The organism is Kribbella flavida DSM 17836, from assembly GCF_000024345.1.
Taxonomy (GTDB): Bacteria; Actinomycetota; Actinomycetes; order Propionibacteriales; family Kribbellaceae; genus Kribbella; species Kribbella flavida.
This window is the reverse complement of the sequence record NC_013729.1, coordinates 5,594,106-6,499,860: the sequence shown is the minus strand read 5'-3', so window position 1 is coordinate 6,499,860 and position 905,755 is coordinate 5,594,106. Positions and strand designations below refer to the sequence as shown.

Genomic DNA, 905,755 nt, shown 5'->3' with positions numbered 1-905,755 from the left:
CGCCTCCGGCGTGCTCGTGGGACGGCCGCTGCTCTGGGCTCTTTCCCTCGGTGCTTGCGACCAGGCCCTGGACCTGCTCCGCACCGAGGTGTCCGACGCCATGATGCTGGCCGGCTGTGCCGACGTCGCCGCGGCCGCCCGACTCGACACCAGGAGAGCCTGTGGCTGATCTGGACGTGACCGACCTGCACGGCGCCCTGACCCACCGCGCGCTGAACTCGATGAACTTCCTCAACGAGGTCGCCCAGCACTACCCGGACGCGATCTCGCTGGCCGCGGGCCGTCCGGCCGAGCAGTTCTACGCCATCGAGGACCTGCACGCGTACCTCGACACGTTCTGCCGCTACCTGTGCGACGAGCTCGGCTACGACGAGGCCGAGGTGCGGCGCACGCTGTTCCAGTACGGCCGGACGAAGGGCATCGTGCACCGCCTGGTCGCCCGGAACCTGCTCGCCGACGAGGGCGTCACGGTCGACCCGGACGCGCTGGTGATCACCGTCGGCTGCCAGGAGGCGATGGTGCTCGCGCTGCGGGCGTTGCGCGCGGACGACCGCGACGTGCTGCTAGCGGTCGCCCCGGCGTACGTCGGCATCACGGGCGCGGCGCGACTGCTCGACCTCCCGGTGCTGTCGGTTGCCGGCGGCAACGACGGTGTGGACCTGGACGATCTGGCCGCGGTGGTCAAGGCGGCTCGCGCTGACGGCCTGCGACCGCGGGCCTGCTACGTCATGCCCGACTTCGCGAACCCGTCCGGGCTGAGCCTCGACCTCGAGACGCGCGAACGGCTGCTCCAGGTGGCGGCCGAGCAGGATCTGCTGCTGCTCGAGGACAACCCGTACGGGCTGTTCCCGGCGGGCGGCGCCGAGCGGCTCCCGACGCTGAAAGCGCTCGACACCGAGCGGCGGGTGATCTACCTCGGCTCATTCGCCAAGACGGCGCTGCCGGGCGCCCGGGTCGGCTACGTCGTCGCGGACCAGGTGGTCGGGCACCCGGACGGCACCACCAGCCTGCTCGCGGACGAGCTGTCCAAGATCAAGAGCATGGTGACGGTGAACACCTCGGCCGTGGCGCAGGCGATGATCGGCGGCAAGCTGCTGCAGAACGACTGCAGCCTGGTCACCGCCAACCGGCGGGAACGCGCCACCTATGCGGCCAACCTGCGCGCGCTAACCGACGGGCTGGCCGCGCGCTTCCCCGCCGGCGAGATCACCTGGAACGTGCCGTCCGGCGGCTTCTTCCTGGTGGTCACGGTCCCGTTCCCGGTCGACGACACGCTGCTCGCCCGGTCCGCCCAGGAGTACGGCGTGCTGTGGACCCCGATGAGCCACTTCTACGACGGCGACGAGCCGATCCACGCGCTCCGGCTGTCCTGCAGCTCGGTCACCCCGGAGGAGATCGAGCCCGCCCTCGACCGGCTGACCGCGCTGATCCGCGACCAGCTCTGAGAACTGGTCCTGCTCACGGTCCGCGAACTGGACCTGTCCGCCGGACCGGTGCGTTTCTAGCGTGAAGGCATGACCAGCCTCGCTTGCGATCCCGCCGCCTCTCCGACCGGCCGACTCGTCACCCCGCGGTTCGCGCGGTTGCTGGTGATGACGTTCGGCTCCGGCCTGAGCATGTACCTGCTGACCTCGGTCGTGCCCGTCTACCTCGCGGCCAACGGCTCCGGCGGCATCGGGGCCGGCCTGTCGACCGGCGCGATGATGTTCGCGGCGGTCGCCGTGGAACTGCTGGTGCCGGCGATGCTGAAGCGCTTCGGGTACCGCGGCACGCTGGCGCTGGGCCTCGTCCTGCTCGGAGCGCCCAGCATCGCGCTGATCTTCACCGCCTCGCTCCCGCTGGTGCTCGCGGTCTGCGTCGTTCGCGGCGCCGGGCTGGCCATCATGGTGGTCGGTGCGGTCGCCCTGGTTGCCGAGCTGACCCCGGCCGGCCGGCGCGGCGAAGGCCTCGGCGTGTACGGCGTGGTGGTCGGTCTGCCGGCCGCCGTCGGCCTGCCGCTGGGCGTCTACCTGACCGGCGTGGTCGGCTTCGAGGTGCTGTTCGTGCTGGCGGCAGCGTGCTCGCTGGCCGGGCTCGCGGCCCTGCCGACGATGCCCGGCCGGGTCGTTGTGCCCTCGGGGGACGAGGAGCAGCACGTCCGGGTCCTCGGTGGGCTGCGGGGGAGCGGGCTGCTGATGCCGACCTGGGTGTTCGCCGCGGTGACCGTTGCCGCCGGCATCAGCGTCACCTTTCTGCCGCTGGCGTCGGGCAACCACCTGATGGTGGCGGCCGCGCTGCTGATCCAGTCGGTGACCGCCCCGGGCGCACGGTGGCTGGCCGGGCGGCTGGGAGATCGCGTCGGCCCGGACCGGCTCCTGGTGCCGGCGTTGCTGCTGGCTGCGCTCGGTGCAGGCTCACTGGTCTTCGTCGGCACTCCCGCCGCGGTGGTCATCGGCGCCGCGTTCTTCGGGACCGGCTTCGGTGCGGCCCAGAACCTCACGCTGGCGATCATGTACGACCGGGTGCCGCGCTCGCGCTACGGCCAGGTCAGCGCGCTGTGGAACCTCGCGTACGACGCCGGCTGGGGCGCGGGAGCGATCCTGTTCGGCTTCGTCGTCGCCGGGGTCGGCTACCCGACGGCCTTCGCGCTCACCGCTGCCGTCGTCGCGCTCGCCGTGGTCCCGGCGGCCAGGGCGCGCCGCTTCGCCTGAGCCGGAGTCAGATCCCCGGCCGATCGCCAGTTGCCACTCTCGTGGGTCAACCACCGAGGTCAATGGTTGGCCCACCGAATTGTGGTGGGCCAACCATGAACCTGGCGGGTCAACCCATCAGAGTTCGCGCGAAGGGCGAAGGGCGAAGGGCGAAGGGCGAAGGGCGAAGGGCGAAGGGCGAAGGGCGAAGGGCGGCGGGCGGCGGGCGAAGGGCGAAGGGCGGCGGGGTGCCCGGGTTGGCCGGGGTCAGAGCTTGCGCAGCCGGACCCAGCGGACGGCGTGGTCGGCGCCCTTGCGCAGCACCAGGGTCGCGCGGGAGCGGGTGGGCAGGATGTTCTCCCGCAGGTTCGGGCCGTTGATGCCGTCCCACAGCGACTCCGCCTTCGCGATCGCCTCGCCGCGGCTCAGCTCGCCGTACCGGACGAAGTACGACTCCGGGTTGCGGAAGGCGGTCTCCCAGAGCTTGAGGAAGCGGTGCACGTACCAGGACCGGATGTCGTCGGCGGCCGCGTCGACGTACACCGAGAAGTCGAAGAAGTCGCTGACCGCCAGCCCGCTCTTGCCGTCGGCGTGCCGGGGCGCGGGCTGCAGCACGTTCAGCCCTTCGAGCAGCAGGATGTCGGGCTGCTCGACCGTGGTCCGGACGCCTTCGAGCCGGTCGTAGTGCAGGTGCGAGTAGACCGGCGCCTCGACGTTGTCCATCCCGGACTTCACCTCGACCACGAAGCGCAGCAGCGCCTTGCGGTCGTAGGACTCGGGGAACCCCTTGCGCAGCATCAGCCCGCGCCGCTCCAGCTCGGCGTTCGGCCACAAGAAGCCGTCGGTGGTGACGAGGGCGACCCGCGGGTGCTCGGGCCAGCGGGCGAGCAGCTCGCGCAGCAGCCGCGCGGTGGTGGACTTGCCGACGGCAACCGAACCGCCGATGCCGATCACGAACGGCGTCCTGGTCGCGGTGTGGCCGAGGAACCCCTCGGTGTCCGCGTGCAGCGCGCGAGCGTGCCTCACGTAGAGTGACAGGATCCGCGACAGCGGCAGGTAGACCTCGCGGACCTCGTCGATGTCGATCTCGTCGCCGAGGCCGCGCAGCCGCTCGATCTCCTCGGCGGTCAGCGGTGACTCGGTCGTCTCGGCCAGTTGCGCCCAGGCGGCCCGGTCCAGCTCGGTGTAGGGAGTCACCTCCCGCGGCGGCTGCAGCATGGGGCCCATTGTTCCCCCATCACCGCGGGCTACGCTGACCGGCATGTGCGGCAACGACTCTGCGGGTGTGGCAGTTGTCACATCAGGGACCCCATGATCGTCGGCGTGGGCATCGACGTGGTCGACGTGGAACGGTTCATGAAGACGCTGGAGCGCACCCCCGGTCTGCGCGACCGGGTCTTCACCGCGTCCGAGGCGGCCCGGCCGCCTGCTTCGCTGGCCGCCCGGTTCGCCGCCAAGGAGGCACTGGCCAAGGCGCTCGGCGCCCCGGCCGGGATGCACTGGCACGACGCGGAGGTCCGCACCGACGACTCCGGCCGGCCCTGGCTGGAGATCACCGGCACGGTCAAGGCCAAGGCGTCCGAGCTGGGCGTGCAGAGTCTGCACCTGTCGCTGAGCCACGACGCCGGCATCGCGTCGGCGGTCGTCGTCCTGGAAGGCTGACCGTGGCGGCGCTGTCCGCCGCCCCTGTCCGGAGGTCTGAGATGCGTCGTGCGCACACCGTCGAGCAGGTCCGGGCGGCCGAGGCCGAGCTGATGGCGCGGTTGCCGGAGGGCACGCTGATGCAGCGCGCGGCTACCGGCCTTGCTGTTGCGCTGGGCAACTTCCTGGGCCGGGTGTACGGCGCCCGGGTGGTGCTGCTGGTCGGCTCGGGCGACAACGGCGGCGACGCCCTGTACGCCGGCGAGAAGCTGGCCCGGCGCGGCGCCCAGGTGGTCGCGGTCCTGCTGTCGGACAAGGTGCACACGGCCGGGCTGGCGGCGTTGCGGCAGGCGGGCGGCCGGATCGGCGGGACCGAGGAGATCGCGACCGCCGACGTCGTGGTCGACGGCATCGTGGGCATCGGTGGCCGGCCCGGCCTGAAACCGCAGGCGCTGACCGCGGTCCGGCTCGCCGAGCAGTACGCCGTACCGGTGGTTGCCGTGGACATCCCGTCGGGCGTCGACGTGGACACCGGCGAGACGCCGGACGAGCACGTCCGGGCGGCGCTGACGGTCACCTTCGGCACCCACAAGATCTGCCACTTCGTCGACCCGGCGGCGACCGCCTGCGGCCCGGTCCACCTGGTCGACATCGGACTGGAGCTGCCGGCCGCGCCGGTCGAGGCGCTGCAGGCGGCCGATGTCCGCGCCCGGTATCCCGTGCCGCGCGGCGAGTCGGACAAGTACTCCCGCGGCGTGCTCGGGCTGATGGCCGGCTCCGCGCAGTACCCGGGCGCCGCGGTGATCGCGACCGGCGGCGCGCTCGGCGGACCGCTCGGCATGATGCGGTACGTCGGGCCCGAGGCGGTCGGCGAGGCGGTGCGTACCGCGCACGCCGAGATCGTCGTCGGCGAGGGCCGGGTGCAGGCCTGGGCGATCGGCTCCGGTCTCGGCGACGAACTGGATGTCGCCAGGGTGCGCGACCTGTTGGACGACGAGGAGCCGGTCCTGCTCGACGCCGACGGCCTGAAAGCACTCGACGACTCCGGTGACCACGTCAACGTGCTGATCACCCCGCACGCGGGGGAGCTCGCCCGCCTCCTGCAGGTGGATCGCGCCACCGTCGAAGCCGAACGCCTGACGCACGCTCGGCTGGCCGCCGACCGGTACGACGTCACGGTCCTCCTGAAAGGCTCGACCACAGTGATCGCGGCTCCCGACGGTCGCGTCCGCGTCAATACCAACGCCACCCCCTGGCTGGCCACCGCCGGCTCCGGCGACGTCCTGGCCGGGCTGTGCGGCTCCCTGCTCGCCGCCGGCCTCGACCCCTTCGACGCCGCAGCCGTCGGCGCCCACCTGCACGCCGCCGCCGCGCGCCTGTCCGCCACCGGTGGTCCCACCACAGCCATCGCGATCGCCCGCGCGCTCCCCGCGGCCACCCGTCAGCTTCTCGACGAGGAGAACTGACGCGCGCTTCGCGGTTTCCCGCGGTTCGGCGCGCCCTTGGTGTTGCGGCCCGGCGGCCGGGCGGATAGGACGGAGGGGCTGGTCCTCCACCGCCCTAGGAGTCCGCATGAAGCGTCTTGGTGTTCTGGTGATCGCGGTTCTGCTGCTTGTCGCGGGATTGCCGGTGACAGCGCAGGCCAGGTCGGCGCCGCCGCCGTACGTGGCGGACCCGGAGACCAAGATCCACGTGATGGGGGAGTGGGCGCACCCGGACGACGACACCAGCATCATCGGGCCGTGCGGGGTGTGGCACCAGCGGTACGGCGTGAAGTGCGGCGTCATCATGGTGACCCGCGGTGAGGGCGGCGGCAACGCGGTCGGCACCGAGCTCGGCCCGGAGCTGGGCCTGCGGCGGGAGAACGAGGACCGGGTCGCCCACTACCGGTCCGGCACCGTCGACATCTTCAACCTGGACCGGATCGACTTCTTCTACAACCAGAGCGCGCCGCTGACGCAGTACTTCTGGGACGAGCAGGAGACCCTGCGCCGCGTCACCCGGGTGATCCGCACGACGCAGCCGGAGATCTACCTCGGGTTCACCCCGACCCTGAACGCCGGGCACGGCAACCACCAGCAGGCGGGCCGGCTGATCTGGGAGGGCGTGCTCGCCGCGGCGGACCCGACCAAGTTCCCCGAGCAGCTCCGCGGTCCGGACGCGCTGAGCACCTGGCAGGTGAAGAAGGTCTTCTCCGGCGGCAGCACGGCAGGCACCGGCGGTACGACGACCGCCGCGCACTGCACCACCGGTTTCGTGCCGAGCGGCCCGGACACCGTCGCCGGGGTCTGGACCGGCTACGACTCCCCGTACACGTGGCCGGCCGGCAACCTGCAGGGCCGTCCGGCCGGATCGGCGAAGATCTGGCAGCAGGTGGCCGAGGAAGGTCGCGCGGCCTACCCGACGCAGAGCCGGGTGATGTTCAAGGGCACGTCCGCCCCGGCCTGCTCCCGGTTCGCGATGACCCAGTCGTTCGTGCCGTTCCAGCCCAACGTCCTCGAGGACGGCACGCCCAATCCGCAGGCCGGCCGGGACGACGCGATCCTGTTCGGCGCGACCGAGCCGGACCCCGGCGGCTTGCCGGCCGGCACGCTGCAGTACCTGACCTTCTCCCGTTTCGCCAACGTCGCGGGCGAACCGTTCCAGGCCACCGTGCACCTCCGGGCCCCGCGCGGAAACCTTGCCGAGGGCAACGTGAAGCTGACGGTCCCGGCAGGCTGGTCGGTCGACGGTCCGCGCCAGGTGCCGCGCCGTTCGGAGGCCGCGCTCACCTTCACGGTCACGCCGTCCGCGACCGCGCCGGTCAACCAGCTCGCCAAGATCTCCGCCCGCTACACCACCGCGAAGGCCTCCGGCTACACCGACAACGTCGTCCGGATCGTCTCTCCCGCCGAGGGCCGGTTCCAGCGCTGGGGCAACTGGCAGGAGTACGACCAGTGGCTGGAAACCGTGGCCCCGCAGGCTTCCCGGCTCGGCCGGTCCGCCGCGATCCAGTCGATCGGGGTCGGCCGCACGCTCGACATACCGGTGGTCGTGCACAACTGGTCGGCCACTCCGCAGAACGGGTCCGTCACGCTCGACCTGCCGCCGAACTTCACCGCCGACGCCACCACCAAGCCCTACCCGACCGTGGCGCCGGGCGCGGACACCACGGTCACCTTCAAGGTCACCAACACCGACACCGCGTTGCCCGCGACGCAGAACGTGTCCGTCCCGATCACCACGAGCTTCACCGGCGGCTCGGGCAGTGAGACCCTGACGCTGTCGATCGTGCCGACCACGGCCATCGCCAAGTCCACCGCCGCGCCGGTCGTCGACGGCAAGGCCGACGCCGGCGAGTACCCGGGGCCGACCCTCGACCTCGGCCGGATCTGGCAGGGCGCGTCCACTTGCACCGGCGTCGATGACTGCGGCGTCTCCGCCACCGGCGAGGGCAGCACCGCCAAGGTCAGCTGGTCCGGCGACGCGCTCTACTTCTTCGTGCACGTCCGCGACGACTACCAGTCGTACGCCGTGAAACCGGCCGAGTGCGTCGGGCACTGGCAGGCCGACTCGGTGGAGATCCTGCTCGACCCGCGCGGCACCGCGTCGCAGGCACTGATGGACACCGCGAACACCTTCAAGCTCGGCATCTTCCCGTTCAGCGACGACCCGGCCCGCGGCAACGGGCCGTGCTGGTCCCGGGACGCCGACAACCACCAGGGCTACTCCAGCGGCTCGCTCGACACCGGCAACGCGCCCGGCGTCCAGGTCGCGTCGACCGCGCGCTGGGTCGGCAGCAACGAGACGACCGTGCCGCACGGCTACACCGGCTACGACCTGGAGGTGAAGATCCCGCTCGCCACCCTGCCGGCGGCCGTCGACCCGGCGAACCTCGGGCTGAACCTCACGCCGTACGACAACGACGACACCTCGGCGCCGGGCACCACCACGCTGCGGCACATCGACCAGAGCACCCGGCTCGGCTGGTCCGCGCTCGGGTCCGTCCAGTCCGACCCGTACCGCTGGGGCAAGGCCACGCTGCCCGGCTACACGCCACCCGCCGGCCGCCCGACCACCCCGGCACCGCCCGACGTGTCGAGCCCCAACCTCAACGGCGCCCTGTCGCCCCAGACCATCGCTCAGTCCGCCCGCAACGGCGTCCCCATCTCCGGCCGTGTCCCCACCGACGACCTGAAGATCCTGTACGCCGGACTGCGCCGCGGCGCGCTCGACGTCTACACCCTGGCAAGTGGTCCGGGCACCGCGCGACTCTTCCTCACCACCGGTGACCTGGCTGCGATCCCCGTCTACACGACGAGCTGCACCACCGACCCGCCGCCGAACTACGGCTTGACGCCGTGCGCGGTGACCGATGGCGGCATCCCGCCCTGGTCCCCGGACATGAGTGGTCACCTGGTGAAGCAGTCGTCGCGAGAGCTGACCAGAGGGGTTCAGCGCTGGTCGGTGCCGTTGACCGCGGCCCAGCTCGCGCGCCTCCGGACCGACGGCCGGCTGCTCGTGTCGTACGAGACTGCCCGGGACGAGGTGCAGGCCTTCGACGTACGGCTCAGCGGGCGGCGGTGAAGTCGAGGCCGCTGCCATCGGCCTTGCGGAGCCTCAGCCGGTTGGCCTCGATACTGTAGCTGACCTCGCTGTTCAGCGTGCTCAGCATCGTCTTCTCCAGCGCGGCGGCGTCACCGTCGCAGGCGCGACGGGTGGTGCCGAGCTCGCCGAAGGTCAGCTTGTCGCCGGAGCGGGCGACGATGCCCTGCAGCTCGTTGCAGCCGGTGGCCCCGGTCACTCGCTCACCGCTGATGGTCAGGTGGGCGTTGGCCGCGCCGGGCGTCGAGGCGAGCTCGCCGGTGATCACGGTGTCCAGCGTCCACCTGGTCCCGTCGAGAGCGACGTCCGGCGTGGCGGTCTCGCGGTCCTGCAACTGCAGCACGGTGCTGCCCGAGGTGATCGTGAGCTTGTCCGCTTCCGTCGTCCAGGACGGATCGCTCTGCAGCAGCTGCACCAGCCAGGTGTCCTGAGCGTGCCGCGGCGCGTCGCACCCCATCTCGGTGACCGCCAGCTCGTCGACCGACAGCTTCCCGCCGCCGGTGCGGGCCTTGCCGCCGATCGAGTTGCAGCCCGCGGTGGCCGCCAGGCGGCCGTCGTCCAGGAACTCCAGCCGGATCCTGGTGTTCGGCGCCAGCTTCTTCGGCTTGCCGTCCTCGGTCACCGCGAGCGACAGGTACGTCTTGCCGCTGAGGGTGGCTGACCCGCCGGCGCCCGACTCGTCCCCGCATGCGCTCAGCAGCAGGGCAAGCAATCCGGCGGTGGCTACGGCGCTCATCGATGTCCTCACACCCTACGGACGCCGCTGCGCACCTCCGCGTTGCAGGTGACCGCGCAACACCGACGAGGCGCGCTCGACGTCCGCCGTACTGGTGGAGAGGTGGAAGGAGAGCCGCAGCCGGCCGGCCCGGACCGAGCCGACGATGCCGGCCTCGGCCATCAACCGGGGGACCTCGTCGTCGGCGACCGCGGAGACGATTGCGGACGAGTTGCTCGGCCCGTCCAGGCCGACGGTGTCGCGGAAGGTGTCGGCCAAGCTGGTGCTGTGCGCGTGCAGGGCGTCGGTGCCGATGTCGCGGAGCAGCTCGAGCGAGGGAGCGGCGGCGATCCACGCGTGCCAGGCAGGGGAGAGGTCGAAGCGCCGGGCGTCGGCGGCCAGCCGCAGGGGCGAGCCGTAGATGCTGTTCCACGGATCGGTTCCGGCGTACCAGTTCGCGTTGATCGGGGTGAGCTCGTCGACGAGTTCCGGCTGGAGGGTGAAGAACGCGGTGCCGCGCGGCGTGAGCATCCACTTGTAGCCGCCGGCGACGGTGAACGCGTACTGCGACGCGTCGATCGGCAACCAGCCGACCGCCTGGGTGGTGTCCAGCAGCACCCGTACGCCGGTCGCCCGCAACGCCTCCAGGTCGGCGACGCGGCCATCCGCGGACTGCACCGCGGACACGGCGACCAGCGCTGTCGACGGCCGGACCTCGTCGGCCAGCCGTTCCAGCGGCACCTCGCGCACCCGGTGCCCGAGCGCGAGGAACGGGAAGGTGAGACTGGTGAACTCCCCTTCCGCGACCAGCACCTCGCCACCGAGCGGCAGCCACTGGGCGACCAGTCCGACGAACCCCGACACCTGGCTCCCGCACGCGATCAGGCTCGGGTCCACCCGCACCAGCTCCCCGTACGCCGCCCTGGCGCGGCGTACGGGTTCGTCGTACTGCTGGGGGTTGGCAGTGCCGTTCTGCCAGTCGGTCAACGCCTGCTGGAGGGCTTCGCGGCTGCGCTGCGGGGGCAGGCCGAGGGTGGCGGTGTTCAGGTAGATGACGGTGGGGGCGAACTCGCTCCGGGCTTCGGCGATGGTGAGCATATGTCCAGGGTCGGCCTCGTCACAGCTCAAACGGAAGAGCGTCTTGCTCGGAGGTGACCAAAGCTAGGCTTGGGTCCGTGGATCCCCGTCGGGTGCTGATCTTCCGTGAGGTGGCGCGGCTCGGGTCGCTGTCCCGGGCGGCGACCGCTCTCGGCTGGACGCAGCCGGCTGTCAGCCAGCACATGCAGCGGCTCGAGCGCGAGGTAGGACTTCCGCTCATCCTGCGTTCGGCGCGCGGCATCACCCTCACCGAAGCGGGGTCGGTGCTGCTCGGGCACGCGGACGCGCTGGCGGCCCGGCTGGGCGCGGCCGAGGCGGAGCTGCAGGAGCTGGCGAGTCTGCGGAAGGGCTCGCTGAGGCTGGTCGCCTTCCCGTCCGCGGCGGCCGTGCTCGTCCCGCCGCTGCTGGCCGAGCTCGCGACCAGCGCGCCCGATCTCGACGTACGCCTCACCGAAGCCGAACCCCCGGAGGCGCGTGATCAGGTGCTTTCGGGCGAGGTCGACCTGGCGCTGACCTTCACGCACCACCGCACCGCGGCCACTGGAGGTGATCTGCTGGAGGTCGTGCTCTTCGAGGACGACCTCAGGGCTGTGGTGCCCGCGGATCATCGGCTGGCGGGCCGGAAGCGGGCGATCGACCTGGCCGAGCTCGCCGACGAGCGGTGGATCGCGGGATGCCCGCGGTGCGAAGAGCATCTGGTGAGTGCGACCGCCGAGGCCGGTTTCGTCCCGGACGTGCGGCACCGCACCGACGACTATGTGGTCGTCCAGCGCCTGGTGGCCGAAGGGCTGGCCGTCACGCTGCTGCCGCAGCTCGCTCTCACCGCCGCCCCCAACCCACACGTCCGTGCCCTGGCCGTTCGCAGCTCGCCCCGCCGTCGGGTGAGCGCGATCCTGCGGGCGGAGCTCACCGGCAACCCCGCGGTGGCGGCCGCCGTCGAGGCACTGCGAACCGGCCCGCGCGAGGTTTTGTAAGGTGCCGGGCGTGACCGGCCTGGTGATCTTCGACAACGACGGCGTGCTGGTGGACTCCGAGCGGCTGGCCAACACCATCCTGGCCGAGCTGCTGACCGAGGCGGGCCTGCCGTACACGCTCGACGAGGCCGTTCGCGACTTCATGGGCGGCAGCATGGTGTCGATGCGCCGGCAGGCGGAGGCACGACTCGGCCGCCCGCTGCCGGCCGACCTGGAGGACCGGTACCACCAGCGCCTCTTCGACGGCTTCGCGAACCTGCGGGCGATCGAGGGTGTCGCCGACGTGCTCGACCACCTGGACGCCACCGGTACGCCGTACTGCCTGGCCTCGTCGGGCACGCACCGGCGGATCCACATCGCGCTGACCACGGTCGGGTTCCGGGACCGGTTCGAGGGGCGGATCTTCAGCTCCGAGGACGTCGCGCACGGCAAGCCCGCGCCCGACCTGTTCCTGCACGCCGCGGGCACGCTCGGCTTCGCCCCGGACGACTGCGTGGTGGTCGAGGACAGCCCGCTCGGCGTCGCCGCGGCCAACGCCGCCGGGATGACGGTGTTCGGCTACGCCGCGATGACGGACCCGGCCAAACTGGCCGGCGCCGACGCGGTGTTCCACCAGATGACTGCCCTGCCCGCGCTCATCGAGGCTGCCTGAGACACTGGGAGGGTTATGTCTGACCCCGTGGAGCCTTCGATGGTGCGCGCCGAAGCGGTGGTGGATCTCGCCGCGATCCGTCACAACGTCGCCGCGCTGCGTGCGCGGCTGAGCTCGGCCGAGCTGATGACCGTGGTCAAGGCCGACGGCTACGGGCACGGCATGGCGCCGGTCGCCCGCGCCGCCCGCCAGGCCGGTGCCGACTGGATCGGCGTCGCCGTGCTGGAGGAGGCGCTGGAGCTGCGCGCCGCCGGCGACAACGGCCCGATCTTCTGCTGGCTGACCACTCCCGGTGAGCCGCTCGCCCGGGCGATCGCCAACGACATCGACCTGTCCGCCGGCGCGCCCTGGGAGATCGACGAGCTCGCCGCCGGGGTGACCGACCGGCCGGCCCGCGTGCACCTGAAGATTGACACCGGGCTGGGTCGCGGCGGCGCGGTGCCCGAGGAGTGGCCCACGCTGATCAGGGCCGCGCTCAAGGAGCAGAAGACCGGCCGGATCGTGATCACCGGGATCTGGTCGCACCTGGCCTCGTCGGACGAGCCGAAGAGCCCGGTCAACGAGGCGCAGGTCGCGACCTTCGAGTCGGCCGTCGCGGTCGCCGAGTCGCTCGGCGTCGACCCCGGCTTCAAGCACCTGGCGAACTCCGGCGGCACGCTCGCGCTGCCGGAGACGCACTTCGACCTGGTCCGGCCCGGCATCGCGACGTACGGGTTGTCCCCGTTCGGGCATGCGCTGCCGTCGGCGGAGCTGGGGCTGCGGCCGGCGATGACGCTGCGCGCGCGGCTGGCGATGGCGAAGCGCGTGCCGGCCGGTGCGGGCGTCTCGTACGGGCTGACCTGGACCGCGCCGAAGCCGTCGACGCTCGGACTGGTCCCGCTCGGGTACGGCGACGGCCTGCCGCGGCACGCCTCGAACGGCGCCCCGGTCCAGGTGCACGGCATACGGCGCAGCGTCGTCGGCCGGATCTGCATGGACCAGTGCGTGGTCAACCTGGACGATGGCGACGCCGCGGCCGGCGACGAGGTCGTCCTGTTCGGGCCCGGTGACCACGGCGAACCGACGGCCGACGACTGGGCCGACGCGGCCGGCACGATCAACTACGAGATCGTCACCCGGCTCGGGCCACGGATCCCGCGCCGGTACGTGAACGAGGTGACCGGCTGATGGCCTCCAAGGCAGGGCGCACCGCCGGCCTGATCGGCGCGGCGGTCGGGGTGCTGGCCGCCGGTGCCGCGGCCGGCGTCGCGGTCGAGCGGCAGGTGATCGGTCGCCGGTCCAGCCAGCGTGCGCAGCTGGAGGCCGAGCCGTTCGGGTCGCTGCGCGGGACGCCACACGTCTTCACCGCCGACGACGGCGTCGAGCTGTACGTCGAGGTGGACGCGCTGAAGCGGTCCCGCCGGCAAGAGCCGCAGCGGCGCAAGCTGCGCAACCAGGACGCGATGCCCGAGGACCTGACGCTGATCTTCGCCCACGGCTACGGGCTGAACATGGACTGCTGGCACTTCGAGCGCCGCGACCTGGCCGGGATCGGCACGATGGTCTTCTACGACCAGCGCTCGCACGGCCGGTCCGGGCGGTCGCCGAAGGAGAACGTCAGCATCGACCAGCTCGGCCGCGACCTGTACGGGATCCTGCAGAAGTTCGCGCCGAGCGGGCCGGTGGTCCTGATCGGGCACTCGATGGGCGGCATGTCGATCATGGCGCTGGCCGAGCAGCACCCGGAGCTGTTCGGCGACCGGGTGATCGGGGTCGGGCTGTGCTCGACCAGCGCCGGCGGCCTGGACCGGGTGCCGATCGCGCTGCCCGGCCGGATCGGCATGATGGTCCGCACGCTGGCGACCCCGACCGTCGCGGCGCTGGCCCGGATCCCGGACGTGGTCGAGCGCAGCCGCAAGGCCGGGACCGACATCAGCTACCTGCTGACCCGCAAGTACTCGTTCGGCTCCGAGGTGCCGCCGGCGTTCACCGAGTTCGTCAACGAGATGATCGCCGCGACGCCGATCTCGGTGATCGCGGAGTTCTACCCGATCTTCTCGCTGCACGACAAGACCGGGGCGCTGGAGCCGTTGCAGAAGGTGGAGTGCGTGGTGATCGGCGGCGACAACGACCACCTGACACCGTTCGCGCACTCCGAGCAGATCGTCCGGCACGTGCCGGGAGCGGAACTGGTCGAGGTGAAGAACTGCGGGCACCTCGGCCTGATCGAGCACCACCGCGAGTTCACCGCCGCCCTGCTCGGCATGATCGAGCGGGCCGAACAATCCTTGGGACACAGATGACCGACCTGCACGTGGTGGACGCCACGGCCGAGCACGTGGACGAGATCGTCGGCGTCATCCACCACGCCTTCGCCAACCGGCGCACGCTGGACCCGCCGTCCACCGCGCTGACCGAGAACGCGGCCACCGTCGCCGCCGCCGTCACGGCGTACGGCGGGCTGCTGGCGCGGATCGGCGGCGAGCCGGCCGGCGCGATGCTGTTCCAGCACAACGGCGACGTGCTGGAGCTGCGCCGGGTGTCGGTCAACCCGCGGTTCCAGGGCCGCGGGGTGGCGTCGGCGATGGTCGGCTGCGCGGAGGAGGCGGCCCGGCAGCGCGGCATGACGCGGGTGCGCCTGGTCGCGCGGGTCGAGCTGCCGGAGACGGCGGAGTTCTGGCAGCGCCGGGGCTACTCGGTCGTCGCGCGCGAAGGGCAGAACCTCATGCACGCCAAGGCGTTGCCGGTCGAGCTGACCGTGCCGACGGCCGAGCAGATGCGGGCGATCGCGGAGGAACTGGCCGGTCAGCTGCGGGCGGGCGACGTCCTGGTCCTGTCGGGGGACCTCGGGGCGGGCAAGACCACCTTCACCCAGGGCCTCGGGGCCGGGCTCAAGGTGCGGGGCGACATCACCTCGCCCACCTTCGTGATCTCCCGGGTTCACCCGTCGCTCGTCGGCGGACCGGCGTTGGTGCACGTCGACGCGTACCGCCTCGGCGGCATCGCGGAGCTGGACGACCTCGACCTCGACGCGTCCCTCGACGACGCCGTCACGGTCGTCGAGTGGGGCCACGGCCTGGCCGAGTCGCTGGCCCCCGACCGCCTCGACCTCACCATCACCCGCGGCGACGACGACACCGACGAGACCCGAGCGCTGCGGATCGCCCCCGCCGGCCCCCGCTGGGCCACCACCGGCGTACGGCTGACCGCGAACGCGACCTCCGAGGGGAACTGACGTGCTGCTTGCTTTTGACACTTCGAGTGCTGCGGTGACGGTGGCGCTGGCGGACCCGGTGTCCGGGGTGGTGGCCGGCTCGTCGACGAGCGTGGACGCCTTGCGGCACGGGGAACTGCTCGCACCGGCGATCGCCGAGGTGCTGGCCACCGCGGGCGCCGGCGTGCAGGATCTGACGAAGATTGCCGTCGGCACCGGCCCCGGACCGTTCACCGGCTTGCGGGTCGGGCTGGTGACGGCCCGGACGATGGCGGACGTGCTCGGCATCGAGGTGGTCGGCGTCTGCAGCCTCGACGTCCTGGCCAAGCAGTCGGACCTCGCGCTGCCCGTTGCCGTCGCCACCGATGCCCGGCGCAAGGAGATCTACTGGGCCCTGTACGACGGACCGGCCGCCGATGGGAGCCGCCGGCGCCTGGAGGGACCGGCCGTCGACAAGCCCGCCGACGTCGCCCACGTGCTCGCCGGCCTGCCGGTGATCGGCCGCGGCGCCGTCCTGTACGGCGAAGCTCTCGGCGTCGACGCCACCGGCGTCCTCGAGTACCCGTCGGCCGAGGTCCTCGCCCAGGGCGTCGCAACCGGCACGCTGCAGGTCACCGCCCCGGACCCGCTGTACCTGCGTCGCCCGGATGTCACCCTGTCCGGCGGCCCGAAGAGCGTGCTGCCCCGATGAGACCCGCCATCCGTCTCGCTGGACCGGCCGACCGCCCCGCGGTGGTCGCGCTCGACGCCGCCTGCTTCCCGAAGGACGCGTGGAGCGAGACCTCCTGGGCCGACGAGTTCACCCGGCCGGACCGGCGCGTGCTGGTCGCCGACGAAGGCGCGCTCGCCGGGTACGCCGTACTGCTGGTGCCGCCCGCGACCGACGACCCGGTGGACCTGCTCCGGATCGCCGTCGACCCGGCGCACCGGCGTACGGGCATCGGCCGGCAACTGCTGACCGCGGCGCTGGCCGCGCACCCCGACCGGACCGTCCTGCTGGAAGTTGCTGCAGGCAATGAAGCTGCGATCGCCCTGTACCGGGCGTTCGGCTTCGAGGAGATCAGCCGGCGGAGCAACTACTACGCCGGCGGCGAGGACGCCGTCATCATGCGACGGCAGGAGAAGGACCATGACTGAGAACGAGCCCCTGATCCTCGGCATCGAGACGTCCTGCGACGAGACCGGTGTCGGGCTGGTGCGCGGGCACACGCTGCTCGCCGACGCGATCGCGTCCAGCGTGGACGAGCACGCCCGGTTCGGCGGCGTCGTGCCGGAGGTGGCCAGCCGCGCGCACCTGGAGGCGATGGTGCCGACGATCCGGCGCGCCTGCGAGACCGCCGGGGTGAAACCGTCCGACGTCGACGCGATCGCCGTCACCAGCGGTCCGGGCCTGGCCGGCGCCCTGCTGGTCGGCGTCGCCGCCGCCAAGGGCCTCGCGCTCTCGCTCGACAAGCCCTTGTACGGCGTGAACCACCTCGCCGCGCACGTCGCGGTCGACACGTTGGAGCACGGTGACCTGCCCAAGGGCGCGATCGCGATGCTGGTCTCCGGCGGGCACTCGTCGTTGCTGGCGGTCGAGGACATCACCGAGGGCGTCGAGCCGATGGGCAGCACGATCGACGACGCCGCGGGGGAGGCCTTCGACAAGGTGGCCCGGGTGCTCGGCCTGCCGTTCCCCGGCGGTCCCTATGTCGACAAAGCGGCACGGGACGGCGGCGACCGGCTGTACGTGACGTTCCCGCGCGGGCTGACCAGCCAGCGCGATCTGGAGCGGCACCGGTTCGACTTCTCCTTCTCCGGCCTGAAGACCGCGGTCGCGCGCTGGGTCGAGGCGAAGCGCCGCGACGGCGAGGACGTGCCGGTGAACCACGTCGCCGCCGCGTTCCAGGAAGCGGTCTGCGACGTGCTGACCCGCAAGGCGATCGACGCCTGCCAGGACCGCGGCTACGAGCACCTGCTGATCGGCGGCGGCGTCGCGGCGAACTCCCGGTTGCGCCAGCTGGCCGAGGAGCGCTGCGCCGCCGCGGGGATCGCCGTTCGGGTGCCCCGGCCGGGACTGTGCACGGACAACGGCGCGATGGTGGCCGCCCTCGGCTCGGAGCTCGTGCGGGCCGGCAAGACGCCGTCGCCGCTGGGCCTGCCGGCCGACTCGTCGATGCCGATCACCACGGTGCTGAACTGATGCAGTGGACCTCGGGGGAGTTCGTCGCCGACGACGACCCGGCGCGGATCGACCTCGACGTCGTGCACGGGTTCCTGCGGACGGCGTACTGGTCGCCGGGGGTTCCGCGGGAGGTCGTGCGGAAGGCGGTCGCGGGCAGTCTGTGTCTCGGCGTCTATGCGTCCGACGGCACGCAGGTCGGCTTCGCCCGGGCGGTGACGGACCGGGCGACGTTCGCGTGGATCGCGGACGTGTTCGTGCAGGAGCAGTACCGCGGGCACGGGCTCGGCCGCTTCGTGGTGTCGACCCTGCTGGAGCACCCGGACCTGCGCGGCGTGCGGCGCACGATGCTGGCGACGGCGGACGCCCACGAGCTGTACCGGTCGTACGGGTTCAAGGACCTGGAGCAACCGGAGCGCTTCCTGGCCGTGAGTCACGACCCCGCTGTCCTGTACGGCCGAGCCTGACCGGTCCTTCCGTGCGGCGGCGGTGGTGAGCGAAGCTGTCGGGGCGGCCTTGTACTGTGGGCGCGGATGACAGCTCCGGGGATCGATCTGGTCGCGGCGCCGGCGGGCGCGACGGATCTTGTCCTGCTCGCGCACGGCGGCATGGAGAACTCGACCGCGGCCCCGCACGTCTGGCGCCCGCCGATCCTGCGGATGTGGCCGTTCGCGGTGGCTGCGCGCTCGGCGGCACCGCGGGCGGCGATCGGCCTGGTGCGCTACCGCTACCAAGGCTGGAACGGGTCCGCCGCGCATCCCGCCGCCGATCTGCGCGCGGTGCTGGACCGGCTGGCTCTGCGCTACGACCGGGTGATCCTGATCGGCCACTCGATGGGCGGCCGCGCGGTAGTTGCTGCTGGCAATCACCCGTTGGTCGGCGGTGTGCTCGCCCTGGCGCCCTGGCTGCCGGTCGGTGAGCCGTTGGTCGCTCTGCGTGGACCTGTGGTGTTCGCCCACGGCACCGCGGACCGGATCACCTCGCTGGCGGCGACGACGGCGTACGCGCGGCGGCTGCGGACGGCCGGCGTGCCGGTCGCGATGCTGCCGGTGGAGGGCGAGAAGCACGCCATGCTCTACCGAGCCAAGGACTGGGACGAGCTGGTCCGCCGCTTTGTCACCTACGCCCTCGACGCCGACGGCACCTGCCCCGCGCTGACCACCGACGCCGACCGGGTCGACCCGCTGCCGACCTGGCACTCGGCCGGAGCGCTGCCGCTCGGCGTCGCCCAGATCGCCGCCAGCCGCCTGCGCCTGCCGGTCATCGATACCCTTTAAGGCCTATGGCTACGGCCGGAGCTCGCTGAAGAGCTGCACCTGCCGAGCGTGATAGTCGTCGTCCGGATCCGCCGCGTCGGCGAACTGCACGACCTCCGCCCGCAGCCGATGCCTGATCAGCTGCACCATCGTCTCGTCGTCCATGGCGGCGGTGCCGCCCTCGTCGTGGTACCAGGCAACGAACTGCTGCGCCCGGCGGAGATCCGTCGACCAGTGCTCGCCGAACTCCCGCGCCGCCCCCGCCAGCTCCATCTCCGGCGCGCCGACCCACGACTCGTCCCAGTCGATCAACCCGGCGATCCGGCCGTCGTGCACCAGGACATTGCCGCGGTAGTAGTCCCCGTGCAACGGCTGCTTCGCCGCACGCCGCCAGAACTCGCCCAGCCATCGATCCAGCTGCTCGTCCCGCAGTACGTCACGCCACCGATCGAACTCGGCGCTTCCGGCCAAGCCCGCCGGATCGTGTACCTCCGCGGCCGGCTCCAGATAGGACACCTCCGGCCGAGGCGGCAGCTGCACGCCCCGCAGTTCCCGGTGCACCCGCGCCAGCAACCGAGCCGCCTGCTCGACCTCCGCCGGATTCCCGAGCTCCAACCACCGCCCCGCCACCAACGGCCACACACTCACCGGCCGCCCCGCTACCCGCACGACGCTCGCCCCCGAGTCCGTCCGCAACGGCACCACTACCTCACCCAGACAAGCCGCAGCCTCGGCAACCCCGTGACACCACTCCATCACCGCCGACCCGCGCTGGAGAGGCCCCACCCGCACCACGACCTCCCCGACCCGGTACGCCGCCGAGTCCTCCCCACCCGTCAGCCGTACGCCCCCGTCGCCGCAGTCCACGCCCCACTCCCGCGCAATCACCACACCAACCTCCGGCGGAAGCTGCAACCCGGCGTCCATGTCCCTCCCCGGCTCGACCCGAAAGACAGTAGTTTCCGCTCATCAGCCGGCAGGCAGTTCTGCCCACTCGTCGGTCGAGCCGCGCGCCGTACGGGAAGGCGGCCGCGACCGACCGTGCCGCCGCGGGCCGGCGTCGGGCTGCGGGCGCGCGTCACCTGCAGCGCGGGGAAGTGCGCTGCAGGCATTCGGGCGGCTGCGTTGGTGTTGCTTCGCCCCGGGACAACGCGCTGGTCCGCACCTCGGCGAGCCGGGGCTGACCACGCTCGACGACAACCGAGAGCAGGACGTGCCTGGCCTCTTACTTGCCGAGCCCCGTGCGCAGGTCGCCCCCGCGGCTGTCACTGGCGAACTCGGCGAGCGGCGTGCACGCTGCCGTCCTGGCACGCCGTGCGGGTCGAGCTTTGCGGCTTTCGCCTCGCGAGCAGCCAGTGCCTGGCGGTCGATACCTACCGCCCACCGCCGTCCCGTTGGCGTCGTTCAACATCGTCGCGACGCGTGAGACCCCTACGGACGCCTGTCTCATCGGGTGTATGGCCCGGGGCCGACCTTCGCCGCTCGGGCCCCAGGGAACGGCCAGCGGCTGGGCCGGGTAGGGCGTCAGCCTCTCCGACCGACATGAACAGCATGCTTCTCCGCGATGACTAGGGCCCGTCTCCCTAGTGGCGGGCCTCCGGGAGTCGTCGGCACGAGCGCAGCACCTCGCCCGTCGGCAGGCTCCCGGAGGCCCGCTCGCGGTTCGATTGTATGTTCGAATACGACGTCAGCGCAAGTCGCCTCAAGACCTGGTGATCCGCCGGCAGGAGTAGGCGACGGCGTCCCGGCCGACCCGGGTGACGATGAGCGTGGCGGCGGCCGAGCCCTTCGGCGCGAGCTTCTTGCGCAGGACCGCCGGATCCACGTCCACGCCGCGCTTCTTGATCTCCAGCGTGCCGATGTCGTTGGTCCGGACCCATGATTTCAGCGCCTTCTCCCGGTACGGCAGCGTCTCGATCACCTCGTACGCCGATGCCAGCGGCGTCTGCACCAGGAACGGCGAGGTGACGTAGGCGATGCGCGGATCGAGTAGCCAGCCGTCGACCTCCGCGGCGACCGCAGTGACCAGCCCGGCGCGGATGATCGCGCCGTCCGGCTCGTAGATGTACTGCCCGACCGGACCTACCTCGGCTTCCGGCGCAGAGTCCACGGCGGCTCCGCCGGGCAGGAGCGTCGCGCGTCGCGCAGTACCGGCGTACAGCTTGCCGGACCACAGAGCTGCCTCTTTGACCTCACCGGAGTCGCTGACCCACTCCGCCTCGACCCCAGCCGGTACGGCGTCGTGCGGGATGCCCGGCGCGACCTTCACGCACGCCGTGCCGGCCAGCAGTTCGGTGATGAAGGACCAGGGCGGGGAGTACGCGTTGTGGTCGAACACGCGCCGCCCGTCCGCCCGCCGCGCCGGATCCGCGAACACCACCTCGTACTGCGTGACGTCCTGCTGCTCCGCATCACCCATGATCACCTCGCCGGGCAGGCCCAGCGCAGCCAGGTTCGCGCGAGCCGCGGCGGCCGTTGCCGGGTCCCGCTCGACCCCGGTGACGCGGAGTCCGGCGCGGGCGGCACTCACGAGGTCGCCGCCGATGCCGCACCCCAGGTCCACCACCGACGCGCCAGGTAGGGCCGCAGCGATCCGAGCAGCCCGGTGGGACGCGACAGTGGAACGCGTGGACTGCTCCAGCCCGTCCGGCGTGAAGTACATGCGCGCTGCGTCGGCCGCACCGAACTTGGCGACCGCCCGGTGCCGCAGAGACGCCTGAGTGACCGCTGCGGTCACCACAGCCGCGTCGTACCGGCGGCGGAGCTTCTCGACCAGCTGCAGCTCGTTGCCCGGTGTGAACGCGGCGCAGGCTTCCGCCAACGCGTCAGCACCCGGCGGTGCGAGCAGCGCCGTGATCGAGTCGGGTGTCACGCGCCCATTCTGCGCTGGTGGTTCAGACCGGGCTGTAGCAGCCGCTGCTCCAGATCCGTTTGGCCGAGTGGTAGAGACGCCAGTTCATCGTCGAGCGGGTCTGCGGTCCGTAGATACCGTCAGCGGCGAGCTTGTGGCGCTTCTGCACCTGCATGACGATCGCGCGGGTGTTGCTGCCGTAGACGCCGTCGATGGTGAGCTTGCTGCCGTAGCAGTAGTTCAGGTTGCGCTGCAGGGTCCGGATGGCGGTATCGGGATCGCCGAACCGCTCACCGCCGCGGTGCGGGTTGTCGCCGTACCGCAGGTTGCACCGGGTGTTGCTGCTCTCCCAGACCGATGGCAGCGGCACGCCCCAGCCGTTCGAGGCCGCTACCAGTCGAGCACTGCGGCACTGCTCCAGCCCGGCCGCAGCAGCAGTCCGTACGCCGGCGTCTCCGGCGTCGCCGGCGGCGTCTCCGGCTGTGTTCGGCGCAGCTGCGGGTGCGCCGGCTGCTGGGGGCTGCTTCTCGGAGGCGGGGTCCGGGCGGTCACCTGCCGCGGCGAGGCCGGCGACGGCGATCGGGCTGATCACGAGCGCGGCGACCGCGACCAGGGCCCGGGTGGACGGCTTGGACGGTTTCGGGAACGCGAAGCGAAGTTTCATCTGGGCTCCTCGTGCTGTGATCCCGGCCGGGCGGGACCCTCACCGAGAACGGTCCCATGTCCGAACGGGAAGTCCCAGCCCTCGATCGCGGAATGTACCGGCTCGCTCACCCTCCCGGACGGCCGCCGGACGGCCCGGCCTTGTTCGCCGCGGGCGGACTTTCTGGCACTCGAGTTGACCGAGTGCTAATCGCGGCCTAGATTCGTTGTTGGCACTCTCCACCCGAGGGTGCCAGCGGCCCCGGCCCCTGACCCCCGCGACGGCACGGGCGGGACGGCCGCCTGACGCAGGGTGAACACAGACAAGAACTCGACCGTGGAGGTCAGCAAGTGTCGGTCACGATCAAGCCGCTCGAGGACCGTATCCTCGTTGCGCCGCTCGAAGCCGAGCAGACCACGAAGTCCGGCCTGGTGATCCCGGACACCGCCAAGGAGAAGCCGCAGGAGGGCGAGGTCCTCGCCGTCGGCCCCGGCCGCATCGACGACAACGGCAACCGCGTCCCGCTGGACGTCGCCGTCGGCGACAAGGTCATCTACTCCAAGTACGGCGGCACCGAGGTCAAGTACGACGGCCAGGACTACCTGATCCTGGGCGCGCGCGACATCCTCGCCATCGTCAGCAAGTGACGTACCGGCGCGACGCCTCGCGTCGCGCCACTGGCTCGCTGTTCCTGACTGACACCGCCCCGGTGCCGATCACCGGCGCCGGGGCGGAGTCAGTCAGGGGCCGCTGAGCCGCATCGGACAAGCATTCAGAGAGGGACTGGTTTTTCCATGCCGAAGATCCTCGAGTTCGACGAGAACGCGCGGCGCGCCCTGGAGCGTGGCGTCGACAAGCTCGCGAACACGGTGAAGGTGACGCTGGGGCCCAAGGGCCGCTACGTCGTGCTGGACAAGAAGTGGGGTGCACCGACCATCACCAACGACGGCGTCACCGTCGCCCGTGAGGTCGAGCTGGACGACCCGTTCGAGAACCTCGGCGCGCAGCTGGCCAAGGAGGTGGCGACCAAGACCAACGACGTCGCCGGTGACGGGACCACCACCGCCACGGTGCTCGCCCAGGCGCTGGTGCACGAGGGCCTGCGGGCCGTCGCCGCCGGGGTCAACCCGATGGGCCTGAAGAAGGGCATCGAGGCCGCCGTCGAGGCCGTCTCGGCCCGGCTGGTCGAGACCGCGCGGCCGGTCGACGACAAGGGCGACATGGCCCACGTCGCCACCATCTCCGCCCGCGACGCCGAGATCGGCGGCCTGATCGCCGACGCCTTCGACAAGGTCGGCAAGGACGGCGTGATCACCGTCGAGGAGTCGAACACCTTCGGCACCGAGCTCGAGTTCACCGAAGGCATGCAGTTCGACAAGGGCTTCATCTCGCCCTACTTCATCACCGACGCCGAGGCCGGCGAAGCGGTGCTGGACGACCCGTACATCCTGATCAACCAGGGCAAGATCTCCGCCGTCGCGGACCTGCTGCCGCTGCTGGAGAAGGTCGTCCAGTCCGGCAAGACCCTGCTGATCATCGCCGAGGACGTCGAGGCCGAGGCCCTGTCGACCCTGGTCGTGAACAAGATCCGCGGCAACTTCACCTCCGTCGCCGTCAAGGCGCCGGGCTTCGGTGACCGCCGCAAGGCGATGCTGGAGGACCTCGCCGCCCTCACCGGCGCGCAGGTGATCGCTCCCGAGGTCGGCCTCAAGCTGGACCAGGTCGGTCTCGAGGTGCTCGGCACCGCCCGCCGCATCGTGGTCAGCAAGGACAACACGACCGTCGTCGAGGGTGCCGGCAAGTCCGACGACATCGAGGCCCGGGTCAACCAGATCAAGGCCGAGATCGAGCGCACCGACTCCGACTGGGACCGCGAGAAGCTGCAGGAGCGGCTGGCCAAGCTGGCCGGTGGCGTCTGCGTGATCAAGGTCGGCGCGGCCACCGAGGTCGAGCTCAAGGAGAAGAAGCACCGCATCGAGGACGCCGTGTCGGCGACCCGCGCGGCGATCGAGGAGGGCATCGTCGCCGGTGGCGGCTCGGCTCTCGTGCACGCCGCCGCGGTGCTGGAGGACAACCTGGGCCTGGAGGGCGACGAGCTCGCCGGTGTCCGGATCGTCCGCAAGGCGATCGTCGAGCCGCTGCGCTGGATCGCCGAGAACGGCGGCTACGAGGGCTACGTCGTCACCGCCAAGGTGGCCGAGCTCGAGGTCGGCAGCGGCTTCAACGCCGCCACCGGTGAGTACGGCGACCTGCTCGGCCAGGGTGTCCTGGACCCGGTCAAGGTCACCCGTTCCGCGCTCGCCAACGCCGGCTCCATCGCGGCGCTGCTGCTCACCACGGAAACGCTGATCGTCGACAAGCCCGAGGAAGAAGAGCCCGCTGCCGCCGGTCACGGCCACGGCCACGGTCACTGATCCTCAGTACGACGTACCACCGCTGCCCGGCAGGTCCTCGGACCTGCCGGGCAGTTTCCGTTGCCGGGGATCGCGATGACACTGGTTGCCGGAGCGCCGCAGCAGCACGCCACGCCGGGTACCGGGCAGTAGTGCCAGGTTGTGATGAAAAATCCTCAGTGATCACCGATTGCCACTAGGCAACGGCCGGTACGGGTCGTAGCATCTTGCAGGCTGACCGGGTCCGACACGAGGGGGCGAGGGGTGACCGAGGTTCAAGTACCGCACACCCAGGACCGGGTCGAACTTCGGGACCTGGCCGCGCTGGCCGGGAGCGGGGATCCGAGGGCTCTCAACGACCTGCTGACCCGGGTGCGCGCCGTCGCCCACCGCTACGTGCGGTCGCGGCTGTGGACCTACCCGGGTGGGGCCGACATGGTCGACGACGTCGCGCAGGAGGTCTGCGTGGCGGTGTTCGGCGCGCTGGGCCGGTACCGCGACGAGGGCCGGCCGTTCGAGGCGTTCGTGTACGGGATCGCGGCCCGCAAGGTCGCCGACGCGCAGCGGGCGTTCGCGGTCGCGGACGTGTCGACGCCGGACCTGCCGGACGGGGCGGACGAGTCGCCGACGCCGGAGGAGCACGCGGTCCGGCACTCGGAGGTCCAGCACATCGTGGGGCTGCTGGAGAGGTTGCCGGAGAAACTGCGGGAGATCCTGCGGCTCCGGGTGGTTGCGGGGATGTCAGCCGAGGAGACCGGCCGGGCACTGGGGATGACACCGGGGGCGGTGAGGGTCGCACAACATCGAGCGTTGAACACGCTCAGGGGGTTTGTGGGGCATGAGGCAAAGGTGGAGCGAGGAGCAGGGGAGGAGCGGCATGGCTGAGCGCTTTGACTTAGACGCGATCGAAGCCGATGACGCGCTGCTCGACCTGCTCGCGGCCGGTGGGGAGTCCGCGGGGGAGGCGGGCGAGCACGACCCGACCCTGAGGCTGCTGGCCGAGCTACGGCTGGCGGTCGAGGTCGAGGACGAGCTCCCGGTGGAGACGATCGACGACGCCGAGATCTTCCTGGCGCGCTGTGCGGCGCTGAACCCGGTGACCGACCCGCTCGCCCGCAAGCTGGCGGCGCGCGGTCTGGCCGTCGGGGTCGCGGCCGTGGCGGCGCTGTCGGTGTCGGGCGTCGCGGCCGCCGTCAGCGGCGACCCGCTGGCGCCGTACGAGAAGGTGATCGAGAAGTTCGTCGAGCAGCTCCGGCCGGAGACCAGCTTCCCGAAGGAACAGCTCGACGGCATGCCGATCGTCGACAAGACGAAGATCGTCAAGGTCGCCAAGGACTACCAGGACAAGCAGGAGCAGCAGCACGAAGCCGAGGCCCGCAAGGCCGAGCAGCAGTTGACCGACCCGTTCCCGATCGGTCTGCCCGAGCTCGACACCCTGATGCCGAAGCCGCCGCTGGCCCGGGTCGAGCCGCCGCAGGTCGAGAAGCCGACCACCACACGGGACCCGCTGGTCCCGCCGGTCGAGTCCACCGACAAGCCGATCGATGACAAGCCGGTCGACGACAAGCCGGCCGACCCGCCGGTGGACAAGCCGGTGGACAAGCCGGAGGTGCCCGGCGACGACCCGACCGGGGAGCCCGTCGAGCCGACGCCGCCGCCGAGCGAGCCGAGTGACCCGCCGGTCACTCCGCCGGCCGAGCCGACGCCCACCCCGACGCCGACACCGACGGACGCGCCGACCAATCCCGGCGGTGGCAACGGTCAGCAGAACGAGACCCCGACCGAGCCGAGCACGCCGCCCCCCGCCCCGGACACCGGTGAGCAGGACGACTCCGGCGAGACTCCCGGTGGCGACACCGGGAGCGGTGAGACGCAGCCGAGCGGCACCGAGGAGACCAAGCCGGCCGAGCAGCCGTCCGACGGCCCGAGCCAGCCCGGCGGCGACCAGTCGACCGACGACCAGACCGGTACGCCGGCCGGCGGCCAGGGCCAGGACGACAAGGCGAAGGACGAAAAGGCCAAGGACCAGGCGAAGGACGAGGCCAGGCCGGCGCCGCCGACTCCGGCCGAGCCCACCCGGCTGGAGCGGTACGTCGACAAGCAGCTCCGGGCGGCCGCGAAGCACTCCAACGGCAAGTACTCGCTGGGCTACGCCAAGCAGCAGTATCCCAAGGGCAAGCACTCCAACGGCCAGTACGTCGAGGGCCGGCACGCGGCCTTCGAGCGGGCCCACGGGTCGATGTCTCCGGTGACCCTGCGGCAGATCCTGTGGGTCCTGAACCACCCGACCGGCCGCTGATCCACCGCCCCGGCCCGCCTCCGGGCAGGCGAGCCGGGGGCACCCGCGGGAAACCGTGTGCCGCGGCGGCCGGGTTCCTCGCCGGAACCCGGTCTGTCCACAGCCGCGGGGACCGATGCGTCCGGGGCGCGACGGGCGGCATACCATGGTGTCCCGTTCTCGCCGTGCAAAGGTGCCTTCCTTCCTCATGGACATCACACCCGCAGGAGTTCCCGACAAGTTCGCCGTTCTCGGCCTGACGTTCGACGACGTGCTGCTGCAGCCGAACGAGTCCGACGTCATCCCGTCCGAGGCGGACACCAGGTCCCGGGTCAGCCGCAACATCGAGGTCAACATCCCGCTGCTGTCCAGCGCGATGGACACCGTCACCGAGGCCCGGATGGCGATCGCGATGGCGCGCCAGGGTGGCCTCGGCGTGCTGCACCGCAACCTGTCGATCGAGGACCAGGCCCAGCAGGTCGACCTGGTCAAGCGCTCGGAGTCCGGCATGATCGCGCAGCCGATCACGATCGGCCCGGACGCCACCATCGGCGAGGCGGACGCGCTCTGCGGCCAGTACCGGATCTCCGGCGTGCCGGTGGTCGACGCCGCCGGCGTCCTGGTCGGCATCGTGACCAACCGCGACATGCGCTTCGAGAACGACCTGTCCCGCCCGGTCCGCGAGGTGATGACCAAGCAGCCGCTGATCACCGGCAAGCAGGGCATCTCCGCCGACGACGCGATGGCGCTGCTGAGCAAGCACAAGGTCGAGAAGCTGCCGCTGGTCGACGAGGCCGGCAAGCTGACCGGGCTGATCACGCTGAAGGACTTCGTCAAGCGCGACCAGTTCCCGCTGTCCACCAAGGACAGCAGCGGCCGGCTGCGGGTCGGCGGCGCGATCGGCTTCTACGGCGAGGCGTACAAGCGGGCGATGTCGTTGGTCGAGGCCGGTGTCGACCTGCTGGTGGTGGACACCGCGCACGGCCATTCCCAGGCGCAGCTGGAGATCATCCGCAAGCTCAAGGCCGACCCGGCCACCCGGGGCGTGGACGTCGTCGGCGGCAACGTCGGCACCCGGGTCGGCGCCCAGGCGCTGGTCGAGGCCGGCGCGGACGGCGTGAAGGTCGGCGTCGGCCCCGGCTCGATCTGTACGACGCGGGTGGTGTCGGGCGTCGGCGTGCCGCAGGTCACCGCGATTTACGAGGCGTCGCTGGCCTGCAAGCCGGCCGGCGTCCCGGTGATCGGCGACGGCGGCCTGCAGTACTCCGGTGACATCGCCAAGGCGCTCGTCGCCGGCGCGGACACCGTGATGCTCGGCTCGCTGCTGGCCGGCTGCGAGGAGTCGCCCGGCGACCTGGTCTTCGTCAACGGCAAGCAGTTCAAGGCCTACCGCGGAATGGGCTCGCTCGGCGCGATGTCGTCGGCCGGCGGCCTGCGCAAGTCGTACTCCAAGGACCGTTACTTCCAGAGCGACGTCGGCAGCGACGAGAAGCTGATCGCCGAGGGCGTCGAGGGCCAGGTGCCGTACCGCGGCCCGCTGGCGGCGGTCGCGCACCAGCTGATCGGCGGCCTGCGCCAGTCGATGTTCTACTGTGGCTCGCGCACCGTGCCGGAGCTGCAGGAGAAGGGCCGGTTCGTGCGGATCACCTCGGCCGGCCTGCAGGAGTCGCACCCGCACGACATCCAGATGACGGTCGAAGCGCCGAACTACTCCGGCCGCTGACCCCGCCTGCAACGTGAGGAAGACCACCAGATGACCGAGATCGAGATCGGCCGCGCCAAGCGGGGCCGGCAGGCGTACGCGTTCGACGACATCGCGATCGTGCCGTCGCGGCGGACCCGGGACCCCGAGGAGGTCTCGGTGGCCTGGCAGATCGACGCGTACCGGTTCGAGCTGCCGATCCTGGCCGCGCCGATGGACTCGGTGATGTCGCCGGCCACCGCGATCGCGATCGGCAAGGCCGGCGGTCTCGGTGTGCTGAACCTCGAAGGCCTGTGGACCCGGTACGAGAACCCGGCCTCGCTGCTGGAGGAGATCGTCACGCTCGACCGGGAGCAGGCGACCACCCGGCTGCAGGAGATCTACTCGGCGCCGATCAAACCCGAGCTGATCTCCCAGCGGGTGCAGGAAATCCGCGACTCCGGTGTCACCGTGGCCGGCGCGCTGTCACCGCAGCGGACCAAGCAGTTCGCCAAGCACGTGGTGGACGCCGGCGTCGACCTGTTCGTCATCCGCGGTACGACGGTGTCGGCCGAGCACGTGTCCGGCCAGGCCGAGCCGCTGAACCTCAAGCAGTTCATCTACGACCTGGACGTGCCGGTGATCGTCGGCGGCTGCGCGACCCACCAGGCCGCGCTGCACCTGATGCGGACCGGCGCGGCCGGCGTACTGGTCGGGTTCGGCGGCGGCGCGGCGCACACGACCCGCAAGGTGCTCGGTGTCGCGGTGCCGATGGCCTCCGCGGTCGCCGACGTGGCCGCGGCCCGGCGGGACTACATGGACGAGTCCGGCGGCCGGTACGTGCACGTCATCGCCGACGGCTCGGTCGGCCGGTCCGGCGACGTCGCGAAGGCGATCGCCTGCGGCGCCGACGCGGTGATGGTCGGTTCCCCGCTGGCGCGGGCGAGCGACGCCCCGGGTGGCGGCTTCCACTGGGGCGCCGAGGCCTGGCACGCGGACCTGCCGCGCGGTGAGCGGGTCGAGGTCGGCGTCACCGGCACGATGGAGCAGATCCTGTTCGGCCCGTCCTGGGTGCCGGACGGCACGATGAACCTGGTCGGCGCGCTCAAACGGGCGATGGCCACCACCGGCTACACGGAGCTCAAGGAGTTCCAGCGGGTCGAGGTCGTCGTCGGATGACCACCGGGGTCCTGCTCCTGCACGGCTCCAGCGGCCGTCCGGACCAGGACCGCGTTCGCGTGCTCGAAGCCGCCGGGTACGAGGTGGTCGCGCCGCGCTGGTTCGACGAGCGGATCAGCGAGATCCCGCTGGAGTCGTTCCCGCTGGACGACCTGGCGGCCCGGCACGACCGGCTCGCGGTGATCGGCATCTCGCGGGGTGCCGAGGCCGCGCTGCTGCTCGGCACTGTCGACGAACGGGTGGACGTCGTCGTCGGGTTGTCGCCGAGCGCGTACTCCTGGGCCTGGATCGAGAACGGCGTCCAGACCTCGCCCTGGACGTGGCAGGGCGAGCCGCTGCCGTTCGTACCGTTCGACCTCAGCTGGCAGCCGGACGACGACCCACCGAGCTACGTCGAGTTCTACCGGCAGAGCCTGCGCACGTACGCCGACCAGGTGGAGGCGGCGCGGATCCCGGCGGAGCGGTTCCGGGGCGAGCTGTTGCTGGTGGCCGGCGGTGACGACAGGCTCTGGCCCTCGGTGGAGTTCGCCGAGCAGATCGCGTTGCGGCGAGGGCAGGCGGTGACCCAGTTGCTGATCTCGGGCGAGGCCGGGCACCGGCCGTTGTTCCCGGGCGAGGAGCCGAAGACGGGTGGTTTGCGAATGGCTCGGGGCGGTTCCGACGAGGCCGACCGGGCCTTCGGCGCGCAGACCTGGCCGCACATTCTGCGGGTGCTGGCGGGCTGATCGCCACCCGACCCGGGCGTGAGCTGGGACACCCGTGGTGTGGGCCCGGCGTTCGGACGGCTCTGGAAGGATTGCGCCATGGGACTGTTCAGCCGACGTACCGAAGCCGACAACGTCGCCCTCGCCGCAGCACGGGCCCGGCTGTCCTCCGAGGACGTCGACCAGGTCAGGTTCCTGCTGACCACCCGGAAGACGGTGTTCGCGGTCAAGTACGTGATGGACCGTACCGGGGCGGAGATCAAGCCGGCCAAGGAACTGGTCGAGGACATCCGGCTCGGTCGCTACGTGCCGCCGGTCACCGAAACCCCGGTGGTCCGGCGACCCGGTACCAACCTCGCCGAACGGACGCGGGCGTTGAAGGCGGCCGGTGAGCTGCACCAGGCGACCGCGCTGGTGGTCAGCGAGACCGGCATGACCGAAGCCGAAGCCGGCCTCTTCGTCGGCGCCCTCAAACCAGACCCCCAGGACTGAGCCTCCCGCGCCGCCCCGCCCCGCCCCGCCTCGCCCCCGACGCTCGGCCCGCGTCCCCGCGTCCCCGCGTCCCCGCGCATTTTGGGGGGATAACCCGCCAAGTGCTGGGTTCAGCCGCGGCATACCACCAGGTAGACCCACAACTTGGCGGGTTATCCCCTGAAATGGGCTGGGGCGGCGCGGCGCGGCGCGGACGGGGCGGCGGCGCGGCGGGCATACGGGGCGTACGGGGCGCCGGCGCGGCGGGCATACGGGGCGTACGGGGTCGCGCGGGTGGGTCTTGGTGGGGTGGGGGTCAGGTTTGTAGTTGGGCGGCGGCTTCGTGGGCGTGCTGGGAGGCGAGGAAGTCGCCCTTGGCGGCGAGCAGGTCGCCGTGGTGGCGGTAGCAGGCGCCGGCCAGGTCGGCGACCTCCCCGCCGCGGGAGGTGAACGGGATCAGCGCCGTCGCCACCTCGGCGCTCCAGCCGGCCAGGTCCAGCGCCATCTCGGTCTGCCCGGCGGCGTGGTACGCCTCGGAGATGTCCAGCAGCACCCGCGCCCAGATCGGCGCGTAGGTGCTGGTCTCGTACCGCATCCGGTGCGACTCCCGCTCCGACGAGATCGCGAACAGGTAGTGCGCTTCCAGCCCCAGCGTCAGCGCGCTCTCCGCGTCCTGCGCGAGCAGCGGCCGGACCAGCTCGGCCAGCTCAGCCGCGCGCACCGCCGCGGACTCCGGATCCGTCCGCCCGGACACGGTCGCCAGCGTCATGCCCGGCGCGGGCTCGCTGAGCGCCAGCAGCCGGTGGTACTGCTCGAACGGCCCGAGCTTGATCTCCGCCGTCTCCAGCGCGGTCGTCAGTGATGGGGGGATGCCGCGGTCCAGCTCGTCGACGACCCGCTGAGCCGCCTCCGGGTCGGTGGCGAAGGCTGTCCGCAGGCAGTTCTCACCCTCCAGCACTCGGCCGACCACGCTGAGGTGCCGGCCCTTGCGTGCCAGCGCCGCGACCAGCGTGCGCAGGTCTGTGGCCGACTCGGAGTCGGCCAGGGTGTCCGCGGTGTTCAGCCCGATCTCGTCGGCTTCCAGCGCCAGATCGAGCCGGCCCTCCGCCGCGTGGATGTCGGCCGAGACCGCCGTCGCCGAGCACAGGTACCGCGCGTACGACAGCGACTGGGCGCTCTCGTTGATCTGGGTGGCCAGTTGCAGGAACAGCTGCACGGCCGCGTCCGCCGAGGCGACCGCCAGGTCGGGATCGCCGTACCGGCGCAGGATCAGGGCGTTCATCGCGAGCACCCGAGCGAAGTCCGGCTGGTGGTGCACGCTGTCCGGCCCGGCGACCAGCTGGCCGTAGGCGATCACCGCGCCGTCCATCTCCAGCACCGCGGTCGCGCCCCAGCCACGGTGCGCCTGGGTCATCGCGCGCCGGGCCCGGACGTCGGCCAGGAAGGAGGTGGCGTCCAGCACGCCGGCATCGCTGAGCTCGGTGTAGCCGAGCTGGGCCTCGTGCAGGGCGGCGAGGGCCTCCTCGTGCCGGCCCGAGGCGTTCAGCGAACCGGCCAGCTCGTACTGCGTCGCCGCCATCAGATGCTTGGCCTCGTAGTGGTCCGGCCGGTCGCTCGCGCGCTCGCGGGCCAGCTCGATGACCCGCTGCTGGTACGGCCCGGCCTCGTCGGCGCGGCCTTCCTCGATCAGGACCTGAGCGGTCTGCAGTGCCTCGCCGAGCTCGTCCTCAGGAGGCGTCCAAAGCCCCCCGCTGTCCACCATCTTGACGGTTCACCCCTTCGCTGACTCAACGGATCACCTTAGTGCTTCGCGCCGTGATCCACCTCACCTCGTGCCGGTGCGTTCGATGTCAAGGTCAACTACTGACACACCTATTACCCATAGGTAGCCTGGACAGATGAGCGAGCAGACCTCGATCCCTGCCGACCCCGAGCTCGACCCGACCGCGTCGTACGCCACCGACCAGTCGGTGATCCGGCGGCTGTCCGGTTTGCTCCGGGCCACGGCCGGCACCCGGACGTCGTACGCGCCGGCCACCGGGCAGCCGGTCGCCGAGCTGCCGGTGTCGGGGCCGGACGACGTGGTCGCCGCGGTCCGCTCGGCCCGGCGGACGCAGCGCGGCTGGAGGACCACCGCGCTCGCCGACCGCGCCGCGATCCTGCTCCGCTACCACGACCTCGTGCTCGACCACCGGCACGAGCTCGTCGACCTGGTGATCCTGGAGTCCGGCAAGGCGCGCAAGCAGGCCTTCGAGGAGGTCGCGCACGTCGCGCTCACCGCCCGGTACTACGGCCGCAAGGCCGCCGAGCTGCTCGGGCCGCAGCGCAAGCTCGGCGTGTTCCCGGTGCTCACCCGGGCCGAGCAGCGCTTCGTGCCGAAGGGTGTCGTCGGCATCATCTCGCCGTGGAACTACCCGCTCAGCATGGCGGTGGCCGACGGTCTGCCCGCTGTCCTGGCCGGCAACACGGTGGTGCACAAGCCCGACAGCCAGACCCCGCTGACGGCGCTGCGGGCGATCGAGCTGCTGTACGAGGCAGGCCTGCCCCGGGACGCCTGGCAGCCGGTCAACGGCGACGGCCCGACGGTCGGCGGCGCGATCATCCAGAACGCCGACTACGTCTGCTTCACCGGCTCGACCAAGACCGGCCGCCTGATCGCCCAGCAGGCCGGCGAGCGGCTGATCGGTTGCAGCCTCGAGCTCGGCGGCAAGAACCCGATGCTCGTGCTGCGCGACGCCGACGTGCAGCGCGCCGCCGAAGGCGCCGTCCGGGCCTGCTTCAACAGCGCGGGTCAGCTGTGCGTGTCGATCGAGCGCCTGTACGTCGCCGACCAGGTGTACGACGCCTTCGTGACCGCGTTCCTGGACCGGGTGAAGAAGCTGAAGCTGTCGGCGGGCACCGGCTGGGACGTCGACCTGGGCTCGCTGGTCTCGAAGGCCCAGCTGGAGACGGTCAGCCGGCACGTCGAGGACGCCCGCGCGAAGGGCGCCGTCGTGCTGGCCGGCGGCAGGGCCCGGCCGGACCTCGGCGCGCTGTTCTACGAGCCGACCGTGCTGTCCGGGGTGACGCCGGAGATGGAGTGCTTCGACCAGGAGACCTTCGGGCCGGTGGTCTCGCTCTACCGGTTCTCCGACGAGTCCGAGGCGATCGAGCGCGCCAACGAGGGCGACTACGGGCTGAACGCCAGCGTCTGGACCCGGGACGGCCGGCGCGGCCGGGCGATCGCGGCCCAGCTGGTCGCCGGTACCGTGAACGTGAACGAGGGCTACGGCGCGACCTTCGGGTCGATCGACACCCCGATGGGCGGCATGCGGTCCTCGGGTCTGGGCCGCCGGCAGGGCGTCGAGGGGATCCGCCGGTACGTCGACCCGCAGGCGATCGCCACCCAGCGGTTGCTGCCGGTCGCGGCGTCGCACGGCATCGACGACGAGACCTACGCGGAGCTGATGACGGGCGTGCTGCGGCTGCTGAAGAAGCTCGGCCGGTCCTGACCCCGTGGTCCGGCCCAGACAGGGAGACAGCATGCGCTTCGACCACGACGTGGTGATCATCGGGTCCGGCTTCGGCGGCAGCGTCAGCGCCCTGCGGCTGGTCGAGAAGGGCTACCGGGTCGCGGTCCTGGAAGCGGGTGCCCGGTTCGAGGACGCCGGGTTCGCGAAGAACTCGTGGGACAAGAACCGGTTCCTGTTCGCGCCGAAGCTCGGCTGGTACGGCATCCAGCGGATCAGCGCCCTGCGCGACGTGATCATCCTGTCCGGCGCGGGCGTCGGCGGCGGCAGCCTGGTCTACGCCAACACCCTGTACGAGCCGCTGCCGGCCTTCTACGCCGACCGGCAGTGGGCCCACATCACCGACTGGAAGAGCGAGCTGGCGCCGTACTACGACCAGGCGAAGCGCATGCTCGGCGTGACGACGTACCCGCACTTCAGCCCGGCCGACAAGGTGATGAAGCAGGTCGCCGACGACATGGGCGTGGGCGACACGTTCCACCCCACCCCGGTCGGCATCTTCTTCGGCGAGCCGGGGGTCGAGGTCGACGACCCGTACTTCGGCGGCGTCGGGCCGCGGCGCAGCGGGTGCATCGACTGCGGCGAGTGCATGACCGGCTGCCGGCACAACGCGAAGAACACCCTGACCAAGAACTACCTCTACCTGGCCGAGCAGGCCGGCGCGGAGGTGTACCCGATGACGACGGTGACCTCGGTCGAGCCGCTGTCCGGCGGCGGCTACCTGATCGAGACCCGGGGGACGTCGAACCGGAAGAAGGTCCGCCGGTTCACCGCGGAACAGGTCGTTTTCGCCGCCTCCGCGCTCGGTACGGCCAAGTTGCTGCACCGGCTCCGCGACGAGGGCAAGCTGCCGAGGCTGTCGGACCGGCTGGGCGTGCTGACCCGGACCAACTCCGAGTCGTTGCTGGGCGCGATCGCGCTGAACCGCGACGTCGACTACAGCCGCGGGGTGGCGATCACGTCGTCGTTCCACCCCGACGAGATCACTCACATCGAGCCGGTCCGGTACGGCAAGGGCAGCAACGCGATGTCGCTGCTGCAGACCGTGCTGACCGACGGCGACGGCGACATCCCGCGCTGGCGGACCTGGCTGCGGGAACTGGGGGTGCAGCGCAAGAACATCCGCCGGCTGTACGACCTGAAGCACTGGTCGGAGCGCACGGTGATCGCGCTGGTGATGCAGACCGAGGACAACTCGATCACCACCTTCGGCCGGCGGGACCGGGTCGGCCGCTGGCGGCTCACCTCGAAGCAGGGCCACGGTGCCCCCAACCCGTCCTGGATCCCGGTCGCGAACGAGGTGGTCCGGCGGATGGCCAAGGTGATGGGTGGCACGCCCGGCGGCACCATCGGGGAGCCGTTCAACGTGCCGATGACCGCGCACTTCATCGGGGGCTGCGCGATCGGCGACTCCGCCGAGACCGGCGTCGTCGACGCGTACCACCGGGTCTACGGGTACGCGGGCCTGCACATCATGGACGGCTCGACGATCTCGGCGAACCTGGGCGTCAACCCGTCGCTGACGATCACCGCACAGGCCGAGCGGGCGCTGGCGTTCTGGCCGAACAAGGGCGAGGCCGATCCGCGGCCGGCCCCCGGTACGCCGTACCGGCGGGTGGCGCCGGTGCAGCCCGCGCGGCCGGTCGTCCCGGTGAATGCGCCCGGGGCGCTGCGGCTGCCCATTGTGCAGATCACCAGCGCGCAGCATCCTGTGACGAAATCGTGACGCGATGACAACAATGCGGTGGGATTCCCGCTGAGCGCCAGAAGGTGAAAAGCCCTCATTTCGGAAGAATGTCCGAAGTGAGGGCTCACCGTGTGCCGGTCGGCACGTTCTGTGTCAGAAAAGGGAGCAGGTCCCTCGGGAACGTTTCCGCCCAAATCGTTTCCCGAGGGACCCACTCAAGCCGGGGTGAGGCGCCCGGCGCTTTGGGATCGGGTCACCAACCACAGCTGGCGACCCGAGCTCATGTACCCCACTCTACCTCCGATTCCCGGAGTTTCGAGCTGCTAGGAGTGGTTGTGACCACTCTGCGCGCTGATCGTAATGATCGGCATTTCTCTCACTCTTCGAACCGGGTGGCGGTCTCCTTGCGGTGACCGCCTCTGCACACTTCAACGAGGCCATTCACCGAAGGTCACGAGGTTCCGCAGAAATTTCTCTCGGGTGCGGATCGGTAGAGTTGGCGCCATGCCCGCCACCCCGCCCCGCCTGCTGGTCGCCCTGTACGGACCGACCTCGGCCGGCAAGACCAAGGTCTCGGTCGAGCTGTGCCTGCGGCTGCGTGACGAGCTCGGGCTGGACCCGCTGGTGATCTCGGCCGACTCCCGGCAGGTCTACCGGTACATGGACATCGGCACCTCCAAGACGACGCCCGCCGAGATGCGCGGCATCCCGCACGCGATGCTCGACGTCACCGAGCCGGTGCGGAAGCTCGAGCTGGAGACGTACGTGGCGCAGGCCCGGCGCCGGATGGACGCCTGCTGGGCGGCCGGCGGCGTACCGGTGGTTGTCGGAGGCACCGGCGTCTACGTCCGCTCGCTGCTGGAGGGCTGGGAGGTGGACGCGGTCGCCGAGGCGCGGGCGTCGCTGCGCCGGGACTTCCCGCGCAGCATGGCCGCCGACGCGCACGAGGTGCTGGCCCGGCTGGACAAGCAGGCCGCGGCGAAGGTGCACGCGAACAACTACGACGGCGTGATCAACGCCCTGGCGCATGCCGTCGGCAACGACCCGGAACGGGCGGTGGCCACCGTGCCGACCCGGACGGTGATGCTCGGCGTGGACCGGCCGGCCGCGGACATCGACCGCCGGGTCGCCGAGACCTACGACGACCAGGTCCGGCGCGGTCTGCGCGACGAGGTGCTCGGGCTCGAGCAGCGGTACGACCTGCTGACGCAGTACCGGCGGCTCGGCAAGAAGACGGCGAACCAGGTGGTCCACACGCATGGGTACACCGAGTGGTTCGACGTCGCGCTGGAGCGAGGGCTGGCGGTGGAGAAGCTGGGCGCGGCCGACCAGAGCGAGGTCCGGCAGCGGGTGGTGGAGCGGATCCAGGCGCACACCAAGCGGCAGCGCGCGGTGTTCCCGAAGCTGGCCGGCCTGAAGATGGTCCGCGGCCCCGGCGACGCCTTCGACGCCGTGGTCGCCGCCCAGCGCGCCGAGCCACCGAAACCCGCGGCGACCGGCAAGCCCGGATCGGGCGGCAGATCGGGCGCCGGCCAGCCGGGAGCGGGAAAGGCCGGCAGCAAGCCGTCCGGCCGCCGCCCCGCCCGCCCCACCGGCAAACGCCGCTGAGGCGTCACCACGCGCTCCGCCTGACGACCACGCCGGCCGAGCGCTCCCGCCCGCTTGGCGGTCACGCGGCTGACCCCCCGTGCCGGTGGGCCGGTCAGCTGCGTGATGCTGGCGGAGACACCCCGGTGGTGGGGGTCAGCGGCCGCGGCCCTTCTTCTTCTGCGCCTCCTGGGCGGCCTTGTTGGCGGCAGCGGCCTCCCGGCCGGACCGGGTGTTCTTGTTGAACATGCCGCTCTTCTGCTTCGCCTTCGTGCCCTGCTGGTCCTGGATGCGCCGCTGGTCGCCGCGCTGGTGCTTCTCCTGGCTCGAACCGGACGCACCGGTCGAGTGACCGCCCTGGACCTCCTGGCCGGTGGACTTCTTCCTGAACTTGGCCATCCTTCTCCTTCTTCCGGGAGCCGTCCGTGCGGCTCGGACTGTCCGCCGCCGGGACGAACGCCGAGAACGTAGCAACGCCAAGGGTTCACTTCCGGTTCACCGCCGGGTGAGCAAGCCGACGAAACCAGCCGCCGGACCGGTGCGTCGCAGGCCCTCGTTTACAGTGAGCCGACCCGACCCCGCTGAGCCAGGAGAACGATGACCGGCATCCTCGACACCGCCCGTACTCAGGTCCTCGAGCAGGGGGACGGCCTGTCGCAGGAGCAGCTGGCCGAGGTCCTGCGTACGCCCGACGACCAGCTGCCCGAGCTGCTCGCGCTGGCCCACGAGGTTCGGGTGAAGTGGTGTGGTGAGGAGGTCGAGGTGGAGGGCATCATCTCGCTGAAGACCGGCGGCTGCCCCGAGGACTGCCACTTCTGCTCGCAGTCCGGTCAGTTCACCTCGCCGGTCCGCTCGGTCTGGCTGAACATCCCGGAGCTGGTCGAGGCCGCCAAGGAGACCGCGAAGACCGGCGCGACGGAGTTCTGCATCGTCGCCGCCGTGCGCGGGCCCGACGCCCGGCTGATGGAGCAGGTGAAGGCGGGCATCGAGGCGATCACCGCCGAGGTCGACATCAACATCGCCTGCTCGCTCGGCATGCTGACCCAGGACCAGGTGGACGAGCTCAAGGCGATGGGCGTGCACCGCTACAACCACAACCTGGAGTCCGCGCGCTCGTACTTCGGTGACGTGGTGACCACCCACTCCTTCGAGGAGCGCTGGGAGACCTGTGTGATGGTCAAGCAGTCCGGCATGGAGCTGTGCTGCGGCGGACTGGTCGGGATGGGCGAGACGCTGGAGCAGCGGGCCGAGCTGGCCGCCCAACTGGCCGAGCTGGAGCCGCACGAGGTGCCGCTGAACTTCCTCAACCCGCGCCCCGGCACGCCGTTCGGCGACCTGCCGGTGATGGACGGCAAGGACGCCCTGCGCACGATCGCGGCGTTCCGGCTGGCGATGCCGAAGACGATCCTGCGGTACGCCGGTGGGCGCGAGCTGACGCTGGGCGACCTGGGCACCCGGGACGGGCTGCTCGGCGGCATCAACGCGGTCATCGTCGGCAACTACCTGACCACCCTGGGCCGGCCGGCGACCGCGGACCTGGACCTGCTCGCCGACCTCAAGATGCCGGTCAAGGAACTGCAGAAGACGCTGTGAACGAGACGGTCCTGTACTGCGGGCACTGCGGTCGTGACGCGGCCGCGGCCGATCACGAAGCCTGTGCGCGGGCACTGCGGCTGGAGCCTCCGCGGTACTGCGAGCAGTGCCGGCGGCGGATGGTCGTGCAGGTCAGCCCGACCGGGTGGCGCGCGCGGTGCTCGGTGCACGGCGAGCGGTCCGGGTGACCCGAACGGTCGAGTATCTTTCCGGCGTGGTCGACGGCGCCGGGATCAACGTTCTCGCGGGGATCGGGACGGCGTCCTGGCCGGCCCGGCAGTCGGTCGCGTACGAGGTCGCGCTGGAGGGCTGCCGGCAGGTCGTCGGGTGGTACACCGCCACGATCGAGGCCGCCGAGGCGGAGGCCGAACCGGACGTCGAGCAGCTCGAGCGGTTGCGTACGGAGCAACGGATCTGGGTGGCGGAGGCACTGGCGCTGAGCCCGGCCGACGCCGCGGGGATCCGCCGGGTCAGCGACGCCGGCGAGGCCCTCATCGGCGTACCGGACGATGACGGCGTCCCGCTCGCAGCGCAGCCCGGCGAGGCGGACGAGGATGATCTCGCCGGGGACAGTGACGCGAGCTACGCCGGCGATGCCCGGCCGGAGCACGACGACAAGCACGACGACGAGGGCGACGGCTTCGGTGCGGGCGGCGGGCTCGACGGGGGTGCCGAGGGCTGGGGCGACGGGCGTGGCTGACGTGCCGGACGGGTATGCGCTCAACGACCTGGAGAGCTTCCGGCTCTTCCGGGACCGGATCGTGCCCGCCGAGCTGACCGGCACTCCGCAGCAGCATCCGATCGCGGTTGTCGTCGCCGGTCAGCCCGGCGCGGGCAAGGCGGTGGTCTCTGCTGCCGCCCGGGACGTGCTCAGCGAGCGGGGTCGCCCCGTCGTGCTCAGCACCGCCGCCTACGAGCCGTACCACCCGCGCTTCCACGAGGTGATGCAGCGCGAGGCACCCGCCGACGGCCGCTACCTCCGACCCGACGGACGGCGCTGGCTGGCCCAGGCCGTGGGGCACGCCGTGAACCGCCGGTACGACGTGGTGCTGGAGTCGGAGCTGCTCGACCCGTCGGAGTTCGAGGAGCCGGCCCGCAAGTTCCAGGAGGCCGGCTACCAGGTGGAGATCGCGTTCATCGCGGTGCACGAGGCGGTCAGCCGGTTCACGGTGCTGGACCGGTATCTGCGAGCACTGGAGATCTTCGGCCACAGCCGGATGGCCGGACAGGCCGAGCACGACGCCGGCTACCGCGGTGTACTCCGAGCTGCCGCGGCCGCGGACGGCGAGACGTTCGCCGACCGGGTCGGGGTGTTCCGCCCGGACGGGACACTCATCTACGGCAACCAGCGCACTCCGGACGGTGGCTGGCAGCAACCACCGCGCGCGGTCGACGCCATCACCTGGGAGCGTGGCCGCCCGTGGTCCGTCGTGGAGTCCAGGCTCTTCCTGGGCAGCGTCAACGCGATCGAGCGGCTCGGTCTCAGCGCCCCCGACCAGTGGATCCGCGACCTCACTGTCGAAGGTGCCCGAGCTGTCTCCGCCCTGGCCCACCCGCGCCTGGACTCCGCTGCCATCACGCTCCACATCGCCACCGCCGGTCTGAGCCGTCCCGACGCCTCCCAGTAGCCCTCCGTTCCCAGGTCGTGGGCCCCTGGCGTCGTAGTAGCGGGCCGGTGAGTACCGTGGTGCACCGGTCCGTGCCCTCCTCGTCAGCCGCCGTCGAGCTGTTGCGAGAGCGTGGGCCTGGACGGAGGCGGAACAGGTGTCACGGTCAGTCGGTGAAGTGCTGCGGCAGGATGCGGCGTTGCTCTGGCACCCGTACGCGTCGCTGAGCGAGCCGGGACGTGTTCGCCTGGTCCGTGGCGCGTCCGGCGTCCGGCTGCGGCTGGACGACGGCCAGGGTGGAACGGTCGAGGCAATCGACGCGATGGCGTCCTGGTGGTGCGCGATCCACGGCTATCGGCACCCGGTGCTGGACCGTGCCGTCCGTGACCAGGTGGCCGAGTTCAGTCACGTCATGTTCGGCGGGCTCACGCATGAGCCGGCGGTCGCTCTGGGGGAGCGACTGGTCGAGATCACCCCCGCGCCCCTGCAGCACGTGTTCTTCTGCGACTCCGGCTCGGTGTCGGTCGAGGTGGCGATCAAGCTGGCCCTGCAGTACCAGGTGGCGCGCGGGCGGCACGGCCGGACCAGGATGCTGACCGTCCGCGGCGGGTACCACGGCGACACCTTCACGCCGATGAGCGTGTGCGACCCGGTCAACGGCATGCACTCGTTGTTCACCGGCGCGCTGACCGAGCAGGTGTTCGGTCCGCAGCCTCCGGCCGGATTCGACCGGCCCGCTGACGATCCGGAGTACCTGGCCTGGGCGGACGCGCTGCGGGCGGTCGCAGCCGAGCACCGTGACCAGGTGGCCGCGATTGTCGTGGAGCCGATCCTGCAGGGCGCCGGCGGGATGTACCCGTACAGCCCGGCCTGCCTGCGACTCCTGCGTGAGTTGGCCGACGAGTACGGGTTCCTGCTCATCCTGGACGAGATCGCCACGGGGTTCGGCCGCACCGGCACGCTGTTCGCCTCGGAGCACGCGGGCGTCGACCCGGACATCTTGTGCGTCGGCAAGGCGCTGACCGGCGGCTACCTGTCGCTGGCAGCCACCCTGTGTACGACGGACGTCGCGCGCACGGTGTCGGACGGTCCCGGGGGCGCCCTGATGCACGGGCCGACCTTCATGGCCAACCCGCTCGCCTGCGCGGTCGCTCTGGCCAGTGTCGAGCTTCTGCTCGGCCAGGACTGGTCCGCCGAGGTCTCGCGCATCTCTGCCGGCCTGACCGCCGGGCTGGCTCCCGCTGCGGACCTGTCAGGGGTGAAGGACGTTCGAGTACTCGGTGCTGTCGGTGTCGTGCAGCTCGGTGGTCCGGTGGACCTGCCGCGGCTGACGGAGGCCGCCCTGCGTCGCGGGGTGTGGATCCGGCCGTTCCGCGACCTGGTCTACACGATGCCGCCGTACGTCTGCACCGACGAGGAGATCGCGCTGATCGGCTCAGCGATCACCGAAGCGATTGCTGAGGGGAACTGATGCTGAGCGAGTGGCTGGCCCCGAGGGCGGCGGCGCTGGAGTCGAGCGGCCTGACTCGGCGGCTGCGCCCGCGCCCGGCCGGTGAGGACCTGATCGACCTGGCCGGCAACGACTACCTCGGCCTGGCGTCGGATCCGCGGGTTGTCGAGGCCGCCGTCGCCGCCGTCCGCGCCTGGGGCTCCGGCGCGACCGCCTCCCGGCTGGTCACCGGTACGACGGAACTGCACGCCGAGCTGGAGACCGCCCTGGCGGCGTACGCCGGGCACGAGGCGGGACTGGTCTTCTCGTCGGGCTATCTGGCCAACCTGGGTGTCGTCACCGCGCTGGGCGGTCCGGGGACGCTGCTGGTGTCCGATGAGCATGTGCACGCCTCACTGGTTGACGCATGCCGCCTGGCCCGGTCCCGCGTCGAGATCGTTCCGCACAACGACGTCGAGGCGGTTGGCAAGGCGCTGGCCGACCGCGGTGAGCCGCACGCGCTCGTGCTGGTCGAGTCGGTGTACAGCGTCCTCGGCGACGCCGCCCCACTCACCGCGCTGGCCGACATCGCGCAGCAGAACCGCGCTGTGCTGGTGGTGGATGAGGCGCATGGTCTGGGGGTGACCGGCGATGGGCGCGGTTCAGTCGCTGCTGCCGAACTTGCCGGAGTCGAGCACGTCGTAGTGACGATGACGCTGTCCAAGGCACTGGCCAGCCAGGGCGGAGTCGTGCTGGGCCCAGGAGTGCTGCGGGAGCATCTGGTCAACCGAGCTCGTTCGTTCATCTTCGACACCGGCCTCAACCCGGCCGCATGCGCTGCCGCCCTCGCGGCGCTGCAGGTTCTCGAGGCAGAACCACACCGCCCAGCGGCGATCCACACTGCGGCAGCCAAGCTGGCAGCCGCGTGTGGAGTTCCGCCATCAGCCGGTGCGGTCGTCTCGGTGCCGATGCCCGGACCACGAGAGACGGTCCAGGCCGCAGAACTGTGTCTGACCAACGGAGTCCGCGTCGGCAGCTTCCGGCCGCCGTCGGTGCCGGATGGTGTCAGCAGGCTCCGGCTCACTGCGCATGCGGGTCTCAGCGATGCTGAGCTGGAGCGAGCCTGTGCAGTGATCGTGTCGGCCGTCAAGGAGGTCTCGTGAGCCGGGTGCTGTTCGTGACTGGGACCGACACCGGTGTCGGGAAGACTGTGGTCACCGCTGCGCTGGCAGCAGCTGCAGCAGGCGCCGTCGCGGTCGTGAAGCCCGCTCAGACGGGCGTCACCGCGGACGAGGCGGGCGATCTGCAGGATGTCGAGCGGCTGACCGGGCTGACTGATCTGCATGAAGGAATCCGGCTGCTCGACCCGCTGGCTCCCACCACAGCCGGTCGCCGCCAAGGCGTCCCGCTGCCGTCTGTCGACACCCATGCGAAGGCGCTCGACGACCTGGCGGCCGAGCGTGACCTGGTGATCGTCGAGGGCGCCGGTGGCCTGCTGGTCGGCCTGGACGAGGACGGGCACGACTTGGCGGATCTCGCCGCCCGGCTGAGCACGCCGTGCTCGTTCGTCGTGGTCACCCGGTCCGGGCTCGGCACGCTGAACCACACTGGCCTGACCGTCGAGGCGTTGCGCGTACGCGGCCTGCCGATCACCGGCCTGGTAATCGGCTCCTGGCCTGTCGAACCGGATCTGGCCGAGCGGTGCAACGCTGAAGACCTCCCGGCCACCACTGGCGTACCGCTGGTCGGCCGGGTGCCGGCCGGTGCCGGTCAGCTGGACCGCGAGTCGTTCCGCGCGGCTGCTCCAACCTGGTTCACCGTGCCCAACCTGGCCCAGTGAATGTCGGCCCATGCCCGGCTCGCTACGACCAGGAGCTGGACATGTGGGTCGTCGCCGAGTCGGACGACCTGCACTGATTACAGCCTCGCTGACCTGCACCGATACGCTTTGCGGGTGACCGCAGCAGAGCATGACCTCGTTCTCGTCGTCGACTTCGGCGCGCAGTACGCGCAGCTGATCGCGCGCCGGGTGCGCGAGGCGAAGGTGTACTCCGAGATCGTGCCGCACTCGATGCCGGTCGAGGAGATGCTCGCCCGTCACCCGAAGGCGATCATCCTGTCCGGCGGACCGCAGTCGGTGTACGCCGAGGGCGCGCCGCGGGTGGACTCGTCGCTGTTCGACGCGGGCGTGCCGGCGTTCGGGATCTGCTACGGGTTCCAGGCGATGGCGCAGACGCTCGGCGGCGACGTCCGGCGCACCGGGCTGCGCGAGTTCGGCCGTACCCCGGTCTCGGTGAACGCGGCCGGCACGCTGCTGGCCGGGATCCCCGCCGACTTGAACGTGTGGATGTCGCACGGTGACGCCGTGCACGCGCCGCCGGCCGGGTTCGAGGTGCTGGCCGCCTCGTCCGGGGCACCGGTCGCCGCGTTCGAGGACCTGAGCCGCAAGCTGGCGGGCGTCCAGTGGCACCCGGAGGTGCTGCACTCGCAGGCCGGGCAGGCCGTGCTCGAGCACTTCCTCTACGACATCGCCGGATGCTCCGGCGACTGGACCACGTCGAACGTGGTCGACGAGCAGGTCGAGCTGATCCGTCAGCAGGTCGGCGACAAGCAGGTCCTGTGCGCGCTGTCCGGCGGGGTCGACTCGGCGGTGGCTGCGGCGCTGGTGAGCAAGGCGATCGGCGACCAGCTGACCTGTGTGTACGTCGACCACGGGCTGCAGCGCGCCGGTGAGTCCGACCAGATCGAGAAGGACTTCGTCGCCGTCACCGGAACCCGGCTCGAGGTCGTCGAGGTGGAGCAGCAGTTCCTGAGCGCGCTGGCCGGCGTCACCGACCCGGAGCAGAAGCGCAAGATCGTCGGCCGGGAGTTCATCCGGACCTTCGAGGCGACCGCGCGCAAGCTGGACGCCGAGCGGCACATCGAGTTCCTGGTTCAGGGCACGCTGTACCCGGACGTGGTCGAGTCCGGCGGCGGCACCGGCGCGGCGAACATCAAGTCCCACCACAACGTCGGCGGGCTGCCGGACGACCTGCAGTTCAGCCTGATCGAGCCGCTGCGCACGCTGTTCAAGGACGAGGTTCGCGAGCTCGGCCTGGCGCTCGGGCTGCCCGAGGCGATGGTCTACCGGCACCCGTTCCCGGGGCCCGGTCTGAGCATCCGGATCGTCGGCGAGGTGACCAAGGACCGGCTGGAGATCCTCCGCGCGGCCGACCTGATCGCCCGCACCGAGCTGACCGCGGCCGGGCTGGACCGCGACATCTGGCAGTTCCCGGTGGTGCTGCTCGCCGACGTCCGCTCGGTCGGCGTCCAGGGCGACGGCCGCACCTACGGTCACCCGATCGTGCTCCGCCCGGTCACCAGCGAGGACGCCATGACCGCCGACTGGGCCCGGCTGCCGTACGAGGTGCTCGAGAAGATCTCCACCCGGATCACCAATGAGGTCGACGAGGTCAACCGCGTCACGCTGGACATCACCAGCAAGCCGCCGGGCACCATCGAGTGGGAGTGAGCCCGGGAGGGGCCTGGTCGCTGCTTGACCGGCTCTGCCCGCGCTGAGGTTCGTCGTACCGGGCTGGCCTTGCCGGCTAGGTGACGACGTGCGCGGCGATGGCGTGGGCGCAGTCGAGGGACTCGGTGGTGCCGGTGTCGACCTCGACGTCGTACACCACGCCTTCGTGAACGATCGTCGCCTGCGAGGCGGCCATGCCGCGGGTACGGTCGCCGCGGGCGATCTCGCGGCCGGCAGCGATGTCGGGGGCACAGCGCACGCCCACCCAGAGGACCTCGAGTCCCTCCAGTTGGATGCGGACGCGTTCCTGGGAGGCCGCGCCGCCGAGGAAGACGTCGTCGAGGATGACGCGTGCGCCGGCGCGAACCATCGCGGCGATCCCGGTCAGCCAGGCGGCCTCCAGCGCGCGCCACTGCTCGCCGACCACCACCTCGCCCTGCTCCCCGAACCCGATGCCCGAGCCGCCGTCCACCAGCGCGGGCGGCATCGCGTCGACCAGGTCGTCCACCCCGAACCCGAGCCACGGCTGCGGCAGCACCGCCTTCAAGCACCGGACGATCCCGGTCTTGCCCGAGCTCGACCCACCGTTGAGCACGATCACCTGGGTCCCCACCGACCCGCCATCCGTCATCACCGGCACACGCTAACCGCGGCCGGCCCCGCTCCGCCGCTGGTTATTCGACGGCGCCGCGTTCCCGACGGCGACACAGCTCGCCCAATCGCGGACACCGCCCGCGAACCCACAGGCCCAGGTACGCGAAGCCGGCCGCTGCGTAGGTCCACGCGATCGCGGTGCCCAGGACGTCGCTGAACAGCGCCATCACCCCCATCCCGCCGATGAGGATCGCACTGGCCCACCACTTCGGCGCAGGCTTCTGCGCTCCAGCTCAAGCTGGTCCGTCGGCCGGCGTCATCGGTGGTCCTGCCGGCTCGCGAGCCGCTTGGCCGCGACCGTGAAGGTCGTGCCGACGGCCAGACAGAAGGTGATCAGGCCGACGGCTATCCACCGGCCGGGGCCGTTAGAGCTTCGGAGCGCGGCGGTGGTGAACATGCCGCAGATGATCAGGAGGACGACCCAGAGGTAGACCATCCGCCAGCGCGGGATCGACTGCGGCGGAGTCCAGCCGGGACTTCGGAAGTGACGGACGAGCAGTACGCCCATGCCTGCGTTGAGCAGGGCGCTGGCGCCGGAGAGTCGGTTGCCGTCGATCAGCAGCAGTACTCCGCCGGACAGGCAGAGGGCGATGCAGACGACGGCAAGCACGGTCCAGCGTTGGCGGTTCACTCGGCTCCTCCAGGTCTTTGGTGCTCGTATACCCGGAGTGTCGCGTGCGCAGTCAGCCAGTTGCAGTTTGTTGCAGCTCAGGAGGCAGCCAGGCGGGCTTCCAGCGCTTCGGCTTCCTGTGGGCGGTTGAGGATGCGCAGGCGATCGGCGAGCAGGTAGCCGGTGCGGTGGTACTGCGGATGGCCGGTGGGCAGGGAGGCGAAGATCGCGGCGAGGGCGGTCTCGTCGGTGGTGCTGTGCTCGGCGAGCAGGAGCCGCGCGTTGAGCAGTTGGTCCTCGAAGCCGCCGCGTTCGTAGTACTCGGCGGCCTGGGTGGTCTCGGCGACGGCGCTCTCGATCTCACCCTGCTGCAACGCCAGCATGGCCCGGTCCCAGTGCAGGCCGGCGCTCTGGAAGATCACCGCCTCGTCGGCCGACGGCAGTGCGTCGAGCACCGCGCGGGCTCGGTCGAGCAGACCGGGGATGAGCCCGAACTCCCCGGCGTACCGGGCGGACTGACCGGCCAGGCGGAGCGCTGACACGTACTCCAGCGGCTGCTCGGCGGTCTCGAAGTACTCAGCGGCAGCCAGGAAGACGTCGATCGCCTCCTTGTCCCGGTCGAGGCGTTCGAGCAGGGTGCCCTCGTCGCGCTTGGTCAGGCCGAGCCAGTGCGGGTTCTCGTCGTCGGGTGCTTCGGTCAGCAGCGCGCGAACCTGGGCCAGCGCCGACTCCAGCTCACCCAGCGCCCGGTAGGCATCGGTGAGCACGCCGCGCGTCTCGACCAGCAGGTTCGCCAGCTCGGGGTCCCGCAGTACAGGCAAGGCCTCTTCAGCCGTCTCGGCCGCCTCCAGCGCGCGGCCGGTGAACAGGTACGCCTTGGCCAGCTCCAGCCGGCACATGGCGATGTGCACCTCGGCATCCGGCGTCCCGACGGCGAGCGCGATGGCCTCCTCCAGGTCACCCACGGCCTCGGCGGGACGCTGCAGCGCCAGCCGGATCCAGCCCCGCTGGCGATACGCGAACGAGCGTGGCAACAGCTCGGCCGTCGCCGTACCAGCCGTCGCCGCCTCCTCCGCTTCCTCCAGCCGCTCCAAGCTCAGCAGCAGGTTGCACTGGAGGATGCCGGCGCCGGACTGAAGATCCCGATCCGTGTCCGGCCGGCTCCGCAGCTCCGTCAGCTCCTTCAGCGACTCCTCAGCCCGGCCGGCCTGGGCCAGTATGGTCGCCAGCGAGTACTGCCACCCGCCGCGACGCCGAGGCTCGTCCTCCTGGATCAGGCGGCGCAGCGGTTCCTCACCGGTCGCGAGGCCTTCCTCCAGATGCCCCTGCTCGCACAGGACCCGCCCGATCCGCCCGCGGTCGCGCAGTACGCGGATCTCTTCGCCCAGCTCGGCGTAGAGCGTCAGAGCCTCGCGCCAGGACTCCAGCGCGACCTCAGGGTCTTCCATGGCAGCCAGTCCGCGCCCGTCGAGCAGCCTGGCCCGGTCGAACGGCGTACGGTCGCTCTCCGGCACCTCCTGCTCGAATGCCTGCCACGCGGCGATGGCCTCCGTACGCCGGTCCGTCTGCCAGGCCTCTTCCGCACGGTCCAGCCAAGCCCGTCCGGAGCCTTCCGGCAGCGGCATCACCGGCGCCGGCTGCGGCTGCACCTGCGCCCGCGCGTGCGCCCGGCGCGCGGTCTCCGACAGCGGCAGATACTCGACCCACGGCTCGGCAGCGAGGGCTTTCCGGACCTCGTCGCTCTGGTGCGTCGTCCCGTTGCGCCGGTCGAACTGCTCAGCCAGCTCCAGTGCCTGCTGCGCCAACTCCTCCGCGAGCTGGCCGGACCGGACGTCCTCGGACGACTGGGGCCGGCGGACGAGCAGATCCACCCGGCTCAGCGCGTACGACGCGGCGACAGTGAACTCCATCGTGGCCAGGGGGCTGGGGGACTCGTCCAGCTCCGGCAGGTGGCGCTCGACCAGCTCGACAGCGCGGGGGAGGTTGCCGGTCCGGGCGCAGAAGCGGATGTGGTCGGCGTACGCGCTCAGCTCGCCCGGCTGGTTGCGCAGAATCCGGTAGGCCCGCCGATGCGCGTCCACCGCCTCGGCGTACATGCCCTCGGCAACGTACGCCGGAAGCAGCGCGGTCAGCATCTGCTGCGGCTGCTCGTTGCAGGTCAGCTGCCCGTCCAGTACGCCGACCGCCTGCGCCACCGCCTCGGCCGTCCGGCCGGTCGCTGTCAGGTGCTGCACCTTCTGGGTCGGGTCGCAGCCGATGCAGTCCGACAGCTCGTCGCGCGGTGAGGTCGACCAGAGCCGGAAGTGCTCGGCCGCCGCGTCGGTGTCGCCGACGTGCGCGGCCACCAGCCAGCGGTGCTGGTGCACGGCGTGCAGGCTGTACCCGCCGACGCGCCACCGCCGCTCCATGTCGTCCAGCACGCCGTACGTCTGGTCCAGCGGCACCTCGGGGAACTTGGTCAACGTGCTCGGCGCGTACTTGAAGCACCAGAAGAACGTGTGCGAGTGCTGCTGGTACTTCGCCGGGTCGGCGTCCCAGTCCGCCACGCACCGGGCGAACGGCACCAGCGACTTGCGCGGCTCCCCACCCATCACGTACGCCGTGACGAGCGCGAGCCGGGCGAAGAACGCGAGCTCCTGGTCCCCGGCGGCGTCGGCCCGCCGCACCACGTCCTCCAGCAGCGCCGACCGCGCCTTGCCGTACGGCGTGCTCTGGGCTCGGCTCAGTCGCTCGACCAGGTCGTCTGTCATCGCGTCGGGTCCTCCGGAGTAGGAACGGCCTGGTCCAGCAGACCGAGGAACGACCTGTTCACCAGTGCGGAATCCGCCGGGCCGATCGGGTGGTAGCCGAGCATCAGCGCGTGCCCGTACAGGCCTTCGACCGCCAGCCGGGCGAGGTCCGGATCGCTCAGCGCGGCCATCCGGCGTACGAGCGGGCTGCGGTGGTTGAGCACCAGCTGCGGACGGGTGTCGTCGTGGGTGTCCAGTGCGCCGAGCACTTCGGACCACAGCGCGTCCGCACGGCTCCTGGTGGCGCGCAGCTCGGTGGCGAACTGCGCGGACCGGTCGACCAGGTAGATGGCCGACAGGCTCGCCGGGTCGAACGCGCGAACGACCACCTCGCAGCCGACCGGGTCCAGCGCCTCCTGGGCCAGCCGGACGAACGGGCGCAGCTCCAGCTCGGTCTGCGGGTCCAGGCTGTCGAAGCTGGTGCTCAGCTCGGTCGGATCGAACCTCTGCGTGGTCAGGCCGGGTACGACGTCGGGCAGTCGCGCGAGCAGCTCCGCGTCGTAGGTGTAGCCGCCGTTGACGATGGTCAGGTTCTGCGCCGACGCGACCGCGGCCAGTTGGCGGAACTCCTCGATCGTCCCGACGTACCGGATCGTGCCGCGCAGCTCGTGCAGCTCGGCGGCGGTCATCCGGCCGTGGTTGGTGTCGAACTTCAGCCAGCGGTGCACCAGCCGCAGCATCTCGTCGTCGTGCAGCGCCAGCGCCTTCACGCCGAGTTGGTGGATGCCGAGGAACCGGTCCAGCTTCTGCGGGTCGGTGCTGCCCAGCCGGACCATCCAGCCGCGCAGCTGTTCGCCGAGCGCCTCGCGGGTCGCCTCGAGGAAGACGTCGTCGAACAGCGCTTCGCGACTGGCCGTCGGGCGCAGCTCGGAGGTGTCGATCACCGCACGGACGAAAAACGCCCAGTCGGGCAGCAGCCCCTCGACCCCTTCGGCGAGCAGCATCCGCTTCAGGTAGACGCGGTGGGTGGCGCGCTCGGCCGGGTTGGCCGCGAACGGCAGCACGAACGCGACACCGGTCAGCCCGGCGGCCGGGTTGTTCAGCGGGATCACGTCGAACGGCGTGAAACCGAGCTGGTCCTGCGCGTAGCCGACCAGGTCGGCGCGGCCGTCGCCCTCCCACGGCGCGACGCCGTCGGTGACCCGCTCGCCGTTGACCGTGATCTCCAGCGGCAGCAACGCGCCGAACAGCTTGACCAGCTCGACCACGGTGGCGGTCTTGAACCACTGCTCGGCGCCGCGCCGGGCCCGCAGCGTGACCGTCGTACCGGTCTCGGCGCGGTCGGGCGCCTCCGCGATCGTGTAGCGGCCGTCGGCGGTCCCGTTCCAGCGGGTGGTCGGGCCGTCGGCCGGCCGGGTCACCACCTCGATCTCGTCGGCCACCATGAACGCCGACAGCAGCCCGATCCCGAACTGGCCGAGGAACTCCGTCCGGGCGAACCCGATCTCGTCCCGCTTCGAGCTGCGCCCGATCGTGGCCAGCAGCTCGCGCACCTCGTCCGGCCACAGCCCGATCCCGGTGTCGCTGATGCTCAGCCGCTGGTCGTCGACGGCGAGCGCGACCAGCCCCGGCGCCTCCGGACTACCCGCCCGCCGCGCCGTGATCGCGTCCACCGCGTTCTGCAGCAACTCCCGCAGGTACACCCGCGGACTGCTGTACAGGTGATGACTCAACAGGTCGACCACACCCTGCAGATCCACCCGGAAGTTCTCGCTACCCATCCCCAGCCCTCTCCTGCCCCGCTCGCGCCAAACGCTACGCCATCGGTGGTTCCGCGCAGCCCGGCTCGGACTGGTGACCCGGAGTGGGCGACGGCGTACGGTGAAAGCCTGTGCTGGAGCCTGGGGAGGACTCGATGGCGCTCACGGTGGGGACCTTCAATCTGAACAACCTCTTCGACCGGTGGAACTTCGCCGGCGCGGTGGAGGTGCTGGCGCAGGGGTCGAGCACGGTGCCGGCGACCTACACCTTCGACGACGAGCACCGGCGGCGGCTGCAGCTGGACGGGCGCGGCAAGCTGCTGGTGTCCAAGCCGGCCGCGGACACCGACCGGATCGCGCAGCGGCTGCTCGAGGCCGACGTGGACGTGTGGGTGGTGCAGGAGATCGAGAACGTCGACGTGCTGCGGGAGTTCAACCGCGAGCACCTGAACGGCGCGTACCGGCACGTGATGGTGATCGACGGCAACGACGCGACCCGGTTCATCGACATCGGCATCCTGTCCCGGCGGCCGATCGGCGGGGTGACCAGCTACCAGCGGGTCTTCCACCCCGACCTGCCGTCGCGGCCGGTGTTCTCCCGCGACCTGGTCGAGGTGGAGATCCTGGACGACCGCGGCCGCAAGCTGCTGACCGTGTTCGGCACGCACCTGAAGTCCAAGTTCGTCGACTTCACCGTGCCCGACCCGGCCGCCGCGGCCGCCGAGTCCGACCTGCTGCGGACCCGGCAGGCCGAGACGATCACCCGGATCATCGCGAGCCGGATGAGCACCCGCCAGCGGTACCTGCTCTGCGGCGACATGAACGACGTTCCCGGCTCGCCCACGCTCGCGGCGTTCGAGCAGGCCGGGCTGGTCGACGCGCTGCGCACGCCCAAGGAGGTCGGCGCGGTGAAGACGAAGGTCGAGCTGCCGACGGACCCGGCCTGGACGTCGACGTTCAAGGCGTCCGGCCAGCCGCGCAGCTTCGACCTGATCGACCAGATCTGGCTCAGTCCGGCACTTGCCCCGAAACTGACCGCGGCCTGGATCGGCCGCCGCCGCAAACTGGCCCGCGACGGCACCGACCACGACCCAGCATGGATCTCGCTCGACATCTAGAACAGCGCGGTACTACGCGCCGGCGGCGATCCCGTCGAGCAGCCGGGTGAGACCGAAGCGGTACGCCTCGGCGGTGACCTCACGCGTGCCGCCGCCGTAGGCCCGGCCGTCCGCCTCGGCGTTCCAGACCGCCGTCATCGTCGGGTAGCGCTCGACGTCGAAGTAGATCTCCCAGAGGTCGTACCGCTCCTGCCACCAGGCGTCGTGGGTCTGGCCGGTGCTGCGCTCCAGCGCCTCGCTCGCGGCCTCGCCGCCCGCCGCCGAGTCGACGTACGTCGTGATCGCGAGCGCGGCGACGTTGGCTCGGTCCGGGGGCAGGCCGAGCGCGAACATCGTCGACAGCAGGTACTCGCGGCCCGCCAGCATGCCCGGACCGACCGGCGGCCGGACCATCGAGATCCCGGCCAGCCACGGGTGCCGATGGAACATCGCGCGCGTCTCGTCGGAGTACAGCTCGACCTGAGCCCGCCAGCCAGCCGGCCGCTCGTCGCCGGGACCGGGCAACCGGCGCTCCAGCAGCACCTGGTCGACCATCAGGTCGAGCAGCTCTTCCTTGGACGGTACGTAGGTGTACAGGGTCATCGTGCCGACGCCGAGCGCCTTCGCGACGTTGCCCATCGATGCGGCGGTCAGGCCGCGTTCGTCGGCCAAGGCGATCGCGGTGTCGACGACGGCGTCCAGCTGCAACGTCGGTTTGCGGCCCCGGGCCGGCTGGTTGCTCTGCTCGGCTGCTTGGCCGGGGCGGTGCTGGTTGCGCCAGAGCAGCGCGAGCGTGCGGTCGGGGTGACCGCCACCGCTGTGCTGCACCGTCATCCGCCCGTCCTCTCCGTCGCCGCATCCTACGAGCCGGCACGCTTCCGACAGCTCGCACGGGCAGGGTCGGAACATTTTCGTATACCCTACGAGAATTGGTGTCGGACGTGGAGGAGCTGACGGAATGGCGATTCTGGTGACAGGTGCGACGGGCAGTGTGGGCCGCCTGGTCGTGGACGAACTGGTGGCGGCCGGGGTGCGGGACGTCCGTGCGCTGACGAACAACCCGGCGAAGGCGGCGCTGCCGGACGGGGTCGAGGTGGCCCGGGGCTATCTCGGCAAGCCCGCCACGCTGCCGGCGGCGCTCGACGGGATCGACACGGTGTACCTGGCGCCGCTTCCGGCGTCCGTGGACGAGTTCGTCACCGCCGCGCAAAAGGCCGGGGTCCGGCGGGTCGTGGTGCTGTCGGGAGAGCCCGCGGAGTACGAGGCGCAAGGGGATCCGGCCGGCTGGCACTACTACAAGGTCGAGCGCGCGATCGAGCAGGGCGGCTTCGACTTCGTCCACCTCCGGCCGGGGCAGTTCATGAACAACACGCTCGACTGGGCGCCGTCGATCAAGGCCGAAGGCGTGGTCCGCGGCCCGTACGCCGGGGCGGTGCAGACGCCGATCGACCTCGGCGACATCGCGTCGGTGGCGAGCGTCGTGCTGCAGGACGAGAGCTACACCGGGCGGAAGCTGACGATGAGCGGTCCGGAGGCGCTGACCCAGCCGGAAGAGGTGGAGCTGATCGCGGCGGCGATCGGGCGGGACTTGCGGTTCGAGGAGCTCACGCCGGAGCAGGCCGTGGCGCGGTGGGCGCCGTCCATGGGGGAGGAGACGGCCGAGTGGCTGGTCGACGGGTTCCGGATGATGGCGGAGTACCGGATGACGCCGGAGCCGACGGTGCACGAGGTGACGGGGCGGCCGGCCAAGACCTACCGGGAGTGGGCGATCGAGAACGCCGACGCCTTTCGCGGCTAGCTGGGCCGGTTTGCGCGCACAGCGAACATGTGTTCGACTGTGATGCATGAGATGGGCGGGCCAGCAACTCGACGCGGAGGCCCCGGGCGCGTTGCCGGGGCTGGGGTCCATCGCGGGCCTGGTGCGGACCGTGACGACGCCGGAGTTCCAGGGCATCACCTTCCACGAGGTGCTCGCCCGGTCGGCGCTGAACTCGGTGCCCGGCTCCGGGATGCCGTTCAACTGGACGGTCAACCCGTACCGCGGCTGCACCCACGCCTGCCGGTACTGCTTCGCCCGGCCGACCCATCGCTACCTCGAGCTGGACCAGGGGCTCGACTTCGACCAGCAGATCGTGGTGAAGACCAACGTCGCCGAGGTGCTGCGACGGGAGCTGGCCCGGCCCTCCTGGCGCGGGGAGCAGGTTGCCCTGGGCACCAATACCGATCCGTACCAGCGGGCCGAGGGCCGGTACCGGTTGATGCCGGGCATCATCGAGGCGCTGGCGTCGTCCGGCACGCCGCTGTCGATCCTGACCAAGGGCACCTTGCTCCGCCGCGACCTGGAGCTGCTGCAGGCCGCGGCCGAGCAGGTGCCGGTGGGAATCGGGGTGTCGCTCGCGCTGGCCGACGAGGAGCTGCGTCGCATCGTCGAGCCCGGCGTACCGTCGGCGCGTGGGCGGCTGGATCTCGTGCGTGCGGTCCGGGAGGCGGGTCTGCCCTGTGGCGTGATGGTTGCGCCGGTGCTGCCGTGGCTGACCGACTCGGCCGAGCAGCTGGACCATCTCTTCGGCGAGCTGGCAGCCGCCGGCGCGACCGGGGTGACGACGCTGGTGCTGCATCTGCGGCCCGGGGTGAAGGACTGGTTCATGAGCTGGCTGGCTCAGGAGCGTCCCGACCTGGTGAAGCGCTACGAGGCGCTCTACGCGCACGGCCCGAACGCCGCGCCGAGCTTTCGCAACGCCTTCGAAGCCAAGGTGCGCCCGTTGCTCACCAAGCACGGCTTCGGCGGTTCCCGTCACCGCGGCAGCCCGTCGCGCCGTTCGGTCGGCAACTCGGGCATCCGCAGCAGCCAAGGCATCGTCGAAGCGGCCGGCGAATCGTCGTCCGGCTGGGGCGAACCGATCACCCGGGACACCGAGCCGGCCGAGGCCTCGATCACCCGCTTCCAGGGCCCGGCCCGTCGCAGCGACCCGCATCCCTTGCGGTCCGGCGGAAGCCGCCGCCCCCGAGCCGCTCCGGTCCCACCGGTCGCGCCTGACTTCGACCAGCAACCGCTGTTCTGAGCTGCCTGCGGACGCTCCGCCCGCGGGGCAGCGGTCAGCGAAGGGTGAGGATCTGCGGGCCGTCCTCGGTGACGGCGACGGTGTGCTCGGCATGGGCGCCGCGCGTGTGGTCGGCCGAACGCAGGGTCCAGCCGTCGTCGTCGATCACGTAGACGCTGCCGGTGCCGTGCCAGAACCAGGGCTCGATGGCGAACACATGGCCCGGGCGCAGCTTGAGGCCGCGACCAGGGCGGCCGCCGTTCGGGATGTGAGGTTCCTCGTGCATGCGGCGGCCGATGCCGTGGCCACCGAAGTCCAGGTTGGTGCCGACGGCGGCCTGGTCACCGATCTCGCCGATCGCGGCGCCGATGTCGCCCAGCCGGGCGCCGGCAACGGCCGCGGCGATGCCGGCCGCCAGGGCGCGTTCGGTGGTGGCGATCAGGTCGAGGTCCTCCGGGCGCGGCGTACCCACGACGAAGCTGGTCGCGGAGTCGGCGCACCAGCCGTCGAGCGAAGCGCCGCAGTCGACGTTCAGCAGATCGCCGTCGGCGAGCCGGGTCCCGGTGGGCAAGCCGTGCAGCACGGCGTCGTTGACCGACGTGCAGATGACACCGCTGAACGGCGCCGGCGCGAACCCGGGCTGGTAGCCCTCGAACAGCGAGACCGCGCCCGCCGACCGCAGGACGTCCCGTGCGACCTCGTCGAGCTCGCACAGCGAGACGCCGACGGCGGCCGCCGTCCGGACCGCCGTGAGGGCCGCGGCGACCACCTTGCCGGCGGCGCGCATCGCCTCGATCTCCGTCGGTGTCTTCAAGTCGACCATCGGTTGCTTCCTCAGCCTCACGGGACAGATGTCGGCACTATGGCACGCGCACGGTCCGACCACGGCGGTCCAACTGATCCCGTCGGCACGGGGGTTCAACCTTTTGCCGGGTGGCAGCGTCTTGCAAGTGTCGGCCCGGTGCGGGTGGAGACCTGGGGGCGTGGAGATGCGTGGTTGGTACAGACGTCGGTTACTGGGGGCGGGGATGGCGTTCGCCGTCGCCGGGCTGGGCATGAGCGGGTGCGCGGACGTTCCGGGGCCTGGCGGACAAGCCGGAAAGGCTCCAGCCGGTCACAACTCCGGGGCTGGTTCGCAGCCGCCCGCGGATGCACCGCAGGAGATCAGCTTGGTGGCGACCGGTGACGTCCTGCTGCACGAACGTCTGTGGACGACCGCGCGCCACGACGGCAGCAACGGTGCCTGGGACTTCGCTCCTTTGCTGCGCGGCGTGAAACCCCTCGTTCAGTCAGCGGATCTCGCCGTCTGCCATCTCGAGACCCCGCTCGGCAGCCCGTACTCCGGCTACCCGCTGTTCCAGGGACCGCCGCAGATCGCGCCCGCGCTCAAGCAGACCGGGTACGACGCGTGCACGACCGCCAGCAACCACAGCTTCGACAAAGGGGCCGCCGGCATCGATCGCACCCTGCGCACGCTCGAGCAGGCCGGTCTGCGCCACTCCGGCACCGCCCGCACGCCGCGCGAGGCCGAGACGCCGACCGTCGTCGACGTGAAGGGCGTCAAGGTCGCTCTACTCAGCTACACCTACGGTTTCAACGGCATGCCCTATCCCGGCGGTGAGACCTGGCGGGCCGGCACGCTCGACCCGCACCGCATCAAGGCGATGGCGCGCAAGGCCCGGGATGGTGGCGCCGGCATCGTCGTGGTCAGTGCGCACTGGGGTGACGAGTACTCCGCCACGCCCAACCAGCAGCAGCGCACCCTCGCGGCGGAACTGCTTGCCGACAGCAACATCGACCTGATCCTCGGCCACCACGCGCACGTGGTCCAGCCGATCCAGCAGCTCAACGGCAAGTGGGTCGTCTACGGCCTGGGCAACCTCGTCGCCGCGCACCGCACTCCGGCCGCGCGGAAGGCCGAGGGCCTGCTGGTCCGGTTCACCTTCCACCGGGACGGTGATCGCTGGCGCGCGGCGGCACCGCAGTACGCGCCCTTGCTGGTCACCGACACCTTGCCGGTCCGCGTGCTCGACGTACGGCGTGAGCTGGCGAAGCCCGGGGTGCCGGCGGCGACCCGCAGCCGGCTGCAGCTGGCCGAGCGGCGGACCACCGCAACCGTGCAGCAGTTCACCAGCGCGCCGAAAACCCTTTGAGCGCAGGACCGGTCGCCGTCTAGGGTCGCACCATGAGTACGTACTTCGTGATGGTTCGCCGTGTCCGGGTCCGGTCCGGCGAGGGGTGCCTGGGGATGGCATCCGCTCGATAGTCGTTGGGCCCAACGGGTCGTCGACGCCGCCGGGGTTCGTCCCGGTGACCTGGTGCTCGATGTCGGAGCCGGACTCGGCGCGCTGACCGCGCCGCTGGTCCGGGCCGGCGCCGACGTGGTCGCCGTGGAACTGCATCCGCACCGCGCCGACAGGTTGCGTCGCCGGTTCGCGGACGCGCCGGTCCGGGTGGTGCGCGCCGACGCCGCCGATCTGCGGTTGCCGACGCGACCGTTCCGGGTGGTGTCGAGCCCGCCGTACGGGATCTCCACCGAGCTGCTGAAGAGACTGCTGTCACCGCGTTCGCGGCTGGTGTCGGCGGATCTCGTGCTGCAGCGGCAGGTGGTGAACCGGTGGGTCGACGGCCGCGCTCCGGGTCGTGCCCGCTGGAGCCGGTACTACGACACGTCGATCGGGATCCGCCTTCCTCGCAAGGCCTTCACCCCACCTCCGCATGTCGATTCAGCGGTCCTGCGCATTCAGCGGACCACGAGATAGAAAGCCGACCGGGCCCGCTTCTCAGAGGTGAGAAGCGGGCCCTTCGTGCTGTGCGCGCTCAGCCGTGCCAGGACTTCCACAACGCGGCGTACGAGCCGTCGCGGGCGACCAGTTCGTCGTGGCTGCCGAGCTCGCTGATCCGGCCGTCCTCGACGACGGCGACCCGGTCGGCGTCGTGCGCGGTGTAGAGCCGGTGCGCGATCGCGATCACCGTCCGGCCCTCCAGCACCGCCGCCAGCGACCGCTCCATGTGCCGAGCGGCCCGCGGGTCGATCAGCGAGGTCGCCTCGTCCAGGACCAGCGTGTGCGGGTCGGCCAGCACCAGCCGAGCCAGCGCGAGCTGTTGGGCCTGCGCCGGAGTCAGCGCGAGCTGGCCGGAGCCGACCCGGGTGTCGAGCCCGTCCGGCAACGCCTCCGTCCACTCGCGCGCGTCCACGGCGTCCAGCGCGGCCAGCAGTCTCTCGTCGTCGGCGTCCGGTGCGGCCATCGACAGGTTGTCCCGCAGCGTGCCGACGAACACGTGGTGCTCCTGGGTGACCAGCGCGACCTGCCGGCGCAGCTCGTCCAGCGGCAGGTCGGTCATCCCGACACCGCCGACGCTGACCGAACCGGTCCGCGGCGGGTGAATGCCGGCGACCAGCCGGCCGAGCGTCGACTTGCCCGCGCCGGACGGACCGACCATCGCGATCCGCTCGCCGGGCTGCACGGTGAGGTTCACGCCGTGCAGCACGTCGCGGCCGTCGACGTACGAGAAGCGCACGTCGCGGGCCTCGACCAGCTCGCCCGCGGGCTGCTTGCCCGACGGGCTCCGGTCGTCCGGGACGTCGGTGATGCCGAGCAGCCGGGCCAGCGCGGCGCCGCCGGACTGCAGCTCGTCCATCCAGGAGATCAGCCGGTCCACCGGGTCGATCAGCTGGTTGACGTAGAGCACGCCGGCCGTGACCGCGCCCAAGGTGACGTGCCCGTTGATGTGCAGCCAGCCGCCGAACAGCAGCGTGCCGACCACCGGCACCAGGTAGCCGACCTCGACGACGGGGAACCACACCGTGCGCAGGTGCAGCGTGTAGCGCTCGGCGTCGTACGAACCGCGGATGTCGCGATCGGTCCGCCGGACGCGCTCCTCGGAGCGGCGCAGGGCCTCCACCGTGCGGGCGCCTTCGACGGTCTCGGCGAGCGAGCTCGTCATCTGCGCGTACGCCGCGTTCTCCCGCAGGTAGCCGTCCTTGGCGCGGCGCAGGTACCAGCGTGTGCTGATGGCCAGCACCGGCACCATCGCCAGCAGCGGCAGCAGGATCCAGACCCCGACCAGCAGCGCGGCCGCGACGGTGAACAGCACCGTGACGAACGCGATGATCGTCTCCGGCACCGCGAACCGCACGGTCCGCGACAGCGTGTCCACGTCCCGCGAGGTGCGGGACAGCAGGTCGCCGGTGCCGGCCCGCTCGACCGTGCCGATCGGCAGCGCGAGCGCGTCGTCGACGAAGTCCTCGCGCAGCTCGGCCAGCACCTGCTCGCCGAGCGAGAAGGACCGGAAGCGCGCCCAGCGGGTCAGCAGCGACTGCGCGACCACGAACACGGCGACCAGCAGGATCACCTGGTTCACCGCGGCGGCTGTCGTGCCGCGCTGGACGTCCTCCACCAGGCCACCGATCAGCCGCGGCGCGGCCAGCCCGGTCGCCGCGGCCAGGGCGTGCAGGCCGAGCGCGATCAGCAGGGGACGCGGGTGCCGGCGGGCCAGCCGGCGGGCGTGCCGACGGACCTGGGCGCTGTCGGCGACGGGCAGGGTCTGCCTCATGCGAGCACCTCCTCGTCCTCGGTCTGCCGGGTCACGGTCCTGCGGTACTGCGGTTCGGTGTCGAGCAGGTGCCGGTGTGCTCCGGCGGCGACCACTCGGCCCTCGGCGACGAAGACGACCTCGTCCACCCGGTCGAGCAGCAGCGGACTGGAGGTCAGTACGACGGTGCTGCGGCCGGCCCGGTACTCCCGGAGTCGGTCGGCGATCCTGGCCTCGGTGTGCGCGTCCACCGCGGAGGTGGGCTCCACCAGCACCAGCACCGACGGGTCGGCCAGTAGGGCGCGGACCAGGATGAGCCGCTGCCGCTGGCCACCGGAGAACGACCGGCCCTTCTCCTCGACCTCGGAGTCGAGCCCGTCGGTCAGCGCGACCAGCACGTCCTCGGCCGAGGCCGTGCGCAGCGCTGCCATCAGCTCCTCGTCCGTCCGGCGTCCGTCCGGGTCGAGCTCTTCGCGCAGGGTGCCGGTGAACATCTGGGCGGCGGTGTCGCTGACCAGGATCCGCGCCCGCACGTCGGCCCGGGTCGCGCTGGCCAGCGTGACTCCGCCGTACCGGACCTCGCTGGTCTCGTCGTACCGGCCGAGGCGGTCGGCGAGCAGGGCGGCGCGGTCGGGCTCGGCGGAGACGATCGCGGTGAGCAGGCCGTCGCGGGCGCGGATGCCGGAGACCGGGTCGACCAGGTCACCGCGCTCCGGCAGCCGGACGGGCTCGGCCGGATCCACCACGTCGGGCGTCAGCTCGAGCACGCGGACCACCCGGCGGCCGGCGACCAGCGCGCGCATCAGCTGGTTCGCCATCTCGGTCGCTGTCCGCAGCGGCAGCACCAGGAAGGTGGCGTAGCCGTAGAACGCGACCAAGCTGCCGGCGCTGAGCTCACCGCGGATCGCGAAGTGCGCGCCCAGCCCGACCACGGCGACCACGAAGATGCCGGGCAGCAGCACCTGCGCGGCATCCAGCACCGACTGGATCCCGGCCACCTTGACCCCGGCGCCGCGGACCCGCTGCGACTCGGCCCGGTACCGCCGGGAGAACGAGTCCTCGCCGCCGATGCCGCGCAGGACGCGCAGACCGGCCACGATGTCGGAGCCGAGCGAGTTCAGCTCGCCGACCGCCTCGCGCTGCGCGAACTGGCGCTTGTGCAGCGGGCGCAGCATCGGGCCGAGCGCGAACAGCATCAGCGGGACACCGATCAGCACCACCAGGCCGAGCGTGGTCGACGAGGACAGCAGGATGGCCGCGACCACGCCGAAGGCGACGATGGCGCCGGCGAACCGGGCGGAGGTCTCCAGCACGTTGCCGATGTAGGCCAGGTCGCCGGCACCGACGCTGACCACCTCGCCGGTGGCCAGGTGCTTGGGCAGCGTGGCGCCCAGGTCGGCGGACTTGCGGGTGACCACCTGGACCGTGCGGTAGGCGCCGCTCAGCCAGTTCACCACCGCGAACCGGTGCCGCATGATGCCGGCCAGCGCCTGCAGCACGCCGACCGCGAACAGCACCGCCGTCCAGCGCAGCAGCCGCTCGGTGTCACCGGCCGCGATGCCCTCGTCGATCGCCTTGCCCAGGATCGCCGGGATGAACGCCTGCGCGCCCATCCAGAGAATGCCGAAGGCCATGCCGCCGAACAGCGTCGCCTTCTGGCCGCGCGCCACCCAGAGCAGGTAACGCGCCGCCGAGCGGTGGTCAGGTGTGCCGGGATCGGCGAGGGGAAGTTGTTTCATAGCCGTTTCAGGCTAGGCGCCCGCACCGACAGAAAGCATGTGGTTTAACGGCCGCCGGCGCGGTACGTCAGCCGGCGGAGCAGAACCTCCAACGGGCCACGGTGGCCGGCCCGACGCATCCAGTCGGCCATCAGCACGGTGAGCGCCCAGGTGCCGACGGCCAGCGGCACCGTCTGCCACAGCGCCATCCGCGGACCCAGGTCGAGCAGGTAGGGAAAGAAGGCGATCGCCCAGACCACCGACTGGCTGACGTAGCAGGTGAGTGACCGCTGTCCGGTGGCCTGCAGGGCCGTGACGACCCGTCCTCGCTTCGCTCGCAAGGCCCACAACGAGATCAGTGCCGCGTACGCCGGTCCGCCCGCGACCCCGGTCAGCGAGTGCAGCACCGCGGCCGGTACGACGTCCGTCGCGCCGCCGTGCAGGATGCCCGAGGTGTAGAGCGCGAGCGGGACGCCGCCGAGCACTGACACCGGGATGCCGATCAGGACCATCCGGCGTAGCAGGACGAGGTGCTGCTCGGGCTGCTCGAACAACCGGATCCGCGCGGCCCAGATGCCGATCAGGAAGGCGCCCGCGGCGGTCAGGGCCAGTGCCGGAGCACTGACCAGGATCGCCACCGCCCGGGTGAGCATCGCCACCAGCGGGTTGTGCTCGCTGGCCCAGGGGTAGAGCGTGGCCATGCCCTCCGGACTGACCGGAGCGGACAAGGCGCCGTACAGCGCCGCGCCGACAACGGCCCAGACTCCGGCCCACACCAGAAGCCGCTTGCTGCTGCTGCGAACGGCTGGGACCAGCAGCACAGCCAGGATGCCGTAGGCGGCGAGGATGTCCCCGTAGTACAGGAGAACGGCGTGCAGCACGCCCAGCACGATCAGCCAGCGGCCGCGTCGGCGCAGGAGCGCGCGGGCGTGTTTCCACGACCGGCCGTTGATCTCCTGACGGCGGTAGACCTGGACCATGCCGTAGCCGAAGAGCGCGGCGAACAGGGTGTACGAGCGGCCGTCCACCAGGGTGGTCTCCGCGAACGAGACGACCTGGTCCGGCAGCGTCGAGGCGATCGGTGTGTTGCGGATGGTGCTGACGCCGTCGGGGTGCAGGAAGCCGTGCGTGTTGGCCAGGGCGATGAACAGCAGCAGGAGCCCGCGGGCCAGGTCCGGCCCGAGAGCCCGCGCGCCGACGGAGGTGGGCCCGCCGGCGGCCGGGGCGGTCGTCTGGGTCATGCCGCCGACGCTAGGACGTGCCGGCGGGCGATGCGTCCGTCTTCGGTCTCGCCGCCCGCGTCTTCGGTATCCACCTTCGGTGATCCGCCGTGCGCCGATCGTGTCCGCCGGGGCATCAGGAGAGCTTCACTTTGCGTTGGGCAACGAGTTCCCCGGCCGCCACCTGGTCCGCCTGTCCTGGAACCATGCAGGTCATCGCGCACAGGGGAGCGAGCGGGTACCGCCCGGAGCACACGCCGGCGGCGTACCGCCTGGCCGCGGCGCTGGGCGCCGACCACCTCGAACCGGACCTGGTCGCCACGCTGGACGGCGTCCTGGTGGCCCGGCACGAGAACGAGATCTCCGGCACCACCGACGTGGCCGACCACCCGGTCTTCGCCGACCGCCGGATCACCAAGATCATCGACGGCGAGGCCGTCACCGGCTGGTTCGTCGAGGACTTCACCTACGCCGAGCTGTGCACGCTGACCGCGCGGGAACGGATGCCCGCCCTGCGCGCCGCGAACACCGCGTACGACGGGCGGGAGCGGATCCCGACCTTCGACGACGTGGTGGCGCTGGCCCGGCAGGAGTCGGCCCGGCTGGGTCGTCCGATCGGGGTGGTGCCCGAGATCAAGCACCCGGCGTACTTCCGCCGGCTGGGGCTGCCGCTGGAGGAGTTGCTGGCCGAGCGGCTGACGGCGCTCGGGCTCGGCCCGGACGAGGCGATGGTGCAGTCGTTCGAGCCGACCAGCCTGCGCCGGCTCGCGGTGATGACGAACGTGCCGCTGGCCCAGCTGGTCGACGCCGGGGGCGCGCCGAACGACTTCCGGCGTACCGGGGACGGCCGGACGTTCGCCGACCTGCTCGGACCGGCCGGGCTGCGCGAGATCTCGACGTACGCGCAGGTGCTGGCGCCGCACAAGGACCTGGTCGTCCCGCGGACGCCGACCGGCGCACTGGGCGAGCCGACCCGGCTGGTGGAGCAGGCGCACCGGGCGGGGCTGGGGGTGTACGTCTGGACCTTCCGGGCCGAGCGGCGCTTCCTGCCCACCGGTCTGGACCTGGCCGGCGAGCTGGCCGCCTTCGCCGCGACGGGCATCGACGGAGTCTTCGCCGACCATCCGGACATCGCCGCCGCCACTGTGAGCCGCAGGACCGCCCTCAAGGTCTGACTACTGGGCCAGTTCGGCCCGCAGCTCCTTCAGTACGTGCTCGGCCGCGGGCACCAGCTCGCGGTCGACGGCGCGGTTCTCGTTCAGCCCGAGCACGACGCGGGCAGTCGTGGCAGGACGCGTACGGATCAGCCGCGCCCGCAGGTACGTCGGTGGGTGGCTGGAGTCGGTCCGGATCTCGCGCAGGCGGCTCAGCCGCAGCCGCCGCTCGATCTCCCGCTGTGGCACCTCGGTCACGGCCCGCCGGACCACTTCCAGCGGTTCCAGCTCCTTCTCGAACCGCAGCGCGCGCTCCAGCGCCCGGTACGCCGTGTCCGCGAGCAGGCTGCGCTCCAGCGCCCAGGCCGCGGCGTCCGACCCGGCGATCTCACCCGACCTGCGGTCCGCCAGGTACTCCGCACGCTGGTTGCTGCGCAAGCTCACCCGCTCCAGCAGCCAGGTGTAGCCACGGACGACCGGGCCGACGATGCTGTTGATCACTCTGGAGAGGTGCCCGTTCGAGTGGGTGGCCCCGATCGCGGCTGCCATGTCCAGGCGGTACTCGTCCATCGGCTGGTTGCTGAAGACCTCGTTCAGCTGCCGGAGGACGGACTCGGCCGCTCCAATCACCCAGCCGTGCCGCGCGTCGCCGTTCTTGCCGTGCCCCAGCTCGTGCGCCAGGACCGCGACACGCTCCTGCGGGCTCAGGGTCGCCCACAGCGACAGGCCGAGCCCGATCACCGGCTGGAAGCGCCAGCCGACCCGGCCGAAGGAGATGTTCGGCTCGGCGTCCACTGCGACCGCCACCACGGGCGGAGTTCCGACGACGGTGGCGATCTCGTCGAGCAGGGTGAACAGCACCGGCGCCTCGTCCCGCTGGACGACGTACGCGTCGGGCGGCAGGTGGGTCGCTCGCGGCCTGAGGAGGAGGGCGACGCAGAAGGCGATCGCGGCGAGCGGGATGCACAGCCACAGCGGGCGGTAGAACACCAGGAGGGCGATGCCGGCGAGAAAGCTCAGCAGCGGTATCAGCAGCAACAGTCCGGCCAGTCCGTACGCCGCGAGCCGCGCAGCGTCCCATCCGGGGCGGTGCAGCTTGCCGCGCTCCAGCTCGCGGTACAGGGTGTCGGCGAGCGCGTGCTCCAGACGCTGTCGCCAGGCCGGGTCCTGCCGGTCCGGCGGGTTCGGGTCGACGTTCCAGTCGCACCGGTCGCACCAGGTCACGTGCCCGCGGTCGACGCGGAGCTGCTGGGCGCATTGGGGGCAGCGAATCACCCCTGCATCGGTCTGCACCGCAGCAGTGTGCCAGGGCAGCGGTGTTCTGGTCGCGAACCTAGTGTTGCGGGTTGGCCAGCACGGCAGCAGTGTGGTGGTGCGGGGGCCGGCGCTGGGCGCCGGCCGGTGACCGCTACTCCTTCACTGCTGCCGTGGCGAGCGGGTCACGCGGCCGGCGGCTTCTCGTCGTAGATCCGGGCGGCGATGTCCGCCTCCGGGGTCGGCTGCGGCTGGGGCTGCTGCGGCTGCTGGGTGCTCTGCCAGACCGCCTTGCCGTCAGCCTCCGGCATCACGATCCAGGCGGCCACGTAGCCGAGCAGGGCGCCACCGCCGGTGATCAGGGTGAGCCCGACGATGCCCAGCCGGACCAGGGTGGCGTCGATGTTCAGGTACTCCGCGATGCCGCCGGAGACTCCGGACAGCATCCGCTGGTCGCGCGAGCGGCGGAGGGTCTTGCCGGACAGGTTCGAGAAGGGTGCGCTGTTGTTCGTCATGTCTCTACTGTGCTGCCCGGAGGCCGCCCGGCACATCGGGATCGGTACCGACTGACCCCTGACCCGACCCCTGGCCGTGGGGGATCGCCGCCCCTGACGACTTATGGACCGGAACTGTCGGTCCGGGGAGTTAGCTTCGCGGTATGGACGCGAGGGCGGTGCAGGACCTGGTGCTGCGGTTGCCAGGGGCGGAGGAGCACGAGGGCTGGGCCGGTCAGCCGGCGTACAAAGTCCGGAAGAAGGGCTTCGCCTACCTGTCGGAGGACGAGTCGACGCTCTTCCTCAAGGCGTTGCGCGAGGAGCAGCAGGCGATGATCGCCGAGAATCCAGAGGTGTACGCGTCCTGGTGGGAGTCCGGCCGGTTCGGCTGGCTGTCGATCGACCTGGCCGGTGCCGACGACGAGGAGGTCGCCGAGCTGATCACCGAGGCGTGGCGACTGAACGCCCCGAAGTACCTGATCGCCCAGCTGGAGCCGGAGTGAGCCCTACACCTCGCGGCGCACCAGGACCCAGCGCGCCTACGTCGTTCCAGCGGTTCGGAGTGGCCGCAGAGACGTCGAGCGTCACGCTCGCAGCGCAACGCCCGGCGGGCCTGGCCCGGCTTGCACTCGCTGGGGTCGAGTGCTAATACTTGGTTAGCACTCACTGGGCGAGAGTGATAACCAGCTTGCCCGTTGAGTACGTACGAAGACGGCCTCGATGAGGCGCCGGAGACGGGGCGGGACGTGACCGCCGCGACGCCGGTGCCGTCCGTCGCGGGCATCCGGCCGGCTGAACCACCAGAACTCGACGCGGGAGGACTCGCGGAGAATGCCCAAGCTGATTTCTTTCAACGAAGAGGCGCGCCGCGGCCTCGAGCGGGGAATGAACACCCTCGCCGACGCCGTCAAGGTGACGCTTGGCCCCAAGGGCCGCAACGTCGTCCTGGAGAAGAAGTGGGGCGCCCCCACGATCACCAACGACGGTGTCTCCATCGCCAAGGAGATCGAGCTCGAGGACCCGTACGAGAAGATCGGGGCCGAGCTCGTCAAGGAAGTTGCCAAGAAGACCGACGACGTCGCGGGTGACGGCACCACCACCGCCACCGTGCTGGCCCAGGCTCTCGTCCGCGAGGGTCTGCGCAACGTCGCCGCCGGCGCCAACCCGATGGGCCTGAAGAAGGGCATCGAGAAGGCGACCGAGGCCGTCAGCGAGCAGCTGCTGGCGCTGGCCAAGCCGGTCGAGACCCGGGAGCAGATCGCTGCGACCGCCTCGATCTCGGCCGCCGACACCCAGGTCGGCCAGATCATCGCCGAGGCGATGGACAAGGTCGGCAAGGAAGGTGTCATCACCGTCGAGGAGAGCAACACCTTCGGTCTGGAGCTCGAGCTCACCGAGGGCATGCGCTTCGACAAGGGCTACATCTCGCCGTACTTCGTGACCGACACCGAGCGGATGGAAGCGGTTCTCGACGACCCGTACATCCTCGTGGTGAACAGCAAGATCTCGAGCATCAAGGACCTGGTCCCGGTGCTGGAGAAGGTCATGCAGACCGGCAAGCCGCTGGCGATCATCGCCGAGGACCTCGAGGGCGAGGCGCTGGCGACCCTGGTCGTGAACAAGATCAAGGGCACCTTCAAGACCGTCGCCGTCAAGGCGCCGGGCTTCGGTGACCGCCGCAAGGCCATGCTGACCGACATCGCCATCCTCACCGGCGGCCAGGTCATCTCCGAAGAGGTCGGCCTCAAGCTCGACACCGTGGACCTGGAGCTGCTCGGCCAGGCCCGCAAGGTGGTCGTCACCAAGGACGAGACCACCATCGTCGAGGGCACCGGCGACGCCGACTCGATCCAGGGCCGGGTCAACCAGATCCGCGCCGAGATCGAGAAGTCGGACTCCGACTACGACCGCGAGAAGCTGCAGGAGCGGCTGGCCAAGCTGGCCGGCGGCGTCGCGGTGATCAAGGTCGGCGCGGCCACCGAGGTCGAGCTGAAGGAGCGCAAGCACCGCATCGAGGACGCCGTGCGCAACGCGAAGGCGGCCGTCGAGGAGGGCATCGTCGCCGGTGGTGGCGTCGCGCTGCTGCAGGCGTCGGTGAAGGCGTTCGAGAAGCTGGAGCTCGAGGGCGACGAGGCGACCGGTGCGCAGATCGTTCGGCACGCCGTCGAGGCGCCGCTGAAGCAGATCGCCGTCAACGCCGGCCTCGAGGGTGGCGTCGTGGTGGAGAAGGTCCGCAACCTCGAGCCGGGTCACGGTCTGAACGCCGCGACCGGCGAGTACGTCGACCTGATCGCCACCGGCATCATCGACCCCGCCAAGGTGACCCGCTCGGCGCTGCAGAACGCGGCCTCGATCGCGGCCCTGTTCCTCACCACCGAGGCGGTCATCGCCGACAAGCCGGAGAAGGCCTCGGCCGCTCCGGGTGGCGCCCCCGACATGGGCGGCATGGACTTCTGATCCACCGAAGTCGGTAGTACCACGCACGACAGCGAAGGCGGTCCCGGGTCCCAGCCCGGGGCCGCCTTCTGTCGTGCTCAGGTGCCGGTGCTCAGGTGCCGGTGCTCAGGTGCCGGTGAGATCAGCCGGTCAGATGCCGTCCGGAAACTCTTTGTCCGGGTGGAGGACCGAGGGGGCGGGCGGCCGGTGGGCGGCGCGCAGCAGCCGGAGCTGGCCGATCTCGGCGGCGTTCTTCATCAGCTCGGCGTTCACCCAGGCGTAGAGATCGGCGTGACTGCGGCCTGACTCCGGCGACCACGGGAACGCCGCGGGCAGCGTCAGTCGGGAGGAGTCCTCGAGCACGACCGACCACTCGTCGCGCAGGTGGTGCATCCAGTCGCGGGTGCCGAGCAGGGTGCCGGGCCAGTGCACGTCGGTCCGGTGCGGCGGCACCGTCTGCCGGGCGTGGGCCAGCGCGACCGTCCACCACCACCCGATGTGCCAGCTGAGCCAGCCGATCGTCGGCACCGGGACCGGATCCAGCTCGTGGTCGGCCCAGTCGGGACGCCACAGCCCGTCCGGGTCCTGGTGGACCGTCCAGCAGAGCTCGGCCGGCTCCCACAGCAGGTCCTCCGGCACGAGCCGGTCCAGGTGGTACTCGAACAGCGACCAGGTCAGCTCGAACTGTCCTCGCAGGGTGCCAAGGTCCACTCCGGTCATCGTCACCCCGGGATCATCTCAGGCGCCGCCGTCAGTCCGGCCGGCGCGCAGTTCGGTACGGCGTACCGGGTGGCGGCGAATTCCCGGTGGACGCCGGGACCGGGTGCGGTCTAGTGTTCTGGCTGCGAGAACGACTCGAGCGAAAGGAGCGACCGATGAGCATCTTGTTCTGTGCAACGGCGCGCCCGGTCCGCTCGTCCAGCTCGCACTGAGCGGAGCGCGCGCCTCTTTTCCGGAGGAACCGTGATCATCCGCACCACTGTCGAGTCCGATCTCGACACCATTCACACCCTGATCGCCGACCAGTCGGTCAACACCGTCACGCGCGAGCGCTACGACGAGTTCATGGCCAACGGCCAGTACCGTCACGCCTGGAGCTGGGTCGCCGAGCAGGACGGCCGGATCGTCGCGCTGGCGATCTGGTGGGGCATGCCGCAGTACGACCACCCGTTCAGCGTCGACGGCCTGTACTTCGTCGGTGACGGGGATCCCGTGCCAGTCTGGGCCGAGCTGATCCGCCACACTCTCGACGCGCACGCGGCCGAGGGCGAGCAGCCGGAGTACCACATCTTCGTGCCGAACGGCTGGCGCGAGCAGCCCGAGGTCGTCGCCGCGCTGGAGCTGCGGCTCGCGGCCGCCGCGCGGGCCGGGCTGTCCGAGGTGACCGAGCGGCTGCGCTACGAGTGGCTGCCGGAGTACGGGCTGCCGGCCCGGTCGACCCGGCTGCGGTTCGAGCCGGCCGACGACGAGGCGTTCCTGGCGGTGTTCGTCCGGGTGATCGAGGGCAGCCTCGACGCCGCGACCGTGCGCGCCGTCGCCCAGATGAGCGCCGAGGCCTCGGCCAAGGAGGACCTCGAGGTCTACCGGTCCATGCCCGGCGAACGCGACTGGTGGCGGCTCGGGTACGACGAGGCGGGCGAGCTGGTCGGCTTCGTCGTGCCGACGGCCAACAACGGCGGACCGGTGATCGGGTACCTCGGCGTCCTGGCCGAGCACCGGGGTCACCGCTACAGCGACGACCTGCTGGCCGAGGGCACCCATGTCCTCGTCGGCGCCGGGGCCGAACGGATCAGAGCCGACACCGACCTGACCAACCGGCCGATGGCGGCGTGCTTCGAACGGCTCGGGTACCGCAACCACGCGGTCCGGATGGTCGCCAGCTTCCCGGTCGGCTAGGGCGTCCCGGTCGCTGTCCCTCGGAAAGCTGCCGCCGAGGGGCAGACGACCGGGCCACCGGCCCCTATGCTCCGTGACATGTCGGGGACGGTCGGCGCCGGGACGTGGGACGGGCGATGCGTGACATCGCACTGATCCTGCACGTCGCGGCCGGCGTCGTCGGCGTGCTGCTGGGCCCGTTGGCGATCTGGCTGACGCTGCGCCGGCGACGGCTGACCTGGGCCGGCGAGATCTACCACTGGGCGATCGCGCTGGTCTGCCTCACCGCGGTCGTGATGGTGCCCTACGACTGGGCCGGTCTGTGGGTGTTCTGGCCGATCGCGCTCGCGTCGTACCTGTTCGTCTACTTCGGCCAGCGGGCCGCCGAGTCGCCCGGCGGACTCTGGTACCGCGGCGTGCTGCGCGGGTACGGCGGCGGCTGGATCGCCTTGTGGACGGCGATCCTGGTGGTCAGCGCCGACGACCACCCGTGGACCTGGGCGGTGCCGGCCGTGCTCGGCACCGCCCTGATCGAACTGCTCTGCTACCGCCCGGCCGGCGCGTGGACCCGCGCCTGACCGATCAGCAGGGACGGGCCACCCAGTTGTTGTTCCAGGCCGGCGCGGGCAGCTGGGTCCAGGAGATCCACTGCCCGCCCGCGACCGAGCGGCAGTCGCCCCACTGGCCGTAGCTCTCGTCGTGCGCCACGACGCGCACGGTGCTCGAGCCGCAGTTGCGGTAGGTGAGGTTGTAGTAGTTGCCGGCCGAGATGTAGGTCGATCGCGACCCGCACGGGACGTTGGGGTCGGCTGCGGCCGGCGCACCGGTGGCGACGGTCAGACCGACTCCGGCGGCGGCAACCGCGAGCGCGGCGGCGAGGTGACGGTGCATGGATTCTCCTCAGGGTTCGGACGGTGGTCGGAAAGGCACCATTCGGCCGCGTGGCGCCCCGGGCGGCCATCTGTTGAACCGTGCTCGAAGGGCTTGCCGGCCACTGTGGCGATCCGGACGCAATCCTTTCGACGGGAGCGCGCAGACCAGGCCGGCGACCGGTGGGTCGGCGTACGGTCGGGAATCTTTCCGACCTACCGAAGGAGAACCCCGATGCGCCGCTTCATCAACGACCTCGGCGACCGGCTGCTGGCCGCGGTGGTACCGACGACCAAGGCCGAGGCCTGGAACTGTCCCGGCTGGAACCGGGTCTGCGAGTGCTACCTGAACCGCAACCGCTGCGCGGACTGGTGGCTGCGCGAGGACTGCGCGGTCACCTACAAGAACCCGTGGGAGTACGGCGGCAACTGCATCGGCTGAGCGCCCACCCACGACGGAAGGAGCACAGGTGACCGCGGGAGTGGTGGCTGTGGTGCTGGTGGTGACCGCGGTCAACCTGCTGATCACGTTCGCCGTCCTGCGACGGCTGCGCGAGCACGACCAGCGGCTGACCCAGCTGGAAGGGCGTGGTGGCTCGCATCTGGACGTGCTGATCGGTCGTGAGCCCGCCCCGTTCGCGGTGCACGGGATCGACGGGGCCCGCGTCGGTCACGACGGCGCCGCGGCGTCGCTGATCGGGTTCTTCTCGGTCGGCTGCTCCGCGTGCCACGACCAGGCCGGACCGTTCCGGCAGGCCGTGGAAGAGGGCCGGTTCGCCGGGCACGACGTCCTGGTGGTCGTCGACGGCCCGCCCGGCGGGGACCCGGACCTGGTCGGCCAGCTGAGCGGACTGGGCGTCGTGGTCGAGGGCGAACAGGCGCAGACCGTCGCCGCGGCGTACGGCGTGATCGCGTTTCCGGCGTTCCTGACCACGGTCGGCGGCAAGGTCGCCAGTGCGGCGCCGGTGATCGCCATGCTGCGGCGTCAGTTGGTATGAGCCGGGTGCGCCGAACCGCGGCGGCACCTGTCGGTCCACGCTGGCGGGACGTCGGACCTGTCCTGGCGCTGGGATGGCGAGCTGCGCCGGTCGTGTGCTCCGGGCTGCTGATCTGTGCGGTTCTCGGCGGTCTGGTCCCGGTCTCGATCGCCTGGCTGACCAAAATGGTGGTGGATGTCCTCGCTTCCGGCGCTCCCGGAGATCGCTGGCTGCTGCCGGCGATCGGTCTGGCCGCGGTGAGCGCCTTGTCGGCCGGGCTGACTCACCTGGTCAACCTGTGGGACACCGAGCTCGACCGGCGGGTGCTCTACCTGACGACGGACCGGCTGTACAGCACGATCAACGGGTTCGGCGGGTTGGCCCGGTTCGAGCAGCCCGCGATGCTGGACCGGCTACGACTCGCGGAGGAGGGTGCGGTCGGGTCCGTCGCGGCCGCCGTCCAGGTGTCCTTCTCGGTCGGCCGCAGTGTGTTGACGGTCGGCAGCCTGATGCTGGCACTGGCGTCGATCAGCCCTCCGATGGCGATCCTGGTGACGGCGGCCGCCGTACCGGCACTGATGGCCGAGCTCTCGCTCAGCCGGCGACGTGACGCGCTCACCGTTCGGTTCACCCCGAGCGCGCGGCTGCGGGCGCTGTACGGCGCGTTGCTGAAGAGCGGGGGCGCCGCCGGGGAGATCCGGCTGCTGGGACTCGGCAGCTTCCTCAAGGACAGGATGCTGACCGAAGTCGCCCGGCTGCAGGACTCCGAGCGACGTCACGACCGGCGCGTCGCGGCCGTGCAGTCGTCGCTCACGCTTGCCGGCGCTCTGATCGCCGGTGCGGGACTGATCTGGTCCGCCGGGCAGGCGGCCGCGGGCCGGCTCTCGGTCGGCGACGTCACCGCGTTCGCCGCGTCGGTGGCCGGCGCGCAGGCCGCGTCGATCGCTTTGGTGCAAGGGATTGCCGGGCTGCACCGCTGCCTGTTGATGTTCTCCCACTACCGTTCGGTCGTGGCGCTGCCGCCCGATCTCGTGAACGCTCCCGGCCCCGCGCCCCGGCCGGCCGGCCGGGCCGGGATCGAGTTCCGTCAGGTGTGGTTCCGCTACGCCGACGACCAGCCGTGGGTCCTGCGGGGTCTCGACCTGTTCGTGCCGGCCGGCCGAGCGGTCGGTCTGGTCGGGCTGAACGGCGCGGGCAAGAGCACGCTGGTCAAGCTTCTGTGCCGCTTCTACGACCCCGACCGGGGCGCGATCCTCTGGGACGGCGTGGATCTGCGCGACATCCCGCTGGACGAGCTGCGGTCACGGCTGGGGGTCCTGTTCCAGGAGTTCGTCCGGTACGAACTGACCGCCGCGGAGAACATCGGTGCCGGCGATCTGGAGGCACTGCAGGACACCCGGCGCATCCGTCGGGCGGCGGAGCGGGCGGGCGTCGATCGGGTGATCGAGAAGCTGCCGAACGGCTACCAGACGCTACTGACCAGATCGTTCCTCGGTGAGCAGGGTGAGACCGGTGCGCTGCTGTCCGGCGGCCAGTGGCAGCGCGTCGGTCTGGCCCGGGCCCTGATGCGGTCCGACCGCCAACTGCTGATTCTCGACGAGCCCAGCTCGGGTCTGGACGCCGAGGCGGAGGCCGAGATCCACCAGCAGTTGCGGTCCCACCGCCGCGGGCGGACCAGTGTGCTGATCTCGCACCGGCTGAGCGGGATCCGGGACGCCGACCTGATCGTCGTGCTGGAGAACGGCCGAATCCGGCAGCAGGGCACCCATCAGGAACTCGTCCGCGCCGGCGGGCCGTACGCTCGCCTGTTCGCCTTACAGGCCAGGGGATACCAGGTCGCGCCGCGGCCGGACGACCACGCCGAGCACCCGGTCGGCGGGGAAGAACCCGATCCGGCGGGAGTCGAAGCTGCGCGGGTTGTCGCCGATGACCACCACTGACCCGGCCGGTACGACGCCGTGGCCGGGCACGGTGGCACGGACCGCGTCGGGCACCGGATCGCCCGCGATCGCCGCGACCCGCTTGAGAAACCAACGACGGTCGTCGACGGACCTGGTCAGCGGTTGCTCGTCCCAGGTGTACCCGCGGCCGGGACGCTCGACCACGACGACGTCACCGGCCAGCAGCCGGTCGCGGCCGGACCGGCGGACCAGAACGCGCTCACCGGAGCGGTACGTGGGCGCCATGCTGTCGCCGTCGACGGCGACCAGGACCAGTTCACGGCGGACCCGTCGCAGCAGCACGGCGGCGGCGAGTGTCGTCGCGACACCGACTGTCACGCACGCAGCAGTAGACACCCGACGATCCTAGGAGAAGTTCGATGCAGCTGGTCACCACTGTCGCGGCCGTCCTGCTGGCCGCTGTCTTCGCAGTCTCGGTGGCTGGCAAGGTGCGCTCACGTAGCGCCTTCGCCGCCTTTGTCCGTTCGGTCCCTGGCTTCGGAGTGCCGGCCCGGCTCGCCGGTGCGGTCGCGGTCGCCGTGACCGTCACCGAGGCGGGGGTGGTCGCTCTGCTGGCCTGGTCGTTGCTCGCCGGTGGTCGCGGCATCGGCCTGTGGGCCGCCGCTGGCCTGATGGCCGTGCTGACCGTCGGTGTTCTCCGAGCTGTCCTGCGAGGTGAGGGAGCGCGCTGCCGCTGTTTCGGCCAGCAGGACTCGCCGCTGTCCTGGGTTCACGTCGGCCGCAATGCCGGCCTGCTGCTGGTGGCCGGCGGATCGGCAGTTGCTGAGACGGCGGCCGCCGAGCCGCACACTCTGGCGGTCGCGGTACCGCTGGCAGGTCTGCTGGCTCTGGTGGTGGTCCGGCTGGAAGACCTCGCGGTGCTGTTCAGGTCTTCCAGCCCGACGCGGTGAGGCGCAGCACCAGGTGATCAGCGGCGTACGTCAGCGGAGGGGGCGGAAGAAGGTGCGCAGGTCGTCGGTGAGCAGGTCGGGGACCTCCATCGCGGCGAAGTGGCCGCCGCGCTCGTACTCGGTCCAGTGCTCGATCTTGCCGGCCGGATCGATCAGGCTGCGGATCGCGGTCTCCGCGCCGAAGACCGCGACTCCGGTCGGCGGTGCTGCCAGCTCGCCACCCCAGCCGGAGCCGGCGTCGGCGTCGGCGTCGCCCCAGCCGCCGTCGCCGGAGCCGGTGCCGTCCTGAGAAGTGGTTGCCTGCTGCGCGGCGAAGGCGCGCCAGGCGGCCATGCCGTCGTACACGGCGTGGGCGGACGAGGCGCCCGAGCCGGTGAACCAGTACAGGCTGACGTTGGTCAGCAGTTGGTTCTTGTCGACCGCGTCCTCGGGCAGGGTGGCCGCCGGGTCGGTCCACTCGGCGAACTTCTCGACGATCCAGGCCAGCTGGCCGACGGGTGAGTCGTTCAGCGAGTAGGCCAGGGTCTGCGGCCGGGTCGACTGCAGCGTCAAGTAGCCCAGCCCGTCCTCGAGGATCTGGTTGAACTTCTCGGCCCGGATCCGGTCCGTCCCGGTCAGCGGCTCGGTGTCGATCGGCCCGGCGAACGGCTCCGACGCGCTCACCGCGGCCAGGTGCATCCCGATCACCCGGCCCGGCGCCACGAACGGCAGCATGCCGGTCACGCCCGCGCCGGCGTCGCCGCCGTGCGCCGCGAACCGCTCGTAGCCGAGCCGGCTCATCAGCTCCGCCCACATTCCCGCGACCGCGAACAGGTTGAATCCCGCCGGGCCGATCGGGTTCGAGAACCCGTAGCCGGGCAGCGACGGCACGACGACGTGGAAGGCGTCGGCCGGGTCGCCGCCGTACGCGCGGGGGTTGCTCAGCCGGCTGACCACCTGCGCGAACTCGACCGGCGAGCCGGGCCAGCCGTGGGTGAGCACCAACGGCACCGCGTCCGGCTCGGGCGACTCCTGGTGCAGGAAGTGGATCCGCTGGCCGTCGATCTCGGTCACGTACTGCGGGATCTCGTTCAGCCGCGCCTCCTCGGCGCGCCAGTCGTACTCGTCCGCCCAGTACGCCGCGAGGTCGCGCAGGTAACCGGTCGGCACGCCCCGGCTCCAGTCGTCGACCCGCGGCGCCGCCGGCCAGCGGGTGTTGCGCAGCCGGGCCCGGAGATCGTCGAGCTCGGGCTGCGGGATGTCGATGCGGAAGGCCTGGATCTCGCTGCTGTTCGTCATGCCCTCAGGTTAGGAGCCATCGCGGAAGACTTCCTTCCGCGATGGCACCGATGTTCAGCAGTACCAGGTGACCCAGGTGATCCGCCCGTTGGCGTAGAACGCGGCGTCGAAGGCGGTCTGGTGCGGGTCGTCGCGGATGTCGCTGATGGCCCACGTGCCGTACGTGCCGTTGTTGCTGGTGCCTGTCATCTGGAACCCCTCGAACCACCAGGAGTAGGTCCTGCAGAACGTGCTGCGCTCGGGATTCAGCCGGGGTGCGTTCCAGCTGTCGTTGGCGGCCGAGGCCGGCTGGACGGAAACAACGGTGCCGGCGGCCAGGACGGCGGTCGCGGCGGCGGCGCGGTAGAGATTTCGCTTCACAGGTTCGCCTTTCGGTGGTGGACGGATCCACCACCGATCTCAGCCGCCGAGTGCGGCGCGCGGCAAACACTTAGAAGGTCCTCGAAGGCACGGTCCCGCTCAGGCCTGGCCGGCTTGTTCCTCCGGGGTGGCCTTGCGGACGACCAGGCGGGTCCAGGCGCCGACGTAGATGCGGTCGTCGGCGTTCAGCTCGCGACGCTGGCCCGGGGGCAGCGGGTCCTCGGGCAGCGGACCGGAGGAAGGGCCGACGAAGGTGCCGTTGGACGACTGCAGGTCCTCGACCCACCAGCGCTGCCCGTCCGTGGTCAGCTGGGCCTGGCGGCGGCTGACTCCGGTGTCGTCACCGCAGTCGATCTCGGGGGTGATGCCGCGACTGCGGGACGGCCGGCCGACCAGCACACTCTTCGCGCTCAGCGGTACGACGACCGGCAGGCCGGGAGACGGGCACGGGTCGTCGCTCTGCTGCACGGCGTACCAGTCGGGGTCGACCCAGCGCTCCACCACCCAGTCGGCGACCTCCTGGGGCGCGGGTGGCACCGGCGGCGGCGACACCGGGTCGAGGTCGAGCGACGAGGCCGGCCGGGGCATCGTGCCGGTGGTGAAGTCGTAGCCGCAGCTCTCGCAGAACAGCGCGTCCGGGGCGGCCGGCTCCGAGCAGTTCGGGCAGGCCTGGGTGGCCGGCGCCGGTGCCGGGGCAGCGGCCGCCGGAGCCGGGATCGCCGCGGCGGCCGGCGTCGCGGCCGCGCCGATCGGCAGGCCGCAGACGTCGCAGTAGTCGGTGGAGACGGACGGGTGCCCGCTTGGGCACGTCGCCGAGGTCACTTCTTCACCCGGGTCGTCTTGGTCGAAGCGGTGTCGAGCGCCATCTCGTCGACCTTCTCGACACTGCGCTTCAGCCGCACGGTGCCGGTGTCCTGGTCCTCGATGTCGACCACCTTGCGCAGCCGCGAGGTGGCCTCCTCGTTGCCGGTCTGGGCGGCGAGCTGGACGGCACGGCCGAGCTTCGTGGTCGCGGTCGCGGTGTCGCCGACGGCCTTCGCGGCCAGGCCCTCCTGGATCGCGTTGGCCAGCTCGGTCTGCCCGGTGTAGTGCGCGACCTCCGGGCTGATCCGCGTGGTCAGCGCCTCGTCGGCCGACCACAACGCCTTCACCAGCCCCTGCGCGAGCACCTGCTCACCGACGGCCAGCTGGACCCGGGCGGCGAGCTGCTCCTGCCCGATGCCCTTCGCGGCCAGCCGTACGGCGACGTGGTAGTCGCGGGACTCGTCGCCCCACGAGCCGGTCGGGTACGACCCGGTCAGCGCGTTCAGCTCCGTCCGGCGACCGGTGAGGTCCTCCACGGTCGGTGCGACCTGGCGGACGAACAGCACCTGCGCGCCCTGCGGCGCCCAGACCCGCAGGTCCGCCGCGGCGACGCCCTTGCTCATCGCCTGCTGGATCAGCCGCTGGAACTCGGCGGCCAGCTGGTCCGGCGCCGGGATGATGTCGACGGTGCCGAGCAGCGCGGTCGCGATCCGGCGGACCTCCTCGACCTGCCAGGCCACGCCGACGCCGCGGCAGTCGCACTGGAACTGGCCGGTGACGGCCTCGATAGTCTCGGTCAGCACCTCGGGCGACTCGTGCTGGTTCTCGCCGTCGGTGAGCAGGATGGCGTGCTTCTGGGTCAGCGTCGGCACGGTGGCGAACACCCGCGAGGCGAGCCGCAGCCAGGTGCCCATCGCCGTACCGCCGTCGGCGTAGAACCGGGCGACCGCGTCCTTGGCGGCCTGCCGGGTGTACGGGTCCATCCGGACCATCACCGGCTCGGCCGACGGCGGAAACGCGAGCTCGGCCCGGTCGTTGCCGGAGATCACCGCGAACCAGACCCCGTCGAGGATCTGGTCGAGCGCGGTCTGCGCGGCGTACGCGGCGGCCCGGACACCGTCGGCGCCCATCGAGCCGGAGGTGTCGACGATGATGATCTCACCGGCGTCACCGGCGCCGGACTGCCCGGCCGCGCCGGCGCCGGAGCAGGCCACGGTCACGATCGCGTGCACGTCGGTGCCGCCGTCGGGCAGGAACTCGTTCTGGTAGACGGTGGCGGAGAACTCGGCCATCTCGTGGCGTTCCTTTCGGTCCGGCGGTGTCGTTACAGCCGCGCGAGTGCGACGGTGATGTTGTCCTGGCCGCCCTGGGCGTTGGCCCAGTCGACCAGTGCGGACGAGGTGGCCAGCGGGTCGTTGCCGTTGGCCGCAGCGGTCTGACGGACCAGGTCGCCCAGCGGAGCCGCTTCGGAGCAGTAGTTCCACAGGCCGTCCGAGCAGACCAGAAGCCAGCCCGGCTGCTGCACCCGCAGTGTGGTGGTCCGTGGGGTGTGGTCCGGCGCGTCCTTGCCCAGCCAGCGGGTGATGGCATGTCCCTGCGGACCGTTCTCGGCCTCGTGCCGCGGTACGCCGGTGGCGATCAGCTCGGCGGCCCAGGAGTCGTCCACGGTGAGCGCGACGGCCTCGGCGCCGTCCGGGAACCAGTACGCGCGGCTGTCACCCACGACGCCGGTCACCAGCAACCCGTCCTCCAGCACCGCGGCGACGAACGTGCAGGACGCCGGGTTCGGGCTGTCCGGGCTGGTGTTGGCCAGCACGGCTTCGCTGGCGGCGTCGGCGGCCGCGTTGAGCCGCGCGACGATCGCGGCGGCCCGGGACGCCTCGGTCCCCATGCCCTGCGCGTTGCCGGCCACCAGGACGTCGCGGGCGGCGCGGGCGGCGGCCAGGCTGGCCACGTCGGAGTCGAGCGACGAGCTCACCCCGTCGCAGACCACCAGCAGGGCGCGACTGCCGGGCTCCTGCTCGGCGGCGATCGCCACGGCGTCCTCGTTGCGGCTGTGCCGGATGCCCCGGTCACAGACGGCGGCGACCCAGGGCGCGGGCTGCTCGGTGAAGTGGTCGCGGGGCTTGGCGGCCTTGGTGCCGCAGGTCTCGCAGTAGCCCTCGGCACCGACTTTGCCTCCGCAGGAGCGGCAGGGGCCGGGAGCAGCGGCGGTCGCGGCGGTCCCGGCTTTGGGGTTCAGCTCGATGGTGGGCTCCGTGTCGGTGTCGAGTGCGGGCGTGCTGGGCGTGGCCGGCTTCAGCTCGGCACCACAGGTTTCGCAGTACCTGTCGGCGTCGGAGACCGGTCCGCCGCAGGTGGGGCAGACCGTCCGGGTCGTACTCGTCATCGCAACGTCCATCCTCGAACCTCGTTGGCCAGGTCGACCAGGGCGATCCGTTCCTCCCGGCTGCGGGCGTGGCCGGCGAGCTCACGGTAGGCGGCCTCCAGGCCGTCCCGCAGCTCCGGCTCCGTCGCGGCGCGTCCCGAGATGCGCAGTTGCGGGTCCGATCCCGCTCTCCGGACCACCTCCAGCGCGCTCAGGAACACGTTCGCCGACAGGTTCGCCCGGTCCACCGGGTCGATCGTCAGGGCTTCGATACTGTTCATGGCTTCGGCCAGCGCGGCCAGGCCACGGCCTGATCCTGCCAGCAGACCGGCTCGCAGCCGGCGGGACCGGATGTACGCGCCGCTGGTCTGCGGCACCAGGTCCAGCGCGGCCACCGCGCCGTCGAGGTCACCGCGCTGCGCGCGGATGGCGGCCAGCCCGAAGGCCGACGGCGCGATGTAGTTCGCGTCGGTGCGCGCACAGGTCAGGTAGAGCCCTTCCGCGACGTCGTACTCACCGCTGAGCTCGCAAGACACCGCGAGGGCGAGCTTCGGCGCGAGCTCGCCCGGCACCTGGCCGTAGACGGCGTTGAACGCGGACTGCGCGGTGCGGGAGTCGTTCCGCGCGAGTGCGACGAGCCCGGATATCCAGACCGCCCGCCACTCCCACGGGTCCGCAGCCAGTAGGTCCGCCACCGCTGTGTCGACCACGTCGTACTGCCCCGCCTCCAGCGCGGACTGGGCGATCTCCAGCAGGACCTGCGCGGACGATTCCGGCGCACCGACGAGCAGCTCGAGCCGCACGCCCGGATCCGGCACGCTGACGGTCTTCAGCCAGCCCGCCATCTTGTCGGTGTCGTCGGGCAGCATCGAAGGCAACCGTTGCCACGGCAGCGCCGCCTCGCCCAGCCCGGCCGCACGGTCGCCCGGGCTGCCGAACAGCAGCGACGAGGTGGAGTGCTGGGCCGCGCCCTGACCCTGCTTGGCCGCCACCACCTCACGCAGTACGCCGAGCAGCTGCACGCGCAGCTCGTCGGCGGACACGAACCGGTCGGCCGGGTCCTTCGCGCAGGCCTTGAGCAGCAGCCGGTAGAACGAGTCGTACTCCTGGAACAGCGGTACCTCCGCGACCGGCGGCAGCGACGCCAGGTACTTCGACTGGTAGCCGCGGAACTCCATCGCCAGCACGGCCAGCGTCCGGCCGAGGGTGTAGATGTCGGAGGCGACCGACGTACCGACCTCCGGTACCTCGGGGGCCTGGTAGCCGACCGTGCCGTAGATGGCGGAGTCCATGTCGTCGATCCGGCGGACACCTCCGAGGTCGATCAGCTTCACCGCGTCGCCGACCTGGATGATGTTGTCCGGCTTGAAGTCGCAGTAGACCAGGCCGAGGTCGTGCAGGTAAGAGAACGCCGGCATGATCTCCAGCAGGTAGGCGATCGCCTGGTCCACCGGCAGCGGGTCGTACCGGCCGCCGTTGGCCTGCATGCGCTGCTTGAGCAACGTCTTCAGCGAGGTGCCGCCGACGTACTCCATCACGATGTAGCCGGCGCCTTCGTGGGTGACGAAGTTGTAGATCTCCACGATCAGCGGGTGCTCGACCTGGGCCAGGAACTGCTGCTCGGCGATCGCCGCCGCGACCGCGTCGGGGTCCTCGGAGTTCAGCAGGCCCTTGAGCACCACCCAGCGGTCGGACACGTTCTTGTCCTGGGCCAGGTAGATCCAGCCGAAGCCACCGTGCGCCAGGCAGCCGGCCACCTGGTACTGGCCGCCGACCAGGTCGCCCTGGTGCAGCTTCGGCGAGAACGAGAACGGGCTGCGGCACTTCGGGCAGAAGCCCTCGGTCCGGCCCGGCTGGTCGCCCCGCGACCGGCCGACCGGGTTGCCGCAGTTCGGGCAGTTGCGGCGGTCCTCCGGCACCATCGGGTTGGTCAGGATCGCCCGACTGGCGTCGATCGGGGGAATCGGCGGCACGCTGGTCAACCCGGCGCCGAGCCTGGCACCGCGCAATCTGGTCGACGAGGTGCCCAGCCGCCGAGTCAACTTCGACCCGGCCGCCTGCGCCCGGGCCGACCCCAGCGGCGTGGACGCCAGCCGGTTCGACGCCCGAGACACGGTAGAAGGTGAGCTGATCGCCTCCCCGCCACCACCGCCGCCGGCCGTGCCGCTGCCAACCGTGCTGCCGCCCCAACCGCCCGCGCTGCTGGCGGCGGTACCGCCAGGTGTGCCGCAGACGTCGCAGTACCCGTCGACCACGGCGCCGCCGCACCCGGGCTGCGCGCACACCCCGTTCACGGTCGGCGCCCCGATCCCTGGAGCTCCGTCGCCGGCCAGGCCTGCGTCGCCTCCAGGTGCTGCGCTGGTGCCGGCGCCAGTGGAGGCGGGGGAGCCGCAGATGTCGCAGTAGCCGTCCATGATGGTGCCGGAGCAGCCGGGCTGGGTGCAGGCGATGGTGGTCATGTCGTCCCTCCTGTGGCGCGCCCGGCCGGGCCGACCGTGCCACTGGTGTCCAGATAGGTCTGGTACGCCGCTACGAGCGCCTGCAGCCGAACCAGGTCAACCGGCTCGGCCTTCAGCACCTCACGGCCACGCCGGTACAGCTCGGCCAGGTCTTCGGTGGTCCCACTCGTCCGCGCGACGCTGCCGGCCTTCACCCGGTACGCGTCCAGCCGGGCGGCCAGCTCGTCCCGCCGCTCCAACGCCGCCCCGTACGCCGACTGCGCCTGCCCCAGCGCACGCCGTACGGCGTCCAGCCGGGTCAGGTACTTCTCCAGCTCGGCCGGCGTGTTCGGCACCGGCCCGAGCGCGGTCACATCCGGTACGCCGAGTCGCGGCGCCTGCTGCACCTGGGCAACGCACCGATCCGCCAGCGCCCGTACCGCGGCCCCCTCGGCCTCCAGTTCGGTCCGCAGCGTCCGGGCCCGCGCCACGTCGGCGGCACGCTCGCGCCGGGTCGCAGAGCCGACGATCAGGTCCCGCTCGACCCGAGCGGCGTCGATCTCCAGCGGCCCGATCAGCCCACCGACATCGGCCCCACGCTTGGATCGCTCGGCCAGGTCGGTGACCCGGCGGTCCAGGTCGTGGTGCCTCGCGATCGCCTCGTTGCGGCTGATCGCGGGCTCGCGCGCCACCAGGTCGTTGATGCGCTCCACCTGCGCCCGGAGCTGTCGCAACCGGGCGGCCAGGTCGGCGTCGCCGGGATCCAGCGCCAGCTTGGCCCGCAACGTCGCCGCCAGCGCGTCCGACAAGGTACATGCCTCAGGCAACGAAACCGCCAGTGACCCGGTGCCCGCGCCCAGGCCGTGCCCGAGCCCGCTGCCGGCGTCCGCACCGCTCGCACCCGACCGGGCACCGACGCCGGTGTCCAGACCGCCCCAGATCAGCGTCGAGATCCGCTCGGTCTCCGTCGGTCCGACCCGGCCGCTGTCCCAGGTGAGCAGGATCAGTTCGTACCGGTCCGAGACCGCCTTCCAGACGGCCATGCTGAGCACGACGTCGGCGCTCAGCGCATCCGCGTCGGGCGCGTGCAGGGCAGCGTGGTCGAGCTCGTCCAGCTCCGCGCGCCGCCGGTCGCGCCAGGTCCCCAGCGCGTCGAGGAACGCCAGCAGTTCCGCGGCGGGAATGCTGCTGCCGATCCGTCCGGGAGGCGCCGGCGCGACGGCGGTCGGGGTCCTAAGCGTCACGTGGCCCTGCCGTAGAGCGCTTTCGGCGGCGCCGGGGCCGGCCCGAGGGTGGGCGCGAGCCACTTGTCGTAGGACGCCTTCCAGCGCCCGTCGGCCTTCATCTGCTCCAGCACACCGTTGACGAACTGGACGAAGTCGACCTCGTCCTTGTTCATGCCCAGCCCGTACGGCTCCTGGCTGAACGGCGGCTCCGGCAGGATCTTCGCGTACGGGTCCTGCGCGGCCTCACCGGCGAGCACGGTGTCGTCACCGGTGATGCCGTACGCCTTGCCCTGCTGGAAGAGCACCAGGCAGCCGGTGTCGGTGTCCGCGGTGATCGGCTTGACCTCGGGGTAGAACTTCTTCAGGTTGTCCAGGCTGGTCGACCCGGCCGGCGCGCAGATCGTCCGGCCGGGCAGGTCGGCCAGCGTGCGCGCGGTGGAGTCGCGCTGCACCAGCACCTTCTGGCCGGACCGGTAGTACTCGGCCGAGAACGCGATCTGCTGCCAGCGGGCACAGTTGATGGTCATGTTCCGGGCGACGATGTCGACCGTGTTCTGCTGCAGCACCGGGATCCGCTGCGGGCTGGAGATCACCACCAGCTCGACCTTGTTCGGGTCGCCGAAGATCGCCCGGGCGACCTCGCGGACCATGTCGATGTCGAAGCCCTCGATCGCGCCGGTGATCGGATTGCGCGAGCCGAGGTTCAGGCTGTCGGCGGAGATCCCGGCGCGCAACCGGCCCTGCTGCTTGATCTTCGCCATGGTCGATCCGGGCTCCAGCACGCCGCCGGTTGGCGGCACCGGGCCCTTGGGCGCGTAGGAGCGCAGCTCGGCGGTGCCGTTGTTGGTGCAGGTCGGCCCGGCCGGCGGCGGCGCCGTACTGGTCGGTGCGGCGGGCTTCGGCGGCAGCTCGGTGGCCGAGTAGTCGCCGGAGCCGCAAGCGGTCAGCGCGAGCAGCGTCAGCGCGCTGCCGGCGGCGATCAGGTGCTTCCTCATCGGTATTCCCCCAGTCGCTGCGACAGGCCCCAGGCCGCGAGCAGTGCGGCCGCGATCCCGATCGGCAGTCCGAGCCAGCCGATCGGCGGCAGCGACCCCCGCGCATCGGCGAGCCGTGCCTGCGTACTGTCACTGGTCTGCGCGAGCAGCGTGGTCGACGTCCGGTCGAACGCGGCGAACGAGCTGTTCGCCGAGGTCTGGCCGGAGCCGATCGCCTGCTGCACGGCGGCGTCCCAGTTGCCGGCGTCGTCGGCCTGACGGATCGCGGTGTGGGCGCGCTGGTACTGCCGCCACTGGGTGGTCGCGGCACCGGCCCTCCGCCCGACGGCGGCGAGCTGCTCGTCCACCCGCGCGGCCGAGTCCTTCCAGGCCTGCTCGAACTCCGCACCGGAACCGCGGGCGATCAGGGTCAGGCTCTCGTTCGACTTCGCGTCGTACGCCGCGATCCGGGCCCGGGCCAGCGCGAGCGCGTCGGCGTACGCGTCACTGCGGGTGTCCTTGGCGGCGCTGCTCGCGCTGGCCAGGGCGGCGCCGCCGACCACCATCGTCAGCAGCACCAGGGCGGCGCCGGCCGCGAGCGGGACGTTCAGGTAGCGATGGGTTCGCCTGGCCAGCCAGATCATGGTCACCACCAGGGCAGCGAGGCAGAGGAGTCCGCCGACGGTCAGCCACGCCGAGCCCCGGCCCACGCCGTTGAACTCGGTGCTGACGCGGTCCTCGTTGGCCGAGACCAGTGCGTCGAGCAGCGGGAGCGACTCGTTCTGCAGGGTCGCGTTGGCGTCCTTCAGGTACTGCGAGCCGATCGGCAGGCCCTGGCGGTTGTTGGCGCGGGCCTGCTCGATCTGCCCGCTGTAGGTGAGCAGAGTGGTGTTCAGCCGGCCGAGCACGGTCTGGTCGGCGGGCTGCGCGGTGGCGGCTTCGGCGATCAGCCGGGAGGCGGTCGCCAGCGAGTCGACGAAGTGCTGCCGCTGGGCAGGCGGTTCGAGGCCGCCGACCAGGAAGGCGTTGGTCGCGTCGGCGTTGGCGGCCACCAGACTGGTGTGGATCGCCTGCACCCGGACCAGCTGGGCCGTGTTCGCCTCGGCGCGCTGCAGGGCGCCGTCGGACTGGCGAAAGCCCTGCGCGGCCGCGAGACCGAACAGCACGGACAGCGTCGCGGTCAGGATGAGCAGGGCGCGCATCCGGCCCGGTGTGCCGTAGAACCAGTTCGCGATGGCGCCCTTCGGCGCGGACCGCGGCGCCTGGTTCGGGGACGGCTGCTGGGTGACCGGCGCGGCCGGCGGCGACCACGTCGCCGGGGGCGCACTGATTGTCTGGGTCACGCCTGTTCTCCTTGCTCGGGCGGCACACTTTGCTCGGGCGGCACAGCGCCGTCGTCCGTGACGTCTGCTGGACCGTCTGCTGGTGCCGCAGGGGCGTCGGCGGCGCCGAGCTCTGCTGCGACCTCGGGACGGTCGGTGGTGCCGGGTGGGTGCAGCTCCTCGTCGGTCAGGTCCTCGGCCAGGATCCGACGCAGCTGGTCGGTGCTGGGTGCCGTGACGTCGCGCAGCCGCCAGGCGTGCCGGCCGATCGCGGCTTCCAGCACGTTCCGGGCGAACCGGCCGTTGCCGAACGAGCGGTCCCGCGGCGTCGACGACAGGATCACCCGGAAGTGCTCCAGCGCCTCCGGCGTCAGCTCGTAGTCCGCGGCCTCGGCCAGTCCGGTGAGGATCTCGGTGAGCTCCTCATCGGTGTAGTCGTCGAAGCCGATGGTGGTCCGGAACCGGCTGGCCAGCCCCGGGTTCGCGGCGATGAACTTCTCCATCGGCTCCGGGTAGCCGGCCACGATGACGACCAGGTCGTCCCGCCGGTCCTCCATCTCCTTGACCAGCGTGTCGACCGCCTCCCGGCCGTACTGGTCGGCCCCCTGGTCACCGGAGGTCAGGCTGTACGCCTCGTCGATGAACAGCACCCCGCCGGCCGCTGACGCGACCACCTCGGCCGTCTTCGTCGCGGTCTGGCCGAGGTAACCGGCGACCAGTTCGGAGCGGTCCACCTCGACCAGCTGGCCCTTGGAAAGTAGGCCGAGCGCCTTGTAGATGCCGCTGACCAGCCGGGCGACGGTGGTCTTACCGGTGCCGGGATTGCCCACGAACACCAGGTGCCGGGTGATGGTCGGACTCTTCAGCCCAGCTTCGCTCCGCAGCTTCTCCACCCGCAGGACCGCGACCTGCCGGTGCACCTCCCGCTTGACCTTCTCCAGCCCGGTCAGCTCGTCAAGCTCGGCCAGCAACTCCTCGACAGTGCGCTCGGGCACAGCCTCCGCAGCAGCTGGCTGCGCGACGGTCTGCGCGACGGCCTGGGCGGCTCCGGCGGCCTGGTCTGACGCAACACCGCCTGCCGAAGCGTTCGCGCCGCCGGTTCTGCTTGCGCCCGGCGCGTGGATCGAGCTCTGCGGGGAGACTGCTCCTACGGTGAGCGAGCGGGCTCCGGCGGCTTGCAGCTGAGCGGCGGCCGCGACCGAGGCGTTGCCGATGACCCGCATGGTGGGCTCACCCAACGCGCAGGCGGCCGACGCGACCTCAGCCAGCGCCTCGGCGTACGGGATCTTCTCGGGCGAGGCCTGCGCGACCAGCTCGTTCAGTACGGCGGTCGGTGCGCCGCGCCATCTGCGGCCGCGCACAGCGGCGTCGAAGAAGTCCTGCGTCGTCGCACCTGGCGTCGCCGCGGACCAGTCGACCGGCGCGCCCGGCGCGGACTCGGCGAGTGCTGCCGCGAGCGAAAGCCCTTCGGACCGGGCGGTCTCCGCGGAGACTCCAGCACGTACGGCCACGGCTTGCAGGGCCGCCAGCGCGTCCTGCAGCGACGTACCCCCCACGCTGCTCATGCCCCTCCTCGTCCTGGCGGTGGTTGCAGTGGGCCCGGTCCTGCCGGTGGTGCCCCTGGCGGCAGGTCCGGCGCCGGTGTCGATGCCGTCGGTCCCAGAGCGAGACCACCGCCGGTGGACCCCGAGCCGAACTTCTCCTGCAGGAATCTGCCGTGCGCGACCAGGGCGGCCGCGTCGGCCCGGTTCACCGCGTCGAAGACCTTGTCCATCGTGGACCCCAGCAGGTCCAGCTGGTCGATCAGAATCATCAGCGACGTCTTGCCGCGATCCACCGGACGGCTGTCGGCCCACTGCCGCGGCAGCCGCAGGTAGCCGCCGATCGCCTCGGGCAGGTAGTCGGTCGCGGTCGCCATCACGGAGTACGCCTGGGCGCTGCCACCGAGGTTGCCGAGCCGCGGGATGGTCTCCCGCACGATCCGCACCACCCGGTTGACCCGGGACGCGACCACGGCCGGCACCGCCCCGTCCGCGACCAGCTGCTCGACCCGGACCAGAGCGGCGAGCAGGTCGTCGGTGGTCGGCGCGCGCGGCGTCGGCGCAGGCTCGGGCTCCGCCTTGCGGCCCGTGAGCCGCGCGAAGAAGTCACCCAGCGCCATGCAGTTGTCCCGTCCCCCCGCTCGCGTTCCCGGCTGTCCTGTACTCCGGCTCAGCGGCCGAGGTCGAGGCTGCCCTGCACCACCCGCTGGTCCTGCTGGGCAACCCGCTCCAGGTAGCTGCGGGACTTGGTCACCTCGGTCTCCAAGGTGCCGATGGTGGCGGCCATGCTGTCCAGCGCCTCCACCTTGAAGGTGTCGATCGCGTCCATGGTGGCGTAGATGTTCGCGAACGCCGCCTGCAGCTGCGGCAGCCCGATCGTGGCCGAGGCGGCCTGCTGCTGGATCGCGACCGAGTTGTCCCGCAGCATCTGCGAAGTGCGCTCGATCATGCCGCTGGTGGTCGTGTTCAAGGCGGTGATCTGGTCCAGCACGAGCTTCTGGTTGCCCAGGGCCTGCGCCACGATCACCGCCGTACGCAGTGCCGAGACGGTGGTCGTCGAGGCCCGGTCGACGCCCTTGATCAGCTCGATGTTGTTCTTGATCACGATGTCGATGGCCAGGTAGTTCTGGATCGACACGGCCAGCTGGGTGAGCAGGTCCTGGTGCTTCTGCCGGACGTAGAACAGCACGTCGTCGCGCAGCGCCTTGGCCCGGTCCGGGTCGGTCGCCTCCAGCTCGGCGATCTTCGCCGACAGCCGCGCGTCCAGCCGCTCGGCGACGTACACGTACTGGTTCAGCCGGGTCATCGCGTCCCAGAGCTGCTGCTTCTCCAGGTTCAGCGCGGCGTTGTCCTTGGCGAGCTCGTCCTGGCCGTCGCGCAGCGCGTGCAGGATGCCTTCGAGGTGGCTCTGCGCGCTCTGGTACTTGCGGAAGTAGTCCTCGATCTTGTCGCCGAACGGGATCATCCCGAGCAGCTTCTTCGCGCCGGTGGCCTCCTTCGGGTCGAGGTCCTCCACCGTGCGGCGAAGGTCGAGCAGGGTCTTGCCGACCGTCGAGCCCTCGGACAGGCCACCGCTCTTCAGCGCCTTGACCGGCGACTGCAGCAGCCGGTTCGAGCTCTCGGCGGCGTGCCGGATGTCGACGTCGCCCATGCTGCGGACGTCACCGGCCTTCGCGGCGAACTCGGGGGAGCGCGGCGCCGCGGTCATCAGCGAGCCGAGAAAGGTGTCGACCTTGGCGTCCAGGCCGGGCAGCGCCGCCGGGTCGACCGCCGGGGCCAGGCTCGGCGCGGCCGTCGCGGCGACCGGTGGGGCCGGCGCGGGGGCGGTCAGGATCAGACCCGGCGCGGTGGCGGTCGGCGGCTGCAACGGCGCGACCGCCGGCTGGGCCTGCGCCGCCGCCCCTCCGGCAGCCGGTGTGCCCGCGGTGTTGTCGGCTTCGGTCATCGTCGTTCCCCTCCGGTGGCCTGCCACGGGTCTGCGCCCGCGTCCCCTGTCACACACTCCGTGACGCGGAGACAATCTACGCGGTTCCCGGCCGATCCGCGCCGGGCGTGACGCACTCGTTGTCGGCGCCCGGCCGGTACGAGCACGGCCGCGCGGGACTCAGGACCGGACGTAGGTGACGAAGGCGAAGCCGTCGTGCGGTTCGCGGGCGGTCTCGGTCCAGGCGGAGCGGTCGACGGCGGGGAAGGTGACGTCGCCCGCGGGGGACTGGTCGACCTCGGTCAGCTCCAGCCGGTCGGCGGACGGCAGCGCCTGACGGTAGATCTCGCCGCCGCCGGCCACGTAGACGTCCTTGCCGTCGGCAAGCTCGAGCGCGGCGGCCAGGCTGTGCGCGACCTCGACGCCGGGCGCGGACCAGTCCGGCTGCCGGGTGACCACGACCGTCCGGCGTCCGGGCAGCGGGCGGCCGATCGAGTCGTAGGTCTTGCGGCCCATCACCAGGGTGTGGCCCAGGGTGAGGGCCTTGAAGTGCTGGAGGTCCTCGCGGATGCGCCAGGGCAGCTCGTTGTCCCGGCCGATCACGCCGTTGCGACCGACCGCCGCGATCAGTACGACGCTCATACCGCGATGGGCGCCTTGATGCCGGGGTGCGGGTCGTAACCGATCAGCTCGACGTCCGCGATCTCGTAGGAGTCGATCGAGTCGCGCTCGCGCAGCCGCAGCGTCGGCAGCGGACGTGGCTCGCGGGTGAGCTGGAGCTTCGCCTGGTCGACGTGGTTCAGGTAGAGGTGGGCGTCGCCGAGCGTGTGCACGAAGTCGCCGACCGCGAGGCCGGTCTGCTGCGCGACCATGTGGGTGAGCAGCGCGTACGACGCGATGTTGAACGGGACGCCGAGAAAGATGTCGGCCGAGCGCTGGTACAGCTGGCAGGACAGCTTGCCGTCGGCTACGTAGAACTGGAACAACGTGTGGCACGGCGGCAGCGCCATGTCGTCCAGCTCGGCGACGTTCCAGGCGCTGACCAGGTGCCGGCGGGAGTCGGGGTTCTTCCGGATCGCCTCGATGACGCCGGCGATCTGGTCGACGTGCCGGCCGTCCGGGGTCGGCCAGGAGCGCCACTGGTAGCCGTAGACAGGGCCGAGCTCGCCGTCGTCGCCGGCCCACTCGTCCCAGATCGAGATGCCGTTCTCCTGCAGCCACTTCACGCTGGTGGAGCCGCTGAGGAACCAGATCAGCTCGCCGACGACCGACTTCAGGTGCAGCTTCTTGGTGGTCACGACGGGGAAGCCGGCGCTCAGGTCGTACCGGGCCTGGTGGCCGAAGACGCTCAGCGTGCCGGTGCCGGTGCGGTCGCCCTTCTCGACGCCGTGGGTGAGGACGTGGTCGAGAAGCTCCAGATACTGCCGCATGCCGCCGACCTTACAACCGTCGCGCGGGCCGGGACCGGACGGCACTCCTGGTCGGGGCGGGTGTCCGCTGAGCGTTCGCTGGATGCCTGGCAGACTCGCTCGGGTGAGTGCTGAGGGTGACGACGAGTACGTGCTGACGCTGGTACTGCAGGTCGGCAAGACCGAGCGGCCGGGGCAGACGGACGCGCTGGAGACCGCGGCGCGGGCCGTGCTGGCGATCCTGGCCGACGAGCGGTCGGCCGGTACCGGTGAGTGGGCCGAGGCGATGCGGGCTTGGCAGGACGCCCGCATCCGCAAGGTCGTCCGCCGGGCCCGCGGCGCCGAGTGGCGCCGAGCCGCCGCGCTCCCTGGTATCACCGTCACCAGCCAACTGCCCACGGCTGCCGCAGCTGGTGACGCGCCTGCGGTCGACGTCGCGGGGGCGGGCCAAGCTGCAGAAGAAGGGCGGCAAGGACTTCACCCTGGCGAAGCGCCGGTGGGGACGGGAGCTGGGGCGGCAGTGCCTGCGGAGGTTCGGGTGTTTCCGCCGGTGCCTCTGGATGAGGTGCCCAAGGAGCTGGCGAAGTTGCAGGTGACGGGGACCGATCTGGAGGACGCCGAGGCGCCGGGGGAGCCGGCCGGCGGGGTGCCGGTGTTGTGGGTCAACCCGGGGCTGGAGATGTCGACCGGCAAGACGATGGCGCAGGTCGGCCATGCGGCGCACCTGGCCTGGATGGTGCTGCCGGAGGTCGCGCGCAAGACGTGGGTGGAGGACGGGTTCCGGCTGGCGGTGCGGACGGCGTCGGCCGCGCAGTGGAAGCAGTTGGTGCGCAGCGGGCTGCCCGTCGTCCAGGATGCGGGCTTCACCGAGGTCGAGCCCGGCAGCCGCACGGTCGTCGCGGACCATCCGGCCCTCCGCCGGTAGCCGTCCTCGCCGAGAACCGGCGGCTACCGGACCGGTCTTCCGCCGAGGACTGCCGCCGACCGGATACTCCCTGAGGCCGGCGGCGTTGCAGGAACCTGCAAGGCATTTCCTGCCGTCGTAGGGCGGTGGCGACACTCGCCGCACTGGCGCGCCGCCCGGGAGCGCCTCGACCGCCGGAGGTAGTCGTGAAGGTTCGAAGGATCGCGGCCGTGCTGGCGACCTGTCTGTTCGCCGCCCTGCTCACCCCGGAGGTGGCGGTCGCGGCGCCCGACGTACGGGTCGCCAGCTACAACGTGAAGGGCTGGCACCTGACCGAGGGAGCGGGGCAGATCGACGGCCGGGTCCGGATGCGGGAGTCGCTGACCCGGATCGAGGCGAAGCAGCTCGGCATCGTCGGCCTGCAGGAGCTGGAGAGCCCGCAGGCCGAGGTGATCCGCAACGACGGCGGCTGGGAGCTGTTCCGCGCCGACCCGAACACCCAGCTTGCCGGCAGCAACTACACCGGCAACGCGATCATGTGGAAGGACCAGGCCTGGAACAAGGTGGCCGCCTGGCAGCTGCACGCGACCGTCGGCAACCGCCGCACCCTGCACCTGCCGATCGTGCTGCTGCAGCACACCCTGAACGGCGAACGGGTGGTCGTGATGAGCGTGCACAACCCGGCCGGTCCGGAGAACGCGGAGTGGCGCGAGGCGATGCGCCGGATCGAGCGGGAGAAGATCCGTGACCTGAAGCAGCACTACCAGCACGTGCTGCTGGTCGGTGACATGAACGAGAACGAGGCGGCCGCCTGCTTCTTCACCACGAACGGCCTGATGAAGGCCGCCACCGGCTACCACCCGAACCCGAACGGTTCCTGCCCGACCGCCGGCTACCCCGGCGTCGACTGGATCTTCGGCGCCGGTGACATCGGCTTCGCCGGCTGGGAGGTCGACCGGACCTTCGAGGAACGCCGCTGGTCGGACCACCCGCTCGTCTCGGCGTACTACACCTACCGCTGAGGCCGCACCCGGTGACCGGCGACCTCGCGGGCCCGGGCGATCGCCTGCTCGACCCCGGAGACGAACGTGAACGGCGCGTCCGGGAACGTCCAGCCGGCCGGTGGCGTGTGGGTGACGACGAAGCCGTCCAGCGAGGCGACCGCCGACGCGATGACGCTGCCCGTCAGGAGTTCTTGCGGACGGCGTAGGTGAGGTGCTGTGCGTGCGGCGTCGAGATCGCGGACGTCAGCTCGAGGTCCACCCGCGGACCTGGGCCCGCGGGGTACAGCCGCGTGCCGTCGCCCAGGACCACGGGCGCGACGTGCAGCAGCAGCACGTCGGCCAGGCCGGCGGCGAGCACCGCGTGACAGATCTCGCCGCCGCCCATCACCACGACGTCCTTGTCCCCGGCGGCCTTGCGGGCCTGAGCGATCGCGTCGGTCAGTTCGGTGACGAACGTGAACCGGTCACCGAGCCGGGTGGTCGCCGGCGGCTCGTGGGTGACGACGAAGATCGGCGGCCGGCGCTCGCTGTCGCGGGTGGCGCCGTACCCCATCTCCTCGTTCCAGCCGTCGGGGGCGTCGATCACGTCGAACAACCGCCGGCCCTGGATCACCGCGCCGGACCGTTCGAAGCTCTGGTCGAGCACGGTCCGGTCCTGGTCGGTGCCCTCGAAGACCCAGCTGTGCAGGGCCTCGCCGTTGTCGCCGAGGCCGTTGCCCGGGCCGGCGTTCGGCCCGGTGACGTAGCCGTCCAGGGAGACGGAGATGTCGACGACGACCTGGCTCATCGGCCCGTCTCCTTCGCCACCAGGGCGGTCAGCTTCTCCATCGCGTCGTTGAGACCGCTCTCCATGCCGCTGGCAACCATGGTGTCGCGGGCCTGCACCGACCCGAACACCGACCAGGTCCGCAGCCGTACTCCGTTGTCGGTCGCGGTGTAGGTCGCCTTCTCCAGGCTGACCTCGCCGGGCAGCCCCTCGTACTCGAAGGTCTGGATCACCAGCGCGCCGGGCTCGACGGCGTGGAAGACGCCGCGGAAGGCGTACTCCGCGCCGGAGGGCTCGCGGTGGATGTAGCGGTAGCGGCCACCGGGCCGCGCGTCGTACTCGACGACCTCCATCTCCAGGCCGTTGGGGCCGAGCCACTGGGCGATCAGGTCCGGGTCGGTGGAGACCCGGAACAGCTGCTCCGGGGTGGCGTCGAAGTCGCGGATCACCTCGATGAACGGGGTGTTCGCGGGGGCGTTGATGATCGTGTCGCTCATTGGTCCTGCTCCTTCACGGTCTCGAGGACGGCGTCGATCCGGCGGAACCGGCGCTCGGTCTCCAGGCGGTACTGGTCGATCCAGCTGGTCAGCTGCTCCAGGGCGCTGGGGGCGAGGTGGCACGGCCGGCGCTGGCCGTCCCGGGTGCGGGTGATCAGCCCGGCGGCCTCCAGCACGGAGATGTGCCGTGACACCGCCTGCAGCGTGATCGGGAACGGCTCGGCGAGCTCGTTCACCGTGGCCGGACCGCGGGACAGCCGGGCGATCAGTGCCCGCCGGACCGGGTCGGCCAGGGCGAGAAATGCCCGGTCGAGTGCCTCGTCGTCGTACGCCATGTTTATCAACCAATTCCTTGATCAACTGATGTGTTGAATATAGGAGGGCGTGCACCGCGAAGTCAACCCCTGTGGTGGAGCCGGTCCGGCGTGGCCGATCGCCCGGCGAGCGGTGAGTCAGTCGACCGGCGTGCGGTCCACCGGGTGCCCGTTCTTCCAGATCGAGTGCAGGGCTCGGAGGGCGGTGATGTCCTGCGCCGGGTTGCCGTCGACGAGCAGCAGGTCGGCCCGGCGGCCGGGGGCGATGCGGCCGCGGTCGCCGAGGCGGAAGTGGTCGGCGGGTCCCGCGGTGGCCGCGGTCAGGGCGGCGGTGGGGGACAGGCCGGCCCGGACCAGATGTTCGAGCTCGGTGAACAGGCTGGGGCCGCTGACGTTGGCCCGCACCGGCGCGTCGGTCCCGGCCAGGATCGGTACGCCGGCGGCGTGGAGCCGGCCGACGGTGGCCGACGCGTTGCCCAGGTAGTCGGGGCGGCCGGGGCGTTCCGGCGGTTCCTGCTCGAGCAGATAGCGCTGTGTCCCGCTCAACCACTTGGTCACCCGCTGATCGGCGAGCAGCGACTTCGCTCCGGCGCCCCAGTCGACCACCGACAGCGTCGGTACGACGAAGGCCCCGCTGCTGCGGACCGCGCGGACGTCGCCGGCGGTCGCGACCGCGTCGTACGGGGCGTGCACGATGCCGTCGGCGCCGAACCGGACGGTGTCCACGAAGAGCCGGAGTTTCTCCACGTGCGCGACGGCGATCCGGCCGCGCCGGTGAGTCGCCGCGATGATCGCCCGGACCTGCGCCGCGGTGAGCGTCGGCAGCGGCCGCTCGGGTGGATTGCCCGGTTCGTAGACCAGCTTGACGAAGTCCGACCCCTCGGCCAGCCGATCGCGCACGTAGGCGTCCAGGTCGGTGCCGGGCTCGACCCGAGGGAACTCCCAGTCGGTGCCGAGCGGGTGCCCGCCCGGCACGGTCACTCCGTTGCCGGCCGACCACAGGTCGCTGCACGTCGTCGGTCGCAAGGACCGCCGCCGTCGCCGGGACTCGATCAGCCCGGCGGGGCTGCCGAACATCTCCAGTTCGGTCGTCACGCCGAAGCGCAGCGCGTCGGTCCGGCTGCCGTCGAAGGTGTGCACATGGCTGTCGATCAGCCCGGGCAGCAGGGTGCGGCCGCGGCCGTCGTGCACGGCGACGCCGGACGGCACCGAAAACTTGCCAGTAGCAACGATTCGGCCGGCCAGCACCAGGATCGAGTGCCGCCCGGGCAGGACCCGTCGCCCGTCGAAGATCCGCACGTCGCGGATCGCCAGCGATCCGCCGGCACCGCGCCTGCCGGTTGCCGGTGGACCGGTCGGGCCGGTGGCCGCAGCAGCTGTCGACGGAAGTGCTGCCGCGACGGCGGCGGCCGGCAGCAGGCCGAGAACGTGACGCCGGGAAGGGCTCATGTCCACCGACGCTAGGTGACTGTCCCGTCGTTCGGATCCGACTTCGGTCGCGGGCGCCTCGACCGAAGTCGGTCAAACAGTTTCGAAGCCGGCCATCATCGCCATGTCCTCGTGCTCGAGGTTGTGGCAGTGGATCAGGTACTTGCCCCGGTGGGCGGTGAACCTGATGAGGACCTCGACCACCTCGGCGGGCCGGACGTCCACGGTGTCCTTCCAGCCCTGGTCGTACCGGCCCGGCCCGCCACCGCCGCGGCGGAGGACCTGGAACGGCGCCAGGTGGACGTGCACCGGGTGGTGCACGTCGGTGACGAACGACCAGATCTCGTCCTGGTCGAGCGGCACGGTCGCCTGCATCTCCTGCGGGTCGAACGGTTTGCCGTTGATCGTCCAGCCCTCGTGCCCGCCGGCCGACCCGCGCCGGAACCGCCACTGCCGCCGGACCGCCCCGGCCGGTTCGGTGCGCTCGGCGTACGTCGAGAGCTTCGCGGGGATCGCGCTGTCGTCGGCGGCCTTGCGGGCGACGACAAAACGCATCACCTCGCCGGCGCGGCCGGAGTCGAGCTTGTTGAGCAGGGTGATCTCGGTGCCGACCTCGTACTGCGAGAAGTCCACCACCAGGTCGAACCGCTCGGCCGGCGCGATCACCACGGTCTCGTGCTCGACGGGGGCGGCGAGCAGTCCGCCGTCGCTGCCGATCTGCACGAACTTGGCGGGACCGCGGTCCAGCGCGAGCTCGTAGCGGCGGGCGTTCGCCGCGTTCAGCACCCGGAAGCGGTAGCGCGCCGCATCCACTTCCAGCACCGGCCAGGGCGCGCCGTTGACCAGCAGGACGTCGCCGATGACGCCTTCCATGTACTTCGACTCGACACCCGGGCCGTCCTTGCGCGCCGGGTAGCGGAACGACCCGTCGGCCGCGAACGCGCGGTCCGCGAGCACCAGTGGGATCTCCCGCTCGCCCGCGGGCAGCGGCAGCGCGTCCTCCTCGTGGTCACGCACCAGGTGCAGCCCGAAGAGACCGCGGTACACCTGGGGAGCGGTGTAGTCCATCCGGTGGTCGTGGTACCACAGCGTTGCGGCGCGCTGGGTGTTCGGGAACGTGTAGCTCCGGCTGCCGGTCTTGACGTCGCCGCCGGTCATGCCGTGGTGCCCGGTGTGCTCCTGGTGGCCGCCGGGAGGCATCAGCAGGTCCAGTGGCCAGCCGTCGCTGCTGGCCGGAGTGTGGCCGCCATGCAGGTGGACGACGGTCGGTACGTCGAGTTGGTTGACGTGCTCGACCACGGTGGTCCGGCCGCTGCGCACATCGAAGGTGGGACCGGGCAGCAGGCCGTCGTACCCGAGGACCTCGGTCTTGAGGCCGGGCAGGATCTCCAGCGACGCCTTCCGCTGCACGACGCGGTAGTAGTCGGCCTTGGCGTCGCTGCGGACCGGGCGCTTCACCGGAGGGATCGGCAAGGGCACCTTGAAGGCGTCCGGCAACGGCACGTCGCTGGTGAGCAGCTCGGCGGTCTGGCCGGGGGACGGGTCGAGGCCGCAGCCGGCCAGCGTCGCGGCGCCGGCGACGCCCAGGAAGCCACGGCGGGACAACTTCATCGAACAACCTCCGGGTGACGGCCCCGGCGTGCGCCGGCGCGGAAGGACCAGACGGTCATCAGGACGACGGTGGTGACGATGGCCGTACCGAGCGGGACGTGGACGGTGAAGTTCTGCTGGTGGCCGAAGACCAGTTGGACGAAGTCGGCGAAGAACAGTGCGAGGGTGACCAGTGCGGGCCAGAGCCGGCCGCCGCCCGGTCGCCAGTAGAGGACCGCTGCGACGAACTGGAGCGCGGCGACCATCCACAGCGTCGACCCGATCGGGCTGTGCAGCGCGATCGCGTCCGACTCCCCGGACAGGAAGTAGCCGGCCAGGATCGGCTGGGCGATGACCAGCGCGGCGTGCCAGAGCAGGACGAGCCGCAGCAGCCACAGCGTGGCCCTCGGCCGCTTCGCCTCGGCCGGTCGCAGCGCCGGCTGCTCGATCGCCGTCACGCCGCCACCGCCGTACGCCGAGCACGGGCGGCCCAAGCGGCGAAGCTGACGCTGCCCGCCACGACGGCCATGCCGATCGGGAGGTGCAGGGCGAGCTCGCGGCCGAAGCCGGCGTGGATCATCAGCGCCTCGCCGGCCAGCACTGCCGCGCTGAGCACGACCGGCCAGCCCGGACCGGACGCGCGCCACCACAGAATCGCCAGGGTGAGCTGCGTGGCGCAGAGCCCGGCGGCGGTGAGGCCGACCGGTCCGTGCAGCCGGGCGGCAGCGGTGGAGCCGTTCAGGTAAATGCCGGCCAGTAGCGGCTGCAGGCAGACCGTGACGGCATGCAGCACGGCCACGGCACGGAGAACTCCCAGGACCCTCATGGGTCCCACATTAGTAGACTGACTACATGTAGCGCGACCAGGTAGGTCCCCGAGTCGGTCCCCAGCGAACTCTCAGGGGAGAGTTACGGGCTGAAGGCGCGCCGGACCGTCGCTGCGAGGGCCTGCCTGCGACGTTCGTGCACGGCGTCGTCGTCGGAACGGTCGGCGGCGTGGGTGATGCTCGCGGCCGCCCAGGTCGCCGACAGGGCGATGGCCATCGAGTGCACGTCGAGCGGCGACAGGTCGGCCACGATGTGCCCGCTGCGCTGGGCCGCCTCGATCGCGGCCAGCTTCTCCTTGTCGTGCCCCTGCCAGTCGGCGAACAGGTCGCCGGTCGGTGTGCGCTCCAGTCGGGCCCAGGTCGCCAGCCGGACGAGCTCCGGCTGCGCGACGTAGGCGTCGTACAGGCGGACGGCGTACCCGGGAAGGTCCTCGGGGGTGAGCGGTACCAGGTCGAGGTTCGCCGTCACGTGCTCGGCGAGCACGGCGTCGAACAACGCGTCCTTGTTGCCGTAGTACGCGTAGAGCTGGGCCTTGTTGGCCTTGGCGTTCGCGGCGATCCGGTCGACCCGGGCGCCGGCGATGCCGTAGCTGGCGAACTCGGTCGTCGCGGCGTCGAGAATGCGCCGCCTGGTTGCCTGACCGTCTCCCATGCGCTGATCTTACTCAAACAAACCAGTTGGTTGCATTTTCCGGCGGTGCTGGCTACGGTGTAGAAACTAACTGGTTTGTTCAAGGAGACTCACATGCAGCAGCGCACACTCGGCCGGCAGGGCCTGCACGTCTCGGCGCTCGGCCTCGGCACGATGGGCATGACGATGGCGTACGGCGCGGCCGACGCGGAGGGCGGGATCGCCACGATTCGGCGGGCGTACGAGCTCGGCATCACCTTCTTCGACACCGCCGAGCTCTACGGCAGCGGGACCGGCAGCAACGAGCAGCTGCTCGGCCGCGCGGTCGCCGGTTTCCGCGACGAGGTGGTGCTGGCGACCAAGTTCGGCTTCGACATGACGAAGAACCCGCTCGAGGGGGAGGCGCTGAACAGCCGGCCGGAGAACATCCGGCAGGTCGCCGAGAACAGCCTGCGCTACCTGGGCACCGACCACCTCGACGTGTTCTACCAGCACCGGGTCGACCCGGCGGTGCCGATCGAGGAGGTCGCGGGCGTGGTCGGCGAGCTGATCCAGGCCGGCAAGGTGCGGTACTTCGGATTGAGCGAGGCCGGGCCGGAGGCGATCCGCCGGGCGCACGCGGTGCAGCCGGTGTCGGTGCTGCAGACGGAGTACTCGCTGTTCGAGCGGGAGGTCGAGGACACCGTGCTGCCGGTCGTCCGGGAGCTCGGCATCGGGTTCGTGCCGTACTCGCCGCTGGGGCGGGGGTTCCTGACCGGCGACGTGCGGCCGGCGCACGAGTACCCGGAGGACGACATGCGCAGCTTCGACGACCGGTGGCAGGGCAAGAACTACGAGGCGAACCTGGCCGCGGTGCGGGAGCTGACGGCCTTCGCCGAGGGCAAGGGCATCACCGTGACGCAGCTGGCGCTCGCCTGGCTACTTGCTCAAGGCAACGACATCGTGCCGATCCCGGGAACGCGCAAGGTGCACCGGGTGGAGGAGAACGCGGGGGCGGTCGAGGTGCAGCTCGGGGCCGCCGACCTGGAGCGGATCCGGGAGATCCTGCCGCACGGTTCGTACGGCAGCCGGTACCTGGCCCAGCACATGCCGGAGTGGGCACGCTGAGCCCGACGGCTGCCCACCACTCGGGCGCCGATCCGGTGGCGCCGGACGTCGGAGCCGGCTCTGGAGGTCAGGTCAGCTGGCCGAGCCGGGAGACGGAGATGCCGGCGCGCTCGCAGACCCAGTGCGGGTCGGGACCCAGCTCGGGCTCGATGCGCAGCTCGTGGGTGCTGAGGTCGTCGCACGCGGTGCAGCGGGGCCAGCGGACGCCGGAGTCGGAGAGCCGGTCCTGCACGTCCTGAGCGACCAGGCCGGCGATGTGCTCGCCGCCGTCCGGCCACTGGTCGAGCCACCACTGACGCTCGGCGACCGCGTCCTCCAGCGCGGACACCATCGCGGCGTCGTCGAATCCCCGCGCGGCCAGGTCGTGAAGCACCAGCGCGCGGGCGGTCAGCAAGATCCCCGGCTCACTCATCGCCCTTCAGACTGCCAGACCCCACCGACAAACCCCACCCCGCGCCCACCCCACCCCACCTCCGCCGCCGCACGGGGCGGGGGATATCCCGCCAAGTTGTGGGTGCACCCGTCCGAATACGGGGGGAGAACCGACAACTTGCGGGGATATCCCCCGCGCCGCCGCCGTACGGGGGGATATCCCGCCAAGTTGTGGGTGCACCCGTCCGAATACGGGGGGAGAACCCACAACCTGCGGGGATATCCCCCGCGCCGCCGCCGTACGGGGGGATATCCCGCCAAGTTGTGGGTGCACCCGTCCGAATGCGGGGGGAGAACCGACAACTTGCGGGGATATCCCTGGAGGAGGTGGGGATGGGGTGGGGGTGGGGGTCACCGGGTGGCGGGTTCGCAGCGGGGGTCGAGGCGGTTGGCGAGGCGGAGCTCGTACGCGGCGGCGGCGCGGAGTACGCCGCTGAGGCCGGCGCGCAGGGGGCGCGGCCGGCGCGGCGGGCGCTCGTCGTACGGCTGCTGGGGCGCGTCCGGGAGGGCCGACTGGGCCAGGGCGCGCGCGTTCTCCACGGCGGTGTTGCCGGCGATGAAGTACGTCATGGTTCTGCTCCCTTCGGAGAGCGTGGAGTAGCGTCCGGCGACCGGTCGGCCGTCGGCAGTTCGGGGGTGGTGCGGTTCAGTTACGTGGTGCGGGACCGCTGCTGGCGCGGACGACCAGCTCGGTCGGCAGCAGAATCTGCCGGTCCTGCACAGCCGGGTCGAGCAGCACCCGCCCGACCGTCCGGCCCTTGTCCTTGATCGGCTGCCGGATCGTCGTCAGCCCGGCGGTCTCGGCCTGCGGGATGTCGTCGAAGCCGGCCACGGTCAGGTCGCGCCCGGGCACCAGTCCGCGGGTCCGCATCGCCTCCATCGCGCCCAGCGCCTGGACGTCGCTGAGGCCGACGATCGCGGTCGGCCGGTCCTGGGAGTCGAGCACCCACTCGGCCCCGATCAGGCCGGAGCTGAACGCGTTGTGCCCGCCGGAGACCAGCCGGATCCGGGCGTCCGGCATCTCCTTCTGCAGGCCACGGATCCGCAGCTCGCAGTCGGTGTAGCCGACCTCGTCCAGCGTCATCTCGACCGCCCGGCGGCCGGCCGCCTCGGCGTTGTCGACCAGGACCACGATGTCGCGGTGACCGAGCCGTGCCAGGTGCTTGCCCAGCTTGGCGGCCGCCTCGACCTCGTCGATCGCGACCCAGGACAGGTCCGGGTGGTCGCCGCGGTCGGTCGACACCATCGGGACGCCGCGGGCCCGCAGCGTGTCCAGCGCGGGGTGCCCGCCGGCCACGCAGAAGATCGCGGCCGCGTCGATCGCCGCCTGCTGGACCGCGTTGGCGCCGCCCTGGATGTCGGACGAGCTGAGCGGCATCAGCAGCAGGCTGGTGGTGAACTCCTCGGCGACCTCGGCGAGGCCGGCGAGAAAGCCCACGGCGTACGGGTCGGAGAAGGCGTAGGCCAGCTTGTCGGTGAACAGCACGCCGACGGCGCCGGCCTTGCCGCTGCGCAGGGCCCGCGCCGACGCGTCGGGCCCGGCGTACCCGAGCTCCTGGGCAGTCGCCAGGATGCGCTCACGCAGGGCGGCCGACAGTTGGTCGGGCTTGTTGTAGGCGTTCGAGACGGTCGACGGCGATACTCCGACGGCCTGGGCGACGGTCTTCAGCGTGACTCCCGGCGACATCTCTGGCACCCTTCCGGACAGGTTTCTGTATCGTTCTTCTAAATCGATCTAGAAAAACGATACAGAAGATCGCCGGGCAGTGCAACCGGCTTTCCGGACGGGCTGTGCTGGATGATGGTGCCCATGGGGTCGTTGCTCGAGGTGATCGCGCTGCATCCGGCGGATGCGGAAGCGGCTCAGGAGGGTGGGGCGGACCGGCTGGAGCTGTGCGCGTCGATGGAAGCGGACGGGCTGAGCCCGTCGGTGTCCACGGTCAGCGCCGTCCGCCGCGTCACGGACCTGCCGCTGCGGGTGATGCTGCGGCTGACCGGCACGTTCGCGGTCGACGGCGCTGAGCTGAACCGGCTGACCGCCGCCGCGCAGTCCTACCTGAGTGCTGGGGCGGACGGGTTCGTGCTGGGGTTCCTGACGCCGGACAACGAGGTCGACACCGAGTCCGTGGCCGCGCTGGTCAGCACCTTCGCCGGGACGCCGTGGACGTTCCACCGCGCGATCGACGCGGTGCTGGAGCAACGGCCGGCCTGGCGGGCACTGCGGACGCTGCCCGGGCTGGACACCGTGCTGACCGCGGGCTCGGCGCTCGGCGTCCAGCACGGGCTGGACGACCTGACTCGGATGGCGAAGGAGGACCCGGCGGTGGCCAAGGTGATGATGGCCGGCGGCTCGCTGCGGCCCGAGCACGTGCCGTGGCTGTACGGCAGCGGCGTGCGCAAGTTCCACGTCGGCTCGTCGGTGCGGCAGGACGGCTCGTGGACCAAGGCCTACGTGAACTCGCGCTTCGTCCGCGCCTGGCGCAACCTGCTCGACGCCCAGGACAGCAAGGCCCAGGAGAGCAGGAGTCAGGCCGGCACGACGCAGGACGGCGAGCCCGCGACGACCAAGGAGCCCACGGCGTGATCCTGATCGACCCCCCGGTCTGGCCGGGCTGGGACCGGGTCTGGTCGCACCTGGTCAGCGACGAGTCGTACGACGAGCTGCACGCCTTCGCCCGCAAGGTCGGCATTCCCGCCCGCGGCTTCGACCGCGACCACTACGACGTACCGTCCGACCTGTACGACGAGATGGTCGCCGCCGGCGCGGTCCCGGTGCCGAGCCGGGTGCTGGTCCGCCGGCTGATCGACTCCGGCCTGCGGCACCGCAAGGGAACGTGAAAGGTGCCCCGGGCAACAGCCCGGGGCACCCCTGGCACCTCTTCAGTCGAGCAGCTCGGTCACCGTGCCGGCGGCGACGGTGTGACCGCCCTCGCGGACGGCGAAGCCGAGGCCGACGTTCAGCGCGACCGGCTTCTCCAGCTCCACGCCGAGCTCGATCGTGTCACCGGGCATCACCAGGCTGATCTCGCCCAGGTCGATACCGCCCGACACGTCCGTGGTCCGGATGTAGAACTGCGGCCGGTAGTCCGCGGCGAACGGCGTGTGCCGGCCGCCCTCCGCGGTGGACAGCGCGTGCAGCGTCGCCCGGAACTTCCGGTGCGGCGTCACACTGCCCGGCAGCGCGACGACCTGGCCGCGCCGGACCTCCTCGCGCTTGATGCCGCGCAGCAGGATCGCCGCGTTGTCACCGGCCTCGGCGGACGCCAGCGACTTGCCGAACGTCTCCATCCCGATCGCCGTACTGGTGACGGTCGGGCCGAGACCGACGACCTCGACCGGCTCGCCGAGCCGCAGCGAGCCGCGCTCGACCGCACCGGTGACGACGGTGCCGCGGCCGCTGATGGTGAGCACGTTCTCGATCGGCATCAGGAACGGCTCGCCCAGCTCACGGTCCGGCGTCGGCACGTAGCTGTCGACGGCGTCCAGCAGCTCGCCCACCGAGGCGGTCCACCGCGGGTCGCCCTCCAGCGCCCGCAGCCCGGAGACGCGCACCACCGGGACCTCGTCGCCCGGGAACCCGTACTCCGACAGCAGTTCCCGGACCTCCAGCTCGACCAGGTCGAGCAGTTCGGGGTCGTCGACGGCGTCCGCCTTGTTCAGCGCGACCACCAGGTACGGCACGCCGACGCGTCGCGCGAGCAGGACGTGCTCGCGGGTCTGCGGCATGGCGCCGTCCTGCGCCGACACGACCAGGATCGCGGCGTCCACCTGGGCGGCACCGGTGATCATGTTCTTGACGTAGTCGGCGTGACCCGGCATGTCCACGTGGGCGTAGTGCCGGGTGGCGGTCTCGTACTCGACGTGCGCGATGTTGATGGTGATGCCGCGCTGGACCTCCTCCGGCGCGCGGTCGATGCCGTCGAACGCGACGAACGCGTTGACGTCCGGGTCGCGCTCGGCGAGCACCTTGGTGATCGCGGCCGTCAGCGTGGTCTTGCCGTGGTCCACGTGTCCCATCGTGCCGATGTTGAGGTGCGGCTTGGTCCGTACGAACTGGCTCTTGGCCATGAGGTGTTTTCCTTTGCTGGTCAATGGATTCGACGAAGCCAGGACCCACGGCCCTGTCCGTCCACGCACAGCGAGCACTGCGGTGGAGGGGGCCGGTTGCCGTGCCACCCTCCTCCGCGGGTCCTGCTTCAGCAGGAGGAGGGTCGGCTTCGCGCGCCGGTGAACAGCGTTGAATCCGCTGACATCCACGCGGCAGCGCCCGTCAGGCCCAGGGCCGACAGGTACGCAGCAGAATCCGCGCGGAACATGATCATCACGGTAGGCAGCAACGCTGCCGGGGGCAACGGAATTCCCGGCCGGCGGCCGGCGCCGGGGTGGGTGGTCAGTTGAGGGCGAACAGGCGGGTGCCGTCGCTGAACACCGGGCGGCCGCCCGCGACGGTGACGGCCGGCTTGTTGCAGGTGACCTGGTCCCGGCCCGAGGACTTGGCGTCGGCGCCGGTGACGATCGGCCGGGGCTGGACGCCGGTGGTGCCGATCATCACCGGCGAGCAGACCCCGGTGGCCTGCGGCATCAGCGTGACCACGCGGCCGTCCGGCAGCAGGCCGAAGCCGTCCCGTGGGAACTCGGGCTGCTGCAGCTTCGGCGGGATCTGGACGAGGTGGTGCCACTGCGGAGTGCCGTCGGCGGGGCTCACGGCAGACACGTCGTACGTCTGGGGCTCGCCGGGCTCGGTGCTCGTCCGGCAGGTGACCAGCACGATCGACGTGTGGGTCGCGGCGAGCTGGGCGTCGCAGGAGGACGTGCCGAGCCGGGGGCGCGGCGTACCGGGGACGGGGGCGGTCCAGAGCATGCGGCCCTCGCCGACGTCGACCGACCACTGGTGCAGGGTGCCGCCGGCGTCGCCGGTCCACACCAGGCCGGAGACCTCACGCGTCTCCGGGACCGCGACCAGGTCACCGATCCAGGTGGCCGGCTCCAGCTCGGCGCTGAGCTCGAACCGGATACCCAGGTCGACCTCCCAGCGCTGCTCGCCGCTCTTCAGGTCCAGTCCGCGGACTTCGGCGCCGTTGCCGCCGCAGGCGTCCACCACCACGGCCTGGTCGCCGAGCAGTACGCCCTGGGTCACCGCGCAGCGCTGGCTGCTGCGCCAGTGAGTCGGGCTGCTCACGCCGTGCGCGACGACGTGCTTGCCCTCGGCGACGAGCAGCTGGTTGGCGTCGACCGCCAGGGCCGTGCCGTCGGTGTGGACCTCGGTGAGCACCTTGCCGCTCTCGGCGTCGAGTACGGCGTACGTGGGCAGTTCGATGCCGCTCGGGGCGCGGTTGCCGCCGTACGGGAGGTGTGCGGCGAGCGTCCGCCCGTCGCTGGAGACCAGGAGGCCCCGGGAACCGCTGGCGGCGGCGTCGTCGACGTCGGCGCGGGAGTAGCGCCAGCGGATCTGGCCGGTTGTCGCGTCGGACGTCACCACGCCGTCCGGGCGCAGCTCCGCGACGCCACCGACGGTCCCGGCGATCGCACCGGTGGCCGGCACCTCACGACTCCACGCCAGCTCGCCGTCCAGCTGCACGGGCATCACACCGGGCGGCATGGTCGCGGTGGTGCTCACGGTGTTGGCGGTCTCCAGCCGGGCCTGCACGAACGGCTCACCGGCCGACACCACGATCCAGGCGAGCAGGGCAGCGCAGACCACGGTCAAGCCGACGCCCAGGGCGCGCGGTGGGGATACAGCGTACGGCGGGGCTCTGCGAAGGCGTCGGGCCAGTCCCAGCAGGGCTCCGGCGAGCAGTAGCGCCACCGAGGCGAGCATCAGGTACGGCCAGCGTTCGCTCAGCGCGGCACCGGGCTGAGCCGCGGGCCAGCGCCACCAGCACAGCCCGACGGAGATCGCCCCGATTCCGGCGAACGCGATCGCCGGGATCGTGATGAGCCGCGGCTGAGCGCGCCGAAACCAGGCATAGACCAGGCCGGCCCCCACCGCCGTACCGGCGATCGGGGTCCAGACCGGAAAGCCGTTGACCTCGTCCGGCCGCGCGGGCCACTGCGCGGCGGCACCGAGCCCACGCCCGAGCAGGACCGACGCAGCGATCACCGCTCCGAGCGCGGCGCCCAGGTAGATCATCGGGATCAGTCCGGAGACCGGCCGGGCCGCCTTCGGGGCCCAGCGGGACAGCTCGCGCTCCAGGTTCGCGTGGGCGGCTTTCTCCCACCGCTCGCGGGCCCGGCTGGTCGTGTAGAGCGGGGTCTCGGCCAGCCGCTGCAGGAAAGCCATCCGGCCGCGGGCGAAGTCGCGGTCGGCGATGTGCGCGTACTCCTCGCGGATGCCGACGGTGTACTCGTCGTACCGGTCGGCGTCCAGGCTGAGGATGCGCAGGTCGGCGTCGCACAGCACGGCGCCGTTCGGGTCGTCCGGTGCGCAGTCGTGCCGGGCGGTCAGCCGGATCAGCCGGCCGATCTCGGCGACCCGCTCCGCCTCCACGCCGTACGCCGCTAGCTCCAGCTCGGCCAGTTGCGCCGAGACCTCCTCGTTCTCGCCCGGGTCGGCCTGCGGGTCGTAGATCGCGTCGTGGAACCAGGCGGCCAGCCGGACCGTGTCGGCGTCGTCGGCCAGGTCGGCCAGCTCGTCGATGGTGGTCAGCATCTCGGTCAGGTGCCGCTGGTCGTGATAGTGACGGTGTTGCTCTGCGTAACGGGCCAGCAGGTCGTCGCCCAGCGGCTGCGCGTGCGGCAGCAGGCGATTCCACTGGTCGCGCAGGTCCATGGTCACCGAGTCTGACACCCCGTCGCGGTCCGAACCGACCGATCCGGGGTTCCCGGCTAGGGTCGTGGCCAAAGCGATATCGGCTCGTCACCTGACCGGTGCGGGAGGGCGGGAGCCGTGCGAGCCCTGTCAGCGCGGTGGGGCGGGACGGAGGAGAGCATGCGGTTCGGTCTGGTCGGCACTGGTCCGTGGGCGCGGGCGACGCACGGACCGGGGCTTCGGGCGGCGCCCGGAATCGACCTGGTCGGCGTCTGGGGACGTGACCGGGACAAGGCGACGGCGTTGGCCGGCGAGCTCGGGACCACCGGGTACGACGACTACGCGCAGTTACTCGAGGCGGTCGACGCCGTGGCTTTTGCGGTTCCGCCGCGGGTTCAGGCGACGATGGCCCTCGAAGCGGCCGCTGTAGGCAAACATCTCCTGCTGGACAAGCCGGTCGCCGACGCGGTCGAGGACGCTCGGGCGCTGGCCGCCGAGGCCGCGGCGGAGGGCATCGCGTCGGTGGTGTTCTTCACCGGGCGGTTCCAGCCGGAGCTGCGGACGTTCTTCGCCGAGGTGCGCGACCGGGGCGGGTGGAAGGGCGGCTGGAGCCGGATGCTCGCGTCGCTCGATGCCCCGGGCAACCCGTTCAACGAGTCGCCGTGGCGCCGGGAGCAGCGTGGGGCGCTCTGGGACGTCGGTCCGCACGCCCTGTCGAACCTGAGCGCCATGCTGGGGCCGATCGAGCAGCTGCGGGCGGTCGGTGGTGAGGGTGACCTGGTGCATCTGGTGGTGACGCACGAGTCGGGCGCGACGAGTACGGCGAGTGTGTCGCTGTTCGCGCCGCCGGAGGGCAGCAACTTCGAGACCGGCGTCTGGGGTGAGACCGGTACGGCGCTGCTGCCGGCAGGGGAGACGTCGGCGGTCGACGCCTTCCAGCTCGCTGCCACCGAGCTGGTTGCCGCGGCCGCGTCCGGGGAGTCCCACCCGGTTGACGTCGCCTTCGGCACCCGCATCGTGGAGCTCCTCGCCTCGGCGGAGGAGCAGCTCGAACGCTGACAGAGCCCTCACTTGCAGGTGAGGGGAAGGCGCAGGGCCGGGGCGGGCGGCTGGGTCAGCGGAGGGCGATGATGTTGGCGTTGCCGGAGGTGAGGACCAGGTTGCCGACGGCTCGCACGTCGCGGCTGCAGGAGATGCCTTCGGGGAGCCGGGCGCGGCGGAAGCCGGTGCGGCTGATGACGTTGGCCCAGCAGCCGTCGGCGGCTCGGGACAGGGAGACGACCCGGGCGTCCTCGGTGACGGCGACCCGGGCGCGCGGGCTCACCGGCGCCGTGGTCTGCCAAGCGGTACGGCCGGTGGTGGAGTCGATAGCGGTGACGACGGTCCTGCTGTTCTCCCGCGTGCCCGGACCTGGGCAGTCCACCACGACGACCAGGCGCCCGGCCGGGGTGAGCAGTGTGCGGCACGACCAGTCCGGTGGCACCGGCCAGCGCCACTTGATGTCCCCGGTCCGCGGCTCCACCGCGACCAGCGCGGCCGGCGCATCCCCCTCGTCGCTGGGCTCGGCCACCACCACGAGTCCGCCGACCACCACCGAGCGCCGGAACAGGTTGCTCGGCGACTTCGTCCACAGCTCCTTGCCGGTCTTCAGGTCCAGCCCGACCATGCCGTCCGGCTCGTCCCCGCAGCTGTGACCCAGGAAGCTGACCACGGCGTCCGCGGTGGCCACCGCGCTGATGTCGGTGCAGCGACCCGGCTCGTAGGACCACCGTTCGTGCCCGTCGGGGTCCACGCCGCGCAGCTTGTCCGAGCCCCGGCCGACCTCCTCGACCGTGAGCAACGGGTCGGCCTGCTGAATGCTGTGGTCCCGCGTCCGGCCGGGCCAGGCGGCTTCGCGCTGCCCGGTGTCGGCGTCGAGCAGCAGATAGCCGATGTCGGCGAACTCCGCCACCACGTAGCGCCCGTCGGCGGTCGCGGCGATGTTCGGCTTCTCGTCGGAGTCGGAGCGGCTGTAGCGCCAGCGCAGCTCGCCGGTTCCCGCGTCCAGCATCTCCACCACCCCGGTCTGCCGCGGCACTGCGATCCCGTACTGCGTGCTGACGGCTTCCTCGGCCCCGGCGACGGACAGGGCGCGGCTGATCCACGCGACCCGCCCGTCCAGCTCGGACCGTGGTGCCGGTCCGGCCGGTCGCGCCGTGCCTTCGACCCGCTCGTTGGAGTCGAGCACGTAGTTCCGGGCCAGCGGCTGCACGACCAGCAGCAGGGTCAGCGCGATCACACCGGGCACTGCGAGCCAGGCGAGCTGCTGACCGATGTTCCGGGGTGGGGTGAAGCGGGCGGCCCTTGTCCGGAGGGCGGAGGCGACCAGAGCTGCCGTGCCGGCCACCAGGAGGAGGAGCAGAGCGGAGATGAGCAGCGGGACTCTGAGGCCGACACCGACAGCAGGGTTCGTCGCCGGGACCTGTGCCCAGGCGATGAGCAGTCCGGTCGCGGCGACGGCGATCACCGTGCCCGACACGAGTTTGGCGCGCTGGCTCCCACTACGAGCGCTGCGGAACAGTATCGGCGCCGCCACGAACGACAGGATGGCCAGCCCGAGCGGTGTCCACCCCGACTCGTGCCCGACGACCGGCACCTGCCAGGACGCACCTGCTGCCGCGATGGCGACCACCACGGCCCCGATCGCGCCGAAGGTCGCACCAGCCGCCAGAGCCGCCTGCTGCCATCCCCGCCAAGGAGCCGGCAGCTCACTGTCGAGCCCGGACAGCTCCGCCTCGAGGTTGGACCGGGCGGCCGGGCCCATCCGCTGGCGGGCGAGCTGGGTCCGGAAGAGATGACCGTCGAGCAGGTTCCGGACCTCGTCGTACCGGCGGGTGGCCGCGGTGGTCCGCTCGCCCGCGTCCCGGCGTACTTCGGCGGTGTGGGCGGCGTAGCGGGCCGGTGCGGTGGCCAGGGTCGAGTTCACAGCGTCCAGCAGGACGTCACCGTTCGCGTCGCGGCGTGCGGGCGCGTAGGCGTCGGGTGGTGGCGCGGCCAGGTCACCGGTGAGGCGGATGAGTCGGGCGACCTCCGCGATCCGGATGGGGTCGACGCCGTAGCCGGGCAGGAGCTGCTCGGCCAGCCGGGCAGAGGCCTCGGCGTCCTCGGCCGGGTCACCACCGGGCTCGTGCACCGCGCGGTGGAACCAGGCTGCCAGCCGGACGGAGGTCGGGTCGGTGCTCAGCTGGAGCAGTGAGTCCAGCGCGGTGAGCACGGTGTCGAGGTACTGGTCGCGGTAGGCGCGGCGGTTGCGTCCGACGTACCGGGCGATCAGCTCGTCGGCCAGTGCCTCGGAGCCGGGGATCAGCTCGTTCCATCGCTCGCGCAGCGCCACCACCGCCACAGTCTGCCAGCTAGAGCATGTCTGCCTACTGCTCGGCTGCCAGCACTCCGTTGAGCAGGCCCGGGTACAGCGTGTCGAGGTCTTCGCGGCGGAGTCTGCTGATCCGGCGGGTGCCTTCGGTGTGCGTGGTCAGCACGCCGGCCTCGCGCAGGGTGCGCAGGTGGTGAGCACGGGTCGAGGCGGTCACCGGCAGGTCGATCTCGCCGCAGGCGATGCCCTCGGGCGTGTCCGCCAGGGCGCGCACGATCAACAGCCGGACCGGCTCGCCGAGGGCCTGCAGCACGGCGTCCACGCGGATCTCCGCGCGGTCCGGCTGCGGCAGCTGCTTGGGGGTGCTCACAGCGCAATGGTACGACGTCGATCGAACTTCGACAGCGATCGTAGTACGATCACTGTCGAACTAATCGCCCTGCCTTCTGGAGAGTCTTGATGTGCGCACGCATCTACCTGCTGGCCGGCGGCGCCTTCGCGGTCGGGACCAGCGCGTACGTGGTGTCCGGTGTGCTGCCCGCGGTCAGCTCCGAGCTGCACGTCTCGCTGACCGCCGCCGGGCAGCTCGCCACCGCCTTCGCCCTCTCGTACGCCGTGGGTGCGCCGCTGCTGTCGACGCTGACCGGCCGCTGGGAGCGCCGCACGCTGCTGATCGCGGCGCTGCTACTGGCTGCCGCCGGCAACCTGATCGCCGCGGTCGCGACGACCTACCCGCTGCTGATCGCGGGCCGGGTGGTGGCGGCGCTCGGCGCGGCGGCGTACACCCCGGCGGCGACGTTGTTCGCGACGGGCTTCCTGCCGCCGCACGAGCGCGGCCGAGCCGTCGCCGTGGTCTTCGGTGGCCTCACCTTCGCGCTGGTGCTCGGCGTACCGGCGGGCAGTCTGCTCGGCGGCAGCCTCGGGTACCGCGGTGTCTTCGCGCTGATCGCCGCGGTCGCCGTGGCCTTCGCCGTCGCCCTGCGGGCGGCGCTGCCGCGGGTGGACGCCCCGCCGGCGGTCAGTCTGCGGGAGCGCTTCGCCGGTGCGGCCGACCGCCGGGTCCAGACCGTCCTGCTGATGACTGTGCTGGGTGTGCTGGGCACGATGAGCGTCTACATCTACATCGTCCCGCTGCTGGACGAGACCGCCCACCTGACCGGCGGAGTGGTCGGCGTCCTGCTGCTGGTCTACGGCCTGGGTGCGGTGCTGGGCAACTGGCTGGGTGGCCGGGCGACGGACCGCTTCGGCAGCCTGCGGACGCTGACGGTGGCGATGGTGGGCTTCGCCGTGGTGGTCGGGACCCTCTCGCTGACCGCGGTGACGGTGGCCGGGGCGGCGATCGCGCTGTTCGTCTGGAGCCTGTTCACCTGGGCGTTCAACCCGCCGATTCAGAACCTCTTGCTGGAGCTGGGCTCCGGCGGCGGACTGCTGCTCGCACTGAACGCGTCGGCGATCTACCTCGGCGCCGGGCTGTCGGCCATCGTCGGAGGACTGGTCATCCAGCTGCTCGGCGTCCAGGTGCTGCCGCCGATCGCAGCGGTGCTCGGCCTGATCGTGCTGGGCCTGGTGCTCACACTGCGCCGCAATCCCGAGCTGCAGCTGGCAGAGCACCTGAAGCAGCCGGAGGCCGTAGCCGCCACCGCGGACTGATCCGTTGCCGCGGCCTTCTACCTCGAGCGGGTTGGCGACGGCCTGACACCGCTGATGCGGCAGGCTAGCGCGCATGCGTCTTCTGGCCGGGCTCCTGCTGCTCACGTCGTCTCTGACCGGGGCCGGCGATCCCAGTTCCGTCGTCCAGGGGTGGCAGAGCAGCCCGGTGTACGTCGACCCGTCGCAGCGCGCGCTGGTCCCGGACAGCGAGGCGCAGCGGCTTGCCGACCGGGTCGAGGGGCACGACCCGGCGATCCGGATCGCGGTGGTCCCGGCCGCCTCCCTGGCCAGCTCCGGCTCCCGCGAGCAGGCGGCCCGGGCCTACGTCGACAAGGTGGTGGACCTCCAGCGCGAGGACGGCATCTATCTGGTCGTGTTCGGCGGAGTGATCACCTGGGGCAGCGCTGTCGGCGTGGACACCCCGATCGCCCGGATCCTGACCGACGAGCTGGCCAAGCACAGCCGGTCCGACCCGGTGGGCGTGATGGACGGCGTACTGGACCAGCTCGACGTGCCGGGTTCGCCGGGCGGGGACTTCCCGACCTGGTTGCTGGTGCTGATCGTGCTGGTGGCGCTGGCCGCGCTCGGGCTGGGACTGCGGTACGGCCTGCGCTGGTGGAAGCGCCGGCCGGATGAGGACGAAGGCCCCGCGCTGTACCGCCCGTCGTACCAGGTGCTGCCGGACGAGGCGGACACGCTGGCCGAGCGGCAGGCTTTGGCCAGGGAGGACGTCACCCGGTTCGGCGAGGAACTGGATGCGGCCGACGTGCGTCTGGACGGCGTGGACACGGCAGCGGATGTACAGGCGGCGATGGACGCGTACGCCGATGCCGGCCGGGTGGTCGACGGCGAGCCCACTGACGAGCAGCTGCGCGAGGTCCGGTCCACCGTCGAGTACGGCCGCTGGCGGCTCGCCTGTGCCCAGGCGTTGGTCGCCGGTACGCCGAAGCCGGCCCGCCGCGCACTCTGCTTCTTCGACCCCGCCCACGGGACCTCCGTGACGGACTGGATGTTCACGCCCCCGGGTGGCAAGGCCCGCGAGATCCCGGTCTGCGCCGCCTGCCGAGCCCGCCTCTCGGGAGGAGCCCGATGACCCGCCCGATCCCGCACCTGCTCGCCGTACTTGTCCTGTCCGCGCTTCCGGTCTCGGTGGCGCAGGCTGCGACGCCGACACCGGCGCCGTCCGAGCCCAGCGTCACCCGGCCGACCCCGACGAAGCCCAGACCGACCTTCCGCTACACCCCGCCGGACTCCGAGGGCGACCGCAAGCGTGCAGCTGCCCGCGCCGGCGCGTACCTGGACACCGTGGCCGCGGGACTCGGCGAGCCCGGGGTCTGGATCGACCCGGCGGTGGACAGGCTGACCGCGTCCGACCGGGCCCGGCTCGACGCAGCGGCCAAGTCGGCGGCCGCGCCGCTGCGGATCGCGGTGATCCCGGCGTCGGCGATCAACACGGCGTCGGCGGTCAGCTCCCGCACCCGGCTGGCCTGGGAGGGCGAGGAGATCGCGGACCAGCTGTACGACCGGGTCGGGGTGGAGGGGGTGTACGCCGTGCTCGTCGACGCCAGGTCGGAGTCGGCCGGGCGAGGCTTCCACGCCGTGCAGCGCGCCGACAAGGGCCCGACCTACCACGTGGGGGACGCCGTCGACCAAGCGGTGGACTGCTGCGCGCCGAACTACACCAGGATGCTCACCAGGTTCATCGAGCGGGCCCAGGAGGTCGACAAACCGTTCCTGGTCGACGCCGCCCCGTACGCCGGAGGTGCGGCCGGGCTGGCGGGGCTGTGGTGGGGTGCCATCACGCTGAGCGCACGCCGAGCTCGCAGGGCCGAGGAGAAGCAGCACCTGGAGGTGTCGCGGCCGCTGCTGAACGAGGAGATCATCGCGCTCTCCCAGCAAATCTCGGCGTTGCCGACGACGTCCGACCCGCAGCAGGCGAAGCTGTCGAAGGACGTGCTCGACACCGTAGAGAAAGCGCGCCACCGGCTCGACAAGGCCGAGCGCGACGCCGACACCGAGGCCGTCGCGACCCTGCTCGGTTCGGCCCGCTACGGACTGCGCTGCCTGGACGCGCTCCGGGCGGGCAAGCCGATGCCGGAGCCGACCGCGCCGTGCTTCTTCGACCCGCGGCACGGACCGAGCACGGGCTCTGCCGCTTGGACACCCGAAGGTGGCCAGCAGCGGGCCGTCGACCTGTGTGACGCGTGTGCGGCGCGCCTGGCGGCCGACGAGCAGCCGGACATCCGGATGGTGACCGTGGGGGACCGGGCCAGGCCGTACTGGACGCTGGGGGAAGAGCTGGCCTCGTACATCGACGGCTACTGGTCCCGTGGCGACGGGCAGCGCTGGTGGTTCCCGGACGAGGACGCCCGCCGGGCCGGGGACGCGATGCGCGCTCGCTGGGCGTCGCGGCGGGCCGGTGCCCGGCTCAGCCGTGCCGCTGACAACCTGGGCACGTCGATGAACAACTGGTCCTCGTCGCACGAGTCGAACGGCTCTTCGGACGGCAGTGGCGGCTGGGGCTCCGGTTCGTCGGGCCGACGCCGTTCCTACTCCTCCCGGACCCGCTCCAGCGGCGGCGGCTCCAGCCGCAGGTCGTCGCGGCGTTCCGGCGGGTCCCGGGGCTTCTGACCGGCGCGGTCACCGTCAGTCGGTGAGCACCGCGGGCAGGTCCTCGCTGTGCAGCACGGCGAGGGAGGTGACCGCACGCGTCAGGCAGACGTAGAGCCGGCGCAGGCCGGTGCGTTCGTCCGCCTCGCCCGCGACGATGCCGGCCGGTTCGACCAGGACCACGTGGTCGAACTCCAGACCCTTCGCCAGCCCCGCCGGTACGACGTCCAGCTGGGTCTCCACGTCGTCCTCGTCGCCGAGCACGGCGAAGGGAATTGCCTTGTCCTGCAACGCTTTTCGGGTCGCGGGGACCAGAGCGTCCGGGACGATGAGCCCGATCGAGCCGGGGCGGGCGGACACCTGGCCTACCACGTCGACGGCGGCTGCCAGACTGTCCGGGACCCGGGTGATCGCCAGCTCACCGCGAGCGCGCCGGACCGCGGTCGGCGGGGTCAGGTGCGGTGCGATCAGCGGCAGCAGGCGGGCGGCGTACTCGATCACCTGGCCGGGCACGCGGAAGCCCGCGGTCAGCTCCTCGGTGTGCGCGCCGGACTTGCCCAGGTGGGTGAGCGCTTCCTCCCACGACGGGGTCGCCCACGGGGTGGTGCCCTGGGCGATGTCACCGAGCACCGTCATCGAGCCGGTCGAGCACCGCCGCCCGACGGCGCGCAGCTGCATCGCCGACAGGTCCTGCGCCTCGTCCAGCACGACGTGGCCGAGGCTCGGCGTTCGGTCCACCAGGTCGGCCACCTCGTCGATCAGGGTGGCATCGGCAACGGACCACTTCGCCGACCCGGCCGAGCGCGGGACCTTCCACCACACCAGCAGCCGCTGCTCCTCCTCGGTGAGGATCCCGTCCGCGTGCTCCGCGAGCAGGTCGGGGTCGGTGAACAGCCGGAACACCAGCTTCACCGGATCGACGGCCGGCCACAGCGATTCGGCGTACTGCTTGACGGGGCGGCTCCGGGCGACGGAGTCCTGGACCCGGTCGTCGGGGGAGTCACCGGCCGCCTCCATCCGCAGCAGTACGGCATGCGCGAGACGCTGCGGCAGCATGCTGCGCCCGGCGCCGTACCGGATGCCGCGGGTACGCAGCTCGTTGACCAGTTCCTCCGCCTCGTACGCCGGGACCCGCCAGCGGTGTGAGCCGCGCGGGACGACCAGCGCCTCCTTCGGCAGCTGCACCTGGGACCAGACCGCCCGGTGCAGCACCTGCGCCATCCGCGCGTCACCCTTGAGGACGTCGACCGCGGCCGGACCGGGGCCGGCGACCTTCACCCGGGCCACCAGCTCCTCGACGGTGGTCTGCTTCGCCTCGATCTCGCCCAGCGCCGGCAGCACGTCGCCGATGTAGCGCAGGAAGCTCGCGTTCGGCCCGACGACCAGGACACCGGCCCGGCTGAGCTGGTCGCGGTACGCGTACAGCAGGTACGCCGCGCGGTGCAGGCCGACCGCCGTCTTGCCGGTCCCCGGCGCACCCTGGACGCAGATGGTGTCCTCGACCCCGGCCCGGACGATGACGTCCTGCTCGGGCTGGATCGTCGCCACGATGTCGCGCATCGGGCCGGAACGCGGTCGCTCGATCTCGGCGTCCAGGATGTCGCTGTGCTCGTCGGCGGCCGGGGCCGCGGTCAGGTCCTCGTCCTCGAAGGCGGTCAGCTCGCCGTGGGTGAAACCGAACCGGCGGCGCACCCCGACGCCCATCGGCTCGGTCCGGCTGGCCCGGTAGAACGGCACCGAGATGTCGGCCCGCCAGTCCACCACCAGTGGTTCGCCGTGCTGGTCGTTCACGTGCCGGCGGCCGATGTGGAACGTCTCGGTGGTCGGCGTGCGGTAGTCCAGCCGGCCGAAGAATAGCGGGACCTCGGGGTCGTCCTCGAGCTCCTTCATCCGGCGCCAGATCGCCGCCTTGAGGAACTCGGCGTTCACCCGGTCGGCACTGTGGATCTCGAGCGCGCCGGTCTTGTCCCGCATCACCGCCAGCGCGGCCCGGGAGGTGCGCAGGTACTCCTGCTCGCGGTGCAGGGTGTCGTCGGGAACGTCCGAGGGCATGACGGGACCTCCGCTGAGCGGTCGATGGCCGGGGAAGCCCCGTCACGTTACTTGAGCACGGGCTCCGGCGAAACCGAATTAGCCCGGGCCGGCCGGTCCGAGCGCAGCCCGGGCCGGAGCAGCAGCGGCAGGCTGGCCGCCAGCAGGACCAGGACGACGATGCCGTCCAGCCAGTAGTGGTTCGCTGTCACGACCACCACCGCGATGGTGGCGATCGGGTGCAGCAGCCACAGCCAGCGCCACCTCGTCCGGGCGATCAGGATCATCGCCAGCGCGATCAGCGCCGCCCAGCCGACGTGCAGGCTCGGCATCGCGGCGAACTGGTTCGCCACGCCGTCGGAGTGGTCCGGTCCGTAGACCGACTGGCCGAAACGCAGCCCGGTGTCGACGAAGCCCGGCATCATCCGCGGCGGAGCCAACGGGTAGACGATGTGGCCGATCAGGGCGAGCCCGGTCAGCGAGACCATCGTCCAGCGCACCTTCGGGTAGGCCTTCGGGCGCCAGATGCTGAGCCAGAGCAGCACGGCGATGGTGAGCGGCGCGTGCACGGATGCGTAGTACAGGTTGGCGCCCTCGACCAGGTGCGGGAGCTGGAGAGCCTGCTGCTGGAGCGCGGCCTCGTCCGGCAGGCGCAACCAGCGCTGCCACGACAGCACCTCGTCGGCATGGTCGAAGGCCGAGCCGGTGTGCTTCGCGGCGATCTGACGGCCCGCGCTGTAGACAAGAAAGAGGGTGGCCAGGAGGACTGCTTCCCGGACCACCCGCCAGATCACCGGTGCCGCCGCCGCGCGGCCACCGTCGAGCTGTCCGTCCCCCCGGCTCAGCTCCGCCGGCTCCAGTGCCTGTGTCCCCATACCGTTCGACGGTACCGGTCGACGCCTCCGGTTTGCCCCAGGCGGAACCCTGATGTTGCCCCGGGCAACCCCCGAGCCACGGTGCGCTACCGGTCCGTCACCCCTCCCTCTTTCTGCTCTGAACGGTGCAACCGCCGGGGCCGGGCCGGGAATTCCGGAGTGACTCGCAGATCACATCCGGCACCGATCGCTGGTGCGGGGCCACACTGAGGTGCATGGGACCACTCGTAGGTGTACTGCTCGCCGCCGGCGCGGGGACCCGGCTCGGGAAGCCAGGTGGTCTGGTGCGCGCCGCCGACGGCACACCCTGGGTGGTCAGCGCGGTCGGCGTACTGCGTGCCGCCGGCTGCGGCCCGATCGGCGTCGTCGTCGGCGCTGCCGCACCCGAGGTGGTCGCCTTGCTCGCGGACGAGGACGTGACGATCGTGCCGTCCCCGTCGTGGTCGGACGGGCTGTCCCACTCGGTCCGAGCCGCCTTCGCGTGGGCCGAGGAAACGAACGCCCCTGCAGCCGTCTTCCACCTGGTCGACCACCCGGAAGTCGGCATCGCCGTACTCCAGCGAGTGATCGCCACCGCCTACCAGAACGGCTTTCCCGACGACCCGGCGTCACTGCTCGCCCGCGCCGGCTTCGACGGCCGTCCCGGCTACCCGGTCCTGATCGGCCGCCGCCACTGGACCCCCGCCGCAGCCGCCACCACCGGCGACCGCTCGATGGGCCCGTACCTCAAACGCGTCCCCTGCCCGATCATCCCCTGCGACGACCTGCTCGATCAGCCGTCACGCCGCTGACCAGCAGCTGCTCGACCCGACCTGCCACCTTCGGCCGGCGGGATCAGGCGAAGAGGTTTTCGGCGTCGACGATGGTGTAGGCGTAGCCCTGTTCGGCGAGGAAGCGCTGGCGGTGGGCGGCGAACTCGGCGTCGACGGTGTCGCGGGCAACGATCGAGTAGAAGCGGGCCGTGCGGCCGTCGTTCTTCGGGCGCAGCACGCGGCCGAGGCGCTGGGCCTCTTCCTGGCGGGAGCCGAAGGTGCCGGAGACCTGCACCGCGACCGACGCCTCGGGCAGGTCGATGCTGAAGTTCGCCACCTTGCTGACCACCAGCCGGTCGATCTCCCCGGTCCGGAACGCGTTGAACAGCCGCTGCCGCTCCTTCACCGTGGTCTCGCCCTTGATCACCGGGCACTCCAGCCGCTCGCCGAGCTCGTCCAGCTGGTCGATGTACTGGCCGATCACCAGCATCGGCTCACCCTTGTGGTGCTCGGCGATCCGGCGCACCAGCCGGGACTTGGCCGGCGTCGAGGCGGCCAGCCGGTACCGGTCCTCAGGCTCGGCGGTCGCGTAGACGAACCGCTCGGTCTGCTCCAGGTCGACCCGGACCTCGACGCAGTCGGCCGGCGCGATCCAGCCCTGCGCCTCGATGTCCTTCCACGGCGCGTCGTACCGCTTCGGGCCGATCAGCGAGAACACATCGCCCTCCCGGCCGTCCTCGCGGACCAGCGTCGCGGTCAGGCCGATCCGCCGCCGGGTCTGCAGGTCCGCGGTCATCCGGAAGATCGGCGCCGGCAGCAGGTGCACCTCGTCGTACACGATCAGGCCCCAGTCGCGGGCGTCGAACAGCTCCAGGTGCGCGTAGACACCCTTCCGCCGGGTCGTCATCACCTGGTACGTCGCGATGGTGACCGGGCGGATCTCCTTGCGCGCACCGGAGTACTCGCCGATCTCGTCCTCGGTCAGTGTGGTCCGCTTGAGCAGCTCGTCCTTCCACTGCCGGGCCGAGACGGTGTTGGTGACCAGGATCAGCGTCGTCGCCGAGGCCTGCGCCATCGCGGCCGCGCCGACGATCGTCTTGCCCGCGCCGCACGGCAGGACGACAACGCCCGAGCCGCCGTGCCAGAACGAGTCCGCCGCCTGCTGCTGGTACGGCCGCAGATCCCAACCGTCCCTGACCAGCTCGATCTTGTGCGCCTCGCCGTCGACGTACCCGGCGAGGTCCTCGGCGGGCCAGCCCAGCTTCAGCAGGGTCTGCTTGAGGTGGCCGCGCTCCGACGGGTGCACCAGCACGGTGTCGTCGTCGATCCGGTCACCCAGCATCGGCTTCACCTTCGCCGAGCGCAGCACCTCCTCCAGCACCGGCCGGTCGGTGGTGACCAGGACCAGTCCGTGCTGCGGGTGCTTCTCCAGCCGCAGCCGCCCGTACCGGTCCAGCGTCTCGGCGATGTCGACCAGCAGTGAGTGCGGGACGGGGTAGCGGCTGTAGCGGAGCAGTACGTCGATCACCTGCTCGGCGTCGTGCCCGGCGGCCCGCGCGTTCCACAGGCCGAGCGGGGTCAGCCGGTAGGTGTGCACGTGCTCCGGCGCCCGCTCCAGCTCGGAGAACGGAGCAATCGCCTTGCGGCAGTCGTTCGAGTCCGGGTGTGCCGTTTCCAGCAGCAGGGTCTTGTCGGACTGGACGATCAACGGCCCGTCGGTCACGCTGTGTCTCCCCGGATCTCGTCGAAGCAGGATCGGGCAGGACACCCCACCCGACCCTCCATTGTGCCTCGCCCGGCAAATCACCGGCCCGGACTGGCACCATGGACCGCTCCGGCGGGACGGGCGGAGGGGGTGGCGGTGACGGCAGCGGGTCAGAGCGCGCGGCCTCCGGTCGTACGGAAGGCAGCGGCGTTCGTGACGCGGGGCGATCAGTTGCTGGTGTTCCGCAAGCCGTTCCACCCCGGCACCGGCACTCAGGTCCCCGCCGGCTCGGTGGAACCGGGCGAGGATCCCGCGGCGGCCGCTGTGCGGGAAGCCGAGGAGGAAACGGGGCAGACCGGCTTCACCCTGCTGGCGCTGCTCGACCACCGTTTGAACGACATGCGCCGCTACCACCGCCACGAACTCCACGACCGCTGGTGCTATCACCTGACCGCTCCCGACCTCCCGGACACCTGGCGCCACGGCGAATCCGACCCGTCGTCCGGCCCGCCCCGCTTCATCCCGTACGACTTCTTCTGGCTCCCCTTGACCGAGGCCACCAACCACCTCCGCGCCGAGGACCACCCACCCATCACCACCCTCCGCCAGCACCTCGGCCTGTTGTAGCTTCCCGGCATGAGCGACGCGACGGCTGTCTGGCGGCCTACTGGGGTTGGGTGGAGCCAGGGGGTAACGCGGTTGGAGTGGTTGGGGCCGGGGGAGGTGGTTCGGTCGAGCTCGTTGGAGTTGGGGGGTGAGTTGGCGTTCGTGTTCGGCGCGGATCGGCGGTGTGTCGGGTTCTGGCGGTCGGGGCGGCGGTTGCGCTGCTCGACGGCTACTGTGCTCGCGGCGACCGGCCGGAGCCCGCAGTGCCCGGACTGCCAGGGGCTGGAACGCTCGAACTCCATCGCCGCCGACACCAGGCTGGACGATCCGCGGTCGTTCTCGGTCTACCTGGCGCACCACGGCAGCGTCGTCAAAGTCGGCATCACGGCGACGGAGCGCGGGGACGCCCGTCTGCTGGAGCAAGGGGCGCTTGCCTCCACGATCATCTCCACCGGCAGCCTGCTCGGCGCCCGCCGCATCGAGAACCTGCTGATGACCGCGCTGTCGCTGCCCGACCGCGTCGGCACCACCCGCAAGCGAGCCGCCCGAACCCGCCCCGGCACGATCGCCGACCGGGCCGCCACCCTCCGGGCCGTCGCGGACGACGCCGCCCAACTCCCTTGGCCGGAAGGCCAGAACCGCTGCGAGACCGAAGTTCAGGACCACACCGCGACGTACGGCCTGCCGGCCCAGGGAGTGCAGCCCGACGCCGCCGTCCGGGCTCCCGTGCCCGGCGGCGTGCTGGTCGGCCGCATCGCCTGCACGATCGGCACCGACGTCTACCTGCAAACCGCCGCCGGCCTCGTACTCCTGGACACCCGTCTCCTGGCCGGCTGGGCCCTCGACCGCGCACCGCAGGACGCGACGTTCAGCGTCCCGCTGGAGAGGATCGACCCCGAGCCGCATCAAGAGGAACAGGACGCCCTGTTCTGAGCCGCCGCCCTACTGCACGGGCCGGGCAGTCGCGATCCGGTGCAGCGCGTACGTCCGAGGCTGGTCGGCGCCGTCGTCGTACGCCGTGAGCCAGCCGTCGGCGACCCGGACGGGCTCGACGACGCGTTCGGAGGCGACGCCGTTGTGGTCGACGTACGAGATCCAGGTGCGGGTGTTCGTTTCGGCCGCCTCGGTGAGCACGCTGATGGTCTCGGCGGGCGCGGCCGGCTCGTGGCCGGCGTCGGCGGGGCGTTCGGCGGCCAGGCGGTCGCCCGTGCGGACCTTCTCGATGACCGACTTGACCTGGTCCTCGGTGAGCTCGATCGCGGTGTCGACGAAGTCGCGGCTGGTCCGCCGGCGGGGCGGGTCGCCACGGCGGGCGGTGGCGGTGCTGAGCTGGACGACGCCGTCGAACGTCTCGGCCAGCGGGGCGAGGCCGGCGTCGCGCAGCCGGGCGAGCACCATGTCGGGCGGCGACGGTGAGACGACCACCGTCGGGGCCAGGCGGCGGAAGCGGATGCCGGGCAGGTTCGAGCTGAGCAGGTGGGTGAGCACGTCCTCGTCGTCGCACCGCAGGTACGTCGACGCGGTACCGATCCGCAGTACGCCGTGCCGCCGCGCGACGTCGTCGATCAAGTAGGTGAGCGGCTGCGGCACCGGGGTGCGGGAGTGCTCGGCCAGCCACTTGTGCAGCTGGTCCTTGGTCCGCCCGAGGTCGAAGGCCCGGCGTACGGAGCTCTCGCTGAAGCGGTAGACCCCACCGCCACCGTGCGACTCCACGTCGGCCATCGCAGCCAGGTCGTCCTGCACCGAACGGACCAGCTGCCCGGGCGCGACCGCGGTCAGGTCGGCCTGCAGCAGGAACTCGGTGACCGGCTGCGGCACCAGCGGCTCGATGGCCGCGGCCAGGTCGTCCGAGTTCGGCTCCTCGGCCAGCAGCGGGCGAGCGTGCGTCGCGAGCGAGCCGAGGCCGGTCAAGCCGAGCAGAGCGGCTTCGGTGATCGTCCACTCGACCAGGTCGTCCCGGAACTGCCCACCGCGTCGGGGCCGGTGCCAGGCCACCCAGGTCACGACAGACTCGGTGGCAGGCGCTGAGCCCGGCCCAGCTTCGGCCAGCGCTTCCAGCGTGAGCTGACGGACCTCCGGGGCCAGCAGACGTTCCAGGTCGGGCGCCAGCGCGTTCACCAGCCGGTCCCGGGCAGCAGCGGTCGCGCCGCCACTGTCACGCCGGCCGATCAGTCCGATCGCCCGAAGCCCTGTGTACCAAGCGATGACCAGCTGGGCCCACCGGTGCGCGGTGTCCAGCTCCAGCCAGTCGTCGTACGCACCGGTCGGCAGCCAGAGCTCACTCGTGCCTACCTCGACGGCGGCGACCAGCCCGGCGGCGTACGCGAACTCCACCACGGCACCGGCCGTCGGCTCGTCCACACCGATGCGCCCGGCGAGGGCACGCAGCTCACGGACTCCGATGCCGCCAGTACGCAGTACGGTCGGCGGCTCTGTGCCCAGCTGCTCCAGAGCACGGTCGACCAGGCGCACGAGATCCAGCGCGGCGCCGGCAGCGGCACGGTCGGCGATGGACGCCGAGACCTCCTTGCCGTCCAGCGGAGGCGGCGTCGGCCGGGTGGACGCCAGCACCCGCCCACCGCGCAGGTGCAGACCGATCTGACGCGGCAGCACAACGGTCGTCGGGTCCTTCGGTACGACGAGCCCGCGGGCGAGCAGGCGTTCCACCGGGGTCTTGGCGGACGCGATCGTCACCGGACGCTCGGCCTTCTCCACCGTGCCGGTCGGGGGACCCCAGGTCAGCTTGGCGAGCACCTCGCGCGCCTCCGGGCCGGCCTCCTCGATCAGCCTGTCCAGGTCGCCGAAGTGCCGGGTGGTCACCGGACCCAGCCCCGCCGGAGTGGGACCGAGCAACTCGTGCACGGCCCGGATCGGGCGCAGGTCGTCCTCGGTGCCCCAGACCAGCGCCAGGGCCAGCAGCTCGGTCACCCGGGGCTGGACGACGTCGACCGGCTGACCGACGCCTGCCGCCAGTGCGGCGAGGTCCACCGGCTCGGGCAGCGCGGACAGCGCCTCCAGCAGGTCGACGCCGAACTCGTCCAGCCGGTTGATCGCGCGGGCCGCGGAGGCGTTGGTGGTCGCCCGCGCCGCCAGCTGGCCGGTGTCGGCCGGAATCGGCGTCGCCAGGTCGGGCCGGTGCCGCAGCAGATGCCCGAGAGCAGCGTCGTCCCAGCTCCTCAGTGCCTCGGCGAGGGTACGTGGGCGGGTCCGCTCGGAATTGCTCATCCCTCCAACGGTACGGCCCGCAGTCCAGTCCGGACGACTCGCAGGCGCAATCTTGACGCAGGCCGCGCGCTACCGGCCGTGCGACAACCCGTCGGGATCGGGCGCCAGGTCCGCCGGCAGCCCCAGATCGGTGAGGATTCGGGCGAGTACGTGGGGGAGGTCGTCGTGCTCGTCGAAGACGTGCTGGTCGACGCCGTCCAGCAGGTCGCGCGGCTCGTACCACTCGCGCAGCGACTCGATCGGCACGTTGGCCGCCCACGACCGGTTCGCGTGCCGCACGACCGTGTGCTCGAACGGGATGTCGTAGTAGTAGTGCCGGGTCGCGCCCCGGTGGTCGGCGGTGAGGGCACGCAGCATGTCGCCGTACCGGTCGGCGGAGAAGATGCCTTCGAGCACCACGTCGTACCCGTGCTCCAGGCAGTACCGCGCAGTGGTGTCGATCAGGCCGATGTTGACGGCGCCGGGGTGGTCCTTCTCCCAGAGCAGGACGCGGCGGATCGGGTCCTGGCCGATCAAGGCCGTGCCCTGGCCGAGCCGGGCGCGCAGCTCGCGGGCGGTTGTCGACTTGCCGGAGCCGGAGTTGCCGCGCAGTACGACCAGGTTCGAGTCAGGTCGGCCGACCTTCGCACCGGGACCGTCGGCCTCTGGGGCGCGACTGCCTGTCGGAGAGCGCGACGTCACTCGGCTGCGCCGGCGTGGCCGATGCGGTGGAAGCCGACTCGTTCGTAGACGGCGGCGACCGCGTCGTTCTGGGCGGACAGCAGGATCAGCTCGACGCCGTTCGCCAGGGCGTGCTCGACCAGGCAGCTGGTGACGGCCGCCCCGAGGCCCTGCCGGCGGGCCGACGGGAGCGTGGCGACGCCGACGACCTCGGTCACCGAGCCGACCGGCTGGTGCACCCCGGAGGCGAGCATGCCGTCGTCGCCGAAGGCCGCTGCGGTGACGGAGACGCCAGCGTTGGCCCGGTCAAGCAGGGCCTGCGCCATCTCCGCCGACACGTCCCCGAGCTGGGCGTCCCGCTCCGCGGGTCCGCCGGACCCGATCTCGGTCCCCGGGTCGCCGAAGCCGACGGCGGCCACCGCCCGGGCCTGCCGCAGCAGGTCTTCGTCCGCCGGCAGGATCTCGCAGCGGGCGGCGGTGATCACCCGCTTGAAGTCTTCGCGCTCCAGCACCAGCAGCGGGTACTCCGTGACCTGCAGACCCGCGGCCGCCGCAGCCGGGCCAAGCGACGGACAGGTCTCGACGACCCATTCGAAGTTCAGCGGGAGATCCAGCTCCTGGCAGCGCTCGCGAACGCGCTCCACGTCGGCCGGCTCGATCGTGGCACCCGAACCAGGCACCGGCCGGGCGTAGTACGGCCAGACCGTGGTGGACCGGAACAGGGTGAACGGCCCGATCTGCTGCCCGGTGGCGCCGGAGAGTGGAACGGTGTGCAGGTACTCGTCGACGCGCGTGAGCTGAGACATCGACGGCAGTGAACCAGTCCGCTCGGTACGCCCACAACCCAATAGGTCGCCAGTGTCGAGTCCCGTCCGGCGGCTCCGACGTCCCCTCCGATGCCCCCGTCCGAGGGGCCGGCAAGGGAGGACGACGATGGACAAGGTCAGGTCGGCCGACGGCACGCAGATCGCCTACGAACAGTCCGGCAGTGGGCAGCCGCTGATCCTGATCGGCGGGGCCCTCTGCGACCGCGGTGCCACCCGTCCGCTCGCGACGGCGCTGGAAGCCGACTTCACGGTCGTCTCGTACGACCGGCGCGGCCGCGGCGACAGCGGCGACACCAGCCCGTACGCCGTCGCCCGCGAGGTCGAGGACCTCGGCGCGCTGATCACGGCCCTCGGCGGGACGGCAGCGGCGTACGGGCACTCGTCCGGCGCAGCGCTGCTGGTGGAGGCGGCCGCGACGGGCCTGCCGTTCACGAAGGTGGTGCTGCACGAGCCGCCGTACGGGCCGGACGATCCGGCGGCGCAGAAGGAGTCGGACGCCGGTGCCGAGGTCGTCCTGCGGCACCTCGCCGACGGCCGTTTGGTGGACGCCGTCGCCACGTTCCTGCAGCTGGCGGGCATGCCCGACGACGCGGCGCGGCAGTGGGCGGCCGAGCCGGGTGTCGCCGAGCTGGCGCCGACGCTGCGCTACGACTTCGCCGTGATGGACAGCGCGCCGGGCGGCACCGTCCCGTTCGGCACGCTCGGCAAGGTGACGCAACCCGCGCTGGCGGTCTGCGGCTCGGCGAGCCCGGCCTTCATGGTCGACGCGGCCCGCCTGGTCGCGAAGGCGCTGCCGGCCGGCCAGTACGTCGAGCTCGACGGCCAGGACCACGTCGTACCGCCGGAGGTGCTCGCGCCCGTGCTGCGCGACTTCCTCCGGTCCTGACCGCCTCGGGCGGCGCACCGGGGTGCGCCGCCCGGCGAGGTCAGTCGGCGATGATCTCCAGCTCGACCCGGTCCGGGTAGAACGCCACGTGGTCCTTGATGTCCGCGACCGAGTCGTACGGCGCCTCGTAGGTCCAGACCGCGTTCACGCCCGCCTCACCGGCCGGCCGGAGGCTGAAGTACGACGCGTCGCCCTTGTACGGGCAGTACGTCGTGTGGTCGGTGCGCTCCAGCAGCGACAGGTCGACGTCCTTGCGCGGGACGTACTGCGCCGCCGGGTAGTTCGCCTCCTGCAGCGACAGCGCGTCGCGGGTGTCGGCGACCACCTGGCCACCGACCTTCACCACCACCCGGTCGGGGTTCTTCCGCACCGAGATCGGGTGGTCGGGACCGGGGATCTTGACCGGCTTGTCTGGCATGTTCAGTCTCCACTCCGCAGACGATCGTCCTTCAACGCCCAACCGCGCGGAGGGTCCGTTTCATTCCCCGTCAGCGGGGTTCGAGCTCGACCAGCAGCGACGGGCCGCCGTCGAAGGTGCCGGCGTCGATGCCGAGCACCAGGTCGTCGCAGTACAGCAGTGGGCCGGTCACCCAGGCCGGGTCGATGCCGAGCTGGTCGGCGACGATGCTGTGGCCGTGCACGATGCGGCGGCCGCCGAGGTGCTCGAGCAGGGCGTTCGCGATGGCCGGGCCGTCCGGGCCGCGGAAGGCGTAGCGCGACGTCATCCGGCGCCAGATCTCCCACCAGACGGTGATGTCGTCGCTGTGCAGGTCGGCGCGGGCGGCCGCGTTGATCTCGTCGATCGTGCTGCCCCACTCGGCGTACTCGGCGGTGTCGGAGTGCATCAGCAGGTGGCCGGCGTCCAGGCCGAGCATCGGCTGGTCGATCAACCAGGCGATGTCGTCGTCGGTGAGCAGCTCCTGGTCGCGCTCGATGCCGCCGTTCAGCGCCCAGCTGCGCTCGAAGCTGCGCAGGGTGACGCCGTCGTGCGGGACCGGGGTGTCGCCGAACTTGCGCATGCCGAGCGCGAGGATCTCGTGGTTGCCGAGCAGGGTCCTGACCTCACCGGTGCCCTCCGCCGCCTGCTCGGTCAACCGCCGGACCAGCCGCAGCGCGCCGATGCCGTCCGGTCCGCGGTCGAAGAAGTCGCCGAGCACCCAGAGCCGGGCGTCCCGCCCGGACCAGTTGCCCTCGGCGTCGATCAGGCCGGCCTGCTGCAGCGACGCGGTCAGCTTCTCCGGGTGGCCGTGCACGTCACTGACCACGAACGACGCGGTCATGTCATCCTCGCAGCGTCAGCACGATGAGCACGACGTTGAGGACCGAGACGGCGGTGGCTACCAGGCATGCGGCGAGAGTAGTCGGCAACCGGTTGACAAGGCTGCCCATGATGCGCCGTGTTGCGGTCAACTTGACCAGCGGCCACAACGCGCACGGGATGCCGAAGCTGAGCACCACCTGCGACACCACCAGCGCGCGGCTCGGGTCGATGCCGATGGCCAGGATCAGCAGGGCCGGCAGCAGCGTGATCAGCCGCCGGACGGCGAGCGGCACGTGCCGCTGCCAGAACCCCTCCAGGATGACCGAGCCCGCGTAGGTCCCGACCGACGACGAGGCGAAGCCGCTGGCCAGCAGCGCCAGGGCGAACAGCAGCGCAGGCAGCTGCCCGAGCCGGTCACCGATCGCCGCGTGCGCCGAGTCCAGCGACTCCGCCCCGGCGCCGGTCAGCGCGGCCGCGGCCACGACCACCATGGCCAGGTTCACCGCGCCGGCCAGGGCCATGGCCACCGCGACATCGATCCGGGTGGCCCGCAGTACGCGCTGCTTGCCGGCGGTCGAGCGGATGGTTTTCCAGTGCCGGTCGGTGACCAGGGCGCCGTGCAGCCAGATCGCGTGCGGCATCACCGTCGCCCCCAGCATGCCGGCGGCCAGCACCAGCGAGTCCGTCCCGTCCAGCCGCGGCACCAGCCCGCCGACGACGCCGGACGCCGACGGCTGCGCCTGGATCGTCGACACCACGAACCCGACCAGGACGACGGCCAGCAGCCCGATGATCGCCGCCTCGAACGGTCGCTGCCCGCGCTTGGACTGGTAGATCAGCAGCGCGAACGACACGGCGCCGGTGATCACGCCACCGAGCAGCAGCGGGATCCCGAACAGCAGGTTCAGCGCGATCGCCCCACCGACCACCTCGGCCAGGTCGGTCGCGATCGCGACCAGCTCCGCCTGCGCCCACAGCCCGCGGGAGGTGTTCTTGCGGAAGTGGTCCCGGCACAGCTGCGGCAGCGTCCGGCCGGTCGCGATGCTCGCCTTGGCGGCCAGGTACTGCACCAGCACGGCCATCAGGTTGGCGCCGACGACGACCCAGCACAGCAGGTACCCGTACGTCGCGCCGGCCGCGATGTTGGTCGCGAAGTTGCCCGGATCGACGTACGCCACCGCCGCCACGAAGGCAGGACCGAGCAGCAGCAAGCCCGAACGGTTCAGCTGACGACGAAGCGGCGCCGGTGCGTACATGGCAGCAGTCTGGCCGACGCGGGCGACAAATGCCTCGCCGGAGTGTTGCCGAAGCTGGTCGGGTCAGGGCGTGTCTCCCCCTGGTGCCGGTCAGGACCAGTTCCAGCGGACCTCGACCGACACGTCGACGGTCTGCTCGCCCGGCGTGACCGCCAGATCGGCCGCGAAACCGCCGCGCGCGCTCTCCGCCTTCATCGCCCGCAGCGGCACGGCGCCCTGCGTCTCGGCGACCGCCGCGATCGAGCCGATCGACTGGCCGGTCAGCGCGGCCAGCTGGTCGGCCTTCTGCCGCGCCTGCTGGAACGCCAGCTCGCGGGCCTGGTCCACCAGTACCGCCTTGTCCGACACGTCGAACTGCAGGAAGTCCAGCCCGAGGCTGTTGCCGGCCGCGGCCACGGCGGCGTTCAGCAGCCGCCCGAAGCCGGTCAGGTCCCGGGTGGTCACCGTCATCGAGTGCGACGCGCGATAGCCCGCCACCGCCATCGAGTCGCCGTACTGCGGGTGCACGGACACCGCGCTGGTGTAGATGTCCGCCGCGGCGACCCCCTCACCGTGCAGCGCCGCGGTGACCGCCTCAGTGCGCTCAGCGACCTGCGCGACCGCGATGGCGACGTCGGACGCGTCCTGCCCGACACTCAGCGTCAGACGCAGCAGATCGGCCGGCGCGGTGGCCTGCCCGGTCCCGGTAACGGTGATCCCAGATTCCATGACGGCCAGTCTGACACTCCACCGGGCGCACATCAGGTCGCCAGAGTGTTCGAGACACCTTTCGCACCGGCAGCTGCCGGTCAGCCGGCGCGGGGGACGATGCGGGCCGGGATGTCGTGCTGATGGCACAGCGCGAGCAGGCCGGTGCCATCGATCAGTTGCAGCGGCTTGCCGTTCGCGAACTGGTAGCTGGACGGGCCGAAGCCGCTCGTGGTGATCAGGATGCCCTTCGTGGCCCCGGCGTCGACCACCGTGCCGAACAGGTCCCGTACGGCGCTCGGCGGCACGGTGCGGGTGTACAGCTTGGCCTGGACGACGAACTTGCCGCCGGTGATCGGTCGCCGGTCGTACGCCACACAGTCGATGCCGCCGTCGTTCCCGCTGCGGAACAGCCGAGTCTCCAGGCCCATCCGGGTGAGCAGGTTGTGCACGAGCTGCTCGAACTCGTCCGGGGTCAGCTCCAGCAGGTTCGGCCGGGTGTCGAGCTCGCTGACGACGTCGACCGGCTCGATGGTGCGCGGATCGGCCAGGTCGAACTCCAGCACGGGCTCGACCGGCTGCAGCTCCTCCGGGTGGCGGGACACCTCCGCTCCGAAGTAGTGCCGCACGCAGGCGACCGGGTCGAGCTGATCCAGCACCAGCGCGGTGAACTGCTCCCGCGTCGCACGCAGCGTGATGAGGCACGGCCGGACCGTCCGCCCGGTGGCCAGATCGACGGACTCGACCATCCCGTTGAAGACGACGGTGTCGACCACGCCGTACCGGTCGTTGCCGAAGACCAGGTGCAACGCGCGCAGGGCGCACTGCGCGACCAGTTGCTGGTAGAGCAGCCGGATCTCCTTCTCCGGCCGCGGTACGCCGACCACCAGGTCTCGCTGCTCGTACCGGTACGACGACTCGGCGGGCACCACCGTGACGTCCGGAAGGTCCCACTCCACCGCCAGCAGCGTCGACTCGGGCACGTACCCGACTCTGCGGCGGCGGGGGAAGTCGGCCGGCTCCGAGACGCGGTCCAGCGCCTTCTGGAAGTACCGGCTCACCGCGCGCCGGTCCCCGGACCGCACGCTCCGCTCGTAGTCGTCGATCCGGGCGTGCAGCTCCGCCGTGGCCTCGTCGAGCCGGCGCTGCTGGTCCGCCTGCTCCTTGGCCGCCCGGGCGACCCGGAGCTGCCGGGCCTCCTCGGCCAGCCGGTGCCGCTCGATCGCCTCGGCGAACCTGTCCTCGGCGTCGCGCAACCGCCGGGCGTACCGCCGATGCCCACCGACCCAGGTCGCGAACGGCCCTGGCGGAGCAGGCCGGAACGCCGCCCACAGCGGCCCTGGATGTGGCCGCAGGTCGGTCTCCGCCATGAGCGGCGGTGCTCGGCGGGGCGCCCGCTTCAACGACTGCAGGTCCGTTCCGCCCACGTCGGCGGCCAGTGTCTCGGCCAGCACGCCCTGCAGTTCCCGGACACGCTCGCGCACCGCAGCGGTCCGCTGTGCCGCCTCGGCCGTACGCCCGGGCGGACGCTCGCTGCGGGCATGCCGTTCGACGGACCAGCCCATGGCCTCACACCTCTCGGTCCAAGCCTAGGTGTCTCACCACGCTGCGCGACGGCCGATGACGCAGAGTTAGTCATGACCTTGCTTGCCGTCCACATCCCGTTTCCCGGCATCCGAACAACCGTTCGCATTCGGTGTGGCGTGGTCGCTGAAGGTTGTGAGAGGCAAGCGATATGTCGACAAAGCGAACGGTCAGCTGATCAAGGCGGCGGCGAAGGCCTTCAGCCACGGGGTGTGCTCGCCGCGGCGCCAGACCAGGCCGAGCGCGGAGTCGGGCAGTCCGGTGACCGGGACGTGCACGATGTCGGCGCGCTGGTTCAGCTCGGCGGTCGGCCGGCACAGCAGCATGCCGCCGCGGCCGGCTGCGATCAACGAGAGACCTTCCTGCAGCGTGCGGACCTCCGGCCCTCGGTGGATGAGCGCGCCGGACGGCGTCTGGGTGGGTGCTTGCGCCTGCCGCCAGTAGCCGGGCGCGGGTGGCGCGACCGAGATCAGCACGGTGCCGGCGAGATCCTCGGCGTCCAGCACAGTGCGCTGAGCGAGCGGATGCTTGGTGGAGACGGTCAGCGCCGGCGGCTGCACGGAGAACGTCGGCCCGAGCAGGAGATCGTGCTCGGCCACCGGCAGCAGCACGACGGCCGCGTCCACCTCCCCGCGCCGCAACGCCCCGAACGGATCGTTCAGCGGCAGCTCGGTCACCTCGATCAGACACTCCGGGTGCTGCCCCTGGAACACCGCCACCGCCGCCAGGATGTAGTCGTTCGCCGTTCCCTGGAAGCCGATCCGCAACGTTCCGCCGATGCCGAGGGCCACTTGCCGGGTGTGCGCGACCACCCGCTCCAGCGCGGCGTACGCCGGGCGCAGTGAGTCCAGGAACTCCTTGCCCAGCGGGGTCAGCGCGACGCGGCGACTCGTCCGCTCGACCAGTCGCCCGCCGATCCGGTGCTCCAGCGAACGCAGCAGCTGGCTCACCCTGCTCTGCGACAGGTAGAGCCGTTCCGCGGTGCGCCCGAAGTGCAGTTCCTCGGCGAGGACCAGGAAGCACTCCAGCTCCCGGATCTCCAGACTGATGGTGACCTCCCCGATCGATGAGCTCAGCTCATCCAAGGATGAGCACATCGTCGTTGTTCGCGTCGAGCGGGTCCCGTTGGCTGGAACCATGACAAGCACCTGCGTCGCTGCGGCCCCCGGCAGAACCGCCATCCAGGGCTGGGTCGCCGCGATCACGATGGCCGTCACCGTGTTCACGGTGGTCACCGCCGAGATGCTGCCGGTCGGTCTGCTGACACCGATGGGTACGGCGCTCGCCGTCAGCGAAGGAACGGCCGGGCTCAGTCTCACCGTCACCGGCTTGGTCGCGGCGGTGTCGGCGCCCGTCCTGCCGCTGGTCCTCGGCAAGCTGGACCGTCGAACCGTTCTGGTCGGCCTGATGCTGCTGCTCGCCGTCGCCAGCGCGCTCGCCGCGTGGTCACCGAGCTTCGGCGTACTGGTTGTCGCCCGGATTCTCACCGGCATCGCGATGGGCGGCGTCTGGCTGCTGACCGTCGGACTGGCTCCGCGCCTGGTCCCGCGGGACTCCGTCGGCCCGGCGACCGCGCTGATCTTCAGCGGCATCGCGATCGCCTCGGTCCTCGGCATCCCGGCCGGCACGTCCGTCGGTGAGCTGGCCGGCTGGCGCTGGGCCTTCGGCTCGATCGGCGTGCTCTCGGTCGTGCTGGCGGTCGCTCTCGCGCTGCTGCTCCCGGCACTTCCGGCCGCAGCCCCCGTCCGCCTCGCCGACGTCGGGTCGGTCCTCAAGATCAAGCAGGTCCGGGTGGGCCTGCTCCTGGTCGCGCTGCTCGTCACCGCGCACTTCTCGGCGTACACCTATGTCCGCCCGATGCTGGAGCACCTCGCGAGCATCGGTCCGTCGCTGATCAGCACGCTCCTGCTCGCGTACGGCGTCGCCGGCGTCGCCGGGAACTTCGTGGCGGGCTCGGCCAGGTCGTTCCGCGTCATGCTGGTCGTGATCGCCGCACTGCTCGCAGCAGCCGTGCCGGCCCTTCCTTTGGTCGGCACAACGGTCGCCGGAGCCGTTGTGCTGCTGCTGATCTGGGGCTTCGGGTACGGCGGCGTCTCGGTCACCACGCAGGCCTGGAACCACGCGGCGGCCCCGCAGGCCCCCGAGGCGTCGTCGGCCCTCCTGGTCGGAGTCTTCAACGCCGCCATCGCCCTCGGCGCCTTCACCGGCGGCCGCGTCGTCGACCACCTGGGCACCGACGCGGTCCCGTACCTCACCGGCCTGCTCGCCCTCACCGCCCTCGCCGTCCTGCTCACCCAGCGCCCGAAAAAGCTGGAGGCATAGCGCACGGTTCTGCTGGGATCAGCGGACGGCGGCCAGGGCGGCGGAGTCCTCGGCGCCGAAGTCGTCCTCGAGCTTCTCGGGGGAGTAGTCCAGGTCGATGCCGGCCACGTCGGCGCCGAGGGCGGACTCGATCGCGCCGAGCCGGCGGGTGGCGCGGTCACCGGCGTACGTCATCAGGGCGGTGGGGTCGATCTCGGGCGGTAGTTCGGGGGAGTTCTCCATCGCCCACTGGATCTGCACCAGGGCGTGCGGCAGCAGATCCTCCATCGTGTCGGTGACGACCTTCCAGTTGGCCGCGTCGGCGGCGACGTGCCGGCGGCAGGTGAACGTGCCCCAGGCCATGTGCCGGCGCTCGTCGTCGCCGATGTGGCGGATCAGTTCCTGCATGCCGGGCAGGATCCTGCGTCCGGTGCAGAGCAGGTTCCAGGCGTGGTAGCCGGTCAACGCCAAGGTGCCCTCGACCACGTGGTTGTAGGTGACCGAGGCCCGGACCTGGTTGGCCGGCGACGGGTCGTCGGCGAGCGACTTCAGCGCGACCGGCAGAGCCTCGTAGAAGATCGCGCGGTAGCCCGGGTTGTTCTCGACGTACCGGTGCAGGTCCTCGGTGACGCCGACCGCGTCCAGCCAGAGCCGGAAGACCGCGGTGTGCTTGGCCTCCTCGAAGCAGAACTGGGTCAGGTACATCTCGTCGCCGAACCGGCCCTCGGCAGCCATCGCCTGCAGGAACGGCTGCAGGTCCTCGGTGACCGCCTCTTCGCCGGCGATGAACTGCGCGCACAGCATCATCGCGTTGTCCTTCTCGTTCGGCGTCAGCCGCTGCCAGTCCTCGGCGTCCTGGCTGAAGTCGAGGTCGCGCGGGTTCCAGAACTTGCGGTTGCCCTTGTCGAACAGCCGCAACGGCAGAGCGTCCCAGTGGAACCCGCCGGCCCGCAGCGAGCTGAAACCTTGGCGGTGCAAGGGATTCGCGACCGTGGTCATGGCTGCCTCCTGCTGTCTCGCGCTGAACTGAGGAACGGGCCCAGCACCTGGGCGACCTGGGCTCCGACGACCGCGGGCGCGGCGCCGGGGTTGACGATGTGGCTCAGAACGACGCGCAGCGCGATGTCGACGCAGGTGGTGGCGTCCTCGGCCGGCACCTCCGGCCACTGCTCGCGGACGTACGCGTCCAGCCGCTGATGGCTCAGCTCCAGCACCTGCTGGCCCCGGGTGGTGAGTAGCTGACTGGCCTGGTCCGAACCAGGCTGGCCGAGCGCGGCCTTCACCAGCGGGTTGTCCGCGGCCAGCGTCAGCGCGCGCTCCACCGCGGCCTGCAGACCGGCGATCGGCTCGGCGTGCTCGGCGAGCGCGGCGTTGACGTCCACCAGGAACCGCTCGGTCTCCCGCACCGCGACGGCCTGCAGCAGACCCCACTTGTCCCCGAACTCGTTGTAGACCGTCTGCCGGGAGACGCCGGTCCGGCGTGCCACCTCGGCCATCCGGAGCGCGTCGTACCCGCCGCCCACCAGGGCGTCGTACGCCGCGTCGAGCAGCTCCTCGCGCAGTCTGCGCTTCGTCCGCTCGCTGAAGCTCTCCATGACCAGCATGGTTTACATATCGGCGAACGATGTCAAGGAGTCGGATCAGATACCCGCAAGTGTCAACCCGGAGCCAGACGGGCGAGCCTCACCGGCAGCCGAGGACGTAGGGTTGGGGACGTGTCAACCGCCGAGATCCAGCCCAGTCCCGCTGCCACCGACGTGCCGGAGCTCGTGGTCGGGTTCGACCTGGACATGACGCTGATCGACTCCCGGCCGGGCATCCAGGCGGTCTGGGACCTGCTCGTCGCCGAGACCGGGGTGCCGATCGACACCGACCTGGTGGTGAGCCGGCTCGGGCCGCCGCTGACCTGGGAGATGGCGAACTGGTTCCCCGCCGACCAGGTCGACGCGATGGTCGCGCGGTACCGCGAGCACTACCCCGCGCACGCGATCACCGGCAGCCTGCCGCTGCCCGGCGTGGCCGAGTCGCTGGCCGCCGTCCGGGCGCTGCGCGGGCGGACCGTGGTGGTGTCGGCCAAGTACACGCCGAGCGTGAAGCTGCATCTGGACCACCTCGGCCTCGACGTCGACGAGCCGGTCGGTGACCTGCACGGCGTCGAGAAGGGCACCGCGCTGCGCGAGCACCACGCGACCATCTACGTCGGCGACCACACCGCCGACATCGACGGCGCCCGGGCCGCCGGAGCCGTCGCGGTCAGCGTCGCCACCGGGCCGTTCACGGCCGACGAGCTGCGGGCGTACGGCGCCGACGTGGTGCTGAACGACCTCACCGAGTTCCCGGCCTGGCTGGACGCGTACGTGCTGGAGCAGCGGCTGGAAGCCCTGATGGCGCGACTGGCGTCGTACCCGAGTCTGGTGGTCGCCTTCAGCGGCGGCGCCGACTCGGCCTTCCTGCTGGCGGCGGCCGCCCGGGCGATCGGCCCGGCGAACGTGGTCGCCGCGACCGCGGTCAGCCCGAGCCTGCCGGTCGCGGAGCTGGAGCCGGCCGCGCGGTTCGCCGACGGCCTCGGCGTCCGGCACGTCACCCCGCACACGCACGAGATGGACCGCGAGGGCTACCAGGCCAACGCCGGCGACCGGTGCTACTTCTGCAAGGCCGAGCTGGTCGAGACGCTGCAGCCGATCGCGGACGAGTTCGGCATCGCCGCGATCGCCACCGGCACGAACGCCGACGACGCGATCGCCGGCTTCCGGCCGGGCATCCGGGCCGCCTTCGAGCGCGGCGCGATCACCCCGCTGCGGGACGCCCGGCTGACCAAGGCGCAGATCCGGGAGGCGTCGCGCAGCTGGGGCCTGGAGACGTCCGACAAGCCGGCCGCCGCGTGCCTGTCCAGCCGGATCGCGTACGGCATCCGGATCACGCCGCACCTGCTGGCCCGGGTGGACCGGGCCGAGCAGGCGGTCCGCGCGCACCTCACGCCGTACGGGGTGCAGAACGTGCGGGTCCGCGACCTCGGCGAGTCCGCAAGCATCGAGATCGACGCCGAGCTGCTCGGCACGGTGGACACCGCGGCCCTGGTCCAGCTGGTCCGCGCGCAGGGCTTCACCGCCGCCGCCGTCGACCCGCGCGGCTTCCGCTCCGGCTCGATGAACGAGCGGCTGAAGGAGCCCGAAAAGTACCGCTGAGCCGGGCCGGGATTACGAGACCCGGCGGTGCCAAATCGTTGTCCGGTCAGCCGCTTTCCCGGAGGCGCGGCGGAGCCCGGTCACGTACGCTGGGTAGCCGGCGCCCGGCAGCCTGTCCGGTCGCCTTTCCGTCCTGTTCCGACGATCGACACCGAAGAGGTTCCCGTGCCTGTTGGCAAGGTCAAGTGGTATGACTCCGAGAAGGGGTTCGGCTTCCTCAGCAAGGAGGAGGGCGGGGACGTCTACGTCCGGGCCGAGGCCCTGCCGGCCGGAGTGACCAACCTCAAGCCGGGCCAGAAGGTGGAGTTCGGGGTCGTCGAGGGACGCAAGGGCGAGCAGGCGCTGCAGGTCCGGCTGATCGACCCGCCGCCGTCGGTGGCCAAGGCGATGCGGCCGAAGCCGGAGGAGATGGCGCTGGTCGTCGAGGACCTGATCAAGCTGCTCGACAATCTCGGCGAGGGCTACCGCCGCGGCCGGCACCCCGACGGCAAGGCCGCCCGCCAGGTCGCCACCGTCCTGCGCGGCGTCGCCGACCGCCTCGACGTCTGACCCCGCCCGCCGTCCCTTCCCGCCGCAACCCCTTCACCCCCGGCCTGCGCCCCGGCCCCACCTGAGGGGATAACCCGCCAACTTGTGGGTTCTGCCTGCGCATGCGCCCCGGTAGACCCAGCAGGTGCAGGGTTATCCCCGGGAATGGGGTGGGTGGGGGGAACCAGCTGGCATCACGCAGTAGAACGTCAGCGGGGGCGGCGGCGGAAGAGGCCGGGGCGGCGTTCGACGCGCGTCTCGTCGTCGGGCTCGGCGGTACGCCGGGAGGTGCCGCGGTCGGCGGCTGGTTGTTCGGCGGTGCGTTCGACGGTGGGTTCTTCGGACCAGGTCGTGGGGGCGATCTCGGTCTCGTCGTCGTCCGGGTGGCCGCTCCACCAGCGGCCGGCGGCGGCGTCGGGAATCGCCGACGGCTTCGGGTTGCCGTCCGGGTCGACGCGCAGCTCGACGGTCGGCTCGTTGGAGCGCTCGGGGGCGTCGGTGCGCGGCCCCCGGGCCCGGCGTTCGCTGATCCGCTCGGTCGGGTCGTCGGGGCTGGTCATCACCGTCCGCGCGGTGGCGACCCGCTCCGCGCGGGTCTCACTTGTCGCGGTTGAGCCCGATCCCGGGCCGGGCTCGGGCGCTTGCGGCCGAGTACGCGACCCGCTCGGACCCGGCGACGGCGGTTGCGGCTGTGGAGCCGGTTGGTGCCGGATCACCAGGATGATCACGGCGATCAGCACCGCCGCGAGGAAGCCGAACCCCAGCCGCGGGATCAGCGGCAGCACGATGCCGCATCCGCCGCCGATCACCCAGGACAGCTGCAGCACCGTCTCCGACCGGGCGAACACCGACGTCCGCACGGTCTCCGGGACGTCGCGCTGGATCATCGCGTCCAGCGACAGCTTGCCCAGTGAGCTGCACAAGCCGGCCACCAGTCCGAGCAGGATCAGCGTCGGGAACCCGTAGAACACCGCCACGCAGATCGCGATCGTCGCGTCCGCCAGCAGCACCACCAGCACCACGATCTCGGGTTTTCTTGCCTTGAGCAACGATCCGGTCAGGGTTCCCAGGCTGTTGCCGAGGCCGGCCGCGGCGATCACCGCGCCGGCCGCGAGCGCGCCGTCCAGGCCGCTGATCGGTTTGTCCCGGAGCAGGAACGCGAGGTACATGGTCAGGAAGCCGGAGACGAACCGCAGCCCGAGGTTGCACCGGATGCCGCGCGACACCGCCGCGGTGATCGCCCGCCGCCGCGCCTCCCGCCCGGCCGAGCCGAGCATCTCCTGACCGGCCGGGGAGTCCACCTTGCTCGGCAGCCGGATCGCCAGCACGAGTCCGACGGTGTAGACCAGCGCGGCCCACCGCAGCGACCACTCCGGCCCGATCGCCGCGAACGCGCCCGCGATGCCGGCGCCCACGGTCGCGCCGGCCACTCCGGCCAGGGAGATCCGTGAGTTCGCAGTGACCAGGCTGATCTCGTTCGGCAGCAGGCGGGGCACGGCCGACGCCCGGGTCACGCCGTACGCCTTGGAGGCGACCAGGCAGCCGAGGGCCGCCGGGTACAACCAGGTCGAGCTGTCGTGGATCGAGGCGGCCAGGCTCCAGACCAGGAAGCCGCGCAACCCCAGCGTCGCGCCGATCGCCCAGCGGCGGCCGTGCCGGAAGCGGTCCAGGATCGGGCCGATCAGCGGCGCCATCAACGCGAACGGGGCCATCGTCAGCAGCAGGAACAGCGCCACCCGGTCCCGCGCCTGCTCACTCGGTACGGCGAAGAACACGGTGCCCGCGAGCGAGACGGCGAAGGCGGTGTCGCCCGCGGCGTTGACCGCGCCGAGCTCGATCAGCCGCGACAGCCCGGACTCGCCCGCCCCCTGCGCGCTGGTCAGGCCACGGATCCGTCGGCCGGTCGCCTTGCCCGCCCGCCCGGTGAACCCGGCGGTCTTCTTCGAGATCGTGGCGAACCCGCCGGCACCGACCTTCGAGGCGTGCCCGACCTTGCGGCCCGCGCTGCCGAGTCGCTGCCCGGCCGAGCTCAGCCGCTCGCCGGCGCGCTTCTGCCCGTCCTTCGGTCCGCCGCCGCGCCCGCCGGCGCCGCCGCCCGAGGAGCCGCCGGCGCCCGCACCCGGCGAGCGTCCTGAGCCTCCGCTCGGGGAGCCCGCACCGGGCGCCGAGCCCGTGGCCGCGCGTCGCGGCTGCTCGGTGCGCGGCCGGTCCGCCGGGTCAGGACTCTGCATGTCTCCATCCTGCCTTGTGCGGGGGACAGACCGCAGTCGCGGCACGGTTCGGATCCGTCGGCCGACCGTGCGAGAATGATCGATTGTGACTCCCGTCAAAGCTCCGGAACCGGTCCGCGCCAAGCCCGACGCCGTCTGCGTCGCGGCGGTCGAACCTGCCCGGGCGGCGGCGGTGGAGGAAGCCGGCGCCCCGCAGGTCGGCGACCACCTCGGCCACCTGGTCGAGGGTGAGCGCCTCGTCACGCACTACTTCGCCTCCACCCACCCGGGGTACCGCGGCTGGCGCTGGGCGGTGACGGTCACCCGCGCCTCGCGGGCCAAGACCGTCACGGTCAACGAGGTCGTGATGCTGCCGGGCGAGGACGCCGTCGTCGCCCCCGAGTGGGTCCCGTGGTCCGACCGGGTCCAGCCGGGTGACCTGCGGCCGGGCGACCTGTTCCCGACGCTGCCGGACGACCCGCGGCTGGAGCCCGGCTACACCGACACCGCCGGCGCGCCCGACGAGGTGCTCGCGGTGGTCGAGGAGCTCGGCCTCGGCCGCGAGCGGGTGCTCTCGCAGGTCGGCCGGGAGGAGTCGGCCGAGCGCTGGTACGCCGGGGACTTCGGCCCGTCCTCGCCGATCGCGCAGGCGGTACCGTACAAGTGCCACTCCTGCGGCTACTGGATCCGGCTGGCCGACAGCCTCGGCCAGGCCTTCGGCGCCTGCGCCAACGAGATGGCCCCGGGCGACGGTCGGATCGTCGCCTACGACTTCGGCTGCGGCGCGCACTCCGACGTCGTGATCGACTCCGTGGACCAGCCGTCCACCGAGCACGCCTTCGACACCACCGGGTACGACGAACTGGCGATCGACGTCACCCCGACCCCGGCCGCCGCGGACGACGAGATCGCGGAAGCCGACGCCGTGCAGGCCGAGATCGAGGCGGCCGTCGAGCCGCCGTCGGACGACGACGTGGTGGTCGACCCGGTCGCGGACGAGACCCACCCGGCCGTCGAGGACCTGCTCGACGCGAGCGAGGCCGACGACGAGGAAACGGCCGACGAGTCGGGCGAGCACGAGTCCGGTGAGGACGGCGCGGCTGAGGACGAGACGGCCGATGACGAGACGGGCGAGAACGAGACGGACGAGACCGGGGTCTAGTCCTCGGTCGCCGAGCGGTGGCCGGCCTGGATCGATGACCAGCGCCGCTTGCAGTAGGCGAGCCCGATCCAGCCCAGCCCGAACCCGGCGACGGTGACCCACAGCCACCAGTCGTTGCCGGACCGCTCCAGGTCGTCGCGGAAGACCAGCACGGCCACGAAGGCCAGCGCCCAGGCGACGATCCCGGCGATCACGGTCGGGATGCCGGACAGGTCGAGCGGCTTGACCTCCGCGTGCACCAGCTCACCGCGCGCCAATTGACTGGTCGGATCGGTGCGTTTCTTCGACGCCGGGTTCTGCTCTGCCACGCTCTCACCCTAGCGGCCCACGCCCGCTTTCCGGGATCGCTCGCCCCGGCCCGGGCGGACCTGGCACGATTCCGCCATGAGCTCGCCCCAGGCTGTCACCAGCCGCTCCCGCTTCGCCTCCTCCTCGATCGGACGCGGCGTCGACTCGTTCTTCCACATCAGCGATCGTGGCTCGACCCTCGGCCGTGAGGTTCGCGGCGGTCTGGTCACCTTCTTCACGATGGCCTACATCGTGGTGCTGAACCCGCTGATCATCGGCACCGTCAAGGACGGCACCGGCCAGTACGTCGGCGGCGGCACCGACCCGACCGCCTCGATCGCCAAGGTCGCGGTGGCCACCGCGCTGGTGGCCGGCGTGATCACGATCCTGATGGGCCTGGTCGCGAACTTCCCGCTCGCGCTGGCCACCGGCCTCGGCCTGAACGCGTTCCTGGCCTTCTCGGTGGCGACCAAGATGACCTGGGCGGACGCGATGGGCCTGGTGGTGCTGGAGGGCATCATCATCCTGCTGCTGGTGCTCACCGGGTTCCGCCGAGCGGTGTTCGAGGCGGTGCCCCGGCAGCTGAAGATCGCGATCAGCGTCGGCATCGGCCTGTTCATCGCGTTCATCGGCGTGATCGACGCCGGCTTCGTCCGCCGCCCGGAGGCGCCGACGGGCCCGCCGGTCGAGCTGGGGGTCGGCGGCAACCTGCGGGGCTGGCCGGTGCTGGTCTTCGTGGTCGGTCTGATCCTGATCGTGTCGCTGTACGCCCGCAAGGTGAAAGGCGCGATCCTGATCGGCATCCTGACCGCGACGGTGCTCGCGATCGTGGTCGAGGCGATCGTCGGGGTCGGCGGCCGAACCGCCGAGAACCCGGGCGGCTGGGGTCTGAGCGTGCCGTCGCTGCCGGACAACTGGTTCAGCCGGCCCGACCTGGACCTGCTCGGTGAGTTCACCCTGTTCGGCTCGTTCTCGCAGGTCGGCGCGGTGTCCGCGATCCTGCTGATCTTCACGCTGATGCTGGCCGACTTCTTCGACACGATGGGCACGATGACCGCGATCGGCGCCGAGGCGAACCTGCTCGACGAGCAGGGCAACCCGCCGAACGCGCAGCGCATCCTGATCGTCGACAGCGTCGCCGCGGCCGCCGGTGGCGCCGCCTCGGTGTCCAGCAACACGTCGTACATCGAGTCGGCGTCGGGCGTCGGCGAGGGGGCCCGGACCGGCCTGGCCAGCGTGATCACCGGGATCTGCTTCCTGCTCTCGATGGTGTTCGCGCCGCTGGTCACGCTGGTCCCGTACGAGGCGGCCACGCCGGCGCTGGTGCTGGTCGGGTTCCTGATGATGGCCCAGGTGAAGGGCATCGACTTCGACGACCTCGAGGTGGCGATCCCGGCGTTCCTGACCATCATCCTGATGCCGTTCACGTACTCGATCTCGGCCGGCATCGGCGCCGGCTTCGTCTCGTACGTGCTGCTCAAGGTGGTCCGGGGCAAGGCCCGCCAGGTGCACCCGCTGATGTGGGTGGTCGCCGCGCTGTTCGTCGTGTACTTCGCGATCGGCCCGCTGGGTGACTGGCTGACCTGACCGGGACCTGCCGTCCGGGAGTGCACCGAGGGGTGATAGGTTCTCGGTGCACTCGGGTTCTCCGACTGCCTGCTGATGCTCCGCCGCCGCGTTCGAGCGTCACGCTTCTTCCCCCGCAGTCCCTTCGGATACGACGCCCAAGGTCTCGGTTATGGACACACACCACACACCAGCCCTGTCACCCGCCGAGGCCTACCCCGCCCAGTCGGCCCGGACCCAACGCTTCTCCCTCGGCCTGCCGCGCGCCTTCACCGTCGCCCCGGACGGCGAGCGGGTGCTCTTCCTCCGCACCCGCGGCCCCGAGGATCGGGCGAGCTGCCTGTGGCTGCTCGACGGCACGGGGGAGCGCCTGCTGGTCGCCCCTGAACACCTCGGCGACGACGGCCCGGTCCCCGAGGCCGAGCGCATCCGCCGGGAACGCGCCCGGGAGCGGTCCGGCGGCGTGGTCGCGTACAGCGCGGACACCGCGCTGCAGACCGTGGTCTTCGCGGTCAACGGTCGGCTGTGGCACCTCGACCTGGCCACCGAGGCGCTGCGCCGGCTGGACCCGGCCGGCCCGGTCGTCGATCCACGGCTGGACCCGACCGGTCGCCGCGTCGCGTACGTGACCGACGGCTCGCTGCACGTCCTGGAGATTGCCCTTGGCAACGACCAGCGGGTGGCCGGCGACGACGATCCGCTGGTCGGCTGGGGACTGGCGGAGCACGTCGCCGCCGAGTCGATGAACCGCACGCGCGGCCACTGGTGGTCACCCGGCGGCGACCGCCTGCTCGCCGCACGGGTCGACCTGACGCCCGTCCAGCGCTGGTGGATCGCCGACCCGGCCAACCCCCGGACCCGCCCGCGGGAGATCCGCTACCCGGCGGCCGGCACCGCCAACGCGCTGGTCTCCCTGCACGTGCTCGACCTGTCCGGGACGACGATCGACATCGACTGGGACCGGGAAACCTTCGAGTACCTGGTGTCCGCCGCCTGGGACCGGCACGGCCCGTTGATCAGCGTGCAGTCGCGGGACCAACGGACCCTGCACGTGCTCAGCGCCGACCCGTCGACCGGCCTGACCGAGGTGCTGCACGAGCAGCGGGACACCGCGTGGGTCCAGCTCCTCCCCGGTACGCCGGCCCGCACCGCGTTCGGCAAGCTCGTGGTCCCCGACGACACCCCTCACACCCGCAGGCTGCTGGTCGACGGACAACCGGCGACCCCGGACGGACTCCAGCTGCACGCTGTCCTGGACGTCACCGCCGAGTCGGTGCTCTTCGAGGCGAGCAGCGAACCGACGGAGCGCCACGTCTGGTCACACGACCCCGCCGGTCTCCGCCGGCTCACCGACACCCCCGGCGTGCACACCGCCACCCGGACCGGCGACACCCTCGTGCTCACCGCGAACACCGAGACCGGCCGGAGCTTCGCCGTACGCCGGGACGGCCGGCCCGACCAGGAGATCCGGTCCTTGGCGGCCGCGCCTGTGCTGACTCCCCGGATCACCTGGATGTCTGCGGGGGAGCAGGAGCTGCGCACCGCCCTCGTCCTGCCGTCCTGGTACGAGCCGGGGACCACCTTGCCGGTCCTGATGGCGCCGTACGCCGGTCCGGCGATGCAGATCGTCGTCCGCGCCACCACCCCGGCGTACGCGACCGCCCAGTGGTACGCCGAGGCCGGGTTCGCCGTGGTCATCGCCGACGGCCGCGGTACGCCGGGACGCGGACCGGCCTGGGAGAAGACCGTGCGCGGCGATACCCTGTCGGCGCCGCTGGAGGATCAGGTGATCGCTCTGCACGCAGCGGCGGAGTACTGCCCGGACCTTGATCTCACCCGGGTCGGCATCATCGGCTGGAGCTACGGCGGCACGCTGGCGGTGGCCGCCGTACTCCGCCGGCCGGACGTGTTCCACGCGGCAGTGTCCGGTGCGGGGCCGAGCGATCAGCGCCTGTACGACACCCACTGGCGCGAGCGCTTCCTCGGGCACCCGGATGACAACCCGGAGGCGTACGACAGGTCGTCACCGATCGCGGACGCGGCCAACCTGTCCCGCCCGTTGTTGCTCGTCCACGGGCTGGCGGACGACAACGTCGTCGCTGCGCACACGCTCCGGCTGTCCGCCGCGCTGCTGGCCGCCGGGCGCCCGCACCAGGTGCTGCCGCTGTCGGGAGCGGGACACGCACCGACCGACGAGGCTGCGGTCGAAGGGCTGATGCGCCACCAGTTGCACTTCCTCAAGACTGCCCTTCAGGCCTGACCTGATCGCCCCGGTCGCGGCAGCAGCCGAGGCCGGGGTTTCAGGCCGCGATGCGGGAACGGAGCTCGAGGTACTCGGAGCGGGCGGTGAACAGCTCACGCAGCTCGTCGGACACGTTGTCCAGGAACTCCGTCCGGTAGGTGGCGTCGGTCATCAGCGAGATCGAGTAGTACAGGCCGGTGAAGTTGGCGATGCCGATGGCAACCTTCACCATGGCCTCGCTGATCAGCAGCGGGTGACCGAGCAGCCAGAACTCGTACGACCAGGCGCCCGGGTCGATGCCCCAGTCGGCGTAGATGCGGGCGCTGATCGCCAGCATGCCGAAACCGACGAAGAAGACGCCGACGCCGGCGCTGACCACCAGGACCTGCATCCACTGGCGGATCACCAGACTCACGCTCAGGTTCAGCCGCTGCATCCGGCGCAGCGGCGGGCCGGAGCCGGCGTCGCGCTCGACCCGGTCCAGCTCCTGCGGCAGCCGCAGGACCAGGAACAGGTTGCTGAGCACGGCGAACGCGATCGCCGAGAAGACGATGAAGGCGACCGGCATGCCGGCGAACACCTGCCACATCTCGGTGTTCACGAACAGCACGAGCGAGAACACCAGCAGCAGCGGCAGTGCGCGGATCAGGCTGGCGACCGAGCTCGCCAGCTCACCCGCGAGCCGGCGCAGCCCCCACAGCGTCGTACCGATCAGGCCGTAGCCGACCACGACGTACACCAGGCCGAGCAGGACCAGGTTGCCGGCGGCCACGCCGAAGAACTGCCGCAGCTGGAACTGCGACAGCAGCGGCAGCAGAGCCGGCAGCAGCACGAAGGTGGCCAGCTCCGGGATGCCGAAGCGGGTCGGCAGCGACCAGAACGGCCGGCCGCGCAGCAGGTTCAGCAGGCCGAAGCCGCCGACCAGCACGGCCAGACCACCGAGCACGGCCAGCGCGTTCACCCAGACCGGCCAGGTCAGCGAGGTCGCGCCGAGCATCTCGGCGACGAACACCAGCGCGAGCAGCGGCGTCGCCCGGGTGAAGATGTCGTGCACCGGCGAGAAGTCCTCGATGAACAACGGCAACCCGGCCCGGCGGAAGCGGTGCTCGTACTCGAGCAGATCCGCAGCAGTCCCCATGGCCGCACACCCTAATCGTTGACAGTGCCTACCTACCTTCCTAACCTGAGCGCACGGCTGATGCGGCCGGCCGCCTGCGCCCCGGAGGGGTTCGGTGAACGCATCGTTCGGCTTCCTGACGCTCTGCTCCCCGGCGGACCCATCAGCAACGCAGGCAACTGGTCTCGTTGTCCGCCAGGAGGATCAGATGCGTACTTTCCGCGACGCCAAGACGATGGCGAAGACGCTGCGGGCCGAGCTGCTCGCCCGCCGGCAGGTCGAGCTCGGGCACAGCGAGGCGCTGGAGATCGTCGCCCGCCAGTTCGGCCACGCCGACTGGAACGTGATGGCGGCCAAGGCCCGGCAGCTGGCCGGTGTCGACGGCGACGGCAGCACCGGTGTAGGCGGCAACCCGACGATCCCGGTGCTGCGGATCTTCGACGTCGCGCAGGCCCGCCGCTTCTTCGTCGACTTCCTCGGCTGCCGGCTCGACTTCGGCGGCCCGTCCGACGGTGCGGACGGGCCGTTCTACGGTCAGGTCACCCGGGCCGGCAGCACCTTCCACCTGACCGAGACGCCGTACGTCGCCTCGCCCGGCGCCACGATCGGGATCTGGCTGCCGAACCTGGACGACCTGCACGCGGAGCTCGACGCGCAGCGGACCCAGGTCGAGGTGTTCGGGCCGGCGGTCTGGGTGCCCCGGCCCGAGGACGCCGGCTGGGCCCGGGTGATGGCGGTCAACGACCCGTTCGGCAACATGTTGCGCTTCTGCCAGCCGCCGGACGCAGGTCACCTGCCGCGCTGGTGACACCGGAGCCGGACCACGGTGCGGAATACGCCGTCGGTCTTTATCGTTAGCAAAGGTAATGAGTTATGCTAACGACATGCCCGAAGTCGTAGCCCAGCAGGTGAAGTCCGACGTCGGGCTGGCGAGCGCCCTGCGGTCGTCCACGTTGCGGCTGTCCCGGCAGATCCGGCGGCAGCGCGAGGACGGCCACGACCTGACCGCGAACCAGCTCGGCGTTCTGGGAGCTCTCGGCAAGCACGCGGCGATGACGATCGGCGAGCTGGCCGCGCACGAGCAGGTCAAACCGCCGTCGATGACGCGGATCGTGTCGAACATGGAGGAGGCGGGCCTGGTGGTCCGCCGCCCGCACGCGACCGACAAGCGCCAGATCGTGGTCGAGCTGACCCCGGCCGCGCACGTGCTGCTGCTGGCCAACCGCCGGCGCCGCGACGAGTGGCTGCAGACCAAACTGAAGAAACTGACTCCCGAGGAGCGCGACATCCTGCGCAAGGCAGCGCCTGTTCTCGAACGCCTGGCGGCTACATGAGTCCGACCTTTCGCGCGTTCAAGGTCCGCAACTTCCGTCTCTACGCCTCCGGCGCGATCGTCTCGAACGTCGGCACCTGGATGCAGCGGGTCGCCCAGGACTGGCTGGTCCTGGAGCTGACCCACTCCGGGACGGCGCTCGGCATCGTCACCGGCCTGCAGTTCCTGCCGTCGCTGCTGCTCAGCCCGTACGCCGGCCTGGTGGCCGACCGCTTCCCGAAGCGCAAGGTGCTGACCATCACCCAGCTCGCCATGGGCGCGGTCGCGCTGGTGCTCGGCACGCTGACCGTGACCGGCCTGGTCGAGGCCTGGCACGTCTACGCGCTGGCGCTGCTGTTCGGCGTCGGCACGGCCTTCGACGCCCCGACCCGGCAGGCGTTCGTGGTCGAGATGGTCGGCCGCGACGAGTTGTCCAACGCGGTCGGGCTGAACTCGGCCTCGTTCAACGCCGCCCGGCTGATCGGCCCGGGCCTGGCCGGCCTGCTGATCCACTGGATCGGCACCGGTCCGGTGATCATGATCAACGGCTTCACCTACGCCGCGGTGATCATCTCGCTGCGGCTGATGCGGGTGGAGGAGCTGCACACGCCGAAGGTGGCCGCCCGCGACAAGGGCATGATCCGCGACGGCATGCGTTACCTGTGGCGCCGGCCGGACCTGATGATGGTGCTGGTCGCGGTGTTCTTCGCCGGCACCTTCGGGCTGAACTTCCAGATGACCTCGGCGCTGATGGCCACCAGCGCGTTCCACCAGGGCGCGGGGGAGTACGGCATTCTCGGCTCGATCCTGGCGATCGGCTCGCTGGCCGGCGCGCTGCTCGCCGCCCGCCGGGTCCGGACCCGCGCCCGCCTGGTGATCGGCGCGGCCCTGGCCTTCGGCGTGATGGTGGTGGTCAGCGGCCTGATGCCGACGTACCTGAGCTTCGCGGCGGTGCTGCCGCTGGTCGGGTTCACCGCGCTGACCATGCTGACCGCGGCCAACGCGACCATGCAGCTCGGCATCGAGCCGACCATGCGGGGCCGGGTGATGGCGCTCTACATGACCGTGCTGATGGGCGGCACGCCGATCGGCTCACCGTTCATCGGCTGGGTCGGTCAGGAGTTCGGTGCCCGCTGGTCGCTGATCGTCGGCGGCTCGCTCACCGTGCTCGGCACAGTCGCCTCGGTGATCTACTTCTCCCGCCGTCGCGGACTGGCGATCCGGCCCCGGCTCTTGCCCCGCCCGCGGCTCGACGTGCTGACCCAGCGTGAGGTGCAGGACGAGAAGGCCGCCGTCGACGCCGCCCACCGGGTGGCCTGAGCGGCGACCGCCCGCCGGCCGGTCGGGGCGGCTTGCCGTCACGGTCACAATGGGGTGTGACTCACTACGACTTGGTGATCGTCGGCACCGGCTCCGGGAACTCGATTCTCGACCACCGGTTCGCGGACCTGAAGACGGCGATCGTCGAACGCGGCACCTTCGGCGGGACCTGCCTGAACGTCGGCTGCATCCCGACCAAGATGTTCGTGCACACCGCCGACGTGGCCGCGACCCCGGCGCACAGCGCGCGGTTCGGCGTCGACGAGCAACTGACCGGGGTGCGCTGGGCGGACATCCGGGACCGCGTGTTCGGCCGGATCGACCCGATCGCGGCCGGCGGCGCGCAGTACCGGCGGCAGCATGCGGACAACGCGAACGTCACCGTGTACGACGGCACCGGCCGGTTCACCGCGACCAAGGAGCTGACCGTCACCGGTGCCGACGGGCAGACCCGGGTGATCACCGCCGACCGGTTCGTGCTGGCCGCGGGCAGCCGGCCGATCGTGCCGTTCGTGCCGGGGCTGACCGAGGCCGGGTTCCACACCTCCGACACGGTGATGCGGCTGGAGCGGCTGCCGGCCCGGCTCGGCATCATCGGCAGCGGGTTCGTCGCGGCCGAGTTCGCGCACGTGTTCTCCTCGCTCGGGGTCGAGGTGACGCTGATCGCCCGGTCCGCGCTGCTGCTGCGCCGCGAGGACACCGAGGTCGCCACCCGCTACACCGACCTGGCCACCGCCGCGTACGACGTCCGGCTGCTGCACGAGACGATCGGCGCCGTCCGCCGCGACGACGGGTCGGTCGCGCTGACCACGCTCAGCCCGGCGGGGGCCGACGAGGTCGTGGTCGACGAGGTGCTGGTCGCCGTCGGGCGGCAGCCGAACTCCGACCTGCTCGACCCGGCCGCGACCGGGGTCGAGGTGGACCAGGACGGCCGGGTGGTCGTCGACGCGCACCAGCAGACCGCCGTCGAGGGCATCTACGCGCTCGGCGACCTGTCGTCGAAGTACCAGCTCAAGCACGTCGCGAACCACGAGGCCCGGGTCGTGCAGCACAACCTGCTGCACCCCGACGACCCGATCGAGTCCGACCACCGGTTCGTGCCCGCGGCCGTCTTCGGCTCGCCGCAGATCGCGTCGGTCGGCCTGACCGAGGAGCAGGCGCGCGAGCAGCAGGTCCCGTACGTCGTGGGCCGCGCGGAGTACGCCGGCATCGCGTACGGCTGGGCGATGGAGAACACGACCGGATTCGCCAAGCTGCTCGCGGACCCGGCGACCGGGCTGCTGATCGGCGCGCACCTGATCGGCCCGCACGCCTCGACGATCCTGCAGCCGGTCATCCAGGCGATGAGCTTCGGCCTGGACGCGCACACGATGGCGCGCGGCCAGTACTGGATCCACCCGGCGCTGCCCGAGCTGATCGAGAACGCGCTGCTGAACCTCCCGCTCGACCGCAGCTGACGATCAGCGGAAGGCTTGGACCACCTCGCCGGCGGTGTCGAGCGGGGTCAGGTCGTCGTCGAGGTCCGGCAGGCTGATCATCACCTCGGCCACGCCCGCCTCGGCGAGTTCGCGGAAGCGGCCGACCTGGTCGCCGATCGTGCCGGCGTTCACCGCCGCGGCGTACCGAGCCGGGTCCTGGTGGCGGGGCCGGAGCCGGTTGACCAAGGCGTCGACCTGCTGCCGGTCCGTGCCGATCAGGGTCGTCGACAGGTGGGTGAGCGTGATTGGCGCACGGTCCCGGCGGACGGCCTGGTCGTGCAGGTATTCGGCTCGCTGCTTGACCTGGGCGACGTCGCCGAAGACGTTGGCGGCGTCGGCGTAGCGGGCCGCCAGCCGCAGCGTGCGCCGACCGCTGCCGCCGACCAGGATCGGCAGGTGTTCTTGCAGCGGGCGGGGGTAGCAGGTGGTGTCGGGCACGTCGACAGCCTTGCCGTGAAAGGGTTTGCTGCCCGGGCCCCACAGCGCGGGGAGAAGGTGCAGCGCGTCCTCGAGTACGGCGTACCGGTCGCTGACCGACGGGAAGTCCCACCCGTACGCCTTGTGCTCGGCCTCGAACCACGCCAGCCCGACGCCGCAGACGGCGCGGCCGCCGCTGAGCACGTCCAAGGTCGCGGCGATCTTCCCCAGGTGAGCGACGTTGCGGTAGGTGATGCCGCTGACCAGCGTGCCCAGTTTCACCTTCTCCGTGCAGGCGGCGAGGTAGGCCAGCGTCGTCCAGCTCTCCAGGAAGTCCTCCCAGGCTCGCCCCAACTGCGGGATCTGCCGGAAGTGGTCCATCACGTAGACCGCGTCGAAGCCCACCGCCTCGGCCCGGGTCGCGACCTGCTTGATCCACTCGGCGGTGGTCGTGCGCCCTGCTTTGTGCGTGTAGCTGCTCAACTGCAACCCGAACCGCAGCCCCTGCGGCGACTCCACCTGCCGCCGCGCCGCCGCATCCGCCTGCACAAAGGCCTCCGGTACGACGCGGACCTCCGTCGCCGCCCGCAGCACCTCGTCGAACCCCTCGTCCGGCAGCAGCTTCTTCACCGCGTTCCACGTCTTCAGCTGTGCGCTGAGCACGTCCGCCGGAATGCGCTTCTCCCGCGCGCGGTTGCGCCGGCGGCACTCGGCCGCCGGGGTGTCGAAGGCGACCGCCACGCACGGCAGCCCGTCCTCCCGCGCCAGCGCCAGCCATCCGAGTCGGCGCTCGCGGTCCAGTCCCAACGTGTCGATCACCGTCGTCAGCCGCCGCCCGATCCGCTGCCGGACAACCTCCTCCAGCACTGCGAACGCCCCGGCGCTCGCCGCCAGGTCGTCCTCCCCGGCCCCGACCAGCGCCCGCAGCCGATCGCTCGACACGACCAGTTCCGCGGGGAACCGCTCAGCCGCCCACGTCGACTTGCCCGCCGCCCCCGGACCCACCAGCACCACCACACACGGCGACGGCAGGTTCCGCCCCGCTGCGTCGGTCAGCTCCATACCTCAGTGTGGACTCCTTACTCTGGTCCCATGCGTTTATTTGTGGCCGTGGTGCCGCCGGTGGAGGTTGTCGAGCATCTGAGTGAGTTCGTGGAGCCGCGGAGGTCCCACCCGGACGAGGACGTCCGGTGGGCGAGTGACGAGACCTGGCACATCACCTTGGCGTTTCTCGGTGACGTGCCGGAGTGGAAGACCGACGACCTGGGCGAAGGACTGGAGCGCGCGGCCGGGCGGCAGAAGCCGTTCGACCTGCGGCTGCGCGGGGCCGGGGCGTTCCCCGGGGTGCCGGACGCCCGGGTGATCTGGACCGGTGTCGAGGACGAGTCCGGGGCGCTGCCGCACCTGGCGAGAACCACCCGGTCGGCGGCCAACAAGGCCGGTGTCACCGTCGACGGGCGCAAGTTCACCCCGCACCTGACGCTGGCCCGGTTGCGCCGGCCGATGGACGTGGTCCGCTACGTGCGGGTGCTCGACGAGTACCAGGGACCGGCCTGGACGGCCGAGAGCCTGCGGCTGATCTCGTCCCGGCTGGGCGAGGGCCCGGCGCACGGTGCGGCGTACGACACCGTGGGGGAGTGGGACTTCACGGGGTGAGCTCGCGAAGGCCGGAGCTGAACCGTGGGTTCACTACATTGTGGCGGTGAGCAACCAGCAGAACGGCTACCCGGGACAGCCGCCGTACGGTCAGCAGCCGCAGCAGCCGCCGTACGGGCAGCCTCCCGGCCAGCCGCAGTACGGAGCACCTCAGCACGGGCCGCAGTACGGCGGTTTCCCGCCGCCGCCTCCGCCGCCGCGCGGGCCGAGCAAGCTCGGCATCGTCGTGGTCAGCGTGCTCAGCGTCCTGGTGCTCACCGGGACCGGCATCTTCGTGGTCAGCCGTTTCACCGGCGGCTCCGGCGATTCCGCCGGCAGGACGACCGCGCCGGCCGCGTCCCAGCCGGCGAACGACGCCCCGACCCAACCGGCGGGCTCGCCCACGACAGACCCCAGTTCATCGCCTGGCGCACCGCCCAGCACGTCCCCCGCCCCGCCGGTCAGACCGTCCGCGCCCGCCTTGTGCAGCGGCTGCTTTCCCGGTGTGACCGTCAACGGACTGCTCAAGACGCTCAAGTCGAAGGGCTTCGTCTGCAAGGAGGGCAAGATCGGGATCCAGTGCGACAAGGGTAAGTTCGAGGTCGGCATCGAGCGCCACCACACGCAGAAGAACCACGTCGACAACATCGATGTCGGTGGGCGTGCCAGCGGTAAGGGCGATTACCCGCAGGGCCCGGCCCAGGCGTACGCCACGCTGAAGGCCGGCCTGCCGGGCGTGCTGCCGCTGGTCATCCGGGACGCCTCGGTCCGGCAGCGCGTCGTCGGCTTCACCGTGCAGCACGCGGACCAGGCCGACCGAGGGCCGAGCACGGCCAGGGACGCCAAGTTCAGCGGCTACCGGATCTCGATCCACGGAATGAGCGGTTTCACGATCCGCGGGAACGGGCGGTCGGCCACCAGTTGGTCCACCGCCGTGCACATCTACGGTCCGTCGGCCTACTGAGCCCGAGCCGCAGAACCCCTGAACGACGACAGCGCCCGGCCCCGGAAGATCCGGGACCGGGCGCTGTCGTCGTTCGCGGACTGCTACTTCACCGCACCCGCGGTCACCCCGGCGACGAAGTGCCGCTGGGCCAGCAGGAAGCCGATCACGACCGGGATGCTGACCACCAGCGCGGCGGCCATGATCTGGTTCCAGTAGACGTTGGTCTGGGTCGAGTACTGCCGCAGCCCCACCGACAACGTCCGGTTCGCCTCGGTCGTCATCACCGACGCGAACAGCACTTCTCCCCAGGCGGTCATGAACGAGTAGATCGCGACCGCGATCACGCCCGGCCGCGCGGCCGGCAGCACGACCCGCCAGAGCGCGCCCATCGGGCCGCAGCCGTCCACCAGCGCCGCCTCGTCCAGCTCCCGCGGAATGCTGTCGAAGTAGCCGGCCAGCATCCAGATCGAGAACGGCAGGCTGAACGTCAGGTAGGTGATGATCAGCCCGAGCCGGGTGCCGACCAGCTGCAGCCCGGTGGAGTTGTTGATGTTCACGAAGATCAGGAACAGCGGCAGCAGGAACAGCACGCCGGGGAACATCTGCGTCGACAGCACGGTGGTGCTGAACACCGTCCGGCCGCGGAACCGGAACCGAGACACCGCGAAGGCGGCCAGGATCGCGATCATCACCGAGAACACCGTCGCGGCGACCGAGACGATCGTGCTGTTCACGAAGTACCGGGCCAGCGGCACCGTGCGCCACATGTCCACGAACGGGTCGAGGGTGAGGTTCGACGGCCACCAGGTGAAGGCGCCCTGGACGTCGCTCAGCGGCTTCATCGACGACGTCACCATCACGTACAGCGGGACCAGCACGAACAGTCCGAGTACGACGAGCACGACGGCCCGGTAGATCTTGAAGCCCTTGGTGTCACGCACGACGCGACCTCCTGCCGGTGACGATGAGGTAGGCGCCGGTGACGATCATCAGGAAGATCAGCAGCAGCACCGACATCGCGGCGCCGGAGCCGAAGTTCCAGGTCAGGAACGACGCGTTGTAGATGTGGAAGGTGATCAGGTCACCGGCTGGTGGCTGCCCGGTGCCGAACAGCACGTACGGCGTGTTGAAGTCGCTGAACGTCCACAGGAACAGCACCAGCACGAGCACCAGGTTGACCGGCCGCAGCGACGGCAGGGTGATGTGGCGCCACTGGCGGACCAGGCCCGCGCCGTCCACCGAGGCTGCCTCGTAGACGTCGTTCGGGATGCTCTGCAGCCCGGCCATCAGGGTCAGGAAGGCGAACGTCCACAGCTTCCAGACCGCGACCGTGATCAGCGAGATCAGCGCGTTGCCGCCGATCAGCCAGAACGGCCGGTCCGAGGTCAGGCCGAGGTTGTCGACCAGCACGTGGTTCACCGCGCCGGTGTCCCGCTGGAGCATGAAGTTCCAGGTCAGGATGCCGGCGTACGCGGGCAGGGCGTAGGGGACCAGGAACAGGGTCCGGACGATGCTGCGGCCCTTGAACGCCGGCTGCAGCGCGACCGCCGCGGCCATGCCCAGCGCCCAGGACAGCGCCAGGGTGATCACCGAGAAGGCGATGGTGACGCCGAAGGACTTCAGCAGGCCCTCGCCGACGGCGTTGTCGAAGTCGACGGCGACCTGGTAGTTGCCGAGGCCGGCCCAGGGGGCGGCCGACCAGTTGGCGATGAAGAACTTGGTCAGCTTGACGAAGCTCATCCAGATGCCGACCAGCATCGGGATGATGTGGATCAGCAGTTCGAGCAGGATCGCGGGGGCGAGCAGCAGGTACGGCAGCTTCCGGCTCAGCCCGGGCCGGCGGTCCGGTCCACGCTTCTTCTGCGCGCGTGGGGTCGCGCCCGCGCTGACGGGCGCTTCTGGTGTGGCGACGGACATCCGGCGCCTCCTGTCTGTGGATCGCGGGGTCGACGGCGACGAAGGGCGGCCCGGGCGCCGGGCCCGGGCCGCCGTTCGCGGGTCAGCTACTCGCCGCGACCTGGTCCTCGGCGGTCTTCAGCGCCGCCTTGACCTCGTCGGCGGTGACCGTGCCACCGGTCGCGATCTTGGCGAACATCGCGTTCATCGCCTTGCCGACGGTGCTCTCGTACTGGTCCTCGGCCGGCACCAGCGGCAGCGGCTTGGACTTGGTGTTGTAGATGTCGGAGAAGATCGCCGCCTCGGCCGCGTCGGAGGTGAAGGCCGGCTTGGCGTCCTTCAGCACCGGCAGCGACGCGAACGGCTTGCCCAGCGTGGTCTGGGTCGGCGCGTCGGTCATGTACTTGACGAACTTGAGCGCCGCGTCCTTGTTCTTGGTGTTCTTGAAGATCGACAGGTTGATGCCGGCCACGTGGCTGGCCACCTGCTCGCCGCCGGCCGGCGCCGGGAACGGCACGACGCCGTACTCGCCGGGCTTCATGCCGTTGGCAACGATCGAGGAGTTGGCGTTGTTCTGGTTGATCACCATCGCCACCTTCTTGGTCGCGAAGTCGTTCACCGCCTTGGTGCCGTTGTCGTACTGTGCGTTCGACGGGTTGGCGACCTTGTCCTTCTGCATCAGGTCGAGGTACCGCAGCACGCCCTGCACGTTGCCGTCACTGGTGAAGGTCGGCTTGCCGTCGGCGTCGAACCACTCGGACTTGTTCTGCGCGGCGTTGATGAACGCGAAGTGCACGTTCTCGGTGTAGCTGCCGGCCGCCAGCGCCATCCCCCACTGGTTCTTCGCCGGGTTGGTCAGCTTCTTGGCCGCGGCGACCATCTCTTCCCAGGTCTTCGGCGGCTGCAGGCCGGCCTGCTGGAACATCGCCTTGTTGTAGTACAGGCCGTAGGCCAGACCGTAGAGCGGGACCGACGTCGGGTCGGTGCCTTCCTTGCCGCCGGTCGCCAGAGCCGTCGGCACGAACTTGTCCTTCCCGCCGATCGCGTCCATCGCCTCGCCGTCGAACGGCAGGAACGCCTCGGTCGCCTGCAGCGACGCGGCCCAGGTGTTGCCGATGTTCACCACGTCCGGCGCCTGGCCGGAGGTGATCGCGGTCTGGATCCGGGTCTGCAGGTCGTTCCACCCGATCACTTCCAGGTTGACCTTGACGCCGGTCTCCTGGGTGAACTTCTCCAGCACCGGGGTCAGCACCTGCTTGTCGTTGTCCAGGCTGGTGCCCTGGTTGCTGGCCCAGTAGGTCAGCGTGGCGTCTCCGCCACCGTTCCCGCCGGAGGAATCGCCCGAGTCGCTGCCACCACAGGCGGCCAGGCTGATTCCCAAGGCGGACACCGCTGCTGCGGCTACAAGCGAACGCAGTCTCACGTCGGACTCCCTCGTCCCATCGAGCCCCCGGCAGGGAAGCAGGGGCTGGTCGGCCCATAGTGGCCTAACCGGTTAAGTTCGTAAACCCGAACCGGTTCAGTCCGGGCGGCTTCGTTACTGCTATGTGACCTCGCGCCCGCCGTACTGCGGGTTGGTGGCGGGTGAGACCAGCTTCACGCAGGTCTGTGCACTTCGGTACGCGACGCTCCGGGGTCGATCGAACGCGGAGCGCTTCTTAACGCGCTTCTGTCATCGCCCGGGAGCTGGAGCCCCGGGGCCGCAGGATCCCGGTCGGTGCCTCGACGTGCAGTTCCGGATCACCGGCGGCGATCCGGAACAACAGGTTCGCGGCCGCGCGGCCGCGTTCCATCGTCTGCTGGTCCACGGCGGTGAGGCCAGGCCGGGCCAGCTCGCACAGCGGCGAGTCGTCCCAGGCGACGATCGACAGCTCGTCCGGGACGACGGTGCCGAGCTCGGTGGCGACGCGCAGGGCGGCCACCGCCATCAGGTCGTTGCCGAGCACCAGTGCCGTCGGCCGGTCGTCGCCGGCCAGGATCTGCCGGGTGAGCTCCGCGCCGTCCTCGTAGCGGTAGCTGCCCTCGATGTGCCGGACCCGGATGCCACGGCGTACGGCGTGCTCCTGGAAGAGCTCGACCCGGAGCTGCTCGTGCACGAAGTGGAACGGCCCGCTCACGTGCGCGATGTCGTGGTGGCCGAGCTCGACCAGGTGGTCCAGCAGCAGGGTCACGGTCTGCTCGGGGGAGCTGATCAAGCGGCCGACGCCGTCGTCGGGGGCGTTCGAGCTGACCACGACGCACGGCACTCCGAGCTCCTTGAGCAGCGGAATCCGCGGGTCGTCCAGGTGCTCGTCGAACAGGATGAACCCGTCGACCCGGCCCTGCCGGCTCCAGCGCCGCAGGACGTCGAGGTCCTCGCCGTGCTCGCCGGTCAGCCGCAGCAGCAGCGACGAGTCGACCTCGTTGAGGTACTGCTCGATGCCGACCAGCGTGCGCATGTAGAACGCTTCGGTGGAGATCAGCGCCGGGTCCCGGGCGATCACGATGCCGATCGTCCGGGTCCGGCTGGCCGACAGGGCGACGGCCGCCGAGTTCGGGTGGAAGCCGAGCTCCTCGGCCAGCTGCAGCACCCGCTGCCGGGTCTCCTCGCTGACCCCGGACCGGCCGTTCAGCGCGTACGAGACGCTCGCCTTGGAGATGTCCAGGCGGCGGGCCAGGTCGCTGATCGTGACCCGGTGGCTCCGGCGGCCACTACCGCCCGCCGGACCGTCGGCAGCGGTCTGCTCGCTGTCCAGGGATCCGGTTCCGGTCATCGCTCGCTCCCGCCCCGCATGCCCGGAGAGTAGCAGCGCCGTTGCCGCACACGCCGGGGACGGCGGTCCGCAGCCTGGTTGGATAGCGTTATCCCATGGTTGAGCGCCTCGATTTCCTGCCCTGGGAGTACGCCGCCGCAGCGACGCCGGCCGACCGCGCGGCGCAGGCCGAGCGGCATCGGCAGCTCGCCGCGGAGGGGGTCGCCGAGCTGGCCGGCGACGCGTTCGTGGCGTCGACGGCCGCGGTGTTCTGTGACCGGCTGCGGATGGGGCAGCGCTCGTACATCGCCGCTCACGCGTACGTCACCGGCGAGATCGAGCTCGGCGACGACACCACCGTCAACCCGTACGCCGTGGTGCGCGGCCGGATCACCCTCGGCGACGGTGTCCGGATCGGCGCGCACAGCTCGCTGCTCGCCTTCAACCACGGCACCGAGCCCGACCGCCCGATCTTCACCCAGCCGCACACCGCCCGCGGCATCACCGTCGGCGACGACGTCTGGATCGGCTCCAACGCCATCGTCCTGGACGGCGTCACGATCGGTGCCCACAGCATCATCGGCGCCGGCGCCGTCGTCACCAGGGACGTGCCGGAGTGGACCGTAGCCGCCGGCAACCCCGCCAAACCGCTGCGCTCCCGCCGGCCGGTCGCCCCGTCAACCGCCGCACCGGGTGCCGCTTCGTCCGTTCAGGTTCCGGCCACCCCGGAAAGCCTGGCAGCGTTCGCCGCCCGGGCCCGGGAGCAGGCCGACGACGTACTGGCCAGGTGCTACGACGGCGAGCGGTTCGTCGACCGGCCGGGGCTGGGCCTGGAGCCCGCGATCCGGCCGTGGTGCGACGCGATCGAGATCGCCGACCTGCTGCTGCAGCGCACTCCCGACGGTCACACCTCCGAGGACCTGATCCGCCGCCTCCAGTCGCGTCAGGACCCCGGAACCGGCCTCGTCGCCGCGGGTGACCTCGCCTCCGAAGACCGCCCGGATCCCACCGAGCTCTCCGTTCTGGAAGGCCCGGCCAGCTATCACGTTCTCTGCGCCGGCTACGCCCTCCAACTGCTCGGCGCCGGCTTCGCCCACCCGGTGCGGACCACCACCTTCACCTCGGCCGACCTCGGCCGTTTGCCCTGGGCAAGGAACGCGTGGAGCGCCGGCGCCGCGATCGATGCCCTGGGCACCGCTTTCGCACGGAACCTCCTTGACCACAAGGAAAATCCGGGTGATTCGTTCCTCACGCTGACCGGCTGGCTCACCGCCCGAGCCGATCCCGGGACGGGGCTGTGGGGTCAGCGTCATCCTGATGACGGCTGGCTCCAAGTAGTGAACGGCTTCTACCGCCTGACCCGCGGCACGTACGCGCAGTTCGGCCTTCCGCTGCCGTACCCCGAGCAGACCGTGAAGAGCGTCTTGCTGCACGCCCAGGACCGTCGGGCCTTCACAGGATCGGGCTACAACGCCTGCAACGTGCTGGACGTCATCCACCCGCTCTGGCTGGCCGGCAAGCAGACGGAGTACGGCCGGGCGGAAGGCCGACGCTGGGCTCAGGACCAGCTGGCTGAGATCCTCACCCGCTGGACCGACGGCGCCGGCTTCGCGTTCGCGCCGGACGCTGCTGACGACCAGTCCGTGCCGGGACTGCAGGGCACGGAGATGTGGCTGGCCGTCATCTGGCTGCTCGCCGACTACCTGGGCACTGCCGCACCGCTCGGCTACCGCCCACGTGGAGTGCACCGCCCTGACCCGCTCGTCCCGCTGCCCGGAGACCATCTACTAGCCTGAACCGGTGGACCCCCGGACCCGACGGCTCGTCACCTCTGTCGTACTGCTGGCACTGCTCGCCATCGTGGTGATCGCCGCCATCGTCCGCTGACGCCGTGCCACCGCCGCGATCCAGCCAGCTAACGTAATCCTGCATGAGCACTCCCACGCGTTCGGCGTACCTGCTGCGGGCGGGGCTGGTCCGCAACGTCCGCAGTGGAGAGCACCTGACCACGTTCGTGGTGTCGGGTGTCGCGACCGTGCTGATCACCCGGCTGATCCTGCAGCTCAGCGGCTACCCGCAGATCGGCGGCGACGGCCTGCACATCGCTCACGTGCTGCCCGGCGGCTTGCTGATGCTGGTGGCGATCGTCCTGCTGCTCGCGTACGTCGGTCCGGTGGTGCGGCCGGCCGCGGCGCTGGTCGGCGGCGTCGGGTTCGGCCTGTTCATCGACGAGGTCGGCAAGTTCGTCACCTCGGACAACAACTACTTCTACCAGCCCACCGCCGCGATCGTGTACGTCGTGTTCGTGCTGATCGTGCTCGGCAGCCGGTTCGTCACCACCCGGCGGCCCTTCGACCCGCGTGAGCAGCTGGCGAACGTGGTCGACCACACGGTCGAGGGAGTCGCCGGGGGACTGTCCCGGCGCCGTCTCGCGCAGGCCTACGAGCAGCTACGGCTGGTCGGTCCCGAGGTGCCCGGCCGCCGCGAGACCCGGGCGCTGCTGGCCGTCGTACGGCCCGACGAGGTGGAGCTGGCCGCGCCCGTCGACGCCGCTTGGCGGGCGCTGAGGCGCGGCTTCGACCGGCTGTCGACGCATCCGCTGGCGCCGCGGGTCGCGGTCGCCGTACTGGTGGTGCAGGCGCTCGGTGCGCCGGCGATCGCGGCGGTGATCCGGTTCGACCGGGGAGAGCTGCTCACCGACTTCCCGGTGCTCGGCGTGGTGGCGGGCAGTGTGCTGTCGGCGACCTTCACCGCGCGGGGATGGTTGAGGCTGCGGGTGGGCGACCGGGCGCGGGCGGTGCGGCTGTTCGAGCTGGCGGTGCTGGTGTCGCTGCTGCTGACGCAGGTGTTCCAGTTCGCGGGGACGCAGTTCGCCGCGGTCGGCGGGATGCTGCTCGACCTGGTGCTGCTCGGGGTGCTCGGGGCGGAGCGCGACCGCCTCCGCCGCGCGGCGGAGGCGGCGCCCCCTACGAACGCTCTGACGCAGCCGCCGTCTGGTCCGGCCGCTCCGAGCCTTCCGCAGGCGCCGAGCGATCCCGTCTAGCCGGCCGGCCGCCCCAGTGCGTTCCGCGGCCGAACAGCAGCGGTGACATCGTGGCGACGAAGTAGACGCCGGCGGCCGCCAGCAGCGCGGGACTTGCTCCGACCCCTGCGATGGCCGCACCCGCCACCACTCCACCCAGCGGTACGCCGATCCACGCGACCGCGTCGGCCAGCGAGTTGACCCGGCCCAGCAGCGGCCGGGGGATCCGCTCGATGAACAGCGCGCCGAGCACCGGGTTGATGAAGCCCGCGCCGACTCCGGCGACCGCGGCCACCGCCATCAGTCCCCACAGCGGTGCGTCGAACGCCATCACCAGGAAGCGTGGCGCCCCGCAGATCAGGAACGAGACCGTGAACACCACCTTGCGGGGCAGCTTGTCCCCGACAGCCGACGCCAGCAGGGCGAAGGCCGTCGCGGTCACGCTGAACGCGGTCAGCACCATGCCGATCTGCGCGGGTCCGTAGCCGTGGTCCCTGATCCAGACCGGCAGCATCACCACTGCGAACGCGGCGTCGAGCAGGTTGGTGACCGCGATCATCAGCACGAGTGCCAGCAGCAACTTGTCGCCGCGCAGGAACAGCCATCCCTGCAGCAGGCGCTGACCGTAGCTGCCCTCGTCCGCTGCGTCTTCGGCCGGTTTGTGGGCGGCGGGAATCCAGCGGCGGATCAGGATCGCGCAGACAGCGAACGACGCGGCATCGATCCACAGGGCGTTCACCTCGCCGACCAGGGCGATGAGTCCACCGGCGAGCGCGAACGCGATCAGGCCCGCGAGCCGCTCGGTCGTGCTCTCCAGGCCGGTCACCCGCTCCAGCGGGGTCTTGGCGGCTTCCGCGATGTCGGGAACCAGCGTCCCCTTCGCCGCATCGCCTGGGCCTCGCAGCGCGCCCGCCACGGCGACGATCACGAGCAGCAACGGAAAGCTCAGCAGGTGCAAGGTGTGCAGGAGCGGGATCAGCCCGACCACCACGGCGCTGGCCGTGTCGGCGCCGACGCTGACCCGCTTCGGCCCGATCCGGTCGATCAACGGACCGCCGACTGCCTTGGACAGCACCAGCGGCAGCATCTCCGCCAGCGCGACCACACCGGTCTTGAACGGAGAGCCGGTACTCATCAGCACGAACCAGGGGATCGCGATCGCGCTGACCCGGGTGCCGCAGATCGAAATCACGTTCGCCGCCAGGAACGCGATCAGCGGCGCCCGGTTCGGCGTACTGGTGGTGGTGGGTTGGTCGTTGCTCACTCGTGCTCCCGGGGGAAGGCCTGGAGCTGCACGGTGACCATGGCGGTGCCCTCCGGGGCCGGCTTGGACAGGTCGGTGCGGTACTTCTCGAACACCGCGAGTACCTCGTCGGTCAGCGCGCGCAGCTGGTCGGGCCTGAGGTGGAAGCCGTAGTCGGACAGCATCGTCGCCTCGCGCCACTCCGGGTCGAGGGTCTGCCAGCTGTCGATTGCGCGGAACATGTTCTCGGCGTAGGTCTGCCCGATGCCGTGCAGGAACCCGAGAGTGAGCTCGGGCTCGGTCTGCAGCAGCGTGGCGGGGTCGAAGTCGGTGCCCTGGTGGCAGGCCTTCCACCAGCGGTCGCGAGCGTTGCCGCGGCTCTCGTCCTCCTCGACCAGCCCGGCCTCGGCCAGCTGGCGCAGGTGGTAACTGGTGGCGCCGCTGTTCACGCCGAGCCTGCCGGCCAGCGTCGTGGCGGTTTGCGGGCCGTGGATGCGCAGCAGGCCGACGATCCGGTTGCGCATGGGGTGCGCGAGGGCCCGCAGGACGCGGCCGTCCAGCTGGACGATCTGGCTGGGGTCGATCGGTGGGTTGTCACTCATGGCGACCAGACTAGAACCGCAAAGACAATTTGCAAAGACGTTTTGCAAACTGCTTTTGCGGTTGGTTGTCCACAGGGGTCGGAAGTGGCGTCGGGTGGTGGCGGTGGACGCGGCACCTTGTCAGTGAGAGGGAGGACCGGACGCCGGCCGAGGGGCCGGGGCGGTCGCCCGGGAACCGGAGGTTCGACCCATGCTGCGGGTGATGCTCGAGGACGCCGACTACTGCGACGTGCCGGCCGATCTGATGACGTTCGACGACGGGGTGGTCGTGTTCTGGCGCGACGGCGAGGAGGTGGGCCGGCATCGCCAGCTGCGGATCCGGTCGCTGGAACTGATCGGTTCCCGGCCGATGGGCCGGCGGATCGAGGAGGCGCGCAAGACCCATCCCAACGCGTTCCGGGTGTGGACCCAGGAGCAGGAGGACCTGCTCACCCGGATGTTTCACGAGAACGCGACCAAGGACGAGCTGGTGGCCGCGCTGGGCCGTCAGCCCGGCGGCATCGCCACCCGGTTACGGGCACTGGGCTTGCTCGGCGAAGACGAGAAACTCGTGTGAGCCCGCAGCCGGTGGCGTCCGCGGATGGCGCTGAGCGAGACCCTTTTGTGATGCGGAGGCGCGGTCGGCGACAATGGCGCGATGCAAGCGGAGCAGGAGCCGGCGGCAGGCCCGGCCATGGACCCGATGGAGGCCGACGACGAGTCCGGCCCACCCGGGGTGGTTCGTGCAACGCTGCTCGCGTCGCAGAGCTTGGTCCGAGCGATCGGGTCCGGCCGGCGCCGCGGTGCGGAAGCCCCGCAGTACCAGCGGGTCGAGCTGCGGTACGTCGACCTCAAGAGTGGCCGGCAGTTGCAGATCACCGAGTTCGACGAGCGGCAGTCACACACCCGCAACGTCCCGGTCGGCAGTGCTGCCGAGGCAGTCGACGCGCTGCTCGCCACGCCGTACGGGAACTGGCACGTGGAGACCACCGACGAGACCCTGCGGCTGCGGTACACCAAGAAGGGCAAGGCGCTGCTGCACCGGCAGAGCGACACCCGCGAGCAGTGGACCGACCACGACCGGGTGAAGCAGCGGGTGCTCGACCCCGCGGCGCCGTTCCTGGTCGAGCTGGGGATCAGCGATCACCACGGCCGGGTGAAACCGTCGCGGCAGTCGAAGTACAAGCAGATCGAGGAGTTCTGCAAGCTGCTCGCCCCGGCGCTGGAGGAGGCCCTCGCCGCCGGCCGGATCGCGTCCGGGCGGCCGTTGCACGTGGTCGATCTCGGCTGTGGCAACGCCTATCTCACGCTCGCGGCGTACCACCTGCTCAGTGCGGCCGGGCACGACGTACGGATGACCGGGATCGACCACAACCCGGCGGCCCGCAAGCGGAACACCCAGCGGGTCACGGCTCTGGGCTGGCAGGGCCACCTGCGGTTCGTCGACGCGACGATCGCGGACGCCGAGCTGGACGTGCGGCCGGACGTGGTGCTGGCGCTGCACGCCTGCGACACCGCGACCGACGACGCGTTGGCCCGGGCGGTCGGCTGGCAGGCGCCGTTGGTGCTCGCGGCACCTTGCTGCCACCACGACATCCAGAAGCAGCTGAAGAACGTCGAACCACCGGCGCCTTATGCCCTGATGACGAGGTATGGCATCGTTCGGGAGCGGCTCGCGGACATGCTGACGGACTCGTTGCGTGCGGCGGTGCTGCGACAGGTCGGCTACCGGGTGGAGGTGGTGCAGTTCGTGGACAGTGAGCACACGCCACGGAACCTGCTGCTCCGCGCCGCCCGGACCGGGGCGACCGCGGGCCCCGAGGTCCAGGCGGAGTACGAGGCGCTCACCGGCGCGTGGCAGGTCACGCCCCGGCTGGCGACGCTGGTCAACGAACTCGACCGCGAGGCGGTGTCGTGAGGTTGCTGCGCACAGTCCTGGCCGCGACGGCGGCCACCCTGTTCAGCGTGGCCGGAGCCGCGGTGCCCGCCGCTCCCGCCGCCGCAGCCGACCCGCAGCCCGGCCCGAAGAAGCTCTTCACGATCCGGGACCCGCGGGTGGACGAGTCCTCCGGCCTGGCCCGCAGCCAGCAGTACGAGGGCATCTGGTGGACGGTGAACGACTCCGGTGACACTGCCCGGGTGTTCGGCATCGACGACACCGGCAAGGTCAGGGCGGTGCTGAACTTCAAGGCGCCGGTCAAGGACGTCGAGGCGATCGCGGTCGACCGCGACGGCATCATCTACATCGCCGACATCGGCGACAACAAGGCCAACCGGGACATGGTCGAGGTCTACACGATCCCCGAGCCGGACCGGCTGGCCGACAAGAGCAACGTGAAGTTCCACCGGTACGACTTCGTCTACCCCGACGGCGCGCACGACGCGGAAACCCTGCTGATCGCGCCGCGCAGCAAGCGGCTCTTCTTCGTCACCAAGGCCGCGAAGGACCAGGCCGGCATCTACGCCGCCCCCGAGGTCGCCTCCCGCGAAGGCACCAACGAGCTGACCAAGGTCGCCGACGCGCCGGGCGGTGTCACCGACGGCACCTTCCTGCCCGACGGCGACCAGGTCGTGCTGCGCAGCTACGTCGACGTCGCCACCATGGAGTGGGGCGAGGAACCCAACGTCATCGCCCGGACGCCGACGCCCATCGCCCAAGGCGAGTCGGTCGCCCTCGGCCTGTCCGGCAAAACCGTGCTCGTCGGCAGCGAGGGCCGCAACTCGTCCGTCTTCGAGCTCGCCATCCCCGCCCGCAAGCCCGCCGCCGCCCCCGCCACCCCCAAGGCCACCCCGGCCCCGGCCGCCGCCGACAGCGGCGAGGTCAAGAAGAACCACAACCTCCGCTGGATCATCGTCGGCGCCGCCGTCTTCGCCGTCATCGTCACCTTCCTCACCATCCCGCCCGGCCGCCGCGAACGCCTCGACCGCATGGCCGAAAACGCCCGCCTCACCGGCCAGCAACCCCCAGACCCCCACGGCCGCCGCCGCAGCACCGCCTGACCAGCTCCTTCCCCGCCGGCGACCTCGTGCGCCTGCTCGTCACGCCCACGCCGCCACCTCCCGCGCCGCTCACCCGCCGCCTGCTCCCACCCACCCCGATGCGCGCGCTCCTGCGCCGCCCGCTTGGTGAAAGCGGGTGGTCGCGGGCCAAGCTGCCCTTCCCTCGGAGAGCGGGTGGTGGACCGGGACTTCGTTCGAGTCCGCGTCACAGAACAGAACCCCTACCCCTCCGCCCCACCCCTCCAACTGCCACCTCCCACGATGACTGGCGCGATAGGTGACCGCTGACGTCGTACACGGCGCCAGCGATCATCAACCGCGCCAGCCGTCACCGGCCGCGCCAGCGGCCCTGTCCCCAGGCGGCACGTGGCAGGCCGACGGGGGCATATCAAGGGCGCAGGAGCACCCGAACGCCACGGTCCCCGAGTGCATCCAATCCCCGCGCCGACCGTGCCGACCGTGCCGACCGTGCCGACCGTGCCGACCGTGCCGACCGCGGAGCTTGTGCGGCTGATCGGTCGGGCCGACGCAGGCACCCCAACCCTCGACTTTGAGCACCACCCGACCCCCTCGCCCCTCGCGGCCTCCGCTTTGAGCACCGCCCAGCCACACGCCGACGCAGAAGACAGCCGACCGGTGCTCAAAGTCGGCGTCAGTAGAGTCCGCCAGGCCGGCCGTCACCCGGCCGCGATGCGGGCGTTCCGCCTGCCACGCCCGCCCCGGCCACCGCCCCTCAAGCCACCGCCCCCAAGCCACCTTGAGCACCGCTCAGCCACGGCTCGGCGCCGGAAACAGCTGACCGGTGCTCAAGGTCGACGGTGCAGAGATCCGCTCCGCCCGGTCCGGGCATCGGCCGGCCCTGACGCGGGCCCCGAGCGCATCGAACTACCGCACCGATCGCGGATCTTCGTGCGGCTGGGACGCATCCTGCCGCGGTGCGACTGCTCAACCCAACCGCCCGCCGCAGCCGATTGGCCCCGGAACCCCCGACTGCCCGCCGCAGCAGATCAACCCCCAATTGGCCGCCGCAGCGCTCACTTCACTGCCTCCGGCCAATCACTCCACCACCGCCCGCCGCAGCCGATCAGTTCGCGACCGCCCGCCGCAGCCGATCACTCAGCGACCGCCCGCCGCAGCCATTCGCTCCTCCACCGCCGGCCACTCGCCGTCCACCGCCCGGGCCCACTCAGCCCTTCCACCTGCCTCACCCCACACACCAAGAAGCCCTCGGGCCGGTTCGCACCGGCCCGAGGGCTTCTCGACTCGTCGTCAGCGCAGGGCGTCGACGGTGAAGTCGATGGCCTGGGTCAGCTTCTCGATGTCGTCGGGGTCGACCGCCGGGAACATCGCGACGCGGAGCTGGTTGCGGCCCAGCTTGCGGTAGGGCTCGGTGTCGACGATGCCGTTGGCGCGCAGGGTCTTGGCGACGGCGGCGGCGTCGATCGAGTCGTCGAGGTCGATGGTGCCGATGACCAGGGAGCGGGCGTCGGAGTCCTCGACGTACGGGGTGGCGTAGTCGGACTTCTCGGCCCAGGTGTACAGCCGGTTGCTGGAGTCGGTGGTGCGGGCGACGCTCCACTCCAGGCCGCCCTGGCTGTTGATCCAGTCGGTCTGCTCGGCCATCAGGAAGAGGGTGGCCAGCGACGGGGTGTTGTAGGTCTGGTTCTTGCTGGAGTTGTCGATCGCGGTGGCGAGGTCCAGGAACGCCGGGATCCAGCGGCCGCTCGCGGTGATCTGCTCGACCCGGGCCAGCGCGGCCGGAGAGAGGATCGCGATCCACAGGCCGCCGTCGGAGGCGAAGCACTTCTGCGGGGCGAAGTAGTAGGCGTCGACCTCGTTCAGGTCGACCGGCAGGCCGCCGGCGCCGGAGGTGGCGTCGATGGCGACCAGCGCGCCCTCGTCGGCGCCCTCGACCCGCTTGACCGGAGCCATCACGCCGGTGGAGGTCTCGTTGTGCGGCCAGGCGTACAGGTCCACGCCGGCTTCCGCGACGGCGACCGGGCGGGTGCCGGGGTCGGCCTTGATCACGCTGGGCTCACCGAGGTGCGGCGCCTGCTGCGAGGCCTTGGCGAACTTCGAGGAGAACTCGCCGAAGCTCAGGTGCTGGCTCTTCTCCCGGATCAGCGCGAACGTCGCGATGTCCCAGAACGCGGTGGAGCCGCCGTTGCCGAGCACCACCTGGTACCCGTCGGGCAGCTGGAACAGGTCGGCGACACCGTCCTGGACGCGCTTGACCAGGTTCTTCACCGGGGCCTGGCGGTGCGAGGTGCCGAGCAGCTTGGCGCCTTCGGTCGCGAGCGCGGCGACGGCCTCGGGGCGGACCTTGGACGGTCCGGCGCCGAACCGGCCGTCGGCGGGCTTGAGCTCTGCGGGGATGGTCACTGTGTCGTTCGGAGTGGCGCTGGTCACCAGCGGTTCCCTTCGTCGTCTGGCTGGTTCCTCGCCGACGACGCTGTCAGCAGCTCCTAGTGTTCCACACCTCCGGCACGCCACCCCCAAAGACCCCCGAGCGCCGGACACCCGGTCGGCCGCCAGCACCAGCTGGCACGGTGGTACTGCGAGTCCTACCGCCGGCGGAGGTGCTGGCTGTCGGTGCTGGCACAACTGACGATCGAGGCATGACATTGATCCGGGACACCGACCGCACCGTACCGATCACCGTGCAGCGGCGGAGTCGGCTGACGCCCACCGAAGCCTTCGACCGCATCGTGCCCATCGATCTGCCGAGTGTGTTCCAGGCTGTCCGGCCGTTTCCGGGTGTTGCCCGCGTCGACAACCAGACCGAGGCCTGGGACCACGTCGGCCCCAGCCGGAACCCAGTGTTCGACGACGGGTCGCGCGCCACGGAGACGCTCACGGAGTACGCCGAGGGCCGCAGTTTCGCGTACGAGTTGACCGACTTCACGAACGTGCTCGGCCGGCTGGCGTACGGCGTCCGTGGCGAGTGGACCTTCAGCACGGACGGTTCAGGCACTCTCGTCCGCTGGTGCTACGAGTTCAAACCGCGGCCCGGCCGCCGCTGGATCCTCGCCGGACCCTTCAAACCGTTCTGGACCCGCTACATGCGCGCCGCTCTCCACAGGATCGTCACTGTCGCGGAAGGGGCCTGACAGAGACCAGCCACGTCGGGGAGGTCCCTGCCGCGGAGAACTCCGGGCCCGACCCCGGAACTCCCCGGCCGCCCCGCGAGCGGCCGCCCTGCGAGCGGCCGCCCTGCGGACGGCCGCCCAGCGAACGGCCGGGCTACCGAGCGGCCGGGCCGCTGAACGCGCGCCCGCCAAACGCCCGCCCCCGAACGCCCGCCCGCTGAACGCCCGCCCGCCGAACGGCCGACCGGCTTCGGCCCGCTCGGCGGGCGGGTGGGACTCGACGGCACTAGAGTTGCCGGATGGTGATCTTCGGTGGGCTGCTGTGCTTGCTGGGGGTGGTAGCCCTGGCGAACCGCGACGCCAACTCGATCGGCGCTCCGGTGACCGGCATGGGCGTGACCCTGCTGGTGCTCGGTGCGGCGGCGGTGGGTTTCGGCTTTCTGCGGCGGGCGCGAGTACGCCGGCGCCGGATCGCCAACGGGGAGCCGGAGCCGGTCGGCGACGTCGTCGAGCGAGCCCGTGCGCTGCCCCGGCTGCTGAAGGCTGCGCGCAGCGGGGAGTACCCCGGTCTGCCGACGAGCCGGATGGCCTTGTGGGGCTTCGCTTTGCTCTACCTGGTCTCACCAATCGACGTGCTGCCCGAGCTTCTGCCGATCATCGGCGTGGCCGACGACGCCGGAGTGGCCGTCTGGCTGTTCACCAGCGTCTCGACCGCAGCGGGCCTGTACCTGCGTCACGAACGCGAGCGCGGACTCCCCGGCAAACCGCAGCCCCGCCCGTAGCGACCGGGACAGGCACGGCAGGCAGCAGAGCAGCACCCGCGCTACTCGTGCTTACGGATCACCGTCTCCCGCCCGGTGAGCACGACAACCGGTCCGTCCTCGCCCTCGACCCACTTGCCGCACGCCCCGCCGCCCTCGGCGACCGCCAGCTCCAGCGGCGTACCGTCCATCCGTAGCGCGGGGTGGTAGTACTTCGCGACCTGCTGGGCTTCACCCTGGATGTAGTGGCCGATCAGCGCGCGCCGGAAGCGGTCAGTGGTCACGTTGGGCGCGCTGCCGTGCACCAGAGCCCCGTGGAAGAACAGCACGTCACCCGGCTCCATCTCCACCGGTACGGCGGTGTTCTGCTCCGGCACCGGCACGGTGACGTCGGTGAAGCTGACCTTGGTGTCGGCCTTCTCCGTGCACAGGATGGGCCAGCGGTGACTGCCCGGCACCACCTCGAGGCAGCCGTTCTCCTGGTCCACCCGGTCCAGCGCCATCCAGGCCGCCACGCAGGTGCCCGGCTCGGCCCTGAGGTAGAAGTTGTCCTGGTGCAGTGCCTGCCCGCGGGACCCCGGCGGCTTGAAGTAGAGCATCGTCTGCACCGCGTACGGCGAACGCCCGAGCAGGGCCGTCATCACCTCGTCCAGCCGGTCGTCGATCAGCCACTGCAGCGACACCTCGTCCCACCGGTGCATCTGCGCCATCCGCGGGTACCTGCGCAGCGGGTCCCGGCTCGTCGGCGCGACGCCGACCAGATCACCTTCGTACGAGCCGCGGCGGCGCAGCTCCATGTAGTGGTCGCGCAGCCGCTCGACCTCGTCGGCACCGAACAGGCCGCGCACCACCAGATACCCGTAGGTGGCGAACTGCTCCTTGAACGAAACGCTCATCCCAACCTCCCGCAGCTCAGCACCGCCGTTCCGGCAGCACAACTAGTGTGGGATTGCAGACGTCCGACCACGACGGACGAACAGCGCAGGGAGTTGAGCTTTTGACGCACCACCGATCCCTCGACACCGGTACGCCGGTGCGCTTGCGCCTGCTGACGCCGCCGACGTTCTGGCGCTGCGAGCCCGGGTGGTCGTGGGTGTCTCGGCCGTTGCCGGACCACCTGCTCTGGTGCGTACTCGACGGCATCGGCCGGATCGAGCTCGACGGCCGGACCCGCGACCTGGCGCCCGGGACCTGCGCGGTCTTCGCGCCGGGGGACGCGCCGAGGGCCCAGCACGATCCGCGCCGGCGCCTGCTCGTGTTCGGCATGCACTTCGAGCCCGACGGCGACGGTCCGGCGTCGGTGGTGCCCGAGGTGCGGTGGGGCGACGTGCCGGACCGGGTGCTGCTCGGCGCCCTGGCGAAGGCCTGCGACGCGGCGTACCGGAGGCAGGACGCGGCCGGTGGCCAGGACCGGCTCGGGCTACGGCAGGCGGAGCTGTGCCTGGAGCAGATCCTGTGCAGCATCTGGGAGGCCGCGCACCGCTCTGGGCAGTCGGCGTCGGACGCGGCGATCGACGAGGTCGCTCAGCTCATCCGCCAGGACCCCGGTCGGGACTGGTCCGTCGCGGAGATGGCCGCCGCGGCCGCCCTGTCGCGGGCGCAGTTCACCCGGCGGTTCGTTGCCCAGCACGGCCGCTCGCCGGCGCAGTACTTGATTCAGGCAAGGATCGACCGCGCCCACCAGCTGCTGACCGAGAGCGGCATGACCGTCACCCGGACGGCCGCCGCCCTCGGCTACACCGACGTCCCCTACTTCAGCCGCCAGTACAAGCAGCGCACCGGCCGCCTGCCGAGCGAGGACAGAGCCGGCTGAGCGTGCCTCGCCGCTGCGGAGCGACGAGCCTCGCTCAGCTCAGGCCCAGCAAGCGGTGAGGTTTGGTCAGGCCCAGGAGTCGTCCCAGCCTTCGATCGAGGTGGCGGGGCGGGTGGCGGGGCCGGAGTACACGGCGGACGGGCGGATCAGCCGGCCGGTGCGCTTCTGCTCCAGCACGTGGGCGCTCCAGCCGGCGGTCCGCGCGCAGGTGAACATCGAGGTGAACATGTGCGGCGGGACCTCGGCGAAGTCGAGCACGATCGCGGCCCAGAACTCCACGTTCGTCTCCAGCACCCGGTCCGGGCGCCGCTCGCGCAGCTCGGACAGAGCCGCCTGCTCCAGCGCCTCGGCGACCTCGTAGCGCGGCGCGTCCAGCTCGCGCGCCGTCCGGCGGAGCACCCGGGCCCGCGGGTCCTCGGCGCGGTAGACGCGGTGGCCGAAGCCCATCAGCCGTTCGCCGGCGTCCAGCAGACCCTTCACGTACGCGCGGGCGTCGCCGCTCTTCTCGACGCCCTCGATCATCGTCAGCACCCGGGCCGGGGCGCCGCCGTGCAGCGGGCCCGACATCGCGCCGACCGCACCCGACAGGGCGGCGGCCACGTCGGCGCCGGTGGATGCGATCACCCGGGCGGTGAACGTGGAGGCGTTCATGCCGTGCTCGGCGGCGGAGGTCCAGTACGCGTCGACCGCCTTGACGTGCTTGGGGTCGGGCTCGCCGCGCCAGCGGATCATGAACCGCTCGGTGATTGTCGTGGCCTTGTCCACCTCGCGCTGCGGCACCATCGGCTGGCCGATGCCGCGGGCTGCCTGGGCGACGTACGACAGCGCCATCACGGCCGCGCGGGACAGGTCGTCGCGGGCTTGGGTGTCGTCGATGTCGTACAGCGGGCGCAGGCCCCAGGCCGGCGCGAGCATGGCCAGCGCGGACTGCACGTCGACCCGGACGTCACCGGTGTGCACCGGCAGCGGGAACGGCTCGGCCGGCGGCAGGCCCGGCGTGAACGCGCCGTCGACGAGCAGGCCCCAGACGTTCTCGAACGGCACCCGGCCGACCAGATCCTCGATGTCGACGCCGCGGTAGCGCAGTGCCGACCCCTCCTTGTCCGGCTCGGCGATCTGAGTGTCGAACGCGACGACGCCCTCGAGGCCGTGCTGAACTTCGGTCTTCGGATCTGACATCAGCCTGTGACTCCTTTGTCCTCGGTAGGCGCTCCGGCAGCATAGTTGCCCGCCTCGCCCACCGGACAGAGCTGTGACCGGTTCGACCCCTACCCTCGAAGAATGCGCACCCCGAACGCACTGATCGGTGTTGTCCTCGGCATCCTGCTGGGCTGGGCCGCCGTAGCGCTCGTCGCGTACGCCGGAACCGAGCTCTACACCCGGCGGGCGGCGCGGATGGCCGACGTCGGGGCGGAGGCGCTGCCTTGGCTGCTGGCGCTGCTCGCCGCGTCGGTCGTGCTCGGCGTCTTGATGTCGCTCCGGTCGATCGGGGCCGGCGTGATGACCGGCGCCGGGCTGCTGATGGCCGTCACCGGTGTCGCCGTCCAACTGCTGCCCATTCGCACGGTCATCGACCTGATCAAGCTCTTCGAGCTGCCCGGGACCCGGCCGCGGGCCGGCGTCATGCTGCTGGACGGCTCGATGCTGTTCGTCGGCGTGGTCCTGCTGTGGTCGGTGCGCGCCGGCTGGTCACCGACGTGAAGTCGGCGAACCGGATGCCGCCGTACTACCTCGACGGCCCTCAGCAGTTCGGCGACCCGCAGCAGTTCCGGCAGGCGCAGCCCGGTCTGTGGCCGGGCCCGCAGCACCAGCCGCCGGGCCCGCAGCACCAGCCGCCAGGCCCGCAGGACCGCCGTTAGTCTTCTCAGCGTGGACCTAGCACAGATGCGGCAGACCTACGGCCTCGGTGAACTGCTCGAGAGCCAGGTGGACGCCGATCCGGTCAAGCAGTTCGGTGTCTGGCTCGCGCAGGCGACCGAGGCCGGACTGGCCGAGCCCAACGCGATGGTGCTGGCCACGGTCAGCGGCGACGGCCGCCCGTCGGCCCGGACCGTGCTGCTGAAGGGCCTGGACGAGCGCGGCTTCGTCTTCTACACCAACCAGCAGTCCCGCAAGGCCGACGACCTCGCCGCGAACCCTGCCTGCGCGCTGGTCTTCCCCTGGCACGCGATGGAACGCCAGGTCCGCGTCGAGGGCACCGCGAGCAAGCTGCCCGCCGAAGAGGTCGACCCGTACTTCGCCGGCCGTCCCCGCGGCTCCCAGCTCGGCGCCTGGGCGTCCCAGCAGTCCCAGCCGGTGGCGTCCCGCGAAGAGCTGGACCTCCAGTACGCGTCGTACGAACGCCAGTGGCCGGAAGGCACCGAGATCGCCACGCCGTACTTCTGGGGCGGCTACCGCATCCAGCCCACCGCCTTCGAGTTCTGGCAAGGCCGCACCGGCCGCCTCCACGACCGCCTGGCCTACCGCCGCGACAACTCGTCCTCCACCTGGACCCTGGTCCGGCTCCAACCCTGACCCGCGTCGACTGGCTCGTCCGACTCCCGGAAGCCGTGCTGTGACCACCAGCGGGCCAGGGGAGCGGGTGCCCACCAGTTGGCGCGGCCGAGCAGGCGCATGGTGGCGGGCACGAGCAGCGCCCGGACGACCGTCGCGTCGAGCAGGATGGCGATCACCAGGCCGATGCCGATCATCTTGACGAACACGATGCCCGAGGTGGCGAAGGCGCCGACCACGATGATCAGCAGCAGGGCGGCGCTGGTGATGATGCCGCCGGTGCGCTGCAGGCCGAGGGCGACGGCGCGGGTGTTGTCGCCGGTGCGGTCGTACTCCTCGCGGATCCGGCTGAGCAGGAACACCTCGTAGTCCATCGACAACCCGAACAGGACCGCGAACAGCAGCACCGGGTTGGTGGCGTCCAGGAAGCCGGCCGGGGTGAAGTCCAGCAGGCCGGCCAGGTTGCCGTCCTGGAAGATCCACACCATCGCGCCGAACGACGCGGACAGCGAGAGCACGTTCATCAGCAGCGCCTTGGCCGGCAGCACGATGGAGCCGAAGGCAACGAACAGCAGCGCGAACGTGATCAGCACGACGAACCCGGCCATCCACGGCACCCGTTCCGCCAGCACCTGCAGCAGGTCCAGCAAAGCCGCCGTCTCGCCGCCGACCTCGACCGACGTACCCGGCGGGGCCGCGACGGCGCGGACATCCTTCACCACGTCACGCGCGGGCAACTCCTGCGCGGTGTACGGCGTGTGCACCAGCACGGACGCGACGCCGTCCTTGAAACCGCCGACCCGGACGGCATCGACGTCACGGACCTGCTGCAGCGCTGCCACGTACGGCGCGAGCGCGGCCTGCGGATCGGCCGGGGGCGCGTCGAACCGCACCGCGACCAGCACGTCGGAACCACTCGCCCCGGCGAAGTCGCGCTGCAGGGTCTCCGTCACGGTGCGACTGGTCGCGCCGGCCGGCAGGGCGCGATGGTCCACGCCGCCCAGTTGCGCGTCCAGGAAGGGGATTCCGAGCAATAGCAGCAGCGGCACCAGCACGACGACGTAGCGGATCGGGCGGCGCATCACGTTCTGCGCAAGCCGGAACCAGGCGCCGTGCTCGGCGCCGGCGCGGTGCCGCTGGAGGAAGGGCAGCCGCAGCTTGTTCACCCGGTGCCCGAGCACTGCCAGCAGGGCGGGTAGTGCGGTGAGGGCGGCAACCATCGCGACCGCCACGGCCGCGACGCCGCCGTACGCCATCGAGCGCAGGAACATCACCGGGAACAGCGCCAGGCTGGAGATCGCGACACCGACGGTGACGCCGGAGAACGCGACGGTCCGGCCGGCCGTGCGCATCGTGGTGGCCAGCGCGGCCTGCACGTCGTCGCCGGCCGCCAACTGCTCCCGGAACCGGGTGACGATGAACAACGCGTAGTCGATCGCCAGCCCGAGCCCGATCATCGTGACGATGTTGACCGAGAAGATCGACACGTCGGTCACCAGGCTCAGCCCGCGCAGCACCACGAACGCGCCGAGGATCGCCAGCCCGCCGACGAACAGCGGCAGGCCGGCCGCCACCAGGCCGCCGAAGACCACCACCAGCAGCACGAGCACGATCGGCAGCGAGATCGTCTCGGCCTGCACGATGTCGTGCTCGGTCTGGGTGTTCACCTCGTCGAAGACCGCGATCTCGCCGCCCACCCGGACGTCCAGGCCGGGCGGCGACTGCCGCACCTGGTCCGCGATCCGGTGGTAGGCGCTCAGCCGCTGCTCGGGATCGGCGCCGGCCAGCGTCAGCACGGCGTACGTGGCGTGCCGGTCCTTGGCGACGAAGGCGGGGGAGCGGGTCGTCCAGTATGTCGCGACGCCGACCACCTGCTCGCGGGGCAAGCCGGCCAGGTGGTTCTCGACGCTGTGCCGGAACGCCGGGTCGGCGACGGTCCGCGTGTCGCTGCGGTAGAGCACGATCACGTCGGTGCCGGTCCGGCCGACGGTTTGCTCGACGGTCCGCACCGCCCGGGCCGCCTCGGTGTCCGGCGCCTCGAACCCACCGTTGGACAGCGACCCGAACACGCCGGTGCCCCACACCACGGCGGCGAGCACGAACACCCCGGTGAGGGCGAGGACCAGGCGGCGGCGCCGGTAGCTGAACCGGCCGAGCGTCTCGAACACGTTCCCCTCCCGAGGGCGTAACCTGAACAGTGGTCGCCGGAGTGAACACCGTTAACTGTTAACGGTGTTCACTCTAGACGGCGAGCCCAGTTCGTTGTCAAGGAAGGTGAGTGTGGAGACCAGCACCCGGCGCGACCGGCAGCGGGCGGCGACGGTCGCGGAGATCAAGGCGGCCGCCCGCGGACTGCTGGTCGAAGGCGGCGCCGCCGCGGTCGGTCTGCGCGCCGTCGCTCGCGAGCTCGGCCTCACCGCGCCCGCCCTGTACCGGTACTTCGCGAGCCACGACGACCTGATCGCCGCCGTCGTCGCCGACCTGTACGACGAGCTGACGGCGTACCTGGTCGCGGTGCGCGACACCGGCGCGGATCTGGGGGAGCAGCTGTTCCTGGTCGCGGGTGGACTGCGGACGTGGGCGCTGGACCACCCGGCCGAGTTCGGCCTGCTGTTCGGTGCGCCGGTCCCGAACCCGCACGCCGACGACCACGACCTGACGCCGAGCCACCAGGCGGCGATGCGGTTCGGGGCCGTGTTCAAGGACCTGGTCGCGCAGGTGTACCGGCAGCAGCCGTTCGCCAGCCCGCCGGAGGAGGAGCTCGGTGCCGAGCTGGTGCAGCAGCTCCGGCGGAAGTCGGACGTCTTCGACGAGATGCCGCCGGGGGCGGTGTACCTGGCGCTGACCTACTGGACCCGGCTCTACGGCCTGATCTGCATGGAGGTGTTCGGTCAGCTGCACTGGGCGCTGGAGGACGCCGGCGCCTACTTCGACGCCCAGCTGCGCGAGATCGGCACGGCCCTCGGCCTGGACTGCCCACCCGACTGCCCGCCGGCCTGAGCCGGAATCCGGGCAAAAAAGAGACCCGCAGACACTTCCGAAGACACGACCGGGTGGCCGAACTCCGGGCCAGGCGGACTTTCCTGGCTGCCTGCGGGCCCGGTGGCGGCGTTGGATTGGCCGACCACATGCCCACTAACTAGTGGTTGGCGGTCAGCCCGCCGCCACCTCACGAGTCCGATAGCAATTCATGCGTTGGACCACCTCCCTTCGCGTGTACTCCGAACCTACGTCGCGATCCGGGGCCGTTCAACCGGTTTTCGCCCACAGATGAACGCCGGTCGTGGTCCCATGGTGGGCATGGTGTTGAGGCTCGGACTGCCCGTACTGATCCTGCTCGTCGGAACCGCCTGGTTCGCCTGGTCGTCGTACCGCCGGGCCACCCTCGCGGAGCGGTCCGTGATCGAGCTGACCGGCGAGACCAAGGCGCTGGTGCAGGAGGTCCGGGCGCTCGAGAAGGCGGTCGCGGCTGCCGAGCAGGGCCTGCGTACGCTCAGCTCGCATCCGTCGGTGCCGCGCGACGTCGCGGTCACCGCCGACCTGACGCTCGCCGACATCCGGCGGCTGACCGAACGCAAGGAGCTCGACACCTGATGGCAAAGCTGGGGACCGTGACGGGGAACACGTCGAAGGGCGGCGTCAAGGGCAAACTGATCGGCGGGGCGATCCTGGTCGTGCTGCTGATCATCGTGCTGGCCAACCTGTTCAACTTCGCCGACACCGCCGCGAACAAGATCGGTCTGCACTACGGCGGTGGCGTGGTCGAGGACAAGAAGTTCAAGTCGGTCATCCCGCCGGGGGCGACGAACAAGCTGATCGGCCCCGGCGACACCGTGTACAGCTACCCGATCGACCAGCGCTCGTACATCATCGGCGGCGCCGGCGCGGACACCGACGACGCCGACGAGGTGACCGTCGTCAGCAAGGACAACGTGCGGCTCGGTGTCCGGGTCCAGGTCTACTTCACGCTGAACCGCGAGCAGGCCGTGCTGCAGTCGTTCCACGAGCGGATCGGGCTGAAGACCGAGGCGTTCGAGGACCGCGGCTGGAACGCGATGCTGCAGTCGTACTTCCGGCCGCAGATCGACCGGGCGCTGGTCGCGGTCGGCACGAACTACAACTGGGCCGAGCTCTACAACAACGAGGCGAAGAAGTCCGCCTTCCAGACCGCCGCGGCCAAGGAGTTCACCCGGCTGCTGCCGGCCGCCGTCGGCGGCGACTACTTCTGCGGGCCGTCGTACACCGGCAACAACGCCTGCGGCGAGCTGTCGTTCACGATCCAGAAGCCGACGCCGCTGGACAAGGGCATCATCGACGGGCTGGAGGCCAAGCAGCGCGCCGAGCTGGCCAAGCAGGCCCAGGAGCAGAAGAACCAGCAGGTCAACGTCGAGCTGCAGTCGGTCCGGCAGCAGGTCGCGATGCTCGGCGCGAACGGCTACCTGCTGAAAACCGCGATCGAGTCGGGCAAGATCCAGTTCATGGTGATCCCGCAGAACGGCAACGTCAGCCTCCCGGTGCCGACCCCGCAGCAGACACCCCGCTGACCCGATGTCCGCGCTGCCGTCCCACCTCGAGCTCGTCCAGGGCGTCGTGCTGCCCAAGCCGGTCGGCGCGGACCCCGTCCTGGACTTTCTCAACACCCGCTCCGAGTGGACCGGCCGCGGGCCGGCCCGCTCCGAGTGGCTGACCAGCTTCGAGACGCTGGTGATCTGGTCGGGCTACGTCGGCCTGCTCTCCGACGCCGGGGTCTTCCGGCTGATCGAGCAGGCCGCGGGCCGGCCCACCGACGCGGCCCGGCGGTTCGAGGCCGCGCTGGAGTTCCGCGCCGACCTGTACGACGTACTCACCGACACCTCGGCGACGTCGTCGTTCGACGCCGTGCAGCGGGTGATCGCGCGGGCTGCCGGGCACCGGCGGCTGCTGCCGCTGCCCACCCTGCACGGCCTGGCCGCCACCTGGGACCTGCCGGAGGACCTGAACCTGCCGCTGGACCAGCTGGCCCTGCTGTCCGCCGACCTGCTCACCGGGCCGTCCCGCACCCACGTCCGGGAGTGCCCGGGCGACGGGTGCGGCTGGCTCTTCCTCGACCCGCGCGGCCGCCGCCGCTGGTGCTCGATGGCCACCTGCGGCAACCGTGCGAAGGTCCGCGCCCACGCAGCCCGGACCAAGGCCGACCCCGCGCAGTAGGCCGGCTCGTCCCAGCCCGGCTCAGGGAGTCGGGCGGCCGTAGGTCTCCAGCAGGCGCAGCCAGATCTCGTTCACCGTCGGGTACGCCGGGACGGCGTGCCAGAGGCGGTCGAGCGGGATCTGCCCGACGACGGCGAAGGTGGCCGCCTGCAGCAGGTCGCTGACCTCCGGGCCGACGAAGGTGGCGCCGAGCACCACCTTGCGCTGCTCGTCGACGACCATCCGGGCTTTACCGGTGTACCCGTCGGCCCGGACGCTCGCCCCGGCCACGTTGCCGATCTCGTAGTCGACCGTGCGGACGTCGTACCCGGCGGCGCGGGCGGCCTCGTCGGTCAGCCCGACGGAGGCGACTTCGGGGTCGGTGAACGTCACCTGCGGCACGGCCTCGTGGTCGGCGGTGGCCACGTGCACGCCCCACGGCTGGTCCGACACCGTGCTGCCTGTTGCCCGGGCTGCGATGACGTCGCCGGCCGCGCGGGCCTGGTACTTGCCCTGGTGGGTGAGCAGCGCCCGCTTGGTCACGTCACCGATGGCGTAGAGCCAGTCGAACCCCTCGACCCGCATCGTGTCGTCGGTCGGCAGCCAATCGCCCGGGGTGAGGCCGATGGTCTCCAGGCCGAGGTCCTCCGTGCGCGGCTTGCGCCCGGTCGCGACCAGCACCTCGTCGGCGGTGACGGTCTGCCCGTCGGAGGTCTCGACGACCACCTCGTCCCCGGTACGGCGTACGCGGGTGGTGTTGGTGTCGACCAGGACGGTCGCGCCCAGGTCGCGCAGCGCGTCGGCGACCATCTCGCCCGCGAACGGCTCCTGCTGGCTCAGCAGCTTGCCGCGCGAGATCAGCGTCACCTCGGTGCCGAAGCCGGCGTACGCGGTCGCCATCTCGGCGGCGACGACCCCGCCGCCGATGATCGCCAGCCGGCCGGGCGCAGACTTGGCGCTGGTGGCCTCCCGGCTGGTCCAGGGGTTCGCCTCACGCAGCCCGTCGATGTCCGGCACGACCGGGTCGGAGCCGGTGGCGACGACCACCGCGTGCCGGGCCCTGAGCAGCGTGGTGGTGCCGTCGGAGTCGGTGACGGTCACCTCTTTGGGGCCGCTGAACCGGGCGTGCCCGCGAACCAGGGAGATGCCGGCTCCCTCGACCCACTCGACCTGGCCGTCGTCCTTCCAGTTGCTGGTGAACGAGTTGCGCCGTTCCAGCACCGCCTGGACGTCGAGCGTCCCGGTGACCGCCTGCGCGGCGCCGGCGACCGCCTGGGCCGCCCGCAGCGCCTGGGCCGGCCGGAGCAGCGCCTTCGACGGCATGCAGGCCCAGTACGAGCACTCGCCGCCGACCAGCTCGTGCTCGACCAGGACGGCGCTCAGTCCACCCCGCACGGCCCGGTCGGCCGCGTTCTCACCCACGGCCCCGGCACCCAGCACGATCAGGTCGTATTCGGTCGTTTCCATCGCAGCGTGTCTCCCTCGTCCCACCGGCCGTTCGCCGGTCGCCCAGACCTGCATATCACCCGCCCCCAGATCCGCCGGGTAACTTCCCGCCTCCCGCGAGCATCAAGCAGAACGGATGACTCGCCAAGTTGTGGGTTCTCCCTCGGTATACCAGGGGGTGGACCCACAATTTGGCGGGTTCTCCCCCGGATTGGTGAGTGAGAGTGGGGGTGGTCCTGTGCGAACAGGTGTGGTGACGGCGGCCTCGGGGCTGTTGATGACGGTCGGGCTGGTGAGTCCGGCCCAGGCGGCCGACCCGGCGCCGGCGAACGTGAAGGTGGCGTGGGCGAGCCCCGCGCACACCCAGGTCCGCGTGACCTGGACCGAAACCGGCGCGGTACCGAACCGCGTGCTCGCCCAGTACGCCGACGGATCGGGCCCGGTGAGCCTGACCGCAGCGGATGCGCCGAACCAGGTGGACCTGCCGGCCGGGCCTTTCCGGACCGCGTCCTCGGTCCGCATCGCCGTGTCCGCCGGGACCGCCGCCGGCGCGACCGGCCCGGCCGGGTTGTCCGTGGCCTTCGACACGCTGAACCCGGAGCCGCCGGCGATCACCGCGGGCACCCGCGCGGCGGACGGCCGCTACACCCTGAGTTGGCGCCCGGGAGCAGGCCGGCCGGATCCCAATCCCGGTGACCCGCTCGACCTCGCGGCCGGTCCGCACCGGTTCGAGGTGCACGCGAGCCTCGCCAGGGTGACGATCTGGGACCTGGTGGCCGACGTGGGTCCGGCGACCACCGCCACCTTCGCGACGGTCGACGAGCCGCCGGTCCAGGTGGGCATCAAGGACCGCAACGAGTGGCCGAGCACGGCCGCCTGGTCCTCGATCTCCGTCGACACCGAACGCTTCCGGAGTCTCGCAGTCCCGGCCGCCACGACGTACGGGCAGTCGACGGTGATCACCGGGCAGCTCCAGCGGTTCACCCGCCGGTGCGATCCCGGGCCGTGCTGGGCGGAGAGCACCGCCGACACGCCTCGGCCGGTCGTGCTGCACGCGCGGGCCGACGCGGCGTCGCCCTGGTACGTCGTGGGCGTCGTCCGGAGCACGGCCGCCGGGACCTTCCGGTTGGCGCCGGTCGCGCGCGGGACGCGGCAGTACCGGGTCGCCGTGCCGGACCACCTCGCCAAGGAGAGTCTGGGGCTCGGGGTGATCAGCGGCGCCTCGACCACGGTGACCCGGCCGGGCGTGAGCGGCGGCTTCACCGACTCCACGGCGACGTACGGGCAACGCGTCACGACCCGGGTGACGATCGCGCCGCCCGCGAACGTCCGGACCACGCTGCAACGCTGGGACGGCCAGGCCTGGCGTGACCTGAAATGGGTCACCACCAGCAACGGCGCCGGCACGTACAGCTTCACCGCGACGCAGCGCGGCAGGTTCGCCTACCGCTACTTGGTGCCCGCCTTCACGTACGGCGGCCGCCCGCTCAGCTGGCAGGTGTCCGCGAACTTCGTGCTGACCACCAGCTGATCAGTTGAACAACGACGGGTCGACCGTGATCCAGGTGTGCCGGGCGCGCGCCAGGATCCGGCCGTCCGCGTCGTACAGGGTGCTGGCGGTGAAGGTCTTGCGGCCGGACTCGCCGAGGTGGCGGCCCATGATCACGCAGGGTTCGCCGGGGTGCGGGCGGGCGTCGACGCAGGCGGTCATCTGGCCGAGCACCGACGGACGGCCCTCGAGATCGATGCTCCAGCCGCCGGGGCAGTCGAGCGCGGCCCAGAGGTGGACGGCGCCGACCAGCTCGTCGGCCTCGGCGAGCCCGGCGCCCGGCGTCCAGGTGCAGGCGGTGCGCCCGTCACCGACAAAGCCTGGGCGAAGCCGCAGACCGGCCGGGTTGTCGGGGCCGCAGGCGTAGCAGCCGGGAAAGGGATGGTCCCGCATCCCTCGGTACCGCGCTTCGGCGGCGCGGGCCTCGTCGTACGGCAGCGGGTCGATCGCGGCGTTGGCGAGGATGTCCGCGTCGACCGCCACGGCCTCGGCGACCACGGTCTCGTCGGCGGTCAGCAACCGGGCGCGATCGGCGGACGCGGTGAGTGCCAGGTCGGTGTCCAGCGGCGGAGGCAGCCGCAACGTCACTTGCGGCACTCCCGGCGCCGAGTCGGTGGCCTCCGCACTTCCGCTGCCGGCGTCGGCCGCGGCCCGAGCGGCCGTCGCGAGAGCCGTCCCGACGAGTCCGGCCGTGTATCCGCCGTTGCCGGACCGCTCCGGACCCCGGTACCGCCGGTCGATCCGCACGTCGCGCGTCGTCATGCTGTCCGACCCTAACGTCCCCCGCGTTGCGGCCTGGTGAGGCCCGAAATCCTGCGGCGTGCAGGGTTTTCCCGCGTGTCCGGAGATTTACTGCCCTGACCACTCTCATTCAAACGTCCGTTTGAACTATGCTGACTGCAGGCTACGGCGCGTGAGCAGGTGGGGTGCCTGTGCGAGCGGTGGCCGGGGGGAAGGAGAACTCTGTGGAAACACCACCCGTGGAATCGACCCGGGAGCGGTTGCTCAACATCGCCGAGCAGCGGTTCGGCGAGGGCGGCTACGAGGGAACGTCGCTGCGCGCCATCACGGTCGCGGCGGCGGCCAACATCGCGGCGGTCAACTACCATTTCGGCTCCAAGGAAGCGCTGCTGCGGGCCGCGGTCGCCCGCGCGATGGCGCCGGTGAACACCGAGCGCCGGCGCCGGCTCGACCAGATGGAGGCCACCGGGCAGCCAACCGCCGAGCAACTGATCCGGGCGTTCATCGAACCCGGGCTGGACCTGGTACTGCGGCGCGGTGAGCGCGGCGCGATCGTGGCCCGGTTCATCGGCCGGGTCGCGTTCGACCCGAGCCGGCGGATCCGCGAGCTGTACGCCGCCGAGGCGGACCCGATCGAGGCCCGGTACCTCGCGGCGCTGCAGACGGCGCTGCCGCGGGCGGCGCCGGAGTCGGTGGCTTTCGGCTACGTCAACATGCTCGGTCTGCTCGCGCTGCACCAGTCTCAGGCGCTGTCGCGGGCTCCGGGCACCGAGGACGTCGACGACCCCAGCAAGCTGGCCGAGAACCTGATCGCCTTCCTGGTGGCCGCGTTCGACCGGGGTCTGCGGTCCTGACCGGGCCGGCCGAGCGACGGCGTGTCGCCGTACCGGACCGCGGCGGGCCACCTGGGGCACTGGTCTGGTCGAAGCTGTCCGTCCGTTGCTCACGGATGTTCGAACCCCCGGGTAACGCTGCATAATGGCGCTCCGTGGAGCCCTGTGAAGTCGTGGTCGCCGTCGATCTCGGTGGAACCCGGATGAAGTGCGGCCTGGTCGCCGCCGACGGTGCCGTGCTGCACCGTGAGACCAGGCCGACGCCCCGGGCGCTGACCGACGCGGGTGGCGGGGGCCGCGCTGTGCTTGACGCGCTGCTGGAAGCCGTGCTCGAGCTGGGCCAGAAGGCGGCCGCCGACGGGCATGCCGTGCGCGCGGTCGGCGTCGTGGTCCCGGGCATCATCAACGCCCAGCACGGCACCGTCAGCGCCGAGAACCTGGCCTGGGTCGGTACGCCGGTGCTCGCCGAGCTGCAGGCCGCGGTCGGGCCCGACCGGCAGGTGACGCTGGCCCACGACGTGCGGGCGGGCGGCTACGCCGAACTGCGCGAAGGCGCGCTCACCGGTACGACGAACTCGCTCTTCCTCCCGCTCGGCACCGGGATCGCCGCCGCGATGGTGGTCGACGGCTCCCTGGTCAGCGGCGACGGGTACGCCGGTGAGCTCGGCCACACCCGGTTCGTGCACGGCGAGGCCGCCGAGCTGTGCGCCTGCGGCCAGTACGGCTGCCTGGAGACCGTCGCGTCCGCCGCCGCCCTCGCCCGCCGGTACGGCGTACGGACCGGGCGGGTGGTCGACGGGGCGCGCGAGGTGCTGGAGCTGCTGGGCGAAGGGGATCCGGACGCTGCAGCTGTGTGGGAGGAGGCGCTGTCGGCGTTGATCGACGCGCTCGTGCTCTACACGACGCTGGTGGCGCCGACCCGGATCGCGATCGGTGGCGGCCTGGTCGGCGCCGGCGAGACGTTGCTGGCGCCGTTGCGGGCCGGGCTGCACGAGCGGCTGACGTTCCAGCGCGAGCCCGAGATCGTGGCCGCTGTGCTCGGCGAGGAGGCGGGCTGCCTCGGTGCCGCGCTGATGGCCTGGGACCGGGTCGCCCTCGAAGCAGCCCCGCCGGCCCGGATCTCCCCGGGCCGCACGGCGGTCCCTGAAGCCAGTACGCAAGCGCGCCCCGAAGCAGACCCTGATGCGAGCCCCGCGGTGGGCGTCGAAGAGAGCGGAGAGCAGGCGGTATGACGACCTATCGGGTGGGCCGGCTGGTCACGCCGGACGACGTGCTGGAGAGTGCCTGGATTCAGGTCGAGGACGGCGACATCGTCTCCTTCGGCCGCCGGTCCGAGGGCATGCCCGCCGACGGCAAGCGCCCGGAGGACCTCGGCGAGGCGACCGTCGTACCGGGCTTCGTCGACATCCACACCCACGGCGGCGGTGGCGCGACGTACTCGACCACCGATCCGGACGAGGCCCGCAAGGTCGCCGCCTTCCACGCCCGGCACGGCACCACCACGACGATGGCCAGCCTGGTCACCGGGCCGCTCGACGAGATCGTCTCGCAGACCGCGTGCCTGGCCGACCTGGTCACCGACGGCGTCATCGCGGGCGTGCACCTGGAAGGGCCGTTCCTGTCGACGGCGCGCTGCGGTGCGCACGAGCCGACGCTGCTGCGGGACCCGGTCGCGGACGACGTGGCCAAGGTGCTCGGCGACGCGGTGAAGATGGTCACCATCGCCCCGGAGCTGGAGCACGGGCTGGACGCGATCCACCAGGTCGTCGACGCCGGGGTGGTGGCCGCGCTCGGGCACACCGACGCGACGTACGAGCAGATGATCGCCGGCGCGGACGCGGGCGCGACGGTCGCGACCCACCTGTTCAACGGGATGCGGCCGTTCCACCACCGCGACCCTGGGCCGGTCGGCGCCGCGCTGAACGATCCGCGGCTGCTGCTCGAGGTGATCAACGACGGCATGCACCTGGACCCGCAGGTGGTCCGGGTCGCGCTGGCCGCGGCCGGGGTGTCCCGGATCGCGCTGATCACCGACGCGATGGTCGCCGCCGGCATGCCGAACGGGCGGTACCTGCTCGGCGGTCTCGAGGTGGACGTCACCGACGGCCTGGCCACGCTCGCCGAGGGGTCGCGCTCGATCGCCGGCAGCACGCTGACGATGGATGTTGCCTTCCGCAACGCGGTGAACGCGGGCGTCTCGCTGGTGGACGCGTCCCGGATGGCCTCGACCACCCCGGCCGAGGCGTTCGGCTGGTACCACGTCGGCGGCATCGAGACCGGCAAGCGGGCCGACCTGGTGGTGCTCGACGACGACTGCGTCGTCCAGAAGGTGATGCGGGCCGGGGCGTGGCTCGACACCGCGACGGACTCCGAGGCCGACGGTGCCGGCGGTTCGACGGCCGGCCGATGATCGGTACCGTCACGCTCAACCTCGCCCTCGACGTCACCTACGCCGTGGACGAACTGGTGGTCGGCGGCAGCCACCGGGTCACCGAGGTCCGGCAGCGGGCCGGCGGCAAGGGCGTGAACGTCGCCCGGGTCGCCGCCACCCTCGGCCATCCGGTGCTCGCCCTGGGCTTCGTCGGTGGACTGACCGGCGAGCTGGTCGCCGGTGAGCTGTTCGACGCCGGTCTGACCGCCCTGCTCACGCCGATCGCGGGTGAGACCCGGCGAACTGTTGCCGTGGTCAACGGCTCCGACGGGGACGCGACGATCTTCAACGAGCCTGGCCCGACGGTCTCCGACGACGAGTGGCGCGCCTTCCACGACCGGATGCCCTGGGGCCGGCTGGAGGTGCTCGCCTGCTCGGGCAGCCTGCCGCCCGGCCTGCCCGCGGACGCGTACGCCGAGATCGCGGTCCGCGCCCGGCACCACGACGTGCTGTCGGTGGTCGACGCCGGGGGAGAAGCCCTGCTGGCGGCCGCGCGAGCCGGTGCGGTCGTGCGGGCCAACGCCGCCGAGCTGCGCGAGGCGCTGGGCGAGGTGGACGTGCCGGACGGCGCGCGGCACCTGGTCGGGCTCGGCGCCACCGCGGCCGTGATCACCGACGGCGCCCGCGGCATGGTTGCTGCTAGCAACAAGGGAGTCTGGCGCGCGGACCCGGTCGAGCAGGTCGCCGGCAATCCGACCGGCGCCGGCGACGCCTGTACGGCGGTGGTCGCCGCGGCGGTCGCCCGGTCGGCCGAGCCCGACTGGTCCGAGGTCCTGGCCCGCGCGGTGGCGGCGTCCGCCGCGGCGGTGCTGACCCCGGTCGCCGGTGACCTCGACCTGGCGGCGTACCGGCGGTGGCAGCCGCAGGTCGCCGTCCGGGAACTGTAGATCCGGGCGATCCGGGGAGAAGGAGTTCGTCATGCCGTTGGTGTCCGGAGCCGAGGTCGTGCTCGCCGCCGCGCAGGCCGGTCGTGGGGTCGGCGCGTTCAACGTGATCCAGCTGGAGCACGCGACCGCGCTGATCGCCGGTGCCGAGCAGGTCGGCGCACCGGTGATCCTGCAGATCAGTGAGAACGCGGTGAAGTACCACGGCGCGCTGAAGCCGATCGGGGTCGCGACGCTGGCCGCCGCGGCCGCCTCCTCGGTGCCGGTCGTGGTGCACCTCGACCACGCGATGGACCGTGACCTGGTGACCGAGGCGGTGTCGCTCGGTTTCACCTCGGTGATGTTCGACGCGTCGAAGCTGGACTACGCCGACAACGTCGCGGCGACCAGCGAGGTGACCGCGTTCTGCCACGAGCACGGCGTGTTCGTCGAGGCCGAGATCGGTGAGGTCGGCGGGAAGGACGGCGTGCACGCGCCCGGCGCGCGGACCCGGCCGGACGAGGCGCTCGCCTTCGCCGAGGCGACCGGAGTGGACGCGCTCGCGGTGGCGGTCGGCTCGTCGCATGCGATGACCGAGCGGACCGCGGAGCTCGACTTCGCGCTGATCGGCGACCTGCGCGCCGCCGTACCGGTGCCACTGGTTCTGCACGGCTCGTCCGGCGTCGCCGACGCCGACCTCACCCGCGCGGTCGAGGCGGGCATGACGAAGGTGAACATCGCGACCCACCTCAACAACGTCTTCACCGGCGTCGTCCGCGAGGTGCTGGCCGACCAGCCGGCACTGGTCGACACCCGCAAGTACCTCGGCCCCGCCCGTACTGCGGTCGCGGCCGAGGTAGCTCGCCTGCTGACGGTGCTGAAAGCCGTCTAGGGCGGATCCGCCGGGATCAGGTCAGGTCCCGGCGGATCCGCCAGAAGCAGAAGCCGGTGAGCAGCAGGCCGAGCGTCAGGAAGAGCCCGGCCTCCCGCCACTGCAGAGCCCAGAACCGGTCGGCCGGGTGGTAGCTGATCTGCTGCCGGTAGCCGTCGTCCGCGAGGCGCTGGAAGCACTCGCTCAGCGGCTTCCTGGTCCTGGTCTGCTCCGGCGTGGCGTCCGGCGGGGGCGGACCGCACTCCGCGACGTAGCTCGGCAGGGTCTTCTGGGCCTGTCCGGCGGCGTTGACGGTCTGCTCGGACAGCTTCCAGTTGCCTTCGCCTGGCAGCTTCGCCTCCACCCGCACCACCGTCGCGTTGTCCTCGGGGCCTGACAGTTGCAGCCCGCGCATGTTCTCCGCGGTGACGACCACGGTCGTCTCGGCCGGCGTCATCAGGTGCGGGCGGATCAGGATCGGCGACAGGATCTGGAGCGCGATCACCCCGGCGAGGGTGAGCGCGATCGCGACCACGCTGCGCCGGACCAGCAGGCCGACGGCGACGCCGAGCGCGAAGGCGAAGGCCGCGTAGCCGATCGGCACGACGCCTCGCGCGCCGAACACCGGCGGCAGCAGCCGGGGCACGTTGAAGGGCCCGGCCGCCTGGCCGGAGTTGACCGCGTCGTCGATGGGGTCGGCCCACCAGCTCACGGCGAGACTGAGCAACCCGGTGACGGCGATCGCGCCGAGACCGGTGACCGCCAGTTTGGTGACCAGCCAGCGGGTGCGGGTGATGCTCTGGTTCCAGACCAGCCGGTGGGTGCCCGCTTCCAGCTCCCGGGCGATCAGCGGTGCTCCCCAGAAGGCGCCGATCACCGGCGGAGCGGCGTACATGAGCGCTTGGCCGGCGATGTACAGGTACTGGTTGATTCGGTCGAACTGGATCTGCTTCAGGAAGCCGGTCGGGTAGCGCTGGTAGTCGTCGGCCAGCCCGGGGCCGGTCACCAGCAGGACGACGGCGAGCACGGCGACCGCGCCGACGACGATCAGCGCCTGCAGGCGGACCTGCCGCCAGGTCAACCAGATCATCGCTGCACCTCCAGGACAGGCCGGTCCTTGGGCTGGGTCAGCGCCGAGCGGCCCATGTAGGCCAGCACCACGTCCTCGAGGCTGAGCTGCGAGACCGTCCAGGCCGAGTCGAGGATCGGCTCGTCGGTGCGGATCAGGAAGGTGGACTGCCGATCGGTGTGGCTGGCCGAGATCACGTGCTGGTGCTGCGGCATCGACTTCTCGTCCCGGCGAGGGCCGGTGAGCCGGTGGTGCGTGGCCAGCAGCGTCTCGATGTCACCGCTGACCTGGACGCGGGAGTCGACCAGCACGACCAGGTAGTCGCAGGACCGCTCGACGTCGGAGACCAGGTGCGAGGACAGCACGACGCTCAGCTCCTGCTCGGCGACGGCCTCCATCAGGTCCTGCAGGAACTCGCGCCGGGCGAGCGGGTCGAGCGCGGCGACGGGCTCGTCCAGGATCAGCAGTTCGGGCCGTTTGGCGATGCCCAGGGTGAGGGCGAGCTGGGCGCGCTGGCCGCCGGACAGCTTGCCGGCGCGCTGCTTCGGGTCCAGGCCGAGTCGCTGGATCCGCGCCTGGGCGAGGGAGTCGTCCCAGGCCGGGTTGAGGCGGGCGCCGAGCCGGAGGTGGTCGGCGACCGACAACCTGGCGTACGTCGGGGTGTCCTGGGCGACGAACCCGATCTTGGGGAGCTGCCCGCCGCCGGCCGGGGCGCCCAGCACGTCGATGCTGCCGGTGGTCGGGGTGAGCATGCCGACGGCGAGGTTCAGCAGCGTGCTCTTGCCGGCGCCGTTCGGGCCGACCAGGCCGACGACGCGGCCGGCCGGGACGTCCAGGGTGCACTCGGTCAGCGCCCAGCGGCGGCCGTACCTCTTGCCCAGACCTCGGGCGCTCAGTGCCGTGGGCGGGGCTGTGGGCACTGCCGTGGGCGGGACTGCGGGCGGGGCGGTCATGCTATGTCCTCCTGAGCGGCGGCCCGAAAGGTCGTCAGGAACAACGCCTCGATGCTGTCGTCGTCCAGACCCGCTCTGCGGGCCTTGGCCAGCCACCGCCGCAGGTCCTGCCGCAGCGGACCGTGCGCCGCGAGACTGTGGTCGGTCAGCGTCCGGGTCACGAAGGTGCCGCGCCCGGGCCGGGCCGCGACCAGCCCTTCGTGCTCCAGCTCGCGGTAGGCCTTGAGCACCGTGTTCGGGTTGATCGCGAGCTGCCCGACCACGTCCTTCACCGTCGGCAGTTGATCGCCCTCCCGCAGCAACCCCAGCCGCAACGCGTTCTTCACCTGCTGCACGACCTGCTGGTACGGCGAGACCCCCGACCGCCCGTCCAGGTGGAACTCAATCATCTGTCACCCATTTACCTAGTTACCTAGCACAATACAGGCAGGGGGAAGCGCCTGGTCAAGAGGTGACGGCGGCTACGTGATCGCGTCGTAGCGGCGCAGGGACTCCAGCCGGGCTTCGGCGTGGTCGACGATGGGTGCGGGATAGCCGGCCGGCGGGGCGGCGAGCTTCCAGGGTTCGTGCACGGACTTGCCGGGCAGGTCGGCGAGCTCCGGGACCCAGCGGCGGACGTAGCTGCCGTCGGGGTCGAACTTCAAGCCCTGGGTGATCGGGTTGAAGACGCGGTAGTACGGCGACGGGTCGGCGCCGCAGCCGGCGACCCACTGCCAGTTCAGGCTGTTCGAGGCGAGGTCGCCGTCGCGCAGCCGGGCCATGAACCAGCGGGCGCCGTACTTCCAGTGCACGTGCAGGTCCTTGACCAGGAACGACGCGACGACCATCCGGATCCGGTTGTGCACGAAGCCGCTGGCGGCCAGTTGCCGCATGCCCGCGTCGACGATCGGGTAGCCGGTCCGTCCCTCGCACCAGGCGGTGAAGGCGTCGCCCGGTTCGTCGTAGACCATCCGCTCGAACTCCGGCCGCAACGGCTTCCAGGCCGCCTGCGGGTACCGCGCCAGCAGGTCGGCGCAGAAGTCGCGCCAGGCCAGCTCGCGCCGGTACGCGTCGGCGCCCGCACCGGGGTGCCTGGCCAGGTCGGTGAGCATCGTGCGCGGGTGAATCTCGCCGTACTTCAAGGGCACCGACATCCGCGAAGTGCTGTCCAGGTCGGGCCGGTTCCGCTCGTCGTCGTACTGACCGACGCTCGCCAGCCACTGCGTCCAGTGCTCCCGGGCGGCGACTTCGCCGGCTCCTTCGATCGTGCCGGCCGCGGGCAGCGCGTCCCCGCGGGCAGCGATCCACTCGATCGTCGCCGGGGCCTCGGCCGGTTGGCGCCAGCCGTGCTCGAGCCAGGCGCGGAAGTACGGCGTGAACACCTGGTACGACCGGCCCTGGCCGTTGAGGATCCGCCCGGGCGCCACGGCGTACGGCGAACCGGTGGCGACGAGCGGGCAGCTCAGCGCGTTCTCGACCGCCTGGTCCCGGCGCACGCCGTACGGGCCATAGTCGGTGGTGACGTGCACGCTCGCCGCCCCGAGCTCGGCCGCCAGCTCGGGGATCACGGTGGCCGGATCGCCGCGGCGGACGACGAGCTTGCCGTCCATCGCCGCGGACAGACTGCGCAGCGAGCTGAGCAGCTGGGCGCGGCGCGGATCGCCCGCCGCGTCCCACAACGCGGGGTCGAGCACGAACACCCCGGCCACCCGGCCGTCGCCGGCGGCCACCGCGTCCAGCAGCGCCGGATTGTCCGCCAGCCGAAGGTCTCGCCGGAACCACATCACCGCAGCCATCGCCCCATCCTGGCCGATGCACAACTTTCAAGTCCCCTTCAACACCCGGGACCCGGTCGGCCGCGATTGGGTCAGGGTTGCCTGTATAGGCGAGAATGGTTGTCGTGAGCGAGCTGATCGATACCACCGAGATGTACCTGCGGACCATCTACGAACTGGAAGAAGAGGGCATTCTGCCCCTGCGCGCGCGGATCGCCGAGCGGCTGCACCAGTCCGGGCCGACGGTCAGTCAGACGGTGGCGCGGATGGAGCGCGACGGGCTCGTCACGGTCGAGGGCGACCGGCACCTCGAGCTCACCGAGGTCGGCCGGATGCAGGCGATCCGGGTGATGCGCAAGCACCGGCTGGCCGAGCGGCTGCTGGTCGACGTGATCGGCCTGGAGTGGGAGGACGTGCACGCGGAGGCCTGCCGCTGGGAGCACGTGATGAGCGACGCGGTCGAGCTGCGGCTGCTGAAGATCCTGGACAACCCGACCGAGTCGCCGTACGGCAACCCGATCCCGGGTCTGGAGGAGCTGCAGCAGGACAGCCGGGCGACCGCGATCGGCGACTTCCGCAGCGGCGTCGAGCCGCTGGACAAGGTGGTCGACCAGGCCACCGGCAACGCCGTGCGGGTGCTGGTCCGCCGGATCGCCGAGCCGGTGCAGACCGACGACAGCGCGATGGCGGTGCTGCGCCGCGCCGGCGCGCTGCCCGGCCGCGAGGTCGACTCGATGCTGGACGCCGAGGGCGTGCTGGTCGGCAGCTTGGACGCCGGCGGTGTGATCAGCGACGAGACCGCCGGGCACATCTTCGTCAGCCTGGTCTGAGGCGGCCGTTCCGAAGCGGGGACTCCTGGTCAGACCTGTGTCAAGAAAAGCAGTACCCAGAGCGCTCGATGCGGTACTGACTGTGGTCACCGGGTAACCTCTGTCCGCGATGTCTCAGAACCCGATCGACTGGCCCGGTTACCTGCGGGCGTTCCACACCGCCACCCCGGGCAGCACCGAAGCCCTGCTGTCCCGTGCCGTCGCGGGCGACCACACGCCGTACCGCTGGCTCGTTCGGGCCGTCTCCGGCGAGGCCCGCCGGGTCCTGGACCTGGCCTGCGGCAACGGTCCGGTCTCCCGTGAGCTGTACGGGCGGTGGGTCGTTGGCGTCGACAACAATCCGATCCAGCTCGCCGGGGCGCCCGGCCCGAAGGTGCAGGCCGACGCGCTGCGCCTGCCGTTCGCCAACGAGGCGTTCGACGTCGTCACCTGCTCGATGGGGCTGATGGTGCTGCAGCCGCTGCCGGAGGTGCTCGCGGAGGCGGCCCGGGTGCTGCGGCGCGGCGGGGTGCTGGCTGCGACGATTCCCGCCGTCCGGCCGTTGCGCCGCGGCGACCTGCGCACACTGACCGGACTGACCACCCGGCTGCGGTCCCGGCCGCAGTTTCCCGCCGGGGGCGAGATGTCCGGGCTGAAGGAGCAGTTGCGCGGGGCCGGCTTCATCGTGATGGAGAGTCAGCGCGAGCGGTACGCGTACACCGTGCGCAGCATCGACGACGCCCGCCGGCTGATCGGCGCGCTCTACCTGCCGGGCACGTCCGAGAACCGGCGCGAGCACGCCGCCGCCTGGCTGGCCCAGCGCGCCGGCGACCGCGGCGGCCTGGAGATCGCGATCCCGATCCGCCGGATCACCGCCCTGCGCACCAAACTCGCCCTCACCTGACCCCCACCCCGGCGCACCCGCGCCCCGAGCACCCCCACCCGGCCCCGCCTCGCCCCCGCCCCGACCCACCCACGCCCCGCCCTGCTCTGCCGCGCACTCCGGTGGGTCAACCCACCGGGTGCATGGTTGGCCACCGAAAATGTGGTGGGCCAACCCGGTCTCCGACGGGTTGACCCATCAGAGTCGGCGCGGTGTTCCGGCAGGGGTGGCGGCGGTGGGCCGTGGGACCGGCGGGCGGGCGGGGTGGATCGGCGGGCCGGGATGAGATCGGCGGCGGGGTGAGCGGGCCAGTGGGTACCGTTCTGCTGTGCCCGCACTGACCTGGTCCGTTCGCTCGGTCGACCACGCGGCCGACGGCGAGGCGGTCTACCGCGAGCTGTTCGCGGCCGAGCCGGTCGCCTTCTGGCTCGACGGTGGCCTGACCGACCGCAGCGCCCGCCGGATCTCGGTGCTCGGCACCAGCGCCGGCCCGGACGCCGAGGTCCTGGTCCGCGACGTCACCGACGGGGACGTGTTCACCGAGCTCCAGGAGCTGCTCGCCGCCCGCCGCACCGACGTACCGGCGGAGCTGGCCGACGTCTTCAGCGGCGGCTACGTCGGCTACTTCGGCTACGAGCTGAAGGCGCTCACCGGGGGAGCAGCGGCGTACGAGGCCCCGACGCCGGACGCGCTGTGGATCTGGGCCAACCGCTTCGTCGTGATCGATCACGACCGCGGCCGCAGCCACCTCGTCGCCGTGCACGCCCCGGACGACCAGGAGGCGCTGGACTGGCTCGACCGCGCCGCAGCGGCAGCGACCTCCCGATGGATGGGCTGGGTCGATCCGCCCGCGATCTCGCTGCTGGACGTCGAGCAGCACCTGGAGCAGGACCGCGCGACGTACCTGGCCGGCATCGACGCCTGCCGGGTGGCGCTCGAGGCCGGCGACACCTACGAGGTCTGCCTGACGAACCGCGTCCGGCTGCCACCCGTGCCCGACCCGCTCGACTTCTACCTCTGGCAGCGCGCGACCAACCCCGCACCGTACGCCGCCTTCCTCCGGTACGGCGAGATCGCGGTGGCCAGCTCGTCGCCGGAGCGGTTCCTCGCCGTGGACGCCGACGGCTGGGCCGAGTGCCGCCCGATCAAAGGCACCGCGCCCCGCTCGGCCGACCCCGCCCAGGACCAGCTTGTCGCGAAGGCGCTGGCCGAGGACGAGAAGACGCGCGCCGAGAACCTGATGATCGTCGACCTGATCCGCAACGACCTCGGCCGGGTGAGCGAGCCGGGCAGCGTCCAGGTCCCGCAGCTGATGGTGGTGGAGAGCTACCAGACCATGCACCAGCTGGTCACGACGGTCCGCGGCAAGCTGCGGGCCGGCGTGGGCGCGGTCGCTGCGGTGCGGGCCTGCTTCCCGCCCGGCTCGATGACCGGGGCGCCGAAGATCCGCACGATGGAGCTGCTCGACGAGTTGGAGCCGAGCGCCCGCGGCGTGTACTCCGGTGTGCTCGGCTACCTGACCGTGGACGGCCGGGCCGACTTGAGCGTGGTGATCAGGACCGCCGTACTGACCCCGCGGGAGACCGTCGTCGGGGCCGGCGGCGCGATCGTGCTCGACTCCGAACCGGTCGCGGAGTACGACGAAATGGTGCTGAAGGCAACCGCAACGCTGGGAAGGTCCGGGTGAGATCCGTGCTCGTCGCCGATTCGTTCCTCGTCGTGAACGGCCGGGTGCGCGGCCTGGACCGGCACCGTGAGCGGTTCGTCTCGTCCTGCGCTGCCGCCGGTGAGCCGGACGCCGGGGCGTTCTGGGACGACCAGGTCGGCCGGCTGCCCGGCTTCGGTCGCTGGTTCCCCCGCTTCGAGCTCCACGAGACCGGGTCGGCTGCTGCCGTCGCCGCACCCCGGGACGAGGTCGGCCCTGCCCCGGGCGCAGCCGGCCGGCTGCGGCTGGCGGTGCAGTTGCGGCCGGCGCCGACGCCGGGCGGCCGAGTGCGGATCGCGGTGCACAGTGGCGCCGATCCGCGCACGCAGCCACGGATCAAGGGCCCGGACCTCGATGCGCTCGGCGCGTTGAAGGCCGAGGCGGCCGCCGAGTGCGGCGCCGACGAGGTGCTGCTGATGGATGCCGACGGCATCGCGGTCGAAGCGGCGTACTCGGCGCTGGCCTGGTGGGAGGACGGCGTGCTCTGCTTCCCGCCGGCCGACCGCGACTTCCTGCCGTCGGTGACCGCCGCGCTGGTCCGCGACCTGGCCGCGACCCGGGGCGTGCAGACCACCGAACGCGCCCGCCGCCCGGAGGAACTGGCCGAGGCCGACGAGGTCTGGCTGCTCAACGCCCTGCACGGCATCCGCCCGGTGCACGCCTGGCACGACGGCCCGATCGACCCACTGCCCGGCTCGCAGTCCACCGAGTGGCAGCAGGCCCTGACCGCCCTGGCCTGCCCGGTCTGACCGCCGTGCTCGGCCGGTCCAGCTGAGCTCGCGAGGCACCGACGGCGGCCGGAGGATTGCCGCTTCCAAAAACTGATATCACTATGCTACCTTCGGGATATAGACCTGCGAAGGAGTGGACGATGACGACCGATGTCGACGTGATGGTGGAGATGCCCAAGCCGAAGGTGACCGAGCGGCCTGCCCGGGATCTGAACGGGTGGCCCGTGCTGGGGCTGTCGGTGCTGCTGCTGGTGGCCGCCGTGGTGCTGTTCGGTCTCGCGATCTCCCGCGAGCAGGCGACGCTCGGAGTGGCCGCGGCCGCGCTGCTGGTGGCCGCCCTGGTCCTGGCGGCCGGCCTCACGGCGGTGTCGCCGGGCCGGGCCCGGGTGCTGCAGATCCTCGGCCGGTACGCCGGGACGATCCGCACCGACGGCCTGCGCTGGGTGAACCCGATCTCGGTCCGGCAGCCGATCTCGACCCGGATCCGCAACCACGAGACCGCGGTCGCCAAGGTGAACGATGCCGACGGCAACCCGATCGAGATCGCCGCGGTGGTGGTCTGGCAGGTCGAGGACACCGCGCAGGCGACCTTCGAGGTGGACGACTTCGTCGAGTTCGTCGCGATCCAGACCGAGACCGCGGTCCGGCACATCGCGAACTCCTACCCCTACGACGTGCACACCGAGGACGGCGGCCTGTCGCTGCGGGACAGCACCGACGAGATCACCGAGACGTTGTCGGCCGAGATCGGGGTCCGGGTCCAGGCCGCCGGGGTGCACGTGATCGAGTCCCGGATCACCCACCTGGCCTACGCGCCGGAGATCGCCCAGGCGATGCTGCGCCGCCAGCAGGCGGGTGCGGTGGTGGCCGCCCGGCAGCGCATCGTCGAAGGTGCCGTCGGCATGGTCGAGCTGGCGCTGGACCGGCTGTCCGAGCACGACGTGGTCGAGCTGGACGAGGAGCGCAAGGCGGCGATGGTGAGCAACCTGCTGGTGGTGCTGTGCGGCGACCGAGACGCGCAGCCGGTCGTGAACACCGGCTCGCTGTACCAGTAAGGCCGGCCGGTGGCCACCGAGCGCAAGAAGATCCTGCTCCGGCTGGATCCCGCGGTGCACGACGCGCTGGCTCGTTGGGCGGCCGACGACCTGCGCAGCACCAACGCCCAGATCGAGTTCCTGCTCCGCCGAGCCCTCGCCGACGCCGGCCGGTTGCCCGGTGACGTCGGCACCATGCGCCGCCCCGGCCGTCCCCGCAAGGAGGACTCATGAACGCCCGTCTCGAACGCCGCGCCGACCCCACGAAGTCCGGCGGTTCCCACTCCGAGCAGTCCCCGGCCGGGAGTGCCGGCCGCACCCGGCCGGCGCGGCCCCGCTCCGGCGAGCGCGCACCAGGCCCGGCCGAACGGCCGCGAGCAGTTGGTCACGGCAGAAGTGCGCTGCCCGACGGGCTCGCGGCCCGGCTCTACCTGCTGGCTCTGGATCCCGCGACCGGCAAGCTCGCGAGCCGCAGCAAGCTCGGGCTGATGCTCCGGGCGGCGACGCTCGTCGATCTCCAGCTCGCCGGTCGCCTGGCCGACGAGGAGGGCCGGGTCGTGCTCGCGACGCCGAGGCCGGGCGGCGCTTCCTCCGCTCAGGCGCACCTCCACCTCAGCCCGGTGAGTGAACGCATGCTGGCCGAGATCGAAGCCGCCGGGCGGAAGCGGTGGCGGTACTGGGTGGAGCGTCACCAGCGGGCCGCTGTCGGCGCGGTGCGGGACGAGTTGGTGAAGGCCCGGCTGATCGACGTCGAGCGGTACCGGCGGTTCGGGGTGCTGCCGGCTGAGCGCCTCACGCTTCGGCAGCCGCTCGTCCGCCGGCACCTGCTGCACGCCGCCCTCGACACGCTGCGCCCTGCCCGGCTTGTCACCCGGGTCGATCTGCGCGACGCGACGCTCGCCGTACTGGCCGCGGCGGGCGATCTGCGGCTGGTGCTGCCCAAGGAGCAGCGCAAGCGGCACAAGGAGAGGCTCGCTCAGCTGGCTGTCCGGGTGGGGCCGGTCGCGCCGGCTCTGCGCAAGGCGCTCCAGAAGCAGGCAGGAGCCGCAGCGGGCGGCTAGGGCCGGCACTTGACGGTGGTGACCCCGGAGCTGCTACGGTTCGTTGGTCAAGTAATGAACCTACGAACCCCCGCAACGCACCAGCGAGCCGGCCCGAGACCAGGAGGGAACCACGGTGTTCGACGATCGCAGCCCGATCTACCTCCAGATCGCGGACCAGATCAAGAACGACATCGTCTCGGGTGCCCTCGCCGAGGACGAACAGGTCATGTCGACGAACCAGTACGCGGCGTTCTACCGGATCAACCCCGCCACCGCGGCCAAGGGTTTCGCCCAGCTGGTCGACGAGGGCGTGCTCTACAAGAAGCGCGGGATCGGCATGTTCGTCAGCCCGAACGCCCGCGAACTGCTGCGCAGCGGCCGGCGTGCGTCGTTCTTCGCCGAGGTGGTCGACCCGATGATCGCCGAGGCGCGGGCGGTCGGTGTCCCGCTGCGGGAGATCGTCGAGCACATCCAGAAGGAGGAGCAGTGAGCGGCGGCCTGGCGGTACGGACCGAGAACGTCACCGTCCGGTTCGGCGGAGTCCCCGCCGTGGACGGGCTGGACCTGCGACTGGCCCCGGGCAAGATCCACGGCCTGCTCGGCCGGAACGGGTCCGGCAAGAGCACCCTGGCCGCCCTGCTGGCCGGGTTCCGCCGGCCGGACGAGGGCCGGGTGCTGATCGAGGGCGGCGACCTGGGCGCGGCGCGTTCGCCGTACGAGGACGCGGTGGTGACCAGCCGGATCTGCCTGATCCGGGAGTCGGGCGACCTGTACGACCAGGCGCCGGTCAAGCGCATCCTGGACTACGCCGCGAGTCTGCGGCCGTACTGGGACCACGACCTGGCCGGTGAGCTGCTGGACAAGTTCGAGGTGCCCGTCGGCAAGCGGGTGCAGAAGTTGTCCCGGGGCAAGCGGTCCGCGCTCGGCGTCGTGCTCGGCATGGCCAGCCGGGCGCCGCTGACCATCTTCGACGAGAGCTACCTGGGCATGGACGTGCCGTCCCGGGAGCTGTTCTACGACGCCCTGCTGGCCGACTACGCCGAGGTGCCGCGGACGATCCTGCTGTCGACCCACCTGGTCAGCGAGGTCAGCGCGCTGCTGGAGGAGGTCGTCATTCTCGACCGTGGGCGGCTTGTCACCCAGGCGCCGGTCGACACCTTGCGCGGCCGCGGCGCGTCGCTGGCCGGCCCGGCGGCTGCCGTGGACGAGCTCACCAGCGGCCTCGCCGTCCTGGCCGCGCAGCGGCTCGGTGGCACCAAGTCGGTCACCGTGCTGGGCGACCTGGACGACGCTCTGCTGGCCAAGGCCCGGTCCGCCGGGCTGGAGGTCGGACCGGTCGGCCTGCAGGACCTGTTCGTGCACCTGACCGCACCGGCCTTGTCGAAGGAGGGAAACCGATGACCGCGACCACCAGCCCGGCCGCCACCCTGCCGAACGGCGTCACCTCCGGACAGCGCCTGCGCCGGGTGCTGCAGGCCATGGTGATCGGGATGCGCCCGATGCTGGGCGGCTACTGGCTGATCATGGTGCTGTCGTTCCTGGGCATCGGCCTGATCATCCAGCTGGCCAGCGACGGCAACGACCACTCGATCTGGGACTACGGCACCCAGTCACCGAAGTACTTCTCGGTGGCGATCGGCGTCACGCTCGCCCCGGCGTTCTTCACGCTGATGGTCTCGCTCGGCATCACCCGCCGGATGTTCTCGCTGGGAGCGAGCATCTTCCTGGTCGGCGCCGCGGCCGGTACGGCGCTGCTCTGGGTGCTGGTCTACCAGGTCGAGCACCTGATCTACGCCTGGCAGGGCTGGACGCAGACCCTGGCCAATCCGCACCTGTTCACCGAGACCTCGCAGGTCGGGCTGATCTTCACCGAGTTCTTCCTGCTGGTCCTGTCGCACGAGGTCGCCGGCTGGCTGGTCGGCATCACCTTTCTCCGCTTCGGCGCCTGGAAAGGGCTCGCGCTGCTGCCGCTGACGGTGCTGCCGGCCGCCGCCGCGGAGCTTCTGCTGGTCGCGCAGTGGCTCGCCGAGGCGATCGCCAGCACCGGCTACCACCGGCCGTCGCTGGCGGTGGCCGTCCCGGGAGTGCTCGCCGTCAGCGCACTCGGGCTGTACTTCGGCTACCTGATGATCCGCCCGTTCGGAGTTCGGCCGACCAAGGGCTGATCCCCCCCACCCCGTCGTTCTTCACCTTCACCTGCACCGAGGAAGGCTGCGCCATGCCCGAAATCAGGCCCGAAAACAGGCCCGGAAACAGTCCCGGCACCCCACGCGACATAGGTCCGGCGCAGGACCTGGTCGTCGTTCGCAACCTCCGCAAGACCTACGGCGCCACCGTGGCGGTCGACGACGTGTCGCTGACGGTCCGGTCCGGCGAGATCTTCGGCATCCTCGGCCCGAACGGCGCCGGCAAGACCACCACGGTCGAGTCGATCGCCGGGCTGCGCGCCCCCGACAGCGGCACGGTCCGGGTCACCGGACTGGACCCGCGCAAGCGGCGGGCGGAGATCACCTCGCTGGTCGGTGTCCAGTTGCAGGCCAGCGAGCTGCCGGACAAGATCAAGGCCCGGGAGGCGCTGGAGCTGTACGCCTCCTTCTACCCGGCGCCGCGGGATCCCGGTGAGCTGCTGGAGCAGCTCGGTCTGGCCCAGGTGCAGAACACCGCGTTCGCGAAGCTCTCCGGCGGGCAGAAGCAGCGACTGTCGATCGCGCTCGCGCTGATCGGCAACCCGCGGATCGCGATTCTCGACGAGCTGACCACCGGCCTGGATCCGCAGGCCCGGCGGGACACCTGGGAGCTGGTCCGCGGTGTCCGCGACGCCGGCGTGACGATCCTGCTGGTCACCCACTTCATGGAGGAGGCTGAATACCTCTGCGACCGGATCGCCATCATCGACGGCGGCCGGGTGGTCGCCCTCGACACCCCTGCGGGGCTGATCGCGGCGGCCCGGTCGGAGCAGCGGATCAGCTTCCGGCTGCCCGGCCCGCTGACCGACCACAGCGTGCTCACCGCGCTGCCGGCGGTGCACGAGGTGACCGTCGAGAACGGCCGGTTCGTTGTCACCGGCAACGATGACCTGCTGGTCGCGGTGGTCACCGAGCTGGCCGCGCGCGGCCTGGCACCGCTCGACCTGCACACCGAACAGACGACGTTGGACGAGGCGTTCCTGACCCTGTCCGGACGGACCTCCGAAGGAGCGGACCGATGAGCCAGACCCTCACCCTGACCCGGATCGAGACCAAGCTGTTCGTCCGGGACTGGCCCGGGCTCTTCTTCGTCTTCGTGCTGCCGCTCGGCCTGCTGACGATCTTCTCGCTGATCGGCGGCGCCGACGACGGCTCGGACGGCATCCCGCCCAGCTTCCTGCCGACGATGGCGATCGGGATCGGCATCGGTCTGCTCGGGATGGCGACGCTGCCGATGATCCTGGCCGGCTACCGGGAGAAGGGAGTGCTGCGGCGGATGTCGACCACGCCGGTCCGGCCGGTCAAGCTGCTGATCGCGCAGCTGCTGCTGCACCTGGTCGCCGCGGCGCTCGTGATCGCGCTGATCCTCGCAGCCGGGGCGCTGTTGTTCGACGCCGACCTGCCCGGCTCGGTGCTGCCCTTCGGGCTCGCCGCGCTACTGTTCTCGATCGCGCAGCTGTCCATCGGCCTGCTGATCGCCGGACTGGTCTCGACCGCCAAGGCGGCCAGCATCGTCGGCAACATCCTGTTCTTCACGAGCATGTTCTTCGCCGGCGTCTGGACGCCCGGTGATCTCATGCCCGAGTCGATCCGCTGGCTGCGGGACGTCACCCCGCTCGGCGCGGGCATGACCAGCCTCCAGGACGCGTGGGCCGGCCACTGGCCAGGTTTCGAGCACGTGGTCGCCCTGGTGGCCGTCACCGTCGTCTGCGTGGCGGTGGCAGCGCGCTACTTCCGCTGGGAATGAGGGCCGGCCCGCCCAGGTGAGCGGGGTTATGCACAGGGCATGTGTATAACTGGAACGGTTTCTGTGGACGGGCACGCCTTCGCTGTGGACGACACGCGGTGGGTGGCGAATTGCCGGAAACAGCTGCCGGGAAAGGGTTGTGCGGGCCGCCGCCGCGGCGGTAGAAAGGGCGACACGTTGTTCCGTTCGGAGCAGCGGGTCGAGCGGAAACCGAGGCCCCTGTCGGTGGGGATCCCCACCGAGGTAGACCGGTGACGGGGTCTGCCGGACCCTACGGACCCGTCTCGGGAAGCTGGAGACGTCACTTTCCTTCAGCTCTGCGGGGCCCCTCCGGCTCATACTCGGAGGGGCCCCGCTTCACATTTCCCGATCTTTCCCTTTCCGGAATTTTCCACCGGGCGCGACAGCCGGTGCCGGCGGGACCCTTCCCACCGGCACCGGCTGCTGTCCACGTGGTCAGCGCAAGGTGATCCGCAAGCTGCTCGACGATCCGCGCGCGGCGACCCGGACCTCGGTCCCCCGACTGGTCGGCACCACCTGGTACGCCGTCCGCCGGCCGTTCAGGGAGACCGCGGCGACCTCTGCACCGGCGGGCAGTACGGCCCCAGCGGTGACGGTTGCCTGCAGGCCGTGGACTCGAACGTCGGTCCGCAACTCCTTGCCTGCCAGGCGTGCAGCCACGTCGACGGCGCCGCGTCCCAGCCGGATGTTGCTTCCAGCAATCTTCTGCTGGCCCTCCGGCAGCTGCGGGACGACGGCCAGCCTGCGGTGCCCCAGCTCAGGGTCGACACCGAGCTGCTGGTGCACGACCGGCCAGAGCACGCCGTACGCGCCCCAGGCCTGGAGTGACATCGAGCGATCGGTGAACGGCCGGTCGATGTTCGCCGGTGCGTCCGGCGACGGCGCGATCTCGGGCATCGCGCCGGGCGTCTCCCAGACCCGCGGGTCGAGCTGGATCCGGGCGTTGCCGGTGGTGTAGACCTGCTGCTGGTCCCGGCCGAGCCGACCGAAGTTGCCCTCGGCCACTGCCATGATCGAGGTGTTCAGCGAGAAGATCGCCCGCTCGCTCTTCACCGCCGACACGACGGTGTCGCAGGCCGGACCGGGGTTACCGGCCGGGTCGGCGGTCGGGCCCGTGCCGGTGTGGAAGAGGCCGAACTGCCCTGTGTAACAAGGCTTCTCGCGCTGGTCGAGCGCGATCGCGGCGTGCTCGGCGGAGGCCAGCGGTGCGTCCGGCCGGCCGGGCCGTACGAGCACCGCCTCCATCGGGGTGACGCCGGTCCAGTGCCGCTGGAAGATCGGCCGGTTGTCGTTCGCGGGATCGGCCGGGTCGTCGATCGAGTCGGCGTAGCCGAACGCCTTGGCGACCCACCACTGGGTCTCGAACCGCTTCTCCAGATCCGCGGCCTTGGTGGTCGCCCACTGCTGGGTCGCCCGGTCGCGCTTCGACGCGGCCAGGTCGGCGAGGTCGCGCAGACCGCGCGCCAGGTACACCGTGCTGTCCAGCTTCTCGGCGCCCATGCCGCTGCGCTCGACGTTCGCCAGGCCCTCGAGCCAGCCGTCGTTGTCCTTGTCCAGCGCGCGGTAGACATAGCGCAGGTTGCGCACACTGAAGTCGTACAGCTCGTCGCGGAACCGGTCGTCGCCGGTCCACCGCCACAGCAGCGCCACGGTGCTCGGGAACTTGACCGTCTCGTCGGTGTTGCCCGCGCTCCGGTTCGAGCCGAAGTAGACGTCACCGGTCGGCATGACTTCGTGCGCGACCTTGCCGCTGCGGTCGTTCAAGAGGTCGCTGATCTGCTGCAGTGAGCGCAGGTGCTGCTTCGCCGTGGCGAACTGGCCGGCCGCGACCGCGGCGTACGCGGTGTACTCGCCGTCGGTGGCGAACAGCCACGGATAGTCGGGGAAGCCGGCGCCGAACCAGCGGGCGCTGCCGACCGTGCCCACCGGCGCGGGATAGTCCTTGCCCTCGTTGACGTCGCGGATCCGCAGGTCGCGGGCCTCTTGCACGGAGTCGGCGAGATTCTGCTTGCTCCACTCGACGCTCTGCTGCAGCAATCGGTCGCCCGGCAGGTCGACTGCGGACCGGGCGGCGAGGCCGGCGCGATCCCGCAACTTTGCCTTGAGCAACTTCTCCGGGGCGCTGATCGCCCTGCGGTACTCCCGGGTGGCGTCCGCAGCGCCCCGGTCGGAGCCGGCCACGGCGAACCAGAGGGTCAGCGTCCGGTGGGCCTTCAGCGCGACGGTGTAGGTGAGACGGCCGCCGGTGCCCTTGCCGAACGCCGAGTCGTCGCACCGCGGGGGCGGCGTACCGTCGGCCGGGCAGACGACGGCCGGGTCCTGCGGGCCGCGGTGGTTCGGGCCGAGAGCGTGCGCCGTCGGCCGCAGGGACGATCCGACGAAGGCGGTGTAGTCGTGCGGCGCGGCGTTCGGGATCGGGGAGGTGCCGCGGTCGCGGAAGCGCAGCGCGCCAGCGGCGTACGAGCCGGTGTCGGGCAGGTTGGTCTGGCCGGCGTTGGGCGTGGTGCCACCCCACGGGTACGCCGGCATCAGCTCGGAGTGTGCGTCGACGTCGAGCTTGACGGTGGTCGACTTCGGCGACGTCAGAGTCAGACCGACGACCGTGGCGCGCACGCCGTCGGGGACGAAGTCGGTGCGCTGCACGTCGAGGGATCCGGCGTAGTCGATGCGCTGGTAGCCGTAGCCGCTGGTGTACTTCGCGGCGTGCACGTCCTTGCCGAGCCAGGCGCCGTTCACGCCGAACCACAGACCGTCGAGCAGCTTGATCGGCTGGGACCAGAACCCGCCCATCTCGCCGCGGGTGTGCCAGCCGGTCGCCGGGTAGCGGCCGGTCGCGTCGCCCATCGCGTAGGCCCGGTCGCCGACCACGAGCGAGCGGCGGTCCTCGAGCCGGGTCGTCTCGGAGAGCTCGGCCAGTACGCCGGAGGTGCGGGCGGCCTGGTGTGTGGGGGAGCGGGGCGCTGTCGTGGCGGCAGATTCCGAGCCGCGGGTGGCGGCGTCGGGGTGAGCGGTGCTTGTGCCGATGGTGCCGGGCGGGGCGGTACCAGGGCGTGGGCTCGGGGTGGCCGGGCCGGCGGTGGCGGTCGTCGACACGGCCGCCAGGAGGGTGGCGACGACCAGGGCGGTGGCGGCGGAGCGTCGGTGGCGGTGGCCGGGCGGTCGTGGGGTGGGGCGTCCGACAGGGCGGAGTGTCATGACGGGGATACCTCCTTCTCGCGGCGCTCGCACGCGTCGCATCAGCCAGGGGCTGAGCTGCCCCTGATCACCAGTTCCGGTTGCAGCAGTCGGTCGGCCGGCGCGGCTGGCTCGGCGCCGTCGCCGGGGGTGGCGGTGAGGATGGCGATCAGCGCGGTGGCGATCCGGTCCATCGGTTGCCGCAGTGAGGTGAGTGCGGGGGAGACCACCGAGGCGAGCGGTGAGTCGTCGAAGCCGGTCAGCCCGACGTCGGTGCCGGCGGTCAGGCCGCGCCGGGCGAGCTCGCGCAGCGCGCCGAGCGCGAGAACGTCGCTCAGGGCAACGATCCCGTCCACCGGCTCGGTCGCGTCGAGCAGTTCGGCGGTCGCGTCGGCGCCGGCGTCGAGGGTGTCCTCCGGGCAGTGCACCGCCAGGCCGTCGGTGGGCAGGCCGAGCTGCTGGCAGGCCCGGCGCCAGCCGCTCAGCCGGTCCTCGGCCAGGCCGGAGGTGCGCGGCCAGCCGAGAAAACCGATCCGCCGCCGTCCGGTCTCGGCGAGGTGCCGCGTCGCCGTCGCGCAACCACTCGCGCCGTCGACGTCGACGTACGGGCCGGGCTGGGTGGTCTGCTGCCAGACCCGGCCGAAGGAGACGAACGGAATCCGCTGCTCCTTCAGCCAGCCGTGCCGCGGGTCGTGCGTCTCGGTCTGCGACAGCACGAACCCGTCCACCAGTCGGCGCGCGTGCAGGTCGTCGTACACCGGCATGCCGTCCAGGCCAGTCGGCGCGGTGAACAGCAGGATGTGCCGACCGGTGTTCTCGGCGGCGGTGCAGAGAGCGTGCAGAAACTGGTCCATCACCAAATGCGCCTGGCCGTCGGGCCAGCTGGGGACGCAGTAGCCGATCAGCTCGACCGCGCTGGTACGCAGGCTGCGGGCGTTACGATTCGGGCGGTAGTTGAGCAACTCGATCGACCGGGTGACCCGCTCCAGGGTGTCCGGCCGTAGCCGGTGCGGGGCGTTCAACGCGTTGGACACGGTCTGCACCGACACCTCGGCGTGCGCCGCGACCTGCTTGAGCGTGGCCATCACGACCCCCTCGGCGGACAGGGTGTTTGAACGATAAAACTCCCCGCAGTCTGACCCGGGGGATTTGTTGTGTCAACGGGTCGGTCCGGTTGTACTCCGCCCCCAGCGGGCTCCTCGCTCGCACGGTGCCTGCTCCACCACTCGAATGCGCGCCGCCGTGCTTGGTGGAGGCGTACTCAGTTGCGCGGTGGCCCACCGCGCACGACCGCCAGCGCGTCCTCGAACGGGCCCGGCGGGACCCACCGTCCCCACCACGTGGCGCCGGCGGCGGCGAACGCTGCCGGGTCGCCGCCGCTGACCTTGAGGGCGAAGGCTGCGTCGCCGCGTTCCGCACGCAGCGCCGCGACGTCCTCCGGGGTGATCGGTAGGGATGCGGTGGTGGGGCCTTTGTAGGCGCACGAGCCGTCCCACCGCAGGATCCGCCGGCGGACGGCTGGTACCAGCATGTTGCCGCCGACCCACACCGGGATGCGCGGCCGCTGCACCGGTCGTGCCGCCAACCGCACGCCGTCCAACTGGTAGTGCCGTCCGCTGTGGTGGACCGGTTCGCCTGTCCACAAAGCGTCGATGACCTCCAGGGCCTCGTCCAGCATCTCGGCCAGGACCCGCGGATCCGTTGCTTCGCCGACGTCGGCGAGGAACGGGTCGGTGGGATCGCCGATCCCCACCCCGAGAATCATCCGGCCGCCCGACAGGTGGTCCAGCGCGACCGCTTCGGCTGCCACCTTCCACGGGCGGCGCCTCGGGAGCGGGGTCACCGTGGTGCCCAGGTGGATGCGGCTGGTCGCGCAGGCCATCGCTGCCAAGCAGACCCAAGGGTCGTACGCCGCCGCGGACGCGTCGCCCTGGTAGATCAGGTAGTCCTCCAGGAACATCCCGTCCCAGCCGCACTGCTCAGCCACCCGGGCCAACTCCGCCAGGCCCCGCGGATCCCGCCCAGCCCCCACAGCCCCGAACGTCACCGAAAACTTCATCCCCTCAAGCTAGGGGCCGCCACCGACAACCTTGCACGCTCCTGCGCCAGCCGCCACCCCAAGGGTCGGCAGCCGTCGCGGGTCGACCCAGGGGGCGGGTCGACCCGCGACGGGGCGGCTCGTCAGGCGCTGTGGCCGCCGTCGATGGTCAGTTCCGTGCCGGTGACGTACGACGCGGTCGGGCCGGCGAGGTACACGACCGCGGCGGCGACCTCCTGCGGGGTGCCGAAGCGGTCGAGGGCCAGGTGGCTGAGCTGCGGCGCGGCGTACGGGCCGTCGGCCGGGTTCATCGCGGTGTCGGTCGGGCCGGGCTGTACGACGTTCGACGTGATGCCGCGCGGGCCGAGGTCGCGGGCGAGGCCCTTGCTCATCCCGACCAGGGCCGACTTGCTCAGCGCGTACAGGGTCATGCCGGGTCCGGCGTTGCGGTTCGCGATGCAGCTGCCGACGTGGATCATCCGCCCGCCGTCGGCCAGCCGCGACGCCGCTGCCCGCGCCGCGACGTACGCGCCGCGCACGTTCACCGTGATCACCCGGTCGACCTCGGCCAGCTCCACGTCGGTGATCATCCCGCTGGTGCCGACCCCGGCGTTGTTGACGAAGATGTCGAGGCCGCCGAGCTCGCCGGCCGCCCTCGCCACCGCGTCGTCCACCGCCGCGGAGTCCGCGGCATCCGCCCGGAGGGCGAACCCGCGCTGCCCGAGCGCCTCGATCTGCTTCACCACGGCGGCCGCGGCATCGTCCGCGCTCTGGTAGGTCAGCGCCACGTCCGCGCCGGCCTCGGCCAGCGCCACCGCGGTCGCCGCCCCGATGCCGCGGCTTCCACCGGTCACCAGCGCCAGCTTGCCTTCGAGAACCTTCATCGTCCTGCCTTTCGATCGGTAGGCTTCCAGTCCAGCGCCCCGCGCCGTCGGAAGCTGGCGGGAATCCGCCGCGGGATCCTGGCGTCGTTTTTCCGCCGACCGGCGTGTTCAGGTTGATGGCGCAAATCCGCTAGCGCCGGTCTGCGCGGGCGGCGATGCTGGAGCACATGTACGAATGTGTCGAGCGGTGCGTGCGCGCGGTCCAGTCGAAGGACGCCCGGTTCGACGGCTGGTTCTTCACCGCGGTGCTGACCACCCGGATCTACTGCCGGCCGAGCTGCCCGGTGGTTCCGCCGAAGGTCAAGAACATGCGGTTCTACCCGAGTGCCGCCGCGGCCCAGCAGGCCGGCTTCCGCGCCTGCAAGCGGTGCCGGCCGGATGCGAGCCCGGGATCGCCGGAGTGGAACGACCGGGCCGACCTGGTCGCCCGCGCGATGCGCCTGATCGCCGACGGCGTCGTCGATCGCGACGGCGTGCCTGGCCTGGCGACCCAGCTCGGCTACAGCGTGCGTCAGGTGCAGCGGCAGTTGCAGGCGGAGCTGGGCGCCGGCCCGCTGGCGCTGGCTCGGGCGCAGCGGGCGCAGACCGCCCGGGTGCTCATCGAAACCAGCGACCTGCAGATGGCCGACGTCGCCTTCGCCTCGGGCTTCTCCAGCGTCCGCACGTTCAACGAGACGGTCCAAGAGGTGTTCGCGCTCTCGCCGACCGAGCTGCGGGGCCGGGCGCACCGCGGCTCGCACCCGACAGCGCCGGGGACGATCTCGCTGCGGCTGCCGTTCCGCGCGCCGCTCACGCCGGACAACCTGTTCGGCCATCTGATCGCCACCGGTGTTCCCGGCGTCGAGGAGTGGCATGGCGGCGCGTACCGCCGGACGCTGCGACTGCCGCACGGCCACGGCGTCGTCTCGCTCCGCCCGACGCCCGACCACATCGCGTGTCAGCTGTCGCTGACCGACCAGCGCGACCTCGCGATCGCGATCAGCCGCTGCCGCCGGATGCTCGACCTGGACGCCGACCCGGTCGCCGTCGACGAGTTGCTGTCGGAGGACCCGGTGCTCGCTCCGCTGGTCGCGAAGGCGCCGGGCCGGCGCGTCCCACGGACCGTCGACGGCGCCGAGTTCGCCGTACGGGCGGTGCTCGGGCAGCAGGTGTCGACAGCCGCGGCGCGGACGCACGCGAGCCGGCTCGTCCAGGCGTACGGCGAACCGGTGGACGACCCGGCCGGTGGACTGACCCACCTCTTCCCGCGGATGGACGCGCTCGCCGGGCTGGACCCGGAGACGCTGGCCTTCCCGCAGTCCCGGCGGACGACGCTCACCACGCTGGTCGCGGCGCTCGCGGCGGGCGAGATCGACCTCGGTGCCGGCAGCGACTGGGACCGGGCCCGCGAGCAGCTCGCCGCGCTGCCCGGGGTCGGGCCGTGGACGGTCGAGTCGATCGCGATGCGAGCGCTCGGTGACCCGGACGCCTTCGTGGCCAGCGATCTCGGCATCCGCTACGCCGCCCGCGACCTCGGGTTGCCGACGGCACCGAAAGCGCTGATCGCGCACGCCCGGGCCTGGCGGCCGTGGCGGGCGTACGCCGTGCAGTACCTCTGGGCGACCGGAGAACACCCCATCAACCGGATTCCCGCGGAGTGAGATGACCGAGCTGACCACCGACCGGCTGCGCCTGCGCCGCTGGACCGACGCCGACCGGGAGCCGTTCGCGGCGCTGAACGCGGACCCGGCGGTGATGCAGCACTTCCCGGCGCCGCAGACCCGGGAGCAGAGCGATGCGCTGATCGACCGGACCACCGAGAGCTTCGACCGGCTCGGCTTCGGGCTGTGGGCGCTGGAGGTGCTGGAGACCGGGCGTTTCATCGGTTTCACCGGGCTGTCGGTGCCCCGCTTCGAGGCGCACTTCACCCCGGCGGTGGAGGTCGGCTGGCGGCTGGCGAAAGAGGCCTGGGGCAACGGGTACGCCACCGAGGCGGCGCACGCCGCGCTGGCGTACGGCTTCGGCCCGGCCGGGCTGGCCGAGATCGTCTCGTTCACCGCGACCACCAACGTCGCGTCCCAGCGAGTGATGTCACGGATCGGCATGACGCACGACGAGGCCGGCGACTTCGACCACCCCAGGATTCAGCCTGGCCACCGGTTGCAGCGGCACGTGCTCTACCGGATCACCCGCGCGCAGTGGGCCTCGACGAGGAAGGACTGACATGCCGTACGCCGTGATCGGCAGCCCGATCGGCGACCTCACCCTGGTCGGTTCCGACGAGGGTGAGCTGATGGGCATCTACATGGAGCAGCACCGTCACCGCCCGCCGATGGAGACCTTCGGGCCGCGCGACGACACGATCCTGCCCGAGGTGGTCCGGCAGCTGACCGAGTACTTCGACGGCACCCGGACCACCTTCGACGTGCCGCTCAAACTGGTCGGCACACCGTTCCAGCGCGAGGTGTGGACCGCGCTGACCGAGATCCCGTACGGCACCACCACGACGTATGGCGAACTGGCGGACGTGCTCGGCAAGACTGCCGCCGCCTCCCGCGCCGTCGGCCTGGCCAACGGCAAGAACCCGATCAGCATCATCGTGCCCTGCCACCGAGTGGTCGCCTCCACCGGCCACCTGACCGGCTACGCGGGTGGGTTGTCGCGCAAGCAGGCTCTGCTCAGCCTGGAGCGCGCGGACGCGCTGTTCTGAGATCGCTCGGATAAGTGCTCAGTGGGTGAGCACTTATCTGCGGCAGAGTGGTGGTCGACGGCGAGGAGAGGAACCGCGATGACCAGCACGGCGGCGGTGGCGAAGGCGGACATGACCGACGACCTGGCGGTGCAGGTCAGCAGCGTGCCCGAGTGGCGGGACTGGCTGGTCACCCACGGGCGGTCGGAGCGGTCGGTGTGGCTGGTGGTGCACCGCGGCCGCGAAGGCGTTGCCGCGGTCAACTACGTGGCGGCGGTCGAGCACGCGTTGTGCTTCGGCTGGGTGGACAGCAAGACGATCAAGCGCGACGACCGGACGACGTACCAGTGCTTCACGCCGCGGAACCCGCGCAGCACCTGGAGTCAGGTGAACCGCGACCGGGTCGGGCGGCTCACGGCCGCCGGGCTGATGGCGCCGGCGGGGCAAGAGGTCGTCGAGCACGCCAAGCGAACCGGGACCTGGGACTGCCTCGCGGAAGCGCAGAATCTGGTCGTTCCGGCCGACCTGCAGGCGCAGTTCGACCGGAACGACTCGGCGGCCGAGCACTTCCAGGCGTTCCCGCCGTCGTCCCGGCGGCGGATCCTGGAGTGGATCGCGCTGGCCAAGCGGCCGGAGACCCGGGCCCGCCGGATCCGGCAGACCGTCGAGCTCGCCGCCGTCAACCAGCGCGCCAACCACCCGCGCTGAACGCCCACCACTCACCAACCTGATCGCTCCACGGCGTGTTGCCCCCGCCACGCCGTGGAGGCCGCGGTTGGTGAGTGCTGCAGGTCCGCGACATCAGCTCGCCGTGTTCGCCGGGTCGTCCAGCCGCTCTTCGAGCGGACCGTCGGCCGGGGGAGGAACGGCGGCCGGCTTCTTGGCGGTGAGCTTGCGGGCGATCGGCTCGGTGTAGCGCGCCGCCAGCGGGCCCAGGATGACCAGGATCAGCACGTACGCCGTGGCCAGCGGGCCGAGGCGAGGTTCGACCCCGACGGCGAGCCCGGCGATCACGATCGAGAACTCGCCGCGAGCCACCAGCGTGCCGCCCGCCCGCCACCGGCCGGCCGGCTTGATGCCCGCCCGGCGAGCGGCGTACCAGCCGGTGAACACCTTCGTCAGCGCGGTCAGCACGGCCAGCGCGAGCGCGATGCCGAGCACCGGCGGGATCTCCCGCGGGTCGGTGCTCAGCCCGAAGAAGACGAAGAAGACCGCCGCGAACAGGTCCCGCAACGGGGTGAGCAGGCGGCGTGCGCCGTGTGCGACCTCGCCGGACAGCGCGATGCCGACCAGAAACGCCCCGACCGCGGCCGACACCTGCAACTGCTGGGCGACACCCGCGACCAGCAGCGTCAGGCCCAGGACGACGAGTAGCAGCATCTCGGGGTTGTCGGAGGAGACAGCCCGGCTGATCAGCCGGCCGTAGCGCAGCGCCACGAACAGCACGAGGCTGACCGTGCCGAGCGAGATCAGCAGCGTGACGCTGCCGCCGGCCAGCCCGACGCCGGCCAGCAGCGCGGTGAGGATCGGCAGGTAGACGGCCATCGAGAGGTCCTCGAGCACCAGGATGCCGAGCACCACGGGGGTCTCCCGGTTACCGAGCCGACCGAGGTCGCCGACCACCTTCGCGATCACGCCGGACGACGAGATCCAGGTGACGCCGCCGAGCGCCACCGCGGCGACCGGGCCCCAGCCGAGCAGCAGCGCGACCGCCGCGCCGGGCAGCGCGTTCAGCAGGAAGTCGACCACCCCGGACAGGTACTGCGTCTTCAGCGTGCCGACCAGGTCGGACGCGGTGTACTCCAGGCCGAGCAGCAACAGCAGCAGGATCACACCGATCTCGGCGCCGGTGGCAACGAACTCCTCGCTGGCGTCCAGCGGCAGCAGGCCGCCGTGCCCGAACGCGAGTCCGGCGAGCAGGTAGAGCGGGATCGGCGAGAAGCCGACCCGGCCGGCGATCCGGCCCAGGATGCCCAGCGCGAGCAGGACCGCGCCCAGCTCGATCAGCAACGAGGCCATGTGGTGCACGTCAGCCTCCCGAGATCAGGTCGGCGACGGCGTCCACGCCTTCGCGGGTGCCCACCACGACCAGGGTGTCCCCGGTCGCGAACCGGAAGTCCGGCTTCGGCGACGGGGTCGCGCCGGTCCGCCGCAGCACCGCCACGACGGACGCGCCGGTCCGGGTCCGGGCCTGGGTGTCGGCGAGCGTCCGGCCGGAGTACGGCGAGCCGCTGGTGACCGGGATCTGCTCGGTGACCAGGTCGATCTCCAGGTCGGTGCTCAACGGGTCGCCCGGTGTCGGCACCAGCAGCAGCGCGAGCGCGGCCGCCTCGGCGGGATCCAGCGGCACCGAGTTCTGGCAGTTGTCGTCGTCCTCGGGATCGTGGAAGCCCAGGAACCGCCGCCCGTCCTCGTGCACGACGACCGAGACGTGCCTGCCGCCCTCGGTAACCAGGTCGTACCGGGTGCCGATCCCGGGCAGTGCGGTCCGGGTCGGGTGAGCGTGGTCCATCGCAGGCCTCCGGCGTGAAGAGATAGTCGGCTCTTGCAACCATTCTCTCGTACTGCCGGCACCGGCCGCTGTGATCTACCCTGCAATCAGCTGCACTGCAACTGGTTGCATAAATACGGTGAGGGCCGGAGGTGGTCACGGATGGCGCTCGAGCATGCGCTGCTGGTCTCGCTCAGCGAGCGGGAGGGATCGGGCTACGAGCTGGCGCGCCGGTTCGACCGGTCGATCGGGTTCTTCTGGGCCGCCACGCACCAGCAGATCTACCGGGTGCTGCGGCGGATGGAGGAGGCCGGCTGGGTCACCCACACCGACGTCGCCCAGGAGGGCCGGCCGGACAAGAAGGTCTACCGGGTGGCGAAGGCCGGCGCGGCCGAGCTGACCCGCTGGCTCGCGGAGCCGATCGAGCCGACCATGCTGCGGGACGAGCTGGGCGTGAAGCTGCGCGGCGCGTCCCTCGGCGATCAGGCCGCGGTGTTGCGCGAGGTCGAGCGGCACCGGGCCGAGCATGCGGCCCGGCTGGAGGCGTACCGCGCGATCGAGTGCCGTGACTTCCCCAGGCCGGCCAAGCTGTCCGGCCGCGAACTGCACCAGTACCTCGTACTGCGCGGTGGTGTCCGGGCCGAGCAGTCCTTCACCGAGTGGTGCGACGAGGTCGTCCGGGCCCTGCGATCGGACGGTGCGCGATGAACGACTACCCGACCCTGCTGGCGCCGCTGGACCTGGGCCACCTCACCCTGCCGAACCGCGTGATCATGGGCTCGATGCACACCGGTCTCGAGGACCGGGCCAAGGATCTGCCCAAGCTCGCGGCGTACTTCGCCGAGCGGGCGCGCGGCGGCGTGGGCCTGATCGTCACCGGCGGCTACGCGCCGAACCGGACCGGCTGGCTGACGCCGTTCGGCTCGCGGCTGACCAGTCGGCGGCAGGCCAGGCGACACCGCGTCGTCACCGACGCCGTGCACGCCGAGGGCGGCCGGATCGCGCTGCAGATCCTGCACGCCGGCCGTTACGCGTACCACCCGCTCAGCGTCTCCGCGTCGGCGCTGAAGGCACCGATCAACCCGTTCCGGCCGCGGGCGCTGTCGGACCGTGGCGTGCGCCGCCAGCTCGACGCGTACGTCGAGTGCGCCGCGCTGGCTCGCGAGGCCGGCTACGACGGCGTCGAGATCATGGGCTCCGAGGGCTACTTCATCAACCAGTTCCTGGCCGAACGCACGAACCGGCGGACCGACCGCTGGGGCGGGACGCCGCAGAACCGCCGCCGGCTGGCCGTCGAGATCGTCCGGCGGACCCGGGAGCGGGTCGGGCCGGACTTCCTGATCCTCTACCGGCTGTCGATGGCGGATCTGGTCGACGGCGGCCAGACCTGGGCCGAGGTCGTTGCCCTGGGCCAGGAGATCGAGGCGGCCGGGGCGTCGATCATCACCACCGGGATCGGCTGGCACGAGGCGCGGGTGCCGACCATCGTCACCTCGGTCCCGCGGGCGGCGTTCACCTCGGTGACGGCCGCGTTCCGCCCGCACGTGGGCATTCCGGTGGTCACCTCGAACCGGATCAACCTGCCTCAGGTCGCCGAGGAGGTGCTGGCTCGCGGCGATGCCGACCTGGTCAGCCTGGCCCGGCCGTTCCTGGCCGATCCGGAGTGGGTGCTCAAGGCAACCACCGGCCGGGCCGACGAGATCAACGTGTGCATCGCGTGCAACCAGGCGTGCCTGGACCACGTGTTCGCGAAGCGCCTGGCCAGCTGCCTGGTCAATCCCCGCGCGGCCCGGGAGACGGAGCTGCGGTTGCTGCCGACCCGGCGTACGCAGCGGGTCGCGGTGGTCGGCGCCGGTCCGGCCGGGTTGTCCGCGGCGGTGACGGCGGCGCAGCGCGGGCACCGGGTCGAGCTGTTCGAGGCCGACGACGAGATCGGTGGGCAGTTCGGGATCGCGCGGCGGATCCCCGGCAAGGAGGAGTTCGCCGAAACGATCCGGTACTACCGTCGCCGGCTGGAGCTGACCGGGGTCGAGGTGCGTCTCGGCCATCGTGCGACCGCGGCCGACCTGACCGGCTTCGACGAGGTGGTGGTCGCGACCGGTGTCGTACCGCGGATCCCGGCCATCCCCGGCATCGACCACCCCAAGGTCCTCTCGTACGCCGAACTGGTCCGCGGCGGTCGCCCGGCCGGCCGGCGCGTGGCGGTGATCGGCGCGGGCGGGATCGGCGTCGACGTGACGGAGTACCTCACCACCGGGGCGTCGCCGACGCTGGACCTCGCGGCGTGGCAGACGGAGTGGGGCGTCGGCGACCCGGTCGTGCATCGCGGCGGGCTGGTCGAACCGAAGCCCGAACCGCCGCAGCGCGAGGTGTTCCTGCTGCAGCGCAAGCCGGGCAAGATCGGCGCGGGCCTGGGCAAGACCACCGGCTGGGTGCACCGGGCCGCGCTGAAGAACAAGCAGGTGACGATGCTGCGCGGGGTGAACTACGAACGCATCGACGACGAGGGCCTGCACATCACCTTCGGGCCGAAGCGGGAGAAGGCGCGGCTGCTCGCAGTGGACCACGTGGTCGTCTGCGCGGGCCAGGAGTCGGTCAGCCACCTGGCCGAGGAACTGCGCGCACTCGGTCGGCCGGTCCACGTGATCGGCGGCGCCGAGGTTGCCGCCGAACTGGACGCCGAACGAGCAATAGAGCAAGGCACCCGCCTCGCCGCCGAGCTGTAGTCCGAAGGTCACTGACCGCGAAAGCTGACAGAGCAAGTTAGGTAAGGCTATCCTCTCGCCCATGCGAGAGTCGGTGGGGCTGGCGGGTGCCGGGTTGCGGCTGGGGTACCACGGGCGTCAGGTGGTGACCGACGCCGCGGTGCGGATCGAGCCGGCTGCGGTGACCGCGCTGGTCGGGCCGAACGGCAGTGGCAAGTCGACGCTGCTGCGGGCGATGGCTCGGCTGCACCAGCCCGACGCCGGCAGCGTGACGCTCGCGGACGGGTCGGACGCGCTGGCGTTGTCGGCGAAGGAGTTCGCCCGCAAGGTCACCTTGCTGTCGCAGTCCCGCCCCACTCCGAACGGCGTCAGCGTGCGCGACGTCGTCGGCTACGGCCGGCACCCGTACCGCGGTCGCTGGCGCGCCGACGACCCGGACGGCGCGGCCGCGATCACGCACGCGATGGACGTCACCGGGGTCAGCGCGATGGCCGAGCGGGCCGTCGACGAACTGTCCGGCGGTGAGCTGCAGCGCGTCTGGCTGGCGACCTGTCTGGCCCAGGACACCGGCGTCCTGCTGCTCGACGAGCCGACCACCTTTCTCGACCTGCGCTACCAGATCGAGATCCTCGACCTGATGCGCGACCTGGCCGACGAGCACGGCGTGGCGGTCGGCGTCGTGCTGCACGACCTGAACCAGGCGGCCGACGTGGCCGACCGGGTCGTGCTGCTGCACCAGGGCCGGGTCCGCGCGACCGGCACGCCCGCGGAGGTCCTGCGGGCGGAGGCGTTGACCGAGGCCTACGGGATCCGGATCGACGTCGGCACCGATCCGGCCACCGGCCGGATCAGCACCCAGCCGGTCGGCAGGCACCTGCACCGGCACATCCTTCAAGACAGCTGAGGTCCCTGATGAGAAGAATCACCGCCCTGGCCGCCACGCTCCTGCTGGCCCTGACCGCCTGCGGCAGCAGCGAGACGCCGGAGCCGGCCGCGGCTGAGGCCTCCGCCGAGCCGGTCTCGCTGACCGACGCGCGTAACAAGAAGATCGACCTGCCGGCTCCCGCCACCAAGGTGGTCGGTCTGGAGTGGGGTGTGGTCGAGGGTCTGATCACGCTCGGCGTGATGCCGGTCGGTGTGGCCGACGTGAAGGGCTACAGCACCTGGGTGACCGCGGCGAAGCTCGACCCGTCGGTCAAGGACGTCGGCACCCGCGGCGAGGCCAGTGTCGACGCCATCGTCGGGCTCGACCCCGACCTGGTCGTCGTCACCACGGACGAGTCCGCGAGCACCATCGCGCAGATCGAGAAGGCCGCCACGGTCCTGGTCGTGCGCGGCGCGGACGCGGCGAACCCGATCCCACAGCTGAAGAAGAACCTCGAACTGCTCGGCGCCGCGGTCGGCAAGTCCGCCCAGGCCGCCGAGGCGAACGCCGCGTTCGACCGGGCGCTGGCCGACGGCAGGAAGAAGATCGCCGACGCGGGCAAGGCCGGCGAGAACTTCACCATGGCCGACGGCTGGAAGCAGGGCAGCTCGATCTCGATCCGGATGTTCACCACCGGCTCGATGCTCGGCGCGATCGCCGGTGAGCTGGGCCTGAAGAACAGCTGGACCGGCGCCGGCGACAAGGACTACGGCCTGGCCCAGACCGACATCGAGGGCCTGACCAAGCTGCCCGACGGCAACTTCCTCTACATCGCCTCCACCACCGACGGCGGCGACGTGTTCGGCGGCGACCTGGCCAAGAACGCGATCTGGAAGAACCTGCCGTTCGTGAAGTCGGGCAACGTGCACCGGCTGCCGGACGGCATCTGGATGTTCGGCGGGCCGAAGTCGATGCAGCAGTTCATCGACGCCACCGTGCAGGCAGTCACGTCTTGACCCAGCTGACCACCGAGCGGCCGCAGACCGCCGGGACCCTGCTGCCGGTACGCCGGATCCGCGTCGCCGGGGTGTTCGTGATCGCCCTGGCGGCGGTGGTCCTGCTCGCCGGGGTGCACCTCACCCAGGGCACTTCCTCGGTGGGCACCGGCGACCTGCTCCGGCTGGTGATCGGCCAGGGCACCGACAACTCGGCCAACGTGCTGGTCGCGTCCCGGCTGCCACGGTTGCTGGCCGGCGTACTGGTCGGGCTGGCGCTCGGTGTCGCGGGCGCGGGACTCCAGTCGCTGGCGCGCAACGCGCTCGCCTCGCCGGACACGCTCGGCGTCAACGCCGGCGCCTACCTGGCCGTCGTCGCGGTCGCGGCGTTCGGGGTGCCGTTGCCGGTGCTGCCGGCCGGTGGCGTCGCGTTCCTCGGGGGACTGGCGGCCGCGGTCCTGGTGCTCGCGTTGTCGGCCGGGGGAACGTCGGGCCCGACCCGGTTGATCCTCGCCGGGTCCGCGGTGGCGATGGCCCTGTCCGGGATCACCACGTTGTTGCTGCTGCTGTTCCGCGAGGAGACGGTCGGCACGTTCGCGTGGGGGAGCGGCTCGCTGGTGCAGACCGACCTGGACGCGGTCGGGCAGATGGCGCCGGTCGTCGTCCTGGGGCTGGCGGCATCGCTCTGGCTCGCGTCGCGGCTGGACATCCTGTCGCTCGGTGACGACACGGCGGCGGTGCTCGGTGTGCGCGTCCGGCGGACCCGGGTGCTGATCACCCTGGTCACCGTGATGCTGTCCGCGGCGGCGGTGACCGTCGCCGGGCCGGTGGGCTTCGTCGGGCTGGTCGCGCCGGTGCTCGTCCGGTTGGTCGCACCGCTCGTTCCGGGGCTGATGCGGCATCGCGTGCTGCTGCCGATGTCCGGGCTCGCCGGGATCCTGGTGGTGCTGCTCGCGGACGTCGTACTGCGGGCGCTGCTCGGTGGTCAGGCGGGCGTCGAGATCCCGACCGGCATCATGACCATGCTGGTCGGCGCCGGCGTCCTGGTCTGGCTGGCTCGCCGGTACCGCGATTCCGGGCCGAGCCGGACGCCGGCCGGGGCGTCCTCCGGGCTGCGCAGTACGCGGAGCTTCTGGATCGCGGTCGGGGTGCTGTCCGCGCTGCTGGTCGGTGCGCTGGTGCTGGCGATGCTCGCGGGCGATGCGTTCCTGCGCACCGGCGACATCACGAACTGGCTCAGCGGCCGGTCGGGGCGGGCGATCACGTACGTGCTCGACCAGCGGTTCCCGCGGGTGCTGTCGGCCGTGCTGTGCGGCGCGGCGCTGGCGATCGCCGGTGCGACCGTCCAGGCCGTCTGCCGCAACCCGCTCGCCGAACCGGGCATCCTCGGCATCACCGGCGGAGCCGGCGTGGGAGCGGTGGTGACGCTCATGGTGGTGCCCTCGGCAAGCATCTGGCTGCTGTCCGGGGTGGCGTCGGCGGCCGCGCTGGCCACCTTCGCGCTGGTCTACCTGGTGTCCTGGTCCGGTGGGCTCAGTTCGGACCGGCTGGTGCTGATCGGGGTCGGCGTCTCGTCGGCGACGACCGCGATCATCACCTTCGTCATCGTCTACACCGACCCGTGGAACGTCAGCATGGCGATGACGTGGCTGTCCGGCAGCACCTACGGCCGGACCCTGCCGCAGGTCGTACCGGTGACGGTCGCCCTGCTCGTGCTCACTCCGGTGATCGTTCTGGCCCGCCGGGAGCTCGACCTGCTGTCGCTCGACGACGACGTACCGCGCATCCTCGGCGTACGGCTGGAACGGACGCGCCTGCTGGCCTTGGCGGCCGCCGCCCTGCTCACCTCGGCCGCCGTCTCCGCCATCGGGGTGGTCGGCTTCGTCGGACTGGTCGCCCCGCACGCCGCCCGGGCGCTGGTCGGCGGCCATCACAGCCGCCTGCTGCCGGTCGCCGCACTGCTGGGCGCGGTCCTGGTCTCGGTCGCCGACACACTCGGCCGGACCCTCCTGGCGCCCGCTCAGATCCCCGCCGGTCTGCTCACCGCCATGATCGGCGCTCCGTACTTCGTCTACCTGCTCTGGCGCACCCGAACCACCAAGGCTTGAGCCCCCGAGGGCCTCCAGAGGGCTGGACTCGCGACTGGCAGACTGGCTGCGTGAGTTCAGCCCTCGAGGTGGTGCTGAGTCTGCTGGTCCGGGACCTGCAGAGCACTGGTGGGATCAGCTTGCAGGTGCGGGACGAGCCGGTGAACGGCGATTCGGAGTACGAGTCGGTGTGGCTGCTGTCGCGCGATGGGTCGCGGACGGGGCTGTTGGCTCCGCTCGCGATGGCCGAACCTGACCGGGTGGTGCACGTCGCCGATCAGGTGCAGGAGTTCGTGCACGAGGAGCTGTGGGGGCTCGGCCGGCCGGCCACCTGGCCGGAGTGCCTGGAGCACCCCGGGACACATCCGCTCCAGCCGGAGCGCACGCCGAAGGGGCCGGGCTGGGTGTGCCCGAAGTCCGGGCACACCGCGGGCTGCATCGGCGAGCTGTAGCGCCGGCTGCAGCCGGGAAGGGCGCAGCGTCAGCCGGCGGACTTGGCGGCGGCCTTCTTCTGCTGCTTGTACTCGCGGACCTTGCGCAGCGAGTCGGCGTCCACGACGTCCGCGACCGAGCGGTAGCCGTCCAGGGCGTAGTCACCGGCGGCCTGCTCCCAGCCATCGGGGCGGACGCCGAGCTGCTTGGCGAGCAGGGCGACGAAGATCTGCGCCTTCTGCTTGCCGAAGCCCGGCAGCTCCTGGATCCGCTTGAGCAGCTCCTTGCCGGTGTCCGGCTCGGTCCACAGGCGGGTCACGTCACCGTCGTACCGGCTCTCGATCAGTGCGGCGAGCTCCTGCAGCCGGGTCGCCATCGAGCCGGGGAAGCGGTGGATGGCCGGCGGCTGACTGCACAGTTCCTTGAACGCCTCAGGGTCCGCTGCGGCGATGGCGGCCGGGTCGAGGGTGCCGAACCGGTTGAGCACCTTCCAGCCGCCTCGGAACGCGTGCTCCATGCCGTACTGCTGGTCGAGCATCATGCCGACGAGCACCGCGAACGGGTACTGGTCGAGGACCTGGTCGGCGGCCGGCTCGTTCGCGATCTGGAAGCCCATGCCTGCATCGTGCCACGACACCCGGGCCGATCCCGACGCCGACCGCACCGTCGACCAGGACCGTGCCGTCGGGCACCGCGAACAGAGCTGGACCTCCCGACCGCCGGGTGCGGGTTATCCCCTGATCCGCGCCGATCGCGGCGCCGCGCGGCGGGCCCGGGCCTATGCTCGGCTGGGCAGGCCGACGGGAGGGGACACGGATGGACATCCGGGATCTGGATCGACGGGCCGGAGCGGTGCTCGGCGAGGTGGTCATGCAGGTACGGGCCGAGCACCTGTGGTTCCCGACACCCTGCCCCGACTGGACCGTGCGCGGCCTGCTCCGGCACATCGTCAGCGAGAACGAGGGGTTCGCCGCCGCCGCGATCAACGGGTCGGCGCCGGTGCAGACGTGGACCGGTGGCCGGCTCGGTGACAACCCGGCGGGCGCGTACCGGCGGTCCAACGTGAAGGTCGCGGACGCGTTCGCCGACGGCGGGGCGCTGGACCGGGCGATGGAGGTGCGCGAGTTCGGCACCTTCCCGCGCCGGGTCGCGCTGACCTTCCACCAGCTCGACTGCATCGTGCACGCCTGGGACCTGGCCCGGGCGATCGACGCCCCGTACGACCCGCCGGCGGAGATGGTCGAGATGGCGCTCGGCCTGGCCCGGCGCATCCCCGACACCGACGCGAGCCGCGGCCCCGGCGCCGCCTTCGAACGCGCCGTCAAGGTCCCCGGCGACGCCTCCGACCTCGACACCCTGCTCGCCCTGCTCGGCCGCAACCCGGACTGGGTCTCGCCGCTCGACTGAGCGCCGGGCCGGCCGCCTCGCACCCCCGCCCGGACCGCATCTGAGGCGCACGTCGCTTCGTTGGCGTCATTCTCGGCTCGGAGTGGCCGGAGTGAGGCTCGGGTAGTCGGCCGGCGTGATCGCGTCCGGCCGCGCCGCGGCCGCCTTCGCCAGGATGCCGCGCAGCGGCCGGGACGTCATCAGCCGGATCATCGCGTCCCGCCCGCGGATCCCGGCCGCGGTCATCGGCATCGCCCCCTCGATCCCGCCGGGCGGCAGCTCGGACCGCTGCGCCACGTAGTCCCGCATCAGCCGCTGGTACGCCGGGAACGCGCGCGTGTGGTCGCCGTCGGAGGTCAGCTCCCCGGCCAGCACGTACGCGCCGACCAGCGACAACGCCGTACCGTGGCCGGCCAGCGGCGAACCGCAGTACCCGGCGTCCCCGAGCAGCACGACGCGGCCGCGCGACCACTCCGGTACGACGACGCTGCTGGTGCTGTCGAAGTAGAAGTCCTCGGTCGCGGTCATTGCCTCGAGCACGTGCGGGGTGTGCCAGCCGACGCCCTGGAACGTCTGCCGCAGCAGCTGTTTCTGCTCGGCCACGTCGTGCCGGTCGTAGCTGAGGACCGGCGAGCGGAAGGTGAGCAGGGCCCGGACGAACCGGGGGTCGTGGTCCGGCCGGAGCCCGACCCACCGGCCGCCCGGCACGGTGTGGATCTTCATCCACCCGTCGAGCGGCTCCGGTGCGGGAACGGTGAAGGACGATCCGTAGCCGCCCAAGTGGTGCACGAACCGCTCCTCCGGGCCGAAGGCGAGCGCGCGCACCCGCGAGTGCACCCCGTCCGCGCCGACGACCAGGTCGAACCGGCGCTCGGCACCTCGGTGGAAGGTCACCCGGACGCCGTCGTTTTCCTGGACCAGCCCGGTGATCGTGTCGCCGTAGACGTACTCGACGTCCGGCGTCGCTGCCAGCAGGATCGCCGACAGGTCGCCGCGCAGGATCTCGATCTCGGCGACCGGTCCGGCCCCGTCGAGCAGCTCGGTCGGCAGCGCCGCCGCCCGCCGCCCGTTCGCGCGCACGTACGCCAGCCCCTTCTCGTGCAGTTGGCGCGCCTGGATCGCCGGCATCACGCCCATCCGGGTCACCACCTCGCGGGCGACGCCGCGCAGGTCGACGGTCTGGCCGCCCGGCCGTGGCGCCGGCGCGACCTCGACCACGGTCGGGGTGCACCCGGCGCGCTGCAGCCAGTAGGCCAGGGCCGGTCCGGCGATCCCGGCGCCGGAGATCAGTACTCGCTTCGTCATGGTCGGTCCCCTTGCTGGGCTAGTGCGCTGTACGGTGTACGCAGCAACCGTGCCAAGCGGCCCGAGACACCGTCCAGCCGACGAGCAGGTGCTCTAGTGCACCGGTCACCTGAAGGAGCGAACCGTGCCAGCGCCCTACCAGCGGATCGCGGCAACGATCCGGCACCGGATCAGTACCGGCGACCTCCGGCAGGGGGACCGGGTGCCCTCGACCCGCGAGCTGATGCGTGCGTACGGCGTCGCGATGGCGACCGCGACCAAGGCGCTCACCACGCTGCAGCAGGAGGGCTTGGTGCACTCGCGCCCAGGGGTCGGCACGGTGGTCGGACCGCCGCGGCGCACGCCGGCCCGGACCAGCGAGGTGGTCTCCGTGCTGAGCCGCGAGGACGTGGTCCGGACGGCGATCACCCTCGCCGACACGGAAGGGCTGGCGGCGCTGTCGATGCGCCGGATCGCCGGCGAGCTGGGGGTCTCGACGATGGGCCTGTACCGCCACGTCGGCGGCAAGGACGCGCTGGTGCTGCAGATGGTCGACACGGCGATCGGTGACTTCCCGCTGCCGCCGGGTCCGCCGGCCGGTTGGCGCGAGGGCATCGAGACGGCCGCGCGGCTGCAGTGGGCGGCGTACCGGCGGCATCTCTGGCTGCCGGGCGCGATCACGGTCGGCCGACCGCAGCTCGTGCCGAACCTGCTGTCGCACGGAGACGCGGTGCTGCGCTCGCTCACCGACCTCGAACCGAGCAAGGCGCTGTACGTCTCGATCTCGGTGTTCGGCTACGTGCGCGGCGTCGCGCTGAACCTGGAGTCCGAGGCGCTCGCCGAGCAGGACACCGGGCTGACCGCCGACGAGTGGGCCGACGAGCAGGTCGACCGGCTGGCGGCGCTGACCGGCGAACTGCCCGGGTTCAAGGCGCTGGGCGTGCCGGAAGGGTTCGCGTTCGATTTCGATCTCGACACACTGTTCGAGTCGGGGCTGGAACTCCTGCTCGACGGCCTGGCCGTGCAGCTCGAACGGGCACGCACGCCGCTACGCTGAGTGTCGGGACCGGCTGCCGGCCGGAGCCGAGGAACCGGTGGACTGGGAGGTGCCGATGGGGCCGGATCCGGTGTTCGCGCCCGACGTACCGGTCGAGGTACGCCGGTTGTACGAGCGCAGCCCCGAGCTGTTCGTGCCCGCCGGACAGCCGCGGCCGAAACGGCGTACGGCGTGGTCGGAGGCGCCCGGCAACACTCTCGGATCGCTGTTGGTGTGGCTGGCGGTCTGTGTCGGCGGCTGGATCGTGGCGTTGATCGTGATGGCCCTCACGCTGCCGCCCGAGGTCGCGGCGTGGGCTTCGGTCGCGCTCGCCGGGGTAGCGGTGGTGGCGACCGGGGCAGTCGCGGTGCGGCCGGCGATCGAGGACCGGTCGCGCAAGGCAGTGCGGCGGCAGCACGGCAAGTACCTGCTGGCGGAGGACTTCGACGAGCCGGCCGGGCGGTTGCTGGCCCGGGCCCAGCGCGCGGTGAAAACGGTGCTGGAGGCAACGGTCACCCGGCAGGGACTGCTCGACGAGATGCAGAACGAGCTGGTCCTGCCCGAGCAGCTGTGGGACATCGGTCAGGTGCTGCACGAGCAGTCGGTGCTGCGCGCCCGCCAGCACGAGGTCGCCCGGGGGATGGCGACGGCGGAGCTGGAGGCCGTGCTCGGCCCGCAACGACGCGCGCTGGACCGGTCGGTCGACGCGATCAAGCGCAAGGTGCAGCTCCTGGAGCAGTACGCCGAGCGCGTTCGCTCCGCCGACGCCGCACTGCGCGCGGAGGCCGCTCTCGAGGACGGCGACCGCTACATCGAGCTGCTCGCCCGCACCGAACCCGCCGGCGACACCTCCGTGGTCCAGAGCTTCGCCGACGAGGCCACCGCCCTCAAGGACACCCTCACCCGCACGATCGACGCCGCCCGCGCCGCCGGCCGTACGCTCGCCCTTCCCGACTAGTCACCCGTCCAGCGCCCGCCAGGCCAAGGATCCGTCAAGGGCTGGGTACCCGGTCGCCCGGCGCGAGGGCCTGGAAGAGCGCCATCGCGCCGTGCAACTCGATTCGGTACGTCGCGAAGCGCTGGGCCAAGGCCTGGTCCAGGTCGGACAGGGTGTCGCTCGTGTTGTGGAAGACGCCTTGGCGGTTGAGCAGGTGCAGGGCGACGCGGGCGGCCGGGCTGTGGGGGACTCCGACGTCGAGGATTGTGCTGCCGAAGATCCTGGCGCCCGGTTCCAGGTACGGGATGATGCGGTCGAACACGCCGGCCTTGGCGCTGATCGGGCCGGGGATGCAGTGAAGCACCATGTTCAGACCGGCGGAGTCGAAACGGTTGTCGCCCAGTGCCAAGGGCTCCAGGACGTTGCGCAGGTGCGTCGTCGGGTTGTACCGGCGAAGGCGGTGGGCGGCTGTTGTCAGGACATCAGGATTCAGGTCCAGCAAGGTGAGCTGCGGCCGCCGGACCCCGAAGGTGCACCGGTCGAGGAAGTAGCCCGTGCCGGGGCCCAGGTCCAGATGGCGGGCGCCGATGTTGCGCTGGTAGAGCTCGAGCATCGTGCGCGGCGGACATCGCCAGAGCAGGCGGCAGTTGACCTCCAGAACTGCGAGGTCGTACCACCGGAGCATGGCGGTGGAGTACTGCGCGGCACCGGCCCGTACGTCGGCCTCGTCGGGCGGCGTCATGCCAGCGACAGGGCGAAAGCGGTGGCCAGGCAGGTGAGACCCAGTGCCGCGACCACGGTGGGCGGGCGGAAGAAGAACCGGCCCGCGACGGCCAGGTAGACGACGGCGACGACCAGGCCGGCCAGCACGAAGACGCCGCTGTCGGAGAATTCGTCGCCGGCCCGGAGGGCGAGCACGACCAGCGCGCCGGCGAACTGCAGCAGGCCCAGGCTGTGGCTCAGGTTGAAGCCGAGCCACGCGCGCCAGAAGGTGGCCCCGGGCATGGCGCTCACTCCGGTGTTCTTCAGCGTCTGCAGGACCGACGGGTCCGTCGGCACGAACGATCGTTCGTGCCGCACGTCGCGCAGCGCGAGCACCGCGTGGCCGGTGCCGAGCAGGGCGTACAGGAACGCGGCCAGCAGCAGGGCGATTCTCATGGCGACCTCCGTTCTCGCTTCGGCGCCTCGAGCGGACGCCCTGCCACGAATATACGGTTCCGTATATTCGTGCCGGAGAGAGGGTCCCCGGCGGCCGTACTACGCTGCCCGGTATGACGCGGAGCGTGATTGTTGCCGGGGGCACCGGTGGGCTGGGGTCGGCGGTGACGGCGGAGTTGCTGACCGCCGGGTGGCGGGTCGTCGTACCGGGGCGGAGTGAGCAGTCGCTGGCAGCGCTGGGGACGCACGAGGCGCTGGCGCCGATCGTGGCGGATCTGTCGGACCCGGCGGGAGCGGCCGACGTGGTCGCGCTGGCGACGGCCGAGCCGGAGGCGCCGCTGGCGGCGTTGGTGAACCTCGTCGGAGGGTTCGCGGCCGGGCCGCGGGTGCACGAGACGCCGGTCGAGGACTTCGAGCGCCAGCTGGCGCTCAACCTGCGGCCGCTCTACCTGATCACCCAGGCCGCCGTGCCGCACCTGATCGCGAACGGCGGCGGGGCGATCGTCTGTACCTCGAGCCAGACCGCGCTCAAGCCGTTCTCCGGTGCGGCGGGTTACGTCACCGCCAAGGCCGGAGTCCTGGCGTTCGCCGACACCCTCGCGGTCGAGTACGCCAAGGACCACCTCCGGGTCAACACCCTGCTGCCCGGCGTCATCGACACCCCCGCCAACCGCCGAACGATGCCGAACGCCGACCCCGCCGGGTGGACTCCGCCGTCCCGGATCGCCGGCGTCGTGCGCTACCTGATCGAAAACGAAGGCATCACCGGCGCCCGCCTCCCGGTCTGAGGCCGGGCTACTTCTTCCGCTGCTCGATGAGCAGGGCGATGCCGTCCAGGATGCGGTCGAGGCCGAACCGGAAGGCGTGGCCGGCGTCCAGCGTCGCCTGGTGTTCCTGGCCGGCTGAGTTGCCGACGCGACCGGCCACCGGAAAGCGGTCGGCGAGGCCGGCCATGTAGCGGTCGAGCAGCGGAGCTGTCGTCACCCACCACTCCTCGTCGGTCAGTCCGCTCTCCTGCTGCGTCCGCTCGTGCTCGGCCGCCGCCCGTGCCGTGCCCTGGATGTGCGTCAGCAGCAGGGTCAGTGCCGAGTCCATCTCCACGTCGCTCAGCCCGAGCCCGTCCAGCGGACGCAGTTCCGCCTCGTACTTGGCGGTGATGTTCGGCCCGAGCGCGGTCCGGAGCGTCGGCACCTCGTGGATCCACGGGTGCGCCATCAGCACCTCCCAGTTCCGCCGGGCGACGAACTCCAGCCCGCCCCGCCACCCGCCCGGCTGCCGGACCGGCTCGTCCGCGTCCGCGTACAGGTCGGCGTACACGGTGTCGAACATCAGCGCGGTCAGCTCGCCCTTGCCGGGTACGTGCGTGTAGAGCGACATCGTGCCGGCCTTCAACTGCTCGGCGACCTGGCGCATCGACACCGACTCCAGCCCGTTGGCGTCGGCCAGCGCGATCGCCGTCTCGACGATCGCCCGCACCGTCAGGCCGGACCGGCCGGGCTTGCTGTGACTGCCCCAGAGCAGGGCCAGGCTGCGCGCCGGGTCGGGCGCCGCGGACTTCTGTGCACTCACCGGGAACTCGCTCCTGCCGTTCGACGTTGACTCGATCGTACCCTGAGTCGTACGGTGTACGGTACGAAGTACGAAAGCTCCGGCGGATGAGGTGGACGTGCCAGCAGAACGCGTGATCGTGGCGAACGACGTGCGCAAGAACTACCCCGGCGGCACCGAGGGGGCGGGCCTGAACGGGTTCGACCTCGAGGTGTCGGCCGGGTCGGTGGTGGGACTGCTCGGGCCGAACGGGGCCGGCAAGACCACCGCGATCCGAATCCTGTCCACCCTGCTCGCGATGGACTCCGGCGAGGCGACCGTCGCCGGGTACGACGTCCGCCGTCAGGGGCAGGAGGTCCGGCGGCGGGTCGGCCTGGTCAGCCAGTTCGCAGCCGTCGACGAGGTGCTCACCGGCCGGCAGAACCTGGTGCTGTTCGGCCGGCTCAACCACCTGTCCCGCCCGGCGGCGGTTCGCCGGGCGGACGAGCTGCTCGAACAGTTCTCCCTGCAGGACGCGGCAAACCAGGCCGCCGCCAAGTACTCCGGCGGGATGCGCCGCCGCCTCGACCTGGCCGCCAGCCTGATCGTCGCGCCGGCGCTGCTGTTCGTCGACGAGCCGACCACCGGGCTGGACCCGGCCGGCCGGCGGGAGGTCTGGTCCGCGATCCGCGGCCTGGTCCAGGGCGGGACGACGGTGCTGCTGACCACGCAGTACCTGGAGGAGGCCGACCAGCTCGCCGACCGGATCTCGATGCTGCGGGCCGGCAAGGTGGTTGCCGAAGGCACCCCCGACCAGTTGAAGGCCGAGCTCGGCGCGGACTGGCTGGACCTGGTCCTGAGCGATCCGGCCGACGTACCCAGGGTGCTGGCCATCGTCGAGTCGGCGGCCGACGGGGAGGTGCGGGTCGACGAGCTCACCGTCAGCGTGCCGGTCCGCGACCGGACGAGGGCGCTGGTGGAGGTCGCCAAAGCGCTGCACGACGCACAGATCGAACCGGAGGACATCACGTTGCGACGACCGACCCTGGACGAGGTCTTCCTGCACCTGACCGGAGCGGGGGTGCCGGCATGACGAACCGCTTCGGCTGGGCACTGACCGACAGTTGGACGATCGCGCAGCGCACGTTGATGCACTGGCGCATGCAGCCGGGGCTGATGATCTTCGGCTGGCTGTTCCCGGTCATGATGCTGCTGGTGTTCGGCTCCCTGCTCGGCGGTGCGATGCAGCGCCCCGAGGGCCAGTCGTACTACGACCTGCTGGTGCCGGGCATGTTCGCGCTGGCCATGCTCTTCGGGCTGGAAGGCACGATGACCGCGGTCACCACGGACGCGGCCAAAGGGGTGACGGACCGGTTCCGCTCGCTGCCGATGAGCTCGGCCGCGGTGGTGCTCGGCCGGTGCATCGCGGACATGCTCGACTCGATCGTGGCGCTGACCGTGCTCGCCGCGGCCGGGCTCGCGGTCGGCTGGCGCTGGCACGGGTCGCTGCTGGAGGCGCTGGCGGCGTTCGGGCTGCTTCTGCTGCTGCGGTTCGCGCTGCTGTGGATCGGCATCTTCATCGGGCTGTCGGTGCGCAACGCGCAAAGTGTCACCGCGGTCCAGGTGCTGATCTGGCCGGTCGGGTTCTTGTCCAGCGCGTTCGTCGACACCGTGACGATGCCGTCCTGGCTGGGCGCGATCGCGCAGTGGAACCCGATGTCGTCGACCGCGACCGCGGCCCGGTCGCTGTTCGGCAACCCCGGCGGCGAGGCCGGGTCCTGGATCGGTGAGCACGCGACCGTCGCGGCGGTGATCTGGCCGCTACTCCTGGTCGCGGTCTTCCTGCCGCTGTCGGCGCGCAGGTTCCGGCGACTGTCCCGCTGATCCCCGGCCGGGTGGCGCGTGAGCCAGTACACTTTCCATCGAGGTAAACCGTTCGATCCCGTCCGACGTCCGACAGGTGTGTGGCCTGGGTACCAGTACGCCAGGCCAGGGGTATCGACAGGGGAGCCATGGGGCGTCGTCCACGCGTCACCCGCGCCAAGGGCAGCGGCACCGCCTCCGCGGAGGGGCGGTCCGGTCGCGCCCGGACCGTTCCGCGGTCACTGGCGCTGACGCTGCTCGGCGCGCTGCTGCCGGGCCTCGGCCTGATCATCGGCGGCCGCCGACGGATCGGCGCGGCGGTGCTCACCGTCTTTCTCGGCCTGGTCGGCGCCGGCCTGTACGCCGGGTTCTGGCGGCGCGGCGACGTCGTGCAGTCGACGGTCGTCCCGAGCCGGCTGCTGCTCGCCGGGATCGCGATCGCCGTGCTCGCGCTCGGCTGGATCGTGGTCGTCGTCACCTCCCACCGGTTGTTGCGTCCGGCAACGGGTGGGACGGCGGGCCGGGTGGTCGGGGCGGTCTTCGTCGGCCTGCTCTGCTTCGCCATCACGGCGCCGGCCACGGTCGGCGTCCAGAACGTGCTGGCCCAGCGCGACCTGGTGCAGAACGTGTTCGTCTCGCAGGGGGAGAGCAAGAGCGCGACCCGGCCGTCCACGGTCAACGTGAAGGACCCGTGGGAGGACAGACCACGACTGAACCTGCTGCTGCTCGGCGGCGACGACGGCAGGGGCCGGACCGGTGTCCGGACCGACACGGTGATCGTCGCCAGCATCGACACCCGGACCGGTGACACCGCGCTGATCTCGCTGCCGCGGCAGCTCACCTTCATGCCGTTCCCGAAGGACTCGCCGCTGCACAAGGCCTACCCGAACGGCTTCGGCCGGGAGGGACTCAGCCTGACCGGCCGGCTGGAGTGGATGCTGGCCGCGATGTACCAGAACGTCCCGGCGATGCACCCCGGCATTCTCGGCCCGTCCGACAACGAGGGCGCCGACGTGGTCAAGCAGGCCGCCGGCGAGGCGACCGGGCTGCCGATCGACTACTACCTGCAGGTCAACCTGCAGGGTTTCGACCAGATCGTCGACGCGCTCGGCGGGATCACCGTGAACGTCAACGAACGGGTCGCGATGGGCGGCATCAGCAGTGCCAACATCCCGCCCAGCCAGTGGATCGAGCCCGGCCCGAACCAGCACCTGGACGGCTTCCGCGCGCTGTGGTTCGCCCGCGGCCGGTACGGCGCCGACGACGACCAGCGGCAGGTCCGCCAGCGCTGCGCGATCAAGGGCATCGTGGACGCGGCCGACCCGGCCACGCTGGCGACGAAGTACCAGGCGATCGCCCGGGCCGGCAAGAACCTGCTGCGCACCGACATCCCGCAGGAACTGCTGCCGGCGCTGGTCCAGCTCGGTCTGCGGGTGAAGTCGGGCACCGTGTCCAACGTGCCGCTGGACGTGTCGAAGCTGCGCCTCAAGTACCTGCACCCCGACTACGAGGGCCTGCGCGAGACCGTGCGGAAGGCGCTGGAGCAGAAGCCGCCCACCCCGCCGCCGCCCAGCACTCCCGCGCCGACCAAGCCCGGCGTGCTCAACAAGCCGGGCCCGGTCGCGACCACGCCGGCCGGCCCCACCGAGGACCTGCGTGACGCCTGCGCCTACCACCCGACCGGCAACTGACGCACCGCGTCAGTCGCCGGTGGAGCCACGGGTGCCCGCTGAAGACGAAGAAGGCGGTCGAGGACTTCGGCTCGACGTGGCGCTCGACGTGCTGGAATCGCACGGCCTGGCCGTCCGGATCGGCGTCCTGCGGGGCGAGAACACCGGCAAGATGCTCGTCCGGCGGTGACGCCACATCCGAGGAACCCTGCGCTCCGGGGCAGGGTTCCTCGGACGCGACGCGCTCAGGTGAACAGGTCGGAATCGGGGCCGAAGTCGGCCTCGTCGACGACCCGGCGGACCTCGACCTCGTCGTTCAGCGCCTCGGCCAGCCGGGCGGCCCACTCGATCGCCTCGTCCTTGCTGCGTACGTCGATGATGATGATGCCGCCGACCAGCTCCTTGGTCTCCGCGAACGGGCCGTCGGTCACCGTGCGCTTGCCGCCGGACACCTTCACCCGGGCCCCCAGCGCGCTGCGGTGCACGCCCTCGGCCACCAGCAGCACGCCGGCCTTGGACAGCTCGTCGACCAGCTGGCCGACGTTCTGAGCGATCTCGTCGCTCACCATCTGCCCGGCTTCGCTCTGCTCGTCGCTCTTGTTGATGATCATGAAACGCATCTGCGCCACTCCCTTGCTCGTCGGTTCGGTCCTTACTCTCACGTCGACCGGGTCACCGCCGGATCGACACCCGGGCGACGGCCCTTTTCGGCGGCCGGGAGGTGGCCGGCTTGCCCTGACCCCGGGCGTGCTGTTCTATCGGTCGGGTGACGGACACGCACGGGGCGATCGACGCGGTCTGGCGGATCGAGTCGGCCAGGATCGTCGCCGGGGTCGCCCGGATCGTGCGCGACGTCGGCCTGGCCGAGGAGCTGGCCCAGGACGCCCTGGTCACCGCGCTCGAGCAGTGGCCCGACTCCGGCGTACCGCGGAACCCCGGCGCCTGGCTGATGGCGATCGCCAAGCGGCGCGCGATCGACCTGATCCGGCGCAAGGAGACCTACCAGCGCAAGCTCGCCGAGCTGGGCCACGAGCTGGAGATCGACGGCGACTCCGTCGAGGACGACGTGGAGGCGATTCTCGAGGACACCATCGAGGACGACCTGCTCCGGCTGGTCTTCACCGCCTGCCACCCGGTGCTCACCACCGACGCCCGGGTCAGCCTGACGCTGCGGCTGCTCGGCGGCCTGAAGACCGACGAGATCGCCCGCGCGTTCCTGGCTCCCGAGGCGACGATCGCGCAGCGGATCGTCCGGGCCAAGCGCAACCTGGCCAAGGCCGGGGTGGAGTTCGAGGTGCCGGCCGGCGACGAACTGCTCGACCGGCTGTCGTCGGTGCTCGAGGTCGTCTACCTGATCTACAACGAGGGCTACTCGGCCACCGCCGGCGACGACTGGATGCGCCCGGCGCTGTGCAACGAGGCGATGCGACTGGGCCGGTTGCTCGCCGAGCTGATGCCGCAAGAGCCCGAGGTGCACGGCCTGCTCGCGCTGATGGAGCTGCAGTCGTCCCGCGCCAAGGCTCGGATCGGGCCGTCCGGCGAGCCGGTGCTGCTGCTCGACCAGGACCGTCGCCGGTGGGACCGGCTGCTGATCCGTCGCGGGCTGGAGAGCATCGACCGGGCCTGGGCGCTCGACGGACAACCCGGTCCGTACCTGCTGCAGGCCGCGATCGCCGCCTGCCACGCCCGCTCCGCCGAGGCCGACGACACCGACTGGGCCCGCATCGCCGGCCTGTACGCCGTGCTGGCGCAGGTGGCGCCGTCGCCGGTGGTCGAGCTGAACCGGGCGGTCGCGATCTCGATGGCGTTCGGGCCGGAGAACGGCCTGATCGCGGTGGACGCGCTGGCCGGCGAACCGGCGCTGAAGGACTACCACCTGCTGCCGAGCGTGCGCGGCGACCTGCTGTTCAAGCTCGGGCGGCGCGACGAGGCCCGGGCCGAGTTCGAGCGGGCCGCCGCTCTGACGCGGAACGAGCGCGAGCGGGCGCTGCTGCTGGACCGGGCCGCGGCCTGCTGAAAGCAGGTCGCGGGCGGTGTCGATCTGCCGCCGGGGTGTTCGACGCAGTGGTGTGAGGCCGGGGACGCGGCCCACCACCACGCGCAGACACCAGGAGAATCACGATGGACAAGGTCACCTCGGCGGACGGCACCGCGATCGCGTACGACCGGCTCGGCAACGGACCCGCGGCGGTCCTGGTCTGCGGCGGATCCGTGGACCGGATGTCGAACGCGCCGCTGGCCGCGCTGCTGGCGGAGCACTACACCGTCTACAACTACGACCGCCGCGGCCGGGGCGACTCCGGCGACGCCGAGGTCTACGCCGTCGAGCGGGAGTTCGAGGACCTGGAAGCGGTCTTCGCCGCGGCCGGGGGATCGGCCCACCTGTACGGGACGTCGTCCGGCGCCGCGCTGGCGTTGCTGGCGGCAGCGTCGGGACTCCCGGTGAACCGGCTGGCCCTGTGGGAGCCGCCGTACATCCTGGAGGGCGGCCGGCCGCGACCGCCGGCGAACACCGCGCAGATCTTCCGGGACTTCGTCGCGGCGGGCCGCCGGGACGCGGCCGCGGAGTACTTCATGGCCGAGGTGGTCGGGCTGCCGGCCGAGTTCGTGGCGATGGCGAAGGCGTCGCCGTGGTGGCCCGCGCAGGAGGCACTCGCGCACACGCTCGCGTACGACGCGACGGTGATGGGCGACTACTCGGTGCCGGTCGACGCGCTCGGCCGGGTCACCGTGCCGACGCAGGTGCTCACCGGCGGCGCTTCCTGGAGCTGGATGGTCGAGAGCAACCAGGCGGTGGTGGCAGGCTTGCCGGACGGCAGCCACCGGACGCTGCCCGGGCAGGAGCACACCGTGGACGCGGCCGTGATGGCGCAGGCGCTGAAGGAGTTCTGGCGATGAAGTTCCGTACCTTGCTGGAAGGGACCACGAAGGTCGGCTTCGAGGTGCCGGCGGAGATCGTCGAGGCGCTCGGCCAGGGAAAGCGGCCGGCCGTGCGGGTCACGATCGGCGGGTACACCTACCGCAACACCGTCGCGGTGATGGGCGGAAGGTACCTGGTCGGCGTGAGCGCGGAGCACCGCGCGGCGGCCGGAGTGGCCGGCGGCGACGAGGTGGAGGTCGAGCTCGAGCTGGACACCGCGCCGCGGCAGGTCGCCGTCCCGGCGGACTTCGCCGCCGCGCTGGACGCCCGCCCCGAGGCCCGGCAGTTCTTCGACGGCCTGTCCTACAGCCAGCGGCGCTGGTTCGTGCTCGGCATCGAAGAAGCCAAGAAACCCGAGACCCGCCGGGCCCGGATCGAGAAAGCCGTCGACCGCCTCGCTTCCGGCCGCGGCCAGCGCTGAGGTCGGGAGGCTTCGAGCGGTTTACTCTGCGGAGCGTCGCGCTTACTGTCGGTAGAGGAATTCCTGTTGCCGGGTGATCCGGGAGTGAGAAGCAAAGCCCCTCGAAGGAAGGCACCGCCATGCCCTGTCCCATGATCTCGCGCCGCGGTCTGACGGCGCTGTCGATCGGCCTTGCGATGGTCTGCGGTCTGCTCGCAGGCGCCTCGCCGGCTGCCCATGCCGAGGAGGAGCTCCCGCTGGCGGTATGCCCGGGGTACGTCGAGCAGACGATCAGTCCAGGGCTGGCCCTGCTGCCCCAGCTGCAAACGGTGACCGTGGACGGCGACTTCGCGCTGTGCACGGGACAACTCATCGATCCTGAGCATGTCTCCGCCGAGTACACCGCCAGGGCGTCCGGAGTGCTCAGCTGCACCCTCAACGTCCCGATCACGAACGCGAGCGGCACCGTGCGCTGGAAGGACGAGGACGGCCGGCACTCCGGCACGTCCCACTTCACCGGCGGCATCACGCTGAGCCAGCGGCCGCTGGGGGAGAACGTCGGGATCGTGGTGGCCACCATCGACTCGGGGGAGTTCGCCGGCCGCACCCTGGTGCTCGTCAGTGCCCGCCTGACCATCAACGTCGACCAGTGCCTGACCACCGGGGTCAAGCAGGTCGCCGGCCCGGGCTCACTGGAGATCCTGCCCCTCTGAGCAGACCCCGTTACGTCCGAAGAACCTCGGGGTGGTGCCCCAGGTTCTCCGGACGTCAGAGGTCGTCCGCCGGGTGACGCGTCAGGCGACGGTGATCAGGCCGCCGGCGTTGGCGCGGGCCGCGTCGAAGCGGGCCTGGGCGTCGGCCCAGTTCACCACGTTCCACCACGCCTTGACGTAGTCCGGCTTGACGTTCTTGTACTGCAGGTAGAAAGCGTGCTCCCACATGTCCAGCATCACCAGCGGGATCTGTCCGGCCGGCAGGTTGCCCTGCTGGTCGTACAGCTGGTGGATCAGCAGCTGACCCTGCAGCGCGTCCCAGCCGAGAATGGCCCAGCCGGACCCCTGGATGGTGGTCGCCGCCGCGGTGAAGTGCGCCTGGAAGGCGTCGAACGAGCCGAACGCCTCGTCGATCGCGGCCGCCAGCTCGCCGGTCGGCTTGTCGCCGCCCTCCGGCGACAGGTTCTTCCAGAAGATCGAGTGGTTGACGTGCCCGCCGAGGTTGAACGCGAGGGTCTTCTCCAGCCCGACGATCGCGCCGAAGTCGCCGCTCTCGCGGGCCCCGGCCAGCTTCTCGAGCGTGTCGTTGAGCGCCTTCACGTAGGTGGCGTGGTGCTTGGAGTGGTGCAGCTCCATGATCTCGCCGGCGATGTGCGGGGCCAGTGCGCCGTAGTCGTAGGTGAGGTCGGGAAGCGTGTACGTGGTCAACTCTGCTCCTTCGTCAGGGCCCGCGCGGGGCCGGTATCTCCGATGTCCTGTCTCAGCGGCACCAGCTTGAAACTTCAACCACGGTTGAGGTCAAGTCGCCACGCGGGGCGGCGTGGTGTCAGACCAGTGCCCGGTCCGTCGCCGCTCACGCGGTACGCGCCGGTCGTCTCCCAGCTTCACATACTCCGGCCGCGCACCCACGCCGGAGGTCGCCCCGTCTCATCCCCACCGCCCGCCTCAGAGCCTCCACCTCTCGAAGCGGCCCTCGCACCCCGGTCACCACCTACCAGGTACCGGTTCAGTACGACGGGGTGCCGCACCCGCGAGCTGCCGAGCGCGCTCACTACGACGGCCCACGCCGCGCCCGCAAACCAGCCCGTACCCCGCCCAAGCTGCCGCGAGAGTCCTCACCGGCACCCCCGCCTCCGACCTTGCGCACGGCTCGGCCATCGGCGAGGTCGCGGAACGGCTGAACCGTGCACGGAGTCGGCGTGTGCGGGAAGGTACGCCGACATCGTGCACGGCTCAGTGGTTCGTACGGCGGCGCAGGCGGCTGGGCCGTGCTCAACGTTGCGGCGGCAAGGAGCACCGACGTGATCGTGTTCGTCGGCCGTTCCTGCGGGGAAGGAAGTGCTGCGCGTGGTCGGGTGGTGACGGGTGGCGCGGGGACGGGGTGGGGGCGAATAGACTTCGGGGGCCGATCCCGGTGGCGTGCCCGGCCGCTGGGGTCCCGAGATCCCCGGACACCGAACGAGGTTGTTGTCGTGCTCACCATGCAGGACGCGCTGCTCGCGCTGACGAAGTACTGGACCGACCGGGGCTGCATGGTGGTGCAGCCGTTCAACACCGAGGTGGGGGCCGGCACGCTGAACCCGGCGACCATCCTGCGGGTGCTGGGTCCCGAGCCGTGGCGGGTCGCGTACGTCGAGCCGAGCGTTCGCCCCGACGACAGCCGCTACGGCGAGAACCCGAACCGGCTGCAGACGCACACCCAGTTCCAGGTGGTGCTCAAGCCGGACCCGGGCAACCCGCAGGAGCTGTTCCTGGCCAGCCTGGAAGCGCTCGGCATCGACATCCACGCGCACGACGTGCGGTTCGTCGAGGACAACTGGGCCAACCCGGCGACCGGGTCCTGGGGCCTGGGCTGGGAGGTCTGGCTGGACGGGCTGGAGATCACCCAGTTCACCTACTTCCAGCAGGCCGGCGGCATGACGCTGGACCCGGTGTCGGTGGAGATCACCTACGGCATCGAACGGATCATGATGGCGCTGCAGGGCGTCTCGCACTTCAAGGACATCGCCTACGCCCCGGGCATCTCGTACGGCGAGGCGTTCGGCCAGGCGGAGTACGAGATGAGCCGCTACTACCTGGACGACGCCGACGTGGAGAGCCAGAAGCGGCTCTTCGAGGAGTACGCGGCCGAGGCCCGGCGGATGCTCGACGCCCGCCTGCCGGTTCCGGCGCACGTGTACGTGCTGCGCTGCTCGCACACCTTCAACGTGCTCGATGCCCGCGGCGCGGTCAGCACGACCGAGCGCGCAAAGGCATTCGGCCGGATGCGCACGCTGGCCCGCGAGGTCGCCCAGCTCTGGGCCGAGCGGCGGACCGAGCTGGAGCACCCGCTCGGAGTCGCGGAGGTGCCGGCCGCGGCGCCGGTGCCGACCGAGTTCCCGAAGGTGAGCGGCACCCGGCAGCTGCTGTTCGAGATCGGCACCGAGGAGATGCCGCCGTCGGAGGTCACCAAGACCGCAGACGCGGTGCGTACGGCGCTGACCGAGAAGCTCGCCGCGACCCGGCTCGGCCACGGCACGGTCACGACGTACGCGACGCCGCGCCGGGTGGTCGCGTTCGTCACCGAGGTGCAGGCGGTCGAGCCGGACGCCGAGCGAGTCGTCCGCGGGCCGCGCAAGTCGGCCGCGTTCGATGCCGAGGGCAACGTCACGAAGGCGGCCGCCGGGTTCGCCCGTGGTCAGGGCGTCGGCACCGACCAGCTGCACGACCTGGACGTGGACGGCGTCGAGTACGTCGCGGTGACCAAGCCGGACCCGGGTCGCGGCGCCGCCGAGGTGCTCAGCGGGGTGCTGAGCGAGATCGTCAGCGGCCTGCGCTCGGACAAGAACATGCGCTGGAACGACGCGAAGCTGTCCTTCACCCGGCCGGTCCGCTGGCTGGTCGCGCTGCTCGGTGACCAGGTCGTGCCGGTCGCCGCGTCGACGCTGGCCGCCGGCCGGACCACCCGGGTGCACCGGACCGCGGCCCAGCCGACGGTGGAGATCGCCGCCGCCGAGGGCTATCTCGACCTGCTCCGGATCCACGGCATCGAGGCCGACCCGGCCCGCCGCCGCGAGCAGATCGTCACCGCCGCGCAGGAGCTGGCGAAGGCCGCCGGCGGCAGCGTCGACGTCGAGGGCGAGTCGGCGCTGATCGACCAGATCGTCAACCTGGTCGAGGAGCCGACCGCGATCCTCGGCAGCTTCTCCGCCGACTACCTGGACCTGCCGGCCGAGATCCTCACCACGGTGATGCGCAAGCACCAGCGGTACCTGCCGGTCCGCGACGCCGACGGCACGCTGCTGCCGCACTTCGTTGCCGTGGCCAACGGTTCGGTCGACGAGGACACCGTCCGGACCGGCAACGAGGGTGTGCTGCGGGCCCGGTACGAGGACGCCGCGTTCTTCTGGCGTGCAGACCTGCAGACCACGCCGGAGACGATGAAGGGCGAGCTGGACAAGCTGGCCTTCGAGCAGCGGCTCGGTTCGATGGCGCAGCGGGCCGGCCGGATCGGGCGGATCGCGGAGTCGCTGGCCGGCACCGTCGGGCTGGCCGGCGACGACCTGACGACGCTGCGGCGGGCCGCCGAGCTGGCGAAGTTCGACCTCGGGTCGCAGATGGTGGTGGAGCTGACCAGCCTGGCCGGCACGATGGCTCGGGAGTACGCGCGCCGTGCCGGTGAGACGGAGGCGGTCGCGCAGGCGCTGTACGACATGGAGCTGCCGCGGTCGGCCGGTGACCCGGTGCCGTCGACGACGCCGGGCGCCCTGCTGGCGCTGGCGGACCGCTTCGACCTGCTGGCCGGGCTGTTCGCGATCGGTGCCAAGCCGACCGGCAGCTCGGACCCGTTCGCGCTGCGCCGGGCCGCGGCCGGCGTCGTCGCGATCCTGCGCGAGCACCCGGAGCTGCGGGCGATCACCCTGCCCGTCGGGCTCGCCGCGGCCGCCGACCAGATCGGTGCCCAGGGCATCGAGGTGCCGGCCGAGTCGCTGGCCGAGGTGTCGGAGTTCTCCGTCCGCCGGTACGAGCAGCAGCTGATCGACCGGGGCGACGACCACCACCAGGTCGCCGCCGTCCTGCCGCTGGCCGAGGCGCCGGCGACGGCCGACGAGACGCTCGCCGAGCTCCGGCGTCAGGTCGAGACCGAGGGATTCGCCGAGCTGGTCGCCGTGCTGCAGCGGGTCCGCCGGATCGTGCCGGCCGACACCGACCCGCAGTACGACCCGAGCAAGCTGACCGAGCCGGCCGAGGTCGTGCTGCACGAGGCCGTGCAGAAGGTCAGCCCGGCGCCGACGACGCTCGCCGAGTTCGTGCCGGCGGCGGCGGTGCTGGTCGAGCCGGTCACCACGTTCTTCGAGGAGATCCTGGTGATGGCCGAGGACTCCGACGTGCGCGCCGCCCGCCTCGGCCTGCTCGCCACCATCCGCGACCTCGCCGCCCCGATCCTCGACTGGCAAGCCCTCGGTACCAGCCTGACCTCCTGACGCACACCGCTCTCAGCAGGACTGTGAACACCACCGCGGGACCGCGGACAGGGAACGCCTTGTCCGAGGTCCCGCGTTGCTGTTCACGCAGCCGACGGGTGGGCGGCCGTCAGAGGGGGAGAGTGAGCAGCGGGGCGAGGCGGTCGGCGAGCAGGCGGTAGCCGTCGGGGCCGGGGTGGAGGTCGTCGGCGTACAGGGCGTGGGCTTCCTCGGGGGTGAGGATCGTACGGCCGTCGACCAGCTGGAGGTCGGGGTCGGCGAGTGCGCGGGCGCCGAGCTCGACGCAGGCGCGGACGTCGTCGAGGGTGAGGCCGACCGCGTTCGGCCGGCCCTCCACCGCGGGAGCGACGAGCGGGGTGATCACCACCATCGGCGTGTGCGGATGCCCGTCGCGGACCGTGCGCAGGAACGACTCCACCTGCCCGGGCAGCGTCCGCCCGCTGAACGTCGCGCCGCCGTACACGTTGATGCCCAGGCAGAGCGAGATCAGCCGCGCCGGGGTGTCCCGGATCGTGCGGGCCGCCACCGGATCGAGCTGGCACTCCCCGGCGAACCCGAGCGACACCAGGTCCCATCCGTGCCGCCGCGCCACCAAGGCGGGCCAGGTCTCGGAGGGCCCGTACGCCCCGGTGCACTGGGTGATCGAGCTGCCGTACGTGATCCACCGCGGCCCCGTCGGCGGCAGCGGCACCGCCGGCTCCCCGGCAACTGCGCCGGTGGTCCCGTCCCCGGCGAACCCGTCTTCCGCGTCGAAGGCGACGGCGCGTACGCCGATCGCGCCGGCTTGCGGCAACCAGATCTGCAGCTCGACCGGACGGCCCGGAAGCGGGGCCGTGACCACCTGTTCGCCGGGCTCGATCTCCACCCGCCGATGCAGTTCTCCGTCGACCAGGAAGTCGACCGGCGCGATCTTCCCGGACAGGTCCAGCGCAGCGCGCAGCTCCAGACTCACCCGCGTCGCCGTCGTCCGCCAGGACGCCCGGACCCCCGCCGGTGTCGCCGCCCGCGACCACAACCGGTGTCCCGGCCGCTCGGCATCCCCGTACCAGTCCTGCAGCCCCACCGCCTCGCCGCGCGGATCCAGCCGCCAGAACGTCGCCCACCCGTCGGCGTCCACCTCCCGCAACCGGTAGCCGGTCCACAGCGCATCGACCATCACTGGTCCTCGCCGCGCGGAGCCGTCGTCCGGCTCGCCACCTGCAGGGTGAGCGCCTTGGCTCCGGCCACGTCGGCTCCTTCACCTCGTCGAGGGTCCCGGCAGTACGCATCGATCATGTCATCGCCGCCGAGTACGCTGCGAAGCCAGCGTGGCGTCGGGTGTGAGGGAGCTGGAATGTCCGAGCAGACCACTGAAGCACCGAGCCCGGCCGAGGTCGCGGCGCGGTCGGAGCGGGTCACGCCGCGGCTGCGGCAGCACCTGCCGGTCACGCCGCTGGTGCGGTTCGGCGCGTTCAGCGAGGAGCTCCGGGCCGAGGTGCTGGTGAAGTGCGAGCACCAGCAGCGCACCGGCTCGTTCAAGGCGCGCGGCGCACTGGCGAAGCTGCTCCCGCTGACCGATGAGCAGCGGGCGCGGGGAGTGGTCACCGCCTCGACCGGCAACCACGCGCTTGGTGTCGGCAACGCGCTGGCGGCACTCGGCGGTCGCGGCATCGTGTACCTGCCGGAGAACGCGTCGCCCAGCAAGGTCGCGGCGCTGCGCCGGTTCGGGCTGGAGATCCGCGCCGAGGGTACCGACTCCGGCGTACTGGAACCGAAGGCCCGCGCGTACGCCGCCGAGCACGGCCTGACCTACGTCTCGCCGTACAACGACCTGGACATCGTCGCCGGGCAGGGCACGGTCGGGGTGGAGATCCTCGAGCAGCTGAGCGGCCGGGCGCTGGACGCGGTGGTCGTCGCGGTCGGCGGCGGTGGGCTGGTCAGCGGCGTCGCGTCCGTGCTCAAGAAGCACCGGCCGGGCATCAGGGTGTACGGCGCCTCGCCGGCCGGGGACGCGGCGATGGCCGCCTCCGTCGAGGCCGGTGAGATCGTGCAGGTCGACGGCCGGCACACCCTGTCCGACGGGACCGCCGGCAGTGTCGAGCCGGGCAGCATCACCTTCGGCCTGTGCCGGGACCTGGTCGACGACTGGGTGCTGGTCAGCGAGGACGCGATCAGCGCCGCGTTGCGGACGGTGATCGACACCGAGCACCAGTTGGTCGAGGGGTCGGCGGCGATGGCGTTCGCGGCGGCCCGGGCCCGGCGTACGGAGCTCGAGGGACAGCGGGTCGCGATCGTCTCCTGTGGCGGCAACATCTCCTCGAGCACGCTGGTGGCGGCGCTGGCCTGACACCGCCGGGGGACATCGGCCGGGTGGCGTTGCGGCCGGCACTACTGTGAAGCGCGTGCGTGAACTCGTTGTGCTCGGCACCGGAAGCCAGGTGGCCTCCCGGGAACGCAACCAGAACGGCTACTTCCTGCGCTGGGACTCCGACGGGTTCCTGTTCGATCCCGGCGAGGGGACCCAGCGGCAGATGCTGTACGCCGGTGTCCCGGCCACGGCGGTCACCCGGCTCTGCGTGACCCACTTCCACGGCGACCACTGCCTCGGCGTACCGGGGGTGGTCCAGCGGCTGTCGCTCGACGGCGTGCCGCATCCCGTGCACGCGCACTACCCGGCGTCCGGGCAGCAGTACTTCACCCGGCTCCGGTACGCCGCGTCGTTCTTCGAGCGGGCCGAACTGCGCGAGGAGCCGATCGACGAGGAGGGCCTGTTGTCGGTCGGGCCGTTCGGCCAGTTGTGGGTCCGCCGGCTGGAACACCCCGTCGAAGCCTTCGGGTACCAGCTGATCGAGCCCGACGGGCGGCGGATGCTGCCCGACCGGCTCGCGGCGTACGGGGTGAGCGGTCCGGCGGTCGGCCGGTTGCAGGCGGCCGGCTCCCTGGTCGTCGACGGGCGGACGGTGACCGTCGAGCAGGTGAGCGAGCCGCGGCGCGGGCAGCGGTTCGCGTTCGTGATGGACACCCGGTTGTGCGAGGGCGTCTTCCGGCTGGCCGACGGCGCCGACCTGCTGGTGATCGAGTCGACCTACCTGTCCACGGAGGCGACGCTGGCCCGGCGCTTCGGCCATCTCACCGCGCGGCAGGCGGCCCGGGTCGCCCAGCAGTGCGGCGTCCGGACGTTGGTGCTGACCCACTTCTCCCAGCGGTACACCGACATGCGGCTGTTCGAGGAGGAGGCGCGGGCCGAGTTCGACGGTGACGTGGTGATCGCCGCCGACCTCGCCCGGGTGCCGGTTCCGGCGCGCCGGTGAGGGCGGGAATCCCGGCGGCGACGATATCGTTGCATTTTGAATAACCGCAGAGTCAAGGAGACAGCCAGTGTTGTACGGCGCCGAGCACGTGAAGGCCTACGAGGACAGCGACGGCGAGACCGGGTACGACTGGGGCGATCAGGGCGCGAAGATCCTGATCCTCACCACGGTCGGCCGCAAGTCCGGCGAGCAGCGCAAGAACCCGCTGATCTTCCGCGAGGTCGAGGGCGGCTACGCGATCGTGTCCTCCAACGGAGGTGCGCCGTCGCACCCGGCCTGGCACCACAACCTGCTGGCCGACCCGAACGTCAAGGTGCAGATCAAGGGCGACCGGTTCGCCGCGCGGGCCCGCGTCGCCACCGCCGAGGAGCGGGCGAAGATCTGGCCGCAGATGGTCGAGGTGTGGCCGGACTACGACACCTACACCACCCGGACCGACCGCGAGATCCCGATCGTCATTCTGGAACGCGCCTGATCCGGTGAACGGGCGGGCCCGGCCGGGCCCGCCTCATCGCAGCCCGGCGAAGAACTCCCGGACGTCGGTAAGCAGCAGTTCTGGCTCCTCCAGGGCCGCGAAGTGGCCGCCCCGGTCGACGTCAGTCCAGCGGGTGACGGTGTTCTCCCGCTCGGTGTAGCGGCGGATGCCGACGTCGTGCGCGAAAACGATGGCCCCGGTCGGCACGCCCGAGTTCGCCGGCGTCCGGCCCCAGCCGCCCTGCTGCGCGTAGCCGACGTACGCCGCGGAGCCGGCCGAGCCGGTCAGCCAGTAGATCATCACGTTCGTCAGCAGGGTGTCCCGGTCGAGCAGCGCGTCCGGCAGGGTGGTCCGCGGATGCGTCCACTCGCGGAACTTGTCCATGATCCAGGCCAGCTGCCCGACCGGGGAGTCGACCAGCCCGTAGGCCAGGGTCTGCGGCCGGGTCGACTGGATCGCGATGTAGCCGAACTCCTCCGCCATGAAGGCGTTGATCCGCGCCACCCGGTCCTGCTCCAGCGGCGTGAGCGTCGCGAGCTCGTCGTCCGGCAGCGGCATCGGCGGCAGCGGGCCCGGCCCGTTCAGGTGCACCCCGACGACGTGCTCGGGGTCCACCCGTCCGACCTCCGGCGAGACGGCCGCGCCGATGTCGCCGCCCTGGACGCCGTACTTGGCGTAGCCGAGCCGGTTCATCAACTCGGCCCAGGTCCGGGCGATCCGCTCGGTACCCCAGTCCGTGCCGACGATCGGGGTCGAGAAGCCGAAGCCGGGCAGCGACGGGACGACCACGTGGAACGCGTCGGCCGCCGACCCGCCGTACGCGACGGGGTCGGTCAGCAGGCCGATCAGGTTCAGGAACTCGACGAACGAGCCGGGCCAGCCGTGCGTCAGCAGCAACGGCAACGCGTCCGGCTCCGCCGACCGCACGTGCAGGAAGTGAATGGTCTGGCCGTCGATCTCGGTCGTGTACTGCGGGATGTCGTTGAGGCGCTGCTCGATCGCGCGCCAGTCGTACTGCGTGCGCCAGTAGTCGACCAGGTCGCTCAGCCAGCTCACCGGGACGCCGGTGTCCCAGCCGTCGCCGGGAAGCGGTGCGGGCAGCCGGGCGTCGTCGAGCCGGCGCCGGAGGTCGTCGAGAGTGGCCTGCGGGACGTCGATGCGGAACGGAGTGATCATGCTTCGACAATGTCAGCCAGTTAGGACAGCTTCGGTCCTAGCTTGCTGACAGACTTCGGCCATGTTGGAAACCTCGGCACGGCTGCTCAAACTGCTCTCCCTGCTGCAGGCTCCCCGCGACTGGTCGGGAGCGGGGCTGGCGCGTGAGCTCGGCGTCGGTGTCCGGACCGTACGGCGGGACGTCGACAAGCTGCGCAACCTCGGCTATCCGGTCGAGGCTGTCGCCGGAGTGGCGGGTTATCGGCTCGGCGCCGGAGCGGCGCTGCCGCCGCTGCTGCTGGACGACGAGGAGGCCGTCGCGGTCGCGATCGGTCTGCGGGCGTCGGCTGCCGGGGGAGTGGCCGGGCTGGAGGAGTCGTCGGTCCGCGCGCTGGCCAAGCTCGAACAGGTCTTGCCGTCCAGGCTTCGGCATCGGGTCCGCCTGCTGCAGTCGGTCGCCGTACCGGCTACTCAGGGGGCTGCGGTGGATCCGGACGTGCTGCTGGCCGTGGCTGCTGTCTGCCGGGATCACCAGCGGCTGCGCTTCGACTACCGCAGCCACGACGGTACGGCGAGCGTCCGAACCACCGAGCCGCATCGGCTGATCCACACCGGCCGCCGCTGGTACCTCGTGGCGTGGGACCTCGACCGGCAGGACTGGCGCACCTACCGCCTCGACCGGATCACCCCGCGCATCCCGACCGGTCCGCGGTTCACCCCGCGCGAGGTCCCCGACTTGGCCGCCAGCGGCGCCGGCATCGCGTCCGGCGCCTACCGGTACCAGGGCGTCTTCCGGATGAGCGCGCCCGCTCAGGAGGTCGCGGACCGGCTGGCCTCGTCGACCGGCACCGTGGAACCCGTCGACGAAACCACCTGCCTGGTCAGCACAGGCTCCAACTCTCTCGACGAGCTGCTCCTGTACGTCGCCCTGCTGGGCTTCGACTTCGAGGTCGTCTCCCCACCAGAGCTGGCCGGCCACGCCCGCCAGCTCGCCGCCCGGCTCGGCGGGTGCTGATCGAGTCCGGTTCGGCCGAGAGCTGCACTGGGCGGACTTGGACACCTGTCTCACCCATCGGGCAGCGATTTCCGTCCGTGCCCCGGTCGGCCGGTAGCATTGCGGATCCAGGTCGAGAGGCGCTGCAACGGGCCGGAGGCCCGCCACGCTCGACCCGATGTTCAGACCGCAAGGGCGCCTCCGGAGATCTTCTGGAGGCCAAGGGTGACCACAAGCTCGTTGCGAGACCTGCTCGACCGGCGAATCGCGGTGCTGGACGGTGCGTGGGGCACGATGCTGCAGGCCGCCAACCTCACGTCCGAGGACTACCAGGGCGACCGGTTCCTCGACCACAGCCACGACGTCAGCGGGGACCCCGACCTGCTGAACCTGATGCGCCCCGACCTCATTCTGGACGTGCACCGGCAGTACCTGGACGCCGGCGCGGACATCACCACCACGAACACCTTCACCGCGACCAGCATCGGCCAGGCCGACTACGGCCTGCAGTCCCTGGTGCGGGAGATGAACCTGGAGGGCGCCCGGCTGGCGCGACAGGCCGCCGACGAGGCCGGTGGCCGGTTCGTGGCCGGGTCGGTCGGGCCGCTGAACGTCACGCTGTCGTTGTCGCCGCGGGTCGAGGACCCGGCGTACCGGGCGGTGTCGTTCGAGCAGGTGCGCGACTCGTACGCCGAGCAGATCACCGCGCTGCGCGACGGCGGTGTCGACCTGCTGCTGATCGAGACGATCTTCGACACCCTGAACTGCAAGGCCGCGATCGCCGCCGCCCGCGAGGCCGCCCCCGAGCTGCCGCTGTGGATCTCGCTGTTCGTCGACCTGTCCGGCCGCACCCTGTCCGGCCAGACCGTCGAGGCGTGGTGGAACTCGATCGAGCACGCCGAGCCGCTGGTGGTCGGGGTGAACTGCTCGCTCGGCGCGCGGGAGCTGCGGCCGCACGTCGCCGACCTGGCCCGGTTCGCCGACACCTACGTCGCCAGCCACCCGAACGCCGGCCTGCCGAACGCCTTCGGCGGCTACGACGAGACGCCCGAGCAGACCGCCGGGATGATCGGGGAGTTCGCCGAGTCCGGCCTGGTGAACATCGTCGGCGGCTGCTGCGGCACCACGCCGGCGCACATCGCCAAGATCGCCCAGGCGGTCGCCGGGGCCGCCCCGCGCACCGTCGTACCGCCGGCCGGGACGACCCGGTTCAGCGGGCTGGAGCCGTTCAAGATCGGCGCCGACACCGGCTTCGTGATGATCGGCGAGCGGACCAACGTGACCGGCTCGGCCAGGTTCCGCCGGCTGATCGAGTCCGACGACTTCCAGGCGGCGGTCGACGTGGCGCTGGACCAGGTCCGCGGCGGCGCGAACCTGCTGGACGTCAACATGGACGCCGACCTGCTGGACAGCGAGCAGGCGATGACCACGTTCCTGAACCTGATCGCGACCGAGCCCGAGGTGGCCCGCATCCCGATCATGATCGACAGCTCGAAGTGGACCGTGCTGGAAGCCGGCCTGAAGTGCGTGCAGGGCAAGGGCGTGGTCAACTCGATCAGCCTGAAGGAGGGCGAGCAGGAGTTCCTCGAGCGGGCCCGGCGGATCCGCGACTACGGCGCCGGCGCGGTGGTGATGGCCTTCGACGAGCAGGGCCAGGCCGACACCGTCGAGCGCAAGGTGGACATCTGCGGCCGCGCGTACGACCTGCTGACCGGGATCGGTTTCCCGGCCGAGGACATCATCTTCGACCCGAACGTGCTCGCCGTCGCCACCGGCATGTCCGAGCACAACGGCTACGCCAAGAACTTCATCGACGCGCTACCGCTGATCAAGCAGCGCTGTCCCGGCGTGCACATCAGCGGCGGCATCTCGAACCTGTCGTTCTCGTTCCGCGGCAACGACATCGTGCGCGAGGCGATGCACTCGGCCTTCCTGTACCACGCGGGCAAGGCCGGCCTGGACATGGGCATCGTGAACGCCGGCCAGCTGGCGGTCTACGAGGACATTCCCAAGGACCTGCTGGAGCTGGTCGAGGACGTCATCTTCAACCGGCGCGACGACGCCACCGACCGGCTGGTGAGCTTCGCCGAGAACGTGAAGGGCAAGGGCACCCAGCGCGTCGTCGACCTGAGCTGGCGTGAGGGCACGGTCGAGCAGCGGCTGTCGCACGCGCTGGTGCACGGCATCGTCGACTACGTCGAGGCCGACACCGAGGAGGCGCGGCAGCAGTTCGCCCGGCCGCTGGAGGTGATCGAGGGCCCGCTGATGGACGGCATGAAGATCGTCGGCGACCTGTTCGGTGCCGGCAAGATGTTCCTGCCGCAGGTGGTGAAGAGCGCCCGGGTGATGAAGCGCTCGGTCGCCTACCTGGAGCCGTTCATGGAGGCCGAGAAGGAGCTGGCCCGGCAGGAGGGCCGCACCGAGGACGTGCGCGACCAGGGCAAGGTGGTGCTGGCCACGGTCAAGGGCGACGTGCACGACATCGGCAAGAACATCGTCGGCGTGGTGCTCGGCTGCAACAACTACGAGGTGATCGACCTCGGCGTGATGGTGCCGGCCGCGAAGATCCTCGACACCGCGATCGCCGAGGGCGCCGACGTGGTCGGTCTGTCCGGGCTGATCACCCCCTCGCTGGACGAGATGGTCACGGTCGCCGCCGAGATGCAGCGCCGCGGGCTGGAACTGCCGCTGCTGATCGGTGGCGCGACCACGTCCAAGCAGCACACGGCGGTCCGGATCGCCCCGGCGTACGACCAGACCACGGTGCACGTGCTGGACGCGTCCCGGGTGGTCGGCGTGGTCTCCGACCTGCTGGACAAGGACCGCTCGCAGACCCTTGCCCTCAGCAACCGTGAGGACCAGGACCGGCTCCGCGAGCAGCACGCGAGCAAGCAGCGTGCCCCGCTGCTGTCGATCGACGACGCCCGGGCCAACCGCGAGCCGGTCGAGTACGGCGAACTGCCGGTGCCGGCGTTCACCGGGCTGCGCCGCGAGGCGCCGAGCCTGGAGACGCTGCGGGCGATGATCGACTGGCAGTTCCTGTTCCTGGCCTGGGAGCTGAAGGGCAAGTACCCGGCGATCCTGGAGCAGCCGGTCGCCCGCGAGCTGTTCGACGACGCGAACACGCTGCTCGACCAGATCGTGGCCGACAAGTCGTTCACCGCCGAGGGCGCGTACGGGTTCTGGCCGGCGCACAGCGAGGGCGACGACATCGTGCTGGACGGGCTCGGGGTGTCGTTCCCGATGCTGCGCCAGCAGACCCAGAAGCCGGCCGGCCGGTACAACCGCTGCCTGGCCGACTACGTGGCGCCGGCCGGTGACCACCTCGGTGGGTTCGGCGTCGCGATCCACGGCGCCGAGGAGCTGGCCGCGCGGTACGAGGCGCAGAACGACGACTACCGCGCGATCATGGTCAAGGCGCTCGCGGACCGGCTGGCCGAGGCGTTCGCCGAGTGGATCCACCTGGAGGCCCGCAAGGCCTGGTTCGAGCCGGACGCCGAGCCGGTGCTGGAAGATCTGCACGCCGAGCGGTTCCGCGGCATCCGGCCCGCGCTGGGGTACCCGGCCAGCCCGGACCACAGCGAGAAGAAGGAGCTGTTCGACCTGATCGAGGCCGAGAAGCTGGGCCTGGGGCTGACCACGTCGTACGCGATGACGCCGGCCGCGGCGGTGTCCGGCCTGATCTTCGCCAGCCCGTCGGCGCGCTACTTCAGCGTCGGCCGGCTCGGCCGCGACCAGATCGAGGACTACGCCAAGCGCCGCGGTCTGCCGGTCGCTGAGATCGAGCGCTGGCTCCGGCCGAACCTCGCCTACGACCCGCAGTAGGTGGCACGGTGGGGCGTATGACCGTGATCGTGCGCCCCGCCGCACCGGCCGACGCGGACGCCGTCGCCTGCATCTGGTACGCCGGCTGGGGCGACGGTCACCTGGGCCACGTCCCGGACGAGCTCGTCGCCGTCCGCACCGAGCAGTCGTTCCACACCCGGGCCGCCGAGCGCGTCGCCGCCACCACCGTGGCCGCCGTCGACGGCCGGGTCGCCGGGTTCGTGATCGTGGCCGGGGACGAGGTCGAGCAGGTCTACGTCTCCCGCGACCACCGCGGCTCCGGCGTCGCCGGCAGGTTGCTCGCCGAGGCGGAGCGACAGGTCAAGGCCGCCGGCCACTCCCGCGCCTGGCTGGCAGTTGCCACCGGCAACGCCCGGGCCCGGCGCTGCTACGAACGCTCCGGCTGGCAGGACGACGGCGCGTTCGCCTACCCTGCCTCCACCGAGTCCGGCCCGGTCGCGGTCGACTGCCATCGGTACGTGAAGCAGGTCTGATCTCCATGTTCCTGGAGCGTGAGCCGCTGCTCGCCGAGCTGCGGGACTGCAGGCCGGGCACGCTGGTCCTGATCGGCGGCGAGGCAGGGATCGGCAAGACCACGCTGGTGCGCGTTCACTGCGGGTCGCTGCCGGCGGACCTTCCGGTGCGCTCCGGGTTCTGCGACGCGCTGGGAACGCCGCGGGCGCTCGGGCCGTTGCACGACATCGCCAAGTCGGTTCCGGCCCTGGCCGGTCTGCTGGCTGCCGGAGCGGATCGGCACCGCGCGTTCACCACCTTGCTCGACCTGCTCGCCGAAGGTCCGTCGGTGACGGTGATCGAGGACGTGCACTGGGCCGACGAGGCGACTCTCGACCTGTTGATCTACCTCGGTCGCCGCATCGCCGACCTGCCGGCGGTCGTCCTGGTCACCTACCGCCCGGAGGAGGTTGGACGCGACCACCCGCTGCGTCGGGTCCTGGGCGACCTGGCCACTGCCCGCGCCGTGCGCCGGATCCAGGTGCCGGCGCTGTCGCCGGACGCAGTGGCGGCGTTGTCGGAGCCACTCGGTCGGGACGGTGTCCGGTTGCACGCGGTCACCGGCGGCAACCCGTTTTTTGTCACCGAGGCGCTCAGCGCACCGGCCGACGACGTGCCCGCGACCGTGCGCGACGCGGTCCTGGCCCGAGCGCATCGCCTCGGCCCGGCAGCGCGAGCCGTGCTCGACGTGGTTTCGCTGGTTCCGGACCGCGCCGAGGCCGGACTCGTCGACCCGGACGCGCTGGAGCCCTGCTTGCTGTCCGGCATGCTGGTGCTCGAGGACGGCGCGGTGCGGTTCCGGCACGAGCTGGCCCGGCGGGCGGTGGAATCCGACGTCTCCGCAGTACGGCGGTCGCTGCTGCACGGCAAGGTGCTCGACCACCTCGCCGGCCTCGACGGGGTCGACCCCGCACGGCTGGCCCATCACGCCGAAGCGGCCGGGGATCGAGCGGCGGTTCTGCGGTACGCACCGCAGGCGGCGGAGCGAGCCGCTCAGGCTGGGGCCCACCGGGAAGCGGCGGCGCAGTACGGCCGCGCAGTACGGCACTGCGTGGGGTTGCCGGTGGAGCAGCAGGCGCAGTTGTGGGAGCAGCTGGCTGAGCAGTGTGATCACAGCGACGCCCTGACCGACGGGATCGCGGCTGCCCGGCGCGCGATCGAGTTGTGGCAGTCGGCCGGGGATCCCGACCGGCAGGGGCGGGTGATGGCCCAGTGCTCGCTGATGTTGTGGAAGACCGCCGAGAACGCGGCGGCGCACGAGATGGCCACAGCCGCCGCCGCTCTGCTCCGGAGCCGTCCTCCGGGACGAGCTCTTGCCCAGGCCCTCGCCGCCCACGCCCGGCTGCTGATGCTGGCACGGGAGATGCCGGCGGCGATCTCGGTCGGCGCCCGGGCCGTCGAGCTGGCCGAGCGGCTCGGGGACACGCAGACGCTGGGGCGGGCCCTGAACGCCGTCGGAACCGCTCACTTCCTCGCCGATCCCGACCGGGCGGTCGAGCTCCTGGAGGCCGGTCTGGCGGCGTCCTCGACGGCCGGGGACGACGCAGGCATCGCCGCCGCGATGGTCAATCTCGGGTCCGGCGCCGGCGAGATCCGGCGGTACGACGTGGCCGACCGCTGGTTGGCGGAGGCGGTCGCCTGGTGCTCCGAGCGGGACCTGGACTCGTCGCGGGTCTACGCGCTGGCCTGGCAGGCTCGCTCCGATTTCGAGCAGGGCCGCTGGGCCGCGGCCGAGCAACGGGCACATGAGGTGATCGAGGGGACCGGGCAGCACGTGCCGGCACGGATCATCGCGTGCACCGTGCTCGGCTGGTTGCGCGCCCGGCGGGGCGATCCGGACTTCTCCGCTCCGCTGGACACGGCGTGGCGGCTCGCTCGGCAGACCGGTGACCTCCAACGCCTCTGGCCCGCTGTGGCGGCGCGGGCCGAGGCCGCTTGGTTGAGTGGATCAGACGGGACGACGCGACTCGACGGGGCGGCCGAGGGGGTCGGCGCGGACCTGCGGGCGACGTACGAGCTGGCACTGCGGTTGCGGCATCCGTGGGCGGTCGGCGAGCTCGGGTCCTGGCTCGGGGTCGAGCTCCCTGACTTCGCGGCCGCGCCGTACCGCGATGGCGACCGCTGGCGCGCACTGGGCTGCCCGTACGAAGCCGCGCTGTTCCTGGCGCAGGACGAGGATCCGCAGCGGCAGGTGGCCGGGCTGGAGGAGCTGCAGCTGCTCGGAGCGTGGGGCGCGGCGCATCGGGTTGCCCGGCAGCTTCGGCGCGAAGGCGTGGCGAGGGTGCCGCGCGGACCGCGTCCGGCCACCCGGAGCAATCCGGCAGGCCTCACCGACCGCGAGACCGAGGTACTGGCCCTGGTGGCCCAGCACCTGCGCAATGCCGAGATCGCTGCGCGGCTGCACATCTCGGCCAAGACGGTGGATCATCACGTGTCCGCCGTGCTCGGCAAGCTGGGGGTGTCCACCCGGCAGGAAGCCGGCCGCTGGTTCCGCGCGTTCACCGGATGACGCGAAGCCGGCGGGTCGCCGGGACGACCAGCAGGGCGGCGGCACAGAGCAAGCCGACGCCGGTCGCGAAGACCATCAGCGGGACCTCACCGGTGAGGCCCGCCAGTGGACCGGCGACGGTACGGCCGAGCGCCATCGTGACCAGTGAGCCGGCCACGTCGTAGGCGTAGACCCGGTTCAGCAACTCTGGCGGGACCTGCGTCTGCACGGTGGTCGACCACAGCACCGACCAGAACGCGATGCCGGCCCCTGCGACGGCCCAGCCGGCCATCAGCACGGACAGCTCCGGCCGCACGGCCGGGACCACCGGGTAGATCGCGAACAGCGCCCAGCCGATCGCGCCGACCGCGAGGGGACGGCGCGGGCGGAACCTGATCGCGAGCGTTCCGCCGATCGCGCCGCCGGCGCCGAAGGCGGCCAGGCCGAGACCGAGCGCGGTGGAGCCGAGGTGGCCGATCACCAGTTCCGCGCCGATCGGCAGGGACACCCCCACGACGAAGCAGCCGTAGAACCCGAAGATCGCGATGACCGCCCACAGCCAGGTCCGCGCCCGGAACGCCTGCCAGCCCTCGGCCAGCTCGGTGAAGAACGAGGCGCTCCGGGCGACCGGCGCGGTGCCGAGCCGCAGGGCCAGCAGGCAGACGCCGCTGACGGCGTACGTCGCGGCGTAGAGCGCGAAGACGACGGCCGGGCCGGCCAGGCCGACCAGCACTCCGGCCAGCGCCGGACCGAGCACGCTGGCCATCGACTCTGCGATCCGCAGGGTCCCGTTGGCGCGCTGGACGTCGTCCGCGACCTGCGGAACCATGCTGGCGACCCCCGGCTGGAACATCGCCGTGGCGGCGCCGCTGAGGAACTGCAGCAGCACGATCAGGACCAGCGACGGCGTGCCGAACGCGAACAAGGCCGCGGTGATCGCCTGCAGCACGAACCGGGCGAAGTCGGCCAGCACCATCATCCGGCGAGGGGTGAACCGGTCGGCGAGGACCCCGCCGAACAGCATGCACAGGGCCACCGCCGCCAGCCAGGCGCCGAGCGCGTAGCCGACCCCGGTGGCGCCGTAGCCGGCGTCGAGCACGCCGACCGACAGGGCCACCGGGATCATCGCGTCGCCGAGCAGCGACGTCGTGCGGGCGGCGAAGTACAGCCGGAAGTTGGCCGACCACAACGAGCGCACTCCGGGCGGTTCGAGGGCGGTGGGAGTCATTAGTGATCCTCACGAAAGCACCTGTCTGGGTGCAACGGAACCTATCCTGCCCACCCCTGCTGCTCCGGGCGTTTTCACCCAGCGAGACGGCTGGTCTGGGGAACTGGTCCGGCCAAGATGGGGAGGAACTCCCGATGAGTGGTCCGGTGGCGGCAAGGCAGGCTTTCCGGCAGGACAAGCCATCCCACGAGAGGAACGACATGACCCGCTACCTGGTCGAACGCACCTTCCCCGACGGTCTCGCCATCCCGGCCGACGACCGCGGCGCCAAGGCTTGCCTCGACGTCGTCGACGGCAACGCCCAGCACGCAGTGACCTGGGTGCACTCCTACGTCTCCCCGGACCACCGCACGACGTACTGCGTCTACGACGGTCCCTCCCCGGAGGCGATCCGCCAGGCCGCCGCCACCAACGGCCTGCCCGTCGGCAAGATCACCGAGGTGCGGGTCCTGGACCCGTACTTCTACCACTGAGCCGCCGCCGGCGGTCCTGGCCCGGTCCAGGGCCGGGATCGCCTGGGCCGCGGGTCAGCGGGGCAGCAGGCCGAAGAGCAGGCTGTCCGCGGCGGTCCGCAGTGCGGGGGCGAACTCGACCCGCAGCGCGGCGAGCTCGGGCGCGGCCTCGTACGCCGCGAGCATCGTCGGTGCCGGCCGTGAGTGCGTCCACAGTGCCCCGGCCAGCAGCGCCACGGACGCGACGAAGTCGGCCGCGCCCTGCTCGCCCAGTTCCGGTACGGCGGCCAGGATCGCCGCCACCAACCGATGTGAGTGCCCGATGGCGGCCCGCTTGAAGTTCAGTGCGACGTCGGTCGAGATGTTGTGCTCCAGGACGGCGGCCTGCGCACTGATCAGCTCGCACAGCATCGGCCGCGCGGCCAGGGTCTCCGCCACCGCGCGCGCCAACGACTCCGCCCGCTCGGCGGCCGGACGCGACGGGTCGACGTGGCTCAGCGCGGCCTCGAATTCGGCGAGCCAGGCGGCCGTCTCGCCGTTCATCAACTCCAGCAGCACGGCCTCGCGGGACTCGAAGTAGTTCAGCACGTTCGACTTCGCCAGGCCGACGCGGCGGCTCAGCTCGTTGAGCGTGAGCTGGGCGACCGGCTGCTCGGCCAGCATCTCGGCCGCGGTCGCCAGGATCGCACGCCGGCGTTCGGCCCGCTGCTCCGGACTGCGCGCTCGCTGGAATGTCATGCCCGACAGTTTACAAACCACCGGTCTCTTGTGATCAGACCAGTGGTCTGTTAGCGTCGTCCACAACAGACCGGCAGTCTTTTAAGGAGCGCGCGATGTACGAAGTCCCCGACCAGACCGGCCAGTACGCCGTCGTCACCGGAGCCAACAGCGGCACCGGGAAGGAGGCCGCGCGCAGGTTGGCCGCGGCGGGCGCCCACGTGGTGTTGGCGGTGCGCACGGTGGCCAAGGGCGAGGCTGCCCGCGCCGAGATCCTCGCTCGGCATCCCGGCGCGCTGCTCGACGTCCGCCGGATCGACCTGGCCGATCTCGGCTCGGTGGCCGAGTTCGCCGACGCCCTGATCGCGGACGGCGTACCGCTCGATCTGCTGGTCAACAACGCCGGGGTGATGATCCCGCCGGAGCGGATGCTCACCGCCGACGGGTTCGAGTTGCAGTTCGGCACGAACTTCCTCGGCCCGTTCGCGCTGACGCTGCGGCTGCTGCCGCTGTTGCTCGCGGCACCGGCGCCGCGCGTCGCGACGATGAGCAGCGGGATGGCGAACTTCGGCCGGATCGAGTTCGACGATCTGCAGTGGCAGCGGCAGTATCGCCGGGTGCGGGCCTACGCGCAGTCCAAGCTGGCTGATCTGATGATGGGCCGGCGGCTCGCCGCGATCGCCGCCGAACGCGGCTGGCCGCTGCTGAGCACGATCGCCCACCCGGGGATCACCCGGACGAATCTGCAGACCGCCGGCCCGAGCCTCGGCCGGGACAGGCCGTCCGCGGTGGACCGGATGCTCCTGCGCCTCGACCTGACGCCGTCCCAGGACGTCGAGCAGGGAACCGAGCCGCTGCTGGTCGCCGCGGTCAGCCCGGACGCGGTGCAGGGCGCGTACTACGGGCCTTCGCGCTGGTTCGAGATGGTCGGGCCGACCAAGCGCGCCAGGATCCCGCGGCGGGCGCTCGACGACAACAGCGGCGCCCGGCTGTGGGCGACCGCTGAGCAGTTGACCGGCGTAAGCCTTTCCACCGTCGCTGCCTGAGCCCTAGCCTGCCCCGATGGAGCGATGGTCGAGTGGGGAGCAGTACGAGCCGTACGTCGGACGCTGGAGCCGGCTGGTCGCGACCGAGTTCGTCGCGTGGCTGGAGCAGCCGGCGGGGTTGCGCTGGCTCGACGTGGGCTGCGGCACGGGGGCGTTGAGCAGCACGATCGTCCGGGATGCGAAGCCGGCGCGGTTGCTGGGCGTGGACCGGTCGGAGGCGTACCTGGAGTACGCCCGGCGGACCGTGCCGGGTGAGGTCGCGGCGTTCGAGGTTCGGGACGCGACCGAACTGACAGCCGGGCCGGACGGCGAGCGGCCGTTCGACGTGGTGGTGTCCGGCCTGGTGCTGAACTTCGTGCCCGATCGCGACGAGCTGCTGCGGCGGCTGGGCGGCCTCGGCGACGTGGTCGCGGCGTACGTGTGGGACTACGCCGACGGCATGCAGCTGATGAAGTACTTCTGGGACGTCGCGGGCGAGGTCGACCCCGAGCACCGCGACCTGCACGAGGGCGACCGGTTCCCGTTCTGCCGGCCGGATGCGCTGGAGGCGATGTGGCGCGACGCCGGGTACGCCGACGTGGCGAGCCGGGAGATCGTCGTACCGACGGTGTTCACGTCGTTCGAGGACTACTGGTCCCCGTTTCTCGGTGGGCAGGGGGCGGCGCCGGCGTACCTGAGCACGCTCGACGCCGCGACCCGCGACCGGATCCGGGACGGCGTCCGCGCCAGACTGCCGGTGGCTGCTGACGAGTCGATCAGCCTGACCGCCCGGGCCTGGGCGGTCCGCGGGGCGAGTCAGGCGTAGGCCAGTGGGGGTGCCTCGGCGGCGTGCCCGCGTCCCTGGTCCTCCGGAGCGATGTCAAAGTCCCGGGGTCGGCACCGTCTTGTCTGTGACGGCGGACCGACGGGAGTGGACCATGAAGTACGTGCTGATCCTGCAAGGTATCGAGCAGTTCCGGAGCGAGAGCCACGAGCGCTTCCGCCGAGCCGCCCAGGAAGCGGGCGAGTTGATCGACGGTCAGACGCTCGCCGATCCGGTGCTCGGCACCGTCGTCGGGACGCCGGGCACGAGCAGCACGATCCGCGGCTACTACCTCGTCGACGTCGAGTCCCACGAGCGCGCGCTGCAACTGGCCGAGCTGCTGCCGGAGGCCCGCGGGAACGGTCTCGCCGTCGAGGTCCGGCCGGTGATGTTCTCCACCGGCAGCGAGGACGTCAGCCTGCTGAGCTGAGCACCTTGAACCACAGCGCGGTCGCGTGCGGTACGGCGCTGTGGTGGACGCGTTCGAGCTGCACGGTCCGGCCGCCCGGGTGGTGGAACAGGCGGGTGCCGTCGCCGAGCAGGACCGGCGCGACGAAGGTGAGGACCTCGTCGAGCCGGCCCGCTTCCAGGCACTGGCGAGCCAGGTCCGCGCCGAGCACGTTGACGTACCGATCACCCGCCGCCGCCTCGGCGTCAGCCAGTGCGGTGGCGACGTCGGTGCGGAAGAAGACGCCGGGCGCCGACTCGGCCGGTGGGTGGTGGGTGACCACGTACTGCGGGCCCTCCCAGCCGCCGCCGAAGGCCTTGCCGGCGCCCTCGTCGTTCTTGTGCGGGTCGTCGCCGCGGTAGGTGTTCGCGCCGACCAGCAGGGCGCCGACCTCACCGATCAGGTCGTCGACGACCGGGTTCGGGCCGAGGTGGTCGGTCAGCCAGGACATGTCTGCGCCGGGACCGGCGATGAAGCCGTCGAGCGACATGGTCACGGAGTACAGCATTTTCGCCATCGAGAATTTCCTTCCGGAGCTGCGGCCGAGTCGCTCATTGAGACGAGCGATCCCCGCAGAACTCATCGCCGGGCCGGGCTCGGTCGTCGTACAACGGAACGGTGACAGCTCCGGATTTCGCGCGGAAAGAGGGTGGAGGCTCCGGGCGGGCTGCGCTACGGTCGCGACAATCCGGCTTTTCGGTTCTTGGGGCGGCGAGGTGAGTGCGGGTGGCGGACGGCGGTGGGCGCGCGTTCCTGCCCGACGTGGACACCAGCCGGCCGAACGCCGCGCGGGTCTACGACCTGCTGCTCGGCGGCAAGAACTGCTTCGAGGTCGATCGCCGACTGCACCACAAGCTGCTCGAGGTCGCGCCGGACGTGCCGGCCGTCGCCCAGCAGAACCGGCTCTGGCTGGGCCGGGCGGTCGAGCTGATGGTGGGCGAGGGGGGCGTCGACCAGTTCCTCGACCTCGGCTGCGGGTTGCCGACGGCCGAGAACACGCACCAGGTCGTCCGGCGGCTGAGTCCCGACGCCACCGTGGTGTACGTCGACAACGACCCGACCGTGATCACGCACGGGCAGGCCTTGCTGGACGACGAGCGGACGACGCACTTCGTTGCCGCCGACCTGACCGAGCCGGGCGCCGTGCTGGCTGACCCGGATGTCGCCGTGGTGCTCGACCTGACCCGGCCGGTCGGCGTGCTGCTGGGGCTGGTTCTGCATCACGTCCCGGGGCACGCCGACGCCCGGCAGGCGCTCCACGGCTACTGGTCGTCGGTGCCGTCCGGCTCCTACCTGGCGATCACGCACCCGGCCAACCCTCGCGACGGCAGTCCGCTCGCGGACTTCTCCGCCACGGTCGAGCAGGTCCTGCGCCCCGCGGTCCCATCGATCGCCTTCCGTACGCCGGCCGAGATCGCGGCCCTGCTCGAAGGCATCGACCTCCACCCGCCCGGCCTGGCGTCCCTCGCCGACTGGGCCGCCGCCCACGCCGCGGCGTCGGACGATGCACGGTCCGACGACTCCCCAGTTGACGATTCCCCGTCCGGCGCGCTGCACCTCGTCCTGGCAGCCCTCGCCCGCAAGCCCTGATTGCCGCCCCGGCCGTCCGGCTGGTTCCGGTGCGCGACGAACCGTTGACGAACTGCGTCCACGCCTGCAAGCTTTGGCTACTTGCCCGCAAGAAATTGGCATTGCGCTGCAAGTTCAGCTCGTCCAGCCGCAGGTCCCCGCTTGCGGCGGTTCCCCGCCCGTCAGAACTGAGGACGCCATGAAACGGAGCCAGCCCAGCAGACGACTGATCGGCGGCCTGCTCACCGCAGCCCTGATCCTCGCCGGGGTCACCCCGGCCGTCGCTTCCACAACCACCCAGGACGCCGTCCGCTCCACCACGACCGACGCCGCGGTCGCCCCCGCCGCGGCGCTGCCCCGCACGTTGTCGGCCAGCACCCAGCTGGGGGAGTATCCCGCGACCAACGCCGGTGACGGCAACCCGAACACCTACTGGGAGAGCAACAACAACCAGTTCCCGCAGTGGCTGCGGGCCGACCTCGGCGCCGCGAAGAGCGTCGACCGGGTGGTGCTCAAGCTCCCGTCCACCTGGGGCGCCCGGACCCAGACCCTCGCCGTCCAGAGCAGCGCCGACGGTACGTCGTACGCCGACGTGGTGACCAGCACCGGCTACACCTTCACCCCGGCGAGTGCCAACACCGTGACCATCACCTTCCCGGCCCGGACCACCCGGTACGTCCGGGTGAACGTCACCGCCAACACCGGCTGGCCGGCCGGGCAGCTGTCGGAGTTCGAGGTGCACGGCCCGGACACCGGCGACACCCAGGCCCCGACCGCGCCGGGCAACCTCACCCTCACCGAGCCGGCGTCCGGCCAGCTGCGACTCGCCTGGTCCGCCGCGACCGACAACGTCGGCGTCACCGGGTACGTCGTCTACCGCAACAACACCGTCGTCACCACGGTCGCCGGCACCGTGCTCAGCTACACCGACAACCAGCCGGCCTCCGCGACGGTCGAGTACTACGTCCGCGCGCGTGACGCCGCCGGCAACGAGTCCGGCGACAGCAACCGGGTCCGCCGGGCCGGCCAGAGCGGCGGCAGCAACCTGGCCACCGGCAAACCGATCGAGGCCAGCTCGTCGGTGCACTCGTTCGTCGCCGCGCACGCGAACGACAACAACCTCGCCACCTACTGGGAGTCCAACGGCTTCCCGGCCACGCTGACGGTCAAACTCGGCTCGAACGCCGACGTCAGCTCGGTCGTCGTCAAGCTGAACCCGGACCAGGCCTGGGGTCAACGGACGCAGAACTTCGAGGTGCTCGGTCGCGACCAGAACGCGACCGCCTTCACCTCGCTGTCCGGCCGGGCCAACCACGTCTTCACCTCGTCCACGCAGAACACCGTGGAGATCCCGGTCAGCGGCCGGGTCGCCGACCTGCGGCTGCAGTTCTTCAGCAACACCGGCGCTCCCGGCGCCCAGGTCGCCGAGGTCCAGGTGATCGGCACCCCCGCTCCCAACCCCGACCTGGTGGTCAGCGCGCTCACGTGGACCCCGGCGTCACCGAGCGAGGCGAGCCCGGTCACCCTGTCCGCGACCGTGCGGAACAGCGGCTCGGCCGCGGCCGGCGCCACCACCGTCAACTTCACCCTCGGCGGCACCGTCGTGGGCAGCGCTCCGGTCGGCGCCCTTGCCGCCGGTGCCTCGACCACGGTCACCCTCAACGCCGGCACCCGTCCGCAGGGCAGCTACGCCGTCGCCGCGGTGGTCGACCCGACGAACACGATCGTCGAGCAGAACAACGACAACAACGCGTTCACGGCGCCCACGCAACTGGTGATTGCGCAGGCGCCCGGCCCTGACCTGCAGGTCACCGGCATCACCACCACTCCGGCGAACCCGGCGGTCGGCCAGCCGGTCAGCTTCACCGTCGCGGTGCACAACCGCGGTACGTCGGCCTCCGGCGCGACCTCGGTGACCCGGGTCGTGGTCGGCAGCACGACGCTCACCGCCAGCACCGCGTCGATCGCGGCCGGCGCGACCGCCAACGTCGTCATCACTGGTACCTGGACGGCGACCACCGGCGGCGCGACGATCACCGCGACCGCCGACGCGACGAATGTGGTTGCCGAGGTCAACGAAACGAACAACACCTTCGCGCGGGCGATCGTGGTCGGCCGCGGCGCCGCCGTACCGTACGTGTCCTACGAGGCCGAGGCGGCGAACTACCAGGGCCAGCTACTGGTCGCCGACCCGCTGCGGACCTTCGGCCACACGAACTTCGCCACCGAGTCGTCCGGACGCAGCTCGGTCCGGCTGAACAGCCAGGGCCAGTTCGTCGAGTTCACCTCGACCAACCAGACCAACTCGATCGTGGTCCGCAACTCGATCCCCGACTCCGCCAACGGACAGGGGCAGGAGGCGACGATCAGCCTCTACGTCAACGGCACCTTCAGCCGGAAGCTGACGTTCTCGTCGCGGCACAGCTGGCTCTACGGCACCACCGACCAGCCCGAAGGCCTGACGAACACGCCCGGCGGCGACGCGCGCCGGCTGTTCGACGAGTCGCACGCGCTGCTCGGGACGTCGTACCCGCCGGGCACCCGGTTCAAGTTGCAGCGCGACAGCGGGGACACCGCGGCGTTCTACATCATCGACCTGATCGACCTCGAGCAGGTCGCGGCCCCGTTGAGCCAGCCCGCGGGCTGCACCAGCATCACGCAGTACGGCGCGGTGGCCGGTGACGGCATCGACGACGCGGACGCGATCCAGCGGGCCGTCACCGACGACCAGAACGGCGTGATCAGCTGCGTCTGGATCCCGGCCGGCCAGTGGCGGCAGGAGAAGAAGATCCTGACCGACGACCCGCTGAACCGGGGGCAGTACAACCAGGTCGGCATCAGCAACGTCACCATCCGCGGCGCGGGGATGTGGTACTCGCAGCTCTACTCGATCACCGAGCCGCAGAACGCCGGCGGCATCAACCACCCGCACGAGGGCAACTTCGGCTTCGACATCGACAAGTCCACGCAGATCTCGGACATCGCGATCTTCGGCTCCGGCCGGATCCGGGGCGGGGACGGCAACGCCGAGGGCGGCGTCGGCCTGAACGGCCGGTTCGGCACCGGGACCAAGATCAGCAACGTCTGGATCGAGCACGCGAACGTCGGGGTCTGGGTCGGCCGCGACTACGACAACATCCAGGAACTGTGGGGCCCGGCCGACGGCCTGGAGCTCAGCGGGATGCGGATCCGCGACACCTACGCCGACGGCATCAACTTCAGCAACGGCACCCGCAACAGCAAGGTGTTCAACTCGTCGTTCCGCACCACCGGCGACGACGCGCTGGCCGTCTGGGCGAACAAGTACGTCAAGGACCAGGCGGTGGACATCGCGCACACCAACGCCTTCACCAACAACACCGTCCAGCTGCCCTGGCGGGCGAACGGCATCGCGATCTACGGCGGCTACGACAACAAGATCGAGAACAACCTGATCTACGACACGATGAACTACCCCGGCATCATGCTCGCCACCGACCACGACCCGCTGCCGTTCTCCGGCCAGACACTGATCGCCAACAACGGCCTCTACCGGTGCGGCGGCGTGTTCTGGAACGAGGATCAGGAGTTCGGCGCGATCACGCTGTTCCCGCAGAACCTGCCGATCCCCGGTGTCACCATCCGCGACACCGAGATCGTCGACTCCACCTATGACGGTATCCAGTTCAAGACCGGCGGCGGACTGATGCCGAACGTCGCGATCACGAACGTGCGCATCGACAAGTCGAACAACGGCGCCGGCATTCTCGCCATGGGCGGCGCCCGCGGCAACGCCGTCCTGACCAACACCACCATCACCAACTCCCGCGACGGCAACGTCGAGATCGAGCCCGGCTCCCAGTTCACCATCACCGGCCAGTAGCCGGCCGAGCGCCAAGCCACGGCCCCCGCGTACGGCGTACGTGAGGGCCGTGGTGTTGCTGGGGGAGGACTCAGCTGGGCTGCGAGATGTCCTCGACCGTGGAGCCGGCCGCCTTGTCCGGCATCTCCCGGGCGATGTCGGCCTGGGCGAGCATGCCGACCAGGTCGTGCCCGTCGATCACCGGCAGCCGGCGCACCTGGTGCTCGGCCATCGTGCGGAGCGCTTCCTCGATGCTGTCGTCGGCGCCGATCGTCACCGGCTTGCCCTCACCCAGCGAGCCGGCCGTGACCTGGGTTGGGTCGCCGCCGTCGGCCAGGCACTTCACCACGATGTCGCGGTCGGTCAGCATGCCCTTCAACCGGTTGTCCTCGCCGCAGATCGGCAGCGAGCCGACGTCGAGGTCACGCATCTTGCGGGCGGCGTCGACCAGTGTCTCGTTCTCACCGACGCATTCCGCGCCGGGTGTCATCAGTTCGCGGGCCGTGGTCATGCCATCTCACCAACCTTCGGGTCGAGTGGAACTACGAACAGCCCCAGGTTCCCGATCGGCACCCCCGGAAAACGCCCGCGGTCAGTCGCGCGCGTCGCGGCCGTCCTGCTCGAGGGCGTTGACCAGTTCCTGGGCGACCCGGCGCAGCTTCACGTTGTGGTCCTGCGACAGCCGGGTCAGGAACGCGAACGCCCGCTGATCGGTCAGCTTGTAGCGCTCCATCACGATGCCGACGGCCTGACCGATCGTGCGCCGGGTGTGCATCGCCTCGTTCAGGTTCTGGATCTCCTGGGCGTAGGCGATCGCCGTCGCGGACTGGTGGGCGAACAACCTGCTGAGCGACTCGAAGTCCTTGAAGGCACCGGCGGCCGAGGAGTACAGGTTCAGCGCGCCCTGCGAGCGGGCGGCGTCGAACAGCCGGATCCCGGCCTGCGCGTGAATACCGTGATCGAGGGCGATGCCGCCGTACCGGGGGAAGCGCTGATCGGTCGCGAGGTCCGGCGCCGTGACGTGGGCACTGTCGACCGCGGCCTGGTAGCAAGGCCCTTCGCGCAGCTTGTACTGCGCGGCATCGACCTCCAGCAGCATGTCGTCGGTCGGTGCCACGGTCTCCAGCCGCCCGTCGGAGTGCAGTACGGTGATGCTGGCCCAACGGACCTCGGGCAGTACCTCGACCGCGGCCGTGGTGATCTGACGCAGCGTATGGTCGAGATCGCCAGGAGTCAGCGCTTTCGCCAACCGCTGCGCGGTCTCGATCAGGTGCGAGTCAGTCATGGTGTCGCCGTACCCATTCCGGTTCCGCCCGAACCAGTCTCGAAGGAGGCCCAACCGCTCCGATGGGCGGAGGTCGGCTCGGGAAACTGCCGCGTCTGGACCAAGTCCGCGGCGATGTCGCGCAACTTGCGGCCGCTGTCCTGAGAGTAGCGCCGCAGCACGCTGAACGCCTGCTCGTCGTCCATGCCGTACCGCTCCATCAAGATGCCGAGGGCGTGGCCGATCCTCGCCTGCGCGTCGCCTGCGACCTGCAGGTTGTCGCGGATCCGGGCCGCGTCCAGGGCGACCGCCGCGTGGGTGGCGACCAGACCGGCCAGCCAGGTGGCGTCGCGGTCGAAGGCTTCGGGGCGAGGGCTGGCCACCGAGAGCACACCGAGGGTGTTGCCGTTGCGGCTGAGCAGTTGCAGGCTGAGCCAGCTTCGCCAGCCCTCCGCCGCGGCATCCCGGCCCCACCTCGGCCAGGGCGAATCCCGCGCCAGGTCGGGTGCGAGCACCGCGCTGTCGCCTCTCAGGATGCTGACAGCCGGGCCTTCGTTCAGCTCCACCTGCCGCCGGTCCGCCCGCTCGAGTGCGGCGCAGCCGGCGCTGAGCGGAACGGGCCGGTGGCGGTGACTGAGCACGATGCTGCCGACCGCTCCCGCCATCAAGGACGGAAGGGCGGCGATGGTGGCGGTGGCTGTCCGCTCAACATTCGTCTGCTCGTGCAACGTCAGCGCCAGGTCGACCAGCGAGTGGACCGGCGAGTCGCGACCGCTACCACTGAGCATCTTTCACCACAGCCGCCGAGGGTCTGCACCTGCAGTGCCGCCCGCTGTTTGAGCGTGCCGGTGTCTCTCGACGTCGTCCGATCATCGCAGAGGGCGCCACCAGGGTCACTGCGGCGCGACGCGGTCGCCGTCGAACCCGACAAACGTGGCCTCAGTGGCCGCTCAGCGGTTCGCCGCCTCCGCGCCCGTGGAACTGGTGGCCGGCATCGGGCGGATGGCCCGTCATCTGGACGATGATGCCGCGGGCGACGTCGCGCAGCTTCAGATTGTTGTTCTGCGAATGGGTGCGCAGCAGGGCGAACGCGGTCTCGGCATCGCAGTGCTGCTGTCCCATCAGCACCCCGATAGCCTGGTCGATGACACTGCGGGAGGTCAGGGCATGCTCCAGCTGCTCGGCAACCTCAGCCTGCCGCGCGAACCGGATCGCAACGCCGAGCGTGGCTGCCGCCTGCGCCGCGAAGATGCGGATCCGCTCGCGGTCCTGCTCGGAGAACCCGGCCGGGCCGTCGTAGCCGTACAGGTTCAGCGCCCCCACGCCTTGGCCCTGCACGACCAGCGGATAGCTGACCGAGCACCGAACACCCAGCTTCACCGCTCGCCCGCTGTACGCCGGCCAGCGGACCTCGCTCAGCTGGTCCTCGACCACCACCACCCGCTGGCGACGCATCGCCTCCAGGCACGGTCCGTCGTCGTCGGCGTACTGGCCCTCGTCGACGAGCGCGGCGCGGGGGTCGCTGGTGGCGATCGACCGGTGCCGTCCGTCGTAGCTGGAGGTGACGCCGCAGGAGGCCGGTGGAACCACGACGTCCGCGGCCAGCCGGGCCACCTCGACCAGCAACTGCTCGATCGTCGACGTGCTCAGCAGCAAGGTGGTCAGTGCGCCGACCGCGGTCGGGTCAGCCGGATCGGTCCGTTCGGCAGCCATGGCACTTCCCCTCGGCCCGGGCCGTCGCCGGGCCGGGGTCGCACACTGCGAGCGACCGGCCCGTGCGGCACGATCGAGGAGCCGGCAGCGCTTTCCACTCTACGGGACGCCGGCCACGACAAATCCGAGCCGATCTCCCGTAGGGTCTGAGCCTGCCCGATCGCCGGACTCGCTGATGGGGGTGGGCACGACCGACCGAGCGAGCATCCTGGCCCGACTGGCCGGCCTGTCCGCCGCGAACGCGACGGACAGGCAACTGGCCGACCGCCTGTGCGAGGCGGGCCGGCTGATCACGTTGGCCGACGGCGCCTGGATCACGGTCGGGAACGCGACTCCCAGCGGCACGACACTGTGCAGCACCGATGCGGTGGCGACCCGGCTCGGAAACCTCCAGGACGTGCTCGGCGAAGGGCCGTGCCGTGACGCTATCTGACCGGGAGGTGGACGACCGTCAGGGTCGACAAGCGGCCGACGACGCGTTGGCCATCCTGCGGGCGAACGCGTACGCCCACGAGACCACCCTGGCGGACGTCGCCGACCAGGTCGTCAGCCGCACGCTCGACTTCCGCGGGGAGTCATGACCAGCCACGACCCGACAGGTCCTGTGCTGCCACCCCGGGCGGTCCGTGAACTGGCAGCCGCTAACGCGGCGCTGGTCTCCGACCACGAGGCGATCGGGCTGCCACCGACCTGTTGTCCCGGTGTACGCGCGCAGTCGAGGCCGCGGCCGCCGGCCCGGCCTGACCGATAGCTTCCGCGCGGCCGGGTACGCCGGGGTGTACGCCTCGCCGATGACGTGCAGAGCGGCCGGTCAGCTGACCGGACCGCACCGAACCGCCACCCCCGAGGTCCCTCGGGTGGGTCAGGAAGCCCGTTCGACCGGCCGTTCTTCGAGCTGCCGGTTGATCTTGTCGACCTTGGCCTCCAGCCGCTCCATGTCCTCGGTGTCGACGCGGACAGGAAGTGCTTGGCGCCGAGCAGCAGGATCGCCTGGAAGACCAGCTGCAGCCACTCGCTCTGCCAGTTCTCGAACGTGCTGGCGAGGAAGTTGGGCCAGTAGTCAGCCCACGCGAAGGCTTGGCCGTGCTGCTCCTGGTCGCTCTTGAACTCGCTCAGCTGCAGCAAGAACTGACCGATCCAGGAGCCCAAGAAGCGGGCGAGCAGAACGTACACGGCGCCCCACGCCGAGCATGGCTGTTCGGCGGCCGATCCCGGCGGGGATCGGGCTCGATGTTGCTGTGACTCATACCCGACCGGTACCCAGCCGAACGGTTCTCATGAAGCCGGTTCCATGCTGGCGGCAACCGTTTCGGCCGGTGGCGCAGGGCGTGCTCCACCACGCGGGCGACAGTCCGGTCGAAGCAGGACCGGTCGCCCTGCCAGACCTGGTGCAGGAAGACGTCGGCGACGAACTCGGGGGACCGTTTGCTCGGCAGAACCGTCGTACGCCGCGGTCAGGATCCCGCGCCGAGGTCGCCCGGCGTGTTCGGGACCGTACCGCGGAAGGCCGAGCGGTACGCGTTCGGGGTGGTGCCGACGACCCGCTTGAAGCGCTCCCGAAAGGCGGCGGGGGAGCCGAACCCGACCCGGCCGGCGATCCGGTCGACCGGCTGTCCGGTGGTCTCCAGCAACCCCTGCGCCTGCCGGATACGGGCCTTGAGCAACCACTGCAGCGGCGTCGTACCGGTCTGCTCGCGGAACCGCCGGTTCAGCGTCCGGGCGCTCATCCCCGCCTCGGCGGCGATCTGCTCGACCGTGAGGTCCCGCGCGCAGTGCTCCTCCATCCAGCCGAGCAGCGGCTCGAGCTCGGACCCGCGCGGGCTCGGCGGCTGGTCGTGCACGATGAACTGCGCCTGCCCACCTTCGCGTTCGAGCGGCATCACCGCCATCCGGGCCGCGTCCGCGGCGACCGAGGAGCCGTGGTCGCGCCGGACCAGGTGCAGGCACAGGTCGAGCCCGGCGGCGACGCCGGCCGAGGTGAGGAACTGGCCGTTGTCGACGTACAGCACGTTCGGGTCGACGTCGATCTCCGGGTGGCGCTCGGCCAGCAGTTCGGCGAAGTACCAGTGGGTGGTCGCCCGCTGACCGTCCAGCAGCCCGGTCGCCGCGAGCGCGAACGCGCCGACGCAGATCGAGGCGATCCGCGCACCGGCGGCCGCGGCCTCCCGCAGGGCGTCGACGACGTCCGCCGAGGGCGGATCGAGGTCGCGGGAGCCGGGGATGACGATGGTGTCGGCCTGCGCGAGCGCCTCCAGCCCGTACGGCGGCCGCAGCTCGAACGCGCCCGCGTCGACGGTCGGCGTGGCGCCGCACACGCGCACCCGGTAGCCGGCGCGGCCGCCCGGCAACCGGGTCTGGCCGAAGACGTCGACCGGCGTCCCGAGATCGAACGGAACCACCTGGTCGAGGGCGAGAACCGCGACGGTGTGCATGGCGAGATGGTAGATGACCGGCTGATTTCGGCCACCGCAGGGCTATCGGAGAATCGCCTGGTGGTGGGATTGGCGAGAATCCGTTGGTACCTGGCATTCCAGCCTGTGTTGTGCCGTTCGGGCGAGGGCTACCGTCGCCCGGTGACCAAGCTCCTGCTCTCGATCCACGTCATCGCGGCGATCCTGGCCGTCGGCCCGGTCGCCGTCGCGGCCAGCCGCTTTCCGGCCGCCACCCGCCGCGCTCTGGCCGGTGACGACCGCGCGGTCAGCGAGTTGCGCACGCTGCACCGGATCTGCCGGATCTACGCCGTGCTCGGGGTCGCCGTGCCCGCCTTCGGCTTCGCGACCGCCCAGAGCCTCGGCGTGCTCGGCGACATCTGGTTGATCATCTCGATCGCGCTGACCGCCTGCGCGGCCGGCGTACTCGCCCTGCTCGTCCTGCCCGGCCAGCAGCGCACGCTCGCCGCCGTCACCGCCTCGGACGCCGACCCGAAGGCTCCGGCCCAGCTGGCCATGCATGCCGGCATCTTCAACCTGCTCTGGGCCACCGTCACGGTCCTGATGATCGTCCGCCCCGGCTCCACGACGGGGGTCTGACGATGACAGCCCGCTGGACCCCGCTCCGCATCGCCGCCACCGCCGAGGTGGTCTCCCTGGCCGTCCTGTTCACCAACCTCTTCACCGTCCACTGGCCGGCCGTCTCGTCCCTCATCGGCCCCACCCACGGCTGCTGCTACCTCTTGGTCATCATCCTCACCGCCCGCGAACCGCACGCCACCACCCGCACCAAGCTCACCGCCCTCATCCCCGCCATCGGCGGCCTCCTGGTCCTCCGCCGCCTCCACCCATCACCGCTGGGCGCGGAACGGTCGACGACTGACGGCTAGGACGCCGACAGCTGGACGTTGGAGGCGGTGGCGGTGAGGACCAGTGACTGGCCGTCGACCGCCGCGCCGGTGACCTTCGCGCCGAACGGCAGCGCCGGGATGCGCACGCCCCGGCCGAGCAACGCGCCGACCACCCGGCGTACGGCGGCCGGAACGTCGCCGGGCAGGGCGTCGACGACCAGGCCGACCCGTCCGTTCAGCACCTGCGGCCGGACGGTCGCGACCGCGTCGAAGCCGCGCACGGACATCCGAGCCTGCAGCTTGTCGCCGACGATGCTGAGCTGCAGCCCTTCCAGCCCGCTGGCCGCGGCGGTCAGCTTGGTCAGCGCGTTCGGCGTCATCCGCAGCTTGATGTCGGCGTTGTCGATCACGACGGTGGTGTTGGTGCCACCGGTCAGCAGCTCACGCGGGACCTGGATCCCGGTCATCACCATCGTGACGTCCTCGCCGGCGACGTTCGAGATGGTCGGCTGATCCATCGTCACGGTGATCTCGGAGAACTCGCCGCGCGCCAGCTGCGGCAGGAACCCGAAGCCGCCGATCTCCGCCGCCGTGCTCGCCGCCCGGACGTCGTACTGCGCCGCCTCGTCCGCCGCGACCGTGGCCAGCCGGTTCTCCGCCACCGACTCGGCCGCGCGGTCCGCGACGAAGCCGAGCAGGGCCAGGATCACGACCACGATGATCAGCGTCCGGAACCGGCGCCGCGGTTTGCCGGCGCTCACGAACGCCGTCCAGCCCTCAGAGTTGTCACCCGGAGAGCCTAGTGGCCCGCCGGATCCACCCGCGTAGCGTGACCCGGGTGGACCGCATCGGCTACGTCATTCTCTACGTCTCCGACCTGGACGCCTCCATCGCGTTCTACCGCGACGTGCTCGGCCTGCCGCACCGCTTCACCGACGCCGGCTACGCGGAGTTCGGTACGACGGCGCCGCGCTTCGCCTTGTACGAACGGCGCCGGGCCGAGTGGCTCACCGGCGGCCCGGTCGCGCCCGGCCCCGCGGCCGAGATCGTCCTGCTGACCGACGACGTCGACGCGCAGGCCCGCCGGCTGGGGAAGCTCGGCGTACCGATCCTGACCGGCCCGGCGGATCGCCCGTGGGGTCACCGCACCGTCCACCTCGCCGATCCCGACGGGTTCATCGTCGAGCTGGCGCAGGAGATCCCGCGCCGGCGGGCACGTCGTCCGTGATCAGCGGTGGCGGTGCCCGTACCCGTGCTGGCGCCTGCGGTGGACCGGCCCGCCGAACAAGGCGATCCAGAAGAACATCCACAGGATCCACGGAGCCGCGAACGACACGCTGGCCACCACCAGCCCGATCACCAGCACCGGCAGCAGGAAGAAGAACGCCGGCGGCGGTCCGGCGCGCAGTTGCTGCGGCCCAGGCCCCCACCCGCGAAGTTCAGGCTGCACAGCCACCGGCTCCGGCAGATCGGCGAACAGCGGGGTGAGCTCGTTGGTGTACCGAGCCCGGGTCGCGCGCTCGCTGCGCTCCTCGAACTCCTCCTGCGTCAGCCGACCCGCCACGAAGTGGTCCCCGAGCGAGGCGACCGCCTGGTCCCGCTCGGCGTCCCCGATCCGCACCACCCGATCCGGAACCTGGCTCATGACCGGTCCTGTTCGTCGTCGTTCTGCAGGATGCCGTACAGCGTCCGCCGCAGCTCGACCAGCGCCTTGCGGGCTTTCGCCTGCTGCTCGGGAGTCCCTGTCGCGAGCACCTGCCACAACGCCGTACCGACCTGGCCGAGCAACGGCTTCAACCCGTTCTCGTCCTCGTCGGCGTTCGCGCTCATCGCCTCCCAGGGCGCCGACACCTCGTCCGCGTGCTCCGCGACGTACGTGCGCCCTTCGTCGGTCAACGTGAACGTGCGCCGCCCGACCGCCGCGTCAGCCCTGACCAGTCCCTCGTCCTCGAGCTGCTGCAAGGTCGGGTAGATCGAACCAGGGCTGGGCTTCCAGGCCCCGCCACTGCGCTCGGCCACCACCTGGATGATCTGGTAACCGTTCATCGGCTGCTCCGCGAGCACGGCCAGAATCGCCGCCCGCACATCGCCCCGCCGAGCCTTCGGCCCCTTCCATCCCCGCGGGCCGCCCGGCCCCGCCCACGGCGGCGCGAACAGCGGCCCGCCGAACGCCCCACCCCACTGCCCACCGAACCCTTGGTGGTGCCCTCCGTGCCCGCGCCGCCCACCCATGGCCGCCAGCACCTCGTCCTTGAGCTCCTCGAACGCGGAGCACCCCCACCGCCGCCCGAACCCCTCGAACGGCCACCCCGCCGCGTACGCCGATCCCGTCATCCTGACCACCGTCCCTAACGAACTGTCGCGATACGTCGACGATATATCGTTGATCGTCCGCACCCAAGGTGTGCGGCGCGATGGACGGCCGATCACTCTGCGAGGCGGCGTGCGCGCACTTTGTTAGGGTTGTGACTCGTCCACAACCGAAGGGTCTTCCCATGAGCATCTTCGACAAGTTCAAGGACAAGGCGTCCGAAATGCTCCAAGGTGCCGGCGAGAAGGTCAGCGAGGCGACCGGCATCGACCTGCCCATCGGCGACGCGACCGAGCAGGTGAGCGGAGCGGCCGACGGCCTCGGCGAGTCCGCCCAGGGTCACGTCGAAACCGCTCAAGGCCACGCCGAAACGGCTCAGGGTCACGTCGACAACGTGCAGGGCCACGTCGACAACGCCCAGGAGGCGGCCAACTCCGCCACCGACCGGCTCGACCCCGGCCAGAAGTAGCCCAGTACGTCGTACGACGGCCATCCGCGACAATCAGCGGATGGCCAAACGTCGTACCCGCGAACCAGTTGCCACGCTGTCACCCGCGTCTCCATGCCCCTGCGGCCTGAACGCCGCCTACGCAGACTGCTGCGGCGCTTTCCACGCAGGCCGTAAGACCGCCGCCACCGCAGAGCAGCTGATGCGCTCCCGCTACAGCGCCTTCGTGGCTCACGACGCCACCTACCTGCTGCAAACCTGGTCCACCACGACGCGCCCCACCACCCTGCGCCTCGACAACACCCAGTGGACCGGCCTGGAGATCGTCAACACCACCAACGGCACGGCGTTCCACACCGAAGGCACCGTCGAGTTTCGAGCCCACTACCTTCACGACGGACACCCCGCCAGCCAGCACGAGAACAGCCACTTCACCCGCGAGGCAGGCCTCTGGGTCTACGTGGCCCCACTCCCGCAGTAGTCGCCCCTTCCCTCTGTCGATCTGACGCGCCACCGTTCGTACAGATGGTGAGACCCACCCGCGCACCACACCACAGGGAGCCGACATGAACCACTACCTCTTGGCCGTTCAAATGGTCGAAGGCGAGTCCGCGGACCACGACGGCGCGGAGGTCGACGCCGTCAACGCCGAAATGAAAGCCTCCGGCGCCTGGCTCTTCGCCGCCGGCCTCCGGCCTCGGCACACCGCGTCGGTCGTCCGCTCCCGCGAGAACGAAATCCTCATCACCGACGGCCCCTTCGCCGAAAGCAAGGAGTACCTCGCCGGCTTCTGGGTGATCCAGGCCCCCGACCTCGCCACCGCCCACACCTGGGCCAGCAAAGCCACCCAAGCCTGCCGCCGCCCCATCGAGGTGACCCCCTTGGACACCGACACCCCCTGACCGGCCGTCAGGAACTCCGCCGCAACCCCAAGCACGCGAGCAACCCGAAGAACGAGTCCTCGCCGGACGCACCGCCGGCGCCCGGTACCCGCGCCGAACCACAACTCTGCGCGAGTAGAACATTTTTCCCTTGGGCTCCCGGGGTACTTGTCGAGTGTGGCCTGGGAGGTTGCGTCGGGAGACAGTGTCCGCGACGTGATCGTGGTCAGCTGGCGAGCTTGGTGACGAATCTCAGGAGTGCGGGTCGAACGATCCTGTCGGTGGTCTGGATTTGACAGAGGGCTCCACCAAGCAGGCTTCGGTGTCCTCGGTTGAAGACAGATGGTTCGGGCGGCGCGTATGGCTGCCGAGGCCTGTCAGCTGGCGGGCGGGCATTGAACACGATCAGCGCCCGCCGTTCCACCGAGCCGGTCACCCGAACCCCAGGCGACCAGCGGCCGGACTCCGGACTTGCCGCTCTCCGAGAGTTCGCGCCGGTTCGGTCACGCCGGACTGGAGTTCCTTTGCGCGGTCTCGCGGTTCAGCCGCTCGATCGTCAAGACGACTTTTGCACCGCCAAGTTCTGAGCTTCCGATGGTGAGCGAACCGCGTACTGCCTCGACCGTACGGCGTGCGATGTCCAGTCCGAGCCCGGTGGTTCCTGGCGTCCCTGCGGTCGGACCGATACCTGTGCCGGCGTCTTCCACCCAGGCGACGCCGTTGTCCTCGACGACGAGTCGAACGGCAGCGCTGTCGGGCGTGTGGCGGAATGCGTTGTCCAGAAGGACGTCGAAGGTCGCGGCCAGGTCCTCGGCGCCGATCCGCACCAAGACCGCCTTGGAGGGGATGTTGCCGGTGAGCGGTCGACCGGTGTCTTCAGCGAGGGCCGCCCAGAAGTGCAGCCGTTCACGCGCGATCGCCGCCAGGTCGGCCATCGCCACCGCGCCGGTCCGGCCCGGGCGACGTGCGGTACGGATGATCTCGTCAACCTGGGCTGACAGATCTTGCAGGCTCGCCAGCACACGTTCGGACTCGACCGGGTCGCGCAGACCGCCGATGTCGAGTCGGAGCGCCGTCAGGGGCGTGCGCAGCCGGTGGGCGAGGTCCGCGGCCTCTGCTCGTGCCGAGTTCAAGAGCTCGTCGATGCGATCGGCGAGCCGGTTCAGCTCGGAGCCGACGTTGTGGATCTCCGGTGGGCCGCCTGGGTTCACTCGGGCCGTGAGCTCGCCCCTGCTGAGCCGGTCGGCCGTCTCGGCGAGGGCGGTGACCGACCTGACCAGTCGGCGGCCGAGTCGATCGGCGATCACCATGCCCAACGCGAAGAGCGCGAGCCCGAGCAGGGCGAGCAGAGCCCAGGTCTTGGCGACCCCGTCGTACAAGGTGGAGGCAGGGACGAAGACGCGGACAACGCTTGTGCCGTCGGCACCGGACTGAACCCCGATCAGCACCTCCCGGCCGCCGGCGGTCTCGGCGATGAACGACTGGCCCTGCTGTGCCAGTCGCACCGACGGACTCGTAGCAGCCCTCGCGCCGATGACGCGGCCGTCCGCGAGGAAGACCGTGGTCGTTCCATCCGCCGGGAGAGAGCCCTCGGCAACGTCCGGGAGCAGTTGAGCGATCGAGTGGCCTTCCATCGACGCCTGCCCGGTTGCCCTCTCGGCAGCCTCCGACCGCAGGAGCACGGCGATCGGTACCAGGAAGGCGATCAGCACGAGTGATGTGGTGGCCGCCACGAGCATGGCAAGTCGCCTGCGCATCTTCAGGTCCCCGGCGGCGCTGTGAGCCGAACGCCTACTCCACGCACGGTATGTAGGTACCGGGGCTGCTGTGCGGTCTCACCGAGCTTGCGGCGCAACCACGACAGGTGGACGTCGACGGTCTTCTCAGCTCCTCCGTACGCCAGTTGCCAGACCTCGACCAGCAACTGCCGCCGGGTTACCACCTCGCCCGCACGCTCGGCCAGATAGCGCAACAGTTCGAACTCGCGCGGTGCCAACTCCAGCTCATCGCCGTCCAACCGAGCGCTGCGTGCCGCCGGATCGATCATCAGAGCGCCGACGGTGAGCACCCCGGGTCGATGGTCGACGCCACTACGGCGCAGTACGGCGCGGATTCGGGCGTCGAGCTGCCCTGGCCCGAAGGGTTTCACCAGATAGTCGTCGGCGCCGCCGTCCAGCATGTCCACCATCTGCTGTTCATCATCCCGCGCCGTCACCACGATCACCGGGACCTGGCTCACAACGCGCAGCATCCGAAGCAACTCCCCGCCCTCGATGTCAGGCAATCCGAGGTCGAGCAGAACAAGATCAGGACTACCGTGGGTGAGCTCCGACAAACCGCTCAGCCCTTCGCCTGCAGAGCTTGTTGCATAGCCCCGCTCGGTCAGGGCACGCAACAGGGCGTTGCGGACCTTCAGGTCGTCTTCAACGACCAGGACATGGGGCATAGCAGCACCGTAACCGTGGGCAGGCTCGCCAGCTTTGATCAGGAGCTGGCCTTTCGATCCGCTTAGCGTGGCCTTAACCGCTGCCAGGCGAAGATTCTGACATGAGACGAACAATTGCATTGACCACCCTGTGGGTTGCCACCGCTGCCGTCGCCGCTGGCGGCGCGACAATCAGCCTGGCCAGCACGGGCAGCTCCGGCACCGAAGTGCTGTCCCGCTCGGCGGTAGACGCCCGCCTGGCAGCCGCCCAGTCCAAGGTTGGCACTTCGGCCGGCTCAGGTCCCGTCAAGGGCCGCACCCCGAACGCTCCAGTCAACCGGCGTCTCGATCTTCCTGAGGCTACCGTCACCTGGAAGTGCGTCGGCGAACAAACCTTTCTGACTGTCGTTACGAAACCGGGTTACCGGGCGGAAACCAAGCCATACGTCACGCGGGCGGACGTCGTGAAGGGCGGAAAGCGCCACAAGTTGACCACCCGCGGGTACGCGGTCAGGTTCACACCGTCAACGTTGCCGGCCACCCGGCGGCTGTTCTTCTGCCGAGACGGCGTCGACTCGGACGCGATCAGCGTCGACGGCCGCGCTCAGCAAGTCGACAAGATGCTGTCGAAGCACCCGCGCCGCTGAGCGTCCGGCGTTGAGGGCTGCGTCGAAGCAGTCGTTGAGCAATCATCCCGGGGTGGTCTGCACCCGCCGGGGTCCCCGGAGTCGTTTGACGTGACGGGTCCGGCGGGTGTGGCCGCGTCCCCGAGTCCCTATGAACAGGATGCACGCAATTCGGCCCGGATGCGTAAGTCACCCACAGGCCCACACCTCTGCGGAGACCCTTCGGTGGCCACCGGGCCGTTGAGGGCCTCAGGAAGCCGTGCGCGGAGCGCATCTTGGCGACGCTCCGCTTGCGGCCGCAGGTAGGCGAAGTCCGTCACCCGCACACCACGCAGGTGCTGCCGTCGAATGTGGTGTAAGTCCCGGCCCATCAGCTCCGGACCACATGACGATCCCACCCGGCGCCGACAGTTTTCCAGAGCCGGTGCTCTCTGCAGGGCAGTCTTGGCCGCTTGGTCCCAGCCGCCTAGCCGCTCACCCGGGCGGACGTTTGCGATGTTCTCAGAAGAGGCGTGAGTTCTGCTCGGCGGGCCCAGTCAATGAATGAGCCGATTTGGGAGACGGCCTCGATGCTGGGGTCATCCGCGAGGAGAAAGTGATTTGAAAGTGCTTCTTGGTCTCCTGGAAATCCGCGGCCCCGAATCCAGACAGCTAGGAGCGACCCTTGAAGACTTTCGGACGACTTGCCACCAGCGGAGTAGCGTTACTGTCCGTCGGGTCGGTGCTCACCGCTTCCGCGGGGACCGCCCCAGCGACAGCCCGGCCGGCAGCGACAACTGCCGCCGCAACACCCAGCAAGCACTTCGACCCGTCGGGCGACAAGCCAGCTGGCACGGCACCTTCGACTCGGGGTGGCGCCGGTGGGGGTACCGACCGGCAATCGCCGCCGGTGGCCAGCGACAAGGCGACACTGAGCCGCCCGGGCCCGTATCGCATTCAGAGCAACGCGACGGTTCGATACTGCTTGGACAGCAATGGCAGCTACCACAACGGCGTCTACCTCGGCACCTGCGTAGACGGAGACGCCGGTCAGAAATGGGTCATTTGGAACGGCGGGTTCATTCAGCGGTACAGCAACGCCAACCAGTGCATCGCGGGATATACCGGCACCAATATCCCAACGCAGACCTGCGATCCAGAGAACCCCTACCAGTACTGGCAGCACTGGGGCACGACCACCGGCGGGTTCGTCAAGAACCTCGGCTCTGGCCTGTGCCTCATCTCCTCGTCCCCGCCGAGCATGTACTCGTGCGCGGGTCAGGATCACAGTCCCGGCTGGCTGTGGCAGGTACGACTGCGCGGCTGAACTCGAGGCGAACGTTGGTTCGACTCCCGGCCCAGGCCACCATAGTCGTCGCGCAGATAACCCCCTGCAGGTCCTCCCGGAACCTGTTACCGCGGACGGTCTGCAGGGCGATGTGGTTGACCAGGTGGTACCAATCCTCGTTGGTGATGTCGGCGAGCCCGGTCTGCACCAGCTTATGGACTCCAGTCGCGGCCGCGTGTTCGAACTGGCTGAGGTGCTGTTCGATGACCTCTGGTTCGAAATGTGGGCTGTCGTCGAGCACGAACGCTTGCGGGTCCATCCGGTAGAACCCGACCTCTGCGCAGGCCTTCCCCACCGCCGTGGGGTAGGCCGGCTGACGTCGTCGCGGTCAACGAGCAGGACCGTACCGCTCGGGTTCGCAAAAGTTGCGCACAGAGAACTGCGGCACGGTGTGATGACGGGGCGCCACCCGGCGATTGTTCCAGATTCGGCGGACGAGGTCTCCTCGTTTGTACGGCCAGGCGGCATCGCGCGGCTAGGTCGACGCGCGAACGGCAAGTGCCTGGGAGGCGAGTCCTACTCGGGCGCTCGCCATCAGATACGCTAGCCCCCGCGTGCGCCCCCGTAGCTCAGGGGATAGAGCAGTGGTTTCCTAAACCATGTGCCGCAGGTTCGATTCCTGCCGGGGGCACCCAGTAACGCCGCCGAGGCTGAGTGTCAACCCGCCGCGTTAACTACGACAGGCGGCTTGAACTGTCTGATCACTTTGGCCCTCCGGTACTGCTCCGCCTCGATTAACCCGAGGGCCTTCAACTCTGCGGTCGCGCGGCTGACGGTTCCTACCGAGACGCTGTGCTTTACGGCCAGCTCGCGTGCAAGCGGAAGGTCGGAGCCGACCGGGTACTTGCCTGCCTCGATGTCGGCTCGCAGTGCCGCCGTCAGGATTTCCCAGGCATGACGGGGCCTCCTGGCTGCGAAGTCAAGACGAGGGATCGAGTTGGCGAGCACGTCCGCCGCCGCGTTGTCCGTCCTCTCCAGCCAGGCCGTGTAGAACTTCAGCGTGGTCAAAGCCTGAGTGTGTCCCAGCCAACCATGGACTGCGCGGAGATCGACGCCGGCGCCCAGCAGTTCGGTGGCCGAGTAGTGCCGGATCGAGTGGAGTCTCGTACTGCGTAGGCCGTTCCTCTTCGCGAGACGACGGTATCGCTGAGTCGAAGGGTTGGGCTTCAGAGCGGCGCAGAAGTCCGGCTCGCTGGGAAACAGGCAGGCGTCACACGCGAGCACGACGCCGAGGCGCTCGCATTGGTGTTTGCAGTACTCGTGGCACATGGTCAGCAGTTCGACTGTGTACGCATCGAGGCGGAGACGTTTCTGCAGCTCGGCCTTGGTCGTGATCTCCTCGACCCGGTCGGCGTACTGATCGCCGGCGGGGCCGACCACGATCTTTCCGCGACTCAGATCGACGTCTGTCCAGCGGAGGACGCACATCTCGCCTCGTCGAGAGGCGCTGAGCATCGTCAACCACAAGAACATGCCCCCAGCAGGTCGCGCCACGCCTCGTTGATGACCGGCGCGAGTTCTTTGGGCTCGGTGGGTCAGGTATGCCCTGCTCGAATTCCGGGGGCTCGGCGAGTGCCGGCTGGTTGACATCGAGGTATTCCCACCTGACGGCGCGGCGAAAGCGGAAGTAGGATGAAGTGGATCGCGCGAATCGAGCTGTTCGCGAGCGGTTCGCACTTGTGCTCTTTGCCCTTGTGGTCCGCTCGTAGCTGGGCGTCGTGGTTCCAGGTCTGTAGTAGGGCGTAGTAGTTCTGCCTTCAAGTTTGGCGGCCTGGAACATGCCGCCAAACCGAGGTTCGATGCAGTCGCGTATCAGCTGGTCGCGGCGTACCTTCGTGCGTCGCTTGAGCTTGGGGTCAGCGACAGCGCGATGCTTCTCGAGCACCTCCATCGCTGTGAGGTTGCTCTTGTCAACCTTCTGCTTGTCGACCTGGTAGAGCCGCTCGGTCTGGGCTACCTCAGCCTCGGCGTACGTGTCGAGGGTTTCCTCGAGGTAGAGGCGCTTGCTGGTGAAGGGGCCCTGAGCTACGGGGGCGCACGTTGGCCCGGTGATGGGGCCTGGGACAGCCTAGCGGAACGGCGGGTGGGCGCTGTACGGCGTACGGGGGTCAGCCGGTGAGGGCGGTGACGCCCAGGTGGCCGGAGATGCTGGCGTAGCGTTCGGCGTAGAGGGTGGTGCAGCGGGAGTTGGCGCAGCCGGAGCCGGCGAAGGCCATGCCTCGGATGGTGGCGGTGGTGCCGGACGGGCGGGTGTAGACGGGGCCGCCGGAGTCGCCGCCGATGATGGCGGTTTGGCCGTTGCGGGTGGCTCGGATGACGTAGGTGGTGCATCCGTCGGGATCGCAGTACTTGGCGCTGAGGGAGCGGATGGTGATGCCGCACAGCGACGTGCTGAAGGAGCCGGACTGGCAGACGGACGTGCCGACCGACGGGTCGCTGCCGCCCTTGACGGTGCGGGTGTCGGCGGAGTCGCCGGGGCCGTCGGTCCAGATCTTCGGGCCGTAGGAGCTGCCGGTGAGCAGGGCCTGGTCGTAGTCGGGGTAGTTCGTGCGGACCGAGGTGGTGCCGTAGTAGTGCGAGCCGGAGCGCCAGGTGGTGCCCGGGCCGCCGCAGTGGCCGGCGGTGACGGAGGCGCGGGCCTTGGTGGAGCGGCGGACGACGGAGAAGCCGGCGGTGCAGTTCTTCTGCGCCGAGGTGATCCGGGCGCCGCCCCAGTGGCCGCCGTTCGGGGTGTCGTTGAAGCGGGAGAGGCGGGCGACGCCGGTGGGAACGGCGGAGACGCCTGCGAGCTTGCCGAGAGCGGCTGCGCCGGCGGCCGGCGTGGTCGCCTTGTCGTACTCGACGACGATGTTCTCGCTGGCCGGGTCGAGGTCGGCGGTGAAGGTGGTCTTGGCGGCGTCGGGGGACCAGGCGCGGGCGCCGACGGCCTTCCAGGCGGCGGCGATCGAGCGGGCCGAGCGGCAGCTGCGCTCGACGGTCAGCATCGGCATGCCGGCGGCAGGGACGTGCTGCCGCACCGCGGCCTGGTAGCGCTTCTCGTTGACCACGGAGTCGTCCAGCACGACCTTGTACCCGGTGTCCTGCGTGCCGAGTACGCCGATGATGCCCGCGCTGAGCCCGTACGGCAGGCCGGAGGTCGGGCGGCCGGTCGCGTCCAGCGTCTCGATCGAACGCATCGCGGCCGCGACGCCTTCGCCGAGGGCCTGGCCGAGCGGCCGGGGATCGCTCGCGCTGGTCGGCTGGGACAGTCGCTCGGAGTGTTCGGCACTGGTGACGGGGTCGCTGTGGTTGCAGACCGCGACCGACGAGGCGGCGAGGGGCACGGGCGCCGATGCCGACGGCACGGCGACTGCAACGAGTGACAACGAGCCAAGAGCGAGCAGCGGGACGGTAGCTGAGAGTCGCACCAAGCTCCCCAATCAGTGGACGGGCTTACGTAGATCCTTCAAGGAAGGACTCCGTATAGTCAATAGCTGACTACCGTCCGCAAGCAAATCCCGCTACCGTGCGCGAGCGTAGACCGCAACTTCGCGTCCGTCGCCCTGGTAGAACCGGAGCGTCGTCTGGTCGGCCGTGACCCGCTTCGCCGTCTGCAGCACCGTGGTGTGCGGCACGTTCGCGCACTCGATCAGGCGCTGGCCGTTCGCCTTGCCGGTGAACTCGCCGCGCTGCCCGATCGTGAAGGTGCCACTGATCCCGTTGCAGCCGTCGGACCCGATCCAGGTGCCGTCCGGGTTGAACGTGAGCAGCGGATTGTCCGGACGGGCGGTCTTCAGCGTGGTGAAGCCGTCCATCTTCAACGGCCGCCAGCGACCCGCCAACGCCGGCGGGGAGTCCGTCGGCGCAGAGCTGGTGACAGCAGGCGCGGGCGTGGTCGCCGCGGGCTGCGGAGACTTCGAGTCGCCCAAGCCGCCAAGGGCAAAGCCGGCCGCGGCGATCACGGCTACGGCGGCCGCGGCGGTACCGACAGCGACGACCGTACGCCGCTGCGCCTGCCGGGCGCCGCTGGTCGCCCTCGACACCAGGTCGGGGGCCGGCGGAACGGAAGCGGCGGCGCGGTCGAACGTCGCGCGCAGATCTTCCTCGAGCTCAGTCTTGCTCACGGCAACCTCTCGTCAACACGGTGGGACTGCCTCGCCTTCCGCAGCGAGGCGAGCGCGCGGCTCGCGACACTGCGGACCGAGGACGGTTTGATGCCGAGCAGGTCGGCGATCGTCCGGTCGTCCAGGTCCTGGTAATAGCGCAGTACCAGGACGACCCGCTCGCGGGCCGACAACGTGGCGAGCGCGCGCCACAGGTCGTCTGAGTTCACGATGTCGGTGGCGGGATCGGGCACCGTGCGGTCGGGGTCGAGGTCGGCCGCCGGAGCCTCGGTGAAGGACCGGCGGCGCGTCATCGACAGGTAGGAGTTGACCAGGATTCGCCGGACGTAGGTGTGCGGATCGTCCGCCCGCTGCACCTTGCGCCAGGAGCGGAACGCCTGCATCAGCGCGATCTGGGCCAGGTCCTCGGCGCGTTGGTAGTCGCCGGAGATGGTGAACCCGAGCCGCACCAGTTCCTGCCCGCGCGCGGACGCGTACTCCTCGAACTCCACTCGCAACTCCCCAGCTGGGCGTACAACACCTCACGTCTATTAGACGCATCGAGCGACGCAGGGTGCTGCAGAGATTCACACACAGTTGCGTCTCAGCCCAGCAGGAAGCCGCTGACCTGCGTCTTTCCGGTTCGGTCGGACTGGCTGCGCTGTACGCCGTGTCCGCTGCTCGGTACGACGACCAGGTGTGCCTGACGGGCGTGGTCCCGCTCCCACTCGGCCCAGGAGGTCGGGCAGAAGAGGTCGTTGCCGCCGTGCAGGATCAGCGTCCTCGGCAGCAGCTCCCGCGCTGGCGGGTACGTCGAAACCCGCGTGGCGGGCCACCGCAGGCACCCTTCGACGACGAGCTGGCTCCGCGCGGTCCGTACGTCGTACGGGTGCAGCTCGGTCCGGTCGAGGCGGCTGATCGCGGCGTCGACGGCAGCGGCCCGTTGGCCCGGTGGCGTGCCGGGTTTCCACGGGAAGCGCAGGTCGGAGCAGAGCGTGGCCAGGTGGAGTCCGGCGGACAGTTCGTCGTACGGCAGGCCTCGGCTGGTGGCGCGTTGGAAGAGTTCCTTCAGGGCGGCGGTGTCGCCCTGACGCGCGTCGTGCAGCACCTTCGGCAGGCCTTCGAGGGACGGGTTGACCGAGTTGAGGCTGAGGATCGACAAGGACTCGATCAGGCTCGTGCCGTTCACCGGGGAGCCGTCGAGCTCGCCGTGCCGGACCAGCCAAGCCAGGTCGGCCACCGGGTCCGTCGTACAGGCTGGGTCGCGTCGGCAGGCCGCGGCGAGGACCGTGCGGGTGTGGGCCATCAGGTCTGCGCCGAAGGGATCGAAGCCGATGTGCGGGACGACGGAGTCGAGCACCAGCGACCGCACCCGGTTCGGGTACTTCAACCCGTACTGCGCTGCGGTGAAGCTGCCGTACGACGTGCCGTTGAGCGTGAGCTGATCGCGCGCGAGGGAGCGGCGCAGGAGTTCGATGTCCTCGACAGTGTCGGGCGTGCCGTAGAAGTTGATGCTGGAGCCGAGCGTGCGCGCACATGCCTCGACTGCGTCGGCCGGCGGGGTCAGGAAGTCGGAGCCGCCGACAGCGGCCTGCAGTTCGGGGCAGTCGATGCCTCGCGAGCCCGTGCCGCGCTGGTCGAACATGACAAGCTGGTACTCCTCCAGCACCGCCGGATCGAGGTAGTCGCGGATCCGGGGCAGCAACGGCACACCGGGTTGGCCCGGGCCGCCGGTCAGCATCAGGAGTACGCCGCGGGGAGCGTCGGTGTTGTTCGCGGCGGCCACTGCGAGCTCGAGCTGCCGGCCGGTGGGCTTCGAGTGGTCCAGCGGCACGCTGAGCGTCGTGCAGGTGAAGCCGGAGATGCCGGCGCACTGCCGGTCCTGGGGGACGACGGACTCCTTCGGCGGGTCCGAGCAGGCGGCGGCTGAGCAGCTGAGCACTAGCGCGGCTACTAGGGCGTGCCGCATGTGGCCTCCCGGAACGGCTCCTGCCGATCAGGGTGCAGCCAACAACTGGCTGGGGCAAGGCTCAGCCGCCCGCCTTGCGGGCCGACCTCGAAGGGACCCGCAAGGCGAGCGGGGATGACCCCGTCCCGGACGGCTTCGGGGGGCGCGTCCGGTGCAGGGTCAGCGCAGGCCGAGCGACTTCTCCAGCTCGGGGGTGACCGCACGAGGCGCGGCGAGCTCGCCGGGCTTGCCCTGCCCCTCGAACGAGGTCGCCACCAGTCGGTGGCACCCGTACGCCTCGGCTGTGTAGGACAGGACGCCGCGGTCGTTGTCGGTGAACCGCAGCACGTAGGTCGGGCCGAGCTCCTTGGTGCAGAAGTCCGGCTTCTTCGGCTCTGGCTTCGCGGCGTTGACCAGGGCGAACAGGTCGGTCGCCTGCTGGCCGGTCCGCTGGGTGGTGACTGTGGCGTAGTCCTGGCCGGTCGCCAGCGCGTCGTACTGGCAGATCGTCACGCTGACCGGCTGGAACGCCGACTTCGGCGTTCCCTTGCCCCAGACCGCCTTCTCCACGGACTGACGGATCGCGCTGATCGTCTCCGGACAGTTGGTGCTCGGAGTTCCGCTGGGGGTGGGCGGGGTGGTGGTCGGCAGGGTGGGTGGGGTGGTGCTGGGCGTCTGGGTGGGCTGGGCGGCGGGGGCGGCGCCGTTCTCGTTGCCGCAGGCGGCGGCCGTACCGAGAACTGCTACCACCAGCGACGCTCCGATCAGGCCCCGTGTCCTTGATGCACTCACGACTCGGTCCTTCCGGGTTGGCAAGGAGGTCCATGATGCTGGACCGAGGCCTCGCAGACCGTGGCGGAAGTGTCACGACGCCGCGTCTATCTGGTCACAGGCCGGATCGCGTGGCAAAAGCAGCAGACCTGTGACAACTGCGCTCTGTTCGGCCGGTCGGGATGCGATGATGCCGGGTGCAGCCGGAGGAAGGACGGACGTGGGCAAGAGAAAGGACTCCGCCGAACTCGCTCGCCGCGAGCAGGAGGAGTGGCAGCTGGGGCAGGACTGGGCGCGCTGGCTGATGGCCGGCAACGCGCCGCAGCCGTTGCCCCTGTACGGCATCGTGCTGGAGCAGGGTGAGACGGCGTACCTGCAGACGGCCGTGCACTACGCGCGCCTGTACGGCGGCAGCGGCCGGTACACCTCGAGCGGCGGGTTCTTCCTCGGCAGCACCGGCTTCGTGCTCGGCATGATGGCGGCGAACGCGGCCGTCAACGCGGGCCGGAAGGCCGCGGCGAAGCGCGACATGCAGCTGATGTGGCGCGATCTGCAGGAGGTGCAGCTGATCGCGACGAACTACCGGCTGATGACGCATCTGCCGCAGCGCGGGTGGCTGAGCTTCTACTACAACTCGGTGCAGGAGTTCTACCCGGCGCCGGCCCACTGGACGATCACCTTCGGCTTCCAGAACGCCGAACCGCTGCAGCTGGGTGGACTGGCGACGCCGACGCTGTCGGTGCTGACCGCGTGGTCGGTGCTCGGCACGGACCGCTGGCTGACCGAGCCGGGCATTGCGCCGCTGCTGCACGCCGCAACCAGCTCACAGGTCGCGCCGGGCGCGGTGCAGGGCCAGATCGAGGGCGGTGGCGGGCAGCAGAACCTGCCGCGCATTCCGGGCCAGGACTGACGTCGCCCCTCCCGTAACCTGGACGGCATGACCAGCCCGTACGAGGACGACGAGCCGCTGTTCCCCGAGCAGACCCGGGACGACGACGCCCGCACCTGGGGCGAGCGCGACAACGGCAGCGACGACGACGACCGCATCCTGCGCGAGGTCCCGCCGCACCACGGCTGACGCGCCGCACCGCGGCTGACGCGCCGCACCGCGGCTGACGCGCCGCACGGCGTCGACGCGCCGCCCTCCGGTCGACGCGCCGCCCCCGGGCGACGCGCCGCACCCGCTGACCCCTCGCCGCACCCCGGCTGACCTTGCCGTTTCACACTCCGAGTGCGCGGAAACCGCCTGTCGTCCGCAAATCGCGCGCTGCGAAGGGCGCAGTGGGTGGATGCTTGGGGTGACGGGCGAGGGAGGGCGGCTGATGGAGCTGCGGGGGTTCGACGGTGACCAGGCGGTGGTCGCGGGCTGGGCGACGTCGGCGCAGGAGGTCGCGCTGCTGTCGGGGCGGAACGAGTTCCCGTTTCCGGTCGAGCTGCGGCAGAACTGGCGGAACGAGGCCGACGACGTCGAGGCCTACCTGTACTACGTGAACGGCGCGGCGGTCGGCTACGCCGAGCTGTGGCTGGACGACGAGGAGGACGAGGTCGAGGTAGCCCGGGTCATCGTTCGGCCGGAGGCGCGCGGCCGGGGGATCGGTACGGCGTTCGTGCGAGCGTTGCTGGGACCGGCGCTGGACGCGGGCTACGCGGACGTGTTCCTGCGGGTGCGGCCGGACAACGTGCCGGCGCTTCGGACCTATCGCCGGGTCGGGTTCGAGCTGGTGCCGGCCGAGCTGGCCGACGAGTGGAACAAGGACCAGCCGCTGCCCTACACCTGGATGCAGTACCCGAAGCCCGGCTGACACCGCCTCGCCACCCCACCCGAACCCCGGTCGGACGGCTCGCCCCCCGGGCAGAGACGCCGCCGGCCGCCCTGCCCGGACGCTCGGGCAGGGCCTGCCAAGAGCGCTGGCCCGGACTCCTACTGGCGGGCGCGCAGCGAGTCGCGGATCTCGACCAGCAGTTGCTGGTCCATGGTCAGCGGCTCCGCCTCGGGCACCTCGCCCTTCGCGGCGGCCGCCGCGGCGCGCCGGTCCTGGATCTTCTTCATCGGCACGACCAGCACGAAGTACACGACGAGCGCGGTCAGGAAGAAGACGACGAAGGCGTTGATGATCGCGGCGAAGTCGATCGTCGACTTCTCGTTGCCCTCGACGATCGTCCAGGCGAGGCCCTTCACGTTGGAACCGCCCAGCGAGGCGACCAGCGGGTTGACCAGGCTGTCGACCACGGTCTTCACCACGGTCGCGAAAGCGGTGCCGATCACGACGGCGATCGCCAGGTCCAGCACGTTGCCGCGCATCAGGAATTCCTTGAAGCCCTTGAGCATCTCTTTCTGCCTCCACGAAGAGGGCCCATCGGCCCCACGGCGGTGTGTACCGGGACAAGGTAGGACTCCGCCGGAGGGCAGGCGAGGGAGCGCGCCGGGCGATCGCGGATCGTAGCCGCAGATGTCCGCTCAGTGAAAGGGCCGGGTCAGCTCGTGTCGGGAGTGAGCGCGACGGTCAGTCGGGTGTTCGCCGAGGCCTGGGCCAGCCGGGCGGCGGTACCGGGCGACGCGGCGAGTACGACCAGAGCGCCGGTACTGCGGGTCGGCGCGGGCAGGGCCAGGATCGGAACCGCCTCGGCCAGTCTCGTCGCGGATGCGTCGGCGGTGGCCGAGGCGGCGTACAGGTCGATGCGGTCGCCGGGGCGGAGCAGGGCTGCGATGTCGGCGTCGTCCAAGCGGAGGGGATAGGCGAGCAGGCCGGGTGGGACCGCCGTCGGTGTCAGGAACCGGGCGTCGGTCAACGGCTCGCCGGACCGGACGGCGGTGGCCAGGACCCGGTGGGACAGGTCTGTGCCTGGTGGCAGGACGCCCGCAGGGACGGTCGAGGTCGGTAGCCGCAGCGTCCGGATGTCGCCCGCGGCGGGGGTGAGGCCGCCGGGCAGGTCCCGGGCGGCGGCCAGGACCGGTGTGGAGGCGGCCGGTGGCGGCGAGACCGCGACCAGCGCGAAGTAGACGGCGGCGGCCGCGAAGAGGCCGGCGAGGAGCCGGCGGTGCCAACGGGCGGCGCGGACCAGGTCGTGCAGGAAGGAGTTCGTCATGCCAGGGAAAGTACGAGTTTCCGCGGCCGAGCAGCTTCCGTTGTCCACAGGCCGGGGACAGCGCCCCCGGGAAGGGGATCAGGCAGCGCTGGAGGAGGACCCCGAGCCCGAGGAGCCGGACGAGGACGAGGATGACGACGAGGACGAGGACGACGAGGAAGAGGCCGCGGACGACGACTTGGACGAGTCCGAGGACGACGAGCTCGACGCGGACGTGGACGAGGAGTCGGACTTCGCGCCGACCGTGCTGCTGCCCGACGAGCGGCTGTCGGTGCGGTAGAACCCGGAGCCCTTGAACACGACGCCCACCGCGTTGAACACCTTGCGCAGGGTGCCGTCGCAGTTCGGGCAGACGGTCAGGGCGTCGTCGGTGAAGCTCTGCCGGACCTCGAGCGCTTCGCCGCAGTCGGTGCACTGGTACTGGTACGTCGGCACGTCATTCCCCTTCAGGCCGCTGGCACTCTTGCTACTCGACTGCTAATAATGCGGCAGAGCGGCGAAGTATTCCAACTCGGATCTGCGGACCGAGCGAACCGGCAGGCCCCAGGAAGCATCTTCAGTCTGTGGGACCACTGGGGCGGGAACTGAAAAGTTGTGCGCGGTCGGCGAGCCGGATGGCGCCGGGAGCACTGGTCTGGGCCGGGGCTGCGGGCCTGACCGGAGCCTTCGGGACGCCATGGGGCGACGTACTGCTCTACAGCGTCTACCTGGGACTTGGCATCATGCTGCCAGGCGTCCTGCTGTGGCGGTGGGGCCGTGGAAACCAGGACGGCTTCCCGGCGGACCTGGCCTTCGGCACGGGTCTCGGCTTCGCGCTGTCGATCCTCACCTACATCCCCGGCCGGGCCATTGGGCTCCCGCTGCTGCCGGTAGCCGTGCCGGTGGTGACAGTCGTTGCCTTCGTCGCGGTGCGGAGCCTCCGCGCCCACTGGCGGAGTAGCCGGCCGCCGATGCCGGCGTGGTGGGCCTGGAGTGTCGCGGCCGCTGCGGTGCTGGGCCTCTGGGTGATCATGCGCAGTGGGCTCCAGATCGAGCCCATCGCCTTCCCCGACGCCGCCTTCCAGTACAGCGACCTGCCGTACCAGTTGGCGCTCGCCGCCGAGCTGAAGCACCACATGCCCGGTCAGATCCCCTTCGTCATCGGGGAGTCGCTCAGTTACCACTGGTTCCTGCACGCCGAGCTCGCGGCGGCGAACTGGCTGACCGGGATCGAGCTGGACCTCCTTCTCCGCCGCCTGATCCCGGTCACAGCGGCTCTGGTCCCAGTGCTCGCGGTGGCGGCCTTGGCGACTCGGCTGGCGCGCAAGTCCTGGGCGGGCCCGCTGGCCGCCTGGCTGCTGCTGACCGTGTCCAGCTTCGACGTCTACGGCTGGAACGGCCGCGACCTGATCAGCCAAGCGGCGTACTCGAGCGGCGTGCTGATGTACAGCCTCACGCACGCGTTCGCCGTCGTGCTGGCGTTCCCGGTCGTCTGGCTGATCGTCTGCGTACTCCGCGGCGACACCAGGAGGAGTCACTGGGTGCTCCTGGTCGTCGGCTTGGCAGCACTCGCCGGCGCCAAGGCCTCGTTCGTGCCCTTGCTGGTCGCCGCGGTCGGCCTGGCCGTGGTCGCTCGCTTCGCAGTGACCCGTCGAGTGGATCGCGCCTCGGTAGCACTGGGGCTCACAGTGCTGGCGACGTTCGTCTTCGCCCAGGCCGTGCTGTTCAGCGCAGGCTCATCCGGAGTTGCCTGGGGACCCGGGCAGAGCTTCCACGCGCTGGCCGGGCAGGTCGGCTTCGGTTCCCGCTACCACGGCGAACCGGCGGCCATTGCGGTCCTGGGTACGACGGGCACCACGCTGCTGGTCTCCTGGGCGCTCGGCGGCCTCGGCATGCTGGGCTTCCTCCGGGAGCGCCGCTGGAAGTCACCCGACGCCGTCTTCCTGGTCAGCTTCGTGCTCGTTGGCGTGGTGGCAGGCGCGGTCTTCCGCCATCCCGGCTACAGCCAGCTGTACTTCGTCCGCGCAGCCTTCCCGATCGCCATCGCGGCCTCGGTGTGGGGGCTCACGCTCCTTCTCGGCGGCCTGCGCCTGCGCCAGCTCGTTCCTCGCGTGCTCCTGGCGCTGGCCGCCGGCATGGTGCTGGCCAAGGTGCTCTCCGCGCTGACACCGACCAAGCCGCGCCTCAGCCAAGGCATTCTCGCCGTCAGCGTCCAGGTGCTCTGGCCGTGGGCCACCGTGTTCCTGGTCGCCGCCCTGGTCACGCTCGTCCTGAGGCGCACCGGCGAGCGGGCGGTAGCACTCGGCCTCGGCGTCCTGGTGGTCTTCGGCGTGGCGGCCGTCCACCTCCCGGAGACGGTGGTGACCACGTTCGCCGACCGCGTCTGCGTCGCCGGGCCGGATCGGCCGGAGTGCCGGCAGACCAGGCGGCAGGTCCCGGCCGGGGGAGCGGAGGCGGCCAGGTACATCCGTGACCACTCGGACGTCGGCGACCGGCTCGCCACGAACTCCCACTGCACGCCGGTCTACACCGTGAAGAGGTGTGACGCCCGCAACTTCTGGCTCGCCGGGTACGCCGAGCGCCGGGTCCTGGTGGAGGGCTGGGCGTACACCCCGACCGCCCAGAGCCGCCAGGACAGCTACGCCGCGATCAACGGGCCGTTCTGGGACCAGCCGCTGCTGGAGGCCAACGACAGGGCGTTCAAACGGCCGGCCAAGCGGGACCTGGATCACCTCTGGACGCAGTACGGCGTCCGCTGGCTGGTGTTCGACACCAACCTCGACCGGCCGTCAGCAGCGCTGAAGCGGCTCGCGCAGCACCGCTTCACCTCCGGCGCGGTGGAGGTGTACGCACTGGTCGAGCCCAGCAGTTCGGTCCCGGATCCGGGTACGGAGCGTTAAGGAGTGGTTCCAGCATTTGGGGTGGGCGGCGGCATTCTCTACGGTTGGTCCGTGCGTCGCCTGCTTCGGTTACTCGTCATCAGCGGAATCGCGTTGGCCACCCTGCTGCTCGTCGTGGCAGGGACCGGCATTTTCGTGGTCCGGCACTCCTTCCCGTCCTACGACGGCTCGATCGAGCTGTCCGGGCTCGACGCGGACGTGGAGGTGGTCCGCGACGCCAACGGCATTCCCCAGATCTACGCCGACCGGCCGGCCGACCTGTTCGCCGCCCAGGGCTACGTGGCGGCGCAGGACCGGTTCTTCGAGATGGACTTCCGCCGGCACGTCACCTCCGGCCGGCTGACCGAGCTGTTCGGCCGGGACGCCCTGGAGACCGACAAGGTCGTCCGCACGCTCGGCTGGCGCCGGGTCGCCGAGAAGGAGCTGGGCCTGCTCAGCCCGGCCACCCGTCAGTACCTGGAGGACTACGCCCGCGGCGTCAACGGCTACCTGGACCAGCACTCCGGCTCCGGCCTGAGCCTCGAGTACGCCGTCCTGTCGCTCAAGGGCACCGACTACCGCCCGGCGCCGTGGACGGCGGCCGACTCGCTGGCCTGGCTGAAGGCGATGGCCTGGGACCTCGGCCGCGGCAACATGGACGACGAGATCACCCGGACCAAGCTGGCCGCGACGCTGCCCGCGAAGACCGTCGAGACGCTCTACCCGGCCTACCCGTACGACCGCAACGAGCCGATCCTGGCCGGTGCGCGGGTCGAGGGCGGCAAGTTCACCGCCACGCCGGCCGAGAGCCAGGCGCCCGGCCGGGCGATGCTGACCCCGGATGTGCTGAAGTCGCTGGACAGCGTCGACAAGGTGGTCAAGGCGCTGCCGACGCTGCTCGGCAGCGGTGACGGCATCGGCTCGAACTCCTGGGTCGTCTCCGGCGAGCACACCGACAGCGGCAAGCCGCTGCTGGCGAACGACCCGCACCTGGGTGCCACCATGCCGGGCATCTGGACCCAGGTCGGTCTGCACTGCCGCAAGTTCAGCCCGCAGTGCCCGTTCGACGTGTCCGGCTTCAGCTTCTCCGGGCTGCCGGGCGTGGTGATCGGCCACAACAGCGCGATCTCCTGGGGCTTCACCAACCTGGACCCCGACGTGATGGACCTCTACCTCGAGCGGCTGACCGGCGACGGCGTGCTCTACAACGGCAAGGTCGAGCCGCTGAGCTCCCGGACCGAGTCGTTCAAGATCGCCGGCCAGAAGGAGCCCGAGACGATCACCGTCCGGGAGTCCCGGCACGGCCCGCTCATCTCCGACGTCACCGACGAGGCCCGGGAGGCCGGCGAGCTCGCCGCCAAGGGCAAGAGCTCCGAGGCGTACGCGATCGCGCTGCGCTGGACCGCGCTCACCCCGGGCCGGACTGCGGACGCCATCTTCGCGATGAACAAGGCGCAGAGCTGGACCGCGTTCCGGACCGCCGCGACCCTGTTCGACGTCCCCTCGCAGAACCTGGTGTACGCCGACCGCGAGGGCCACATCGGCTACCAGGCGCCCGGCAAGGTCCCGGTCCGGCGGGCCAGTACCGGCGACTGGCCGGTGCCCGGCTGGGACCCGAAGTACGAGTGGGCCGGCACCATTCCGTTCGCCGCGATGCCGACCGAGTTCGACCCGGCCGACGGCGTGATCGTGACCGCCAACCAGGCCGTCGTGCCGCCGTCGTACCGGTACGACCTGACCAACGACTGGGACTACGGCTACCGGTCCCAGCAGATCCTGGAGCGGATCCGGGCGGCCGGCAAGCTGAACGTGGACGCGATGGCGTCGATCCAGCTGGACACCAAGAACCGCAACGCCGAGCTGCTGGTGCCGTACCTGCTGCGGATCGGCATCGAGGACGAGTTCGAGAAGCAGGGCCAGGACACGCTGAAGGGCTGGGACTTCACCCAGCCGGCCGACTCCGCCCCCGCGGCGTACTTCAACATCGTCTGGCGCAACCTGCTCGCGCTGACCTTCCACGACCAGCTGCCGGAGGCGGCCTGGCCGGACGGCGGCTCGCGCTGGTTCGAGGTGGTGCGCACGCTGGTCGCCCAGCCGAACAGCGTCTGGTGGGACAACCTGCGCACCCCGCAGCGGGAGAGCCGCGACGACATCCTGCGCGAGGCGCTGGTCGACGCCCGGGCGGAGATCACCACCAAGATGGCCCGCGACCCCGCCAACTGGCAGTGGGGCCGGCTGCACAAGCTGACCCTGACCCATCAGACGCTCGGTGACGTCGACGTGGTGGACCGGCTGTTCAACCGCGGTCCGTACGAGCTGGGCGGCGGCTCCTCGGTGGTGAACGCCACCGGCTGGAACGCGGCCAAGGGCTACGCGGTGACCGCGACGCCGTCGATGCGGATGGTGGTCGACCTGTCCGACTTCGACAAGTCCCGCTGGATCAACCTGACCGGTGTCTCCGGCCACGCCTTCAGCGGCAACTACACCGACCAGACGGAGCTCTGGGTCAAGGGCGAGACGTTGCCGTGGGCCTTCACCAAGGGTGCGGTCGAGGCGAGGCGTGAGCACACCCTGACGTTCACCAAGCCTGCGGAGTGATCGGCCAGGGTCTCACCGCCGGTCGGTGAGACCCCCGGTCCGGTCAGACCAGGCCGCCCGCGAAGGGCATGGTGCGCCAGTTCTCCACGAACGGCTTCAGCCCGTCGGCCAACTCCGGCAGTTGCGGGACCAGCGGCAGGCAGACGATCAGCTGGAAGGCCCGGGCGAGGTCCATCGCGACCTGGGCCCGCTCGTCCAGGACCGGCCGGCCCAGCGCGGCCGCGGCCTCGTTGTAGATCCGCGCGTGCTCCGGACCGAAGCCGGCCAGGTCCCACTCGATCGGGCCGAGGTTGACGTCCTCGAAGTCCGACCACAGCACGCCGTCGGGGGTCGCGATGATGTTGTACGACGGCGCGTCGCCGTGGATCGGCTGGACCACCGACCCAGGGAACGCCTGCTCCCAGCCCTCCCGGGTCATCAGCAGCGGCGCTACGGCGTCCCACTCCGACCGGACCCGGCCCACGTCGTCCGGAGTCAGCATCGGCGTGTCGTTCTTCAGCTGCTCGAGTCCCTGCGGCACCACAGACGTCACCGGCGCGAACCACGGCAGCTCAGCCGGGTAGTCAGCCAGTACTGCGTGCAGCTCGGCAGCTCGGGCCGTGCCCTGGCTGTAGTCCGGCTCGGTGGACGTGTCCTGCTCGACCAGCTCCCAGAACGTGAACGACAAGCCGTCGCGCTGGACCGGCTCCCGAGGGACCAGCGGGCTCGGCCGGGCCACCGGCTTGTCCAGCTCGGACAACCACTGCGCCACGTCCAACTCGCGCTGCTGCCGCCGACCGGCCACCTCCAGGTCGAGCAGCGCGTCCGGCAGTACGACGGGGACGCGCGCCACCACTGGCGACGGTTTGAGGTGCACCACGACCGAGAACACGTCGTACAGCACAGTCGGCTCGGTGACCGACAGGCCCAGCTCACGCGCGGCCGCCGCCGCAGCCTCCACTGCTCGGCTGGATCGGTCTGCTCGGGAAATCATCGGGACATCCTGGCAGCCCGAACCGGCTCAGGTCAGCCGGACGAGCCCGGTCGGCGTGAGCGCAGCGTGTACCGGTTGGTCGTGCGGGTCGCTCGGCAGGTGGTCCAGGATCTCCGTGTCGTAGACCGCCGCCCAGACCGGTACGCCGGGCGCGACCCGGCCGAGCGCACGGTCGTACGAGCCACCACCCCGTCCCAGCCGGACGCCGGTCCGGTCCACGGCGAGCGCGGGACAGATCACCAGGTCCACCGTCGCGATCGCGTCGGAGCCCAGATCGACCCGAGGCTCGGACAGGCCCAGCCGGCCGGGAACCAGGTCGGCAGCCCCGGGAGCCAGCCCCCAGCCGAGGTCGTTGTCGGCGTACAGGATCGGCAGCAGCACGTCACGGTCGCGGGCCAGCAGCCAGTCGATCAGCGAGCCGGTCTGCGGCTCCCGGCCCCTCGACACGTACAGCGCGATGCGCCGCGCTCGCTGGACCTCCCCGGTCGCCAGGGCGGAGTCGAGCAAGCCCTTGCCGGGCGGCAGCGAGCGGCGGGCGTCCAGGAGTGACTGCCGCACGGCAGCCTTGGCGGTGAACACTCCCGGATTGTATGAACGTGACACTGGCCACTGGGCCGTCGCACCTCTTCCCCTAGGGTTGGGTCATGAGTGAGGCGGGTCTTCAGCAGGCACAGGACAAGATGCGGGCGGCCGGCGCGGCCGAGGTCGCGATCAGGGTCTTCTCGCACTACTACCGGTTGCTCGAGGCGGGACAGCAGGGCACGATCCGCGAGAGCGAGATCGAGCCGGTCGGTGAGCTGCCGCAGCTGGACCGCCTGGACACCGACACCGAGTCGATGCGGGCCGCGCTCGCGGAGACCGTGGTGATCAAGCTGAACGGCGGCCTCGGCACGTCGATGGGCGTCACCGGCCCGAAGTCCGCGCTGCCGGTGAAGGACGGGCTGAGCTTCCTCGACATCATCGCCCGGCAGATCCTCAGCACCCGCAAGACGTACGACGTACCGCTGCCGCTGGTGCTGATGAACTCCTTCCGGACCCGGGACGAGTCCCTGGCGGTGCTCAACCAGTACGCCGACCTGCCGGTCGACGGGCTGCCGCTGGACTTCCAGCAGAACATGGAGCCCAAGCTGCTCGCCGAGGACCTCACCCCGGTGGAGTGGCCCGACGACCCCGAGCTGGCCTGGTGCCCGCCGGGTCACGGCGACCTGTTCACCGCGCTGGTCGCCTCCGGCACGCTGGACGCGCTGCGCGAGCACGGCTTCCGGCACGCCTTCATCTCGAACGCCGACAACCTCGGCGCCACGCCGGACGGCCGGATCGCGGCCTGGATGGCCGAGCACGACGTGCCGTTCGGGATGGAGGTGTGCCGCCGGACCCGCTCGGACCGCAAGGGCGGGCACGTCGCGGTGCGCACGTCCGACGGCCGGCTGATCCTGCGCGACAGCGCCCAGGTGCACGCCGACGACACTGCGTCGTTCCAGGACATCACCCGGCACAAGACGTTCAACACCAACAACCTGTGGATCGATCTGGACCGGCTGGCCGACCTGATGGCCGGCCACGACGGCGTGCTCGGCCTGCCGATCATCGTCAACCACAAGACCGTCGACCCGGCCGACCCGGACTCGCCGAAGGTGATCCAGCTGGAGACCGGCATGGGCACCGCGATCGAGACCTTCGAGGGATCGCAGGCTGTCCTGGTGGACCGCAGCCGGTTCAAGCCGGTGAAGACGACCAACGACCTGCTGGTGCTGCGCTCGGACGTCTACGACCTGGACGAGGCCGGCGACCTGACCACCACGCACGAGGGCGACGAGCCGTACGTCGACCTGGACCCCGACCACTTCAAGATCCTGGCCGACTTCGAGGCGCGGTTCCCGGCCGGGCCGCCGTCGCTGGTCCGCGCCGACCGGCTGGAGGTGCGCGGCGACGTTGCCTTCGGCAAGGACGTGGTGGTGGTCGGCGAGGTCGAGGTGACCGCGCCCGAGGGCGAGCGGCTGCAGATCGCCGACGGCACCGAGCTGCGCGGCTGACCGCTCACCGGGTGTGACGGGGGGAGTGGGATGGACGACCTGCTGATCCGGCCGCTGGAGCCGTGGGACACCGACGAGGCGGCCGCGGTCTGGTGGAAGGCCCGGCACGCCGACGCGGGGCAACTGCCGGCGGCGATCCACACCGAGGCCGAGGTGGCGAAGTGGTTCGCCGGCGTGCTGCTGCCGGACGGGCAGACCTGGGTCGCGCTCGACGACGGCCGGATCGTGGCCGTGCTGACGCTGGACGGCGACGACCTGGACCAGCTGTACGTCGACCCTGCCGCGGCCGGCCAGGGCATCGGCTCCACCCTGGTGGATCTGGCCAAGGACCTGCGGCCGGGCGGGCTCGCGCTCTGGACCTTCCAGACCAACACCCGGGCCCAGGCGTTCTACCGCCGGCACGGATTCACCGAGGTACGCCGTACCGACGGCCGTGCCAACGAGGAGAAAGCGCCAGATATCAGGATGGTCTGGGGCAATCACCCCGAACGACTAGAGTCGTCTGCGTGAGACGCAGCGTTGACGAGCACCTCGAAGAGATTCTCGGCAGGGTGCAGGCCCTGCCGCCGTTCGAGCAGCCGTTGATGGAGGCGCTCGGGCTGGTGCTCTGCGAGGACATCGTGTCGGGCGTCAGCCTGCCGGGCTTCGACAACTCCGCGATGGACGGGTACGCCGTGCAGGCGACCGACCTGGCCGGAGCCTCGCAGGACGAGCCGGTGACGCTGCCGGTGGTCGGCGAGATCGCCGCCGGCCGGAGCGAGCCGATCGTCGTCACGCCCGGGACCTGTGTCCGGATCATGACCGGCGCCCCGATGCCGCGCGGCGCCGACAGCGTCGTACCGGTGGAGTGGACCGACGGCGGCGCGGCGCAAGTCCGGATCGCGCGGCAGCCCGCGCTCGGCGCCTCCGTACGCCGGGCCGGTGAGGACCTGCGCGCCGGGGACCAGGTGCTGGACCGCGACACCGTGCTGGGGCCGCGGCAGCTCGCCGTACTGGCGGCGGTCGGGCGGGCCCGGGTGAAGGTGCGTCCCCGGCCCCGGGTGGTCGTGGTGTCGACCGGAGCCGAGCTGCGCGAGCCCGGCACCCGGCTGGCCGAGGGACAGATCTACGACTCGAACAGCTACACCCTCGCGGCCGCGGCTCGGCAGGCCGGCGCCGTCGTCTACCGGGTCGGCATCGTCGACGACGACCCGAAGCGGATCATGGACACGCTGTCGGACCAGCTGGTCCGCGCCGACCTGGTGATCACCTCCGGCGGCGTCAGCAAGGGCGTGTACGACGTGGTCAAGGAGGTGCTGACCAAGCTCGGCACCATCGACTTCCCCGAGGTCGCGATGCAGCCGGGCAAGCCGCAGGGCTTCGGTGTGATGGGCGACGACGCGGTGCCGATCTTCACCCTGCCCGGCAACCCGGTCTCGGCGTACGTCTCGTTCGAGGTGTTCGTCCGGCCCGCGCTGCGCAAGCTGATGGGCCGGATGCCGTACCGGCGCCGTCCGGTGCAGGCGGTCGTGCTGGACGGGTTCTCGTCACCGGCCGGGAAGCGGCAGTTCGTGCGCGCCGCGGCCACCTCCGGCGACGAGGGGTGGATGGCCAGTACAGTCGGCGGCCACGGCTCGCACCTGCTCGGCGGGCTGAGCCGCTCGAACGCCCTGATCGTGGTGCCCGAGGACGTCACAGCGGTCCGGGCCGGTGAGCAGGTCGAGCTCTGGCTGCTGGACGAGGAGACCGGATGACGCAGGACGTGGGCCCCGGCGGGCTGACCCATGTGGACGCCACCGGCGCGGCCCGGATGGTCGACGTCTCGGCGAAGACCGAGTCGGCCCGGCGGGCTGTTGCCTCCGGCAAGGTTTACGTGTCGGCCGCGGTGGTCGAGGCGCTGCGCGGGGACGGCGTACCGAAGGGGGACGCGCTCGCGGTCGCCCGGATCGCCGGCATCATGGGCGCCAAGCGGACACCGGACCTGGTGCCGCTGTGCCACCCGATCGCGATCACCGGCGTGAAGGTCAACCTGGAGGTCGTCGACGACGCGGTGCTGATCGAGGCCGTGGTGAAGACCACCGACCGGACCGGCGTCGAGATGGAGGCGCTCACCGCGGTGTCCGTCGCCGGCCTCGCGCTGATCGACATGGTGAAGGCGATCGACCCGGCCGCGGTGCTGTCCGACGTCCGGGTGGAGACCAAGGACGGCGGCAAGACCGGCCACTGGGAGCGTCCGTGAAAGCCCTCGTCGTCAGCGTCTCGAACCGCGCGGCAGCGGGTGTGTACTCCGACACCACCGGGCCGCTCATCGCCGAGCGGCTGACGGAGTGGGGCTTCGACACCGACGGGCCGCAGGTCGTGCCGGACGGTGCGCCGGTCGGGCAGGCGCTGCTGGCCGCGGTCGCCGCGGCGTACCAGGTGGTCATCACGACCGGCGGCACCGGTATCTCGCCGACCGACGAGACGCCGGAGCGGACCGCCGAGGTGCTCGACCAGCAGATCCCCGGCATCGGCGAGGCGATCCGTGCCTTCGGCATCGCGCAGGGCGTGCCGACCGCCGCCCTCTCCCGCGGCCTCGCGGGAGTCGCCGGCCGGACCGTGATCGTGAATCTGCCCGGCTCCCGGGGCGGGGTCAAGGACGGGCTCGCCGTGCTCGAACCGCTGCTGCGCCACGCCGTCGACCAGGTCGCCGGCGGTGACCACGTCCGGACGGACGACGACTGATGGCAGTCGTCCACTGGCCTGTCGAACTGCAGCACGGACAGGTCGGGCTCCGGCCGCTGCGCGCCGGTGACGGACCCGAGTGGAGCGCGGCCCGGCGGCGCAACGTGAACTGGCTGCGGCCGTGGGACGCCACCCAGCCGCCCGGCGCGGAGGACGGCGCCCGCACCTTCCGGGCGATGGCACGGGACTGGAACCGGCAGGCGCGGTACGGCCGGATGCTGCCGTTCGTGATCACGTACGGCGGCGCGGCGGGCGTCGGCGCACGCGCCAAGTGGCCACTGGTCGGCCAGTTGACCGTGTCCGGCATCACCTACGGCTCGGCCCGCTGGGCGAACCTCGGCTACTGGGTCGACGAGCAGTACGCCGGCCGCGGGATCGTGCCGACGGCCGTCGCGATGGCCGCGGACCACTGCTGGTTCACGCTCGGGCTGCACCGGATCGAGGTCGCGATCCGGCCCGAGAACCAGGCCAGCCTGCGGGTGGTGGACAAGCTCGGCTTCCGCTACGAGGGGGAGCGGCCGCGGTTCCTGCACATCGACGGCGACTGGCGCGACCACCGGATCTTCGCCCTGAACGCCGAGGAGGTCGGGCCCGGGCTGGTGGCCCGGCTCGGCTGATCACGCTCCGTGGTTGTTCACACCAGTCACACGAGTCTTCTTGCGACACACCGCGCCACGTACCCCGCCTGACCCGTTCGGGGTCTTAGCGTCGTCGCATGGGGACGACCGGACTGATCTACGTGGCGATCGTCGCCGCGTGGGCTGCCTACCTCGTCCCGATGATGCTGAAGCGCGGCGACGAGGTGAGCAGGCGCCGCTCGGCGGAGGCGTACTCGTCGTCGGCGGCGCGGGTGCTGTCGCGGGCCGACGGGACGCGCCCCCGGTACGTCGTACGGCCGCCGGGCACGGGAGTGCGGACACCGGCCGGGACGACGGTGACCGGGACCTCCGCTCATGGTGCGATCGTCACCGCGACCGGGACGCCGTCGGTGGAGCCGCCACCGCCTCGCTACCTCCCCAACCGAGCCCGCCGGGTGGCCGCGATGCGCCGCCGGCGGGTGCTGTCGATCCTGACCCTTTCGCTGCTGTCGATGACGGCGCTGTCGGGTCTCGGCATCCTGCTGTGGTGGAGCCTCTCGATCCCGGCCGCCCTGATCGTCGCGTTCATCGTGCTGACCCGGATCCAGCTCCGCCGGCAGGCCCGCGAACGCGCCGCCCGCGCCGCCCAGCGCCGCGCCAAGGCCCGCGCCCGGCACGACCGCGGTCCGGCCACGGCCCCGCCGCAGGACGACGAGCCGACCATCGAGGTGAAGCTGCCGGTCGCGACCGAGCCCGTCGTCGCCGCGCCCAAGCCGGTGATCTCGTCCGAAGGCCTGTGGGACCCGGTGCCGGTCACGCTGCCGACGTACGTGCACAAGGAGAAGGCCCCCGACCGGACCGTGCGCACGATCAACCTGTCCGGGCCCGACGTCTTCTCCTCCGCCCGCATCGTCGAGCCCGAACCGGAGTCCGCGCCGATCGTGCCCGACCCGATCGAGACCCCGGTCGAGCCGGAGATCAAGCGCGCCGTCGGCGACTGATCGTCCCCCGCCGCTGCCCCCTGCCCGCCGCCTTCCCGCGCCGGGCAGTTCCGTTCCCGCGCCAGCACGCTGGACCCCGAATCGGATTTCAGCTCCGGACTGTCACCGTGTTAGAGTTTCGCGGTCGCAAGGCACCACCGCGACAAGCTGGGGCTGTGGCGCAGTTGGTAGCGCGTCTCGTTCGCAATGAGAAGGTCAGGGGTTCGAATCCCCTCAGCTCCACCCCGGCACCACAGAGCCCGCAGGTCAGGACGACCTGCGGGTTCTTTGGTGCCTGGTGCAGTGGAGGGATATGACTGACGTCCCTTTCTCGTCGTTGGCCCGGGGGTGAAGTCTCCGGACTCGCCCGGGCGAGTCAACGCCCTAGAGCAGCCCGGCCTCGTACGCCGCGATCACGAGATGGACCCGGTCGCGAGCGCCCAACTTCGCCAGAATGCGGGCCACGTGAGTCTTGGCGGTCAGTGGGCTGACGACCAGGTCGTCCGCGATCTCCTGGTTGCTTCGGCCCGCGGCGACCAGCCGAAGCACCTCGCGTTCGCGCGCCGTCAGGCTGGCCAGCCGCTCAGGCGGAGGGGCGTCCGGGCGACTCAGCGCACGGGTGATGACCGCCCTGGTCGCGCCGGGCGACAGCAGCGCCTCCCCCGCCGCGACGGTGCGGATGGCGTCCAGCAGGGCGTCCGGACGGGTGTCCTTGGGCAGGAATCCGCACGCCCCCGCGCGAAGGCCGCGCAGTACGTTGGTGTCTGTCTCGAACGTGGTCAGGATCAGCACCTTGCTGCTCGCATCGTCAGCGCAGATCTGCCGGGTCGCCTCGATGCCGTCGGTGCTCGGCATCCTGATGTCCATCAAGACGACGTCGGGGCGCAGGTCCCGGGTCAGCGTCACCGCCTCGTCGCCGGTGCCGGCCTCCCCGACGACCTCCATGTCGTCAGCGGAGTTGACCAGCAGCGCGAACGCGCCGCGCACCAGGGTCTGGTCGTCGGCGAGCAGCACCCGGATCACGACGGCACCCGCCAGATCTCCGGCAGCGGCAGGCTGGCCCGTACCTCGAATCCTCCGGACTCGTCCGGGCCGGCGGACAGTTCGCCGCCGACGGCCTGTGCTCGCCCTGTCATCCCGGCGATCCCGAAGCCGGCCGGTGTCACGGTTGAGCTCGCTCGCGCGGGCCCGTGATCGATGACCGCGATCCGCAGCCGGTGGCCGTTCTGGTCGAGTCGGACGGTCGCGTGCTTGGCCGTCGAGTGTCGAATGACATTGGTGAGCGACTCCTGGATGATCCGGTAGGCCACGACGGACACCGTTGACGGTAACTCGTCCGGGAGGCCGTCAGCTTCCACGTCGACCCGGACATCAGCCGCCTCGGCCATCTCCACCAGACGCTGCAGCTCGCCGAGGTGGGGCGCTGGCTCGGTTGGCTCGGCCTCGCCACCATGCAGCACGTCCAGAACGGCGCGCAGCTCATGGAGTGTGGCCCGGCTCGTGTCCGACAGGTTGTGCAGCGTGCTGGACAGCTCCTCCAGCGACGCATCCCCGCGCCTCGGCAGCTGGTCGATCAGGTGCGCAGCGACGGACGCCTGGACGTTCGCGACCGCGAGGCCGTGCGCCAGGACGTCGTGCAGCTCGGCAGCGATCAGGACCCGCTCCTCGGCGACCCGCCGCTCGACCTCGTCGGCCCGCTCCTGCTCGACCCGCGCGGTGACGGCGGCCTTCCAGTTTTCATGGAAGCGGACCGCCAGCCCGGCAAAGAAGGCCATGAACAGCCAGCCGACGCCGAGGAGAGCATCGCCAGGTGCCCCCGACGCCTCGTCGGCGAGGACCGGTACGGTCACCGCGGCCACCGCCAGCAGGACGGCGGCGGCCCGCCGCGGTGGCGCGCTGTAGCGCGCCGCCGCGAACGCCGCCACCAGTGAGGCCGGCATCGTGGCCTCATGGGGATAGTCGAGGATGTGGTACGGCGTCGACACGGCGAGGACCGCGAGGACGACGATGATCGGCCGGCGCCGGCGGGCCAGCAACGGCGCCGACATCGCGCCCAGAAGCGCGATCGCCCACAGATCCACGTTGCGCTCGCCGTCGAAATCGACCGCCTGGAGCGTGATCGCGACGACGACGCCGAGCACGAACGCCCCCGCCGCCAGCAGCCGATCGGCTACTGACGGACGGAGCGCCATCATCGGTCCCACAGTGTCATCGACAGGGTCATCGACACAGTCCTATCCCGTGCGCCAGAGCTTGCTGGGCCACCAGATCCGCGAACCCAGCGACATCGTCAGTGCGGGAACCACGATGGACCGCACCAGCAAGGTGTCGATGAGCACGCCGACGGCGACCAGTATCCCAATCTCGACGAGCATGACGAGCGGCAGCGTGGCGAGCACCGCGAACGTCGCCGCGAGCACGACGCCGGCTGAGGTGATCACGCCACCGGTCACCGCGAGGCCAAGCTTCGTGCCCTCGACCGTGCCGTGCCGGGCGGCTTCCTCACGGACCCGGGTCATCAAGAAGATGTTGTAGTCGACTCCGAGTGCGACCAGGAAAAGAAACCCGATCAGGGGTACTGACGGCTCCAACCCGGCGAAACCGAGTACTTGCTCGAACAACAGATTGCACAGTCCGAGGGCTCCGAAGAACGACACCACGACGGTGGCGACCAGGACCAGCGGAGCCACGATCGCCCGCAGCAGGATCCCGAGGATGGCGAGCACCACCAGCAAGATCAGCGGCATCACCAGATTGCGGTCGCTCTTGTTGGTCTCGGCCTCGTCAAGCCTTTCGGCACTCGGCCCACCGACCAGCACGGCTTCGCCGGCGACCTCGTGCACGTGCTGCCGCAGCCGCTTGATCATTGCCGTCTCACCAGCGCTTTCGGGCGAGTCGGCCGGGATCACGGAGATCTCCACCCAGTCGTCACTGGTCCGGCCGATCTCGGCTTCGGCAACCCCCGGGGTGCTTTTCACGGCGGCCAGGACCGCGCGGCTCTGGTTCGGCCGACTCATCACGGTGAGCGGCTGACCGCTCTGGTCGGGGTAGCGCGCCTCGATCAGCTTCGCCCCGGCCACCGATTCCGGTGTCGAACGGGCGAACTGGTCCAGCTGCGGAAGCGAGCCGCTGGCGCCCACTGTGCCCAGCGCGAGGGCGCCCAGGATCACCAGCGGCACCGCCCAGCTGACGACGCGGCGGCGCGCAACCAGCTCGCCGAGCCGAGCCCACCGCGAACCAGCTGCGTGTGCCTCAACCCCGAGTCGCGGCACGAACGGCCAAAAGACCCGGCGCCCGAGCACCACCAGCAGGGCCGGGAAAAGCGTCAACATGACGAGCAGCGTGGACCCGATGCCAGCCGCACCCACGGGGCCGAGACCGCTGGTGCTGTTGAGATCCGCGGCCAACAGGCACAACAGGCCGGCGACCACCGTCGCCGCCGAAGCCAGGATTGCCGGGCCGGCCCCACGCAGCGCCGCCAGCATCGCGTCGATCGGCCGCTCGTGGTTGTGCAGCTCCTCGCGGTACCGAGACACGAGAAGCAAGGCGTAGTCGGTGCCCGCGCCGAAGACCAGGACGATCAGCAGCGCCGAGCTCATGCTCGTCACGGTGAAGTCGAAGATCTGGGTGAGTGCATAGACAACACCCATCGACATGATCGCCGCGACCCCGACCGCCGTGAGCGGGACCAGCCACAGCAGCGGACTGCGGTACGTCAGGATCAGCAGGACCGCCACCACTACGGCAGTGGCGAGCATCAACGTAGCGTCGACGGCATCGAAGACCTCGTCCATGTCGGCCCCTAGCGCGGTCGGACCGGTGACATAGGCATTCAGACCGTTCGGCCGGTCGGCGAGAAGGTCACGCGCATCCGCGGTGGCGCGGGCCTCCTCGTTGACCGCCTCTCGGTTGAGCGGCAGCGCGTACATCAGGGCTGTGCCGTCGGCGGAGTTGATGATCTCGGGCGGTGCGGCGGTGTCGTTGCCGAATCGCTGCGCCAGCTCGGTGTGGCCGCGTACGACCGCCTCCCGATCGCCCGGTCGCAGGCCGCCGGGTCGTTCGTACAGGACCACGAGCAGGCCGTTCTCGCCGCCGGGCAGCTCGGCTTCGGCCAGGAGCACCTTGGTCGACTGGGCGCTGGCCGGCAGGTAGTCGGCCTGGCCGTCGCGGGTCACCGAGTCGAGTTTGCCGGCGAGTGAGAAGCCGCCCACCACCAGCCCGATCCACACAGCCAGCATGAGCCACGGCACCACGGTCTTGGTCCGTGATCCCTTCGGTCTGGTGTCGGCGCCGGAGTGGTCGGGCGCCCGTAGTTGAGAAGTCATGACGATCACGCTGTCAAGCCGGCGGGGTTGACGCGTCTGGCCACGGCAGACACCTCGTCGTACTCCGCGCGGAGTACGACGAGGCAACTTGTCCCTGGCGTTCGTGGACGGGGTGGGTGAGGATGGCTCGGTGCGTCCTTCCTTGCTGACCAGTCCTCGATGGGCAGTGGCCGTGGCGGCCGGCGTTGCTGCAGGGGTCGTCGTTGGCGTTGTCGCCATGGTGTTCACGTCGATGCCATGGTCGGCGGCGGTGGCTTGTGGTGTGCTTGCCGGTGCTGTGGCCGGCAGCGGGATCGATGCCTCGGCTCGGATGCAGCGCGAGCAGGTGCGTACGGCCGTCGGAGACCTGCCACCTGACCAGTTGCTCGCCGCCGTCCGTGCCACGCGAAGTCACGCGGCTGTCGCCGATCCGGTGATCAGGGCGGCCGCGTTGAGGATCTTGCAGCACCGACTGGCGCTTGTTCCCTCGAAGGCCGTGCTCGTGCTGTTTTCGCCTGTTCCCGCTGTGACGGCCCTGGCGACGTCCGGCGTGATGGGCGCGCCGGAATGGACCACCTGGTTCATCGCAGGGCTCACTCTGCTGTCAGGACTCTGCGCTGGGGTGTTGGCCTGGCAGGCGTTCTACTTGCCGAGACGTCTGACCGAGCGGATCCGCCTGTTGACTGCGGCCGACGTTTCCTGAGCCGGGCCGTCTGCGGGAAGGACGCCTCAGCCGGGCGCGCGCAGGACCGTCCACGTGATGTGGTCGGCGTTTCGGGTGGTGGAGGAGCCGGAGGCGTGGGTCAGGTCGGTGACTCGGGGGAGCGGAGCCTCGGCGTCGGAGGTGAGGGCGACGGTGAGCAGGTCCTGGCGGAGCTCCAGGCGGAGGACCAGGTCGTGGGTGCAGTGCTGGGCCGCGGTGTGGACCAGGTCGGCGGCGATGAGGGCGGCCTCGGGGGCCAGCGGAGCGCAGCCCCAGGTGCTGCAGACGTCGGCGACGTAGGTGCGGGCGGTGTGGGCGCTGAGCTCGGTGGGCGGGAGGATCTTCGCGGCCAGGCGGCGGAGCGGGGCTCGGCGGGTGGCGGAGCGGGCAATCGTCATCGTCGGGTAGATCCGGACGAAGCGGGACAGCGCGCGGGCGGGGAAGCGGAGGCGGCCCTGCAGGGCGGCGCCGGAGACGAGGACCAGCTGGACGCCGGACCAGAGGGCGGCGCGGCGGGCGACCACGGAGAAGACGTTCAGCAGCTGCGGATGCTCCACCTGGGCGAACCGCAGGTCGGCGATCACCGCGGCGGGCTGCTCGGCGATGCACTGGGTCAGCGTCTCGCAGACGCGAGGTGCGGTCGCCAACGTCAGGACGCCGGTCAGCCGGACGACCGCGAGGTCCGCGAACGAGTCGTCCACGCTGATCATCACCGAGGATCCGTCGGTTCCGCGAACCCACTCGGACTCTTCAGCCTCCACGACGGATCACCCCCAGGTCTGTCGAGCAGGCCATCGTGGACGTCAGATTACACCGTGCCGAGAGGTCGCGCCGCCGGCGGAGGGTCGCCCGGCCGGTGAGCGGCGCTACCGGACCGCAACGAGCAGCGCGGGTGTCCGAAGACGTTGTGCTGCACGGGATGTGCCAGGGTAGGACTCGAGGCGTGGGAGGTGGGGTTGGCGTGAGGCAGCGGGTTGCGGCCGGGCTTTTCGTGCTCGCGTTCGCGATGGCGGGTGCTGCGGCCGGGCACGGGAACGCGAGTGGGTCCAAGGTGGCCGACGACGGCGTACGGTGCGAGCTGCGGTTCGAGGGTGCACCGCCGGACGCGGGACGCGGCGAGGGGGAAGAGCCGCCGTTGACGGTGACCAGGGAACCGTCGGGGCTGGTGAAGGGGTACGTGTTCACCCCGGCCGCGTTCCTGATGGCGATGAAGACCTGCACGGGCGGCGATCCGGGCGGCGTGATGTGGGAGAGCTGGCAGGGCCCGCAGCACCTCGACGGCGTCCAGTTCACCGACTCGCAGCTCGCCAAGGTGCACGTGTACGACGGTGACCCGCTCGGCCCGCGGACCTGGAAGGGCCCGCTCGACGCGAAGGGTGTCACCTTCAACCAGGTCGAGATGGACATCCGGCTCGGCACCGACATCCAGCGCATCTCCTCGACCCCGCAGGCCGACGGATCGGTCCAGCTGAAGTACGTCGTACTGCGGTACTCGCCGGACGCGAAGGGCCTCGAGCCGTACGGCGCGGCCGGCGTGACGGTGGAGAAGCGGTGCGGCGGCGACTGGTCGGAGCTGGCGAAGACCACGACCGATCCCGAGCGTGGCGAGTTCACCTTCGACGTACCGGCTGGTGAGTGCGCGGAGCTGGAGCTTCGGGCGACGCCGGACGATGCCGACGACACCTGGGGAATGACGGTCCCGCTGACGGTCTGACAGCGAACAGGGACTCCGAAACCGTCGGTCACCGCCTACTGCGCCTCGGCCGCGAAGTCGTCGGGGTCGCCGAGCGTGATGCCGAGAGCCGAGGCCATCGCGAGCGTGACGGCGAGCGCGTCGATCGGCGAGGAGTTGGCGATCGTCGCGCCGCCGAGGCTGGCGATGCCGCGGGTGCCCTCCCAGCTGCAGTCGACGAAGACGGCGCCGGTCGCTTTCACTTGGGAGAACTCCGCGCCGCTCAGGTCGCAGCCGCGCCATACCGTGCCGGACAGGTCGGCGGACACGAAGTCCGCGCTCTGCAGCCGGCAGTCGGTGAACTCGGCCTTCACGAACTTGGCGAAGCGGAACGAGCTGAAGTCGAGCACGGAGTCGCGGACCGCGGTGTGCTGCAGGTTCAGCCCTGGTCCGGCGAAACCGGTCAGCCGGGACGAGGTGATCTGCACCCGGGTGGCGGAGGCGTCGGACCAGCGAGCGTTGGCGAGGTCGCAGTGGTCAAGCACCAGGTCGACCAGGACAGGCTTCTCCAGCTCCGAGCCGCCCAGGTCGCAGCGGGTCAGCCGGCAGCCGCTGAGCTCGAGGTGCTCGGCGACCAGATCGTGCAGGTCGACGTCGTCCAGCGCAAGGTCGAGCAGCCGGTCCTCGTCGTCGATCTGGTCCACGCTCGGCGTGGCCGGGTCGAGCTCGCCGCGCAGGCGCGGACCGGCAATCTTCTGTACGGCTTTGGCCTTCCGAGCGTTCATTCCGTCACCGTAACCGGGCCCTCCGACAACGCCGCCGGTCCTCGCCTCAGACGGGAGTGCGGCGTTCTCGGCTCGATCCTGGCGATCGGCTCGCTCGCCCGCGACGGCCGTCCAGTTGATCGCGCACGAGGTCGGCGTTCCCGCAGTGGCTGCTCCCGCCCGGACCGATCAGTCGGTCGCGAGGGCTGCGGCGCCGATGAGGCCGTGGTGCTCGGTGTCGGTGGTGACGGTGACGTCGAAGTCGAACACCTGCTGGACAAGGTCGAACGCCCCGGAGATCGAGCCGCCGAGTACGACGCGGGTGGCGCCGAAGCGCTCGAGCCACGGGGTCAACGCCTCGGCCAGGCAGGTGAACGCGTCGATCAGGACGGCGTGCGCGACCGGATCCCCGGCACGAGCCGCCTCGGCGATCTCCTTCACCCCGATCTTGCCGGCAGCTTCACCGAGCCGACCGCCAGCGACGACCGCGCTTTCGCTGCCGGCGGCGCCGGCTCCGTCGCTGCCCGCCACACCCGTGCCGTCGCCCGCCCGGGCTCCGGCGGCTTCGCCTCGGCCGAGGCGTTCGGCGTACGCGCGCAGGATCGCGCGGGACGAGATCCAGTCCTCCAGCGGGCGGCCGCGGAGGTCCGTGCGGTAGAGCTCGCCGCCGGGCGGCACCGTCTCGCCGTCGCGGACCACCCGCCCGTCGGCGAGGAACGCCGATCCGATGCCCGTGCCGATCGTGATCCCGGCGCACCGGGCAAGACCCTGCAACGTCCCGGCCGTCCACTCGCCGACGGAGAACGCCTCCGCGTCGTTCACGAACACGATCCGCTCCAGCCCGAGCAGGGCGCGCAGGCTCGCCCCGAGATCGTGCCCGTAGAGCGCGTCGAACTTCTCCACCCCGCGGTACCACGCGATCCCGGTCCGGTAGTCGAACGGACCGGGCAGTGCCAGCGCCAACCCGTTTGCCAAGGGCAACTTGCCGGCGACCTGGGCGAGCTGCGCGACGATCTCCTCGGCGGAGGTCTGCGAGTTGAGCGGTGTCCGCCGGAGCGACTCGACCCGCCAGCTCCCCGGGACGACCACTGCCGCCGTCACATGGCTGCCCCCGACCTCCAGCACGGCCACACCCGCATCGTTGCTCATCCGCACATCATGTCCGATCGGCTGGGCCGCACCTTCACCGGCGCAAGGCCCGGCGGCCGCGCACCGAAACCCAGATCGCGAACGCGGCGGACGCCACCCCGCCGACGAGCAGGAGGACGGCGAAGACGAGAGCGGCCAGTTCGAGGTTCGGCGACGGCCGGAGGTGGTCGACGATGAACCCGACGGGGACCGTCAAGGCGGCGGCCGGCAGCATGGCAAAACCCGCGAAGACGCCCAGACCCTCTCGGCGGTGCTTTCGGGTGGTCATCGAGTAGAGCCAAGGAAACAACCGGTCCTGGGACACGCGGTCATGCTGCCACACCGCCAGCCCACCACCGGCCGGGGGATATCCCGCCAATTTGTGGGTTCACCGCACCGAGTACCGGGGGTGAACCCACAACTTGCAGGGTTATCCCTGCGCATGGGCGGCGGGGGAGCGGAGGCGGGGGTGGGGCGTGAGGGTGTGGAACGATGGTTCGGAGGGGTGGCCCGGGGTACCTGGGGTGCCCTGCCGCCCGAGCGACGAAGGTGACCCGGTTTGCGTGCCGAGACGACAGCCACGTCCGCGGTCCTGACGCTCAGCGTCGCGGTCGCGGTGGCGGGGCATGCGCTGGCCGGGGGAGCGGTGGCGCTCGGTGTGCTTCCGCAGCTGCTCGCCCTCGCCGCGGCGTGCTGGCTGGTGGGTGAGCACTTGGCCGACCGCCGCGACTGGGCGGTCGTCGCCTTGGCCGGGATCCAGCTCGTCGTGCACTTCTCGCTGGAAGCAGTGCACTCCGCGGCAGTCGACTCGACGGCGGCAAACCCAACGGCGGCGCACTCAGGTCACCCGGCGCACGCGCACGGCCTACCGATGCCGGCGGCAACCAGCAGCGGGCTCGCCGGCTCGCTGACGATGGCGACGACCCACCTGGTCGCGCTGCTGGCCGGCGTCGTGCTGATCGACCGGACCCGCCAGTGGGCGACCCGCGTACTACGAATCCTCGCGCGCCTGGTTCCGCAGTTGCCCGCCGAGGCGATCGCGGTGCCGGCCGTCGGGCGCGGACCTCGTACCGTGCGCTCGACGCCTGGCCTGGTGCAGCGCCGGCTGACCTCGAACGTGTCGCGGCGCGGACCTCCCGGCGTACGGACTCTCACCGCACTGTCCTGAACCGGTCGCGCCCTGCGCGGACCGGTTTCCGAGTGTCCGCGAAAGGCGCTACCCATGTTCACGAGAATTGCCCTGCGCGCTGCCGCCATCACCGCGGCGTCCGCGCTTGTCCTGGCCGGGGCGGCGAGCTCCGCCTCTGCCCACGTCACGGTGTCGTCGCCGGACGCCAAGCCCGGCGGCTACGCGAAGCTGGTCTTCCGCGTGCCGACCGAGTCCGACACCGCCAGTACGACGAAGCTGGTGGTGTCGCTGCCGAAGGACTACCCGTTCGCGTCCGTCGGTGCCCAGGTGAAGGACGGTTGGAAGGTGGTCAAGGCCACCGAGAAGCTGGCCACGCCGGTCAAGGTCGGCGACGTCACCCTGTCCCAGGCGGTCACCACGGTGACCTGGACGGCGACTGCCGGAGGTGTGCCGGCGGGTGACTTCGACGAGTTCGCGCTGTCGGTCGGACGGTTGCCCGAGGGGGTCGACACGTTGAGCTTCCCGGCCGAGCAGACCTACAGCGACGGCGAGGTGGTCAAGTGGGCCGAGGTCGCCGCGGACGGCGCCGAGGAGCCCGAGCACCCCGCCCCGTCGCTGAAGCTCACCAGTGCGATCACGCCGGTCGCCGCCGGCACCGACGACGACGGCGATGACGACGAGGCAGGCTCGGACACCGTGGCCCGAGGCCTCGGTGCAGCGGGCCTGCTGCTGGGCCTGGTCGCCCTCGGCCTGGCGCTCCGCCGGCGGCCGCCGAGCGCAGCCCCGACCGCGAGCCCCGGCGACGGCACGCGCGGCGCGGACGCCTCCGGCGAGGCCAAGTAGCCGTGCGACGGATTCTCGTGGTGCTGGCCGCGTCGCTGCTGGTCCTGGTGGGTTCCACCGGGCCGGCGGCGGCGCACGCCAAGCTCGAGTCGATGACGCCGGCCGACGGGACCACGATGGCGGTGCCGCCGACCAAGGTGGTGCTCACGTTCAACGAGCCCGTCGGCAGTACCGGCGCGAAGGTGGAGGTCAAGTCACCGACCGGGGTCAACGTCGCGTCGGGTGAGCTCGAGGTGCTCGACAACACCGTCACCCAGCCGGTCGGCGCGATGATCGAGACCGGGCGGTACCAGGTCGCCGTCCGGATCGTGTCGGCCGACGGCCATCCGATCACCGCCACCGGGAGCTTCACCGTCACCCATGCCGGCCACGACCCCAACCAGCCGGCCGTGCCGCCGACCACCCCGGCCGAACGCGGCTCCAACGTGGCCACGATCGTCGCGATGAGCCTGATCATGCTGGTCGTCGTGGCGCTGGCCGTCGTGATCGTTCGCCGTCGCCCCGCCGCATGAGAGCCCCGACCGGTCAGCTGAGACTGGCGATCGCCGCCGCGAGCCTGTGCGTACTGGTGGTCGCCCTGCTGGCGGCGGGCGGTGCGCCGGAGTCCGCCACGTTGTTCGGCGCGAGCCTGCCCGTCTCCTGGGCCGTACCGGTACTGCGCCTGGCGGCCGACGGGGCGGCCATCGCGTGCTGCGGCGCGGTGCTGGCAGCGGCGGCGTTCGTGCCGAGTGGCGACGGGATGCTCGGCAAACAAGGGCTTCGAGCGATGCAGGACGCTGCTGTCGCTGCGGCCGTCTGGGCGGTGGCCACCATCGGCGGGATGGTGACGACGGCGTCGGTCGTGCTGGGCGTCCCGCTGCTGGAGCTGCCGCAGCAGGCCGGGGCGGCGGGTGAGTTCACGCAGGTGCGTGCGCTCGCGGTCGTCGTGGTGCTCACGGCCGCCCTGGCGGTCGTTGCCAGCGGCACCCGGACCGTCGCGACCGCGCAGCTGTGCTTCGTGCTGATCGCGGCCGCTCTCATCGGCCCGCTGCTGACCGGGCATGCCGCGCACAACGGCGTCACGATCTGGGCGACGCTTGCCACCGGTTCGCTGGTCGTCCATGTCGCGGCGGCGACTGTCTGGGTCGGCGGGCTCTGGGCCGTGATCCGGTACAGCCGTGAGCGCGCGGCCGTCGAGAGGTTCAGCCGGATCGCCCTGATCTGCGCCGTCGCGATCGGCGTGACCGGGTTGCTCACCGCGGAGATCCACCTCGGTGGGCGCGAGGACGGCTGGGGCCTGATCACCCAGTGGGTGACGACCGGGTACGGCGTACTGGTGTTCGCGAAGGCTGTCGCGTTCGCCGGCCTGGTCGGGATCGGGTGGTGGCACCGGCGGGCGACGCTGCCCGCGCTCGCGCAGCGGCCGGCCCTGTTCTACCGCCTCGCCGCGGTCGAGCTGCTGGTGATGGCAGGCACGGTCGGACTGGCCGTCGCCCTGTCCCGTACGCCGTGAGGTCCTGCGCCGACCCGAACCCCGCGGGTCCGGCGGAGGAGGATCGGTGATCCGTCAACAGCCCACGTATGATTGGCGAATGGCGGACACCCCCTGGCTCGATGCGCGCGAGGCGCACGTGTGGCAGTCGTACCGCGACGCCTACCGTGAGCTGTCGATCGCCCTCGAGAACCGCCTCACCGCGAACTCCGGTCTTTCCGGTGCCGACTACGCCCTGCTGCACCCGCTGTCCAACGCCGACGACGGCGTACTGCGGACCCGCGACCTCGGCCGGTCGGTCGGCTGGGAGCGGAGCCGGTTGTCGCACCAGGTGAGCCGGATGGAGAAGCGCGGTCTGGTGGTCCGTGAGGAGTGCGTGTCCGACGCCCGCGGCTCGATGGTCCGGATCACTCCGGCCGGCCGGCAGGCGATCGAGGCGGCGGCGCCGGACCACGTCGACGCCGTCCGCACCTACCTGTTCGACAAGCTGTCGCCCGAGGAGCAGGACCTGCTCGGCGGTCTGTGCGACCGCATCCTGGCCGGCCTTCCGGCCCGCGACCTCTGCCGCGTCCCCGGCGCTCCCGCCGACTGCTGACCGCGCCCGCGCGCTGACGTCCGCGAACCCGAGGTCACGCCTCCGCCAGCTCGGACGCTGGGCGATGTCCTGGCATGGCGTGCACAACTCCCGGCTCCCTTCGGTTGACATGTCATCTCGATTTGCTAAGTTTGGTGATGCATCACCAAACTCCCTCCGCACGAAGGATCGACATGCCCAAGATCGCGATCATCCTCGGCAGCACCCGCCCCGGCCGCAACGGTGAGGCCGTGGCCCAGTGGGTGCTGGACATCGCCAAGCAGCGCAGCGACGCCGAGTACGAACTGGTCGACATCGCCGACTACAAGCTGCCGCACCTGGACGAGGCGATCCCGCCGTCGATGGGTCAGTACAGCCAGCCGCACACCAAGGCCTGGGCGGACAAGATCGCCTCGTTCGACGGCTTCGTCTTCGTCACCCCGGAGTACAATCACTCCACCTCCGGCGCGCTGAAGAACGCGATCGACTTCCTGTTCGCCGAGTGGAACGACAAGGCGGCCGGCTTCGTCAGCTACGGCTCCGTCGGCGGCGCCCGCGCGGTCGAGCACCTGCGCCTGGTGATGGGCGAGCTGAAGGTCGCCGACGTCCGCGCCCAGGTCGCGCTCTCGCTGGCCACCGACTTCAAGAACTACAGCGAGTTCGCCCCGGCCGAGTACCACGTCGGCGAGGTGACCACGATGCTCGACCAGGTCGTCCAGTGGAGCAACGCGCTCGCCGCCCTGCGCAGGCCCGTCGCAGCCTGACCCGCACCGGTACGCCGACGCCCGGCGCGGCGCGAGGTCGCCGGTTCTCCTCGATCGCTGAGCGGTGTCCCGCAGTCCGGCCGGACTCCGGGGTGCTGCTTAAGCTCACCGGATGGTGATCGACGGATGGACCGACGACCTCGCCCCGCCGGGCGTCGCTGTGCGTTCGGTGCGCACGCTGGTCGGCGGCTTCGCGAACAACACCTGGCAGGTCACCTTCGCCGACGGTACGACCGCGGTGGTGAAGTCCTCGGCCGCCCCGGATGCCGGCCTCTTCGCCGAAGAAGCAGCCGGCCTGGAGGTGCTGCGTGGTCGGGGTGGCCTGCGGACTCCGGCCGTGATCGCCGTCGGCCCGCGATCGCTGACGCTCGAGGCGCTCAACCCCGTCGTACCGGCGACGCCGGCGTTCTGGGAGGCCGCCGGTCGCGCGGTGGCCGCGCTGCACGGCCACACGTCGCCGCGTCACGGCTGGGACCATGACGGCTGGCTCGGCCGACTGCCGCAGGAGAACGCCTGGGACGAGGACGGCCATCGCTTCTTCGCGACGCGTCGCATCCTGCGCTATCTGCGCGAGCCGGCCACCCGCCGGGCCCTGGATGCCGGGGATCTCCAGCGGGTGGAGTGTCTGTGTGACCGGCTCGACCAGTTGCTGCCCGCTGCTCCGGCCGTGCTCACCCACGGGGATCTCTGGCGCGCGAACCTGATCGCGACCGCCGACGGCGAGCCCGCCTTCATCGATCCGGCCGTCAGCTGGACCTGGGCCGAGGTCGACCTGAGCATGATGTTCTGCGCCGGCGGTGTGCCGGAGCGCTTCTTCGCCGCCTATCACGAACTCCGCCCGCCCGAGCCCGGCTGGCGTGAGCGGATGGGTCTGCTGTACCTGCGCGAGCTGCTCAGTGTCGTCGCGCACTTCGGGCCGATGGGCGATTACGTGGCACAGATCCGTGAGGTACTGCGCCGCTTCGCCCCGCGCTGACGCCGAAACCTGGTGGTGACTGCCAGTACCCGGAGGTAGGGACTGGTGACACGCCGTCACGGAGAGCGGCGCGGTGGCGGGGGCGGAAAGAATGAGGGCTGTTCAGAATGCGCGCTGAATTTGACAACGATTTTCACTAACGGCAGGATCGACGCCGGCGGGGGGAGCTCGCCGAGACCATCGCACCGTGAAGGAAACTGGATGTCCGAAGCGCTGAACAGACGTGGGTTCCTGGGGCTGGCCGGGGGACTGGGACTTGCCGCGATGACCGGGTGCGGCAGCGGGGGCGGGACCGATCAGGCCGCCGCCCAGCCGCAGCAAGGCGGCCGGCTGCGCGCGGTGTACGCCGGCGGCGGTGCCAAAGAGGTGCTCGATCCGCACGTGCAGAGCCTGTTCGTCGACATCGCCCGGCACAAGGCGATGTACGAGAAGCTGGTGGAGCTGGGGCCGGACCTCAAGCCGGTGCCGCGGCTGGCGGAGAAGTGGGAGCCGGACGCCCAGGCCGCGACCTGGCGGTTCACTCTGCGAGAGGCGACGTTCCACGACGGGCACACGCTGACCGCCGAGGACGTCCTGTACAGCCTGGCCCGGATGGCCGATCCCGCCGCGCCGGAGCGGGTCGCGCAGTCCTCGCTCGCCACCGTGGACCTGCGCCGCTGCCGCGCGATCGACAAGCGCACGGTCGAGCTGACGCTGACCGCGCCGAACGCCGAGTTCCCCGCCCTGCTGGCCGGCATCGGCACCCAGATCGTCCGGGACGGGTTCAAGGACCCGACCAAGCCGGTCGGCACCGGGCCGTTCACGTTCGTCTCGTTCGAGGCCGGTCGCTCGATGGTCGCCAAGCGGTACGCCGACTACTGGGACGGCGCCGCCCGGATCGAGGAGCTGCACCTGCTCTCGGCCGACGCCGAGGCGCGGGCCAACGCGGTGCAGGGCGGCCAGGCGGAGTACGCCAACGACATGACCGCGACCTTCGCCCGGACCGCGGAGGCCGGCCGGACGGTGAAGATCGTCGCGGCCAAGGGCAGCACCACCCAGGCCTTCGTGATGAAGGTCGACCAGCCGCCGTTCGACAACCCGGACGTGCGGATGGCCTTCAAGCTGCTGGCCGACCGGCAGCGGCTGGTCGACGTCGTGCTGGCCGGCCGCGGCGAGGTCGGCAACGACCTGTTCGGCAAGGGCTACCAGTACTACCCGGCCGACCTGCCGCAGCGCGAGCGCGACCTGGACGAGGCGAAGGCGTTGCTGAAGAAGGCCGGCGTGCTGAACAAGGAGCTGGAGATCTTCACCTCCGACGCCTCGGCCGGTTTCGTCGAGGCGGCGACCCTGCTGGCCGAGCAGGCCGGTGAGGCCGGGCTCAAGCTCAAGGTCACCACCGGCAGCTCGCAGACGTACGCCAAGGACCTGCTCACCAAGGGCGCGATCGGCAGCCATCGCTCCGGCGCGATGCCGATTCCGCAGTACATCACCGACCGGCTGCTGTCGAAGTCGCCGTTCAACGTGACGCACTGGCGGCGCCCGGCCTTCGACGCCGCCTTCGCGGCCGCCCAGGTGCTCACCGACGAGACCGCCCGCGCCGCGAAGTACGGCGAGCTGCAGCGGTCGCTGCGGGACGAGGGCGGCATTCTCGCCTGGGGTCATCCGGACTTCATGGTCGCGGTGTCGGCCAAGCTGCAGGGCGTCGAGGCGGTCCCGCCGAACACACTGGACTCGGCCCGCTTCGACAAGGTGTGGCTGGCCTGAATGCGGTCGTACGCAGCGCAACGGGCCGCTCTGGCGGTGCTGCAGCTCGTTGTGCTGTCGGTGCTGGTCTTCGTGCTGACCTCCCTGCTGCCCGGTGACGCCGCCGACATGCGGTTCACCGAGACGCTGACGCCTGACCAGGTCGCCCGGCTGCGCGAGCAGCTGGGGCTGGACCAGCCGGCGGTCGAGCGGTTCATCCACTGGCTCGGCGACGTCCTGCGCGGTGACCTCGGCACGTCCTTGATCAGCGGCGGTCCGGTGCTCGACATCGTCAAGGCGTCGGTCGGCGCCACGGTGGTACTCACGCTGGCCACGCTGGCCGTCGTCGTGCCGCTGGCGGTTGCCCTCGGCATCTTGATGGGCACCCGGGAGAACGGCCGGCTGGACCGGGCCGTCACCTCGGTCACGCTGGCGCTCAGCGCGATCCCGGACTTCGTCATCGCGGTGGTCCTGATCGCGCTGTTCTCGCTGAAGCTCGGCTGGCTGCCCGCGACCTGGGTCGGCGGTGATCTGCTGGCGAATCCGGTGCTGCTGGTCCTGCCCGTGGCGGTGCTGCTCGGCCGGACCGTGTGTCTGCTCTCCCGGCAGGTCCGCGCCGGCACGATCAACGCCCTGCACGCCGAGTACGTCGTACAGGCTCGGCGGCTCGGGGTGCCGAGGTGGCGGTTGCTGCTGCGGCACGTGTTGCCGAACGCCGCGGTCCCGGGGGTGCAGGAGCTGGCCAGGACGGGCGACACGCTGCTCGGCGGCGTCCTGGTGGTCGAGGCGATCTTCGCGATCCCGGGCTTCGCGACGGCGCTGGTCGACGGTGTCGAGACCCGAGACCTGCCGGTCGTGCAGGGGCTCACGCTGGTGCTGGCGGTGGCCGCGCTGGTGATCAACCTCGGCGCCGACCTGGTCTGCAACCGGCTGGTTCCCCGGACGGAGCTGCTGCGATGAGCCGCCCCGGCTGGCGAGCCCGTACGCCGCTGGCGGTGTCGGCCACGCTGGTGGTGATCCCCTTGCTGGCGGCGATCTTCGGCCCGTTCGTGAAGCTAAAGGCCGAGCCCGGCCTGCCGTACGAGCGAGCCGCCGGGCACCCGCTCGGCAGCGACGGGCTCGGCCGCGACGTGCTCGAACTGCTGCTCACCGGTGGCCGGACGGCGCTCGGCATGGCGCTCGGCGCGGTCGCCGTCGCGTACCTGGTCGGCGGGCTGATCGGTCTGGTCGCGGCGTCCACCCGGCACCGCTGGCTCGACGAGCTGCTGATCCGGCCGCTCGACGTGCTGCTGCCGTTGCCGTCGCTGCTGGTGATCAGCGTCGTCGCGGTCGGCTGGCAGGCATCGGCGCTCGCGATCACGCTGGCGGTTGCCGCGGTCAACGTGCCCACGGTGGCGCGGCTGGTTCGGGCGGCCGCCCTGGACGCCGCGAGCGGGCCCGTGGTCGAGGCGCTGCGGATGCAACGGGAGAGCTGGATCGGCATCCACCTGGGCTACGTCGGGCGCTCGGTGCTCGGGCCGGTCGCCGCCGACATCGGCACCCGCATCACGTTGGCGGTGTTCCTGGTCGCGTCCGTCAACTTCCTCGGCCTCGGCCTGAGCCCGACCGCGCCGGACTGGGCGGTCAGCGTCTCCCGCAACCGCGAGGGCCTCCTGCTGCAGCCGTGGGCAGTGCTGGCGCCCGCGCTGATGCTGGTCGCTTTCACCCTCGGCTTCAACCTGCTCGCCGACCGCCTGGTCCACCGCACCCGCCGGATGGCCGAGGTGACCCGATGAAGCCGCTGGTGCAGGTGACCCGGCTCAGCGCGTACGCCGGCAAAGCGGTGATCGTCGACGGCGTGGACTTCGAGGTGTGGCCCGGGCAGGTCACCGCGCTGGTCGGGGCGTCGGGTTCGGGCAAGACCACGTCTGCGCTGGCGCTGCTCGGCGAGCACGGCGACCAGGTGAGACTGTTCGGCCAGGTCGAGGTCGCCGGCGAGGTCGTTGTCGACAGCAACGGGCCGACGTCCGCCGCCGCGGGTGTTCGTGGTCGAGTGGTCGCCTACATGCCGCAGCATCCCGGCAGCGCGCTCAACCCGGCCCGGCGGATCGGCGCGGGCCTGCACGAGCTGGAGAAGTTGCACCACCCCGGCGAAGACGTCGTCACCGAGGCGCTCCGGGCAGCGCAGCTGCCCTCCGACCGCGCGACCCTGCGTCGTTTTCCGCACCAGTTCTCCGGCGGCCAGCGGCAGCGGATCGCGCTGGCCCAGGCGCTGACCTGCCGCCCCCGCGTCCTCGTCCTGGACGAACCGAGCACCGGCCTCGACTCCGTCACCCGGCTGCAACTGGTCGGCGAGCTGCTGGAGCTGGCCGCCGAAGGTCTCGGCATCCTGCTGCTCAGCCACGACCTCGACCTGGTCCGCGCTCTCGCGCAGTACGTCGTGGTCCTGGACGCGGGCCAGGTGATCGCCTCCGGTGGTCCGGAGGTTCTGCCGGAGCCCGTCGACCTCCCGATCGAACCGGCGACCAAGCAGTCGGCCGAGCCGTTGCTGGAGGCGGCCAACCTGTCCGCCTCCGTGCGTCCCCGGGGCCGTGACCCGATCCTGCGCGAAGTCGATCTCAGCGTGCGGCCGGGAAGCTGTCTGGGCGTGGTCGGTCGCTCCGGCAGCGGCAAGACGACCCTCGCCCGCTGCCTGGCCGGACTGCACGAGCGGCACACCGGCCGGATCACCCTCGACGGCCGCGACCTGCCCGTACTGCGCAAGCGGTCGGCCGAGCAGAACCGCCGGGTCCAGTACGTCTGGCAGGAGGTCCGCGGCTCCTTCGACGAACGCCGGCCCGTGCTCGACCAGGTCGCCCGGACGGCCCGCCGCCTGCGCAACCTGGCGGCCGAGCAAGCCGAGGCCGAGGCGGTCGCCACCCTGGCCCGGCTCGGTGTCTCGGCTCTCGTCGCGGCCCGTCCACCGAGCCAGTTGTCCGGCGGGGAGCTGCAACGGGCCGCGCTGGCGCGCGCCTTGCTGGCCCAGCCCGACGTCTTGATCTGCGACGAGATCACCACCGCACTCGACGAGCACGGCACCGCCTTGGTCGTCGAACTGCTGAGGGAGCTCACGACGCAGGGCACCGCTCTGGTGTGGATCAGCCACGACCTCGGCCTGGTCGCCGCCGTTGCCGACCACGTGCTGGTGATCGACCACGGCCGGGTCGCCGAGCGGGGCGCACCGGTCGCCGTGATGACCCGCCCGTCCACCGAGGTGGCCCGGCGGCTGGTGAGGGCCGCCCGGGTCGGGCACGAACCGCCTCCGCCCGTGCTGACCCTGAGTGCCGACACGAGGAGCAACCCGCAGTGAGCATTCCTGTCACGCCCCGGCTGCACGACCACCTGGCGGAGGCGATCAAGGACCCGGACCCGATCCGGGTCGGCGACGACCTGATCTGCCTGCGGTTCGAGACGATGAAGGTGTACTCCGCGCTCGGCGCCGTCCGGCACCTGCTGGAGACCGGCGCGGTCCGGCCCGGCGACACGTTGATCGACAGCTCCAGCGGGATCTACGCGCACGCGCTCGCGCTGGCCTGCCACCGGTACGGGATGAAGTGCCACATCGTCGGCTCGACCACCGTCGACCGGACACTGCGGATCCAGCTGGAGATCCTCGGTGCCACCGTCGAGCAGGTCCCGTCGTCGAACGACCTGCAGCTCGACCAGAACCTCCGGGTCCGCCGGATCGCCGAGATCCTGCGCGACAACCCGACGTACCACTGGATGCAGCAGTACCACGACGACATCCACTACCTCGGCTACGGCGCGGTGGCGGACCTGGTCGCGCAGCTGGTCCCGGCCGGGCCGCTGTGCCTGGTCGGTGGCGTGGGGACCGGGGCCTCGACCGGCGCGATCGCGGAGTACCTGCGCGACCGCGGCCGGGACGTGAACCTGGTCGGCGTGCAGCCGTTCGGCAGCGTCACCTTCGGGGCCGGGCACACCCAGGACCCGGACATGATCATCGCCGGGATCGGCAGCTCGATCGAGTTCCGCAACGTGCGGCACGAGCTGTACGACCGGCTGCACTGGGTGTCGTTCGACTACGCGATGTCGGCCGCGGTCGACCTGCTCCGGACCTCCGGGGTGTTCGCCGGGCTGTCCGCCGGCGCGGCGTACCTGACCGCGCTGTGGGAACACACCTGCGACAGCGCGCGGACGCACGTCTTCCTGGCCGCCGACACCGGCACCCGGTACGTCGAGTCGGCTTTTGCCCGGCATGCCGAGGCGCGGCCGATCGCCGGCCTGCGGCCGCGGGAGATCGACTCGCTCGACCAGCTCGCCGTGCCGTGGTCGGCGATGTCGTGGCACCGCCGGGCATCGGTCCGGACCCAGCGCGAGCAGTTTCCATCTGCGACTCCGTCGCACTAACCTGTGATCATGTCGGGGTACGAGGTGCTGACGCGGTTGTTCACGGCAACGGAGGTCGCCCGGCTGCGGGACGCGGTCGAGCGGGTGCACGCGGACGTCGTCGCGGCCGCCGAGGCGGGCGAGACCCGGGTCACCGTCTGGCCCGACGGTCACCGGCTGGAGGAGATCGGCGGCACCACGATCCACTGGGAGCCCGACGCGCCGGGCAAGGCGGTCCGGTCGCTGTCGCCGGTCTCCGGGATGTCCCCGGTGCTGGACGCGCTGTGGACCGACGAGCGGCTGACCGGGCCGATGGCCGCCCTGCTCGGTGTCGCCGAGGTCGGGCCGTTCGTGGCCAAGCTGAACTTCAAGCGGGCCGGCGTCGGCTCGGAGTTCGCCTGGCACCAGGACTTCCCGTTCTGGTACTGCTGCGCCGGCGACGCGGCGTACGACGTGGCGACCGCGATCGTGATGCTGGACGACAACACCGTCGGCAACGGCGCGATGACGCTGATCCCGGGCAGCCACCTGGCCGGCCCGGCGCCCCGCGATCCGGCGGATCCGACCGGGCTGCTGGTCGATCCGCGCGCGGTCGACGAGACCGCCGCGGTGACGGTCGAGGCGCCGGCCGGGTCGGTGCTGATGTTCCCGGGGCTGATGGTGCACCGGTCCGCGCCGAACCGCACCGCCACCGACCGCCGCTCGCTGCTGTTCTGCTTCCAGCCGGCCGGCCGGCCGGAGTTGTCCGCCCTGACCTACGACGCCGACAGGCTGGCCGATCTGCCATCAGCGCAGATTTCGGCCGGGAGGCTCCATGATTGAATCCGTCACCGCCCTGACCGCATCAGTTCTCGCCGGCGAGCGGGGTCCCGCGCCCTCGACGTTGTCGGTGACCAGCGCGTTCTGGCTGCACAACACGACCCGGCTGCCGGGCGCCGACGTGACGTACAAGAACTACTACGTCCTGCTCCGCGTCGGTGAGGTCTTCGGCGCCTGCGCCTTCGAGGAGGGCGAGCTCGACCCGGCGTACTGCGCGGACACCTCTGGTACGGCGGTCTCGGAGCTGTTGACCGAGGCGCCGCTGCCAGTTCGGATCGCCGCGCTGGACGCCTACCTGGCCTCGGTCGAGCCGCACCACGAAGCCGCCGGCGCCGAGGAGATCGTGCTGCCCGCCGGGACGCCGGACGTCCGCGCGCGGGCCCGGGACGCGGCCGTCGCCGGGCTGCTCGAGGTCGCCGAGGGTACGAAGGTCGCGCTGATCGGCGTGGTGAACCCGCTGGTGGACGCGATCACCGAACGCGGCGGCATCTGTCTGCCGTGCGATTTCAACCTGCGGGAGACGGCGTCCGGACTGCCGGTTTCCCGCGACATGACGGAGGTTCTGGATGCCGCCGACGCGGTGGTGGCGACCGGAATGACCTTGAGCAACGGCAGTTTCGACGTTCTCGTTGACCGTTGCCGCCAGCAACACAAGCCGCTGGCGGTCTATGCTCAGACCGGAAGTGCGGTGGTGCGCGCCTTCCTCGGCTCCGGCGTCACCGCGGTGTCCGCCGAGCCATTTCCCTTTTCCCAGTTCAGCTCCCGCCCGACGAGCTTGTACCGCTACCGAATCCAGGACGGAGCTTCCCGCACGTGAGTACCGACAGCCGCAACTCAGCTGCGCCCGCATCCACCATCGACTCGCCGGACGTGGACCACTCACCAACTGGCGACGGTGGGCACGAGCCGCATTCGGCCCCGCCGGAGCAAGGCGCGGCGCGGGGGTTGGTGAGTGGTGGAGGATCGCTGCCTCCGACGAGTGGTTCCAAGGCTGCGAGCGCTGGAGGTCCGCCGCCTCGGGCGGGTGGGCATGAGGCGGTGCCCGGCGATCTACGGATGGCGCGGCGGTTGTGGCCGTTCCTGCTGGCCTCGACGGTCAGCCTGATCCCGTTCACCGTGTTCGGCATGTACCTGGTGCCGATCGCGGACGCGGCGGACGGCAGCGTGGCGGAGATCGGCGGGCTGCGGGGGCTCGGCGGTCTGGCCGCGCTGGTGGTCGGGTTCGCGCTGGCGCCGCTGATCGACCGGCTGGCCCGTGAGCTGGTCGCGGCCGGTGGACTTGCGCTGCTCGGGCTGTCCGCGCTGCTCGGTGCCATTGGCAACGTTTTCGCGCTGGCCGCGTTCTGCCTGCTGATCGGGGCGGCGACCTCGATCCTCGGCCCGTCGATCGGTGCCGCCGCGGCCGACCGGTTCCAGTCCCCGGCCGCCGCCGGACGGGCCGCCACGTTGGTCTCGGCGACCACCTCGATGATGGCGATGCTGGCCGCGCCGGTGCTCGCCGTACCGGGGCTGCTCTGGGGCTGGCGGGGCAACCTGATCGCCGCCGCCGTGGTGTCGCTCGCGCTGTCCGCGGCGTTCTTCTGGCGCGGCCGCGGGCGAAAGGCGCCGGTGCGGGCCGACGGCGGCGCGCGGATGAGCTACCTCGCGACGTACCGGGCGCTGGCCCGGATCCCCGGCGCGGTGCCGCTGCTGGCGGTCGCGTTGCTGCGGACGGCGGCGTTCATGGGCTACCTGGCGTACCTGGCGGCCTTTTACGACGAGAAGTTCGACCTGCAGCCGGGCTGGTTCGCGCTGGTGTGGTCGCTCAGTGGGGCGTCGTTCTTCCTCGGCAACCTGTTCGCCGGCCGCTTCCTCGCGCTCGACCGGCCATGGCTGGGCGCCGACAAGCTGCTGGTCGCCGGGGTCGTCGCCGCGCTGATCAGCGTCACCGCGTTCTACTTCTCGCCGACGCTGCCGAGCACGCTGGTGCTCACCGCGCTGATGGGAGCCAGCCACGCGACCGTCGCGGCCTGCGTCACCACCCTGCTGGTCCGCCGCAGCGGCGACCTCCGCGGCTCGGCCCTCAGCGTCAACGCGGCCGGCATGTCGCTGGGCGTCTTCCTCGGCGCCGCCATCGGCGGCCTCGGCCTCGGCCTGGCCGGCTACCCCGGCACCGCTGCCGCCTTCGCCGCCCTCACCACCATCGCCCTGCTCTGCGCCCTCCGCGTCCGCCCCTCCGACGGCTGACCCCTTATACGCTCCGTGTTCGGGGATGACCAGTAGTGACATCGGCGAGTTCATTACCTATCGTCATTTTCTGATCACAGAAAGTGGTGATGATCATGCCGGTCGCCAATGTCAGCGCGGTCACGATGCCGGACGGAGCCGTCTACGCCTACATCTGCGGCGAAGGATGCCTGTGGCGTTACCACGCCGACGGCCACGGCAACGGCGTCCGGACGAAGTTGACCACCTCGTCCGCCGCGCCGGACTCCGGCCGCCCGGTTCAGGTGGTGGTGAACCGGGCCGAGGGCGCGGACCAGATCCGGCACGTGTTCTATCGACAGCCGCGGACCGACAACCTCTGGTACTCCGCCGACCACCTGCCGGACGGCGTCACGAGCCGGCTGCCGGTACGGCAATTGACGACTCCGTCCGGTCCGATCCAGATGATGCGGACCTTCGGCGCGGCGGCGCTGGCCGACGGTGTGCTGCTGGTCGGCGCCACGCCGCACCGGCCGGCCAGCCTGCAGATCGTTGCCGTGCCATGGGCCGCACTCGACCAGCCGACCTGGATGCAGGGGGTTACCGTTCGCACGACGCCGCTGCCGCTGTCGAGCGGGTCCGGCGCCGGCAGCCTCGACGCGGACGGCTGCGAGGTCAGCTGCGACGTGGTCGTGGGCCCCGGCGACCTGGGCCCGGTTCTCGTAGTGGTTGCCAAGCGCAAGGACGGCGAGCTGTTCCGGATCGGTTGCTGGGTCGCGCCGATCGAGCACGCCTTCACGGTCGGCTCGTTGGTCGAGCACCGGCAACGCTGGGCCGGACGGGGACTGAGGTTCGCCTCGGTCCAGGTGCTGCCCGACAACTCGGTCCTGCTGTCCTACTTCGACCATGCCGGGCAGGTCAGGTGGTACACGAACACCGCGGTCGGTCTCACCGGGCTGACCGATCCCGAGCCGATTTCGCCGTCGGACTGGATCGTCGGCGCGGCCGACAGGTCGCTGGCGGTGATCGACCAGATGAGCAAGGGCAAGTCCAAGCATGTCAACTACGGCGGCAACGCCTTCCGGGTGGTCGTTCTCCCGGGCGAGGTTGCCACGTCGCCCAGCGAGAACAACCCGAAGCTGGTCGACGCCAAAGTTCCGCTCCGGGCCGGAGTTCTGTACTACAACGGCAACGGGCAACTCGGCGAGCTGGCCGGCGCCGGCGTCTGGCGCTACCTCGTCCGGACCGCCTGCCCGGTGGTGGAGGGCCGCGAGCTCCTCGTCGGGATCATCGAAGGACCGCCACCGATCCCGAACGAGAACCTCAACATGCCCGACCGGTACGACCCGTTCCGGTACTTCAACGGCCCTGGATACTCGCAGGCGACGTTCGCCGGGACGCAGAACCGCACGACCGGGCTGGAGCTGACCTGGTCGGCCGGGCTCGTGACGAAGGCGACAGTCAAGGCGACCAGCGGCGTCGAGATCCCGATCATCGGTGAGGCCAAGGGTTGGCTCCAGGTCGAGGGATCTGCCGAGCTGGCGTACAAAGGGGCCTACACCAAGCTGAAGACGACGCAGACCGTCGCCACCGTCGTCGCCGGCGCCGAGATCGAGGGAGACGGCCAGACCCAGCCCTACTCGGTCCAGCCGGCCGGTGTCCTGGTGTTCCAGAACGCCGACTGGACCGGTTACCAGTACAACTATCAAGATGCCGGCGGCAACCTGCTGGACGGAACAGTGGCGGTGTACCAGCTCGAGCCGACCAACGTGTCGCTGTACGCGGTCCCGTACTTGATGAACCCCGACTTCCGGCCGGTGCCGGGCCGCCTGGACAGCTACGTTCTGAGCGCGGACGAAGCCCAGGCGTTGCGGCGGCGCTCCATCATCGATCTCGGGCACGGTACCGGGTACCTCACCGGGTCATGGGGCTTCGACAGCAAGACGGTCGCCACCTTCGGAACGACGACGTCGAAGACCACCGAGCACGGCTTCACCTTCGACCTCAGCACCTTGGTATCGGCGGGAATGGAGGCCGAGCTGCTCGGAATCAAGGGCGAGGCGGACTTCGGCATCGGAGTCGAGGTGTCGTTCGAGTCGACGTGGTCCGGCGGCGCCGCCGACGGGATCCAGGTCGGCGGCGAGGTCTGGTTGCGCGGAAACTCCAAGGCCCCGAACGCCTACACCGACTACAGCTACCGGCTCTACCTGTTGGAGGAGGACCAGCGCTGGACCAGTGACCTGCTGGCAGGGCTCGTCACTCCGACGTTCCCGGCGGATCCGCTCGAGCGGGCCCAGCAGCAGCGGCTGGCCGAGATGATCGCTCCGGACTCGCAGCCGTGGAAGCTTTGTTACTCGCTTGCCTCTTCGTCCTTCAACCAGCCCCTGCCGGACACGCTCACGCCGTACTGGCAGGAGCGACTGACTTCGGCCGGCGTCGGTACGACATACGAGCTCGCACGGCTGCTCGCCGGCATCCCGGACGGGACACTGCCGAACGATCCGGGACTGCGACGCCTGACCGAGGAGCTGAGGGCGGATCCGGACCAGTTGACGGACCTGCGCAATGCCGCCGGGAACGGCCCGGCCTCATCTGAGCCGCTCTGACTCGTGCCGATGGGGCGCAGCCATCAGGGGAAACCCTGGGGTTGCCCCGGAGTCGGTGGCGGCGATACCTGGAAGACCGGAATTCCCGTTCCGGGTGGCTGGAGCGGGCGCTATCGTCGAGGCCATGGAGAACTTGCCGGAGCGGTCCGCCCCGCACGCGCACCTGCGGGCCTCCGACAGCGACCGGGACCAGGTGGTCGAGGTGCTGCGGGACGCGTTGATGGCCGGCCGGCTCACCCAGGACGAGCACGCCGAACGGCTCGAGCAGGCACTGCACGCCCGGACCCTCGGCGAGCTGGAGCCGATCACGCTGGACCTGGCAGTGCCCGGGCAGCCGTTCCGCCCGGCGGCCCCGGCGCACTCGACCTCGCGGGTGCCGATCGAGGAGCCGGCCAACCCGCAGGACAGCTTCGACTTCGTCGTCGGCATCTTCGGCGCCGGTGAGCGCAAGGGGCGCTGGCGGGTGAAGCGGCGGACCAACGCGCTGGCGTTGTTCGGCGGCTGCGACCTGAACATGGCCGACGCGGTCTTCGAAGGCCGCGAGGTGACCGTCTACGCGTTCGCGATCTTCGGCGGCGTCGACGTCACCGTGCCGCCGGGCGTCGAGCTCCGCAGCCAGGGCGTCGGCATCATGGGCGGCTTCGGCACCACCGGCCGCAAGGACGAGATCGATCCCACCGCCCCGGTCGTCGTGCTCAAGGGCCTGGCCCTGTTCGGCGGCGTCGGCGGCAAGGTCCACAAGCCCAAGAAACCCAAGGGCCGCGACAAGCTCGACCAGTAACCGGGCCCGGCCGTCGCGGTCGGGGTCAGATCCAGGACTTGAACCACATCCGGTTGAGCCAGTCGGGGTGCGGCAGGACCTTGTCGGTCAGGATCGGCCAGATGTAGGCGAAGTTGAGCACGACCAGGACGACGAAGGCGCCGACGACCGCGCTGCCGATCAGCCGGCGCGAGCTGGGCGCCTCCAGGGCCGTCCTGGCCGGGCCGAGGATCTTGCCGAGCACCAGCGCCAGCGCCATCACCGTGAACGGGACCATCGTCACCGCGTAGAAGAAGAAGATCGGCCGGTCGTCGAAGAAGAACCAGGGCAGCCAGCAGGTCAGGTAGCCGACGATCGGGATGCCGAACCGCCAGTCGCGTTGCGCGATCCACAGCACCAGCGAGGCGATCAGCGCCAGCGCGCCGCCCCACCACAGCAGCGGCGTACCGATCGCGGAGATCACCGACAGGCAGTTCGTTCCGGCCGGGGCGGTGCAGCCGCCGGTCCCGGGCTTGATGTCGTTCACCGCGTCGAAGCCGATCGGGCGGCCGACGATCGGCCACTCGGCCGGGTGCGACGAGTACGGGTGGGTGGCGTTGTTGATGTAGTCGCCGGTGTGGAAGGCCAGGACTTCCTGGTGGTAGTGGATCAGCGACCGGAAGTCGTCGGGCACCACCTTCATCACGCCCTGCGCCGGGTTCTTCGAGGCGTAGTCGTGGTCGTAGGCGTTGTCGTTCAGCAGCCAGCCGGTCCAGGTCGCGGTGTAGGTGACGATGCCGACCAGCACGATGCTGACGAACGCCGGCACGCCGTCGACCAGCACGGACCGCCAGAACGCGCGCGGCACGCCGATCGCCCGCCGGGCGCCGAGGTCCCAGGCGAAGACCAGCAAGCCGAAACCGGCGATCACCCACACCGCCGACCACTTCGTCCCGAGCGCCAGGCCGAAGCAGACACCGGCCGCGATCCGCCAGGGCCGGACCAGCAGCAGCCGGCCGACCGTACGCCGTCCGCCCGGGCCGGTGCCGTCGTCCAGGGACTCGGCGTGCCGGCGGCGGGTCCAGTCGCGGTCGGCGACCAGGCAGGAGACGGCCGCGACCAGCCAGAACGCCAGGAAGATGTCGAGCAGCGCGACCCGCGACATCACGAAGTGCAGGCCGTCGGCCGCGAGCAGCAGACCGGCAATGCAGCCGATCAGCGTCGACCGGGTCATCCGGCGCACGGTGCGGATCACCAGCAGCACGGTCAGCGTGCCGAACAGGGCCGGCATGAACCGCCAGCCGAAGCTGTTCATGCCGAACAGGTGCTCACCGGCCGCGATCATCCACTTGCCGACCTCGGGGTGCACGGTCAGGCTCGGGGTGTCCTTGAAGACGTCCAGGTTGCCGGCCAGGATCTGCTTGTCGGCGATGCCTTCGGGCTTGTCGATGAACTGCCGCGCGTAGCCGAACTTGAGCAGCGAGAACGCGTCCTTGGCGTAGTACGTCTCGTCGAAGACGAACTTCACCGGGTTGCCCAGGTTCCAGAACCGCAGGATCGCCGCGAACGCGGTGATCGCCAGCGTGGCGATCCAGCCGCCGTCGAAGTCCCGCGGCATCGGCGGGTACAGCCGCTGCTTCACCGGCGGCAGCCGGCGCCCGAACGCGTCCCGGCCCAGCGTCTCCCGCGTCTGCGCGGAGTCCGCCCCCTGGTTCTCGATCACGGCAGTCACGCCCGCCATCGTACGGAGCCCCCCAGTCCCACCGCCTCCCGGCACCACGTGGAAGGGCTGCGATGATGGCCGACGTGACTGGGCGACTGATCTTGGCGGGGACTCCGATCGGGGATCTGGGGGATGCCACGCCGCGGTTGGCGCGGGTGCTGGCGGAGGCGGACGTGGTGGCGGCCGAGGACACCCGGCGGTTGCGGCGGCTGACCAGTGAGCTCGGCATCACCGTCGGCGGGCGGGTGACGAGCTTCTTCGAGGGCAACGAGCGGGAGCGGACCGTCGACCTGGTGGCGGCGCTGGTCGAGGGGCAGACCGTGGTGGTGGTGACCGACGCGGGCATGCCGAGCGTGTCGGACCCGGGGTACCGGCTGGTCGCGGCGGCGATCGAGGCGGACATCCAGGTGACGGCGGTGCCGGGGCCGTCGGCGGTGCTGACCGCGCTGGCGCTGAGCGGGCTGCCGGTGGACCGGTTCACGTTCGAGGGGTTCCTGCCGCGGAAGCCGGGGGAGCGGTCGAAGCAGTTGCAGGAGCTGGCCGGCGAGCGGCGCACCATGGTGTTCTTCGAGGCGCCGCACCGGCTGGCGGCCTCGCTGCAGGCGATGGCCGAGGCGTTCGGGGCCGACCGGCGGACGGCGGTGTGCCGGGAGCTGACCAAGACGTACGAAGAGGTGAAGCGGGGTCCGGTCGGGGAACTGGCCGAGTGGGCTGCCGACGGGGTGCGCGGGGAGATCACCGTGGTGGTCTCCGGGGCCGATCCGTCCGCCCGGCGGCTGGGGCCGGCGGAGCTGGCGGCCGAGGTGGCGGCCGACGAGGAGGCCGGGACGCCGCGCAAGCAGGCGATCGGCGACGTCGCGAAGCGGTTCGGCGTACCGAAGCGGACGGTGTACGACGCCGTACTGGCTGCGCGCGAACCCCGGTAAAAGCACCTGGTCAGGCCCACTACGCTGGAGGTATGTCCGGCGAGAAGGCTTACTACGTCACCACTCCGATCTACTACGTCACGGCCGCGCCGCACATCGGCAGCGCGTACACGACGGTGGCCGGGGACGTCCTGACCCGTTGGCACGCCCAGCGCGGCGAGCGCAAGTGGTACCTGACCGGTACCGACGAGCACGGTGAGAAGGTGCTGCGCAGCGCCCAGGCGCAGGGCATGTCCCCGCAGGAGTGGACCGACAAGCTGGTCGAGCAGGCCTGGAAGCCGGCCTGGGTGGACGTCGACATCGCGTACGACGACTTCATCCGGACCACCGAGCCGCGGCACACCGAGCGGGTCCAGGAGTTCGTCCAGGCGCTGTACGACCAGGGCGACGTCTACAAGGGCGAGTACGAGGGCCTGTACTGCGTCGGCTGCGAGGAGTTCAAGCTGCCGGCCGACATCCGCACCGACGACGACGGCACCCAGCGGTGCATGATCCACGGCACCGAGCTGGAGACGGTCTCGGAGACGAACTACTTCTTCCGGCTCTCGGCGTACGCCGACAAGCTGCTGGAGCTGTACGAGACGCACCCGGAGTTCGTCGCGCCGAGCAGCGCCCGCAACGAGGTGATCGCGTTCGTCAAGCAGGGTCTGCAGGACCTGTCGATCACCCGTTCGACCTTCGACTGGGGCATCCCGGTCCCGTGGGACTCCGACCACGTGCTCTACGTCTGGGTCGACGCGCTGCTCAACTACGCGACGGCCGCGGGCTACGGCGCCGACCCGGACCGCTTCGCCGAGCTCTGGCCGGCCGACGTGCACCTGGTCGGCAAGGACATCCTCCGCTTCCACGCGGTGATCTGGCCGGCGATGCTGATCGCCGCCGGCATGCCGGTGCCGAAGCAGGTCTTCGCGCACGGCTGGCTGCTGGTCGGCGGCGAGAAGATGAGCAAGTCGAAACTGACCGCGATCGCGCCGAAGGAGATCACCGACCACTTCGGCTCCGACGCGTTCCGGTACTACTTCCTGCGCACGATCCAGTTCGGCGCGGACGGCTCGTTCTCCTGGGAGCACCTGAACGCGGTCTACACCTCCGAGCTGGCCAACGGCCTGGGCAACCTGGCCTCCCGGATCGCGGCCATGGTCGGCAAGTACTTCGACGGCGAGCTGCCCGAGCCCACCGACCACGGCCCGGCCGAGCAGGCGCTGGCCGACAAGCTCGCCGAGACCGTCGCCGCCGCGGACCGGGCGATCGACACCCTGGCGTTCCACGACGCGCTGGCCGCGGTCAACGACCTGGTCGGCGCGGTGAACGGCTACGTCTCCGAGCAGGAGCCGTGGAAGGTCGCCAAGGACGAGTCCCAGCGGGCCCGCCTGGCCACCATTCTGTACACCTCCGCCGAGGTCCTGCGCGCCGTCGCCGTCCTGCACCACCCGACGATGCCCAAGACCGCCACCAAGCTCTGGACCCTGCTCGGCGCCGAGGCCAAGCTCGGCCCCCTCGCCGACCAGCGCATCCCGTCGGCGGGCACGTGGGGCCAGCTGCCCGCCGGCTCCACCCTCACCAAGGGCGAAGCCCTCTTCCCCCGCCTGACCGAAGAAGCCTGAGCCACGACGGACCGAGGCCGCCGCGAAGCAGACAGCGGCGGCTTCGGTTCCGGGGCTGGGTTGCCCCAGGCAATTCGATCGCCCGGAGGCTCAACGGGGTTCTACAGTCGGCGGATGGTGCACATCCTGGCGGCGGTGGCGTGGCCCTACGCGAACGGGCCTCGGCACATCGGGCATGTTTCGGGGTTCGGTGTTCCGGCGGACGTGTTCAGCCGGTACCAGCGGATGGCCGGGAACGACGTGCTGATGGTGTCGGGGACCGACGAGCACGGTACGCCGATCCTGGTGCAGGCGGAGCGGGAAGGGGTCAGCCCGCGGGAGCTGGCCGACCGGTACAACCGGATGATCGTCGAGGACCTGCACGGGCTCGGGCTGTCGTACGACCTGTTCACCCGGACCACCACCGGCAACCACTACGCCGTCGCGCAGGAGCTGTTCCGTACGGTTCACCGCAACGGGTACCTGGTGCCGCGGACGGCGATGGGCGCGATCTCGCCGTCCACCGGCCGGACTCTGCCCGACCGGTACATCGAGGGCACCTGCCCGATCTGCGGGTACGACGCGGCGCGCGGCGACCAGTGCGACAACTGCGGTAACCAGCTGGACGCGATCGACCTGCGGGAGCCGCGCAGCCGGATCAACGGCGAGACGCCGGTGTTCGTGGAGACCGAGCACTTCTTCCTCGACCTGCCGGCGCTGGCCGACGCGCTCGGCTCCTGGCTGCAGACCCGCACCGACTGGCGCCCGAACGTGCTCAAGTTCGCCCTGAACCTGCTGGACGACGTCCGGCCGCGGGCGATCACCCGGGACATCGACTGGGGCATCCCGGTCCCGCTGCCCGGCTGGCAGGAGAACCCGGCCAAGCGCCTGTACGTCTGGTTCGACGCGGTCATCGGCTACCTCTCGGCCAGCATCGAGTGGGCCCGCCGGACCGGCGACCCGGACGCCTGGCGGGCCTGGTGGTGCGACCCGACCGCGCTCTCGTACTACTTCATGGGCAAGGACAACATCACCTTCCACGCCCAGATCTGGCCGGCCGAGCTGCTTGGGTACAACACCCCGAACCCCGGCCGGTACGGCGCGCTCAACCTGCCGACCGAGGTGGTCAGCAGCGAGTTCCTCACCATGGAGGGGCGCAAGTTCTCCTCGTCCCGCTCGGTGGTCATCTCCGTTCGCCACGTGCTGGAGCGGTACGGCCCCGACGCGCTGCGCTACTTCGTCGCGGCCGCCGGACCGGAGAGCCAGGACACCGACTTCACCTGGGCCGAGTTCGTCCGCCGGACCAACGACGAGCTGGTCGGTACCTGGGGCAACCTGGTCAACCGCACCGCCTCGATGATCGCCAAGAACTTCGGCGCGATCCCGGCCGCCGGCGAGCTGACCACCGCCGACCACGAGCTGCTCGCGCGCAGCCGGGCTGCGTTCGGCACGGTCGGCGAGCACCTGGAGCACCACCGGCTCCGGCAGGCGGTCGGCGCCGCGCTCCGGGTCGCCACGGAGGCGAACCAGTACCTGTCCCAGCAGGCGCCGTGGAAGCAGTCGGACCCGGTCCGGCAGGGCACGATCCTGCACGTCGCCGCGCAGGTGGTTGCCGACAGCAATGTTCTGCTGACGCCGTTCCTGCCGCACTCCGCGCAGCAGGTGCACGAGACGCTCGGCGGGACCGGCGCGGTCACCGACCGGCCGGAGATCCGCGACGTGGCCGACCTCGACGGAGGTCCCGGTTACCCGGTGATCACGGGCAACTACGGCCGGGCGGCGGCGTGGCGGTCGCGGCCCGTGGTACCGGGGACGCCGGTGGCGCCACCGCGGCCGGTGTTCGCGAAGCTGCCGCCGTCGGTGGTGGACGAGGAGCTCGCCCGGCTGGCGTGATCCCGTGGCCGGGGCAGTACGACACAGCGCGGGGTTGGTTAAGCTGCGACAACTTGTCGCCTGGTGTGAGTTGCAGGAACCCCGATGCCCGTGCGTGCGCTCCGGCCCGCCCTCTGGCTCGCCTTGCCCGTCGTCACCGTCGTACTGCTGGCCGGCCTGGGTGATCCGGTCACGGAGACCATTCGCTACCTGATCACCTGGCTGCTGTCGGTGCAGCTCCCGGGTCTCCTCCTGTGGCGCGCGCTGACCGGTGGCCGGTCGCTGCCGCAGGACCTCGGGTTCGGCGCTGTGCTCGGGATCTCCTGGCAGCTGGCCGTCTGGGCGGTCTGCACCGCGCTGGGGGTGCCCGCTCTCCAGTGGGTCGTGGTGCTGGCGTTCCTGCTCGTCTTCCTGCTGGCACCGCCACTACGGCGGCAGCTGACGTGGCCGTCCTCACCAGGCTGGTGGCAGCCCGTACTGGCCACCCTGCTGCTTCTGGCGGTACTGCGCACAGCGGTGGGCGTGCTCCGGACCTGGCCGCTGCCCCCGGTCGCCTTCCACCGCCACCAGGACATCTGGTACCAGCTCGGACTGATCCAGATGCTCCGGAACGACGTCACCCCGTCCGATCCGTCCGTCCTGGGCGAGCCGCTGATCTACCACTGGTTTGCCAACGCGTCGATGGCCGGGCAGTCGGTGATGGCCAGCGCCGAGCCGTCGCACGTCCTGATGCACCTGTGGCCAGTCACCTTCGTGCTCAGCCTGGTCATGGCCGGCTGGGCGGCCGCGGAGGCGTTGACCGGCAAGACCTGGGCCGGTGCCGTGGCCGGTGCGCTGACCGGGGTGCTGCCCGGCACCCTGCAGCTCGCGGCCAGGCCCGGCTTGGACGCGTCGCCTGCCCAGGTGATCCAGGGTCCGACCGGTGCTCTCGCCGCGCTCGTGATGCTGGGGCTGGTCGGGCCGACCGTGCTCATCCTGCGCAAGCAGAGCACCCCCGGTACCTGGGTCGCGCTGATTCTGATGATCGGGCTGGCGACCGGGACCAAGCCAACGCTGCTGCCGATCATGCTCGTGGGTGCAACCGTCGTCGGAGGGTTCGCCTGGATCAGGGAGCGCAAGCCGCCCTGGCGGGTCATCGCGCTCTTCGGGCTGGCCGGTGCGTTCTTCGCCGCCGCGATCCCCACGCTGACCGGGAGCACGGGAGGCAGCCGGATCCAGGTGCTGGCCGCGCTGCGGGTGCAGCCGTTCTACGCCTCGGTGACCGGCGACCGGTCCTACCCGGCCACGGGCGGCTGGCTCCTGCCGTCGATCGAGTCCGGCACGCCGCGGCTGCTGCTGTTCGCCGCCACCCTGCTGGGCTACTACCTGCTGGTCAACTCCACCCGCCTGCTGTCCCTGCTCGGTACGACGGTCAGCCCCGTGCGCCGCGACCCGGCGTACTGGTGGCTGGCGGGCTGTGTGACGGCCGGGACAGGGATCACCATGGTGTTCTCGCACACCGGCTACTCGGAGTACCACTTCGTCAGGACCGTGACGGCGCTCGGCGTGGTCGGCACGGTCGCGGTGGCCGCCACGCTGGTCGACGGCACCACCCGGTGGCGGCCGGTGCTGGTCGCGGCGATCGCGGGCTTCGTGACCGCCTGGGTGATCCGGCTGTTCTGGTTCGACGTGCCGGAGGTGACCACGACGGTCGCCCGGTCGATCCTGGCGCTGGTGGTGCCGTTCCAGCTCCTCGCCGTGGTGGGGGTTGCGGTGGTGGCGCTCACCCGGAACGGCTCCCGGTCCCTGGCGGTACTGCAGGTGATCGCGCTGGTCGTCGCGGCCGGCCTGCCGAAACAGCTCGCCGCCTTCTCCACCAACCTGTACAACGCGTACTCGGACCGCCCGGTGGTCGCCAACACCGAGTCCCGGGTCTACCTCACCGAGAACGAGCAGCAGGCGATGCTCTGGTTGAGCGAGCACGCCCAGACCGGTGATGTGGCCGTCAGCAACGTGTTCTGCCTGCCGGCGCCCTACCGGCCCGGCTGCCCGGACGACGCGTTCTGGGTGTCCGGGCTGAGCGGGGTCCAGCAGTACCTGGGCGGTTGGGCCTACGCACCGAGGAACCTCGAGGCGACCCGGAACACGAACAGCTTCCTGCTCCAGCCGCCGCCGTGGCCGGATCGCTTGCAGGACAGCCTGGACGCCGTCCGCCGCCCCACGCCGGCGCTGCTCACCCGGCTGCGCGACCAGGTCGGTGTGGACTGGATCATCGCCGACCTGCGGGCCGGGCCGGTCTCACCCGCGCTGGAGCGGCTGGCCGTCCCGGCGTACGCGAACTCCGACGTACGGATCTACCGGCTGCGGTAAGTAGGCTGGGCGGCATGTCTACCGAGGGTGTGGAGGTCGACCGTCCGACGCGGGAACGCGCTGCGATCGGGGAGGACGGCCGGTCCCGGGACCGCAGCCGGCCGGCGTTGCCCGACCCGTTGCCGATGAGCGTGGTCGACGCGCACTGCCACCTGGACATCGCCGACGGCGAGGACGGCGCCTGGCTCGGGGCCGCGGAGGCGATCAAGCTGGCCGCCTCGGTCGGCGTGACCCGGATCGTCCAGGTCGGCTGCGACCTGCCGGGCGCGGTCTGGGCGGTCGAGGCCGCCGAGCAGTACCCGAACCTGATCGCCGGCGTCGCCCTGCACCCGAACGAGGCGCCCAAGCTGAAGGCCGCCGGTGAGCTGGACAGCGCGCTGGCCGAGATCGAGCGGCTCGCGGCGGCCTCGGCCAAGGTCCGGGTGATCGGCGAGACCGGGCTGGACTACTTCCGCACCGGCGAGGACGGCCGGGCCGCGCAGCACGAGTCGTTCGCGGCGCACATCGAGCTGGCCAAGCGGCTGGACAAGACGCTGATGATCCACGACCGCGACGCGCACGACGACATCCTCGCGATCCTGGACACCGAAGGCGTTCCGGACCGGGTGGTGATGCACTGCTTCTCCGGCGACACGGAGTTCGCCCGCCGGTGCGTCGAGCGCGGGGCGTTCCTCAGCTTCGCCGGGGTGGTGACGTTCAAGAACGCCCAGTCGCTGCGGGACGCGCTGGCGGTGACCCCGCTGGACCGGGTCCTGGTGGAGACCGACGCGCCGTACCTGACCCCGTCGCCGCACCGCGGTCAGCCGAACGCGTCGTACCTGGTCCCGCACACCGTCCGGAGGATGGCCGGCGTGCTGAACATCTCCGTCGCCGAGCTGTGCGGCGCGCTGTCCGACAACGCCGACCGGGCGTTCGGCGGACGCTGGTAGTGGAGTTCTCCGACGTCGTCCGGCGCCGCCGGATGGTGCGCGACTACGACCCGGACCGGCCGGTGCCGGCCGACGTCCGGGAGCGGATCCTCGCGAACGGCCTGCGCGGACCGTCGGCGGGCTTCAGCCAGGGCTGGGCCTTCCTGACCTTGGAAGGCGACGACCGGGAGCGGTACTGGCGGATCACGGCCGCCGCCGTCGACGAGAAGTATGTGCGATGGGTCACAGGACTGCGCCGGGCGCCGATGCTGGTGCTGGCCTTCGCCGACAAGGCCGCGTACCTCGACCGGTACGCCGAACCGGACAAGGGCCGCACCGACCGGGACGAGTCGCGCTGGGCCGCGCCGTACTGGTTCGTGGACACCGGGATGGCGGTGCTGCTGATGCTGCAGACGGTGGTCGACGAGGGCTTGGGGGCCTGCTTCTTCGGCGCTCCCAGCCAGTTGCTGGGTGATCTGAAGGACGAGTTCGGCGTACCGGCGGAGTACGAGTTCGTCGGGGTGCTGTCGATCGGCTACCCGGCTCCGGACCGGCGCTCGCCGTCGCTGCGCCGCGGCCGCCGGAGCATCGCCGAAGTGGTGCACCGGGGGCACTGGGGCCGGCACGCCGAGTAACCGGCTCGTTACACTTTTTCCGCCACGCCGACGAGCCGATTGGCGCTGCCGCGACTTCTTCGTTACTGTCTCGTGACGTTGGCCGGGATCGGGGAAGGTTCCGGATGGCAGCCCCTCGGCGGAGACCGCGGTGTCCGGGCCCTTGGCCCGGCGACTTACGGAGTCCGCCTGCGCCGTCCTCCCCCGTGCCCGGGTAGCTCTACCTGGGAGCATGAGTGCGTAAGTCCATCATTGCGGCCGTCGGTGCGACGGCTGCGATCGCCGTCGCAGGCGGTAGCGTGGCCTATGCGAGCAAGAGCAAGACCGTGAGCCTGTCGATCGACGGGCAGGTGCAGACCGTGCACACCTTCGGCTCCACGGTGGCGGACGCTCTCGAGGCGAAGAAGATCCAGGTCGGTGAGCGTGACCTGGTCGCGCCCGCGCTGGACGCCAAGCTGCAGGACGGTCAGGAGATCGCGGTGCAGTACGGCCGCCAGCTGACCGTCAACCAGGACGGCACCAAGAAGAGCTTCTGGACCACCGCCGACAGCGTGAACGAGGCGCTGACCGACCTGGGCCTGCGCTACGACGGCGCCCTGCTCTCCACCAGCCGCAGCGCCCCGATCGGGCGTGAGGGACTGGCGCTGGAGGTCCGGACGCCGAAGACGGTCCAGTTCGTCCGGCAGGGCAAGGTCGTCGCCGTGAAGTCGATGGCGATGACGGTCGGCGAGGCGCTGAAGGGCGCCCGGGTCGGCTACGACCGCGACGACCGGGTCACCCCGGCGGTGACGACGCCGCTGAAGCCGGGCGTCAACCGGATCACCGTGGTCCGGGTCGACGTCCGGAAGGTCACCAAGACCGAGTCGATCGCGTTCGAGAAGGTCGAGACCAAGTCGGCCCAGCTGCTCGAGGGCGAGACCAAGACGACCGTCGAGGGCACCGCCGGCAAGAAGACCGTCGACTACGTGCTCACCTACGTGGACGGCAAGCTGGTCAGCACCAAGAAGCTGGCGAGCAAGGTCGTTTCCGAGCCGGTGGACGAGAAGGTCACCATCGGCACCAAGCCGAAGCCGGAGCCGGAGCCCGAGTCCACGCCGGACGAGGAGACCACCGAGGCGGCCGACCCGCCGGTGGGCAACACCAGCGCCTGGGACCGGATCGCCGAGTGCGAGTCCGGCGGCAACTGGCACATCAACACCGGCAACGGGTACTACGGCGGCCTGCAGTTCAGCCACCAGACCTGGGTGGCCTACGGCGGCGACAAGTACGCCAACAACGCGCACCAGGCCAGCAAGGCGCAGCAGATCGCGATCGCCGAGAAGGTCCGCGCCGCCCGCGGCGGCTACGGCGACTGGCCGGTCTGCGGCAAGCGGGCCTGACACACTGACCTGTGTGACCAGCGCTGATTCGTCCACCTCCGCCGGACCGAGGCTTCTCGGTCCGGCGGACGTGCGTTCACTGGCCGCGTCGCTCGGGCTCCGCCCGACCAAGCAGCGCGGCCAGAACTTCGTCATCGACCCGAACACCGTGCGCCGGATCGTGCGCGCCGCCGAGCTCGACCCGGCCGGTGAGACGGTGCTCGAGATCGGGCCGGGGCTGGGATCGCTGACCCTCGCGCTGCTGGCCGAGGGACACCGGGTCACCGCCGTCGAGATCGACCCGCTGCTGGCCGCCGCCCTGCCCGCCACGATCGCCTCCTACGCGCCGGCCCAGGCCGACCGGTTCACCGTGGTCGAGGCCGACGCGATGGCCGTCCAGGCCGAGGCCATCGGCACGCCGACCGCCTGCGTGGCCAACCTGCCGTACAACGTTGCCGTCCCGGTGCTGCTCCACCTGCTGGCGATCGCGCCGTCGCTGCGGCACGGGCTGGTGATGGTGCAGTCCGAGGTCGCCGACCGGCTGGCCGCCCCACCCGGCTCCCGCACGTACGGCGTACCGTCGGCGAAGGCCGCCTGGTACGCCGAGGTGCGCCGGGCCGGGCCGATCGGGCGGAACGTGTTCTGGCCGGCCCCGAATGTCGACTCCGGCCTGGTCGCCTTCGCCCGGCGCGAGCCCCCGGCGACGAGCGCGTCCCGCCAAGAAGTGTTCGCGGTGATCGAGGCGGCGTTCTCGCAGCGGCGCAAGACGATCCGCTCGGCGCTGGCCCGCTGGGTCCCCGACCGGCCCACGCTGGACGCCGTGCTCGCCGCGGCCGGCGTCGACCCGGGACTGCGCGGCGAGATGCTCGGCATCGCCGACTTCGCAGCCCTGGCCGGAGCCCGTCACGACCTGCGCGGCTGACCGCTCGCCGCCGAGGCTCGCCTGCGCTGCGGCACGCCAACCGATGCCCTAGCCTGTGCCCGTGCCACCTTCAGCCCAGGTCACGGTCCGGTCGCCGGCCAAGATCAATCTCGGTCTGTCCGTCGGTCCGCCGCGCCCGGACGGCTTCCACCCGCTCGCGACGGTGTACCAGGCCGTCGCGCTGTACGACGACGTCACCGCGACCGTGCGGGACGACGCCGAGGTCACCGTCGAGGTGGTCGGCGACTTCGCCGTGAACGTCCCGACCGACGACTCGAACCTGGCGGTCCGCGCGGCCCGGCTGCTGCAGGCGGAGTACGACGTCGAGGAAGGCGTCGACCTGAGCATTCGCAAGACCATCCCGGTCGCCGGGGGCATGGCCGGTGGATCCACCGACGCCGCGGCCACCCTGGTCGCCTGCAACCGGCTGTGGGGCCTGCAGCTGACGCAGTCCGAGCTCCAGCACCTCGCGGCGGAACTGGGCAGCGACGTGCCGTTCTGCTTGGTCGGGCACACCGCGCTGGGCCAGGGACGCGGCGAGCACGTCACCGAGGTGATGTCGCGCGGCACGTTCCACTGGGTCTTCGCGATCGCCGACGGCGGCCTGTCGACGCCCGAGGTCTACGCCGAGCTCGACCGGATCCGCCCGCTGCGCCGGGTCGAGCCGCCGGAGGTTCGCCCCGAGCTGCTCGCCGCCCTGCTCTCCGGCCGCTCCGCCGCGCTGGCGGTTGCCATCAGCAATGACCTGCAGGCGGCCGCCCTGTCGCTGCGGCCCGAGCTCGGCGACACCCTGCAGTTCGGCCTGGACCAGGGCGCCCTGGCCGCGATGATCTCCGGCTCCGGCCCGACCTGCCTGTTCCTGGCCGCCGACAGCCGCCGCGCGGTCGACCTCGCCGTCGAACTCGCCGAGTCCGGCCTGTGCCGCATGGTCCGCCAGGCCGAAGGCCCGGTCCCGGGCGCGCGCATCCTCCCGGCCAACGTCAACAGGTAGGGGATTGCGTCCGCGTCCGCGCCCGGCTGCGGGCGCTGACCGGCCCGCGTGCCGGTCAGCGCAGCGTTGTCGTCCGCACCGTGAAGCCGTTGGAGGACCTGGGCAGGCCCGGCTTGCCGTTGAGCGGGTCCTTGAGGTTCTTGGGAAACTGGTCCAGCAGCTTGCCGCTGCGGTCGTAGGCGAACACGGCAAAGCCGAAGTCACCGGTCTTCGGCGGACCGGCGACCTCGCCGCGGTAGCTGACCCCCGCCAGCTTCGCCGAAGCCTGGACCCAGCCCCCAGGCACGGTGTGCACCGCGGCGTACCAGGCCTTGGAGCCGTGGGTGTAGACGACCGTGTGCACGTCGGCGCGGGCGAACATCGCGTTCAGCACCGGGCCACCGGGCGAGACCTTCACCTCCAGCGACGAGTACCGCGAACCCGGACCGGTGAGTCGATCCCAGACGACGTCGTTCGATCGCCCGACGACCGCCCACTGGTCGTTCTCGACCTGGAACGAGTAGCCGCCTCCCAGTGCCGCCCGCCCGGAGGCACCGAGGGGCTTCGGTGCTCGCGGGCTGTTCTGGAAGTTGGCCGCCGTGGCCGTGGCTGAGGTCGCCGCGGCGGCGACCGGACGGATGACCGGCTTCGAGGCCGGCGCAGCGGTCTCGGCCTGGGCAGTCGCGGCGACGGCGATCCCCGTGGCGGAGATCGCGGCCACGGCCAGGCCGATCAGCAAGCGGGTGGAACCGGTTCGCGGTCCTCGGTGGTCGGTGAACATCAGGCATTTCCTCTCGTTGTGGCAAGACGCTCTAGGAACGCGATCCGCGGCGAGAAGGTTCTGGTCGTCCGCAGGTTCAGCAACCGCGAGTCGTCAGCGGGCAGTCGGTGGGGTCGACCTGGTAGGTCTTCGTGACAGTGCCACCGCCGTCGAGCAGATCGACCCGGATCGGACGCGTGACGTCGTTTCCGCTCGCCGGCGCGTCGGACACGTGCTGCATGATCCAGTAGCCATCCCTGGCCTGCGACACGCTCCGGCTGCCGTCCCAGAAGGTGTAACGAACTTTTGCCACTCCAGGAGGCAGAACGCCGGCCGCCCAGCGGTAGGAGCGCAGCGTCCCGCTCACCTTCAGCACGTTGTACGCCGCTGCGAAGGTGCCTGCGTCGACCGCTGCGTTGTTGTCGGTGGCGGAGGTGATCACGGCTTTGCCGCCGTCGGCCGCGGTGTCACACCCGACCCAGGAGGTGTCGTCGGCAAGCACCAGGAGGTGGCCCCCGGTCGCGTTGACGCGTTGCTCGGCCACCACCCGCGCCGTCGTGCTCGGCTTCGGTGGTCGACGGGCGCGGTTCGCGGTGGCGGCGACCTCGGCCCGGCAGGCCCGTTCCGCCTCGGCGGCGCCCGGCGCCCGCGCGACCGTCGGCACGGAACTGGGCGGGGCTGCCGGTGGCAGAGGGCTCGGTGCGCCTCCGCCGAGCAGCTGGGCACCGCCGCCCAGCACCACCAGGACCAGGGCGGTCGAAGCGGCGACGGCGAGGTTGCGTCGTCTCCGCCGCCGGTAGCCCGCGATCACTGTGGCCGGATCGAGCGGATCGCCGATCGGTTCGGCCTGCAGGGCCTCGGCCAGGTCTTCAGCTCTCATGTGGACTCTCCGACGTAGCTCTCACCGAGTGGCGCCGAGACCCGCAGCTTGCGCAAGGCCCGGAACGTCACGCTCTTCACCGTGCCGACCGCCAGCCCGAGCTCTTCGGCGGTCTGCTTCTCCGTCAGGTCCTCGAGATACCGCAGCACGATGACGCTTCGCTCGCGCCGGGTCAGCACGTCCAGCGCCGTCGAGATGACCATCCCGGTGACCAGTCCGTCGATCGGGTCGGCGAACCGGGCCGGCGAGCTGTGGTCGAGGTCCGCGGCGTCGCCGGCCGACCGCTCCCGCCAGGGCCGGCGCCGCAGCCACGACAGATGATGGTTGACCACGACCTGGCGGACGTACGCGTAGGGCTCACCGTCGCGGATCCGGTCCCACCGCGGGTAGGCCTTTTCCAGCGCGGCCTGCACCAAGTCCTCGGCCTGCGCGGCATCACCGCACAGCAGCCGGGCGTACCGCAGCAGCCGGCCGGAACTGGCCTGGACGAAGGCAGAGAAGTCCTCGTCCCGGCTCACGGCTCCCATACGTCTGTTCCTTTCGGCCACCTACGTACCAGAACGCCACTGCTGCCGGAATGGTTCTGGTCGGTGCCGAACTTTTTCCAACGACGGGTTCGCCGCCTGGCGGGCGACCGGCCCGGTGACAGCGGTCACCGGGCCGGTCCCGGTCAGGGTTGGTGGAAGCAGCAGGTGGCGGTGGCGCCGGTGGACATGTTGACCACGTCGCCGTCGAGCTGCTGGGAGCCGCGGACCAGGAAGCCGCCGAGGCCGTCGGAGACCAGGATGGCGCCCCAGCTCAGCAGCCACTCCTCGGTGCCGTCGTCGGTCGGGAAGACCTCCGGCACCGGGCGGATCCGGCGCTGCAGCACCCACGGGTTGTCCATCGCCTCGGAGAGCTTGGCGGCCCAGACGTCCGGCTCGGTCTGCCAGCCCAGCAGTACGCCGTCCCCGCCGTGCAGCGCGGTCGGCTTGAGCACCAACTCCTCGCGGTTCGCCAGGGCGTACTGCTCCAGGTCGATCCGCTCGCCGTCCACGGTGACCGGGCCGCTGCGTACCATCCGGGTCCAGGGCAGGATCCGGTCCAGCGCGGCCAACTCGTCGGCCGGGTAGCGGTCGCGGTACGCCTCGTCGGACAGCAGCGCGAGCGCGCCCTTGCTGCCGTACAGTTCGGCGTCCAGCGGGGTGAAGATCGCGACGTGCCCGCGCTCGGCGGCCTGCAGCACCGGCTCCAGCAGCTCGACCGCGCCCGGCTTCAGCACGTCTTCGATCATGAACAGCCGGAACACCACGTCGATCTGGCGGTCGCCCAGCCAGATCCGCTCGTCGCGGTACTCCAGCGCGTCCACCGGGCAGGGCAGCGCGTCGATGCCGAGCGGGGCCAGCATGGCGGCGCTCTTGTGCAGGATGCGCTCCAGCTCGGGGTAGCTGTCGGGGAAGTCGGCGATCGCCATCACCGGCCGGACGCCGCTCGGGACCTTCGCCTCGGTCAGGATGGTGCGGGCGACCTCGGTCATCGTGTCGCGGTAAGTGAGGCCGTTGGCGTCCACGAACTCGGCGATGAACGGGTGCTGCAGCATCGCGGCGTTCAGCACCGTGTTGTCCACGCCGCCGACGGTGCTGCCCATGTTCATCTCCAGCAGGTGGAATCCCTGCGCGTCGCGGTACATGTCCGCGCGGCCCATTCGGCTCGGGGCCGGGCCGCGGCCTCGGCAGATCGCCTGGACCTGGGTCTCGGCCATGCCGACGGTCCGGGCGAACTCGGCGAGGTCGCCGCCGAAGACCCGCTCGGGCAGTCTGGTCAGGGCCGAGTGCAGCAGGTCCAGGTCGGCGGCCAGCTGCCGGTAGACGTCGGCCTCGAGAAAGACCGGCCGGCTCAGGCAGCGGCCGAAGTAGGTGGTGGCGTCGAGTTCGGGGGCGGCGGCTGCGAGGATCGCGCTGGCCTTCGGGCCGCGATCGGCGGCGGCGGCGAGATAGTCGTCCGTCAGTGACATCGGAGCTCCTTGGTGTCCACCGCGCCCGAGAACCCTTGTTCCGCGAAGTTTTCAAACAAGACCTGGGCGCCGTGTGGGCGGCAGGTTACTTGTCGGGGCGAGGGGTCGGGAAGGGGTTGCCGAAGGTCGCGGAAAAGCAGCTGCGGGCCGCCGCGGCCGCAGCTACCATCAGCAAACGTTTGAAGCGCGGTCGCGCAGACAAGGAGATCCCGATGCGCCGAGGCTCGATCCACCCCGTCTTCCCCCGATGGATCGACGCCCGCACGAGGATCTGTGAACACACTGACGATGGGAATCCTGGCGCATGTTGACGCCGGCAAGACGAGCCTGACCGAGCGGCTGCTGTACGCCGCCGGCGTCATCGACCGGGTCGGCCGGGTCGACGACGGCAGCACCCGGACCGACTCGATGGAGCTGGAACGCCGCCGCGGCATCACGATCCGCTCCGCGGTGGTGTCGTTCGAACTGGCCGACCTGACCGTGAACCTGATCGACACCCCCGGCCACGCGGACTTCATCGCCGAGGTCGAGCGCGCGCTGTCCGTGCTGGACGGCGCGGTCCTGGTGCTTTCCGCGGTCGAGGGCGTCCAGGTGCAGACCCGGCTGCTGATGCGCACGCTGCAGCGGCTGCACATCCCGACCCTGCTGTTCGTGAACAAGATCGACCGGATGGGGGCCCGGCACGACGAGCTGCTCGCCGACGTGCGCCGGCTGCTGACACCGGCCGCGATCCCGCTCGGCACGGTCCGCGACCTCGGCGGACGGAGTGCTCGCTACGTACCGTTCCCGCCCGGTGCGACGGCGATCTCGGAGACACTTGCCGAGCGCAACGATCAGTTCCTGGCCCGGTACCTGGACGACGAGGTGACCGCGGCGGACCAGTGGCGGGAGCTGGCCGAGCAGGTTCGCCGCGCTCAGGTCCAGCCGCTGTACTTCGGATCCGCGATGACCGGTGACGGCGTGCCGGAACTGATCGAGGGCATCCGTACCATCTTGCCCAGAGCAACCAGCTCGCCCGGCGATCGCTTGCAGGCTTCGGTGTTCAAGGTCGAGCGCGGACCGGCGGGAGACAAGATCGCCTCCGCCCGGATCTTCGCCGGGACGCTGCGCGAGCGGCAGCCGGTCGACGTGCACCGCGGCGGTACGACGTACCAGGCGAAGCCGGCCGCGGTCGAGCTGTTCTCCCGCGGTGGGACCCGGCGGGTCGCCGCGGCCGAGGCCGGGAGCATCGTCGCGCTGCGCGGGCTGAAGGAGATCCGGATCGGTGACCAGCTGGGAGTCCCGAGCCGGCGGGGCGGCCGGTTGTTCGCCCCGCCGACGCTGGAGACGGTTGTCCGGGCCGCCGACCGGATCAAGCTGTACCAGGCGTTGCAGCAGCTCGCCGAGCAGGATCCGTTGATCCGGGTCCGGCAGGACGAGGAAATCTCGGTCAGCCTGTACGGCGAAGTGCAGAAGGAGGTGATCGCCGCCCTGCTCGCCGACGAGTACGGCCTGGCCGTCACCTTCGACGAGACCCGGCCGATCCACCTGGAACGCCCGGCCGGCGTCGGTACGGCGTACCGGGAGATGGGGGCACCGGGCAACCCGTGGCTCGCGACGATCGGGTTCCGGGTCTCGCCCGCGCCGGTCGGCACCGGGATCGACTACCGGCTGGAGGTCGAACTGGGCGGGCTGCCGCGAGCGTTCCACACCGCGATCGAGCACACCGCCCGGCAGACCTTGCGGCAGGGCCTGTTCGGCTGGGAGGTGGACGATGTACAAATCGACCTGACGCACACCGGCTACTCCTCGGCGGGCAGCGTCGCGGCGGACTTCCGCCGACTGGTCCCGGTGGTTCTGATGGAGGCGCTCGACCGGGCCGGGACGACGGTGGTCGAGCCGGTCCACCACTTCGAGCTCGAACTGCCGCCGGACGCGGTCGCGCCGGTCCTCGGTCGCCTGGCCGAAGCCCGGGCCGCCGTCGAGACCAGCCGGATCGACGCCGAGCACGCCGAGCTGACGGGCCAGATCCCGGCCGGGAGCGTGCACGCGTTCGAGTCCCAGCTCCCCGGTCTCACCCACGGCGAAGGCATCCTGCTCACCACGTTTGAGGGCTTCCGGCCGGTTCCCGGGCCCTCGCCCACCCGTCCGCGGACCGACGGAAACCCCCTCAACCAGAAGGAGTACCTGCTGCACCTCAACCAGCACCAAGCCGGGTGACGGCCGCGCGACGATCTCCAGGTAAGGCCCGGGTAAGAACATTGGAACAGCGGCGCATCGTCGGCGACTGGTCGTCACCGAGCCACTACAATCATCAGCGACCCTCCCCCGGGCAAGGAAAGGGAGTTGTGCATGTCCCCCGAAAGCGCAGTACCGGCCGATTCCGAGATCGTCCTGAACCACGGAATGCCGACGGCGGCCCGCGTCTACGACGTGATGCTCGACGGCAAGGACAACTTCGAGATCGACCGGCAGGTCGCGGAAGCGAGCCTGCACGTGATGCCCGAGCTCAAGGAGATCGCGCAGCACAACAGGGCGATCCTGCACCGGGCGGTGCGTCTGCTCGCGGCCGAGCGGGGCATCACGCAGTTCCTCGACCTGGGATCCGGTCTGCCCACGGCGCGCAACACGCACGAGGTGGCCCAGGAGGTCAATCCGGACGCGAAGGTCATCTACGTCGACATCGACCCGATCGTGCTCGCCCACGGCCGGGCCCTGCTGGAGGACAACGAGAACACCCGCGTCGTCACCGCCGACCTGCGCAAGCCCGTCGAGGTCCTGCAGCACCCCGACGTGCTGGCGCTGATCGACTTCGACAAGCCGGTCTGCGTGATGCTGTGCGGGATCCTGCACCACCTCGCCGACGACGAGGACCCGAAGGGGATCGTCGAGACGCTGCGTGACGCGGTCGCGCCCGGCTCGTACTTCTTCATCACGAACTTCACCCGGCTGTCGGACTCACGGGAGAGCGAGAAGCTCGAGCAGGTCCTGCTGTCGCAGTTGGGCACCGGCCGCGTCCGCACCCCGGCGGAGCTGGCGGCGTACTTCGACGGCCTCGAGATCCTGCCGCCGGGCATCGTGCCGCTGCCGCTGTGGCGCGCTGACCAGGTCATCACCGACGCCACGACGATCGGCGTCCGCTTCATGACCGGCGGCGTCGGCAGGAAACCCTGACCTCCGATCCGCCGGAAGGTCGAAACGGTCGGACTGCCCGGCCAGGACATCGACCCGGCAGCGGCGGCCTCCTGCCGGGGTCAGGCCGACCGCGGCGCCGGGGCAGTCCGGTGTCACGTACTCTGGGGCGGTTATGGCTGCCAACCCCGCACCCAATCTGGTCAATCTCGAAGCCGTCAGCAAAGGCTTCGGCACCCGGCTCCTGCTCGACAAGGTGAGTCTCGGCGTCGGCCGGGGGGACCGGGTCGGCGTGGTCGGGCGGAACGGGGACGGCAAGTCGACGCTGCTGCAGATCCTCGCCCGCCGCCTCGAGCCGGACGCCGGCCGGGTGACGCAGAACCGCGACCTCCGGCTGGGCTACCTCGGCCAGAGCGACGACCTGGACCCGGCGCTGACGGTGATCCAGGCCGTCACCGGCGACGTCGAGACCTACACCTGGGCCGCCGACCCGCGGGCCCGGTCGGTGATGGAGCACCTGCTCGGCGAGATCGACCACGAGGCGCTGGTCGGCACGCTGAGCGGTGGCGAGCGCCGCCGGGTCTCGCTGGCCCGGCTGCTGCTCACCGACGTGGACCTGCTGATCCTGGACGAGCCGACCAACCACCTGGACATCGAGGCGGTGAACTGGCTGGCCGCGCACGTGGTCGACCGGGCCGGCGCGCTGATCGTGGTGACCCACGACCGGTGGTTCCTGGACGCCGTCTGCACCGACACCTGGGAGGTGCAGGGCGGCCGGGTCTCGTCGTACGACGGCGGCTACGCGGCGTACGTGCTGGCCAAGGCGGAGCGGGCGCGGACCGAGCAGGTGACCGAGGCGAAGCGGCAGAACCTGCTGAAGAAGGAGCTTGCCTGGTTGCGCCGCGGTGCGCCGGCCCGGACGACGAAGTCGAAGTTCCGGGTCGACGCCGCGAACGCGCTGATCGAGGACGAGCCGGCCCCGCGGGACAAGCTGGCCCTGTCGCAGCTGGCGACGTCGCGGCTCGGCAAGGACGTGTTCGACGCGGAGGACGTCAGTCTGGCCTTCGGTGACCGGCTGATGCTCGACCGGGTCACCTTCCGGCTCGGCCCGGCCGACCGGATCGGGCTGCTCGGCCCGAACGGCGCGGGCAAGACGACGTTCCTCAAGGTGCTGACCGGGCAGCTGGCGCCGACCGCCGGCCAGGTGAAGCAGGGCAAGACCGTCCGGACCGCGCACCTGTCGCAGACCCTGGACGAGGTCGACGGGTCGTCGACGGTGCTCGCGCACATCACCGGCATCCGCCGGACCGCGGCCCTGGCCGGCCGCGGCGGCGAACTGGCCTCCTCTCAGCTGCTGGAGCGCTTCGGCTTCACCGGCGACAAGCTGACCACCCGGATCAGCGACCTGTCCGGCGGTGAGCGGCGCCGCCTGCAGCTGCTGCGCATCCTGCTCGACGAGCCGAACGTGCTGATCCTGGACGAGCCGACCAACGACCTGGACGTCGAGACGCTGACCGTGCTGGAGGACTTCCTCGACAGCTGGCCGGGCGTCGTCGTGGTCGTCACCCACGACCGGTACTTCCTGGAGCGGGTCAGCGACATGGTCTACGCCATCATGGGCGACGGCCGGGTCCGGCACCTGCCGCGCGGCGTCGAGCAGTACCTGGCCGAGCTCACCGCCGGTACGCCGGTACGCCGTGCTGTCGTGCAGCCCGTCCCCGGCGCCCAGGGCGGCAACCAGGCCGGGACCACGTCGAGCGGTGCCCGGACCAGCACGCTCACCGAGGACGCGCCGACGTCGCCGGCACCGAGCACTCCGGCCGACGCGGCCGCGGCCCGGGCGGCGAAGAAGGAGCTGAACCGGATCGAGCGGCAGCTGTCCAAGCTCGCGGACACCGAGAAGAAGCTGCACGACCAGCTGGCGGCGAATGCCAGCGACTACGCCAAGCTGGCCGAGCTGGACACCGAGCTGCGCAAGGTCACCGAAGAGCGGGAAGAACTCGAAACGGCGTGGCTGGAAGCCGCCGAGCGGGCGGAATAACCCGGCCTTTCGATCAACGTATACATGATCAAATACGGCGGGCGCGCGAGTCGCGGCGTACTCTCCCATCCCCTGTGATTGGGAGGTACGCCGCGACCCTGGGTGAGCGGGCCCCGTTCCGGCCGGCGTTGTTCGGGCCCCGAGCCCCGGACACCGTCGACCTCTTTCGGCGAACCACCTCTCGCCGCCGAAAGTCCGTCGTTCAACGGTCTGTAGCTGACCTTGTACCGACAGTGAGGACCCTAGTTCGGCGGGTTCCTCAGTGTCGACAGTGGTGTGCTACAGCAGCTTCACGATCGGGTTGCAACTAGCAACGATCGAACGGGGCATTAAGTGACGAGCCGTCTTTTCGGATAATTCCGAGGCAATTCTTCGAAAGTCCGAATGGACTGGTCAGTGGGTTTCCTGGTCGAACGGCCCGACCAGTTCGCGCAGCAACTTCGCCAGTTTGACCTGATCGCGCTCGGTGATCGCGGCCAGCAGGGTCCGCTCGTGCGCGAGCAGGTCCGCCAGCGCAGCGTCGACCGAGTCGCGGCCCGCGGTGGTCAGTTGGACCAGCACGCCGCGGCGGTCCGCCGGGTCGGGCAGGCGCTCGACCAGACCGCGCGCGGCCAGCCGGTCCACCCGGTTCGTCATCGTGCCGGACGTCACCAGCGTCTCCTTGAGCAGCCGGCCGGGGGAGAGCTGGTACGGCGGCCCGGCCCGGCGCAGCGCGGCGAGCACGTCGAACTCCCAGGACTCCAGGCCGTGCGTCTCGAAGGCCTGGCTGCGGGCGCGATCCAGGTGCCGGGCCAATCGGCTGACCCGGGAGAGCACCTCCATCGGCGCGACGTCGAGATCGGGCCGCTCCCGGCGCCAGGCCTCGATCAGCCGGTCGACCTCGTCTCTCATGATCTCGACACTACTCATCAAGACTCTTGACATCAAGACAACTCGCGGGCGTAAAGTATCTCGACATCAAGAGAACGTGGTCGGCGAAGGAGCAGGCGATGCGTACGTCACCGGTGTGGAGTCCCGAGCAGTACGGCACGTACGCCGACGAGCGCGGCCGCCCGTTCGCCGACCTGGTCCGCCGGGTCGGGGCCGAGGACCCGCGCACGGTGGTGGACCTCGGCTGCGGGCCGGGCACGCTGACGGCGACGCTGCTCGACCGGTGGCCGACCGCAACGATTCACGGTGTCGACAGCTCGCCGGAGATGATCGCCGCGGCGGAGCAGCTGCGCGCCGAGCCGGCCGTCGCGGACCGGCTGACGTTCGAGGTGGCGGATCTACGGGACTGGTCACCCGCGCCCGGCTCGATCGACGTCATCGTCAGCAACGCGACCTTGCAGTGGGTTCCCGAGCAGCTCGACCTGCTGGCCGGCTTCGTCCGGGTGCTGAAACCCGGCGGCTGGCTGGCGATCCAGATTCCGGGCAACGGCGACGCGCCGTCGCACGCGATCCTGCGCGAGCTGGCCAGCAGTCCGCCGTACGCCGGGTACGCCGCGGACAAGTCACTGCGGCCGGACGTTCCGGGGCCGGCGGACTACGTGGAGGCGCTCAGCGCCGAAGGATGCTCGGTCGACGCGTGGGAGACGACGTACAACCACTTGCTGGCGGGGGAGAACGCGGTGCTGGAGTGGGTGAAGGGCACGGGCGCGCGGCCGGTGCTGCAGTCGTTGCCGGACGACCTGCGCGCGCGGTTCGAGGCGGAGTACGGGGAGCGGCTGGCGGCGGCGTACCCGCGGCGGGAGTACGGCACGCTGCTGCCGTTCCGGCGAATCTTCGCGGTCGCTCACAAGACGCCGTCGGAGGCCGGCCGGTGATGCGGATCGATCATGTGCAGGTGTCCTGCCCGCCCGGTGGTGAGGACGTTGCGCGAGCGTTCTACCGGGACGCACTCGGCCTGACCGAGGTGGCGAAGCCGCTGCTGCTGGCGGGGCGTGGCGGATGCTGGTTCAAGGACGGCGAGGTCGAGATCCACGTCGGCGTCGAGGCGGACTTCCGGCCGGCCCGGAAGGCCCATCCGGCCCTGGCGGTCGAGGATCTGGACGCGCTGGCGGCGACGCTGGAGTGGCTCGGCTACCCGGTGACCTGGGACAACGAGACGATCCCGGGCCGCCGGCGGTTTCACACCGCCGACGGCCACGGGAACCGGATCGAGATCGTCTGACCGACGGTGGTGGCCGGAGCTGCTGGGCTGAACGCCGGCCACCACCTGCTCACTCGGTGGCGAGAGCGCCGGCCGGGGCGACCTTCGCCGCTCGCCGGGCCGGCAGGACCGAGGCGAGCAGACCGGCCACCGCCGCGACCAGCGCGATCGTGACCAGCAGGCCGCCCGGTACGGCGTACTGGACCTTGCCGTCGGTCTGCGTGCTCATCAGCGCCGCGGTCCCGGTCCAGCCGTAGACCAGCCCGAGGGCGATGCCGAGCCCGGCGGCGACCAGGGCCATCAGCAACGATTCGACCGCGAGCATGCCGCGCAACTGGCGGCGGGTCAGGCCCATGGCCCGCAGCAGCGCGTTCTCCCGGGTCCGCTCCAGGACGGAGAGGCTGAGCGTGTTGCCGACGCCGACCAGCGCGATCAGTACCGAGACCCCGAGCAGGCCGACCGCGACGATCAGCAGTACGTCGAAGACCTGGGTGTAGCTGCTCCGCTCGGCCAGACCACCGCCGACCGACAGCGACTTGACCGTGGGCAGCGACTGCTCGACCGCGTCGATCACGTCCGGGCCGTCCGCCTTGGGGTCGGACGCCAGCCAGTAGCCGGTGACGGCCGCCGCGGGGGCCAGCTTCTGCAGGTCGGCCTGGGTGATCGTGATCGGGTCCAGTCCGGTCGCGTGGTAGGCCTTCAGGCTGAGCTTGTGGCCGCCCGCGACCAGCGTGATGTCGGCGCCGTCCGCGAGGTTCAGCATCCGCATCGACGGCTTGTCGAGCAGGGCGACGCCGGGCTGCAACTGGTCGACCAGTTGCGGGTTGTGGACGACCGAGCCCGCCTTGCTCTGCTCGATGCCGGAGATGCTCAGCGTCTCCTGACCCAGCTTCACCTCGACGCTGCGAACCGGGACGACCTGGGTGATGCCCTTGATGTCGCGGAGCTGCTGCTCGGCGCCGGCCGGCAGCTTCTCGTCGTACGTGCGCACCGTCACGTCGACCGGGAACTCGCCGTTCATCGTGACGTCGAACGTCTTGCGGACCGAGGCGATGCCGACGCAGGTCAGGCTGATCAGGGTCACGCCGATCAGCAGGGCCGACGTGGTCGCCGCCGTCCGTCGCGGGTTCCGGACGGCGTTCGCGACCGCGATCCTCCCTGGGACGCCGCTCGCCCGGGCGGGCAGTGCGCCGAGCAGCCGGACGAGCGCGGGGACCAGCAGGGTGCCGACCGCCAGGACGCCGAGGAAGGAGATCGCGCCGCCGGCGACGCCGATCATCACCTGTCCGCTCGAAGCGCTTGCTGCCAGCAACAGTCCGCCACCGGCCAGCAGCAGGAAGCCGAACACCAGCCGGACGGCGCCCTTCTTCGACGAGGCGGCGGGAGCCGCCTCCGGGCGCAGCGCCGCCAGCGGGGCGACCTTGGTGGCCCGGCGGGCCGGGACGATCGCGGCGAGCACCGTCGCGACGGTGCCGAGCAGGAGCGGCAGGACGATCGAGACCGGGCTGAGGTGCAGGCCGATCGGCGGCAGTTCCAGGTCGAACTCGCGCGACAGTGCCAGGCCGAGCGCCGACAGCGCGACGCCGACGGCCACGCCGATTCCCGAGGCGACCAGGCCGACCACGGCCGCTTCCGCGAGCACCGAGGAGAAGACCTGCCGGCGGGACGCGCCGACGCAGCGCAGCAGGGCCATCTCGCGGGTGCGCTGGGCGATGACGATGGTGAAGGTGTTCGCGATCACCAGGCAGGCGACGAACAGCGCGATCACGGCGAACATGCCGAACACCCCGCCCAGCACGTCGATGCCGTTGGTGAAGCTCTGCACCTCGTGGTCGATCCACGCTTCACCGGTGAAGACCTGAAGGCCGGTGGCCAGCGGGGTGAGCGCGGCCGCGAGCGCCTCCGGGGTGGTGCCGGGCGCGGCCGCCACCTTGATCTGGTTGATGTAGCTGTCCGGCTGGAAGATCTTCACCGCCTGCGCGGTGGCCACGGCGTTCGCCATGCCGTAGCTGGTGCTGTCGTCGAGGGTTCCGACGACGGTCACCGTCCACTGCTTCTCGTCGTACGAGCTGAGCCGGAGCTTGCTGCCGATCGCGACCTGGTGCTTCTCGGCCAGCCGGGCCGGCAGCGCGATCTCGAGGGTGCTGGCGGGCAGCCGACCCTGCGCGGCGCGGGGGCCGGCGATCCGCGAGGTGTCGTAGAGAGCCTGCACACCGAGGTGGTCGGGACGGACCCTGCCCGCCCAGGAAACCTGCAGGAACGCGCTGGTGTCGCCGACCACCGAAGCGGCCTGGGGCAGCTTGCGGACCGCGGCGAGGTCCTTGGCCTCGATCGAGCGCTGGTCGTTCGCGACCACCGCGTCGACGCCGGCGTTGGCCTTGCCGATGGTCTGGTCGATGCCGTGCGAGGCCGAGCTGTGCACGGTCAGCGCCAGGGTGCCGAAGCCGACCCCCAGCACGATCGCCAGGCAGGCGGCGACCAGGCGGCCCAGGTGGGCGCGCAGCGAGGAGAGGATGGAGCGTCGCACGGGTCAGGCTCCCAGCTGCCGCAGGGCGTCGAGCACGGTCTCCGGCGTCGGGTCGTACAGCTCGCCGGCGAGCTTGCCGTCGGCCAGCAGCACCACGCGGTCGGCGTACGAGGCGGCCAGCGGGTCGTGGGTGACCATCACCACGGTCTGCCCGAACTCGCGGACCGAACGGCGCAGGAAGCCGAGCACCTCGGCGCCGGAGCGGGAGTCCAGGTTGCCGGTCGGCTCGTCGGCGAACACCACCTCGGGCCGGCCGACCAGCGCGCGGGCCACGGCGACCCGCTGCTGCTGACCGCCGGACAGCTCCGACGGGCGGTGCGTGAGCCGGTCCTGCAGCCCGAGGACGTCGACCAGCGTCGTGAGCCACTCCTGGTCGGGTTTGCGGTTGCCGAGCTCGAGCGGCAGCAGGATGTTGTCCTTGGCCGACAGCATCGGCAGCAGGTTGAACGACTGGAACACGAAACCGACCCGGTCCCGGCGGATCTTCGTCAGCTCGCTGTCCGGCAGCTGCGTCAGCTCGGTCTCCCCGAGCAGCACCTGGCCGCCCGTCGGCGTGTCCAGTCCCGCCAGGCAGTGCATCAACGTCGACTTGCCGGACCCCGACGGCCCCATGATCGCGGTGAACCGCCCGACCCCGAAGTCGACGGACACCCCGTCGAGGGCCGCCACCGCGGTGTCGCCCTGCCCGTACACCTTGCGCAGCTCGTGCGCCCGGATCGCCGTACGAACGCTGTCCTGCGGCAAACGGCCGAGCGGGAGCTCGCCGGTCTGGATGGTCATCGGTCTCCTCTGAGTGCCAGTGACGAGCCGATCCCGCCACCCTTGAGAAGTTAGTGATCGCCGCCGCCGCGAACGTCGGACCAGGGACTGCACTCGCCGTACGACCAGGGTCGTAGCTTTCGCTTACCGCGCAGGCTTTCCGGCGGACGCCGACGCCGCAGGAGCGCCGGGCGGGACGGCTGCTTCCCCGCGGCTGCTGCATGTGCAGGGATAACCCTCGAAATGCTGGGTTCTCCGCGCGCATGCGGGGGTAGAACCCGCACTCTGCGGGGATATCCCCGGAATTCGATGGGCGGGGCGCGGAGGTCGTCGACCGGGTGCTGGCACGACGTCAGAACAGAACATCTCGTCCCAGGCCGGCGATCGAAGGATGGGGATTGCGGTTCAGCGTGTGCCTGTACGACGCGAGAGCGCGTGTTGCTCCCGGCCGCGCGTACGCCGGGGACAAGGCCGGCGCGTACGACGCCGCGGCGCGGGTCATCGCGCGGCAGCGCGCCCCCGGGCGATGAGCGCGCAACCCGCGGCAGCGTCACCCGCGCGCAGTGCCAGTCCGGCGCGGTAGCGCGCAACCCGCGCGCCAGCGCGCACCCATGACCGGGTGGGCGGGAGCGCCGCGAGCACGCGACGAAGGAGCGCACGTAGCCGGCGCGTGGGGAAGAACTCCCCACGCCAGAAACTTGCTCCCCCGCCAGGTTTCGATCCTGGTCTTCGAGATTCAAAGTCTCGCGGGCTGCCGATTACCCCACGGGGGACCGCTGGTGCGTCCGCACAGTTTGCCATGGCCGGGTGGCGACACGCGCAGGGGTTCCTTACCTACGGCGGCGTAGGTTACGGTGGCGTAGGTAAGACCTCCTGCCAGCCGAGGGGAACACGACATGACTTCATCCGCCGTGGCCGCACCGGAAACGCCGGACCGCGCCGACCAGTCCGGAGACCTCGCCGAGCCGGCTGCCGGGGCCGGTGCCCAGGCCGGTGTCGAGACCGGCACGATGGGCGGCGAGCAGAAGAACTTCGGCGAGCAGCTCGCGCTCGGGTTGTTCATCGGGATCCCGTTCCTGGCTGTGCTGGCCGCCGTGCCGGTTGCCTGGGGAGGGTTCCTGGGCTGGCGCGACGTCGTGATCGCGGTGGTGTTCTACACCGTCTCCGGGCACGGCATCTCGATCGGTTTCCACCGGCTGTTCACGCACAAGTCGTTCAAGCCGAACCGGCCGCTGAAGATCGCGTTGCTGGTGGCCGGCTCGCTGGCGATCGAGGGGCCGGTGGTGCGCTGGGTCGCCGACCACCGCAAGCACCACAAGTTCTCCGACCGCGACGGCGACCCGCACAGCCCGTGGAAGTACGGCACCAGCGTGCGCGCGCTGACCAAGGGTTTCCTGCACGCGCACATCGGCTGGTTGTTCGACACCGAGCAGACCCCGCAGCGGCAGTACGCGCCGGACCTGCTGAAGGACAAGGACATCGTCAAGGTGTCCCGGATGTTCCCGGCGCTGGTCCTGGTCTCGCTGCTGCTGCCGGCCGTCATCGGCGGGCTGTGGTCGTGGTCGATCGAGGGCGCGCTGACCGCGTTCTTCTGGGCCAGCCTGGTCCGGATCGCGCTGCTGCACCACGTCACCTGGTCGATCAACTCGATCTGCCACACGATCGGCGCCCGGCCGTTCAAGAGCCGGGACAAGTCGGGCAACGTCTGGTGGCTGGCGATCCTGAGCCAGGGCGAGTCCTGGCACAACCTGCACCACTCCGACCCGACCTGCGCGCGGCACGGCGTCCTGAAGGGCCAGCTCGACACCTCGGCCCGGTGCATCTGGTTCTTCGAGAAGATGGGCTGGGTCAGCGACGTCCGCTGGCCGGTGCCGGAGCGTCTCGAGGCCCGCCGGGTGAGCGCCGCCGAGCAGGCCACCGCCAAGGCCGCCGGGCGGGCCGCCCGCTCCGGCCGCGACCGGGCCGCGGCCTGAGCGGGTCGACCCGATCGGTGCGCTGCCCGGAAATCTCCCACCCGGCGGCACGCAGGTGCGGCATGATGCTGACGTGATCTCGACGTGACGGAACCCAAACCGCGACGGTCCGGACGGATCCGGATGACCAGTGCGGAGCGTCGTGAGCAGCTCATCACGATCGCCCGGGCGCTGTTCGCGCAGAAGGGCTACGAAGGCACCTCGGTGGAGGAGATCGCGGCCCGCGCGGAGGTCAGCAAGCCGGTCGTCTACGAGCACTTCGGCGGCAAGGAAGGCCTGTACGCCGTGGTGGTGGACCGCGAGGTCCGCCGGCTGCTCGACACCGTGACCGTGTCGCTCACCGCGGGCCGGGCGCACGAGCTGGTCGAGCAGGCCGCGCTGGCGCTGCTGGACTACATCGAGAACTCCTCCGACGGGTTCCGGATCCTGGTCCGGGACTCGCCGGTCGGGTCGTCCAGCGGGTCGTTCATCTCGATCCTCAGCGACGTCGCGACCCGGGTCGAGCACATCCTGGCCGAGGAGTTCAAGCGCCGCGGGCTGGATCCGAAGAACGCGCCGATGTACGCCCAGATGCTGGTCGGCATGGTCGCGCTGACCGGCCAGTGGTGGCTGGACGCGCGCCGGCCGAAGAAGCCCGACGTCGCCGCGCACCTGGTCAATCTCGCCTGGAACGGCCTGTCCGGCCTGGAAGCCCAGCCGACGCTGTCCACGCGCCCGCACAAGTAGCTGTCGGTACCTGCAGCACTCACCAACCCGCAACGTCGTTGCTGCACGCTCGCGGGCTGAGCGGCGGCGATGCCGGCGCGCCGGGGTTGGTGAGTGGTGGCGGTCCGTCGGTCCCCGGGTGGACGCCGACATCCGACCGTGGCATGACCTTTCCCGGGCCGGGCCGCCGTACGCTGACCGGCATGACGGGGATCCTGACGGCTCGACGCGTCCCGCCACCGAGCAAGGCGTTCGACCTGCTGCTGGCGGGCGGGCTGACGGTGTTCTTCGGGTTCCTCTCGCTGGCCCAGGCGCAGCTCGGGGGTGTGTTCAGCCTGCTCATGCTCGGTCCGCTGGTCTGGCGCCGCAAGTACCCCGAGCTGGTGTTCTTCGGCGTCTCCGGGGTCGCGGTGCTGCAGTGGCTGGCCGGCGTCGACCTGCAGGTGGGCAACATCGGGTTGCTGGTCGCGCTCTACACGATCTCCGTGTACGGCGAGGTCCGCTACAGCCGGATCGCGCTCGGCGTCGGCGGTCTCGGCGTGCTGATGGCGACCGCCCGGTACTACGCGACCTCCGACTGGCGCCAGCAGATCACCATGATGGTGGCCTTCGGCGCGGTCGTGTTCGGCGTCTGGGCGTTCGGCGAACGCCGCCGTACCCGCGGCCTGTACGTCGCCCAGCTGGAGGAACGCGCCGCCCAGCTGGAACGCGACCGCGACCGGGAGGCGGCGCTGGCGGTCTCGAACGAGCGCACCCGGATCGCCCGGGAGATCCACGACGTGGTCGCGCACGGCCTGTCGATCATGATCGTCCAGGCCGACGGTGGTCTGTACGCCGCCGACGCGTCGCCGGAGCAGGCCAAGAAGGCGCTGGCGACGATCGGCGACACCGGCCGCGCCTCACTGACCGAGATGCGCAAGATGCTCGGCCTGCTCAAGCAGGACGAGCAGAACGAGCTCGACCCGGACCAGCCGCGCCCGCAACCCGGCGTCGACTCGCTGCCCGAACTGATCGAGAACGTGCGCGAGGCCGGGCTGTCGGTCGACTACCAGGTCACCGGGACGCCGCGGGACCTGCCCGCGCTGCTGGGACTGACGGCGTACCGGATCGTGCAGGAAGGGCTGACCAACACGCTGAAACACGCCGGGCCGGGAGCGCACGCCTGCGTCACTTTGCACTTCGGGCGCGAGATGCTGACCGTGGTGGTCACCGACGACGGCCGCGGTGCCGGGGTCGCGTCGAGCAGCGACCCGGGCCACGGACTGGTCGGGATGCGGCAACGCGCCTCGATCTCCGGCGGTACGGTGAGCGCCGGCCCGAAGGCCGGCGGTGGGTACGAGGTGGTCGCCAAGCTGCCGTACGACCTGCCCGGCAGCCCGTAGACCCATGCCCGGCCCCGCGCCGGCGAACCGGAGGATCTGGACGTGAGCGAGACCGACGACGGCGTGATCCGGGTCTTCCTGGTGGACGACCAGGAGCTGGTCCGGGCCGGCTTCACCATGCTGGTGGACTCCCAGCCCGACATGCGGGTGGTCGGTCAGGCCGGTGACGGCGGCGAGGCGCTGGAGAAGCTGCGGGTGACCGGCAGCGACGTGGTGCTGATGGATGTCCGGATGCCGCGGATGGACGGGGTGGAGGCGACCCGGCAGCTGCAGTCGTTGCCGACGGCCCCCAGGGTGATCGTGCTGACCACCTTCGACCTGGACGAGTACGCGTTCGCCGCGATCAAGGCCGGCGCGGCCGGCTTCCTGCTGAAGAACACGCCGCCGGCCGACCTGCTGTCCGCGATCCGGCAGGTGCACTCCGGCGACGCGGTGGTCTCCCCGAGCACGACGCGGCGGCTGCTCGAGCACTTCGCCGGGTCGCTGCCGGACGGCGAGCGCGAGGTCCCGGACCTGGCCGACCTGACCGCGCGCGAGCGGGAGGTGCTGGTCGAGGTGGCCCGCGGTCTGTCGAACACCGAGATCGCCCGGCTGTTCACGCTGTCCGAGGCGACGGTGAAGACGCACATCGGCCGGATCCTGGCCAAGACCGGGCTGCGGGACCGGGTGGCGCTGGTGGTGCTCGGCTACGAGACCGGCCTGGTCAAGCCGCACAGCTGACTTGGTCGGTGGCCTCCCGGTGGGCCACCATGGGGGCCCTGGGTGGCGGGCCGGGAAGGGCCGGGAGAGGTTCGGTGTGATGCCGGGGTTGACCGGATGGTGGGCGGCGACGCGTCGCTGGGTGGGGTCCGACGGTGCTGCCCTGTGGCCCGTGCTGGCCGCGATGCTCGTCGTGGGCGGCAGCCTGTGGGCCGGCGTACCGTCGACCGGCCGGGACGTCACCCTGACCACCGACGCGATGGGCGGGGCCACGCTGCAGCAGGTCCGGCCGCACCCGACCGGTGAGGTCGATCCCCGGCTGGGCGCGGCGGTGGACGCGCTGCTGGCCCGCCGCGGCATCGCCGTCCGGACGAACAACCTGCCGCAGTTCCTGCGTGACGTCGCACCGGAGCTGCACGACGAGCAGCGCCAGCTGTTCGAGAACCTGCGCGCGCTCGGCATGGACGTCACCTACCGCCGGGCCGAGCTCTGGACGAACTACGAGGCGGTCCGCCGGTACGGACTGGCCACCGGCACCTTCCGGGTCAGCATGCGGTACCAGATCTCCGGCACCCGGCTCGGGCAGGCCGCGACCGACGTCGGCTACACCTACACCGTGCGCGACGGCCGGTTGCTGCTGGTCGACGACAACGACCTCGACCGGGCGGTCGGCGCCGGCCGGCAGCCCTGGGACTACGGCCCGATCGACGTGGTGAAGCGGCCCAACGTGCTGGTCGTGGCCGACCGCGGCCGGCTCGCGTACGCCGAGCGGCAGGCCGACGAGACGGTCGCGATGGCCCGCAAGGTCCGCAAGCTGTGGCGCGGGTACCTGCAGATCGTCCCGATGGTGGTCGCGATGCGGGACCCGAGCGTGCTGACCGAGTTGCCGGCGCCGGTGACCGAAACCGAGCCCGCCCGGGTGCGGCCGATCCCGAGCCCGGCCGAGAACGGCCGGCCGGTCGGCGGCTGGATCGTGATCCGTCCGGCCGCGCAGGCGACCTTCGACTCCGCGCAGCTGACCCACGCGCTGCTGCACCTGCTGCCGGTCCGGCTCGGCGACGAGGCCCCGCGCTGGCTGACCGAGGGCCTGGCCCGGTATGCCGAGAGCCGGCAGCTGATCGCCACCGGCCGGGCCGAACTGGTCACCGCCCAGCGCGACGCCGTCCGCCGGAAGGCGCTCGGTGACCTGACCCGGCTGCCGGCCGACGACGAGTTCGCCGCTACCGACAGTGACGACATCAGCTGGCTCGCGGTCGAGCAGTTGATCGCCGAGGTCGGTGTGAAAGCGGTCACCGAGTTCTACCCCCAGGTGGCCCGCCGGGGCTACAACGACTTCGTCCGCCAGCGGCTGATGAAGGAGTACACCGGATTCACCGAGCAGGACCTGGTGGATGCGCTGCGCACGCTCGCGCGATGACGAAGTAGGCTGTCGCGGGCGCTCGTTCCGGGTGCTCACGCCCCGCACTCGCCTGCACAACGGCAGGAAACCCGAGGAGAAGACCGCGTGACTTCCCACCGTCCTTCGGCGGTCATCGTGATGGCCGCCGGTCAGGGGACCCGGATGAAATCCGCGACCCCCAAGGTCCTGCACGAGCTCGGCGGGCGCAGTCTCGTCGGGCACGCGGTCGTCACCGCGCGTGCACTCGCCCCCGAGCACCTCGTCGTCGTGGTCGGTACCGGTCGCGAGCTGGTCGAGGCGCATCTGGCCGGCGTCGACCCGGACGTGCGGACCGCCGTCCAGGAGCAGCAGCTCGGCACCGGCGACGCCGTCCGGGCCGGGCTGAGGGCCGTACCGGCGGACTTCGCGGGCACGGTCGTGGTCACCTCCGGCGACGTCCCGCTGCTGGCCGGGGACACGCTGCTGGAGCTGGTCGCCGAGCACGACAAGCAGGGCAACGCGGTCACCGTGCTGACCGCCCGGGTGCCCGACCCGACCGGCTACGGCCGGATCCTGCCGGGGCCGGACGGCACCGTGGCGGGCATCGTCGAGCACAAGGACGCGACGCCCGAGCAGCGCCAGATCGACGAGATCAACGCCGGCATCTACGCCTTCGACGCGGCGACGCTGCGCGACGGGCTGAGCCGGCTGACCACCGACAACGCCCAGGGTGAGCTGTACCTGACCGACGTGCTGGCGATCGCCCGGGGCGACGGCAAGCGGGTCGGCGCGTTCGTCACCGAGGACGCGATGCAGACCGAGGGGGTGAACGACCGGGTCCAGCTGGCCACGCTGCGCGCCGAGCTGAACCGGCGCACGCTCGACGCGCTGATGCGCTCCGGCGTCACGATCGTCGACCCAGCCACCACCTGGGTGGACCGGACGGTCCGGCTGGAGCAGGACGTCACCCTGCTGCCGAACACCCAGCTGCACGGCGCGACGACGGTCGCCACCGGCGCCACCATCGGCCCGGACACCACGCTGACCGACGTCGAGGTCGGCGAGGGCGCCACGATCGTGCGCACCCACGGGTCCGGCGCGCTGATCGGTGCCGGCGCGTCGGTCGGCCCGTACGCGTACCTGCGGCCGGGCACGTCGCTGGGCGTCAAGGCCAAGATCGGCACGTTCGTGGAGACCAAGAACGCCGCGATCGCCGACGGCGCCAAGGTGCCGCACCTGACCTATGCCGGCGACGCGACGATCGGCGAGGGCGCGAACATCGGCGCCGGCACGATCTTCGCCAACTACGACGGCGTGGAGAAGAACCACACGACCGTCGGCCGGTACTCGTTCGTCGGCAGCAACTCGGTGCTGGTCGCGCCGCGCACGATCGCCGACGGCGCGTACGTCGCGGCCGGCTCCGCGGTCACCGACGACGTCGAGCCCGGCCAGATCGGGGTCGCCCGCGGCCGGCAGCGCAACATCAACGGCTGGGTCGCGCGCAAGCGGGCCGGCACCAAGACGGCGAAGGCGGCGGACGAGGCGCTGGCCGACGCGAAGGCGACGGAGAACCTGCTCGCCGACGGATCGCGGCCGCAGACACCGGCCGCGCACGACGCCCAGCAGCAGCCGGATCCGGCCGCCCTGGGTGACACTGGCGAGAAGGCGTAACGGGAGGCCGGCGATGAGCGGGATGAAGCGAACCACCGAGAAGAACCTGATGGTGTTCTCCGGCCGGGCTCACCCCGGTCTGGCCGAGCAGGTCGCCGAGCAGCTCGGCGCCGGCCTGGTCCCGACCTCGGCGTACGACTTCGCCAACGGCGAGATCTACGTCCGGTTCGAGGAGTCGGTCCGGGGCAGCGACGCGTTCGTGATCCAGAGCCACACCTCGCCGATCAACGAGTGGATCATGGAGCAGCTGATCATGGTCGACGCGCTGAAGCGGGCGTCGGCCAAGCGGATCACCGTGGTGCTGCCGTTCTACGGCTACGCCCGGCAGGACAAGAAGCACCGCGGCCGGGAGCCGATCTCGGCCCGGCTGATGGCCGACCTGTTCAAGACCGCCGGCGCGAACCGGCTGATCTGCGTCGACCTGCACACCTCGCAGATCCAGGGCTTCTTCGACGGACCCGTCGACCACCTGATGGCGCTGCCGATCCTGAGCGACTACGTGCGGGACAAGTACGGCGACCAGGAACTGGCCGTGGTCTCGCCGGACGCCGGCCGGATCAAGGTGGCCGAGCAGTGGTCGGCCCGGCTGAACAACGCGCCGCTGGCCTTCATCCACAAGACCCGCGACATCGAGCGGCCGAACGAGACCGTCGCCAACCGGGTGGTCGGCGAGGTGGCGGGCCGGACCTGCATCCTGGTCGACGACATGATCGACACCGGCGGCACCATCACCAAGGCCGCCGACGCCCTGTACGCCGAGGGCGCCGCGGGCGTGGTCATCGCGGCCACCCACGCGATCCTGTCCGGTCCGGCCGTGGACCGGCTGAAGAACTGCCAGGCCAGCGAGGTGATCGTCACCAACACGCTGCCGATCCCGCACGAGCGCCAGTTCGACAAGCTGACCGAGCTGTCGATCGCACCGCTGATCAGCCGCGCGATCCGCGAGGTCTTCGAGGACGGGTCGGTGACCAGCCTGTTCGACGGCCGCGCCTGATGCGCGTCGCGGTCTTCCACCCAGGGGCGATGGGCTCGCAGCTCGCGGCCCAGCTGGTGAGGGCCGGGCACGAGGTGCACTGGGTGCCCGACGGGCGGAGTACGGCGTCGGTGGAGCGGGCCGAGCAGGCCGGCCTGATCGGGACGTCGTTCGCCGAGGCGGTCGGTGCGGCGGAGGTCGTGCTGTGCTCGTGCGCGCCGCAGGGTGCGCTGGAGGTCGCCGAGCAGGTCGGGCGGGCAGGGTTCGCCGGGGTGTACGTCGAGGCCAACCCGCTCTCGCCGCAGTCGCTGACCGAGGCGCAATCGGCGTTGCCACAAGCAACCTTCGTCGACGCGGGCGTGGTCGGCCCACCGCCGACGGGCGGCCCGGCCCCGACGCACCTGATGCTGTCGGGTGCGGCGGCTCAGCAGGTGGCCGAGCTGTGGTCCGGGACCGCGGTCACGCCGATGGTGGTCGGGACGGAGCCGGGCGCGGCGAGTGCCGCCAAGTCGGCGTACGCGCTCTACAACAAGGGCAAGGCGGCCTTGGCTGTGCTCGCCTTCGAGCTGGCGGCCGAGCACGGCGTGACGGAGGCGCTGACAGCGCAGCACATCCGGGCCGACGCAGGCTCGCTCAGCGATCCCAAACTGCCGGAGCGGCTCCGCTCGGTGGCGTGGCGTTGGGGTCCGGAGTTCGACGAGCTCGCCCAGACCTTGGACGCGGCCGGCCTGGAGGGTGACGCCGCCCGGGCGTTGCGTCAGGTGTGGACCAAGCTCACCTGAGCCGGTAGTCGGCCAGCACGAAGGGCGCCAGCCGTTCCACGACGCCGACCAGGCCCTCGAGCTTCGTGGTGACCTGGGGGATCGAGTAGTACCCGGGCCCCCACGCAACCAGCGCGTCGCCGTCGATGCGCCACTCCAGGGTGGGGTGGGCGAGCATCCACTCCATCAGCTGGGGGTTCAGCACGGCCGAGGCGTAGCGGCCGTCGGCACAGTCGACCCAGAACAGGTCGTTGAAAGCGCCACTTTCCAGCTCCAGATCCGGTACGCCGAAGGCGCGGGCGATCGGGTTGTCCTGCACCAGGACCAGGCCCGGCAGCGGCACCGGCAGGGTGACCGACACCAGGTGACACTTGTGGTGCCGGATCGACCGCCCGGCGACGGTCGTGTAGCTGAAGTCGAGCGCGCACATCACGTGGCCGCGGAACTGTCCCGTCACCATCCGATCCGCCCGGCCGCGGCTGCCGTAGATCCGCCGGGCGACGCCGGCCAGGAACGGGTTCGGTGGGGCCTGCTGCCAGCCGAGCGAGGCCGCTTGTGCCGCCCGCTCCGCGAAGAACCGGCGGCGCAGGACGACGACGTACGGCAGCGCGAGCAGGACGATCAGCGCCAGGAGCAGCAGGACGATCGCGGCGACGGTTCCCATCAGTACGCCGGGACGCCGTAGTCGCGCAGCACGAAGGGCGGAAGACGGTCGATCACGCCGCTCATCGCCTCCAGCCGCGCCAGGGTCATCGGGATCGTGAACGGACCGATGCCCCAGGAGACCAGCGCGTTGCCGGCGATCTGCCACTCCAGTCCCTGGTTGAACAGCATCCACTCCATCATCCGTGGATGCAGCACGGCCGACGCGTACCGGTTGTCCGCGCAAGCGATCCGGAACGCGTCGTTGAACGCCTTGCTCTCCAGCTCCAGGTCTTTGCCGCCGAAGACCCGCTTGAGCGTCGACTCGGCGGTCACGGTGAGCGGCGGGAGCGCAGCCGGCAGGTTGAGCGCGACGAGATGTACCTGGTGCGTGGACGAGGTGGTCTGCTGGCCGTTGCTGCGGACGGTCGTGTAGGTGTAGTCGAGCAGGCAGACCCCACGGCCGCGGAACTCCCCGGCCAGCATCTGCCCGGCCTTGCCGTTCTGCCAGAGGTTCTCGGCGGTCTGCACCAGCCACGGGTTCGGCGGCGCCGGGAACCACCCGAACTGCGCCGCTTCGTACGCCCGCTGCCGGAAGAACGCCGTCCGCCGCCTGACCAGCACCACGACCACCGCCGCCAGCACCACGAACGGCACCGCGACGACCACCAGGCCGACAAGCACACTGATCCCGAGCACCTCCGCAAACTAGCGCCTGGGCGGTCGACTCCCGGGCTCGGCGAGGGCGAAAAGTCACCGCGGCGGGGGCCGAGGGGGTGGGTGCTGAACGGATTTCTCGTCTGGGCCGGGTGATGGGTAGACTGTTTTGGTTGCCTCGGCGAGGGACGCCCCCCGGACGCGGTCTCCATGAGATGTGCTGGTGACCAGCGGGCGCGGCTCCGTGATCGACGCGGTGGTTCGTTGCCTGACGCCTGTCCGGGGTCATGACGTGCCCGCTGAGGCCTGCACACGGTTTTTTCACCAGTCAACAGATCACCGCAACACTTGAGGGAGTTCATCTCGTGGCCGAGGTCAAGATCCAAGCCGAGTCGCGCACGGAGTTCGGCAAGGGTGCTGCCCGCCGAATCCGCCGGGACAACAAGGTGCCCGCCGTGCTGTACGGCCATGGCACGGACCCGGTGCACATCACGCTGCCCGGTCACGACACCATGCTGGCCCTGAAGACCGCCAACGCCCTGCTGCTGATCGAGGTCGAGGGCAGCGAGAGCCTGCTGGCGCTGCCGAAGCAGGTCCAGCGTGACCCGATCAAGAACTTCATCGAGCACGTCGACCTGGTCATCGTGAAGCGTGGCGAGAAGGTCCAGGTGGACATCGCCGTGCACCTCGAGGGCGACGCCGCCAGCGAGACCCTGGTCGTGCTGGAGAACGCGAGCATCCTGGTCGAGGCCGAGGCGACCCACATTCCGGACGGTGTCACCGTCTCCATCGAGGGCCTCGACGCCGGTGCGCAGATCCACGCGTCGGACCTGCAGCTGCCCGCCGGCACCACGCTGGCCGTCGAGCCGGACACCCTGATCGTCAACGTCACCGCCGCCGCGACCGCCGAGCAGCTGGACGCCGAGCTGTCCGAGGCCGAGGCCGAGGCCGGCATCGAGAAGGACGAGCCCGAGGCCGCCGAGGCCGGCGAGCCGGTCTCCGCCTCGTAAGGCACACCGCTCAGCACAGGGACACGAACAGGAGAGGGCCGGGAGATCCGTGGCGGACGACGTGTGGTTGGTCGTCGGGCTGGGAAATCCCGGCCCCACCTATGCCAAGACCCGGCACAACGTCGGCCAGTCGGTGGCCGACGAGCTGGCCGGCCGCGTCGGCGGTGGCTGGAAGCAGCACAAGCAGGCCCGGGCCGAGGTGATCGAGACCCGGATCGGCGGGGCCCGGACCGTGCTGGCCAAGCCGCGCTCGTACATGAACGAGTCGGGTGGACCGGTCGCCGGGCTGCTCCGGTTCTTCAAGGTGGAGCCGGCGCAGCTGATCGCCGTGCACGACGAGCTGGACCTGGACTTCGCCACCCTGCGGGTGAAGTTCGGCGGCGGCGACAACGGGCACAACGGCCTGCGGTCGATCCGCAAGTCGGTTGGCACCGGTGACTACCATCGAGTGCGGTTCGGGGTCGGGCGCCCGCCCGGCCGGCAGAACCCGGCGGACTTCGTGCTGAACGAGTTCTCCGCCGCCGAGCGCAAGGACCTGCCGTTCGCCCTCGACCGGACCGCCGACGCGGTCGAGTCGCTGATCGCGGACGGCCTGGAAGTCACCCAAGGGAAGTACAACTCGTGACGCAGGACAACTCGTGACGCTGGCCGGACTGGTCGACACCCTGGTCACCGATCCGGTGGTGGCCGAGGCGGTGCGCGACGCCCGGAGCGACTTCGCCGCGGGCGGGGTGGCGACGCTCGACCTGAGCGCGCCCGGCCCGATCCGGCCGGTGCTGCTGGCCGCGCTCGCCTCCGAGCGGCTCGGCGCCGACCGCCCGGTGCTCGCGGTCACCGCGACCTTCCGCGAGGCCGAGGAGCTGACCGAGGCCCTGCAGTGCCTGGTCGAGCCCGCCACGGTCGCCTACTACCCGGCCTGGGAGACGCTGCCGCACGAGCGCCTGTCGCCCCGCTCCGACACCGTCGGTCGCCGGCTCGCCGTCCTGCGGCGGCTGGCGCACCCGGACCCGTCGGACGAGACGACCGGCCCGATCAAGATTCTGGTCGCGCCGGTGCGGTCGGTGCTGCAGCCGCAGGTCGCCGGACTGGCCGACCTGCGCCCGGTCCAGCTGCACGTCGGCGACAGCGTCGAGCTGGAGGACGTGGTCACCCGGCTCGCGGCCGCGGCGTACAACCGGGTGGACCTGGTCGAGCGGCGCGGCGAGTTCGCGGTCCGCGGCGGCATCATCGACGTCTTCCCGCCGACCGAGGAGCACCCGCTGCGGGTCGACTTCTTCGGCGACGACGTGGAGGAGATCCGGTACTTCGCGGTCGCCGACCAGCGGTCGCTGGAGATCGCCCAGCACGGGCTCTGGGCGCCGCCGTGCCGCGAGCTGCTGCTCACCGACGAGGTGCGCGCGCGGGCCGCCGTACTGGCCAAGGAGCACCCGGAGCTGGCCGAGCTGTTCGAGAAGCTCGCCGAGGGGCACGCGGTCGAGGGCATGGAGTCGCTCGCGCCCGTCCTGGTCGACGAGATGGAGCTGCTGGTCGACCTGATGCCGGCCGGTACCCACGTCGTGGTCAGCGACCCCGAGCGGGTCCGGGCCCGGGCCCACGACCTGGTCGCGACCAGCCAGGAGTTCCTGGAGGCGTCCTGGGCGGCCGCGGCCGGTGGTGGCGACGCGCCGATCGACCTCGGCGCGGCGGCGTACATCTCGCTGGCCGACGTCCGCACCCACGCGCTGGACCGCGGCCTGGCCTGGTGGAGCCTCTCGCCGTTCGCGGCGGCGCCGACGGACGTGCCGCAGCTGCGCGACGCGATGGGGGAGCGGGTCTCCTTCGACATCGACCCGGACGCCGGCGCGGTGCGCAGCCGCAAGGTCGCGGCGCACGAGGTCGATCCGTACCGGGGCGAGACCGCGGCCGCCGTCGAGGACGTGCGCGGCTGGTTGCGCGACGGCTGGCGGGTCGTCTGCGTGACCGAGGGCCACGGCCCGGCGCAGCGGCTGGCCGAGGTGTTCTCCGAGGCGGAGCTGCCGGCCCGGACCGTCGACTCGATCGACGGTGTGCCCGAGCCCGGCGTGGTGCTGATCTCCCAGGGCGCGCTGGAGCAGGGCTTCATTGCCGAGGGCATCAAGTTCGCGGTGCTCACCGAGAACGACCTGGCCGGTCAACGGTCCGCGGCCGAACGCCGTTCGCAGCAACGGATGCCGAGCCGGCGCAAGAAGACGATCGACCCGCTGGAGCTCGGCCCCGGCGACTTCGTCGTGCACGAGCAGCACGGCGTCGGCCGGTACGTCGAGATGATGCAGCGCACCGTCGGCACCGGCCAGCAGAAGGCCACCCGCGAGTACGTCGTGATCGAGTTCGCGCCGAGCAAGCGCGGCCAGCCCGGCGACCGGCTGTACGTGCCGACCGACCAGCTCGACCAGGTCACCCGGTACGTCGGCGGCGAGCAGCCCACGCTGGACAAGATGGGCGGCGGCGACTGGGCCAAGCGCAAGGGCCGCGCCCGCAAGGCGGTCCGCCAGATCGCCGGCGAACTGATCAAGCTGTACGCCGCCCGGCAGGCGACCAAGGGGCACGCCTTCGCCAAGGACACCCCGTGGCAGGCCGAGCTGGAGGACGCGTTCCCGTTCGTCGAGACGCCGGACCAGCTGGCCACCATCGACGACGTGAAGCGCGACATGGAACGCGTCACCCCGATGGACCGGATCGTCTGCGGCGACGTCGGCTACGGCAAGACCGAGATCGCGGTCCGGGCGGCCTTCAAGGCGGTCCAGGACGGCAAGCAGGTCGCCGTGCTGGTGCCGACCACGCTGCTGGTCCAGCAGCACTACGCCACCTTCGCCGAGCGCTACGCCGCGTTCCCGGTGAACGTGGCGGCCCTGTCGCGGTTCCAGACCGACAAGGAGGCCAAGGCGACGATGGACGGCCTGGCCGACGGCTCGGTCGACGTCGTGATCGGCACCCACCGGCTGTTCAGCGGCGAGGTCCAGTTCAAGGACCTCGGACTGGTGGTGGTCGACGAGGAGCAGCGCTTCGGCGTCGAGCACAAGGAGCAGCTGAAGCGGCTGCGGACCGCGGTCGACGTGCTGACGATGTCCGCGACCCCGATCCCGCGCACGCTGGAGATGTCGATCACCGGCATCCGGGAGATGTCCACCATCGCCACCCCGCCGGAGGAACGGCACCCGGTGCTGACCTTCGTCGGCCCCTACGACGAGGGCCAGGTGACCGCCGCGATCCGGCGCGAGCTGCTGCGCGAGGGCCAGGTCTTCGTCGTGCACAACCGGGTGAACACGATCGAGAAGGCGGCCGCCCGGATCCGCCAGCTGGTGCCGGAGGCCCGGGTCAGCGTCGCGCACGGCCAGATGCCCGAGCACCACCTGGAGCAGGTCATCCAGGAGTTCTGGGAGAAGCAGGCCGACGTCATCGTCTGTACGACGATCGTCGAGTCCGGCATCGACATCTCGAACGCGAACACGATGATCGTCGAGCGCGCCGACCTGCTCGGCCTGTCCCAGCTGCACCAGCTCCGCGGCCGGGTCGGCCGCGGCCGCGAACGCGCGTACGCGTACTTCTTCTTCCCGCCGGAGAAGCCGCTGACCGAGACCGCGCACGACCGGCTGGCCACCATCGCCCAGCACGCCGACCTCGGCGCCGGCATGCAGGTCGCGATGAAGGACCTGGAGATCCGCGGCGCCGGCAACCTGCTCGGCGGCGAGCAGTCCGGGCACATCGCCGACGTCGGTTTCGACCTGTACGTCCGGCTGGTCGGCGAGGCGGTCGCGGAGTACCGCGGCGACACCCAGGCCGAGGAGCCCGAGGTCAAGATCGAGCTGCCGGTCGACGCACACCTGCCGCACGACTACGTGCCCTCCCAGCGGCTGCGGCTGGAGATGTACCAGCGGCTCGCGGCGGTCCGCGACGAGGCCGGCATCGCCGAGCTGGTCGAGGAGCTGCACGACCGGTACGGCGACATCCCGCAGCCGGTGCTGAACCTGGTCGAGGTGGCGAAGTTCCGCAACCACGCCCGCCGGGCCGGTCTGCGCGACGTCACCCTGCAGGGCAACCTGATCCGGTTCGGGCCGGTCGACCTGGCCGACTCGAAGGTGCTGCGGCTGAACAGGCTGTACCCGAAGAGTCTGGTCAAGGCGCAACTGCGTACGATCCTGGTGCCGAGACCTGCCACCCGGCCGGTCGCCGGTCAGCCGCTGCGCGACCAGGAGCTGCTGCAGTGGTGCACCAGACTGATCGACGATGTGATCGCCGAGCCCGTGGGGGCGACGGCCTGATGAGTTCCAGCTGGAGGAGAGTCCGTTGAGGAGAAATCTCGCCCGCGTGACGGGTGCCGCGCTGGCGTCGGCGCTGCTGCTCGGCGGTTGTGCGGCGGGCACCCACCCGGGTGCGGCCGCCGTCGTCGGCAAGACCGAGATCACCGTCGGTGACGTGGACGACACCTCCCGCTCGGTGACGTCCGCGCTCGGCCAGCCGTTCGCGGCGTCGGTGGCGCTCAGCGAGCTGGTGAACAGCGCGCTCGTCCAGCAGATCGCCGACCAGCGCGCCATCACCGTGTCCGAGGCCGAGATCGCGCCCGCGATGAAGGCTGTCGTCGGCGACCAGGCGGTGTACGAGAAGTTCGTCGCCGACCCGGTCGCGAACGTCTTCCTGCGCGACGTCGCCAAGGCCGCGATCGGCACGATCAAGCTCGGCGGCGGCACCGGCATCAGCGACCCGAACGTGCAGCAGGCCCAGCAGGCCGGCCTGGCCGCGGTCCGCGACGCCGCGAAGGACATCGAGGTGAGCATCGCCCCGCGGTTCGGCAAGTGGTCCGACGGCGCGATCGACGGCAAGGCGTCCGGCTCGCTGTCCGAGGAGTCCGCACAGGCGAAGGCCGCCCGCGAGGCCAAGGAGCAGCAACAGCAGCAGCAGCAGCCCCAGGGCTGAGCTGAGCTCGTTGATCAAGGTCGTCCTCACCAGCCCGCGGGTCGCGCCCGGGCTGATGACGCGTGCCGCCTGGCAGGCGTTGGAGCAGGCTGAGGTGATCGGCGCCGCGGCCGGGGTGGAGAGCCCGACGGTGCAGGCCGTGGTCGGCTCGGGGCTGGTCGTGACGTCGGTGGAAGGTGGGCCGGACGCGCAGTGGGGTTGGCTGACCACCGCCGCCGAGTCGGACCGCCGGGTCGCCTGGCTGGTCGGTGAGGACGGTGAACCGGCGCTGCTCCGGCTGGTCGCCGACCACCTCGGGCGCGAACCGCGGCCGGCGTACGAGGTGGAGATCCTGCACGGCTCGTACGACGTACCGGGGGCGCGGCTGCTCGACCTCGTCCAGGTGATGGACCGGCTGCGGCGCAACTGCCCGTGGGACCAGGAGCAGACGCACGCCAGCCTGGCGAAGTACCTGCTCGAGGAGACCTACGAGACGCTCGAGGCGATCGACTCCGGGGACCGCGAGCACCTGCGCGAGGAGCTCGGCGACCTGCTGCTGCAGGTCGTTTTCCACGCGCGGATCGCCGAGGAGGCTCCGGCCGAGGACGAGGACGATGAGTCCGACGGGCCCTGGTCGATCGACGACGTGGCGGCCGGCATCGTCGAGAAGCTGATCCGGCGGCACCCGCACGTGTTCGGCACGGTGGACGCCGCCGACGCGGCCGCGGTCGAGGCGAACTGGGAGACCATCAAGGCCGCCGAGAAGCAGCGCAGCTCGGTGCTCGAGGGTGTTCCGCAGGCGCTGCCGGCGTTGGCCCTGGCCGACAAGGTGCTGTCCCGCGCGGCGAAGGTGCTCGCCGCCGCCTCCGCGCCTACGTCCGGGATGTCGGCGACTGCAGCCGCCTCCGGGGAGCTTGCGGCGGACGAGCTCGGCGCGTCCGACGAGCAGCGGATCGGGGCGGCACTGCTCGACCTCGTCCGCCAGGCGCGGGTTGTCGGCGTCGACCCCGAGTCTGCGCTTCGCCAGGCGGTCCGTCGCCTCGCCGACGAGGTCCGCGCCGCCGAGGCCTGATCCGGCTCCGCCGCTTCGGCACTGAACCCACCGCCCCGGCAGCGGGCCACGCGAAAACCTGTCGCGGTCTGCTTCGGCGCGGTGACAGGGTGGACCGGTGGCGATCGGAGAACTGCTCGCGGACCGCTGGGGGCTGAGCGTGCAGCAGGTGGACGTGCTCGACGGCGGCATGAACTCCCGGACCTGGCTGGTGGTCGCCGACGGGGTGCAGCTGGTGGTCAAGTCGGTCGAGGGGTCCGAGCCGGGCTTCGCGTTCGGGCTGGACCTGGCCGCGCGCCTGCAGGCCGGCGGGCTGCCGACGGGTGCGCCGATCGCGAGTCTGGACGGCCGGTTCGCCGAGCGGATGGACGACCGGCAGGTCGCCGTACTCCAGTACGTCGACGGTACCGCTCTCGGTGTCGAGCCGGACGACCTGCGAGCCATCGGTACGACGCTCGCCCGGGTCCACGCCCTCGCGCCGGCGGAGGCGGGCGAGCTGGAGCAGTGGCTGGAGATCCTGACGCAGTTCGACGCGTACCTGGACTACGAGCCCTGGATCCGCCCGGTCGTGCAGCAGACCCTGGACGCCGTCCGCGAGCTCGGCGCCCGGACGCCGCTGACCTGGGCCGACATCCACGGCGACCCGGCCCCGGAGGCGTTCTTCCGGCAGCCGAACGGCGAGATCGCGCTGATCGACTGGGGTGGAGCGATGACCGGCCCGGCCCTGTACGACCTGGCGTCGGCGGCCATGTACGTCGGCGGCTCCGGCCAGGACGACCTCGACCAGTCCCGCGTCGCCCAGGTCGTCGCCGCGTACGGCCACACGCCAGAGGTTGAGAAGGGCCTGCCCACCTTTCGCCGCCCTCCGCTACGCCGTCCAGGCCGCGTACTTCGCCTGGCGCTGCAGCACCGACGTCCGCACCGGCATCTCCGACGCCGCCGAGAACGCGAAGGGCCTGGCCGACGCCCGCCGGGCGTTCGGTCTGTAGACCCTGGACCTGGAGAATGCCGGTATGAGCGATGTCGTTCGGGACAGCAAGCGCCTGTCCTGGCTGCTGCGTCACGGCGCGGGGGAGCAGGGCCTGGCGATGACGGCCGACGGGTGGGCGTCGATCGAGGACGTGTGCGTGCTGACCGATATCAGCCGGCCGGCCCTGGACCGTGCCGTCGAGCGCAACGACAAGAACCGGCTCGAGGTCGACGGCGACCGCATCCGCGCCTGTCAGGGGCATTCGCTGGCCGGGATGCCGGTCACCCGTGAAGCTCTGGAGAACAGTTGGCGACGGGTCCACCCCGCCGATCTGCTCTGGCACGGTACGACGAGGGCCGCGGTCGAGGCGATCCGGCGGGAGGGCCTGAAGCCGGGCCGGCGTACGCACGTGCACCTGGCGCCGAGCCGGGACAGCCATGTCGGCAAGCGGTTCGCGGCGGCGGTGCTGCTGGCGGTGGACCCGGTCGACCTGGTCGTGTTCGAGGCGCCCAACGGTGTGTTGCTGACGCGGCAGGTGCCGCCGGATGCGATCGTGTGGGGTGACGCGGTCCACCCGGCCGGCTGGTCTGGCCGATAGGCTCGGCAGTGATCCGTCATCTGAAGACTTGGGAGTAGATGTGGCCACCATCGAGGCCGTCGGCGCCCGCGAGATTCTCGACTCGCGCGGGAACCCCACTGTCGAGGTCGAGGTTCTGCTCGACGACGACACCGTCGCCCGGGCCGCAGTGCCGTCCGGCGCGTCCACCGGTCAGTTCGAGGCCGTCGAGCTTCGCGACGGCGACAAGTCCCGCTACGGCGGCAAGGGCGTGCTCAAGGCCGTCACCGCCGTGCTGGAGGACATCGACAAGGAGATCGTCGGCTACGACGTGCACGAGCAGCGGCTGATCGACCAGGCCCTGCTCGACCTGGACGGCACCCCGAACAAGGCCAAGCTGGGCGCGAACGCGATTCTCGGCGTCAGCCTCGCGGTCGCCAAGGCGGCCGCCGAGAGCGCCGGCCTGCCGCTGTTCCGCTACGTCGGCGGCCCGAACGCGCACCTCCTGCCGGTGCCGATGATGAACATCCTGAACGGCGGCGCGCACGCGGACAGCAACGTCGACGTGCAGGAGTTCATGATCGCCCCGATCGGCGCGGCGACCTACGCCGAGGCCGTCATGCAGGGCGCCGGCGTCTACCACGCGCTGAAGGCGGTGCTGAAGGAGCGCGGGCTGTCCACCGGCCTGGGCGACGAGGGCGGCTTCGCGCCGAACCTGGCCAGCAACCGCGAGGCGCTCGACCTGATCGCGGTCGCCATCGACAAGGCCGGCCTGCAGCTGGGCAAGGACATCGCGCTGGCGATGGACGTCGCCGCGAGCGAGTTCCACACCGACGGCGTGTACGCCTTCGAGGGCGGCAAGAAGTCGGCCGACGAGATGATCGCGTACTACGCCGACCTGGTCGCGTCGTACCCGATCGTGTCGATCGAGGACCCGCTGAACGAGGACGACTGGGAGGGCTGGAAGAGCCTCAGCGCCCAGCTCGGCGACAAGATCCAGATCGTCGGCGACGACCTGTTCGTCACCAACGTGGAGCGGCTGCAGCGCGGCATCACCGAGAAGTCGGCGAACTCGCTGCTGGTCAAGGTCAACCAGATCGGCTCGCTGACCGAGACCCTGGACGCCGTCGACCTGGCGCACCGCAACGGCTTCACCTGCATGATGTCGCACCGCTCCGGCGAGACCGAGGACACCACGATCGCCGACCTCGCCGTCGCGACCAACTGCGGCCAGATCAAGTCCGGCGCCCCGGCGCGCTCGGACCGGACCGCGAAGTACAACCAGCTGCTCCGGATCGAGGAGGAGCTGGACGACGCCGCCCGGTACGCCGGCCGCTCGGCCTTCCCGCGGTTCCAGGGCTGACCTGATGTCGTCCCGCCGGGACACCGGTGCCCGACCCGGCTCGCGTCCGTCGAGCCGGAGCCAGTCGCGGCCACCCGCCCGGCGGGACGGCATCCAGCCCAAGCGGCGCACGACGGGCGCTCCGCCCGGACCGCCGCGGACCAGAGGCTCGCGTAACCTGACCGGCCGGGCCGCCGTGGTCCTGCTGGTCCTCGGCGCGCTGATCGTGTCGTACGCGCAGAGCGTGCGGGTCTGGTTCGACCAGCACCAGCAGATCACCGCGCTGCAGCAGGAGATCCGCGACCGGGAGAAGCGGGTCGACCAGCTGAACGACGAGATCGCCCGCTGGGACGACGACGCCTACGTGCGCGCGCAGGCCCGGCAGCGGCTCGGCTGGGTGATGCCCGGAGAGATCGGGTACCGGGTGATCGGCGCGGACGGCAAACCCGTCGGCGCCCCGCCGGAGCCGGCCGGACCGGCCGATGCCGACGCCGCCGACGAGCAGGAGCCGACGTGGTACACCAAGCTCTGGGGCAGCGTGGAGGGCGCCGGCAAACCCGCCGAACCGGCCAGGCCGCCGAGCAGCAAGCCGACCCCGAAGCCCATTCTCACCCCCTCGCCGAAGGCCACCCGTTGAGCGTCACCTCCGAAGACACCGCGGTCGTCAGCGCCCAGCTGGGCCGGACCGCGCGCGGCATCCGTTCCGTCGCCCACCGCTGCTCGTGCGGCCTGGCCGACGTGGTCGAGACCGAACCGCGGCTGCCCGACGGCACGCCGTTCCCCACCACGTACTACGTGACGTGCCCCCGGCTCGCGTCGGCGATCGGCACCCTGGAGGCGGGCGGAATGATGAAGGAGATGACCGAGCGGCTCGGCACCGACGAGGAGCTGGCGACGGCGTACCGGGCGGCGCACGAGGCCTACCTGGCGCACCGGGAGTCGATCCAGCACGTCGAGGAGATCGCCGGCATCACCGCCGGCGGCATGCCCACCCGGGTCAAGTGCCTGCACGTCCTGGTCGGCCACTCGCTGGCCGCCGGCCCCGGCGTCAACCCGCTGGGCGACGAGGCCCTCGCCTCGCTCCAGGACTGGGGCCGCAGGGGGCCCTGTGTCTGAGCAGACATCCGGCTCCGGTTCCGGTTCTCTCGAAGGCATCACCGGGGCGCGCGACGAGCCGACCGGGTCGGCCGAGGCAATGGGGCGGCCCGGGGCGTTCGAGCCGGGGTCCGTCCTGGAGCCGCACGACTTCCCCGAGCCGGCCGACGGCGCCGTCCGGGTCGCCGCGGTGGACTGCGGCACGAACTCGATCCGCCTGCTGGTCGCCGACGTGAGCGACGGGCAGCTGACCGAGGTGGACCGGCGGATGACGATCGTCCGGCTCGGTCAGGGCGTCGACGCGACCGGTGCGTTCGCGCCCGAGGCGCTGGAGCGGGTGTTCGCCGCCGCCGAGGACTTCGCGACGGTGATCCAGGCCGCCGGTGCCGCCAGGATCCGGTTCGTGGCCACCTCGGCCGCCCGCGACGTGAGCAACCGCGACGAGTTCTTCGCCGGGATCCGGGACCGGGTCGGCGTCGACCCGGACATCATCTCCGGCGACGAGGAGGCCGCGCTCAGCTTCCGGGGAGCGACCGCGGGCCTGGCCGGCCTGGAGATCCCCGGGCCGTACCTGGTCGCTGACATCGGCGGCGGCTCCACCGAGGTCGTGCTCGGCGACGCGTCCGGCGTACTGGGGGCGGAGTCGCTCGACATGGGCTCGGTCCGGATGACCGAGCGCCACTTCGCCGACGACCCGGCGACGATCGAGCAGATGGCCGCCGCGACCAAGGACGTGGACGACCTGCTGGACGCCACCTCGGTCCCGCTGGACCAGGCCCGCAGCCTGATCGGCGTGGCCGGCACCGTCACCACGGTCGCCGCGGTGGCGCTGAAGCTGACCGAGTACGACCCCGGCAAGATCCACCACGCCCGGATCGCCGGCGACCTGCTGCTCGACACCACGTCCTGGCTGATGGGCTCGACCCGCATCCAGCGCACGGTCGTGCCGGCGATCCACCCCGGCCGGGTCGACGTGATCGGCGCCGGCGCCCTGATCCTGCAACGCCTGTACGACCGGCTGACCCTGACCCACGACGAGGTCGTCGTCTCCGAGCACGACATCCTCGACGGCGTCGCCCTGGCCCTGGCCGAGGCCTGAGGCCGTCAGGCCTGAGGCCTGACGGGGCTCCGGTAGCGCGTTGCAGCACCGATGACGCCGTACACGGCGGCAGCGGTGTCAGTAGGCGGCAGCGGTGTCGGTAGGGGTTAGCCGGGGCAGGGGTTAGGCGGGGAATAGGGTGGGGGGATGCGACTGCCGCATCCGTTCACGGGGGAGTTGTTCGACAGCCCGGTCCCGGCTGGGACCGGCTGGCCCGAGGATCCGGCCGGACGGCGTACTCCGGTGGCGCGGGACGCCGGCGAGGTGCTCGAGCTCGCGGGGACCGATGACCTGGCGGAGCTCACCGCCCGGGTGTCCGTCTGCCGGGCCTGCCCGCGCCTGGTCGGCTGGCGCGAGGACGTTGCCGTCAGCAAGCGGAAGTCGTTCGCGGACCAGCCTTACTGGGGCCGCCCGATCGCCGGCTGGGGAGCCCCGGACCCACGGATCCTGATCGTCGGGCTCGCACCGGCCGTCCACGGTGGCAACCGCACCGGCCGCGTCTTCACCGGCGACCGGTCGGGCGACTGGCTGTTCGCCTCGCTGCACCGTCTCGGCCTCGCGAACCAGCCGACCAGCGTGCACGCCGGCGACGGCCTGCGGCTGATCGGCGCCCGGATGATCGCCGCGGTCCGCTGCGCGCCGCCCGCGAACAAGCCGAGCCCGGACGAGCGGGACACCTGCAACCCCTGGTTCCGCCGCGAACTGGAGCTGGTCCTGCCGACGACCAGGGCGATCGTGTGCCTGGGCAAGTTCGGCTTCGACGTCCTGCTCAACGCCCTGCAGGAGATCGGCGGCACGCTGCCGAGACCCCGACCCAAGTTCGGCCACGCGGCCGAGTACGTCGTACCGGTGCCCGGCGGCGAGGTGACTGTGATCGGCAGCTTCCACCCCAGCCAGCAGAACACCTTCACCGGGAAACTGACCGAACCGATGCAGGACGCCGTCCTGGCGCGGGCGAAGACCCTGGCGGGTCTGTGAGTGCCGACTACCCTCCGCTGGGTCGGTGCGGCGGGAGGTCGAGGGGGGACGAGGTCGTCCGGTGCGGAGCGCGGAGGGCGGCGAGCAGCTCCGGCGTGATCTCCTCGCCGGAGGCCGAGGCCTCGGCGACGGCGCGAAAGTAGTTCTCGTAACCGGCCGGTGTGAAGACGGTGGTGAGCCGGGCCGGCTCCGTGCTGGTGTTGCGATACCCGTGCGGCCGGCCCCGCGGCACGGACACCGCTCCGCCGGCGCCGACGGTCAGGACGCCGTCGGCGGTCTCGAAGGTCACCTCGCCGGCAGTGATCAGGAAGTACTCCTCGTGCCCGTGGTGGATATGGGGAGCGGCACCGACCGCACCGGGAGCGAGGATCGAGTCGACCACCGAGAGCGCTCCAGCGGTCTGGTCGCCGGAGATGCGTACGGTGAAGATGCCGAAGGGCAGGTCCAGGACGTCGTCCGCCCCGGGCCGGCCGATGACGATATCGGGGAAGCTGGTCACCGGCGCAGCATAGGCGGCAACCGGGGCCGCCACAGGGGTGGCGTCACGGGACGAAGAAGCCGCCGGGATTCCCCCATCGGAGGGAAGTCCGGTGGATGAGATCACTCTTCAGAGGGTTTGTGAAAGTTTTCACGAGCCCATATCCTGAAGTGGACATGAAGTCACCAGCACTCAGGGAGAGTGAACGCATGACAGCCCAGGTACCGCACATCCTCGTCGTCGGGGGCGGCTACGTCGGGATGTACACCGCGTACGGCCTGCGCAAGGCCGCCCGCCGGGGCAAGATCCGGGTCACCGTGGTCGATCCCCGCTCGGTGATGACGTACCAGCCTTTCCTGCCCGAAGCGGCGGCCGGCTCGGTCGAACCGCGGCACGTCGTGGTGCCGCTGCGCAAGACGCTCAAGGGCTGCCGGGTGGTCACCGGCCGGGTCACCTCGATCGACCACGAGCACAAGGTCGCCAAGGTGATGCCCGAGGAGGGCCCGGACTACGAGCTCGCCTACGACCAGATCGTGGTCGCGCTGGGCTCGGTCGCCCGCACGCTGCCGATTCCCGGGCTGGCCGACGAGGCGACCGGGTTCAAGAACGTCGAAGAGGCGATCGCGCTGCGCAACAAGGTCTTGGACCGGCTCGACGTGGCCGCCTCCCAGCCCGACCCGGCGCTGCGCAAGGCCGCGCTCACCTTCGTTTTCGTCGGCGGTGGCTACGCCGGCGTCGAGGGGTTCGCGGAGCTGGAGGACATGGCCCGCTACGCCACCCGGTACTACGACAACATCCAGCCCGAGGACATGCGCTGGGTGCTGGTCGAGGCCACCAACCGGATCCTGCCCGAGGTCGGCCCCGAGCTCGGCAAGTACACCGTCGAGCAGCTGCGGAAGCGCAACATGGAGGTCCGGCTGGAGACCCGGCTGGAGTCCTGCGAGAAGGGCCGCGTCGTGCTCAGCGACGGCGAGGAGTTCGACGCCGACACGATCGTCTGGACGGCCGGCGTGAAGGCCAACCCGGCGCTGGGCCGGACCGATCTTCCGCTGGACGACAAGGGCCGGGTCAAGTGCCTGGCCAACCTGCGGATCGAGGGCCTGGACGACGCCTGGTCCGCGGGCGACAACGCGGCCGTGCCCGACCTCACCTCCGAGACCGGCGCGTACTGCGCCCCGAACGCCCAGCACGCGGTCCGGCAGGCGAACCTGCTGGCCGCCAACATCCTCCGGGCCGTCGACGGCGAGGCGCCGCGCGACTACAAGCACAAGTACGTCGGCTCGGTGGCCAGCCTCGGCCTGCACAAGGGCGTCGCCCAGCTGTACGGCGTGAAGGTCAAGGGCTGGCCGGCCTGGTTCCTGCACCGGACGTACCACGTGTCCCGGGTCCCCACCTTCAACCGCAAGGCCCGGGTCGTCCTGGACTGGACGCTGGCGCTGTTCTTCCGCCGCGAGGTCACCAGCCTCGGCAGCCTGCAGATGCCGAACGAGGAGTTCCGCCGGGCGGCGAACTCCTGATCGCCCGCAGCGTCCGAAGAAGGCCGCGCCGTGGCGCAACCTTCTTCGGACGCGCTGTCAGTGGTCGACGGGCGGGGTGCCCCAGGTGGTCGGGGTCGCGGACATCCTGGCGGTGAGGTGGCCGCCGCGGGTGATGAACGACTCGGGCAGCCAGGACTCGGCGCGCGGCCGGCCGTTCAGCGACAGCGACTCGACGTACTGGTTGGTGTCCGAGGTCCCGGGTGCCTCGATCGTCAGCCGTACGCCGTTGCTGCGCTCGAGCTCGACCTTCGGGAACAGTGGGCTGCCGACCAGCAGCTCGGCCCGTCCCGGGGTCTGCGGGAACAGGCCGATCGCGGCGAAGACGTACCACGCCGACAGGGTGCCCAGGTCGTCGTTGCCGGGCAGGCCGGCCGGCCCCACGCCGTACACGGTGTCGACGATCTCCCGGGTGGTCGCCTGCGTCTTCCAGGCCTGGCCGAGTCCGTTGTAGAGCCAGGGGGTGTGCAGGCCCGGCTCGTTCGTCGGGTCGTAGCGCAGTGGGCTGCCGCCGCGGACGGCCCAGTTGCCGGCCTCGTCGTGGAAGAATGCGTCCAGGCGCTGGACGGCGTTGCCGTTCATCGCGGCCGCGAGCCCGGACACGTCCTGCGGAACCATCCAGGTGTACGTCGCGCTGGACCCCTGCGCGAAGCCGACGTCGGTGGACGGCGTGAAGCCGGGCTGCCAGGTGCCGTCGGCCTTGCGGGCGCGCTGGTAGCCGACAGCCGGGTCGAAGGTGTTCTTCCACCAGGTGCCACGGTCGCTCATCGTCGTCGCGACGTCCTTGCGGCCCAGCCGCTGCGCCCACTGGCCCAGGGAGAAGTCGGCGAGCGAGTTCTCCAGCGTCTCGGCGGCGCCGCCCCAGCAGTGGCAGGCGTCCTGGGGCGCGTAGTGCTTGGCCAGGTAGGTGTTCAGCGCGGGTCGTTGCCCAGTGCATTGCCCGGGGCAACCACCGTCGTTCTCGGCTTCCGCGTTCTGCACGGTTGCCTGGCGCAGCAGCGACGCGAAGGCGCCCGAGGTGTCGAAGTTGCGGACACCCATCGCGGCGAAGGTCGCCAGCGTCGGCGCCGCCGGGTCACCGGTCATCACGTGGGTGGGCCCGTTGTTGTGCAGCCAGCGGTCCCAGATGCCGTTGTTCTGCTGGGCGAACTGGTACAGCGACTGCGCGAAGTCACCGGCGATGTCCGGCTTCAGCAGTGCGAGCAGCTGGATGTGCGCCCGGTACTGGTCCCAGCCCGAGAACGTCCCGTACTGCGCGCGCTGGCCCGGCGCCAACCGGTGGATGCGCCGGTCGCTGCCGAGGTAGCGGCCGTCGACGTCGTTGAAGATGTTCGGCTGCAGGTACGCGTGGTACAGCGCCGTGTAGAAGGTGGTCCGCTGGGCGTCGGTGCCGCCGGTGATCCGGATGTCCTTCAGTTCGTTCTTCCACTGCCGGTAGCCGTCGGCCGCGAGCCGGTCGGCGGTCGCCTTCGGCTGCACCTCGGTCGCGAGGTTCCGCTCGGCGCCGGCCAGGCTGACGTAGGAGATGCCGAGCCGCATCCGGACCTTGGCGCCCGGGGCGAACGTGACGTAGCCGCCGGAGCCCTTGCCGGCCCGGTCGGCGCCGGTCGCGTAGCCCTCACCGCCGGTCGCGCGGGTGCTGCCCGGGGTCAGCGTGGCGTCCTTCCAGGTGCCGGTCGCGACGACCGGCTGGTCGAACGACGCGGTGAAGTAGAGCCGGTAGTACGACTTGCGGTTGTTCACGCCGCCGTTGGCCCGGCGGCCGCAGAACGCGCCGGTCAGGACCGAGCCGGTCACCTTGCGGCCGGCGGCGTCGATGCTGATCTCGGCGTCCTCGCTGCCGTTGAGCGAGTTCGACGTGCGGAACAGCAGGTTGGCCGCCTGGTCCGCCGGGAACGCGAACTCGCCGACACCGGCCCGGGTCGTCACCGCCAGGTCGGTGGTCACGCCGTTGTCCAGCTTGACCGTGTACCGGCCGGGCACCGCCCGCTCGTTGGCGTGGCTGAAGTTGCTCGCGTACTTCGCGTCGGTGGTGTCCGCGGTCGGCGAGGAGTCCACCGTGCCGGCGTACGGCATGATCGGCACGTCGCCGGCCGCGCCGGGGTTGCAGCCGGCGCCGTTCACGTGGGTCAGGCTGAAGCCGCGGACCCGCGTCACGTCGTACTGGTAGCCGTTGGCGGCGCCGGTGCTGGTCTGGTCGCCGCGGGTGCTGGTCGGGCTCCACGAGATCATGCCGAACGGGCGGACCGCACCCGGCCAGGTGTTGCCGTCGCGGGCCGAACCGATCAGCGGGTCGACGGAGGCGGCGGGATCGGAGACCGTGCCGGCCGGTGCGACCGCCACGGCGCCGGCCGGGACGGCTGCCTGGGCGGGCAGGGTGGGAAGCAGGAGCGCGAGGGCGGCTCCGGCAACGGACAAGCGCATGACGAACCTTCCGTGGGCGGACGGGAAGGTCCGAGGCTAGTGCCGATCGGTGACGTGCGGGTGATCAGCGGCTGTCGTCCAGGAGGCCGGCGTCGTGCACGAGCAGCGCGATCTGGACCCGGTTGTTGAAGTCCAGCTTGGTCAGGATCCGGGACACGTGCGTCTTCACGGTCGGCACGCTGAGGTAGAGCGTCGCGCTGATCTCGGCGTTCGACTTGCCCTCGCCGACCGCCACGGCGATCTCGCGCTCCCGGGCGTTCAGGGCCGCGAGCCGGGCCGTCGCCCGGTTCCTGCGGTCGTCCTGGCCGGACGCGGCGACCCGGGTGATCAGCCGCTGGGTGACCGTCGGCGACAGCACCGGCTGGCCGTTCGCGACCCGGCGGACCGACTCGACGATCTCGGCCGGCGGCGTGTCCTTGAGCACGAACCCGGCCGCGCCGGCGCGCAGCGCCCGGAGTACGTGCTCGTCGGCGTCGAAGGTGGTCAGGATGACGACCTCCGGCGCGCCCGGCCGGGCCCGGACCGCCTCGGTCGCGGTCAGCCCGTCCATGCCGGGCATCCGGATGTCCATCAGCACCACGTCCGGCGACTCCCGGTCGATCAGCGCCTGCACCGCGGCGCCGTCGTCGGCCTCGGCGACCACCCGGAGGTCCGGCGCGCCACCCAGCATCAGCTTCAGCCCGGCGCGCAGCAGCGGATCGTCGTCGACGATCAGGACCCGAATGGTCATCCACGTGCTCGCTTCGGTCGGGGCGCGGACCAGGCGGCGCCGGAGATCTCGGTCATGCGGGCCACGGTAGCCAGGCGGTCAGCCGGAAGTCGCCGTCCGGCGTCCAGCCGTGCTCGAGTCGTCCCTCGACCAGCGCCGCCCGCTCCGCCAGCCCGGTCAGCCCCTGCCCCTCGCCGGAGCTGGTCCGCCGCGGCGCCGGGTTGCTCAGGTCAACCGTCAGACCGTTGCCCGCGGCCCCCGTCACCCGGATCCGGACCGGCGCGCCCGGCGCGTGCTTCATCGCGTTGGTCAGCCCCTCCTGGACGATCCGGTACGCCGTCCGGCCGACGTGCTCCGGCAACGCGCCCGGGGCGTCGAGCTTCAGCTCCACCGGTACGCCGGCCCGCTGGGCCCCCTCGATCAGCACGGGCAGGTCCGCGAAGGTCGGCTGCGGGAGCTCGCCGACCGGCGCCCGCAGTACGCCGATCACCTCGCGGAGATCCTGCAGCGCCTGGTGAGCGCTCGACCGGATGATCTCGGCGGCGCCGGCGATCTCCTCGGTCGACGCGTCCGGCCGGTACGCGAGCGCGCCGGCGTGCACGCTCAGCAGCGACAACCGGTGCCCGAGCACGTCGTGCATCTCGCGGGCAATTTCCTCGCGGGCCCGCAACTGCCCCTGCTCGGCCTGCAGCCGGGCGACCGTCTCGGCCCGCTCGGCGCGTTCCCGCAGGGTCTGCAGGAGCTGCCGGCGGGACCGGACGTACAGACCCCAGCCGATCGCGCCGACGTACAGGAGGGAGGCGGTGACGATCACGATCCCGACCGGATCGGTCTTCTCCCGGACGAGGGCGTAGGCGATGACGCTCAGCACGTTGAGCGCGGTGATCAGCAGGGTGACCCGGAGCCGGAAGTGCACGGCCACGGTCATCGTCAGGATCAGCGCCGCGATCCCGGAGGTCTCCGAGTAGACCGAGACCACCGCTGCCAGCACCGCCAGTTGGATCGGCCAGCGCCGACGGAACCAGAGCAGCAGGCACAGCAGCATCCCGGTGTAGAAGTCCGCCGCGAACAGCCAGTTCGGCAGCGGGTCGTCGCGGTTCTCGTCGAACAGGATCATGCCGACCAGGACCGCGCCGAGGAACGCGATCGTGTCCACCACCCAGTCGGCGCGGCTGCGCTTGCGGCTGAGCGACTGGTCCACAGCTCGACGATAGCGAGCCACGGTCCGCCGGAGGCGGTGTCAGCGCGGTCCGGATACCGAAGTCAGGTCAGGTCGAGACTTTCGGCCGGGTAACGTGCCCGCATGACTGCACTGATGCCTCGCCTCCGGCTCGGTGAGTCATGGGGCTGGAACTCCCGGCCTTCCCTCGTCACTCCAGTCGCTTCGCTCCCTTCGCTCCTCAGTCCAGGCCGGGAGGCCCCATGACCCAGCTTGCCGTCACCGTCATCGGCCCCGACCGTCCCGGCATCATCGCCGACGTCACCGAGGTGCTCGCCCAGGTCGGGGTGAACCTCGAGGACAGCACGATGACGCTGCTGCGCGGCCACTTCGCGATGATGATCGTCTGCTCCGGCCCGCTCGCGCCGGTCCGGGAAGCCCTGGAACCGCTGCGCGGCGAACTGGTGATCACCGTGCGGGAGATCGGCCCCGAAACCACCCACGCGCCCGTCGGCGCGCCGTACATCCTGAGCGTGCACGGCGCCGACCGCCCGGGCATCGTGTCCGCGGTGACCCGGATGGTCGCCTCCGTCGGTGGGACCGTCACCGACCTGACGACCCGGCTGAGCGGTTCTCTGTACGTGCTGACCGCGGAGGTGGAGATCCCGCCGACCGCGGAGCTGGGGATGCTGCAGCGGGCGCTGGAGATCACCGCCGACGAGCTCGGCGTCGGCGTGACGCTCCGCCCGGCGGAGAGCGACGACCTGTGAGTACGCCGGAGGACTTCCGCGTGCAGGCGGATCCTGGTGGGGATCCCTCACTGGCTGGGGCCGGTGGGTCGCCGGAACCGCTAGGGCATCTGAACCAAGCTCTCGCCGCCTGGAGTCCCGCTCAGCTCGGACTGGCCGGCGAGGTCCTGGAGGTGGTCCGCGCTCCGCACCCGGTCCTCGCCACCGAGGGCGCTGAGGTCGATCCGCTGGACCCGGTCATGCTCGCGCTCGCCGCCGACCTGGTCGCCACCATGCGCATCTCGCCAGGTTGCGTCGGTCTGGCCGCTCCGCAGGTCGGGGTGGCCGCGCAGATGTTCGCGCTGGACGTCACCGGGCATCCGAAGACGCGGACTTGCCACGGGGTGTTTGTCCTCTGCAACGCCGTGGTGGTCGAGGCGACCCGGAAGGAGAAGGCGCGAGAGGGCTGCATGTCCGTGCCCGACCTCACCGGCGACGTCAAGCGGGCTACTCGGCTGACGGTCACGGGGGTGCTGCCGGGGACTACGGATGTGGTGACGCTGACCACCGATGCCTTTGAGGCTCGGGCTGTGCAGCATGAGATCGACCACTGCAACGGAAGTCTGTTCTTGGACCGGGTGGCGGGGGCGCACGCGGTTTATCCGCGGAAGGTTTACCTGTAGCTGGGTGTATGGCGGGTTCGCTCGCGTGGGTGGCGGGTGTGTTGTTTCCCCCTTGGCGTGTTCCGGGGCAGGCGCCGCCCGCTGAGGGCCAGTCCGTTGGGGATGGCCGAGCTGGTGGTGACTGCGGGGACGTGTTGCTCCTGCTGATCGCGGCCGGCCGCCCGGGTGCACTGCCGCCCAAGGCCACCACCGACGCGCTCGGTCACCTCTGACGCGATCGGTCACCACTGACGCCGTACACGGGCTCAGCGGTGACACTGCGGTCTTCTCGTATGCTCCGGATCCATCCGCCTGGGGAATAGGGGCCGGTGCTGGAGGCTGTGGTGAGGTAGCGCTGATGCGTAGGCGAGTTCACGCGGGTGGATCTGCCCGTTCGGGCCTTCCGAGGATCGGCACCAGGAAGAACTAGCCGTGGGCCCCGTACGCCGACGCCATCAACCGTGACCACGCCTAGCCGCACGGGACCGTGAAGAGGAAATACCCTGTCCGCGGTCCCCGTTGACTGTGTCTACCCACGCGCCGGTGGGACAGTGCGGTCCGTTCGGTTGGTGTCGGCCTCAGCCGGTACGGGCGCCTCGCCGTACAGGCTCGATACGTACTCACAGCCCGGCCTTCGCCTTGTATCGTCGGTGCCTGGCCCGGGTGGCGGAACGGCAGACGCAGCGAGCTTAAACCTCGCGACCGAAAGGTGTACGGGTTCGAATCCCGTCCCGGGCACTGCAGCCTTGAGCTGCGGAGAGCTCTCGCTGGCGATACTGGAGCGTCAGCACTCGGCTGCTACTGGGGAGGACCGAACTCGTGAACGCCGGCGTCACTGGAAGCGGCGAGGGCGGCGGGGCCGTCGCTGCACATGAACCTCAGGTTTTCGACCCGGCTCCGAGTGACGCGGAGGTGGCTGGCCTGGTGGCTCGGCTGCAGGCTGCCAGGTTTCCGGCTCGGCAGCCTGTGGACGACTGGCAGGCCGGTACGCCGGTGTCGTTCGCGCGGGAGCTTGTGCATGCTTGGGCGACGACCTTCGACTTCGACCAGTACCGCGCCGAGCTTCGGGCCTTGCCTCACTTCCGGGTCGAGATCGACGGCACGTGGACGCACTTCCTGCACGTGCGGAGCCCGCACCGCGACGCCAGGCCGATCGTCATCACGCATGGGTGGCCCAGTTCGTTCCTCGAGATCGTTCCTCTTCTCGAGCCGTTGACGAAGCCCGAGCTGCACGGCGGACGGGTGGAGGACGCCTTTCACGTCGTCGTTCCGTCGATGCCCGGATTCGCCTACTCGGACGCCGTCGCGAACCTCGAGCAGTTGACCGCGGCCTCGATCGCCGACCGGTGGCGAGTACTGATGGCACGTCTCGGCTACCAGTCGTTCTTCGCGTCCGGCGGGGACATCGGGGCGCGGGTGACGGCATGGCTGGCCGTTCGGCACCCGGACGCGGTGCGCGGGGCTCACGTGAGTACCAACGCGCTGAGCGCGGTCCGCACCCCGGGAGTCCACGACGGCGCGCTGACGGCGGAGGAAGAGCAGTGGCTTGCCACCATGGCGAAGTGGGACCAGGTGGACGGCGCCTATCACCACTTGCAGGCCACCAAGCCGCTCACCGCCGCGCTGGCGGTTGCCGACTCGCCCGTGGCGCTCGCGGCGTGGGTCGCCGAGAAATGGCAGGCGTGGAGCAACCTCGACCTGACCGAGGACTCCACCCGGACGACGTTGCTGTCGCTCCTGACGCTCTACTGGACCACGGGATCGTTCGGCTCATCAGTGATGCACTACTACGCCCACGACCTGCCTCCGGGGCCCCGCCCCATGAGAGACCCTGCTGCAGCGCCCATTGCGGTGTACGCCAGTGAAACCGAGATCGGCGGCGTGCCGCCCCGATCCCTTGCGCAGAGGCAGTACCACGACCCGCGGTGGAGCGTCCTGCCACGGGGCGGCCACTTCATGGCGACCGAGGAACCCGACCTGCTCGCCCAGGACATCCGCGAGTTCGCCGCGCACCTGCGCTGACGGGCCGCGAACCGCAGCGGCCGTGAACCCCCGAGACCTCTGTGCTCGTCACGCTGCACCGTCGTGCTTGACGTCGCTCGTCGGAGGGATGGCGCGGTTCTCGCCGGAGGCGCCGATGAGCTGCCAGCGCCGAACCGCGTCGACCGGGCGGTGCTTCTCGACGTACCCGCCGTCGGGCAGGCGAATCACCTGCCCGGTCTCGATGCCGTGCTGGACGATCCCGGCGTTCCGTTCCTGCAGGCCGGTGCAGAGACGACGGGTGATCACGAACGCGGCGGGCGGACCCAGGATCAGGAGCACCTGGAAGACGTGCAGCAGTGAGTTGACCGAGAGCTGGAAGAACACGGCCATGGTGTCCGCGCCGGCCGCCGCCCAGAGCACGCCGTAGAAGGTGATGCCGGCGACGCCGATGCCGGTGCGGGTCGGGTTGTCCCGCGGGCGCTCCAGCAGGTGGTGATCCCGCCGGTCGCCGGTCAGACGTTCCTCGAGGAACGGGTAGACGGCGACGAGGGCGAGGAACAGCGTGCAGGCCGCGACCGGCAGCAGTACGGCCAGGCTGAACGTCCTGCCCCACCAGACGAACTCCCAGCCCGGCGCCAGCCGCAGCGAGCCGTCCAGGAAAGCGAGGTACCACGCGGGGCCGACGCCGGCCGAGGCGTTCGCCGGGTCCGCGGGGCCGTACAGCCATACCGGGTTGATGGTTGCGGTCGCGGCCATCAGGAGCGAGACCGCCGTCACGAAGCAGAACAGGCCGAAACTCTTGACCGCGGCCACGATCGCGGGACGCCCCACCACGGTGTCCTCTGTCCGGCCGGGACCGGCGGGCTGCGCTGGCTTGTGCTTGAGTGCCAGGACCGCGCCGATCACGAAGAGGGCGACCAGTACGGCGGGCAGGACGACGACGTGCAGTGGGTAGAACCACGCGATCACGTCGCCCGGGAACGGGCCCCCGAACAGCAGCGCCGACAGCTCGGAACCGATGAACGGGGTCGCCTGCAGTACACCGTCGAGGACGGCGAGGCTCGTGCCGGAGGCCATGTCGTCCGGCAGCGAGGTGCCGGTGAGGCCGGCGCCCAGCGTGACGACGAGCAGCCCGAACACCACGAGCCAGTTCAGGCGCCGCGGCCGACGGAACCCGGCGGTGAAGAACAACCGCAACAGGTGCAGCGTGATCGCCGCCATCATGATCAGCGTCGCCCAGTGATGGACCTGGCGCATCAGCAGACCACCGCGGACCTCGAAGGTGATGGCCATCGTCGAATCCAGGGCCCGGGACATCGGTACGCCGTGCAGCGGTGCGTACGGCCCGTCGTACACGACGTGGTCGGCCGACGGTTCGTAGAACACCGTCAGCACCACGCCGCTGAGCAAAATCACGACGAAGCTGTAGAAGGCGATCTGGCCGAACAGCAGCGACCAGTGGTCCGGGAATACCCTCGCTCGCAAGGTGCTCCATGAGCGGTGCATGGCTCGACCCTCCTTGGTGATCCTGCACGCCGGGCCGCGCATTCGCGGTCGTTCACACGACACCGCGGTGCCTGCGCCTGTGACGGTTCGTGTCGCACGTCACGCTCACGTCAGCGCTGGAAGCACAGTGGGGCGTTGTCACACTTCCGCGCTGGGGTTCGTCGGCTCAGTGAGTGCCCGAAGTGGTCGGGACGGTGAGTGGCGGAGGGTCGGGACATGACTGCGCGGATTCTGGTGACGGGTGGTACGGGGACGTTGGGCCAGCTGGTGGTTCCGCGGCTGACGCAGGCGGCGCGGGACGTGCGGGTGCTGAGCCGCAGCGCCCGGGAGATCGACGGGGTGGAGGTCGTCGTGGGCGATCTGGCGACCGGGCAAGGGGTGGACAAGGCGTTCGACGGGGTCGAGGTCGTGGTGCACTGCGCGGGGTCGGCCAAGGGGGACGACGAGAAGGCGCGGCAGGTGGTGAAGGCGGCGGTACCGGCGGGGGTGCGGCACATCGTCAACGTTTCCGTGGTGGGGGCGGACACGCTGCCGGTCGTGAGCGGTCTCGATCGGGCGATGTTCGGGTACTTCGCGGCCAAGCGTGGGGCCGAGGTGGCGATCGAGCAGGCGGGCGTCGGGTGGAGCAATCTGCGCGCGACGCAGTTCCACGATCTGGCGTTCTCGGTGGCGGAGCAGGTCGCCAAGTCGCCGGTGGTGCCGGCGCCGAGTGGGTTCAAGGTGCAGCCGGTGGATCCGGCGGCGGTGGCGGACCGGTTGGTGGAGCTCGCGCTCGGTACGCCGCAGGGCCAGGTCGCGGACGTGGCGGGGCCGCGGACGTACACGTTCAAGGAGATGGTCGGAATCTACCTGCGGGCGGCGGGCAAGCGCCGGCTGATGCTGCCGCTCTGGATGCCGGGCCAGGCCGCGGCGGCGTACCGGGCGGGCGCGAACCTGTCCTCGGGGCAGGGAACCGGGAGAAGCTGGGAGGAGTTCGTCGCGGCGAAGGTGGCTCGGTAGCCGGAGGGGTGGCCCGGTGGCCCCGTAGCCTCGGCGGATCGTCGAGTACTGCGGGAGGACAGCGACATGAGCGACTCAGAGGGCTTCGTCATCACCCGGACGGACGGGCGGGACGACGGCGAGGACTGGGCCGAGAACTACACCGAACTGCCGGGCGGGGCCGGGATCTCGATCATTCTCGAGTCGACCACGCAGGAGGGCGTCGGACCGCGACTGCACAAGCACCCGTACGCCGAGACGTTCATCATCCGGCGCGGATCGGCCAACTTCACCGTCGGCACCCGCCGGCTGATCGGCCGCGCCGGCCAGATCCTGGTGGTGCCGGCCGACACCCCGCACAAGTTCTCCACCGCCCCCGGCGGCTACGAAGCCGTCCACATCCACGAGAACACCACCTTCGAAACCGACTGGCTCGAGTAGCAACAAGTGGCAATCAGCTGGGCTGGGCGGTTCCGGGCCCCGGCAGAACGGTTGCGCAGCGTGATGGCCGGCTGACTATTTCTCCGGCGGAAGCGGTTGAGGTCTGCAACCGGTTGGGTTGGGGGATTTCGGTTGGGGAACAGTGAGGGCTTCCTCAGCTGTTGTTAAGGGTGGGACCGTACTATTCCGGTACGACTCACAGTGGGTCACCAGGAGGATGACATGCAGAGCAGTAACCCGGTTCTGAACCGGTCGAGTGCATTTGCGCCTGGCCAGGGCCAGGCCTACCCCGGGGCCGCTCCGTACGGTCAGCCGGGTCCTTACGGCCAGCCGGGCCAGCAGGGCTACGGCGGGCCGGGTATGCCGCCGCAGCAGTACCAGGGCGCGCCGGCCGGCAGCCGCCCCATGACGTTGGACGACGTCATCGTCAAGACCTCGATCACCCTCGCGGTGGTCGTCGTCGCCGCCGCGCTCGCGTGGTGGCGGATCCCGACCGACCTCGTGACGCCGGCCTTCCTCGGCGGCGCGCTGGTCGCGTTCGCGCTCGGGATGGTGCTGTCGTTCTCGCGCAAGATCAACCCGGCGCTGGTGATGGCGTACGCCGTCGCCGAAGGTGTGTTCCTCGGCATCGGCAGCAAGTTCATCGCCGGCTACGTCGATGACGCCGGCATCGTCGTGCAGGCGGTGCTGGCGACGATGGTCACCGCCGGTATGACGCTGGCGACGTACAAGTACTTTGCGATCAAGGTCACGCCGAAGTTCACCAAGATGGTCGTCATCGCGACGATGGGCTTCGCGGGCGTCATCCTGATCAACTTCATCGCGAGCCTGCTCGGCTTCAACTCCGGCATCGGCGGCTTCGGCCCGATGGGTCTGCTGTTCGCCGCGATCGGCGCCGGGCTGGCGGTGTTCAACCTGATTCTCGACTTCGACATGATCGAGCAGGGCGTGAAGCACGGCGCCCCGCAGAACGAGGCCTGGCGGGCCGCGTTCGGCCTGACCGTCACCCTGGTCTGGCTGTACTGGAACCTGCTGCGCATCCTCGCGATCCTGCGGGGCGGCGACTGATTCCCGACTCACCCCGGCCAGCTGTCTGAGCTGAGCCACTGACCGCGAAGGGCCGGTCCCCACCCGGGGACCGGCCCTTCGGCCGTCTACTTCTCCCAGACCTTGATCCTCGCGCCCCACTGCTCGGGCGTGTACCAGTTGTCGGTGTACTCCTGCACGTAGATCGCGTTCAGGCTGTACGTCTGCTCGCTGACGTCGAAGGACTTCAGGTGCGACGCGCCGCACTTTCCGTCGGTGTTGTTGACGATCCACTTGTTCTTGTCGGTGCCGACCAGCGGATAGTCGAAGGTGATCTTGAGCGCCGCGTTCCGCCGGTCGCACTTGTCGTCGCGGATCCAGCCGTGCACGCGAGCCTTCTCCCCGGACGGCACCACGACGTCACCCCAGGCCGACGCGCCGTCCACACCGTAGGTCTCGAAGTGCGTTGCCCCCGCGGAGGTGAGCGGCGGCTGAGCGACCGCGAAGGTGCCTGGGACAACGGCTGCCACGGACAGGGCTGCCAGCGCGAGCGTGACTCGTCGTTTGCTCATGTCCCGGACTCTAGGTCGGGTGCATGGAGATCCGGCGGCTGTTGTGTTGCAGCATCGTGTGGCTGCGGGGCCCGGAAAGTCAGCGCGGAACGCGCCGGCCGGGAAAGCTGCTCGGGCAACGCACGCGGGCCTGTCCCTCCACCTGTGGGGGCAGGCCCGCGGCGAAACTGGCTCCTGTTCGGCTCGTCAGCCCATGCGCCGGTGCGCTTTGACGAGGTCGTACTCGTGCACGATGGCCGTGGCGTGCCCGTGAGCGAGGGCGTACTCGCTGGAAAGCCACCGCACTCTGTCGTCGAAGCGTGAGAACGACGGTCCGTCGTTCATCAACTTGAACCACTCGGTCATCTCGCGTCCGGTGCACTCGGGCACCTTCTCCACCAGACGTTTGTGCGTCTCCTCGGAGTGGTTCAAGCCCATCTTCGCCTCCCGTCGTCGGGGTTGTGCGTAGTAGTTCGACTGTGCATCACGATGTGCCCGCAGGCAAGGGGCACTGGGGGAAAGTCGCCGCTCAGCGGACGCACGCAACGATGGAGGCCGCGGTCAGGACGGCGTCTCCGCCAGCGGCCGGCCGGACCCGGAACCGGCGGCCCCGACGGTGGCGGTGGCCTCTGCGACGGCGCCCTCGTCGACCCGCTCGACGTCGGGCTTGGGGTGCCGGCGACGGTGCCGCAGCTGCGCCCAGCGGCCACGGGGTCCGCGCTCGTGCCCGGCGACCTCGGCCGCGGCGACCTCGGTGCCGGCCGTTTTCGCCGCCTGCACGGCGGCCTCGGCGATCGGCAGCACGGCCTCGCCGCGGAACGGCTCGGGGTGCACGAACGACTCCGGCCCGACGCCCATCGCCGCGGCCACCGAGGGCAGCAGCGCGGCGGCGGCCGCGGCGTACCCGGTGACGGAGGGGTGGAAGCGGTCGGGGCCGAACATCCGCGGGTCGGTCCGGAAGACCTCGCTGAGCAGCGAGCCCATCGACACCGACCGGCCGCCGGCCTCGACGACGGCGATCGTCTGCGCGGCGGCGAGCCGCTGGCTCCAGGACCGGGCGACCTGCCGCAGCGGCGGCATGATCGGCCGGACCAGGCCGAGGTCCGGGCAGGTGCCGACGACGACCTCGCAGTTGGCCGCGCGCAACCGCCGGACCGCGGCGTCGAGCAGCCGGACCGACACCGACGGCGGCATCTGGTCCTTCACGTCGTTGGCGCCGATCAGGATCGCGGCGACGTGCGGCCCGGACAGCAGCGCGGTGTCGATCTGGCGGGCGAGGTCGGTGGACTTCGCGCCCACCCGCGACACGTCGACCAGCCGGACCGGCCGCTTCGCCAGCTCGGCGAGACCACAGGCCAGCAGCACGCCGGGCGTCTCGTCGGGCGAGGAGGTGCCGTATCCGGCCGCGCTGGAGTCACCGATCATCGCCAGCGTGATCGGGTGACCTGGATACCGGCCGTACAGGCCGTCGCCCTTGGCCGGGTGAGCCTTCATCGGACCGATCACGCGCTTGGCGTACCGCGCCTCCGCGGTCAGTACGCCGTACAGCGTGGCGCCGATCAGTCCGAGTCCCCCACCGCCGAAGGCTGCGGCCTGGGCCAGTCGCTTGGCGGCCCGGGCTTTGCTCATGGACCAAGAATTACACGCTGTGACGGTCACGCAAGCCAAATATGGTGAAACACGCGGGGTCCCATACAGTGGAATGCGTGCGCTACGCGAACTCACTCCTGGACCTGGTCGGCAACACCCCGCTGGTACGCCTGACGAAGACGACAGACGGCGCCAAGCCGCTCGTGCTCGCCAAGGTCGAGTACTTCAACCCCGGTGGCTCGGTGAAGGACCGGATCGCGGTCCGGATGGTCGAGGCCGCCGAGGCCTCCGGCGAGCTCAAGCCGGGCGGCACGATCGTCGAGCCGACCTCGGGCAACACCGGTGTCGGGCTGGCGATGGTGGCCCAGCAGAAGGGTTACAAGTGCGTCTTCGTCTGCCCGGACAAGGTCAGCGAGGACAAGCGCAACGTGCTCAAGGCGTACGGCGCCGAGGTGGTCGTCTGCCCGACCGCGGTCGCCCCGGAGCACCCGGACTCGTACTACAACGTGTCCGACCGGCTGGTGCAGGAGATCGAGGGCGCCTGGAAGCCGAACCAGTACGCCAACGTGAACAACCCGATCTCGCACTACGAGTCGACCGGCCCGGAGATCTGGCAGCAGACCGAGGGGCGGATCACCCACTTCGTCACCGGCGTCGGCACCGGCGGCACGATCAGCGGCACCGGCAAGTACCTCAAGGAGGTCTCCGGCGGCAAGGTCCAGATCATCGGCGCCGACCCGGAGGGTTCGGTGTACTCCGGCGGCACCGGCCGGCCGTACCTGGTCGAGGGTGTCGGCGAGGACTTCTGGCCGGAGACCTACGACAAGACGATCGCCGACCGGATCATCGAGGTCTCCGACGCGGACTCGTTCGCCACCACCCGGCGGCTGGCCCGCGAGGAGGCGATGCTGGTCGGCGGCTCGGCCGGCATGGCGGCCGCCGCGGCGATCCGGCTGGCGCACGAGCTGGACGACCCGGACGCAGTGATCGTGGTGCTGCTGCCCGACGGCGGCCGCGGCTACCTGACCAAGGTGTTCAACGACGACTGGCTGGCGCAGTACGGGTTCCTCGGGCACGCCCGGCAGGGCACCACGCTCGGCGAGGTGCTGGCCGGCAAGGAAGGCAGCATGCCGCCGCTGGTGCACACCCACCCGCACGAGACGATCGCCGAGGCGATCGAGATCCTGCGCGAGTACGGCGTCTCGCAGATGCCGGTGGTCCGGGCCGAGCCGCCGGTGATGGCGGCCGAGGTGGCCGGCGCGGTGTCGGCGAAGACCCTGATGGACGCGCTCTACACCGGCAAGGCCCGGCTGGCCGACATGGTCGAGCTGCACATGGACGAGGCGCTGCCGTCGCTGGGGGCCGGCGAGGAGGTCGCGAAGGCGGTCGCCCTGCTGGAGGACCGGGACGCGCTGATGGTGCTCGACGACGGCAAGCCGGTGGGCGTGCTGACCCGGCAGGACCTGCTCGCGCACCTGACCGTCTGATCGGCCCCACCGCTGAGCCCACTGACCAGGCGGGGCTCAGCGGTCGACGACGGTGGGTACGACGGCGATCAGGACCGTGACCAGGATGCCGAGCACGATGGCCGCTGTGGCGAGGATCTGAAGGATTTCCATACCTTCAGCGTGCGCGTGCCGCGCCGGCTTTTCATCGGTCCCAGGACTGCTCCTGAACTCCTCCCGGAGTCGCAGTCCGCAGCGGCCGGCTACACCTTTAGTTGCCATGGGCAACACGCACGACGACGCCCGGTGCGCCCCCGAGGGTGCACCGGACGTCGCGGGCAAACCGGTGGTCAGCGGTCGACCACGGACGGGACGATGGCGATCAGCGCGGTGACCACGACACCGCCGACGATGACGACTGCGCTGATGATCTGGAAGAGGTCCATGTCCTCCAGCATCCCCGTCGCGGGCGTGCCGGACATCGGTCCTTGGACCGGTCTTCGGCTCATCCCTTGGTCGTACGCCGCCGGCCGGCAGGTCCTCCTTCGGGAGTCCGGGACACCCTGGCCCGGCGCCAGGGGGAACCCCGGTCAGCGGACCAGCACGAAGTCGGCGGGGTCCAGCCGGCGCGTCCGGCGCCAGTAGCCGACGGTGAACTCCGGCCAGATGGTCGAGTTGCGGCCCTGCGCGTCCAGGTACCAGCTGTTGCAGCCGGACTGCCAGACGGTCTCGTCCAGCCGGCCCTGGACGTCGGCGACGAACCGCTCCTGGACCTCCTCGCGGACCTCGACCGAGGTGGCCCGGCGCAGCAGCTTCAGCGCCTGCACGACGTACCGGACCTGGGCCTCGATCATGAACACCATCGAGGAGTGGCCGAGCGCGGTGTTCGGGCCGACCAGCAGGAACAGGTTGGGGTAGCCCGCGACGGTGATGCCCAGGTGGGCGCCGATGCCGTGCTGCTTCCAGGTGTCGGCCAGGTCGCTGCCCTCGCGGCCGAGGATCCGCATCCGGGTCAGGTTGCCGGAGACCTCGAAGCCGGTGCCCAGCACGAGAACGTCGCACGGCCGCTCGGTGCCGTCCGCGATCACCACGCCGGTCGGCGTGATCCGGCTGATCGCCGTGGTGACCAGGTCGACGGTGTCCCGGGTCAGCGCCGGGTAGTAGTCGTTGGAGAGCAGGATGCGCTTGCAGCCGATCTGGTAGTTCGGCGTCAGCTTCGCGCGAAGAACCGGGTCCTTGACCTGCTTGCGCAGGTGCCGACGGGCCTGCAGTTCAAGGCCCTTCATCAGCTTGGGATTGCCCGCGAAGCCGACGCCACGGGCCTCCAGGCCCCAGAAGACGACGTCCCGGATCGCCCGCTGGGCGGCCGGGAACCGGGCGTGCAGGGCACGTTCGCGCGGGCCGATCGCGCGGTCCGGCTTCGGCGTGACCCAGGGCGCGGTGCGCTGGTACACGTCGAGGTGCGCGGCCTGCTCGGCGACCCGCGGCACGAACTGGATCGCCGAGGCGCCGGTGCCGACGACGGCCACCCGGCGTCCGGTCAGGTCCTGGCCGTGGTCCCAGCGGGCCGAGTGGAAGGACGGACCGCCGAACGAGTCGAGGCCCGGCAGGTCCGGGATCCTCGGCTGGTGCAGGTTGCCGACGCCGGCGACCAGGGCCCGGGCTTCGAGCTTCTCGTCGCCGTTGACCGTGATGGTCCACCGGCCGCTGGTCTCGTCGAAGGCCGCCTCGGTCACCTCCGCGCCGTACCGGATCCGGTCAGCGACGCCGTACTTCGTGGCGCAGTGCCGCAGGTAGGCGAGGATTTCGTCCCAGGGCGCGAACATCCTGGTCCAGCGCGGGTTCTGCTCGAACGAGAAGGAGTACAGGTACGACGGCACGTCGCAGGCACACCCGGGATAGGTGTTGTCCCGCCAGGTGCCGCCCAGGCCGGCGGCCTTCTCCAGGACGACGAAGTCCTCGATCCCGGCCTGGCGCAGCTTGATCCCCATGCACAGCCCGGCGAACCCGGCCCCGACGATCACGACCTCGGTCATGGCCGAACGTTACCCGCTCACCGGGGTGTCAGCGGCTCGCGACGGCGCTGCGCGCAGCCGGTGCAGGACCTCGCCGGCGTTCGGGATCACCAGCGTCTCCGGATCGTCGGCGTACGCCGTGAGGTCCATCCCGGCCGGGTCGAGCCAGCCGAGGTTCGCGCCGCGCACGACCTGTTCGGGGATCGCGGTGGCCAGCGTGACGGCGACCCGCAGGTGCTCGCCGGTGGCCGGGTCCCAGGTGCCGGCGCCGCGCAGATGGGTGGAGTGGGCGAGCACACCCCAGTGCAGGTCCCGGAACTTCTCCCACTGGCCGAGGAAGTAGTCGCGGCAGTGGTAGCCGATCTGCTCGATCTCGGGGTGCATCGCGGCCAGTTGGGTGACGTGCGGCGCGGAGAGAATCACCTCGCCGCCGTCGGCGACGACCGGCTCGACCTTGTAGAAGCCCTTGGCGGCGGTCCAGATGTCCTGGTAGCGCGGCGGCATCAGCGACACGATCCGGCGGACCGGACGATCGAGGTAGCGCACGTGGGTCCGGGCCGAGATCGCGGCCGCTGCCTGCCAGGACGAGACGGTGTCGCCGAAGGCCACCGCGTGCAGGTTGTTCGTGCCCGACTCGACCACCAGCGACAGGGCGAGCTTCTCGGCCGGGATCAGCGCGGCGGCCTCGTCGATCAGCGCGCGGACCGGTGTGGTGCCCGGCGTGCCGATGATGTCGGCGCTGGTGATCAGCGCGCCGAGCCAGTGCGACAGGTCGATCACCTCCTGGCCGGCGACGCCCGGGAAGAAGTACTTGTTGCCGCCGGAGAAGCCGACCACCTCGTGCGGGAAGACCGGGCCGACGACCAGGGCCACGTCGTGCTCGACCACCGCGCGGTTGAGCTCGACCCGTACCTCCTGGTGCAGGCGGCCGGCCGAGATCTCGTTGACCCGGTCGGCGCCGATCGTGCCGAGGTGGGCGAACGTCTCCGGGGTCCACCACGCGTGGTTCAGTACGGCGTACTCGCCGCCGAGGTGGTCGCGCAGCGCGGCCGGTGGCATCGCGGCATGGGTGCCAAGGGCAACGAGCACGGTGAGCTTCGTGACCCGGCCGGCCAGTGCGGTGTGCACGGCCCGCAGCAGCAGCGGCAGTGGGCAGCTGCGTGTCGCGTCCGGCACGATCACGCAGACGCTGCGGCCGTCCAGCCCGGCCGAGGCGAGCGAGTCCTGGACGAAGGTGGTGACCTCGTCTTCGCTGAGCGTCCGGGCGGCGTCGCCGAGCACGGCGGCTGGGGATGCGACCATGCGCCCACCCTAGCCAGCAAGCGATTACCGCAGAGCTGGCGGCTCCCCGGCCCACCTTGAGCACGGAGCAGCCGCCAGATCGCGTCGGAAGCGACCAGCCGGTGCTCAACGTCGGATCAGCGGGCGGGTGGGGTTGGGGATGAGGGAAGGGTCAGGTCGGCCAGGCGGTGAGGGCGAGTTCGGCGACAGCTTCCAGCTCGGCCGGGGTGGCGCCGTCGCGGGCCTGCTGGGACATGCCCTGGATCGTTGCTCCGACGAAAACCGCCACCGCCCGCGCGACGGTGGTGCCCGGCAGGATTCCGGCGTCGACGTCCGCCTGGATCCGCTCCTGCAGCGCGTCGATGTTGCCGGCCCGGATCGCCCGCAGCCGCTCGTGCACGTCCTCGGACGCCGGGATCGTGTTCTGTGCCGCGCTGATGATCAGGCAGCCGCGCGGATGGCCGGGCTCGGTGTAGGCGACCGCCGCCTCCCGCAGGATCCGCGCGATCGCCGCCCGGGCCGTCGGTTCCTCGTCGAGTGCTCGCTTCATGAACTCGCCGTACTTCGCCTGGTACGCCGTCACCGCCTCGTCGAACAGCGTGCGCTTGTCGCCGAACGCGGCGTACAGGCTCGGCGCGCCGATGCCGAGTGCGGCGGTGAGGTCGGCGACCGACGTCGAGTCGTAGCCCCGCTCCCAGAACGTCAGCAGCGCCTGCTCCAGCGCCGCCTGGCGATCGAACGATCGGGGACGTCCCCGCCGGCTGCTGGTGGTCATGAGGTTCATTCTATAACGCTCACTAAAGAATGTGTTACGGTCATTCTGTAGTGATCACTAGAGAAAGGGACGTGGATGAGCAGAACGGCGTTGGTGACCGGCGGCAGCCGGGGGATCGGGCGGGCGGTTGCGTTGCGCCTGGCGGGTGAGGGTGTCCGGGTCGCCGTCCATTACGGCAGCAACGAGACGGCGGCGAAGCAGACCGTCGACGACATCCAGGCGGCCGGCGGCGAGGCGTTCGCGGTGCGGGCCGACCTGAGCGAGCCGGACGCGGCCGAGCAGGTCTGGCGGCAGTTCGACGCGGTCGCGGACGGGCTCGACGTCCTGGTCAACAACGCGGCGATCGGCAGGCACCAGCCGCTGGCCGACGTCACGCCCGAGTGGTTCGACCGGCTGGTCGCGGTGAACGCGAAGGCGCCGTTCTTCCTGATTCAGCAGGGCTTGTCGCGGCTGCGCGACGGGGGCCGAATCGTCAACATCGGCTCCGGCGTCACCCGGATCGCGTTTCCGCAGGACACGGCGTACTCGATGACCAAGGGTGCGCTGAACACGTTGACGCTGGCCCTGGCCAAGGAGCTCGGGCCGCGCGGGATCACCGTGAACACCGTCGCGCCCGGCATCATCGAGACCGACATGAACGACTGGCTGGCCGACCCGGAGGCCGCGCGGGCGGCGGCGGAGTACTCGGTGTTCGAGCGGGTCGGGCAACCGGAGGACGTGGCGGACGTGGTGGCGTTCGTCGCCTCCGAGCAGGCGCGCTGGATCACCGGTCAGTGGATCGACGCCACCGGTGGCTCTCGGCTGTAGCGGGACGAATTCTCAGACGGCGCGCGCGATGGCGATGGAGCCGGCCAGCCGGGTGCCGGCTTCGTAGATCATGTACTCGACGCCGTTGTCCGAGCCGAACGCCGGGGCGGCGCAGCGGCCGTTGTCGGGGGCGCCGGGCAACGGCGCGTGGAAAATGCCCAGATGGTTGCGGCGGCTGAAGTCGTTGCCGACCTCGGTGATCCGCATCGCACCGCCGGCCTCGATGTTCGTGTGATAGATGACGTAGGTCGATCCGTTGCGAGTGGCAACCGCCGGTGCGCCGAGATCCCGGGCCCCGATCTCCTGCGGCGTGATCAGCGGCGTCTGTGAGAAGGTCCAGTTCCGGGCGTCGGCCGACCAGCCCCAGCCGATCGAGCGCCGGTTGGCGGTCGTGTTGATCATGAAGACCATCACGTACCGCGCGTTGCGCGACGGCAGGTCGTGCCGGAACACCCGGGCGTACGACGCTTCGGTCGTCCCGGCCGGCAGCATGGACGTCGACAGGACCACCTTGTCGTAGCTGAAGTGGATCCCGTCGGTGGAGCGGGCCAGCCGGGTGGTGGTGTTCTCGCCGTGGAAGTAGAGCCAGAGCTCGTTGACGTCGTCGTTCCACAGTGAGTGCGGCGACGAGACGTGCGAGACGCTGTAGTGCGGCGACCAGGTGCGGCCGATGATCGGGTTGCTCGGGTACTCCGTGTACGGCCCGCCGAGCGAGTTCGAGTACGCCAGGCACAACCCTCCGGGCGCGTCGTGCGGCGCGTAGTACAGGTACAACCGGCCGAGCGCGTTGCTGATCCGGCCGACCGTGCCGCGCACGCTCGGGAAGATCAGCTCGCCGGTCGGGTTGTAGCGCAGGCCGGCCTTGTCGAAGGCCAGCCGGGTGAACGCGTAGTCAGGGAAGCCGCCGGGAGCGGCCTGGGCGGCAGGTGTGCCGGCCAGGCTGCCCCCGGCGCCGACGACGGCGCCGATGCCGAGGCCGGCGGTGCCGCGAAGTAGGGCCCGGCGGCTGACCGGCGGTAGGTTCGTCATCTTGATTCCTCTCGCGGGGCGGTGCTGCCGAGTCTGCGAGCGGGAATGCAAGCCAGTCAAGAAGCTAATCCGTATTAGCGCAGACTTTGGAGTGGTGAGATGGCCAGAGCGCCTCGGCAGGCGGACATCGCCGCGGCGGCAGGGGTGTCGCAGACTACGGTCTCCCTGGTGCTGTCCGGCAGCACCGACGGCTCGCGGCTGGCCGAGGCGACCCGGCAGCGGGTGCTGGCGGCGGCCGAGCAGCTCGGCTACGTGCCGGACCCGGTCGCCACCCGGCTCGCCTCGTCGCGCAACCGGATGCTGGGCGTGTACACCTTCGCCACGGCGTTCCCGACCGCCGTGGACGGGTTCTACTACCCGATCCTGGCCGGGATCGAGGCGGAGGCGGCAGCGCTCGGTCAGGACCTCGTGCTGTTCACCGGGACCGGCGGCAGCGGCGAACGCCCGGACCACCGGGCCGCGATCCGCCGGACCAGGATCGCCGACGGCTGCCTGTTCTTCGGCCGGCACGTCCCGGAGGAGCCGATCGACTGGCTGCTCGGCGACGGCTTCCCGCTGGTGTACGTCGGCCGCCGCGACGAGCTCGGCGGCCGGATCCCGTTCGTGGGCGTCGACTACGTGGCAGCGTCGGCGGAGGTGGTCGGGCGACTGGCCGCGCTCGGCCACCGGCAGATCCGCTACCTGCGCTGCGGTGACGACGCGCTGTCGTCCACCGATCGCGAGCAAGGCGTGCTCGCGGCTCTGCGCACGGCGCGGCTGCCGGTACGCCGGGTCGTCGTACGGGCCGAGGCCGAGGCGGTGGATGCCGGGCTGATCTCGCGCTGGGTCGCCGACGGCGTCACGGCGGTCGTGGTGGAGGAGACCGACACCGGTGACCTGTCGGCGGCCGCGCTGGCGGCGGTCGAGTCGGCCGGGCTGGTCTGCCCGCGGGACCTGTCGCTCGCCGTCCTGGGGCAGCCGAAGGACCGGCCGGACGTCAGCGGGTTCGAAGTACCGCGGTGGGAGCTGGGACGGCGGTCGGTACGGCTGCTGGTGGACCAGATCACCGGGGCGCGGCGGCGGACGGACCAGCAGTTGCTGGCTTGTCGCCCGGTACCAGGATCGACGGTCGGGGCAGCGCCCACTGCACCGCGACGGTGATCATGAAAACCGCCGCTCCGAGCATCACGAACGCCAGTTGCGGGATCGGTGACCTCGGCACCATGCCCGCCGCTGAACTCGCCAGGGCCAGGACAGCGGCCAGCGTGCCGCGGCGGCGCGACTGAGCGGCCGTGCTCGGGAGCGGCCCGTGCGCGCGGTCGAGAGCCGAGGCAAGCCCGGCCAGGCCGAAGACACTGATGAGCAGGGCGACGACCATGCCCGGTGCTCCGCCGGCGATCACGCCGACGACGAACAGCAGGAAGAGGGCTCCGGTACCGAGCGCGCCGGCGACGACGCCGGTGGCCAGGTGCGCGACTTTGCGTTGCTGCAGATCGATGGCCTCGGCGGCGCGGATCACGCCGCCGGTCCGGAACAGGGCCTTGACCCACTGGACCATGCCGACAACCACGACGAGGGCTACCAGGACGCCGATCACGCTCAGTGTGGCCGACCGGCCCGGCGAGATGAACTGGTAGACGTCGCCACCGCCGAAGTCACAGGTCGCGCGAGGTGGGAACCACCGGCTGTGCGTCGTCACACCGTGGTCAGAGGCACGGCCGGCGGTCAGCGCGCAGTCTTCCGACGGGTCGAACCAGCTGGGCATCGACGTGCTGACCGCCACGCACCAGACCATCGCGGCGGGGAGTCCGAGGCCGAGCCACCAGTTGTGAGCGCGCATCGCCGCCAGCCTCTCATGATCGAAGGGTCGGTTGGGCACTGGAGCGAGATGACGCACGACTGGTTCCTGACCGCCACCGAGCGTGGCAATCCGGCGACCGAGATCGATCGTGACGGCGCCTGGACCGAGGGCAACCTGGTCCGGCCGCTGGTGCACGGCGCGGCGTACTTCGCCCGTCTGTACGACGAACTGTGCGCGCTGGAGAGTGGGGACCGGGTCTACTTCACCGACTGGCGGGGTGATCCGGACGAGGCGATCGCGCCGGACGGGCCGAGCATCGGGTCGGTGCTGTGCGACCTGGTGCGCAACGGTGTCGAGGTTCGCGGGTTGCTGTGGCGGTCGCACTCCGACCACGTGAGCTTCAACGCGCAGGAGAACCAGCGGTTCGGGACCGAGCTGAACGAGGCGGGCGCCGAGGTGCTGCTCGACCAGCGGGTCCGGCGGCTGGCTTCGCACCACCAGAAGCTGTTCGTGATCCGGCACCGAGGCGATCCGGCCGCGGACATCGCGTTCGTGGGCGGCATCGACCTGTCGCACCAGCGCCGCGACGACGCGAGCCACGGCGGAGATCCGCAGCAGGCGCCGATGGACCCGCGGTACGGGTCACGGACGCCGTGGCACGACGTGGCGCTGGAGGTCCGCGGACCGGTCGTCGGGGACCTGCTGCGCTGCTTCATCGAACGCTGGGACGACCCGCACCCACTCGACCGCCGGACGCCGTACCGGTTGTTCCTGCAGCGGCTCGCCCGGATGCCGCGGCACACGTCGGAGCTGCCGGAGTCCTTCCCGGATCCGCCGGTCGCCGGGCCGCATGTCGTCCAGGTCCTGCGAACGTACGCGCACAAGCATCCAGACTTCCCCTTTGCGCCGAAGGGGGAGTACAGCGTGGCGCGGGCCTATCTGAAAGCGTTCGCCCGGGCCCGGTCACTGATCTACATCGAGGACCAGTACTTCTGGTCCCAGGACGTCGCGCTGGCCCTGCAGGACGCGCTGCAGCGGTCCCCGGAGCTGCGGGTGATCGTGGTGGTGCCGCGGTACCCGGACCAGGACGGGCGGTTCAGCGGACCGCCGGCGCGGTACGGGCAGGCGAAGGCGCTGGAGCTGCTGCGGTCCGACCGGGTGGCGGTGTACGACCTGGAGAACGCCGAGGGGGTGCCGATCTACGTGCACGCGAAGGTGTGCATCATCGACGACGAGTGGTTCACCTGCGGCTCGGACAACTTCAACCGCCGCTCGTGGACCAACGACAGCGAGCTGAGCTGCGCCATCGTTGCCCCTGACGTCGCCCGATCGCTGCGTGCCGAGCTGTGGGCCGAACACCTCGAGACCTCGCCGGACCTCGACCCGGTCGCCGGCTTCGCCCAGTGGAAAGCCTCGGCCGACGCCCTGGACAACTGGCACGCCACCGGCCAAGCCGGCCCCCGCCCACCCGGCCGCATCCGCCACCACCAGCCCGAGCCGATCACCCGCTGGCAGGCCAGGTGGGCACGTCCGGTCTTCGACCACCTCCACGACCCCGACGGCCGCCCACGAGCCCTCCGCCGCCGCAACGTCTACTAGGGCGTGTCTGTGAGCACCGCTCGTCATGCTGCGAAGAAGGTTTTGAGCTTGCTGACGTACGGCGCTCGCTCGGCTGCTGTGGCTGGTTCGGTCAGGTGGCGGGTGGTGTAGAGGTTGTCGCCTTCGTAGCGTGGGAAGACGTGCACGTGGTAATGCCAGGCGTCCTGGTAGCCGGCTGGTTCGTTGTGCTGGCGGGTGGAGATGCCGGCGCAGCCGTAGGTGCTGCGGATCGCGATCGCGACCTCCTGGACCAGATCGTGCACGGCGTGACCGTCCGGCCGCGGCAGGTCGTAGAGGTTCTCGTGGTGGGTGGTGGGGACGACCAGGACGTGGCCCCGGTTGTTGGGCCACCAGCGGGAGGCGACGAAGGCGAGGGCGCGGTCGGTACGGCGTACGACGTCCTGCTGCTTGGTCAGGTGGTTCTCGCCGCCGGTGGCGAGGAGGCAGAACGGGCAGGTGTAGTCGGGCGGCGCATGGTTGAACACGGTGGGCTCCGAGGCTGTGGATGAAGGGTTTGACCTGGGGGGCGGTGCGGGGTTGGGTGGGGGAGTGAGCGAACTTCGGGTGGAAGTGGTGTCGGCGGGCGACGACGGGCTGGTGGCCGACTGGCGGCTGGTGCACAACGAGATCATTCCGACGGACCCGTTGTCGACGGACGACATCCGGGAACGGGCCCAGCGCAACCACCTCGAGGTCGGGTACCTCGGCGACGAGGTGGTCGGCTGCTCGACCGTGCGACCGCCGAACGACGAGACGCCGGCGGTGACGGTGATCGCGCGCGTGCTGCCGCCGTACCGGGGGCGTGGGTTCGGCGAGCAGTTGTACCGGCGCGGGCTGGCGAAGGCGGAGGAGCTCGACGCGAAGGTGGTGGAGACGATCGTGCTCGGCTCCAACGTCGAAGGGCTGCACTTCGCGCAGCGGCACGGGTTCGTGGAGGTCGAGCGCTACGTGCTGCCGGGCGACACCATCCCGTTCGTCACGCTCCGGCTGAGCACGCACAGCTGGTTGTCGGTCGCGGACACCGAGCACGTCGAGCAGATCAGGCAGGACCCGGCGTACCGTGCCGGCGGCGTGCTGCACCTCGCGCTCGAGGTCATCGCCTACCCGCTCGACGAGGCGGTCGAGGGGACGACGACACAGGTCCGGGTCGTGCTGCACGCCGACGGCTCGATCGCCGTCAGCGACAACGGGCGCGGCACCGCCGTCCGGTTCGACGACGGCGGCGTGCCGATGGTGAAGCCGATCATGGCGACGCGCGACCTCCGCTTCTTCGCCGACCCGGACTCGCCACGGCTGCCCGACGGCCTTCCGCGCGCCGGCATGTCCGTGCCGATTGCGCTGAGCGAGTGGGCCGTGCACACCAATCACCGCACCGAAGGCAGCTGGACCCGTCGCTACGAGCACGGCATGCCGCGGGGCGCCCTCACCGCCGTACCGGCTGATTCCAGTACCGGCACGACGATCCACTTCCGGCCGGACCGCACGTTGTTCGGGGAGGAGGGCGTGACTCCCGAGGCGCTGTCCGCCGCCTGTGCCGGCTTCGCCACGGAGGTCCCGATCGCGATCACCCAGGCCTGATCCCGACAGCCCCGGCGAAAGCGACCGCGGCTCGCCGGCTTCTGACGTACGACGACGTGGCACCTTTCCGGCGTAGCGGACGGGCGGCGCCTTCTCGAAGTGCCCGATCGGCGAGCTGGGGCTACGACGAGCGGGAGCTACGACGTGCGGGAGCTGAGCACGCAGAACTCGTTGCCCTCGGGGTCGGCGAGCACCGTGGCGCCGGCGTCGTCGCCCTGACCGATGTCGACGCGGCGGGCGCCGAGGGCTTCCAGGCGGGCGATCTCAGCGTCCCGGTCCTGGCTGGTGTGCGGCGCGAGATCCACGTGCAGCCGGTTCTTCACCGTCTTCACCTCAGGCACCCGGACGAACAGCATGCCCGGCCCGGTCCGCTCCCACGGCGTTTCGTCCACGACCTTCTGGTCCACCCAGGACGGAATGATCACGCACTCGTCATCGGTCTCGTGGACCAGCCGCCAGTCCAGCGCGTCCGCCCACCACGCCGCCTGCTTCCGCACGTCCAAGCAGTCCACCACCACGGAGTACCACCGAAGCGCCATGCATCCTCCTCAGCTCGAGCTACGCCAGCTTGCCTGCTGCGGCCTTCCTCAGACCAGTTCGAGCAACTGCCGCGACGGCAGGTAGTCGATCTTCCAGTCCAGGTAGATGCCGAGCACGCCGTCCGCTGTACACCGCAACCCGACGAACACCCATCCCAGCTCGCCGTCAACCCGCTCGGCGAATCCCACCGCGACCTCGAACTCCTCCCCACCACAAGGACAAGCAGCCTCGCCCACGTCCGCGTCCCCGGCTGCCTCCGCGCTGTCCAGCATCACGTGTGTCGCCCCGCACCGGACACACCGCCGCTCGGCATACCCGTTGTCGGCGTCCACGCTGACGCCGAAGACCGACCCGTCGCATCCCTCGCACCGAGCATGAACCGCGGCGCAGACCTGCCCGTGCGAAAACGCCCGCAAGTACTCGTCAAGATCCCCCGCCTCCGTTCCCTGCCACCAGGGCCGACCCCGCTCGATCACCATCGCACGAGCATGCCAGGCTTCACCCCCGATCCACTTCCCGCCGAGCCGCTCCAACCCACCGAACTGCGAGGGCGGACACGTCGACCACCGCTTGAGGTCGAGCCGGTCGCGAACCGCTGGGGCCAGCACGCGGTCGCCTTCCCCCGGGAGGAGTTTTCGGCCTGCTTTCGGCGGTTCCGTCGCCGAGAGCCCTCGGACCGGCGGGCCGGGTCCGGAGGTTCTTGGCGCAGGTGGGTTCGTCCATCGTCAGCAGCCCGCTCCTCTCCTTGAACCTGCAGCTGGTTGCCCTCGCCGCTGGTGGGCGGACGGCCTGGCGCGGGCGACTACTTCCGACGGCACGAGCCGGCGGCTTCGCCGGGTCGAGGCAGGCCTGCCTGCTCGGGGGTGATCAACCTGTTCGCCACGACGCCGTGCGCCCCGCAGGTCGCAGATGCCTGCCCGTACGCCGAAGCAGTTTCTCGACATGCACGGCTGACTCCTGGAGTGCGCCGTGCTGTGCTGCTCCGCCGAGTTCGGAGTGCGCGCGCGACTACCTCGTCCTGTACGAGCAACTGCTCGCGCGTTCGACGCCCCAGGTGATTGCCTGGTGAGGCGGACGGGTGGTTGGGCGTACGGAGCCCGTCGGTTGGTCAGACGATGCCGAGGGTCTCGCGGACGCGGTCGACGACGACCCCGGGCGCGCACGCTCGGACTCCGGGGCGGGTCGTTGCCTCCTGCGTCGGCAGCAACTGCTCAGCATGCCGGCTTCCGGCGGGTGCGTGCTGCGCTTGCCGTCGGCGTACTCGTGGCAGGTCTGAAGCAAGAGACCGATCACGTCCTGGGTGGTGGGTGCCTTTGGGCGTGGGGCATAGCCATGGCGACTACCTCGCACGGCTCGGATAGCCCTCCAAAGCGGGCTGCCGAGTGCCTCGGCGCAGGTGACCGCCTCTTCCATTGCGCCGAATCGTTGCCCCGAGCACCCAGGTCGGCCAGCGGCGACTCAGCGGGTTACAGGTCGTCCTGGCCGAGGCCGGTTCGGCCGTCGATGAGTTCTCGGGCGGCGTCGAGGTGACCCAGGTGGCGGGCGGTTTCCTCGATCATGTGGACGACGATGACGCGCAGGTCCGGGGCTTCTCGGGTGGGGTCGCCGCTGTGCCGGCCTTGTGGGGGAGTGGAGAGCGGGGTCGAGGCGAGGACGGCGTTGGCCCGGGCGATCTGGTCTTCGTAGAAGGCGAAGACCAGCTCGGGGGTCCGGGTGGTGGAGAGGGGACCGCCGCCGTCCTCGGGGTCTTCCGGCCACGGCAGTGGATCAGCGGCGCCCAGCGCTACCTGCTGGAACCAGTGGCGTTCGGCGTGGCCCAGGTGCTCGATGAGGCCAAGCGGCGTCCAGCCCGATGGCAACGCAGGGGTCAGTAGCTGCTTGTCGTCCAGGCCGGCGAGGATCTCGAGGGCGCGCCGCCGCTGAGCGTCCAGGAAGCCGACCAGCATTTCGTCCACCGCGTCCGAGTTCATGCACCGAAGCCTCCCAGGTGGCACCGACGAAAAGCTCTGCGTCCGTCCGTGATGTCGACAAGTGGACGAGAGCGGAACTCCACCACTCAGCAACGGCTGGCTTTGCGAAGTGCCAGAGCGGGCCCGACTGGCATTGGTCGGTGAGCCGGGGGTTGGTGAGTGGTGGACGTGCGCCGCGCTTGCAGAAGTTCAGCTGGCGGACATGAGCGCGGCGAGGTCGCGTTCGGCGTACAGGCGGTGCTGGTACTCCTCGTTCAGCACGATGAGCAGGCAGTCGCGGACGGGATAGCTCTCGGGGGCCGGCCAGCCGGGGGCGGTGACGGGAGTGGTGTGGCTGTCGAGTTGCTGCTCGGTGAGGGTGTCCAGGAACTGGCGCACCGTCGACCAGCGATCGCGGCGCAGCGCGAGAACCTCGTCGAGGGACGGGCGTACGTCGCGGTCGCGGGGGATGCCGGGGGCGTCGGGCATCTCGTCGAAGGGGAGGTCCAGCGGGTCCCAGGGGTGCGGGTCGCCGAGGATCACGCGGTGGATCCACGCGTCGGTGGCGAAGACCAGGTGGCGCAGGGTTTCGGTGAAGGACCACTCGTTGTCGACCGACGCGTGCAGGAGTTCGGGCGGCAGGGTCCGGGCGCGGGTGACGGTGCCGGACCACAGCATCTCGAGCAGGGACCAGGCGTCGCGGAAGCCGGCGGGGGTGGTGGGGCGCATCTTCACGCGGTCGGGGTCGCGGCGGTCCAGCTCAGCCTCGATGAGCGGTCCGACGTCGACGCCGTTGATGGTGACGTTCCAGACCGCGCCGTCGATGGTGGCGTCGCCCAGCTCCACGCCGCGCATGACAACGCCGGTGAGGTTGACGCGCTCGAAGCGGCTTCCGCTGAGGTCAGCGTCCTTGAAGAGGGTCTTGCGCAGGGCTGTTCGCTCGAAGGTCCGGGCGTCGGTGCCGTTGTCCTCGCTCATGGATCCACGCTAGGGCAAATCCAGGAGATGATGGAGAGATGCAGACCAGGCCTCGGATGCCGACGTGGGTGACGTTCCTGCTGGGCGGGGTCCCGTTCGGCGTCGTCATGGGTGCATTCATCAAACAGGACGACGGCAGTTGGACGGAGGCGGTGGTCGGCGGCGTCCTGATCGGCATCTTCTTCGGCGCCGCCATGGTCCGGCTCGGCGTCACGTGGGATCGGGCGACGGCGGAAGCCGAGGGGGAGCTGCCGGAGGACAAGCTGGCGGCCGCGTACCGCGCCGCGGACGGCGGACCGATTCCCGAGGATCCTGAGGTGCGAGCGGCGGCGCGGCGGATCGCCTTGGCGTTCGCGAGCTTCTCCTCCGGCCGGATGCGCCGGTTCACACTCGTCATGCTGGTGGTGCTGATCGACGTCACTGTGGTGGCGGCGATTCTCGACTCACCGTGGGTGCTTGTTTACACCGTCTTCTTCTCCGGCGTCTTCGCTGTGCTGTGGTGGACGCCCCGACGTTCTCGCCGGCGCGCGGAGGAGCTCTCGCGTGCGCCGGCCACGACGTCCCAGTAGAGGAAACCGGTGTCGGGCCGGGGTGTGCGTGGCTACGCTGCGCAGTGGGCCGCCGTCCGGCGCGCTTGGGCTCTGCACGCACGGAAACGGTTCTGAGTGATTCCCACCGCACGTGAGCTTGCCGGTTACACCCTTGAGCGTCAGCATCCGTTGACCCGGGCGTGGGTGGACGACACGACGCGCCTGGAGCTGCTGACCGCGTTGCACGAGGACGTCGATGTGCTGCTCGCCAACGATCGGTCCATCGCCGAGGCCAGGACCGAGCGGTTCGCCCCGGGCACGCCGGCGGAGGCGATGCTCAACTACTGGGTAGACGTCGGCAACGACCAGGCTGCGATGCTGAGCATGCGCTTCGAGGGGCTGGACGTCACCAAGCCGTTCGTCGACGCGAGTCCGATGCGGCGACGGCTGGAGCCCGGGGACCTGCCGGGCGTGGCTGCGGCGGCCCGGGAGATCTATGGCGTACACAAGCCCCGCTATGTCAGGTTGTGGAGCGCAGAGCCAATCGACGCGTTCCCCGGGACCCGCCGCGACCGCCGCTGCCTGGGCGCGCCGATCGAGCAGCTGAGGCAGCGCGACGTACCGGCTGGTCTTGCTCTGGTCCCGGCATCGACCGTGGATCACTACGAAGAGGTCGAGCAGGCGTACGCCGCGGTGGATCGCGACCATCCGGCGCACGTGGAGCAGGCTTCGCCGCCGGGCAAGGAGAACCTGCAGACCTCCGCGGAGCAAGGGCTGCTGTTCGAGATCACCGTGGACGGTGTGTGGGCGGGCTACTCGGCGGCGATGAGCGACAGCGAGGACACGCTGGGGCTGCCCGCGTACGTCGTACGGGAGCTGATCCTGGCGCCGGCGTTTCGCGGCCGGGGACTCGGGGCGTCGGTCAACGCGTTGCTGGCGCGGTCCCTTCCGGAGTCGAGCTTCATGCTGCTCGGCGATGTCCATGCAGACAACAGAGGTGCTCGGACCGCGGCGCTGGCTGCGGGGCGGCAGGACATCGGCGGCTGGCTGACGCTCGCGCTCTGAGCTGCAGACGGTCAAGCGGACGGTCGAAGCCGGCGGACGGTGAGTCTCCGCGCTGTCAGCACCCAGCAGGTGCCCCAGAGCAGGAAGAACGGGGACCACAGGAAGAGGTCCCACCGCGCCAGCATGCGGTCCAGCGGAGCGTGCTCGGCCGATGGCGGACGGACGTCGGTCAGCAGCAGGATGTCGCCGACGAAGCCGAACCCCCCGACGCCGATCGATCGGGTGATCATGAAGATCCCGAGGATCCAGGCGATGGACAGCAGCACGCGCCGCTGGAAGGTCGGGCGGGGAGCGATGGTCGCCAGGGCGACGACGATGCCGATCAGGGCGGCCGTCGCCAGGATCCAGTGGCTGGCCACGAAGAACGGGTCGCGGGCGAGCAGCCGGTCGCGCAGGTCCGGCGGCAGCGGGTCCTTGTCGGCCAGAGCGTTCGCGCCGAGCGCCTGCGCCAGCTTCATCGACCCGTACGCCGCCGCGCACGCTGCCGCACCGTAGGCACCGTACGGGCGGGAGTCGCGCCGAGCGTCACCGTTGCCTGATGCGTCGTTGGCGGGCCGGGCGAGCCCGGCCGAATCAGCGCGAGGCACGGCGTCCCCCGGTCGCGGCGGCGTACGACTGGATCATCGCCAGCAGCAGCCCGATCACCACGACCCCCACGGCCCCGTGGTACCACTGCCAGCCGATACCGATCCCGACGAAGCCGTCCACGGCCATGATCGCGGCGCCGGCGCCGACGGTCAGCACCATGCCGGCGAGCACGACCAGCATCACCGGCCTCGGTACGCGGCGACCCCACCGGGTGACCGTCGCGAGCGCGACGCCCGCGGCCAGAACACCGGTCACGGTCGCCATCCACTGGGCCGTGGCGGCGGGCAGGAAGTAGCTCTGCTGCTCGGCCGCGGACACGACCGGACCGCCCGGAAACCCCAGCCGGGCTTGGGACGCGTAGCCGGCTTTGCCCACGGCGTACCCGAGGAAGAGCACCGCCAGCGCGTACGCCGGCCATCGTCTTGAGCGGCTGGTATCGACCATGCCCACGACCGTAGGCGCCGCCGGCCGGGCAGCGATCCCTCTCCGGAGGGAACCGGCTCCCTCCGGAGAATGAACTTCGCGCGCACGGCCCTCCGGCTGGCACACTGCCTGGATGATCGAAGCCGACGCGAAGACGACCCTGCACAACTATCTGCGCTCGGCCCGCGCGGCGATGCTGTGGAAGCTCGACGGGCTGTCCGAGTACGACGTACGCCGTCCACTGACTCCCACCGGCACCAATCTGCTCGGCTTGATCAAGCATCTGGCGATCGTCGAGGCCGGCTACTTCGGTGCCACGTTCGGACGGCCGTTCCCGGAGCACCTGCCGTGGTGGGACGACGACGCCGAGCCGAACGCCGACGCCTGGGCGACCGCGGACGAGACCCGCGCCGACATCGTCGACTGCTACCGGCGCGTCGGCGAGCACGCGGACGCGACGATCGACGCACTCGAGCTCGACGCACCCGGGCAGGTTCCGTGGTGGACGGGCGGCGCGGTGACGCTGCACAAGATCCTGGTCCACGTGCTCGCGGAGACCAACCGGCACGCCGGCCACGCCGACATCCTGCGCGAACAACTCGACGGCGCTGTTGGCCTGAACGCCAACAACACCAACCTGCTCGACCACGACGACCAGTGGTGGGCCGACTACCGAGCCCGCGTCGAACAGGCAGCCCAGGCCGCCGGCGCGAAGTCAGCCACCGAGTAGATCGCCGACGGGTGGACCGAACCCCGAGCCGACCCTGCGAAAACGGGTTGATCGCAGAGCCGGGATGGCGAAGCATGCCCGGCATGCTGCCGGACCAGGATTTGCTCGATCAGGTCACCCGCCGACTCGCCGAACTGCCCTCCGTGCAGGCCGTCGCGCTCGGCGGATCACGGGCCGCGGGCACCCATCGCCCGGACAGTGACTGGGATTTCTCCGTCTACTACCGCGGGGCGTTCTCGCCGGACAGCCTGCGTGCGGTCGGCTGGCCGGGCGAGGTGTCCGAGCTCGGTGGCTGGGGCGGCGGGGTGTTCAACGGTGGGGCCTGGCTGCAGTTCGACGGCCGCAGCGTCGACGTGCACTACCGCGATCTGGACGAGGTCGAGCATCACCTGGCCGAGGCGCGGGCGGGGCGGTTCCAGATCGAGCGGCTGCTCTTCCACCTGGCCGGCATCCCGACGTACGTCGTCGTGGCGGAGCTGGCCGTCAACCAGGTTCTGCACGGTGAGCTGCCGCGGCCCGAGTATCCCGATGCTCTCCGTCGCAGCGCGGCTGATCGCTGGTCGAACGAGGCCAGGCACACGCTCTCGTACGCGCGGTCGGCGCACGCAGTACACGGGCATGTCGCCGAATGCGCCGGGGCGATCGCCACGGCCACGTGCCAGGCGGCGCACGCCGTACTGGCGGCTCGGGGCGAGTGGGTCACCAACGAGAAGAGGCTGGTGGACCGGGCCGGCCTGCGAGAGGTCGACCGCATCCTCAGCGGACTGACGCCGCAGACCTTGCCGAGCAGCGTCGATGAGGTCGTGTCTCTGCTGGAGGCGGCAGTTTAGAAGTCGACCAGCTCCAGCTGCGTCTTCACCTCGGCGCCCGCCGACAGGCCCTCGGCGATCCGCACGACTCTCTTCACCGGCAGGACGAAGGCGCCCCGCTTGCTGTCCGGGAAGACCGAGGTCTGCCAGCTGGTGGCGCCCACCGTGACCCTGACGCGCACCGACCCGAAGCCCTTCCGGAGACCCGCGGTGAGCTCGGCGATGTCGTCGCTGACGTCGGCCGGCACCGTCACGAAGTACCACCCGGCGTCGCCCGAGTGCAGCCAGAGCGGCGCGGTGAACTGGAAGGTCCCGATACGTGCCATGGCCCGACCGTAGGACACGGCACCGACAACGCTCGCTGAGTGAGGGGTGGGGGCAGCCGGAAAGGTACGGTCGAGCAATGAGCCGACAACCCCAGCGGCACCAACGTCCTTGGGGTGTCCGGGGGGCGGCCATTGGCGGCGTCGCATGTTTTGCCGTGTTCGGCAGCATCCCGGACCAGTCCGAGTGGCTCTACTCCACCGTGCTCATGACGCTTGTCGGGGCGGTCCTTGGTGCTGGTGTCGGCAAGCTGCTGGCGCTGGCAGCGCAGCGTCGAGATCGATCACGACCTTGAGCCGGCGAAGCCGCCCGCACGGCGGAGGCGTGCGTGGCCTCCTGGCCCATCGCGTGGGCGGCTCTACCTGACTCCGTGCGGCTACACGCCCTGGCCGGTGCATTGCTCGAAGCCCAGGCGGTCGGGCCACGAGCACCAGTTGCTCACCACTTCGACCACACCGAGCGTCAGCTCCTCGTCGAGCCGATCCCCGGGCTGAACCCTAGGGCGAACCGACCTGTCCGGTCGCGCCTCGGCGCGGGAAATGACGCGCGCTGGGGAAAGGGACGTGCCAGGATGCCGGCATGGTGACGCGCGCACTGAGCTTCGGGACGGTGGCGGAGGCGTACGAACGGTTCCGGCCCGGGTATCCCGCGGAACTGCTCGAGCTGGTGACGGCCTACGCCGGTGGGCCGATCCGGACCGCCCTGGAGATCGGCGCCGGGACCGGCAAGGCAACGCGCCTGTTCGCGCAGGCGGGGATCGCGGTCACCGCGACCGAGCCTGACGCGGCCATGCTCGCGGAGCTGCGCAAGTACCTGCCCGCAACCGTCACGACGGTGCAAGCGGCCTTCGAGGACCTGCCGCTGGATTCGTCGTACGAGCTGGTGTACTCGGCTGCCGCGCTCCACTGGACGAACCCGGAAGGCCGGTGGGAGCGGATGGCCGCACTCGTCCGGCCGGGTGGCGTGTTCGCATCCTTCGGCGTACCGATCCAGCTGGCCGACCCGGACCTCAAGGAGGCGGTGCGCGCGGCACGTGCGCCGTACCTGGACGACGACGGCGTCCCGTCGCCCGACGGCACCCCCGCGGATCGCCCGATGCAGTGGCCCGGCACGGAGCTCCAGCAGTCCGAGTGGTTCACCGACGTCCGGCAGGCGGTGATCGAACGGCGCTTGACGATCAGTGCCCATGACTACGTCGGACAACTCTCGACGGTCTCGGCGTACGTGATGCTCGAAGCCGGCGACCGCGACGAGGTCTTCCGCCGGATCCTCCAGGTGCTGCCCGAAACCGTGGAACTCAACGCCGAGGTCCACGCCCACCTCGCCCACCGCCACGCATGACACGAGTCGCTGGACTTCTGACCGGCGTCTTGTTCGGTGCGAGCATGGGAATCTTCACCAAGCTCGACGGGTCGAGTTGGTGGGCAGCAGCGTAGGTGCTGTCGTGACCGGAGTCCCGTTCGGCCTGTTGATGGGCCGGTGGGCCGCGAAGTGCGAGCGAGATGTGAGGCATTCCCACGGCGACCTCCCGGCTGACGAGGTCGCGGTGGCGCGCCGGGCGGCGGCGGGTGGACCGGTACCGGACGACCCGCAGGTTCGGTCGGCGGCTCTTCGCCTCGCCAACCAGCAGCTCGCTCAGTTCGGCGGCCGCACGCGCATGCTGCGGATCGCAGTGCTGGCGCTCGTGTTCGGAGGCTCTGTCGTCGGAGTTCTCAACGGCTCCTTATGGGCATGGCTTCCGGCGACAGCCCTCGGTGTCGTGCTCTTCTCGCAGTGGTACTTACCGCGACGGATCCGACGTCGTATCGAGTCGCTGTCGACAGCGACTCCGCCGGACGCGGACTGAACGAATGATGCCGTGGCTGGTGGTAGCGATACCGCCGAGGCGAGAGAAGCCGGACCGTGCCAGGAGCCCGCTGAACAATCCGGGCGGCCGCGCGTCGGCCGTCTGATTGACCAGACCCTAGGTGCGAGTCTCTCCAGCGGGACTACGATCGAAGCGTGGCCACGGAGCCCGACGCAGATGCCGGCGCGGCGAGGTCCACTGCCATGGCCGCCTTCGGCGAGGGCGATATCCAGGCCGGCATGGACCAGCTGTCGGCCGACGTGCGCCGGTTCGCCGCGGCCGGCGACCCGCGCCAGGCGGCGATGGCCTGTGCGCGGCTGGGCTGGGCGTTCGAGACCTTCAGGGCCAACCGGGCGGCGGCCCGCGCGTGGTTCCACCGGGCCGCCCGGCTGCTGGAGGACGAGCCAGAGTGCCTGGAACAGGGCTGGGTGGCGCTCGCGGGGGTTGGCTGCGACGTAGACGACCCACACGAGCTGTTGAAGCGGGCGGAGCTCGCTTTGGACCGAGCGCGCAGGTTCGGCGACGTCGACCTGGAGGCAAAAGCGCTCGCCGACGGCGGGCTCGCGCAGGTGGAGGCCGGCAACCTCGTCGAGGGGATGAGCATGCTGGACGAGGCGGTCGCGCTCTGGTGCGGGCCGGCCCGTGACCAGGACGCCGCCTGCATGGGCGTCTGCTCCTTCTTCACCGCTTGCTACTACGCCGGCGCGTTCGACCGCGTGGGTCACTGGCTGGACGACCTGCGCCGCGTCGGGCTCGTCGGTGCGGTCCCGGGCGGCCCGGCGTTCCTGAGCAGCCACTGTGACGCGGTCCAGGCGACCGCACTCATGGAGCTCGGTCGCTGGACCGAGGCCGAAGCGGTGCTGGCCCGCGCAGTGACCGAGTTCGAGGCCTGCATGCGGCTGCCCAGCTGGCATCCGGCGATCGCCCTCGCCGACCTGCGCATCCGGCAGGGAAGACTTGGCGACGCCGAGGCCCTGCTGCTCGGCAAGGAGGCCCACCTGCAGGCACTGCTGCCGGCCGCTCGTCTGCACCTCGCGCGCGGCGACACCGACCTAGCGATCGCCACCGCGTCGCGTGGCCTGCGCATGGTCGGGTCCGACCTGCTGCGCGCTGTCGAGCTGCTGGCCATCCTCACCGAAGCCGAACTGGCCGCAGGCAAGGTGGAGGCGGCCGGCGAGGCCTGCGGCCGGATGACCGAGCGCGTCACCGGCCTCGCCGTACCGCGCCTGGCGGGGATGGCAGGCGCCGTGGAGGCACGAGTGCTGGCTGCCAAGGGCGACCTCGTCGGCGCGATCACCGGCATGGAGCAAGCGGTGGATGGACTGCCGGTCGGGCTGCCCGTGATGAAGGTCGCGCTCGGACTCGAGCTGGCCCGCCTGCACGAGCAGGCCGGCAATCGTGCCGCGGCGCAGGTGGAGGCCGGCCGCGTGGCGAGCGTCCTCTCCGGGCTCGACGTCACGGTGCCGCCCCGCGACCTCGAGCTCCTCGAGCGGCTGGCTCATGGGAGGGCCGCCAGCCGGACGGTCACACTGCGCTGCGGTCCGGCCGCCTGGGCGGTGGAGTGCGACGGCGTACGGATCCGGCTCGCCCACACCAAGGGACTCCGCTACCTTGCCATGCTGATGTCCAGCCCAGGCGTCGAGCGGCACGTGCTCGATCTCGTCGACCAGATCGAGCACGTGGTGCCCGATGGGCCCGACCGGCACCGGCTGGGTGACGCCGGCGAGCTGCTGGACGGCACCGCGCGACAGGCGTACCGGCGACGGGTCGAGCAGTTGCGCGAGGAGATCGAGGACGCGCTCGCGATCGGTGAGGACGACCGCGCCACGCAGCTTCAGCGAGAGTGTGACGAGCTCGTCGCCCAGCTCGCCGCCGCCTTCGGGCTGTCCGGACGCTCCCGGAGGGCGGCGTCGGCGGCCGAACGGGCCCGGCTCAACGTCACTCGCTCGGTGCGCACCGCCATCGCACGGATCCGGACTGACCTGCCAGAAGCAGGGGACGTGCTGGACCGCCGCGTCCAGACCGGCCTCTACTGTGCGTTCGAGCCCGACCCCACCGATCCCGTCCGCTGGATCGTTCACCCTTGACTGAACGGAACACCGCTGACCTGAACGCCTTCCGGGCAAGAACAACCAGCTCTCGGAGGCTCTGATGGAGAACCCGTACCGACCCACAGCCGACGTGCACGTGCTGCCGGTTTCCCTGCCGTTGGGCCCTGACGGGGTCCTCACGATCAACGCCTTCCTGCTCGAGGCGGCTGAGCCAGTACTCGTCGATACCGGCATCGCGCAGGACGCGGACCAGCTCCTCGACGCGGTCGACGACGCCATCGGTCTGGCCAACCTGAAATGGTTGTGGCTCACCCACGACGACGCCGACCACACCGGTGCCGTCCAGCGCGTCCTCGAGGCGGCGCCCCAGGCCCGACTCGTCACTCACGCCCTGTCGGCGCTGCGGATGTCGACCTGGTGGCCGGTGCCGATGGACCGGGTGCACGCGATCCGGGCGGGTGACAGGCTGTCCGTGGGCGACCGCACGCTGCGCACCGTCGCGCCGCCGCTCTACGACAATCCGATGTCGATCGGGTTCCTCGACGAGTCGACCGGCAGCCTCTTCAGCGTCGACTCGTTCGGTGCGACGCTGCCGGAGCCGACGCAGGATGTCACCGAGATCCCGGCGGACGCCCTCGCGGGCGGCATGCTCGCCTGGGCGGTGATGGACTCCCCGTGGAGCACGATGCTCGACCGGGACAAGTTCGCCGAGGTGCTCGAGGGCGTACGCCGGCTGCGGCCGGCGCGGATCTTCTCCGCGCACCTGCCGTCGGCGCCCGGGGACTTCCTCGACCGGTTCCTCGACCTGCTCGCGACGACACCGGACGCCACGCCGATGGAGGCGCCCAGCCACGCCGAGTTCACCGCGATGCTGGACGCGATGCAAGCCAAGATGGAGGCGGAGGCCGCGCTCCCCTAGGAACCTGCTGAACAGCCGCGCCGCCCGCGGTGAACTCTACGGATCCCCAAATCCTGCCGAGGGTCAGATCTCGTCGGCCGGGAACGGTACGCCGGTGTTGCTGTGGCAGCGGTAGCCGTTGGGGTTCTTGGCGAGGTACTGCTGGTGGTAGGCCTCGGCGTAGTAGAACGTCGAGGCGGGGGCGATCTCGGTGGTGATGGCGTCGTAGCCGCGGGCGGCGATGACGGGGGCGTAGAGGTCGCGGGTGCGCTCGACCTCCTGGCGCTGCTCGTCGGTGGTGTAGTAGACGGCCGAGCGGTACTGGGAGCCCAGGTCGTTGCCCTGGCGCATGCCCTGGGTCGGGTCGTGGGTCTCCCAGAAGACCTTCAGCAGGGCGGTGAAGGTGGTCTGGGTGGGGTCGTAGACGACGCGGACCGCCTCGGTGTGGCCGGTGCCGCCGGTGCAGACCTCCTCGTACGACGGGTTGGGGGTGTACCCGCCCGCGTAGCCGACGGCGGTGGTGTAGACGCCGGGCTGCTGCCAGAAGATCTCCTCGGTGCCCCAGAAGCAGCCGGTGCCGAACCAGACCTCGGCGTACCCCTCGGGGGCCGGCGCGGTCTGCGGCGTACCGAGCACGATGTTGTCGGCCGGCACGGAGTACGCGGGCTCCGAGCGGCCGGGCAGGGCGGCCGCGGGCTCGACCAGGGCTGTGTTGCGCTTGAAGAACGACATCTCACGCCTCTCGCAGAATGACTTTCATAGTCTCCCAACACGCCGCCGAAGGCGAACCTTCCCCTCCGCGCTTACGGCGCGATGACGTCACGCGATCAACGCCGCCGTACGCCGGGCCGCCGGTCGCTCGGTCAGCTGCTCGTACGACGCCGCCAGCAGCGAGGCGGCGTGACGCAGCGTGTCCGGGTCCTGCGTGTACGGCAACCGCATGAACGTCTCCAGCCCGCCCTCGGGCGAGAACCGCGACCCCGCCACCAGCAGTACGCCGTTCCGCTGGGCCACCCCGACCAGGCTCGAGCCGACGGCCGCGGGCAGTTCGCACCACAGCGACAGCCCGCCGCCGGGCAGCGTGAACCGCCACTCCGGCAGCACCTCCCGCAGTGCGCCGGCCAGGGCGTCGCGGCGTTCGCGCAGGCCCGCCCGGCGCTCCGGCAGGATGGTCGCACGGTCGCGCAGCAGCCGGGTGACGACGAGTTGCTCCAGCACGGGCGCGCCCAGGTCCATCGAGGCCCGCGCGTCCAGGATCCGCGCGACCAGCGTCTCCGGCACCCGCAGCCAGCCGATCCGCAGGCCGCCCCAGAACGACTTGCTCACCGACCCGACGGTGATCACCCCGGACGGGTCGAAGGCGGCGAACGGCGGCGGCATCTCCTGCCCGTCCAGCGCCAGCTCGAACAGCGTCTCGTCGACGATCGCGGTGGTCCGGCTGCGGGCGAACGCGATCGCCAGCCGCTGCCGGTCCGCCGCCGGCATCAGCCGCCCGGTCGGGTTCTGGAAGTCCACCACCAGCCAGGCCGCCCGTGGCGCCGTCTGCCGGATCGTTGCTTCCAGCAAAGGCAGGTCCCAGCCGTCCGGGCTCATCGGCGCGGCGACCACGCGGGCGCCGCTGCGCCGGATCGCGTCGACCGAGTTCGGGTGGGTCGGGCTCTCGGTCAGCACCCGGTCGCCGATCTGGGTCATCGCCCGGACCGCGATGCAGGTCGCGGCGAGCGCGCCGCCGGTGACCACGATCTGGTCCGCGCTGGTCGGCAGCCCACGCGCGTCGTACGCCGCCGCGATCTCCGCCCGCAGCTCCGGCAGGCCCTGCGGGTGGTAGCCAGGCGTCGCCAGGTGGTACGGCAGTCCCTCCAGCGCCTCGGTCACCGCCGTACTGATCCCTGGCGCGGCGGGGGAGGCGGCGCAGGTGAAGTCGTACAGCCCGTCGGTCTCGATCCCCGGGGCGTGGTGCCGGCCCAGCTCGGGCCCGACCTTCGACGGCAGGGCGGTCACGCTGCCCGAACCGCGCCGGCTTGTCAGGTAGCCGCGGTCGCGCAGTTCCCGGTACGCCGAGGCCACGGTGGTCCGGCTGACTCCGAGCGCGTCGGTCAGCTCACGCTCACTCGGCAGCCGGGACCCCGGCATGATCCGCCCGTCCGCGATCAGCAGCCGGAGCCGCTCGGACAGCGCACGGTACGCCGGTCCAGTGGCGTCGGACCAGGCGCCGAGCAGGCCGATCAAGGTGCTCGCGGGCAGTTGCTGTGCGGTCATGCAGTCCACTATTACTCAATTGGCTATCGATCACCAGGCCACCCGGGCGCAGACTGGTCAGGTGACCGCCACTGCCGATGCTCCTGCCCGCTCACCCCGCACGCTCGCCGCGCTCAACCCGATCGAGCAGCTCCGGGCCGGCCGCCTGCCGCGCCGCCTGGTCCAGCTGTACGTCGGGCTGGTCCTGTACGGCGCCTCGATGGGCCTGATGATCGAGAGCCACCTCGGCCTGGACCCGTGGGACGTGCTGCACTCGGGCATCACCGTGCACCTGCCGCTCAGCTTCGGCACGGTGGTGATCGCGATGAGCTTCGTCGTGCTGCTGCTCTGGATCCCGCTGCGTCAGTGGCCGGGGCTCGGCACGATCAGCAACGCGATCGTGATCGGCCTGGTGACCGACCTGTCGCTGGCGGTCCTGCCGACGCCGGACACGCTGTGGGTGCGGATCCTCTTCCTCACCGTCGGTGGGATCGTGCTGAACGCCCTGGCCGGTGCGCTCTACATCGGGGCCCAGTTCGGCCCGGGGCCGCGGGACGGGATGATGACCGGCCTGGTCCGGCGTACCGGGCTGAGCGTGCGCCTGGTCCGGACCAGCATCGAGGTGACGGTACTGGCTGTCGGCTGGCTGCTCGGCGGCGTGGTCGGACTGGGGACCGTCGCGTACGCCCTCGCGATCGGTCCCCTCGTCCACGTCCTGCTGCCGATCTTTACCGTGCAGCTGGCGGAGCGGCCGGCTCCAGTTCCCGGTCCTGCTGCACCGGGGTCTGCAGCTTGAGCTTGCGCGGCCACCACGCCTTGGTGCCCAGCAGCGCGATCACGCTGGGCACCAGGAAGATCGACATCACGAACGCCGAGATCGCGATCCCGACTGCCACCGAGAAGCCCATCTCGGTGAGCAGCGCCATGCCGGCCAGCATCAGTGACGAGAACGTGCCGGCCAGGATCAGCCCGGCCGCCGCCACCGACGGCCCGCCGTGCTCGATCGCCAGGTCCGCCGCGGTGCGTGGATCGGTGCCCTGCTCGGCCTCCTCCCGCAGCCGGGCGATCATCAGGATGTTGTAGTCGGTGCCGATGGCAACGACGAACAGGTAGAGCATGATCGGCAGCGAGAACGAGACCCCGGCGTGCCCGGCCGCGCCCTGGAACACCAGCACCGTCGCGCCGGTGGTGCTGAAGAAGCTGAGCACCACCGCGATCATCAGCAGCAGCGGCGCCAGCAGACTGCGCAGCAGCAGCGCCAGGATGATCGCGATCAGGCCGCCGGCGACCGGGAAGATCACCGACAGGTCGCGGCTGTTCGCGTCCCGGATGTCGGTGTAGCTGGCGGTCACGCCACCGAGCAGCGCGGTGGTCCCGGCCGGGGCGTCGGCGTGCGCGGTGTCCCGCAGTTTGCCGTCGACCAGGTCGAGCGACGCCGCCGAGTACGGCGCGTCGGCCAGTACGACGTTGATCTGCGCGACGGTCTTGTCCGGGTTGAGCAGCACGGGGGATCCGTCCGCCGAGGCCGGGAGGACCGCTCCGACGCCCTCCACCTTCGCCAGCTTCCCGGCGTACTGGGTGAGCTCGGTGGGGTCGAGCGGGCTGCCGTCGGTGCTCTTCACGTAGACGGTGGTCGGGTTCAGCGCTCCGGCGGGGAAGCCGGCCTGCAGGTCCTTGATGGCCCGGCTGGACTCGGTGTCCGAGGGCAGCTGGCTGAACGCGTCGTAGTCGATCTTCATGCCCAGCGTGCCGAGGGCGAGGGCGACCATCAGGCCGCCGGAGATCGCGGCGACCAGTGCCGGGCGGCGCGCGGTGAACCGGCCGAACCGGCCGAACATCGCGCCCTTCGGCGCGTGCTGCCACGACTTGCTCGGCCAGAACACCTTCGGGCCGAGCAGCGAGACGACCGCCGGGACCAGCGTGATCGCGGCGAACGCCATCACCGCGACGGCGATCGCCAGGCCCGGGCCGAGGCTCTTGAAGGCGCCGAAGACCGCGAGCAGAAGCGCGCTGAACGAGACCACGATCGCGCCGGCGGCGGAGACGATCACCTCGGCGACCCGGCCGGTCGCGGTGACCAGCGCCTGCTTCGGGTCCTCGCCGGCCCGCAGGCGTTCGCGGTACCGGAACAGCAGGAACAGGATGTAGTCGGTGCCGACGCCGTACAGCACCACGGTCAGGATGGTCTGCAGGTCTTGGGTCACCTGCAGGTCGAACGCCTTGGCGGCGAGCGCGATCAGGCCGGGCGCGATCGCGCTGACCAGGCCGACGGTGAGGATCGGCAGCAGGGCCGCGACCGGGCTGCGGTAGATGAACAGCAGCAGGCCGATGATCAGCACGATGGTCGCGACACCGACCACGACGAACGCGTTCTCGAAGGCGTCCTGGTTGTCCAGGAACAGCGCCGCGTCCCCGGTCACGCCGTACTCGAGGCCGCTGCCGGACAGCGCCGGGCCGGTCAGGTCGCGGACCTTCTGAACCGCGTCCAGCACGGCCTGCTCCTCGGCGAGGCCCTTCAGGCCGACGCTGACCAGCTGGACCTGCTTGTTCGGCGAGAGGGCTTGCGGACCGGAGACCGCGCCGGTGACCCGCTCGATCCTCGCCTCGGTGATGCTCTTCGCCAGCGCGGTGACCTTGCCCTGGTCGGCGGCGCTCAGCTGCGCGCCGTCGGCTCGTTTGACGACGATGCTGGCGGTCGCGTCGCTGGTCTGGCCGAACGCGTCGGCGGCCAGCTTCTGCGCCTGCACCGATTCGTAGGAGTCGGGCAGGAAGCTGGCCTGGTCCTTGCTGGTGACGTCGGCGATCGTCGGCGCGAAGGCGACCACGGCGATCGCCGCGATCACCCAGGCGGCGATCACCTTCCACGGGTTGTGGACGACGAAGCGTCCGAGTCGAGTGAACACGGGAAATCCTCCTGAACATGCTGTCTACCTGCCGGTCGGTAGATAGGCTACCTGCCGGACGGTAGGCAAGAACAATGAGAAACTGGGCCGCATGCAGCAGGAGACGAAGTCCCGGGACACGAAGGGCGACATCCACCGGGCTGCGCTCGAGCTGTTCAGCAGTCAGGGGTACGAGAAGACGAGCCTGCGGGAGATCGCCGAGCAGGTCGGCATCACCAAGGCGTCGCTGTACTACCACTACTCGTCGAAGCAGGACCTGCTGAAGGCGATCATCGGCACGTTCTTCGACGACCTGTACGCGATGTTCCAGCGGGTCGACACGGTGCCGTGGTCACCGGAGGCGGAGCGCGAGCTGCTCGCCGCGTATCTGGACGTGGTGATCACCCACCGCGCCACCGGGCCGACCGTGCTGCGTGACATCGCGGCCGTGCTGGCCGCCTTCGGGGACGATCTGGGGGAGCTGATCGAGCGCAGCCGCCGCTTCCAGCTCTGGCTGGCCGGCCCGGATCCCAGCCCTCGCGACCGGGTGATCGCCACGGCGGCCGTCGAGGTCGTCGGTGCCGTCTTTTCCGCGGGCCTGGAACCGGCCCAGCTCAGCGACGCCGAGTTCCACCAGACCCTGCTCGAAGCCGCCACCGCCGTTCTCACCGGCCGCCGCAACGTCCCGAGCTGACCGCGCCGACCGGTCCCGGGCGTGCGCCGGTCCCGGCAGCGCCGGACCCGGGCGTGCGCTGGACCCGGGCGTGCGCTGGACCCGGGCGTGCGCTGGACCCGGGCGTGCGCTGGACCCGGGCGTGCGCCGGACCCGGGCGTGCGCCGGACCCGGGCGTGCGCCGGACCTGGCAGGGCCGGCTCCCGGAGTACGACGAAGCGCCGGCGAGGTGTGCTCGCCGGCGCTTCGTCAGATGTGTGCTGGGCTCAGCGGCCCTGGTCCTTGCCCTTGCTCTGGTCCTTGCCCTGGCCGGGCTGCTTGCGGTGGCGGCCGGTGCCGGGCTCGGCGCCGGACTCCGACTGCTTGCCGGCCTGGGTGTCCGGCTTCGACATCGTCGAGGCGGACGGGCTGGCGGTGATGAAGCGGCTCATCTCCTGGCTGGCGGCGACGTTCCGGGCCACGCCGGCCTCCTGGCCCTGCGCGTTCTGGTCGGGGCCGTTCACCTGCGCGGCGCCGTACTCCTTCTGGATGAACGCCGCGAGCTCGGCCGCCTTCGCCGGGCGCTCGCTCTCCGGGGAGCTGAACAGTTCGGCGGACTTCTGCGCGAGCAGGATGTCGCGCTTCTCGAGCTTCTGGTCCGGCGAGGTGAGCGTCGGGTCCATCCGGCGCGCGGCCAGACCCGCGAGGGCGGCGCTCGCCTTGGCGGCCCCGCGGCTGACCTGCGCGTTGAACCAGCGACCGGCCTTGCCCGCCGCCTCCTGACCCGCCGCGACCGCCTGACGGCCCGCGTTGGCCGCCGCGGCTCCAGCCTGCCGGCCGGCATCCGCCACGGCAGCTCCAGCCTGGCGACCCGCATCCGCCACCGCCGCACCCGCCTGTCGGCCGGCGTCGGCCACGGCAGCTCCCGCCTGACGACCGACGTCGGCCGTGGCGCGACCCGCGGCGGCGGCGACGCGACCGATCGCCTGCGCACCGCCGACGACCGAGTTGGCCGCCCAGGTGGCGGCGTTCACGGCACCTCCGCGAGCGCGGTCGACGGCTTCGCGGGTCTGCTGGCTCATCGCCCCGGCCCGCTCGGACGAGCTCTGCCGGACGCTGGTCGCCCGCTCCCGCGCGCCGGCGCGCAGGTTGCGAGCCGTACCGGCCAGGCGCTGGGCGAACTCGCTCAGCCGGGACATCGTGTTCCGGATGACGCGGATGCCACGGGCCACGCCGTTGATCACCGGGCCGACCGCAGCGGCGGCGCGGATCACCCGGCCCAGGGCCTGCTGCTCCCGCGGGCCCAGCTCGGACAGCACGCGCGCGGCGCCGGCCGCGTCGCCCGGCGTCCAGGAGAAGCCCTGGCCTTCGTTCGGTGTGCTCATCGGATCTCCTAGTCGATGTAGACCGCGTAGTTGACGCCCACCGCCGGAGTCAGCGGGTCCTTGGTCGGCTTGTTGCTGAACAGGTGGAACTCGGCCCCCACACGCAGCCAGACGGCCAGGTGCCGCCGGTCCGCGCCGGCACCCGGGGCCCACTCGTCGAGGAACTCCGGCTTGCTCTCGTCCCCGACGTAGTCCGGCTCGCCCCAGTGCTTGGTGGCCAGCGCCAGGTGCTCGGGCCAGTGCGCGTCGAGCCCGGCCTCGGCCTCGGCGATGTCGTCCGGCCCGATCTGGTACGCCGACCAGCCGGAGTTGCGGCAGTCGGAGAACGCGAGCCCGTCGAACACCACCATCGTCGTACCCCGCTGGGTGGTGAATCCCCAGGACGCGGAACCCTCGTCGATGGTCTCGCCCGGCTCCAGCGGCCACGGCTGCCAGCCGGTCGCGGCCATCACCCGGTTGACCAGCGCGACCACGACGGCCGGTCCGGTGGCGTCGCTGTCCGGGCCGGCCACGGCGGTCCAGTCCCGCACCTCGGCGAGATCGGCCATCGCCCGGTCGTCCTCGTCCAGCGGCCTGTCCTGCGTCTTCATCCGCGCCGTTCCTTCCGTCCACCTGCCGCGGCAGTACGACGGCAAATCTAGGTCCGCCCAGGGTCAGCACCACCCGCTCGTCCCCAGCCCCACTCCCACCTACACCCCTCGGGGGGATATCCCGCCACCTTGTGGGTCTTCCCCCGGCATTCGGCCTGGTGGACCCACAACTTGGCGGGTTCTCCCTGGGAATGGGGCGGGCCGGCGGGTTGTCCCCGGGGATGGGCTGGGCCGGCGGGTTCTCCCCGGGGGATGGGCCGGCGTTCTCCCCGGGAACGGGCCGGGGCAGCGGGTTCTGCCTGGATCTGGCGGGTTCTGCCTGGATCTGGACCAGGTGCCGGGGCGGGTAGGACCAGGACGTAGGCTGGTTCGGTGGAGATTGGACAGCAGTACGGCTTCGAGACGCTCGCGATTCATGCCGGCAACGAGCCCGACCCGACCACCGGAGCGGTGGTGCCGCCGATCTATGCGACGAGCACCTACAAGCAGGACGGCGTCGGCGGGCTGCGCAACGGCTACGAGTACTCCCGGTCGGCGAACCCGACCCGGACCGCGCTGGAGGAGTGTCTGGCCGCGATCGAGGGCGGCAAGCGTGGTTTCGCGTTCGCCAGCGGCCTCGCCGCCGAGGACACGCTGATCCGCTCGCTGTGCGTGCCCGGCGACCACGTGGTGTTCCCCGACGACGCGTACGGCGGCACGTTCCGGCTGTTCTCCAAGGTGCTCGGTGCCTGGGGCGTCGAGATGTCCCCGGCCGCGGTCACCCACCCGGAGGCGATCCGGGCCGCGATCCGCCCGGGCAAGACCAAGGTGGTCTGGCTGGAGACGCCGACCAACCCGCTGCTGAACGTCGCCGACATCGCGATCGTCGCGCAGATCGCGCACGACGCCGGGGCGCTGCTGGTGGTCGACAACACCTTCGCCTCGCCGTACCTGCAGCAGCCGCTGGAGCTCGGTGCCGACGTGGTGGTGCACTCGACCACGAAGTACATGGGTGGTCACTCCGACGTGGTCGGCGGTGCGCTGATCGTGCGCGACGCCGAGCTGGCCGACAAGATCGCCTTCCACCAGAACGCGATCGGCGCGGTCGCCGGGCCGTTCGACTCCTGGCTGGTGCTGCGCGGGATCAAGACGCTCGGGGTCCGGATGGACCGGCACAGCGACAACGCGGAGAAGGTCGTGGAGTTCCTGCAGCGGCACTCGGCGGTCACCTCGGTGCTGTACCCGGGCGTCGAGGGCCACCCCGGCCACGACACCGCCGCCAAGCAGATGAAGCGGTTCGGCGGCATCGTGTCGTTCCGGGTCACCGGTGGCGAGCAGCACGCGCTGGACATCTGCAACAAGGCCGAGGTCTTCACGCTGGGCGAGTCGCTCGGTGGCGTCGAGTCGCTGATCGAGCACCCGGGCAAGATGACGCACGCCTCGGTCGCCGGTACGCCGCTGGAGGTGCCGGCCGACCTGATCCGGCTCAGCGTCGGGATCGAGACGATCGACGACCTGCTGCACGACCTCGACCGCGCCCTGGCCTGAGCCGACAGCCCGCGCGACGGTACGGCGTACCGGGCAACGCTGGTTCGCCTCGGTCGGCGACGGGCGGACCGGCCCTTCGATGGGTTCACCCGCGAAACGCAGGGTTGGCCCACCAGAATTTGGTGGGCCAACCATGCACCTGACGGGTTAACCCATCGGAGGCGAAGGGGCGAGCGGGGCGGCGGAGGCGGGGGAAGGTGGTTGGGTGAGTGGGTTGGTGGTGGCGGTCGACTTCGGGTCGACCTTCACGAAGGCTGTCGCGGTGGACGCCGGGTCGGGTGACCTGGTGGCCCGGGCCGAGCACCGGACGACGATCGGCACCGACGTCATGGACGGCTGGCACACTTGCCGCCGGCAACTGCTGGCCGTGGACCGGAGGGTCGAGCGGGCCGAGGTGATGGCCTGTTCCAGTGCGGGTGGTGGGCTGCGGATCGCGGTCGTCGGCAACGAGGAGCTGGTCACCGCCGAGGCGGGCCGCCGGGTCGCGCTGTCCAGCGGTGGACGCGTGGTTGCCGTGGTCAGCGGTGGGTTGACGGCGACCTCGCTGAAGGCGCTGCGGGCGGACAGACCCGACGTGGTGCTGCTGCTCGGCGGCACCGACGGGGGCAACGCGGCTGTACTGACCCGGACCGCCGAGGTGCTCGCGAAGTACCGGTGGCGCAAGCCCGTGGTTGCTGCGGGCAACGTCGACGCGCGGGACGAGGTGGCCGGACTGCTGGCCGGTGGCGGCGTTCCCGCGGTGCTCGCGGACAACGTGGTGCCGGAGATCGGGCTGTTCGCGCCGGACTCGGCCCGGGCGGCGATCCGGGAGATGTTCCTGGCGCACGTGATCGGCGGAAAGAACCTGTCCCGGGATCCGGCCTTCGCCGCGATGGTGCGGGCCGCGACGCCGGACGTCGTCCTGCGGGGCGTCGAGGTGCTGGCGGGCCTGCACGGCGACGTCGCGGTGGTGGACATCGGCGGCGCGACCACGGACGTGCACTCGGTGATCGAGCTCGACCCGGAGGACGCGAACCTCGGCCGCGAGGTCGTCGCCACCCACCCCGTCACCCGGACCGTCGAAGGCGATCTCGGTATGCGCTGGAGCGCCGTCCCGGTGGTCGCCGCGGGCGTCGAGGCCGGCCTGGTCGCAGCGGACGCCGAACTGGCGGAAGCGGCTCGGCGGCGGCACGACGATCCGGCGTACCTGCCGGACTCCGCGGCCGAGGCGGCGTACGACGAGACGCTGGCCCGGGTGGCGGCGACGGTGGCGTTGCGGCGGCACGCGGGGCGGCAGCGGGTGGTGTTCGGGCCGGGCGGCCGGGTGATCGAGCGGTCCGGCAAGGACCTGCGCGAGGTGGACCTGCTGGTCGGGTCCGGGGGAGTGCTGCGGCACAACGGCCCGGAGGTCGCCGAGCGGATCCTCGGCGCGGTCGCCGTGGGCGCGCGGGAGGAGGGCTGGCTGGTCCCGGCCGAGGCCCGGGTCTGCGTCGACCGGGACTACGTTCTGGCCGCTGTCGGCCTGCTGGCCGAGACCGATCCGGTCGCGGCCGAAGGACTCGCGCATCGGGTTGGCACCGACAGACATGGATCGGTCCGCGCAGGGCACTAGGGTCCTGTGAGCGGGACAGCGGAGGTGCCATGAGCGACCCGGGCAAGCCGGCAGGACGGAACGACCGGGCCGACGTGCCCGGGGCGAGGCGGGACGACGTGGCGGACGTGTCCGGCGACGGCCGGGGTGAGATGACCGGTGCGCGGCGGTCCGACCTGGTCGGCGGGGACGGGGCAGGCTGGGACGACCGGGTCGACGTGCCCGACGTCGGGCGGGACGAGCCGAGTCCGGTGGCCGACAACGAGGTGGGGGAGGGGACCAGCGCCACGGTGCCTTCCGGGAGCGACCCCGCGGCAGAGCATCACATGGTGGCCTCCAGCCGGGGACGGATCGACACCGGCGTGACTCCCGGCATGCAGATCGCGAGCGCCTGGGCCTGGCGGTTCCTCGTGATCACGGCCGCGGTGCTGGTGCTCGCCTACGCCCTGCGGTACCTGTCCGAAGTCGTCGTGCCGGTGACGATCGGCGTCCTGCTGACCGCCCTGCTCGTGCCGGTGACCAACGGCCTGCAGAAGATCCGCGTCCCCCGTGGTCCGGCGGCCGGTGGGACCGTGCTGCTCACGCTGGTCGTGGTCGCCGGGCTGCTGACGCTGGTCGGTGCCCAGATCGCGACCCAGTTCGAGAACCTGTCGACCCAGGTCGGCGAGGGTGTGCGCGAGCTGCGCGACATGGCCCGGATCAATCTGAACGTCAGCGACGCCGACATCACCGACGCGCTGAACCGGCTCCGCGACACGGTGATGTCCGGCGGTGCGATCGGCCAGCGGGCGGCCGAGGTCGGCACCACCGCGACGCACGTCGTCGCCGGCCTGTTCATCTCGCTGTTCTGCCTCTTCTTCTTCCTGTACCAGGGCGAGCAGATCTGGGCCTGGCTGGTCCGGCTGTTCCCCCGGCAGGCGCGCGAGAAGGCGGACTCGTCCGGTCGCAAGGCGTGGGTCTCGCTGACCGCGTTTGTCCGGGCCACCATCATCGTCGCCGCGGTGGACGCGATCGGGATCGCGCTCGGCGCCGCGATCCTGGGCCTGCCGCTGGTCAGCGCGATCGGCATCCTGGTCTTCGTCGGTGCGTTCGTCCCGGTGGTCGGCGCGCTGGTCAGCGGCTGCGTCGCGGTCCTGGTCGCGCTGGTCGCCAAGGGGCCGATCGTCGCGGTGATCATGCTCGCGGTGGTGATCGGCGTGCAGCAGCTGGAGGCCCATGTGCTGCAGCCGTTCCTGCTCGGCCGGGCGGTCAGCGTGCACCCGCTCGCGGTGATCCTGGCGATCGCGACCGGCGTGGTGATCGCGGGCATCGTCGGCGCGCTGGTTGCGGTGCCGACGGCGGCGGTCATCAACACCATCGTCAACCACCTGGCCGGCAACGACGTCGACCCCGAACCCCCGAGACCCCTGCCCAGACGCCCCCTGCCCCGCCGCCGGAATCCGTCGACCGGCGTCGTCGAGTAGGGCGTTTCTGCCCAGCCCGAAGCCGGCCGCGGTGCTCACCCGAGCATCGCGCACCGGCGACCGGGGCGTCAGCGTCCGCGGTCGGAGTCGCGGCCTCGCTCGTACGGCGTCTGGTTGCGCGTCGCCTCGCCGGCACCGCCGGCGGCCAGACCCTGCCCGGGTTTCCCCCGCCCGGTCTGCAGCAGGCGCAGCGCGTTGTCCAGGTCCGGGTTCGCCGCGCGCGTTCGCATCTCCTGCGCCCAGCCGGCCATGTCCTGCTTGAGCGACACTGTCTCCTCAGCGCCAGCCCTTACTCGGCGTACCGCGCGTCCGGGATGCCGGAGGCGGCGGAGAACTGCTCCGCGAACATCCCCCGGTCCATCGACGAGGCCTTCCGGCGAGTGTGAAGCCCTGGTTCCTGATCGTGGACAGGGCGATCCGGGCCGCGCTCTCGTGGTCCGGGTCCATCACTGCCAGACGCCGCCGGATCCGATCGCGGCCAGCTCGGGGAACCGGTCAGCCGGTCGACCGCCTCGGCGAAGCGCTGCGGATCGAGCACGTCGGTGAACAGATCGATGTCGTCGGAGTCACGCTGCCCGAAGCCGTGTGCGCGCAACGCGTAGCCGCCGGCGAGAGCAAAGCCGTCATCGGCGAGAGCGCGCACCCCGGCGATCGCCATCCGGCGCTGGAGCGGATCCATGCGGACAGTTTGCCTCCGGCGAGCCGAGGTCGACGTACGGCGGCCTCAGGCGGGCGGCTGGAAAGGCAACCCCAGGCGGTCGTCGGTGAGGGTGTTCATCGCTGCGACGAGTTTGCGTTCTTCGTAGTTGAAGTGGGTTTCCAGCAGAGCCGAGAGGGTGTCGAGTTCCCGGAGGCGCTCGGCGGGGGCGAGTTCGTCGAGCTTTTCCAGGCGGCGCAGCGCGTCCTCGATGATCACGTGGTCGCCCGCGAGTTCCTCGAGCACGGGCCGCAGTTCGGGGTAGTGCTCGGCGAGGGCGACGAAGGCGCCGTTGTCTTCACCGGTGTGGTGGGCGGTGAGCGCGCGGCAGAACGCCAGGCAGTGGACGCGGAGCTCGGCGCCGGAGCTCGAACCGGTCTCGCGCAGTTCGTCCAACTGGTCGCGGACGCTGAGGTGGAACTCGATCAGTTGATTGCCGAAGGCTTCCAGGCGTGACATCGCCGCCAGCCTAACCGGCGACGGCACCAGTCGCCCTCGGAGGAGTCCGAGGGCGGCTGCCGGTGGGTGATCAGTGCATCGAGGCGGCCGCGGAGGCCTCCACGCCCGGCTCGTCGCCGTCCTTGGGGGTCTCGTCGGTGCGGCCGGCCAGGCGCTGTTCCGGGGTGATGATCGCGAGCACCAGCGCGATCACCAGGAACGGCAGGGAGACCAGGAACACGTCGCCCATCGCCTCGACCAGGCCGAGCAGCGCCCAGCCCTTCATCGGCTCCTTCAGCGCGTGCAGCGCGTCGACGCTGTTGGCGGCCTTGGCCAGCATGCCGACCATGTTCTGCGCGGACTGCGGCACGATGTCGCCCAGGTGCTCGGTCAGCCGGCTGGTCAGCACCGCGCCGTACACGGCGGTACCGATCGCGCCGCCCATCGAGCGGAAGAACGTCATCGTGGAGGTCGCGGTGCCCATGTGCTTGCGCGGCACGCTGTTCTGCGCGGCGGTGACGGTGATCTGCATCGACAGGCCCAGCCCGCTGCCCATCACGAACATGTAAACCGCCAGCTGCCAGTACGGCGTACTCATGCTCAGCGTGGACAGCATCACCATCGCGCCGCCGACCAGGACCGCGGAGATGATCGGGTAGATCTTGTAGCGGCCGGTCCGGCTCATCAGCTGGCCGCTCGGGATCGAGGCGCAGAAGATGCCGAAGATCATCGGCAGCAGCGCCAGCCCGGAGCGGGTCGGCGACATGTCCTTGACCGCCTGCAGGTAGAGCGGCAGGAAGATCAGCGCGCCGAACATCGCGAAGCCGAGCAGGAAGGTGTACCCGGCGTAGCCGGCGAAGATCCTGCCCTTGAACAGGTCCATCGGGATGATCGGCTCGGCCACCCGCAGCTCGACCAGCACGAAGACCACCGAGAGCACGACCGCGGCGACGAGCAGGCCGACCGTGATGCCGGCGCCCCAGCCGTTCTCCGGGCCGCTCCAGGACACGGCCAGCAGCAGCGAGGTCACGGCGGCGGTGACGATGGCGGCGCCGAGGTAGTCGATCTTGTGGCTGCGCCGGACGTGCGGCAGCTTGAGCACCGCGGCGACGACAGCGAGCGCGACCGCGCCGATCGGCAGGTTGATCCAGAAGATCCAGCGCCAGCCGGGACCGTCGGTGAGCAGTCCGCCGAGCAACGGCCCGGCCACCGAGGACAGGCCGAAGACGGCACCGAAGTACCCCATGTACTTGCCGCGCTCGCGCGGCGGGATCACGTCGCCGATGGTGGCGAACGCCAGCGACAGCAGTCCGCCGGCGCCCAGGCCCTGGACGGCGCGGAAGCCGATCAGTTCCTCGATGTTCTGCGCCAGCGCGGACAGCACCGAGCCGGCCAGGAAGGTCAGGATCGCCGCGATGAACAGCGGGCGGCGGCCGTACAGGTCGGAGATCTTGCCCCACAGCGGGGTGGAGGCGGTCGACGTCAGCAGGTAGGCGGTGACCACCCAGGACAGCTTGTCCAGGCTGTTGAACTCGCTGACGATCTGCGGCAGCGCGGTGCCGACGATGCTCTGGTCGAGGGCGGCCAGGAACATGCCGGCCATCAGACCGCCCAGCACGACCATGATCTGCTTGTGCGACAGGTAGCTGGGGGCGTCCGGCTCGGCGACGGCTCCGCCTGGAGCGGCGGGCTCGGGGGTGCTCATCTGGTGCTCTCCACGTTCTCTTCGGTGTGCAGTCGCGCGGCTTCGGCCCAGCCCTTGTCGGCCCAGGCCCGGTCGCTGGAGGCCTTCGTGTCGCCGCGCGCGTCGGCGATGCTGGTGACGCCGTCGGCGAACCGGGTCATCAGCTGCTCGAAGGTCTTGATGTCGTGCTCGGACCAGCCCTCCATCGCCTGGGAGAGCAGCGCCATCCGGCGCTTGGCGTTGTTCTCCCACTCGGTGGTGCCCTGGTCGGTCAGCTCGACCCGGAAGGCGCGGCCGTCGTCGGGGTCCACCGAGCGGCGGATCAGCCCGGCCTGCTCCAGGCCGCGGACGTGCCGGCTCGCGGTGGAGGCGTCGATCTCCATCTTGTTCGCCAGGTCGGACAGCCGCAGCGCGCCGTTGCACCGCAGGACGAACAGCACCAGGTGGGCGCTGTGGTCCATCGTGTCCCCGGGCTGCTTGGCCTTCAGTCGCCGGCCGATCCGGGTGAACGCGTGCAGGACGCCCTCGACCGGGGTCGCGGGGGTGTACGCGTCATTTACATGCATGGCGCAAGCATATGCATGCTTGCGTGATACACGCAAATGAGTTTCTGGCGATGCCGTGCCCGTGGCAACTGATTGACCAGTCGTAGTCTGGCGGTCACGCCACGCGTCAGGAAGAGGTCGGGGATGCAGAGGATCGCGGTCGTCACCGGTGGAGGTTCCGGGCTCGGGCGGGAGATGGCGCTCGCGCTGGCGGGGTCCGGGTTCCAGGTCACCGTCACCGGCCGGACCGAGAGCAAGCTGCTGGAGACGGCCGCGGCCGCCGGTGAGGTCGGGCCGGTCGGACCCGCAGGGGTGGGCTCGGTGCGCACCGCGGTTCTCGACGTCAGCGACGGCCTGGCCGTCCAGGCCTTCTTCGCCAATCTCGAGCGGATCGACGTACTGGTCAACAACGCCGGCACCGGGATGCCGGCCGCGCCGGTCGAGCAGGTCGCGGAGGCCGACTGGCGGGCGGTGGTCGACACCAACCTGACCGGGTCGTTCCTGTGTGCTCAGGCGGCGTTCGCGCTGATGCTGCGGCAGGACCCGAAGGGCGGCCGGATCATCAACAACGGCTCGCTGTCGGCGCACGTGCCGCGGCCGCACGCGATCGCGTACACCGCGAGCAAGCACGCCGTCACCGGGCTGACCAAGGGCCTGGAGCTGGAGGGCCGCCCGCACGGCATCACCGCCGGACAGATCGACATCGGCAACGCCGCGACGGCGATGACCGAGCGGATGGAGCAGGGCGCGTTGCAGCCCGACGGCTCGACCGCCGTCGAGCCCACCTTCGACCCGAAGATCGTCGCCGACTTCGTCGCCCGGGTCGCGCTGCTGCCGACCTCGGTCGCCGTGCCGAACCTCACCGTGATGGCGGCCGGCATGCCGTACGCCGGCCGCGGCTGAACCGCGCGTTCCGGGGCCCGCCTCCGGTCCCCTCGACTGTGAGCGGGACAGCTCGGCCGGGCGAACCCCTGGCTCAGCGAGCGCGCAGGTTGTGGCGGCGGGCCAGCACGGTCAGCCGGTGGCGGATGGCGACGGCGGTGTCGTTCAGCATGTCGTTGGCCTGGTGGTAGAGGTGCCGGATCCGGGCCTGGCGGCGCGCGGTGTCGGGACGGATGGTCGTCTCCGCGATCTCCTCGGCGATGCCGGGCAGTCCGGCGTACACCCGGGCCAGTGCGAGCAGCTTCTGGTCGGTGGCCGCCAGAGCGGTCAGGTCCTGCCCGGTCGCGGCGTAGTGCTCCGCGAGGAACGGCGCCAGCACCGTGGGAGCAGGGGGGCGCTGTCCGGGCATGTGGCAACCTCCTCGGCCGGGTCGGGAGACGTCGAGGTACCCAGGCCCCCGCCCTGTATTCGCGCCCCGATCCCGCCCCCGGTTCCGCGCTGCGACCCCGCCGTGGTCCACGCCCTGTAATCACGGAGTGATCACGGTCGCGCGCCGGTGCATTGCCGCCCTCACCGTGGGTACCTGGGGCGCCCGGACGCTGCACCGCGTCCGGTTCGCTGAAAGGAAGAGGACGATGGCGAACACTGCACAGCGCAGCGGCATGACTGCGACCGACGTACAGAAGGCCGCGGTGGCGGTCTCCGCGGTGTTCCTGTTGGTCGGTGTGCTGGGCTTCATCCCCGGCATCACCACCAACTACGACACGATGTCGTTCGCCGGCCACCACTCCGAGGCACTGCTGCTCGGACTGTTCCAGGTCTCGATCCTGCACAACATCGTGCACCTGCTGTTCGGGGTGCTCGGCCTGGCCCTGGCCCGGACGTTCGACGGCGCGAAGAACTACCTGATCGGTGGCGGCATCGTGTACCTGGTGCTGTGGATCTACGGCCTGGTGATCGACAAGGACAGCTCGGCGAACTTCGTTCCGGTCAACAACGCCGACAACTGGCTGCACCTGTTGCTCGGCCTCGGCATGATCGCGCTCGGCGTCGCGCTCGGCCGCCGGCGGACCACCGCCACGACGGCCCGCTGACGCGGTCCGGCCCACAGGTACGGCATCAACAAGAAGCAGACTGTCGGCCCGTGCGTCTAGGGTCGGGGACGTGAGCGAGCAGCGGGAGTCCCTGGTCCAGGCGCGCGGGCTGACCAAGTCCTACGGCGACTTCGAGGCGGTCCGGGGCATCGACCTGGACGTCTACCAGGGCGAGGCGTTCGGCTTCCTCGGACCGAACGGCGCCGGCAAGTCGTCGACGATGCGCATGGTGGGAGCGGTCTCGCCGATCAGTGGCGGCTCACTGCGCATCCTCGGGATGGACCCGGCGACCGAGGGCCCGGCGATCCGCGCCCGGCTCGGCGTCTGCCCCCAGGACGACACGCTCGACACCGAGCTGTCCGTCCAGGAGAACCTCACCGTCTACGGCCGGTACTTCGGGCTCAGCCGGGCCGAGTGCCGGCAACGGGCCGAGGAGCTGCTGGAGTTCGTCGCGCTGACCGACAAGGCGAAGGTCAAGGTCGACGAGCTGTCCGGCGGCATGAAGCGGCGGCTGACGATCGCCCGCTCGCTGGTCAGCAAACCCGACCTGCTGCTGCTCGACGAGCCGACCACCGGGCTCGACCCGCAGGCCCGTCACCTGCTGTGGGACAAGCTCTTCCGGCTCAAGCAGGCCGGTGTCACGCTGATCATCACCACCCACTACATGGACGAGGCCGAGCAGCTGTGCGACCGGCTGGTGGTGATGGACGGCGGCCGGATCGCCGCCGAGGGGTCGCCGTACGAGCTGATCCGGGACTACTCGACGCGTGAGGTGACCGAGCTGCGGTTCGGGCCGGAGGTGATGTCGGCCGACCACGACGCGCTGGCCGGCAAGGTCGAGGACCTGGCCCAGCGGATCGAGGTGCTGCCCGACCGGCTGCTGCTCTACACCGACGACGGCGAGAGCACGGTCGCGGCCGTGCACGACCGTGGGCTGCAGCCGGCCGCGGTGCTGGTCCGGCGGTCCACTCTCGAGGACGTCTTCCTGCGGCTCACCGGCCGGACGCTGGTGGACTGATGAGTGTCGTGCTCGAGAACGGCCGCCGCCAGGTCGACTACTGGGCGACGGTCTACAAGCGGACCTGGAAGGGCAGCCTGGTCAGCAGCTTCCTGCTGCCGCTGCTCTACCTGGCCGCGATGGGCATCGGCCTCGGCTCGTTCGTCGACGGCAACGGCAGCGGCGCGCTGGGTGGGATCAGCTACCTGCAGTTCATCGCGCCCGGCCTGCTCGCCTCGACCGCGCTGCAGATCGCGGTCGGCGAGTCGACGTACCCGGTGCTGGGCGGGATCAAGTGGCAGAAGTTCTACTTCTCGATGATCGCCACCCCGCTGCGGCCGGCCGACGTGATGTACGGGCAGCTGGCCTTCGTCGCGTTCCGGGTGCTGACCACCTGCGTGGTGTTCCTGCTGGTGATCGCGGTCTTCGGCGGGCTGGCGACGCCGTGGGGGCTGCTCGGCCTGCCGGTCGCGCTGCTGGTCGGGATGGCCGCCGCGGCGCCGGTCTGCGCGGTCGCCACCCGGCTGGACAACGACTCCGGCTTCGCGATGATCTTCCGGTTCGGGGTGATTCCGGCGTTCCTGTTCTCCGGCGCGTTCTTCCCGGTCTCCCAGCTGCCGAACTGGATCGAGTGGCTGGCCTACCTGAGCCCGCTGTGGCACGGCGTCGAGCTGTCCCGCGACCTGAGCCTGAACACCGTCGACCCGCTCACCGCGCTCGGCAACCTGGCTTATCTCGCCGCGTGGTTCGGCGTCGGCACCTGGTTCGCGGTCCGCGGCCTGACCCGGAGGTTGATCAGCTGATGGCCACTCTCGCCACCCGGGTGCTCCCGGTCCCGGTCCGGTTCGGCAACGGCCGGCACCTGGTCGAGCGCAACTTCCTGGTCTACCGGCGGTCCTGGGTCGTGTTCGTGTCCGGCTTCTTCGAGCCGGTCTTCTACCTGCTGTCCATCGGCATCGGCGTCGCCCAGCTGGTCGGCGACTTCACCCTCGCCGACGGCACCGTGATCGGGTACGCCGCGTTCGTGGCGCCGGCGATGCTGGCCAGCTCGGCGATGAACGGCGCGGTCTTCGACGCGACGTACAACATCTTCTTCCGGATGAAGTACGCCAAGCTGTACGACGCGATGCTGGCCACGCCGTTGCGGCCCTGGGACGTCGCGACCGGCGAGGTGACCTGGGCGTTGCTGCGCGGTGCCTGCTACTCGGCCATGTTCATCGTGGTGATGCTCGGGATGGGCCTGGTGGAGTCCTGGTGGGCGCTGCTCGCGCTGCCCGGCGCGGTGCTGATCGGGTTCGCGTTCGCCGGCGCCGGGATGGCACTGACCACGTTCATGCGCAGCTGGCAGGACTTCGAGTTCGTGCAGCTGACGACGATGCCGATGTTCCTGTTCTCGGCGACGTTCTACCCGGTCGAGACCTATCCCGGCGCGATCCGCTGGCTGGTCGAGATCACCCCGCTCTACCAGGGCGTCGCCCTCGAACGCGCTCTGACCACCGGCACCGTCAGCTGGACCCTGCTGATCAACGCCCTCTACCTCGCCGCGATGGGCACAGCCGGCATGTACGTCGCCTCCCGCCGCCTCGGCAAGCTCCTGCTCAAGTAGCAGCGCCGCGTCACCACTCCAGGTGCTGGTTGCCGAGGCGGTCGGCGTACCAGGTGCGAAGGGCGGTGACGGTGGCGGGCGGGAGGGGCTCGGCGACCGCGGCGATGCTGGTTTTCAGGTGGTCGAGCGAGCGGGTGCCGGGGATGACGGTGCAGACGCCTTCGTTGGCGAGCAGGAACCGCAGCGCGGCGTCGACGAGGCTCAGGCCGGCGGGCAGCAGCTCGCGCAGCTCCTCGACCAGGCCGGCGCGCAGGGCGACGTCCTCGGCGGACCACCGGGACCGTACGTCGTCGAACCGGCTGCTCGCGTCGTACCGGCCGGAGAGCCAGCCGGACTCGAGCGGCACCTTGACGATGACGCCGGCGCCGTGCGTTCCGGCCTCCGCGACGGCCGGCCAGGTCTCCTGGTAGAGCGCGGACATCCGGACCTCGAGGGCCTGGGAACTGGTCGTGGTCAGCACGGTGCGGACGTCCTGGCCGTGGTCGACCGATGCGCCGAACGCGCGGATGCGCCCCTTCACCCGGAGCGTCTCGAGCGCGGCGTAGTGCTCGGGGCTGTCCAGCACCTCGGGCGGCGGGCTGTGCAGCACCACGAGGTCGAGGTGGTCGACGCCCATCCGCACCGCGCTGCCCTCGACCGACGCCGCGATCGCGTCCACCGACCAGTCGGTGCGGCCGTCGTGGGTGGGACCGACCTTCGTGCAGAGCACGACCTGGTCGCGCGGCACGCTCTTCAGCGCCCGGCCGAGGGTGAGCTCGCTCTGGCCGTCGGCGTACGCGGGGGCGGTGTCGATGAAGTTCACGCCGGCGTCGAGCGCGGCGTGCACGATCCGCACCGCCTCGTCCGGCGTGGGGCCGGTCGGCCAGCTCGTCGACCGGCCGAGCTGCCAGGCGCCCAGGCCGATCGTGCTGACGTCGATGCCGGTGGAGCCGAAGGGGCGGGTCCGCAGTGTCATGACGGTCACGCTAGCCGGTAAATGAAGCCGTGGCCGGGGGCTACGGCCTTAGTGTGATGGGGTGAGCATCAGTGCGGCGGAGATCGCCCGGGCAGCCGACCTCCTGCACGACGTCGTAGCGCCCACGCCACTGGAGTACTCGCGGTGGCTCAGCGAGCTGGTCGGCGGTGACGTCTTCCTCAAGTGCGAGAACCTGCAGCGGACCGGGTCGTTCAAGCTGCGCGGGGCGTACGTGCGGATGGCGCGGCTGACCAAGAAGGAGCGGGCCCGCGGCGTGGTCGCGGCCAGCGCCGGCAACCACGCGCAGGGTGTCGCGCTGGCGGCCCAGCTGCTCGGGATCAAGGCCACCGTGTTCATGCCGCACGGCGCGCCGATCCCGAAGGAGAAGGCCACCCGGGCGTACGGCGCGCAGATCCGGTTCGTCGGCACGTCGATCGACGAGTGCCTGGCCTCGGCGCGGGAGTTCGAGGCGGAGACCGGGGCGATCCTGATCCACCCGTTCGACCATCCCGACATCGTGGCCGGGCAGGCGACCACCGGGCTGGAGATCGTCGAGCAGTGCCCGCAGGTGCGGACCGTGGTGGTGCCGACCGGAGGCGGCGGACTGGTCGCCGGGATCGCGTCGGCGATGCAGCGCGACGGGATGCCGATCTCCGTCGTCGGGGTGCAGGCGGCCGGCGCCGCGGCGTACCCGGCCTCGCTGGCGGCGGGGGCCCCGGTGGCGCTGGCGACGATGAGCACGATGGCCGACGGGATCGCGGTCGGGCTGCCCGGCCAGGTGCCGTTCGCGGCGATCCAGGCGCACGTCGGCGAGATCCTGACCGTCGGCGAGGACTCGTTGTCCAAGGCCCTGTTGCTGGTGCTCGAACGCGCCAAGCTGGTGGTCGAGCCGGCCGGTGCCGCCGCGGTCGCCGCCGTGCTGGACGACCCGTTGCGGTTCAAGCCGCCGGTCGTGGTGGTGCTGTCCGGGGGCAACATCGACCCGGTCCTGCTGATGCGGGTGCTGCGCCACGGCATGGCCGCCGCCGGCCGCTACCTGTCGCTGCGGGTCCGCATCCCCGACACACCCGGCGGCCTGGCCAGCTTGCTCACCCGCCTCGCCGAGGTGGAGGCCAACATCATCGAGGTGCTGCACGAACGGATCTCCGAGACGCTGAACCTGGACGAGGTCGAGGTGGCGCTGCAACTGGAGACCCGGGGTGAGGAGCACCGGATGCGGGTATTGACCAGTCTGACCAGCCACGGATACACCTACACGCTGAACTGAGGAGCTCGCTGTGAAGATCGTTGCCGCCCTGGGGGCAGCCGCGCTGGTGCTGACCACCGCTTGTGCGCCGGGGTCCGAGAACCCGGGTGGTCAGGCCGGCGCACCGAGTTCGGTCAAGACCGACGCGGCCGCGCTCGGAGACGTCTCGCTGACGGTCTGGGACCAGGAGGTCCGGGGCGGTCAGGCCGCGCAGATGGCCCAGCTGGTCAAGGACTTCGAGGCGAAGTACCCCAACATCAAGGTGAAGCGGGTGTCGCGGTCCTTCGACGACCTGAAGACCACGCTGCGGCTCGCGCTGTCCGGCAACGACGCCCCGGACGTCGTGCAGGCGAACAACGGCCGCTCCGACATGGGCGAGTTCGTCAAGGCCGGTCAGCTGGTCCCGCTGGACGAGTGGGCCAAGGCGTACGACTGGGGCAGCCGCTACCCGGGCACGGTGCTGCAGTACTCGCGCTACTCCGCCGACGGCAAGACCTTTGGCGAGGGCAACCTGTACGGCCTGCCGCAGGTCGGTGAGGTGGTCGGCCTCTACTACAACAAGGAGAAGCTGACCAAGCTCGGCCTGCAGCCGCCGACCACCTGGGCCGAGTTCGAGGACGCGCTGGCCAAGGCCAAGGCCGCCGGCGAGACCCCGATGCAGCTCGGCAACCTGGACAAGTGGCCGGCCATTCACGTCTTCGGCACGGTCCAGGGCAAGGTCACGCCGGCCGACCAGATCACCACGCTCGCCTTCGGCCGGCCCGGTGCCTCCTGGAAGACGCCGGAGAACACCAAGGCCGCCGAGACGCTGGTCTCCTGGGTGGACAAGGGCTACTTCAACTCCGGCTTCAACGGCCAGGGCTACGACCCGGCCTGGCAGGACTTCGGCAAGGGCAACGGCGTCTTCCTGATCGCCGGGACCTGGCTGCAGGCCGACCTGGCCAAGGCGCTCGGCGACAAGGTCGGCTTCCTGCTGCCGCCGGGTCAGGCCGCCGACGCCAAGCCCGTCGTCACCGGCGGCACCGGGTTGCCGTTCGCGATGACGAACAAGGCGAAGAACAAGGACGCGGCCGCGGCGTACATCAACTTCATCACCAGCCCGGACGCGATGAAGGTGCTGACCTCGACCGGCAACCTGCCGATCGCCGACACCACCCAGCAGCAGCCGCCGGCCGGGCTGGCCAAGGACGTGTTCACCGCGTTCGGTACGGCGGTCAGCCAGGAGGGCCTGGTCCCGTACCTCGACTACGCGACGCCGACCATGTACGACACGCTCGGCGCCGCGCTGCAGGACCTGATGGCGAAGAAGGCGACACCGCAGCAGTTCGTCGACAAGCTGGAGGCCGACTACAGCAAGTTCGCGGCCAAGTGAGCTCACCGCCCGGCGAACCTCGCAAGATCGGCTACCTCTACCTGCTGCCCGCGCTGGTCGTCTACGGACTCTTCCTGCTCTACCCGCTGGGTCGTGCCGTCCACCTCTCGCTGTTCGAGTGGGACGGGATCTCGCTGGGCCGGTTCGTCGGCCTGAGCAACTACGCGGACGTGGTCGCCGACGCCGGGTTGCGGGCCGCCTTCGGCCACGCCCTGGTGCTGATCGTCTTCTACTCGGTCCTGCCGGTGCTGATCGGCCTGGCGATCGCCTCGGTGCTGCAGCGGGCGCGGGTCCGCGGGCTCGGGTTCTTCCGGACGGTCGTGTTCCTGCCGCAGGTGGTCGCGATGGTGGTGGTGGCCGTTGCCTGGCGCCACATCTACGCACCCGACGGCCCACTGAACGACGTCCTGCGGGCGGTCGGCCTCGACGGGGTCGCGCGCGGCTGGCTCGGGGACTACACGTTCGCGCTGCCGGCGGTCGGGGTGATCGGCACCTGGTTCGAGACCGGGCTGGTCACCGTGCTGCTGCTGGCCGGGATGGCCCGGATCCCGCGGGAGCGGTACGAGGCCGCCCGGCTCGACGGTGCCGGCCCGGTGGCCGAGTTCTTCGCGGTGGTGCTGCCGGCCGTGCGCGGTGAGATCGCGGTCGCGGTGACGTTGACGGTGATCGCCGCGCTGCGCACGTTCGACCTGGTCTACGTGACCACCAGCGGGGGACCGGGCAACTCGACCAGCGTCCCGTCGTACGAGGTGTACCACCGGGCGTTCGAGCTCGGCCAGGTCGGCTCCGCGGCGGCGATCGGGGTCTGCCTGACCGTGTTGATCTTCGTGATCACGCTCGGCGTCAACCGGATCGCGGATCGGAGGACGGCATGAGGGCGTCGGCGGCCGAGCGGTTCGGCAACTACCTGCTGCTGACGGTCTTCGGCCTGTTCGCGCTGGCGCCGATCGTGGCGATCCTGGTCGCGGCGCTCGGGCCGGACGACGGCGGCAGCGGGTCGAGCGGCTTCGGCAACTTCGGCAAGGCCTGGGAGATCGGGCACTTCGGCACCTACCTGCGGATGAGCCTGCTGGTGTCGGTGAGCGTCGTGCTGGTGAGCGTGCTGTTCTCGATCCTGAGCGGCTACGCGTTCGGCACGATGCGGTTCCGCGGCGCCGGGGTGCTGTTCTACCTGTTCCTGCTCGGCATCATGATGCCGACCGAGGCGATCGTCGTACCGCTGTACTTCGACCTGCGCACGGTCGGCCTGACCGACACGTTCTGGGCGGTCGCGCTGCCGCAGGTCGCCCAGTCGGTTGCCTTCGGCACGTTCTGGATGCGGGCCTACTTCCGGTCGTCGAGCCGTTCACTGGTCGAGGCGGCCCGGCTGGACGGCGCCGGCCACTGGCGGACCTTGTGGCAGGTGCTGGTCCCGCCGGCCCGGCCCGCGCTGGTGACGCTGGTCGTGCTCGTCTTCATGTGGACCTGGAACGAGTTCCTGATCCCGCTGGTGATGGTGACCAGTGAGTCGTTGCGGACCGCGCCGCTCGGCCTGGCGTTCTTCTCCGGCCAGTACACCTCGGGCTTCACGCTGCTCGCCGCCGGCGCAGTGATCGTCGGTACGCCGGTGGTGCTGGTCTACGCGTTCCTGCAGCGGCACTTCATCGCCGGCATGCTGGAAGGCTCCGTCCGCGAGTGAGACGCGGCGAGTGAGGGCGCCGCGAAGGACTACTGTGCGTCGCAGCTCTTGAGCAGGGGCGCGTGCAGCCGCTCGGCGAGAACCCGGCGCTGGGTCGGCTGCGCCTCGGTCTGCCGGTGCAGGCCGGCGTCGGTGAGCCGGACGTTCACGGCCCGGCGGTCCTCGGAGCACATCAGCCGCTCGACCAGTCCGGCGGTCTCCAGCCGGCCGATCACGCGGGAGAGCGCGCTCTGGCTCAGGTGCACCGACTTCGCGATGGTCTGCACCTTGGCGGACTGCTCGGGCAGCTCGGCGAGGCGCTCGAGCACCTCGTACTCGCTCATGCCCAGGCCGTGGCTCGCCTGCAGCTCACGGTCGAGGGCGCAGGACAGGTCGGCGTGGCGGGCCAGCAACTGGCGCCACTCGCGGACATCGGCGCTGGTCTCACCAGTCCCAGCGCTGACCTTCGTCTCGGTCATGCCGGCGACATTATCATGCACACGCATTCAATGCAACTGCAATTAATGCCTGGACATTAGATGCACGTGCATGCAATGCTCTCTTCTCGTGACACAGACAACGCACACCACACCACCGGCCGGCATGACCTGGGACGCGCGCCTCTGGGGCGCCCTGCTCGTGGTCTGCGGCGTGATCTTCCTCGACGGCCTGGACGTCTCCATGGTCGGCATGTCGCTGCCCGCGATCGGCGACGACCTCGGCGTACCGCTCTCGTCGCTGCAGTGGGTCGTCACCGGCTACGTGCTCGGCTACGGCGGACTGCTGCTGCTCGGCGGCCGGACCGCCGACCTGCTCGGCCGCCGCCGGGTCTTCCTGGTCGCGCTGGCCGTCTTCGGCGTCGTCTCGATGCTGAGCTCACTGGCCACCAACCCCGAACTGCTCATCGCCGCGCGGTTCGTGAAGGGCGTCGCCGCCGCGTTCACCGCGCCGGCCGCGCTCTCGATCATCACCACCACCTTCCACGAGGGCCCGGACCGCAACCGCGCCCTCGCCATCTTCACCACCTGCGCCGCCAGCGGCTTCTCGATGGGCCTGATCCTCGGCGGCGCGCTGACCGAGGTCGGCTGGCGCTGGACCTTCCTGGCCCCCGGCCCGGTCGCGCTGATCGTCTTCCTGTTCGCGCTCAAGCTGATCCCGAACAGCCCGCGCGACGACGCGGCCGGCGGCTACGACGTCCCCGGTGCGGTGACCGTCACCGCCGGCATGCTGTCGCTGGTGTACGCCGTGGTCGGCGCGGAGCACGCCGGCTGGGCCTCGGTCCAGACGATCGGCCTGTTCCTGCTGGCGGCGGTGCTGCTCACCGCGTTCGTGGTGATCGAGCGCCGGACGAAGCACCCGCTGGTCCGGCTCGGCATCCTGCGCAGCCCGTCGCTGCGCCGGGCGAACCTGGCCATCCTGACCGTCTTCGGCGCGTACGTCGCCTTCCAGCTGGTCGGCACGCTGTACCTGCAGAACCTGCTCGGCTGGTCCTCGTTCGAGACCGCGCTGGGCTTCCTGCCGGCCGGCCTGCTGGTCGCGACGCTGTCCCCGAACGCAGGCAAGCTCGCCGACCGGATCGGCACCGAGCGGATGATCGTCGCCGGCATGGGCCTGTTCGTCGTCGGTTACGCGCTGAGCCTGCGGATCGGCCCGGAGTCGGCGTACTTCTCCACGGTGTTCCCGACCATCATGCTGATCGGCCTGGGCTTCGCGATCGCGTTCCCGGCGCTGAACATCCAGGCGGTGTCCGGCGTCCCGGACCACGAGCAGGGGCTTGCTTCGGGACTGTTCAACACCTCCAACCAGGTCGGCGGCGCGCTCGTGCTGGCCATCGTCACCGCGGTGATCGGCGCACAGTCGGCCGGGGTGACCACCGAGGCCGGGATGCTGTCGGCGTACAAGCCGGCGCTCGCGGTGGTGACCGGCATCGCGGCGCTCGGTCTGGTCATCGGACTGACCGGGCTGCGCGGTCTGCGGGCCCGCCGGGAGGCGGAGGCCGCCGAGGCCGCCGAGCTCGCGGCGGTTCAGCGGGAGCTGGCGGCGGAGGAGATGACGCCGGCCGTCTGAGCTGACGGCAACAACCGGCTCGTGCGCGAGCCGTGCACTCCATAGAGACAGTGCGGGTCACGGGCTACTCCGCCGTGACCCGCACTGCTGCGTCCGGCCCGACCTGCGGTGCGGGGTGTCATCGCCGCGCGGGTTGGGCACCAGGACAGCAGCATCCCGTCGCCGCCCGATCGGAGTACACCGTGGTCTGCAGTCTGCTTGTCGCGCCCCTCGGGAGCGCCGGAAGGGTGGGCTGACGATGGCCGACCCGGCCGGAAACGGCAGTCTGCTGGCGAAGCGGTACCGGTTGCTCGGTTCGCTCGGCCGCGGTGGCATGGGCATCGTCTGGCAGGCGCGCGACGAGGTGCTCGGCCGCGAGGTCGCGGTCAAGGAGGTCCTGCTGCCGCCGGAACTCCCCGCGGAGGGGCAGGCGGTACTCCGCCAGCGGACCCTGCGTGAGGCCCGTTCGGCGGCCCGGCTGAGCCACCCGAACGTGGTCACCGTGTACGACGTCGTCGAAGAGGACGGGCGGCCGTGGATCGTGATGGAGCTCGTCCGCTCCCGCACGCTCGCCGACGCGATCCGCGAGGACGGCGCGTTGCCGTGGCGAGACGTCGCCGGCATCGGGGTTCAGGTGCTCGCCGCGCTGCAGGCCGCGCATGCCGCCGGGGTCCTGCACCGGGACGTGAAGCCGAGCAACGTGCTGCTGGCCGAGGACGGGCGGGTCGTGCTGACCGACTTCGGCATCGCCAGCTTGGAGGGCGACACGTCGCTGACCCTGTCCGGAACCTTGGTGGGGTCGCCGGCGTTCATCGCGCCCGAACGGGTGCAGGCGCACGGGGCCGGTCCGGAGTCGGACCTGTGGTCGCTCGGCGCCACGCTCTACACCGCCGTCGAAGGCCGCCCGCCGCACGACCGCGGCGCCGCCCTTCCCACGCTGACAGCCGCTGTCACCGAGCCGCCCGATCCTGCGCCGTCGGCGGGCCCCCTCTGGCCGGCCATCGACGGCCTGCTCCGCAAGAAGCCGGCGGAACGCATCGACGCCCGCGAGGCGAGTCGCCTGCTCCACCAGGCCCTCAACACCCGCAACCAACCGGCCGCACCGACGCCGCCCGTCAACCCGACCCCCGACAGCGGCCAACGCACCCGGGTGCTGCCGGTTCCGCCCAACATCACCCGCGGTCCCGATCCCGCAACCCCAACCGCAACCCCAACCGCACCGCCTGCCGCTGCAGGTGCCGCCGTGGGTTCCGCTGCGGCCGGTGCCAGTGCGTCCTCTGCGCCAGTGGACGCCTCCACAGCTCCGGCGACGGACACCGCCGCGGCCGGTCCGGCAACCGGCGCGGGCGACGCGGGGCGGGACGCCAGCACGCCTCCCGAGATCGAGGCAGCTTCCAGACCTGCCGACGCCGCGGCTCCCACGCCTGAAACTGCGGCTGCACCTGCAGCCGCCGAATCGCCGGCTGCGGGCACGGCTCCAACGCCCACCGGCGGGGCCGTGCCTCACGCGGCGCCCGCCGGTGCACCTCCGTCCGGCCCGCCGGAGTCCGATGCCTCGCGCTCAACCGGCGATGGCGCAGTACCGCCTGCTGCGGCTGCCGCTGCGGCTGCAGGTGCAGGTGCCGGTGCCGGTATGCCGTCCGCTCCCACAGAGGCAGCCGCGCCGCCTGACGACTTCGGCTCGCCCTCCAGTCCCGCCAACGCATCCGCCGGTACCAGCGCGCGTGCTACAGCAGCCGGCGCCGAAGCCGGCGTCGCTCCGGCGTCCGCCGACGCTCGGCCAACTGCCGATTCCCCGTTCGCGCCGACGGATGCTGGTGCGACTCCAGTGCGCACCGGCGGGGCCGCGCCTCCCGCGCCCGCCGGTGCGCGGGTGGCCGGCGAATCGCCGTTTGCTCCGGCGGCTGGTGCAGCGGCGTCGCCGCCGGCTGTCGGCACCTCGGGTGCGGCCGCCGGCTCAGGTGGTGGGACGCCTGCCGCGCCTACCCAGGCTGCGGGTGGGAAGCGGCGGTTGGGGCTGGTGCTGGTGGCCTGTCTGGTGGTGGTCGGAGCGGTGGTCGGGTGGGTGTTCAGGCCCACCGACGACCCCGGGAGCAACACGCCGGAGGCGGGTGGAAGTAGCAGTCCGGCGCCGCAGAGTACGGGTGTGAGCAGCCCGGCTCCGTCGGCGACTGCGACGGGTACGCCGTCGGCGAGTACGACAAGCAAGCCGGCCACGACCCCGCCGCCGGCGACGACGAGCAGGCCCTCGACGACCCCCAGCACGGCACCGACCACGCCGCCGACGACCGTGCCGACGACCGGCGGAGTGCCGGCTGGGTATCGGCGGCACACCGACGCGACCGGCTTCTCGCTCGCGGTGCCGGCGGGATGGACGGCACGGCGGAACGGCCAGCAGGTCTCGTTCCGGGAGCCGGGCGGTTCCCGCCTGCTGCTGATCGACCAGACCGACCAGCCCAAGGCCGACCCGGTCGCCGACTGGCAGCAGCAGGAGCGGGCGCGCCGGGACGGGTACGCGGGCTACCGGCGGATCCGGATCGACGCGGTCGACTACTTCGACAAGGCGGCGGACTGGGAGTTCACCTACGCGGCTGGTTCCGGGCGGCAGCACGTGCTGATCCGTGGGGTGGTGACGAGCCCGAACCAGGCCTACGGCATCTACTGGTCGACGCCGGACTCCCAGTGGGGCGAGAGCCAGGCGATGCTGCGCACGTTCACCGAGACGTTCCGGCCGGCGTCCTGATCCCCTCGAGCGCGGCGGCACCCCGCAGACGCGGTTCGGGAGAGTTCGGGGCGATCCCTTATTGGTTTGCACCCGTCCGGGTGCTGGACTGGAGGGCATGAGCAACCAGAGCGACTACGACCGCCGGGTCAAGGGCATCCTCGACCGGGTCGCCCAGGGCCACCTGTCCAGCGACGAGGCCGCGACCCTGATCGCCGCCCTCGCCCCTACTCCCACCGCCCCGGTTGCCGACCAGCCGCCCGTCCCCGGCGCCACCACACCGTCCGGACCGGCAGCCGGTACGCCGGACGCCGGGACTGCGCCGACGGGTGCCTCCGACGGGGACCCGACCGGTACGTCGGGAACGGGTCCGACCGGTACGACCTCCGGCGGCGCATCCGGCTCCGGCGCCGACGACACCCCGTCGGCATCGGTGTGGGCCGAGGTCGTCGACTCCCCGGACGCCGCCGACACCGCGCCCGCGCCGAAGCCCAGCGCCGGCCCGTCGAGCTCATCCGCTCCGACAACCGACCCCCAGGGCGCCCCCGGCGGCGCCGCGTCGGACGCTCCAGGCGGCTCTACCCCCGGCGCGCCGACCGCCGGCTCGGAGGCGTCGAGCACCCCCGGTTCCACGAACTACTCGGCGCATGTGCCGAGCGGTCTGGACGCCGCGAACGCCGCCGACGACGTACCGGACAGCGTGGTCGACGACGGCCCGGTCGGCCCCCCGGCCGCACCCGGCGCAGCTGACAGCGGCACCTCCAGCGCAGGCGACGCCGGTGCGGGCACGTCCGGCCCCGGCCAGTCCGGCGCGGGTTCCGCAGGCACCGACGACGCGATGGGCGCGGACGACGTCGAGGAAGAGGTCGAGCACAGCAACGTGCCGATGCCGGCGGGGGTTCGCCGGGTGACGATCCGCGCGGTCGGGCGCCGGGTGCGGTTGATCGGCGAGCCGGCGATCACCGGCGTCGCGGTGGATGGGCCGCACGTGATCAAGCGGGACGGGGACACCCTGGCGATCAACAGTGACGGTGACATGGGGGTGTCGATCGACGGATTCAGCATGCTGCGGAACCGGTCGGTCGGCGATCTCAAGTCGCACGTGAACGGCTTCGCGAAGGAGCTGTCGATCCGGGTCAACCCGACGCTCGAGGTCGAGGTCGAGGTGACCGGCGGCAGTGTGGTCGCCGAGCGGCTGCCGGGCCTGACCCGGGTCCGCGTCACCGCCGGTACGGCGAAGGTGACCGACGTGGACGGGCCGATCGACCTGCTGGTCCAGGCCGGTTCCGCGCAACTGGACGCCCAGGTGACCAAGGGCCGCTCGCGGGTCCGGGTCGAGTCCGGCACCGCGACGGTGAACCTGCGCCGCGGGTCCGACGTCCGCGTGCACACCGAGTCCCAGCTGGGCAAGGTCAGCTGGACCGGCGCCGTCACCGGTCAGTCGAAGGACGTGGAGATCGGCCGGGGCCGCGCCGCGCTCGACGTCGAGGTCCTCGTCGGCACCGCCCAGATCAGCGCCGACTGACCCTTGCGGCAGGCAGTGCCAAGAGTCAGCGTCTGCCAGCTCCGCCGAACAGCGCGGAGCTGGCAGACAGCCCTAGGCCGGCTCGAAGTGCGAGTCGGGGATGGTCCTGAGGGTTCGGTAGGGGGAGAACAGCAGCCAGCCGGCGCCGAGCAGCGTGGCGGCGCCGGCGATCCACAAGGTGGGGCGCAGCCCGAAGGCGGTGCCGAGCACGCCGCCCAGCAGGCTGCCGATCGGCATCGCGCCCCAGCCGACGAAGGACATCGTCGCGCTGACCCGCCCCTGCAGGCCCGCCGGACAGACGCGCTGGCGGGTGCTCACCTGCAGGATGTAGCCGACGATGATGCAGGCCGCGGCCAGCAGCGTCGATCCGACGTACCAGGCCAGCGCCCAGCCCGGCCCGGTCATCGCCTGCAGCAGGAACGCCACCCCGAGCCCGATCGCCGCCAGCAGCTGGGCCCGCGCGTCGCCGATCCAGCGACTGACTCGCTCGGTCAACGCCGACGCGGCGAGGGCGCCGAGCAGACCGATCATGCTGAGCAGACCGATCGTGCTGGGGGACAGGTGGACCTCCCGGACCAGGAAGACCATGATCACCGCCGAGGCCGCGGCCTGGAAGAGCATCGTCGTCGCCGAGTTCAGCGCCAGCGGTCGCAGCAGGGGATGCCGGAACACGTACCGCAGCCCTTCGCCGATCTCGCGCCGCAGGTTGGGCCGTTCGGGCGGCACCGGCCGGGGTTCCGGCGTACGGATGGAGCACAGCCACAGCGCCGACCAGAGAAAGCCGAGCGCGTTCAGCCCGATCGTGACCGCCGCCGACAGCCACTGCACCAGTACGCCGCCCGCCCCTGCGCCGATCACCGCGGCGACGGAGTGGTTGGCGGCCAGTCGCGCGTTGCCCGGCAGCAGCTGATCAGGCAACAGCAGCCGCGGCGGGTAGGCGCTGTGTGCCACGTCGAAGAGCACGGTCAGCAACCCGCCGAGTGCCAGTACGACGTACAGCTGCGCCAACCCCAGTACGCCGAACGCGGCCGCCACCGGGATCGACCCGAACAGCACCGCCCGGCCGAGATCCGCTGCGATCAGTACCGGCAGGCATCTCACCCGGTCGACCCACGCCCCGGCGAACAGTCCCAGCACGAGCCAGGCGGCGGTCTCGCAGGTTCGCAGCAACGACACCTGCAACGTCGAGGCGTCGAGGGTGAGCACCGCGAGCAGCGGAATCGCCATCATGCCGAGCCGTCCTCCGAGCTGGCTCAGCAGATCGGCGATCCAGAGGCGGCGAAAGTCGGCATGGCGCAGGATGGCTCGGCTCATGTCCGGGACGGTAGACCGCAGAATTGAGCCTTGTCGACTCAATGTCAACAAAGTTGAGTCGACCTGACGCAGGTTTACGCTGGCAAGTAAGTAGTTGCAGTGACTTATATAACTGCTAACGTACGTGCTTTGCATCACATCTGCGAAAGGGGCGGCGGGATGGCTGCTGTCGAGGCGACCGGCCTCGTGAAGACGTTCAAATCCCGAAAGAACACGGTGAAGGCGCTGGACGGCATCGACTTGGAGGTGCCGGAGGGGACCGTGCTCGGCCTGCTCGGGCCGAACGGCGCCGGCAAGACCACCACGGTGCGCGTGCTGACCACGCTGATGGCACCGGACGAAGGAAGTGCCCGGGTGCTCGGCCACGACGTGGTGAAAGAGGCCGACACCGTCCGGCAGCTGGTCGGGCTGTCCGGCCAGTACGCCGCGGTCGACGAGCTGCTCACCGGCCGGGAGAACCTGTGGATGTTCGGCCGGCTCTACCGGTTGAGCAGCCAGCAGGCCAAGCAGCGGGCCGACGAGCTGCTGGAGATCTTCGACCTCACCGAGGCCGCGGACCGGATCCTCAAGACGTACTCCGGCGGTATGCGCCGCCGGCTCGACCTGGCCGGCTCACTGATCGCGCACCCGAAGGTGCTGTTCCTGGACGAGCCGACCACCGGGCTCGACCCGCGCAGCCGGCTCGACCTGTGGAAGATCATTCGCGACCGGGTCAGCGAAGGGGTGACGATCCTGCTCACCACGCAGTACCTGGAGGAGGCCGACGAGCTGGCCGACAGCATCGCGGTCGTCGACCACGGCTCGGTGATCGCGCGCGGCACGGCCGACGAGCTGAAGGCCAAGGTCGGCGGTGAGCGGATCGAGGTCGTCGTGCACGACCCGGACGCCACCCGGCACGCGCTCGACCTGCTGACCGCGGCGCTGAACGTGAGCGACCCGGACGCGACCACGATCGACGAGCACAACAAGCGGATCACGCTGCCGGCGCCGGGCGGGTCGGCAGCCCTGGTCGAGGTGATCCGCACGCTGGACGGCGCCGGTCTGCGGATCGCCGACATCGGCCTGCGGCGGCCCACGCTGGACGACGTGTTCCTGTCGCTGACCGGGCACGCGACCGACAACCCCGACACCGTGGCCGACGAGTCCGCCGCGATCGCGACGAAGGGACGGGCATGAGTACGACGAACGCGCCGGACGCCGGCGCGAGCACCAGCGACAACCGGTTCGGCCGGGCGGTCACCGACGCCGGGATCCTGGCCTGGCGGACGCTGAAGCGGATCCCGCGCACGCCGGACATGCTGATCTACGCGACGATCCAGCCGATCATGTTCGTGCTGCTGTTCGCGTACGTGTTCGGCAACGCGATCCCGATCCCCGGCTTCCCCGGCGCACGGGCCTACCGGGAGTTCCTGATGTCCGGGATCTTCGCCCAGACGATGGCGTTCGCGGTCGCCTCGGCCAGCGTCGGGCTCGCCGACGACATGTCCAAGGGCCTGATCGACCGGTTCCGGTCGCTGCCGATGGCGCGGTCGGGGGTGATCGCCGGGCGGGTGATCGGCGACGTGGTGTTCAACGCGTTCGTGATGCTGGTGATGGTGGTCTGCGGCTTCATCGTCGGCTGGCGCTGGCACAACGGCTTCGGCCAGGCGCTGGCGGCGTTCGCGATCCTGCTGCTGTTCGCGTTCGCGATGCTCTGGGTAGGCGCGCTGATCGGGCTGTCGGTGGGCAGCCCGGAAGTGGCCGCGTCGGCGGGACTGATCTGGCTGTTCCCGCTGACCTTCCTGTCCAACGCGTTCGTGCCGACGCCGAACCTGCCGAGCGGGCTGCAGCCGATCGCGGAGTGGAACCCGATCTCCTCGATCGTCGCGGCCTGCCGGCACCTGTTCGGCAACCCGTCGCCGTTCGCCAGCCCGGACGGCTTCCCGGCCCAGCACCCGGTCTGGCTCAGCCTGATCTGGTGCGCGGTCATCATCGGCGTCTTCGCCCCGCTGGCGGTCCGCAAGTACCGCCGGGCCACCGGGCACTGACGCGGGACCCGGGCGCCGGCCGCTCGCGAACGCAGCGGGCGGCCGGCGTACGGGCTGAAAGCTGGAAAACAACAGCGCCCCGGTGGACTCCACCGGGGCGCTCTTGTGCGTTTGTGTCCTAGCCGGTGAAGGGCTCCGCGGCGACGATCTCGACCGTCACGTCCTTGCCGTTCGGGGCCTCGTAGGTGGCCTTGTCGCCCTTCTTCTTGCCCATGATCGCGGCGCCGAGCGGGCTCTGCGGGGAGTACACGTCGATGTCGACCGACGTGTCCAGGGCGAGCAGTTCGCGGGAGCCGAGCAGGAACGTCTCGACGTCGTCGTCACCGGCGAACGTGATGGAGACCTTCATGCCGGGCTCGACGACGCCGTCGTCCTTCGGGGTCTCGCCGACGCGGGCGCGACGCAGCATGTCCTCCAGTTGACGGATCCGGGCCTCGATCTTGCCCTGCTCGTCCTTGGCGGCGTGGTAGCCGCCGTTCTCCTTGAGGTCGCCCTCGTCCCGGGCCTCGCTGATCCGCTGGGTGATCTCGGCGCGGGCCGGGCCCTTCAGGTGCTCGAGCTCGGACTTCAGCTGGTCGTAGCCATCCTGCGTCAGCCAGACAACGCTGTCCTGAATGTTCTGCGTCACGGGCTGCTCCTCGGGTCGTGGGATGGGTAGAAAAGCCTCTGGCCGCCGTCGTCGACGGCGACCAATCCTCTGAGCGTAGCAAGAACGGCCCCGGAACCCCACAGTTCCGTGCCGTCTCAAAAAGCGGGCAGCTGTGCTCGCTTTTCGATTGCCACCGGCCGATCACCGAGCACCTGTCCGTACTGCGGACGTTCTGTCCCGGCCACCGGTTACCCCGGAGCGGCGTCCCAAGCCTAGTGCGGCCGGGCGTTGCCCGGGGTCGTGCAGCCGATCAGCACCACCGACGTGGCCGTGCGCTGCGTGCTCAGCGTCGCCGGCAGAACCTGCTTGCGCGCTGAGTCGGCAGGCACTGTGAGGGTCAACTCTCCGACGATCGAGAAGTCGGCGGCCTTGGCCTGCAGCCGGCAGGACGCCTCGACGGACTTGCGCCGCTCGACCTGGACGGTCGCGGTGGCGGAGGTGTCCGAGGTGACCGAGAAGGTCAGCAGCCGGGACGACACCTCCGGCGTCGACTGGATGTAGGCGACCCGGAGCAACCAGGCCAGCGCGACCGCCGCGAGCACGCCGATCACCACCAGCAGCAGGGGTCGGCGGCCGCGCGGCGTACGGCCGTAGCGGGCGTCCAGGTCGGTCGCGGCTGGGTCGGTCAACGGGTCTCCTCGGGCTTGGAGGACCATTGTGTCTTGTGACCGAAGATCTTCGCCTGCTGCATGTCCATGCCCACCCCGACGACGAGTCCAGCAAGGGCGCCGCCTCGACCGCCCGGTACGTGGCCGAAGGCGTCGACGTGATGGTGGCCACCTGCACCGGCGGTGAACGTGGCTCGATCCTGAACCCGAAGATGGACCGGCCCGACGTGCTCGCGAACATGGCCGAGATCCGCCGCCGCGAGATGGACGCGGCCCGCGAGATCCTGGGCATCCGGCAGGAGTGGCTCGGCTGGGTCGACTCCGGGTTCCCCGAGGGCGATCCGCTGCCGCCGCTGCCCGAGGGCTGCTTCGCCGCGCAGAAGGTGGAGGACGCCGCCGCGCCGCTGGTGAAGCTGATCCGCGAGTTCCGCCCGCAGGTCGTCACGACGTACGACGAGAACGGTGGCTACCCGCACCCGGACCACGTGATGTGCCACCAGATCACCGTCGCCGCGTTCGAGGCGGCCGGGGACCAGGACGCCTACCCCGAACTGGGGGCGCCGTGGCAGCCGCTGAAGCTGTACTACCACCACACCTTCCACCGCGAGCGGATGAAGGCGCTGCACGACGCGATGCTGGCCCGCGGCCTGGAGTCGCCGTACGCCGAGCGGCTGGACGACTGGAAGCCCGATCCGGAGAACGAGCGCCGGATCACCACCCGGGTGGAGTGCGCGCAGTACTTCGGGGTGCGCGACCGGGCGTTGCTGGCGCACGCGACGCAGATCGACCCTGACGGCGCGTGGTTCGCCGTACCGCTGGAGGTTCACCAGGAGGCCTGGCCCACCGAGGACTACGAGCTGGCCCGGAGCCTGGTCGAGTCGGAGATCCCCGAGAACGACCTGTTCGCGGGGCTGCGCTGACGGCGGGTGGGGACAGTGAGACACTGGCCGGGTGACCGCGACGACCCTTCTTCCGACGACCGTGCTCCCGATGGGCGAGATCGACCCGAACACGGTCAAGCCCGGATGGATCGCGCTGCTCATCGTGCTGGCGCTCGGTGCCGCCACGGTGCTGCTGTGGCGCAGCATGGCCAAGCAGCTGAAGAGGATCGACTTCGACCCCACCGATGGACGGACCACTCCCGCGGACGCCACTGCGGACGCCCCAGCACCGTCCGGCGACCAGCCGACGGAGCCCAGCTCACCGGCCCCGGCTGGCGCTGCCGCTCCGACGACGACTGACGAGGCCGCCTCGGGTCCGGACCGCGGACGCGCTCGGGAGTAGTTGCTGCGGCAGGGTTTCTCGACCGAACGCGGGTCGATGCCGAGGGCAATGATCGGCCACGGCACGTCACGTTTCGGCCACCGTGCGCCACGCCGGGGTCGCGACCGGGTGTCGCGTGCCCCCGACGTGAGCTAGCTCACCTATAGTGAGCGCGTGTCCAACCGTGCCGAGGGCGGGATCGCTCAGTGACCGCGACCCGCGCCGCCCGGCACCGGATGCCCGGACGCCTGGTCGCGGGTGGTCTCAGTTCGATGGCGGTCGCGTCGCTGGCCCTGGTGGTCGCGCTTTACGCCGCCGACAGTGAACCGCGGGACCAAGGTCTGGGCATCGGTGGTCCGGGCGAGTTCGTGCACTGGCTGCTGCCGTTCTTCCGGCTGCTGACCACGCTGGCGACGGTGGGCTGCGCGGGCGGGCTGCTCGCGGCCGTCGTGCTGCTGCGCACCGACGGAGGTCCGCTCGGCACGCAGGGCCGGCGCGCGGTGCGCGACGCCGGCAACGCCGCGGTCATCTGGGCCGTCGCCGCGTTCGCCGGCGCGGTCGTCACCGCGGCGATCCTGCTGAACACCCCGGTCAACCTGCTGCGCTACCGCCTCGACGACGCGCTCGGCGTGCCCGAGGTCAAGGCCTTGCTGATCACCGGCATCCTGGTCGTCGCCGTGGCCGTCGGCGTCCGTCAGGTGCAGACGGCGTCGGCCGCCGGCCTCGGCGTACTGGTCGCGGTGACCGCGCTGATCCCGCCCGCGCTGACGGCGTACCCGCGCAACGAGGCGTACGTCGTCGTCGCCGGCGCGGCCCTGGTCCTGCACGTGATCGCCGCCACCAGCTGGGTCGGCGGCCTGGCCGGCCTGGTCCGCTACGGCCGCGCCAGCCGCGACGGCCTGCCGTACGTGCTCGAGCGCTTCAGCCAGGTCGCCCTGATCTCCTCGATCACCGTCCTGGTCAGCGGCCTGCTCAGCGGCGCCGGCCGCCTGGCCGCCCGCGCCGGCGGCTTCGACGCCGTGCCCGGCATCCTCACCACCGACCCGTACGCCGCCCTGCTGCTCGCCAAGACCGTCGTCTTCGCCGTGCTCATCCTCGGCGGCTGGATCCACCGCCGCCAGGTCGTCAGCAACCTGATCGAACCCGGCCCCCGCTTCTGGCAACTCGTCGCCGCCGAGCTGCTCATCATGTCCGCCGCCCTCGGCCTCTCGGTCGCGGCCTCCCAGGCCATTTGACCCGCACCTGGCCGGGCGGCTGTTTGGGACCTGGCGGCCTGTGCAACCGTGGGGGTATGGCTGGCAACGAGCTGAGCACGTCGACTTCGCCGTACCTGCGGCAGCACGCGGACAACCCGGTGGCGTGGAAGCAGTGGGGAGAGGCGGCGTTCGCGGAGGCGCGGGAGCGGGACGTGCCGGTGTTCCTGTCGGTGGGGTACTCGGCCTGCCACTGGTGCCACGTGATGGCGCACGAGTCGTTCGAGGACGACGCGACGGCGGCGTACCTGAACGAGCACTTCGTCTGCGTCAAGGTGGACCGGGAGGAACGGCCCGACGTCGACGCGATCTACATGGAAGCGACCGTGGCGATGACCGGGCACGGCGGCTGGCCGATGTCGGTGTTCCTGACGCCGGCGGGGGAGCCGTTCTTCTGCGGCACGTACTTCCCGCTGGACCCGCGGCACGGGATGGCCAGCTTCCGGCAGGTGCTGGAGTCGCTGGTGGACGCGTGGCGGACCAAGCGGGAGCAGATCGACGGGATCGGCGCATCCGTGGTGCAGCAGCTCGGCGCCCGGCAGCCGGCCGTCGGGGAAGCGGTCGACGCGGCGGTGCTGGACCGGGCGGTCGCGCTGCTGCAGGGGGACTTCGACCCGGTGGACGGCGGGTTCGGGCAGGCGCCCAAGTTCCCGCCCTCGATGGTGCTCGACTTCCTGCTGCGCCACCACCGGCGGACCGGGTCGGAAGAGGCGCTTGCCATGGTCACCCACACCTGCGAGCGGATGGCCCGCGGTGGCATGTACGACCAGCTGGCCGGCGGGTTCGCGCGGTACAGCGTGGACAAGCAGTGGATCGTGCCGCACTTCGAGAAGATGCTGTACGACAACGCGCTGCTGCTGGACGTCTACACACACTGGTGGACGGTCACCGGTTCGCCGCTGGCCGAGCGGGTCGCGCTGGAGACGGCCGACTTCCTGTTGGCCGAGCTGCGCACGCCGGAAGGTGGTTTCGCCTCCGCGCTCGACGCCGACACCGAAGGCGAGGAGGGACGGTACTACGTCTGGTCGCCCACCGAACTGCGCGAGCTGCTCGGTGAGGACGCCGACTGGGTGATCGAGCTCTGCGACGTCACCGGGACCTTCGAGCACGGGACGTCGGTGCTCCAGCTGCGCAGCGATCCCGACGACCTGGACCGCTGGAACCGGATCCGCTCCGTACTGCGTGACGCCCGCGCGCGGCGGACGTACCCGGGCCGCGACGACAAGGTCGTTGCCGCCTGGAACGGACTCGCGATCACGGCACTGACCAGGGCCGGGCTGGTGCTCGACCGGCCCGAGTACGTCGAGGCGGCGGTGAAGGCGGCGGAGCTCGTCCGCGACGTGCACGTCGACGGTTCCGGCCGGCTGCACCGGACCTCGCGGGACGGCGCGGTGGGCACGGCGCACGGCGTGCTGGAGGACTACGCGGCCTACGCCCAGGCTTGCTTGACGTTGCTGGCGGCAACACGGGACGACAGTTGGCTGACCCTGGCGCAGCGCCTGCTGGACAGGGTTCTGCAGCAATTCGTTGCTGATGGCACGTTCTTCGACACGGCGGCCGACGCGGAGACGCTGGCCTGGCGGCCGCAGGACGCGACGGACAACGCCAGCCCGGCGGGTGTGTCGCTGGCGGCTGAGGCCTTCAGCACGCTCGCGTCGGTGACGGGGGAGGCCCGTTACGAGCAGGCTGCCGACCAGGCGCTTGCCGCGTCGGCCGCCATCGCTGCCCGAGCTCCTCGGTTCGCCGGCCGTGCGCTGGCGGTCGCCGAGACGCTGCAGTCCGGCCCGCTGGAGATCGCCGTCATCGGCGCCGAGGATGTTGCCGCGGGCGACGGGCAGGAGCAGGTCACGCAGCTCGTGCGGACCGCCTTGGCCAGTGCGCCCTGGGGGACGGCCGTCGTCCAGGGCAAGCCTGGGTCCGACGTGCCGCTGCTGGCCGGACGGGGCCTGGTCGACGGCCGCGCCGCGGCGTACGTGTGTCAGAAGTTCACCTGCCGGCTGCCGATCGTGTTGCCGGAAGACCTTCGCGGGGAGCTGAGCACCGCCCGCTGACAACGCGGGCCAGTGCGGGTTTTCCCTGTCGTTTCGGGACATTCCCTTGACTCCGCACGCCCTGGGGCGGAGAGTCCTCCCTCAGTCGGATGTAACAGAACTCGCATGTACTGACACACAGTGTCACACGTGAGCAGTGGCACTGCTGGGCCAGCACGTCCGGCGTCCCCAACTGAATTGGTCGTTGCGCCCAAACAGCGACCACACCGTGAGGAGATGTTGTCTTGAAACGACTGACATCAGCAGGGGCGGTGGCCGTCGTCGCAGCTGCGGGTCTGGCTGCGTCGTTCACCGGCACGCCCGCCGGAGCCGCCGACCGGACGGCCCCGCTCCCGGCATCCGGCTTCAACGAGCCGGCCGCCGTCCAGGCCGAGACCGCGCTGACCGCGCGGACGGCCGCAGCGCTCGGCATCGCCGCCGGCGAGAAACTGCACCCCCGGGGCGTGGTGAAGGACCCGGACGGCACCGAGTTCGTGCACTACGACCGGACCTACAACGGCCTGAAGGTCGTCGGCGGTGACCTGATCATCAAGCGCAAGGGCGCCACGATCGCCGGCGTGACCTACAACCGGGGCGCCAAGAACATCGGGGTCGCGTCGACGAAACCGACGCTGACGCAGGCGGCGGCGCTCAGCAAGGGGGCGAAGGCCGCCGAGTTCAAGGCCACCAGCACCAAGGGCGCGCTGATCGTCTTCGCCGCCACCGGCAAGCCCGTGCTGGCCTACGAGGTCGTCACCACCGGCGTGAAGGCCGACCAGACGCCGTCGGTGCTGCACACGTTCGTCGACGCCAGATCGGGCGCGGTGCTCGCCCAGGACGACGAGATCAAGACCGGCACCGGCAACTCGATGTACTCCGGCACGGTGTTCATCGGCACCTCGGGCAGCTTCACGATGTCCGACCCGACCCGCGGCGGCAGCCACACCACCGACCTGAACGGCGCGACCTCCGGCACCGGAACCACCTTCACCGACCCCGACGACACCTGGGGCAGTGGCACCACCGCGAACCGGCAGACCGCCGGCGTCGACGCTCACTTCGGCGCGCAGCTGACCTGGGACTACTACAAGAACGTGCACGGCCGCAGCGGCATCTTCAACAACGGCCAGGGTGCGCGGTCCCGCGTGCACTACGGCAACGCCTACGTGAACGCGTTCTGGGACGGCACCCAGATGACGTACGGCGACGGCGCCGGCAACGCCCGTCCGCTGACCTCGATCGACGTGGCCGGCCACGAGATGAGCCACGGTGTCACCGAGGCGACCGCCGACCTGAACTACTTCGGCGACGCGGGCGGCCTGAACGAGTCGACCTCGGACATCTTCGGCACCGCGGTCGAGTTCTCCGCCAACAACTCCTCCGACCCGGGTGACTACCTGATCGGCGAGAAGATCAACATCAACGGCAACGGCACTCCGCTGCGCTACATGGACAAGCCGAGCAAGGACGGCCGCAGCTACGATTGCTGGAGCAGCGCGGTCAGCGGCGCGGACCCGCACTACTCCTCCGGCCCGCTGAACCACTGGTTCTACCTGGCCTCCGAGGGCACCGGCAGCAAGGTCATCGGCGGGGTCACCCACGCCAGCACCGCCTGCAACGGCGCCACCATCACGCCGGTTGGCCGCGACGTCGCCGCCAAGGTCTGGTACCGCACGCTGACCACGAAGCTGACCTCGGGCAGCACCTACCGCGACGCCCGCGAAGGCGCGATCAACTCGGCCAAGGAGTTGTACGGTCCCGACTCGGCGCAGTGCAAGGGCATCGAGGCCGCGTTCTCCGCCATCTCCGTGCCGGCCGGCGCCGCCGCCTGTGGTGGCACCGAGCCCGAGCCGCCGACCGGCACCAACCGGCTGCTCAACCCCGGCTTCGAGTCGGGCGCGGTGAACTGGACCGGGACCACCGGCGTGATCACCAACAGCACCTCGAAGCCGGCTCGCACCGGTTCGTACAAGGCGTGGCTGCAGGGCAACGGCCGGTCGAGCACCGAGAACCTCGGCCAGTCCGTCGCCATCCCGGCCACGGCGACCGCGGCCAGTCTGTCGTTCTGGATCCGGATCGACACCGCGGAGACCACGGCGTCCACGGTCTACGACACGGTGAAGGTGCAGATCGTCGACGGAGCCACCACGACCACGCTCGGCACCTTGTCGAACCTGAACAAGAGCAGCTCCTACGTGCAGAAGACCTTCAGCGTGACGCAGTACAAGGGCAAGACGGTCACGGTCAGGTTCGTCGGCCAGGAGGACGCGTCGCTGCAGACCAGCTTCGTGATCGACGACGTGTCGCTGGTCGCCGGCTGATCGCACCGGCCGTCCCGCTGTGATCCAGGCCGGGGCGCACAGCCGCCGCCCCAGGCTGTGCGCCCCGGCCTTCGGCTGTCCAGATCGCCCCCAGTACAGCGCCTTTGTGAGGCAAAGGAGTCCCCCGTGCGCATGTCCCCGCCCAGAACCTTCCTGTCCGCCGTGCTCGGCGCCGCGCTGGTCGGCACCGTCCTGGTGCCGGCCACGCCGGCCACCGCCGCCGAGTCGCCTGATCTGTCCGTCACCAACGCCAAGGCCCATCTCGACCAGCTGCAGTCGATCGCGACGAGCAACGGCGGCAACCGCGCCACCGGCCGGCCCGGGTACCGCGCGTCCGCCGACTGGGTGAGGTCCAAGCTCGACGCGGCCGGCTACACCACCACCCTGCAGTCCTTCTCCACCTCGGCCGGTACGTCGTACAACGTGATCGCGGAGTGGCCGCGCGGCGACGCCAACCACGTCGTGATGGCCGGCGCGCACCTGGACAGCGTCAGCTCCGGTCCGGGCATCAACGACAACGGCACCGGCAGTGCGGGCGTGCTGGAAGCCGCGCTGGCGTACGCCGCGAGCGGCCAGACCCCGCGGAACCGGCTGCGGTTCGGCTTGTGGGGAGCCGAGGAACTCGGCCTGGTCGGATCGAAGTACTACGTGAACAACCTGCCCGCCGCCGACCGGGACCGGATCGAGCTGTACCTGAACTTCGACATGATCGGTTCGCCGAACCCGGGCTACTTCGTCTACAACGACAACCCGGCCGGCAACGCGGCGCGCGACGACCTGACCGCCTACTTCACCGGCCGGGGCGTGCAGACCGAGTACGTCGACGTCCAGGGCCGGTCCGACCACGCCGCCTTCCGGTCGCTCGGCATCGCGACCGCCGGCACCTTCTCCGGTGCCGAGGGCATCAAGACGTCGGCGCAGGCGTCGAAGTGGGGCGGTACCGCGGGGCAGGCCTACGACCCCTGCTACCACCGGTCCTGCGACACGATCAGCAACCTCAACCTGACGTCGCTGGACCGCCAGCTCGACGCGATCGGCCACATGGTCTGGACCTACGCCCAGAAGGACTACGGCAGCACGAACCCGCCGACCGGCACCAACCGGCTGCTCAACCCCGGCTTCGAGTCGGGCGCGGTGAGCTGGACCGGGACCACCGGCGTCATCACCAACAGCACGACCAAGCCGGCGCGCACGGGCTCGTACAAGGCGTGGCTGCAGGGCAACGGCCGGTCGAGCACCGAGAACCTCGGCCAGTCGGTGGCGATCCCGGCGACGGCGGCCGCGGCGACCCTGGCGTTCTGGATCCGGATCGACACCGCTGAGACCACGGGCTCCACGGCGTACGACACGGTGAAGGTGCAGGTGGTCGACGGTACGACGACGACCACGCTGGCGACGCTGTCCAACCTCGACAAGTCCACGGCGTACGTGCAGAAGAGCTACGACGTGACGCAGTACAAGGGCAGGACGGTCACGGTCAGGTTCGTCGGCCAGGAGGACGCGTCGCTGCAGACGAGCTTCGTGATCGACGACGTGTCGTTGGTCGCAGGTTAGGGAGTACCCCAAGTCCCCGCCTGCTGCGCGGACTTGGGGGCCACGCCCTAAACCGGCTTGCAAAGTTTCCCCGGCGCAGCGGCCGCCTCGGTGAGCAGCTTGGTCACCGGGGCGGTCAGCGGCCTCAGACGTGGGTCCTCCAGCCGGGCGAGGCCGCGGCCGGAGGCGACCGCGATGATCATGTCGTCGGGGTGCCGGACGGTCGGCTTGGTCGAGCCGACCGCGGTCCAGTCGACCTGCTGCACCGCGTCGGTGAGCTCGGTCAGCAGGCTCGCGTCGACCCGGCACTTCACCGGGTCCTTGCCGCGGCGGCTGACGGTGGCGACGCCGTCGGTGCCGATCACCACCCGGTCGTCGAAGCCGGCGAAGCCGCCGGTCCGGGTGACGGTCAGCGGCAGCGCACCGCCGGTCGGCGTACTGCTGGAGGGCGCCGTGCTCGGGGCAGGACTCGTTGGCGCCGGGCTGGACGGGCCGGGGCTGGGGGTGCTGCTGGGGTCGGTCTCGTCGCCGCACCCGGTCACAACCAGGCCGGCGAGCGCGGCGACCGCGGCAAAGCGAAGATTCCTCACACCCTCCTGCATACCCGTTTCCGGGGGCTCGGCAGACTTCGTGCATGGGCTGGTACACGAACGTCATCCGGTTGTTAGGGCACCAGCGCTGGTTCGCTACCGTGGGTCGCCGCCTCGTGCCGGTCGATCGCTGGCTGCAACAACGGACCCGCGGACGCGTCAACATCCTCGGCCGCATCGCGCTGCCGACGTTGCTGCTGACCACGACCGGCCGCAAGTCCGGACACCCCCGGACGGTGCCGCTGATCTACGCGCCCGACGGGGACTCCTTCGTCGTCACCGCGTCCAACTGGGGGCAGGAGAACCACCCTGCCTGGTCCAGCAACCTGTTGGCCCGTGCCGACGCCGTGGTGGCGCTGCCGGGCGGACGCGAGATCCCGGTCCACGCCACTCTGGCCGAAGGCGCGGAGCGGGACCGGGTCTGGCCGCTGGTGACGAAGATGTGGCCGGCGTACGACACGTACGTCGTACGCAGCGGCCGGGCAGTCCGAGTGTTCGTGCTGACGCCTAATCGAGCTCCCTCATCAGGTCGACCAGGGCCCGGGTGAGCAGCACGCGGTTCTCGAAGTACTCGACGTCGGCGTCGGTGGTGACCTGGTTGAGCCGCTCCAGCGGGAGCGCGGTGAACGCCGCCCGGGCCAGCAGCGAGCCCAAGTACCCGTAGCGGACCTGCTCCTCCGGCACCTGCATCCCTTCAGCGGCCAACCCCTCCCGGAACGCCTTGAGGATCACCTCGTGCACAGCGGGCAGGGCGCTGGGCGGCAGCTCGCCGGCGTGAGCCAGCCCGACGAGCAACTGCCCCAGGTCGAAGCCGACGGCTTGCGGGCAGTCGAAGCCCCAGTCGATCACCACGAACTCGTCCGGGGCGTCTCGTGGCACCAGCAGGTTCTGCGGGCTGGCGTCCCCGTGCTGATAGCACTGCGGCAGCGCGTCGAGCGCATCCAGTACTGCGGGCAGCCGCTCCGCCAGCTCGAGCAGCTCGTCCTTCAGCCCGTGGTCGCCGGTGTTGCAGACGGCCGCCGCGAGCAGCGGATGCCGCCAGGTCCGCTGATCGGCCAGCAGCGGCAGGGCTGTGCTGAGCACGCGGCCTTCGGTGTAGTACCGCAGCCCGACGCCGGACTCGTCAGTCCCGTCGCGCGGGATCAGCGGGTCCACCAGATGCGGCTGCCGCCGCGCGGACAGCCGACCGAGCAGGAACGCAGCCCGGCCGAAGCGCTCGAGCGGCCAGACCCCCGGTTCCTGCTCGACGTACTCCATCCACAGTGTCGCCCGGTCGTCGGCGTACTCGTCGATCCGGTACGCCGTGGCCAGTCGCAGCCCGTCGGGCAGCAACTCTGCCAGGCCGCTGCGGTGCACGGCGATCTCCAGCTGCCAGGGCAGCTTCCGGATGAACTCCGCACGGTAGTGCTCCGGAACCAGGTGGATCAACGGCCAGTGCCGCGGCGACTGGAGCTTCTTCACGAAGCAGGCCCAGTCCGTCGTCGAGCCGTCGGACAGCTGAGCGGTTCCGAGCACGCGCAGCAGTGCCGCGGTACTGGGCGTGCCGATCTCGTACGGGAACTGCTCGACCCGGACGGTCAGCGGGACGGCGTCCGGATCGCCCGTGACGGTCGGGACCAGCTCGGTCAGGACGGCGCCGTGCAGAGCGTCCGGGCCGAGCGGGTCGAGTGCGGTCGTGGTCATGGTGCCCCCCCGGGTGGTGCGACTGGTACCCACCCAGACTGCGCCCGGATCTTCAGCTTGTCTTCAGATCGGGGGCGGGAGGCTGTCCGGGGGTCAGCCGACGCGGTAGGTGGCGATGCTGACCGCGATGTAGTGGCAGATGAACGCGGCCACCGTGAACGCGTGGAAGATCTCGTGGAAGCCGAACCACTGCGGCGACGGGTTCGGCCGCTTGGTGCCGTAGACGACCGCGCCGATCGAGTACAGGCCGCCGCCGATCGCGAGCAGGGTGACCACCGAGGCGCCGCCGAGCTGGTAGAAGTCGCCCATCCAGAAGATCGCCACCCAGCCCAGCGCCAGGTAGATCGGCGTGTAGAGCCAGCGCGGTGCGCCGACCCAGAAGATCCGGAACAGGATGCCGAGCAGCGCGCCGCCCCAGACCATGCTGAGCAGCAGGACCCGTTCGCTGCCGTGCAGCAGCACCATGCCCAGCGGGGTGTAGGTGCCGGCGATCAGCAGGAAGATGTTGCTGTGGTCGAGCCGGCGCAGGATCGCCTCGCCGGTCGGGCCCCAGTAGAACCGGTGGTAGAGCGCCGAGATGCCGAACAGCAGCATCGCGCCCAGCGTGTAGACGGCCGCGGCCCAGCGTGCGCTCGAGCTCGGGGCCAGGCAGATCAGCACGATGCCCGCCGCGGTGGCGAGCGGGAAGGTGCCGGCGTGCAGCCAGCCGCGCAGCTTCGGCTTGAGCGGACGGAGGGCGTCGGAGAGGGTGTGACCGTGCTCGTGGTCGTGCTCCTGGCCGTGCCCGTGCCCGTGTCCGTGGTTGTCGGCCTGGTTGTCGCGGCCGTGCTCCAGCGGATCGCCGGGCATGCCGTTGCTGGTCGCGCTGCTGGCCGTCATCGCCATCCTCTCGGCGTCGGGAACCGCTACCTACGCAACCGTAACCTACGGCTCCGTAGGTCAAACCGTTCCTCAGGATGAAATGTAAGCCACATCCCTGGCACCGCCGACCCCGGGCGGAGTGTTCCGGGTGCACCGGCAACAGCCCAGCCTGAAGGGTCTGATGCGGTCCGGGGGCGGAAAGTTCGATCTCCGCCGGCCACTCTCCGAGGCGGCAAATCTCGGCTAGCCTCGGTGAGGCACGCCTGCACCCGCCCAGCAGACGGCCCCGGTCGAGGACTCGAGGAGAACACCTGCCCATGCGGACACCCGGCAAGCAGCGCCTGCGCAGTGCGGTGTACGGACTGTACGAGCGCCGGCTGGCGCGATCCCTGTCGCCGGACCGGATGCCGCGGCACATCGGCGTCATCATCGACGGCAACCGGCGCTGGGCCCGGGCCGCCGGTGACCCGGTCTCGCGCGGGCACGAGGCGGGCGCGAGCAAGATCGCGGAGTTCCTGGACTGGTGCGACGAGGTCGGTGTCAAGGTGGTCACCGTCTGGATGCTGTCCACGGACAACCTGACCCGTCCGGCCGACGAGCTGGAGCCGCTGCTGCGCATCATCGAGCAGACCGTCGAGGAGCTCGCCTCGGTCGGCGGCCGGCGGATCCACCCGGTCGGCGCGCTCGACCTGTTGCCCGCCGCCACCGCCGAGGTGCTGAAGAGCGCGGAGACCGCGACCCAGCACGTCGACGGCCTGCTGGTCAACGTCGCGGTCGGCTACGGCGGCCGGCGCGAACTGGCCGACGCCGTCCGCTCCCTGCTGCTCGAGGAGGCAGCGAAGGGCATCTCCATCGAGGAGCTGGCCGAGCGCGTCGACGTCGAGCACATCGCCGAACACCTCTACACCAAGGGCCAGCCGGATCCCGACCTGGTCATCCGCACCTCCGGGGAGCAGCGGCTGGGCGGCTTCCTGCTCTGGCAGAGCGCGCTCAGCGAGTTCTACTTCTGCGAGGCGCTCTGGCCCGACTTCCGGCACGTCGACTTCCTCCGGGCCATCCGCTCCTACGCCCAGCGGGAGCGCCGCTTCGGCACCTGAACGACCGGCCGATCCGACGGTGGGGTCGGCCGTGCGGCCTCGGCCAGCAGATCCCGCGCGGTTTCACCTCGGTGGCAGCGCGCGCACGTGCCGCGGCGACGCAGGTAGTAGGCGTACGTCGCGGCCCCGAGCGCGGCGCCCCAGACGATCCAGAGCACGCCGGGCATGGCCAGACCCCACTCCGAGCTCAGGTTGCCGCCCGGCAGGCGCAGGTTCATCAGCCCGGCCGGGATCAGCACAACCGCCACCACCGCCGCCGGCACGATCGCCCGCGAGGGCGGCACCCGGCGACCGGCGCGCCACCACAGCCAGCGCGGGTAGACCTCGCCCCACCGCTGCACCAGCCCGTGCGTCAGGATGCTGCCGCCGACCGCGAGCAGCGCCATCCCGAGTCCCATCTCCAGCATCCCCGGCGTGTCGACCATCTCCTGGTGGAACTGCTCGGTGATACCCAGCGGCCACCCGAAGTACCAGGCCACCCGGGTGAACTCGTACGGCACGTTCGACACGACCGCGACCAGCACCGCCCGTCGCCCCCACCGCAACGCCGCCTCCGGCGTGGTCCACGCCGCCGGTACGCCGTCACCGCGGCCGCAGAACACGCAGGCCTGCCGGGCTCGCCGGTGGTACGCGACCGCCGTGGCGGCCCAGAGCAGTCCGCCGAAGAAGACCAGCAGCAGGTTGACGCGGTGCCAGTACAGGATGTCCTCGATGCCGCCCTGCGCGCCGGGAACCCCGGTGAAGGTGAACACCACCAGCGCAGGGGACAGGGCCACCATCGCCAACGGTGTGTAGTCGGGAATCACCAGCGCGAGCAGCACCGCCATTCCCGCCGCGTAGCCCTGCAAGAACCACCCGCGGGGCCGTCGTACCGTCATCAGCACCGCCACCACCGCCCCGGTGAAGCCGAGTGCCGCCATCACCGGCGCCACCACCTCGACCGGAGCCCCCTCCAGCACCGACGCCGTGGCCCGGTCGTCCACCACCCGGGCGAAGGGATACCCGTCCCCGCCGAGCGCCCAGAACACGCCCAGTACGCCGTACGCGAGCGACCAGAGGGCGGCCGCACACCCTGTCCACACCGGCCAGTTCTTCCGCATGGTCACAGCCTTTCCCGTCCGCCCTGGGCAGCGGATCCCCCGCTCGGGCGAACGGGTTCCCCCGCAGGGGCGAGCGGAGGGTCCCCCGTCGGAGGGAAGCGCGTCACGAGCCGTTAACCCCGTGGCCGGGCGTGTCGGGCTGCGCGGTTACCAGCAGCGACCTACGCTCCTAAGTGACGGTCGGAGGGGAAGCCGGCTGTCCGGGAGGCCCGATCAGATGAGTATCTCGTCCCAGCCGGTTGCCCCATGAGGGGCAGAACGGAGTGCCCGAGACCCCCGGTCTCGGTCTCACTGGTTTCCGGTGGCGCTCGTGCGGCGCGCCGGAGGGGGTCTGCACCAGACCCCTGGGCATCCAGCTCCCGGTCCATCACCTAACACTGGTGGGCCGGGCGTGGTGCACGCTGCGGCCCGAGAGGACGTGCGACATGGCTGCCACTCACGCCAAGGCGTCAAGCACCTCATCCGTACCGGCCCAGCGCACCTACGTGCTGGACACCTCCGTGCTGCTCAGCGACCCGCATGCGATGGAGCGGTTCGACGAGCACGAGGTGATCGTTCCGGTGGTCGTCGTCACCGAACTGGAGGCCAAACGGCATCACCCCGAGCTCGGCTACTTCGCCCGCACCGCGCTGCGTCTGCTGGACGAGCTCCGGATCCTGCACGGACGCCTGGACGCGCCCCTGCCCGTGGGAGACAACGGCGGAACGCTCCGGGTCGAGCTGAACCACACCGACCCCGAAAGCCTTCCCGCCGGGTTCCGGCTCGGCGACAACGACAGCCGCATCCTCGCGGTGGCCTGCAACTTCCAGGCCGAGGGGCGCGACGTCACGCTGGTCTCCAAGGATCTGCCGATGCGGGTCAAGGCGTCCGCCTGCGGCCTGGTCGCCGAGGAGTACCGCGCGGAGCTGGCGCTGGAATCCGGCTACACCGGGATGAGCGAGCTGGAGGTCGAGACCGCCGACGTCGACTCGCTGTACGAGGACGGCGTCCTGGAGCTCCGGCAGGCCGGCGAGTTCCCGACCCACACCGGGCTCGTGCTGCTGTCGGACCGGGGCAGCGCGCTCGGCCGGGTGATGCCCGACAAGCGGATCCGGCTGGTCCGCGGCGACCGGGAGGCGTTCGGCATTCGCGGCCGGTCCGCGGAGCAGCGGGTGGCGCTCGACCTGCTGCTGGACCCCGACGTCGGCATCGTCTCGCTGGGCGGCCGGGCCGGCACCGGCAAGTCGGCGCTGGCGCTGTGCGCCGGGCTGGAGGCGGTGATGGAGCGCCGCCAGCACAAGAAGGTGGTGGTGTTCCGGCCACTGTTCGCGGTCGGCGGCCAGGAGCTCGGCTACCTGCCCGGTTCGGAGTCGGAGAAGATGCAGCCCTGGGCGCAGGCCGTGTTCGACACGCTCGGCGCGCTGACCAGCAGCGACGTGATCGACGAGGTGGTGGACCGCGGCATGCTCGAGGTGCTGCCCCTGACCCACATCCGCGGCCGGTCGCTGCACGACGCGTTCGTGATCGTCGACGAGGCCCAGTCGCTGGAGCGCAACGTGCTGCTCACGGTGCTGTCCCGGGTCGGCGCGAACTCCCGGGTCGTGCTCACCCACGACGTGGCGCAGCGGGACAACCTGCGGGTCGGCCGGCACGACGGCGTGGTCGCGGTGGTCGAGAAGCTGAAGGGACATCCGCTGTTCGCGCACGTCACGCTGACCCGGTCGGAGCGTTCGCCGATCGCGGCGCTGGTCACCGAGATGCTGGAGGACGTGCAGCTCTGAAGCGACACGCGCGGCCGGGCACTGTAAAGCCCGGTTAAAAATTCCGCGGTACCCGGTGCGGCCACAGCTCATGTGGCCGCACCGTGTGTTGTGACCTGCTTGTGATCACGGTCTGTTTGGTCCAGAGTATGTTTCTGTTGCAGCCGACGGGGGTCGGGTTTCTCGGAAGGACAGATGAAAGCGAAGCGCTCCGTCGCGGTCCTCGCGGTCTGTGGGATCGCCGTCGTCTCGGTCGTCGCAGGGATCGACCTCTTCACCGCCCCGGGCAGCACAGCCGCTTCCGACCCGGTCTCCGGCCGGGCCGAGCTGGCGGTGCTGAACAGTGAGAAGGCGCGCCAGGTGAAGTCCCCGTCGCCGAAGCCGCTGACCGCCGAGGAGCAGGCCGTCGAGGTGGTCCGGCTCCGCAACCAGATCGAGGCCGTCGAGACCGCGCGCAAGGCCCTGCAGGACCGGGCCGCGCTGCGCCGCAAGGCCAAGAACGCCGCGCTGGCCCGCTACCAGGCGCTGCAGAAGACCAACGAGAACTCCCGCAAGGAGCGCGCCACCCGCGACGCCGCGCGCAAGGAGCTCGAGGGCACCCCGAAGGAGATCGCCTTCAACCTGCTGGACAACCACGGCTGGGGCGAGAGCCAGTTCTCCTGCCTGGACAAGCTGTGGACCAAGGAGTCCCGCTGGAAGGTCACCGCGGACAACCCGACCTCCAGCGCGTACGGCATTCCGCAGGCCCTGCCCGGCAACCGGATGGCGGCGTACGGCTCGGACTGGCGCACCAACCCGGTCACCCAGATCAAGTGGGGCCTCGACTACATCGAGGACGCCCACGGCTCCCCCTGCGAAGCCTGGGCCCACTCCAAACGCAAAAACTGGTACTGACCGCCCCACCCCGCCCCGCCCACCCGCGCCGGCTCCCCCCTTTCTGTTTGAGGGGATAACCCGCCAAGTTGTGGGTTCTCCGACCGCAGGCGGGCCCCTGAACCCACAACCTGCTGGGTTATCCCTCGAAATTGCCGGGGGTTGGCGCCGGGGGTCTCGGCGGCGCCTTGTGCGGCTGGGGCAGGATGTGCGGGTGAGCGAGGTGGCGCGGGCGGTCAGTGAGCGGGGCGAGCTGGTGCTGCGGCGCCGGGAGGTCGACGGGGCGCTGGAGCTGCGGGCCAACGGGGTGTTCGTGATGGACGATCGTGAGACGTCCAGCGAGGAACTGCTCGCGAATGCTGCCCTGTCAGGGAATCCGGACCGGGTGCTGGTCGGCGGACTCGGGCTCGGGTACACCGTGCGGGCGCTGCTGGCCGACGTACGGGTGGGTGAAGTGGTGGTCGCCGAGATCGAGCCGGCGCTGGTGCAGTGGATGCGGGACGGACTGCTGCCGTCGGTGCTCGACGACCCGCGGGTGACGGTTGCCGTCGGCGACGTCCGTGAGGTGGTCACCGGACAGGCCGACGCGTCGTACGACGGGATCCTGCTCGACGTCGACAACGGCCCGGACTTCCTGGTGTACGACGCGAACTCGGTCATCTACCGGACCGGGTTCCTCCAGGTCTGCCGGGACAAGCTGCGCGCGGGCGGGGTGCTGACCGTGTGGTCCTCGTCCGCCTCGCCGGAGCTGGAAGGGGCTATCGGCAACGTCTTCGGCGGGTGCGTGGTCTCGCCCGTCCCGGTCGAGCTGCAGGGGCGGGACGAGACCTACTACGTCTACCAGGGCACAGCTCAGTCGGGCAGCTCGTAACCGCGTGCCTCTCGTAGCCGCCGGGTCAGCCGGGCAGCTCGTAGTCGAGGGTGAGGCGCGGGCCCTGGTCGTCGTGCTCGTAAAGGACCGTGCCGGACAGGCCGGTCAAGGCCCCGGCGGACGCGACCACCTTGCCGTGGGACGCGGTCTCCTCCGCGGACGCGCCGTGCACCATCACGAAGGACCCCTCGCGGCCGTCCAGTGTCCCGGTGAACCGCTCGACCGCCGTGTACGCCGCCGGGCCGGCCGGCGTACCGACCATCAGCAGCTCGGCGGAGCTCGTGCCCACCAGCTCGCCGTCGGCGAAGGTCTTGCCGACCGTTGCGCGCCCCAGCTCGACGTCGTCGGCGTCGTCGTAGGTCGACTGGTCCCACTTGGTGATCTCGAACGGCTGGGTGAACTTCATCGGTACTCCTCGGACCTGGCTGACTGGGCGTGCGGGAACGATGTGGCGTTGTCCACAGACGTTCTACCAGGCCCGGCCGACAGGACGGATCCACGTACTCTGCAGGTATGGGTGACAACGTGGAATTCAGGATCGAGCACGACACGATGGGCGAGGTCAAGGTGCCGCGCGACGCGTTGTGGCGGGCGCAGACCCAGCGTGCGGTGGAGAACTTCCCGATCTCCGGCCGGCCGCTGGCGCCGGCGCTCGTGCACGCGCTGGCGCAGATCAAGGCGTCGGCCGCGGTGGTGAACGCCGAGCTCGGTGTGATCGACGGCCGGGTCGCCGAGGGCATCGTCGCGGCCGCGGACCGGGTGGCGGCGGGCGAGTTCGACGCCGAGTTCCCGATCGACGTGTTCCAGACCGGCTCCGGCACGTCCACCAACATGAACGTCAACGAGGTGCTCGCCACCCTGGCCACCCGCGCCCTCGAGAACGACGTGCACCCGAACGACCACGTCAACGCCAGCCAGTCCAGCAACGACACCTTCCCGTCGGCGATCCACGTCGCCGCCACCGCCGGTGTCGTGCGCGACCTGCTGCCGGCCCTGGAGCACCTGGCCGACGCGCTGTCGCGCAAGGGCACGGAGTTCGCCGAGGTGGTGAAGTCCGGCCGCACCCACCTGATGGACGCGACGCCGGTCACGCTCGGCCAGGAGTTCGACGGGTACGCCGCGCAGATCCGCCGCGGCGCTGACCGAGTGCGCGCGACGCTGCCCCGGGTCACCGAGCTGCCGCTGGGTGGGACAGCGGTCGGGACCGGCATCAACACCCCGCCCGGCTTCGCCGCCAAGGTGATCGACGAGCTGAACCGGCGGACCGGGCTCGAGCTCAGCGAGGCCGCCGACCACTTCGAGGCGCAGGGTGCTCGCGACGGTCTGGTCGAGCTGTCCGGCCAGCTGAAGACAGTTGCCGTCAGCCTGACCAAGATCTGCAACGACCTGCGCTGGATGGGGTCCGGGCCGCGGGCCGGCCTCGGCGAGATCGCGCTGCCGGACCTGCAGCCCGGCTCGAGCATCATGCCCGGCAAGGTGAATCCCGTGATCTGTGAGGCAACCCTGATGGTCGCCGCCCAGGTGATGGGCAACGACACCACGATCACCGTGGCCGGTGCCGCCGGCAACTTCGAGCTGAACGTGATGCTGCCGGTGATCGCCCGCAACCTGCTGGAGTCGATCGAGCTGCTGACCAACGCGTCCCGGCTGCTCGCCGACCGCTGCGTCGACGGCATCACCGCGAACGTCGAGCACGCGCGGGCGCTGGCCGAGTCGTCGCCGTCGATCGTCACCCCGCTGAACCGTTACATCGGCTACGAGAACGCCGCCGCGGTCGCCAAGAGCGCGCTCAAGCAGGGCAAGACGATTCGTGAGGTCGTGCTGGAGAACGGTCACGTCGAGAAGGGCGACCTGACCGAGCAGCAGCTCGACGCCGCCCTCGACGTGCTGTCGATGACCAGACCGGCCACGCCGTGACGGCCGCCGCCGTACCGGATCCCGAGGCGGCCGGGGATCCGGAGCCCGCCGGGGATCGGAAGGTCGCCGGGGATCGAGAGTCCGTCGGCGGTCGGGAGCGTGCCGGGAATCGGGAGCTCGCCGCGGATCGGGTGCGGGCCGCGAACCCGGCGCCGGTGGCCGGTTCGGGAGCGGCGGAGTTCTGGGCGCCGGGCACGACGATCGAGTGGGTCTACGAAGGCACCGGGCGGCACCGTGACCTGCCGAACGTCCGCCCGATGACCGTGGTCCAGCACGACGCCGACGCGCTGGTCGCTTGGCTCGCTCCCGGTACGCCGCTGATCAAACCGGTGCTCGCCGACGGGCGGGAGATGCGGCACGCGGGTCCGGTCGGCATGTTCACCGAGCGCCGCGTGCTCAAGCTCGACATCTGGCGCGGCACCGGCATCCTCAAGGTGTCACCCGCGGGCAAGCCCTGGTCCGTGTGGCACTTCTGGGACGAGGACGGCACCTTCCGCGGCTGGTACGTGAACCTGGAGGCCGAGCACCGCCGCGACCCGGCCGCTCGCCGAACGAGCACCGTCGACTACGTGCTGGACCTGTGGATCACCCCGGACCGCGTGATCGAGTGGAAGGACGAGGACGAGCTGGAAGGCGCCGTCGCGGCCGGCCGCTTCACCCCGGCCGAGGCCGCCCGCATCACCGCCGACGGCCATGCCGCCGTTCGCGAGATCGAGTCCTGGGCGACCCCCTTCGCCGAGGACTGGCCCAGCTGGACGGCCCCGCCGACCTGGCGCGTGCCCGATGCGCCCACCGGCTTCAAGGTCACGCACATCGCGGAGGAGTTGCTCAGCTGATCGCGGAGGATCGGATCGCAGTGCGTCCGGTACGGGGTGTCAGCGGTGGATCGTGTAGCGGTGGAGGTATCGGCCAGAGGCGCGGTTGCTCTTGATGACCTCCTGCGTGGTGCGAACCTTGCGCGGCCCCGACCAGGTCTGGTTCGGCTTGTGAAAGGTCCACCCCGGTCCCAAGGTCACCGCCGCGTGCTGAACCGCGTGCTCGGAATCGCGCCACACCAGCACCGTCCCCGGAACGGCGTCGTCCCCGCCGCGCGTCGTGTGCTCCTGCAGCCACTGCTCGAACGGCTCTCGTTGCATCCACTGCTCGGCGGCGCCCTCCACCCCTGCCGCAGCCATCACTGTGCCGAAGCAGTTCGGCCCGCTGCCGTTCGCGAACGTGCCGGCCAACTCGCGCACCCTGGGTAGAAGCGGAGCAGCCGCGTTCCACACCTCCGCTGGTACGGCGCGGTGCCGGCTGGGGCCGTACTGCTGACTCAGCAGGCGGGAGAGAACCACCGCGGCCGAATCCCGCAGTACGGACTTCCACCACACGAACCGATGACCGTCGGCCTGCTGCGCGATTGCAGGTCCCAGCTCATCCCGCCACGCACGGACAGTCGGTACGGCGGATCGCTCGTGCGTCACTTGAGCTCGCACCAGCTCGGCGCGGGTTTCCCGCGGCAGGCCGAAGAACGCCGCCTCGTCCAGCCAGACCGACTTCAGTCCTTTGTCCACCCAGAATCTGCGGTACGTGTCCCGCAGATTCTGGTCGGGCTCGGTCGGATCGAGCGGCAGTCCCCACTGCTTCGCCTGGTCGGCCGTCACGAAGAACAGTTGCCGGTCCGGTGCGAGCCAGCCGACCCAGGAAGCCAGCAAGTCCGGGGAGATCTCGATGTCGAGAACGCGCATCACATCTCCCTCGTCGGGTGCAGGCCTCGGTTCGAGCCGTCCGGACCGTTGTAATCGCCGCGACAAACCCGGTCAATCGATTAACCCGGCTCCGGGGGCGCGGTCATGATCGGCGGATAGCCGGTGGTGTCGCGGGATCGCCGTGGTGAGGTGCGGCCATGGTGAGTCCTCCTTCACCGCCGCCGGCCTGGAGATGGAGGAGAAGCATGCCATCGGCACCGAGTGGCGCCTCGACGTTTACCACCACGTCGAAGCCAACTTGCACTGGGCGCTCTACCAGTTCCTCGGCAACCTCTGCCTGACGGTCTACATCCTCCGCCCTCGCGTCAGCACGTCGTAACCTCAGCTGATGCCCACGAACACCGTCCACCGAGCTCTGTTCCTGACCGGCGGCGACGGCGCCGGCAAGACAACGCTGGGCCAGGAGCTCGGCCGTATCCTCACCGGGGCCGGCCATCCCACTGCAGTCATCGACCTGGACGCCATCTCCCAGTTCGGCCCCGCGCCGGCAGATCGCGCCGCCGCGGGCGAACCGAGCTTCCACGACCTGCTGCGAGTCCGCAACGTCGCGGCCTTGTGGACGACCTACCGAGCCGCAGGAGCGCAGTACGTCGTCCTGTCCGGCGCCGTCGACAAGCCACCTCTGCACGCGCTGTACCAGCAGAGCCTGTCCGGCTGCGAGCTGCAGTTGGTCCGCGTGACGACGCCTCCCGACCTGATCGACCAACGCAACCGTTACGTCCGCCCTGGGTGGAATCTCCAGCACAGGCTGGCAACCCACGCCAACCTGCCGTCCAACCGGTGCGGCTCAGATCTGGTTCGTGCCGCCGTCAACATAGAGGTTCGCGCCGACGACGTAGCTGCTCTGGTCCGAGGCGAGGAAGGCCACGACCGCGGCGGCCTCCTCGGGCCGACCCATGCGGCCCTTGGCCACGGTCGCGGCGACATTCTCCTTGACCGCCCGAGCGGTCTCCTCGTCGCCGAAAGCGGCGGTGCCCCCGGGAGTCTCGATCCAGGCCGGCGAGACCACGTTGACCCGGATGCCGCGGTCCTTGAGCTCGTTGGACCAGGTCCGCGCGAAGGACCGGACGGCCGCCTTCGACGCCGCGTACGCGCCGAACGCCTCGACCCCACGGTCGCCGGCCGTCGAACCGACCAGCACGATCGAGGCTCCGTCGTTGAGCAGCGGCAACGCCTTCTGCACGGTGAACAGCGTGCCGCGGACGTTGACCGCGAAGGTCTGGTCGAAGTGCTGCTCGGTCGTCTGCTCCAGCGTCACGAACGCACCGACCGCCGCGTTCGCCACCAGCACGTCCAGTCCCCGGTCTCGCGCCCGGACCGCCTCGTAGAGCCGGTCGAGGTCGGCCGGCTTGGCGATGTCACCGGTCACGCCCGTCGCCCGGTCCGTCCCGATGGTCTTGACGGCCGCCTCCAGCTCGGCCTCGCGCCGCCCGGTGACGAACACGTAAGCGCCCTCGTCCGCGAGCCGTACGGCGGTGGCCAGACCGATCCCGCTGCTTCCTCCGGTGACCACCGCCGTCTTGCCATCCAGCTGTCCCATGTGGGTCTCTCCATCACTGTCTCGATGCCGATCCGTTCACCATCGATCCTGCTGGGACAGCGCAGTACGATCCATGATGCAGAGTCCGCGGTTCTTTACGTATCGTCCAGGAGGAATTCTTGGTGCTCGGATTTCGGGATCCAGTGGCCGACGCGATCGGGTTGCTCCGGCCCCGCACCGTGGTCGGGCCCAGTCTCCGGGCCGTGGGTGAGTGGGCGTTGCGCTTCGACACGTTCTTGCACGTGCGGATCGGCGGCATCGTGCGCGGCACGTGCTGGCTGATTCTCGACGGGCACGAGCCGGTGCTGCTGCAGGAGGGCGACACCTTTCTGCTGGGCAACCCGCCGCCGTACGTCCTGGCCAGCACGCTCGACGCGAGGCCGCGCCCCGCGGAGCCGGTGTGGGCGACTGCCGAGGACGGGTTCGTGCGGATCGGCCCGGAGTCCGAGCAGGACCTTTACCTCTGCGTCGGGCACATCGCGTTCGACGACCGGAACGCGGGCCTGCTGACCGATCTCCTGCCGCCGCTCGTGATCGTCCGCGGGGCCGATCCTCAGGGCGCGCGGCTCGGGCAGCTGATCGATCTCCTGGCCACCGAGGTCGGGATCGCCGCCGCCGGCGGCCCGCTGGTGCAGAACCACCTCGCACAGATCCTGCTGGTGCACATGCTGCGTGCTCACGCCGGTCAGACGGACCGGCCCACCGGCTGGCTGGGTGCGTTGAACGAGGACGGCATAGGTGCCGCCCTGCGTGCCCTGCACGCGGACGTGGCGCACTCCTGGACCCTCAAGGAGCTCGCCGAGATCAGCCACATGTCGCGGTCCGCGTTCGCCCAGGCCTTCAAGAGCCACGTCGGGGTGCCGCCGCTGGAGTACCTGATCCAGTGGCGGATGAGCCTCGCGCGCGATGCCCTGGCCCGCGACACCCTGTCGATCTCCGAGCTCGCACGGGCCACGGGCTACCTGTCCGAGAGCGCGTTCAGTACCGCGTTCCGCCGCGTGGTCGGCTCATCGCCCGCACAGTTCCGGAACCAGGCACGACAGCCATTCCGGAACTTGGCACGGCAGCCGGCGCTCGGTGGCGAACCGGAGCTGGAGGAAACGTCCCGCGTGCCGGCGGGCGCAGGGCGCGGCTGAACGTCACGACCCGCGGCTCCTGCCGGCGTCACTGCTCGAGGGAAGCAGGGGCTCGACTGCAACCCTCGCGAACGCTCGGTCCGCCGAGATCGGACTCAGCTGCGGGGACGTACCGTCAGCGGGACCGGTTTGCGGGTGTCGGTGAAGAAGTCGTTGCCCTTGTCGTCGACGACCACGAAGGCGGGGAAGTCCTCGACCTCGATCTTCCAGACCGCTTCCATGCCCAGTTCGGCGTACTCGATCACCTCGACGGACTTGATGCAGTCCTGCGCCAACCGTGCCGCCGGGCCGCCGATCGAGCCGAGGTAGAAGCCGCCGTGCTTGCGGCACGCCTCGGTGACCTTGGCGGAGCGGTTGCCCTTGGCAAGCATCACGAACGAGCCGCCGGCCGCCTGGAACTGGTCGACGTACGCGTCCATCCGGCCGGCCGTGGTCGGGCCGAACGAGCCGGACGCGTAGCCCTCGGGGGTCTTCGCCGGGCCGGCGTAGTAGACGGCGTGGTCGCGCAGGTAGCCGGGCATCGGCTCGCCGGCGTCGAGGCGTTCCTTGATCTTGGCGTGCGCGATGTCGCGGGCGACGACGAGCGGGCCGCTGAGCGAGAGCCGGGTCTTCACCGGCAGCTTCGACAGTTCGGCGCGGATCTCGCTCATCGGCTGGTTCAGGTCGATCCGGACGACGTCCGCGTCGTCGTTCAGCTGCTCGTCGGTGGTGTCGGGCAGGAACCGCGCCGGATCCCGCTCGAGCTGCTCGAGAAAGACGCCCGCGGGGGTGATCTTGGCCCGCGCCTGCCGGTCGGCCGAGCAGGAGACGGCGATCGCGACCGGGCAGGAGGCGCCGTGCCGCGGCAGCCGGATCACCCGGACGTCGTGGCAGAAGTACTTGCCGCCGAACTGCGCGCCGATCCCGAAGTCCTGGGTCAGCTGGAAGACCTTCTCTTCCAGCTCCACGTCGCGGAACCCGTGCCCCAGCGGCGATCCCGTCGTCGGCAGCGCGTCCAGGTAGTGCGCGGAGGCGTACTTCGCGGTCTTGAGCGCGTACTCCGCCGACGTCCCGCCGACGACGATCGCCAGGTGGTACGGCGGGCAGGCGGCGGTGCCGAGCGAGCGGATCTTCTCGTCCAGGAACTTCATCATCCCGGCCGGGTTGAGCACCGCCTTCGTCTCCTGGAACAGGAACGACTTGTTCGCCGAGCCACCACCCTTGGCCATGAACAGGAACTTGTACGCCGGGTCCGTGGTGCCCGGGGTGGAGTACAGCTCGATCTGCGCCGGCAGGTTCGTACCGGTGTTCTTCTCGTCCCACATCGTCAGCGGGGCCATCTGCGAGTAGCGCAGGTTCAGCTTGGTGTAGGCGTCGTGGACTCCGCGGCTGATCCACTCCTCGTCGACCGCGCCGGTCAGCACGCCCTCGGACTTCTTGCCCATCACGATCGCCGTACCGGTGTCCTGGCACATCGGCAGGATGCCGCCGGCGGAGATGTTCGCGTTCTTCAGCAGGTCGAGCGCGACGAACCGGTCGTTGCCGGACGCCTCCGGGTCGTCGATGATCCGGCGCAGCTGGGCCAGGTGGGCCGAGCGGAGGTAGTGCGAGATGTCGTGCATCGCCTCGGCGGTCAGCGCCCGCAGCACCGACGGCTCGACCTGCAGGAAGGTCCGGCCGCCGGCGGTGAACGTGCTGACTCCCTCGGTGGTGAGGAGCCGGTACTCCGTGTCGTCCTGCCCGAGCGGGAGCAGGTCGGAGTAGGTGAAGTCAGCGGACACCGGGCGTACCTCCAGGCAGGGTGGTCTGAGATTCGCGCCTAGCCTAAAGCCGCCCGGCCCGATCCGCAGGAGCGGGTCGGACCGGGCGGTCGCTCAGTCGGCGTCAGGATTGCGCCGGAAGCGGTCGTTCAGCCGGCGCCGGTTCTGCCGGGCTCAGTACCAGCCGGTGCTGGCCAGGGCCCACGAGCCGTGCACGTTCCGGCAGACCAGCGCGGCCTGAGCGAGACGGCCGTTCAGGTTGTTGGCGATCCGGGTGTAGGCGTAGTTGATGCCGGGGTCGACGGACTCGCTCATCGATCCGTCCGCCCGGCGGTCGCCGTTGGAGTCGCGGTGGATCATCGCCACGCAGCTCTGCGGTGCGTTGCTGATCCGGGCGTAGGCGCCGCAGGCGTTGGAGTAGTAGAACTCCAGCTTGACCTGGCGGCCCTCCCAGTTGGCGTACTGGACGGCTCCACCGGGAACGTCCCAGGGAAGGAAAAAGGTGCCGGAGCAGCCGGCCACCGTCGGGTAGGAGTTCTCGTACGGGTAAGCGCCGAAATTGCCGGAGGACGACGGTGCCGCCTGGGCGGCGATCGGCTGGCTCACCATGGCCGCGACTGCCGTGAGGATGGCGGCGAGTACGGTCATCGTTCGTTTCACAGGTGATCCCCCTCGGGTTGATTGGGACAGCCATGATCGCCCGGACCGGGGTCATCCACTCGCCTCGCCAGGGACAGGCGCGGTGCGGTCGGGGGAGGAGCGCTTCGGCAGCGGTTACCGTCCGCGCCACGAAGCGCTGCGGTGCAAGGGAAGACGCCGTCGGCTCACCCCGCGGCGGACCGGAGCGCCGGACGGACCTCGAGCCCCAACGACAACCGCTGCCATGCCCGCGAGTAGTCCGTGCCGGCGCGAAGCCGGTACGCCAGGGCGACAATGGTCAGCTGGCCGGCCACGAAAAGCACGACGCCGATCGTGGCCTGCACCCCTGCACCGCCGGTCAGCTGGTTGACCAGCGTCCACACCACGCCGATCAGCATCGCCGCGAACGCGGCGAGGTAGACAACCGCGAGCACGCGACCCTGGCTTCCGTCGGGCCATCTCATGGTCGCCAGTATGCGGCAGTCACGCGGTCGCGGGGTCAGGGCGGGCTCAGGGTTGAATCCGGGGCGTAACTCATCGGCGGACGGCGCGCTGCGCGCGTAGGATTTTGCTGTGGCTCAGGACGAGGGACCTCAGGACCGCCCGCAGGACGTGCCGGCGACGGCGCAGCCGACCGGGGACGAGCTGGCGCTGCGCAGGCGGGTGTCCGACCTGGAGCGGGAGGATGTCGCCGAGATCCTGCGTGAGGCGGCGGGCGAGGGACGGCTGAACTACGCCGAGCTGGAGGAGCGGCTGGAGTCCGTCTACGCCGCCAAGACGTACGGCGAGCTGGCCGAGCTCACCACCGACCTGCCGAACGGGCTGCCCGTCCCGGGCCAGCAGACGGCCGGCCCGCAGTACGCCGGGCAGCCGGTCCCGCAGTACGGGGCGGGCATGGTCACGACGGCTCCGACGATCAACGCGTTCCTGTCCGAGGCCAAGCGCACCGGCAACTGGCTGGCGCCGCAGCGGCAGGAGATCAACGCGGTGCTCGGCGACGTCACGCTGGACTACACCGAGGCGCAGCTGCCGTACGACGTGATCTACCTCGAGGTGAAGTCGATTCTCGCCGACGTGAAGATCCGCGTCCCGCAGAACGCGATCGTGCACCTGGACAGCAACCCGATTCTCGGTGCGGTGACCGAGCAGGAAGCCGGTCTCGGCGGCGTCGTCGAGCCGAGCACCGCCCCACCGAAGACCTTCCACATCCGCGGCACCGCGATCCTCGGCGAGATCAAGATCAAACGCGGCCCCCGCCTGAGCAAGCGCCTGCGCCTGACCTGAGCAGCCGCCGGCAGCTGATCTGAGCACCCGCCGGCAGCTGAACCGGGCAGCCGCCGTCGACCCTGCAGACGCCGCCGACGAAACCCGGACGCCAACCACTCACCAACCAGCCGAATCGGCCGCCGGGACCGATCGCCGAGCGGGGACTGGGCGATAGACCGGCGGTTGGTGAGTGCTGGCGGTTCGCGCGTCAGGCGTTCCAGGGAGACGGGTGCTCGGCCGCAGTCGGCGGGTCGGCACCGTGCCGGGTGCAGGTGATCGCCGCCGCCTTCACCGCGTAGTCGAGGACCTCCCGCAGCGCCTCTTCGTCGAGCCCCTGCAACCGCGTCTCGCCGAGCAACCCGCGGGCATTCAATCCGGCGAGCAACGCCGACATGAACGAGTCGCCGGCCCCGACCGTGTCGACCACCTCGATCGCGGGCGCGGTCACCTCGACCTGGCCGGTCCGGGTGATGCCGATCGCGCCCTCGCCGCCGCGGGTGATCACCACGCACCGCGTCCGGTCCGCGGTGAGCAGCTCCGCCGCGACCTCGGGCAGCGACGACCCGGGCCGGAGGAACTCGCAGTCCTCGTCGCTCAGCTTCACCAGGTCCGACAGTCCGGCCAGCGCCCGTACGGCGGACCAGGTGCTCTCGGCGTCGGGCGTGATCGTCGGGCGCGCGTTCGGGTCGAGCGTGACCGTGACCGGGCGATCGGCCAGCCCGGCCAGGAAGTCGCGGATCGCCGCGGCGCCCGGTTCCAGCACGGTCGCGATCGACCCGGTGTGCACCGCCGGGCAACCCCGGTTCAGGGTCAGCTTCGGCGGCTCCCAGCTGATGTCGAACTCGTACGTCGCCACGCCGGCCGCGTCGAGCGTCGCGGTCGCCGTGCTGGTCCGGAAACCGGGGTCCACCGAGCCGGGAGCCAGCTGGACGCCGTTGCCGAACAGGTGCGCGCCGAGCTGGTCGCCGTACGCGTCGGTGCCGAACCGGGTCACCAGCTCGGTCGGTACGCCGAGCCGGGCCAGCCCGACCGCGACGTTGGCCGGCGAACCTCCGGGCGTCGCCTTCGCGCCGTTCTTCGACCTGCCGTGGCCGACGATGTCCACCAGCGCCTCGCCGACGACTAGCAGGGGCGCGGTCATGACCCCGCCACCGGCGTCGCCGGCCCGGCCCACAGCACCCTCATCGGGCGTGGTCGAAGTCGATGGTCGAGTACGCGCGCAGCTTCTCGAGCTGGTGCACGCTCTCGATGCTGCGGATCGTGCCGCTGCGCGACCGCATCACCAGCGAGTGGGTGCGCGCGGTCGAGCCGCCGTACCGGACGCCGCGCAGCAGCTCGCCGTCGGTGATGCCGGTGGCGACGAAGAAGCAGTCGTCACCGCCGACCAGGTCGTCGGTGGTGAGCACCCGGTCGAGGTCGTGGCCGGCGTCCACCGCGCGCTGCCGCTCGTCGTCGTCGCGGGGCCAGAGCCGGCCCTGGATCAGGCCGCCGAGGCACTTCATCGCGCAGGCGGCGATGATGCCCTCCGGAGTGCCGCCGATGCCGACCAGCATGTCCAGACCGGTGTCCGGCCGGGCCGCCTCGACCGCGCCGGCGACGTCGCCGTCGCTGATGAACTTGATCCGCGCACCGGTGGCCCGGATCTGCGCGGCGATCTCCTCGTGCCGCGGCCGGTCGAGCAGCACCACGGTGACGTCGTCGACGCTGGAGCCCTTCGCCTTGGCCACCCGGCGGATGTTCTCCGCGACCGGCAACCGGATGTCGACCACGTCGGCGGCCTCCGGACCGACCACCAGCTTCTCCATGTAGAACACGGCGGAAGGGTCGTACATCGTGTTGCGCGGCGAGACCGCCATCACCGCGATGCCGTTGGCCATGCCCTTGGCGACCAGCGTGGTGCCGTCCACCGGGTCGACCGCGACGTCGCACTCCGGGCCGTCGCCGGCGCCGACCCGCTCGCCGTTGTAGAGCATCGGGGCGTTGTCCTTCTCGCCCTCGCCGATCACCACCACGCCGTTCATCCCGACGGTGCCGATCAGCGTGCGCATCGCGTTCACCGCGGCGCCGTCCGCCCCGTTCTTGTCGCCGCGGCCGACCCAGCGGCCGGCGGCCATCGCGGCCGCCTCGGTGACCCGGACCAGTTCCAGAGCCAGGTTCCGGTCGGGCGCGTGCTCGTCGACCTCGAGATGGGCGGGGGGTGTGGTGGGGTCGCTCATGGCACGGATCGTAGCCAACGGCCGACGGGGGTGATCGAGCGATGTCGGGGCCGGGAGACACTGGAGCCATGAGCCCGACTGGTCAGGAGCCGACGCAGCCCGACACCGCCCCCGAGGAGAACGCTTCCCCGCCGGCGGACGCGGCGCAGCGGCGTACGCCGCTGGACCCGGCGGCGCAGGAACGGGCGCGAGCCCGGGCCGAGGCGATCGCCTACCGCGCCCAGGACCGGGTGAACCGGGCCAAGGCCCGCACGCTGACCAACATGTTCTGGGCGATGCTGGTCACGCTGCTGGTGGTCGCGTTCCTGATGCTGGTCACCTGGCGGCCGAAGGAGGAGAAGGTGCGCGCGGTCGAGTACACCGCGCAGCTGGCGGACGCCAAGAAGGTCGCCCCCTGGATCCTCGGCCCGTCGCCGCTGCCGCCGGGCTGGACCGCGACGAACGTGGAGTTCCGGGCGCCGCAGCAGAGCCCGATCACCTGGCACCTCGGCACCGTCACCGACCAGCGCAAGTACGTCGGGCTGGAGCAGTCCAACGTGACCACCCGCGGGTTCCAGAACGACGAGCTCGGCAAGACCGAGGACGACGGCACCTCGACCGTCGGCGGCGTCGTCTGGCAGCGGCGTACGCTGCTCGAGCGGGAGGGTGAGCACGCCCTGGTCCGGGTCGGTTCCGGCATCACCACGATCGTGGTCGGCGACGCCGGATACCCTGCCCTTGAAACGTTTGCTGCAACCCTGCGCTGATCACGCCCGGCCGGTCGAGCGCGATTTCCCTTGCAGGGTTGCCGTTGTGCACGGTTGACAGCGCAGCGTCTTCGCGGTTCGATCGAGAATCGGCGTCGGCGAAGGAGCCTGGTGTGACTCGCACGGTCCAGGTCAGGAGCTGATCCCGCGTGTTCGTCACCGGGCTGGTGCTCGCCGCCGAAGGGTCGCCGCGGCTCGGCGTCCCGCGCCAGTTGCTCGCGTACCGGGGTGAGACCCTGCTCGGCGCCACGCTCGACACTGCCCGGGACTGCGGCTTCGACCAGCTGGTGGTGACGCTGGGCGCCGCCGCTGACCAGGTCCGGGACCGGGTCGCCCTGGACGGCGTACGCGTGGTCGAGTCGCCGCACGCCGACACCGGCAGCTCCTCGATCGTGCCGGCGCTGGACGCCGTCGACCGGCGGACCGACGGGCTCGTCGTACTGCGGGACGACCAGCCCGGGATCACCTCGGCCGCGGTCTGGTCCCTGGTCGCCGAGTCCGCCGCCTCGATCGGCGTCACCCGGTACGACGACGGCCGCGGTTACCCGTGCTGGTTCCGGCGGGAGACGTTCGGCTCGTTGCGAACGCTGCGCAGCGACCAGGACCTGTGGACACTGATCGAGTCCGGCCGTCACCCCGTCACCGACGTAGATGCCATCGGCAACCGTCCGCCCATGATCGGCACCTGGGACGACTACCAGCACCTCCTCGGCCACTACGCCGCCGGCCCCGCCAACCCCCTGGTCCCACCCGCCGCCATCCCCACCCGCTACCGCCGCGCCCGCAGCTCCGGCTGAGCTCCGCGATCAGCTGACGGTGTCCGTCGCCTCGGGATCGAGCGTGGCCCGAAGTTCGTTTAGCCAGTCCGTGCCGAGCTGCCGCCCGTTCGGGAGTTGGTCGCCTCGGTCCCAGCGCCACGCGACGATCATCGCCAGGACAAGGATCCGGCACTGCCGCAGCAACTCCGGGTCGGCTCCCGGGTAGCGCTCGCTGACCTCTTCCGGCGCATGGGCCAGATCGAACTCGACCGGCCCGCGGCAGCAGGTCTCGAGGTCGATGAACAGTGGCCCGTGCTGCGTGGCGATCAGGTTGCCCGGGTGCGGCTCGCCGTGCAGCAGCTGCTCGGCCGGCTGGCGCTCGGCGATTGCCTGGGTGCTCCGTCGTAGCGCCGCGCTGAGAAGCTCGCGGTCCGCCTCGGCCAGCTCCGGCGTGGACTCCCGGTGGGCCAGGAGTTGCTGGGCGCCGGCGACTCGATCCGTGAAGTGCGGAGTCGGCACGTCGAACCTGCGCATGCCGGCGTGCAGCCGCTCGATCGCCGTGGCGTAATCAGCGGGTGCGACCTCAGGCGTGATGGGTTCGTAGTAGGTCCACAGCGTGACCACAAAACCGTCACGCTGATAGGCCCGCGGTTCCACCCGAGGGTCCAGAGCGGCCACCGGGCTTCCGGTTTCGCCGAGGCGTCGAGCCAGCTCGAGCTCGAACTCCGCGACCTGCTCGGCCGCCGGTGCCACCCGGGCCAGCACGTCGCACGGCAGCAGCCGCAGCGTGAGCTTGTTCGAGTTGTTGAGCACGATCGCGTCGTCGGCCGGCAGACCGGCTGACGACGCGATCGCGAGGGCCGCGGCCACCGCGCGCTGGACCTGGGGTGCCTGCATCGCCTTGCCTCTCGGTGGAAGCCGCCGAATCCCTGCCAGCGGTAGGAGTTCGGCACGATACAAGGGCCGATGGTCGTAGCGCGGCTCAATTAGTGGGCGCTGGACAGGTGCAGGCCGAGCACGCCGGCGATGATCAACGTGATGCAGGCCAGTCGGGTGAAGGTCAGCGGCTCGCCGAAGAGCACGATGCCGAGGGTGACGACACCGACCGAACCGATCCCGGTCCACACGGCGTACGCCGTACCCACCGGCAGCCGGTCGAGGGTCTTGGCCAGCAGCAGGACCGAGGTGACGCCGAAGGCGAGCACCCCCACGGAGGGCCAGAACCGGCTGAACCCCTCGCTCGGTTTCAGGCTCAGGGCGAACGCGATCTCGAAGGCGGCGGCGGCCAGCAGGATGATCCAGGCCATCAGGCGGCAAGCGCTCCGCGCAGGTGCCGGGTCGTCACCGTCGCGACCCGGGCGCCCAGGGCCGCCGCGGTGCGCAGATCGGTCTCCGGCGGCGCCTTCTCCGCGGACAGGTCCGAGTCGGACTGCGCCATCGCACCCAGCCAGCTGCCCAGCCGGTTGAGGTCCTCGATGCTCGCCGTCGACTTCGACCAGCCCGGGTAGGCGTCCAGGCCGACCCAGATCATGCCGTGCTGCGCGGCGAGCACGGCGAAGTCCACCAGGCTGTTCAGCTTGTCGCCGGACATCGCCTTGGAGTTGGTGAACCCGGCGGCGATCTTGTCCCGCCAGCCGAGGTCGTCGGCCCACACCGCGGCGCTGGCCTCGGCGAACGCCTTGAAGACCGCGCTCGGGCTGCCCATGTAGGTCGGGGCGCCGAAGACGATCGCGTCCGCTGCGGCCAGCCGGTCCCACAGTTCGTCGGTCAGTTCGTCCAGTGGCAGCAGCTCGGCGACGGCTCCGGGTACGGCGGACGCGCCCGCCGCGACGGCCTCGGCCTGGCGCGCGGTGTGGCCGTAACCGGAGTGGTAGGCGACGGCGATGCGGGCGGGGCGAGTACTCATGGTGCTTCCTCCAGTCGGCTTAGCGGACTACAGTCCGTCTTATGAACGACCGTACCGGACCACGGTCCGCTTCGCAACGGGCGTTGCCCCTGCTGGGAGAGCCGCGGCCGGAGCGCGCCGACGCGCGCCGGAACCGCCTGAAGGTGCTGGAGGCCGCGGACCGCCTCTTCGCCGAGCACGGCGTGAAGAACGTGTCGCTCGACGCGATCGCCGCTGCCGCCGGAGTCGGCAAGGGCACGGTCTTCCGCCGCTTCGGTGACCGAGCCGGCCTGGCGGTCGCCCTGCTGGACGAACGCGAGCGCGAACTGCAGGCCAAGCTGCTGTCCGGGCCGCCGCCGCTGGGCCCCGGCGCGCCGCCCGCCGAACGGGTCGCCGCGTTTCTCGACGCCTACCTGGACCTGCTCGACCGCCACGTCGAGCTCTTCATGGACAGCGAGAACGCCTCGGACGGCGCCCGCTACCGCATCGGCTCGTACCACCTGTGGCACCGCCACCTGGCGCTGCTGATCGAGCAGGCCCGTCCCGATCTCGACGCCGAGTACGCCGCCCACTTCATCCTCGCCCCGCTGGCCGCCGACCTCCACAACGCCTTGCGCACCGAGGGTTTCCCGCTGGCCCGCCTCCGCGCCGGGCTGCGCCGGGCCGCGACGGACCTGCTCGCCTCACCGTGAGGTGAAGGCAGACTCACCCACCGAATCAGGAGTGACCATGACCGATCCCCAACCGACGCCCGCCGACCAGCCCGCGACCAACAGCCTGGACGAGCTCGAGGTCATCACGTTCTTCGTCGAGGACGTTGCGGCCTGCAAGGATTTCTACACCGGCGTCCTCGGCCTCGACGTCGTCTACGAGGATGCCGACTCCGCCGTACTCAAGCTCCGCAACCTGATGATCAACCTGCTCACGGTCGACAACGCGCCTGCCGTGATCCAGCCCGCTGCTGTCGGTACGCCGACCTGTGGTGCGCGTGCGCTCCACACCATCAGAGTCGACGACGTGGACGCGGCAGCCGCCGAGCTGCGGGGTCACGGCATCGCGCTGCTCAACGGCCCGATGGACCGGCCCTGGGGCAGGCGTACCGCGGCGTTCGCCGACCCGGCGGGCAACCTCTGGGAGATCGCCCAGCTCATCGACTGAACAACCCGTGGATCAGCCGCGCACGGCGCACGCCACGGTGCGACGCACCTCGGCTCAGCCGGGCTTCTTCTCGTCGGAGCTGTGGGCTGCCTGGGCCTCGGCGAGGCGGCGGCGGGCGCCGTCGAGCCACTGCTGGCAGGTGGCGGCGAGCTCCTCGCCGCGTTCCCAGAGGGCGAGCGACTCTTCGAGGGTGGTGCCGCCCGCCTCCAGCTTGCGGACCACGTCGACCAGCTCCTCGCGGGCCTGCTCGTAGGAGATCTCCGGTCGGGGGTCGCTCACTTGCTCTCCTTCGAGGTCACTTCCACGTCGAACCGGCCGTCGCTCACCCGCGCGTGCAGGAGGTCGCCGGCCGACACCTGGTCCAGCTCGCGGACCGCGGTGCCGTCGGCGAGCTGGAGCACGGAGTACCCGCGCTCGAGCGTCGCCTTGGGGGACAGGGCACGCACACTCGCCAGCCGGTGCGCGAGGTCGTCGCCGGCTCGGTCGAGCCGGTGGGTCAGGGTCCGCCGGTTGCGGTCCACCAGGGCGGCGATCTCGTCCGAGCGCCGTTGCAGGTCGGTCGCGGGCGCGGCCAGTGCGGGACGGCTGCGAATCGCCGCCAGCGCGTGCGCCTCGCGGTCCAGCCAACTGGTGATCGCGCGCAGCCCCCGGTCCCGCAGCAGCCGTACGCCGTCGAGCTCCTCACGCACGTCGGGCACGATCCGCTTCGCCGCGTCGGTCGGGGTCGAGGCGCGCAGGTCGGCGACCAGGTCGAGCAGCGGGGAGTCCGGCTCGTGCCCGATCGCGCTGACCACCGGCGTCCGGGCCTGGGAGACGGCGCGCAGCAGGCCCTCGTCGGAGAACGGCAGCAGGTCCTCCAGCGAGCCGCCGCCGCGGGCGATCACGATCACCTCGACCGAGTCGTCGCCGTCCAGCTTGCGCAGCGCGGTCATCACCTCGCCGGCCGCGGCCGGGCCCTGCACCGAGGCGTACTCGATCCGGAACGCGACGGCCGGCCAGCGGCGCTTCGCGTTCTCCAGCACGTCGCGTTCGGCGGCCGAGTCGCGGCCGCAGATCAGGCCGATCGTGTGCGGCAGGAACGGCAGCCGCTTCTTGCGGTGCGCCGCGAACAGGCCTTCGGCGCCGAGCAGCTGCTTCAGCCGCTCGATCCGGGCCAGCAGCTCGCCGATGCCGACGTGCCGGATCTCGGTGACCGCGAGGGCGAGGGTGCCGCGGCGGGCGAAGAAGTTGGGTTTCGCGTTCACCACCACGCGGGAGCCGTCGGTGACCGGCGGGTCGACCGCCTCGAACACCCGGCGGTTGCAGGTGAACCGCAGTGAGATGTCGGCGTCGGTGTCGCGCAACGTGCCGAACACGGTCGTCGTACCGCGCCCGATCGACACGTCCGTCAGCTGCCCTTCGACCCAGACGGCGCCGAGCTGGTTGATCCAGCCGGCGATCCCGTTCGCGATCGTCCGCACGGCGGCCGGGGCGTCCGGCGAGGTCTCCAATGCCACCCCCAGACCCTACGACCCCGCCCGGACATTCTCGTGCGCGCCGTACGCGTCGGGGCGGGACCCAGGGTCAGCCGGCACCCCGTGCCCCCGATATCCCACCACTCCACCGCAACCATCAGGCCCGGTCCACGCCCGGCCGCTCTGACGGGTTGGCCCATCGGATGCAGGGTTGGCCCGTGACATCCTGGAGGGCCAACCCTGCATCCGGTGGGTCAACCCATCGGAGTGCGGGGCGGGAGGGCGGCTGTGGCGTGGGTCGGCGACGCCGTGACGTACTGAAATTCCTTTGCGCAACCGGATTTCGGGCTCGCATCCTGAGTGCAGTGAACACCTCCTAGGGGAGCCGCCCGGACAGGGCGGGCGGCTCCTCGACTTTCTTGCCTCCGGCAAGTGTCCGCCTCCACCAGGGTGGCGCAGCGGGTAGCGCACGCCTTTCATAAGGGCGCGGTCGCCGGTTCGAGCCCGGCCCCTGGTACCACGCGGCGGGTGATCTGCGTCACGGCCCACTGACGCGGCATCGCGCGGTCGCGCGGAAAGTGGCCGGGTGAGCTGCGCCACGGGCTCGGGACGAGCCGGCGGCGCCCCGTACGATGGGGGCGTGACTGCCCAGCCTGAGACCATCGGTACGCCCACCGCGCTGAAGACCAAGCGGGTGCTGCTCGCGGCCCCGCGCGGGTACTGCGCCGGCGTGGACCGGGCGGTGGTCGCGGTCGAGAAGGCGCTCGACCTGTACGGCCCGCCGGTCTACGTGCGCAAGGAGATCGTGCACAACAAGCACGTCGTGCAGACCCTGCAGGCCCGCGGCGCGATCTTCGTCGACGAGACCGACGAGGTGCCCGAGGGCGAGACGGTGATCTTCTCCGCGCACGGCGTCGCGCCGGTGGTGCACCAGGAGGCCGCCGCGCGGCAGCTGAAGACGATCGACGCGACCTGCCCGCTGGTCACCAAGGTGCACCACGAGGCCAAGCGGTTCGCCGCCACCGACTACGACATCCTGCTGATCGGCCACGAGGGCCACGAGGAGGTCATCGGCACGAGCGGCGAGGCGCCCGAGCACATCCACCTGGTGGACGGCCCGGGCGACGTGCCGAACGTCGAGGTCCGCGACCCGGAGAAGGTGGTCTGGCTGTCCCAGACCACGCTGTCGGTCGACGAGACGATGGAGACGGTGCGCCGGCTGCGCGAGCGGTTCCCGCACCTGCAGGACCCGCCGAGCGACGACATCTGCTACGCCACCCAGAACCGCCAGGCCGCGGTCAAGAAGCTCGCCGCGGACGCCGACCTGATGATCGTCGTCGGCTCCCGCAACTCGTCGAACTCGGTCCGCCTGGTCGAGGTCGCCGTCGAGCACGGCGCCAAGGCCGGCTACCTGGTCGACTACGCCGACGAGATCGACGAGGCCTGGCTGGAGGGTGTCGACTCGGTCGGCGTCACCAGCGGCGCGAGCGTGCCGGAGATCCTCGTCCGCGACGTGCTCGACTGGCTGGCCGCCCGCGGCTACGGCGAGGTCCAGGAGGTCACCACCGCGGAGGAGAGCCTCACCTTCGCCCTGCCCCGCGAGCTCCGCACCGACCTCAAGGCCGCCGGCCTGCCCACCACCGGCACTTCCGACCACGCCTGAGCCCGGTACGGCGTACCGCCTGCGCCCGGGCCAGCGCTGCCCGGACGCCTCCCTGTGCGGCCGCTACGGCGACGGTGAAGCCGACGGTCCGGGAACCGGTACGTCCTGCACATGGGTGTACTGCCGTGGCCCGTCCGGCGTGCAGTAGGTGACGCGGTACGCGATCCCGTAGAGGCCGGGTTTCTTGTAGGTGTGCGGGGTGCCGATCTGCTCGATGCCCTTGTGGTCGACAACCTTCTTCGCGCCGGTGCAGCTGATGCCCGCGTCTTTGTCCTCTTCCTGGACGGTGCCGTCGCCCCACCAGTAGATGCCGTTGAACAGGTTGTCGTGGAACGCGCTCGATCCGAGCTCGCCGCCCTCTTCGGGGACCGGTTCCAGCACCACGCCCGCGGCGTCGACGAACAGCGTCACGGTCAGGCCCTCGACCTTCGGGTAGAACCAGAACCTCACCCTGGTCTTGGGCTTGGGCTCGGGCGCGCTGGTCGTCGCCGTTGTCGTCGTCGACGACGGCGGGGGCGTCGGGTCGACCACCGGCGGCGGCTTCGGGGTACCGCTCGGCGGTGGGGTGCTACGGGCCGTCTCGCTGGGGCCCAGTGGCGCTGCGGAGACCGAGATCGACGGTCTCGGCACGGTCGGAGCCGAGGTCGCGGTCTGGGTGCGCGTCACCGTGACCACGGGCGCCGGGCCGTTCGGGGTGTGGGTGACCGGTGGGGCGGAATCGACGCCGGTCACGTTGCCGGCGGCAAAGGCGATCGCGGCGACGGCCGCGGTCGTGAGGCCGGCGACGGCGCCGGTGGCCCGTCGGCGGCGTACGGTCCGGATCCGCGCGAAGACGGCGTCGCTCGGTACGCCGGTCGGCGGTGGCGCGTCCGCGACCAGCGCGCGGAACTTGTCCCTCAGCTCATCGGTCACAGGTCAGCCCTCCAGTCGGGCGGGGGGCAGGGGTCGGGGAATTGGTCTCGGTCAGCAGGTGGTGCTCGCGCAGCTTGGCCAGACCGCGGGAGACGGTGCTCTTCACCGTGCCGACGGAGCAGCCCATCACCTTCGCGATCTCGGCGTCGGGCAGGTCCTCGAAGAAGCGCAGGACGAGCGCGGCGCGGGTCCGCCGCGGCAGGGTGGCCAGCGCGCGCAGCAGCTGGTCGCGGTCGTCCACGGTGCCGAACTCCGACGGAGCGGCCGGTTCGGGTAGGGTTTCGGTGGGGGTTTCGCCCTTCCACTTGCGGCGCCACCACTGGGTGCTCGTGTTCACCATCACCGTGCGGGTGTAGCTCTCCAGCGCGTTGCCGCTGCGCAGGGACTTGCGGTGGAACCAGACCTTGGTCAGCGAGGTCTGCACCAGGTCCTCGGCGAGGTGCCACTCACCGGTGAGCAGGTAGCCGAACCGCTGCAGCGCGGTGAACCGCCCGTTCACGAACTCGGCGAACTCCTCGTCCAGTCCTGGATCCATCCGCGGCTTCCCCTCACCCCCTGGCGGTACCCGTGACACGCCGGCACCGTCGACCGACCTGGTCGGCAGTGTGATGCCCGAGCCGGGCCGAAAGGTTGAGCCGATCTCCGAACGAGTTCAACTCGTGATCGATGTCGGGGGAGCAGGCCCCGCGGAGGTCGAGACGAGAACGACCCCGGGCCCCCCGCCACGGCAGCTGCGGCGAGGGCCCGGGGAAGCGCAGAGGCGGGTCAGTTGAACGGGTCGAGCGTGATGTAGGCCTGCTGCGGGTTGCCGTCGTGGACCAGGGACTCGTGCGCGCCGACGTCGTCGAACGCGAAGCCGTACGCCTTGCCGTCGGCCATCTGCGCGTGGATCTTGCGCGAGTAGTGGTTGGTGACGACGTCCTTGTAGAAGTCGACGTTGCTGCTGTCGGGCTGGTTGGGGTTGGTCAGCAGCGTCGAGCGGTTGAACCCGGCGCAGAGTGTGCGCGAGATCGGGCCGCGGACCAGGTCGTTCGGGGCGTCGAGCAGGCCGGCGCAGCCGAAGATGCTGGCCGAGTTCGGCTTCTGGAACGACGTCACCACCTGGCCGGAGCTGTTGGTGAAGTTCATGACGTTGCCCGACACCCGGCCGAAGTACTTGATGTTCGGCTGGTCGGTGAACGGCGTCACGGTCAGCGTCTGCGTGCTGTACTTCGACCAGACCCGGTTCACGTAGTCGTCCATCACCGTGGCCGGCAACGCGCCGATCTCCACGCCGTACGACGGGGCGAGGGCGCGCAGGACCGTACCGTTGGGTGCTGTCTGGATCAGGTTGGCCCAGCCGCCGGGCTGGCCGCGCAGGGCGGTGAAGAAGCCGTTGTACCCGCCGGGCTTGAGGTGGCCGGTGACCTTCGTGGTCCCGTCGGCGCGCTGCACGCCGACGGCGTACGGGGCGGAGAACATGTCGACCTGGGTGCTGTTGATCCACAGGCCGGAGTCGTTCAGCGTGTACTCGGTCCAGTTGAACAAGATGTTGCGGTTCGGGTCGCTCGGGTTCTGCACCGCGGGCTGGACCAGGCCGCCGGTGGTCAGCTTGAAGACCAGCTTCTGGCCGTAGGAGAAGTAGACCCGGCCGGAGAACTTCGGCATCCGGAGCGTGATCGACTGGCCGTTCGCAGGCCCGGCGATCGAGGCGTCCGGTGCCGGCGTCGGCGGGTTGCCGCCGGCCGGCCAGGGGTGGAAGGTTCCGTTGGCATCGGCCCAGCCCTGCTGGCCGGTCGCGAGGTTGGTGCCCAGGTTGTAGATGTAGACCGGCTCGCCGCGGCCGGAGTTGTTGGTGATCTTCAGCGGAATGGTCGCCGGAACCGCTTCGGCGGGGGCCGAGACGGTGGCGGTCAGCCCGGCGGCGACGGTGGCCGCGGCGGCGAGCACCGCGAGCAGCTTCGGTTTGATGCGCACAAACTCCTCCTCAGGTCTGTCCCATGCGAGAGAAGGTGGAGCACCGGCCGGTCCACGCCGGCGCTGCGTTACCAGGGCGCAGCAGGGCGGACCACGGTGGAAATCACCGGTGCTCACGGCTCATCCGATGAGGGACGGTGGATCACCGGATGGGTGAGAGCGCTCTCATCGTTGGACAGCGGACCACCGTTGTCAATGCCGGAGGCGCGGCGGATTCCCGACGCTGCCGTAGCGCGTCGTGGTCGGAGCGGCACGAAGAGTCTCGAAAAACCTGACCCGGATCTGCCGGGTTGCCCAGTCGGCCCGCCGCCCGAGTTGGCCCGTCGCCCGGGTCTGCCTGCCGCCCGGGTCGGCCCGTCGGCGGGTCAGCCGGTCTGCGCGTCGAAGCCGGGCAGCGGGGCAGGACCGTCGGGCCGGCTCCGGTCGACCGGCGGGGTCGGGATCCAGCGGCGGGTTGCGTCGTCCGGTTCGTCGAGGGCCAGCAACTCGGGCGCGGCGAGTGGCCGGACGGAGGCCTCGATGGTTTCCATCGCCGCCAGCTCCGCCTCGGTGACGTGCAGGTCGCGCAGCTTGCGGGCGGTGGTGAAGACCCGGCTCTCGAACGAGCCGACCGTCCGGTTGTACGCGTCGACCGCCGAGGTGAGCGACCGGCCGACCCGGCCGAGGTGGTCGCCCATCGTGCTGAGCCGTTCGTAGAGCTCGCGGCCGAGCTCGAACACCTGTTGGGCCGACTCGGTGAGCGCCGACTGGTTCCACGCGTACGCCGCGGCGCGCAAGGTCGCGATCAGCGTGGTCGGTGTCGCCAGGATGACCCGGCGCTCGGCGGCGTACTCGAGCAGGGACGGCTCGACATCCAGGGCGGCGGAGAGGAACGACTCGCCGGGAACGAAGAGGATGACGAACTCGGGGGTGGACGGGAGCCGCGCCCAGTACGACTTCGCCGACAGTTGGTCGACGTGCGTGCGCAGGTGCCGGGCGTGGGCGCGCAGGCGCTCCTCGCGGAAGTCGGCGTCGTCGCTCTCGGCCGCCTCCAGGAACGCGGCCAGCGGGACCTTTGAGTCCACGACCAGGTTCTTGCCCTCGGCAAGCCGGACCACCAGGTCGGGCCGCAGCATGCCGTCGTCGGTCGCTGTCGAGGTCTGCTCGGTGAAGTCGCAGTGCGCGACCATGCCGGCCAGCTCGACGGTCCGGCGCAGGTGCAGCTCGCCCCAGCGGCCGCGGACCTGTGGCTTGCGCAGCGCGGTCGACAGCGAGGCGGTCTCCCGTCGCAGCGCCTCACCGCTCATCCGCACCTCGTTGACCTGCTGGTGGAGCTGCGACTGCCAGGCTGCGCGGCCTTTCTCCAACTGGTTGAGCTGGGCATGCAACCGGTCCAGCGCCTCCTTGACGACGGCCTGGCCGGACATCTGCTGACCGACCGTGTGCCGCTCCTGGGTCAGCTCCACCACGCGATCCTCCGCGGCGTCGCGCTCGGCGGTGATCCTGGCCAGCGCGGCACCGTCGCGCCCGCGCGACCAGAGCACCCCGAACCCAGCCCCGAGCGCGAGCCCGATGACGAGGAAGAGCAGCACCAACAACAGCGTCGTACCGGTCATGGCACCGACAGTGACATAGAACGCCGACAATTTCCTGTCAGCAGTTCATCGCGGGGAAGCTGAAGCCGCGGGCCTTGAGCAGTGGCAGCACCCTGTCGAGCGCGGCAACGGTCTGCGCGCGGACGCCGCCGCCGTCGTGCAGCAGGATGATGTTGTGCCGGTGGGCGTGGTGGAGGATGTTGTTCACGATCTTCGTGGCGCCGGGCTTGGCCCAGTCGCGTGGGTCGATGTCCCAGAGCACCTCGGCCATGCCCGCAGCCTTGATCTCGGCGCGGACCTTCGGGTTCGTCGCGCCGTACGGCGGGCGGAAGCACTTCGAGCGCGGGCCGCCGAAGATTTCGTGGTGCCGCCGGGCCGCCGACAGCGCGGTCAGCTGCGGGTGACTGATCGAGTGGCTGCCGATCGTGTTGCCCTCGGCAAGGATCTGCGCGCGCAAGGCCGGGTACTGCGCCTGCATCGTGCCGAGCTGGAAGAACGTGGCGTGCGCGCCGTGCTTGCGCAGGACCTGCAGGATCCTCGGCGTCCAGACCGGGTCCGGGCCGTCGTCGAAGCTGAGGAAGAGCACGTTCCGGTTCCCCGCGACGAGCGCCGCGGTCGGGTCGGCGACCGGTTCGCCGGACCTGCGGCCCGGGGTGTGCGTGGACACCGGCGACGTGGTCGGGGTGGTGGCCGGCGCCGCCGAGGACGGCGTACTGCTCGAGGCGACGACCGGCTTCGGTGGAGCGGAACGTCCCAGCGTGACGGCGACCAGGCCGCCGGCCAGCAGGAGGACGGCGGTGGCCGTGCCGATGGCAGCGGCAAGCTTTCGGGACATGGTGCTCCCTTGCAGATCAGGCGGATTCCCCAGCGGCTCCCCCTCAAGGAGCGTCACTCAGGAGACGCCCGGATCCCTGCCCCGGTTGACTTTTCCGTGTTGCAGAGAGATCTCGGTCGCTTTCGCGTCAGCCAGCTGCGCGGCGTCGGCCGCGGTCGGCCGGGTCGCCTGCGGCGTGCTGACGGTGGCGACCGCGCCGCGGTGGTAGAGCTTGCCCTCCAACGACTTCACGCTCGCCACCAGTACGAAGCTCATGCTGACCAGCAACGCCCAGGCGCCGAACTTCGCCGGATGCACGAGCTGCCAGACGTCGACCTGGTCGGGGTAGTTCCACGCGTCGAGAAAGGTGCCGGCGTTCTCGGCCAGCCAGAGGAAGAAGCCGATCAGCACGAACGAGACCGCGAGCGGCATCCGGTACCGCCGCCGGCCGACCGAGTAGAACACCCACGTACGCCGTAGCGTCAGCAGCAGCGCGATCGCGATCGGCACCCGCAGGTCGACGATCCAGTGGTGGGTGAAGAAGTTCGCGTAGACCGCGACCGCGAGCAGCGTCGTCGCCACCGGCCGGTAGCCGCTCACCCGCAGGTCGAACCGCCGCCAGGCCTGGCAGAGGTAGCTGCCGACCGCGGCGTACATGAACCCGGCGAACAGCGGCACGCCGGCGATCTTGGTGACCGCGTCGCCCGGGTACTGCCAGGACCCGACCTGCACCTTGAACAGCTCCAGCGCCAGCCCGACGAGGTGGAAGCCGAAGATCACCGCGACCTCCCGCCACGTCTCCAGCCCGACCACCCTGAAGAGCGCGGTCAGGGCGAGGCAGTAGACCAGCAGAGCGTCGTACCGGGGGATCGGGAGGTCGGCGTACTGCGCGACGGCGAGCCCCACGAACAGCGCGAAGGGGAACAGGCAGGACACCACCTGCAGCCAGCCGAACCGCAGAAGCTGCGAGCACGCGGACACGACGCGTGACGAAGTCTCGGCCCTTTTTCCTGTCGTCACAGTGGGGAGACGCCGCAGGTCCGCGGGTGGTTCGTCCGAGGGCCGAGCCTGCGCGGATTGGGGCGAGCCGGGACGGGCGCGTACCCTTGGCGTCCGTGGCACTCTCCATCGGAATCGTCGGGCTCCCCAACGCGGGCAAGTCCACGCTCTTCAACGCGCTGACCAAGAACAACGTGCTCGCGGCGAACTACCCGTTCGCGACGATCGAGCCCAACGTCGGCGTGGTGGGGGTGCCGGACGCGCGGCTGGGCACGCTGGCCGAGATCTTCGGCTCCGCCAAGCAGCTGCCGGCCACCGTGCAGTTCGTCGACATCGCCGGCATCGTGCGCGGCGCCTCGGAGGGTGAGGGGCTGGGCAACAAGTTCCTCAGCCACATCCGCGAGTCGGACGCGATCTGCCAGGTCACCCGGGTGTTCCGCGACGACGACGTCACCCACGTCGACGGCAAGGTCTCGCCGGCCGACGACATCTCCACCATCCAGACCGAGCTGATCCTGGCCGACCTGCAGACCGTCGAGAAGGCGATCCCGCGGCTGGAGAAGGAAGCCCGGCTGAAGAAGGAGAGCGTCGCGGTCCTGGAGGCGGTGCGCGAGGCGCAGAAGCACCTCGAGGCCGGTACGCCGATCATCGCGACGACGGTGGACCGCGACGCGATCCGCGAGCTGATGCTGATGACGGCCAAGCCGTACCTGTTCGTCTTCAACTGCGACGCCGACGAGCTGGCCGACGAGTCGCTCAAGCAGCAGATGCGCGACCTGGTCGCGCCGGCCGAGGCGATCTTCCTGGACGCCAAGTTCGAGGCCGAGCTGGTCGAGCTGGGCGACGAGGACGAGGCCCGCGAGATGCTCGCCGAGATGGGCGTCGAGGAGCCCGGCCTGGACGTGCTGGCCCGGGTCGGCTTCGAGACCCTCGGCCTGCAGACCTACCTGACCGCGGGGCCGAAGGAGTCGCGCGCCTGGACGATCAAGAAGGGCGCCACCGCCCCCGAGGCCGCCGGCGTCATCCACACCGACTTCCAGCGCGGCTTCATCAAGGCCGAGATCGTCTCCTTCGACGACCTGGTCGAAGCCGGCTCGATGGCCGCCGCCAAGTCCGCCGGCAAGGTCCGGATGGAAGGCAAGGACTACGTCATGGCCGACGGCGACGTGGTCGAGTTCCGCTTCAGTCCAACGTCTGGCGCGAAGAAGAACTGAGCGGGGCACGCGGGTGGAAGTTGACTTCAGCCGTCTACCGGCGGGCAATGCGAGTTGGTTTGCGCTTATCGATCACGCACGGACGCTCGGGGATCTCTCTGAGGTCGACTGGTTCGAACTCAAGGGCACGCTTCCGCTTGCTGCTAAATCGGAACGTAAGCGTTCCGCCGTGACGCTGGCGCGGCCGATCCTGGGACTCGCAAATCGAATGCCAGATGCTGCCGCTAAACATCTCGGCGGCTACGGCGTGGTTCTAGTTGGACTGGATGGTCAGGCGCCAGCTGGTGCGGAGCGCGTGGTCGGTGCAGAGCGCGTTGATGGAGCCGTCCTGCATGATGCGCTTCAGCCCTACCTCGGGGATGACGGGCCTAAATGGGATTACATGTTCATCGACCATCCGACCGGGCTGGTGATGGCTGTGATTGTGGACCCGCCGCAATGGGGAGATCGAATCCACGCTTGCCGGAAGGAATACTCCGATGTGGATGGGAACCTCACCGTGCGAGACGGTGATGTGTTCATCCGCGTCCCTGGAAAGACTCGGCCCGCAACAAGCCATGATCTAGCCAATCTTGAGAGGCGGCGTGATAGATCACCGAGCCGTGGTGCCGAGATTAGCGTTGAGTACGAAGAGAAATTCGACCGAGTCGATTCAGCGTCGGTCATAGATCTCCTATCGATTGATATCGAGCAGAAGGCAAAAGAACTCCTTAAGCCGTTGTCAACTCGTTCGCAGAATGCGCTGCCGTACAGCTTCCAACTGGATGCAATGCTCGGCAGGCAGGACGAGCGCACGCCGGATCAATTCCGGCAGGCGGTGGAGGAATGGCGAGATGAGGCGTTAGCGGGGTGCCGCTCGGTCGCCACGGAATTCTTCAGGCATGAATTAGCTCGGGGTAAACTTGCAATTCGCAATGAATCAGAGCAGTACCTGGTGGCGGTGCGGATGCAGGTTCACTTCCCGCCCGGCGTTCTCGTGTTAATGGCGTCAGATACTGAGTATTGTGACCACGGCGGCGGTTTCAAGCCCTTCACTTTACTGCCTGATCCTCCCGCGAAATGGGGAAGTTTAAGCCCCTATGATTTTGGTCGATTCGCTGCCGCCAACTTCGGTCGGCTCACTGCGGCCACGCCGGTAGCAATTCCGATCGGTTTCGACATCGAGGAGAGCGATGCCGGGATGATCCTGACGTGGGATGTGGGGGACTTGCGACCGAAAAGCAGGGAGGTCGCTGGCGAGCTCTTGGCGGTGGTGACCGACGATCACACCGACACGATCGTTGCGCAATGGCGGGTCACTGCTCGTGGGGTGAATCACGTGTTCGAGGGAGAAGTTCGCCTGGAGTGTGCGCAACAGCATGGCGAACATCTCACCTGGTCGAGACCCGGAAGAGACAACGACTAGTCACGGAAAGCAGAAATCCTTGCTCCCCGTCGTCGATCGTCTTTCCCCTCGACGGCGGGGAATCTCTCCACGTCAATTCTTCGTGCTTGATTTTCGTGGTCGAGTTGCGTGCCATGCTTGGATTGTCTTCGGCTTCCAGCCCGGCGACCGACCGAACATCCGATCAGGCGCAGGAATCTGGTTCCTTGCGACGTACGAACGCACGGTCGATTCCGAGATGCCGAGGAATGTAGCGACGTCCTCAGTCATCCACCAGTCGGTTGGAAGGTCGGGCTTCTCGGCGTCCATAATTAATTCTCTCGCCAGCTAAGCGGGGAAATGGTCAGTGCGGCATCTGCGACGCGGATTGCGGTTTGCGTCTTCAGGGCTGCGCGGGATGAGTCAATCCAGCTTTGCACCCGCTTGACGCCTAAGTCCTGGTACTCGACGGCCTGGATCAGACACTCCAGTTTGTCGGCATCGCGCGCACAGATTGCTTCCAGTGATGTCTTTGCTTCGTACTCTTCGACAGCCTGAATCACTGAGTTCGCCAAAGGCTCAGCCATACCGGCGACCTGGTCCGCCGTGATCGCTTCGTTTCCGGTTGCCTGTACGTAGGGGCGGGCGCTATGCGGAATATCACCAATGCGCGTCTCCTGCGAGTCGTGCCAGATGGCCATGTATGCCGCCTTGGCAGGGTCGCCACCTTCGGCGGCGGCAATAAGGCCCGCAAGCTGCGCGACTCGTAGGCTGTGTTCGGCGATCGACTCGGGGTCGCGGACCCCAGCGTGCCACCAGCCGGATCGCCGCTGCCGCTTCAAAACCCCCATCTCGAAAGCGAAGGCAGCGATCGCCGCTGCTTCCTTCTGGCTCTTGTCTTCAGTCATTCGCGACCCCTTCGTTAGCGCCCAGCGAGTTGCGTCGCGAAGCGTAGGTTTGCCAGTTCAGTTCGTGCATGCCGGCCAAGTTCGTTGGTGTCCGCGCGCTCGATAGCGAGGGCGGTCCGCTGGCGCAGATCGGCGTCTGATTCAAGAAGTTCCTTTCTGGCCATGACGAGGCAAAGCAGGCTGTGAATGTTCATCTCGGCGTTGCGTGGATCGTCTAGGTGCGTAATTAGGTGTTCTATTAGACGGTGGCCTGACCAGGATCGAGCTCCCAGCTCAACCATTTCTCCGTCATCGCTAAAGGTCTCAGGTATCTCACCGAGCCAATACGCCCAGTAGGTGAGGCTGGCGAGGGTTTGATTGTTATCTGCAAGTGTTCCCTGAATGAAGTGGCGAACCGGATCCAAGTCCCCTTGTCTGGCAATTGCCAATGATGCTGTGCGGCTTAAAATCCCGGAGGGCAAATCGCGCTCATCTATAGCACGTGCTGCTGTGCGCCGATGTTCCCTCGCGAGCCACTGTGCAGATTCCTTTCGATCGTCAAATGCCAGCAAGTAAGTGGCCTGCCGCCTAAGCAGAGTCGCCTGATGACCGGCGATCTCAGCAGAAGTCAGCATTTGGTCGAAGAACAGCCGCTGCATCGCTCTTGAGAGTTGCGGTCTGTCGGCAACCGGACCGCGGCCCTTCGGAATTGGCAGGTGGCGAACTGTTGACGGAACGATGCCCGTAAATGGCCACGTAACCAACGCGACGAAACTGCGGCGGTGAACGCTGCTAGCTAGGGGATTCTCCCAGATTGGTATTTCCGCGCTACCTGCCCGAATCGCGGTCGTCAGGAAGCCGTCAGCCTCGATTGCCGTCGCTAGCAGACTAGTGGCAACCGCTGGCGCACCGAGCAGAGTCAGCCGCTGAGAGAGTCTGCTCAGGTCGACAGCACGTAGCGCCGACAGTGGCCGCCTGCCGCTCTCCCAGCCCTGCACCGTGTTGTCATCCACGCCGAGCCGCTCGGCTAGCTCCACTTGGGTGCACCCGAGCGATCCGCGAATGAGCTTGAGCAGGTAGCCGGATACGACACCCAGCTCGGGCACGTCGTCCGAACCCTGCAAGCCAGTGAGGGTTTGCCCTCGACCCACCGCTCAGTCACCTCCTCCGCGTCGCTACTCACTGGATCTAACCCGTACCGCCGGTCAGTTCATCACGGGTCGGCGGCCCAGCACAGTTGAGACATGCCGACGCACCCAGTCTTGCAATACAGCGCAATCGCTGTAAAGCTGTACAGCGTGGGTGCTGTATTCAGCGCTCATCGTCCCGCAAAGCGACGCCCCGGTGGCTGGCACCACCGAGGCGTCTCGGGTCGCACAAGCCCATCGCATGGAGGAGCACAACCCGTGAGCATCATCTACCTTTCGGCCGTCGCTGACGAAGAGCCGAGCGCTGCTGACCTGGCCGGGATCGAGCTGGAGTGGCCGTTGATCGCCGCCGAACTGGACCTGCTTGACGCCCAGATCGCCTACCACAACGCCGGTCCGTCGCCGTCGGTTCTGGACCGCCGCCGCGTCCGCCGCGCCGAGCGCCGCGTACTGGCCGTCAGTCGCGAGCTGGCCGACCACAACGCGGATTCGGAGGTCGTGGCATGAGCGCGCACAGTGAACACGGCGGGCTCGAAGCTCGTTGCGTCGATACGGGCCACTGGCAGGTCGAGGGCTACGACCTCGTGCACCTGCCGCACCCGCGCGTTGTGCTCGGGTCGGCATGGGTGGTGTGGCGGTTCGGCGTTCCCGTCGCCGTCCGTCCGACGTTCCAGCAGGCTCGGTCCTGGGTCGCTGTCGAGTTGCACGGCGGTGGTTCGCGATGAGCACCCCGCTTCGCACCACCTACCCGGTTCCGGCTGAGGACCTGATCCCGGCCGCCCGCAAGCTCGCTACCGACCTGGGCAAGCTGCCGTCCCGCAACCGGCTAATGAAGGAGTTCCGGATCGGCGCGGACAAGGCCCGTACGGTCCTGGACGCGCTGACCGAGCCCGCCCCGGCCGCCGCGCCGGAGTCCACCGACAGCCCGGCTGAGTCTCACCTGCACGCCGTGCCGAGCCTGGACCAGTCCGCGCCTGACGGCGAGCGTGGGGGGATGCCCCCCGCGCCGGAGGAGGGGGCATCTCCGCAGGTCACGCCGCACACGGACCCGGCCTCGGCCGCCCAGACCGGCCCGGCTGAGGTAGTCCCCGCGGCTGGCCTGGACGACGGCAAGCCGGTCCGTTCCTGGCCGGTTCTGCTGCTGGCGCTGCCCGCGTTCGTCGCGGTCTGGTCCGGCTGGGTCGGTCTCGGTGAGCTGACCGGGTTCGGCGTGGTCCACCCGCTGCCCGGCATCGCGGACAACTTCACCATCAACTCCGCGATCACCTTGCCGATCGGGGTCGAGACCTACGCCGCGTTCGCGCTGCGGGTCTGGCTGTCCGGCCGGGTCCCGGCCAAGGCACGCAAGTTCGCCAAGGTGTCCGCTCTGTCCGCGCTCGTGCTGGGCGCGCTGGGTCAGGTTGCCTACCACCTGCTCGAGGCGGCCGGGGTCACTCAAGCGCCCTGGCAGATCACCACCGTCGTCGCCTGCCTGCCGGTGGCCGTGCTCGGCATGGGTGCCGCGCTGGCCCACCTGATCCACGCCCCTGACACCGCACCGCAGACCACCCGCCCGGCGATCGAGAACGGGGACAAGTGATGACCGAGAACCACGCTGAGAACCTGCCCGAGCCGATCGACCTGGAGGCCCGCCGCGCCCGCCGCGACGACGCCCCGCAGGACACGACCCGGGACGCTGCCAGCGACCGAGACGATTCGGCCGGCGCGGTGGTCCCGCTGTCGGCGGGTGACGTCGAGCGGATGGACACCGCTTACGAAGTCGCTCTGGACGAGGACCTGACCGACGACGACCCGGCCACCGGCAAGGTCCTGGTGCCGGTGGACGTTCCCGGTGTGGCCGTGCCGGTCCAGGAAGGCGCGCGGCAGCCGATCATCCCGGTGCACCTGCTGCCGGGCAACCTGCGCGGCACGATCTCGCGGGCGCTGGCCCAGGCCGGTCACGTGACGCTGTTCCACGCGGTCCGCTCGCCCTGGTACGGGATCAAGCTGGCCTGGTTCGCCGGGCGCGGCTTCACGCGGCTGGTCCGTAACCAGATCCGGTGGTGGTGGGTGCCGGGCGCGGAAACCCTTCACCAGAAGGCGGCTGACGAAAAGGCCTTCAAGGAGTGGAGCCAGATCCACCGCCAGGTCAAGGCAACTCGTGCGTGGCGCGGTGGCGTTCTGGCGGCCCAGAACATCGGCCTTGCCGTTAGTGCGCCGGTCGCGCTGAACATGGCTCCTACGGCCGCTCTGTTGGCTGCTGGTGCCGGTGCGGTCGGTGCGCTGGCGCACTACGGCCGCCCGGCTGGTCAGACTCTGGTCGGTACCGCTGTGGTCGCGCCCCGGTTCCGGAAGCTCAACTCCGACATCGTGTTGCGTGCCTACTACGCGGCCGGTTTGGGCAACCCGGACAAGACCGACAAGCAGGTCAACTTCGGGTCCACTATGTCGCGGGACCGGTCCAACACCGGCACCGAGGTCCTGATCGATCTGCCGTGGGGTTTGGGCTGGTCAGACGCCCTGAAAGCCCGGGAGAAGATCGCGTCGGGACTGGACGTGCACGAGCGTCAGGTTTTCCTGTCCCCGGACGACTCATCGTCGCGGCGTCACAAGCTGTTCGTGGCTGACGTGGACCCGCTGGGCATCCCGGCCGGGCGTACCGACATGCTGGACTGCAAGCGCCGTTCGGTGTGGAACCCGGTCCGGTTCGGCCTGGACGAGCGCGGCAACGTGGTGTGGCTGTCGCTGCCGTGGTTCTCGGTGCTGGTCGGTGCGCAGCCCCGCAAGGGCAAGACGTTCTCGGCTCGCCTGATCGCCTTGCACGCCGCCCTTGACCCGCACGTGAAGCTGATCATTGCCGATGGCAAGAACTCGCCGGACTGGCTGGCGTTCCGCAAGGTCGCGCACCGGATCATCTTCGGTGAGGTCCCGAACGTGAACGACTCCGACCCGATCGGGCACCTGCTGGCCGCCCTGGACGAGGTCCTCGACCACATCGTCAAGGTCAACGACCTGCTGACCACGCTGCCGGTCGAGGTGTGCCCCAACGGCACGCTGACCGAGGAGCTGGCCCGCGACCCGCGCTACCCCGAGCTGCGGGTGTGGATTCTGGTGATGGAGGAGTTCCAGAAGTACTTCGAGACCGAGGACCAGGAGGTCAACAAGCAGATCGCCCGCAAGCTGTCGATGATCCAGGCCGTCGGCCCCAGCGCCGGTGTCTGGCTGCTGTCCAGCTCGCAGAAGCCGTCCGGTGTCGGTGCCGGTGACGTGCAGCGGCTGTTCAACCGGTTCCGCGACAACCACACCGTGCGATTCGCGCTCAAGTGCGGCAACCGCGACGTGTCCATGGCCGTGCTCGGTGGCGACGCCTACTCCGAGGGCTACGACGCCTCCACGCTGCCGGTCGGGGACAAGTTCAAAGGCGTCGGCTACCTGTACGGCGCGACGGATGCGACCCCGACCGTGCGGACGTTCCTGGCCGACGCCTCCGACGCCGACAAGATCCTGACCGCCGCCCGCAAGCAGCGCGAGGCGCTGAACCTGTTGACCGGCGAGGCGGCCGGGGAACAGATCGAGCGGGCCAGCCGCGACGTGCTGGCCGACATCCTCACCGTGCTCGGTGCCGACACCGCCGCGCACTGGGAGGCGATCGCCGGACGGCTGGCCGAGCAGATGCCCGAGCAGTACGACGGCACCACCCCCGACGCGATCTCGGCACAGGCCCGCGCGCTGAAGGTCCCCAGCCGCGACGTCAAGCGCGACGGCGTGAACCGCAAGGGTGCCCGCGCCGACGACATCCGCGCCGCGATCGAGCGCCGCAACAACATCAACGGAGCGTAACCAATCTGGCTGCAGTGGCGGGACGGCTGAGGTAGCGCGCCAGGCGCTACCGGTAGCGGCAACGCTACCCGTCCCGCTACCCCACAACTCCACCCTGACCAGGCCGTATCTCCGCAGGTAGCGGGTCGCGGCCCCGGCTCCTCACGCCCAAAAACAGCCCTCTGGAGGCTTTCCGTGTCCAGCACCCTCGCTACCTCTACCCACACCGCCACTACCCACAGTAGCGGCCAGGGTAGCGGCTCGCTGCCCCTGGCGGCCGACCTGACCGTGACCGTCCACACCATCACCCAAGCCGCCACGGTGACACTCATCGTGACCGGCGTCATCGCCTTCTACCTGCTCACCTGCCTGATCTGGCCGTTCGGCCGCTGCCGCCGCTGCAACGGCGCGGGCAAGCACAAATCGCCGTTCGGCAAGGCCTACCGGTACTGCGGGCGCTGCCAAGGCTCCGGCATGCGGGTCCGGATCGGCCGCCACGTCATCAACTACATCCGCGCCGCCCGGGGCGCCGGAACCAACACCGTCAGCAAAGGCGACAAGAAGTGACCGGGCGGCTGATGGACAAGGCCAGCCTGCACCCCGCCGCGTCCCGATTCATCACCCTGTGGAACGGCAAACAAGCCCTCGGCTGGGACCTGCACGGCACCCCGGTCTTCAAGTTCCGCTGGGCACCCGCAGGACTCGCCACCCGCCGCCAGCTCCGCGCACTGCGGATGTGCCCAGGCGGCCACGAGCCCTACGCCCTGCTCGTATGGCGCAACGGCCAGCGCTGGGCCTGGCTCTACCGGCTCGACCTCGCCCGACCCTCCCGCATCCCGTCACCCGCCCAGCTCAACGCCCTGGACAAGGCCATGCAAGCCCGCCGCACCTGCGGACAGTGCCGCCAAGTCCTGGACTACTGCATCCCGACCTCAGACGGCCGCTGCCACCTGTGCATGACCGCTGACGCTGACCGCTACGTCGCCGCCTGACGCCCGTCTATCACTTAAGAGGACATCACCCATGACGCACCTGCTGAACGCCGCACTGGACGCCGCCGGACGCGGTTGGCCGGTGTTCATGCTTGGACGCTCTAAGCGCCCCGTGGCCAACTGTGCGGACTGCCCGAAAGACGCCCACGCCCCGGATACCTGTGGGCACCTGACCTGCCACGGGTTCTACGCCGCCACCACCGACCCGGCTCGCCTGGCCGCGATCATCAACGCCGTACCGGGCGGCCAGCTCGCCGTCAGGACCGGTGCCGTGTCCGGCCTGGCCGTGATCGACGTGGACCCCGCACACGGTGGCGACGCCAGCCTGTCCGACCTGATGACGGCCGGGCTCGTGCCGCGCACCCGGCACGTGCACACCGGCTCCGGTGGCCTGCACCTGTACTACCGCCACCCCGGCCAGCACCTGCCCTCGCGGCCGATGCCGAACCGGCCCGGAATCGACGTCAAAGCAGACGGCGGCTACGTCGTCCTGCCGCCCTCGATCCACCACCGCACCCACCGTCCGTACCGCTGGGGAACCGCAGGCAACGACGTGGTGGAGATGCCCCCCGCTCTGGTCACCGCGTGCCTGCCCGCGCCCACGCCGGCCGAATCGCACACGCACCCGCGAACCCCAGTCGCGACCACAGCGGGCGGGGGCATCTCCCACCCCGACAGGCTCCTCAGCGCTCACCTGGACGCCGTACGGAACGCACCCACCGGCAAGCGCCGAACGACGCTCTACGGGGCCGCCAGAGGCGTTGCGCGGATGGTTGCGGCCGGTGCACTCGACCGCACCGACGCGATCACCGCCCTCACTGACGTAGGACATCAAGCCGCCCAAACGCCACGCGACATCCAGGCGGCTATCACCAGCGGATTTCGGGACGAAGGGATCGCCGCAGCATGAGCGCCGAGCAGCTCCCTGACTGGCTCATCGGCTTGGATGAGCCGCCCGAAGACCCGTGGGAACCCCTGCCGCCTACACCGATCAGACCTCAGCGCACACCCATGCATCACGAGCCCATGGAGCGACCGGCCGCCGTCGAGGCAGGGCCGGTGTGGGATGGCGCTCCCGTGCCCCTCAAGACAGACCGGCTGCTCCGACCGTTCCCGGTTGAGGTCTTTCCCGGCTGGCTGGCGGATCACGTCACGGCTGTGGCTGAAGCTACCCAGACGCCTGCTGATCTCGCTGGGTCGGTCGCCCTGGCCTGCCTCTCCACGGCAGCCGGTGGCAAGGTGCTGGTGCAGGTCGATCGGTCCTGGCTAGAACAGATCAACCTCTACACCGTCACCGCGCTGCCCCCGGGGTCGCGCAAGTCACCGGTGTTCCGAGCGATGACAGGTCCGCTCAGCGATGCCGAGCAGACGCTTCGGGAGACCACTGCTGAGCGACGAGTAGAAGCCGAGCTGGCTGCGCGCGTCGCGTCTGCTCGTGCTGAAGACCTTGCCAAGAAGGCCGAACGCGCCAGCGCCAATCAGCAGGAGGCATTGGCTGATGCGACTGCTGCGGCTAAGGAGGCGGCTGCGATCGTCGTTCCTGCGCTGCCGCAACTGATGACCGATGACGTGACTCCGGAGGCGTGCGTTTCCCTTATGGCTGCGCAGGGCGGACGGATCGCCGTCTTGTCGGCAGAAGGCGACGTATTCGCCACCCTCACAGGCACCCGCTACTCAGCGGCCCCCAATCTCGGAGTCTTTCTGAAGGGTCATGCTGGCGACCCGATCCAGGTTGACCGCAAAGGTCGGGAGTCCGAGTCGATTGAACGGCCCGCTCTCACGCTTGGAGTCACCACCCAGCCCGGCACGCTGCAAGGGCTAGCGGCGCAACCCGGTTTCCGTGACCGAGGTGTCATTGCCCGAATCCTCTACAGCCTGCCGGTTAACACGGTTGGCACGCGCAACAACCAAGCCGAACCCGTTCCGGAGTCGATCGAATCCTCATACCGCGAATCCCTCAAGGCTCTCGTCTTGGTTCTGGCCGAACGTGACAGTCCGCACCACTTGCAACTCACACCCGAGGCCCGACGGGTCCTACTCGAATTTCAGGACTGGATTGAGCCTCGCCTCCACCCGACGACCGGGCAACTTGCAGCCATCACCGATTGGGCGTCCAAGCTCGCCGGTGCCGTCGTCCGGCTGGCTGCACTCCTCCACCTGGCCCACACCTTCACCACTGGTTTCGCCGCCCCCATCACAGCCGACACGATGCGCGCCGCCGAGCGCGTCGGCCGCTACTACCTGGACCACGCTCTAGCGGTCTACGACCTCATGGGGCGGTCTGAGCCAGACCTGGACGACGCCCGCGAGGTCCTTGCCTGGATCAACGACCACGGACAAGAGACCTTCACCCGTCGGGACCTGTTGCGAGCCAAGAACGGCCGAAGTGGCCTGAACACTGCTGCCGATCTCGAAGCCCCGCTTCGCGTCCTCATCGATCACGGCTACATCCGGCTTCGAGAAAACAAACCCGGACGTGGTCGACCATCCATCGCCTACGACGTTCACCCCGCCGCCCTCCAAGGCCCCCGACAAAAATGACAAAAATGACAAAACGCGACTTCTGTCATTTTTGTCATGCTGGCTGGGGCAACACCAAGCAAGGAGACCGAGGACTGTGAGCCCATCTCCGGCCGACGAGCTGGCCGTCCACGTGGCTGCCGTCGTAGCTGCTGCTCCGCCCCTAACTGACCAACAACTACACACCATCGTCTCGGTGCTTGCGCCTCCGTCAGTGAGCGACGCTCGCCCGCTGCGGGTTGCCTCGCTGACGACGAGCGGCCATGAACGCGATGCCAGCGTGGCCGCCTAACCGACCAACGCAATGGCTCAGGGTTCAGCTCTCGCCGCAGGGAGCCGGACCCTGAGCCATTTCATGCGAGAGTTGTCGCGCCATTCCAAAGAATGGGTACAGTCGCGGGATCGAATGTCCTGCTGCCGTGTTTCCCCGGCCGCAAGACCACGGTCATGAGGCTGTCTAGAACAGTCCTCTGTGCCATCAACGTGAGGTTGTCGAATGCGGCGGCTGGGTCAGGTCGATTCAGCAGGTCAACTAGCGGAGCGTCGCCGCTAATGACTGCAAGCTTGCGTTCTATTGCTTGCAGTTCGATGCGTACCTTGTCAGTCGCTGCTGAATAGCGGCGGCCATCGATATGACCGGCGTCGTAGTCACCTTCGATTCGCTCTAACCGCGCTCGTAGTTCCCTGGCCTCGGCTTCCAGTGGTGCAGCAGATTCAGCAGGTGCTTTCCGCATCCTCGCCAGAACATCGGTTAGGCCGAGACGAGCCCTAATCACCGCGTTCACGTATCGATCAACCGGCGCGATGGACCGAACGAGGCACGTGTTCGGGCACCGGTAGCGGTCGCCCGACCAAGCGTAGATTCTTGAGCCACACACGCAACATAGGAATAGTCCGCTGCCTAGGTGTCGTCGATGGGTGCCAACCTTGTTGGTTTTGCGCCGAGGGTCGGCCAACCGGGATTGCACCAAGGCGAACTGGTCTTCGGAGATCAGCGGTTCCCACTGTCCCTGCTTTCCTGTCGCCTGACCTTTGTAGATGGCCAATCCGGCATAACGGGGGTTGCGCAGAATTGTTGCGATCGATGATGAGTTCCAGCGCCCGCCGCGACGTGTCTCGATGCCGTCGGCTTGCAATCGACCTGCGATGCCCTTGAGGGATTCACCATTGATGAACTCTTGAAAGATACGCCGGACAATTCTCGCCTCGTCTTCGATTACCACACCTTTGCTGGTGTATCCCGTGAGGCGCACACCCAGCGGAGGTTTGCCGAGGTCTGCTCGCTGCTGAAGCGCACGTGTCTGGCGGGCGCTTTTCCGGTCAACCTCTCCGCGCGCGACAGCCAGTTTGATGCGGGCGAACAGCATCCCGCCGTCTGTTGAGAGGTCTGCTTCACCATTCGCGGTGACGATGACCAGTCCGCCGGATCGAGCCCTGTCGATCCAGTCCTCAAGCTGCCGTGGCTGCCGCGTCAAGCGGTCCAGGTCCCAGCAGACCAAGGCGTCGAAACCACCGGCATCGTAAGCGCTGGCAAGAGCGTCATACCCGGGACGCTTCTTCCGGGCGTCGCTAGCACTGATGCTGTTGTCCACAAACTCTGCGACGACCGACCAACCTCGGTCATGGCAGAGCTTCAAGCAGTCCTCCCGCTGCCGCTCAACGGCGAGCATCTCGCCGGTAGCATCGAGACTGATGCGGAGGTACAGGGCCGCTCGCTTCTGGGCTGCGCTCACATGTTGGATCGTAGCGTAACTGGGTGGAGTTCCGCTTCAACGTGTGACGCCGACCGGTAGCTGCTGCCCGGCCCGGGACATCATCGCTGTCCGGACGCAGATCTTCCGGCGAAAGGCGTACGGTGGCGCGCATGACGGACTTCGGGACGGATTGGCGAGTTGTCGATGGCGTCGCGACGGCGTGGTTCGACGCACCGTCGCTGGTTGCGGGGGCGGCGCTCGCCGGGCGCATCGTGGAGCTGTCGGCCCAGAGCGTGGTCGACCTGCGGGCGACGGGCCTGCGGGTGCGCCTCGACGCGGCCGAGCACGCCGAGGCGGTGTCGGCCGCCGCGCGGGATCTGGAGCTGGCCGCTGACCCTGCCGTGCTGCAGCAGCTGAGCGTGGTGCTCGAATCCGCGAACCCGTCTGCGGTGCGGCCGTTCTGGCAGCGCGTGCTCGACTACGGGCCGGGGGAGGACGGCGTTCTGGTGGATCGGTTGCGGCGCGACCCCGCGCTCCGGATCCGGCAGTCGACGGAACCGAGGCCGTTGCGGAACCGCATCCACCTCGATGTGGTGCGGCCGGCCGCGGCGGTCGAGCAGGCGAGTCCTGGTGAGGCCTCCGGACCGTACGGGGTCTGCCACGCCGACCCCGACGGCAACGAGGTCGACCTGGTGCCGGGCGCGACGCTCGGCGAGGGGACCGGGACAGCCGACTGGCAGGCGGTGTTCAGCGCGATGGCGTGCTACCGCGTGACCTCGCCGATGCAGCAGCGTGAACTGGCCGCCGCCGCGGCAGCGTTGGCCGAAGACACTGGCTTCCCGCTGATGGTCGACCTGCGCCCCGGGCTCGTGATCATCGACAGCGGCAAGGACCAGTGGGAAGCAGACGCCCACGGCCTCGAGCTCGACTTCACCGACCTTGCGGGAGAGCTCCAGACCGCTGCCCGCGAACTCGGGGCCACGGCGGATCCGGGGTTGCCGCGCTTCGTTCAGCTCTTCCTCGATGCCGCCGACGTCGCCGCGGTGCGCGCGTTCTGGGTCGCCGCCCTCGGATATGCCGAGGACCGGCGAGCCGGGGCCAGCGACATCCACGATCCGCGGCGGCTGACCCCGGTGCTGGTGTTCCAAGAGCTCGACGCTTCGGAGACGGAGCGGCGCCGGCAGCGCAATCGCATCCATGTCGAGCTGGCTGTGCCGCCGGACCTCGTCCAGTCGCGCCTTGCCGCGACCGTCGCGGCCGGTGGCCGGCTCGTCGACGAGTCGGAGGGCCGCCGGCGGATCGCCGATCCCGAAGGCAACGAACTGGTGATCGTCAGCGGGGCCTGAGTTCGCTTCCGGTTGAACGTCCACGCCGAGACCTCATCCGGCCTGGCGGCGGACCATCTCGCCGATCCAGGTGGGGGCGTACGGCGACGTGCAGCCCGGGGGAGCCGGATAGTCCTTGAGGACGCCGAGCCGTTCGCCGATGGTGATGGCGCGGGCGCGGTGGTCGGCGTGGTCGATGCCGATCCGGGCGAGGCAGGTGTTCATCGCCCACTGGAGGCGGTCCGGGGCGTTCTTCATCTCGGCCTCGATGACGTCGAGCAGGCCGGTCTTCCACAGTTCGCGTGCGAGGTCGTGCTGCGTCTTCAGCCGTGCGCGAGCGCGCGCAGCTTGCTGAGGTTCACGCCGTGGTCGTCATCGTGCTTCTCGTTCACCTCGCGGCCCGCGGATCCTCGAGCTCGGCCAGCTCGGCCATCACGTCGGCCGCCGTCGTCTCGGCCACATCGGCCCCTGTCCGTGATCGGTGCGATCTCAGTCTGCGAGGAACGGGCCCGGGCGCGGCGGTTGCCGGCCCGGGCCCGCCCGGCGGGTCTCAGGCGACGACGTCGAGGACCCAGGTGACGCCGAAGCGGTCCGTGAGCATGCCGTAGAGCGGGGACCAGCCGGCCGGGGCGAGGTCCTGGACGACCGTCGCGCCGTCGGCCAGCGACTTCCAGTACGCCGTGATCTCCTCGGCGTCGGCGCCGCGCACGGAGACGAAGACCGCGTTCGCGCCTTGGTCGTACGGCAGCCGCGCCGGTACGTCGTACGCCATCAGGTTGATGCCGTTGTCGCCGCGGAGCTGGCTCCACATGAGCTGGCCGGCCTCGGACGGGTCACCGACGGCGCCGGCGTCCTGGTAGCTGATGGCAACGAGTTCGCCGCCGAAGACGGACTGGTAGAACGCGAGGGCGTCGCGGGCCTGACCGCGGTAGTTCAGGTGCGTGGTGGTGGTGACGGACATCGGTTGCTCCTTGGTGTTGGTGGATTCAGCAGCACCGTACGGACGATCGCGGCCACTTCCTGTCCGCGATCCAGCGGATACTGCAGTCATGGCGAACACCAGTTCTCGGACCCTGCGGCTGCTGTCCCTCTTGCAGGCGCGGCGCTACTGGCCAGGGCCGCTGCTGGCCGAGCGGCTCGGGGTGTCGGCGCGCACGCTGCGGCGCGACATCGACCGGCTGCGCGAGCTCGGGTACCCGGTCGACGCCAACCCCGGCGTCGACGGTGGTTACGCGCTGGCTCCGGGGGCCGCGCTGCCGCCGCTGGTGGTGGACGACGACGAGGCGATGGCCCTGGCGGTCGCGATTCAGTCCCACCTGGCCGCCGGTGCGGGTGGCGAGGCCGCCGTTCGCGCGCTGACCAAGATCGTCCAGGTGATGCCGCGCCGGCTGCGGGCCCGGCTCGACGCGGTGCGCTCGGCCACGACGCCGGCGCCGTGGAGCGCGGACCTGGCCGCCTCGATCGATCACGACGTCCTGCTGACGCTGGCGCTGGGGTGCCGCGACCGGGAACACGTCCGGTTCGGCTACCGGGCGATCGACGGGACCCGCTCGTCGCGGGACGTCGAGCCGTACCAGCTCGTGCCGCTCGGCCGCCGGTGGTACCTGGTCGGCTTCGACCGCGACCGGCGCGACTGGCGCACGTTCCGGATCGACCGCATCCTCACCGCCGAAGGCACCGGTACGCCGTTCGCGCCGCGGACTCCGCCGTACGCCGACGTCGCCGGGTTCGTCCGCGAGAACGTGCTCGGTAGCGCGGCCGGTGGACGGTACCGCGTCGAGGTGGAGATCGACGCTCCCGCCGAGACCGTCAGCGCGTCCGTCGGTCGCTGGGCCGAGATCCGGGCGCGGACGCCGGACAGTTGCACGATGACGATGGAGACCGACGCGCTCGACGGCCCGCTGTTCACGCTCGGGGCGCTCGGCGCCGACTTCACGGTGATCGGTCCGCCGGAGCTCGTGGACCTGGCCGCGGACTGGGGCAGGCGTTTCTCGCGGGTCAGTCGGCGGTGAGCAATGCGGTCAGGGTGTGGTGGGCGGTGCGGGACATCACCGGGTTGGTCTCGCGGTAGTACCAGAGGCAGCCGATCGCCTGCGCCAACGCCCAGCCCCGTCCGCGCTGCCACTCGTCGTCGTCGCTGCCGATGGTCGCGCGGAACGCCGTACGGGCGGCCGGGGTGAACAGGTTCCAGGCCGGCTGCAGGTCCAGGGCCGGGTCGGCGACGTCGAACTGGCCGACGTCGATCACGCCGGTCAGCCTGCCGCCCTGTGCGAGCAGGTTGCCGGGCATCAGGTCGCCGTGCGTCCAGTATCGGGTTCGGTCCGCGGCATGGTCCGTACGTCGGCCCACACGCGGGCGAGGCGGTCTACATCGATCATCCCGCGGCTGCGGTCGAGGCCGTCGGCGACGTCCTCGTCGTGCGCGGTGAGCAGCCCGCCACGTCCCGGCCGGCTGAAGGTCCGATCCTGCGTCGGTACGGCGCGCAGCGCGAGCACGAACCGGCCGAGGTCGACGGCGTACGACGGCGAGTCCGCGACCTGGGCGTCGGACGCGATCGTCCCCGTAAGCCAGCGGTAGACCGACCACGGCAGCGGGAACCCCTCGCCGGGGTCGCCGATCGCGACCGGCTCCGGCGTCGGGCACGGCGCCACCGCGCGTAGCCGGCGGGCAGCGTCGACCTCCGCCTCGATCTCGCTCAGCTGGTCCACCGGGTCGCCCGGCTCGATCGGAAAACGGGCCACCAGGTCGTCGCCGATCCGGAACAGCGCGTTCACCGTGCCGTGCGACCGGACCGCGACGACCGGTTGACCGGCCCACTGCGGGAACTGCGAGCGCACCAGGGCTTCGACCGTCGACGTCGTGATCTCCAACTGACCGGGATGCATGCGCACGCCCTGCAGTATCCGTGGCGACGCTCGCCGGCGCATCCCGTTTGCCGCAAATCCGGATGCCGGGCGGCGGTGACGCGTCCTAGGATCGGCGGATGGCCGATGCATTGTTCGCGGAACCGCGGTTGGCGCGCATCTACGACCCGTTGGAACCGGAACGGCCGGATCTGCTCGCCTACCTCGCGATCGCCGAGGAGGTGCGGGCGCGGTCGGTGCTGGACGTCGGGTGCGGGACCGGGACGTTCTCCTGCCTCCTGGCCGGGCGTGGCATCGAGGTGGTCGGCGTCGACCCGGCCGCGGCGTCCCTGGAGGTTGCCAAGAGCAAGGAGTACGCCGACCGGGTCCGGTGGATGCACGGCGACGCGACGACCCTGCCGCCGCTCCAGGTCGAGCTGGCGACGATGACGGCGAACGTGGCGCAGGTCTTTCTCACCGACGAGCAGTGGGCCGCGGCGCTGGCCGGCGTACGGGCGGCGCTGGTTCCGGGTGGGCGGCTGGTTTTCGAGACGCGGCGGCCGGAGCGGCAGGGCTGGCTGGAGTGGACCCGCGAGCACACGCACCGGGTCGTCGACCTGCCCGGAATCGGCGAGGTGGAGACGTGGTGCGACCTGGTGTCGGTGGACCTGCCGTTCGTGTCGTTCCGGCACAGCTACGTGTTCGCGTCCGACGGCGAGACGCTGACCTCCGACTCGACGTTGCGGTTCCGGTCGCAGAGCGAGCTCGAGGACTCCCTGGCGGCGGCCGGTTTCCGGGTCGACGACATCCGTGAGGCGCCGGACCGGCCGGGGCGGGAGTTCGTCGTACTGGCGACGAAGCTGTGACCAGTCAGTCCGAGTGGACCGCGAGACCGAAGCGGGTCGTGGTGGTCGGGAACTCCGGTGCGGGCAAGTCGCGGCTGAGTGCGTTGCTGGGGGAGCGGTGGGGGCTGCCGGTGGTGTACCTCGACCCCCTGTTCTGGGGGCCGGGGTGGGTGCAGCCGGAGATGGCCGAGTGGCGCCGGCGGGTCGCCGACGCGGTCGCGGCGGACACTTGGGTGGTCGACGGCAACTACGGAAGCACGTTCGACCTCCGGTTGCCGCGGGCGGACTTGGTGGTGTGGGTGGATCCGCTGCCGGTGGTGTGCGCGTACCAAGCGGTGCGGCGGTGGCTGGCGACGGTCTAGAGCGGGGGCGCCGATATTGGCTGGCGTGGGAGCGGTCACACTTGGTTAGCTAGAGGGGTACGCCCGATGGTTTGTTAAGGAGACGGTATGAGCGACAAGTCCAGCAAGCCGGCGTCGGACGAGCTGCAGAAGAAGTTCCGTGAGGCACTCGCCAAGAAGAACGCGCACCACGAGTCGCACCCCGGCAGCGGGCCGCGGCACGAAGGCGTCGGCGAGGCGCACAACGACAAGCAGAAGCGCCAGTTCCGGCGCAAGTCCGGCAGCTGAGTCCGCCGCCCATCCATCCATCTGAGCCCCGGGTCACCGCCCGGGGCTCGAGCTTTTTCCGGGCCGGCCGCAGAGCTCCGGTATGCCGGTCCGCGGCGGCTGGAGCAGCCGGTGGGTGAGCCGGCCGAGCAGGACGAACAGGGACAGAGCAACGACGTAGACCAGGATTCGTAGCAGCACGTGCTCATCGTTGTGCGCGTGCGCGGTCCGAGACAGTGGCAAGAATGCCGTGGTTCGATAGGTTGTGGCCATGCATCGTGTTGCCGTCCTCGCCGTCGACCGGGCGGCCGTGCTCGACCTGGCGATTCCCGGGCAGGTCTTCGGGACCGCCCGCTCGCTCGACAAGCCACCCGGTGCGCAGTACGGGGCACGGCTGTACGAGGTGCTGGTCTGTGGGGAGCGCAGCGGGCTCACCGTCCGGGGACCGGGTGGCCTCGACCTGTTCCAGCTGACCGCGCCGAACGACCTGGACGACGCCCGCAGCGCCGACACGATCGTCGTACCGGGCGGCGGTACGTCGGAGAACCCGTCGCCCGCGGTGGTCGAGTTGCTCCGGGACGCCCATGCCCGCGGTGTCCGGATCGCGTCGATCTGCGGTGGCGCGCTGGTCCTGGCCGCCGCCGGGTTGCTGGACGGGCGGGTGGCGACGACCCACTGGACGTCGGCCGACAGCTTGGCAGCGCGGTTCCCCCAGGTCCTGGTCGACCCCAACGTGCTGTTCGTCGACGACGGCGACGTGCTCACGTCGGCCGGCGCGGCGACGGGGCTGGACCTGTGCCTGCACATGGTGCGCAACGACTACGGCTCCGCGGTCGCGGCCGAAGTGGCCCGCCACATCGTGATGCCGCCGCAGCGCGACGGCGGGCAGGCGCAGTTCATCGTGCATCCCGAACCGAGTCCGGACTGCGGATCGCTGGAGCCGACGATGCGCTGGATCCGGGACCGCCTCGGCGAACCGATCACCCTGGCCGACATGGCCGGGTACGCGGTCGTCAGCCCGCGCACGCTGAACCGCAAGTTCCGCGAGCAGACCGGGACGACGCCGCTGCAGTGGTTGCTCCGGCAACGGGTCCGGCGAGCCCAGGAACTGCTGGAGACGACGTCGCTGGGCATCGAGGAGATCGCCCGGCAGTGCGGGTTCGGCACGTCGATCAATCTCCGCCAGCACTTCGTCAGGCAGGTGCACGTATCGCCGAACGGCTATCGGCGCGCCTTCCAGCAGCGTCGGTAGCCGGCGCCGCCCGTGGAAGTCCGGGTCAGGGCAGATGGGCGAGCAGACCGTCGAGCCGGTCGAGCTCGGGACCCCAGCTCTGCAGGTGATTCGTCGCGTCCTCGGCGGTGGCGAAGCCGGTGTGGGTGAGCAGCATCCGGGTGCCGTCCTCGACCGCGGTCAGCTCGACCCGAACCGTCGACGGAGCGTCGTCGTCGGTGTCCCAGCTCCAGCTGAACGCCAGCCGGTGCGGCGGTTCGACCTCCAGGTAGTTGCCGCGGACGACGTACGGGCCCATCTCGACCACGTACGCCCCGCCGACCCGGACGTCCGCCTCGACCGTCAGCGCGAGCGCCGGGTTCGGGCAGTACCACGACGCCAGCACCTCGGCCCGCGTCCAGGCGTCGTACACGGCCTCGATCGGTGCCTTGAGGACCCGCTCGATCCGGATGTCAGTGCTCATCGCCGTTCCCCTCCAGAAGGTCCGCCAGCCGGTCGACCGTGCGGTTCCAGTACGCCGTGAGGTCGCCCAGCCAGACCTCGACCTCGGACAGCGCCTCCGGCCGGATCGTGCAGACGACCGTCCGGCCGACCTTGCGCCGCGTCACCAGCCCGGCGTCGACCAGGACGCCGACGTGTTTGGTCATCGCCGGCGGGCTGAGCGCGTGCGGTGTCGCGAGCTCGCCCATCGTCGCCTCGCCCCGGCTGAGCTGGGTGACCACGGCCAGCCGGGTCGGGTCGGCCAGCGCGGCGAACGTCGTCGTCAGCATCTCAACACTTCACCATTTGGTGAACTGTTTGGTCAACCTCTCGCGCCGTACTGTGGCGAGGTGACCTCGCCCTTCACCGAGACCAGTGGAACCGCGCGCTACCAGGGCTTCGCCGAGCTGGCCGCCCGAGGACCCTTGCAGTACGTCGTGCTGTTCACCGGCGTACCGGTCTGGCTGGTCACCGGCTACGCGGAGGCCCGCGAGCTGCTCGCGCACCCGGACGTGGTCCGGTCGCCGATGGACGGGCCGCACCGCGACCAGGTCTTCGACAGCCTGGCGAACTCGATGGATCGGCACATGCTGGGCGCCAACCCGCCCGACCACACCCGGCTGCGCAAGCTGGTGTCGGCGGCGTTCACCCGGCGCCGGATCGAGCTGCTGGAACCGCGGATCCGCGAGATCGCCGCGGAACTGCTGGACGAGATGGCCGCGGCGGACGGCCCGATCGACCTGGTCGACAGCTACAGCTACCCCCTGCCGATCACGGTGATCTCCGAGCTGCTCGGCATCCCGCCGGTCCGCCGGGACGACTTCCGCCGCTGGTCGTCGGTGGTGGTGAACGCGTCGGTACACTCGCCGGAGGTCTACATCGAGTCGGCGTTCGCGATGGTGGAGTTCATCCGCGAGCTGATCGAGGACCGTCGCGTCAGCGCACCCTCCGGCGACCTGCTGACCGCGTTGATCGCCGCCCGCGACGGCGGTGACCGGCTGAGCCCGGACGAGTTGACCTCGATGGTCTTCCTGCTGCTTGCCGCCGGCCACGAAACCACCGTCAGCCTGATCACCAACGGCGTGCACGCGCTGCTCACCCATCCAGATCAGCTGGCCCTGCTCAAGGCCGAGCCCGAGCGGCTCCCGGCCGCCGTCGAGGAACTGCTCCGGTACGACGGCCCGCTGCAGGCGGCGATCCCGTACGTCGCGGCGGCGCCGATCGAGATCGCGGGCCGGACGATCAAGACCGGCGAGGTGATCGTGTTCGCGCTCAGCGCCGCCAACCGCGACGACGCGAAGTTCGGTGCCGGGGCCGAGTTGGACATCACCCGGAAGGACAACCAGCACCTCGCCTTCGGTCACGGCATTCACCACTGCCTCGGCGCGCCGCTGGCCCGGCTGGAGGGCCGGATCGCGCTGGGCATGCTGTTCGAGCGGTTTCCCGACCTGCGGCCGGCCGAGCCGGACCGGGACCCGTACCGCACTCCCGGCCTGCTGATGAACGGCATCGCCGAACTGCCCGTCGTGCTGTGAACTCCCGGTGAATTCCTCGCGGGCACCAGGCGGAACGACCACGTCGGGCTGCCGGACACTTTGACAGCAGATGGCATGCTTCAAGGCGTGACCCAGTTGATGGAGGCCGCCCGGGAGCTGCTCAGCGTCGTGATGGCCTCGCACTGGCTGTTGCTGATCCTCTTCCTCGCCGCCGCGATCGACGCCGTCTTGCCGGTGATCCCGAGCGAGGGCCTCGTCGTCACCGCGGGCATGGCGGCCGCGGCCGGCCACCAGAACCTGCTGCTGGTGATCGTGCTGGCGATGCTGGGCTCGGTGATCGGCGAGTGCGTCTGCTACTTCCTGGGCCGCGGTTCCGGTCCGGCGCTGCGGCGGTGGATGCGCCGCCGGGACGCCCGGCAGGCGATGTACGACAAAGTCAGCCACGCCCTGCACACCCGGGGCGGGCTGATCCTGATGACGGTCCGCTACATCCCCGGCGCCCGGATGGTGGCGACGCTGACCGCCGGCGCCACGGCGTACTCGTTCCGCAAGTTCGTGCTGTTCACGGCGGCCGGGGTGACGGTGGCCTACACCTACGTCGCGCTGCTCGGCTACCTCGGCGGCGACGCGTTCGCGCACGACTCGCTGAAGGCGCTCGGGTTCAGTCTGAGCCTCGCCTTCGTGATCGGCCTGCTGATCGAGACCACCCGCCGGATCGTGCTGCGCCGCAAGGCGAAGGTCGCGGCCGGGTAACGATCCTCCGCCCGCTTCCCGCGCGGAATGCGTGTCCGGGCCAACTCGGTCGCCGGTCCGTGCGTCAGTAGGGGCATGACGCGGGCGCAGAGCTGGGGACTGGTCCGAGCCGTGGTCGAGGCATGCTGAAATCCCTGCGGGCACTCGAACGACCGGTGATCGCGGCCGTGCTCGCGGCTGCCCTGGCGTCCTCGTGCGCGGACGTGGCGCCGGCGGGTTCCGCGGGTTCGCCCACCCAGCCGTCGTCGGCACCGACCGCCGAGCCGAAGCCCCGACCCACGCCCACACCCCACCCGTCGGCCACCCCGAGGCCGGTTGTCCGCCCGCCCGCCGCCGCCCCGGTGACCAGGACCTTCCCGGCCAAGCTGCCGAACGGCAAGCCGCCGCTGTTCGTGGTCGTCTCCTTCGACGGCGCCGGAGACCTCGTGCTCTGGTCGCACTGGCGCACGGTGGCGAAGCGGGCGAACGCCCGGATGACCTTCTTCCTGTCCGGCCCGTACCTGTACCCGCAGACGCGGCGAACCGACTACCGGCCGCCGTACCAGCGGCCCGGCGCGTCCGACATCGGCTGGGCCGAACCGGACAAGGCGGTCAAGCGGGCCGCCGTGCTGCGCCGGGCGATCGCCGAGGGGCACGAGATCGGCACCCACGCGAACGGGCACTTCTGCGGCAAGGGCGGGATCCAGCGCTGGTCCGCGCCGCAGTGGAGGGCGGAGTTCGCCGCGTTCGACCGGATGGTACGGACCGGGCCGGCACTGGCCGCGGGCCGGCCGCTCGCGGCGCCGTTCGACCCGGCCACCGTGAAGGGCATGCGGACCCCCTGCCTGGAGGGCGACCGGGCGGCGTACCGGCAGGTGATGCGGCAGCGCGGCATGACCTACGACGCGTCCGAGCCGGGCTTCATCTCCTGGCCGAGGAAGCGGGACGGTGTGTGGGACTTCCCGCTGCAGTCGGTCGAGCTGGCTGGGACCGGCAGGAGCACGCTGACGATGGACTACAACCTCTGGTACGCCCAGAGCAACGGTCGCGACGCGCCGGTCGCGCACGCGCCACGGTTGAAGGCGCAGGTGCTCGCCACCTACCGGCAGGCGCTGGCCCGGTCCCGCGCCGGCAGCAACCCGCCGCTGTTCCTCGGCAACCACTTCAACCGGTGGAACAACAGCGTGTACTCCGACGCCCTGACGACCTTCGTCGAGCAGACCTGCACCGAGCCCGACGTCCGCTGCGTCACGAACGCCGAACTGGTCGCCTGGCTCGCGAGGAACGGCACGCCGAAAGGCTGACTAGGGCGCGGCTCGCCCTAGAGCCGCAGGTAGCCGAACGCGGTCTGCCAGGTGCCGCCGGACCTGATCCGGTCGACGATCAGCCGCTGCAGCGCGGTGTCCTGCGGGAACTCGTCCAGCTTGGCCAGGTCGTGGCTGCGGAAGGTGAAGAAGATCGCGCTGTCCTGGGAGTCGCGCGGTTCGCCGTACGGCGTGAAGCGGCGGCCGAAGCGGACCATGTTCGAGTCCTGCGGCAGGTGGTCGAGCAGGTAGGGGTCGATCAGCCAGGACTCCAGCGTGGCGGCCCGCACGGGGCGCTCGGGGAAGTGCTTCGGGAAGAACTCGCGGGCCTGCGCGAAGCTGTCGTCGACCGCCTCGGGAGTCAGCGGACCGGTCTCCGGGATGTGCACGCCGAGCACCCACTCGCCCGGCTCGACGCCGGGCACCTGGTGCGAGCCGGGCAGCGGGTGGATCAGGAACTGCAGCCGCCCGAGCGCGTACAGGGCGCCGGTCCAGTACGTCGTCACCCACCAGTGCGTCTCGAGCCCGAAGCTGCCGTGGGTCCGCCGGTGCACCCTCAGCTGCTGGCCGAGATCCGCGAGGCTGGCCCAGCTGATCTCGTCGCTGATCCCGCGCTGCTGGTGGTACCGGCGGATGTCCGGCAGCGTCTCCAGGAAGGCCGCCAGCGAGACCAGCGGGTCGTCCGGCGCCTTCAGCTCGGCTTCGCCCGGGGTCCCGATCGCCGTGCGCAGCCGCTCCGCGAACTCGGCCACCAGGACCGGGTCGACGTCCAGCTTCTCGGTGTCGGCGCGGTCGGCGGCACTGAAACCCAGCAGGCGGTACTCGTCAGCAGTCGTCACCCGCCCAGGATGTCAGATCCTCACCGCGGCCAGCCTGCGCCCGGTCCTCGTTTCCGAGGGCCGGACCAGGCCGGGCGCTCAGGCAGCAGCGGTGTCGATGTGGCGGGCCAGCACCAGGTCGTCGTTGGTGATGCCGCCGGCCTCGTGGCTGGACACGCGAAAGGTGATCGTGGTGTAGCGGATGTCGATGTCCGGGTGGTGGTTCATCGACTCGGCCAGCTGGGCGACGGTGGCGACCAGGCGGATGCCGTCCAGGAAGGTCGGCGTCTCGACGCTGCGAACCAGCGCGTTCTCCGCCACCTTCCAGGCCGGCAGGTGATCGCGGATCGCCGCGTCGATCTGGTCGTCGGTCAGCAGCTCAGCCATGCCGTCCACTCTAGTGCCTGTCACCGCCGCCGCCGTACGACGGAAGTGCGGTTACGGGCGCCGCCAGTCGTGGGACTGGAGGTGGCTGCCGGCCATCGGGCCCATCTGGAGCATGCCGCCGTCGGCCGCGAAGCTCGCCCCGGTCACGTACGAGGCCTCCGGCGAGGCCAGGAACGCGATCACCGCGGCGATCTCCCGCGCGTCACCGGGCCGCCCGAGCGGGACACCGGGGCGTTCCTTGGTCCGCGGGTCCTCGTCCTCCTGCCCGGTCATCGGCGTCGCGATCTCACCCGGCGCGACCGAGTTCGCGGTGATGCCGTGCTCGCCGAGCTCCAGCGCCAGCGTCTTCATCAGCAGGCCGAGCCCGCCCTTGGCCGCGTCGTACGGCGCCGAGCCGACCCGCGGCTGGTGCTCGTGCACGCTGGTGACCGCGATCAGCCGGCCGCCGCGGCCCTGGCTGATCATCCGGCGCGCCGCGCGCTGCAGGCAGAGAAACGCGCCGTCGAGGTCGACCGACAGCACCTTGCGCCAGTCCTCGAAGGACAGGTCGACGGCGAGCTCGCTGGTCCCGGTCCCGCTGTTGGCAATCAGGACGTCGACCCCGCCGAGCGTCTCCGCCAGGTCGTCGACGACATCCGCCGCGTCCGGCAGCTGGGTCAGGTCGAGCTGCCGCACCTCGGCCCGCCGGCCGTGGCCGCGGATCTCGTCAGCGGTGCCCTCGGCACCTTTCTCGTCACTGTGCCAGGTGACGCCGACGTCGAAGCCGCGCTCGGCCAGCAGGACCGCCGTCGCCTTGCCGATTCCACTGTCTGATCCGGTGACTATCGCTGTAGGCATGGCCCGCCGGTACCCCGGCCGCGCGTTGGCTAACGACCCGCCGATCCTGCTCGATCGGCTACCGCTGGTTGGATTTCGTCAAGCAGAATCTGTGCGCCGAGTCATCTCCGGCGGGCTGACCCGGGCGGAGGTGAGCAGCGCGGCGAGGGCGAGGCCCGCGCTGGTGCTGATGATGACGCCGAAGACCCAGGACGCCGGGTGGTCGGCGTTGACCGCGAGCAACGTGCCGTAGACGGCGAAGACGGTCGCGATGCTCATCGTGCCGGCCATCTGCGCGGCGCTGCTGTTGCGGCCGGCGTTGGTGGCGTCGGACAGGTCGAGGGTGAGCACGGAGACGCTGGAGGAGTTCAGTCCCATGCCGATCCCGGCGACCGACCAGCTGATCAGACCGGCCCAGGTGAAGGCGGTCCCGCTCGCCCAGGCGAGCAGCGACGTACCGGCGATGCCGGCGGTCATCAGCGTGAGGCCGATGCGCAGGACCGTCAGCCGGGGCAGGCCGTGCTCGCGACCCTGCAGCCAGGAACCGAGGGCCCAGCTGACGCCGGTGATCGACAGCGTCACGCCGGCGCGGGACGGGCTGAAGTCGTGCAGCAGCGTGAGCAGCAGCGGCAGGTACGCGCCGGCGCCCGCGAACGCCGCACCGCCGAGCCCGCGAACCGCGACCACCGCCGGAAGGCCGCGGCGGGCGGTGAAGGTACCGGCCGGCATCACCCGGACGGCGGCTACGCCGAGCACCAGCAGGCTGACCAGGATGGCGACCCAGGCGATCGCCGGATGCGCCTCGAGCTGATCGCCCGACCAGCTGAGCACGAACAACGCCCCGGACGCGGCGAACGCCCACGGCAGCGCCGTACGCCAGGCGGCCAGCTCGGCGGCGTCCTGCTCACCGCGCTCCGGCGCCTCGGTCCGGGCGAGGAGCCGCAGGGTGGGCCGCAGCAGCAGCCAGCTCGGTACGAGCAGGACCAGGGCGCCGAGAAAGACCCAGCGCCAGCCCACGTGCTCGGTGACGATCCCGGTCAGGAACGGCCCGGCCACCGAGGGCAGGATCCACATCGCCGCGAACAACGAGAACATCCGCGGTCGCAGTACGGCGGGCAGGGCGCGGGCGACCAGCACCATCAGCGCGACGTCGAGCAGGCCTTCGGCGAACCCGCTCAGCAGTCGCCCGGCGATCACCATCGGCATCGCCTGCGCGGCGCCGACCAGGAGCTGGGCGAGCGCGAAGGTGATCGCGCCCGCCCGCAGTGCCAACAGCGGTCCCCGCCGGTCCGCCCAGAGCCCGGCGATCGCCAGCGAGACCAGGTACGACGCGTTCGGCGCCGCGTTGGCCAGGCCGAAACTGCCGAGCGCGTCGAACTCCCGGACCATCGTCGGCAGCGCCGTCCCGACCGCCCGGTTCTCGAACGCGGCCAGCGTCACCAGGGCGACCACCCCGAGCACCAACGGCAGATGGTCCCGCCCGAACAGCCGCTGCGGAGGGTCGTCGACAACCTGGTCAGAGGACATGCGAGACATCCTCAGAGTTCAAGCGAACCTGAAGTCAACCTCACCCGCGCGACCGGGCGTCCGGCAGGCGGAAGATCAGCACCAGCACCCTCAGCACCAGGACCGCGCAGATCACCAGCAGGTTGTAGCCGAACAGCTGGAACAGCGTCATCGACTCGGTGACCCGCGGTCCACCGGGGGTGCCCAGCAGCAGGACCGCCATCACGCCGGCGGTGGCGCCCAGGATCGCGAGCAGGGCCTGGTGCAGCAGTGTGGTGATGTGCCGCCGGTCGCGCTCGTCGGCGAACAGCCGCACGTTGAGGCCGAGCCGGCCGGACTCCGCGGCCGCCGCGATCCGGTCGATCCGGCGGGGCAGCCGGCGCAGCATCGGCAGCAGGGTGGCCAGCTCCTCGGTCGCCGTCCGGCGCAGCGCGTCAGGGGCGAGCCGGTCCCGCACGTGCGCGGCGGCGAACTGCCGGGAGGCACCGATCAGGTCGAAGCCGGGGGAGAGCCGCGAGATCGTGCCCTCGACCGTCGCCAGCGCCCGGAACACCGCCGCCACCTCCGGCGGAACGCCGAGGCCGTGCGCGGTGATGATCCGGAACAGGTCGTTGAACATCGCCGGTCCGAGCGCCGCGCCGGCGCCGAGGTGCCGGGCCATGAACTGGCCGACACCGCGCTCCAGCCCCTGCTCGTCGACCACGTCCGGCCGGTCCACGATCTCCAGCAGCGCGTCCGTCGCCGCCACCGGGTCGCCGTGGTCCACGGCGAGCAGGAACCGCTGCAGCGCCTCCCGGGTGGACGGGTCGAGCCGGCCGACCGAGCCGAGGTCGAGCATGCCGAGCTTGCCGTCGGCCAGCAGCAGGAAGTTCCCGGGGTGCGGGTCGGCGTGGAAGACCCCGTCGATCGCGACCTGACCCAGCAGGCAGTCGAACAGCACCTTGGCCAGCCGTTGCCCGTCCTGACCACGCCTGGCCAGCTCCTCGGCCGCATCCCCGAGCCGTACGCCGTCCAGCCGCTGCATCGTCAGCACCCGCCGGGTCGACAACTCCCGGTGCAGCGTCGGCACCACGACCTGGTCGTTGTCCGCGACGGACCGGCCGGCGGCCACGCTGGTCATGTTGCTCGCCTCGACGGTGAAATCGAGCTCCTCCAGCATCGCGTCGGCGAAGCCCTCCGCCAGCGCCCGGACGCCCATCGAGCGGCCCCAGTCGGTGTTGCGCTCCAGCATCCGGGCCAGCCGCCGGACGATGTCGAGGTCGCGTTCCACCAGTGCGGTGATGCCGGGACGCTGCACCTTGACGACCACGTCCGTCCCGGTGCCGGCCAGCCGCGCGGTGTAGACCTGCGCGACCGAGGCGGCGGCGAGGGGCTCGGTGCCGAAGTCGCTGAACACCTGCCGCGGCGGAGCGCCCAGCTCCTCGGTGAGCAGCTGCTCCACCTCGGGCCAGGGCGCCGGCGAGACCTGGTCCTGGAGCCGGCTGAGCTCGGCCGCGACCGACGCCGGGATGACGTCGCTGCGGGTGGACAGCACCTGACCGAGCTTGACGAAGGTGACACCGGCCTCGTCCAGGGCCAGCCGCAGCGAGCGGGCCAGGTCGGCCTGACCCGCCGCGTTCTCCCCGCCGGGGCGGCGCCGGCCACGCAGGTACGGACCGAGCCCCCGGCGTACGGCGATGCGCAGGATCTGCAGGTAGCGCCGGGTCCGGGCGATCCGGCCGCCCAGGTCGCGCCGCAGGTCGCGGGCCCTGGGCAACGATCCGGTCGGGACCAGGGCCTCGGACAGGACCAGGAAGATCAGCCCGGCCAGCATCGAGCAGATCGCGGTCAGCGCGACGAAGGCGATCGCCGCCCCGGTCGACCCGGTCCACGGCGGCGGCCCGGCCAGTGCGTTCATCAGCGGGCCGACCAGGGACAGCGTGAGCAACGACCCCAGCGCCAGCCGCCCCAGCCCGAACCGTACGCCGAGCAACCGCTGCGACACCGGCACGAAGATCACCATGAACAGGGCGAGATTGATCAGCCCGATCACCACGACATCCATGTGCTGCACCCTAGGTCGCCGCCGGTGCGCCGGGTCTCACCCGCGCAGGTGATTTGTGTCCCCCGTGCGGGTGAAGCGCCGCCGGGGCCGTGCACAACGAAAGGGGGCCGTGAACAGGCTCTGACCTGTTCACGGCCCCGCGACGGTGTTCACGGTCCCGGCGGGGACCTCAGGAACGGCGGCGGATCTTGTTGCCGAGCCAGACCACCGGGTCGTACTTGCGGTCGACGACGCGCTCCTTGAGCGGGATCAGCGCGTTGTCGGTGATCTTGATGTGCTCGGGGCACACCTCGGTGCAGCACTTGGTGATGTTGCAGAAGCCCAGCCCGTGCTGCTCCTGCGCCTCCTGCTGCCGGTCGGCCGCGTCCAGCGGGTGCATGTCCAGCTCGGCGATCCGCATCAGGAAGCGCGGACCGGAGAAGGACTCCTTGTTCTCCTCGTGGTCCCGGATCACGTGGCAGGTGTTCTGGCACAGGAAGCACTCGATGCACTTGCGGAACTCCTGCGAGCGCTCCACGTCGACCTGCTGCATCCGGTACTCACCGGGCTTCAGGTCGGCCGGCGGGGTGAAGGCCGGCACCTCGCGGGCCTTGGTGTAGTTGTACGACACGTCGGTGACCAGGTCGCGCACCACCGGGAACGTGCGCATCGGCGTGACCGTGACGACCTCGTCCTCGCCGAACGTGTTCATCCGGCACATGCACATCAGCTTCGGCTGGCCGTTGATCTCCGCGCTGCACGAGCCGCACTTGCCTGCCTTGCAGTTCCACCGGACCGCGAGATCCGGCGTCTGCGTGGCCTGCAGACGGTGGATGACGTCGAGCACGACCTCACCCTCGTTGACCTCGACCTCGTAGTCCTGCAGGTCGCCGCCCTCGGCGTCACCCCGCCACACGCGGAACTTGCCTTTGTAGGTCATGAGGCCTCCCGGCCTGGACTGAGGAGTGGAAGGAGCCTGGTCGGGAGTTCAAGCCCCACGACCTGTCGTGCCGGAGGCGCGGCCAAAAGCAGAGTCATGCGGGCAGCTCCTCCTCGGTCAGGTACTTCTTCAGCTCGTCCAGCTCGAACAGTTCCAGCAGGTCCTCGCGCATCGGGACCTGGTCCTTGCGGCTCACGTCGACGCTGCCGTCGGCGTTCAGCGCGCAGACCAGCAGCACCTTGCGCCAGTCGGCGTTCATGCCCGGGAAGTCGTCGCGGGTGTGACCGCCGCGGGACTCCTCGCGCTGCAGCGCCGCCTTGGCCACACACTCCGACACGGTCAGCATGTTGCGCAGGTCCAGCGCCAGGTGCCAGCCCGGGTTGAACTGGCGGTGGCCCTCGACCGTCATCTTCGCGATCCGACCGCGGAAGTCGGCCAGCCGCGCCAGCGCCTGCTCGATCTCGTCGGCCTTGCGGATGATGCCGACCAGGTCGTTCATCGCCTGCTGGAGCTCGGTGTGGATCGTGTACGGGTTCTCCCCGCCCTCCAGCTCGAACGGCGCCAGCGCCTCGGCGGCCGCGGCGTCGACGTCGGTCTCGGCGACCTTCGGCCGGTTCGCGCCGAGCGAGTCGACGTACAGCGCCGCGCCCATCCCGGCCCGGCGGCCGAAGACCAGCAGGTCGGACAGCGAGTTGCCGCCCAGCCGGTTCGACCCGTGCATGCCGCCGGCGACCTCACCGGCCGCGAACAGCCCGGGAACGATCGACGACGCGGTGTCCGGGTCGACCTCGACGCCACCCATCACGTAGTGGCAGGTCGGCCCGACCTCCATCGGCTCCGCGGTGATGTCGACGTCCGCGAGCTCCTTGAACTGGTGGTACATCGACGGCAGCCGGCGCTGGATCTCCTCGGCCGGCAGCCGGGACGACACGTCCAGGAAAACCCCGCCGTGCGGCGTACCGCGGCCGGCCTTGACCTCGGAGTTGATCGCCCGGGCGACCTCGTCGCGCGGCAGCAGCTCCGGCGGACGCCGGTTGTTGTCGGCGTCCTTGTACCAGCGGTCGGCCTCTTCCTCGGTGTCCGCGTACTGCGCCCGGAACACGTCCGGCACGTAGTCGAACATGAACCGCTTGCCCTCGGAGTTCTTCAGCACGCCACCGTCGCCGCGGACCGACTCGGTGACCAGGATGCCCTTCACCGACGGCGGCCAGACCATGCCGGTCGGGTGGAACTGGATGAACTCCATGTTGATCAGGGTCGCGCCGGCCCGCATCGCCAGCGCGTGCCCGTCACCGGTGTACTCCCAGGAGTTCGAGGTGACCTTGAAGGACTTGCCGACGCCACCGGTGGCCAGCACGACCGCGGGCGCGTCGAACAGGATGAACCGGCCGGACTCGCGCCAGTAGCCGAAGGCGCCGGAGATCGCGTCGCCGTCTTTCAGCAACTCGGTCACCGTACACTCGGCGTACACCTTGAGGTTGGCCTCGTAGTCGCCGGTGGCCTGGAAGTCCTCCTGCTGCAGGGAGACGATCTTCTGCTGCAGCGTGCGGATCAGCTCCAGCCCGGTCCGGTCGCCGACGTGGGCGAGCCGCGGGTAGGTGTGACCGCCGAAGTTGCGCTGGCTGATCCGGCCGTCCTCGGTGCGGTCGAACAGCGCGCCGTACGTCTCGAGCTCCCAGACCCGGTCCGGGGCCTCCTGGGCGTGCAGCTCGGCCATCCGCCAGTTGTTCAGGAACTTTCCGCCGCGCATCGTGTCGCGGTAGTGGACCTGCCAGTTGTCGTTGGAGTTCGCGTTGCCCATCGCCGCCGCGCAGCCGCCCTCGGCCATCACGGTGTGGGCCTTGCCGAACAGCGACTTGCACACGATCGCGGTGCGCTTGCCCTGCTCACGGGCCTCGATCGCCGCGCGCAGGCCGGCGCCGCCGGCCCCGATCACGACGACGTCGTAGGAGTGTCGTTCCAGCTCAGTCATAAGTCTGCAGAGTCCCGAATCAGTTGATGCTGCGTCAGTTGAACAGGCGCAGGTCGGAGAACCAGCCGGCCGACAACGCCATGATGTAGAAGTCGGTGAGGATCACGGTGAACAGCGAGATCATCGCGAACGTGCCGTGCTTGGGGTTCAGTTTCGACACGAAGGTCCAGTACCGGTAGCGCAGCGGGTGCTTGGAGAAGTTCTTCAGCCGGCCGCCGACGATGTGCCGGCAGGCGTGGCACGACAACGTGTACAGCCACAGGAAGACCAGATTGACCCAGATGATCAGGGTGCCCAGGCCGATGCCGAAGCCACCGTCCTTGCCGTGGAAGGCCAGCACGCCGTCGTACACGTTGAGCACGCCGAAGACCAGCGCGCCGTAGAAGAAGTACCGGTGCAGGTTCAGCGCGACCAGCGGGAACTTGCGCTCGCCGGTGTAGCTCTTGTGCGGCTCCGGGACGGCGCAGGCCGCCGGGGAGAAGAACAGCGAGCGGTAGCCGGCCTTGCGGTAGTAGTAGCAGGTGCCGCGGAAGCCGGCCAGCACCGCGAAGGTGATGATGCTGAGCGGCAGGAACACCGGGAACTTGGGGAACCAGGTGCCCAGGTGGCTGGAGCCCGGCACGCAGGACTCGCTGACACACGGCGAGTACAGCGGGGTGAGGTACTCGTACTGATCGACCCAGTACCACTTGTTCATGAAGATCCGGACCGTCGCGTAGACGACGAAAAAGGCCAGGATCACGCCGATCCGCAGCGGCGCGAGCCACCAGCGGTCGGTTCGCAGCGTCTTCTGCCCGATCGACGCACGACCGGGACTCTGAATACCAAGTGCCATCAGGGGGCGCGCCGGTCCGGTGCTCCGAAGCCTTCGTGCTCCGCGCCTGTCCACATGGACGCGTCATACTCCACGTCGGGAATCTCCTCGAGTTCCTCCGGAACGGGTCCGGGTCTGTGCCGTGGGTCGGGCGGGCCGAGCTCGGCCAGGTCGTCGCTCAACCGGGCCACGTCGGACACCAACCGGCGAATGCCGAGGGTGTCACCGTACTCCTGGCTGAGCTTGCCGACGCTTGCGTGCAACGCCTCGAGAGCGCGTTGCACGGCCGTCACACTGCTGCTGCCGTCGCCCATACCGACTCCAGTAATGGTTTTGTCGCCGTAAGTATGGGCACACTTTGCCTTCGCGCGGCGCACAACGGAAGACCTCTCGGTACGGCGTGTTTCTAGTTAGGGCGCCCTCAGTTGCCGACCGCGCCCGGGTGGAGTATTGGGCAGTTCCCGCCTTCGCCACCACGGGTTTCCCGGTGCGTGCGGACGGTGGCGGTTCTGGCAGAGTCCTCGCATGGACAGACAGGTCGTCGTCGGCGTCGCGATCGTACGGCGCGGACAGGTGCTGGCGGCGCTGCGTGCCGGGGTGGACGGCGGCTGGGAGTTTCCCGGCGGCAAGGTCGAGCCGGGTGAGAGCGACGAGGTCGCGGCCGCGCGGGAGATCGAGGAGGAGCTCGGACTGCGGATCCGGGTCGGCGCGTCGCTGGGGCACGAGGAGCCCATCGGGGACAAGTACGTCCTGCGGGTCTACCTGGCCGACCTGGTCGACGACGCGGTGGCGCCGGTGGTCCGGGAGCACAGCGAGATCCGGTGGGTGCCGGTGGCCGACCTGCACACGCTGCGGTGGTTGCCCGCCGACGTGCCGTTCCTGGCCGAGCTGCGCGCCGCGTTGACGGGTCCTAGGGAAGGTTGAGCAGGTCGCGCAGTTCTGCGGTGCCGTGCGCGTTGTGCTGTTCCCGGATGGACAGGGCGATGCGCCACTCGCGGCGGGCCTCGGGCAGCCGGCCTTGCAGCAGGCGGACCTCGCCGAGGGTCTTGCGGATGTCGGCCTCGCACAGCCAGTCGCCGTACTGACCGGCGATGGCCAGACCTTCGCTCTGGTGGGTAACGGCCTCGTCGAGCCGGCCCTGCGCGAGGCAGAGCTTGCCGAGCTCGTTCAGCACTTCTGCCTGTTGGATGGCGGCTCCGGCCTGTCGGTACAGCTCCAGACTCTGGCGCAAGCTCGCACCGGCCAGCTCGTACTGGTCGTCCTCGCGGTAGGACACTCCGATGTTCTGCGCGATCATCCCGCGGTAGCGCTCCAGGCCCGGCTCGACCAGCAGGCCCAGGGCCTCGTCGAAGTGCCGGCGGGCGGCATCGGCGGCGCCGGTCTTCAGGTAGAGCATGCCGAGGGCCAGGCAGGCCCAGGCCGCGCGGGGCGGGATGCCCAGACGCAGACCGATCTCGCGCGCGCGTTCGGCGTACGGGATGCCGTCGGCGGTGCGCCCGGTACGTTCCAGGACGTGACTGAGGCTGCTCAGACAGAGTGCCTGGAGGTTGCCGTCGCCTGACTTGTCCGCCGCGTCCACTGCTTGGCGCAGCGGACCCACTGCCTCCTGGTACTGGTCCAGCTCGGCATGCGCTGCCCCGAGGTCGTGCAGAACAAGGCCTTCGGCGATCCGGTCCGGTCCGCCCTTCACCAACCGCAGTACTGCCTCGTTGACCTGGAGCCAATCAAGCCAGGCCCGCCGCAACGCGTAGTACGCGTTGAGCCCGACGGCCACCTGTACGGCGAGCGCCGGCTGATCGATGGTGGCGCGCTGGATCGTCGGCACCAGCCCGCTCCGCTCGGTATCCAGCCAGCCGAGTACGTCGTCCTGGGTGGGGAGGTCGTCGGCGCCCTTGAGCCACTCCTCGTCCAACCAGTTGGTCCGGGTGACGCCATGGCCGGCGTACTCGCTGGCTCGCCAGACGACAGCGCGGACCCGCGTGATCCACTGGGTGGTCGCAGCCAGCCGATCCTCCGCGGACAGGGTCTGCTCGGCGAACTCCCGCGCGGCCACTCGGACCAGGTCGTGCAACCGGTAGCGCCCTGGAGTCGGCGTGGTGAGCAGGTGAACGTCCACCAGCCGCTCCAGCACGGTCTCCGCCTCCGGCTCGGGGCTGTCCGAGAGCGCCGCCGCCAGCTCGGCCGTCAGGTCCGGACTCTCGGCCAGACCGAGCAGGGCGAACATGGAAACGGCCTGGACGTCGATCGGGTCGTCGCTGCCGGCCAGCTGCTCGATCGACAGCACCAGCGTCGCCCGGACGCCGGAGTCGTCGAGCTGCAGTTCGTCCAGCCGGCGCCGGCCGTCGGCCAGTCGATCGGCAAGGTGCGCGACCGGCCAGGACGGTCTCGACGCGAGCCGGGCACCCGCCATCCGGATCGCCAGCGGCAGGCCGCCGCACTGCCGGACCACCTCGGCGCATTCGTCCTCCGGTGCGTCGGCCCGGCCGGAGATGCGGCGCAGCATCTCGATGGACTCGTGCAACGGCGGCTCGCCCAGGTGGTACTGGCGGCAGCCGAGACCCGCCATGCTGCGGCGGCTCGTCACGACGACGGCGCAGCCGCCGGCTCCGGGAAGCAGTTGGCGCACCTGCTCGTGGTCGGCCGCGTTGTCGAGCAGAAGCACCAGCCGGCGCTCGGCGAGCGCAGTACGGAACCTGGACGCGGCAGTGGGCAGGTCGGCCGGCGGGACCTCGCCCAGGTCCTCCAGCAAGTAGGTGAGGGCTTCCAGCGGCTCCAGCGGCGGGCCCAGACCGAAGCCGCGCAGATCCAGGTAGAGCTGGCCGTCCGGGAAGTGCTCCGCGACCTCGTGCGCGACGTGGATGGCCAGCGTTGTCTTGCCGATACCGCCCATGCCGGTGATGGCAGTGACGCTGACGGCCGGGCTGTCGATCAGGTAGCGGCTCAGCTCGGCCAGCTCCTGGACGCGGCCGGTGAAATCACCGCTGGCGAACGGCAACTGCCGCGGAGAGACCGCGCTGGACGGCTCGGGCGGTGCAGGCCGGTCCGTCTTGCCCCGGCGCGACGCGGCAGCGCTCAGGGCGGCTCGCTGGTCGCCCGTCAGCTTGAGCGCATCCGCCAGCGCGGCCACCGTAGCCGGCTGCGGATACCTGCGCGTGCCCCGCTCGAGGGTGCTGATGGCCTGCACGCTGATGCCGGACACGGCCGACAGCTCGTCCTGGGTGAGGCGGGCCGCCGTCCGGTGCCGGCGCAGCAGGGCCGCGAACTGCGACTCCACGTCCGGTCACCCCTCACGATCGCCACTTTGTATGGGTGAACTGTATGGGTTGTACCTGGTGACCGGTCTGGACCGCCAGAAGAATGAGCCGCGCTGAAGCAAACTGGGGGAGGAGATGCGGATGTCGGTTTACCAGGCAGTCCCGGTCGTGCGGCTGGAGGACTTCGCGCCCGAGGTCGTCTGTGAGGTGTACGAGCTGGGCTCGCGCCGGCAGACGCCCGTCGCCGCGAAGGAGCTCACCAACCGGCAGGTGATGATCGGCCGGCTGATGGCCACCGGCGCCAAGGACGCCGCCATCGCCCGGCAGCTGGGGCTGTCGCTGCGGACCGTGCGGTCCGAGATCAGCGCCCTGATCGCGGGCCTCGGCGCCCGCTCCCGCTTCCAGGCGGGCTGCCTGCTGGTACGCCGGTTCGGCTGAGCTCCGGCCGCCGGTGCGCCCGGCCGGATCCGGTGGGGTGCCCCGGCCGCGGCGTACGACGGCTCCGGGAACTGTCCGGACCCCGACGTAGGCTGACCGCATGAGCGAGCTCCCTGACCGCCGGCTGCTGCTGGTGCACGCGCATCCCGACGACGAGACGATCAACAACGGCGCGACGATGGCCCGGTACGTGGCCGAGGGCGCGCACGTCACCCTGGTCACCTGCACCCTCGGGGAGGAGGGGGAGGTGCTGGTGCCGGAGCTGGCGCACCTGGCCGCCGACCAGAGCGACCAGCTGGGCCGGCACCGGATCGGCGAGCTGGCCGCCGCCATGGACGAGCTGGGCGTCACCGACCACCGCTTCCTCGGCGGCCCCGGCCGGTACCGCGACACCGGCATGATCTACGACGAGCAGGGCAACGCCGCCGTCCCGCCCGACACCCGGCCGGACAGCTTCTGGCAGGCCGACCTGGTGACCGCGGCGAACGACCTGGTCACGGTCATCCGCGAGGTCCGCCCGCAGGTCCTGGTCACCTACGACGAGTTCGGCAACTACGGTCACCCCGACCACGTGCAGGCCCACCGGGTCGCCACGTACGCCGCCGCGCTGGCCGCGGCCCGCTCGTACCGCGAGGACCTGGGCCCGGCCTGGGACATCCCGAAGATCTACTGGACCGCGATCTCGGAGACGGCGATGCGCTCCAGCCTGCGCCGGCTGCGCGAGTCCGGCGACCACACCACCTTCGAGGGCATGGACCCCGACGGCCCGCTCGGCCCGATGATCACTCCCGACCGCTTCATCGACTGCGTGATCCCGGCCGACGGCTACCTCGACCGCAAGATGAACGCGATGAAGGCGCACGCCACCCAGATCACCGTCGACGGCCCGTTCTTCGCCCTGTCCAACAACGACGGCAACGAGATCTTCGGCGACGAGTTCTACCGCCTGGTCAAGGGCACCGCGGCGCCCGGCTCCGACGGTCTCGAGCACGACCTGTTCGCCGGTCTCTGAGCCGGCGCCGGACCGGGCCGCCGGTTCGTATGATCAGCGCGTGACCACTTCATCACTCGGCGAGTTGCTGCGCGAGTTCCGCCGCCGTGCGCAGCTGACCCGTGAAGCGCTGGCCGAGCGCGCCGGCGTCAGCGTCGAGGCGGTCCGTTCGCTGGAGAACGGCCGGCGGCGCCATCCGCGGCCGACCACGCTGGAGCTGCTGGCGGCCGCGCTGGCCATCACGCCCGAGGAGCTGGAACAGCTGCGGACGACCGCAGCACGCCCACCGGCCGGCAACCGACGGTTGCCGGCCGGGCCCGACGACCTCATCGGCCGGCAGAGCGTGCTGGCGGAGCTGACGGCCGTGCTCACCGAGTCGTCCCAGCAGGCCGCGGCGCCACCGGTCGTCGTCGCCGGAATGGGCGGTATCGGCAAGACGGCCGTCGCGCTGCGGGCCGCGCACCTCGTCGCGGACGCCTTCCCGGACGGGACCCTGTTCGTGAACCTGCGCGGGCACGCGGGCAGTGCGCCCACCACCGCGATCGAGGCGCTGGTCCAGCTGCTGCAGGAGCTGGGCGCCGCCGGCGACAGCATTCCTGGTGACGTCGCGGTCGCCGCGGCGAGGTTCCGCTCCGGTTTGGCCGGGCGACGGATGCTGATCGTCCTGGACGACGCCGCGAGCGCCGAGCAGGTCGAACCGCTGCTCCCCGGTGCGCCCGGCTCGGCAGTGCTGATCACCAGCAGGTCGTGGTTGCTCGGCCTCGCCGGCGCGCGTCACCTGCCGCTCGACCTGTTCGACGAGGCCGAGGCGATCGACCTGCTGCGCGAGGTCGGAGTGGATCAGGTCGACGAGGACCTCGCACTCGCGGGCACGGTCGCTCGACTCTGTGGTCTGTTGCCGCTGGCCCTGCGAATCGCTGGTGGGCGTCTGGCCGGACGGCCCGGCCAGAGTCTGGCAGAGCTGGCCGACGGGCTTGCCGACGAGCAGCGCAAGCTGGAGCTGCTCACCGCGGAAGACACCGGAGTACGGGCCGCCATCCGGTTGTCGGTCGACGCGCTGGCCGCGGCCGACCGCCCGCTGCAGCGCTCCGCCGCGGCGGCATTGCCGCTGATTTCGCAGATCGAGAGCGACGAGTTCGCCCTGCGCATCGCCGCAGCGGCACTGAACCAGCCGATCGGTGAGGCAGAGGCGGCGCTGGAGCACCTGGTCGACGTCAGCTTGCTGGAGACGCCCGGCCCGCAGCGGTACCGGCTGCACGACCTGGTGCGTACCTTCGGCCGCGAGCAGGTGACGCGCGACGGTGCCGAGTCGGTCCGCCTGCGCGTGCTCGACCAGTACGTCGCCTTGCTGTGGCGCGTGTCCACGGCCGACGGACACGCCAGCGTCATGACCGAGGGTTGGCGGGACCCGAGCTGGTGGACGGCCGCGGCGGACCTCGAGTTCCAGCAGGCCGTCGACCTCCTCGACAGTGAGCGCTCCGGTCTGGTCCGGACCATCCGGGCCGCGGCGGCCGGGACGGCAGCCGAGCGTCGTCGGGTGATCCGGGCCGCGGTGGGGTTCGACGAGTTCGGCCTCCACCGCAAACGGTGGAGCGAGTGGCGGGATGTGAACCTGGTCGCGGTGGACGTGGTCGACGAGCACGAGGATCCGCTGGGCGCGGCGATGGTGACCTACGATCTCGGGCTGGCGCTGAACGAGTTGGGCGACTTCACGGCGGGGCACGCTCAGCTGACCCGGGCGCTCGGGTTGGTCCGCCGACTCGGCGACCGGCGCTTCGAGACCCAGTGCCTGATCCAGCTGTCCCACGCGCTCGAGCAGACCGGTGAGCTGGAGGCGGCCGAGTCCCTGGCTCGCGAGGCACAGGTGCTGACGGTGGAGCTGGCGGACGAACAGATGGAGTCCTGGTGCCACCTGCTGCTCGGCATGATCGCCGGCCGGGCGGGCGACCTCGCCATGCAGGACGCGGAGTTCGACCTGGCCGTACGGCAGCTGGACCGGCTGCCCGACGTACCGCCGTCACACGCTGCCATGCGTCGCCTGTCGATCGGGGAGTCCTACCTCACGGCCCGGCGCTACGAACAAGCCGAAGCCAGCCTGACCGCCAGCCTGAAGCTGTTCCAGGTCGCCGAGCGGCCGAACGGAGTCGCCGAGGCCCTGGACGACCTGAGCGCGGTACTGACCGAGACAGGACGGGCCGCTGAGGCGCTCGAGCGGCAGGACGAGGCTCTGCGGCTGGCGATCGACGAAGAGCTGTGGGACCGCGAGGCGAGCGTCCGGATGCGCCGCGGCAAGACGCTGGTCGCCCTCGGCCGGCCGGACGAGGCCCGGACCGAGTGGGAGAAGGCGGCGGCGCTCTACCGCTCGCACCTGGCGCCGGGCACCGAGGAGGCGGAACGGCTGCTCGCCTCGCTGGAACGGCGTGACGGGTCCCACACGGTGAGTTGAGGCGTCAACCATCAGCGGCACCTAGGCTGCTGGAGTGACCCCGGATCCCAGTGGCAGCGTGGCGCCGGGGGACTTTCGTGCGGCCATGGGGCGGTTCGCGTCCGGCATCACGATCATGAGTACGTCGCAGGCCGGCGTCGCGCACGCGATGACCGCCAACGCGTTCACCTCGGTGTCCCTCGATCCGCCGCTCGTCCTGGTCTGCGTGGACAAAGGGGTGCGGATGCACGACGCCGTGCTCGAGTGCGGGTACTGGGCGGTCTCGGTGCTCGCCGCGGGCGACCGCGCGATCGCGGACCGCTTCGCCCGGTCGGGCCGGCACCTGTACAGCCAGTTCGACGGGGTGCCGACGGTCGCCGGGCCGAAGACCGGCTGCCCGGTGATCGCCGGGGCGCTGTCCTGGCTGGAGTGCCGGACCTGGGCCACCTACGACGGCGGCGACCACACGATCGTGGTCGGCGAGGTGCTCAGTCTGGGCACCGGCGAGACCGATGACCCCGCGGCGCTGATCTACTACACGGGGCAGTACCGGGAACTCAGGGGCAGCTGAGGCCAGGTCCGGCGGACCGAGCGATTTCCGCCGTCCCGTAGGATGTGGCGTCTGTCGTTCGGTTCGAGCAGGAGGACTCTGTCCGGTGGGGAGAAAGCAGCTCGCGGTCATCGCCGCGGCGGGGTTCGGGGTGCTCGTCGTCGCGTACGGCGCGGCGTTCGCGCTCACCGGCGACAAGGTACCGGGGGACACGACGGTTCTGGGGATCTCCCTGGGTGGACTGTCCGAGCAGGAGGCCAAGGCGAAGCTGCAGGCCGGGATCAAGGACCGGCTGAACCTGCCGATCAAGGTCAAGGCCGGCAAGACGACGTACGAGGTGACACCGGCCGACGCCGGGCTCAGCCTCGACGTCGACGCCACGGTGGAGGCGGCCGGAGCGGGCCGCAGCCTGAACCCGGCCCGGATGTGGCAGGTGATGACCGGCGGTGACGCGGTCGAGCCGGTCGTCGTCAAGGACGAGGGCAAGCTGAAGGCGGCCGTCGACAAGCTCGCGGGACGGGTCAACCGGCCCGCCACCGAGGGCACGATCACCTTCCCCGACGCCAAGGCCGTCCAGCACGCGCCGGCTGACGGGCTGCAGCTCGACAAGACCAAGGCGACCGACACGGTGGTGTCCGCCTACCCGTCCGACGGCAACCCGAAGGACCTGCCGGTCAGCGTGACCAAGCCGAAGGCCGGCACCGAGGCGATCGGCAAGGCGATGAAGGAGTACGCCGAGCCGGCGATGTCCGGGCCGATCCGGCTGACCGTCGGCGACAAGGGCGTCAACCTGACCCCGGCCGAGCTGGCGCCGGCGCTGAAGCTGGTCGCCAAGGACGGCAAGTTCACGCCGAGCCTGGACATCAAGAAGCTCGAGCCGCTGTTCGCGAAGCGGTTCAAGGGCCTGGAGACGCCGCCCAAGGACGCCGGCATCCAGATCGTCGGCGGCCGGCCGCAGGTCGTGCCCGCGGTCGACGGCCAGGTCGTCGCCCGGGACAAGGTGGCGCCGGCGATCCTGTCGGTGCTGCCCAAGCCCGAGGGTGAGCGCAAGGTCGCGGTGGGTCTGGCGAAGTCCAAGGCCGACCTGACCACCGAGGCCGCGCAGGCGCTCGGGATCAAGGAGGTGATGGGCCAGTTCACCACCCGGTTCCCGCACGCGGAGTACCGCAACGTGAACATCGGCACCGCCGCCCGCCGGATCAACGGCACCCTGCTCAAGCCGAACGAGACGTTCAGCCTGAACAAGATCGTCGGCGAGCGGACCAAGGCGAACGGCTTCACCGAGGGCAACATCATCGACGGCGGCAAGTTCAAGCTGGACCTCGGCGGTGGCGTCTCGCAGTCGGCCACCACCACCTTCAACGCGGCCTTCTTCGCCGGCCTCAAGGACGTCGAGCACAAGCCGCACAGCGTCTACATCAACCGCTACCCGGCCGGCCGGGAGGCGACCGTGGCGTGGCCGTCGGTGGACCTGAAGTTCCTCAACGACTCCGGTCACGGCGTCTACGTGCAGACCCTGTTCACCGCCTCCAGGCCCGGGACGCAGGGCAGCATCACGGTGAAGATCTGGGGCACCAAGGTCTGGGACATCACCGCCGGCCAGTCCGCGCGGTACAACTTCCGCGCGCCCGGCCTGGTCTACAGCCAGGAGGCCGGCTGCCGTCCGCAGGCGCCGACCGGTGGCTTCGACATCAAGGTGTACCGGTACTTCGCGAAGAACGGCCAGCGGGTGAAGACCGAGACGTTCACCACCAACTACAACGCGGCCGACGACATCCGCTGCGGCCCGAAGCCGGGCACCACGCCGCCGCCGAACACCCCGGACGCCCCGCCCAGCCCGGGCGTGGCCAAGCCGAGCGGCACCACCCGCGCGCCGAGCTGAAGCGACCGGCGAGCGCCGCCTGAGAGGTCGGCAGGCGGCCGGCCGGTCAGGCCCGGGGGAGCTGGTGCAGCCCGGCGGCGACGAGGTCGAAGATCTGCTCGCCGATCGCCGCGCCCTCCCGCCGTACCTGGGTCGGGTCGATCCGCAGCACCCGGTCCAGCCGGACCTCGCTGCGACGGCCCGCCTTGTCCCAGGCGCCACTGCCGATGTCCAGCCAGACCCGGCCCCAGCGCGCCTCGTCCGCGGCGTCCCGGTCGTGGTCCTTGCTGGTCAGGATCAGCGCCAGCAGGTACGTGCCGTCCGAGCCGACCACCAGCACCGGCCGGTCCTTGCCCCGCTGGTGGTCCTCCTCGAACGGCACCCAGGTCCAGACCACCTCGCCCGGATCCGCCACCCCGTCGTCCGGGTGCGGCGTGTACTCGACCCGCACCGTGCCCTCGTAGTCGCCCGGGTACTCCGGCCGTTCGGCCACCAGATCCGCCATGCGCCGACCCTAGGCCATCTCGGCCGCGCGCGCCCGGATCCGTGGCCACCACTTCCAGTGGGCGGCGTACGGTGGCGCCCATGCGTAGCGTGCTCGTGACCGGCAGCACCGGCGGAATCGGTACGGCGATCGTCCGCGCCTTGCTGGATCGAGGCGACCGGGTCCTCGCCGTGGCCCGGGCCGTCGACCGCCTGCCCGACCACCCCGACCTCGTCCCGATCGCCGCGGACCTGTCCCGCCCCGCGGACCTGGCAGCCGCCCTGCCACCGCTCGACCGCCTCGACGCGGTTGTCCACTGTGCGGCGGTGGCCGACGTAGCCGCAGTCACGGACAGTCCGGCCGAGCTCTGGCAGCGCACGTTCGCGGTCAACGTCACGGCGGCCGCTGAGCTCACCCGCCTGGCCCTGCCTGCGCTACGGGCCGCCCGAGGCGCAGTGGTGTTCGTCAACCAGGCGCCGGGCCTGCGGGCGGTTCCCCAGTGGTCCGCGTACGTCGGCAGCAAGAAGGCGTTGACCGAACTGGCCGACTCCCTGCGCCGCGAGGAGAAGTTGCGCGTCACCACGATCTATCCCGGACCGACAGCGACCGAGTTGCTGGCGACCGTCCGGGCGGACTTCGGGGCGCCGTACGAGCCGGACCATTGCGTCCAGCCCGCCACGCTCGCTGGCTACGTGCTGCTGGCGCTGGACGCTGCTCCGGACGCGTACCTGTCCGAGCTGAGCGTGCTGCCGACGCCCTGACGGTCAGTGCTTGGTGAGGTAGCGGTACTTGTACGCCAGGGCGTAGCCGAGATTGGTGTACGTCGTCAGGGCCGCCACGTTGTCCTCAACGACCTCCAGGTAGCTCCTACGGCCTCCCAACGGTCCAGCCCACCTGGTGATGCCCTGCAGCACAGCAGTCGCCAGCCCGCGCCGCCGGTACGCCGAGTCGACGCGGACCGCGTCCACGCCCACCCAGTGGCCGGTCATCGACCCCCGGCCGACCGCCACGACCTTCCCGTCGAGCGAGACCGAGGCGAAAGCGGTCCGCTGCGCCCCCTCCATCACTGCGGGCGCAGCAGCCGGCACCGGCCCGTCGAAGGCCGCCGCGTACCAGGTCTCGTCCGGCTTGTCCGTCACCACCACCTCGTACGCCGGTACGCCGTTCACGTGGTCGAGCGTCGTGTGCATCACCAGCACGTCGGCCTGCTCGGGCCGGGCCTCGGTCCAGCCGAGCCGCTGCAGCTCCTCCGCCTCCGGGCTCTCCAGCCGCACCAGAGCGAGCGGCGGCAAGCCCCGCTCGGTGTAGAACGCCTCGGCGTGCTTGAGGGCGTCCTCGACCGGCATGCCCGGGTCTCCGGCCGGCAGCAGCGAGTTGCCACGACCTGTCCAGCCGGAGGACGCCCGCAGCAGCCACTGGCCGACGTACTGGGTCTCCACCGCCGGACGGCCGAGCGCAGTGGTCAGGAACAGCTGCTCCACGTCCACCGGCCGCAGCGGCATCGGCGGAACCCGCTTGGCGGCGACCACCGCCGCCTGCTGGATCCGGTACGGCGTACTGTCGGCGTGCCGGACCGCCAGGGTCTCCTGGTCGAACGCCTGCAGCACCCCGATCACGTCGGTCGCCTGCCCGTCGCCCAACCGGTGGCGGACCACGACACGGTGGCCGATATCACGGGCGCTGAGGCCTGACACGATGCGGACTCCTGGCAGAGTGGTCGAGGGACTACCGTGATACTAGTGTCGTGTCCGCATGGCACTGAGAACCGAGCACTAGCGCACCGCAGCATCTCCAAGTCCGCTGCGCTTGCTGGCCATAGGAGGAGTACCAGTGACTTACGTCATCGCGCAGCCGTGTGTTGACCTCAAGGACCTCGCGTGTGTCGAGGAGTGCCCGGTCGACTGCATCTACGAGGGCAACCGGATGCTCTACATCCACCCTGACGAGTGCGTCGACTGTGGTGCGTGCGAGCCGGTCTGCCCGGTCGAGGCCATCTACTACGAGGACGACACGCCGGAGCAGTGGAAGGACTACTACACCGCCAACGTCGACTTCTTCAACGACCTCGGCTCGCCCGGCGGCGCCTCGAAGCTCGGCAAGATCGACAAGGACCACCCGTTCATCGCGGCCCTGCCCCCGCAGGAGCACGACGAGTGACCTGAGCCTCGGCTCGTCCTGCGGTGTCCCGGCCGGTCCGGGGCACCGCAGTTCTGCGTCCGGGCAGAGCCGGCGCCTGACGGACCGGCGGCCAGGCGGGCGTGGACCTGCCTAGGGCTGCTCGTACTCGACCAGGGCGATGCCCGGCCAGCGGCGCTCGGCCTCGGTCAGCCGACTCAGCCGGGGCTCGTCGATCGGCGCCGGTCGCAGGATCGAGCAGAGCGAGACGCGGGACGGGTCCGGCGGCGCGGTGGTGTCGTAGGCGACGACCGACGCGCCGAACGGCTCGGTCGCCGGGTGGCCGGGAAGCAGCTCCGCGACGTGCAGCCGGGCCAGCACCTCGTCGGGCAGGCGACGCAGCCACGGGTGAGCACGGAGTACATCAGCGAAACTGGCCGGCATCACCGACCGCCCACCCGGCGTCGGTGGCCGGGCCGGTTCGCAGTCCGCGTCGGGCGCGGCTTCGGCCACATCGGACGGACTAGTCCTCCACCACGTCGACGTGCACGTGGTCCAGGTGCCGCAGGGTGTCCCGGTTCCCGGCGCGGTCCGGCGCGTCGTAGTCGCGCCAGCCGCTGTCCGACCGGCCGCCGGCCGTCCAGATCTTGTCGCTGAAGATGATCGTGCGGATCTTCAGCCGGTCCGCGTGCGCGACCAGGTACTGCGCGAGCGCCCAGCCGCGGGTGGTGTTGGCGGCGGAGATCGGCTTGACGAAGATGTCGACCGCCCGCCCGTCGTAGTGCGCCGAGCCCTCCATGTGGCCGGAGCGGATGCCGCCCGGCGCGTACCCACCGGTGGACAGCCCGCCGAAGGTCTTGGCCAGGTCCGCCCGGACCGCCTCCGCCCGCGGCGTCAGGCCGTTCGCACCGATCGGCTCGACCGCGCCGGACGGCATGTCCACCGTGCAGCTGAAGGCACCCTTCGACTGGCCGGTCAAGGCCGAGGCCAGCACCCGGGCATCGTCCTCGTGGTCGGCGTACGCGTTCGGGAAGGCGCTGCGCTGGACCCGGTCGGCCGCAACCGTCACCGCCAGCTGCTGGTAGTTCTTGATCTTCACCAGCGCGTCGTAGAACTTCGCCGCCGCGTAGTGCGGGTCCTGGACCTGCGCGGGCGTGCCCCAGCCCTGCGACGGGCGCTGCTGGAACAGTCCGAGCGAGTCCCGGTCGCCGTGCGCGAGGTTGCGCAGCCCCGACTCCTGGTACGCCGTGGCCAGCGCGATCGTCGCCGCGCGGGCCGGCAGTCCGCGGCGGACCGCGATCCCCGCGATCACCGCGGCCGACTCCGCCTGCTCCGGGTCGAGCGTGACGGTGACCCCGTTGACCGTCGCCTCGCACTTCTCCCGCGGCGGGATCAGCGGCCCGATGCCCTGCCCGCCGATCCAGGAGACGGCCGCCCCGACGGCCAGCGCGAGCGCGGCGAACGCACCCACCGCCACGACCGCACCACGATTCACCGCCATACCGGTCCCAACGTGCGGAGTCGGGGCGTGGGTTCCGTGGGCTGGGTCACGGTGTGGTTGACGTGCTGGAGCGCGACTTGGTTGGCAGCGGCGCCGGATCGGGCCGTGGTCACGCGTTGGCGTGCAGGGCTTCGTTCAGCGTGATGCCCTCGCCCTGCCGGGGGCGCGCCTCGACGGCGCCGGTGACGGAGTTGCGCAGGAACAGCAGACCGGGCTGGCCGGACAGGTCGCGCGCCTTCACCACGCTGCCGTCGGGCAGCGTCACCTTGGTGCCGGCGGTGACGTACAGTCCCGCCTCCACCACGCAGTCGTCGCCGAGCGAGATGCCGATGCCGCCGTTGGCGCCGAGCAGGCAGCGCTTGCCGATCGAGATCACCTGCTTGCCGCCGCCGGACAGGGTGCCCATGATCGACGCGCCGGCGCCGATGTCACTGCCGTCGTCCACCACCACACCGGCGACGATCCGGCCCTCGACCATCGAGGTGCCGAGGGTGCCGGCGTTGAAGTTCACGAAGCCCTCGTGCATGACCGTGGTGCCCTCGGCCAGGTGCGCGCCCAGCCGGACCCGGTCCGCGTCGCCGATCCGGACCCCGGACGGGACGACGTAGTCGGTCATCCGCGGGAACTTGTCCACGCTCGTCACCGACAGGTGCAGCCCGCCCGCGCGGGCCCGGAGCCGGACCTGCTCCACCTCGTCGACCGGGACCGGGCCGTGCGACGTCCAGGCGTTGTTCGGCAGGGCGGCGAAGATGCCGTCCAGGTTGACACCGTGCGGGCGGACCAGCCGGTGCGAGAGCAGGTGCAGCCGCAGGTAGGCGTCCGCCGTACCGGCCGGGGCCGCGTCCAGCGCGATCTCGGTCTGCAGCACCTCGCGGCGCACCTTGCGCAGGTCGTCGTTGCCCTCGGCAGCGATCAGCTCGGCCGGCGCCTTGGCGTCCTGCGGTGCCGTGCCCAGCTCGGGCGCCGGGTACCAGACGTCGAGCACCGAGCCGGACTCGGTGACGGTGGCGAGGCCGAAGCCCCAGGCGTGCGCGGCAGTCTCAGTCATGCCCAAAGCCTGCCAGACGCCGCCCACCGGTTCTAATCCGTGCGCACCAGGCGGACACAGCGTGATTGACTTCTGTGTTGTCGAGGTGAAAGGAGTTCTCGCTGTGCTGCCGGTGTGGATCGAAGCCGTCGAGTCGGCTGTGCTCAAGTCCACGGGGGCTCCCGATCGGGAAGAACTGGCCGGGGAGCTGCTCCGGCAGTGGGGATCCTCCGAGGTGTGGCGGCTGTCCTACGGGCTGCGCAGCGTGATCGCCAAGCGCGGCAGCGACGCCCAGGCCGGCGAGGGGACGGCGTACGAGCGGTTCGTGCGGCCGCTCCGGCTGCCCGCGCCCGAGCTGATCGACCTGGCGCGGACCGACGACGCCGTCCTGCTGGTGCTGGCCGACGTGGGGCGGGTGACGCTGGAGCTCGAGCCGAGCGCGGAGGGTTTCCTGGCGTCGGTGGACCTGCTGGCACAGATCCGCTCGGCGCAGGTCGCGGGGGAGAGCGACTTCGGGCCGGAGCGGGTGCTGGAGCTGGCGGACCGGATCGGTACGCCGGCCGCGGGACTGCGCGACGCGATCGAGACCCGGTTGCGGCCCGCACTGGCCGACCTGCACCGCGACGTACCGGCGGCCGTCGTGCACGGGGACTTCGTGCCGAAGAACCTGGTCACCGACGGCACCCGCTGGACCGCCGTCGACTGGCCGCTGGCCCACCTCGCGCCGCAGCTCTCCGACCTCTACACCCTGCTCCGTGATGCCGTTGCCCTAGGCCACGACCGCGAGCCGTTGATCAACCGCTACTGCGAGGCCGCCGCCGCCGACCCCGAGCTGGTGCACCACCAGACCCTGCTCGGCGGTTGTACCTTCGTTCTCCGGGCCCTGTCCTGGGTCGTCGAGGAAGGTGTGCACACCGTCCCTTCCTCGACCGACTGGATCGCCCCTCTCGCGACCGAGCTCGAAGACCTGCTGGGCAACCTCCGATGAACCTCCTGATCCTCGGTGGCACGAAGAACCTCGGCCGGCACGTCGTCGAGGCAGCCCTGCGCGACGGCCACGAGGTCACCCTCTTCAACCGCGGCCGAACCGCCCCGCACCTGTTCCCCGAGGTGCGCCGCATCACCGGCGAGCGAGCAGCGCCGGACGCCCTCGCCGGTGCCGAGTGGGACGGCGTGATCGACCTGTCCGGCCTGCTGGTCCACGACGTTCGCCGCAGCGCCGAGGTGCTGAGGGACCGGGTCGGCCACTACACCTTCATGTCCTCGATCGCGGTCTACGCGGACAAGGTGCTGCCCGGCCAGACCGAGGACGCCGCGTTGTTGTCCTGGCCGCCGGACGCACCGGAGAACGTGTTCACGATGGACCTGTACGGCCCGTCGAAGGTCCGCGCCGAGCAGCTCCTCACCACCCGGTACGGCGACCGCACCGCGGCCGTCCGCTCCGGCTTCGTGGTCGGCCCCTACAACCCCGACTTCGGCAACTGGGGCGAGGCCCTGGCCACCGGCGGCACCCTCGAGTGCGCTGCCCGCCCCGACCAGCCCATCCAGTGGATCGACGCCCGCGACCTGGCCGACTTCCTCCTCCTGGTCACCATCAACCGCCTGCCCGGCCCCTTCACCGCCGTCAGCTCCACCTGGCGGATGGCAGACCTGCTGGACGCCTGGCACTCCGTCGTACCAGCCGACCTCCCGATCGACTGGACCCCCGAGGTGGACCGCTTCCACCTACCCCACGACGGCTCCAACGACGGGACCTTCCAGCTCGCCAACAACCGTGCCGTCGCTGCCGGGCTGCGCCTCCGACCACCCACAGCAAGCGCCCGCGACTACCTCCACTGGATCCGCCAAGGCAACACCCCACCACCGCCTCCGCACTAGCAGTTCGGCTACTTCTTCGGGCGGGGTGGCTTCTTCGGGGCCGACGTGGCGCGGATGTGGAGCTCGGTGCGGAGGGTGACGGTGGACGGCGGGCGGCCGGGGGCGGCGATGCGGTCCTTGAGCAGCAGGCCGGCGGTGCGGCCGAGCTCGTAGGTGGGCTGCGCGACGGTGGTGAGGCTGGGGACGACCAGGTCGGCCCAGGGGATGTCGTCGAAGCCGACCACGGCGATGTCGTCGGGGGCGCGGAGGCGCTTCTTGGCCAGGCACTCCAGGGCGCCGACCGTCATCAGGTTGTTGGTGACGAACAGCGCCTCGGGCGGTTCGGACAGCTCCAGCAGGCTTTCCATCGCGGCGTAGCCGCCGGCCTCGCGGAAGTCGGCGTGCCGGACCAGGTCCTTGTCGTAGCGGATGCCGCCGCCGCGCAGGGCCGCGCGGTACCCGGCGAGGCGGTCCATCGCCGTACTCACCCGGCGTGGGCCGGTGATGCAAGCGATCCGCCGGTAGCCGCCGTCGATCAGATGCTTCACGCCCTCGGCGGCGCCGTGCTCGTTGTCGACCAGCACGGTGTCGGCCTCGACGCCTTCGACCCGGCGGTCGATCAGCACCAGCGGCGTTCTCGCCTCGGCGAGCTGCTGCACCCCCTCGGCCGTGCTGGTCGGGGAGATCACCACCCCGGCCATCTGCTCGGTCAGCACCGCCGACGCGTACGCCGCTTCCTTGGCCGGGTCCTCGTCGGAGTTGCACAGTACGACGTGGTAGCCCTCGGTCTGGGCGACGTCCTCCAGCCCCCGGACCAGCGAGGTGAAGAACGGGTTCTCGATGTCGGAGATGACCACGGCCCACAGGTTCGTGCTCGCCCGGCGCAGGTTCCGGGCCACGCCGTTCGGCCGGTAGCCGAGCTCGGCGACCGCCGTGCGGACCTTCTCCGACAGCTCCGGGTCGACGTTGCGGCGGCCGCTCAGCACCCGGGAGACGGTGGCCGGAGACACGCCGGATCTACGCGCGACGTCGTAGATCGTCGTCATGCTCACTCCCCGGTGCACACCCGCCGGCCGTCTGGACGGCACTAGGGTCTCACGGGTTGGGCGGTGCGACGGCGAGTGGTGACGCTTCTGTTTCCGGGGCGCCCCCGACCAGGACGGAGCCCAGCAGATCCTCGGCCTCGGCCCGCCCGGGAGCGGAGGCGGCGGCGCCGTTGACGGTGGTCGACAGGGCGCCCGCCGCGTTCGCCAGGCGTACCGCGTCCGTCAGCGGCGCGCCCTCCGCCAGGGAGGCCGCGAGCGATCCGCAGAAGGCGTCGCCGGCCCCGACGGTGTCGACCGTCGCGACGCGGTGCGGCGCGACCCGCAGCTCGACGCCCGCGGTCCGGTCCAGCACGAACGCTCCCCGCGAACCGAGCGTCACCACGCAGCCGCGCAGGTCCCACTCGTCGGCCAGCTTGCGCGCGATCGCCGGGACCTGCGACTCGTCGTCGCAGTCGAGTCCGGTCAGCGCGGCGGCCTCGACCTCGTTCGGGACCAGGATGTCGACGTACTCCGTCAGCGACGCGTCCACCGGCCCGACCGGCGCGGGGGTGAGGATCGTGGTGACGCCCGCGGCCGAGGCGAGCCGGAGGGCAGCCCGGCTCGCCTCGACCGGGAGTTCGAGCTGGACGCTCAGCACCCGGCTGCCGGTCAGCACCTCGCCGGCCGCCTCGATGTCGGCCGGGGTGATCGCCGCGTTCGCGCGGGACACGATGATGATCGAGTTGCTGCCGTCCGGCAGGACCAGCGGCAGCCCGACGCCGGTCCCGAGCTCGGGGTGCCGGACCACCCAGCCGGTGTCGACGCCGTCGGTGGTCAGCAGGTCCAGGAACTCCTCGCCGTACCGGTCGGCGCCGATGGTTCCGACGATGGCGGTCCGGGCGCCCATCCGGGCCGCGGCGATCGCCTGGTTCACGCCCTTGCCGCCGAGGAACTCCGCGAACGCCGTGCCGTGCAGGGTCTCCCCGGGCAGCGGCCGCCGGTCCGCGCTGGCGACCAGGTCCTTCATGAACGAGCCGAGCACGCACACGTCGTACCGGGTACGCCGGAGGCGCGGCATCGGTCCGGTCATGGGGCCTCCCGGCCTGGACTGAGGAGTGGAGGGAGCCCGGTCATGGGGCCTCCCGGCCTGGACTGAGGAGCGGAGGGAGCGAAGCGACTGGAGTGACGAGGGAAGGGCGGGAGTTCCAGCCCCATGACCCGCCGCGCCGGAGGCGCGGCATCGGTACCGTCATGGGGCCTGCTCCCCGGAGCCGAGCAGCCGGGCGCCGAGCGTGCCGGACGGATGGAACCGGGCGAAGTCGTGGTGGGTGAACTCCCGCAGGACGACGAGGGCGCAGGCGAGTGCATCGCCCATCACCAGTGCGGCCGTGGTCGACGCGGTCGGCGCGAGGTTGAGCGGATCCGCCTCGCGCAGCACCATCGTGTCCAGCGTGTACGTCGCCAGCTGGGCCAGGGTGGAGTGCTCGGCGCCGGTCATCGCGATCACCGGGATCGAGCGCTCGGCGAGCATCCGGGCGAACGCGCACACCTCGGCGGTCTCGCCCGACGCGGACAGCGCCAGCACCAGGTCGCGCGAGGTGACGGCGCCGGAGTCGCCGTGCAGCGCGTCGCCGGCGTGGATGAAGGTGGCCGGGGTGCCGGTGGAGGCCAGCGTCGCGGCGATCTTGCGGCCGACCAGGCCGGACTTGCCGAGGCCGGTGACGACCAGGTGTCCCTGGCAGCCGGCCACCGCGGTCAGCACGTCGAGGAACACGCCGTCGAGGCGGTCCGCCAGGGCGGAGACGGCCGCGGCTTCGGTCTCGATCGCGCTGCGCGCCGCCGCAAGTCCCCGGGTGACCAGGTCACGAGGAAGCTCGGCCACCCCCGCGCCGACGGCTGCGCCCGGGGCGGACCCGTTTGCCTGCGCGCCGACGATCGGGGCGGACCCATGGGCCTCTGTGCCAACGTCCGCGGCCGGAGCGGACCTGGCGGCCTGGGCGCTGACGGCTGCGGCGGACCCGGGCGCCTCGGCGCCGTCGGCGAGCTGCTGCCGCTCGGCGGCGGGGCGGTCCGCGCGGTTCGGCACTACTGGCATCCTGACCCGCTTCCGGTCTGCTCTCAGAAATCGATTTCCGAAGCGTAGGCAGCGTCGGTGCGCAGTGTCAACGGCGGCAACCCGAGCAAAACAAGGCGTGTTGCTTTGTCCGGTCAAACTCGTGACCGCTGCGCTCTTGACCGTCCCGGACCTCGCTCGTAGATTGCGTGAAATCGATTGCCCAGATCCGGAGCGCGACCCCCTGGAGCCCGCGATGCCCGCACCCTCCTTTCCCAACAGGCCGATCAGCCGGCGTTCGGTGCTGCGCGGCGGCCTCGGCGCGCTGGCCGCCTCGGCCGCCGGCGGCTCCCTGCTGACCGCGTGCGGAGGTGACGGCAGCGGTGGTGGAGGCGGCAAGGAGCTGTCGTTCTGGAACTTCTACGGCCCGTCCGACGACGGCGGCCCGCAGAGCAAGTGGTTCGTCGACATGACCGAGCAGTGGAACGCCAACAACGACGTGAAGGTGAAGCTGCGCTACATCCCCGGCAAGGACTACCTGAACGGGACCACCCTGCAGACGGCGTTCCAGTCCGGTGAGGGCCCGGACATCTTCCTGATCAGCCCCGGCGACTTCCTGCGGTACTGCAACGGCGGCGTACTGCAGGACCTGTCCTCGGCGCTGCCCGCCGAAGCCAAGGCCGACTATCTGCCCGGCCTGCTGGAGGCCCGCTCGGTCGATGGCAAGGTCTACGGCCTGCCCATGGAGATCGAGCCGCTCGCGATGTACTACAGCGAGGCGGCCTTCACCAAGGCCGGCCTGTCCGAGGCCGATCTGCCCAAGACCTGGGAGCAGACCCTCGCGGTCGCCGAGAAGCTGACCGGCAAGGACCGGTACGGCGTGATGTTCGAGACGCTGCCCGGCTACTACCAGAACTTCACCTGGTACCCGTTCCTCTGGCAGGGCGACGGGACCCCGATCAAGGACGGCAAGGTCGCCTTCGACTCGCCGGCCGCCGTGCAGGCGCTGAAGTTCTGGCAGGACTCGATCAAGACCAAGGTGGCGCCGCGCAAGGCGCTCGGCGACGGTGGCGGCGACGTCGTCTCCAACCTCGGGTCCGGTGCGGTCGCGATGCAGCAGAGCGGCATCTGGGCGGTCGCGGACCTGCGCACCAAGGCGAAGAACGTCAAGTACGGCATCATTCCGCTGCCCACGCCGCCCGGCGGCAAGCCGGCCACCGACCTCGGCGGCTGGGCGTTCGTGGCCAACTCCAAGGGCAAGAACCCCGAAGCCGCGGCCAAGTTCATCACCTGGGCGCTGGGCTCGACCGATGCCGAGGGCATCGAGCGGCAGCGGCAGTGGAACACGGTGGTGAAGACCAACGTGCCGCCGCGCACGTCGGTCCAGCAGGCCGCCGACGCGAAGGGCGCGTTCGCCGAGGGCGTGCTGAAGCAGTTCGTCGGCGAGATCGCGCCGACCGGCCGGCCCGAGCCGCGGTTCCCACCGGAGGTGTACCAGCCGATCGCGGACGCGATCCAGGCCTGCCAGCTGAACGGAGCGGACCCGGCCAAGGCGGCGGCCGACGCGGCGCAGCGGATCGACACCTTCCTGCAGACCTACCAAGGCGCGCCCATCAGCTGATGGCGACCACGACAGCGCCCCCGTCCAAGCCGCCGGTGCGGGTGCCACCGACCCGCGCCAAGGCGCCGATGACCCGCAGGCGACGCGAGGCGCTGGCGGCGTACGCGTTCCTGGCGCCGGACCTGCTCGGACTGCTCGCGTTCGTCGCGGTGCCGATGGTGCTCGCGCTCGGCGTCGCGTTCTTCAAGGTCGACGGCTTCGGCAACTACCAGTACGTCGGGCTGGCCAACTACCGGCTGATGGGCAGCGACGACCAGCTCTGGGCGTCGCTGAAGATCACCGCGATCTACGTGGTCAGCTTCGTGCCGATCGCGTTCGTGATCAGCTTCGGGCTGGCGATGCTGGTCCGCAACCACTTCCGCGGCATCGGCTGGGTCCGGTCGGCGTTCTTCCTGCCGCACGTGGTCAGCCTGGTCGTGGTCGGCCTGATCTGGCAGTTCCTGCTGGTCGACAAGCGCGGCGCGGTGTCGAAGCTGCTGGCGCCGTTCGGGCTCGGCGACGTGTCGTTCCTCGGCACGCCGTCGCTCGCGCTCGGCACGTACGTGGTGATCAGCGTCTGGTTCGTGATGGGCTACCAGATGCTGGTCCTGCTGGCCGGGCTGAAGGACGTGCCGAAGGAGCTCGAGGACGCCGCCCAGATCGACGGGGCGTCGGCCTGCCAGCGGTTCCGGTTCGTGATCCCCCGTTGCTGCGGCCGACCAGCTTCTTCGTGGTGGTCAACTCCACCATCGGCGCGGTCACCGGCCTGCAGGCGTTCGACCTGGTCTTCGTGCTGACCAAGGGTGGTCCGGCGCGGGCCACCAGCACGGTCGTGCTCTACATCTACGAGCAGGCCTTCACCTTCAACAACCTCGGGTACGCCGCGGCGCTGACCACCGTCGTGGTGGCGATCCTGGTGCTCTGCACCGGCCTGATGTTCGCCTTCACCAAGGGAGGCCGTTTCGATGAGGACTAGGTTCTTTCCCGTCCTGGCGCACGTCCTGGCGCTGGTCGCGGTCGCGCCGTTGCTGTGGGTGCTGGTCAGTGTGCTGAAACCGGCCGAGGACGTGTTCTCGTTCGGCTGGCCGTCGAGCTGGACGCTGGACAACCTGCAGTACGTGCTGCTGAAGTTCCCGCTGCCGAGGTTCCTGCTGAACAGCGCGATCGTGTCGGTGGCGGTCACCGTGATCGCGCTGTTCTTCCACTCGATGGCGGCGTACGCGCTGGCCCGGCTGCGGTTCCCCGGCCGCGCACTGATCTTCTCCGGCATCATGTCGACGCTGCTGGTGTCGCTGCCGGTGATCCTGGTGCCGTTGTTCCTGGTCGCCAAGCAGCTCAACCTGCTGGACAGCTACGCCGGGCTGATCGTGCCGAGCATCTTCCATGCCTTCGGCATCTTCCTGCTGCGGCAGTACTACCTGAACATCCCGCGCGAACTGGAGGAGGCGGCCGACCTGGACGGCTGCGGCTACTGGCGCCGGTACTGGAGTGTCATCCTGCCGCTCAGCCGGCCTGTGCTCGCGTCGCTGTCGGTGCTGTTCTTCCTGGCCAACTGGAATGCCTTCCTCTGGCCGCTGACCATCACCCGCAACCCCGACCTGCGGGTGGTGCAGCTCGGCATCTCGGGGCTGCAGGGTCAGTACGCCTCCGCGTGGAACCTCATTCTCGCCGCCGCGGTGATCGCCGCGATCCCGACCGTCGCGGTCTTTGTCGCCGGCCAGAAACGCCTGGTCGACGCGATGAAGACCACTGGCCTGAAGTAGCCGGCTGGATCAGGGCCAGGGCGCCAGCTCCGGGAGGTCGCCGGTCAACGGGCCTCGGGGACGGCGGCCTGCCATCCAGGCGGTCACGTCGGTGAGCCGCCCTGCGACCACAGTGTCGGTGCCGGAGCCGTGGGCCCAGTGGACGTCTGGAGTCTGCAGGACCAGGCGGACTCCCTCAGGGACGCGCGGCTGGAGGAACTCGAGCAGGTGCAGGCAGAAGGCCTCCGACCAGTCGTCGGTGGTCGGGGCGAGGGCCAGGTCGGCCGTGTGCACCTCCAGCTCGCGCCAGCCGGTGTAGACGGTGTCCGCGAGGGTGCCGTCGCGGTGCTTGACCGGTCGGCTCCAGTCGTCCACCCGCTGCCAGGCCGCAAGCAGCTCGGCCGTTGCCCGCTTCGCGTGGTTCCGAAGCTCCTCCGCAGAGCGCCGGGCGCCCGCCTCGATCGCCGCGTCCCGGGCCGGCCGGCCGCCGTCGTAGAACTCGACCAGCCGCCCGGCGAGCGCCTGCTCGACCTGCCGGGTCATCGCGTCGCTGAAGTTCGCCAGGTGTGCGATCACGTGCGCCCGGGACCAGCCGGGCAGCGCCGACGGCGCCCGGACGAGGTCGTCGTCGACTCCGGCCAGCACCTCGTTCAACCGCTCGACCGCAACCGGCACCTCGGGTCTCAGCATGTCGCTCCTAACGGTAGATCTGTATCGTGTCGTTAGGACCCTAGGGCACGCCCTCATACGGCAGCAACCGGCTTTCCCATTAGACTGCGGGGTATGGCGCTCGCTCTGGACCTCGCGGCCACTGTTGGCCACGACGGCCACGGCGGCATCGCGGACAGCTTCGCCGACGACGCCGGCGTGACCGCCTGGCTGCACCGCACCGCGCCGCAGGTCACCGAGCTCGTCGGGCATCCGGTCGACCTCCCCGGGCCGGCTTCGGTACGCCCGGCGCTGATCGACCTGCGCGTTGTCGTCCGCAATCTCTTCGCGCGGGCGATCCGTCCGGCGCCTCCGACCAAGGTGGAGATCGCCGACCCGCTCGAACCGGGCACCGCGCTGCAACGCCTCAACCGGATAGCCGACCAGCTCGGTACTCCGCAGCTCACCTGGCCGGACGACGACCCCGCGCCGGCCGTCACCTGGTCGGCGCGCACGTCGGACCCGGTGCTGCTGCTCACCGGCGCGGTCGCCCGCTCGACCATCGACTTCCTCACCGGACCCGACCTGGCCCGCCTGCGCGCCTGCCCGGCGGCACGCTGCGTCCGGTACTTCCTCCAGACCGACCCGCGCCAAACCTGGTGCTCCCCGGCCTGCGGCAACCGCGAACGCGTCAACCGCCACTACCGCAAACGCACCACCTGACCCCCTGCACCTCCCGCAGCCCCACCCCGCGCCGCGGCGTACCCCGGCGTACCCCGAGCGACTTTGAGCACCCACCAGCCGTTTGTGGCGGGGCGGTCGATGGCTGGCAGGTGCTCAAGGTGGCGGTGGGAGGGGTGGGCGTCGAGGCGTGCTGGGGTGAGGGGTCCTCGTGCGGGGGTAGGTGGGGTACTGCGGTTTCGGCGCGGCGACCTTGGGCGCCCGCCAGCCGTTTGTGGCGGGGCGGTTGGTGGCTGACGGTGCTCAAGGTCGGGGCGGAAGGGGTGCGCCACGGCGGGGGTAGGGGGTACTGCGGTGCCGGCGCGGCGACCTTGGGCACCCGCCAGCCGTTTGTGGCGGCGGTTGGTGGCTGACGGGTGCTCAAGGTGGGGGAGAGGGGCGGGCGTAGAGATGTGCGGGGTGAAGGGGTGAGTGGTCCTCGTGCGGGGGAGGTGGGGTACTGCGGTGCCGGTGCGGCGACCTTGGGCACCCGCCAGCTGTTTGTGGCGGCGGTTGGTGGCTGGCGGGTGCTCAAGGTGGGGGAGGGAGGGCGGGCGTCGTGTACGAGGGGTGGGAGGGGAAGCTTTAGCCTTGGGGGATGAGTGTTGCGCGGTTCAAGGACCTGTGTGTGGACGTCAACTGTCCGAGTGTGATGACGGCTTTCTGGGGGCAGGTGCTGGGGCTGACGCCGCCGGCCGACAACCCGGAGGTGCTGGTCGGGGGCCGGCCGGAGCAGACGATCTGGATCAACAAGGTGGCCGAGCCGCGGTCGGTGAAGCAGCGGGTCCACCTGGACGTGCACACCACCGCGATCGAGGAGCTGGAGAAGCTCGGTGCGAAGGTGCAGAGCCCGATCAGCGACGAGCAGCCCTGGGCGGTGATGGAGGATCCGGAGGGTGGGGAGTTCTGCGGGTTCGTGCGGGACAGCGCTCCGGAGTACCGGGTGATGGAGCTGGTGGTGGACTCGGCCGAGCCGGAGCGGCAGGCGCGCTGGTGGGCCGAGGTGGTCGGCGGCGACGTCGCGCACGACGAGGGCAAGCCGTGGTGCTGGCTGGAGAACGTGCCGGGCATGCCGTTCAAGTACTGGGTGTTCGTGCCGGTGCCGGAGCCGAAGACGGTGAAGAACCGGATCCACTGGGACGTCACCGCGGACGCCCTGGAGCCGGTGCTGGCCGCGGGTGCGACACTGCTGCGGCCCAAGGACGGCGAGATCGGCTGGCACGTCTGCGCCGACCCCGAAGGCAACGAGTTCTGCGTGTTCCTGCCGTCCTGAATTGCCGCGCCTCCGGCGCGGCAAGTCATGGGGCTGGGACTCCCGCCCTCCCCTCGTCGCTCCGGTCGCTTCGCTCCCTTCACTCCTCAGTCCAGGCCGGGAGGCCCCATGACCAAGCTTGATCTGACCGCAACCAGTCCCGAGCTGACGGCGGCGCTGGTCGACGTCTCGTCGGTCAGCGGGACCGAGGAGGAGCTGGCGGACGCGGTCGAGGCCGCGTTGTCGGCGTACGGGCATCTGAAGGTGTTCCGGCACGGCAACACCGTGGTCGCCCGGACCGACCTGGGCCGGGCCGAGCGGATCGTCATCGCCGGGCACCTGGACACCGTGCCGCTGAACGGCAACCTGCCGTCGCGCCGCGCCGACGGGCTGATCCACGGGCTCGGCGCCTGCGACATGAAGGGCGGGGTCGCCGTCGGGCTGCGGCTGGCCGCGACCCTGGCCGACCCCAACCGCGACGTCACCTACATCTTCTACGACTGCGAGGAGATCGAGGCCGAGCGCAACGGCCTGTTCAAGCTGTCCCGGTCGAACCCGGAACTGCTCGAAGGGGTGTTCGCGGTGGTGATGGAGCCGTCGAACGCGGTGGTCGAGGCCGGTTGCCAGGGCACGATGCGGATCGAGGTGACCACCCGCGGCGAACGGGCCCACTCGGCCCGCTCCTGGATGGGCCGCAACGCGATCCACGCCGCCGGCGACGTGCTGGCCCGGCTGGCGGCGTACGAGCCGCGGCGGGTGCCGATCGACGGGCTGGAGTACCGCGAGGGGCTGAACGCGGTCGGGATCAGCGGCGGGGTCGCCGGCAACGTCGTGCCGGACCTGTGCACGGTGTCGATCAACTACCGGTTCGCGCCGAACCGGTCGGAGGCCGAGGCCGAGGCGCACCTGCGGGAGGTGTTCGAGGGGTTCGAGGTCACCGTGACCGACTCGGCGCCGGGTGGCCTGCCGGGGCTGGAGCGGCCCGCGGCGGCGGCGTTCCTGCAGGTGGTGGGCGGCGAGCCGAAGCCGAAGTTCGGCTGGACCGACGTGGCCAGGTTCTCGCTGCTCGGCGTACCGGCGGTGAACTACGGGCCGGGCGATCCGCTGCTCGCGCACAAGCAGGAGGAGTTCGTGCCGGAGGCGGAGATCGAGCAGTGTGAACAGCGGTTGAGGACTTGGTTGACAGCCTGAGCGGCGGCGCGGTGGCGCGGACCCGAGCCGAGCCGCCGCACTAATCTGGGGGCATGGCAGATTCGATCCATCCAGACCGTCCGCAGCTGTCGCAGCAGCGCGGACCGGTGGTGATGCGGCGCAACCAGGTGCAGCAGTCCACCTCCGAGCAGCGGCTGCTGGACAGCAGGGGACCGTCGGACTGGGTGCACACCGACCCGTGGCGGGTGCTGCGGATCCAGTCGGAGTTCATCGAGGGCTTCGGCATGCTCGCCGAGCTCGGTCCGGCGATCAGCGTGTTCGGCTCCGCGCGGACCCGGCCGGACGACCCGATGTACGCCGCGGCGGAGGAGGTCGGGCGCAAGCTGGTCGGCGCCGGCTACGCGGTGATCACCGGCGGTGGGCCGGGCGTGATGGAGGCGGCCAACAAGGGCGCCTCCGAGGCCGGTGGGGTGTCGGTCGGGCTCGGCATCGAGCTGCCCTTCGAGAGCGGCCTGAACGAGTGGGTCGACATCGGGATGAACTTCCGGTACTTCTTCACCCGCAAGACGATGTTCGTCAAGTACGCGCAGGGCTTCGTGGTGATGCCCGGCGGGTTCGGCACGCTGGACGAGCTGTTCGAGGCGCTGACGCTGGCCCAGACCCGCAAGGTCACCTCGTTCCCGGTGGTGCTGTTCGGTACGTCGTACTGGAGCGGGCTGGTGGACTGGTTGCGCGAGACCATGCTTGCCGACGGCAAGATCTCGGCGGCGGACCTGGAGATGTTCACGCTCACCGACGACGCGGACGAGGCGGTCAGCTACATCGTCAAGGCCGGCGAGCTGGCCGACGCGGCCGCCGCGGAGGCCGCCGAGGTCGCGTCCCAGGACGTCGCCGAGGCGGAGAGCCCGCAGGCCCGGGAGCGCCGCGTGCAGGACCGGCTCGGGTCGGACGGCAGTTGAGCCGTCGCCCTCGGCCCGGCCGTCCGGCGGCCCGAATCGGCGGCGGTTGTGCGTCGATGCACCCCGGCGTGGCACGATCGGTCCCGTGATGTGGTTCTTCGGGCTGGTTGTCGTCGTCCTGGTCGGGGCTGTTGCCGTGGTCGCCTCCGGGCGCTGGGGCCAGATGAGCACGGCGTACGACGACCGGCCGGACGCGTCGGTGCCTGCGCGGCAGGTGCTGTCCTCGGACGACATCGCGCGCACCCGGTTCGGCGTCGGCCTGCGCGGCTACCGGATGGACGAGGTCGACACGCTGCTGGAGCGGCTGGCCCGCGAGGTGGCCGAGCGTGACCGCCGGATCGCCGACCTGGAACGCGCCGTCACGCCGATCCTGCACGGCCCCGAGGGCGCCGGGTTCACCTCCCGCTCCGAGTACGACCTGACCGACTTCGACGACACCGGCTACCAGAAGCCGATCCTCGTCGGCGGGGACTTCCCCGCCACGGACGCCTCCGCCGAGCCCGCAGCCGCCGAAGCCGCAGCTGGTGAGCCCGCAGCCGCCGAGCCGGTCGCAGCGGAAGAGCACGCGGTGACCGCTGCCCCGGAGCCGGTCGTACCGGTGGAGCATGCCGTCGGCGATGACGCCCAGCCGACGCGGGAGGACCAGGCCGCGGCGCCGAGGAGCGAGGCACTGGCGCCGGGGGAGTACGCCGCGGCGGAGGCCGGAGAGTATCCGCCGACGCGCGACCAGCTGGTGGCCGAGCCGACGGGGGCGTCTGAGGCGCAGCTGCCGGAGAGCGGCACTGCACAGCCGTCGGAGAGCGGCGACGCGGCTCAGGTCGCCGGCACCGCCGTGGACGAGACCCCGCGCGGGCGGCACAGTGCTGCGCCCGACGTGAACGTGGCTCAGCGTCCCGGCGGATGAGCGTGGCGCGGGTGGGTTCGGGTCCGACGAGCGTGGCACCTGGGGGATGCGGCCAGTGAGCGTGCTCGGGCCCGACGGACGGCCGCGGTGCGACTGGGCGGTTTCAGCGCCGGAGTACGTCGAGTACCACGATCAGGAGTGGGGCCGGGAGATCCGCGACGACCGCGGGTTGTTCGAGCGGATGACGCTGGAGGGTTTCCAGTCGGGGCTGTCCTGGATCACCATCCTGCGCAAGCGGGAGAACTTCCGGGCGGCGTTCGCGCAGTTCGATCCGCAGGTGGTCGCGGCGTACGGCCAGGCCGACCACGACCGGCTGATGAACGACGCCGGCATCGTCCGCAACCGCGCCAAGATCACCGCGACGATCGCCAACGCCCGCGCCCTGCTCGAGCTCGCGCCGGGTGAGCTGACCGAGCTGCTCTGGTCGTTCCGGCCCGCCGAGCGACCGGCGCCGAAGACGCTCGCCGACGTCCCGGCCACCACCGCGGAGTCGGTCGCGATGGCGAAGGCGCTGAAGAAGAAGGGCTTCGTGTTCATCGGCCCGACCACCAGCTACGCGCTGATGCAGGCCACCGGCATCGTCAACGACCACCTGGCCGACTGCATCGCCCGCTGAGCCCTGATTCTCCGGGTCCGAAGGCAACCCCCAAGGCCGGGATACCCCGCACACCGATCGCCGAACCCGGTCGTCCGCGCAGGTATGCCCTCGGATTCTCCCCGGCCTGCTGCGGAAAACTCCGATCCCTGCTATCACTTCAGGCAGCGGTCAGTAATCCTCTGGTCGCTTTCCGTCACTGATCTGGAGTGAGGCCCGCCCATGCCGAACCGCATCCTCTCGTCCCTCGCCGGACTCGCCGCCGCCGCGCTGTCGGCGTCCCTGTTCGCCGCCGCGCCGGCCGCCGCGGCACCCGCCCCGGAGCGAGTCCAGGCCGCCACCACCACGGTCTCGGCGTACGCCGGGTCGCCGCAGGAGGCGCTGAACAACAAGGCGTTCTACGACGCGGTGATGAAGTCCGCGCTGGCCAAGCAGGCCAAGGCCGGCAACCGGCTGGCCGCGGTCACCGTGCGGTACCGGGTCAACGCGCCGACCTTCGCCACCCAGATCTCCCGCTCCACCCAGATCTGGAACTCCTCGGTCACCAACGTCCGGCTGGTGCAGAGCACGAGCGGCTACGACTTCTACTACACCGAGGGCAACGACCCGCGCGGCTCGTACGCGTCCACCAACGGGCACGGCCGCGGCTACATCTTCCTGGACTACGCCCAGTCCCGGGTCTACAACCCGCTCCGGATCACCGCCCACGAGACCGGTCACGTGCTCGGTCTGCCGGACCACTACTCCGGTCCGTGCAGCGAGCTGATGTCCGGCGGCGGCCCCGGCCCGTCCTGCACCAACGCCTACCCGAACTCGGCCGAGCGCAGCCGGGTCAACCAGCTGTGGGCCAACGGCTTCACCGGTTTGAGCGGCACCTTCAAGACCATCCGCTGAGCAAGCACCAGCACCGCGGCCCGGAGCGATCAGCTCCGGGCCGCGGTCTGCTCAGCGGCCCTCGAACGTCGGCTTCTGCTTGGCCACGAACGACGCGACGGCGTTGCGGTGATCCTCGGTGCTGCCGGTCGACTGCATCTTGCCCGCCTCGAAGGCGAGCGACTCCTCCAGCGTGTGCGTCGCGGAGTACGCCAGCGACTGCCGCACCGCGCCGTACGCCAGCGTCGGCCCGGCCGCCAGCTTGCCGGCCAGCTCGGCGGTCGCGGCCGCCAGTTCGTCCGCCGGTACGACGCTGGTCGCCAGGCCCAGCGTCAGCGCCTCGGTGGCCGGGACCGTGCGCGGGAAGTACAGCAGCTCGGTCGCCTTGGCCTGCCCGACCAGCCGCGGCAGCGTCCAGGAGATGCCGGTGTCGCAGGACAGCGCGATCCCGGTGAAGGCGAGATTGAACCCGGCGGTGTCGGCGACCACCCGGAAGTCGCACGCGAACGCCATCGACGCGCCGGCCCCGGCCGCGACCCCGTTCAGCGAGGCGATCACCGGCTTCGGCATCTCGGCCAGCGCGCGGGCGATCGGCGCGTAGTGCTCGGGCACGGTCGCCCAGAGCGCGTCGAGGTCGTTGGCCTCCAGCAGCCCGATGTGCTCCTTGAGGTCCTGCCCGACGCAGAACGCGCGGCCGGTCCCGGTCAGGACGACGCACCGCACGGCCGGGTCCTCGGCCGCCGCCTGCACGGTGTCGCGCAGCGCGACCTTGGTGGCGGTGTCCAGTGCGTTCATCGCCTCCGGCCGGTTCAGCGTGATCGTGCCGACGCCCCCGGACAGCTCGTACACGACGGAGTCACTCATCGTTGCCAGCTCCCAACCCTCGGTGAAAAATCTCAGTGAACGGTCAGACAGTTGTCGACGAAACGCCCGGCCGCGTGGCTCAGTCGTTCGGCGTGGAAGTCGAAGAACGCCGCGGCCCGGGCACCGGCCCAGTCGGCCGGCAGCAGCTCGTCGGGCAGCCCCGGATCGACGAACAGGAACTTGCGCCACTCGTGCACCAGCTCGGAGCGGACCGCGAACGCCTGCTCGTCGGTGACGTCACCGGTCGCGCCGTCCACCAGCGCCTTCGCCTCGACCAGCCAGGCGTCGTACGCCGCGCCGAGCTCGTCCAGCCGCCAGACCCGCCGGGCGAAGGCCGCCGCGTCGTCGTCGACCGGGGCGCGGAAGCGGTCGGCGGCCAGTCCCTCGGCGGCCAGGATCTGGTCCACCTCGCCGTCGTTGCGCAACCCGACCCAGGCGCCGTCGGACAGCGGAGCCCAACCCAGGAAGGAGAGTTGGTTCATCAGTTGCTCACGGCGACGAGCGTTCGGCACCTCGCGCAGGATGCACAGGTGCCAGTGCCGGTCCCAGTCGACGCGACCCGCCGCGGCGCCGCCGGAGCCGTCGCCGGGCTGCTCGGTGCGGTAGATCCGCGCGGCGGCGTCGTCGAGGCGGCGACGCGCCCGGGCGGTCAGGGCGTATCCGGGCTGGCCGTCGGTCCGGACCGGCTCCAGCCAGCCCTGCCGCACCATCCGCGACACGGCCGTGCGGACCGCCGGCGGCTGCACACCCAGCGGTGCGAGCAGCCGGACCAGGGCAGCCACCGGGGCCCGCGCGCCCCGGGCGCGCAGGTGGTCGCCGTACAGGTCGAAAAGGGCTGATCGGGCGTGCACGAGACCTGAGTCTGCCGTATGGTGCACGGCTCTGGCCTCGGATCGGGGATAATGGGTCGCGATACACACTGCGATACGCGCCGACGGCGCATCACCGCGTGGCGCCGGCGACGGTCACCGCGCGGTGTCGTCGCTCACAACAGATGAGGGAAGGGGTGCGCGCATGGCGGCGATGAAGCCGCGGACGGGCGATGGTCCGCTCGAGGTCACCAAGGAGGGCCGGGGCATCGTGATGCGGGTTCCGCTCGAGGGCGGCGGTCGGCTCGTCGTCGAGCTGAACGCGGATGAGGCGACCGAGCTGGGGAACGCGCTCAAGGCCGTAGTCGGCTGAGTGTTCTCCGCAGGGTGCCGCCGAAGCGCACCCTACCTACACACCTGGACCCCGGTGGGTGCTTGTACCCGGCACCCACCGGGGTCGTTACGTCTGCCCAGAAGTAAGGTCCGGCAGTAGAACCAGGCCCTTTGATCGAATCCAGTGAGGTCTCCTGTGGCTCGCCGTAGTTCCCAGAACGTCTTCCCGACTCTTCCGGCCGTCCAGTGGCAGCCGGGGCTTCCCGTGCACGGGGCCCGCAGCTGGGTGGTCGTGGCCGGTGAGGCCGGACTGCCCGCCGCCGCCAAGGAGGCCGGTGAGCGGCTCGGGGTCGACCTGACCCGGCTGCTCGAGGTGCAGCGGGACACCGGGTTCAGCCCGTCCGCCGGCGCCACCGCGGCGTACCCGCTGCTGACCGGTGAGGTCGCCGAGGTGCTACTGGTCGGAGCGGGCGACGGAACGCCGGCCGAGCTGCGACACGCCGGGGCGGCGATCGCCCGGTTCGGCCGGGGCAAGGACGAGCTCACCACCGTCGTTGCCGAGGGCATCGACGATGCCGGGCTGCAGGCGTTCGCCGAGGGCGTGGTGCTCGGCTCGTTCACGTTCCACCGCAAGACCGTCGACCCGGGCCGCCCGGTGGCCGGCCGGATCACGCTGACCGACGGGTCCGCCGCCGACCGGTCCGCCGCGGTCGCCCGCGGCGTCGTGGTCGGCCGCACCGGCTGGCTGGCCCGCCAGTTCGCGACCACCCCGTCGAACGAGAAGGACCCGGCCTGGCTGGCCGCGCGCGCCACCGAGCTCGCGGCGACCGGTGGGCTCGAGGTGACGGTCTGGGACGAGAAGCAGCTCGCCGCCGACGGCTTCGGCGGCCTTCTCGCGGTCGGTCAGGGCTCCGTCCGGCCGCCGCGGCTGATCCGGATCGACTACACCCCCGACGGCGCCGGCAAGGACACGCCGTACGTCGTGCTGGTCGGCAAGGGCATCACCTACGACACCGGCGGCCTGTCGCTGAAGCCGCGCGAGGGCATGGTGTCGATGAAGCGGGACATGACCGGCGGCGGCTCGGTGATCGCGACCATGTCGGCGCTGCGCGAGCTGGGCGCGAAGGTCCGGGTCACCGGGCTGGTCTGCGCGGCCGAGAACATGCCGTCCGGCACGGCGTACCGGCCGGACGACGTGATCCGGCACTACGGCGGCCGGACCACCGAGGTGAAGAACACCGACGCCGAGGGCCGGCTGGTGCTGGCCGACGGCATCGCGTACGCGGTCGAGGAGCTGAAGCCGGACGTCGTCGTCGACATCGCCACCCTCACCGGCGCGATCAAGGTGTCGCTCGGCGCGATGCTGTACGGCGGCCTGTTCGCCACCGACGACGCGCTCGCCGACAACCTGGCCGACGCCGGCGAGGTCTCCGGCGAACGGCTGTGGCGGATGCCGCTGCCGGCCGAGTACGCCGAGCTGATCTCGACCCCGGTCGCGGACTCGGTGAACAGCTCCAAGGGCCCGGGCTCGATCACCGCGGCGCTGTTCCTCAAGGCGTTCGCCGGGGACGTGCCCTGGGCGCACCTGGACCTGTCCAGCATCGCCGAGTCCCCGCGCGACGAGCACGAGTACTCCCTCGGCGCCACCGGCGCGGGCGCCCGCCTGCTCACCACCTGGCTGACCTCGGACAACCCGGTCGCCGGCATCGTCTGAGCCGGACACCGGACACCGGTCGCCGGACCGGACGACGGCGGGCGGCGAACTCGCCGGTGCCGCCTGCGACCGGACACCCACCACTCACCAAGTCCGGACGCACCGCCCCAGGAGCGCCTGGGGCGGCGCGCGCTCGCGGCAGCTGGGCGAGTTGGTGAGTGCTGCAGGTTCAGCCGCCGATGCGGTCGAGCTCGGCGACGGCGTCGGCCGGGAGCACCAGGTCGGCGGCGGCGACGTTCTCCCGCAGGTGCGCGACCGACGAGGTGCCGGGGATGACGACGCTGGTGCTGGAGCGCTGCAGCAGCCAGGCGAGGGCCACCTGCTGCGGGGTCGCGTCGAGCCGCTGGGCCACCTCGGTGAGCGTGCTCGACTGCAGCGGACTGAAGCCGCCGAGCGGGAAGTACGACGCGAAGGCGATGTTCTCGGCCGCGCACAGCTCGACCAGGGCGTCGTCCTGGCGGTTGGCCAGGTTGTAGAGGTTCTGCACGGTGACCACCGGGGCGATCGCCTGCGCCTCGGACAGCTGGTTCGCGGTGATCGTGCTGAGTCCGAGGTGCCGGATCAGGCCTTCCTTCTGCAGGTCCGCCAGCGCGCCGAACGGCTCGGCGATCGACTGCTCGACCGGGCCTTCGGGCGAGCCCATCCGGAGGTTCACCGCATCCAGGGCGGGCACGCCGAGATGCTCCAGATTCTCGTACACCTGGGCCTTGAGGTCCGCGGGGTCGTGGGACATCGTCCAGCTGGCGTCGGCGCCGCGCCGGGCGCCGACCTTGGTGACGATGCGCAGGTCGGCGGGGTAGGGCGACAGGGCCTCCTTGATCAGCTCGTTCACCACGACCGGCCCGTAGAAGTCGCTGGTGTCGATGTGGGTGATGCCGAGCTCGACCGCGGTCCGCAGCACGGCGATCGCCGCGTCGCGGTCCTTCGGCGGACCGAAGACCCCCGGGCCGGCCAGCTGCATGGCGCCGTAGCCCATCCGGCTGATCGTGAGGTCGTCGGCGAGGGTGAGGGTTCCGCCCGGGGTGGTGCTGCTGCTCATCGCGCTGCCTTTCCGCTGATCGGGCGAACCGGTCGGTCCGCCCGACTCCCACTGTTTGCCGCGGACGGGCGGACGGGCAGTGCCCTGCCGTTCCTGGGACTGCCAGGGCACAGGCAGTGGGGCAGCGGCCGGACTACCGTGGACGGCATGCACAACGGCAACTTGCTGGGCGAGTTCCTCCGGGCCCGGCGGGAGCTCGTTCGCCCGAGGACGTGGGTCTGCGCAGCGTCGGCCTGCGGCGGGTGCCGGGGCTGCGCCGGGAAGAGGTCGCGATGCTGGCCGGAATCAGCTCCGACTACTACCTGCGGCTGGAGCAGGGGCGAGACCGGAATCCGTCCGTGCAGGTCCTCGACGCGCTCGCCGAGGTGCTCCAGCTGGATGCCGACGCCACGGCGTACCTGGTGGAGCTGACCCGGGAGCAGCCGCGGAGCCGGAAACAGGCCGTACGGCGACGGCCGGCCAAGCCCGAGCAGGTTCCGGCCAGCGTGCTGGGGCTGATCGAAGGCTGGCCGAACAACCCGGCGTACGTGCAGGACAAGTTCTCCGAGGTACTCGCGGTGAACCCGCCGGCGGCGGCGCTGTCGCCGAACTACGCGGTCGGGGTGAACCTGCTGCGTGCGGTGTTCCTCGACCCGGCGGAGCGGGAACTGCGGCGGGACTGGGAGGACACCGTCGCGGAAGGCGTCGCGACCCTGCGCGCCCACGTCGGCCCGGACGTCGACGATCCTCGGCTGGTCGAGTTGGTGGGCGAGCTGTCGGTGCGCAGCGACCTGTTCCGTCAGCTGTGGGGCCGGCACACGGTCCGGCCGAAGCGGAGCCGGATCAGCCACCTTCGCCATCCAGCGGTCGGCGACCTGGACCTGACGGCCAACAAGCTGGTGATCAGCGGCACCGGACTGGGGCTCGTCGTCTTCCACGCCGAGCCCGGCTCGCGCAGCGTCGAGCTGCTCGGCCTGCTCGGCAGCCTCGCCGCCGGCACGGCATCGACGCTCGCCGGTGAGGCCGACGACGTCAGCGACCGGACGAGCGCGAAGGGCTCAGTGCCTGAGCAGTGACTGGTAGAGGGCGACCGTGCGGTCGGCGACGGCGTCCCAGCCGAACTGGGTGATGGCGCGTTCGCGGCCGGCTTTGCCCATTGCTTGGGCTTTGGCGGGGTTGGCGACGAGGTCGTTGATGCCGTTGGCGAGTTGGGTTTCGAAGGTGGCGGGGTCGTTTTGGTCGTAGTGGACCAGGGTGCCGGTGAGGCCGTGGTGGACGACTTCGGGGATGCCGCCGACTGCGGAGGCGACGACGGCGGTTTGGCAGGCCATTGCTTCGAGGTTGACGATGCCGAGTGGTTCGTAGATCGAGGGGCAGCAGAAGGCCAGTGCGTGGGTGAGGACTTGGCGGACGTCTTCGCGGGGCAGCATGTCGGAGACGACGAAGACGCCGTCGCGGGCGGCTTTCAGTTCGTCGATCAGGGCGTCGGTTTCGGTTTTCAGTTCGGGTGTGTCGGCGGCGCCGGCCAGGAGTACCAGTTGGACCGAGGGGTCTAGTTGGAGGCCGGCGCGGAGCAGGTGTGGTACGCCTTTTTGGCGGGTGATGCGGCCGACGAAGGTGACGTAGGGGCGGTTGAGGTCGACGCCGAGCCGGTCCAGGACGTGGGTGGCGGGGTCGGGGTGGTAGAAGTCGGCGTCGATGCCGTTGGAGATGACGTGGACTTTGGCGGGGTCGATGGTGGGGTAGCAGTCGAGGACGTCGTCGCGCATGCCGCGGCTGACCGCGATGACGGCGTCGGCGGCTTCGTAGGCTGTGCGTTCGGCCCAGCTGGACAGGCGGTAGCCGCCGCCGAGTTGTTCGGCTTTCCATGGTCGGCGGGGTTCCAGCGAGTGTGCTGTCACCACGTGGGGGATGTCGTGGAGGAGTTTGGCCCAGTGGCCGGCCATGTTCGCGTACCAGGTGTGGGAGTGGACCAGGTCGCTGTTGCTGACTGCGGCGGTCATGGTCAGGTCGGTGGACAGTACCCGCAGTGCGGCGTTCGCGGCTGGTAGGCGGGGGTCGTCCTCGGAGTGCGCGGTGGCACCCGCCCGGGGCTCGCCCATGCAGTGCACATCCACGTCCACAAGCCGGCGCAGCTCGCGGACCAAAAAGTCGACGTGCACCCCCGCTCCGCCGTAGACGTCCGGAGGATACTCACGCGTCAGGATCCCGACCTTCATGCCCCCGACCCTAGATCAGCTCAGCGTCGTGGGCACCCAGAACCGCAGTTTGCCGTGGCGTTCGTCCTCCAGCTCGCCGCCGGCGGCCTCGATCACCTTGCGGGAGGCGGGGTTGTCGGCGTCGCAGGTGAGCAGCGCGGGGTCGATGCCGAGCCGGGCCGCCCAGGGCAGCGACTGGGTGAGCATCTCGGTTCCGTAGCCGTGGCCCCGGGCGGACGGCCGGACGACGTACCCGATGTGACCGCCGAGCTCGAGCAGTGCCGGGGTGAGTTCGTGGCGGATGGACAGGCGGCCAAGCCACTCGTCGCCGTCGGTGAACCAGAGCACGGTCTGGTGGACCAGGCCGGCCGGCAGCTGGGTGTTCTCGTCCGCCTCCGCCTTGATGGCGTCGACCAGTCGGGCGAACTCCTGCGGGTCCTCGGTCCGGGCCCGGGTCCAGTCCTCGTCGAGGGCGTGGGCGCCCATCCACCGCTCGTCCGCCGGCTCCAGCTCGTCCCAGGCCGCGAGGAACGAACGGTGAACGGCAGTGGTGGGTTCGACGAGGGTTGGCATGTACTCAGTGTGCCGACACTCGCAACCGTCTTATGCGAAGGAAGTTCGGCAGCTAAGGTGCGGACATGGCGAAGGCTCCCAGAGTGCTCGGAATCGTGCTGGCCGGTGGCGAGGGCAAGCGGCTGATGCCGCTGACGGCGGACCGGGCCAAACCGGCCGTGCCGTTCGGCGGGAGTTACCGCCTGATCGACTTCGTGCTGTCCAACCTGGTGAACGCCGGCTACCGCAACCTGTGCGTGCTGACCCAGTACAAGTCGCACTCGCTGGACCGGCACGTCACGATGACGTGGCGGATGTCGACGTTCCTGGGCAACTTCGTCACCTGCGTGCCGGCCCAGCAGCGGCTCGGCCCGCAGTGGTACCAGGGCAGCGCGGACGCCATCTACCAGTCGATGAACCTGATCAACGACCACAAGCCCGACATCATCGTGGTGTTCGGCGCCGACCACGTGTACCGGATGGACGCCTCGCAGATGGTCGCGGCCCACATCGAGCGCGGCAACGGCGTCACCGTCGCCGGGATCCGGGTCCCGCGCGCCGAGGCGACGGAGTTCGGCGTGATCAAGACCGCCGAGGACGGCCACGGGATCGCCGAGTTCCTGGAGAAGCCGGCCGATCCGCCCGGGCTGCCGGACTCCCCGGACGAGACGTTCGCCTCGATGGGCAACTACGTGTTCAGCGCCGACGTGCTGGTGGAGGCGCTGCGCAAGGACGCCGCCAACCCGGCGTCGCGGCACGACATGGGCGGCGACATCGTGCCGATGCTGGTTGCCGAGGGCAAGGCCGGCGTCTACGACTTCAAGGACAACGACGTACCGGGCGCGCTGGACCGGGACCGCTCGTACTGGCGCGACGTCGGGTCGCTGGACTCGTACCACGAGGCGCACATGGACCTGGTCTCGATCCAGCCGGTGTTCAACCTCTACAACTCCGACTGGCCGATCTTCACCTCACACCCGCAGCTGCCGGGCGCGAAGTTCACCGACGACGCGACCGTCGGCGAGTCGATCGTCTGCCAGGGCTCGATCGTGTCCGGCGCCTGCGTCGACCACTCGGTGCTCGGCTCGAACGTGATCGTCAGCCGGGGCGCGTCGATCGAGCGCTCGGTGATCATGGACAACTGCCGGATCGGCGCCAACGTGACGCTGAAGAACGTCATCCTGGACAAGAACATCGTCGTTCCGGACGGCCTGCAGATCGGCGTCGATCCCGACCTCGACCGCGAGCGCGGCTTTACCGTCTCCAAGGGCGGAGTCACGGTGCTCGGCAAGGACCAGGTCATCGAGCCGTGACCGAGCCCGGCCGGCCGATCAGCGAGGGCGAGCGCGAGGCGTTCGCCCTGGACGCGGCCGATCCGGGCCACCGGGAGCTGTTCGACGTACCGCCGTGGCCGGACGGCTACTATCCCGACGTCGCGTACTTCGCGGGCAACTCGCTGGGGTTGCGGCCGAAGGCGACCCGGTCCGAGCTGCTGGCCGACCTGGACGCCTGGGCCGAGCTCGGCGTCGAGGGGCACCTGGAGGCCGGGCGGCCGTGGCTGCCGTACCACGAGCTGCTGACCGGACCCGCGGCCCGGCTGGTCGGGGCGCTGCCGACCGAGACCGTGGTGATGAACTCGCTCACGGTCGACCTGCACCTGCTGATGGTGTCGTTCTACCGCCCGGCTCCCGACCGGTACCGGATCCTGATCGAGGACTCGGCCTTCCCGTCCGACAGCTACGCGGTCCGTTCACAGGCGGCGTGGCACGGGTTCGATCCCGACGACGCGATCGTCCGGGTGAGGCCGCGCGACGGGGAGGACTGCCTGCGGACCGAGGACGTCATCGCCCGGATCGGCCCGGACGTCGCGTTGGTGCTGCTCGGCGGAGTGAACTACCTGACCGGCGAGCTGCTTGACATTCCGGCGATCACCGCCGCGGGACACGCCGCCGGTGCGGTCGTCGGCTGGGACCTGGCGCACGCGGCCGGCAACGTGCCGTTGCGGCTGCACGCCTGGGACGTGGATTTCGCCGCCTGGTGCTCGTACAAGTACCTGAACGCCGGGCCCGGCGCGCTCGCCGGGGTGTTCGTGCACGAGCGGCACCACCCTGCGGACGACCGCGCCGGGCGGCCGCGGTTCGAGGGGTGGTGGAGCACGGAGCAGGCGACCCGGTTCGCGATGGCGCCGCTGTCCCGGCCGCCGCGCTCGGCCGAGGCCTGGCAGGTGTCGAACCCGCCGATCTTCGCGATGAGCCCGGTCCGTACGTCGCTGGAGCTGTTCGACCGGATCGGGATGGACGTGCTGCGGGAACGCAGCCTGCGGCTCACGGCGTACCTGGAGCGGTTGCTGGCGGGCATCACGCCGAGCCGGCCGCTGCGGGTGATCACGCCGGCGGATCCGGCCCGGCGCGGGGCCCAGCTGTCGGTGCGGATCGGCGGCGGGCTGCGGGCGGGGGAGCTGACCAAGCGGCTGCGGTTCGAGTTCGGGGTGATCGCCGACGCGCGGGAGCCCGACGTCGTACGGCTGGCGCCGGTGCCGCTGTACTCGCTGTACCACGACTGCCGGCGCGCGGTGGAGGCGCTGGCCGAGGCCGTTCCCGAGACGGCATGACGGAGAGCGCATGACTCAGCGTGTCGCGATCGTCGGAGCCGGCCTGACCGGCAGTTTGCTGGCCTGCTTCCTGGCCCGGCGCGGCCTGACGGTCACCCTGTACGAGCGCCGGCCGGACCCGCGGACCGGTTCGGCCGAGCGCGGCCGGTCGATCAACCTGGCGATCTCCGAGCGCGGCCTGGACGCGCTGCGGCGGATCGGGCTGGCCGAGGAGGTGATGGCCGACGCGCTGCCGATGATGGGCCGGATGATCCACCCGGTCGAAGGGCCGCTGGACTTCCAGCCGTACAGCGCGTCGCAGGACCGGGCGATCAACTCGATCAGCCGGAGCGCGCTGAACAACGCGCTGCTGGATGCGGCCGCGAAGGCCCCGGGGGTGGAGATCGTGTTCGAGCACCGGCTGGTCGGGCTCGACTCGCAGGCCGGGGAGCTGGTCTTCGAGACGCCGTCGGGGCGGGTCGAGGCGCAGGCGGACGTCGTACTGGGTGCGGACGGTGCCGGGTCGGCGGTGCGGGGGCAGCTGGTGGGGGAGGGGGCGCTGGCGGACGACGCCGACTTCCTCGACTACGGCTACAAGGAGTTGTCGATCCCGGCGGCGGGCGGGGAGTTCGCGCTGGACCCGGGGGCGCTGCACATCTGGCCGCGCGGGACGTCGATGATGATCGCCCTGCCGAACCCGGATCGCTCGTTCACCTGCACGCTGTTCTGGCCGTCGGGCTCGTTCGACGCGCTGACGACCGCGCCACAGATCGAGCGGTACTTCGCCGAGCACTACCCCGACCTGTTGCCGCTGGCCCCTGGCTTGGTGGACGACTACCTGCACAACCCGGTCGGCGTACTCGGCACCGTGCACGTGCAGCCCTGGCAGGCGCACGGCCGGACGGCGCTGATCGGCGACGCGGCGCACGCGATCGTGCCGTTCTACGGGCAGGGCGCCAACTGCGCCTTCGAGGACGTCGTCGAGCTCGACCGCTGCCTCGACGACACCGGCGGCAGCTGGGCCCGCGCCCTGCCGCTGTTCGAGGCGCGCCGCCGCGACAACACCGACGCGATCGCCGAGATGGCGCTGGCGAACTTCGTCGAGATGCGCGACAAGGTCGCCTCCCCGGTCTTCCGGCTCGGCAAGCAGCTGGAGCACGCCGTCGAACGTGCCCTGCCCGGCCGCTACGTCTCCCGCTACGAGCTGGTCTCCTTCACCACCACCCCGTACGCCGAGGTCCGCCGCCGGGTCCGTCGCCAGCACCAGGCCCTCGCCGGCGCCGTCGTCCTGGCCCTCGGCGCCCTCGGCACGCTGACCCGCACCGTCCTGAGGAGCAGGCGATGACGACCTTGTGGCGGCCCGAACTGCTCACCGGGGACCCGGCCGAGGCCGGCCTGCTGCGGAACTTCGTCGGCGGCGCGTTCGTGCAGAGCGCCACGACGTTCCCGAAGTCGAGCCCGGTGACCGGGCAGAAGATCTTCGACGTGTGCGAGGCCGACGCCGCGACCGTCGACGCGGCGGTGGCGGCGGCGCGCGCGGCGTTGCGCGGACCCTGGGGCCGGATGAGCGAGCAGGAACGGGCCGCCGTGCTGCGCCGGGTCGCCGACGAGCTGGAGCGCCGGTTCGACGACCTGGTCGCCGCCGAGGTGGGTGACACCGGCAAGTCGATCAGCCAGGCCCGGACCCTCGACGTCCCGCGCGGCGCCGCCAACTTCCGGGCGTTCGCCGACTTCGCCACCACCACCCCGACCGAGTCGTACACGACCACGCTGCCCGACGGCCGCCGCGCGCTGAACTACGCCGTGCGCAAACCGGCCGGCGTGGTCGCGATCATCGTGCCCTGGAACCTGCCGCTGCTGCTGCTCACCTGGAAGGTCGCCCCGGCGCTTGCCTGCGGCAACGCCGTGGTGGTCAAACCGTCCGAGGAGACCCCGTCGTCGGCGACCGTGCTGGCCGAGGTGATGGCCGCGGCCGGCGTACCGGACGGGGTCTTCAACCTCGTGCACGGCTTCGGCCCGGACTCGGCCGGCGAGTTCCTGACCACGCACCCGGGCGTCGACGCGATCACCTTCACCGGCGAGTCCGCCACCGGCAGCGCGATCGCCAAGGCCGCCGCCGACGGCGTCAAGGCGGTCTCCTTCGAGCTCGGCGGCAAGAACGCCGGCCTGGTCTTCGCCGACGCCGACCTGGACGCCGCCGTCGACGGCTCGGTCCGCTCGGTCTTCACCAACGGCGGCCAGGTCTGCCTGTGCACCGAACGCCTGTACGTCGAACGCCCGGTGTACGACGAGTTCTGCGCCCGGCTGGCCGCCCGGGCCGACGCGCTGACCTTCGGCTGGCCCTCCGACGAGGCGACCGCGAACATGCCGCTGATCTCCCACCAGCACCGCGAGAAGGTGCTCTCGTACTACGAGCTCGCGCGGACCGAGGGCGCGACGGTGCTGGCCGGCGGCGGCGTCCCGGAGTTCGGCGACGCCCGCGACGGTGGTTGCTACGTGCAACCGACGGTGGTGACCGGCCTGCCGCCGGATGCCCGGACCAACACCGAGGAGGTGTTCGGCCCGATCTGCCACATCGCGCCCTTCGACACCGAGGAGGAGGCGTTCGCGCTGGCCAACGACAGCCGGTACGGCCTGGCGGGCACGGTCTGGACCCGCGACGTCGGCCGCGCCCACCGCGCCGGCGCCGCCCTGGACGTGGGCCTGGTCTGGGTGAACACCTGGTTCCTGCGCGACCTGCGCACGCCCTTCGGCGGAATGAAGCTGTCCGGCCTGGGTCGCGAGGGCGGCACCCACTCGATCGACTTCTACTCCGACCTGACCAACGTCTGCGTGGAGCTTTCATGACGGCGCTTTTGGCCGGGCCTCCGGCGCCGGCGTGGTCATGGGGCCCGACTCCCGGCCTTCCCTCGTCGCTCAGTCGCTTCGCTCCATTGCTCCGAGGTCCAGGCCGGGAGGCCCCATGACCGTCGTTCCTGGCGCAGCTGTACCGCGCGGGCGGTTTCCGCATGTGAAGGTGGCGGGTGGCTTCGGCTTCGTCTCCGGGACGTCGAGCCGGCGGCCGGACAACACGATCGCGGGTGCGTCGGTCGACGAGTTGGGCACGGTCACGCTGGACATTCGGGAGCAGACCCGCGCCGTGCTGGAGAACATCCGCGACATCCTGGCCTCGGTCGGTGCCGACCTGTCCGACCTGGTCAGCGTCACGACGTACCTGGTGTCGATGAACGACTTCGGCGGCTACAACGAGGTGTACGGCGAGTTCTTCGACGAGACCGGCCCGGCCCGGACGACGGTCGCCGTGCACCAGCTGCCGCATCCGCAGTTGCTGATCGAGATTCAAGCGGTAGCAGCGATCCCGCAAAGGAGCGAGTGATGGTCAACCTGGAGTCGACGAACTTTCCGCAGTGGGTCGAGCAGAACAAGCACCTGCTGAAGCCACCGGTCGGCAACAAGCAGATGTTCCCGACCGGGGACGACTTCATCACGATGGTGGTCGGCGGGCCGAACCAGCGCACCGACTTCCACGTCGATCCGTACGAGGAGTTCTTCTACCAGATCTCCGGCGAGCTCCGGGTGAATGTGATGACCGAGCACGGGCCGGCGACCGTCGAGGTGAACGCGGGCGAGATGTGGGTGCTGCCGCGCAACCTGCCGCACTCCCCGCAGCGTGGTCCGGACTCGATCGGCCTGGTGATCGAGCGAGTCCGCGAGCCCGGCGTCCTGGAGAAGTTCCGCTGGTACTGCGGCCACTGCAACGCGATCGTGCACGAGGTCGAGCTGCAGGTCACCGACATCGTCGCGGACCTGCCGCCGGTGTTCGCCGCCTTCTACGACAGCGAGGACGCCCGGACCTGCCCCGAGTGCGGAACGCTGCACCCAGGCAAGGCCTGATGCCCGGGCCCGCGGTCGACGTCCACACCCACCTCGTGCCCAAGGGCTGGCCGGAGCTGGCGGCTGCCTGCGGCGGCACGGACTGGCCGTGGCTGCGGATCGACTCCGAGCGGGCGGCGATGATCATGGTCGGCGAGACCGAGTTCCGGCCGGTGGGGCCGCCGGCGTGGGACCCGGCGGTCCGGCGTACCGACATGGATGCCGACGGCATCGACCTGCAGGTGGTCTCGCCGACGCCGGTGTTCTTCGCCTACGACCGGCCCGCCGACCAGGCGGTCAAGGTGGCCCGGATCTTCAACGACCTGACCCTGGAGACGCTGGCCGGTGACGAGCGGTTCGTGCCGTTCTGCCAGGTCCCGCTGCAGGACCCGGACGCCGCCTGCGCCGAGCTGGACCGCTGCCTGGCCGCCGGGCACGTCGGGGTGGAGATCGGCAACCACGTCGGCGACAAGGACCTCGACGACGCCGGCATCGTCGCGTTCCTGGCGCACTGTGCGGAGGTCGGTGCGCCGGTGCTCGTGCATCCGTGGGACATGCCGGGCGGTCCGCGGCTGGACCGCTGGATGGCGCGCTGGCTGGCCGGCATGCCGGCCGAGACCCACCTGTCCCTGCTCGCGATGACGCTCGGCGGCGCCTTCGACCGGCTGCCGTCCTCGCTGCGGATCTGCTTCGCGCACGGTGGCGGCAGCTTCGCGTTCTGGCTGGGCCGCCTCGACAACGCCTGGCACCGCCGCGGCGATGCCGTCCGGGGCAGGTCGGTGCATGCCCCGAGCCACTATCTGGACCGCTTCGTGGTGGATACCGTGGTGTTCGACGAAGCCCCGCTGCGCCTGCTGGTGGACACGCTGGGCGAGGACCGGGTGCTGGTCGGCAGTGATTACCCGTACCCGTTGGGTGAGCGACCGGCCGGAAAGGTGGTGCGCACAGCCGACTTCCTGTCCGACGGGCAAAGGCACAAGCTACTGTCCGCGAACGCGTTGCGCTACCTGGGGAGGCCCGGATGACCGAGGACCGCTCTGTGCTGTCCCGCGAGGCCCGCGCACCCGACGAACAACTCCGGTACGGCGGCCACGCGGACCAGGTGATCGACGTCTGGCACGCCAAGGACTACCGCCCCGCGGTCGTCTTCGTGCACGGCGGGTTCTGGCGGCCGGAGTACGACCGCACGCATGCCCGCCCGCTCGGTGAGGCGCTGGCCGACGAGGGCTGGTCGGTCGCGTCGCTGGAGTACCGGCGCGAACCCGGGCAGCCCGATCTCACCACGAGCGACGTCCGCGCGGCGCTGGACCGGCTGCCGTCGCTGATGGACCTGCACGCCGGCTTCGTCCTAGCCGGCCACTCCGCCGGCGGTCAGCTTGCCCTGTGGGCGGCCGCGACGCTCAACCCCGTCGGTCTGCGCGGAGTCGTCGCGCTGGCGCCGGTGGCGGATCTGCTGCTCGCCGACCAGTTGCGGCTCGACGACGGCGCCGTCCAGGACTTCATCGGCTCCGGCGTCCGCAACGACCTCGACCCGGTCCACCTGCCCGCGCCGATTGCGCCGGTCTCGATCGTGCACGGTACCAACGACCAGCGCGTCCCGCTCGCGGTCTCGGAGTCCTACTTCACCGCCCACCCCACCGCCCGCCTGCACCGCCTGAACGGCGTCGGTCACTTCGAGCTGATCGACCCCGACGCCGAGGCCTGGCACGCCGTCATCACCGCACTCACCCGCTTCACCGGCTGAGCGTCGGACTCAGCTCTCCGGGCGTTTGACGGCGGCCAGTAGGCCGTCGCCGCAGGGGAGCAGGGCGGAGACCAGGTCGTCGTCGTCGCGGATCGCGCGGATCAGGTCGCGGACGGCGGTGGTTTCGGGGTCGCGGTGGGACGGGTCGGCGACGCGGCCTTCCCAGAGGGCGTTGTCGAAGGCGACGACGCCGCCGGGGCGGAGCAGGCGCAGGGCCTCGTGCAGGTACGCCGTGGACTCGCGCTTGTCGGCGTCGCAGAAGACCAGGTCGTAGTGGCCGTCGGTGAGCCGGGTGACGACGTCCAGGGCGGAGCCGGCGATCAGCCGGAAGCGGTTCGCCGGGATGCCGGCGTCGAGAAAGGTCTTGCGGGCCAGGCGCTGGTTCTCCGCGTCGATGTCGACCGTGGTCAGGGTGCCGTCGGGGCGCATGCCGCGCAGCAGCGCGAGTCCGGAAACCCCGGTGCCGGTACCGATCTCGACCACCGCCTTGGCGCCGACCGCCGCGGCCAGCAGGCTCAGCGCGGAGGCCGCGCCGGGCCCGATCGCGGAGATCCCGCTGTCGTCGGCGCTCGCCCGGGCACCGGTGACGACGTCGTCCTCACTGGTGTAGTCCTCGGCGTAAGCCCAGGACGCGGGGTCGATGCCGGTGGCGATGATGCCCTCCCAATGTCCAGCCGCTGCGTTCCTCACCAGTCAGAAGCCTAGCGTCCCCAGGTCCCGCTTCCCTGCCTCACGCGCAGAGACTGCGCAGTGCTGCTCGTAACACCGGCTCTTGAGTCAGATATGATCGTGCTGACGAGTCAGAGATCACCCCGGGAGGTGGGCGGTGCGGCGGGACGGGCGACTACGAACGGATGACGTCGACGCCGGCTTCCTTGAAGACGGCCAGCTGGGACTCGTCGGCCTGCGCGTCGGTGACCAGGGTGTCGATCTCGCTGAGCTCGCAGATCCGGGCGAACGCGCGCTGGCCGAGCTTGGACGAGTCGGCCACCACGACGACCTTGGACGCCCGGCTGACGATCAGCTGGTTGATGTTCGCCTCGCCCTCGTGGTGGGCGGTGGCGCCGGTCTCGTCGATGCCGTCGACGCCGATGAAGGCGATGTCCAGCGACAGGTCGGCCAGGATCCGGTGCGACAGCGGCCCGATCATCTCGTACGACTGCGGCCGGGCCACGCCGCCGGTGAGCACCATCTTCACGTGCGGGCGGACGATCAGCTCGTTGGCGATGTTCAGGGCGTTGGTGACGAGCGTGAAGGCCGGCTCGCCGTGCTCGGCGGACAGCTCCGGCCGGGTCGCCAGCGTGCGCGCCACCTCGGAGATCGTGGTGCCGCCGTTCATCCCGATCACCATGCCGCGGCGGACCAGAGTGGCCGCGGCCTGCGCGATCCGTTGCTTCTCCGACGCGAAACGCGCAGTTTTGTAGCGCAACGGCAGGTCGTAGGAAACCGCGTTCGCGACCGCGCCGCCGCGGGTCCGGGTGAGGAGCTGCTGCTTGCCCAGGTGGTCGAGGTCGCGGCGGATGGTCGCGGCGGACACGTGCAGCTGCTCGGCGAGCTCGTCGACGTCGATCGCGCCCTTCTCGGCCAGCGACTCGAGCAGCGTGTTCAGCCGTTCATAACGCTTCACCCGGGGCTCCTCCTCAGCACAATCGGTCAGCCGAACGGCTGCCGGTTGGCACCATTCGATCACGTTCGAGCAGTTTCGACCATTACATCTCCGGAGACGACATGACCGACACCCCGTTCGTGAGCACTGAGATCGCCACCCAGCCGGCCTTGTGGCGACAGGTCTCGGCCGGTTTCGCGCAGTACGGTGGCGCACTGCCGGCAGCCGGTGCCCGGGTCGCGGCGGTCGGCTGCGGCACCTCCTGGTTCATGGCGATGGCGTACGCCGCGCTGCGCGAGGACCTCGGCCAGGGTGAGACCGACGCGTTCGCCGGGTCGGAGTTCGCCTTCGGCCGGCAGTACGACGCGGTCGTGGTGATCAGCCGCTCGGGCACCACCACCGAGGTGCTCGACCTGATCCGCCGGACCTCGCTGCCGACGATCGCGATCACCGCGACGGCTGGGTCTCCGATCACCGAACTGGCCGACCATACGATCCTGCTGGACTTCGCCGACGAGCAGTCGGTCGTGCAGACGCGGTTCGCGACCACCACGCTGGCGCTGCTGCGGGCGTCGCTCGGTCAGGATCTGACGCAGGCCGCCGCGGACGCCGAGACCGCGCTGGCGATCGATGTGGACGAGCTGGCGAAGCTGGAGCAGGTCACCTACGTCGGCACCCGCTGGACCGTCGGCCTGGCGCACGAGGCCGGCCTCAAGCAGCGCGAGGCGGCGTCGGCCTGGACCGAGGCGTACCCGGCGATGGACTACCGGCACGGCCCGATCGCCATCGCTCAGCCGGGCCGCGGCGTCTGGGTCTTCGGTGAGCCGCCGGCCGGTCTGCTCGACGACATCGCCGCCACCGGGGCCACCGTCGTGCACCACGCCGAGCTCGACCCGATGGCGTCCCTGGTGGTCGCCCAGCGGGTCGCCGTCGCGAAGGCCCTGGCGCTCGGCCTCAACCCGGATCAGCCCCGCAGCCTCAGCCGCTCGGTCATCCTCGGCTGAGCACAGCCGTCCAGGCGGCGCTCAAGCGCCGAGCCGGGCGACGCCGACCGGGCTGATCAGGGACCAGCCGAGCCTGCTGTAGAGGGCTCGGCCGTCCTCGGTCGCGACCAGTACGCCGGTCCGCGCGCCCTGCTGGGCCGCCGCTTCGCCGAGTGCCCGCATGACAACTGTGCCGAGCCCCCGCCGCCGGTACGCCGGTTCGGTGACTACCTGGTCGACCACGGCGTACTCCGTCCACAACGCGGCCTGGCCGCGGGCTGCGACCACTCCGTCCCGCTCGACGGTCGCGCGGACGAGCGAGCCGTCCACCACGGTCCGCACCCCGTACGCCGGACCAGGTGGTACGGCAAGCGGCAGTGGCGCAGCCATCAAGTACTCCACTGGTTCCACCGTCCACCGGGCCGGCAACTCGGGCAGCTCGCCGCACACCTTCACCCAGGTCGACGGCTCCCGCAGTCCATCGACCAGTTGCTCGTCGAAGCACGGCAGTACATACCTGACAAGGTGGCCGGGCAGCCCTACGTCGATGCGATAGCCGTTGGCAGCAGGGACTGGGGACAGCGTGCTTCGGGAGACGGACCAACCGTGCACCCACGCTTGCAGGACGCGATCGAGCTCAGTGGGCGAGTGCATCGGCGGGCTCCTGTCGGGTGGTGAAGCTCGACAGCCAGCCCAGGGCCGCTGCAGCGACCAGTCCGAGAGCAACAGCGAGCAGGGCGGCGTCGGTGCCGATGCGGGGGACAAGGAGGCCGCCGGCGGCCTGGCCGAGAGCGGCAGCGCCGACCCGAAGGCTGGCAGCCGTCGTGCTGACCCGCCCTTGCAACGCGTCCGGGCTGTACTGCTGGCGAGCCGCGAACATCGCGGGCAGCATCGGTCCTTCCAGCAGACCTGTCGCCGCGGCAAGTACCAGCAGTACGGCGAAGGTGGACGCCAACGGCCAGGTCGTCATCGCCAGCCCGTATGCCGCGACCGCGACCATTACGACGTACTCCGGCCGCCAGCGGGTCTGCAGCCGGCCGAGCAGCACTGCTGTGGTGACGCTGCCGATCTCCAGGGCGGTCCACAGATAGCCGGCCGCTGACCTGGGCGCTCCCACGGTCGGCATGTGCAGCGGCAGCGTGATCAGCAGGACGCCGGTGACACCCATCAGTGCTGTAGTGGTGACCGTGGACGCCCGGAGCCGCGGAGTACGCGCCAGGTGAGCGAGCCCTGCGACGACCGAACCCAGGAACGGCTCACGGTCCTCGACGGCGACCGCGGCAGGCAGAGCAGGCAGCCGCGCGATGGCGAAGATGCTGAGCGTCGCTGTCACCGTGATGACCAGTACGGCGGCCTCGACGGTGACAGCCGCCGTGATGGTCGCCGCCGCGGCCGGTCCGGTGATCGTGGCCGCGCCGAAGCTTGCCGCCTCCCAACTGTTGGCCTTCGGCAGCAACCGGCCCGGTACGAGGATCGGCAGCATGCTGGTGAAGCCTCCGCTGACCATCGGCAGTGTCACGCCGGCTACTGCGGCCAGCACCGGCGTCACCCAGTGCGGACTGTGCCCGACGACGAGGAGCAGGCTCAGCATCACCGCGGCGAGCACTCCCTGGTTGAGCCCCAACGCAGTCCGCCGGTACGCCGTCCGGTCGAGCCAGGCGCCCAGCAGTGGGCCGCTGACCACCGCAGGCAGCGCGTACGCAGCGCCGGTGATCCCGGCGAGTGCGGCGCTGTCGGTGCGCTCCAGCACCAGCAGCACGAGCGTGAAGGCGACCATCTCGTCGCCGACACGGGCGAGCGTCGCGGCGACGTAGTAGGCCGGCATCGCCCGGACGGCGAGCAGTTCGCGCATCACGGTCTCCTGTAACGCATAGTTGGCAGTTACGCGTTACGCTAGCAAAGGCGTTACGCTCGCGCCACCCGAAAGGAGCCGCCGTGGAGAGCCTGCAGACGCCGGACCGGCTGATCCGGCTGGCCGTCGACCTGGTCAACACCCGCACCCGGGACCCGGAGAAGCTCACTTCGCCGGCCGACGTCCGGCAGTTCCTGCTCGACCACGGCGAGTCCGACCCGATCACGCTCGACGAGCACGACCTGGCCGAGGTGCGGGAGGTCCGCGAGCTGCTCCGGCCGGTCTTCCACGCCGAGCCGGCCGAGGCGGCGCGGATCCTCAACCAGCTGCTCGCCGAGTATGCCGTACGGCCCTACCTGTCGGACCACGACGGATCGCCCTGGCACCTGCACGTCGCCAAACCCGGGGCCACCTGGGGACAGTGGCTCGCTGCGGGTACGGCGCTCGGGCTGGCCGGGTTCGCCGCCGGGCACGGGTTCCAGGCGCTGGACACCTGCGCGGCGCCGGACTGCGAGCGGGTGTTCGTGAATCCGGCGGTCCGGCGGCCGCGCCGCTTCTGCACCCCGACCTGCGCGGGTCGCACCCGGGTCGCCTCGCACCGCGCCCGCCGCTCCGCCGGTCCCGGCGGCTGACCACGCCCTAGGATCAGGCTCCGAGCATCCCCGGGCGTAAGGAGCGCACGTGAGTCACACCGTGGTCGCAGAACTGGTGGCGAACGTCCAGAAGGTCACCGCCCGGGCCGGTGACACGGTGGGCCCCGAGGACACCCTCGTCATCCTGGAGTCGATGAAGATGGAGATCCCGGTGCTGGCCGAGGTGGCCGGCACGATCACCGAGATCAAGGTCGCCGAGGGCGAGGTCGTGCGCGACGGCGACCCGATCGCGGTGATCGAGGAGAAATAGGCCACACCGCCGACCAGGAGGCGCTGTCAGGGCGTCTACTGGACGCAGACCACCGGGAACTTCCCGTCCCTGTGCGCCGTTGGACCCGTCGTACCGGCATCTCAGGGTTCAGCCCGGGTGTCCCCGACGTGCGCAGAGGACGGTGAACACGGCACCATGGTGGTCACGCTCGTTGCCGAGAGGACCCAGGGAGGCGTTGCCGTGAAGCCGGTCGACACCTCCGTGGTGCCTGCCCTGGCCCCCCAGCAGCCGCTCCAGCCGCAGCCGGACGTGCTGCCGTCCTGGGACGAGATCGTCCGGACCCACTCCGCCCGGGTGCACCGGCTGGCCTACCGGCTGACCGGCAACAAGCACGACGCCGAGGACCTCACCCAAGAGGTCTTCGTCCGGGTCTTCCGGTCGCTGTCGAGCTACACGCCGGGCACCTTCGAGGGCTGGCTGTACCGGATCACCACGAACCTGTTCCTGGACGGCGCCCGCCGCAAGCAGCGGATCCGCTTCGACGGGCTGCCCGAGGACGCGCACGACCGGCTGCCGGCCAAGGGCAGCGGCCCGGCCGAGAAGCTCGACCAGGACCAGTTCGACCACGACGTGCAGCGCGCGCTGGACGCGCTGCCCGAGGACTTCCGCGCGGCCGTGGTGCTGTGCGACATCGAAGGCATGACGTACGACGAGATCGCCGAGGTCCTGGACGTGAAGCTCGGCACCGTCCGGAGCCGGATCCACCGCGGCCGCTCGATGCTGCGCAAGCACCTCGAGCACCGCGCCCCGCGGTCCGGCCACTCCCGTGTCAGCGGCCCGCCCGCGGACGGGCCCTTCCCCGGTGGAGGTGACGACCGGTGACCGCGCAGCACCACCCTCTGGACAAGCTGAGCGCCGCCGTCGACGGTGAGCTCGACCACGACTCGCGGGACCGCGTGCTGAGCCACCTGGTCTGCTGCGATTCCTGCCGCGCCGAGGTCGAAGGACAGCGCCGGCTCAAGGCCCAGCTGTCGGCGCTGGCGGCCCCGGAGCCGTCCGACGACCTGATGCAGCGCCTGATGGGCATTCCCGCGTTCTCGCTGGAGCCGCGCGAGGAGGTCCGGCCGGTGCTCACGCCGACCGTGGCGATGAGCCCGCAGCGCTCCGCGTTCCCGGCGGCCCGGACCGGTGCGACCAGGCCCGCCGCGCGGACCACCAGGTCGCGGCGGCGTACCGGCGTACTGGGTGCGGCGGGGTCTGCCGCCGCGGTGGCGTCCCTCCTCGGTACGGCGTTCGTCCTGGGTGACCCTGCACGCGGTGGCGAGCAGCCGCCGGCGCTGCAGCCGCCCGTCGCGAGCTTCTCGGCGGACCACGCCGCCACGGTGGGCAACAGCCCGCTCGTCGACCCGGTCGCACTGCTGAACTCCTACAACGGGACGGGCTACGCCGGGCTGAACCCGACGCTCCAGCCGGTGGCTTTGACGGGTCGTTGAGCTGTGAGCCTCTCCCGGCTCGCCTTGCTGGTCAGTACCGCGCTGATCGGCATCGGCCTGCCCCTGCCCGCCGCAGCCGCTCCGGCTCCGGCCACTCCCCGCGAGGATTCGCCGTCGGCGATCAGCTGGCTGGAGCGTGCCGCCGCCGCGCCGGACCACGTCTCGTACCACGGCACGCAGATCATCACGTCCTGGGGACCGCACGGCTCCAGCTCCGCGATGCTGGACATCGTGCACGCCGCGTCCCAGGGCTCGGAAATCAGCGTCGTCGGCTCGACCTCACCGGACGCCAAGTCGTTCGTGCAGCGCGCCAGTGACGGTGAGAGGCCGACGGTCGACGGCGGACCGCTCGCACTGCTCAAGGCGACGTACGAGCTGGTCTACCGGTGCTGCACGGACACCATCGGCCGAGCTGCGGTGCTGATCGACGCGCTGCGCGCCGACGGGACGCTGGCGGCGCGGTTCTGGATCGACAAGGCGACCGGGCTGCTGCTGCAGCGGCAGCTGTTCGGTGCCGACGGCAAGGCGCTGGTCCGGGCCACGGTGTTCACCGACCTGAAGATCGACAACGGCGAGTTCCTCGGGCACCTGCCGCCGATGCTGCCCGGTGGGGTGGAGCCGGTGGGACTCGGTGGGGTGGAGGGGCTTCGGTCGCAGGGGTGGACCTGTGCCACCGCGCTGCCGGCCTCGCTCCAGCTGTACGACGTGCACCAGGACAAGGCCGGGGGAGCACTGCAGTTCTCGTACTCCGACGGCCTGTTCAACGTGTCGCTGTTCCAGCAGCGCGGCACACTCGACCCGGCCGCCGTCGCGGGCTTCGCGACGACCGGGACACCGGGCGTGCACGTGCGGTACGGCATCCCCTCGTACGCCGTGTGGTCGTCGGGCGGCATCGTCTACACGGTGGTCGGCGACCTGCCACCGGACCTGCTCGCCCAGGTGGTCGATGCGTTCCCGCACGAGCAGCCGGCCAGGGTCTCGGCGGTTCAGCGGATGGGTACCGGGCTGGCCCGGATGGCGGCCTGGCTCACTCCAATGAGTGCGCTCTCGTGGAAGCTGGGATAATCAACTCTGTGGCGGTACTTCCGCGGTGACCCCGCGGCGGCCGCCACCACGAGACAACGACGACGTGAGGCGGGGCACCGTGAGCTGGGACGACGCCGAGCCGACAGTACGGACGCCGCGGGACCCGGCGGATCCGGAGCCCACCCGCGAGCTGCCCGCCGACCGGCCGGTCGCGGGGCCGGTGGTTCCGCCCGCCGCGCCCGAGGACGCGGCGTCCGGGTACTCCGCTGCCCAGCAGAGCGACCCCGGGTACGCCGGTGCTCAGCAGAGCGACGCGGGGTACGCCGGCGCCCAGCAGAGCGACCCGGGCGCCCAGCAGAGCAACCCGGCCGTGTCGGCGCTGACACCACCGCCCTCGCAGGCCGGGAGCGCGCCGCTGGCGGCTCCGGGCGGCGCAGCGGCGTACCGGCAGTCCGAGCGGTCCATGACGCAGCGCAGCTTCGGCCGGCCCGAGCAGGTCGAGCCCGGTTTCCGCCCGGTGTACCAGGGGCAGGCCTGGCCGACCCAGCAGCCGGGCTACGTCCCGCCACCGCCGATCGACTGGCACCAGCAGCAGGCCCGCGCCTACACGCCGGCGCCGCCGCCGAAGGGCAGCCGGGTGATCCTGATCGCCGGCATCGTCGCGCTGGTGATCGGCCTGATCGCCGGCGCCGGCGCAGCCGCCACCGTGGTCGCGCTCGACGGGCGCGGCCCGATCGACGAGCCGGCCGGCCCGCCGATCGGCACCGGGGCCGACCCGAAGATCCGCAGCGGCTCGGTCTCGGCGGTCGCCCAGACGCTGCTGCCGAGCGTGGTCCAGCTCAAGGTCGAGGGCGCCGACAACAGCAACGGGACCGGCTCCGGCTTCGTGATCGACACCGACGGCCACATCCTGACCAACAACCACGTGGTCTCGGCCGCCGCCCAGGGCGGGTCGATCCAGGTGGTCACCCAGCAGGGCAAGACCGCGACCGCCCGGCTGGTCGGCCGCTCCCCGGCGTACGACCTGGCCGTGGTGCAGGTGTCCGGCATCGACGCCCCGTCGGTGCAGTTCGGCCGGTCCGACCTGGCGATCGTCGGCCAGGACGTGGTCGCGATCGGTTCCCCGCTCGGGCTGGCCGGCACCGTCACCTCCGGCATCGTCTCGGCCAAGAACCGGCCGGTGACGGCCGGCGGCGAGGGCGAGATCTCCTACATCAACGCGCTGCAGACCGACGCCGCGATCAACCCGGGCAACTCCGGCGGCCCGCTGGTCGACATGAACGCCCGGGTGATCGGGGTGAACTCCGCGATCGCCACCGTGCGCGGCGCCGAGGAGGGCAGCAGCGGCAACATCGGCCTGGGGTTCGCGATCCCGATCGACCAGGCCCGGCGGACCGCGCAACAGCTGATCGCGACCGGCAAGGCGTCGTACCCGGTGATCGGGGCGAACGTGGACATGCGGTTCGAGGGCGGTGCCCGGGTCAGCGAGGTGACCGCCGGGTCCCCGGCCGCCCGGGCCGGTCTGCGCACCGGCGACGTGGTCACCTCGATCGACAACCAGACCGTCGACACCGCCGAGGCGCTGATCGTCGCGATCCGCACCCACCGCCCCGGCGAGAGCGTCCGGCTGGTCTACCAACGCGCCGGCAAGGCCCGTCAGGCGACCGTCACGCTCGGCCAGCAGACCGGCTGACCGTACGCCGTCCAGGCGGGTTCGTGACCAACCCTTGACCCGGCAGGCGCAGTCACCGAAGCCCGGCCCAGGGCATGTCTGCAGGGAACCACCAGACATGCCCTAGGCTGTGCCCGGACGTCCATCCGAGGCGGAGAAGGTGGGGACATGTTCGGCATCGGGCCGCTCGAGCTGGTGGTGATCGCCATCGTCGCCGTGCTGCTTTTCGGGCCCGACCGGCTGCCGGAGTTCGCGCGCACGGCCGGACGCCTGCTGCGGCAGGTCCGGCAGATGGTGAACAACGCGCAGAACGACCTGCGCACCGAGCTGGGCCCGGAGTTCGCCGACCTCGACGTCCGCGACCTGAACCCGCGCAGCTTCGTCCGCAAGCACCTGCTCGAGGGCATGGACGACGACCTCGACGACGACAAGCCGGTCTCCTCGTCGATGGACCTGATGGGCGGCACGCAGCGTCTCCCGGCCGGCCAGCGGGCGCCGTACGACCCCGAGTCGACCTGATCGGCAGCCGCCGCGGTCCCGCCAGACGAGACCTGTTGATCGAGCCGCCGGCGACGACGTCTAGGCTGGGCGCGCGATGAAGACGTTTGAGGAACTGTTCGCCGAGCTGGGCGAGAAGGCGCTGACCCGGCCGGAGGGATCCGGCACCGTGGCCGCGCTGGACGCCGGCGTGCACACGATCGGCAAGAAGCTGGTCGAGGAGGCCGCCGAGTCCTGGATGGCCGCCGAGCACGAGGGCAAGGACCGGGCCGCGGAGGAGCTGAGCCAGCTGCTCTACCACGCGCAGGTGATGATGCACGCGCTCGGCCTGAGCCTCGACGACGTGTACCGACATCTGTAGGAGTCACTGCGGATCACCGGGACCACATCTTCAGAAAGGCCGTCTGCCATGCTGCGCGTCGCAGTACCGAACAAGGGCTCGCTGAGCGAGGCCGCCACCGCCATCCTGATCGAGGCCGGCTACAAGCAGCGCCGGACCACCAAGGACCTGTCGCTGACCGACCCGGACAACGGGGTCGAGTTCTACTACCTGCGCCCGCGGGACATCGCCGTGTACGTCGGTGAGGGCACGCTGGACGTCGGCATCTCCGGCCGCGACCTGGTGCTGGACTCGCACGCCGACGCCGACACGATCATCGAGCTGGGCTTCGGCGGCTCGACCTTCCGGTTCGCCGGCCGGCCCGGCGTCGCCGACTCGGTGAAGGACCTGGCCGGCAAGCGGATCGCCACCTCGTTCGCCGGGATCCTGTCCGACCACCTGGCCGAGCACGGCGTCGAGGCGTCCGTGGTGAAGCTGGACGGCGCGGTCGAGTCCGCGGTCCAGCTGGGCGTTGCCGACGTGATCGCCGACGTGGTGGAAACCGGTACGACGCTGCGCCAGGCGGGGCTCGAGGTGTTCGGCGAGCCGATCCTGACCTCGGAGGCGGTGCTGATCAAGCGGCACGGTGTCGAGCAGCCGGCCGGCCTCGAGCAGCTGGTCCGCCGGCTGCAGGGTGTCCTGGTCGCGCGCAACTACGTGATGATGGACTACGACATCCGCGCCGAGGCGGTGGAGGCCGCCAACGCGGTCGCCCCCGGCCTGGAGTCGCCGACGGTGTCGCCGCTGCACCGGGAAGGCTGGGTCGCCGTCCGCGTGATGGTGCTCCGGTCCGAGGCGCAGAACATCATGGACCAGCTCTGGGACGTCGGCGCCCGGGCGATCCTGACCACCGACATCCACGCCTGCCGGATCTGAGCTCGCATGGCCACCCCGGAGACCCTCGTGACCGCTGCCACCGACCGCCCCTCGCTGTGGACGTTCCACCCGCGGATCGTGGCCGCGGTGACGGCGGCGATGGCGGCCTCGATGCTGGCGATCTTCGGGGTGATCTGGTTCCGGCTGCCGGACGAGTCGCGGGCCACCTTCACGCTGTTCCAGCGGCTCACCCTGCTGGCCTTCTTCGGCACCGTGCTCTACCTGCTCTACCGGATGGCGACGGTCCGGGTGACGGCGTACGCCGACGGGCTGCGGGTCCGCAACGTGTTCAGGTCCTACGACTACCCGTGGACCGCGGTGAAGGTGCTGCGGTTCAAGCCGGGTGACCCGTGGCTGCAGCTGTTCGACGCCGACGGCAACCGGCTCGGCATCCTCGCGGTGCAGGCCTCGGAGGGTGATCGCGCGACGGCGGCGGCCAAGCAGCTCGCCGCCATCGCCCGGGCGCACGGCGCGGGCTCGACCCCGGCCCTGTAGCGCCGGTCGGACCGGGACCGGTCAGACACTGACCCGGAACGTCGTGCTGTGCTCGTCGCCGGGCGCCAGCACGACCAGGTTCTCGCCAGTGACGAAGCTGTCCGGGGGGCAGGTCATCGGCTCCACGGCCAGGCCGATCCGGCCGAGCGCGCCGCCGGTGTAGAGCTGCACCCAGGGGGTGTCGCCGCTGAGTACCGCCCGGCTCCCGCTGTCCGGGTCGGTCAGCGTGACCATCCAGTTGTCCGGCAGCCCGGTGAACGCGTTGTCGATCTCGAGGTCCTCGATCCGCCGCCGGCTGCCGAAGTCGAACGCCGAGCCGTCGACCGGCCGCAGGCCCATCGGCGTCATCCGGTCCGGCGTCACCTCCAGCCAGCGCTCGGCGGCGAACTCCAGCTCGCACTCGTCCAGCTTCCGCCCGACCGTCAGGTACGGGTGCGTGCCGTACCCGTACGGCGCGTCGCTGCTGCCCACGTTCTTCGCCGCGGCGGTGACGGTCAGCCCGGTCTCCGCGTCCAGCCGATAGGTCAGGGTCAGGTCCAGCTGGTGCGGGTAGCCCGGCTGGCCGTGCAACCGGTACGTCACCTCGACCAGCGACTCGTCGAGGCCGTCGTCGACGCGGGCCCAGTTCGCCCACCGGGTCAGGCCGTGGATCGCGTTGGACCGGGTCGGCTCGGTCAGCGGCAGCTGCTGGTCGGTGCCCTGGAAGGTGTACTTGCCGTCGGTGATCCGGTTCGGCCAGGGGAACAGGTGCTGGCCGATGCCGGCGTGCGCCGCCTCGTGCTCGGCGTACCCGAGCAGGACGTCGCGGTCGCCGTACGCGAGACCGCGCAGGCCGCCGCCGACGCTCACCACGGTGCCGGCGTACTCGCCCGCGCGAATGGTCCACTGCTCCCCGGATGGCAAGACGCTCATGCCCCCATCCTTACCCACCCCGTACACGCCGGTGCGGTCAGGAGGCGGCCGAGTCGTGGTCGAAGTGCACGGACTTGGTGACGAGCTCGGTCTCCGGCGCGTGCTCGACGGCCGGGTTGCCGTCGACGATCACGTGCGCCCGGTCCCGGGTGCGCTGGCCGGCGAAGTGGTCGCGCTCCCAGCGCATCCAGTCCAGCCAGCGGTCCCGCAGCGCCTCGCCGTCGCGCTCGATGCCGCGGCCCAGCCGGACGTCGTTGCTGGTCTCGACCCAGATCCGCAGCGACTGCCAGCCGGCGGCGTCGCGGTCGCAGGAGGTGACCCCCTCGACGATCAGCAGGTCCAGGGTGGTCGGTACGACGTGCAGCTCGGCGTACGCGTTCAGGCCCCAGTCGTAGCGGCGGTAGCGGCCCTCCCGGCCGTCGGCCATCCGCTGCAGCACGTGGTCGCGCAGCAGGCCGAAACCGCGGACGGCGCCGTCCCAGCCGTCGTACAGGTCGTCCATGTGCAGGACCTGGCAGCGCAGGCCGCGCGCCTCCGCACGCGCGGCGAACCGGGTGGCCAGGGTGGTCTTGCCGGAGCCGGCGGGTCCGTCGATGCCGATCAGCCGGGTCCGGCCGAGCCGGGCGGGTCCGGCCTGGACGTGGTCGAGCAGGCTGTCGACGGTCAGAACGGTCGGCGTCTCAGTTGATTCCATGGCGTTTCAGGATGTCCTCGATCTCGTCGAACTCCGACGACTCCTGCTGGCTCGCCTTGGCGCCCTTCGGCGCCTTGGCGGGCTTCGCGGCAGGGGCGGAGGCCGAGGCGGGGGCCGGTCCGGTGCTGGTCAGTTCACCGGGGGCGGCCGCGGGCTTCGTCCTGGCTGGCTTCTCCGGGCTCCGGCGGCCCTTGGCGACACCGGACACGACGTACAGCACGACCGAGACGCCGAACAGCGCCACGCCGGCCCACACGGTGGGGGAGAAGATCAGGTGCGTGATCCAGCTGCTGGCGGACCGCACCACGTCCCAGAGCAGCTCCAGCAGCCCGGTCAGGTACAGGGAGACCGGGAGCAACGACCAGGCCACGCCGCGGGTACCGGCGGCCAGCCCGCGGCGGCGCCAGGCGGCCCACGAGGCGATCAGGCCGAGCAGGGTGAGTCCCACACAGAACGGCAGCAGCGTCAGATCATTGAAGTCAGGCACATCTCCAGGCTCGCACAGGTGCCGCTGGAACCAAGCCGGGTACAGCCCTGACGCCACCCTGAAACCCTGGTCCGGGGACAATGAACCCGTGCAGCCAGAACGCCGCTTGGCCTTGACCGGGTTCGACAACGACGACGGGTCCGCCGATCCCGCGCTGAGCCGCGCGCTGGCCGAGCAGGACCAGGGAGCGATCCTGCACGCGCTGACCACCGCGCGGCTGCTCGTCCCGGTGGTGGCGATGCTCGGTGAGGTCGAGTACGACGAGCAGGGGCTGGCGCACGACAAGACCTCGGACATGGCGGTCGCGCTGCTGCAGGGCCAGGACGGCCGCAACGCCCTGCTCGCCTTCACCAGTACCGTGAGCCTCGCTCGCTGGAGTCCGGAGGCGCGCCCGATGCCGGCCCGGACGAAGCTGGTCGCGACTGCCGCGGTCCAGGAGGGCGCCGCCGCGATCGTGCTGGACGTCGCCGGTCCGGCCCGGGGTGTGATCGAGACCGACGACCTGCACCGGCTGGCCGCCGGTCTCCAGGTCGTTCGCCTGGAAGACGGCGGCTACGGGTGGGTCCAGCCCACGGTCTGACGTAGCGTCCGGGTGCTCACCCGCCGGGTCACGCGCCGGGTGAGGCCACGGCGTCGATCGGCTTGCCGCGCATCGCCAGCCGGCTGGTCACCGCTGTCGTGGGCAGGACCAGCAACAGGACGACCGCGATCCAGCCGAGCAGGATCCAAAGCGGCCCGGACGGGATCGGCCAGCCCCGGGTGGCCACGGCTATCGGCAGCACGCTGAAGGCCGCTGCGGCCACCCCGAGGGCGACGCCCATCCCGGCGATCACCAGGTGCTCCAGGTAGAGCATCCGGGCAACCTGGCGCCGGGTCGCCCCGGTGAGCCGCTGCAGGCCGAACTCCCGGCGCCGGTCCAGCACCGCCACCGCGATCGTGTTGATCGAGGCGATTGCGGTGTAGGCGATCGCGATCGCCGCGAGCAGGTACGCGATCCACGCGTCGAAGCCGAGGCCCGCGTCGTGCGCCTGCCCGAGCCGGTCGCGGTCACCGGCCGACACCCCCGGCCACTTCCCGAAGTTCAGCGTGCGCAGGACCTGCGCCGGCTCCGACGTCCGCAGCAGGACCTGACTGGGCAGCCCGGACGTGGTGTGCGCGGCGAGCAGCGCGGACGGCAGCAGGATCGACTCGTAGCCGGACGTGCCCTCCACCAGCGCGACGATCCGCAGCTTCACCAGCGCGTCGTCGCCCAGCCGCAGCCCGATCGAGTCGCCGACCCCCAGCTTCAGGTTGTCAGCGGCCCCCGGTGGCAGGGCGACCGTCTCGCCGGTCAGGTCGTCGAGCGAGCCTGCTGTCACCTTGCCGGTGTAGACAGGGCCGTTCAGCCCGAGCAGGGGCCACGGATCGCTCGTGTGCGAGCCGTCGTACGGCTGCTCGATCCAGCCCTTGCTCCGAACCAGCTCCGCGGCCGCCGACACCCCCTCGGTACGCCGGACCTCGTCGTACAGGCCGGCCGGAATCCCACCCGACGTGCTGGTGACCACCACGTCGGCGGCCAGGTTGTCGGTGTACGCCTCGACCGCCGCCTTCTGCTGCGTGGTCTGTGCGTAGATGTTGCCCAGCGCGATCGCCGACGCGAGCATGATCGGCACCAGGATGGCGGCGAACTGGACAGCCCGGACGTGCAGGTTGATCGCGGCCAGCGTCCCGCCGGTGCCACGGCGTTCCAGGAACGCGGTGATCCGCGGGGTGAGCAGCGCGCGGACCACGGCCGGCCCCAGCACGGCGACCGCGATCGAGCCGGTGAGCACCGCCGGCCCGCCGATCGCCGCCGCGTTGGCCGGACTCATGAACGCCGTCGAGACCGCGGATCCGACGGTCGCGACCGCGAAGACCGCGCCCAGCACCAGGCGGACCCGGCCGATCACCACCGGCGGTACGGCGGCCTCGGCGAGCGCCTGGATCGGCTGGATCCGGGCCGCTCGTCCGGCGGCGACTCCGACCGCGGCGCGCAGGATCACCAGCGTCAGCAGCAGCGAGCCGGCGAACGGCAGCGGTCCCTGGGTGAAATGCAGCGCCGACGGCACGATCCCGCTGCCGGCGAGCAGCTCGAAGATCCACTGCCCGGCGGTCCGGCCGAGCAGCAGCCCGAGCACCAGGCCGGCGGTACCGACGAGCATCGTCTCGACGACCACCATCCCGCGTACCTGGGCCGGAGTCGCCCCACTGGCGCGCAGCAGGGCCAGCTCCCGGCGCCGTTGCCGGACCGACAGGCCGATCGTGGCGGACACGACGAGAGCCATCACCACCGCCACCATGCCGCCGAAGACGCCGGACAGGATGATCAGCGGCAGGCTCGTCGCGATCCCGGCGAACTCCGCCGCGCCCCGGTCGTCGCCGGTGAACGCGACCACCCCGGCCGGCAGGTCCAGCCGTTCAGCCAGCTCCTTCGGGGGGACTCCGGGGGCCGGGAAGACGCCGTACGCGTCGACCTTCCCAGGCCGTGGCGACAGTTCGCGCGCCTGGGCGTCGGCGAAGAAGATCGAGGGGTTGTCGACGCCCGCACCAACTCTCGCGCCGTCCGCTCCGGTCGCGCCGCCCGCGCGGCCGTCCGTTCCGCCGCTGCCGCTGCTGCCGCCGTTGCCGGAGGCGGGCTCGGCGACGGCGACGCCGGCGAGCGCGAAGTCCGCGGGCGTTCCGTTGACGACCACGCGCACCGTCGAGCCAACCCGCGCTTCACCGGCCAGCCGCTCGTCGAGCACGACCTGTCCAGCTGCGGGTGGCCTGCCCGCGACCAACCGGTACGGCGTCAACGCCGCCGAGGACCAACCGTGCCCGGCCGACGTGTGCCGGCCCGAGACCTGGTTCTGCTCGTCCCCGCGCTCGGCCTGGGCGCCGGTGGTCGGGGCCATCACCGCCGGGAACGTGAGGTCGGGCACCACCACCGCCGCGTCCGGCGTCCGGGCGAGGCGGTCGGCGAGGGAGGCGTCGACGGCGTGCCGTTCGGGGTACGCCACCGAGCCGCTCCCGTTCGGTGGGTGGTACGCCGGCCGCCCGGTCACCACGATCGGCGCGGCGGCCAGTCGCTGCGGCGCGGCGTCGAGCCGCAGACCCGTTTCGAGCAGACCGCCGGCGGCGGCCATCAGCGAACTGCCGAGCAGCACCGCGACGAAGACGGCCAGGAAGGCTGCCGCCCGGAACCGCAGCCCGGCGAGCGCGAGCCGCATCATCGCGCCGCTCCGGTGCCGTCGGTTGCCGGCGGCACCGAAAAGCGGAACGACCGTCGCAGCGCCTCGGGCGACGCGGCCCGCGCCGCGGGTGACGGCGCCCCGGCCGCGGGGGAGCTGGACCGTGCGGGGCGGGAGAGCAGGGCGAGCTCGGAGGCGATTCGGTCGGCGGTCGGGGTGGGCCGCTCGGAGACGATCCGGCCGTCCACCAGGAAGACGACGCGGTCGGCGTACGAGGCGGCGACGGGGTCGTGGGTGACCATGACGACGGTCTGGCCGGCGATGCGAGACTGGTCGCGGAGCAGGGTGAGGACTTCGAGCGCCGTCTGGGTGTCGAGCGCGCCCGTGGGTTCGTCGGCGAAGGTGATCGCGGCCCGGACGGCCAGCGCGCGGGCGATGGCGACCCGCTGCTGCTGGCCGCCGGAGAGTCCACCCGGCCGGTGCCCGGACCGCTCGTCGAGACCGACCCGGCGGATCACCTCGGCGACCCACGCCTGGTCGGGCGTCTGCCCGGCCAGCGTCAGCGGCAGGACCACGTTCTGCCGGACCGTCAGCGCGGGCATCAGGTTGAACGCCTGGAAGACGAACGCGACGTGCCGGCGCCGGAGCTCGGTGAGCGCGGTCTCGCCGAGCCCGCGCAACGGCGTACCGGCCAGCAGCACCTCGCCGGTGCTGGGCTCGTCCAGTCCGGCGGCACAGTGCAGCAGCGTGCTCTTGCCGGAGCCGGACGGGCCCATCACCGCGGTGAACGACGCTTCGGCGAACCTGTGGCTGACCCCGTCGAGCGCGGTCACGGCTCCGGCTCCGGTGCCGTAGACCTTGCGGACGTCGGTCAGCTGGACAGGGGCGGTCATCAGATCGCCTGCAGGGAGGACTTGCGGTGGTACGACTCGTGGGTCCACCACAGGATCCCGACGCCGGTGCCCAGCGCCAGGTCCGACCAGAGCCACCACGGCCCGTCGAAGTGGCCGAAGACCGCCAGCCCCAGCCAGACGGCGAACTGGGTGCTGCACACCACCAGCCAGCCGACGGTCACGCTGCGCAGCGCCAGCGTCAGCCCGGTCGGCGGAACCGCGTCGGGCAGGCCGTCGAAGACCCGGCGCAGCTCGCCGCGGGTGTGAACGAGGCCGACCAGGTCGTGCCGGTCGGTCGCCTGCTGCGGGGACAGGCCACCGAGCCGTACGGCGCTGTCGAGCTTGGCGTGCGCAGCCCGCTTGTCGGCTTCGGTGAGCTGCAGCTCGTCGGGATCCAGCAGCGGTCCGAGGGTGGCGATGATCGCGTTCATGAGGAACTCCTTGGGTGCGAGCGAACAACCTGACAAGAAATAGCGTAGGTCCTGAACAGTTTTTCGGCCGAGGGGTTTGTCCCCAGGTCCGAAGTGGTGCTGGCACCCCTCTTCCGGCATCCATCGCCGGCCGCCGCCCGCAGTGCGGAAGGATGGTGGCATGAGTGATGACCGCGCCGAGCTGCCGCCGGGACTCGCCCTGTCCTGGGGCGTGCTGCCGGTCCAGCGGCGTGGGCCGAAACCGGGGCTGAGCGTCGAGCAGATCGTGGCCACCGGTATCGAGTTCGGCGATCGCCATGGCTTCGAGGCGATCTCGCTGCAGAAGATCGCGGCGCGCCTCGGCGTCACCACCAACGCCATGTACCGCTATGTGAGCTCGAAGGACGAGCTGCTCGTCCTGGTCCGGGATGCCGCGTGGGGGCCGCCGCCGGCACTGGGTGACGGCGACTGGCGCGACCGCGCGACGGCCTGGGTCAAGGCCCAGGTCGACCGGTACGCCGAACGCCCGTGGCTGCTGGACATGCCGATCCGTGGGGCACCCATCACGCCGAACCTGCTCAGGTGGGCCGAGGTGCTGCTTCAGGCGCTGGACGCCATCGGGCTGAGTCACCACGACAATCTGGGATGCGTGCTGCTGCTGGACGGTTACGTCCGCGGCCAGGCGTCCCTGACCCGGCAGATTCAGGCGAGTGACTCCGTGCAGGTGCAGGCCGAGCATGTCGGCGCGTTCCTGGCCCCGCGACTGGCGGCCGGCGACTATCCGATGCTGACCGAGCTCTTCACGAACCAGGAGTACGGGGACGAGGTCGACGACGACCTGGAGTTCGGCCTGCACCGCATCCTCGACGGCATCCAGGTCCTCGTCGACTCCCGCTGACACGCCTTGAGTTCCACTGAAACCATTTTTGCTGGAAACCTGGCGGCATGAGCTTGTTACCACTCAAACGCCAGACGCTGGAATCCACTGCGCCCGAAGCGGCCGAGCGCGAGTCGGCTCGGCCCGGGCTCAAGCGCTATCTCACGGTGGCCGTCCTGATCAGAGGCGCCAACGACGGGGCGATGGTGGGCGTGGTGCTGCTGGCCGTGGTGACCGGCGCCGGCGCGGCGGCGGGTGGGCTGCTGGCCGCGGCGCTGATCGTGCCGCACCTCGTCGGGCCGTGGATCGGGCGGATCCTCGACCGCGTCCGGGACAAGCGCCGGATCCTCGCGCTCGGGTTCACCGTGTACGCCGGCGCTCTGCTGATCGCCGCGGTTCTGCTGGGCCGCGCGCCGTTCGTGCTCGCGCTCGGGGCCGCGTTGCTGGCCGGTTCGGCGGGTCCGTTGCTGGGCGGTGGGCTGAGCAGCCGGCTCAGCACCCGGCGGGAGCTCGCCCTGGACAGCGCGACCTGGGGCGTCGCAACGACCGCGGGACCGGCCGCGGCCGCGGTGCTGGCGACGCTGATCGGCCCGCGCGGCGCGCTCGGCTGCCTCGGCGCCACGGCCCTGGCCGCCGGACTTCTGGTCCTGACGCTGCCCGCCGAGGCACGCCGGCACGAGACTCCGGTCCGAACGCCTCGCGGCGCGCTGCTGAAGGCTTTCACCAAGACCCCGGACCTGCGCCGCGTCGCCCTGTGCTTCGTGCTGGCCGGCTTGGGGACCGGCACCTTCCCAGTCCTCGTTCCACTGTTGAGCGCTGACCTCGGTCGTCAGGCGGCGGACGGCGGGCTGCTGCTCTCGGCGTACGGCTTCGGGAGCCTGGTCGGGGCGCTGCTGATCGCGATCCGCCCGTTGCCGGGCCGCCCGCTCGACCGTGCCGCGATCTGCTTGGTCGTGATGGCCGCCGCCGCGGCCGCCGCGGCACTCGGACCGGCGTACCTGATGGCGTTGCTCGCCTTCGGCGTGATCGGCCTCGCGAACGGGCCGTTTCTCGCCGCCGTGATGGAGGCCTGCCGGCAGGCCGCGCCCGAGGAGCTGCGGGCGCAGGTTTTCGTCACCACGGCGAGCCTCAAGATCGGCGGAGCGGCCCTGGCCGGTGCGCTGGCCGGAGTCGCCGGCGGCAGCGGCCGGCTCGCCTTGGCGATGGCGGCCGGCGCGTTCCTGCTCGCCGCGGTCGCCGATCGCGTGCTGGTCAGGAAGGCAGGCTGATCCGGACCGGCCCGTGGGCGCGCGCGGCGACCCACTCCCGGTGGAAGTCGCTGCCCGGGGCGATCTGCGCCCGGCGATCGAGCTCGGTCCGCAGGTTCACCGGCGCCGTCAGCGTGGTCGCCGCCGCGGGGTGCACCCCGCCCGAGCGAATCTCGGCGATCACCTCGGCGAGCGCGGCGGCGGCCGGCTTGCGCTGATGGTCGATGGTGAACAGCCCGAGGTCGTACTCCCGGTCCGGGAAGTCGAGCAGCCGCCGGTCGATGTCGTGCGACGACCACCAGGTGATGCCCCACAGAGCCGGGTTGTGCACGACCTGCTCGACCGTACGCCGGGTGAACTCCGCCTGCAGCTCCACCGGGATGTCCGGCCCCGGTACGCCGATCTCCTGCAGCCAGACGGGGCGCGCCGGGTCCACCGACGTCGCCGCGGCCAGCTCGACCAGGTAGTCGGCGTGCGTCAGCGTCGCCGGACCGAGCGGTCCGTCCACTCGAGAGACCCCGTTGAAAACCCACGAGTGGACGGTGCTCAGCTCACCCAGGTCGACCACGTCGACGGGGCTGAACGGGTGGTCCGGCCGGTACCAGGCGTCGTCGAAGATCGAGTGCAGGGCGAGCACGTCCGGCGCGGCCTTCTTCACCGTGGTCAGCAGTTCCTGCGCCCAGGCGGTCGAGGTCGCGGGAGTCGTCGAGCTGTCCGGCCAGAGGTTGTTGACCTCGTTGCCGAGCGTGATCGCGAAGACGTTCGGCCGGCTGGACACCGCGCCCGCCACCGCCGCGCAGTACGCCGTGAGCCCGGCGCGCACGGTCGAGTCCTCGAAGAGGCTGGCCTTGTGCCAGGTCAGCGCCCACGACGGCAGGAAGTCGAAGCTGGACAGGTGGCCCTGGACCAGGTCGACCGCAACGGTCAGGCCGTGCTCGGCCGCGGCGTCGATCGTGTCGAGCAGGTCGTCGACCGCGCGCTGCCGGATGATCGCGCGGTTCGGCTGGATCCACGGCCAGACCGGGAAGACCCGCACGTGGTCGAGCCCGAGCCCGGCCAGGTCGGCGAGGTCGCGGCGGACGGCGTCCCCGTCGTAGTCCAGCCAGCTGTAGAACCAGCCGGACGACGGCACGTAGTTCGCCCCGAACCGGGGCGTGGCGGGATCCGAGAGCATGCTGAGGATGCTAAATCGGTTTAGGGATCCGAGCAACTGAGCCGGCTCACGCGGGCGGGGCGGTGGACTCCCGCACGGTCAGCACCGGGTCCGCGGTGCGGCGGTTGACCACCGTGGTGGGGTCGGCGACCACCTCCAGCAGCACCTCGGCCGCCTGCCGGCCGAAGTCGAAGGTGTCCCGCGACAGCGCGGTCAGCGCCGGGTGCATCAGCTGGGTCAGGATCGAGTCGTCGAAGGCCACGATCGACAGCTCGCCGGGCACCGCGACGCCCATCTCCATCGCCACCCCCAGTCCGGCCACCGCCATCACGTCGCTGTCGTAGACGATCGCGGTCGGCCGGACCGCCTGGGAGAGCAGCTTGCGGGTGGTCGCGGCGCCCTCGGCGTCGCTGAAGTCGGTCGGCAGCGACGGCGCGTCGACCAGCCCGAGCCGGGGGGCGGCGTCGCGCACCGCCCGGATCCGGCGCTGGGTGTGCTGGAAGTTCGGCGTGCCGGCGACGTGCGCGATCCGCCGGTGGCCGAGCGCGGCCAGGTACTCCACGATCGCCAGCATCGCGTCCCGGTCGTCGGCCCAGACCGACGGCAGCGCGCCCTTGCCGCCCCGGCCGCCGATCACCACGGCCGGCAGCTCCAGCGCCTTGAGCGCCTCCACCCGCGGGTCCTTCACGGTCAGGTCGACCAGGATCACGCCGTCCACCCGGTGCTCCGAGGTCCACCGGCGGTAGACCTCGATCTCGGCCTCGGTGTTCTCCACGATCAGCAGCTGCAGCGAGATCGAGTGCGCGGACAGACCGGACTGCAGCCCGGAGAGCAGGTGCGCGAAGAACGGCTCGACGCCGAGCGTGCGGGCCGGCCGGGCGATCACCAGGCCGACCGAGTCGACCCGGGAGGCGCCCAGTGCCCGGGCCGCGCTGTGCGGCCGCCAGCTCATCTGCTCGGCGATCGCCAGGATCCGGGCCCGAGTCGCCTCGCTCACGCCCGGCCGCCCGTTCAGCGCGAACGAGACGGCGCCCTTGGACACGCCGGCCCGGTCGGCGATGTCGGCGATCGTCGGTCTGGCCATCGGCCACCTCCTGCTCGGTCCCCACCCTTGACAGCGGATTCTACGATGTGGATAGTGCAGGAGCTATACCGGTTTATCACTCCCAGGAGATTCCCCATGCGTAGTCGTCGCTTGACCGGGGTGGCAGCTCTTGCCGTCGCGGCCCTCACCCTGGCCGGCTGTGGTCTCGGCTCGTCCGACGAGACGGCCGCCGGCGCCCAGCCGACGGTCGATGCCAACGCCGAGGTGACCGGCGAGGTCAGCTTCCAGACCTGGGCGCTGAAGCCGAAGTTCACCGCGTACGTCGAGGGCGTGATCAAGGCCTTCGAGGCCAAGTACCCGGGCACCGAGGTGACCTGGCTGGACCAGCCGGGCGACGGGTACGACAAGAAGGTGCTCAGCCAGGCGTCGGCCGGTCAGCTGCCCGACGTCACCAACCTGCCGCCGGAGTTCGCGCTGCCGCTGGCCAAGCAGAACCTGCTGCTCGACGTCGCCGCCGCCGACCCGGCGGTGGCGACCGACTACGTCGAGGGCGGCGTCACGGCGTACCAGTACCAGGGGCTGACCGGCACCTTCGGCTACCCGTGGTACCTCAACACCGACATCTCCTACTGGAACTCGGCGAAGTTCGCGGCCGTCGGCCTGGACGCGAAGAACCCGCCGAAGACCTTCGACGAACTGCTGGCCGCGGCCAAGGTGATGCACGACAAGTCCGGCGGCCGCGAGTACCTGATGAGCCGGCTGCCCGGCATCGGCGACCTCACCAACGCAGGCGTGAAGATCCTCAGCGACGACGGCAAGAAGTTCACCTTCAACACCCCCGAGGCCGTCGCGCTGCTGGACAAGTACCGCGACGCGTACCAGGCCGGCTACCTGCCGCGCGACATCCTGACCCAGGAGTACCTGGGCAACTCCAAGCTCTTCACCCAGAGCAAGGTGGCCTGGACGACCGGCGGCGGCAACGCGATCGCCGACTTCCAGAAGGACAACCCGTCGCTGAAGGGCAAGGTCGTGCCGTCGCCGGCGCTGGACACTCCGCCGCTGTACGTGCAGGGGCTGTCGGTCTCGGCGAAGAGCAAGAACCAGGCGGCCGCGATCGCGCTGGCCAAGTTCGTCACCAACGCCGAGAACCAGGCCGCGTTCGCCAAGATCGTGAACATCTTCCCCAGCACCAAGGCCTCGGCGAACGACCCGTACTTCTCGAAGAGCGACGGTACGCCGACCAGCGACGCCAAGGTGCTCGCGTTCGAGTCGCTGGCCAAGGCGAAGTCGCTGCAGCCGGCCGTGATCAGCGGCGCCACCAACGACTTCATCAACCAGCAGATCTCGCTGGCGATCGCCGGCAAGGTCAGCTCCCAGCAGGCCCTGGACGCCGCGGTGGCCAAGGCCGACCAGCTGCTGGCCCAGTAACGCGATGCGCTACCACCGGTGGTTCTCTCCCTGGGTGCTGGTCGTGCCGGCACTCACCTGGTTGCTGGTGTTCAACCTGTGGCCGTCGATCAACACCGTCATCCTGTCCTTCACCAACGCCAAGCCGATCGGCGGCGGCACGTTCGTCGGGCTGAAGAACTTCGAGGCCCTGCTGCATGACGAGCAGCTGCGCTACGCGTTGCTGAACAGCGTGATCTACATGGTGGTCTGCCTGCCGTTCCTGACCATCGTGCCGTTGGCGCTGGCGGTGCTGGTGGAGAAGAAGCTGCCCGGCATCACGTTCTTCCGGACCGCCTTCTACACCCCGGTGGTGGCCTCCGCGGTGGTCGTCGCGCTGATCTGGCAGTGGATCCTGGACGACCGCGGACTGGTCAACGGGCTGGCCGAGAAGCTGGGCTTCATCTCCGGTCCGCTGCCGTTCCTCAGCGACCAGTGGCTGCTGCTGTTCAGCGCGATCAGCCTGACCGTGTGGAAGGGGCTCGGCTACTACATGATCATCTACCTGGCCGCGCTCGGGAACGTCGGCCGTGAGCTGCACGAGGCGGCCGCCGTCGACGGGGCGAGCGCGTTCCGGCGGTTCACCAACATCACCATTCCCGGCGTCCGCGGCACGATGATCCTGGTCTCCATCCTGATCTCGGTGTCGGCTTTGCGGGTGTTCTCCGAGCTGTACATCCTCAGCGGCGGCAACGGCGGTCCCGGCGGCCGCGACTCCTCCGTGGTGATGCTGATCCAGCAGTACAGCCAGGGCTTCGAGGGCAACCTCGGCTACGCCTCCGCGCTGTCGATCGTGCTGTTCTTCGTCACAGTGGTCCCGATGCTGGCCCTGGCCCGTATGAACCGGAAGGCGGCGGACGCATGAGTCTTGTAACAGATCCCGTCCGGCCCGTCGCCGTACCGGACGAGCCCGGTACGCCGCCGCGTCGGCGCCGGCGGGCGTCGTTCGGCTTCAACACGATGTCGACGACCGAGAAGGTGGTCCGCTACGTCCTGCTGGTGTTCGTGCTGCTGATCACCATCGGGCCGTTCCTGTGGCAGCTGTCCACGTCGCTGAAGGGGTCCGGGGAGGACATCTACACCCGGATCCCGCGGCTGCTGCCGTCGCAGCCGACGCTGGACCACTACGGCGCGGTGGCCGACACCATCCCGGTCTGGGACTACGCCCGGAACTCGCTGATGGTCGCCGTGCTGGTGGTCGGGGGCAACCTGATCGGCTCGGCGCTGGCCGGGTTCGCGCTGTCGCGGCTGCAGTTCAAGGGCCGCAAGCTGGTGCTCGGGCTGTTCCTGGCCACGCTCGTGCTGCCCGGCGAGGTGACGATCATCAGCCAGTACGTGACCGTGCGGGAGTTCGGCCTGGCGAACACGCTGTTCGGGGTCGCGCTGCCCGGCATGATCGGTGCGCTGAACGTGCTGCTGATGTACAACGCGTTCCGCTCGCTGCCGGTCGAGGTCGACCAGGCCGCGGTCGTGGACGGCGCGAACGTCTGGCAGCGGTTCGTGTACATCGGCCTGCCGAGTGTGCGCGGCACCCTCAGCGTGGTGGCGATCTTCGCCTTCATCGGAGCCTGGGACGACTTCCTCTGGCCGCTGATCGTGCTCACCGACCCGGACAAGTACACCCTGACCGTCGGGCTGCAGTACCTGTCCGGCACCTTCACCAACAACCCCCGGCTGATCGCCGCGGGCACGATGATCGCGTTCATCCCGATCGTGATCGTGTTCGCGACGTTGCAGCGGTTCTTCTTCAAAGGCGTGGAGGAGGGCGCCGTCAAAGGCTAGAAGAGCACTTGTTCGACCATCCCATCCGCCCCGTGCCCTGCGCCAGCTCTCCGCACACTGTCTCCGGCGCACGGAGAACTGGCGCAGGACACACAGGTGTGGTTCGAAGGAGCACAAAATGTTGCGCAGAGCAATGATCATGGCCGCGGCCGCGGTGCTCGGTGCGGGCGTCGTGACGGCGCCCGCCGAGGCGGCGCAGACCCGGACGGCGGCCGACACCAAGCGGGTTGTCGTCTACTACCAGACGCAGTACCTGAACAACGTGTACGTGTCGCCGAAGCCGCTGGTGGACAACAACACCGGCGTCACCGACGTGCTGGTGGGGGCGATCCACCTCAACAGCGACGGCAGCACCCACGTCAACGACCACCCGCCGTCGGACCCGCGGTACACCCAGATGTGGGCCGACCTGGCCGCGATGCAGGCCCGGGGCGTCCGGGTGTCCGCGTTCGTCGGCGGCGCCGCGCAGGGCACGTTCCAGCGGCTCGACACCGACTTCGCGACGTATTACCCGAAGCTGAAGAACCTGGTCACGACGTACGGGCTGGACGGGCTGGACCTGGACGTCGAGGAGAACATGTCGCAGGCCGGGATCAACCGGCTGATCGACCAGCTGACCACCGACTTCGGCACCGACTTCGTGATCACGCTGGCGCCGGTCGCGACCGCGCTGAGCGGCGGTGGCAACCTCAGCGGCTTCAACTACGAGACGCTGGAGCGGGAGCGCGGGGCGAAGATCGACTGGTACAACGCGCAGTTCTACTGCGGCTGGGGCTCGATGGCCAGCACCACCGGGTACGACAACATCATCAACCGCGGCGTCTTCCCGCCGCACAAGGTGGTCACCGGCGTGGTCACCAACTCCGCGAACTGCGGCGGCTACGTGCCGCTGCCGACGCTGAAGAACACCCTGGCCCAGCTCGTCGCGAAGTACCCGACCTTCGGTGGCGTGGACGGCTGGGAGTACTTCAACTCCGACCCGGGCGGCACCGCGGCGCCGTGGCAGTGGGCCCGGGAGATGACCTCGGCGATGTCCGGCGGCGCCGGCGGCCCGGCCAACCTCGCGCTGAACAAGGCCGCCACGGGGTCGGCCGCGTGCACCAGCACCGAAGGCCCGGCCAAGGCGGTCAACGGCAGCGTCTCCGGTGGCACCGCAGACAAGTTCTGCACGCTCGCCGCGTCCAAGTGGCTGCGGGTGGACCTCGGTTCGGCCCAGACCCTGGGCAGCGTGGAGATCTCGCACGCCGCGGCCGGAGGTGAGTCCGCGGCGTACAACACCCGCGCCTTCACGGTGCAGACGTCCGGCGACGGATCCACCTGGACCACCCGCGCCACTGTCACCGCCAACACGGCCGCGGTCACCACGCATGCCCTGTCCGGTGTGTCGGCCCGCTACGTCCGGCTGAACATCACCACGCCCACCCAAGGCGCCGACCCGGCCGCTCGCATCTACGAGCTGAAGGTCTTCGCCTGATCAGGTCCGAAGCTGACCAGCCCTCCCGGGCCGGCAGCTGACACACTCCTGAGCGGCCCCGCCACTCCCGCCGGCTGGGCCGCTCAGGCTTGGGGTCGCAGACCCAGCTGGGCCAGGACAGCGTCGATCGTCGCGATGAGCTCGTCGAGCTCGTGCCCGGCCCGTTCCCGCACCTCGAGCCCGAGCAGGGTGGTGAACAACAGTCCGGCGGTGGCCGGCACGTCGAGGCCGGCGGGGAACTCTCCGGTCGCGACCCCACGCCGCAGCAGCGTGGTCAACGCTTCCCGGGTCACGGCAAAGGCGGCATCCGTCCGCTGCCGAACGTCCGCGTGCGCCGTGCCGAGCTCGGTGGCGGTGTTGACCACGAAGCAGCCGCGCGCGTTCTTCTCCCGCACCATCCAGACCATCCAGTCCCGCAGGACCTCGGGCGTCGGGCCGGCGGCCGCCAGCCGTCGCTCCGCCTCGGCGGACTCCGTCTGCCGGTAGTGGTCCAGCGCGCGCAGGAACAGGGCGTGCTTGTCGGTGAACGTCCGGTACAGGCTGCTCGGCCGCAGTTCGAGCTCGCTGCCGAGATCGCGCACCGAGGTCGCGTGGTAGCCGCGCCGCCAGAACAGCCTGGTCGCCCGCTCCACCACGTCGTCTTCGTCGAACTGCCGGGGTCGTGCCACGGCATCACCGTACCAGTGTTGTGGAGCGATCGATCCCGTACTAGGGTGGCGAGCTGTTCGGTAACGATCGCTCCCAAACTTGACGGAGACAGAGATGACGACAGTCCGAGGGCACGTCGAGGCCCGGGTCAACTGGCTACCGGTGTGGGCGGTGACCGCAGGCACCTTTCTGCTGGTCACGGCCGAACAGCTGCCGATCGGTCTGCTCACTGGGGTCGGCGACTCGCTGTCGGTCTCGGAGGGAACGGCCGGACTGCTGGTGACCGTGCCGAGCCTCGTCGCCGCGATCGCCGCTCCCGTGGTTCCGTTGCTGATCGGCACGCTGGATCGCAGGCTGCTGCTGGCCGGGTTGATGGCCCTGATGACGGCCGCGAACGTGGTCTCGGCCCTCGCGCCGAACTACCCGGTGCTGATCGGCTCGCGCTTCCTGGTCGGGGTCGCGGTCGGCGGCTTCTGGGCGGTCGCGGGTGGCCTGGCCGTCCGGCTGGTCCCACCGGCGCACGTCGCGCGGGCGACGGCCGTGGTCTTCGGGGGAGTCGGCGCGGCGAACGTTCTCGGCGTACCGATCGGGGCCCTGCTCGGCACCTGGGCCGGTTGGCGGGTCGCGTTCGCGGCGCTGGGCGCGCTCGCCCTGGTGACCTTCGTGGTCCTGCTGGCGGTACTGCCGCCGCTCAGCGCGGCACAGCCGGTCCGCCTGCGCGAGCTCGCCGGACAGCTGGCGAACCGCGGTGTGCGAATCGGTATCGTCGCGACCCTCCTCGTCGTCACCGGGCACTTCTGCGCCTATACGTTCATGAGCCCGGTTCTGCAGGACATCAGCGGTGTCGACGAGCGGTTCATCGGTGCGTTGCTGTTCGGGTTCGGCGCCGCCGGCATCATCGGCAACTTCGTCGCCGGCGCCCTGCTGCCGCGCAGCCTGTACCGGACGGTGGCCGGCATCGTTGCGGCGCTCGCGGTGGTACTGCTCGTCTTCCCGGTGGCGGGCGGCCGTCCGGCCACCGGGATCGGTCTGCTGGTCGCCTGGGGTCTGGCGTACGGCGGCGTGTCCGTCAGTCTGCAGAGCTGGATGATGAGGGTGGCTCCGCGGTCGGTCGAGGCCGCGACGGCCTTGTGGGTCGCGACCTTCAACCTGGCCATCGGTCTCGGCGCGCTCGGTGGCGCGGTCGTCATCGACACGCTGCCGCTGCGCGGTGTGCTGCTCGGCGCGGGCGGATTGCTGCTGCTGGCCGGCTGCGCCGTCCTGGCTGCCCGCCGTACGCCGGCCCTGCGCTGACCTCGGCCAGTGTGCGCCGGCGCGGACAGGGGTCAGCCGCGGCGGGGGGCGCTGGGGTGGACCTCGCCGGTGTACTTCTCGCCCGGGCCCTGGCCCGGCTCGTCCGGGATCGTGGAGGCTTCCTTGAAGGCGAGCTGCAGCGAGCGCAGACCGTCGCGCAGCGGAGCGGCGTGGTGGTGGCCGAGGCTGGCGGCGGAGGCGTCCAGCAGGCCGGCCAAGGCGTCGATGAGCGAGCGGGCCTCGTCCAGGTCCTGGTGCTCGGGCAGGTCCTCGGCGAGGCCGAGGTTGACGGCCGCCGCGCTCATCAGGTGCAGGGCGGCGGTCGAGATGATCTCCACGCTCGGGACCTCGGCGATGTCCCGGGAAACCGTCGACATCGGGTCCACCCGGGCCTGCTCTCCGGCGGTGTCGGCGGGCGGTGCGGAGGCGGAATCGGTCGGAGTGGAGACTGGGTCGCTCATGCTGCTACTCTTGCATGGCGACCGACCAGGTCCGACGGTGACCCCTGAGCGGAATACTCGAGGGACACCAGCGGTTCAGGTCCAAGCGGAGGGCCACCTCCCACCCAGTCGATGAACAGTCGGCGGGTCCCGGTCACGTCGAGGTAGCCCGGTTTCACCGCCGGACCACCACGGCGATCGTACGGCGTACCGTTCCCGTTCGCGGGTTGGTGTTCCGTCGATCTGGGAATTGGGCCTTCGTGCGGACGCACGAGGGCCTTTTGCCGTTTCCGGCGAGAAGGCCCCGGCGGCCGCGAGGTGGCACCAGTAACGAACAACCCAGGAGGACCCATCACCATTGAACTGCGCGTCAACGAGCGCATCCGCGTTCCCGAGGTGCGTCTGGTCGGACCGAACGGTGAGCAGGTAGGCATCGTCCGGATCGAGGACGCACTGCGGTTGGCACAGGAAGCCGATCTCGACCTGGTCGAGGTTGCGGCCACGGCACGCCCGCCGGTCTGCAAGCTGATGGATTTCGGCAAGTACAAGTACGAGACCGCGCAGAAGGCGCGCGAGTCTCGCCGGAACCAGACCAACACCGTCATCAAAGAGATGAAGCTGCGGCCGAAGATCGACCCGCACGACTACGAGACCAAGAAGGGTCACGTCGTCCGCTTCCTCCGTGCCGGTGACAAGGTGAAGATCACGATCATGTTCCGTGGTCGCGAGCAGTCCCGCCCCGAGCTGGGGTTCCGGCTGCTGCAGCGGCTGGCCGAGGACGTCAGCGAGCTCGGCTTCGTCGAGTCCTCGCCGCGTCAGGACGGCCGCAACATGATCATGGTGCTCGGGCCGCACAAGAAGAAGTCCGAAGCGCGCGTGGACGTGGAAGCCGAGAAGGCCAAGAAGCTTGCCGAGCACGAAGCCGAGCAAGAGGCCGAGCGCCTCGAGCGGGCCGAGCAGCTCAAGCAGTTCGAGGCCGAGAGGGCCGCCGGGGCCACCAAGAAGCCGAAGGGTCCGGCCGACAACCTCGACCCGGAGTGATCCGTCGCTCCGGCCGTCAAGGCCGGAGCCGGGCTCCCGATCGAGTCGACGAAAGAAACGAGAGAACACAGCCATGCCGAAGATGAAGACCCACTCGGGGATGAAGAAGCGCGTCCGGATCACGGGCTCGGGCAAGATCCGCCGCGAGCAGACCGGTATCCGCCACCTCGCGGAGGCGAAGTCGTCCAAGCGCAAGCGTCGCCTGTCCGGCACCGTCGAGGTCGCACCGTCGTACGTCAAGAAGGCCAAGAAGCTCCTCGGCATCTGAGCCTCCTCCACCCCCCGAACATCCCCGCCGAGTGGGCCCAGTCCGGCTCCGGCGCGCAAATACAAGGAGTAACACCTCATGGCACGCGTGAAGCGGGCAGTCAACGCCCACAAGAAGCGCCGGGTCGTACTCGAGCAGGCCAGCGGCTACCGGGGCCAGCGCTCGCGGCTGTACCGCAAGGCCAAGGAGCAGGTCACCCACTCGCTGGTCTACGCCTACCGTGACCGCAAGGCGCGCAAGGGCGACTTCCGCAAGCTGTGGATCCAGCGCATCAACGCTGCGACCCGCGCGGAGGGCCTGACCTACAACCGGTTCATCCAGGGCCTGCGGCTGGCCGAGGTCGAGGTCGACCGCAAGATCCTGGCCGACCTGGCCGTGAACGACGCCGCGGCGTTCTCCGCGCTGGTCGCGGTGGCCAAGGCCGCCCTGCCGGCCGACGTGAACGCCAAGAGCGACGCTGCCGCCTGACCGGCGACTTCGTAGCACGTCCAGTGGCGAGCCCGGGTCTGTTGACCGCGCAGTCTGTGCGGATCAAACAGGCCCGCAGGCTCGCCACTCGTGCGTTCCGGCGCAAGACCGGCCGGTTCCTGGTCGAGGGCCCGCAGGCCGTCCGGGAGGCGCTCGAGCACCGCGACAGCGTGATCGAGGTGTTCGCCGAACCCGACGTCGCCACCCGGCACCGTGACCTGCGCGACCTGGCCGCCGCGGCCGGCGTGCCGTGGTACGAGGTGGACCGGGCCGGCGTCGAGGCGCTGAGCGAGACCGTCACCTCGCAGGGCGTCGTCGCGGTCTGCTCACTGGTCGACGTCCCCCTGGACGAGGCGGTACGGCGTACCGCGTCGCTGGTGGCCGTCGGCGTGCAGGTGCGCGATCCCGGCAATGCCGGCACCCTGATCCGGACCGCGGACGCGGCCGGCGCCGACGCCGTCGTGCTGTCCGGCGAGTCGGTGGACCCGCACAACCCGAAGGCCGTCCGGGCCAGCGTCGGCAGCCTGTTCCACCTCCCGATCGCGGTCGAGGTGGACATTCCCGCGGCCGCGAAGTCCTGGCGGGACCAGGGCGTTCAGGTGCTCGCCGCCGACGGCTACGGCAGTGTCGACCTGGACGAGTGCATCGACGACGGCACCCTGGCCAAGCCGACCGTGTGGCTGTTCGGCAACGAGGCGCACGGGCTGCCGGACGGCTTCGACGCCATCGTGGACCGGTCCGTGAAGGTGCCGATCTACGGCCGCGCGGAAAGCCTCAACCTGGCGACGGCCGCGGCCGTGTGCCTGTACGCCTCGGCCCGGGCCCAGCGCGTCGTCGAGCCGCCCGTCAGCGATCAGGGCTGAGCCGCTTCTCCAGCCCGTCCAGCAGGCTGTCGAGCCCGAAGGCGAACGACTCGTTCTGCAGCTGATCCATGCTGACCACCCGCCGCCGCTGGATCGACTCGTGCATCATCGGCTCCGCCGCGGTGATCTGGTCCACCCCGGCGAGGATCTCGCTGTTCATCTGCTCGAGCGAGCGGCCGGAGCGCCGGACCGACGCCTCCCAGGCAGCCTGGGAGTTCGCGGTGCCCAGCACGAACGACAAGACCGCGCTCATCGCGTAGTCGATGTCCCGGCCGGTGAAGCCGGCGGCGGCGAACAGCTTCAGCCCGCGGCCGCCCATGCTGATGGCGTTCGGTCCGACGCTGGGGCGCAGGTAGATCACCTCGGGGAGCCAGCCGTGCCGCAGCACGACAGCGCGCAGGCTGTGGGCGAACAGCAGTGCCCCGGCGCGCCAGCCGGCCAGCTCTGCGTCCGGTACGTCGACCTCGCCGTACGCCTCGTCGACGACCAGGTCGATCAGGTCGTCCTTGGTCTGCACGTGCCAGTAGAGGCTGGTGGCACCGGAGTCGAGCCGGGCGGCCAGCTTTCGCATGCTGAGGCCGGCCAGGCCCTCGGTGTCCAGCAGTTCCATGGTGGTCTTGACGATCTGCTCCCGGCTGAGCGTCTCCCGGGCCGAGGCGGCGGGTCGTTGCCTGGTCCAGATCGAGTCCATGCCAAGCATTCTATCCGGACTCGCACAGTGTACGAGTCTGTCGTACAGTGTGCGAGTGACTAGTACAGCGTTCGAGTCGACGAGCACCGGCCATCCCCGCCGCTGGTGGATCCTGCTGATCCTCTGCCTGAGCCTGATGGTGCTGGTGGTCGACAACACAGTTCTCAACCTGGCGATCCCGTCGCTGATGCGCGACCTGTCCGCCACCCCGGCAGACGTGCAGTGGATCATCGACGCCTACATCCTGGCCTTCGCGGGCCTGCTGCTGACCGCGGGCAGTCTGTCCGACCGGTTCGGCCGCAAACGCATGCTGGTGATCGGCCTGGTGCTGTTCGGCGCCGCGTCGATGCTGGCGACCGCGGCCACCGACCCCGCGCAACTGATCGCCTGCCGGGCGCTGATGGGCGTCGGCGGCTCGCTGCTCATGCCGAGCACCTTGTCGTTGCTGTTCACGGTGTTCCCGCCCGAGGAGCAGCGCAAGGCGATGGCCGGCTGGTCGACGGTCGCAATGGTCGGTGTGGTGGCCGGACCGACCATCGGTGGCGTGCTGCTGGACAAGTTCTGGTGGGGCTCGATCTTCCTGCTCAACGTGCCGATCGCGGTGCTGGCGATCATCGGCACGGTCGTGCTGATCCCGGAGTCGCGCGGTCCCGCCCGGGACGTGGACCCGGTCGGCGCGGTGCTGTCGATCGTCGGGATGACGGCGGTGGTCTGGGCGATCATCTCGGTGCCCGCGGACGGCCTCGGCTCAGCGAGGGTGCTGGGCGCACTGGTGATCGGCGTGCTGGCGCTGGTCGCGTTCGCGCTCTGGGAACGCCGCAGCGCGCACCCGATGCTGCCGCTCGCGTTGTTCCGCGACCGGAACTTCAGCGGTACCAGTCTGTCGATCGTGCTGCTGTCGTTCACCGCGGGCGGCCTGCTGCTCGCGCTCACGCAGTACCTGCAGTTCGTGCTGAACTACAGCCCGCTCAAGGCCGGCCTGGCTTTGATCCCGTACGCCGCGTCGGCGATGCTGTTCAACGGTCTCGGCGCGACGCTCGGCAAGAAGCTGGCCGACCGGACCCTGATCGCGACCGGCCTGGCGGTCATCGCCGTCGCCTTCGGCATCCTGACCCAGGTCGGCGAGTCGACCGGGTACGGGTTGCTGATCGTCGGTCTGCTGGTGATGGGCATCGGCGGCGGGCTGGCCGGACCGGCGGCGTACACGCTGCTCATGCAGGCCGTGCCGGCGGAGCACCGAGGAGTGGGCTCGGCCATGAACGACACCGTGCAGCAGACCGGTGCCGCCCTGTCGGTCGCCGTGCTCGGCAGCGTCCTGGCTGCGGCCTACTCGGCGGCCCTGCCGGACTCCGTGCCGGAGGCAGCACGCGACTCGATTGCCGACACGCTCGGCTTGGGCCCGCAGTTCGCGGCCGCCGCGCGGGAGGCGTTCGCCGACGCGATGTCGATCGCGATGGCGGCCGGCCTGATCGGCGCCGCCGCCGGCGCCGTGGTCGCGCTGCTCGTGCTGCCGCGGTCAGCCGTTGCCGAGCCAGAAGCGGGTCAGGACGATGCCGGTGACGAACAGGGCCCAGGCCGCGATCATCACAGTGTGGTACCCGCTGAGTGAGCGGACCCAGCCGGCCCGGCGGAAGGTGTGCAGGGTGACGAACCAGAAGATCGGGATCGTCACCGCCCAGACGACCATGCAGTACGGGCAGAGCGCGCCGATCGAGTAGATGCTCTGGTAGATCAGCCAGTGGATCAGCACGGCCGCGGCGGTGGCGCCCACCTGCAAACCGAGCCAGATCCAGCGCGGCAGCTGCACTCCGGCGAGCAGGACGACGCCGAGGGTGGTGACGATCGCGAAGCCGGCGATGCCGAGCAGCGGGTTCGGGAAGCCGAACAGTGCCGCCTGGTCGGACATCATCACCGACCCGCACGACAGCACCGAGTTGATGCTGCAGCTGGGCTTGTAGTTCGGGTCGGTGAGCAGGTGGAACCGCTCCACGGTCAGCACGAACGCCGCCAGGAACCCGATCGCGCCACCGCCGGCCAGCAGCCACCGCAGCCCAGCCGGCGGCTGGTCCGCGATGGAGTCGTGAGCGACGGTGAGTTCTGCCGTCTGGTTCGTCATACGGGATGCTGCTTTCGGCTCGTCGGGCACTACCCCGATTGTGCCTCACCGGTTACCGTCCGTCGCTCGGGCACCGCAGATCGCGGGGAAGTGGTCCACCGAGCAGGAAGGCGGTGGCGGCCGCGTCCGAGCACTTGTTGGGGGTGGTCAGATAGCTGGCGTGCCCACCCGCGTCGACGGTGATCATGCCGGTGCGCTGCACTCCGAGTGCCTTGCGCATCCGAAGCGCGCCCTCGTACGGCGTAGCCGGGTCGCGCAGATTCTGCACGAGCAGGATGTTCGCCGGACCGTGGTCGGCCAGCCGCACAGGCTTGGCCGGCTTGAACGGCCAGAACGCGCAGGGCGTGATGTTGGCCGGCATGCCGCCGGTCAGCGGGTAGAGCCGGGCGGACCGCGCGACGTCCGCCTGGTAGAAGGCGACGGACCTCGGCCAGACCGCTTCTCCGCAGTTGATGGCATGGAAGGTCGCGTTGAACGACTGGTACAGGCTGTCGTCGGCAGCAGTCCGCAGCCGGGCGGTCTGGCCGGTCGCGATCGCCCTGTAGAGCTCGGCGAGCGCGGGGAACGGTTCGGCATCCGCTCTGTACAGGCCCGGGCCGCGAGTGCGCTCCCGTAGCGTGTTGCCGTCCATCCGGCCCTCCGGCGTCTCGACCGGGGTCCGATCGAGTCGCTTCAGCAGCGACAGGTAAGTGCGGCGTACAGCGGTCGGTGTGGTGCCCAGGTGGTAGGTGGAGTCGCGCCGTGCCGCCCAGGCGGCGAAGTCGGCGAACCTGACCTCGGTGGCCTTCTCCCAGGCGAGGGTGGTGCCACGCCAAAGCCGGCTCGGATCGACGTTGCTGTCCGCTGGACTCCGCGCGGGTCGAAGCCGATCAGGTCGTAGCCGGCCAGCAGCTCAGGAGGTGAGTTGCCTTCCAGGCCCAGCGGTGCGTCCAGGCCCCAGATGCCGGGACCACCGAAGTTCAGCACCAGTGAGCCACGCCTGGCCGTGGTGCTGGTGGCCTTCAGCCGGGAGACGGCGATGGTGATCGTGTCGCCGGCAGGCCTGGCGTAGTCCAGTGGGACGGTGACCTCGGTGCACTGCAGCCGCGCCGGCGGCTCGGGCATGGTGTCCGTCGCCGGGCACGGGCCCTAGCTCTGAGCCGTGGAATCGACCGGAGCGGCGGTGGCTTCAGTCGACAGTTGGCCGGTGACGAGACAGCCGGCAGCGACCACCGCCGTCGCTACCACAACGGCACTCGGTTTACGCATCATGAGCCTTTCACGCTCGGGGGCCGGTTCGGGCCAGGGCAACCCGGGGCAGTCGATCACGCCCTGGCGGCGCCCGGCGGGAGCTGTCCGCAAACTGCCACCGCCGGCCTGTGGACGACCGATTCACGGTCCGGGGCCGCGGGTTCCTAGACTGCCTTGAGCAGTTTCGGAAACCCGCGACCCCGAGAGTGAGCCATGTCCGGTCCCAACAAGAACTACGACCCCGTCGAGGTGACTCCGTTGCACGCCGACGAGGTCGATCGGACGCGGGACGAGGCGCTCGAGGCCTTTCGCGCCGCTCCGGACCTGGCCGCGTTGCAGGAGGCCAAGGTCGCGCACCTGGGTGAGCGGTCGCCGATCGCGCTGGCGAACCGGGAGATCGGCGCACTGCCGCCGCAGGGCCGCAAGGAAGCCGGTCAGCGGATCGGCTCGGCCCGCAAGGCGATCAACGAGGCGTACGCGAGCCGGCTGGCGGTGCTGGAGGCCGAGCACGAGCAGCGGATGCTGGCCACCGAGCAGGTCGACGTCACGCTGCCGTGGCCGGCCCCGCAGCTGGGCGCCCGGCACCCGCTGTCGCTGATCTCCGAGCAGATCGCCGACGTCTTCACCGCGCTCGGCTGGGACGTCGCCGAGGGCCCCGAGGTCGAGGCCGAGTGGCTGAACTTCGACGCGCTGAACTTCCAGCCCGACCACCCGGCCCGGCAGATGCAGGACACCTTCTTCGTCGAGCCGGCCGGCTCCGGCACGGTGCTGCGGACCCACACCTCGCCGGTCCAGGCGCGTTCGATGCTGACCCGCAAGCCGCCGATCTACGTGATCTGCCCCGGCCGGGTCTTCCGCACCGACGAGCTGGACGCGACCCACACGCCGGTCTTCCACCAGGTCGAGGGCCTGGTCGTGGACGAGGGCATCACGCTCGCGCACCTGAAGGGCACGCTGGACCACTTCGTCGTGTCGATGTTCGGCGAGGGACTGCAGGCGCGGCTGCGGCCGAACTTCTTCCCGTTCACCGAGCCGTCGGCCGAGGTCGACCTGCTGTGCTTCGTCTGCCGCGGCGACTCGGTCGGCAACCCCGACCGCCCGTGCCGCACCTGTGGCAGCGAGGGCTGGATCGAGTGGGGCGGCTGCGGCGTGGTCAACCCGCGGGTCCTGCAGGCCTGCGGCATCGACCCCGAGCGGTACTCCGGCTTCGCGTTCGGGATGGGCCTGGAGCGGACGCTGATGTTCCGCAACGGGGTGCAGGACATGCGGGACATGGTCGAGGGTGACGTGCGGTTCAGCCGCCAGTTCGGAATGGAGATCTGATGCGGGTCCCACTGTCGTGGCTCCGGGAGTACGTCGAGCTGCCGGACGGGGTGACCGGCCGCCAGGTCGCGGAGAAGCTGATCCGGGCCGGGCTGGAGGTCGAGACCGTCGACGAGTCCGACCTGACCGGCCCGCTGGTGGTGGGCAAGGTGCTCAGCTACGAGCCCGAGCCGCAGAAGAACGGCAAGACCATTCGCTGGTGCTCGCTGGACATCGGCAAGGACGAGCCGCAGTGGGTGGTCTGCGGTGCGGACAACTTCGAGGTCGGCGACCTGGTCGTCGTCGTACTGCCCGGGGCGGTGCTGCCGGGCGGGTTCGCGATCTCTGCGCGCAAGACCTACGGCCACGTCTCGGCCGGGATGATCTGCTCCAGCTCCGAGCTCGGCCTGGGCGACGACGGCTCGGGCGGCATCGTGGTGCTGCAGCCGGGCGAGGGCACGCCGGGTGACGACGCGATCGAGCTGCTCGGTCTGCGCGACGACGTGCTGGACATCGCGGTCACGCCGGACCGCGGCTACTGCCTGTCGATCCGGGGTGTGGCCCGCGAGGCCGCCACGGCGTACGGGGTGGAGCTGAAGGACCCGGCCGCGCTGACCCTGACCGGCGAGCAGCAGGGTGGCTACCCGGTGCGGGTGGACGACGCGGCCGCGTGCAGCGTCTTCGTCACCCGGACCGTGACCGGGATCGACGCGACGGCCCCGTCGCCGCGCTGGCTGCAGCAGCGGCTGACCGCGGCCGGCATGCGCCCGATCTCGATCGGCGTCGACGTCACCAACTACGTGATGCTGGAGCTGGGCCAGCCGATCCACGGCTACGACCAGGCCCGGCTGAGCGGCGACATCGTGGTCCGCCGGGCGAACGCCGGCGAGAAGCTGATGACGCTGGACGACCAGACCCGGGAGCTGGACGCCGAGGACCTGCTGATCGTCGACGACTCCGGCCCGATCGGCATCGCCGGCGTGATGGGCGGCGCGTCGACCGAGATCTCCGCCGCGACCACCGACGTGGTGATCGAGGCGGCGCACTTCGACCCGATCGTGATCGCCCGCGCCTCCCGCCGGCACAAACTGTCGTCGGAGGCGTCGCGCCGGTTCGAGCGCGGTGCCGACCCGGCCCTGCCGCGGTACGCCGCGCAGCGGGTCGCCGACCTGCTCGCCGAGCTGGCCGGTGGCACGATCCTGCCGGACGAGACGGTCGTCGACACGCACGCGCAGCCGACGCCGGTCGTGTTCCGCGCCGACCATGCGGCCCGGGTCGCCGGCGCGCCGATCCCGATCGAGCACACCGTGCGTCACCTGCGGTCGGTCGGTTGCACGGTCGCCACCGCCCCGGCCGGTGCGAAGGCGTCCGCTTTCGCCGTCGGGTCGGAAGCGAGCACGACGTTCGCCGGGGATCCGTCCGGAGGAGAGATCGAGTTCGCCGTGAGTGCGGCGTTCGCGGGTGGCTCGTTGACCGCCGGCGCGGCCGGTGCCGACCAGCTGACCGGCACCGATCTGCTCACGGTGACGCCGCCGTCGTGGCGGCCGGACCTGCGGGACCCGAACGACTTCGCCGAAGAGGTCATCCGGCTGTTCGGCTACGACAACGTGCCGTCGGTGCTGCCGTCCGCGCCGGGCGGCCAGGGCCTGACGGTGTCCCAGCGCCGTCGCCGGCGGATCGCGACCGCGCTGGTCGGCGCCGGGCTGAGCGAGGTGGTCTCCTACCCGTTCGTGGGCGAGGCCGACTTCGACGCGATGGGGCTGGCCGCCGACGATCCGCGCCGGAGCACGGTCACGCTGGTCAACCCGCTGTCCGACGAAGAGCCGTCGCTGCAGACGACGCTGCTGCCGACCCTGCTGCGCACGGCCGAGCGCAACGTCGGCCGCGGCTCGTCGGACCTGGCGATCTTCCAGACCAGCCTGGTGTTCAAGCCCCGGCGCGACGCCGGTCCCGCGCCGCTGCCGTCGGTGGCGCAGCGCCCGACCGACGCCGAGATCGACAGCCTGTACGCCGCCCTGCCGGAGCAGCCGCTGCACCTTGGCGCCGTGCTCACCGGAGCGCGGACTCCCACCGGCTGGTGGGGCAAGGCGCAGCCGGTCACCTGGGCGGACGCCGTCCAGGTCGCGCGCACCGTCGCAGCGGCCGTCGGCGTGGAGCCGGTGCTGCGCAACGTCGAGCTCGCGCCGTGGCACCCGGGCCGGTGTGCCGAGCTGTCGGTCGGTGGCACGGTGATCGGCCATGCCGGTGAGCTGCACCCGAAGGTCTGCCAGGCGTTCGGTCTGCCGGCCCGGTCGAGCGCCGTCGAGCTGGACCTGGACGCGCTGATCGCCGCCGGCCCGTCGTCGGTGACGGCCCGGCCGTTCTCGTCGTACCCGGTGGCCAAGGAGGACGTGGCGCTGATCGTGGCCGCGGACGTCCCGGCGGCCGAGGTCGAGGCCGCCCTGGCCGAGGGGGCCGGCGAGCTGCTGGAGTCGATCCGGCTGTTCGACGTCTACACCGGCGAGCAGATCGGCGACGGCAAGAAGTCGCTCGCCTTCGCGCTGCGCTTCCGCGCCCAGGACCGCACGCTGAAGGAGTCCGAGGTCGCCGAGACCCGGCAGGCCGCCGTCCAGGTCGCGGTCGATCGCTTCGCCGCCGTCCAGCGAGTCGGCTGAGCCGATGCACGGGACCGCCGACGGGATCGGACCGCATCGGCCCGTCGGCGCCCGGCCGGTCGCCGGGTCGCTGACGGACCAGCGACGGAGGGCTCGGTGAGCGGGCGTCCCCGGGTGGCCGTGGCCGCGCCCAACCGGGCGGCCGCCGACGCCGGCGTGCGGGTCGCGGCCGAGGGCGGCAACGCGGTGGACGCGGCGATCGCCGCGACCCTGGTCACGATGGTGAACGAGATCGGCGTGGTCTCGCCGGCGTCCGGTGGTTTCGTCACGCTGCAGGTGGCCGGCGGAGAGCCGGTCACCATCGACGGCTGGGTGGAGATGCCCGGCCGCGGCCTGCCGGAGCACCGGTTCGGCCGCGGCATCTGGGACGTCACCACCGAGTACGGCGGCGGCACCACGACGACGATCGGGCACGGATCGGTCGCCACGCCCGGTGGGATGAAGGCGCTCGACCTGGCCCACCGGCGGTCGGGCAAGGCGCCGTGGCGCGAGGTCGTCCGGCCCGCGATCGAGGTCGCCCGGCAGGGCTTCCCGCTCAGCCGGACGTCGGGGTACTACCTCGGCTACACCCACGACCTCATCTTCGGCTGGCACCCGCCGAGTCACGGGGTCGTGCACGACGACGAGGGCCGAACGATCACGGCCGGCACCACGGTGGTGATTCCCGAGCTGGCCGACGCGTTGCAGCTGATCGCCGAGGCCGGCGCCGAGACGATGTACACCGGCGAGCTGGCCCGCCTGCTGGTCCACGACATGGCCGCCAACGACGGCATCCTGACCGCCGAGGACCTCGCGGCGTACGAGGCGGTGGTCCGGCCGGCGCTGGTGGTCAAGCAGGACGGCTGGGTGCTGGCGACCAACCCACCGCCGGCGGTCGGTGGAGTCGCGGTCGCGGCGATGCTCGCGCTGCTGGCCGGCGTACCGGCTCAGGGCGGGTGGACCCAACCCGAGCTGGAGCGGCTGATCGACGTGCAGCACGCGATCTTCGGGCGCCGGCTCGCCGAGCTCGACGAGGAGGACGTCCGGCGGCTCGCCGGTCAGCAGTTGCTCGACCTGGCCTCGGCCGGCGACCTGCGCGCGCTCACCTCGCCCAGTACGGCGACGGTCTCGGTGGTCGACGACGAGGGCGACGCGTGCGCGATCACCGTGTCGTCCGGCTACGGCTCCGGCGTGATGACGCCCGGTACGGGCATCTGGCTGAACAACGCGCTCGGCGAGCAGGAACTGCTGCACGGCGGTCCGCACAGCCTCGCGCCCGGCACCCGGCTCACCTCGAACATGGCGCCCAGCGTCGCCCGCCGCGACAGCGACGGCGCGGTGCTCGCGATCAGCTCGCCCGGCTCGGACCGGATCCCGACCGCCATCGCGCAGACCTACGCTCTGCACACGCACGGTGGCCTGTCCCTGCGGGAAGCGGTCGAGTACCCGCGCCTGCACGTCCGGGTCCGCGCGGACGTGGTGGTCGACCACGAGGACGATCTCGACGTCACCGCGGCGACCACCCACCTGCCGGTCCGGCCGATGCCGCCGCACTCGATGTACTTCGGCGGGGTGGCGGCGGCGTTCTGGGCACCGGGCACCGGGCTGGAAGCCGTCGGCGACCCGCGCCGGACCGGCGCCGTCGCGGTCTCCCCGGCCTGAACGCGAGCTGAACCGGCGTGGACGTGGCGGTGAGAACTTGGCTCGGCCGCCCCGGCGGCAGTACGGGCGGACGGCAACTAGCTGCCAATCCGGCGGAGAACGCATCTTTTTCGCCGTGGGCAGCGTTCTAAGCAGTTGTGGGCCGGAGCGGAAGGAAGCAGTTGATCGTGGGGGAGACCGTGGTGGACCTGTCCGTCGTCGTCCCGATGTACGACGAGGAGGAGGTGCTGCCGATCTTTTTCGACCGGATGCGGCCCCTGCTCGACGGCCTCGGGGTGACCTACGAGGTGCTGGTGGTCGACGACGGGAGCCGGGACGCGACCGCGTCGCTGCTGCTTGCCGCCGCTGCGGACTGGCCCCAGCTGCGTCTCGTCCGGCTGCTGCGCAACTCTGGTCACCAGGCCGCGTTGTCGGCCGGTTTCCGTCGGGCGCGGGGGGAGTATCTGGTCACGATCGACGCCGATTTGCAGGACCCGCCGGAGGTGATCGCCGATCTGCTGAGCGCGGCGCGGGACAAGGACGTGGATGTTGTGTACGGCGTGCGTTCGGACCGGTCGAGTGATACGTGGGCGAAGCGGACGACTGCGCGGATGTATTACCGGTTGATGTGCCGGCTGGTGGGCAAGGACATTCCGTTCGACGCGGGTGATTTCCGGTTGGTGTCGCGCCGGGTGGTCGACGCGGTGAATGCGCTGCCCGAGGACGGCCGGGTGTTTCGGCTGGTGATTCCGTGGTTGGGTTTTCCGAGCGCTGAGGTGTCGTACGTGCGGGCCGAGCGGGCGGCGGGTGTGACGAAGTACAACGTGAGCAAGATGCTGCGGTTGGCCTTTGACAGTGTGACCGCGTTCTCGGCGGCGCCGCTGCGGTTGGCGACCTGGTTGGGGTTGCTGGGTGGGTTGTTGTCGGTGGTGTTCGTGATCGGCGCGCTGGTGACGAAGTTGACGGGTCAGAGCATTCCTGGGTGGACGTCGACGGTGCTGGCGGTCGCGGTGATCGGTGCGATTCAGTTGCTGTGTCTGGGGTTGCTGGGTGAGTACGTGGCCCGGTTGTTCCAGTCCAGCCAGAAGCGGCCGCAGTTCCTGGTCGGCTACGACAGCCTCGAGGACCCGGGACACCAGTCCCTCGAGCAGGAGACCGCACGCAGTTGACGCTCGTCGACCTTCCGCCCACCGGTCGAACGGCGCGTTCCGCCCGACCGGCACTGCGCCTTCTGCCGTGGTTGCTGCCTCTTCTCGTCGCACTCGTCGGCCTGCTCACCGTCGACGTACCGTTCGGCGCGGTGCTCAGGTACGCCCTGTACTTCGCTGCCTGCGTCGCCCTGCCCGGCATCCTGCTGCTGCGCGCGCTCTGGCGCAGTACCGGCAACTGGGCCGAGGACTTCGGTCTCGGCTCGGTGGTCGGCATCACCCATCAGTTGCTCGGCTGGGCACTGTTCACGCTGATCGGCTGGCAGAGCGCGCTGGTCGTCTGGCCGGCGCTGACGCTGGTCCTGTTCGCGGCGGTTCCAGGTCTGCGCCGCCACTGGCGGATCGCCGAGCCGGATCCGTTGCCGCCGGCATGGACCTGGGGTCTGGCCGGCGCCGCCGCGGTGATGCTCGCCGGCGCCACCCACGGCGTGCTGGCCTACCACCCGATGCCACCGGACGGTACGGCGTACTACCCGGACCTGCTGTTCCACCTCTCGATGGTGAACGAGCTGACCCGGGCGGTGCCGCCGGAGCTGCCCCAGGTCGCCGGGCTGTCCCTGGACTACCACTGGTTCGCGAACGCCGACATGGCCGCCGCGGTCGACATCACCAAGCTGTCGCCGATCGTGGTGCTCTACCGGCTCTGGCTGCTGCCGCTGCTCGTGGTCGGCCTGCTCGTCTTCGCCACGTTCGCTCGCACGGTCAGCCGCGCCTGGTGGACCGGCGTACTGGTCGCGGCCGCGGTCGCCGCGCCCCAGCTCTCGCTGCTGATCGGCACCGGCGTCGACCTGGCCCCTCCGTTCAGCTTGCTCAGCCCGTCGCAGACGTTCGGCATGCTGGCCGGGACGGCCGCGGCTGTCTTCCTGGTCGAGCTGCTGTTCCGCGGCCGGCAGCCGCGGAGTCTCTGGGTGCTCGTCCTGACCGTCGCCGTCGTCGGCGGCGGAGCGAAGCCGACGATCCTGCCGATCCTGGTCGGAGCCGTCGGGCTGTCGGCTCTGTTCGTCCTGCTCCGCGACCGGCAGCTGCCTCGCCGCTTCGTGGCCGCCGCCGTGATGCTGGCCGCCGCGGGCGTCGGCACGATGCTGACCGTTGCCGGCAGTACCAGCGGCTCAGGGCTCCAGCTGCTGGCCATCGTCAAGCTCCAGGTGGGCTACCGGGCGGCAACGGGAGACGCGACTCCGGCGGGTGAGGGAGGACTGGTCCTGCCCGCGCTCACCTCGGGTCAGGTCCTGCCTGTCTTCGGTGCGTTCGTCGTGGTCGCCCTGATGCTGGTCGGCCAGGCGGTCGCTCTGGCAGGCGTCGGACTGCTCGGCCGCGGGGAGCTGCGCCGGGATCCGCTCGGCTGGTTCCTGCTCGGCGGACTGATCGCCGGCTGGGCCGGCTTCCTCCTGGTCGACCACCCGTCGGCCAGCGAGTCGTACTTCGTCCGCAGCGTCGTCCCGATCAGCCTGGCGGCCGTCGCCTGGATGGCGGCGCGCCTGGTCCGGGAGATCGTCGACCGCAGGCGCGCGGCGGTCGTCGTCGGGCTGCTGGCTGCCGGCCTCGGTCTGCTCTACGCCGTGGCTCAGACCGTCACCCGGACCGCACCGAGGGGTTCGCAGCTCGACCGCATCGTGCTGGTCGCCCGGCCGCTTGTCGCGGTCCTGGTGGTGACCGTCGTGCTGGTCCTCCTCTGGCCGGTGGCGGTGAAGCAGTGGTCGCGGCTGGCTGGACTGGGCGGAATCGTTGCCCTGGTCACCGTGCTTGCCGTCCCGGCAGCGGCGGGCGTGGTGCACAGCGTGCGGGCGAGCGACTCGCACCGGTCGCAGACCTTCAAGTCCGCGCACTGGCGGGTTCACCCCGACGAGGCGGCCGCGGCGCTCTGGCTCGCCCGGCACGCGGGTCCGACCGACGTGGTGGCGAGCAACACCTACTGCCGTCCGGCCGGTCCGCAGCTGCCGGGCTGCGACGCGCGCGGCTACATCGTCAGTGGCATCGCCGGCCGGCGGACGGTGATCGAGGGCTGGGCCTACACCCAGCAGACGATGGCCCGGCAAGGGGCCGGAGGCAAGCGGTACACCAACCAGGCGTCGCCCTGGCCGGACCGGGTTGCGATCACCACCGAGGCGCTGGCGGCGCCCACACCGGAGATCCTGCGCCGGCTTCGCGACCAGTACGGGGTCCGCTGGCTCTACGCCGACCTGTACGACGGCCCGGTGTCCCCGCGCCTGGACGAGTTGACGGTCCTGCGACACAGCCAGGACCGGGTCCGGATCTACGAACTGACCCGGTGATCCCGCGTAACATCTGCTCGGCGTAGGGCGTTAGCTCTACGCTGGCCCGCTTCGCCCCGGTGCCGACGCCAACGGTGACGTGCGTGCTCGGGGAGGGCGGGGATGAAGGGCAGCAACTGGGGCCGGCGGGTGGCGGCGCTCGCACTGCTGCTCGCACTGCTGCTCGCGCTGACGGCGACGCCGGCCGCGGCGTATCAGGTCCCGGCCGGTCCGTTCACCCAGGGCAGTACGGCGACCGCCACGATGCCCGGCTCGGGTCTGACCCAGACGATCACCACGACCGGCCGCACCGAGTTGCTCGACGCAACCACCGCCGGCGTCCGCGGCATCCCGGCGGGCACCCACCAGCCGGCCATCGCCCGGACCACGCCGGCTCAGGACGTTCTCGTCGGCACCGGCGACTGCGCGGCGACCGGCAGCTGCGGTGGCCGCGGCACGCTGACGATCGCCTTCTCCCAGCCGGTGCGCGATCCCGTGCTGCACGTCGCGGGCCTCGGCGGCTCGGCCACCCGAACCGTCGACGGGCAGGTTCGCGGGCAGTCCGAGCTGCACGCGGTGCTGAGGCTGACCACGCCCGGGGTGAGTCTGCGCAAGCTGGGCAAGGGCAACAACCTGGCCGTCACCAGCGACACCGTCGGCGCCGCCGACCCCGACGCCGGGCCGAGCTGCAGCAGCACCGACACGGGCGACGGACCGGACGCGCGCGCCACCGCGGCCTGCGGCTCCGTCCAGGTCAACGGGGTGGTCCGCTCGGTCGCCTTCGACCTGACGGCCGTCTTCACGCCGAACCCGAAGCTCCCGGCCTTCAACACAACGAGCTCGGCCGACGTGTTCTCCGTGGTCGCGACCGTCGGCGAGGACTTCGGCGACGCGCCGCGGGCGTACGGAGCGGCCTGGTCGGTGCTGAGCGATCTGCGCCTCGGCGCCGAGGTCAGCCAGGACAACCCCGGTGCCGCGAACGCGACAACCGGACCGCTCGTCGCCGACCAGGCCGACGACGCCGTCACGTTCGGCCCGCTGCACACCAGCGCCACGACGTACTCCGCGGCGGTCGGCCTCACCGCCGCGTCGAAGCCCGGGCGGGTCTGCGGCTGGATCGATCTGGACCGCGACGGCGCGTTCGAGCTGACCGAGCGGACCTGCGTGACGTTCGCGGCCGGGCAAGGCGAGGTGAACCTGAGCTGGGCCGAGCTCCCGCGCCCGGTCCGTGGCCAGACCACCGCGCGGATCCGGGCCGGCTACACGGCCGCACAGGTGGAGAAGCCGACCGGCGCGGCGGACTCCGGTGAGGTCGAGGACCACCTGGTCACCATCGTGCCGCCGCCCGCGCCGGTCGCGGCCGCCGACACCGTGCGCACGCCGTACGACACCGGGGTGACGACCGATGTGCTGGGCAACGACCAGGCGGGCGACCCGAGCACGCTGTTGCAGCCCGGCTCGGTGTGCCTGGTCAGCGGTACCACCTGCCGGCCGATGGCGATCGTGGTCGGTCAGGGCAAGTACGTCGTGAAGCCGGAGGGCCGGATCGACTTCGACCCGGTGCCCGGCTTCGTCGGGGTGGCCACGCCGGTCACGTACCGGGTGACCGACAGCAACGGGATGACCGCCCGCGCCACGCTGACGGTGACCGTCGCGCTGCCGGCCAGGCCGATCGCCACGGCGGACACCGCGACCACCCCGCAGAACGTGAGCATCGGCCTCGCGCCGCTGGCCAACGACAAGGCGGCCACCGGGGTGACCTTCGACGCCGGCTCGGTCGTGCTGCGCGACCCGGCCGACACCGCCTTCAAGCCGAAGGTGGTGATCCCGGCCGAGGGGTCGTACACGGTCAAGCCTGACGGCGGTGTCGACTTCGTGCCGCTGCCGCAGTTCACCGGCGTCGCCACGACGGTCGGTTACCGGGTCGCCGACAGCACCGGACAGCCCGTCGAGTCGACGCTGGTCGTCACGGTCACCCCGGTCACCCCGAGGGCGGCCGGTGACTCGGTGAGCACGCCGTTCGACACCAACGCGCTCGTCCCGGTGCTCGACAACGACCAGCCGGGTTCGGCCGACGCGCCGCTCGATCCCGCGACGCTGGTCCTGGTCGACCCGGCCACCGGCAAGCTGGTGCCCAAGGTGACTGTCGGGCGGCAGGGCGAGTTCCAGGTGGCCGAGGGCAGGATCGCCTTCGCGCCGGCCCCGGCGTACAAGGGCAGCACGACGCCGCTGACCTACCAGGTGCTCGACCAGAACGGCACCCCCACGCGGGCCGAACTGGTGGTCAGCGTCGACGCGCCGGGTCCGCCGGTCGCCAACCCGGACACCATCAGCACGCTGCAGGGCGGGCCGGTCTACGCGGCGGTGCTCGACAACGACAAGCCGGGCCCGACCGGATCCGCGCTCACGGTGGACAGCGTGCGACTGCTCGTGCCGACCCGCTCCGAGCCGGGCACCGCCGTGGTGGTGGCGGGACAGGGCAAGTACTCGGTCAGGCCCGACGGACGGATCCTGTTCGAGCCGGTGCCCATGTTCCACGGCAAGAGCACCCCGGTGCGGTACCAGGTGTCCGACGGCAACGGCGCGGTCGCCTCCGCCGCCCTGACCGTCGAGGTGACAGGGGTGCAGCCGGACGCGACGGACGACACTGCCCGGACGGCGTACGACAAGAACGTGACCGTGCGCGTGCTGGCCAACGACACCGCCGGCGATCCACTGGTTCCGCTGGTGCCGAGCAGCGTGCGGCTGATCGACCCGGTCGGCGAGGGCGCGAAGCAGGTGGTCACGGTCGACGGCCAGGCGACCTACACCGCGACCGCCGACGGGACCGTCGAGGTCGACCCGGTGCCGACGTTCACCGGGGTGGCGACCCCGCTGACCTACACGGTGAGCGACGTCAACGGCACCCTGGCCCGGGCCACGCTGACGGTCACCATCGCCAAACCGCCGGCCCCGATCGCCAAGCCGGACAGCTCGGGCACCCAGCAGGACGTCCCCGTCCGTATCGATGCCCTCGCCAACGACAACGCCGGCGAGGGCACCGGGCTCGACCCGCTCAGCCTGGTGCTGATGGACCCGGCGGACGGTTCGCTCAAGAAGGTCGTGACGACGGCCGGCGAGGGGCGCTGGCAGGTCGATCCGGACGGCACCGTGGTGTTCGACCCGGTGCCGGCCTTCACCGGCATCGCCACGGCGATGAGTTACCGCGTCTCCGACTGGTTCGACCAGGCGGCCCGGTCGAAGATCGTGGTCTCGGTCGCGCCGGTGGTGCCGGTCGCCGTCGACGACAACACCACCACGCCGTTCGGCGCGCCGGTCACGGTCCGGGTGCTGGGCAACGACAAGGCCGGCGACCCGAGCGCGCCGCTGGTCCCGGGCAGCCTCCGGCTGAAGGATCCGGCCGACGGCGTTCTCAAGACCACGGTGACCGTGCAGGGAGAGGGCGTCTTCACCGTGCGGTCCGGCGCGATCGTGCTCGCGCCGCACCGGACGTTCAGCGGATCGGTGACCGAATTGACCTACCAGGTGGCCGACGGCAACGGCACGCCGACGACCGCGGTCGTCCGGATCACCGTCGGTGCCCCGCCGGTGGCCCGGCCCGACACCGCGTCGACGGTGCAGGACGTCGCCGCCACCGTGAACGTGCTGGCCAACGACAGCCCGGGCACCGCCGCCGACCTCGACCCGGCGTCCGTCGTACTGCGGGACGCCGCGGCCCGGTCGCAGCGCTTCGGCCGTGCCGTGACCGTACCGGGCCAGGGCACGTACGCCGTCCGGCCGTCGGGGGCGATCGTGTTCGACCCGCTGCCGGCGTTCCGGGGCACGGCGCGGCCGATCACCTATCAGGTGGCCGACAGCAACAAGTCTGTCGCGACCGCCACGGTCGCGCTGACGGTGACGCCGGTCGACCCGTTCACCGTCGACGACTCCGCGATCACGTCGTTCGGCCAGTCGATCACCGTCGACGTGCTGGCCAACGACAAGGCCGGTGATCCGAGTGCGCCGCTGGTCGCCGCCGGCCTGGTGCTGAAAGATCCCCAGGACGGCGCGTACCGCAAGACCGTGACGCAGCCGGGCGAAGGCCGGTACACCACTGACAGCAGTGGGCGGATCACGTTCACCCCGGCGAGCAAGTATCAGGGCGTGACCACCCCGGCGACGTACCGGGTCGCCGACGACAACGGGACGACCGCCGAGGGGCTGCTGTTCCTCACCGTCGGCAACGGACCCGAGGCCAGGCCGGACACCGCGACCACCGGTCAGAACCGGGCGCTGACCGTCGACGTGCTGGCCAACGACGTGCCGGGCACCGACGCCCAGTTGGAGAAGACGTCGGTCCAGCTCTTCGGGCTCGCGCGGGCGTGGGGACGGACGGTGGCGGTGGCCGGACAGGGAACGTTCGAGGCCAACCCGACCACCGGCAAGATCACCTTCACGCCGGTGCGGGCGTTCAGTGGATCCAGCTCGGTCGCCTACCAAGTCACCGACACCAGTGGCAACAAGGCGACCTCGACGATCACCGTGACGGTCACAGCGATCAGGCCGGAGGCGGCCGCCGACACCGCGACGACGGCCTTCGGCACGCCGGTGACCGTGCCGGTGCTGGGCAACGACAAGGCGGGTGACCCGAGCGCGCCGCTGGTCCCGGCGTCCGTGCGACTGGTCGATCCGGCGACCGGCGACGCGGTTCCGTCGCTACGGGTCGCGGGGCAGGGCACCTACACCGCGCAGCCCGACGGCGCAGTGCGGCTGGTTCCCGACGGTGCATCGGCCGGGCCGGCCACCGCGGTGGCGTACCAGGTGGGCGACGCGAACGGCAGCACCGGGACGGCGACGCTGACCGTGACGGTCGAGGACGAGCCCGTCGCCCGGGCCGACGTCGCGCAGACCAAGCAGCACCTGCCGGTCACGTTCGACCCGCTGGCCAATGACAAACCCGGCCCCGGCGCGACGCTCGATCCGGCCACCCTGTTGCTGGTGGATCCCCGCGGCGACCTGGTCCGCACGGTGAGCGTCCCGGGCCAGGGCACGCTGGCCGTTGCCGAGGGCAAGATCACGTTCCGTCCCCTGAGCGCGTTCACCGGCAGCAGCCGTCCGGCGCGGTACGAGGTGAAGGACGGCAACCGGAACGCCACCCGCTCGACGGTTTCGGTGACGGTGCTGCCGGTCCGGCCGGTCGCGACCGACGACAGCGCGCACACGGCGTACGGGAAGGCCGTGGGAGTGCCGGTGCTGGCCAACGACCAGGCCGGAGATCCGTCGGCCGCGTTGGACAAGGCGTCCGTCGTACTGCGTGATCCGGCCGACGGCCGGCACAAGGTGACGGTGACGGTCCCGGCCGAGGGTACCTTCGCGGTCGCGCCGGGCGGCACCGTCACGTACACGCCGGCACAGGGCTTCACCGGCACGACCCGCGCGGTCGGGTACCGGGTGACCGACGCCAACGGGACGTCGGACACGGCGAGCGTCGAGATCACCGTGGCGGCGCCGGCCGAGGCCCAGGCCGGGCCCGACAGCGGCACCGGCAGCCTGGGCAACCCGGTCGTCGTCAACCCGCTGCTGAACGACGCCGCGACCCAGGGGGCCGGCTGGAACCGGGCCAGCGTCTGCCTGGTCACCGGTCCGGCCACCTGCTCGAAGCGCCTCGCGACCGCGGGGACCGGGGCATGGACGGTTGGTGCCGACGGCACCATCCGGCTCGTGCCCGCGCGTGGCTTCGCCGGGATCGCGAAGCTGACCTACCGCGTGACCGACACCGACGGCATCGCGGTTGACTCGCAGGTGAAGGTGCTGGTCGGCGGCCGGCCGGCGCCGGAACCTGCGGGTCCTGGTCCTGCCGCCGCGTTGCCCGACACCGGCGGCCCTTCGGCCCTGATGCTCACCGTGGGCGGCCTGCTCGCGGCGCTGGGTGTCACGCTGCTGGGCATCGCCCGCCGGAGGTCTTGGACAGCGGAGCCGGGTCCCCCTGAGCAGCGGGACCCGGCCTCGCTCACGTCGCCCGGCTCCGCAGGTCGGTGACGAGCATGATTTCGTCGCGGTAGTCGTCCGGCCCGACCCGGACGGCGCGAGGATGTGCGCCGACGACGCGGTAGCCGAGCTTGCCGTAGAACTTCTCCAGGCTGTTGCCGTCGCGAACGGTCAGCATCAGGTGCTCGAGGCCGAGCTGCTCCGCGGACTTGCGCAGCCCTTCCATCAGCAGGCGGCCGGCGCCGCCACCTTGGTACTTCGGATGCACCATCACGCGCAGCACCGTGCGCCAGTGAGTGCTGAGCTGCCCGCCGGTGGAGACCAGCAGACCCATTCCGACGTACCGCTCGCCGTTGTGCAGCACACCCAGCAGATCCTGGCCGCCGGCCACCCGTTCGAGGGCGGAATCCAGAGCCTCGGCCACCAGCTGCACCGGCGCCGGCGCGGTGAAGCCGACACTGCCGCCGGCATCGGTCGCCGCGATCCACGTGTCGAGCAGGTCGGCGCGCAGGGTCGGGTCCGACACCGCCTCGGGGTCGATCACGACGTACTCCATGGCTGCTCCCTTTCTGCGACTCAGTTGCAGGTGAGTCTAGGTGACCCGTCGGCGCGGTTGGGTACCGGTGACGCAAACGAAGGGAGACAACGTGGCAAGCATGATGCATCGGACGACCGAGATCGACGGCGTGGAGATCTTCTACCGCGAAGCAGGACCGGCCGACGCGCCGGTGGTGCTGCTGCCGCACGGATATCCGTCGTCGTCGTTCCAGTACCGCGGGCTGATGCCGGCTCTGGGGGACCAGTGGCGGCTGCTGGCGCCGGACTTCCCGGGCTTCGGGTACAGCGCCGCGCCGGACGACTTCGACTACAGCTTCGCCGGCTACGCGACGCTGCTGGAAAGGTTCCTGGACTCGCTGGGCGTCGACCGGTTCGTGCTGTACCTGTTCGACTACGGCTCGCAGGTCGGCATCCAGCTGGCGCAACGGAACCCGGAGCGCATCACCGGGCTGATCATCCAGAACGGCGACGCGTACGAGGAGACGCTGGGCCCGAAGTACGCGGCGCTGAAGGAGTACTGGGCCGACCCGACCGACGAGCGGCGGGAGGTGCTCGCCGAGGCGGTGAGCTTCGAGGGGTTCCGCGAGGAGGCGCTCGGCGAGGTCCCGCCGCACACGGCCGAGCGGATCAGCCCGGACCTGTGGCAGCTGTCCTGGCCTCTGCTGCGGGACCGCCGGGAGATCATGGCCGGCTTCTTCCTGGAGATCAGGGAGAGCGTGCGGCAGTACCCGGCGTTCCACGCGTACCTGCGCGAGCACCAGCCGCCGACGCTGATCGTGTGGGGTCCGCAGGACGGCTACATGCCGGCCGAGGCGGCGCGCGCCTACCTGGCCGACCTGCCGAAGGCCGAGCTGCACCTGTTTGAGGACGGTGGGCACTGGTTGCTGGAGAGCCACCTCGACGAGGTCGTGCCGCTGGTCCGCGACTTCCTCAGCCGCGTTGCTCCCGGCCCGGAACGGCCTTGAGCTTGTCGGGGTTGCGGACGACGTAGATCCGGCTGATCAGGCCGTTCTCGTCCAGGTCCATGAAGCCCACGGTGTCCACGGCCGGGCCGTCGTAGGCGACGAAGGCCTGCTCGCCGTTGAGCATCGCGCTGCCGAACTCCAGACCGGCTGTCTGCTCGGGCGACATCACCGCGATCAGCCAGCGGCCGACCTTGTCCGAGCCGTGCACCGGGCGCAGCGCGGCCCTGCGCTTGCCGCCCCCGTCGCTGACCAGCTCCACGTCGGGGGCGAGCATCGCGACCACCTGGTCGTAGTCGCCCGACCAGGTCGCGGTCAGGAACCGGCTGGTGATCTCCTGGTGCCGCGCCTTGTCGACCCGGTGCCGGGGCTGCCGCGCGTGCACGTGCTCCCGCGCGCGGTGCGCCAGCTGCCGTACGGCGGCCTCGGAGCGGCCCAGCGTGTCGGCGATCTCGCTGAACGGCAGGTCGAACACCTCCCGCAGCACGAAGGCGGCGCGCTCCAGCGGTGACAGCGTCTCCAGCACGACCAGCATCGCCATCGACACCGAGTCGGCGACCTCCGCGACGGCGGCCGGGTCCTGGTCGGCGGCCGCGATCGGCTCGGGCAGCCACGGGCCGACGTACTGCTCGCGCCGCGACTTCTGCTGACGCAGCCGGTTCAGGGCGAGCCGGGTGGTGATCCGGACGAGGTACGCCCGGACGTCGCGGACCTCGGCGTGCTCAGCGGTGGACCAGCGCAGCCAGGTCTCCTGGACGACGTCCTCCGCGTCGGCCACGCTGCCGACCACCCGGTACGCCGCCCCGACCAGGACCGCGCGGTGCTCGGCGAACTCCGCGGCCAGCTCGTCGCTGTTCACGCCGGCCGCACCTCGCAGTACTGCTTGAATCCCTGGCTGGTCATTCCCAGGGCGGCGTTCGTCCTGGACCGGTAGTTCTCCAGGGCGATCTGCGCGGTCAGCTCCACCAGCTCCGCCTCGGACAGGTCCTTGCGCAGCCGCTCGACCTGCTCGTCGGTGACCGTCGGCGGGGTCGCCGTTGCCGATTCCGCGTAGTCCATCACCGCGCGCTCCAGGTCCGTGTAGACGTCACTGTCCCGCCAGCCTGGCACAGCCCGCAGCTTGGCCGGCGCGACACCTCGGTGGTGGAACTCCCAGAAGCCGAAGTCCATGCACCAGCTGCACCCGACCTGCGTGCTGGTCACCATCGTCGCCAGGGCCTTCAGCGTCGGGTCCAGTCGCGACCAGCGCGCCGCCGACCCCTCCAGCGCCAGCATCGTCGTCAGTACGCCGCGGTGGTGCAGAGCGGCCTTGCCCGGGTCGAGTACGTCGCCGTACTTGCGCTTGCTGTACCACTCCATCGCCCGGACGAACACGGTCCTGCGGTGCTCCAGCGAAATCCGCGCCATCGGATCCTCCTCCTGTAGCCGTCACCCTGCGGACACGCGGCAAGGGCGACGTTGTGACATGACGTGCGTCACTGGGGGAGTTGCTCAGCCTGGTGGCAGGGTGGAGAACGGTCGGGAAGCGGCTTGGATATTCATTCGGTCTCTGACATACTCATTCACATGACGCTGAGGGTCGCTGTCGCGGGAGCGAGTGGGTACGCCGGGGGAGAGCTGCTGCGGTTGCTGTCGACCCACCCGGAGGTGGAGATCGGGGCGCTCACCGCGGGCGGCAACGCCGGGTCCGCGCTCGGGCAGCATCACCCGCACCTCACGCCGCTGGCCGGCCGGGTGCTCGAGGAAACCTCCGCGCAGACGCTGGCCGGGCACGACGTCGTGTTCCTGGCGCTGCCGCACGGACAGTCCGCCGGGATCGCCGAGCAGCTCGGCGACGACGTCACCGTGATCGACTGCGGCGCGGACTTCCGGCTGGTGGACGCCGAGGCCTGGGTGGAGTTCTACGGCGGGCAGTACGCCGGCCACTGGCCCTACGGACTGCCCGAGTTGCCCGGCCAGCGGGAGAAGCTGCGCGGCGCCAACCGCGTCGCCGTACCGGGGTGCTACCCCACCGTGTCCACCCTTGCCCTGCTCCCGGCCGTCCAGGCAGGTCTCGTCGACAGCGCCCAACTGGTGGTGGTCGCTGTCAGCGGGACGTCGGGAGCGGGCAAGGGTCCCAAGGCGCACCTGATGGGCGCGGAGGTGATGGGCTCGGCCACCGTGTACGGCGTGGGCGGCGTGCACCGGCACACCCCGGAGATCGAGCAGAACCTGGCCCCGCACACCGCCGGCCCGGTCAGCGTCTCCTTCACCCCGGTGCTGGCGCCGATGGCCCGCGGCATCATCGCGACCTGCAGCGCGCCGATCGCCGACGGCACGACGGCCGAGCAGCTCCGTGCCGGCTACCAGCAGGCGTACGGCGACGAGCCGTTCGTGCACCTGCTGCCCGAGGGACAGTGGCCGCAGACCCAGGCCACCCTCGGCGCGAACACCGTGCACCTGCAGGTCGCCCTCGACCAGCGCACCGGACGCGCCGTCGTGGTGGCCGCGCTCGACAACCTCACCAAGGGCACCGCCGGCGCCGCCGTGCAGTGCATGAACCTGGCCGCCGGTCTCGACGAGACCCTGGCCCTTCCCCTCGTAGGAGTGGCACCGTGACCGTCGCAGTCACCCCGGAAGCCTCAGTCGATCGGAGCGCCGGGGTCACCGCGCCGGCCGGCTTCCGCGCGGCCGGGGTGATCGCCGGGATCAAGCCCGCCGGTACGCCGGACCTCACCGTCGTGGTCAACGACGGCCCGCAGTACGCCGCGGCCGGCGTCTTCACCACCAACAAGGTGAAGGCCGCGCCCGTGCTCTGGTCGCAGCAGGTGCTGACCGCCGGCAAGCTGACGGCCGTCGCGCTGAACTCCGGCGGCGCGAACGCGTGCACCGGTCCGGAGGGCTTCCAGGACACCCACAAGACCGCCGAGGAGCTGGCTTCGGCGCTCGGCGTCGGCGCGGCCGAGATCGCGGTCTGCTCGACCGGCCTGATCGGTGAGCGGCTGCCGATGGACAAACTGCTGCCGGGCCTGTCCGCGGCGGTCGCCGCGCTGGGCAGCACGCCGCAGCACAGCCTCGATGCCGCCACGGCGGTGATGACCACCGACAACGTGCCGAAGCAGGCCGTACTGAGCCATCCGGGGGGCTGGAGCATCGGCGGCTTCGCCAAGGGCGCCGGCATGTGCGCGCCGAACATGGCGACCATGCTGAGCGTCATCACCACCGACGCCGTGCTCGATCAGCCGCACCTGGATCATGCCCTGCGCAATGCGGTGGGCAAGACCTTCAACCGGCTCGACGTCGACGGCGGGACGTCGACCAACGACACCGTGCTGCTGCTCAGCTCGGGAGCCTCCGGCGTCACCGTGCCGCCCGACGAGTTCGAGGCGGCGCTGACCACGCTGGCCGCCGACCTGGTGCGGCAGTTGCAGGCCGACGCCGAGGGCGTCACCAAGCACGTCAGCATCACCGTGAAGAACGCCGCCACCGAGGCCGAGGCGGTCGCCGCCGCGAAGGTGGTGGCCGAGGACAACCTCTGCAAGACCGCGTTCTTCGCCGCCGATCCGAACTGGGGACGGATCGCGATGGCAGTCGGCAACGCGCCCACGGCGTTCGACCCGCAGCTGCTCGACATCACCCTGAACGGCGCGGCCATCTGCGTGGCCGGCGGCAAAGGCGTCGACCGCTCGGAGGCGGACCTGTCCGGGCTGGAGATCGACGTGGTGATCGACCTGCACGCCGGCGACGCGTCGGCGACCGTGCTCACCACCGACCTCTCGCACGCGTACGTCGAAGAGAACTCGGCGTACTCGTCATGACAGTGCTCTTGGCCGGGCCTGCGGCGCCGGCGGGTCATGAGGCCTTGGTTCCGGGCCTTCCCTCGCCGCTCAGTCGCTTTGTTCCTTGCCTCCTCGGTCCAGGCCGGGAGGCTTCATGACCATCCCTGCGGACGCGGTGGAGAAGGCGGCCGTCCTGACCGAGGCGTTGCCGTGGCTGAAGGAGTTCCACGGCAAGACGATCGTGGTGAAGTACGGCGGCAACGCGATGGTGGACGACAAGCTGAAGCAGGCCTTCGCCTCCGACATCGTGTTCCTGCGGCACTGCGGTGTCCGGGTGGTCGTCGTGCACGGCGGCGGCCCGCAGATCAGCGACATGCTCAGCCGGCTCGGCATCGACAGCGAGTTCCGCGGCGGGCTGCGGGTCACCACGCCCGAGGCGATGGACGTCGTCGGTATGGTCCTGGTCGGCAAGGTCGGCCGCGAGCTGGTCGGCCTGCTGAACGCGCACGGCCCGTTCGCGGTCGGCATGTCCGGCGAGGACGCGGGCCTGTTCACCGCCGAACGGCGCGGCGCGATGGTCGACGGCGAGTCGGTCGACATCGGCCTGGTCGGCGACGTGGTCGACGTCCGGCCGGAGGCGGTGATCGACCTGATCGACGCCGGCCGGATCCCGGTCGTGTCGACGATCGCCCCCGACGAGGACGGCCAGGCGCACAACGTGAATGCCGACACCGCGGCGTCCGCGCTGGCGGTCGCGCTCGGTGCGGAGAAGCTGGTCGTGCTGACCGACGTGGCCGGGCTGTACCGGAACTGGCCGGACAGCGAGGAGATCATCACCCAGATCGACGCCGCCGAGCTCGCCGAGCTGCTGCCGTCGCTGGCCTCCGGCATGGTGCCGAAGATGGAGGCGTGCCTGCGCGCCGTCCAGTCCGGCGTCTCCCGCGCCACCGTGATCGACGGCCGCGTCCCCCACTCGCTGCTGCTGGAAATCTTCACCGACGCCGGAAACGGAACCCAGGTAATCCCGTCATGACTCTGCTTCTGGCCGGGCCTTCGGCGCCGGCGTGGTCACGGGGCTCGACTCCCGGCCTTCCCTCGTCGCTCAGTCGCTTCGCTCCATCGCTCCTCAGTCCAGGCCGGGAGGCCCCATGACCGACCTGATGCCGCCCGAACTGAACGAGATGTCCGCCACCGGCAGTACCGGGGCCGCTCTCACCGAGCGGTACACGAACGTCTTGATGAACACCTTCGGTCCACCCAAGCGGGTGCTGGTCCGAGGGGAGGGCGCCTACCTGTGGGATGCCGACGGGCGCAAGTACCTCGACCTGCTCGGCGGCCTCGCGGTGAACTCGCTCGGCCACGCGCACCCGTTCGTGGTGTCCGCGGTGACCAGCCAGCTCGCCACCCTCGGCCACGTGTCGAACTTCTTCGCCTCCGCGCCGCAGATCGCGCTGGCCGAGAAGCTGCTGTCGCTGGTGGACGCCCCCGGCGGCAAGGTGTTCTTCACCAACTCCGGCACCGAGGCGAACGAGGCCGCCTTCAAGATCACCCGGCGGACCGGCCGGACCAGGATCGTCGCGGCCGTCGGCGGCTTCCACGGCCGCTCGATGGGCGCGCTCGCGATCACCTGGAAACCGGCCTACCGCGAGCAGTTCGCGCCGCTGCCCGGCGACGTCACCTTCGTCCCGTACGGCGACGCCGCCGCGCTCGAGGCCGCGGTCGACGACGAGACGGCCGCGGTCGTGCTGGAGCCGATCCAGGGCGAGAACGGCGTCATCGTCCCGCCGGCCGGCTACCTGCAGGCGGCCCGGCGGATCACCGCCGCGCACGGCACGCTGCTGTGGATCGACGAGATCCAGACCGGCATCGGCCGGACCGGCGACTGGTTCGCGTTCCAGGCCGAGGGCATCAGCCCGGACCTGGTGACGGTCGCGAAAGGGCTGGGGGCCGGGATCCCGATCGGCGCCTGTCTCGCGTTCGGGCCGGCCGCGGAGCTGCTGCAGCCCGGCAACCACGGGACCACCTTCGGCGGCAACCCGGTCGCCACGATCGCCGGCCTGGCCGTGCTGACCGTGATCGAGCGCGACGGCCTGCTCGCACGAGTCAAGGCCGTCGGCAACCACCTGGCCGCCGCGGTGGAGGCGCTCGACCACCCGCTGATCGCCGGGGTCCGCGGCCGGGGGCTGCTGCTCGCGATCGAGCTGACCGCGCCGGTGTCCGACCAGGTGACCGCGCTCGCGCTGGAGGCCGGGTTCGTGATCAACAACCCGGTGCCGGACGCGCTGCGCCTCGCACCGCCGTACATTCTCAGCAAGGCCGACGCCGACACCTTCGTCGCGGCCCTACCCGCCCTGCTCAACCAGGTGGAGGCCCCATGACGGTACTGATGCCACGCCTCCGGCGCGGCGGGTCATGGGGCTGGAACTCCCGCCCTTCCCTCGTCACTCCGGTCGCTTCGCTCCCTCCACTCCTCAGTCCAGGCCGGGAGGCCCCATGACCGGGCTCCCTCCGCTCCTCAGTCCAGGCCGGGAGGCCCCATGACCGGGCTCCCTCCGCTCCTCAGTCCAGGCCGGGAGGCCCCATGACCAGACACTTTCTCCGGGACGACGACCTCAGCCCGGTCGAGCAGGACGAGGTGCTGACGCTGGCGGAGCAGATGGTGGCCGACCGGTTCGGGCACCGGCCGCTGACCGGGCCGCAGACCGTCGCGGTGATCTTCGACAAGACCTCGACCCGGACCAGGATCTCCTTCGCGGTCGGTATCGCCGAGCTCGGCGGGGTGCCGCTGATCATCGACGCGCAGACTTCGCAGCTGGGCCGGGGCGAGCCGATCGCCGACACCGCCCGGGTGCTGGACCGGCAGGTCGGCGCGATCGTCTGGCGGACGTCCGGGCAGACCCGGATCGAGCAGATGGCCGGCGCCTCCCGGGTGCCGGTGATCAACGCGCTGACCGACGAGTTCCACCCGTGCCAGATCCTCGCCGACCTGCTCACCGTCCGGCAGCACAAGGGCAGCACCGCCGGGCTCAAGCTGGCCTACCTCGGCGACGGCGCGAACAACATGTCCCACTCGTACCTGCTCGGCGGTGCGACGGCCGGGATGCAGGTGGTCGTCGCGTCCCCCGCGGAGTACCAGCCGGACCCCGCGGTCCTGGCGAAGGCGGTCGAGATCGCCGGTGCCACGGGTGGTTCGGTGGCCTGGACCGACGACGCCGCGGCGGCCGTCGCCGGCGCCGACGTGATCGCCACCGACACTTGGGTGTCGATGGGGCAGGAAGCGGAGGCGTCCTTGCGCGAGGCACCGTTCGTGCCGTACGCGGTGACCGAGCAGCTGATGACGAAGGCCAAGCCGGACGCGATCGTGCTGCACTGCCTGCCGGCGTACCGGGGCAAGGAGATCGACGCCGCGGTGATCGACGGACCGCAGTCGGTGGTCTGGGACGAGGCCGAGAACCGCCTGCACGCCCAGAAGGCCCTGCTGTCCTGGCTGCTCGCGCGAAACTTCGGTTCATGACCGACAGCACGAGCGACCGGCCGGACACCCGGGCCAAGACGCTGATCGCCCCGACCACGAAGACCGCGCGGCAGCAGCGGATCGTGGAGCTGCTCGGACGGCAGCCGGTGCGGTCCCAGACCGAGCTGGCCGAACTCCTGGCCGGCGCCGGTCTGGGCGTCGGCCAGGCGACGCTGTCGCGCGACCTGGTGGAGATCGGCGCGGTCAAGGTCCGGGACGCGATCGGCCAGCTGGTGTACGCCGTACCGGGGGAGGGCGGCGACCGCAGCCCGCGGGCCGGTGAGGCGGCCGCCTTCGAGGCACGGCTCGCCCGGGTCGCCTCGGAACTGCTGGTCTCCGCCGAGGGCAGCGCCAACCTGGTCATCCTGCGAACCCCGCCGGGCGCCGCCCAGTACTTCGCGTCCGCGATCGACCACGTCGGCCTGGACGACGTGCTCGGCACCATCGCCGGCGACGACACGGTCATGGTCGTGTCCCGCAACCCGACCGGCGGCGAGGCGCTGGCGGCCCGGTTCCTCAACCTGGCGGCCCGCACCGACAAGGACACGTCCACCGACCCTGCCTGACCCCCGCCGGGCCCGGCCCGGCCGAATTCGTGTTGCTGAGAGGATCGTCAGATGAGTACGGGAGAGAGTGCGGCCCTGTGGGGCGGCCGGTTCGCCGGCGGACCCGCGGACGCGCTGGCGGCGCTGAGCAAGTCGACCCAGTTCGACTGGCGGCTGGCGCCCTACGACATCGCCGGGTCGAAGGCGCACGCCAAGGTGCTGCACCGCGCCGGCCTGCTCACCGACGACGACTTGACCGCCATGCTGCGCGGGCTGGACGAGCTGCTGGCCGACGTGCTCTCCGGGGCGTTCCTGCCGGCCGAGGACGACGAGGACGTGCACACCGCGCTGGAGCGTGGCCTGCTGGAGCGGCTCGGCGCCGAGCTGGGCGGACGGCTGCGGGCCGGCCGGTCCCGCAACGACCAGGTCGCCACGCTGTTCCGCAGCTACCTGCGGGACCACGGACGGATCATCGCCCGCCTGGTGCTCGACCAGGTGAACACGCTCGCCGAGCAGGCCGAGAAGCACCTCGGCGTCACCATGCCCGGCCGGACCCACCTCCAGCACGCCCAGCCGGTGCTGCTGTCGCACCACCTGATGGCCCACGCCTGGCCGCTGATCCGCGACCTGGACCGGCTGGCCGAGTGGGACGCGCGCGTCGCCGCCGACTCGCCGTACGGATCGGGTGCACTGGCTGGTTCCTCGCTCGGGCTGGACCCGCAGTTCGTGGCGAAGGAGCTCGGCTTCACCGACTCCTCGCCGAACTCGATCGACGGTACGGCGGCGCGGGACTTCGTCGCCGAGTTCGCGTTCGTCGCCGCGCAGATCGGCATCGACCTGTCCCGGCAGGCCGAGGAGGTGATCGTCTGGGCGACCAAGGAGTTCGGGTTCGTGCAGCTGGACGACGCGTTCTCGACCGGGTCGAGCATCATGCCGCAGAAGAAGAACCCGGACATCGCCGAGCTGGCCCGGGGCAAGTCCGGCCGGCTGATCGGCAACCTGGCCGGCCTGCTGGCGACGCTCAAGGCGCAGCCGCTGGCGTACAACCGGGACCTGCAGGAGGACAAGGAGCCGGTCTTCGACTCGGTCGACACCCTCGAGGTGCTGCTGCCGGCGTTCACCGGGATGATCCGGACGCTGCGGTTCGACACCGCCCGGCTGGAGGAGCTGGCGCCGCAGGGGTTCTCGCTGGCGACCGACATCGCGGAGTGGTTGGTCCGGCAGAAGGTGCCGTTCCGGGTCGCGCACGAGCTGGCCGGTGCGTGCGTGCGGGCCTGCGAGAAGCGGGGCATCGAGCTGTGGGACCTGACCGACGAGGACCTGGCCGCCATCTCGCCGCACCTGACCCCGGACGTGCGGTCGGTGCTCAGCGTCGAGGGCTCGGTCTCCTCCCGCGACGGCCGGGGCGGCACCGCCGGTGAGCGCGTCGCCGAGCAGCTGGCCGAGCTCCGGGCCCGGGCCGCCGCTCACGCGACCCGGCTGGCCAGCTACTGACCAGGCCGCTCCGGGGCGGCCAGTAGGGTCCTGGGCATGCCCGTTCGACGTTCGCTCCTGGCCGCTCCCGTGCTCGAGGTCGCGCCGAAACTGCTCGGCATGGTGCTGCGCCGGACCACCGACGAAGGCACCGTCGCGGTCCGGCTCACCGAGGTCGAGGCGTACGACGGCCCGAACGACCCCGGCTCGCACGCGTACCGGGGCCAGACGGCGCGCAACGCGGTCATGTTCGGCCCGCCCGGGTTCCTGTACGTGTACTTCACCTACGGCATGCACTTCTGCATGAACGTCAGCGCCGGGCCCGACGGGCAACCGTCCGCGGTGCTGCTGCGAGCCGGCGAGGTGGTCGAGGGCGTCGAGCTGGCCCGACGCCGCCGCGGCGCGCCGGCGTCGGCCGAGACGAAGTTCAACCAGACCGCGGGCGTGCGCTCGGCCGGTTTGTCCGGGGCGGGAGTACGCGCGGCAGGCTCGTCCGGGGCGGGAGTGCAACCGGGGCCTGCCGGGGGCAAAGCGGCAGCGCGGAGGAACCCTGACTGGGAGCTCGCCCGGGGTCCGGCGCGGATGTGCGTTGCGCTCGGCATCGACCGGGAGGCGAACGGCGTCGACCTGCTCGCCCGCGACGCCGAGGTCCAGCTGGTGCCGGGGCCTGGCTTCGAGGGCGAGCCGTCGACGGGTCCGCGCGTCGGTCTCCGCGAGGCCGCCGACCGTCCTTGGCGCTTCTGGATTCCCGGCGATCCGACCGTGTCGGCGTACCGGCCGCACGTGCCCAAGAAACGCGCCTAGCGGCGGAGTTTCTGGTTCCCGCCGGGCAGGCTGGTCGGTGGGGTGCAAAGGTCGGCGCGTCCTGCTAGCGGTTGGCGAGCGCCAGGACGTGCTCGAGCTGGGGGAGACCGTGCTCGACCTCCGGGTCCGGGAACAGGCCGACGTGGTGCACCCCCGCGGCCTCCAACGCGTCGAGGTGCGTGGCGGCGTCGTCGAGCGTGCCGATCGGGCCCAGCTCCTGCCACCAGTCCGTCGGCATGCTGACCAGCCCCGGGACGCCTGACTCGGCGTACCGCCGCAGCAGGTCGTCGTAGAAGGGCAGGGCAGGCAGCGCCGGGTTCTTCTGCTCGATCAGCCCGGCCAGCCACGGCGCACTCCACTCGTACGCCGCCTTGCGGTCGCCACGTACGCAGATCGCGCTGAACGCCGCCACCACGAACCCCTCCGGCGCCCCGGCGTGCTGCACCGCCGCCCGCACGTACGACGGCGACGCCGGCTCGGCCAGCACGACGCCACCGGCAACGCGGCCGGCCAGCGCCAGCGACTTCGGCCCCTGCACCCCGAGCAGGATCGGCGGCACGTCGGCCGGCGGCGCGTCCAGCTTCACGTCGTCGAGGTGCACGGTCCTGCCGTCCATCGTCACGGCCTCGCCGGCCAGCAGCCGGCCGACCGCGACGGTCACCTCCTCCAGCGCGGTCAGCGGCGACTTCGGCCGGACGCCCATCTGGCCCATCCACGCCTGCACGCCGTGCCCGATGCCCGGCAGGAACCGGCCTGGCCCGAGCGCGCACAGCGTGGCGATCTCCATCGCGGTGACAGCGGCGGTGCGCGCCACCGCGGGCAGGATGCCCAGCCCGACCGTCAGCCGCTCGGACACGCTCAGCGCCGCCGCCGACAGCGACGGACCGGCGGTGTAGAAGCAGTCCTCGATGATCCAGAGCTCGTCCGCCCCACCAGTCTCGAGCCGCCGGGCGACGTCGGTCACCAGAGCAGCGGGGAAGGTCCTGGGGAAGCACATACCGACAGATGTCATGTTGAGAACGTAAAGGTGGGCGCCGACAGTCCGGCCGGCAGGCGTACGAGCCCCTCCGGCGGGTAGGTTCGGGGGCATGGCCCGTCCGCACTACTCCTCCCGGCTCGAGGACTGGTTCAACCTCGGAATCGGTTCGCTCCTGCGCCGTCGCGGCTGGCGCGAGCGGATCATCCCGCACGTCGGCTACGGCAACGGCGAGTACGTCCGCGTGCTCGCCCGCGTCGTGCTCAGCCGTGACCCCCGCAACCAGCCCCGCTACGACGAGGACCAGGTCGTGCGCGGCTGGAAGGTCTTCGTCACCGCGCCGGCCACCAAGGTGCAGGTCTCCGTCACGGTGGCCGGGCAGAGCTTCGACGCCTGCACCGACCGCGGTGGATTCGTCGACCTGGCGGTGCCGGTGGTGCTGCCGCCGGGCTGGCACGAGATCAGCCTCGGCGTGCACGGCGAGCGGCAGGCCCGCGGCCGGGTGTTCGTGCCCGACCCGGACGCCGACTTCGGTCTGGTCAGCGACATCGACGACACGGTGATGCTGACGATGCTGCCGCGGCCGCTGATCGCCGCCTGGAACACGTTCCTCCGCGACGAGCAGGCGCGCCGCGTCGTACCGGGCATGGCCGAGATGTACGCCGAACTGCTCGCGGACCACCCGGGAGCGCCGATCTTCTACCTGTCCACCGGCGCCTGGAACACCGCGCCCACACTGACCCGCTTCCTGGCCCGGCACGGGTACCCGGCGGGTCCGTTGCTGCTGACCGACTGGGGCCCGACCAACACCGGCTGGTTCCGTAGCGGCCGGGAGCACAAGCGGGCGGCGTTGTCCCGGCTGGCCAAGGAGTTCCCGGCGGTCCGCTGGGTGCTGGTCGGCGACGACGGGCAGCACGACCCGCAGATCTACGGCGACTTCGCCCAGACGCATCCGGACCACGTCCGCGCCATCGGTATCCGCCAGCTGACCCCGGCGGAGCAGGTGCTGTCCCACGGTCTGCCGGTGCCGAACCCGGACCCCGGCGCGCACGATCCGCAGCGTCCGACGGCGGCCACCGTGCACGGTCCCGACGGTCACGCCCTGGTCGCCCAGCTGCGCGCGGTCCTGTCCCGGCCGGAGGCGATGTAGCCGCGGCAGGGGGTGCTCCGGGCTCCCGGCGGCCCGGACCTGGCAGTCTTGGGGTGTTCCGACGTACCCGAGGAGAGACCAACAGTGACCGACAGCGGGACCGCTAGCCGCACCCAGGTGCTCGACGACCTGGCCAGCCGTGGCTTGATCGCGCACTCGACCGATCCCGACGCCCTCCGGGCCGCGATGGCCGAAGGACCGATCACCTCGTACGTCGGTTTCGACCCGACCGCGCCGAGCCTGCACATGGGCAACCTGCTGCAACTGCTCACGCTCCGCCGGCTGCAGCTCGCCGGGCACAACCCGATCGGACTCGTCGGGGGAGCGACCGGCCTGATCGGCGACCCCAAGGAGAGCTCGGAGCGGGTGCTCAACCCCAAGGACGTCGTTCAGCAGTGGGTCGAGCGGGTCCGCGGCCAGGTGGAGCGTTTCCTCGACTTCGACGAGGCGCTGCCGAACCCGGCGCGAATGGTGAACAACTACGACTGGACCAAGGACCTCAACACGCTCGACTTCCTCCGGGACATCGGCAAGCACTTCCCGGTGAACCGGATGCTCGGCCGCGAGGTGGTGAAGGCCCGGCTCGAGCAGGGCATCAGCTACACGGAGTTCAGCTACGTGCTGCTGCAGTCGCTGGACTACCTGGAGCTCTACCGCCGCTACGGGTGCACGTTGCAGACCGGTGGCAGCGACCAGTGGGGCAACCTGACCGCCGGCGTGGAGCTGATCCGCCGGACGGAGTCGGGCAAGGCGCACGCGCTGGCGACGCCGCTGGTGACGAAGGCCGACGGTACGAAGTTCGGCAAGACCGAGTCGGGCACCGTGTGGCTGGACCGGGAGCTGACGTCGCCGTACGCCTTCTACCAGTTCTGGTTCAACACCGACGACCGTGACGTGATGCAGCTGGTCCGGTACTACACGTTCCGGACCGCGGAGGAGATCGCGGAGCTGGAGAAGGCGACGGCCGACCGCCCGCACGCGCGGGAAGCGCAGCGGGTGCTGGCCGAGGACGTCACCACGCTGGTCCACGGGCGCCAGGAGACGGAGCAGGTGCAACTGGCGGCGAAGGCGTTGTTCGGTCAGTCGGATCTGCGGGAGCTCGACGGGGACACGTTGGTCGCAGCGCTCAGGGAGGCGCCGCACACAGAGGTGCCGGGCGGCCAACTGCCGCCGGTGGCGGACTTGCTGGTGCAGAGCGGATTGGTGGCGAGCAAGTCGGCCGCGCGCCGGACCGTCGCCGAGGGCGGGGCGTACTTGAACAACGAGAAGGTGAGCGACGCGGAGTACGTGCCGACGAGCGAGGACCTGCTGCCCGGTGGGGCGCTGGTGCTGCGGCGCGGGAAGCGTTCGTTCGCAGGGGTTCTGGTCGCGCCGGCGGCCGGCTGATCTATCCCACAGAGTCGATGCCGGGAGCAAATTACAACCGTGTGATGCTGCCCACCGGACGCCGATTTGACCGGCTACCTCGAAGCCACGTAATGTTCTTCTTGTTGGAGCGAGGCGCGGGACGCGAAAGCGGCCGGTCGCTCCGAACCCCCCAAGGCTAACGCAGCCGGAACGTGTCTTAGGACCCGGGTCGGCAGCTCAGGCGCGGGGCGGAGGGTCAGAAAAACCGGGCTTGACTCGGTAGATCGGATCCGGTAGAGTAACGCAGGTTGCCCCGGAGTCCTGGCCGAGAGGTCACGGACGCGGTGTGCGCCCGATTCTTGAGAACTCAACAGCGTGCCGAAAGTCAATGCCGAAATTTAGCATTAACCCCCTTCACGGGTCTCGGTGGTAAGCGGGTCTGTCGGCCTCTTCGAGGTTGGTGGTCCTGGTTCGATCCTTGATTCGTGTTGGATTCCTTTGTAATTTTTCTGGATTCAAGTCAGTTTGATTTGTTTCTGATTGCATTGGATCGTTTTTCGTTAGTCTGTTTTCCATGGCTTTTGTTGTGGTTGACATATAGATTTCAACGGAGAGTTTGATCCTGGCTCAGGACGAACGCTGGCGGCGTGCTTAACACATGCAAGTCGAGCGGTAAGGCCCCTTCGGGGGTACACGAGCGGCGAACGGGTGAGTAACACGTGAGCAACCTACCCTCAACTCTGGGATAAGCCTCGGAAACGGGGTCTAATACCGGATATCACCTCTTACTTCATGGTTTGGGGTTGAAAGTTCTGGCGGTTGGGGATGGGCTCGCGGCCTATCAGCTTGTTGGTGGGGTAATGGCCTACCAAGGCGTCGACGGGTAGCCGGCCTGAGAGGGCGACCGGCCACACTGGGACTGAGACACGGCCCAGACTCCTACGGGAGGCAGCAGTGGGGAATATTGCGCAATGGGCGAAAGCCTGACGCAGCAACGCCGCGTGAGGGATGACGGCCTTCGGGTTGTAAACCTCTTTCAGCAGGGACGAAGCGAGAGTGACGGTACCTGCAGAAGAAGGACCGGCCAACTACGTGCCAGCAGCCGCGGTAATACGTAGGGTCCGAGCGTTGTCCGGAATTATTGGGCGTAAAGGGCTCGTAGGCGGTTCGTCACGTCGGGAGTGAAAACTCGGAGCTTAACTCCGAGCCTGCTTCCGATACGGGCAGACTAGAGGTAGGCAGGGGAGAGCGGAACTCCTGGTGTAGCGGTGGAATGCGCAGATATCAGGAAGAACACCGGTGGCGAAGGCGGCTCTCTGGGCCTTACCTGACGCTGAGGAGCGAAAGCGTGGGTAGCGAACAGGATTAGATACCCTGGTAGTCCACGCCGTAAACGTTGGGCGCTAGGTGTGGGGGACATTCCACGTCCTCCGTGCCGCAGCTAACGCATTAAGCGCCCCGCCTGGGGAGTACGGCCGCAAGGCTAAAACTCAAAGGAATTGACGGGGGCCCGCACAAGCGGCGGAGCATGCGGATTAATTCGATGCAACGCGAAGAACCTTACCTGGGTTTGACATATAGGGAAATCCTCCAGAGATGGGGGGTCCGTAAGGGTCCTATACAGGTGGTGCATGGCTGTCGTCAGCTCGTGTCGTGAGATGTTGGGTTAAGTCCCGCAACGAGCGCAACCCTCGTCCTATGTTGCCAGCACGTTATGGTGGGGACTCATAGGAGACTGCCGGGGTCAACTCGGAGGAAGGTGGGGATGACGTCAAGTCATCATGCCCCTTATGTCCAGGGCTTCACGCATGCTACAATGGCCGGTACAAAGGGCTGCGAAACTGCAAAGTGGAGCGAATCCCAAAAAGCCGGTCTCAGTTCGGATTGGGGTCTGCAACTCGACCCCATGAAGTCGGAGTCGCTAGTAATCGCAGATCAGCAACGCTGCGGTGAATACGTTCCCGGGCCTTGTACACACCGCCCGTCACGTCATGAAAGTCGGCAACACCCGAAGCCGGTGGCCTAACCCTTGTGGAGGGAGCCGTCGAAGGTGGGGCTGGCGATTAGGACGAAGTCGTAACAAGGTAGCCGTACCGGAAGGTGCGGCTGGATCACCTCCTTTCTAAGGAGCACTTGGCAGCCATGGCCCGCGAGGGTGTGGTTGTCTACTCATCGTTTCTCAGGCGTCTGTCCTGGGGCGATGGTGCTTCGGACTGTGGAACATTGACCATTAGATGTGCAGCGATGGCCGGCTGGTTAGTACTACCTCTTCTTTGTGATGGGGTGTGGAACGCTGGTTGGTCGGAGTGAATCGTCGAGGCGCGCTGTTGGGTCCTGAGGAATCGGGCCGTCCTGGTGACAGGTTGGTTTGGTTTCTTTGGGTCACTGTCCCACCCGGGATGTGTTGTGGGTGGGGGTGTGGCTGGGGCCGGTCTTCATCAAACCGCTGGTGATGGTGTTTCTGCTGGGTGTTGTTGCCCTGGTGGGGATGGTGTCCGAGGTAGGTGGTGGTTGTGGCTGGTGTTCCTGCCCGTATTTTGAGAACTGTATAGTGGACGCGAGCATCTTTGTAGCAAATGTATTGTTCTTATGTTGTGTGACAAGCTACTAAGGGCAATCGGTGGATGTCTAGGCACCAAGAGCCGATGAAGGACGTAGGAGCCTGCGATAAGCCCCGGGGAGTTGGCAACCAAGCTGTGATCCGGGGGTGTCCGAATGGGGAAACCCAGCTGGCACTCTAAAGCCAGTTACCAGTTCCTGAACACATAGGGTTCTGGAGGGAACGCGGGGAAGTGAAACATCTCAGTACCCGCAGGAAGAGAAAACAAAAGTGATTCCGTGAGTAGTGGCGAGCGAAAGCGGATGAGGCTAAACCATGTGCGTGTGATAGCCGGCGTGCGTTGCGTATGTGGGGTTGTGGGAGCATTCAGACTCTAATGCCGTGGAGTCAGGGAGTTATAAATCACTGTTGAAGTCGAATCTTCTGGAATGTTGAGCCGTAGTGGGTAATGGCCCCGTAGGCGTAAGACAGTGACTTCCGAGTGTTTTCCCGAGTAGCACGGGACTCTTGAAATCCCGTGTGAATCTGGCGGGACCACCCGCTAAGCCTAAATACTTCTTGGTGACCGATAGCGGACTAGTACCGTGAGGGAAAGATGAAAAGTACCCCGGGAGGGGAGTGAAATAGTACCTGAAACCGATTGCCTACAATCCGTCGGAGCGCTCACTTGTGGGTGTGACGGCGTGCCTTTTGAAGAATGAGCCTGCGAGTTAGTGGTATGTGGCGAGGTTAACCCGTGTGGGGTAGCCGTAGCGAAAGCGAGTCTGAATAGGGCGTTTGAGTCGCATGCTCTAGACCCGAAGCGGAGTGATCTATCCATGGGCAGGTTGAAGCGCGGGTAAGACCGCGTGGAGGACCGAACCCACCAGGGTTGAAAACCTGGGGGATGACCTGTGGATAGGGGTGAAAGGCCAATCAAACTCCGTGATAGCTGGTTCTCCCCGAAATGCATATAGGTGCAGCGTCGCGTGTTTCTTACCGGAGGTAGAGCACTGGATGGTCTAGGGGGCTTACCGGCTTACCGAAATCAGCCAAACTCCGAATGCCGGTAAGTGAGAGCGCGGCAGTGAGACTGCGGGGGATAAGCTCCGTAGTCGAGAGGGAAACAGCCCAGATCACCAGCTAAGGCCCCTAAGCGATTGCTAAGTGGAAAAGGATGTGGAGTTGCCCAGACAACCAGGAGGTTGGCTTAGAAGCAGCCACCCTTGAAAGAGTGCGTAATAGCTCACTGGTCAAGTGATTCCGCGCCGACAATGTAGCGGGGCTCAAGCAATCCGCCGAAGCTGTGGCATTCATATTTGTACTCGGCACCGACTTGATCGGTGTCCAGGTGTGTGGATGGGTAGGGGAGCGTCGTGCAGCGTGTGAAGCAGCAGAGTGATCTAGTTGTGGATGCTGCACGAGTGAGAATGCAGGCATGAGTAGCGAATGACGGGTGAGAAACCCGTCCGCCGGATGATCAAGGGTTCCAGGGTCAAGCTAATCTGCCCTGGGTAAGTCGGGACCTAAGGCGAGGCCGACAGGCGTAGTCGATGGACAACGGGTTGATATTCCCGTACCGGCATTAACACGACCCGACCGAACCTGGTGATGCTAAGACCGTGAAGCCATGATGTCTTCGGACGGATTGGTGGAGCTGTTGACCCTAACTGGTATTAGGTGCACTAAGGAGTGACGCAGGAGGGCAGTCCAACCGCGGCGATGGTAGGCGCAAGCTGATCCGCGGGCAAGGTGGTAGGGCGAGGCATAGGCAAATCCGTGTCTCATGAAGCCTGAGAGCCGAGGCGGACCCGTTTAGGGGAAGTGGATGATCCCATGCTGCCAAGAAAAACTTCGTAGTGAGTGTTAGAGCCGCCCGTACCCCAAACCGACACAGGTGATCAGGTAGAGAATACCAAGGCGATCGAGTGAACCATGGTTAAGGAACTCGGCAAAATGCCCCCGTAACTTCGGGAGAAGGGGGGCCGGATGCGTTACTCCACTTGCTGGAGGAAGCGTTGATGGCCGCAGAGACCAGGCCCAAGCGACTGTTTACTAAAAACACAGGTCCGTGCGAAGAAGTAATTCGATGTATACGGACTGACGCCTGCCCGGTGCTGGAACGTTAAGGGGACAGGTTAGCTGGTTTAGGCCGGCGAAGCTTTGAACTTAAGCGCCAGTAAACGGCGGTGGTAACTATAACCATCCTAAGGTAGCGAAATTCCTTGTCGGGTAAGTTCCGACCTGCACGAATGGCGTAACGACTTGGGCGCTGTCTCAACCATGGACTCGGCGAAATTGCATTACGAGTAAAGATGCTCGTTACGCGCAGCAGGACGGAAAGACCCCGGGACCTTTACTACAACTTGGTATTGGTGGTCGGTACAACTTGTGTAGGATAGGTGGGAGACTGTGAAACTCGGACGCCAGTTCGGGTGGAGTCATCGTTGAAATACCACTCTGGTTGTTCTGGCTGTCTAACTTCGGTCCATTATCTGGATCAGGGACAGTGCCTGGTGGGTAGTTTGACTGGGGCGGTCGCCTCCTAAAAGGTAACGGAGGCGCTCAAAGGTTCCCTCAGCCTGGTTGGCAATCAGGTGTCGAGTGTAAGTGCACAAGGGAGCTTGACTGTGAGACAGACATGTCGAGCAGGGACGAAAGTCGGAACTAGTGATCCGGCGGTGGCATGTGGGAGCACCGTCGCTCAACGGATAAAAGGTACCCCGGGGATAACAGGCTGATCTTCCCCAAGAGTCCATATCGACGGGATGGTTTGGCACCTCGATGTCGGCTCGTCGCATCCTGGGGCTGGAGTAGGTCCCAAGGGTTGGGCTGTTCGCCCATTAAAGCGGCACGCGAGCTGGGTTTAGAACGTCGTGAGACAGTTCGGTCCCTATCCGCTGCGCGCGCAGGAGACTTGAGAAGGGCTGCCCCTAGTACGAGAGGACCGGGGTGGACGAACCTCTGGTGTGCCAGTTGTTCCGCCAGGAGCACGGCTGGTTGGCTACGTTCGGGAGTGATAACCGCTGAAAGCATCTAAGCGGGAAGCACGCTTCAAGATGAGGTCTCCCACCGAGTTAATCGGGTAAGGCCCCCAGTAGACCACTGGGTTGATAGGCCAGAAGTGGAAGCGCCGCAAGGTGTGGAGCTGACTGGTACTAATAGGCCGAGGGCTTGTCTCAACACCACCCCTCGGGGTGGTCGGCACGAGACCATTACTGCTGCGAAACAATGTTCGCGTCCACTATACGGTTCCCGGAATACGGTCAACCCCCAGCCCTCTTGTGGTCTGTGTGTGTGGTTGGTTGATATTTCTATAGAGTTACGGTGACCATAGCGTCGGGGAAACACCCAGTCTCCATTCCGAACCTGGAAGTTAAGCCCTTCAGCGCCGATGGTACTGCGATCGGGAGATCGTGGGAGAGTAGGACGTCGCCGGACATTCACACTGTTAAGGGCCACCCACACGGGTGGCCCTTAACATTTGTCCCAGTACTTCTGCCTGTACTTTTGTCTGAGCGCACCCCTCGTACGACCGTTAGGAGTCACCGTGGCTACGCCACCTCGCAACCCCCGTCCCGGCTCGGGTGACCGCCGTGGGTCGTCCGGCGGTGCCGGCGGCTCCGGCCGTGCAGGCGGTGGGCGTTCCGACTCCACTGGCCGCGGTCGATCCAGCGGTTCCGGCAGCTCGGGCGGATCTGGCTCTTCTGGTGGCTCCGGCTACCGGGGCGCTTCCGGGCGCGGCGATGGGCCGCGTTCCGGCGGTGCTCGTGGTGGAGCGTCCGGTGCAGCTCCTCGGAGTGGTGGAGCACCCCGTGGTGGGGCAGCGCCTCGCTCCGGTGGCGCGCCGCGTTCTGGGGACGCACCTCGTACTGGCGGTCCGCGCAGTGGGGGTCCTCGGGACGGGGACAACCGGCGTGGGTTCGCCGGCTCGCGAGGGGACGACAAGTCCGAGCGCGACCCGTTCAAGGGACAGCTGTCCGGTCGTGACGACCGCGGTGGGCGTGACGCCCGCGGCGGTGCCGGCCGGCGCGACCAGGAGGGCTTCCGCCGCGACGACCGCTCTGCCGGCCCGCGCGGCAACCAGCGTGACGACCGCGGCGGGTTCCGCGACGACCGCGCCTCGCGCGACGATCGTGGCGGTTACCGGAGCGACCGGGCGCCCCGCGACGACCGCGGCGGCTTCCGTGACGATCGCGCTCCCCGCGACAACCGTGGCGGCTTCCGTGACGATCGCGCTCCCCGCGACAACCGTGGGGGATACCGCGACGACCGGGCTCCGCGTGACGATCGTGGAGGCTACCGCGCTGACCGGGCACCCCGGGATGACCGTGGGGGCTTCCGGGACGACCGGGCCCCGCGTGACGACCGTGGGGGTTACCGGGGCGGGGCGCGGGACGATCGCGCGCCGCGGGAGGATCGTGGTGGGTACCGCGATGCTCGGCCTGCTCGGGATGACCGGGGAGATGCGCGGGACGAGCGGGGTGGATTCCGGCGGGACGAGCGGCCGGCTGCTGGGCGTGGCGAGCGGCCTGCCGGTGGTGGGTTCCGGCGTGACGACCGTGGTGGATCCCAGCGCGACGAGCGGGGTCCGGGTCGGCGGGACGAGCGGTCGGCCGGTGGACGTAGTGAGCGGCCGGCCGGTGGTGGGTTCCGGCGCGACGAGCGTGGTGGACGTGACGAGCGCGGGCGTGGTCCCCGGCGGGACGAGCGGGTGGCTGGGCGTCGAGGTGCTCCGGGCGGCCGCGATGACCGGCGGGACGAGGAGAAGGCCGGACCGCGCAAGGACGATCCGCCGATCCCGGCCGGCGTCACCGGGGCCGAGCTCGACCGTGGGGTCAAGGCGGAGCTGCGGTCGTTGCCGCGCACGCTGGCCGATCTGGTCGCGCAGCACCTGGTCGCCTCCGGGCAGTTCCTGGACGAGAACCCCGAGCTCGCCTACCAGCACGCCCGGACCGCGCGCCGACTGGCCGCACGGCTCGGTGGAGTGCGTGAGGCGGTCGCGATCACGGCGTACCTGGCGGAGCACTACGACGAGGCGTTGACCGAGTTCCGCGCGGTGCGGCGGATGACCGGCAACCACGAGGTGCTGCCGATGATGGCTGACTGCGAGCGTGCGCTCGGGCGGCCGGAGAAGGCGCTGGCGCTGTCGCGGGAGCCCGTGGTGCACAAGCTCGAGGAGGCCTCGCAGGTCGAGATGCTGATCGTGGCGGCCGGTGCCCGGCGCGACATGGGGCAGACCGCGGCCGCGATCCAGACGCTCGAGGTGCCGGAGCTGACCAAGCGGACGCGGGCGGAGTGGCTGCCGCGACTGCGGTACGCGTACGCCGACGCGCTCGAGGAGGCCGGCCGGACCGAGGACGCGCTGATCTGGTTCCACCGGGCCGCGGGTGCCGATGTCGACGGCTCGACCGGAGCCGCCGAGCGTGCCGCGGAGCTGGAAGGTCTCAAGTTCACCGACCTCGACGACGAGGACGACGACGACCAGGACAGGCACATCGTCCCGGACGACGTGCTCGGCCTCACCGACGAGGACGAGACCGACGTCGACGTCGAGCCGTCCGACGAGAACGATGAGGACGACGAGCCGGCGGGTGACGACGAGTCGGTAGCCGATCGAGGCGAGGACACGTCTGACGACACCTCCTAGAGCGCCGACCAGCTCACGGACGAGTCGACCGACGAGAACGCCGCCGACGACGAGCAGGGCGAGTCGGACGGTGGTGACGAGCTGATCGTCGATGACGCGCTCGACGGTGAAGTAGCGCCGGCTGACCACGGTCAGGCCGGCGAGGACGGCACTGCCGGCAGTTCCAAGGACTGAGGACGGGCAACGGCCCGGGAGAGTGGCACCTGACGGTGTCGCTGTCCCGGGCCGTTTGCTTGTCCTGGGGACCCCGTCTCAGTCGAGAGTGCGGAAGAGCAGACCCACCCGCGGCTTCGGGCCGAAGGAAGTCGCCTTCTGCGGCAGTACGACGCCCCGCGCGGCCGACCGGAGTACCTGGTCCATCCGGGGCGCCACAAGCTCCACAGCGGCCTGTGAGGGGCCAGCCAGCGCCAGAGCGTCCGAGAGGTCGTGGTGGAAGGTGACGTCGTCCGCCGGAACTCCCCAGGCCGGCAGGAGCTCCTCGTGCAGCAGCGACACCGTTGGCTCTGCCCGGTGTGCTGTGGACCGCAGCGTCACCCAGGACGAGCCGTCGGAGATCGCCACCCGGTCCGGTACGCCGTCGATGCGCCCAGGCAGCACCTCCCAGCTGTCCGGAGTACTGCGGGCCACGGTGTCCAGGTTCAGCCCTGGCACCAGGCGGTGGATCGGGTCGAGCGTCAGCGGGTGGCGGTCGTTGTCCACCAGCATCGCCAACCCCAGCGACGTCTCAGGCCGGTGCGGTTCGCGCCGGGCCCGTTCCAGGTACGCCGCGTACCGGTGGTGGCCGTCGGCGATCAGTGCCTCGTGTCCAGCGAGCTCAGCGGCGATCAGCTCGAGCTGGACCGGGTCTTCGATCCGCCAGATCTGGTGGTGCGCGCCGTTCTCGGTGTCAGCCACCAGCCACGGCTCACCGGCACGAGCCGCATCCACGGCGTCGCTGGCGATGCTGGCGATGCTGGTGGAGCCTTCACCGCCGCCGTACGCGAGCAGGATGGGCTCCAGGTCGGCGTCGGTGGCAACCATCAGGTCGAAACGGTCGTCCACCCACTGGGGCATCACGTCCTCGTGCGGAAGCACCACCCGCCGCTCCGGGTCCAGCTGGAGCGCACCGACCAGACCGCACAGGACAGCGCCCTGGAACTGCTGCTCGTAGACGTACAGCGCGGGCCTGCGATCGCGCACCACGACGCCCCGGCGCTGCCAGTCGGCCAGGCGTCGCGCGGGCTCGTCGTACCGGCCGGGACCGAGGTCCGGATCGCGTGGAAGGATGAGCCTCACCATGTTGTGCAGATCAGAATCAGTCAGCCGCCGGACCAGCGCCGGCTCCAGCACGTCGTACGGCGGCGACGTGACCGCCCCGAGCCCGCTCACCATGCCCGCGACGAACCGCCACGCCCGCAGCGGCTCCAGTCGCAAGACGGCTTCTGACATGGGCGGCATCGTACGGGGGGACGCATGACGGCGAAACGCGCAGCGCCAGCACCGCTGTCGGCGTGTGACGAACCGCTCGCCGGCCGGTACGACGTGGCGCTGCTGGATCTCGACGGTGTCGTCTACGTCGGCCCCGACCCGGTCCCCGACGCGCCGGACAACCTGCGCAAGGCCGCCAAGGAGGGCCTGCGGATCGGTTACATCACGAACAACGCGAGCCGTCCGGCGTCGGTGGTCGCCGAGCACCTCGCGTCGTTCGGGCTGGACGTCATCGCCGACGACGTCGTCACCTCCGCGCAGGCGGCCGCGAAGCTGATCGCGAACGACTTCCCGGCCGGTTCGCCGGTGCTGGTGGTCGGCGGTGAAGGGCTGACCGCGGCGCTGGAGGAGTACGGGCTGCGGCCGGTGCGGTCCAGCGACGCGCGGCCGGTCGCGGTCGCGCAGGGCTTCCACCCCGACGTCAGCTGGGTGATGCTCGCCGACGGCGCGCACGCGATCAACGAGGGCGCCAAGTGGTACGCGACCAACCTCGACCTCACCATCCCCACCGCCGGCGGCATGGCGCCGGGCAACGGCACGCTCGTGCAGGCGATCCGCGCGGCGGTCGAGGTCGATCCGGTGGTGGCCGGCAAGCCCGAGCCGCCGCTGCTGGAGACCAGCATCGAACGGCTGAAGGCGGAGCGGCCGCTGATGATCGGCGACCGGCTGGACTCCGACATCGCCGGGGCGCACGCGGTCGGCATCGCCAGCCTGTGGGTGGCGACCGGGGTGCACGACGCGCACGACCTGGCCCGGGCGCCGAAGGACCAGCGGCCGACGTACATCGCGGCCGATCTCGGGGCGCTGGCGCAGAAGCAGCCCGGCGTGAAGGTCGACGGCGGCAAGCACACCTGCGCGGGCTGGACCGCCGAGGTGGTCAGCGGATCCGTCGCGATCAAGGGCGAGGGCGAGCCGTACGACGGGTTGCGGGCGATCCTGTCGGCGGTCTGGGCCGCTGTCGACGAGCCGCCGAAGCCGGCCAAGACCGCCGCGAAGGCGGCCGGACGGGGCCGGCGGCCACTGCCGAAGCCGGGTCCGGCGCTCGGCTCCATCGCGATCGACACCGCGCTGCACCGGGTCGGGCTGGACAAGTAGGTGCGCGCGGGGGACCGGCCGGGGCGACCAGGTCGGTCGGGAATCGTTCTCCCGGGAGTGGTGGGGGCAGGTTCCCGCGCTGCCTGTGCATGGCGGGGTGGTGTTGGGGGGACGGCGCGATACCTTTGCTGGGACGACGCGAGGAGGCAGTCATGGTGATGGACGCACTGCGCGGCTACGTACAGCTGGCGAACGGTCTGACCGAGGTGACCCGACAGCGGGCCCAGCAGGCAGCGAAGGCGTTGCTCCAGCAGACCGGAGCCGACGCGCTGACCACCAAGGTGAGCGACCTGGCCGACGAGATCGTTGCCACCAGCAAGAGCAACCGCCAGCTGCTGCAGGCGATCGTGGCGAACGAGGTCGAGGGCGCGGTGTCGCGGCTCGGGTTCGTGCGCAGCGAGGAGGTCGGCGTACTGGCGCGGCGGGTGGACAGGCTCGAGCGTGAACTGGCCGAGACCAAGGCGGCGGCCGAGGCGGCGGGATCGGTGGCGGCCACCGCTGCCGGCACGGCTGCTGCCGCGGCCGAGAAGGCCACGCCGGTAGCCCCGGCTGCGGCGCCGGCGGCGAAGAAGGCACCGGCGAAGAAGGTTGCTGCCCAGCCGGTGCCGACCGACCCCGCGGTCAAGAAGGCGGCGAAGAAGGCGGCCAAGAAGGCGCCGGCGAAGAAGGTGTGACGTGACCGAGCACCCCGGCGAGCAGGTTCCGCCGTTCGATCCCGACGTCGAGCCCGGGTTCGACCCGGAGACGGAGGACCGGCCGGTGCCGGACTACGACACCGAACCGGAACCGGACGGCTACAACGACGAGGGCGTCGACACGGAGCAGGCCTTTCAGGCGTCCGTCCAGGACGCCTCGTCGGCCGATTCCCCGACGGAACTGGAGCAGGCCGAGCTGCGCGCCGAGGCTGAGCTACGGGCCGAGCTGGAGGCCGCGGAGGCTGAGCGGCGGGCCGAGGCGGAGTTCCAGGCCGAGCTGGAAGCGGAAGAAGCTGAGCGGCGGGCTGCGGCCGAGCTGCAGGCGGAGCTGGAAGCCGAGCAGGCCGAGGTGCTGGCCCGGGCCGAGGCGGAGGCCGCGGAGGCCGAGCGGCGGGCAGAAGCTGAATTCCAGGCCGAGTTGGAAGCCGAAGAGGCAGCGCAGGCAGGTGGGCTAGCGGGTGGTGTCGAGCCGACGCCGGGACCACCGGCCGGCGTCACGCCACGGCCGGGTCCGCCCGGCGGGGTCACTCCCACGCCTGGTCCTCCGAGCGGCCTCGTGCCCAAGCCTGGTCCGCTTGGTGGGTTCGCTCCCAAGCCCGGTCCGGCCGGTGGTTTCGCGCCCAAGCCAGGGCCTGCGTTCGGACGCCAGCAGGGTGAGGGATCGCCCAGCGGCGTACCGACGTCCGGCGGCAATCCGCTTGACGCCCGGCCGGCGGCTCACAGCACAGCCGGAGAGCAAAGCGCCTACGACGCCGAGCGTGCCTCAGCGGCGCACGGGTCGGCGTACGGCGAGGAAGGGGTGCATCCGTTGGTGGAGGAGACGATGGGGCGGCTCGACGCGTTGCGGGAGCTGCCGGTCGGGGAGCATGCGGAGATTTACGCGGACCTGCACGAGCGGTTGCAGAGCGCGTTGGTGGAGGCGGACGCCGAGCCGGGCGACCGCGGCTGACTGGAAGGGCTGCGTGGCCAAAGGAGGCGTCAAGCGGTCCCGGCTCGACGCGGAGCTGGTCCGGCGTGGGCTGGCCAGGTCCCGCGAGCACGCGAGTGAGCTGGTCGCGGCCGGCAAGGTCAAGGTGTCCGGCGCCGTCGCGACCAAACCGGCGACCGGCGTCGGCGCGGACGCCCCGATCCTGGTCGACACCTCCGAGACCGACGACCCGAACTACGCGAGCCGGGGCGCACACAAGCTGGTCGGCGCACTGGAGGCGTTCAGCGGCGTCGAGGTGAAGGGCCGGCGGTGCCTGGACGCGGGCGCGTCCACCGGCGGGTTCACCGACGTGCTGCTGCGCAACGGCGCCGCGAGCGTGCTCGCCGTCGACGTTGGCTACGGCCAGCTGGTCTGGGCGCTGCAGACCGACGACCGGGTCACCGTGATGGACCGGACGAACGTCCGCACCCTCACCCTGGACGCGATCGGCGGCGACCCCGTCGACCTGGTGGTGAGCGACCTCAGCTTCATCTCGCTGACGCTGGTGCTGCCGGCCCTGCTCGGCGTGGTGAAGCCCGACGGCGACCTGGTGCTGATGGTGAAGCCGCAGTTCGAGGTGGGCAAGGAGCGGCTCGGCAAGGGCGGCGTCGTCCGTGACCCCGACCTGCGGGCCGACGCGGTCCGCGGCGTGGCGGCCAAGGCGGCCGAGCTGGGCTGGGGCGTGCAGGGGGTGGCGGCGAGTCCGTTGCCGGGCCCGTCGGGAAATGTCGAATACTTCCTGTGGATACGGCGTTCCGCACCGCCACTCGATGAGACGATGCTCCGGGACGCCGTCGAGAGCGGTCCGCAGTGAGCGAGCAGAAGGCAGGTCCGCGTCGTGGTTGAGCCGGTCGAGTCGATCGAAGCCGGGCCCCGCCGCGTCCTGCTGGTGACGCACACCGGCCGCGACCTCGCAGTCGAGGTGGCCCGTCAGGCGCACCGGCTGCTGACCGCGGCCGGCTTGCTGGTCCGGCTGATCGGCGCCGAGGCCGAGGAGCTGGCGCTGGACCCGGCCGAGATCGCCGACGACCCGGACAAGGCCGCCCAGGACGTCGAGCTGATCATCGTGCTGGGTGGCGACGGCTCGATCCTGCGCGGCGCCGAGCTGGCCCGCCCGCACGGTACGCCGGTGCTCGGCGTCAACCTCGGCCACGTCGGCTTCCTGGCCGAGGCCGAGGTGGACGACCTGGAGCGCATCGTCGAGGTCGTGGTGGACCGCAGCTACACGGTCGAGGAGCGGATGACGCTGGCGGTCGACGTGTTCGTCGGCGACGACCTGATCTTCGACACCTGGGCGCTGAACGAGGCGAGCGTCGAGAAGGCCGCCCGGGAGAAGATGCTCGAGGTCCTGGTCGAGGTGGACGGCCGCCCGTTGTCCCGGTGGGGCTGCGACGGGGTCGTGGTCGCCACCCCGACCGGCAGTACGGCGTACGCGTTCTCGGCCGGCGGGCCGGTCGTGTGGCCCGACGTCGAGGCGATCCTGCTGGTGCCGCTGAGCGCGCACGCGTTGTTCTCCCGGCCGATCGTGGTGGCGCCGGGTTCGCAGCTGACGGTCGAGCTGATCGCCGCCTGGCACGGCCGCGGCGTGCTGTGGTGCGACGGCCGGCGGATGGTCGAGGTCCCGCCCGGGGCCCGGATCCAGGTCCGCCGCGGCAAGACCCCGGTCCGGCTGGCCCGGGCGCACGAGGCGTCCTTCACCGACCGGCTGGTCGCCAAGTTCGATCTGCCCGTACTGGGCTGGCGCGGTGCCGCCGAGCACCGCCGCAAGCGAAGTGCACAAGAGGAGATCTAGATGTTGTCGGAGATCCGCATCACCGGGCTGGGCGTGATCGAGGACGCCACGCTGGACCTCGATCCGGGGTTCACCGCGGTCACCGGCGAGACCGGGGCCGGCAAGACGATGGTCGTCACCGGGGTGAACATGCTGCTCGGCGGCCGGGCCGACAGCGGCCTGGTCCGGCACGGCGTGCGGCGGGCCCGGGTCGAGGGCCGGGCGAGCGCGGTGCCGAAGTCGATCGTGCGGCAGGCCGAGGACCGTGGCGGCGAGCTGGACGACGACGAGCTGCTGATCGCCCGTGAGCTGTCGGCCGAGGGCCGGTCGCGGGCGTTCCTGGGCGGTGCGTCCGTCCCGGTCTCGGTGCTCGCCGAGGTCTCCGGGGACCTGGTCGCGATCCACGGCCAGGCGGACCAGTGGCGGCTGCTGCAGCCCGCCCGGCAGCGGGAAACGCTGGACACCTTCGCCGGCGAGCCGGTGCTGGTGCCGCTGAGCGACTACATGTCGGCGTACCGGCGGCACCGGGAGGTCGAGGCGGAGCTGACCGAGCTGACCACCCGGCAGCGCGACCGGCTGGCCGAGGCGGACCTGCTCCGGTTCGGGCTGGACGAGATCGCCAAGGCGGAGCCGCGGCCCGGCGAGGACGTCGAGCTCGCGGCCGAGGAGGACCGGCTGGCGTACGCCGACGGCCTGCGGAACGCCGCGACCACGGCGGCCGGGGCGCTGGCGGCCGAGGACCTCGACTCCACCCGGCCGAACGACGTGCTGGGCCTGCTCGCGCTGGCCAAGCAGGTGCTCGACGGCGAGCGGGAGCACGACGCGAAGCTGGCCGAGCTGGCCGACCGGGCCGGTGAGCTGGGCTATCTCGCGGCGGACCTGGCCGGCGAGCTCTCGTCGTACGCGACGGACGTCGACACCGACCCGGCGCGGCTGGCGGTGGTCAGCGAGCGGCGGAGCCTGCTGACCGGCCTGATCCGCAAGTACGGCGATGCCGAGGGCACCGTCGACGAGGTGATCGAGTGGGCGAAGCGGTCCGCGGAGCGGTTGACCGAGCTGGACGGCAGTGACGAGCGGGTCGAGCAACTGACCGCGGAGCGGGCCGAGCTGCAGGAGCAGCTGGCCGAGCTGGGTCGTCAGATCGGCGCGGCCCGCAAGGAGGCTGCCGAGCGCCTCGGTGTGCTTGTGTCCGACGAGCTGAGCGGGCTGGCGATGCCGCACGCGACCCTCACGGTCGAGGTGCACGAGACCACCCCGGGGCCGTACGGCGCCGACGAGATCGAGTTCTGCTTCGCGGCCAACCCGGGCAGCCCGGCGCGGCCGCTGCAGAAGGCGGCGTCCGGCGGTGAGCTGTCCCGGGTGATGCTGGCGCTCGAGGTGATCCTGTCCGACACCCACCCGGTGCCGACGCTGGTGTTCGACGAGATCGACGCCGGCATCGGTGGCCGGGCCGCGGTCGAGGTCGGCAAACGACTCGCTCGGCTGGCCGAGAAGGCACAGGTGATCGTGGTGACGCACCTGCCGCAGGTCGCCGCGTTCGCGGACCGGCACGCGGTGGTGCTGAAGAGCGACGACGGCTCCGTCACCACCAGCGGCCTGGTCGCCCTGGACGACGACGGCCGGCTCAAGGAGCTGTCCCGGATGATGGCCGGGCTGGAGAACTCCGACGCCGCCCAGGCCCACGCCGAGGAGCTGCTCGCGCTGGCCGCGCAGCGTCACACCAAGCCGCGCAAGCGCAAGCGCTGATCGCCGGTCAGCCCTCGGCGTCCGGATGGGTCGAAAGGATGATTCACCCACCGTCACCCGGGGACTTCGCGACGAATGTCCCCCAGGCCGCCGTCGAATTGCCGGTCGGGGGCTCTTGACATGGCAGGATGAGAGCGCGATGAGACTGCCCAGCCTGCGTAGAGCACGCCCCACTGAGCTGCCCGGCACCACCGGAGTGGTTCGGCTGGACCGACGTACCAAGAATCTCACCAAACGGCTGAAGCCGGGGGAGATCGCCGTCATCGACCACCTCGACCTGGACCGGGTCAGCGCCGAGGCGCTGGTCGACTGCCAGATCGCCGCCGTGGTCAACGTCGCCGACTCGATCAGCGGCCGCTACCCGAACCTGGGTCCGGAGATCCTGGTCGAGGCCGGCATCCCACTGGTCGACGGCGTCGGCCGCGAGGTCTTCTCCGTCCTGCACGAGGGCGAGCGGGTCCGCCTGCACGACGGCGTGCTGTACCGCGGCGAGGAAGTGGTCGCCAAGGGCGTCGTCCAGGACAGCCAGACCGTCGCGCAGCTGATGGACGACGCCCGCGCCGGGCTGTCGACCCAGCTGGAGGCGTTCACCGCCAACACCCTGGAGTACCTGCGCCGCGAGCGGGACCTGCTGCTCGACGGTGTCGGTGTGCCCGCGGTGCACACGGTGATGGACGGCAAGCACGTGCTGATCGTGGTCCGCGGCTACGACTACCGCGAGGACCTGGTCGCGCTGCGCCCCTACATCCGCGAGTACCGGCCGGTCCTGATCGGTGTCGACGGCGGCGCCGACGCCCTGGTGGAGAACGGCTACGTCCCGGACCTGATCGTCGGCGACATGGACTCGGTCAAGGACGAGACGCTGAAGTGCGGCGCCGAGGTGGTCGTGCACGCCTACCGGGACGGCCGCGCGCCGGGCTCGGAGCGGCTGGAGCGGCTCGGCGTGGACTCGATCGAGTTCCCCGCGGCCGGCACCAGCGAGGACGTCGCGATGCTGCTGGCCGACTCCAAGGGCGCCTCGCTGATCGTCGCGGTCGGCACCCACAACTCGCTGGTGGAGTTCCTGGACAAGGGACGCGCCGGGATGGCCAGCACGTTCATCACCCGGTTGCGGGTCGGTGCCAAGCTGGTGGACGCCAAGGGAGTCGGCCGGCTGTACCGCAGCCGCGTCTCCACCTTCCAGATGGTCTCGCTGGTCGTGTCCGGGCTGTTCGCGCTCGGGGTCGCGATGGTCGCCATCGGAGCCGACGACGTGCTCTGGTCGATCCTGCGGGCGCGCTGGAACGAAATCTACTTCCACATCCGGGAGCTGTTCACGTGATCGACTTTCGCTACCACATCGTCTCGATCGTGGCGATCTTCTTCGCCCTCGGGGCCGGCGTGGTACTCGGTGCCGGACCGCTGAAGGGCACCGGGACCGAGCTCGTCCAGGCCCAGGCGGACCGGGACCGGGCGGCGCTGGAGCAGGCCCGGACCGAGGCGATCCAGGCCAAGTCGCTGGACAAGTACCGCGACGACTACGTGGCCAAGGTGACCGCCGGGCTGACCGACGGCAAGCTGACCAACCAGAAGGTCGCCATCGTCACGATGCCCGAGGCCGAGGGCGACCTGGCGAACACGCTGCAGGAGTCGGTCGAGAAGGCCGGCGGCCAGGTGACCACCCGGATGTCGCTGGACAGCAAGCTGTTCGACCCCGGACAGCGTCAGCTGGTCGAGCCGCTGGTGAACGAGCTCGTCACCGCCGACATCACCTTTCCGACCGACAGCAACACCTACCAGCGGGCCGGGCTGATCGCGGCTCGCGCGGTGCTCGCCAAGGAGGCGAACAAGCCCGTCGACACCGAGGCGACCAAGATCCTCAGCGGGCTGGGCGACTCCAAGCTGCTGTCGGTGAAGCCGACGCCGAAGGACCGGGCGACGCTCGTCATCGTGGTCGCGGCCAAGCCGCCGACGCCGGCGCCGGACAACTCGTCGTACACCGACGCGGTGGACTTCGCCGAAGGGCTGGACCTGGGCAGTGCGGGCGTGGTCGTCGCGGGCACGCCGGAGAGCGCGCAGAACGGCGGCCTGCTGAAGGCGTTGCGCGGCGACGGTGACGCGACCAAGGTCGTCTCCTCGGTCGACGTGGCGAACATGCCGAGCGGCCAGGCGACCGTGGTGTTCGCCCTGGTCGAGCAGGCCGGCGGCAAGGCCGGTCAGTACGGCGGGGTTGACGCGAAGAACGGCGTGGCGCCGTCCGCGGTGCAGGCGAAGGAGAACTGATGGGCCTGTTCGGTGCGGTGGTCGCGGCCGCGACGACCGCAGGGCTGGAACGCGCCGCGGCGAAGCTGCCGAAGGAGAACCGGGCGCCGTTCGAGCGCACGAACCACCGGGGCGAGACGGTCACGCTGCTCGAGGGCCCGGTCGCGGTCGCCGGTGCGCTGGCCGGTGTCGCGCTGAGCGGAGCCAAGGGCCGGGTGAAGACCGCCGCGCTGCTGGCCGGCGCGGTGTCCGGCGCGGTCGGCGCGTACGACGACCTGGCGGGCGCCACCGACACGAAAGGCTTTCGCGGGCACCTGAGCGCGCTCAAGCGTGGCGAGGTCACCAGCGGTTCGGTCAAGATCCTCGGCGTCGGCGCGGCCGCGCTGGCTGCGGCGTCGCTGCTTCCCCGGCGCACGAAGGGCGTCGGCGCGGTCGGCGACATCATCGCGGACGGCGCGCTGATCGCCGGCACGGCGAACCTCGCGAACCTGCTGGACCTTCGGCCGGGCCGCGCGCTGAAGGCGGTCGCCGCGGTGAGCGCTCCGGTAGCTGTCATCGGCGGTGGGCCCGCGGCCGCGGTGGTGGGCGCGGCGGTCGCAGCGGCTCCCGCCGACCTCGGTGAGCGCTCGATGCTCGGTGACTGCGGCGCCAACGGGCTGGGTGCGATCACCGGTACGGCGCTGGCCGCGTCGCTGCCGCGTCCGTTGAAGGTGCTTGCGCTCGGTGCGGTCGTCGCGCTCAACCTGGCCAGCGAGAAGGTCAGCTTCACCAAGGTGATCGCGAACACGCCGGTGCTCGACAAGATCGACCAGTGGGGCCGACGGCCAGTGAGTGGGCAGTGAGCCCGCGGTGAGTGCGGGCGGGCGGATCGCCCGGGCCGCGTTGCTCGTCGCGGGCGTCACGGTGCTGGCCCGGGTGGTCGGTTTCGGTCGCTGGCTGGTCTTCTCCAAAACGGTCGGTGCGGGCTGTCTGGCCGAGGCCTACGCGACGGCGAACCAGTTGCCCAACGTACTGTTCGAGGTCGTGGTCGGCGGTGCGCTCGCCGGTGCGGTGATTCCCGTGCTGGCCGGTCCCGTGGCTCGGGGCGATCGCGCCGCACAGGGCCGGATCATCGGTGCGCTGCTCACCTGGTCGGTGGTGCTGCTGGCCCCGTTCGCCTTGCTGGCTTGGCTTCTGGCCTCGCAGTACACGTCGGCGATGCTCGACGCGGGCCCGGAGTGCAGTGGCTCGGAGGCGACGGCCACGCGGATGCTGGTGATCTTCGTGCCGCAGGTGTTCGGCTATGCGCTCGCGGTGATCGCTACGGCTGTGCTGCAGTCGCACAAGCGGTTCGCCGCCGGAGCGCTCGCGCCGCTGATCTCCAGCCTCGTCGTGGTCGCCACCTACTTGCTCTTCGCCGCTGAGGCGCCGGTGGCGGATCAGGCGTCGCGTGGTGCGTCCGACCTGCTCGCCTGGGGGACCACCGCGGGTGTGGTCGCTCTGGCGCTGACCGTGCTGGTGCCAATGCTCGTGCTGCGGCTGCCGATCCGCCCCACGCTCCGGCTGGATCCCGGCGTCGGTCCCGTACTGCGCAAGCTCGCAGCGGCCGGCCTCGCCGTACTGGTCGCGCAGCAGGTCGCCTTCCTGGTCACCACCTACCTGGCGAATCACCGGGGCGTGCCGGGCAGCATCGCCGTCTACACCTGGGCCAACGCGGTCTACCTGCTGCCGTACGCCGTACTGGCGGTCCCGATCACCACTGCGGTGTTCCCGCGGCTGGCAGCGGCGTTCGAGGCGAGGGACGACGCCGCCTTCGACCTGTACGCCGCGACGTCGACCCGCGCGGTCATGCTGGCCGGGGGTGCCGGTGCCGCGCTGCTGATCGGTACGGCGATCCCGGTCGCCCGGATCTTCGCGTACGACGACGGACGGGTGCAGGAGACGCAGGCCTCGTCACTGGCGAACGGACTGGTCGCGTTCGCCCCGGCGATCATCGGGTTCGCCGTACTGATGCATCTCGGGCGGGTGCTCTACGCACGGCACACCGGTCGTGCGGTCGCGCTCGTCACTGGCGGCGCCTGGCTGCTCGTGGCGGTCGCCGGACTCGTCCTGACGCTGCACTGGGACGCCGTACCCGCACTGGCCGCGGCGATGTCGGTGGGGATGCTCGCAGGCGCGGTAGTACTGCTCGTGGTGTTGCAGCGGGTCGCCGGAGCTGGTGTGCTGCAAGGGTTGTCGCGTGCGACTGTCGCTGCCGTGGTCGGCGCTGTCCTGGCGGGTGCGGCCGGCTGGGCCGTCTCGCTGCCGGCTGGGGACGGTGGCTGGGGGAGTGCCTTGGTGTTCGCGGTGCTGTCCGGCCTCGCCGTGGTGACCGTGTACGCCGCCGTGGCGGTTGTCGTCGACCGTCCGGATGCCCGGGCGCTGCTGCGCCGGGGCGTGCCAACCGTGGTGGAGGAGAAGCAATGAGGATCGGCCTGCTCCTGGCGGAGTCGCGCGGCGGGATCGGGCAGCACGTCGCCTCGCTGGTGCCGCGCTACCTGGCCGCCGGCCACGAGGTCGTCGTGTGCGCCCCACCCGGCACGACCGACCACTTCGACTTCGGCGCGGCCACTGTGGTCGCGCAAACGGTCGGCCTCCGCGGTACCGACGTGGTGCACGCGCACGGCTACCGGGCGGGCATGGCTGCACTGCGCGACCGTTCGCACCTCCGACCCCTGGTGGTCACCTGGCACAACGCGGTGATCGCCACCGGAGCGCGCGGCCTCGTCATGCGGCTGGGACAGCGCCTGGTGGCCCGAGGTGCCGATCTGACGCTGGGAGCGTCCTCCGACCTGGTGGAGCTGGCCAGACGACTCGGAGCCCGTCAGGCGCGCCTGGCGCCCGTCGCAGCCCCTGCCATGCCGGCAGTCCGTACGCCGTCCGCCGCCGTACGCGAGGAACTGGGGATCGGGGACGCGCCGCTCGTGCTCAGTGTCGGCCGTCTGGCGCCGCAGAAGGACTACCCGTCGCTACTGTCCGTCGCTGCCGAGGTGGCGACGACCGATCCGGGCGTGGTGTTCGCTGTGGTGGGCGATGGCCCGCTGCGGGACAACCTGCAGGCGCGGATCGACGCCGAAAGTCTCCCGGTCCGGCTGCTGGGCCACCGGAAGGACGTTGCGGACCTGCTGAGCGCCGCTGACGTGTTCCTGCTGACGTCCCACTGGGAGGCGCGGGCCCTGGTGCTGCAGGAGGCGCTGCAGGCCGGCGTACCGGTGGTGGCGACGGCAGTCGGCGGCGTACCGGAGCTGGTGGGGGACGCCGCGATCCTGGCTTTTCCCGGCGACACGCGCGGGCTCGCGGACGGCGTACGGAAAATTCTGTCCGGTCCGGAAACGGCCGCCGCCCTGCGCGCGGAAGGCTTGCAGCTGGCCGCCGGGTGGCCGGACGAGGACGCGGTGGCGAAGAATCTGCTGGACATCTACGGGGGTCTCGTCGCGACCACCGCTTGACAAGCGGTAGGCTGGAGGCCCGTGGACAGGGCTTCGAATTCCCAGCAGACCAAGCACGTATTCGTCACCGGTGGCGTTGCCTCCAGTCTCGGCAAGGGGCTGACGGCATCCAGCCTCGGCAGTCTGCTGACGGCGCGGGGCATCCGGGTCACCATGCAGAAGCTGGATCCGTACCTCAACGTGGATCCCGGCACGATGAACCCGTTCCAGCACGGCGAGGTGTTCGTCACCAACGACGGCGCCGAGACCGACCTGGACATCGGGCACTACGAGCGCTTCCTCGACCGGGACCTCTCCCAGGTCGCCAACGTCACCACCGGCCAGATCTACTCGTCGGTGATCGCGAAGGAACGCCGCGGCGAGTACCTGGGCGACACCGTCCAGGTGATCCCGCACATCACCAACGAGATCAAGGACCGGATGCTGGCGATGGCCGGTCCGGACGTGGACGTGGTGCTGCACGAGATCGGCGGCACCGTCGGCGACATCGAGTCGCTGCCGTTCCTCGAGGCGGCCCGGCAGGTCCGGCACGACGTCGGCCGCGACAACGTGTTCTTCCTGCACATCTCGCTGGTGCCGTACATGGCGCCCAGCGGTGAGCTGAAGACCAAGCCGACCCAGCACTCGGTGGCCGCGCTGCGCTCGATCGGTATCCAGCCTGACGCGATCGTCTGCCGCGCCGACCGGCCGATCCCGGAGAACGTCAAGCGCAAGATCTCCCTGATGTGCGACGTGGACGTGGAGGCCGTCGTCGCCGCCGTGGACGCGCCGAGCATCTACGACATCCCGAAGGTGGTGCACGCCGAGGGCCTCGACGCGTACGTCGTCCGCCGGCTGAACCTGCCGTTCCGCGACGTCGACTGGACCCGCTGGGACGAGCTGCTCCGGGTCGTGCACCAGCCGAAGGACCAGGTCACGGTGGCCCTGGTCGGCAAGTACATCGACCTGCCGGACGCGTACCTGTCGGTCGCCGAGGCACTGCGTGCGGGCGGGTTCGACAACGACGCGAAGGTCTCGCTGCGCTGGATCGCCTCCGACGAGTGCGCGACCCCGGAGGCGGCGGCCAAGCTGCTCGGCGACGTGGACGCGGTCTGCATCCCGGGCGGCTTCGGGGTACGCGGGATCGAGGGCAAGATCGGCGCGATCCGGTTCGCCCGGGAGGCCGGCATCCCGATCCTCGGGCTCTGCCTCGGCCTGCAGTGCATGGTGATCGAGGTGGCCCGCGACCTGGCCGGTCTGGTGGAGGCGAACTCGAGCGAGTTCGATCCCGACGCGCAGCAGCCGGTGGTGGCCACGATGGAGGAGCAGAAGCACATCGTCTCCGGCTCCGGCGACCTCGGCGGCACCATGCGGCTCGGTCTCTACCCGGCGAACCTGGCCGACGGTTCGATCGTGCGCGACCTGTACGGCGCGCCGTCGGTGCAGGAGCGGCACCGGCACCGCTACGAGGTGAACAACGCCTACCGGGACAAGCTGGAGACCGCCGGGCTGGTGTTCAGCGGGCTGTCGCCGGACAACGAGCTGGTCGAGTTCATCGAGCTGGACAAGTCGCTGCACCCGTTCTTCGTCGCCACCCAGGCGCACCCCGAGCTGCGGTCGCGGCCGACCAAGCCGCACCCGCTGTTCTCCGGGCTGATCGCGGCCGCGCTGGTCCGTCAGCGGGAGTCGCGGCTGCCGGTCGAGGAGGTGCCCTCGTCGGGTGCCGCCGCCGGCCAGGACTCGGCGAAGGAGCCGGTCAAGGCGGGCGCGGCCAAGGCGAAGGCGCGATGAGCGACTCGCCGGCCGGTTCCACGGGATCGTCGGTCGGGGCCGAGGACGTCGAGCTGCGGTTCGGGGCCGGCCTGGCCGACGCGCAGGCGTCCTGGCAGGTCAGCTCCTCGGAGGTCGTGCACGAGACCGGCCGGGTGATCTCGGTCCGCCGGGACCAGGTGGTGCCGCCGGCGGGCGGTGAGCCGTTCGTCCGCGACGTCGTCGTCCACCCGGGCGCGGTCGGCGTCGTCGCGCTCGACGAGAACCACCGGATGCTGCTCGTCCGCCAGTACCGGCACCCGGTCGGCTACCGGCTGCTCGAACCACCCGCGGGCCTGCTCGACGTCCAGGGTGAGGCGTACCGGCTCGGCGCCGAGCGCGAGCTCTGGGAGGAGGCCGCCACGAAGGCCGCCGACTGGCGCGTCCTGGTCGACGCCTTCACCTCACCCGGTCTGACCAACGAGGCGGTCCGGATCTTCCTGGCCCGCGACCTGTCGGCCGCCGACGAGTCGTACGACCGGCTGCACGAGGAAGCCGACATGGAGACCGTCTGGGCCCCGCTCGAGGACGTCGTCAAGGCGGTGCTGTCCGGCGACCTGCACAACCCCATCCTGGTGATGGGGGCCCTGGCCGCCTGGACCGCGCTCAACGGCGAAGGCTTCGAAGCCCTTCGCCCCGCGGACTCGCCCTGGCCCGCCAAGGACCGCTGAGCAGGCCGCGCCTCGTTGCCCGGGTCTTCGTCGCCGCCGACGGCGCGCACGGCAACGAGGTCGCGGTGGTGCTCGGCGACGACCTGCCGCCGACGGCCGAACGGCAGCGCTTTTGCCTCGTCGGCCGCTGAGCCCGCCACGGTTTTTGTCGCGGGCGATCGGCGTACGGTCCGCATCCTCAACCGCAAGCTCGAACGCCGCTTCGCCGGTCACCCGCTGCTCGGCGCAGCCGCCGTACTGCGCGCGGCAGGTCTCACGCCGACCACCTTCCTCACCGCCGCCGGCGAGGTCCCGGTCTGGAACGACGACGGCCTCGAGTGGTTGTCCGCCCCGGCCGAGTGGTCGCCGCCGACGCGCCCTCGCCGGGTGTCGTCGGTCGCCGACGGGCTGGGCGGGCGCGTCGTACTCGGCTGAGCACCGAGCTTCGCCTCACCGGGCCGGAGATCCCTCGGTATCCCCGGCCCCGCGGGGTCAGAAGCCCAGGCGTTGGGCGATGAGGATGTTGGTGGTGCGGTTGGGGGTGCCGTCGACCGGGTCGGGCACGCCGGGGGTGGGCACGATGCCGGCGGCGGCGATCTTGTCGAGGGTTTTCAGGCCGAGGCGGTCGATGGTGCCGAAGATGGTGTAGTGCGGGCGGAGGCGGGAGTCGCCGTAGGTGAGGAAGAACTGGCTGCCGTTGGTGTCGGGGCCGGCGTTGGCCATCGCCAGCGTGCCGCGGGCGTAGACCTTGCGCTCGCCGGTGGGGTCGTCCGGCCAGGAGGGGAGGCCGACCGGCAGTTCGTCCTTGTAGCGGTAGCCCGGACCGCCGGCGCCGGTGCCGCTCGGGTCGCCGCACTGGAGCACCTTGAGCGTGGGGTAGAGCGTGAGCCGGTGGCAGGTCGTGAAGTTGTAGAACCGGCTCTTCGCGAGGTGCAGGAAGCTCTGCACGGTGCACGGCGCCTTGGCGCGGTCCAGGGTGAGCAGCATCGGGCCCTGGTTGGTGGCCAGCAGTACCCGGACGACGCCCTTCGAGGGCGTCGGCGTCGGGTCCGGCGGCAGGGAGACCGGGCGCGCCGCCGGCTCGTCGGGCGTCGCGGTGTACTTGCAGGGCCCGTGGTAGTGCCAGTGCTCGAAGCCGGTGCCTCCGCTGCGGCGGTCGGCCCAGCCGGTGCGGCGCCAGGACTGACGGCCAAGGCGGTCCCGGTGGACGCGAGCAGCCCGGCGACGCTCACGGCGGCACAGGCGATGACGCTGGTGGCTCTCTTCATGGGTCTCCTTCGGCGGTTCGGGATCAACCGGTGGCCGGGGGGAAGATCCGCAGGTCACGGTTCTTCGGTGACGTCACGCTAACCGGCTTGTTGCCCGCCGGCAGCGGACACGGCGCGGTGGCGAAGCTGTCCGTCGCCACGGTGTGTCCCGCCCGCAAGGGCACCCCGCACGGCGTACGTCGTCCAGGGCGGCGGGCGGCGTCCGACGGGCGGGGATGCTTGCAGTCAGCAGAGCGGCGCTGTCACGGGCGGTGTGACATCGTTGTCGCCAAGAGATATCCGACCGTCACCGCGCGCGTCAAGAGTTCCGCCACCTTCCGCAACTGCCCAATCGCGCTCCGCGATGCGATCCTCAGCCGGGTGGGTCCGTTGCCAGCAGGTCGTAGAGCACCTGGTCGTCCGTGCTGCCGTCGCCGAGCGCGAACGCCTGCGATCGGTGCCCACGTGCTGGAAGTCGCTGCGCTCCGCGACCTTGCGCGCGGCGCTGTTGGTCGCCGCGGTCCGGATCAGCAGCTTGTGGCCGTCTCTTCCGCCGTCGGCCGCTGAGCTGAAGAACCACGCGGCCACCCGTCGGACCGCCTCGACGATCACACCCCGCCCCTGCGCCTCGGGATGCACCCAGAACCCGAGCTCGCCGATGCTGCCCGCCTTCTGATCGAGGCCGAACAGCGTCAGATTGCCGAGCCCGAGGTCGGTGTCCCGGTCGGCGACGCACCAGTTGTAGCGCCGGCCGGCGGCGGCCTGCTCGGCCATGTCGTGCAGCCAGAACCGGGCATGCCCCGTGGTGAACGGCTGCGGGATGAACGGCAGGAAGTGCCCGGTCGCCGGGTTCGTCCGGGCGGCGGTGATCCGCGCGAGCTCGTCGTCCCGCCATGTCCGCAGCCGGAGCCGGGGTGTCTCGAGGACCGGATTCTCGAACCAGGAGTGCCGGGGCCGCCGTTCGTCGGCCGGCGTGATCCACCCGGTCCACTCGTCGAGCGCCGAGCCGGCCGCCGAGGGCATGGTGGGACCGAACTGGAAGCCGGTCGCCCACGCGACCCGGCGGGACGGCCAGTTCCCGACCGACGCCCACCAGTGCACGACGGGGAAGCCGCAGGTGCCGAAACCGAAGTCCAGTACCAACCGCACCACGCGAGCGGCGACACCGGCTCCGCGTGCCCAGCGGGACAGCCCGAAGTGGATCGAGGCACTGCCGCGGTGGTCCGGCCGGAGACCGACCGAACCGGCGTACCGGCCCTGGTACTCGATCACGAAGACGAGCTGGGACCGGGCGGTCCACGCCTCGGCGATTCCGAAGCCGATCCACCGGGTGATGTCCTCGGTGCCGAAGCTCCCGCCGGGCTCCTGCTCGGCCCGTGCGATCGCGCCCGGCAGGTCGTCGGGGCGTGGCGCGCGCAGCGTCACCACGCCGTCGGTCAGGACCGGCGTCTCGGCAGGGATCGGCACGGTCCCCAGTCAATCACCAGGCAGCACACCGGCCGCTCAGCACGTCAGCGGCCGACGACCGTGCCCGGAGGCGCCGAGAAGGTCAGCGGCCGACCGGGGAGAGGCCGAGCTGGCGACCGAGCAGGCCGCGGGGGCGGCCGCCGAGGCGCTGGGCGATGTCGGCGATGACCCGGGACGCGGGCGTGTCCGGGTCGGTGACGGCCAGCGGGTCGCCGAGGTCGCCGCCGCTGCGCAGCCGCTCGTCGAGCGGGATCTCGCCGAGCAGCGGGATCGGGTAGCCCAGCCGGGCGGACAGGGTCTCGGAGACGCGCTGGCCACCGCCGCTGCCGAAGATCTCGATCCGGTGCTCGGGACCGCAGTGCGGGCAGGGCAGGAAGGACATGTTCTCGATCACGCCGGCCACCCGCTGGTGCACCATCTGGGCCATCGTGCCGGCCCGCTCGGCGACCTCTGCGGCGGCCTCCTGCGGCGTCGTCACCACGATCACCTCGGCGGTGGTCAGCCGCTGGCCGACCGAGATCGCGATGTCGCCGGTGCCCGGCGGCAGGTCGAGCAGCAGCACGTCCAGGTCGCCCCAGTAGACGTCGGCCAGCATCTGCACCAGCGCACGGTCCAGGATCGGGCCGCGCCAGGCGACCACCTGGTCGCGCTTGGGCTTCAGCATGCCGATCGAGATCACCTTCACGCCGTGCGCGGGCACCGGCATGATCATGTCGTCGACGGCGGTCGGCCGCTCGTCCGCGACACCGAGCATGGCCGGCACCGAGTGACCGTAGATGTCGGCGTCGAGCACGCCGACCGACAGGCCCTTGGCGGCCATCGCGACGGCCAGGTTCACCGTCACCGACGACTTGCCGACGCCACCCTTGCCGGAGGCGATCGCGAACACCTTGGTCAGCGAGTCCGGCCGGGAGAACGGGATCTCCTTCTCGGCCACCCCGCCGCGCAGCTGGGTCTGCAGCGCCGCCCGCTGCTCCGCCGACATCACGCCGAGCTCGATCTCGACCCCGGTGACGCCGTCCAGCGCGCTGACCGCCGCGGTGGTGTCGCGCCGCAGCGTGTCCTTCATCGGGCAGCCGGACACGGTCAGCAGGATCTTCACCGCCACGACGCCGTCGGTCCGCACCACGACGGACTCGACCATGCCCAGTTCGGTGATCGGTTTCTTGATCTCGGGATCCATCACGGACCCGAGCGCAGCGGTCACCTGGTCAGCAGTGGGAGCCATGGCTACAGGCTACGTGCTCACGCACAGGCGCCCCACCACGGTCCACTGTGACGTAGCTCCGGCAAGGCGAACCTCACCAGGACCACCGGCCGCTCCCGCGGCTCAGACCCGGTCGTCCTCGCGGTCCTTGTCCAGCTCGGCCAGCAGCGAGCGCAGTTCCGAGCGCAGGAAGTCGCGGGTCGCGACCTCGCCGACCGACATCCGCAGCGAGGCCATCTCCCGGGCCAGGAACTCCATGTCGGCCCGGCTGCGGGCGTCGACGTCGCGGTCGCGTTCGTACTGGACCCGGTCCCGGGCCTCCTGCCGGTTCTGCGCGAGCAGGATCAGCGGCGCGGCGTACGAGGCCTGCAGGCTGAGCGCTAGCGTGAGGAAGATGAACGGGTACTGGTCCCAGCGCAGGTGCTCGGGCGCGAAGATGTTCCACAGCACCCAGAACACGATCGTCGCGGTCATGTAGACCAGGAACTGCCCGGTGCCCAGGAACCGCGCGATCCGCTCCGACAGCCGCCCGAACGCGTCCGCGTCGTACGCGCGCCGCCGGACCAGTGTCCGGCGCAGCTCGCGCGGGACGTCCAGCCGGTCGGCGGCCGGGCGGGTCAGCCGGCGATCCTCGGAGCGGCGCTCGTCCGACCGTGCGCCGCGGCGTTCGGCGGACCGGGAACCGCGCCGGTCGTCCGGCCGGCTGCGACGGCGGTTGTCACCGGGCATGCGGATCCCCTTCCTGCGGCGCGGATCCACGCCAGTCGTCGGGCAGTAGATGGTCCAGTACGTCGTCCACGGTGACCGCGCCGAGCAGCCGGCCCTCGTCGTCGAGCACCGGAGCAGCGACCAGGTTGTAGGTCGCGAGGTACTTGCTCACCGCCTGCAGCCCGTCGTCCGGACGCAACCCGTCCAGGTCCGTGTCGAGTACGCCGGACACCAGCGCCGACGGCGGCTCGCGCAGCAGCCGCTGGATGTGGCCGATCCCGATGAACCGGCCGGTCGGGGTTTCCAGCGGCGGGCGGCAGACGTAGATCATCGCGGCCAGCGCCGGACTCAGCTCGGCGTTGCGCACGTGCGCGAGCGCGTCGGCCACGGTCGCGTCGGCGGGCAGGATCACCGGCTCGGACGTCATCAGGCCACCGGCCGTGCGTTCCTCGTACGTCAGCAGGCGCCGGACGTCCTCGGCCTCGTCCGGCTCCATCAGCGTCAGCAGCCGCTCGGCGGTGTCGGTCGGCAGCTCGGCGATCAGGTCGGCCGCGTCGTCCGGCGACATCTCCTCGAGCACGTCCGCGGCCCGCTCGGTGTCCAGGCCGGCCAGGATCTCCACCTGGTCGTCCTCGGGCAGCTCCTCCAGCACGTCGGCCAGCCGCTCGTCGTTCAGCGCGGACGCGATCTCCTTGCGCCGTTTGGGCGACAGCTCGTGCAGTACGCCGGCCAGGTCGGCCGGCTTCATCGTGTCGAACGCGGCCAGCATGTGCGTCGCGCCCTGCCCGTGCTCGGTCTGCGCGAACCCGCTGACGTCGGCCCAGTCCAGCACGTGCGACTGCCCGCGGCGCCGGAACCGCTTGGCCCCCTCGGTCACCGCGACCTTCGACAGCATCCAGTCCCGGGTCCGCCACTGCTCCATCGCCAGGTCGAACACCACCGCGGCGGCGCCGGTCTCGCGGATCGTGACGGTCCGGTCCAGCAGTTCGCCGAGCACCAGCACCTCGGTGGCCCGCTGCTCGAAGCGGCGCATGTTCAGCAGTCCGGTGGTGATCACGTGGCCGACCTCGATCGAGGTCACCCGGGTCATCGGCAGGAAGATGCGCCGCCGGGTGAACACCTCGACCACCAGCCCGAGCACCCGCGGCGGCTGGGTGTCCTGCCGCAGCGTCACCACGACGTCGCGCACCTTGCCGACCTGGTCCCCGTTCGGGTCGTACACGGGGAGTCCGGCCAGCCGGGCGACGTACACACGTGCCGGTGATCCGCTCATGCTCGAAGGCTAACCGCCCGGGGGGACCGAGGCGCGCAGGCCACCACCGGCGCCGGCCCCGGCACGGTCCAGAAGGTCCTTACAATGTGCTCGGCGGGTGGGGCCGGTCGGGGGCACCGGGGCGAGCGAGGGGCGGAACGTGCGGAGATCCACCGGACTGGGCGCCGAGAACGAAGCGATCTACCTGGCGCTGGTCCGGCAGGGTGCCGCGACGGTGACGGAGCTGGCCGAGCGAGCCGGCTCGACGCTGGAGGACGTACTGCGGGCCGTCGACGCCTTGCAGAGCGAAGGCTTCGTGCACCGTACGCCGCCGCCGCGCGAGCTGGTCGTCCCGGTGCCGCCGGAGCTGGCGGTCGAGCAGCTGGTCCAGCGGCAGGAGGAGGAGCTGGAACGGGTCCGCGAGGCGGCGTACCGGCTGGCGGCAGAGGCGTACAACCAGGCCGGCAACCGGCGGACCGAGGAGCTCATCGAGATCGTCTCCGGACAGACCGCGGTCAACCTGGCGTTCGACCGGGTGCAACGCACGGCCCGGCAGGAGGTCCGTGAGCTGGTCGCGCCGCCGTACGCGGCGTCGGCCGAGGTGAACAGGACGCAGCTGGCCCGGCAGGCCGACGGCGTCGTGTACCGGGTGATCTACGACAGCTCGGCGCTGGAGGACTCGCTGCTGTCGGCCAGCGCGGTCAGTCACGTCCGGGCTGGTGAGCAAGCCCGGATCGCGGACGACCTGCCGACCAAGCTGGCCGTCGCGGATCGGGAGCTGGCGTTGCTGCCGCTGGACTGGGCCACCCCGGCGCACGACGCGGCGCTGCTGGTTCACCCGTGCAGCCTGCTGGACGCTCTGGTCGCGCTCTTCGAGACGGTGTGGGGGCGGGCCAGTCCGCTGTCGGTGACGGCCGGGGAGACCCTCGCTGCCGAGGATCCACTGTCCGCCGACGACCGGTACCTGCTGTCGCTGCTGGTGGCTGGCCTCACCGACGAGGCCGCCGCCGCCCGGCTCGGCACCAGCCGGCGTACGGTCGCCCGGCGGGTCCAGCTGCTGATGGAGCGGACCCACTCCCGGTCCCGCCTGCAGCTGGGCTGGCACGCCCGCGAGCGCGGCTGGCTCTGACCTGCGACACCTCCACCAGCGGAGGTGTCGCGGTTTCGGCGCGGGTCAGTAGGTGTCGAGGGCAGGATCGGTGACCGTGGCGATCAGAGCTTCCAGCGTCACGCTCGGCGCCAGGACCGGGTCCGGTTCGTCGGCTGGGGCCGGCCCTGGGTCCGCCCGTCGGTTGTCGCCCTCCACGGTCGCGTACGCCATCGCGCCGTCGGGCCGGACGTAGCTGGCCCAGTAGGCCTGCTTGCCCCGGGTGCCGACCCGCACCTTCTGACCGGCGGCGGTGGTGATGACTCGGCAGTCGGTGAAGGTCGAGCGGTCGGTGTACAGCCCGCAGACGTCGGCTCGCGGCTCGGGGATTTCGTTGGCTTCCACCGGCCCGTAGTCGCCTTTCGCCCGCACCGCCACGGCGGCGAAGCCGGTCCCGCCCGCCTCGTGCCACTCCGACCACGCTGCCGCGACGCCGCGCGGTTCACAGGGGCCGTCGCCCGGCCGCCGCAGTATGCCGGCAGAGCGGCCTTTCAGGTGGGTCCGGGCCGGGTCCACGTGGGACACCAGGATCCGCAGGTGGTTCGGCTCCGCCGTACCTGCGGGCAACCCGCCCGGAGGTGCGGCGGACAGCGGGCACGTGATCGTCGGTCCGCCCGGGGTCAGCCGCAGAACGCCGAAGACGCCCGGCGTCGGATCTCCGGCCACCTGGCCGTCCGCGGCACCGGGCAGCTGGCCGGCGGCGATTGTCGCGCCGGCCGCGACCACGGCGATCGCGGACATGGCCGACGCCCCGATCGTGGTCCGCCGCCTCCGCAGCCGCTTCCGGCCGCGGAGCAGGTCGGCGGCCGGTTCGGTGCCGAGGTGGTCGGTCCAGGCGGTGCTGTCGCGCATCCGCTCGTGCAGGTCGTGCTCGTTCATCAGTGCTCCTCCGTCAGCGCTGCGAGTTCGGGGATCAACTGGTGCCGGAGGTTCTGCAGCGCCTTCGACGACTGGCTCTTCACCGTGCCCGGCGTGATCTGCAGGTCGGTGGCGACCTCCTCGACCGACAGCCCGAGCCAGTAGCGCAGCACGATCACCCGGCGCTGCCCGGGGGCCAATGTGCTCAGCGCCGCGATCAGCTCGTCCCGGTCCTCCAGCCCGAGCCCCTCGTCCGCCGGGTACTCCGGCAGTTGGTCGGAGGTGTGCTCGCGCCGCCACGGCCGGCGGCTGGCGTCGATCCCGGCGTTGACCAGGATTCGCCGTACGTAGGCGTCCTCGCCGTCCGAGCGCCGGACCCGCGGCCAGGCGACGTACAGCTTGGCCAGTGCGGTCTGCACGAGGTCCTCGGCCTGGTGACGATCCCCGCACAGCAGGTACGCCGTGCCGACCAGCCGGGACCGCCGAGACGCCACGTACTCCGAGAACTCGAGGTCCCGCCGCTCCTTGCCGAACATGGGCCGTCCCGTCGCCGCCGGATCAGTTGACGATCGGAAGTACGTGATCCGGTCCGTCCAGGTTGCCCCGGCCGGAGGGTCAGAGCGGCGGGCGGCAGCGTGTCAGCTGAGCTTCGGGCGGCGCCGGGCCCGCTTGTGCAGGGTGATCGGGCGCTTGCCTCGGGTCGTCGCGGAGGTCTCTGGCGGCGTCACAGCGGGATGCGTGTCGTCGTAGGTCGTGGTGACCGCGCCGGTGGGCTCGAGGACGAGCACGTCCGCCTGGGCCTGCCAGCGGTCGAGTTGGTTGCCCAGCCCGGCGGCGTTGAGGCGCTCGGTGCGGAGGACCAGGGCGGCGGCGGTCCACTCCTCCGTGCCCGGTTCCAGCCGTCGTACGGCGGCAGTCCAGGAGGCCAGGCGGCTCGTCGCCGGCTTGGCCGGAACGACGACCTGGACCGCGTCGGCGTCGGCCAGTCCGGGCAGCGGCTGCTCGGCGCTGCCGTCGCGATCCGCCAGGACGACGTACGCGCCGTCGACCGTCGCGAACCAGGCCGGCATCGCGCGCTGCCCGTTCCAGGACAGCCAGACCAGCCCGGCCTTCTTCATCACCGCGCCGATCTCCGCCACGGCCTCGTCCGTCGTCACCGCCCCAGGGTGTCACAAGCGGATCTGCACCACTCAGCAAGCGTGCTCCGCCGCGCCAGCCGCGCCGTGGTGTGCGGCCGGTTGGGGTCCCAGCCGGCTTTGGTGAGTGGTGGAGGTCCGCCTTCGCCCGTGAGGAGTACCACAGGCCGACCCGGGGTGAGGGAAGTCACCGGGCCGGGGACGGAGCTTTCGCCGTACGCTGCCGGTGACCGACGGGTAACCGAGGCGAAGGGTGACGGCGATGGCTGACGAGGCGAGTGAGACGTTCCGGTCCAGGCGGTCCTGCCTGGCGACCCCGGGCTCCAACCCGCGGTTCCTGGCCAAGGCGAAGGGGCTGGACGCCGACCAGGTGTTTCTCGACCTGGAGGACTCGGTCGCGCCGATCGCCAAGGTGGACGCCCGCAAGAACATCGTCGCCGCGCTGAACGAGGGCGGCTGGGGCTCGAAGATCCGGGTCGTCCGGGTGAACGACTGGACCACCGAGTGGACCTACGCCGACGTGATCGAGGTGGTTTCCGGCGCCGGCGCCAACCTGGACTGCATCATGCTGCCGAAGGTGCAGACCGCCGAGCAGGTGGTCGCGCTGGACCTGCTGCTCACCCAGCTGGAGAAGGTCCACGGCCTGGAGCCGGGCCGGATCGGCATCGAGGCGCAGATCGAGAACGCGCTCGGCCTGACGAACGTGAACGCCATCGCGCAGGCCTCGCCGCGGGTGGAGACGATCATCTTCGGCCCGGCCGACTTCATGGCCTCGATCAACATGAAGTCCCTGGTGGTCGGCGAGCAGCCGCCCGGCTACGACGTCGGCGACGCCTACCACTACATCCTGATGCAGATCCTGATGGCGGCCCGGGCGCACGGCAAGCAGGCGATCGACGGCCCGTACCTGCAGATCAAGGACGTCGACGGGTTCCGCCGGGTGGCGGGCCGGTCGGCCGCGCTCGGCTTCGACGGCAAGTGGGTGCTGCACCCGGACCAGATCGCCGCCGCGAACGAGGTCTACTCGCCGCGGCAGGACGACTACGACCACGCCGAGAACATTCTCGACGCCTACGACCACTTCACCTCGGCGGCCGGCGGCGCCCGGGGCGCGGTGATGCTCGGCGACGAGATGATCGACGAGGCCTCCCGCAAGATGGCCCTGGTCATCTCCGCCAAGGGCCGCGCCGCGGGCCTGACGCGCACCGACGTCTGGCAGCCCCCGACCGACTGATCATCTCGGCACGGAGCGTCCGAAGAACCTTGCCGGCAGCGCAGGGTTCTTCGGACGCACAGGCGGTCAGCCGAGGGTGAGCACCTTGAGGATGCGGACCGGCGAGGTGGGCGGGCCGTCGAGGTCGGGGTCGGCGATGCCGGCGGCGACGATCCGGTCGAAGGTCGACATGCCGAAGATCACCCGGCCGAGCACGGTGTAGTTCGGCGGGATGTTGGCGAACGAGTGCACGACGAAGAACTCCGACCCGTTGGTGCCCGGTCCCTGGTTGCCGTAGGCAACGGTGCCGCGCGGGTAGGTCTCCCGGCCGGTGACCTCGTCGGGGAACTTGTAGCCCGGGCCGCCTTCCTCCTGGCGGTAGATGTCGCCGCACTGCAGCACACCGAGCCGGGCCGAGTTGGTCAGCCGGAAGCACTGGGTGCGGTCGTAGAAGCGGCTCTTGGTCAGGTGCACGAAGTTGTGCACCCCGCACGGCGCGTTCGCGCGGTCCATCCGGACCACGAACGGGCCGTAGTTCGTCGCGAAGAACACGTCGACGGTGCCGCGGGCCTTCGCGGTCGCCGACGGCACGGTGACCGGCTTCGCGGCCGGGTTCTCCGGTGTCGGGGTGAACTCGCACCGGACGGTCGGGGCACCGCCGCCGGACGGGGCGGGCGCGGCCGACGCGGTGGTGGTGGTCAACGTCGCGGCGAGCAGCGTCGTCGCGATCAGGGCGGGAACGAATGATCGCTTCATGTGGTCAACCTAGTACGTGTGGTGGCGATCGGCACCGTGGTTCGTGGCAGGAGCAGGTAAAGACCGTCCACCGGACGGGCCGACCGCTCGCCCTGCGGCGCGTGGGCACCTAAGGTAGGGCGCTGGTCCGGCCAGGCGGAAGGCGTTGTGGGGTGTTGGTGTGAACGGCGTGGTACTCGCGGGGCGTTACCGGTTGCTGAGCCTGCTCGGGCGAGGTGGTGCCGGTGAGGTCTGGCAGGCCGAGGACACCGTGCTGGCGCGTCAGGTGGCGGTGAAGCTGCTGCGCGCTCTCGAGGGCGATCCGATGGACGCGGTGCAGCGGTTCCGGATCGAGGCCCAGGCCGCCGCCCGGCTGCAGCACCCGAACGTGGTCGCGACGTACGACGTGGGGGCCGCCGACGACCACGTGTTCCTGGTGATGGAGCTGGTCACCGGCACCGATCTGGCGCAGCTGCTGCGGTCCGAGGGGTTGCCGACGACGAAGGTCGTCGCCGACGTCGCCGTCCAGGGGGCGCGGGCGCTCGACGCGGCGCACGCGGCCGGGATCGTGCACCGCGACGTGAAGCCGGGCAACCTGCTGCTGGCGACCGACGGCACGCTCAAGATCACCGACTTCGGCCTGGCCCACACCGGCAGCCTCAACGGCGCGACCGGGCAGGTCCTGCTCGGCACGGCCGCCTACATCTCGCCGGAGCAGGTGCGCGGCGGCAAGGCGACCCCGGCGAGCGACTGGTACTCGCTGGGCTGCGTCCTGTACGAGCTGCTCGAAGGCGTGCCGCCCTTCGTCGCCGACACCGTCGAGCAGGTCCTCCGCCAGCACCTGGAAGCCCCGCCACCCCCAGTACGCCGTACTGACGCCGCGCCCGGCCTGGGCGAGCTCGTCCTGCGGATGCTCGCCAAGGACCCGGCGCAGCGGCCGTCGTCCACGGCCGAGGTCATCGCGCACCTCAACAACCCGGCGGGCAACGCCACCCAGGTCCTGCCGTTCGGGGCGCCGGCTGGTGAGCCGGTCCGGCCTTCGCTCGACGAGGAGCTGCTCGGAGCACCTGCTGCCTCGCTGGACGACGAACTGCCCGGCGACAACCGGGCAGCGAGCGCGGCACCGGCAGCCGCAGGACATGCGGGGCCACGACGGCGACTGCCGTTCGCGAAGGTCATCGCGGGCACAGCCGTCGTACTGGCCGGCGTGGTCGCGGCAGCCCTGCTGCGGGAGGGCGTCTCGACCGATCCGCCCGCGCAGGCCGGCGGCACGCCGACGGCCACGCCGACCGTGGCGAAGGTGAGCACTCAGCCCAAGCCCAAGCCGACCCCGACCCCGACGCCGACCGCCAGGCAGTCGAAGCCCAAGGACACCCCGACTCCGAAGAAGCCGAAGAAGAGCCCGGAGAAGCCCGCGGAGACCGGCCCGGCTCGATCCCTGCGCGCGCTGGCCGAGCTGCTCCGCCAGGGCGACCCCAATCGCTCGGTCCGCGAAGCCGCCAAGGACCTCGACGAGGCGGCCAAGGCGCTGGCGGAAGGCAAGAACGACAAGGCCGCCGACAAGTACCGCGACGCCGTCCGCCGCCTCGCGATGGCCCAGCGCACCAACCGCTGGCAACCCACCCGGGAAGAAGTCGTTCTCGTCACCACCCTCAGTCGCACCTTCAGCCCGTACGTGAGCAACAACGGCGACCGCGACAACGACCGCGACGACGAGTGACCCCACCGCGATGAGCTCTGGACGAGTGGTGGTGGACGAGCCCGCCTGGGTTCACTACGGGCAGTTGTACGTCGAGAGCCGTGAGGACTACTCCGACCTCGGGGAGTGCTTCGGCGGTCAGCAGAACGGGCTGTGCGGCGCGGCGGTCGACGGGAAGCTGTTCCTGATCACCGGCCTGCACACCGGCAAGGTCGGCTTCACCGTCGAGGTCCACGACGACGCGCCGCCCGTCGACGACCAGTGGGAGGAGATCGTCGAGGCGTCGTTCAAGCCGGAGGGTGACGCCGTCCTGGTGACTTGGGGCGGTGAGCAGCGGTGGCGACTGGGTCTTGCGTCGATCGACCACCGGGTGCGGTACTGCGGTTGGGGAATGGACGCCGGTCACCAGGCCGACTCTGGGTCGAACGATGACGATGCGCCGGTCGATCGCTATCTGCTGCAGTTCTGGCCGGCCGCCCCTACGCCGGATCGCGTGGTCAAGCAGACCGGTGCCTACGCGGCGTACTGGCACGCGGTCGCGAGTCCACAGCCGCCTCCGACAGCTCAGGTCGGCTAGCTCGCGCAACAGATCGCGGCCGCGGGCGGGCGTGAGCCACCTGACGGTGTGTGGGTGGTGGGAGTCACAGCGGGTGTCGGGGTGGGCCGGGATGCTGGGGTTCGCGATACTCGCGAGTAGGCGATCTCGACGCAAGGAGCCGCAGATGAGCAGGTTGCAGCAGACCGAAGGACTCACCGACGTCCAGGAGGAGATCCTGAAGACGGTTCGGGCCTTCGTCGAGGCGGAGATCCTGCCGGTGGCCACCGAGCTGGAGCACCAGGACGAGTACCCGACGGCGATCGTCGAGGGGCTCAAGGAGCTCGGCCTGTTCGGGCTGATGATCCCCGAGCAGTACGGCGGGCTCGGGGAGTCGCTGCTCACCTACGCGCTCTGCGTCGAGGAGATCGCCCGTGGCTGGATGAGCGTGTCCGGCATCATCAACACGCACTTCATCGTCGCGTACCTGCTGCTCCAGCACGGCACCGACGAGCAGAAGCAGAAGTACCTGCCGCGGATGGCGACCGGCGACGTGCGCGGCGCGTTCTCGATGTCCGAGCCGGGCTGCGGCTCCGACGTCGCGGCGATCAAGACCAAGGCCGTCAAGAACGGTGACAGCTACACGGTCAACGGCCAGAAGATGTGGCTGACCAACGGTGGTTCGGCCAACCTGGTCGCGGTGCTGGTGAAGACCGACGAGGGCGCCGACTCGGTCTACAAGAACATGACCACGTTCCTGGTCGAGAAGGAGCCGGGCTTCGGCGAGGTCGACCAGGGCCTGACCGTGCCGGGCAAGATCGAGAAGATGGGCTACAAGGGCGTCGACACCACCGAGCTGATCTTCGACGGCTACCGGATCGACGCCGGCCAGATCCTCGGCGGGGTCCCGGGCAAGGGCTTCTACCAGATGATGGACGGCGTCGAGGTCGGCCGGGTGAACGTCGCGGCGCGCGGCTGCGGAGTGGCCCGGCGGGCGTTCGAGCTCGGCATCTCCTACGCCCAGCAGCGGGAGACCTTCGGCCGGAAGATCGCCGAGCACCAGGCGGTGCTGTTCCGGCTGGCCGACATGGCGGTCAAGGTCGAGGCCGCGCACGAGCTGATGGTGAAGGCGGCCCGGAAGAAGGATGCCGGCTCCCGCAACGACTTCGAGGCCGGCGTCGCGAAGTACCTGGCCAGCGAGTACTGCTCGCAGGTGGTCGAGGACTCCTTCCGGATCCACGGCGGCTACGGCTTCTCCAAGGAGTACGAGATCGAGCGGCTGTACCGCGAGGCGCCGATGCTGCTGATCGGCGAGGGCACCGCCGACATCCAGCGGATGATCATCGGCCGCCGGCTGCTCGAGGACTACAAGCTCTGACCGGGACTACAAGCTCTGGCCGCTGGCCCTGCCCTCCAGCACCATCCGGCCCAGGGCGGTGAGGTCGTGCCGGACCGCCTGCCCGGCTCGCCGGGTGGTGATCAGCCCGGCGTCGCGCAGCACCCCCGCCTGGCGGCTGGCGCCGGCGAGGGAGATCTGGCAGCGCTGAGCCAGCTCGGTCGTCGTACAGCTGTTGGCGATGGCCTCCAGAGCGGCGGCGCGGGTCTGGCCGAGCAGGGCGGCCAGCGGGCGTGACTGGCCGCCGGCCGAGCGGCGGTGCAGGGCTCCGGGTCCGTGCTGGACCGGGTAGACCAGCACCGGCTGGAGCAGCGGGTCGCGCAGCTTGGTCGGTTTCCGCCAGCAGAACACCGACGGTTGCAGACGAAGACCGCGTCCCTCCAGGTGCAGATCCTGGTCCGGCAGCCCGTCGACCTTGAGGACCGGCGCTTCCCAGCGAACGGCCGGATGTAGGTGGCCGAGCAGGTGGTCCACCCCGGCCGCAGCGAGATGCCCGACCTTCTGCTGATGATCGGCGCGGACGAGCGAACGCAGGGAGTCCCAGTACGGCGCGATGCCGTGCCGGTGATAGACGTGCAGCGTTTGGCCGAGTCCCTTCACGACGTCACCGTGCCCGTTGACCAGCTCCCGGATCCAGCCCGAGCCCGTTCGGCGTACGGAGAGTAGCTCGAGCTCCTGCTGGAACCGGCGACGGGAAGTGGACAAGACCTGCTCCACGCCCTCTTCGAAGGTTTTGCCCGGATGGGCGGGCGTCAGGAAGTCAGGGGAGTACCCGCGCGGCGGTGTGAGCTGCAGCAGTTGCGCGACCTGCTTCGGAAGCTGCCTGCGCGTGCTCTCACGCCAGTGGCCGTAGTGGCTCCAGCCGTCCTGCACCTGCAGCTGGTGCAAGCTGAGCAGGACCTCCCAGAGCGGGTCCGGCTCCTCGGCGACCGTGGTCCGGGCCAGGTCCTGGCTGGTGAAATGGATGCGCAGCACGAGGGTCTCCCTTCCTCGGCGACCATCGTGCCGGGCTCCGCTTTCATTCCGCTGTCACCGACGCTGCCGATCAGCGGCCCGGGGGACCTCAGTTCGCGACGGCCGGCAGAGTTTCGCGCCGGAGACCGCCCGAGCCGTGGCCGGAGAGCAGCCAGATACCGAGCTGGGTGATCTCGTGCCGGACGGAGGCGCCGTCGCGCCGGGTGGTGATCAGCCCGGCCTCCCGCAGTACGGTCGCCTGGTGGCTGGCCGCGGCTGGGGAGATGTTGCAGCGCTTGGCCAGCTCGGTCGTCGTGCAGCCCTCAACCGCTGCCTCCAGCGCCGCCGCCCGGGTGGAGCCGAGCAGAGCGCCGAGCGGGTTGGACGGGGCGGACGCCTCGGTCGACGACTGGCGGAGAATGCCCGGTGCGTGCTGGATCGGGTAGACCAGGATCGGCTTCAGCTCAGGGTCCTGCAGCTTCGTCGGCACCTGCCAGCAGAACGCCGACGGCTGCAGCTCGATCCCGCGGCCGTCCAGGTAGAGGTCGCGGTCGGTCATGTCGAGCACCTGCAGCACCGGAGCCACCCAGCGAACTCGCGGGTGCAGCGACGACAGCAGCCGATCCACGCCGTGCCGGGAGAGCGCCTCACCGCGATGCGCCCGGTCGGCCGAGACATGAGTGCCGATGGACTTCCAGTACGGCGCGATGGCGGCGTCGTGGTACGTCCGGATCGCGTGGCCGAGCTTGCGCATCGACGACCGCTCGCCCTCGGCCAGCTCGCGGGTCCACGGCGAGACAGGGCGGTAGTGGCTGAGCAGGTCGAGCTGGCTGCGCACCTGCTGCCTGGGCGTGGACAGGGCGAGCTCCAGCGCGCTCTCGAAGTCGGCTGGGCAGTCGGCCGGGGTCAGGAAGTCGGGGGAGTAGCCCCGCGGTGGCGTCAGCTCCAGCAGCAGCCGCATCTGGTCCGGAGCGACCGTCGTACGCACGTGCCGGCGCCAGTCCTCGAACACCAGCCGGCCGTCGGAGTGCTGCAGCATGTGCAGGCTGAGCAGCACCTCCCAGAGCGGGGCAGGCCTGGTCGCAATCGTCACCTTGGCCAGGTCGCGCGGGGTGAAGTGAATGCGTAGCACGGGCCCTCCCGGCAGCCTCGTACGTCGGGCGGCGTCCGCTGGGCGGGGTCGGTAGCACATCGTGGCGGACCGCTGACCGATAGCGATGGGCGCATTGAACCAGGTGCCTTCGGGCGGCACAACCGTTCGCGGGGACCCGGTTCAGGCCAGTGGCGGCCATGGCACCAGGCTGCCAGCTCAGAGCCAGCGGTTGCGTTTGAAGAGCCGGTAGAGCACGGTGCAAGCGGTCGCCATGCCGCCCAGCACCACGTAGTACCCGTACTTCGTGCTGGTCTCCGGCATGTGCTCGAAGTTCATTCCGTAGACCCCCGCGATCAACGTCGGGACGGCGATGATCGCCACCCAGGCGGAGATCCGGCGCATGTCCTCGTTCTCCGAGACCTGCACCTGGGCCAGGCCGGCCTGCAGGATGGAGCTGAGCAGCTCGTCGAACGAGACCACCTGCTCCTTGACCCGGAGCAGGTGGTCGTCGACGTCGCGGAAGTAGTCGCGGATCTCGTCGGCGATCAGCGGGTGCCGCAGGGTGGCCAGGGCCCGCATCGGTCCGGCCAGCGGAGCGACCGCGCGCTTCAGCTCCAGCACCTCGCGCTTGAGCTGGTAGACCCGGTCGATGTTGCGCCAGCCGCGCGGGCTGAACATCTCGGTCTCGATCACGTCGATGTCGGACTGGACCGAGGCCGCCACCGCCAGGTAGCTGTCGACGACGTGGTCGGCGATCGCGTGCAGAACCGTGCCGGGGCCGGCCGCCAGCCGCTCCGGCGTTCTCTCCAGCACCTGCCGCAGCCCGGCCAGCTCACTGTGCCCGCCGTGCCGCACGGTGATCACGAAGCCGGGGCCGCAGAACACCATCACCTCGCCCGACTCCACCACCTCGCTGGTGGCGGTCAGGTCGTCGTGCGGCACGTAGCGCACGGTCTTGAACACGGCGAACAGCGTCTCGCCGTACCGCTCCAGCTTCGGGCGCTGGTGCGCCTCGGTGGCGTCCTCCAGGGCCAGCGGGTGCAGGCCGAACTCCTCACCGACCACGGCCAACTGGCGCTCGTTCGGCTGGAACAGGCCGATCCAGACGAAGCCAACGCCGCGCCGGGCGCGCGCCAGGGCATCCACGTAGTTGCCGTCGCGGGTGTCCCGGTGACCGTCGCGGTAGTAGGCCCAGTCGACCAGGGCGCCGTCCAGCTTGCCGCTGCCGACCAGGTCGAGTGGCAGCGACCCCAACGGGGTACGGCGGGAGAAGACACGTCCGACGCGGCGTGTCGCGCCCATGTCCCACCTCCGGCTGGTCATCGACGCGAGGCTATCAACGTGCCGAGGCCGCGGCGGCCACTGCGCCGTCACTGCGCCGCTACTGCGCCCGCTACCGGGCGTCGGCAATGATGGGGTGGAAGCAACAGTGGAGAGGAACGACGATGAGCACCCAGGGCATGCCCTCGATGGACCCCCGGCCGACGGGGCTGACGATCGGCACGTACGACACCTACCTGGAGGCGCAGCGCGCGGTCGACTACCTCTCGGACGAGAAGTTCCCGGTGGAGCACACCACCATCGTCGGCAACAACCTGCGGCAGGTGGAGAAGATCACCGGCCGGCTGACCTGGGCCCGGGCGCTCACCGCCGGCCTGGCCAGCGGCGCCTGGTTCGGCCTGTTCGTCGGCGTGCTGCTCGGCCTGTTCACCAGTGAGGGCGGCTGGCTGGCCGCCCTGGTCACCGGTGTGGTGCTGGGCGCGATCTTCGGGATGGCGTTCGGCGCAATCGGCTACGCCCAGCTGGGTGGCCGCCGCGACTTCACGTCCCGGACCGCGGTGGTGGCGACGACGTACGACGTGCTCTGCGACTTCAAGTACGCCGAGGAGGCGCGCAACCACCTGGCCAAGCTGGCTCTCAAGGGTGAGGTCGCGCCGCGCCTTCCCGAGCAGTCCAGCTAGGGCGGGCTGATCAGCTCGCCCTAGCGACGAAGCCGGTCGCCTGCTGGAGCGCGGCCGCCTCGGCCTCATGGCCGCCGGCCGGCTCCAGGACGGCGAGCAGCAGCAAGGCCCGGCAGGCCAGGATCCGGTGCCCGAGCCGGCGCGCGGCCAGCAGCGCCTGCCTGGCCAGCTCGGCCGCTCGGTCACGCTGACCCTGACCGAGGTCCGCTTCCGCCAGCCCGAGCACCGACTCGGCGACCGTTGCCCGGTGCCCGTTGCTGCGGGCGATCCCGCCGGCGGCCTGATGGCAGCGCACAGCGTCGTTCCAGCGTCCCCGCCGACGGTAGATCGTGCCGAGTGCGTTGAGGGCCGCGGCTTCGTGCCAGGGCTGGCCGTTGCCGCGGCTGCGGGTCAGCGCACGACGAGCCCAGCTCTCCGCCTCTTCCAGGTAGCCCAGGTCGGCGTACAGCAGAGCCGCCTCGTACTGCAGCGGCAGCGACTCGTCATCCGACAGAGCAGCCTGGCCGAGATCCCGCTCCGCCTGCTCCAGATCGCCCAGGAGGCGGTACGCGACGCCGCGGTTGAACATGGCCACTGTGCGGCTGCGGACATCGGGTGCGGTGGTCATCGCCTCGTCCGCTGCGGCCAGGGCGGCGTCCAGGTTGCCCAGGTTGCACTCGACGTTGCTGAGGCTGTTCAGGGCGTTCACCATGGCCGCCGGGCTGTCGTACTCACGGAGTCCGGCGATTCCACGCTCCAACAGCTCGGCCGCTCGCGCCGAGTCGCCCTGGTCGTCGTGAGCCATGCCCAGATTGCAGAGCAGTGCCGCGTGGCCCAGCCCGAAGCCGGCCCGCTGGTAGAGCTCAGCTGCCTGCTCCGCCGAGGCGATCGCGGCAGCGGTGTCCCCGCTGACGAACTGCAAGGCGCCCATGCTGTGCAGCATCGCACCCTGCCCGCCGAGATCACGGGTGGTCTGCGCCGCCGACAGTCCGGCGAGAACTGCGGTGCGCCAGGGATCCACGCGGTGGTTGAGCGTCAGGTACTGCCGCAGGACGTCGGCCAGTCGCCACGCGGTCTCCTGCGGCCCATGCTCGGAAGCCCGCTTGATCACCGCGACCAGGCCGGCCTCCTCGTCCTCGAGCCACTGCCTGGCCTCCGCGGCAAGCACGAACATCCGCTCGTCGCTCAGCCGCGGAGTGATCCGCACCGACGGCATGTACTCGAACTGCGTCGCCGCGTCGGCTGTCCGCAGGTACCAGTCGCACAGGCGCAACCAGGCTCCCTCGGCCGCAGGGTGAACGGCCGCGCGTCGTGCGGCGTACAGGCGAAGCAGGTCGTGCATGCAGTAGCGGTCGCGCTGGCGGACCAGGAGGTTGGCGGTGACGAGGGTGTCGAGCAGTCGTCGCGCCACCGCGAGCGTGGTGTCGAGCAGGACGGCGGCTGCCGGTGCCGTGACGTCCGGACCGGGCACGATGCCGAGCAGAGCGAACAGTTGCTGGGACTCCGGAACCAGCGCCTCGTACGAGCGGTCGAACGCCACCTCGACGGCCGCATCCGGCTCGCCGGCCACGGACAGGGCGAACAGCCGGTCGCCGGCCCGCAGCTCCTCGGCGTACGACGCGATCGAGTCACCGGCTTGTGCGGCGAGGTGGCTGGCCGCGATCCGCAGCGCCAGGGGGAGACAGCCGCACAGCTTCGCCAGCTCCGCGGCGGCTTCCGGCTCGCGATCGACCCGCGCCGACCCGATCACCGCCCGGAGCAGGTCGACGGCCTCGTCCACCTCGAGTACGGCGACTGTCGTGCACAAGGCGCTGTCCAGCACGCTCAGCCCGGTCAACTCGTTCCGGCTGGTCACCAGTACGGCGCTGTGCCGCGTCCCCGGCAGCAGTGGACGGACCTGCTGCGAGTCCTTCGCATCGTCCAGCAGGATCAGCACGCGCCGATCCACCAGGAGCGAGCGCAACCGGGCGGAGAGCGTGTCGGCGTCGCCGGTCAGGACCTCGGCTCCGGCCAACTCCAGCAAGGCTCGTAACACCTCGGAGGGATCGCGCTCCGAGTCCCTCGCTCCGTCCAGCCGGACGTACCACTGACCGTCCGGGTACTCGTCCCGCAGCCGGTGCGCCACCCGGACGGCGAGCGCGGTCTTGCCGGCCCCAGGAGGTCCGCTGATGGCAACCACCGGAACACCGGACGGGCTGGTCAGCCGGTCCACGATGGCATCCGCCTCGTCGTGACGCCCGACGAAGTCGCCGATCTCGATCGGCAACTGCCGGTGCACCTGCCAGTCCGGCGGCGGCTGCACGGGCCTCACCTCGGTGTCGGGGTCCAGGTCGTCGCCAGGGCCGTCGCCGGCCAGCACGACGTGGTGCAACCGGCGGATCTCCTCGCCCGGATCGATACCGAGCTCTTCCCGCAACAGCTTGGCCAGTTCGAGGTAGGCAGCCAGGGCGTCGGCCTGCCGGGCGGACCTGTGCAGGGCCAGCATGAGCTGCGCCCAGAACCGCTCACGCAGCGGGTACTGCTTGGTGAGCGCGGTCAGCTCGGCGATCAGCTCGTTGTGATCGCCCTGTGCGAGCCGGGCGTCGACCAGTTGCTCAGTGACCCGCAACCACTCCTCGGTCAGGACAGCGCGCTGGTCCAGCACAGCAGGGTGCTCCAGAGCGCCGGTCAGCGGTTCGCCCCGCCACAACCGCAGCGCCTCGGTCAGGTCCTCGACCGTGCCGGCCGCGGCCAGCTCGCGGAACCGGTCGAGGTCCAGCGCGCCGGGCGGCAGATCGAGCCGGTACCCGCCCGCGACGGTCCGCAGCGTCGCGTCCGGTCCCAGAAGGGCGCGCAGCCGGAATACCGTCGTGTGCAGGGCACCTTGCGGACGGGCAGGCGGCTCACCACCCCACAGCCATTGCACCAGCTCGGTCGCGGTGACCGTCTGGTTGGCGTTCACCAGCAGAGCCGCCAGCAGCGTCCGGAGCCGCGGGGCCCCGATCCGTAGCTCCCGCCCCTCTTCAAGGACCGCGATGGGCCCCAGAAGGCGAAAGACGGCTGTCATGGAGGCCAGTGTCCCCTGACCAAGGGTCGCGACCTTCGAGCAGAGCGTGCCCGAGCCGGGTGGCCCGGTGCCGCACCGACTTGCCGTGCCGCTGGGACAGGATCAGCCCTGCGTCCCGCAGTACGGCGGTCTGGTGGCTGGCCGTCGCGAGCGTGATCTTGCACGCGGCGGCCAGCTCGGAGGTGGTGCAGCCGTTCACGGTCAGGCCCAGCACGAACGCCCGGGTCTTGCCGAGCAGAGCGGCCAGGCTCTGCTCGGAGTCGCCCGCGCGCCGGTCGAGCTGCAGGCCGGTGGGGTTCCCGATCGGGAACACCAGCACCGGGGGCAGCTCCGGGTCGCCCAGCTTGGTCGGAGCCTTCCAGCAGAAGTACGACGGCTGCAGCCGGATCCCGCGACCGTCCAGCCGGACCTCCTCGTCCTGGAAGCCGGCGATTTCCAGCACCTGGTCGCGCCAGCGAGCCTCCGGGTGGATGCCGGCCAGGACCGCGCCGACACCGCCCGACGACAGCTGTTCCAGCCGCTGCCGGTGGTCCGACTGCACCGCGCCTCGCAGCGACGCCCAGTACGGCGCGAGCGCGGAGCGGTGGTAGACGCGGAGCGCATGGCCGAGCCGGTGCAGCGACTCCGGCTGGGCTTCGGCGAGCTGACGGACCCAGCTCGCCGCAGTACGGCGGGGCGCAAGCCTCGACAGGTCTCGGCGGACCCGCTGCCGGGAAGTGGCCAGCACCCGGTCGAGTGTCGCGTCGAAGCCGCCGCTGGGGTCGGACGGGGTGAGGAAGTCGGGGGAGTAGCCGATCGGGGGTGCCAGCGCGGCCAGCGGGCCCACTGTCTCGCGCGGCAGGCGCCTGCGCATCCGCTGCCGCCAGGCGCCGTACGGAACCGGGCCGTCCTCGACCTGCAGCATGTGCAGGCTGAGCAGGGCCTCCCACAGCGGGTCGGGCTCCGCGGCGAGAGTCGTGCTCGCGAGGTCCTCGGCGGTGAAGTGGATCCGCAGCATGGTGTCCTTCCCCCAGGTCGCCGGTAGCGGTCCCAGCCAACCACCGGCCGCTCACCGATCGCTCACCTCCGGGTGACAGCGCGCCCACGCACCGCTGTCGGGCGGTCCGGCGCCTGGTGAGACGAACACCACTCGGCCGGCCAGCGGGCGTGAGAGCAAGACCACTGGCGTGGGGGCTGCCTGGCTGCTGCCGGACCGGGCAGCATGGGCCGGAACGGAAGGAGCACGGATGCAGTTCGGGCGCAGTTACGAGGAGTTCGAGGTCGGCGCGGTCTACAAGCACTGGCCCGGCAAGACGGTGACCGAGTACGACGACCACCTGTTCTGCCTGCTCACGATGAACCACCACCCGCTGCACCTGGACTCGCACTACGCCGAGCAGACCACGCAGTTCGGCAAGAACGTTGTGGTCGGCAATTACATCTACTCGATCCTGCTCGGCATGTCGGTGCCGGACGTGAGCGGCAAGGCGATCGCGAACCTTGAGATCGAGTCGCTGCGGCACGTCGCGCCGACCTTTCACGGCGACACCGTCTACGGCGAGACCGTGGTGCTGGACAAGTGGGAGTCCAGGTCCAAGGACGACCGCGGGGTGGTGCACGTGGAGACCAAGGGCTACAAGCAGGACGGCACGGTGGTCTGCGTGTTCAAGCGCAAGGTGATGGTGCCGAAGAACTCGTACCTGGAGGCGCGGGGCGGCGAACAGCCGGGCCGCCCCACGCCGCTCAGCTAGCTCGGCCGGAGCTCGATCAGTACGGCGGACGGCATCGGCAGGGTGAGGGTGATCCGGTCGCCGGCGCGGGCCAGTCGTTCGCTGCGCAGGACCGCCCGGGCCGCCAGTTGCTTCCACTGCTCGTCGGTCGGCCAGTCACCGACGCCGAGAGCCGTGGCTTCGGCCGCCAGATCACCCGACCCACCTGCCGCTTCGGCGGGGCCGGGGGTCAGGTAGGTGGCTGTGGCGGTCCAGTCGGGGTCGGCGTCTGGCAGCGACAGCTCGATCGTGCGGGTGAGGGCTTCGTCGCCGTTCGCCTTGGTCTGGTCGAGGGTGAGGTTCCACAGCAGGACGGCGACCCGGTCGCGGTCGCGGGACGCCCAGGCTTCGACCAGGCTGTTGGCGCCGTCGCCGTCGAAGGTGACCGGGAGCTCCACCGGGCCGAGACGGCTGAGCAGGGAAAGCGCGTGGTAGCGCGGTTTCGGCAGGCCGCCGACGGTCTGCAGGCCGAAGCCGCCGTGCAGCAGCCGCGGCGGACGGCCCAGCTCCTCGAAGTGGTCGGACGCGACCCAGTACGCCAGCGCGTCGACCCGTCCGGCCGCCGACTTCATGCCGCGCAGCAGGAACACCCCGGAGAAGACCGAGTCGTTGACCGGGTTGAAGTGCGTCGGCGTCACTCCCCACTCCGTCCACAGGATCCGCGCGGCACCGAAGCCGTGCCGGTCCAGCGACGCCCGCACGTCCAGCGGCGGACTCCCGTAGGTGTGGGTGGAGACGAAGTCGACCGGCGACCCCACCGACGCGGCGTGCGCGAGCAGGTCGTCGACCCAGCCGGCCGCCGCCGACGACGGACCACCGACGGCGAGCCGCGGATCCACCGACTTCACCGCGGCCGCCGACACGTCGTACAGGCGCATCCACTCGGCCTTGGTGCCGGACCAGAAGACCTCCAGATTTGCCTCGTTCCACACCTCGAAGTCCCAGCCGAGCACCTCGTCCAGGCCGTACCGGTCGACCAGGTGCTGCACGAGCGCGCGGACCAGCTCTGCCCAGCGCTCGTACGACCGGGGCGGCGAGATGATCGCGCCGTACGCGAAGACGGTTCTCGACGGGTCCGCCGCCAGGTCGCGCGGCATGAAGCCCAGCTCGACGACCGGCCGCAGCCCGATCCCGAGCAGCTTGTCGTAGATCGCGTCGACCACCGAGAAGTCGAGGACCGGCTCACCGTCGACCTCGGTGTAGACCCGGGTGTCGTCGTGGAAGATCGCGTGCGCCCGGACCGTCCGGACGCCGAGCTCGTCGTGCATCCGCCGCAGTGCCTGCTCCAGCTCGACCCCGATCGGCCGCCCGCCGGTGAGATCGGTGCAGAGCAGCTGGCTGAGCCGCTCACTGCCGACCATCGGCGTCCACGGCTTCGGCAGCCCGACCCCCTCGGCCGTCGCGTCGACACGAACCTGAACCACCGGCACCTCGTCGCAAGCCAGCAGTGGAACCGCCCCGACCACCTCACTGGCCCGGCCGGCCACCGTCACCTCGGGCACACTCGCCACGGCGTACCGGTACGCCGTACCGGGCGTGCAGGTGGTGTCCACGTACGGCGGTGCCGGGACCGGCAGGACGTCGCCGCTGTGGTGGTCGACCGGTTCCAGCGGGCCGTCCTCGAGCCCGCGCAGGACCAGGTACCCGACCGCGCCGGGCACCGGTGACCAGTCGATCGTCACCTGCCCGACCCCGCCGACCGCGGTCACCTCCTTCGGCGGGTCGAGATCCGGGAAGCCGAACTCCCGCGCCTCGTCGCTGCGCACCGAGATCCGGGCGTCCCAGTCGCTCTTGGCGTCGCTGTCCATCAACACACCTCCAACAGGTGTCGTCGTGCGTCCGGAGAACCGGCAGGCCGACGTTCTCCGGACGCACTGGGCGGGGCAGAGGAGGTCACTCGAGGCCGGCGGTGAACTCCTCCATCGCGATCAGCGGGCGGACCCGGCGCTCGACCGGGCCACGGCTGAAGTTGCGCCGGATCACGTCGTGGCCGAACACGTTGCCGATGGCACCCATCACCATGGCCTGGTCGAGCGACAGGTAGCGCCTGGCGATCAGCCCGGACCGCACCGCGACCGAGTCGTAGAACCCGCCGCCGGCGTACGCCTTCAGCCGGGTCTCGATCCGGGCCAGGTTGTCGATCGCCTGCCGGGGCGCGTACTGCATCGCCAGGAACGCCGCGTGCGGGGTGACCACGCCGTCGCCGAACGTCGGGTTGGGGTTGACGCCCTCGCGGCAGCCCTCGAACCCGGCGTCGTAGTTCGTCGCCTCCAGGTCCGACGGGTAGCCGCCGGGGTCCATCCCGATCGCGTCCACGCCGTACACGGAGTACCCGCCGCGCGGGTTCGACGCCGGCGAGAAGCCCCAGTAGCCGTACTTCGCCTCCTCCAGGCCGTGCTCGATGTGCGCCCGGACCGTGAGCGGGTGGTTCAGCCCCCAGCTGCGCGGCGCCCAGCGGGACTCCGGCACGAACAGGTCCGGCATCAGCGACTCGAACATGTCGCCGCCCCAGGACGGCACCAGCCGCATCCCGCGATAGCTGTAGGTGCCCTCGAACACGTCGATGCCCAGGTAGGTCCGGTGCACGCCCTTCGGCCGCTGCTCCACCCAGGACCAGTCGCAGGAGTCCGGGAAGGTCCGGTAGGTGGCGAAGTACTGCTGCGGTGGCACCTGCCCGAGCGCGATCCCGATGTACGGCGCGATCCGGGCCTCGGTGTTGCAGGTGTCGTAGTGGAACTTGCGGTAGTACACGTCCGGTCCGGTGCCGGCGTGGTTGCCCTTGTCGGTCTCCTCGTCCGGCGGCGGGGTCTCGAAGAAGCCGCCGCGCATCAGGCCGCCGGGCCGGACGGCGGGGTTGTAGTAGTAGGCGAAGTTCATCTGGCCCAGCAGCGCGTCGGCCAGCCGGCGAGCGCGCGGCTCGGCGTTGCGGACCACCATCAGCGCGGCGGCGAACCAGCCGTTGTCCACGCTGGACACGAACGGCGTGATCGGTTTCGTCCCGTCGGGATCGACCCGCAGCACCTCGCCGGTCGCCTCGTCGTACCAGTTGAAGTACATGCCGCTGGGTTCGTGGTGGTCGACCCGGGTCATCGTGGTCAGGGTCTGGGTGATCCGGCGCAGCGACTCCCGCGGCGAGATGAGGCCCAGTTCGCGGGCGACCACCGTGCTCCACAGGTAGCCACCGATGTTGGTGGGTGAGGTGTAGCCGCTGCGCACCGGGTCGGTGACCGACGCGCCGATGTTGTCGGCCGGCAGCCCGGTCCGTTCGTCGGTCATCGCGACCAGACTGCGCCAGGTGTCCCGGGCCCAGCGGCCGACCAGTGCCTTGTCCTGCCGGCTGGGCTTCCACCCCCCGAGCAGCGACTCGGCGGGGCTGCGCGAGGGTACGGCGTACGCGGCACCGGTGGTGCCGACGAGAGCGGCGGTTCCGGTGGCGGCTAACAGCGTGCGGCGACTGATGGTGGCGGTCATCTACGTCTCCAAGTCTCTATTTGAGTCCGGTGATCGCTATGCCCTTGGTGACGTGGCGCTGGAACACCAGGAACATCACCAGCACCGGCACCACGACCACGACCGCGCCGGCCATCAGCAGGCCGAAGTTCTGCGCGTTCTGTCCGGTCGAGTACAGCGCCAGGGCGACGGGAAGGGTGTACTTGTCCTCGGTCTGGGCGATCACCAGCGGCCAGAGAAAGTTGTTCCAGGAGCCGAGGAAGGTGAGGATGCCCAACGTGGCGAGCGCGGGCCGGGTCAGCGGCAGCATGATCCGGGCGAAGATGCCCAGCTCGCTGGTGCCGTCCACCCGGCCGGCGTCCATCAGGTCGTCGGGCAGGCCGGAGAAGAACTGCCGCATCAGGAAGACGCCGAACGGCGACACCAGGAACGGCAGGATCAGGCCGGGATAGCTGTTGGCCAGCCCGGCGTTGGTGACGAACACGAACAGCGGCACGAAGGTGACCATGCCCGGCACCATCAGCGTCGCCAGCACCAGCACGAACAGCGCGTTGCGGCCCTTGAACCGCAGCTTGGCCAGCGCGTACCCGATCATCGAGCAGAAGGCCAGGTTGCCCGCGGTCACCACCAGCGCGACCAGCGTCGAGTTGAGGAAGTAGCGCGGGAAGTTGGCCTTGTTGAACAGATCGTCGTAGTTCTGCGTGGTCGGCGCCTGCGGCAACCACGTCGGCGGCACCCGGAGCAGTTCGCCCTGGGTCTTGAAGCTGCCCAGCAGCATCCACACGAACGGCGCGGCGACCGCGACCAGACCGAGCACGGCGATCAGGTAGATCCACCAGGTACGGCGCATCACTTCTCCCTCAGCAGCCGGAACTGGATGAAGGTGATCACGGCGATCACCACGAACAGCAGGTAGCTCATCGACGTGGCCAGCCCGTAGTTGCCGAACCCGAACTGCTGGTAGGTGTACATCGACACCGAGACGGTCGAGTTCAGCGGGCCGCCCTGGGTCATCACGAACGGCTCCTCGAAGAACTGCAGGTAGCCGATCCCGGTGGTCACGCTGGTGAACAGCAGGGTCGGCCGCAGCAACGGCAGGATCAGGTACCGGAACCGTTGCCACGGGCCCGCACCGTCGATCTGGCCGGCCTCCTCGACGGTCTGCGGGATGCCCTGCAGGCCGGCCAGGAAGATGATCATCGCCGAGCCGAAGTTGCGCCAGACCGCCATCGCGATCAGCGACGGCATCGCCCAGGTCTTCGAGGCCAGCCAGTTCGGCCCGTCGATGCCGACCCAGCCCAGCACGGTGTTCACCAGCCCGGCGTCCGGCGACAGCACGAACCGCCAGATCACCGCGATCGCGACGATCGAGGTCACCACCGGCAGGTAGTAGCCGACCTTGAACAGCGCCTGGAACCGCTTCACGCCGCGGTCCAGCAGCACCGCCGCCGCCAGCGCGACGGCCAGCGTCAGCGGCACCCCGATCACGACGAAGTACGCCGTGTTGAACGCTGCCTGGCGGAAAGTCTCGTCGGACAGCGCCTTGAGGTAGTTGTCGAAGCCGACCCCGTTCACCGCGAACGGCGTCCGCAGGTCACGCTGCTTGATGTCGGTGAAGCTCATCCCCAGCGACCCCAGCACCGGCCCGGCCGTGAAGGCCAGGAACAGCGCCACGAACGGCAGGACGAGGATCCACGCGGCGGCGGTCTCGCGCCTCAGTGATCGCATCGGTTCAGCTGCCGGTCCCGATCGACGCGGCCTTGGCCTGGATCGCCTTCGCGGTCTGCTCCGGCGTCTGTCCGGCCTTGGCCATCTTCTCGATCTCGGCGTCGAACGCGGTCGCCACCTGCTCCCAGCTGACGATCGACGGCGGCGCCTTCGCGGTCTCCAGTTGCTTGCCGAACACCGGCAGCAGCGGGTCGCTCGCGATGCTCGGGTCCTGCCAGGCGCTCTGCACCGCCGGCAGGTCGGTGGACAGCTTGAACCACTCGGCCTGGGTCTTGGCGTCGGACAGCCACTTCACCAGCTTCCAGGCGCTGTCCTTGTTCTTGCTCGCCTTGAACACGACGAAGTTGCTGCCGCCGACGAAGGAGGTCGAGGTCTGGTTCTTCGGCAGCTCGAAGACGCCGATGTTCTGCTTGATCTTGTCGCCGCCCAGCTTGGCGATCGAGCCGGCCATCCACGGGCCGGAGATGAACATCGGCACCTGGCCGCTGACGAACTGCGCCTCGGTCTGGTTCGGCGGCAGGTCGGTGCCGGCCAGCTTCTCGGTGAAGAACGACTGGTAGTACTTCAGCCCCTCCTGCATCTGCGGGGTGTCGAAGGTGAACTCCTTGTCGTCCTCGGTGGTCACGCTCGCCCCGGCCGACCAGGCGAACGGCATCACCGTCTGCCAGGACCCCTGCCCACCGGGCTGCAGGTTGATGCCGTACTTCGCGCCGGCCTTGTCCTGCATCGCCTTCGCCATCGCCTTCAGCCCGTCCCAGTCGGTCGGCGGACTGGTGATGCCGGCCTTGGCGGCCAGGTCCTTGCGGTAGTAGACGACCCGCGTCTCGACGTACCACGGGACGCCGTACTGGACGTCGCCCACCTTGGTGGTGTCCAGTGCGCCGGGGAAGAAGCTCGCGCTGTCGATCCCGGCCGGGGTCGGGTCGAGCGCGTCCAGGTCGGCGAACTCACCCATCCAGGTGGTGCCGACCATCGCCGCGTCCGGCACCGACTGGGCGGTGATCGCGGTGGTGAACTTGTTGTGCGCGGCGTCCCACGGGATCGGCGTGACGGTCACCTTCACGCCGGGGTTGGCCTGCTCGAACGCCTTGGTCAGCTTGGGCAGGTTCTCGCCCTCGGTGCCCATCGCCCAGACGGTCAGGTTCCCGGTGGCGGGGTCGCTGCCGATGCTGGTGGTGGCCTGCGGGGCCGCCTTGGGGGTGTCCTCGGACCGGCCGCAACCGGACAGCGCCAGCGCGGTGGCGGTCAGAACGGCGCCGCCGGTCACCAGCCGGCGTCGGGTGGTCTGGGTGATCATGCTTGGTCTCCTCAGTCGGTTGCTGCTGTCCCTGCTGCATCCCCCGATGCCGTGCCGCAGCTGTCCCGCAGCACGAGTTCTGTCGGCAGTACGTCGTTGCGCGCGCGGGTGCGTTGCCCGGACACGCGTTCGTGCAGGCGCTGGGCGGCCAGCCGGCCCAGCTCGGCCATCGGCTGCCGCACGGTGGTCAGCCCTGGCGACACGTACCGCGCCGCCATCACGTCGTCCCACCCGGTCACCACGATGTCGCCGGGGACCTCGAGCCCGCCGGCCCGTAGCCGTTGCAGAGCGGCCAGCGCCAACTCGTCGTTGGCGCAGACCAGTCCGTCCGGCCCGGCGGTCTTTGCTGCGAGCAACTTCGCCGCGAACTCGCCGCCGGCCGCCTCCGTCAGCGGTACCCGCTCCGGCTCCGGCACCTCCAGACCCCGGGCCGCCAGTGCCTTCGCGAACCCCGCGTAGCGTTGCGACACGTCGTACGAGCTGGCCGGGTCGCCGACGAACAGCAGCTTGCGCCGTCCGTGGTCCAGCAGCCTGGTCGCCAGGCGCTCGGCACTCGGCGCGCTCTCGGTCCGGACCGAGTCGCACCCGGTCACCGGTGGGTGCGCGACGACGACCACCGGCACCTTCGTCCGGCGCAGCTCCTGGATCGCCGCCAGGCCGAGCGCGTTGCCGTGCACAACGAGTCCGTCGACCCGGCCGGCCAGGTCCCGCACGCTGCGCAACGGATCCGGGTTCCCGTGCGTGACGGTCAGGACAACGCTCTGGCCGTGCTCGCCGGCCCACCGTTCGTAGCCCATCAGCAAGTCGCCGTAGAACGGGCCGGCCAGGTCGGGCAGCACCAAGCCGTGCGCCTCGTGGCGTTGCACCGCCAGACTGCGAGCGGCGCGCAGCGGTACGTAGTTCAGCTCCTGCGCCGCCTGGTCGACCCGGGCCCTGGCCTTGTCCGACACCGGTCCGGTGCCCTGCAGGACTCGCGAAACCGTGGCGATCGACAGCTGTGCCAGCGCAGCGACGTCGTAGATCGTCGCCGGCCTGCCGGTCGGTCCGGACGGCATCCGCGGCCTCCTCGGGGGTGAGTGGAAGCGCTTACAGTTTTCGACCCTGCCCTGTTCCGGGGCGGTTGGTCAAGGGTTCAGGGCGTCCGGCCGGAGGTTCTGCGACGATGGAGCGGTGACGACACACGCAGCGTCAGCGGAGCGGAAGGACCGGCTCTGGCTGGTCCGGCACGGCGAGACCGAGTGGAGCAGGTCGGGGCGGCACACGTCCACCACCGACCTCCCGCTCACCCCCGACGGCGAGCGGATCGCGGCCGAGCTGAAGCAGCGGCTCACCGGTCACGACTTCGACCTGGTGCTGACCAGCCCGCGGCAACGCGCCCGGCGGACGGCCGAGCTGGCCGGCTTTCCGGACGCCGAGATCGACGACGACCTGGTGGAGTGGGACTACGGCGACTACGAGGGCATCACCACCGCGCAGATCCGGGAGACCGTGCCCGGCTGGACGGTGTGGGCGCACCCGGTGCCGAACGGTGAAACTCCCGCCCAGGTGGCCGCCCGGCTCGACCGGGTCAACGCCCGGATCGCCGCGGTCGACGGCGACGTCCTGGTGTTCGGCCACTCGCACGCGCTGCGCGCCCTGACCGCCCGCTGGCTCGAGCTGGACGTCACCGAGGGACGGCACTTCGTCCTGAACACCGCGACCGTCTCCGTGCTCGGCTGGGACCGGGGTTCTCCGGCCATCCACCAGTGGAACAGCTGATCAACTGTCCGGCGCCCACTCGTAGAGGTCGATCGTGCAGTACTGCCGGAAGCCGAGGCTCTCGTAGACCGACCGACCGGCCGGCGAGGAGCCGAGCACGGCGTACTGCGCGACGTCGGCGGCCGCGCGGACGGCGTACCGGGTGATCGCGGCGCCGATGCCCTGCCGCCGGGCCTCGGGCACGGTCATCACGAAGTAGACGCCGGCGACGCCCGGGGTGAGGAAGACGGTTGCCGTCGCCACCGGTACGCCGTCGAGCGTGCCGAGGTAGTGCCGCCAGGGATCGTCGAAGCCCTCGTGCCGGTACACCGAGGCGACCCAGTCCGCCTCCTTCGGCCCCTCGCCGAAGCCGCGGCCGAGCGTCGCCGCCCAGACCGCCAGGCTCTGCTCGTCCAGCACCCGGGCGATGCGGAGATTGCCGGGACCGGTCGGTTCGTCACTCAGGACGGCCGGCTCGACGGCCATCCCGGGTTCGCTGCCGCCGTAGGTGAAGCCCGCGGCCAGCAGCCGGTCACCGAGGTCGCGCGGCCGCGTCGACGGTCCGACGTGCCAGCTGCCGGGGACGCCGTACGTGCGCAGCAGGCGCAGCGACTCGGCGATCGCCCGGTCGGCCTCCTCCGCCGTCAGGTCGGCGGCGACGACGGCGTTGTGGTAGTCGATCGGCGAACCGCCGAGGGTCCAGCGCAGGCCAGGATCGTCACGCTGCGTCCCGCCGCCGGCCCGGCCCATCGCCAGCAGCAGTTCGGCGGTGTTGTGCTCGATCGCCCGCACCGGTCCGTTCTTGTCCATCGTCGGAGTATCGCCTGGTCCCGGGTTCGCGGGTCGTGGCTGCGGTGCCGGACGGTGCCAGGTATTGTGTCCGCGCCCGCGGTGATGGGGAGGCGACGGCGTGCACTTCGCGCTGCCGGACAGCCCTGCCGCCCGAACAGGCGCAGTTGCTGGACAGGGTTAAGGGGCCACGGTGAGTGACGAGTTGTTGCTGACGATCGACGTCGACGATCGCGGTGCGGATGTGGTGGCGAAGGTCACCGGTGAACTGGACTTCGGGACGACCCCGGAGCTGCTCGAGGTCGTCGAGCCGCTCGCGGCGTCGGGACGGTCACTGGTGCTCGACCTGGTGGACCTCACCTTCTGCGACTCCAGTGCGCTGAGCGCGCTGGTGCGTCTGCACAAGACCGCCGCCGCGGCGGGCGGCGCGTTGTCGCTGGCCCGGCTGCGCCCGCAGGTCGAGGCCGCGATCACCGTGACGATGCTGCACCGCCTGCTGGAGATCCACGCCGAGGTTCCCAGCGTGCACGGCGGCTCCGGCCGGTCGTGATCGCCGAGCTGTCCGTGGCCGAGCAGCCGCGGGGTGGCTACGACTTCGCCGCCTTCGGTCTGTCGGACATGGTCCGGATGGCCGCCGAGCTGCGGACGCTCGCGGAGGCCGCCGACGGGTTTGTGCCGGCGGCGGAGGGCGTGGTCCGGCATCTGCGGGACGGTTTCCTCGACGAGAACGGTGAGCCGGTCCTCGAGGTGGTCCGGCTGCTGTCCACCCGGCGGTTCGCCGACCTGGACGACGAGCAGCAGCGGATCGCGCGGAGCCGCACGGAGGGCGTGGCCGACCCGGACCTGCGTTGCCTGACCCTGGACGCGAGCGCGGGCCGGCGCCCGGTCTGGAACGACCGGACCGCCTCCCGCGTGCACCGGGTCGTCCCGCTGATCTCGACCGAGACGGTGACCACGGCGCCGCTGATCTCGGCTCTGGTGTCCGCGCTGGGTCTGCGGGCCGAGGACGTGGTGGCCGGGTCGGTCCGCGCCGAGCACGAGCGGTTCGGGGTGTTCCACGTCCAGCAGGCGGTCGGCAGCGAGCGGCTCCCGGACCAGGACTTCGTCCGCGACCACGACATCGCTTCGGTGCTGGGCTTCGGCGGGGTGCTGCCCGGCGGCAACGTGTTCTGCGTGGTGATGTTCTCCCGGGCGACCATCCCGGTCGAGGCGGCGGACCTGTTCCAGCCGGTGGCCGTCAGCGTCCGGGCCGGCTTGCTGACCCACGCTCACAACGGTTCGGGCCGGCTCGGGCTGGAGGCACAGCGCGACGCCCTGCGCGAGCACCTGCGGGTGCTGGAGGAGTCGTCGCGCACCCAGGCAGCCGAGCTGGAGGACGCCGTCCGGCGGTTGCAGGCCGAGGCGGCCCTGGTGGACACGTTGCAGGTGGTCGGGCGCCGGCTGACCGCGCAGCTGGACCTGGACACCCTCGTCCAGGACGCCACCGACGCCGCGACGAAGGCCACCGGCGCGGAGTTCGGGGCGTTCTTCTACAACCTGGTGAACCAGTACGGCGAGTCGTACACGCTCTACACCCTGGCCGGCGTGCCGCGCGAGGCCTTCGCCCAGTTCCCGATGCCGCGCAACACGGCGGTCTTCTCGGCCACCTTCGACGGGCACGGCACGGTGCGCTCCGACGACATCACCATGGACCCGCGGTACGGCCGCAACGCGCCGTACTACGGGATGCCCGCGGGGCACCTGCCGGTGCACAGCTACCTGGCGGTGTCGGTGATCTCGCCGTCGTCGCAGGAGGTGCTCGGCGGGTTCTTCTTCGGCCACTCCGAGATCGGCCGGTTCACCGCCCGGCACGAGCAGCTGGCCGAGGGCATCGCCGGGTACGCCGCGATCGCGCTGGACAACGCCCGGCTGTTCGCCCGGCAGCGGCGGATGGCGACCGAGCTGGCCAGCAGCATGCTGCCGACCGTGCCGCGCATCGCCCACCTGGAGATCGCCTCGCGCTACCTGCCGGCCGCGACCGGCTCCGAGGTCGGCGGGGACTGGTTCGACGTGATCGAGCTGCCGGCCGGCCGGACCGCGTTCGTGATCGGCGACGTCGTCGGCCGGGGCGTCACCGCGGCCTCGGTGATGGGCCAGATCCGGATGGCGGTGCGCTCGTACGCGCTGCTCGACCTGCCGCCCGCCGACCTGCTGCAGCACGTCTCCCACCTGGCGGAGACGACCGCCGGCGCCACCTTCGTCACCTGCCTGTACGCCGTGCACGACCCGGTGGACCAGTCGCTGACGATCGCCAACGCCGGCCACCTGCCGGCCGTCCTGATGGCGCCCGGTGAGCCGGCCCGGCTGATCGGGGACGGGCTGGGCATGCCGCTCGGTGTCGGCGACACGTTCCTGCAGCAGCAGACCGCGTTCCCCCCGGGGGCTCGGCTGACGCTCTCCACGGACGGGCTGGTGGAGAGCCGCCGGCGTACGGTCGTTGACGGCCTGAAAGCCCTCGTGGCGGGGCTGGAGGAGCTGTCCGGCGAGCTGGATCTGCAGGCGGCCTGTGACCAGTTGATCGACCGGCTCACCGATCACGAGCACGACGACGACGTGGCGCTGCTGCACGTGCACCACCTCGAGGGTTACCGCCGGACGGCCTCACTGCCGCTGACCGCGGACCCGGCGATCGGCGCGCAGGCCCGGGCGTTCGTCCGCGACAGGTTGACGGAGTGGGGCCTGGCCGACGTGATCGACCGCGCACTCACGGTGACCGTCGAGCTGGTCAGCAACGCGGTGCGTCACACCGGTGAGCCCGGAACCCTCCGGCTGCACCACGACGGCACCCGGTTGACCGTCGACGTGGCCGATCACGGCGCCACCACGCCCCGCCTGTTCGAGCCGTCCGTCGAGGAGGAGCAGCACCGCGGTCTGTACCTGGTGAACGCGTTCGCGGCGCGCTGGGGGACCCGCAGTACCCCCGACGGCAAGGTGGTGTGGGCGGAGATTGTCACGCAACCGGCAAAGCATCGGTAGACTCGCCGCCATGCGAGCGTCTGGACTGGTCGACCACGTGCGCGGGCTGGGCGCCCACGATCACGTGTGCTGGCAGTACGACGCGCCCGCGGACTTCCAGGAGCGGGTTCGCGAGTTCCTGGTTGACGGCCTCGCGAGCGGGTACCGCGTCTGGTACACCGCTCCGGGCGATGTCTCGGAGCTGACCGAGGAGCTGCGTGGCATCGACGGGATGGATTGGGCGTTACGGTCCGGCGCTGCCCGGGTGGCATCGCTGGACACGACCTATCCGGTGGGATCCGTGATCCGGCCCGAGGACCAGGTCGAGACCTACGCCGCCGCGACCGACCAGGCGCTGGCCGACGGTTTCGCCGGCCTGCGGGTCGCCGCGGAGGCCACCCGCCTGGTGCTGAGCGCGGAGCAGCTGGACGCCTTCGCCCGGTACGAGTACCTGATCGACCGGTACATGGCCGATCGCCCGTTCTCCGCGCTGTGCGCCTACGACCGCAACCAGCTGGCGGACACGGCGATCGCGCAGCTCGCCTGCCTGCATCCCAACACCAACGCGGTCGTCGACTTCCGCCTGCACGCCGCCCCCGGCGGAGCCCCTGCGCTCACCGGTGAGCTCGACGTGCTGAGCGACGACCTGTTCGCGTTGGCGCTGGAGCGGGCACAACTGGAAGCCGCGAGCGACCAGGTGGTCCTCGACGGCACCGGACTGACTTTTGTCGACCATGCCGGTCTGGTGCGCCTGTCCAGGCACGCCGCCGACCGCGGTGTCGACGTCGTACTTCGGACGTCGTGGCCGGGAGCCTCCCGGTTGGTGGAGCTGCTGCACCTTCCCCGCGTCCGTGTGGAGGCCGCATGACCACGACTGCCACCAGACCGACCACTGGTTTCGTCCATCCGGCGCTGTTCTACCGCACCGACCAGGAGTACACGGACAGCCTCGTGCAGTTCATCACCGAGGGGCTCGCCCTGGGCCAGCCGGTGGCGGTCGCAGTGCCCGAGTCGAGGCTCCGGCTGCTGCGCGAGGCACTCGGCGACGCCGCCGCGGACGTGACCTTGATCAACATGGAGCAGGCCGGCCGCAACCCGGGGCGGATCATTCCCACCGTGCTGCGCCGATTCGCCGACGACCACGCCGACACGCACGTCCGCATCATCGGAGAGCCGATCTGGGCCGGCCGCAGCGAGCTCGAGTACCCGGCCTGCGCCCAGCACGAGGCACTGATCAACCTGGCATTCGCCGGCCGCGACGTCACGATCGTCTGCCCGTACGACCTGTCCGCGCTGGACGACCGAGTCGTGGACGACGCCCTGCTCACGCACCCCGTCGTCTGGGAAGGCGGCCGGAGCTACCCGAGCGACAAGTACGCGCCGGAGGCGATCGTCGCCCGGTACAACGAACCGCTGGACGAACCCGACAAGCCCGGGGACGTCGCGGTTCTGCCGATCAGCAAGTCGATCCGGCTGCGGGACGCCCGCAAGTTCGCCGGCGAGCACGCCGAACGCCTGGGCCTGCTCGGCGACCGGATGGCCGACCTGCAACTGATCGCCACCGAACTGGTGGCGAACAGCATCCGCCATGCCGACGGCGAAGGTGAGCTGCGGATCTGGCGCGACGCCAACCACCTGGTCTGCGAGGTCAGCGACAGCGGACGGCTGACCGACCCGCTGGCGGGCAGGATCCCGGCCGACCCGGGACAGTTGAACGGTCGCGGCCTGCTGCTGGTCAACCAGATGGCCGATCTCGTCCGCACCCACACCGACGAGCACGGCACGACCGTCTACGCGTTCATCGCCCTGGACGCGCCCCCGCTCAACTGAACCGAACGGCTCGTCGCTCACTTCCGGGTGTCAGCCCGGCAGGGCGTTCCACTGCGCGAGGGTGGAGGCGAGCAGCGTCGTGGTAGGCAGGTTCTCGAACTCCTCCCGGCTGACGAAGCGGGCGTCCGACGCGTCGTCCCCGGCCGTCAGGCTGCCGCCGACCGCCTGCGCCTGGTAGTCGCGGATCACGTACAGCCGGTTCCGCGGGCCCTCCCGCTCGACCTCGCCGACCAGGTCGCCGACGACCACCTCGAGCCCGGTCTCCTCGGCCACCTCGCGGGCCACCGCGGCCGGGTCGTCCTCACCCGGCTCCACCCGTCCACCCGGCAACGACCACAGGCCCCGGCCCGGCTCGTTGGCTCGTCGGACCACCAGCAGCCGCCGTTGCTCGTCGTACACGAGCGCACCCACACAGTCGACCCGTTCCGGCTCCATGCACAAAAGATAGGGGCCAGGACGCCCGGCCGCACCCGGCGGTGGACGACGAGCGCGGTTCCCGCGGCCCGCCCGGATAGCATCAGCGCTGACAGATGTCCAGAGAAGGGATCCCGATCACCCGTGCGCATCGACCTGCACACCCACTCGAACCGCTCGGACGGCACCGACCCGGTCGACGTCCTGATCGCGCACGCGAAGCGGGACGGCCTGGACGTGATCGCGCTCACCGATCACGACACGGCCGACGGCTGGGCGGAGGGCCGGCGGGCCGCCGAGCAGCTCGGCATCGGGTTCGTCCCCGGGATCGAGATCTCCTGCAAGCTGAACGGCATCGCCGTGCACCTGCTCGGCTACCTGCCCGACCCGTCGTACCAGCCGCTGGCCGACGAGCTGCGCATCGTGCGCGACGGCCGGACCGACCGGATTCCCTCGATCGTCGCCCGGCTGAACGGGCTGGGCGTCGCGCTCACCGTCGACGAGGTGCTCGCCCAGGCGACCGGTACGCCGTCGGTCGGCCGGCCGCACGTCGCCGACGCGCTGGTCGCCAACGGCACCGTCGCCGACCGCGGTGAGGCCTTCGACCGGTTCCTGGCCGACGGCCGGCCCGGGCACGTGTCGCACTACGCGATCGACCCGGGCCGGGCGATCGACCTGGTCCGCGAGGCCGGCGGCGTGCCGGTGGTCGCGCACCCGTGGGGCCGGTCCAGCCGCAAGGTGGTCACCGCCGAGACGATCGCCCAGCTGGTCGACGACCACGGGCTGGCCGGTATCGAGGTCGACCACCAGGACCACCCGCCGCAGGCACGGGAGACGCTGCGCGGCATCGCCCGCGACCTCGGCATCATCTACACCGGTTCCAGCGACCACCACGGGATCGGCAAGATCGACCACGAGCTCGGCGTGAACAGCACCGAGCCGGAGCAGTTCGAGCGGCTGCTCGAGGTGGCGAAGGCGAACGCCGCGGCGAGCGCCACGACCGGGCCCGAGGTCTACCTGCCGTGAACGACCTGATCAACCTGGCCCTGCTCAGCGAGGTCTTCGTCACGCTGTTCGTGATCATGGACCCGCCCGGCACCGTGCCGGTGTTCATCTCGCTGACCGCCGGGCAGTCCCGCGCGGTCCGGAAGAAGGCCGCCTGGCAGGCGGTGCTGGTGGCGTTCGGCGTGATCGTGGTGTTCGCCGCGTTCGGGCAGCAGATCCTGCACAACCTCGGCATCACGCTGCCCGCGCTGCAGGTCGCGGGTGGTCTGCTGCTCCTGCTGATCGCGCTGCAGCTGCTGACCGACACCGCCGAGGACCCGGTCCAGACCAAGAACGCGAACATCGCCTTCGTCCCGCTCGGTACGCCGCTGCTGGCCGGGCCGGGCGCCATCGTCGCGACGATGGTGTTCGTGCAGCGTGCCGACGGGTCGTTCCGGGACGTGGCCGCGATCTCGGTCGGCATCGTGCTGATCCACCTGGTGATGTGGCTGACGCTGCGGTTCTCCGGCGTGATCATGCGCATCCTCGGCGAGAACGGCGTTCTCCTGGTCACCCGGATCGCCGGTCTGCTGCTGAGCGCGATCGCCGTCCAGTTGGTCGCCGACGCGGTCGCGGACTTCATCCGGGCGGGCTGACACCGCTGCGCCGCTCGGGCCGGGGGAGCCGGTCCTGGCCGGGGACATCGCAGTTGACGCCCGGCGGCGGACCGGCGTACCGTCGCTCTCCCTTCCCTTTGACAACGGCATGCTCCGCGTGCCGCCACAGTGGTGTCCGAACCCCCGGGTCCGTCAGGATCCGGGGCAGTTCAGCGTGCCGCTGTGCCTGCCGGTCACCACCTTCTCGAACGAGTTAGGAGGTCACGGTGGGCGTCTACTGGGCGATCGCGGTCCGGTCGTTCCGCCGGTTCTCGACGTACCGGATCGCCACCTTGTCGGGCGCGTTCACCAACACGGTCTTCGGGTTCATCTTCTGCGGTGTCTACCTGACGCTGTGGGAGCAGCGGCCGAACCTCGGCGGGTACGACGTGACCGACGCGCTCACCTTCGTCTGGCTGCAGCAGGGCCTGCTGATGCCGATCGGGATCTTCGGCGCGAGCACCACCGTCGAGCTCGGCGAGCGGGTCCGGACCGGCGAGATCGCGGTCGACCTGTACCGGCCGACGCACCTGATGTGGTGGTGGCTGTCGGTGGACGCCGGCCGGGCCGGGTTCCAGCTGATCGCCCGGGGCGGCGTACCGCTGCTGGTCGGGTCGCTGGTGTTCGATCTTCGGTTCCCGTCGTCGGTCCTGCAGGGGCTGGCGGTCGCCGTCGCGTTGTTCTTCGGCATCGTGGTCAGCTTCGGCCTCCGGTACCTGGTCGCGTTGTCCGGTTTCTGGATCACCGACTCGCGCGGGCTGGAGAACCTGGCGCTGATGCTCTCGCTGTTCTTCTCCGGCACGATCCTGCCGCTGGTGGTGTTCCCGGGCTGGTTCGGGGAGTTCGCTCGGGCGACACCGTGGGCGGCCACCATGCAGGTGCCGATCGACGTCTGGCTCGGGCAGGACGCGCCGGTCCAGGCACTGGCGTTCCAGCTCGGCTGGCTGGTGGTGCTGCTGGTGGCGGGCGGGCTGGCGACCGTGCTGGCTACCCGGAAGGTGGTGATTCACGGTGGCTGATGGTTCTTCTCCGGTGGACAGGGCCCTTTGGATGCGTAGGGCAACGGCCTGGCCCGGGCAGTACTGGATGCTGGTGCTGATGTGGATCAGGTCGTCGCTGGCCTACCCGGCGTCGTTCGCGCTGATGCTCGTCGGGTCGGCGCTGATGACGGTGACCGACTTCGTCGCGGTGCTGCTGATGTTCAGCCACATCGAGACGTTCGGCGGGTTCACGCTCGGCCAGATGGCGCTGCTCTACGGGACCGCGTCGATGACGCTGGGCCTCGCCGACCTGGTCACCGGGTCGATCGAACGCGTCGGCCAGCGGATCCGCACCGGCGACCTGGACGTCTGGCTGGTCCGGCCCGTGCCCGCGTTCATCCAGGCCGTCGCCGACAACTTCGCCCTGCGGCGCCTCGGCCGGCCGCTGCAGGCCGGGCTCGTCCTGGGACTCGGCATCGCCGCCGTCGACATCGACTGGACGGTGGCCAAGGTGCTGTTCCTGGCGCTGTCGCTGATCAGCGGCGCGCTCATCTTCGCGTCGATCTTCGTGCTCGGCGGAGCGTTCCAGTTCATCTCGATCGACTCCGCGGAGCTGGCGAACTCGTTCACCTACGGCGGGCAGCAGCTCACGCAGTACCCGCTGACCATCTTCGGCAAGGACATCGTGCGCGCGGTCACCTTCGTCGTACCGCTTGCCTTCGTCAACTACTACCCGGTGCTCTTCGTACTGGGCAAACCCGCCCCGCTGGGACTGCCGTCCTGGATCGGCCTGCTCGCCCCGGTGGTCGCCGTCGTGATGATCGCGCTGGCGTCGCTCGGCTGGCGGGGCGGTCTCCGTCGCTACCGCAGTACAGGGAGCTGATCCGTCGTGCCCGTCATCGAGCTGGACTCCGTGTCCCGCGCGTTCACCGTCTCCACCCGCACCGGCCTGCGGCGTACCCGGCGAGAGGTCCGCGCCGTCGACAGCCTGTCCTTCACCGTCGAACCCGGCGAGGTGATGGGCTACATCGGCCCGAACGGCGCCGGCAAGTCCACCACGATCAAGATGCTCACCGGCATCCTGGTCCCCACCGGAGGCACCATCCGGGTCGCCGGCGTCGACCCGTCCCGGCACCGGATGAACCTCGCCAAACGCATCGGCGTCGTCTTCGGCCAGCGCACCACCCTGTGGTGGGACCTGCCGCTGAAGGACTCCTACGCCGTCCTGCAGAAGATGTACGGCGTACCGCGCGCCCGGCACCGCGAGAACCTGGCCACCTTCGTCGACCTGCTCGACCTCGGCCACCTGCTCGACGTCCCCGTCCGCCAGCTCTCGCTCGGCCAGCGCATGCGCGGCGACATCGCCGCCGCCCTCCTGCACGACCCCGAGATCGTCTACCTCGACGAACCGACCATCGGCCTCGACATCGTCAGCAAGGCCCGCCTGCGCGAGTTCCTCGCCCAGCTCAACCGCGACCGCGGCACCACCGTCATCCTCACCACCCACGACCTCGACGACATCGAAGCCCTCTGCTCCCGCGTCATGGTCATCGACCACGGCCGCCAGGTCTACGACGGCACCCTCACCGGCCTCCGCGCCTCCCAGTCAGCCCCCCGCACGCTCGTGGTCGACCTCGCCACGTCCCTTCCACCGATCACCATCCAAGGCGCCACGGTCACCCGCACGGACGGCCCACGCCAGTGGCTCTCCTTCCCGCCCAGCACGTCGGCAGCGCCCCTGGTCGCGGAGATCGCCGCCCGGTACCCCCTGGTGGACCTGTCGGTACTGGAACCACCGATCGAGGCCATCATCGCGAAGCTGTACGCGGGTGCGGCGCGGTGAGGCTGGCGGCCAATGCCACGACTGGCGGCCAGTGCCGCGACTGGCGCCGTACAAGCCATCTACTGATCGTCGGAGGCGCCAGCCATCGCAGACGACGCCAGTCGTGCGGCGCTAGACAGCCGCTTCCTCAAGTGGGCAACGCGAAATGCACGATAGGACGACCGGACGGCGGACAATCGCGCAGCACAGGGAGATTTGTCGACCTGTCCATTTGGGTAAAGGTCCGCCATCTGCGACCGAATCCTCGGCCGACAGCGACATCGTCAGGGACGGTCGGCAGTAGCCGTCGCGAAGACGGTGTCAGGATCGAGGGTGTTGGTGTCGGCCTCCCAGGCGTGCAGGGCCTGGTTGAGGCCTTGGTTGTCCATCCGCCCGACTTCGTCCGCCACCAGCCGGCGGGCTTCGCCGACACCGATCTCGGTGAACGTGAGATTGCCGCCGACGAAGTACTCGTCCCGCAGGCCAAGGTTGAGGTGGAACTTGCCGGTGTTCGGGACGTAGGACCAGATGTCGGCGTCGATCAGGGCTACGACCCAGAGCGTTCGCTCAGCTTGCCTCGCCAGGAACAGCCTCGTCATGTCGTTCTCCCGTTGTCGTTGGTGCGTTCACTCGCCGGGTTGACACCTCTCGCGGGATGTCGCGTCGACTGGGCCGCCGTCCGGCGCGGCGGTCGTCGGTCCGAAGAACCGTATCGCCTGGCCTCTACCCGGCAGCCGCCCAGTTCAGTGAATGCGTCGAGACCGGCGGGTTGTCTCATCGCGGCAGAAAGCCGGACAGCTTCGGCAGTGGCCTCGGCGCGGACGGTTTTGGGCTGCGTTGGGTCGCGTTCGACGTGGTACAGGCCGGTGGTCCGTGTCTTGACCTGAATGGACTCCACCGAATGGAACTGAACCTCCACCTCGGTGCCGGTTGCCGTCCGCATGATGGCGTGGATGCCCTTGTAGCGGCTGCCGTCGACGTAGGACTGGTGCGCCGACTGGACCTGCCATCCGGTCTCCGCGAGCCTCGCCACGGTCTCGCGGGCGGAGTCGATCAGCCTGTCGGGGTGTTCGGTCACCACGGTGTACCGGAGTACGTCGTCGACCGGGAGTTGCATGTGCCGGTACTTCCACAGCTTTCGCGCCAGGGACTGGGGCGACTTGATTCGATGATCGAGTTCGTGGGGTACGTCTCCGGACCGGATCGCGTGCAGGAATTGCCGAGTTGCTTCGTCGTGATGTGCGAGAAGTCGTCTGAGCAGTGTGAAGCTTGCTGCGGTCGCCTCGGGGCCGAACTCCGCGACGATGTCCGCGCGCGTCGGAACCGGATCGCCCCAGTCGAGGTCGTGGCCTGCAGCTGAAAACTCCGCCTGCAGGTCCTCGGGCTCCGGCAGGTCGGGCGGGTTCGGCGTTGCAGGCATCTCGATCCCCCAGTGGTCGTCGTGCTTCGACGGTAGTCAGCGGGGGAGGGGCTGTGGGGTGGGAAATCCGGATCTGTGGATAAGTCGGGTGGGCTTCGGTTGTGTGGGGATCTTGGTACGGGCATGACTCGGGGTGGCTGGCTTCGTTGGGCAATCTGGGGTGGGGACCCAACCGGGCGTGGGGTGGAGAGGGTAGACAGGGTGTGGCGACGACGATGATCGGCCGGGTGCGTGGGGTGGCGCCGCCTGGGGACGAGGCGGGGTTTGTCGCGTGGGTGCGGCCGCATCTGCCGGCGATGGCCCGGTTGGCGGGGCGGCTGGCGGTGGGCGCCGATCGGGACGACGTCGTGCAGGAGGCGCTCGCGCGGGCCTGGTCGAAGTGGGGGCAGTACGACGCGACGCGGGGATCGGCGTCGGCGTGGTTGCTGGCGATCACCGCGGACCAGGCGCGCAAGGCGGCTCGGCGGGTGCGGCCGGTGGCCGACCTGGCGGACCACGACGGCGTCGCGCCGCGGGCCGATCTGGACGCTCGGCTGGATGTCGAGCAGGCGCTCGGGGTGCTGTCCGCGCGGCAGCGGCTGGCGGTGGACTGCTACTACTTCGCCGATCTGTCGGTGGCCGACACGGCGGCGGTGATGGGCTGCTCCGAAGGCACCGTGAAATCCACACTGTCCGACGCGCGGGCTCGCCTGCGCCGCTTGCTGGAGGTCAGCGAATGACACCGACCGACGAGGTCGACGAGCTGCTCGCACGGGCTGGTGCTCGCTGGCGGGCCGACCAGCCGTCGCCGCCGGAGCCCGATCTGGAGCGGATCACCGGACGGCGGGCGCCGCGTCGCTGGGTGGTTCCGGCGCTGGCGGCGGCGAGTGTGGCGGTCATCGCGACGGCAGCGCTGGTGGTGCTGCCGGACCGGAGCGAGCCGCCGCTGGCCATTGCCCCGGGCAACGACAAGGAACACCCGTTGCTCGTCCGTGACGGGGACCGGGTCGCGGTCGACGGGCAGGTGGTGGCCGCGCCGGGTGAGCCGGTTCAGTACTGCCTGCCGGTGTCCATGCCCACGCCGTACGTCGTACCGGGGGAGCAGCGTCCCGCCTGTGCGCCGGGTGAATCGGTGGAGGTGACGGGCGTCGATCTCGAGAAGCTGGCCAACGCAAGCACGATTCAGGGAGTCACGACGGGCCAGGCTCACTTGGTGGGCGTCTGGAACGGCGGCAAGATCGCGGTCGACGAGCAGAGTGCTCCGCGTCCGCCGGCTTCGGAGCAGGCGGAGAAGGTGCCGTGTGCGGCGCCGACCGGCGGGTGGAAGAAGGGCGACGCGTCGTTGTGGATCACGCCGGCCGTCGAGTCCTTCGTCCGGGCGCGCAGTGGACAGTTGCAGAATGCGTGGATCGGGTGGCCGGAGGGTTTTCCGACGGACACGACGCCCGGGGCGCCGCCGACCAAGCCGAGCGTGGTGATGATCGGGGTCGCGCGCGGGGACCTCGGGCAGGTGCGGCGTGCGCTGGATCCGTTGGTCGCCGGGAATCTCTGCGTCACGCAGGTGAAGCTGAGCCAGGCGGAGGCGGCCAAGCAGCACGCGGCGGTGGAGGCGTTGCCGCGCCAGCAGCTGGGCATCGCGTCGGTCGGCTTGGGCGCCGGCGACAAGCCGGTCCAGGTGACGCTGCGGGTGCTCGACGAGAAGACGCTCACCGCGCTGCGGCCGACCGGGCTCGACACGCTGGACCTGGACACCTACATCAAGCCGGCGCCGTAACCGGCTGACCCACAAGCTCGCCGGCACCACCGCCGGCGTACCGGTACCCGGCGACCACCGCCGGCGTACCGGTGCCAGCCGTCCTGGGTTAACCCACCAAACGCATGGTTGGCCCGCCAGAATCCGGTGGGCCAACCATGCATGTGGTGAGTTGACCCATCCGAGTGCGCTGTGGGTGCGTCGGGTTGCGCGGACGGCGACCACCCCCCCCGGCGGCCTGGGTTAACCCACCAAACGCATGGTTGGCCCGCCAGAATCCGGTGGGCCAACCATGCACCTGGTGGGTTAACCCATCAGAGTGCGCCAGGGGCGGCGGGGCGCTGGGCGCAGACGAGCCGCCCGGACCGGCCGTCAGCGGTCGTGGAAGAACTCGACCAGGATGCGGGCGGTCGCGGCCGGCTGCTCGATCGCGGGGGAGTGGCCCGCGCCGGCGATGACTTGCGGGCGTACGCCGAGGATGTCGGCCATCCGGTCCTGGACCGCGAGCGGCCAGCCGTCGTCGGACTCGCCGTACACGACCTGCGCGCGGACGCCGGATTTGGCCAGCTGCTCGGTCCGGTCCTCGGCGTCGATCAGCCGCTTGGTGATCGCGGACAGGCCGGCCGGAACGTTGCCGGTGAAGCGTTTGCGCAGGAACTCGGCGATCTCGGTGGCCGGCGCGACGTAGCGCGGCTCCTTGCTGTCGTGCTCGAGCTTCAGGTCGTACACCTGCTCGATCGGCAGGTTGTCGAGCCCGAAGGCGAGCATCTGCAAGCCCTGCACCTTCGCCTCGTCGCTGAACCCGCCCGGACCGGAGCAGAGCAGGGTGATGGTCGAGAACACCGACGGATCGGCCAGCACGGCTTCGCGCGCGACCAGACCGCCGAACGAGTGACCGACGAGCTGGCTGTAGCCGCCCAGCGCCTGACTCATCGCCACCACGTCCGCCGCGAGCTCCGTCAGCGTGTACGCCGAGGGGTCGGCCGGCCCGGGGGTTTCGTGCTGGCCGCGCTGGTCGACGGCGACCGTTCGCCAGCCGTACCGGGCGAGGTGGTCGACCAGTGGGGTGAAGTCCTCCTTGCTGCCGGTCCAGCCGGGGACCAGCAGCACCGTGCCGAGCGGCGTACCGACGTCCGGTACGGCTTGCAGGGTGGCGAAGCTGCCCCGCTCGGTCTCGAGGGTCGCGGGGCGAACCCCAGCTGGCAACGTCAGCGTGCGCGGCGTACTCACGGCTCCACGGTATCGGCTACTTGGCTCGCAGCAGGGTGGCGGTGGCCACAGCCAGCGCGGCGATGATGGCCACACTGACCAGTGCCGCAAGCTGTACGCCGTCCGTGTAGGCGCCGCGGGTCAGCGTCAGCAGCTCCTGCGCCAGCGGGCCGGGCAGGTGCTCGGCGATCGCCACTGCGCTGCCCAGCGTGTCACGCGCCTCGCTGGAAACGCCACTGGGCAAGGTCTGCTCGGTCACCTGGCTGCGGTAGACCGCCGTGACCAGACTGCCTGCTACTGCGACGCCCAAGGCCATACCGAACTCGGTGCCGGTCTCGCCCATGCCGGATGCGGCTCCAGCTCGCTCAGGTGGTGCACTGCCGACCACCAGGTCGTAGGTGAGAGCCAGTACGAGCTGGATGCCGAGACTGGCGATCGTCATGCCCACCACCACCTCGGTCCGGCCGGACAGGGCCATCAGCGCGAGGCCGGGGATGGCGACGAGGAAGCCGACAGTCATCGCAGTACCGGCGCGGAGCCAGCGGACGACCAGCGGACCGCCGAGCGTGCCAATGATCCCGGAGAAAGCCGAAGGCAGAGTCCACAGGCCTGCCTCCAGCGGGGACATGCCCAGCACCAGCTGGAAGTACTGCATCGCCAGGAACTGCATGGCGGCCAGTACGTACAGGCCGAAGGTCTGCGCGCCCAGGGAGACGCTGAAGGCGGCGTGGTGGAACAACCGCAGGTCCAGGAGCGGCTCCGCCAGCGTGAGCTGCCGCCGGACGAACACGTAGCCGGTGAGCAGGCCGGCGACCAGCACTACGACGGGGACCGAGTGCAGTCCGTCCTTGGCGGTCTCCTTGAGACCGTAGACGACGGCGATGATGGCGCCGGTGGAGAGCACGACGCTGGTCAGGTCGATCCGGCCGGCGCGGGGATTGCGGTACTCCGGCAGCAGCGGCCGGGCCACCGCGAGCAGGAGCAGCAGCGGGGGAATGCCGATCAGGAAGACCGAGCCCCAGTGGAAGTGCTCGAGCAGGGCGCCGCCGACCAGCGGTCCGGCGATGCCACCCACCATGAAGTTCGTCATCCAGATCGCGATCGCGAGCTGACGCTGCCGGGGATCGCGGAACATGTTGCTGAGCAGCGAGAGCGTGGACGGCATCAGCGTCGCCCCCGCCAGACCGAGCAGCGCCCGGGCCGCGATCAGCAACTCGGGGCTGGACGCGAAGGCGGCGATCGCCGACGCCAGCGCGAACCCGGCCGCACCGATCATCAGCAGCCGGCGACGGCCGATCCGGTCGCCGACCGTGCCCATCGTGATCAACAGTCCGGCCACCACGAAGCCGTAGACGTCGATGATCCACAGCAGTTGCGAACTGCTCGGGGCGAGGTCGGCGGTCAGGATCGGTGCGGCCAGGTGCAGCACGGTCATGTCCAGGCCGATCAGGATCGTCGGCAGCGCCAGGACGGCGAGGCCGAGCCACTCGCGCCGTCCGGCGCGCGGGGGTGTCAGCTGCAAGGTCTCGGTCATGCCGGCCATCCTGAAACTTCAACAAGGCTTGAAGTCAACAGGCGCCCCGGAACGCGGGCCGTTCCACGGTGCGGCACAATGGGCCGGGTGCCTCGCACACTCGCGGTCGCGAACCAGAAAGGCGGCGTGGCGAAGACCACCACCGTCGCGTCGTTGGGTGCTGCCCTGGCCGAGCTGGGTCAGCGCGTCCTGCTGGTCGACCTGGACCCGCAGGCCTGCCTGACCTTCTCGCTCGGCACCGATCCCGAGGACCTCGACGCCTCCCTGCACCACGTGCTGCTCGGCGAGCTGAAGGCACGCGACGTGCTGATCGGCGTCGACGCCGGTCCGGACCTGCTGCCCGCCACGATCGAGCTGGCGACGGCCGAGGTCCGGCTGGCCAGGGAAAGCGGTCCCGAGCAGGCGTTGCGGACCGCGCTGCGGCCGCTGAGTACGGCGTACGACTGGGTTCTGATCGACTGCCCGCCGACCCTCGGCCTGCTGACGGTGAACGGGTTGTCCGCGGCGTCGGAGGTGCTGATCCCGTTGCAGTGCGAGACGCTCGCGCACCGCGGGGTCGGCCAGCTGCTGGACACCATTCACGACGTCCAGCAGCTGACGAACCCCGGGCTCGAGGTGCTCGGCGTCCTGCCGACCCTGTACGACGGCCGGACGACGCACGCGCGCACGGTGCTGGAGACCATCGCCGACACCTACGCGCTGACGGTGCTGCAGCCGCCGATCCCGAAGTCGATCCGGTTCGCCGAGGCCCCGGCGATCGGCCAGACCATCCTGACCACCGCGCCGGCGACCTCCGGCGCGGCGGCGTACCGGGAACTGGCGAAGGCGCTGCTCTGACCCGGACTGCTCAGCCCCGGGCGGAGGTCAGGGCTGGTGGGAACCGGTCGGCGGGGTCGGACCGGAGGCGCCGGCAACCGCGGGGGCGGCGACCGGCGTACGGCGGAGGCGGTGACGGTAGCGCCAGAGCGGAATGCCGATCAGAGCGGCCACGATCAGGAACGGCAGCAGGGCGCCGACGGCGGTGGACAGCGCGAAGAACGTTGCAGTGAAGGCGTTCCAGCCGCCCTTCAGACCGGCCAGGAAGCCCTTGTCCTCCTTCTCCACGACCGGCGCCTTGCCCGGTTCGGTGATCACCAGGGTGAGGGTCGCGAGCTCGGTCTGCAGCGACAGGGCCTTCTGCTTGGCCAGCAGCGACTCCAGGTCGGCCTCGCGGCGGGTCAGCTCGGTCTCCACCGAGACGATCTCGGCGATCGACGACGCCTTGGCGAGCAGCGTGCGCATCCGCTCCAGGCTCGCGCGCTGGGAGGCGATCCTGCTGTCCACGTCGACCACCTGCTCGGTGACGTCGCTGGACTCCTGGTGGATCGAGGTCCGGGTCCCGAGCGCCGACAGGCGTTCGATCGCCGTCTCGTACGCCGGGGTGGGCACCTTGAGCACCAGGTTCGCGCGGGTGATGCGGCCGTCGTTCTCGCTGCCGGTGTCCTCGGAGGAGACCTGGCCGCGCAGCCCGGCGACGATCGTGATCGCGGCCTGCCGCTGCTTGTTCACGTCAGCGGTCTCGATCGTCAGCCTGCCGGTCTTGATGATCGCCCGGGTGACCGTCGGCTGAGCGGCCCCGCCGGCGCCGCTCTTGCTGTCGGTGCCCGCGCCGCTCTTGCCGGCACCGGCATCCTGCGGCTGAGCGTTGTCCGCCTGGGGCGCGGCCGCGCCCTCCGACGACGTCGCCTTGTCTCCACCGGCCCCGCACCCGGACAGCACCATGGCCGCAACCAGGAACATCCCTGCCACCGCGGCCCTGCCTCGCGTCCTCACCATTGCCACAACCTTCCCCTCGCCGGACTGTCCACCTAGGACGGTCCCGTGAGGGCGGCTGTTGCAGGCGGCCGGTCACCGTTCGGCCACGAACCGGTTTCGCCGACCGTGACCTGCACAGCGCGAACCCCGCTCAGCGTGTGCTGAACGGGGTCCGCGGAGTGGTCTGTTCGTGCTCGGACTACTCGGGCGCCGTGAAGGTCGGGGTGGTCGGTGCCGCCTTGCGCGTCCGAGTCCGCTTCGCCGGCTTGGCTTCGTCGGTGATCTCGTCAGCAGCAGCCGTCGGCTTCGCGGTCGCCTTCTTCGCAGCTGTTTTCTTGGCCGCAGTCTTCCGGGCCGCTCGCTTCGCAGGCTTCTCGGCGGCTGCGTCGTCCCCGGCGGCCTCAACGCCCGGCGCCGTCTCGTCAGCGACCGGCGTCGCAGTTGCCTTGCGCGTGCGCTTGGCTGCCGTCTTCTTCGCCGGTGCCTCGGCCGCGCTCGCCGCAGAGTCCTCGGCGACCGGCTCGGCAGCCGCTGCCTTGCGCGTCCGAGCCCGCTTCACCGGCTTCTCAGCCGGCACGTCAGCAGCCGTCTCCGCGGCAACCGGCTCAGCCGCCGTCGGCGCGGCAACCGGCTCAGCCGCCGCCTCGGCCGCGATCGGCTCCGCAGCTGCCGCCGCCTTGCGCGTACGCGTCCGCCTGGCCGGCTTCGCCTCGGCAGCCGTTGCAGCCTCGGTATCCGTTGCGACCTCGGCCGCCGGCTCGGCAGCGCCCGCCGCATCGGCGTTGTCTGCCTCAGCAGCCTTGGCTGCCGTCTTCCGGGTCCGAGTACGCCGCGCCGGCTTCTGCTCGGCCGCAGCGTTCGCCTCCGCAGCACCGCTCGCCTCAACCGAAGCAGCCGTCGCCACGTCCGCGCCGGGCTCCTGCCCGATGCCCGCGATGTCCGCAGCCTGGGCGTCGTCCGCGGTCTGCGCGTCCGTCCCCTTCGCCGCAGCCCTGCGGGTCCGCGTCCGCCGTGCGGCCTTCTGCTCGACCGCGGCCTCAGCCTGGACCGGCGCACCGGTCTCGGCGCCCGTGGCCGCAGCGGTGACGTCGGTCGAAGCGGTGACGTCGGTCGCAGCAGCCGGCTCAGCGGTGACCTGCTCGGTCGACGTGCTCGACTCGGCGCTCTCCGACGTACGCCGGCGGCGGTTGCGCTGACGGGGCTTGCGCTCGCGCACCCCTTCGCCGGCCTGCGACGACGACTCCTCGGTCGGCGGGACCTGCGTCTTCGCCGTCACGTCGGACTCGGACTTCGGCTCGTTGCCGACCACACCGTCCAGCGGGCGGCCGCTGCGGGTTCGCCGCCGGTTCCGGTTCCGCTTGCGGCCCGGCCGCTCGGACGACTCCGACGCCGGGCTGGAGCCGGCCTCGGCCTCGGACCGCCGCGGCGGGCGGTCCCGCTCCGGCTTGTCCTCGCGGGCGGCCTTGATCCGGCCCTTGGCGCTGGTCGGGATGCCGAGGTCGTGGTAGAGCTCCGGCGAGGTGGAGTAGATCTCCTGCGGCTCGTCGTACGGCAGGTCGAGCGCCTTGTTGATCGTCTTCCACCGGGTCACGTCGGCCCAGTCGACGAAGGTGACCGCGATCCCGCTCGCCCCGGCCCGGCCGGTGCGGCCGATCCGGTGGATGTAGGCCTTCTCGTCCTCGGGGCAGGTGTTGTTGATGACGTGCGTGACACCTTCGACGTCGATGCCGCGGGCGGCGACGTCGGTACAGATCAGCACGTCGATCTTGTCGCCGCGGAACCGGGTCAGCGCCCGCTCGCGGGCCTGCTGGTTCAGGTCGCCGTGGATCGCGGCGGCCTTGAAGCCGCGGTCGGCCAGGTCGTCGGTGAGCCGGCCCGCTTCGCGCTTGGTCCGGCAGAAGATCATCACCCGGCCGCGGTCCTCGGCCTGCAGGATCCGGGCCACCACCTCGGGCTTGTCCAGGTCGTGCGCGCGGTAGACGAACTGGGCCGTGGTCGGCACCATCTGGGTGTCCTCGTGCGACTCCGCGCGGATGTTCAGCGGGTGCCGCATGTGGGTGCGCGCCAGGCCGATCACGGCCGACGGCATCGTTGCCGAGAACAACATTGTCTGGCGCAGCTCCGGCGTCTTGCGCAGGATCCGTTCCACGTCGGGCAGGAAGCCCAGGTCGAGCATCTCGTCGGCCTCGTCGAGCACCAGCACCTTGATGTGGGACAGGTCCAGCACACCGCGGTTGGCCAGGTCGAGCAGCCGGCCCGGCGTACCGACGACGACGTCGACGCCGCTCTTCAGCATCTCCAGCTGCGGCTCGTACGCGACCCCGCCGTAGATGGTCAGGATCCGCACCGTGCGCACGGTGGAGGCGGTGGTCAGGTCCTTGGCCACCTGGATCGTCAGCTCACGGGTCGGCGTGACGACGAGGGCCTGCGGCTTGCCGGGCGCGGCCAGCTCTTCGTAGTCCGGTTCACCGGGGGAAATGGTCCGCTGCAGCAGCGGAATACCGAAACCGAGGGTCTTTCCGGTGCCGGTGCGGGCCTGACCGATCAGGTCGGTGCCCATCAGCGCGACGGGAAGCGTCATTTCCTGAATCGGAAACGGCTCCACGATGTTGACGCGGTCGAGCGCGTCGCAGATCTCGGGCAGCACGCCGAGCTCTCGGAAGGTGGTCAGGCTGATCGCCTCTCACATGCTTGTACGGACAGATGCACAGGGCCGGGCGCCTAGGGCATCGCTGCCCTTCATCGTGAGGCGCGGGACACTGTGCAAGCGGCTCGCACCAGCTGCCCATCTGGGCGCGTCACCGGCGAAACACCGTCCAGTGTAGCCGTAAAGCGCGCCGCCGCCTCCCGCCCGTTTCCCCTGCCGGTGCCGACGGGCCGATATGGTGCGGACCATGACCGAAACGACGGCCTTCGACGATCCCGCCTACCGGGCCGCGGCGGTGGATCTGCTGGGTGTGCTGGCGTACGGCGAGCTGACCGCGTTCGAGCGGATCGCCGAGGACGCCAAGCTCGCCCCGACCCTGAACGACAAGGCCCAGCTGGCCCAGCTGGCGACCACGGAGTTCGGCCACTTCGTGCAACTGCGTGACCGGCTGGTCGCGCTCGGTGTCGACCCGATGGACGCGATGCAGCCGTTCGTCACCCCGCTGGAGGCGTTCCACGACCACACCGCGCCGTCGGACTGGCTGGAGGGCCTGGTCAAGGCGTACGTCGGTGACGGCCTGGCGAACGACTTCTACCGCGAGATCGCCTCGTTCGTGGACGGGGAGACCCGGGCCCTGGTGCTCGAGGTGTTCGCGGACTCGGGCCAGGCGGAGTTCGTGGTGGACCGGGTCCGCTCCGCGATCGAGGAGGACCCCAAGCTGGGTGGCCGGCTGGCGCTGTGGGGCCGCCGACTGGTGGGCGAGGCGCTCAGCCAGGCCCAACGGATCGCCGCCGACCGCGACTCGCTGGCCTCGCTGCTGGCCGGTTCGGTCGACCGCCCCGGGCTCGACCTGGCCGCGATCGGCCGGATGTTCACCCGCCTCACCGAGGCGCACACCGCCCGGATGACGGCCCTCGGCCTGCAGCCCTGAGCGGCACACACGCCGACCGGCCGCCACCTGGAAGGTGGCGGCCGGTCGAGAAGGCGATGCGTGCGGTCAGACGGAACGAGTCCTCGACCGTCCGGTGACGGTCGCCGCGATGACGACCAGAACGGCCGCGACGACGATGCTGACGATCCAGCGGACCCAGTCGATGCCCGCAGTGGCCTCGACGCCGAGCGCTGCGGCGACGTAGTAGCCGATCAGCACACCGCCGATGCCGCACAGCACGGTGAGCCACAGGGGAATGTTGTCCCTGTCCCCGGGGGCGACGAATTTGCCGAGCAGACCGATGATGATACCGGCAACGATCACACCGATGATTTCCATGACGCTGGTTCCTCCTTGTGACGACCGCGTCTACGCGGCGCGACGAGGGTCTCGCCGCACCAGAACGGTTGCCGTTGGGCGACACGCTTAAACGTGTCCGGGTTCAGCCGTCGCCGGATCGCAATTCGGTCAGCTGCTCCGGCCGGAGCGAGTTACCTGCGGCGGCAGTCAGATCGCGCCGAAACCGACCTTGCGAATGGCCACCTCGCCGATCTCGACGTACGCGAGGCGGTCGGCCGGAATGATCACCCGGCGGCCCTTCTCGTCGGTGAGCTGCAACAGCCCGGTCTTGCCCGCCAGCGCCTCGGCGACGGTCGCTTGGACCTCGTCCGGGGTCTGCTCGCTTTCCAGCACCAACTCACGATTGGCGTGCTGCACGCCGATCTTGACCTCCACGGAACCCTCCCGGGCACGTTCCGACCGGCGGCTCTCGCCGGTACCTGTTCGAGCCTATCCGCTGCCGACCCGCAGCCCTCACCCGTCCGCCCAGAGCAGAACCCCGCGCGTCGGCGGGGCCGGGAGGTCAGCTCTCGGTGCGCGGGAACCCGCGGATGCCGCGCCAGGCCAGGCTGGCGACCAGGTCGGCCGCCTGCTCCTGGGTGAGCGTCGGGTTGTCCGAGGCGAGCCAGTAGCGGGCGCTGACCTGGGCCATGCCGACCAGGCTGACCGCGAGCACCATCGACTGCTCCTTGCTCAGGCCGGCGTCGGCGCTGATGACCTCGGAGCAGGCCTCGGCGCACGCCTGGGTGACTCGGTCGACCCGCTCCCGCACGGCGGTCTCGTTGGTCAGGTCGGACTCGAAGACCAGCCGGAAGGCGCCTTGGGCGTTCGCGACGTAGTCGAAGAAGGCGTGAATGGTCGCCGCGACCCGCTGCTTGTTGTCGTCGGTGGAGCGCAGCGCCTCGCGGACGGAGGCGATGATCGCGTCGCAGGAGGTGTCCAGCAGCGCGAGGTAGAGGTCCAGCTTGCCGGGGAAGTGCTGGTACAGGACCGGCTTCGAGACGCCGGCGCGGTCGGCGATGTCGTCCATCGCGGCGGCGTGGTAGCCGTTCGCCACGAAGACCTCCTGGGCCGCCTCGAGCAACTGCGCGCGGCGGGCCAGCCGGGGCAGGCGGCTGCCGCGCTTCGGTGCGGTCTCCGGTGTCGTCGACACGTCGGCTCCTTCAGTGGTGCGGCACCGGCGGCCAAGCCCCCGGTGGTGTATACCGGTCGAATCCTACCCAGCGGTGTGCCCGGCCAGTAGCTTCGCCACCGGCCGGGCACCTGGTCAGCGGTAGTCGTCCTCGCCGCCCTCGCCCAGTGACCGGCGCTGCTCGTCGACGTCGGCCGGGTTCGCCTCGACCGGCACGTCGCCGGTGGGCTCGTCGCGTTCCTCCAGACCAGACGAGGACTGGTACTGCTCCAGGACGTCGGCCTCCGGAGCTTCGTCAGGGACCTCGACACCGGGCTCGGACATGGTGCGTCTCCTTTCATGGGTGACTCAGGGGGTGGGTCAGGGGGTCAGGACGGCAATGGCCGCGGGTCGTCGTACAGGTCCTCCAGTACGTCGCCGTACTGCTCGACGCGGGCCAGCACCTCGTGCGGCAGGAAGGTCAGCTCGGCCTGGTCGGTGGCCGCGGCGACCTCGTCCCAGTCGATCGGGGTGGACACCCTGGGTTCCTCGGCGCCGCGCAGCGAGTACGGCGCGAGCGTGGTCTTGGCACTGGCGTTCTGGCTCCAGTCGATGAACACCTTGCCGGGTCGCAGCGCCTTTGTCATGTTCGCGGTCACGTTCTCCGGCAGCGCCTCGGCCAGCTGCTCCGCGAGTTGCTTGGCGAACGCGCTGGTCGCCCGCGACGAGGCCGGCTCGATCGGCACGTACAGGTGCATGCCCTTGTTGCCGGAGGTCTTCGGCCAGCCCTCCAGCCCGTAGTGACCGAGCAGCTCCCGCAGGGCGAGCGCCACGTCGCAGCACTCGACGATGGTGACTCCGGGCCCCGGGTCGAGGTCGAACACGACCAGGTCGGCCTGCGGGTCCTTGCCGTCGTCGGACAGCCCGATCCGCCACTGCGGGACGTGCAGCTCCAGCGCGGCCAGGTTCGCCAGCCACACGATCGTCTGCACGTCGTCGGCGATCACGAAGTCCGCCTCGTCCCGGCCGGTGGAGCTGCCGGGCGTCGGCAGGGTCACGGTGCGCACCCAGTCCGGCGTACCGCGCGGTGCGTTCTTCTCGAAGAAGTACGCCGCGCCGGTGCCGTCCGGCCAGCGTTTGCGGGTCAGCGGCCGGTCCGTCAGGTGCGGCAGCAGCAGCGGGGCGATCTGGTGGTAGTAGTCGATCACCTCCGCCTTCGTGAAACCTGTCTGCGGGTAGAGCACTTTGCCGAGGTTGGTGAGCTTCATCGTCTGCCCGTCGACCTCGGTGGTCAGTTGGGTGGGTCCGGCCGCCATGACTCCCAGTGTCCAGTGTCGGACCGGCCTAACATGGCTTTGTGGACAGTTACGGGTCGGTAACCGGCACTTCGGTGCCGTTGGGCACTCAGGCATGGCCGGACCGTACGGTGCCGGTCGCAGGCGTGGACGTGCTGGTCAGGGACATTCCCGGCGCGTCGCCGAACCTGCCGCCGGCACTGTTCGTGCACGGCCTCGGCGGGTCGTCGCTGAACTGGACCACGCTCGGCCTGCTGCTGAGTGACACCGTGCGCGGCATCGCTCCCGACCTGCCGGGCTTCGGCCGGACGCCGCCGGCCCCGCGCGGCGGGATCAACGACCAGGCAGACGTGGTCGCAAAGCTGTGGGACGCCGAGTTCGGCGACGAGCCGATCCACCTGTTCGGCAACTCGATGGGCGGCACGGTCGCGGTGACGCTGGCGGCCCGCCGGCCCGAGCGGGTGGCGTCGCTGACGCTGGTCTCCCCGGCGCTGCCGCATCCCCGCGCCTCCGCGATCGCGCTCTGGTTCGCCGCGCTGTCCACCCCGCGGCTGGGCAAGGTGGTGATCGAGCGCAGCAAGCAGCTGCCGTTCGAGCGCCGGGTGCAGGCCGGCTACGCGATGATCTTCGGCGAGCCCGACCGGCTGCCGCCCGAGGTGCGGCAGGCGTACGAGGAAGAGCTTCGGATGCGTGACACGCAGCCTTGGGGTCCGCAGGCCACGCTGGACGGGGCCCGCAGCCTGCTGCTGTCGTACCTGGCTCCGCCGCGCCGCTCGCTGTGGGTGGACACGGCGAAGGTGACCTGCCCGGTCCTGCTCGTGTACGGCGGCCGCGACCGGCTGGTCAACGCGGGCATCCGGACCAAGGCGCAGCGCTCCTTCCCCGACGCCCGGCTGCTCTACCTGCCGCGGACCGGCCACGTCGCCCAGATGGAGCATCCGCAGGAGGTCGCGCGCGCCTTCCGCCAGCTCATCGGCTGACGGCCGGCCGGGGGTGCACACAATCGGCCGGCGGGCATCCGACCCTGGCATGACCACCGGTCCGACCATGGCATGATCTTCGTCCCGATCCGTTGACCGGGACAACCATCCGGCCGCGCCCGGGGTCTGACGGACGACCTGTTCGTCGACGAAGGGAAGCTCGTGCGGTTGATCGGCAGCACCACACTGTCGCTGGGGATGGTCGCACTGCTGGGTGGCGCGTGGGCGGCGCCGGCCGCGCTCGCCGCGCCGCCCGCGCCACCCCAATCTGTTGCTCAAGGCAAGAATTGGACGGTGGACCCGGTCGCCGGCGGCTACCGGGTCACGCTCCGGCTGGACCGGCCGGCCCCGCTGCGGGACGCGTTGCCGCTGCTCGCGGTCGACGGCCGTACCGTCGGGGTGGCCCGGCAGTCGGCCGACCGGCGCAGCGTCTCACTGATCAGTCAGGATCCTGCGGTGCTCCGTGCCCGGACCGTCGCGCTGGTCTGGTCGGGTGATCCCGCCCCCGGCAGCAAGCGCTCGATGGCGGCGCCCGGTCCGACCGACGCCGACTGGCTGAAGGCGCCGCAGGGAACAGCGCTCGGGGACGACCCCGGCGCGAAGGGCAGGTACCAGGTCGAGACCGCCGAGTACGACCTCGGCGCGGAGGCGACGTACCTGCCCGGGCTGGGCCAAAAGGCCGAGCTGGTCGGCAAGGTCTACTCGCCGCGGCATGCGACCGGTCCGCGGCCCTTGGTCGTCTTCCTGCACGGCCGGCACCAGTTCTGCTACGGCGGTGACGAGAGCGAACCGTTCCCGACCAAGCCGTGGCCGTGCACCGGTAGCTGGAAGCCAGTGCCGAGCTACCGCGGGTACGACGGCCCGGCCGAGGCTCTGGCCAGCCACGGCTACCAGGTCGTGTCGATCAGCGCGAACGCGGTCAACGCCTACGACGGCGACGCGTACGACGCGGGCGCGCAGGCCCGCGCCGAGCTGGTCCTCGACCACCTGAGCCTGTGGAAGAAGTGGTCCACCGTCGGCGGCGGACCGTTCGGCACCAAGTTCGTCGGCAAGGTGAACCTGCGCAACGTCGGCCTGATGGGCCACTCGCGAGGCGGTGAGGGAGTTGCTCGCGCGGCCGTGCTCAACGCGGACCGCGGCGGCCGGTACGGCATCCGGGCCGTGCTGCCGCTGGCACCGACCGACTTCGCCCGGGCGACCGTGCCCGGTGTCGCGATGAGCGTCGTGCTGCCGTACTGCGACGGTGACGTCTCCGACCTGCAAGGCCAGAAGTTCTACGACGACACCCGGTACTCCGTGGCCGGCGACAACGCGCCGCGCTCGACCGTCACCGTGCTCGGGGCGAACCACAACTACTTCAACACCGAATGGACGCCCGGTCAGTCCACCGCGCCGGCCAACGACGACTGGTGGGGCGAGCCCGGCGACTCACCCTGTGGCGAGAAGTACCAGGGCCGCCTGACCGCCAAGGAGCAGCAGGCCGTGGGTACGGCGTACGTGGCGGGGTTCTTCCGGCTCCAGCTCGGTCACGAGAAGCAGCTGCTGCCGTTGCTCGACGGGTCGAGCACCCGCGCGGCCTCGGCTGGGCGGGCTGTCGTCCGGGTGGTCGCGCAGGCTCCTGCCGCCGACCGTCGGGACCTGAGCCGGCTTGACCAGCCACTGCCGGCTGGAGCGGTCTCCGGTAGCGCGAAGACCACGATCTGCTCCGCCAACTGCGCGGGCACGACCACTGACGGGGCTCAGTCGCCGCACTGGATCGAGGCCTACTTCGCAGCCAAGACGCCGACCCTGGCAGTCACGAAGCTGAGCTGGACCGGCAAGAACGGCGTACTGCGGGTTCCGGTGGCCGCGGGACAGCGTGACATCCGCCGGTACGCCGCTCTGACGTTCCGCGCCGCGCCGGACCCGGATGGAGCGCCCCGGACCGACCTGAGCGTCCGGGTGGTCGACGGGCACGGCCGGGCGGTCTCGGTCCCGGCCTCAGCTCTCGGCGACGCGCTCGTCCGGCTGCCGGGCGCGAACGGCTCCGGCGTACCGAAGAACCTGCTGCGGACCGTGCGACTGCCGATCACCGCGCTGAAGGGCATCGACCTGCGCGACGTGCGGACCGTCGAACTGCGCACCGACCGGGTCGCGCGCGGGTCCGTGCTGCTGAGTGACCTGTCGTTCTCCCGGCCCGGCGTCGGCACCTCCGGCCCGGCCAGTCTGCTGCCGAAGCTGTCCGCCTCCAGCGTGAAGGTCCGGGAGGGCGACACCGGCACGCAGTACGTCGACTTCTGGGTGAGCATGTCCCGGCCGAGCATCCGCCCGGTCAGCGTGTACGCCGAGACCAACGGCGAGCTGGGCTCGGTCGTGGGCGAGGTCGCCAGGCAGGTGGTCTTCAAGCCCGGCCAGACCCGGCAGAAGATCACCGTGCCGATCAAGGCGAACACCCGGGACAGCTTCGACCTCCGGTTCAGTCTGGTGCTCTCCGTGCCGCGGGACGGGCTGCTGAAGCAGTCGTTCGGGCACGGCCTGGTGATCGACGACGACCCGACGCCGAAGGTGACGGTCGGGCCGGCCACCGCGGTGGAAGGCGCCGAGTTCCTGGAGTTCCCGATCACGCTGGCGGCGCCCAGTGACCAGTACGTCTCCATCAACGGCGAACTGAAGGACGGCTCCGCGACGCTCGGCAAGGACTTCGAGAGCGGGTACGAGGCTCCGCCGGTCCGCTGGGTGGACGGGTACGTCGAACCGGGCCGGACCAAGGGTGTGCTCCAGGTCCGGATCGTCGACGACAAGGTCAAGGAGCCGACCGAGAGCTTCACCGCGCAGCTGACGTCGATCGAGGGCGGCGAGCTCGACCTGCCGTCAACGGTCATCGGCACGATCCGCGACGACGACTGACGCGAGCCTGAACCTCCACCACTCGCCAACCCCAGTGGGAAAGGCTTCCCGCGCTCCCGAACACGCTGAGCGTCGGAGCCGCGGCGGGCTGGGTGAGTGGTGGAGGTGCGCCATCGCAGGTGAGACGGGTGTCCCGGGATGTGGACTCCGGGCCGGGGGCTTGAGCGGGTACGGGAACATGGGGGAGGGAAGAACGGTTGAACCCCGCAGACCCCCCGAATTCCCGCTGACGAGGAGCGCCCCGTGTCACTGCCCCCGCTGGTCGAACCGGCCGACGAGCTGACCATCGACGAGGTCCGCCGGTACTCGCGGCACCTGATCATTCCCGAGGTCGGGATGGCCGGCCAGAAGCGGCTGAAGAACGCCCGGGTGCTGGTGATCGGCGCCGGCGGCCTGGGCAGCCCGGCGCTGCTCTACCTGGCCGCGGCCGGCGTCGGCACGCTCGGCATCGTCGAGTTCGACACCGTCGACGAGTCCAACCTGCAGCGCCAGATCATTCACGGCCAGTCCGACGTCGGCAAGTCCAAGGCGCAGTCGGCCAAGGAGTCGATCCTCGAGACCAACCCGAACACGAACGTCGTCCTGCACGAGACCCGGCTGGACAACGACAACGTCTTCGAGATCTTCGAGCAGTACGACCTGATCGTCGACGGCACCGACAACTTCGCCACCCGGTACCTAGTGAACGACGCCGCGGTGCTGCTCGGCAAGCCGTACGTGTGGGGCTCGATCTTCCGCTTCGACGGCCAGATCAGCGTCTTCTGGGCCGAGCACGGACCGTGCTACCGCTGCCTGTACCCCGAGCCGCCGCCGCCCGGCATGGTCCCGTCCTGCGCCGAGGGTGGCGTGCTGGGCGTGCTGTGCGCGTCGGTCGGCGCCGCCCAGGTGACCGAGGCGATCAAGCTGCTCACCGGCATCGGTGACCCGTCGCTGGGCCGGCTGAACATCTACGAGGCGCTCGACCTGAACTGGCGCTCGCTGAAGGTCCGCAAGGACCCGAACTGCGCGATCTGCGGCGAGAACCCGACCGTCACCGAGCTGATCGACTACGAGAGCTTCTGCGGCGCGATCACCGAGGAGGCGGCCGACGCGGCGGCCGGCTCGACGATCTCGGTCAAGCAGCTGAGCGAGTGGATCAAGCTCAAGGACAACGGCGAGAAGGACTTCGCGCTGATCGACGTCCGGGAGCCGAACGAGTACGAGATCAACCGGATCCCCGGCTCGGTGCTGATCTCGAAGGCGGACTTCCAGACCGGCGTCGCGCTGGAGAAGCTGCCGCAGGACAAGCAGCTCGTCTTCCACTGCAAGTCCGGCGTGCGCTCGGCCGAGGTGCTGGCGATCGCCAAGGGCGCCGGCTTCTCCGACGCCGTGCACGTCGGCGGCGGTGTGGTCGCCTGGGTCGACCAGATCGACCCGTCCCAGCCGTCCTACTGACCCTCCCGGCCCGGCCCCCGTCGTACTCCGGTACGCCGGGGGCCGCGCTGTTCTCGAGGCCGTCGGCGGTCGGTGGGTCAGCTCTGGTCGGCGGCGGGGCGGGTGGAGCGGGACCTGCGGGGCAGGATGCTGGGGTCCTTGCGGCCGCGGCCGACGTCGATGCCGCGGTTCTGCATCTTCAGGCTCATCACGACCGCGCGGGCGGCCGAGGTGTCGAAGATGCCGAACTTGTACGGCTGGTCGGGGTCGCCGACCTCCCAGTACGGGACCTGGAGCTCGCCGCGGCGCAGGTAGTACGCCGCGGGTTCGGCGCCGGCCGCGACGCGGGCCGCGTCCTGGGCGCAGGCAGGGACCTTGCGCGTCCCGCCGGTCGGCGGGGTCCACACCACGTCGACCGCCGACGGACCGTGCTCAGGGTTGAAGAAGCACGGCACCCTGCGCTCGGGAAGCGGCCGTCCGGTCGCTCGGGCCTGGACGCAGGCGACGGCGTACCGGCCCTCGACCAGGGTGTCGACGACGCCTCTCGCGGCTTCGGTGGTCGGCAGCGCGGCGACAGCGCGTTTGGCCTGCTCGTACGCGTCCAGCGCGGACTGGTAGTCGGCCCGCGTCGCCGCATCCAGGTCGCGGCCCTGCAGCACCTCGCCGAGGCGGCTCAGCTGCTCACCGAACAAGGTCACGTCCTCGCCGGCGCGCCGGCGAACGTCCTGGAGCTCCTGGTCCCGGCGCCGGCCGGCGACCCTGCGGGCCCGCAGGTAGCTCCCGACCGCGGCCGCACCCCCACCGCCCAGCACGAACAGCAGCCACTCCATCCTGAATTTTAACGTGCTGCCTCGGCTCGTGCCCGGCTTCGAGCCGCCCAGTGTCCCCGTGGCCGCGTACCGTCGGAGCATGTGCCGAAACATCACTGTCCTCCGGGGTCTCGAACCGGCCGCCAGCTCCGAGGAGATCTACGCGGCCGCCCTGCAGTACGTCCGTAAGGTGACCGGCGTCGGCTCGCTCAGCGCGACCACCCGGGAGCCCATCGAGCGCGCCGCCGCCGAGGTCGCGCGCATCACCGAGGCGCTGCTGGAGGAGATGCCGGCCCGCCGCGTGCCCCCGCCGACGGTGCCGCCGCTGCGCCGCCCCGAAGTCCGCGCCCGCCTCGGCCTCGACTGACCCACCGACGCCGCGCCGGTCTCCCGGGCCAAGGGGTAGGTTGCCGAGTGGGAAACCCCTTACCCGGGAGGCATGATGCGGTTCGCGATCAAGACCAGGCCGGAGCACACCACGTGGCAGCAGCTGCGGGACGTCTGGGTGGCCGCCGACGACTACGAGATCTTCGAGTCGGCGTGGCACTGGGACCACTTCTACCCGCTCACCGGTGACCTGGCCGGCCCGAACCTGGAGGCCTGGACGACGCTCGCCGCGCTGGCTCAGGCGACCAGCCGGATCCGGGTCGGGTGCCAGGTGACCGGCATGATCTACCGGCATCCCGCGGTGCTGGCGAACATGGCCGCGACCACCGACATCATCTCCTCCGGCCGGCTCGAGCTCGGCGTCGGCGCCGGCTGGAACGAGATCGAGACCGCGGCGTACGGCATCGAGCTGCCGCCGCTGAAGCAGCGCTTCGACCGGTTCGACGAGGGCGTCGAGGCGATGATCGCGCTGCTCACCCAGAAGGTCGCGAACTTCGACGGCCGGTACGTGCAGCTCACCGACGCGTACTGCGAACCGAAGCCGGTGCAGACGCCGCACCCTCCGATCACCATCGGCGGCAAGGGCCCGAAGCGCACCCTGCGCGCGGTCGCCCGCTGGGCCCAGCAGTGGAACGTGATCGTGCCGGGCCCGGAGGACTGGAAGCCGCTCAAGCAGATCCTGGTCGAGCACTGCGACGAGCTCGGCCGCGACGTCGGCGAGATCACCTGCTCGGTCAACGTCCGGATGGAGCCCGACCAGCCCCTGGACGACGCGGTCGCGGCCGCCGCGGCGTACGGGGAGGCGGGCGTCGACCTGGTCGTCATGAACCTTCCCCACAACGCCCCGCCCTCGATCCTCGACCCGCTCGCCAAGGCCCTCGCCCCGCTGGCCTGAGCGCGCGCATGGTCCGGCCCGGGCGCTAGCGTGTGCGGGTGGATCGGGAGGAGTACGTCGAAGCAGTGCTGCGGGCCGTCGAGTCGATCCCGCCGGGCCGGGTCGCGACGTACGGGGACATCGCCGCGTACGTCGGGCAGGGCGGTCCCCGGCAGGTCGGCGCGATCATGCGCGAGTACGGCGGCGGCGTGCCGTGGTGGCGGGTGATCCGCGCCAGCGGCGTGCCCGCCGACGAGGTGGTCGACGACCAGCTCCAGCTGCTGCGCGGCGACGGGGTGCGGGTCACCGACGGCAAGGTCGACCTCCGCGCGGTCCGCTGGGACCCCGAGGACTGATCCCGGCGTCCGCAGTCCGGCCGTCTCGGCCCAGGGCGTGTTGATCAATTCCCTGCGTGCTGCGCGGCACCCGGCACGGCACCTCGCCGCACTGGGCACCTGCTCGCGACTGCAGGGAATTAATCAACACGCCCTGGTGGGGGTGGGCGGCGCGGATTGTCGGTGGGGTCTGATGGGATGTGACGGTGGTCAGCAGAACAGGATCCCGCTACCGGCTCGTGAAGCCGCCGGGCCGTGTCGAGGGGCCGGCCCCTGCGCCGGTTCTGGATGCTGATCAGCAAGCTGTCGTGGACCACCCCGGTGGTCCACTGCTCGTTCTCGCCGGGCCGGGCACGGGCAAGACGACGACGCTGGTCGAGGCGGTCGTGGACCGGGTCGCCAACCGCGGGTTGAGCGCCGACCAGGTGCTGGTGCTGACGTTCGGGCGCAAGGCGGCGACCGAGCTGCGGGACCGGATCACCACCCGGCTGGGGCGGACGACGCGGTCGATGCCGTCGATGACGTTCCACTCGTTCTGCTACGCGTTGCTGCGCCGGTTCACGCCCGCGGACGCCTTCGACGTACCGCTGCGGCTGCCGTCCGGGCCGGAGCAGTCGCTGCGGTTGAGCGAGGTGCTCGGTGGCAGCCGGGAGGTCGGCGTCGTGCACTGGCCGCGCAGCCTGCACCCGGCGCTGAAGACGCGCGGCTTCACCGACGAGGTGCAGGCGGTGATCGGCAAGGCGCGGCAGCTCGGGCTCGACCCGGAGGACCTGTCCGCGATCGGGCAGTCCGCGAGCCGGCCGGAGTGGGTCGCGGTCGGCGACTTCTTCGAGGAGTACCTGCAGATCCTCGACCACGAGCAGGTGCTGGACTACTCCGAGCTGATCCACCGCGCGGTGATCCTGGCCCAGCAGCCCGAGGTCCAGGCGAAGCTGCGCGAGGAGTTCAAGGTCGTTTTCGTCGACGAGTACCAGGACACCGACCCGGGCCAGACCAAGCTGCTGCAGGCGATCGCCGGTGACGGCCGCGACCTGGTCGTGGTCGGCGACCCGGACCAGTCGATCTACACCTTCCGCGGCGCGGACGTGCGCGGCCTGCTGCGGTTCACCGAGGAGTTCCCGACCGTCACGGGCGAGCCGGCCGCGCAGATCGCGCTCGCGACGACCCGCAGGTTCGGTACGACGCTGCTGCGCGTGTCCCGCAACGTCGTCAACCGGCTCGGCGTACCGGGCACGCTGGACCGCGAGACCTTCGAGCGGTTCCGCAATCCCGACGCCAGCGGCTGCGTCTTCGGCCCCGGCAAGGTCGAGGCGAATCTCTACTCCACCAGCGGTGCCGAGCTGGAGCACATCGCCGACCTGCTGCGCCGGGCGCACGTGCAGGACGGCGTCGCCTGGCACGACATGGCGGTGCTGGTCCGGTCCGGCAGCCGGTCGATCCCGCCGTTGCGCCGGGCGCTGGCGGCGGCGGGCATCCCGGTCGACGTCGCGGGTGACGAGCTGCCGCTGTCGCGTGAGCCCGCGGTCCGGCCGATGCTGCTCGCGCTGCGCGCCGTCGCCGATCCGGCGACGCTCACCGTGGACGTCGTCCGGGCGCTGGCGCTGTCGCCGCTGGGCGCGATGGATGCCGGGCAGTTGCGCCGGCTGGCCCGCGTCCTGCGCAAGCGGGACCGGGAGGCCGCGGGCGGTCAGCGGCTGCCCCGCTCGTCGGACGAGCTGCTGCGCGAGGCGCTGATGGAGCCGCTGCTGCTGGACGAGCAGGCGTCACCCGCCGAGGCCCGGTTCGTCGCGCTCGGCGAGAGGTTGCTCAAGGCAAGAAACATCCTAACCGCCGGCGCCGCGCCGGACGAGGTGATGTGGTCGCTGTGGTCGGAGTCCCCGTGGCTGCGCCGGCTCCGCGGCCAGGCGAACAGTGGCGGCGAGGTGGCCCGCGCCGCCAACCGCGACCTGGACTCGTTGTGCGCGCTGTTCGACGCGGCCGGCCGAGCCGAGGAGCAGGTCGGCTTCAAGGGCGTCTCGGCGTTCCTGAGCGAGCTGGAGTCCCTCGAGATCGCCGCCGACAACCGGTACGACGCGACCTACCGGGAGAACGGCGTGCAACTCATGACGGCGCACCGCTCGAAGGGGTTGCAGTGGCGGCTCGTCGTGGTGGCGAGCGTGCAGGAGGGGCAGTGGCCCGATCTGCGCCGACGCGGTTCTCTGCTGGAGCCGGACCGGCTCGGTCCGGACGGCCTGGTCGAGCCGTTGTCCGCCGGCGCCCTGCTCGCCGAGGAGCGGCGGTTGTTCTACGTCGCGATCACCCGCGCGCGCGAGCGGCTCATCGTCACGGCCGTGCAGGCGCCCGAGGCGGACGGCGACCAGCCGTCGCGGCTGCTGGCCGAGCTGGACATCCCGGTGAAACTGGTCGCCGGACGGCCGCGGCGCCCGTTGTCCCTGCCGGGACTGGTCGCCGACCTGCGCTGCGTGCTGGCGGACCCGGCGTCCTCAGCCGCGCTGAAGCGGGTGGCTGCCGACAAGCTCGCGCAGCTCGCGGAGGCGACCGACGAGCGCGGCTACCCCCTGGTCCCGACCGCCGACCCGGATCGCTGGTGGGGCGTGCGGGAACGGACCAAGTCCGAGCGGCCGATCGCCGTACCGGATCAGCCGGTGCCGTTGACCGGCAGCGCGTTGACCACGATCGTGGACTGCCCGTTGCGCTGGTTCCTGCAGCGCCGGGCCGGTGGCGAGACGCCGAGTACGTCGGCGATCGGCTTCGGCATGGTGCTGCACACGCTCGCGGACGCGGTCGCGACCGGCACGCTGCCGCCGGACGCCGACGAGCTGAACGGGTGGCTCGACAAGGTGTGGACGCAGCTGGAGTTCGAGTCGGCCTGGATCTCGGACCGGGAGCGGGTCGAGGCGGAGCAGGCGCTGCGCCGCTTCGTCGCCTGGCACCAGGGCCGGCCGGACCGCCGGATGATCGGCAGCGAGGTCGAGTTCAGCGTGCTGCTGCCGGACGCCGACCACCCGGCCGTCCAGGTGAAGGGCCGGATGGACCGGGTCGAGCAGGACGCCGACGGCAAGATCCGGGTGATCGACCTGAAGACCGGCCGGACCGCGCCGACCAAGCCGGCCGTGGCGCGGCACGTCCAGCTGGCGATCTACCAGCGCGCGATCGCGTCCCGCCAGCTGAAGCTGCTCGGCGAGGACGCTGAGAGCGGCGGCGCCGAGCTGGTCCAGTTGCGCCACGACGACAGTGGGCTGCCGAAGGTCCAGGGGCAGGCGCCGCTGGAGCCGGGCGAGAACGGCCGGACCTGGTTGGACGAAGCGGTCGAGGAGGCTGAGGAGATGGTGCGGTCGGAGGAGTTCGTGGCCAAGCGGAACGACGGCTGCAGCCGGTGCGACGTGCGCGGGCTGTGCCCGATCCAGCCCGAAGGCCGGGAGATCGTCTGATGCGCTCCGCTGCGGCGCCCCTGTTCGTCCTGCCGCTGTCCGCCCGCTCTACCGTGTCCGCCCGCTCTGCCGTGTCCGTCCTGTCCGCTGGTCGTCCGGGGAGCTGCTGATGGCTGCCAAGCTGGAGAGCACGGCCGACCTCGTCGACCTGCTCGGCATCCCGTTCAGCGACCAGCAGCTGGAGGCGATCACCGCGCCGCTGGCTCCGGGCGTGATCGTGGCCGGTGCCGGCTCGGGCAAGACCACCGCGATGGCCGCCCGCGTGGTGTGGCTGATCTGCACCGGACAGGTCAAGCCCGAGGAGGTGCTCGGTCTCACCTTCACCAAGAAGGCGGCCAACGAGCTCGACGTCCGGATCCGCGAGGACCTGACCAAGGCCGGCGTGCTGGGCTCGACCCTGCCGCCCGACCAGCACCCGATCCTGGCCGCGCACCTGCGCAAGAACGTGCCGAACTGGGAGCCCGAGGAGCCGGGCGAGCCGGTCGTCTCGACGTACCACGCGTTCGCAGGCACGCTGATCGCCGAGCACGGGCTGCGGCTCGGGCTCGAGCCGGACGTCCGGGTGCTCGCCGACGCAACCAGGTACCAGCTCGCCGGCCGCGTCGTGCGCCGGTCCGCCGGACCGATCCGGTACGCGTCGCACCACGTGCCGACCCTGGTGAACAGCCTGCTCTCGCTCGACGGCGAGCTGGCCGACCACTTGCTGCGCGCCGACGAGATCCGCGACCACGACGAGGCCGTGAGGCAGGAGGTGGCCGCGGCCCCGAAACAGACCGTCGAGGTGAAGAAGCTCGCCGAGACCGCGTTGAAGCGGGGCGAGATCCTGCAGCTGGTCGAGGAGTACCAGGCGTACAAGGCCGAGCGGGGCGTCGTCGACTTCGCGGACCAGATGGCGCTCGGCGCCCGGCTCGCGGAGCAGTGTCCCGAGGTCCCGGCGATCGAACGCTCGCGGTACAAGGTGGTCCTGCTCGACGAGTACCAGGACACCTCGGTCTCGCAGCGGCGGATGCTGACCGCGCTGTTCGCCGGCCCGGATCCCGAGCACGGCCGCGGCCACCCGGTGACCGCGGTCGGTGACCCGTGCCAGGCGATCTACGGCTGGCGCGGCGCCTCGGTCGCGAACCTGGACGAGTTCCCCGAGCACTTCCGCAACGCCGACGGCACGCCGGCCCGGCGGTACGTGCTGAGCGTCAACCGGCGCTGCGGCAGCCGCATCCTCGCCGCCGCGAACGAGCACGCCACCGAGCTGTACGAGCAGCACCCCGGCGTCATCCCGCTGGAGGCGCCGGACGGGGCGCCCGAGGGCGCGATCACGGTCGGGCTGTTCGAAACCCGTTCGCAGGAGATCGAGTGGATCGCCGACTCGATCGTCGCGGCGCACAAGACGCCGAACCGCCGGTGGAAGGACATCGGCATCCTGATGCGGACGAACGTCGACCTGAGCGCGGTGCACGAGGCGCTGATCGCGCGCAAGGTCCCGGTCGAGGTGGTCGGGCTCGGCGGCCTGCTGGCGCTGCCCGAGGTGGTCGACGTGGTCGCCACCCTGCAGGCGGTCAACGATCTCACCGCGAACGCCGCGATGCTGCGGATCCTGACCGGCCCGCGGTACCGGATCGGTCACCGCGATCTGGCCCTGCTGGCGAACCGGTCCCGCGCGCTGGCCGACGGCGGCGACCGCCCGGCCGCCGACGACCTGGTCGCCGCGCTGGACGCGGCCGTCGCCGGGATGGACTCGACCGAGGTGATCTCACTGGCCGAGGCGGTCGACGACCCGGGACCGGCGGGCTGGGGGTACTCACCGGAAGCGCTGGAGCGGTTCCAGGAGCTGTCGACCGAGCTGCGGGAGCTGCGCGCGCATGCGGGGGAGCCGCTGCTCGACCTGGTCCGCCGGGTGATCAGCACGATCGGGCTCGACGTCGAGCTGACCGCGACGCCGGACCACGTCGACTCCGGCCGCCGGGACCACCTGGCCGCGTTTTTGGATGCTGTCGGCAACTTCGTGTCGACCGAGTCGGACGGGTCGCTGGACGGGCTGCTGGCCTACCTGGCCGCCGAGGAGGAGTACGCCGCGGGGCTCGACCTCGCTGTCCCGAGCGAGGCGGACTCGGTGAAGCTGCTCACCACGCACCGGTCGAAGGGCCTGGAGTGGCCGGTGGTGTTCGTGCCGACGCTGGTGAACAAGGTGTTTCCGTCCGACCGCGGCCGGGACAAGTGGACCACCAACGCGAAGGTGCTGCCCTGGCCGCTGCGCGGTGACGCGGACACGCTGCCCGACTTCCACGACCTGTCGAACGCCGGGCTGAAGGCGTTCAGCGACGAGTGCAAGCAGGTGAACTCGCTGGAGGAGCGCCGGCTCGGTTACGTCGCGTTCACCCGGGCCAAGGAGGTGCTGATCGCGACCGGGCACTGGTGGGGACCGACGCAGAAGCGCCCGCGCGGCCCGTCGGCGTACCTGGAGATGCTGAAGAAGCACGCCGGGGACCGGGTGATCGCCTGGGCGCCGCAGCCCGAGCTGAGCGAGGAGAACCCGGAGCTCGCCGAGCAGACCCAGGCCGCCTGGCCCGCGCCGTACGACGCGGAGGCGTACCGGCGGCGGCTGGAAGGAGCCGCGCTGGTGCAGCAGGCCCGGGCGGAAGGGCCGTCGGCGGAGGCCGAGGAGTCGCTGCTGCTGGACGAGCAGGCGACGGTCGCGCGCTGGGACTCCGAGCTGGAGCGGTTGCTGTCCGAGGCAAGGGAAAGCCGGAGCCGCAAGGCGTACGACGTCGAGCTGCCGCGCACGTTGTCGGCGACGCAGGTCATGCGGCTGGCCAAGGACCCGGACGGGCTGGCCACCGAGCTGGCCCGGCCGATGCCGCGCAAACCGAACCGGGCGGCGCGGTTCGGCACCCGGTTCCACGCCTGGGTGGAGAGTTACTTCGGCCAGCAGTTCCTGCTCGACCCCGACGACCTGCCCGGCGCCGCCGACGAGGGCATCGTGGACGACACCGACCTGACCGAGCTGATGGACGCCTTCCGGGTCGGCCCGTACGGCGAGAAGGCGCCGTACGAGATCGAGGCGCCGTTCGCCCTGTCGATCGGCGGCCGGGTGGTCCGCGGCCGGATCGACGCCGTCTACCAGGTGGTCCGCCCCGACGGCTCCCGCGGCTACGACGTCGTCGACTGGAAAACCAGCCGCTCCGAAACCGCCGACCCGCTCCAGCTCGCCATCTACCGCGTCGCCTGGGCCGAACTGCTCGGCATCCCCCTCACCCAGGTCGGCGCCGCCTTCTACTACGTCCGCACCGGCGACATCGTCCGCCCCGACAATCTGCCCACCAAGCAGGAACTGGTCACCCTGCTGAACGATTGACCTTCTGCACCAGCTCACTCGGGGAGATCTCCACGGGGAAAGGCAAGTCGGCGCGGAAGGTTTCGCCCGCCTTCACCGCCGCCCGCTCCAGGTAGACCCCGTCGACCAGCTCGAGGGCGGTCAGCGTCTCGGCCTCGGGGTCGATGAGCCAGTACGAGGTGACGCCGGCTTCTTCGTAGAGGCCGCGCTTCAACAGCAGATCGGTCATCCGGGTGCTGGGCGACAAGATTTCGACGGCCAGTAGCAGCGGACAGAATTCCACACCCTTGGGACGCACGTCCTCAGCTCGACAGACGAGCAGGTCCGGTTGCAGGGAACGCTGCTTGCTCGGCCGGAAATCGAAGGGCGCGAAGAAGACCTCTAAATCTTCAGGACACCCGTCCAGAAGGCGCACGAAGAGGTGCCCCGCGACGCGCTGGTGAATCGCCAGCGGAGCTGGAGTCACAAGCAGCTGCCCGTCGACCAGCTCGTACCGCATCCCGTCGTCGGGAAGTTCGTCGAGGTCCGCCAGTGTGAACGCGCCAGGCTGAAGAGTGTGCACGACTTCCATGGTGCCTCCTTCGTGGACATGCGACCAGCATCGACCCCACGAACCTCATGGATGGTCCATTCGGCCGATCTGCCCTGATCTGCCCCCGGATCTGCCCCACTGTGCCCCGTTCACCCCGTCAGTTCCGCCGGGGTCAGCGTGAGGGGAAACGGCTGGGAGACGGTGTGCGCTTCGTCGGCCTGCACGACGGCAGTGCAGACGTAGTGAGCCTCGGCGAGCTCCAGGACGGTGAGTTCCTGGCGGTCCGGGTCGAGCAGCCAGTACGACGGGACGGCGAACCGTTCGTACTGGGCTCGTTTGTGGACCACGTCGGTGATGCGGGTGCTGGGGGAGAGCACCTCGACGGCGACCAGGAGGCGCGTGGTGTGCCGAAGGCCCGCGTCGGCGGTGCGGCAGACGAGCAGGTCGGGGCGGAGAGTGTGCGGCGGAGTCGGGCGGAAGTCGAGGGAGCCGACGGCGACGCGGAGGTTGGGTGGGGCGGCGTGCTTCAGCTTCACCATCAGCGCGACGACGGCCGTGTGGTGGAGTGGCGGCTGCGTGCCGGTGACCTGCAGCCGCCCGTCCATCACCTCGTACCGCCGGCCGTCGCGGCGTGGCGCGGGCTCGGCGACAGTCTGGGCGTTCCTCATTGGTCTCACCCGACCAGCTTGGCCGGGCCCGCCGATCCGCCGCGGTAGTTGTCCACAGACCACGGATCAGCCCGCGATCGGATTCTCCAGCGTGCCGACGAACTGCAGCGAGTTCGACAGGTCGGTGAGGTCGACCATGTTCTGGTTGTTGCGCAGCTGCAGCCGGTTCAGGCAGGACAGCGCGAACTCCGGCGCGAACATGTCGTACCGCGCGAAGGCATCCGCCAGCTCCGGCGTCGCCGCCTGGTAGTCGCGCACGGACTCGCCCACGACCGACCAGAACTCCTCCGGCGTCAGCAGCCCTTCCCGGTCCAGCAGCGGCGACAGGAACCGAAAGATGCAGTCGAACACGTCGGTGAAGATGCTGAGCAGCTTCTCGTCGTCCGGCACGTCGGCGGCTCGCACGCGCTCGGCATCCGCGGGCAGCTCGGTGTCCGGGCTCAGCACCGCGATCTCCTCGGCGATGTCCTTCATGATCACCCGGGTCGGCACCGCGTCGCGCAGTACGAGGATCAGGTTCTCGCCGTGCGGCATGTAGGCGAGCTCGTAGGCGTAGAAGCAGTGCAGCAACGGGATCAGGTAAGCGTCCAGGTAGCGGCGCAACCACTGCGCGGGCTCCAGCCCCGACGCGCGGATCAGCGCGGCCGCGTGCGACGAGCCGTGCCGGTCGACGTGCAGCAGACTCGCCATCGTCGCGAGCCGCTCCCCGGAGTCCAGCGCCGGCACCGGGCTCTCCCGCCAGAGCGCCGAGAGCATCTTCCGGTACGGCGAGGTCTTGGCGGTCGCGGCTTCGTAGTACGTGTTGTGGTAGCCGACCGCGGCGATCTCGCGCAGCACGGTGAAGCCGTAGCGCTTCAGCACCACGTCGTTCTCGACCAGGTCGTGCACCCAGTCGTTGATCGCCGGCGTCTTTTCCATGTACCCCGGCGACAGGCCGCGCATGAAGCCCATGTTGAGCACCGACAGCGCCGTCTTCACGTAGTGCCGCTCCGGGTGCGACCGGTTGAAGAACGTCCGGATCGACTGCTGCGGCTGGTAGTCGTCGTCGCTGGTGCCGACAGGGATGATGTGCCGCTGCGCGACGTCGGCCGCGAAGGTGACCGAGGTCTTGTTCTCCCACTGCCACGGGTGCACCGGCATCAGCCGGTAGTCGGCCGGGTCCTCGCCGACCGCCCTGATCCGCTCCGCGAACCGCTGCAGCACCGGCGTACCCAGCTCCTCGCGCAGCAACGCGTCGTACGAGATCGTCGAGCTGTGCGACACCGTCGCCCGGTCCTTGCGTACGGCCAGCCAGGCCAGCCGGACCGCCTGGCCCGCCTCGGGTGCGAAGGCCCGGTAGTCCGTCACCCCGAAGCCGAGCCGGCCGTTGTTGGCTACGAAGCACGGGTGGCCCTCGGTCATCGCCGCCTCGATGGTCTGGAAGTCGGCGGTGACCAGGTCGGCCGCGGTGACGTCCGGCTTCGCCAGCTTGTACGCCGTACTCGCCAGCGTGCTGCTGATCTCCTCCAGGTACACCGGCAGCATCTCCGCGCCGATGCCGAGCTGGTCGTGCCACTCGGTGATGAAGTCCAGCGCGTCCAGCGGGGCGTCGGCTCCGGCGATCGTGCGCGTGATGCTGGCGGCGTCCACCTCCCAGTGGAACAGCGGGTAGCGCCGCGCCTCGAAGTAGTACTCGCTGGTCGCGTTGGCCAGCGTGTAACCGTTGCCGGTGGCCACTGGTTCGAGGATGCGCTCGTGGGTGAACTCGGCCAGCGCCTTGCGGACCAGGGCCCGGTTGGCCGCGGCCCAGCTGTCCGGGGTCAGGTGTGCGGTCGGGTCGGTCATCTCAGCCTGCCTCGTTCATCTGGACTGCTTCGGCGTACTGGTCACGGGTGCAGAAGCTCAGCCAGGACTGCTTGTCCGGCAGCTGCACGATGCTGTGCTTGCGGAACCCCATCCGCTCGTTCAGCGCCTGGATCTTGGTGTTGCGCACGTCGGGCTCGACCACCACCCGGTCCACCAGCGGATCGCTGAACAGGTAGTCGAGAATCGTCTCGAACACCGCGCCGGTGAACCCTGCCAGGTGCTCGCCGGGCGCGGGCGGTGCTACCAGGACGTGCATGCCGACGTCCCCCGGCGCCTGGTCGTACACAGCCCCGACCGCGTCGTACGCCGGGTTGTAGCGCTCCATCAGGAACGCCGGACGGCCGTCGTGCTCACCGAGCAAGGCCTGGTGGTGGCCGGTCTGCTCGATCCGCAGGTACTCGGCGTGCACGTCGGCGACCGACGCGTCCAGCAGACCCCAGTACCGCGCGTACGGCTGGGTGACCCAGCTGTGCAGCACCGGGACGTCGGTGTCCAGGTCGAACGGGCGAAGGCTGAGGGTACCGATCCCGGCGATGTACCGCCGGAAGCTCGGTTCGGGCACAACACGACTCATGGCGGACTCTGCTTTCGAGGGGGCGGCCTGTTAGCTAAGGCTTACCTTAGTAGATCGTCGGGAGTCCGCTGAACCGGGGTCCGGCCGGTGGGCCCTCGACGGACGGGGGGACCTCGCAGGTAGGCCGCGCGGCTGATGACCGGTGGAAGAGGGCCGTCCTAGGTTGGTGCACATGTTGATCGCAGAGGACCTGTTGCTGCTGCTGCTGTACGACGACGAGACCGGCAAGCCGCTGACCGGGTCGCCCGGGCTCGACTACGCGCTGGCCGGGGCCGTGGTGGTCGAGCTGACGCTGCTCGGCAAGGTGGACATCACCGGGCCGGGGGAGGAGGTCAAGGAGGGGCGGCTGAAGATCGCCGACGCCTCGCCGACCGGTGATCCGCTGCTGGACGCGCGGCTGGCGTTCCTGGCCGAGAAGGCCGGCAAGAAGCCGAAGGACGTGATGGGCAAGCTGTCCAAGAAGCTCCGGGACGAGGTGCTGCAGCGGCTGGCGCAGCGCGGCATCCTCGAGGCGGACGAGAGCAAGGTGCTGGGGCTGTTCCCGGTGACCCGCTGGCCGGCCAAGGACGCGCAGCACGAGGGCGACCTGCGGGCGGCGCTGGGCAACGTGCTGAAGCTGGGCACCCAGCCGGACGAGCGGACCGGCGCGCTGATCGCCCTGCTGAGCGCGCTCAACGTGGTGCCGAAGGTGATCACCGACGCGGTCGACCGCAAGGAGCTCAAGCGCCGGGCGAAGGAGATCGCGGACTCCGACTGGGCCGCGTCCGCCGTACGCCGCGCGGTGCAGGACATGCAGGCAGCCGTCACCGCGGCCATCGTCGCCAGCTCCACCGCAGCCGCCTCCAGCAGCTCCTGACGCCGTACGGCGCTCTGGGGGGCTGTGACCGGGTGGGGGGTTAGCCTGCCGGGCGTGAGAACGGTGAGGCGGGTGCGGTCCGAGCCTGGTGGGCTGGTGGATCTGGAGTTCAGCGCGGATGGCTGGACGGCGCGACAGATCCAGGGGTCACGGCCCGACCTGGCGCAGTGGTGCGCCATCTGGATGGGCGTGGCCCTGGGACTCGCCTTCCTGGCGAAGCAGGCCGAGCTCGACGCCCTGGTGAAGGTCCTGCTGATCGCGGCCGGAGTACTGCTTGCCATCGCGCTCCTGCTGGTCGCGCTGGAGTTCGTCGGCACGCTGATCGGGGTCGCCTGGATGACCGGCAGTGCGCTGACCCGCGGTGGCCGCCGCAAGCTCCGGGCCGAGGCCAAGGGCATCATCGACGACCTGAACGAGATGTCCAAGGCGCCGGAGACCATCCAGGCCGTCCGGGTCCGCTCAGCGCACGTACGCCGTGAGCCGCGGGGGACCGCCGTCGAACTGCTGCTCGACGACGGCTCCACCCGTCGCTACCTGCGCTACCGGCCGGGACTGGTCGACGCCTTCAGGCAGTTGCTCGGCGACCGGCTCAGCAAGGTCTGAGGGCTACTCCGCCTGGCAGTTCGCCGTGCAGAGCTTGTCCATCAGGCTCAGGTGCGCGCCCGGCTCCTCGGTGTCCACCTCGACCGACAAGTCGACCTGCCAGTCACCGGCGGTGGTCTTCGCGGCCGTCTTGCCCGACTGCTGACCGAACCACTCGGTGATCTGCTGCGCCGGAGCGATGTGCGCGATCTCCAGCACCCGGGGCAGCGCCTTGCCGATGTCCGTGGTCGCCTGCTCGGCGGTCCCGAGCGAGTGCAGCGACACCACCGGTGGGCGCTTGTGATTCCCGGTCAGCACCCAGACGGCCACCGGGGCCGCCGTACAGATGGCGTAGTCGCCGTCCTTGCCGCACTTGTAGCCCGCGCCGGTCAGTCCGGAGACCACCTGAGACGCGGAGAGGTCGCCGGCCGGAGCCGACGGGGTCTGACTCGCCTGGCTCACCGCGGAGGACGTCGCGGTGGCCGGGGCCTCACTGGACGAACTGTCGTCGCTGGAGCAGGCCGTGGTACCGATGAGCAGGGCAGTGCTCACCAAGGTGACGGCGTACCGGTTCAGACCGGCACCTCGACGGCCGCGTCGAGCGCGATCGTGATCATCTCGGAGAAGGTGGTCTGCCGCTCCTCGGCCGACGTCTCCTCCTTGGTGATCAGGTGGTCGGACACCGTCATGATGCCGAGCGCCCGCCGGCCGAACTTGGCGGCCAGCGTGTAGAGCGCCGACGCCTCCATCTCGATGCCCAGCACGCCGTACTCCGCGGTGCGCGAGACCAGGTCCGGCCGGTCGTTGTAGAACAGGTCGCCGGAGAACACCTGGCCGACGTGCACGTTCAGCCCGGCGGCCGCGGCGGCGTCGGCGGCGGCGCGCAGCAGCTGGTAGTCGGCCGTCGGCGCGTAGTCGATGCCGTGGAAGCGCAGCCGGTTCATCTGCGAGTCGGTGCTGGCCGACATCGCCACGATCACGTCGCGGATCTTCACCTTCTCGGTCAGCGCGCCGCAGGTGCCGACCCGGATCAGCGTCTGCACGTCGTACTCGGCGAACAGCTCTCCTGCGTAGATCGAGGCCGACGGCTGACCCATGCCGGAGCCCTGCACGGAGACCCGCTCACCCTTGTAGGTGCCGGTGAAGCCGAACATGTTCCGGACCTGGTTGTACTGGATCACGTCGGTCAGGTACTCCTCGGCGATCCACTGGGCCCGCAGCGGGTCACCGGGAAACAGGACCCGCGGAGCGATCTGCCCCTTCTCGGCGGCGATGTGAATACTCATGCCGGGATGCTCTCACGCTGACCGGGGTCTATATGTTGGGCCCGTGGCCTACTCGATCGCTCCAGGTTCCCTCGCCCTGTCCCGTGCCGTCCTGGACCGTGCTGCCGATCGCCGGCGGGACGAGGGGTGGCTGGAGAAGGCGTGGGCCGCGCCGGACACGCAGGTGGCGCTGGTGCTGGGCGACCAGCTCGCGGTGACGCCCGAGCGCACCGCACTGCGCTTCGTGACTCCGGCGGAGGCGCCGGAAGGCACCAGGGTCTTCCTGGGCATGGACCGGGAGGCCGGGGCGGGTCAGACCGCCGAGGGGCGCGCTGTGTTCGCCGTACTGTCGCCTGGGGAGCCGGACGAGTCGTACGCCGGCCTGCGGGAGATCGGTGGCGTGCTGGACGACCGGGAGGCCGGCATCGCGGTCAACGTGGTCGGCCTGGTCAACTGGCACGCGGTCAACACGCACTGCTCGAACTGCGGCGCCCACACCGAGGTCGCGGACGCCGGCCACCTCCGGAACTGCCCCAACTGCGGAATGCACCACTTCCCGCGCAGCGACCCGGCCATCATCGTGCTGGTCACCGACGACCAGGACCGCGCTCTGCTCGGCCGCAACGAGAACTGGCCCGAAGGCCGCTACTCCACCCTGGCCGGCTTCGTCGAGCCCGGTGAGTCGCTGGAGGCCGCGGTTCGCCGCGAGGTGCTCGAGGAGAGCGGCGTCGTGGTCGGCCCGGACGTCCAGTACGCCGGCAGCCAGCCCTGGCCGCTGCCCGCCAGCCTCATGCTCGGCTTCTACGCCCGAGCCACCGCCTTCGACATCGAGGTGGACGCCGACGAGATCGTCGACGCGCGCTGGTTCAGCCGCGACGACCTGCGCGCCCAGATCCAGTCCCAGGACGTCGCCCTGCCCGGCAACATCTCGATCTCCCGCCGCCTCATCGAAGGCTGGTACGGCGAGGAGCTCCCGGGCAGCTGGTAGCCAGCAGCACGACGCGGCGCCGGCCCAGGGGGCGCGGCGCCGCGTTCGTCGTACTGGGGGGAGGGGTCAGGCGGCCAGCTTCTCCGCGACCTGGGCCAGGCTGGGGTTGGTCATCGCGGTGCCGTCGGGGAAGACCACGGTCGGAACCGTCTGGTTGCCGTTGTTGATCTTCTCGACCAGCTTCGCCGCCTCGGGCACCTGCTCGATGTCGACCTCGGTGAACTCGATGCCGGCGCGCTTCAGCTGACCCTTCAACCGGTGGCAGTAACCGCACCAGGGTGTCGAGTACATCGTGAATGCCGCCATCGTGGCTCGCTCCGTCTCTGTCGTGGCCGGGCCGCGAAGCTGTCCGCCGGCCCGTCTAGGGTTGACCCGTCCTAGCGAAGAACCACAGCGACAGGGGTCCTGTTCCCGCATGTCTCAGCCCGTGAGCGATATCACACAGGTCGCCTCGAGCCGGTCGGCCGACGCCCTGCTCGAGGCCCTCGACCCCGAGCAGCGCGCCGTCGCCACCGCCCTGCACGGACCGGTCGTGGTGATGGCCGGGGCCGGCACGGGCAAGACCCGCGCGATCACCCACCGCATCGCGTACGGCGTGCGCACCGGTACGTACGACCCGGTCCGGGTGCTCGCGGTGACCTTCACCCAGCGCGCCGCCGGCGAGATGCGCGGCCGGCTCGCCCAGCTCGGCGCGGACGGCGTCCAGGCCCGCACGTTCCACTCGGCCGCGCTGCGCCAGGCGAGGTTCTTCTGGCCGAAGGTGTACGGCTCCGAGCTGCCCCCGATCGCGGACCGCAAGTTCCCGCTGCTGACCGAGGCGGCCGGGCGCTGCCGGGTCCGGGTGGACACGCCCGCGCTGCGCGACCTGGCCGGTGAGGTCGAGTGGGCGAAGGTGAGCAACGTCCGGCCCGACGACTACGCCCGGATCGCGCCCCGGTCCGGCCGCGCGCTGGCCGCGTTCGACCCGGCCACGATCGCGCGGATCTTCGCGGCCTACGAGGACGTGAAGCTGGAGCGCGGCCGGATCGACCTGGAGGACGTGCTGCTCTGCGCGGTCGCCCTGCTGGCCGAGGACGAGCGGGTCGCGGCCGAGATCCGCCGCCAGTACCGCACGTTCGTCGTCGACGAGTACCAGGACGTCAGCCCGCTGCAGCAGAGCCTGCTCAACCTGTGGCTCGGCGGCCGCGACGACGTCTGCGTGGTCGGCGACCCGGCCCAGACCATCTACTCCTGGGCCGGCGCCGACCCGGAGAACCTGGTCCGCTTCGCCTCCAAGCACCCGAACGCGACCGTGGTCAAGCTGGTCCGCGACTACCGGTCGACGCCGCAGATCGTCGACGTGGCGAACAAGGTGCTCGACGCCACCGGCTCGGCCGGACTGCCCGGCCGGGTCACCCTGCGCTCCCAGCTCGAGCCGGGCCCGGAGCCGACGTACCGCGAGTACTCCGACGAGGTCGCTGAGGCCGACGCCGTCGCCCGCGCGATCCAGCGCCTCAAGGACGGCGGTACGGCGCTGCGCGACATCGCGGTGCTCTTCCGGACCAACGCCCAGTCGGAGAACTTCGAGCAGGCGCTCGCCGAGCGGAAGATCCCGGCGGTGCTGAAGGGCGCCGAGCGGTTCTTCGAGCGCACCGAGATCCGGCAGGCGGCGATGCTGCTGCGCGGCCAGGTCAAGGCGGGCGACCCGGGTGACGACCTGGAGGAGACGGTGCGCGGCGTCCTGGCCGGCGCCGGCTGGAGTCCCGAGCCGCCGGCCGGCAAGGGCGCGGTCCGGGACCGCTGGGAGTCGCTGAGCGCGCTGGTGACGATGACCTCGGACTTCGCGGCCGCGCACCCCGAGGCCGGGCTGGCCGACCTGATGGCCGAGCTCGACCGGCGGGCGTCGATCCAGCACGCGCCGCTCGCCGAGGGCGTCACGCTCGCCACGCTGCACACGGCGAAGGGTCTGGAGTGGGAGTGCGTGTTCATCGTCGGCGCGCACGAGGGCACGCTGCCGATCAGCTACGCCCAGACGCCCGCGCAGGTCGAGGAGGAGCGCCGGCTGTTCTACGTCGGGGTGACCCGGGCCAAGCGGCAGCTGTTCATCAGCTGGTCGACGTCGCGCTCGCCGGGCGGACGCGGTCAGCGCGGCCCGACCCGGTTCCTGGACCCGGTCGGCGTCCGCGGCGCGACCCGGCCCGCCTCGGAGTGGCAGCCGTCGCCGGGACGGACCGGGCGGGAGCGGTCCGACAAGCCGATCCCGAAGTGCCGGGTCTGCGGCCGCGGCCTGCTCGAGGCCGGCGCCCGCAAGCTCGGCCGGTGCGAGGACTGCCCGTCGCAGATGGACCAGAAGCTGTACGACGCGTTGTTCGAGTGGCGGGCCGAGCGGGCCGCAGAGGAGAACATGCCGGCGTTCGTGGTGTTCACCGACGCCACCCTGACCGCGATCGCCGAGGCCCGTCCGACCGACGAGCGGGAGTTGCTGCGCATTCCCGGCATCGGCCGGACCAAGCTGACGAAGTACGGCGAACCGGTGATCACTATCTGCACTCGTCAGTAATGCAAACCTGAACTGTCCTTCAGCGTCTGCCGGTGTGCGGCAGATGTCGGGAGAGGGACCCCGGGCAACGGCCGGAAATCTCTTGCAGGCTTGGCGGTCCGCGGCGCACAGTAGTGCAGACGTTTCTGCTGACAGCAGACGCGCTCCGCGCCCGTGGCATTTAGGTGACAGAGGCAACGATCCCGGAGGGTGCCGGACACGCCCCGGAGCGTGCCGGACGGTGCGCCGGCGACAAGTTCCCGCCTGTCCGGCGGCAACTTCCGGCCAACTTCGCAAACTGGCGATAAATAGTTTGCAGCCCTCGCGCGCCTCGGCGTACTGTTCTTTCTGCGGTCACGGGTGTGGCCGAAAACTTCAAACTACAGCGACCGAGCTTGCCGCCCGTTCGCGACAACGAGAGGAGGTGCCCTGGAAATGATGACGAACATGATCATGAAGCCGAAGTTCGTCGGCGCTGCGCTGCCGTGTGCCCAGATCCCGGGTGCCGTCTCGCGTCTGCACGTCGAGACCGTTGTCCTCACGGCCACCGCTGTCGCCCCGATCCAGGGCGGAGCTGTCGGCGATGTGAAGCGTGGCGGTTCGGGTTCTCGATCTTGGAGTCCACCGGTCTGACTCTCGAAGTCAGCCGGCACCTCCGAGGCCGCGGAACCCACCAAGGGTCCCGCGGCCCTTTTGTTTGTCAGCCCAAGTTTGCCGGCCATCAACCGGTGGTCGGTTCGGACGACAAGAGATCAGCAAGACAGTCACTAGGAGGTGACCGGAATGAGCGTGAGCTTCCTCGATGCATTCACCGAGGTGGCCGCGTCGCAGGACCTGCCCTGTCGGTCCTACGCGCCCGAGCTTTTCTTCGCAGAGTCCCCGGCGGACGTCGAGTACGCCAAGTCTCTGTGCACCACGTGCCCGCTGAAGGCGGAGTGCCTGGCCGGCGCGCTCGAGCGCTCCGAGCCGTGGGGAGTGTGGGGTGGGGAGCTGTTCGTCCAGGGAGTGGTGGTTCCGCGCAAGCGGCCCCGTGGACGTCCCCGCAAGAGCGACACCGTGACCGCTGCCTGACATCCGCCCCAAGAAATCGAGACACCAGCCATGAACCCGAACCAGACTGCCAGGAGCATTCAGATGAACCTACTGCCAGAAGACCTCGCCCGTGCTCACTGTCGATCTAGGATGAACGACGCCGAGCAGAACCGGCGCTTCCGTCTGTCGAGCCAGCTCGTCAAGGCGCAGAAGCAAGCCGAGCGGGCCACCCGGCGCGCGGAGAGGGCCAGCGCAAAAGCGCGCCTCACCCTCGCCCGCCTGGTCTGATCCACCCGGACGCCGATCCACCGGCCGGACCACGACGGTCCGGCCGGCCGGCGACCAGCACACCGGCTGACGCGGCCGGAGCCGATCTCCACCACGCCGCGTCCGCCCGAACCTCGCGGTCGACCGCCCCGGCACAGGGCGGTCCTCCCGCGGCGGCCCACCTGCCGCCGCGGGCGACCGCATCCCAGCTCGCCGTGCAGCCCCGGCACAGGGGACGGAGCGCTGCACGCCCGAGCTGCCCGAGGGGCGGCATCCAGTTCGGATGCCGCCCTTCGTGCTGTTTGTCGGCTGGTACTTCCTGTTTGTCGGCTGGTACTTCGGCCCACGCAGTCCCGCTTCTGCTCGCTGTCGCTCGCGCGGGGACTGCTCCTACCCACCCGGAGCGCGGGGACTGCTCCCGCCCACCCGGAGCGCGGGGACTGCTCCCGCCCACCCGGAGCGCGGGGACTGCTCCCGCCCACCCGGAGCGCGGGCTCCTGCGTCGTCCGGTTGGCGAGAGACGGTGGTCGCGGGGTGCGAGGTCATTCGCCGTGGGCGGCGGGGCGGCGTCGCTCGGCTGGTTACGTCGGTCGCCGGGTCGAGTCGGGCGAGCGGCGCACCTACCGTGTCGGCGTCGAGGTCGTGGCCGGGCGGTGAGGTTGGGCGCCTGTGGTCCGCTCCGAACTGGCGCGCACGCCGAAGCTGCACCTCCCCGCATCCAGCCGAGGCCACCACTTCGGGGGAGAACCCTCCAAGTTGTGGCTTATGGGCCGGACAAACCGAGGGAGAACCCACCTGCTGAGGGGATCTCCCCTCAGATGCGCTGGGCCGGGGCGATCCCGTCAGCAGGCCGGGCCGACGCGTAGTCCAAGCCGGGGCTGGCCGCGGCAGCGCTTCGGCCGGGTCGGGGCTGGCATCGGCGACGCTTCGGCCGGGTCGGTGCGGGCCGGTGCCGGCCGCGGCAGCGCTTCGGTCGAGGCGGCGCTCGCCTCGGCAGCGCTTCAGCGGGCCGGTGCTCGCCTCGGCGACGCTTTCCCTAGGCGGGGCTTCGGCGCGGCGAGGCTTCGGCTGGGCGGGTTGTTGTCGGCGCCGCTTCGACGCAGTGATCCGGCCCTCCGCCCGACCGTCCGCCGAAGAGTACGATCTCCGCCATGTTCTCGAAGGACAGCAACCGTGTCCGCGCCTGACGCGGCGCCGGTCTGCGCGCTCTGTGGTCAGCGGGCAGAGGGCGGCGACGTACCGATCACCTGGATGACGTCGGTCGAGAACGGCCGTCGGCTCGTGTACTGCGACCGCTGCGCCCGGGAGAACGTCCGCAGCATCGAGGGCAAGCTCGACAGCGCCTGGTGGTGAGGCTCAGGGCCGTGCCTAGTCCTCGTCGGTGAAGCCGGGCAGGAACTCCTCCAGCACCTCGCGGAACGGCGCTTTGGCCTCCAGCTGGGACAGCACGGCGATGCCGCCGATCCAGACGCGGTGGATGAGCAGGTACGACGGCGGCATGTTGAGCCGCAGCGCCAGGGACGCGTTGGGGGAGCGGAAGTCGCCGGTGCGGTTTGCCTGCTCGCGCATCCAGGCGCGGCTGAACTGGAACGTGTCGGCGCGGGCCGGCTCCGCGAACGGGGCCAGGTAGTCCATCAGCTGGTCCGGGTCGATCTCCATCCGCGGCTTGATGAAGCCTTCGGCGCGCAGGCCTTCGAGCACCGCCGCGCCGTCGCCGTTCAGCGAGATGCGCAGTAGCTGACCGATCGCCGGCGGTAGGCCGTCGGGCAGCCGGGCGCAGAGTCCGAAGTCGACCACGCCGAGCCGGCCGTCCTCCAGGACCCGGAAGTTGCCCGGGTGCGGGTCGGAGTGCAGCAGCCCGGCCAGCCGGGGACCGCTGAACATGAACCGGACGTACTTCAGCCCGATCTCGTCGCGCTCCTGCTGGGTGCCGTCGGCGATCACCGACGACAGTGGCCGGCCCTCGATCCACTCGGACACGATCACGGTGGGGGAGTGCTTCACCACCCGCGGCACCAGGAACTCGGGGTGCCCCTTGAACGCGTCGGCGTACTGCTGCTGCGCCTGGGCCTCGCGGTCGTAGTCGAGCTCCTCGCCGATCCGCTCCTGCAGCTCCGCGATCAGCGGCTTCATGTCGAGGCCGGGCACCATCGTGCCGAACGTCCGGGCGAACCGGCCGAGCTGGCGCAGGTCGGCCCGCAGCGCCTCCGCGGCACCGGGGTACTGCAGCTTCACCGCGACCTCGCGGCCGTCCTTGAGCACGCCCCGGTGCACCTGGCCGATCGACGCGGCGGCGGCCGGCTTGTCGTCGAACTCGGTGAACCGGTCGCGCCAGCGCTTGCCGAGCTCGCGGGACAGGATCGTGTGCACGGTCGCGGCCGGCATCGGTGGTGCGGAGTCCTGCAGTTTCGTCAGTGTCGCCCGGTACGGCGCCGCGAACTCCTCCGGCATCGCGGATTCCATCAGGCTCAGCATCTGGCCGAACTTCATCGCGCCGCCCTTGAGCTCGCCCAGGACGGAGAACAGCTGGTCGGCGGTCCGGCGCTGGAACTCGGCCATCACCGCCTCGGCGGGCGCACCGCCGATCCGTTTGCCCAGCCCGAGCGTCGCGCGCCCGGCGGCACCGAGCGGGAGGCTGGCGAGCTTCGCGGTACGGCTCAGCGCCTTGCGGGGGAGGTCGGACACGTCCCCATTCTGTCGGTCGACCCAAATGCGCACCCCGGCGGGGGCGCCGGCGCGTCCCCGATCGGCCGCCGGACGACGAGGGGCGGTGGCCCGGCCGAAGCCGGACCACCGCCCCTACGACTTGGTGCGTCAGGCCTTGCCGAGGATCCGGTTCAGGTTCGTACCGCACTCGGGGCACTTGGCCTTGGCCATGCGCGTGCCCTTGTCGTTGACCTTGACCTCGCCGTCGGCGGTGCGCTTGGCCTTGCACTTGACGCAGTAGAACTCGCCGCTCCAGGTCTCTGCCATGAGGGCCCTCTCCTTGCTCTGATACCAGCCGGGACGTTTCGTCCCAGGCCGTCGTGGATGCTAACGGCAGACCGTCCTGCCGTGAGGCCGTTCGGCCCAGTCGGGATTCACCCTACGGCAGGCTGAGCGTGGCTCAAGCGCACCTGTCGGTCCGCGTGCCGCGTGGAAACCCTTTTCCGAGATCGGTCCCGGCACGGAACAGGCTCCCGGTGATCCGCCTGCGGAACCGCTCGGCTTCCCCTCCGAGCAGCCCCGGAGGCAATCCGGGAGCCTGTTGCCACCGACGCTAGAAGGCGCCCGGCGCGCTGGCAAGTCCGGGTTGTCCACCCCTGTGGATAACCCTGTGGGCAACCTGTGGGGCGCGCCGGACGACGCTGTGGACGGACGGGGGAACAGGATGTGAACAACGGACGTCCAGCGTCTCGCCAGAAGCGGTCTGACCTGCGAAAACGTCCGTGCACAGGATGTGGACGGAAGAAAGTTGGGGGATTCGGGCGCTACGGTTTGCCCTATGGCCGACTCTCCACCGCGCCCGATCCCGCCGTACGTCGACATCCGGCGCAGCAAGCGGCGCAAGCGGACCGTGAGCGCGTACCGCGACGGCGAACGGGTGGTCGTGCTGATGCCCGACCGGCTGTCCGCCGCGGAGGAGGCGCGCTGGGTGGAAACCATGCTCCAGCGGCTCGAGCGGCAGCGCAGCAAGTCCCGCGTGTCGGACGAAAAATTGTTGGCCAGAGCACACGAACTAGCGTGTCGCCACCTCCCCGAGGTGCCCGAACCTGCGTCTGTCCGCTGGGTTTCGAACCAAAACAGACGGTGGGGTTCCTGCACTCCGGCGGACCGCTCGATCCGGTTGTCGACCCGGCTGCAGTCGATGCCGACCTGGGTGGTCGACTACGTGCTGGTGCACGAGCTGGCCCACCTGGTCGAGGCCTCGCACAACGCCGCCTTCTGGGAACTGGTCCACCGCTACCCCAAGGCCGAGCGCGCCGAAGGCTATCTCGAAGGTGTCTCCGCCGCCGCCGGCCTCACGCTCGACGACTTCTGATTCCAGCCCTCCCGCCCGCGAGTCCGGCGGCGCGGGCGCGCGCAGTACGCCGTCCGGAGGCGCGCCGCAGGGGTGCCCCTGGGGTTTCGCCCAGGGGCGGGTGGGGCTGACCCCAGGGTGAAGTCGGTGGTCTCCTGCATGGTCGCGGCGGTGTCCCGAACGGGAGGCTGAGGCCATCGCAGCGGCGGCGTCAGGCCCCGCTGGTGGGGCGCCGGTGGGGGCGCAGAGGGGTAGGAAGCCAGATGAGGGGTCAGACGAGAAGCCGGGCCGACGGCCGGGCCGGTCGAGCGGGGGGCCAGCTGACGGTCCGGGTGGCGCGGTGGAGCGCGACCCATCCGTGGCGGGCGATCGGCATGTGGGTGGTCGTGGTCGCGGCGTGCTTCGCGCTCGGCTCGTTCACCGGGACCAAGGAGTCCGACAACGAGGGCGACATCGGCGAGGTGACCCGCGCCGACGCGATCGTGAAATCCGGCGACTTCGCCGATCCCGACGTCGAGAGCGTGCTGATCACGCCCCGGGACGGCAAGCTCGACCAGGCCGAGGCCCAGCAGGTGGCGAAGGTCGTGACGGAGCGGATGCGCGCCCTCGGTGGGGTCGCGGACGTCGCCCAGCCGATCCTCGCGCCGAGCAAGGAAGCGCTGATCGTCAGGGTCACCCTGAAGGACGGCGACGACGAGAACCGGGTCCAGCCGTTGCTGGACACCACCGCGAAGGTCCAGCAGGACCATCCGGACGTCCGGGTCGAGCAGGTCGGCGGCGAGTCGATCGGCAAGGCGCTCGAGGAGACGCTGGGGGAGGACTTCAAGCGGGCCGAGATGTTCAGCCTGCCGATCACGCTGGCGATCCTGCTGGTCGCGTTCGGCGCGCTGATCGCGGCCTCGGTGCCGTTGGTGCTGGCCCTGTCCGCCGTCGCCGCGGCGATCGGGCTGTCGGCCGCGGCGTCGCAGCTGGTACCGGCGGTGGACGCGGTCAACAGCGTCATCCTGCTGATCGGCATGGCGGTCGGCGTCGACTACTCGTTGTTCTACCTGCGCCGGGAGCGTGAGGAACGGGCCAAGGGCCGCGGCCACGTGGACGCGGTCGAGATCGCCGCGGCGACCTCCGGCCACGCCGTCGTGGTCTCCGGTACGGCGGTGATCATCTCGATGGCCGGGTTGTTCCTGGCCCGGGACGCGGTGTTCTCCTCGTTCGCGGTCGGCTCGATCCTGGTCGTCGCGGTCGCGGTGGTCGGCTCGCTGACCGTGCTGCCGGCCGTGCTGGCCAAGCTCGGCCGCTGGGTGGACCGCCCGCGGATCCCGCTGCTGTGGCGGCTCACCGCTCGCAACGACGCTCCGCGCTTCTGGCCGGCCGTGCTCAAGCCGGCGTTGAAGCACCCGGTCGCCACGCTGACGGTCTCCGTCGTCGCACTGCTCGCGGTCGCCGCCCCGGCGCTCGGCATGACGCTGAAGTTCCCGGGCACCGAGGACCTGCCGCGGGACACCGCGGTCATGCAGGCGTACGACCGGCTGACCGCCGAGTTCCCGAGCACGGGCACCAGCCACCAGGTCGCCGTCCGCGCTCCGGCGGACCAGCAGGCCGCGGTCCAGGCGGCGGTGACCGACCTGGTCAAGCGGGTGCAGAGCGATTCGCTGTACGCCCAGGACGGGTTGGAGCAGCCGCGGGTCTCGCAGGACCGCACGGTGACCGTGCTGGAGGTGGCCACGCCGTACGAGGGGGGCAGTGACCAGGCGCGGGAGTCGCTGACCAAGCTGCGCAAGGAGCTGATGCCGGCGACGGTCGGCCAGGTGCCGGGCGCGGAGTACGCCGTCGGCGGGTTCGTCGCGGCGGACGTGGACTACGCGGCGCACACCCGGTCGAAGCTGCCGCTGGTGATCGGCTTCGTGCTGCTGCTGACGATGATCGTGATGATCGTGACCTTCCGGTCCGTGGTGGTCGCGGTGACCGCGATCCTGCTGAACCTGCTCAGCGCCGGCGCGGCGTACGGGGTGGTGACGGCGGTGTTTCAAAACACCTGGGCCGAGGGGTTGCTGGACTTCCGGTCGAACGGCGCGGTGGTGTCGTGGCTGCCACTGTTCCTCTTCGTGGTGCTGTTCGGGTTGTCGATGGACTACCACGTGTTCGTGGTCAGCCGGATCCGCGAGGCGGTACTGCGCGGGGTGCCGACCCGGCAGGCGGTGGCCGAGGGCATCACCAGCTCGGCCGGAGTGGTGACCAGCGCGGCGGCGGTGATGATCGGGGTGTTCGCGGTCTTCGCCACGCTGAGCACGCTGGACATGAAGCAACTCGGTGTCGGCCTGGCGGTCGCCATCCTGATCGACGCGACGATCATCCGGGCCGTGGTGCTGCCGGCTGCGATGATCCTGCTCGGCGACGCGAACTGGTGGGCCCCGAAGTGGTTTCGGCGGACGCCGCCGAAGCATGCGGTCACGCAGGCGCCGGAGGAGCGTGAGCTGACTCCGGTCGGCTGAGTCAGCCTCGGAGACCTCGACCAGCAAGTCGGGACCTCGGACAGGACACAACCTGTCCGAGGTCCCGGCTTCAGGTGCGAGGTCCCGGCTTCACAGGCGAGGTCCCGGTTTCACAGGCGAGGGCCGGGGGTCACTCGGTCGGCGACTGCCGGGCGCGGTGAGCGGCCGCCTTGACCCGGCTCTGGCACTGCGGTGAGCAGAAGCGGCGCTGGCCGTTGCGGGAGACGTCGACGAAGACCCGGTCGCACTGCGGCGCTGCGCACACGCCCAGCCGGCCGGCGAGCTCGCTGCCCACCGCGAGCGCCAGGCCGGCCGCGCAACCGGCGGCCCAGCCGTTGACGAGGCCGTCGTCGGGCCCGTGGAAGTGCAGGCTCCAGCCGTTCTCCCTGCGGTCTAGCTGCGGCCGCGCGTTGGTGTCGAGCAGCAGTGCGTTGATCTCCGCGGCGGCCCGGTCGAGATCGCCGCTGTGCGCCGCCTCGAACACGATGCGCATCCGCGCGGCCAGCGCCGCGAGCCGGCGCGCGTCAGCCGTACGGACCGACGGCCGTGGGTAGCCGATCGCCGCCAGCGCATCGGAGACGGCTTGCGCCGCGTCGGCGGGCGCGTCGAACGGTACGCCGCCGGAGTACCCGGGCGTCAGGCGGTTGACGTACTCGACCGAAGCGGCCAGCACATTCCGCGTATGACTATCAAAAGACACTTGACCGGTCATGTTTCGCCTCCGTAGCATCACCGTCGTGCGTGACTGACCATACCGCTTTAGACAGTCATGGAGTTGAGATGAGCGCTGCAGCGACGCTGGCCGGCCCCTGGCGGGGTCTGTCCCGGGCGGTGTGGATCCTGGTCGTGGCCCGCGCGGTCAACCGGATCGGCGCGTTCACGCTGCCGTTCCTCGGGGTGGTGCTCGTCGTCGAGTTCGGGGCGTCGCTCGGCGAGGCCGGGCTGATCCTGGCCGTCTTCGGTGCGGCGACCGTTCCGTCCCGGCTGCTCGGCGGTCAGCTCGCCGACCGTCTCGGTCGCCGCCGCACGATCGTGCTGGGCCTGACGAGTTGCGCCGTCGCCCAGGCCTGGATCGCGCTGAGCTCGACGCTGTGGTCCGTGGTGCTCGCCACCGTGCTGCTCGGCCTGGCCTTCGAGATCTACGAGCCGCCCAGTCAGGCGACGATCGCCGACGTCACCGAGCCCGCGGACCGGCCGGCGGCGTACGGGCTGCTCGGTGCGGCGATGGCGGCGGCCGGCGTCCTGGCCGGGCTGCTCGCTGCCGCGGTCAGCCACTGGGACCTGCGCTGGCTGTTCGTCGCGGACGCGATCACCTGCTTGGCCTGTGCCGTTCTGGTCGCGGTCGCGTTACCGGCCGACGTACGGCGGGACGGCGGGCAGACGCCTCCGGTCGCGGTGTGGCGAGACCGTCGGCTGCTCCTGCTGCTGGCCGGCGGCACCGTCTTCGCGACGATCTACATGCAGGTGATCATCGGTCTGCCACTCACTCTGCTCGAGCAAGGCCTGCCGGAGTCGGGGACCGGCTTCATCCTGGCCGTGTCCGCCGCCAGCCTGATCCTGGCCCAGCGCTTTCTGCGCGTGCAGTCCCTCGACGACTTCCGGTCGATCGCGATCGGTTACGGCCTGCTCGCCGCCGGCCTGGTCGTCACCGCCTTCGCGCAGAACATGACCGTGTTCCTGCTTGCCACTGTGCTGTGGAGTGTCGGCGAACTCTTCCTCCTGACGCGCTATCTCACCCAAGCGTCAGGTCTCGCGCCCGGCCACGGCCGGGGCCGGTACCTGGCTGTGTTCGGCCTGAGCTGGGGCATCGCGACGACCGTGGCGCCGCTGACCGTGACCCAGCTCCTGCAGTACGCCGGTCCGGAGGGGCTGTGGCTGTCCAGCGCTGCGGCGGCCGTGACGCTGGCTGTGCTGCAGCCCTGGTTCAGGAGGCGGCTGGCTCCAGCCGGACCGTGAGCCCCTTGGCGACCGGGGTGTTGCTCTCCTTCGCCACGTCGTCCGCGGACATCAGCACGTTGGTCTCCGGGTAGTACGCCGCGACGCAGCCGCGGGCGGTCGGGTACGACACCAGCCGGAAGCCCGGCGCCCGCCGCTCCACGCCCGCGAACTCGCTCACGATGTCGACCAGCTGCCCGTCCCGCAGGCCGAGCTCGTCCAGGTCGGCCGGGTTCACGAAGACGACGTCGCGCGTGCCGTGCACGCCGCGGTACCGGTCCTCCAGTCCGTAGATCGTGGTGTTGAACTGGTCATGGCTGCGCATCGTCTGCAGCAGCAGCCGCCCGGGCTCGGTCGGCAGCCAGGTCAGGTCGTTCACGCTGAACTGCGCCTTCGCGTCCGACGTCTTGAACTCGCGGTGGTCCCGGGCCGCGTGCGCGAGCAGGAAGCCGCCCTCGTTCGCCCGCAGCCGGTCCTCGAAGTTCTCGTAGCCGTCGCAGGTCCGGCCGATGCGCTGCCGGATCAGGCTGTAGTCCTTGGCGAAGTCGCTCCACGGGATCTCGCCGACGTCCGGCACCAGCCGCTGCGCCAGCGCACAGACGATCTGCACCTCCGACAGCAGGTCGGGCGCGGGCGGGACCAGGTTGCCGGTCGACAGGTGCACCGCGCCCTGGGAGTCCTCGACCGTCACCGACTGCGGTCCGGCCGCGGTGTGGTCGTGGTCGGTCCGGCCGAGAGTCGGCAGGATCAGCGCCTCCCGCCCGGTCACGGTGTGCGAGCGGTTCAGCTTGGTCGACACCTGGACGGTCAGGTCGCACGCGCGCAACCCCTGGTGCACGACCGCGGTGTCCGGCGTCGCCATCGCGAAGTTGCCGCCCATCGCGAAGAAAACCCGCACCGAGCCCTCCCGCAGCCGCTGGACCGTCGCGGTGGCGTCGACGCCGTGCTCGCGCGGTGCGGTGAAGGCGAACTCGTTGTCGAGCCGCTCCAGGAAGGACTCCGGCATCTTCTCCCAGATGCCCATGCTGCGGTCGCCCTGCACGTTGGAGTGCCCGCGGACCGGGCACGGCCCGGCGCCGGGCTTGCCGATGTTGCCCTGCAGCAGCAGGACGTTGACGATCTCGGTGATCGTCGCGACCGCCTCCCGGTGCTGGGTGAGTCCCATCGCCCAGCAGATCACGGTCGCCTTGGACTTCAGGAACCGTTGGGTGAATTGCTCGATCTCGGCCCGGCTCAGCCCGGTCGCCAGCTCGACGGCCGGCCAGTCGAGCTCCGCGTTGTGCTTGGCGTACAGCTCGTACCCGCTGGTGTGCCGCTCCAGGAACTCCTTGTCCAGCACCGTTCCCGGCGCGGCCGCCTCGGCCTCGAGCAAAAGGTGGCCGACGGCAAGGAACAGGGCCTGGTCGCCGCCGATCCGGATCTGCAGGTGCTGATCGGCCAGCGCGGTGCCCTTGCCGACCCAGCCGGACGGGCGCTGCGGGTTCTTGAAGTTCATCAGGCCGGGCTCGGGCAGCGGGTTGACCGAGACGATGTCGGCGCCGTGCTTCTTCGCGACCTCCAGGTGGCTGAGCATCCGGGGCGCGTTGGTGCCGGGGTTCTGGCCGACCACGACGATCAGCTCGGCCTCTTCGAGCATCTCCAGCGTGACGGCGCCCTTGCCGCTGCCGATCACCCGGGTCAACGCCGTACCGGAGGACTCGTGGCACATGTTCGAGCAGTCCGGCAGGTTGTTGGTGCCGTAGGCGCGGACCAGCAGCTGGTACAGGAAGGCGGCCTCGTTGCTGGTCCGGCCCGAGGTGTAGAAGACGGCGTCGTCGGGCGAGTCCAGGGCGCGCAGGTGCCGGGCCACCACGTCGAACGCCTCGTCCCAGCCGACCGGTTCGTAGTGGTCGGCGCCGGCCCGCAGCAGCAGCGGCTCGGTGATCCGGCCCAGCTTGCCCAGCTCGTACTCCGAGATCCGGAACAGGTCGTCGATCGAGTTCTCGGCGAAGAAGCTGCGCGGCACCCGCTTGCGGGTCGCCTCCCAGGCCACCGCCTTGGCGCCGTTCTCGCAGAACTCGGCCGCGTGCTTGCGTTTGTGGTCGGGATCGGGCCAGGCGCAGGAGGGGCAGTCGAAGCCGCCGTCCTGGTTCATCTTCGCGAAGACCTTGCCGGTGCGGGCCGGCCCCATCTCGCGCAGCCCGAACTTGAACGACGAGAGCACGGCCGGGACGCCGGCCGCCTTCTTCTTCGGCTGTTCGATGTCGACCATGCTTCAACCATAAATCGTCCTATCAGCACAGGCGCGGTTGATAGGAGTCGCCTTGGGTGCGATAGCCGGCGCCTGGGCCGCGATCCGGGGCCGGCACCCGGCGGCCGATAGCGGACACATCTCTCGACAGCGCGGCGACCGGCACCCTAGCGTGCCAGGAAAGCGTTTGCCGCCCGCAAGCCGAGGATCTGCCCATGTCGATCTTTTCCGTCCGGTGGCGCCCAGCCGCCGTCCTGCTCACCGCCCTGACACTCGCCACCGGTGCTACCGCCGTGCCCGCCGCCCACGCCGGGCACACCAGACCGCAGCTGGAACGTCTCGATCGCGGACTGGTCGCCACGACGACCAGCGAAGGCGTCTTCCTGAGTTGGCGTCTGCTCGGTCCGGAGGCGACCGGCCACTCCAGCCGCGGCCTGACCGGCGCGAACTTCGCCGTGTACCGCGACGGCCGCAGGATCGCCACTGTCACCGACAGCACCAACTACCGCGACCCCGACGGCACACAGACCTCCCGTTATCGCGTCACGTCCCTGGTGAACGGCCGCGAGCGGGAGCGCAGTCCGGAGGTGTCCCCGTGGACCGGCGGCCACCGCGACCTGCCGCTGCGCAAGCCCGCTGACGGCGTCACTCCGGCGGGTGAGGCCTACACCTACGCCGCCAACGACCTGAGCGTCGGCGACGTGGACGGCGACGGCCAGTACGAGTACGTCGTGGTCTGGAACCCGTCGAACGCCAAGGACGTGTCCCAGGTCGGCTACACCGGCAAGGTGTTCGTCGACACCTACGAGGCCGACGGCACGTTGCTGCACCGGCTCGACCTCGGCGTGAACATCCGGGCCGGCGCCCACTACACCCAGTTCCTGGTCTACGACTTCGACGGCGACGGCCGCTCGGAGACGATGCTCAAGACCGCACCGGGCACCAAGGTGATCCGCTACGACCGCTCCGGCCGTGTCACCTCCGAGCGCTACATCACCATGCCGAAGGCGGACCGCCGCGCCGGCTACTCGCACCAGGACGACTACCGGGTCAGCAGGACCGACTACTACGAACACCTGGTCGACCTGTTCCTCCAGTGGCACCAGCAGCCCGAGGTGAAGAGTGGCCAGTGGCCGGCCTCGCTGGAGGCGGCCTTCGGCATCCCGGTCAAGTACAGCTACCCGCTGTCCCGCGCGGACGCCACCGCCCTCGTCGACTACTTCATGGACGTCTACGCCCCCGGCCGCAGCGCCCGGAACCAGCTCAGGGCCTTCGAAGGCTTCATCCTGAGCGGACCGGAGTACCTGAGCGTCTTCCGCGGATCGGACGGCAAGGAGCTGGAGACCATCCGGTACGAGCCCGGCCGTGCGGACGACGGGCTCCGCTGGGGCGACTACGCGATGTCCCGGATCGAGCCCGGCAACCGCGTCGACCGCTTCCTGGCCGGGGTGGCCTACCTGGACGGCACGCACCCCTCCGCCGTCTTCGCCCGCGGCTACTACACCCGTACGACGCTCGCGGCGTACGGGTGGAACGGCCGGAAGATCACCAAGCGCTGGGCGGTCGACAGCGGCTGGACCCCGATGACGAACCCCTTCAACGACAGCCCGCACGGCCGCGACGGCACCGATCCGCAGTACGGGTCGATCACCACGCAGGGGTTCCACTCGCTCAGCGCGGCCGACGTGGACCTGGATGGCCGGCAGGAGATCGTCTACGGCTCCGCCACCATCGACGACGACGGCAGCGTGCTCTACAGCTCCAAGGACGTGCTGCCGCCGGGCAGCGCGAGTCCCGGAGCAGTCGCCAAGCTGGGGCACGGCGACGCGATGCACGTGACCGACATCGACCCGCAGCGGCCGGGCCAGGAGATCTTCACCGTGCACGAGGGCGCCACCTCCGCGCCGTACGGGTACGCGTTGCGCGACGCCCGGACCGGTCAGGTGATCTACGGCGAGTACTCCGGTCGCGACACCGGCCGAGGCATGGTCGGTGACATCGTGCCGGAGGAGCCCGGCCTGGAGACCTGGGCGACGCGCTTGCGCACCGCGGACGGCGATGCGCTCGGTACGGCGATCCCCGGCACGAACCAGAGCATCCGCTGGGCTGCTGACATGACCACACAGATCGTGGACGGCGCAGGGACTGTCACGCCGACCGTCAAGGACTGGCGACGCGGCACGCTGCTCACCGCCACCGGCACGCTGACGAACAACGGCACCAAGGGCAACCCGTCGCTGGTCGCGGACGTCCTCGGTGACTGGCGCGAGGAGCTTCTGGTCCGCACGGCCGACAGCAGCGCGATCCGGATCTACCTGAGCACCGAGCTGACCGACCGCAAGCTCTACACGCTGATGCACGACCCGCAGTACCGGGTGGAGGTGGCGCGGCAGAACACGGCGTACAACCAGCCGTCGTACACCAGCTTCTACCTGGGCTCCGACATCGACTGGGCGAAGGTGCCGCTCAGCAGGTGACGCCGGAGGGGCGGCCGGCGGACTCCGGTCGCCCCCGATGCGTAGGGCGCGCCCGGCCGGGGTACCGCCGGGCGATGAACACCATGCCGATGGATCCGCAGCCGGACCCGAGCCGACCAGGCCAGGACGAGTCGGTCAATCCTCCGCACCGCGACGACGACCCGCCGAAGCGGGAGCGGTCGGCGTACCTGTGGCTGGCGCTCATCGGGCTCGCCGTGGTCGCCTTCGTCGGGCTGTTCCTCGCCTACGCGGTGATCGTGGCCCGATAGCCTCTCAGCACACACCTCGCCGCCCAGGTGTGTGCGGCGATCCCATGGTTGGTGCCCGCGCGGATTCCTAGAGTCTCCGCCATGACCACCCCACGTCGTGCTCTCGTCACCGGCGCCGCCTCCGGGATCGGCGCGGCCTGCGCCCAGCGGCTCGCCGCCGACGGGATGCGCGTGATCGCGGTCGACTACGACGCCGACGGTCTGCAGGCCGTTGCCGGCGACGGCATCGAGGCGGTCCAGGCCGACCTGGCCGACCTGGAGCGGCTGGCCGACCTGCCGACCGACGTGGACGTGCTGGTGAACAACGCAGGCGTCCAGCTGGTCGCTCCGGTCGAGCAGTTCCCGCCCGAGCGGTTCGGCTACATCCTGCGACTCATGCTGGAGTCGCCGTTCCGGCTCATCCGGCAGTCGCTGCCGCACATGTACGGCCGGGGCTGGGGCCGGGTGGTCAACATCAGCTCGGTGCACGGACTGCGCGCCAGCCCGTTCAAGTCGGCGTACGTCGCGGCCAAGCACGGGCTGGAAGGTCTCAGCAAGGTGGTCGCGCTCGAAGGCGCGCCACACGGCGTCACCAGCAACTGCGTGAACCCGGCGTACGTCCGGACGCCGCTCGTCACCGCCCAGCTCGCCGACCAGGCCGCGCTGCACGGCCTGACCGAGGCAGAGGTGCTGGACAAGATCCTGCTCGAACCGGTCGCGGTCAAGCGGCTGATCGAGCCGGCCGAGGTCGCCGAGCTGGTCGCGCTGCTCTGCGGCCCGGCCTCGGCCTCACTCACGGGGAGCTCGTTCGTCCTCGACGGCGGCTGGACCGCCCATTAAGGAGCCCTGCATGCCCACGTCCACAGAACCGGTCCAGAAGCGGACCCCGATCGCCCGGGTGGTCGGTGCCAGCCTGGTCGGCACCACCGTCGAGTGGTACGACTTCTTCCTGTACGGCGTCGCCGCGTCGGTCGTGTTCGGCGACCTGTTCTTCCCCAAGGGCGAGCAGCTCACCGGCACCCTGCTCAGCTTCGCCACCTTCGCCGTCGGCTTCTTCGCCCGGCCGATCGGCGGCGTGGTCTTCGGTCACTTCGGCGACCGGATCGGACGCAAGAACCTGCTGGTGCTGTCCTTGCTGATGATGGGTCTGGCCACCTTCGCGATCGGCCTGCTGCCGACGTACGCGCAGGTCGGCGCGCTGGCCCCGATCCTGCTGACCGTGCTGCGGCTGATCCAGGGCTTCGCGCTCGGCGGCGAGTGGGGCGGTGCGGTGCTGATCGTGTCCGAGCACGGCGATCCGGCCCGGCGCGGGTTCTGGGCGTCCTGGCCGCAGGCGGGCGCGCCGGCCGGGCAGCTGCTCGCAAACGGCGTACTGGCGGGGCTCGCGGCCTTCCAGAGCGACGCCGCGTTCAACTCGTGGGGCTGGCGGATCCCGTTCCTGCTGTCGGCCGTGCTGGTCCTGGTCGGGCTCTGGGTCCGGCTGCGGATCGAGGAGTCGCCGCTGTTCCAGCAGGCCCGGGCCAAGCAGGAGCCGGCCGAGCGGATCCCGTTCGTCGAGGTGATCACGAAGTACCCGCGCGAGATCTTCACCGCGATGGGCGCCCGGATGGCCGAGAACGTCAGTTACTACATCTTCACGATCGTGATCGCCACCTACGCCAAGGAGCACCTCGGCCTGGGCAAGTCGTTCGCGCTGAACGCGGTGCTGATCGGCGCCGCGATCCACTTCTGCGCGATCCCGCTGTGGGGAGCGCTGTCGGACCGGATCGGCCGCCGGCCGGTGTACCTGCTCGGGGCGACCGGCGTCGGGATCTGGGCCTTCGTCTTCATCGCCTTCGTGGACACCAGGAACTTCGCCCTGGCCACGCTGGCGGTGACCGTCGGGCTGGTGCTGCACGGAGCGATGTACGGGCCGCAGGCAGCGTTCTTCACCGAGCTGTTCGGCACCCGGGTCCGGTACTCCGGGGTCTCGGTCGGCTACCAGCTGGCGTCCATCGTCGCCGGTGGGCTGGCGCCGTTCATCGCGGTCGCGCTGCTCAAGGCGTACGACTCCGGCTACGCCATCTCCATCTACGTGGCGGCGTGCTCGGTGATCTCGATCGTCGCGGTGACCAGCTACGGCGAAACCAGCAAACGCGACCTGGCCACGGTCTGACCTGGCATCATCGCGAGGGTGAAGGACCTGCTACGGCTGCTCGCGGAGGACGCCTCGGGCAGTGAGCTGGCCCGGGCCGCCGGGGACGACCCGGAGGCCCGGGACCTCGCTCTGCGGATCAGAGCGGGCATGGACGCGAGCAAGAAGCGTGAGGCCGAGCTTTCCGCGCTGGTGGACGTGGCGCGGGAGCTGGCCTCGGCGCGCGATCCCGGCAGCGTGCTCGACACGATCGTGCACCGGGCGCGCACGCTGATCGGCACCGACGTCGCCTATCTCACGCTGTACGACCCGGAGCAGGGCGACACCTACATGCGGGCCACCGACGGCTCGGTGTCGGCGGCCTTCCAGCAGCTGCGACTCCCGCTCGGTGCTGGACTCGGCGGGCTGGTCGCGGAGACGTACAAGCCGTACTGGACCACCGACTACCCCAGTGACTGCCGCTTCCGGCACACCAGCCCGATCGACGACGCTGTCGGCGAGGAAGGTCTGGTGGCGATCCTCGGCACGCCGCTGATCGTGGACGGCGCGTTCGTCGGCGTGCTGTTCGCGTCGAACCGCACCGCTCGGCCGTTCAGCCGGGCCGAGGTCTCGCTGCTGGGCTCACTGGCCGCGCTCGCGGCGGTCACCATCGTCCAGGTCAGGGCTGCCGCGGAGACGGCGGCGGCGCTGGAGCAGTTGTCGGTCGCGCACACCGGAGTCGAGCACGCCGCTGCCGCGCACGACAGGTTCGCCGAGATCGTGCTGTCCGGTGGGGACGTCGACGCGATCGCGGCCGCACTGGCCGAGCTGCTGGACGTCTGGGTCGTGCTGGTCGATGCTCTCGGCAACGAACTGGCCGCTGCCGGGCGGGTGGTCCGCCGCCGGGCCGTCGAGGTCGGCGCGGCCTCGGACTCCGGCCGGCTGACCTGGACGGGGGACAGCTGGACGGTCGCCGCCACCGCCAAGGGCGAGCGACTCGGTGCACTGGTCATCGGAGGGGTGGCCGAGCTGTCCGCCGCCGACCAGCGGATCGTGGAGCGGGCAGCTGTCGTCACCGCGCTGGTGCTGCTGTTCCGCCGACAGGCTGCCGAGCAGTCGCAACGCGCTCAGGCGGACATCCTGGCCGATGCGCTCAGTGGCAGCGCCGACCCCCGCGCGCTCACCGATCGGCTGCGCCTGCTCGACCACGCCCGTCGGGTGCCGACGCAGTTGGTCGTCGCCGTCTGTCGAGGCGACCACAGCGGCGTACTGGCTCGACTGTCGGCTCCGCTGGAGGAGCGACTCGTCCTGGTCGGCCCGTACGCCGGGGATCTGGTGCTGCTGCTCGCACTGCCTGACGCGAAGTCCGGGGCGCAAGCGCTGACCGACGTGGCTCGCCGGTGCGGGGTGACGGTCGCCGTGACTGGTCCAGCGGCCTGGGGACAGCCGCTGGTCGACGCGTACCAGCAGGGCCTGCGGCTGCTCACGACCATGGTGCGTCTCGGCAAGTCCGGCCAGTCCGTTGCTCCCAACGACCTGGGCGTCGCCGGCCTGGTCGGAGCCCCGGAGGTCGATGTGGCAGCGCACATCGCCCACGTCCTGGGACCAGTGAGCGACTACGACGAGCAGCGGGGCACCGATCTGGTCGGCACGCTCGAGGCGTACTTCGCCGCGGGCCAGAGCCCGACCCGAGCAGCCACTGCGTTGCACATCCATCCCAACACGGTGCAGCAGCGCCTCGACCGCGTGACCGCCCTGCTGGGCGACGGCTGGCAGCAGCCGGAGCGCGCTCTCGACGTACAGGTCGCTCTCCGGCTGCTCCGCACTCTGCACGGCTGAGCCTAGGTCCGCGCCGGCAACCCGGATTCGGTTCGAGCGACGTCGAAGTGATGTCGCTGGTCGACGACGAAGCTCTAGCGTTCGAACCGTTCCGGCACGTGCCGGGGACGACCGCTGAGGAGATCAATGAGACTGAAATCCGTGACAGTGCGAGCCGGTTTCGCCACCGCCGTGGTCGCAGCGACCCTGGGGATCATCGCTCCGGCCGCGCACGCCCAGCCCTCGGCCGCCGCGACCGAGACCTCAGGGGTCTCCGCCCAGGGCTTCGAGTACCGCGGTATCTACCACTACATCGAGTGCCAGAACAGAAAGGCGGCGACGATCGCCATCGGCGGATACGCCGAATGCCGGTGGCGAGTCCCGTTGCTGCCCGACTACCGCGAACTGTGGTCCACCTGAGGGATCAGGGGACCAGAACCACCCGGCCGCGCACACCGCCCTTGGCGACGCGTTCGTACGCCGCGACCGCGTCGTCGAGGGGGTAGGTCGCGGCCACCCGGGTGGAGAGGATGCCCTGTTCGACCAGCTCGACCAGTTCGGTCAGGGCCTGCCGCGTCGCGTGCGCGAACACTGGCCGCACGCTGATCCCCCGCAGCGGCGTCGGCGGGGTTCCGGCGATCACGTGGGCGTGGACGCCGTTGTTGCGCACTGCCTCCTGCGCGGCGACTCCCAGCACCGCCGCATCGACCAGCCCGTCCACACCACCGGGGACAAGGTCGTGCACCGCAGAGGTCAGGTCGGCGCTCCTGGACACGAAGTGGTCGGCTCCGAAGCTCCGGACGAGTTCCTCGTCCTGGCCGCTGGCGGTGGCGATCACGGTGAGGCCGCGGTACTTGCCCAGCTCAACCGCGTAGCCGCCGACGCCGCCCGCTGCACCGGTGACCAGCAACGTCTGACCAGCGGAGAGGCCGAGTGCGTCCACCGCCTGCTGTGCGGTCCGCGCGTTCAGTGCAAAGGTGGAGGCGGCTGGGAAGTCCAGGCCTGCCGGAGCCGGAGCCACCGCGTGAGCCCCCAGTACGACGTACTCGGCGTGCGTCTTGAGTGGGCGGCCGAGCAGGTCGGACAAGCCGATGACGGGTGTGCCCGGAGCGAGGCCGACGCCCGGACCGGTTGCATCCACGGTGCCGGCCACGTCCCAGCCGGTGCCGAACTGCTCCCGGGGCGCGGCGATGCCGTAGCGGATCAGGGAGCCGTCACTGGTCGCCACGTCCACCGGGTTGACGGCTGCCGCTGCCACCTTGATGCGGACCTCGCCCGGCCGGGGATCGGGGCGGTCGGTGGTGATCAGTTCGAGGGCTGCCGGGCCTTCCAGCCGGCGGGCCACGAGTGCGCGCATCGTTCTCCTCGCAGGGTTGTTGGTGACACCACTCTGGGAGAGTTACTCTCTGCCGGGAAGTAGGCACTTCGAAGTACGTACCGCACCCCGAGGAGAGCGATGCCGACCCGAGACGCCGCCGCCCTGCGCCGCGAGGCGGCCCGCGCCTACGACGCGTACCTGGCGTCCTGCCCCGCTCGTCAGCTGGTCGACCGGATCAGCGACAAGTGGGTCACGCTGATCCTGCCCGCGCTGGCCGACGGCCCGCAGCGATACTCCGACCTGTCGCGCCGGATCGCCGGTGTCAGCCAGAAGATGCTCACCCAGACCCTGCGGTCGCTGGAGCGCGACGGACTGGTCACCAGGCACGTCACGCCGTCGGTCCCGGTGCGCGTCGACTACGAGCTGACTCCGCTGGGCCTGAGCCTGATGCCACTGATCGCTTGCATCAAGGACTGGGCCGAAACGCACATGGACCAGGTGGCTGCCGCTCGTCAGGACTACGACTCGGCCAGCAGCACAACTGGAGCGAAGGTATGAGCGATCGGCGAGTGGTCGTGCTGGTGGTACCGGCTGTCGGGAGTTGGGCTCCGCCTGGACGGGAGCCTGATGCCTGGCGACTGGCTCTCGCTGAGGACACCTACGAAGTGCTGGCCGCGCTGGACCTTGTCGAGGTGGCGATAGCTGTTGTCGGGGGCAATGACGAGGCGGTGGCGGAACTGGCCGCGCTCACGTGGCCGGGCACGCCCGTCTATGCCGTGGACGCGGATCGGCCGGTGCTCGACGCGGTGGACAAGTCCGGACCAGCCGCGGCGGTGGTGGCCGTGAGCCACGACGTACCGGACCTGCCTGGGCTGCTCATCGGGAAGCTGTTCCGCGCGCTGGGCTCCGCGGATCTCGCGGTGACGCCGGCCGAGGACGGCTCGCTGGCCGCGATCGGGGTCCGGCTGCCGGCCGCTCCGTGGGTGGTCGACGCCGGACCGACCTTCGACACCCCGCTCAGCACGCTCGACGAACTCAAGCCCCGCCGGCACGCCGTCGCCCTCGGACCGGGCTGGCACCGGCTCCGCTCCAACGCCGACCTGGCCCGGCTCGACCCGGGCCTGGAGGGCTGGGACGCCACCCGCGCGGTGCTCCGGGGTAAGTAAAGCCGATGGGAAAAAGCTGAGCCGTCACCTTCCTGTCGGTGGCTCGTTGGGACAGGCAGCGGGGACATGGGGGTGTCCTAGCGGCGACTCGTCGCGACTGACCTGCTGCCGGTGCCGTTCAGGGGCGGTGAAACCGGCCGGAGGCCAGGGGAGGGGGGAGCGACGAAGCCCCGGGCAGACGTGTGCGGGCCGGATCACAGGGACCGGCCCGCACACCCCGAACCCGGACACGCCTCACTCGAGCTGCCGGGACGACCTGCCGACGAGCTCCGTCACCGAGTGGTCCAGGCCCGCGGGCAGCGCATCTGTGGCGAACCAGGCCAGGTCGTCCGACTCCTCACTCACCACGTACTGCGTACCCGCGGTGGCCGTCACCTGGAACTGCACGTCCAGGTGGTAGGCGCCCTGGCAGCCACCGGCGCGGAGCAGATGACGGGACAGCTGCAGCGGCTCGGGCTCGATCGTCAGGCCGGTCAGCCCGGACTCCTCGGTCGCCTCCCGCAGGGCCGCACCGGCCAGGGTGGTGTCGCCGGCCTCGCAATGTCCGCCGAGCTGCAGCCAGGCGCCGACCGTCCGGTGCAAGGTGAGCAGCACCTTGCTCCCGCTCGGGTCCACGACCAGGGCGGAAGCGGTGACGTGCGCGGGCCGGCAACTGCGCCACATGCCGTCGTCATGCTCCGACAGATGGCGCAGGTAGAGCTCCCGGAGGCCCGCCTGCTCCGGGTCAGGGGGTGTCCAGCGGGTCAGGGTGGCGGTGGCGTCCTCGTGCAGCGTCACCGGTCCTTGTTGCCCTCGTCATCCTTCGACGTCTCGTCGTCCGATCCGTCAGCCGGTCCGCCGGTGGCGTCCGGCCGGTCGGACTGCTCGGTGAGGAAGTCGGAGATGTCCAGGTCGGACAGCTCGCCGGAGTGCCGGGCGAACCCGATCGGGTCGTCGAGATCGGCAGCGCTGGGCAGCAGGTCCGGGTGCGACCAGAGCTCGTCACGGCCGTCGGCGCCGCGGGCATCCCGGATGGCGGCCCACAGGTTCGCGGCGTCGCGCAGCCGGCGCGGCCGCAGCTGCAGACCGACCAGGGTGGCGAAGGTCTGCTCGGCCGGACCACCCGCCGCGCGCCGGCGGCGTACGGTCTCGGCCAGCTGGACGGCGGCCGGCATCCGGTCCTTGGTCGCCTCGCGGACCACGTCGTCGACCCAGCCCTCGACCAGCGCGAGCGCGGTCTCCAGCCGGGCCAGCGCGGCCTTCTGCTGCTCGGAGTCCTCCGGCTCGAACAGACCGCCGGCCAGCGCCGCCTGCAGTGCCTCCGGGTTCGCCATGTCGACGTCGGCCATGGCGGACTCGATCTTGCCGGTGTCCACCTGAATCCCGGCGGCGTAATCCGCGACGTGGGAGAAGAGGTGCTGCCGCAGCCACGGCGCTCCGGCGAACAGCCGCTGGTGCGCGGACTCGCGCAGCGCCAGGTAGAGGCGGACGTCCTCGTCGGTCACACCGAGGCCCTCGGCGAACTTGGCGACGTTGTCGGGCAGCAGCACGGCCTGACCGGCCGGCCCGAGCGGCAGACCGATGTCGGAGGAGCTGACCACTTCACCGGCCAGCTCACCGAGCGCCTGACCGACCTGCGCCCCGAAGATCGAGCCGCCGAGCTGGCGGAGCATGCCGGCCATCGGCCCGGCCAGCTGCTGCGCCTCGGCCGGCAGGGCGCTGCCCATCGCGCCGGCCACGTGCTCGGCGACCGGGTCGACCACGGTCTGCCAGACCGGCAGCGTGTTCTCCACCCACTCCGCGCGGCTCCAGGCCGCCGACGTGGTGGAGGCCTCGGGCAGCGTGGTGGCCTGGTCCAGCCAGTGCTCGGCCAGCCGGACCGCGTCGGCCACGCGGTCGTTGTCGGTGGGGGTGACGGACCGGTCGCCGTGGGCGGCGACGGTCTTGCGGGCGATGTCCTTGGCCAGGTCCCAGTTCACCGGCTTGCCGTCGGCCGAGCCGCTGAGCAGCTGCTGGACCTGGGCGAAGATCGCGTTCAGGTCGGGGGCGCCGCCCGCGCCGGACGCACCGGAGAACTGCTGGAACATGGCCTCGAACGGAGTTCCCTTGAACGGGTTGTCCGGTTCGTCGCTCATCGGAGTGGCCTTCCTGTGCAGATGGGGCGTACAACCCCAACGTACCGGTGGACGGCTACCGTTCCTCCACAGGCGAACGGTTTCGCCTGATCCCCACGGCAGACGCAAGGGATACTGTGGGCAGTCCGGCGGGAGGCGAGGAAGGTCATGACCGAGGCGATCAGGCTGCTGGACATCCGTGACAGCACGCTGTCCAGCGACGAGGTGCTGGCCGCGGTCGCCGACCCGGCGGCCGGCGGGACCGCGCTGTTCGTCGGTACCGTGCGCAACCACGACCACGCCCGGCCCGTCGACGAGCTCAGCTACGAGGCCCACCCGGACGCTCTCGCGCACCTGCGCAAGGTGGCGGAGCGGATCTGCGAGGACCCGGCCGTGACCGCGCTGGCGGCGGTGCACCGGACCGGTCCGCTGGCGATCGGCGACGCCGCGGTGATCGTCGCGGTCGCCGCCGCGCACCGGGAGACGGCCTTCGCCGCGTGCCGCCGGCTGATCGACGACCTCAAGGCCGAGGTCCCGATTTGGAAACACCAGCACTTCAGCGACGGTGCGAGCGAGTGGGTCGGCGCCTGCTGACCCGTACGCTGGGGCGTATGACTGCGAAGGTGACCGGATGAAGGTGCTGGCCTGGCTGGCGTTCCCGCTGGCCGCGACCGTGCTGGCGATGGGCTGGGCGGCCTGGCGTGGCCGCGCCCGTGGTCCGCGCCGCTCCGGTGGCGCCTTCTCCTCGGTGGAGGACTTCCGCCGGTTCAACGAGGCCATCGCCGCTCCCGGCCCCCGGGCCACCCCCGCGCCGCGCGCAGGTTTGCGCGGTCTCACCGGCAAGTTCAAGAGTGCAGGGCAGGGTTCGTGACACGTCGTACCGCCACGCTGGTCACCTCGATCGTCGTGCTCGTCTTCTCGCTCGGCCTGGTCACCGTGTTCCCGGTGCCGTTCGTCTCGTTCAGCCCGGGGCCGGTGAAGGACACTCTGGGCAGCAGCGGCGGCAAACCGGTGGTCGAGGTCACCGGGCACGAGACGTTCCCGACCGACGGCCAGCTCGACCTGACCACGGTCTCGGTGACCTCCCCGGACCGTGACCTGACCCTGCCGCAGGCGATGCGCAACTGGCTCGACCCGCACCACGACCTCTTTCCGCGCGACATCATCTACCCGCCCGAGCAGACCGCGGACGAGGTGGAGCAGCAGAACGAGGCCGAGATGACCGGCTCCCAGGACAGCGCCGTCGCGGCCGCTCTGCAGGCGGCCAAGGTGCCGTTCCACCCGAAGGTGTCGACGGTGTCCAAGGGCAGCCCGGCCGACGGCAAGCTGAAGCCGGGCGACGTGGTGCTCGAGGTCGACGGCGTCGCCGCCACCCAGGTGCCGCAGGTCGGCGAGCTCGTCCGCAAGAACAAGGTCGGCGACGACGTCGACTTCCTGATCCGCCGCGGCGGCGCCGAGCGGACCGTCGTGGTCAAGGCCGCGGCCGCCCCGGGCGACCCGAAACGGCCGATGGTCGGCATCACGATCGGCGTCGACTCGCCGGTCAAGGTGAGCGTCAACCTCGGCCAGGACATCGGCGGCCCGAGCGCCGGTACGGCGTTCGCGCTGGCCATCTACGACAAGCTGACCCCGGGCCCGCTGCTGGCCGGCAAGCACGTCGCCGGCACCGGCACGATCGACGCGCTCGGCCAGGTCGGCGCGATCGGCGGCATCCAGCAGAAGATCGCCGGCGCGAAGGAGGCGGGTGCGACCGTCTTCCTGGTCCCGGCGCCGAACTGCGAGGCCGCGCTGCACGCCGGCGTGGACGGCATCCAGCTGGTGAAGATGAGCACCTTGGACGACGCGATCGGCGCCCTGAAGGCGCTCGGCACCGGAACTGGAGACGTCCCGTCATGCACGCGATAGACAACCTGCCCGCCGACGCCCTGAGCCGGGCGGTGGTGGAGATCGAGAAGCACGTCAGCAGCGGTGGCTGGGACCAGCCCGCCCAGCTGTTCGCGCTGGTCCCGACCGAGGAGCTGCTGGCCGCCGAGCCGAAGCTTGCGGCCGAGCTCGGCGCCGACGACGCGTCCCAGCCGCTCACCCCGGTCGCCCAGGGCGAGCTGCCCGGCGGGACCGACGACAGCGACCTGGCCGGCGTGCTGGCCCCAGATCGAGTGGCCGGACGGAGTCTCCGGCTGCGCCCTCGCGGTCGAGCGCGTCGTGCTGCCGGCCGCGGCCGAGGCCGGGCTGTCGAGTGCCGAGTCCGACGCCGAGCTGGCCCGGATGGCGGCCAGCGACCCGCGCCGGCACGAGGTCCGGATGGTCGCCGCGGTGCTGCGTGACGGCGACCGGTTCGGTGCGGTCCGGCTGCGGTCCCACGACGAGGACGCCGCGGTGCTCACGGGTACGGACTTGGTCCCCACGCTGTGCGAAGTACTGTCATTGACATTCGAGCCTTCGGCCGGCACCGCGCCGGCCGGGGGTGACCGGGCTGAAGCCAGTCCGGTCGACGGCGCCTCGGCCGACCACGCCCGGGGCTCGCGTCAGAGTACGGACGAGGAGAACCGAGCATGAGCGACGGCGTCTACGACCTGCCGGAGGAGCCGCGGCGGTCGCGGCGTACCCCCGGCCAACGCCCCCGCGCGTTGCTGCCCACGATCGCCACCCTGATCGTGCTGCTCATCTTGTTCAGCGTCTTCACCGACGTGTGGACGCAGCGACTCTGGTACCGATCGGTCGACCTGAGCTCGGTGTTCAGCACCGTGCTCGGCACCCGGGTGCTGCTGTTCGTCGTGGTGGGTCTGCTGATGGCCGCGGCCGTGGTGACGAACGTGGTCATCGCCTACCGGACCCGGCCGCGGGTGGCACTCGCGCCGTCGCCGAGCCCCGGCTTCGAGCGGTACGGCGAACTGCTGCAGCAGCGCGGCAAGCTCGCGGTCGCCGTGCTCGGCGCGCTGATGCTGATCTTCGGCGGCTCCGCGGCGTCGGGGGAGTGGAAGGTCTTTCTCGCCTGGCGCAACCGGACCCCGTTCGGCGTGAACGACCAGCACTTCAACATGGACATCGCGTTCTTCGTCTTCGACTACCCGTGGCTGCGCGTCCTGCTCGGCTTCGGTTACTCGATCGTCCTGCTCTCGCTGGTCGCCGCGATCATCACCCACTACCTGTACGGCGGGTTCCGCCCGTCGGCGAAGGGGCAGAAGGCCTCCGGCGCCGCGCAGGTGCAGTTCTCCGTGCTGCTCGGTCTGCTGGTGCTGCTGAAGGCCTTCAGCTACTGGCTCGACCGGTACGGCCTGACCACCTCGGACAGCCGCCTGTTCACCGGCATCTCCTACACCGGTGACAACGCGGTCCTGCCCAGCAAGGAGATCCTGGCCGTCATCGCACTGCTCTGTGCGGGACTGTTCTTCGCCAACGTGGTCCGCAAGACGTGGTTGCTGCCGGGCGTCGGCACCGTCGTGCTGGTGCTGTCCGCGGTGCTGCTCGGCGCCCTCTGGCCGGCCGCGCTGCAGCAGCTGCGGGTCCGCCCGAGCGAGCCGATCCGCGAGGCGGCGTACATCACCAAGAACATCGAGGCCACCCGCCAGGCGTACGGCCTGGAGAAGACCGAGGTCGTGAACTACGCGGCCAAGACCACCACGGCCACGCCGTCGGAGCTGGAGGCCGACGCCGGCGTGCTGCCCGGCATCCGGCTGATCGACCCGAGCGTGGTCGGTCCGACGTTCGAGCAGCTGCAGCAGGTCCGTGGTTTCTACTCGTTCCCCAGTGACCTGGACGTCGACCGGTACAAGATCGGCAACGAGGTCCGCGACACCGTGATCGCGGTCCGCGAGGTGCAGGTCGACCGGCTGCCCCCGGGCCAGCGCAACTGGAACAACGACCACACGGTCTACACCCACGGCTACGGCGTGGTCGCCGCGAACGGCAACCAGCGCTCTCCCGACGGTACGCCGGTGTTCTCCTCCAAGGACCTGCCGCCGACCGGTGATCTCGGCAAGTACGAGCCCCGGATCTACTTCGGTGAGCAGTCGCCGGACTACTCCATCGTCGGTGCGCCCGAAGGGGCGCCGCCGGTCGAGCTGGACACGCCCGAGGGCAAGAACGGCGGCGACCCGACGCTGAACACCTACGAGGGCAAGGGTGGCGTCGAGATCGGCTCGTTCGGCAACCGGCTGCTCTACGCCACCAAGTTCCGGGACGCGAACATCCTGCTGTCCGGCCGGGTGAACGAGGCGTCGAAGATCCTCTACGACCGCAACCCGCGCGAGCGGGTCGAGAAGGCCGCGCCGTGGCTGACCCCGGACGGCGACCCGTACCCGGCCGTCGTCGACGGCCAGGTGGTCTGGATCGTCGACGGCTACACCACCTCGGCGAACTACCCGTACTCGCAGAAGGTGGCGCTGGACGACAGCACCCGGGACACCACCACCGGGCGGGGCGCGATCGCGACCCAGCCGAGCGAGGAGATCAACTACATCCGCAACTCGGTGAAGGCGGTCGTGAACGCCTACGACGGCTCGGTCGAGCTGTACGCCTGGGACGAGAACGACCCGCTGCTGAAGACCTGGATGAAGGCGTTCCCCGGCACGGTGAAGCCGCGTGCCGACATCTCGCCGGCGCTGATGTCGCACCTGCGCTACCCCGAGGACATCTTCAAGGTGCAGCGCGACATGCTGGCCAAGTACCACGTCCGCGACGCCGGCACCTGGTACCAGAACAGTGACCTGTGGCGCGTGCCGGCCGACCCGACCGGTACCGGCACGGCCGACTCGCCGGTGCAGAACCAGCCGCCGTTCTACCTGTCGCTGCGGATGCCGGGCCAGGAGACGCCGAAGTTCTCCCTCACCTCGGTGTACGTGCCGAACGCCGAGCGGGAGAACCTGACCGCGTTCATGGCCGTCGACGCGGAGGCGTCGTCGCCGGACTACGGCAAGTTCAGGATCCTTCGCTTGCCGGGCAACGTGCAGATCCCTGGTCCTGGACAGGTCTACAACAAGTTCCAGACCGACGAGGGGATCCGGTCGGCCCTGCTGCCGATCAACCAGCCGACCAGTGGCGCCCGCGCGCAGTACGGGAACCTGCTGACTTTGCCACTGGGTGGCGGTCTGCTCTACGTCCAGCCGGTGTACTCCGTGCGGACCAGCGGTCCGGGTAGCTACCCGGTGCTGCGGTACGTGCTGGTGTCGTTCGGTGAGCGGGTGGCTTTCGGGTCGACGCTGTCGGAGGCGCTGACCAAGGTGTTCAACACTTCGGTCGGCAACGACCCGGACCCGGATCCCAACCCGAACGAGCCGACTCCGCCGCCGGCGAACCAGACGATCAAGCAGGCGCTCGCGGACGCCGACAAGGCGTTCGCCGACGCCGACGCGGCCCTGCGGCGCGGCGACCTGAACGGGTACCAGGCCAACATCAAGAAGGCGCAGGCCGCGGTGGCCCGGGCGATCGCGGCCGGTGCCCAGGTGCCGAACAACCCGACACCGACGCCGACCCCGACCGGTACTCCGCCCACACCGACGAATCCGCCGAGCTCACCCACCGGCTGAGTTCACGCCAGGCGGCGGCCTCCCCGCTCCACGGGGAAGCCGCCGCCTTCGCGTTGTCCACAGGCTTGGCGATCGCGGCCGGAGATCGGCCACGATCACGGCACCTTCTAGGCAAGAGATCACCCACCGGTGGTCGCCGAGCCTTCAGGAGGCAGCATGTTCACAGCCCGTACCCGTCTCGTGGCGAGCGGCTTCATCGCCCTGCTGGCCGGTCTGCTGCCCGCCTCCGTGCCCGCGGCGCAGGCCCGTGAAATCCCGTCGACCACCACCCAGCGAGAGGTCTGCACCTTGGACGGCTTCGTCATCGACCACCTGCCCGACGGCCTCGGCACCCCGAGCGACTTCGAGTACGAGTGGGAGGAGGTGACCTTTCACAGCCGGGTCTGGGAGACCGGGCCCGACCCCGACGGCGCCACCAAGGTCGACCTCACTCTCAAGACCATCCGCGGCGACCGTGTCGCCGACCTGGAGACCCTGCGCGAGTTCCTCACCGAGTACCACGAGAAGGACCCCGCGGCCTGGCAGCTCACTCCCGCGCAGCTCGGGTCCTACGGCGGCTACACCGTGGACGGGCAGGCCTTCTACTTCGTCTCCCCAGGGCTCGCCGCCGAGTTGACCATCGACCGCACCCGCTTCCCGCAGGAAGCACTGCTGGCCACGGCCGAGGGGTTCCACCCGGCCCCGGCTTGATGCGGTAGGCCAGGGGGCCGGCTAGTAGCCGATCAGGCGGTGCATCCGCAGGAACGACTGCTCGAACCCGAGTCGCGGCCAGGTGCGGGAGGACAGCAGGTTCGTCACCCGCCAGTCCGTCACCACCGAGTCGTAGCCGGCCTCCCGGCACCACTGCAGCACGGTCTCACCGAGCGCTCGCCCGGCTCCCCGCCCGCGCGCCGCCGGCAGCACCGCCGCGAACCCGAGGAACCCGGCGTTGTCCGGGCGCGCCAGCCCTTGGTGGGTGCTCGACTTCTCCAGCGAGCACCCGATCGCCGAACCGATCACCTGACCGTTGTCCTCAGCAACAAAGGTGGCGAACTCGGGGTCGTCGATCGACTGCTGCCAGTCCGCCACCGCCTCCTGCACCGTCGGCACCACCCCGGCCGAGAACACCGGCGACAACCCTTGGTGCTGCGGCAGCGCCAGATCCAGCTCCGCCAGCACCGGAATGTCCTTCCGCTCGGCTCGCCGGATCACCAGTTCCGTGCGGGGCTTGGCCGGCTCCGGCAGGTCCCGGATGCCGTGCGCATGCTGAGCCCCGAACCCCAACCGGAACCACGCGTCCACCAGCGCCGCGTCGTTCGGCACGAGCACGTAGTGCGCCGTCCGCCCCTCATCCACCCAGCGTGCGGCGGCCGCGGCGTACAGGTCCCGCACTGTCTCAGCCTCGAGCGCAGCGACCCCAGCCGACTCCACCCAGACGTTCGGCCCCCACACCGCGCCCTTCGGTGCCCCCAGCAAATACCCCCTGAGCTCGCCCCCGTCGACAGCGACCGCCCCGGAGGCGCCTTCGCTCTCCCACACCCCGGTCACCTCGGCCAGCGCGATCTCCACATCCTCGAAGTCCCCGCGCAACAGCGGGTACCTCCTCCGATGCTCGCGGTGACGCCCCGCCAGCAACCGAGCCGCCGCACCCAGATCCGCCTCCGCGAACCCCCGAACCACCATCCCACCCATGCCCCGCACGCTACGCCGACCACCCCGCACCCCACACCCGTTTTTCCCTCCGGCCCCCGATTTGGTTCTTCTCCCACCCATCCCCTAAACTAAAGACACAACGGCGCGGGGTGGAGCAGCTCGGTAGCTCGCTGGGCTCATAACCCAGAGGTCGCAGGTTCAAATCCTGCCCCCGCTACCACAGAAGGCCCGGACCATACGGTCCGGGCCTTCGCTTTGGTGGTTGGACTGGGCAGCGAACACCGCCTTGTCGGTGAGCTCGCCAACTCGATCGAGCTGGTCCTCGACCGAGTTGGGTCAGATGCACGGTTCGGGCTGCAGCGCGCGCAGCGGCAGCCGGTCGTACGCGCCTTCGTCGACGCCCGGGGGCAGCAGCTGTTTCCGGCTTAGTACCCGACGTCGAGCGATACGTGGCACAGGTCGAGCGTCTGACCGATACCCGAAGGCACGACAACGAAGGCTTGGTCAGGGGCGCCGACCGAATCCGGGCGCGGGGCCACGCTCCGGTGCCGGGATGCGAGGTGCGGTCAGCGGCCTTGGTCCTTGCCGTAGGAGGCGGGCGGGAACTTCCAGAGCGGGCTGTCGACCAGCTGGGTGAGCTGAGTGATCGACAGCAACGGCAGTGTCCGGGTCGGTGCAGCCTTCTTGGTGGCCGTGGCGTTGGCGCTCGACGCGTAATTGACCCTTCCGTCGGGACGGTAGACGGAGACACTGTTGATGATCGGTTCCCCGGTCCGGGTGGGCTTCACCTGATAGGCCAGGATCGTCGAGCCGTCCGGCCGGACCTTGCAGTTGACCGTGGTCGGCTGGTTCGCGCAGCCCATGGCGAGCTTGCTCGTCTGGACCGAAGCCTCGATATGGGAGGCGCCCTTGCCGTCATCGGCCAGGACCGAGACGCCGATGAAGTTGTCGCCCCACACCTTGTCGCCGGAGACCTGAAGGCCCCGCGGCAGCAACGCCTTGAGCGTTCGCAATGTCTGCTGCGGCGTCGTCTGGACGGTGGAAGAGGTGGTGGCAGCGGTCGTGTCGACGGAGGCGGCTGGAGCGGGCGCACCAGCGACAGACACTCCGTCGGCGCCGGAGCTGCCGACCAGGTTGATCCCGCCCATCACCACTGCGGCCGTGGTCAGGGTCGCGCCGATGGCGGTGATGCCACGCACGGCGGTTCGGCGGCGCCGCAAGGTGATGCCACGGCGCAGGCCGCGCTCCACCAGATCCACCGACTCGAGTTCGACGTTCTCGACTTCTTGCCGCAGGAGCTCCGGCAGGGTGTTGCTGAGGTCGTTCATGAGTTTCTCCTTGGTCATCGAGTCAGTAGGTGGTCAGCTGCGTGGCTTGATCGCCGAGAACGTCGCGGAGCCGGTCGAGGGCCCGCATGGTCCGGCTTTTCACCGAGTTGGCGGACTTGCCGAGATCGAGTGCGACCTGCTCGACGCTGCGGTCCTCGAGGAACCGCAGCACCAGCACCGCACGATCCAGCGGAGGCAACTCGGCCAAGGCCTTCTGCATGGACATCCGCAGCTCCGGGTCGTTGACCCGGTCGGGCCGGTCCGGGATCGTCGAGGTCGGCCGCTCGGTCCAGCTACGACGTCGTCGCTGGGACAGGAAGGTGCGGGTCAGCACGGTCTGCGCGTACGAGGGCGGGTTGTCGATTTGGCGCCACCCCAGGTACATCTTGGCCAGCGTCTCCTGCACCAGGTCCTCGGCGTGATGCCGATCGCCGGTCAGCAGCCAGGCGGTCCGGTAGAGGGAGCGCGCCCGTGCCTTGGCGAATTTCTCGAAGTCGTCCGTGCTCATCGCAGCCCTTCGTCGCGGTCTCACTGAGAAGGACGCATCGACGCGCCGACCAGGTGTCAAAATCCGCCGGGGCCCGTGGTTCCCGGCGCGGGTGACACGCATCGTGGGGCCCGGGGCGTCCTTGAGGGTGATCCGATCCAGGCCCAGTGCGTCCTGCGGGTTCAGGTGGGCGAAATTCCTGCCCCCGCCGCGGGACGACGAAAGGACGTTGGCATGACCTCCACGAACCACGCGGCGGCGAGGCCGGTGCGCCTGTGGCGAGCCGGTATCGCACTCCTGCTGGTCGCCGCCCTGCCGCTCATCCCGAGCAGCGGGGCGAACGGCGCCGGTCCACCGGACCGGGCCGGCCCCACCGACTCGACGGTGAACGGGCAAGCACCGAAGTACGTCACGCTGATCACCGGCGACCGCGTCAAGGTGGTCCAACGCCCGGGCCAGCCCGAGCGCGTCACGTTCGAGCCGGCCAAGGGCAGCGGATCCACCGGCGCGATCACCACGTACTCCGGTGGGCACGTGTACGTCGTGCCGGTCGCGGCCCAGCGGGCAGTGACGCGAGGGCGGCTGGACCGGACGCTGTTCGACGTCACCACGCTGGTCCGGGAGTTGCGGGACGACGGGCGGATCCCGGTCATCGTGCGGTACGCCGGGACCCGCGCCACCGCGATCGGCCGAGCCCGGCAGACCGCCGTACCGGGCCTGCGGGGGCAGCGGGTGCTGACCAGTCTCGGCGCGCGGGCCGGCACCGTCACCCCGGCGACCGCTCCGCCGTTCTGGACCGCGGTGGCCTCGGCCCCTGCGATCCAGCGCGTGACGCTCGATCGCCGGGTGTCGGCCACGCTGGATCTCAGCGTGCCCCAGATCGGTGCTCCCGCCGCGTGGGCGCGCGGCCTGACCGGTCGCGGCGTGAAGGTCGCGGTTCTGGACACCGGCATCGATCCTGCCCACCCGGACGTGGCCGGGCGGATCACCGGTTCGGCCAACTTCAGCGAGGCACCCGACGCGATCGACCACTCCGGCCACGGTACGCACGTGGCCAGCACCATCGCGGGCAGCGGGGCCGCGTCCGGCGGGAAGTACCGCGGTGTCGCGTCGGAAGCTTCGCTGCTCAACGGCAAGGTCCTGGACGACGAAGGATCCGGTACGTCGTCGAGCATCATCGCCGGGATGGAATGGGCCGTCGCCCAAGGCGCGGCGGTCGTCAACCTCAGCCTCGGCAGCGTCTTCCCGAGCGACGGGACCGACGAGCTGTCGGTGGCGCTCGACCGGATGACCCGGGACAGCGGCACCCTCTTCGTCGTCGCCGCGGGCAACTGCGGTGCGCCCGAGTCGTTCTCGATCAGTGCACCGGCGGCCGCAGCCGAGGCTCTTGCCGTCGGCAACCTCGAGCGCGACGGTTCGCTCAACGACAGCTCGTGCCGCGGGCCGCGTCTCGGTGACGGCGCGGGCAAACCGGAGATCTCGGCCCCGGGCACCGGCATCGTGGCCGCCCGGGCCGCGGGCACCGGCTTGGGCACACCGGTCGACGAGCACCACACCACCCTCACCGGTACGTCGATGGCCACCCCGCACGTCGCCGGTACGGCGGCTCTGGTCGCCCAGGCCAACCCGGGATGGAAGGCGGATCAGCTCCGGGCGCGGCTGATGTCGACCGCCGACCCGCAGGGCGCGCTGTCCGATGAGGAAGGCGCGGGCCGGGTGGACGCCGATCAGGCGACCGCGACGGGCGTCGCCGTCGACACGGGCGAGCTCGAACTCGGCCGGCTGTCGTGGCCCTACCCGGCCAAGGACGAGATCAGCCGCGTCCTGACGTATCGCAACCCGACCGGCTCGCCGGTCACGCTGCGACTGGCGGTATCGGTGGAACCGTCGCCGGCCGGGCTCAAGGTCGGCACGGACCAGCTTGTCGTACCCGCGAACGGTGAGGCGGCGGTGACAGTCACGGCTGACCGAACGGTCGCCGGCGCTGGAGATTTCGCCGGCCGGATCACCGCCCAGGCGGCCGGCGCCGACCCGCTGGTGACGACGGTTGCCTGGTCGACCGAACCCGAGCGGTACTCGCTGACCGTGAAGGGTATCGGTCGCGACGGCGCGCCGGCGGACCTGGGATATTCGGTAGCGCCGCTCGACTCCGGTCGGCTCCCGCCGGGGTCGCTGCCGGAGATGCGCGACGGTACGGCGACGGCTCGTCTGGCGCCGGGCCGGTACCAGGTCACGGCCGCCTACTTGTCACCCGCCACCGACACACGGCCGGAGACGTTCGAACTGCTCGCCGGTGACGAGCTGGCGCTGGCCGGTGACACCACCGTGACGATGGACCTGCGCACCACCCACCCGGTGCGGATCGTGCCGCGCGACGATGGCCGGGTCGCGCCGGCCGACCGAACCGTGAGCTACCTGGCGAAGAACGCGGCCGGTCTGATCACGGGCGGCTTCATCCTCGACTGGGGTGTCGCGGGTGAGCGGTCGGCCGCGGTAGCGGCCAGCCGTCCGCTGACCACGGGCAGTTCCGAGTTCATGATGGGCGCCCGGCTGTTCGTGCCGGAGTACCGGGCCGCGGTGCTTGGTGGTGCGGCGCTGTCCGTCCTGCCGTTCTGGGGAGGTCCGACGTTCACGGGCGTTCGTGACCTGCCGCTGGCCGACGCGGGATCGGCGACGCCGGACGAACTCGCCGCTGTTCGCGGCAAGGTGGCTTTGATTCGTCGCGCCGGCGACGACCCGCGGGAGAACGGCGAACTGGTCAAGCTGGCCGAGGCCGCGGGCGCGACCGGTGCGATCATCTACACCACCGAGCGCCCGGGCGACAACGCGGTCTTCGGCGGGTGGCAAGGCCGGGAGCCAATCGAAGCCGGCATCCCCGCGATGCGCGTCTCGCGGGTCACCGCGCGCCTGCTGCTCGACCGGCTGCAGGCCGGACCGGTCACGCTGCGGATCACCGGGACCGCGCATCCGTCGTACCTGTACGACCTGACGCAGTCGTGGCCCGGCCGGATTCCGGTGCTCGGCACGGTGCGGGTCGCGCCGGAACAGCTCGCTCGGCTCGACGAGACCTTCGGCGCGCACACGACCGGCGTGCAGGTCTATACCCCGCGCGCCGGCTACACCCCGATCGGCAACCACTTCGTCGGCCGGAGCGTGGCCCGGGAGGCGCCGTACCGGCTGACCTCGTTCGTGCAGGCCAACGACACGGCCTGGGAAACCGCCTACGCAGCCGGTGACGGGTCGAGGCACCACTTCTCTGCCAGAGAGGTCAGGAGGACCTACCAGCCGGGGGAGCGGGTCAGCCTCAGATGGGGCGCCCCTGTGCAGAACAGCGGACTGCCCGACGCGCCCGGCGAGGAGTTCATGGGGGTCCGGTGGCAGGACTCCGGCTTGATGTTCCAGGTCGCGCAGTACCAGAACAAGTACGAGAGCGGCGAGGACTCGTTCCCGGCGGAGGGCACTTCGCTGACCATCCGGCGGAACGGTGAGCAGGTCGCCGCCGCGGACTGGACCCGTGTCTTCGTGGCCGGGCTGCCGGCTGGGCCCGCCGCCTATCAGGCGAGGCTCGACACCACCAGGACGTCTCCGTTCTGGAAGTACGCCAAGCGGGTCCGGACCACCTGGAGCTGGTCGGCACGCGGTGGCGAGTCCGAGGTGATGCCGCTCGTGCTCGCAGACGTCGACCTGCCGCAGGCCAGTGCCGCCAGTGAAGTCCGAACGGGCGTGCCGGTGAGGATCGGGCTCGGACTGCGGCATCAGCACGGCTCGGCGGGTGCGCCTTTCACCGGCGCGACGCTGCAGTTGTCGTACGACGGCAAGGCCTGGAAGCGGCTCGCGCTGACCAAGGTCGCCGATGGCGAGTACGTCACAAGCGTGCTTCATCCGGCCGGAACGGCTGGTGGCGCTCCGTCGTTGCGGCTGGCAGCAACCGACGCCAAGGGCAACCGTATCGAGCAGGAGATCCAAGCCGCCTACGGCCTCAAGTAGAAGGGATCACGGCTTGGGGTGCGAGTCCGCACCCCAAGCCGTGCTCGTGGCAGCGGGCGGAGCTGTCTCTGAATCAGCGCTCGGGGCTGAGCGACACGTCGCACAGCTAGGGTTGCCGAATGCCGAGCAGCCAGGCGGGGGCGGATCAGAGGACTCAGGACTGGGCTCCTCCGGCGCCCCGCGACACGAGTGGGCCTTTCCGGTTTCTGTTCTGGCTTGCCCGGTCGCAGCCGCGGCGCGTCGCGGCGGGGGCGGCGCTGGGCAGTACCTGGATGGTCGGGCTGGCGGTGCCGCCGTGGGTGCTGTCTCGCGCGGTCGATGACGGACTCGTTGCCGGCGATACCGCGGCCCTGGTCACCTGGTCGGTGGTGCTCGTCGTGGTGGGCGTGCTGATCGCCGTGCTCGCGATCGCCCGGCACCGCACGATGACGAAGATCCGGATGGACGCGTCGTTCCGCACAGTGCGCGCGGTCGTGCGGCACACCGCCCGCTTGGGCTCCACGCTGTCCCGGCGGATCGGCGCGGGGGAGGTGGTGACGATCGGCATCACGGATGTCCAGGCGGTCACGCTGACGATGACCGTGACCGGTCCAGGGTTCGGCGCGGTGGTGGCGTACGCCGTGGTTGCCGTGGTGCTGTTCACGATCTCGCCGCTGCTGGCGTTGATCGTGCTCGCCGGCGTACCGCTGCTGGCTGTCACCGTCGGGCCGTTGCTGCGGCACATCGAGCACACCGGTGGCGACTACCGCACGGACGTGGGAACGCTGACCACGCGGCTGGTGGACATCCTGGGTGGCCTGCGCGTACTGAACGGCCTTGGCGGCAAGGAGTTCGCGGCCGAGCGCTTCCGCCGCCAGTCGCAGGATCTGGTCGAGCGTGGCTACCGCGTCGCCGGCCCGGCGAGCTGGGTGACTGCTCTGTCGAGCGGACTGCCTGCGCTGTTCCTGGCCGCAATCGTATGGCTGGCGGCGCGGATGACCGCGCAGGGCGAGATCACCATCGGCGACCTCGTCGCGGTGTACGGCTACGTCGCTGTCCTCGTCGTACCGGTGGCGTCCTTCATCGAGAGTGGTGGCGACATCGCCCGCGGCCGGGTCGCCGCGCAGCGCATCATCGACTTGCTCAATCTGCAGCCTGAGCGCGACAACGGCCACCAGACGCTGGATCTGCCAGCCGGCTGTGGACCGCTGGCCGACCCGGAGTCCGGCGTCGTCGTGCGTCCCGGTCTGTTCACGGCGCTGGTGAGCGCGCGTCCGGAGGACGCGATCGCGGTGGTGGAGAGGCTGGGCCGCTTCGCCCGCACCGACGCGACGTGGGCGGGCGTGCGGGTGGACGGGGTGCCGGCTGATCAGCTGCGCGAGCGGTTGGTTGTCGCCGACAACAATGCCGAGCTCTTCGCCGGGACGGTACGCGCGGCCGTCGCAGGTCGGCACCTGCCCGACGACGAGCGGGTGCGGTCGGCCGTGCGGATCGCCGTGGCGGAGGACGTCGTGGATGCGTTGCCCGGCGGTCTGGACGCGCCCGTCACCTGGGGCGGCAGCACGATGTCAGGTGGGCAGCGGCAGCGGCTCCGCCTGGCTCGAGCCGTCTATGCCGCACCGGACGTGCTGCTGGCCGTCGAGCCGACGTCCGCGGTCGACGCGCGTACGGAAGCAGCTGTCGTCGAGCGGTTGCGTGCGGCCAGGCGGGATCTCACCACAGTGGTCACCACGACGTCGCCGCTGGTTCTCGACCAGGCCGACGAGGTCATCTTCCTGGCCGACGGCCGCGCTGCGGCGTCCGGCACTCATGAGGAGCTGCTGCGCGACAACCTGGCCTACCGCGAGCTGGTCTCCCGCGTGCAGGACGGGGAGGTGGGCTCGTGAGTACGACGCTGCCGGTGGCCGGGGCAGCCCGCGTCCGGGCCGCGGCCTGGAGCGACATCCGCGCGGACCGCGGCGCGGTAGCCGGCCTCGTACTGCTCAACGGGCTGGCCTCCGCGGCGGGCTTGGTCGGCCCGTGGCTGCTCGGCCGGATCGTTGACACGGTTCGGGCGGGGTCCGGCGACGTTCTGGGAACGGTTGATCGGCTGGCGCTCGGGGTGCTGGTGTTCACCGTCGTGCAGCTGCTGCTGGGGCGGTGGGCGCTGGCTGTCGGCTACCGGTTCGGTGAGCGCACGGCGGCTCGGGTTCGCGAGCGGTTCGTGGCTCGCACGCTGGCGCTGCCGCCGTCCGTCGCGGAGCATGTGCCCGCCGGCGACCTGATCGCGCGCGGCAGTACCGACGCCTCCGTGGTGGCGTTCACGTTGCGCCGGGCGGTGCCCGAGGTGCTGGTGGCCGTCGTCCAGGCGCTGTTACTCATCGCCGCAGTGCTCGTGCTGAACCCGCTGCTCGGGTTGTGCGGGCTGGTGTGCCTGGTCGGCGTGGGCGTCGCGCTGCGGTGGTACCTGCGACGTGCCCGTACGGCGTACCTGACCGAGGCGGCCAGCGGTGCGCAGCTCGCCGACGTCGTCACGAGCACAGCGAAGGGCGCCCGCACGATCGAGGCGCTCGCGCTGGAAGGCCGCCGCGCAGAGGCCACGGACGAAGCAGTCGCCGACCTGAGAGCTGCCCGGCTGCGGACACTGTGGCTGCGGACGGTGCTGTACCCGTCGTTCGACATCTCGTGCGCGCTTCCGCCGGTCGGCGTTTTGCTGGTCGGCGGAGCACTGCATGCGAACGGTGCCGTCAGCATCGGTGTGGTGGTGGCCGCGACGGTGTACATGCGACAGCTGGTGGGTCCGTTGGACACACTGACGATTTGGGTCGAGCAGCTGCAGGCCGCGATCGCCTCCTACGCGCGGATCGAGGGCCTCGCGGACGTACCGCGTGAGGAGCCCAGGCCGGCCGCGGACCCGGTCGACGACCGCATCGAGGTCGCCGACGTCCGCTTCGCCTACGACGGCGGCCGGGACGTACTGCGCGGAGTCGACCTGGTGGTGCGGCCCGGCGAACGACTGGCCGTCATCGGCACGTCCGGGGCGGGGAAGTCCACGCTGGCCCGGTTGCTGGCGGGTCTGGAACGGCCACGCACGGGGTCGGTCACCGTGGGCGGGACCCCCGTGGCGGACCTCTCGCCGGACCGGCTGCGGGAACAAGTCGTCCTGGTCACCCAGGACCACCACGTCTTCCACGACACGGTGCGCGACAACCTACGGGTGGCGAAGCCGGACGCCACCGACGAGGAGCTGCACGGCGCGCTGGAGGCCCTGGGTGCGCGCTGGATCAAGGATTTGCCGGAGGGCTTGGACACGGAGGTCGGCACCGTGGTCAGCCTCGACGGCGCGCGCGCCCAGCAACTGTCGCTGGCGCGCGTCGTACTTGCCGACCCTCACACGCTGATCCTCGACGAAGCAACCGCGCTGCTCGATCCGACCACCGCCCGGGAGACGGAGCAATCCCTCGCCGCCGTGCTCCGCGGCCGCACGGTCATCGCGATCGCCCACCGTCTGCAAACCGCCCACGACGCCGACCGAGTCGCGGTCCTGGAAGCCGGCGAACTGGTCGAACTGGGCACTCACGACGAACTCGTCGACGCAGGCGGCCCGTACGCCGCCCTCTGGGCGTCGTGGCACGGCGGCCACGACGACCAGGACCCGAGACGCGAGCCGGGGGCGACCTGACGTGCAGAACAGTCACGCTGCCGACGGCCCGGACGCCAGCTGTCGTTAGCGTCCGGGCCGTCGAGCTACTGGACCTGCAGCGTCGGGCTGTGCATCGTCTGCTCCGCGCCGTCCCTGACGAAGCCGACGGCGGCGTACGCCGCGGAGACGCGAGTGAGCACGCAGGACAGTCGGGGCGTGCTGCGGGTCGAGTGGGCGCTCACCACGAAGTCGTCGAAGATCCCGGCCGGGACACTGCCAGTGGTGCTGACCTCCTGGTGGTTCCTGAAAGTGCCTGTGGTTCGGGGGCGCTTCGATCTTGTGCGTGGAGGGTACGCGGTGAGTAGATGAGCCGCTTCCGCCTGATGGAACCCACCAAGGAGTACCGCATGTTCGCGATCATCGCAGCTGTCATCTTCGGCCTCGCCCTCATTCTGGACTGGGCCAATGCCAGCGTCAGTGATGCCTTCACCCCGCAGACCCTGCTGATGGCAGGTCTGCTCTGCGTCGCCCTGCACCTCGCCGGCGTCGGTGCCGGTGCCCGGTGGGGCCGTCGCCGGTAACCCTTGACGACCACCGGCGCCGATCATTGCTGTGGATCGGCGCCGGCCCGGTCGATGCAGTTGCTCCAGGCAAGGAAGCGCTAGGACCGGCCGCGCCGCGCGGTCCGTACGCCGTACACGATGGAACCGAGCGCGAGCAGTACGCCGAGTCCTTGCAGGCCGGGGGAGTCGTCCCCCTCGCCGAGCACGACAGCCGCGGCGCCGATCAGGACGCCGATCACTACGAGCAGATATCTCATCAGGACTCCTCTTCGACCCACTCGAGCAGGTCGCCGGGTTGGCAGTCGAGGACGCGGCACATGGCTTCCAGCGTGCTGAAACGCACGGCCTTGGCGCGCCCGTTCTTCAGTACGGCGACGTTGGCCGGGGTGAGGCCGACGCGTTCGGCGAACTCGCCGACGCTCATCTTGCGCTTCGCCAGCTCGACGTCGATGCGGACGACGATCGGCATCAGATCACCGCTTCCATGTCGGACCGCAGCGTCGTGGCCTGCCGCAGCAGGGCGCGCATCACGACCATCAGCAGGCCGAGCACGGTGACGCCCATCAGCATCAGGAACATCAGCAACGGCAGTCCGGGATCGGTCGCCTTGAAGCCGAAGTACAGGAAGACGCCGAGCAGCACCAGCCACGCGGCGGCGATGGCCCAGATGATCGCGTCCACCCACACCAGCGAGGCGTCGCTGAAGATGCGGTCCTTCTTCACCAGCGTGAGCAGCTTCCAGGTGGACACGATGACGACCTGGACGCACACCACCCAGAAGATCGAGATCGCGGTCATCGGCCACCGCAGGTACGCGTGCTCGGGGGACTCCTCGGCCATGTACGCGAACTGACCCGGCAGCGACACGGTCTCGAAGAAGACGAGGATCCCGAACAGCAGTACGAGAAACACTCGAAGCGGGGCGACGGCCCGGTGCTCTGCGATCATGCATCGAGTATCGCTGACAACCTATCGAATATCAATCGATCAGCAGGGTGAGCGAGTCGCCGGGGTCGACGAGCTGCGGACCCAGTACGTGATCGAGAGCGGGCTTGATCTCAACAGCACTTCAACTTGCACGATCTCGGCATGGACATCAGCGGAACGATCCCCAGCCAGAACGACGTCGACCAGATTCTCGAGCTCGTGAAGACGGTCGACAAAGCCCAGCGCGACGAGGATGCCGACGCCTTTCTCGCACTCTTCCGGCAGGACGCCCTGTGGGTCACCGGCCACGGCAAACGGCTGTACGGTCGCGACACCATCGCCGAGTTCACCCGCCGCGTCCTGCCCGGCGCCACTGCTTCGGGCTACGCCACCTACACCCCCGACCACCTGCTCTTCGTCCGCCCCGACATCGCCGTCGTCAACGTGAACCAGACCTACCACCAGCACGACGGCACTGCCACCTCCCAGGGCAGCCCCGTCTACTTCCTCGCCAAGGACAACGACACCTGGCAGATCGCCGCCGCCCAGAACACGGTCGTCGTCCCGGAGGACTGAGGCTCCCGGGACTGGGGTCAGTCGGATCGACGGGCCAGTTGGCGGTCGCGCAGATGTCCGACCGCGGAGACGATGCCGGCCGACAAGGAAGCGATCAGTGCGCTGGGCGCAGGCTCCAGGGTGGGCGACAGCAAGAAGTAGAGCGGCGGGGCCATCATCGCGAAGACGATCAGTCCTCCCAGCACGGGGTGCCGCCGGAACCAGGCCGTGCCACGGCCGTCGTACAGCCACCTCGGGGCGGCCATGTTGACCGACATCAGGGCGACCAGCCATGCCGTGGTCGCGAAGGTGAGGCCGTCCGGGTCGGCGATCAGGTGACTCACTGCTATCAGCGACACGACCGCCGACGCGATGCGCATCCAGCGCGAGGGTCTGGACGGCACCCAGGGGCCAGCCTTCGTCATGCGTCTGCCGAGGTTTCGGATCATCGTGATCAGCGGTTGACGGCTAGTTCGCCGAGTTCGGACCAGTTGGACTGGTCGAGCTTGACGTTGACGATGCGGGGGGTTTCGGCCAGGTGGGGTGGCAGGGTTTGCTGGGCGGCCTGGAAGTGGGCGGAGGTGACGTGGGCGGTGGCGGCCTCGTCGTCGGCGAAGGCTTCGACCAGGACGTACTCCGTCGGGTCGTCGACGGAGCGGGACCAGTCGAACCACAGGCAGCCGGGTTCGGCGCGGGTGGCGGCGGTGAAGTCGGCGGTGATGGCCGGCCAGTCGTCCGCGTGCTCGGGCAGGACGGGGAACTTCGCGGTGATGAAGATCATGGCCGCGATGCTACCGACGGCGACCGCCGCGAGCGGGTCTTCAGGCAGCGGCGCGGGTACGGTTCTTCTGGGCCCAGACGGCCCGGCGCAGCTTGGCCGGGTCGGGGTAGCCGGCCGCCTTGCCGATCAGGTAGACGTCGTGGCTGCGCATGTTGACCATCGCGGCGACGAACCAGACCGGCTGGCCCTCGGCCAGCATGGTGACGATCATCTGGTTGGTGGTGTTCTCGTTCATGCTGACCCTCTCCTCGATCTGTCGGTGCCTGCTCTCACTGGTACGTCGGACCAGCCGGGCCGAAATTGACACCCCAACCGAAAAATTCTTGTCAAGGCAGGCGGCGACCGTTGGGCGCAGGGATCGACCGTTCGGCGGAAAACGCGTGGCTGGTTCTGACATGACCCGAGCGGCGGGATAGATTCGAGGTCCCCCCACGTGTGGAGGTCCCACTCCCCCCGGGACCCGCACGGACGAGTGCCCCGGCCCCTGGCCGGGGCACTCGTTTTTGCTCAGCCGTTCGCGCGGCGCCGGTAGAGCAGGGTCGCCGTCGTCACCGAGACGACGAGCAGGCCGCTGCACCAGGCGAGCGCGGTCCAGCCGTTGCTGCCCAGCGGCGTACCGGTGAGAAAGCTGCGTACGGTCTCGATCACCGGCGTGATCGGCTGGTGCTCGCTGATCGGGCGCAGCCAGCTCGGCATCGTCTCGGGGCGGACGAACGCGCTGCTCAGGTAGGGCAGGAACAGCATGAAGAAGCTCAGCGCGCTGGCCGACTCGACCGACTTCGCGACCACGCCGAGGCCGGCGGCCAGCCAGGACAGCGCGACGACGTAGAGCAGCAGCAGACCGATCGCGCCGAGCCACTGCGCGACGCCCGCCGACGGCCGGAACCCCATCGCCAGCGAGGCGACCAGCACGATCGCGGTGGACACGGCGTTGCGGGCGACGCTCGCGGTGACGTGCCCGGTCAGCACCGCGAAGCTGCGGATCGGCAGCGAGCGGAGCCGGTCGATCATGCCGCTGGTCATGTCGTCGGCGACCGCCATCGCGGTGTTCGACGCGCCGTACCCGGTGGTGAGCAGCAAGATGCCGGGCACGACGTAGTTGATGTACTGCGTACCGGTCTCGATCGCGCCGCCGAAGACGAAAACGAACAGCGTCATCATCAGCAGCGGAAGCAGGATCGAGACGAACAAGGTGTCGGCGTTGCGCCGGGTCAGCCGGACGCTCCGGCCGATCATCGTGGCGGTGTCGCTCAGCGCGGCCGCGTAGCTGTCGTGGCTCATGGCTCTCCTAGGCCGTCAGGGTGAGGAACACGTCGTCGAGGGTGGGCCGGTGCGACGAGACCCGGACCGGCTGCAGCCCCTGGGCGCGCAGCTCGTCGAGAACCGCGTGCAGGTGGGTCGCGGTCCCGTCCGACGGCAGGTTCACCAGTACGCCGTCCGCGACGCCGCCGAGCACGTCGACCGTCTTCACCGCGTCGGCCGGGTCGGCGAAGAACAGCTCGATCCGTTCGCCGCCGATCTGGCTCTTCAGCGCGTCGGCGGTCCCGGCCGCGGTGATCCGGCCGTGGTCGAGCAGCACGATCCGGTCGGCCAGCCGGTCCGCCTCTTCGAGGTACTGCGTGGTGAGCACGATCGTCGTGCCGTCGCGGACCAGTTCGCCGATCGCGTCCCACATGGTCAGCCGGCTGGCCGGGTCCAGGCCGGTGGTCGGCTCGTCCAGGAAGATCACCCGCGGCCGGCCGATCAGGCTCATCGCCAGGTCGAGCCGTCGCCGCATGCCGCCGGAGTACGTCTTCACCCGCCGGTCCATCGCGTCGGTGAGGCCGAAGCGGTCGAGCAGGTCACCGGCTCGCTGCCGGGCCGGACCGCGGCCGAGGTGCATCAGGCGGCCGACCATGACCAGGTTCTCCCGGCCGGTCTGCTCGGCGTCGACGGCGGCGAACTGGCCGGTCAGGCTGATCACCTCCCGAACCTTCGCGGCGTCGCGGACCACGTCGTACCCGGCGATGGTCGCGTGGCCGCCGGTGGGCCGGCTGAGCGTGGTCAGGATCCGCACGGTGGTGGTCTTGCCGGCGCCGTTCGGGCCGAGCAGCGCGACGACCTCGCCCTCCGCCACGGTCAGGTCGACACCGCTCAGCACCTCGGTGCCGCCGTAGGACTTCCGTAGGCCGGTGGCCTCGACGATCATCAGGTCCCCCTTACTGCGTAGTGAGTACGCTAATTAGCGTAGCAGATACGCAGTAGTCGTTTCTAGACTGAGGTGGTGGAGATGAGCGAGCTGCCGCCGGACGTCGTGCTGCTGTGGGGACTGCAGAACGAGAGTCGCCGCGGGCCGAAGCCGTCCCTGTCGATCGAGGACATCACCCAGGCAGCGATCGAGCTGGCCGACGCCGAAGGGCTCGCCGCGGTCTCGATGGCGCGGGTGGCCGAGCGGCTGGGCAACTCCACGATGGCGCTGTACCGGCACGTCAAGAGCAAGGACGAGTTGCTGACGCTGATGTCCGACGCCGCGCTGGAGCAGCCCGACCCGCTGCCGGAGGGGGTGGACTGGCGGACCGGCCTGACCTTCTGGGCCGACAACGTGCTCACCGTGATCCGCCGGCACCGCTGGTACGCGCAGCTGCCGATCCCCGGGCCCCCGACCGGGCCGAAAAACCTCGCCTGGTTCGATGCGGCGCTGGGGGCGTTGGCGGACACCGGGCTGAGCGAGGAGGCCAAGGTCGGGGTGGTGATGGGCCTGATCACGTACGTGCAGGGCGAGGTCAGGCTGTCGCTGGACCTGGCGGCAGGCTTCGCGGACAACCCGGAGGCGTTCAGCCGGTACGGCGCGACGCTGGCGAGGGTGGTCGATCCGCGTCGGCTGCCGGCGCTGGCCCGGGTGCTCGAGGCCGGCGTGTTCCAGCCGGACCTGGAGTTCGAGCAGTCCGGCGACGCCGACTTCGACTTCGGTCTGCAGCTCTACCTGGACGGCATCGCCAACTTCATCGAGCGGACCTGCCAGGACGGCGCGGACCCTGCCCCGGCTCCCGGCGCCGAGAGTTAGCCGAGGTCGAGAACCGCGTCCGCCGACGCCTTGGTGGACGCGATCAGCTGCGCGTTGCTCTCGTCCGAGCCGTAGGTCCGGGCGCGCGCCTCGGCGGGGGAGCGGCCGAACCGGCGGTGCCGGGCTTCGAGCCGGGCGCGCCGGACGTCGTCGGCCAGGTCGATGTACCAGACCTCGTCGAGGAGCCGGCGACCCGTCGTCCACGGCTCGCTGTCCAGCAGCAGGTAGTTGCCCTCGGTCAGCACCAGGTCGATCTCCGGATCGACGCCGATGCTGGCCGCGATCGAGTCCTCCAGCTCCCGGTCGAACCGCGGCGCCCACACCGTGCCGCCGTCGCGCTGCCGCAACCGCCCGAGCAGCGCCACGAACCCGCCGGCGTCGAACGTCTGCGGCGCTCCCTTCACGTCCGCGAGCCCGAGGCTCTCCAGCGCGGACTGCGCGAGGTGGTAGCCGTCCATCGGCACCAGCGCGACCCGCAGTCCCGAGGCGACCAGGTCGGCCAGCAGCAGTTCGGCGTACGTCGACTTGCCGGCCGCGGGGGCACCGGTGATCCCGAGCATCGCGCGTCGTCCCCGCGTCGCGAGCTCGACCGCACGGTCACGAGCGGCGGCCGGATCGAGTGAACGCATCTGCAGATCCTAGGGCGTGTTGCCCGCGGAACATCGACGTTGCGCCGCGTCCGTCTTGCAGTGGTGTGACGTCCGGCGCGGTTCGCGGCGTCGAACAGGGAAAGCAGCAACCCTGACAGAAACGTTTTCGGTGGTTCGTTACGTCTTCGCTACAAAGGGATGCTGTTCACTCTGACCCGGAGGTGCTGTGGTGCCGACCGCGACGTTGAGTCCACTGCGACAGGCCCAGCTGACGGTGTCCCCCGTCGACAGAGCGCAGTACTTGTCCGCCTCCGACCTGTACGGCGGCCGCAGCTTTCTGCAGGCCCCGTCCTGGGCGCAGGTGAAGGCTGAGTGGCGGTCGGAGCTGCTGGCGTGGCGGGACGCCGACCAGCAGATCGTCGGAACAGCGCTGGTGCTGTACCGCAGTGTCCCGCGACTGCGCAGATCCTTCGCCTACCTGCCCGAAGGGCCTGACATCGATTGGTCCGAGCCGAGCTTGGACCGGTGGCTCACGCCGCTGGTCGATCACCTGGCGGCGGGCGGAGCGTTCGCCGTACGGATCGGACCGCCGCCCGCGCTGCGGCGATGGCGGGCCGGCACGTTGAAGGCGGCGGCCGGTCCGTCGCTGCGGATCGGACACGTGCTGCCCGACTTGGTCGAGCCGATGGGTTCGTCGGTGAGTGACCGGCTGCGGACGCTGGGCTGGCGGCGTTGTGGAGAGGACGGGGCCGGCGGTGACGCGCAGCCGCGCTTCGTGTTCCAGGTGCCGTTGCAGGGACGCAGCCTCGACGAACTGCGCAGCGGGCTGAGCAGCGAGTGGCGGCGAAACCTCAACAAGTCGGTGCGTTCCGGTGTCGAGACCCGGATGGGTACGGAAGCCGATCTGCCGACCTTCCACCACCTCCTCGGCGTCACCGAGCAGCGCAACGGCTTCCGGCTCGGCCGGTCGCTGCCGTACTACCAACGCCAGTACCGCGCGCTGAACGCCGAGGCCGACGGCCGGATGCGGCTCTACCTGGCCTCCTACCAGGGCGAGGTGCTCGCGGCGCACACCATGAACGTCGTCGGGCGGCGGGTCTGGTACCAGTGCGGCGCATCCGCCAACCACCGCCGCGACGTCCGGCCGAGTCATGCGCTGCAGTGGCGGATGATGGAGGACGCGCACCGGCTCGGCGCCGCGTACTACGACATGCGCGGGATCTCGGACTGTCTCGACCCCGGCCGGCGCGAGTTCGGCCTGCTGCGCTGGAAGCTCGGCACCGGGGGAGAGGTGGTCGAGACGCTGGGGGAGTGGGAGCTCACCCTGCCCGGCGTCGTCAACCAGACCCTGCACCACGCGATGCAGCGCTACCGCAACCGGTGAGTCAGTCCTCCGGTGGGACCTCGGCGCCTTCGCGTTCGTCGCGCTCGGCCCACTCGAGCAGGGTGTCGAGGGTGTAGACGTCGTCGTCGATGCCGGCGTGCAGGTCACCGAGCTCCGCGAAACGGGCGGGAACGGTGGCGATGGTGAACTCCCGCGGGTCGACGTCGTCGATCTCGTCCCAGCGGATCGGCGTGGAGACCGTGCCCTCGGGGTTGCCGCGCACCGAGTAGGCGGCGGCGATCGTGTGGTCGCGGGCGTTCTGGTTGAAGTCCACGAAGAGCTTCGCCGGGTCGCGGTCCTTGCGCCACCAGGTCGTCGTGACGTCGTCGGGCGCGCGCCGCTCCACCTCGCGGGCGAAGGCCAGCGCGGCGCGGCGTACGTCGGCGAAGCCGTGGTCGGGCTTGATCCGGACGTAGATGTGGATGCCGGACCCGCCGGAGGTCTTCGGGTATCCGACGGCGCCGAGCTCGTCGAGCACCTCGTGCGCCACGTGCGCGACCCGGCGGACCCGGTCGAACGGGCAGTCCGGCATCGGGTCGAGGTCGATCCGCCACTCGTCCGGCTTCTCGGTGTCGGAGCGGCGGCTGTTCCACGGGTGGAACTCGACCGTCGACATCTGCACCGCCCAGGCGACGTGCGCGACCTCGGTGACGCACAGCTCGTCGGCGGTCCGGTTGTAGCGGGGGAAGTGCACCCGCACGGTCTCCATCCACGCCGGTGCGCCGTGCGGCAGGCGCTTCTGGTGCACCTTCTCGCCGGCGACGCCGTCGGGAAACCGGTGCAGCATGCACGGTCGCTCCCGCAGCGCGCGCACGATGCCGTCGCCGACGGACAGGTAGTACTTCACCAGGTCGAGCTTCGTCTCGCCACGCGCCGGGAAGTACACCCGGTCGGGGTTGGAGATCCGGACCGTGCGCTCGCCGACCTCCAGCTCGATCGACGGGCTCTTGCTCTTCGCCGTCTTCTTGGCCGTGCTCTTCGCCTTTGATCCCGCTGTGGACTCAGCCATGACGTCAACCTAACCGCCGACACGGACATCCAGCACTCACCAAGCCGGAGTTGCCGGGCCGCGTTCGCGCCTGAGCGGCCCCCGGAGGGGCGACGGGCGGTGGTTGGTGAGTGGTGAAGATCCGGCTCAGGCCAGTCGGGTGAGCCAGCCGTGCGTGTCGGGGACACGGCCGTACTGGAGGTCGAGCAGGGTCTTGCGCAGGGTCGCGGTGACCGGGCCGACGCCGTGGTCGACGGTGTGGTCGCCGATCACCAGGTCGCCGTCGGCCCAGGCGACCCGGCCGATCGGGGTGATCACGGCCGCGGTGCCGGAGGCGAAGACCTCGGTGATCTTGCCGCTGCGCACGCCGTCGCGCCACTCGTCGGCCGACACCCGGCGCTCCTCCACCTGGTGCCCGAGGTCGCGGGCGAGGTCGAGCACCGAGCTGCGGGTGACACCTGCCAGGATCGAGCCGGACAGCTCGGGCGTCACGACCGTGCCGTCGGCCTGCACGAAGAACAGGTTCATGCTGCCGATCTCCTCCAGCCAGCGGTGCTCTACCGCGTCGACGAAGGCGACCTGGTCGCAGCCGTTGGCGACGGCCTCGGCCATCGCAGCCAAGCTGGCGGCGTAGTTGCCGCCGCACTTGGCCGCGCCCGTACCGCCCGGGGTGGCGCGGATCGAGCTGGTGGTCAGCCAGATCGAGACCGGCTTCGGCCCCGTCTCGAAGTACGCGCCGGCCGGTGAGGCGATCACGCCGAAGAGCACCTCGTTGGCCGGGCGCACGCTGAGCGCGGCCTCGGTGGCGATCATGTACGGCCGCAGGTAGAGGCTGGTCTCGCCGGTGCCGGTCGGCGGCACCCAGACCTCGTCGACGGTGACCAGCGCGCGCAGGGCTCCGATGAAGTCCTGCTCCGGCACCGGGGGCAGCGCCAGCCGCTGGGCGCTCCGGGTGAAGCGGGCGGCGTTCCGCTCGGGGCGGAAGGCCCAGACCGAGCCGTCCTCGTGCCGGTAGGCCTTCAGCCCCTCGAAGATCTCCTGCGCGTAGTGCAGCACGGCTGCCGCGGGGCTCACCTTGAGCGGGGCGAACGCCGTCACCTTCTGGTCGTGCCAGCCGCGGTCCGCGGACCAGGACGCCACCACCATGTGGTCGGTGAAGGCCTGTCCGAAGCCGGGCTTGTCCAGTACCGCTGTCCGGGCTTCCGCGCCGGCCGGATCACTGCGCAGCTCCAGCTCGAAGTCCCACGCGTCTGTTGTCGTCGCTCCACCGCTCACTTCAGTCACTCTCGGCACGCTACCCCTGGGGACTGCCGATACTCGACCCACTGCCCACACTCCGGCCATTGAACGGCCGGCGCCGGAGCAGGTCGCGGTAGTCCCGCACCGCGGGCCTGCTGAGCTCCTTGCCCTGCACTGCGGACAGCACGCGGCCGCCAGCGTCGTACAGAGCTGGGGTGTGCCACTGGTCCTCGAGCTCGACCAAGACACGCATCGCCATCGACAGGCCGATCGCAGCGTCACCGTCGAGCACAAGGCACTCGGCCAGCTGCAGTTGAAGCTCTGCTTGCTCGCGGCACCTATCTGCCGGGCACAGCGCCAGTGCGCAGTCGAGCGCCGCGTACGCCGCTGCTGTGTCGCCCAGCGTCGTGTGGACAAAGCTCGCCACGCCGGGCGACTCGTGCGGCGCCCAGCCGAAGAGCGACGTGTCGCACGTCTTCTCGGCGGGCGGTAGGTCACGCACCGCCTGACGGGCTTCGTCTGCCAGACCCAGCAGGGCCAGCAGGCGGGCCTGGGCCGCGGTGGCCCGGGCGTGATCGGCCGGACGCTCCGCCAAGGCTGAGGCCTCGGCGGAGACCGGCAGCAGAGCGGTCAGAACCCGCGGCTCGGCGGTCGCACTGAGAACCTGCCAGCTCCTGGCCTGGCTGGCGATCGAGCGCTCGGTGGAGCCATCAGCGGTGGCTCGGGCCGTACGCCACCAGCGGTCGGCGGCCCGGGACCGGCCCAGCGCCGTCAGTGTCAGTGCGATCAGTACGGCGTACTGCGCGGCGGGCACGGCCAGGTCGGGGGAGCCGGGCGCGACGGATCGGTGCAGGAGGTCGAGGTCGGCGGTCAGCTCCGGCAGCAGCTCGCCCGGGGGAATGCGCGGGAGGTCGGTGGCGTAGCCGTGGACCAGGGCGGTCCACTCGTCGGTCGCCCGGGTGTGGCCGAGCGAGCCGGTCAGTCCGTGCCGAACCGCTTCCAGCACGTCCGCTCCACCCCGGGCCGGCGCCGTCGTCGGCACCGGCGAGGCCGGCCCGGTGACCGGCGTGGGGCGCGGCCGGTGGGTCTGCTGGCTCTGGTGGAAGGCGGTGGTCAGGGCGCCGGCGGTGCCGAGCTCGCGGTCGCAGAGCTGGGCCAGGTCGGCGGAGCCCGGCCGGCGGCCGCGTTCCACCTGGGACAGGTAGCTGTGGTCGTAGCCGACCCGGGTCGCGAGCTGGCGCAGGCTCAGGGCGGCTGCCTGCCGGGACCGCCTCAACTGCACGCCGAACGCTGCCTCAGCCACAGATCCTCCCCCGCTCGAGCTGTGGGCCGGCCGGCCGGACCACTGGTCACGCCTGGTGGTTGCGGTGCGTATCCGGAACGCTACAAGGGCCTACCGACAGAAAGTGGGGCAGCGACTCGTCGTGCGGTGCCAGTGTCCTGCGCCGGGCACTTGATGGCTGTGGGCTGTTTGGAGAGCCCACAGATCACACCTGGTAGGGCAAGTGGCCGGCGGTGAGGCTTGCTGGTGTGGACCGACAGCGCATGACACCGGGCATGACACCGGGCATGACACCGGGCATGACACCGGGCATGACACCGGGCATGGCGCAGCAGGGGCCGCCGCGGCCCTTCTGGCTGGTGCGGTCCGACGGTGGTGGCACGGTGGCGGAAGGGGTGCTGTGGGCTGATGGGGTGGTGGCTGTGCGGTGGTGCGGAGAGCAGACCGGTGTCTCGGTGTGGTCCGGAGGCCTGGCCGCGGTCCTGGCCGCTCACGGACCCGCCGGGACCACGGAGGTGCGCTGGCGGCCCCAGGCGGAGCCTTCGCCTGCTGAGCAAGGGCCGGTGGACGAGCCGGGCAGGGCTCCTCTCCGTGGATCGCCCGGGCCGTGGCTGCCGGCGCCGGACGTGGCCGGGCGCTGCGTGCGCTGTGGCGGGGTCTGGCCGTGCCTGGACTGTCTTTCCTGACGGAATGAGCAGTGCTGCGTCGGCTTCCGGACAGCGGCGGTGATCCGACAGCTCGACGCCTTGACCGCGAGTTTCGGAACCTCTCTACTAAACGAACCCCCCACCGCCCCCGGAGGTCCGCCCATGCGTTCCCGGTTCCTGGCCGCGCTCACTGCGCTCCTGCTCGCCGTCACCGGTCTGGTGTCCGCCACCTCCACCGCGCAGGCTGCCAACCTGCTGACCAATCCCGGCTTCGAGAGCGGCTCTCTGAGTGGCTGGACGTGCTCCGGCGGCGCAGTGGTCTCCAGTCCAGTCCGCACCGGCAGCTACGCGCTCAACGGCGGGGTGACCAGCTCGGACCGCGGCCAGTGCAGCCAAACAGTCCCGGTTCAGCCCAGTACGGCGTACACGTTGTCGGCCTGGGTGCGTGGCTCCTACGTCTACCTCGGCGTGACCGGTGGAGCGTCGACATGGACGCCGTCGGCCAGTGGTTTCACCCAGCTCACGGTGTCGTTCACCACGACGGCCAGTCAGACGTCCGCCCAGATCTACCTGCACGGCTGGTACGGGCAACCGGCGTACCAGGCCGACGACGTGAACTTGGACGGCCCGGGCGGCAACCCGCCGACCGGCGGAGCTCCCAGCGCCCCGGGGACTCCGTCCGTCACCAGTACGACGAACAGCGCGATCGGCCTGTCCTGGGCTGCTTCCACCGGCACGGTGACGGGCTACCGGGTCTACGAAGGCGCCAACGTCGTCAAGACGGTGACCGGCGGAACCAGTACGACGATCGACGGGCTGAGCGCCTGCACGAGTCACAGCTACTCGGTCGCGGCGTACAACGCGAGCGGGGAGTCGGCGAAGTCTGCCCCGGCCAGTGCGACGACGACTGGTTGCACCAGCACAGGGCTGCCGAAGCACGCGCTGATCGGGTACCTGCACGCCAGCTTCGCCAACGGATCGGGCTACGTCCGGATGGCCGACGTCCCGGCCGCCTGGGACATCGTCAACCTGGCCTTCGGCGAACCGACCTCGGTGACCTCGGGCGACATCCGGTTCAACCGCTGCCCGGTCGCGGAGTGCCCGAACGTGGAGAGCGAGGCCGAGTTCGTCGCGGCGATCCGGGCCAAGCAGGCGGCCGGCAAGAAGGTGCTGATCTCGATCGGCGGCGCGAACGGCCAGGTCCAGCTGACCAGCACGGCCGCCCGGGACGCCTTCGTCAGCTCGGTGTCCGCGATCATCGACCGGTACGGGCTGGACGGGCTGGACATCGACTTCGAGGGCCACTCGCTCTACCTGAACTCCGGCGACACCGACTTCCGCAACCCGACCACCCCGGTGATCGTGAACCTGATCTCCGCGCTGAAGACGCTGAAGGCGCGGTACGGCAGCCGGTTCGTGCTGACGATGGCGCCGGAGACCTTCTTCGTCCAGGTCGGCTACCAGCACTACGGCGGCTCCGGCGGCAGCGACAACCGGACCGGTTCCTACCTGCCCGTGATCCACGCCCTGCGCGACGCGCTGACCGTGCTGCACGTCCAGGACTACAACTCCGGACCGGTGATGGGCCTCGACAACCAGTACCACACGATGGGCGGCGCCGACTTCCACATCGCGATGACCGACATGCTCAAGGCCGGCTTCCCGGTCGCGAACACCGGCCAGACCTTCCCGGGCCTGCGCCAGGACCAGATCGCCTTCGGCCTCCCGGCCGCCGTCAGCGCCGGGAACGGCTACACCGCCCCCGCAGCCGTTCACCAGGCGCTGGACTGTCTGGTGAAGGGCCAGAACTGCGGCGGCTACAGCCTGCGCGGCGGCGCGTCCCCGGCGTTGCGCGGCCTGATGACCTGGTCGATCAACTGGGACCGCTACTACAACTGGGAGTTCCAGAACAGCCACGCGCCGTACCTCGCGGCGCTGCCGTGACCGTCAGGCCGTGATCGCCACGCCTTGAGCAGCTGCTCGCTCAGGTCCCACCGGCGCCGGGTCGATGACCGGGCTGCTCGCGCACCGCTCCCGGAAGTTGGCCACGCGCTGGTATGAAGGACGCATGACAGCGTCGACTTCCCGCCCGGTGATCATCACCGTGGACGACGATCCCGGGGTGTCCCGGTCGATTGCCCGCGACCTTCGCCGCCGGTACGGCGAGCAGCACCGGGTGGTCCGGGCCGAGACCGGTCCGCAGGCGCTGGACGCGTTGCGGGAGCTGAAGCTGCGCGGTGAGCCGGTGGCGTTGCTGCTGGCCGACTACCGGATGCCGCAGATGACCGGGATCGAGTTCCTCGAGCAGGCGATGGACCTGTTCCCGCTCGCCCGCCGGGTGCTGCTCACGGCGTACGCCGACACCGACGCCGCGATCCAGGCGATCAACGTGGTCGACCTCGACCACTACCTGCTCAAGCCGTGGAACCCGCCGGAGGAGAAGCTCTACCCGGTGGTCGACGCGATGCTGGAGCTGTGGCGCACCACCCCGGACCCGTCCACCGACGAGACCCGGGTGATCGGGCACCGCTGGTCCGCGCCGTCGTTCGCGGCCCGTGACTTCCTCGCCCGCAACGCCGTCCCGTACCGCTGGTACGGCGTGGACGAGGACGAGAGCAAGCGGTTGCTGGAGGCGGCCGGCGTGGACGGCTCCGCCCTGCCGGTGGTGATCACCCCGGACGGATCGGTCCTGGTCGCCCCGAGCGAGTCGGAGCTGGCCGACAAGGTCGGGCTGTCCACCTCGCCGGCGGAGGAGTTCTACGACCTGGTCGTGGTCGGCGGCGGTCCGGCCGGCCTCGGCGCTGCCGTGTACGGCGCGAGCGAGGGCCTGCGGACTGTGCTCGTGGAGCAGTTGGCGACGGGTGGTCAGGCCGGGCAGTCCAGCCGGATCGAGAACTACCTGGGCTTTCCCGACGGGGTCTCCGGCGCGCAGCTGACCGACCGGGCCCGGCGGCAGGCGGTCCGGTTCGGCGCCGAGCTGCTGACCGCGCGTCAGGTGGTAGGGCTGGAGTCGCTCGGCTCCGCCCGGCGGCTGCTGTTCTCCGACGGCAGCGAGATCTCGGCGCACTCGGTGATCCTGGCGACCGGCGTCTCGTACCGCACCCTGCAGGCGCCGGGCGTCGACGAGCTGTGCGGCCGCGGCATCTACTACGGCTCGGCGACCACCGAAGGCCCGAACTGCGCCGGCCAGGAGGTCTACATCATCGGCGGGGCGAACTCCGCCGGTCAGGCCGCGGTCTACTTCAGCAACCATGCCAAGCGCGTGCATATGCTGGTCAGAGGTCCCTCGCTCGAGGCGACCATGTCGTCGTACCTGATCAACCAGATCGACGGCATCGAGAACATCGAGGTCCATACCTGTACGCAGGTGGTGTCCTGCAAGGGCTCCGAGCACCTGGAGCGGATGACCCTGCAGAACAGCGCGACCGGACAGACGCGGGAGGTGGACACGGAGTGGATGTTCGTGTTCATCGGCGCGGCGCCCCGGACCGACTGGCTGCCGGGTGACCTGCTGCGCGACGAGCGGGGTTTCGTGCTGACCGGGCCCGACCTGCGCGGCAAGCCGCCGGGCTGGGGGCTGGAGCGCGAGCCGTACCACCTGGAGACGTCGATGCCGGGCGTCTTCGCGGCCGGCGACGTCCGGGCCGAGTCGGTCAAGCGGGTGGCCTCCGCGGTCGGCGACGGGGCGATGGCCGTGACCTTGGTGCACCGATACCTGGAGATGCTGTGACGAGGGAGACGGTTCGATGAGCGCCGCGGAGACCACCGAGGCGGAGTCCCGGCGGCTGTCGGTCGACGAGCTGCGCACGCTGTTCCTGTTCGAGAGCCTGACCGACGAGCAGCTGCAGTGGCTGGCGCGGGAAGGCACCGTCGAGAGCATCGAGGACGGCATCGTCTTCAGCGAAGGCGATCCAGCGGTCTGCTGCTACATCCTGCTGACCGGCGGGATCCGGATGTGCAAGCTCTCGCACGGCGAAGAGGTGGAGATCAACCGCAGCACCCAGCGCGGCGTGTACGCCGGGGCGGTGACCGCGTTCCTCGGCGCCGACGAGCGCAAGGCGTACAACGCGACCATGCGGGTGCTCGAGCCGTCCACGTTCTTCGTCATCGGCGCCGAGACGATGGCGACGATGATGAACCAGTGGTTCCCGATGGCCGTGCACCTGATCGACGGGTTCGTCCAGGGCATGCGCCGGACGAACGAGACGATGGGCGAGCGCGAGCGGCTGCTGGCGCTCGGCTCGCTGTCGGCCGGCCTGACCCACGAGCTGAACAACCCGGCCGCGGCCGCGGTGCGCGCCGCCGCGACCCTGCGCCAGCGGGTCGCCGGGATGCGGTCGAAGCTGGCGATGCTGGCCGACGGCACGCTCGACGCGACCAAGCTGCACCAGATCGTCGAGCTGCAGGAGGCCGCGGTCGAGCGAGTCGCCAAGGCGAAGGCCAAGGAGCAGTCGCCGATGGAGCAGTCCGACGCCGAGGACGCGCTGTCGGACTGGCTCGACGACCACGACGTCCGGGACAGCTGGGACGTCGCGCCGGTGCTGGCCGCGGCCGGCCTGGACGTGCCCTGGATGGAGGACGTGCTGACCGCGGTCGGCCCGGCGTACCTCGAAGGGGCGGTGCGCTGGCTGATGTACACGATCGACACCGAGTCGCTGATGAACGAGATCGACGACTCGGTCACCCGGATCTCCACCTTGGTCGGCGCGGCCAAGCAGTACTCGCAGATCGACCGGGCACCGTTCCAGGTGGTCGACCTGCGCGAGCTGCTGAAGTCCACGCTCGTGATGATGTCGGGCAAGCTGCAGGGCATCGAGGTGGTCAAGGACTTCGATCCCGACCTGCCGGCGATCCCGGCGTACGCCGCGGAGCTCAACCAGGTCTGGACCAACATCATCGACAACGCGGTCAGCGCGATGGGCTCGTCCGGCACCCTGACGCTGCGCACCCGCCGCGACGGCGCCTACGCGGTGGTCGAGATCGGTGACACCGGCCCGGGCATCCCGCCGGAGATCCGCCGCCGGATCTTCGAGCCGTTCTTCACCACCAAGCCGATCGGCGAGGGCACCGGCCTCGGGCTGGACATCTCCTGGCGGATCGTGGTCAAGAAGCACCACGGCGATCTGCGGGTGGAGTCCGAGCCGGGCCGCACGGTCTTCAAGATCACCCTGCCGCTCGACCCCGAGCAGGAGATCGAGGCCCAGGCCGCCTTGATCTGACCGGCGGTTTCCGGTCCCAGCGGCGTCCGCCCGGGCCAGGTACCTTGCGCTCCGGCGAGGACATGGGATGTCCTGGTTTGAGAGATCAGATATGTGGAGAAGTTACGGCATAGCAACTCGCCCCGTTGTTATCTGGCGCTGCCCGGAAGGCAGGACTTCATGCCCACACCTCTCCGCCTGATGCTTGCTCTCGTTCTTGTGCTCCCGGCGCTCACGGCGACCACCGCCGGCGCCCGTCCGATGGCCGAGCCTGCTGCCGTCGTCCAGACCGTGCTGTTCGACAAGGGTGGCGCCGGCTACGGCTGCTACCGGATCCCGGCCATCGTCCGGACCAAGGCCGGAACGCTGCTCGCCTTCGCCGAAGCGCGGCGGACGTGGTGCGGCGACTCGCAGGAGATCGACCTGGTGATGCGCCGCTCCACCGACAACGGCCGAACCTGGTCGGCGCAGAAGGTGGTGCTGTCGGGCACCGACACCGACCCGAACGCCGTGGCCACCCGCGGCAACCCGACGCCGATCGTGGACTACCAGACCGGCCGGATCGTGCTGCTGACCACCATGGATCCCGGGAACGGGACGGATCGCCCGCGCACGCCGTACGTGCAGTTCAGCGAGGACGACGGCCTGACGTTCAGCAAGGCCCGCAGCATCGGCGGCCAGATCGACGACCCGGCCTGGGGCTGGTACGCGACCGGGCCGGTGCACGGCATCCAGTTGACCCGCGGCGCGCACCAGGGCCGCCTGGTCGCCGGCACGAACTACGACGTGAGCGGCAAGCACGCCGGTCAGCTCGTCTACAGCGACGACAGCGGCGAGACCTGGCACAAGGGTGCGACCGATCTGCGCTCCGACGGACTGGTGCCGCAGGAGATCAGTGTGGTGGAGAAGGTTGACGGCGGCATCTACGCGGGCGCCCGGAACAACGGCGGCAGCGCCGGCAACAGCCGGGCCTTTGCTGTCAGCAACGATGGCGGCGAGAGCTACGTCGCGCCGTACGCGCCGGTGGTGGGGCTGACCACCCCGACGGTGCAGGGATCGTTGGTCCGGCTGCGGGCGACCGACCAGGGCGCGAAGTACAACCGGATCCTGTTCGCGTCGCCGGCCGATCCGGAACGGCGGCGGTACCTGACGATCCGGTCCAGCTTCGACGAGGGAAGGACCTGGCAGACCGTGGAGCAGGGCACCCGGATCACCAGCGACTGGTCCGGCTACTCCGACATGGCGGTGCTCGGCACCGGCGAGATCGGGCTGCTGTACGAGGGCGGCACGGTCGACGCGCGGGACCAGATCCGGTTCGCGCGGTTCACCGAGACCGACATCGGGCACCCGGACGGAGCGAGTGGGCCGACCACGCCGGACGTGTCGGGGCTCGGCAACCACAGCTACCTGCGCGGCGGGACGACGGCGGTCGCGGGCAGGTTCGGGCAGGCGCGGGACCTGGACGGCACCGACGACGCGATCCAGCTCCCGTACGCCGAGTCGCTCGCGCTCGGATCGGGCGACTTCACCGCGATGGCCTGGATCCGGTACGGCGCGAGTACCGCGAGCCAGGCGATCTTCTGGGGCTACGGGATCAACGAGTTCTCCCAGTTCTGGTTGCGAGCCGAGCCGGCCAGCAGCCGGATCCGGGGGCTGATCACCGTCAACGGCAGCACCGCGGCGGTCGCCTCGACGAGGGCCTACAACGACAACGCCTGGCACCACGTCGCTCTGCAACGAAAGGCGGGCACGCTGTCGCTGTGGGTCGACGGAGCGCAGGTGGGATCGGTCGCCGCGCCCAGCGGGTCGATCAGTCCGGGCCGGCCGTTCAGGATGTACGTCGGGCAGCGGCTCGACGGCCTGCACCGGTTCGACGGGTCGCTGGACGAGGTCCGGATCTACAAGCGGGCGTTGACGGCGGCGGAGATCGCGAGCATCCGCACCTCCAACGTCACCACTGTTCCGAACGTCGTGCTCGACCTGCCGCTGGGATAGCGCGGCCGGTCCCTGTCATGTCCTGAATCAGTCAGCCGACAAGGGGCAGACCGGTCGCCGGTCTGCCCCTTCGTCGTGTTTGGGTGATCCTCGATCATTCGCCTGCACTGTCGTGAGGACCCCTGCATGAAACTGCGTCACCGTTGGAAGCTCGGCACCGCCGTCGTCGTGAGCCTCGGGCTCGTCGCCGGTGGTGTCGCGCACATGGCGACCGCCGGCACCGGAACCACCGGCGTTGCCGAGCTGCTCCCGCCGACGGGCGGCTCGGTTCCCCTCAGCGCCGCCGAAGCCGCGGCGTACGCGCCGAGCGTCGTCGGCGGTGTCACCCGCCCGGGCGGTTCGACGACTGCGACGGAGGTCGCTCCCGGTGTAACCGCGCGGCCCAAGTCGGCGACCGCGCTGGCCGCCGCGGTCGCCGCCGCGCCGACCGCGGCGAAGGTGACGATCAAGGGCGTCTACCAGAGCACCAACTACTACTGCGTGCCCGCGTCCAGCTCGATCACGCTCGGCACGTACGGCGTGACCGTCTCGCAGGCGACGCTGGCCAAGGAGATGGGCACCACCACCGCCGGGACCTACAGCCGGACGTCGTTGCCGGTGGTCAACAAGTACGTGAACCCGCTCGGCTACTCGGTCTGGAACGCCGAGACCACCGGCAACGCGACGAACCTGCTGAACTGGGCGGCGTACGACATCGGCACCCTGAAGCGGGCGCCGACCATCGGCGTCTGGATGGAGAAGCTGCCCTGGAACAAGGGCATGAGCGGCCACTTCGGGCACCAGATCCTGATCTACGGTTACGACCTCACGAAGAAGACGCTGACCGTCTGGGACCCGTGGAAGCCAACCGGTGGTACCCACACGCTGACCGCCGCGGCGCTGAACGCAACCATGCAGAGCTACGGCCTGGCGTACGTCGCCGGCCACTCCGACGCCGACCTGACCGCCGCCGGTGACCTCAGTGGCGACGGTCTGACCGACATGATCGCGGTGCACCGGCCGAGCGGCGCGCTGTACCGGTACACCAACACCGGCCACGGCTCGTTCCAGGGCGGCAGCAACGCGGTCAAGCTCGGCACCGGCTGGAACGCGATGACCGAGCTGGCCGGGGTCGGCGACCTGACCGGCGACGGCAAGGCCGACGTGGCGGCGGTGGAGAAGTCCACCGGCAAGCTCTGGCTGTACCGCGGTCCTGCCCTGGCCGCTTCGACCCGGCTCCTGATCGGCACCGGCGGCTGGAACGGCATGCGCGACCTGATCGGTGCCGGCAACATCACCGGCGACTCCAAGCCGGACCTGGTCACGATCGAGAAGTCGACCGGCAGGCTGTGGGTCTACCCCGGCAAGCTCAACGGCCTCGCCGCCCGCAAGCAGCTCGGCACCAGTTGGACGAAGATGACCAAGCTCGCGCCGATCGGCGACCTGTCCCGCGACGGCAAGCCCGACTTCGTCGCGGTCGACTCCGGCACGGGCAAGCTGTGGCTCTACAAGGGCCTCACGTTCGCCGGCGGTACGTCGCGGGTCGAGATCGGCACCGGCGGCTGGAACGGGATGCGCTCGCTGACGGGGGTGAGTGACCTCACCGGCGACAAGATCCCGGACCTGATCACGGTGGCGAACACCGGCGGTGACATGTACCTGTACCCGGGCAAGGCGAGCGGGCTCGGCACTCGGGTCAAGCAGGGCTCCGGCTGGAACGGCTGACGCCTCTCACCCGGGTCACCGCACGGTGACGTAGAGGCGCCGCCACGGGCCCGGACAGAGCTGAACGCCGGGCCCGGAGTCCGGCGTTCGGCAGGGTGGTGGCCGGTGACTTCGCGGGAACACCGGCCACCACTGGGTCTATTTGATCAGAACTTCAACTCTTTGGGCAGCAGGCGTGCGCTGCACAAAGCTGCAGTTACCACATCGGTACCCGCCCCACCTTCTGTCGACTGGAGCGCGGAGGGGAGCGCGAGCGCTACTCACGGTCGGGCTTCTGGGCCCAGGTCGGGGGCTGCTCCGATTCCTAGGGTCGGAGCATGCGAATCATGGCTGCTCTGCTGCTCCTCCTGCCCGCCGTCGTACCGCTGGAGGCGCGGGCCGCACCGGCCGAGCCGACCTGGCAGGACTGCCGTACTGGCTCCGGCGACGCCGGAGCCGAGCTCGACGCCGCGGACGCCACCTGTACGACGGTCCGGGTGCCGCTGGATCCGCTGCGGCCCGACGGGCGCACGATCGATCTCGCGGTGTCGCGGATCAAGGCAGACCCGGCCAAGCGGCGCGGCGTACTGCTGGTGAATCCCGGTGGCCCGGGTGGACCAGGAATCGGCTATCCGGCGGAGCTCAAGGGGCTGCTGGGCGAGGTTGCCGCGCAGTACGACCTGATCGGGTTCGATCCGCGCTTCACCGGGCGCAGCGCTCCGATCGACTGTGGTCCGGTGCGGCTTGCTGACGTGTTCCGCTCGTCGCCGACCGCGGCGGACTTCCAGGCGTCGAGCCGGAACGCCGCGCGCTTCGTTGCCGGGTGCCCGCGGGACGGCCTGCGCCACGCGAGCATCCGCAACACGGCGCGCGACATGGACGCGATCCGGGCCGCGCTGGGGGAGGAGAAGATCTCGTACTACGGGGTGTCGTGGGGTGCGGATCTCGGAGTCGTCTACAGCCAGCTGTTTCCGTCACGGGTCGACCGGATGGTGGTCGACAGCGTCACGGACGTCGAAGGTTCGGAGTACCACCACCTGGCGACCGGTGAGCAGAGCGAGGCCGCCTTCGACGAGTGGGCCGCCTGGGCCGCGTGGCGTGACGACACGTACCACCTCGGCCGCTCGGGTCTGCAGATCCGCACCGCCGTCACCAGGGTGCTGCGGCAAAGGAAGACTCTTGCCATCGGCGACTACCGCGTCGACTCGGCCGCGCTGCCCTGGCTGCTCCAGTCGGCCCTCGGCGACGAGAGCGACCGGGACCTGATGGCGCGCAACGTCCGCACGGTGCTCGACGCCGCGGCTGGTCGGCGCGCCGAACCCTCCGAGGAACTGGCCGGCTGGCTCGCGCAGTACTACGGGACCGTGCCGATGATCTCGCAGTTCGTGGCGGCGTCCGTCGCGTACACCTGCAACGACCGAGGCTGGCCGAGCGACCTGGCGGCGTACCGGCGGGATCTGCGCAACGCCCGTGACACGCAACCGCTGTTCGCCATGGCATTCCTGCCGTGCGCGTACTGGACCCAGCACACGACCGAGCCGGATCTTGCTATCGGCAACAACGTGTCGATGCTGATCGTGCAGGCGGAACGAGACAACATCCCGGTACGGTGGGCGCGGGCGCTGCACCAGAAGCTGCCCAACTCGACGCTCAAGACAGTTGACCGACGAGCCCACGGCGTCTACGACGAACGGGTGCCGTCGATGGTGGCTGCTGTCAACGAGTACTTGGGCGGGTGACCACCGGTACGCCGTACCCCGCAGTCGGCGTCGGTCGGCTAGTGAGGCTGTTGCGGCCCGAACACATCCGCGGCAGCCTGCACCCTCGCCACGAACGCTCGCCGCACCTCCGGGTCCTTCTCCGCATCCCGCGCGTCTCCGGTCCCGTCGACGAGCTCGCGCACGACGTCCAGCTGTCCCCCGTGCCGGCACTCCTCACCGAGCACGCGAACCATCATCGCGCCGAGCGTCGTCGCCTGATGCCCCTCGTCCCAGTGCCCAACCCACCCCGGCGCATCCAGTTCCAGCATCGCGATGGTCGCGTCGGCATGCGCACAAGCCTCCCGGTACCAGTCGACGATGAACCCCGCCGACTCGTCCGGCCGCGCCCACAGGTCGGCGGCACCCTCCCAGTCCTCGTCGCCGGGAATCACCCGATCCAGGTCCCGCCCGAAGGTTTCACCGAGGTACCCGCACTCCATCCCGCCGAGGTGCTTCAGCACCCCCAGCAGGTTGGTCCCACTCGCCGTCATCGGCCGCCGCAGGTCGTACTCGCTGAGCCCCTCCGCCTTGCGCAGATTCGCCTCCCGCGCCGCCCGCAACCCCGCCCACAACTCCTCCTTGACCCCAGCCAACCCCCACCTCACCCCTTCACTGACGCGCTATCTCATCGCTGATGCCGTCCTCCAAGTTATCGGTGTCAAAGGCTGCCAGCGGTGAGATTGCGCGTCAGCGGCGCAGCAGTCAGCGCCGGCGATGCTGCTCGGCCAAGTCCTTCAAGTACAACGCTGACTGCTTAGGGGTCCGCGCCTGGGTTCCGTAGTCCACGCGCACGATGCCGAACCGCTTCTCGTAGCCGTAGGCCCACTCGAAGTTGTCCAGCAGCGACCACGCCAGGTATCCGCGGATGTCAGCGCCCTGCTCGATCGCCGATGCCACCGCCGCCAGGTGGGCCGTGAAGTACGCCGTACGCCCGTCGTCGGCGACGAAGCCGTTCTCGTCGGGCTCGTCGTCGAAGGCGGCGCCGTTCTCGGTGACGACCATCGGGAGCCCGGGGTAGTCGCGGCTGATCCGGACCAGCAGGTCGGTGAAACCTTCCGGCACGATCTCCCAGTCCATCGCCGTGCGCGGCCGGTTGAGCGGCAGGGTGCGGCTGATCGGCAGGCCGTCCTCACCGACCGTGCGGCCGTCCTCGGCGTAGCCGGTGAACTGCTGGCTGAAGTAGTAGTTGATGCCGAGCACATCGATCGGCGCGGAGATGGTCGCCAGGTCGCCGTCCTGGACCGGGAGCTCGGCGCCCTGGGCGGCCAGGTCGGCGATCACGTCGGCCGGGTAGCGGCCGTGCACGAGCGGGTCCAGGTACAGCCGGGCGCCCATGCCGTCGGCGCGCCGGGCGGCCTCGAGGTCCGGTTCGGCGTCGGAGGCCGGGTACGCCGTGGCGGCGTTCAGGGTGATGCCGATGTCGAGCTTGCGCGGGGCGGCTTCGCGCATCCGCTCGGTGGCCAGGCCGTGGCCGAGCAGCAGGTGGTGGACGGCGGCGACGGCGGCGGGGAAGTCCTGCTTGCCGGGGGCGTGCGCGCCGTACGCGTAGCCGAGCATCGCCGAGCACCACGGTTCGTTCAGCGTGGTCCAGGTGTCCACCCGGTCGCTCAACGCGTCGAACACCAGCATCGAGTAGTCCGCGAACCGGTACGCCGTGTCGCGGGCCGGCCAGCCACCGGCGTCCTCCAGCTCCTGTGGCAGGTCCCAGTGGTACAGGGTCACCCACGGATCGATGCCACTGGCAAGGAGCTCGTCGACCAGGCGGTCGTAGAAGGCGATGCCGGCCGGGTTCACCCCACCGGTGCCGCGCGGCTGCACCCGTGGCCAGGACACCGAGAACCGGTACGTGTCCAGGCCGAGGTCCTTGATCAGGGCGACGTCGTCGGGCATCCGGGTGTAGTGCTCGCAGGCGACGTCACCGTTCTCGCCGTTGTGCACCGCGCCCGGGACCCGGCAGAAGGTGTCCCAGATCGACGGCGTCCGGCCGTCGGCGTCGACCGCGCCTTCGATCTGGTACGCCGAGGTGGCGACACCCCAGCGGAAACCGGCCGGCAGGCCCGCGATCAGGGCGGCCTCCGTCGAGGTGGAGGGGGCAGCAGTTGTGTTCATGGTGGACGTACGTCACCCGCACCCACCGGTGGGCAGGCGCGGGCGCCGTACTGACTCCCTTCGGGGAAGTGGGCGAGTTAGGCGACAGGGACCCGGCCGGGCAGCCAGCAGGCCACCGAACGGTTCGGGTCGTTCCTGGCCTCCGGGACGCCGAGGACGGGGATGTCCGTCGAGCAGCGGTCGAACGCGTGCGGGCAGCGCGGGTGGAACGAGCAACCGGTCGGCATGCCGCGCAGGTCGGGCGGCGAGCCGGGGATCCCGCTCAGCTCCCGGCGCGGTCCGCGCAGGGCGGGGAAGGACTTCAGCAGGCCTTCGCTGTACGGGTGCAGGGAGTCCTTGTAGAGGTCGGCCGAGCGCGCCTGCTCGACGATCCGGCCGCCGTACATGATCGCGATCCGGTCGGAGAACTCGACCAGCAGCGACAGGTCGTGGGTGATGAACAGCACCGAGAAGCCGAGGCGTTCGCGCAGCTCGACCAGCTGGGCGAGGATCTGGCGCTGCATCACCACGTCGAGCGCGGTGGTCGGCTCGTCCATGATCACGATCTGCGGCTCGAGCACGAGCGCCATGCCGATCATCACCCGCTGCCGCATGCCGCCGGACAACTGGTGCGGGTAGGCGTCCATCCGGTCGGCCGAGATGCCGACCAGCTTGAGCATCTCCTGGGCCCGGGCGACCCGGGCGGGCCCGCTCAGCTGGGGTTCGTGCGCGCGGATCACGTCGAGCATCTGGGTGGAGACCTTGTGCACCGGGTTGAGCGAGTTCATCGCGCCCTGGAACACGATCGACGTCTCGGCCCAGCGGAACTTGCGCAGCTCGGCCGGCGACAGCGCCATCACGTCGTACGGCTGGTCGCCCGGCGGGTGGTAGATCACCGAGCCGCCGCTGATCACGCCGGGCGGCGGCAGCAGCCGGGTGACGCCGTACGCGAGCGTGGACTTGCCGCTGCCGGACTCGCCGGCCAGGCCGAGCACCTCCCCGCGGTGCAGGGTGAGGGTGACGTCGCGGATGGCCCGGACCGCCTGGTCGCCGAGGCCGTAGTCGACGTTGAAGTTCCTGATCTCCAGGACTGGTTCCTTCGGCATCAGACCGTGCCCTTCGCTTCGTCGACGCGCACGACCGGGGTCACCGGCGCGGTCTTGTCGTGGGTGGTGAGCACCGGGGTGAAACCGACCTTCATCCGGACCGTGCGGCCGTCCTTGGTCTTCACCCGGGTGTGCCCGCTGCTGCGCAGCCGCGGGCTGACGAACTCGTCGATGCCGAAGTTGACCAGCGACAGCGCGGTGCCCAGCACGGCGATCGCCAGGCCGGCCGGGACGAACCACCACCACGCGCCCTGGGCGAGGGCCTGCTGGCTCTGCGCCCAGAACAGGATCGTGCCCCAGTTCCACTCCGAGATCGTCGAGATGCCGATGAAGGCCAGCGTGATCTCCGACATCACCGCGAAGATCACCGTACCGACGAAGCCCGAGGCGATGATCGCGGTCAGGTTGGGCAGGATCTCGACGGTGATGATGCGCCAGGTGCTCTCGCCGGTCGCCCGGGCGGCCTCGACGTAGTCGCGGCGGCGCAACGACAGGGTCTGGGCCCGCAGCACCCGCGCACCCCAGGCCCACGAGGTCAGGCCGATGACAAGGGCGATCATCAGGTCGCCGGCGCCGGGAATGGTCGAGGCGACGATGATGATCAGCGGCAGCGCGGGGATGACCAGGAAGACGTTCGACAGCGCCGACAGGGCCTCGTCGGCGGCACCGCCGAGGAAGCCGGAACTGACCCCGATCAGCACCGACAGTGCGGTCGCCACGATACCGGCCAGCAGGCCGACGAACATGACGCCGCGGGTGCCGACCAGCACCTGCGAGAAGATGTCCTGCCCCAGGTGGGTGGTGCCGAACCAGTGCTGGGCCGACGGCGGCTGGAGCAGGTCGCTGCTGCGCGCGGACGGATCGTACGGCGCGATCCAGGGCCCGATGACCGCGATCAGGCAGAAGAGCGCGAGCACGACCAGGCCGGTGGTGGCCTTCGGGTTCGCGACGAACCGGAGTCGTTGCCGCTTGGCGGGCGCGGCCTCGACCTCGGGGCCTTCGGGCGTGACCGCGGTGATGGTGGTGGCGGGTGCCGACATCGTCAGCCCTCCTTGCGGGTGCGCGGGTCGAGCAGCAGGTACGCGATGTCGGCGATCAGGTTGGCGACCAGCACCGAGATCGTGATCACCAGGAAGACGCCCTGCATCAGCGGGTAGTCCTTGGCGCCGACCGCCTGGAACAGGTTGTAGCCGATGCCGGGGTAGGAGAAGACGATCTCCACCAGCAGGGTTCCGCCGACGATGAAGCCGAGCGACAGCGCGAACCCGGACACGTTGGGCAGCAGCGCGTTGCGGGCCGCGTAGCTGACCATCACCCGGCGCTCGGACAGGCCCTTGGCGTGCGCGACGGTGATGTAGTCCTCCGAGGCGACGGTGACCATCATGTTGCGCATGCTGAGGATCCAGCCGCTGACCGACGAGATCAGGATGGTGACCGCCGGCAGCAGGCTGTGCTGGACCGCGCTGCCGATGAACTCGCTGTTCCAGGACGGCACCAGGCCGGGCTCGTAGCCGCCGGACGACGGGAAGAAGCTGCCCTGGCCGGCCAGCAGGGTGATCGCGATCAGGCCCAGCCAGAAGTACGGGATCGAGGACAGGAACGTGGTCACCGGCAGCAGGCCGTCGAGCCACGAACCCCGCCGCCAGCCGGCCAGTACGCCGAGGCCGGTGCCGATCACGAAGCTGGCGAAGGTGGTGATGCCGACCAGCGCGATCGTCCACGGCAGGCTCTGGCCGAGGATGTCGGAGACCGGGGTCGGGAAGAACGTGAACGACAGCCCGAGGTCGCCGCGGAACACCTGACCCCAGTAGTCGACGTACTGGCTCCACACGCTCGCGTCCTTGTCCAGGCCGAACAGCACGTAGAGCGAGTCGATCGCCTCGGTGCTCATCTGGCCCTGGAACTTGTTGATCAGCGAGGTGACCGGGTCACCCGGGATCAGCCGCGGGATGAAGAAGTTGATGGTGATCGCGGCCCACGCCGTGAACAGGTAGAACGCGATCCGCTGCAGCAGGAACTTCACTTCGCGGCTCCTTCCTCGTAGAGCCAGCAGGCCGCCCAGTGGGCCTGGCCGCTGTCGACCAGGGGCAGCTCGAACCGGGGCGGGTGCTCGGTGGAGCACTTCGGCATCGCGTGCACGCAGCGCGGGTGGAAGCGGCAGCCGGTCGGCGGGGCGATCAGGCTCGGCGGCTCGCCGCCACCCTCGTCGGCCGGCGCGTCCTTCGGGTCGCCGACCCGGTCCAGCCGGTCGGGATCCGGCGCGCTTTCGATCAGCAGCCGGGTGTAGGGGTGCGCCGGGTGCTGGGTGACGGTCTCGGAGTCGCCGCCCTCGACCATCCGGCCGGCGTACATGACCAGGGTCTCGTCGGCGAAGTAGCGGGCCGAGGCGATGTCGTGGGTGATGTAGAGGATCGCCAGGTCGAGGCGTTCCTTCAGGTCCCGCAGCAGGTTCAGGACGCCGAGGCGGATCGACACGTCCAGCATCGAGACCGGCTCGTCGGCGAGCAGGGCCTTCGGGTCCGCGCCGAGCGCACGAGCGATCGACACCCGCTGGCGCTGACCGCCGGACAGCTCGTGCGGGAACTTGTCCAGGTACCGCTCCGGCGGAGTGAGCTGCACCCTCAGCAGCAGGTCGCGCAGGTTCTGCTCCAGCTCGGCGGAGTTCGTGCCGGCCCGGCCATGGATCTTCAGCGCCCGGGTCAGGTGGTACCGCACGGTGTGGACCGGGTTCAGCGACGCGAACGGGTCCTGGAAGATCATCTGCACCTGGCGGCAGTAGGCGCGGAACTTGCGGCCGCCGTGCACGGTGACCGACTCGCCGTGCAGCCGGATGTCACCGGAGGTGCGGGTGTACAGCTGGGCCATCAGGCGCGCGACCGTGGACTTGCCGGAGCCGGACTCGCCGACCAGGGCGGTGACCCGCCCGCGGCGCAGCGTCAGCTGGATGTCGTCCACCGCGTGCACGGCTTTGCGCTCGCGGGTGAACAGGTCGCGCAGGCCCCGCCGGACGGGGAAGTGTTTGGTGAGGTTCTCGGCCTCGAGGACCACGTCGCCAGTGGTCGGTGCTGCTTGCGTCGCCGTCATCTTTCCTGACTCCTCGCGGGTTCGGCACAGGGGTGCCGCGGCCGGGAGCTCCAGGGCGTGAGCTCCCGGCCGCGGTGGGGGTCAGGCCCCTGCGGGCTTCAGGCTCAGGACGATCTGCAGAGCGTTCTGCTGCGTCGGCTGGGCCGGCGCGTACTGGTTCTGCTCGTCCGGCCAGCCGACCCAGTTCTTGGTGCTGTACAGCGCGCCGATGTTGGACGCGCCGGTCGGGACGATCGGCATCTGCTCGACCATGATCTTCTGCAGCGTGTTCAGCGCCGCGGTGCGGGCGGCGTCGTCGGTCGCGTTGGCGTACTGGTCCAGCGCCTTGGTCGCCTCCGGGCTGTTGAACCGGCCGTAGTTGCCGCTCACCCCGCCCTTGCCGACCGGCTTGAGGATCTTGCCGTCCATGATGTTCTGGTAGATGTCGTACGGCGTGGCGCCGCCGTTGGTCCAGTGCATGCCGGCGTCGAAGTCGCCCTCGTCGAAGGCCTTGAACCAGGCGTCCTGGTTCGCCTTGTCGATGCTCGCCTTGATCCCGATCGTGGACAGGTTGTCCTTGATGATCTCCAGGCTGGTGATGTAGTCCGACCAGCCGGCCGGGTCGGTGAGCGTGATGGTGACCGGCTTGCCGCTCGGGTCCTTCAGCGTGTCGCCCTCGAGCTTGAAGCCGGCGGCGGCCAGCTCGGCCTTGGCGCCGTCGACGTCCACGGCGTGCAACTTGTCCTTGAACTCCGGCGCGATGAACGACTCACCGGCCGGGGTCGGGATGCCGGTGACGGACTCGATCTTCGGGTAGAAGTAGCCGGCCTCGGCCTGCTGGAAGATGTCGTCGCGGTTGATCACCTTGTCCATCGCGCGCCGCAGGGCCGGGTTATCGAACGGCTTGCGGGTCGTGTTGATCCACAGCCCGTGAATGCCGAGGTTCGCCGGCGCCCAGACCTTGTGGTTCTCCGGGTCCTTGTTCTGGAAGACCGTCTTCACGTTCGGGACGAAGACGAAGCTCCACTCCGAGGCGCCGTTGGCCAGCGCGGTGGTCTGCGCGTTGTTGTCGTTGTACGACGTGTAGCGCAGCTCCTTGACCTTCGGCAGCTCCTGCCAGTACTCACCGCGCAGCTCCAGCGTGGTGGACTGCGGGGTGAACGACTTCAGCTTGTACGGGCCGGTGCCGATCGGCTGCTTGACGGTGTCCTGGTTCGGGTCCTTGAAGGTCGACCACTGGTGCTTCGGGACGACGAACACGGCGAGGATCTTGTTCTGGTTCACGAACTGCGAGCGGGTGAAGGTCAGGTCGACCTTGTTGCCGCTCTGGGTGATGGTGCCGTAGGGGATCGCGTCCTGGTTGAGGCCCTCGTTGTCCTTGCGCAGCTGGAACGAGTACGCGACGTCGGCGGCGGTCATCGGCTTGCCGTCGGAGAAGGTGACACCGTCGCGGATGGTCAGCGACAGCTTGGTGAAGTTGTCGGCCCACTTCCACTCGGTCGCCAGCCACGGCTTGCCGGGCTCCTGCGGCTTGATGCCGTTGATCATCACCAGCGGCTCGTAGATCATCCACCGGTAACCGAGCGAGGCGCCCGAGGACGAACCGAGGAACGGGTTGTGGTTCTCCGTCTGCGGGCCGTTCGGCATACCGACGTTCAGGACGGTCGCGGCGGTCCCGCCGGAACTCGCGGTCGAGTTGTTCGTGTCCCCGTTACTGCAGGCAGCCAGTGCTGCCGCGAGCAGGCCCGTGAGGGCCAGCGCGACTGAGCGTCGTGCTCGCATCGTTCCTCCTGTGTTCGTCCAACTGCTGGCGGATGACGGTCGGATGACTGTCGGGTGGTGCTTTTGGGGTCGCATCGTGCCGTGAAAGCGCTCTCATGGAAAGAGCGGACGGCCTAACGGATCGGTATCGGCGGGTGGGGACCGGCGGCGAAGCAGGGGCAGCTGCCTCGCCGCCGGTTGTCCTACGAGGGGCGGACGGGGGCTGTCGAACTGCGCACGATCAGCGTCGTGGGCAGCACCTGGGGAGCGTCGGGCAGCGGCCGGCCGCCGAAGTAGCCCATCAGCATCCGGGCCGCCGCCTGGCCCATCTGACGCATCGGCTGGTGCACGGTGGTGAGCGGCGGCTCGGTGTGCTGGGCGTACGGGATGTCGTCGAAGCCGACCACCGACACGTCGTTCGGTACGTTGCGCCCGGCCTCCCGCACGGCCTGGATGGCGCCGCCGGCGGACAGGTCGTTGTGCGCGAAGATCGCGTCGAAGGTCAGCCCCGCGTCGAGCGCCTGCTGGACACCGCGGCGCCCGCTCGCGTGGGTGAAGTCGCCCTCGTGGACGAGCCGTGGGTCCAGCTCGATCCCGGCCGCCGCGTAGGTGTCGCGGAAACCGTCCAGGCGTTCCTGGGTGCAGCCGAACCAGTCCACGCCGGTGATCACCAGCGGCCGGCGCCGACCGAGCTCCAGCAGGTGCTGGGCCGCGGCCGCGCCACCGGCACGGTTGGTGGTGGCGACGGACGGGAACAGCGGCTGCTTGGCCCGGTCGTCGATCAGGACGACGGGCAAGCCGCGGGAGTGCAGCTGTTCGATGTAGGCGAGCGTGCCTTCCGGCTCGATCACCAGCAGGCCGTCGAAGGACTGCGCCGAGACCTGCGAGGCGAACTGCTGCATCGACTCCTCACCCCGGTTGCAGGTGAACAGCAGCAGGCCGTAGCCCTCGGACTCGACCACGTCCACGGCGCCCTGCAGCACCTCGCCCATCCAGGGCCAGGTGAGCGAAGGAACCAGCATGCCGACGATCCGGGTCCGGCCGCGGGCCAGGCCGACGGCCCGGGCGCTGGGCACGTAGCCGAGCTCGTCGATCACCTGGCGGACCCGTTCGGCGGTCCGCAGGTCGAGCTCGCCCTTGCCGTTCAGCACGCGTGACACGGTGGTCTTGCTGACACCGGCACGGGCCGCGACGTCGGCGATCGTGATCGACACGTTCTCAGCTCCCCTCGGGCGGTCGGGGTCGTGCGGGGCGGGTTGTTGCCGGCGCGTGAACTTCGTGTTCGGAACCGGTTTCGGAAGCGGTTCCGTAGAGTGAAGCCGAGTGGGCCAGGTCACGTCAATCACGAAGAGATAACGAACCACGGCTAAGTTCACGCTTTGTAGGAAGGGCGCCGACCGGTCCGGCGCAGCGGTTTCGCTCCCGGGCTGCGGCATGATGGATCGCGCGGGAGGGATCGATTTCAGCGGCTGCCCCGGCGGCCGGGCGAAGCATTTCCAGAGGGCGGTCGACACACCATGGACGTACGCCGGACCACTGTGCGCGACATGCGGCGGTCGAACCGGTCGGTGATCCTGACCAGCATCTACCGCCACGGACCGCTGAGCCGGTACGAGCTCGGCCGCGAGACGTCGCTGAGCGCTGCCAGTGTGAGCAACTTGGTCGGCGAGCTGCTGGACGAGGGTGTCGTGGAGGAGGCCGGGTCGGTCGAGTCCGACGGAGGTCGCCCCCGGGTGCTGCTGCGGGTCGCGCCGACGTTCGGCTACGTCGTCGGCGCGGAGGTCGGTGAGACCCGGGTGCGGGTGGAGCTGTTCGACCTCGCGATGAACGTGGTCGCGACCGTCGTCTCCCCGATCGAGACGCCGAAGCCGGCCCCCGAGCTGGCCGTCCGCTCCGTGCTGCAGGGCCTCGACGAAGTGATCGCGGGAGCCGGTGTGGCCAAGGAGCGGGTGCTCGGTCTCGGTGTCGCCGTTGCCGGGGTGGTCGAGGGTCCTGCGGACGCCGTGGTGCACGCCCAGACGCTCGGGTGGGACGGCGTACCGCTGGGCGCGATGCTCGCGGCCGGGACCGAGATCCCCATTCAGGTGGACAACGGCGCGAACACGCTCGGCCAGGCGGAGATGTGGTTCGGCGCCGGGCGGGGCGCGACGGACGCGGTCGTCGCGCTGGTCGGTTCAGGTGTCGGTGCCGCGCTCGTCACCGGCGGCACGAGCTACCGCGGTACTCGCAGCAGCGCGGGGGAGTGGGGCCACACGACGATCATGTACGGCGGCCGTCAGTGCCGCTGCGGCGCGCTGGGTTGCCTCGAGGCGTACGTCGGCGCGGAAGCCGTGCTGGAGCGGTACCGCGAGGCCGGTGGGCCGTCGGCCGCCACCGACGACGAGGAAGCCGAGTTCGTCGCCCTGCTCGCGGCGGTCGGTACGTCGGAGGTCGCGGCCAAGGTGGTCGAGGACACCATCGGCTATCTCGGCGCCGGCTTCGCGAACCTGGTCAACCTCGTCAACCCCGAGCGCATCGTGCTCGGCGGCTGGGCCGGCCTGCTGCTCGGCGAGCGCTACCTGCCGCAGCTTCGGGAGGCCGTCGGCCGGCACGCCCTGCGTCGCCCGTACGCCCAGGTCGCCATCGAACTGTGCGAACTCGGCAGCGACGCGGTGGCCCGCGGCGCCGCCACTCTCCCTGTGCTCCGTCTGCTCCGCGAGGGCGGCGTGACCCGGAAGCTCACGACCAGCTGATTGGCTGCGTGAGCCGATGGCGAACCCACCGCGTGCTGTCCGGGGTTCAAGACTTCAACTATGCTTTGAAAAAACCACTTCACCCTCTGGGGGTCACCGATGGTCGAGCTCTCCCCGCTCCGGCAGGACTTCGTCTGGGGTACCGCCACCTCGGCGTACCAGATCGAGGGCGCGGTGGCCGACGACGGCCGGCTGCCGTCGATCTGGGACACGTTCTGCCGCGTGCCCGGCGCGATCGACAACGGTGACACCGGTGACGTGGCGTGCGACTCCTACCACCGCTGGCCCGAGGACCTGGCGCTGCTCAAGCAGCTCGGCGTGGACGCGTACCGGTTCTCGATCGCCTGGCCGCGGGTGATCCCGACCGGCTCCGGCGCGGTCAACACCGCCGGTCTGGACTACTACGACCGGGTCGTCGACGACTTGCTTGCCGAGGGCATCAAGCCCTTCGTCACCTTGTACCACTGGGATCTGCCGCAGGCACTGCAGGATCTCGGCGGCTGGGACAACCGGGACACGGCGTACCGGTTCGCCGAGTACGCCGCGGTGGTCGGCGCGAAGCTCGGCGACCGGGTCCGCGACTGGGTGACGCTGAACGAGCCGCTGTGCTCGGCCTGGATCGGCCACTGGGAAGGCCGGATGGCGCCGGGCATCACCGACCCCGCGATCGCCGTCCGCGCGTCGTACAACCTGCTGCTGGCGCACGGCCTCGGTGTCGCCGCGCTGCGCGACGCCTGCCCCGAGCCGCCGGCAGTCGGCCTGGTGGTCAACCTCAGCGGCTGCGAGCCGGCCAGTCAGAGCCCCGAGGACATCCGGGCGGCGCGCATCGCCGACGGGCACATCAATCGCTGGTGGCTCGACCCCACGTCCGGCCGCGGCTTCCCGGCCGACATGGTCGAGACGTACGGCGTGGAGCTTCCGGAGCGGCCGGGAGACCTCGAGATCATCGCGGCGCCGACCGACTTCATCGGGCTGAATTACTACTTCCGCCAGATCATCGAGGCCGACGGATCCGTTCCGGTGCTGGGATTCAGCCAGGTCCCGGGCCCGAACGCCGAGCACACCATGATCGACTGGGAGGTCCACCCGGCCGGGCTGGAGGAGCTGATCCTGCGGCTGGCCAAGGAGTACGGCGCCGAGAAGATCTACGTCACCGAGAACGGCTCGGCCTGGGTGGACCAGCCGGACGCCGAGTTCGCCGTCGACGACCCCGACCGTACGGCGTACCTGGAAGAGCATCTGGCGGCGTGCGTCCGCGCGGTCGAGCAGGGCGCACCGCTGGCCGGGTACTTCGCCTGGTCGCTGATGGACAACTTCGAGTGGGCCTACGGCTACGCGCCCCGCTTCGGCCTGGCCTACGTCGACTACCCGACCGGCACCCGGGTGATGAAGACCAGCGGCAAGCGCTACGCCGACCTCATCCGCGGCCACCGCGAGGCCTGATCCGGTCGTCCGGCAGCGTCAGCGGCAGACCCAGCGGCTGGAACAGAGTGCGGTCGTCGATCACCTCGATGTGCCGGAAGCCGCTCCGGTCGGTCGTCAGAACGTCCAGGTTGTGGGCCCGGTAGGCGCCGTCCGGTGCGACTCGGTACACCGCGAAGCCGGGCAGGTCATCGATGGTGACCGGTACGAGCCGGGACTGACCGAAGGCGGGGCAGTAGGCGAGGAAGCGGAGAATGCCGGCCCGGCCGGCCAACCGGGTGGAGCCGGGATGCTGCTCGTAGACCGCGTCCTCGGTCAGCAGGTTGAGCAGGGAGTCGGTGTCGCCGTTCTCGAAGGCGAGCGCGTAAGCGTCCAGGAGCCTCGGCTGGACTTCCGCCGGTGGGCCGCCGGCGGTGTCGGTCGTCCTGCCCTCGGCCAGGCTGCGCCGTGCGCGGCGCAGCATGCTGTAGACCGCCGCCGATGACGTCCCGAGCAGGTCCGCGATGTCGGCGGCGGGCCAGCTCATGACGTCGGCAAGCACCAGGACGGCCCGCTGCTGCGCCGACAGGTGCGTCCAGGCGACCAGCATCGCGCGCCGGCTGTCCTCGCGCGTGTCCATCAGGTCGGCGGGATCGACGGTGAGTCGCGGGGGCGCGAGCAGCGGATTCACGGGCTGCTGGTCCGTGTCGGTCGGCAGCCCGACCGGTTGAGGCACCCGGCCCGAGCGGTCGAGCGCGGTGAGGCAGACGTTCGTGGCGATCCGGTACAACCAGGTGCGCAGCGACGATCGGCCCTGGAAATCGCCGTACGACCGCCAGGCGCGCAGCAGCGTCTCCTGCAGCTGGTCCTCCGCGTCGGCCGGATCGTGCAGCAGCCGCCGGCAGTGGGCCAGCAGCTCGGCTCGGTACGGCGCCACCAGCCGGACGAAGTCTTCGTCGGCCATCGTCTGCGGAGTCATCGCTGGTTCCCTTCGGAGGTGTCACCAGTAAAGACCGGAGGCACCGACAGAATTCGCCGCGACGAATCCGCGGGGCCGCGCTGGTCTGAACGGGTATGAACACAGAACTGCTCCAACGACCTGGTCGGTGGTGCCCGGTGAGGCCGGATCGCATCGCCGTTGCCGAAGCACAGCTGGTCGACCTGCGGGATCGGTTGGCGCGGACCCGGTGGCCGGAGGCCGCGACGGCTGACGGCTGGACCCAAGGGGTGCCGCTGGAGTACGCCCGCGAGCTGACCCGGTACTGGGCGAACAGCTACGACTGGCGGCGCGTGGAGGCGGAGCTGAACGCCCTGCCGCAATGGCGTACCGAGCTGGACGGCGAGGGCGAGGACGCCGTGGACATCCACTTCTTCCATGTGCGTTCCCGGCATGCCGGCGCGCGGCCGTTGCTGCTGGCGAACGGCTGGCCCAGCTCGGTCGTGGAGTACCTCGACGTGATCGACGCGCTCGTCGATCCCCCGGATCCGGCCGACGCGTTCCATCTGGTGATCCCGTCGATGCCGGGCTACGGCTTCAGCGGCAAACCGGCCGTGTCCGGATGGGGAGTGGAACGGATCGCGCGCGCCTGGGCCCAGTTGATGGACCAGCTCGGCTACGAGCGCTACTTCGCCCACGGCAGTGACTGGGGATCCTTCGTCACGTCGGCGCTGGGCACGGACGAGCCGCAACGGCTGGCCGGGCTTCATCTCACCTTGCCGGTGGCGCCGGCACCGCCCGCGGGAGACGGCGAGCCACTCACCGACGCCGAGCAGCGGGTGCTGGCGGCCGGGCGTGCCTTCGCCGAGACAGGGACCGGGTACTCCGCGCAGCAGTCGACACGGCCGCAGACCTTGGGGTACGCGCTCGCCGACTCCCCGGCGGGGCAGTGTCTGTGGATCGTCGAGAAGTTCCGGGAGTGGTCGGACTGCGACGGTCACCCGGAGAACGCGATCAGCCGCGACCGGCTGCTCGACAACGTCACCTACTACTGGCTGTCCGCCTCCGCGGCGTCCTCGTCCCGGCTGTACTGGGAGAGCTTCCGTCGCCAGCGACTGGACGAGGTACCGGTGCCCACCGGCGTCAGCCAGTACCCGCACGAGCCGGCCAGGATGCCGCGGTCCTGGATCGAACGCCGGTACTCGGACCTCCGCTGGTGGCGGGAGCCCGAGTCCGGCGGTCACTTCCCGGCCATCGAGCAACCGGAACGCTTCGTCGAGGAACTCACGGCCTTCTTCCGGACCCTTCGGTGATCGCTCACCGACGGGTCTCGGTCAGACGTTCCACTTCTGGTTCGCGCCGCCGGTGCAGGTCCAGATCTGCGTCGGGGTGGCGTTGGCGGAATTGTTGCCGGTGACATCGAGGCACTTGTTCGCCCGGGGATTCACCAGATCCCGGGCGCCGGAGTACACCCACTGCTGGGCGGCGTTGCCGTTGCAGGTGGCAAGCTGGACCCGGGTGCCGTCGGCTGTTCCGGCTCCGGCCACGTCCAGGCACTTGCCCAGGGCCCGGATCGTGCCGTCACCGGGACGGCTCCACTGCTGGGCGTTGGTGCCGTTGCAGTCGTACAGCTGAACCGTGGTGCCGTCGGCGCTGTTGGCGCCGGCGACATCGAGGCACTTGCCGGCCAGGCCGGTGATCTGGCCGCCGCTGCCGCCGCCGCTGGTCAGGCTGGAGACCCGGACCCAGTCGACGGTCATCGTCTGCGGCATCACCGTGCTGGCGTCGGGGTAGCCGGGCCAGTAGCCGCCGACCGCGACGTTCATGATCATGAAGAACGGGTGGTCGAAGACCCACGGGTCGCCGCCGAGGTCGGCCGGGGTCTTGCGGGCGAACTGGATGCCGTCGACGTACCAGGTGACGACGTTCGGCTCCCAGTCGACGGTGAAGGTGTGGAAGCCGTCGGCGAACTGCTGCCCGTTCGGCAGCGTGTAGCGCGAGCTGATCGCCTCGCCGGCCGAGTAGCCGGGGCCGTGCAGGGTGCCGTAGGAGTTGCTCGGCTCCTTGCCGATGTTCTCCATGATGTCGATCTCGCCGTTGCCCGGCCAGCCGTTGTTGCCGGTGCCGAGCATCCAGAACGCCGGCCACAGGCCCTGCGTCCGGGGCAGCTTCATCCGGGCCTCGAACCGGCCGTACGTCCGGGTGAAGGTCGACGCGGTGAGCAGCCGGGCCGAGGTGTATTCGCACGGGCCGTAGTGGCACTGGAAGCCACCACTCTCCCGGCGGGCGGTGATCACCAGGTTGCCGTTGCCGTCGTGGGCGGAGTTGCGGGTGCTGTTGGTGTAGTACTGCCGTTCGTTGTTGCCCCAGCCGTGACCACCGATGTCGTACCGCCACTTGCTCTGGTCCGGCGGGGTACCGGCGGCGGCGTTGAACTCGTCGGACCAAACCACCGGACCGACGGCTGCGGCGGCATACGCCGAGGCGGCGGCGCCGGCCCGCGCGGAAGCGGTCTCCGCGGTCGGGGTGGTGGCGGTGGCGGGGGACTGGAGCAGGGCGGTGCCGAGCACTGCGGAGCCTGCGGCGAGCAGGGCGGCAGCCCGGAACCGGGAACGCGGGAACCTCATGCGAGCCTCATTTCTCGCGGCCGGAGAAGGGGCGGTCCGGCCGAGGGGGCGGGGGCGGGACGGGAACGAGACAGGGAATCGCTGGGAGGGAGCTTGCTGTGAGAACGTTCTCACGTCAAGGCCAGGTATAAATATAAGTCGTGAAAAAAGTGGGTGCACGGCGTTGACACCGCTGGTCACCGATGGTTGTCTGCTGGTGACCACCTGTTGCGGCGCGGGCAGACGCCGGCACCCGGGGTTCTCCTCCACCCTGTGAAAGCCCTTGAGCAAAAGGGAGATCCGCCATGCCCAGGACCCTTCGTCGTCACCGCCCCGGACGACGACGTTCCCTGCCCGTACTGGCCGGCTTCGCGGCCCTCGCGGTCGTCGCCGCCGGTCTCAGCGTCGGCGGCCCGGCCCCGGCGTACGCCGCGGGCGAGCAGGTCAACGTCTGGCTGACCACCACCAACGATGCCGGTGGCCGCAACGTCACCCGCGGCCTGCAGCAGCAGACGCCGATCAGCTTCGGCCCCGCCGGCGGCACCGCCGGCCACACCGTCACGGTCAACGAGAACACGACGTACCAGACCTTCGAGGGCGGCGGTGCGTCGTTCACCGACAGCGCCGCCTGGCTGCTGAACAGCAGCAACACGATCAGCGCCACCACCCGCAACCAGGTGATGAAGGACCTGTTCGACCCGGTCAACGGGATCGGCCTGGCCTTCACCCGCAACCCGATGGGCGCCTCCGACCTGGCCCGGTTCAACTACTCCTACGACGACACCTGCTGCGACCTGAACGACTTCACCATCAACCACGACCTGGCCGACGTCGTCCCGCTGACCAAGCAGGCCAAGCAGCTGAACCCGGCGCTGAAGGTGAAGGGCGCCCCGTGGAGCGCACCGGCCTGGATGAAGGACAACAACAAGTTCACCAACCGCGGCTGGCTGAAGTGGGAGCACTACCCGACGTACGCCCAGTACTTCGTCAAGTACGTGCAGCAGAACGAGGCTGCCGGCAACCACATCGACTACGTCTCGGTGCAGAACGAGCCGACCTGCTGCGGCACCGACGACACCGGCTACGCCTCGATGAACTGGAACGGCGCGGGCCTGCTCGAGTTCACCAAGAACCACCTGCTGCCGGCGTTCCGGGCGGCCGGCATCACCACGAAGGTGATGATCCTGGACTACAACTGGGGCAACTACGACGACCTCGGCTCGGTCCCGCTGGCCGACGCCGCGCTGCGCAACGACCCGCTGTTCGGCGGGATCGCGTGGCACGGGTACGGCGGTGACGTGAACCTGCAGACCACCGTGCACAACCAGTACCCGGCCGTGAACCACTACATGACCGAGCACTCCGGTGGTACCTGGATCCCGAACCAGCAGGTCGAGGACATGAACAACCTGATCGACTACACCCGCAACTGGAGCAAGTCCTGGGTGAAGTGGAGCCTCGCGCTGGACCAGAACATGCTTCCGTACGTCGGTGCCGGGTGCAACGTGTGCACGGGACTGGTGACGGTCCAGCGGGGTGGTCCGCGGGCCGGGCAGGTGGACAAGACGATCGAGTACTACACGATGGGCCACCTGACGAAGTTCGTGAAGCCGGGTGCGGCGCGGATCGAGTCGACCGCGAACACCGCGGTCAAGAACGTGGCGTGGAAGAACCCCGACGGCTCGAAGGCGCTGATCGCGTTCAACACGACCGGGAGCTCGCAGTCGGTGCGGGTGAACTGGGGCAGCCAGTCGTTCGTCTACACGCTGCCGACCAAGACCTCGGCCACCTTCACCTGGTCAGGTGCGCAGAGCGGTGGCGGTGGGACCGGCGGACAGATCACCGGGCTGGCCGGAAAGTGCGTCGATGTTGCGGGCGCGAACTCGGCTGACGGCACGGCGGTGCAGCTCTACGACTGCAACGGCAGTGCGGCACAGCAGTGGACGCGGCCTGGTGATGGGACGGTACGCGCGCTCGGCAAGTGCCTGGATGTCGCCGGCGGTGGCACGGCTGACGGTTCCAGGGTCCAGCTCTACACCTGCAACGGCAGCGCCGCCCAGCAGTGGAACCAGACCGCGGGAAGGGACCTGGTGAATCCGCAGGCCAACAAGTGCCTCGACGTCACCGGCAGCAACTCCGCCAATGCCACCCCGCTGCAGATCTGGAGCTGCACCGGCGCCGCCAACCAGAAATGGACCGTCTGACCCTCACCCCGGCTCGTCGATCGGCCGCGTCTCCGGACGCGGCCGATCTGTTGCTGACCTGCGGTTTGACACTCCGGTGACCGGAGGGTGCAGCCTGGGGGCATGACGGCTTCGGTGACCATCGGGGAGTTCTCCCGGCTCACTCATCTCAGCGTGAAGACGCTGCACCACTACCACGACATCGGCCTGCTCGCCCCGGCCCTGATCGATCCCTCGTCGGGCTACCGGCGGTACCGGATCACCCAGGTGCCGACCGCGCAGCTGATCCGCCGCCTCCGTGAGCTGCAGATGCCGCTTGCCCAGGTGCGCGAGGTCGTCGAGGCCCCCGATGTCACCACCCGCGACCAGACTCTGCGCCTCCACCTCGAGCGGATGGAGCAGGAGCTGAACCGCACCCAGCAGGTGGTCAGCTCGCTCCGCTCGATGCTCACCCTCCCGGTCACCCAGCTCGAGGTCGAGTACCGTTTCGTGCCGGCCTTCCGCGCGTTCGCCGTCACCGACCGCGTGCACCGCGACCACATCGACACCTGGTGCGCCGCCACCTTCGGCCGCCTCGCCGCGCTCGCCGGCCGCGAGGAAATCACCGCCACCATGGGCGCGACGTACGGCGACGAGTTCTTCACCGACGACGTCGGCGAGGTGGTCGGCTTCCTTCCGGTCGCGCCGGACCAGGCGCCTCGCGAAGGAGTCGAGCTCGTCGACCTGCCGGCCGCCTTCTTCGCGGTCGGGGTGCACGCCGGTCCGTTCGCCGACTTCGACCGCACGTACGGCGCTCTCGGCAGCCACGTCGCGCAGTACAACGAGATCGCCCCCGGCCCGATCCGCGAGCTGTACGTCGTCGGTCCGGGCGACACCACCGATCCGACCCAGTTCCGCACCGAAGTCTGCTGGCCGATCCAGCGGATCCCTGCGACGAAAGGCTGAATTCATGTCCGTCACCCTCGAGCAGATCGCCGTCGACTGCTCCGACGTCCTCGCCCTGGCCACGTTCTGGGCCAACGTGCTGGAGACCGAGGTCGAGGCCGGCAGCAACGAGTACGCCGCCACCGTGCAGCGGACCGCCGGCGGCCCGGCGATGATGTTCCTGAAGGTCCCCGAGCAGCCGTCCGGGACGAAGAACCGGCTGCACTTCGACCTCGCCAGCACCGACTGGGCCGCCGAGGTCGACCGGCTGGTGTCGCTGGGCGCGAAGCGGCACGGAGAGTTCACCGAGTACGGCGTGCACTGGGTCACGCTGACCGATCCCGAGGGCAACGTCTTCGACCTCGCCGAGGCCCACTGACCCCGGTTCCTCCACCGGCCGCCCGGCCGCCGGCCGCCCGGCCGCCCGGCCGCTCGGCAGGGCGGCAGGGCGGCAGCGCGGACCCCGGCCCACGCACCCCGGCAGGAGGACTGCCGGGGTGCTTTTCGTGACGCAGGACCTCTCGGACTCGATTTGGGAACGCTCCCACTGAACTCTTGACAGCTCGGTGATCGGCCGCGACGCTCTTGGGAGCGCTCCCAGATCGAGCGCGTCGAACACCGAGGAGGGGTCAGGCGAATGAGCCAGAGCAAGCGGTTCCTGGCGGTCACGGCGGCTGCCGTGACGGCTTTGGGCATGGTCGGGGCATGCAGCAAGGACACGGGTGACGCCGTACCGGCGGCGGACGGTGGCCAGGTCAACCTGGTCGTCGACACGTTCGGCGACTTCGGCTACAAGGCGCTGGTCGCGCAGTACCAGCAGCAGAATCCGAACGTGAAGGTCGAGTTGCGCAGCGTGCAGAAGCTCGACGACTACAAGCCCAAGCTGACCCAGTACCTGGCCGCCGGGACCGGCGCCGGGGACGTGGTGGCGCTCGAGGAGGGCATTCTCAACGAGTTCAAGACCCAGCCGCAGAACTTCGTCAACCTGCTCGACCACGGCGCGGCCGCCCAGCAGGGCGACTTCCTGCCGTGGAAGTGGGACCTCGGCAAGGTCGGCGCGGACGGGCCGCTGATCGGGCTCGGAACCGACGTGGGCGGTCTGGCCGTCTGCTACCGCAAGGACCTGTTCGCCAAGGCCGGCCTGCCGACCGACCGCGACGCGGTGTCGAAGCTGTGGCCGACCTGGGACGGCTTCATCAGTACCGGCAAGAAGTTCACCGCCGCGAACACCGGTGCCAAGGGCTTCGTCGACTCGGTCACCACCAGCTTCAGCGCGATGCTGTCGCAGGCGGGCGAGACGAACTTCTACGACCGCGACAACAAGCTGATCGCGGACTCCAACCCGGTCGTGAAGCAGGCCTGGGACACCTCGATGAAGATGGTCTCCGAAGGCGTCAGCGCCAAGGTCGCGACCTGGTCGAAGGACTGGGAGGCCGGCTTCAAGAACGGCAGCTTCGCGGTCACCATGTGCCCGTCGTGGATGCTCGGCATCATCAAGACGAACTCCGGCGCCGCGAACGCCGGCAAGTGGGACGTTGCCGCGGTGCCTGGTGGCGGTGGCAACTGGGGTGGTTCCTGGCTTGCGGTGCCGACCCAGAGCAAGCACCCGAAGGAGGCCTACGAGCTGGCCAAGTTCCTGACCAGCCCGACCGGCCAGGTGGCCGCGTTCAAGGAGGCCGGTCCGCTGCCGTCGTCGCCCAAGGCGCTGGACGACCCGGCGTTCCAGGCGCTCACCAACGACTACTTCTCGAAGGCGCCGGTGGGCAAGATCTTCGGCAACGGCGCGAAGTCGCTGAAGCCGCTGGTGCTCGGTCCCAAGCACCAGGCCGTCAAGGAGCGTGCCTTCGAGCCGGCCATGCAGGCCGTCGAGCAGGGCAAGCTCAGCGCTGACAAGGCGTGGCAGCAGGCGCTGAAGACCGCTGCCAAAGAGGCGAAGTGACCTCTTCCAGCGTCATCCGGTCGTCGGCGGCAGCGCGTGCCGCCGGCGACCGGGTTCCCTGGCGCTCCCGGCTGACCCGCGCGGACGTGAGGTTCGCGCCGTACTTCTTCATCGCGCCGTTCTTCGTCCTGTTCGCGGTCTTCGGCGCGTTCCCGCTGGTCTACACCGGCTGGGTGTCGCTGCACGACTGGCACCTGATCGGTGAGCACACCTTCGTCGGCTTCGGCAACTACACCGCGCTGTTCGCGGACCCGGACTTCTGGAACGCGCTGAAGAACACCGTCGGCATCTTCGTGATCGCCACCGTGCCGCAGCTGCTGATGGCGCTGGCGGTGGCGAACCTGCTCAACCGCAAGATCCGCGCCCGGACGTTCTTCCGGATGGGCGTGCTGATTCCCAACGTCACCTCGGTGGCCGCCGTCGGCATCGTCTTCGGGCAGCTGTTCGCTCGCGACGTCGGCCTGGTCAACTACGTGATCACCACCTTCGGCCTGGACGCGGTGGACTGGCAGGCCAACACCTGGTCGAGCTGGATCGCGATCGCGGTGATGGTCGACTGGCGCTGGACCGGCTACAACACGCTGATCCTGCTCGGCGCGATGCAGGCGATCCCCAAGGACCTCTACGAGTCGGCCTCGCTGGACGGCGCGGCCCCGTGGCAGCAGTTCTGGCGGATCACCGTTCCGTTGCTGCGCCCGACGCTGGTGTTCACCGTGATCATCTCCACGATCGGTGGGCTGCAGCTGTTCACCGAGCCGGTGATCTTCGGCAACGGCAAGATGCTCGGCGGCACGCTCGGCCAGTTCCAGACCGTCACCATGTACATGTACGAGACGGCGTTCCAGCGTTTCCAGTACGGCTACGGTGCCGCGATCGCCTGGTCGCTGTTCGGCCTGATCGTGGTGTTCTCGCTGATCAACCTGGTGATCGTGCGGCGGGCCGCGAGGTGGGCGCGATGAGGGCCGCCTCGATCCGGCTGTGGCGGACCAGCCCGGCGACGTACCTGGCGCTGGTCGTCGGCTGCGTGCTGTCGCTGTTCCCGATCTACTGGATGTTCGTCGTGGCCACCCGGACCAACGACGTGATCAACGACGTACCGCCGCCGCTGCTGCCCGGCGGCGCGCTGGCCGACAACGTCGGCCGGGTGTTTGCCAACGAGCACGCTGCCTTCGCCTACGGGCTGGTGAACTCGCTGGTGGTCTCCAGCGTCGTCACCCTGTCGGTGGTGTTCTTCTCCACGCTGGCCGGCTTCGCCTTCGCCAAGCTGCGGTTCCGCGGCCGCAACGGGCTGCTGCTGGTGATCGTCGGCACGATGATGGTGCCGGTCCAGCTGGGGCTGATCCCGCTCTACATGCTGATGGTGAAGATCGGCTGGAACGGGACGCTGCAAGCGGTGATCGTGCCGTTCCTGGTCAGCGGGTTCGGCGTGTTCATGATGCGCCAGTACGCCGCCGAGGCGATCTCGGACGAGCTGGTGGAGGCCGCCCGGGTCGACGGTTGCTCGACCTTCCGGATCTACTGGAACGTCGTGCTGCCCATCCTGCGGCCGGCCGCGGCGGTGCTCGGCCTGCTCACGTTCATGCAGACCTGGAACGAGTTCATCTGGCCGTACGCCGTTCTGGACGCCAACACCCCGACCGTTCAGCTGTCGCTCAGCCTGCTGGCGACGGCGTACTACACCGACTACGCGCAGGTCTTCGCGGCGACGGCGCTGGCCACGCTGCCCCTGCTCGCGGTGTTCATCCTGTTCGGCCGCCAGATCATCGGCGGCATCATGGAAGGTGCGATCAAGTCGTGACGACCGACAGCCAGACCCAGCCCGGCGCCGGACTGCAACTGCCCACCGGATTCCTGTTCGGCGCTGCCACCGCGGCGTACCAGGTCGAGGGCGCGGTGGCCGCCGGCGGCCGTGGTCCGTCGATCTGGGACACCTTCTCGCACGCGCCGGGCCGGGTGCTCGGCGGCGACACCGGCGACGTCGCGATCGAGCACTACGACCGGTACCGCGACGACGTCGCGGTGATGGCCGACCTCGGCCTGCAGGCCTACCGGTTCTCGATCGCCTGGCCGCGGGTCCAGCCGACCGGGCGCGGTGCGCTCAACCAGCGCGGCGTCGACTTCTACTCCCGGCTGATCGACGAGCTGCTGGAGGCCGGGATCGAGCCGTGGCCCACCTTGTACCACTGGGACCTGCCGCAACCGCTGGAGGACGCGGGCGGTTGGCCGGTGCGCGACACGGCGGAGCGGTTCGCCGACTACGCGGGGGCGATCGCCGCCGCGCTGGGGGACCGGGTCAAGCAGTGGACGACGCTCAACGAGCCGTGGTGCTCGGCGTTTCTCGGCTACGGCTCGGGCGTTCACGCGCCCGGCCGCCAGGAGCCCGCCGCGGCGGTACGCGCCGGGCACCACCTGATGCTCGGGCACGGCCTGGCCGCAGGGCTGCTGCGTTCCGGTGGCCACCAGGTCGGCGTCACCATCAACCTGTACGACGTGGTGCCGGCCAGCGAGCGGGAGGTCGACCTGGAGGCGGCCCGGCGGATCGACGGGCTGCAGAACCGCTTCTTCCTCGACCCGGTGCTGCGCGGGTCCTACCCGGCCGACGTGATGGCGGATCTCGCCGCGGTGACCGGCTTCGAGCACGTTCGGGACGGGGATCTGGACGTCATCTCCACCCCGCTCGACCTGCTCGGCGTGAACTACTACAGCCGGCACGTCGTCGCCGGCGCCCAGACCGACGGCGACGACGGGCACGGCGGAGGAGTCGGCAGCGCGGCGTCGCCGTGGCCCGGCAGTGAGCACGTCGGCTTTCTCAAGGGCGAGCTGCCGGTCACCGCGATGGGGTGGGAGATCCACGCCGACGGTCTCAGACGCGTGCTCGAGCGGGTCGCCCGCGAGTATCCGGCGGTACCGCTGTACGTCACCGAGAACGGCGCGGCCTTCGCCGACGCGCCGGACGCCGACGGGCTGGTGCGCGACCCCGACCGGATCGCCTACCTGGACGGTCACCTGCGGGCCTGCCAGGCGGCCATCGACGCGGGCGTGCCGTTGCGCGGCTACTTCTGCTGGTCGCTGTTCGACAACTTCGAGTGGTCCTGGGGGTACGCACGGCGCTTCGGCCTGGTGCACGTCGACTACGCGACGCAGACCCGGACGCCGAAAAGCAGTGCTTTTTGGTACTCCGATCTGATCCGAGGCAGGCTAGCCACATGACCCGGACCCGTCCCACCATCGAAACCGTCGCGGCCAGGGCGGGGGTGGGGCGGGGCACCGCCTCCCGGGTGGTGAACGGGTCGTCCCAGGTGAGCGCGGCGGCGCGGGCCGCGGTGCTGAAGGCCGTCGAAGAGCTCGGCTACGTGCCGAACCGGGCCGCTCGCAACCTGGTCACCAGGCGGACCGACTGTGTCGCGCTGGTGATCTCCGAGCCGGGGGAGCGACTCTTCTCGGAGCCGTACTTCGCCGGCATCGTCCGCGGGATCAGTACGGCGATGGCGCAGACGCAGCTGCAGCTGTGGTTGTCCATGGTGCAGAGCTCGATCGAGCGGGACCGGGCCGCCCGCTTCCTGAGCCGGGAGCACGTCGACGGGGTGCTGATGCTGTCGCAGCACGCCGACGATCCGCTGCCCGCGCGGGTGCGGGAGAACGGGCTGCCGCTGGTGCTGTGCGGGCAGCCGCTCGGTGAAGGTGAGCAGCGGCCGGAGGGCGGGGACATCCCGTTCGTCGACGCGGACAACGCGACCGGGGCGCGCCAGGCGGCGCAGTACCTGCTGGACCAGGGGCGACGGCGGATCGCTTCCATCGCCGGTCCGCAGGACATGTCCGCCGGAGTCGCGCGGCTGCAGGGGTTCCGCCAGCTCGCCGGTGACGAGCTGGTCGAGTACGGCGACTTCAGCGAGGACAGCGGGGCCAAGGCGATGGCCGCGTTGCTGGACCGGGAGCCGGCGCTCGACGCGGTGTTCGCCGCCTCCGACCCGATGGCGTTCGGGGCGATGCGGGTGCTCAAGGCCTCCGGGCGCCGGATTCCGGAGGATGTGGCGGTGATCGGGTTCGACGGTTCGCCGGCCGGCCGCAACTCCGATCCGCCGCTGACGTCGGTGTTCCAGCCGACCGAGGAGATGGGCCGGGAGATGACCCGGCTGTTGCTGGCGCAGCTGGGCGGGGACGAGCCGACCGAGTCCCACGTCATCGTCGACACGCAGCTGGAGCTCCGCGGCAGCGCCTGAGTTCCTGGCAGGCCTGTTCCGCTCGGTCAGTCGTCCATCCGGTCGAGGTGAGCCTCCAGCGCGTCGAGCCGGCCTCGCCACAGATCGCGGTACGGCTCGAGCCAGGCGTCGATCTCGGCGAGCGGCGCCGGCCGCAGCCGGTACCAGCGGCGCTGGGCGTCCTGCCGGACCTCGACCAGCCCCGCGTCCCGGAGCACCTTCAGATGCTTCGACACCGCCGGCTGGCTCAGCTCCAGCGCGTCGACCAGCTCGCCGACGGGCCGCTCGCCCCCGCGCAACAGGTCGAGGATCTCGCGCCGCCGCGGCTCCGCGAGCACCTCGAACGTAGTTGCCATACCAGGAATATAACCCGCCGGGCGTGATCGGGCTCAGGCCGTCAGGCGTACGGGTCGGTGATCTCACGCAGGCTGGTGAGCGCCTCGCGCAACTGCCGGGCCCGGGTCGTGCCGAGGTGGGCGACCCACTCGGCCTCGACCTCGGCGACGGCTGCCGCGGCGACCGGGATCGTCCGGCGGCCGCGGTCGGCGATCTGCACCAGCCGGGCCCGGGCGTCGGTCGGGTCGGGCGTCCGGCGGACGTAGCCGGCGCGTTCCAACTGGTCGACCAGGAAGCCGGCCGTCTGCTTGGTCACCTGGGCCTGGTCGGCCAGTTCGGTCAGTCGAGTCCCGTTCCGGCCGATTCGCTGGAAGACCCGTGCCTGCGCCGGGGTGAAGTCGTCGAACCCGGCGGCCGCCAGCGCCTCGAACACCCGGCTCTCCAGAGCGCGGTACGGGATGAACAGCAGCAACCCGAGATTCAGCTCGTCCGGCACCCGACCATCTTGACCAGTGGTCAGAGAAGCTGTCTAATTTGGTCAGAGAAGCTTACTAATGCGAGCTGGGTGATCGGAATGCGCACCGAGGAGATCTGGACGTACGTCGAGGCGGAGCGGGTGAGCCTTGCGGAGCTGCTCGCCGGTCTCACTGCCGAGCAGTGGCGGACGCCGTCGCTCTGTCCGGGCTGGAGCGTCCAGGACGTCGCCGCGCACGTGATCTCGTCACCGCAGGCGCGGGTCCTGCCGGTGGTCGCCGGCATGGTGCGGGCCCGCGGAGACTTCAACCGGTTCGTCTTCGACGAGGCCCGGCGCGCCGGGGCGACGTACAGCCCGGGGGAGATCCTCGCGCAGTACGACCGGTACGCCGGTTCGCGGCGCCGGCCGGTCGGCACCGTGCCGATGGATCCGCTGCTCGACGTGCTCATCCACGGCCAGGACATCGCCGTGCCACTGGGCATTCGCCGGCTGATGCCCCCGGAGGCGGCCCGGGCCGCGGCGGACCGGATCTGGGTGAAGTCGTTCCCGTTCAAGGCGCGTCGGCGGTTCGCCGGCGTACGGCTGGTTGCCACGGACGTCGACTGGTCGGCAGGCTCCGGCGCGGAGCTCCGCGGCCCGATCGCGGCGCTGCTGCAGCTGCTCAGCGGTCGCACGCACGTCACGCCGCAGTTGACCGGCAGCGGGGTTTCGCATCTCACCGACCGGTAGAACTCCTCGCGGGACGTCAGGGCGCGAGCGAGTGCTCAGGCGAAATCTGCTGGGAAAGCTGCGGCGAGGGCTTGGCGGATCAGGGTCGGTAGGTCGGTGGTGCCGTCGGTGCGGGCCCAGTGGACGAGGGCGATGTGGCTGGCGCCGAGGCACGCCCCGGACACCGCGCGGATCTCGAACTCCTCGGCGGGATCGGGCTCGTCGCCGCAGAGCGCGGTGACGATGGCGTTCTGCGCGGCGTACTGGTTGTCGAGGTGGCGGGCGCGGAGGGCGGGGACCTCGATCATCAGCTGGAGCCGGGCGAGCAGCAGATCGCGCTCGGCCGTCGAGTGCCGGTCGGAACTGGTCGCGACCCGGGCCGTCTCGATCAGCGCGTCGCCGATGCGCCGGGCGAGCGGACGGCCGGCCGGACTGCTGGTCAGGGCGGCGACGCTGACCGGGGTGAACTCGTCCCAGAGGACCAGGTCCTCTTTGGTGGGGAAGTGCCGGTAGACGGTCATCGCGGACACGCCGGCCGCGTCGGCGATGTCGTTCACAGTCGTCGCGTCGTAGCCGCTGCGGCGGAACATCCGGACCGCCCGGCGCTGGATCGCCTGGCGGGTTTCGGCCTTGCGGCGTTCCCGGAGCCCCGACATGTGGTAGACACTATCAAGCTGTTAGTGACTAACACTTTTTGGCTTCGGGAGAGGGACAGAGCATGAACGAACCGAACGGCAGGACGGCGCTGGTGACGGGTGCGTCCCGCGGCATCGGGCGCGCTGTCGCGGAGCGGCTGGCCGCGGACGGTGCCCGGGTGGTCGTGCACTTCCACGGCGGCGAGACCGGCGCGCGGGAGACGGTCGACCGGATCGAGCAAGCGGGCGGTACGGCGTCCGCCGTCCGGGCCGACCTCGCAAGCTCCACCGGCGCCGATGAGCTGATCGCCGCCGTGCGGCAGGCGCTGGACGGCCGGTCGCTGGACGTGCTGGTCAACAACGCGGCCGCCTCGCCGGCCGGGCCGATGGCCGGCGACACCCCGGAACAGTTCGACCGGCTCTTCGCGGTGAACGTGCGGGCGCCGTACTTCATCGTCCAGCAGGCCCTTCCGCTGCTCGCCGACGGCGGCCGGATCGTCAACATCTCGTCGGTGGCGACCCGGATGGCCAACCCGACCCAGACCTCCTTCGCGATGACCAAGGGCGCGCTCGAGGTGATGACCCGCACCCTGGCCCAGGAGCTCGGTCCGCGCCGTATCACCGTGAACGCCGTCGCCCCCGGCGCCACGAGGACCGACGCGAACGCGGAGCTTTTCACCGGCCTCGAGCCCTCCATCGCCGAACTCACCGCGCTGGGCCGGCTGGGCAGCGCCGAGGACATCGCCGACGTGGTCGCGTTCCTGGCCTCCGAGAACGCCCGCTGGCTGACCGGCCAGCTCCTGGATGCCAGCGGGGGCCTGCACCTCGGACCGCGGTTCGGCTAGGCGTTCGCAGGCCCGGCGGGTTGGCGGCCGGGTACTGGGTTTCCATGGCTCGGTCTGACGGGCACGGACGGACTCCGTACACCGGTCTCGGTGTGGCCGGTCTGACGGGGCACGTGTTCTTCGAGCTCGGCGCGGGGGTCGGTATGCCGCTCGCCTCGGTGGTGGGCGCCGCGCCCGCCGCCGGGTTGTGGGCAACCGCGGGGGCCGCTGGGATCAGGCGCGCCGCGGGCTGGTCGACAGCCGAGCCGGCAGGCCGCTGGGCCGGGCTGGTGAACGGGCTCGGGATCGGCGCCTTCGTTGCTCACCTCTCCAGCTGGCCGAAGGCGGAGTCGGCTGCCCGTCACCGTCGATTCGTGCTCCCGTGGCTTGCGGACTGTGAGGACCTGGGCCCGCGGCTGACGCCGGCGTACAACGTGATTCTCTATGGTTCGGCGGTGGCCTCCGTGGCCGGCTTGCTCCGGGAAAGCCGGGGCGGCCGCCCGGCGGGCCTGGCTCTCGCTGCTCTCGCCGTGCCTGTTCTCGGTGCGGCTCAGCACTGGGAGATCGCGCGGCTGCGTGCCCAGGCCCGGCGATCCCCGGCCTGGTGGAACCGTCGCCTGCGGACCTGATCAGGTGGTCAGGTAGGTGACGACGGCGAGGACGCGGCGGTTGACGCCGCCGTCGGCGTAGAGGGCGAGCTTGTCGAAGATCGAGTTGACGTGCTTCTCCACCGCGCTGGGGGAGATGTGCAGCTGCTCGGCGAGGCGGGCGTTGTTGTGGCCCTCGGCCATCTTGGCGAGCACCTCGCGTTCCCGGGCGGTGAGCTTGGCGAGCGGATCGGTGTGCGTGGTGCGGGACAGCAACTGGCGGACGACCTCGGGGTCCAGCGCGACCCCGCCCTGGCCGACCCGGTCGAGGGCCTCCAGGAACTCCTCGACCCGCATCACCCGGTCCTTCAGCAGGTAGCCGATGCGCTGCTCGGCGGACGTGATCAGTTCACCGGCGTACGACTTCTCGACGTACTGCGAGAGCACGAGAACGCCGACCGTCGGCCAGTTCGCGCGGATCGTCAGGGCGGCGCGCAGACCCTCGTCGGTGTGCGTGGGCGGCATCCGGACGTCGACGACCACGACGTCGGGCAGCGCGTCGGCGGCCGCGGCGTCCCGGACGGCGGCAACCAGCGCGTCGCCGTCGCCGACCGCGGCCGGAACCTCGTGGCCCTCCTCCAGCAGCAGCCGGACGAGGCCCTCCCGCAGCAGGGTCGAGTCGTCGGCGAGGATCACCCGCATGGCAGCTCCGCTTTGATCGTGGTGGGTCCGCCGGGCGGGCTGTCGACGGTGAAGGTGCCCTCGGAGGCGGCGACCCGCCCGGCGAGTCCGGTGAGTCCCCGGCCGCCCGGGTCCGCGCCGCCCTTCCCGTCGTCCGTGACGGTGACAACGATCCGGCCCGGAGTGTCGCGCGGCGGTGGGTCCTCGGCGAGCGCCGGCTCCACCCTGTCGCCGGTGCAGGACTGGGCGGTGAGGCTGATGTCGATGCGGGTCGCCGCCGAGTGCTTGGTCGCGTTGGTGAGTGCCTCGGAGACGACGAAGTACGCGACCGTCTCGATCGGCGCCGGCGGCCGGTCGGCCAGGTCGTACCGCAGCGTGATCGGGATGCCCGAGCGTTCGGCCAGTACGGCGAGCACGTCGCGCAGACCGAGCTGGTCCAGCGCGGTCGGGTAGACCCGCCAGGCGACGTCGCGCAGGTCGCCGAGCGCCTGCTGGGACTCCTCGTGCGCCTGGCGGACCAGCTCCGCGGCAACAGCCGGGTCGCTGGTCCGGCGGGCTCGGCTGAGCAGCAGGCCCAGTGCGACCAGGCGTTGCTGCACGCCGTCGTGCAGGTCGCGCTCGATCCGGCGCCGTTCCTCGTTGACGACCTGGACGACCTCCTTGCGGCTCAGCGTCAGCTCGGAGACGCGCCGGCTGAGCACGTCCTCGGCCGACGGGGTCAGGTGCTGCCGGGCCAGCCGGACGTCGAGCTCGGCGACGCCGACGATGCCCATCACCGCGAGGTAGAGCAGCACCAGCCCGGGAATCGCGACCGTCGCCATCGTGGCGGTGCTGACCCGGCCCTCGCCCTCCTCGATGAAGGCCCAGCTGCCGCCGAGGATCCAGGCGCTGACCATGGACGCGGCGACCAGCAGGCCGAACAGCAGGAGCATCAGCACGAACCCGCCGAGCAGCCCGAGCGGCCAGCGCCGTACGACGTACCCGAACGCCTGGCGGCCGGAGTACGGGCCGAGGTCGCCGGTGGCGTGGAAGCGGGCGAGCCGGCGCTGCTCGACGGCAGCGAGTTGCCCTGCGCAACGATGCAGGACGGCGAGCAGCCGGCCGCGCGACCGCGGCGCGGCGACGGCCGGGAGCAGGAACAGCACCGCGACGCCGGCCAGCAGCATTTCCACCAGCGCCAGCAAGGATCCGAGCGTGACGCCGGTCAGCGTTCGGCCGCTGCGCGTCAGCAGCGGAGGCAGCGCGCGGCGCCGGTCATCGTGCATGGTGGCAAGGCTAGTGGGCACCGGATCGGTGCGGACTGGGGTTTTCCGCAGTTCTGTACTGTGGAGATGCCGAGCGAAGACAACGGTCGACCGCAGGGCGTGGACCTGGTCCGCGCGCCTAGCGTCGACCCCATGATCTCGACGAACCAGGTGATGATGACCGCGCTGCAGTTGACGCAGGAGCCGACCGGTGGGGTGGCCGGGTGGGCCATCGACATGATGGAGAAGCTGGGGGCGCCGGGTGCGGGCCTCGCGGTGGCTCTGGAGAACCTGTTCCCCCCTCTGCCCAGTGAAGTGATCCTGCCGCTGGCCGGGTTCGCCGCCAACCGCGGCGATCTCGGGCTGGTCAGCGCGATCCTGTTCACCACCCTCGGTTCGGTCGTCGGCGCACTGGCCCTGTACGGCGTGGGCGCGGTGCTCGGCCGGGACCGGACCAGGGCGCTGGCCGGCAGCCTGCCGCTGGTCAAGGTGGAGGACGTCGACAAGGCCGAGCAGTGGTTCGTGCGGCACGGCCCGAAGGCGGTGCTGATCGGCCGGCTGGTGCCGGTGGTGCGCAGCCTGATCTCGATCCCGGCCGGGGTGGAGCGGATGTCCCTGCTGCTGTTCGTCGCGCTGACCACGCTCGGCAGCGGGATCTGGAACACGGGGCTCATCGTCGCCGGCTACCTGCTCGGCGAGCAGTGGCACGTGGTGGAGTCCTACATCGGGGTGTTCCAGTGGGTGGTGATCGCCGCGGCGGTCCTGGCGGTGACCTGGTTCGTCGTGGTCAAGGTGAAGGCCCGGCGTTCGGATCCTGAGAAAGTCAAGTAGTCCGCTCGACTTTGGTTACGCTCGAGACCTCACTGCCGAAGCTGTTGGAAGAGGTCCCGATGCCGTCAGTCGCCTTCGAGCCCCGGATCGTCGCGAACCCGCCGGTGTGGCCGCAGCCCGTCGTCACCGTGGTGGGCAACCCGAAGGCCGGCTCCCGGACCGCGGCCGCGGCGGCGTCCGTCGCGGAACTGCTCGCCTCCGAGCTCGGTACGCCGTACCGGATGGACGATCTGGTGGATCTGGTCACGTTCGCGCCGGCCATCTTCCAGGGGGAGGACGCGGTCGAGGCGCAGCGGGCCGCGCTGGGTGACGCAGTGGATCTGGTGTCTTCGGCCTCGGTGCTGGTGGTGGCGACTCCGGTCTACAAAGGCAGCTACACCGGCTTGCTGAAGAGCTTCCTCGACGTGTTGCGGCCGCAGGCGCTGGCCGGGGCGGTGGTGGTTCCGGTGACGGTGTCGGCGGCGCCGTCGCACAAGCTGCTCGCCGACCAGCATCTGCGGCCGGTGCTGGCCGAGCTGGGGGCCAGTGTGCCGGTGCCCGGGGTGGTGCTGGAGGAGCGGGAGCTGGAGGACCTGCAGGTCGTGCTGTCCGGCTGGATCCGCCAGAACGCGAGCATCGTGCAGGCCACGACGATCGCGCTGCAACCGGTCGCGGAGCCGACCCCCGCCCAGTAGGCGGGGGCCGGCTCACCGCCGTCTCCGAGACGACCAGCGGATCAGGAAGCGGGACACCCGCGCCCGATCACCCGAGGCACACCTGAGCTCCGGTGGGAGCGGCCACGTTCCGGGCTCCTTCTGATCCGGTCAGTCCGGCCGGGCGACGCTCTCCGCCGGGCTGGATCGCAGGACGCCGGCCGCCGGGATCAAGGTGGCCAGGTACGTCAGGCCCGCCGCCGCGCCGATGATCACGAGGTAGATCAACCACGGGCCGTGCGGCACACCGGAGCCCGACACGGACGCGCTGTACGGGATCAGTGTCGCCAGCGCGATCGCGGTGCCCAGCACGGTGCCGGCCGCTGCGACCAAGGTGCTCTCAGTAGTCAGCATCCGCAGCACCTGCCCGCGGGTGGAGCCGGTCAGCCGCTGCAGGGCGAACTCCCGTCGCCGGCGGATCGTGGCCGAGGCCAGGGTGTTCACCACCGAGACCGCGGTGTAGCCGATCAGCAGGCCGACGAGCAGATAGTTGACCCAGGCCTGGGTCTTGAGGTCGGCGCTGTTGCCCTCGATCAGCGCGTCCCGCCCGGCGACCTGGACGCCGGGACGCGACGCGGCGAGCTGCGCCAGCGCCGGAGCCGGGTCGGTGCCGGGCGCGTAGCGGACCAGGATCTGCGGCGCCAGCCGATCGGTGGTGTGCGCGGCGAGCAGCTCGGCCGGCAGGACGAGACTCTCGTAGCCGGGCTCGGCGGCGAAGGTTGCGATCACCCGCAGATCGACCGGAGTACCGTCGCCAAGCGTCAGCTTGACCGATGAGCCGATGCCACGGCCGGTCTTCTCCACCATCCGGTCCGGCACCGCGATCGTGGCCCCGGTCAAGCCTTCCAGCGATCCCGACGTCACCCGGAGCGGGGCCGGCCCGTTCACGCCCTGCGCGTCGAAGCCCTGCAGCAGCGGCCCGTCCTGGTCGAAGGGCGCGTTGCGGGGCTCGTCGACGGCGCCCCGGCTGGTGACGTACGACGAGGCGCCCGCGACACCCGGAACGGTCCGGACCTCGGCCGCCAACGACGCCGGAAGACCCGTGCCGGTGCTGGACACCAGCACGGCGTCGGCGTTCAGCTCCTTGGTGAAGGCCTGCTCGGCGGCATGGACCTGGGTCGTCTGCATGTAGAGGTTGGCCGTCGAGATGCCGACCGCCAGCATGACCGGCATCACCGCCGCCGACACCGCCACCGAGCGCGCCGTCACGTTGACGATCGCGAGCCGGCCGTTGACGCGGCTCACGGCGTACAAGGGCCAGCGGAGCAGGGCGAGGGTGAGGCGGGTCCAGAACGGGCCGAGCAGGGTGATGCCGATCGCCCAGCAGAGCACGGCCGGGCCGGCGGTGGCCGCAGCGAGTGGACCGGTCATGACGGTGGCGGTGATGATCATCAGCGCCGTCGCGCCGCCGAGCGCGAGCAGGCCGAGCACGAGCCGCGGCCAGCTGAACCACTTGCGCTGCAGGCCGGCCTCGACCAGGGCTTCGACCGGCTTGATCCGGGCCGACTTGCGGGCGGCGATCAGGGCAGCGCCGACGGCGGCCAGGACGGCGGCTCCGGCGCCGGCTTCGAACGGGATCCAGCCCTGGCGGAACTCCATCACCGGGGAGGCGACGCCGTGCTCGGCCAGCTGGTCGAACAGGAAGCGGCCGAGCAGCCAGCCGGGGACCAGGCCGACGAGAACCGCGGGAAGGGAGACCAGCAGGGACTCGCCGAGGATCATCCGGCGGACCTGGCCGGGGGTGGTGCCGATGCTGCGCAGCAGCGCGAACTCGCGCTCGCGGTGCTGCGCGGACAGCGCCAGCGTGGAGGCGACGACGAACATCATCGTCAGCGTCGCAATGCCGCCGAACGAACCGGCGATCGCGATCATCGCCTCCCGGTAGCCGGCTGCCTCGGGGTGCTCGGCGATGCCGCGGTCGGCGCCGGAGTGCACGCTGAGCCGGCCACCGGGCAGGTCCTCGGTCGCGGACTCGACGGCCTGCTTGACCGCGGCGACGTCCTTGCCAGGGGCAATGACGAGGCCGAGGGTGGAGTAGCTGCCGGGGCGGCCGGACAGCCGGGACGCTTCGGCGGAGGAGAAGAAGGTGTGCCCGGCAGGACCGTCGGCGAGGCCGCGCACGGCGTACGACGTGGGTTCGCCGTTGGTGAGCAGGGTGATCCGGGACCCGACGGTCGCGCCGGCCGCGCGGGCACTGGCCGAGTCCAGCACGACGTCACCGGCGGCGGTCGGCGCGGCGCCGGAGACCAGCCGGTACGGCGCGAGCCGCGCCGAGGCCCACGCGTGCCCCTCGGCCGAAACAATCTTCGGCTGCGCCGCGGAGCGGGCCGGATCGCCGGAGCCGCCGGAAGTGGAGGTGCCCTGGGACAGCAGGGGAGTGGGGAAGGTGAGGTCGCCGATGACCTCCTGGACACCGTCCACCGCGCGGAGCTTGGCGGCTGCTTCGGCCGGAACGCCGACGAGCTCGGGCAGCGGGGTGGACTCGTCGGCGCCGGGCCGCTGGTGGGACTGGTTGCCGGTGACCACCAGATCGGCGGCGGCCAGGCGTTGGGCGGAGACGTTGGCGCGGATCCCGGTCTCCATCAGGCCGCCGCAGGCGAGCACGATCATCGTGCCGAAGACGACGGCGACGAAGGTCGCGACGAAACCGCCCTTGCGGAAGCGCAGCGTGCGCAGTGCGAGCTTGATCATCGCCCGGCCACCAGCCGCTGGTCGTCGGCGGCGGCGGAGGAGGAGGAGGAGGAGGCAGAGCTGGTCTCGGCGTGCGCGGTTCGGGCCCGGGCGGCGCGGGCGCCGAGGTGGGTGAGGCGGTCGGCGACCTGCTCGGCCGTGGGCGCGATCAGGTTGCCGGCCAGCCGTCCGTCGGCCAGGAAGACCACCTGGTCGGCGTACGACGCGGCGACCGGGTCGTGGGTCACCATCACGACGGTCTGGCCCTGGCTGCGGACCGGTTCGCGCAGCAGCTCGAGCACGTCGGCCGCGGTCTGCGTGTCCAGCGCGCCGGTCGGCTCGTCGGCGAAGATGACCGCCGGCCGGGCGACCAGGGCCCGGGCGATCGCGACCCGCTGCTGCTGACCGCCGGACAGCTCGCCCGGACGGTGCTTGTGCCGGTCGCCGAGCCCGACCCGCTCGAGCACCTCGGTGACCGCGGCCCGGTTCGTCCGCCGGCCGTCGAGCTCCTGGGGCAGCGTGACGTTCTGCCAGACGGTCAGCGCGGGCAGCAGGTTGAACGACTGGAAGACGAACCCGATCCGCTCCCGGCGCAGCTCGGTCAGCTGCCGCTCCTTCAGCCCGGCCAGCGGCCGGCCGTCGATCTGCACCGAGCCGGACGTCGGCCGGTCCAGTCCCGCGGCACAGTGCAGGAACGTGCTCTTGCCCGACCCGGACGGCCCCATCACCGCGGTGAACGTGCCGCGCGCGAAGCTGATACTGACCCCGTCGAGCGCGACCACCGCGCCGCCGCCCTTGCCGTACACCCGGCGGACGTCCTGCAGGACGACGGAGTCCGCCGACCTCTCGATGGTTTCCTGCGTGCGCCTCATGCGTGGCCTCTTCTGTGCGTCTGGTTACGCCGCGCCGGAGGTGTCCCGGCCGACGTAGCCGACGCTACGGAGAGCCGGCGGCCCGTCCCAGGGAGCTGGGCCGCCGGTCGCGGTGGTGCTAGGCCTACCGCAGGATGGCGAGCTCCTGCGCGAGGTGCCGCTCGATCAGCTTCACCGTGCCGTCGCGCTCCGGTCCTTCGTAGCCGCGCGGAGTGCCCTCGACCAGCATGATCAGGTACAGGTAGACCCGGTAGAGCGCCAACCGCTCGCGGTCGACGTCCGAGCCGTAACCCGCGACCAGTTCGTCGTCCACCGCGCTGAACAGCGTCAGCGACACGAACTCCGCCACCGGGTCGCCCCAGAACGCCCGCTCCCCGTCGATCAGCCCGGTGATTCGCCCGCCCGCGACCAGGATGTTGCCGTCCCACAGGTCGAAGTGGACCAACCGCGGCGTCCGTACGCCGTCCAGCAGGTCGATCCGGTCGAGCACCAGCCGGCGCGACACCTCGTCCGGCAGCGCCACCCCGAAGCGGGCGGCGTCGGCGAGCACATCGTCCATCATCCCCAGGAACGCCGCGGACCAGCTCGGCACCAGCCCCCGCTGCGGATACCCGAAGCCGTCGGACCCGGTGACCTCGTGCAGCCTTCGCACGATCGCCCCGAGCTCCCGGCGGTACCGCGTCCGCTCCTCGCCGGCGCTCTGCAACGTCGTCCCGGGCAGCGCTGTCATCAGCAGGAAGTCGTCCCCGGCCCGCACCACCTCGGGCACCGGCGCCTTGCCCCGGGCCGCCCGGTAGAACGCGGTCTCGGTCTCGATCAGCCCCTGCTCGTGCGTCAGCCCAGGCCCGGACGGATCCGGCGCGTACTTCAGCACGAGCTCCTGGGCGTCGACCGTCAGCCGGTAGACCGAGTTGTACGTGCCTTCGGTCAGTTCCTCGTACGCCGTGAGCCCCCCGGGCGCGATCCCGGCGCGGTCCAGCACGGCGACGATGCCCGCTCGGTCCAGCGCCCGCTTCACCCTCGCTCTCCGGTCTGCTGCGCAGGCGGCCCGCCGAGCAGAGCGGTGATGCCCGCGGCGTAGCTGTCCACGGTCACGTCGCCCAGTACCAGCCGCTGCAGGACGAAGCCGGGCAGCATGCCGAACAGCACCTGGCCGACGTGGTCGGCGTCGACGTCGGGGTCGACCGTGCCGTCGGCCTGCGCGCGGCGTACGACGGTGACGTAGTGGTTGCGCACCAGCGTGTACTTCTCCCGGGCGAGAGCCGCGATCGCGGTGTTGTGCACGGCTTCGGCCCAGGCCTGCAAGGCGATCCGGGTGACGTCGCCGCCGGGGCGTTCGGCGAGCGTGATCACGTGCTCGAGGATCGTGCGCATCACCTCGGCCGGCGCGAGCGGCCGCTCGTCGGCCAGGATGGTCCGGAACAGCTCGTCGACGGTGCCGAGCGCCTCGTCGGCGATCGCGGCGACGATCTCGTCCTTGCTCTTGAAGTAGCCGTACACCGCGCCCGCGGACAACTCCGACTCGCGGATGACGTCGGCCATCGTCGTCTTGTGGAACCCGTGCGCGGACACGCAGCGCCGGCCGGCCGCGACGATCTGCTGACGGCGGGCGAGCCGGTACTCGTCGCTGACCTTGGGCATGCCCGGAACATAAAACGAATGTCCGTTCTTGACAAGCCGAGACCGCTGGGCCAGGCTCAGCTCAATAAAGAACGGTCATTCGTTTTTAAGGAGTTGCCCATGTCCACCGACACCTCCGTCGAGCCTCGCCGCCCGCCCGTGGCGGCCGTCGTCCTGGTGCTGACCGCGGTCCTCACGGTGCTGTTGATCGCGTTCGCCTGGCCGGCCGCACGCTCCGCGCCCCGCGACGTGCCGCTCGCGGTCGTCGGTCCGCAGCAGGCCGTCGCCCAGGTGACCGGTGCGCTCGAGCAGGCGATGCCCGGCGGATTCGCGATCGAGCCGGTCGCCGACCGCGCCGCCGCTGTCCAGGCGATCGAGGACCGGGACGTGTACGGCGCGATCGTGCTCGACCAGCAGGCGCCCGAGCTGCTCACTGCCTCGGCGGCGGGTCCGGCCGTGGCGCAGCTGCTCACCCAGCTGTCGGGCCGCCTTGCGGCGCAGAATCCGCAGCAGGCGCCGAAGGTCACCGACGTGGTTCCGTTGCCCGCCGACGATCCCCGGGGTGCGGGCCTGGCGGCGGGTGCCCTGCCGCTGGTCATCGGCGGCATCATGGCGGCCGTCGGGCTGATCAACTTCGCCAAGGCCGGCGCGACCCGGGTGGTCGGGGCGCTGGGATTCGCCGTCGCCGGCGCGCTCGCGCTGACCGCGGTCCTGCAGTTCTGGCTCGGGTCCCTGGAGGGTAGCTACTGGGGCAACGCCGGCGTGATCGGGCTCTCGATCGCGGCGATCAGTCTGACCCTGCTCGGCCTGGAATGGCTGCTCGGCACGGCGGGCCTCGGGCTGGGCGCGGCCGTCATGATGCTGCTCGGCAACCCGCTGTCGGGCCTGTCCAGCGCGCCTGAGATGCTGCCGAGCGGTTGGGGCTCACTCGGCCAGTTCCTCCCGCCCGGAGCCGCCGGTACGGCGTTGCGCTCGGTGAGCTTCTTCGACGGAGCCGGCGCGGGGCGTCCGCTGCTGGTCCTGGGGGCCTGGCTGCTGCTCGGCCTCGCGCTGTGCGGACTCGGTGCGACCCGGTCGCGGCGCGTGGTCAGCGCCCGCTCCGAGGCGTCGGCCGTCACCGTCTGACCGCCGTCCGCCGGACGGCCGCACGGTCACCGGCGTCCGCCGTAGCGGTGATCGGATTGTTACCGGGCCGGTCACCGCTCAGCGCGTTGACTGCGCGGACAACGTTGTCTGTCAACCATTGACTTCACTGGTCTGAGCCTCCTACGGTCACGGGAAAGCCCGCTGGGTTCGAGCGGTGGTACCGGGATGACAACGATTGCCCGAAGGTGGACGTGATGGTCAAGAGTTTCGGTTTCAAACGGGCGGGTGCACTCGCCCTGGGCGCACTCCTGCTGGGGGTTTCGGCCTGTGGCCAGGGATCGACCACCAAGACGCCCGAGGCAGGCGCGTCGAGCGCCGGTCCGGCGAACATCAAGATCGCCTACCAGCAGTGGGGCCCCGGCACGGTGATGAAGAAGTTCCTCACCGGCGCCAAGGCCGAGTTCGAGGCGGCCAACCCCGGCTCGACGGTCGAGATCGTGCCGATCGTGGCGAGCGAGAACGACTACTACACCAAGCTGCAGCTGATGATGCGCTCGCCGAACACGGCGCCGGACATCGTCTACGAGGACACCTTCCTGATCAACTCCGACATCACCGCGGGGTACCTCAAGCCGCTCGACGACTACCTCAAGGACTGGCCGGACTGGAGCCAGTTCGAGGAGACCGCCAAGGGCGCGGCGAAGGCGCAGGACGGCAAGACGTACGGGATTCCGGACGGCACCGACACCCGGGCGCTCTGGTACAACAAGGAGATCTTCGCCAAGGCCGGCCTGCCCGCCGAGTGGCAGCCGAAGAACTGGGACGAGGTGCTGACCGCGGCCCGCACCATCAAGCAAAAGGTGCCCGGCGTCATCCCGCTGAACGTGTACTCCGGCAAGCCGATGGGTGAGGCCTCGGCCATGCAGGGCCTGGAGATGCTGCTCTACGGCACCAAGGACACGCTCTACAACTTCGACCAGCAGAAGTGGGTCGTCGGCAGCCAGGGCTTCAAGGACTCGCTGAACTTCATCAAGACGATCTTCGACGAGGGCATCGCGCCGCAGCCGAAGCAGTCGCTGGACCCGAACTGGGGCAACAAGGTCGGCAGCGACCTGCTGCCGAACGGCAAGCTGGCGATCGCGCTGGACGGCTCCTGGTTGTACAACAACTGGCAGAAGACCGGCGCCAAGCCGTGGCCGCAGTGGACCGAGGTGCTCGGCCAGGCCGCGATGCCGACCCAGGACGGCAGTGGCAAGGGCAAGGTCAGCCTGTCCGGCGGCTGGACCTGGGCAATCCCGGCCAAGTCGAAGAACCCGGACGCGGCCTGGAACTTCATCAAGACCCTGCAGACGCAGAAGAACGCGACCAAGTACGCCACCGAGGGCGCGCAGATCGCGGTCCGCAAGGACGTCGCCGCGGACGCCGGCTACAAGTCGTCGGCCAAGAGCACGCAGTTCTTCACCGACCTGGTGGCGGTGACCGTGTACCGTCCGGCGCTGCCGGAGTACCCGAAGGTGTCGAACGAGATCATCACCGCGATGGAGGCGGTGATGACCAAGCAGTCGTCGCCGGAGGAAGCCGCCAAGAACTACGACGAGGCGGTCGAGAGCATCGTCGGCAAGGACAAGACCACCACCCAGAGTCAAGGCCAGTAGGCGCTTCCGTCCCCTGACGACAGGCCCTGACGAAGGGACAGTTCTGTGACGACGACTGTCGCACCTGCCGCCGCCGCACCTGCTCCGTCCGGTCGCCAGACCGGGCGGGGCGGGCGCCCGCGCGGCGCCAAGCTGGTCAAGATGTTGCCACTGGCACCGGCCATCGGGCTGATGCTGGTCTTCCTGGCCGGCCCCATCATCTACTGCATCTACGCGGCGTTCACCAACATGGCGCTGACCGGCACCGGCGCGAACAACGTCCAGTTCGTCGGACTGGACAACTTCCGCAAGGCGTTCGGCAGCAGCGCGTTCACCAACTCGATCTGGCTGACGCTGGTGTTCACGCTGATCTCCGCGATCATCGGCCAGAACACCCTCGGCCTCGGGCTGGCGCTGCTGATGCGCCGGTCCAGCAAGCTGGTCCGCAACTTCGTCGGCACCGCCGTGATCGGCGCCTGGGTGCTGCCGGAGGTGGTCGCGGCGTACCTGCTCAGCGCCTTCTTCAACACCGACGGCACGCTGAACGTGATGCTGGACAAGGTCGGCCTGCCCGGCCAGGACTGGTTGTACGCGGCCCCGATCATCGCCGTCTCGATCGCCAACATCTGGCGCGGTACGGCGTTCTCGATGCTGGTGTACTCCGCGGCGCTGAGCGAGGTGCCGAAGGAGATCGAGGAGTCGGCCGAGATGGACGGCGCGGCCGGTCTGCGCCGGCTGGTCTTCGTCACGCTGCCGATGATCAGCCGCGCGATCATGACCAACCTGATGCTGATCACGCTGCAGACGCTGAGCGTCTTCGGCCTGATCTACGCGATGACCCGCGGCGGGCCCGGCACCAAGAGCCAAACCCTGCCGCTGTACATGTACGAGCAGGCGTTCAGCTTCTCCCAGATCGGCTACGGCACCGCCATCGCCCTGGTGATGCTGGCGATCGGCGCGGTCTTCTCGCTGATCTACCTGCGTGGACTGAACGCGGAGGCCGCATGATCGCCCGGGACAGGGTCAGCAAGCTGACCGCCAACCTGGTCCTGCTCGGGATCGGTGTGCTGTTCGTGCTGCCGTTGCTGTGGGTGCTGTTCGCGTCGATCAACCGGACCGCGGGGCTGCGGGTCGAGTTCCCGACCGACGCGACGCTGGGCAACTTCAAGGCGGTGCTGAACACCGACACGACGTACCGGCCGGTGCTCAACGGCATCGTGCTGTGCGGCGGGTCCGCGCTGCTGACGATGATCTGCGCGGTCCTGGCGGCCTACCCGCTGTCGCGGTTCAAGTCGAAGTTCAACCGGCCGTTCCTGCTCACCGTGCTGTTCTGCACCGGGCTGCCGATCACGGCGGTGATGGTGCCGGTGTACGGGCTGTTCGTGCAGCTCAACCTGGTCGACACGATCGGCGGCACGATCATGTTCATGGCGACCAGTTCGCTGCCGTTCGCGATCTGGCTGACCAAGACGTTCATGGACGGCGTGCCGATCTCGCTGGAGGAGGCCGCCTGGGTCGACGGCGCCGGCAACATGCAGGCGCTGCGGCGGATCGTGCTGCCACTGATGTGGCCCGGCATCGCGGTGGTGCTGATCTTCACCTTCATCGGCATGTGGGGCAACTTCTTCGTGCCGTTCATGCTGCTGCTGTCGCCCGAACGCCTGCCCGCCTCGGTGAGCATCTTCACCTTCTTCGGCCAGTACGGCGAACCGAACTACGGCCAACTGGCGGCGTACTCGCTGATCTACACGTTCCCCGTCCTGCTGCTCTACCTCCTGCTCAGCCGCAAGCTGGGCGGCGCCTTCGCGCTCGGCGGCGCCATCAAGGGCTAGTAGCCCCAGCCCCCTTTCCGCGGAGCCCGGTGACCTGCCAACCCGCCCAGGTCACCGGGCTCCGCCCTGTCCTGCTCCAGCGGCGCCGCGTCGTCGTCACCGTCCGGCCAGTTCGAGCGGCAGCCCGAACGGCGCGAACACCCTCAGGTCGTGAAAGTCGTTCGCCTTTGCGATGCCGGCTCCGGTGAGGGTCAGCACCTGCAGCGAGTAGGCACGGCCGTTCACGTACAGGGCGAACGCCGGTTGACCGTTCGCGCTCGTGCGCACCATCCGTCCGCCTCCGTTCATGGCGCCGCACTGGGCGACGATCAACCGGCCGATCGCCTCCCGCCCCGAGAACCAGTCCGGCACCGGTGGCATCTCCCAGGTCGCGTCGACGGTCAGCAGCCGCAGCAGAGTTTCGATGTCGGCGGTCTCGAACGCCCGCGCGTAGCGGTTCAGCAACTGTTGCTGCTCGGTGTCGGACAGGGCGGGCGGACCGTCGTCGGTGGGCATCACCCGTTCCAGCTGCGCCCGCGCCCGGCGTACGGCGCTGTGCACCGCGGGCACGGAAAGTCCGGTCAGTTCGGAGACCTCGCTCGCAGGCCAGCCCAGGACGTCGCGCAGCAGCAGGATGCCTCGTTGCCGGGCGGGCAGGTACTGCAGGGCCGCGACAAGCGCCAGCCGGAGCGACTCGCGGGACTCCGTGATCGCCGCCGGGTCCGACGTCGCGATGTCGGGCCACGGCTCCAGCCAGGTCACCTCGGGCAGGTCGGCCGACAGGTGTCCCTCGGGATCTGACCCCGGCGAACCGAGCGCGGACGGCAACGCGCGGCGGGAGCGCTGGTCGAGGGCGGTCAGGCAGGCGTTGGTGGCGATCCGGTAGAGCCAGGTGCGCAGCGAGGCGCGGCCGGGATCGTAGGCGTCGTACGAGCGCCAGGCCCGCAGATACGTCTCCTGCACCAGGTCCTCGGCGTCGTGGATCGATCCGAGCATCCGGTAGCAGTGGGCGAGCAGCTCACGCCGGTAGCTGCCGGTCCGATCGACGAAATCTGTGCGCATCGTGCCTCCTCCACCGGTGCAGACCGCGGCGCCGGCCGAAAGTCGTCGCTGCCGGGCCGACGACTCTCGCCGCCGCTGCCGGTAGGTACCGGTGACGCACTCGCGAGAACCGGAGGAAAGTGTGAACCGCAAGCAACTGTGGGTCCTGCTGCTCGGCTCGGTCGCCTCACTGATGGCGGCGCTCGACACGCTGGTGGTGTCCACCGCGCTGAGCTCGATCAGGCGGGAGCTGGACGCCTCGATCGCAGAACTGGAATGGACGGTCAACGCGTACAACCTGAGCTTCGCGGTCCTGCTGATGACCGCGGCGGCGGCCGGCGACCGGCTGGGGAGGCGCAGGATGTTCGCGGCCGGGGTGGCGCTGTTCACGCTCGCCTCGGCGGCCTGTGCGCTGGCGGGCGACGTCGGGACCCTGATCGCGGCCCGGGTCGTCCAGGGCGCCGGCGCCGCGCTGGTCACGACGCTGGCGCTGGCGCTGGTCAGCACCGCCTTCCCGACCGAGCGGCGCGGTGCCGCGATCGGCATCCTGGAAGGCGTCACCGGGATGGGCGTCGCCCTCGGGCCGCTGGTCGGCGGAGCGGTGGCCGACGGCCTGGCGTGGCAGGCGATCTTCTGGCTGAACGTGCCGATCGGCCTGATCGCCGTACCGCTGGCGCTGCGCAAGCTGCCGGAAAGCTTCGGGCCGGACGGCGCCTTCGACTTCCGCGGGGTCGCGCTGGTCACCGGTGGCACGTTCGCCGTGGTGTGGGCGCTGGTGCGTGGCAACACGGTCGGCTGGGGCAGCCCGGAAACCGTGGTGACGCTGGTCGCCGGAGTGCTGCTCGCGGTCGCCTTCGTCCGGTGGGAGCGCCGCGCACCGCATCCGATGATGCCGCTGGGCTTCTTCCGGTCCCGCGCCTTCTCGGCCGGTAACGTGGCGATCTTCTGCACGTTCGCCGCGCTCTTCCTGGCGGTCTTCTTCTTCGCGCAGTACCTGCAGACCGGGCTCGGCTACGGAGCCTTCGAGGCCGGACTCCGGCTGCTGCCGTGGACCGTCACGCTCTTCCTCTGCGCGCCCGTGGCAGGCGCCCTCACCGATCGGATCGGCGAACGCCCTCTGATGGGGGGAGGCCTGGTGCTGCAGGCGGTCGGGCTCGGCTGGGTCGCGCTGGTCGCCGGAGAGCCGTACGGTGCGATGGTGCCGGCCCTGGTGGTCGCGGGCTGTGGTGTGTCGATGGCGATTCCCGCGGTCCAGAGTTCGGTGGTCGGCGCCGTGGCCCCGGACCAGATCGGCCGCGCCGTCGGGGTCAACAGCATGATGCGCGAGCTCGGGGGAGTCTTCGGCATCGCCGTCGGCGTCGCCGTCTTCGCCGGTGCCGGCAGCTTCGCCTCCGCTGCCGACTTCACCGACGGCTTCGTGCCGGCGGTCGTCGCCGCCGCGCTCATCTCACTCGCCGGTGCGCTCGCCGCCCTGTGGCTACCAGGCCGCGCGCCGACCCCCACCCCGGTCGAGCGGCGGGTCGAGCTCGGGTGAGGCGGCTCCGCTGGTGGCGAACGGCGCGTGGGTCGGCGGAATCGGGCACGTAGGGTGGCGGCATGCCGCTGACGTATCCGCTCGTTGAGCAGACTCTGGACAACGGGTTGCGCGTGGTCGTGAGCATCGACCGCGCCGTGCCCATCGTCGCCGTGAACCTCTGGTACGACGTGGGCTCCCGGCACGAGCCGCCGGGCCTGACCGGGTTCGCGCACCTCTTCGAGCACCTGATGTTCCAGGGGTCGCGCAACGTGAAGTCCGGCGAGCACTTCGGGCTGCTGGAGACCGCCGGGGCGAGCCTCAACGCGAGCACGTTCTTCGACCGGACCAACTACTTCGAGTCGCTGCCGAGCGGCGGGCTCGACCTCGCGCTGTGGCTCGAGGCGGACCGGATGGGTTACCTGCTCGACGCGGTCAACCAGGAGAACCTGGACAACCAGCGCGACGTGGTCAAGGAGGAGAAGCGGCAGAGTTACGACAACCGCCCGTACGGCGACTCGTACGAGCGGCTGGTCCGGCTCGCCTTCGGTGAGAGCCACCCGTACGGGCACATGACGATCGGGTCGATGGCTGACCTGGACGCCGCCTCGGTCGAGGACGTGCACGCGTTCTTCCGCACGTACTACGGGCCGAACAACGCGGTGCTGACGATCGTCGGCGACGTCAACGAGGAGGAGGCCTTCGCCGCGGCCAAGCGGTACTTCGGCCACCTGCCGGCGATCCCGCAGCCACCGGCCGCGCCCGACGGCACGGTCGGCCCGCTGCAGGGCGTGTTCCGTGACGACGTCGTCGAGGACGTCCCGTCGGACCTGATCACGATGATGTTCCGGCTGCCGGTCGACGGGACGCCGGAGCTGGACGCCGCGGCGCTCGCGCTCGACGTTCTCGCCGCCGGGCAGAGCGGCCGGCTGAACCGGCGGCTGGTCCGCGACGAGCAGATCGCGCAGTCGGTCTCGGGCGGCGCGCTGCCGCTGATCGGCGGGGTGTCGTTCGGCACGCTGACCGGGATCGCCTCCGACGGCGTCGACCTGCAGCGGGTCGAGGACGCGCTGGTGGAAGAGGTCGAGAAGCTGGCCACCGACGGCGTGACCGCCGACGAGCTGGCGACCGTGCAGGCCCAGGCCGAGCGGGACTGGCTCGAGCAGCTGGCCACCTGCTCCGGCCGTGCGGACGAGATCTCGCACCACACGCTGCTGTTCGGCGACCCGAACAGGATCAACACCCGGATCGATGAGATCCGCGCCGTCACCGCCGAGCAGGTCCAGGCGGTCGCGGCCGAGTGGATCCGCGCCGACCGCCGGGCCCAGGTCACCTACCGCCGGGCCGGCACGACCACCGAGACCGCCGACACCGCCGCGGCCGACACCGCCGCCAAGGCGGCCGCGGCCGGCACCGCCGCGACCGACCCGGCCGTCGCCGGTCCGGCGAGCACCGAAGCAGGGGAGCAGGAATGAACAGCCAGGCCCTGACCACACCGCCCGCCGTCGCGCCGCCGCGGCCCTGGAAGTTCCCGGAGTCGACGACCACGCACACCCGCGCCGGGACGCCGGTCCACGTCTTCGACCGCCCCGGCCAGTACGTCGCCACCGTGCGCGTCACGATCGCGATGCCGCTGGTCGCCGAGCCGCGCGAGCTGGAAGGCGTCGCCACGATCATGTCGCGCACGCTTGACGAGGGCACCGAGGTCCGGTCGGCGAACGACTTCGCCGCCGCGCTCGAGCGGCACGGCGCGGCGTACGGGGTGGATGTCAGCTCGGACGCGCTGCACGTGGAGATCTCGGTCCCGGTCTCCCAGCTGGCGCCGGCGGTGAAGCTGCTCGCGGAGGCGGTCACCCGGCCTGCGTTCAACCAGGCCGACGTCGGCCGGCACGTGACGATCCGGCTCGGCGAGATCAACCAGGAGCGCGCCAACGCGGGCTACCGGGCCCGCGAGGCGTTCGCCGCGCACCTGTTCGACCCGAGCATGCGCCGGTCCCGCCCGACCGCCGGGACGCCGGACACGATCCGCCCGCTGACCAACGTCGAGGTGGCGAAGTTCTACCGGCAGAACATCGGCCCGGCCCGGGCACAGATCCTGTTCGCCGGTGACGCGACCGGGGTGGACGTGGCCGGCATCGTGGACGAGGCGTTCGGCGACTGGACCGCCGAGGCCGGTCCCGCGCTGGAGACGCCCGAGCCGCTGTACGTGCTGGGCGACCGGATCGTGCTGGTCGACCGGCCCGGCTCGGTGCAGAGCCAGCTGCTGATCGGCTGCCCGGGCCCGGACCGTCGTGAGGACATCTGGGGCACGGCCGCGGTCGCGAACCACGTCGTCGGCGGCACCATCACCTCGCGCGTCGACACCGTGCTGCGGGAGGAGAAGGGCTACACGTACGGCACCCGGTCCAGCTTCACCGCGCCGCGCAAGGGCGGCACGTTCAGCCTCGGCGGCGCGGTCCGGACCGAGGTGACCGGGGCGGCCGTCAGCGAGGCGCTGCGGATCCTGCGGGAGGCTCGCGACGGCCTGACCGAGCGCGAGGTGAGCGAGTCCAAGGACAACCTGATCCGAACCGCCCCGCTGCGCTACGAGCAGGCCGACTCGATCGCCCAGCAGGTCGGCAGCAACATCGCGGCCGGGGTCCCGCTGGACTTCGCCGATACCTACCTGGCCCAGATCGCCGCCACCACCGCCGAGTCGGCCACCGAGGCGTACCGTCGGTACGTCGGAACCAACGGCCTGCTGGTGGTCGTCGTAGGAGAGGCCAAGGACGTTCGCGGCCAGCTGACCGGGCTGGGCGACGTCATCGAACTGAGCTGAGGGCCTGACATCCTCTGCTCAGGACCAGCGGCCCTGAGCAGAGGAGCATTCATGTCGTTCGGTGAGCGACCCCAGGACCGGCCCGACCCGTCCCGGGGCCAGGCCTTTCCGCAGTACGGCGATCACGCGCAGCAGGGCTACCCACAGCAGGGCGGCTACCCGCAGCCGGGACCGCCGGCGTACGGGAGTTATCCGCTGCAGCCGGGCTTCCCCGACCAGCCGGCGTACGGCGTACTGCGGGACAACTCCAACGCCACGCTCGCCCTGGTGCTCGGCCTGATCCCGCTGGTCACCGGCATCCTGCTGATCTCTCCGTTCGCGTGGTGGAAGGCGAACCAGGCGCTCGCCGAGATCGACGCCGCGCCGGGGGTCTACAACAACCGGGGGATGGCAGTCGGCGGCAAGATCTGCGGCATTCTCGGCACGGTGCTGCTCGGTCTGGTGATCCTGATGCTGCTCTTCCTCCTGGTGACTCTGGTGCTCTTCGCCGACGCCTCCTGACCTGCTGACCGGCAGTCCGGCGATCAGCTGTTTGCTTGGAAATTCTGACAACGTCGGCCCCTTCCCGGAGCCTGGTGGACCGTGCACCGCTGACCTAGCGTGTGGCCGTCACACTCACTCCAGGGAGGGGTTCCACACGTGAGAGACGTCCGTAGATCGTTGTGTGCGGCATCGGCCGCGGCGGCCTTGGTGGCCGCCACGCTGGCGGTTCCGGCCATCGCGGGAGCCGAGGTTGCCGGGGGCAGCACGGAGTACCTGGTTCTGGTCGAGCAGGGGGCCGACAAGGACCAGGCGGTCGCCGCGGTACGCGCCGCCGGCGGCGAAGTGATCAAGGAGAACGCCAACCTGGGCACGCTCACCGTGCGCGCGGCCGCGTCCGGCTTCGTCAGCCGGGTGTCGGCGTCGGCCGCGGTGGAAGGCGCCGCGCGCAGCCGGCCGATCGGCAAGCTGCCGCGGCTGAAGCCGAACCTGGTCGAGCAGGAAAACCTCGGCGCCGCCCGGGCCGCGGCCAAGAAGCCCGCCAAGCGCGCCGTCGGCATGGATCCGCTGGACGCGCAGCTGTGGGGCCTGCGGATGGTCCGCTCCGACCTGGCGCGCACGGTTCAGCCAGGCACGAAGAAGGTCAAGGTCGGCGTGCTCGACTCGGGCATCGACGCCCGCAACCCCGACATCGCGCCGAACTTCGACTGGAAGCTGTCCCGCAACTTCGTCGCCGACCTGCCGGAGGTGGACGGGCCGTGCGAGTTCCGCGGCTGCGTCGACCCGGTCGGCTGGGACGACAGCGGGCACGGGACCCACGTGGCCGGCACGATCGGTGCCGCGGCCAACGGTTTCGGGGTCTCCGGCGTCGCGCCGAAGGTGACGCTGGTCCAGATCCGGGGCGGGCAGGACAGCGGCTACGTCTTCCTCGGCCCGGTCAGCGACGCGCTCACCTACGCCGGTGACGTCGGCCTGGACGTGGTCAACATGTCCTTCTACGTCGACCCGTGGCTCTACAACTGCATCAACAACCCGGCCGACAGCCCGGAGGCGCAGGCCGAGCAGCGGACCACGATCCGGATCATGCGCCGGGCCCTGGAGTACGCGCACGACAAGGGCGTCACGCTGGTCGGGTCGCTCGGCAACAACCACGAGGACCTCGGCAAGCCGCGCATCGACACCAGCAGCCCGGACTTCGGCGACGTGCCGCCGTACAACCGGCCGATCGACAACGCGACCTGTCTGGACCTGCCGGTCGAGGGCCCGCACGTGATCGGCGTCTCGGCGCTCGGGCCGTCGGGCAGGAAGGCGGACTACTCCAACTACGGGATCGAGCAGACCGAGGTGTCGGCCCCCGGCGGCTGGTTCCGCGACTACTTCGGCACGCCGAACTACCGGACCAACGAGAACCTGATCCTGTCCACGTACCCGGTGAACGCGCTGCAGGCCGCCGGACTGGTCGACCCGGCCGGCGCGATCACGCCTGACGGAGTGGCAGCCGGCGTGCAGAAGCAGTGCCCGGCCGGCGTCACGGAGTACACGCGCTGTGGGTACTACAACTGGCTGCAGGGGACGTCGATGGCGTCACCGCACGCGGCCGGAGTCGCCGCGCTGATCGTCAGCGAGTACGGCCAGAAGGGCCGGGGCGGTTCGTTCGGGATGGCGCCGGACCAGGTCCGCAAGATCCTGCTCGGCACGGCCCAGGAGCGGGCCTGCCCGAACCCGCCGCTCGTGTCGTACGCGAACGAGGGCCGGTCGGTGGAGTTCGACGCGCTCTGCGAGGGCACCCGGGACTTCAACGGCTTCTACGGCCACGGCATCGTCGACGCCTGGGCCGCCGTCACCAGGTACTGACAGCCGGGCCCGGTTCCGGCACCCGCCGGGACCGGGCCCTGCTGTACGCACGACGTCCACCAACTCGTCCCGCGAGCTTGCCCGCGTGCCCGGCCCGGGACTGCGTTCGGTCGACCGGTGAGCCCAGCGGGCTGCTACCCGGCGATGTAGTTCGACAGCTGCTCGCGCTCGAACTCGAGCTCCCCGATCCGCGACTTCACCACGTCACCGATGCTGACGATCCCGGTCAGCGCGCCGTCCACCACCACCGGCACGTGCCGGATCCGCTGCTCGGTCATCAGCCGCATCAGGTTGTCGATCAGGTCGTCCGGCCCGCAGGTGTGCACCTGCGACGTCATGATCGCGCTGACCCGGACCTCGCCGGCGTCAGGCGTGCTGTTGAGCAGCCGCACCACGTCCCGCTCGGAAACGATGCCGGCCACGGAGGTGCCGTCCGGACTGACCACGAGCGCGCCGACGTTGTGCTCGGCCAGCAGGGCGAGCAGTTCGGTGACGGTGGCTTCGGGGGAGATGGTGACGACCTGGTTGCCTTTGCCGCGCAATACGTCGTTGATCTTCACGGAGCCTCCAGCTGGTTCGAGAGCCCAATACCCCAAGGTAGCGTCAACCGGCGCTGAACGGCAGGTCTGGCAGAATGCGGATGGTGACCACCGCCCGTCCCGCCCGCTGGAACCACGGTCCGTTTCGGTCACCGGCGGTGACCGGATGACCTGGCGCGAAGACCTCGCCGTACTGCGGCACCGCGACGTCCGGATCTTCGTCTCCGCCCGGTTCATCGCCATTCTCGGCTCCTCGATCGCGCCGATCGCGCTCGCCTTCGCCGTGCTCGACGTGTCCGACACCGCGAGCGCCGTCGGCCTGGTGCTCGCCGCGCGCAGCATCCCGAACGTCGTCTTCCTGCTGGTCGGCGGCGTCATCGCGGACCGGCTGCCGCGGCACTTGGTGCTGGTCGTCGCCAACACGGTCAGCGCGCTGACGCAGGGCCTGGCCGGCGTCCTGGTGCTCTCCGGCCATGCCGAGATCTGGCAACTGGTCGTGATCGAGGCGGTCAACGGTGCCGCGGCGGCGTTCGTGATGCCGGCGATGATGGGCATCCTGCCGGCGCTCGTCGACCACGCCGAGCTGCCGCAGGCGAACGCGATCTCCGGCTTCGCCCGGTCGGCCGCCCTGATCGGCGGCGGAGCGGTGGCCGGCGTCATCGTCGGCTTCACCAGTCCGGGTATCGGGCTGGCCGTCGACGCCGCGACGTTCGCGGTCGCCGCGGTGCTGATCGGCCGGTTGACCCTGCCGCCGGTCGAGCGGTCCACCACGTCGATGCTGCGCGACCTGCGCGTCGGCTGGACCGAGTTCGCGTCGCGGCAGTGGGTCTGGAGCGTGGTTGCCGCGTTCTGCGTGCTCAACCTGGTCTTCACCGCTTGCTACATGACGCTCGGACCGGTGATCGCGGACGACACGTTCGGCCGGGCCGGCTGGGGTCTGGTCAGCGCGGCCTTCGGCGCCGGGCTGGTCCTCGGCGGGGTGGTGATGATCCGCCTGAAGCCCCGGTACCCGGTACGCGCGGGCATGTTCGGCATGCTCGCCGGGCTGCCGGTCTTCTTCGCTCTGGCGTTGGCGCCGAGCACGATCACGGTCGCCGCGGCGGCGTTCGTGGTCGGGCTGGGCTTCGAGATCTTCGGCATCGGCTGGGAGACAGCACTCGGCCAGCACATCCCGCTGGACAAGCTGTCGCGGGTCGCGTCCTACGACATGCTCGGGTCGTTCGTCGCCGGGCCCGTGGGGCAGCTGACGGTCGGCTACGTGGCGGCGATGACGAGCGTCAAGGCGGTCGAGCTGTACGGCGCCGGGATCTACCTGGTGGTGGTGATCCTGACGCTGATGGTCCCGGCCGTCTGGCACCTGCGGCGGGACGTGGCGGCGGTCGACGTTTGATCGGGGGCTACCCGTGTGCGGCGGTGTCCCTCTCGCGGGTCGGTGCGCCGGAGGTGCTGTTCTTGTCCGCGGTCGGTAGGCGGGCGGATGCCAGCAGGGCCAGCTTGTCGGCGTCGGTGGAACCGGCGTCCGGGTGGTACACGACGAGGTTGAGGCCGTCGGCTCCGTCGATGCTCAGGCGTTCCCGGTTGAGGGTCAGTTCCCCGACCTGCGGGTGGTTGATCCGAAGCGGGGTTCCGCGCTGTCCACGGACTTCGTGCCGGGCCCAGAGCTCGCGGAACCGAGGGCTGGCCAGAGACAGTTCCTCGGTGAGCTCGACGAAGCGAGGGTCGTCGATGTCGTTGCCCACGGCCAGCCGCAGGTTCGCGACGAAGCACTCGGTGACGTTTTCCCAGTCCGGATGCAGAGCCTGCTCGGCCGGGTCCAGGAACATGTCTCTCAGCTGGTTCCCTCCGGCGGCGAGACCGGGGGACAGCGCCCTGGCGAGGCTGTTCGAGGCCAGGATGTCGAAGTACCGTCCCTCGATGAACGCGGGCTGGACGAGGGCGTCGAGCAACTTCAGCGCACCGGCCGGTGGCGTTTCCGTGCGCGATCGGCGGCTGCGCTGCCGGGGCGCCTCGGAGACCAACGTCCGCAGATGCGCACGGTGGTCGTCGTCGAGCTGCAGCACCCGGGCGATCGAGTCGAGGACCTGCAAGGACGGGTTGCGGTCGCGGCCGCGCTCCAGCCGGAGGTAGTAGTCGGCGCTGATGCCGGCGAGCATGGCGACCTCCTCCCGCCGCAGCCCCGGCACGCGCCGTACGCCGACCTCGGGGATGCCCGCCTGCTGCGGCGTCACCAGCGCGCGCCGCGCTCGCAAGTACGCCCCCAGGGGATTCGTCGACTCGCTCATGAGACTCGCGCCGGCCCGCGTACGGCGTCCAGAGGGGGTCCTGCGAGACCCCAGGCTGCAGGGGGCTCTGGCGACGACCAGTAGTTGCTCATAGCGTTCTCAACGGTCCGCTCGGGCCACATATTTCGACAGGAGACAACACGCATGACCGTCGCACTGATCACCGGGGCCAACAAGGGCATCGGGTTCGAGACAGCCAGGCAGCTTCTGGAGCTGGGGCACGTCGTCTACCTGGGTGCCCGTGACGTCGAACGAGGCGAAAAGGCCGCGGCCGAACTGGGCGCACGCTTCGTACAGCTCGACGTCACCGACGACGCGTCGGTGCGCAACGCGCTGGCAACGATCGACGCCGCCGAGGGCCGGCTCGACATTCTGGTGCACAACGCGGGCGTACTCGGCGACGGACCGATCGACGGCCCCAAGGCGCTGCGCGTCTTCGACACCAACGCGGTGGGAATCGTGCGCGTCACCGAGGCGGCGCTTCCCCTGCTGCGCAAGTCCTCCAACGCCACGGTGGTGACCGTTTCCAGCAGCGCCGGCTCGTTCTGGGCCGTGAACAACCCCGACCGGCCGGAGTACCATCTGCCGGTCGCGCTCTACTCGGCGTCCAAGGCAGCGGCGACCATGCTGACCATCCAGTACGCGAAGGCCGAGCCGAGCATCAAGTTCAACGCGCTGGAACCGGGCACGACCGCGACGGACATGACCGCGGCGTTCGGCATCGGGAGGTCGCCGGAGGAGAGCGCGGAGGTGGTGGTGCGGCTGGCAACGCTGGGTCCGGACGGTCCGACCGGGACGTTGCAGGACGAGGCGGGGGAGCTGCCCTGGTAGGTGTCGGGGACGGTCGATGAGTTGGTCGGGTCACCCAGTGGTTGCGCCGCCGGATCACAGCATGCGCAGTGGATCGCCCACCCGGCAAAGCCAGCCGGAATCAGCCGCTCGGTGGATCAACCTGAGCCGGCGCCCAGCGGATCCGCCCGAAATCAGCGCCTGGCGGATCAGCCCTCCGGTGGGGATTGGTCGCGGTTGCGAATCAGCCTGTTGCCATCCAGCGGGGCGGCCGCACCTTCCCCCACGCCCCGTCGAGCGCCTGTCGACGGAGCACGCGTTCTGGCGAGGTGGAGAGCAGGCACCGTGCGAACGACAGCGGGCGGAGGCGCCCGCGTGAACCCGACGTACCAGCCGTCGCGTGAACGTGACGTCCAAGCCGTCGCGTGAGCCCGGCGTACCAGCTCACCCCAGCCGGCTGAGGACTTCCTCGTGCAGGCGGCCGTTGGTGGCGACGGCGTTGGGGCCGTTGGGGCCGGGAGTGCCGTCGAGGGAGGTGAACTTGCCGCCGGCCTCGTCGACGATGATGGCGAGTGCGGCCATGTCGTACAGGTTGAGCTCCGGTTCGGCGGCGATGTCGACGGCGCCTTCGGCCACGAGCATGTAGGACCAGAAGTCGCCGTACGCGCGGGTGCGCCAGCAGGAGTCCATCAGGTCGGCCCACTGGTCACGCTTGCCGAGCTTCTCCCAGCCCTGGAGGGAGGAGTACGACATCGACGCGTCCTCGATCTTGCTGACGTCGCTGACCCGGCAGGGCTGGGCGGACATCAGGGCGCGGCCGGTCCAGGCGCCGTCGCCGTACGACGCCCACCAGCGGCGGCCGAGTGCGGGGGCGCTGACCACGCCGACGACGACCTGGTCCTCGATCATCAGGCTGATCAGGGTGGCCCAGACGGGCACGCCGCGGATGTAGTTCTTGGTGCCGTCGATCGGGTCGACGACCCAGCGGCGCACCCCCCAGCCGGTGGTGCCCTCCTCCTCGCCGACGAACGCGTCGCGCGGGCGGGCCCGGGCCAGCGTCTTGCGCATCACGTCCTCGACCTTGCGGTCGGACTCACTCACCGGGGTCAGGTCGGGCTTGGTGGCCACGTGCAGGTCGAGCGCCTTGTACCGGTCCATCGTGGTCGAGTCCGCGTCGTCGGCCAGAATGTGCGCGAGCCGCAGGTCGTCGGTGTGCGAGGGCATGCCGGAAGGCTACCCGCGCGCGGCCCACCCCCACCCCCCTACTGCCTCCCCACCACCCGACGACTGGCGTGGTAGGTGACCACTGACGCTGTACACAACGCCATCGGGGGCGGACGGCGCCACCGATCGGGAAGGGCGCTACCCGGGGGGGGGGGGGCGGAGGTCGGCGGTGGTGGGGAGGTTGCGGGATCGTTGCGGGTGGGATTGAACCATCTGGAGTTGTTGAACGTGCAGCTAGTGTCAGAACACTCAAGGCCGACTGCAGGAGGCGTCATGTTCGAGCGCTTCGGGGACCTTCCGCTCCACGTACTGGTGATTCACGCGGCGGTGGTGCTGCTGCCGCTGGCGGCGCTGCTCGCGATCGTGTTCGCGCTGGTCCCGAAGTGGCGCTGGCTGCTGCGCTGGCCGACGCTGGTGCTCGGCCTCGGCGCGCTGGTTCTCGCGTACGTCGCGAAGGAGTCCGGCGACGCGTTCGTCGCCGCCATCCCCGACCTGGCCCAGGCGGTGGAGGTGCACAAGGAGCGCGGGGATCTGCTGTTCTGGTTCGTGCTCGGGTTCGCTGTGCTGGTGATCGCCGCGTTCGTGCTACTGGGCGGCCCGTCGGCGCTGGCTAGTGGAAAGGGCGCCAAGGCAACGAAGAGCCAGCCGCTGGAGTGGGTGCTGAGCGCGGCGATCGTGGTCGTGGGCGTGCTGGTGATCTACCAGACGATTCGCACCGGGGACGCGGGGGCGAAGGCGGTCTGGGACGGGCAGCTCCCGCCGAAGTAGACCTCACACCGGCTCCGGCCGCCCCTCCCGGCTCGCCAGCAAGCGCCGGAACGACGCCACCCGCTCCGACTCCACCCGCCCCGCCGCGACTGCCTCATCCAGCGCACAACTCGGCTCCGTCTCGGAATGCGTGCACCCGCGAGGGCAGTTGGTGACCTCCTCAGCGAGGTCGGGAAAGGCATGAATCAGCTGGTCCGGCTCGACGTGCGCCAGCCCGAAGGACCGGATCCCCGGCGTGTCCACGATCCAGCCGCCTGCGGGCAGCCGCAGTACGAGCGTGCTGGTCGACGTGTGCCGTCCTCGCCCGGTCACCTCGTTGACCACGCCGATCGCCCGACCCGCCCCCGGGATCAGCCCGTTGACGAGCGTGGACTTGCCGACGCCTGAGTGGCCGACGAGCACGCTGGTCCGGTCGTGCAGCTGCTCCACCAACTCGTCGAGGCTGCCGCCCTGCTGGGTCGCGACCGACTCCACGCCGAGCGGCCGGTACTTCGACAGCAGTGGTTCCGGGTCGGCCAGGTCGGTCTTGGTCAGGCACAGCAGCGGCCGCATCCCCGCGTCGTACGCCGCGACCAGGAACCGGTCGATCAGCCGGGTCCGCGGTTCGGGGTTGGCCACCGCGACCACGATGACCAGCTGGTCCGCGTTCGCCACCAGCGGGCGCTCGACCGGGTCGTCGTCGTCGGCCGACCGGCGCAGCAGCGTCGTCCGCGGCAGCACCTCGACGATCCGGGCCAGACTGCCTTCGGCTCCGCTCGCGTCGCCGTCGAGTTTGACCAGGTCGCCGACGATGACGCCCTTGCGGCCGAGCTGGCGGGCCTTCATCGCGGTGACGACCCGGTCGCCCTCGCCGACCCAGGTGGTGTAGCGGCCGCGGTCGCGGGTGATCACGAACCCGGTGACCGCGTCGTCGTACGCCGGCCGGTCCTTGGTCCGCGGCCGGGTCCGTCGCTTCGGCCGGTCGTACTTGGCTTCCTCGTCGTACCGCGACATCAGCCGACCAAGGTGGACCACAGCTCGGGGAACTCGGGCAGCGTCTTCGCCGTGGTCGCGATGTTCTCGATCGCGATCCCGTCGACGGCCAGGCCGACCACCGCGGCGGCGTGCGCCATCCGGTGGTCGTGGTAGGTGCCGAACAGCCCGCCGTGCAAGGGCTTCGGCCGGATCTCCAGCCCGTCGGCGGTCTGGTTGACGTCGCCGCCGAGCGCGGTGAGCTCGGTCTCCAGCGCGGCCAGCCGGTCGGTCTCGTGGTTGCGCAGGTGCGCGATGCCTCGCAGGTACGACGGGCCGTCGGCGAGCACCGCGACGGCGGCGAGCACCGGCGTCAGTTCGCCGACCTCGCTCAGGTCCAGGTCGACGCCGGCGATCCGGCCGGTCCCGCGGACGGTCAGGTCGCCGCCGTCCAGCGACACCTCGGCGCCGAACCGGGAGAAGATCTCCGGCAGCTGCCCGCCGGGCTGGGTGGTGACCGCCGGCCACCCGGTGACGGTGACCGAGCCGCCGGTGACGACGGCGGCGGCCAGGAACGGCGCGGCGTTCGACAGGTCGGGCTCGATCGCGGCGTCCAGGGCCTGGATCGGGCCGGGGGCAACGATCCAGCGGTTCGGTTCGCTGTCGTCGACCTGGACGCCGCGCTCACGCAGCATCGCCACCGACATGTCCAGGTGCGGCTGGGACGGGACCGGCTTGCCGTCGTGCCGGATGTCGACGCCTTCGTCGTACCGGGCGCCGGCCAGCAGCAGCGCGGACACGAACTGGCTCGACCCCGACGCGTCCAGGGTCACCTTGCCGCCGCGGACGGCGCCGGACCCGTTCACGGCGTACGGCATCCGGCCGGTGCCGTGGTCGTCGATGGTGACACCGAGGGTGCGCAGGGCGCCGAGAATCACGTGCATCGGGCGTTCCCGCGCGTACGGGTCGCCGTCGAACGCGACGACCCCGTCGGCGAGCGCGGCGACCGGCGGCACGAAGCGCATCACGGTGCCGGCCAGGCCGCAGTCGACGTCGGCCGGGCCCTTGAGCGAGCCGGGCGTCACGGTGACCAGGCCGTCGTGCTCGGTGATGCCGACGCCGAGCGCGGCCAGCGCGGCCCGCATCAGCGCGGTGTCCCGGGCGGCGAGCAGGCCGGAGAGGGTGGATGGCCCGTCCGCGAGCGCGGCCAGGACGAGCGCCCGGTTGCTGATCGACTTCGATCCCGGCACGGTGACCCGGCCGTCGACCGCTCCCGTGGGGCGCGGCGCCGGCCAGCCCTCTGACTCGCCCATCTCACTCCTTCGGCTCGACCTGCTGTCGACCCCGAGCCTAGGGCATGGCCGACGGCCCGCCGCACGGTTCGCGACCGGGCCGGACGTGGAAACCGGCACCCAGACGAGGTCTGGATGCCGGTTCTGGCTCGGGTGAGGTTCTGCTCAGCTGAAGGGAAGCTCCGCCTTGGCGCGGTGGGTGGCGAGCCGGGCCTCGCGCTTGGCGGACCTGGCCAGCTGCTTGGTCTCCCGCGCCAGCTGCTTCGTCTCGCGCTTGGCCAGCTTGGCGCCGCGCTTGGTCTCCCGCTTCGCCGCCTTCGCGCCGTGCGAGGCGCGCCAGACGAGACCGGGCTGGCCCTCGGTGTCGACCGCGGCCAGCAGCAGCCCGCCGAGCAGGCTCATGTTCTTCAGGAACTGGATGCGCTGGACACCCTTGACCTGCTTGTCGGTCTCCTGCCAGAACGGGTGCCCGGCGACGGTGGACGGGACCAGCGAGGCGGCCAGCAGGGACGCGCCCAGCCGCCGGCCCTTACCGGTGGCGAGCGCGAGGCCGCCAAGGACCTGGACGGCGCCGTTCAGCCGGACCAGGTTGACGGTGGTCTCCGGGATCCGGTCGCTGACCTGCGGGGGAGCCACCTTCTTCACCAGCGGGACCAGGCGGTCGGTGACCGGCTGGGCCTTGGGCACCAGGGGCTCCGGGTTCCGGACCGAGTTCACGCCCTGGATGACGAAGATGGTGGACAGCAACGGCCTGGCCAGTGCGCGCACGACAGTCATGGCTCCTTCTTACCTCGTCCGGCAAAGCGATCCGGGCATCAGGTACCCGTGTGTCTTCTGCGCAATCCCCGGCGACCCTGCGTAGCCCCTGCGCGGGTGGGGTCAGATCGGGCAGCCGTCGGGACCGCACGCGCCGCTGTCGGTGGTGCCGGCCGGAGCGGTGACCAGGGTGACCGGCTTGCGGTCGGCGGCCGCCCGGCGCAGCGCTTCGGCGAAGATCTCGGTCGGCTGGGCGCCGCTGACGCCTTACTTCTCGTCGATGACGAAGAACGGCACGCCGTTCGCGCCGTACGCGAGGGCCTGCGCCTGGTCGGTCTCCACCTGCGCCGTGTACGTCGTACCGGCGAGCACGGCGCCGACGCGGTCGGCGGGCAGGCCGGTCTCGACCGCGAGCCGGGTCAGGGTCGCGTGGTCGCCGACCGGAAGGCCCTCGGTGAAGTAGGCCTTGAGCAGGCGCTCCTTCAGCCGGCCCTGGGTGTCGGCCGGCACCTCGCCGGACTGGCCGAGCTCACGGGCGAGATGCAGCAGGCGGTGCGCGTCGACGGTGTTGGCCGCCTTCGCGTCCTCGAGATGGAAGTCGAGGCCGACCTCGGTGGCGATGGTGCTGACGTGCTCGTTGGCCTGCAGACCGAACGCCCGGTCGCGGCCGAACTTCTCACCCAGCCGGGTCGCCAGGTCGCGGTCGTCGTCATTGCTGGCCGACGGGTCGAGCTGGAAGCTGTGCCAGACGATCTCCGCCTGCTCGCCGGAAGCGGCCAGCGCTTCCTCGAGCCGGCGCTTGCCGATGTAGCACCACGGGCAGACGACGTCGGACCAGATGTCAATGCGCATGTTCGGACCAACTCCCGGGACCGGCGCTTTCATTCCCCAGTGCTCAGGCGCACCGGCGGACGGCCAGCAGCGCGTACACCCGAGCGCAGTGCAGCACCTCGGCCAGCGCCACGTGCTCATCCGTCGCGTGCGCGTACCGGACATCGCCCGGCCCGTACTGCACCGTCGGTACGCCGGCCGCCGCGTACTGCCGCAGATCCGATCCGTACGGCCCACCCAGCACAGCCGGTACGCCGGCCGCCCCGGCGTCCACCGCCGCCTGCACCGTGTCGTCGAGCAGCGGGTCACCGTCGGGCAGCAGGCCGGACGCGAACACCCCACCGGGCCAGCTCACCTTCACCGGGTGGTCCCGCAGCCAGTCGTCCTTCTCGCACGCCGTGGCCACTGCCTGCTCGAACGCCGCCCGCGCATCGGCCACCGGCTCACCCAGCCGTACGCCGTACCGCCCCTCGGCCACGAGCAGGTCGGGCACGGTGCTGGCCCAGTCGCCGGCCTGGATCGTGCCGATGGAGAGCGGGTTCGCCAGATCCAGGTGCTCCAGCAGCGGGTGCGGGTCCTCGTTCCGCGCGGCCTCCAGTTCGCGAAGGGCGGCGTGCACCGGCTCGAACTTCTCGATCGCGCTCACGCCCCGGGTCCGGGTGGAGCCGTGAGTGGCGAGACCGGCGACCTCCAGCCGGAAGGTGAGCGAGCCCGCGTTCGCGGGGATGACGGCACCGGCGGTCGGCTCGGCGATCACGCAGGCCGCGCCGGTGTGGCCGCGGCGCAGCGTGGCGAACGCGCCCAGGCCGCCGTCCTCCTCGCCGACCACGGTGTGCACCGCCAGCGGCCGCCGCAACTCGATGCCCGCGGCCACGATCGCCGCGGTCGCGCCGAGCACCGCCGCCACTCCACCCTTCATGTCGCAGGTGCCGCGGCCCCACATGATCCCGTCGGCCACCCGCGCCGAGAACGGGTCGCCGTCCGGCCACAGCGCCAGGTCACCGGGCGGCACCACGTCCACGTGCCCGTTCAGCACCAGTCCCGGCGTACCGTCGCCGCCCAGTGTCCCGACGCAGCCCCACGCCTCGCTCCGGGCGACCTCCATGCCCGGGAACTCCGGATCCGCGGTCACCTCGGCCAGGTCGATCTCCCAGTGGTCGACCGCGAGGCCCTGCTCCCGCAGCCGCTCGGCCATCCACTCCTGGACTTCACTCTCAGCGGCGGTCCCGTCCACACTCGGGATCCGCACCAACTCGCCCAACTGCTCGACGATCAGCGCGTCGTCCACGGCCGCCAGTACCGCCCGCTCAACCTCACTCAGCATGGCCACATCATGCGTCAGACCGGCCCGGCACGTCCCCTCAGTTGCTGCGCTCCGCACGGAACCAGCTTCTGACGAACCAGCTGGGCAGCCCGGTGGATCCGGAGTGCCCAGCTGGTGCGGCCACAGGCCACGCTCAGCGCAGCGGCCGGTCTTTCACGGAGTCAGGCGGTGGAGATCGCGGGGGAACAACGTGACCTCGCGGACGTTCTCCGCTCCCGTGAGCCGGGCGACGAAGCGTTCCAGGCCGATGGCGAAGCCGCCGTGCGGTGGCATGCCGTGCTGGAACGCCTGCAGGTACGAGCTGTACGCCGGTGCGTCCGCCGACTCGCCTCGAGCCGCCAGAGCCGCGGCGTAGTCGCTGTAGCGGTGCAGACGCTGCCCACCGGTGACCAACTCGACGCCACGAAACAGCAGGTCGAAGGAGTTCGACCAGCGCGGGTCCGACGGCTGCGGATGCGTGTAGAAGGGCCGCTTCACCATCGGGTAGCCCTCGACCGCCACGAAGTCGCTGCCGTGCTCGCGCAGCGCCCACTCGCCGATCGCCCGCTCGTCCGCCGGGGACAGGTCCGGCTCGTCCGGGTCCGCCCCGGCCAGCTTCAGCGCCTCGGTGAAGTGCAGCACCGGGACCTCGCCGGGCATCTCCGGCAGCTCCACGCCGAGCCGCTCCAGCGCCGTACCGGCTCTGGACCCGACGGTGGCGAGCATGCCCGCCAGCACCTCCCGGAGGACGGCGAGAACGTCGCGGTGGTCGCCGATGAAGCCGAACTCCGCGTCGAGCGACACGTACTCCGCGAGATGCCGGACGGTGTCGTGCGGCTCGGCCCGGAAGACCGGACCCACCTCGTAGACCCGCTCGAACACCCCGACCATCGTCTGCTTGTAGAACTGCGGCGACTGGGCCAAGTACGCCGGTCCGCCGAAGTAGTCGAGCGCGAAGACGTTCGCCCCGGACTCGGTCGCCGTCCCGACGATCTTCGGCGTCTGGATCTCGGTGAAGTCCAGACCGTCCAGCGTGCTGCGGAACCCGTGCAGCGCGGCCGCGGCGACCTCCCAGCCGGCCCGGACCGCCGGGTGCCGCAGAGCGACCGGGGCGTTGTCCAGCACCACCGGCAGCCCGGCGCCGACCGTCGGCCGCCACAGCTCGATCGGCGGCGTCTTCGCCGGTTCGGTCAGCGGGACGATCACCGGGTCGACCAGCTCGGCCCCACCGGGCGCCTGCGGGTTAGCGGCGACCGTGCCGGTCACCTGGACGACGGTCTCCTCGCCGAGCCCGTCCAGCTGGGCCTGGGTCTCCGGCGCCTTGACCACGATCTGGCTGAGGCCGGACCGGTCGCGCAGCACCAGGAAGCTGACCGCGGCCAGCCGTCGTCTTCGGTGCACCCAGCCGGCCACCGTGACGGTCTGGCCCACTGCTGAGGGGATCTCGTGGTTGAGAATGCGCATCGCTGTTTCACCTCCGTCGGTTGTCTCGAACCCCGGAGGTGTGGGCGAAGGGGAACTCGCGGTGCCACCACACCTTCACCGGCCTGGATCGACCCAGCCCGGCCTCTTTCTCTTGCAGTCGCTCGGGAGTGTCTTCACGACCGGCCTGCGGATCGCCTTCCCAGCTGCCGGCGACTCTCTGGACCACAGGTGAACGGCGCTACTCGGTTCCGTCAGCGCGAACTCGTCCAGCGTAGAGCGCGGCCACGGCCCGGACCAAACCGATAACAGCCGGTACGACGGCGTCGGCCGTCGTACCGGCAGGCCGGGTCAGCGGCGGCCGTGCGCCGAGGGCGGGATCTTCGCGGTGTCGGTGTCGTGGCGGCCCGGCGTGACCGCCTTGACGGTGATCTGGTTCTGCGTGCCGGAGCCGGGCCAGGCGGCCCACTCGGTGTTCAGCGCCTTGGTGTAGTTGTCGGTCGAGCAGGTCGCCCGCCGGACGTCGCTGGACCGCGAACAGGTCCAGCCGCGGTCGAACGCGGAGACCAGGCTGAGGTTGCGGCCCCAGGAGATCTCCAGCGTGACCGGGCCGCTGACCCCGCTCAGCTTCAGGAACCGGTTGTAGACGAACGGGTTCGGGTCGTTGTGCGGATCCGGGGTGAGGATCGTGAGCAGCGACTCGTCCTGCCGCGCGGGCGACAGCGTCTCCTCGTCGGTGTCGTGCAGCAGCCCGGCCGTCGCGGTCACGGCGTACGAGCGCGACGCCGTGGATCCACCGTCCGGTACGGCGAAGTCGGCGGGCAGCGGAGCCGGCCGGGCGGGGGTGGTCGCGGTGCAGGTGCGGCTGGCCGGGACGCACTTCCAGCCCGCCGGGCTCGCCTTGACCGGCCAGGAGAGCGCGCTGCCGTAGGTGATCTTCACGGTGACGGCGGTGCGGTCGGTGCCGGGGGCCACCGTGATCGTGCGGAGGTGCCGGTCCGGGTCGGCCTTGCGGACGCTGACGTTCAGCAGGTTCTCGTCGAGCCGCGGGGGAGCGGTCAGGGTGGCGGAGTCGTCGTCGTACAGGCGGCCGGACTTGCCCGACACGGTGAACGTGCGGTCGGCGACCGTGCCGCCGGTGGGCTCGGTGAAGGTCATCGGCAGGCTCTTCGGCGCCTGCGGGTCGGTCGCGGTGCACTCGCCGCTCCTGCCGTCGGCGGCGCGGGTGCAGGACCAGCCGGCCGGGTTGCCGCTGAGCGGCCAGCGCAGCGCGGCGCCGTACTTGATGCCGATCACCACCGGGTGCGCGTTGCTCGCCGGGACCTTGATCGTGACCACCGCCCGCAGACCCGCGTCCCGGCCGTTGGCCGAGGCGTCGCGGGCGACCACCGCCGAGCCGCCGGACGCCGGCGATCCGCCGTAGGCCGCCGAGCCTCCGGACGCCGGCGAGCCGCCGCCGATCGGGGGAGCGCCGCCGCCGGTGGGCAGGTCGATCGTGAGCAGGCCCTCGTCCAGGATCGGCGTGGTCGGCGCGGGCGGTGTCGGGGTGCGCGACGGCGGTGTGGTCGGCGGAGTGGCCGGGGGGATCGTCGGCGGGGTGGTCGGGTCCGGCTGGGTTGGCTCAGATTGGGTCGGGTCGGGCTGTGTCGGGTCTGGCTGCGTCGGCTCGGGCTGTGTCGGGTCCGGCTGTGTCGGCTGGACCGGCGGCGGCTTCGGGCTCGGCGGCTTCACCGTCGGTGGGTCCGCCGGCGGTTGCGTCGTCTGCTGGGCCGGCGGCGTCTCGATCGCGGCCGGGGGCGTCTCGTTGCCGGTGAGCTGCAGCGCGGCAAGCACCGCCGCTACCGCGACGACGACCACGGTGCCGGCGCCGACCGCCGTGCGGGTGCTGTTCTCGGTGGCCTTGCGCCAGCCGGTGACGAGGAAGCCGACGACGCCGATCTTGGCGCCGGACGCGGCGGCCAGGTAGCCGAGGCCCGCCGTACCGAGCAGGGCGGGAGCCAGCAGCGCGGGCAGTGCACTGTTGACCTCGACCAGCTCCAGGTAGACCGCCGTGCACTGGGCGCAGCCGTCCAGGTGCTCGCGGACGTTGTGGTTCTCGCGCTTGGTCAGGCCGCCGCGGACGTACGCGCCGAGGCGCTCGGTGGTCCAGCGGCAGCGGTCTCCGGCGACGTCGGCGAGGTGCTGCTGCAGGTACGCCTGGCGCAGGCCCTCGCGGGCCCGGTAGGCGAGCGCGGAGACGCCGTTGGCGGTCAGGCCGAGCAGGGGCGCGATGGCGGCCGGCTTCTCGCCCTCCACCTCGGTGTGCCAGAGCACGGCCTGCCAGCGCTCGGGCAGCGACGCGAACGCCTTCGCCGCGGCGCCGCTCTCGAACCCGGTCACCGTCGGGTCGTCGAAACCCTGCGGCTCCCGCTCGTACGCCGCGATGTCGTCGGTCGTCTGCACCTTCCGGCCGGCCCGGATCCGGTCGACGTGCACCCGCCGGACGGTGGTCAGCAGGTAGGCCCGGAACGACACGTCCGGGCCGCCACCGTTGCGCAGGGCATCGAGCACCTTGCTGAACGCGTCGCTGGCCAGGTCGTCGGCGTCGTTGGCGGGGACCAGCTGCCGGGCCATCCGCTCGGCCGCCTGGTGGTGCCGGGCGAACAGTTCGCCGTACGCCTCGAGGTCGCCCGTGCGCACGCGCGCGATCAGCTCCGCGTCGCTCGGCACGTCGTCCATCGAGCATCCCCCTGTTGTCACCGCGTCGTCACCGTCTGTCATGTAGTTGCCGAGGTCAAGACTCGCAGATGGGACGGCCCACCGCACGTTTCCTGACGCCACTTCTCCTGACGAGCGCGACAGACCTGAGGTTACGAGAAAAAACTTTCCCGAATGCGCGTCATGAACCCGTCACGGCCGGGTCTCACCTCCAGAACGACGCTTCCGGCCACTCGGTCGGGAGGCTGAGGGACTGCGCGAAGGAGGGTCATGTCGCTGTACGCGGACATCCGCCGGCGGTTCGACTCGTTGCGCACCCCGAACCTGGCGGGGCCGCTCGCCCGGGAGCGGCCGGAAGCGTCGTCGGAGCAACCGTGCGGAAGGAGGGAGCCGCACGGCACAGCTGGCCCCGACCGGAGTGCCTACCTCGCGATCGCCGAGGCGCTCCGGGACGGAGCCGATGTCGTGCCTGCGAGTGACGAGGTCGGCCGCCGCTTGGCGGAAGACGGGTTCTCGCTGCTCGAGGCACTGGATGGGCTGAGTGCGCTGTACCGCTCGATCGCCGGGGGCGAGCCGGCTTTCGCCGCGGTACGCGCACTCAGTTCCAGCTGGGCCGAAGCGTCACTCATCTACCTGCACTCGCTGTCCTGCGAGGACCCGCTGACCGGGCTGTCCAGCCTCAAGCACCTGCGGTCCCGCCTCGGCGAGCTCTACCGGGAGGCCGATCTGCGTGGAACTTCCGTACCGGCGACGCACGCACTGGTGGTGGTCGAACCGCTCAACCCGGCCGGCACCGGGCGCTGGCAGAGTCCGTTCGACCGCGAGTTCCGGCTCATCGACGTCGCGGAGTGCCTCCGGATCGTCTTCGCCGGCGGCGACGTACTGGGCCGCGTCGGCTCACACCGCGCGGCGGCGCTCGTCGGCCGCGAGCCGAACCTGCCGGACCAGGTCGAGACGGTACGAGCCCTGATCACCGAGTGGCGGCTGGACACCGACGGCCCCCAACTGGCCCGGATCTGGATCGAGGGCCTGCCCACCACCGACCAGCTGGCCGTCCGCCTGCTGGACGAACTGGCCCGGCCCTAGAACTTGCGTCCGGACGTCGACAGGGGGACGCCCGGACGCAGCAAGCAGGCGGTGGATCGCCTATCACGGGGTAGGCGATCCACCGCCGCTGCCCAAGCTCGGTCTTCTCCGCGAGCTTGCTCGCGTACCCAGCCCCCGCCGGCCTGTCACCCGCCCGCCCACCCCGCGCGGCACCCACGCAGTACGGAATTTCTGTCCCCGCCGATGGCTAGGCTGAGCTCCATGTGTGGGCGTTATGCGAGCAGCCGGGACCCGTCCGACCTCGTCGTCGAGTTCGAGATCGACGCGGGCAACGTGAAGGAGTCCGTCCAGGACCTCCCGGAGAACTACAACGTCGCCCCCACCGACCCGGTGATCGCCGTCGTCGAGCGCAAGAACCGCGACCAGCCCGACGAGGTCGTCCGCAAGCTGACCACGGTCAAGTGGGGCCTGGTCCCGTCCTGGGCCAAAGACCCCTCGATCGGCAGCCGGCTGATCAACGCCCGGATGGAGACCGTCGCCGAGAAGCCCGCGTTCAAGAAGGCGTTCGCCGCCCGCCGCTGCCTGCTGCCCGCCGACGGCTACTACGAGTGGTACGAGACCGAGCAGAAGAAGAACGGCAAGCCGGTCAAGCAGCCGTACTTCATCCGCCCGACCGACGGCGGCGTGCTCGCGATGGCCGGGCTGTACGAGATCTGGCGCAACAAGGCGGTCGCCGACGCGGACTCCGACGAGGCCTGGCTGTGGACGTGCACGGTGCTCACCACCTCCGCCACCGACGACCTCGGCCGGATCCACGACCGGATGCCGCTGCTCGTCGAGCGCGACCGGTACGACGCCTGGCTGGACCCGCTGTCCTCCGACCCCGACGAACTGCTCGACCTGCTGGTCCCCGCGGCTCCGGGCCGGCTGGAGGCGTACGCGGTGTCGAAGGCGGTCAGCTCGGTGAAGAACAACGGCCCCCACCTGGTCGACCCGCTCCCACCCGACGGCGACGACCCCGCCGACGCCCCCGGCCCCCCGACCGCCACCGAGGACACCCCGCTGTTCTGACACGTGGGCCCGCCGCCAACTCGTTCGCCGGGTTCCCGGCCGACCACGGGCCGAGCACGTCGCGCAGCAGGTGTCGCCGCAGACGCACCCGGCGCGGGTCTTGGATCATTCGCGCTGTCCGCGACCCGCTGAGGTCGGTCTCGGGGCAGGTGTGCCAGCAGCCGCCTGCCGGGCTGGATGTCCGGGCAGTCGATGCCGACGAGCCCGCCTTCGGCGCGCAGCCCGCGGCCGCACCAAGCACGACCAGGACGACGCGGTCCGGGGACCTGTACGACGCGGTCCGGGGACCTGGGCGACGCGGTTCGGGGACCTGGGGAACGCGGTCCGGGGACGGCTGGATGCGCCGCGTTGGCTCGGCGCCGCGGCATACGGGACTCACCTGACGTGAGGCCTCGCGGACAGGTTGCGCCGGCTGCTGCCCGCTGGGCAGGTCCCGGGCTCCAGGTGCCGCAGAGCCCGCTCCTCGACGCGCTGCGCCGGAGCGACGATGGCTGCAGGCGGCTCGCGACCCGGGCGGATGGCGATTCGCCTGCGTGGGGGCTCGACGGCAGGTGCGCCGGCTCGGTGCCAGGCGGAGCGGCGTACGGCTCGAGGCTGCCGCGCCGGGCGCGGCGGACGGTGAGGGTGGGGGCGCGGGAGTGACAGGATGGCCCCCGTGACCGACGAACGGATTGTGGCGACGCCGCACGGTGAGGCCCGGATCGTGGCGCACCGGGCCCGGCGACCGGTGGCGACGCTCGCCCTCGGTCACGGCGCCGGCGGCGGGATCGAGGCCGCCGACCTGGCCGCGCTGGCCGGGCGGCTGCCCAAGCACGACATCAACGTGTTCCTGATCGAGCAGCCCTGGCGCCGGGCCGGCCGCAAGCTCGCGCCGGCCCCGAAGATCCTGGACGAGGCGTGGATCGCGATCATCGGCCAGCTCCGGATCCGTACCCCGCTGGTGCTCGGCGGCCGCAGCGCCGGCGCCCGGGTGGCGTGCCGGACGGCGACCGGCCTCGGCGCGTCCGGCGTCCTGGCGCTGTCCTTCCCCCTGCACCCGCCCGGCAAGCCCGACAAGTCCCGCGCCGACGAGCTCGAGGCGGCCGGACTGCCGACGCTGGTCGTCCAGGGGGAGCGGGACCCGTTCGGTACGCCGGAGGAGTTCCCGCCGCTGACCGAGATGGCCGTCGTCCCCGACGCCGACCACTCCTTCAAGGTCCCGAAACGCGCCGAGCTCAGCCAGCAGGAGTCGTACGACGTCCTGGTGGAAGCCGTCTTCGAATGGGTCAGCCGCCAGGTCTCCGGCTGACCCACCCACCCACCCACCCGCGCCTCGCCCCGCGCAATCTCAGGGGATAACCCGCCAAGTTGTGGGTCCACCCCTGGGCAGACGGGGGGAGAACCCGCTGATTGCGGGGATATCCCCGGGAACGACGGTTCGGCCGGGGCACCGGGCCGGACCCGCCGCACCGGGCCGGACCCGCCGCGCCGCTGAACCCGCCGCGCCGCTGAACCCGCCGCGCCGCTGAACCCGCCGCGCCGCCGAACCCGCGGACTCACCGCCCCGGCGGACTCACCGGCCCCGGCGGACTCACCGGCCCCGGCGGACTCGCCGGACCCCGGCGTCGGCCGGTTCTGGGCCGGGAATGAGCCTGGTCCCGGGCATGTTGTGACGAGCATGACGGCAACGAGCTTGGCGGCGGCACCGAGAACTGGGGCGACCCCGGTATTCTCGATCACGATGCCGACTCCGACGACCACCGAGACTCCCGAGCAGCGAACCGAGCGCTTCGAGCGCGAGGCGCTGCCTTTCCTCGATCAGATGTACGCCGCGGCGATGCGGATGACGCGCAATCCGTCCGACGCCGAGGACCTGGTCCAGGACACCTTCGCCAAGGCGTACAGCTCCTTCCACCAGTTCACGCCCGGGACCAACCTGAAGGCGTGGCTGTACCGGATCCTGACCAACACCTTCATCAACGGGTACCGCAAGCGGCAGCGTCAGCCCACGCAGTCGCCGACCGAGGAGATCGAGGACTGGCAGCTCACCGCCGCCGAGTCCCACACCCCCGGCGGGCTGAAGTCCGCCGAGGCGGTCGCCCTGGAGCACCTGCCCGACTCCGACGTGAAGTCGGCCCTGCAGTCGATCCCGGAGGACTTCCGGCTGGCGGTCTACCTCGCCGACGTCGAGGGCTTTGCCTACAAGGAGATCGCCGAGATCATGGGTACGCCGGTCGGCACGGTGATGTCCCGCCTGCACCGTGGCCGGCGCCAGCTGCGCGAGCTGCTGGCCGACTACGCCCGGGACCGCGGCCTGATCCCGGCGGACGACAGCGTCAAGACCGAGGAGGAGTCGTGAGCTGCGGCGAGCACCACGACGTCGACTGCAGTGAGATCCTGCAGCGCGTGTACGTCTTCATCGACAACGAACTCGAAGACGCCAGCAGCGACGAGATCCGCCAGCACCTGGAAGAGTGCGCCCCCTGCCTCGACCAGTACGACCTGGAACGCTGCATCAAGAAGCTCGTCCACCGCTCCTGCGGCGACGACCAGGCCCCCGAGGCCCTCCGCGCCAAGATCCTGCTCCACCTGACCCAGGTCAGGGTGGAAACCACCTCCCCGGACTGAGCGGGTGGCTTCCGTCGCCGGTTGGGAGCTCTCGCGACGCAGCTGAGAGCTCGCGGTGACGCGGTTCGAGCGCCGCACGCGGGACGATCAGCAAGACCTTGGACGCTGACGACGCCGCCGGAGCACGGCCGTCGGCCTATTCGGTCTCCGCCAGCAAGGCAAGCGCGATGGATTCGTCCCGGCTCGACTGGGAGTGCAGCAGAGTGGCGGCGAGCTGCCAGTGGGTTCGAGCCGCCTCGAGGTCGCCGGTTGCCTGGGCGATCCGGCCCAGCTCGATCAGCAGCTCGCCCTCGCGGGGGACGTTTCCGTGGCCCCGGGCGAGCCGGATCCCCGTCTCGGCGTGCGCCTTGGCGGTGCGCGCTTCTCCCAGCTGGAGGTGGATGGCCGCGAGGTCCTTGTAGCTCTCCGCCCGACTGTTGACATCGCCGATCGCGCTGTAGACCTCGATGCCCTTCGCGTGGAACTCGATCGCCTGCTGGTGCAGGCCCGCCTGTTGGTAGGCCTGGCCGGCGACGTGGTAGCGCTTCGCGGTCGAGCGGAGATTTCCTGAGGCGTGGGAGAGTGCGATCGCCCGATTGAAGGATCGGCCGGCACGGACTGTGTCGCCACGCCGCAGGTAGAGATTGCCGAGCGCGAGGTAGCTGATGCCTTCGATGGTCTCGTCGCCGATTTCCTGGCTCAGGCTCAACGCCTCCTCACCGCGCGTCACTGCTTCGTCGACTTGGCCCAGCTGTTCCAGCACCCGGCTCAACGACGTGCAAGCACGGGCTTGACCGGGCAGGTCGCCGATCGTGCGGAACAGATCGAGGCTCGCCTCCAGGTGGCTCAGTGCTGCCCTGAAGTTACCGACCTCGGCATCGGGAATCGCCAGGTCGTGCTCCAGCCAGGCCATCAGCTGCCCGTAGCCGAGCTCGCCGGCGATCTCCCGGCCGGCGGCGTAAGCAGCGCGCATCTCGCTCCATCGTCCCAGCGGTTCGTAGTAGCCGAACAACGCGAGGGGGAGTTCGGGGACGAGCGGACGCAGGGCCGGCGTACGGCAGGCCTGCTGGAAGGCCTCGGCGAGACTCGACCGTTCGTCGTCCAGCCATCTGAGCGCGGACACGGCGTCGGGGAAGTCCGGCGCGTTGCGAACGCTGCTGCCGGCGAGGGTGAGTCGCCGGCTCTCGTTGTGCGTCAGCCGATGGCAGCGCCAGGCGATACCGGTGTACAGGGTGAGGACTCGGGCCAGTGCGTCGGTACGAGCTCCCTCGGAGAGTGCCTGGTCGGCTCGCTCGCGGGCATAGGCGCGGATCAGGTCGTGCAGGCGGTAGCGGCCGGGAGCCAGGGAGATCAGGAGATTCAGGTCCACCAGACGCTCGAGCATCTGCTCGGTGTTGTGCTCGGACTCGTCGAGCAGGTGGGCGGTGGTGAGGGTGATCAGGTCGGCACCGTTCGGCAGGCCGAGCAGATCCAGGGCTGCGGCCGCCCGGCGGTCCAGCGGATCGTCGCTGGCGGCAAGGAACTCGACCGAAGCAGCGATGTTCGACCGGACGCCGGACTTGCCGGTACCGAGCTCGTCCAAGCGGCGTTGCTCGTCCTGGAGCTGGTTCATCACGTGCTCGACGGGCCAGCCCGGCCGCGCTGCCAGGCGTGCCCCGATCAGCCGTACTGCGAGCGGCAGGCGGCCGGTGAGCCGGGCGATCCTCCGTGCCGCGTTTGCTTCGGCGGCGACTCGGTCGTTCCCGGCGATCCTGCCCAGCAACGTGATCGAGTCGGCCTCGGACAGTGGCGACAAGCTGAGCTGGAGAAAGCCGGGTAATGCGGTCAGGCCGCGCCGACTGGTGACGATCACGGCGGATCCCGAGGCGCCCGGCAGCAAGGGGCGGACCTGGGCGGCGCCGTTCGCGTTGTCGAGCAGAACCAGCATCCGCAGGCCGGCGATGCGCGAGCGGTACAACGCCGCGGCCTCGTCGACGCCGTCCGGGACCGAGTGGCCGTCGATACCGAGTGACCGCAGCAGCTGGCTGAGCGCCTCGGCCGGTTGCACTGGTTCGCCAGGACCGTAGCCGCGGAGGTCCAAGTACAGATGGCCGTCCGGATAGGCATCAGCGGTGAGGTGGGCCGCGTGCACTGCCAGCGAGGTCTTGCCGACTCCGCCCATGCCGGTGACGGCCGCCATTCGCACGGTTCCGACCACGTCATCGGCTGTCAGGATGCGGGTGAGTGCCTCCAGCTCGGCCGTCCGGCCGGTGAAGTCGGCGAGGGTCGGCGGCAGTTGGCGGGGGACGACGGTGACGGCGTCAGGTGCGGGCGGCTCCGTGGCGATCTGGCGGCCTGGGGTTCCACGAGCCGCCTGCGTCAACTGCTCCTCGGCCGCGGCGTCCAGGCCCAGGGCTTCTGCGAGGGCATGCACGGTGGCGATGCGAGGGCGTCGCCGAGTACCTCGCTCCAGCAGGCTCACCGCCTGCTCGCTCAGCCCCGCCTTCTCGGCGAGCCCGCCCTGGGTGAGACCCGCCGCGGTCCGGAACTGACGAAGCAGGTCGCCGAGCGTCGCCGCTGCCAAACTGCCCTCACCTCCTGTGCGTGGGACTCGGTCTGCGGTATGCAGCCGCCGCCAGCCCCAACTCTAGGAGGAAGGGCACTCGCAGGAGGAAGGTTGTCCACAGGCGCGGAGTACGGGACGAACTCTGGGCGGCTCCCTAAACGGCTGTTTGAATATTAGCGTTAGGTAGCCGGAGTTCTACACTCCGAATACAAACCTGTGTATCAAGTGGTCTTGTTGCGACATGTGACCAAATTGCAAAGACCCCGGTAAATACCGGGGTCCTCGCTGTGCGTAGTCGCCTAAGTCAGGCGTTCGGGCGCTTACCGTGGTTGGCGCCCTTCTTCTTGCGTGCACGGCGCTTACGGCCGGTCTTGCCCATGTGAAGCCTCCTTGTAACAACTGCAAAGAGTCACAGTCTCTCATACCACACCGGCGTGCTGAGCACGGTGCGGCGAGTCACGGTCTGGCCTACAGTGTTTCGCGGCGCGCCTGATGAGCAAACTTATGACGAGTCAGCGATGTGCTGTCTGCCCCCTGTGCCCGCTTCCCCGGCGGGCACAAGACCGCGACCGCTGATCGGAGGTGTATTGGCCATGGCGGACTTCTGGGACTGGTGATCATACTGACGGTGTGGATCGGATGATGTCGTGAGGGCTCGGGCGCTGAGCTTGCTCGTAGCGACTGTGACCGCTGCGGCGATCGCCATTCTGGTCCTGTCGTTCACTCGTCTGTCGGACTATCCCACCGTGCTCGCCGTGTGCGTTCTGATGCTGATCGGCGGCATGTTGCGCTTTTCGGTCGGCGCGGCGTACCTGGCGTCTCTGGACTCGGTGGTCATCGTCACCGTGTACGTCATGGCCGGTCCGTGGGCCGCCGTCGTCGCCGCGGGCGTCGGTTATCTTCCGCAGATCCGCCGTCAGCTGCCCTTGGTGAAACGCTTCTTCAACGGGGCCCAACGAGTGCTTGCCGTCGGAGCCGGCGGCGTGGCCTACTCGCTCGCCGACGGGCCTACCGGCGAGCAGGTTCTGAACCACGCGCCGGAGGCGATTCTCGCGGCGACCCTGGCCACGGTTGCCCAGCACGTGGTCAACGCGGGCCTCGTGTGTCTGGTCATGTGGCTGGATCGCAAGGCGCGACCGATCGAGTTCCTGAAGCAGGTGGTGGTTCCCACCTTCCTCCCGATGGTCGGCTACGGATTCCTCGGGCTGCTGCTGGCCGTTGTCTGGCTTGGCGGGTTGGGCCCGCTAGCGGGCCTGCTCGTCCTGGTGCCGCTCCTGGTGGCCCGATGGGCTTTGTCGCAGTACGAGGCCGAGAAGACGGCCCAAGCCGCGACGATGCGCGCGTTCATCCAGGTGATCGAGACCAAGGACCTCTACACCCGTGGTCACTCCGAGCGGGTGAGCGAGGGCGTCGGCATGCTCGGCCGCTACCTGCGGCTCAGCGAGAACCGCCAGGCGGCGCTGGAGCACGCCGGGCTGCTGCACGACGTCGGCAAGGTCGGGGTGCCGACCAGCATCATCCGCAAACCCGGACGGCTGGACGACTCGGAGATGGACGCGATCCGGCTCCACCCGGCGCGGGGTGTCGAGCTGATCGGCAACATCCCCTTCCTCGAAGAAGTGAAGTCCGCCGTTCTGCACCATCACGAGAAGTACGACGGCAGCGGCTACCCAGCGGGTCTGAGCGGAACCAACATCCCGTACTTCGCTCGGATCATCGGTATCGTCGACGCGTTCGACTGCCTGACCTCGACCAGGTCGTACCGGCCCGCCCGCAGTGTGGAGGAGACGTTGGCCATCCTGGAGCAGGATCGCTACTCACACTTCGACCCGGACCTGGTCGACGCCTTCATCAAGGTGATCCGGACGCAGGGCTGGAAGTCCGTCGCCGCCGACCAGCCCGCCCCGGACGCCAGCGTCGAGGCAAGCATCGACCACGACGACCTCAGCCTGGGAACCGGAGGCGGCGCCACCGGGTCCGCTGCCGGTCCGCAGTGAACCGCGCGAACGACGCTCCGGAGTTCCGGAGCATGGGCAGTGGTGTGGTCATTGTGCTGGCCGGCGGATGCCTTGGCCTGACCGCCGTTCTGATCACCATGGGACGTGGCCTCAGCGAGTGGCCGGTGGCGCTCGCCTTCGGTTTCCTGATCGCGGTCGGTGAGATGGTCCAGTTCCGGGTCGACCGCAGCCGCAACCGCGCGCCGATCGCCACCAGCGCCGCGCTGGGATACGCGATGCTGCGGGGGCCGTCGGTCGATGTGCCGCCCGAGGTCGCCCAGGTGATCGCAGTCACCGCTGTCGCCACACTGGCCGGCATCCTGCCCCGGGCCGTGGCCGGGCTCTGGTGGGACGTCGTGGTCTCCTGCCGACGGCTGATCTCGGTGGCCTGCGCGGCCGTCGTCTTCGCCGCTGTCACCTCGCCCTCCTTGTCCTGGAACGGCACGTGGCAGCACGCCCTGCCGCTGGCACTGGCCATGCTGTTGAGTGTGCTGACAGCTGCCGGCGTGGACGCGCTGGTCGGCGCCGGCCAGGCGACGGAGCAGGACAACCGTCCCTTCCCGGCCGCCCTTCGGGACGAGTTGGCCGTCGTGGGCCGGATCGGGATGGCCATGGCGATCGGCGGCGTGCTGCTGGCCGCCGGAACGTCCGTGCTCGGCTTGTGGGCGCCGCCGCTGGTCCTGGTTCCGTTGTTACTGACCCAGTTCGCCTTCCGGCGGTACGCGTCCGCGCAGCGCACGTACCGGACGACGGTGCGGTCGATGGCGCGCAGTACGGAGATCGCGGGGTTCAGCACACCGGGGCAGAACGCCCGGACCGCCAGTCTCGCGGTGGCACTCGGCAATGACCTGGGGCTGACCCCGAGCCGCATGGAGGCGCTCGAGTACGCCGCGTTGTTGTCCGGCGTGGGGCAGTTGGCGCTGGCGGATCCCAGTCCTGGTGGGGCCTCGTTGTTGCGGAGCCGGGAGGAGCGGCAGCGGGCGGCGGAGATCGGGGCTTCGGTGATCGAGCGGTCGGGGGTGCTGGATCACGTGGCCGAGATCGTGCGGCACTCCAACGACCCGTACCGGCACGGGCGGGCGAACAACTCGAAGATTCCGGTGGAGAGCGGGATCGTCAACGTCGCGCTGGCCTACGAGCAGCTGGTGGGGGAGGGCACGGGGCAGAGTCCGGAGAAGGCGATGGAGTCGATCGGGCTCGGGATCGGGGCGGAGTACGACCCGGTGGTGGTGGAGTCACTGCGCCGGGTGGTTGGACGAGGTTTTCGCTTCTAGGGCGTGCCAGGGTGGCGCGGAGTCGGCTGGGATGTGGCCGGTGCCGCCCAGGCCGGCGTACAGGAGCAGACCGGCGCCGGCGGCGATGAGGACGTCGCCGGGGCTGACGGCCTGGCCGACCCATGGCAGCGCGACCGGTACGACGTCGCCAAGCCACGGGAGCACCGTGTCCGGACCGGACACCTCGTGCCGGGGGCTGTGGCTGAAGGAGTCGAGGCCGGCGCGGGCCAGGGCGGTCCGGGAGACCGGCATCGCGCCGTTGAGGGCGACCACGAGGGCGTTGGCGGCGAAACCGAGGGCCAGCAGGGCGACGCCGGGCAGGCGCAGGTTGCGCCGCAGGAAGACGGCGATGCAGACCGCTGAGGCGACCAGGCCGACCGGGTAGGCGATCCCGCCGGCGACCGAGCCGAGCAGCTGGCCGGTCGCGGCCGCGGCGAGCCAGTGCAGGCCGGAGAGGCTGTTGTCGGCCAGCGACGTGAGGCGGCCGCCGGTGAGCATCGCCACTCCGGCAGCCAGCACCATCACGAGGAGAACCAGCAACACCCTCGCGATTCTGCCGCGCCCGGTGCCCGAATCCGGGCACCAGCGGACCGCTGAGCGTGTCGACATCACCGCAAAGCGTGACGGGAGGTCCCCACCGCGGTGGAGACCTCCCGTCACGAACGGCCTGCGTCGTCAGGGTTTCGCGGCCGCCGGGCCGGTCCCGCCCTCGTCAAGCAGCTCCTCCAGGTCCTTCACGCCCGGGTCCCCGGCGTCGGCCAGGTAATCGGTCTTGTGCGTGAAGTCCTTGCCCTCCGCGACCTTCAGCGCGCGCAGGAGCAGGGTCAGCGCGACCACCACGATCAGGTTGATGCCGAACGCCGTCAGGCCGATGTAGACCTGGGTGTCGGTGAACGGCACCATCGCCAGCGAGCCGCCGAAGTGCTTGCCGGTCGCCGGGTTCACCACGTTGTACGCCGTGATCGTGCCCCAGACCATGCCGACCGCCCAGCCGGCCAGCAGCGCCCAGTGGTGGAACCACCGGGTGAACAGGCCGACCACGATCGCCGGGAAGGTCTGCAGGATCCAGATCCCGCCCAGCAGCTGCAGGTTCAGCGAGATCGTCTTGTCCATCCCGAGCACGAAGACCAGCGCGCCGAACTTCACCAGCAGCGACGCCAGCTTCGACACCTTCGCCTCCTGGGCCGGCGTCGCGTCCCGCTTCAGGAAGTCGCGGTAGATGTTGCGGGTGAACAGGTTCGCCGCCGCGATCGACATGATCGCCGCCGGCACCAGCGCGCCGACCGCGATCGCCGCGAACGCGATGCCGGCGAACCAGGCCGGGAACTCCTGGTCGAACAGCCGCGGGATCGCCAGCTGCGGGTTGGCCAGCCCGTCCAGGCCCTTGATGTCGACGTTCGCCTTGATCGCCATGAAGCCGAGCAGGGCGAGCAGTCCCAGCAGCAGCGAGTACGCCGGCAGGATCGCCGCGTTCCGGCGGACGACGTTGCGGTTCTTCGTCGACAGCACCGCGGTCACCGAGTGCGGGTACATGAACAGCGCGAGCGCCGAACCCAGCGCCAGCGTCCAGTACGCCGAGTAGCCGGCCTCGCCCGGGACGAACGCCCCGGTCGGCTTGCCGGTGGTCGGCGACGGTGTCTCCATCTTGGCCTTCGCGGCGTCGAAGATGCTGTCCCAGCCGCCGAGCTGGCCCGGCAGGTAGAGGATCGCGGCGCCGATCACCAGGTAGATCAGGCCGTCCTTGACGAACGCGATCATCGCCGGCGCGCGCAGACCCGACGAGTACGTGTACGCCGCCAGGACCGCGAACGCGATCAGCAGCGGCAGGTCCTTGGCCAGCAGGTTGTCGCCGCCGAGCCCCATCGTCTCGAAGACGGCCTGCATGCCGACCAGCTGCAGCGCGATGTACGGCATCGTCGCGAGGATGCCGGTGACCGCCACCGCCAGGGACAGCGCGCGGCTGCCGTAGCGCCCGCCGACGAAGTCCGCCGGGGTCACGTAGCCGTTGCGGTGCGACACGGACCACAGCCGCGCCATGAAGACGAAGATGATCGGGTAGACGACGATGGTGTAGGGGACGGCGAAGAACCCGCTGACCGCCCCGGTCGCGTACATCGCGGCCGGTACCGCGATGAACGTGTACGCCGTGTAGAGGTCGCCGCCGAGCAGGAACCAGGTGATGAAGGTGCCGAAGCCCCGTCCGCCCAGGCCCCACTCGTCCAGGCTGTCCAGCTCTCCGGTCCGGCGCCACCGCGCGGCCATGAAGCCCATCACCGTGACGGCGCCGAAAATCAGCACCACGATGCTCAGCTGGACCCAGTCGACGTCGTTCACCGGTCGCCCTCCTTGACTCCGTCGAGGCCCTCGGCGGCACGACGTTTGCGTTCCTGCCGGATCACCAGCTGGTAGGAGATGCTGACGGTGATCGCCGAGATGAACACCCAGAGCAGCTGGTACCAGTAGAAGAACGGGAATCCCCACAGCCGGGGTTCTTCCCTGGCATAGGTGGAGACCAGGAGTGGCACCACGACTGAGGCCGCCAGCAGAACTCCGGCGATCCAGTACGCGGGGCTCACCGCGGACAGCTTGGACACAGCTACCTCCTCGGGACACGGCGCGGGCGCAACGCTGAACGCTACCTTTCGTCGAGGGACAGCGACTAGATGCAGAGGGGTGGCGGATGGACAACGAAACCGCTTGGCGGGTCCGGGGCGTCGTGCTGTCGACGCTGTTCCTGCTGATGGTTGCCGTCCCGCTCTATCCCGAGCTGTTCGGCCTGGACGAGGTCACGCCGTTCCCCCAGCTGGTCGCGTTCCGTCCGCAGCTGCTCGCGCTGGTCCTGCTGCTCGCGCTGCTGATGCTGCTGCGCCGGAGCTGGCGGCTGGCCTCGGCCCTGGTCGTCCTGCTGGTGCTCACCGGCGGCGCGCTGATGGTGCCGCGGGTGGCGTCCGACCCGGAGCCGCCGGCCCCCGGCTCCCGGGCGATGACGATCATGGTCGCGAACGTGCTCGGCGGTGCGGCCGATCCGGCCGAGGTGGCACACCTGATCCGGGCCCACCGGCCCGACCTGGTGTCGTTGCCGGAGGCCCAGGTCGAGATCCGGCAGAAGATCCAGGCCGAGCTCGGCGGCCTCGGTTACAACGGGTACACGGTGCAGGCCAACTCCGCGGTGGAGAGCGCGACCAGCGTGCTGGTGTCGGCCACGCTCGGCAAGGTCACCTTCGGCGCGGACACCCTCGACCCCGGCCGGGTGAACGCCGCGCTGCCGTCGGCCGAACCGGCGACCGGTGATCCGCGGCCGGGCCGGGCCGGGGTGGTCGAGCAGACCACCACCCGGTTCGGGCACATCGTCGTCACCGGCGGCACGCTCGGCGACCTCCGGCTGATCGCGTACCACGGCTTTCCGCCGCTGCCGCCGGAGGTGACCACCTGGAAGCAGGACCTCGACGTACTGCGGACGTGGTGTGCCGGCGACGTACCGACGATCGTGGCCGGCGACTTCAACGCCACCACCGACCACGCCGACTTCCGGGACGCGCTCGGGCGGAACTGCCGCAGCGTCGGGCCCGCCGTGGGGGAGGGGCTCAACGGCACCTGGCCGGCGGACCGGCCGGCGCTGTTCCGGACCGTGATCGACCACGTCGTCACAGGGCCGGGCGTCGAACCGAGCCGGCTGCGCACCTACCACCTGCAGGGCTCGGACCACCGCGCGGTGATCGCGACGGTCGCCGTCCGTCGGCAGGACTGAGCCGACGACCGGCTCGGCGCCGGCGCGGCGGCAGCGGATCAGCTCGGGGCGGGTGCCGGGCGGTAGATGTACGGCTGGGACGAGCGGACTGCCTCGGTGACCATCAGCAGCAGGTCGGCGCGGGCCTCGATCGGCCGTCCGAACAGGTCGTCGTCGCCGGGGATCGGGAAACCCTTCACCCCGATCGCCAGCTGGCTCAGCAGCACGTGCAGCACGCCGCGGGCGTTGAAGACGTTGGGGGTCGGCCACTCCGGCAGCGTCTCGTGCATGATCGGCTGCTGCGCGGCGGTGGCAGCGATCGGCTTCAGCCAGCGCTCCAGCTCGTCGCTGCTCAGCATGTTGCGGTGCAGAATCGTCATCACCGCGTGCGCGACCCGGTCGTGCTCCTCGTGCACCCAGCGGTACGGCGTGTCCTTGACGATCCGGTCCGCCAGCACGTCCAGCAGGGCCCGCAGGACGCCCGCGTCGCAGTGCCGGGACCGGGCCAGGGCTCCGATCGCGTCGGCGCCGTGCGCGACCGCGTGCGCCCAGCCGCAGTCCGCGACGTACCCGCGCAGGTCGCGTTCGCGCAGCAGCCAGGTGGCCAGTCGGTCGCCCCAGCGCATCACCACCTCGTCGTGCACCAGGAACTCGGCGTTGTCGCGGTGGATCACCTCGGCCAGCGTGAGCGCGGTGAACGAGCGCCGGAACACCGTGTCGGTGCCGTCCTCGCCGAGCCCGTAGGCCAGCCCGGCGCAGAGCCCGTCACCGAAGCCGGGCAGCAGGTCGTCGTACACGCCGCGCTCGAGCCAGGTCGCCAGGGTCGGGTACGCCAGGGCGTCCCGGATCTGCGGATTGGTACTGGCCAGCCCGCGGACGAGCTCCTCGGTGAGGTCGGTCAGCGCACGGTCGTGCGGTACCGCGTAGTCCGCGGCCATCACGTCCTGCCAGTACGACGTCGACTCCACCGAGACATCCTTTCACTCGACCCCTGATTCGGCACAGATCAATCAACACCCATCGGCCCGATCTGTCGAGCCGGGCCCACGCGGCGACGGCCTGTCGCCCGGTCCGCGGCGCGCCGCGCGGACCTGCACAGCCCTGAGTAGGCTCGGCACCGTGCCCTCTCTGAGTGACGTGGTGCGCAACCACACGACCCTGGACCAGGCGGACCTGGACCGGCTGCAGCTGCTGGTGTCCGACTGGCAGATGCTGGCCGACCTGTCCTTCGCCGACCTGGTGCTCTGGCTGCCCGACACCGAAGGGCTGGGTTTCTGGGCCGGCGCGCAGATGCGCCCCACCACCGGACCCACGGCGTACCTGGACGACATCGTGGGCAGCTTCATCCCACGCGACCGGCGGCCGCTGCTCGACCAGGCCTACGACGGCGGCCGGATCTGCCGCGAGGGCGATCCGGAGTGGCGCGACGACGTCCCGGTCCGGGTGGAGACGATCCCGGTCCGGCGCGGCAGCCGGGTGATCGCGGTGATCGCCCGCAACACCAACCTGCTCGGCGTCCGGACCCCGTCGCGGCTGGAGATCGCCTACCTGCAGAGCGCGACCGACCTGGCCCGGATGATCACCGACGGCATCTTCCCGTACGGCGGGGAGCGGCTGCTGTCCACCACGCCCCGGGTCGGGGACGGCTGCATCCGGGTCGATCGGCACGGAATGGTGACGTTCGCCAGCCCCAACGCGTTGTCCGCGTACCGGCGGATGGGCCTGGTCACCGATCTGGTCGGCAGCCGGCTCAAGGACGTCTCCGGCGAGCTGCTGCACTCCGGGCACAAGGTCGACGACGTGCTCGCCTCGGTGCTGACCGGCCGGGCCGCCAAGGAGCTGGAGATCGAGAACCCGGAGGCGACGCTGTTCCTGCGGGCGATCCCGCTGCGCGCCGACGGCGAGCACGTGGGCGCGCTGATCCTGCTGCGCGACGTGACGGAACTGCGCAGCCGGGAGCGGGAGCTGGTCACCAAGGAGGCGACCATCCGGGAGATTCACCATCGCGTCAAGAACAACTTGCAGACCGTCGCGGCGTTACTGCGAATGCAGGCCCGCCGGATCACCGTGCCGGAAGGGCAGGCGGCGCTGGCCGAGGCGGTCCGCCGGGTCGGGTCGATCGCGATCGTGCACGAGACGCTGTCGGAGTCGTTCGACGAGCACGTGGACTTCGACGACGTCGCGGACCGGGTGGCCGCGATGGTGGCCGACGTGTCGACAGTGGCCACCCAGATCGCGACCCGGCGAACCGGCAGCTTCGGCGTACTCGACTCCGAGGTCGCGACGCCGCTGGCGATGGTGCTGACCGAGTTGATGCAGAACTCCGTGGAGCACGCGTTCGGCGCGCGCACGGGGGAGGATGCGACCGGAACGATCACGCTGGAGGCGCAGCGGTCGGTCGGCCGGCTGCGCGTGGTGATCGCCGACGACGGCCGGGGCCTGCCCGAGGGCTTCGACTCCGAGACATCGGGCAATCTCGGGCTGTCGATCGTGCGCACCCTGGTGCTGGGCGAGCTGGACGGCGTACTCGACTTCCAGCCGCGGACCGACGGTCCCGGCACGACGGTGGTGCTGGACATCCCGGTCAAGGACTGACACCTCCGAGGTGATCGTCGCCGTTACCTGTGACGTCATCGCCGGATGGCCGCGCCGGCGGCAAGCTTCTGGTCAACAGACAACCGCTGAACCAGGAGAACGACGATGAGCACCCAGAGCATCACCGCCACCGGCACCACTGTCCAGAGCCGTTCCCTCACCCAGGTCATCCGCCTCGACGCCGTGGCCTCCGGCGCGCTGGGCGTCGTCCTGCTCGGCGCGGGCTGGGCCCTCGACGGGCCGCTCGGCCTGCCGACGGCCTTGAGTGTGGGCGCCGGCGCCTTCCTGCTGGCCTGGACCGCCGCGCTGCTGCTGATCGCCCGCGGCCCGGCGATGAAGCGAACCGCCGTACTGGAAGTGATCGGGGTCAACGCCGTCTGGGTCGCGGCCAGCCTGGCCGCCCTGGTCACCGTCGACCTGACCGGCCTGGGCATCGCCTTCGTGCTCGCCCAGGCGGCTGCCGTCGGCGTCTTCACCGAACTGCAGGTCACGGCACTTCGCAAGGCTCACTGAGCCTGCCGGAGAACGTCGTCCGCACTTCTTGTCGGCCGGGCGCCCTGCGTCCGGCCGACAGCGTGGCGTCGGAGCAACCATGGGGGTGGGGTAACTGTTGGTACCCACCCATAGTTCCTCGGACGCCGCGGTCGGGGCTGGGGGCAACGCCGGAATGCCTGTACTGGTGCGGAAATCAAAAGGCCCCGCGGATCCCGCGGGGCCCCATCGTGTTGCTGCGTCAGGCGGTGCGGATGCGGGCCCGGGCGTTCCGGCGCTTCAGCGCACGGCGCTCGTCCTCGCTGAGGCCGCCCCAGACACCATGGTCCTGGCCGGCTTCGAGTGCCCAGGCGAGGCACTGCTCACGCACGTCGCAACGACGGCACACCTGCTTGGCCTCCTCGATCTGCATGATCGCGGGCCCGGTGTTGCCGATGGGGAAAAACAGTTCCGGGTCCTCATCGAGGCAAACGGCCCGGTGGCGCCAATCCATGGCGAATCCCATCTCTCTCGGTAGTCGAAATACGCTGTGGGCTGGTCTGTGCCCGATCAGCGAGCCTGTAATCGCACGGGGGTTGGTGCGAGCGTTGTGAACGTTTTCACGAACGACCCCATCGTCCCAATCTCACGCTGATGAAACAAGGGTTCTGGACTTGTCGATCCGATCACAACGCTTCCTTAACACTTCGAACCGGTGCACAGCGGACCACCTCGTCCGGTTAGCGGACGGGGGGACCTTGCCGCGATCACCCGTTCACTGCAAGTAACCGATCCAACAGCCTCGGGGTTACGCAAAACCTGGAATCCCTGTGGGGAAAGGCTCTCCGACCCACCGGCGTACCCGGGGCAGGGGTGAGCCCAGGTACTCCGCGCCCAGCGCCGAACCGCTCCTCACAGCAGTCCGTCGGGGCATAGTGCCTTTCAGCACTAGGCTTGCGGCGTGCAGACCGATTCCTCAGCAGTCGTACCGCGTCCGCTCAAGTTAGCCGCGGCCGTGGTCGCTGCGGAAGGGCTTGTGGTCGTCGTTCTCGGATTTGCCGAAGCATTTACGATCGACAGCTCCCGGCTGGTGCTCGGGGTGACCACGACCCTGTTCCTGCTCGCGTACGGCGCGGGCCTGGTCCTGGTCGCCCGCGGGTTGTCCCGGGCGTCGACGTGGAGCCGCGGCCCGGCCGTGTTCACCCAGCTGATCCAGCTGCTGATGGCGTACAGCTTCTGGGGAGGCTCGACCCGCGCGGTGTCGGTGGTGCTGGCCGTCGCCGCGGCCGCGGTACTGGTCGCGATCTTCCAGAAGGCGTCCACCGCGGCGCTGCGCGACGACCCGGGCGGCAGTGACCACCCGGTGCTGTAGGGCTACTCCTTCAGCAGGCCCGCTCGCAGTTCGGTGAGAGTGCGGGCGAGCAGCCGGGAGACGTGCATCTGGGAGATGCCGATCTCCTCCGCGATCTGCGACTGCGTCATGCCGCGGAAGAACCGCAGCGTCAGGATCCGCTTCTCCCGTGTCTCCAGCTGGGCCAGCAGTGGCTTCAGCGACTCGCGGAACTCGACGCTCTCCAGCGCCTCGTCCTCGCCGCCGAGCCCGTCCAGCACCGTCGTCGCGTCCGCTTCGTTCTGGTCCGGGGCGTCCAGCGACAACGTGTTGTACGCGTTCGCGGACTCCAGTCCCTCGATCACCAGGTCCTGGGACAGCCCCAGCCGGGTGGACAGCTCGGCGACGGTCGGCGCCCGGCCGAGCTCCTGGGTCAGCTCCGCGGTCGCCGCGGTCAGCGACAGCCGCAGCTCCTGCAGCCGGCGGGGGACCCGGATCGCCCAGCCCTTGTCCCGGAAGTAGCGCTTGATCTCGCCCAGAATGGTCGGCGTCGCGTAGGTCGAGAACTCCACGCCGCGGTCGGAGTCGAACCGGTCGATCGCCTTGATCAGGCCGATCGTGGCGACCTGCACCAGGTCGTCGTACGGCTCCCCGCGGTTGCGGAAGCGACGGGCCAGGTGCTCGACCAGCGGCATGTGCAGCGAGACCAGGCCGTCCCGGGCCAGGCTGTGCTGCGGGTCCCCGGCCGGGGCAGCGGCCATCGCCGCGAACAGCTGGGCGGTGCGGGTACGCAGATCCGTGGGTTCCTGGAGCTCGCCCAGGGATCGGTCGTCGGTCACGCCTTCTCCGAGGCGGTGGCCGACGCCGTGAGCGAGATCGTCAGCCGTCCGTCCACGGTCTCGGCGCCGGCGGCCTCCACCAGCGCGGTCAGCACGGTCCAGCCGAACGAGTCGGTGTCCGGCACCCAGCCGGCCGGCACGGTCGCGGTGGTGCGCACGGTCAGCTGCGGCGGGTCGATCGAGAAGACGCAGTCCAGCACCCCGTCGGTGGCGTGCGGGAGCAGCAGCGCGCAGGCCTCGTCGACGGCGATCCGCAGGTCGTCGATCGCGTCCACGGTGAAGTCGTTGCGGGCCGCGAGATTGCCGACCACCGACCGCGGTACGGCGATGTAGGCGCTGTCCGCGGGGATGCTGAGGCGGACCTCGGCGGCTCGTCCGGTGCTGCTCACTGTTGTTGCCTCCCTGGCGGGCTGATCTGCTGGGCGGTCGGCCCACCGCGTACATCTTCCCTGCTGCGTCCCGGCATTGCACCACGACCCCGGATCGATCGGAACCGCGTCCAGGTATTGCGTGTAGCTGTGGTGCATGGTCAGATATCGAGCACTATCGCGCACTTCTGGGATCGTGACTCGTGCCGGTCCCTCGTCCGCCCGACGAACAGGAGCCCACCGTGAACCCCACCAGCTCACGCCGGACCGTGCTCGGCGCCGGAGTCGCCGGCGTCCTGGCCGCCGCCGGTGCCGCCGGCCCGGCCGCTGCCGGCACCACCGCCGGTACTGCCGGCACCGCACCGGCCGGAGCCGCCGCGCCGGCCCGGCGTACCAACCAGCGCTCGATGGTCGACGTGCCGTTCGAGGAGCACGAGACCGTCCGGATCGGCCTGATCGGGCTCGGCAACCGGGGCGCCGGCATGCTCGCCGGCTGGGCCGCCGTGCCGGGCGCCGTCGTCACCGCCGTCTGCGACATCCGCGCCGACCGGGCCAAGGCCGCCGCCGACAAGCTCGTCCAGCTCGGCAAACCCCGCCCCACCCAGTACGGCGGCTCGGCCGCGTCGTACAAGGAGCTGGTCCGCAGCAGCGACGTGGACCTCGTCTACATCGCCACGCCCTGGGAGTTCCACTACGAGCAGGGCAAGGCCGCGCTGCTCAGCGGCAAGCACGTCGGCGTCGAGCTGCCGATCGCCACCGAGCTCAAGCAGCTCTGGGACCTGGTCGACACCTCCGAGCGGACTCGCAAGCACCTGTGGCTGATGGAGAACTGCAGCTACGGCCGCAACGAGCTGGCCATGCTCAAGATGGCGCACGAGGGCCTGTTCGGCGACATCACCAACGGGCACGGCGGCTACCTGCACGACCTGCGGGAGCTGCTGTTCAGCGACACCTACTACACCGACGCGTGGCGCCGGAAGTGGCACACCCGCAGTACGGCCAGCTTCTACGCGATGCACGGCCTGGCGCCGATCGCCGCCGCGATGGACATCAACCGCGGCGACCGCTTCACCACCCTGCGGGCGACAGCCACCGCGCCGAAGGGCCTGGCCGACTACCGCGAGCGGCACATCCCGAAGACCCACCCGTCGTGGAACGAGAAGTACATCAACGGCGACCTGGTCACCTGTTTGCTGGAGACGGCCAAGGGCCGGATCGTCCGGGCCGAGCACGACGTCAGCTCGCCCCGGCCGTACAGCCGGATCAACAGCCTGGCCGGCAGCCGCGGCATATTCGAGGACTACGTGCCGGTCGGCAGCACCGGCGGCCGGATCTACCTGGAGCCCGACCACGGCGGCCACTCCTGGCGGGACTTCGCGCCGTACCGGCAGGAGTTCGACCACTGGCTGTGGAAGAAGATCGGCGACGACGCGGCCAACAACGGCGGCCACGGCGGCATGGACTACGTGCTGCAGTGGCGCATCGTGCAGCAGATGCGGGCCGGGCTGGTGCCCGACATCGACGTGTACGACTCGGCCGCGTGGTGCTCGCCGGTGCCGCTGAGCGTCGAGTCGCTGAAGCGCGACGGGCAGCCGGTCGAGGTGCCCGACTTCACCCGCGGCCGCTGGGCCCAGCTGCGGCTGGGGCTGGACTCCCGCGAGACCGACATGCCGCCGGTCGGCTGACCTCACCAGGAGCGATTCGATGAAACTGTTCGCGAAGTTCTGCGCGCTGGCGACGCTGGCCGCCGCGCTCACCGTCCCGCAGGCCGCCCACGCCGCCGAGACGGCCACCGGTCAGGTCGAGGTCGGCATCTCCGAGGTCGACCTCGCCGGGCCGGTCATCTCGACGGTCAAGGTGACCGTCACCAACCGCACCGCCACCCGGCTGTCCAAGCTCGCGGTCACCTTCCGCGGGCCGGTCGGCTGGACCGTCTACCCGGAGTCGCGCACGGTCAGGGACGCCGTCAAGCCCGGCGGCTCGGTCGTGCTCGACTTCCAGATCCGGGTCCCGGCGCCGCGGTCCGGCTTCACGATCCGGACCTTCACCGCCACCGCGACGTACTCCGGCGGTGCAGCGGTCGGCACCCGCTCGCAACGCTCCGGTACGCCGCTGCCGAACCTGGCCGCCGCCTTCAACAACGTCGGCGTGACGAACGAGTCGAACCCGGCGCCCGGCAACTTCGACGGCGAGGGCAACAGCTTCTCGGCGCAGCGGCTGGCGGCGGCCGGGGTGAGTCCCGGTGCGACCGTGACGGCGCTCGGCGCAACGCTGAAGTGGCCGGACGCGGCGGCGGGGACCAAGGACAACGCGGCCGGCGGCGGCCAGACGATCGAGTTCTCCGGCCAGGGGCAGCGACTCGTCCTGCTCGGCGCCGGGTCGAGTCTGTCCGCGGTCGGCTCGGTGACGGTCTGGTACACCGACGGCACGTCGTCCACCGGCTCGTTCGGCTTCCCGAACTGGTCGTTCCAGGACGCCGGCGCGCACGGCGCCACCCAGGTGGTCGCCACCGACGGCCGCAACACCCCGGCCGGCTACGCCAACGCGGAGTACAAGTACCGGCTGTTCGCCAACTCGGTGCCGCTCGACCCGGCCAAGACCGTCGACCTGGTCACGCTGCCGTCCACCGGCAGCCTGCACGTCTTCGCCCTCGCGACAGCGGGCTGACCTGACGCTCCGGTCCCGCGCACGCTGGCGGGACCGGAGCGCCCGCCCGGTCCGGCTGGGGCCGTCCAAGCAGACGGCGTACTGACCGCCGCTCGGCCCACGACCTCTCAGGGGTTGACCCACCAGACGCATGGTTGGCCCACCGAATTCTCGCGGGCCAACCATGGACCGGGTGGGTCAACCCGTCGGAGTTCGGCTCTACCGTCGCGCCGAGACGCAGCGAGGCCGGCTCCACCGTGCGGAGCCGGCCTCGTCGCGTTCGTCGTCTCGACCGGTCAGTCGGCTCGACCGGTCAGTCGGCTCGACCGGTCAGTCGCCTCGACCGGTCAGGTCGGCTCGACGTGGGTCGGGTTGAGCACCCGGCGCAGGAAGTTCTGGGTGCGCTCCTGGGTCGGGTTGCCGATCACGTCCTCCGGTGAACCCTGCTCGACGATGACGCCGCCGTCCATGAAGACGACCCGGTCCGCGACCTCGCGGGCGAAGGCCATCTCGTGGGTGACGACCAGCATCGTCATGCCGTCCAGGGCGAGCTTGCGCATCACCGTCAGCACGTCGCCGACCAGTTCCGGGTCGAGCGCCGAGGTCGGTTCGTCGAACAGCATCAGCGCCGGGTCCATCGACAGCGCCCGGGCGATCGCCACCCGCTGCTGCTGCCCGCCGGACAGTTGCGCCGGGTAGGCGGTGATCTTGTCGTTCAGGCCGACCCGGGCCAGGTTCGCCCGGGCGATCTGGTCGGCCTCGGACGCCTTGCGTTTCAGCACGGTGGTCTGCGCGACCGTGCAGTTCGCCAGCACCGACAGGTGCGGGAACAGGTTGAACTGCTGGAACACCATGCCGATCTGCTGCCGGGCCGCGTCCAGGTGGCAGTCCGGATCGGTGAGGTCCTCACCGCGGACGATCACCTGGCCCTCCTGCGGCATCTCCAGCAGGTTGACGCAGCGCAGCAACGTCGACTTGCCCGAGCCGGACGGGCCGATCACGCAGACCACCTCGCCCTGCTCGACGGTGAAGTCGATGCCGCGCAGGACGTGGTTGCTGCCGAACGACTTGTGCAGGTTCTTGATCTCCACCACCCGCGACGGTGAGGTGGGCAAGGAATCTTGAACGGTCATCAGCGCGTCCTCGCAGCCTTCGACTCGAGCCGGCGGACCAGCAGGCCCAGCGGCAGGGTGATCAGCAGGTAGCAGAACCCGGCCGTGACCAGGGGCGTCAGGTTGGCGTAGGTGTTGGCCAGCTCCCGGCCGAACCCGGTCAGCTCGTACGCCGTCGCGCTGGTGCCGATGATGAAGACCAGCGAGGAGTCCTTCACCAGCAGGATCAGGTCGTTGGTCAGCGGCGGCAGCACGATCCGGAACGCCTGCGGCAGCACGATCTTGCGGGTCGCCAGTCCCGGCGGCATGCCGAGCGAGCGGGCCGCCTCGACCTGCCCCTTCGGCACCGCCTGGATGCCGGCCCGGATCACCTCGGCCATGTACGCCGCGGCGACGATGCCGAGCGCCAGCCAGACCACGCCGTACGGGTCGAACGGGATCCGCATCCCCTCGAACGCCAGCGGCAGCAGGCTGAACGCGATGAACACCACGATGGCCGGCAGGCCACGGAAGAACTCGATGTAGGCGGTTGCGATCCACCGGTACGGGCCGACGCTGCTCAGCCGCATCAGGGCCAGCAGGGTGCCACCGATCAGGCCGATCACGAACGCGCCGGCGGTGTACTCCAGCGTCTTCACCAGCGCCGACAGCAGGCCGTCACGGAAGGCGGCCTCGATGAACTTGGGCTCGAAGAACACCGTGCCGATCTGGCCCCAGTCCGCGCTGACCGCCGCGAAGGCGACCAGCAGGACCAGGATCGCGTACTGGATCAACCGGGAACGCCGAGCCCGCTGCCGCGGGCTCAGTCCCTTGCGTTCAACGGTGTCGTGGGGCGCGCTCACTTCTTCGGCTCAACTCCGAACCACCGCTTGTAGATCTCGTCGTACTTGCCGTCGGTCTTGGCCTGCGCCAGCAGCGTGTTGAACTTCTCCACCAGCTTCGGGCCGCTGCCGTCCTTCAGCGCGGCGAAGCCGTACTGCTCGCCGGTGTCGAACTCGGTCACCACCGCGGTGTCCGGGTTGGCCTTGACGAAGTCGTAGAGCACGCCGTTGTCGTTGATCGCGGCATCGACCCGGCCGGACTTGAGGTTGTTGCCCTGCAGCGCGAGGTCGCTGAACGTGAGCACCTCGAACCCGTGCACCTTGGACTGCTTGTCGGCGAAGTCCTTGCCGGTGGTGTCGGCCTGGACGCCGACCTTCTTGCCCTTCAGGTCGGCCAGCGACTTGTACGGCGCGTCCTTCTTCACCAGCAGCACCTGCGAGGCGTTCATGTACGGCGCGGTGATGCTGATCGCGGCCTGCCGCTCCGGGGTGATCGTCATCGCGCCCATGCCCATGTCGCACTTGCGGGCCTTGAACGCGGCGCCGGAGGTGACCTGCGCCCACTCGATGTTGACCACCTCCTGCTCGATCCCGAGATCGTTGGCGAGCAGGTCCAGCAGGTCGACGTCGAAGCCGACCACCTTGGTGCCCTCCTTGTACTGGAAGGGCTTGTACGGCAGGTGCGTGCAGACAGTCAGCTTGCCCGGCTTCACCAGGGTGATCCCGGCGGCCGCGGCCTTGTCCTCACTGCCGCCGCTACCACCGCTGCCCGGTTCGTCGCTGCCACAGGCGGAAAGGGCGAGCACGAGCGCGGCGACCGCAGCGGTGACGGCCGCGCCGCGGCGCCGGCGGCGGGTGGAGCCTGTGTTGGTCGCGTTCATCGCGAATTCTCCTCGACACTGATCGTAGTCCTCCCGCCGGACGTTACCGGTCAGGATGTTCCGCATCCTGACACAGCAGGCAGCCGGCTGTCGGCCGGTAACCGGCCCCGAGACTCGATCGTCACCGTCTTGGGGCTGCCCTGTCGCCCTGTGGGGGGCCTCACAGATGAGACCAGTGCTGCCTGTGGTTTACTCGTAGCGACGGGTGACCCCCTGGCAACGGCGCCGTTCGACGCACCCTCATCGAACCGCCACCTCAGTACCACGCTCCGTACACGCCTGCCCGCTCGACGCCGGGCTGATGAAGGGTCTCCGATGGTTGCCGAAGCTGTTCCGTCCGCCGTGTCCGCCGTGAATCCTGCCGGCACCGATCCGTACGCCGGTGACGCCGTCTTCGAGCTGCACCGCGGCGGCAAGATCGAGGTCACGTCGTCGATCCAGGTCCGCGACGCCGACGACCTGTCGATGGCCTACACCCCCGGCGTCGCCCGGGTCTGCACCGCGATCCACCAGGACCCGTCGCTGGTCCGCACCTACACGTGGAAGTCGAACGTGGTCGCCGTCGTCACCGACGGGACCGCTGTGCTCGGGCTGGGTGACATCGGCCCGGCGGCGGCGCTGCCGGTGATGGAGGGCAAGGCGCTGCTGTTCAAGGAGTTCGGCGGCGTCGACTCGGTGCCGATCGCGCTGGACTGCACCGACGTGGACGAGTTCGTCGAGACGGTCGTCCGGATGGCGCCGACGTTCGGCGGCATCAACCTGGAGGACATCTCCGCGCCGCGCTGCTTCGAGATCGAGCGGCGGCTCAAGGAGCGGCTGGACATCCCGGTCTTCCACGACGACCAGCACGGTACGGCGGTCGTGGTGCTGGCCGCGCTGACCAACGCGCTGCGGGTCACCGGCAAGTCGATCGGGGACATCCGGGTGGTGATCTCCGGCGCCGGCGCGGCCGGGGTCGCGTGCGCGCGGATCCTGCTGCAGGCGGGCGTCGGTGACCTCGCCGTGGTCGACAGCAAGGGCGTACTGCACGAGGACCGCTCCGACCTGAACCCGGTGAAGCTGTCGCTGGCCCGCGACACCAACACCGCGCAGCTGTCCGGCCGGCTGGTGGACGCGCTCGACGGCGCCGACGTCTTCCTCGGCGTCTCCGGCGGCACGGTGCCGGAGGACGCGATCGCCCGGATGGCGCCCGGCGCGATGATCTTCGCGCTCGCCAACCCGAACCCGGAGGTCCACCCCGACCTGGCCCACCGGTACGCCGCCGTCGTCGCCACCGGCCGGTCGGACTTCCCGAACCAGATCAACAACGTGCTGGCCTTTCCCGGCATCTTCCGCGGCGCCTTCGACGCCGGCGCCACCCGGATCACCGAGGGCATGAAGCTCGCCGCGGCCGACGCGCTGGCCGAGCTGATCCCGGCCGAGGACCTGCGCCCGGACTACATCATCCCGTCGCCCTTCGACGCCCGCGTCGCCCCGGCCGTCGCCGCCGCGGTCGCCGCGGCCGCGCAGCGCGAGGGAGTAGCCCGCGCCTGAGCCGTCGCGCTCCGGCTCCCGGGACCTGGGACAGCTACGCGGGACCTCGGACAGGTACGCGGGCTCGGACAGGTACGCCGGACCTCGGACAGGTACGCGGTACCCCGGACAGGGCAGGACCTGTCCGAGGTCCCGCGTTCTTGTTCACGCTCCGGTTAGGGTTGGCGGGTGGAGAACAGGCGTGCGATCGAGTGGTCCGAGGCGGCGTGGCTGAACCAGCCGGAGGCAGTACTTGCTGACGGCAACAACTTGCTGGTGACGGCCCGCGGGGGCAGCGACTTCTGGCGGACCACCAGCTACGGCTTCGTGCACGACGACGGCCACGCCCTGCTCACCGACTTCCCGACCGAGGCCGCGATCGAGGTCGGCTTCGTGGCGGCGTTCGAGCAACTGTACGACCAGGCCGGCCTGCTGATCCGGGTCGACGAGCAGACCTGGATCAAGGCCGGCGTCGAGTACACCGACGGCGTACCGCACCTCGGCGCCGTCGTCACCCACGGCCGCTCCGACTGGTCGATGGCCCCCGTGCCCGACTGGGCCGGCCGCGACGTCACCCTGCGCGCCAGCCGCTCCGGCGACGCCGTCACCCTGCGCGCCCGCTGCGAGGACGAACCCTGGCGTTTGCTCCGCCTGGCCCCCCTCGCCCCCGACGCCGAAGCCGCCGCCGGCCCGATGTGCTGCGCCCCCACCCGCTCCGGCCTCACCGTCCGCTTCACCTCCTTCGCCGTCACCACCCCCGACCCGTCCCTCCACCTCAACTGACCCCACCCCCCGCACCATTTCCGGGGATAACCGGCTAAATGCTGGGTCATCGCTCGGTCAAACCGGGGGTGAACCCAGCACTTGGCGGGTTCTCCCCGGAAATGGTCAGGGGGTGGTGGGGTGCGGTGATGTTGCTAACTGACGGGGGTTGGGGCAGCGCCTAGGGTGGGGCCATGCTTGCTGCCTATGCTGCCAAGTTCGATGCCGAGGACCCGGTTTCCGCGCTCGAGGTGGGGGAGCGGCCGGAGCCGACGGTGCCTGACGGGTGGGTGGTGGTCGACGTCAAGGCGTCGGCGCTGAACCACCATGACCTGTGGTCGCTGAAGGGGGTCGGGCTGGCGGAGCAGAGTCTGCCGATGATTCTCGGGTGCGACGCGGCGGGCATCGACCCGGACGGCAACGAGGTCGTGGTGCACGCGGTGATCGCGGACCCGGCGTACAAGGGGGACGAGACGCTCGACCCGAAGCGGTCGTTGCTGAGCGAGCGGTACCAGGGCACGTTGGCGGAGAAGGTGGCCGTGCCCGCGCACAACGTCGTACCGAAGCCGGCGGGGTTGAGCTTCGAGCAGGCGGCTTGCCTGCCGACGGCGTGGCTCACGGCGTACCGGATGCTGTTCACGCAGTCAGGGCTCAAACCGGGCGACACCGTGCTCGTGCAGGGTGCGGGTGGTGGGGTCGCGACCGCGCTGATCACGCTGGCGCGGGCAGCCGGGATCCGGGTGTGGGCGACCAGTCGGGACGACGCGAAACGGAGCCGGGCGCTGGAGATCGGCGCGCACGACGTGTTCGAGTCGGGTGCGCGGCTGCCGTCGCGGGTGGACGCGGTGATGGAGACCGTCGGCCAGGCGACCTGGTCGCACTCGCTGAAGTCGCTGAAGCAGGGCGGCACGCTGGTGATCTCCGGCGCGACCAGCGGCCAGGCGCCGAAATCCGCCGAGCTGAACCGGATCTTCTTCCTGCAGCTGCGGGTCCAGGGGTCCACGATGGGCACGCGGCAGGAGCTGGCCGAGCTCGTCCAGTTCATGGCGAACGCCGGCATCTCGCCGCACATCGACTCCACGCTGCCGCTGGCCGACGCCCGGACCGGCTTCGCGAAGATGAACGACGGCGACGTGTTCGGCAAGATCGTCTTCACCGTCTAGCCGGGGCGATGTCCGAAGACTTCGGGACCAGGGCGGCTTCTGCGGAGGTCGAGATCCGGCGGGCCACGGTTGCCGATGCCGAGGCCGGAGCGTGGTGCCACCTGCTGTGCTGGCAGGAGGCGTACGCCGGACTGCTGGCGCCGGAGCGACTACGTGAGAAGACCGACCCGCAGGGGATCGGGCGCCGGACCGAGCGATGGGCCGCGGCGATCGATGCGGGTGTCGTCCGCTGGCTCGCGCTGAACCCGGCGGCCGGCGTACCGGTGCGGGATCGGGTGATCGGGTTCTCGTCGCCCGGGCCGGCCCGGGACGAGGACGCGCCGACCCCGCTCGAGCTGTACGCCATCTACACCCGCAAGGCCTGGTGGGGGACCGGGCTGGGGCAGCGGCTGCTCGACGTCGCGATCGGCCGGCAGGCGGCCAGCTTGTGGGTGCTGGAGGGCAACGACCGCGCCTGCGCCTTCTACCGCCGCAATGGCTTCGCCGAGGACGGGGCGCGCGCCGATGAGGAGTTCTTCGGCGTTCCGGAGATCCGGATGGTGCGACCCGCCCAGTTAAGGAACACTCCGACCGCGCTTGCCCGGCTTCACTACATCTTCTATGTTACATAAAGGATGTTGTATCTCGCCGGGAGGTGTTCCATGCACGGCACGGACGAAACCGCACGGCGGCTGCTCGCCTCGTCGGCCCAGCTGTCCCGCGATCCCGCGACGGAGATCGACTGGGACGAGCCGGTCGCCGACGACTACGGGCTGAGCCCGGAGTGGAGCACGCTCTACGGCACGGCGTACTGGGCGGAGCTCTCCGAGGCCCAGCGCCGGCTGCTGACCCGGCACGAGGCGGCCTCGGTGGCGTCGACCGGGATCTGGTTCGAGCTCATCCTGCAACAGATGATCCTGCGGGACGTGTACTCCGTCAGCCCGGCGAGCGCGGAGTTCCAGTGGGCGCTGACCGAGATCGCCGACGAGTGCCGGCACTCGATCATGTTCGCGCGCGCCTCGGGCAAGCTGGTGGACGCCGAGTACCGGCCGCGGCTGCTCGCCCGCGAGCTCGGCCGGGCGTTCAAGACCGTCGCCACCGGGGAGACGGCGTACGCCGCGATCCTGGTCGCCGAGGAGGTTCTCGACGTCATGCAGCGCGACTGGATGCGCGACCGCCGGGTCGCCCCGCTGGTCCGGACGGTGAACCACATCCACGTCGTCGAGGAGTCCCGGCACATGGTGTTCGCCCGGGAGGAGACCCGGCAGCGGATCGCCGGAACCGGCCGGGCCGCGCGCTGGACCAGCGCACTGGTGATCGCCCTGGCCGCCGACATGATCGTCAGCAGCATGGTCGGCCGAGAGGTGTACGCGAACGCCGGGCTCGACGCCGACCGGGCGGTCCGCGAGGCCCGGAGCAACGAGCATCACCGGGCGTTGCTGCGGTCCAGCTGCGCCAACCTGATGGACTTTCTCGGCGAGGTCGGCCTGCTCACCGCTGCGGCGGCGCGGGTCTACCGCCGGACCGGACTGCTCTGACCGCCGATGACGTACGTGATCGCGGGGGACTGCTGCGCGGACGCGCGGTGCGTGTCGGCGTGCCCGATGAACTGCATCCACCCGTCGCCGGGCGAGCCGGGGTTCGGGACGACGGACGGGTTGTTCATCGATCCGCGCACCTGCATCGACTGCGGCGCGTGTGCCGAGGTCTGCCCGGTGGACGCGGCGCAGCCGGCCGACAAGGCAGCGCCGATCGACGTCGCGCTGAATGCGGCGTACTTCGCCGAGCGGCCGGCGGTGGACGCACTCGACCTCGACGCCTGGGAGCCGCCGCGCTTCGACCGGTGGACGGGCGGGCCGCGCCGGGTCGCGGTGGTCGGCGCGGGACCGGCCGGGATGTACGCGACGCGAGAGTTGCTGCAGCGCAGTACGGCCGAGGTGACGTTGATCGATCGGCTGCCGGTGGTGGGCGGGCTGGCGCGCTTCGGGGTCGCGCCGGATCATCCGCTGACGAAGCAGATCCTGGGCACCTTCGAGCGGATCGCCGCGCACCCGCGGGTCCGCTGGCAGCCGGGGACCGAGGCGGTCGCGGCCGAGCTGGAACGCCGGTACGACGCGGTGGTGCACGCGGTCGGGGCGTTCCGGAGCCGGCGGCTGGGGATTCCGGGAGAGCACGGCGAGCGGAGCTGTCCGGCGGCCGAGGTGGTTGCCTGGTACAACGGTCGCCCTGGCGCGCAGCAGGTGCCGGTCGAGCTGACCGGTCGGCGTGCGGTGATCGTCGGTACCGGGAACGTCGCGCTGGACCTGGCGCGGCTGCTGATCAGCACGCCCGAACGACTGGCCGGGCTGGACCTGCCTGCGGCGGTACGTGAGACGTTGCGGGCGAGCGAAATCACCGAGGTGGTGATCCTGGGCCGCCGCGGTCCGGAGTCCGCGGCGTACACCGGGTCCGCCTTCCGCGACCTGCGTGCGCTGGACGGCGTCGAGGTCGTCCTGGACGACACCGACGTTCCGGCCGAGCTCAGCCGGCAGGAGGACGCCGACGGGGCGTGGGGCACGACCCGTACGCCGGCGGGGGCGCCGGCTCGCAGCACTGACCGCCGCCCGCACCCCCGCCAGGCAGCGCAGGGGGCGGACGCGCAGTGTACGGAGCGGCTGGAGTTGTTGCGGGGTGTTCGGCGGGAGCCGGTCGAC

Annotated in this window: 860 protein-coding genes, 6 tRNA genes, 3 rRNA genes, 5 pseudogenes and 1 riboswitch (2 of these 875 only partly in view); of the genes and pseudogenes, 508 read left to right on the top strand and 366 right to left on the bottom strand. The window is 70.8% G+C overall.

Going from position 1 to position 905,755, the window contains the following annotated elements:
* The 3 genes from KFLA_RS30035 to KFLA_RS30025 form a co-directional block, all read left to right on the top strand.
* Positions 1-169 carry the 3' end of an alpha-hydroxy acid oxidase gene (locus KFLA_RS30035; RefSeq protein ID WP_012923609.1) on the top strand. The gene continues 959 nt to the left of window position 1, outside the view, so the window shows 169 of its 1,128 coding nt (coding positions 960-1,128); its start codon lies beyond the left edge, outside the window; its stop codon occupies positions 167-169.
* The gene (locus KFLA_RS30030) at positions 162-1,445 is read left to right on the top strand and encodes an aminotransferase-like domain-containing protein (RefSeq protein ID WP_012923608.1); all 1,284 of its coding nucleotides are present in this window, start codon (positions 162-164) and stop codon (positions 1,443-1,445) included. Before KFLA_RS30035 ends, KFLA_RS30030 begins: the two co-directional genes overlap by 8 nt.
* Before the next feature lie 69 nt (positions 1,446-1,514).
* Positions 1,515-2,690 (top strand): MFS transporter, encoded by a 1,176-nt coding sequence (locus tag KFLA_RS30025; protein WP_012923607.1) that lies wholly within the window; start codon positions 1,515-1,517, stop codon positions 2,688-2,690.
* Positions 2,691-2,936: 246 nt separating this feature from the next.
* Here KFLA_RS30025 and coaA read toward each other — a convergent pair whose 3' ends face one another.
* Positions 2,937-3,887: a type I pantothenate kinase gene (gene coaA / locus KFLA_RS30020; RefSeq protein ID WP_049797457.1), complete on the bottom strand. Its 951-nt coding sequence runs from the start codon at positions 3,885-3,887 to the stop codon at positions 2,937-2,939.
* 93 nt (positions 3,888-3,980) lie between these two features.
* Here coaA and KFLA_RS30015 point away from each other — a divergent pair, with 93 nt between their 5' ends.
* The 3 genes from KFLA_RS30015 (at position 3,981) to KFLA_RS30005 (ending at position 8,876) form a co-directional block, all read left to right on the top strand.
* Positions 3,981-4,331 carry a holo-ACP synthase gene (locus KFLA_RS30015; RefSeq protein WP_012923605.1) on the top strand — a complete coding sequence of 117 codons (351 nt, stop codon included), beginning with the start codon at positions 3,981-3,983 and terminating at the stop codon, positions 4,329-4,331.
* 41 nt (positions 4,332-4,372) lie between these two features.
* The gene (locus KFLA_RS30010; RefSeq protein WP_012923604.1) at positions 4,373-5,776 is read left to right on the top strand and encodes a bifunctional ADP-dependent NAD(P)H-hydrate dehydratase/NAD(P)H-hydrate epimerase; all 1,404 of its coding nucleotides are present in this window, start codon (positions 4,373-4,375) and stop codon (positions 5,774-5,776) included.
* Positions 5,777-5,882: 106 nt separating this feature from the next.
* A complete protein-coding gene (locus KFLA_RS30005) occupies positions 5,883-8,876 on the top strand; it encodes a sugar-binding protein (protein ID WP_012923603.1) in 2,994 nt (997 codons plus the stop codon).
* Here KFLA_RS30005 and KFLA_RS30000 read toward each other — a convergent pair.
* Together KFLA_RS30000 and KFLA_RS29995 are read right to left on the bottom strand one after the other, a co-directional pair.
* Positions 8,860-9,630 carry an META domain-containing protein gene (locus KFLA_RS30000; RefSeq protein ID WP_012923602.1) on the bottom strand — a complete coding sequence of 257 codons (771 nt, stop codon included), beginning with the start codon at positions 9,628-9,630 and terminating at the stop codon, positions 8,860-8,862. The genes KFLA_RS30005 and KFLA_RS30000 overlap by 17 nt on opposite strands.
* 15 nt (positions 9,631-9,645) lie before the next feature.
* Positions 9,646-10,707, bottom strand: coding sequence for an aminotransferase class V-fold PLP-dependent enzyme (locus KFLA_RS29995; RefSeq protein WP_012923601.1), 1,062 nt, complete (start codon positions 10,705-10,707; stop codon positions 9,646-9,648).
* Between the two features lie 77 nt (positions 10,708-10,784).
* On the opposite strand from KFLA_RS29995, the gene KFLA_RS29990 reads away from it, so the two are divergent.
* The 10 genes from KFLA_RS29990 (at position 10,785) to KFLA_RS29945 (ending at position 18,964) form a co-directional block, all read left to right on the top strand.
* Positions 10,785-11,681: a LysR family transcriptional regulator gene (locus tag KFLA_RS29990; RefSeq protein WP_041289545.1), complete on the top strand. Its 897-nt coding sequence runs from the start codon at positions 10,785-10,787 to the stop codon at positions 11,679-11,681.
* 10 nt (positions 11,682-11,691) lie between these two features.
* On the top strand, positions 11,692-12,333 hold the full coding sequence (locus KFLA_RS29985; RefSeq protein ID WP_041290652.1) for an HAD family hydrolase: 642 nt from the start codon (positions 11,692-11,694) through the stop codon (positions 12,331-12,333).
* Positions 12,334-12,372: 39 nt separating this feature from the next.
* Positions 12,373-13,500 (top strand): alanine racemase, encoded by a 1,128-nt coding sequence (gene alr / locus KFLA_RS29980; RefSeq protein WP_012923598.1) that lies wholly within the window; start codon positions 12,373-12,375, stop codon positions 13,498-13,500.
* Entirely contained in the window at positions 13,500-14,615 is a 1,116-nt protein-coding gene (locus KFLA_RS29975) for an alpha/beta fold hydrolase (protein ID WP_012923597.1), read from the top strand. The genes alr and KFLA_RS29975 overlap by 1 nt, the downstream gene beginning before the upstream one ends.
* Positions 14,612-15,547, top strand: coding sequence for a tRNA (adenosine(37)-N6)-threonylcarbamoyltransferase complex ATPase subunit type 1 TsaE (gene tsaE, locus KFLA_RS36935; RefSeq protein WP_012923596.1), 936 nt, complete (start codon positions 14,612-14,614; stop codon positions 15,545-15,547). The genes KFLA_RS29975 and tsaE overlap by 4 nt, the downstream gene beginning before the upstream one ends.
* Position 15,548: 1 nt before the next feature.
* Entirely contained in the window at positions 15,549-16,217 is a 669-nt protein-coding gene (gene tsaB / locus KFLA_RS29965; RefSeq protein WP_012923595.1) for a tRNA (adenosine(37)-N6)-threonylcarbamoyltransferase complex dimerization subunit type 1 TsaB, read from the top strand.
* Complete coding sequence (locus KFLA_RS29960) at positions 16,214-16,663, top strand: GNAT family N-acetyltransferase (protein ID WP_012923594.1); 450 nt, start codon at positions 16,214-16,216, stop codon at positions 16,661-16,663. The genes tsaB and KFLA_RS29960 overlap by 4 nt, the downstream gene beginning before the upstream one ends.
* Positions 16,656-17,708, top strand: coding sequence for a tRNA (adenosine(37)-N6)-threonylcarbamoyltransferase complex transferase subunit TsaD (gene tsaD, locus KFLA_RS29955; protein WP_012923593.1), 1,053 nt, complete (start codon positions 16,656-16,658; stop codon positions 17,706-17,708). Before KFLA_RS29960 ends, tsaD begins: the two co-directional genes overlap by 8 nt.
* Positions 17,708-18,154, top strand: coding sequence for a GNAT family N-acetyltransferase (locus KFLA_RS29950; protein ID WP_012923592.1), 447 nt, complete (start codon positions 17,708-17,710; stop codon positions 18,152-18,154). The genes tsaD and KFLA_RS29950 overlap by 1 nt, the downstream gene beginning before the upstream one ends.
* A gap of 66 nt (positions 18,155-18,220) precedes the next feature.
* Positions 18,221-18,964: a dienelactone hydrolase family protein gene (locus KFLA_RS29945; RefSeq protein ID WP_012923591.1), complete on the top strand. Its 744-nt coding sequence runs from the start codon at positions 18,221-18,223 to the stop codon at positions 18,962-18,964.
* A 9-nt stretch (positions 18,965-18,973) separates the two neighbouring features.
* On the opposite strand, the gene KFLA_RS29940 is transcribed toward KFLA_RS29945, so the two are convergent.
* The 3 genes from KFLA_RS29940 to KFLA_RS29930 form a co-directional block, all read right to left on the bottom strand.
* Positions 18,974-19,870, bottom strand: a complete 897-nt coding sequence (locus KFLA_RS29940; protein WP_012923590.1) for a phosphotransferase enzyme family protein — start codon at positions 19,868-19,870, stop codon at positions 18,974-18,976.
* A 775-nt stretch (positions 19,871-20,645) separates the two neighbouring features.
* Complete coding sequence (locus KFLA_RS29935; protein WP_012923589.1) at positions 20,646-21,815, bottom strand: class I SAM-dependent methyltransferase; 1,170 nt, start codon at positions 21,813-21,815, stop codon at positions 20,646-20,648.
* Between the two features lie 22 nt (positions 21,816-21,837).
* Complete coding sequence (locus KFLA_RS29930) at positions 21,838-22,458, bottom strand: peptidoglycan-binding domain-containing protein (RefSeq protein ID WP_012923588.1); 621 nt, start codon at positions 22,456-22,458, stop codon at positions 21,838-21,840.
* Between the two features lie 329 nt (positions 22,459-22,787).
* Here KFLA_RS29930 and groES point away from each other — a divergent pair, with 329 nt between their 5' ends.
* The 8 genes from groES (at position 22,788) to KFLA_RS29890 (ending at position 31,164) form a co-directional block, all read left to right on the top strand.
* Complete coding sequence (groES, locus tag KFLA_RS29925) at positions 22,788-23,084, top strand: co-chaperone GroES (RefSeq protein WP_012923587.1); 297 nt, start codon at positions 22,788-22,790, stop codon at positions 23,082-23,084.
* A gap of 147 nt (positions 23,085-23,231) precedes the next feature.
* Positions 23,232-24,851 carry a chaperonin GroEL gene (gene groL, locus KFLA_RS29920; protein ID WP_012923586.1) on the top strand — a complete coding sequence of 540 codons (1,620 nt, stop codon included), beginning with the start codon at positions 23,232-23,234 and terminating at the stop codon, positions 24,849-24,851.
* 243 nt (positions 24,852-25,094) lie between these two features.
* Positions 25,095-25,715 carry an RNA polymerase sigma factor ShbA gene (gene shbA, locus KFLA_RS29915; protein WP_012923585.1) on the top strand — a complete coding sequence of 207 codons (621 nt, stop codon included), beginning with the start codon at positions 25,095-25,097 and terminating at the stop codon, positions 25,713-25,715.
* The gene (locus KFLA_RS36050; protein WP_012923584.1) at positions 25,708-27,129 is read left to right on the top strand and encodes a hypothetical protein; all 1,422 of its coding nucleotides are present in this window, start codon (positions 25,708-25,710) and stop codon (positions 27,127-27,129) included. Before shbA ends, KFLA_RS36050 begins: the two co-directional genes overlap by 8 nt.
* A gap of 187 nt (positions 27,130-27,316) precedes the next feature.
* A complete protein-coding gene (guaB, locus tag KFLA_RS29905; protein WP_012923583.1) occupies positions 27,317-28,831 on the top strand; it encodes an IMP dehydrogenase in 1,515 nt (504 codons plus the stop codon).
* Between the two features lie 30 nt (positions 28,832-28,861).
* Complete coding sequence (locus tag KFLA_RS29900) at positions 28,862-29,968, top strand: GuaB3 family IMP dehydrogenase-related protein (protein WP_012923582.1); 1,107 nt, start codon at positions 28,862-28,864, stop codon at positions 29,966-29,968.
* Positions 29,965-30,693: an acyl-CoA thioester hydrolase/BAAT C-terminal domain-containing protein gene (locus tag KFLA_RS29895; protein WP_012923581.1), complete on the top strand. Its 729-nt coding sequence runs from the start codon at positions 29,965-29,967 to the stop codon at positions 30,691-30,693. Before KFLA_RS29900 ends, KFLA_RS29895 begins: the two co-directional genes overlap by 4 nt.
* 78 nt (positions 30,694-30,771) lie before the next feature.
* Positions 30,772-31,164, top strand: a complete 393-nt coding sequence (locus KFLA_RS29890) for a hypothetical protein (protein ID WP_012923580.1) — start codon at positions 30,772-30,774, stop codon at positions 31,162-31,164.
* A 295-nt stretch (positions 31,165-31,459) separates the two neighbouring features.
* On the opposite strand, the gene KFLA_RS29885 is transcribed toward KFLA_RS29890, so the two are convergent.
* Positions 31,460-32,905, bottom strand: a complete 1,446-nt coding sequence (locus KFLA_RS29885) for a hypothetical protein (protein WP_012923579.1) — start codon at positions 32,903-32,905, stop codon at positions 31,460-31,462.
* 136 nt (positions 32,906-33,041) lie between these two features.
* Here KFLA_RS29885 and KFLA_RS29880 point away from each other — a divergent pair, with 136 nt between their 5' ends.
* The 3 genes from KFLA_RS29880 to KFLA_RS36045 all read left to right on the top strand — a co-directional run bounded on the left by KFLA_RS29880 (position 33,042) and on the right by KFLA_RS36045 (position 37,947).
* Positions 33,042-34,634 (top strand): succinic semialdehyde dehydrogenase, encoded by a 1,593-nt coding sequence (locus KFLA_RS29880; protein WP_012923578.1) that lies wholly within the window; start codon positions 33,042-33,044, stop codon positions 34,632-34,634.
* A gap of 31 nt (positions 34,635-34,665) precedes the next feature.
* Positions 34,666-36,378, top strand: a complete 1,713-nt coding sequence (locus KFLA_RS29875) for a GMC oxidoreductase (RefSeq protein WP_012923577.1) — start codon at positions 34,666-34,668, stop codon at positions 36,376-36,378.
* A 465-nt stretch (positions 36,379-36,843) separates the two neighbouring features.
* Positions 36,844-37,947: a tRNA isopentenyltransferase gene (locus tag KFLA_RS36045; RefSeq protein WP_012923576.1), complete on the top strand. Its 1,104-nt coding sequence runs from the start codon at positions 36,844-36,846 to the stop codon at positions 37,945-37,947.
* A 135-nt stretch (positions 37,948-38,082) separates the two neighbouring features.
* Here the strand turns inward: KFLA_RS36045 and KFLA_RS29865 are convergent, their stop codons facing one another.
* Positions 38,083-38,325, bottom strand: a complete 243-nt coding sequence (locus KFLA_RS29865; RefSeq protein ID WP_012923575.1) for a hypothetical protein — start codon at positions 38,323-38,325, stop codon at positions 38,083-38,085.
* A gap of 198 nt (positions 38,326-38,523) precedes the next feature.
* Here KFLA_RS29865 and bioB point away from each other — a divergent pair, with 198 nt between their 5' ends.
* The 8 genes from bioB to guaA all read left to right on the top strand — a co-directional run bounded on the left by bioB (position 38,524) and on the right by guaA (position 46,066).
* Positions 38,524-39,519, top strand: a complete 996-nt coding sequence (gene bioB / locus KFLA_RS29860) for a biotin synthase BioB (RefSeq protein ID WP_012923574.1) — start codon at positions 38,524-38,526, stop codon at positions 39,517-39,519.
* Complete coding sequence (gene bsaP, locus KFLA_RS29855) at positions 39,516-39,707, top strand: biotin synthase auxiliary protein BsaP (protein ID WP_012923573.1); 192 nt, start codon at positions 39,516-39,518, stop codon at positions 39,705-39,707. The genes bioB and bsaP overlap by 4 nt, the downstream gene beginning before the upstream one ends.
* Positions 39,704-40,219 carry a hypothetical protein gene (locus KFLA_RS37645; protein WP_012923572.1) on the top strand — a complete coding sequence of 172 codons (516 nt, stop codon included), beginning with the start codon at positions 39,704-39,706 and terminating at the stop codon, positions 40,217-40,219. The genes bsaP and KFLA_RS37645 overlap by 4 nt, the downstream gene beginning before the upstream one ends.
* Positions 40,212-41,147 (top strand): zeta toxin family protein, encoded by a 936-nt coding sequence (locus tag KFLA_RS29845; protein ID WP_012923571.1) that lies wholly within the window; start codon positions 40,212-40,214, stop codon positions 41,145-41,147. The genes KFLA_RS37645 and KFLA_RS29845 overlap by 8 nt, the downstream gene beginning before the upstream one ends.
* 136 nt (positions 41,148-41,283) lie before the next feature.
* Entirely contained in the window at positions 41,284-42,597 is a 1,314-nt protein-coding gene (gene bioA / locus KFLA_RS29840) for an adenosylmethionine--8-amino-7-oxononanoate transaminase (RefSeq protein ID WP_012923570.1), read from the top strand.
* A complete protein-coding gene (locus KFLA_RS29835; RefSeq protein ID WP_012923569.1) occupies positions 42,597-43,718 on the top strand; it encodes an 8-amino-7-oxononanoate synthase in 1,122 nt (373 codons plus the stop codon). Before bioA ends, KFLA_RS29835 begins: the two co-directional genes overlap by 1 nt.
* Complete coding sequence (bioD, locus tag KFLA_RS29830; RefSeq protein ID WP_012923568.1) at positions 43,715-44,395, top strand: dethiobiotin synthase; 681 nt, start codon at positions 43,715-43,717, stop codon at positions 44,393-44,395. The genes KFLA_RS29835 and bioD overlap by 4 nt, the downstream gene beginning before the upstream one ends.
* 114 nt (positions 44,396-44,509) lie before the next feature.
* On the top strand, positions 44,510-46,066 hold the full coding sequence (gene guaA / locus KFLA_RS29825; protein ID WP_012923567.1) for a glutamine-hydrolyzing GMP synthase: 1,557 nt from the start codon (positions 44,510-44,512) through the stop codon (positions 46,064-46,066).
* Positions 46,067-46,142: 76 nt separating this feature from the next.
* Here guaA and cpt read toward each other — a convergent pair whose 3' ends face one another.
* From cpt to KFLA_RS29805, 4 genes are all read right to left on the bottom strand, one after another.
* Positions 46,143-46,697: a chloramphenicol phosphotransferase CPT gene (gene cpt, locus KFLA_RS29820; protein WP_012923566.1), complete on the bottom strand. Its 555-nt coding sequence runs from the start codon at positions 46,695-46,697 to the stop codon at positions 46,143-46,145.
* A gap of 279 nt (positions 46,698-46,976) precedes the next feature.
* Entirely contained in the window at positions 46,977-47,351 is a 375-nt protein-coding gene (locus tag KFLA_RS29815; protein ID WP_012923564.1) for a hypothetical protein, read from the bottom strand.
* 77 nt (positions 47,352-47,428) lie between these two features.
* Positions 47,429-50,080: a hypothetical protein gene (locus KFLA_RS29810; RefSeq protein WP_012923563.1), complete on the bottom strand. Its 2,652-nt coding sequence runs from the start codon at positions 50,078-50,080 to the stop codon at positions 47,429-47,431.
* Positions 50,077-51,840, bottom strand: coding sequence for an HSP90 family protein (locus KFLA_RS29805; protein ID WP_012923562.1), 1,764 nt, complete (start codon positions 51,838-51,840; stop codon positions 50,077-50,079). The genes KFLA_RS29810 and KFLA_RS29805 overlap by 4 nt, the downstream gene beginning before the upstream one ends.
* Before the next feature lie 134 nt (positions 51,841-51,974).
* Here KFLA_RS29805 and KFLA_RS29800 point away from each other — a divergent pair, with 134 nt between their 5' ends.
* Positions 51,975-52,937: an endonuclease/exonuclease/phosphatase family protein gene (locus KFLA_RS29800; protein WP_012923561.1), complete on the top strand. Its 963-nt coding sequence runs from the start codon at positions 51,975-51,977 to the stop codon at positions 52,935-52,937.
* 12 nt (positions 52,938-52,949) lie between these two features.
* Here KFLA_RS29800 and KFLA_RS29795 read toward each other — a convergent pair whose 3' ends face one another.
* Positions 52,950-53,750 carry a TetR/AcrR family transcriptional regulator gene (locus tag KFLA_RS29795; protein ID WP_012923560.1) on the bottom strand — a complete coding sequence of 267 codons (801 nt, stop codon included), beginning with the start codon at positions 53,748-53,750 and terminating at the stop codon, positions 52,950-52,952.
* Between the two features lie 124 nt (positions 53,751-53,874).
* Here KFLA_RS29795 and KFLA_RS29790 point away from each other — a divergent pair, with 124 nt between their 5' ends.
* The gene (locus KFLA_RS29790; RefSeq protein WP_012923559.1) at positions 53,875-54,714 is read left to right on the top strand and encodes an NmrA family NAD(P)-binding protein; all 840 of its coding nucleotides are present in this window, start codon (positions 53,875-53,877) and stop codon (positions 54,712-54,714) included.
* A 46-nt stretch (positions 54,715-54,760) separates the two neighbouring features.
* Positions 54,761-55,978 carry an Rv2578c family radical SAM protein gene (locus KFLA_RS29785; RefSeq protein WP_012923558.1) on the top strand — a complete coding sequence of 406 codons (1,218 nt, stop codon included), beginning with the start codon at positions 54,761-54,763 and terminating at the stop codon, positions 55,976-55,978.
* A 34-nt stretch (positions 55,979-56,012) separates the two neighbouring features.
* Here the strand turns inward: KFLA_RS29785 and map are convergent, their stop codons facing one another.
* On the bottom strand, positions 56,013-56,780 hold the full coding sequence (gene map / locus KFLA_RS29780) for a type I methionyl aminopeptidase (RefSeq protein WP_012923557.1): 768 nt from the start codon (positions 56,778-56,780) through the stop codon (positions 56,013-56,015).
* A 349-nt stretch (positions 56,781-57,129) separates the two neighbouring features.
* Between map and KFLA_RS29775 the strand changes: the two genes are divergently transcribed.
* Entirely contained in the window at positions 57,130-58,110 is a 981-nt protein-coding gene (locus KFLA_RS29775; protein ID WP_237706893.1) for a CapA family protein, read from the top strand.
* A 60-nt stretch (positions 58,111-58,170) separates the two neighbouring features.
* On the top strand, positions 58,171-58,719 hold the full coding sequence (locus tag KFLA_RS29770) for a 23S rRNA (adenine(2058)-N(6))-methyltransferase Erm(C) (RefSeq protein ID WP_012923555.1): 549 nt from the start codon (positions 58,171-58,173) through the stop codon (positions 58,717-58,719).
* Positions 58,720-58,777: 58 nt separating this feature from the next.
* On the opposite strand, the gene KFLA_RS29765 is transcribed toward KFLA_RS29770, so the two are convergent.
* The 3 genes from KFLA_RS29765 to KFLA_RS29755 are packed head-to-tail and all read right to left on the bottom strand — an operon-like array spanning position 58,778 to position 63,452.
* Complete coding sequence (locus KFLA_RS29765; protein ID WP_012923554.1) at positions 58,778-60,514, bottom strand: ABC transporter ATP-binding protein; 1,737 nt, start codon at positions 60,512-60,514, stop codon at positions 58,778-58,780.
* Positions 60,511-62,232 carry an ABC transporter ATP-binding protein gene (locus KFLA_RS29760; RefSeq protein WP_012923553.1) on the bottom strand — a complete coding sequence of 574 codons (1,722 nt, stop codon included), beginning with the start codon at positions 62,230-62,232 and terminating at the stop codon, positions 60,511-60,513. Before KFLA_RS29760 ends, KFLA_RS29765 begins: the two co-directional genes overlap by 4 nt.
* A gap of 44 nt (positions 62,233-62,276) precedes the next feature.
* Positions 62,277-63,452, bottom strand: a complete 1,176-nt coding sequence (locus KFLA_RS29755) for a DUF418 domain-containing protein (RefSeq protein ID WP_012923552.1) — start codon at positions 63,450-63,452, stop codon at positions 62,277-62,279.
* Between the two features lie 185 nt (positions 63,453-63,637).
* Here KFLA_RS29755 and KFLA_RS29750 point away from each other — a divergent pair, with 185 nt between their 5' ends.
* Entirely contained in the window at positions 63,638-64,606 is a 969-nt protein-coding gene (locus KFLA_RS29750; RefSeq protein ID WP_012923551.1) for a glycerophosphodiester phosphodiesterase family protein, read from the top strand.
* Here the strand turns inward: KFLA_RS29750 and KFLA_RS29745 are convergent, their stop codons facing one another.
* Together KFLA_RS29745 and KFLA_RS29740 are read right to left on the bottom strand one after the other, a co-directional pair.
* The gene (locus KFLA_RS29745) at positions 64,607-65,878 is read right to left on the bottom strand and encodes a M48 family metallopeptidase (protein WP_012923550.1); all 1,272 of its coding nucleotides are present in this window, start codon (positions 65,876-65,878) and stop codon (positions 64,607-64,609) included.
* A gap of 146 nt (positions 65,879-66,024) precedes the next feature.
* Positions 66,025-66,354, bottom strand: a complete 330-nt coding sequence (locus tag KFLA_RS29740; protein ID WP_012923549.1) for a PspC domain-containing protein — start codon at positions 66,352-66,354, stop codon at positions 66,025-66,027.
* Positions 66,355-66,497: 143 nt separating this feature from the next.
* On the opposite strand from KFLA_RS29740, the gene KFLA_RS29735 reads away from it, so the two are divergent.
* Both KFLA_RS29735 and groL (KFLA_RS29730) read left to right on the top strand, forming a co-directional pair.
* Positions 66,498-66,836, top strand: a complete 339-nt coding sequence (locus KFLA_RS29735; protein WP_012923548.1) for an MmcQ/YjbR family DNA-binding protein — start codon at positions 66,498-66,500, stop codon at positions 66,834-66,836.
* A gap of 328 nt (positions 66,837-67,164) precedes the next feature.
* Positions 67,165-68,790 (top strand): chaperonin GroEL, encoded by a 1,626-nt coding sequence (gene groL, locus KFLA_RS29730; RefSeq protein ID WP_012923547.1) that lies wholly within the window; start codon positions 67,165-67,167, stop codon positions 68,788-68,790.
* 129 nt (positions 68,791-68,919) lie between these two features.
* Here groL (KFLA_RS29730) and KFLA_RS29725 read toward each other — a convergent pair whose 3' ends face one another.
* A complete protein-coding gene (locus tag KFLA_RS29725) occupies positions 68,920-69,489 on the bottom strand; it encodes a DinB family protein (protein ID WP_012923546.1) in 570 nt (189 codons plus the stop codon).
* Positions 69,490-69,732: 243 nt separating this feature from the next.
* On the opposite strand from KFLA_RS29725, the gene KFLA_RS29720 reads away from it, so the two are divergent.
* Together KFLA_RS29720 and KFLA_RS29715 are read left to right on the top strand one after the other, a co-directional pair.
* The gene (locus KFLA_RS29720) at positions 69,733-70,665 is read left to right on the top strand and encodes a GNAT family N-acetyltransferase (protein WP_012923545.1); all 933 of its coding nucleotides are present in this window, start codon (positions 69,733-69,735) and stop codon (positions 70,663-70,665) included.
* 116 nt (positions 70,666-70,781) lie between these two features.
* Positions 70,782-71,222, top strand: a complete 441-nt coding sequence (locus tag KFLA_RS29715; protein ID WP_012923544.1) for a hypothetical protein — start codon at positions 70,782-70,784, stop codon at positions 71,220-71,222.
* A 4-nt stretch (positions 71,223-71,226) separates the two neighbouring features.
* On the opposite strand, the gene KFLA_RS29710 is transcribed toward KFLA_RS29715, so the two are convergent.
* Positions 71,227-71,535 carry a hypothetical protein gene (locus KFLA_RS29710; protein ID WP_012923543.1) on the bottom strand — a complete coding sequence of 103 codons (309 nt, stop codon included), beginning with the start codon at positions 71,533-71,535 and terminating at the stop codon, positions 71,227-71,229.
* A 213-nt stretch (positions 71,536-71,748) separates the two neighbouring features.
* On the opposite strand from KFLA_RS29710, the gene KFLA_RS29705 reads away from it, so the two are divergent.
* The 3 genes from KFLA_RS29705 to KFLA_RS39560 are packed head-to-tail and all read left to right on the top strand — an operon-like array spanning position 71,749 to position 74,430.
* A complete protein-coding gene (locus tag KFLA_RS29705) occupies positions 71,749-71,955 on the top strand; it encodes a hypothetical protein (protein ID WP_012923542.1) in 207 nt (68 codons plus the stop codon).
* A gap of 28 nt (positions 71,956-71,983) precedes the next feature.
* Entirely contained in the window at positions 71,984-72,511 is a 528-nt protein-coding gene (locus tag KFLA_RS29700; RefSeq protein WP_012923541.1) for a hypothetical protein, read from the top strand.
* On the top strand, positions 72,508-74,430 hold the full coding sequence (locus KFLA_RS39560) for an ABC transporter ATP-binding protein (RefSeq protein WP_012923540.1): 1,923 nt from the start codon (positions 72,508-72,510) through the stop codon (positions 74,428-74,430). The genes KFLA_RS29700 and KFLA_RS39560 overlap by 4 nt, the downstream gene beginning before the upstream one ends.
* Here KFLA_RS39560 and KFLA_RS29690 read toward each other — a convergent pair.
* Positions 74,401-74,733: pseudogene (locus KFLA_RS29690) on the bottom strand (S26 family signal peptidase); the annotation flags it as partial. The gene KFLA_RS39560 and the pseudogene KFLA_RS29690 overlap by 30 nt on opposite strands.
* 77 nt (positions 74,734-74,810) lie before the next feature.
* Here KFLA_RS29690 and KFLA_RS36040 point away from each other — a divergent pair.
* Positions 74,811-75,341, top strand: coding sequence for a MauE/DoxX family redox-associated membrane protein (locus KFLA_RS36040; RefSeq protein ID WP_012923538.1), 531 nt, complete (start codon positions 74,811-74,813; stop codon positions 75,339-75,341).
* A 30-nt stretch (positions 75,342-75,371) separates the two neighbouring features.
* Here the strand turns inward: KFLA_RS36040 and KFLA_RS29680 are convergent, their stop codons facing one another.
* The 14 genes from KFLA_RS29680 to KFLA_RS29615 form a co-directional block, all read right to left on the bottom strand.
* Positions 75,372-76,619 (bottom strand): epoxide hydrolase family protein, encoded by a 1,248-nt coding sequence (locus KFLA_RS29680; RefSeq protein ID WP_012923537.1) that lies wholly within the window; start codon positions 76,617-76,619, stop codon positions 75,372-75,374.
* A gap of 54 nt (positions 76,620-76,673) precedes the next feature.
* A complete protein-coding gene (locus tag KFLA_RS29675) occupies positions 76,674-76,979 on the bottom strand; it encodes a hypothetical protein (RefSeq protein ID WP_012923536.1) in 306 nt (101 codons plus the stop codon).
* 99 nt (positions 76,980-77,078) lie between these two features.
* Positions 77,079-77,801 carry an FHA domain-containing protein gene (locus KFLA_RS29670; protein WP_012923535.1) on the bottom strand — a complete coding sequence of 241 codons (723 nt, stop codon included), beginning with the start codon at positions 77,799-77,801 and terminating at the stop codon, positions 77,079-77,081.
* Positions 77,798-79,075 (bottom strand): vWA domain-containing protein, encoded by a 1,278-nt coding sequence (locus KFLA_RS29665; protein WP_012923534.1) that lies wholly within the window; start codon positions 79,073-79,075, stop codon positions 77,798-77,800. Before KFLA_RS29665 ends, KFLA_RS29670 begins: the two co-directional genes overlap by 4 nt.
* A gap of 32 nt (positions 79,076-79,107) precedes the next feature.
* The gene (locus KFLA_RS29660; RefSeq protein WP_272941268.1) at positions 79,108-80,172 is read right to left on the bottom strand and encodes a PP2C family protein-serine/threonine phosphatase; all 1,065 of its coding nucleotides are present in this window, start codon (positions 80,170-80,172) and stop codon (positions 79,108-79,110) included.
* Entirely contained in the window at positions 80,169-82,610 is a 2,442-nt protein-coding gene (locus tag KFLA_RS29655) for a serine/threonine-protein kinase (RefSeq protein WP_012923532.1), read from the bottom strand. The genes KFLA_RS29660 and KFLA_RS29655 overlap by 4 nt, the downstream gene beginning before the upstream one ends.
* On the bottom strand, positions 82,607-83,833 hold the full coding sequence (locus tag KFLA_RS29650; protein WP_012923531.1) for a coiled-coil domain-containing protein: 1,227 nt from the start codon (positions 83,831-83,833) through the stop codon (positions 82,607-82,609). Before KFLA_RS29650 ends, KFLA_RS29655 begins: the two co-directional genes overlap by 4 nt.
* Positions 83,830-84,810, bottom strand: coding sequence for a glutamate ABC transporter substrate-binding protein (locus tag KFLA_RS29645; RefSeq protein WP_012923530.1), 981 nt, complete (start codon positions 84,808-84,810; stop codon positions 83,830-83,832). Before KFLA_RS29645 ends, KFLA_RS29650 begins: the two co-directional genes overlap by 4 nt.
* Positions 84,807-86,132, bottom strand: a complete 1,326-nt coding sequence (locus KFLA_RS29640) for a hypothetical protein (RefSeq protein WP_012923529.1) — start codon at positions 86,130-86,132, stop codon at positions 84,807-84,809. Before KFLA_RS29640 ends, KFLA_RS29645 begins: the two co-directional genes overlap by 4 nt.
* On the bottom strand, positions 86,129-87,676 hold the full coding sequence (locus tag KFLA_RS29635; protein WP_012923528.1) for an AAA family ATPase: 1,548 nt from the start codon (positions 87,674-87,676) through the stop codon (positions 86,129-86,131). Before KFLA_RS29635 ends, KFLA_RS29640 begins: the two co-directional genes overlap by 4 nt.
* Entirely contained in the window at positions 87,673-88,272 is a 600-nt protein-coding gene (locus KFLA_RS29630) for a hypothetical protein (protein WP_012923527.1), read from the bottom strand. The genes KFLA_RS29635 and KFLA_RS29630 overlap by 4 nt, the downstream gene beginning before the upstream one ends.
* A gap of 50 nt (positions 88,273-88,322) precedes the next feature.
* Positions 88,323-89,597, bottom strand: a complete 1,275-nt coding sequence (locus tag KFLA_RS29625; RefSeq protein ID WP_012923526.1) for a toxic anion resistance protein — start codon at positions 89,595-89,597, stop codon at positions 88,323-88,325.
* Between the two features lie 159 nt (positions 89,598-89,756).
* The gene (locus KFLA_RS29620; protein WP_012923525.1) at positions 89,757-90,218 is read right to left on the bottom strand and encodes a dihydrofolate reductase; all 462 of its coding nucleotides are present in this window, start codon (positions 90,216-90,218) and stop codon (positions 89,757-89,759) included.
* Positions 90,215-91,006 (bottom strand): thymidylate synthase, encoded by a 792-nt coding sequence (locus tag KFLA_RS29615; RefSeq protein WP_012923524.1) that lies wholly within the window; start codon positions 91,004-91,006, stop codon positions 90,215-90,217. The genes KFLA_RS29620 and KFLA_RS29615 overlap by 4 nt, the downstream gene beginning before the upstream one ends.
* A 103-nt stretch (positions 91,007-91,109) precedes the next feature.
* Here KFLA_RS29615 and KFLA_RS29610 point away from each other — a divergent pair, with 103 nt between their 5' ends.
* Together KFLA_RS29610 and KFLA_RS29605 are read left to right on the top strand one after the other, a co-directional pair.
* Positions 91,110-91,910 (top strand): peptidyl-tRNA hydrolase, encoded by an 801-nt coding sequence (locus KFLA_RS29610; protein ID WP_237706630.1) that lies wholly within the window; start codon positions 91,110-91,112, stop codon positions 91,908-91,910.
* 185 nt (positions 91,911-92,095) lie between these two features.
* The gene (locus KFLA_RS29605) at positions 92,096-92,911 is read left to right on the top strand and encodes an endonuclease/exonuclease/phosphatase family protein (RefSeq protein ID WP_012923522.1); all 816 of its coding nucleotides are present in this window, start codon (positions 92,096-92,098) and stop codon (positions 92,909-92,911) included.
* 163 nt (positions 92,912-93,074) lie between these two features.
* On the opposite strand, the gene KFLA_RS29600 is transcribed toward KFLA_RS29605, so the two are convergent.
* From KFLA_RS29600 to KFLA_RS29565, 8 genes are all read right to left on the bottom strand, one after another.
* Positions 93,075-93,680, bottom strand: coding sequence for a dihydrofolate reductase family protein (locus tag KFLA_RS29600; RefSeq protein WP_012923521.1), 606 nt, complete (start codon positions 93,678-93,680; stop codon positions 93,075-93,077).
* Positions 93,677-94,156 carry an SRPBCC family protein gene (locus KFLA_RS29595; protein WP_012923520.1) on the bottom strand — a complete coding sequence of 160 codons (480 nt, stop codon included), beginning with the start codon at positions 94,154-94,156 and terminating at the stop codon, positions 93,677-93,679. The genes KFLA_RS29600 and KFLA_RS29595 overlap by 4 nt, the downstream gene beginning before the upstream one ends.
* The gene (locus tag KFLA_RS29590) at positions 94,153-94,491 is read right to left on the bottom strand and encodes an ArsR/SmtB family transcription factor (protein ID WP_012923519.1); all 339 of its coding nucleotides are present in this window, start codon (positions 94,489-94,491) and stop codon (positions 94,153-94,155) included. The genes KFLA_RS29595 and KFLA_RS29590 overlap by 4 nt, the downstream gene beginning before the upstream one ends.
* Positions 94,492-94,608: 117 nt before the next feature.
* Positions 94,609-95,919 (bottom strand): amidohydrolase family protein, encoded by a 1,311-nt coding sequence (locus KFLA_RS29585; protein ID WP_083792929.1) that lies wholly within the window; start codon positions 95,917-95,919, stop codon positions 94,609-94,611.
* A 72-nt stretch (positions 95,920-95,991) separates the two neighbouring features.
* Entirely contained in the window at positions 95,992-97,509 is a 1,518-nt protein-coding gene (locus KFLA_RS29580; RefSeq protein ID WP_012923517.1) for a multicopper oxidase family protein, read from the bottom strand.
* The gene (locus tag KFLA_RS29575; protein ID WP_012923516.1) at positions 97,506-97,946 is read right to left on the bottom strand and encodes a hypothetical protein; all 441 of its coding nucleotides are present in this window, start codon (positions 97,944-97,946) and stop codon (positions 97,506-97,508) included. The genes KFLA_RS29580 and KFLA_RS29575 overlap by 4 nt, the downstream gene beginning before the upstream one ends.
* A complete protein-coding gene (locus tag KFLA_RS29570) occupies positions 97,943-98,314 on the bottom strand; it encodes a hypothetical protein (protein ID WP_012923515.1) in 372 nt (123 codons plus the stop codon). The genes KFLA_RS29575 and KFLA_RS29570 overlap by 4 nt, the downstream gene beginning before the upstream one ends.
* 83 nt (positions 98,315-98,397) lie before the next feature.
* Complete coding sequence (locus KFLA_RS29565; RefSeq protein WP_012923514.1) at positions 98,398-98,967, bottom strand: TetR/AcrR family transcriptional regulator; 570 nt, start codon at positions 98,965-98,967, stop codon at positions 98,398-98,400.
* Between the two features lie 93 nt (positions 98,968-99,060).
* Here KFLA_RS29565 and KFLA_RS29560 point away from each other — a divergent pair, with 93 nt between their 5' ends.
* Positions 99,061-100,053, top strand: a complete 993-nt coding sequence (locus KFLA_RS29560) for an aldo/keto reductase (protein ID WP_012923513.1) — start codon at positions 99,061-99,063, stop codon at positions 100,051-100,053.
* A 67-nt stretch (positions 100,054-100,120) separates the two neighbouring features.
* Here the strand turns inward: KFLA_RS29560 and KFLA_RS29555 are convergent, their stop codons facing one another.
* The 3 genes from KFLA_RS29555 to KFLA_RS29545 form a co-directional block, all read right to left on the bottom strand.
* Positions 100,121-100,465, bottom strand: a complete 345-nt coding sequence (locus tag KFLA_RS29555) for a hypothetical protein (RefSeq protein WP_012923512.1) — start codon at positions 100,463-100,465, stop codon at positions 100,121-100,123.
* A 371-nt stretch (positions 100,466-100,836) separates the two neighbouring features.
* Positions 100,837-101,055 (bottom strand): hypothetical protein, encoded by a 219-nt coding sequence (locus tag KFLA_RS29550; RefSeq protein WP_012923511.1) that lies wholly within the window; start codon positions 101,053-101,055, stop codon positions 100,837-100,839.
* A gap of 76 nt (positions 101,056-101,131) precedes the next feature.
* Positions 101,132-102,172, bottom strand: a complete 1,041-nt coding sequence (locus KFLA_RS29545) for a LacI family DNA-binding transcriptional regulator (protein WP_012923510.1) — start codon at positions 102,170-102,172, stop codon at positions 101,132-101,134.
* Between the two features lie 123 nt (positions 102,173-102,295).
* Between KFLA_RS29545 and KFLA_RS29540 the strand changes: the two genes are divergently transcribed.
* Both KFLA_RS29540 and KFLA_RS29535 read left to right on the top strand, forming a co-directional pair.
* Entirely contained in the window at positions 102,296-103,069 is a 774-nt protein-coding gene (locus tag KFLA_RS29540; protein ID WP_012923509.1) for a copper homeostasis protein CutC, read from the top strand.
* Entirely contained in the window at positions 103,066-103,323 is a 258-nt protein-coding gene (locus KFLA_RS29535) for a DUF4031 domain-containing protein (protein ID WP_012923508.1), read from the top strand. The genes KFLA_RS29540 and KFLA_RS29535 overlap by 4 nt, the downstream gene beginning before the upstream one ends.
* Before the next feature lie 42 nt (positions 103,324-103,365).
* Here the strand turns inward: KFLA_RS29535 and tuf are convergent, their stop codons facing one another.
* Positions 103,366-104,553, bottom strand: coding sequence for an elongation factor Tu (gene tuf, locus KFLA_RS29530; protein WP_012923507.1), 1,188 nt, complete (start codon positions 104,551-104,553; stop codon positions 103,366-103,368).
* Between the two features lie 322 nt (positions 104,554-104,875).
* Positions 104,876-107,254 carry a PQQ-binding-like beta-propeller repeat protein gene (locus KFLA_RS29525; protein ID WP_041290634.1) on the bottom strand — a complete coding sequence of 793 codons (2,379 nt, stop codon included), beginning with the start codon at positions 107,252-107,254 and terminating at the stop codon, positions 104,876-104,878.
* Positions 107,255-107,413: 159 nt separating this feature from the next.
* Here KFLA_RS29525 and KFLA_RS29520 point away from each other — a divergent pair, with 159 nt between their 5' ends.
* Positions 107,414-108,292: a Gfo/Idh/MocA family protein gene (locus KFLA_RS29520; protein WP_012923505.1), complete on the top strand. Its 879-nt coding sequence runs from the start codon at positions 107,414-107,416 to the stop codon at positions 108,290-108,292.
* A 55-nt stretch (positions 108,293-108,347) separates the two neighbouring features.
* Here KFLA_RS29520 and KFLA_RS29515 read toward each other — a convergent pair whose 3' ends face one another.
* Both KFLA_RS29515 and KFLA_RS29510 read right to left on the bottom strand, forming a co-directional pair.
* Entirely contained in the window at positions 108,348-110,609 is a 2,262-nt protein-coding gene (locus tag KFLA_RS29515) for an outer membrane protein assembly factor BamB family protein (RefSeq protein ID WP_237706629.1), read from the bottom strand.
* A gap of 31 nt (positions 110,610-110,640) precedes the next feature.
* Positions 110,641-110,955, bottom strand: coding sequence for an ArsR/SmtB family transcription factor (locus tag KFLA_RS29510; protein ID WP_012923503.1), 315 nt, complete (start codon positions 110,953-110,955; stop codon positions 110,641-110,643).
* Between the two features lie 89 nt (positions 110,956-111,044).
* Between KFLA_RS29510 and KFLA_RS29505 the strand changes: the two genes are divergently transcribed.
* From KFLA_RS29505 to KFLA_RS29495, 3 genes are all read left to right on the top strand, one after another.
* Positions 111,045-112,235 (top strand): MFS transporter, encoded by a 1,191-nt coding sequence (locus tag KFLA_RS29505; protein WP_012923502.1) that lies wholly within the window; start codon positions 111,045-111,047, stop codon positions 112,233-112,235.
* Between the two features lie 73 nt (positions 112,236-112,308).
* Positions 112,309-113,328, top strand: coding sequence for a hypothetical protein (locus KFLA_RS36035; RefSeq protein WP_012923501.1), 1,020 nt, complete (start codon positions 112,309-112,311; stop codon positions 113,326-113,328).
* Complete coding sequence (locus KFLA_RS29495; protein WP_012923500.1) at positions 113,325-114,866, top strand: hypothetical protein; 1,542 nt, start codon at positions 113,325-113,327, stop codon at positions 114,864-114,866. Before KFLA_RS36035 ends, KFLA_RS29495 begins: the two co-directional genes overlap by 4 nt.
* A gap of 15 nt (positions 114,867-114,881) precedes the next feature.
* Here the strand turns inward: KFLA_RS29495 and KFLA_RS29490 are convergent, their stop codons facing one another.
* Both KFLA_RS29490 and KFLA_RS29485 read right to left on the bottom strand, forming a co-directional pair.
* Complete coding sequence (locus KFLA_RS29490) at positions 114,882-116,897, bottom strand: HelD family protein (protein WP_012923499.1); 2,016 nt, start codon at positions 116,895-116,897, stop codon at positions 114,882-114,884.
* A gap of 47 nt (positions 116,898-116,944) precedes the next feature.
* The gene (locus KFLA_RS29485) at positions 116,945-117,751 is read right to left on the bottom strand and encodes a phosphatase PAP2 family protein (protein ID WP_012923498.1); all 807 of its coding nucleotides are present in this window, start codon (positions 117,749-117,751) and stop codon (positions 116,945-116,947) included.
* A 215-nt stretch (positions 117,752-117,966) separates the two neighbouring features.
* Here KFLA_RS29485 and KFLA_RS29480 point away from each other — a divergent pair, with 215 nt between their 5' ends.
* Positions 117,967-118,542 (top strand): nucleotidyltransferase family protein, encoded by a 576-nt coding sequence (locus KFLA_RS29480; protein ID WP_012923497.1) that lies wholly within the window; start codon positions 117,967-117,969, stop codon positions 118,540-118,542.
* A gap of 43 nt (positions 118,543-118,585) precedes the next feature.
* Here KFLA_RS29480 and KFLA_RS29475 read toward each other — a convergent pair whose 3' ends face one another.
* Positions 118,586-120,226 (bottom strand): DNA repair helicase XPB, encoded by a 1,641-nt coding sequence (locus tag KFLA_RS29475; protein WP_012923496.1) that lies wholly within the window; start codon positions 120,224-120,226, stop codon positions 118,586-118,588.
* Here KFLA_RS29475 and KFLA_RS29470 point away from each other — a divergent pair.
* Both KFLA_RS29470 and KFLA_RS29465 read left to right on the top strand, forming a co-directional pair.
* On the top strand, positions 120,167-120,835 hold the full coding sequence (locus KFLA_RS29470) for an NUDIX hydrolase (RefSeq protein WP_337466365.1): 669 nt from the start codon (positions 120,167-120,169) through the stop codon (positions 120,833-120,835). The genes KFLA_RS29475 and KFLA_RS29470 overlap by 60 nt on opposite strands.
* A 114-nt stretch (positions 120,836-120,949) precedes the next feature.
* Positions 120,950-121,747 carry a DUF2797 domain-containing protein gene (locus tag KFLA_RS29465; RefSeq protein ID WP_237706628.1) on the top strand — a complete coding sequence of 266 codons (798 nt, stop codon included), beginning with the start codon at positions 120,950-120,952 and terminating at the stop codon, positions 121,745-121,747.
* Positions 121,748-121,756: 9 nt separating this feature from the next.
* Here KFLA_RS29465 and KFLA_RS29460 read toward each other — a convergent pair whose 3' ends face one another.
* From KFLA_RS29460 to KFLA_RS29450, 3 genes are all read right to left on the bottom strand, one after another.
* A complete protein-coding gene (locus KFLA_RS29460) occupies positions 121,757-124,039 on the bottom strand; it encodes a helicase-associated domain-containing protein (protein ID WP_012923493.1) in 2,283 nt (760 codons plus the stop codon).
* A 69-nt stretch (positions 124,040-124,108) separates the two neighbouring features.
* A complete protein-coding gene (locus KFLA_RS29455) occupies positions 124,109-124,720 on the bottom strand; it encodes an AAA family ATPase (protein WP_012923492.1) in 612 nt (203 codons plus the stop codon).
* Positions 124,717-125,505 (bottom strand): GNAT family N-acetyltransferase, encoded by a 789-nt coding sequence (locus KFLA_RS29450; protein WP_012923491.1) that lies wholly within the window; start codon positions 125,503-125,505, stop codon positions 124,717-124,719. Before KFLA_RS29450 ends, KFLA_RS29455 begins: the two co-directional genes overlap by 4 nt.
* A 127-nt stretch (positions 125,506-125,632) precedes the next feature.
* Here KFLA_RS29450 and KFLA_RS29445 point away from each other — a divergent pair, with 127 nt between their 5' ends.
* Positions 125,633-126,412 (top strand): alpha/beta fold hydrolase, encoded by a 780-nt coding sequence (locus KFLA_RS29445; protein WP_012923490.1) that lies wholly within the window; start codon positions 125,633-125,635, stop codon positions 126,410-126,412.
* Between the two features lie 40 nt (positions 126,413-126,452).
* On the opposite strand, the gene KFLA_RS29440 is transcribed toward KFLA_RS29445, so the two are convergent.
* The 6 genes from KFLA_RS29440 to KFLA_RS29415 form a co-directional block, all read right to left on the bottom strand.
* On the bottom strand, positions 126,453-126,830 hold the full coding sequence (locus KFLA_RS29440) for a DUF427 domain-containing protein (RefSeq protein WP_012923489.1): 378 nt from the start codon (positions 126,828-126,830) through the stop codon (positions 126,453-126,455).
* 70 nt (positions 126,831-126,900) lie between these two features.
* Positions 126,901-127,692 (bottom strand): metallophosphoesterase, encoded by a 792-nt coding sequence (locus KFLA_RS29435; protein WP_012923488.1) that lies wholly within the window; start codon positions 127,690-127,692, stop codon positions 126,901-126,903.
* Position 127,693: 1 nt separating this feature from the next.
* The gene (locus KFLA_RS29430) at positions 127,694-128,929 is read right to left on the bottom strand and encodes an Nramp family divalent metal transporter (RefSeq protein ID WP_012923487.1); all 1,236 of its coding nucleotides are present in this window, start codon (positions 128,927-128,929) and stop codon (positions 127,694-127,696) included.
* A gap of 90 nt (positions 128,930-129,019) precedes the next feature.
* Entirely contained in the window at positions 129,020-129,637 is a 618-nt protein-coding gene (locus KFLA_RS29425; RefSeq protein WP_148256769.1) for an SIMPL domain-containing protein, read from the bottom strand.
* A gap of 80 nt (positions 129,638-129,717) precedes the next feature.
* Entirely contained in the window at positions 129,718-131,181 is a 1,464-nt protein-coding gene (locus tag KFLA_RS29420; protein WP_012923485.1) for a restriction endonuclease, read from the bottom strand.
* 189 nt (positions 131,182-131,370) lie between these two features.
* Positions 131,371-132,285 (bottom strand): LysR family transcriptional regulator, encoded by a 915-nt coding sequence (locus KFLA_RS29415; RefSeq protein WP_202797041.1) that lies wholly within the window; start codon positions 132,283-132,285, stop codon positions 131,371-131,373.
* 52 nt (positions 132,286-132,337) lie between these two features.
* On the opposite strand from KFLA_RS29415, the gene KFLA_RS29410 reads away from it, so the two are divergent.
* A complete protein-coding gene (locus KFLA_RS29410) occupies positions 132,338-133,522 on the top strand; it encodes an MFS transporter (protein ID WP_012923483.1) in 1,185 nt (394 codons plus the stop codon).
* Between the two features lie 18 nt (positions 133,523-133,540).
* Here KFLA_RS29410 and KFLA_RS29405 read toward each other — a convergent pair whose 3' ends face one another.
* Both KFLA_RS29405 and KFLA_RS29400 read right to left on the bottom strand, forming a co-directional pair.
* A complete protein-coding gene (locus KFLA_RS29405) occupies positions 133,541-134,500 on the bottom strand; it encodes a R2-like ligand-binding oxidase (RefSeq protein WP_012923482.1) in 960 nt (319 codons plus the stop codon).
* Positions 134,497-135,096 (bottom strand): TetR/AcrR family transcriptional regulator, encoded by a 600-nt coding sequence (locus KFLA_RS29400; RefSeq protein WP_041290627.1) that lies wholly within the window; start codon positions 135,094-135,096, stop codon positions 134,497-134,499. The genes KFLA_RS29405 and KFLA_RS29400 overlap by 4 nt, the downstream gene beginning before the upstream one ends.
* Positions 135,097-135,216: 120 nt before the next feature.
* On the opposite strand from KFLA_RS29400, the gene larE reads away from it, so the two are divergent.
* Both larE and KFLA_RS29390 read left to right on the top strand, forming a co-directional pair.
* The gene (gene larE / locus KFLA_RS29395; protein WP_012923480.1) at positions 135,217-136,686 is read left to right on the top strand and encodes an ATP-dependent sacrificial sulfur transferase LarE; all 1,470 of its coding nucleotides are present in this window, start codon (positions 135,217-135,219) and stop codon (positions 136,684-136,686) included.
* Positions 136,687-136,851: 165 nt separating this feature from the next.
* Positions 136,852-137,235, top strand: coding sequence for a cold-shock protein (locus KFLA_RS29390; RefSeq protein WP_012923479.1), 384 nt, complete (start codon positions 136,852-136,854; stop codon positions 137,233-137,235).
* A gap of 188 nt (positions 137,236-137,423) precedes the next feature.
* On the opposite strand, the gene KFLA_RS36030 is transcribed toward KFLA_RS29390, so the two are convergent.
* Positions 137,424-139,445: an MFS transporter gene (locus KFLA_RS36030; RefSeq protein WP_012923478.1), complete on the bottom strand. Its 2,022-nt coding sequence runs from the start codon at positions 139,443-139,445 to the stop codon at positions 137,424-137,426.
* 85 nt (positions 139,446-139,530) lie between these two features.
* On the opposite strand from KFLA_RS36030, the pseudogene KFLA_RS29380 reads away from it, so the two are divergent.
* Positions 139,531-140,298, top strand: a pseudogene (locus KFLA_RS29380) (DUF3027 domain-containing protein); the annotation flags it as partial.
* Positions 140,299-140,582: 284 nt separating this feature from the next.
* Here KFLA_RS29380 and KFLA_RS29375 read toward each other — a convergent pair.
* Positions 140,583-140,894: a DUF2530 domain-containing protein gene (locus KFLA_RS29375; RefSeq protein ID WP_012923476.1), complete on the bottom strand. Its 312-nt coding sequence runs from the start codon at positions 140,892-140,894 to the stop codon at positions 140,583-140,585.
* A 76-nt stretch (positions 140,895-140,970) separates the two neighbouring features.
* Here KFLA_RS29375 and KFLA_RS29370 point away from each other — a divergent pair, with 76 nt between their 5' ends.
* Positions 140,971-142,461, top strand: a complete 1,491-nt coding sequence (locus KFLA_RS29370; RefSeq protein ID WP_012923475.1) for an NCS2 family permease — start codon at positions 140,971-140,973, stop codon at positions 142,459-142,461.
* A gap of 151 nt (positions 142,462-142,612) precedes the next feature.
* Positions 142,613-144,700: a prolyl oligopeptidase family serine peptidase gene (locus tag KFLA_RS29365; RefSeq protein WP_012923474.1), complete on the top strand. Its 2,088-nt coding sequence runs from the start codon at positions 142,613-142,615 to the stop codon at positions 144,698-144,700.
* A gap of 40 nt (positions 144,701-144,740) precedes the next feature.
* Here KFLA_RS29365 and KFLA_RS29360 read toward each other — a convergent pair whose 3' ends face one another.
* The gene (locus tag KFLA_RS29360; protein ID WP_012923473.1) at positions 144,741-145,820 is read right to left on the bottom strand and encodes a hypothetical protein; all 1,080 of its coding nucleotides are present in this window, start codon (positions 145,818-145,820) and stop codon (positions 144,741-144,743) included.
* A 187-nt stretch (positions 145,821-146,007) separates the two neighbouring features.
* Here KFLA_RS29360 and KFLA_RS29355 point away from each other — a divergent pair, with 187 nt between their 5' ends.
* From KFLA_RS29355 to KFLA_RS29340, 4 genes are all read left to right on the top strand, one after another.
* Positions 146,008-146,607, top strand: coding sequence for a glyoxalase superfamily protein (locus tag KFLA_RS29355; protein ID WP_012923472.1), 600 nt, complete (start codon positions 146,008-146,010; stop codon positions 146,605-146,607).
* Positions 146,608-146,683: 76 nt separating this feature from the next.
* On the top strand, positions 146,684-147,133 hold the full coding sequence (locus tag KFLA_RS29350) for a MarR family winged helix-turn-helix transcriptional regulator (protein WP_049797454.1): 450 nt from the start codon (positions 146,684-146,686) through the stop codon (positions 147,131-147,133).
* The gene (locus KFLA_RS29345) at positions 147,130-148,431 is read left to right on the top strand and encodes an MFS transporter (protein ID WP_012923470.1); all 1,302 of its coding nucleotides are present in this window, start codon (positions 147,130-147,132) and stop codon (positions 148,429-148,431) included. The genes KFLA_RS29350 and KFLA_RS29345 overlap by 4 nt, the downstream gene beginning before the upstream one ends.
* Positions 148,432-148,487: 56 nt before the next feature.
* Positions 148,488-149,888: a mycothione reductase gene (locus KFLA_RS29340; protein WP_012923469.1), complete on the top strand. Its 1,401-nt coding sequence runs from the start codon at positions 148,488-148,490 to the stop codon at positions 149,886-149,888.
* Positions 149,889-149,891: 3 nt separating this feature from the next.
* Here KFLA_RS29340 and KFLA_RS39475 read toward each other — a convergent pair whose 3' ends face one another.
* A complete protein-coding gene (locus tag KFLA_RS39475; protein ID WP_012923468.1) occupies positions 149,892-151,388 on the bottom strand; it encodes an LLM class flavin-dependent oxidoreductase in 1,497 nt (498 codons plus the stop codon).
* Between the two features lie 30 nt (positions 151,389-151,418).
* Here KFLA_RS39475 and thpR point away from each other — a divergent pair, with 30 nt between their 5' ends.
* Together thpR and KFLA_RS38510 are read left to right on the top strand one after the other, a co-directional pair.
* On the top strand, positions 151,419-151,982 hold the full coding sequence (thpR, locus tag KFLA_RS29330) for an RNA 2',3'-cyclic phosphodiesterase (RefSeq protein ID WP_012923467.1): 564 nt from the start codon (positions 151,419-151,421) through the stop codon (positions 151,980-151,982).
* Between the two features lie 46 nt (positions 151,983-152,028).
* Positions 152,029-152,925, top strand: a complete 897-nt coding sequence (locus KFLA_RS38510) for a hypothetical protein (RefSeq protein ID WP_202797040.1) — start codon at positions 152,029-152,031, stop codon at positions 152,923-152,925.
* Positions 152,926-153,008: 83 nt separating this feature from the next.
* Here the strand turns inward: KFLA_RS38510 and KFLA_RS29320 are convergent, their stop codons facing one another.
* The 4 genes from KFLA_RS29320 to KFLA_RS29305 all read right to left on the bottom strand — a co-directional run bounded on the left by KFLA_RS29320 (position 153,009) and on the right by KFLA_RS29305 (position 157,556).
* Entirely contained in the window at positions 153,009-153,848 is an 840-nt protein-coding gene (locus KFLA_RS29320) for a carbohydrate ABC transporter permease (RefSeq protein WP_012923465.1), read from the bottom strand.
* Complete coding sequence (locus tag KFLA_RS29315; RefSeq protein WP_012923464.1) at positions 153,841-154,824, bottom strand: carbohydrate ABC transporter permease; 984 nt, start codon at positions 154,822-154,824, stop codon at positions 153,841-153,843. Before KFLA_RS29315 ends, KFLA_RS29320 begins: the two co-directional genes overlap by 8 nt.
* 82 nt (positions 154,825-154,906) lie before the next feature.
* Positions 154,907-156,226: an ABC transporter substrate-binding protein gene (locus KFLA_RS29310; protein ID WP_012923463.1), complete on the bottom strand. Its 1,320-nt coding sequence runs from the start codon at positions 156,224-156,226 to the stop codon at positions 154,907-154,909.
* A gap of 235 nt (positions 156,227-156,461) precedes the next feature.
* Positions 156,462-157,556, bottom strand: a complete 1,095-nt coding sequence (locus KFLA_RS29305) for a LacI family DNA-binding transcriptional regulator (protein ID WP_012923462.1) — start codon at positions 157,554-157,556, stop codon at positions 156,462-156,464.
* 95 nt (positions 157,557-157,651) lie between these two features.
* Here KFLA_RS29305 and KFLA_RS29300 point away from each other — a divergent pair, with 95 nt between their 5' ends.
* Complete coding sequence (locus KFLA_RS29300) at positions 157,652-159,331, top strand: acyltransferase (protein ID WP_012923461.1); 1,680 nt, start codon at positions 157,652-157,654, stop codon at positions 159,329-159,331.
* A 134-nt stretch (positions 159,332-159,465) separates the two neighbouring features.
* A complete protein-coding gene (locus KFLA_RS29295) occupies positions 159,466-160,578 on the top strand; it encodes a hypothetical protein (RefSeq protein WP_012923460.1) in 1,113 nt (370 codons plus the stop codon).
* Here KFLA_RS29295 and KFLA_RS29290 read toward each other — a convergent pair.
* Together KFLA_RS29290 and KFLA_RS29285 are read right to left on the bottom strand one after the other, a co-directional pair.
* Positions 160,502-161,821, bottom strand: a complete 1,320-nt coding sequence (locus tag KFLA_RS29290) for an MFS transporter (RefSeq protein WP_012923459.1) — start codon at positions 161,819-161,821, stop codon at positions 160,502-160,504. The two genes, KFLA_RS29295 and KFLA_RS29290, sit on opposite strands and share 77 nt — an antisense overlap.
* On the bottom strand, positions 161,818-162,402 hold the full coding sequence (locus KFLA_RS29285; protein ID WP_012923458.1) for an ArsR/SmtB family transcription factor: 585 nt from the start codon (positions 162,400-162,402) through the stop codon (positions 161,818-161,820). The genes KFLA_RS29290 and KFLA_RS29285 overlap by 4 nt, the downstream gene beginning before the upstream one ends.
* Before the next feature lie 190 nt (positions 162,403-162,592).
* Between KFLA_RS29285 and KFLA_RS29280 the strand changes: the two genes are divergently transcribed.
* The 3 genes from KFLA_RS29280 to KFLA_RS29270 all read left to right on the top strand — a co-directional run bounded on the left by KFLA_RS29280 (position 162,593) and on the right by KFLA_RS29270 (position 165,381).
* Complete coding sequence (locus KFLA_RS29280) at positions 162,593-162,958, top strand: hypothetical protein (protein ID WP_012923457.1); 366 nt, start codon at positions 162,593-162,595, stop codon at positions 162,956-162,958.
* Between the two features lie 81 nt (positions 162,959-163,039).
* The gene (locus KFLA_RS29275; RefSeq protein ID WP_237706627.1) at positions 163,040-164,299 is read left to right on the top strand and encodes a class I SAM-dependent methyltransferase; all 1,260 of its coding nucleotides are present in this window, start codon (positions 163,040-163,042) and stop codon (positions 164,297-164,299) included.
* On the top strand, positions 164,296-165,381 hold the full coding sequence (locus KFLA_RS29270) for an SdiA-regulated/phytase-like domain-containing protein (protein WP_012923455.1): 1,086 nt from the start codon (positions 164,296-164,298) through the stop codon (positions 165,379-165,381). The genes KFLA_RS29275 and KFLA_RS29270 overlap by 4 nt, the downstream gene beginning before the upstream one ends.
* A 1,269-nt stretch (positions 165,382-166,650) precedes the next feature.
* Here the strand turns inward: KFLA_RS29270 and serC are convergent.
* A complete protein-coding gene (gene serC, locus KFLA_RS29265; RefSeq protein ID WP_012923454.1) occupies positions 166,651-167,790 on the bottom strand; it encodes a phosphoserine transaminase in 1,140 nt (379 codons plus the stop codon).
* A 209-nt stretch (positions 167,791-167,999) separates the two neighbouring features.
* Between serC and KFLA_RS29260 the strand changes: the two genes are divergently transcribed.
* Both KFLA_RS29260 and KFLA_RS29255 read left to right on the top strand, forming a co-directional pair.
* Complete coding sequence (locus KFLA_RS29260) at positions 168,000-168,491, top strand: SRPBCC family protein (RefSeq protein ID WP_012923453.1); 492 nt, start codon at positions 168,000-168,002, stop codon at positions 168,489-168,491.
* 278 nt (positions 168,492-168,769) lie between these two features.
* Positions 168,770-169,252 carry a YkvA family protein gene (locus tag KFLA_RS29255; protein ID WP_012923452.1) on the top strand — a complete coding sequence of 161 codons (483 nt, stop codon included), beginning with the start codon at positions 168,770-168,772 and terminating at the stop codon, positions 169,250-169,252.
* Positions 169,253-169,293: 41 nt separating this feature from the next.
* On the opposite strand, the gene KFLA_RS29250 is transcribed toward KFLA_RS29255, so the two are convergent.
* Positions 169,294-170,127 carry a phytanoyl-CoA dioxygenase family protein gene (locus KFLA_RS29250; protein WP_012923451.1) on the bottom strand — a complete coding sequence of 278 codons (834 nt, stop codon included), beginning with the start codon at positions 170,125-170,127 and terminating at the stop codon, positions 169,294-169,296.
* 101 nt (positions 170,128-170,228) lie between these two features.
* Here KFLA_RS29250 and KFLA_RS29245 point away from each other — a divergent pair, with 101 nt between their 5' ends.
* Positions 170,229-171,044, top strand: a complete 816-nt coding sequence (locus tag KFLA_RS29245) for an AraC family transcriptional regulator (RefSeq protein ID WP_012923450.1) — start codon at positions 170,229-170,231, stop codon at positions 171,042-171,044.
* Positions 171,045-171,110: 66 nt separating this feature from the next.
* Here the strand turns inward: KFLA_RS29245 and KFLA_RS29240 are convergent, their stop codons facing one another.
* Entirely contained in the window at positions 171,111-172,223 is a 1,113-nt protein-coding gene (locus KFLA_RS29240; RefSeq protein WP_012923449.1) for a citrate synthase 2, read from the bottom strand.
* Between the two features lie 102 nt (positions 172,224-172,325).
* Here KFLA_RS29240 and KFLA_RS29235 point away from each other — a divergent pair, with 102 nt between their 5' ends.
* From KFLA_RS29235 to pdxH, 3 genes are read left to right on the top strand one after another with little or no spacing between them, the layout of a single operon-like run.
* Complete coding sequence (locus tag KFLA_RS29235) at positions 172,326-172,745, top strand: hypothetical protein (RefSeq protein ID WP_012923448.1); 420 nt, start codon at positions 172,326-172,328, stop codon at positions 172,743-172,745.
* Positions 172,712-172,903 (top strand): hypothetical protein, encoded by a 192-nt coding sequence (locus KFLA_RS29230; RefSeq protein ID WP_041289541.1) that lies wholly within the window; start codon positions 172,712-172,714, stop codon positions 172,901-172,903. The genes KFLA_RS29235 and KFLA_RS29230 overlap by 34 nt, the downstream gene beginning before the upstream one ends.
* A 25-nt stretch (positions 172,904-172,928) precedes the next feature.
* Positions 172,929-173,558, top strand: coding sequence for a pyridoxamine 5'-phosphate oxidase (pdxH, locus tag KFLA_RS29225; RefSeq protein WP_012923447.1), 630 nt, complete (start codon positions 172,929-172,931; stop codon positions 173,556-173,558).
* Here the strand turns inward: pdxH and KFLA_RS29220 are convergent.
* Entirely contained in the window at positions 173,504-175,705 is a 2,202-nt protein-coding gene (locus KFLA_RS29220) for an MMPL family transporter (RefSeq protein WP_012923446.1), read from the bottom strand. The two genes, pdxH and KFLA_RS29220, sit on opposite strands and share 55 nt — an antisense overlap.
* Positions 175,706-175,817: 112 nt before the next feature.
* On the opposite strand from KFLA_RS29220, the gene KFLA_RS29215 reads away from it, so the two are divergent.
* From KFLA_RS29215 to KFLA_RS29200, 4 genes are all read left to right on the top strand, one after another.
* On the top strand, positions 175,818-176,537 hold the full coding sequence (locus KFLA_RS29215; protein ID WP_012923445.1) for a TetR/AcrR family transcriptional regulator: 720 nt from the start codon (positions 175,818-175,820) through the stop codon (positions 176,535-176,537).
* Between the two features lie 300 nt (positions 176,538-176,837).
* Positions 176,838-177,131, top strand: coding sequence for a hypothetical protein (locus KFLA_RS29210; protein ID WP_237706626.1), 294 nt, complete (start codon positions 176,838-176,840; stop codon positions 177,129-177,131).
* A complete protein-coding gene (locus KFLA_RS29205) occupies positions 177,131-178,081 on the top strand; it encodes an SPFH domain-containing protein (RefSeq protein ID WP_012923443.1) in 951 nt (316 codons plus the stop codon). Before KFLA_RS29210 ends, KFLA_RS29205 begins: the two co-directional genes overlap by 1 nt.
* A gap of 4 nt (positions 178,082-178,085) precedes the next feature.
* Positions 178,086-178,724 carry a CGNR zinc finger domain-containing protein gene (locus KFLA_RS29200; protein WP_012923442.1) on the top strand — a complete coding sequence of 213 codons (639 nt, stop codon included), beginning with the start codon at positions 178,086-178,088 and terminating at the stop codon, positions 178,722-178,724.
* 21 nt (positions 178,725-178,745) lie between these two features.
* On the opposite strand, the gene KFLA_RS29195 is transcribed toward KFLA_RS29200, so the two are convergent.
* Complete coding sequence (locus KFLA_RS29195; protein ID WP_012923441.1) at positions 178,746-180,170, bottom strand: dihydrolipoyl dehydrogenase family protein; 1,425 nt, start codon at positions 180,168-180,170, stop codon at positions 178,746-178,748.
* A 217-nt stretch (positions 180,171-180,387) separates the two neighbouring features.
* Here KFLA_RS29195 and KFLA_RS29190 point away from each other — a divergent pair, with 217 nt between their 5' ends.
* On the top strand, positions 180,388-181,680 hold the full coding sequence (locus tag KFLA_RS29190; protein ID WP_148256767.1) for a hypothetical protein: 1,293 nt from the start codon (positions 180,388-180,390) through the stop codon (positions 181,678-181,680).
* Here KFLA_RS29190 and KFLA_RS29185 read toward each other — a convergent pair whose 3' ends face one another.
* The gene (locus tag KFLA_RS29185; protein WP_012923439.1) at positions 181,681-182,460 is read right to left on the bottom strand and encodes a hotdog family protein; all 780 of its coding nucleotides are present in this window, start codon (positions 182,458-182,460) and stop codon (positions 181,681-181,683) included. It abuts the gene before it with no gap.
* 203 nt (positions 182,461-182,663) lie between these two features.
* Here KFLA_RS29185 and KFLA_RS29180 point away from each other — a divergent pair, with 203 nt between their 5' ends.
* The 5 genes from KFLA_RS29180 (at position 182,664) to KFLA_RS29160 (ending at position 187,458) form a co-directional block, all read left to right on the top strand.
* Positions 182,664-183,293, top strand: coding sequence for a TetR family transcriptional regulator (locus KFLA_RS29180; RefSeq protein WP_012923438.1), 630 nt, complete (start codon positions 182,664-182,666; stop codon positions 183,291-183,293).
* A gap of 134 nt (positions 183,294-183,427) precedes the next feature.
* Complete coding sequence (locus tag KFLA_RS29175) at positions 183,428-184,504, top strand: ROK family protein (protein ID WP_237706625.1); 1,077 nt, start codon at positions 183,428-183,430, stop codon at positions 184,502-184,504.
* On the top strand, positions 184,501-185,682 hold the full coding sequence (gene nagA, locus KFLA_RS29170) for an N-acetylglucosamine-6-phosphate deacetylase (RefSeq protein ID WP_012923436.1): 1,182 nt from the start codon (positions 184,501-184,503) through the stop codon (positions 185,680-185,682). The genes KFLA_RS29175 and nagA overlap by 4 nt, the downstream gene beginning before the upstream one ends.
* Positions 185,679-186,590 (top strand): 1-phosphofructokinase family hexose kinase, encoded by a 912-nt coding sequence (locus KFLA_RS29165; protein ID WP_012923435.1) that lies wholly within the window; start codon positions 185,679-185,681, stop codon positions 186,588-186,590. The genes nagA and KFLA_RS29165 overlap by 4 nt, the downstream gene beginning before the upstream one ends.
* 31 nt (positions 186,591-186,621) lie before the next feature.
* A complete protein-coding gene (locus KFLA_RS29160; protein ID WP_012923434.1) occupies positions 186,622-187,458 on the top strand; it encodes a class II fructose-bisphosphate aldolase in 837 nt (278 codons plus the stop codon).
* 16 nt (positions 187,459-187,474) lie between these two features.
* On the opposite strand, the gene KFLA_RS29155 is transcribed toward KFLA_RS29160, so the two are convergent.
* From KFLA_RS29155 to KFLA_RS29140, 4 genes are all read right to left on the bottom strand, one after another.
* A complete protein-coding gene (locus KFLA_RS29155; RefSeq protein ID WP_012923433.1) occupies positions 187,475-188,527 on the bottom strand; it encodes an ABC transporter permease in 1,053 nt (350 codons plus the stop codon).
* Entirely contained in the window at positions 188,524-189,459 is a 936-nt protein-coding gene (locus tag KFLA_RS29150; protein ID WP_012923432.1) for an ABC transporter ATP-binding protein, read from the bottom strand. Before KFLA_RS29150 ends, KFLA_RS29155 begins: the two co-directional genes overlap by 4 nt.
* Positions 189,456-189,848 carry a GntR family transcriptional regulator gene (locus tag KFLA_RS29145; RefSeq protein ID WP_012923431.1) on the bottom strand — a complete coding sequence of 131 codons (393 nt, stop codon included), beginning with the start codon at positions 189,846-189,848 and terminating at the stop codon, positions 189,456-189,458. Before KFLA_RS29145 ends, KFLA_RS29150 begins: the two co-directional genes overlap by 4 nt.
* A gap of 72 nt (positions 189,849-189,920) precedes the next feature.
* A complete protein-coding gene (locus tag KFLA_RS29140; RefSeq protein WP_012923430.1) occupies positions 189,921-191,234 on the bottom strand; it encodes a cryptochrome/photolyase family protein in 1,314 nt (437 codons plus the stop codon).
* A 95-nt stretch (positions 191,235-191,329) separates the two neighbouring features.
* Between KFLA_RS29140 and KFLA_RS29135 the strand changes: the two genes are divergently transcribed.
* From KFLA_RS29135 to KFLA_RS29080, 12 genes are all read left to right on the top strand, one after another.
* Positions 191,330-192,043, top strand: coding sequence for an iron-dependent transcriptional repressor DtxR (locus KFLA_RS29135; RefSeq protein WP_012923429.1), 714 nt, complete (start codon positions 191,330-191,332; stop codon positions 192,041-192,043).
* Positions 192,044-192,152: 109 nt separating this feature from the next.
* Entirely contained in the window at positions 192,153-192,926 is a 774-nt protein-coding gene (locus tag KFLA_RS29130; protein ID WP_012923428.1) for a class I SAM-dependent methyltransferase, read from the top strand.
* A gap of 307 nt (positions 192,927-193,233) precedes the next feature.
* Positions 193,234-194,592, top strand: coding sequence for an aminodeoxychorismate synthase component I (gene pabB, locus KFLA_RS29125; protein WP_012923427.1), 1,359 nt, complete (start codon positions 193,234-193,236; stop codon positions 194,590-194,592).
* Positions 194,589-195,359: an aminotransferase class IV gene (locus tag KFLA_RS29120; RefSeq protein ID WP_012923426.1), complete on the top strand. Its 771-nt coding sequence runs from the start codon at positions 194,589-194,591 to the stop codon at positions 195,357-195,359. Before pabB ends, KFLA_RS29120 begins: the two co-directional genes overlap by 4 nt.
* A 122-nt stretch (positions 195,360-195,481) precedes the next feature.
* Positions 195,482-196,396, top strand: coding sequence for an SPFH domain-containing protein (locus KFLA_RS29115; RefSeq protein WP_012923425.1), 915 nt, complete (start codon positions 195,482-195,484; stop codon positions 196,394-196,396).
* Between the two features lie 9 nt (positions 196,397-196,405).
* Positions 196,406-196,609, top strand: a complete 204-nt coding sequence (locus tag KFLA_RS29110; RefSeq protein WP_012923424.1) for a type II toxin-antitoxin system antitoxin — start codon at positions 196,406-196,408, stop codon at positions 196,607-196,609.
* Entirely contained in the window at positions 196,606-197,436 is an 831-nt protein-coding gene (locus KFLA_RS29105; protein ID WP_012923423.1) for a GOLPH3/VPS74 family protein, read from the top strand. Before KFLA_RS29110 ends, KFLA_RS29105 begins: the two co-directional genes overlap by 4 nt.
* 115 nt (positions 197,437-197,551) lie before the next feature.
* The gene (locus KFLA_RS29100) at positions 197,552-197,908 is read left to right on the top strand and encodes a GntR family transcriptional regulator (RefSeq protein ID WP_012923422.1); all 357 of its coding nucleotides are present in this window, start codon (positions 197,552-197,554) and stop codon (positions 197,906-197,908) included.
* Positions 197,905-198,819 (top strand): ATP-binding cassette domain-containing protein, encoded by a 915-nt coding sequence (locus KFLA_RS29095; protein WP_012923421.1) that lies wholly within the window; start codon positions 197,905-197,907, stop codon positions 198,817-198,819. The genes KFLA_RS29100 and KFLA_RS29095 overlap by 4 nt, the downstream gene beginning before the upstream one ends.
* Positions 198,816-199,583 (top strand): hypothetical protein, encoded by a 768-nt coding sequence (locus KFLA_RS29090; protein ID WP_012923420.1) that lies wholly within the window; start codon positions 198,816-198,818, stop codon positions 199,581-199,583. The genes KFLA_RS29095 and KFLA_RS29090 overlap by 4 nt, the downstream gene beginning before the upstream one ends.
* 53 nt (positions 199,584-199,636) lie before the next feature.
* Positions 199,637-200,626, top strand: coding sequence for an ABC transporter ATP-binding protein (locus KFLA_RS29085; protein ID WP_012923419.1), 990 nt, complete (start codon positions 199,637-199,639; stop codon positions 200,624-200,626).
* On the top strand, positions 200,623-201,351 hold the full coding sequence (locus tag KFLA_RS29080) for an ABC transporter permease (protein WP_012923418.1): 729 nt from the start codon (positions 200,623-200,625) through the stop codon (positions 201,349-201,351). Before KFLA_RS29085 ends, KFLA_RS29080 begins: the two co-directional genes overlap by 4 nt.
* 456 nt (positions 201,352-201,807) lie before the next feature.
* Here KFLA_RS29080 and KFLA_RS29075 read toward each other — a convergent pair whose 3' ends face one another.
* The 4 genes from KFLA_RS29075 to KFLA_RS29060 form a co-directional block, all read right to left on the bottom strand.
* Positions 201,808-204,567 carry a glucosidase family protein gene (locus KFLA_RS29075; protein ID WP_012923417.1) on the bottom strand — a complete coding sequence of 920 codons (2,760 nt, stop codon included), beginning with the start codon at positions 204,565-204,567 and terminating at the stop codon, positions 201,808-201,810.
* 41 nt (positions 204,568-204,608) lie between these two features.
* Positions 204,609-205,631: a LacI family DNA-binding transcriptional regulator gene (locus KFLA_RS29070; RefSeq protein ID WP_012923416.1), complete on the bottom strand. Its 1,023-nt coding sequence runs from the start codon at positions 205,629-205,631 to the stop codon at positions 204,609-204,611.
* Between the two features lie 176 nt (positions 205,632-205,807).
* On the bottom strand, positions 205,808-206,605 hold the full coding sequence (locus KFLA_RS29065; RefSeq protein ID WP_012923415.1) for an LLM class flavin-dependent oxidoreductase: 798 nt from the start codon (positions 206,603-206,605) through the stop codon (positions 205,808-205,810).
* A 122-nt stretch (positions 206,606-206,727) separates the two neighbouring features.
* Positions 206,728-207,468, bottom strand: coding sequence for an SDR family oxidoreductase (locus KFLA_RS29060; RefSeq protein ID WP_012923414.1), 741 nt, complete (start codon positions 207,466-207,468; stop codon positions 206,728-206,730).
* 167 nt (positions 207,469-207,635) lie between these two features.
* Here KFLA_RS29060 and KFLA_RS29055 point away from each other — a divergent pair, with 167 nt between their 5' ends.
* The 4 genes from KFLA_RS29055 (at position 207,636) to KFLA_RS29040 (ending at position 210,844) form a co-directional block, all read left to right on the top strand.
* Complete coding sequence (locus KFLA_RS29055; protein WP_012923413.1) at positions 207,636-209,108, top strand: DNA-3-methyladenine glycosylase 2; 1,473 nt, start codon at positions 207,636-207,638, stop codon at positions 209,106-209,108.
* 1 nt (position 209,109) lies between these two features.
* On the top strand, positions 209,110-209,670 hold the full coding sequence (locus KFLA_RS29050) for a GNAT family N-acetyltransferase (protein WP_012923412.1): 561 nt from the start codon (positions 209,110-209,112) through the stop codon (positions 209,668-209,670).
* A gap of 1 nt (position 209,671) precedes the next feature.
* Entirely contained in the window at positions 209,672-210,157 is a 486-nt protein-coding gene (locus KFLA_RS29045; protein WP_012923411.1) for a methylated-DNA--[protein]-cysteine S-methyltransferase, read from the top strand.
* 78 nt (positions 210,158-210,235) lie between these two features.
* Positions 210,236-210,844: a YdeI/OmpD-associated family protein gene (locus tag KFLA_RS29040; protein ID WP_012923410.1), complete on the top strand. Its 609-nt coding sequence runs from the start codon at positions 210,236-210,238 to the stop codon at positions 210,842-210,844.
* Positions 210,845-210,937: 93 nt separating this feature from the next.
* On the opposite strand, the gene KFLA_RS29035 is transcribed toward KFLA_RS29040, so the two are convergent.
* Both KFLA_RS29035 and KFLA_RS29030 read right to left on the bottom strand, forming a co-directional pair.
* Positions 210,938-212,155 carry a cation:proton antiporter gene (locus KFLA_RS29035; RefSeq protein ID WP_148256766.1) on the bottom strand — a complete coding sequence of 406 codons (1,218 nt, stop codon included), beginning with the start codon at positions 212,153-212,155 and terminating at the stop codon, positions 210,938-210,940.
* Positions 212,156-212,165: 10 nt separating this feature from the next.
* On the bottom strand, positions 212,166-212,648 hold the full coding sequence (locus KFLA_RS29030) for a cation:proton antiporter regulatory subunit (RefSeq protein ID WP_012923408.1): 483 nt from the start codon (positions 212,646-212,648) through the stop codon (positions 212,166-212,168).
* Positions 212,649-212,789: 141 nt separating this feature from the next.
* Between KFLA_RS29030 and KFLA_RS29025 the strand changes: the two genes are divergently transcribed.
* From KFLA_RS29025 to KFLA_RS29000, 6 genes are all read left to right on the top strand, one after another.
* Positions 212,790-213,335, top strand: a complete 546-nt coding sequence (locus KFLA_RS29025; protein WP_012923407.1) for a PadR family transcriptional regulator — start codon at positions 212,790-212,792, stop codon at positions 213,333-213,335.
* The gene (locus tag KFLA_RS29020; protein WP_012923406.1) at positions 213,332-215,353 is read left to right on the top strand and encodes an NADPH-dependent 2,4-dienoyl-CoA reductase; all 2,022 of its coding nucleotides are present in this window, start codon (positions 213,332-213,334) and stop codon (positions 215,351-215,353) included. The genes KFLA_RS29025 and KFLA_RS29020 overlap by 4 nt, the downstream gene beginning before the upstream one ends.
* 61 nt (positions 215,354-215,414) lie before the next feature.
* Positions 215,415-216,236: an ABC transporter ATP-binding protein gene (locus tag KFLA_RS29015; RefSeq protein WP_012923405.1), complete on the top strand. Its 822-nt coding sequence runs from the start codon at positions 215,415-215,417 to the stop codon at positions 216,234-216,236.
* 8 nt (positions 216,237-216,244) lie between these two features.
* Complete coding sequence (locus KFLA_RS29010) at positions 216,245-217,213, top strand: iron-siderophore ABC transporter substrate-binding protein (protein WP_012923404.1); 969 nt, start codon at positions 216,245-216,247, stop codon at positions 217,211-217,213.
* Complete coding sequence (locus tag KFLA_RS29005; protein WP_012923403.1) at positions 217,210-219,300, top strand: iron ABC transporter permease; 2,091 nt, start codon at positions 217,210-217,212, stop codon at positions 219,298-219,300. Before KFLA_RS29010 ends, KFLA_RS29005 begins: the two co-directional genes overlap by 4 nt.
* A gap of 50 nt (positions 219,301-219,350) precedes the next feature.
* On the top strand, positions 219,351-219,731 hold the full coding sequence (locus KFLA_RS29000; protein WP_049797453.1) for a hypothetical protein: 381 nt from the start codon (positions 219,351-219,353) through the stop codon (positions 219,729-219,731).
* Positions 219,732-219,760: 29 nt separating this feature from the next.
* Here KFLA_RS29000 and KFLA_RS28995 read toward each other — a convergent pair whose 3' ends face one another.
* Positions 219,761-220,327 (bottom strand): HhH-GPD-type base excision DNA repair protein, encoded by a 567-nt coding sequence (locus tag KFLA_RS28995; RefSeq protein ID WP_012923401.1) that lies wholly within the window; start codon positions 220,325-220,327, stop codon positions 219,761-219,763.
* Positions 220,328-220,527: 200 nt separating this feature from the next.
* On the opposite strand from KFLA_RS28995, the gene KFLA_RS28990 reads away from it, so the two are divergent.
* Entirely contained in the window at positions 220,528-221,118 is a 591-nt protein-coding gene (locus KFLA_RS28990) for a TIGR03086 family metal-binding protein (protein WP_012923400.1), read from the top strand.
* A gap of 66 nt (positions 221,119-221,184) precedes the next feature.
* Here the strand turns inward: KFLA_RS28990 and KFLA_RS28985 are convergent, their stop codons facing one another.
* Complete coding sequence (locus tag KFLA_RS28985; RefSeq protein ID WP_012923399.1) at positions 221,185-222,402, bottom strand: FAD-dependent monooxygenase; 1,218 nt, start codon at positions 222,400-222,402, stop codon at positions 221,185-221,187.
* Positions 222,403-222,526: 124 nt separating this feature from the next.
* On the opposite strand from KFLA_RS28985, the gene KFLA_RS28980 reads away from it, so the two are divergent.
* Together KFLA_RS28980 and KFLA_RS28975 are read left to right on the top strand one after the other, a co-directional pair.
* The gene (locus tag KFLA_RS28980; protein ID WP_012923398.1) at positions 222,527-223,438 is read left to right on the top strand and encodes a GntR family transcriptional regulator; all 912 of its coding nucleotides are present in this window, start codon (positions 222,527-222,529) and stop codon (positions 223,436-223,438) included.
* Positions 223,439-223,493: 55 nt separating this feature from the next.
* On the top strand, positions 223,494-224,375 hold the full coding sequence (locus tag KFLA_RS28975; protein WP_012923397.1) for a hypothetical protein: 882 nt from the start codon (positions 223,494-223,496) through the stop codon (positions 224,373-224,375).
* 34 nt (positions 224,376-224,409) lie between these two features.
* Here KFLA_RS28975 and KFLA_RS28970 read toward each other — a convergent pair whose 3' ends face one another.
* Both KFLA_RS28970 and KFLA_RS28965 read right to left on the bottom strand, forming a co-directional pair.
* Entirely contained in the window at positions 224,410-225,096 is a 687-nt protein-coding gene (locus KFLA_RS28970; RefSeq protein WP_012923396.1) for a class I SAM-dependent methyltransferase, read from the bottom strand.
* The gene (locus KFLA_RS28965) at positions 225,093-225,512 is read right to left on the bottom strand and encodes an LIC_13387 family protein (RefSeq protein WP_012923395.1); all 420 of its coding nucleotides are present in this window, start codon (positions 225,510-225,512) and stop codon (positions 225,093-225,095) included. The genes KFLA_RS28970 and KFLA_RS28965 overlap by 4 nt, the downstream gene beginning before the upstream one ends.
* Before the next feature lie 113 nt (positions 225,513-225,625).
* Between KFLA_RS28965 and KFLA_RS28960 the strand changes: the two genes are divergently transcribed.
* Positions 225,626-226,300, top strand: coding sequence for an SDR family NAD(P)-dependent oxidoreductase (locus KFLA_RS28960; protein WP_012923394.1), 675 nt, complete (start codon positions 225,626-225,628; stop codon positions 226,298-226,300).
* A gap of 7 nt (positions 226,301-226,307) precedes the next feature.
* Here KFLA_RS28960 and KFLA_RS28955 read toward each other — a convergent pair whose 3' ends face one another.
* Positions 226,308-227,081 (bottom strand): TetR/AcrR family transcriptional regulator, encoded by a 774-nt coding sequence (locus KFLA_RS28955; protein ID WP_012923393.1) that lies wholly within the window; start codon positions 227,079-227,081, stop codon positions 226,308-226,310.
* A gap of 97 nt (positions 227,082-227,178) precedes the next feature.
* Between KFLA_RS28955 and KFLA_RS28950 the strand changes: the two genes are divergently transcribed.
* The 4 genes from KFLA_RS28950 to KFLA_RS38015 all read left to right on the top strand — a co-directional run bounded on the left by KFLA_RS28950 (position 227,179) and on the right by KFLA_RS38015 (position 230,762).
* Complete coding sequence (locus KFLA_RS28950) at positions 227,179-228,132, top strand: daunorubicin resistance protein DrrA family ABC transporter ATP-binding protein (RefSeq protein WP_012923392.1); 954 nt, start codon at positions 227,179-227,181, stop codon at positions 228,130-228,132.
* The gene (locus tag KFLA_RS28945; protein WP_012923391.1) at positions 228,129-228,923 is read left to right on the top strand and encodes an ABC transporter permease; all 795 of its coding nucleotides are present in this window, start codon (positions 228,129-228,131) and stop codon (positions 228,921-228,923) included. The genes KFLA_RS28950 and KFLA_RS28945 overlap by 4 nt, the downstream gene beginning before the upstream one ends.
* A gap of 128 nt (positions 228,924-229,051) precedes the next feature.
* Positions 229,052-230,593, top strand: a complete 1,542-nt coding sequence (locus KFLA_RS28940) for an LCP family protein (RefSeq protein ID WP_012923390.1) — start codon at positions 229,052-229,054, stop codon at positions 230,591-230,593.
* A gap of 31 nt (positions 230,594-230,624) precedes the next feature.
* Entirely contained in the window at positions 230,625-230,762 is a 138-nt protein-coding gene (locus tag KFLA_RS38015; RefSeq protein WP_012923389.1) for a hypothetical protein, read from the top strand.
* Between the two features lie 55 nt (positions 230,763-230,817).
* On the opposite strand, the gene KFLA_RS28935 is transcribed toward KFLA_RS38015, so the two are convergent.
* Positions 230,818-231,192 carry a YciI family protein gene (locus KFLA_RS28935; protein WP_012923388.1) on the bottom strand — a complete coding sequence of 125 codons (375 nt, stop codon included), beginning with the start codon at positions 231,190-231,192 and terminating at the stop codon, positions 230,818-230,820.
* A gap of 146 nt (positions 231,193-231,338) precedes the next feature.
* Between KFLA_RS28935 and KFLA_RS28930 the strand changes: the two genes are divergently transcribed.
* From KFLA_RS28930 to KFLA_RS36020, 4 genes are all read left to right on the top strand, one after another.
* Positions 231,339-232,589, top strand: coding sequence for an RNA polymerase sigma factor (locus tag KFLA_RS28930; protein WP_012923387.1), 1,251 nt, complete (start codon positions 231,339-231,341; stop codon positions 232,587-232,589).
* Positions 232,590-232,693: 104 nt separating this feature from the next.
* A complete protein-coding gene (locus tag KFLA_RS28925) occupies positions 232,694-233,470 on the top strand; it encodes an alpha/beta fold hydrolase (protein ID WP_012923386.1) in 777 nt (258 codons plus the stop codon).
* Positions 233,467-233,913 (top strand): YdeI/OmpD-associated family protein, encoded by a 447-nt coding sequence (locus KFLA_RS28920; protein WP_012923385.1) that lies wholly within the window; start codon positions 233,467-233,469, stop codon positions 233,911-233,913. The genes KFLA_RS28925 and KFLA_RS28920 overlap by 4 nt, the downstream gene beginning before the upstream one ends.
* 131 nt (positions 233,914-234,044) lie before the next feature.
* The gene (locus KFLA_RS36020) at positions 234,045-234,605 is read left to right on the top strand and encodes a hypothetical protein (RefSeq protein ID WP_049797452.1); all 561 of its coding nucleotides are present in this window, start codon (positions 234,045-234,047) and stop codon (positions 234,603-234,605) included.
* An 81-nt stretch (positions 234,606-234,686) separates the two neighbouring features.
* On the opposite strand, the gene KFLA_RS28910 is transcribed toward KFLA_RS36020, so the two are convergent.
* Positions 234,687-235,313: a superoxide dismutase gene (locus KFLA_RS28910; protein ID WP_012923383.1), complete on the bottom strand. Its 627-nt coding sequence runs from the start codon at positions 235,311-235,313 to the stop codon at positions 234,687-234,689.
* 773 nt (positions 235,314-236,086) lie between these two features.
* Here KFLA_RS28910 and KFLA_RS28905 point away from each other — a divergent pair.
* Positions 236,087-239,068, top strand: a complete 2,982-nt coding sequence (locus KFLA_RS28905; protein ID WP_041290602.1) for a glycine--tRNA ligase — start codon at positions 236,087-236,089, stop codon at positions 239,066-239,068.
* A 109-nt stretch (positions 239,069-239,177) separates the two neighbouring features.
* Here KFLA_RS28905 and KFLA_RS28900 read toward each other — a convergent pair whose 3' ends face one another.
* The gene (locus tag KFLA_RS28900) at positions 239,178-240,224 is read right to left on the bottom strand and encodes a GDSL-type esterase/lipase family protein (protein ID WP_012923381.1); all 1,047 of its coding nucleotides are present in this window, start codon (positions 240,222-240,224) and stop codon (positions 239,178-239,180) included.
* Positions 240,225-240,401: 177 nt separating this feature from the next.
* On the opposite strand from KFLA_RS28900, the gene KFLA_RS28895 reads away from it, so the two are divergent.
* The 3 genes from KFLA_RS28895 to KFLA_RS28885 all read left to right on the top strand — a co-directional run bounded on the left by KFLA_RS28895 (position 240,402) and on the right by KFLA_RS28885 (position 242,833).
* Positions 240,402-241,394 (top strand): pyridoxal-phosphate dependent enzyme, encoded by a 993-nt coding sequence (locus tag KFLA_RS28895; protein ID WP_012923380.1) that lies wholly within the window; start codon positions 240,402-240,404, stop codon positions 241,392-241,394.
* A gap of 55 nt (positions 241,395-241,449) precedes the next feature.
* Positions 241,450-242,358, top strand: coding sequence for a ribonuclease Z (locus KFLA_RS28890; RefSeq protein WP_012923379.1), 909 nt, complete (start codon positions 241,450-241,452; stop codon positions 242,356-242,358).
* Positions 242,359-242,425: 67 nt separating this feature from the next.
* Positions 242,426-242,833, top strand: coding sequence for a nitroreductase family deazaflavin-dependent oxidoreductase (locus KFLA_RS28885; RefSeq protein WP_012923378.1), 408 nt, complete (start codon positions 242,426-242,428; stop codon positions 242,831-242,833).
* A gap of 33 nt (positions 242,834-242,866) precedes the next feature.
* Here KFLA_RS28885 and KFLA_RS28880 read toward each other — a convergent pair whose 3' ends face one another.
* Positions 242,867-244,009, bottom strand: a complete 1,143-nt coding sequence (locus KFLA_RS28880; protein WP_012923377.1) for an epoxide hydrolase family protein — start codon at positions 244,007-244,009, stop codon at positions 242,867-242,869.
* A 61-nt stretch (positions 244,010-244,070) separates the two neighbouring features.
* Here KFLA_RS28880 and KFLA_RS28875 point away from each other — a divergent pair, with 61 nt between their 5' ends.
* The 4 genes from KFLA_RS28875 (at position 244,071) to KFLA_RS28860 (ending at position 251,829) form a co-directional block, all read left to right on the top strand.
* Positions 244,071-245,003 (top strand): helix-turn-helix transcriptional regulator, encoded by a 933-nt coding sequence (locus tag KFLA_RS28875; protein ID WP_012923376.1) that lies wholly within the window; start codon positions 244,071-244,073, stop codon positions 245,001-245,003.
* Positions 245,004-245,111: 108 nt separating this feature from the next.
* Positions 245,112-245,190: riboswitch (S-adenosyl-L-homocysteine riboswitch) on the top strand.
* 17 nt (positions 245,191-245,207) lie between these two features.
* Positions 245,208-248,807: a methionine synthase gene (metH, locus tag KFLA_RS28870; protein ID WP_012923375.1), complete on the top strand. Its 3,600-nt coding sequence runs from the start codon at positions 245,208-245,210 to the stop codon at positions 248,805-248,807.
* 17 nt (positions 248,808-248,824) lie between these two features.
* The gene (locus tag KFLA_RS28865; protein WP_012923374.1) at positions 248,825-249,301 is read left to right on the top strand and encodes a GNAT family N-acetyltransferase; all 477 of its coding nucleotides are present in this window, start codon (positions 248,825-248,827) and stop codon (positions 249,299-249,301) included.
* 5 nt (positions 249,302-249,306) lie between these two features.
* Entirely contained in the window at positions 249,307-251,829 is a 2,523-nt protein-coding gene (locus KFLA_RS28860) for an ATP-binding protein (RefSeq protein WP_012923373.1), read from the top strand.
* On the opposite strand, the gene KFLA_RS28855 is transcribed toward KFLA_RS28860, so the two are convergent.
* A complete protein-coding gene (locus tag KFLA_RS28855) occupies positions 251,819-253,036 on the bottom strand; it encodes an MFS transporter (RefSeq protein ID WP_012923372.1) in 1,218 nt (405 codons plus the stop codon). The genes KFLA_RS28860 and KFLA_RS28855 overlap by 11 nt on opposite strands.
* A gap of 200 nt (positions 253,037-253,236) precedes the next feature.
* On the opposite strand from KFLA_RS28855, the gene KFLA_RS28850 reads away from it, so the two are divergent.
* The gene (locus KFLA_RS28850; protein ID WP_012923371.1) at positions 253,237-253,509 is read left to right on the top strand and encodes a DUF4242 domain-containing protein; all 273 of its coding nucleotides are present in this window, start codon (positions 253,237-253,239) and stop codon (positions 253,507-253,509) included.
* 54 nt (positions 253,510-253,563) lie between these two features.
* Here KFLA_RS28850 and KFLA_RS28845 read toward each other — a convergent pair whose 3' ends face one another.
* Entirely contained in the window at positions 253,564-254,226 is a 663-nt protein-coding gene (locus KFLA_RS28845; protein ID WP_012923370.1) for a TetR/AcrR family transcriptional regulator, read from the bottom strand.
* A gap of 95 nt (positions 254,227-254,321) precedes the next feature.
* Here KFLA_RS28845 and KFLA_RS28840 point away from each other — a divergent pair, with 95 nt between their 5' ends.
* The 3 genes from KFLA_RS28840 to KFLA_RS28830 all read left to right on the top strand — a co-directional run bounded on the left by KFLA_RS28840 (position 254,322) and on the right by KFLA_RS28830 (position 256,483).
* Positions 254,322-255,251: an SDR family oxidoreductase gene (locus KFLA_RS28840; RefSeq protein WP_012923369.1), complete on the top strand. Its 930-nt coding sequence runs from the start codon at positions 254,322-254,324 to the stop codon at positions 255,249-255,251.
* Positions 255,252-255,267: 16 nt separating this feature from the next.
* Entirely contained in the window at positions 255,268-256,056 is a 789-nt protein-coding gene (locus tag KFLA_RS28835) for a class I SAM-dependent methyltransferase (protein WP_012923368.1), read from the top strand.
* A gap of 112 nt (positions 256,057-256,168) precedes the next feature.
* On the top strand, positions 256,169-256,483 hold the full coding sequence (locus tag KFLA_RS28830) for a YciI family protein (protein ID WP_012923367.1): 315 nt from the start codon (positions 256,169-256,171) through the stop codon (positions 256,481-256,483).
* On the opposite strand, the gene KFLA_RS28825 is transcribed toward KFLA_RS28830, so the two are convergent.
* Entirely contained in the window at positions 256,467-257,018 is a 552-nt protein-coding gene (locus KFLA_RS28825) for a dihydrofolate reductase family protein (RefSeq protein ID WP_012923366.1), read from the bottom strand. The genes KFLA_RS28830 and KFLA_RS28825 overlap by 17 nt on opposite strands.
* Positions 257,019-257,227: 209 nt before the next feature.
* Here KFLA_RS28825 and KFLA_RS28820 point away from each other — a divergent pair, with 209 nt between their 5' ends.
* Together KFLA_RS28820 and KFLA_RS28815 are read left to right on the top strand one after the other, a co-directional pair.
* Positions 257,228-258,091 carry an SAM-dependent methyltransferase gene (locus KFLA_RS28820; protein ID WP_012923365.1) on the top strand — a complete coding sequence of 288 codons (864 nt, stop codon included), beginning with the start codon at positions 257,228-257,230 and terminating at the stop codon, positions 258,089-258,091.
* Positions 258,092-258,269: 178 nt separating this feature from the next.
* On the top strand, positions 258,270-261,932 hold the full coding sequence (locus KFLA_RS28815; RefSeq protein WP_012923364.1) for a CARDB domain-containing protein: 3,663 nt from the start codon (positions 258,270-258,272) through the stop codon (positions 261,930-261,932).
* A 70-nt stretch (positions 261,933-262,002) separates the two neighbouring features.
* Here the strand turns inward: KFLA_RS28815 and KFLA_RS28810 are convergent, their stop codons facing one another.
* The 4 genes from KFLA_RS28810 to KFLA_RS28795 form a co-directional block, all read right to left on the bottom strand.
* The gene (locus KFLA_RS28810) at positions 262,003-262,422 is read right to left on the bottom strand and encodes a CBS domain-containing protein (RefSeq protein WP_012923363.1); all 420 of its coding nucleotides are present in this window, start codon (positions 262,420-262,422) and stop codon (positions 262,003-262,005) included.
* Between the two features lie 81 nt (positions 262,423-262,503).
* On the bottom strand, positions 262,504-263,196 hold the full coding sequence (locus tag KFLA_RS28805) for a GAF and ANTAR domain-containing protein (RefSeq protein ID WP_012923362.1): 693 nt from the start codon (positions 263,194-263,196) through the stop codon (positions 262,504-262,506).
* A complete protein-coding gene (locus tag KFLA_RS36015) occupies positions 263,193-263,963 on the bottom strand; it encodes a GAF and ANTAR domain-containing protein (protein WP_012923361.1) in 771 nt (256 codons plus the stop codon). The genes KFLA_RS28805 and KFLA_RS36015 overlap by 4 nt, the downstream gene beginning before the upstream one ends.
* A gap of 151 nt (positions 263,964-264,114) precedes the next feature.
* A complete protein-coding gene (locus tag KFLA_RS28795) occupies positions 264,115-264,888 on the bottom strand; it encodes a GAF and ANTAR domain-containing protein (RefSeq protein ID WP_012923360.1) in 774 nt (257 codons plus the stop codon).
* A 181-nt stretch (positions 264,889-265,069) separates the two neighbouring features.
* Between KFLA_RS28795 and KFLA_RS28790 the strand changes: the two genes are divergently transcribed.
* Both KFLA_RS28790 and KFLA_RS38010 read left to right on the top strand, forming a co-directional pair.
* Entirely contained in the window at positions 265,070-265,321 is a 252-nt protein-coding gene (locus KFLA_RS28790) for a hypothetical protein (RefSeq protein ID WP_148256764.1), read from the top strand.
* Positions 265,308-265,469 carry a hypothetical protein gene (locus KFLA_RS38010; RefSeq protein WP_012923358.1) on the top strand — a complete coding sequence of 54 codons (162 nt, stop codon included), beginning with the start codon at positions 265,308-265,310 and terminating at the stop codon, positions 265,467-265,469. Before KFLA_RS28790 ends, KFLA_RS38010 begins: the two co-directional genes overlap by 14 nt.
* Here the strand turns inward: KFLA_RS38010 and KFLA_RS39745 are convergent.
* Both KFLA_RS39745 and KFLA_RS28785 read right to left on the bottom strand, forming a co-directional pair.
* Entirely contained in the window at positions 265,435-266,061 is a 627-nt protein-coding gene (locus KFLA_RS39745; RefSeq protein ID WP_420167157.1) for a DUF6766 family protein, read from the bottom strand. The genes KFLA_RS38010 and KFLA_RS39745 overlap by 35 nt on opposite strands.
* A gap of 281 nt (positions 266,062-266,342) precedes the next feature.
* Positions 266,343-267,320: a GlxA family transcriptional regulator gene (locus KFLA_RS28785; RefSeq protein ID WP_012923357.1), complete on the bottom strand. Its 978-nt coding sequence runs from the start codon at positions 267,318-267,320 to the stop codon at positions 266,343-266,345.
* Between the two features lie 141 nt (positions 267,321-267,461).
* On the opposite strand from KFLA_RS28785, the gene KFLA_RS28780 reads away from it, so the two are divergent.
* The gene (locus tag KFLA_RS28780) at positions 267,462-267,917 is read left to right on the top strand and encodes a membrane protein (protein ID WP_012923356.1); all 456 of its coding nucleotides are present in this window, start codon (positions 267,462-267,464) and stop codon (positions 267,915-267,917) included.
* Between the two features lie 2 nt (positions 267,918-267,919).
* The gene (locus tag KFLA_RS28775; protein ID WP_012923355.1) at positions 267,920-268,207 is read left to right on the top strand and encodes a DUF3817 domain-containing protein; all 288 of its coding nucleotides are present in this window, start codon (positions 267,920-267,922) and stop codon (positions 268,205-268,207) included.
* Here KFLA_RS28775 and KFLA_RS28770 read toward each other — a convergent pair.
* A complete protein-coding gene (locus KFLA_RS28770) occupies positions 268,204-268,929 on the bottom strand; it encodes an LmeA family phospholipid-binding protein (RefSeq protein ID WP_012923354.1) in 726 nt (241 codons plus the stop codon). The two genes, KFLA_RS28775 and KFLA_RS28770, sit on opposite strands and share 4 nt — an antisense overlap.
* Positions 268,930-269,006: 77 nt before the next feature.
* On the opposite strand from KFLA_RS28770, the gene KFLA_RS28765 reads away from it, so the two are divergent.
* The gene (locus KFLA_RS28765) at positions 269,007-269,396 is read left to right on the top strand and encodes a VOC family protein (protein ID WP_041290598.1); all 390 of its coding nucleotides are present in this window, start codon (positions 269,007-269,009) and stop codon (positions 269,394-269,396) included.
* Here the strand turns inward: KFLA_RS28765 and KFLA_RS28760 are convergent, their stop codons facing one another.
* Both KFLA_RS28760 and KFLA_RS36295 read right to left on the bottom strand, forming a co-directional pair.
* On the bottom strand, positions 269,397-269,813 hold the full coding sequence (locus tag KFLA_RS28760) for a DUF1707 SHOCT-like domain-containing protein (RefSeq protein WP_012923352.1): 417 nt from the start codon (positions 269,811-269,813) through the stop codon (positions 269,397-269,399). It lies immediately after the preceding gene.
* Positions 269,810-270,502 (bottom strand): PadR family transcriptional regulator, encoded by a 693-nt coding sequence (locus KFLA_RS36295; protein ID WP_012923351.1) that lies wholly within the window; start codon positions 270,500-270,502, stop codon positions 269,810-269,812. Before KFLA_RS36295 ends, KFLA_RS28760 begins: the two co-directional genes overlap by 4 nt.
* Positions 270,503-270,663: 161 nt before the next feature.
* On the opposite strand from KFLA_RS36295, the gene KFLA_RS28750 reads away from it, so the two are divergent.
* The 3 genes from KFLA_RS28750 (at position 270,664) to KFLA_RS28740 (ending at position 271,829) form a co-directional block, all read left to right on the top strand.
* Entirely contained in the window at positions 270,664-270,948 is a 285-nt protein-coding gene (locus KFLA_RS28750) for a hypothetical protein (RefSeq protein WP_012923350.1), read from the top strand.
* A 40-nt stretch (positions 270,949-270,988) separates the two neighbouring features.
* Complete coding sequence (locus tag KFLA_RS28745; RefSeq protein WP_012923349.1) at positions 270,989-271,408, top strand: YchJ family protein; 420 nt, start codon at positions 270,989-270,991, stop codon at positions 271,406-271,408.
* Between the two features lie 85 nt (positions 271,409-271,493).
* Positions 271,494-271,829, top strand: coding sequence for a YciI family protein (locus KFLA_RS28740; protein WP_012923348.1), 336 nt, complete (start codon positions 271,494-271,496; stop codon positions 271,827-271,829).
* Between the two features lie 482 nt (positions 271,830-272,311).
* Here the strand turns inward: KFLA_RS28740 and KFLA_RS38505 are convergent, their stop codons facing one another.
* A complete protein-coding gene (locus KFLA_RS38505) occupies positions 272,312-273,118 on the bottom strand; it encodes a sensor histidine kinase (RefSeq protein WP_202797039.1) in 807 nt (268 codons plus the stop codon).
* Between the two features lie 449 nt (positions 273,119-273,567).
* Positions 273,568-274,254, bottom strand: a complete 687-nt coding sequence (locus tag KFLA_RS28730) for a response regulator transcription factor (protein ID WP_012923346.1) — start codon at positions 274,252-274,254, stop codon at positions 273,568-273,570.
* A gap of 101 nt (positions 274,255-274,355) precedes the next feature.
* Here KFLA_RS28730 and KFLA_RS28725 point away from each other — a divergent pair, with 101 nt between their 5' ends.
* Both KFLA_RS28725 and KFLA_RS38005 read left to right on the top strand, forming a co-directional pair.
* Entirely contained in the window at positions 274,356-274,880 is a 525-nt protein-coding gene (locus KFLA_RS28725) for a hypothetical protein (RefSeq protein ID WP_012923345.1), read from the top strand.
* 868 nt (positions 274,881-275,748) lie between these two features.
* Positions 275,749-276,165, top strand: a complete 417-nt coding sequence (locus KFLA_RS38005) for a ricin-type beta-trefoil lectin domain protein (RefSeq protein ID WP_012923344.1) — start codon at positions 275,749-275,751, stop codon at positions 276,163-276,165.
* Here KFLA_RS38005 and KFLA_RS39740 read toward each other — a convergent pair.
* Positions 276,077-276,481 (bottom strand): DUF4238 domain-containing protein, encoded by a 405-nt coding sequence (locus KFLA_RS39740; protein ID WP_012923343.1) that lies wholly within the window; start codon positions 276,479-276,481, stop codon positions 276,077-276,079. The genes KFLA_RS38005 and KFLA_RS39740 overlap by 89 nt on opposite strands.
* Positions 276,482-276,744: 263 nt before the next feature.
* Here KFLA_RS39740 and KFLA_RS28715 point away from each other — a divergent pair.
* Positions 276,745-276,817 (top strand) — tRNA-Arg (locus tag KFLA_RS28715).
* A 26-nt stretch (positions 276,818-276,843) separates the two neighbouring features.
* On the opposite strand, the gene KFLA_RS28710 is transcribed toward KFLA_RS28715, so the two are convergent.
* The 6 genes from KFLA_RS28710 to KFLA_RS28685 all read right to left on the bottom strand — a co-directional run bounded on the left by KFLA_RS28710 (position 276,844) and on the right by KFLA_RS28685 (position 283,008).
* Entirely contained in the window at positions 276,844-277,641 is a 798-nt protein-coding gene (locus KFLA_RS28710; protein WP_237706889.1) for a tyrosine-type recombinase/integrase, read from the bottom strand.
* 653 nt (positions 277,642-278,294) lie between these two features.
* Positions 278,295-279,593 carry a S1 family peptidase gene (locus tag KFLA_RS28705; protein ID WP_237706624.1) on the bottom strand — a complete coding sequence of 433 codons (1,299 nt, stop codon included), beginning with the start codon at positions 279,591-279,593 and terminating at the stop codon, positions 278,295-278,297.
* A gap of 93 nt (positions 279,594-279,686) precedes the next feature.
* Positions 279,687-280,289: an META domain-containing protein gene (locus tag KFLA_RS28700; protein ID WP_012923341.1), complete on the bottom strand. Its 603-nt coding sequence runs from the start codon at positions 280,287-280,289 to the stop codon at positions 279,687-279,689.
* The gene (locus tag KFLA_RS28695) at positions 280,286-280,780 is read right to left on the bottom strand and encodes a SigE family RNA polymerase sigma factor (RefSeq protein WP_012923340.1); all 495 of its coding nucleotides are present in this window, start codon (positions 280,778-280,780) and stop codon (positions 280,286-280,288) included. The genes KFLA_RS28700 and KFLA_RS28695 overlap by 4 nt, the downstream gene beginning before the upstream one ends.
* 92 nt (positions 280,781-280,872) lie before the next feature.
* Entirely contained in the window at positions 280,873-282,237 is a 1,365-nt protein-coding gene (locus tag KFLA_RS28690; RefSeq protein ID WP_012923339.1) for an alpha/beta hydrolase, read from the bottom strand.
* Between the two features lie 159 nt (positions 282,238-282,396).
* The gene (locus tag KFLA_RS28685) at positions 282,397-283,008 is read right to left on the bottom strand and encodes a hypothetical protein (RefSeq protein ID WP_237706623.1); all 612 of its coding nucleotides are present in this window, start codon (positions 283,006-283,008) and stop codon (positions 282,397-282,399) included.
* Positions 283,009-283,207: 199 nt separating this feature from the next.
* Between KFLA_RS28685 and KFLA_RS28680 the strand changes: the two genes are divergently transcribed.
* The 3 genes from KFLA_RS28680 to KFLA_RS28675 all read left to right on the top strand — a co-directional run bounded on the left by KFLA_RS28680 (position 283,208) and on the right by KFLA_RS28675 (position 284,789).
* Positions 283,208-283,897 (top strand): hypothetical protein, encoded by a 690-nt coding sequence (locus tag KFLA_RS28680; protein ID WP_012923337.1) that lies wholly within the window; start codon positions 283,208-283,210, stop codon positions 283,895-283,897.
* A gap of 27 nt (positions 283,898-283,924) precedes the next feature.
* The gene (locus KFLA_RS38500; RefSeq protein WP_012923336.1) at positions 283,925-284,065 is read left to right on the top strand and encodes a hypothetical protein; all 141 of its coding nucleotides are present in this window, start codon (positions 283,925-283,927) and stop codon (positions 284,063-284,065) included.
* Between the two features lie 244 nt (positions 284,066-284,309).
* Positions 284,310-284,789, top strand: a complete 480-nt coding sequence (locus KFLA_RS28675; RefSeq protein WP_012923335.1) for a GNAT family N-acetyltransferase — start codon at positions 284,310-284,312, stop codon at positions 284,787-284,789.
* Positions 284,790-284,908: 119 nt separating this feature from the next.
* Here KFLA_RS28675 and mscL read toward each other — a convergent pair whose 3' ends face one another.
* The 3 genes from mscL to KFLA_RS39555 form a co-directional block, all read right to left on the bottom strand.
* Positions 284,909-285,316 carry a large conductance mechanosensitive channel protein MscL gene (mscL, locus tag KFLA_RS28670; protein ID WP_012923334.1) on the bottom strand — a complete coding sequence of 136 codons (408 nt, stop codon included), beginning with the start codon at positions 285,314-285,316 and terminating at the stop codon, positions 284,909-284,911.
* Between the two features lie 146 nt (positions 285,317-285,462).
* Entirely contained in the window at positions 285,463-286,074 is a 612-nt protein-coding gene (locus tag KFLA_RS28665) for a CpaB family protein (RefSeq protein ID WP_012923333.1), read from the bottom strand.
* 78 nt (positions 286,075-286,152) lie between these two features.
* Positions 286,153-286,509, bottom strand: a complete 357-nt coding sequence (locus KFLA_RS39555; RefSeq protein WP_012923332.1) for an FmdB family zinc ribbon protein — start codon at positions 286,507-286,509, stop codon at positions 286,153-286,155.
* A 179-nt stretch (positions 286,510-286,688) separates the two neighbouring features.
* Between KFLA_RS39555 and KFLA_RS28645 the strand changes: the two genes are divergently transcribed.
* Positions 286,689-288,953 carry a hypothetical protein gene (locus tag KFLA_RS28645; protein WP_012923331.1) on the top strand — a complete coding sequence of 755 codons (2,265 nt, stop codon included), beginning with the start codon at positions 286,689-286,691 and terminating at the stop codon, positions 288,951-288,953.
* A gap of 51 nt (positions 288,954-289,004) precedes the next feature.
* Complete coding sequence (locus KFLA_RS28640; RefSeq protein WP_049797643.1) at positions 289,005-291,530, top strand: penicillin acylase family protein; 2,526 nt, start codon at positions 289,005-289,007, stop codon at positions 291,528-291,530.
* Positions 291,531-291,573: 43 nt separating this feature from the next.
* On the opposite strand, the gene KFLA_RS28635 is transcribed toward KFLA_RS28640, so the two are convergent.
* Both KFLA_RS28635 and KFLA_RS28630 read right to left on the bottom strand, forming a co-directional pair.
* Positions 291,574-292,503, bottom strand: coding sequence for a phosphotransferase (locus tag KFLA_RS28635; RefSeq protein WP_012923329.1), 930 nt, complete (start codon positions 292,501-292,503; stop codon positions 291,574-291,576).
* A 27-nt stretch (positions 292,504-292,530) separates the two neighbouring features.
* On the bottom strand, positions 292,531-293,082 hold the full coding sequence (locus KFLA_RS28630) for a 5-formyltetrahydrofolate cyclo-ligase (protein WP_012923328.1): 552 nt from the start codon (positions 293,080-293,082) through the stop codon (positions 292,531-292,533).
* A gap of 65 nt (positions 293,083-293,147) precedes the next feature.
* Here KFLA_RS28630 and KFLA_RS28625 point away from each other — a divergent pair, with 65 nt between their 5' ends.
* From KFLA_RS28625 to KFLA_RS28590, 8 genes are all read left to right on the top strand, one after another.
* Complete coding sequence (locus KFLA_RS28625) at positions 293,148-294,536, top strand: UTP--glucose-1-phosphate uridylyltransferase (RefSeq protein WP_012923327.1); 1,389 nt, start codon at positions 293,148-293,150, stop codon at positions 294,534-294,536.
* A 30-nt stretch (positions 294,537-294,566) separates the two neighbouring features.
* A complete protein-coding gene (locus KFLA_RS28620; protein WP_012923326.1) occupies positions 294,567-295,046 on the top strand; it encodes a GNAT family N-acetyltransferase in 480 nt (159 codons plus the stop codon).
* Complete coding sequence (glp, locus tag KFLA_RS28615) at positions 295,043-296,269, top strand: molybdotransferase-like divisome protein Glp (protein WP_012923325.1); 1,227 nt, start codon at positions 295,043-295,045, stop codon at positions 296,267-296,269. Before KFLA_RS28620 ends, glp begins: the two co-directional genes overlap by 4 nt.
* Positions 296,266-296,754: a cyclic pyranopterin monophosphate synthase MoaC gene (moaC, locus tag KFLA_RS28610; protein ID WP_012923324.1), complete on the top strand. Its 489-nt coding sequence runs from the start codon at positions 296,266-296,268 to the stop codon at positions 296,752-296,754. The genes glp and moaC overlap by 4 nt, the downstream gene beginning before the upstream one ends.
* Positions 296,751-297,239: a MogA/MoaB family molybdenum cofactor biosynthesis protein gene (locus KFLA_RS28605; RefSeq protein WP_012923323.1), complete on the top strand. Its 489-nt coding sequence runs from the start codon at positions 296,751-296,753 to the stop codon at positions 297,237-297,239. Before moaC ends, KFLA_RS28605 begins: the two co-directional genes overlap by 4 nt.
* The gene (locus KFLA_RS28600) at positions 297,239-297,856 is read left to right on the top strand and encodes a GNAT family N-acetyltransferase (RefSeq protein ID WP_012923322.1); all 618 of its coding nucleotides are present in this window, start codon (positions 297,239-297,241) and stop codon (positions 297,854-297,856) included. Before KFLA_RS28605 ends, KFLA_RS28600 begins: the two co-directional genes overlap by 1 nt.
* Positions 297,857-297,954: 98 nt before the next feature.
* The gene (gene sepX / locus KFLA_RS28595) at positions 297,955-298,818 is read left to right on the top strand and encodes a divisome protein SepX/GlpR (RefSeq protein WP_012923321.1); all 864 of its coding nucleotides are present in this window, start codon (positions 297,955-297,957) and stop codon (positions 298,816-298,818) included.
* Positions 298,819-298,967: 149 nt separating this feature from the next.
* Positions 298,968-299,040 (top strand) — tRNA-Ala (locus KFLA_RS28590).
* A 141-nt stretch (positions 299,041-299,181) separates the two neighbouring features.
* Here KFLA_RS28590 and KFLA_RS28585 read toward each other — a convergent pair.
* The 3 genes from KFLA_RS28585 to KFLA_RS28575 are packed head-to-tail and all read right to left on the bottom strand — an operon-like array spanning position 299,182 to position 303,122.
* Positions 299,182-299,820 (bottom strand): response regulator, encoded by a 639-nt coding sequence (locus tag KFLA_RS28585; protein ID WP_012923320.1) that lies wholly within the window; start codon positions 299,818-299,820, stop codon positions 299,182-299,184.
* Positions 299,817-300,992: a sensor histidine kinase gene (locus tag KFLA_RS28580; protein ID WP_202797038.1), complete on the bottom strand. Its 1,176-nt coding sequence runs from the start codon at positions 300,990-300,992 to the stop codon at positions 299,817-299,819. Before KFLA_RS28580 ends, KFLA_RS28585 begins: the two co-directional genes overlap by 4 nt.
* 39 nt (positions 300,993-301,031) lie before the next feature.
* Positions 301,032-303,122, bottom strand: a complete 2,091-nt coding sequence (locus KFLA_RS28575) for an MMPL family transporter (protein WP_012923318.1) — start codon at positions 303,120-303,122, stop codon at positions 301,032-301,034.
* Positions 303,123-303,210: 88 nt separating this feature from the next.
* Between KFLA_RS28575 and KFLA_RS28570 the strand changes: the two genes are divergently transcribed.
* Positions 303,211-303,804 carry a hypothetical protein gene (locus KFLA_RS28570; RefSeq protein WP_148256762.1) on the top strand — a complete coding sequence of 198 codons (594 nt, stop codon included), beginning with the start codon at positions 303,211-303,213 and terminating at the stop codon, positions 303,802-303,804.
* A gap of 26 nt (positions 303,805-303,830) precedes the next feature.
* Here the strand turns inward: KFLA_RS28570 and KFLA_RS36010 are convergent, their stop codons facing one another.
* Positions 303,831-304,517, bottom strand: coding sequence for an STAS domain-containing protein (locus tag KFLA_RS36010; RefSeq protein ID WP_148256761.1), 687 nt, complete (start codon positions 304,515-304,517; stop codon positions 303,831-303,833).
* A 248-nt stretch (positions 304,518-304,765) separates the two neighbouring features.
* On the opposite strand from KFLA_RS36010, the gene KFLA_RS28560 reads away from it, so the two are divergent.
* On the top strand, positions 304,766-305,518 hold the full coding sequence (locus KFLA_RS28560; protein ID WP_012923315.1) for a hypothetical protein: 753 nt from the start codon (positions 304,766-304,768) through the stop codon (positions 305,516-305,518).
* 35 nt (positions 305,519-305,553) lie between these two features.
* Here KFLA_RS28560 and KFLA_RS28555 read toward each other — a convergent pair whose 3' ends face one another.
* The 3 genes from KFLA_RS28555 to KFLA_RS28545 all read right to left on the bottom strand — a co-directional run bounded on the left by KFLA_RS28555 (position 305,554) and on the right by KFLA_RS28545 (position 307,657).
* On the bottom strand, positions 305,554-306,261 hold the full coding sequence (locus tag KFLA_RS28555) for a pentapeptide repeat-containing protein (protein ID WP_012923314.1): 708 nt from the start codon (positions 306,259-306,261) through the stop codon (positions 305,554-305,556).
* A gap of 168 nt (positions 306,262-306,429) precedes the next feature.
* The gene (locus KFLA_RS28550) at positions 306,430-307,389 is read right to left on the bottom strand and encodes an ROK family protein (protein ID WP_012923313.1); all 960 of its coding nucleotides are present in this window, start codon (positions 307,387-307,389) and stop codon (positions 306,430-306,432) included.
* Positions 307,390-307,423: 34 nt separating this feature from the next.
* On the bottom strand, positions 307,424-307,657 hold the full coding sequence (locus tag KFLA_RS28545) for a hypothetical protein (RefSeq protein WP_148256760.1): 234 nt from the start codon (positions 307,655-307,657) through the stop codon (positions 307,424-307,426).
* 270 nt (positions 307,658-307,927) lie between these two features.
* Between KFLA_RS28545 and KFLA_RS28540 the strand changes: the two genes are divergently transcribed.
* The 17 genes from KFLA_RS28540 (at position 307,928) to KFLA_RS28460 (ending at position 325,602) form a co-directional block, all read left to right on the top strand.
* A complete protein-coding gene (locus KFLA_RS28540; RefSeq protein WP_012923311.1) occupies positions 307,928-308,536 on the top strand; it encodes a hypothetical protein in 609 nt (202 codons plus the stop codon).
* Positions 308,537-308,590: 54 nt separating this feature from the next.
* A complete protein-coding gene (locus KFLA_RS28535) occupies positions 308,591-309,340 on the top strand; it encodes a YcnI family copper-binding membrane protein (RefSeq protein ID WP_012923310.1) in 750 nt (249 codons plus the stop codon).
* Positions 309,341-309,342: 2 nt separating this feature from the next.
* Positions 309,343-309,852, top strand: a complete 510-nt coding sequence (locus KFLA_RS28530; protein ID WP_012923309.1) for a copper resistance CopC family protein — start codon at positions 309,343-309,345, stop codon at positions 309,850-309,852.
* A complete protein-coding gene (locus tag KFLA_RS28525) occupies positions 309,849-310,832 on the top strand; it encodes a copper resistance D family protein (protein ID WP_012923308.1) in 984 nt (327 codons plus the stop codon). Before KFLA_RS28530 ends, KFLA_RS28525 begins: the two co-directional genes overlap by 4 nt.
* Before the next feature lie 79 nt (positions 310,833-310,911).
* Entirely contained in the window at positions 310,912-311,406 is a 495-nt protein-coding gene (locus KFLA_RS28520; RefSeq protein WP_041289527.1) for a MarR family winged helix-turn-helix transcriptional regulator, read from the top strand.
* Between the two features lie 173 nt (positions 311,407-311,579).
* A complete protein-coding gene (locus tag KFLA_RS28515; protein ID WP_012923306.1) occupies positions 311,580-312,149 on the top strand; it encodes an NADPH-dependent FMN reductase in 570 nt (189 codons plus the stop codon).
* Between the two features lie 112 nt (positions 312,150-312,261).
* Positions 312,262-313,125, top strand: coding sequence for a fructosamine kinase family protein (locus tag KFLA_RS28510; RefSeq protein ID WP_012923305.1), 864 nt, complete (start codon positions 312,262-312,264; stop codon positions 313,123-313,125).
* Between the two features lie 201 nt (positions 313,126-313,326).
* Entirely contained in the window at positions 313,327-314,868 is a 1,542-nt protein-coding gene (locus tag KFLA_RS28505) for an ABC transporter substrate-binding protein (RefSeq protein WP_012923304.1), read from the top strand.
* The gene (locus KFLA_RS28500) at positions 314,869-315,807 is read left to right on the top strand and encodes an ABC transporter permease (RefSeq protein WP_012923303.1); all 939 of its coding nucleotides are present in this window, start codon (positions 314,869-314,871) and stop codon (positions 315,805-315,807) included. It begins immediately after the preceding gene.
* Positions 315,804-316,622, top strand: coding sequence for an ABC transporter permease (locus KFLA_RS28495; protein ID WP_012923302.1), 819 nt, complete (start codon positions 315,804-315,806; stop codon positions 316,620-316,622). The genes KFLA_RS28500 and KFLA_RS28495 overlap by 4 nt, the downstream gene beginning before the upstream one ends.
* Entirely contained in the window at positions 316,619-318,175 is a 1,557-nt protein-coding gene (locus tag KFLA_RS28490) for an ABC transporter ATP-binding protein (RefSeq protein ID WP_012923301.1), read from the top strand. The genes KFLA_RS28495 and KFLA_RS28490 overlap by 4 nt, the downstream gene beginning before the upstream one ends.
* Positions 318,172-319,233 (top strand): pyridoxal-phosphate dependent enzyme, encoded by a 1,062-nt coding sequence (locus tag KFLA_RS28485; protein ID WP_012923300.1) that lies wholly within the window; start codon positions 318,172-318,174, stop codon positions 319,231-319,233. The genes KFLA_RS28490 and KFLA_RS28485 overlap by 4 nt, the downstream gene beginning before the upstream one ends.
* A 9-nt stretch (positions 319,234-319,242) precedes the next feature.
* On the top strand, positions 319,243-320,034 hold the full coding sequence (locus KFLA_RS28480) for a phytanoyl-CoA dioxygenase family protein (RefSeq protein WP_237706622.1): 792 nt from the start codon (positions 319,243-319,245) through the stop codon (positions 320,032-320,034).
* The gene (locus tag KFLA_RS28475) at positions 320,027-320,848 is read left to right on the top strand and encodes a Rossmann-like domain-containing protein (protein WP_012923298.1); all 822 of its coding nucleotides are present in this window, start codon (positions 320,027-320,029) and stop codon (positions 320,846-320,848) included. Before KFLA_RS28480 ends, KFLA_RS28475 begins: the two co-directional genes overlap by 8 nt.
* Before the next feature lie 221 nt (positions 320,849-321,069).
* Positions 321,070-322,257, top strand: a complete 1,188-nt coding sequence (locus tag KFLA_RS28470; RefSeq protein ID WP_049797448.1) for an MFS transporter — start codon at positions 321,070-321,072, stop codon at positions 322,255-322,257.
* 95 nt (positions 322,258-322,352) lie between these two features.
* Positions 322,353-324,821 carry a hypothetical protein gene (locus tag KFLA_RS28465; protein ID WP_148256759.1) on the top strand — a complete coding sequence of 823 codons (2,469 nt, stop codon included), beginning with the start codon at positions 322,353-322,355 and terminating at the stop codon, positions 324,819-324,821.
* Between the two features lie 124 nt (positions 324,822-324,945).
* Entirely contained in the window at positions 324,946-325,602 is a 657-nt protein-coding gene (locus tag KFLA_RS28460; RefSeq protein ID WP_012923295.1) for a DUF1707 SHOCT-like domain-containing protein, read from the top strand.
* A gap of 25 nt (positions 325,603-325,627) precedes the next feature.
* Here the strand turns inward: KFLA_RS28460 and KFLA_RS28455 are convergent, their stop codons facing one another.
* A complete protein-coding gene (locus KFLA_RS28455) occupies positions 325,628-327,301 on the bottom strand; it encodes a dolichyl-phosphate-mannose--protein mannosyltransferase (protein ID WP_012923294.1) in 1,674 nt (557 codons plus the stop codon).
* Positions 327,302-327,357: 56 nt separating this feature from the next.
* Between KFLA_RS28455 and rsmI the strand changes: the two genes are divergently transcribed.
* From rsmI to KFLA_RS28410, 9 genes are all read left to right on the top strand, one after another.
* Positions 327,358-328,209, top strand: coding sequence for a 16S rRNA (cytidine(1402)-2'-O)-methyltransferase (gene rsmI, locus KFLA_RS28450; RefSeq protein ID WP_063822857.1), 852 nt, complete (start codon positions 327,358-327,360; stop codon positions 328,207-328,209).
* A gap of 32 nt (positions 328,210-328,241) precedes the next feature.
* Positions 328,242-329,813 carry a methionine--tRNA ligase gene (metG, locus tag KFLA_RS28445; RefSeq protein WP_012923292.1) on the top strand — a complete coding sequence of 524 codons (1,572 nt, stop codon included), beginning with the start codon at positions 328,242-328,244 and terminating at the stop codon, positions 329,811-329,813.
* A 114-nt stretch (positions 329,814-329,927) separates the two neighbouring features.
* Entirely contained in the window at positions 329,928-331,685 is a 1,758-nt protein-coding gene (gene metG / locus KFLA_RS28440; protein ID WP_012923291.1) for a methionine--tRNA ligase, read from the top strand.
* An 84-nt stretch (positions 331,686-331,769) separates the two neighbouring features.
* A complete protein-coding gene (locus tag KFLA_RS28435) occupies positions 331,770-334,013 on the top strand; it encodes a hypothetical protein (protein WP_012923290.1) in 2,244 nt (747 codons plus the stop codon).
* Between the two features lie 14 nt (positions 334,014-334,027).
* Positions 334,028-334,942, top strand: a complete 915-nt coding sequence (locus KFLA_RS28430) for a TatD family hydrolase (protein WP_012923289.1) — start codon at positions 334,028-334,030, stop codon at positions 334,940-334,942.
* Positions 334,942-335,556, top strand: coding sequence for a nitroreductase family protein (locus KFLA_RS28425; RefSeq protein ID WP_012923288.1), 615 nt, complete (start codon positions 334,942-334,944; stop codon positions 335,554-335,556). The genes KFLA_RS28430 and KFLA_RS28425 overlap by 1 nt, the downstream gene beginning before the upstream one ends.
* Positions 335,557-335,771: 215 nt before the next feature.
* Complete coding sequence (locus KFLA_RS39470) at positions 335,772-336,914, top strand: resuscitation-promoting factor (protein ID WP_012923287.1); 1,143 nt, start codon at positions 335,772-335,774, stop codon at positions 336,912-336,914.
* A gap of 13 nt (positions 336,915-336,927) precedes the next feature.
* Positions 336,928-337,815 (top strand): 16S rRNA (adenine(1518)-N(6)/adenine(1519)-N(6))-dimethyltransferase RsmA, encoded by an 888-nt coding sequence (rsmA, locus tag KFLA_RS28415; RefSeq protein WP_012923286.1) that lies wholly within the window; start codon positions 336,928-336,930, stop codon positions 337,813-337,815.
* Between the two features lie 55 nt (positions 337,816-337,870).
* Entirely contained in the window at positions 337,871-338,806 is a 936-nt protein-coding gene (locus KFLA_RS28410) for a 4-(cytidine 5'-diphospho)-2-C-methyl-D-erythritol kinase (protein WP_012923285.1), read from the top strand.
* 55 nt (positions 338,807-338,861) lie between these two features.
* Here KFLA_RS28410 and KFLA_RS28405 read toward each other — a convergent pair whose 3' ends face one another.
* The 4 genes from KFLA_RS28405 to KFLA_RS28390 all read right to left on the bottom strand — a co-directional run bounded on the left by KFLA_RS28405 (position 338,862) and on the right by KFLA_RS28390 (position 342,418).
* Complete coding sequence (locus tag KFLA_RS28405; RefSeq protein WP_012923284.1) at positions 338,862-339,566, bottom strand: hypothetical protein; 705 nt, start codon at positions 339,564-339,566, stop codon at positions 338,862-338,864.
* 76 nt (positions 339,567-339,642) lie between these two features.
* Positions 339,643-340,425, bottom strand: a complete 783-nt coding sequence (locus KFLA_RS28400) for a hypothetical protein (protein ID WP_012923283.1) — start codon at positions 340,423-340,425, stop codon at positions 339,643-339,645.
* The gene (locus tag KFLA_RS28395; protein ID WP_012923282.1) at positions 340,422-340,952 is read right to left on the bottom strand and encodes a SigE family RNA polymerase sigma factor; all 531 of its coding nucleotides are present in this window, start codon (positions 340,950-340,952) and stop codon (positions 340,422-340,424) included. Before KFLA_RS28395 ends, KFLA_RS28400 begins: the two co-directional genes overlap by 4 nt.
* 143 nt (positions 340,953-341,095) lie before the next feature.
* A complete protein-coding gene (locus KFLA_RS28390) occupies positions 341,096-342,418 on the bottom strand; it encodes a hypothetical protein (RefSeq protein WP_012923281.1) in 1,323 nt (440 codons plus the stop codon).
* A 288-nt stretch (positions 342,419-342,706) separates the two neighbouring features.
* Here KFLA_RS28390 and KFLA_RS28385 point away from each other — a divergent pair, with 288 nt between their 5' ends.
* From KFLA_RS28385 to KFLA_RS28375, 3 genes are all read left to right on the top strand, one after another.
* Positions 342,707-344,617 (top strand): elongation factor G, encoded by a 1,911-nt coding sequence (locus KFLA_RS28385; protein WP_012923280.1) that lies wholly within the window; start codon positions 342,707-342,709, stop codon positions 344,615-344,617.
* 132 nt (positions 344,618-344,749) lie between these two features.
* Complete coding sequence (locus tag KFLA_RS28380; protein ID WP_012923279.1) at positions 344,750-345,571, top strand: SAM-dependent methyltransferase; 822 nt, start codon at positions 344,750-344,752, stop codon at positions 345,569-345,571.
* A gap of 133 nt (positions 345,572-345,704) precedes the next feature.
* Positions 345,705-347,570, top strand: coding sequence for an ABC-F family ATP-binding cassette domain-containing protein (locus tag KFLA_RS28375; RefSeq protein WP_012923278.1), 1,866 nt, complete (start codon positions 345,705-345,707; stop codon positions 347,568-347,570).
* Positions 347,571-347,963: 393 nt separating this feature from the next.
* Here KFLA_RS28375 and KFLA_RS28370 read toward each other — a convergent pair whose 3' ends face one another.
* Complete coding sequence (locus tag KFLA_RS28370; RefSeq protein ID WP_041289524.1) at positions 347,964-348,461, bottom strand: MarR family winged helix-turn-helix transcriptional regulator; 498 nt, start codon at positions 348,459-348,461, stop codon at positions 347,964-347,966.
* Positions 348,462-348,559: 98 nt separating this feature from the next.
* On the opposite strand from KFLA_RS28370, the gene KFLA_RS28365 reads away from it, so the two are divergent.
* Positions 348,560-349,375 (top strand): trans-aconitate 2-methyltransferase, encoded by an 816-nt coding sequence (locus tag KFLA_RS28365; protein WP_012923276.1) that lies wholly within the window; start codon positions 348,560-348,562, stop codon positions 349,373-349,375.
* Entirely contained in the window at positions 349,375-349,722 is a 348-nt protein-coding gene (locus KFLA_RS28360) for a VOC family protein (protein WP_012923275.1), read from the top strand. Before KFLA_RS28365 ends, KFLA_RS28360 begins: the two co-directional genes overlap by 1 nt.
* Positions 349,723-349,771: 49 nt before the next feature.
* On the opposite strand, the gene KFLA_RS28355 is transcribed toward KFLA_RS28360, so the two are convergent.
* Both KFLA_RS28355 and KFLA_RS28350 read right to left on the bottom strand, forming a co-directional pair.
* Positions 349,772-352,228 (bottom strand): ABC transporter permease, encoded by a 2,457-nt coding sequence (locus tag KFLA_RS28355; RefSeq protein ID WP_012923274.1) that lies wholly within the window; start codon positions 352,226-352,228, stop codon positions 349,772-349,774.
* Between the two features lie 3 nt (positions 352,229-352,231).
* A complete protein-coding gene (locus KFLA_RS28350) occupies positions 352,232-353,008 on the bottom strand; it encodes an ABC transporter ATP-binding protein (RefSeq protein WP_012923273.1) in 777 nt (258 codons plus the stop codon).
* Positions 353,009-353,385: 377 nt separating this feature from the next.
* Here KFLA_RS28350 and KFLA_RS39465 point away from each other — a divergent pair, with 377 nt between their 5' ends.
* Positions 353,386-353,517: a hypothetical protein gene (locus tag KFLA_RS39465; RefSeq protein WP_272941267.1), complete on the top strand. Its 132-nt coding sequence runs from the start codon at positions 353,386-353,388 to the stop codon at positions 353,515-353,517.
* Between the two features lie 171 nt (positions 353,518-353,688).
* On the opposite strand, the gene KFLA_RS37635 is transcribed toward KFLA_RS39465, so the two are convergent.
* Positions 353,689-353,760 (bottom strand) — tRNA-Gln (locus tag KFLA_RS37635).
* A gap of 123 nt (positions 353,761-353,883) precedes the next feature.
* On the opposite strand from KFLA_RS37635, the gene KFLA_RS28345 reads away from it, so the two are divergent.
* The 8 genes from KFLA_RS28345 (at position 353,884) to KFLA_RS28310 (ending at position 362,550) form a co-directional block, all read left to right on the top strand.
* The gene (locus tag KFLA_RS28345; RefSeq protein ID WP_012923272.1) at positions 353,884-354,960 is read left to right on the top strand and encodes an acyl-CoA desaturase; all 1,077 of its coding nucleotides are present in this window, start codon (positions 353,884-353,886) and stop codon (positions 354,958-354,960) included.
* 123 nt (positions 354,961-355,083) lie between these two features.
* A complete protein-coding gene (locus tag KFLA_RS28340) occupies positions 355,084-355,686 on the top strand; it encodes a TetR/AcrR family transcriptional regulator (RefSeq protein WP_237706620.1) in 603 nt (200 codons plus the stop codon).
* A 182-nt stretch (positions 355,687-355,868) separates the two neighbouring features.
* Positions 355,869-357,047 (top strand): sensor histidine kinase, encoded by a 1,179-nt coding sequence (locus KFLA_RS28335; protein ID WP_237706619.1) that lies wholly within the window; start codon positions 355,869-355,871, stop codon positions 357,045-357,047.
* 42 nt (positions 357,048-357,089) lie between these two features.
* Complete coding sequence (locus KFLA_RS28330) at positions 357,090-357,767, top strand: response regulator (RefSeq protein WP_012923269.1); 678 nt, start codon at positions 357,090-357,092, stop codon at positions 357,765-357,767.
* Between the two features lie 79 nt (positions 357,768-357,846).
* The gene (locus tag KFLA_RS28325) at positions 357,847-359,163 is read left to right on the top strand and encodes a hypothetical protein (protein WP_012923268.1); all 1,317 of its coding nucleotides are present in this window, start codon (positions 357,847-357,849) and stop codon (positions 359,161-359,163) included.
* Between the two features lie 87 nt (positions 359,164-359,250).
* Positions 359,251-360,795, top strand: a complete 1,545-nt coding sequence (gene glmU / locus KFLA_RS28320; protein WP_012923267.1) for a bifunctional UDP-N-acetylglucosamine diphosphorylase/glucosamine-1-phosphate N-acetyltransferase GlmU — start codon at positions 359,251-359,253, stop codon at positions 360,793-360,795.
* A 13-nt stretch (positions 360,796-360,808) separates the two neighbouring features.
* The gene (locus KFLA_RS28315) at positions 360,809-361,789 is read left to right on the top strand and encodes a ribose-phosphate diphosphokinase (protein WP_012923266.1); all 981 of its coding nucleotides are present in this window, start codon (positions 360,809-360,811) and stop codon (positions 361,787-361,789) included.
* Complete coding sequence (locus tag KFLA_RS28310; RefSeq protein ID WP_012923265.1) at positions 361,789-362,550, top strand: NAD(P)-binding domain-containing protein; 762 nt, start codon at positions 361,789-361,791, stop codon at positions 362,548-362,550. The genes KFLA_RS28315 and KFLA_RS28310 overlap by 1 nt, the downstream gene beginning before the upstream one ends.
* On the opposite strand, the gene KFLA_RS36005 is transcribed toward KFLA_RS28310, so the two are convergent.
* Positions 362,543-363,193: a hypothetical protein gene (locus KFLA_RS36005; RefSeq protein ID WP_012923264.1), complete on the bottom strand. Its 651-nt coding sequence runs from the start codon at positions 363,191-363,193 to the stop codon at positions 362,543-362,545. The two genes, KFLA_RS28310 and KFLA_RS36005, sit on opposite strands and share 8 nt — an antisense overlap.
* On the bottom strand, positions 363,193-363,870 hold the full coding sequence (locus KFLA_RS28300; protein WP_049797447.1) for a hypothetical protein: 678 nt from the start codon (positions 363,868-363,870) through the stop codon (positions 363,193-363,195). The genes KFLA_RS36005 and KFLA_RS28300 overlap by 1 nt, the downstream gene beginning before the upstream one ends.
* 323 nt (positions 363,871-364,193) lie before the next feature.
* Here KFLA_RS28300 and KFLA_RS28295 point away from each other — a divergent pair, with 323 nt between their 5' ends.
* The 12 genes and pseudogenes from KFLA_RS28295 to KFLA_RS28240 all read left to right on the top strand — a co-directional run bounded on the left by KFLA_RS28295 (position 364,194) and on the right by KFLA_RS28240 (position 376,837).
* Positions 364,194-364,838 (top strand): 50S ribosomal protein L25/general stress protein Ctc, encoded by a 645-nt coding sequence (locus KFLA_RS28295; protein ID WP_012923262.1) that lies wholly within the window; start codon positions 364,194-364,196, stop codon positions 364,836-364,838.
* A gap of 49 nt (positions 364,839-364,887) precedes the next feature.
* Positions 364,888-365,463, top strand: a complete 576-nt coding sequence (gene pth / locus KFLA_RS28290) for an aminoacyl-tRNA hydrolase (protein ID WP_012923261.1) — start codon at positions 364,888-364,890, stop codon at positions 365,461-365,463.
* A 13-nt stretch (positions 365,464-365,476) separates the two neighbouring features.
* Positions 365,477-369,115 carry a transcription-repair coupling factor gene (gene mfd / locus KFLA_RS28285; RefSeq protein ID WP_012923260.1) on the top strand — a complete coding sequence of 1,213 codons (3,639 nt, stop codon included), beginning with the start codon at positions 365,477-365,479 and terminating at the stop codon, positions 369,113-369,115.
* Positions 369,116-369,140: 25 nt separating this feature from the next.
* Positions 369,141-369,767 (top strand): SurA N-terminal domain-containing protein, encoded by a 627-nt coding sequence (locus KFLA_RS28280; protein ID WP_012923259.1) that lies wholly within the window; start codon positions 369,141-369,143, stop codon positions 369,765-369,767.
* Between the two features lie 10 nt (positions 369,768-369,777).
* Positions 369,778-370,818, top strand: a complete 1,041-nt coding sequence (locus KFLA_RS28275; protein ID WP_012923258.1) for a nucleoside triphosphate pyrophosphohydrolase — start codon at positions 369,778-369,780, stop codon at positions 370,816-370,818.
* Between the two features lie 169 nt (positions 370,819-370,987).
* A pseudogene (locus KFLA_RS39080) lies at positions 370,988-371,599 on the top strand (phosphotransferase enzyme family protein); the annotation flags it as partial.
* 211 nt (positions 371,600-371,810) lie between these two features.
* The gene (locus tag KFLA_RS28265; protein WP_012923257.1) at positions 371,811-372,365 is read left to right on the top strand and encodes an RNA 2'-phosphotransferase; all 555 of its coding nucleotides are present in this window, start codon (positions 371,811-371,813) and stop codon (positions 372,363-372,365) included.
* 40 nt (positions 372,366-372,405) lie between these two features.
* Complete coding sequence (eno, locus tag KFLA_RS28260; protein WP_012923256.1) at positions 372,406-373,686, top strand: phosphopyruvate hydratase; 1,281 nt, start codon at positions 372,406-372,408, stop codon at positions 373,684-373,686.
* A 4-nt stretch (positions 373,687-373,690) separates the two neighbouring features.
* The gene (locus tag KFLA_RS28255; RefSeq protein WP_012923255.1) at positions 373,691-374,302 is read left to right on the top strand and encodes an FtsB family cell division protein; all 612 of its coding nucleotides are present in this window, start codon (positions 373,691-373,693) and stop codon (positions 374,300-374,302) included.
* Entirely contained in the window at positions 374,299-374,781 is a 483-nt protein-coding gene (locus KFLA_RS28250; RefSeq protein WP_012923254.1) for a DUF501 domain-containing protein, read from the top strand. Before KFLA_RS28255 ends, KFLA_RS28250 begins: the two co-directional genes overlap by 4 nt.
* Positions 374,774-375,859: a Ppx/GppA phosphatase family protein gene (locus tag KFLA_RS28245; RefSeq protein WP_012923253.1), complete on the top strand. Its 1,086-nt coding sequence runs from the start codon at positions 374,774-374,776 to the stop codon at positions 375,857-375,859. The genes KFLA_RS28250 and KFLA_RS28245 overlap by 8 nt, the downstream gene beginning before the upstream one ends.
* A gap of 147 nt (positions 375,860-376,006) precedes the next feature.
* On the top strand, positions 376,007-376,837 hold the full coding sequence (locus KFLA_RS28240) for a uracil-DNA glycosylase (RefSeq protein ID WP_012923252.1): 831 nt from the start codon (positions 376,007-376,009) through the stop codon (positions 376,835-376,837).
* A gap of 7 nt (positions 376,838-376,844) precedes the next feature.
* On the opposite strand, the gene KFLA_RS28235 is transcribed toward KFLA_RS28240, so the two are convergent.
* Positions 376,845-377,336, bottom strand: coding sequence for a cupin domain-containing protein (locus tag KFLA_RS28235; protein WP_148256757.1), 492 nt, complete (start codon positions 377,334-377,336; stop codon positions 376,845-376,847).
* A gap of 188 nt (positions 377,337-377,524) precedes the next feature.
* Between KFLA_RS28235 and KFLA_RS28230 the strand changes: the two genes are divergently transcribed.
* Positions 377,525-378,832, top strand: a complete 1,308-nt coding sequence (locus KFLA_RS28230) for an NAD(P)/FAD-dependent oxidoreductase (RefSeq protein ID WP_012923250.1) — start codon at positions 377,525-377,527, stop codon at positions 378,830-378,832.
* A gap of 57 nt (positions 378,833-378,889) precedes the next feature.
* Here KFLA_RS28230 and KFLA_RS28225 read toward each other — a convergent pair whose 3' ends face one another.
* The 3 genes from KFLA_RS28225 to KFLA_RS28215 all read right to left on the bottom strand — a co-directional run bounded on the left by KFLA_RS28225 (position 378,890) and on the right by KFLA_RS28215 (position 383,184).
* The gene (locus KFLA_RS28225; protein ID WP_012923249.1) at positions 378,890-381,274 is read right to left on the bottom strand and encodes a GH92 family glycosyl hydrolase; all 2,385 of its coding nucleotides are present in this window, start codon (positions 381,272-381,274) and stop codon (positions 378,890-378,892) included.
* 64 nt (positions 381,275-381,338) lie between these two features.
* The gene (locus KFLA_RS28220; RefSeq protein ID WP_012923248.1) at positions 381,339-382,004 is read right to left on the bottom strand and encodes a response regulator; all 666 of its coding nucleotides are present in this window, start codon (positions 382,002-382,004) and stop codon (positions 381,339-381,341) included.
* 52 nt (positions 382,005-382,056) lie between these two features.
* On the bottom strand, positions 382,057-383,184 hold the full coding sequence (locus tag KFLA_RS28215; protein WP_012923247.1) for a sensor histidine kinase: 1,128 nt from the start codon (positions 383,182-383,184) through the stop codon (positions 382,057-382,059).
* A 221-nt stretch (positions 383,185-383,405) separates the two neighbouring features.
* On the opposite strand from KFLA_RS28215, the gene KFLA_RS28210 reads away from it, so the two are divergent.
* The 4 genes from KFLA_RS28210 to KFLA_RS28195 all read left to right on the top strand — a co-directional run bounded on the left by KFLA_RS28210 (position 383,406) and on the right by KFLA_RS28195 (position 386,554).
* Positions 383,406-383,912 (top strand): glycine cleavage system transcriptional repressor, encoded by a 507-nt coding sequence (locus tag KFLA_RS28210; RefSeq protein WP_012923246.1) that lies wholly within the window; start codon positions 383,406-383,408, stop codon positions 383,910-383,912.
* Between the two features lie 152 nt (positions 383,913-384,064).
* A complete protein-coding gene (locus KFLA_RS28205; RefSeq protein ID WP_012923245.1) occupies positions 384,065-384,553 on the top strand; it encodes a peptide deformylase in 489 nt (162 codons plus the stop codon).
* A 636-nt stretch (positions 384,554-385,189) separates the two neighbouring features.
* Positions 385,190-385,270: transfer RNA gene (locus tag KFLA_RS28200), tRNA-Leu, on the top strand.
* 81 nt (positions 385,271-385,351) lie between these two features.
* A complete protein-coding gene (locus KFLA_RS28195; RefSeq protein WP_012923244.1) occupies positions 385,352-386,554 on the top strand; it encodes an epoxide hydrolase family protein in 1,203 nt (400 codons plus the stop codon).
* A 48-nt stretch (positions 386,555-386,602) separates the two neighbouring features.
* Here KFLA_RS28195 and qcrB read toward each other — a convergent pair whose 3' ends face one another.
* Complete coding sequence (gene qcrB / locus KFLA_RS28190) at positions 386,603-388,000, bottom strand: cytochrome bc1 complex cytochrome b subunit (protein ID WP_237706617.1); 1,398 nt, start codon at positions 387,998-388,000, stop codon at positions 386,603-386,605.
* Between the two features lie 237 nt (positions 388,001-388,237).
* Between qcrB and KFLA_RS39460 the strand changes: the two genes are divergently transcribed.
* From KFLA_RS39460 to KFLA_RS28175, 3 genes are all read left to right on the top strand, one after another.
* The gene (locus KFLA_RS39460) at positions 388,238-389,020 is read left to right on the top strand and encodes an SDR family oxidoreductase (protein WP_012923242.1); all 783 of its coding nucleotides are present in this window, start codon (positions 388,238-388,240) and stop codon (positions 389,018-389,020) included.
* Between the two features lie 66 nt (positions 389,021-389,086).
* Positions 389,087-389,440, top strand: coding sequence for a cupin domain-containing protein (locus KFLA_RS28180; RefSeq protein ID WP_012923241.1), 354 nt, complete (start codon positions 389,087-389,089; stop codon positions 389,438-389,440).
* 222 nt (positions 389,441-389,662) lie between these two features.
* Positions 389,663-390,508, top strand: a complete 846-nt coding sequence (locus KFLA_RS28175; protein ID WP_012923240.1) for a Bax inhibitor-1/YccA family protein — start codon at positions 389,663-389,665, stop codon at positions 390,506-390,508.
* A gap of 86 nt (positions 390,509-390,594) precedes the next feature.
* Here KFLA_RS28175 and KFLA_RS28170 read toward each other — a convergent pair whose 3' ends face one another.
* From KFLA_RS28170 to KFLA_RS28160, 3 genes are all read right to left on the bottom strand, one after another.
* Positions 390,595-391,038, bottom strand: coding sequence for a hypothetical protein (locus KFLA_RS28170; RefSeq protein ID WP_012923239.1), 444 nt, complete (start codon positions 391,036-391,038; stop codon positions 390,595-390,597).
* 186 nt (positions 391,039-391,224) lie between these two features.
* Positions 391,225-391,455: a DUF4287 domain-containing protein gene (locus KFLA_RS28165; protein ID WP_012923238.1), complete on the bottom strand. Its 231-nt coding sequence runs from the start codon at positions 391,453-391,455 to the stop codon at positions 391,225-391,227.
* Positions 391,456-391,578: 123 nt separating this feature from the next.
* Complete coding sequence (locus KFLA_RS28160) at positions 391,579-392,646, bottom strand: SGNH/GDSL hydrolase family protein (protein WP_012923237.1); 1,068 nt, start codon at positions 392,644-392,646, stop codon at positions 391,579-391,581.
* Between the two features lie 77 nt (positions 392,647-392,723).
* Between KFLA_RS28160 and KFLA_RS28155 the strand changes: the two genes are divergently transcribed.
* Positions 392,724-394,094 (top strand): cystathionine beta-synthase, encoded by a 1,371-nt coding sequence (locus tag KFLA_RS28155; RefSeq protein WP_012923236.1) that lies wholly within the window; start codon positions 392,724-392,726, stop codon positions 394,092-394,094.
* A gap of 308 nt (positions 394,095-394,402) precedes the next feature.
* Here the strand turns inward: KFLA_RS28155 and KFLA_RS39455 are convergent, their stop codons facing one another.
* From KFLA_RS39455 to KFLA_RS28140, 4 genes are all read right to left on the bottom strand, one after another.
* Entirely contained in the window at positions 394,403-394,534 is a 132-nt protein-coding gene (locus KFLA_RS39455; protein ID WP_012923234.1) for a hypothetical protein, read from the bottom strand.
* Between the two features lie 108 nt (positions 394,535-394,642).
* Complete coding sequence (locus tag KFLA_RS28150) at positions 394,643-396,088, bottom strand: flavin-containing monooxygenase (RefSeq protein WP_012923233.1); 1,446 nt, start codon at positions 396,086-396,088, stop codon at positions 394,643-394,645.
* 9 nt (positions 396,089-396,097) lie between these two features.
* Positions 396,098-397,369, bottom strand: coding sequence for a lactate racemase domain-containing protein (locus tag KFLA_RS28145; RefSeq protein ID WP_012923232.1), 1,272 nt, complete (start codon positions 397,367-397,369; stop codon positions 396,098-396,100).
* Positions 397,370-397,520: 151 nt separating this feature from the next.
* A complete protein-coding gene (locus KFLA_RS28140) occupies positions 397,521-398,123 on the bottom strand; it encodes a TetR/AcrR family transcriptional regulator (RefSeq protein WP_202797036.1) in 603 nt (200 codons plus the stop codon).
* Between the two features lie 75 nt (positions 398,124-398,198).
* Between KFLA_RS28140 and KFLA_RS28135 the strand changes: the two genes are divergently transcribed.
* The gene (locus KFLA_RS28135) at positions 398,199-398,930 is read left to right on the top strand and encodes an SDR family oxidoreductase (RefSeq protein WP_012923230.1); all 732 of its coding nucleotides are present in this window, start codon (positions 398,199-398,201) and stop codon (positions 398,928-398,930) included.
* A 12-nt stretch (positions 398,931-398,942) separates the two neighbouring features.
* On the opposite strand, the gene KFLA_RS28130 is transcribed toward KFLA_RS28135, so the two are convergent.
* A complete protein-coding gene (locus tag KFLA_RS28130; RefSeq protein WP_012923229.1) occupies positions 398,943-399,959 on the bottom strand; it encodes a hypothetical protein in 1,017 nt (338 codons plus the stop codon).
* A 99-nt stretch (positions 399,960-400,058) separates the two neighbouring features.
* Between KFLA_RS28130 and KFLA_RS28125 the strand changes: the two genes are divergently transcribed.
* Entirely contained in the window at positions 400,059-401,099 is a 1,041-nt protein-coding gene (locus tag KFLA_RS28125) for a LacI family DNA-binding transcriptional regulator (RefSeq protein WP_012923228.1), read from the top strand.
* Here the strand turns inward: KFLA_RS28125 and KFLA_RS28120 are convergent.
* Positions 401,002-401,778, bottom strand: a complete 777-nt coding sequence (locus KFLA_RS28120) for a hypothetical protein (RefSeq protein ID WP_012923227.1) — start codon at positions 401,776-401,778, stop codon at positions 401,002-401,004. The genes KFLA_RS28125 and KFLA_RS28120 overlap by 98 nt on opposite strands.
* A gap of 48 nt (positions 401,779-401,826) precedes the next feature.
* Here KFLA_RS28120 and KFLA_RS28115 point away from each other — a divergent pair, with 48 nt between their 5' ends.
* Entirely contained in the window at positions 401,827-403,338 is a 1,512-nt protein-coding gene (locus tag KFLA_RS28115) for a phospholipase D family protein (protein WP_041289521.1), read from the top strand.
* A 23-nt stretch (positions 403,339-403,361) separates the two neighbouring features.
* Here KFLA_RS28115 and KFLA_RS28110 read toward each other — a convergent pair whose 3' ends face one another.
* Positions 403,362-403,823 carry an HIT family protein gene (locus KFLA_RS28110; RefSeq protein WP_012923225.1) on the bottom strand — a complete coding sequence of 154 codons (462 nt, stop codon included), beginning with the start codon at positions 403,821-403,823 and terminating at the stop codon, positions 403,362-403,364.
* Positions 403,824-403,887: 64 nt separating this feature from the next.
* Here KFLA_RS28110 and KFLA_RS38495 point away from each other — a divergent pair, with 64 nt between their 5' ends.
* The gene (locus KFLA_RS38495; protein ID WP_083792921.1) at positions 403,888-404,916 is read left to right on the top strand and encodes a GNAT family N-acetyltransferase; all 1,029 of its coding nucleotides are present in this window, start codon (positions 403,888-403,890) and stop codon (positions 404,914-404,916) included.
* Between the two features lie 137 nt (positions 404,917-405,053).
* On the opposite strand, the gene KFLA_RS28095 is transcribed toward KFLA_RS38495, so the two are convergent.
* The 4 genes from KFLA_RS28095 to KFLA_RS28080 all read right to left on the bottom strand — a co-directional run bounded on the left by KFLA_RS28095 (position 405,054) and on the right by KFLA_RS28080 (position 408,383).
* Entirely contained in the window at positions 405,054-405,455 is a 402-nt protein-coding gene (locus tag KFLA_RS28095; RefSeq protein ID WP_012923223.1) for a VOC family protein, read from the bottom strand.
* Between the two features lie 48 nt (positions 405,456-405,503).
* The gene (locus KFLA_RS28090; RefSeq protein WP_012923222.1) at positions 405,504-405,935 is read right to left on the bottom strand and encodes a hypothetical protein; all 432 of its coding nucleotides are present in this window, start codon (positions 405,933-405,935) and stop codon (positions 405,504-405,506) included.
* Positions 405,936-406,922: 987 nt separating this feature from the next.
* A complete protein-coding gene (locus tag KFLA_RS28085; protein ID WP_012923221.1) occupies positions 406,923-407,426 on the bottom strand; it encodes a DinB family protein in 504 nt (167 codons plus the stop codon).
* A 189-nt stretch (positions 407,427-407,615) separates the two neighbouring features.
* Positions 407,616-408,383, bottom strand: coding sequence for a DinB family protein (locus KFLA_RS28080; RefSeq protein ID WP_012923220.1), 768 nt, complete (start codon positions 408,381-408,383; stop codon positions 407,616-407,618).
* A gap of 38 nt (positions 408,384-408,421) precedes the next feature.
* On the opposite strand from KFLA_RS28080, the gene KFLA_RS28075 reads away from it, so the two are divergent.
* Together KFLA_RS28075 and KFLA_RS28070 are read left to right on the top strand one after the other, a co-directional pair.
* A complete protein-coding gene (locus tag KFLA_RS28075; protein WP_012923219.1) occupies positions 408,422-408,952 on the top strand; it encodes a hypothetical protein in 531 nt (176 codons plus the stop codon).
* 165 nt (positions 408,953-409,117) lie between these two features.
* The gene (locus tag KFLA_RS28070; RefSeq protein WP_237706616.1) at positions 409,118-409,978 is read left to right on the top strand and encodes a hypothetical protein; all 861 of its coding nucleotides are present in this window, start codon (positions 409,118-409,120) and stop codon (positions 409,976-409,978) included.
* Between the two features lie 11 nt (positions 409,979-409,989).
* On the opposite strand, the gene KFLA_RS28065 is transcribed toward KFLA_RS28070, so the two are convergent.
* Positions 409,990-410,565 (bottom strand): DUF3995 domain-containing protein, encoded by a 576-nt coding sequence (locus KFLA_RS28065; protein WP_202797035.1) that lies wholly within the window; start codon positions 410,563-410,565, stop codon positions 409,990-409,992.
* A complete protein-coding gene (locus KFLA_RS28060; RefSeq protein WP_012923216.1) occupies positions 410,552-411,010 on the bottom strand; it encodes a hypothetical protein in 459 nt (152 codons plus the stop codon). The genes KFLA_RS28065 and KFLA_RS28060 overlap by 14 nt, the downstream gene beginning before the upstream one ends.
* A 112-nt stretch (positions 411,011-411,122) precedes the next feature.
* Between KFLA_RS28060 and KFLA_RS28055 the strand changes: the two genes are divergently transcribed.
* Both KFLA_RS28055 and KFLA_RS28050 read left to right on the top strand, forming a co-directional pair.
* Positions 411,123-411,719 (top strand): DinB family protein, encoded by a 597-nt coding sequence (locus KFLA_RS28055; protein ID WP_012923215.1) that lies wholly within the window; start codon positions 411,123-411,125, stop codon positions 411,717-411,719.
* 83 nt (positions 411,720-411,802) lie between these two features.
* Positions 411,803-412,549, top strand: coding sequence for a nucleotidyltransferase domain-containing protein (locus KFLA_RS28050; protein ID WP_041290573.1), 747 nt, complete (start codon positions 411,803-411,805; stop codon positions 412,547-412,549).
* Here KFLA_RS28050 and KFLA_RS28045 read toward each other — a convergent pair.
* The gene (locus tag KFLA_RS28045; protein ID WP_012923213.1) at positions 412,546-412,854 is read right to left on the bottom strand and encodes a DUF1905 domain-containing protein; all 309 of its coding nucleotides are present in this window, start codon (positions 412,852-412,854) and stop codon (positions 412,546-412,548) included. The two genes, KFLA_RS28050 and KFLA_RS28045, sit on opposite strands and share 4 nt — an antisense overlap.
* 577 nt (positions 412,855-413,431) lie before the next feature.
* Here KFLA_RS28045 and KFLA_RS28040 point away from each other — a divergent pair.
* The 4 genes from KFLA_RS28040 (at position 413,432) to KFLA_RS28025 (ending at position 417,668) form a co-directional block, all read left to right on the top strand.
* Positions 413,432-414,193 (top strand): class I SAM-dependent methyltransferase, encoded by a 762-nt coding sequence (locus tag KFLA_RS28040; protein ID WP_012923212.1) that lies wholly within the window; start codon positions 413,432-413,434, stop codon positions 414,191-414,193.
* A 103-nt stretch (positions 414,194-414,296) separates the two neighbouring features.
* On the top strand, positions 414,297-414,698 hold the full coding sequence (locus tag KFLA_RS28035) for a hypothetical protein (protein ID WP_041289519.1): 402 nt from the start codon (positions 414,297-414,299) through the stop codon (positions 414,696-414,698).
* 155 nt (positions 414,699-414,853) lie between these two features.
* A complete protein-coding gene (locus tag KFLA_RS28030) occupies positions 414,854-416,785 on the top strand; it encodes a tetratricopeptide repeat protein (protein ID WP_012923211.1) in 1,932 nt (643 codons plus the stop codon).
* Between the two features lie 64 nt (positions 416,786-416,849).
* Positions 416,850-417,668: an oxygen-binding di-iron domain-containing protein gene (locus tag KFLA_RS28025; protein WP_012923210.1), complete on the top strand. Its 819-nt coding sequence runs from the start codon at positions 416,850-416,852 to the stop codon at positions 417,666-417,668.
* Positions 417,669-417,731: 63 nt separating this feature from the next.
* Here the strand turns inward: KFLA_RS28025 and msrA are convergent, their stop codons facing one another.
* Positions 417,732-418,379: a peptide-methionine (S)-S-oxide reductase MsrA gene (gene msrA, locus KFLA_RS28020; protein WP_012923209.1), complete on the bottom strand. Its 648-nt coding sequence runs from the start codon at positions 418,377-418,379 to the stop codon at positions 417,732-417,734.
* 87 nt (positions 418,380-418,466) lie between these two features.
* Positions 418,467-419,906, bottom strand: a complete 1,440-nt coding sequence (gene yczR / locus KFLA_RS28015; RefSeq protein WP_012923208.1) for a MocR-like transcription factor YczR — start codon at positions 419,904-419,906, stop codon at positions 418,467-418,469.
* A 61-nt stretch (positions 419,907-419,967) separates the two neighbouring features.
* On the opposite strand from yczR, the gene yczE reads away from it, so the two are divergent.
* The gene (gene yczE, locus KFLA_RS28010; RefSeq protein WP_012923207.1) at positions 419,968-420,681 is read left to right on the top strand and encodes a membrane protein YczE; all 714 of its coding nucleotides are present in this window, start codon (positions 419,968-419,970) and stop codon (positions 420,679-420,681) included.
* Here the strand turns inward: yczE and KFLA_RS28005 are convergent.
* Positions 420,614-422,788: an MMPL family transporter gene (locus tag KFLA_RS28005; protein WP_012923206.1), complete on the bottom strand. Its 2,175-nt coding sequence runs from the start codon at positions 422,786-422,788 to the stop codon at positions 420,614-420,616. The two genes, yczE and KFLA_RS28005, sit on opposite strands and share 68 nt — an antisense overlap.
* A gap of 91 nt (positions 422,789-422,879) precedes the next feature.
* Between KFLA_RS28005 and KFLA_RS28000 the strand changes: the two genes are divergently transcribed.
* Positions 422,880-423,461: a TetR/AcrR family transcriptional regulator gene (locus KFLA_RS28000; protein ID WP_012923205.1), complete on the top strand. Its 582-nt coding sequence runs from the start codon at positions 422,880-422,882 to the stop codon at positions 423,459-423,461.
* A 245-nt stretch (positions 423,462-423,706) separates the two neighbouring features.
* On the opposite strand, the gene KFLA_RS38000 is transcribed toward KFLA_RS28000, so the two are convergent.
* Together KFLA_RS38000 and KFLA_RS27990 are read right to left on the bottom strand one after the other, a co-directional pair.
* A complete protein-coding gene (locus KFLA_RS38000) occupies positions 423,707-424,804 on the bottom strand; it encodes a hypothetical protein (RefSeq protein ID WP_012923204.1) in 1,098 nt (365 codons plus the stop codon).
* A gap of 8 nt (positions 424,805-424,812) precedes the next feature.
* The gene (locus KFLA_RS27990; RefSeq protein WP_012923203.1) at positions 424,813-425,394 is read right to left on the bottom strand and encodes a hypothetical protein; all 582 of its coding nucleotides are present in this window, start codon (positions 425,392-425,394) and stop codon (positions 424,813-424,815) included.
* 372 nt (positions 425,395-425,766) lie between these two features.
* On the opposite strand from KFLA_RS27990, the gene KFLA_RS27985 reads away from it, so the two are divergent.
* The 3 genes from KFLA_RS27985 (at position 425,767) to KFLA_RS27975 (ending at position 429,954) form a co-directional block, all read left to right on the top strand.
* Positions 425,767-426,921 carry a cystathionine gamma-synthase gene (locus KFLA_RS27985; protein ID WP_012923202.1) on the top strand — a complete coding sequence of 385 codons (1,155 nt, stop codon included), beginning with the start codon at positions 425,767-425,769 and terminating at the stop codon, positions 426,919-426,921.
* A 205-nt stretch (positions 426,922-427,126) separates the two neighbouring features.
* Entirely contained in the window at positions 427,127-428,512 is a 1,386-nt protein-coding gene (locus KFLA_RS27980) for a glutamate mutase L (RefSeq protein WP_012923201.1), read from the top strand.
* A 29-nt stretch (positions 428,513-428,541) separates the two neighbouring features.
* On the top strand, positions 428,542-429,954 hold the full coding sequence (locus KFLA_RS27975; RefSeq protein WP_012923200.1) for an AI-2E family transporter: 1,413 nt from the start codon (positions 428,542-428,544) through the stop codon (positions 429,952-429,954).
* A 68-nt stretch (positions 429,955-430,022) separates the two neighbouring features.
* Here the strand turns inward: KFLA_RS27975 and KFLA_RS27970 are convergent, their stop codons facing one another.
* The 5 genes from KFLA_RS27970 to KFLA_RS27950 all read right to left on the bottom strand — a co-directional run bounded on the left by KFLA_RS27970 (position 430,023) and on the right by KFLA_RS27950 (position 433,339).
* Positions 430,023-430,223, bottom strand: coding sequence for a hypothetical protein (locus KFLA_RS27970; RefSeq protein WP_012923199.1), 201 nt, complete (start codon positions 430,221-430,223; stop codon positions 430,023-430,025).
* A gap of 20 nt (positions 430,224-430,243) precedes the next feature.
* On the bottom strand, positions 430,244-430,633 hold the full coding sequence (locus KFLA_RS27965; RefSeq protein ID WP_012923198.1) for a nucleotidyl transferase AbiEii/AbiGii toxin family protein: 390 nt from the start codon (positions 430,631-430,633) through the stop codon (positions 430,244-430,246).
* Positions 430,634-430,678: 45 nt separating this feature from the next.
* A complete protein-coding gene (locus KFLA_RS27960) occupies positions 430,679-431,110 on the bottom strand; it encodes a hemerythrin domain-containing protein (RefSeq protein ID WP_012923197.1) in 432 nt (143 codons plus the stop codon).
* A 70-nt stretch (positions 431,111-431,180) separates the two neighbouring features.
* Entirely contained in the window at positions 431,181-432,794 is a 1,614-nt protein-coding gene (locus tag KFLA_RS27955; RefSeq protein ID WP_012923196.1) for an MDR family MFS transporter, read from the bottom strand.
* The gene (locus KFLA_RS27950) at positions 432,791-433,339 is read right to left on the bottom strand and encodes a MarR family winged helix-turn-helix transcriptional regulator (protein WP_012923195.1); all 549 of its coding nucleotides are present in this window, start codon (positions 433,337-433,339) and stop codon (positions 432,791-432,793) included. The genes KFLA_RS27955 and KFLA_RS27950 overlap by 4 nt, the downstream gene beginning before the upstream one ends.
* A 123-nt stretch (positions 433,340-433,462) precedes the next feature.
* On the opposite strand from KFLA_RS27950, the gene KFLA_RS27945 reads away from it, so the two are divergent.
* Positions 433,463-434,221 carry an SDR family oxidoreductase gene (locus KFLA_RS27945; RefSeq protein ID WP_012923194.1) on the top strand — a complete coding sequence of 253 codons (759 nt, stop codon included), beginning with the start codon at positions 433,463-433,465 and terminating at the stop codon, positions 434,219-434,221.
* Between the two features lie 73 nt (positions 434,222-434,294).
* On the opposite strand, the gene KFLA_RS27940 is transcribed toward KFLA_RS27945, so the two are convergent.
* Positions 434,295-434,609, bottom strand: a complete 315-nt coding sequence (locus KFLA_RS27940) for a hypothetical protein (RefSeq protein ID WP_012923193.1) — start codon at positions 434,607-434,609, stop codon at positions 434,295-434,297.
* Between the two features lie 226 nt (positions 434,610-434,835).
* Here KFLA_RS27940 and KFLA_RS27935 point away from each other — a divergent pair, with 226 nt between their 5' ends.
* The 4 genes from KFLA_RS27935 to KFLA_RS27920 all read left to right on the top strand — a co-directional run bounded on the left by KFLA_RS27935 (position 434,836) and on the right by KFLA_RS27920 (position 437,897).
* Positions 434,836-435,294 (top strand): DUF4383 domain-containing protein, encoded by a 459-nt coding sequence (locus KFLA_RS27935; protein WP_012923192.1) that lies wholly within the window; start codon positions 434,836-434,838, stop codon positions 435,292-435,294.
* 70 nt (positions 435,295-435,364) lie between these two features.
* Entirely contained in the window at positions 435,365-436,312 is a 948-nt protein-coding gene (locus tag KFLA_RS27930; protein WP_012923191.1) for an ABC transporter ATP-binding protein, read from the top strand.
* Positions 436,312-437,094 (top strand): ABC transporter permease, encoded by a 783-nt coding sequence (locus KFLA_RS27925; RefSeq protein ID WP_012923190.1) that lies wholly within the window; start codon positions 436,312-436,314, stop codon positions 437,092-437,094. The genes KFLA_RS27930 and KFLA_RS27925 overlap by 1 nt, the downstream gene beginning before the upstream one ends.
* Positions 437,094-437,897: an ABC transporter permease gene (locus KFLA_RS27920; protein ID WP_012923189.1), complete on the top strand. Its 804-nt coding sequence runs from the start codon at positions 437,094-437,096 to the stop codon at positions 437,895-437,897. The genes KFLA_RS27925 and KFLA_RS27920 overlap by 1 nt, the downstream gene beginning before the upstream one ends.
* 10 nt (positions 437,898-437,907) lie before the next feature.
* Here the strand turns inward: KFLA_RS27920 and KFLA_RS27915 are convergent, their stop codons facing one another.
* Positions 437,908-438,852, bottom strand: coding sequence for an aldo/keto reductase (locus KFLA_RS27915; protein WP_012923188.1), 945 nt, complete (start codon positions 438,850-438,852; stop codon positions 437,908-437,910).
* A gap of 61 nt (positions 438,853-438,913) precedes the next feature.
* Here KFLA_RS27915 and ilvA point away from each other — a divergent pair, with 61 nt between their 5' ends.
* Genes ilvA through KFLA_RS27895 form a run of 4 tightly spaced genes read left to right on the top strand, consistent with a single transcriptional unit; the run spans position 438,914 to position 443,148 of the window.
* Positions 438,914-440,119, top strand: a complete 1,206-nt coding sequence (gene ilvA / locus KFLA_RS27910) for a threonine ammonia-lyase (protein WP_012923187.1) — start codon at positions 438,914-438,916, stop codon at positions 440,117-440,119.
* A gap of 10 nt (positions 440,120-440,129) precedes the next feature.
* Positions 440,130-441,470, top strand: a complete 1,341-nt coding sequence (locus tag KFLA_RS27905; RefSeq protein WP_012923186.1) for an extracellular solute-binding protein — start codon at positions 440,130-440,132, stop codon at positions 441,468-441,470.
* Complete coding sequence (locus tag KFLA_RS27900; RefSeq protein WP_012923185.1) at positions 441,467-442,345, top strand: carbohydrate ABC transporter permease; 879 nt, start codon at positions 441,467-441,469, stop codon at positions 442,343-442,345. Before KFLA_RS27905 ends, KFLA_RS27900 begins: the two co-directional genes overlap by 4 nt.
* Positions 442,342-443,148, top strand: a complete 807-nt coding sequence (locus tag KFLA_RS27895) for a carbohydrate ABC transporter permease (RefSeq protein ID WP_012923184.1) — start codon at positions 442,342-442,344, stop codon at positions 443,146-443,148. Before KFLA_RS27900 ends, KFLA_RS27895 begins: the two co-directional genes overlap by 4 nt.
* 29 nt (positions 443,149-443,177) lie before the next feature.
* On the opposite strand, the gene KFLA_RS27890 is transcribed toward KFLA_RS27895, so the two are convergent.
* On the bottom strand, positions 443,178-443,606 hold the full coding sequence (locus KFLA_RS27890; protein ID WP_041289516.1) for a MarR family winged helix-turn-helix transcriptional regulator: 429 nt from the start codon (positions 443,604-443,606) through the stop codon (positions 443,178-443,180).
* An 88-nt stretch (positions 443,607-443,694) separates the two neighbouring features.
* On the opposite strand from KFLA_RS27890, the gene KFLA_RS27885 reads away from it, so the two are divergent.
* The 3 genes from KFLA_RS27885 to KFLA_RS35995 all read left to right on the top strand — a co-directional run bounded on the left by KFLA_RS27885 (position 443,695) and on the right by KFLA_RS35995 (position 449,420).
* Entirely contained in the window at positions 443,695-445,194 is a 1,500-nt protein-coding gene (locus tag KFLA_RS27885; protein ID WP_012923182.1) for an MFS transporter, read from the top strand.
* Positions 445,195-445,432: 238 nt separating this feature from the next.
* A complete protein-coding gene (locus KFLA_RS36000; RefSeq protein ID WP_012923181.1) occupies positions 445,433-447,916 on the top strand; it encodes a serine/threonine-protein kinase in 2,484 nt (827 codons plus the stop codon).
* Positions 447,917-448,013: 97 nt separating this feature from the next.
* Positions 448,014-449,420: a hypothetical protein gene (locus tag KFLA_RS35995; RefSeq protein WP_012923180.1), complete on the top strand. Its 1,407-nt coding sequence runs from the start codon at positions 448,014-448,016 to the stop codon at positions 449,418-449,420.
* Positions 449,421-449,492: 72 nt separating this feature from the next.
* Here the strand turns inward: KFLA_RS35995 and KFLA_RS27870 are convergent, their stop codons facing one another.
* Positions 449,493-450,734 carry an MFS transporter gene (locus KFLA_RS27870; protein ID WP_012923179.1) on the bottom strand — a complete coding sequence of 414 codons (1,242 nt, stop codon included), beginning with the start codon at positions 450,732-450,734 and terminating at the stop codon, positions 449,493-449,495.
* A gap of 159 nt (positions 450,735-450,893) precedes the next feature.
* On the opposite strand from KFLA_RS27870, the gene KFLA_RS27865 reads away from it, so the two are divergent.
* Both KFLA_RS27865 and KFLA_RS27860 read left to right on the top strand, forming a co-directional pair.
* Entirely contained in the window at positions 450,894-451,910 is a 1,017-nt protein-coding gene (locus KFLA_RS27865) for an ATP-binding cassette domain-containing protein (protein WP_012923178.1), read from the top strand.
* Entirely contained in the window at positions 451,907-452,761 is an 855-nt protein-coding gene (locus KFLA_RS27860; RefSeq protein WP_012923177.1) for an ABC transporter permease, read from the top strand. Before KFLA_RS27865 ends, KFLA_RS27860 begins: the two co-directional genes overlap by 4 nt.
* A gap of 118 nt (positions 452,762-452,879) precedes the next feature.
* On the opposite strand, the gene greA is transcribed toward KFLA_RS27860, so the two are convergent.
* A complete protein-coding gene (gene greA / locus KFLA_RS27855) occupies positions 452,880-453,389 on the bottom strand; it encodes a transcription elongation factor GreA (RefSeq protein WP_012923176.1) in 510 nt (169 codons plus the stop codon).
* 233 nt (positions 453,390-453,622) lie between these two features.
* Positions 453,623-454,039 (bottom strand): DUF4307 domain-containing protein, encoded by a 417-nt coding sequence (locus KFLA_RS27850; protein WP_012923175.1) that lies wholly within the window; start codon positions 454,037-454,039, stop codon positions 453,623-453,625.
* Positions 454,040-454,074: 35 nt separating this feature from the next.
* Here KFLA_RS27850 and mca point away from each other — a divergent pair, with 35 nt between their 5' ends.
* From mca to KFLA_RS27820, 6 genes are all read left to right on the top strand, one after another.
* On the top strand, positions 454,075-454,938 hold the full coding sequence (gene mca / locus KFLA_RS27845) for a mycothiol conjugate amidase Mca (RefSeq protein ID WP_041289515.1): 864 nt from the start codon (positions 454,075-454,077) through the stop codon (positions 454,936-454,938).
* 31 nt (positions 454,939-454,969) lie between these two features.
* The gene (locus KFLA_RS27840) at positions 454,970-455,302 is read left to right on the top strand and encodes a hypothetical protein (RefSeq protein ID WP_041289514.1); all 333 of its coding nucleotides are present in this window, start codon (positions 454,970-454,972) and stop codon (positions 455,300-455,302) included.
* 185 nt (positions 455,303-455,487) lie between these two features.
* Positions 455,488-456,516: a copper resistance D family protein gene (locus KFLA_RS27835; protein ID WP_041289513.1), complete on the top strand. Its 1,029-nt coding sequence runs from the start codon at positions 455,488-455,490 to the stop codon at positions 456,514-456,516.
* A gap of 56 nt (positions 456,517-456,572) precedes the next feature.
* Positions 456,573-458,585, top strand: coding sequence for a thioredoxin domain-containing protein (locus KFLA_RS27830; RefSeq protein WP_012923171.1), 2,013 nt, complete (start codon positions 456,573-456,575; stop codon positions 458,583-458,585).
* Between the two features lie 251 nt (positions 458,586-458,836).
* Entirely contained in the window at positions 458,837-460,885 is a 2,049-nt protein-coding gene (locus KFLA_RS27825) for a M4 family metallopeptidase (RefSeq protein ID WP_012923170.1), read from the top strand.
* Positions 460,886-461,017: 132 nt separating this feature from the next.
* Positions 461,018-462,439, top strand: a complete 1,422-nt coding sequence (locus KFLA_RS27820) for a M28 family metallopeptidase (RefSeq protein WP_041289512.1) — start codon at positions 461,018-461,020, stop codon at positions 462,437-462,439.
* A gap of 47 nt (positions 462,440-462,486) precedes the next feature.
* Here the strand turns inward: KFLA_RS27820 and KFLA_RS27815 are convergent, their stop codons facing one another.
* Positions 462,487-463,008 (bottom strand): hypothetical protein, encoded by a 522-nt coding sequence (locus tag KFLA_RS27815; RefSeq protein WP_237706615.1) that lies wholly within the window; start codon positions 463,006-463,008, stop codon positions 462,487-462,489.
* 44 nt (positions 463,009-463,052) lie between these two features.
* Here KFLA_RS27815 and KFLA_RS27810 point away from each other — a divergent pair, with 44 nt between their 5' ends.
* Positions 463,053-463,556 carry a nitroreductase/quinone reductase family protein gene (locus KFLA_RS27810; protein WP_012923167.1) on the top strand — a complete coding sequence of 168 codons (504 nt, stop codon included), beginning with the start codon at positions 463,053-463,055 and terminating at the stop codon, positions 463,554-463,556.
* Here KFLA_RS27810 and KFLA_RS27805 read toward each other — a convergent pair.
* The gene (locus KFLA_RS27805; RefSeq protein ID WP_012923166.1) at positions 463,516-464,691 is read right to left on the bottom strand and encodes a phosphotransferase; all 1,176 of its coding nucleotides are present in this window, start codon (positions 464,689-464,691) and stop codon (positions 463,516-463,518) included. The genes KFLA_RS27810 and KFLA_RS27805 overlap by 41 nt on opposite strands.
* 93 nt (positions 464,692-464,784) lie before the next feature.
* Complete coding sequence (gene trhA, locus KFLA_RS27800) at positions 464,785-465,570, bottom strand: PAQR family membrane homeostasis protein TrhA (protein ID WP_012923165.1); 786 nt, start codon at positions 465,568-465,570, stop codon at positions 464,785-464,787.
* A 299-nt stretch (positions 465,571-465,869) separates the two neighbouring features.
* On the opposite strand from trhA, the gene KFLA_RS27795 reads away from it, so the two are divergent.
* Positions 465,870-466,649 carry an isoprenyl transferase gene (locus tag KFLA_RS27795; protein WP_012923164.1) on the top strand — a complete coding sequence of 260 codons (780 nt, stop codon included), beginning with the start codon at positions 465,870-465,872 and terminating at the stop codon, positions 466,647-466,649.
* On the opposite strand, the gene KFLA_RS37995 is transcribed toward KFLA_RS27795, so the two are convergent.
* Positions 466,616-467,749 (bottom strand): NYN domain-containing protein, encoded by a 1,134-nt coding sequence (locus KFLA_RS37995; RefSeq protein WP_012923163.1) that lies wholly within the window; start codon positions 467,747-467,749, stop codon positions 466,616-466,618. The genes KFLA_RS27795 and KFLA_RS37995 overlap by 34 nt on opposite strands.
* Before the next feature lie 425 nt (positions 467,750-468,174).
* Between KFLA_RS37995 and KFLA_RS27785 the strand changes: the two genes are divergently transcribed.
* The 3 genes from KFLA_RS27785 to KFLA_RS27775 all read left to right on the top strand — a co-directional run bounded on the left by KFLA_RS27785 (position 468,175) and on the right by KFLA_RS27775 (position 471,232).
* The gene (locus KFLA_RS27785) at positions 468,175-469,509 is read left to right on the top strand and encodes a PhoH family protein (protein WP_012923162.1); all 1,335 of its coding nucleotides are present in this window, start codon (positions 468,175-468,177) and stop codon (positions 469,507-469,509) included.
* Positions 469,510-469,683: 174 nt separating this feature from the next.
* Positions 469,684-470,382, top strand: a complete 699-nt coding sequence (locus tag KFLA_RS27780; RefSeq protein WP_012923161.1) for an aggregation-promoting factor C-terminal-like domain-containing protein — start codon at positions 469,684-469,686, stop codon at positions 470,380-470,382.
* Between the two features lie 193 nt (positions 470,383-470,575).
* Complete coding sequence (locus KFLA_RS27775; RefSeq protein ID WP_012923160.1) at positions 470,576-471,232, top strand: spermidine synthase; 657 nt, start codon at positions 470,576-470,578, stop codon at positions 471,230-471,232.
* Between the two features lie 25 nt (positions 471,233-471,257).
* Here the strand turns inward: KFLA_RS27775 and KFLA_RS27770 are convergent, their stop codons facing one another.
* Entirely contained in the window at positions 471,258-471,638 is a 381-nt protein-coding gene (locus tag KFLA_RS27770) for a DUF3224 domain-containing protein (protein ID WP_012923159.1), read from the bottom strand.
* A gap of 107 nt (positions 471,639-471,745) precedes the next feature.
* Here KFLA_RS27770 and KFLA_RS27765 point away from each other — a divergent pair, with 107 nt between their 5' ends.
* Positions 471,746-473,149 (top strand): class II fumarate hydratase, encoded by a 1,404-nt coding sequence (locus tag KFLA_RS27765; RefSeq protein WP_012923158.1) that lies wholly within the window; start codon positions 471,746-471,748, stop codon positions 473,147-473,149.
* A 155-nt stretch (positions 473,150-473,304) separates the two neighbouring features.
* On the top strand, positions 473,305-473,985 hold the full coding sequence (locus tag KFLA_RS27760; protein ID WP_041290562.1) for a ribonuclease FAU-1 family protein: 681 nt from the start codon (positions 473,305-473,307) through the stop codon (positions 473,983-473,985).
* Positions 473,986-474,024: 39 nt separating this feature from the next.
* Here the strand turns inward: KFLA_RS27760 and KFLA_RS27755 are convergent, their stop codons facing one another.
* On the bottom strand, positions 474,025-474,876 hold the full coding sequence (locus KFLA_RS27755; RefSeq protein ID WP_012923156.1) for a hypothetical protein: 852 nt from the start codon (positions 474,874-474,876) through the stop codon (positions 474,025-474,027).
* Positions 474,877-475,021: 145 nt separating this feature from the next.
* Here KFLA_RS27755 and KFLA_RS27750 point away from each other — a divergent pair, with 145 nt between their 5' ends.
* Positions 475,022-475,216: a hypothetical protein gene (locus KFLA_RS27750; RefSeq protein ID WP_148256751.1), complete on the top strand. Its 195-nt coding sequence runs from the start codon at positions 475,022-475,024 to the stop codon at positions 475,214-475,216.
* A 468-nt stretch (positions 475,217-475,684) separates the two neighbouring features.
* Here the strand turns inward: KFLA_RS27750 and KFLA_RS27745 are convergent, their stop codons facing one another.
* Complete coding sequence (locus tag KFLA_RS27745) at positions 475,685-476,437, bottom strand: SDR family NAD(P)-dependent oxidoreductase (RefSeq protein WP_012923154.1); 753 nt, start codon at positions 476,435-476,437, stop codon at positions 475,685-475,687.
* A gap of 122 nt (positions 476,438-476,559) precedes the next feature.
* Here KFLA_RS27745 and KFLA_RS27740 point away from each other — a divergent pair, with 122 nt between their 5' ends.
* Entirely contained in the window at positions 476,560-477,573 is a 1,014-nt protein-coding gene (locus KFLA_RS27740; RefSeq protein ID WP_012923153.1) for an AraC family transcriptional regulator, read from the top strand.
* A 95-nt stretch (positions 477,574-477,668) separates the two neighbouring features.
* Here the strand turns inward: KFLA_RS27740 and KFLA_RS27735 are convergent, their stop codons facing one another.
* The 3 genes from KFLA_RS27735 to KFLA_RS27725 all read right to left on the bottom strand — a co-directional run bounded on the left by KFLA_RS27735 (position 477,669) and on the right by KFLA_RS27725 (position 480,415).
* On the bottom strand, positions 477,669-479,333 hold the full coding sequence (locus KFLA_RS27735) for a fumarate hydratase (protein ID WP_012923152.1): 1,665 nt from the start codon (positions 479,331-479,333) through the stop codon (positions 477,669-477,671).
* A gap of 153 nt (positions 479,334-479,486) precedes the next feature.
* Complete coding sequence (locus tag KFLA_RS27730) at positions 479,487-479,972, bottom strand: hypothetical protein (protein ID WP_012923151.1); 486 nt, start codon at positions 479,970-479,972, stop codon at positions 479,487-479,489.
* 164 nt (positions 479,973-480,136) lie between these two features.
* On the bottom strand, positions 480,137-480,415 hold the full coding sequence (locus KFLA_RS27725) for a hypothetical protein (protein WP_012923150.1): 279 nt from the start codon (positions 480,413-480,415) through the stop codon (positions 480,137-480,139).
* Positions 480,416-480,524: 109 nt separating this feature from the next.
* On the opposite strand from KFLA_RS27725, the gene KFLA_RS27720 reads away from it, so the two are divergent.
* Entirely contained in the window at positions 480,525-481,235 is a 711-nt protein-coding gene (locus tag KFLA_RS27720; protein ID WP_012923149.1) for a DUF1707 SHOCT-like domain-containing protein, read from the top strand.
* 190 nt (positions 481,236-481,425) lie between these two features.
* On the opposite strand, the gene KFLA_RS27715 is transcribed toward KFLA_RS27720, so the two are convergent.
* Together KFLA_RS27715 and glpX are read right to left on the bottom strand one after the other, a co-directional pair.
* Positions 481,426-482,358, bottom strand: a complete 933-nt coding sequence (locus tag KFLA_RS27715) for a carbohydrate kinase family protein (RefSeq protein ID WP_041290561.1) — start codon at positions 482,356-482,358, stop codon at positions 481,426-481,428.
* Between the two features lie 40 nt (positions 482,359-482,398).
* The gene (gene glpX, locus KFLA_RS27710; protein ID WP_012923147.1) at positions 482,399-483,433 is read right to left on the bottom strand and encodes a class II fructose-bisphosphatase; all 1,035 of its coding nucleotides are present in this window, start codon (positions 483,431-483,433) and stop codon (positions 482,399-482,401) included.
* Between the two features lie 68 nt (positions 483,434-483,501).
* Here glpX and KFLA_RS27705 point away from each other — a divergent pair, with 68 nt between their 5' ends.
* Positions 483,502-484,179 carry a DUF4245 domain-containing protein gene (locus KFLA_RS27705; protein WP_012923146.1) on the top strand — a complete coding sequence of 226 codons (678 nt, stop codon included), beginning with the start codon at positions 483,502-483,504 and terminating at the stop codon, positions 484,177-484,179.
* A 149-nt stretch (positions 484,180-484,328) separates the two neighbouring features.
* Positions 484,329-484,976, top strand: a complete 648-nt coding sequence (locus tag KFLA_RS27700) for a nucleotidyltransferase family protein (RefSeq protein ID WP_012923145.1) — start codon at positions 484,329-484,331, stop codon at positions 484,974-484,976.
* A gap of 9 nt (positions 484,977-484,985) precedes the next feature.
* Here the strand turns inward: KFLA_RS27700 and KFLA_RS27695 are convergent, their stop codons facing one another.
* The 3 genes from KFLA_RS27695 to KFLA_RS27685 form a co-directional block, all read right to left on the bottom strand.
* Positions 484,986-485,834, bottom strand: a complete 849-nt coding sequence (locus tag KFLA_RS27695) for a phosphotransferase enzyme family protein (RefSeq protein WP_012923144.1) — start codon at positions 485,832-485,834, stop codon at positions 484,986-484,988.
* A gap of 89 nt (positions 485,835-485,923) precedes the next feature.
* Entirely contained in the window at positions 485,924-486,244 is a 321-nt protein-coding gene (locus KFLA_RS27690; RefSeq protein WP_012923143.1) for a DMT family transporter, read from the bottom strand.
* Complete coding sequence (locus tag KFLA_RS27685; RefSeq protein ID WP_012923142.1) at positions 486,244-486,843, bottom strand: flavodoxin family protein; 600 nt, start codon at positions 486,841-486,843, stop codon at positions 486,244-486,246. The genes KFLA_RS27690 and KFLA_RS27685 overlap by 1 nt, the downstream gene beginning before the upstream one ends.
* Before the next feature lie 41 nt (positions 486,844-486,884).
* On the opposite strand from KFLA_RS27685, the gene KFLA_RS27680 reads away from it, so the two are divergent.
* Together KFLA_RS27680 and KFLA_RS27675 are read left to right on the top strand one after the other, a co-directional pair.
* Complete coding sequence (locus KFLA_RS27680) at positions 486,885-487,514, top strand: TetR/AcrR family transcriptional regulator (RefSeq protein WP_012923141.1); 630 nt, start codon at positions 486,885-486,887, stop codon at positions 487,512-487,514.
* A 37-nt stretch (positions 487,515-487,551) separates the two neighbouring features.
* A complete protein-coding gene (locus tag KFLA_RS27675) occupies positions 487,552-487,980 on the top strand; it encodes a VOC family protein (RefSeq protein ID WP_012923140.1) in 429 nt (142 codons plus the stop codon).
* A gap of 54 nt (positions 487,981-488,034) precedes the next feature.
* On the opposite strand, the gene KFLA_RS27670 is transcribed toward KFLA_RS27675, so the two are convergent.
* Positions 488,035-488,259, bottom strand: a complete 225-nt coding sequence (locus KFLA_RS27670) for an exodeoxyribonuclease VII small subunit (RefSeq protein ID WP_012923139.1) — start codon at positions 488,257-488,259, stop codon at positions 488,035-488,037.
* Positions 488,256-489,476, bottom strand: a complete 1,221-nt coding sequence (xseA, locus tag KFLA_RS27665) for an exodeoxyribonuclease VII large subunit (protein ID WP_012923138.1) — start codon at positions 489,474-489,476, stop codon at positions 488,256-488,258. The genes KFLA_RS27670 and xseA overlap by 4 nt, the downstream gene beginning before the upstream one ends.
* A 402-nt stretch (positions 489,477-489,878) precedes the next feature.
* Between xseA and KFLA_RS27660 the strand changes: the two genes are divergently transcribed.
* Together KFLA_RS27660 and KFLA_RS27655 are read left to right on the top strand one after the other, a co-directional pair.
* Positions 489,879-489,954 (top strand) — tRNA-Met (locus KFLA_RS27660).
* 120 nt (positions 489,955-490,074) lie between these two features.
* Positions 490,075-491,097, top strand: coding sequence for a 4-hydroxy-3-methylbut-2-enyl diphosphate reductase (locus KFLA_RS27655; protein WP_049797442.1), 1,023 nt, complete (start codon positions 490,075-490,077; stop codon positions 491,095-491,097).
* Positions 491,098-491,160: 63 nt separating this feature from the next.
* Here the strand turns inward: KFLA_RS27655 and KFLA_RS27650 are convergent, their stop codons facing one another.
* The 6 genes from KFLA_RS27650 to KFLA_RS27625 all read right to left on the bottom strand — a co-directional run bounded on the left by KFLA_RS27650 (position 491,161) and on the right by KFLA_RS27625 (position 497,334).
* Positions 491,161-492,009 (bottom strand): hypothetical protein, encoded by an 849-nt coding sequence (locus KFLA_RS27650; RefSeq protein ID WP_012923136.1) that lies wholly within the window; start codon positions 492,007-492,009, stop codon positions 491,161-491,163.
* Positions 491,999-492,544, bottom strand: a complete 546-nt coding sequence (locus tag KFLA_RS27645) for a SigE family RNA polymerase sigma factor (protein WP_012923135.1) — start codon at positions 492,542-492,544, stop codon at positions 491,999-492,001. Before KFLA_RS27645 ends, KFLA_RS27650 begins: the two co-directional genes overlap by 11 nt.
* Positions 492,545-492,774: 230 nt before the next feature.
* Positions 492,775-493,965 (bottom strand): glycoside hydrolase family 64 protein, encoded by a 1,191-nt coding sequence (locus KFLA_RS27640; RefSeq protein WP_012923134.1) that lies wholly within the window; start codon positions 493,963-493,965, stop codon positions 492,775-492,777.
* A 365-nt stretch (positions 493,966-494,330) separates the two neighbouring features.
* Complete coding sequence (locus KFLA_RS27635; RefSeq protein ID WP_012923133.1) at positions 494,331-495,560, bottom strand: DNA recombination protein RmuC; 1,230 nt, start codon at positions 495,558-495,560, stop codon at positions 494,331-494,333.
* A 37-nt stretch (positions 495,561-495,597) separates the two neighbouring features.
* Positions 495,598-496,374 carry a polysaccharide deacetylase family protein gene (locus KFLA_RS27630; protein ID WP_012923132.1) on the bottom strand — a complete coding sequence of 259 codons (777 nt, stop codon included), beginning with the start codon at positions 496,372-496,374 and terminating at the stop codon, positions 495,598-495,600.
* A gap of 57 nt (positions 496,375-496,431) precedes the next feature.
* Positions 496,432-497,334: a DUF817 domain-containing protein gene (locus tag KFLA_RS27625; RefSeq protein WP_012923131.1), complete on the bottom strand. Its 903-nt coding sequence runs from the start codon at positions 497,332-497,334 to the stop codon at positions 496,432-496,434.
* 134 nt (positions 497,335-497,468) lie between these two features.
* Here KFLA_RS27625 and ychF point away from each other — a divergent pair, with 134 nt between their 5' ends.
* Together ychF and KFLA_RS37620 are read left to right on the top strand one after the other, a co-directional pair.
* Positions 497,469-498,566, top strand: a complete 1,098-nt coding sequence (gene ychF / locus KFLA_RS27620) for a redox-regulated ATPase YchF (RefSeq protein ID WP_012923130.1) — start codon at positions 497,469-497,471, stop codon at positions 498,564-498,566.
* Between the two features lie 13 nt (positions 498,567-498,579).
* Positions 498,580-499,971, top strand: a complete 1,392-nt coding sequence (locus tag KFLA_RS37620) for a 40S ribosomal protein S17 (RefSeq protein ID WP_148256750.1) — start codon at positions 498,580-498,582, stop codon at positions 499,969-499,971.
* 290 nt (positions 499,972-500,261) lie between these two features.
* Here the strand turns inward: KFLA_RS37620 and KFLA_RS27610 are convergent, their stop codons facing one another.
* On the bottom strand, positions 500,262-500,837 hold the full coding sequence (locus KFLA_RS27610) for an HD domain-containing protein (protein WP_012923128.1): 576 nt from the start codon (positions 500,835-500,837) through the stop codon (positions 500,262-500,264).
* 14 nt (positions 500,838-500,851) lie between these two features.
* Positions 500,852-501,922: a helix-turn-helix domain-containing protein gene (locus KFLA_RS36905; protein WP_237706614.1), complete on the bottom strand. Its 1,071-nt coding sequence runs from the start codon at positions 501,920-501,922 to the stop codon at positions 500,852-500,854.
* Between the two features lie 300 nt (positions 501,923-502,222).
* On the opposite strand from KFLA_RS36905, the gene KFLA_RS27600 reads away from it, so the two are divergent.
* The 8 genes from KFLA_RS27600 to KFLA_RS27565 all read left to right on the top strand — a co-directional run bounded on the left by KFLA_RS27600 (position 502,223) and on the right by KFLA_RS27565 (position 509,295).
* Positions 502,223-502,471 carry a DUF6284 family protein gene (locus KFLA_RS27600; RefSeq protein ID WP_012923126.1) on the top strand — a complete coding sequence of 83 codons (249 nt, stop codon included), beginning with the start codon at positions 502,223-502,225 and terminating at the stop codon, positions 502,469-502,471.
* Positions 502,468-502,689, top strand: a complete 222-nt coding sequence (locus tag KFLA_RS27595) for a hypothetical protein (RefSeq protein WP_012923125.1) — start codon at positions 502,468-502,470, stop codon at positions 502,687-502,689. Before KFLA_RS27600 ends, KFLA_RS27595 begins: the two co-directional genes overlap by 4 nt.
* Entirely contained in the window at positions 502,686-503,543 is an 858-nt protein-coding gene (locus KFLA_RS27590; protein WP_012923124.1) for a hypothetical protein, read from the top strand. The genes KFLA_RS27595 and KFLA_RS27590 overlap by 4 nt, the downstream gene beginning before the upstream one ends.
* Positions 503,543-505,783: a cell division protein FtsK gene (locus KFLA_RS27585; protein WP_012923123.1), complete on the top strand. Its 2,241-nt coding sequence runs from the start codon at positions 503,543-503,545 to the stop codon at positions 505,781-505,783. The genes KFLA_RS27590 and KFLA_RS27585 overlap by 1 nt, the downstream gene beginning before the upstream one ends.
* A 174-nt stretch (positions 505,784-505,957) precedes the next feature.
* On the top strand, positions 505,958-506,329 hold the full coding sequence (locus KFLA_RS27580) for a hypothetical protein (protein WP_012923122.1): 372 nt from the start codon (positions 505,958-505,960) through the stop codon (positions 506,327-506,329).
* 11 nt (positions 506,330-506,340) lie between these two features.
* The gene (locus tag KFLA_RS27575) at positions 506,341-506,754 is read left to right on the top strand and encodes an RRQRL motif-containing zinc-binding protein (RefSeq protein ID WP_012923121.1); all 414 of its coding nucleotides are present in this window, start codon (positions 506,341-506,343) and stop codon (positions 506,752-506,754) included.
* Between the two features lie 31 nt (positions 506,755-506,785).
* Positions 506,786-507,664 (top strand): bifunctional DNA primase/polymerase, encoded by an 879-nt coding sequence (locus tag KFLA_RS27570; protein ID WP_012923120.1) that lies wholly within the window; start codon positions 506,786-506,788, stop codon positions 507,662-507,664.
* Positions 507,661-509,295, top strand: a complete 1,635-nt coding sequence (locus KFLA_RS27565; protein WP_012923119.1) for a YfjI family protein — start codon at positions 507,661-507,663, stop codon at positions 509,293-509,295. Before KFLA_RS27570 ends, KFLA_RS27565 begins: the two co-directional genes overlap by 4 nt.
* 332 nt (positions 509,296-509,627) lie before the next feature.
* Here KFLA_RS27565 and KFLA_RS36900 read toward each other — a convergent pair whose 3' ends face one another.
* Complete coding sequence (locus KFLA_RS36900; RefSeq protein ID WP_012923118.1) at positions 509,628-511,007, bottom strand: recombinase family protein; 1,380 nt, start codon at positions 511,005-511,007, stop codon at positions 509,628-509,630.
* 131 nt (positions 511,008-511,138) lie between these two features.
* Between KFLA_RS36900 and KFLA_RS27560 the strand changes: the two genes are divergently transcribed.
* Complete coding sequence (locus KFLA_RS27560) at positions 511,139-512,314, top strand: VOC family protein (RefSeq protein ID WP_012923117.1); 1,176 nt, start codon at positions 511,139-511,141, stop codon at positions 512,312-512,314.
* 33 nt (positions 512,315-512,347) lie between these two features.
* On the opposite strand, the gene KFLA_RS38490 is transcribed toward KFLA_RS27560, so the two are convergent.
* Both KFLA_RS38490 and KFLA_RS27550 read right to left on the bottom strand, forming a co-directional pair.
* The gene (locus KFLA_RS38490; protein WP_049797441.1) at positions 512,348-512,551 is read right to left on the bottom strand and encodes a DNA alkylation repair protein; all 204 of its coding nucleotides are present in this window, start codon (positions 512,549-512,551) and stop codon (positions 512,348-512,350) included.
* 292 nt (positions 512,552-512,843) lie between these two features.
* Complete coding sequence (locus KFLA_RS27550) at positions 512,844-513,254, bottom strand: VOC family protein (RefSeq protein WP_012923116.1); 411 nt, start codon at positions 513,252-513,254, stop codon at positions 512,844-512,846.
* 88 nt (positions 513,255-513,342) lie between these two features.
* Here KFLA_RS27550 and KFLA_RS27545 point away from each other — a divergent pair, with 88 nt between their 5' ends.
* Positions 513,343-514,305, top strand: coding sequence for a helix-turn-helix transcriptional regulator (locus KFLA_RS27545; RefSeq protein WP_012923115.1), 963 nt, complete (start codon positions 513,343-513,345; stop codon positions 514,303-514,305).
* On the opposite strand, the pseudogene KFLA_RS39070 reads toward KFLA_RS27545, so the two are convergent.
* Positions 514,292-515,178, bottom strand: a pseudogene (locus tag KFLA_RS39070) (phosphotransferase). The gene KFLA_RS27545 and the pseudogene KFLA_RS39070 sit on opposite strands and share 14 nt — an antisense overlap.
* A gap of 98 nt (positions 515,179-515,276) precedes the next feature.
* Between KFLA_RS39070 and KFLA_RS27535 the strand changes: the two are divergent.
* The 3 genes from KFLA_RS27535 (at position 515,277) to KFLA_RS27525 (ending at position 516,610) form a co-directional block, all read left to right on the top strand.
* Entirely contained in the window at positions 515,277-516,002 is a 726-nt protein-coding gene (locus KFLA_RS27535; RefSeq protein WP_012923114.1) for a class I SAM-dependent methyltransferase, read from the top strand.
* On the top strand, positions 515,999-516,343 hold the full coding sequence (locus KFLA_RS27530) for a P-loop NTPase family protein (RefSeq protein ID WP_012923113.1): 345 nt from the start codon (positions 515,999-516,001) through the stop codon (positions 516,341-516,343). The genes KFLA_RS27535 and KFLA_RS27530 overlap by 4 nt, the downstream gene beginning before the upstream one ends.
* Before the next feature lie 87 nt (positions 516,344-516,430).
* On the top strand, positions 516,431-516,610 hold the full coding sequence (locus KFLA_RS27525; RefSeq protein ID WP_012923112.1) for a DUF5302 domain-containing protein: 180 nt from the start codon (positions 516,431-516,433) through the stop codon (positions 516,608-516,610).
* 33 nt (positions 516,611-516,643) lie between these two features.
* Here the strand turns inward: KFLA_RS27525 and KFLA_RS37990 are convergent, their stop codons facing one another.
* Positions 516,644-516,790 carry a hypothetical protein gene (locus KFLA_RS37990; protein ID WP_158307302.1) on the bottom strand — a complete coding sequence of 49 codons (147 nt, stop codon included), beginning with the start codon at positions 516,788-516,790 and terminating at the stop codon, positions 516,644-516,646.
* A 70-nt stretch (positions 516,791-516,860) separates the two neighbouring features.
* Here KFLA_RS37990 and KFLA_RS27520 point away from each other — a divergent pair, with 70 nt between their 5' ends.
* Positions 516,861-517,841, top strand: coding sequence for a GlxA family transcriptional regulator (locus KFLA_RS27520; RefSeq protein ID WP_012923111.1), 981 nt, complete (start codon positions 516,861-516,863; stop codon positions 517,839-517,841).
* Between the two features lie 25 nt (positions 517,842-517,866).
* Here KFLA_RS27520 and KFLA_RS27515 read toward each other — a convergent pair whose 3' ends face one another.
* Both KFLA_RS27515 and KFLA_RS27510 read right to left on the bottom strand, forming a co-directional pair.
* Positions 517,867-518,283 (bottom strand): SRPBCC family protein, encoded by a 417-nt coding sequence (locus tag KFLA_RS27515; RefSeq protein ID WP_012923110.1) that lies wholly within the window; start codon positions 518,281-518,283, stop codon positions 517,867-517,869.
* Complete coding sequence (locus KFLA_RS27510; protein ID WP_012923109.1) at positions 518,273-518,590, bottom strand: ArsR/SmtB family transcription factor; 318 nt, start codon at positions 518,588-518,590, stop codon at positions 518,273-518,275. Before KFLA_RS27510 ends, KFLA_RS27515 begins: the two co-directional genes overlap by 11 nt.
* A gap of 60 nt (positions 518,591-518,650) precedes the next feature.
* Here KFLA_RS27510 and KFLA_RS27505 point away from each other — a divergent pair, with 60 nt between their 5' ends.
* The 3 genes from KFLA_RS27505 (at position 518,651) to KFLA_RS27495 (ending at position 521,832) form a co-directional block, all read left to right on the top strand.
* Positions 518,651-519,835, top strand: coding sequence for a cytochrome P450 family protein (locus KFLA_RS27505; protein ID WP_012923108.1), 1,185 nt, complete (start codon positions 518,651-518,653; stop codon positions 519,833-519,835).
* Positions 519,836-519,922: 87 nt separating this feature from the next.
* Positions 519,923-520,549: a DedA family protein gene (locus tag KFLA_RS27500; protein ID WP_148256749.1), complete on the top strand. Its 627-nt coding sequence runs from the start codon at positions 519,923-519,925 to the stop codon at positions 520,547-520,549.
* A 122-nt stretch (positions 520,550-520,671) separates the two neighbouring features.
* Positions 520,672-521,832, top strand: a complete 1,161-nt coding sequence (locus KFLA_RS27495; RefSeq protein WP_012923106.1) for a polysaccharide deacetylase family protein — start codon at positions 520,672-520,674, stop codon at positions 521,830-521,832.
* Positions 521,833-521,849: 17 nt separating this feature from the next.
* Here KFLA_RS27495 and KFLA_RS27490 read toward each other — a convergent pair whose 3' ends face one another.
* The 9 genes from KFLA_RS27490 to KFLA_RS27450 form a co-directional block, all read right to left on the bottom strand.
* On the bottom strand, positions 521,850-522,671 hold the full coding sequence (locus KFLA_RS27490) for an acyltransferase domain-containing protein (RefSeq protein WP_012923105.1): 822 nt from the start codon (positions 522,669-522,671) through the stop codon (positions 521,850-521,852).
* Between the two features lie 78 nt (positions 522,672-522,749).
* Positions 522,750-523,037 carry a 4a-hydroxytetrahydrobiopterin dehydratase gene (locus KFLA_RS27485; RefSeq protein WP_012923104.1) on the bottom strand — a complete coding sequence of 96 codons (288 nt, stop codon included), beginning with the start codon at positions 523,035-523,037 and terminating at the stop codon, positions 522,750-522,752.
* Positions 523,038-523,088: 51 nt separating this feature from the next.
* Positions 523,089-523,874, bottom strand: a complete 786-nt coding sequence (locus KFLA_RS27480) for an SDR family oxidoreductase (protein WP_012923103.1) — start codon at positions 523,872-523,874, stop codon at positions 523,089-523,091.
* 78 nt (positions 523,875-523,952) lie between these two features.
* On the bottom strand, positions 523,953-525,380 hold the full coding sequence (locus tag KFLA_RS27475) for an MFS transporter (RefSeq protein ID WP_012923102.1): 1,428 nt from the start codon (positions 525,378-525,380) through the stop codon (positions 523,953-523,955).
* 40 nt (positions 525,381-525,420) lie between these two features.
* Positions 525,421-527,403, bottom strand: coding sequence for an ABC1 kinase family protein (locus KFLA_RS27470; RefSeq protein WP_012923101.1), 1,983 nt, complete (start codon positions 527,401-527,403; stop codon positions 525,421-525,423).
* A 169-nt stretch (positions 527,404-527,572) separates the two neighbouring features.
* Positions 527,573-528,322 carry a succinate dehydrogenase/fumarate reductase iron-sulfur subunit gene (locus KFLA_RS27465; RefSeq protein ID WP_012923100.1) on the bottom strand — a complete coding sequence of 250 codons (750 nt, stop codon included), beginning with the start codon at positions 528,320-528,322 and terminating at the stop codon, positions 527,573-527,575.
* 94 nt (positions 528,323-528,416) lie between these two features.
* Complete coding sequence (locus tag KFLA_RS27460; RefSeq protein ID WP_012923099.1) at positions 528,417-530,294, bottom strand: fumarate reductase/succinate dehydrogenase flavoprotein subunit; 1,878 nt, start codon at positions 530,292-530,294, stop codon at positions 528,417-528,419.
* 34 nt (positions 530,295-530,328) lie between these two features.
* Positions 530,329-531,129 carry a hypothetical protein gene (locus KFLA_RS27455; RefSeq protein WP_012923098.1) on the bottom strand — a complete coding sequence of 267 codons (801 nt, stop codon included), beginning with the start codon at positions 531,127-531,129 and terminating at the stop codon, positions 530,329-530,331.
* Positions 531,129-531,422: a hypothetical protein gene (locus KFLA_RS27450; RefSeq protein ID WP_012923097.1), complete on the bottom strand. Its 294-nt coding sequence runs from the start codon at positions 531,420-531,422 to the stop codon at positions 531,129-531,131. Before KFLA_RS27450 ends, KFLA_RS27455 begins: the two co-directional genes overlap by 1 nt.
* Positions 531,423-531,633: 211 nt before the next feature.
* On the opposite strand from KFLA_RS27450, the gene KFLA_RS27445 reads away from it, so the two are divergent.
* Positions 531,634-532,032, top strand: coding sequence for a (deoxy)nucleoside triphosphate pyrophosphohydrolase (locus KFLA_RS27445; protein WP_012923096.1), 399 nt, complete (start codon positions 531,634-531,636; stop codon positions 532,030-532,032).
* On the opposite strand, the gene KFLA_RS27440 is transcribed toward KFLA_RS27445, so the two are convergent.
* The gene (locus KFLA_RS27440; RefSeq protein ID WP_012923095.1) at positions 532,019-534,382 is read right to left on the bottom strand and encodes an ATP-binding protein; all 2,364 of its coding nucleotides are present in this window, start codon (positions 534,380-534,382) and stop codon (positions 532,019-532,021) included. The genes KFLA_RS27445 and KFLA_RS27440 overlap by 14 nt on opposite strands.
* A 121-nt stretch (positions 534,383-534,503) precedes the next feature.
* On the opposite strand from KFLA_RS27440, the gene KFLA_RS27435 reads away from it, so the two are divergent.
* From KFLA_RS27435 to KFLA_RS27415, 5 genes are all read left to right on the top strand, one after another.
* A complete protein-coding gene (locus KFLA_RS27435) occupies positions 534,504-534,800 on the top strand; it encodes a response regulator transcription factor (protein ID WP_041289507.1) in 297 nt (98 codons plus the stop codon).
* Positions 534,801-534,900: 100 nt separating this feature from the next.
* Positions 534,901-535,812: an N-acetyl-1-D-myo-inositol-2-amino-2-deoxy-alpha-D-glucopyranoside deacetylase gene (gene mshB, locus KFLA_RS27430; protein WP_012923094.1), complete on the top strand. Its 912-nt coding sequence runs from the start codon at positions 534,901-534,903 to the stop codon at positions 535,810-535,812.
* 40 nt (positions 535,813-535,852) lie between these two features.
* Complete coding sequence (locus KFLA_RS35985; RefSeq protein ID WP_012923093.1) at positions 535,853-538,237, top strand: ATP-binding protein; 2,385 nt, start codon at positions 535,853-535,855, stop codon at positions 538,235-538,237.
* A gap of 85 nt (positions 538,238-538,322) precedes the next feature.
* Positions 538,323-538,787, top strand: a complete 465-nt coding sequence (locus tag KFLA_RS27420; RefSeq protein ID WP_237706613.1) for a flavin reductase family protein — start codon at positions 538,323-538,325, stop codon at positions 538,785-538,787.
* 85 nt (positions 538,788-538,872) lie between these two features.
* Positions 538,873-540,648 (top strand): VanW family protein, encoded by a 1,776-nt coding sequence (locus tag KFLA_RS27415; protein ID WP_012923091.1) that lies wholly within the window; start codon positions 538,873-538,875, stop codon positions 540,646-540,648.
* A 46-nt stretch (positions 540,649-540,694) separates the two neighbouring features.
* On the opposite strand, the gene KFLA_RS39450 is transcribed toward KFLA_RS27415, so the two are convergent.
* Positions 540,695-541,132, bottom strand: a complete 438-nt coding sequence (locus KFLA_RS39450; protein WP_012923090.1) for a type II toxin-antitoxin system PemK/MazF family toxin — start codon at positions 541,130-541,132, stop codon at positions 540,695-540,697.
* An 80-nt stretch (positions 541,133-541,212) separates the two neighbouring features.
* Between KFLA_RS39450 and KFLA_RS27405 the strand changes: the two genes are divergently transcribed.
* Positions 541,213-541,872, top strand: a complete 660-nt coding sequence (locus tag KFLA_RS27405) for an SDR family NAD(P)-dependent oxidoreductase (RefSeq protein ID WP_012923089.1) — start codon at positions 541,213-541,215, stop codon at positions 541,870-541,872.
* 3 nt (positions 541,873-541,875) lie between these two features.
* Here the strand turns inward: KFLA_RS27405 and KFLA_RS35980 are convergent, their stop codons facing one another.
* Positions 541,876-542,805 carry a GNAT family N-acetyltransferase gene (locus KFLA_RS35980; protein WP_012923088.1) on the bottom strand — a complete coding sequence of 310 codons (930 nt, stop codon included), beginning with the start codon at positions 542,803-542,805 and terminating at the stop codon, positions 541,876-541,878.
* Between the two features lie 136 nt (positions 542,806-542,941).
* On the opposite strand from KFLA_RS35980, the gene fdxA reads away from it, so the two are divergent.
* On the top strand, positions 542,942-543,268 hold the full coding sequence (gene fdxA, locus KFLA_RS27395) for a ferredoxin (RefSeq protein WP_012923087.1): 327 nt from the start codon (positions 542,942-542,944) through the stop codon (positions 543,266-543,268).
* A gap of 111 nt (positions 543,269-543,379) precedes the next feature.
* Here the strand turns inward: fdxA and KFLA_RS27390 are convergent, their stop codons facing one another.
* The 3 genes from KFLA_RS27390 to dapD all read right to left on the bottom strand — a co-directional run bounded on the left by KFLA_RS27390 (position 543,380) and on the right by dapD (position 545,775).
* Complete coding sequence (locus tag KFLA_RS27390; RefSeq protein WP_012923086.1) at positions 543,380-543,670, bottom strand: hypothetical protein; 291 nt, start codon at positions 543,668-543,670, stop codon at positions 543,380-543,382.
* 79 nt (positions 543,671-543,749) lie between these two features.
* Positions 543,750-544,727 carry a VldE C-terminal domain-containing protein gene (locus tag KFLA_RS27385; RefSeq protein WP_012923085.1) on the bottom strand — a complete coding sequence of 326 codons (978 nt, stop codon included), beginning with the start codon at positions 544,725-544,727 and terminating at the stop codon, positions 543,750-543,752.
* A 109-nt stretch (positions 544,728-544,836) separates the two neighbouring features.
* Positions 544,837-545,775: a 2,3,4,5-tetrahydropyridine-2,6-dicarboxylate N-succinyltransferase gene (gene dapD / locus KFLA_RS27380; protein WP_041290547.1), complete on the bottom strand. Its 939-nt coding sequence runs from the start codon at positions 545,773-545,775 to the stop codon at positions 544,837-544,839.
* A gap of 61 nt (positions 545,776-545,836) precedes the next feature.
* Here dapD and KFLA_RS27375 point away from each other — a divergent pair, with 61 nt between their 5' ends.
* Together KFLA_RS27375 and KFLA_RS27370 are read left to right on the top strand one after the other, a co-directional pair.
* On the top strand, positions 545,837-546,742 hold the full coding sequence (locus KFLA_RS27375) for a phosphotransferase family protein (protein WP_237706612.1): 906 nt from the start codon (positions 545,837-545,839) through the stop codon (positions 546,740-546,742).
* Positions 546,739-547,632, top strand: coding sequence for a Rossmann-fold NAD(P)-binding domain-containing protein (locus tag KFLA_RS27370; RefSeq protein ID WP_012923082.1), 894 nt, complete (start codon positions 546,739-546,741; stop codon positions 547,630-547,632). Before KFLA_RS27375 ends, KFLA_RS27370 begins: the two co-directional genes overlap by 4 nt.
* Before the next feature lie 8 nt (positions 547,633-547,640).
* On the opposite strand, the gene KFLA_RS27365 is transcribed toward KFLA_RS27370, so the two are convergent.
* The 3 genes from KFLA_RS27365 to KFLA_RS27355 all read right to left on the bottom strand — a co-directional run bounded on the left by KFLA_RS27365 (position 547,641) and on the right by KFLA_RS27355 (position 550,731).
* The gene (locus KFLA_RS27365; RefSeq protein ID WP_012923081.1) at positions 547,641-548,657 is read right to left on the bottom strand and encodes a LacI family DNA-binding transcriptional regulator; all 1,017 of its coding nucleotides are present in this window, start codon (positions 548,655-548,657) and stop codon (positions 547,641-547,643) included.
* A 49-nt stretch (positions 548,658-548,706) separates the two neighbouring features.
* Positions 548,707-549,726 (bottom strand): ribokinase, encoded by a 1,020-nt coding sequence (locus tag KFLA_RS27360; protein ID WP_012923080.1) that lies wholly within the window; start codon positions 549,724-549,726, stop codon positions 548,707-548,709.
* A gap of 159 nt (positions 549,727-549,885) precedes the next feature.
* Positions 549,886-550,731: a KpsF/GutQ family sugar-phosphate isomerase gene (locus tag KFLA_RS27355; RefSeq protein WP_420167156.1), complete on the bottom strand. Its 846-nt coding sequence runs from the start codon at positions 550,729-550,731 to the stop codon at positions 549,886-549,888.
* Between the two features lie 214 nt (positions 550,732-550,945).
* On the opposite strand from KFLA_RS27355, the gene KFLA_RS27350 reads away from it, so the two are divergent.
* The 4 genes from KFLA_RS27350 to KFLA_RS27340 are packed head-to-tail and all read left to right on the top strand — an operon-like array spanning position 550,946 to position 554,052.
* Positions 550,946-552,310, top strand: coding sequence for an ABC transporter substrate-binding protein (locus tag KFLA_RS27350; protein WP_012923078.1), 1,365 nt, complete (start codon positions 550,946-550,948; stop codon positions 552,308-552,310).
* Positions 552,310-553,086: a carbohydrate ABC transporter permease gene (locus KFLA_RS27345; protein ID WP_202797031.1), complete on the top strand. Its 777-nt coding sequence runs from the start codon at positions 552,310-552,312 to the stop codon at positions 553,084-553,086. The genes KFLA_RS27350 and KFLA_RS27345 overlap by 1 nt, the downstream gene beginning before the upstream one ends.
* Positions 553,023-553,265: a carbohydrate ABC transporter permease gene (locus tag KFLA_RS38480; protein ID WP_202797030.1), complete on the top strand. Its 243-nt coding sequence runs from the start codon at positions 553,023-553,025 to the stop codon at positions 553,263-553,265. The genes KFLA_RS27345 and KFLA_RS38480 overlap by 64 nt, the downstream gene beginning before the upstream one ends.
* Complete coding sequence (locus KFLA_RS27340; protein ID WP_012923077.1) at positions 553,255-554,052, top strand: carbohydrate ABC transporter permease; 798 nt, start codon at positions 553,255-553,257, stop codon at positions 554,050-554,052. Before KFLA_RS38480 ends, KFLA_RS27340 begins: the two co-directional genes overlap by 11 nt.
* A 9-nt stretch (positions 554,053-554,061) precedes the next feature.
* On the opposite strand, the gene KFLA_RS27335 is transcribed toward KFLA_RS27340, so the two are convergent.
* A complete protein-coding gene (locus KFLA_RS27335; RefSeq protein ID WP_012923076.1) occupies positions 554,062-554,721 on the bottom strand; it encodes a maleylpyruvate isomerase family mycothiol-dependent enzyme in 660 nt (219 codons plus the stop codon).
* Between the two features lie 93 nt (positions 554,722-554,814).
* On the opposite strand from KFLA_RS27335, the gene KFLA_RS27330 reads away from it, so the two are divergent.
* From KFLA_RS27330 to snpA, 7 genes are all read left to right on the top strand, one after another.
* A complete protein-coding gene (locus tag KFLA_RS27330) occupies positions 554,815-555,402 on the top strand; it encodes a CGNR zinc finger domain-containing protein (RefSeq protein ID WP_012923075.1) in 588 nt (195 codons plus the stop codon).
* A gap of 595 nt (positions 555,403-555,997) precedes the next feature.
* Positions 555,998-556,672, top strand: coding sequence for a VOC family protein (locus tag KFLA_RS27325; RefSeq protein ID WP_012923074.1), 675 nt, complete (start codon positions 555,998-556,000; stop codon positions 556,670-556,672).
* A gap of 108 nt (positions 556,673-556,780) precedes the next feature.
* Positions 556,781-557,842: a succinyl-diaminopimelate desuccinylase gene (dapE, locus tag KFLA_RS27320; protein WP_012923073.1), complete on the top strand. Its 1,062-nt coding sequence runs from the start codon at positions 556,781-556,783 to the stop codon at positions 557,840-557,842.
* 53 nt (positions 557,843-557,895) lie between these two features.
* The gene (locus tag KFLA_RS27315) at positions 557,896-558,762 is read left to right on the top strand and encodes an LOG family protein (protein ID WP_012923072.1); all 867 of its coding nucleotides are present in this window, start codon (positions 557,896-557,898) and stop codon (positions 558,760-558,762) included.
* An 88-nt stretch (positions 558,763-558,850) separates the two neighbouring features.
* Positions 558,851-559,666 (top strand): DivIVA domain-containing protein, encoded by an 816-nt coding sequence (locus KFLA_RS35975; RefSeq protein ID WP_012923071.1) that lies wholly within the window; start codon positions 558,851-558,853, stop codon positions 559,664-559,666.
* A gap of 46 nt (positions 559,667-559,712) precedes the next feature.
* Positions 559,713-560,282 carry a DNA-3-methyladenine glycosylase I gene (locus KFLA_RS27305; RefSeq protein WP_012923070.1) on the top strand — a complete coding sequence of 190 codons (570 nt, stop codon included), beginning with the start codon at positions 559,713-559,715 and terminating at the stop codon, positions 560,280-560,282.
* A gap of 201 nt (positions 560,283-560,483) precedes the next feature.
* A complete protein-coding gene (gene snpA, locus KFLA_RS27300; RefSeq protein ID WP_012923069.1) occupies positions 560,484-561,155 on the top strand; it encodes a snapalysin in 672 nt (223 codons plus the stop codon).
* A 51-nt stretch (positions 561,156-561,206) separates the two neighbouring features.
* On the opposite strand, the gene KFLA_RS27295 is transcribed toward snpA, so the two are convergent.
* Both KFLA_RS27295 and KFLA_RS27290 read right to left on the bottom strand, forming a co-directional pair.
* Positions 561,207-561,998, bottom strand: a complete 792-nt coding sequence (locus KFLA_RS27295; protein ID WP_012923068.1) for an enoyl-CoA hydratase/isomerase family protein — start codon at positions 561,996-561,998, stop codon at positions 561,207-561,209.
* A gap of 32 nt (positions 561,999-562,030) precedes the next feature.
* Positions 562,031-562,849 carry a PaaX family transcriptional regulator gene (locus KFLA_RS27290; RefSeq protein WP_012923067.1) on the bottom strand — a complete coding sequence of 273 codons (819 nt, stop codon included), beginning with the start codon at positions 562,847-562,849 and terminating at the stop codon, positions 562,031-562,033.
* Between the two features lie 163 nt (positions 562,850-563,012).
* Between KFLA_RS27290 and KFLA_RS36895 the strand changes: the two genes are divergently transcribed.
* Both KFLA_RS36895 and KFLA_RS27285 read left to right on the top strand, forming a co-directional pair.
* The gene (locus KFLA_RS36895) at positions 563,013-563,180 is read left to right on the top strand and encodes a DUF3117 domain-containing protein (protein WP_012923066.1); all 168 of its coding nucleotides are present in this window, start codon (positions 563,013-563,015) and stop codon (positions 563,178-563,180) included.
* A 156-nt stretch (positions 563,181-563,336) separates the two neighbouring features.
* The gene (locus tag KFLA_RS27285) at positions 563,337-564,854 is read left to right on the top strand and encodes a leucyl aminopeptidase family protein (RefSeq protein WP_012923065.1); all 1,518 of its coding nucleotides are present in this window, start codon (positions 563,337-563,339) and stop codon (positions 564,852-564,854) included.
* A 169-nt stretch (positions 564,855-565,023) separates the two neighbouring features.
* On the opposite strand, the gene KFLA_RS27280 is transcribed toward KFLA_RS27285, so the two are convergent.
* The gene (locus KFLA_RS27280; RefSeq protein ID WP_012923064.1) at positions 565,024-565,893 is read right to left on the bottom strand and encodes an oxidoreductase; all 870 of its coding nucleotides are present in this window, start codon (positions 565,891-565,893) and stop codon (positions 565,024-565,026) included.
* 212 nt (positions 565,894-566,105) lie between these two features.
* Between KFLA_RS27280 and KFLA_RS27275 the strand changes: the two genes are divergently transcribed.
* Positions 566,106-566,948: a helix-turn-helix domain-containing protein gene (locus KFLA_RS27275; protein WP_237706611.1), complete on the top strand. Its 843-nt coding sequence runs from the start codon at positions 566,106-566,108 to the stop codon at positions 566,946-566,948.
* On the opposite strand, the gene glgA is transcribed toward KFLA_RS27275, so the two are convergent.
* Both glgA and KFLA_RS27265 read right to left on the bottom strand, forming a co-directional pair.
* Positions 566,931-568,091 (bottom strand): glycogen synthase, encoded by a 1,161-nt coding sequence (gene glgA, locus KFLA_RS27270; RefSeq protein WP_012923063.1) that lies wholly within the window; start codon positions 568,089-568,091, stop codon positions 566,931-566,933. The genes KFLA_RS27275 and glgA overlap by 18 nt on opposite strands.
* Before the next feature lie 15 nt (positions 568,092-568,106).
* Positions 568,107-568,643, bottom strand: a complete 537-nt coding sequence (locus KFLA_RS27265) for a GNAT family N-acetyltransferase (protein WP_012923062.1) — start codon at positions 568,641-568,643, stop codon at positions 568,107-568,109.
* Positions 568,644-568,708: 65 nt separating this feature from the next.
* On the opposite strand from KFLA_RS27265, the gene glgC reads away from it, so the two are divergent.
* From glgC to KFLA_RS27225, 8 genes are all read left to right on the top strand, one after another.
* The gene (gene glgC, locus KFLA_RS27260) at positions 568,709-569,935 is read left to right on the top strand and encodes a glucose-1-phosphate adenylyltransferase (protein WP_012923061.1); all 1,227 of its coding nucleotides are present in this window, start codon (positions 568,709-568,711) and stop codon (positions 569,933-569,935) included.
* Positions 569,932-571,233: a kynureninase gene (gene kynU, locus KFLA_RS27255; RefSeq protein ID WP_012923060.1), complete on the top strand. Its 1,302-nt coding sequence runs from the start codon at positions 569,932-569,934 to the stop codon at positions 571,231-571,233. The genes glgC and kynU overlap by 4 nt, the downstream gene beginning before the upstream one ends.
* A gap of 10 nt (positions 571,234-571,243) precedes the next feature.
* On the top strand, positions 571,244-572,557 hold the full coding sequence (locus tag KFLA_RS27250; RefSeq protein WP_012923059.1) for an FAD-dependent oxidoreductase: 1,314 nt from the start codon (positions 571,244-571,246) through the stop codon (positions 572,555-572,557).
* Positions 572,554-574,059 (top strand): 2-hydroxymuconic semialdehyde dehydrogenase, encoded by a 1,506-nt coding sequence (locus tag KFLA_RS27245; RefSeq protein ID WP_012923058.1) that lies wholly within the window; start codon positions 572,554-572,556, stop codon positions 574,057-574,059. The genes KFLA_RS27250 and KFLA_RS27245 overlap by 4 nt, the downstream gene beginning before the upstream one ends.
* 115 nt (positions 574,060-574,174) lie before the next feature.
* Positions 574,175-574,588 (top strand): RidA family protein, encoded by a 414-nt coding sequence (locus KFLA_RS27240; protein WP_012923057.1) that lies wholly within the window; start codon positions 574,175-574,177, stop codon positions 574,586-574,588.
* Positions 574,588-575,106: a 3-hydroxyanthranilate 3,4-dioxygenase gene (locus KFLA_RS27235; protein ID WP_012923056.1), complete on the top strand. Its 519-nt coding sequence runs from the start codon at positions 574,588-574,590 to the stop codon at positions 575,104-575,106. The genes KFLA_RS27240 and KFLA_RS27235 overlap by 1 nt, the downstream gene beginning before the upstream one ends.
* Positions 575,106-576,110: an amidohydrolase family protein gene (locus KFLA_RS27230; RefSeq protein WP_012923055.1), complete on the top strand. Its 1,005-nt coding sequence runs from the start codon at positions 575,106-575,108 to the stop codon at positions 576,108-576,110. The genes KFLA_RS27235 and KFLA_RS27230 overlap by 1 nt, the downstream gene beginning before the upstream one ends.
* Positions 576,107-576,829, top strand: coding sequence for an alpha/beta hydrolase family protein (locus KFLA_RS27225; protein ID WP_012923054.1), 723 nt, complete (start codon positions 576,107-576,109; stop codon positions 576,827-576,829). The genes KFLA_RS27230 and KFLA_RS27225 overlap by 4 nt, the downstream gene beginning before the upstream one ends.
* Positions 576,830-576,838: 9 nt before the next feature.
* Here KFLA_RS27225 and KFLA_RS27220 read toward each other — a convergent pair whose 3' ends face one another.
* Positions 576,839-577,519, bottom strand: a complete 681-nt coding sequence (locus KFLA_RS27220; protein ID WP_012923053.1) for an O-methyltransferase — start codon at positions 577,517-577,519, stop codon at positions 576,839-576,841.
* A 154-nt stretch (positions 577,520-577,673) separates the two neighbouring features.
* Positions 577,674-578,456: a DeoR/GlpR family DNA-binding transcription regulator gene (locus KFLA_RS27215; protein ID WP_012923052.1), complete on the bottom strand. Its 783-nt coding sequence runs from the start codon at positions 578,454-578,456 to the stop codon at positions 577,674-577,676.
* Positions 578,457-578,557: 101 nt separating this feature from the next.
* On the opposite strand from KFLA_RS27215, the gene KFLA_RS27210 reads away from it, so the two are divergent.
* Positions 578,558-579,439 (top strand): SIS domain-containing protein, encoded by an 882-nt coding sequence (locus tag KFLA_RS27210; protein WP_012923051.1) that lies wholly within the window; start codon positions 578,558-578,560, stop codon positions 579,437-579,439.
* Between the two features lie 21 nt (positions 579,440-579,460).
* Here KFLA_RS27210 and KFLA_RS27205 read toward each other — a convergent pair whose 3' ends face one another.
* On the bottom strand, positions 579,461-580,072 hold the full coding sequence (locus KFLA_RS27205) for a GNAT family N-acetyltransferase (RefSeq protein WP_012923050.1): 612 nt from the start codon (positions 580,070-580,072) through the stop codon (positions 579,461-579,463).
* Entirely contained in the window at positions 580,056-581,270 is a 1,215-nt protein-coding gene (locus KFLA_RS27200) for an MFS transporter (protein WP_012923049.1), read from the bottom strand. The genes KFLA_RS27205 and KFLA_RS27200 overlap by 17 nt, the downstream gene beginning before the upstream one ends.
* 83 nt (positions 581,271-581,353) lie before the next feature.
* On the opposite strand from KFLA_RS27200, the gene KFLA_RS27195 reads away from it, so the two are divergent.
* The 10 genes from KFLA_RS27195 (at position 581,354) to KFLA_RS27150 (ending at position 588,573) form a co-directional block, all read left to right on the top strand.
* Complete coding sequence (locus KFLA_RS27195) at positions 581,354-581,902, top strand: CGNR zinc finger domain-containing protein (protein WP_012923048.1); 549 nt, start codon at positions 581,354-581,356, stop codon at positions 581,900-581,902.
* 49 nt (positions 581,903-581,951) lie between these two features.
* Positions 581,952-582,173 (top strand): biotin/lipoyl-binding carrier protein, encoded by a 222-nt coding sequence (locus tag KFLA_RS27190; protein ID WP_012923047.1) that lies wholly within the window; start codon positions 581,952-581,954, stop codon positions 582,171-582,173.
* 156 nt (positions 582,174-582,329) lie between these two features.
* On the top strand, positions 582,330-583,016 hold the full coding sequence (sigE, locus tag KFLA_RS27185; protein ID WP_012923046.1) for an RNA polymerase sigma factor SigE: 687 nt from the start codon (positions 582,330-582,332) through the stop codon (positions 583,014-583,016).
* Positions 583,013-583,627, top strand: a complete 615-nt coding sequence (locus KFLA_RS27180) for an anti-sigma factor family protein (RefSeq protein ID WP_012923045.1) — start codon at positions 583,013-583,015, stop codon at positions 583,625-583,627. The genes sigE and KFLA_RS27180 overlap by 4 nt, the downstream gene beginning before the upstream one ends.
* 3 nt (positions 583,628-583,630) lie before the next feature.
* Entirely contained in the window at positions 583,631-584,692 is a 1,062-nt protein-coding gene (locus KFLA_RS27175) for a sigma-E factor regulatory protein RseB domain-containing protein (protein ID WP_012923044.1), read from the top strand.
* Positions 584,693-584,756: 64 nt separating this feature from the next.
* The gene (locus KFLA_RS27170) at positions 584,757-586,346 is read left to right on the top strand and encodes a S1C family serine protease (RefSeq protein WP_237706610.1); all 1,590 of its coding nucleotides are present in this window, start codon (positions 584,757-584,759) and stop codon (positions 586,344-586,346) included.
* 147 nt (positions 586,347-586,493) lie between these two features.
* Positions 586,494-586,844 (top strand): sec-independent translocase, encoded by a 351-nt coding sequence (locus tag KFLA_RS27165; protein ID WP_012923042.1) that lies wholly within the window; start codon positions 586,494-586,496, stop codon positions 586,842-586,844.
* Positions 586,845-586,920: 76 nt separating this feature from the next.
* The gene (locus KFLA_RS27160; RefSeq protein WP_012923041.1) at positions 586,921-587,184 is read left to right on the top strand and encodes a phosphoribosyl-ATP diphosphatase; all 264 of its coding nucleotides are present in this window, start codon (positions 586,921-586,923) and stop codon (positions 587,182-587,184) included.
* 48 nt (positions 587,185-587,232) lie between these two features.
* On the top strand, positions 587,233-588,078 hold the full coding sequence (hisG, locus tag KFLA_RS27155) for an ATP phosphoribosyltransferase (protein WP_012923040.1): 846 nt from the start codon (positions 587,233-587,235) through the stop codon (positions 588,076-588,078).
* A gap of 27 nt (positions 588,079-588,105) precedes the next feature.
* A complete protein-coding gene (locus tag KFLA_RS27150; protein WP_237706609.1) occupies positions 588,106-588,573 on the top strand; it encodes a PH domain-containing protein in 468 nt (155 codons plus the stop codon).
* A gap of 21 nt (positions 588,574-588,594) precedes the next feature.
* Here the strand turns inward: KFLA_RS27150 and KFLA_RS27145 are convergent, their stop codons facing one another.
* From KFLA_RS27145 to KFLA_RS27135, 3 genes are read right to left on the bottom strand one after another with little or no spacing between them, the layout of a single operon-like run.
* On the bottom strand, positions 588,595-589,485 hold the full coding sequence (locus KFLA_RS27145; RefSeq protein ID WP_012923038.1) for an aldose 1-epimerase family protein: 891 nt from the start codon (positions 589,483-589,485) through the stop codon (positions 588,595-588,597).
* 37 nt (positions 589,486-589,522) lie between these two features.
* Complete coding sequence (locus KFLA_RS27140) at positions 589,523-590,179, bottom strand: uridine kinase family protein (protein ID WP_012923037.1); 657 nt, start codon at positions 590,177-590,179, stop codon at positions 589,523-589,525.
* Positions 590,166-590,666 (bottom strand): hypothetical protein, encoded by a 501-nt coding sequence (locus KFLA_RS27135; RefSeq protein WP_012923036.1) that lies wholly within the window; start codon positions 590,664-590,666, stop codon positions 590,166-590,168. The genes KFLA_RS27140 and KFLA_RS27135 overlap by 14 nt, the downstream gene beginning before the upstream one ends.
* An 88-nt stretch (positions 590,667-590,754) precedes the next feature.
* Here KFLA_RS27135 and KFLA_RS27130 point away from each other — a divergent pair, with 88 nt between their 5' ends.
* Complete coding sequence (locus tag KFLA_RS27130; RefSeq protein WP_012923035.1) at positions 590,755-591,246, top strand: SseB family protein; 492 nt, start codon at positions 590,755-590,757, stop codon at positions 591,244-591,246.
* A 28-nt stretch (positions 591,247-591,274) separates the two neighbouring features.
* Here KFLA_RS27130 and KFLA_RS27125 read toward each other — a convergent pair whose 3' ends face one another.
* Genes KFLA_RS27125 through KFLA_RS27115 form a run of 3 tightly spaced genes read right to left on the bottom strand, consistent with a single transcriptional unit; the run spans position 591,275 to position 595,178 of the window.
* Positions 591,275-593,896 (bottom strand): FtsX-like permease family protein, encoded by a 2,622-nt coding sequence (locus KFLA_RS27125; protein ID WP_012923034.1) that lies wholly within the window; start codon positions 593,894-593,896, stop codon positions 591,275-591,277.
* Positions 593,893-594,747, bottom strand: a complete 855-nt coding sequence (locus KFLA_RS27120) for an ABC transporter ATP-binding protein (protein ID WP_012923033.1) — start codon at positions 594,745-594,747, stop codon at positions 593,893-593,895. Before KFLA_RS27120 ends, KFLA_RS27125 begins: the two co-directional genes overlap by 4 nt.
* Positions 594,747-595,178 carry a DUF1707 domain-containing protein gene (locus tag KFLA_RS27115; protein ID WP_012923032.1) on the bottom strand — a complete coding sequence of 144 codons (432 nt, stop codon included), beginning with the start codon at positions 595,176-595,178 and terminating at the stop codon, positions 594,747-594,749. Before KFLA_RS27115 ends, KFLA_RS27120 begins: the two co-directional genes overlap by 1 nt.
* Positions 595,179-595,338: 160 nt before the next feature.
* Between KFLA_RS27115 and KFLA_RS27110 the strand changes: the two genes are divergently transcribed.
* Positions 595,339-596,055 carry a TetR/AcrR family transcriptional regulator gene (locus tag KFLA_RS27110; RefSeq protein ID WP_012923031.1) on the top strand — a complete coding sequence of 239 codons (717 nt, stop codon included), beginning with the start codon at positions 595,339-595,341 and terminating at the stop codon, positions 596,053-596,055.
* Between the two features lie 47 nt (positions 596,056-596,102).
* Positions 596,103-597,302: an MFS transporter gene (locus KFLA_RS27105; protein ID WP_012923030.1), complete on the top strand. Its 1,200-nt coding sequence runs from the start codon at positions 596,103-596,105 to the stop codon at positions 597,300-597,302.
* On the opposite strand, the gene KFLA_RS27100 is transcribed toward KFLA_RS27105, so the two are convergent.
* Together KFLA_RS27100 and KFLA_RS27095 are read right to left on the bottom strand one after the other, a co-directional pair.
* On the bottom strand, positions 597,286-598,455 hold the full coding sequence (locus tag KFLA_RS27100) for a glycoside hydrolase 5 family protein (RefSeq protein ID WP_012923029.1): 1,170 nt from the start codon (positions 598,453-598,455) through the stop codon (positions 597,286-597,288). The genes KFLA_RS27105 and KFLA_RS27100 overlap by 17 nt on opposite strands.
* 46 nt (positions 598,456-598,501) lie before the next feature.
* The gene (locus tag KFLA_RS27095; protein ID WP_012923028.1) at positions 598,502-599,518 is read right to left on the bottom strand and encodes a LacI family DNA-binding transcriptional regulator; all 1,017 of its coding nucleotides are present in this window, start codon (positions 599,516-599,518) and stop codon (positions 598,502-598,504) included.
* Positions 599,519-599,614: 96 nt separating this feature from the next.
* Between KFLA_RS27095 and KFLA_RS27090 the strand changes: the two genes are divergently transcribed.
* The 4 genes and pseudogenes from KFLA_RS27090 (at position 599,615) to KFLA_RS27075 (ending at position 604,181) form a co-directional block, all read left to right on the top strand.
* Entirely contained in the window at positions 599,615-600,907 is a 1,293-nt protein-coding gene (locus KFLA_RS27090; RefSeq protein WP_012923027.1) for an ABC transporter substrate-binding protein, read from the top strand.
* A 4-nt stretch (positions 600,908-600,911) separates the two neighbouring features.
* A pseudogene (locus KFLA_RS27085) lies at positions 600,912-601,851 on the top strand (carbohydrate ABC transporter permease); the annotation flags it as partial.
* A complete protein-coding gene (locus KFLA_RS27080; RefSeq protein ID WP_012923025.1) occupies positions 601,787-602,707 on the top strand; it encodes a carbohydrate ABC transporter permease in 921 nt (306 codons plus the stop codon). The pseudogene KFLA_RS27085 and the gene KFLA_RS27080, both read left to right, overlap by 65 nt.
* Positions 602,708-602,825: 118 nt before the next feature.
* On the top strand, positions 602,826-604,181 hold the full coding sequence (locus KFLA_RS27075) for a galactose-binding domain-containing protein (RefSeq protein WP_012923024.1): 1,356 nt from the start codon (positions 602,826-602,828) through the stop codon (positions 604,179-604,181).
* Between the two features lie 83 nt (positions 604,182-604,264).
* On the opposite strand, the gene KFLA_RS27070 is transcribed toward KFLA_RS27075, so the two are convergent.
* Positions 604,265-604,849 carry a TetR/AcrR family transcriptional regulator gene (locus KFLA_RS27070; protein WP_012923023.1) on the bottom strand — a complete coding sequence of 195 codons (585 nt, stop codon included), beginning with the start codon at positions 604,847-604,849 and terminating at the stop codon, positions 604,265-604,267.
* A 94-nt stretch (positions 604,850-604,943) separates the two neighbouring features.
* On the opposite strand from KFLA_RS27070, the gene KFLA_RS27065 reads away from it, so the two are divergent.
* Positions 604,944-606,122: an MFS transporter gene (locus tag KFLA_RS27065; protein ID WP_012923022.1), complete on the top strand. Its 1,179-nt coding sequence runs from the start codon at positions 604,944-604,946 to the stop codon at positions 606,120-606,122.
* A 32-nt stretch (positions 606,123-606,154) separates the two neighbouring features.
* Here KFLA_RS27065 and KFLA_RS27060 read toward each other — a convergent pair whose 3' ends face one another.
* Positions 606,155-606,583 (bottom strand): DUF1844 domain-containing protein, encoded by a 429-nt coding sequence (locus KFLA_RS27060; RefSeq protein ID WP_012923021.1) that lies wholly within the window; start codon positions 606,581-606,583, stop codon positions 606,155-606,157.
* Between the two features lie 297 nt (positions 606,584-606,880).
* Here KFLA_RS27060 and infC point away from each other — a divergent pair, with 297 nt between their 5' ends.
* From infC to KFLA_RS27040, 4 genes are all read left to right on the top strand, one after another.
* Positions 606,881-607,603, top strand: coding sequence for a translation initiation factor IF-3 (gene infC, locus KFLA_RS27055; protein ID WP_012923020.1), 723 nt, complete (start codon positions 606,881-606,883; stop codon positions 607,601-607,603).
* A 73-nt stretch (positions 607,604-607,676) separates the two neighbouring features.
* Positions 607,677-607,871, top strand: a complete 195-nt coding sequence (rpmI, locus tag KFLA_RS27050) for a 50S ribosomal protein L35 (protein ID WP_012923019.1) — start codon at positions 607,677-607,679, stop codon at positions 607,869-607,871.
* 78 nt (positions 607,872-607,949) lie between these two features.
* The gene (gene rplT / locus KFLA_RS27045) at positions 607,950-608,339 is read left to right on the top strand and encodes a 50S ribosomal protein L20 (RefSeq protein ID WP_012923018.1); all 390 of its coding nucleotides are present in this window, start codon (positions 607,950-607,952) and stop codon (positions 608,337-608,339) included.
* Positions 608,340-608,362: 23 nt separating this feature from the next.
* Positions 608,363-609,202: a TrmH family RNA methyltransferase gene (locus tag KFLA_RS27040; protein ID WP_012923017.1), complete on the top strand. Its 840-nt coding sequence runs from the start codon at positions 608,363-608,365 to the stop codon at positions 609,200-609,202.
* Here the strand turns inward: KFLA_RS27040 and KFLA_RS27035 are convergent.
* Positions 609,186-609,893 carry a TetR/AcrR family transcriptional regulator C-terminal domain-containing protein gene (locus KFLA_RS27035; RefSeq protein ID WP_148256747.1) on the bottom strand — a complete coding sequence of 236 codons (708 nt, stop codon included), beginning with the start codon at positions 609,891-609,893 and terminating at the stop codon, positions 609,186-609,188. The genes KFLA_RS27040 and KFLA_RS27035 overlap by 17 nt on opposite strands.
* Before the next feature lie 55 nt (positions 609,894-609,948).
* On the opposite strand from KFLA_RS27035, the gene KFLA_RS27030 reads away from it, so the two are divergent.
* Positions 609,949-611,502: an MFS transporter gene (locus KFLA_RS27030; protein ID WP_237706607.1), complete on the top strand. Its 1,554-nt coding sequence runs from the start codon at positions 609,949-609,951 to the stop codon at positions 611,500-611,502.
* On the opposite strand, the gene KFLA_RS27025 is transcribed toward KFLA_RS27030, so the two are convergent.
* Both KFLA_RS27025 and KFLA_RS27020 read right to left on the bottom strand, forming a co-directional pair.
* The gene (locus KFLA_RS27025) at positions 611,410-612,009 is read right to left on the bottom strand and encodes a vitamin K epoxide reductase family protein (protein ID WP_012923014.1); all 600 of its coding nucleotides are present in this window, start codon (positions 612,007-612,009) and stop codon (positions 611,410-611,412) included. The two genes, KFLA_RS27030 and KFLA_RS27025, sit on opposite strands and share 93 nt — an antisense overlap.
* Positions 612,010-612,061: 52 nt before the next feature.
* Positions 612,062-612,640 carry an alpha/beta hydrolase gene (locus tag KFLA_RS27020; protein ID WP_041289501.1) on the bottom strand — a complete coding sequence of 193 codons (579 nt, stop codon included), beginning with the start codon at positions 612,638-612,640 and terminating at the stop codon, positions 612,062-612,064.
* Positions 612,641-613,452: 812 nt separating this feature from the next.
* On the opposite strand from KFLA_RS27020, the gene pheS reads away from it, so the two are divergent.
* The 6 genes from pheS (at position 613,453) to KFLA_RS35970 (ending at position 628,293) form a co-directional block, all read left to right on the top strand.
* Entirely contained in the window at positions 613,453-614,562 is a 1,110-nt protein-coding gene (gene pheS, locus KFLA_RS27015; RefSeq protein ID WP_012923013.1) for a phenylalanine--tRNA ligase subunit alpha, read from the top strand.
* On the top strand, positions 614,562-617,195 hold the full coding sequence (locus KFLA_RS27010; protein WP_012923012.1) for a phenylalanine--tRNA ligase subunit beta: 2,634 nt from the start codon (positions 614,562-614,564) through the stop codon (positions 617,193-617,195). The genes pheS and KFLA_RS27010 overlap by 1 nt, the downstream gene beginning before the upstream one ends.
* A gap of 96 nt (positions 617,196-617,291) precedes the next feature.
* Positions 617,292-618,836, top strand: a complete 1,545-nt coding sequence (locus KFLA_RS27005; protein WP_012923011.1) for a gamma-glutamyltransferase — start codon at positions 617,292-617,294, stop codon at positions 618,834-618,836.
* Between the two features lie 167 nt (positions 618,837-619,003).
* Entirely contained in the window at positions 619,004-619,984 is a 981-nt protein-coding gene (locus KFLA_RS27000; protein WP_237706606.1) for a glycosyltransferase family 2 protein, read from the top strand.
* 71 nt (positions 619,985-620,055) lie between these two features.
* A complete protein-coding gene (locus tag KFLA_RS26995) occupies positions 620,056-622,296 on the top strand; it encodes a hypothetical protein (RefSeq protein ID WP_237706605.1) in 2,241 nt (746 codons plus the stop codon).
* Between the two features lie 102 nt (positions 622,297-622,398).
* Complete coding sequence (locus KFLA_RS35970) at positions 622,399-628,293, top strand: Ig-like domain-containing protein (protein ID WP_012923008.1); 5,895 nt, start codon at positions 622,399-622,401, stop codon at positions 628,291-628,293.
* Here the strand turns inward: KFLA_RS35970 and KFLA_RS26985 are convergent.
* Positions 628,265-628,822 carry a GNAT family N-acetyltransferase gene (locus KFLA_RS26985; RefSeq protein ID WP_337466647.1) on the bottom strand — a complete coding sequence of 186 codons (558 nt, stop codon included), beginning with the start codon at positions 628,820-628,822 and terminating at the stop codon, positions 628,265-628,267. The genes KFLA_RS35970 and KFLA_RS26985 overlap by 29 nt on opposite strands.
* 76 nt (positions 628,823-628,898) lie before the next feature.
* Between KFLA_RS26985 and KFLA_RS26980 the strand changes: the two genes are divergently transcribed.
* Positions 628,899-629,765, top strand: coding sequence for an alpha/beta fold hydrolase (locus tag KFLA_RS26980; protein ID WP_041289500.1), 867 nt, complete (start codon positions 628,899-628,901; stop codon positions 629,763-629,765).
* Here KFLA_RS26980 and sigJ read toward each other — a convergent pair.
* A complete protein-coding gene (gene sigJ, locus KFLA_RS26975; RefSeq protein WP_012923005.1) occupies positions 629,731-630,621 on the bottom strand; it encodes an RNA polymerase sigma factor SigJ in 891 nt (296 codons plus the stop codon). The genes KFLA_RS26980 and sigJ overlap by 35 nt on opposite strands.
* A complete protein-coding gene (locus KFLA_RS26970) occupies positions 630,618-631,169 on the bottom strand; it encodes a carboxymuconolactone decarboxylase family protein (RefSeq protein ID WP_012923004.1) in 552 nt (183 codons plus the stop codon). Before KFLA_RS26970 ends, sigJ begins: the two co-directional genes overlap by 4 nt.
* A 159-nt stretch (positions 631,170-631,328) precedes the next feature.
* Here KFLA_RS26970 and argC point away from each other — a divergent pair, with 159 nt between their 5' ends.
* The 8 genes from argC to KFLA_RS35965 all read left to right on the top strand — a co-directional run bounded on the left by argC (position 631,329) and on the right by KFLA_RS35965 (position 639,856).
* On the top strand, positions 631,329-632,360 hold the full coding sequence (argC, locus tag KFLA_RS26965; protein WP_012923003.1) for an N-acetyl-gamma-glutamyl-phosphate reductase: 1,032 nt from the start codon (positions 631,329-631,331) through the stop codon (positions 632,358-632,360).
* Entirely contained in the window at positions 632,357-633,559 is a 1,203-nt protein-coding gene (gene argJ / locus KFLA_RS26960; protein ID WP_012923002.1) for a bifunctional glutamate N-acetyltransferase/amino-acid acetyltransferase ArgJ, read from the top strand. Before argC ends, argJ begins: the two co-directional genes overlap by 4 nt.
* 115 nt (positions 633,560-633,674) lie before the next feature.
* On the top strand, positions 633,675-634,553 hold the full coding sequence (gene argB / locus KFLA_RS26955; protein ID WP_012923001.1) for an acetylglutamate kinase: 879 nt from the start codon (positions 633,675-633,677) through the stop codon (positions 634,551-634,553).
* A gap of 115 nt (positions 634,554-634,668) precedes the next feature.
* Positions 634,669-635,898, top strand: a complete 1,230-nt coding sequence (locus tag KFLA_RS26950) for an acetylornithine transaminase (protein WP_012923000.1) — start codon at positions 634,669-634,671, stop codon at positions 635,896-635,898.
* A gap of 203 nt (positions 635,899-636,101) precedes the next feature.
* Positions 636,102-637,034, top strand: coding sequence for an ornithine carbamoyltransferase (gene argF / locus KFLA_RS26945; protein WP_012922999.1), 933 nt, complete (start codon positions 636,102-636,104; stop codon positions 637,032-637,034).
* Complete coding sequence (locus KFLA_RS26940; protein ID WP_012922998.1) at positions 637,031-637,600, top strand: arginine repressor; 570 nt, start codon at positions 637,031-637,033, stop codon at positions 637,598-637,600. Before argF ends, KFLA_RS26940 begins: the two co-directional genes overlap by 4 nt.
* A gap of 51 nt (positions 637,601-637,651) precedes the next feature.
* Positions 637,652-639,073, top strand: a complete 1,422-nt coding sequence (gene argH / locus KFLA_RS26935) for an argininosuccinate lyase (RefSeq protein ID WP_012922997.1) — start codon at positions 637,652-637,654, stop codon at positions 639,071-639,073.
* 36 nt (positions 639,074-639,109) lie between these two features.
* On the top strand, positions 639,110-639,856 hold the full coding sequence (locus KFLA_RS35965; protein ID WP_012922996.1) for a DNA-3-methyladenine glycosylase: 747 nt from the start codon (positions 639,110-639,112) through the stop codon (positions 639,854-639,856).
* A gap of 64 nt (positions 639,857-639,920) precedes the next feature.
* Here the strand turns inward: KFLA_RS35965 and KFLA_RS26925 are convergent, their stop codons facing one another.
* Entirely contained in the window at positions 639,921-640,868 is a 948-nt protein-coding gene (locus tag KFLA_RS26925) for an LLM class flavin-dependent oxidoreductase (RefSeq protein ID WP_237706604.1), read from the bottom strand.
* 76 nt (positions 640,869-640,944) lie between these two features.
* Between KFLA_RS26925 and KFLA_RS26920 the strand changes: the two genes are divergently transcribed.
* The 6 genes from KFLA_RS26920 (at position 640,945) to KFLA_RS26890 (ending at position 651,518) form a co-directional block, all read left to right on the top strand.
* On the top strand, positions 640,945-641,982 hold the full coding sequence (locus tag KFLA_RS26920) for an App1 family protein (RefSeq protein WP_012922994.1): 1,038 nt from the start codon (positions 640,945-640,947) through the stop codon (positions 641,980-641,982).
* A gap of 84 nt (positions 641,983-642,066) precedes the next feature.
* Positions 642,067-643,368, top strand: a complete 1,302-nt coding sequence (gene tyrS / locus KFLA_RS26915) for a tyrosine--tRNA ligase (RefSeq protein WP_012922993.1) — start codon at positions 642,067-642,069, stop codon at positions 643,366-643,368.
* A gap of 565 nt (positions 643,369-643,933) precedes the next feature.
* Positions 643,934-645,451, top strand: a 16S ribosomal RNA gene (locus tag KFLA_RS26910).
* A gap of 475 nt (positions 645,452-645,926) precedes the next feature.
* Positions 645,927-649,050, top strand: a 23S ribosomal RNA gene (locus KFLA_RS26905).
* A gap of 141 nt (positions 649,051-649,191) precedes the next feature.
* A 5S ribosomal RNA gene (gene rrf, locus KFLA_RS26900) occupies positions 649,192-649,309 on the top strand.
* Together the 16S, 23S and 5S rRNA genes form the textbook arrangement of a ribosomal RNA operon.
* Positions 649,310-650,582: 1,273 nt before the next feature.
* Positions 650,583-651,518, top strand: a complete 936-nt coding sequence (locus KFLA_RS26890; protein ID WP_012922992.1) for a tetratricopeptide repeat protein — start codon at positions 650,583-650,585, stop codon at positions 651,516-651,518.
* A 252-nt stretch (positions 651,519-651,770) separates the two neighbouring features.
* On the opposite strand, the gene KFLA_RS26885 is transcribed toward KFLA_RS26890, so the two are convergent.
* Positions 651,771-652,946 (bottom strand): DUF1015 family protein, encoded by a 1,176-nt coding sequence (locus tag KFLA_RS26885; RefSeq protein ID WP_012922991.1) that lies wholly within the window; start codon positions 652,944-652,946, stop codon positions 651,771-651,773.
* A gap of 24 nt (positions 652,947-652,970) precedes the next feature.
* Here KFLA_RS26885 and KFLA_RS26880 point away from each other — a divergent pair, with 24 nt between their 5' ends.
* The 14 genes from KFLA_RS26880 to KFLA_RS26815 all read left to right on the top strand — a co-directional run bounded on the left by KFLA_RS26880 (position 652,971) and on the right by KFLA_RS26815 (position 667,840).
* The gene (locus KFLA_RS26880; RefSeq protein WP_012922990.1) at positions 652,971-654,080 is read left to right on the top strand and encodes an HAD-IIA family hydrolase; all 1,110 of its coding nucleotides are present in this window, start codon (positions 652,971-652,973) and stop codon (positions 654,078-654,080) included.
* Between the two features lie 152 nt (positions 654,081-654,232).
* Positions 654,233-654,754 (top strand): phasin family protein, encoded by a 522-nt coding sequence (locus KFLA_RS26875; protein WP_012922989.1) that lies wholly within the window; start codon positions 654,233-654,235, stop codon positions 654,752-654,754.
* Between the two features lies 1 nt (position 654,755).
* Positions 654,756-655,724 (top strand): hypothetical protein, encoded by a 969-nt coding sequence (locus KFLA_RS39445; protein ID WP_012922988.1) that lies wholly within the window; start codon positions 654,756-654,758, stop codon positions 655,722-655,724.
* A 13-nt stretch (positions 655,725-655,737) separates the two neighbouring features.
* Complete coding sequence (locus KFLA_RS26865) at positions 655,738-656,556, top strand: TlyA family RNA methyltransferase (protein ID WP_012922987.1); 819 nt, start codon at positions 655,738-655,740, stop codon at positions 656,554-656,556.
* 24 nt (positions 656,557-656,580) lie between these two features.
* Complete coding sequence (locus KFLA_RS26860) at positions 656,581-657,534, top strand: NAD kinase (protein WP_012922986.1); 954 nt, start codon at positions 656,581-656,583, stop codon at positions 657,532-657,534.
* Complete coding sequence (gene recN, locus KFLA_RS26855) at positions 657,535-659,259, top strand: DNA repair protein RecN (protein ID WP_012922985.1); 1,725 nt, start codon at positions 657,535-657,537, stop codon at positions 659,257-659,259.
* 139 nt (positions 659,260-659,398) lie between these two features.
* On the top strand, positions 659,399-660,580 hold the full coding sequence (steA, locus tag KFLA_RS26850; RefSeq protein ID WP_012922984.1) for a putative cytokinetic ring protein SteA: 1,182 nt from the start codon (positions 659,399-659,401) through the stop codon (positions 660,578-660,580).
* On the top strand, positions 660,577-661,521 hold the full coding sequence (locus tag KFLA_RS26845; protein WP_012922983.1) for a copper transporter: 945 nt from the start codon (positions 660,577-660,579) through the stop codon (positions 661,519-661,521). Before steA ends, KFLA_RS26845 begins: the two co-directional genes overlap by 4 nt.
* Positions 661,521-662,342, top strand: coding sequence for a hypothetical protein (locus tag KFLA_RS26840; RefSeq protein WP_012922982.1), 822 nt, complete (start codon positions 661,521-661,523; stop codon positions 662,340-662,342). The genes KFLA_RS26845 and KFLA_RS26840 overlap by 1 nt, the downstream gene beginning before the upstream one ends.
* A gap of 7 nt (positions 662,343-662,349) precedes the next feature.
* Positions 662,350-663,945 carry a murein biosynthesis integral membrane protein MurJ gene (murJ, locus tag KFLA_RS26835; RefSeq protein ID WP_012922981.1) on the top strand — a complete coding sequence of 532 codons (1,596 nt, stop codon included), beginning with the start codon at positions 662,350-662,352 and terminating at the stop codon, positions 663,943-663,945.
* Positions 663,942-664,967: a glycosyltransferase family 4 protein gene (locus KFLA_RS26830; RefSeq protein WP_012922980.1), complete on the top strand. Its 1,026-nt coding sequence runs from the start codon at positions 663,942-663,944 to the stop codon at positions 664,965-664,967. The genes murJ and KFLA_RS26830 overlap by 4 nt, the downstream gene beginning before the upstream one ends.
* A gap of 21 nt (positions 664,968-664,988) precedes the next feature.
* On the top strand, positions 664,989-666,737 hold the full coding sequence (locus tag KFLA_RS26825) for a CTP synthase (RefSeq protein WP_012922979.1): 1,749 nt from the start codon (positions 664,989-664,991) through the stop codon (positions 666,735-666,737).
* Complete coding sequence (locus tag KFLA_RS26820) at positions 666,734-667,426, top strand: NUDIX domain-containing protein (RefSeq protein ID WP_012922978.1); 693 nt, start codon at positions 666,734-666,736, stop codon at positions 667,424-667,426. Before KFLA_RS26825 ends, KFLA_RS26820 begins: the two co-directional genes overlap by 4 nt.
* A gap of 15 nt (positions 667,427-667,441) precedes the next feature.
* Positions 667,442-667,840, top strand: a complete 399-nt coding sequence (locus KFLA_RS26815; protein WP_041289498.1) for a hypothetical protein — start codon at positions 667,442-667,444, stop codon at positions 667,838-667,840.
* Between the two features lie 57 nt (positions 667,841-667,897).
* On the opposite strand, the gene KFLA_RS39055 is transcribed toward KFLA_RS26815, so the two are convergent.
* From KFLA_RS39055 to KFLA_RS26790, 5 genes are all read right to left on the bottom strand, one after another.
* Entirely contained in the window at positions 667,898-668,731 is an 834-nt protein-coding gene (locus KFLA_RS39055) for a peptidylprolyl isomerase (protein ID WP_012922977.1), read from the bottom strand.
* Between the two features lie 167 nt (positions 668,732-668,898).
* The gene (locus KFLA_RS26805) at positions 668,899-670,119 is read right to left on the bottom strand and encodes a GNAT family N-acetyltransferase (RefSeq protein ID WP_012922976.1); all 1,221 of its coding nucleotides are present in this window, start codon (positions 670,117-670,119) and stop codon (positions 668,899-668,901) included.
* A gap of 82 nt (positions 670,120-670,201) precedes the next feature.
* Positions 670,202-671,347, bottom strand: a complete 1,146-nt coding sequence (locus KFLA_RS26800) for an Mrp/NBP35 family ATP-binding protein (RefSeq protein ID WP_012922975.1) — start codon at positions 671,345-671,347, stop codon at positions 670,202-670,204.
* Between the two features lie 102 nt (positions 671,348-671,449).
* Positions 671,450-672,055, bottom strand: coding sequence for a DUF1003 domain-containing protein (locus KFLA_RS26795; RefSeq protein WP_012922974.1), 606 nt, complete (start codon positions 672,053-672,055; stop codon positions 671,450-671,452).
* Complete coding sequence (locus tag KFLA_RS26790) at positions 672,045-673,307, bottom strand: magnesium transporter MgtE N-terminal domain-containing protein (RefSeq protein ID WP_012922973.1); 1,263 nt, start codon at positions 673,305-673,307, stop codon at positions 672,045-672,047. The genes KFLA_RS26795 and KFLA_RS26790 overlap by 11 nt, the downstream gene beginning before the upstream one ends.
* A gap of 139 nt (positions 673,308-673,446) precedes the next feature.
* Between KFLA_RS26790 and KFLA_RS26785 the strand changes: the two genes are divergently transcribed.
* Positions 673,447-674,415, top strand: coding sequence for a helix-turn-helix domain-containing protein (locus KFLA_RS26785; RefSeq protein WP_012922972.1), 969 nt, complete (start codon positions 673,447-673,449; stop codon positions 674,413-674,415).
* Positions 674,416-674,460: 45 nt separating this feature from the next.
* Here the strand turns inward: KFLA_RS26785 and KFLA_RS26780 are convergent, their stop codons facing one another.
* From KFLA_RS26780 to KFLA_RS26770, 3 genes are all read right to left on the bottom strand, one after another.
* Positions 674,461-675,312: a hypothetical protein gene (locus KFLA_RS26780; RefSeq protein ID WP_012922971.1), complete on the bottom strand. Its 852-nt coding sequence runs from the start codon at positions 675,310-675,312 to the stop codon at positions 674,461-674,463.
* The gene (locus tag KFLA_RS26775) at positions 675,312-675,827 is read right to left on the bottom strand and encodes a SigE family RNA polymerase sigma factor (RefSeq protein ID WP_012922970.1); all 516 of its coding nucleotides are present in this window, start codon (positions 675,825-675,827) and stop codon (positions 675,312-675,314) included. The genes KFLA_RS26780 and KFLA_RS26775 overlap by 1 nt, the downstream gene beginning before the upstream one ends.
* A gap of 102 nt (positions 675,828-675,929) precedes the next feature.
* Entirely contained in the window at positions 675,930-676,448 is a 519-nt protein-coding gene (locus KFLA_RS26770) for a hypothetical protein (protein WP_012922969.1), read from the bottom strand.
* Positions 676,449-676,689: 241 nt separating this feature from the next.
* On the opposite strand from KFLA_RS26770, the gene KFLA_RS26765 reads away from it, so the two are divergent.
* A complete protein-coding gene (locus tag KFLA_RS26765) occupies positions 676,690-677,661 on the top strand; it encodes an HpcH/HpaI aldolase/citrate lyase family protein (protein WP_012922968.1) in 972 nt (323 codons plus the stop codon).
* 66 nt (positions 677,662-677,727) lie between these two features.
* On the opposite strand, the gene KFLA_RS26760 is transcribed toward KFLA_RS26765, so the two are convergent.
* Positions 677,728-678,396 carry a peptidylprolyl isomerase gene (locus KFLA_RS26760; RefSeq protein ID WP_012922967.1) on the bottom strand — a complete coding sequence of 223 codons (669 nt, stop codon included), beginning with the start codon at positions 678,394-678,396 and terminating at the stop codon, positions 677,728-677,730.
* A 160-nt stretch (positions 678,397-678,556) separates the two neighbouring features.
* Here KFLA_RS26760 and KFLA_RS26755 point away from each other — a divergent pair, with 160 nt between their 5' ends.
* The 3 genes from KFLA_RS26755 (at position 678,557) to KFLA_RS26745 (ending at position 681,987) form a co-directional block, all read left to right on the top strand.
* Positions 678,557-680,095 (top strand): serine/threonine-protein kinase, encoded by a 1,539-nt coding sequence (locus KFLA_RS26755; protein ID WP_148256744.1) that lies wholly within the window; start codon positions 678,557-678,559, stop codon positions 680,093-680,095.
* Positions 680,096-680,105: 10 nt separating this feature from the next.
* Positions 680,106-680,651, top strand: coding sequence for a hypothetical protein (locus KFLA_RS26750; RefSeq protein WP_012922965.1), 546 nt, complete (start codon positions 680,106-680,108; stop codon positions 680,649-680,651).
* Positions 680,652-680,796: 145 nt separating this feature from the next.
* Positions 680,797-681,987, top strand: a complete 1,191-nt coding sequence (locus KFLA_RS26745) for an acyl-CoA dehydrogenase family protein (RefSeq protein WP_012922964.1) — start codon at positions 680,797-680,799, stop codon at positions 681,985-681,987.
* A 6-nt stretch (positions 681,988-681,993) separates the two neighbouring features.
* Here the strand turns inward: KFLA_RS26745 and KFLA_RS26740 are convergent, their stop codons facing one another.
* From KFLA_RS26740 to KFLA_RS26730, 3 genes are all read right to left on the bottom strand, one after another.
* Positions 681,994-682,980, bottom strand: coding sequence for a winged helix-turn-helix domain-containing protein (locus KFLA_RS26740; protein WP_012922963.1), 987 nt, complete (start codon positions 682,978-682,980; stop codon positions 681,994-681,996).
* An 88-nt stretch (positions 682,981-683,068) separates the two neighbouring features.
* Positions 683,069-684,091 (bottom strand): ArsR/SmtB family transcription factor, encoded by a 1,023-nt coding sequence (locus KFLA_RS26735; RefSeq protein ID WP_012922962.1) that lies wholly within the window; start codon positions 684,089-684,091, stop codon positions 683,069-683,071.
* Between the two features lie 177 nt (positions 684,092-684,268).
* A complete protein-coding gene (locus tag KFLA_RS26730; RefSeq protein ID WP_041289497.1) occupies positions 684,269-685,375 on the bottom strand; it encodes a magnesium and cobalt transport protein CorA in 1,107 nt (368 codons plus the stop codon).
* A 122-nt stretch (positions 685,376-685,497) separates the two neighbouring features.
* Here KFLA_RS26730 and KFLA_RS26725 point away from each other — a divergent pair, with 122 nt between their 5' ends.
* Positions 685,498-686,013 carry a YflT domain-containing protein gene (locus tag KFLA_RS26725; RefSeq protein ID WP_012922960.1) on the top strand — a complete coding sequence of 172 codons (516 nt, stop codon included), beginning with the start codon at positions 685,498-685,500 and terminating at the stop codon, positions 686,011-686,013.
* 10 nt (positions 686,014-686,023) lie between these two features.
* Here the strand turns inward: KFLA_RS26725 and KFLA_RS26720 are convergent, their stop codons facing one another.
* Positions 686,024-689,038, bottom strand: coding sequence for an AfsR/SARP family transcriptional regulator (locus KFLA_RS26720; RefSeq protein ID WP_012922959.1), 3,015 nt, complete (start codon positions 689,036-689,038; stop codon positions 686,024-686,026).
* Positions 688,995-690,035 (bottom strand): ArsR/SmtB family transcription factor, encoded by a 1,041-nt coding sequence (locus tag KFLA_RS26715; RefSeq protein WP_012922958.1) that lies wholly within the window; start codon positions 690,033-690,035, stop codon positions 688,995-688,997. Before KFLA_RS26715 ends, KFLA_RS26720 begins: the two co-directional genes overlap by 44 nt.
* Positions 690,036-690,264: 229 nt before the next feature.
* Between KFLA_RS26715 and KFLA_RS26710 the strand changes: the two genes are divergently transcribed.
* A complete protein-coding gene (locus KFLA_RS26710; protein ID WP_012922957.1) occupies positions 690,265-690,768 on the top strand; it encodes a MaoC family dehydratase in 504 nt (167 codons plus the stop codon).
* On the opposite strand, the gene KFLA_RS26705 is transcribed toward KFLA_RS26710, so the two are convergent.
* The 6 genes from KFLA_RS26705 to KFLA_RS26680 form a co-directional block, all read right to left on the bottom strand.
* Positions 690,765-692,594, bottom strand: coding sequence for a GH39 family glycosyl hydrolase (locus KFLA_RS26705; RefSeq protein WP_012922956.1), 1,830 nt, complete (start codon positions 692,592-692,594; stop codon positions 690,765-690,767). The genes KFLA_RS26710 and KFLA_RS26705 overlap by 4 nt on opposite strands.
* 85 nt (positions 692,595-692,679) lie before the next feature.
* Entirely contained in the window at positions 692,680-694,257 is a 1,578-nt protein-coding gene (locus tag KFLA_RS26700; protein WP_012922955.1) for a glucoamylase family protein, read from the bottom strand.
* Between the two features lie 16 nt (positions 694,258-694,273).
* Positions 694,274-695,086, bottom strand: a complete 813-nt coding sequence (locus KFLA_RS26695; protein WP_012922954.1) for a carbohydrate ABC transporter permease — start codon at positions 695,084-695,086, stop codon at positions 694,274-694,276.
* Positions 695,086-695,964, bottom strand: a complete 879-nt coding sequence (locus KFLA_RS26690) for a carbohydrate ABC transporter permease (protein WP_012922953.1) — start codon at positions 695,962-695,964, stop codon at positions 695,086-695,088. The genes KFLA_RS26695 and KFLA_RS26690 overlap by 1 nt, the downstream gene beginning before the upstream one ends.
* A 4-nt stretch (positions 695,965-695,968) precedes the next feature.
* Positions 695,969-697,261: a sugar ABC transporter substrate-binding protein gene (locus tag KFLA_RS26685; protein ID WP_012922952.1), complete on the bottom strand. Its 1,293-nt coding sequence runs from the start codon at positions 697,259-697,261 to the stop codon at positions 695,969-695,971.
* A gap of 11 nt (positions 697,262-697,272) precedes the next feature.
* Complete coding sequence (locus tag KFLA_RS26680; protein WP_012922951.1) at positions 697,273-698,316, bottom strand: LacI family DNA-binding transcriptional regulator; 1,044 nt, start codon at positions 698,314-698,316, stop codon at positions 697,273-697,275.
* A 115-nt stretch (positions 698,317-698,431) separates the two neighbouring features.
* Here KFLA_RS26680 and KFLA_RS26675 point away from each other — a divergent pair, with 115 nt between their 5' ends.
* Positions 698,432-699,019: a histidine phosphatase family protein gene (locus KFLA_RS26675; protein ID WP_012922950.1), complete on the top strand. Its 588-nt coding sequence runs from the start codon at positions 698,432-698,434 to the stop codon at positions 699,017-699,019.
* On the opposite strand, the gene KFLA_RS26670 is transcribed toward KFLA_RS26675, so the two are convergent.
* Complete coding sequence (locus KFLA_RS26670) at positions 699,020-699,808, bottom strand: GNAT family N-acetyltransferase (protein WP_012922949.1); 789 nt, start codon at positions 699,806-699,808, stop codon at positions 699,020-699,022.
* 172 nt (positions 699,809-699,980) lie between these two features.
* On the opposite strand from KFLA_RS26670, the gene KFLA_RS26665 reads away from it, so the two are divergent.
* The 4 genes from KFLA_RS26665 to KFLA_RS26650 are packed head-to-tail and all read left to right on the top strand — an operon-like array spanning position 699,981 to position 704,611.
* Positions 699,981-700,337 carry an STAS domain-containing protein gene (locus KFLA_RS26665; protein ID WP_012922948.1) on the top strand — a complete coding sequence of 119 codons (357 nt, stop codon included), beginning with the start codon at positions 699,981-699,983 and terminating at the stop codon, positions 700,335-700,337.
* Positions 700,334-702,802 (top strand): ATP-binding SpoIIE family protein phosphatase, encoded by a 2,469-nt coding sequence (locus KFLA_RS26660; protein ID WP_012922947.1) that lies wholly within the window; start codon positions 700,334-700,336, stop codon positions 702,800-702,802. Before KFLA_RS26665 ends, KFLA_RS26660 begins: the two co-directional genes overlap by 4 nt.
* Before the next feature lie 10 nt (positions 702,803-702,812).
* Positions 702,813-703,649, top strand: coding sequence for an MEDS domain-containing protein (locus KFLA_RS26655; protein ID WP_012922946.1), 837 nt, complete (start codon positions 702,813-702,815; stop codon positions 703,647-703,649).
* Positions 703,646-704,611, top strand: a complete 966-nt coding sequence (locus KFLA_RS26650; protein ID WP_012922945.1) for a sensor histidine kinase — start codon at positions 703,646-703,648, stop codon at positions 704,609-704,611. Before KFLA_RS26655 ends, KFLA_RS26650 begins: the two co-directional genes overlap by 4 nt.
* Positions 704,612-704,641: 30 nt before the next feature.
* On the opposite strand, the gene KFLA_RS26645 is transcribed toward KFLA_RS26650, so the two are convergent.
* Complete coding sequence (locus KFLA_RS26645) at positions 704,642-705,046, bottom strand: NUDIX hydrolase (RefSeq protein ID WP_012922944.1); 405 nt, start codon at positions 705,044-705,046, stop codon at positions 704,642-704,644.
* 123 nt (positions 705,047-705,169) lie between these two features.
* On the opposite strand from KFLA_RS26645, the gene KFLA_RS26640 reads away from it, so the two are divergent.
* The 5 genes from KFLA_RS26640 to KFLA_RS26620 all read left to right on the top strand — a co-directional run bounded on the left by KFLA_RS26640 (position 705,170) and on the right by KFLA_RS26620 (position 709,488).
* The gene (locus KFLA_RS26640; RefSeq protein WP_012922943.1) at positions 705,170-706,051 is read left to right on the top strand and encodes a PHP domain-containing protein; all 882 of its coding nucleotides are present in this window, start codon (positions 705,170-705,172) and stop codon (positions 706,049-706,051) included.
* Positions 706,048-706,665 (top strand): MarC family protein, encoded by a 618-nt coding sequence (locus KFLA_RS26635; protein ID WP_012922942.1) that lies wholly within the window; start codon positions 706,048-706,050, stop codon positions 706,663-706,665. Before KFLA_RS26640 ends, KFLA_RS26635 begins: the two co-directional genes overlap by 4 nt.
* Positions 706,666-706,892: 227 nt before the next feature.
* Positions 706,893-707,684 carry an ABC transporter permease gene (locus KFLA_RS26630; RefSeq protein WP_012922941.1) on the top strand — a complete coding sequence of 264 codons (792 nt, stop codon included), beginning with the start codon at positions 706,893-706,895 and terminating at the stop codon, positions 707,682-707,684.
* A gap of 31 nt (positions 707,685-707,715) precedes the next feature.
* Positions 707,716-708,528 carry an ABC transporter permease gene (locus tag KFLA_RS26625; RefSeq protein ID WP_012922940.1) on the top strand — a complete coding sequence of 271 codons (813 nt, stop codon included), beginning with the start codon at positions 707,716-707,718 and terminating at the stop codon, positions 708,526-708,528.
* A gap of 6 nt (positions 708,529-708,534) precedes the next feature.
* Entirely contained in the window at positions 708,535-709,488 is a 954-nt protein-coding gene (locus tag KFLA_RS26620) for an ABC transporter ATP-binding protein (protein ID WP_012922939.1), read from the top strand.
* A 263-nt stretch (positions 709,489-709,751) separates the two neighbouring features.
* Here KFLA_RS26620 and KFLA_RS26615 read toward each other — a convergent pair whose 3' ends face one another.
* Together KFLA_RS26615 and KFLA_RS26610 are read right to left on the bottom strand one after the other, a co-directional pair.
* Positions 709,752-710,066, bottom strand: coding sequence for a hypothetical protein (locus tag KFLA_RS26615; protein WP_012922938.1), 315 nt, complete (start codon positions 710,064-710,066; stop codon positions 709,752-709,754).
* Positions 710,063-710,887, bottom strand: a complete 825-nt coding sequence (locus KFLA_RS26610) for a hypothetical protein (RefSeq protein WP_012922937.1) — start codon at positions 710,885-710,887, stop codon at positions 710,063-710,065. The genes KFLA_RS26615 and KFLA_RS26610 overlap by 4 nt, the downstream gene beginning before the upstream one ends.
* A gap of 203 nt (positions 710,888-711,090) precedes the next feature.
* Between KFLA_RS26610 and KFLA_RS26605 the strand changes: the two genes are divergently transcribed.
* Together KFLA_RS26605 and KFLA_RS26600 are read left to right on the top strand one after the other, a co-directional pair.
* Entirely contained in the window at positions 711,091-711,606 is a 516-nt protein-coding gene (locus KFLA_RS26605) for an RNA polymerase sigma factor (protein WP_237706603.1), read from the top strand.
* Positions 711,603-712,640, top strand: a complete 1,038-nt coding sequence (locus KFLA_RS26600) for a hypothetical protein (protein WP_012922935.1) — start codon at positions 711,603-711,605, stop codon at positions 712,638-712,640. The genes KFLA_RS26605 and KFLA_RS26600 overlap by 4 nt, the downstream gene beginning before the upstream one ends.
* Positions 712,641-712,991: 351 nt before the next feature.
* Here the strand turns inward: KFLA_RS26600 and KFLA_RS26595 are convergent, their stop codons facing one another.
* Both KFLA_RS26595 and KFLA_RS26590 read right to left on the bottom strand, forming a co-directional pair.
* On the bottom strand, positions 712,992-713,849 hold the full coding sequence (locus KFLA_RS26595) for an alpha/beta fold hydrolase (protein ID WP_012922934.1): 858 nt from the start codon (positions 713,847-713,849) through the stop codon (positions 712,992-712,994).
* 16 nt (positions 713,850-713,865) lie between these two features.
* Positions 713,866-715,362, bottom strand: coding sequence for an MFS transporter (locus tag KFLA_RS26590; RefSeq protein ID WP_012922933.1), 1,497 nt, complete (start codon positions 715,360-715,362; stop codon positions 713,866-713,868).
* A gap of 78 nt (positions 715,363-715,440) precedes the next feature.
* On the opposite strand from KFLA_RS26590, the gene KFLA_RS26585 reads away from it, so the two are divergent.
* Positions 715,441-716,199 (top strand): ParA family protein, encoded by a 759-nt coding sequence (locus tag KFLA_RS26585; protein ID WP_012922932.1) that lies wholly within the window; start codon positions 715,441-715,443, stop codon positions 716,197-716,199.
* A gap of 27 nt (positions 716,200-716,226) precedes the next feature.
* Here the strand turns inward: KFLA_RS26585 and KFLA_RS26580 are convergent, their stop codons facing one another.
* Together KFLA_RS26580 and KFLA_RS26575 are read right to left on the bottom strand one after the other, a co-directional pair.
* Entirely contained in the window at positions 716,227-717,177 is a 951-nt protein-coding gene (locus KFLA_RS26580; RefSeq protein ID WP_041289495.1) for a DUF4349 domain-containing protein, read from the bottom strand.
* A 178-nt stretch (positions 717,178-717,355) separates the two neighbouring features.
* Positions 717,356-719,737: a DEAD/DEAH box helicase gene (locus KFLA_RS26575; protein WP_148256742.1), complete on the bottom strand. Its 2,382-nt coding sequence runs from the start codon at positions 719,735-719,737 to the stop codon at positions 717,356-717,358.
* A 313-nt stretch (positions 719,738-720,050) separates the two neighbouring features.
* On the opposite strand from KFLA_RS26575, the gene KFLA_RS26570 reads away from it, so the two are divergent.
* Positions 720,051-720,734 carry a ferritin-like fold-containing protein gene (locus KFLA_RS26570; protein ID WP_148256741.1) on the top strand — a complete coding sequence of 228 codons (684 nt, stop codon included), beginning with the start codon at positions 720,051-720,053 and terminating at the stop codon, positions 720,732-720,734.
* 66 nt (positions 720,735-720,800) lie between these two features.
* Here KFLA_RS26570 and KFLA_RS26565 read toward each other — a convergent pair whose 3' ends face one another.
* From KFLA_RS26565 to ligD (KFLA_RS26545), 5 genes are all read right to left on the bottom strand, one after another.
* Positions 720,801-721,073: a hypothetical protein gene (locus tag KFLA_RS26565; RefSeq protein ID WP_012922928.1), complete on the bottom strand. Its 273-nt coding sequence runs from the start codon at positions 721,071-721,073 to the stop codon at positions 720,801-720,803.
* A gap of 168 nt (positions 721,074-721,241) precedes the next feature.
* Positions 721,242-721,469 carry a DUF3107 domain-containing protein gene (locus KFLA_RS26560; protein WP_012922927.1) on the bottom strand — a complete coding sequence of 76 codons (228 nt, stop codon included), beginning with the start codon at positions 721,467-721,469 and terminating at the stop codon, positions 721,242-721,244.
* 127 nt (positions 721,470-721,596) lie between these two features.
* The gene (locus KFLA_RS26555; RefSeq protein ID WP_012922926.1) at positions 721,597-722,226 is read right to left on the bottom strand and encodes a TetR/AcrR family transcriptional regulator; all 630 of its coding nucleotides are present in this window, start codon (positions 722,224-722,226) and stop codon (positions 721,597-721,599) included.
* A 114-nt stretch (positions 722,227-722,340) separates the two neighbouring features.
* Positions 722,341-722,529 carry a hypothetical protein gene (locus KFLA_RS26550; RefSeq protein ID WP_012922925.1) on the bottom strand — a complete coding sequence of 63 codons (189 nt, stop codon included), beginning with the start codon at positions 722,527-722,529 and terminating at the stop codon, positions 722,341-722,343.
* A gap of 44 nt (positions 722,530-722,573) precedes the next feature.
* On the bottom strand, positions 722,574-723,500 hold the full coding sequence (gene ligD / locus KFLA_RS26545) for a non-homologous end-joining DNA ligase (protein WP_012922924.1): 927 nt from the start codon (positions 723,498-723,500) through the stop codon (positions 722,574-722,576).
* Positions 723,501-723,610: 110 nt separating this feature from the next.
* Between ligD (KFLA_RS26545) and KFLA_RS26540 the strand changes: the two genes are divergently transcribed.
* The 3 genes from KFLA_RS26540 (at position 723,611) to moeZ (ending at position 728,779) form a co-directional block, all read left to right on the top strand.
* Positions 723,611-724,459: an alpha/beta fold hydrolase gene (locus tag KFLA_RS26540; protein ID WP_237706602.1), complete on the top strand. Its 849-nt coding sequence runs from the start codon at positions 723,611-723,613 to the stop codon at positions 724,457-724,459.
* A gap of 198 nt (positions 724,460-724,657) precedes the next feature.
* On the top strand, positions 724,658-727,345 hold the full coding sequence (locus KFLA_RS26535) for a Calx-beta domain-containing protein (protein ID WP_148257092.1): 2,688 nt from the start codon (positions 724,658-724,660) through the stop codon (positions 727,343-727,345).
* Between the two features lie 243 nt (positions 727,346-727,588).
* The gene (gene moeZ, locus KFLA_RS26530; RefSeq protein WP_012922921.1) at positions 727,589-728,779 is read left to right on the top strand and encodes an adenylyltransferase/sulfurtransferase MoeZ; all 1,191 of its coding nucleotides are present in this window, start codon (positions 727,589-727,591) and stop codon (positions 728,777-728,779) included.
* 77 nt (positions 728,780-728,856) lie between these two features.
* Here moeZ and KFLA_RS26525 read toward each other — a convergent pair whose 3' ends face one another.
* Complete coding sequence (locus KFLA_RS26525) at positions 728,857-729,588, bottom strand: hypothetical protein (RefSeq protein ID WP_012922920.1); 732 nt, start codon at positions 729,586-729,588, stop codon at positions 728,857-728,859.
* 79 nt (positions 729,589-729,667) lie between these two features.
* Here KFLA_RS26525 and KFLA_RS26520 point away from each other — a divergent pair, with 79 nt between their 5' ends.
* The 5 genes from KFLA_RS26520 to KFLA_RS26500 all read left to right on the top strand — a co-directional run bounded on the left by KFLA_RS26520 (position 729,668) and on the right by KFLA_RS26500 (position 737,943).
* Complete coding sequence (locus tag KFLA_RS26520) at positions 729,668-729,934, top strand: DUF2277 domain-containing protein (protein WP_012922919.1); 267 nt, start codon at positions 729,668-729,670, stop codon at positions 729,932-729,934.
* 75 nt (positions 729,935-730,009) lie between these two features.
* Positions 730,010-730,849: a TIGR03560 family F420-dependent LLM class oxidoreductase gene (locus KFLA_RS26515; RefSeq protein ID WP_012922918.1), complete on the top strand. Its 840-nt coding sequence runs from the start codon at positions 730,010-730,012 to the stop codon at positions 730,847-730,849.
* 38 nt (positions 730,850-730,887) lie between these two features.
* Positions 730,888-731,184 (top strand): MGMT family protein, encoded by a 297-nt coding sequence (locus KFLA_RS26510; RefSeq protein ID WP_148256740.1) that lies wholly within the window; start codon positions 730,888-730,890, stop codon positions 731,182-731,184.
* Between the two features lie 287 nt (positions 731,185-731,471).
* A complete protein-coding gene (locus KFLA_RS26505; RefSeq protein WP_237706601.1) occupies positions 731,472-734,594 on the top strand; it encodes an ATP-dependent helicase in 3,123 nt (1,040 codons plus the stop codon).
* A 109-nt stretch (positions 734,595-734,703) separates the two neighbouring features.
* Positions 734,704-737,943 (top strand): ATP-dependent DNA helicase, encoded by a 3,240-nt coding sequence (locus KFLA_RS26500; RefSeq protein WP_012922915.1) that lies wholly within the window; start codon positions 734,704-734,706, stop codon positions 737,941-737,943.
* Here the strand turns inward: KFLA_RS26500 and KFLA_RS26495 are convergent.
* The 4 genes from KFLA_RS26495 to KFLA_RS26480 form a co-directional block, all read right to left on the bottom strand.
* Complete coding sequence (locus KFLA_RS26495; RefSeq protein WP_012922914.1) at positions 737,924-738,493, bottom strand: Uma2 family endonuclease; 570 nt, start codon at positions 738,491-738,493, stop codon at positions 737,924-737,926. The two genes, KFLA_RS26500 and KFLA_RS26495, sit on opposite strands and share 20 nt — an antisense overlap.
* Before the next feature lie 110 nt (positions 738,494-738,603).
* Positions 738,604-739,122, bottom strand: a complete 519-nt coding sequence (locus KFLA_RS26490) for a Uma2 family endonuclease (protein WP_012922913.1) — start codon at positions 739,120-739,122, stop codon at positions 738,604-738,606.
* Positions 739,123-739,188: 66 nt separating this feature from the next.
* On the bottom strand, positions 739,189-740,946 hold the full coding sequence (locus KFLA_RS26485; protein ID WP_012922912.1) for an IucA/IucC family protein: 1,758 nt from the start codon (positions 740,944-740,946) through the stop codon (positions 739,189-739,191).
* Position 740,947: 1 nt separating this feature from the next.
* Positions 740,948-741,541, bottom strand: a complete 594-nt coding sequence (locus tag KFLA_RS26480) for a GNAT family N-acetyltransferase (RefSeq protein ID WP_012922911.1) — start codon at positions 741,539-741,541, stop codon at positions 740,948-740,950.
* A gap of 172 nt (positions 741,542-741,713) precedes the next feature.
* Here KFLA_RS26480 and KFLA_RS26475 point away from each other — a divergent pair, with 172 nt between their 5' ends.
* Together KFLA_RS26475 and KFLA_RS26470 are read left to right on the top strand one after the other, a co-directional pair.
* Positions 741,714-742,397 (top strand): GOLPH3/VPS74 family protein, encoded by a 684-nt coding sequence (locus KFLA_RS26475; RefSeq protein WP_012922910.1) that lies wholly within the window; start codon positions 741,714-741,716, stop codon positions 742,395-742,397.
* Between the two features lie 54 nt (positions 742,398-742,451).
* Positions 742,452-743,000, top strand: a complete 549-nt coding sequence (locus tag KFLA_RS26470) for a hypothetical protein (RefSeq protein ID WP_237706600.1) — start codon at positions 742,452-742,454, stop codon at positions 742,998-743,000.
* Between the two features lie 3 nt (positions 743,001-743,003).
* Here KFLA_RS26470 and KFLA_RS26465 read toward each other — a convergent pair whose 3' ends face one another.
* Both KFLA_RS26465 and deoD read right to left on the bottom strand, forming a co-directional pair.
* Entirely contained in the window at positions 743,004-743,531 is a 528-nt protein-coding gene (locus KFLA_RS26465) for a hypothetical protein (protein ID WP_012922908.1), read from the bottom strand.
* A 20-nt stretch (positions 743,532-743,551) separates the two neighbouring features.
* Complete coding sequence (gene deoD / locus KFLA_RS26460) at positions 743,552-744,265, bottom strand: purine-nucleoside phosphorylase (protein WP_012922907.1); 714 nt, start codon at positions 744,263-744,265, stop codon at positions 743,552-743,554.
* A 43-nt stretch (positions 744,266-744,308) separates the two neighbouring features.
* Between deoD and nudC the strand changes: the two genes are divergently transcribed.
* Positions 744,309-745,232 carry an NAD(+) diphosphatase gene (gene nudC, locus KFLA_RS26455; protein ID WP_012922906.1) on the top strand — a complete coding sequence of 308 codons (924 nt, stop codon included), beginning with the start codon at positions 744,309-744,311 and terminating at the stop codon, positions 745,230-745,232.
* A gap of 66 nt (positions 745,233-745,298) precedes the next feature.
* On the opposite strand, the gene KFLA_RS26450 is transcribed toward nudC, so the two are convergent.
* Positions 745,299-745,538, bottom strand: a complete 240-nt coding sequence (locus KFLA_RS26450; RefSeq protein WP_012922905.1) for a mycoredoxin — start codon at positions 745,536-745,538, stop codon at positions 745,299-745,301.
* Between the two features lie 109 nt (positions 745,539-745,647).
* Between KFLA_RS26450 and KFLA_RS26445 the strand changes: the two genes are divergently transcribed.
* The 4 genes from KFLA_RS26445 (at position 745,648) to KFLA_RS26425 (ending at position 750,402) form a co-directional block, all read left to right on the top strand.
* The gene (locus KFLA_RS26445; RefSeq protein ID WP_012922904.1) at positions 745,648-747,771 is read left to right on the top strand and encodes an ATP-dependent DNA helicase UvrD2; all 2,124 of its coding nucleotides are present in this window, start codon (positions 745,648-745,650) and stop codon (positions 747,769-747,771) included.
* A 762-nt stretch (positions 747,772-748,533) separates the two neighbouring features.
* Positions 748,534-748,821: a WhiB family transcriptional regulator gene (locus KFLA_RS26435; protein ID WP_012922902.1), complete on the top strand. Its 288-nt coding sequence runs from the start codon at positions 748,534-748,536 to the stop codon at positions 748,819-748,821.
* Positions 748,822-748,932: 111 nt separating this feature from the next.
* Complete coding sequence (locus KFLA_RS37610; RefSeq protein WP_012922901.1) at positions 748,933-749,070, top strand: hypothetical protein; 138 nt, start codon at positions 748,933-748,935, stop codon at positions 749,068-749,070.
* Positions 749,071-750,222: 1,152 nt separating this feature from the next.
* On the top strand, positions 750,223-750,402 hold the full coding sequence (locus tag KFLA_RS26425; RefSeq protein WP_012922899.1) for a hypothetical protein: 180 nt from the start codon (positions 750,223-750,225) through the stop codon (positions 750,400-750,402).
* Positions 750,403-750,417: 15 nt separating this feature from the next.
* Here the strand turns inward: KFLA_RS26425 and KFLA_RS26420 are convergent, their stop codons facing one another.
* Positions 750,418-751,734 (bottom strand): ABC1 kinase family protein, encoded by a 1,317-nt coding sequence (locus tag KFLA_RS26420; RefSeq protein ID WP_041289494.1) that lies wholly within the window; start codon positions 751,732-751,734, stop codon positions 750,418-750,420.
* Between the two features lie 129 nt (positions 751,735-751,863).
* A complete protein-coding gene (locus KFLA_RS38475; protein WP_012922897.1) occupies positions 751,864-752,022 on the bottom strand; it encodes a DUF5679 domain-containing protein in 159 nt (52 codons plus the stop codon).
* Positions 752,023-752,533: 511 nt separating this feature from the next.
* On the opposite strand from KFLA_RS38475, the gene KFLA_RS26415 reads away from it, so the two are divergent.
* Both KFLA_RS26415 and KFLA_RS26410 read left to right on the top strand, forming a co-directional pair.
* Positions 752,534-753,070 carry a M48 family metallopeptidase gene (locus KFLA_RS26415; RefSeq protein ID WP_012922896.1) on the top strand — a complete coding sequence of 179 codons (537 nt, stop codon included), beginning with the start codon at positions 752,534-752,536 and terminating at the stop codon, positions 753,068-753,070.
* 242 nt (positions 753,071-753,312) lie between these two features.
* Positions 753,313-755,538 (top strand): MMPL family transporter, encoded by a 2,226-nt coding sequence (locus KFLA_RS26410; RefSeq protein WP_012922895.1) that lies wholly within the window; start codon positions 753,313-753,315, stop codon positions 755,536-755,538.
* A 130-nt stretch (positions 755,539-755,668) separates the two neighbouring features.
* On the opposite strand, the gene KFLA_RS26405 is transcribed toward KFLA_RS26410, so the two are convergent.
* Positions 755,669-756,211, bottom strand: coding sequence for a CGNR zinc finger domain-containing protein (locus tag KFLA_RS26405; RefSeq protein WP_237706599.1), 543 nt, complete (start codon positions 756,209-756,211; stop codon positions 755,669-755,671).
* 107 nt (positions 756,212-756,318) lie between these two features.
* On the opposite strand from KFLA_RS26405, the gene KFLA_RS26400 reads away from it, so the two are divergent.
* On the top strand, positions 756,319-757,494 hold the full coding sequence (locus KFLA_RS26400) for an MFS transporter (RefSeq protein WP_012922893.1): 1,176 nt from the start codon (positions 756,319-756,321) through the stop codon (positions 757,492-757,494).
* On the opposite strand, the gene KFLA_RS26395 is transcribed toward KFLA_RS26400, so the two are convergent.
* On the bottom strand, positions 757,463-759,724 hold the full coding sequence (locus KFLA_RS26395) for an FdhF/YdeP family oxidoreductase (protein WP_012922892.1): 2,262 nt from the start codon (positions 759,722-759,724) through the stop codon (positions 757,463-757,465). The genes KFLA_RS26400 and KFLA_RS26395 overlap by 32 nt on opposite strands.
* Before the next feature lie 194 nt (positions 759,725-759,918).
* Between KFLA_RS26395 and KFLA_RS26390 the strand changes: the two genes are divergently transcribed.
* The 6 genes from KFLA_RS26390 (at position 759,919) to KFLA_RS26365 (ending at position 766,779) form a co-directional block, all read left to right on the top strand.
* Positions 759,919-762,180 (top strand): rhamnogalacturonan lyase, encoded by a 2,262-nt coding sequence (locus tag KFLA_RS26390; RefSeq protein WP_012922891.1) that lies wholly within the window; start codon positions 759,919-759,921, stop codon positions 762,178-762,180.
* 74 nt (positions 762,181-762,254) lie between these two features.
* Positions 762,255-762,449, top strand: coding sequence for a hypothetical protein (locus KFLA_RS26385; protein ID WP_012922890.1), 195 nt, complete (start codon positions 762,255-762,257; stop codon positions 762,447-762,449).
* Between the two features lie 81 nt (positions 762,450-762,530).
* On the top strand, positions 762,531-763,268 hold the full coding sequence (locus KFLA_RS26380) for an SDR family NAD(P)-dependent oxidoreductase (protein WP_012922889.1): 738 nt from the start codon (positions 762,531-762,533) through the stop codon (positions 763,266-763,268).
* Between the two features lie 10 nt (positions 763,269-763,278).
* Complete coding sequence (locus tag KFLA_RS26375) at positions 763,279-764,583, top strand: MFS transporter (protein WP_012922888.1); 1,305 nt, start codon at positions 763,279-763,281, stop codon at positions 764,581-764,583.
* 18 nt (positions 764,584-764,601) lie between these two features.
* A complete protein-coding gene (locus KFLA_RS26370; protein ID WP_012922887.1) occupies positions 764,602-766,380 on the top strand; it encodes a helix-turn-helix domain-containing protein in 1,779 nt (592 codons plus the stop codon).
* Positions 766,381-766,506: 126 nt separating this feature from the next.
* On the top strand, positions 766,507-766,779 hold the full coding sequence (locus tag KFLA_RS26365; RefSeq protein WP_012922886.1) for a hypothetical protein: 273 nt from the start codon (positions 766,507-766,509) through the stop codon (positions 766,777-766,779).
* Positions 766,780-766,783: 4 nt separating this feature from the next.
* Here the strand turns inward: KFLA_RS26365 and KFLA_RS26360 are convergent, their stop codons facing one another.
* The gene (locus KFLA_RS26360) at positions 766,784-767,716 is read right to left on the bottom strand and encodes an NADP-dependent oxidoreductase (RefSeq protein ID WP_012922885.1); all 933 of its coding nucleotides are present in this window, start codon (positions 767,714-767,716) and stop codon (positions 766,784-766,786) included.
* A gap of 99 nt (positions 767,717-767,815) precedes the next feature.
* Between KFLA_RS26360 and KFLA_RS26355 the strand changes: the two genes are divergently transcribed.
* Both KFLA_RS26355 and KFLA_RS26350 read left to right on the top strand, forming a co-directional pair.
* Positions 767,816-768,235, top strand: a complete 420-nt coding sequence (locus KFLA_RS26355; RefSeq protein ID WP_012922884.1) for a winged helix-turn-helix transcriptional regulator — start codon at positions 767,816-767,818, stop codon at positions 768,233-768,235.
* Positions 768,232-768,843 carry a DUF2064 domain-containing protein gene (locus KFLA_RS26350; protein WP_012922883.1) on the top strand — a complete coding sequence of 204 codons (612 nt, stop codon included), beginning with the start codon at positions 768,232-768,234 and terminating at the stop codon, positions 768,841-768,843. The genes KFLA_RS26355 and KFLA_RS26350 overlap by 4 nt, the downstream gene beginning before the upstream one ends.
* Before the next feature lie 234 nt (positions 768,844-769,077).
* On the opposite strand, the gene KFLA_RS26345 is transcribed toward KFLA_RS26350, so the two are convergent.
* The gene (locus KFLA_RS26345) at positions 769,078-769,620 is read right to left on the bottom strand and encodes an NUDIX hydrolase (protein WP_012922882.1); all 543 of its coding nucleotides are present in this window, start codon (positions 769,618-769,620) and stop codon (positions 769,078-769,080) included.
* The gene (locus KFLA_RS26340; RefSeq protein ID WP_012922881.1) at positions 769,617-770,957 is read right to left on the bottom strand and encodes a zinc-dependent metalloprotease; all 1,341 of its coding nucleotides are present in this window, start codon (positions 770,955-770,957) and stop codon (positions 769,617-769,619) included. The genes KFLA_RS26345 and KFLA_RS26340 overlap by 4 nt, the downstream gene beginning before the upstream one ends.
* A 147-nt stretch (positions 770,958-771,104) precedes the next feature.
* On the opposite strand from KFLA_RS26340, the gene KFLA_RS26335 reads away from it, so the two are divergent.
* The 7 genes from KFLA_RS26335 to KFLA_RS26310 all read left to right on the top strand — a co-directional run bounded on the left by KFLA_RS26335 (position 771,105) and on the right by KFLA_RS26310 (position 777,151).
* Complete coding sequence (locus KFLA_RS26335) at positions 771,105-771,530, top strand: molybdenum cofactor biosynthesis protein MoaE (RefSeq protein WP_012922880.1); 426 nt, start codon at positions 771,105-771,107, stop codon at positions 771,528-771,530.
* A 37-nt stretch (positions 771,531-771,567) separates the two neighbouring features.
* A complete protein-coding gene (locus KFLA_RS26330) occupies positions 771,568-771,807 on the top strand; it encodes a hypothetical protein (protein WP_012922879.1) in 240 nt (79 codons plus the stop codon).
* A complete protein-coding gene (locus KFLA_RS26325; protein WP_012922878.1) occupies positions 771,804-772,841 on the top strand; it encodes a YlbL family protein in 1,038 nt (345 codons plus the stop codon). The genes KFLA_RS26330 and KFLA_RS26325 overlap by 4 nt, the downstream gene beginning before the upstream one ends.
* The gene (locus KFLA_RS36890; RefSeq protein WP_202797026.1) at positions 772,829-773,260 is read left to right on the top strand and encodes a PPA1309 family protein; all 432 of its coding nucleotides are present in this window, start codon (positions 772,829-772,831) and stop codon (positions 773,258-773,260) included. The genes KFLA_RS26325 and KFLA_RS36890 overlap by 13 nt, the downstream gene beginning before the upstream one ends.
* Positions 773,142-773,492, top strand: a complete 351-nt coding sequence (locus KFLA_RS39735; protein ID WP_420167162.1) for a hypothetical protein — start codon at positions 773,142-773,144, stop codon at positions 773,490-773,492. Before KFLA_RS36890 ends, KFLA_RS39735 begins: the two co-directional genes overlap by 119 nt.
* Positions 773,489-776,461, top strand: coding sequence for a UPF0182 family membrane protein (locus tag KFLA_RS26315; RefSeq protein WP_012922877.1), 2,973 nt, complete (start codon positions 773,489-773,491; stop codon positions 776,459-776,461). Before KFLA_RS39735 ends, KFLA_RS26315 begins: the two co-directional genes overlap by 4 nt.
* Positions 776,462-776,617: 156 nt before the next feature.
* Positions 776,618-777,151, top strand: a complete 534-nt coding sequence (locus KFLA_RS26310; RefSeq protein ID WP_012922876.1) for a hypothetical protein — start codon at positions 776,618-776,620, stop codon at positions 777,149-777,151.
* 21 nt (positions 777,152-777,172) lie between these two features.
* Here KFLA_RS26310 and KFLA_RS26305 read toward each other — a convergent pair whose 3' ends face one another.
* Positions 777,173-778,132, bottom strand: a complete 960-nt coding sequence (locus KFLA_RS26305; RefSeq protein ID WP_237706598.1) for a GNAT family N-acetyltransferase — start codon at positions 778,130-778,132, stop codon at positions 777,173-777,175.
* 104 nt (positions 778,133-778,236) lie between these two features.
* Between KFLA_RS26305 and KFLA_RS26300 the strand changes: the two genes are divergently transcribed.
* Positions 778,237-778,313: transfer RNA gene (locus tag KFLA_RS26300), tRNA-Met, on the top strand.
* Positions 778,314-778,659: 346 nt separating this feature from the next.
* Here the strand turns inward: KFLA_RS26300 and KFLA_RS26295 are convergent.
* Both KFLA_RS26295 and KFLA_RS26290 read right to left on the bottom strand, forming a co-directional pair.
* On the bottom strand, positions 778,660-779,352 hold the full coding sequence (locus KFLA_RS26295; RefSeq protein WP_148256738.1) for a hypothetical protein: 693 nt from the start codon (positions 779,350-779,352) through the stop codon (positions 778,660-778,662).
* A gap of 91 nt (positions 779,353-779,443) precedes the next feature.
* On the bottom strand, positions 779,444-779,929 hold the full coding sequence (locus KFLA_RS26290; RefSeq protein WP_012922873.1) for a SigE family RNA polymerase sigma factor: 486 nt from the start codon (positions 779,927-779,929) through the stop codon (positions 779,444-779,446).
* Between the two features lie 213 nt (positions 779,930-780,142).
* Here KFLA_RS26290 and KFLA_RS26285 point away from each other — a divergent pair, with 213 nt between their 5' ends.
* The 3 genes from KFLA_RS26285 (at position 780,143) to KFLA_RS26275 (ending at position 787,535) form a co-directional block, all read left to right on the top strand.
* A complete protein-coding gene (locus KFLA_RS26285) occupies positions 780,143-783,895 on the top strand; it encodes a S8 family serine peptidase (protein ID WP_012922872.1) in 3,753 nt (1,250 codons plus the stop codon).
* Positions 783,896-784,167: 272 nt separating this feature from the next.
* Positions 784,168-785,760: an ABC transporter transmembrane domain-containing protein gene (locus KFLA_RS26280; protein WP_202797025.1), complete on the top strand. Its 1,593-nt coding sequence runs from the start codon at positions 784,168-784,170 to the stop codon at positions 785,758-785,760.
* Positions 785,757-787,535, top strand: coding sequence for an ABC transporter ATP-binding protein (locus KFLA_RS26275; protein WP_012922870.1), 1,779 nt, complete (start codon positions 785,757-785,759; stop codon positions 787,533-787,535). Before KFLA_RS26280 ends, KFLA_RS26275 begins: the two co-directional genes overlap by 4 nt.
* A 65-nt stretch (positions 787,536-787,600) precedes the next feature.
* On the opposite strand, the gene KFLA_RS37985 is transcribed toward KFLA_RS26275, so the two are convergent.
* A complete protein-coding gene (locus KFLA_RS37985; protein WP_158307301.1) occupies positions 787,601-787,738 on the bottom strand; it encodes a hypothetical protein in 138 nt (45 codons plus the stop codon).
* Between the two features lie 123 nt (positions 787,739-787,861).
* On the opposite strand from KFLA_RS37985, the gene KFLA_RS26270 reads away from it, so the two are divergent.
* Positions 787,862-788,077, top strand: a complete 216-nt coding sequence (locus KFLA_RS26270; RefSeq protein WP_012922868.1) for a hypothetical protein — start codon at positions 787,862-787,864, stop codon at positions 788,075-788,077.
* Positions 788,078-788,157: 80 nt separating this feature from the next.
* Here KFLA_RS26270 and KFLA_RS38470 read toward each other — a convergent pair whose 3' ends face one another.
* Genes KFLA_RS38470 through KFLA_RS26260 form a run of 3 tightly spaced genes read right to left on the bottom strand, consistent with a single transcriptional unit; the run spans position 788,158 to position 789,007 of the window.
* Complete coding sequence (locus tag KFLA_RS38470; protein ID WP_012922867.1) at positions 788,158-788,316, bottom strand: hypothetical protein; 159 nt, start codon at positions 788,314-788,316, stop codon at positions 788,158-788,160.
* Positions 788,316-788,528 carry a helix-turn-helix domain-containing protein gene (locus tag KFLA_RS26265; RefSeq protein WP_012922866.1) on the bottom strand — a complete coding sequence of 71 codons (213 nt, stop codon included), beginning with the start codon at positions 788,526-788,528 and terminating at the stop codon, positions 788,316-788,318. The genes KFLA_RS38470 and KFLA_RS26265 overlap by 1 nt, the downstream gene beginning before the upstream one ends.
* The gene (locus tag KFLA_RS26260) at positions 788,528-789,007 is read right to left on the bottom strand and encodes a DUF2975 domain-containing protein (RefSeq protein WP_012922865.1); all 480 of its coding nucleotides are present in this window, start codon (positions 789,005-789,007) and stop codon (positions 788,528-788,530) included. The genes KFLA_RS26265 and KFLA_RS26260 overlap by 1 nt, the downstream gene beginning before the upstream one ends.
* Before the next feature lie 141 nt (positions 789,008-789,148).
* Between KFLA_RS26260 and KFLA_RS26255 the strand changes: the two genes are divergently transcribed.
* Entirely contained in the window at positions 789,149-789,562 is a 414-nt protein-coding gene (locus KFLA_RS26255) for an SgcJ/EcaC family oxidoreductase (RefSeq protein ID WP_012922864.1), read from the top strand.
* A gap of 17 nt (positions 789,563-789,579) precedes the next feature.
* Here KFLA_RS26255 and KFLA_RS26250 read toward each other — a convergent pair whose 3' ends face one another.
* From KFLA_RS26250 to KFLA_RS26230, 5 genes are all read right to left on the bottom strand, one after another.
* On the bottom strand, positions 789,580-789,921 hold the full coding sequence (locus tag KFLA_RS26250; RefSeq protein WP_012922863.1) for a hypothetical protein: 342 nt from the start codon (positions 789,919-789,921) through the stop codon (positions 789,580-789,582).
* A 74-nt stretch (positions 789,922-789,995) separates the two neighbouring features.
* Positions 789,996-790,322, bottom strand: coding sequence for a putative quinol monooxygenase (locus KFLA_RS26245; protein ID WP_012922862.1), 327 nt, complete (start codon positions 790,320-790,322; stop codon positions 789,996-789,998).
* Positions 790,323-790,362: 40 nt separating this feature from the next.
* Positions 790,363-790,557, bottom strand: a complete 195-nt coding sequence (locus KFLA_RS26240; protein WP_012922861.1) for a hypothetical protein — start codon at positions 790,555-790,557, stop codon at positions 790,363-790,365.
* 272 nt (positions 790,558-790,829) lie between these two features.
* Positions 790,830-791,603 (bottom strand): ABC transporter permease, encoded by a 774-nt coding sequence (locus tag KFLA_RS26235; RefSeq protein ID WP_012922860.1) that lies wholly within the window; start codon positions 791,601-791,603, stop codon positions 790,830-790,832.
* A gap of 7 nt (positions 791,604-791,610) precedes the next feature.
* Positions 791,611-792,510, bottom strand: a complete 900-nt coding sequence (locus KFLA_RS26230) for a daunorubicin resistance protein DrrA family ABC transporter ATP-binding protein (protein WP_012922859.1) — start codon at positions 792,508-792,510, stop codon at positions 791,611-791,613.
* 81 nt (positions 792,511-792,591) lie between these two features.
* On the opposite strand from KFLA_RS26230, the gene KFLA_RS26225 reads away from it, so the two are divergent.
* Positions 792,592-793,365 (top strand): TetR/AcrR family transcriptional regulator, encoded by a 774-nt coding sequence (locus KFLA_RS26225; protein ID WP_012922858.1) that lies wholly within the window; start codon positions 792,592-792,594, stop codon positions 793,363-793,365.
* On the opposite strand, the gene KFLA_RS26220 is transcribed toward KFLA_RS26225, so the two are convergent.
* Positions 793,362-793,994: a nucleoside/nucleotide kinase family protein gene (locus tag KFLA_RS26220; RefSeq protein ID WP_012922857.1), complete on the bottom strand. Its 633-nt coding sequence runs from the start codon at positions 793,992-793,994 to the stop codon at positions 793,362-793,364. The genes KFLA_RS26225 and KFLA_RS26220 overlap by 4 nt on opposite strands.
* A gap of 190 nt (positions 793,995-794,184) precedes the next feature.
* Between KFLA_RS26220 and KFLA_RS26215 the strand changes: the two genes are divergently transcribed.
* Positions 794,185-795,339 carry a lipid II:glycine glycyltransferase FemX gene (locus tag KFLA_RS26215; RefSeq protein WP_202797024.1) on the top strand — a complete coding sequence of 385 codons (1,155 nt, stop codon included), beginning with the start codon at positions 794,185-794,187 and terminating at the stop codon, positions 795,337-795,339.
* Position 795,340: 1 nt separating this feature from the next.
* On the opposite strand, the gene ligD (KFLA_RS26210) is transcribed toward KFLA_RS26215, so the two are convergent.
* From ligD (KFLA_RS26210) to KFLA_RS26200, 3 genes are all read right to left on the bottom strand, one after another.
* Positions 795,341-796,348, bottom strand: a complete 1,008-nt coding sequence (gene ligD / locus KFLA_RS26210; RefSeq protein WP_012922855.1) for a non-homologous end-joining DNA ligase — start codon at positions 796,346-796,348, stop codon at positions 795,341-795,343.
* A 126-nt stretch (positions 796,349-796,474) separates the two neighbouring features.
* Positions 796,475-797,602: a branched-chain amino acid aminotransferase gene (locus KFLA_RS26205; RefSeq protein ID WP_012922854.1), complete on the bottom strand. Its 1,128-nt coding sequence runs from the start codon at positions 797,600-797,602 to the stop codon at positions 796,475-796,477.
* Positions 797,603-797,621: 19 nt separating this feature from the next.
* Entirely contained in the window at positions 797,622-798,869 is a 1,248-nt protein-coding gene (locus KFLA_RS26200; RefSeq protein WP_012922853.1) for a helix-turn-helix domain-containing protein, read from the bottom strand.
* Positions 798,870-799,657: 788 nt separating this feature from the next.
* On the opposite strand from KFLA_RS26200, the gene KFLA_RS26195 reads away from it, so the two are divergent.
* From KFLA_RS26195 to KFLA_RS26170, 6 genes are all read left to right on the top strand, one after another.
* Positions 799,658-801,439, top strand: a complete 1,782-nt coding sequence (locus KFLA_RS26195) for a chitinase (RefSeq protein WP_012922851.1) — start codon at positions 799,658-799,660, stop codon at positions 801,437-801,439.
* A gap of 124 nt (positions 801,440-801,563) precedes the next feature.
* Complete coding sequence (locus KFLA_RS26190) at positions 801,564-803,225, top strand: FAD-dependent oxidoreductase (RefSeq protein ID WP_041289489.1); 1,662 nt, start codon at positions 801,564-801,566, stop codon at positions 803,223-803,225.
* A 16-nt stretch (positions 803,226-803,241) separates the two neighbouring features.
* Entirely contained in the window at positions 803,242-804,714 is a 1,473-nt protein-coding gene (locus KFLA_RS39440; RefSeq protein ID WP_012922849.1) for an ATP-binding protein, read from the top strand.
* 159 nt (positions 804,715-804,873) lie between these two features.
* On the top strand, positions 804,874-806,688 hold the full coding sequence (locus KFLA_RS26180; RefSeq protein ID WP_012922848.1) for a sialidase family protein: 1,815 nt from the start codon (positions 804,874-804,876) through the stop codon (positions 806,686-806,688).
* A 126-nt stretch (positions 806,689-806,814) separates the two neighbouring features.
* Complete coding sequence (locus KFLA_RS26175; protein WP_012922847.1) at positions 806,815-808,392, top strand: FG-GAP-like repeat-containing protein; 1,578 nt, start codon at positions 806,815-806,817, stop codon at positions 808,390-808,392.
* Between the two features lie 317 nt (positions 808,393-808,709).
* The gene (locus KFLA_RS26170; RefSeq protein WP_237706596.1) at positions 808,710-810,110 is read left to right on the top strand and encodes an alpha/beta hydrolase; all 1,401 of its coding nucleotides are present in this window, start codon (positions 808,710-808,712) and stop codon (positions 810,108-810,110) included.
* Between the two features lie 38 nt (positions 810,111-810,148).
* Here KFLA_RS26170 and KFLA_RS26165 read toward each other — a convergent pair whose 3' ends face one another.
* The 8 genes from KFLA_RS26165 to KFLA_RS26130 form a co-directional block, all read right to left on the bottom strand.
* Positions 810,149-810,724 carry a DinB family protein gene (locus tag KFLA_RS26165; RefSeq protein WP_012922845.1) on the bottom strand — a complete coding sequence of 192 codons (576 nt, stop codon included), beginning with the start codon at positions 810,722-810,724 and terminating at the stop codon, positions 810,149-810,151.
* 109 nt (positions 810,725-810,833) lie between these two features.
* On the bottom strand, positions 810,834-812,240 hold the full coding sequence (locus tag KFLA_RS26160) for a GH1 family beta-glucosidase (RefSeq protein ID WP_012922844.1): 1,407 nt from the start codon (positions 812,238-812,240) through the stop codon (positions 810,834-810,836).
* 77 nt (positions 812,241-812,317) lie between these two features.
* Positions 812,318-813,325 carry an ABC transporter ATP-binding protein gene (locus tag KFLA_RS26155; protein WP_012922843.1) on the bottom strand — a complete coding sequence of 336 codons (1,008 nt, stop codon included), beginning with the start codon at positions 813,323-813,325 and terminating at the stop codon, positions 812,318-812,320.
* Positions 813,325-814,365: an ABC transporter permease gene (locus KFLA_RS26150; RefSeq protein ID WP_012922842.1), complete on the bottom strand. Its 1,041-nt coding sequence runs from the start codon at positions 814,363-814,365 to the stop codon at positions 813,325-813,327. The genes KFLA_RS26155 and KFLA_RS26150 overlap by 1 nt, the downstream gene beginning before the upstream one ends.
* Positions 814,366-814,367: 2 nt before the next feature.
* A complete protein-coding gene (locus KFLA_RS26145) occupies positions 814,368-815,348 on the bottom strand; it encodes an ABC transporter permease (RefSeq protein WP_012922841.1) in 981 nt (326 codons plus the stop codon).
* Complete coding sequence (locus KFLA_RS26140) at positions 815,345-816,409, bottom strand: ABC transporter ATP-binding protein (protein ID WP_012922840.1); 1,065 nt, start codon at positions 816,407-816,409, stop codon at positions 815,345-815,347. The genes KFLA_RS26145 and KFLA_RS26140 overlap by 4 nt, the downstream gene beginning before the upstream one ends.
* Before the next feature lie 81 nt (positions 816,410-816,490).
* Positions 816,491-818,170 (bottom strand): ABC transporter substrate-binding protein, encoded by a 1,680-nt coding sequence (locus KFLA_RS26135; RefSeq protein WP_012922839.1) that lies wholly within the window; start codon positions 818,168-818,170, stop codon positions 816,491-816,493.
* A 182-nt stretch (positions 818,171-818,352) separates the two neighbouring features.
* The gene (locus KFLA_RS26130; RefSeq protein ID WP_012922838.1) at positions 818,353-819,363 is read right to left on the bottom strand and encodes a LacI family DNA-binding transcriptional regulator; all 1,011 of its coding nucleotides are present in this window, start codon (positions 819,361-819,363) and stop codon (positions 818,353-818,355) included.
* Positions 819,364-819,696: 333 nt separating this feature from the next.
* Between KFLA_RS26130 and KFLA_RS26125 the strand changes: the two genes are divergently transcribed.
* Both KFLA_RS26125 and KFLA_RS26120 read left to right on the top strand, forming a co-directional pair.
* Positions 819,697-820,881, top strand: a complete 1,185-nt coding sequence (locus KFLA_RS26125; protein ID WP_237706595.1) for an ROK family transcriptional regulator — start codon at positions 819,697-819,699, stop codon at positions 820,879-820,881.
* A 99-nt stretch (positions 820,882-820,980) separates the two neighbouring features.
* Positions 820,981-822,324 (top strand): GH1 family beta-glucosidase, encoded by a 1,344-nt coding sequence (locus KFLA_RS26120; protein WP_012922836.1) that lies wholly within the window; start codon positions 820,981-820,983, stop codon positions 822,322-822,324.
* Here the strand turns inward: KFLA_RS26120 and KFLA_RS26115 are convergent.
* Positions 822,299-823,261, bottom strand: a complete 963-nt coding sequence (locus tag KFLA_RS26115; protein WP_012922835.1) for an RNA polymerase subunit sigma-70 — start codon at positions 823,259-823,261, stop codon at positions 822,299-822,301. The two genes, KFLA_RS26120 and KFLA_RS26115, sit on opposite strands and share 26 nt — an antisense overlap.
* Before the next feature lie 137 nt (positions 823,262-823,398).
* Between KFLA_RS26115 and KFLA_RS26110 the strand changes: the two genes are divergently transcribed.
* Positions 823,399-824,532: an epoxide hydrolase family protein gene (locus tag KFLA_RS26110; protein WP_012922834.1), complete on the top strand. Its 1,134-nt coding sequence runs from the start codon at positions 823,399-823,401 to the stop codon at positions 824,530-824,532.
* A 21-nt stretch (positions 824,533-824,553) separates the two neighbouring features.
* Here the strand turns inward: KFLA_RS26110 and KFLA_RS26105 are convergent, their stop codons facing one another.
* Positions 824,554-825,846 carry a glycoside hydrolase family 16 protein gene (locus KFLA_RS26105; RefSeq protein WP_012922833.1) on the bottom strand — a complete coding sequence of 431 codons (1,293 nt, stop codon included), beginning with the start codon at positions 825,844-825,846 and terminating at the stop codon, positions 824,554-824,556.
* A 284-nt stretch (positions 825,847-826,130) separates the two neighbouring features.
* Between KFLA_RS26105 and KFLA_RS26100 the strand changes: the two genes are divergently transcribed.
* The 8 genes from KFLA_RS26100 to KFLA_RS26065 all read left to right on the top strand — a co-directional run bounded on the left by KFLA_RS26100 (position 826,131) and on the right by KFLA_RS26065 (position 835,091).
* Positions 826,131-828,029 carry a ricin-type beta-trefoil lectin domain protein gene (locus tag KFLA_RS26100; RefSeq protein WP_012922832.1) on the top strand — a complete coding sequence of 633 codons (1,899 nt, stop codon included), beginning with the start codon at positions 826,131-826,133 and terminating at the stop codon, positions 828,027-828,029.
* A gap of 102 nt (positions 828,030-828,131) precedes the next feature.
* Entirely contained in the window at positions 828,132-828,953 is an 822-nt protein-coding gene (locus KFLA_RS26095; RefSeq protein ID WP_012922831.1) for a MerR family transcriptional regulator, read from the top strand.
* A 4-nt stretch (positions 828,954-828,957) separates the two neighbouring features.
* Entirely contained in the window at positions 828,958-829,311 is a 354-nt protein-coding gene (locus KFLA_RS26090; RefSeq protein WP_012922830.1) for a VOC family protein, read from the top strand.
* Positions 829,312-829,569: 258 nt separating this feature from the next.
* A complete protein-coding gene (locus tag KFLA_RS26085; RefSeq protein ID WP_012922829.1) occupies positions 829,570-830,871 on the top strand; it encodes an extracellular solute-binding protein in 1,302 nt (433 codons plus the stop codon).
* On the top strand, positions 830,868-831,830 hold the full coding sequence (locus tag KFLA_RS26080; protein WP_012922828.1) for a carbohydrate ABC transporter permease: 963 nt from the start codon (positions 830,868-830,870) through the stop codon (positions 831,828-831,830). The genes KFLA_RS26085 and KFLA_RS26080 overlap by 4 nt, the downstream gene beginning before the upstream one ends.
* A complete protein-coding gene (locus KFLA_RS26075) occupies positions 831,827-832,669 on the top strand; it encodes a carbohydrate ABC transporter permease (RefSeq protein ID WP_012922827.1) in 843 nt (280 codons plus the stop codon). Before KFLA_RS26080 ends, KFLA_RS26075 begins: the two co-directional genes overlap by 4 nt.
* Positions 832,666-834,081: a GH1 family beta-glucosidase gene (locus KFLA_RS26070; protein ID WP_012922826.1), complete on the top strand. Its 1,416-nt coding sequence runs from the start codon at positions 832,666-832,668 to the stop codon at positions 834,079-834,081. Before KFLA_RS26075 ends, KFLA_RS26070 begins: the two co-directional genes overlap by 4 nt.
* Complete coding sequence (locus tag KFLA_RS26065; RefSeq protein ID WP_012922825.1) at positions 834,078-835,091, top strand: LacI family DNA-binding transcriptional regulator; 1,014 nt, start codon at positions 834,078-834,080, stop codon at positions 835,089-835,091. The genes KFLA_RS26070 and KFLA_RS26065 overlap by 4 nt, the downstream gene beginning before the upstream one ends.
* 26 nt (positions 835,092-835,117) lie before the next feature.
* Here KFLA_RS26065 and KFLA_RS26060 read toward each other — a convergent pair whose 3' ends face one another.
* Together KFLA_RS26060 and KFLA_RS26055 are read right to left on the bottom strand one after the other, a co-directional pair.
* Positions 835,118-835,426 (bottom strand): ArsR/SmtB family transcription factor, encoded by a 309-nt coding sequence (locus tag KFLA_RS26060; RefSeq protein WP_012922824.1) that lies wholly within the window; start codon positions 835,424-835,426, stop codon positions 835,118-835,120.
* Between the two features lie 41 nt (positions 835,427-835,467).
* The gene (locus KFLA_RS26055; RefSeq protein ID WP_012922823.1) at positions 835,468-835,902 is read right to left on the bottom strand and encodes a MarR family winged helix-turn-helix transcriptional regulator; all 435 of its coding nucleotides are present in this window, start codon (positions 835,900-835,902) and stop codon (positions 835,468-835,470) included.
* A 78-nt stretch (positions 835,903-835,980) separates the two neighbouring features.
* Here KFLA_RS26055 and KFLA_RS26050 point away from each other — a divergent pair, with 78 nt between their 5' ends.
* Positions 835,981-836,610 carry a maleylpyruvate isomerase family mycothiol-dependent enzyme gene (locus tag KFLA_RS26050; protein ID WP_012922822.1) on the top strand — a complete coding sequence of 210 codons (630 nt, stop codon included), beginning with the start codon at positions 835,981-835,983 and terminating at the stop codon, positions 836,608-836,610.
* Between the two features lie 35 nt (positions 836,611-836,645).
* Here the strand turns inward: KFLA_RS26050 and KFLA_RS26045 are convergent, their stop codons facing one another.
* Positions 836,646-837,245 carry a TetR/AcrR family transcriptional regulator gene (locus KFLA_RS26045; RefSeq protein ID WP_012922821.1) on the bottom strand — a complete coding sequence of 200 codons (600 nt, stop codon included), beginning with the start codon at positions 837,243-837,245 and terminating at the stop codon, positions 836,646-836,648.
* A 62-nt stretch (positions 837,246-837,307) separates the two neighbouring features.
* Here KFLA_RS26045 and KFLA_RS26040 point away from each other — a divergent pair, with 62 nt between their 5' ends.
* Together KFLA_RS26040 and KFLA_RS26035 are read left to right on the top strand one after the other, a co-directional pair.
* A complete protein-coding gene (locus KFLA_RS26040; RefSeq protein ID WP_012922820.1) occupies positions 837,308-838,069 on the top strand; it encodes an SDR family oxidoreductase in 762 nt (253 codons plus the stop codon).
* 44 nt (positions 838,070-838,113) lie between these two features.
* Positions 838,114-838,677, top strand: a complete 564-nt coding sequence (locus KFLA_RS26035) for a hypothetical protein (protein ID WP_012922819.1) — start codon at positions 838,114-838,116, stop codon at positions 838,675-838,677.
* Here KFLA_RS26035 and KFLA_RS26030 read toward each other — a convergent pair whose 3' ends face one another.
* Together KFLA_RS26030 and KFLA_RS26025 are read right to left on the bottom strand one after the other, a co-directional pair.
* Positions 838,678-839,337, bottom strand: coding sequence for a response regulator transcription factor (locus KFLA_RS26030; RefSeq protein WP_012922818.1), 660 nt, complete (start codon positions 839,335-839,337; stop codon positions 838,678-838,680).
* Positions 839,328-840,581, bottom strand: a complete 1,254-nt coding sequence (locus KFLA_RS26025) for a sensor histidine kinase (RefSeq protein WP_012922817.1) — start codon at positions 840,579-840,581, stop codon at positions 839,328-839,330. Before KFLA_RS26025 ends, KFLA_RS26030 begins: the two co-directional genes overlap by 10 nt.
* A 132-nt stretch (positions 840,582-840,713) precedes the next feature.
* On the opposite strand from KFLA_RS26025, the gene KFLA_RS26020 reads away from it, so the two are divergent.
* Positions 840,714-841,391: a DedA family protein gene (locus tag KFLA_RS26020; RefSeq protein WP_041289487.1), complete on the top strand. Its 678-nt coding sequence runs from the start codon at positions 840,714-840,716 to the stop codon at positions 841,389-841,391.
* Positions 841,392-841,450: 59 nt separating this feature from the next.
* Complete coding sequence (locus tag KFLA_RS26015) at positions 841,451-842,065, top strand: NADPH-dependent FMN reductase (protein WP_012922815.1); 615 nt, start codon at positions 841,451-841,453, stop codon at positions 842,063-842,065.
* A gap of 129 nt (positions 842,066-842,194) precedes the next feature.
* On the opposite strand, the gene KFLA_RS26010 is transcribed toward KFLA_RS26015, so the two are convergent.
* The 4 genes from KFLA_RS26010 to KFLA_RS25995 form a co-directional block, all read right to left on the bottom strand.
* Positions 842,195-844,774, bottom strand: a complete 2,580-nt coding sequence (locus KFLA_RS26010) for an FtsX-like permease family protein (RefSeq protein WP_012922814.1) — start codon at positions 844,772-844,774, stop codon at positions 842,195-842,197.
* Entirely contained in the window at positions 844,771-845,625 is an 855-nt protein-coding gene (locus tag KFLA_RS26005; RefSeq protein ID WP_012922813.1) for an ABC transporter ATP-binding protein, read from the bottom strand. Before KFLA_RS26005 ends, KFLA_RS26010 begins: the two co-directional genes overlap by 4 nt.
* Positions 845,626-845,749: 124 nt before the next feature.
* Positions 845,750-846,643, bottom strand: coding sequence for a phosphotransferase family protein (locus KFLA_RS26000; RefSeq protein WP_012922812.1), 894 nt, complete (start codon positions 846,641-846,643; stop codon positions 845,750-845,752).
* A complete protein-coding gene (locus KFLA_RS25995; RefSeq protein ID WP_012922811.1) occupies positions 846,640-847,266 on the bottom strand; it encodes a TetR/AcrR family transcriptional regulator in 627 nt (208 codons plus the stop codon). The genes KFLA_RS26000 and KFLA_RS25995 overlap by 4 nt, the downstream gene beginning before the upstream one ends.
* A 99-nt stretch (positions 847,267-847,365) precedes the next feature.
* On the opposite strand from KFLA_RS25995, the gene KFLA_RS25990 reads away from it, so the two are divergent.
* The 4 genes from KFLA_RS25990 to KFLA_RS25975 all read left to right on the top strand — a co-directional run bounded on the left by KFLA_RS25990 (position 847,366) and on the right by KFLA_RS25975 (position 851,797).
* The gene (locus KFLA_RS25990; protein ID WP_012922810.1) at positions 847,366-848,370 is read left to right on the top strand and encodes a hypothetical protein; all 1,005 of its coding nucleotides are present in this window, start codon (positions 847,366-847,368) and stop codon (positions 848,368-848,370) included.
* A 215-nt stretch (positions 848,371-848,585) separates the two neighbouring features.
* Complete coding sequence (locus tag KFLA_RS25985) at positions 848,586-849,986, top strand: extracellular solute-binding protein (protein WP_012922809.1); 1,401 nt, start codon at positions 848,586-848,588, stop codon at positions 849,984-849,986.
* Between the two features lie 45 nt (positions 849,987-850,031).
* Positions 850,032-850,973, top strand: coding sequence for a carbohydrate ABC transporter permease (locus tag KFLA_RS25980; protein WP_012922808.1), 942 nt, complete (start codon positions 850,032-850,034; stop codon positions 850,971-850,973).
* Complete coding sequence (locus tag KFLA_RS25975) at positions 850,970-851,797, top strand: carbohydrate ABC transporter permease (RefSeq protein WP_012922807.1); 828 nt, start codon at positions 850,970-850,972, stop codon at positions 851,795-851,797. The genes KFLA_RS25980 and KFLA_RS25975 overlap by 4 nt, the downstream gene beginning before the upstream one ends.
* Before the next feature lie 96 nt (positions 851,798-851,893).
* Here the strand turns inward: KFLA_RS25975 and KFLA_RS25970 are convergent, their stop codons facing one another.
* A complete protein-coding gene (locus KFLA_RS25970; protein ID WP_012922806.1) occupies positions 851,894-852,838 on the bottom strand; it encodes a sigma-70 family RNA polymerase sigma factor in 945 nt (314 codons plus the stop codon).
* Positions 852,839-852,959: 121 nt separating this feature from the next.
* Between KFLA_RS25970 and KFLA_RS25965 the strand changes: the two genes are divergently transcribed.
* The 5 genes from KFLA_RS25965 to KFLA_RS25945 all read left to right on the top strand — a co-directional run bounded on the left by KFLA_RS25965 (position 852,960) and on the right by KFLA_RS25945 (position 859,482).
* Entirely contained in the window at positions 852,960-854,351 is a 1,392-nt protein-coding gene (locus KFLA_RS25965; RefSeq protein ID WP_012922805.1) for an MFS transporter, read from the top strand.
* Positions 854,352-854,413: 62 nt separating this feature from the next.
* Positions 854,414-855,805 (top strand): M16 family metallopeptidase, encoded by a 1,392-nt coding sequence (locus KFLA_RS25960; protein WP_012922804.1) that lies wholly within the window; start codon positions 854,414-854,416, stop codon positions 855,803-855,805.
* On the top strand, positions 855,802-857,148 hold the full coding sequence (locus KFLA_RS25955; protein WP_012922803.1) for a M16 family metallopeptidase: 1,347 nt from the start codon (positions 855,802-855,804) through the stop codon (positions 857,146-857,148). The genes KFLA_RS25960 and KFLA_RS25955 overlap by 4 nt, the downstream gene beginning before the upstream one ends.
* A gap of 51 nt (positions 857,149-857,199) precedes the next feature.
* On the top strand, positions 857,200-857,649 hold the full coding sequence (locus KFLA_RS25950; RefSeq protein WP_012922802.1) for a hypothetical protein: 450 nt from the start codon (positions 857,200-857,202) through the stop codon (positions 857,647-857,649).
* Between the two features lie 138 nt (positions 857,650-857,787).
* Entirely contained in the window at positions 857,788-859,482 is a 1,695-nt protein-coding gene (locus KFLA_RS25945) for a S8 family serine peptidase (protein ID WP_012922801.1), read from the top strand.
* Positions 859,483-859,616: 134 nt separating this feature from the next.
* On the opposite strand, the gene KFLA_RS25940 is transcribed toward KFLA_RS25945, so the two are convergent.
* Positions 859,617-860,042 (bottom strand): CBS domain-containing protein, encoded by a 426-nt coding sequence (locus KFLA_RS25940; RefSeq protein WP_012922800.1) that lies wholly within the window; start codon positions 860,040-860,042, stop codon positions 859,617-859,619.
* Between the two features lie 145 nt (positions 860,043-860,187).
* Between KFLA_RS25940 and KFLA_RS25935 the strand changes: the two genes are divergently transcribed.
* Positions 860,188-861,411: an MFS transporter gene (locus KFLA_RS25935; protein ID WP_012922799.1), complete on the top strand. Its 1,224-nt coding sequence runs from the start codon at positions 860,188-860,190 to the stop codon at positions 861,409-861,411.
* Positions 861,412-861,418: 7 nt separating this feature from the next.
* Here KFLA_RS25935 and KFLA_RS25930 read toward each other — a convergent pair whose 3' ends face one another.
* Positions 861,419-862,303 carry a helix-turn-helix domain-containing protein gene (locus KFLA_RS25930; protein ID WP_012922798.1) on the bottom strand — a complete coding sequence of 295 codons (885 nt, stop codon included), beginning with the start codon at positions 862,301-862,303 and terminating at the stop codon, positions 861,419-861,421.
* Positions 862,304-862,447: 144 nt separating this feature from the next.
* Between KFLA_RS25930 and KFLA_RS25925 the strand changes: the two genes are divergently transcribed.
* A complete protein-coding gene (locus KFLA_RS25925; RefSeq protein WP_012922797.1) occupies positions 862,448-863,134 on the top strand; it encodes an SDR family NAD(P)-dependent oxidoreductase in 687 nt (228 codons plus the stop codon).
* A gap of 402 nt (positions 863,135-863,536) precedes the next feature.
* Here KFLA_RS25925 and hisN read toward each other — a convergent pair whose 3' ends face one another.
* Positions 863,537-864,316, bottom strand: coding sequence for a histidinol-phosphatase (hisN, locus tag KFLA_RS25920; RefSeq protein ID WP_012922796.1), 780 nt, complete (start codon positions 864,314-864,316; stop codon positions 863,537-863,539).
* A gap of 273 nt (positions 864,317-864,589) precedes the next feature.
* Here hisN and KFLA_RS25915 point away from each other — a divergent pair, with 273 nt between their 5' ends.
* On the top strand, positions 864,590-865,084 hold the full coding sequence (locus tag KFLA_RS25915) for a DUF2231 domain-containing protein (RefSeq protein ID WP_012922795.1): 495 nt from the start codon (positions 864,590-864,592) through the stop codon (positions 865,082-865,084).
* 3 nt (positions 865,085-865,087) lie between these two features.
* Here KFLA_RS25915 and rsgA read toward each other — a convergent pair whose 3' ends face one another.
* The 7 genes from rsgA to KFLA_RS35960 form a co-directional block, all read right to left on the bottom strand.
* Positions 865,088-866,077 (bottom strand): ribosome small subunit-dependent GTPase A, encoded by a 990-nt coding sequence (rsgA, locus tag KFLA_RS25910; RefSeq protein ID WP_012922794.1) that lies wholly within the window; start codon positions 866,075-866,077, stop codon positions 865,088-865,090.
* A complete protein-coding gene (gene aroA, locus KFLA_RS25905; RefSeq protein ID WP_012922793.1) occupies positions 866,077-867,348 on the bottom strand; it encodes a 3-phosphoshikimate 1-carboxyvinyltransferase in 1,272 nt (423 codons plus the stop codon). Before aroA ends, rsgA begins: the two co-directional genes overlap by 1 nt.
* A 144-nt stretch (positions 867,349-867,492) precedes the next feature.
* A complete protein-coding gene (locus KFLA_RS25900) occupies positions 867,493-868,104 on the bottom strand; it encodes a DoxX family protein (RefSeq protein ID WP_012922792.1) in 612 nt (203 codons plus the stop codon).
* Positions 868,105-868,350: 246 nt separating this feature from the next.
* Positions 868,351-868,935, bottom strand: coding sequence for a DsbA family oxidoreductase (locus KFLA_RS25895; protein WP_158307300.1), 585 nt, complete (start codon positions 868,933-868,935; stop codon positions 868,351-868,353).
* Between the two features lie 43 nt (positions 868,936-868,978).
* Positions 868,979-870,238: an ArgE/DapE family deacylase gene (locus tag KFLA_RS25890; RefSeq protein ID WP_012922791.1), complete on the bottom strand. Its 1,260-nt coding sequence runs from the start codon at positions 870,236-870,238 to the stop codon at positions 868,979-868,981.
* 153 nt (positions 870,239-870,391) lie between these two features.
* Entirely contained in the window at positions 870,392-871,681 is a 1,290-nt protein-coding gene (gene aspS, locus KFLA_RS25885) for an aspartate--tRNA(Asn) ligase (RefSeq protein ID WP_012922790.1), read from the bottom strand.
* 309 nt (positions 871,682-871,990) lie between these two features.
* Positions 871,991-874,357: a sigma-70 family RNA polymerase sigma factor gene (locus KFLA_RS35960; protein ID WP_049797438.1), complete on the bottom strand. Its 2,367-nt coding sequence runs from the start codon at positions 874,355-874,357 to the stop codon at positions 871,991-871,993.
* A 249-nt stretch (positions 874,358-874,606) separates the two neighbouring features.
* Between KFLA_RS35960 and KFLA_RS25875 the strand changes: the two genes are divergently transcribed.
* From KFLA_RS25875 to rsrA, 5 genes are all read left to right on the top strand, one after another.
* The gene (locus tag KFLA_RS25875) at positions 874,607-875,422 is read left to right on the top strand and encodes a hypothetical protein (protein WP_012922788.1); all 816 of its coding nucleotides are present in this window, start codon (positions 874,607-874,609) and stop codon (positions 875,420-875,422) included.
* Between the two features lie 222 nt (positions 875,423-875,644).
* Positions 875,645-876,454, top strand: coding sequence for an SOS response-associated peptidase (locus KFLA_RS25870; RefSeq protein ID WP_012922787.1), 810 nt, complete (start codon positions 875,645-875,647; stop codon positions 876,452-876,454).
* Between the two features lie 646 nt (positions 876,455-877,100).
* Positions 877,101-877,742, top strand: a complete 642-nt coding sequence (locus KFLA_RS25865; RefSeq protein WP_012922786.1) for an alpha/beta hydrolase family protein — start codon at positions 877,101-877,103, stop codon at positions 877,740-877,742.
* A gap of 432 nt (positions 877,743-878,174) precedes the next feature.
* Positions 878,175-878,792: a sigma-70 family RNA polymerase sigma factor gene (locus KFLA_RS25860; RefSeq protein ID WP_012922785.1), complete on the top strand. Its 618-nt coding sequence runs from the start codon at positions 878,175-878,177 to the stop codon at positions 878,790-878,792.
* Complete coding sequence (gene rsrA / locus KFLA_RS25855) at positions 878,789-879,061, top strand: mycothiol system anti-sigma-R factor (protein WP_012922784.1); 273 nt, start codon at positions 878,789-878,791, stop codon at positions 879,059-879,061. The genes KFLA_RS25860 and rsrA overlap by 4 nt, the downstream gene beginning before the upstream one ends.
* A 136-nt stretch (positions 879,062-879,197) precedes the next feature.
* Here the strand turns inward: rsrA and KFLA_RS25850 are convergent, their stop codons facing one another.
* Together KFLA_RS25850 and KFLA_RS39730 are read right to left on the bottom strand one after the other, a co-directional pair.
* Positions 879,198-881,603, bottom strand: coding sequence for a tetratricopeptide repeat protein (locus KFLA_RS25850; RefSeq protein WP_012922783.1), 2,406 nt, complete (start codon positions 881,601-881,603; stop codon positions 879,198-879,200).
* A 286-nt stretch (positions 881,604-881,889) separates the two neighbouring features.
* Complete coding sequence (locus KFLA_RS39730) at positions 881,890-881,964, bottom strand: 50S ribosomal protein bL37 (RefSeq protein ID WP_369759046.1); 75 nt, start codon at positions 881,962-881,964, stop codon at positions 881,890-881,892.
* Between the two features lie 376 nt (positions 881,965-882,340).
* Here KFLA_RS39730 and KFLA_RS25845 point away from each other — a divergent pair, with 376 nt between their 5' ends.
* Positions 882,341-883,582 carry an HD-GYP domain-containing protein gene (locus tag KFLA_RS25845; protein ID WP_237706594.1) on the top strand — a complete coding sequence of 414 codons (1,242 nt, stop codon included), beginning with the start codon at positions 882,341-882,343 and terminating at the stop codon, positions 883,580-883,582.
* 32 nt (positions 883,583-883,614) lie between these two features.
* Positions 883,615-884,856: an HD-GYP domain-containing protein gene (locus KFLA_RS25840; protein ID WP_012922781.1), complete on the top strand. Its 1,242-nt coding sequence runs from the start codon at positions 883,615-883,617 to the stop codon at positions 884,854-884,856.
* Here KFLA_RS25840 and KFLA_RS25835 read toward each other — a convergent pair.
* From KFLA_RS25835 to KFLA_RS25825, 3 genes are all read right to left on the bottom strand, one after another.
* Entirely contained in the window at positions 884,818-885,399 is a 582-nt protein-coding gene (locus tag KFLA_RS25835; RefSeq protein WP_237706593.1) for a DUF5317 domain-containing protein, read from the bottom strand. The genes KFLA_RS25840 and KFLA_RS25835 overlap by 39 nt on opposite strands.
* Positions 885,400-885,531: 132 nt before the next feature.
* Complete coding sequence (gene mctP / locus KFLA_RS25830) at positions 885,532-887,190, bottom strand: monocarboxylate uptake permease MctP (RefSeq protein ID WP_012922779.1); 1,659 nt, start codon at positions 887,188-887,190, stop codon at positions 885,532-885,534.
* Entirely contained in the window at positions 887,187-887,450 is a 264-nt protein-coding gene (locus KFLA_RS25825) for a DUF3311 domain-containing protein (protein ID WP_012922778.1), read from the bottom strand. Before KFLA_RS25825 ends, mctP begins: the two co-directional genes overlap by 4 nt.
* Before the next feature lie 86 nt (positions 887,451-887,536).
* On the opposite strand from KFLA_RS25825, the gene KFLA_RS25820 reads away from it, so the two are divergent.
* Positions 887,537-888,604 (top strand): endonuclease/exonuclease/phosphatase family protein, encoded by a 1,068-nt coding sequence (locus tag KFLA_RS25820; protein WP_012922777.1) that lies wholly within the window; start codon positions 887,537-887,539, stop codon positions 888,602-888,604.
* Between the two features lie 38 nt (positions 888,605-888,642).
* Here KFLA_RS25820 and KFLA_RS25815 read toward each other — a convergent pair whose 3' ends face one another.
* Complete coding sequence (locus KFLA_RS25815; protein ID WP_012922776.1) at positions 888,643-889,551, bottom strand: DUF2785 domain-containing protein; 909 nt, start codon at positions 889,549-889,551, stop codon at positions 888,643-888,645.
* Between the two features lie 151 nt (positions 889,552-889,702).
* Here KFLA_RS25815 and KFLA_RS25810 point away from each other — a divergent pair, with 151 nt between their 5' ends.
* On the top strand, positions 889,703-891,178 hold the full coding sequence (locus tag KFLA_RS25810; RefSeq protein ID WP_012922775.1) for a sensor histidine kinase: 1,476 nt from the start codon (positions 889,703-889,705) through the stop codon (positions 891,176-891,178).
* A gap of 105 nt (positions 891,179-891,283) precedes the next feature.
* Positions 891,284-891,691 carry a hypothetical protein gene (locus KFLA_RS25805; protein ID WP_012922774.1) on the top strand — a complete coding sequence of 136 codons (408 nt, stop codon included), beginning with the start codon at positions 891,284-891,286 and terminating at the stop codon, positions 891,689-891,691.
* 220 nt (positions 891,692-891,911) lie between these two features.
* On the opposite strand, the gene KFLA_RS25800 is transcribed toward KFLA_RS25805, so the two are convergent.
* On the bottom strand, positions 891,912-892,163 hold the full coding sequence (locus tag KFLA_RS25800) for a WhiB family transcriptional regulator (protein ID WP_012922773.1): 252 nt from the start codon (positions 892,161-892,163) through the stop codon (positions 891,912-891,914).
* A gap of 585 nt (positions 892,164-892,748) precedes the next feature.
* Between KFLA_RS25800 and KFLA_RS25795 the strand changes: the two genes are divergently transcribed.
* Complete coding sequence (locus KFLA_RS25795; RefSeq protein ID WP_148256734.1) at positions 892,749-893,021, top strand: hypothetical protein; 273 nt, start codon at positions 892,749-892,751, stop codon at positions 893,019-893,021.
* Positions 893,022-893,023: 2 nt separating this feature from the next.
* On the opposite strand, the gene KFLA_RS25790 is transcribed toward KFLA_RS25795, so the two are convergent.
* Entirely contained in the window at positions 893,024-893,818 is a 795-nt protein-coding gene (locus KFLA_RS25790; RefSeq protein WP_012922771.1) for an RNA polymerase sigma factor SigF, read from the bottom strand.
* Positions 893,815-894,207 (bottom strand): ATP-binding protein, encoded by a 393-nt coding sequence (locus tag KFLA_RS25785; protein ID WP_012922770.1) that lies wholly within the window; start codon positions 894,205-894,207, stop codon positions 893,815-893,817. Before KFLA_RS25785 ends, KFLA_RS25790 begins: the two co-directional genes overlap by 4 nt.
* A 221-nt stretch (positions 894,208-894,428) precedes the next feature.
* Here KFLA_RS25785 and KFLA_RS25780 point away from each other — a divergent pair, with 221 nt between their 5' ends.
* A complete protein-coding gene (locus tag KFLA_RS25780) occupies positions 894,429-895,871 on the top strand; it encodes a Gfo/Idh/MocA family protein (RefSeq protein ID WP_012922769.1) in 1,443 nt (480 codons plus the stop codon).
* Between the two features lie 19 nt (positions 895,872-895,890).
* Positions 895,891-896,853 (top strand): NEW3 domain-containing protein, encoded by a 963-nt coding sequence (locus tag KFLA_RS25775; RefSeq protein ID WP_012922768.1) that lies wholly within the window; start codon positions 895,891-895,893, stop codon positions 896,851-896,853.
* A gap of 326 nt (positions 896,854-897,179) precedes the next feature.
* Here the strand turns inward: KFLA_RS25775 and KFLA_RS25770 are convergent, their stop codons facing one another.
* Genes KFLA_RS25770 through KFLA_RS25760 form a run of 3 tightly spaced genes read right to left on the bottom strand, consistent with a single transcriptional unit; the run spans position 897,180 to position 899,646 of the window.
* On the bottom strand, positions 897,180-897,965 hold the full coding sequence (locus KFLA_RS25770; protein WP_012922767.1) for an amino acid ABC transporter ATP-binding protein: 786 nt from the start codon (positions 897,963-897,965) through the stop codon (positions 897,180-897,182).
* Positions 897,965-898,786 (bottom strand): amino acid ABC transporter permease, encoded by an 822-nt coding sequence (locus KFLA_RS25765; protein WP_012922766.1) that lies wholly within the window; start codon positions 898,784-898,786, stop codon positions 897,965-897,967. The genes KFLA_RS25770 and KFLA_RS25765 overlap by 1 nt, the downstream gene beginning before the upstream one ends.
* On the bottom strand, positions 898,783-899,646 hold the full coding sequence (locus KFLA_RS25760; RefSeq protein WP_012922765.1) for an ABC transporter substrate-binding protein: 864 nt from the start codon (positions 899,644-899,646) through the stop codon (positions 898,783-898,785). Before KFLA_RS25760 ends, KFLA_RS25765 begins: the two co-directional genes overlap by 4 nt.
* Before the next feature lie 315 nt (positions 899,647-899,961).
* On the opposite strand from KFLA_RS25760, the gene KFLA_RS25755 reads away from it, so the two are divergent.
* From KFLA_RS25755 to KFLA_RS35955, 6 genes are all read left to right on the top strand, one after another.
* Positions 899,962-901,179: an NAD(P)-dependent malic enzyme gene (locus tag KFLA_RS25755; protein WP_012922764.1), complete on the top strand. Its 1,218-nt coding sequence runs from the start codon at positions 899,962-899,964 to the stop codon at positions 901,177-901,179.
* A 168-nt stretch (positions 901,180-901,347) separates the two neighbouring features.
* On the top strand, positions 901,348-901,941 hold the full coding sequence (locus tag KFLA_RS25750; protein ID WP_012922763.1) for a DUF1349 domain-containing protein: 594 nt from the start codon (positions 901,348-901,350) through the stop codon (positions 901,939-901,941).
* 173 nt (positions 901,942-902,114) lie between these two features.
* On the top strand, positions 902,115-903,083 hold the full coding sequence (locus tag KFLA_RS25745; protein WP_012922762.1) for a zinc-binding dehydrogenase: 969 nt from the start codon (positions 902,115-902,117) through the stop codon (positions 903,081-903,083).
* An 8-nt stretch (positions 903,084-903,091) separates the two neighbouring features.
* On the top strand, positions 903,092-903,694 hold the full coding sequence (locus KFLA_RS25740) for a GNAT family N-acetyltransferase (protein ID WP_012922761.1): 603 nt from the start codon (positions 903,092-903,094) through the stop codon (positions 903,692-903,694).
* A gap of 30 nt (positions 903,695-903,724) precedes the next feature.
* Positions 903,725-904,600, top strand: a complete 876-nt coding sequence (locus KFLA_RS25735; protein WP_012922760.1) for an AurF N-oxygenase family protein — start codon at positions 903,725-903,727, stop codon at positions 904,598-904,600.
* Between the two features lie 6 nt (positions 904,601-904,606).
* Positions 904,607-905,755 carry the 5' portion of an FAD-dependent oxidoreductase gene (locus KFLA_RS35955; RefSeq protein ID WP_012922759.1) on the top strand. The gene runs 351 nt beyond the window's last position, so 1,149 of the gene's 1,500 nt are visible here — the first part of the coding sequence; the start codon lies at positions 904,607-904,609; its stop codon lies off the right edge, out of view.

Coding starts and splice junctions, on each gene's coding strand:
- KFLA_RS26450 (WP_012922905.1), bottom strand. CDS start 745,538: ATGGCGGCATTCACGATGTACTCGACACCCTGGTGCGGTTACTGCCAC.
- KFLA_RS26285 (WP_012922872.1), top strand. CDS start 780,143: ATGACCTCCACGAACCACGCGGCGGCGAGGCCGGTGCGCCTGTGGCGA.
- KFLA_RS29600 (WP_012923521.1), bottom strand. CDS start 93,680: ATGAGCCAGGTCGTCGTCGACATCTCCGTCTCCCTGGACGGCTACGTC.
- KFLA_RS39450 (WP_012923090.1), bottom strand. CDS start 541,132: ATGGCGGATCTGGTGGCCGAACGGCCGGAGTACCCGGGCGACTACGAG.
- KFLA_RS28645 (WP_012923331.1), top strand. CDS start 286,689: ATGGCGCCGGGAGCACTGGTCTGGGCCGGGGCTGCGGGCCTGACCGGA.
- msrA (WP_012923209.1), bottom strand. CDS start 418,379: ATGTCGTTCTTCAAGCGCAACACAGCCCTGGTCGAGCCCGCGGCCGCC.
- trhA (WP_012923165.1), bottom strand. CDS start 465,570: ATGACGGCCAGCAGCGCGACCAGCAACGGCATGCCCGGCGATCCGCTG.
- KFLA_RS29660 (WP_272941268.1), bottom strand. CDS start 80,172: ATGACGAGTACGACCCGGACGGTCTGCCCCACCTGCGGCGGACCGGTC.
- KFLA_RS28385 (WP_012923280.1), top strand. CDS start 342,707: ATGGGAATCCTGGCGCATGTTGACGCCGGCAAGACGAGCCTGACCGAG.
- KFLA_RS27965 (WP_012923198.1), bottom strand. CDS start 430,633: ATGGATCCGCTCCAGCGCCGGATGGCGATCGCCGGGGTGCGCGCTCTC.
- KFLA_RS29160 (WP_012923434.1), top strand. CDS start 186,622: ATGCCGTTGGTGTCCGGAGCCGAGGTCGTGCTCGCCGCCGCGCAGGCC.
- ligD (WP_012922924.1), bottom strand. CDS start 723,500: ATGGCGGCCGGACCCACCCAACTGACCACCGAGGTCGACGGGCAGACG.
- KFLA_RS27450 (WP_012923097.1), bottom strand. CDS start 531,422: ATGGGCGACGGCAGCAGCAGTGTGACGGCCGTGCAACGCGCTCTCGAG.
- KFLA_RS26685 (WP_012922952.1), bottom strand. CDS start 697,261: ATGATCACCCAGACCACCCGACGCCGGCTGGTGACCGGCGGCGCCGTT.
- KFLA_RS29025 (WP_012923407.1), top strand. CDS start 212,790: ATGGCGCTCGAGCATGCGCTGCTGGTCTCGCTCAGCGAGCGGGAGGGA.
- KFLA_RS27535 (WP_012923114.1), top strand. CDS start 515,277: ATGGCCGATGCATTGTTCGCGGAACCGCGGTTGGCGCGCATCTACGAC.
- KFLA_RS28525 (WP_012923308.1), top strand. CDS start 309,849: ATGAGAGCCCCGACCGGTCAGCTGAGACTGGCGATCGCCGCCGCGAGC.
- KFLA_RS29890 (WP_012923580.1), top strand. CDS start 30,772: ATGGGACTGTTCAGCCGACGTACCGAAGCCGACAACGTCGCCCTCGCC.
- KFLA_RS27325 (WP_012923074.1), top strand. CDS start 555,998: ATGAGTGTTGCGCGGTTCAAGGACCTGTGTGTGGACGTCAACTGTCCG.
- KFLA_RS29710 (WP_012923543.1), bottom strand. CDS start 71,535: ATGCACCGTCACCTCGCCGCCGCGCTCGCGGTTGCCGCCGCCGGAGTC.
- KFLA_RS28045 (WP_012923213.1), bottom strand. CDS start 412,854: ATGGCACGTATCGGGACCTTCCAGTTCACCGCGCCGCTCTGGCTGCAC.
- KFLA_RS26065 (WP_012922825.1), top strand. CDS start 834,078: ATGACCCGGACCCGTCCCACCATCGAAACCGTCGCGGCCAGGGCGGGG.
- KFLA_RS29355 (WP_012923472.1), top strand. CDS start 146,008: ATGCGTACTTTCCGCGACGCCAAGACGATGGCGAAGACGCTGCGGGCC.
- KFLA_RS28905 (WP_041290602.1), top strand. CDS start 236,087: ATGCAGGACGCGCTGCTCGCGCTGACGAAGTACTGGACCGACCGGGGC.
- KFLA_RS28625 (WP_012923327.1), top strand. CDS start 293,148: ATGAGTGAGGCGGGTCTTCAGCAGGCACAGGACAAGATGCGGGCGGCC.
- KFLA_RS27455 (WP_012923098.1), bottom strand. CDS start 531,129: ATGGCACTTGGTATTCAGAGTCCCGGTCGTGCGTCGATCGGGCAGAAG.
- KFLA_RS25755 (WP_012922764.1), top strand. CDS start 899,962: ATGGTTGCCGAAGCTGTTCCGTCCGCCGTGTCCGCCGTGAATCCTGCC.
- KFLA_RS26380 (WP_012922889.1), top strand. CDS start 762,531: ATGACCACCCCACGTCGTGCTCTCGTCACCGGCGCCGCCTCCGGGATC.
- KFLA_RS26415 (WP_012922896.1), top strand. CDS start 752,534: ATGGCCGACTCTCCACCGCGCCCGATCCCGCCGTACGTCGACATCCGG.
- KFLA_RS27770 (WP_012923159.1), bottom strand. CDS start 471,638: ATGAAGTTCACCCAGCCGTTCGAGATCACCAAGTGGGACCAGTCGACC.
- KFLA_RS28055 (WP_012923215.1), top strand. CDS start 411,123: ATGATCGAAGCCGACGCGAAGACGACCCTGCACAACTATCTGCGCTCG.
- KFLA_RS28865 (WP_012923374.1), top strand. CDS start 248,825: ATGACCGTGATCGTGCGCCCCGCCGCACCGGCCGACGCGGACGCCGTC.
- KFLA_RS29805 (WP_012923562.1), bottom strand. CDS start 51,840: ATGGGTAGCGAGAACTTCCGGGTGGATCTGCAGGGTGTGGTCGACCTG.
- tuf (WP_012923507.1), bottom strand. CDS start 104,553: ATGGCCAAGAGCCAGTTCGTACGGACCAAGCCGCACCTCAACATCGGC.
- KFLA_RS29995 (WP_012923601.1), bottom strand. CDS start 10,707: ATGCTCACCATCGCCGAAGCCCGGAGCGAGTTCGCCCCCACCGTCATC.
- KFLA_RS29625 (WP_012923526.1), bottom strand. CDS start 89,597: ATGACCGAAGCCGACAACACCGCGGGCACACCGGCTGCCGGAGGGGCG.
- KFLA_RS28400 (WP_012923283.1), bottom strand. CDS start 340,425: ATGAGAGCTGAAGACCTGGCCGAGGCCCTGCAGGCCGAACCGATCGGC.
- KFLA_RS29140 (WP_012923430.1), bottom strand. CDS start 191,234: ATGGCTGCGGTGATGTGGTTCCGGCGAGACCTTCGGCTGGCGGACAAT.
- KFLA_RS27820 (WP_041289512.1), top strand. CDS start 461,018: ATGTCCCCGCCCAGAACCTTCCTGTCCGCCGTGCTCGGCGCCGCGCTG.
- KFLA_RS27240 (WP_012923057.1), top strand. CDS start 574,175: ATGACCGTCGTTCCTGGCGCAGCTGTACCGCGCGGGCGGTTTCCGCAT.
- KFLA_RS28140 (WP_202797036.1), bottom strand. CDS start 398,123: ATGACCACCAGCAGCCGGCGGGGACGTCCCCGATCGTTCGATCGCCAG.
- KFLA_RS26645 (WP_012922944.1), bottom strand. CDS start 705,046: ATGGAGCCGGAACGGGTCGACTGTGTGGGTGCGCTCGTGTACGACGAG.
- KFLA_RS26925 (WP_237706604.1), bottom strand. CDS start 640,868: ATGACATCTGTCGGTATGTGCTTCCCCAGGACCTTCCCCGCTGCTCTG.
- KFLA_RS25735 (WP_012922760.1), top strand. CDS start 903,725: ATGCACGGCACGGACGAAACCGCACGGCGGCTGCTCGCCTCGTCGGCC.
- groL (WP_012923547.1), top strand. CDS start 67,165: ATGCCCAAGCTGATTTCTTTCAACGAAGAGGCGCGCCGCGGCCTCGAG.
- KFLA_RS27080 (WP_012923025.1), top strand. CDS start 601,787: ATGAGTCTTGTAACAGATCCCGTCCGGCCCGTCGCCGTACCGGACGAG.
- KFLA_RS26075 (WP_012922827.1), top strand. CDS start 831,827: ATGAGGGCCGCCTCGATCCGGCTGTGGCGGACCAGCCCGGCGACGTAC.
- KFLA_RS25975 (WP_012922807.1), top strand. CDS start 850,970: ATGATCGCCCGGGACAGGGTCAGCAAGCTGACCGCCAACCTGGTCCTG.
- KFLA_RS28845 (WP_012923370.1), bottom strand. CDS start 254,226: ATGACATTCCAGCGAGCGCGCAGTCCGGAGCAGCGGGCCGAACGCCGG.
- KFLA_RS25995 (WP_012922811.1), bottom strand. CDS start 847,266: ATGCCCAAGGTCAGCGACGAGTACCGGCTCGCCCGCCGTCAGCAGATC.
- KFLA_RS30015 (WP_012923605.1), top strand. CDS start 3,981: ATGATCGTCGGCGTGGGCATCGACGTGGTCGACGTGGAACGGTTCATG.
- KFLA_RS27160 (WP_012923041.1), top strand. CDS start 586,921: ATGAAGACGTTTGAGGAACTGTTCGCCGAGCTGGGCGAGAAGGCGCTG.
- KFLA_RS26255 (WP_012922864.1), top strand. CDS start 789,149: ATGGACATCAGCGGAACGATCCCCAGCCAGAACGACGTCGACCAGATT.
- KFLA_RS27990 (WP_012923203.1), bottom strand. CDS start 425,394: ATGAAGACGCAGGACAGGCCGCTGGACGAGGACGACCGGGCGATGGCC.
- KFLA_RS29410 (WP_012923483.1), top strand. CDS start 132,338: ATGACAAGCACCTGCGTCGCTGCGGCCCCCGGCAGAACCGCCATCCAG.
- KFLA_RS25895 (WP_158307300.1), bottom strand. CDS start 868,935: ATGCGCATTGACATCTGGTCCGACGTCGTCTGCCCGTGGTGCTACATC.
- KFLA_RS27610 (WP_012923128.1), bottom strand. CDS start 500,837: ATGACTGAAGACAAGAGCCAGAAGGAAGCAGCGGCGATCGCTGCCTTC.
- KFLA_RS26940 (WP_012922998.1), top strand. CDS start 637,031: ATGACCGACAGCACGAGCGACCGGCCGGACACCCGGGCCAAGACGCTG.
- KFLA_RS29370 (WP_012923475.1), top strand. CDS start 140,971: ATGAGCTCGCCCCAGGCTGTCACCAGCCGCTCCCGCTTCGCCTCCTCC.
- KFLA_RS27795 (WP_012923164.1), top strand. CDS start 465,870: ATGCGGACACCCGGCAAGCAGCGCCTGCGCAGTGCGGTGTACGGACTG.
- KFLA_RS26820 (WP_012922978.1), top strand. CDS start 666,734: ATGAGCGACTCGCCGGCCGGTTCCACGGGATCGTCGGTCGGGGCCGAG.
- KFLA_RS26280 (WP_202797025.1), top strand. CDS start 784,168: ATGGTCGGGCTGGCGGTGCCGCCGTGGGTGCTGTCTCGCGCGGTCGAT.
- KFLA_RS28970 (WP_012923396.1), bottom strand. CDS start 225,096: ATGACGCCGCCCGACGAGGCCGACGTACGGGCCGGTGCCGCGCAGTAC.
- KFLA_RS28750 (WP_012923350.1), top strand. CDS start 270,664: ATGAGCATCTTCGACAAGTTCAAGGACAAGGCGTCCGAAATGCTCCAA.
- KFLA_RS28925 (WP_012923386.1), top strand. CDS start 232,694: ATGGACAAGGTCACCTCGGCGGACGGCACCGCGATCGCGTACGACCGG.
- KFLA_RS27860 (WP_012923177.1), top strand. CDS start 451,907: ATGAGTACGACGAACGCGCCGGACGCCGGCGCGAGCACCAGCGACAAC.
- KFLA_RS27520 (WP_012923111.1), top strand. CDS start 516,861: ATGCATCGTGTTGCCGTCCTCGCCGTCGACCGGGCGGCCGTGCTCGAC.
- glgC (WP_012923061.1), top strand. CDS start 568,709: ATGGCGAAGGCTCCCAGAGTGCTCGGAATCGTGCTGGCCGGTGGCGAG.
- KFLA_RS28535 (WP_012923310.1), top strand. CDS start 308,591: ATGTTCACGAGAATTGCCCTGCGCGCTGCCGCCATCACCGCGGCGTCC.
- KFLA_RS27115 (WP_012923032.1), bottom strand. CDS start 595,178: ATGAACGCGATCATCGCCACCCTCGGACCGCTGCTGGATCCCGACGAG.
- KFLA_RS26970 (WP_012923004.1), bottom strand. CDS start 631,169: ATGGCGCGGATTTCGCTGGAGCACCGCAGGACCGTGTTCGTCCGGGCG.
- KFLA_RS27805 (WP_012923166.1), bottom strand. CDS start 464,691: ATGACCACGACCGCACTCGACCCGCTCGGCCCGGACGCTCTGCACGGC.
- KFLA_RS26290 (WP_012922873.1), bottom strand. CDS start 779,929: ATGAGCACGGACGACTTCGAGAAATTCGCCAAGGCACGGGCGCGCTCC.
- KFLA_RS27330 (WP_012923075.1), top strand. CDS start 554,815: ATGGCGCTCGCTCTGGACCTCGCGGCCACTGTTGGCCACGACGGCCAC.
- KFLA_RS27510 (WP_012923109.1), bottom strand. CDS start 518,590: ATGCTGACGACGACGTTCGCCGCGCTGGCCGACCCGACCCGGCTGGCC.
- KFLA_RS28935 (WP_012923388.1), bottom strand. CDS start 231,192: ATGCGTTTCATGATCATCAACAAGAGCGACGAGCAGAGCGAAGCCGGG.
- KFLA_RS25745 (WP_012922762.1), top strand. CDS start 902,115: ATGCTTGCTGCCTATGCTGCCAAGTTCGATGCCGAGGACCCGGTTTCC.
- KFLA_RS26680 (WP_012922951.1), bottom strand. CDS start 698,316: ATGCCGTCCGGACCGACCGGCAGGCCGGCGACGATCTACGACGTCGCT.
- KFLA_RS28310 (WP_012923265.1), top strand. CDS start 361,789: ATGCGCGTCGCGGTCTTCCACCCAGGGGCGATGGGCTCGCAGCTCGCG.
- KFLA_RS25820 (WP_012922777.1), top strand. CDS start 887,537: ATGGACAACGAAACCGCTTGGCGGGTCCGGGGCGTCGTGCTGTCGACG.
- KFLA_RS28455 (WP_012923294.1), bottom strand. CDS start 327,301: ATGGCGGGCGTGACTGCCGTGATCGAGAACCAGGGGGCGGACTCCGCG.
- KFLA_RS36015 (WP_012923361.1), bottom strand. CDS start 263,963: ATGCTCAGTGGTAGCGGTCGCGACTCGCCGGTCCACTCGCTGGTCGAC.
- KFLA_RS28380 (WP_012923279.1), top strand. CDS start 344,750: ATGTCCCCCGAAAGCGCAGTACCGGCCGATTCCGAGATCGTCCTGAAC.
- KFLA_RS29065 (WP_012923415.1), bottom strand. CDS start 206,605: ATGAAGTTTTCGGTGACGTTCGGGGCTGTGGGGGCTGGGCGGGATCCG.
- KFLA_RS27010 (WP_012923012.1), top strand. CDS start 614,562: ATGCGGGTCCCACTGTCGTGGCTCCGGGAGTACGTCGAGCTGCCGGAC.
- KFLA_RS28025 (WP_012923210.1), top strand. CDS start 416,850: ATGGAGAACCCGTACCGACCCACAGCCGACGTGCACGTGCTGCCGGTT.
- KFLA_RS29590 (WP_012923519.1), bottom strand. CDS start 94,491: ATGGCGTACGACGACGAGGCACTCGACCGGGCATTTCTCGCCCTGGCC.
- KFLA_RS29285 (WP_012923458.1), bottom strand. CDS start 162,402: ATGAGTGACAACCCACCGATCGACCCCAGCCAGATCGTCCAGCTGGAC.
- KFLA_RS27940 (WP_012923193.1), bottom strand. CDS start 434,609: ATGCCCGGACAGCGCCCCCCTGCTCCCACGGTGCTGGCGCCGTTCCTC.
- KFLA_RS26035 (WP_012922819.1), top strand. CDS start 838,114: ATGGCTCGGTCTGACGGGCACGGACGGACTCCGTACACCGGTCTCGGT.
- KFLA_RS36050 (WP_012923584.1), top strand. CDS start 25,708: ATGGCTGAGCGCTTTGACTTAGACGCGATCGAAGCCGATGACGCGCTG.
- KFLA_RS28975 (WP_012923397.1), top strand. CDS start 223,494: ATGGGGCCGGATCCGGTGTTCGCGCCCGACGTACCGGTCGAGGTACGC.
- KFLA_RS26190 (WP_041289489.1), top strand. CDS start 801,564: ATGACAGCGTCGACTTCCCGCCCGGTGATCATCACCGTGGACGACGAT.
- KFLA_RS26305 (WP_237706598.1), bottom strand. CDS start 778,132: ATGGGTGGGATGGTGGTTCGGGGGTTCGCGGAGGCGGATCTGGGTGCG.
- pdxH (WP_012923447.1), top strand. CDS start 172,929: ATGCGGCAGACCTACGGCCTCGGTGAACTGCTCGAGAGCCAGGTGGAC.
- KFLA_RS29940 (WP_012923590.1), bottom strand. CDS start 19,870: ATGGACGCCGGGTTGCAGCTTCCGCCGGAGGTTGGTGTGGTGATTGCG.
- KFLA_RS26480 (WP_012922911.1), bottom strand. CDS start 741,541: ATGAGTCGTGTTGTGCCCGAACCGAGCTTCCGGCGGTACATCGCCGGG.
- KFLA_RS26240 (WP_012922861.1), bottom strand. CDS start 790,557: ATGAACGAGAACACCACCAACCAGATGATCGTCACCATGCTGGCCGAG.
- steA (WP_012922984.1), top strand. CDS start 659,399: ATGAGACTGCCCAGCCTGCGTAGAGCACGCCCCACTGAGCTGCCCGGC.
- KFLA_RS29885 (WP_012923579.1), bottom strand. CDS start 32,905: ATGGTGGACAGCGGGGGGCTTTGGACGCCTCCTGAGGACGAGCTCGGC.
- KFLA_RS29420 (WP_012923485.1), bottom strand. CDS start 131,181: ATGGGCTGGTCCGTCGAACGGCATGCCCGCAGCGAGCGTCCGCCCGGG.
- KFLA_RS26550 (WP_012922925.1), bottom strand. CDS start 722,529: ATGTCCGAGCCCGGTGTCGAGGTCCCTGACGAAGCTCCGGAGGCCGAC.
- KFLA_RS28315 (WP_012923266.1), top strand. CDS start 360,809: ATGAGCGGGATGAAGCGAACCACCGAGAAGAACCTGATGGTGTTCTCC.
- KFLA_RS27690 (WP_012923143.1), bottom strand. CDS start 486,244: ATGGCCTGGATCATCCTGCTGGCCGCCGCCGCCTTCGAGATCGCGTTC.
- KFLA_RS28460 (WP_012923295.1), top strand. CDS start 324,946: ATGGAGAACTTGCCGGAGCGGTCCGCCCCGCACGCGCACCTGCGGGCC.
- KFLA_RS29880 (WP_012923578.1), top strand. CDS start 33,042: ATGAGCGAGCAGACCTCGATCCCTGCCGACCCCGAGCTCGACCCGACC.
- KFLA_RS26175 (WP_012922847.1), top strand. CDS start 806,815: ATGAAACTGCGTCACCGTTGGAAGCTCGGCACCGCCGTCGTCGTGAGC.
- KFLA_RS28880 (WP_012923377.1), bottom strand. CDS start 244,009: ATGATCACTCCGTTCCGCATCGACGTCCCGCAGGCCACTCTCGACGAC.
- KFLA_RS26525 (WP_012922920.1), bottom strand. CDS start 729,588: ATGGAGTGGCTGCTGTTCGTGCTGGGCGGTGGGGGTGCGGCCGCGGTC.
- KFLA_RS29835 (WP_012923569.1), top strand. CDS start 42,597: ATGCTGAGCGAGTGGCTGGCCCCGAGGGCGGCGGCGCTGGAGTCGAGC.
- KFLA_RS28940 (WP_012923390.1), top strand. CDS start 229,052: ATGGGGCGTCGTCCACGCGTCACCCGCGCCAAGGGCAGCGGCACCGCC.
- KFLA_RS25960 (WP_012922804.1), top strand. CDS start 854,414: ATGCCGCTGACGTATCCGCTCGTTGAGCAGACTCTGGACAACGGGTTG.
- KFLA_RS29345 (WP_012923470.1), top strand. CDS start 147,130: ATGAGTCCGACCTTTCGCGCGTTCAAGGTCCGCAACTTCCGTCTCTAC.
- KFLA_RS29200 (WP_012923442.1), top strand. CDS start 178,086: ATGTCCGCGCTGCCGTCCCACCTCGAGCTCGTCCAGGGCGTCGTGCTG.
- KFLA_RS26880 (WP_012922990.1), top strand. CDS start 652,971: ATGACGGCGAAACGCGCAGCGCCAGCACCGCTGTCGGCGTGTGACGAA.
- KFLA_RS28465 (WP_148256759.1), top strand. CDS start 322,353: ATGCCGGTCGCCAATGTCAGCGCGGTCACGATGCCGGACGGAGCCGTC.
- KFLA_RS27230 (WP_012923055.1), top strand. CDS start 575,106: ATGCCCGGGCCCGCGGTCGACGTCCACACCCACCTCGTGCCCAAGGGC.
- KFLA_RS28920 (WP_012923385.1), top strand. CDS start 233,467: ATGAAGTTCCGTACCTTGCTGGAAGGGACCACGAAGGTCGGCTTCGAG.
- KFLA_RS27420 (WP_237706613.1), top strand. CDS start 538,323: ATGGGGCGGTTCGCGTCCGGCATCACGATCATGAGTACGTCGCAGGCC.
- KFLA_RS28985 (WP_012923399.1), bottom strand. CDS start 222,402: ATGACGAAGCGAGTACTGATCTCCGGCGCCGGGATCGCCGGACCGGCC.
- KFLA_RS29150 (WP_012923432.1), bottom strand. CDS start 189,459: ATGACCGCCCCGCCCGCAGTCCCGCCCACGGCAGTGCCCACAGCCCCG.
- KFLA_RS26335 (WP_012922880.1), top strand. CDS start 771,105: ATGACCGAGGCGATCAGGCTGCTGGACATCCGTGACAGCACGCTGTCC.
- KFLA_RS25840 (WP_012922781.1), top strand. CDS start 883,615: ATGGGCAGTGGTGTGGTCATTGTGCTGGCCGGCGGATGCCTTGGCCTG.
- KFLA_RS28850 (WP_012923371.1), top strand. CDS start 253,237: ATGACCCGCTACCTGGTCGAACGCACCTTCCCCGACGGTCTCGCCATC.
- KFLA_RS27545 (WP_012923115.1), top strand. CDS start 513,343: ATGGCGAACACCAGTTCTCGGACCCTGCGGCTGCTGTCCCTCTTGCAG.
- KFLA_RS27550 (WP_012923116.1), bottom strand. CDS start 513,254: ATGTCCGTCACCACCACCACGCACCTGAACTACCGCGGTCAGGCCCGC.
- KFLA_RS28345 (WP_012923272.1), top strand. CDS start 353,884: ATGACTTCATCCGCCGTGGCCGCACCGGAAACGCCGGACCGCGCCGAC.
- KFLA_RS28060 (WP_012923216.1), bottom strand. CDS start 411,010: ATGGTCGATACCAGCCGCTCAAGACGATGGCCGGCGTACGCGCTGGCG.
- KFLA_RS27475 (WP_012923102.1), bottom strand. CDS start 525,380: ATGTCCTCTGACCAGGTTGTCGACGACCCTCCGCAGCGGCTGTTCGGG.
- KFLA_RS29210 (WP_237706626.1), top strand. CDS start 176,838: ATGGTGTTGAGGCTCGGACTGCCCGTACTGATCCTGCTCGTCGGAACC.
- KFLA_RS27315 (WP_012923072.1), top strand. CDS start 557,896: ATGGCAGATTCGATCCATCCAGACCGTCCGCAGCTGTCGCAGCAGCGC.
- KFLA_RS28840 (WP_012923369.1), top strand. CDS start 254,322: ATGTACGAAGTCCCCGACCAGACCGGCCAGTACGCCGTCGTCACCGGA.
- KFLA_RS27745 (WP_012923154.1), bottom strand. CDS start 476,437: ATGGGACAGCTGGATGGCAAGACGGCGGTGGTCACCGGAGGAAGCAGC.
- KFLA_RS27125 (WP_012923034.1), bottom strand. CDS start 593,896: ATGATGCGGCTCGCGCTCGCCGGGCTGCGGTTCCGGGCGGCAGCCTTC.
- KFLA_RS38500 (WP_012923336.1), top strand. CDS start 283,925: ATGACCAGCCCGTACGAGGACGACGAGCCGCTGTTCCCCGAGCAGACC.
- argH (WP_012922997.1), top strand. CDS start 637,652: ATGAGTACGGGAGAGAGTGCGGCCCTGTGGGGCGGCCGGTTCGCCGGC.
- aroA (WP_012922793.1), bottom strand. CDS start 867,348: ATGGGCGAGTCAGAGGGCTGGCCGGCGCCGCGCCCCACGGGAGCGGTC.
- KFLA_RS28510 (WP_012923305.1), top strand. CDS start 312,262: ATGGTGATCGACGGATGGACCGACGACCTCGCCCCGCCGGGCGTCGCT.
- KFLA_RS26025 (WP_012922817.1), bottom strand. CDS start 840,581: ATGCACGATGACCGGCGCCGCGCGCTGCCTCCGCTGCTGACGCGCAGC.
- KFLA_RS25930 (WP_012922798.1), bottom strand. CDS start 862,303: ATGAGCGAGTCGACGAATCCCCTGGGGGCGTACTTGCGAGCGCGGCGC.
- KFLA_RS35995 (WP_012923180.1), top strand. CDS start 448,014: ATGAGCAACCAGAGCGACTACGACCGCCGGGTCAAGGGCATCCTCGAC.
- KFLA_RS27205 (WP_012923050.1), bottom strand. CDS start 580,072: ATGCACTCGCCCACTGAGCTCGATCGCGTCCTGCAAGCGTGGGTGCAC.
- KFLA_RS29705 (WP_012923542.1), top strand. CDS start 71,749: ATGCGCCGCTTCATCAACGACCTCGGCGACCGGCTGCTGGCCGCGGTG.
- KFLA_RS26170 (WP_237706596.1), top strand. CDS start 808,710: ATGCGAATCATGGCTGCTCTGCTGCTCCTCCTGCCCGCCGTCGTACCG.
- KFLA_RS36000 (WP_012923181.1), top strand. CDS start 445,433: ATGGCCGACCCGGCCGGAAACGGCAGTCTGCTGGCGAAGCGGTACCGG.
- KFLA_RS28075 (WP_012923219.1), top strand. CDS start 408,422: ATGCAGACCAGGCCTCGGATGCCGACGTGGGTGACGTTCCTGCTGGGC.
- KFLA_RS26260 (WP_012922865.1), bottom strand. CDS start 789,007: ATGATCGCAGAGCACCGGGCCGTCGCCCCGCTTCGAGTGTTTCTCGTA.
- KFLA_RS29505 (WP_012923502.1), top strand. CDS start 111,045: ATGTGCGCACGCATCTACCTGCTGGCCGGCGGCGCCTTCGCGGTCGGG.
- KFLA_RS29400 (WP_041290627.1), bottom strand. CDS start 135,096: ATGGAGAGCTTCAGCGAGCGGACGAAGCGCAGACTGCGCGAGGAGCTG.
- KFLA_RS36040 (WP_012923538.1), top strand. CDS start 74,811: ATGCAGCTGGTCACCACTGTCGCGGCCGTCCTGCTGGCCGCTGTCTTC.
- KFLA_RS29305 (WP_012923462.1), bottom strand. CDS start 157,556: ATGACCGGAACCGGATCCCTGGACAGCGAGCAGACCGCTGCCGACGGT.
- KFLA_RS27065 (WP_012923022.1), top strand. CDS start 604,944: ATGACGACAGTCCGAGGGCACGTCGAGGCCCGGGTCAACTGGCTACCG.
- KFLA_RS26760 (WP_012922967.1), bottom strand. CDS start 678,396: ATGAAGCGATCATTCGTTCCCGCCCTGATCGCGACGACGCTGCTCGCC.
- metG (WP_012923291.1), top strand. CDS start 329,928: ATGGTGCACATCCTGGCGGCGGTGGCGTGGCCCTACGCGAACGGGCCT.
- KFLA_RS29430 (WP_012923487.1), bottom strand. CDS start 128,929: ATGTACGCACCGGCGCCGCTTCGTCGTCAGCTGAACCGTTCGGGCTTG.
- KFLA_RS25770 (WP_012922767.1), bottom strand. CDS start 897,965: ATGACCGTTCAAGATTCCTTGCCCACCTCACCGTCGCGGGTGGTGGAG.
- KFLA_RS26625 (WP_012922940.1), top strand. CDS start 707,716: ATGCGTAGGGCAACGGCCTGGCCCGGGCAGTACTGGATGCTGGTGCTG.
- KFLA_RS28475 (WP_012923298.1), top strand. CDS start 320,027: ATGATTGAATCCGTCACCGCCCTGACCGCATCAGTTCTCGCCGGCGAG.
- KFLA_RS29555 (WP_012923512.1), bottom strand. CDS start 100,465: ATGAGTGAGCCGGGGATCTTGCTGACCGCCCGCGCGCTGGTGCTTCAC.
- KFLA_RS25985 (WP_012922809.1), top strand. CDS start 848,586: ATGGTCAAGAGTTTCGGTTTCAAACGGGCGGGTGCACTCGCCCTGGGC.
- KFLA_RS26565 (WP_012922928.1), bottom strand. CDS start 721,073: ATGGAAATCATCGGTGTGATCGTTGCCGGTATCATCATCGGTCTGCTC.
- KFLA_RS25955 (WP_012922803.1), top strand. CDS start 855,802: ATGAACAGCCAGGCCCTGACCACACCGCCCGCCGTCGCGCCGCCGCGG.
- KFLA_RS29875 (WP_012923577.1), top strand. CDS start 34,666: ATGCGCTTCGACCACGACGTGGTGATCATCGGGTCCGGCTTCGGCGGC.
- KFLA_RS29130 (WP_012923428.1), top strand. CDS start 192,153: ATGTCTCAGAACCCGATCGACTGGCCCGGTTACCTGCGGGCGTTCCAC.
- KFLA_RS29405 (WP_012923482.1), bottom strand. CDS start 134,500: ATGACCACGGTCGCGAATCCCTTGCACCGCCAAGGTTTCAGCTCGCTG.
- KFLA_RS27365 (WP_012923081.1), bottom strand. CDS start 548,657: ATGACGACGATCTACGACGTCGCGCGTAGATCCGGCGTGTCTCCGGCC.
- rplT (WP_012923018.1), top strand. CDS start 607,950: ATGGCACGCGTGAAGCGGGCAGTCAACGCCCACAAGAAGCGCCGGGTC.
- KFLA_RS29725 (WP_012923546.1), bottom strand. CDS start 69,489: ATGACCGGAGTGGACCTTGGCACCCTGCGAGGACAGTTCGAGCTGACC.
- KFLA_RS29975 (WP_012923597.1), top strand. CDS start 13,500: ATGGCCTCCAAGGCAGGGCGCACCGCCGGCCTGATCGGCGCGGCGGTC.
- KFLA_RS28490 (WP_012923301.1), top strand. CDS start 316,619: ATGAAGCCGCTGGTGCAGGTGACCCGGCTCAGCGCGTACGCCGGCAAA.
- KFLA_RS29360 (WP_012923473.1), bottom strand. CDS start 145,820: ATGGGGACTGCTGCGGATCTGCTCGAGTACGAGCACCGCTTCCGCCGG.
- KFLA_RS28810 (WP_012923363.1), bottom strand. CDS start 262,422: ATGACCACGGCCCGCGAACTGATGACACCCGGCGCGGAATGCGTCGGT.
- KFLA_RS25890 (WP_012922791.1), bottom strand. CDS start 870,238: ATGCTGAGTGAGGTTGAGCGGGCGGTACTGGCGGCCGTGGACGACGCG.
- KFLA_RS26445 (WP_012922904.1), top strand. CDS start 745,648: ATGTCTCAGCCCGTGAGCGATATCACACAGGTCGCCTCGAGCCGGTCG.
- KFLA_RS28170 (WP_012923239.1), bottom strand. CDS start 391,038: ATGAGCAAACGACGAGTCACGCTCGCGCTGGCAGCCCTGTCCGTGGCA.
- KFLA_RS29275 (WP_237706627.1), top strand. CDS start 163,040: ATGCAAGCGGAGCAGGAGCCGGCGGCAGGCCCGGCCATGGACCCGATG.
- KFLA_RS29080 (WP_012923418.1), top strand. CDS start 200,623: ATGAGCCAGACCCTCACCCTGACCCGGATCGAGACCAAGCTGTTCGTC.
- KFLA_RS27060 (WP_012923021.1), bottom strand. CDS start 606,583: ATGAGCGACCCAGTCTCCACTCCGACCGATTCCGCCTCCGCACCGCCC.
- KFLA_RS28405 (WP_012923284.1), bottom strand. CDS start 339,566: ATGTTCACCGACCACCGAGGACCGCGAACCGGTTCCACCCGCTTGCTG.
- KFLA_RS38490 (WP_049797441.1), bottom strand. CDS start 512,551: ATGAAGAACGCCCCGGACCGCCTCCAGTGGGCGATGAACACCTGCCTC.
- KFLA_RS28390 (WP_012923281.1), bottom strand. CDS start 342,418: ATGTCACTGACGGACGACTATCTCGCCGCCGCCGCCGATCGCGGCCCG.
- KFLA_RS28040 (WP_012923212.1), top strand. CDS start 413,432: ATGGTGACGCGCGCACTGAGCTTCGGGACGGTGGCGGAGGCGTACGAA.
- KFLA_RS28375 (WP_012923278.1), top strand. CDS start 345,705: ATGGCTGCCAACCCCGCACCCAATCTGGTCAATCTCGAAGCCGTCAGC.
- KFLA_RS26140 (WP_012922840.1), bottom strand. CDS start 816,409: ATGACGGCGACGCAAGCAGCACCGACCACTGGCGACGTGGTCCTCGAG.
- KFLA_RS25915 (WP_012922795.1), top strand. CDS start 864,590: ATGTTCGAGCGCTTCGGGGACCTTCCGCTCCACGTACTGGTGATTCAC.
- KFLA_RS27165 (WP_012923042.1), top strand. CDS start 586,494: ATGTTCGGCATCGGGCCGCTCGAGCTGGTGGTGATCGCCATCGTCGCC.
- KFLA_RS28395 (WP_012923282.1), bottom strand. CDS start 340,952: ATGGGAGCCGTGAGCCGGGACGAGGACTTCTCTGCCTTCGTCCAGGCC.
- KFLA_RS27120 (WP_012923033.1), bottom strand. CDS start 594,747: ATGACCGCCCCTGTCCAGCTGACCGACGTCCGCAAGGTCTACGGCACC.
- KFLA_RS28350 (WP_012923273.1), bottom strand. CDS start 353,008: ATGACCATCCAGACCGGCGAGCTCCCGCTCGGCCGTTTGCCGCAGGAC.
- KFLA_RS25900 (WP_012922792.1), bottom strand. CDS start 868,104: ATGACTGTCGTGCGCGCACTGGCCAGGCCGTTGCTGTCCACCATCTTC.
- KFLA_RS26690 (WP_012922953.1), bottom strand. CDS start 695,964: ATGCGATCACTGAGGCGCGAGACCGCCGCCGCGTGGATCCTCGTCCTG.
- KFLA_RS27565 (WP_012923119.1), top strand. CDS start 507,661: ATGAGCGCCGAGCAGCTCCCTGACTGGCTCATCGGCTTGGATGAGCCG.
- KFLA_RS29810 (WP_012923563.1), bottom strand. CDS start 50,080: ATGACAGACGACCTGGTCGAGCGACTGAGCCGAGCCCAGAGCACGCCG.
- KFLA_RS35975 (WP_012923071.1), top strand. CDS start 558,851: ATGTGGTTCTTCGGGCTGGTTGTCGTCGTCCTGGTCGGGGCTGTTGCC.
- KFLA_RS27295 (WP_012923068.1), bottom strand. CDS start 561,998: ATGAGTGACTCCGTCGTGTACGAGCTGTCCGGGGGCGTCGGCACGATC.
- KFLA_RS36030 (WP_012923478.1), bottom strand. CDS start 139,445: ATGCAGAGTCCTGACCCGGCGGACCGGCCGCGCACCGAGCAGCCGCGA.
- glpX (WP_012923147.1), bottom strand. CDS start 483,433: ATGAGCGACCCCACCACACCCCCCGCCCATCTCGAGGTCGACGAGCAC.
- KFLA_RS26045 (WP_012922821.1), bottom strand. CDS start 837,245: ATGTCGGGGCTCCGGGAACGCCGCAAGGCCGAAACCCGCCAGGCGATC.
- KFLA_RS27630 (WP_012923132.1), bottom strand. CDS start 496,374: ATGTCCCGAAAGCTTGCCGCTGCCATCGGCACGGCCACCGCCGTCCTC.
- KFLA_RS28160 (WP_012923237.1), bottom strand. CDS start 392,646: ATGAGCAAAGCCCGGGCCGCCAAGCGACTGGCCCAGGCCGCAGCCTTC.
- rsmI (WP_063822857.1), top strand. CDS start 327,358: ATGGCCGACGTGACTGGGCGACTGATCTTGGCGGGGACTCCGATCGGG.
- KFLA_RS28745 (WP_012923349.1), top strand. CDS start 270,989: ATGGCCAAACGTCGTACCCGCGAACCAGTTGCCACGCTGTCACCCGCG.
- KFLA_RS27585 (WP_012923123.1), top strand. CDS start 503,543: ATGACCGAGAACCACGCTGAGAACCTGCCCGAGCCGATCGACCTGGAG.
- KFLA_RS39560 (WP_012923540.1), top strand. CDS start 72,508: ATGAGCCGGGTGCGCCGAACCGCGGCGGCACCTGTCGGTCCACGCTGG.
- dapD (WP_041290547.1), bottom strand. CDS start 545,775: ATGACTGAGACTGCCGCGCACGCCTGGGGCTTCGGCCTCGCCACCGTC.
- KFLA_RS26365 (WP_012922886.1), top strand. CDS start 766,507: ATGAGACTGAAATCCGTGACAGTGCGAGCCGGTTTCGCCACCGCCGTG.
- KFLA_RS29560 (WP_012923513.1), top strand. CDS start 99,061: ATGCAGCAGCGCACACTCGGCCGGCAGGGCCTGCACGTCTCGGCGCTC.
- KFLA_RS26490 (WP_012922913.1), bottom strand. CDS start 739,122: ATGAGGAACGCCCAGACTGTCGCCGAGCCCGCGCCACGCCGCGACGGC.
- KFLA_RS28430 (WP_012923289.1), top strand. CDS start 334,028: ATGTCTACCGAGGGTGTGGAGGTCGACCGTCCGACGCGGGAACGCGCT.
- KFLA_RS29960 (WP_012923594.1), top strand. CDS start 16,214: ATGAGACCCGCCATCCGTCTCGCTGGACCGGCCGACCGCCCCGCGGTG.
- KFLA_RS27480 (WP_012923103.1), bottom strand. CDS start 523,874: ATGCCTACAGCGATAGTCACCGGATCAGACAGTGGAATCGGCAAGGCG.
- KFLA_RS28135 (WP_012923230.1), top strand. CDS start 398,199: ATGAGCAGAACGGCGTTGGTGACCGGCGGCAGCCGGGGGATCGGGCGG.
- KFLA_RS29015 (WP_012923405.1), top strand. CDS start 215,415: ATGCGAGAGTCGGTGGGGCTGGCGGGTGCCGGGTTGCGGCTGGGGTAC.
- KFLA_RS26575 (WP_148256742.1), bottom strand. CDS start 719,737: ATGACGCTTCCCGTCGCGCTGATGGGCACCGACCTGATCGGTCAGGCC.
- KFLA_RS28230 (WP_012923250.1), top strand. CDS start 377,525: ATGACAGCCCAGGTACCGCACATCCTCGTCGTCGGGGGCGGCTACGTC.
- KFLA_RS27110 (WP_012923031.1), top strand. CDS start 595,339: ATGAGTGATGACCGCGCCGAGCTGCCGCCGGGACTCGCCCTGTCCTGG.
- bioB (WP_012923574.1), top strand. CDS start 38,524: ATGACCGGCATCCTCGACACCGCCCGTACTCAGGTCCTCGAGCAGGGG.
- KFLA_RS27360 (WP_012923080.1), bottom strand. CDS start 549,726: ATGACCGGACCGATGCCGCGCCTCCGGCGTACCCGGTACGACGTGTGC.
- KFLA_RS28500 (WP_012923303.1), top strand. CDS start 314,869: ATGCGGTCGTACGCAGCGCAACGGGCCGCTCTGGCGGTGCTGCAGCTC.
- KFLA_RS27025 (WP_012923014.1), bottom strand. CDS start 612,009: ATGACGAACCAGACGGCAGAACTCACCGTCGCTCACGACTCCATCGCG.
- KFLA_RS35965 (WP_012922996.1), top strand. CDS start 639,110: ATGCCCGTTCGACGTTCGCTCCTGGCCGCTCCCGTGCTCGAGGTCGCG.
- KFLA_RS29635 (WP_012923528.1), bottom strand. CDS start 87,676: ATGAGCAGCGTGGGGGGTACGTCGCTGCAGGACGCGCTGGCGGCCCTG.
- tsaD (WP_012923593.1), top strand. CDS start 16,656: ATGACTGAGAACGAGCCCCTGATCCTCGGCATCGAGACGTCCTGCGAC.
- KFLA_RS29020 (WP_012923406.1), top strand. CDS start 213,332: ATGAACGACTACCCGACCCTGCTGGCGCCGCTGGACCTGGGCCACCTC.
- KFLA_RS27780 (WP_012923161.1), top strand. CDS start 469,684: ATGAAAGCGAAGCGCTCCGTCGCGGTCCTCGCGGTCTGTGGGATCGCC.
- KFLA_RS29565 (WP_012923514.1), bottom strand. CDS start 98,967: ATGGGAGACGGTCAGGCAACCAGGCGGCGCATTCTCGACGCCGCGACG.
- KFLA_RS28875 (WP_012923376.1), top strand. CDS start 244,071: ATGTTGGAAACCTCGGCACGGCTGCTCAAACTGCTCTCCCTGCTGCAG.
- KFLA_RS29615 (WP_012923524.1), bottom strand. CDS start 91,006: ATGCGGCAGTATCTGGAGCTTCTCGACCACGTCCTCACCCACGGCGTC.
- KFLA_RS28740 (WP_012923348.1), top strand. CDS start 271,494: ATGAACCACTACCTCTTGGCCGTTCAAATGGTCGAAGGCGAGTCCGCG.
- KFLA_RS26585 (WP_012922932.1), top strand. CDS start 715,441: ATGGGCCGGGTGCCTCGCACACTCGCGGTCGCGAACCAGAAAGGCGGC.
- coaA (WP_049797457.1), bottom strand. CDS start 3,887: ATGCTGCAGCCGCCGCGGGAGGTGACTCCCTACACCGAGCTGGACCGG.
- KFLA_RS27975 (WP_012923200.1), top strand. CDS start 428,542: ATGAGCGACCCGGGCAAGCCGGCAGGACGGAACGACCGGGCCGACGTG.
- KFLA_RS27695 (WP_012923144.1), bottom strand. CDS start 485,834: ATGCAGGCACCCCAGGTCCAGCGCGCGGTGGCCGCGGCCCTCGCGATC.
- KFLA_RS26790 (WP_012922973.1), bottom strand. CDS start 673,307: ATGAGCGGATCACCGGCACGTGTGTACGTCGCCCGGCTGGCCGGACTC.
- KFLA_RS28145 (WP_012923232.1), bottom strand. CDS start 397,369: ATGGTCGCATCCCCAGCCGCCGTGCTCGGCGACGCCGCCCGGACGCTC.
- KFLA_RS27435 (WP_041289507.1), top strand. CDS start 534,504: ATGTCGGTTTACCAGGCAGTCCCGGTCGTGCGGCTGGAGGACTTCGCG.
- KFLA_RS29580 (WP_012923517.1), bottom strand. CDS start 97,509: ATGAAGTTGTCCCGCCGTGGCTTCCTGGGCGTCGCCGGCGCCGCGACG.
- KFLA_RS30010 (WP_012923604.1), top strand. CDS start 4,373: ATGCGTCGTGCGCACACCGTCGAGCAGGTCCGGGCGGCCGAGGCCGAG.
- KFLA_RS27635 (WP_012923133.1), bottom strand. CDS start 495,560: ATGACCGGTACGACGCTGTTGTTGGTGCTGCTCTTCCTCGTCATCGGG.
- KFLA_RS26885 (WP_012922991.1), bottom strand. CDS start 652,946: ATGTCAGAAGCCGTCTTGCGACTGGAGCCGCTGCGGGCGTGGCGGTTC.
- KFLA_RS27405 (WP_012923089.1), top strand. CDS start 541,213: ATGCGTAGCGTGCTCGTGACCGGCAGCACCGGCGGAATCGGTACGGCG.
- KFLA_RS25870 (WP_012922787.1), top strand. CDS start 875,645: ATGTGTGGGCGTTATGCGAGCAGCCGGGACCCGTCCGACCTCGTCGTC.
- KFLA_RS27915 (WP_012923188.1), bottom strand. CDS start 438,852: ATGACACTGCGGACCCGCCCCTTCGGCTCCACCGGCATCGACGTCAGC.
- argC (WP_012923003.1), top strand. CDS start 631,329: ATGACGCTGAGGGTCGCTGTCGCGGGAGCGAGTGGGTACGCCGGGGGA.
- KFLA_RS27865 (WP_012923178.1), top strand. CDS start 450,894: ATGGCTGCTGTCGAGGCGACCGGCCTCGTGAAGACGTTCAAATCCCGA.
- KFLA_RS26390 (WP_012922891.1), top strand. CDS start 759,919: ATGTCGATCTTTTCCGTCCGGTGGCGCCCAGCCGCCGTCCTGCTCACC.
- KFLA_RS29295 (WP_012923460.1), top strand. CDS start 159,466: ATGAGCACTCCCACGCGTTCGGCGTACCTGCTGCGGGCGGGGCTGGTC.
- rpmI (WP_012923019.1), top strand. CDS start 607,677: ATGCCGAAGATGAAGACCCACTCGGGGATGAAGAAGCGCGTCCGGATC.
- KFLA_RS27765 (WP_012923158.1), top strand. CDS start 471,746: ATGGGTGACAACGTGGAATTCAGGATCGAGCACGACACGATGGGCGAG.
- pheS (WP_012923013.1), top strand. CDS start 613,453: ATGTCCGGTCCCAACAAGAACTACGACCCCGTCGAGGTGACTCCGTTG.
- KFLA_RS29145 (WP_012923431.1), bottom strand. CDS start 189,848: ATGATTGAGTTCCACCTGGACGGGCGGTCGGGGGTCTCGCCGTACCAG.
- snpA (WP_012923069.1), top strand. CDS start 560,484: ATGCCGAACCGCATCCTCTCGTCCCTCGCCGGACTCGCCGCCGCCGCG.
- KFLA_RS29235 (WP_012923448.1), top strand. CDS start 172,326: ATGCGCACCCCGAACGCACTGATCGGTGTTGTCCTCGGCATCCTGCTG.
- KFLA_RS25800 (WP_012922773.1), bottom strand. CDS start 892,163: ATGGATTGGCGCCACCGGGCCGTTTGCCTCGATGAGGACCCGGAACTG.
- KFLA_RS29440 (WP_012923489.1), bottom strand. CDS start 126,830: ATGCCAGACAAGCCGGTCAAGATCCCCGGTCCCGACCACCCGATCTCG.
- KFLA_RS37995 (WP_012923163.1), bottom strand. CDS start 467,749: ATGCGGAAGAACTGGCCGGTGTGGACAGGGTGTGCGGCCGCCCTCTGG.
- KFLA_RS27955 (WP_012923196.1), bottom strand. CDS start 432,794: ATGAGCACCCCCGAGCCCGCCGCTCCAGGCGGAGCCGTCGCCGAGCCG.
- KFLA_RS38000 (WP_012923204.1), bottom strand. CDS start 424,804: ATGAGCACACCGAACGAAGGCCAGGGCTTCTCCTGGACGCCGGGCGAC.
- KFLA_RS26315 (WP_012922877.1), top strand. CDS start 773,489: ATGAGCGACGGCGTCTACGACCTGCCGGAGGAGCCGCGGCGGTCGCGG.
- KFLA_RS36020 (WP_049797452.1), top strand. CDS start 234,045: ATGATCTCGCGCCGCGGTCTGACGGCGCTGTCGATCGGCCTTGCGATG.
- KFLA_RS27350 (WP_012923078.1), top strand. CDS start 550,946: ATGCCCGCACCCTCCTTTCCCAACAGGCCGATCAGCCGGCGTTCGGTG.
- KFLA_RS26720 (WP_012922959.1), bottom strand. CDS start 689,038: ATGACAGCCGTCTTTCGCCTTCTGGGGCCCATCGCGGTCCTTGAAGAG.
- KFLA_RS29490 (WP_012923499.1), bottom strand. CDS start 116,897: ATGCCCTCGGACGTTCCCGACGACACCCTGCACCGCGAGCAGGAGTAC.
- KFLA_RS26615 (WP_012922938.1), bottom strand. CDS start 710,066: ATGACGAGGCTGTTCCTGGCGAGGCAAGCTGAGCGAACGCTCTGGGTC.
- KFLA_RS28515 (WP_012923306.1), top strand. CDS start 311,580: ATGCCCAAGATCGCGATCATCCTCGGCAGCACCCGCCCCGGCCGCAAC.
- KFLA_RS26800 (WP_012922975.1), bottom strand. CDS start 671,347: ATGGCTCCCACTGCTGACCAGGTGACCGCTGCGCTCGGGTCCGTGATG.
- KFLA_RS29550 (WP_012923511.1), bottom strand. CDS start 101,055: ATGACGTACTTCATCGCCGGCAACACCGCCGTGGAGAACGCGCGCGCC.
- KFLA_RS28550 (WP_012923313.1), bottom strand. CDS start 307,389: ATGAGCAACGATGCGGGTGTGGCCGTGCTGGAGGTCGGGGGCAGCCAT.
- KFLA_RS28945 (WP_012923391.1), top strand. CDS start 228,129: ATGACGAACCGCTTCGGCTGGGCACTGACCGACAGTTGGACGATCGCG.
- KFLA_RS30000 (WP_012923602.1), bottom strand. CDS start 9,630: ATGAGCGCCGTAGCCACCGCCGGATTGCTTGCCCTGCTGCTGAGCGCA.
- KFLA_RS26840 (WP_012922982.1), top strand. CDS start 661,521: ATGGGCCTGTTCGGTGCGGTGGTCGCGGCCGCGACGACCGCAGGGCTG.
- KFLA_RS29520 (WP_012923505.1), top strand. CDS start 107,414: ATGCGGTTCGGTCTGGTCGGCACTGGTCCGTGGGCGCGGGCGACGCAC.
- KFLA_RS26475 (WP_012922910.1), top strand. CDS start 741,714: ATGTTGATCGCAGAGGACCTGTTGCTGCTGCTGCTGTACGACGACGAG.
- KFLA_RS28960 (WP_012923394.1), top strand. CDS start 225,626: ATGACGCGGAGCGTGATTGTTGCCGGGGGCACCGGTGGGCTGGGGTCG.
- KFLA_RS26830 (WP_012922980.1), top strand. CDS start 663,942: ATGAGGATCGGCCTGCTCCTGGCGGAGTCGCGCGGCGGGATCGGGCAG.
- deoD (WP_012922907.1), bottom strand. CDS start 744,265: ATGAGTATTCACATCGCCGCCGAGAAGGGGCAGATCGCTCCGCGGGTC.
- KFLA_RS28675 (WP_012923335.1), top strand. CDS start 284,310: ATGGAGCTGCGGGGGTTCGACGGTGACCAGGCGGTGGTCGCGGGCTGG.
- KFLA_RS28580 (WP_202797038.1), bottom strand. CDS start 300,992: ATGATGGCGCTCCGTCCGTCAGTAGCCGATCGGCTGCTGGCGGCGGGG.
- KFLA_RS29795 (WP_012923560.1), bottom strand. CDS start 53,750: ATGACGGTGCAGCACAGCGGTGGCGGTCACCCCGACCGCACGCTCGCG.
- KFLA_RS27235 (WP_012923056.1), top strand. CDS start 574,588: ATGGTCAACCTGGAGTCGACGAACTTTCCGCAGTGGGTCGAGCAGAAC.
- KFLA_RS26655 (WP_012922946.1), top strand. CDS start 702,813: ATGCGAGCGTCTGGACTGGTCGACCACGTGCGCGGGCTGGGCGCCCAC.
- KFLA_RS29250 (WP_012923451.1), bottom strand. CDS start 170,127: ATGAGCGTTTCGTTCAAGGAGCAGTTCGCCACCTACGGGTATCTGGTG.
- KFLA_RS28965 (WP_012923395.1), bottom strand. CDS start 225,512: ATGAGAATCGCCCTGCTGCTGGCCGCGTTCCTGTACGCCCTGCTCGGC.
- sepX (WP_012923321.1), top strand. CDS start 297,955: ATGGGGACGACCGGACTGATCTACGTGGCGATCGTCGCCGCGTGGGCT.
- KFLA_RS28325 (WP_012923268.1), top strand. CDS start 357,847: ATGCCGGGGTTGACCGGATGGTGGGCGGCGACGCGTCGCTGGGTGGGG.
- KFLA_RS28120 (WP_012923227.1), bottom strand. CDS start 401,778: ATGCGCGCTCACAACTGGTGGCTCGGCCTCGGACTCCCCGCCGCGATG.
- KFLA_RS26360 (WP_012922885.1), bottom strand. CDS start 767,716: ATGCGCGCACTCGTGGCCCGCCGGCTGGAAGGCCCGGCAGCCCTCGAA.
- KFLA_RS29425 (WP_148256769.1), bottom strand. CDS start 129,637: ATGGAATCTGGGATCACCGTTACCGGGACCGGGCAGGCCACCGCGCCG.
- KFLA_RS26005 (WP_012922813.1), bottom strand. CDS start 845,625: ATGAGGCGCACGCAGGAAACCATCGAGAGGTCGGCGGACTCCGTCGTC.
- KFLA_RS27105 (WP_012923030.1), top strand. CDS start 596,103: ATGAGCTTGTTACCACTCAAACGCCAGACGCTGGAATCCACTGCGCCC.
- KFLA_RS25935 (WP_012922799.1), top strand. CDS start 860,188: ATGACCTGGCGCGAAGACCTCGCCGTACTGCGGCACCGCGACGTCCGG.
- KFLA_RS29205 (WP_012923443.1), top strand. CDS start 177,131: ATGGCAAAGCTGGGGACCGTGACGGGGAACACGTCGAAGGGCGGCGTC.
- hisN (WP_012922796.1), bottom strand. CDS start 864,316: ATGCCCTCGCACACCGACGACCTGCGGCTCGCGCACATTCTGGCCGAC.
- KFLA_RS26495 (WP_012922914.1), bottom strand. CDS start 738,493: ATGGAAGTCGTGCACACTCTTCAGCCTGGCGCGTTCACACTGGCGGAC.
- KFLA_RS29030 (WP_012923408.1), bottom strand. CDS start 212,648: ATGGACCACGCTCACCCGACCCGGACCGCACTGCCCGGGATCGGCACC.
- nagA (WP_012923436.1), top strand. CDS start 184,501: ATGACGACCTATCGGGTGGGCCGGCTGGTCACGCCGGACGACGTGCTG.
- KFLA_RS25760 (WP_012922765.1), bottom strand. CDS start 899,646: ATGAACGCGACCAACACAGGCTCCACCCGCCGCCGGCGCCGCGGCGCG.
- KFLA_RS27250 (WP_012923059.1), top strand. CDS start 571,244: ATGACTCAGCGTGTCGCGATCGTCGGAGCCGGCCTGACCGGCAGTTTG.
- KFLA_RS25775 (WP_012922768.1), top strand. CDS start 895,891: ATGAAACTGTTCGCGAAGTTCTGCGCGCTGGCGACGCTGGCCGCCGCG.
- KFLA_RS26115 (WP_012922835.1), bottom strand. CDS start 823,261: ATGACTCCGCAGACGATGGCCGACGAAGACTTCGTCCGGCTGGTGGCG.
- KFLA_RS27945 (WP_012923194.1), top strand. CDS start 433,463: ATGCAGAGGATCGCGGTCGTCACCGGTGGAGGTTCCGGGCTCGGGCGG.
- KFLA_RS27685 (WP_012923142.1), bottom strand. CDS start 486,843: ATGAGTACTCGCCCCGCCCGCATCGCCGTCGCCTACCACTCCGGTTAC.
- KFLA_RS30005 (WP_012923603.1), top strand. CDS start 5,883: ATGAAGCGTCTTGGTGTTCTGGTGATCGCGGTTCTGCTGCTTGTCGCG.
- KFLA_RS26700 (WP_012922955.1), bottom strand. CDS start 694,257: ATGACCGCCACCATCAGTCGCCGCACGCTGTTAGCCGCCACCGGAACC.
- KFLA_RS27485 (WP_012923104.1), bottom strand. CDS start 523,037: ATGGCTGAGCTGCTGACCGACGACCAGATCGACGCGGCGATCCGCGAT.
- KFLA_RS27140 (WP_012923037.1), bottom strand. CDS start 590,179: ATGGAATCAACTGAGACGCCGACCGTTCTGACCGTCGACAGCCTGCTC.
- KFLA_RS26265 (WP_012922866.1), bottom strand. CDS start 788,528: ATGCCGATCGTCGTCCGCATCGACGTCGAGCTGGCGAAGCGCAAGATG.
- KFLA_RS26310 (WP_012922876.1), top strand. CDS start 776,618: ATGTTCACAGCCCGTACCCGTCTCGTGGCGAGCGGCTTCATCGCCCTG.
- KFLA_RS29255 (WP_012923452.1), top strand. CDS start 168,770: ATGGTGATCTTCGGTGGGCTGCTGTGCTTGCTGGGGGTGGTAGCCCTG.
- KFLA_RS26120 (WP_012922836.1), top strand. CDS start 820,981: ATGGTCGAGCTCTCCCCGCTCCGGCAGGACTTCGTCTGGGGTACCGCC.
- KFLA_RS26980 (WP_041289500.1), top strand. CDS start 628,899: ATGATGCATCGGACGACCGAGATCGACGGCGTGGAGATCTTCTACCGC.
- KFLA_RS26150 (WP_012922842.1), bottom strand. CDS start 814,365: ATGTCGGCACCCGCCACCACCATCACCGCGGTCACGCCCGAAGGCCCC.
- KFLA_RS29945 (WP_012923591.1), top strand. CDS start 18,221: ATGACAGCTCCGGGGATCGATCTGGTCGCGGCGCCGGCGGGCGCGACG.
- KFLA_RS28555 (WP_012923314.1), bottom strand. CDS start 306,261: ATGAACGCTCGGAAGGCCAAAGCCGTACAGAAGATTGCCGGTCCGCGC.
- KFLA_RS26725 (WP_012922960.1), top strand. CDS start 685,498: ATGAGCACCCAGGGCATGCCCTCGATGGACCCCCGGCCGACGGGGCTG.
- KFLA_RS27590 (WP_012923124.1), top strand. CDS start 502,686: ATGAGCACCCCGCTTCGCACCACCTACCCGGTTCCGGCTGAGGACCTG.
- KFLA_RS27355 (WP_420167156.1), bottom strand. CDS start 550,731: ATGCCAGTAGTGCCGAACCGCGCGGACCGCCCCGCCGCCGAGCGGCAG.
- KFLA_RS29620 (WP_012923525.1), bottom strand. CDS start 90,218: ATGAGCGTCGTACTGATCGCGGCGGTCGGTCGCAACGGCGTGATCGGC.
- KFLA_RS25950 (WP_012922802.1), top strand. CDS start 857,200: ATGTCGTTCGGTGAGCGACCCCAGGACCGGCCCGACCCGTCCCGGGGC.
- KFLA_RS29665 (WP_012923534.1), bottom strand. CDS start 79,075: ATGGCCGAGTTCTCCGCCACCGTCTACCAGAACGAGTTCCTGCCCGAC.
- KFLA_RS29735 (WP_012923548.1), top strand. CDS start 66,498: ATGGACGCGAGGGCGGTGCAGGACCTGGTGCTGCGGTTGCCAGGGGCG.
- KFLA_RS29050 (WP_012923412.1), top strand. CDS start 209,110: ATGACCGAGCTGACCACCGACCGGCTGCGCCTGCGCCGCTGGACCGAC.
- KFLA_RS29785 (WP_012923558.1), top strand. CDS start 54,761: ATGAGATGGGCGGGCCAGCAACTCGACGCGGAGGCCCCGGGCGCGTTG.
- KFLA_RS29070 (WP_012923416.1), bottom strand. CDS start 205,631: ATGGCCACGCTCAAGCAGGTCGCGGCGCACGCCGAGGTGTCGGTGCAG.
- KFLA_RS28730 (WP_012923346.1), bottom strand. CDS start 274,254: ATGCCCCATGTCCTGGTCGTTGAAGACGACCTGAAGGTCCGCAACGCC.
- KFLA_RS29045 (WP_012923411.1), top strand. CDS start 209,672: ATGCCGTACGCCGTGATCGGCAGCCCGATCGGCGACCTCACCCTGGTC.
- KFLA_RS26920 (WP_012922994.1), top strand. CDS start 640,945: ATGGCCCGTCCGCACTACTCCTCCCGGCTCGAGGACTGGTTCAACCTC.
- argF (WP_012922999.1), top strand. CDS start 636,102: ATGACCAGACACTTTCTCCGGGACGACGACCTCAGCCCGGTCGAGCAG.
- KFLA_RS28760 (WP_012923352.1), bottom strand. CDS start 269,813: ATGAGCCAGGTTCCGGATCGGGTGGTGCGGATCGGGGACGCCGAGCGG.
- KFLA_RS28900 (WP_012923381.1), bottom strand. CDS start 240,224: ATGGTCGATGCGCTGTGGACCGGCTACCGGTTGCGGGAGGTGGACGCC.
- alr (WP_012923598.1), top strand. CDS start 12,373: ATGGTGCGCGCCGAAGCGGTGGTGGATCTCGCCGCGATCCGTCACAAC.
- KFLA_RS26710 (WP_012922957.1), top strand. CDS start 690,265: ATGCAGTTCGGGCGCAGTTACGAGGAGTTCGAGGTCGGCGCGGTCTAC.
- sigE (WP_012923046.1), top strand. CDS start 582,330: ATGGTGGTCACGCTCGTTGCCGAGAGGACCCAGGGAGGCGTTGCCGTG.
- KFLA_RS27890 (WP_041289516.1), bottom strand. CDS start 443,606: ATGACCGAGACGAAGGTCAGCGCTGGGACTGGTGAGACCAGCGCCGAT.
- KFLA_RS28835 (WP_012923368.1), top strand. CDS start 255,268: ATGGAGCGATGGTCGAGTGGGGAGCAGTACGAGCCGTACGTCGGACGC.
- KFLA_RS28335 (WP_237706619.1), top strand. CDS start 355,869: ATGACGGGGATCCTGACGGCTCGACGCGTCCCGCCACCGAGCAAGGCG.
- KFLA_RS26085 (WP_012922829.1), top strand. CDS start 829,570: ATGAGCCAGAGCAAGCGGTTCCTGGCGGTCACGGCGGCTGCCGTGACG.
- KFLA_RS38505 (WP_202797039.1), bottom strand. CDS start 273,118: ATGGTGATCGCCGATCGACTCGGCCGCCGACTGGTCAGGTCGGTCACC.
- KFLA_RS28635 (WP_012923329.1), bottom strand. CDS start 292,503: ATGATTTCCCGAGCAGACCGATCCAGCCGAGCAGTGGAGGCTGCGGCG.
- KFLA_RS29075 (WP_012923417.1), bottom strand. CDS start 204,567: ATGACACTCCGCCCTGTCGGACGCCCCACCCCACGACCGCCCGGCCAC.
- KFLA_RS27870 (WP_012923179.1), bottom strand. CDS start 450,734: ATGAGCCGAGCCATCCTGCGCCATGCCGACTTTCGCCGCCTCTGGATC.
- KFLA_RS36035 (WP_012923501.1), top strand. CDS start 112,309: ATGCGTCTTCTGGCCGGGCTCCTGCTGCTCACGTCGTCTCTGACCGGG.
- KFLA_RS26090 (WP_012922830.1), top strand. CDS start 828,958: ATGTCCGTCACCCTCGAGCAGATCGCCGTCGACTGCTCCGACGTCCTC.
- KFLA_RS29240 (WP_012923449.1), bottom strand. CDS start 172,223: ATGTCAGATCCGAAGACCGAAGTTCAGCACGGCCTCGAGGGCGTCGTC.
- KFLA_RS27210 (WP_012923051.1), top strand. CDS start 578,558: ATGACCGACACCCCGTTCGTGAGCACTGAGATCGCCACCCAGCCGGCC.
- KFLA_RS29865 (WP_012923575.1), bottom strand. CDS start 38,325: ATGGCCAAGTTCAGGAAGAAGTCCACCGGCCAGGAGGTCCAGGGCGGT.
- KFLA_RS27725 (WP_012923150.1), bottom strand. CDS start 480,415: ATGAGATGGCCCGACGGAAGCCAGGGTCGCGTGCTCGCGGTTGTCTAC.
- KFLA_RS28480 (WP_237706622.1), top strand. CDS start 319,243: ATGTCGGGGTACGAGGTGCTGACGCGGTTGTTCACGGCAACGGAGGTC.
- KFLA_RS29165 (WP_012923435.1), top strand. CDS start 185,679: ATGATCGGTACCGTCACGCTCAACCTCGCCCTCGACGTCACCTACGCC.
- KFLA_RS26235 (WP_012922860.1), bottom strand. CDS start 791,603: ATGAGCCACGACAGCTACGCGGCCGCGCTGAGCGACACCGCCACGATG.
- KFLA_RS27960 (WP_012923197.1), bottom strand. CDS start 431,110: ATGTCACGCCTGGAAGCCTTCGGCAATCAACTGATCGAGTTCCACCTC.
- KFLA_RS27675 (WP_012923140.1), top strand. CDS start 487,552: ATGACCGATCCCCAACCGACGCCCGCCGACCAGCCCGCGACCAACAGC.
- KFLA_RS27755 (WP_012923156.1), bottom strand. CDS start 474,876: ATGCGCGTTCTCGACATCGAGATCTCCCCGGACTTGCTGGCTTCCTGG.
- KFLA_RS28435 (WP_012923290.1), top strand. CDS start 331,770: ATGCCCGTGCGTGCGCTCCGGCCCGCCCTCTGGCTCGCCTTGCCCGTC.
- KFLA_RS29585 (WP_083792929.1), bottom strand. CDS start 95,919: ATGAGCCCTTCCCGGCGTCACGTTCTCGGCCTGCTGCCGGCCGCCGCC.
- KFLA_RS25875 (WP_012922788.1), top strand. CDS start 874,607: ATGTCGCTGTACGCGGACATCCGCCGGCGGTTCGACTCGTTGCGCACC.
- KFLA_RS28815 (WP_012923364.1), top strand. CDS start 258,270: ATGAAACGGAGCCAGCCCAGCAGACGACTGATCGGCGGCCTGCTCACC.
- KFLA_RS27305 (WP_012923070.1), top strand. CDS start 559,713: ATGCGGCCAGTGAGCGTGCTCGGGCCCGACGGACGGCCGCGGTGCGAC.
- tsaE (WP_012923596.1), top strand. CDS start 14,612: ATGACCGACCTGCACGTGGTGGACGCCACGGCCGAGCACGTGGACGAG.
- KFLA_RS26050 (WP_012922822.1), top strand. CDS start 835,981: ATGCGCACCGAGGAGATCTGGACGTACGTCGAGGCGGAGCGGGTGAGC.
- KFLA_RS29525 (WP_041290634.1), bottom strand. CDS start 107,254: ATGGACCTGCGCGACCAGTGGAATCGCCTGCTGCCGCACGCGCAGCCG.
- KFLA_RS29790 (WP_012923559.1), top strand. CDS start 53,875: ATGGCGATTCTGGTGACAGGTGCGACGGGCAGTGTGGGCCGCCTGGTC.
- KFLA_RS29760 (WP_012923553.1), bottom strand. CDS start 62,232: ATGAAACAACTTCCCCTCGCCGATCCCGGCACACCTGACCACCGCTCG.
- KFLA_RS27515 (WP_012923110.1), bottom strand. CDS start 518,283: ATGAGCACTGACATCCGGATCGAGCGGGTCCTCAAGGCACCGATCGAG.
- KFLA_RS26270 (WP_012922868.1), top strand. CDS start 787,862: ATGAGCCGCTTCCGCCTGATGGAACCCACCAAGGAGTACCGCATGTTC.
- KFLA_RS27920 (WP_012923189.1), top strand. CDS start 437,094: ATGGCCACTCTCGCCACCCGGGTGCTCCCGGTCCCGGTCCGGTTCGGC.
- KFLA_RS26010 (WP_012922814.1), bottom strand. CDS start 844,774: ATGATCAAGCTCGCACTGCGCACGCTGCGCTTCCGCAAGGGCGGTTTC.
- KFLA_RS26750 (WP_012922965.1), top strand. CDS start 680,106: ATGAGCTCTGGACGAGTGGTGGTGGACGAGCCCGCCTGGGTTCACTAC.
- KFLA_RS26695 (WP_012922954.1), bottom strand. CDS start 695,086: ATGCGCCGTACCTGGTGGATCTACCTGATCGCCGTGCTCGGTCTGGTC.
- KFLA_RS26395 (WP_012922892.1), bottom strand. CDS start 759,724: ATGGTCGACATCGAACAGCCGAAGAAGAAGGCGGCCGGCGTCCCGGCC.
- KFLA_RS29755 (WP_012923552.1), bottom strand. CDS start 63,452: ATGACCCAGACGACCGCCCCGGCCGCCGGCGGGCCCACCTCCGTCGGC.
- KFLA_RS28370 (WP_041289524.1), bottom strand. CDS start 348,461: ATGAGAGACGAGGTCGACCGGCTGATCGAGGCCTGGCGCCGGGAGCGG.
- KFLA_RS28365 (WP_012923276.1), top strand. CDS start 348,560: ATGCGTACGTCACCGGTGTGGAGTCCCGAGCAGTACGGCACGTACGCC.
- KFLA_RS25865 (WP_012922786.1), top strand. CDS start 877,101: ATGGCCCCCGTGACCGACGAACGGATTGTGGCGACGCCGCACGGTGAG.
- KFLA_RS26375 (WP_012922888.1), top strand. CDS start 763,279: ATGCCCACGTCCACAGAACCGGTCCAGAAGCGGACCCCGATCGCCCGG.
- KFLA_RS36890 (WP_202797026.1), top strand. CDS start 772,829: ATGCACGCGATAGACAACCTGCCCGCCGACGCCCTGAGCCGGGCGGTG.
- KFLA_RS26230 (WP_012922859.1), bottom strand. CDS start 792,510: ATGATCGTCGAGGCCACCGGCCTACGGAAGTCCTACGGCGGCACCGAG.
- KFLA_RS29540 (WP_012923509.1), top strand. CDS start 102,296: ATGGGGTCGTTGCTCGAGGTGATCGCGCTGCATCCGGCGGATGCGGAA.
- KFLA_RS29185 (WP_012923439.1), bottom strand. CDS start 182,460: ATGACGACGCGCGACGTGCGGATCGACCGGCGGTACCGGGGTCCGGAG.
- KFLA_RS27335 (WP_012923076.1), bottom strand. CDS start 554,721: ATGCTGAGACCCGAGGTGCCGGTTGCGGTCGAGCGGTTGAACGAGGTG.
- ligD (WP_012922855.1), bottom strand. CDS start 796,348: ATGGCTGAGTCCACAGCGGGATCAAAGGCGAAGAGCACGGCCAAGAAG.
- KFLA_RS28825 (WP_012923366.1), bottom strand. CDS start 257,018: ATGGCGAAAATGCTGTACTCCGTGACCATGTCGCTCGACGGCTTCATC.
- KFLA_RS26060 (WP_012922824.1), bottom strand. CDS start 835,426: ATGGCAACTACGTTCGAGGTGCTCGCGGAGCCGCGGCGGCGCGAGATC.
- KFLA_RS29545 (WP_012923510.1), bottom strand. CDS start 102,172: ATGTCGCCGGGAGTCACGCTGAAGACCGTCGCCCAGGCCGTCGGAGTA.
- KFLA_RS27370 (WP_012923082.1), top strand. CDS start 546,739: ATGAACCTCCTGATCCTCGGTGGCACGAAGAACCTCGGCCGGCACGTC.
- KFLA_RS29630 (WP_012923527.1), bottom strand. CDS start 88,272: ATGGCGCTGGGTGACTTCTTCGCGCGGCTCACGGGCCGCAAGGCGGAG.
- KFLA_RS39455 (WP_012923234.1), bottom strand. CDS start 394,534: ATGTCCGGCACGCCCGCGACGGGGATGCTGGAGGACATGGACCTCTTC.
- KFLA_RS29350 (WP_049797454.1), top strand. CDS start 146,684: ATGCCCGAAGTCGTAGCCCAGCAGGTGAAGTCCGACGTCGGGCTGGCG.
- KFLA_RS27950 (WP_012923195.1), bottom strand. CDS start 433,339: ATGCATGTAAATGACGCGTACACCCCCGCGACCCCGGTCGAGGGCGTC.
- map (WP_012923557.1), bottom strand. CDS start 56,780: ATGGTCGACTTGAAGACACCGACGGAGATCGAGGCGATGCGCGCCGCC.
- KFLA_RS29740 (WP_012923549.1), bottom strand. CDS start 66,354: ATGACGAACAACAGCGCACCCTTCTCGAACCTGTCCGGCAAGACCCTC.
- recN (WP_012922985.1), top strand. CDS start 657,535: ATGTTGTCGGAGATCCGCATCACCGGGCTGGGCGTGATCGAGGACGCC.
- KFLA_RS27145 (WP_012923038.1), bottom strand. CDS start 589,485: ATGAGCGTCTTGCCATCCGGGGAGCAGTGGACCATTCGCGCGGGCGAG.
- KFLA_RS28795 (WP_012923360.1), bottom strand. CDS start 264,888: ATGGCTGCCGAACGGACCGATCCGGCTGACCCGACCGCGGTCGGCGCA.
- KFLA_RS26795 (WP_012922974.1), bottom strand. CDS start 672,055: ATGCCCGGTGACAACCGCCGTCGCAGCCGGCCGGACGACCGGCGCGGT.
- KFLA_RS29715 (WP_012923544.1), top strand. CDS start 70,782: ATGCGTGACATCGCACTGATCCTGCACGTCGCGGCCGGCGTCGTCGGC.
- KFLA_RS26220 (WP_012922857.1), bottom strand. CDS start 793,994: ATGCGTTCACTCGATCCGGCCGCCGCTCGTGACCGTGCGGTCGAGCTC.
- KFLA_RS26030 (WP_012922818.1), bottom strand. CDS start 839,337: ATGCGGGTGATCCTCGCCGACGACTCGACCCTGCTGCGGGAGGGCCTC.
- KFLA_RS26160 (WP_012922844.1), bottom strand. CDS start 812,240: ATGAACACAACTGCTGCCCCCTCCACCTCGACGGAGGCCGCCCTGATC.
- KFLA_RS27895 (WP_012923184.1), top strand. CDS start 442,342: ATGAGGGCGTCGGCGGCCGAGCGGTTCGGCAACTACCTGCTGCTGACG.
- mshB (WP_012923094.1), top strand. CDS start 534,901: ATGAGCGAGCTCCCTGACCGCCGGCTGCTGCTGGTGCACGCGCATCCC.
- argB (WP_012923001.1), top strand. CDS start 633,675: ATGACCATCCCTGCGGACGCGGTGGAGAAGGCGGCCGTCCTGACCGAG.
- mscL (WP_012923334.1), bottom strand. CDS start 285,316: ATGCTCAAGGGCTTCAAGGAATTCCTGATGCGCGGCAACGTGCTGGAC.
- KFLA_RS28265 (WP_012923257.1), top strand. CDS start 371,811: ATGAGCGATGTCGTTCGGGACAGCAAGCGCCTGTCCTGGCTGCTGCGT.
- KFLA_RS26520 (WP_012922919.1), top strand. CDS start 729,668: ATGTGCCGAAACATCACTGTCCTCCGGGGTCTCGAACCGGCCGCCAGC.
- KFLA_RS27100 (WP_012923029.1), bottom strand. CDS start 598,455: ATGCTCTCGGATCCCGCCACGCCCCGGTTCGGGGCGAACTACGTGCCG.
- KFLA_RS29895 (WP_012923581.1), top strand. CDS start 29,965: ATGACCACCGGGGTCCTGCTCCTGCACGGCTCCAGCGGCCGTCCGGAC.
- yczR (WP_012923208.1), bottom strand. CDS start 419,906: ATGACCGCACAGCAACTGCCCGCGAGCACCTTGATCGGCCTGCTCGGC.
- KFLA_RS28240 (WP_012923252.1), top strand. CDS start 376,007: ATGCGACTGCCGCATCCGTTCACGGGGGAGTTGTTCGACAGCCCGGTC.
- KFLA_RS27020 (WP_041289501.1), bottom strand. CDS start 612,640: ATGGACGGCAACACGCTACGGGAGCGCACTCGCGGCCCGGGCCTGTAC.
- KFLA_RS26745 (WP_012922964.1), top strand. CDS start 680,797: ATGAGCAGGTTGCAGCAGACCGAAGGACTCACCGACGTCCAGGAGGAG.
- KFLA_RS25805 (WP_012922774.1), top strand. CDS start 891,284: ATGAGCACCCAGAGCATCACCGCCACCGGCACCACTGTCCAGAGCCGT.
- KFLA_RS25925 (WP_012922797.1), top strand. CDS start 862,448: ATGACCGTCGCACTGATCACCGGGGCCAACAAGGGCATCGGGTTCGAG.
- KFLA_RS28575 (WP_012923318.1), bottom strand. CDS start 303,122: ATGACTTCTCAACTACGGGCGCCCGACCACTCCGGCGCCGACACCAGA.
- KFLA_RS25860 (WP_012922785.1), top strand. CDS start 878,175: ATGCCGACTCCGACGACCACCGAGACTCCCGAGCAGCGAACCGAGCGC.
- KFLA_RS26355 (WP_012922884.1), top strand. CDS start 767,816: ATGCCGACCCGAGACGCCGCCGCCCTGCGCCGCGAGGCGGCCCGCGCC.
- KFLA_RS28360 (WP_012923275.1), top strand. CDS start 349,375: ATGCGGATCGATCATGTGCAGGTGTCCTGCCCGCCCGGTGGTGAGGAC.
- KFLA_RS29570 (WP_012923515.1), bottom strand. CDS start 98,314: ATGAGGGTCCTGGGAGTTCTCCGTGCCGTGGCCGTGCTGCATGCCGTC.
- KFLA_RS26400 (WP_012922893.1), top strand. CDS start 756,319: ATGAGCGCTGCAGCGACGCTGGCCGGCCCCTGGCGGGGTCTGTCCCGG.
- KFLA_RS28600 (WP_012923322.1), top strand. CDS start 297,239: ATGGCAGTCGTCCACTGGCCTGTCGAACTGCAGCACGGACAGGTCGGG.
- KFLA_RS39475 (WP_012923468.1), bottom strand. CDS start 151,388: ATGGAGCTGACCGACGCAGCGGGGCGGAACCTGCCGTCGCCGTGTGTG.
- KFLA_RS27090 (WP_012923027.1), top strand. CDS start 599,615: ATGCGTAGTCGTCGCTTGACCGGGGTGGCAGCTCTTGCCGTCGCGGCC.
- KFLA_RS29195 (WP_012923441.1), bottom strand. CDS start 180,170: ATGGAAACGACCGAATACGACCTGATCGTGCTGGGTGCCGGGGCCGTG.
- thpR (WP_012923467.1), top strand. CDS start 151,419: ATGCGTTTATTTGTGGCCGTGGTGCCGCCGGTGGAGGTTGTCGAGCAT.
- KFLA_RS29800 (WP_012923561.1), top strand. CDS start 51,975: ATGGCGCTCACGGTGGGGACCTTCAATCTGAACAACCTCTTCGACCGG.
- KFLA_RS26385 (WP_012922890.1), top strand. CDS start 762,255: ATGAACACCATGCCGATGGATCCGCAGCCGGACCCGAGCCGACCAGGC.
- KFLA_RS29040 (WP_012923410.1), top strand. CDS start 210,236: ATGACCAGCACGGCGGCGGTGGCGAAGGCGGACATGACCGACGACCTG.
- KFLA_RS28150 (WP_012923233.1), bottom strand. CDS start 396,088: ATGACCGAGGTCGTGATCGTCGGGGCCGGGTTCGCCGGGCTGTGCATG.
- KFLA_RS27810 (WP_012923167.1), top strand. CDS start 463,053: ATGGGCTGGTACACGAACGTCATCCGGTTGTTAGGGCACCAGCGCTGG.
- KFLA_RS26105 (WP_012922833.1), bottom strand. CDS start 825,846: ATGAGGTTCCCGCGTTCCCGGTTCCGGGCTGCCGCCCTGCTCGCCGCA.
- glgA (WP_012923063.1), bottom strand. CDS start 568,091: ATGAAGGTCGGGATCCTGACGCGTGAGTATCCTCCGGACGTCTACGGC.
- KFLA_RS29595 (WP_012923520.1), bottom strand. CDS start 94,156: ATGAGCGACACGATCATCAACGCCCCCGCGAACACCCCGTTCATCGAG.
- KFLA_RS27340 (WP_012923077.1), top strand. CDS start 553,255: ATGAGGACTAGGTTCTTTCCCGTCCTGGCGCACGTCCTGGCGCTGGTC.
- KFLA_RS28165 (WP_012923238.1), bottom strand. CDS start 391,455: ATGGGCTTGAACCACTCCGAGGAGACGCACAAACGTCTGGTGGAGAAG.
- KFLA_RS29155 (WP_012923433.1), bottom strand. CDS start 188,527: ATGATCTGGTTGACCTGGCGGCAGGTCCGCCTGCAGGCGCTGATCGTC.
- KFLA_RS29365 (WP_012923474.1), top strand. CDS start 142,613: ATGGACACACACCACACACCAGCCCTGTCACCCGCCGAGGCCTACCCC.
- KFLA_RS27280 (WP_012923064.1), bottom strand. CDS start 565,893: ATGAGCAGCAGCACCACCCCGGGCGGAACCCTCACCCTCGCCGACGAC.
- KFLA_RS26590 (WP_012922933.1), bottom strand. CDS start 715,362: ATGACCGAGACCTTGCAGCTGACACCCCCGCGCGCCGGACGGCGCGAG.
- KFLA_RS28855 (WP_012923372.1), bottom strand. CDS start 253,036: ATGACTCCCACCGCCCTCGAACCGCCCGGAGTGCGCTCGTTGTGGTCG.
- KFLA_RS27445 (WP_012923096.1), top strand. CDS start 531,634: ATGGACAGACAGGTCGTCGTCGGCGTCGCGATCGTACGGCGCGGACAG.
- KFLA_RS26775 (WP_012922970.1), bottom strand. CDS start 675,827: ATGTTCGGCAAGGAGCGGCGGGACCTCGAGTTCTCGGAGTACGTGGCG.
- KFLA_RS39460 (WP_012923242.1), top strand. CDS start 388,238: ATGACTGCGCGGATTCTGGTGACGGGTGGTACGGGGACGTTGGGCCAG.
- KFLA_RS25970 (WP_012922806.1), bottom strand. CDS start 852,838: ATGCGCACAGATTTCGTCGATCGGACCGGCAGCTACCGGCGTGAGCTG.
- guaB (WP_012923583.1), top strand. CDS start 27,317: ATGGACATCACACCCGCAGGAGTTCCCGACAAGTTCGCCGTTCTCGGC.
- KFLA_RS27830 (WP_012923171.1), top strand. CDS start 456,573: ATGGCTGGCAACGAGCTGAGCACGTCGACTTCGCCGTACCTGCGGCAG.
- KFLA_RS30025 (WP_012923607.1), top strand. CDS start 1,515: ATGACCAGCCTCGCTTGCGATCCCGCCGCCTCTCCGACCGGCCGACTC.
- KFLA_RS26250 (WP_012922863.1), bottom strand. CDS start 789,921: ATGCGCATCGCGTCGGCGGTCGTGTCGCTGATAGCAGTGAGTCACCTG.
- rsgA (WP_012922794.1), bottom strand. CDS start 866,077: ATGTCGCGGTACGACGAGGAAGCCAAGTACGACCGGCCGAAGCGACGG.
- KFLA_RS28000 (WP_012923205.1), top strand. CDS start 422,880: ATGCAGCAGGAGACGAAGTCCCGGGACACGAAGGGCGACATCCACCGG.
- KFLA_RS25990 (WP_012922810.1), top strand. CDS start 847,366: ATGTCCACCGACACCTCCGTCGAGCCTCGCCGCCCGCCCGTGGCGGCC.
- KFLA_RS26155 (WP_012922843.1), bottom strand. CDS start 813,325: ATGCCGAAGGAACCAGTCCTGGAGATCAGGAACTTCAACGTCGACTAC.
- KFLA_RS29655 (WP_012923532.1), bottom strand. CDS start 82,610: ATGACCACCATCGCCTGCACCCAGCCCGGCTGCTCCGGCACCATCATG.
- KFLA_RS27680 (WP_012923141.1), top strand. CDS start 486,885: ATGAACGACCGTACCGGACCACGGTCCGCTTCGCAACGGGCGTTGCCC.
- KFLA_RS28785 (WP_012923357.1), bottom strand. CDS start 267,320: ATGCACACCGTCGCGGTTCTCGCCCTCGACCAGGTGGTTCCGTTCGAT.
- KFLA_RS26535 (WP_148257092.1), top strand. CDS start 724,658: ATGGTCGCACTGCTGGGTGGCGCGTGGGCGGCGCCGGCCGCGCTCGCC.
- KFLA_RS28080 (WP_012923220.1), bottom strand. CDS start 408,383: ATGAGCGAGGACAACGGCACCGACGCCCGGACCTTCGAGCGAACAGCC.
- KFLA_RS36295 (WP_012923351.1), bottom strand. CDS start 270,502: ATGACGGGATCGGCGTACGCGGCGGGGTGGCCGTTCGAGGGGTTCGGG.
- KFLA_RS29260 (WP_012923453.1), top strand. CDS start 168,000: ATGACATTGATCCGGGACACCGACCGCACCGTACCGATCACCGTGCAG.
- KFLA_RS26040 (WP_012922820.1), top strand. CDS start 837,308: ATGAACGAACCGAACGGCAGGACGGCGCTGGTGACGGGTGCGTCCCGC.
- groL (WP_012923586.1), top strand. CDS start 23,232: ATGCCGAAGATCCTCGAGTTCGACGAGAACGCGCGGCGCGCCCTGGAG.
- KFLA_RS29460 (WP_012923493.1), bottom strand. CDS start 124,039: ATGAGCAATTCCGAGCGGACCCGCCCACGTACCCTCGCCGAGGCACTG.
- KFLA_RS26340 (WP_012922881.1), bottom strand. CDS start 770,957: ATGAGCGACGAACCGGACAACCCGTTCAAGGGAACTCCGTTCGAGGCC.
- KFLA_RS26015 (WP_012922815.1), top strand. CDS start 841,451: ATGCCGTCAGTCGCCTTCGAGCCCCGGATCGTCGCGAACCCGCCGGTG.
- KFLA_RS29010 (WP_012923404.1), top strand. CDS start 216,245: ATGAGAAGAATCACCGCCCTGGCCGCCACGCTCCTGCTGGCCCTGACC.
- KFLA_RS29315 (WP_012923464.1), bottom strand. CDS start 154,824: ATGTCCGTCGCCACACCAGAAGCGCCCGTCAGCGCGGGCGCGACCCCA.
- KFLA_RS39440 (WP_012922849.1), top strand. CDS start 803,242: ATGAGCGCCGCGGAGACCACCGAGGCGGAGTCCCGGCGGCTGTCGGTC.
- KFLA_RS27560 (WP_012923117.1), top strand. CDS start 511,139: ATGACGGACTTCGGGACGGATTGGCGAGTTGTCGATGGCGTCGCGACG.
- KFLA_RS37610 (WP_012922901.1), top strand. CDS start 748,933: ATGAACGACGCCGAGCAGAACCGGCGCTTCCGTCTGTCGAGCCAGCTC.
- KFLA_RS27785 (WP_012923162.1), top strand. CDS start 468,175: ATGGCTGCCACTCACGCCAAGGCGTCAAGCACCTCATCCGTACCGGCC.
- dapE (WP_012923073.1), top strand. CDS start 556,781: ATGACCAAGCTTGATCTGACCGCAACCAGTCCCGAGCTGACGGCGGCG.
- KFLA_RS26705 (WP_012922956.1), bottom strand. CDS start 692,594: ATGGACAGCGACGCCAAGAGCGACTGGGACGCCCGGATCTCGGTGCGC.
- KFLA_RS35970 (WP_012923008.1), top strand. CDS start 622,399: ATGAAGGGCAGCAACTGGGGCCGGCGGGTGGCGGCGCTCGCACTGCTG.
- KFLA_RS27575 (WP_012923121.1), top strand. CDS start 506,341: ATGGACAAGGCCAGCCTGCACCCCGCCGCGTCCCGATTCATCACCCTG.
- cpt (WP_012923566.1), bottom strand. CDS start 46,697: ATGACGGATGGCGGGTCGGTGGGGACCCAGGTGATCGTGCTCAACGGT.
- KFLA_RS28225 (WP_012923249.1), bottom strand. CDS start 381,274: ATGCGCTTGTCCGTTGCCGGAGCCGCCCTCGCGCTCCTGCTTCCCACC.
- KFLA_RS27460 (WP_012923099.1), bottom strand. CDS start 530,294: ATGACTGAGCTGGAACGACACTCCTACGACGTCGTCGTGATCGGGGCC.
- KFLA_RS26570 (WP_148256741.1), top strand. CDS start 720,051: ATGACCGAAACGACGGCCTTCGACGATCCCGCCTACCGGGCCGCGGCG.
- KFLA_RS26670 (WP_012922949.1), bottom strand. CDS start 699,808: ATGGACAAGAACGGACCGGTGCGGGCGATCGAGCACAACACCGCCGAA.
- KFLA_RS28505 (WP_012923304.1), top strand. CDS start 313,327: ATGTCCGAAGCGCTGAACAGACGTGGGTTCCTGGGGCTGGCCGGGGGA.
- KFLA_RS27075 (WP_012923024.1), top strand. CDS start 602,826: ATGTTGCGCAGAGCAATGATCATGGCCGCGGCCGCGGTGCTCGGTGCG.
- KFLA_RS29680 (WP_012923537.1), bottom strand. CDS start 76,619: ATGACGAACAGCAGCGAGATCCAGGCCTTCCGCATCGACATCCCGCAG.
- KFLA_RS28180 (WP_012923241.1), top strand. CDS start 389,087: ATGAGCGACTCAGAGGGCTTCGTCATCACCCGGACGGACGGGCGGGAC.
- KFLA_RS28210 (WP_012923246.1), top strand. CDS start 383,406: ATGACCCAGCTTGCCGTCACCGTCATCGGCCCCGACCGTCCCGGCATC.
- KFLA_RS28860 (WP_012923373.1), top strand. CDS start 249,307: ATGTTCCTGGAGCGTGAGCCGCTGCTCGCCGAGCTGCGGGACTGCAGG.
- KFLA_RS26730 (WP_041289497.1), bottom strand. CDS start 685,375: ATGACCAGCCGGAGGTGGGACATGGGCGCGACACGCCGCGTCGGACGT.
- KFLA_RS29280 (WP_012923457.1), top strand. CDS start 162,593: ATGCTGCGGGTGATGCTCGAGGACGCCGACTACTGCGACGTGCCGGCC.
- KFLA_RS28090 (WP_012923222.1), bottom strand. CDS start 405,935: ATGGTGATCGAGCGGGGTCGGCCCTGGTGGCAGGGAACGGAGGCGGGG.
- KFLA_RS26245 (WP_012922862.1), bottom strand. CDS start 790,322: ATGATCTTCATCACCGCGAAGTTCCCCGTCCTGCCCGAGCACGCGGAC.
- KFLA_RS26225 (WP_012922858.1), top strand. CDS start 792,592: ATGAGCGAGCTGCCGCCGGACGTCGTGCTGCTGTGGGGACTGCAGAAC.
- KFLA_RS29485 (WP_012923498.1), bottom strand. CDS start 117,751: ATGGGGACACAGGCACTGGAGCCGGCGGAGCTGAGCCGGGGGGACGGA.
- KFLA_RS28710 (WP_237706889.1), bottom strand. CDS start 277,641: ATGCTCAGCGCCTCTCGACGAGGCGAGATGTGCGTCCTCCGCTGGACA.
- KFLA_RS27570 (WP_012923120.1), top strand. CDS start 506,786: ATGACGCACCTGCTGAACGCCGCACTGGACGCCGCCGGACGCGGTTGG.
- KFLA_RS27715 (WP_041290561.1), bottom strand. CDS start 482,358: ATGACCGCGCCCCTGCTAGTCGTCGGCGAGGCGCTGGTGGACATCGTC.
- KFLA_RS26600 (WP_012922935.1), top strand. CDS start 711,603: ATGACACCGACCGACGAGGTCGACGAGCTGCTCGCACGGGCTGGTGCT.
- KFLA_RS26485 (WP_012922912.1), bottom strand. CDS start 740,946: ATGACCGACCCGACCGCACACCTGACCCCGGACAGCTGGGCCGCGGCC.
- KFLA_RS38470 (WP_012922867.1), bottom strand. CDS start 788,316: ATGAGATATCTGCTCGTAGTGATCGGCGTCCTGATCGGCGCCGCGGCT.
- KFLA_RS28085 (WP_012923221.1), bottom strand. CDS start 407,426: ATGAACTCGGACGCGGTGGACGAAATGCTGGTCGGCTTCCTGGACGCT.
- KFLA_RS27345 (WP_202797031.1), top strand. CDS start 552,310: ATGGCGACCACGACAGCGCCCCCGTCCAAGCCGCCGGTGCGGGTGCCA.
- KFLA_RS28545 (WP_148256760.1), bottom strand. CDS start 307,657: ATGACCACCCGAAAGCACCGCCGAGAGGGTCTGGGCGTCTTCGCGGGT.
- KFLA_RS28125 (WP_012923228.1), top strand. CDS start 400,059: ATGGCCAGAGCGCCTCGGCAGGCGGACATCGCCGCGGCGGCAGGGGTG.
- KFLA_RS28830 (WP_012923367.1), top strand. CDS start 256,169: ATGAAGTACGTGCTGATCCTGCAAGGTATCGAGCAGTTCCGGAGCGAG.
- KFLA_RS28665 (WP_012923333.1), bottom strand. CDS start 286,074: ATGACGAACTCCTTCCTGCACGACCTGGTCCGCGCCGCCCGTTGGCAC.
- KFLA_RS28340 (WP_237706620.1), top strand. CDS start 355,084: ATGACCAGTGCGGAGCGTCGTGAGCAGCTCATCACGATCGCCCGGGCG.
- KFLA_RS29645 (WP_012923530.1), bottom strand. CDS start 84,810: ATGAGGAAGCACCTGATCGCCGCCGGCAGCGCGCTGACGCTGCTCGCG.
- aspS (WP_012922790.1), bottom strand. CDS start 871,681: ATGCGCATTCTCAACCACGAGATCCCCTCAGCAGTGGGCCAGACCGTC.
- KFLA_RS27245 (WP_012923058.1), top strand. CDS start 572,554: ATGACGACCTTGTGGCGGCCCGAACTGCTCACCGGGGACCCGGCCGAG.
- KFLA_RS25740 (WP_012922761.1), top strand. CDS start 903,092: ATGTCCGAAGACTTCGGGACCAGGGCGGCTTCTGCGGAGGTCGAGATC.
- KFLA_RS28495 (WP_012923302.1), top strand. CDS start 315,804: ATGAGCCGCCCCGGCTGGCGAGCCCGTACGCCGCTGGCGGTGTCGGCC.
- KFLA_RS27935 (WP_012923192.1), top strand. CDS start 434,836: ATGGCGAACACTGCACAGCGCAGCGGCATGACTGCGACCGACGTACAG.
- KFLA_RS28115 (WP_041289521.1), top strand. CDS start 401,827: ATGACGCACGACTGGTTCCTGACCGCCACCGAGCGTGGCAATCCGGCG.
- KFLA_RS29115 (WP_012923425.1), top strand. CDS start 195,482: ATGACGACCGATGTCGACGTGATGGTGGAGATGCCCAAGCCGAAGGTG.
- KFLA_RS26950 (WP_012923000.1), top strand. CDS start 634,669: ATGACCGACCTGATGCCGCCCGAACTGAACGAGATGTCCGCCACCGGC.
- KFLA_RS27525 (WP_012923112.1), top strand. CDS start 516,431: ATGAGCGACAAGTCCAGCAAGCCGGCGTCGGACGAGCTGCAGAAGAAG.
- moaC (WP_012923324.1), top strand. CDS start 296,266: ATGACGCAGGACGTGGGCCCCGGCGGGCTGACCCATGTGGACGCCACC.
- KFLA_RS26330 (WP_012922879.1), top strand. CDS start 771,568: ATGAAGGTGCTGGCCTGGCTGGCGTTCCCGCTGGCCGCGACCGTGCTG.
- KFLA_RS26435 (WP_012922902.1), top strand. CDS start 748,534: ATGAGCGTGAGCTTCCTCGATGCATTCACCGAGGTGGCCGCGTCGCAG.
- KFLA_RS28895 (WP_012923380.1), top strand. CDS start 240,402: ATGTCCGAGCAGACCACTGAAGCACCGAGCCCGGCCGAGGTCGCGGCG.
- metG (WP_012923292.1), top strand. CDS start 328,242: ATGTCCGGCGAGAAGGCTTACTACGTCACCACTCCGATCTACTACGTC.
- KFLA_RS26780 (WP_012922971.1), bottom strand. CDS start 675,312: ATGAACGAGCACGACCTGCACGAGCGGATGCGCGACAGCACCGCCTGG.
- KFLA_RS26500 (WP_012922915.1), top strand. CDS start 734,704: ATGGCTGCCAAGCTGGAGAGCACGGCCGACCTCGTCGACCTGCTCGGC.
- KFLA_RS27925 (WP_012923190.1), top strand. CDS start 436,312: ATGAGTGTCGTGCTCGAGAACGGCCGCCGCCAGGTCGACTACTGGGCG.
- KFLA_RS28130 (WP_012923229.1), bottom strand. CDS start 399,959: ATGACGAACCTACCGCCGGTCAGCCGCCGGGCCCTACTTCGCGGCACC.
- KFLA_RS29450 (WP_012923491.1), bottom strand. CDS start 125,505: ATGTCTCAGCTCACGCGCGTCGACGAGTACCTGCACACCGTTCCACTC.
- KFLA_RS36895 (WP_012923066.1), top strand. CDS start 563,013: ATGGCGGCGATGAAGCCGCGGACGGGCGATGGTCCGCTCGAGGTCACC.
- KFLA_RS29035 (WP_148256766.1), bottom strand. CDS start 212,155: ATGGCCTCGTTGCTGATCGAGCTGGGCGCGGTCCTGCTCGCGCTGGGC.
- KFLA_RS26650 (WP_012922945.1), top strand. CDS start 703,646: ATGACCACGACTGCCACCAGACCGACCACTGGTTTCGTCCATCCGGCG.
- KFLA_RS29085 (WP_012923419.1), top strand. CDS start 199,637: ATGCCCGAAATCAGGCCCGAAAACAGGCCCGGAAACAGTCCCGGCACC.
- KFLA_RS27645 (WP_012923135.1), bottom strand. CDS start 492,544: ATGGATCCAGGACTGGACGAGGAGTTCGCCGAGTTCGTGAACGGGCGG.
- KFLA_RS27595 (WP_012923125.1), top strand. CDS start 502,468: ATGAGCGCGCACAGTGAACACGGCGGGCTCGAAGCTCGTTGCGTCGAT.
- KFLA_RS28095 (WP_012923223.1), bottom strand. CDS start 405,455: ATGGCGCTTCGGTGGTACTCCGTGGTGGTGGACTGCTTGGACGTGCGG.
- KFLA_RS26350 (WP_012922883.1), top strand. CDS start 768,232: ATGAGCGATCGGCGAGTGGTCGTGCTGGTGGTACCGGCTGTCGGGAGT.
- KFLA_RS29055 (WP_012923413.1), top strand. CDS start 207,636: ATGTACGAATGTGTCGAGCGGTGCGTGCGCGCGGTCCAGTCGAAGGAC.
- KFLA_RS28255 (WP_012923255.1), top strand. CDS start 373,691: ATGTCGTCCCGCCGGGACACCGGTGCCCGACCCGGCTCGCGTCCGTCG.
- KFLA_RS28995 (WP_012923401.1), bottom strand. CDS start 220,327: ATGGGCTTCCAGATCGCGAACGAGCCGGCCGCCGACCAGGTCCTCGAC.
- KFLA_RS29435 (WP_012923488.1), bottom strand. CDS start 127,692: ATGACCGCGTCGTTCGTGGTCAGTGACGTGCACGGCCACCCGGAGAAG.
- KFLA_RS28520 (WP_041289527.1), top strand. CDS start 310,912: ATGGCGGACACCCCCTGGCTCGATGCGCGCGAGGCGCACGTGTGGCAG.
- KFLA_RS27465 (WP_012923100.1), bottom strand. CDS start 528,322: ATGACCTACAAAGGCAAGTTCCGCGTGTGGCGGGGTGACGCCGAGGGC.
- KFLA_RS38475 (WP_012922897.1), bottom strand. CDS start 752,022: ATGGCAGAGACCTGGAGCGGCGAGTTCTACTGCGTCAAGTGCAAGGCC.
- KFLA_RS27390 (WP_012923086.1), bottom strand. CDS start 543,670: ATGCCGGCCAGTTTCGCTGATGTACTCCGTGCTCACCCGTGGCTGCGT.
- KFLA_RS29495 (WP_012923500.1), top strand. CDS start 113,325: ATGACCCGCCCGATCCCGCACCTGCTCGCCGTACTTGTCCTGTCCGCG.
- KFLA_RS26020 (WP_041289487.1), top strand. CDS start 840,714: ATGATCTCGACGAACCAGGTGATGATGACCGCGCTGCAGTTGACGCAG.
- KFLA_RS28220 (WP_012923248.1), bottom strand. CDS start 382,004: ATGACCATTCGGGTCCTGATCGTCGACGACGATCCGCTGCTGCGCGCC.
- KFLA_RS28805 (WP_012923362.1), bottom strand. CDS start 263,196: ATGACTGACTCGCACCTGATCGAGACCGCGCAGCGGTTGGCGAAAGCG.
- KFLA_RS28050 (WP_041290573.1), top strand. CDS start 411,803: ATGCTGCCGGACCAGGATTTGCTCGATCAGGTCACCCGCCGACTCGCC.
- KFLA_RS29300 (WP_012923461.1), top strand. CDS start 157,652: ATGGTTGAGCGCCTCGATTTCCTGCCCTGGGAGTACGCCGCCGCAGCG.
- KFLA_RS29060 (WP_012923414.1), bottom strand. CDS start 207,468: ATGAAGGTTCTCGAAGGCAAGCTGGCGCTGGTGACCGGTGGAAGCCGC.
- KFLA_RS26135 (WP_012922839.1), bottom strand. CDS start 818,170: ATGCGAGCACGACGCTCAGTCGCGCTGGCCCTCACGGGCCTGCTCGCG.
- KFLA_RS27705 (WP_012923146.1), top strand. CDS start 483,502: ATGAGCCCGACTGGTCAGGAGCCGACGCAGCCCGACACCGCCCCCGAG.
- KFLA_RS29135 (WP_012923429.1), top strand. CDS start 191,330: ATGGTTGTCGTGAGCGAGCTGATCGATACCACCGAGATGTACCTGCGG.
- KFLA_RS29750 (WP_012923551.1), top strand. CDS start 63,638: ATGCAGGTCATCGCGCACAGGGGAGCGAGCGGGTACCGCCCGGAGCAC.
- KFLA_RS26580 (WP_041289495.1), bottom strand. CDS start 717,177: ATGGTGAGGACGCGAGGCAGGGCCGCGGTGGCAGGGATGTTCCTGGTT.
- KFLA_RS28690 (WP_012923339.1), bottom strand. CDS start 282,237: ATGCGGCACGCCCTAGTAGCCGCGCTAGTGCTCAGCTGCTCAGCCGCC.
- KFLA_RS29105 (WP_012923423.1), top strand. CDS start 196,606: ATGAACGCCCGTCTCGAACGCCGCGCCGACCCCACGAAGTCCGGCGGT.
- KFLA_RS26715 (WP_012922958.1), bottom strand. CDS start 690,035: ATGCTGCGGATCCACTTCACCGCCGAGGACCTCGCGAGCACGACTCTC.
- KFLA_RS26610 (WP_012922937.1), bottom strand. CDS start 710,887: ATGCCTGCAACGCCGAACCCGCCCGACCTGCCGGAGCCCGAGGACCTG.
- KFLA_RS29930 (WP_012923588.1), bottom strand. CDS start 22,458: ATGAAACTTCGCTTCGCGTTCCCGAAACCGTCCAAGCCGTCCACCCGG.
- KFLA_RS29480 (WP_012923497.1), top strand. CDS start 117,967: ATGGGACCACTCGTAGGTGTACTGCTCGCCGCCGGCGCGGGGACCCGG.
- KFLA_RS27495 (WP_012923106.1), top strand. CDS start 520,672: ATGCTGAAATCCCTGCGGGCACTCGAACGACCGGTGATCGCGGCCGTG.
- KFLA_RS27035 (WP_148256747.1), bottom strand. CDS start 609,893: ATGGACTCGATCTGGACCAGGCAACGACCCGCCGCCTCGGCCCGGGAG.
- KFLA_RS27225 (WP_012923054.1), top strand. CDS start 576,107: ATGACCGAGGACCGCTCTGTGCTGTCCCGCGAGGCCCGCGCACCCGAC.
- KFLA_RS29765 (WP_012923554.1), bottom strand. CDS start 60,514: ATGAGGCAGACCCTGCCCGTCGCCGACAGCGCCCAGGTCCGTCGGCAC.
- KFLA_RS29950 (WP_012923592.1), top strand. CDS start 17,708: ATGCAGTGGACCTCGGGGGAGTTCGTCGCCGACGACGACCCGGCGCGG.
- KFLA_RS27265 (WP_012923062.1), bottom strand. CDS start 568,643: ATGCCAACCCTCGTCGAACCCACCACTGCCGTTCACCGTTCGTTCCTC.
- KFLA_RS27385 (WP_012923085.1), bottom strand. CDS start 544,727: ATGGCGGTGAATCGTGGTGCGGTCGTGGCGGTGGGTGCGTTCGCCGCG.
- KFLA_RS27200 (WP_012923049.1), bottom strand. CDS start 581,270: ATGCGCGAACTGCTCGCCGTCCGGGCGATGCCGGCCTACTACGTCGCC.
- KFLA_RS28175 (WP_012923240.1), top strand. CDS start 389,663: ATGCAGAGCAGTAACCCGGTTCTGAACCGGTCGAGTGCATTTGCGCCT.
- KFLA_RS26180 (WP_012922848.1), top strand. CDS start 804,874: ATGCCCACACCTCTCCGCCTGATGCTTGCTCTCGTTCTTGTGCTCCCG.
- KFLA_RS28620 (WP_012923326.1), top strand. CDS start 294,567: ATGGACGACCTGCTGATCCGGCCGCTGGAGCCGTGGGACACCGACGAG.
- KFLA_RS26875 (WP_012922989.1), top strand. CDS start 654,233: ATGGTGATGGACGCACTGCGCGGCTACGTACAGCTGGCGAACGGTCTG.
- KFLA_RS27470 (WP_012923101.1), bottom strand. CDS start 527,403: ATGGATGTCGTGGTGATCGGGCTGATCAATCTCGCCCTGTTCATGGTG.
- KFLA_RS28990 (WP_012923400.1), top strand. CDS start 220,528: ATGGACATCCGGGATCTGGATCGACGGGCCGGAGCGGTGCTCGGCGAG.
- KFLA_RS26100 (WP_012922832.1), top strand. CDS start 826,131: ATGCCCAGGACCCTTCGTCGTCACCGCCCCGGACGACGACGTTCCCTG.
- KFLA_RS35960 (WP_049797438.1), bottom strand. CDS start 874,357: ATGGACGACGTGCCGAGCGACGCGGAGCTGATCGCGCGCGTGCGCACG.
- KFLA_RS26515 (WP_012922918.1), top strand. CDS start 730,010: ATGCGGTTCGCGATCAAGACCAGGCCGGAGCACACCACGTGGCAGCAG.
- KFLA_RS26410 (WP_012922895.1), top strand. CDS start 753,313: ATGAGGGGTCAGACGAGAAGCCGGGCCGACGGCCGGGCCGGTCGAGCG.
- KFLA_RS29445 (WP_012923490.1), top strand. CDS start 125,633: ATGGACAAGGTCAGGTCGGCCGACGGCACGCAGATCGCCTACGAACAG.
- KFLA_RS26095 (WP_012922831.1), top strand. CDS start 828,132: ATGACGGCTTCGGTGACCATCGGGGAGTTCTCCCGGCTCACTCATCTC.
- KFLA_RS29900 (WP_012923582.1), top strand. CDS start 28,862: ATGACCGAGATCGAGATCGGCCGCGCCAAGCGGGGCCGGCAGGCGTAC.
- KFLA_RS27095 (WP_012923028.1), bottom strand. CDS start 599,518: ATGGCCAGACCGACGATCGCCGACATCGCCGACCGGGCCGGCGTGTCC.
- KFLA_RS28775 (WP_012923355.1), top strand. CDS start 267,920: ATGACAGCCCGCTGGACCCCGCTCCGCATCGCCGCCACCGCCGAGGTG.
- KFLA_RS36045 (WP_012923576.1), top strand. CDS start 36,844: ATGCCCGCCACCCCGCCCCGCCTGCTGGTCGCCCTGTACGGACCGACC.
- KFLA_RS26195 (WP_012922851.1), top strand. CDS start 799,658: ATGCGTTCCCGGTTCCTGGCCGCGCTCACTGCGCTCCTGCTCGCCGTC.
- hisG (WP_012923040.1), top strand. CDS start 587,233: ATGCTGCGCGTCGCAGTACCGAACAAGGGCTCGCTGAGCGAGGCCGCC.
- KFLA_RS29090 (WP_012923420.1), top strand. CDS start 198,816: ATGACCGCGACCACCAGCCCGGCCGCCACCCTGCCGAACGGCGTCACC.
- KFLA_RS28725 (WP_012923345.1), top strand. CDS start 274,356: ATGAGACGAACAATTGCATTGACCACCCTGTGGGTTGCCACCGCTGCC.
- KFLA_RS36005 (WP_012923264.1), bottom strand. CDS start 363,193: ATGGGAACCGTCGCCGCGATCGTCCTGCTGCTCCTGGCGCTGATCGTC.
- KFLA_RS26765 (WP_012922968.1), top strand. CDS start 676,690: ATGGCTGACGAGGCGAGTGAGACGTTCCGGTCCAGGCGGTCCTGCCTG.
- KFLA_RS26125 (WP_237706595.1), top strand. CDS start 819,697: ATGCGGCGGTCGAACCGGTCGGTGATCCTGACCAGCATCTACCGCCAC.